We start from the raw sequence: 922746 nt of genomic DNA, 5'->3' as shown, positions 1-922746 counted from the left end.
AGCAATAAAGTAGTCACGAATGATTTTCTCGCCATCCCACCAGCCAGAAACAATACGTTCAGGGCCCTGAGATAAGGTAATTTTCTCGGTTAAGGCTTCTGGCTCCGGCAGCAAAATACTGGGCCTGAGTCGCTGCTGATTGACGCTGAGAACTGTGGTTTGTTGCTCGAACTCTGAGGGAGTTTTACTCTTTGACACAGATTTACTCAGTGTTGGGATCGAGTACTGATTGGCTTTTTCTGGCCTTGGGTCATGCTGTATTTTCGGTGTTTGAATACTGGCCTGCCCAAGCTTCGCTTGTAACAGTGAAAGCAGGTCTAGCGCAGCAAGTGTTCCGGTATTGCCATCAAAAAGATCATGGTAGGCCATTTGAGGCTCACCATGACGAGTTAACGAGAGAGTGAGCCCTTGAACCGGCGCTGTGAGCTTTAGTGATTCTAAAGTTAGATGGGTAAGGTTCGCCCATTTTCCAGCAAGGTAATCACCTTGTGCCGAATAAAAAGAGACAGGGTGGTCGTCTTTATCTCTTAGGTGCAAAGTCAGTGTTAACTCGAAAGCCACTCGGTCGCGTAGCTTCAAAAAACACTCGAGTTGATTTAGTAATTTCAGTAACGGCTTTTCAATGAACAGAATATTTTCAATATCAAACAACAGCTCCAGATATTGTTGGAAATTCTCTGGCGGGTGATAAAAATCAATCGGGTGCTTGAACTGTCCATTAAGACGACCAACATAATTGACCAAGTCGATGTCAAAGCGACGCGCGACCTCTTGCAAAGGCAGCTTTAATAGGTCTTCAACGATATTGATACCGACACGGTTCAGGCGTTCAACTTGCTTGGTCGGTAGTTCACTGGAACTCAATGCTTGCTGATTGACCCAAGCTTTCATTTGCTCAACATTGTTTGTTGCTTGGTTGATCGCTTGCTTACCCAAAAGGGTCGCAGCAAGCGGCGAGTAACCTGTGGCAAAACTGAACTTAATGTTGAGGGCTGCAATATGGTTTTTGAGTTCATGCCAGTAGTTATCTAACCCGTCGTAAAGTGACAGCATGTTAGAGGCTTTAATCAATAAACCATTAGGTGGCAATAGTGCCATGTCGGAAGTGACTAGATAAGCCCATTGAGCGATCTCTTTGAGCTTACTTTTCTCCAGTTCAATACTGTAAGGGTGGACGTGTAAATTGTGACACAGCGCCGCCGCAGAGCCTAAGCCCATACCAAGCGAAATTCCCGATTGCAGCGCAGCTGGATTAGCTTGCAGCACACGATGATCTTTTTCATCCACGATGATAATAGGTTGTTCGCGTGAGTCTTCGCTCGAACCCAATTCATTAGAGTTAAACAAGGTATCCAGCTGCAGAGATGGAAAGTGAATATAAAGCCACAACATACGCTAGCCTTGCTTCGCAATAGGAAAAGCCAGTACAGTGTTACCAGACAAAGTGCGGTCTGAACTGTCTTCATAAACGACTTTCTCTGTGAGTAACGGCCAGTTGTGTGTCATGTCTAGAATAAAGCTGCCATATGACCAACTGCCTTTTCTTTTTGTTACCTCTACCTTCAATCCTTGGGCGTGAGAAGACAGCTTCATGCTCAAAGAAACGGGTAGGGATAGTTGATTATGGCTGGTGGCTTTAAAGTGAAACTGCAGGCACTTACCGGTTTCACTGGCTGCTTGTAAGCGCTTGGTTTGGTGGATTTCTAGATCGGCTCCCCATAGCAATACAGAGTGACAAGCGCCGCTTTTGAGGCACTGCTCAGCCGCCCACAACGCATCGAGTTCGCGTTGCAGCTGGATAATGAGAATGTTCTCTAATTCAATGCCTTGGCTGCTAAAAAACTCGGCACAAATCTTCCCTGGCGGGTTAATGAATATGGCCAGTTTTTGCGAGTTTTTCTGAGCTAAATAGGGCGTAAGTAGGCGAAGTTCACCGATCCCTTGCTGTGATTCAACTTCAATAACGCCGTGTGTCGGAAAGCCACCATCAAGCTGTTTATCCAATTGCGGATAGCCTGTAGAAGTGGTACTTCCTAGCGTTGTTGATTGTAGCCCTTTCCAGATTAGCTGGCGGTCTTGTAAGTTTTTTATGAGTTCATGCACAATTAAATACCTGTATATTTGTACAGTATATTTAACAATATAAAAGATGCAAAGCAAAATGATGAAAATCAGAGGAACTAAGTTTTAGGTGCTTGATTTAGATACAAAAAAAGCCGCTATTAAAGCGACTTTTTACGATTGATTATAATATCAACTACTTAGGTTGAGCATCGATACATTGGCCATTAATGTCCGTCACACTTGGGTTCATTAAGTGTAGGTATAGCGGGATGATGTCGAGTGGCGTTTTTAGCTTATTCGCATCTTCTCCAGGGTACGCTTTTGCACGCATACGTGTTTGAGTGCCACCTGGGTTGATTGCGTTAACACGGATATTTGTGTCTTCAAGCTCGTCCGCTAGGATTTGCATCATACCTTCGGTAGCAAACTTAGAAATTGCGTAAGTACCCCAGAATGCACGGCCAGAGTGACCAACCGTTGAAGAGGTAAATACGATACGACCCGCTTCAGCTTTCTTAAGTGCAGGCAGTAGTGCTTGAGTCATCAAAAATTCCGACTTCACATTGATCTGCATAACATCATCGAAGGTTTCTTCATCAATTTGCTCAAACGGGCTCAGAGTACCGAGAACACCTGCATTATGAAGTAGACCATCTAAGCGACCAAACTGTGACTCAATGGTTTCAGCCATATCAACGTAGTTCTGCTTTGTCGCACCTTTTAGATCCAATGGGATGATCGCAGGTTGTGGGTAACCAGCGCTTTCGATTTCATCGTAAATGAATTCAAGGTTTTTAACATTACGGCCTAACAGAATGACAGTTGCACCATGTTGAGCGAAGCTTAGTGCTGCTTGACGACCAATGCCAGCACCGGCACCTGTAACCAAAATTACTTTATCTTTGAGGGCATCTGTAGAGATTGGGTAATCCACTGTGCTTATCCTTCTTTCTTTTATTATGTTCGTCATTCCATTGATGTTTAATCACACAGATAACCGCAGGAATGATGAGAAATTCTTGGTAATCGTGACAAGATGGTTACAATACACTAATTCATACAATAGGGGATATGACATTGGAATTTTTGTTGGACTACGGCTTGTTTTTAGCCAAGATTGCGACCGTTGTAATCGCCATCATCGCAATTTTAGTGATTGCTAAATCTGTGGGTGGGAAATCAAGCGCAATTAAAGGTGAGCTGGAAATCACGAACCTATCTGAACACCATAAACAGACGATTGAACAACTAGAGCACCATCTACACGATGATGCTTTCATCAAAGCCCGTGATAAAGCAGAAAAGAAAGCGGAAAAAGAGAAAGTAAAATCACGCGGTAAAGAAGTGAAAAAAGCTGCGAAAGAGGGTGAGCTTGATAGCAAGCGTGAACCACATCTATTCGTTCTTGATTTTAACGGCAGCATTGATGCGAAAGAAGTGGCTTCATTACGTGAAGAGGTAACGGCGGTTCTGGCTGTTGCTCGTGAAGGCGATGAAGTATTACTTAAACTTGAATCTGGCGGTGGCATGGTTCACGGCTATGGTTTAGCGTCTTCTCAACTTGATCGTATCAAAGCGGCAGGTTTGCCTCTGACTATCTCGGTAGACAAAGTAGCAGCAAGCGGCGGTTACATGATGGCATGTATTGCAGACAAAATTGTGTCAGCGCCTTTCGCTATCGTTGGCTCTATTGGTGTTATCGCTCAATTGCCCAACTTCAATAAACTGCTTAAAAAGCATGATATTGAGTTTGAACAGTTAACAGCAGGTGAGTACAAACGCACGCTAACCATGTTTGGTGAGAACAGCGATAAAGCGCGTGAGAAGTTTAAAGAAGAGCTAGAAGAGACACATGGCTTATTCAAAGACTTCATTCACGACCATCGTCCAGCTTTAGACCTTGATAAGGTCGCAACTGGCGAGCACTGGTTTGGTACACAAGCACATGAACTTGGGCTGGTGGATGAGATCCGTACTTCTGATGACTTAGTTGTTGAAGCATGCAAAGACAAGACAGTGCTAGCGATTCACTACGTACAGAAGAAAAAGCTGTCAGACAAGCTAGCTGGCGTGGCAGGTAAATCTGCAGACAGCGTGCTGATGAAGCTGATTGAACGTGGTCAAAAGCCGATTGTTTAAGCTTATTCTGTTTTAGCTCTAGGTTTAGTGCCTTACGTTCATTTGCAGACGTTTGAGCTTTAAAAAGAAAGCGCATAAGTCATCAGACTTATGCGCTTTTTTATTGCTCCACTTCCGAGCGGGTGACCACTATGTTGTAGGGGGAGCGGAGTTTTATACCAATCACTTATTTACTGTGATTGATATTAAATCTTGGCTCCATAATCATTACGTTTTGGGCAAGTCGTCAGAATCTCTCTGTGTCCAGTGTCTTTGAGTTCTTCCAAAATCACATCAAAGCCCCATAAGCGATAGAGATGCTTCATCACTTCATCGTAGCCTTTGTCAAGCGGGATACGGTCATGAGGCACATACTGTAGTGTCATTGAACGATCACCACGAACATCGACGTTAAATACCTGAATATTAGGTTCAAGATTACTTAGGTTGTATTGAGCCGCAAGCTTTTCACGAATCAGGCGATAGCCCGGGTCATCATGAATAGCACTTACCTCAATGGTGTTTTTACGGTCGTCGTCGAGCACTGAGAACAGCTTAAAGTCTCGAATGATCTTTGGAGAAAGGTATTGGCTGATAAAGCTTTCATCTTTGAAATTGTGCATCGCAAAATGCACCGCTTCTAACCAATCACTTCCGGCCAGGTCTGGGAACCACTCTCGGTCTTCATCGGTTGGCTCTTCACAGATGCGTCGTATGTCTCTAAACATCGCGAAGCCGAGTGCGTAAGGGTTTATCCCGCTGAAGTAAGGGCTATTGTAAGCAGGTTGTGCGACCACACTGGTATGGCTGTGCAGGAACTCTAAGATGAACTTATCACTCACCAAACCTTCGTCGTAAAGGTGGTTGAGAATGGTGTAGTGCCAGAAGGTCGCCCAACCTTCATTCATCACTTGTGTTTGTTTCTGAGGATAGAAGTATTGGCTCACCTTGCGAACAATACGAACACACTCACGCTGCCAAGGTTCAAGTAGTGGTGCATTCTTCTCGATAAAGTAGAGAATGTTCTCTTGAGGTTCGCTAGGAAAGCGGATTTTGGTCTCTTTTTCCTTGTCTTGATTTTTTGGCACAGTTCTCCATAGCTCGTTGACTTGAGATTGCAGATAAGCCTCTCGCTCTTCCTGCCTTGCGGTTTCTTCGGCAATGGAAATCTTCTCAGGACGTTTGTATCGGTCTACGCCGTAATTCATTAATGCATGGCAAGAATCAAGGAGTTGCTCGACCTCAGCGACGCCATACTTCTCTTCACAACCACTAATGTACTTCTTAGCGAACAGTAAGTAATCGATGATAGAACTAGCGTCTGTCCAGGTCTGGAACAGGTAGTTGCCTTTAAAGAAAGAGTTGTGGCCGTAACAAGCGTGTGCCATTACCAGTGCCTGCATCGTGACCGTGTTCTCTTCCATCAGATAAGCGATACAAGGGTCTGAATTGATCACAATTTCGTATGCCAAGCCCATCTGACCATGCTTATAGTTTTGCTCGGTTTGAATGAATTTCTTACCAAATGACCAGTGGTTGTAATTGATAGGCATACCAATGCTTGAGTATGCATCCATCATCTGCTCTGAAGTGATCACTTCAATTTGGTTCTGGTAAGTATCTAAACGGTAATGCTGCGCCACACGCTTAATTTCGACGTGATATTGTTCCAAGAGATTGAATGTCCAATCTGGACCATCAGGCAGCATCTTGTTGTTTTTCTTTTTTGCAGCTTTGTCTTTCTCTGCAACGTTTGATTTCGCTGTCATGGCAAACTCCCTTACGCTGTCTCTTTCTGGAACAGTTCTCTAAACACAGGAAAAATATCATCCACCGTTTTAATGTTTTTTATTGCGAAGTTGTCGAAGCTTGCTTCTAACTTCTCATACTCGTGCCAAAGCGTTTGGTGAGAGCGGCGTGTGATTTCGATATAAGAGTAATACTGACAAGTTGGCAGAAGCGTATTCACCAATAGCTCTTTACAGCGAGGCGAGTCATCAGCCCAGTTATCGCCATCAGAAGCTTGTGCCGCATAGATGTTCCACTCGTTAGCTGGGTAGCGATCTGCAACAATTTCTTTCATTAGTTTCAATGCACTAGAAACGATGGTGCCGCCGGTCTCTTGCGAGTAGAAGAATTCATGCTCGTCGACTTCTTTTGCCTGAGTATGGTGACGAATAAACACCACATCGACATTCTCATAGGTGCGATTGAGGAATAAGTAAAGCAGTACGTAGAAGCGTTTTGCAATGTCCTTGGTGGCTTGATCCATAGATCCGGACACATCCATCAAACAGAACATCACGGCTTGGCTAGATGGAATAGGGCGCTTCTCATAGTTTTTAAAACGTAAGTCGAAGGTATCAATGAATGGAACGTTTTCAATTTTTTTGCGTAGCTCGGCAATCTCTTCTTTTAAGCGACTCTCTTCGAAGGGTTGTGCCGGTTCCGTCATTTTAACTTGGTCAAGTTGCTCCATCAGTAGGTTAAGCTCGCGCTTTTTACCTGCTGTCATCGCGGTTCTACGAGCTAGAGATTGCTGAAGTGAACGAACGATAGCGATGTTGGATGGAATCCCCGCGCTTTGAAAACCAGAGCGGTGCGTTTTCCATTCGGTGATTTTATTGACCTGATTTTTCTCTAGATTAGGTAGAGCTAAATCTTCAAAGAGAATATCAAGATACTCATCTTTTGAAATTTGGAAGGTAAATTCATCTTGGCCTTCGCCATCAGGGCTTGCGTCACCTTGGCCTGAGCCACCACCTTGACCGCCCCCTTTGGGACGTTCGATTTTATCGCCAGTGATGAACTGATCATTACCTGGGTGAACGCGTTCTCTTACGCCGCCTTGACCTTGGTGAAAGCTTGGCTCTTTGATGTCTTTATGGGGAATAGTGACGTCTTCACCAGTTTCAGTATTGGTGATTGAGCGTCGGTTAACTGCATCGGCCACAGATTCTTTGATTTGCTCTTTATGGCGTCGTAAGAAACGCTGTCTATTCACAGCACTCTTATTCTTGCCATTGAGCCTCCGATCGATAAATTGTGCCATAAGAACTCCCTCTCAGCTGATGTCACGATCCTACTTTTTATTAGGGTATAAGAGTTATTGCTTTGTACGAGCTGCTCACTTGAGCAGCTCAATACAGTTTGGTTATGAGGATTTACGAACTCTTAGGTACCACTCGGATAGCAGTCTCACTTGTTTCTCGGTGTAGCCTTTTTCCATCATACGAGCAACGAAGTCGTCGTGTTTTTTCTGATCATCCGTTGAGGTCTTAGCGTTGAATGAGATAACAGGAAGTAGCTCTTCTGTGTTAGAGAACATTTTCTTCTCAATCACAGTGCGCAGTTTCTCGTAGCTCGTCCACACAGGGTTTTGACCGTTATTGTTGGCTTTGGCACGAAGCACAAAGTTCACAATCTCATTTCGGAAGTCTTTAGGGTTACTGATACCGGCTGTTTTCTCTATTTTCTCAAGTTCACCATTCAGAGAAGCGCGGTCAAATAGCTGGCCTGTTTCTGGATCGCGGTACTCTTGGTCTTGAATCCAGAAGTCTGCGTAGGTCACGTAGCGGTCGAAGATATTTTGACCGTACTCAGAGTAAGACTCTAGGTAAGCGGTTTGAATCTCTTTACCGATGAACTCTACGTAGCGTGGTACTAGGTATCCTTTCAAGAACTCTAGATACTTCTCGGCGGTTTCTTGAGGGAACTGCTCACGTTCGATTTGTTGCTCAATAACGTAGAACAGGTGCACTGGGTTAGCGGCCACTTCGGCTTGGTCGAAGTTAAACACGCGAGACAGGATCTTAAAGGCGAAACGTGTTGATAGCCCAGACATACCTTCGTCAACGCCAGCATAGTCTCGGTACTCTTGGTAGCTCTTCGCTTTTGGATCGGTGTCTTTTAGAGTCTCACCATCGTAAACCCGCATTTTTGAGAACAGAGAAGAGTTTTCAGGCTCTTTCAGTCTCGATAGGATGCTGAATTGCGATAGAAGGTCGAGCGTGCTTGGTGAACAAGGGGCTTTGGATAGCTCACTGTGTTCAAGCAGCTTCTTATAGATCTTAACTTCTTCAGAGACTCGTAGACAGTAAGGGACTTTTACAATGTACACACGGTCAAGGAAGGCTTCGTTGTTTTTGTTGTTACGGAAGGTCTGCCACTCAGATTCGTTCGAGTGAGCCAGAATCATACCGTCAAATGGCAGTGCAGAAAGCCCTTCGGTACCGTTGAAGTTACCTTCTTGTGTTGCCGTTAGTAGTGGGTGTAATACCTTGATTGGCGCTTTAAACATCTCCACGAATTCCATCACACCTTGGTTGGCTTTACATAGCGCACCAGAGTAGCTGTAGGCATCAGGATCATCTTGAGAGAAGTGCTCAAGTTTACGAATATCCACTTTACCAACCAGAGACGAAATATCTTGGTTGTTTTCATCACCAGGCTCTGTTTTAGCGATCGCAACTTGATCGAGAATCGAAGGGCGCAGTTTGATGACTTTGAATTTGGAAATATCACCGCCAAAATCGTGCAGACGTTTTGCAGCCCACGGAGACATAATTGAGCGAAGATAGCGTTTCTCAATGCCATATTCGTTCTTCAATAAGTCACCGTCTTCGTTGACATCGAATAGACAGAATGGGTGATCGTTTACTGGGCTTCGTTCACCGTCAGCAGACAATACATAGATTGGTAGTTTCTGCATCAGGGCTTTGAGTTTTTCAGCAAGAGATGATTTACCACCGCCCACAGGGCCAAGTAGGTAAAGGATTTGTTTACGTTCTTCTAAACCTTGTGCAGCATGTTTTAAGTAAGACACAATCTGTTCAATCGCATCTTCCATGCCGTAGAAATCTTTAAATTCGCTGTAGCGTGAGATGACACGGTTCGAGAAAATACGACTCAGTTGAGGGTCTTGAGCGGTGTCAATGACCTCAGGTTCGCCAATGGCTAGTAATAAGCGCTCGGCAGCATTCGCGTAAGCACTTTTATCGTCTTTACACAGCGCTAAGAACTCTTGCAATGTCAGCTCTTCTTCCTTGGCTGCTTCATAACGTGATTGATAGTGGTCAAAAATACTCATAGTCACATTCCCCTTGTTAACCAGTCAAAACTGACGAGCGATTGAAAAATAGGCTCTCCCTACATTTTAAGGTTAGACCCGCTTCGACAATTTTGCTTAACAATTATGTATTTATTTACAATTTTGTGTGTGAAAAACGTAGCGAGCTCAATAGGCAACTTGAGGCGTGTAGAATCAAATTATTTTACATTCGAGGGGATCTAGCCGTTTGTTTTGTGATTTTAGGTCGCTTAACAATACTCACACTGGATTTATGTGTATTAGATGTATAACTGGGCTCTATTGATTTTCTGGAACGAAGTACCATATAATACGCGGCGTTATCAAAAATTGCTCAATAAATAGGTAGATGTAGTGAAGAACAATGGGTTAAAAATAGTGGCTATCAGTGCTGCGTTACTGGCTTCGACAGCAACACATGCAAAAATCTCGCAGTGGTCACTCGGCGTTGCTGCCTCTTATTCTCCTGCTGTTTACAAAGACACTCCGTCAAACCGTGCCGTGATCCCTATGATTGGTTATGAAGGTGAGCACTTCTTTATGCGTGGTTTCAGTGCAGGCTATCGCTTATTACCTGCAGGTTCACCGCAAAATATTGTGTTTCGAGCCGTTTATGATTCAAGAACATTAAAGCCGGGTGACTCTGATAACGTTGATATTCAAAAGTTGGATGAACGTGATGCCTCTGTATTGGGTGGTATCAGTTATCAAGTGATTACTCTGGTTGGGATGTTTGAAGCGACAGCAGGTTCGGACTTAGGTTTTAAGCATAACGGTATTTACGCAGAAGCGGCATGGCGCCTACCTATTCGCCGAAATGGTTGGGCGATTACTCCTTCTATTGGTTACGCCTATAACAGTGAGCGTTTGAACAATCACTTATATGGTGTGAGTTCAGCTGAAGCGGCAAGAACAAACCTCAATGAATTCGACGCAGACTGGGATGGCCAGTACTTTATTGGTTTAGGTGGTTACTTGCATGTGACGCCAAATATCCGAGTGACGGGTGGCGTTCGTTATACCAATCTAGAAGGGAATATTGAGAACAGCCCAATACTTGAAAGTGGTATCAACATGGCTGCAAACGTCGGTGTTGCTTACGTTTTCTAGTTACTTTGGTTTTCTCTTTGTATACGAATATTAAAAAAGGGTTACTCGTGATGAGTAACCCTTTTTTGAAATTTTTTAAGCCAGCTGAGGCTTATCTTTTGATGCATTAAGCACTGAAGATTTGAGATAGCTCTGTCGCACATAGGTGGTACTGACGAGGGCAGTTGCGCCATGTTGTTAGCATGCGACGGTATTTGTCTAGCATTGGCATTTGGCTATTGAAGTGGTGATCCGCTTTGTCGAACTGAGGGTAAAGACCTTCAGAATCTACAAGGAAACGCACGTAATGTACGATCTGTGCTTCAGAAGCGATATCAAAACCTAAGAACTGTAGGCGACGTTGGTCTACTTCAGCACGTTCTTGCTCTGCAAGCATTTTGTTTGACTCTTGCATTGCATGATACATCTCCATGATGTCGATAATTTCGCGACATTCTGCTTCAGTCAAACAACCAAACTCTTTGTTAAGCTCACGCATTTGGAGTTCGTAACCGCGTTCTACAATCGTTTGTAGGCGTTGATATTTAGCGGAGTTCTCAGGATCCATTTGAGACATTAGGTAGTATTGATTTGATAGAATTAGACGCTGAGCATTGGTCATTTCCATGGGAGGAGCCTCACTAAAAAACTAAATGTTGTATTCTTTTGTTGCAGTAAGAGTAACAGCATTCCTACGAGTGGAAACATGATCTCAACACGGATTTAATATGATTTTTTGAATTGATAAACAAAAGTTGTAAAGAAAAGTGAAAGGGTTGTTTGGCTCGAAAAGAAAACGCCCCAATCGAAATTGAGGCGTTTGAAATCGCTATGGACGTAAGTCTAGATTAGTATTTTACGTTTGAATGGTACTGGCTTAGAACCTCAACAATCTCGTCCATTTTTTCTTTGCTTGGTGGGTTTGTTCCTTCAAGCGGGTAGTCAAAACCAAGCGCTTCCCATTTATGAGCACCAAGCTTGTGGTACGGAAGCAGTTCTACTTTCTCGATGTTATCCATATCTTTGATGAATTCACCTAGAAGATGAGCATCTTCAGGCGTATCGGTGTAGCCAGGAACAATCACATAGCGAATCCAAGTTTTCTTACCGATTTTGTGCAAGTAGCGCGCAAAATCCAGAGTACGTCGGTTTGATACTCCAATGAAATCGTGGTGAATTTCATCTCGCATGTGTTTAAGATCTAGCATTACTAGATCAGAGGCTTCTAGTACTTCATCGACCACTTCAGTGTGCTTACGAATGTAGCCATTAGTATCAAGACAAGTGTGAATGCCTTCAGCTTGAGCTGCGCGGAAAAAGTCACGAACAAACTCAGGTTGTAGCATCGCTTCACCACCAGAACAGGTGATACCACCGCCCGATGCTTTCATAAAATGACGGTATGATTTTGCTTCTTTGATGATCTCTTCGACCGTTACTTCCTTTCCGTCATGAAGATCCCATGTATCACGGTTATGACAGTACATACAACGCATTAAGCAGCCTTGAAGAAACACAATAAAGCGGATACCAGGGCCATCGACAGTACCACAAGATTCGAATGAGTGAATGCGACCAGTTGTAGACATGAGCTATTCTCGTAGAGGAATTTATACCCTTTATTTTATTACAAAAACGGTACATAAAATAGGGTCAAATGGTAACGAGGTCTTTAAAAATAAAGGCAATCACCCGTTAAGATGATTGCCTTTATTAAACTTGGAAAGTAAAGGACGAAAGCTCTTACTGGTGGCTAGAAGAAAGCAAACATTGTGATACCGCCAGTGGTGTACACTGACTCTTTTGCTTCTTCGTAATCTGGTGTTTTTGCTGTTAGTGCGAAAGAGGCACCAACGTATCGGTTATACCAAGCGACACCCAATACAGCAGTCGCTTGAATATTCTCTAAAGTCACATCGTAGATAGCGGGATCTTCGTTGTTTTTATGAGCGTACTCATCAACACCTGAGCGATCGCCTTCAATTGTTAGGTCGTTGAATCGGTAACGACCTTCAAGGCCTGCATAGGTAAACCAACCAGCGTTTGATGCGCCGATCATGCCAGGTTTGAATGGGTTTTCTGTGGTGATGTTGGCTGCACCAAAGTTACCGCCCAAGTCAGTACCCCAACGGAACATAAAACCAGTCGAGATATCACTTCTAAAGTTACCCACGTTGATTTCTGAAACGTTAGAGATTTCGTAGTCAGTATTCGCTAGAGCTTGATTACGCATTAAGTTGAAATGGCTTAGGTAGCCAACGCTTCCCGCCCACTCATCATCAACTTGATATTCCCAGCCCATAGGCTCATCTGATTTTGTGATTGAGTGAACCAGCTTTTGAGCATCTTCTGAAAGTGCACGCTCACCAGTCGTACCAAACGTGATGTTAAAACGCTGAGCTTGTTGTGGATTTAAGCTGATGTAGTTGAATTCGGTGTGTAGGTAACCTGCATACGGGCGATCATTGGCAGATGGTGTTTCCAATTCAATATCTGAAGGCGTATACATTTTGTGGCCAATGGTGATTTCCCACTTATCTAGAGAGCTTGCGCCCCAGTAAGAAAGGCTCAGTGGTTTTACCCAGTTGTATGGTGTAATACTTGATGATGTGTAACCCAGAAATAAGCCGTTGGTATAGTCTTGGTCGACACCAAAAATACCATCGTTATCTAAAGCGAAAGTTAACGTAGAACGATCAGATGCCAAAGATGAAAAAGAAAGGAGAATCAGGGGTAAACAACGCAGGTATTTCATGGAGCAGTTACTCTTAAATTATGAACCGAGATATTACCGTAATTTGACAGGATTTGTGGAAAAAAAGTGAATGGCAGGGTGCTTTTTTGCTCAATCTAACACTTCGAGGGATGGGTTAAGCTTGTGCGATTTACAACGGATATAAAAAAGCCCCGCACATTGGCGAGGCTAATATTATTTACTGTCTATTAAGCAGTGAGCTTATAGAGACTCAGTAAATGTACGTGCGATTACGTCAGCTTGTTGCTCTGCAGTTAGAGAGTTAAAGCGAACAGCGTAACCAGATACACGGATTGTTAGCTGAGGGTACTTCTCAGGGTGCTTAACTGCGTCTTCAAGAGTTTCGCGGTTAAGAACGTTAACGTTAAGGTGTTGACCACCTTCAATGCCAGCTTCGTGGTGGAAGTAACCATCCATTAGGCCTGCAAGGTTAGCACGTTGGCTGTCTTGTTCTTTACCTAGTGCGTTTGGCACGATAGAGAACGTGTAAGAGATACCATCTTGTGCATCAGCAAACGGTAGTTTACCTACAGACGTTAGTGAAGCTACTGCGCCTTTCTCATCACGACCGTGCATTGGGTTAGCACCAGGAGCGAAAGGAGCGCCAGCACGACGACCGTCTGGAGTGTTACCTGTTTTCTTACCGTAAACCACGTTAGACGTGATAGTAAGAACTGACTGTGTAGGGATTGAATCACGGTAAGTCTTAAGCTTACGGATCTTGTTCATGAACGTAGAAACTAGTTCACAAGCAATGTCATCTACACGAGAGTCGTTGTTACCGTATTTAGGGTAATCGCCTTCGATTTCGAAGTCAGTTGCGATGCCATCTTCGTCGCGGATTGGTTTAACAGTCGCGAATTTGATTGCAGACAGTGAGTCAGCTGCAACAGATAGACCAGCAATACCACAAGCCATAGTACGACGAACGTCACGGTCATGAAGAGCCATTAGAGAAGCTTCGTAGCTGTACTTGTCGTGCATGTAGTGAATGCTGTTTAGTGCAGTCACGTATTGCTTAGCTAACCAGTCCATGAAGTGATCTAGACGGTCCATTACTTTATCGTAATCAAGAACAGCGTCAGTCATTGGAGCTTCTTTAGGACCAACTTGCATCTTAAGTTTTTCGTCCACACCGCCGTTGATTGCGTAAAGCATTGTTTTCGCAAGGTTAGCACGAGCACCGAAGAACTGCATTTGCTTACCAACGATCATTGGAGATACACAACAAGCGATAGCGTAATCATCAGACTCAAGGTCAGGACGCATTAGGTCATCATTTTCGTACTGGATAGAAGAAGTATCGATAGATACCTTCGCACAGAAACGCTTGAAGCCGTCAGGTAGTTGCTCAGACCAAAGAACAGTGATGTTTGGCTCTGGAGAAGGCCCCATAGTGTATAGAGAGTTTAGGAAACGGAAGTTCGAACGCGTTACTAGCGTACGACCGTCGATACCCATACCACCCATAGATTCTGTTGCCCAGATTGGGTCGCCAGAGAATAGCTCATCGTACTCAGGAGTACGTAGGAAACGAACCATACGCAGCTTCATTACGAAGTGGTCGATCATTTCTTGTGCTTGGTCTTCTGTGATTTTGCCAGCAGCGATATCACGCTCGATGTAGATGTCTAGGAAAGTCGAAGTACGACCTAGAGACATTGCAGCACCGTTTTGAGATTTAACAGCAGCTAGGTAGCCGAAGTAAGTCCACTGGATAGCTTCTTGAGCAGTTTGAGCTGGCTCAGAGATATCGAAACCGTATTTCTCAGCCATTTGCTTGATTTGACCTAGAGCACGATGTTGCTCAGAGATCTCTTCACGCAATTGCATTGTTGCAGAAAGATCTTCGCCGTTCTCGAAACGCTCTTGTAGAGAAGCGAATTGAGCAGCTTTGTCTTTCATTAGGAAATCAATACCGTAAAGTGCAACACGACGGTAGTCACCAATGATACGACCACGGCCGTATGCATCAGGAAGACCAGTCAGAACACCAGACTTACGACATTTTAGGATATCAGGAGTGTAGATATCGAAAACGCCAGCATTGTGTGTTTTGCGGTATTCTGAGTAGATTTTTGAAACCATTGGGTCAAGAGTTTCACCGTATGCTTTACAAGAACCTTCAACCATACGTACACCACCGTTAGGGATGATTGCACGTTTTAGTGGCTTCTCAGTTTGTAGACCAACGATAGTCTCAAGATCTTTCTCAATGTAACCTGCATCGTGAGCAGTAATGGTAGAGATAACAGAAGTATCGAAATCTACAGGTGCTTTAGTTGCGTTTTCCTGTTTGATACCTTCCATTACCGAAGACCAAAGCTTGTTAGTTGCTTCAGTACCCTCAGAAACTAGGAAAGACTCGTCGCCTTCATACGGCGTGTAGTTCTTTTGAATGAAATCACGAACGTTTACTTCGCTTTGCCACTCACCTGCAGCAAAATCTTCCCAAGCTTTAGCAAATTGCTCTGCCATGACATACCTACCTTTTTAGTAGAAAAAATACGTACATTAACACTGTTGAGCCAGCGCCCCTCGTAAGGGTAGTACACTCTTATTAATAACAATATATATGAGCATATAAGCGTCATATGGTTATATATATTGTCACTACTTTTTATATGTTGTCTTTACTCTATGAATTCAAGACTACGCTAAAAAATTCCTGCAAACCTTAAACTAAATCAATAAATGCCAAAAAAAGTTGAAAAAATTTGAGTGACAGGGGTTGCCACCCAAACTTTTTTTTAATCTGATTACTACTTTTGTGTAGTAACGACCATTATAGCCAAGCTTTTAGACCATATTGGCTTTCTAGCATACCAACTGCAAGCATTGCTACTAGACAGATAACTAAAACACCAACTGGGATAACAATCTTGTCTACAAATGATAGACGCTTCGCACGCTCTTTATCACCAATTAGGCCGTTGTTATCAAGAAGCATAGTCAGTGCCCATGCTAGTACTGGGTTAACAACCGCAGAACCGAAGATACAGATACCAGCCGCTTGAGAATCTTTTGAATCCTTAACCATTTGCATACCCGCTTCAAGTAGAGGTAGAGATACACCTACAAGTAGCGCGACACGCATCACTGGTGGCCATACCGCAACGTCCATTGGGAAGCCAAGAATCGCAACAATAATACATAGAGAACCAAGCAAGATTGCGCCGCCAGGAATTGGACGTTTCGCGATAGCTGCTGGGATCATGTAAGTACCCCAAGAAGAAGTGATGTTACCACCACCAACCGCAGTACCCACCATTTGACGAACAGAACACATAGTCATTGTGTCATCTACGTCCATAAGAACTTTTTCAGACTTTTTAGGGTAGTTCAGCTCTTGGAAGATACGGTGACCTAGGAAGTCAGGTGACCACATCGCTACTGCAAGAATTGCGAATGGTAGAGAAGCGATGAAGTGTTCGACGTTTGGCAAGCCAAGCATCCAACCTTCAGAAGTAGAACCCCACCAGTAAACTGGGTTTAGGTTTGGAATGCCCATTTCAGTTTCGAATACGATGTCGAAGCCAGCGCCTAATACTAATGCAATAGCAAGGCCTGTGAATGCACACACTGGGATAGCCAACCAACGCTTGTTCACTTTTGCTAAGAAAGCGTAGATAGCAATAGTAATAGCAAGAACAATTAAACCAACGTAACCCATACTGCCCGCTTCAACAGTAGAAGATTGAAGACCAACCGCCCATGTTTGAATTGAGTTAATTTGGCTCATGGTGCCCGTTAGGCCTAAGAAAATGAGCAAGCCACCAGCGGTACCTTCCGAAGTTAGGTTAACCAGCTTGGAGCCGCCTTTTAGGAAACTTAGGATTAGACCGAAGACACCAATAAGAATTGCCAATGCAAGAGGGTGAGCACCAGCTAAAGCAATGGTACCGATAAGAGGAATCATTGGGCCGTGGTTACCGGCAAGGTTTGCTTTAGGGTTAAAGAAACCAGAAGCAAGGATACAGAACAGCAGTGCAGGGATAAGCATTTCTACACGAGCGACTTCAATCGCAAACTCTTTACCTAAGTTTACGTGATCCCAAGCTTGAGTTAGGCCATCAGCCCAAGACATCATTACTGCTGAGTACATCGCGATGATACCAATGGTACCAGCAAGTGCAGGAACAAGGTCTTCAAGTTCAAAGCGGAAGTCACGACCAGGAAGGTTTAAACCGAAGCGGCGAGGCTTCATGATTTGAAGCTCATGATCTAGATAATCTGAGCGGCTCTCAAATTCAGAAGCAGGGCGGTGTAGCTCTTTATAGCTTTTCTCTTCTACTTCAGAGTTCGCATTGTTCACAACGTCTGACATAGATTCCTCATATTTTTATGTTAGTAATTCTAAAATTGAATTCTATAAGTTCGCGTAATTGCGTTATTTCTTAGTTATAACTCATTAACATTATGTTGCACGGTCTTGATGTGCTTTATGCAGCTAAGTTAAAAGAAATGTTTGGCATTTTTAATGCCTTATTCTTTGCTGAGGAGTCTAACAAGCTTACCCTTTAGGGTGATTGATCTTGATCACTTTATGAGTGTATGTGAAAGAAAGCTACAAAACGCAGCGATTCATTAACTTTCCATTGATGAATCGTGTAATTAGTTTTCACAAATTGACGTTTTCTTATCTTCTCCGAGCCTTTACCGCTATGGCATTGGCTGAATGCTTTATGTTTACTGAGTTATCTCACTATTACTCGCTTGCCCACGCTCTGAGTAAAATACATTACAATGTAATAACCTTAAAATAATTGTGCATTATGGTGAGGATGGTGTGCTGAATGTTCGCGCTATATTTTGTGGGTCGCGATGTTTCTAAGTTCACAAAACCTGTTTTTCTTGTGAGACATCAAGCTACGAGAATCTCATTTTGGTTAACTTTATTTAAACAATGTAAGGGGTGTAATTACAGCTTATTGATAGAACTCATTCATTAAATTGAGGTGAAAACGCTACCTTTTGCATAATAAGTCAGAGTGAATCGCTATTTATTCCAATTTATTAGGTTAATAATTTGTTGCATGTTTTTTCGTGTGGTGCTAGTTTGTATCGCATGAAAAGGTCGGAGTACCTTGCATTTTCACAAACTTGGGAGAGAAAGCGCATGAAAGATGTACCAGCGCTGGACATAAAGGATCTACACAAAACGTTTGGTCAAAATGAAGTTTTAAAAGGAATTTCACTTTCTGCGCATAAAGGCGATGTTGTATCGATTATCGGATCTTCTGGGTCGGGTAAAAGTACTTTCCTTAGATGTATCAACCTTTTAGAGACACCAACCGCAGGCGAAATTTGGGTTAATGGCGAATTAATTCAAATGAAAAACAACCGCCAAGGTGTATCTGTTCCTGCTAATGAAAAACAAGTACAGCGAATCCGTTCTCGCTTAGCGATGGTTTTTCAAGGCTTCAATCTTTGGTCTCACCTGACCGTTCTCGAAAATGTTATCGAAGCGCCTGTTCACGTCTTAGGTGTACCTAAAGCTCAAGCGATTGAAAATGCAGAACTACTACTTAAAAAAGTAGGCCTGTATGAGCGTAAAGATTACTACCCAGGTCATTTATCAGGTGGGCAACAACAACGTGCGGCAATTGCTCGAGCGTTAGCGGTTGATCCTGAGGTGATGCTGTTTGATGAACCAACATCAGCACTTGACCCTGAGTTAGTAGGGGAAGTACTTGGTGTAATGCGTGATCTAGCAGAAGAAGGAAGAACCATGCTTGTGGTAACACATGAAATGGCTTTTGCTCGTGACGTATCAAACCATGTGATGTTCCTGCATCAAGGCTTAGTGGAAGAACAGGGCGATCCAGCTAAACTGTTTACTGAGCCTGAATCTGAGCGATTACAACAATTTATCTCATCGATTTACTAATCAGAATTGAAATGCTGTTGCTAAGGTAAATGGCGACAGTGTTAACAATGAAACACAACAAGTAAGTTAATAAGTAACAACAAACACAATATTAAAATTAGCAAAACATAAAAACCTAAATCACAGGAGTAGGGATATGAAAAAGTGGTTATTAGTCGCGGCACTTGCTGCAACTGCTGCAACGGGCGTAGCTCAAGCAAAAGAATGGAAAACAGTACGTTTCGGTATTGAAGGTGCTTACCCTCCATTTAGCTGGACAGAAGCTGACGGTTCACTAAAAGGCTTCGATGTCGATATGGCTAACGCACTTTGTACTGAAATGCAGGTGAAGTGTAAGATCGTTGCACAAGACTGGGATGGCATTATCCCTTCTCTACTTGCTCGTAAATATGATGCGATCATCGCGGCAATGTCGATCACGGAAGAGCGTAAGAAAAAGATCGATTTCACTGGCAAATACGCACTTATCCCAAACAAGTTCATTGCTAAAAAAGGTGCAGGTCTTAACTTCGATGATCTAAGCGGTCAAAAAATTGCGGTTCAACGTGCAACAACTCACGATAAATATCTAACAGACAACTACGGTGACACAGTAGAAATCGTTCGTTACGGTTCATTCGATGAAGCTTACCTTGATCTAGCTAACGGTCGTGTTGCTGCTGTACTGGGTGATGCATCTGCTCTAGAAGAAGGCGTACTAAACAAAGCTGGTGGTGAAGCTTACGAGTTTGTTGGTCCATCACTAACAGATCCTAAGTGGTTCGGTGAAGGTTTTGGTATTGCTCTACGTAAGCAAGACAAAGATCTGACTAAGCAATTAGATGCTGCAATCCTTTCACTACGTGAGAAAGGCATCTACCAAGATATCGCTGCTAAATACTTCAACTACGACGTATACGGTCAGTAATTTCTAGCGTCACTTCTTAAGGGAGAGGTTCTCCTCTCCCTGTCTTACCAACTTTTTCGCAGTTCTGTTGGAATTCATTATGTTTGATTTACAAGGATATGAAGCTTCGATCCTGAAAGGGGCGGTGCTTACAATCGAAGTTGCCTTGCTGTCGCTAATTTTAGCTATGGTTCTTGGTATGCTAGGTGCCTTAGCAAAACTAGCGCCTTATCGTTGGGCTCGTGCTATTGCAACCCTCTATACAACTGTTATTCGAGGCATTCCTGATCTCGTCTTGATGATGCTGATTTTCTTTGGTGGACAAATCCTTTTAAACAACAGTTTGTATTCCATCAATGAGTGGCTCAATGAGTGGTTCACCTCAAGTGATCCTAACCACGAATGGACCTCTTACTTACCAGATTATATTGATGTCAGCCCATTCATTGCTGGTGTCTTAACCATTGGCTTCATCTTTGGCGCTTACATGGCTGAAACCTTCCGTGGTGCAATCATGGCTGTTGATAGCGGTGAAATGGAAGCCGCAAAGGCCTATGGCATGGGACCCGTTTTAGCGTTTCGTCGTATTCTATTACCGCAAATGATTCGTCACGCACTGCCGGGCTTTGGTAATAACTGGTTGGTTCTGCTTAAGACGACTGCGTTGGTTTCGATTATCGGCCTAGAAGACATGGTCCGCGTTAGCGCATTAGCGGCAGGTTCAACCAAAATGCCATTTACCTTCTACATGACGGTGGCGCTGATCTTCTTATTCTTCACCAGTGTTTCGACAGGCTTACTTAAGTTGGTTGAACGTAAATTCAGTATCCACGCGAGGTAGTTATGGACTTTTCATTGATAATTGAAAGCCTGCCGATTTACCTTGGTGGTTTATGGACAACGGCTTGGATGGTTTGTGTCGCTTTGGTCATTGGCTTATTCGTAGCCATACCGTTAGCTATCGCTCGTAACAGTCCAAATATGATGATTAATGCTCCAGCTTGGTCGTTCATCTATTTCTTCCGTGGCACACCATTATTGGTTCAGCTGTACCTGATTTACTACGGTATGGATCAGTTTTTCCCAGTGAAAGACACATTGTGGGAAAACGCATGGTTCTGTGCTTTAGTGGCATTCATTCTTAACACGTCAGCTTATACTGCAGAGATCATTCGTGGTGCGATCAACGGGTTACCGAAAGGTGAAGTGGAAGCTGCAAAAGCATACGGCATGAGTACACCGAAGACTTACCGTCGTATCATTTTACCAAGTGCTTTACGTCGCGCACTGCCAGCTTACAGTAATGAAGTCATTTTCATGCTTCACGGCTCTGCGGTAGCAGGTATCGTAACCATTATGGATCTAACGGGTGCAGCTCGTTTGGTTAACTCACGTTATTACGCTCCATTCGAGTCTTTCCTGACTGCAGGTCTGTTCTACATGGCGCTCACGTTTATCATCATCGCGATTTTTAAATTCGCAGAGAAGCGTTTTCTTGCTTACCTAAGGCCTCTTAGCTAATCGCACCCTGTACAAATCATATTAATAAAACGGCGCTTCTATAGCGCCGTTTTTTGTATCGAAAAGGTAACACAGTCATGGTTTGGGCAGAGACTCGTCAATACGAACTGTAGATTTTTAAAAACAGTTAACTTGCTTCAAATTGCGTTCACGCATTCATAAGAATAATTGCTTTAGACTTAACTATAGATAGACTCGGAAAAATTTTGTTCTTGTACGGAATGATGATGAAAAAGAGTAACTTACTAGCGAACTTGGTTCTTTGTGTTATCACGTTATCACTTTTAGGATGCGGAGGTGGTAGTGGCGGTGAAAGTGCCCAAACTGGTTCTGGAGGTTCTGGAGGTTCTGGAGGTTCTGGAGGTTCTGGAGGTTCTGGAGGTTCTGGAGGTTCTGGAGGTTCTGGAGGTTCTGGAGGTTCTGGAGGAGGAGGTAATGACGGTGATGGAAGCGGTGAGCCAGATATAAACCCAATTCCGCAAACCGCTGTTCAAAAAGCCTTGTCGACTGGTAATGCTTCTTATGTTGTTAATTCCTTGGAGTTTATTGAGGCAAGCCAAGCATTAGTTGCTCAATACAACGAGGACTACAATCATATTAAGCAAGCTTTATCCCAAAACTCTGAAGGGGAACCTCTACGTAATCTTCATTGGGGTCCAACACATGACACGGCAATTATCTTACCTACCTATGGCTTTAACGATGTCATCTTAAAAACCAATAAAGCGATGCAAGATGGCTATGCCAACCAAGAGCTTGTCATTGGTATTGCGGGTTATACGTCAGACGACAACCGCTATGCAGCATTAGCAAGTAACCCGTTTCGAACTAAGCAGCGCTTTCCTGATTCTGTCAACGAAGAGATGGATACTTGGTTGAAGAACTTAGTTAGGTGGACTTCTAGTACTGACTCGCCACAAAATGTTGTGTTAGCTCAGCTTGATCAGTCTCATTATTTTCCTGATGATCAAGCGACACGAAACTGGTTAACCGACAATGTTAATGCTTCTATGGTTATCAACGCTGACAATACTTGTGATGGTAGTAAATTAAGTCAATGTATTGAAGCCAATAACCCTGATTTGCTAGTTTTGTCTCAAAAGTTAAATGATGGTGATGACATTGAAGATGTGATTTCAGGGTTACGTTTGGCGTTCACCAAAAATATTCCAGTGTTATATCTACATCTTGATGGCGGTATGACGGACTTAGGTAATGCCTTGTTTGCTGAAATGCACATGACCTACGTTGGTGATAACTATTGGCGCAAGCTTGGCCTGTCTAATTGGGATTCTACACAGCTCATTAATCAGGTACCGGATAACATTGTTCAACAACAAGCGCTTTTACAGAGACTGAAAGATGATAGTTTTACCGTTGACTTGACTACCTGCGATGACAAATCTTGCCCTGATGAATCCAATATGGATGAAGAGTTCTATACTGCAGCAAACAGTATTCGTTCGCACTTAACATCACTTGATAGTAACAAAGTTGACCTATTTTCAACCGATGATTACGAATATGAAAAGTTGTTACTGTTACTTGCGGATCGCTATCGCCAAGACGTTCAGTACCCAATGGGTAAGGGCGTGACAGAGAGAATTGATTTTCTTCGCTCTTATTACAGTGATTACGCGACCTACAACAGTCGCGTGTATAACGCGGCGCAACCAAGTCTAGGCAATTTCAGTACCAAGAGTTTTGAAAACGTACCGCTCGTCACCAAAACAATTGCCTTTGAGTCCAAGAGACACTTTCGATCAGCTGGAGTGTACGCATTGCCAGGTGAGACGATTAAGGTGACTCGCTTAGACAGTAACGAAGTGGCTACGTCTATTGCATTTAATACATTGCGTAGTGGCGCGACACACGAGTTTTCAGGCAATGACGGTTACGCTCGGCCGAAATTTTTAACCTCGGTAACTTATCCAGTGAAACCAGGCGAGACGATTTATCTCACTTCAGCCTATGGTGGAACATTACAGGTTCATTTTGATACCAATGATATCGATGTGGAGTTGCGTTTTGAAAATGTTGCTCAACACCCGGTTTGGCGAAGTGAGGCGGACAACGATAGTTTTGTGGCACAACTTGAAGAAGGAAAGTTTGACTGGGCAGAACTGGTAACACCTGGATTTGAAGTCCACTCTAAACTAGACAAAATGAAAGAGTCTATCAGTGCTGCTGATTGGGCTCAGCCTCATGATATGGCTCTTGCCACAGAGCGTTATGTACATAACTTTCCTCATGCACTTGCAGGCTTTAAAGGGCCGGGTATTGATGAAATTGCTGAAATACACCAATACGGGGAAGACAAGGGCTGGGAAATTGCAACCATTGACATTGTAAAGCATATGAATGCAGACCAAGCTAACTGTGGCTATGGTTGTTCAGGAAACCCGTATGATGCCTATTGGTCGTTTCATCCATTAGGGCATGGTGATCTTCACGAGTTAGGGCATGGTTTAGAGCGTGGTCGATTTAGGTTTAGCGGCTGGGATGGGCACTCTACAACGAACTACTATTCGTATTTTAGTAAATCAAAATATTATAAAGACACCGGAAAAGTATCGTCTTGCCAAGGCTTAGATTTTAAAGGGCAGTATGAACTTTTGCAGCAGAGCCGAGCTCAATCTGACCCAAATGCTTTTATGGCAGCTCAGAATCAAACCGGTTGGAGCTGGGGAGCGAGAGTCTTCATTCAAATGATGATGTTAACTGAGCAGCAAGGTGTATTGAGTTCTGGTTGGCATTTGCTAGGGCGTTTACACTTGATTGAGCGTGAGTTTAATCGTTTAAAGTCGAGTGACGAGTTGTGGGTTGCAAATAGGCAAACCATTGGCTTTGACAGCTATTCAAGAGAGGAAGCAAATCAGATCACGAACGACGATTGGCTGTTGGTTGCGCTGAGTTATGTCAACGAGCGGGATATGCGGAATTATCTAGATATGTGGGGCTTTAGTTTTACGGATAAAGCAAAACAACAAGTAGTGACACTGAATTTGCCACCAATGCCACTAACGTACTTCGCGAGCTCAAACCAAGGTTATTGTGTCGATGAGTTTGCCACAGCACCTATTAGTATCGACGGGACAACCCCTTGGCCAATCAACTAATCTAAGTAGAAAATAGGGAGCATGAGCTCCCTATTTTCTACTTAAACGTCGACCAAATTGGTGCGTGGTCAGATGGCTTTTCAATGCCACGTAGTTCGTAGTCGATGCCTGCTTCAGTACACTTATCAGCAAGTTTCTGAGTTGCTAGGACTACATCAATACGTAGGCCGCGGTTGTCTACGAAACCTTTTGAACGGTAATCAAACCACGAGTATTGATCATTCACTTCAGGGTGCAGTAGACGGAAGCTATCCACAAAACCCCAATCCATTAGAGTTTTTAGCCATTCGCGTTCTTCAGGTTGGAAAGAGCACTTACCGGTTTTCAACCAACGTTTCGCATTAGGTTCACCAATGCCGATGTCTGCGTCGATAGGGCTGATATTAATGTCGCCCATCACGATCACTTGTTCATCTTTGTTGTGGTGATCGTTTAGGTAAGTCATCAAGTCTTTGTAGAACTCGCGTTTGTACGGGTATTTTGTTTCATGCTTGATGTTGTCCCCTTGAGGGAAGTAGCCATTTAGCACGGTAACCTTTTCACCATTTTCATCTTCAAACGTCGCCATGATCATGCGTTTTTGATGGTCTTCATTATCTGTTGGGAAACCCTTCTGAACTGAGATTGGCTCTTGCTTACACAACATTGCCACACCGTAGTGTGCTTTTTGGCCGTGGAAATAAACCTTGTAACCCATTGCTTCAACATCAGCAATTGGGAAGGCTTCATCGTGTACTTTTATCTCTTGCAGACCAATTACGTCCGGTTGGTGTTTGTCGATAACAGCTTGCAGTTGATGAAGGCGGGCTCTCAGGCCGTTGATGTTGAAGCTAATTACTTTCATTTGTTTTTATACCTCTCGTAAACCTTTGTCACTGCGAGTTTTCAAAGATTTTTTGATTTGGTGGATTTCATGGTTAATCGTATTTAACCATGCTTAATAATTTCTGTCGCCATTTTGTCGAGATTAAATGGCGACGTTAAGTTGTGTGAATACCTACAGTTACGCTGAGTCTACTGAGTTTTTAATAAGTCTAAAAAGAAGGCGTATTCAAGAGCATCTTCTTTTAATCGCTTAAATCGACCAGAAGCGCCACCGTGGCCGGCTTCCATATCGGTTTTGAACACCAGTACATTGTTGTCTGTTTTCATTTCACGCAGTTTCGCCACCCACTTCATTGGCTCAAAGTATTGTACTTGTGAATCATGTAGGCCTGTTGTCACCAACATGTTCGGATAGTTTTGTACCTTAACGTTGTCGTACGGTGAGTAACTTAGCATGTAGTCATAGTAGGTTTTATTGTTAGGGTTGCCCCATTCGTCGTATTCGTTAGTCGTAAGAGGGATCGACTCATCAAGCATGGTTGTTACCACATCGACAAACGGAACATGTGCTCCAATGCCTCTATATAATTCAGGAGCTTGGTTGATGATCGCTCCCATAAGTAGACCGCCTGCCGAACCGCCTACCGCAAATACTTTATCTTTAGCGCCATAACCTTCTTCAACTAGGCCCTTAGTTACATCGACAAAGTCATTAAATGTGTTTTGTTTGGTCAGCTTTTTGCCGTCTTCATACCAAGGGCGCCCTAGCATTTCTGAACCGCGGATGTGAGCGATCGCAAAAACGAAGCCTCTATCAAGCAGGCTGAGACGAGTCGAGCTGAAGGTCGGTTCAATGGTTGAACCGTAAGATCCGTAGCCGTATTGGTAAATTGGGTTAGTGCCGTCTTTTTTGAATAAGTCTTTGCGATAGACCAAAGAGACAGGTACTTGCTTACCATCGCGAGCCGTTACCATGATTCGCTCTGATTGATAGTTATCCGCTTTGAAATCACCTAATACGGGTGTTTGCTTCTTGATTTCAGACTCACCTGTACTTAGGTCGAAATCATAGTAAGTTCCAGGCGTAGTCAAGCTGCTGTAATAGATTCGAACTTTTGAGTTATCTAACTCATAGTTACTCGTTAAGTAAGCGGCAAAAGCGGTGTCGTTAAATTTAAGTGGGAACTCTTTACCTGTTGAGAGTTGGCGAACCGTGACTTTAGACAAGCCATCCGCACGTTGCTCGTAAACAAGATGGTCATCAAACAACTCGAAATCAACAAGCTGAGTGTTATCGTCTGCTGCAATGACATCGACCCATTTTGAGCGGTCATGCATCTCTTCGGCTGCGACTTTCATTAAACGAAAGTTGACCGCTTGGTAGTTGGTATAAATGTAATACCAATCACTCAATTTAGCGATGCTGTACTCTATGCCTGTCTCTTTTGGGTAAAAAGCTTCGGCTTTAGCCTTTGGGTTGTTGGCATCGATGACTGAAACACCACTGGTTCCTGTGCTCGAGTGCCAAATGTAGACCTGTTCACCATCTTTGCTTTTACTCAAAGAGGTGTAGTAAGCGCTGTCGGTTTCTTCGTAGATTAACTCATCGCTTGTTTGAGGTGTGCCTAATACATGGCGGTAGACTTGGTAACCCAGCAGCGTTTGTGGATCTTTCTTGATGTAGTAGAAGGCTTGGTTATCGTTTTGCCACGCGATAGCACTTGAAGCACCTTCAATTTCATCTTTTAGGTATTCACCAGTGGTGAGGTCTTTGATCTTGATGGTGTAAATTCGGCGGCTCAGCGTATCTTCGCCATAGGCCAACAAGTTTTCGTCTGGGCTGATCGTTAAGCCACCAATACTGAAGAATTCATGTTCTTTTGCTAGTTCGTTAACGTCTAAGATGACTTGCTTGTCTGTGCCTAAAAAGTCTTTTTCACGCAAGTGAACTGGGTATTCGTTGTCACCTGTAACTTTATTCGAGTAGTAGTAGCTGCCTTTGCGCACCGGTACCGAATTGTCGTCTTTCGCGATTCGGCCTTTTATCTCTTCAAATAACTGTTTTTGTGTTGATTCTGTATGCTTCAGCACGGTCTCTGCGTACTGGTTCTCTTGTTCAAGATGTTGCAAGATCTCTGGATCTTGGCGTTCATCATCACGCATCCAGTAGTAATTATCGATTCGAGTATCACCATGAATCGTCATTGCATGAGGGACTTTCTTAGCAACAGGAGCTTGTGTCTGCTGAGCGACGAGTTGCGATGGAGAGTAGTGTTTCATGGTTGTTATTCCTTGATTGCTGCATCCGGCAACAAGCGCGGCCGATACGGCTAATGTGGTTAAAGCGAAACGCATCTGTAGATCCTTAGTGTGCACCTTACTCGTTTTAATGCCAGCATCCTTTAGTTAGTGGTTAGTTTTCTTCCAGTGATGTTATTTATAATTGGATTCTGGATATGCACTTTCAACGTAAGTGTCTGTTATTGTTTTCAAAAAATCAAAGTAATGTTAAATGAAATTTAGGCAAGCGTGAGGTGAGGGAAAACGGGCAACAAAAAAGGGACACACTTATCAATATGTCCCTTTTCTTCGTTTGGGGTGGATTCGAGCTTTACTTTAGATAGCCAATGGCATTTCGTTTGAGTGGTCAGGCTTGCGATTGACCCAACGTAAACCAAGCATCACGATAAATGACATAGCAATCATCAGGCAACCGAGCGGCAGTTGATCTTGAGCTGGGAAGAACGATGCCAATAGTGTTGCGATACCAGCACCTAGGTTCTGCATACCCCCTAAGATCGCGCCTCCTGTACCTGCGTGGTATGGGAATGGCGAAAGTGCTCCCGTTGTTGCTGCTGGGAATAAGATACCAGCGCCCAAGAAGTAAATGGTTGCACCGCCAATCAAAGTTAATGCTGTTGTTTGACCAAACAGACCCGGTATCAGCACCACGGCTGAACCGACTAAGATCGATACTAGGCCAACATTCAGTGCGCGACGCTCAGAGCGACGTTGTGCGATGTAACTCGATAGACCAGCACCCACTAAGTAACCCGGAATAGGCAAAACAAACAACAAGCTGACTGTGGTTGCAGGTAAACCCAGTACGCCACCAAGTAATACACCAGCCGCGGCTTCAAATACTGCGACCCCCGCGAATGTTGCTACTAGAACTAGTAGTAAACCTTGGAAGCGTTTGTCAGACAGAACGAATTTGTAGCTGTTTACAACAGACTCATTTTTGCGTCGTTCTTTTGGCAGAGTTTCCATCATGCTCGTCATCATGGTGATCACAACCGCGATACCGAACAGCGCGAGGAACAAGTAGCTAGAACGCCAACCGAAAGCTTCTGTTAAGTAACCGCCCAAAACAGGAGCCATCAATGGTGAGAAAATCACACACATGCTGATTAAGCTATTTGCACGGTGCAGTTCTGCGCCTTCAAAACAGTCACGAGTCAATGTTCGAGACATCGCACCGCCACAACCAATGCCTAAGCCTTGGATAAAGCTACCCGCTAGGAACCATTGATACTCATGAGCGAATAAGGCTACCAAAGTACCTATGATGTAGATGATCAAACCTACCACGATGATAGGTTTACGACCTAGGCGATCAGAAAGCGGGCCGTAGACAAATTGCGACAGACCATAAGGGATCAAGTAGCACGCCATCACAGCTTGAAGTGAAGACGCAGAAACCAAGAACTCACCCGCCATATGACCGATAGAAGGCACGTACATCGTTTGAGTCATTTGACCTACGGCTGTCAGAATAGCGATTAAAAAGGTAAGTTTCGCTAATGGAAACGAGGCAGACATTTGCGTATCTCTCCAAAAATTAAAGACGTAAAAAGCCTTAGCACTCCATTAAAGAGAGCCAAAAGAATAAAGTATTCAGGGAATCTAGGCGCGAGATATTAGAGCTTGATTGCCGACTTAGCAATCAAAAAATGTGAAGTTGATCAAGATAAAAACCTATAACTTGGATTAGAAAAAGTAATCCGAAATTGCGGCGTTTTAAAGATGTAGGGAGAGTCAGCTTCCTTGAAATATCGATGCTAGGTTATACCCAAAATGTTAGAGCAATAGGCCTATTGGCAATGATTGTATGAGTAGATTATTTTGAAATCGCAGAAGCAATAGGTAAAAGGCATGGCTTGTTAACATTTATGTAAACTTTCGTTTTATATGTAAGCGATTTGTGCTGTAATTATTCGCTAAGCTATTCGTCTAACTCATTTACATTGTGTACAGAAATTTGTTGTCGGTGTGATAGTTATGGTTATGGAAGTCTTTTGGCTTAAATAAGGATATTAAATGCGCTCTCTATCGGTACAGTGGAAAATAACTCTCTTAGCAGGTTGTTGCCTAATCATTACTTCACTGTCTCTTATTGGTTTCTCGATCTACAACGCAACGAGTAATCAACAAGTCATCAAATCTCAAAGCTCAGAATCAGTTATCAATAAAACTCAGCAGTTATTGGCGTCTGTTTCTCAGCTCAATGCTCAAGAAACTCAACGTTACGTCGACGAAGCTATTTATCGTGCTGAGATGCTAGCGGCGAATGCTCAGTTTCTAAAGAACAATGCCGATGAAAACTTTACCCCAAGTGAAGAGCTTCGTACTGCGTTGGACGAAATGGTGCGTCGTTCAGTTTTAAACTTTGATTCGATCCAAGGGGCTTACTTAGTCTTTAAACCAGACTTGCTCGATAGTGAAGACGCGAACTATGTGGATGCCGATTATGTCGGCTCTAACGAAAAAGGCCGTTTTGCACCTTATTGGAAGGTGGCAGACAACGGTGAGAATGTTCTGCCGAACGTGCTTTCAGAATCTATATTGAGTGATGACGGCAACAGTGAACGTTTCTACTGTCCTTTGTCATCAGGGCAAACCTGTATTAGTACACCAAGGGTTGTAAACAGCGGGGGTAAAACCTTACTTACTTCTTCAATCTCAGTGCCAATTTTAGTCGATGATACGGCGATTGGTTTTCTTGGGATTGACCTAAGGTTAGATGGCTTAACCAATGTAGTGACTCAATCTGATCAAAGCTTGTTCGATGGCGCAGGTGCAGTTTACGTGGTGAGCCTAGACGGTTCTGTTATTGCTTCTGATGATTCAAGCATTGCAGTTGGTTCGAGCTTCCAAAGTAACAACACAAACAGCGACTTGATGACCGATTTTATCTTTGGTGGCGAAGTGACAACGCAATGGAGTGAGAACGGTGAGTGGTTACTCGCATTTGCTCCAGTTGTTGCGGCTAACCAAACTTGGGGCGTGTTGTTCGAGATCCCAAGAGAGAGTGTTGTCGCTGATGCAAATAAATTGGATTCCATCATTAGCACTAAGTTAAGTGAAGGCATTAAGACGGAAGTAATTGCCGGTACCGTGTTCACTTTCTTTGGTCTAGCCATTATCGCATTTGCTTCACTTTCAATTGTTAAGCCTATTCGACAAGTGGTCGAGCGACTTAATGATATCGCTTCTGGTGAAGGTGATTTGACTCAGCGTTTGGAAGTGAAATCTCAAGACGAAATTGGTCAGTTATCTAAAGGGTTTAACTTATTCTTAGATACGCTACAACACACGATCAAAGAAGTTATCCATACCACTGAACAAGTGGCGAGTACGACCAGTCAGGCTAAAGCATCGGCATCAAGCACTCGAGAGAGTAGTGAATCTCAGTTTAAAGAAGTCGATCTGGTAGCAACAGCGGCAGAAGAGATGACTCAAACTGCGGGCTTAGTGGTACAAAATGCAGAAGTGGCCGTTGATGCAGCGTGCGAAGCGAATCGTTCAGCTCAACAAGGGCAACAAGTCATTGAGCTCTCAGCTGGTGAAATGAGAAAGCTGGTGGAGCGTATGTCGAGCGCTGTACCTATTGTTGAAGAATTGGCAAAAAACAACGGCAACATCACCGAGATATTAAGTGTTATTGAAGGGATCTCTGAGCAAACTAACTTACTGGCATTGAATGCGGCTATTGAAGCGGCGAGGGCGGGTGAACAAGGTCGAGGTTTTGCTGTTGTTGCGGATGAGGTAAGAAATCTCGCAAGTCGCACACAGTCATCGGTTGGTGAGATCAGAGCGGTGATCGATAAGGTTCATGCTGGAACTCAAGATGTCGTTGAAGCGATACAAGAAGGCAATATACTTGCAAACGACACAGCACTCCACGTTCAGAAAGCAGTTGAAGATCTGGGTTCGATCTTTACTTCTATTGAGGCGATCAGTGATATGAACAGTCAGATCGTTCGAGCAGCCGAAGAGCAACAATCGGTTTCCGGTGAAGTAAATCAAAGCGTGGTTAATATTCGCGATTTGAGTGCGAAGATCTTGGAGCAAGCCGCAGCTTCTGAGCAAGTCGGTAATGAGATTGACGAACTGTCTCAACAACAACAGAAGTTGGTTAATCAGTTCAAGGTATAGTTTTTCAAGGTATAAGCATTAAGCCTTAACTAATTCTTGAATAGAAAAAGGGACAAATGAAGATTTCATTTGTCCCTTTTTTATTTGTTGCTTTAGAAGATGGTCAATAACCAGCGGTTGACGCTGCTTACTCTTCGATAAACCAGTAGCCTTTGTTCACCAGTTCAGTCACGACCGTTACGCCCGAAGGAGATAGAGCAGCAGCTGAAGTAATCAAGGTTTCATCGCAAAGTGTGTTGAGTAATGAAGAGTCCGCTTCATCAACCTTAACCACTTCGCCATTGATGTAAGCCGTGTTGTTTTCATTTTCGTGGTAGAGCGCCTTTAAGCCAGATACACGGTGGATTTCACCTTCAGACTCTAAATGTTGAGCAATCTCTTCTTGAGTCCATAATGGCTCAGGAGCGACGATATCAAGTTGGTGGCGTGATTGGCTTAGCAGACAACCCATGAATTCACTGATGGTTTCAGGTTGCTCTAGTGCAGATTTCAACATGTCAGTGAGATTGCTTAAATCCGATGAACGAATTTTTCCGTAGCCTTCTTGCGTTTTGAATTCTGGATCGTGCAGGTGTACGTCACCCATATCATGAGCAAGCACAAAATCGGCAAAGTTGCTGATTAGCTCTTGTTCTTTAGGGGAACGGTAGCCAATAGAGTAGCTCATCGACGGCTCTAATGTGTTCCCTTCATGTGGGAAACCTGGCGGGATATAAAGGATATCGCCCGGCTCTAAGGTTTCATCAATGATTGGCTCAAAGCCTTCTATTTGGCGTAGAGCAGACGCTTGAACGGTCTCTTTGTACTGACCAACATCTTTCGCGCCCACTTTCCATTGACGTTTACCTTGGCCTTGAATGATGAATACATCGTATTGATCAATATGAGGGCCAACACCGCCTTCAGGTGCTGAGTAGCAAATCATGAGATCGTCGAACAACCAGTTTGGTAATTGTTGGAACGCTTCAGTCAGCTGATTTGCACCTTGATGCCAATGGTTGGCTGCTTGAACGATCAATTGCCAATGTGTTTCAGTGAGTTCACCAAACTTCTCTTCAGTGAATGGACCGTGTTCGGCTGTCCATTTGTTGTCGAGGTTAGAAACAAAGCGAGAATCCACTTCTTCTTCCATCGATAAACCAGCAAGTTCTTCCGGCGAAATTGGGTCGACGAAGTTCTGGAAGCCACCTTTTAAGATGGTTGGTTTCTTATGCCAGTAATTTTCAAGAAACTCGGGCATAGAAAAGCTAAGTTGGTACATGTGAATCCTGTATATTTTTTGCTAGATGCTAGATGCTAGATGCTAGTTTGGCTTGTAAATCTTGCTGGACAATCTTAATTGCTTCTAACGCCACCTTTGGGTCGATCTCGTTGCTTTCGAGTAAGTAGATCAAGTCGACAGCTAACTTAACTTCTTCAGGTGCGTTATCCAGTGGTGATGATGTGTTATCAGTGCTCATTTCGCGTAGGGTTCTCTAAGTTAATCAATCTCTCAATGTTCTTCATTGAGTCCTCACAGCGTTCCAATCGTTCTTTTGCGAGTTGCCAAGCCTCTTCCGCTTTTTTCTTATGGTGGCGTGGCGCTGAATCAAACGCTAACTTTCGTGTTTGAACTAAATCGACGAGCCGCTTTTGCCAATCTTGGTGTTGTGCGAGTTCGTTGTATAAGTCGTTTAAGCTTTTTCCTGATTTACTTTTCCTGTCTAGGCGCAAATCGTGATTGGCTAACTCTCGTTGAATCGCTGCAATCTGGTTGGTCAGCCTTTCAGTCAGGTAATTCGCTCGTGATGAAGTGAGTTGATTGGTGCTCTGTTCACGAATAATGGTGTTATAAGTTGCCTGAGTTTCAAGGGCATAAGGAAGAAGAGTCGATGCTCCACACTTAAACAAGGCTCTATCAAACAGTGCTTGATGATAAGCGCCACGAGACTTATCGACCTGAGAGCAATGGCCAATCAAGGTATCAATAACGCTTTTTAGCTTTGAAAACTGATTCATTTTGCTTCTCGTTTGTTGGTGGCTATAAGTTTACAAACCACGCTTCGTAAGCCAGTTTAATTGCAAGTACGCTTACAACTGTAACAAAAACCGGTCGTATAAACGTCGCACCAAAACGAATTGCAGAGTGTGCCCCTACAAACGCTCCGGCCATTAAGCAAACACCCATGGTTAAACCAAGAACCCAATCAATATGACCAAGAATTGCAAAGGTCACTAAAGAAGTGAAGTTACTGGTAAAGTTCATTGCTTTGGATAGGCCTGAAGCAAGCAAGATATTTAGGCGGTAAAGAGCCATAGAACTTACTGTCCAAAACGCGCCAGTTCCCGGGCCTGCGACGCCATCGTAAAAGCCCAGAATGAATCCTTGGTACTTTTGCTTTTTCTTCAGCACAGGACAAGGTTTCGGTGACACGTTGTGATTGGCATTCGGCGTCTTGTGAAAAATGGTATAGACCGCTGCAGCAAGAATAACTAATGGTAGTACTTTCTCTAACCACTCAGTGCTGATTGCATCAACTGTTAAAGTACCAATTGTTGCACCTATCAAGGTGGCGATGAATGCATTGATCCAACATTCTGGCTTAAATAGCTTTTTGCGATAGTAAGTAAAAGCCGCTGTCGATGAGGCAAACGTTGCAGCGAGCTTGTTCGTCCCTAGCGCGATATGTGGCGGCAGGCCAAGCGACAGTAAAGCTGGAACGGTTAACATCCCACCACCACCGGCGACGGCATCAATAAAGCCCGCTGCAAATGCAACCAGAGCGAGGATAACCAACATGGTTGGCTCAATCATTTCCATAAATAGCTAGTGTTCTCGTTATCGGCTGTTAGGGCAGCCACACGAATAATCGATGGATTAATCATGTTGGGTTGTGAATGCAGGGCCTAGCGATAACTGGCCCATAACTACCTTTCGGGTAGGAAAATTAGTATTTTATTGTTCTTTTAAAAGGCGGTAGTGAGTCGAGTAGGGATTTCCCGTATCGCTTCGTGACTATGCGTCTATCAAGGATCGTGACTTTACCAGAATCTCGTTCCTTACGCAGTAGTCTACCGACAGATTGAATAAGCTTTTTACTCGCTTCTGGAACAGTAATCTGCATAAAAGGATTACCGCCACGTGATTCAATATATTCTGAATGTGCTTGTTCTACAGGTGACGTAGGAACGCCAAAAGGAATCTTAGTAATAACTAGGTTTTCAAGAAGCTCTCCAGGTAGATCAAGACCCTCTGAAAAGCTGCCAGTTCCAAAAAGAACGCTTGTTTTACCTTGGTCTATGAGTTTTTTATGTTTTTTTAGGATTTCGGTGCGTGAAGTATCACCTTGAACCTGTAAAGCCCATGACTTTTTAACGAAATCTGTTGCCAAAGCTTCTGCAACTTTATTCATTTGCCAGTAAGAAGAGAATAGAACGAGATTGGCTTTGTTGTCTTCTATTACCTTAGGCAAAATTTCAATAAGATATTCGGTAAACTGAGGCGCTTGCGGTTCGTATTTCATAGCTCGCACGATCAGCTCTGCTTGATTCTGATAATCAAACGGTGATGCCAAAGCCAGAAACTGCACGCCATCGTCTTCTTTTTGACTGATTCCTGCTTGGTGACAGAAAAAGCTGAAGGAGTTGAGTGCTCTCATGGTCGCGGAAACAAGCACCGCACCGACACAACGGCTCCAAATCTGTTGGTCAAGCTGCCAGCCAACTTCGAGTGGTGAAACATTGACAACAAAATCGCCTTCGCTCTCTTTATTGAGTTCAAGCCAGCGCGCCAAAGGGGCTCCTTTTTCTCGTTTAGGCTCGGCCATTAAGCGCCAAACCTGCGCAAGGTTTTCTGTTCTTTGTATATAGAAGCCGATTTCAGCAAGCGCGGGCTCGGCTAATTTTGCTGAAAGTTCTCCATCTTTAACACGTTCAGCAATAAGGTCTGCAATCTTCGCAACCGCTTGGCTCGCCTTTTGTGTGAGTTGCTTGAGATCTTTAGATTCATTCTCTAGCCACTCAGGTAAGTCACCATGTTCAAAACGGTACAATCCATCTTCAAAATGGGTGGCGTCAAACTGCTTGCTTAGCTGAGTCAGAGTAGGAATCAGCTGTTGTACAGAATCCTGCAATTCATTTCTAAATCGACCCACTCGCTTTTCGTCCGCTAAGCCTGAAAGTTTGGTTATCGATTGGTTTAAACGCTCTAACCATGAAGCGGCACCTTTTAGACTTGCCGCCGCAGAAGAGTGATCTCGGGCTACGTGTGGTAAGTGGTGAGCCTCATCGAATATATAGATGCTGTTTTCTGGCTCAGGCAGTATTACGCCGCCACCTAAGTCAGCATCAGCCATCACTAAACTGTGATTGGCGATAATCACGTCTGCTTTATCTAGCTCTGAGCGCGCTTTTTGGAAAGGGCAGTCTCTATGAGTAGGCATACTGTTATTACAGCTGTGCTTATCACTGACAATCATTTGCCAAATCATGTTGTCGATTGGTTTCGGCCATGAATCACGGTCACCATCCCATTTTCCTTGAGTTAAACTGCGGTACATGGTTTGTAATTGTTCGATGTCCTTTTGCTTTGGCTTGGATTCGAACATAGCCATCTGACCACCATCAACCCCACAAGCAGCGGCTAGTTTCTCGGCACAGCAATAACGCTGTCTGCCTTTGGCGAGTATAAAAGAGAACTCTCTATCAGTCAGTCTTCTATATAGAGGGAGATCTTTATTTACGAGCTGTTCTTGAAGTGCAACCGTCGCCGTTGAAATGACGATTTTTCGATTGTTGAGTACTGCAACAGGAATCGTTGCCATTAAGTAAGCCAGTGATTTGCCGATCCCTGTCCCGGCTTCTGCAACGATCATGCGATTACTTTTGTGGTATTGACCACAAAGTGTCTTCGCTATTTCTGCAACAAGGTAATTTTGAGCACGTCTAGGTACAAAGTTGTCCAACTGATCTTGGAGGTTTTGATAACTGGTGCGAATAGAATTTTGAATTTTAGTAGTTAGCATACTGTGACCTACGTAGCGGAGCGAGGATAGTAGCACATATCACTAGTCGGTACATTTACGGCGAAATAGCTTGCTTTTGAATCAAAGGTAGATCTTGTTCACAAAAAAAAACTGAACCATCAGGAACTTAACTATTTTATTTATGTTGCGAAATATAAATATTAAAAAAGACTGGCTTGTAGGTGTTAAGTTCTGAAATTTGGCTTCATTGTGAACTGTTTGTGGTTTTAAGTTCTGTTTGTTACATTTTTTGGATTATTATATTTGCTGATAAAACTAAGGATAAGCTGCTCGTAAAATGATGAAAAAAATGTAAGTGATTGATTTTAATTGTTTTGTGTTTTTTTAGGTTTGTTTTTAGTTTATTTGACACGCAGGATAATCTTTTGCAATCTAGACCCCGAAATTTAGTGACGGTGATTAACCAACAAAGAGTGGTAATGACCAGTCGCAAAAAATAAAAAAAGGGAACCGGGCAAGGATCTCCCATTCTTAGAAAAGGCAGTGGATTTATTATGAAAAAGACTCTATTAGCGCTAACAATCGCAGCAGCTTCAACTTCAGCTTTCGCGAACGTAGGCCTAGGCAACGCAAAACCAACATTTGAATTTGACCCAATGCACAAAGAGCAGTTCTCTGTTTCTGGTTCAGTTGGTCTTGGTGGTTACTACGACACTAAAACTAAAGCTATGTATGATGACTGGGCAACAGCTCTTACTTTAGCAGTTAGCTACAAAAACAACCGAGTATTAGGTTACTTCGAAACTGATTTCGAACTTAACTGGTCAACGGATGAGAGAAAAACTTACGACAAAGTTAAGAAAAAAGGTATCAAAAACGATTTCGGTACTGACGTAGATAAAGCTTGGTTGGGTTTCGACACTGGTGTTGGTGTTCTTTCTTACGGTTGGGAAAATGACACAGCTCTTGATAAAGTAGACGGCGCTGGTGACTTTACTTACGAGTTCGGTTCTTCTGCTGGTGATGCATCTGACCAATACAACGTAGTTAAATTCCAAGGCGCGACTTCTGGCTTTGCTTACGGTGTGTCTTACTTTGAAACTGATGACGATCACGATGCTGCTGATAAAGGCGTGAACGGTTACGTTGGTTTTGAAAGCGAAGTTGTAAACGTATACGGTGGTTACGAAACTCGTGATGATGCTGATTACCAAGTTTACTCTTTATCTGGTAACTCTAAAATTGGTGAGCTAGACTTAGGTGTTAACTTCTGGATCAATGAAGGTGCAGATGACGTTGCTAAAAATACTTCTAACCTAGAAACGGTTGGTTACTACCTGTCTGCTGCTTACCCAGTAACTGAACAGCTGACTCTTGCTGGTGGTTACAACGCTAACTCTACTACAGCAGATGGCGTAGCTGACAAAGATAACTCTCGTCTAAATATCGCAGCAATGTATACGCTTAACGACCGCGTAGATATGGGTATCGATATCCTACAAGACGTCGACGCTGGTAAAGGCAACGACGAAGAAACTGCAGTATTTGCTGCAATGTTCTACAGCTTCTAATAGTTACTTAATCAGTAATTGTTAATGTTGATAAAAGCCAGTCTGATGACTGGCTTTTTTGTGTCTGATATTTGTCAACGCATATAAAAATGGCCGCTAGTTTGAGCGGCCATTTTTATATTCTCGGTATTTAGACTTTAAATCTCTTTCCACTCGCCAGGCTGAAGCTGACCTACATTCATGTCACCCATTGAATAACGAATAAGGCGCAGAGTAGGGAAGCCAATATGGGCTGTCATGCGTCTAACCTGACGGTTACGCCCTTCAATGATAGTAATCGCTAACCATGTTGTCGGTATTGCCGCTCTGAAACGCACTGGCGGGGTTCTTTCCCACACAACAGGTTCAGACATCACCTCAACCTGAGCAGGCAGTGTCATACCGTCTTTTAGCTCGACACCTTTTCTCAATTTATCTAAATCTTCCTCAGAAGGTGCGCCTTCAACCTGTACCCAGTAAGTCTTTGGGGATTTTGAGTTGGGTTGAGTGAGCTTCGCTTGAAATATCCCATCATTGGTCAAGACCATTAACCCTTCGCTGTCGCGGTCAAGGCGACCTGCAGCATAAACGTCTTTCACTGGAATAAAGTCAGCTAGCGTTTTTCTCCCTTCGCCATCTGTAAATTGGCTGAGAGTATCGAAAGGCTTGTTGAACAGAATTACTTTGCGATCTTCGAGTGCCACCTTAGGTTTCGCATTGGTAGGTTTACCTTTATATCGGTGCTTACTGGAGTGCGTTTTTTTGTACGAACTGCCAGTGTTATTTTTATCACTGCTTCGGTTCTGTCTATTACCGCTTTGTTTTAATTTGGCGCCAGAACGAGCCGGTTTGTCTGAATGAGATGCGCTGCGTGAGCGAGTAGACATGTTAACTACCTTGCAAAAATGTAAACGAAGTGTGCTGAAAAGTTTTCACTGAAACGGAATTGAGCTATCATTTGCGCGCCTAAAAGACACAAAATAGAACAAGTTTATGGACTCTTGAGCCTGATTTGTTTAATTATACCTACGTGTTTTATTATAACAACGCACTCACGGATTTGGTTCATGCGGTCATTAGATTGCATGAAAAATAAGATAGAGTACGACTATCGAGTAAGCAGTTTTCACTTTTAGAGTGGCTTACTGGTCAATTTATAACACTCTCACTATTCAAGTGAGCTTGTAAGAACTATAGGGAAATTTCATGCCTACTGAAAAACCAACGATCATCTATACCATTACAGACGAAGCTCCGGCGCTAGCAACTTACTCTCTGCTGCCAATCATTCAATCTTTTACAGCGTCTTCTGGTATTAACGTTGATACTCGCGACATTTCACTTGCAGGGCGCATTATTGCCAACTTCCCTGACTACTTGAACGAAGAGCAACGTATTGGTGATGCATTAGCAGAACTAGGTGAATTGGCTAAGACACCTGAAGCGAATATTATCAAGCTTCCAAACATCTCTGCATCTGTACCTCAGCTGCAAGCAACAATCAAAGAACTACAGTCAAAAGGCTACGCACTTCCAAACTACCCAGAAGAAGCAAACACTGACGAAGAGAAAGCAGTTAAAGCGACTTACGATAAGATCAAGGGTAGTGCAGTAAACCCAGTATTGCGTGAAGGTAACTCAGACCGCCGTGCACCTCTTTCAGTTAAAAACTACGCGAAGAAAAACCCGCACTCAATGGGGGCTTGGTCAGCAGATTCTAAGTCGCATGTTGCAAGCATGGAAGATAAAGACTTCTTCGGTAGCGAAAAATCGACAACAATCAACGGTGCGACAGAAGTAAGCATCGAGTTTGTAGGTAAAGATGGCGCTAAGAAAACATTGAAGCCAGCATTTGCACTGCAAGATAAAGAGATCATCGATGCTTCAGTAATGAACAAAGCCGCACTAGTAGCATTCTTTGAAAAAGAAATCGCATCAGCGAAAGAGCAAGGCGTACTGCTTTCTCTACACATGAAAGCAACCATGATGAAAGTCTCTGACCCTGTTATCTTTGGTCACGCGGTTAAGGTTTACTACAAAGACGTTTTCGCTAAACACGGTCAGCTTTTTGAAGAGCTAGGTGTTGATGTTAACAACGGCATCGGTGATGTATACGCTAAGATCGCGTCACTGCCTCAAGATCAAAAAGCGGCAATCGAAGCTGACGTACAAGCGGTTTACGAGACTCAACCGCCACTAGCGATGGTTGATTCGGATCGTGGTATTACCAATCTACACGTACCAAGCGATATCATTGTTGATGCATCTATGCCGGCAATGTTGCGTTCTTCTGGTCAAATGTGGGATCCAGAAGGTAAGCAAAAAGATACCAAAGCAATGATCCCAGATCGCAGCTACGCGAGCATCTACCAAGCGGTTATTGATTTCTGTAAAGAGAACGGCGCGTTCGATCCAACAACGATGGGTAGCGTACCAAACGTTGGCTTGATGGCTCAAAAAGCCGAAGAGTACGGTTCTCACGATAAGACTTTCATCCTTGAAGCTGCTGGTCAGGTTCAAGTTGTTGACGCTGCAGGCGCTGTGCTTCTAGAGCAAGACGTAGAGGAAGGCGATATCTTCCGTATGTGTCAGGTTAAAGATGCACCAATCCAAGATTGGGTTAAGCTTGCGGTAACGCGTGCTCGTGCATCGGGTGTTCCAGCGGTATTTTGGTTAGATGCGTCTCGTGCACATGATGCTCAGCTTATTAAGAAAGTTGAAGCGTACCTTCCTGAATACGATACCGATGGTCTTGAAATTAAGATCCTTGCTCCACTTGAAGCGACTCAATACTCACTGGTTCGTATCAAAGAAGGCCTAGATACAATTTCGGTTACTGGTAACGTATTACGTGATTACCTAACAGACTTGTTCCCGATTCTAGAGCTTGGTACATCAGCTAAGATGCTATCGATTGTTCCACTAATGAACGGTGGTGGTCTGTTTGAAACAGGTGCTGGCGGCTCTGCTCCTAAGCACGTGCAACAAGTAGAGAAAGAAAACCACCTGCGTTGGGATTCCCTAGGTGAATTCTTGGCATTGGCTGCATCTCTAGAGCACCTGAGCGTAGTAACAGGTAACGCTAAAGCACAAGTTCTTGCTGATGCGCTTGATAAAGCAACGGGTGAGTTCCTTGATAACAACAAGTCTCCTTCACGCCGAGTAGGTGAGCTTGATAACCGTGGTAGCCATTACTACCTAGCAGCTTACTGGGCTAAGGCGCTTGCTGAGCAAACGGCTGATGCTGATCTTGCTGCTGAATTCGCAGGTGTGGCAAGTCAACTAGCTGAAAGTGAAGAAGCTATTGTTGCAGAGCTGAACAACGCTCAAGGTGTGGCTGGCGACTTAGGTGGTTACTACCTACTTGACGATGCATTGGTTTCAACACTAATGCGCCCAAGCTCAACGCTAAACGCGTTTATTGATGCATAGTGATTGGGTTCATCGTTAGTCAGTCATGAACGTGATTTGCGAACGAGTGGCTTAGTCTGACAGATAAGTCATAGATAAAGTCAAAACCAAAGACGCTTTAACGACAACGTTAAAGCGTCTTTTTTGTTCATCTATAATACTCCTAAGATCTAACTTAATAAGAGTACATCCTCAAACGAATTGTTTAGTGAGCAACTTTAGAGATCCCAAAACGAAAAAACCGCTCACGTAATCCTGTATTACAGGTATTAAATGAGCGGTTTCAATATTCTGTTTACCAGTCAGCCTTTAATGAAGATTGACGGAGGTTAACATGAGTTGGCATTCGCCTATTTTGCGGCGCTGCCTTCTACAGGAACAACGGAGCTAGCATGCGAGCCTTTAGGTCCACTTTCTACTTCATAGTCGACCTGCTGACCCGCCTTCAAGGTTCGATAACCTTCCATTTGTATTGTGGAGTAGTGCGCGAAAATATCGCCGTCTTCACCTTCTGGACAAATAAAGCCAAACCCTTTGGCATTGTTAAACCATTTTACTGTACCTGTAGCCATGCTATACATCCCTCATGCATTTTGTTACTAACGTTGTTATATCAATTGTTGTAAGTGCGATTGATATCATTCCTACCAGCTAAAGAATTTCAGCTAATAGCTTGAATCTCGTACATTGCTTACGGAAATTAACGCTACCCTGCGTAATTATTCCTTATTGTTAATTTTTGAAGCGTGTTACTGATCTTAAATCATGTTGCAAAAATGTATTAAAAAACCTTTTAGCTCCAATGTAGCTAATGATTGAGCACAGTCAATAGTAAATTGGTATAAAAGTGATCAATTTTAATAACAAATCACATTCGAGATTAACTGCAAACTATTAACTAAATAGTAACTTAGCAGTGATCTTATCGTTAGTATCAATAGTTATGGCGTCTTTTTAATCAATCACATATGTTAATCCTGTTAATCGAGATCTTTTATTTGCAGCGATGGAAATGGTGGATTAGGCTCAGTATAGAGGAATATTTTTTGGTACTGTTTCTCGGTGCAGTTTCTTAGTACACCGTAAAGCGTGAATGTGGTAAATTTGAGTTAGGTAAACACTCACGACTTCCGAAAAATAACCCTTAGCAAAGCGATATGAGCAGAAACTTTGAATGGGCATCTCCAGGCTCAGATTTACTGGAGAAAGAAGCAACAAAAGTAAAGCCACCGGCGATGTATAACGTTGTGTTAAATAACGATGATTACACGCCCATGGACTTTGTAATCGAGATCCTAGAGCGATTCTTCTCACTAGATATCGAAAAAGCAACGGAAGTGATGCTCAAGGTTCATTATGAAGGTAAAGCTATATGCGGCACATACAGTGCTGAAATAGCGGAAACAAAGGTAGCGCAGGTCACGATGTACTCAAAGGAAAATGAGCATCCGCTACTATGTACAATGGAGCAAGTATAAATTGCTCGAACAACACTGTTGTTCCCTTAGGAGGTACTTATGCTAAATAAAGAATTAGAGACGAGTTTAAATGGCGCATTTGCTCGTGCGCGAGACAAGCGACATGAATTCATGACTGTCGAACACCTCCTACTAGCATTATTAGAAAATGATGCGGCCAAGGAAGCGCTCCAAGCTTGTCAGGCTGATCTCGATGCTCTTCGCAATGAGCTCGATATTTTTATCGATCAAACGACCCCACTTATCCCTGAAAGCGACGAAACTCGCGAAACTCAGCCTACGTTGAGCTTTCAACGAGTACTTCAACGCGCTGTTTTTCATGTTCAATCTTCAGGTCGCAGCGAAGTAACAGGTGCTAATGTACTTGTGGCTATTTTTAGTGAGCAAGAATCTCACGCGGCATATCTTCTTAAGAAAAACGACATTAGTCGCTTAGATATTGTTAACTTCATCTCACACGGTATTACCAAAGCGAGCAACGAAGGCGACAGCCCTTCATCATCTGATTCATTTGGTGGTGCAGAAAATGCTGAAGAAGCTAATTCTGAAGACCGTTTAGAAAATTTCGCGACCAACCTTAACGAAGTAGCGAAGCAAGGTAATATTGACCCATTAATCGGTCGTGACAAAGAGCTAGAGCGTACTATCCAAGTTCTGTGTCGTCGTCGTAAGAACAACCCTCTGTTAGTGGGTGAAGCGGGTGTAGGTAAAACTGCCATCGCGGAAGGTCTTGCATGGCGCATTGTTGAAGGACAAGTGCCTGAAATCATTCAGAGCAGCGTAATTTATTCTCTAGATATCGGTTCACTGTTAGCAGGGACGAAATATCGCGGTGACTTTGAGAAACGTTTTAAAGCGATTCTTAAGCAACTCGAGAAAGAAGAAGACGCGATTCTGTTCATCGATGAGATCCACACCATTATTGGTGCTGGCGCTGCCTCTGGTGGTCAGGTTGATGCGGCAAACTTAATTAAACCGCTACTAAGCAGCGGCAAATTGCGCTGTATCGGTTCAACAACGTACCAAGAGTACAGCAGTATTTTTGAGAAGGAGCGTGCTTTAGCTCGTCGCTTCCAGAAAATCGATATTATTGAACCATCGCTAGATGATACGACTAAGATTCTGATTGGCTTGAAGCCAAAATACGAAGCTCACCACGAAGTGCGCTACACCAACAAAGCGTTGCGTGCTGCTGTGGAACTGTCAGCTAAATACATCAATGAACGTCACCTTCCTGATAAGGCGATTGACGTAATCGATGAAGCGGGCGCTCGCAGTCGTTTGGCACCTGCAAGCCGTCGTAAGAAAACGGTAAGCGTGGCTGATATTGAGTCAATGGTTGCGAAAATGGCGCGAATTCCTGAAAAATCAGTATCATCTTCAGACAAAGATACGCTGCAGAAACTGGATGACCGCATGAAAATGTTGGTGTTCGGACAAGACCCAGCTATCGACGTATTGAGCGAAGCGATCAAGCTGACCCGTGCTGGATTGGGTGCTGACAATAAACCGGTTGGTTCATTCCTATTCGCAGGACCTACTGGTGTAGGTAAAACCGAGGTTACCGTTCAGCTGTCTAAACTGATGGGTATTGAGCTTCTGCGCTTTGATATGTCTGAGTACGGTGAGCGTCATTCTGTGAGCCGCTTGATTGGTGCTCCTCCTGGTTATGTCGGTTACGATCAAGGTGGTCTGCTAACTGACGCCGTAATCAAGAACCCACACTCTGTTGTGTTACTGGATGAAATTGAAAAAGCTCACCCAGATATCTTCAACCTGCTACTGCAGGTGATGGATAACGGCACACTAACAGATAACAACGGCCGTAAAGCGGATTTCCGTAACGTGATTCTAGTGATGACAACCAACGCGGGTGTGGCTGAAACTGAGAAGAAATCGATCGGCCTGATCCAACAAGATCATGCACCAGATGCGATGGGCGAAATCAAGAAGGTGTTTACTCCTGAATTCCGTAACCGTCTTGATAACGTCATCTGGTTCAACAGCTTGGATCCAAGCGTGATTAGCCAAGTAGTCGACAAGTTCATTGTTGAGCTTCAGGTTCAACTGGACGCACGTGGCGTATCTCTAGAGGTTTCTGAAGATGCTCGTCACTGGCTGGCAGACAAAGGCTACGACAAGACCATGGGCGCTCGTCCTATGGGACGTGTGATTCAAGAGAAGCTTAAGAAGCCCCTTGCGAATGAATTGCTGTTTGGTAGCTTGGTTGATGGCGGTACGGTGAAAGTATCTCTGAAGAAAGACGAGCTTGACTTCATCTATGTTGGTGCAAAAGAAGAGGTTATGCACTAACCGATTGTTAGAACGTTCAAGAGTTTAACTATAAAACGCATGACTTAGGTTGTGCGTTTTTTTTATGCTTGCGAGATGCCAGATGCCAGATGCCAGATGCGAGATGCCAGATGCGCGAGATAGGTTTTGCTAAAGGGCGATGTTCAGGCGATAAAAAACGGAGCATTAAGCTCCGCTTCTTATTGTATTCGCTAATTAATAATTAACGAGCACGGAAGACGATGCGGCCTTTAGAAAGGTCGTATGGAGTCATCTCAACAGTTACTTTATCACCAGTAAGAATACGGATGTAGTTCTTACGCATTTTACCAGAGATGTGTGCTGTCACTACGTGACCGTTTTCAAGCTCAACACGGAACATTGTGTTTGGTAGAGTATCAAGGACAGTGCCTTGCATCTCGATTACGTCTTCTTTAGCCATCTAATCCTCTTTCGAAATTTGGCGGTTTTCAACGGCTTGATTGTGCCGTTAAAATCAAAATATGTAAAGTTGTCGCGTATTCTACCCTTGCCACCGCTGATTTACTAGCCTTTGATGACGTTGAAATCGTACTTTATAGTTCATCGCAGGGCATTCATCGATTTGATAACCCAAATATAACCATTGTTTTTGTTCTTTCTGGGCATGTTGGATCTGAAATAGAACGCCAAGTGTTCCCATCGAAATGTCGATATCAGGATCGAAGAAAGTATAAAACGCGCTCGTACAGTGAGACATGATGTCGGTTACGGCGATACCGACCAACTTGTTCTCGTCGTAGATATGCATAAACTTTGTTGTAAGCCACTCATTTTGTGAGAATTGTAGAAATTCTTCTTTCTTAGGTGGGTACATGGTTCCCGAACGGTGACGAGCGGTGATATAGCGGCTGTATAAGTCAAACCAGTTGTCATCCATTTCATCTTTCAGCTCCCAACGCAGTGATTTTCCCTTGTTAAGGATTCGTCGCTGGCTTTTGGAAAGCTTGACCTCTGGGATTGAAAGCCGAATAGCTTGGCATGCTGAGCAATTATCGCAATGTGGCTTATAAATGGTTGCTCCACTGCGGCGAAATCCATTCGCAAGCAGAACTTCATAGTTATCTGAGGTGTGCATGTGTTCGTCAAGCGTAACCGCCACTCTTTCTTCTAGGTGAGGTAAGTAGCTGCAAGCGTGGTTGTCTGTTAATCCAATTCTGATTTGTTGTAAATCTGGATTCATTAAGGCATTTCCTTTAGCCATTGGGTTTGAAAGCATGCATCGTCAACGGAGAACTCTTTGAGCAATTGCAGAGAACCTAGGAATTCATCCCTATCAACCTCGATAGCGCCTAAGGATTCCAAGTGAGGGTTCATGACCTGACAATCAATCAGTTGTCCGCCGAATTGTGTAAAGTGTTCACAAAAATACCACAGCGCAATTTTAGAGGCATTGGTCTTCAGGCTAAACATCGATTCACCGCAAAAGACTTGGCCTCTTTGTAAGCCGTAAAGCCCGCCGATCAGTTTATCGTCTTGCCAAACCTCAACCGAGTGGCAGAAACCTAATGAAGCGAGCTTGCGATAGGCTAACTGCATGTCGCTGTTTAACCAAGTTTCTTCTTCGGGTCTTAGTGAAGAGCAATAACCAATTACTCTGTCCGTCGCTTGGTTGATGCTGACACGATAATTGTGTTTTCTTTGAAACTTTTTAAGACTTTTTGACGGTTCGAATGTCTTAGGATTAAATACCGCTCGCGGTGCAGGGCTCCACCAAAGTATAGGCTCACCTGGGCCATACCATGGAAATATCCCTTGGCTATAAGCGTTTAAAATTCGCATTGGTGATAAATCACCACCGAAGGCGAGCAGACCGTTGGGTTCATCAAGCGCGTCGAAGGGCGAAGGAAACTCTATACTAGTAGTATCAAGTTCGGTTAGGTATATAGTCATAAGTACCGCATTACAGATTAATCACTGACCAAGAGGTCTTTAGGAGTTTTACCATGAAGAAGTTGCTTTGGATTTTACTTGTTTTGCCTATGTTGGCAAATGCAGCTTACAACAGAAACGAAGCTCGACCAGTGAACGAAGTAGTTTATGGTGAGATCGATACGGTTAGATACATCACTCAACAAGAGATCGTTGAATCGAAAGCGAATGGTTGGGAAACCTTATTAGGTGCGGCGATTGGTGGCTTGATTGGTAATCAGTTTGGCGGCGGCACCGGTAAAGAAGTGGCGACAGCTGTCGGTGCAGTAGCAGGTGCGGGTATTGCTCGTAACCGAGGTAACACACAGTATAAAGTTGAGTACAAACTGGTCGAGTTACTGGTCAAAACCAAAGACGACAAGTTGGTCAACATCATCCAAGATGTCGATAACTCGATGTTGTTCAACCGAGGCGATGATGTACGAATTCTCTATTTTTCAGATGGTGTTCGAGTTGACATCGCGTACTAGTATGTAAATGCAATTGATTGGCTAATTAATCATCGGTTTGAGCGGGATTAGCTCTGGAGTTCGTTGGAAAAGTTCGTTAGTCTGCAAGTACGAAGAATTATTCATCACCCGAAAATAAATACGCGCCAGTGACTTCGGGTGGTACAAGGACTATAAGATTTAATGGAAAGCCTTACGTTACAACCAATTCAAAAAGTGAACGGGGAAGTTAACCTACCTGGTTCAAAAAGTGTTTCCAACCGTGCACTTCTTTTGGCTGCACTTTCTACGGGAACCACTCGCCTAACAAACTTACTAGACAGTGATGATATTCGTCATATGTTGAATGCATTGACGCAGCTAGGTGTTGATTACCAGTTGTCTGCAGACAAAACCGTTTGTGAAGTGACAGGTGTTGGTGGTGCATTCTCAAGTGATAAAGCTCTAGAGCTTTTCTTAGGTAACGCGGGTACGGCGATGCGTCCGCTGGCGGCTGCACTATGTTTAGGTCGCGGTGAATACGTTCTGACTGGTGAGCCGCGCATGAAAGAGCGCCCAATTGGCCACTTAGTAACGGCACTGAGAGAAGCCGGTGCCGACGTTGAATACTTAGAGAACGAAAACTATCCACCATTGAAGATCACAGGTACAGGCCTGAAGAGTGGTACGGTTTCAATCGACGGTTCTATCTCTAGCCAGTTTTTGACTGCATTTTTGATGGCTGCACCTCTGGCGGAAGGCGAAGTGACCATCAAAATTGACGGTGAATTAGTTTCTAAACCTTACATCGATATCACGCTACACATTATGAAACAATTTGGTGTGGACGTGATCAATAATGACTACCAAGAGTTCGTGATTCCGACAGGGCAATCTTACACAGCTCCGGGCGACTTCTTAGTAGAAGGTGATGCATCATCTGCGTCATATTTCCTTGCAGCTGCTGCTATCAAAGGTGGTGAGATTAAGGTCACTGGTATTGGTAAAAACAGTATCCAGGGTGATATCCAATTCGCTGATGCGCTTGAGAAAATGGGTGCGGAAATCGAATGGGGTGACGACTATGTTATTTCTCGTTGTGGCGAGCTGAAAGGCATTGATATGGACTATAACCATATTCCAGATGCTGCGATGACTATTGCGACAACAGCATTGTTTGCGAAAGGCACAACGGCAATCCGTAATGTCTACAACTGGCGTGTGAAAGAGACAGATCGCTTGGCGGCAATGGCAACAGAGCTACGTAAAGTCGGAGCCGAGGTTGAAGAGGGTGAAGATTACATCATTGTTAACCCTGTGGCTGAACTGACTCACGCGGCGATTGATACTTACGATGATCACCGTATGGCTATGTGTTTCTCGCTGGTTGCTTTGAGCGATACGCCTGTGACGATTAATGATCCAGGTTGTACGTCAAAGACATTCCCTGATTACTTCGATAAGTTGAAAATGCTGAGCCAGTAAAGGTTCAGGAACTAAAAAAGCTTGCCTAAATGGCAAGCTTTTTAATTATTGCTGAATTGTAAATTCTTTCGAAAGGTGGTGCGCTAAGTATTTAAACATGTTAAATACCGCGGTTGTATTCTCGGTCGGCATTCCATTGCTATCTAAGAAGTATTCACCTTTGAAGACGAGTACATCGTCTTTTTCTACTACGCTGTTTGCGCGCATGCCTTCAATGTAGTCATCATGTGATTGGATAATTTGGTTTGCGATAAGCAGTAAATCAAATTCTGCTATTACTTTCTTTGTCATGAGTTTATCTCTGATAACTGAATATAACGTTGAGTTTATGGTGTCGAACTAGAAATTCAATGATTTCACAACCGATTAAGAGAGTCTTTTCAAACATCCACAATTTATTTTGTGATTTACGGCAAAAATAATTGAATGGGGCTCGCGTTAGATTCGCGGACAAGCTTAGTATGAGCCCGTTTAGACGTAATGCCTGATGAATAGGCTCTTGCAAGTATTCTTAGTGAGTACTTTATAGCTTCTTTATATTGTGACCCTTTTATCTGTGAGTCGTCGAATTGTCGAGCGATCAGATCCAATTTTGAAAAAAGCGGTTGATCTTCTAGTAATCTCGCACAATAGTAAAAAAAGAAGCAATGAATTTAGAATATCATGCGTAAAAGCCCACAAGCTAAATTGTTGGTGCTGAAGCATCGTGATTAAGGACGTTAGAGTCAATATGGGTAAATCGCTCGTTATAGTGGAGTCGCCAGCCAAGGCTAAAACTATCAATAAATATCTTGGCAAAGACTTTGTCGTTAAGTCGAGTGTAGGTCACGTTCGTGATTTACCAACGGCGGGTCAAAGTACTGGTCAAAAGGCTGCTGCAGTTTCAACCAAGGGTATGAGCCCAGAAGATAAAGCTCGTATCAAAAAAGAAAAAGATCGCAAAGCTCTTATCAAAAAGATGGGTATTAACCCGTATAAAGAGTGGGAAGCGAACTACCAAATCCTACCTGGTAAAGAAAAAGTCGTTGCTGAATTGCAAAAACTTGCTGAGAACGCAGACCATGTTTATCTCGCAACCGATTTGGACCGCGAAGGAGAAGCTATCGCATGGCACCTTCGTGAGATCATCGGCGGCGATGAAACGCGATACAAGCGAGTGGTTTTTAACGAAATCACCAAGAATGCTATTCAACAAGCTTTCGAAACACCAGGCGAGCTAAACATCGATGGCGTAAACGCTCAACAAGCACGACGTTTTATGGACCGTGTTGTTGGCTTTATGGTGTCACCTCTGCTTTGGAAAAAAGTAGCACGAGGCCTATCCGCTGGCCGTGTTCAATCAGTAGCGGTAAAACTACTGGTAGAGCGTGAGCGCGAGATCAACGCCTTTATCCCTGAAGAGTTCTGGGATGTGCATGCTGATACTAAAACAGCAGAGAAAACCGATTTTAGACTGCAAGTAGCGCAGAAAGACGGTGTTGCGTTTAAACCTGAAAATGAAGCGCAAACACAAGCTGCTGTTAGCGTTTTAGAAAAAGCGCAATACGAAGTATGTAAACGTGAAGACCGCCCAACCAAGAGTAAGCCGTCTGCACCTTACATCACGTCGACGCTGCAACAAGCTGCGAGTACCCGTCTTGGTTATGGCGTAAAGAAAACCATGATGCTGGCTCAACGCTTGTATGAAGCGGGTTACATTACTTATATGCGTACTGACTCTACTAACTTGAGTTCAGAAGCTGTAGAAGCCGCTCGTGAATACATTGGTTCTGAGTACGGCGCGCAATATCTTCCACCTAAAGCACTTGTATACGGCAGCAAAGAGGGCGCTCAAGAGGCCCACGAAGCGATTCGTCCTTCAAGTGTAGATGTTAAGTCGGAAGACCTAAACGGCGTAGACGCAGACGCACACAAGCTTTACTCGCTAATTTGGAATCAATTCGTAGCGTGTCAAATGACGCCAGCTCAATACGATTCAACGACAGTAAGCGTTAAAGCAGATGAGTACACGTTAAAAGCGAAAGGTCGTATCCTTAAATTTGATGGTTGGACTCGTGTTCAGCGTCCAATGGGTAAGAACGAAGATACGATCCTTCCAGCAGTTCAGATCGGCGATAAGCTTGACCTGATCGCGCTAGACCCTAAACAGCACTTCACTAAGCCACCGGCTCGTTTCACTGAAGCGGCGCTAGTTAAAGAGCTTGAGAAGCGTGGTATTGGTCGTCCTTCAACATACGCATCAATCATCTCGACGATTCAAGACCGCGGTTATGTAAAAGTTGAACAGCGTCGTTTCTATGCTGAGAAGATGGGTGAAATTGTTACTGACCGTCTAGATGGTAGCTTTAACGACCTAATGAACTACGACTTCACTGCTCGTATGGAGCAGAAGTTGGACCAAATCGCAGAAGGCGAAGCAAGCTGGAAAGGCGTGCTAGATAACTTCTTCGAAGACTTTACTGGCGATTTGGAAAAAGCTGATTTAGACGAAGACGCTGGTGGCATGAAGCCAAATCATATCGTGGAAACTGATATTGAGTGTCCGACTTGTAGCCGTAAAATGGGTATTCGTACGGCTTCGACAGGCGTATTCCTTGGTTGTTCTGGCTATGCACTTCCACCAAAAGAGCGTTGTAAGACAACAATCAACCTTGGTGATGAAGAAGGCATTATCAACGTGCTTGAAGAAGACGTTGAAACAGCAGCACTTCGAGCTAAAAAGCGTTGTCCTATTTGTGAAACGGCAATGGATGCTTATCTAATCGATGATAAGCGTAAGATGCACGTATGTGGTAATAACCCGAACTGTGAAGGTTATGTGGTTGAGCACGGCGAATTTAAAGTGAAAGGCTACGATGGTCCACTTGTTGAGTGTGACAAGTGTGGTTCTGACATGGTTCTGAAGAACGGTCGTTTTGGTAAATACATGGACTGTACGAGTGAAGACTGTAAGAACACTCGTAAGATTCTGAAAAATGGTGAAGTTGCGCCACCGAAAGAAGACCCGGTACATTTCCCTGAACTTCCGTGTGAAAATTCAGACGCGTACTTTGTTCTTCGTGACGGTGCTTCTGGTCTATTTATGGCTGCGAGCAACTTCCCTAAATCACGTGAAACGCGTGCACCGTTAGTGGAAGAGCTGGTTCGCTTTAAAGACCGTATCTCACCTAAGTTTCAATACCTAGCATCAGCACCAGTTGCTGACCCTGATGGTAAGCCGACAGTGGTTCGTTTTAGTCGTAAGACCAAAGAAAACTACGTTCGTACTGAAGTAGATGGAAAACCGTCCGGTTGGACTGCGTTGTACATCGACGGTAAGTGGGAAGTTACGGATAAGCGTAAAAAACCTAAAGAGAAGTAACTGAACGTTATTGATGAAAAAGCAGCCTAATGGCTGCTTTTTTTGATCTCAATATGACTAAATATGCAACGTGTTGATTTGGTGTTTCGTCGACGAGAATTTATTAAATTCACACTGTAAAATAAATAAAGGTAATTAATCACATCTTCTTATGTAACTTTAACGAGAATGTAACTTAATTAAAATATTGTAACTCACAGATCAGTGTTTAGTTGTATACCTGATGTGTGTCGGGTGTTAATGTAATGTTTCGCCCGCACGGTGTAATGTGAGCTGCTTTAAGTCTTAGGAAAGCAATCAGCTTACGTACCACAGAATGGCGTATTAAAAATTGAATTCGGCCGAAAAGTCGATAACGTATATAAAACCAAGTGCAAAGAATAGTGCACACATAACAACGTTTGGCTTAGGATATTGTCACTGTATGTGAATGGATATTCGCTAAATACCGAAATAAGTGTTGGTGCTCATCCCCCAGAGGAAGATACCTCTACGAGTACTAACATCGACAAGCTATAGATATATGGAGAATAAAATGGCTGGTGTATTGGGAATGATTCTTGCTGGTGGTGAAGGCTCACGCTTAAGACCTTTAACTGAATCTCGCAGCAAACCCTCGGTTCCTTTCGGTGGTAGTTACCGCTTAATTGATTTCGCTCTGAACAACTTCGTTAATGCTGATCTGATGAAGATCTACGTATTGACACAATTTAAGTCACAATCACTGTTCCACCATATGAAAAAAGGTTGGAATATCAGTGGTATAACAGACCGTTTTATCGACCCAATTCCTGCGCAAATGCGTAAAGGAAAGCGTTGGTATGAAGGCACAGCAGATGCTATCTACCAAAACATGGGCTTTATGGAGCTGGAAGAACCAGATCAAGTTTGTATTTTTGGTTCAGACCATATCTATAAAATGGACATCAAACAGATGCTTGATTTCCATAAAGAAAAGAAAGCAGCTCTAACAGTATCAGCTTTGCGCATGCCGCTTGCTGAAGCATCAGAATTCGGTGTTATCGAGGTTGATGCTGATGGCCGTATGATTGGCTTTGAAGAGAAACCTGCAAATCCGAAGTCGATTCCGGGCGATCCAGAATCAGCGCTCGTTTCAATGGGCAACTACGTGTTCGAAGCGAAAGAGCTTTTTGCTGAACTAACGGAAGATGCTGATAGAGAAGGTTCGACACACGATTTCGGTAAAGACATTATTCCAAACATGTTCCCACGTGGTGATGTGTTTGTTTATGACTTCAGCACCAACCGTATTACTGGTGAGAAAGAAGAAGTTTACTGGCGCGATGTAGGTACGATTGACGCGTACTGGCAAGCGCATATGGACCTTCTTAAGAAAGATGCGCCATTCTCGCTATACAACCGTAAATGGCCTCTACACACTTATTACCCGCCACTGCCACCAGCTACGTTTACTGATTCGGCAAATGGTCGAATTCAGATCATTGATAGCCTTGTGTGTAGCGGTAGTTATGTACGTGGTTCGCGTATTGAAAAGAGTGTATTGGGCTTCCGCAGCAATATCGCATCAGCGTGTGATATTAGCGAAAGTATCTTACTCGGTGATGTAAAAGTGGGTGAGGGTTGTATCCTGCGCCGCGTTATCATTGATAAAGATGCAGATATCGCACCGGGTACACAGATTGGTGTGAATCTGACAGAAGACAAAAAGCATTACCACGTATCTGACGATGGTGTTGTAGTGATTTCTAAAGGAGCACGAGTTGGTTACTAAGACTCTCTCGGTACTTTTTGTAGCGTCTGAAGTTGAAGGCTTGATTAAAAGTGGTGGCTTGGCTGATGTAGCCAAGGCACTACCGAAAGCGTTGCAAACACTCGAACAGGACGTTCGAGTGACTATCCCCGCATATAGAAATATTCCAAACATTGATTCAGCAGAAGTTATTTTATCGACTGAACTCGATCATTGGCCTCATACGGCTTACCAAGTTAAAAAACTGAGCGTAGAAGGCGTTCCAGTTTTTGGTATTGAATGTGCCAAATATTTCGACCGTCAAGAAATGTACGCAGAAAACAATCAAGCTTATGCTGATAACGGAGAGCGCTTCTCGTTCTTCAGTGCAGCCTGTCTTGATATGCTTCCTAAGCTTGGTTTTCAACCGGATATCATTCATGCAAACGACTGGCATACTGGTTTTGTACCTTTCTTGCTTAAATCGCGTTATCAACAACACGATTTCTTTGAAAATACGCGCAGTGTTATCTCGATTCACAATGCGGTTTTCAAAGGTGTGTTTGCATACGACGAACTGCAATTCCTACCTGAGATGCACAGCTACAATGTGCCGGAAGCTTCAGTAAGTGACACTCATGTCACTATGTTAAGAGCTGGCGTGATGTGCGCAGATAAGGTGAACGCAGTAAGTCCTACCTATGCAGAAGAGTTGAAAACGGAGTTAGGTAGCCATGGTATGGCAGCAGAATTCCAACACAGATCTGCGGATCTTTTCGGCATTTTGAATGGTTGTGATTACGGTGCTTGGAACCCGGAAACAGACGCTTTCCTTCCTCGTAAATACAAAGCGACCAAGCATAGTATGGCTCGCGGAAAATCAGCTTGTAAGCAAAAGCTGCAACAAGACGTGGGTTTACCCGTTGCCGATTGCGCGGTTTATGGCATGGTTTGTCGCCTGACGAATCAGAAAGGTGTTCATTACTTACTGCCTATCATCGAACAGTTTTTGAAAAATGACCTTCAGATCGTGATTGTCGGTACTGGCGATCCGGTTTTGGCGAGTCAATTGAAAGAGCTATCAGCACTTCACTCAGATAAGTTCTCGTTCGTAGAAGCGTACAATAATGAACTTGCGCATTTGGTTGAAGCGGGCTCTGATTTCTTCTTGATGCCTTCGGAATTTGAACCGTGTGGTTTAAACCAAATCTACAGCATGGCTTACGGTACTTTGCCGATTGTTCGTTCTGTGGGAGGTTTAAAAGACAGCGTGAATGATTACGATGAGGATCCTGAAGTCGCGACTGGGTTTGCTTTTGAAGAGCCAAAACCGCAAGCGCTATTAGCTGTGTTACATCGTTCATTATTGCTTTATGCACAAAACCCATCTGAAATTAAGCGTGTCCAGCTTTATGCGATGCAGCAAGATTTTAGTTGGGAAGATGCGGCTAAAGAATACCTCACTATGTACCATTCAGCACTTTAACTTGTTGACTTAGCATTAAAATTAGCTAGCGGACAACAACAGCTCGCAATAAATGAAGGCGCTCTAATCGTAGAGTGCCTTTTTTATTTCCTGGTCAGAGCACATCACGTTTACGAAGACAAAGCTTGCAAACTCATTTTAGTCAGGTAGAAAAGGTGGGGTAGGTATTCACATGACTAATGATAGGTTTGACACTATTATCACTTAAAGTTCTTAATAGCGTGATATCCTTAGTCATCGCCTCGTGATGAGGCACAGCTCCATTCCAATAATTAAAGCGATAGGTATGTCTGAGAGTTTACTATTTCATAAAACATTTACTCACCCTACGAGCGATGAGTGGGTTGTATTTGTGCATGGCGCAGGAGGTAGTTCCTCCATCTGGTTCAAGCAGATCAAAGCGTATAAACAGCACTTCAACTTACTTCTCATTGATCTGAGAGGGCATGGTAAATCAGACAATATACTTAAAGGGCTGATTTCGAATCGTTATACGTTTAAATCGGTGACGCTTGATATTCTTAAAGTGTTAGACCATCTTAAAATCCGTTCTGCACATTTCGTCGGCATGTCTTTGGGTACGATTATTGTGCGTAACGTTGCAGAATTAGCGGCTGGTCGTGTACGCTCAATGGTGCTGGGTGGTGCCGTGACTAAACTCAACACTCGTTCTCAAGTCTTAATCAAGCTGGGTAACCTCAGCAAGCACATCATTCCTTATATGTGGTTATACAGCCTTTTTGCTTACGTTGTTATGCCACAAAAAAGCCAGAAAGAGTCTCGTCACCTGTTTATCCGTGAAGCGAAAAAACTGTGTCAAAAAGAGTTTAAACGATGGTTTATATTAACGGCTGATGTAAACCCATTGATGAAATATTTCAAAGACAGAGAGTTGCCGATTCCGACTTTGTATTTGATGGGTGAGCGAGATTACATGTTCATCAAACCAGTTAAAGAAATGGTCGCAGCGCATGAGTCGAGCGAGCTAGTAGAGATTCCGAATTGTGGGCACGTATGTAACGTGGAAAACCCTGAAGAGTTTAATCAGCGTTCGATTGCGTTTATTCAAAAACAAATCCAGTGATTTTCTAGGCGCGAAATCAAAGATAATGATTGAATCGAATTGAAATAAAAACGGGAAGCTAATTTTAGCTTCCCGTTTTTATTTGGAGGAGGTATCGGCCTAATTGTCTTATAGGGTCATTGAAACTCTGCTATTCGGGTGAAGCAGCACCGCACTGCCAACAAGAGCCGAATTGCGCTTCGTTGACTTCATGACACTCACCACAACGCCACTCTTCATAGATGATAGAATCTTGCTGTTTTTGGTAGTCATTGACGATCGTGCGAGCTTTACTGGCCAATTCTGGCTCATATAACCACACGTAAGGGTCAGTTTCTTCCGTAAATGGGATTTCCCCTTTCAATCCGAATAACCCCTCACCACGGACTTCACAGGAAATATTCTCACTTTCTAACAATCCACAGATGATATGAGCTTCTGTCGGATTCGATGCACTGAAGATTTTCATTGAAATAGAACCTTATTCGGCTATCTGTGTTGTTTGGCTATTATAAATTATTCAGCTACGGGTGCTGAGCGAAACTTACCCATCAACCATTTAGCAACTATTGGGAATATCCCCAATAACGCAAATGACAATAGTACTGAAGGGGAGACGATGCCTGAAAGTGAATCAATTTCTGCGAGCTGAGTACCAGCATTCAAGAAAACCGCCGTCCCCGGTAACATCCCGATCTGACTTGTAATGTAATAACGACTCACTGACATCGGTGTTAGACCCATCAATAGGTTGATAAGGAAAAATGGGAATACAGGAATCAGACGCAGAGAAAATAAGTAAAATGCGCCGTCTTTTTCAACTCCCTTGTTAATTGTCGCCAATTTGTCACCAAACTTGGTTTGAATCCAGTCACGCAACAAGTAACGGCTACTTAAGAAGGCTAAGGTCGCACCGATCGCACTTGCGAAAGATACTAGCAGCAAGCTATTCCAGAAGCCAAATAGCGCAGCCCCTAATAGGGTCACAACAGCGGCTCCGGGAATGGAGAAAGCTGTAATCATTACATACGCGACAAAATAGATAGCGGCAGCAGCAATAAAGTTGCTGTCAATATAGTCATTTAACACAGCTTGTTGGGCCTTAGCATTTTCAAGCGTTAAGTACTGGCCGAAATTGATGCCTAACACCACGATGGTTACGACCAACACAATACCCAATATCATTTTCTTACTCATTGATACTTCCTCTAAATTTTCAATGCATACCGATAGTATAGATAGACAGGCAAAGCATAGATTAACTTTCATCAGATATAAAAAAAGCCGCAGTAAATGCGGCTTAGTTATGTATATAGATTGCACTGACAATGTTAATTGACCCGATTGATAAGCTCTTCGCGACGCTGCTGCGGTATAACAGACCAATGTGTACCATTGATCGCGCCTTCTAGCGCCCAAAGTAGTTCAATACTGACAGAAGACGCATGCGATTCTTTGATGGCGTTAAATGCGTTTACAGAGCCAGATTCATATAAACGTTCTACAGAATCGATCCCTGCCTTTTTCAACATACGCTCGGTAGCGAGTCGAAGATTAGGCAGATCTTTGAGTCGGGTCGGCTTAGCAGAAGACTGCTCAGCTTTTTCTTCTTTAGCAAAACCTAGAGACGTGGTTGCAAGTTGCAAGATTTTTTCTTGGTCTTGCCATAAGCCTTCAGGTAAAGCGAAATATTTAGTAACGACAGGGAAACCACGTTTTTTGTAGACGTATGGTTGAAACCCTTGTTGTTCGAATTGTTTCGTTGTGCCTCTGTCTGCGCGTATGTGCAACTGGTCATTTACAACCAGAGCAAACATAGTGTCATCAGCAAAAAGACCGAAGCCACCAAACATTGAGCGTGATTTTATTTTTCCTAGGGACTCAAATAACTTCATCGAGTCCTTTAGTATCGGTTTATCCATGTTATTTATCTCGGTGTATTTGAACTACGCCACCAAATAAGCAGGTCCGAGAGATTAGCAAAATGTTGCAATTACATTGTCAATAAGCCGTAAATTACTAAATTATTAGTAGTTACTGCATTTTGCCATCGGTAACCCCGCTACCATACCAACGAGTGGTTTAGGCCGGAAGCTTTGCGTCTCACTCTTTCGAGTGGTTTGCCCTGTGCGTGACTGATTGAATAGAATAAAGTTTTTGTTGAATGAAGCTCACAGTTGATATTTCAAAATGTGACATTGCTTCAATTAATGATCTTTCCATTGTGCATATAGGTTCATTATAGTTGCTGATAAAAAAAGCGCACCTAAAGGTGCGCTTGATGACATTAAACTTGAATTATCAATTAATTTAACGTTTTAACTGTACTTCGCTCAACAATTTCAGGGTGCATTTCGAAGACGCGTTTTTCGTGGTCTTTGTCTTTGATGCGCTCTAATAGAATTTCGAATGCATTCTTACCAACACGACGTTTTGGTTGGTGAACTGTCGTTAACGGCGGAGAGAAGTATTCAGCCAGTTCGATGTTGTCGTAACCGATCACTGAGATATCTTCAGGAATGCGAATGCCTTTTTCTTGCAGGCGGCTCATTAGGCCGAGTGCCATTGTATCGTTAAAGCAGAATACCGCCGTTGGGCGATCTTCCATCTCAACGATTTGTTCTGCAGCAAGTACTGCTGTATCACACTCGAAGTTGCCTTCGATGATCATATTTTCATCGGCAGAAATCTTAGCTTCGTTGAGTGCGCGCTTGTAACCGGCAATACGTTCAACACATGCTGCTTTGTCTAAGTGGCCACTTAAACATGCAATCTTAGAGTGACCGCGTTCAATAAGGTATTTGGTCGCTAGGTAGCCACCTTCTTCAGAGTTATCGATGATCTTATCAGCCTGAGAGCTCTCAGGGCCCCAGTCCATGATAACTTTAGGGATGTCAGCGTGACGGTCTAACATCTCTCTTAGTTCTTCAGTTAGGTCAGAACACATAACTAAGATGCCATCTACACGTTTCTCTGCAAGCATTCGAATGTAGTCACGTTGCTTCTCATAGATACCGCCCGTATTACACAGGATCAAAGTGTAACCTTGACGGTAGCAGTAGCTCTCAACACCATCGATAACTTCAGAGAAGAATAAGTTAGTTGATTGAGTCACAAGCATGCCGATAGTGCGTGTGGTATTACACTTCAAACTACGAGCAACAGCACTTGGTGCATAGTTTAGTTCATCTACGGCTTTGTTTACTTTTTCTTGAGTTGCTTCTGCAACAAAGCGAGTTTTATTGATTACGTGAGAAACGGTTGTTGTTGATACGCCGGCTAAGCGAGCGACATCTTTTATAGTGGCCATGGTTTTATCCTATTAGAAGCTACTTTCCCCAAGTACGGAATAAAGTAGCCGTTAAGCTACCTAACTAAGAGCTTAAATTTGTAGGGCTCTTTGGGTACTAAAGTGCTAAAAAACAAAAAACCGCTATTGAGCGGCTTGTCTTAACACCGAAATGCTCTGAACTTTAATAAGCATAGCATTTCGTGAATGTTTCATATTTTATCGTTTGCGGTCACAATTTTAGACTGACTAGAAATTACTCGCAATAAAATTCACCCAGAAATCCGGGTGAATTGTCACATTCTACTGAATTTATTTACCTAGTCATCCAATAAGCTATTCACCAGCTAAATATTGAGTGTCTAATTGACAGAATGCGAGTAGCAAAGATGAGACGGAGGCGTAGAAACCGAATTCATCAACGTCATGACATTTCACGTTGAACTTTGGTACCCAAGTCAGCAGTTGTTGTTCGATAAACTGCTGTTGAACGGCAAATGAATTCTCTAGCTCTTCTTCAATATCCGTTTCGTTTGAACTAATGATCAAGTTACCAAGGAAATCGAGTTCGATAGCAATGTGGTCTGCTGGCTCTTTTAGATCTTGGTTCACCACTAAATTGTGCTTAGCCATGATCTCTTCCATATCTTTTGCAGGCTTATCATTCAAAAGGCCAGTTTCACCGATATACATAGAAGCGTAAGGAAGAGCACCGTGTTTATCTGTTTTTAAGAAAAGATCGCAAAAGTCTGCAGACAATTCTAGTTGAGCATCTTCACGTGTTTGTAGGCGGTTAAGCGCATCCACTAGCTTATCAATCGCTGGCTTTAGTGTTTCATTTTCGCCTAAACCAGTCAGGAAAGAACGAATTTCAACAGAGTGGTAGTGATCGAGTTCTTCTTGAGTGAGCTCTTTGGCAAATAAGCTTGATAGCCACCAGTATATTTCTGCTCTTTGCTCGTTGAACGCTTTCGTATCTTTCATTTGTTAGATCCTGACTTAGTCTTGTGATGTTACTTATATGCATCTTGAAGTCACTTGGGCATAAGCACACCAAGGCTGAATAACAAGGTTATTTGCGAAACGCAAAGTTACTCGTTAGTAGTAATGCCTATATTGAATTGCGATGGACGATAAATAGCAAGGTTTAAGATTGTCTTGTATCAAAAAAAATCCATGTTTCTGGCTTTTATCTTCTGTACTACTAGAATTGTTACGAGTTATGAATAGAATAGTCACTGAAACTATTAAATAAGAAAAGTGGTGTAGATGAGCTATCACGTATTAGTCGTAGAAGATGATGTGGTAACCCGCAGTAAACTGGTTGGATACTTCCAGAACGAAGGTTACACAGTGAGCGAAGCGGAAAGCGGCGCTCAAATGAGAAGCGTGTTAGAAGAAAACAACGTTGACCTCATTATGCTGGACATCAACTTACCAGGCGAAGATGGATTGATGCTAACTCGCGAATTACGCAGTCAATCAGACATTGGAATTATTTTAGTTACTGGACGCACGGATAGCATCGACAAAATCGTTGGCCTTGAAATGGGCGCGGACGATTACGTTACTAAACCCTTCGAACTCCGCGAGTTATTGGTTCGAGTTAAAAACCTACTTTGGCGTATTTCTGCCGCTCGTAAAACGGCAGCTGGCGCAGTAGAAGAAACATCAGACGAGTCTGTGGTTCGTTTCGGTGAGTGGACATTTGATATTCCTCGTCGTGCGCTAAGCAAAAATGGCGAGCCAGTGAAGCTGACTAAAGCTGAATACGAACTGTTGGTGGCTTTGTCTTCTTACCCTAACCAAGTATTAAGTCGCGAACGTATTCTGAATATGATCAGCCACCGAGTGGATGCACCGAATGACCGTACGATCGACGTACTGATTCGTCGCATGCGTGCAAAAATGGAATGCGACCCTAAGAACCCACAAATCTTTGTGACGGTTCACGGTGAAGGTTACATGTTCGCTGGTGACTAATGTTCTTCGTGAACTTCTAGTCAGCAACGACATATGAACGAAAAAGCCGAGACATCATTGATGTCTCGGCTTTTTTTACTTAATTGTACCGTCCTAAATGTTTTATGCGGTTTGATTATTGAGGCTGCGCTGCAGAAACGTCACCGCCATCAACTAGGCTGGACGCCTCTGGAACAACAATAGGATCTTGAATAGGGTCATTACTTGTATCAAGCCAATCGCGTAGGCTTTGCCAAACCAATCCCATGGTTTCGTGCCAATAGCGCTCAGTCTGCTCAAGGTAAAGAGCTTTTGGCATGTACTTATTCCAAGGCTCAACAATCCCTTCTTGTGCAAGGTAGTTAGTTGGTGCTGGTAGAGGTTTCATGCCGGCAGCATTGAATTCGTTCAGTGCACGAGTCATATGGCTAGCTGAAGTCACTAGCACCATTCTTTTATTCTTAACAAACGCAGCAGCTTGGCGGGCTTCTTCCCAGGTGTCTTTTGCTGTTTCAAGTAGAATGATATCAGGCTTCGCAACACCAAGTGCTAGTGCAACTTTAGCCATCATTCTTGCGTTACTTACTTCAGTGCCTGCGCCATAGCCAGACAAAATGAGTTTTGCACCAGGGTAAAGACGTAGAATACGAATCCCTTCACTTAAGCGCATCAGGCCGGTGCGGCTCAGTTCTGATGTCGGTGGAATTTGGTCATCTACGACGTGACCACTTCCGAGAACCATTACGTAATCGACGGTTTCATCGACAGGTAAAAAAGCGGTGTGTTGCCTTTCCATTGGCATTAAAAGTTGACTAGAAACTGGTTGGAAAGCGATTAGGAAAATACCACATAGGGCTGAAAGGGTGATTAGGCAACCCGTCTTCCTTTTGGTAGTAAACATCACTAGGGCTAAACCCAGAAAAGCGAGAATTAACATTGCTGGTAGTGGCATCAATAGCGAAGACACTACTTTTTTCAGCTCAAACATATCCGAATAGTCCGAAAAAACATCACTTAGTAGTAAAAAGAGACATCGCCTCTTTATTCCTGAAATTCCTGTGACAGAATAGCAGGCACGATAGGACATAATAACTCAAGTAGCCGTGACTGAAGACCGTAATTTCGACGATATTGCCCACAAATTTGCAAAAAATATTTACGGCTCTGACAAAGGAGAGATCCGTCAGATCATCGTATGGGAAGATTTAGAACAAGCTTTGAGCAAATTTGAGCATTTAGCATCACCACTGCATGTGCTTGATGCTGGAGGTGGCCTTGCGCAGATGTCGCAAAAAATTGCGTCGCTTGGGCATAAGGTTTCTTTGTGTGATCTATCTTCTGAGATGCTGAAGCTAGCAGAAGAGAGTATTAGCGAAGCGGGTTTGTTAGAGCAGTATCGATTTATCCATTCTCCGGTACAAAAAGTTGCAGAACATCTCGATGAGAAAGTCGATTTTGTGATGTTTCATGCCGTAATGGAATGGTTAGCCGATCCTAAAGAAGCGCTTGATTTATTGCTTGAACAAGTCAAACCGGGTGGCGTTGCCTCGATAATGTTTTACAACCACCACGGATTAGTCCTGAAAAATGTGATTTGTGGCAACATTCCTCATGTATTGAATGGGATGCCACATCGAAAACGGTTTAAGCTGCAACCACAAAAAGGCTTAAAGCCAGAAGAGGTTTATCAATGGGTAGAAGACGCTGGTCTAGAAATCTGTGGTAAATCAGGCATTCGCTCTTTCAGTGACTACATAGGTAATATGGAGTACATGGGCGATTACCAATTTGAAGATGTATTGGAACTAGAAAAACAGCTATGTCGCCAAGAGCCATACCTGTCGCTAGGCCGTTATATTCACGTTTGGGCTCAAAAACCTGCGCAATAATAGCGGTGAATGTGGTAAAAGAAGCCACAGCATGCGCTATGCAATCGCAAGAAGCCCGCGTCATAAAGAAATAGGCGTCATATCTAACATGTTCGATATGACGAAGAACAGTAACAGGAACCACAATGAGTGAAATGACTCAAACTGCCGAAGAGCAGCCAATTGATGAGTTGGTGGGCTGGGTCAAGCAGCATGATTTTTCATTAAATTTGCCACCAGAGCGCTTAGCATTTTTGATTGCTATCGCAGTACTAAGCAATGAAAGGTTCGATGAAGAGTTGGGCGAGGGTGAACTGCACGATGCATTTACCATCGTCACTCGACTGTTTGAAGATACTGGTGAAGCGTCCGCGTTTCGTGCCAACAATGCCATCAACGAGTTAGTTAAACAGAAGTTGATTAGCCGCTTTACCAGCGAAATTACCGATGGTGCGAGCATTTACCGTTTGTCGCCATTAGCGATTGGTATCTCAGATTATTACTTACGTCACCGTCAGTTCTCTAAATTAAAATTGTCTATCCAGCTTTCTATGGTTGCAGACGAGATGGCTAAAGCCATTGAAGCTGCGCAGAAGGGCGGAACTCCAGGACATTGGAGAAAGAACGTTTACGGCGTGCTCAAGTATTCTGTTGGTGAGATTTTCGATCAGATAGATCTTAACCAACGTGTTATGGATGAGCAGCAGCAAACCGTTAAGCAGCAAATTGCCGACCTTCTTAACAAAGATTGGCGTGAGGCGATCAACAACTGCGAAACCTTGCTATCAGAAACCTCCTCCACGCTAAAAGAATTGCAAGACACCTTGCAAGCGGCGGGTGATGAACTGCAAACACAGATCCTCGATATTCAAGAAATTGTTTACGGTGACGATGAACTCGAGTTCGTTGGCGAAACCCTATTCGGCTTGCAGATGAAGCTCGACCGAATTACTAGTTGGGGTCAGCAAGCGATCGATTTGTGGATCGGCTACGACCGCCATGTTCACAAGTTTATCCGTACCGCGATTGATATGGATAAAAACCGTGCCTTTAGCCAACGCTTGCGTCAGTCGGTTACCGACTACTTTGATGCGCCTTGGTTATTGACCTACGCCGATGCTGAAAAGCTTACCGATTTGCGTGATGAAGCCTTAGTACTTCGTGATGACGAAGTAATGGGCCAAGCACCAATCGACGTAGAATACGAAGAATTTGAGCAAGTGAATGATCTGCTTTCAGACCGAATAGCAGAGATGTTGAAAGCTCACAAACAGCAAGGTGCGCCAATTGATCTTGGCCTTGTGCTACGCGATTACCTCGCTGAACACCCTCGCACACACCATTTTGATTTAGCCAGAATTGTTGTCGACCAAGCCGTGCGCTTAGGTTACTCAGAATCTGACTATCAGGCTATTCAGCCAGATTGGCAGGCAATCAACGATTTCGGTGCAAAGGTACAAGCAAATGTCATTAACAAGTACTGATGATTACATGCCAGAGAAACTGGTAAAAGCGATAGCGAACCCATTGTTCCCTGCGCTAGACAGCATGCTGCGTTCAGGTAAGCATATTTCAACAGAAGACTTAGATAACCACGCGTTACTTTCTGATTTTGAAGTTGAGCTTCAGCATTTCTACCAACGCTACAACACCGAGCTTGTGAAAGCGCCAGAAGGCTTTTTTTACCTGCGTCCGCGTTCTACGTCGCTAATCGGTCGTAGTGTTTTGTCTGAGCTAGACATGCTTGTTGGTAAGGTACTGTGTTTTTTGTACCTAAGCCCAGAGCGTCTAGCACACGAAGGTATCTTTACTAACCAAGAGCTGTTTGATGAGTTGATGTCGTTAGCGGATGAGAAAAAACTCATGAAGCTTGCGACAAACCGTGCGTCGGGTTCTGATTTAGACAAAGAAAAGCTGTTTGAAAAAGTGCGTACTTCTCTACGTCGCTTACGTCGTATCGGCATGTTGATTGCGATTGGCGAGACGGGCAAGTTCCGTATCAGCGAAGCAGTATTCCGTTTTGGTGCTGACGTACGTGTTGGCGATGATATGAAAGAAGCTCAACTGCGTCTTATCCGTGATGGTGAAGCTGTGGTGCATACTCAAGAGCCTAACCAAGGCAGCTTGTTGAATGAAGAACAAGCGGAAGCCGTATCAGAAGTAGATGCAGGCGTAGACGAAAACGGTCAACAAGACATTTTTAACGATCAAGCTGACTTTGACCTTGAGTCAAACGACGGCGAACCAACAAAAGTAGAAGGTGAAGCATGATTGAAAGAGGTAAGTATCAATCATTAACCATGGTCAACTGGAACGGCTTCTTCGCGCGTACTTTTGATATTGATGGATTGGTTACAACGCTTTCTGGCGGTAACGGTGCAGGTAAGTCGACCACTATGGCGGCATTCATCACAGCGTTGATTCCTGACCAAAGCCTTCTGCATTTCCGTAATACAACGGAAGCGGGTAGCTCACAGTCATCTCGTGACAAAGGTCTATACGGTAAGCTTCAACCTGGCGCATGTTACGCTGCGCTGGATGTGGTGAACTCTCGTAACCAACGCCTACTGTTTGCAGTAAAACTGCAGCAAGTTGCGGGTCGTGACAAGAAAGTAGACATCAAACCGTTCGTAATCCAAGGCCTTCCAAGCCATGTGAAACCAACGGATGTGTTGATTCAGAACGTTTCCGACAGCCATGCTCGCGTATGTCAGTTGAACGACGTAAAAGCCGCGGTAGCACAGTACGAAGGCGCGCACTTCAAAGCCTTCTCTTCGATTGTTGATTACCACTCGCAAATGTTTGAATACGGTGTGGTACCGAAGAAACTGCGTAACAGCAGCGACCGTTCTAAGTTCTACCGTTTGATCGAAGCATCGCTTTACGGCGGTATTTCTAGTGCGATTACGCGTTCTCTGCGTGATTATCTCCTACCGCAAAACGGTGGTGTGAAGAAAGCATTCCAAGACATGGAATCAGCACTACGCGAAAACCGTATGACGTTAGAAGCGATCAAAACGACTCAGTCGGACCGTGACCTGTTCAAACACTTGATCACTGAATCTACGAACTACGTGGCAGCAGATTACATGCGCCATGCCAACGATCGTCGTAACAAGCTTGATCAAACCATGAAGTTTCGTGGTGAACTGTTTGGTTCGCGTGAAACCTTGCATGATCAAAATAACTTGTTGAACCGTGTTCAAGAAGAATTAGAGCTGTTGGTCGATCAAGAGTCGGCACTAGAGCAAGATTATCAAGCGGCTTCGGATCATCTTCAATTGGTTCAAACTGCACTTCGCCAGCAAGAGAAAATTGCACGCTACAGTGAAGATCTAGAAGAGCTTAATGAGCGTCTAGAAGAGCAGATGATGGTGGTTGAAGAAGCTCAAGAGCGAGTACTTCTTGCTGAAGAGCAGGCAACCATTACCGAAGAAGAAGTGGATAGCCTGAAAACTCAGCTTGCTGATTACCAACAAGCGTTAGACGTTCAGCAAACTCGTGCGCTGCAATACCAGCAAGCCGTTCAAGCATTAGAGAAAACCAAACAGTTACTTGGTGATGAGTCTATTACGGCAGAAAGTGCATTAACTCTTGTTTCTGAGCTAAAAGCACAAGAAGAATCAAGCACTCAAACGCTACTGTCTACTAAGCACAAGCTAGACATGTCTTCTGCAGCTTCTGCACAGTTCGACAAAGCACTGTCTTTAGTTAAAAGCATCGTTGGTGACGTTGAGCGTAAAGAAGCGTCTAGCAGCGCTAAGCAAGCTCTAGAAAAAGGCCGTAACGCAAAACACGTTGTTGAGAACGAACAGCAATGGCGTGCTCAGCACCGCGACATGGCTCGTGATGTGGCTCAGCAGCGTCAAGCAAAAGAGCTTGCGACTGAATACCAAAAACAACACAACATCTCACTGACTGATGAAGCGGTTTTCGATGAAGAACGTGAACGTCACGCTATGCAGATCGAGTCCCTTGAGTTCGCTCAAGAAGAGCTGCGTGAAGCGAAGAGTGAGCAACGTCGTGTACAACAAAACCACGACCAAGAGATTCAAAAACTTGAGTCAATTGCTCCTGCGTGGATCACGGCAAACGATGCACTTGAAGCTTTAAGAGATCAAACAGACGCTGAGCTAGAAGATAGCCAAGCGGTAATGACTCAAATGCAGCAAGTACTTGAAGACGAGAAATCTCAAGCGGTAGCAAAAGATCAGTTGGCAACGCGCCGAGCTGAACTTGAGCAAGAGATTGAGCGTTTAGCTTCGCCAGGTGGTTCTAACGATCCTCGCCTGAAAGGCCTGGCGGATACGCTTGGTGGCGTACTGCTTTCTGAGATCTACGATGACATCACGATCGGTGATGCGCCGTACTTTAGTGCGATGTACGGCCCAGCTCGTCACGCGATTGTGGTTTCGGATCTTGATGGTATTAAAGAGAAGCTGGTGGATCTTGATGATTGTCCAGAAGACCTTTACATCCTAGAAGGCGATGTAGACGCGTTTGATGACAGCTCGTTTAATGCCGATGAGCTTGAAGGCGCGGTATGTGTTCAGCTGAACGATCGCCAAATGCGTTACTCTCGTTTTCCTGAGATCCCACTGTTTGGCCGTGCGGCTCGTGAACAGCGCCTAGAGAAATTGCGCGAAGAGCGTGATGTTGTCGTTGAGAACCACGCGAAAGCAGCGTTTGACTCTCAAAAACTGAATCGCTTATACCAAGCATTCAACAGCTTTGTTGCGAAGCACCTACACGTTGCGTTTAACGCAGACCCAGAACAAGCACTTACTGCGATTCGTGATAAGCGCAATCAAATTGTTCGTTCTCTGGCTGAGCTTAACTCTAAAGAGCAGCAACAACGTAGCCAGCTTCTACAAAGCAAGCAGGCACTTGGTGCATTAGATAAATTAGCGCCAATGGTTCGTATTTTAGAAGACGAAACATTGGCTGAGCGCTTAGCTGAATTAGAAGCGCAACTAGAGCGTTTAAGTGAAGCTAAGTTTTATTTGAATACTCACGGTAAAGCGCTTACTTCTCTAGAGCAAATCGTATCTGCACTAGACGCTGACCCAGAGCAGTTCGAAGCTTTGGAAGCCGAATATCGTCAAGCTGATAACGCGCTACAAACTCTAAAAGGTAAAGTGTTCGCGCTGTCTGATTTGATTGAGCGTCGTCACTACTTTGCTTACGCGGACTCTGTTGATTTGCTTAACAAGAGCAGCGAACTGAGCGAACAACTGAAAGCAAAACTGGTTCAAGCGGAACAAGCAAGAACCAAAGGTCGTGATGGCTTGAAGCAAGCTCGTGAACAGATGAACCAATACAACCAAGTATTGGCGGCATTGAAGAGCTCACATCAAGCGAAGCAAGAAACGGTTCAAGAGTTCAAGCAAGAGCTTCAAGAGTTCGGTGTAAACGCTGATGAAGGCGCAGAAGAGCGTGCTGTACGTCGCCGTGACGAGCTTCAAGAGCGTCTACACACATCTCGCAGCCGTAAGAGTGAATACGAGCGTACGATTACGTCAACGGAACTTGAGATGAAAGCACTGGCTAAGCGTCTTAAGAAAGTACAGAAAGAGTACACAGAACTTCGTACCTTCGTAGTTGCAGCAAAAGCAGGTTGGTGCTCAGTACTTCGTTTAGCTCGTGAAAATGATGTTGAACGTCGTCTGCACAAGCGTGAACTGGCTTACCTAACGGCGGGTGAACTTCGCTCAATGTCGGATAAATCATTGGGTGCGCTACGTCTGGCTGTAGCTGACAATGACGACTTACGTGATTCGCTGCGTCTATCGGAAGACAACGCACATCCAGAGCGTAAAGTTCTGTTCTATATAGCAGTTTATCAACATCTTCGCGAGCGTATTCGCCAAGACATCATTCATACGGATGATCCGGTTGAAGCAATCGAAGAGATGGAAGTTGAGCTCGCTCGATTAACAGAAGAACTGACGCAGCGTGAAAATCGCTTAGCGATCAGCTCTGAGTCGGTAGCAAGCATCATTAAGAAGACGATTCAGCGTGAGCAGAACCGTATTCGAATGCTAAACCAAGGTCTGTCTAACATCTACTTTGGTCAGGTTAAGGGCGTGCGTCTAAACGTTAAGATCCGTGAAAGCCACGAAATCTTGCTGTCAGGGCTAGCGACTCAGCAAGAGCAGCACAAAGACTTGTTTGAATCAACGCGCTTCACCTTCTCAGAAGCAATGGCGAAATTGTTCCAACGTGTGAACCCACATATCGATATGGGTCAACGTTCTCCGCAAGTTCTGGGTGAAGAGTTGCTGGATTACCGTAACTACTTAGAACTCAGTGTTGAAGTTAACCGTGGTTCAGATGGCTGGCTACAAGCGGAATCAGGAGCACTTTCTACGGGTGAGGCGATCGGTACCGGTCAATCTATCCTACTGATGGTGGTTCAGAGCTGGGAAGAAGAGTCACGTCGACTTCGTAGTAAAGACATCGTTCCATGTCGCTTGTTGTTCCTCGATGAAGCAGCACGTCTGGATGCGAAATCTATCTCTACGTTGTTTGAACTGTGTGACCGTCTAGGTATGCAGCTTCTGATTGCAGCCCCTGAGAACATCAGCCCAGAGAAAGGTACAACCTACAAACTGGTACGTAAGGTCTTCAAAGATCACGAACATGTACACGTTGTTGGTTTGCGAGGTTTTGCTCAAAACAAACCTGCATCTCCAGTGCAAGAGCTTATCGAAGAAACTGAGCAATAAGCTCGATAGCGATTCAACGATATTAATTCATAGCCCCTAATCATTAGGGGCTTTTTAGTACCTAAGTCTAGCGTTCTGCAATTGTTCTAACTCCCTTTGTGCAATCCACTTAATATACTTCGTGTCTAGCCCTCTTTGACTTACTGATAAGACCACTCATACATTAGGGTTAATCTCAATAGAACTTGTTTGAAGTCACACGCACAAAACCACAATTAATGTATGGTAATGATATGACAGTAGTGTCTGCACACTGCTGAACGACTTATTAGTATTTTTGAGCGTGACTATTACGCAAACTGGAAGGTAGGACTCAATATGATTCAAATCGTTATTGATGGGAAATTTCGAATCGTCGAACAAGGACAAACCGTACTTGAAGCGGCAAAAACATGTGGTTTAGAGATCCCATCTCTATGTGGTTTGAACAAAACAACTGATAAGATTCCATGCGATTTATGTGTCGTCGAGATTGATGGTGTGGGTATGAAGCGCTCGTGCGAGCTTGAAGTGTCCAATGGGTTGAATATTACGACTCAGTCAAAGCAGTTGACCAACCATCGACAAGAAGCGTTGAACCGCATCATGACAGACCACTATGCAGATTGTGAGGCACCATGCCAAACTGCGTGCCCTGCAGGAGTCGATATTCAATCTTACCTGTATCATATTGCTCAAAATGATCATACCAAAGCCATCGAAGTGATTAAGAAAACACTGCCGATGCCGCTATCGATTGGCCGTGTTTGTCCTGCCTTTTGTGAAACAGAGTGTCGAAGAAACTTAGTCGATGATTCGATTGCGATTCGCCAACTCAAGCGACACGCAGCCGATGCCGATTTGGCTGCTCAAGAGAGCTACATGCCAGCGAAGAAACCCAATAAAGGTAAAAGCATTGCGATTGTTGGCAGTGGCCCTGGTGGCTTAACAGCAGGCTATTACCTATCTAATGAAGGTTATGATGTCAGTGTTTATGAGTCGATGCCCCAAGCTGGTGGCTGGCTGCGTTACGGTATCCCAGAGTATCGCTTACCTAAGTCGATTCTAGATAAAGAAATCGAACTGATGTGTCGTAATGGGATGTCGGTAGAGTGCGACAAGAAGCTCGGTGTTGATTTTACACTGTCTGATTTGAGCAACGATTTTGATGCGGTTTGTTTAGCCGTTGGTGCATCACAAGCTGTCGAGATGAATTATCCCGGTAGCGAGCTTGGCGGCTGTTATCTAGGCGTCGATTACCTTAAAGATTACGTGACCGATCAACAGTATGTCACCGGTAAAAAAGTTGCAGTGATCGGTGGCGGTAACACCGCGATTGATTGCGCTCGAACCGCAGTGCGTGATGGTGCGGATACCACGTTGATTTATCGTCGTACTCGAGAGGAGATGCCAGCAGAAGATTACGAAATTGAAGAAGCTGAGCATGAGGGTGTGAAGTTCCACTTCTTGACTAACCCGGCCGAAAATATAGCTGATGACAATGGTCATGTATATAAGATTCGATTAGAACGTATGGTACTGGGTCCTGCTGACGCTTCTGGTCGTCGTAGCCCTAAACCAACGGGTGAGTTCTTTGTTGAAGCGTTTGATACGGTTATCGCTGCGGTGTCACAAAAGCCCGACCTAAGCTTCATGGATAACGAAGAGATTGATATCCCTCTAACACGTTGGAACACCGCAGATGCTGATCCGCAAACCATGCATACCGGAACCGGAAATATTTTCAGTATTGGTGATTTCCGACGCGGCCCCGCAACCGCAGTCGAAGCCGTTGGCGATGGACGCATTGCAGCGCAGGCTATCGATCGTTTCTTCCACGGCGACATGGATAACATTCCGGCTAAACCGTTTAACTCTAGAAAGCACAAGCAGCTCAAAGGGATCGATCCTGAGCTGTACAAATCTATTCAGCGCATAGCGCGTAAGATCATGCCAGAGCTAACTCCTGAGCAGCGCGAGCAAAGTTTTGAGGAAGTAGAAACAGGCTTTGATAATGCTGATGCAATCGCTGAAGCTGCAAGATGTCTAGAGTGTGGCTGCCAAGCCAATACCGATTGCGACCTGCGAGACTACTCGACTGAATACAAGGCAACGCAAACACACCCAGAATACAAAATCGATGTGACTTCGAATGAGAGTTGGCAGGCGATTCGTGCAGAAGAAGCGAAGATCGGTTTAACCAGACAAAAATTCGCGGTTGATGATAGCTCTGAATTCATTATCTTTGATGCTAACCGCTGTATCAGTTGTGGTCAGTGTATCCAAGCATGTCGCGAGCAGAATGTTCATGGCGTTCTTAGCTTCATGAATCAATCCGATGGAAAGCCAGCTTCAAGGCCTGAATGTCGTCCTAATTTTGGGGCAGACAAAACGTTAATGGGCGACTCTAACTGTGTTCAATGTGGCTCTTGCATTCAGGCGTGTCCAACCGGTGCAATGGTCGATGCGAGAGATAGAAAGCAAGGCGACACAGACGTACTTAAGAAAGTCGATACCATCTGCACCTACTGTGGTGTGGGCTGTAAACTGACCATGCATGTAGACGAAGCGAAGAACAAAATCCGTTATATCGAGGGCGGTGATTCTCCGGTCAACGAGGGCATGCTGTGTGTTAAGGGACGTTTCGGTTTCGACTTCGTCGGCAGTGATGCCCGCCTTACAACACCGTTAATTCGTAAAGATGGCTGGTTACAACCAGCGAGTTGGGAAGAAGCCATTACGCTGATTGCCGATAAGTTCACGGCTATTAAACAAGGTTTTGGTAGCAATGCTCTAGCGGGTTTCTCATCGGCTAAAACCACCAACGAAGATAACTATGCCTTCCAAAAATTCATACGTCGCGAACTAGGCACCAATAACGTCGACCATTGTGCTCGCCTTTGTCATGCCTCGACGGTGACTGGACTTGAAGCATCGTTAGGCAGTGGAGCGATGACCAATGATATTCCAAGTATCAAGCATTCTGATGTGATCTTTATTATTGGTTCGGATACCACGTCAGCGCACCCAATTATTGGTTCGCATATTAAGCAGGCGGTGAGACATGGTGGAGCGCGATTGATCGTTGCCGATCCAAAACGAATAGATATTGCTGACCATGCTGAGCTTTACTTAGCGCACCGACCGGGTACCGATGTAATGCTGATCAATGGTGTGATGCAGCAGATCATCAAACATGGTTGGTATGACCAAGAGTATATCGAAGATCGTGTGGACGGCTTTGATACCTTGCTTCAAGAGGTGATGTCACCAAGCTATTCGCTAGAAAAAGTGGAATTGGTGACTGGCGTTAAAGCGGAAGACATCTTCGCAATGGCACGATTGATTGGTACTGCAGAACGAACAGCGGTGTATTACTCGATGGGTATTACCCAGCACACTACTGGGCATGACAACGTACGTTCAATCGCCAACCTGCAACTCTTGTGTGGCAACATCGGTATTGAAGGTGGTGGTATCAACCCGCTGCGTGGCCAATCGAATGTGCAGGGTGCATGCGATATGGGCGCGTTGCCAAATAATCTTCCGGGTTATCAGAAAGTGTATAACCCAATGGTTCGTCAAAAGTTTGCGATGGAGTGGGGCGTTACTGATCTACCCGCTGAAACGGGGTTAACGCTGACCGAGATTATTGATGGCGCGTGTCATCGAGATGTTCGTGGTCTGTACGTAATGGGCGAGAATCCAGTGCTGAGTGACCCGAACCAAGCGCATGTGATTGAAGGTCTTGAAGCGTTAGATTTCTTAGTAGTTCAAGATATTTTCTTAACCGAAACTGCTCAATATGCCGATGTGGTTCTTCCGTCTTGCTCGTTTGCTGAAAAGTCTGGTCACTTTACCAATACCGAGCGTCGTGTTCAGCGTATTAACCCGGCGGTATTGCCTCCAGGTGAAGCGAAAGAAGATTGGGTGATTATCCAAATGCTAGCCAACGCAATGGGCGGTGGTTGGGACTATAACACCGTTGCCGATATCACCAATGAGATAGCACGTGTAACACCACAGTATGGTGGTTTACGTTGGGAGAACATTACGGTCAATGGCGTGCAATGGCCGAGTAATAAGAATAACCCTGATGGCACTCGTATCATGCACCAGACCCAATTTACCCGTGGGCGTGGTCAAATGGAGGCGATTCCGTTTAGATACGCTGCTGAGCTACCGGATGAAGAGTATCCGTTAGTTCTAACGACAGGGCGTATCTTAGAGCAATTCCATACAGGCACTATGACGCGTAAAACCAAAGGCCTGGATAACTTAGCGGGGCCACGTGCAATGGTCAGTGTTCACGATGCTGAAGCGTTAGGAATCTCGAATGGTCAGATGCTCAAGGTGTCGACACGTCGTGGTGAAATAGAAATCGCGGCGTTTGTGACTAAGCGAATGCAAAAGGGTGTGGTGTTCATTCCATTCCATTTTGTTGAATCGCCGGTTAACCGTTTGACGACCACAGCGACCGACCCACACGCTAAGATCCCTGAGTTTAAGGTGGCGGCGGTGCGGATTGATCCAATTCGAGAGCCTGTAATTGAATCTACAGAGACTTAACCTAATCCGCTAATTTAACCGCAGATACTAAAAAGCCGCGTAACTCTCAGAGTTATGCGGCCTTTTTTATAAGCTCTATTAGGTATCAAGTGACCTAGTCAGCAAATCGCTTAGTTTGGAACAATCTCGTTACCGTGAACACCGAATTGCTTGGCAGCGTATGCAACGCGCTCTGCTGGTTTCGGGTATTCAGCCGGTGTACCAAGGTTCTCAATATGGTGCAATCGAGGCAATAAACCTGCGCCGTTCGCGATTTGGATAGCCAAACCTGGACGTGCGTTAAGCTCAAGTACCATTGGGCCTTCTTCTTGGTCTAGAACCATGTCAGTACCCATGTAACCAAGACCTGTCATTTCCCAAGCGCTTGAAGCTAGTGTTAGCAGTTTTTCCCAGTGTGGTACCTGAAGTAGCGCCAACTCTTTACCCGTATCTGGGTGGTGAGTTACTGGGTGGTCAAATTGAACCGCACGAACGGCTTTACCCGTCGCAATACAAATACCTACACCTACAGCGCCTTGGTGTAAGTTAGCCTTACCGTCGGAAGCCGAAGTAGATAAACGCATCATCGCCATCACAGGGTAGCCCTTGAATACGATGATTCGTACATCTGGCACACCTTCGTAACTGAAGCCATCAAAACACTCATCAAACTTGATGAGGTTTTCAACTACCGCAACATCGTTCTTACCACCAAGTGAGAAAAGACCGGCAAGAGCGTTACTTATGTGACGCTCTACGTCTTCTTCATTGATAGTAGCACCCGATGGCTTAGTGTAAACGCCGTCCTTGTGAGAAGTCACAACAAGGATTCCTTTACCGCCGCTGCCTTGAGCTGGCTTGATTACGAAACCCGGCCACTCTTTTACCATCTTGTGGATTGTTTTTACTTCAGCTTGATGACCAATAACGCCAATCAGTTTTGGCACAGTAGCGCCAGCCTGTTCAGCAATGATTTTAGTCTTAAGCTTGTCATCAACGAGTGGATACTTGGAACGATCATTGTAGCGACCAATATAACTATGGTTACGCTTGTTCATTCCCATTATGCCTTTGTCTTTCAACCTAAACGGTGAAGTAAACTGATCAAACATAACTTAGTCCTCCGCTAGCGGTTTAAAGCGACGAAGCTCGGTTAGACGGTATCCTGTGTAGTTACCTAGTAGCAAGATGGTCGCTAGAATAACAAGTTGTAAACCAATAAAGTTAAACGTTAAGTGCTGAATGAACGGGTTAGTCATGCCTAAGTAAACAAGAACCGCAGTAAATAGAGAACCACCACCTTGCAGCATTACTTCTTTCGCGCCTTCTTCTTCCCATAGGATAGACATACGTTCGATAGTCCAAGATAGGATAATCATTGGGAAGAACGTAATGGATAGACCTTCAGTCAGACCCACTTTAAACGCGACCACAGTGAATACAGAAATAATCATGATTACCGTGATGATTACGGCGGATATCCTGGCGACCAGTAGCAAGTTGAGTTTGGACAAGTAACTTCGAATAATCAGACCCGTACCTACGATAAGTAGGAAGCCGACAATACCCGTTACCAATTGTGTTTGCACAAAGGCTACCGCAATCAGTACTGGCATGAAGGTACCAGATGTTTTCAGGCCGATGATGACACGGAGGAACACAACAATCAGAGCACCGATAGGAATCAGCATGATGGTTTTAAACATCGCTTGTTCTTCTAGCGGTAGGCTGTGAATCGATAGGTTCAATAGCTGGTCTGCAGATACCTTACTGTTGGTTGCTTCCGTTGGTGAAACCTCTTGAGCAATCATAGAGAAGTGAACTTTACTGTTCTGACCGCCAACAACATCCAGTAGAGAAACGTTTGATTCGTCCCAGATGAGTAGGTTTGGTTGAACTTGTTGTTCGCTTGATTCCGGAGAGAACAGAATCCACTGGTCGTTATCCCAGATCTGAATCATGTTTTGAATCGACTGACGACGACGGCCGTCTTCTAGCTCGATAACACCAACGACTTTGTTGTGTATTTTCGCTGCTGAAAGTAGCTTGTGTGTCGCTTCCACTTTAGTCATGTTATTCAGAATAAGCGCTGAGTTTTGGCTGTCTGGATCGTTAAGTGTTTTGATGAGCTCACGGGTAAAAGTGAGGTTGTCTGCAGAACGCTTTGTCGCTCTATCAATCAATGCAAAAGAAGCGGCTTCTTCAGGGCCGTCGAAGCTTGGCTGTGCGACTTCGCCTTCTGGCGGTATAGCATCAACTTTTGCTTGGTTGTCGACTAGGAATTGTGTTTTGTAGTAGATAGTTTGAGGGCCATCTGCGTATCGAATAGACCACTCTGCGCGGCGACCTGATTCGGTATTCAAGTAAGAGATACCATAACCTGGCGATGAAGCCGATTCGCCGATAAGTGTGTAGTTAGACTGAGTATGAGGAGCCGCTAAGGAAACTTTTGCTTCTTTGCCTACTGCGTTGAACTCGATGCGAGCTTCAACGTCCCAAACCTGTCTGGTTTCCCCTGGAGTCCAAGGTACACCGTAGGTCGTATGTCTGAACATACTCAGTGTTATACCTGCCACGATAAGCAGGAATATAGAGATATAAAATGGAATTCTTGACGTCATAGCTTACCCTACTATTGTTATTTAACTTCCGTTTGTACGTACTTTTTACTTACATCTACTAGCGCTATGTCTTTGATAAATTCGCGCCCTAATAGTACAGGGTGACTCATTTGAGAGCGATCCGCCAATGTAAATTGCGCTTTTTCATGGATTTTTCCAACTTTCACCCATAATTCGATCACAGCTCGACGTTCTGCCTGATCATTGGTTGATTGACGGATTTTTACATAACGTACAACAGGCGCTTCAATCCATTTCTGGTCTTCTTCCGCTTGGGCTTTATCGTCTAGGTGGAATTTAACCCAGTTCTTGCCGTTACGTTCGAATTCTTTGATATCGACAGCGTTTAAAGAAGAGGTGGTTGCGCCTGTATCCACTCGTGCATCAAAGCTTTGCTTAATAGAGTCGATAGACACTTTTTCAATGCCGCCAAGGATAGTCGGTTGTGATGTAGGAGCGATAGGGGCCGCTGCAACTGCTACGGGTTCTTCTTCCTCTAGCTGTTCAATAACCTTGTGTTCCATGCTCGTTAGATGGACATCTAATTGGCTAGAAAGGGTAGTAATTTCGTCTTCTAAGCTTTCAATATAATCACTTTGATTGCTTAGTTGCAGTTCAAGATTTTGAACCTTATTTGCGATGTTTGTCTCTGAGCGGGCAATAGCATCGAGAGTTTCTTGGTGGTAGGTGGCACCGTTAGTCAGGGTACAACCAGAGAGCAAACCAACCGCCACAATCGGCGATAATCGCTTAAACATAAAAAAACCTTTGAGAATTAGAGAATAGTTCAGACTATTTAGAAGTTTAGCCCACAAAAAAGGATGCGTGAAGCATCCTATTGTAAGAGTCTGGTCATATTGAATCGCAATGTGAGCGCTACGCCAATTATTGCTATTTGAAATAGCTCACTTATTAAACATAAGTCAATTTTTGTTCAATTTGTGAGCTCAGGAAGAAAAGTTCATCGCGAAATCAACGGTGACTTTTTGACCATGGCAAGCCATTGTTTTGCTGTCTTATATAGGCTTGTGTTTTATTTACTCAATATGCCACTGCTTTGTGGGCAGAGATTCTATGGCTTTGTTGCTACCAAAATCGCACGTCTTGGCGCTGGGTGGCCTTCAACCGTTTTACCTGGATCGTTCGGATCTAGATAATCTGGAAGAGAGTTGTGCGTCATCCATTCTGTGGTGCGTTGTTCACCAATTGTCGTGACATTTTCATCAACGATACGTACGTCTTCAAAGCCAACTTGTTCCAGCCAGCGTTTTAGTGCGCGAGCTGAAGGGAAGAAGTACACGTTTCTCATCTGTGCGTAACGGTCAACAGGGACCAGTACCGCATTTTCATCGCCTTCAATTACTAAGGTTTCAAGAACCAGTTCACCGCCAGACACCAATTGGTCTTTTAGCTGAATCAAGTGGTCAAGTGGCGAACGACGGTGGTAAAGCACACCCATGCTGAATACTGTGTCGTAGGCTTCTAGCTTTGGCAGCTGCTCGATACCTAGAGGTAATAGGTGAGCACGTTGGTCATCGCCCATTAACTTACGAATTGCTTCAAACTGAACCAAGAATAGATGAGAAGGGTCGATACCAACCGTTAAGCGAGCACCTTCACCGAGCATGCGCCACATGTGGTAACCATTACCACAACCTACATCGAGAACCGAACGGTTTTTCAATGGGGAGATATGTGGAAGCACACGATCCCATTTCCAGTCACTACGCCACTCAGTATCGATATGAATATCGTGAACCGTGTAAGGGCCTTTTCTCCATGGGTGGAACGTCTTTAATAGGCTTTCTAGCTTTTTAAGCTCACCTGTGTGAAATGGTGTTGAGCTGCCAATCGTCACTGAGTTCTTCAGGTCAACTTGGTCTGGTACACCTTGTGGAATCTTGTTTAGTGCACGTAACCAACGGTCGAAGTCACCGTGCTCTGCATTTTGCCAATCTGTCAGTTGCTGTGGCAGAACATTGAGCCACGGCTGAAGGCGAGTGTCTTGGGCAATAAGTTGATAAAAATTGGCAAAATTAAACATAGTTTTTCACTGAGTTAATAGGGGCAATAAACCCTAAAATAAAAATTAAATTTGTCATTTCCTACAGTGAGGATGACGTTCTAATACGAGCTGACCAGGTTTGTAGGCTACTTAATCGCGAACATTGAACCAAAGTTGAAACATTGGAACCAAACTTCGCTGCTTGAGAAGCCAATCTTATCAAATCGTTCTCTGTGAACAGGGATCGAGTCTGGGCGCATTACGTTTTCAATTGCGCTGCGTTTCTGGCTGACTTCCAGTTCGCTGTATCCGTTAGCACGCTTGAAATCGTGGTGCAGGTCGATAAGCAGTTCGTTTGAGCTTTCGTCTTCGAATACGTATTTTTCTGACAGGATTAAGATCCCGCCAGGGCGCAGGCCTGCATGAATTTTTTCAAGTAGAGCGTATCGATCGTCTGGCGACAGGAATTGCAGCGTGAAGTTAAGTACCACAACCGAAGCGTCTTTGATCTCCACTTCACGAATATCGGCTTCAATCACCTCTACTGGTGTGTCACTACGGTAAGCATTAACGTGCAATTTACAGCGCTCAACCATGGCTTCTGAGTTATCGATAGCGAAAATCGTGCAGCCTTCTTGCTGAATGTGACGACGCATAGAAAGTGTCGCCGCACCAAGCGAGCAGCCAAGGTCGTAAATATTTGAATGTGGCTTTACAAAGCGCTCAGCCAGCATGCCGATTGCAGAGATGATATTGCTATAGCCAGGCACCGAGCGTTGAATCATATCCGGAAATACTTCAGCAACCCTTGCATCAAAGGTGAAGTCTCCAATTTTATCAATAGGAGCGGAAAAGATATTGTCTGTGTTGCTCATGGCATTTTCTCTCGACAGTCAGCGTAATTGGCACAAAATTCATACCAAATAAAAGGGGACGTATTTTACGTAAAAAAAGCGCCACTGTCACGAAAACTGAGATTTAGCTCAAGGTTCGAAGTTGCTGATAGGTGATGGGTTAAAACATCGAGATTTGATTATTGCCTTTCTGAGCCGGAAACTGAGCCAGATCAGGTAATAATAATGATGTACTTTCAGACACTTGCTTTTGTAGTTGTTTATAAATTGCGATTGCAAGTTCGGGTGCGTGATTATTGTCTGGTGTGTGGATCATTAAATAGGGCTGCTTGCCTTCATTAAGCCAGTTTGGGATTTTGGCAAACCAAGGCTTAAAAAACTCAATATTAGGTTCTTGGTCTGGGTGACCAATAAATCGAATCATTGGGTTATTGGCGGTCGCAATGGCATGAACAGGAACACGGGGTTTTTTCTGGTGTGCATCGATCACCGCTTCTGTGGTTGGTGGCGCAGAAAAAACGGGGCGGCTGTCCATAATGATGCGATTGATGCCTTCCTCTACCAGCCATTGATTGAAGCGCTTTTCCGCATCGCCTTTATCAAAGAACCCCAAGTGGCGAACTTCGACGCCAAGCTGCATATCTTTTGGGAACAAGGTACAAAACTTTTGTAGGGCAGGCAGCATGCTGGGTTCAAAACTGTGTGGTAGCTGAATCGTCCATTGACCAATGCGATCATGCAGTGGCGACATAGTCATTAAGAACTCTTTGAGTTCTGCTTGGCAGTGCCTGAGTTGTTGCTGGTGGGTGATGAATTTAGGTAGCTTGAAAGTGAACTTGAAATCATCATGACTGGCGGCTTTCCAGTTATGAACTGTCGACATACTTGGCGTCGCGTAAAAGGTCGTGTTGCCCTCAACGGTATGAAAAACTTGCGCGTACTTCTCTAAGCGTTCAGCAGGCTTTGTTCCTTTTCCGTAGAACTGACTTTGCCACTCAGAATGAGACCACATGGTTAATCCAAGTCTTAGAGGTAAAGTGTCCATCGTTTTTGCACCATTGGTCATCACATTACTGCTTTTAATCGAAATGAAAATCTACTGTACGAGAGTTTTGCTGATTAAGGTACTTTCGAGATATAATTATCGCAATTTTTTCGGTTTTGATGAATCTTTGCGCACTTGATGGGCTAAAAAGCAGCAAAGCCAGATAAAACACAATAAATTCGAATGTGGAAGGTCGATTTTAAGCGAGTTTCCGCGTATAAATGTTCCTTTGCTCTGTTGTGTGGAATGACCACTGACAGCCTGGAAATTAGTAAATTATTAAGAGATTGGGAAATTCATTATGCGTACCCATTACTGTGGTAACCTGAACAAGTCCCTGGCGGGACAAACTGTAGAATTGTGCGGCTGGGTAAACCGTCGCCGTGATTTAGGCGGTCTTATCTTTATTGATATGCGTGATCGTGAAGGCATCGTTCAGGTTGTTGTCGATCCAGATATGAAAGATATCTTCCCGATCGCTAACCAACTGCGTAATGAATTCTGTATCAAATTTACTGGTGAAGTACGTGTTCGTCCTGATAGCCAAGTAAATAAAGACATGGCTACTGGTGAAGTAGAGCTTTACGCGACTGGTCTAGAGATCATCAACCGTTCAGAAGCGCTTCCACTAGACTTCAACCAAACGAACTCTGAAGAACAGCGTCTTAAGTACCGTTACATCGATCTTCGTCGTCCAGAAATGAGCGACCGTATCAAGCTTCGTGCACGTGCTTCTAGCTTCGTTCGTCGTTTCCTTGATGAGAACCTATTCCTAGACATCGAAACGCCAGTACTAACGAAAGCGACACCAGAAGGTGCTCGTGACTACCTAGTACCAAGCCGTGTTCACAAAGGCAGCTTCTACGCACTTCCTCAATCTCCTCAGTTGTTCAAGCAACTGCTGATGATGTCTGGTTTTGACCGTTACTACCAAATCGTTAAATGTTTCCGTGATGAAGATTTACGTGCTGACCGTCAGCCTGAATTTACTCAGATCGATATCGAAACATCTTTCATGACTTCTCAAGAAGTACGTAACGTGACTGAGAAGCTTGTTCACGATATGTGGAAAGAACTTCTAGATGTTGAACTAGGCCAATTCCCAGTAATGCCTTTCTCTGAAGCGATTCGCCGTTTCGGTTCTGATAAGCCAGATCTACGTAACCCACTAGAGCTAGTTGACGTTGCTGATTTAGTTAAAGACGTTGAGTTCAAAGTATTCTCTGGCCCGGCTAACGACGAAAAAGGTCGTGTAGCGGTTATCCGTGTTCCAGGTGGTGCTAAGCTAACTCGTAAGCAAATCGACGGTTACGCTGAACACGTAAACATCTACGGCGCGAAAGGCCTAGCATGGATGAAGGTGAACGACCGTGCTGCAGGCATGGAAGGTATTCAATCTCCAGTTGCTAAATTCCTAAGCGAAGACGTAATCAACGGTATTCTAGATCGCACTCAAGCTGAATCTGGCGATATCATTCTGTTCGGCGCAGACAAAGCGGGCATCGTTGCTGAAGCAATGGGTGCACTTCGTCTTAAACTAGGTACTGATCTAGAGCTAACAGACACATCTGCTTGGGCTCCACTGTGGGTTGTTGACTTCCCAATGTTCGAAGAAGACGGCGAAGGTAACCTACACGCAATGCACCACCCATTCACATCGCCACTAGGTGTGAACGCGGAAGAGCTTAAAGCAAACCCAGCAGCAGCAAACTCTGATGCATACGACATGGTAATCAACGGCTACGAAGTAGGCGGCGGTTCTGTACGTATTCATAACGCAGAAATGCAAACAGCGGTATTCGGTATCCTAGGTATCGAAGAACAAGAGCAACAAGAGAAGTTCGGCTTCCTACTTGAAGCGCTTAAGTACGGCACGCCACCACACGCTGGTCTAGCATTCGGTCTTGACCGTCTAGCAATGCTACTTTGTGGTACTGAGAACATCCGTGACGTTATCGCATTCCCGAAAACGACAGCTGCAGCATGTCTACTAACAGACGCGCCAAGCCTAGCGAACCCAGCATCACTGGAAGAGCTAGCAATCGCAGTTAAATTGGCAGAGAAAAAAGAGCAAGCGTAAGCCTGTTATCTTTTCTTGTTGATGAAGAGATCCTAGTTGGTAGAGAGCTCTTAATTAATTAGCCAAGACTTGCCAGTAAATTAGAAAATGCCCGTTAATTTGACGGGCATTTTTTTTTGCGTTCGATATACTAAGCTCATAAAGCATGTATAAATAATCAGCATTTGAAGTTATGTCTATTATCTTAGGGATTGACCCTGGCTCACGCATTACCGGTTACGGTGTTATTCGTCAAAATGGCCGCCATCTATATTACTTAGGGAGTGGTTGTATTCGCACCTCAGAAATAGAGTTACCGGGTCGACTTAAGCAGATCTATGCAGGTGTGAGCGAAATCATCACTCAGTTTCAGCCGGATGTGTTTGCTATTGAGCAAGTCTTCATGGCGAAGAATGCGGATTCTGCACTTAAGCTTGGACAAGCTCGTGGCAGTGCGATCGTAGCGGCTGTAAATGCGGATTTGCCTGTTCACGAATACGCGGCTCGTTTAATTAAGCAAGCCGTGACAGGTAATGGTGGTGCAGATAAGTCTATGGTTCAGAACATGGTGATGAGTATGCTTAAGCTACCTGCTAAGCCACAGGCCGATGCAGCCGATGCTCTAGGCGTAGCGATCACTCACGCTAACACCAACAAAACATTGATAGCACTGGCTGGTAAGGCGACAGGCGCGAGAAAAGGGCGCTACCGTTAAACCTCGCTCTCTTGTTAGCTCCTAACATACAGCCTTTAGACCTATTCTATTGATGAGCCTTACACCCTGTTTGGCTCATATCAAAATACTACGCCGCTAAATCCTTGATGAAATGAGATCTTTCGAACAGAACCCAGATAATAACATTGCGTATCATTTAACATGTTATTAACATTGGTCGGAGGTCTAACAAGTTAATCAAGGATGATCACTGATGAACCCAATCAAGCTGTGGCGTGCGCTGTTTCTACCTAAAAGTAATGGGTGGAGTAACAACGAAGTCAGACAAGCCGATATCTTATTACTCTTCACTTTTATCGCCTTCTTTGTTGGTGTCTACAGCTTAATCAAATGGACCAAGCACGAAGAGCAACTTCTGATCGCTACATCTGTATTCCTTATCGCGTTTGAACTGATCTCCGCACTGCTGTTGCGTGTTACCAGTAAACCGAGCCTTGCACTCAATTTTGGCTTTGTTGGTATGGCAGTACATGCGCTGAATATCATCTACCAAAGCGGTGGTGTGGTGGCATCGACGCAGGCGTATTGGGTTCCTTTGTTAGTGGTCGCTTTTTTCTTGTCAGGAACACGTATTGTCGCCTTGGTATGGAGTGGGTTAGTGATTGGCGTTTCATTGATGATGACGTCAGCTCACCTTAATGGATTTGAATTTCCGCAGTTAGTACTTACTCCGGAAGCGGTGGTGGTTGAAACCTGGTCTGGTGTGATCATGCCGCTGGTGGTGATTTGTATTGCTCAAGCGTTTACTGCGAAGCAAAAAGAGGTTGCAATCGAAATGGCGGAAGAAGCGATTTCAGAAAGCCAACAGATTGCTAATCAAGCGACAAAGAGTGAAGGGCGACTCTCGGTGGTGCTTGACCAAGCTAATTCGAATTCGGAAAGCTTACAGGGCGTATCTGTGCATCTAGACCAACAGTCGCGAGATTTACATTCGCAAGTTGAGGTGCTGAATATCAATTGCGAATCTCAGGCCAGTGCGGCAGAACAGATGAGCCAACAATTGCACCAAATGACTCAAGGTATCGAAGAATCAAACTCATTTGTGGGTGAGTTGAAAGAGCGTAGTGAAGCGGTCGGAGAGAAAGCGCAAAAGAGCTCTGAGTCATTAGAAGCCTCAACCAGTGCTATCACTCAGATCATTCAAAGTAATCAAGAGATCATGAAAGTCGCTGACTTGATTACTTCAGTAGCGGAACAAACTAATTTGTTGGCATTAAACGCGGCAATAGAAGCGGCTCGCGCAGGTGAGCAGGGAAGAGGCTTTGCAGTAGTCGCCGACCAAGTAAGAGAGTTATCGGCGAAAAGCAGTCATTCCGCGATAGAAATTCGAACCTTGTTGGACCGTAGTAAAGACGAAGTGGAACATGGTCGAGCGATAATTGAAACCACGGCGAATGAGATGAACGGCATCATCTCAGAAGTTCAAACTATCTCGACTGACGTCAATCAGCTCACCAACATTATGGCGATGCAGATGAGTTCTTTGAAAGAGCTCGATCTCGCGAGTTCAGAAGTGGCACAGAGCGTTGCGGAAACCAAATCCGTGTCCGGCTTAGTCGCCAATTATGGTTCTGAACTCACAGGGCATGTTACCTCTGTCAAAGAGCTGGTCGAAAGCTTAAATAACGTGGTTTCACAAGCCAAACAAGCGTAAATAAATCACCCGAATAAACACAAAGAACTGGATAAGCATCCAGTTCTTTTATATTCTGTCCCTCAAATTATATTCCATCAAGAGAGTGAATTGTGATCGGACGTCTACGCGGTACATTAATAGAAAAACAGCCACCAGAATTACTAATCGAAGTGAGTGGCGTTGGCTATGAAGTTCAAATGCCAATGAGCTGTTTTTATGAATTACCAAATGTGGGCGAAGAGGCAATTATCTACACTCACTTTGTTGTTCGTGAAGATGCACAACTGCTTTACGGCTTCAATACAGTTAAAGAGCGTGCGCTGTTCCGTGAAGTTATCAAAGCAAATGGTGTTGGTCCTAAACTTGGTCTTGGTATTCTTTCAGGTATGACGGCGAGTCAGTTTGTTCAGAGTGTTGAACGTGAAGATATTTCTACGCTAGTGAAACTGCCGGGTGTCGGTAAGAAAACCGCAGAACGTCTGGTTGTTGAAATGAAAGACCGCCTGAAAGGGTGGGGCGCGGGTGACCTATTTACTCCAGCGACGGATGCAGCACCAATTGATTCTATGCCAACCGTTCACGACGCTGAAGAAGAAGCGGTAAGTGCGTTACTTGCATTAGGTTACAAGCCGACTCAAGCTTCTAAGGTGGTTTCTCAAGTGGCTAAAGATGGCATGACCAGCGAGCAGTTAATTCGCGAAGCACTGAAATCGATGGTTTAATACCTCATATACTTGTTCTACAAAACAGGCTCATTCACTTTGCCTTTACACAGAGTCAAGAAGCGCAGAGTCAACAAGCGCATAGTTAGGAATAGCAGAATTTATGATTGAAGCCGATCGCCTTATTGCACCGGACAACCCAGTATTCAAAGATGAAGATGTCATTGATCGTGCAATACGCCCTAAAGCACTTGCTGACTATCAAGGTCAGGATCATGTTCGTGGCCAAATGGAAATTTTCATCAAAGCGGCGCAATTGCGTAATGAGGCCCTCGATCATTTGTTGATATTTGGTCCTCCAGGCTTGGGGAAAACCACGTTGGCGAACATTGTTGCTAATGAAATGGATGTCAACATTCGCACCACTTCAGGCCCTGTACTGGAAAAAGCCGGCGACCTAGCGGCGCTGCTGACTAACCTTGAAGAAAATGATGTCCTATTCATTGATGAGATCCACCGCCTTAGCCCTGTGGTTGAAGAGGTGTTGTATCCAGCAATGGAAGATTACCAATTAGATATCATGATTGGTGAAGGCCCTGCGGCACGCTCTATCAAGATCGATCTTCCACCTTTTACGTTGATAGGCGCAACGACTCGTGCTGGCTCGCTTACGTCTCCGTTACGTGACCGTTTTGGTATCACTCAGCGTCTTGAGTATTACAAAGTTGAAGACTTGCAAAACATCGTGCAACGAAGCGCTGATTGCCTTGGTCTTTCTATGGAATCAGAAGGGGCGTTAGAAGTTGCTCGTCGTGCTCGTGGTACACCACGTATTGCCAACCGTTTACTGCGCCGTGTACGCGACTATGCGGAAGTGAAAGGAGATGGTCATATCTGCCCAGAGGTTGCCGATAAAGCGCTTAACATGTTGGATGTCGATGCTAAAGGTTTTGACTACATGGATAGAAAGCTTCTGCTTGCGATCATGGAAAAGTTTGGTGGTGGTCCAGTGGGTATCGACAATATGGCTGCAGCGATCGGTGAAGAAAGAGACACCATTGAAGATGTGTTAGAGCCTTACTTGATTCAGCAAGGTTACCTACAAAGAACGCCAAGAGGTCGAATCGCGACCGACAGAGCTTATTTACACTTCGGAATAGATAAGCCGTCTAATCGTTAAATTATTCATTTTTAAAGATCCCAGTTGCATAAGCGCTAGGATTTTTTGCATTTTACTGAATAACAACTCTTTGCGCTAATCGATAAAAAGGCTGAATAGCGGCTTTCAAAAATGAAAACTTTGATTTCAGGTTTGATTTAGCTAACAAAAATTGAAATAAGTTGTCATAACTTTTGTTAGTACTTTATGGGTAGTTGTAATTTGTATGTTGAAGTGGTGCTGAGCTTTTGTCACAGATATCATGCGCTGTTATTAACAGAGCTCAAATTGGTGTGATTTTAATCATGATTGTTCAAAAAGACCTCTAATTTGCGTGAATAAAATTGATACAAATCAACGCAGGCTTCTCCTATAAATCTTTTGAAACATACTGATTTTACCAGTAATATTAGCGTCAGCTATATTAGCTCATGCTTAACAATAATCTAACTATAACGGTACGTTTTTGCTACAAATTTCAATTTGTAATAACAATTGCATAAATTGTTTTAACATGGATTTTTGCGGTGAATAATCACACAAGTGTCATTCAGCCGACACAAAGGAGTTACCATGATTGATGTTGTTGATCTGTCGCGATTGCAATTTGCATTTACAGCGATGTATCACTTCCTATTTGTTCCACTGACACTAGGTATGGCATTTCTACTTGCCATTATGGAGTCAGTTTATGTAATGACTGGCAAGCAAATTTACAAGGACATGACTAAGTTCTGGGGTAAATTGTTTGGTATTAACTTTGCTCTTGGTGTAGCGACAGGCTTAACCATGGAGTTCCAGTTCGGTACTAACTGGTCTTACTATTCTCACTATGTTGGCGACATCTTTGGTGCACCGCTGGCTATCGAAGCGCTTGTTGCATTCTTCCTAGAGTCTACTTTTGTTGGTCTTTTCTTCTTCGGTTGGGACAGATTGTCGAAGCGTCAACACTTAGCGGTAACTTGGTTAGTAGCACTTGGTTCTAACTTCTCTGCGCTTTGGATCTTGGTAGCTAACGGCTGGATGCAAAACCCAGTGGGTGCGGAATTTAACTTTGAAACGATGCGTATGGAAATGGTGAGCTTCGCTGAAGTTGTACTAAACCCAGTAGCACAGGTTAAATTCGTACACACAGTAGCGTCTGGTTACACAACGGGTGCAATGTTCATCCTTGGTATCAGCTCATACTACATTCTTAAAGGTCGTGACCTTGCCTTTGCTCGTCGTTCTTTTGCGATTGCAGCATCTTTCGGTATGGCGGCGATCCTGTCAGTAATCGTGCTAGGTGATGAATCTGGTTACGAGCTTGGTGAAGTTCAAAAAGTGAAACTCGCTGCTGTAGAAGCAGAGTGGCACACTGAAGAAGCACCAGCTGCATTTACTGTTTTTGGTATTCCAAACCAAGAAACAATGGATACTGACTACGCAATTAAGATTCCTTACGTAATGGGTATTATCGCAACACGTTCTCTTGATAAAGAAGTAACAGGCCTGCGTGACCTGCGTGATGACCACGTTGATCGTATCCGCACGGGTATGTACGCATACGAGCTGCTTGAAAAGCTACGTTCAGGCGATAAGTCTGAAGAAAACATGGCGGCATTCGACGAAGTGAAAGGTGACCTAGGTTACGGTCTACTACTTAAGCGCTACACAGATGACGTTGTTGATGCAACAGAAGAGCAAATCCAAATGGCTGCGGATGATTCTATCCCAACAGTTTGGCCTCTATTCTGGTCATTCCGTCTGATGGTTGCTTGTGGCTTCATCATGCTGTTTGTATTCGGCGCAGCGTTTGTTCAAACATGTCGTCAGAAGATCGAACAGAAACCATGGGTACTTAAAGCGGCGCTGTTCTCAATCCCACTTCCTTGGATTGCGATCGAAGCGGGTTGGTTCGTTGCTGAGTTTGGTCGTCAACCATGGGCGGTTGGTGAAATCCTACCGGTTAACGTTGCAGCATCAGCATTAACTATTGAACAGCTTTGGACTTCTCTATTCGCTATCCTGGCACTGTACACAGTGTTCTTGATTGCTGAAGTTTACCTAATGCTGAAATTCGCACGTAAAGGTCCAAGTAGCTTAAAGACAGGCCGTTACCACTTTGAACAAAACGATAACTCTGTTGAAGACAAAGTTAGCCGTTCAGTCGAAGTATAAGTGAGGGAATATTATGTTTGATTACGAAAGCTTACGACTTATTTGGTGGGTATTGATCGGTGTTCTACTGGTTGGTTTCGCCGTAACTGATGGCTTCGATATGGGTGTTGCTGCTCTTTCACCTGTTATCGGTAAGAGCGACACTGAACGCCGTATTATGCTCAACACGATTGCCCCTCACTGGGATGGTAACCAAGTTTGGCTTATCACTGCGGGTGGCGCATTGTTTGCTGCATGGCCACTGGTTTACGCAACGTCGTTTTCTGGCTTCTACTTCGCAATGTACGCGACGTTAGCAGCGCTTTGGTTACGACCACTTGCTCTTGATTACCGTTCTAAGATCGAAGATCCAAAATGGCGTAAAACTTGGGACTACGCACTTTGCTTTAGTGGTACAGTTCCACCAATCATCTTCGGTGTAGCATTTGGTAACCTATTACAAGGTGTTCCATTTGACCTGAACGAATTTATGATGTCTAAGTACCATGGCACGTTCTTCGCTCTGCTAAACCCGTTTGCATTGCTTTGTGGTGTATTAGCTCTGATGTTGTTCGTGATGCAAGGTGCAACATGGCTTCAAATGAAGACTACAGAAGAGCTGCACGCTCGTGCTCGTAACGTTGCTCAGATCACTGGCCTAATTGCTATTGCTCTGTTCGTTATTGGTGGTTTCTGGGTTCAATCTATCGAAGGCTATGTTATTACAAGCACTATCGATACGTTTGCTGATTCAAACCCTCTAAACAAAGAAGTATCACTTCAAGTGGGTGCTTGGATGACAAACTTCGAAACGTATCCAGCAATGTGGGCTGCACCGATCCTTGGGGTAGCGATGCCACTGCTTGCTGTGATTGCATCTCGCTTTGAGCGTGGTGGTTTCGCATTCTTGTTCTCAAGTCTATCGAACGCAGGTGTTATTTTAACGGCTGGTTTTGCAATGTTCCCATTCGTAATGCCATCAAGCCTGAATCCTAGCCATAGTTTGACTATGTGGGATTCAACAGCGAGTGAGCTTACGCTTGGCCTTATGACTGCTGTTGCGGCGGTAATGGTTCCGGTGATTCTTGGCTACACAACTTGGACATACTACAAAATGTTCGGTCGTCTAGATAAGAAACACATCCAAGATAACGACGTTTCAGCTTACTAAGCTAGAAGTTAAATAACTTAGGAGAAATTTTATGTGGTATTTCGCATGGATTTTGGGTGTACTTCTAGCATGTGCATTCGGCATCATTAATGCTCTTTGGCTAGAGCATTCAGAAATGATGGACAAAGACAGTGAGTAATCTCGCAGAGCAAATCGCTAAACTGCATCAACCAATGGATAAGACTCTATTAAGAGCTTTATCCTTGGTATTGGGTTTCATGCATGTTGGTTTAGTGATGTGGGATCCTGAAGCGTATGCGACAAGCATCGGGGGCTTTAACGCGATCATCGGGCCAATGTTTATCTGGGCTGTTTGCTCAAGCATGGTTTACGGTATTGGATTTAAGCCAAGAGCTTGGATGTGGCAGCTACTGTTTAGCCCATACGTTTCACTCACAATTTTGCTCTACCTAACGGTGCTGCGCCTTCTATAAAAGGCAAAGGATTTAGGTTCATAACGATGTGAATCTTTATACTTGTTGGGTTTTTAGCCAAAAAGAGGTCATCTTATACAGATGGCCTTTTTTTTCGTCTGTTAAATCAAAAAATTCACAGCGATATACTATTAATGATAAGGAGTTAGGTTATAGTGAGATCTTTATCGTTTTGGATTGTGGTAGCAAATTGCAGGGATTATCTAAGCCATTTACGTGGCCAGTGACAGTGTATTACGAAGACACCGATGCAGGTGGTGTTGTATACCATTCAAACTATCTTAAGTTTTTCGAACGCGCTCGAACTGAGATGTTGCGCTCAATTGGCGTTTCTCAGCAAGTCTTGTTAGAACAAAACATCGGTTTTGTAGTCCGACATATGGACATTGATTTTATTCAAGGTGCGCGCCTTGATGATTCTTTACAAGTCATTACAAATATTTACGAGTTGAAGCGAGCTACCTTGGTCTTCTGTCAAGAGATCGTAAATCCTGATGGCAAAGCATTGTGTAAAGCAATGGTTAAGGTAGCATGTATCGACAATCAAAAAATGAAACCAAAGGCAATGCCAACATTTATTCTTACGGAGCTAACGAATAGTGACTGCTGAAATCTCAATCTTAGGCCTAATTTTAGAAGCTAGTTTATTAGTTAAAATGGTCATGCTAGTTCTTATGGGTATGTCTGTTGTTTCTTGGGCGATGATCATCAAAAGAAGTAAAGTATTATCTCAAGCTTCGAAACAAACAGAAGTGTTTGAAGACAAATTTTGGTCAGGCGTTGATCTTGCAAAATTGTACCAAGAGAGCAATAAACGCAAAGACGAGCTTTCTGGTACTGAAGAAATTTTCTACGCAGGCTTTACTGAGTTTGCTCGCCTTCGTAAATCGAATGCAACATCACCTGACTTCATTATGGAAGGCACTGGTCGTGCGATGCGCGTAGCTGTTGCTCGTGAAGTCGATGAACTAGAAACTAACTTACCTTTCTTGGCGACCGTTGGTTCTATCAGTCCATACATCGGCCTATTTGGTACGGTTTGGGGCATCATGCACTCATTCATCGCATTAGGTGAAGTGAAGCAAGCGACACTCGCAATGGTTGCCCCTGGTATTGCAGAAGCGCTGATCGCAACCGCAATGGGTCTATTTGCTGCAATTCCAGCAGTAATGGCGTACAACCGCTTCAGCAGCCGAGTAGGCAAGCTAGAGCACAACTACGCGACTTTCTCTGAAGAGTTCCACAGTATTCTTCACCGTCAAGCGATGGCTGGCAGGGAATAATAGATGGCTGGATACCAACCTAAAAAACGCAAAATGACAGCAGAGATTAACGTTGTACCTTACATCGACGTTATGCTTGTTTTGCTGATCATTTTTATGGTGACTTCGCCGTTTGTTACTCAAGGCGTTGACGTTGAATTGCCTCAGGCTTCAACGGCTAAATCGGCACAAGACCTACTGGGTGACGACAACGCAAGTTTCATCATCGTTGAAGTGAACAAAGACGGTGAACTTGGCTTGAGCGTTAATGATGAAGAAGTACAGCGTGGTTTATCTATGGAAGATATTATCGTCCGAGTGAAAGCTGAGTTGTCTTTGAAGCCGAATTCTCCAGTGGCGGTTGGCGGTGATGCCGCAACGCCTTACGCTGAAGTGGTTTTATTACTTGATGAATTAAGCCGTGCAGGTGTGCCAAAGGTTGGCCTTTTAACGGATATAAGGGAATAGCTCCGTAGCATTCATGAAAGCGACTAATAAAAAATCCAATAGTTTCAGAAAACCGCTTCTTATTTCACTTGGGCTGCACGTCATTTTATTCGTTGCGCTTATTTGGGGAGCGGATTTCACGATGTCAGAACCTAAGCCGACAGGGCAGATGGTTCAGGCTGTGGTGATTGATCCTCAGTTGGTTCGCCAGCAAGCTCAACAGATTCGTCAACAGCGAGAAGCCGCGAGCAAGAAAGAGCAAGAGCGTTTAGACAAACTGAGACGTGAAAGCGAACGACTTGAAAAGAATCGTAAAGCCGAAGAAGAAAATATTCGTAAGCTAAAAGAACAACAAGCGAAAGAGGCTAAAGCGACTCGTGAAGCTGAAAAGCGCCGAGTTGAGAAAGAGAAACAACGCAAAGCTGAAGAAGCGCGTTTACAGCAAGAGAAAAAGAAAGCCGCTAAAGCCGAAGCTGATCGCAAGCTGAAAGAAGCTGCGTTGGTGAAAGCCGAGAACGAGCGTAAGGCCAAAGAAGCGGCAATCGCAAAAGCTGAACAAGAACGCGTGGCAAAAGAAAAAGCGGCGAAAGAGGCAGCAGACAAAGCTCGTAAAGAGAAAGAAGCCGCTGAACGCGCTGAAAAGCAACGCATAGCGAAAGAGAAAGAAGCGGCAGCCGCAGCAGAGAAAGCCCGTAAGGCAAAAGAAGCTGCAGCTAAAGCAGAAAAAGAGCGTAAACAACAAGAAGCAGCATTGAACGATATCTTTGCTGGTCTTGAAACTGAAGCGACTCAAAACTCTTCAGCAAGACAACAATTTATTAGTGATGAAGCACAACGTTACGGGGCTATCTATACCCAATTGATTCAACAGAATCTGTTGTTAGAAGACAGCTATCGAGGACGCTCATGTCGAGTGAACCTTAAGCTGATTCCAACGGGCTCAAACGCTATTTTGGGTAGCTTAAGCATCTTGGATGGCGATAGCCGTTTATGTGCAGCAACCAAGCGTGCCGTGGCACAAGTGCAATCTTATCCATTGCCTAAAGACCCAGACATCGTGAAATCACTAAAAGACATTAACTTAACTGTATCACCAGAGTAAAAGGACGAACTTGTGTTAAAGAAACTACTACTGAGTTTTGTTTTCTTAATAGCTACAAGCAGCCAGTTTGCACACGCGGCACTGGAGCTGGTTATTACAGACGGTATTAACTCCGCAAGACCTATCGCTATTGTCCCTTTCCGTTGGGAAGGTGCAGAGCCATTGCCACACGATGTATCAGCGGTTATTGCTTCTGACTTACAACGCAGTGGTAAATTCAGCCCAGTTGCAACAAGCAAAATGCCACAGACGCCTTACAGCGAAAGTGAGGTGGATTTTGATGCTTGGACTAACTTAGGCGTTGATTCACTCTTAACCGGCTCTATTTCTCCAAACCCCAATGGTACTTATACAATCAGTTATCAGTTAATTGACACTATTCGAGGGCAATTGACGAAAGGTCATAGTAAAGGGCTAAATGATGATGGTCATTTGGTTCGTACTATGGATCATGTTCTCTTTCATAAAGTGAAGCGTGATTTATCGGCAACGGACTTGCGCCGATACGCACATCGTATTTCTGATTTAGTGTATGAAGAACTGACTGGTGAGAAAGGCGCGTTTTTAACTCGTATTTCTTATGTGGTAGTGAACGACAAAGATAAATACCCATACCAACTTCGTGTTGCTGACTACGATGGTTTTAACGAGCGCTTGGTGCTTCGTTCTAAGCAACCTCTAATGTCACCGGCATGGTCACCAGATGGCAAAAAGCTTGCTTATGTGAGTTTCCAAAATGGCCAAGCTGAAATATTCATCATGAATATTTACACGGGTGAGCGTGAGAAAGTAACGTCATACCCTCGTCATAATGGTGCGCCAAGATTCTCGCCAGATGGTAAAACATTGGCATTGGTATTGTCTAAAACAGGCAGCCTTCAGGTGTACACACTTGACCTTGCTAGCCGTAAGCTGACTCAAATTACCCGCGGCCGCTCTAATAACACGGAACCATTCTGGCACCCAGATGGCAAGTCTCTTATTTTCACATCGGATCGTGGTGGTAAACCACAGATTTATAATGTAAATTTGTCCAATAATTCGACTTCTCGTATTACTTGGCAAGGTAGCCAAAACTTAGGTGGCCAGATCACCCCTGATGGACGATTCCTTATCATGGTCAATCGCAGTAACTCAGGTTTTAACTTGGCTAAGCAGGATTTGGAAACCGGTGCGGTTCAGGTGCTAACAAAAACACTGTTAGATGAATCGCCAAGTATTGCACCGAATGGAGGTATGGTTATCTATAGCTCTATCTACAACAAAACAAACGTGCTATCGATGGTTTCTATCGATGGTCGTTTTAAAGCTAGATTACCGGCAACCAACGGACGCGTACGAGCGCCTGCATGGTCACCGTTCCTCTAGTTCTCTTGATACATTCTTTTAGCTATTGATAGTGTTAACTATTGTGGCAATTAACTATCTATAGCACTTAGTCGCTGTAGAAACTAAGTTTGATAACGTAAGGAAAAAAAGATGCAACTTAACAAAGTTCTTAAAGGCTTGATGATTGCACTACCAGTGATGGCAGTAACGGCATGTAGCTCAACTGATGAAGCAACATCTGCAACATCTGGTACAGAAAGCAACCAAACAACTTCAGGTTCAGAAGGCAACGTAGACACAACTGTTGTAACGCCAATTGACGCTAACGGTCAACTGTCTGAGCAAGAGCTTAAAGAGCAAGCGCTACGTGAAACTCAAACAATCTACTTCGCATTCGATAACTCTACTATCGCTGGCGATTACGAAGAAATGCTAGCAGCTCACGCAGCATACCTAGTTAAGAACGTTGACATGAACGTTACTATCGAAGGTCACGCTGATGAGCGCGGTACTCCTGAGTACAACATCGCACTTGGCGAGCGTCGTGCACAAGCTGTAGCGAAATACCTACAAGCACTAGGTGTTCAAGCTGACCAAATCTCTATCGTAAGCTACGGTGAAGAGAAGCCACTTCTTCTAGGTCAATCTGAAGATGTGTACGCTAAAAACCGTCGCGCAGTACTAGTTTACTAATTTTAGTAGACTATATAATTGAGGAATTGCCTCATGTTCAGTAACACAAAGCGAGTCATTTTGCTTTCGTTACTGGCAAGTGCAGCGAACATCGCGTTCGCTGCACCAGCTCCAGTATCCGATCTCAATAGCACCGCAACCAATTCATCATCTTCCTCTCGAGCAGCGTCTGCATCTAACGAATCAGATATTGAGCGTTTAGAGCGCCTGCTTCAAAATCGCAACCTTGTTCAGCTTCAAATGCAACAGCAAATCGACGACATGGCACTGGAGATCAGTGAACTTCGTGGTGAGCTGGAACGAAACAGCTACGATATGAAGCAAATGCTAGAGCGCCAGCGTGAACTGTTCATTGAACTGGATCGCGTTAGGGGCGAGGTGAAAGCAGCAGGAACCGCAACGGTAGCAGTGGCAGCGAGCGAAGGCTCTAAAGATGCTTCTGGTACGTTCAGTACTGATGTCGATGAGCAAACCGCTTATCAAAATGCTGTAGATATGATTCTAAAGCAACGAGACTACACGGGTGCGATTGCCGCATTCCAAAAGTTTCAAAAAGACTTCCCAGATTCAACCTTCACACCTAACTCACATTACTGGTTAGGTCAGCTTTATTTCGCTAAGAAGCAAGATAAAGAAGCGGTGAAGAGCTTCGCAGCTGTTGTGTCTTACAAAGACTCCAACAAGCGAGCAGATGCACTGGTTAAGCTTGGTGACATAGCTGCGCGCAACAACAACGCGACGCAAGCTAAGAAATATTACCAACAAGTCGTAACCGAGTACCCAAACAGTGCTTCGGCTAAAGTGGCTAAAACCCACTTGTAAACAAAATAGAGGTGCTTAGGCGCCTCTTTTTTATACCTGTTCACTTCCGTTTAGTGTTTACTTCTCTTGCTAGTGATGTCAACGCATCGCCTTGTTTATGCGTTTTAAGCATTAGCTAGCCACCGCTTGCAACCAATCCTTTTTGATCCCAATCGCTGTCCTGTGTAGAATACTCGGATTCTCGGAAGAAGTTGCGTAGAGCAAGAGCAATGAGTCATATACTAGATAAAATCGATACAGTTTACCCGTTTCCGCCTAAGCCAGTTCCATTGAGCGACGCTCAGAAACAGGCCCACATCGCAAACATCAAAAAACTACTTCAAGAAAAAGATGCAGTTCTAATTGCACACTACTACACAGATCCTGAAATTCAGGCTCTGGCAGAAGAAACTGGTGGTTTCGTTGGCGATTCATTAGAAATGGCTAAGTTCGGTAACCGTCACTCAGCAAGCACTTTGATCATTGCTGGTGTTCGTTTCATGGGTGAGTCTGCAAAGATTCTTACTCCCGAAAAACGCATTCTAATGCCAACACTTGAAGCTGAATGTTCACTTGATCTTGGTTGTCCTGCTGACAAATTTACAGAATTTTGTGATGCTCACCCTGACCACACCGTGGTTGTATACGCGAACACCTCTGCGGCTGTTAAAGCTCGTGCAGACTGGGTGGTTACGTCGAGTATCGCTTTGGAGATCGTTGAAAGTCTAGATGCTGAAGGCAAACCCATTATTTGGGGCCCAGACCGTCACCTAGGTTCTTACATCGCAAATCAAACCGGCGCTGACATGTTGCTTTGGCAAGGTGAGTGTATCGTTCATGATGAGTTCTCAGCTGATGCTTTGAAGAAAATGAAATCGGTATACCCAGAAGCGGCTATTTTGGTTCACCCAGAATCACCAGCAAGTGTCGTTGAACTGGCGGATGCTGTAGGTTCAACAAGCCAATTGATCAAGAAAGCAAAAGAGCTTCCTCATCCACAGATGATTGTTGCTACTGACAAAGGTATCTTCTTCAAGATGCAGCAATTGGTTCCTGAAAAAGAACTAATTGAAGCGCCAACGGCTGGTGCTGGTGCAACTTGTCGTAGCTGTGCACACTGTCCGTGGATGGCAATGAACGGCCTTGAAGCGATTGAAAATGCGCTTGAGAATGGTGGTGAGCAACACGAGATCTTCGTTTCTGACGAGTTACGTGTAAAGTCTCTTATCCCATTGAACCGCATGCTAGATTTTGCTGAACAGCTTAACCTACAGGTTAAAGGCAACGCTTAATTTCGTTTCCGTGATGATATAAGCGGTCCAGCTTAATCACTGTTTTGCTTATACCATCAAGAGAAAAACCAGCCGAGTGCTGGTTTTTTTGTACCTGAGTATAGGCCGCCAATATCAATCTTGTGATCATGTATCTTTTTCTGATGATACATCTTGTTGATATCGCGTATTTTTTCTAGCATGTAAGTAAGTGATTAAGCTTGAGGCTCGAATGATAATCTGGTTACAACTCAAACGCTGGATCAAAGCAAACATCTTTGTTTTGAATGGCAAAAATTTACTGTTCACTTTTCTTGGCTACATCGCTCTATCGTGGCTGATGCTGTATTTGGCGGGTGAAACAGATTTAACCAGTTCGGTTACCGTATTCGCTTACTACTTGGTGGTAACGGCTTCTACAGTTGGTTATGGTGATTTATCACCGACCACGGTAGCCGGTCAATGGATCGTTATACTGTTTGTGATTCCGGGTGGACTGAGTCTTTTTGCGGCCTTGCTTGGTAAGGTTGCGACAGAAGGCGTTGAATATTGGCGAGCGGGCTTGTTAGGAAAAAGGAGAGTTAGAGTGGACAACCACATTTTGATGCTTGGATGGAATGAGCAAAGAACCATTCATCTCATCCGCATGCTGCAACACGAAGAAACAGGTAAGCGACCAATCGTATTATGTACGCGTTCAGATATAGAGAACCCGTTACCCGGTGAAATCAATTTCGTTAAAGTAAACAGCTACACCGATGGCAAAGAGATGGAGAAAACGGGCATTGAGTCTGCAAGTTGCATCTTGATTGATAACCCAGAAGACGACATTACGCTATCTGCGGCGCTTTACTGTGCCAACCGAAACCCTAAGGCACACCTTCTTGTTTACTTTAAAGACGAAGCGCTAAGCGATTTATTGCACAAGCATTGCCCTAACTCTGAATGTATTCCAGCGGTGGGTGCAGAGATGCTAGCAAAGGCAGCGGTAGACCCAGGATCAAGTGCGCTTCATCAAGAGTTATTGAGCTCAACAAGAGGCATGACACAGTATTCAACGTATTTCCCTGAAGACGCCGAGCCTGTCACCGTTGCGCCTATTTTCTCTGTGTTTAAAGAGAAGTATCAAGCAACGCTGATCGCGATTGATACGGGAAGTGGTATTGAACTGAACCCAGAACTAGACCAAGTTGTCAGCAGTGGTACTAAGCTGTTCTATATTGCTGATGAGCGAATTGATGACTTTGATTGGAAAGGCTTCTAAAGCTTCTATTTTCATTTCGTCTAAAAACTGAAAAGGCCTCATAGCGAGGCCTTTTGGGTATGTATAAAACTAACTGTTATTGAGCTTCAGCCAGTGCAATACCACGCTGAGTTAGACCGCAAAGCATGACCGGAACAGCGTTAAAGATCTCTTCGAACTGTTCTAGGCCTTCGATGCCTTGCTCTGCAAGCGTAGCAATTGAAGTTTCTGGATCGTAAAGCATGCTCAATGAAAGTAGGACGCCGCCAACAAGCGCGTTGTCTTCGCTCTCTTCAGGCATTAGCGTTTCCCAATCATCACGAGCAATCTGCCAGCCTTGAAGCAAGCCTTCACAAAAATCACGAGCGGCAGTGTTAACCACTTCTTCGTCGTCTAATTGACAAGCTTCAGGCCAAACCCAAGTACCTTCAATCAGTTCTGGGCGGGTTTTATTCCAAAGCTCGATGATAACTTCAATGTAGCTTTCTAGCTGTTCACCATCCGTAAAAGGCGCGACTTCTTCGCCACCCCATAAGAACGGTAGCCACTCATGCGGGGTTAACACATTGGGTGCCGCTGCCATTGCAGTGACAAATCCGATGGTTTTGTGTTCTGTGATTAGCTTTCCTTCCAACTCTGGAAGCGCAAGAATATCTTGTAAAGTCAAAGTGAGGTACCGTAAAAGGGAACATATTTGCGCTTATAGTACCAATGAACTTGTGCCAATCAAGCTTCAATCTAAAAAGGCTTGATGTCATGGATGATAAACACTAGTTTTAACAGAAAAGAAAACAATAAAAGAATTATGCAGATACGGTCGTCTTTAAAGAAAAAAAGCATGGTAGCGCTTGGACTGTACCTTGCTATGTTTATTGCCATTGTCGGTAGTGTGACGTATTACGTCGTAGAATCCCCTGTGCGCGCCAAATTACAACAAAACCTCGACTTACGTACGCAACTGTTATCCGCATTGATTACAGAGCCACTCAGTAGCTCTCAAGGCTTTGTTGATAGTTTAGTTGGTTTTGCTCAAGCACATCGCAAAGGTGAAGATGTCATCCCGCTATTCAAGTCGATGTTAGCCGCGAGCGATGACACAATTGTTAGCGCTGGTATTTGGCCAGAACCGTATGCGTTGGATTCCGACAAGCTCTTAAACAGTTATTTTTTCAACAAAGCTGACGATGGCACGATTGATCAACTGTTCTCTTACAACAATCCTAAAAACGCCCCTTATCACGAAGAGTATTGGTATACCTCGGTTGTAGACAAGCCACAGGGAACCATCTCTTGGAGCGATGTCTATATTGATCCCTATACTCACGTTCGAATGATTACGGCTTCGTCACCTTATTACTATGACGGCACCTTTGCTGGTATTGCGACGGTGGATCTCTCGCTCGAAGAGTTGTTGGGTTTCATTAAAAACCACGCCGAAGAGTACAATCTTGGTATCACCCTGAGAGATAAACTCAACCAAGTGTTGGTTTCTTATAACTTCAATCTTGTTGAAGGCATCTATATCAGTAGCAACCAATTTGGTGATTTCGGCTGGCAAGTGGATGTGGTGAACTCAAAAACACGTGTAGCAGACGAAGTATTTCGCCAGGTGATGAGCATTGAAGGCGGTATTGTTCCGCTATTGCTACTTTGTGTGATGGCAGGATATTACTTATTGAATCGTTATTTGATTAGTCCAATCACAAGGATTGCTGCACAGGTTGATAGCTCGAAAGCCGGCGAAATCATTGATGTGGATTACTCGAGTGATGACGAAATCGGCCATTTAATTAAAACCTTTAACGAAAAGACTATTTATCTCGAAGCGGAAAAGGTTAAAGCTCAGGCGTCTACCAATGCAAAAACCGCTTTCCTTGCAACCCTATCACATGAAATTCGCACCCCTATGAATGGTGTGTTGGGTACCGCTCAGATCCTATTAAAAACGCCTCTAAACTCCGAACAAGAGAAGCATCTTAAGAGCCTGTATGAGTCCGGCGATCATATGATGACCCTACTCAACGAGATCTTAGACTTCTCGAAGATCGAGCAGGGTAGGTTGGATCTTGATGAAACGCGTTTCCCGCTTGATTCGATCATCGGCAGTATTAACAGTGTTTACTACACATTGTCTTCCGAGAAAGGGCTTCAATTCAAAGTGTACTCCGAGGTGCCTTCTGGTCGTTGGTATTTCTCAGATAAAGCTCGCCTTCGCCAAATTTTGTTTAACTTGTTGAACAACGCGGTGAAGTTCACCTCCAGAGGCTTTGTTGAGGTGTACTTGAAAGAAGTCGTAGAGGGAAGTGACACCTACCTTAGTATTCGAGTTCGTGACACCGGAATTGGTATCTCTAAAGAAGCTCAAAAGCGTATTTTTAAACCGTTTGAACAAGCGGAGTCTTCCACTACAAGGCGTTTTGGCGGTACTGGTCTTGGCTTAGCGATTGTGAAGAAAATTGCCCAACTGATGGATGGCAGTATTACCGTCACCAGTGAAGAAGGGATAGGCACGAGCTTTGATGTTCGCTTGAAGATTCAACCTTGCCAGCCTGGCGAAATCGAGAGCTTGCCACATAAGAAGCTAGACTACTCAGGCTTAAAGGTACTGATCGTCGAGGATAACCGAACCAATACAGTGATCATTGAAACCTTCATGAGCAGTAAAGGATTCATTTGTAAGAGCGTCGAGAATGGTGAGTTAGCGATACAAGCCGTGGTTGCTGAGCGCTTTGATTTGATACTCATGGATAACCATATGCCTGTGATGGATGGTGTTGAATCAACCACTGCGATTCGTGCGTTGATAGGTGATGTGTCATCGGTATTGGTGTTTGGTTGTACGGCTGATGTCTTTAAAGAGACTCGTGAGCGTATGCTGGGAGCGGGTGTGGATTATATTATCGCTAAGCCGATTGATGAGCGTGAACTGGATGATGCTTTATTCCGCTATTCAAATAAGCTTTACCAATACCATGAAGTAAAAGCGGATGATCTCGAAAGTCAAGACGTAAAACAACACGATTCGAAAAGTAAAAGCGAGTCACTGCCTAAACCTGATCTTCGAAACAAAGATAACACTGAAGAGCTGTTAGTGACGCTGTATGTGGCGTTAGAAGACAACAACCTAGAACTGATTCAATTTGCACTAGAGAGTCTACGTGTTCACGTTGAACCTATGAACAATGCGGAACTTACTGAACAAGTCGATAAAGCGTTAGAGCAGGTTGCTTTAGGATCACCACCAACACAAGATGTCATTAATATTATTACTGTAAATCTACCGATGGCTTAAATGTTGTTTAATTACGGTAAGTAAATGACGAATTGTCCAACATTTGACCTTGGTTGGATTTTTTGGTGAAAGTAACTGCTTTTAAAGTGGTTTTTGGTTGTTAATTTACAACTTGATTTTTAATTTGGAATGTATGACTACTAATCTTGTGATTTAATAGCGACATTATCTGGTGAGGTGCAAATGTGCCTTGTTTATATGTTACTAAATCACTAATTAAGCAGTGATATATTTTAGGTTTGTCGTCAATGAAGTCTCGTGGTCCATTTTGTATTCGAAACGCAGCTGCGGATACATTTGCTATGGTCGTTTTCTGTTTTATTTCTGGCATGATCGTAGAAGTGTTTATTTCTGGTATGACGTTTGAGCAATCTCTTGCTTCTCGAACGTTATCTATTCCTGTAAACATTGCTATCGCTTGGCCTTATGGCGTTTTTCGTGATTGGTTCTTGCGCAATGGTGCAAAACTTTCACAAAGCTCATTGATGAAAAACTTGTCTGACTTGATAGCATACGTGTTATTTCAGTCTCCTGTGTATGCGGGTATTTTGTTGGCAGTGGGTGCTTCAGGCGAGCAGATCGTTACGGCTGTCACCAGTAATGCCGTTATCTCGTGCGGTATGGGCGTACTTTACGGCTACTTCCTCGATATGTGTCGTAAATGGTTTCGAGTTCCGGGCTACTATCAACAAGCTTAAGAAAAGCAACAAGCGTAAGTGCAGTAAGGCAAGATCATTATAAATTTGAACTTTTCCTAATTTAAGGGATCAGATCTGGTAACTATTATCCATTTAGAGTCTTTTCCATGTCTGATTCGTTTCTAGAGCATTTCGAAAACATCGTTGACCCTCGCATTGAACGATGTAAAAAACACCAACTCTTAGATATTCTTTTACTTGCTATTAGTGCGGTGATTTCTGGCGCGGAGGGCTGGGAGGACATCGAAGATTTCGGCCATAATCGTTTAGATTGGCTTCGTAAATACCGTCCATTCCTCAATGGCATCCCTCGTCACGATACAATTGCAAGAGTTATCACCAAACTCAGAGCAGATGAGATTGAGCAAGCGTTTCAGTCGTGGATGAAGACGCTAGTTCAAACGACAGGCACTGATATCATTGCCGTAGATGGCAAAACAGCACGCCACTCTTTCGATACTCGCGGAAGAAAAATCCGCTTCATTCGGTGAGTGCGTGGAGTTGCTCCAACCAACTTGTTTTAGGTCAGGCCGCCGTTGACGATAAAAGCAATGAAATAACCGCTATTCCTAAATTGTTAACCTTACTTGATATAGAGAACTGCATCATCACACTCGATGCGATGGGTTGTCAGCGCAAGATTGCCAAACAAATAGTTCAAAGCAAAGCGGACTATGTCTTGGCCCTAAAAGGGAATCACTCAACGATGCAGGCAGAGCTAGAAGCTTGGTGGCATAAGGCGTGTCGAGAGCAATTCACCGAGAAGAACTATGCTCAACACACGGATGTAGACGCAGGACATGGTCGAATCGAGACGCGACACTGTGAGCACCTTGTGGTTGATAAAGAATGGCTGACTAAACAATATCATTGGGAGGGACTTAGAAGCATTATTAAAATCACTTCTGAGGTCGAGCACTCCATAACATGCAAGGTTAGCAAAGAGACTCGTTGGTATATCAGTTCACTGGAATTAGATGCAGAACAAGCACTTAAAGCTGTCCGTGGTCATTGGCAAGTAGAGAGTATGCACTGGATGTTAGACATGACCTTCAGAGAAGATGAATGCCGAATTAGAAAAGGAAATGGTGCGTTGGCTTTTAATGCGTTAAGGAAAATAGCCCTCAACTTGTTTAAGTTTGATACAACCCAAAAGATGAGTATGGCTCGAAAGAAAAAGAAGAATGCAGCACTGAATGATGAATACCGCTCAGTGCTTTTAGAGTCTGCGGTTAAAATGCGCTAGCCTTAGTAAGTGCAGCGTAAGAATGAAATTTGGTTTGTTTTTGATCTAATGAGTTAATTTGTAATCGAACAAACCGAAAAAGGCACTTTTTTTGAGAATGCCCCTTGACCAAAGCAAGCAGAATCAATAAAGTAGCGCCTCGTTTAGTGACATGCTCAATACACAATTTGTGGAAGGATGGCTGAGTGGCTTAAGGCGCTCGCCTGGAAAGCGAGTATACGTTTATAGCGTATCTGGGGTTCAAATCCCCATCCTTCCACCACTATTCAAAACCCTAGCAGAAATGCTGGGGTTTTCTCGTTTTAGAGCTCCTATATTCACGTAATCTGCCTCCTTCCATGACGTCGCCTTTTCAAATCCCTTTTCGTGATGGCATTTTCTCTGTTTATGTTGAAACACATTGATCCAGATTAGCGATTGATGTCACCGATAAACGCTTGATTTCTTGGTCTGGATCTACAAGATTAAGAGTAAGCAACATTTTGAATAATCTTAACTTTTAGGAATCTATAGCATCATGACAGAAACCCTTGTTTCTCCAATGCTCTCCTTTACTATTGCGATCTCATTACTGTTTATTGGTAAAGGTTTAATCGAGCGCTCTGAAGTATTAAGGAAGTACTCTCTGCCAGAGCCAGTTATTGGTGGCTTTGTTTGTGCCGCTACCGTAGCGGCGCTTTACTATCTATTTGAAATCCAGATCACCTTTAGCCTTGATGTCAGAGATTTTTTGCTACTTTACTTTTTTGCTGGTATTGGGCTTCAAGCGGATATTAAGACGCTGGTAAAAGGTGGGCGACCGTTGTTCATCCTGCTCTGTCTGGCTTCGGCTTTTATTGTCCTTCAAAACTTAGTTGGCATGGCTGTCGCGTCGGGTTTTGGTATGGATGCGAAAGCGGGTTTGTTGTCAGGTTCTATCAGTCTGATTGGCGGTGTGGGTACGACACTAGCTTGGGCGCCAATGTTTGTTGAAGAGTTTGGTATTGCTAACGCGCTAGAACTTGGTGTGGCTTCCAACACAGTTGGTTTGATAGCGGCGTGTGTGATTGGTGGTCCAATTGCTAACTACCTACTCAATAAACACAAAGTAAGTCCTTCTAATGAAGAAGAGGTCACCGTTGGTGCATTCCAAGAGAGTGAAACAAAAACAGAGCTAAGCCACTACGGCGTTCTATGGGCATGGTTGATTCTAAATCTGACGCTGATGCTAGGTTATAGCTTGAGTGAAGTTATCGAATCAATGGGTTTGAAACTGCCGTTATTCGTTAGCTGTTTGATCGCGGGTATCTTAATCGGAAACGTTGGTAGGGCTCTGTTCAGGAAGCGCCGTACACAAGAGAAAATTGCTCAAGGTCGCAAAGGTTTAGCGATGATCTCTGACATCTGCTTAGGCATGTTCTTAACCATGGCTTTGATGGGACTACGAATCTGGGATCTTGACGGGCTGTTTGGCTACATCTCTGTGGTCATGAGTATCCAGATTCTACTTTCACTACTGTTTACTATCTTCGTTGTTTATTACTTGATGGGAAGAAACTACGACTCCGTGGTGATATGTTCTGGTTTCGGTGGTATCACTCTAGGTTCAACAGCAACTGCGATTGTTAACATGACAGCGGTAACTCATCGCTATGGCGCAAGCCCACAAGCATTCATTGTGGTGCCATTAGTGTGTGGATTCTTTGTTGATTTGATCAACGCGCTAGTGATCAGTTTCTTTGTTGGCCTGTAAGTGAAGTGACGGATTGTTAACTGCTTGAGACTAGCATCTGATTCATGACCACAAAGGTGATGACGAAAGTTGTCGCCTTTGTATTATCGACAGCAAACTAAAACACGTATATCAGCCTTTGATGTAGTGCCTTGAAGTGACTCGGTGCACAAGTTAGTAAGAGCAATTATGATCTTGATAAATTGGGATATATGTTCGCAGCAAATTTGTGAGACGCTTGATCAAGTGTCAGTTGAATCACAAGGAAGTTGAATGCACCACTTTAATATCCGCGCGCTGGAATACCTTAATGCTTTATCGAAATATGGGTCGTTACGTAAGGCATCTAAGATGATGAATGTTGACCCTGCCGCGATGAGCAGAATGCTGACACAGTTAGAAGCGCAAGCGGAAATGAAAGTATGGGAGCGCAACAACCGCCAATCACTGTTAACCGAAGCAGGTAATGAACTGTTGAATTACTACCGTTCCATAGTTCGTAGTGAAACGGCGGTACTGGCTCGTCTAACTAAGTTGAAAAACCTCAAGGGCGGTAACGTTAGCATTGCGATTGGGGAAGGTTTTATCACTAACTTGGTTTCTAAACCGATGCAAACCTTCATGGCTCGATACCCTGATATCAATTTATCGATTGAAATTGCAGGTGCATTGGATGCCGTGAAAATGTTAGAAGATCAACAGATAGATTTCGCGATCACCTATGCGTCTGCACCTCATCCTAAACTGCACTCCCATGTTGAACGTAGCCATCCGCTCGAATTGATTGCTCCGAAGGGGCACTTCCTTACGATGAAAGAAGCGCCTGTGGCACTGCAAGATGTTAGAGAGGCCTCTGTTGCTTTGATCGACAACTCGACAGGTATGGGGAGGTTAGTAAAGCAGGCTGAACAAAACTCTCATCTCACTTTGCAACCTAAGCTTCAAACTAACTCGGTTACCGCGCTAACTAACTTCGTTTCGGCTGGGTTGGGCGTAACCTTTATGCCCAAGCTCACCGTGATCGATGAGATAAAGTCAGGGCAGATTGAAGTGGTGGCGACCGAGTTGGAGATGCTATCGAAGGCGACGGTGAAAGTTCAATCTCTCAAAGGCCGCGGGCTATCATTGCAAGCCGAAACCTTTTTAGACTTTCTCATCGAGAACGCCACATTCTTGAGCCACGACGCCCATAATATTTAGATTGAAGTAGGTTGGTGCACATAATCACATCACCTAACTTCATTCCGCGATAGTTCAGTATTCCTATCCTCGTAGAGGGCTTTCTCTTAGTAATAAACCGATCCCTTGAAAGCTTTATAACCATCCAACATCACACTTCCCATATTCATTCTCCCGATTTACGACTGAATTGACTTTTTATCAACACTGTATGCATTGTTAAGTCAACGTGTGCTGAATAAGTTACAAATTATTAACGAAGGTAGTTTGAAACAGACAGCTGTGTTCGACATGTTTTGCTGTGTCGGGCATTAGGGGAAGAGAATGGAAGTAATTGTAATTGGCAGCGGTGTTATTGGGTTGACCAGTGCTTGGTATCTGGCGAAAGAGGGCCACTCGGTGACGGTTATTGAGCGTCAAGATAGTAGTGGTAAGGAAACCAGCTTTGCGAATGCAGGGCAGATTTCTTACGGTTATTCTTCACCATGGGCGGCGCCTGGGATTCCGTTGAAAGCAATGAAATGGCTTACCCAAGAGCACGCTCCCTTAAAGGTGAAACCGTCACTTTCTCCGGAATTAGTGGCTTGGGCGACTAAGATGTTGGCCAACTGTAATGAAGCCAAGTACGCCGTGAATAAGTCACGCATGTTAAGAGTGGCAAACTTCAGTCGAGAGTGTCTCACTCATCTAAGAATCAGTGAAGATTTGGCTTATGAGGGCAGGCAGAAAGGCACCTTGCAAGTATTCCGAAGCGAGAAGCAACTCGATGCGATTCAGCAGGATATGAAGCTATTAACAGAGAGTGGAATCAAACACTCACTGTTTGATGTTCAACAGTGTCTGTCAGTGGAGTCGGGTTTAGCGGATGTTAAAGACAAGCTGGTGGGCGGCTTATACTTACCTAATGATGAAACCGGTGATTGTCATCAGTTCTGTTTAGCGCTGACTGAGAAGGCCAAGCAACTTGGTGTTAGGTTCGTGTTTGATACTGAAGTGGTAAGTTTGAATCATCAGAACCAAACCATAAAGAGCATTACGACAACTCAAGGTGAATTCAAAGCGGACGCTTATGTGGTAGCTTCGGGAAGCTACTCTCGTGAATTGCTCAAGCAAGTGGATTTATCAATCCCGGTTTATCCAGTCAAAGGGTATTCGTTAACACTACCGATCGTGAATGCAGATAAGTCACCAACCTCGACTGTTATGGATGAAACCTACAAGGTAGCGATGACGCGATTTGATGATCGTATTCGCATTGCTGGTACGGCAGAGCTTGCTGGCTTCAATTATCTTATTCCTGAAAAACGTAAAGCCACGATTGATATGGTGATAAAAGATCTTTTCCCACAGGCGGGGGATTTCTCTAAGGCAGAATACTGGACAGGGTTAAGACCGATGACTCCGGATGGTACGCCTATAATCGGCGAGACGCCTATCAAGAATCTATTTACCAATACAGGCCATGGAACTCTAGGTTGGACAATGGCATGTGGCTCAGGAAAGATCTTGGCAAGCGTGGTCAGTGGCTCTGCTAGTGATATAAAAACTGATGACTTGAGTATCCACCGCTATATGTAAAAGCAAGCCGTTAGTTATCTTGCCTATGGTTTGATGATATCGACATTAGGAGCATAAAGCAGATGCACCTAATGTTGTAAATCTAGGTGCATTGTTTTAAGTCTCCTCTATTTATAATCACGAGATGAATTGAGAGTTAAATGACCTTAGCTCTGGCGGTAGGTCCTTATTTACGAGGTTAATAGCTTTGCGATGTTCTAATCCAATGGATCTCACTACGTCCCCGAAATGTTGGTTAAACAATAGCTCGAAATCACCACTGAGTTTGTAGTCTTGCAGTTTGTCCTCAAGTAATTGAGCCAGTTGAGCCTTGTTTGGGTGGACATAGAAGACCAGTGGAAGAGGGTAATAAAGCACAATACTTTTTTCTATGACTAACCCATCCAGGGAATAGGTATGTTCTTGGTATATGCTTTCAACTTCATTTGCTCCGAGTGACACATAATCACATTTTTTATCTGAGAGAAGTTTAAGAATCTCTGGTAACGTTCCTTGCTCTAGTACTCGATATCCATTTTCTCTAAACAGCTCAGCATCAGCCCATGTCGCAGGAATTCCAGCGATAAGTGATTTCAATTTATTGCTGTTGATATTATGGAATGTGGGTTGATCTTGTTCCCTAATTATCAGGATACGGTGTCCTAATAAGCCTTTACAAATTGGAGAGTTGAGTTTGATTGCAGGCTTATCAGCAAATTTACGGTTTCCCGCCACCGTGACGAGTACATCATAATTCTTGCGGAATATATTTCCTTCATCCTCAGCTCTTGGAAAGTCTGTATTATCGCTGTGAACGACAATAGGTTCGTTCGGATCCCAATTCAACAAGCTATGAATTAGCTCCAACTCATAGTGCTGTCTTTTACCTGATTTATTGCCATTCCAAAAGTTAAACATAGTTGTCCTAAGGGGGAACTTACATTTTATGACTGGTATGCTGACATAGGTTTAGCGCTAAAGAAAGCGCTTTCTTTTGTTTTTGAGAGAATCATACATAGATACAGTCTATGTATGTTGAGAATCGCGACGGAAAGGCTATTTTAAAGAAAGCACATAAGTTCATTGATGGGTTAGAGGTTCGACGATTAGGAAAGACGATGGGGGCACTATTAGTGAATCTTAACTTATTGTTTTTAAATTATTTTTTGTGTTAGAGAACAATTAATGTGACGAATGGCACTGTTGTGTATTTCTATTCTCAATCTATTCTAAATTTGTGATCTATGGTTCGTTTCATCGAAATGTAAGTTGAAGAATCATTCTATCGGCTTATTATCCATCTAAAGAAAGCGGTTTCTTGATGCGAGTTGCCGATAGTGAATACGAAAACACCCCCTTTTTTTAAAGTTAAAAGAAAGCGCTTTCTTTCTGGTTATTATCATTAAAAGGACAACGTGATGCACAAAAAGACATTGATTGCTTCGCTCGCCATTGGAGCTTTATTCGGAGCCTCTGTACAAGCAGATGAAGTTAAGCAGGGTGGCACACTAACGGTGCCAATTATCAATACTGGCTTTGTTGAAAACTTTAACCCTTATACAACTAAAGACTTGCTGCATGGGGTAATGTTTGAGCCATTGGTCGTATTCAACAACATGACAGGTGATGTTGATTATCGCCTGGCTGAGTCGGTTGAGTATTCAACTGACCTGAAAACATTGACGCTTAAGTTACGAGAGAATTTGAAGTGGTCTGATGGTTCAAAGTTAACTGCAGACGACGTTGTTTTTAGCTTTATGTTGACTAAAGAGGCACCAGCTTTTGACCAGAAAGGTATTTGGTCTTCAGGTAATTTAAAAGAAATCAAATCTATTGACGCGCGAACCGTCTTGTTTGAGCTGACGGAAGCGGATTCTACATTTGCTTGGAACTTAGAGCGTTACCATATTGTACCAAAGCATATTTGGTCGAAAGTTGAAGAGCTGACAACGTTTACCAACCTTAACCCGGTAGGTAGTGGCCCAATGACGACGGTTAAATACATTAAACCGCAACAGATGGAGCTGTGCCGAAACCCAAATTACTATTTAGAAAATAGACCTTATTTAGATTGCATCAACTTCCGTTCTTACAATGACAACTCTCAGATCCAACCTGCCTTAATCAAAGGTGAGATTGATTGGGGTTCAAATTTTATTGCTGACGTTGAGTCAACATTTGTCGATATGGATAAAGAAAATAACCATTTTTGGTATCCAGCGAATGATGCGATCCACCTTTATGTAAATACCAAAGAAGCGCCATTTGATGACCTAAGAGTACGACAAGCACTTTCTATGGCTCTTGATCGTGAAACTATCGTTGATATTGCTGCCTACGGTTATCCGACTGCAAACTTCAATGCTGGTGGCATCGGTGAGCTATACGAAACGCACATTGATAAAAATGTATCTAAGAAATATGGCTATCTAACTAAGTACGATGTTGAAAGAGCAAACGCTTTACTTGATGAAGCTGGCTTAGTTGACAAAAACGGTGATGGATTCCGCGACAAAGCAAACGGGGAAACGGTTGAGTTTGATATCGAGGTTGTAAACGGTTGGACCGACTGGATCCAAGTGGTTCAGATGGTATCTGAATACTTTGAAGAAGTGGGTGTGAAAGCAAACGTTAAGACCGTGGATTGGGCGGTATATGACAGCAATTTGAAAGAAAGCAAATATACCATGTCAATTAACTGGTCAATGGTAGCGACAAATCCAATCTTGGCGTACCAAGAGTACTTCTCAACGTCTCGAATCGGAAAAACTTGGCATGCTGGTCACGGTGTTAATTCACCAGAAATCGACGCATTGATCGACAGCTTCGGCAAAATTGGTGATGCAGAGCAGCAAGAGAAAGTGTTGAGTGAACTTCAGGAGTTTACGGCTGAAAACCTTCCCTTTATCCCTCTATTTTCTAACCCAACTTGGTTCCAATACAGTACTAAACATATTGTTGGTTGGCCAAGTGAAAAAGACCCATACGTACAGCCAGTATGGTACGACGGTGGTAAGAGAGTAATAATTCTCAACAATCTACACCTTAAGTAAGTTATTTTTGAGAGGGCTACAGCTTAGGTTGTAGCCCCTAGGTTAAAAGATTTTTATGTCGTTTTTAATTCGCCGATTTGGCTTCTATTTTACCGCTTTCTTAATCGCTATCTCGTTTAATTTCATGTTGCCTCGCCTAATGCCAGGAGATCCTGTTGATGCTCTTTTCGCTGCAGCTCAAGGTCGAATGGATCCTGCTCAAATGGATGCTGTTCGTGAAATGTACGGTTTTGTTGATGGCAATGTTTTCGAACAATACTTCGCGTATATGAAAAGCGTATTCACTCTTGATCTGGGACCTTCAGTGCTTATGTTTCCTGTAAGTGTTTCAGATGTCCTTGCTATGGCACTGCCGTGGACTATGTTCCTAGCGCTTGGTTCGCTGATTGTTGCTCTTATCATTGGTGTCAGTATTGGTACGTATGCATCGTATCGACGTGAAGGGCTATTTGGACAAATTGTTCCGCCAGTTCTGGCATTTATTAGTAACTTCCCGTACATCGTGACCGCGTTACTGTTGTTCTATTTCTTCGGCCTAAAACTTGAACTATTGCCTCTGGCATACACCTATGACCCATCGCTAGAGCCAGGTTTTACATGGGAGTTTATTTCCAGTGTGGCTAAACACGCAGTGTTGCCTATGGGCTCGATGGTCTTAGTTGGGATCGCAACATGGGTCTTCAATATGCGTAATGCGATGATCAATGTGTTGGGTGAAGATTACGTAACGATGGCTGAGGCCAAAGGCTTGAGTAGTTATCGTGTTATGTCTCGCTATGCTGGTCGAAATGCCATCCTTCCTGTTGCGACCGCTATTGCAATGGCAATCGGATTCTCATTCGCAGGCTCCATCATGACCGAAGTGGTTTTTAACTACCAAGGCTTGGGGAACATCCTTCTTAAAGGCATAGTTGCTCGTGATTACCCACTTATCCAAGCCATTCTTCTTATTTTGGTGACAGCGGTACTGACCGCTAACTTTATTGCCGACCTCCTATATGTCTGGCTTGACCCTAGAATCTCGAATTGAGGCGCATGATGGATAATTTAATGGATACTCAAAAAACCGCTAACCAGCCTAATATGCCAGTACGTGAGCCAAAATGGTCGTGGAAAAACGTAAAGAAAACTCTCGGTAAAGCTTACGCATTTTTCTACGGTAACCCTCCGGCCATTATAGGTACTTTTTTACTTACGATTGTTTTAGCTGGGGCGTTATTTGCGCCTGTATTATCGACTCATAATCCAGAAAAGCGCGTTGCACGTCCACATATTGCACCAAGTTCTGAGCATATTATGGGCACTACTCGTAGCGGGCGTGATGTATATAGCCAGGTTCTATTTGGAGCAAGAAAGTCGCTTACTGTTGCGATCTCTGCGGGCGTAATCGCGATGACAATAGCAGTGCTCGTCGGGGTTTCATCTGGTTACTTTGGTGGAAAAGTCGATGAACGCTTGAACTTCGTTACTAACGTATTTCTTGTGTTTCCACAGTTGCCCTTGCTGATTGTTCTCGCCGCATTCTTAGGGCAGGTCGGTTCGCTGGTTATTACCGTGTTGTTAGGAATAACCTCCTGGCCTTGGGGAGCTAGGGTGATTCGTGCACAGACCATGGCAATTAGAAGCAAAGAATTCATCATTTCTGCAGAAGTTATGGGTGAATCAAAAATCCGTATTATTTTAGTAGAGATCTTACCAAACTTAGTTTCGATTGTTTTTGGCGGCTTTCTAGGCACGGTTATCTACGCAATGGGCTCTGAAGCTGGTCTAGGTATTTTAGGTTTAGGTGATGCAACAGAAGTGAGTTGGGGCTCTATGCTGTATTGGGCACAGACCTCTTCATCGTTATATACCGGTGCGTGGTGGGAAATGCTGGTTCCTGCATTGGCGTTAGCGATTACTGGTGGTGGACTCGCATTGATTAACATGTCCATTGACCAAGTGAGCAACCCTAAATTACGTACGGGCCCACACATCAAACTGTGGCACAAACTTAAAAAAGAAGCAGATAAACGCCGAGGCCTATAATGAGCAATCTATTAGAAATTAATAATCTGTGTGTTGATTACGTTTCTCCTAATGGCGTAGCAAGAGCCGTTAATGACGTTAGTATTTCCATTGCGCCCGGTGAAACGCTCGGTATTGCCGGTGAGTCTGGTTGCGGTAAAAGTACATTGGCTTTTGCTATATCACGCCTACACAAAGCACCAGCGCTTATCTCTGAGGGTGAAATACTCTACAAAGGGCAGGATGTTTTAAAGATGAATAACAAGCAGTTACGTGACTTCCGTTGGAATGACGTTTCTATTGTTTTTCAAAGCGCAATGAACTCACTTAACCCTGTCATTACCATCGGTGAGCAGCTAACGGACGTTATTCTAGCGCACAGAAAAATACCTTATAAACAGGCTCACGATCGTGCGGTCGAGCTGTTAGGAACGGTTGGGATTCATGGCGACAGAATGTCGAGCTTTCCCCATCAACTGAGTGGAGGTATGCGTCAGCGAGTTGTTATTGCGATTGCTTTGGCGCTGGAACCTAAACTGATCATCATGGACGAGCCAACAACGGCACTTGATGTAGTGGTTGAACGTGAAATCTTGAATGAACTGTATGAGCTTAAGAGTAAGTTTGGCTTCTCTATTCTGTTTATTAGTCACGACTTAAGCCTCATGGGCGAAATTGCTGATCGAATTGGCGTGATGTATGCGGGTAACCTTATTGAATTAGGTGATGCGAAAACGGTATTTAGTGAACCTAAGCACCCTTATACAAAAGGGCTTATCTCTTCATTCCCGACTATTCATGGGCCAAAGGAACGTCTCTACGGGATCCCTGGGAATCCTGTCAACCTTTTGGATACACCTCAAGGATGCAACTTCCAAGAGCGATGTGGCGAATGCATTTCAATGTGCATTAAAAGTGAGCCTCGTTTGGGCGCTATTGCGACTGGGCATCACGTATCTTGTCACCTAGTTTGAGCGAAAGATTATGAATACTTTAAAGAACGTTGATAAAAGCGAAGTTATCTTATCAGTTAAGAATTTGGTAAAAGATTTCCCACTTGGTCAGTCAGTCAAAAGCAATATGATGCGAGCCGTAAATGATGTTTCATTTGATCTTCGTAAAGGAGAAGCATTAGCGATTGTTGGCGAATCTGGCTCAGGGAAAAGCACAGGAGCTCGAATTCTTACCCGAATTTACGATAAGACGGCTGGAGATATCGAATTCAAAGGTGAGCCTCTGTCTGACTATATTGAAAAATATGGTGAGCTTGAATATGCACGCCAAGTGCAAATGATTTTTCAAGACCCGTTTGGCTCGTTGAATCCTGTACATACGATTTACCACCATATTGCGCGACCATTACTTATCCATAAACGAGCAGAAAAAGAAGCGATTCCGAACCTCGTTTATGAATTGCTTGAAATGGTTGGGCTTACACCAGTTAAAGAGACCGCAGAGAAGTACCCCCATGAACTAAGTGGTGGACAACGACAGCGTGTCGCAATTGCACGCGCAATTGCTGTTAGCCCTGAAGTTATCCTAGCTGATGAACCTATCTCTATGCTTGATGTGTCTGTGCGGTTAGGAATCTTAAACCTAATGGCTGACTTGAAGGATAAGCATGGTATTTCCTTCATGTACATCACTCATGACATTGCGACAGCGCGTTATTTTGCTGAGAAAACGGCGGTGATGTATGTAGGACATATGGTCGAATGGGGCAATAGCGACAACGTCACTCAGAACCCACAACATCCGTATTCTCAGCTGTTGTTGTCAGCAGTGCCAGAAGTCGGGAAATCGGGCAAGCGTGACATGAACGTGAAAAAAGGCGATATCCCTTCTTGGAAACCAAGTAGCGTGGGCTGCCCGTTCGCAAGCCGTTGTCTGAAAGCCGATAAACTTTGCACGCAATCAATACCAGAACCGACTCAAATTGCAGAAGAGCATTTTGCTCGTTGCCATCATTTGTAAACTTTAAATCCTTTTTTGAAACGCAAAAGAAAGCGCTTTCAAAGTTTAAGTGTAAGAATTTTTTGGAATTTTGATATGAAACAAGACTACAACTCAACACCAGAGGTCGATGGCAAGTTCGTTGATTTAGATAGTGAGCGTTACTACCAAATCTCTAATGTTGACCAAATGACGCCATTCTTTATTAGCGTTGTATCGTCGAGCGATCACTGGTTATTTATTTCATCAACAGGCAGCCTTTCAGCTGGACGCATTCGTCCGGAAAATGCGCTTTTTCCTTACAAGTCTGTTGACCATATTCATGAAAATGCGGAAAACACCGGCTCAAAATCCATCTTCCGTATTGAACATGGCGACAAGGTTGTACTTTGGGAACCGTTTAATACATTCCATGATGGTATTTTTGATGTTGAACGCAATCTTTATAAAAATACGATTGGAGACAAGATTGTATTTGAAGAGATAAACCATACTTTGCAACTACAGTTCCAATACAGCTGGAATACGAGTGAAAAATACGGCTTTATTCGTCGTTCAAAACTGACCAACCTCGCGAGCTTTGAGCGTAAAGTCGAAGCACTAGATGGCTTACAAAATATACTTCCTTCAGGCGCTCCGTTATCAGCTCTTCAAACAAGAAGTGCATTAGTTGATGCGTACAAGTGGAATGAACAAGTTGATGGTAGTTCATTAGCTCTGTTCAGCATGTACGCGAAATTGAGCGATAGAGCCGACCCTGCTGAATCTTTGCTAGCGACGACAGTCTTCAGCTTAGAAACGGAAAGCAGCCAAATTTTATTGACGAGTGCTCAAGTTAATGCGTTCAGAAAGGGTCGAACGGTTAAAAGTGAACCTTTAACGAAAGGGGTTAGAGGGAGCTATTTAGTTCATAAGTCTCTGACGCTGCGAGCACATCAAACCAAAGTTTGGTCGATTGTCGCTGATATAGACAAGACTCATTCCGATATCTGTCAGCTTCAATCTGAGCTCTCTGTTCCTGCTAACCTAGCACTAGCTTTAGAAAAGAGCGTTGCAGATAATCAAGATGAATTGATCACATTAATGTCTGGCGCGGATGCGTGGCAAATAACAGCTGAAGAAAATACCAGCGTTCACCATTATGCCAATGTGTTGTTCAATAACATGCGTGGTGGCGTGTTTGAAAACGGCTATATGTTAGAAAAGGTTGACGTAGTTAAAACTATGGAAAAGGCCAACTCTCAGGTAGCTGGCCGCCATCAAGACTTTTTTGATCAGTTAGGGGATGTTTTCAGCCATTCTGAATTAGTTTCGCGCGCTAAAGCGACAGAGGATTCTCAATTAGTTCGATTGAGCTACGAGTATCTACCGCTTACTTTTGGACGTCGTCATGGTGACCCTAGTCGCCCTTGGAACCACTATGAGATTAAGCTTAAAGATGAAAATGGCGAACGCTTACTTTCTTATCAAGGCAACTGGCGTGATATTTTCCAAAACTGGGAAGCGATGGCTCTTAGTTATCCAGGGTTCATCAAATCATTCATCTCTAAGTTTGTTAATGCTTCAACGGTGGATGGTTACAATCCGTATCGAATTACTAAAGATGGTGTAGATTGGGAGCTGTTAGAGGCGGATGATCCTTGGAGTAACATTGGTTACTGGGGCGATCATCAAATCATTTATCTATTAAAATTCCTTGAGTTGGCAGACAAATTTGAGCAAAGCGATCTTATCGAATTACTAGAGAGTGACATTTTTAGTTATGCCAACGTGCCTTACGAGCTTTGTGGAGTTCAAGGCCTCTTTGATAACCCTAAAGATACCGTAGAGTTCAACCAAGACTTGCAGGAATTGACAGAGCAACGTGTAAAGAGCTTAGGCAGTGACGGTCGCTTGTTGATGACGGGTGATCAAGAAGTTTATATGGTCAACTTAATGGAGAAGATACTCGTCCCTTTGTTGGCGAAATTGAGTAACTTAGTGCTTGATGGTGGTATTTGGCTCAATACACAACGTCCAGAATGGAATGATGCAAACAACGCTATCGTTGGCAACGGCCTCTCAATGGTAACCTTGTACTACATGCGTCGCTATGTTGCCTTTATGCAGCGCCTGTTAGAGAAGTCACCATCGTCATACAGTATTTCCAAAGAAGTGTTTGAGTGGATGTCTTCTGTTACACAGATCGTTTCAGAGGCAAATACAGAGATTCGTCAAGATACGGTCACTCGTCAAACTCGTAAAGCAATGCTGACTAAGCTGGCTAAATCCGCTGCTAATTATCGTGAGCGCGTGTACCGAGTAAATGGATTCTCAGGGAAAACGAAAGTTGAGAAAGAAGCGATTGTTCAATTGATGGGCACGAGCTTAAAAGTCCTAGATTCTACGATTGCAAACAACTTGCGTGAAGACGGTTTGTACAATGCGTATAACATCTTGAGTTGTTCTGGTGAGAGCTTAATGGTTGAAGAGCTTTACCCTATGCTAGAAGGGCAAGTTGCAGTATTGAGCTCGGGTCTATTATCACCTAAACAAGCGGTTGAGTTGTTGGATAAATTGTTTGCCAGTGACATGTATCGTGCTGATCAAAATAGCTTCATGCTTTACCCTGACCGTGAGCTGGCTTCTTTTATGGACAAAAACTATTTAGACGCTAAAGACATTGACCAGAGCAAATTGTTAAGCATGATGGTTGTTGCCAAAGATAACCGATTAGTAAACCAAGACAGCAAAGGTTCTTACCACTTCAATTCAAGCTTTGAAAACAAAGGTTTCCTTCAGGCTGCGATTGATGAAATTAAAGCCGGTTACCCGTCAATTAGTGATGATGAATTTTGTCATGTATCTAGTTTGTATGAGCGTGTATTCAACCATAAAGCCTTTACTGGGCGTTCGGGAACCATGTTTGGTTATGAAGGTTTAGGTTGTATCTATTGGCATATGGTTTCTAAGTTGCTGCTAGCTGTGCAAGAAAACTATCAGTATGCTTGGAGTATGGACTCTAATAGCCAGGAAACTCTTAAATTAGCGGATTACTATTACAAAGTGAGAGCTGGTATTGGTTTCAACAAAACGCCGGAAAACTACGGTGCGTTTCCGACGGATCCGTATTCTCATACGCCAAAGCACTCTGGAGCACAGCAGCCAGGGATGACAGGGCAAGTTAAGGAAGAAGTAATTACTCGTTTTGGAGAGCTAGGTCTAGAGGTCGTTGATGGCACAATTGTAATTAACCCTTCACTTCTTAGTCCTAAAGAGTTCTTACAAAAAGCGGCGACTTTTGACTGCCAAAATATTGAAGGACAAATGCAGAGCTTTATTGTTCAGGCTGGGCAACTGGCTTTTACTTACTGTCAGGTACCGTTTATTTACCAACTCAATGATGAGCCAACACAGGGTATTGAAGTTCAGTTTAAAGACGGAACAAGTGAGGCATTTGCATCGTTAACGCTAAACCATGAAATGGCTTCACAGCTCTTTTCTCGTAGTGGTCTTATTGAGAAAGTCGTTGTCGTGTTGTCAAAGCACCAGTTACTCTAATTCTAATTTAAAGTGAAATAAAAAGGCTCTAAGTGAATACTTAGAGCCTTTCTTTTAAGTGTAAAAAATGGGGTGCTTGATATACAAAAATCAAAGCTTAGCCACGGACTCTCTTACAATCAATGTCGGGGTTAGTTTGTGCTTCAATGGGTAGTCGCGTTTATTAATTAACGATAAAACACCTTTTGCAGCTTCTTCTCCCATCTCATGAACTGGAAAGTCGACCGTCGATAAGCGAGGACGAATATGCTGGCTATGAGTATCGTTATCGAAGCCTACGACTGAAAGGTCTCGCCCAATAATGAGGTTTCGCTCTGCTGCTACGTCATATACAGCAAGCGCGATATTGTCATTTTGACAGAAAATCGCGGTGATCTCAGGGTCTCGGTCTAACAAGCGTCGCGCAGCTTCGTGGTTGCCTTGATGATCAAAGCGTCCCTCTACAAACAGCCCTGCGTCGTATTCGATACCGAACTCTAACAAGGCATTTCGATACCCTTGAAAGCGATCTCTACTATCAACTTTACTCAACTGGCCTGTGATACAAGCGACTTTTTTATGGCCGTTCTCAAGTAAGTGCTTCGTTGCAAGGTAGCCACCAAGCTCATTATCAATGTAAATACAGCGATCAGAAATCTCAGGAATAAAACGGTTGAGAATAATCATTGTTTCACTGTCTTTCGCTATTTTGATCAGTTCGTCATCACTGAGCTTGTCTGAGTGAACAATGAGGCCATCCACAAGTTTAGATTGCAAAAACTGGATAGAATCGAGCTCTTTGGTTCGTGATTCCTGGCCACTTGTAACGATTAAGTGAATATTATTTTGGCGAACGGTATCTTCGGCTGTATGCATTAATGGTCCATAGAAAGGCCCATCAAGCGAACCAACTAGCATGCCAATGCTATTTGAACGACTGGAGGCTAGAGCTTGTGCAAACGCATTAGGCTTGTAGCCCAGTTGCTCAATAGCTTTGAATACTTTTTCGCGATTGGCTTCCTTTACCGTAGGGTGACCATTTAATGCTCGTGAGACAGTTGATTGAGAAACTTGAGCAAGTTCAGATACTTCTTTAATGGTGATCAATGGTAGTGGCCTTATCTCTACAAGGAGTGAACTAAGCTATATTACCTTCGTGATCAATAAGAGCCTAGCAATCCAATGATTAATATTTAAAAACTCTGAACTGCTTAACGCTAAATTTGAAGGTTAAGCATACAAAGTAAGGTCACGAATATTTCCATATACTCGTTCAAATATCAAGCAAGCGCTTTCTTTGCATTGTGATAAAAGTGAATCTGTTTTTCTGAGCTTCGTTGTAAGCTAGAAAAAATAGAAGCCTGAGAATAAAAGGGATTCTAGGGTGTTATGCAGATAATCAGGTCAAAAGATTCTTGAGAATCTACACAAACCACAACGAATTTTAGCAAAATGTGAAATCCAAAAAGAAAGCGCTTTCTTAAGGTGAGCGTTGTCTCTTTTTTGAACTATGCACTTTTATATACTCATTTTGAAACAGTCGTGCATGGCATATTGGGTCCATGCTCGCGGACTTATTCATTTATCGACTTTCTGTTATGGGCTCCGATATTACGTGTCGCCTGCTTAGAAAGTCGTGATACAAGGAGTTGTAATGCAAGATCTAACCAATCAGGTAAAGATATTAACGTCTTTTATTTCTGCCGCTTTGATGTCTGGCTGCACGGCGATAGAGCTGCCGGTATCCGAAAGTGCTGACTTAGCTCAAACTGAAAAAGCGATTGTGCTATCCCATGCTCCAGTTACTTTAAGTTCAGACTGGCAATTGGTGTGGGAAGACCAGTTTGAAGGCGAGCAAATAAATAAACGTAATTGGTCATTAGAAGTGAACTGTTGGGGAGGAGGGAACAATGAACAACAGTGCTACACGGATGATCCTAATAACGCATTTGTTAAAGATGGCTTTTTACACATTGTCGCGCTGAAGCAAAGTCATACTGGGCCTGACAATGCCGAAGGTACGATTGGCGGAGCAACTAAAACACTCCCTTATACTTCTGCGAGGCTAAGTACAAGAGACAAGCGTGACACCAAATATGGCCGTTATGAAATCAGAGCAAAGTTACCCGGTGGACAAGGTTCATGGCCCGCGATTTGGATGCTGCCAACCGACAATAAATATGGTACATGGGCTGCTTCTGGCGAAATTGATATTATGGAAGCGGTTAACCTAAACACACTTTCAGATGCGGCGGGAGCGAAAAATGATGCTCTAGAGAGCCGGGTCTACGGGACGTTACATTACGGACGAAATTGGCCAGACAATGTTTATAAAGGGCAAGCCGCGACATTGCCAAATGGTGTGAACCCTACTGAGGGCTTCCATACATACGCGATTGAGTGGGAAGAAGGTGAAATTCGTTGGTATGTAGACAATATTCATTACGCGACTCAAACTCAAGAGGGCTGGTACAACCAATATGAAGCGGAAGAAGGGAAACTCATTAATGCGAGTGGAGCAGCTCCGTTTGATGAAAAGTTTCATTTGTTATTGAACTTGGCCGTCGGTGGGGCGTGGTCAGCAAACGCAAATGATAAAGGCATCGACGAAGGTTTGTTTCCGAAAACAATGCTAGTTGATTCAGTAAAGGTTTACCGTTGTAAGGTTGATCGTTGGAAAGGAAAAGGGTGTGCAAGTCGTTCTGAACATGCAATACAAGTGATAGGGCACGAAGCTCCAGAGATCTTAGCAACCGATGATAGTTATGCTGATGGACCAACGTTGGAGATTTTTACCGAAACTCTTAACGCAAGCTTGGCTTATGCAAGTTATGACCCATTGGATATTGTTGACTATCAAGAAGTGACCGAACCAGATCGTGGAACAGTGCTACAAGTGAATAAGAATCAAGGATCAGGAAATATCTATTTTCGTTCTCCTGTAACAGATGTGACACATTGGCAAGAAACGGGTGAACTGGTCTTTGATTTGAAAGTTGAGAGCATGGCCGACGGGGTTGAACTATTGGTTAAGATGGACAGTGGCTGGCCGAAAACAAGTGACTATACCGTGCCGCTATCAGCAATCAATGAATGGAAGACGGTACGTATTCCAATCGCTGACATTTTAAAGAGAGACAACCGTTTTGCTGGTGGGAATCAAGCTGATCCAACAACGATCACTAACCTTTTAGTGTTTGAGCCTCAAAGAGAAATGAGTTTTAAATTAGACAATATTCGATTTGAAAAGTAAGCTTTTTAACAAAAGGGTTTGAATAAAATTCTGAATATAAAGGGAACATACGATGTATGTTCCCTTTTTTATTGTGCGCCGAGCATGGCGTTGATCTAGGAGGTGAAAGTCCTCTACGGGCTCAGTCGAGCGAGAACCGTTAGCCTATGCAAGGGTGTTCACCGTGAGGTGAAATCTGAAGGAAGCAAATGGCAAAACTTGGTTGTGACGAACAGAAATCTGATAGTAGGTCATTACAACTTGGGCAACCTAGCAATAGATAGAATAGCCCGATGCCTCGACGGGAAGTGTGTAGTGATAAATCAGGCACGGCCAAGGGAAAGAGCAACGTCTTACCTCGGGAGATCTTATTACTTGTCTCGATAGAGACTAATACAGCAGCGATGCGGTATGACGAGCAATAAGAAGTCAGCAGAAGGCATAGTACCTTAAGGAAGTACAACTTAAGGGAAGGCCCGAACTGAATATATCAAGAAGCAGTCACTAGACACTCAGTCATGTGGGGTCATAGCAAGATGAAAACCATCTCTACGTCCCAATGGGCGATACAGCAAGTAAAGCTCATGGTGATGAAGAATGACAAGCATGATTGGCGTAAACAGGAGGACGAGTCTTGGTGATCTCAACGTCGTTGATGGAGCAAATCTGCTCTTCAACCAACTTGAATCAAGCTCTACGAAGAGTGAAGAAGAACAAAGGATGTGCAGGTGTCGACAAACTCGACATAGATGCGACTATCTCAACACTTCGACAGGCTTCAAATGGGCAAGCGCTTCGCCAGAGTCTTCTGGAAGGAAGCTACCAACCTCAACCGGTACTTGGTGTAGAAATCCCTAAACCTAGTGGTGGCGTAAGGCAACTAGGTATCCCAACCGTGCTTGATAGAGTTGTCCAACAGGCAATGACCTCAGTACTGTCAGATATCTATGACCCCAAGTTCTCCAATAGCAGTTACGGATTTAGACCAAACCGCAGTGCGCACCATGCATTAACGGCAGCCAGTCATTACATCCGAGAAGGTCGAGGTTATGTTGTAGATATCGACCTAGCGAAATACTTCGACACAGTGAATCACGATAGACTGATGTACAGACTGTCACAGGACATCAGTGATAAACGAGTGTTGAAGCTCATCAGGTTATATCTACAGGCAGGCATAATGCGAAACGGGATGGTTGAACAGAGACAAAGAGGGACACCACAGGGTGGACCATTATCCCCGTTGCTATCCAATATCGTATTAGATGAACTGGATAAAGAGTTAGAGCGCAGAGGGCATAAGTTCTGTCGATATGCAGACGACTGCCAAATCTACGTTCATAGTGAAGAAGCCGCTTATCGAGTTAAAGAGTCGATAACGGAGTTCTTGGAGCAAAAGCTGAAGCTCACGGTAAATCGAGAGAAAAGTGGTGCGACAAGAGTGACAGAGCGGACTTACTTAAGCCACCGCTTCGGGATAGATGGAACAATCCATCTATCGAAGGCAGCACAAACTCAAATGAAGAAGCGAGTGCGGCAGATAACGAAGCGAAACCGAGGGCGAGAGTTGCAAGCAGTCATAGCGGAATTAACTCAATACCTAAGAGGTTGGCAACACTACTTCAAACTCGCCATAGGGAAAAGCAGCTTGCAGCGCTTAGACGAATGGATACGGCGACGGCTGCGATGTTACCGCTTAAAACAACGCAAACGCAGATACGGCATAGCGACATGGTTACAACAACAAGGTGTAACGGAGCGCAATGCGTGGAAGGTAGCGATGTCAGATAAAGGGTGGTGGCACTTGGCCTTAACGCCGCAGATAAATCACGCCATGCCAATAAAATGGTTCGAGGAGTTGGGCCTGTACTCATTGCGAGATGGGTATGAGTCACTGAAAATATATTCGGAACCGCCGTATGCGACCCACGCTTGTACGGTGGTGTGAGAGGACGGAGGCCGTGAGGCCTCCTCCTACTCGATTCGACGAGCATTCGAGGAAGATAATCGACGATGTATTCCGAAACAGGTTCTGAGTGATTGAACGGAGTAATTCGTCCTTAATATGTGAACAGTGATATTTTACTTGGTTCCATGATTGTTCAAACAAAATACTTAACATCTCTATTTTTGTGACTTATGCATAAGAAAGCGCTTTCTTTGGTGGGGTTGATCACGGTTTATATTCACAAGATCCATTTATACTCTTTCCATACCAACTGAGCGGTTAAAGCCAATAAGGTTAAGAGTGCATAGTGAATGTGGGCTTAGATTTGATCTTCTTTAAATCTGTTCGATTGGTTTTTTTAAGAAAAACAAAGAAAGCGCTTTCTTTTTGAAAGTATAATTTGGAACATGGAGTTATTATGAAACTTTCTAAGCTTACCCTTGCTTGTTTAGTCGCTACTGCTGGCTTGTCTACTGTACCTACTGCATATGCCGAAAAATCGGATGGATTTGAATTTCACGGCTATTTCCGTGCTGGTGTTCTATTCAGTGAAAATGACGATTTTAAACGTGCAAAGTTCCCAGCATCTAAAGAGCGTTTAGGTCGATTGGGTGTTGAGTCGGACAGCCACTTTGAAGTAGCACTGCAGAAAAATTTTGAGAATGACGGTGGTCAGAAAATTCGAATCAAAACACGAGCTGCAGCCAATAATGCGGAATATGCAACTAACCAACTTGGTGCCAATGCCGATGCAACCAACAGCGAAATTGGTATGGCAGAAACTTTTGTCGAGTTTGAAGGTGTATCTGAAACCGGTGTTGTATGGGGTGGTAAGCGCTTTTATGGTAAAGATAATTACATCTTTATGACCGACTTTTTCTACACGGATATGTCAGGTACTGGTGTTGGTATTGAAGGTGTTGAGCTAGGTGGCAATAAGTGGGACTTTGCTTATATTGCAAGCGATGACTCTGGCGATACAAGTTTCTGGGGTGACAGCAACAACATCATGCATGCACTTCATGCTGGCGTGAACTTTGGCAGTGTTGAGCTTCACGCTATGGCTAAGTATATGCCAGACAATATGGTCGATTTAGGTTTTGGTAATGGCCCAGAAGCATTCGCTGAGAATGGCTATGAAATGACGGCAATTGTTCACACTGAGTCTGTCTTTGGGTTGTCAGATAAAGGTTTTACAAAATACATCGCGCAGGCTGGTAAAGGCTTAGGTTCGGGTAACCTTTTAGGCGGTACTCTTACGACTTACAACACGTACAAGCCTGGTAGTGACTATCAAAGTTGGTTAACGACAGGCACGGGTTGTGGTACGTCTTGTTTGAAGGCTGTTGATGAAAACGATGTATCACTACGTGCTTTAGCATGGGGTGGGTACTTTTTTGAAAATGGTGTGAATATTTTCCACTCTCTTCAAACCCAGTACAACGATTTTGATAATGGTGACACAGACGGCTGGGCATCAGCAATGGTGCGACCAACGTTCCCAATTTCAGAAAACTTCTTTATCGCTACCGAAGCTGGTTATATGTACAACTACGAAGACCGTAATGGTGAGTCAAAGAATTCTTATGATTACAAGCTAACAGTAGCACCGACTCTAGTTGTGCACTCTGGCTTCGGTCCATCTCCAGAAATTCGCTTCATGGCATCTTACCTTGATGGTGAAATGCAAGACGGCACGGGTAAAGAGGGTGACTTTGTTGTAGGTATTCAAGCTGACATGTGGTGGTAGAATTTTTACCTTCGGGTCTTAAGTGATATCGAGCATACCGGGGGAGTGGTATGACGGCCTTGCCTTTAGGGCGGGCAAGGTTCTCGATATCCCTATTTATTGCAATAGTTGAGCTCTTTCCTAGCAGCACAAAGAGTTTCATTTTTATTGCTATGAGTCTTCCATATTTGAATTTCATTTCAAATGTGTTCTTGCCAAAGATACTCATCGACCGCTTCGAAAGAAGCGGTTTTTTTATGTGTGGTATATCTAATCTTTTAAGGCTTAAGGGGTAAAGGATTATGAGTTATGGCAAGCATGTTGATTTCTAAACTCTCGAGGGCTGCATCCATTTTGAAGTTTAAAGCACTTGGAAAAATAGTTGCTGTCAGAAAACCCACAAGACTCAGCGATATGCTGGATACTGTTGCTGTCGTTTAATAATAGCGTCGCCGAATGTCTAATTTGAAGGCCTTTGAGGTATTGATTTGGGGATGTATTTAAAAATTGCCTAAATAGCCTTTCTAGTTGTCGTTTACTAATATAAGCCGCTTGCGCGATAGCTTCTGTATCCAATCCCACGTCTTTGTAATGACGGTCAATATGTGCGAGAGCACGGCTCAATGCCAAGGTTGTTTTTGGTAAGCTATGGGTCTGTTCTTGATATCGCCGAGAAAGTTCTATCGCAAGTTGCTGCATTGTGCTCGTCAATATGATTTCAAACCCCTGTTCTGCGTTGTCGTATTCCGATTTGATTTGTTGTAGAAGTCCATTAATTCGTTTCAACTGAGAAAGTGATAACGTAAGCTTTGCTTGATATTCAGATGCTTGTCGAGCAATTGGTTCTACCTTGAAAAGCGCTTGATAGCCTGGCATTTGACGCATTGAAGGGACCTCAAAAAAAGGCAATGCCGTATCAAACATCAAGTTTACAATCTTCAGTTTATTTACTTCGCAAAATCCATGTTCAATATCCCCATTAATAACAAATACATCTCCTGTACTTAAAGGGTAGGTGTGGCTAGCTACCGTATGCTTTCCACTACCGCTCACAACTAAGAAAAGTTCAGAAAAGTCATGGCTATGTACGTCAAAGTCGAAATCGTGATGACCATCGACATAGGCAAATTTTATCTGAGGATATCTCTGATGACTTTGGAGTCTAAACTTGGTTTTCATGTCGCTATTTTACCTACTTCTGTCGCTTATTTGGTAGTTACACGCCGTAGTTAATATTACTATTTTTTGAACAAAGACAATATTAACTTTTAGAGCGAGAGGCAAAACTTTTGCTCTAAGTAAAAAAATAGTAGGACTCAAAATGAATACTGTGGAAACTCTCGAAGCACAGAAGCAGCTTGCACCCATAAGTCGACAAGCGGCTGCTGAGGGCATTGTGCTACTAAAAAATAGTGATTCAATATTGCCATTGCAGGCTAGTGATACGGTGTCTCTTTTTGGTCGCTGTCAGATTGATACCTACCGAAGTGGCACTGGATCTGGTGGAGCGGTGAATGTGCCTTATTCCGTAAATGCATTACAGGGCTTGTATGAAAATCCAAACATCAATCTTAATCTCAGTTTGGTGGAGGTATACCAACGTTGGATCAAGGACAACCCGTTCAATGACGGCGGTGGTGGTTGGGCAGCTGAACCTTGGTTTCAAGATGAAATGCCTCTTTCAACTTCTGTTGTGATGGATGCCGCCGCCAAATCTAACAAAGCTATTATCTTTATCGGTCGAACGGCGGGTGAGGATCAAGATAATGCACAGCAGCAAGGCAGTTACAATTTAACCGCGCTCGAAATGCAAATGTTGGAGAAAGTGACGGAACATTTTGATGATGTCATTGTGATACTGAACGTGACCAACATTATTGATATGTCATGGACAACTTCACTTAAAGGTGCTGCTGCGATTAAGGCTGTTCTGTATAGTTGGGCCGCAGGTATGGAAGGTGGGCATGCTCTTACGGATGTCTTATCTGGTGATGTTAGCCCAAGTGGCCGTTTGACCGACACGATTGCGCACTCTTTATCTGATTACCCTTCGAGCCCGAATTTTGGAAACAAAGACCGGAATTTATATCAAGAAGATATCTATGTCGGGTATCGGTATTTTGAAACTTTCAATCCTAAAGCTGTTCAATTTGAATTTGGTTTTGGGCTGTCCTACACCCGCTTTTCCAATAAATTAAATGCATTGACGATTCTTGGTTCCGGCTCTGAACAAGAGTTGGTCTTCGATATTGAAGTTAAAAACATAGGCGAGAAATACAGTGGTAAGGATGTGGTTCAACTGTATGTTGAATCGCCTCAAGGTCATCTTGGTAAACCAACACGAGCACTGATCGGGTTTGTGAAAACACCGACCTTGGGCCCGCAAGATACGGTGTGTTTGACTATTTCATGTCCTCTATCTTCCTTCGCATCATTTGATGACTCCGGTAAAACGGGACATCCAAATAGTTACGTACTTGAAGCTGGAGAATATCACTTTTATCTAGGAGGAAGTGTTCGCCAGGCAAAGCTTGTTAGTGAGAGCGTTAAAATAGAAGAGCTGTTGGTTGTTGAGCAATTAACGGAAGCACTTGCTCCTGTCACCGGATTTAGTAGGTTGATCCCAAAAGGCAACGAGGAAAATGGGGTTTACAGTTGTGACTATGAATCTGTACCACTACGAACTATAGATTTGAGTAAACGTATTCTGAGTGAGCTTCCAAGCTCTATTCCTCTTGGTGAAGATACGGGCATTCGTTTACTGGATGTTAAGCAGGGGCGAGCGAACATTGACGAATTTGTCTCGCAAATGAACGTAAAGCAGTTAGCGACAATTGTTCGTGGGGAAGGTATGTGCAGCCCTAAGGTGACGCCAGGTACTGCTGCTGCTTTTGGTGGTGTTTCGCCGAGCTTATTTGATTTAGGCATCCCTGTCGTTGCAGCTGCTGATGGTCCGTCTGGTATCCGAATGGACAGCGGACATAAAGCATCTCAAGTCCCAATTGGTACATTATTAGGCTGTACATGGAACCCGGAACTGAATGAGAAACTATTTCATTTAGTGGGGAAAGAGATGCAAGCCAATCATATTGATACGTTGCTTGGTCCTGGGATTAACATTCACCGCCACCCTTTGAATGGTCGAAATTTTGAGTATTTCTCAGAAGATCCATTTCTCTCAGGGGTAATGGCAGCATCTCAAACTCTTGGTCTTAAAGCTGCAGGAGTATCTGGCACAATCAAGCATTTGGTGGCGAATGATCAAGAAACGTCACGGTTTGATGTTGATAGTGTTGTATCTCAGAGAGCGCTTCGTGAGATTCATCTGAAGCCTTTTGAAATAGCGGTAAAACAAGGAGGAGCTTCGAGTGTTATGACCTCCTACAATCCTATTAATGGTCACTGGGCTGCATCCAATTACGACCTCAATACCACGATTCTTCGTGGGGAGTGGGGTTATAAGGGGATAGTGATGACGGATTGGTGGGCAAAAATGAATGACCCAATCAAAGGTGGTTCTGAAAGTCGAAGTTACACATCCTTTATGCTTCGCTCTCAAAATGATCTGTATATGGTTGTTGAGCATGATGGTGCTGAAAATAACGTGTCGAATGACGATACGTTACAGGCGCTTGAAAACGGAACGTTGAGCTTAGGGGAGTTGCAACGAAGCGCGATGAATATTTGTCGTTTTATTATGGACTCTCCAGCAATGGGTCGCCCATTAGTCGCTTTTGATCCAGTTAAGAGCTTTGAGGCGACCCAAAATTTTAATAAACAACAGAGTAAAACTGATGGAGACTTTTGCTCTCTGACGGCAGAGCAACATGCAATAGTATTACCACTTAATATCAGAGAAAACCGTAGCATTGTTTTGGAAGTTAAACAGGCTGGTGTGTATCGATGTGCAGGTATTGTTAACTATGATAGCGGCACTTTGGCTCAATCTGCGTGTAGTTTAAGTATCAATAACGTGTACGCGATGTCTCTATCAGTGAATGGTACTAATGGCGAGACAGTTTCAGTTGAGGGGCTCTCCGTTAAGCTTGATAAAGGCTTTTATTCTTTGGATATTGAATTCATCAAATTAGGCTTAGAATTGGAGCAATTAGAATTTTCGTTTATGCCTGAATAGGGCTGAGGGATAACAGTCGTTTATTTAACTCTCGTTGCTCAAAAAAGAGGTAAAGTGAGAGAAAATAAACGACTACTTTGAGGCTGAGTTATTGTGCTTTTTGATATTGCTTCATCGCGTCAACAAAGGAGTTTCGCATCCCTTCGATTCCTAATCGCTCAGATTCTTCAACGTAAGTCAGTGCTGCACTAAAATCTCCAGATGAAACCGAGTTTTCTATAAGAGTTTGATAAACCTCTTTCTTATTCAGTGTATTTTCCGTTAATAAATCTGATTGGGCTACGGTTGATTCTGGAATAATTTGTTGAACTCGCTTTTGACGGTTTTGTTCTTCAACAACGGTGGTTACCGCTGTGAATTTAAAATCAAAGGAGACTTTCCCGATTGCAGAATGAGGGATGGCGTAGTCCGTGTTATGAGCGATGTTTGCCTGGATATCACCAGAACGTATCGCCATATCACTTGGTTTTTCGACAGGAGTTGTTTCCGCGAGTGCTTCGCTGGTTGTGAATACGACCAAGTAAGCAGGAGCCTCGCCGTTTAAGTAACGTTCTTGCAGTTCGATTTGCGCGCCATATTGTGCACCATCAAGCAGGCTAAGTGGTTGGTACTTAATACTTTCATTGCCAATGACATCTAGCGGCTGGTAATTTTTGTCTAAGACTAAAAGTGACGGAACGAATGCTGAATAACTAGCATTTGAAGTCACTGAAAAACGAATAGCATCTAGTGTTGCAGGAAGCTTTAGCCCTCCAGCAAAGGATCGGCCCGATTTGAACTCGATCTTAGGGCTTGCTGTGGTGATCGAAACAGATGTTTCTTCTGGGTTCGTAACGCTTTGATATTGAATTGTACTCAGGTTTTCACAGCAGTTTTCGTTGTTCTGTAGTGACTCTAGCCCCGGAGAAGTTTTGTGGTAGCTAACCGGTGACTCTGTCACTGTTGAACAGGCGCTTAGTGCGAATACCGCTGGTAGAATTGCTAAATATTTCATAATTTCTCACAGTTAAAAAAGCATATCTGATTCAGAGTGCCTGATTGATAATAGAGATACACTACAAGAAAGCGCTTTCTTTATTGGTGACGAACACCAAATTTAAAGAAATACTCGCTAATAATTAGTACGAATTAGGTAACAGGCTGCCGTTGGGCTGTTACCTAGATTGAAAGTTAACGAGATACCGAACTTAACAACTGAGTAAAGCGTTGCCATGATTTTTGGTCAGCTTCATGTTGATAGTTATTCGATCCGAATACTGTGAAGGCGTGTGGCGCACCACTATAAGTGATCATCTCATGCGGAACTTTGGTTGATTCAAGTTGAGCGGCGAGGCTTCCAAAGTCGTGCATTGAAATCATGGCATCAGCCGTACCGTGGAACACGACTACGGGAGCTTTAGTCTGCGAGTAGTCTTGGCTTTTTGGTGTTGATAAACCGCCATGGAAGGTTACGTAAGCCTTCGAAGGAATTCCCGCACGAGCAGCTTCCAATACAGCAGCTCCACCAAAGCAGTATCCCATTATTACGTTGTTATCTAAGTTGCCGCCAAGTCTTTTCGCTTCCATGGCTCCTGCGTTGAGTAGCGCACGCATTTTCTCTCTGTCTTTGTACAGTTCACCTGTGTGTTGTTTTTTGTCTTTCACTTCGGTTGGGCGAATGCCTTTACCAAACAGGTCGATAGCGAACACGTTGTAACCGAGTTCGTTGAGCATCTCAGAACGCTTCTTTTCGTAATCGGTTAAGCCATCCCAATCGTGAATTAGCAGTACCAAAGGCGCTTGGTCACTGGCTTCACTCCAATAACCTTCGTAGTCCATCCCGTCGACTTGGTAAGTGACGTTTTCTCCAGAAATAGCTGAAAAGGGTAGTAAGATTGAAAACAGGCCGAGTGTAGTGAGTTTTCGCATGCGTTATTCCTTCAGAAGACAATGACGTTCCAATCGAAAGTATAGATAACGCGATGATTCTCGCCAGATTACTGTCTTTAATTTGAAGTGTAAGAGTAGAGGTAAAATATGAAAGTGAAACGCTAAAACAGCCATCACGATCAAGTGTGATGCTTGTATGACGGTGTTCTCAGATTACGGAAATTCGAATATCCAGAGCTCGGTGTGACGGGGCAATTACCAGGAAGCGTTAGTCGTGCTACGGCACATATCTGGATATTTTCGCTGATAGCGTGGCAGCATCGATTCGTTACCTAAGATACCGCCTTGGTGAATGTAGATAATGGTTTTGGTTGGGTTATCTTTCTGCCATTGTTCTAAGCATTGCCACATCAATGGGTCGTAAAGCAGGTCAAACTCGATGTCGGTTTGCTCTTGTAGATCCAACCAAGTTTGATAATCCTGTTGATACAATTTCCCAAAGTGGTGTTTGGTTTCGAGCGATAAGATCTGTGGATGTTCGGTTTCACCTAGCTCATTAAATTGCTGCGTTAAATAGTCGCTGCCCCCAACACAAGCACAGGTTAATACCGGGATGTTGTGCAGCTTTAAATGCTTATGAAGATAGAGAGCTGTGCTGCCTGTCCCTGCGGGCAGTGCGACCACAAAATCGTGTTGGTTTTCGAAGCGAGTCCAGCTCAGTATCTCCATTGCCAATTGCTTAACACCATACTCAACAAGCTGAGAACGTCCACCCTCTGGTAACACAATGCAGTGGGAGTCAGGCTGCCTTACTTGCTCAATATACTCTTTAGGATGAAGCTCAGAGCCTGTCTCTTTGACTGAAATCACCTTAGCGCCAAGGTCTACTGCACCACGGTAATTACCTATTGGGCGTTCTAGTAGCCACTCGGGAAGATGATCGACGTAGAACTCAAGCGTCCAACCTTTGATCTTTGCCAGTGCCGCGAGTGAGAACAGAGAGTTAGCCTGCGCAGAACCATAGCTGATCAAGGTTGTTGTCTCTGGGTGCTCGTCTTCCAGCAGCTTCATGAACTTGCGGGCTTTGTTACCGCAAAAGTGTGAGTGAAGTTGATCGTCACGCTTTAAGAAAAAGGCGTGGTCGTTAAATTGATGCTGAGTTACAGGGCTATTATTTAGTTTCATCGCACTTAAACAAAATGCTGACTAAAGAGCAAGCATTTTTAAATCAAATAGGACGGACGAGTATCTAGTAGCCAGAGGCGGCTGTAAACCAACTAAATCAAGTTTTCGTTCGATATTGACTCGGATGAATCGGCTTGAAAGGTGATCTTGGCTGTGCATCCACTGCAGCTGCGATTGAACAATTCAAAGTCCCAATGAAAACGCTGACACAAGTCATCGACAATCAACAAACCTAGCCCATGTCCATTCGGGTTGTATTGCTCCTGCAGGCCTTCGCCTTGATCTTCAATAATAAGACTGTCTTGAGAAAGGGTGATAGTTACTGTACCGCTATTAGTTGCTGCAATCGCGTTTCTTAACAAGTTACCGACCAACATATTCATGATCGCGCTGGTGGCTTGAATGGTTGGTTCTGATTGAACTTGTAAGGTTATCGCGACTTCCTTCTCGTCAGCCTGCAACGAATTTTTAGAAACGATAGTCTCTAGCTCTTGCTGGCTGAATAAACGTAGAGGTGCATCGTCACTGTTTCTTTCATAGCGAACGAGACCAAGCAGTGCATCGACCATTTCAGACATTTGAACAATGGCTTCATCAATACGTTCAACCTGACGAGATTGAAATTCGGTAGTATCACTACGAAGTAATAGCTTATTAGCACCACGTGCAACCGTTAATGGTGTTCTCAATTCATGGCTTGCGTAGCGTGCAAAGGCTTGTTCTCGCTTGATTAGTGAGTTGATTTCTCGACGATATTGATTGAGTTGATCGGTCAGTTGACGGAATTCAATCGCAGCATCGTCACTCACTCCAAATTCCTCGTTGAGGTTGAGTTTGTTCGACTCAAGCTGGGCAGAGAGAGAGTTGAATGGTTCAATGAGACGTTTCGATAATCGATAAAGTAGCGAACCAAAGCCAAAAATTAGGATAGAAAGCAACGTGAGTATAAACATTGTCGCGTACACTGATTCTGTTTGATCCAGTTCGATAAGGTCTATCTCAGACAGTAGAATAATAGGATAGGTTTTTCCTTGGTCTGAATATTCCCCTACATAAACCATACGTGAATTCGGCTCTTGACCCACTTCGCCAAGGAAGTTTTCTCTGCCTTTTATAAATTTAAAGTATTCTTCCGGTATGAGGGTAGGGTCGTTATAGGCAGTGGTCAGCTCATCTATTCTTAGTTCGCCCCTCTCACCAGCTTGAAATAGACTGACGGCGTAATTGCGGTCAATCAGGATTCGTCTTTCGCCGACGCGGTCTTCAGACAAAAACAGTGCGGATATAAAGACTACATAGACAAATGCCGTCACAATCACCGCCATTAAGCCAAAGAAAAGCGCTAAACGGCCTGTTAGGGTCTTAGTGCTGGTGAGAACATTGAGAATCAATTGTAAGACTCCAGGCGGAATCCAACCTTAGGAACCGTAATTAACATCTGAGTGTCAAAAGGCTTGTCGAGTTGATTACGTAACTGATAAATGTGACTGCGCAACACATCATTGTTGGGCTCGTTTTCTTCCCATAACTTGTAGGAAATAGCTTCACGAGTGACTACTTCAGGTGCGCTTTGGCACAGCATCTCAAGTATGGTGTAAGTGGTTGGATTGAGCGCTAGTAGTTTATCTTGGCGGTAAGCTTTACGGGTTTTTTGGTCGATGGTGAGTTCATCGAACTGAAGTTTTGAAGAGGCGACTTTTCCGCGGTAACGACGGACTAACGCGTTCATTCTTGCTTCTAGAATATCCAAATCAAAAGGCTTGGTGAGGTAATCATCGGCACCGTGTTCAAAGCCTTTCAGCATATCTTCTCGGCTATCTAAGGCGGTCAGCATCAAAATAGGTGTCGCGTTACCTTGGTCTCGCAGTTTATTACAAACCGTTAGGCCGTCCATTCTCGGTAACATTAGATCCAATATGATGATATCAAATGAGTTTTCCAACGCGAGTTGTAGGCCAAGTTCACCGTTGTCTGCGTAATCGAGTTCCATGCCAATACACTCAAAATAATCAAACAAGACACCTGCAATTTCACGGTTATCTTCGACTAATAGAACTCGTTTCATTTTGATTCTCATACAGAAATAGACAGTAACATTATCCTGAGTGAGCGTGAAAAATATGTCAATAACATAACTTTCACTTATGGGAGGGTAGATTGGCTTCAGATTAAAAAATAGAAGAACGTATTATGTCTGAACTTCATATTAGCCGCCCTAAGATATCTACATCGCAGATCAATCCTGCGGTCTCTTTGTCTATCATTGTGCCTTTTTACGATGAACAAGAGGTATTGGAAGAGTTCCACTCTCGCCTTACCAAGGTGCTTGATAGCTTACCGATCACGAGTGAGATTGTTTATGTCGACGATGGCAGCAAAGACAACAGCTTGGACTTGGTGAGTTCATTCACTTCAATCAACAGCTCAATCTCGGTGATTGGTTTAAGCCGTAACTTTGGTAAAGAGTCAGCCATGAGTGCTGGCCTTGAGCATTGCCGAGGACAAGCGGTGATCTTGTTAGACGCAGACCTGCAAGATCCGCCAGAGCTGATCCCACAAATGGTTGCCAAGTGGCGCGAAGGCTATGACGTTGTGAATATGCAGCGCAGCCAGCGTGATGGTGAAACGTGGTTTAAGAAGTTTTCAGCGGCGAGCTTTTACAAAGTCATGAATGTGGCTGCGAAAATCGATGTTCCTGAAAATGTCGGTGATTTCAGACTGTTGAGCCGTGAAGTCGTCGACCATATCAATCAACTTCCTGAACGTAATCGCTACATGAAAGGTATTTTCTCATGGCCGGGTTTTAGGCAAGCAACGATTCAGTTTAAGCGCGACGCGCGCTTTTGTGGTGAGACTAAGTGGAACTACTTGAAGCTGGTTGGCTTGGCGATGGATGGCATCACTTCATTCTCTATCCGCCCACTGCGTATTGCGACGGCCGTTGGTGGCTTAGTGGCACTTACTGCTTTCGTGTATGGCGTCTTCATCGTGTTCAAAACCATGATGTTTGGTGAGCCCATCACGGGCTATCCGTCAATGATGGTCGTACAGCTTGCCCTTGGCGGTATCCAACTGTTGTGTATTGGTTTAATGGGAGAGTACATAGGTCGTATTTTCATTGAAACCAAGAATCGTCCTTTGTATCTGATCCAATCGGTGGTCGATACACCGGCATTAAAAACACATTTTAAATTAGAGGAGTCAGCATGAGCCGGAACCTGAACCGAACGCACCTATGGTACTTGTTGGCTTTTGCATTGGTTTTAAGGCTTTTATCTTTGGCAACCTATCCATTAATGGATACCACAGAAGCGCGCTATGGCGAAATGGCACGTCTGATGGTGGAAACTGGGAATTGGTTAACGCCTCAGTTTGATTACGGTATTCCTTTCTGGGGTAAGCCACCGTTGTTTACATGGATGAGCGCTGCCGGTATTGAGTTGTTCGGCCTGAGTGAGTTTGCCGTTCGCGCACCACATTGGTTAGCGGGTGTAGCAACGATTTTGTTGACCTCTTACATGGCGAAACGAACAGGGCAAAGTGCGTTGGTTGCCGCGGTAGTGTTGGCGACATGTGGTATTTTCTCTATTGCGGCAGGTGCTGTGATGACAGACATCGCGTTAACCTTAGCGATGACTATTGCCATGCTGGGTTTCTACCTATGTTGGCTAGGAGGAGATGCGGGGAAGGGTGAAGGGAGTGCGAAGACTAATCGATCTTGGGGTTACGTTGGTTTCATTGGTTTAGCACTAGGCTTGCTGGCAAAAGGGCCGGTAGCGATTGTCATCATGGGTATCGCAGTTTTCCCTTGGTTGGTATTACAACACGGCTTCTTTGGTGCTTTCAAAGCGCTTTGGCAACGTTTCCCATTGTTGTCTGGTTTAGGTGTGATGTTAGCGATTGCTCTACCTTGGTACATCATGGCTGAAATGGCAACGCCGGGCTTCATCGACTACTTTATTGTTGGCGAACACTTTAAGCGTTTTGTTGTGAGTGGCTGGGAAGGTGATCTGTACGGTTCTGCTCACGACCAAGCACGAGGTATGATCTGGGTGTTCTGGATTCAAGCCGCTGCGCCTTGGTCAATTGTTTTGCCTATATTAGCGTTTGTCCGCCGTAAGAAAATTGCAGAAATTAACACTGAGAATAGTGGGCTGTTTTCATTTCTTGTCTGTTGGTTGATTTCACCTCTGATTCTTTTCACTATGGCGGGCAATATTCTCCCAGCTTACGTCCTACCAGGTATTCCGGCTCTTGGCTTGTTGATTGCTATACTCGTAGTGGAAAAAGATAATAAGTGGTTCTCGAGCGTGGCTTTGGTTCTGCCTGTGTTGCTAATGATTGCGATGGTCTACCTGAATCTCGGCAAGGCGAACGAGAAAAGTGACCGTATTATTTTCGAACAGATTACGGATTCTTCGCCAAGCTTTTACGTGGGTAAACGACCATTCTCTGGGCAATTTTACAGTCATGGTCAAGCGAAAAGACTTCTCGATATCGAGCAGATAGAGGGCATTGATAAGTTCTATCTGATTGGTAAAAGATCTGAAGTGGAAACCAAGATTAAAGACAACGCGTTAACTTGTATTTTGGAACCAACGGTGAAAATAAAGCGTGCTTTGTTCAGCTGTCATAGCCAAAACATCAAACCAAATTTGTCGTTGAGCCACATTCGAAGTGAAAGTGATGTTCAGCATTAACTTAGGGCTGCAAATGTTCAATAATAAGCTTCAGGCACACAGTCAAAAGCTCCAATCCCATCACAGGATGGTTCGATTTGCTGTGGTTGGTGCTGGTGGATTTGTTGTTGATTGTGCGGTATTTGCCTTTCTGCATTACATTGCTGGTTTGCCTTTAATGACGGCGAGAATTGGTTCGTTCATTGCTGCTGCAACGACAACGTGGTTTGGTAATCGCGTGCTGACTTTTGGATTCAAAGGTCAGGGGAGTTGGTCCGAAAAGTTGATCCAGTGGCAGAAATTCATGTTTTCCGCATCGATATCGGCGATTCCTAATTTGTTGTGCTTTAAGTTGATGACGGAACTGTTGCCTGCATTTACTGGGGCCGTGTTTATCGCAATGGCGGTTGGTATCTTAGTGGGTATGGTCACCAACTATTTGTTTAGTCAGTATTGGGTATTTACTCGTTAGACAACTCAGTGAGATTTTTGATGAGTTGGCAAAAACAAAAAAGCGCAGCTAAATAGCTGCGCTTTGTGTTTTTACGATAACAGAATAAATTGGCTTGCGATATTAGCGTTGTGCTGCGCGCTGGCGGTTCTTGCCGTTACTTGCAGGTTTGCCACCTTGACCATTACCGCCTTTATTGCGGTTTGGTTTGCCGTTTCCGCTGCCATTACCTTGTGATTGCTGACTACCAGGACCTTTCTTAATGAAGCCTGTCGCTGGTTTACGACCGTTACCGTTGTTACTACCACCAGCGTTTTGCTTTCCGTTACCTTGGTTAGCATTGCCTTGGCTACCGTTACCAGTAGGCTTCTTGCCACCAGATTTAGAGTGATTACGTGGCTTCTCGCCGCCTAAACCCGGTTGAGATTTGCTGTGTTTAGTCGCAAAACGTTGTGAACCGTGACGACCAGACTTACGACGTTGTGCTGGCGTTTGAGCATCAAAGTCTTCTGCTGGTACTAGGCAGTTTACTTTGTCGCCGATCAAGTGCTGTTTGCCCATACTGATCAGCGCTTCACGGATGATCTTCCAGTTTTCAGGATCGTGGTAACGTAGCAGTGCTTTATGGAGACGACGTTGACGATCACCTTTAGGTACAGGAACATCTTCACGCTTCTTATATTTCACGCGTTTCAGAGGGTTGGTCTCTGAGTAGTACATCGATGTTGCATTACACATTGGCGATGGGTAGAAGTTCTGTACTTGGTCACATTCGTAGTTATGCTTTTTCAGCCACATTGCAAGGTTAAGCATATCTTCGTCTTCTGTGCCCGGATGAGCAGAGATGAAGTAAGGAATCAGGTACTGTTTCTTACCGGCTTCAGCGCTGTACTTCTCGAACATCTCTTTGAAACGATCGTAAGTGCCCATGCCCGGTTTCATCATCAGGTCCAACGGGCCTTTTTCAGTATGCTCTGGAGCAATCTTCAAGTAACCACCAACGTGGTGAGTCACAAGCTCACGAACGTATTCTGGAGACTCAATCGCTAGGTCGTAACGAACACCAGAAGCAATCATGATCTTCTTAACGCCCGGTACTTTTCTTGCTGAGCGGTACAGGTCGATGGTGTGTTGATGGTCTGTGTTTAGCTTTTCACAGATTTTCGGGAACACACATGATGGACGACGGCAGTTAATTTCTGCTTTTGGATCTGAACAACCTAAACGGTACATGTTCGCCGTTGGACCACCTAAGTCAGAAATAGTACCGGTAAAGCCCGGTACTTTATCTTTAATGTCTTCGATCTCATCCAAGATAGATTCTTTCGAACGGTTTTGAATGATACGACCTTCGTGCTCTGTGATTGAACAGAAAGAACAACCACCAAAACAACCACGCATGATATTAACCGAGGTTTTGATCATGTCGTATGCTGGGATTTTCGCTTTACCGTACATCGGGTGAGGAACACGCTTGTAAGCAAGGCCAAACACGTAATCCATCTCTTCTGTAGTCAGTGGAATTGGCGCTTGGTTAACCCAGAGCTCACGATCACCGTGACGTTGAATCAGAGCACGACCCGAGTACGGGTTTGTCTCAAGGTGTAGAATACGGCTAGCGTGAGCGTAAAGAATACGGTCATTGTTTAGCTTTTCGTAACCTGGGATACGAACTGCTGTAGTTTTTGCATCGTGACGAGAAGGGCGAATAGTAATAGGCTGCGCTTTTACTTCTTCTTTTTCGTCTTTCTTGGTATCACACTGGGTTTCAACTTCGTATGGGTTAACGGGAACATACGCTTTGTTCGGCTTTTCGATACGAGAAGAGTCAATGATTTTGAAGCCTTCAGGCGCTGCTGGAAGATTGATAGCAGTACCGCGGATATTGGTTAGCGTAGACATGTCTTCGCCGTCGGCAATGCGATGTGCCACTTCAACCAGTGCACGTTCAGCGTTACCAAAAAGAAGAATGTCGGCTTTTGCATCAAACAATACAGAGCGACGAACTTTATCCGACCAGTAGTCGTAGTGAGCAACACGACGCAAGCTCGCTTCAATACCACCAAGAACGATTGGCGTGCCTTTGTAAGCTTCACGACAGCGTTGAGAATAAACCAGAGTTGCACGGTCAGGACGCTTGCCACCTTCATTGTTTGGTGTGTAAGCATCATCGTGACGTAATTTGCGATCAGAGGTGTAGCGGTTGATCATGGAGTCCATGTTACCCGCTGTGATGCCGAAAAATAGGTTAGGTTTACCTAGCTTCATGAAGGCATCTTTATTGTCCCACTTTGGTTGAGCAATAATGCCTACGCGGAAACCTTGAGCTTCAAGCAGACGGCCGATGATAGCCATACCAAAGCTCGGGTGATCGACATACGCATCACCAGTTACAATAATAATGTCACAGCTATCCCATCCAAGAGCATCCATCTCCTTTCTACTGGTAGGCAAAAAGGGTGCAGTTCCGTAGCACTCGGCCCAGTATTTTTTGTGTTCGTGAATAGGAGTGATATCGCTGTACATATTTCAACCTCTGATTTTTGAGGCGGGAATTATAGCGGCATGAGACTAGACTAGCCAGTAGAACATGCCCCTGTTAGTTCTGGTGTCTTTCGCTATATCGCTTTTAAAAGCATCAAAAGAGCCATACAACAGCATAGTTGAAGCCTTGAATAACGTCGCTAATTTGTGATTTTGATTAGTGTTCGCAGCAGTTTTTGATATTATTCGCGAAAATAAGTCTGAAGAAGTAGATCCACAATGGTCGAAACGTTATTAGTACAATTTGCTCCGATGCTTTTAGGAGCCCAACTGATCTTAACCCTCATCTTGGTGAAAGGGGATATTTGCCCGGGACAACGTGGCCGTATTCACAAGATGTTACCTGCAATTGGCGTGCTTTGGCTGGCGGTTGCCTCAGTAAAAATTGAAGCCTTTCTGGTCGTGTTCGCAATTTTTTATTTCTATTCTCAAGTTCAAACTAAGAAGACTCGTGATTCTGGCCCTATCTGGGTTATGTATTTGGCGTGTGGTTTGGCGTTATCTTACGTTGCTATTCAAGCGACGGAGCAAGCAACCACAGTCGGCATCATTACGACTCTGCTGTTGGTCGTATTGTTAGGTGCTGCGTTTGGTCATTTACTGCTGACGATCGCAAGAACGCGTTTGCAAGCTTTCCACCGTGTTTTGCCAGTGGTGGGTGTATTGGCGGGTATGTTGGTGGTACTGGCAACAGTCGTGAATGTTTACTCACTCTCTGAAGCTCAGTTAGAGCCAGTAATTTCCACGTTACTATTTAGCTTCGCTTTGTTGATCTCTTCTATCGTGGTGTGGTGTTGGCATCTACTGTTCGTTAAGACACCTGAAAAGCTTCAACTTACGGTTTCATTGTTGATGTTATTAGCGGCTGCTGTTGGTTTAACGCCAGTTTGGGCATTGTAACTTCGGGCATTGTAACCACGTATATGATTTAAGAAGTGTGATCTGTTTTTTAGCGTGACCTTGGTAAGCGTTCTAAACTTAACTCTAGTCAGTGTGTTCGTAAGGAGTACGAGATGGATTTAAGCAACGTCAAAAGCCTGGATAGCATTATCTTGCTGGGAATAGTGAACGAAAAACTGCGCTTAGAGTGCGACAGTTTTGAAGAGCTGATCAGTATGTATGAAATGGATATAGAAAGTGTTGTAGGTAAGCTTGATATGCTTGGCTATCAATACGATCCATTAACTAACCAGTTTAAGTCTTATCCAAGATAAGCAGCAAACTGGCGCATCGTGAGTCAGCTATCGATTGTGAGCCAGTTATCGAGAATGAACTAGTTATCGAGAGTGAGCCAGTATCGTGAATGAACAAGTACCGCCATCGTCGGTACAAAAGCTGAAAGAAGAAAGTCACAGATAATCTGTGACTTTTTTGTTTCTGGCGCATGCCTATCTGGTTCAACGCTGGCATAAACTAACCCAACAACGCGCCTCTTAAACGACTTCAATGCCATCTAGGTGACTCTTACTTTGCTGTCTTGCCGTGCTAAAGAAAGCTTGTAGGTAACGTTTGTCTTTTTCTGAGTTTCTTACCGCTGCGAATAACCTTCTTGAAAGCCCTTTGCCTAATGGTTTGCTGGCAATGAGTCCTTGCCTTGAAAATTCACTGATCGCCCAGTTTGGTAATGCTGCGACCCCTAAGCCGGCTGATACCATTTGCACCAACATTAATGTGTTGTCTGCCTGTTTCCATTTCTTTGGTTCAACGCCTGCGGGTTGCAAAAAGTGTTTTACAACATCGAGACGCTGCTTTTGAACCGGATAAGAGAGCATCGTAATATCACTAAGATCTTGCGGCTCAATACTCGACTTTTCGGCTAAAGGAGAGTTGATCGCCGTGATCAAGCGCATCTCAAAATCGAAAAGCGGTTCATAGTGAACTTCAGAACGCGGTTGAATATCAGAGGTGATCACCAAATCTAACTCACCTGCCATCAATGCCGGTAGAGGCTCAAACCCGAACCCTGACGAGAAATCTAGCGTCACGCTTGGCCAAGCAACTTGGTATTCCTTCAAAGCGGGCATTAGCCATTGGAAGCATGAGTGACACTCGATCGCCATGTGCAATCGGCCATTCACATCCTCTTTTAGGCTCGCCAACTCATTCTCTGCTTTAGCAATCCTTGGCTGTATCTCATCCGCGAGCTTAAGCAAGATCTCACCCTCAGAGGTAAATTTCACTGGCCTAGTTTTTCGTAGGAAAAGCTGACCGCCAATACGCGCTTCAAGGTCTTTTAATTGATGAGAAAGCGCTGACTGAGTCAGGTGAAGAGAGGTCGCAGTGGCTGTTAACGATCCGCTGTCTCTCAAGGTGGTCAATGTTCGAAGGTGTTTAAGCTCTATCATGAGTATTCCTCATATTCCCTAAGCCAATTCAATATTTCTTAATAATCACCCTACGGTGTTTTTGATCTTTTGTAAACGTCTAGATGTCCAGATGGATTTAAACTGTTCATCTTTGGATGATTCAAGATGAATATTATTAATAAACAAGATGAATATTTGGACGTTGTCCATAGATCGGATTAAGGCGATAGTTTAGCCATCCAGACGCCTTTGTGGGAAAGTAAAATCATCAAAGGCAGTCTGACCGGAAATTAAAATTATCGAATAAGGAACAGACTCATGACGACAACAACGCATATTCTTGGCTACCCACGCATTGGTGAAAAACGCGAACTTAAATTCACGCTCGAGAAATACTGGCGCGGTGAAATCGATCAATTTGAGCTCAAGCAACTCGGCAGCGAATTAAGAAATCGTAACTGGAATGTACAAGCTGATGCGAATCTAAGCTTTGCAACTGCGGGTGACTTCGCATGGTACGACCATGTCCTAACTACGACTCTACTTCTAGGTCATGTGCCAAAACGTCATGCTGGTGGAGCAGAAGATGAAAAAGCCTTCCCAGATCTGGATACCTTGTTTCGTGTTGGTCGTGGGCAGTCTCAAGTTCAGTCTACCTGTTGCGGTGGTACGCATACGTCTAATGATGGCACTAAAGACAGTTCGGCGGCTTCTGATATGACTAAGTGGTTCAACACCAACTACCACTATATTGTTCCTGAATTCAGTAAAGACGACTCATTCGAAGTGAGCTGGCCGCAGCTGTTTGACGAAGTGAACGAAGCGATAAAAGCAGGACACAAAGTTAAGCCTGTACTTCTCGGCCCGCTGTCTTACTTATATCTAGGTAAAGAAGTGGAAGAGGGCTTTGATCGCTTAACTCTGTTGCCTCGCCTTCTTACTGCCTATCAAGCGATTTTGGCTAAACTTGCCAAGCTGGGTGTTGAGTGGGTGCAAATCGATGAACCTATCCTTTCTCTGGAACTTGAAAAGCAGTGGGCTGATTCATTCAAACTGGCTTATCAAGTGATTCAAGGCGATGTGAAACTATTGCTGACTACTTACTTTGATTCTGTGACTGATACGTTAGGCAAGATCGTGGAACTGCCCGTCAACGGCTTACACATCGACTTGGCTGCCGCACCGCAGCAACTCGATGAGGTGGTGAATAAGTTACCGGAAGATTGGGTACTTTCTGCGGGTGCAATCAATGGACGCAATGTTTGGCGAGCAGACTTAGCTTCTCAGCTTGAGTTACTGCAACCTGTGAAAGAAAAGCTAGGCGATAAACTATGGGTCGCAAGTTCATGTTCACTGCTGCATAGCCCGGTTGACCTTGAGTTAGAAGAGACGCTTAGCGAAGAAGTGAAGAGTTGGTTTGCCTTTGCAAAACAGAAAGTGACCGAGGTGAGCTTATTAGGTGCAGCGTTAGATGGCGATCAAAATGCCATTTTGGCGTGTGAGACTTACAGCCAACCTATCGTTGCACGTAAGAGCGCGACTCATGTGAATAAGCCGCAAGTTCAAGCTCGACTCAATACCATTACTAAAGCACTAGCAGAGCGCAGTGCTCCATACGCAGAACGCGCAGCGCATCAGTCTGAAGTTCTCGGCTTACCGCTGTTACCAACCACAACCATTGGTTCATTCCCACAGACCGGTGAAATTCGTGTTCAACGTAGCGCCTACCGAACCGGTCAATTGAGTGAAGCGGAATACACCACCGCACTAAAAGGTCACATTGCGGATGCAGTCAAACGTCAAGAAGCACTCGATTTGGATGTGCTTGTGCACGGTGAAGCCGAGCGCAATGACATGGTGGAATACTTTGCAGAAAACCTAGCCGGCTTCCAAACCACCAAATTTGGTTGGGTACAAAGCTATGGTTCTCGCTGCGTAAAACCTGCGATTGTGGTTGCGGATATCGAACGTGAAAAACCAATGACGGTAGAATGGTCGACCTATGCCCAATCTCTGACTTCAAAGCAGATGAAAGGCATGCTTACAGGGCCTGTTACTATCTTGTGTTGGACATTCCCACGTGAAGACATCTCACGCAAAGAGATCACTAACCAACTGGCGTTTGCACTGCGTGATGAGGTGTCGGATTTACAAGACGCTGGCATCAACATCATTCAAATTGATGAACCTGCCATTCGTGAAGGTTTGCCACTGAAAAAGCGTGACCACGCAGAATATCTAGAGTGGGCGGTCGATGCCTTTAAGATCTCAGCGGCGAGTGCCAAACCAGAAACTCAGATCCATACCCATATGTGTTACAGCGAGTTCAACGAGATCATTGATTCAGTGGCGGCGCTAGACGCCGACGTGATTACCATTGAGACTTCTCGTTCGAACATGGAGCTACTGAAAGCGTTTGAAGAGTTTAACTACCCGAATGCGATTGGACCGGGTGTTTATGACATTCACTCACCAAACATTCCGTCAGAAGAGTGGATTGTTGATTTACTTAAGAAAGCGGCAGAGAAAATTCCAGCAGAACGTTTGTGGGCAAACCCTGATTGCGGATTAAAGACTCGTAACTGGGCAGAGACAGAAGCGGCACTCACTAACTTAGTTTCGGCGACGAAGACACTGCGTAAAGAGTGGGAATCAGCTGAGGTATAATTCAGTCTAAGATTTTGATTGATCCGTTAATCCACGATGAACCACAACAAAGGCCTCGCATTTGCGAGGCCTTCTGGTTTTATACTTGTTCGAATTTCGAGCTAGAAACTAGCTGCTACTTTGACACGTCTCTTTACTGATCAGCTTCTCAACGATCAGTTGTCCGCGAGTGTTGCGAATCTTGATGTTGTAAGCCAAGCCCATGTCGAGGTTTGCTCTTACTTCAGAGTTGGTGCAGTAGCTATTCACACTCATGTCTACAACTTGGTTTAAAGGTTTAGCACCTTTTGCATCTTGGTTGTAGATCATCATGATTTCGATAACCGTGTTCTTTGCCAGCACGCGCATGACCGATAGCGGGCCATACTCAATCGGCAAGCCTGCGGATAAAACGCCAGCGCGATGTTGCGCCATCATTTCTAGCTGTCTTTGTTTGTCTTGTTCACTTGATGAGCTACAGCCTGCAAGCAGAACAGCAGCCAGTGAGCCGATAATCCATTTTTTCACGTTAAAATACTTTCTTGAATGGTTTAACAATCACATTTTGGTACACACCAGCAGCAATGTACGGGTCTGCGTCTGCCCATGCCTGCGCATCGTCTAAAGAATTAAATTCAGCAATCACAGTAGAGCCTGTGAAGCCCGCTTCACCAGGGTTATCTGAATCAATCGCTGGCATTGGACCTGCTGTCAAAAGGCGGCCTTCATCGTGAAGTGTTTGTAGGCGTTCTAGATGTTGTGGGCGAACACTTAGGCGTTTTTCTAATGAATTTTCGACGTCTTGAGAAAAAATCACGTACCACATATTGAGATATCCTTATTTTACTTCACTAAATTGAGGGCGTTTAAATTCGCTATCTTGCTAATTTACGCGAACTAATGGGTATTGGAAGAGCTAATGATAAGAAATTGTGAAATGGTGCGGCAGAGTGAGAAGGTCTTTAGCATTTTTAATCGAAACGAATAAAGACCTTAAAGTGCGATAGGGTCGTCGAAGGACTATTTGTTGATTGGGCGAGGTTTACCGCTTTCATCTACAGCAACGTAGTTGAATGTCGCGCCACATACCTTGTAACGATCGCCGATGCCGTGATCAAGTACCGGCTTAACCCATACTTCTAGGTCGATATTCATCGAGCTACGACCAATCTTGGTGCAGTCACCATAAACACATACCACATCACCCACTGAAACTGGTTGTTTGAACTCGATACTCGATACTGAAACCGTGACTATCTTGCCGTTAGAGATCTCTTTCGCCAGTATCCCGCCAGCAAGGTCGAGCTGAGACATTATCCAACCACCGAAAATCTGGCCTGCTGCATTGGTATCAGAAGGCATCGCCAAAGTGCGAAGAAGTAAAGAACCAATCGGGTTCAAAGTTGATTGAATAGTCATTGTTGTACTCTTAATGGTATTGATTGTTTTAAATTTAAATAGATGTGTTTGCGGGGCTCGCGGTGGTCGTATTTTTAACGTATTCACCGAACACAAACAATCAGTGGCCAATGATCACGAGTATCATTGGCCACTGTTAAATAGCATATTGATAATAATTGTATCAAAAAGGGGATGAGGACTCATCCCTTAGGGTTACTTCTCGTCGGTATTTTTATCCGTTAACTCTTTGTGCTGGTCTTTTGGTAAATGTTTATAGATATAAACACCAGTGAGCAAGGTGAAGAGTAAGGTAGCGATGAGCAGACCAAACACTTTGAAGTTTACCCAAACATCCAAGGGTAGGCTGAAAGCAACGTAAACGTTGAGAATGGCACATAGAGTAAAGAACAAAGTCCAAGCCCAGTTGATCTTGCTCCATACCGCTTCAGGAAGTGAAATCTCTTTGCCCAACATTCCTTTAATAGCTGACTTGCCCATGATGTGACTGACTGTCAGGCCGATAGCAAACAGCGCGTAAACGATGGTCACTTTCCACTTAATGAAGTTGTCGTCGTGCAAGAAGATGGTCATGCCGCCAAATACGGCAACCATCAGAAACGTGATGATCTGCATTTTTTCTACTTTCTTGTAGATGAAATACGTCAAAACAATTTGAACTGCAGATGCAACGATCAAAGCACCAGTCGCTGTATAGATGTCATACATCTTATACAGCGCAAAGAAAATAATGAGAGGAATGAAATCAAGGATTTGCTTCATGAGACACTGACTATCCAGTTAGTTGAGTTGCAGACAGTCTAACGAAAACTGTCTCGATGCTAAATAGCCCGAGACAATTGGGTGCCATTTAATTCCATCTAACCCTTCATCGTGTTTAACGAGTTTAGACCGGTTATCGCATTGACGAGGTTTGGTAGCGAGGTATCAGCTTCTTGATGTCTTCAAGATAACCTTCGCTTTTCAAACTGTCTAAGGTGTTTTCGAGTTCTTGTTCACTCATGGCAAAACATGTCGATTTACCGGTCGTTAAGTCGAGATACTCATGATATTCACGTTCTGTGAAGTGGCCAATTCTGTCCATTAATAAGGTTTTAATTCCATGGTGAATTAAGCCGTAATACGTATGTCTTTGTAAGGTCATAGCCTATCCTCCGTGACAAGCTGCAGTTCAAATGATGCAACCTGCTGTATATTGGTTGGGTTATCTATGACAAAGCAATTCGAATGCCATTTTTTCCAATTGAACAGAACCACTTTCCTACCAAATAGAATTGAATTTCTTTTCAATTAGTTAAAGGAACGTAAGTTCTATTCTCTAAACACCAATACGGAGCTGACGAAAAATAGTTTTATTTTGAGAATGGTAAAATTCTCATTATGACGATCTACTGAAGCTTTAAGGCTCCTGAATTGGCAATTTGATAACCGTTAATCGACTAGCCAATCGACTAAGGTTGATAGCGAGGCATTCTGACGGTTCTTGGGTTGTAATAGGAAGTAACCATTTCCAGAGAAGACACTGCCTTCACTCACTTTCACCAATCTGCCCAAATCAATATCTTGCTTAGCAAGCGTGATGTCACCGATTGCTATACCAAAGCCCTGAATCGCGGCATTCATCGCTTGGTCGAGTGTCGCGAATTGTTGGTTGTTCTTGCTTGAAAGGTCATGGCTTCCTATGTGCTCTAACCATAGTCGCCAGTCACTCTGCTCATTGTTAGCGTGCAACCAAGTGTACTGAGCAAGCTTGTGTGGCTTGATGACAGTTGAAGTGCTATCTATCAGGTGACTTGGAACAATACTCTGTGTTTGGCAGACAGGAGCTAGTTGCTCGTTGAACAGTAGTTGGCTAACAATTGAGTGTTGGCTTGGTTTCTTGCCATAAGTAATCACCGCATCGAAGGGATCAAAGCTTGGCTCAAAAACGTGCTTGATGGTCGAAGTGAGCTCGACATCAATATCAGGATAGGCCTGTTGAAATGACATCAACTTGGGTAAGAGCCAAGAGGTAATACAACTCGGAGCATTGAGTTTGATCTTAGAGGGAGAGCTAGCCACTTGATTCAGAGCCGATTGCAGTTGATGAATCGTTCCTTGTATCAAGGGAACCAGCTCTTCTCCTTTCGGCGTTAAAGACAATCCTCGAGCATGGCGATAGAAGAGGTCGCAGCCAAGGCTTTCTTCAAACGAGAGTACCTGACGACTCACTGCACCTTGCGTGACATTGAGCTCATGTGCCGCGCGCGTAAAGTTAAGGTGCCTTGCCGTCGATAAAAATGCGAGTAAGGTTTTGGTTGAAGGAAGTGTGCTATTCATATCTTTACCTATGACTTTTTATCATGGCTATTATGTGATTATTTCGATTCATTTATCAATAGTGTTCTGTTTGAATGTAAATACTTAATCATCATTTGTGATTCAATATGTGTATAAGTCGTATTTATTGAATATGAAGGCAGTGGTGAAGACATTGTGATTTTGTGAAAGGGATAGCTTCTTGACATCTTTTATCGATAGTTTAGTACCTCAGGCTGTAAAAAAATTAATACCTTATCAATCAGCAAGAAGAATTGGTGGTGATGGACGAGTCTGGCTAAACGCCAATGAATTGGAAAGCTCGTTGTTTCCAGGAGAAGCAAGCCACAATAGATACCCAGATTTTTTACCGCAAGATATTGCCAAAGCTTATCAAGCGTATTGCGGAACTGATGTTGCAACGGTTGCCGTTCGTGGCGCCGATGAAGCGATAGATTTACTGATCAGAACATTCTGTAAGCCAGCGAGTGACAATATACTTATTTGTTCACCAACGTATGCAATGTATGAGTTTTGCGCCGATGCATTAGCGATTAATACCTTGGATTCTCCATTGCAGGAAGACTTCAGCCTTAACGTCACTGATATTGTGAACAAAGCGAAGTTGGCTAATATCGTGTTTCTTTGCTCACCAAATAACCCAACGGGCAATGTGATTCCTAAATCGGATTTGATTCAGGTACTGGAAGGCACGATTGGAAAGTCTCTAGTGGTAGTCGATGAAGCGTATATCGAGTTTGAACCACAAACGTCAGCGGTGAGCCTTATTGAGCGTTATTCGCATCTGGTAGTGATTCGCACCTTGTCTAAGGCTTTTGGACTGGCTGCGGTTCGTTGTGGCTTTATCTTAGCGAGTCAAAATGTGATGCAGTATGTCGCGAAGCTGATTCCACCTTATCCGATGCCGGATTGCTCATCGAAAATCGTGTTAGACGCATTGTCTGATGAGCGAGTCTCAGTGATGCAAGACGCCACACAAAAGCTGGTCGAACTACGTAATTGGTTTGCTTGTGAGTTAACGCAGTTTGATTTCATCGAGTCTGTTTACCCTTCATCGACGAACTTTATTTTGCTGCGTCAAAAACCTGGGCATCAAGTGTTCAGTGTATTGGCGAAGGATGGCATTGTGACAAGGAATCAAAACCATGAACCTGCTTTGCGTAACTGTGTTCGAATCAGTATTGGTAGCCAAGAGAGCATGTTAGAAGTGATAACGTCACTAACACGTTACCAAACCGAATTAGAAAAGAATCAACAAGGCAAACAAATTCAACAATCTCAACATAAAGAAACTCAATCTCAACTCGATAAAGATCATATCTAGGATGGCAATGATGAAAAAGATAATACTAGGACTCGCTTGTGCGGCCGCTTTACTTGGTACAACGGTACAGGCGAAAGAAATCCGTTTGGCGTCAGACTTTACCTATCCGCCATTCAACTACAAAAATAGTGATGGTGTGCCTGTCGGGTTTGATATTGAGATAGCTGATGCCTTGTGTGAACAAGCCAAACTCGATTGTACTTGGGTTTCACAAAGTTGGGACTCGTTGATTCCAAGTTTATTGGCAAGAAAGTCAGATGTGATTATGGCTTCAATGCGTATTACCGAAGAGCGTAAGCGTAAGATCTTGTTTACTGATAAGTACTACCAAACACCAGCCGTATTTGTTGCTGCTAAAAGCGCGGAATTCAGCGTCGATGAGGCCGGCTTAGCGGGCAAAACCATCGGTGTTCAACAAGGCACTATCCACGACCGTTACGTAACAGATAAGTTTGGTGATGTGGCAAACATTAAACGTTATACCGGGCAAGATGAAGTGTATCTGGATCTGCAAAATGGCCGTCTAGATCTTACCTTCGGCAATTCCGATCAACTGTCGCTCGCTTTTTTAGATAAGAAAGAAGGTGAGGGTTTTGAATTTAAAGGTAAAGCAGTAACCGACAAAGCCTACATTGGCGAAGGTACGGCGTTAGCACTAAGAAAGCAGGATTCAAAACTGGCGAAACAATTCAATGCCGCGATTGAAGAGATCAGAGCCAACGGTACTTACGACAAGATCGCCGCTAAGTACTTCACGTTTGATATTTATGGTGCTGATTTGTAATTCGTCTAACGCCTAAAAACTAGAACACTAAAAACAAAAATCCGAGGGCTGTGAAGCTCTCGGATTTTTTCGTTTATGTCAGCGGTATCAATTCAATCAATAATCAGTAATCAATAATCAACCATCAATTTAGCGTTTAGTCTTTACGCTTGTTGCTTTTGTAGCTCAGCTTCTTGTTCTTCGTCTTTGATTAGAGAATCAACGATTACTGCACATGCTGCATCACCAGTGATGTTCAGAGCAGTACGAATCATGTCGAAGATACGGTCTAGAGCGAACAACAGAGGTAGACCTTCGATAGGGATACCAGCTGCTAGAAGAACCGCAACCACTAGGAAAGAAGGACCTGGAACACCTGCTTGACCAACTGCGCCTAGCGTAGAGGTTACGATGATAGCAACGTAAGCACCCATAGACAGGTCGATGTTGAACAGCTGTGCAAAGAAGATAGCAACTAGGCCGTAGTAAATTGCATTACCAGACATGTTGATCGTCGCACCAAGTGGTAGAACGAATGAAGCCGTAGAGTTACGAACGCCAAGTTCTTTCTCTACCGTTTCCATTGTTACTGGCAGTGTCGCCATTGAAGAGGCTGTTGATAGTGCAACCGCTTGAGGCTTCTTCATTGCCACTAGGAACTTCTTAGCTGAAGTCTTAGTGAAGATCTGAATCATCAGTGGGTAAGCAACAAAACCGAAGATCAGGATCGCAGCGATGTAAACAACGAACAGTTTGAACACAACCATAAGTGCGCCAAAACCGAATGTACCAACTGCTTCTGCCATTAGGCCGAATACGCCAAGTGGTGCAATGATCATAACCTTGTTGATCATCCAAACCATAGCGTCAACAATCGCGTTTACGCCATTGATGATAGGATCACGTTTTTCTTTCGCTTGTTTAGAAATCGCAATACCGAAGAATAAGCAGAAAACGAGAATTTGCAGAATGTTTGCTTCATTCAATGATTGGAAAACGTTGGTAGGGATCATGCCAGTGATGGTTGCCCAGAACGTTGGAAGTTCGCCTTTCGCAGCGTATTCAGAAGAGAACATGCCTTCTACGCCAGAAACATCGATACCACGACCCGGTTCGAATACTTCACCCATTACTAGCGCTAGCGCTACAGCAAGTGCAGACGTTAGTGCAAAGTAACCCAATGTAGTTACGCCGACTTTACCTGCAGATGAACTGTTACCTAGGCCTGCAGCACCTGAAATTAGTGCAACTGCGACTAGTGGAATTACCAGCATCTTGATCAAATTGATGAAGATCGCGCCCAGTGGAGCGAACATTGTCGCGCTGTCACCCATCATCGCACCGACTGCGGTACCGACGATCATTGCAATAACGACTTGAACGCCGATGTTGCTTAGTAAACTCTTTTCTTTTAACACTTCCATAACCTCTGTGCTACTAAATATAAAAATCCCAGAACTACTCACCAATGTACGATGTACCATTGGATTAATATTTCGCGACGAGTTTTACACGTATCCTTTACATTTATCAATATGAGCTGAGGTGAAAGTCCTTTAAAAAGAGGTGTTCCGATCTCATTTGGCGTTTTTTTATACCAGGGCAAACGTTTGCTTTGGTTTTTCGTGGTTCGGTTATTTATGAGATTTATAAAAGTGTTTTTCTTGATCGCTTTGTGAATGGATTGTGGTCTGCGCCGCACACTTACATTTGTTAACATTTAATCCATATTTCAGTGTTTTTTCTATACAGGCTAATCTGACTGAAAATGATAAAGCTTGTTGTGCGAAACTAAGCCTGAACTATGCTTAAGGTATCTATTTATTACCAAGATGTTACCTCTACGCTTTAAATAAAACGTCTATCTAGCATCTCAGTTGTAAGGAGTGGGGCTATGACTTTTATATTAAAGTACTTGTTTGCGTTTCTTCTGTTATTCAGCTCTACATACGTTCAGGCCGATGATGTCTGGGTGATTGAGGTGAACGGAGGGATAGGTCCGGCGACCAGTGATTACCTCACTAGAGAAATAGAACAAGCTCACGATGAGCAAGCAAAGCTCATTATTTTGAAAATGAACACGCCTGGCGGGTTAGATTCGTCGATGCGTGACATTATTCGATCCATCACCACGTCACCGATTCCAGTAGCTACTTGGGTTGGGCCAGCAGGTTCTCGAGCAGCGAGCGCCGGAACCTATATTTTACTTGCTAGCCATATCGCCTCTATGGCGCCCGGAACCAATTTAGGCGCAGCCACGCCAGTGTCTCTTGGCGGTGGCAAAGCGCCGACTAATCCTTTATCGCCTCAAGATGATGCCAATAAAGATGACAACACATCAGCGAGTGAGCAAGACGCAACGAAACAAGAGAACTCAGAACAAGTAAAAGCCACCACTGCGATGGAGAAGAAAGTCATCAATGATGCTGCTGCCTACATTGTTAGCTTGGCCAAATTGCACAACCGTAACGAAGAATGGGCAGAAAAAGCGGTAAGAGAAGCGGCGAGTTTGGACTCAGAGAATGCACTGACACTTAACGTGATCGATTTTGTTGCTAGTGACCTTCAGCAATTGGTTGAACTAAGCAACGGACGCACCATCACCATTAACGGTATCAATCAGGAAATCCAACTTAGTGATGTGGCTTTTGTCGAGCGTGAACAAGACTGGCGCTTTAGTTTGCTTTCGGTGATTACGAATCCAAATGTCGCTTACATCCTCATGCTCATCGGTATCTATGGTTTGTTGCTGGAGTTTTATAACCCAGGGGTCGGCTTACCGGGTGTATTGGGCGGTATCTGTCTGTTATTGGCGATGTACTCGTTACAAATGCTGCCTGTGAGTTACGCGGGTCTTGCTTTGATCTTGTTGGGTATAGCTTTAATGGTTGCGGAAGCCTTTAGTCCGAGCTTTGGTATTTTCGGTTTGGGTGGCGTTGCTGCATTTACATTGGGCTCAATCATGCTGATGGACACTGAAGTACCGGGTTACCAAATCGCATTGCCGTTAATTATCGGAATCAGTTTGTTCTCTGTAGCGTTTATTGTCGTAACAATATCAATGCTAGTCCGAGTCAGAAATAAGCCAGTGACGACTGGGATGGAAGCGGTGGTTGGCGAGACGGGTAAAGTTGTAAGCGGTTTTCCTGGCGCGGGTCGAGTGCTGGTTGAAGGTGAAATCTGGCAAGCTAAATGCGTCAATGAACTGAAAGCAGGACAGAGTATCAGAGTCACCAAGCTCACCGGGCTTTCTTTGGATGTTGAAGCGCTGCCCGATGAGACACCATCGAAGTCTGGTTAGCACGGGCTGTTAGCGCGGAATGCTAGGACAAACTTGATTGAATTATTTATTGCTTAACCATCGTTACCATTAGGGGGCGGTTATGTTTATACACACTATAGGTATTGTTATCGTGCTTGTTATCTTGTTGATAGCTAGTATGTTCAGAGTTCTGCGCGAGTACGAGCGTGCAGTAGTGTTCTTCTTAGGGCGCTTTTACGGTGTGAAAGGGCCAGGGTTAATTATCATCATTCCCTTCATTCAACAAATCGTGCGAGTCGACTTGCGAACCATCGTTTTAGATGTACCAACACAAGATTTGATCACCAGAGATAATGTGTCGGTTAAGGTTAACGCTGTGGTCTATTTCCGAGTGCTTGATCCTAAGATGGCAATCAACAACGTGGAGAACTATCTCGAAGCCACTAGCCAACTCTCACAAACCACGTTGCGGTCTGTTCTAGGTCAGCATGAATTGGATGAGCTGTTGTCTGAGCGAGAAGAGCTCAACAGAGATTTACAATCAATTCTTGATCAGCACACCGATAACTGGGGGATTAAGATTGCCAATGTCGAGATTAAGCATGTTGATCTTGATGACAGTATGGTGCGAGCTCTTGCGAAACAAGCAGAGGCAGAGCGTTCTCGTCGAGCTAAGGTGATACATGCAACAGGTGAGCTAGAGGCATCCACTAAGCTAAGAGAAGCCGCAGAAGTGCTGAACAAAGCGCCTAACGCCATTCAGTTACGTTATATGCAGACATTAACCGAGGTCGCGAATGAACGCACCACGACCATCGTATTCCCAATGCCTGTCGACTTAGTGGATAAAATCACTGATCCCATTAAAGCGACACTCAATGAGGCTGCGATTAAGAAGGCGATGAAAGTTGATGATTAGTGAGTTTTTCTGACGACAATAAAAAAGGCACCACATCTGTGGTGCCTTTTAGAATCTACAGTCGTGTTTAGCGAATGCTAAAGATTACTTCTGTGTTGCAGCTTTCATTGGCGTTACAAACTCAGCCAATGCTTTAAGCATTGCTTCTGGCTGTTCAACGTTGTTCTCAATGATTTTTACAACCGCTGAGCCTGAGATAGCACCGGCAGCGCCAGCTTGAATCGCTTCTTTTACTTGCTCAGGAGCAGAGATACCGAAACCAAGCAGTGCTGGTGGCGCATCGAACTTGTTCAAACGATCAAGTAGAGCAGTTACTGGCATGTTTGCTTTAGTTTCTGCACCCGTTACGCCAGCACGAGAAAGTAGGTAAGTGTAACCACCACCAAGCTCAGATACTGACTGAAGCGTTTCATCGCTCGCTGTTGGTGGAGCAATAAAGATTGGGTGAACGCCAAACTTCTTCGCTGCAGCAACAAACTCATCACTTTCATTGGTTGGTACGTCTGCAATCAGTACCGAGTCGATACCCGCATTTGCACAACGCTCGTAGAAGTTCTCAATACCACGTGCGTAGACCAAGTTCGCGTACATCAGTAGGCCGATTGGTAGCTCTGGGTATTTCGCGCGGATTTGGCCAATAAGGTCAAAACATACATCAGGCGTTACTTTAGAATCTAACGCACGAATGTTCGCACCTTGGATTGTTGGGCCATCAGCCAGTGGATCAGAGAATGGGATACCAAGTTCAAGCGCATCAGCACCTGCTTCAACCAAAGTTTCCATGATCTTAAGAGACTGTTCAGGGTTAGGATCGCCAACCGTTACGAATGGTACAAATGCACCTTGATTCTTTTCAGCTAAGCGAGTGAATAGTGATTGATAGCGATCCATTATAATGCTCCTTTCTCTTTAAGGATGTCGTGTACAGAGAAAATGTCTTTGTCACCACGGCCAGACAAGTTAACAACTAATAGTTGCTCTTTTTCTGGTTCGTCATGAGCCATTTTGATTGCATGAGCTAAAGCATGAGATGACTCTAGCGCTGCAAGGATACCTTCGTTACGTGCGATAGATTGGAACGCTTCTAGCGCTTCGTCATCGGTTACGTTTTCGTATTCAGCACGGCCAATTGCGTTCAGGTGAGCGTGTTGAGGACCAACTGATGGGAAATCTAGACCCGCAGATACAGAGTAAGACTCTTCTACTTGGCCGTTCTCATCTTGCATCAGTGGTGCTTTCATACCAAAGAAGATACCGGTTTTACCGTGCTTAAGCGGCGCGCCGTGTTGGTCGGTATCAATACCTTTACCAGCAGGCTCTACACCTATTAGGCGTACAGATTCTTCTTCAATGAAATCCGCGAACATACCGATAGCGTTAGAACCACCGCCGACACAAGCAATAACTGCATCAGGAAGGCGACCTTCACGAGCTAGAATTTGGTTCTTCGTTTCTTCACCAATCATGCGCTGGAAATCACGAACAATCGTTGGGAATGGGTGAGGACCCGCTGCAGTACCCAGTAGGTAGTGCGCGTCTTCATAAGTTGCAGACCAGTCACGTAGAGCTTCGTTACACGCATCTTTTAGCGTAGAAGAACCAGAATGAACAGGGATAACCTCTGCGCCCATTAGCTTCATACGGAACACGTTCGGGCTTTGACGTTCAACGTCTTTAGCACCCATGTAAACGCGACACTTAAGCCCCAATAGAGCACATGCTAGCGCCGTCGCAACACCGTGTTGACCAGCGCCAGTTTCAGCGATGATTTCTTGTTTACCCATACGTTTGGCAAGAAGCGCTTGACCCAGTACTTGGTTGGTTTTGTGTGCGCCACCGTGAAGTAGGTCTTCACGCTTAAGGTACAGTTTGGTTTTTGTACCTTTAGTTAGGTTGCGAGTTAGCGTTAGTGCCGTTGGACGACCCGCGTACTCTTGAAGAAGCGTCATAAATTCACTACGGAACTCAGGGTCGGCTTGTGCATCGATAAATGCTTGTTCAAGTTGGTCTAGTGCTGGCACTAGGATCTGCGGTACGTATTGACCACCGTATTCACCGAAGTAGGCATCGAGTTTAGCCATTATCTTATTCCTTCAATTCTATTGGCGTGTCTTCACACCAAGTCGTTTAGTCTTGTTTGAGCCTCGCTCAGGCAAAGCTCACAAATATGTTTTAGTTTCTGCGTTTAAAGCCAGACTAGTAATTACGAATCGCTGCAAAAGCACGTTGCAGTTTGTCTGCGTCTTTTTTACCAGGAGCGGATTCAACACCAGAGTTTAGGTCTAATCCTAAGCAGCCCAACTTAGCGGCTTGGTTAGCATTTTCTGGGTTTAGACCACCAGCCAACATGATTGCGCTTTGGTTGTTGATCAGGCTCCAATCGAACGCTTGGCCTGTACCACCCGTTTGCGAACCCACTTTAGTATCTAGCAGGTGACGAGTCACGTTGCTTTCCAGTAATTCTGGTAACGCGCTCCCAGCGCCGTTTTCAGCACCCGAAGCCACACCGTAAGCTTTCCAAATCTCAACGCCTTCAGGCAGTGATTGTTTTAGCTCATCGACATACGCTTGAGACTCATCACCGTGCAGTTGTACAGCAAACAAACCGAGCTCAGAAACCGTGTTAGCCACATCTGCCACGCTGTGGTTTTGGAACACACCCACGTAGTTCAGCGGTGCACCGCTCATCGTCAAACGAGCCGCTTCGATATCCAAATGACGCTTAGACGCTTCAACGAAAATCAGACCACCGAATACCGCACCCGCTTGATACGCTTTGGCAGCATCGTCAGAGTGAGTTAAACCACACACCTTGTTTTCGCCCAGCGTTACTTTACGAACGGCCAGTTCAAGGTTCTTTTCAGCCATAAGAGAGCTGCCGATTAGGAAGCCATCTGCAAATGTTGAAAGGTCACGCACTTGTTGGTGGGTGTAGATACCAGACTCTGAAATCACGATGGCGTTTGGAGCCAGCTCGCGAATCAGTGGAGCCAACTCTTTGGTACGGTTCAAATCCGTCGACAGGTCACGTAGGTTACGGTTGTTAATGCCGATCACCTTAGCGTTTAGAGCCACAGCGCGGTGAAGCTCTTCTTCATTGCTGACTTCAGTAAGCACACCCATGTTGAGTGAGTGAGCAACCTCAGCAAGTGCTTTGTACTCTTCATCATCTAATACCGATAGCATCAACAAGATAGCATCAGCTGAATAGTGACGAGCTAAGTAAACTTGGTAGGTATCAACTATGAAGTCTTTACACAGGATTGGTTGCTTAGCAATGCTGCGAACCTTAGGTAAAAACTCAAAGTCACCTTGGAAGTATTTCTCGTCGGTCAGAACTGAAATCGCATTAGCGTGGTTGTTGTAAACCGATGCAATGTAGTCCAGGTCAAACTCGTCACGGATCAAACCTTTTGACGGAGAGGCTTTCTTACATTCAGTAATGAAAACCGTCTGTTCGCCGCTCAGTGCATCATAAAAGCTGCGGTCTGTTGCGGTTAACGCTGCTTTAAACTCGTCCAATGGTTGAGTTTGCTTACGCGCTTCAACCCATTGGTATTTATCACGAACGATTTTTGCTAGTACTTCCGCCATTTCAGCTTCTTTGACTGAAACGTGGGTCGACAGTTTATCGGTAGTCTGTGTCATGTTCTTTGTCTCAACTCGTCGTTCGTTAGGCGTGCGCAGCAAGCTTTTGTACAAGCTCGTATGCTTTGCCAGAGTTCATCGCATCAATGGCTTGTTGCGCGTTGGCTTTTAGGTCTTCGTGACCAAATAGACGCATCAATAGAGCAACGTTCACCGCTACTGCGCCAACTTGGGCTTCAGTGCCTTTACCCGTCAGGATATCGGTTGTGATGGCTTTGTTCTCTTCTGGCTCGCCGCCCTTGATAGCTTCAAGAGGGTGAGTGTTCAAACCAAAGTCAGCTGGAGTCACTGTGTACTCGTGAATCTCGCCATCTTTAATTTCAACAACGATGGTCTCGCCATGAATCGCCACTTCATCTAGGCCGCTACCGTGAACAACCGCTGCACGCTTCATGCCCATTTGCAGCATGGTTTCAGCGATAGGGCGCACCAGCTCTTTACTGTAAACACCCATTAGCTCGATGTTAGGGCGAGCAGGGTTAATCAGTGGACCAAGGATGTTGAAGATAGTGCGTGTTTTCATTGTTTGACGAACCGGCATCGCGTGACGTACACCGACGTGATACTGCGGAGCAAATAGGAATGCTACGCCAAGTTCATCAACAGCCGTACGTGTGTCCTCTGCTGTCATCGCTAGGTTGATACCGAATGAATCCAGTAGGTCAGAAGAACCCGATTTGCTCGATACACTGCGGTTACCGTGTTTCGCGACTTTTAAGCCACACGCTGCGGCAACGAACGCAGAAGTCGTTGAGATATTAATGGTGTTGTGACCGTCGCCACCTGTACCTACGATGTCTGCGAAATCGTAATCAGGGCGAGGGAACGGGTTTGCATTCGCAAGCAGTGCTTTCGCCGCACCAGCGATCTCATCGGGCGTTTCGCCTTTGATTTTTAGTGCAGTCAGCGCAGAAGCCATCAAGATTGGGTCAAGTTCACCCTTGATGATCACATCAAACAATTGTTGGCTTTCTTCTTGAGTAAGAGACTGCTGTTCGTAAAGTTTATTAATCTGTTCCATGATCGTTTCCTATTTTCCAGTCTTTTCGAGACGAAGAGGTTTCTCAAGAGCCCATTCGATAGCGTTCGCAAGAAGCGTTGCACCGTAGGTCGTCATGATTGATTCAGGGTGGAATTGGAATCCACAAACCTTGTCTTGTTCTTGAACCACAGACATCACCAAGTCATCAACTTCAGCTGTCACGGTTAGGCTGTCAGATACATGCGTTGCTACCAAAGAGTGGTAGCGAGCGATAGCCAGTGGAGAAGGTAAGCCTTGGTAAGTCGCATGATTTTGGTGTTCCATCAGCGACACCTTACCATGAATGATTTCGCCAGCGCCTGCAACGGTGCCGCCGTAGGCTTCAACAATCGCTTGGTGGCCTAAGCAAATACCAATCATTGGTACTTTACCTTTTAGCAGCTGAATCAGCTCTGGCATGCAGCCCGCATCAGCTGGAGCGCCGGGGCCTGGTGAAAGCAGTGCAACCGGGTTGTCTAGTTCGTTGATCGCCGCTTCAACAACCTTTGCCGGAATGTTGTTACGGTAAATCTTTACGTTGTGACCTAATGAACGAAACTGGTCTACCAGGTTGTAAGTGAACGAGTCGAAGTTATCGATGAATACAATATCAGCCATGATTACGACTCCTTCTTGTTAGAAATGGTTTTAGTATGTGCAGCTTGAATCGCTGAGATGACTGCTTGTGCTTTGCCGCGAGTTTCATCGGCTTCTGCTTGTGGGTCTGAGTCGAACACCACACCAGCGCCAGCTTGTACTTGTGCCACGCCATCTTCAACGTAAGCAGAGCGAATTACGATACAAGTATCCAGAGTTCCTTCACCGGTTAGATAACCGACTGCACCGCCATAGCTACCACGACGTGTTTTTTCTACGTCACGAATAAGCTGCATTGCGCGGATTTTTGGTGCGCCCGTTAGTGTGCCCATGTTCATACAAGCTTGGTAAGCGTGCAGTGCGTCTAAGTCTTCACGTAGTTGACCAACCACACGAGAAACTAAGTGCATCACATGGCTGTAGCGATCAACCTTCAGCAAGTCTGCCACGTGGCGTGTGCCTGCTTCTGCAATACGTGCAACATCGTTACGCGCTAGGTCTACTAGCATCATGTGCTCGGCGTTTTCTTTCTTGTCGGTACGCAATTCAAGTTCGATACGGCTGTCTAGGTCGAAATCGATTTGGCCATTTGGGCGCTTACCACGACGGCGAGTACCAGCAATTGGGTAGATCTCGATTTGGTTGGTTTCGGTCTCGTACTTAAGCGCACTTTCTGGAGATGCACCAAACAGAGTAAATAGCTCGTCTTGCATGTAGAACATGTAAGGGCTTGGGTTACTTTGTTTCAGTTCTTTATAAGCTGCCAATGGAGCAGGGCAAGGTAGAGTAAAGCGGCGTGAAGGTACCACTTGGAACACATCGCCTTTAACTACGTATTCTTTTAAATCACGAACCGTTTGGCAGAAGTCTTCATCTGAAACGCTTGGTACCGCTTCAACATTGTCTAGCGGCGTTACTTCTGTGATGGCTTTTAGTGACTGACACTGAGTTTGAATATCGGCTAAGCGCTCAGTTAATTGCGCTTTGATGCTTTCATCTTGAGCGAACAAGCTCGCATGAAGTAGGCCTTCGTTCTCTTGGTGGTCGAAACGCAACAGTGTTTCCGCAACGTAGAATACAAAGTCAGGACAATTGTTGGTTGCTTCAGCATCACCGAGTGGTTCAAAGTTTGCCACGATGTCGTAAGCGAATAAGCCCGCCATGAATAACGCGTGTTTATTATCCGCGTCTTGCTCAAAGCTGTGCTGAACTAAACGCAGTGCGTCGAATGAAGAGGCTTCTCTTAAACGTGAGTCTTCATCTAATTCATTGCTTGGCTCGACAAAAGTCAGCGTCAAAACGTTATCAGTCAGGTCAGATTTAATTTCTGCTTTAACGTTTTGAGTAAGGTGTTCAATTAGCGCTTGACCGTTTTCAGTCAATGCTTGAAAGGTTACTTCATGTCCGCGACATACGATGCGAACAGCAGAGTCGATAAGGAGTAGGCTTGTCAGGTTCTGTTTAGATTCAATCTCAGCCGATTCCAACAGCAAACTGTCTGTTTTGTTTTCACACAGAGTATGGAAAACGCTGGTTGGATCTTGCGAGTAAGGAACTGATGAATTGATGACCTCAATGGTTCCCAGCTTTTTGATTTCAATGGCCTTGTTCACAAGACCTCCTTTATGATTCTTTAAATTTCCTGCCGTACATAGTCGCATAAAGATACCTTTCACCCAATCTAGAATATGGTCAATTCGATGATTTGTTAGTCAGTTGAATGTGAGATGTTCGACAAATTAAAAAGCCCGCTATGAAAGCGGGCTTAGTGATAACTTTTTTATAAACAAACTGTTTAACTAGAAGTACACGTTAGCCCACCAAGAACTTGTCCAAGTGCGCCACCAATTAAGCTCTGAACTTGCTTCTACTGAAGAAAGTTCTAAAACTTTATCTTTATGGTTTTGGTTAAATTCTTGTAACATGGTGAACCTATCAAATGTGATACTTCGTATTTGTGTACTAGTTAACTAGTTTTCTGCTTGCGGGTCAAGTGTGTTGACACAAATATAACGATAAAAATTGAAAACAATGAAAAAGAATATATGAGAATTGATCTACATAGTCATACAACAGCCTCAGATGGCCGACTTACTCCACCTGAGCTAATTGACCGAGCGCTTGGCTTTAACATCGAAGCGCTAGCGATTACAGATCATGATACGACTGATGGGCTTGCTGAAGCACGCAGCTATATTGCTGATAACAACCTTCCGATTCAGTTGATCAACGGCATTGAGATTTCGACTGTTTGGCAAAACAAAGATATCCATATTGTTGGGTTAAACGTTGATCCTGAGTCACCAGAACTCAAAGCGCTCATTGAACAACAGAAGCAACACCGTATTGGGCGTGCTGAGATGATCGCTCACCGTCTTGAGAAAGCGACTCGTGAAGGGGTGTTAGAAGAAGTTAAATTGATTGCTGGCGATGCACCAATCACTCGCGCTCACTTTGCTAAGTGGCTAGTCGACAATGGCTATGCGAAAACTATGCAGCAGGTGTTTAAAAAGTTTCTTACTCGTAATAACCCAGGTTATGTGCCGCCAACTTGGTGTTCAATGAGTGATGCTGTCACGGCTATTCATGCCGCTGGTGGTCAAGCTGTACTTGCTCACCCCGGGCGATATGGCCTTACAGCCAAGTGGGTTAAGCGCCTGCTAGCTGCATTTGTTGAAGCGAAAGGGGATGCGATGGAAGTCGCTCAACCTCAGCAAGCGCAACAAGAAAGACGCACACTCGCGGATTATGCTATACAATACAAACTATTAGCCTCCCAAGGCAGTGATTTCCATTACCCATCTCCGTGGATGGAACTTGGACGTAATCTCTGGCTACCTTCTGGGGTCGAAGAAGTATGGAAAGATTGGGAGTTTCAAACGGTTTCACCATCTGAATAGTCTTTAGGTGAACCAGCTCCTTCTGATGATAGAGTCGAGAGATTCGATAACGAGGATCAATAATGAGCCAGTTTTTTTATGTACACCCAGATAACCCACAAGCACGCTTAATTACTCAAGCGGTTGCGATTATTCGCAATGGCGGTGTTGTGGTTTATCCAACAGATTCCGGTTATGCGCTGGGCTGTCAGCTTGAAAACAAACAAGCACTTGAACGTATCTGTAAAATTCGTCGCATCGATGACAAGCATAATTTCACGTTGTTATGCCGTGATCTTTCTGAATTATCACTGTATGCACGAGTTGATAACGTGGCTTTCCGTCTGCTGAAAGCACACACGCCAGGTGCTTACACGTTTATCTTTAAAGCAACCAAAGAAGTGCCAAAGCGTTTGATGAACGCCAAGCGTAAAACGATTGGTATTCGTGTCCCAGACAACAAGATTGCACTCGACCTGTTGGAAGCGATGGGCGAACCACTGATGTCGACGTCTCTGATTCTTCCGGGTAACGAGACGACTGAGTCGGATCCAGAAGAAATTCGTGACAGCCTAGAGCATGCAGTTGACGTCATTTTGAATGGCGGTTACTTAGGTGAGCAACCGACGACGGTTATTGACTTCAGTGACGATGATGCCGTAGTTCTGCGTCGTGGTGCGGGCGATCCTGCGCCGTTTGAATAATCGCTTTACTGATTAACAGTCTGTAACGATACAGCAAACCTGCCACAGTAAATAACAAGTGCTTTTTGGCAGGTTATTTGCGATAATACGCGACCGCGATTTGGTCGCGAAAAATTCATTCGACGTCTGTGAAGACGACAATTAGGTAGAAAAGAGTAAATGAGCGAAAAATTACAGAAGGTTTTAGCGCGAGCTGGTCACGGTTCTCGTCGTGAACTAGAAGGTTTAATCAAATCTGGTCGTGTAAGTGTTAACGGTCAAGTTGCGAAACTGGGTGAGCGTCTTGAAGACGAGAACTCAGTGATCCGTATCGATGGCCATACTGTTTCAGGCAAGGCTTCTGAAGAAGTGGTTTGTCGTGTACTTGCTTACTACAAACCTGAAGGTGAGCTTTGTACTCGTCACGATCCTGAAGGCCGCCGCACTGTTTTCGATCGTCTACCTAAGATCCGTGGTTCTCGTTGGATTTCAGTTGGTCGTCTTGATGCAAACACATCGGGTCTTTTGCTTTTCACTACTGATGGTGAGCTTGCAAACCGTCTAATGCACCCAAGCCGTCAGGTTGAGCGTGAGTACCTAGTACGTGTATTCGGTGAAGTGACTGAGCAAAAAGTTAAAAACGTTACTCGTGGCGTACAACTAGAAGACGGCATGGCTCGTTTTGAAGATGTGGTTTACGCTGGTGGTGAAGGTATGAACCATACTTTCTACGTAGCGATTAACGAAGGTCGTAACCGTGAGGTTCGTCGTCTTTGGGAATCTCAAGAAACAACAGTAAGCCGCCTGAAACGTGTACGTTACGGTGATATCTACCTTGATAAGAAACTGCCTCGTGGTGGTTGGAAAGAGCTAGATCTTCAAGAAGTTAACTACTTGCGTGAACTTGTTGAGCTTAAGCCAGAGAAAGAGACTTTGTTGGATCTTGATCCTTCAAACACTTCTCGTAAGCGTGAGCGTTCTCGTAGCCAAAAAATTCGTCGTGCTGTTAAGCGTCACGAAGAGCGTGCTAACGCACCAAAAGGCCGCAGTAACCAAACTAAACGCAAGAAGCCTGCAACTCGCGGTACAACAACACCTGATTCAGGTCGTAGCGCTCCAGCTGCAAACAAAGGCAAACCTCAGGCTAACAAAAGTAAGCCTAAACTGAACAACGGTCGTCCGGCTAAACCAGCTAAGCCAAGAACACGTCAGTAATTACGTAAGTTCTTACGCGTAAGCTTCATTAGCTGAAAGCACTGAATACTAAAAAACCTGCTCATTGAGCAGGTTTTTTTACGTCTGAAGCAATAGAAGATGAGGGATGTTAGTAATTGAGTGGCGAAAACATACTGCTATAATCGACAGTAAGTGTGCTCTCGCATCTCTTACCTCGTTTACGCACATCTACAAATCTTTTCGAATCTTTTACTTATGATTCGAGAAGTTATCGCCTTTCGCCAGTCGGTCGTAAAGCACAACATTCACTGATGCTGCTAGATTCATACAGCCATTAGTCGGAACATAGATAGTTTCACGACAGAAGTCCGTGATCTCTTTCTTTAGCGTGCCGTCTTCAGGGCCAAAAATGTAAAACGCGCGTGGTGGGTGCTTGTAATCAGGTAGCGGCTTAGCACCTTCAATCAGATCAACAGCTACAGGTACGCAGCCTACAGGAATAATGTCTTTCAGATCTTCAACACCAATTAGAGGCAACGCTAGGTGCTTCTCTTTGGTGTCGGTATGGAATTTTCGCGCGTGGTCGTAGCGTGTGCCCGTGTAAAACACAGAGTTGGCGCCATAGCAGCCAGCCGCTCGCATTACAGAGCCTACGTTTTCCGGCGTCTTTGGGTTAACTAGGCCAATGCAGGCATAGCCTTTCGATTGTGTGTCCGTTTTTGCTTTGGTCATAATCAGTGAATCTAACGTTGATGATGAAAGTAGGTAGTCATGATGAGAAACAGCGTGATAAAAATAGCCGAGCAATGGGCTCGGCTAACTTTTAACTCGCGTACATGAATACTTGTTTACTCATGCAGATGAGTGTCAATAGCGGTACTAGTCGCGCTTCCACAGCATGTGACAGAACTTATGCTCTGGATCACGGCTGATTAGCATGCGAGCAAATACGTCGTCTAGAACGTCATCAGCTTCATTCACAAGACCAATGCGCACTTCAGCGTAGATCTCTTTGTCGACTTCAAAGCCAACATGTTCAACCCAATCATCGCCAGTTTCAACAAGCTCTGCTGCGCCACGATCTTCAAACTGAGCTGTGAAAAGAATCACGTCTGCAGGTTCTAGGTTGTCAGGTGCCATCTCTAGGAAGATGTCGTATGCAGTGTCAATTGCGTCGTCATAAGACATTAGGTCGTTAGCTTCGGTCATAATAAGTATCTTAGCTTGCGCGGTTCATGTATTTACGTTCAGCAGTGTTTACTACTACTTTGTCGCCAGTCGCGATGTATTCAGGTACTTGAATAGTAAGACCTGTAGAAAGACGAGCAGGCTTAGTACGAGCAGACGCTGATGCACCTTTGATTGAAGGATCAGTCTCTTCGATAACTAGCTCAACAGATGTTGGTAGCTCAAGCGTTGCAGCGTTGCCGTCGATAAGGATCGCGTACATGCCTTGAGTTTCTTCGTTGATGAACAGCAGTTCGTCTTCGATAGTCTCACCGTTGAAGATGAATTGTGTGTAATCTTCGTTGTCCATGAAGATATACTCGTTGCCATCAACGTAAGAGAACATTACTGCACGCTTAGTTACGTCAATAGTTTCAACAATTTCGTCAGCCTTGTGGCGAACTTCAGTTTTAACGCCAGTTGCTACATCGTTACCACGGAAGCGGTAAATCTTTTGGCCGCCACGGCCGCCTGGTGTTGTTACTTCGATATCTTTAACGATCACTGTTTTGCTTTCTACTGTGATAGCAAAACCTTTTTTAATTTCACTTGCTCTAGGCATTTTGTGTTTGTCCTTAGTGGGTCTATCCGCTGATTATATCTCGGAGATGCTATAAATAGGAATAGCTTGAATCATAAAGTCACCTAGGCGATCATAGAGTTACTGTTAAATCATGATTTTATTTACCGAAACGACCTATGCAGCTACCTGTTATTGACCCAACACAGCCTTTTCAACCTGAATTCCAACCTGTGGTTAACGATCTGATTACCTTCTTAAAAGGTGGATTAGGTTCTAATCTACACAGTGTCTATATTTATGGCAGTGTTGCTCGCAAGCAAGCCGTCGTCGGTCGCTCAAATCTTGATGTGGTTGTGGTGACACACCGCCCGTTTCCTGACCAGCGAACCACGCTGTTGAATACCATTAAATGGCGCTTCCAAAAAAGCTTCCCACAGGTGACTCAAGTGGCGATTAAAACCACCTTGGTGAGCGAGATAGTCGATTTCGACAACATCTTCACCTGGGGCTTTATGCTCAAGCATTTGGCCGTGTGTGTGCATGGTGAGGACTTGTCAGATTGCTATGGTGATTTTGAAACGAGTTGGGAAATTGCCAAGCATTGGAATATGGATGCGGAAAACTGGTTAGCGGTGTATCGCAACAAGATTGCCCGAACTACAACGCCAGAACAACAAGTGGCCGCACAAGTGATCATTGCCAAGAAGCTTCTGCGAGCGAGTTACTCTTTGGTGATGTATCGCGATAAGTATTGGTTCGATGATCCTGTAGAATGTGGTCAACAGTTCTTGAAGTATCACCCAGATAGAGAAGTCGAAATTCAAAGGTTGGGTATTTTACTCTCAGGTAGACCGATCCCTAAACGTTCGGTGATCGGTATTCTTGATGGCTTTGGTGAGTGGTTAGTTAAGCAATATCAGAAAACCGAGTTTAGAATCGGATAGAGCTTCTTAATCTATCGATATAAAAAAGCAGAGCGAATTGAACATTCCTCTGCTTTTTTGTTTTGATGAAACCTCGACAATAATCTTAGAATAAACCTAATTGCTGTCCACTGACTCTCTCAAAATCTAACCCGATGAAGGGTAAGATAGCTTCAGCGACGGGTTTAATCTGTTTGTCGATGTAATGCTGATAATCAATACCACTCTTTAAATACTCTTTAGGCTCAGGGCCGCTCAGAGTAATCAAATATTCAATACGTCCTTTGTTTTGGTATTGAAGAGGGCGCCCTAACTGAGCATTGATTTCATCGGCCATACGAGCTGCACGAACCTGCGGCGGAATGTTCTTTTGGTATTCATGTAGCTTACGACGCAGACGCTTCTGGTAAACCAGTAAATCGTCATGTTTACCCGCTGAAGTCTCATCTACAAACTGTCTGACATAGTCGGTAGGGTCTTGGTCATGAAACACCATCTCATATAGGGTTTGTTGAAACTGCTGTGCTAGAGGTGTCCAATCGGTTCGAGCACTTTCAAGGCCTTTAAAGATGATCTTCTCTTTGTCGCCTTGAGTGATTAGGCCGGCATAACGTTTCTTTGAGCCGGTTTCTGAACCTCTAATGGTCGGCATTAGAAACTTGCGATAGTGAGTTTCGTATTCCAGTTCAAGTATTGAGGTTAAGTTGTGGGTCTCTTTTAAGTGATTCGTCCACCAATCGTTGATGTAAGCGACCAGTTCATTCCCTATCTCGTCTGCTTTTTGCTGGTCATAACTGCCGTTCAGAGACACGAAGGTTGAGTCGGTATCGCCGTAAATTACTTGATAGCCTTTGTCTTCGATCAGAACCTTAGTTTGCTTCATGATCTCATGTCCACGCATGGTAATCGAAGACGCTAACCGGGTGTCGAAGAAACGACAACCGGACGAACCTAACACACCATAGAATGAGTTCATGATGATCTTAATCGCCTGAGAGAACGCTTTCTCGTTGTTCTTCTTTGCCACGTCACGTGCAGCCCATAGGTTTTCGATCATCTCTGGCAGAAAGTGCATTGAACGGTGGAATTGACCACCTCTAAAGCCCTCGATCGCTTGGTTTTCGTCTGGGCCTAGTTCCAGCTTCAACCCTTCGATTAATCCCATAGGGTCAATCAGGAACGAGCGGATGATTGATGGGTATAGGCTCTTGAAGTCGAGCACCAAAACAGAGTCGTACAGGTTGGGAATTGAATCCATCACATAACCACCGGGGCTCGCAATCCAGTTCTCAGGCTCTAAGTTAGGTGCGACATAACCCGCTCTGTGTATCTGTGGTAGGTACAAATTAGTAAAAGCAGCAACAGAACCGCCAACACGATCAAGCTCGACACCAGTCAGTCGCGAACGCTCAATCGCAAAATCGAGTAGGTGGGTATGTTCGAAGATTCGGTTTACCAACACACAGTCTTGAAGGTTGTACTTAGCTAATGAAGGCTTATCGAACTTAAACATCCGGTTAATCTCATCCATGCGGTCATGAACGTTGTGGATGTCTTTACCTTCTCCTAGTAGCTCTTGCGATACCGACTCCAGTGACCAAGACCGGAAGTGGTAGGTTGCCGTTTTAAGCATATCGATACCATCCAAGACAACGCGCCCAGGGATAGTGATAAAACCCTGCTGATTCTGTGCAGAGCTACGGAAAAAGCTCGGTTGATTGTCTCTGCCGATATTTAGCTTCACTTCGTTCCATTCTGAACGTTTGTGCAGCAGCCTAAAGTCGAAGTCGATAACATTCCAACCAATGATGATGTCAGGGTCAAATTCAGAGAACCACATAATCATGGCTTCAAGAAGAGCTTTTTCGTTGGCAACCCACTGGATATTAGTGCCGGCTTCTTGAGGGGCGCCGACCATGATCACTCGGCTATCCATTGGGCTGTCTAGACCAATCGAATAAAGCACGCCTTTTTCTGAACATTCAATATCAAGCGAGACGACAGATAGATTAGGTAAGTAGTCGCCCGCTCGGCATTTCGCATTTGATACTTTGCGATGCTGGTTCTTTTGTACCGCGGTACCCGTGAACTCAATACTTCCTTTGATAAAGCGTTCCATTAAGAATCGATCGGCGAGTCGAATATCGCTTTCAAAGGTTTGGATGTCTTCGCTGTGAAAGGCTTGCGCTAAACCAAAGCTACTTCTCGACAGCGAGGTGTAACACGCGGCGAGAGGTGTTTGCTCGAATGTGGCTAGTTCTAGAGGCTTAAATTGGCAATCAATCGACTCTTTCGCTGCGATTGTCTGACATGCTTCTAAATCAGATTGAGCGACAAAAAATACAGGTTTTTCATTTGGAATGGTCAGCAGAGTAGGGCCTTGAGGGGTGCTTAACCACAAGTCGATTTGCGTGCGCCCTGAAAAATCTCTCGCTTGTCTTGTAAGTACAAAGCCTTGCTGAATATCCAATGTAGTAACCTATTGAAATTGGGAATCGAATACTACCACTTAGCGACCCTTAGCGCACAACAGGCAGCAAAAATACTAACTAAATTCTAGTTAACAGAGGCAAATAACGGGACTCTATAAGCAAATAAGTGAAATTGTCGCGAATGGTTATTCAATGGTATTGAAAATATCTTTATCTTGTGTAATTTTATTGGGTGTTGTTTTAACTGGTTGATTTTTAGAAAAAGCTTGTTGTTTTAGTTAGCTTATTTGTTAATAAGTACTTGCTAAAGTTCGTGTTTCAGCACATATTCAACAGAGCTTTTTTTTAGTAATTAAGTTAAGATGTACTCAATGCTGCGATCCACTGTTCCTTTGTTCAATTGTTTCAAACAGATGAAACGACACAGTGGTTGCAGAGCCAATTAATAGTGTGGAGATACAAGTTTGATAAATGTTTTCCTTGTAGATGATCACGAGCTGGTTCGCACAGGGATACGACGTATTATTGAAGACGTCCGTGGAATGAACGTAGCAGGGGAAGCTGAAAGCGGTGAAGATGCTGCAAAATGGTGTCGTACTAACAATACTGACGTTATTTTGATGGATATGAATATGCCTGGTATTGGTGGCTTAGAGGCAACCAAGAAAATCTTGCGTTTCAACCCTGATGTTAAAATCATCGTTTTAACTGTTCATACGGAAAATCCGTTTCCAACTAAAGTGATGCAAGCTGGAGCTGCTGGTTACCTTACTAAAGGGGCAGGTCCGGATGAAATGGTAAATGCAATTCGAGTGGTTAACAGTGGCCAACGATACATTTCACCAGAAATTGCGCAGCAGATGGCTTTGAGCCAATTCTCTCCTGCGTCTGAAAATCCATTCGCAGACTTATCTGAACGTGAACTTCAAATCATGATGATGATTACCAAAGGTCAGAAAGTGACGGATATTTCAGAACAACTCAATCTAAGTCCTAAAACAGTCAACAGTTACCGCTACCGTTTGTTCAGCAAGCTGGATATCAGTGGCGATGTAGAGCTGACGCATTTAGCGATTAGACATGGAATGTTAGACACTGAGACCCTTTAACACTGAGATCGTATAGTGACCAACTTGTTTGACTCAGTCTCATTCCTCAAGACAGTAACAGAGCAGCCCGGCGTTTATCGAATGTATAACGCTGAGGCTGTCGTTATCTACGTCGGTAAAGCTAAGAACCTCAAAAAACGCCTTTCTAGTTATTTTCGTAAAAAAGTCGACAGTGAAAAAACACGCGCTCTAGTCAGCAATATTGACAAGATCGATGTCACTGTAACGCACACGGAAACCGAAGCTCTTATTCTTGAGCATAACTACATCAAGCAGTACCTACCTAAATACAACGTACTTCTGCGTGATGATAAGTCGTACCCTTATATTTTTATTAGCGGTCACAAGCATCCTCGTTTGTCGATGCACCGTGGTGCTAAAAAGAAAAAGGGTGAATATTTTGGTCCTTATCCTGATTCCGGCGCTGTGCGTGAGACGCTGCACCTAATACAAAAAATCTTTCCTGCCCGCCAGTGTGAAGATACGGTTTATGCCAACAGAACACGTCCATGTTTGATGTATCAGATTGGCCGTTGTGCTGCGCCATGTGTCAGCTCGATTATCTCTGACGAAGAGTACAGCGAGCTTATCGACTATGTTCGTCTGTTCCTGCAAGGAAAGGATAAATTAGTCCTTGAGACGCTCATCGAAAAGATGGACACAGCAAGCCGAGAGCTTCGCTTTGAGCAAGCGGCCGCTTTCCGTGATCAAATCCAAGCGATTCGACGCGTGCAAGAACAACAGTATGTATCTGACGATTCAATGGAAGATATGGACGTGTTGGGCTTTGCTCAAGAGAATGGCGTAGCGTGTATTCATATCTTGATGATTCGCCAAGGCAAGGTTTTAGGCAGTAGAAGCCATTTCCCTAAAATTCCAAACAATACGGTGCGAGAAGAGGTCTTTTCGAGTTTTCTAAGCCAATACTATCTTGCGCATAATGAAGCGAGAACCATCCCAACTCGTCTGATTCTCAATGCCGATTTGATGGAAGATGTGACACCGATTCAAGAAGCTTTGTGTGAAGTTGCGGGTCGTAAGATCCACTTCAATACCAACCCTTCAGGGACTCGAGGTCGTTACCTTAAGTTGTCGAACACCAATGCATTGACGGCTATTACTACCAAGATTAATCACAAGATGACGATTAATCAGCGCTTCAAAGAGCTTCAAGAAGTGCTGTCGATGGATGCTATCAAGCGAATGGAATGTTTCGATATCAGTCATACCATGGGTGAAAGTACGATAGCTTCTTGTGTGGTATTTAATCAAGAAGGCCCGGTTAAACCGGAGTACCGTCGTTACAACATCACCGGCATTACCGGTGGTGATGACTACGCTGCGATGGCTCAGGCGCTTGAGAGGCGTTATTCGAAGCAACTCGATGTCGACAAGATCCCAGACATTATCTTTATCGATGGTGGCAAAGGTCAACTAAACCGCGCTCATGAGATCATTTCTCAATATTGGGGGGATTGGCCGTTTAGACCAAGAATGATGGGTATTGCGAAAGGCGTGACTCGTAAACCTGGTTTAGAGACTCTAGTGACCCTAGAAGGGGAAGAGTTCAATTTACCCAGTGATGCGCCAGCACTACACCTTATCCAGCACATCCGTGATGAAAGCCATAATCATGCGATTGCAGGGCATAGAGCTAAACGTGGCAAAACACGTAGAACCAGTGCTTTGGAAGGAATTGAAGGGGTAGGGCCTAAACGTCGTCAAGCGTTGCTGAAATATATGGGTGGCTTACAAGAACTTAAGCGTGCAACTGTCGAAGAAATAGCCAAAGTGCCGGGCATTAGTCATTCTTTGGCAGAAAACATTTATCAAGCATTGAAACAATAGTAAAAATCCCGCACCATTAAAGCGCAATTAATAAGAGCCCAATAATATGCGTTTGAATATACCTAACATTTTGTCCTTACTGAGACTATTTTTGATCCCAGTATTCGTTGTCGTTTTTTATCTACCTTATCAATGGGCTCCTTTTGCTGCTGCGATGGTGTTTTGGGTGGCAGGCTTTACTGATTGGCTAGATGGTATGCTGGCTCGCAAGTTAGGGCAAACGTCTCGTTTTGGCGCATTCATTGACCCAGTGGCTGACAAAGTGTTGGTTGCTACGGCACTTATCCTGATTACTGAGCATTACCACTCAATCTGGGTGACGATTCCAGCGGTGACCATGATTGCTCGTGAGATCATCATTTCAGCACTTCGTGAATGGATGGCTGAAATCGGTAAACGTGCAAGTGTTGCGGTATCTTGGGTTGGTAAAGTCAAAACCGTTTCTCAGATGTTCGCCCTTTGGGTGCTTATCTGGCGCTATGACGACTGGATGGTTTGGGTAGGATACATTGCACTCTATGTCGCAACCGTTCTTACTTACTGGTCAATGGCGCAATACTTGATGGCCGCTAAAGACGATTTGTTAGACGAAAAACATCATTGATGAAGAAGCGAGCTGAGGCTCGCTTTTTTGATCTTTAACCTAAGGTTAAGCCATCAATAGCGGATATCTAATGTGATATAGATCTCCTTTGAATAACCCGCTCACAGTGTGTTTTGAACATAAAGTCAGCTATTTGGCCTGTTTCGTATGAAATCTATTCAAACGAATTAAAAATACAAAAATAATATTGACTCAATCGTCTGAATCCGTAGAATGCACCCCGTACCCAAGAGGATGGCAATAAGCGATTCGATTGGAGTTACTAAGGCGCCTTGGCAGAGTGGCTATGCAGCGGATTGCAAATCCGTGGACCTCGGTTCGACTCCGGGAGGCGCCTCCATTCTCTCTTTCTTCTAGAAAGAATATGAATGAAAATGCGATACTAGCTCAGTTGGTAGAGCGCAACCTTGCCAAGGTTGAGGTCATCGGTTCGAACCCGATGTATCGCTCCAAATTTTGTAATGTTGATTGGCGTCAGCATTAAGATGGTGTTTTACTTTTCAGTAATCGGCATCGCAATAAAGAATTGCGTGCCCTGGTGGTGGAATTGGTAGACACAAGGGATTTAAAATCCCTCGGCGTTCGCGCTGTGCCGGTTCAAGTCCGGCCCGGGGCACCATCTATTAAAGTCTTTATCTTGATAAAGCAAATGCGATACTAGCTCAGTTGGTAGAGCGCAACCTTGCCAAGGTTGAGGTCATCGGTTCGAACCCGATGTATCGCTCCAAATTAAAAAGCCCGAACAGAAATGTTCGGGCTTTTTGGTTTCTGGCGTTCAGCGTTTCCATATCTGTACTTTTGTTGTTTGAATCCATACTCAAAATTCACTTCTATTTTTATTTCAAAATTTCGCAATTAAGTTCGTTTAGAACAGTTAGTTTTTAAAAGCGAGATCCCCTATGAACTCGTTCCTCGTACCAGGGAATGATGTAAAGGCGGCACAGCCTCAAGCCATCACTAACACCGCCTATATACCTGTGTCGTCACCCTCGGGCATGAGGAACGAATGAACCGGAGATCTCTTTCTTAAACGATATTGCTGACGATATTTTCAGCAATTGCTTAGCCACCACTGCTATTTATCAGGCTATTATTAAAAACTATTGATCGTTCATTTCACTTTATGTTACTTTCCTGCGCAATCTCGGAATGAACAATGTTCAAGAAGAGCAACGATTGCTTCTGGGGGATACGCGTAGTGACCATTCTTGCTGATTGGGACATTACGTAGGGTAGGTATTGGCTAGTCCTTTAGCTGATAGACGGGATACTTATGGCGCAGTTCGCCATGTTAATGGGAAACCCAACATTGAACACACTAATTACAACATTGCTAATCAGCTCTGCATTTCCAAAGGGCTCAGCTCCTCATAGCTGCCCGATCCTGCAAAAATGTCCAATTCTTCAAAACAGTAGCATTACTGAACCTTGAGCTCACGCTAACAATTTATCGCTGTCTTAAGACGGCTTAATTTCGTATTCGTCATTTGACTTATGCGAGCGTACAGCTATATCTCATTTCTAGACAATACGCGTGCTTCACTATGAACTCTCTCCAAATTTAACGAGAGTTGGTGGGTAATTGCGTCTGATGGAGGTGAGTATGAACACATTCAAGGGGACTTTTATGACTACCGCCTTTGAAGTCGATATCAATACTATCGCAAATTCATTTTCAACTATGGTTCCTATCTTAGAGGGAACGTACGACCTAACACCTGACGCTATTTTGCTAGAGCAAGAACAGCATGAGTCGGATGTTCGCTCTTACCCAAGACGCCTGCCGATTGCTATTAAACGAGCATGTGGCGCTTTAGTTGAAGATACTCGTGGCCAACTGATTCTCGATTGCTTAGCCGGTGCAGGTACACTTTCTTTGGGTTACAACCACCCTGAGATTAACCAAGCACTTAAAGACCAGCTCGATTCTGGTTTGCCATACCAAACACTTGATATCACGACTCAAGCAAAAGAGACGTTTATCAAGCGAGTTAAAGCTTTTCTCCCTCAAGACTTTTCAGATAACTCGGTTCTTCAATTCTGTGGCCCATCTGGTGCTGATGCTGTGGAAGCGGCGATCAAGCTCGCTAAGCAAACCACAGGTCGTAACACCATGTTTGCGTTCCGTGGTGCTTACCATGGCATGACTAACGGCACCATGGGTATGATGGGTAACCTAGGTACTAAAGAACGTCGTAGCGGTTTGATGTCTGACGTACATTTCATGCCTTTCCCATACAACCTTCGTTGCCCGTTTGGCATTGGTGGTGAAGCGGGGGCTAACGCGAGCATTCGTTATATCGAACGTATGTTGAACGACGACGAGTCTGGCATCATGAAGCCGGCTGCGATGATCGTTGAGCCTGTGCAAGGAGAGGGCGGTGTGATTCCGGCTCCGGCGTCTTGGCTACAAGGTTTACGACGCATCTGTAATGAACACGGAATCCTACTGATTTTTGATGAAATCCAGTGTGGTGTCGGCAAAACAGGTCATCGATTCGCGTTTGAAGAGTCAGGCGTTAACCCTGATATCTTATGTTTGTCTAAAGCGATTGGTGGCGGACTGCCTATGTCGCTGCTTGTATTCGATAAGAGCATTGATACATGGAAAGCGGGTGAGCACACTGGTACTTTCCGTGGTAACCAATTAGCAATGGTGTCTGGCGCTAAGGCGTTGGAAATCATCGAACGTGATGGGTTGGTTGAGCACGCGAACATCGCAGGCCAATACTTACGTCATGGGCTTGAGAAGATTCAATCTCGCGTTAACTGTATTGCTGAAGTTCGTGGTAAAGGTCTAATGCTTGGCACTGAGATCAAGCAACCAAGCGGCGAACTTAACAAATTTGGTGAACCGAAATCAGACGGTGAACTCACCCTAGCGATTCAACGCGCAGCACTAGAGCGTGGTTTGATGGTCGAGAAGGGCGGTCGTGATGGTTCTGTGATTCGCTTCCTACCACCGATGATTATCTCTTTTGAGCAGATTGACTTTGCATTGCGCGTCATGGAAGAAGCGATCATCGCAGCAGGTGGTGGTTTACAAAAAGACCCAGCTTCAAGCGAACAAGCAAACCAAGAATGGAACAAGCATTTCATCCAGACAGGTTTAGGCGGTAGCGACGAATTCGCTAACGTGATGAACCAAACCACTCAAGCGATGAAAGCGGTTTTTGAGCAAGTTGAAACGCCATACTCAGGTCTAGAACCTAAAGTACTAGAGGCCGCTATCAAAGCTGTCGACCTCGATAACAATCAACACGCTTTGGTTGATGTTGTAGATAGCACTGCAGACCTTGTCGCTGCAAACTCCATCTTCGTGCAACACCCAGACTGTATTGCACACCTCCACACTCCTCCTCTTATGGCTTCGGTAGCGGCGGAATCAATCATCGCGGCGTTGAATCAATCAATGGATTCATGGGACCAAGCGTCTGCTGCGACTTATGTTGAGCAGCGAGTGGTGGATTGGATGTGTGACAAGTACCAACTTGGCGACCAAGCGGACGGTGTTTTCACTAGTGGCGGCACGCAAAGTAACCTAATGGGCTTATTGCTAGCGAGAGACTGGATTGCTGATAAACACGATGGTCACTCAATCCAAAAGCTGGGTTTACCAGATTACGCGAGCAAGCTTCGTATCTTGTGCTCAAACAAATCTCACTTCACGGTTCAAAAGTCCGCTTCACTACTTGGTTTAGGCGAGAGCGCGGTGTGCTGCGTTGAAACATACGCAAACGGAACTATCAAACCGGATTTATTAGACGCAGAAATCAAAGCACTTAAAGCTCAAGGCCTGATTCCTTTTGCTGTAGTCGGTACAGCAGGTACAACCGATCACGGTGCTATCGACGACCTTGATGCGATTGCAGACATCGCAAGCCAACAAGGTCTTTGGTTCCATGTCGACAGTGCTTACGGTGGCGCGCTTATCTTAAGCAGCCATAAAGCTCGTTTACAAGGCATCGAGAAAGCGGACTCTGTAAGTGTCGATTTCCATAAGCTTTTTTATCAAACAGTCAGCTGTGGTGCGGTGTTGTTGAAAGACAAAGCGAACTTTAAGTACCTTCTGCATCACGCAGATTACCTAAACCGCGAACACGATGAGCTGCCGAACTTAGTCGATAAGTCTATCGCGACTACCAAGCGTTTTGATGCATTGAAAGTCTTCATGACTATGCAAAGTGTTGGTCCAAAGCAGTTGGGCGATATGTACGACCATCTTCTTGAGCAAACGCTAGAAGTGGCAGACCTGATTCAAAACCAAGCTGACTTAGAGCTACTCGCGGAGCCTTCACTATCAACAGTGTTGTTCCGATCTAAGCCGTCAGCAAACGGCGAGCTAGATTTAGACAAACTGAATCAAACGCTAAGACTGGAAGCGCTGACTCGTGGCGTTGCAGTATTGGGTGAAACGGTCGTGGATGGTAAGAGTGCGCTTAAATTCACTATCTTGAATCCGTGCCTAAAGACATCAGATTTCAAATCTCTAATTAACAAAATTCAAACTCTAGCCACTGAGCTAGCAGAACAACAAGGGTAATTAATACTATGGCTATTCTACAAATTGGTGCAGGCGGCGTTGGTTGGGTTGTTGCACACAAAGCAGCACAAAATAACGAAGTACTGGGTGATATCACAATCGCTTCTCGCACAATCGCGAAGTGTGAAAAAATCATCGAATCGATTAAAGGTAAAAACAACCTTAAAGATTCAACTAAAAAACTAGAAGCTCGCGCAGTAAACGCTGACGATGTTGATGCACTTGTTACTCTGATTAACGAAGTGAAACCAGACCTAGTAATCAACGCTGGTCCTCCTTGGGTAAACATGGCGATCATGGAAGCGTGTTACCAAGCAAAAGTATCTTACCTAGATACATCGGTAGCGGTTGACCTATGTTCTGAAGGCCAACAAGTACCACAAGCTTACGATTGGCAGTGGGGTTACCGTGAGAAGTTTGCTGAAGCAGGCATCACAGGTATTCTTGGTGCGGGTTTCGATCCAGGTGTGGTTTCAGTATTTGCAGCGCACGCGGTTAAGCACTTGTTCGATGAAATCGATACGATCGACGTAATGGACGTAAACGCAGGCGATCATGGTAAGAAGTTTGCGACAAACTTTGACCCAGAAACGAACATGCTTGAGATCCAAGGTGATTCTTTCTACTGGGAAAATGAAGAGTGGAAACAAGTACCTTGCCACTCTCGTATGCTTGAGTTTGATTTCCCTAACTGTGGTTCTCACAAAGTTTACTCAATGGCGCACGATGAAGTTCGTTCAATGAAGGAATTCATCCCAGCTAAGCGTATCGAATTCTGGATGGGCTTTGGTGATGCTTACCTGAACTACTTCAACTGCATGCGTGATATCGGTCTTCTGAGCCCAGATCCGCTAACACTGCGCGATGGCACTGTTGTTCAACCTCTACATGTTCTTAAAGCTCTATTGCCAGACCCAACGTCTTTGGCTCCGGGTTACACAGGTTTAACGTGTATCGGTACTTGGGTTCAAGGTAAGAAAGATGGCAAAGAGCGCAGCGTATTCATCTACAATAACGCAGACCACGAAGTGGCTTACGAAGACGTAGAACACCAAGCGATCTCTTACACAACCGGTGTTCCAGCAATTACTGCTGCACTTCAGTTCTTCCGTGGTGAATGGGCTGATAAAGGCGTGTTCAACATGGAACAGCTAAACCCAGACCCGTTCCTAGCAACCATGCCTGAAATCGGTCTAGACTGGCACGTTCAAGAGCTAGAACCTGGGCAAGGTCTACCTCTAATCCATACTTTGAAGTAATTTTGGCTCTTTGCCCTCGTTGCGTTGCCCTAGCGACAAGGTCAAAGCTCTGCGAATTCAATTCAAAGTCATATGAATGACGAGAACGTATAACTACAAGCCGATGCATTAGCGTCGGCTTTGTTCGATTATCATGTGCCTTCGTGAACTCGAGGGCCGCAAGGTATTAACATGCAAAACAACGAACTAAAAACGCCTTATTTCATGATCAACGAAGACAAGTTGATTGCGAATCTAGAGAAAGCGAAGCAGCTGAAAGAGATTTCAGGTGTGAAGCTAGTATTGGCACTGAAGTGTTTCTCTACATGGGGTGTGTTTGACATCATCAAGCCTTACCTCGATGGCACGACAAGCTCTGGCCCGTACGAAGTAAAACTTGGTCATGAAACCTTTGGCGGTGAAACGCACGCTTACAGTGTGGGTTACAGCGAAGATGACGTGAGAGAAGTTGCGGATATTTGCGACAAGATGATCTTCAACTCGCAAAGCCAATTCGAAGCTTACCGTCATATTGTTGAAGGTAAAGCCTCGCTGGGTTTACGTCTAAATCCGGGCGTAAGCTACGCAGGACAAGACTTAGCAAACCCTGCGCGTCAATTCTCGCGTTTGGGCGTACAAGCTGACCATATCAAGCCTGAAATCTTTGATGAGATTAATGGCGTGATGTTCCACATGAACTGTGAGAACAAAGACGTCGATGCCTTTATTGGTTTGCTTGATTCAATCTCAGAACAGTTTGGGGATCACCTAGATAAGTTAGATTGGGTGAGCATGGGCGGCGGCGTGTTCTTCACATGGCCGGGCTACGACATCGAGAAACTTGGTCTTGCGCTAAAAGCCTTCTCTGAAAGACACGGCGTGCAGATGTACCTTGAGCCGGGTGAAGCTATCATCACTAAAACGACAGATTTAGTTGTGACAGTGGTTGATATTGTTGAGAACGTGAAGAAAACGGCGATTGTGGATTCAGCTACCGAGGCTCACCGCCTTGACACGCTTATCTACAACGAGCCTGCATCGGTATTGGAAGCGTCTGAAAACGGAAGTCATGACTACGTGATTGGTTCGTGTTCATGTCTGGCGGGCGATCAGTTTTGTGAAACAAGCTTTGACGAGCCGCTGAAAATAGGTCAAAAGCTTCACCTATTGGATAGTGCAGGTTACACCATGGTGAAACTGAACTGGTTCAATGGTCTGAAAATGCCATCAATCTACTGCGAACGCAGCAGTGGTGAAGTTCAGAAGCTAAATGAATTCGGCTATGAAGACTTCAAACGCTCATTATCACAATGGTCGATTAAGTAACTGAACATTGCATGAGAACAAAAGAGCAGCCGATGAGCTGCTCTTTTGTTCTGTACAGTGATAAACCTAATTAAATGTTTTCACTAAGCGAACAAGAGGATGTGGAATATCATCTGGGTCTGTAATGACTTCTAAAGCTTCTTCAAAATCAATAATTAAACCATCATAGTCACTGTTGATTTTATGAGCGTCAGGAGTATTAGTCCAATATGGTTCGTTGGTTGTAGTCGGGAAGTGTGTCAGGTTGATTGCTGGTCTAGTACAGCTATAGTCAACGATTGAACTTAACTCTTTGATATTAGGCAACCTAAAACCAACCTGACCTGCGATAGTGGTCAGATTCGAATCTTCAGTTGCGATAAGTGCATCCTGCCAATTTTGATATTTAATCGCGGTACCATCACATGTGTCATTGGATTGATTGTAGATTTCGCCTAGGTTGCATTTTGACCAAAGCAAATTAGTCGTTACGTCGAGTAATGTCCCATCTTTACGGTCAATAAATTGCCCGTCTTGGTGAGAGGGAGTTTGAGTTTGCACGCAGGTTTGCGCGATGGCATTTGCACTTAACAGAGAGGCAATTACACCTAAGCATAGTTTTAGTTTCATTACTCAATACCTCCACTTACAGCCACAATTCCTGTTGAGCCTGCGATGTTTTTATTACAAAGCTCAAGCTCTCCATTTTGAGAGTCGATACATCTAGCACTACCATCTTGTTTAACAGAGCTAGAGTGCGTGAAGAGTCGGTCTCCAAGATTAGGAAAGAAATCAATGGCTCCTACTGGTGCAGTGCCGACATTGAAGTTGATAAATGAACGAGCTTCAACAGGTGAAGGTAAGCGCCAATCTGTAATACCGCAAATAGAGCGACTGTTTAGACTACTAATATAACTACTTGTATTACAGTAGTTACTTCCTGAACCATCGTTAATGTATGCACATTGAGAAGAGATCGGGCCGACGCTGTACAATAGATCATTGCGTGCTCCGGCATAGCCACCATTGGTTGTATTATCAGAGTCGTGCCAAGTATATGTGTACGAAGCGCTTCGCCATGAGCTTGATTGACTGTCCCATGGATAAGGGTGGGCATCAGGGTTGTCTTTATGGTTCTTAACCCAGGTATCGACCGCGGACTGACTCGGCAGTGCTACCGGATCTTGTTTTGCTTCAATATATAATCCGGTATGCTCATCTTTAACACAGCGCCAATCAGTAGCGCTAGGTATTAGAGGGTTCCCGTGAGCATCTAGCTTGGTGTAGCGGAAGCCATATCCCCCATCCGAATGTTCACTTCCATTTGTGACATCTAAACCAAAATCGGCATCTTGATTTGGATGTGATACTGGAGGAGTGACGCTGTCGTAGTCTGTTCCATCAAAATAAGTGACATACCCAGTATCATTAAAACTTTTCTGCCCCGGAATATAGAACGCGAGAGTGTTTTTACTCGAATCGATAGTCGCGTTACCAACGGAAGCTATCGTGTAGATTACCGATTCGCCACCTTCATCGAAGCTATCATCACGAGCAGAAAAAGTGATATTTGTTGATAGGGTTTCTGCTGGCAATTTAAGAGTTAACTCTGATATATCAACAGTAAAGTCCTCAGGCGCGGCAATACCAGTTTGAGTTAAGGTAAGTGTTACATCTTGAGATGTGTAATGACTCAAAACAGCTTGTTGAATAATGCTGTCACCTTCTACAACGGTACTTAAGTCGTTACTAAAACTAACTGTTGGTTGAGTATCGCTATCATCAATGGTTACTACAGTTCGTTCGTTTGAAAGAGTGTAATTTGTACCGTTATCTGCGCTAATAGAGTAATGAAGTGTTTTACTGCCCTCATACAGATTATTGTGTATAAGGTTTAGTGGTAGAGCTGCGCTGGTTGCACCTGCCGCAATTTTGACGTTTTGACTTGATATAGCATCGTAGTTTTTGAAGGTGCCATTAGAGTGAGTTGTCACGTCACTAGTTAAGATAGTTAAGGTGAGTTCTTGAGCTAATGCTTCGGAAAGAGAAACGGTAATGGATTCTGTTTTCGACCCTGATTGTGGTTCAGAAAATGAGACACTACTTGGGATGCTAAGCGTAATAGGAGAAGATGACGTACTTGAAGTTGTTCCCGTAGTCGTTGTTCCACTATCGTTATTTTCATGACCACTTTTGCAACCGCTAAACAGTGTCGTAAGAAGGATTGCTGAGATGACATTGAGCTGCCAACTCGACCTTTTTCTTTCCATGTGTGAACCTAAGCTACTAAATTATATAAGATATCTATCGTATCAAAAAAATTATATAAATGCTTAATTTCATATGCTATGGCTATGTATTTTAGGTGTTTTGATGGTTTTTTTTGTAAGTAATGTAAGAGAGGTCTTATTTATGAGGTGACCTCCCAACGATCAAGGTATCGTCAGGAGGTAAGTTAAATTAGCTTTCAATCATCACACGAGTGTCTTCACTGAGTGTTTCGAGTTCATTAACTACATCATCGATTTGAACTTCGATTGGCAGCTTAACCGCTATTTTTGAAGTGAATAGGCTTGAGCTTACACCGCCGCCGCCTGCAATGAAGACTCGGTGGCAGTCCATGTCTAGAATGCTGATCCCTTGTCTATCTAATACATGTGTCACTTCATTGACGATACCTGCTCGGTCGTTAGAATCGAGTCTTAGGTGATGGATTGTGTCTTGGACATTATGCGTATGATCTGAATCGACAAACTGTACGATGAGATCTGGATTGGCGCTGAAAGCCTCTTTAACAATCGATTCGTTGATGGCTGGAAGTTGAACCTTGAGTACGCCTGCGACTTGGTCTTCAATAAAGTTCACTTTACTGATGAGCCATTTTCCGTCGTTTTCGTGAGTAACCGCAGCAAGCTGTTTGATTGTTGTTGGTGATGCTTTTCCGATAAAGTTTACGATAAATGTACTGTTCATATCAGCCCCCAAAGTTTCAATGATTTGTTGCGAATTAAATGTTTGATATCACGCGATAAAGTTCTTTAATTTCAGTGTAGAAGGTTACATCGAACAATGTTTGACCTACGTCAATTTTTGAAACTAAGCTGTGATGCAAAAAAAGAGAATGAAGAGTAGGGCACAAAAAAAAGCGGCTAGAGAGCCGCTTTTGGGATGAGTTGTCGTTTTTATTGGGAATGCAGTAACTTAAAACTTAGAGACTGAAAGCTGACTTAGAACGTTACTTTAAAGTTCATACCAACAAATTGAGAATCGTATCGTGCCCCAGCATCATAGGCGAATCGTGCTGCGTCTTGGTTATCCCACCAAGGGTTAGTATTCAGATTAACTTCTGCGTCACCGCCCCATGCATCACTTACCCAGTAGTGGATGTGACCAACAGGGTTTAGGAAGAATAGAGACACATCACCCATAGTTTGAGATCCCATCACTTCGCCACCTGAAGCAACGATGTCTTGCTCTGCTTCTAGCATCATTTCACCGACAACAGCACCAAAGAAAGGAGTGATAAAGAGGTCTTGCCATGAAGGTACTTCAGCAAACGCTTCTACGCCGTATTCCCAGAAGAACGTCGACATAGTCCAAGAGTATAAGAAAGACTCAAACTCATCGTAACCTGCGTGTCGAGCTGCAGTGTAGTAAACACCACCAAAATATGGGTGCATTACGTAGTTTAGGAAGTGTTCGTCACGGTCCCATACTGGGCCATCAGACACGTTATCTTTCCACTTTTTACCTAATGAGCTGATGTCACGTTGGTCATCATCCCACTTAGTGATACTTTCAGGTAGGAGAGTCATCAAACCCACCGTCGCGACACTCAGGCCAAGAATGGTGTAGGTTTGACCCATTAGGTAATCCCAATCCTTCTCCTGACTCACCAACAGGTGTTTTGGTTGTTGGATTGAGAAGTCGTACTCATCACTTGATTCGCTCAGTGCGTAATTGGTACTAGGCTTGTAGGTGTACAAGCTATCATTAACACAGTAATCTTGAGCACATTCATCCGAATAAGAAAGGTTGATTGGCTGGTCGAAGTCGTATTGGCTTGCAACCGAGTTAACTGACATTAGCATTGTAAATGCAGCAGTAACCTTTGCTAGTAACGGTGATTTGGCCACAAGGGTCTCCATGAGAAAGTTTGGAATTGATCAGGGTCACAATTATCTATTAAATGCCTGATTTAGGGAACTAATAATTTATAGCTTTTCCTAAGAAAACCTTAGGTTTAACATTATTAATATTAGTGAAAAGGCGGATTGCTCCAAATTCAACCATAGACCAGTTTGTAAATAATGCAGTGTCTTTTTATGACAACAAGGGATAGAAATATGACGAAAATCGCAATGTTAAGTACAGGTGAAGAAGTTCTTCATGGAGACATTGTAGATACAAACGCAGCTTGGATGTCTGGTGAGTTTTATCAGCATGGTTTTGCTCTTGCTAAGCGCTCAACTGTGGGTGATCAAATGAATGCTCTTGTTGAAGAACTGCTGATGCTGAGCTTTAACTATGATGTGGTTATCGTTAATGGTGGTCTAGGGCCGACAACCGATGATATGAGTGCAGCCGCCGCTGCAACTGCTTCAGAGCAGAAACTCGTCATGTTCCCTGAATGGCTGGCTCGTATGGAAGAGATGTTCTCAGGACGCGGTATGCCGATGCCTGACAGCAACCTTAAGCAAGCCTTGTTGCCAGCAAGCTCTGAGATTGTCGATAACCCTGTCGGTACTGCATGTGGCTTCAAGCTGAAAATCAACGATGCGACTTTCTATTTCACGCCGGGTGTACCGAGTGAGTTCAAACGTATGGTGACGTTTGAGATTCTTCCTGACTTGTCGCGTACCTACCCTCAAGTGGTTGCCTCTGAATGCAGTCGACTGTTTACGTTTGGTTTGTCTGAATCGGGTATCTCGGATGTGTTAGACCAGCTTAAGCTGCCAGAAGGTTATGAGTTGGGTTATCGCTCTTATTTGCCTTTCATTGAGGTCAAACTGTTTGGTCCTAAGGCAGACTTAGAAACTCGCGTTAAGCTTCTGCAAATGGTGTACAAGCTGCTAGAGAGTAACGTAGTCAGCGTTGATGAGCCGATGATTGACCATATTGGGCATATCATGGCAGAGAGAAAGAAAACCTTGTCTGTATCTGAAGTGTCGACCAAAGGTGCGCTTTCAGCTTGGCTACAATCGAATGAGCAGCTTGAAGATTGCTTTGGGCATTCTTGGGTGATGGCTGAACCCAAAGAGAGTGAGCTTGAAAAGAGCGATCCATTAGCCGTCACCTTTGCTCTGGCTGGCGCAACAAGAGAGAAGTGCGAAACCGAATTGGCTTTGGTGACTGGTAAGTTAGAAGGCAACACATTCAGCGTTGCATTGTCGACTGAAGCAGGCGAGTGGGGGCAGGTGCTTGAGTTTTATCGTCAGTACTCGCGTGAAGACCAACGCAACGTGATTAAGACCGTTGCCGCCGATATGCTGAGAAGGCATCTAGACAACAAACCGATGTTTGGTACTTACTCTTCGGTTAAGCGATTGAAAGACATGTTTATTCCAGCGGCTATCATTAAGTAACTATGTAAGCGAAATCGCAAAGTCTGTACTAAAAACGCTAGAAAAAACGCAATAAAAAGGCCCAACATCTAAATAGGTGTTGGGCCTTTTGTTTATCTAGCCTTCTAGATAACTAAACAAGCAGCGACTTTTACACGTAACTCATGTCTGTAAGAACTTGATTACAAACCGCTTGTCATATGTAAGCTGTAGAACAAACCACGGCCGATTAACTCTGAAGCCAAGAACAATACTAGTGCTAAGCCGAGGTTCACTGGGTTCACTTTTGCTTTGTTCAGCATAGGTAGAATCCAAATCAACAAGCTTGCCATTAGCAGTGCCACTTGAAGAATCACATAGCTACCTAAACCATCGACTAACTCAGACGCTTTTGCTGCTGAAGTTTGGATCTCACCGATTAGGTTCAGTTTTCCTACTGTTGCAAGCAAGCTGATAGCAACTGCGATAACAGCCAGCATGGTGATGTTACGGTCAACCGTAAAGCGGCTGTCGTTTGCGAACACAATCACGAACTGAGACAGCAGCAAGCCACCCACAACCATCGTCATGATGAAGCTTAGTGGTGTGTAGATGTTGTCCCATGTCGGTACTGTATTGATCATGTATACGTTGATCATCGCGTACATGAAGATAACACCCAGCACCATAGCGCCGACCACCAGTGCTTTTTGGATAGCTACGCCACCTTTCTTAACCACAGACAATAGCCATTGCAGGCCGCCTACTGCGAAGAATGCCGCACCGAAGAACACTTCGTTAGACAACCAAGCCGAGCCTAGTTGGTTAAAGGCATTAAACGCGCGCAGTGGAGAACCCAGGTGCGTTGTCGAGAACATGAAGCCAAGACCCATGAATGCCCACAGAATGAACATTGGAACCTTATAGCTGTTTAGTTTCTCTTCATCGTGACCAAGTACCAGTGCACGAGCACCAATCAGTAAGTAACCACCAACCGCAGTTTGCGCCAGCACCGTAAAGAAGATTAAAGACCACTCATGAAAAATCATCTTACACCTCCTTCGGGTTTGCTAGGTGACCACTGGTATCGCCAGTAGGCTTCGCGTTTTTGTTCAGCTTAATCACGATGTTTGGCAGTGTTTCGGTTGAAGATGGCAGTGGCGCCACATCTGCACCAGAGCCGTACTTCTCGCGAAGCGTATTGATTTCACCAAACTCCAATGCACGAAGTGGGCAAGACTCAACACAGATAGGCTGTTTGCCTTCTGAAACACGTTGGTAGCAACCATCGCACTTGGTCATGTGACCTTTCTTAGCATTGTATTGTGGTGCGCCGTAAGGACACGCATTGCTACAGTGCTGACAACCAATACACACACTTTCGTCAACCACAACCAAGCCGTCTTCATCACGTTTGTGCATTGCACCCGAAGGACACACTTTCACACACGCAGGGTTAGTACAGTGGTTACAAGCGATAGACAGGTAGTAAGAGAAAACATCTTTCTGAACCCAGGTATCGCCATCTTGAGTGAAGCCACCACCTGCGTATTCGTATACGCGACGGTAGTTCGTTTTGATGTCGAGATCGTTATAATCTTTACAAGCAAGCTGACAGGTTTTACAACCCGTGCATTTACTTGAATCAATGTAAAAGCCGTATTGTTTCATTCCAACCTACCTTATGCTTTCTTTAGCGCTTTGATTTGAACTAGGTTTGTATGCTGAGGGTTACCCTTAGCAAGTGGGCTCGGGCGCTGAGTGGTCAGCACGTTGATAGAGCCTGCATGGTCGATCTTCTGACCATCTGGTGCGTACCATGCACCTTCGCCTAGCGCGACAACTCGAGGAAGGATCCTTGGTGTCACTTTCGCTGGAATGTGTACTTCGCCACGGTCGTTGAAAATACTCACCATGTCGCCGTTTTCGATACCACGTTCTTTCGCATCAATTGGGTTGATCCACAACTCTTGCGGTGCTGCTGCTTTGATTTCTGCAACGTTGCCGTAAGTCGAGTGAGTACGAGCCTTATAGTGGAAACCAGTTAGCTGAAGTGGGTACTTCTCTGCTAGTGGGTCGTTGTGGCCTTCAAAAGAATCGGCGTAAATCGGAAGAGGGTGAATCACTTCGTCTTCTTTCAATTTCCAAGTCTTCGCGATATCAGCCAGTTGCTCTGAGTAGATCTCGATCTTGCCACTTGGTGTGGTCAGTGGATTCGCTTCAGGATCTTTGCGGAAATCTTCGTAAGCGATGTAGTGGTGGTCATAGCTACGTTTGTAGATACCCAGCTCTTTCATCTCTTCGAAGGTTGGCAGTGTTGGATCGTTCTTACGAGTTTCAGCGTAAAGATGCTCAATCCATTGCTCTTGAGTACGGCCTTCTGTGAATTCTTTTTCTACGCCCATGCGTTTCGCCAGTTGAGAACACATCTCGTAGATAGATTTCGCTTCGAACTGAGGCTCGATCGCTTTTTGCGCGTAGATGAAGTAAGGCATGTTCGATGCTTTACCATCCATACACCAGTCGTCTTGCTCTGACGTCGTTAAGTCTGGCAGGATGATATCGGCGTATTTCGCAGAAGAAGTCATATGGTTATCAACCACGACAATCATTTCACACGCACTTTCATCTTGAAGAATCGCGTGAGTCTTGTTGATGTCTGAGTGTTGGTTGATGATGCAGTTACCTGCATAGTTCCAGATCATCTTGATTGGGTTTTTAAGGCGCTCTGCACCGCGAACACCATCAGTGATGTCGGTCATTTCATGGTGACGGTAAATCGCATCTGTCCACATGAACATTGAAATTGACGTTTCAACTGGGTTTGGCACAGTAGGGAAGCGAACAAACGGAATGTTGATGTCACTTTCACGAGCACCTGTTGAACCACCTGATACACCCACAGAACCAGTGAGTAGCGACAGCATCGAGATTGCACGACAAGCTAGTTCACCGTTCGCTGTACGTTGTAGGCCCCAACCTTGGTGGATTGCACATGGTTTTGCTGTGCCCATTTCACGGCCAAGCTTAACGATAGTATCAACTGGAATGCCTGTGATCTTAGAGGCCCATTCAGGTGTCTTCTCTACGCCATCTTCACCTAAACCTAAGATGTAAGATTTGTAGTCGCTGTTTTTAGGCGCTGATGCAGGCAGAGTCTTCTCGTCGTAACCTACGCAGTATTTGTCTAGGAACGGTTGGTCGACAAGGTCTTCAGTGATCATCACGTGTGCAAGACCTGCTACCAATGCAGCATCAGTTGAAGGACGAATTGGAATCCATTGATCTTCACGACCACCTGCAGTATCGGTGTAGCGAGGGTCGATGATGATCGTTCTTGCGTTCGATTTGTTTTTGCTTTCTACGTAGTGGTGGATCAGACCGCCGCCAGACATACGAGTCTCAGCAGGGTTGTTACCAAATTGGATATTAAGCTTTGTGTTCTCTAGGTCAGAGAAAGAGTTGTTGTTTGCCCAACCACCGTAGGTGTAGCTCAAGCCTTTCGCGATTTGCGCTGTTGAGTAGTCACCGTAATGGTTTAGGTAACCACCACTTAGGTTCATTAGACGAGCAATCAGCGTTTGTGCTGGTGGCCAAGATTTAGTAACCGTACCGCCAAGGGTGCCTGTACCATAGTTTAGGTAGATAGTGTCGTTACCGTAGTCTTTGATAAGGCGTTGCATAGTACCAGCGACTTCATCATAAGCCTCTTCCCAGCTAATGCGTTTAAATTTGCCTTCACCACGTTTACCAACACGTTTCATTGGGTATTTCAGGCGATCTGGGTTGTAAACACGGCGGCGCATAGAGCGACCACGTAGACACGCACGAACTTGGTGATGACCATATTCGTCAGTACCTGTGTTGTCTGTTTCTACGTATTTGATTTCACCGTTTTGTACATGCATACGTAAAGGGCAGCGAGAGCCACAGTTTACAGTACATGCACTCCATACGATTTTCTCATCCACATTCTCAGCAACTGCAGCCGCTACTGGTTTGGATTTGAAAGGTAAAGCGATACCGCCCGCGAGTGCGGCTGCACTACCTACCGCAGAAGAAGCTTTCATGAAGCCTCTTCGAGTAAGGTTCATTACCCCAGATTCTTTCTTATTCGTCATTCTAAGATGCCTATTGTTATTGATGTATAGCACTTTATAGGTAGTTTTGTTTTTGTCTTTTAATATTTAAATATTGATTGATAGGTATCAAATAAGTATGAAATTTAAATCTTATGAATTGAATGTATAAATTAGATCAAAGAATGGAATGGTTTAATTAATATAATTATCTTTAAAACCTATTACGGTATAAATAATAATGATTATCGATACGCACAAACTGTTGGGTTCGCTATTTTATAAAGCGATAAATAAAGAACAGTTGTTAACCATTGTCGAAGCCTTGGTTGAGAGTGAAGTTCTATCAGAAGAATGTCTGCTGGCACTGAGAAGTGAGCAGGAAATCGCCTTGTCTGCGGAATTTAGTCGCTTGTTTGAAGGCGTTGGAGACATGCCAGCTCCACCTTGGGGTTCTGTATACCTAGATAAAGACCGTGTTGTATTCGGCGCGTCGACTGTGGAATATCGCCAATTCTTAGAATTGAATCAAATTGAGTTAGACACTGGATTAAGAGAGCCAGAGGATCAGTTTGGTTTAATGCTATTCGCCCATGCATATTTGTTAGAAAATAATAATATCAATTCAGCTAATGAATTACTTGAGTGTCATTTATTACCTTGGTCTTCTGTTTATTTGGATAAATTAAATACAGCATCAGATTTATCATTTTATAAGCAGCTATCAAGTGATATAATAGATTGGTTTAAGTATTTAACATCTGAATATAATTTAAACGTTGCTACTAAAAAGTTATATATCGACTAATGTCTGAACAAATAAATTCAAATAGACGCGGTTTCTTAACTCGACTTTCTAAACCGGTTAAAGCAGCCGCGAATTACGAAGAGATCTCACAGCGCTTGCATTCAAGACCGCCAAGAGCGGTTGATGAGGTGCTGTTTGAGCGTCTTTGCGAAGGTTGTGGGCTGTGTGAGCAAGCGTGTCCGAATAGCGTTATTGAGATGTTAGAGGGAAGTGCACTGCTGAATTTGGATTACAACAGTTGTTCTATGTGTAACAAATGCACTGAAGTGTGTACGACTGGCGCACTTCATCCAACGGTCACACCTTATATCGACCTCAAGCCAAGCTTTGCCGATACCTGTAACAATTACATGCAAATGGATTGCTCAGCATGCCAAACTGCGTGTTCAGCAGGTGCGCTACACATCGAAGTAGGAGAGTTGCCTACAGTGGATAAAGATAAGTGTAATGGTTGTGGAGAGTGCCGAAGCGCTTGTTATATTGGCTCGGTGACTCTAAACCTGACTCAGCAATAAACGTTTGGTTAGGTGGTTGAGAACTTAAGACACGAATAGAAAAAGGGTACGCATTCCTAAAGGAAGCGGACCCTTTTTAATTCTTATTGACGATATTCGAACAAGGTGACTTAAAGCCAGTTGGCTTATGCGCGTTTTTGCTTGCTTCTATGAATAACGTTACTCAGCGATAGCTCAGTCTTTGCTTTACAGATACAAGGCAATATTTCATTACCTTGCGTGTAAGCCATAGCAAAACCAACGTACTCGACCTCACCAGAATCCAACGTGCAGCGGCAAGCGCCACAGTGGCCATCTCGGCAGTTGTATTCTGGCTCTAACCCAGCTTGTTCCATTGATTCCAACAGAGTGTTTGAAGGGTTAGATTCAATTGAAGTCAGCTTGTTGATTTTGATTGTTGGCATTACAGCTCAAATCCTTCAAAGTCGTCAGCTTTTACTTCGTTGTCGATCTGACCAACTAGGTAAGAACTGATTTCTGCTTCTTGTGGAGCAACTTGCACGTTGTCTGAAGACAACCAAGCGTTAATCCATGGAATTGGGTTCGATGTTGCTTCTGGGTAAGCGGTACCTAGACCAACAGCCTGCATACGAATATTGGTAATATACTCAACGTATTGGCAAAGAATGTCTTTATTCAGACCAATCATAGAGCCGTCTTTGAATAGGTACTCTGCCCACTCTTTCTCTTGCTCAGCTGCTTCTTTGAATAGGTCGAAACATTCTTGTTTACACTCTTCAGCGATCTGCATGAATTCGAAATCATCTTGACCGTTGCGTAACAAGTTGATCATGTGCTGTGTACCAGTAAGGTGAAGTGCTTCATCACGAGCGATTAGCTTGATGATCTTCGCGTTACCTTCCATTAGCTCACGCTCAGCGAATGCAAATGAACATGCGAAACTTACGTAGAAACGAATCGCTTCTAGTGCGTTTACAGACATTAGACATAGGTAAAGTTTCTTCTTCAGATCGTGAAGTGAAATCTTAACGTCTTCGCCGTTGATGCTGTGGTTGCCTTCACCGTAGCGGTGGTAGTCAGCCGTCAGCTTGATTAGGTCGTCGTAGTAGAAAGCGATGTCTTTAGCACGCTTCAGGATCTCTTCGTTTTCAACGATGTCGTCGAATACTACGCCTGGATCATTCACGATGTTACGAATGATGTGCGTGTAAGAACGAGAGTGAATCGTTTCTGAGAAAGACCATGTCTCAATCCAAGTTTCTACTTCAGGTAGTGATACCAATGGAAGTAGGGCAACGTTAGGGCTGCGACCTTGGATAGAATCTAGAAGCGTTTGGTACTTCAAGTTAGAGATGAAGATGTGCTTTTCATGCTCAGGAAGCTTGTTGTAGTCGATACGGTCGCTAGACACGTCTACTTCTTCTGGACGCCAGAAGAAAGAAAGCTGCTTCTCGATAAGCTTTTCGAAGATTTCGAATTTTTGTTGGTCGTAACGTGCAACGTTTACCGACTGACCCAAGAACATTGGTTCTTTTAGTTGGTCATTTTTTTGCTGAGAAAAAGTACTGTAAGCCATAAATGCCTCAAATCCTTTAAAGACCCGTAATAAAACGGACCCTGTTAATGCTTTAAACCCAGAGAAGATAACTCTTCTCTGGGGTCTTAATGTTTATTGCGGTTTAGATCTTACAACCGCCGCCTTCACAATCTTCTTCCGGCACTTGAACTGCATCGCCTTGGTCGTCTTTAGCACCATCACGAGTGTTATGGTAGTAAAGCGTCTTAACACCGTACTTGTACGCTGTTAGTAGGTCTTGAAGCAGCTTCTTCATTGGTACTTTACCGCTGTCGTAAACACTTGGGTCATAGTTAGTGTTTGCAGAGATAGCTTGGTCAACGAATTTTTGCATGATACCTACTAGGTGTAGGTAACCGTCGTTAGAACCAATGTTCCAAAGTAGCTCGTAGTTCTCTTTTAGATTTAGGAAATCTGGAACAACTTGCTTCAGGATGCCGTCTTTCGATGCTTTCACTGATACGTAACCACGTGGTGGCTCGATACCGTTAGTCGCGTTCGAGATTTGAGACGATGTCTCAGAAGGCATAAGCGCTGTTAGCGTAGAGTTACGCAGACCGTGCTCCATGATCTCTTCACGTAGAGAATCCCAATCGTAGTGCAATGGCTCTTCACATACTAAGTCGATATCTTTCTTGTAAGTATCGATTGGCAGTAGGCCTTTCGCGTAGTTGGTCTCGTGGAAAGATGGGCAGCGACCTTGCTCTTTCGCTAGTTCAACAGATGCTTTTAGCAAGTGGTATTGAATCGCTTCAAAAGTACGGTGAGTCAGGCCATTGGCGCTGCCATCAGAGTACTTAACACCATTCTTCGCTAGGTAGTATGCGTAGTTGATTACACCCACACCTAGAGTACGACGGTTCATTGTCGACTTGTATGCTGCTGGAAGCGGGTAGTCTTGGTAATCAAGAAGTGCATCCAGTGCACGAACAACCAGCTCAGAAAGCTCTGCTAGGTCGTCTAGTTCATTGATTGCGCCAAGGTTGAATGCTGAAAGCGTACAAAGTGCAATTTCACCTTCGTCATCTTCTACGTTAGAAAGCGGCTTAGTTGGTAGCGCGATTTCTAGACATAGGTTCGATTGACGAACAGGTGCAACTTCAGAATCAAACGGGCTGTGTGTATTACAGTGGTCAACGTTCTGAATGTAGATACGACCAGTAGAAGCACGCTCTTGCATTAGCAGAGAGAATAGCTCAACAGCTTTTACTGTTTCACGCTTCACTGATGGATCGTTTTCGTACTTAACGTATAGCTCTTCAAAACGGTCTTGGTTTTCGAAGAACGCATCGTAAAGGCCAGGTACGTCAGAAGGTGAGAACAGGCTGATGTTGCCACCTTGAACAAGACGAGAGTACATAAGCTTGTTCAGCTGTACGCCGTAATCCATGTGACGAACACGGTTCTCTTCAACGCCGCGGTTGTTTTTCAGTACTAATAGAGACTGAACTTCACCGTGCCATAGTGGGTAGAACACTGTTGCTGCGCCACCACGAACACCACCTTGAGAACAACATTTTACTGCTGTTTGGAAGTATTTGTAGAAAGGGATACAGCCAGTGTGGAACGCTTCACCATTACGGATTTCAGAACCAAGCGCACGGATACGACCTGCGTTGATACCAATACCAGCACGTTGAGATACGTAACGAACAATTGAGCTTGCTGTTGCGTTGATAGAATCAAGGCTGTCACCACACTCGATCAGTACACAAGAACTGAATTGACGAGTAGGCGTACGTACACCAGACATGATCGGTGTAGGTAGAGAAATCTTAAACGTAGACGATGCGTCGTAAAAACGTTTGATGTAGTCAAGACGAGTCGATTTCGGGTACTTAGCGAATAAACACGCAGCAACTAAAATGTAAAGGAACTGAGCACTCTCGTAGATTTCTTTCGTTACACGGTTTTGCACGAAGTATTTACCTTCGAGCTGCTTAACCGCTGCGTAAGAGAAGTCTAAGTCACGTTTGTGGTCGATGTACTCGTCAAGCTCGTCAAACTCAGCTTTCGTGTAGTCTTCCATAAGGTGGCTATCGTATTTACCCATATCAACCAGTTTTGCAACGTGGTCATACAGTGCAGGCGGCTCGTATTCGCCGTACGCTTTTTTACGTAGGTGGAATACAGACAGACGTGCTGCTAGATATTGGTAATCAGGAGTCTCTTCAGAGATTAAATCCGCTGCCGACTTGATGATAGTCTCATGAATGTCAGTAGTGGTGATGCCATCGTAAAACTGAATGTGAGCTTTCAATTCTACTTGTGATACAGAAACATTGTGCAAGCCTTCAGCTGCCCATGTAATCACGCGATGGATCTTCTCTAGATCGATCGTTTCTTTGCGCCCGTTACGCTTGGTAACAGTAAGTTGTTGGTTCATTCTGCTTAATTTCCCTAACAAAACTGAACAAGGCCGTGTTTTTGTGTATTTCTGTGTAACTTTTGTAAATTACGTTTCGGCTTTGTGATCTTGGTCTACCCATATATTGTAGTTCAAACACAACATATAGGGGTCATTTGTTTGTTGGGTTACAAGATAGTGCTACAACTGATATTTTTCAAGGTAAAGAAATTGGGTTGCTTGTGGATAAGTGGTGGATTGAAAAAAAACTGTAAGTGACCACTAACTGATGAGGTTAGATGTGACTTGATTGTATAAAAGTCGGCTTTTAATGATGCTTTATTTTTGCACGCCCATAAAAAAAAATCCCTTGATCTTTGACCAAAATAGGCGATGGATTTTGGGCGATTAAATTTAAATCGAGGTGGTCAAAATGGAAGCTAGCGCACGAAATTTAGACTGAAAAAAGTCGCAAACTTATGGTAATTGCAACTCTTTTCATTCGTCTTTTTTACAAAAGGTTTTACGGTAGGGCTACCGATATTTTTTAGCCAAAGTTTTGCGTGTGGACGATGTAGTTTACGTCTACATTTGTGCCTAAACGGTAAGTGTCCGTAAGAGGGTTGTAGTGCAGTCCTGTGATCCCTAATTCTTGCAGCGGCGTGTTATCAACCATCTTGATAAGTTCAGCAGGGCGAATGAATTTCTCGTGTTCATGAGTGCCTTCAGGAACAATCTTCAATAGCTTCTCTGCACCAACAATCGCAAACAAGTAAGATTTGAAGTTACGGTTCAATGTAGAAAAGAACACGTGGCCGCCCGGTTTCACCAATTTCGAACAGGCAGTGATAACAGATTGCGGATCAGGAACGTGTTCAAGCATTTCCATGCACGTTACCACATCGTACGTCTGTGGGTTCTGGTCTGCGTGGTCTTCGATAGTGCTCTGGATGTAATCGAGCTTGGTGCCAGTTTCCAATGCGTGAAGGCGCGCTACTTCTAGCGGCTCTTTACCCATGTCTAGGCCAGTCACTATCGCACCTTCAACCGCCATGCTTTCTGCAAGAATACCGCCGCCGCAGCCAACATCGAGGACTTTCTTGCCAAACAGGCCTTCCGTCTTCTCTAATACGTAATTTAGGCGCAGTGGGTTGATTTGATGTAGCGGCTTAAATTCGCCTTCTAGATCCCACCAGCGTGACGCCATGTCTTCGAATTTCTTGATTTCTGCTGGGTCTACGTTCTGTGATTTAGTCATAATCGGCATTTCCAAGTTAAATAATGCATCCATGAAATTGCAGGCATTATAACTTGCCTTTTCGCGCTGACCAGAAGATCTACAATTTTGCTAGTTTATTGGATGTAAAGTGACCATGTTTCAGCAAGATATGATGCGGAGGTGCAATTTCTCATCAATTGATTGGCTACAAGGGTCACAAGATGGTAAAAGGAGAGGGAAAGTGATGCCTCCGTAGGTAAATTTGTGTTATATTTTTCGGTCTTATACGTATTCAAAAATACGATCTGACTATAGAGGGAAAATGGCTCTATGAGCGATCTAGCGAAAGAGATCACGCCCGTAAATATTGAAGATGAGCTTAGAGGTTCATACCTAGACTACGCGATGTCCGTCATCGTTGGTCGTGCCCTTCCAGATGTGCGTGATGGCCTAAAACCAGTACACCGCCGCGTTTTGTTCGCGATGAATGTACTAGGTAATGATTGGAACAAACCATATAAAAAGTCTGCTCGTGTAGTAGGTGATGTAATCGGTAAATACCACCCGCATGGTGATAGTGCTGTATACGATACAATTGTTCGTATGGCGCAACCGTTCTCACTGCGTTACATGCTAGTTGATGGCCAAGGTAACTTTGGTTCTATCGATGGCGACTCCGCGGCTGCAATGCGTTATACCGAAGTTCGTATGGCGAAAATTGCTCACGAGCTACTGGCTGACCTTGATAAGGAAACTGTGGATTACGTACCGAACTACGATGGTACAGAACAAATTCCAGCAGTACTTCCTACAAAAATTCCTAACCTATTGGTAAACGGTGCTTCTGGTATCGCAGTAGGTATGGCTACCAACATTCCACCACATAACCTTGGTGAAGTTGTTGATGGCTGTTTGGCTTACATCAATAATGAAGAGATCACTATTGATGAGCTAATGGACTACATTCCTGGTCCTGACTTCCCAACAGCAGCACTTATCAGTGGTCGTAAAGGCATCGTTGATGCTTATAAGACTGGCCGCGGTAAGGTTTACATGCGTTCAAAAGCGGATATCGAAGTAGAGAAGAATGGTAAAGAAACCATTATCGTTACTGAGATCCCTTACCAAGTAAACAAAGCTCGTTTGATCGAGAAGATTGCTGAACTGGTTAAAGATAAGAAAGTCGAAGGCATCAGTGCACTGCGTGACGAATCTGATAAAGATGGTATGCGTATTGTTATTGAATGTAAGCGTGATGCAGTAGGCGAAGTGGTTCTAAACAACCTATACGCTCAAACTCAACTGCAAACGACTTTCGGTATCAACATGGTTGCGTTGAACAACGGTCAACCACAGTTGTTCAACATCAAAGACATGCTTAAGTGCTTCGTAGACCACCGTCGCGAAGTTGTTACACGTCGTACTATCTTCGAACTGAAGAAAGCGCGCGATCGTGCACACATCCTTGAAGCGTTGTCTCTAGCACTTGCTAACATCGACGAAATCATTGAGCTTATTCGTAACGCTCCAACACCAGCTGAAGCAAAAGCTGGCTTAGTTGCACGCGGTTGGGATCTTGGTAACGTTGCTTCAATGCTTGAGCGTGCTGGTACTGATGCGGCTCGTCCTGATTGGTTGGAAGACCAATACGGCATCCGCGATGGCCAATACTTCCTAACGGAAACACAAGCACAAGCTATTCTAGAACTTCGTCTTCACCGCCTAACTGGCCTTGAGCACGAGAAGATTCTAGACGAGTACAAAGCACTTCTAGAAGAAATCGCTGAGCTAATGCACATCCTTGCAAGCACTGAGCGTTTGATGGAAGTTATCCGCGAAGAACTTGAAGCGGTACGTGAAATCTATGGCGACGAGCGTCGTACAGAAATCACAGCTGCAGTTCATGACATCGACATGGAAGAGCTGATTGCTCAAGAAGACGTTGTAGTAACGCTTTCTAACGCAGGTTACGTTAAGTACCAAATCCTAAGCGACTACGAATCTCAACGTCGTGGTGGTAAAGGTAAGAGTGCAACTAAGATGAAAGATGAGGATTACATTGAGCGTCTGCTTGTTGCTAATACTCACGATAACATCCTATGTTTCTCTACTCGTGGTAAGACATACCGTCTGAAAGTTTACCAACTACCATTAGCAAGTCGTACTGCTCGTGGTAAGCCTATCGTGAACATTCTTCCTCTAGAAGAAGGTGAACGTATTACGGCTATCCTGCCTGTTTCTGAGTTCTCTAACGAGAAATTCATCTTCATGGCAACAGGTGACGGTACAGTTAAGAAGACATCTCTGGATCAATTCGCAAACGTACGTGCTAACGGCCTAATCGCAGTTAACCTACGTGACGACGATTCACTGATTGGCGTTGACATCACTAACGGTGATAGCGACATCATGCTGTTCTCTAAATCGGGCAAAGTTGTTCGCTTTAACGAGGACAAAGTACGCGCAATGGGCCGTACTGCCTCTGGTGTTCGTGGTATGAAGCTTCCAGAAGACGATCAAGTGGTTTCACTGATTGTTCCTTCTAACGAAGGCGATATCCTAACTGTGACTCAAAATGGTTACGGTAAGCGTACTGAGCTAGCAGAGTACCCAACGAAAGGCCGTGCAACGCAAGGTGTAGTATCTATCAAAGTCTCTGAACGTAACGGCCCAGTTGTTGGCGCTGTTCAAGTTGAAGAAGGCGATGAAATGATGATGATCACCGACGCAGGTACACTAGTACGTACTCGCGTAGCGGAAGTAAGCCAAGTTGGTCGTAACACTCAAGGTGTAACACTGATTCGTACTGCTGAAGACGAGAATGTTGTAGGTCTACAACGTATCGACGAAGTAGAAGAAGCTGAGATTGTAGAAGGCGAAGCTGAAGAAGCAAATGCTGAAACTATCAACGCTGAAGTTGCTGAATCAAGTGAAGAGCAAGCATCAGATGCTTCTGACTCTGAAAGTGATAGCGAGCAAGACACTGAGTAATCTCGATTACGTTAAGTAATTAAGCTTACCATTGAAAAAACCGAGCCTAAGTGCTCGGTTTTTTATTGTCTGCTCGTTTATTCTGATTGGCGTAAATCCTAATAGCTAAGTCTCGATCAATATTGCCTGATTGGGAAAGTGGTAAACTTAAAGGGTTGATAAAGGAGTGTGGAATGGACATCTGGTTGTTGGTTGCGTTAGTACTAATTAGCCTGTTTTTGATCGTGGTCGTTATTGCCGCGAGCGACAATGGTAGTCATCTAAAAGGCAATGTGGTGATTTCCCTTACTGCAGTGGCTCTGAGTGTGCTTGTCTGGTCTCAAATGAAACAGGAGACACCCCAACTTCCTTTGGATGATAGCAATGGTTACACGGCAACAGATTTCGAAGGTGAGCTTCAACAAAGCCTCAAACAAGATCCGAATCAATCCGATTTGTGGTTTAAGCTGGGTGGTGTGTATATGCAGAAAGGGGAGTTTGATGCAGCGTTCACCTGTTATGACTACGCGATTCGGTTGGATCCTCAAGCACCATCGGGCCTTTATGCGGCCAAAGCAACCGCACTTTATTACCTCAGCTCTCAAGCTATGAGTGATGAAGTGAATGCGTTATTGGATCACTCAATGGAGCTTGATCCCAATGATCGTACGGCATTGATGCTGATTGCGACCGATCATTTCATCAGCATGCGCTATCAACAAGCGATTGATGCGTGGACTCAAATCCTCGACTCCAATCAAAAGGGGATTGATCGCGTTTCGATTATTCACTCGATCAACCAAGCCAAACAGATGATCCGCTAAGCTTGGTCAATAGGCTGTTCTTCCTGATTAGCTTTTGAAGCTATTTGTCTTTGAAACGATTAGCCTTTGAAACGACTTACCTTTGAAGCGTTTAGCCTCTAAAGCCATTAATCTCTCAAGCTATTGGCTTTCTTGCATTTCTATTAACCCACCTGCGTTGTGGATTTGAGTAAATCCTTGAGCTCGCAAGAATTGATAGGCTTGTCCTGAACGATTACCACTGCGGCAATACAAAACGATCGGTTGGTCTTTATCTATCTTGGCGAAGTGAGTAGCGACTTCAGAAAGAGGGTAGTTGATGGCGTTGTCCAGATGCCCTTGTTCGAACTCTGCAGGTGTTCTGACATCAACCACTAATGCGCCTTTCTCTATTAATTCCCACCCTGTCTCAGCACGCTCAGAGGCGTAAACGCCTGAACTGAGTAGTGCGATACATAATGCTGAAAGTGAAAGTAAGGTTTTCATTATATATTCCTTGAATTGGCGAGTGGATTGGGGAGGAGATATTAATGTGTATTGCCCCAAACCTAAAAAACCAGCCACACAATAATAGTGTGACTGGTTTTTACGTAATGGTCTAATTGAAGAAACTAGTATTCGTAGCTGGCTTCACGCTTTTCAGCTTGCTCTTCCCATTTAGGAACAACTGTGTCTAAGAAGTGTTGTTTTTCAGCGTTCATCTTATCCATGTCCATTCCAAGCGCTTTTTGAGCCGCCTCTTTGGTTGAGATGTCTGGAATCTCGATTGGATCAGTGATGCCTTTCTTCGCCAGTAGACGAACAATCTTAGTACGAGCATCGGCTGCGCGGTCAACGGCAGTGCCTAGCACTTCTAGAGCGATTTCAGGTGCATGCATATGAACGCCGTGAGATGCAATAGCGTAGTCCCAACGCCATTGAGCGTGACGGATATCCAGTAGGATAGGCTCCATCTCTTGCTCTGTCGCACCTGCTTCCCATGCCGCGCCTGCTTCAAAGTGAGCGGCAACGATTTGTTTCTCAGCGGTCAGCTTCATGTTTAGCACTTGAGCTTTACGGCTTGAAACGATGTTACGCATGGTTTCTTTAGATTGAGTGTGACAGTTTGCACACGTATCTTCGAAGCGGTCGAATGGGTTACCCACTTTATGGTCGGTATAAACGGTGCCATCTTCTTTGGTCACTTTCGGCATATGACAGTCAACACAAGCAACTTTGTTTTTGCCGTGAATGCCTTCACGCCACGTTTCATAGCCAGGGTGCTGTGCTTTTAGCATTGGCGCTTTAGATACTTTGTGCGTCCAATCTTTAAAGCCGATTCCATCGTAATACTCTTCCATTTGCTCAACACGAGTCCCTTTGTCCCAAGGGAATTTCACGCCTTTTGTTGGCCCTGTGAAGTAGTATTCCACATGACATTGAGCACAAACGGAAGCTTGTTGATCTAAGCGACCTTGGTCTTCAAACTTCTTACCAATCGCATCGAACGCACGTTCAACATAAGGACGCGTCACCTTCAGTGCTGGCTCACCATTTTTAAAGCCTTCGCTTTGGGTATCGTGACAGTCGGCACAGCCAATAGGGTTCACAATCTCGTTGCCAAGACGTGCCCATTTACCTTCAAAGTAACCGTCTTCACCACGCTCTTCGATAACACGTGCTACGTCTGGGCTTTTACAGCTCCAGCACGCCATTGGCATAGGGCCAGAGTTTTCGTCCGTTGGGCCGCCAGTACGAAGTGTTTGTCGTACATCGTCAATCGCATAAAAGTGACCACGTGCCTTGTTGTAATCTTTTGCGAAGCCGTAGCCAGCCCACATGATAACCATGTTGGGATCTTCTTTTAGTGCGTCTTCAATGGTTTCGCTTTCTGAAGTCTGTCTCCATGAATGATATTGATCTGGGTGGTTTTGCTCGAACTGGTCGTTACGAGGGTCGCCAATTTCTTTTTGTTCAGACGCAGCAAAACTGGTTGCGCTTGCTAGTGATGCGCTAACCATTAATAGTGCTGTGACCGAATTACGTATCCAATGCTTTTTCACAGTGATATCTCCAATATACTGATTCTTATACCAAGCGTTGTGAGTTTGCTATTCAAATTAAGAACTGGAGAATTCCTGTTTATATTAATTCATAAACAAACACATTTTGTTACGTGTTGGATATAGCTTGTCTTAGATCAATTAATGGTAGTGACTTCAATCACGTTGAAGTTTATATAACCCTAAAGGGGTACTGCTGGGTAGGGATATTAAAGTTCAATTGATAATTATTATCATATATAACAATCAATTACCTAGATTGACCATGATATAAACAGGGTGATTGCGTTCACAGATTAACCCATTCAAATTTCGTATTACCCAATTCGAGGTATATTCTAACTATAGAAAGCGTTGTGGCTTATCCAAAATAAGAATTGATATCATTTAAGCGGTAATAATATCGTTTAAGGGTACTTTTGTTTAACCGGAATATTATTTAGTTGAGAGTTAAATAATGCCGGTATAAGGAAAGGATAAAATGGGCAATATTAAATTGGCCATAGTCATAATGCTTAAATCCCTTCTAGCATTCTGCCTCTATGGTTATTCCATTCATGCTGTTGCTGAGCCTGCTGTTACGCCAGTAGGAGAATCAACAAGACATGAAGTCGAATTAATACGTGACAAAGACTACAAGTGTGTTCAATGCCATAAAGATTCAAAAGAAACGGTATTGGGTTCACATGGTGAAAGTGCACACGCTTTACTTGGTCGTGAAGTAAATTGTACCGACTGTCATAGTTCTATTAGCCCCGATCACCGTGAAGGTGCACCTGAAGTGGTGAAGTATCGCGCGGCTCAATCACAACCGGGAACCGAGAAGGTTTTCCTAGACCCTAGCTTAATTTTAGATGCCAATAGCCAATGTATAGATTGTCACAAACCGGATGATCTGCGCGAAGCGAGTTGGACCCACGATGTTCACGCGCAAAATTTAACGTGTTCAAACTGTCATGATGTTCATGCGACTGAAGCAAAGGTGCTGGGCTTAGATAAAAAGCAAACCATCAAGCTGTGTGTGGATTGCCATTCAGACTTCAACCAGAAGAAAGAAGAGGAGTAATCTATGAGCTGCTCAAGAAGAAACTTTTTAGCTGGCGCTGGTGCCGTTATTTTTACTACAGGTGTTGCGGGAACGGCGGCGGTAACAAGCCGTAAAACGCTAGCCAATGTTCAAGAGGACGGGGCTAAACGTTATGGAATGATTCATGACGAGACCGCGTGTATTGGTTGCACCGCTTGTACAGAAGCATGTCGTGAAGTAAACAAAGTGCCTGAAGGCGTGTCGCGCTTAGAAATTATTAAGAGCGAACCCCAAGGCGAATATCCAAATGTTGATTACCGTTTTACTCGTAACTCTTGCCAACATTGTGATAATGCACCCTGCGTGATGGTTTGCCCAACAGGGGCGGCCTACAAAGATGAAAAAACTGGCATCGTTGATGTGCATAAAGAGAAGTGTGTCGGTTGTGGTTACTGTTTGTTAGCGTGCCCGTATCAAGTGCGCTTCTTCCACCCTGAGAACAAATCGGCTGATAAATGTAACTTCTGTCGTGATACCAATCTTGCACAAGGGAAGCTGCCTGCTTGTGTCGAATCTTGCCCGACCAAGGCGCTAGTATTTGGCGATCTAAATGACCCTAAGAGTGAGATAAACCAGGTGCTTAAATCTGAGGTGGTTTACAGGGATAAAGCTTATCTAGGCACTCAGCCAAAACTCTACAAAGTGCCACACCAAAAAGGGGAGATTTGATTATGAGTGCATGGGACACAGCTTTTCAGTCTGGTACTGTGGTTTGGGACTGGGTTATAGCAATCTATCTATTTCTCGCGGGGATGTCGGCAGGTGCCGTAATGATCTCCATTTATCTAAAACGTAAGGTCATTGAAGGCGATCCTGCTCATAATGGGGTGTTAAAGGCCACGGCTTTTCTCGCGCCATTTGGGATCATTTCAGGTCTGCTTATTTTGGTTTTCCACCTGACAAAACCGTTATCCTTTTGGAAGATCATGATCTTCTATAACCCAACGTCTGTGATGTCGATGGGTGTGATCTTATTCCAAGTGTATATGGTGATCCTATTCCTTTGGATCGGCATTATATTCCGAGATCAAATTGTCGTGTTCTTGAATGACCAAGCTTGGTTAAAAGGGCGACTCGATTTCGTAGGTAACTGGATTGGCAAATTGGAAGTGTTTGAGAATGCTTTGGAAATCTTCTTAGCTGTTCTTGCTCTGATGCTTGCCGCTTATACCGGATTCTTGTTGTCAGCTTTGAATACTTTCCCACTATTGAATAACCCAGTGTTGCCGATTTTGTTCTTATTCTCGAGCTTATCCTCAGGAGCGGCGGCGTGTATTTTATTTGGTGTGTTGGTCTTTAAGGAATCACCTCATAGCCCGAGTATTTCATGGATCCACGGATTCGAACGTCCGGTCGTGATGTTTGAGTTGTTTGTTCTTATTACTTTCTTTACTGGGCTTATCTTCGCTGGTGGTCAAAGTGAGCAAGCAGTATGGAACGCAATTGGCAGTGGTTTCTGGGCGAGTTGGTTCTGGTACGGCGTCATCGGTGTCGGCATGGTTTTACCGTTGTTGCTGAATGCAGTGACACCAACCTCAATCCGCCATAGCTCGGTGTATATTTTTTCAGTGACTTCGCTAAGCCTAATGGGTGTATTAATGCTGCGAACTTTTGTCCTTTACGCAGGGCAGTTAACGATAGCTTAATTTTGCTCAAGTAAGCAGATGTTGGATACTGGTCATCTGCTTACTTGGTTCCTGTTTATTGGAACAGTATAAGCGAACAATTGTTTAACTTGGCTCTGCTCAAGCGGAGCCTTATTGAGGTGATATGGTCGGTTCTTTGGGGCTGTTTAGTTTGGTGTTGGTCGCTGTTCTTAGCAGCATTATTGGTGTGCATTCGTTTTATCAAATGCTAAACAAACGGACGCAAAATATAGGTTTAATCCGTAGTTTCTCTCTTTCAAGTGCATTGTTTTCTCTCACTTCTGTCGTATTGCTTGGTTATGCCTTTGTCAGTGATGACTTCTCTATCTTATATGTCGCTGAACATTCAAATACTCAATTACCCTCATTTTTTAAGCTAGCAGCCGTATGGGCTGGCCATGAAGGTTCCTTGTTATTTTGGGTACTTACGATTAGCGTTTGGTCTGGCGTGATTGCCCTACAAAAACACTATTCGAATGAATACCAAAGCCGTGTGTTGTGGGTAATGAATCTACTGCTCGCGATATTTGCTTGGTTCACCTTATTCGCATCAAACCCATTTGAAATGAATTCGATTTTGCCGCTAGAAGGGCGTGACCTAAACCCAATGCTGCAAGATGTCGGCCTGATTTTTCATCCTCCATTACTTTACCTTGGCTATGTCGGCTTTTCTGTGGTGCTGACGTTTGCTGTTGCGGCCTTATTGGTTGATCCTATTGAGTTTGATTGGGTTTCCCATTGTCGCAGTTGGTGTCTCGTCGCTTGGATCTTTTTAACTGCAGGGATCATTCTTGGTTCGTGGTGGGCGTATTACGAATTAGGTTGGGGCGGCTGGTGGTTCTGGGATCCTGTTGAAAATGCCAGTTTGTTGCCGTGGCTTACTTCGACCGCATTACTGCACAGCCTAGGTGTTGCAAAGGGCAAACAACAGCTCCTAAAATGGTCTCTCAGCCTTGCTTTCATTACGTTTTGCCTGAGTATCTTAGGCACCTTTATTGTTCGTTCTGGAGTACTAACATCGGTACATGCTTTTGCTGTCGACCCAACTAAAGGTATTGCACTGCTGCTTATATTAGTTCTGGTACTCGTAAGTTCATTTTCTCTGCTTATCGTCAGAGGTGAATCTTTTGAATCTAATCCGATTACCAGCTTCGCCAGCAAAAGCTTTTTGAGCTTAGTTGCGGTACTTATCTTTGTGCTGGCAACAGCCGTGGTTGTTTTCGGCACTTTCTATCCAATGGTATTTGAACTACTTGGATTGGGTAACATATCGGTCGGTGCGCCTTACTTCAATCTGTTGATTGCACCTTTAGCGTTACTCGCCCTTGGCGTGGTTGGCTTAGCTCCATTGCTCAGTATCAAACCTCAAGCAACTAAAGGCGTGATTGCCTCGTTAGCTGTGGTGTCATTTGTGCTTGGGTACATTTGTTATTCTTGGCAAGTGGAACAGGGACATCTACAAGTGATGGTGCTGCTGACTTGGGGGCTGGCATTCTGGGTTTTATTGACGCACGTTTATGGTTTAGTGGTTACGCGAAGATCCAAGTTCCAACGTAAAGTATGGGTGATGACCTTTGCGCATGTTGGAGTAGCGGTATTGTCTGCCGGTGCTGCTATGAACAGTTACCACTCGTTTGAGCGTAGCTATAAATTAAGCCCAGGTGAACAGGTGGAATTCATGGATTGGACGCTTTCTCATCGTGATACCGAGCTCTATGTCGCCTCCAACTTTACTGCAGAAAAAGCGATACTCGAATTAGATGCTAGCGAGCAAAGCTTTTCCATCGCGCCAGAAAGAAGACACTACCAAGTTCGTGTTATGAACATGAGTGAGCCTGCAATGAAGTGGTTCTGGCATGGCGATGTTTATATCACCATGGGAGAGAAAGTAGACTCAATAGCCTATGCATTCCGTGTTCAGTACAAAGCGTATGCGCGCTGGATTTGGTTTGGTGGGTTGTTCTCCATTCTCGGCGCTTTACTCTCATTAACTCATCGTAGAAAGAAAACCGTTAAGGCGTCACAGTATGCATACCAGCGTTCGTAACAAGCTCATCACGTTAATTGTCTTGGCATTAGTGATGGTGTTGGGTTTTGCCTTTGCACTCAATAATAAGCAGCAATCTACGACTGTGTCGGAGCAGAAGAGGGCATTTCCTGAATTCGTGTCTGCTGCGTTAGTCAATAGCGAAGGCATCAGTAGCAAACAGGAAATTACGTTGACTGATGTCACTCAGCACCCTTATCAACTAGTGAATGTATGGGCGTCGTGGTGTGGTATCTGCAAAAACGAACATGCTTTGTTACTCAAACTTAATGATAAAGGTATTCCAATTATTGGGCTCAATTATCGAGATAACCCCGGTGCTGCGCTTAATGTGTTGTCCAACGACGGCAACCCGTACTCAACTGTGATCAGTGATCCTCAAGGGAAGTTGGCGCTAGAGTTGGGCGTAATCGGCACCCCTGAAACGTATCTGGTCGACGCTGAAGGCCAAATCATTAAGAAGTTACTGGGCGTGGTCAATGAATCTGTATGGCAAGAAGAACTTGCGATGTATTTTGATGGTGCGAATGGATGATGAAGTCTTTAATACAAACACTCGTTATGCTGTCTACACTTATGTTTGTTAGTTTTCCGACTTTGGCGGAAGACCTGTTTACAGCCAGTAATAAAGACACGAGTATTCAAGTTGAACTATTCGAGTTTGAAAACCCTGAGCAGCAGCAGCGCGCAATTACATTGGCTAAAACGCTACGTTGCCCGCAATGCCAGAACCAAAACTTGATTGAGTCGAACTCTCCGATAGCAAAAGACTTACGTCTCGTTGTATTCAAAATGGTGAAAGCAGGGCAGAGTAATAATGAAATCACTCAATATATGACAGAAAGGTTCGGTGAATTTGTGCTCTATAAACCTGCAATGAGTGTTTCAAACTTATTACTTTGGCTACTTCCAAGCCTATTATTTCTCTTATTTATATATCTATCAGTAAAAAGTGTTAGAAAGAGCTCATAAAAATTATGTATTACTGTTTACCAATTGACCTGTATTTTGTAACATTAAAGGATTATAAAGGCTAAGCACTGTTATATAAGGATGTGTCTGTGGATAACGTAATCTCAAATTTAAAGAAAGAGTTCCATACTCATGTCCGATCTGACAAATGGGCAGAAAAATACAGTGCAAAATCGAGCATTTCTACGCTTACTCAAGAAGAGTTAACTGAATTAGAGAACGCTTGGGTTCAACTTGTCATCTGGAAGCAAACCCAAGTAAGCTGAACGTTCTGTAAAAATCGTAACTTCAGCCGCAACTGATTAATTTATAACCCCATGTTGGTCATTCCAATGTGGGGTTTTTTGTTACCTGAAAAATTATTGTTATAATATAACAATTTGAGCATGGTCGACCTTGAAAAAAATTGTTAACAGCCTCATAGTGTCTATCATTAGATAGTTAGCTACAAAATATTGCCTAGACATATAATGTAGTGTTGTTAAATACATCGAATTTTCAAGTGAGTATAGTTATGGCGGAAGTGCGTGCCAGAATAGATTTCAAAGTAGGGGTAACAAGCAGTATTGATGCTGAACTTCTGTCTTTTCATGGATTGAAAACAGACAAAGAGCATGTTGCTGTGATATTTAAATCAGCAGATAAGACACAAGACATACCTCTTGTTCGTATGCACTCTGAGTGCTTGACTGGTGATGTTTTCCATTCATCTCGCTGTGACTGTGGCGAGCAGCTAGACGAAACCATTAGAATTATGGGTGAGACGGGTGGAGTGATTCTTTACTTACGCCAAGAAGGTCGTGGTATTGGTTTATACAACAAAATCGATGCATACCGCCTGCAAAGCGAAGGTATGAACACTTACGAAGCCAATAACCACCTAGGCTTTGGTGATGACTTACGTGATTTTACTGAAGCAGCGGAAATGTTACGCGCTTTAGGTACTACAAAAATCCGTTTGGTGACCAACAACCCTAAGAAAATCAATGAACTTAAATCCTTTGGTATTGAGATTGAAGAAGTGGTGAATACCTCTGCTCATATCAAATCGGGTAATGAGAGCTACCTGAAAGCGAAAGTCTCACACGGTAAGCATAACCTGGATATCTGATTCGCTTACTTGTTGCGCTTAACATAAAAATGTTTAAAGACCTCACATATGTGAGGTTTTTTTGTATTTATCTTGCAATAAAATTGTAAGTTTGTATTATTCCAATCCGTAGTGCAAATGATAATGGTTTGCACTATTACTACGAATAATAATTTAAAGCTCAACAAGGATGCTTCATGACTATTAAATCTTTAGTGACAAAAGCAGTAACTTCGTCACTCATTTTTGCCTCTGCTTCTTCTTTTGCAGCAGTAACTCAAGATCAAGTTGTAGAACACTATGCAGATATTGCTCATGCCGTGTTTGCCGATTCAGTAATTACAGCAAAAGCGTTGAACTCTTCTATTGATACCTTTTTAGCTTCTCCTTCTGCTAGCAACTTCGAACAAGTAAAACAAGCTTGGCTTGAGTCTCGCGTACCATACCAACAGTCAGAAGTATTCCGCTTCGGCAACGTTGTTGTTGATGATTGGGAAGGCCAACTGAATGCATGGCCACTAGATGAAGGTCTGATTGACTACGTATCTTCTGATTACCAATATGAGCTTGGTAACGAAGGCGCTAGCGCAAACATCGTGGCTAATAAGACTTTCCAAATTGGTCAGACTACGGTTGATGCAACTAACATTACTCCAGAGCTAATCGCAGACTTGAACGAGATCGGCGGTTCTGAAGCGAACGTAGCGTCTGGCTACCACGCAATTGAATTCCTACTTTGGGGCCAAGATTTAAACGGTACAAACAGCGGCGCAGGTGAGCGTGCTTACACTGATTTCGTTGTTGGTGCTGAGTGTACTAACGGTAACTGTGACCGTCGTGGCGCATACCTAAAAGCATCTGCTGAGCTGCTTATCCAAGACCTAGAGTGGATGGAAAAGCAGTGGGCTGAAGGTGAGAAAGGTAACTACCGTCAAGAACTGCTTTCTGAATCTAGCGAAAATGGCCTACGTAAAATGCTATTCGGCATGGGTTCACTGTCTCTAGGTGAACTAGCGGGTGAGCGTATGAAGGTTGCACTAGAAGCAAACTCTACTGAAGACGAGCACGATTGTTTCTCTGATAACACGCACAACTCTCACTACTACAACGAGCAAGGCATCTACAACGTTTACACGGGTCTATATAAGCGTGAAGACGGCACTCTGCTTTCAGGTCCAAGCCTGTTTGACCTAGTTGAGCAAAAAGACGAGCAAGCTGCGAAAGAGATTCAAAAGCAGTTTGACCTAGCACGTGCACAAGTAGGCCAGCTAGTAACATCGGCTGAGAAAAACAACCAGCACTTTGACCAGCTAATCGCTGCTGACAACGCTGCAGGTAATGCATTAGTAAACAAAACAATTGTTGCTCTAGTGTCGCAAACAGCTGCAATTGAGCGTGCTGCGGGTGTGATTGGCATTGATAGCCTGAACCCAGACACAGCGGATCACGAGTTCTAAGAACCTGAGCCAAAAATAAATATAAGGGCTCTCATTGAGCCCTTAATTGTTTGATCCTCAAGAAAGCCACACCCACATAAAAACTAAAACCAAAAAACACAGCAAGGCAATGTATGAAGTCGTATCTATCAGCCTCACTATTAACCGCACTGTTTGTCTTATCGCCATTACATGCCCATGAAACTTACTCTGGCGGCAAAACGACCGTTAAGAAAGAGGGGGCGAACGCTTTTTCCCTTCCCGCAGCCAACCTACCAATGAGTAAACGCTTAGATTTCAGCGTAGGCAACAGTTTCTTTAGAAACCCTTGGGTTCCCGCACCGTCATCAACTGATGCTCGTGATGGATTAGGACCACTATTTAACACCAACGGCTGCCAAAACTGCCACATCAAAGATGGTCGTGGTCACGCGCCAGAAAAGGGCGATGAGAACGCGGTATCCATGTTGGTTCGCTTAAGCATTCCGGCTGAAACGCCAGAGCAAAGACAAGCCTTTATTCGCGATGGTGGCATCCCAGAACCGACTTACGGTGGCCAGCTACAAGATTTCGCACTTCAAGGTGTTAAACCTGAGGGGAAAGTGAACATCAGTTATACCGATGTTCCTGTTGAATTTAAAGACGGCACGGTTGTTACTCTGCGTAAACCCACTTTAAAAATTACTGAGCTTGCGTTCGGTGAGATGCACCCTAAAACTGAATTCTCAGCTCGTGTTGCTCCGCCAATGATCGGTTTGGGTCTGCTCGAGAGTATTCCTCAAGAGACGATTCTTGGTTTCGCTAAGCAACAAGCAGCGGATAACCAAGGCGTATCGGGTAAAGCCAATTACGTTCTTGATGTTCGCACAAACGAAATAGCACTGGGTCGTTTCGGTTGGAAAGCCGGACAGCCAAATCTAATGCAGCAAAATGCAGCGGCATTTAATGGTGACTTAGGCCTAACAAGCAGCTTATTCCCGAACGAAAACTGCACATCTGCACAATCGACTTGTGATGATTTCCCAAATGGCGGTGAGCCAGAAGTCAGCGACAACATCCTAGATTTTGTTGAGTTCTATTCGCAGCACTTAGCAGTACCTATTCGTCGTGACGTTGATAACCCTGCTGTCGTGCAAGGTAAAAAACTGTTCAAAGACGTTGGCTGTCAAAGCTGTCATCAAGCTGAGTTCCGCACGGCAGAGCGAGAAGGTCTGCCAGCATTATCTAATCAGTTAATTAGCCCATACACCGATATGCTGCTGCATGATATGGGTGAAGGCCTAGCGGATAATCGCCCAGAGTATCTGGCTAACGGTCAAGAGTGGCGCACCACGCCATTGTGGGGGTTAGGTTATACCAAAGAAGTGAATGGTCATACGTTCCTGCTTCATGATGGTCGTGCAAGAAACGTTATGGAGGCGGTACTTTGGCATGGCGGTGAAGCAGAAATGGCAAAACAAAACGTACTGTCTTTGAATGCGACTGAGCGTGAAGCACTGCTGGCGTTTTTGAACTCGCTGTAGTCGGACTGAGATTTAGCGTTTTAACTACTCAGCTAACCTAAAGAACACAACCGCTGAACTTGTAGGAATACGAGCTCAGCGGTCGTTTCATATTTAGTGAACTCATATAATTAAAAGAAAAATTAGGAAGTAAGGTAACAGCATGACACATAAATTTTTGTTAATGCCTTTGTCGGTATTAATCATGGCAGGCTGTCAATCATCGGGTGAGCAGACTGCTTCATCTGAGGTTAACGGTGTGTCCTATCAAGCCGATACGGCAAGTCATATTAGTCGCAGTGTCTATCAACAAGAGTTTGATTCTGCAGTTCTATTTGCCAAGCAAGCCAGTGAACTAGAAGTCTTGATGCAGGGTTACTGCCAAACCAATAGTGTTGAGCTTGATACGTTGAAAGCTCAGTGGCAGCTTACAATGAACAGTTGGATGGCACTACAAGGTCAAGAAAGAGGCCCAACAGCGGCACTGGAAGAGAGCTGGAATGTTCAGTTTTGGCCAGACAAAAAGAACACCACAGGTCTAAAGATGCGTCAGCTGACTCAGCAAGATAAAGCTTGGTCACAAGACGAAATTGCACAGCAAAGTGTGACCGTTCAGGGGCTTGGCGCCTTGGAGTGGTCTCTGTACGACGAGCAATCTCCACTGCTTCAAGACAAAGCTTCAGGCTGTCTATCTTCACCAGCTATCGCACAAAACTTGGCAATGAAATCGGCCTCTATTGCTGAAGCTTGGCAGGTTAACCCGTGGCTAGCGCTAGACGAGATGCGTTGGGAATCTGAATACATCGCTCTATTGACTAACCAGCTTGATTACAGCATGAAAAAGCTGAGTCGCCCGATGGCGAAAATTGGTCATCCGCGTCCTTACTTCTCAGAATCATGGCGTGCACAAACCTCGATGACTCAACTAAAAGCCAATGTAGCAGCACTTCAGAATTTGTACCTTGCCGATGGCAATGGCCTAGACGGCTTGTTGAGAGAGAAGGGCTTAAACGACCTTGCTGACCGTGTTGCTGACCAGTTCACATTGACGCTAGATACTTGGCCTACAGACTCAAGCTTGTTTGAGTTATTGCAGAGTAAAGAGGGCTACCGAGATGTGCTGACTCAATACAACAAACTAGAACGTTTGAAGTACCTGATTCATGAAGAAGTGGCGATAGAGCTTGGCGTGGTAATAGGATTTAATGCTACCGATGGTGACTGATACTACGCGAAGAACGCTACTCAAGGCTGCACTGGGTTGTGCAGCTGTTCCATTGCTTCCGTTTGGCTGCGCTAGTCGCTCTGGTGCTGTGAGCTCATCTAATGATCCTCAGCTGATAGGATGTGCGCTGAATGGGCGAGGTCAATATTCAGCGGTTGTGGCTGACGAATATGGAATGCCATTGAGTCAACTGCCGATTCCAGATCGTGGTCATGGCGTCGCGATTTGCCCAACCTCATCACATGCGGTGGTTTTTGCTCGTCGTCCTGGTGACTATTTTATGGTGTTTGACTATAAAAACGGTCAGCAGATCAAAATGGTCGTGAAAGGTAAGAACCGTCACTTCTATGGTCATGGCGTTTACTCATTAGATGGTAAGTTACTGTATGCCACTGAAGGGAAAACGGACAGCAGCCAAGGTGTGATTGGCGTTTACGATATCGCGCAAGGCTATCGTAAGGTCGAAGAGTTCAGCGGTTTTGGTATTGGGCCTCATGAAGTGATCATCATGCCGGATGGTAATCTCGCGATCGGAGTTGGTGGCGTTCATACTGATGGTAGAACACCGAAAAACCTAGATTCGATGCAGCCGAGCTTGAGTTATATTTCTCCTGAAGGTGCGCTGCTTGATCAGGTTGAATTGTTGGATAAGAAGCTGAGCATTCGACACTTAGCCCATGATGGTGCTGAAACCGTGCTTTGTGGCCAGCAATATCGTGGTGAACCAGATGAGTATCCTTCGCTATTGGCGATGCATACTAAAGGCGGGCAGTTTGAATCACTGAACGCAGAGCCAGAGCAATGGGCAAGGTTCAATCACTATATCGCCAGTATTGCGGCGTCAGATGATTGGATTATTGCGACTTCGCCAAGAGGCAACTGCTACGGTATTTGGTCCAAAGAGAGTAAAGAGTTAGTCGAACTTTCTGCGCTATCTGATGCCTCTGGTGCCGTGTTACTTGATGGAGAGTTTCGACTCAGCTCTGGGGCGGGGAGTGTGGTTAGCCAGCGAAAGCCTCATGAGAAATCGACCCAGCAATCTACGGTTCAGTGGGATAACCACTGGTCGTCAATTTGATGCATATAGCACCTTAAAAATTAACATGCTTACTCCAATTTCTTTGCCATACTTATTAGATTATGGGGATGGAGTTAAGCATGTTAGCGAAATACTTCTGTGGATTATTGGTGTTAGTTTCTGTGCACGCATGGAGCTATACGAGTTCTGACGAGAGCCGTTTCATTCCGGCTGATTCAGAGCTCTCTTTTATGCTGATTTATCCAGAGCTTACCCAGAGTATTTATCAAGACACTTCTCTTCCTATCCTTTGGGATTCGCCAGAACTGGTTAAAGCGTTTGAATTTCAATTGTCGCTTCTCGAACAAGCTCAAATGGCACCGCTCTTTGAACGACAACTTAAGCAAATCCGTCACTATCAATCCTACGCTCAATGGCAAGAGTTGGACATATTACTTACCGATACCTTTATCTACTACCTAAGCTACGTTGAAAATGCGCCACTTGCCGGTAAGGAGTGGTACTTTTCGGGTAAGCTACATTCCAAATTACCAGCGCCTTCGCCCCATATTCTGATGAGACTGAAAAGCAGTGTCGCCAATGATTACTTATTGGAGATGGTGTTGTCTTACGCACCGCCAGTGGGGGATTTCGACCAATTCAAGGCGACTTATTCAGTATTAGAAACCGCGTCCGAGCTCAAGATTGATCGGTACAGACAGAAAGGCTTGAAACGCTTGGGCGACCAGCTTTCAGATAAAGCCATTCTTGTTGAACGTATTGCCTTAGTCGGTGTTGATACTTCGATGATCGCGGTCGATTTCCCTAAGTTCGATCGAGATCTGCAAACGGCGATTAAGTCCTTCCAGCGTATGCACGGTCTTACAGACGATGGGATCATCGGCCCTGACACGATAAAGTGGATCAACATGGGCTTTGATGATCGATTAACCTCATTGGCTCTGAATGCTGAACGTGTTCGTTTGTGGCCAAGAGACAGAGACTCTCTTATCGTCGTTAACGTGCCGAGTTTTGACATGAAGTACTGGGAAGATGGCGAAGAGGTGTTTGAGTCTAAAGTCGTCGTGGGAAGAAAATCGCGAAAAACACCGCTTTTAGAGATAAACCTAGATTCTGTCATTCTAAACCCGACTTGGAATGTGCCATGGAAAATCATGGTCAAAGACATCCTGCCTAAAGTAAAAGCGGACGAAAGCTACCTTGAAACGAACAACTTCCAAGTGATTGACGGTTGGCGTTCAAATGGAAACGGTCGACACCACAGAGATCGATTGGCAGACAATCAACTTCAATTCGTTTCCATATCGGATGCGTCAGCAGGCTGGCTCGCGAAATGCATTAGGTTTGTATAAGTTCAACACACCTAATAAGCGAGCCATTTACCTGCACGATACACCAAGTAAAGGCCTGTTTAATGACGACTTCCGTGCTTATAGCTCAGGTTGCATACGTGTTGAACACGCAGAAGAACTGGCTGAGTTATTGTTTGCCACTAAGGTAAGGAAAGTCCCGAACCAAAATGCTGACCTCGCTCCGAATACTAAGGTTCGCCTCAAGAAGCGGATTCCAGTGCATATCATCTATCAAACCGTGTTGTTTGAAGAGGGCGGCATACAGTACCGCGGTGATATCTACCAATATGATAAAGAGGGTGGTTGATTGAAATGAGTTCAACTAAGGTGATCTTGACCAAAAAATGACAACCAAGCTTCTATTGATGAAATTATAATGAGTATCAATAACTAACCGTACAAAGGTTACAAATACTAACGTTTTGCGCGGTTTTTGTACGTTGACGCAGCAAATACCATTATGTATCGTGCATTTTTCGTTCGATCTAATTGGTTTTTTGCTGTATGTCTCAAAGTTTATTTTCACGCCGTCAGTTTCTGACTTACGCTGGTGGTACTGCTGTTGTCGCCTCTCTTACTCCTTCTATCGCTTTTGCTTCATACCCTGATCAACCAAGAACGATTAGCATGAACAATCTTCACACTGGTGAACGTTTAGAGACTTGTTATTTCGATGGCACTAACTATGTCGGTGACGAAATGGCACGCCTTAGCAAACTATGTCGCGATTTCCGTCGTAATGAAATTCACCCAATGGACAAGAACCTGTTTGATCAGATCACTCAGATTCAAAACGTGTTGGGTATTCAAAAAGAAGTTCAGATCATCTCTGGTTACCGTTCTCCAGCGACCAATGAAGCACTTCGTTCTAAGTCGAGTGGTGTGGCTAAAAAGAGTTACCATATGTTAGGTAAAGCAATCGACTTCCGTATTGATGGTGTTGATCTGAAAGAGCTGAGAGACGTAGCTAAAAGCCTGAACGCAGGTGGTGTGGGTTATTATGCGCGTAGCAACTTTATCCATATTGATACTGGTCCAGTACGAAGCTGGTAGCTCTAGGCTCTGTGGTGAACTGAAGCGGTAGGCACTTGTCAAAGTAGACATCCAATGTCATAGTTTGCCCAAATTTCAGTTTGCCCTCTAAGGTTTGTATATGTCTCTTAAGTATCAAGTTGTACCTGTTACCTCTTTCGCTCAAAACTGCTCGATTGTGTGGTGTGATGAAACCATGGAAGGCATCGTTGTTGATCCAGGTGGCGACATCCAACAGCTAGCTGCAATCATCGAAGAGCTAGGTGTGAAGGTGGTGAACTTGGTGCTGACTCATGGTCACTTAGATCATGTTGGTGGTACGGTGCCACTTTCAGAGATGTTGAACGTTGAAATTGTTGGCCCACATAAGGCTGATAATTTCTGGTTGCAAGGCCTAGAGAATCAAAGCCAAATGTTTGGTTTCCCACTGTGTAAAGCCTTTGAACCAAACACTTGGTTAGAAGAGGGCGACAAAGTGACTTTTGGTAACCAAGTTATCGATGTGATTCACACGCCGGGCCACACGCCAGGTCACGTTGTACTGTTCAGTGAGCAAGCACGTATAGCATTTGTAGGTGACGTGTTGTTTAACGGTGCAGTTGGCCGTACTGATTTCCCACAAGGTGATTTCAATACACTTATCGCTTCAATCAAGACTAAGCTTTGGCCGCTAGGCAGTGACGTAACATTCGTTCCGGGTCATGGCCCTGAATCGACATTCGGTCGTGAGCGTGCATCAAACCCGTTCGTCGCAGATGAAATGCCACTCTACTAAGCCTCTGACCTAGTAAAAGAACGATTGAAAATGAAGCTTAGCTTTTGTTATGAAAGCTAAGCTTTTTTATTGGGTGCGAGTTTATTTATGAACCGGTTTGATTTTAATCAGAGAGGCGCTCGGCAGCGGCTAAGTAGCGTCGAGCCAGGCCAACAAACTCTTCTCCACTAATATTCAAATCATGGGTTGATATGAAAATGTCATAACCGTGGAAGCCTCTTTGGTACTTCATCCTGTTGGCGAGCATCGCCTGTAACCCTGAATAGTCTTTGATTATCGCATTTTGATTATTTGCTTCATCGTGTGAATCCGCATCCATTTGTGCTTGTTGAGCGTTGAAATGCACCTCGTCATTACTCTTTGATTCTTTATATTGGCTCAATTCAACACATCCGTTTTCGGTACAACGCGTGTGGTAGTGCGATGAGTCTAAAACCATGTCTTCAAAGTTTGACTCTTTTCCCGCTTGTTTAGCACCTAGATACAAAAGTGCTCGTTGGCTCAGCAATAACTCACAGGTGATTTTGGGGCAGATCGAATCGAGGTAGGGCGAGTAATCTTTAACCTTGATACCAATCCAAGGCAGAGGTTGGTGCCAACCATCTTGTTCATAGGTGCAAAGGCCAATTTTTTGGATGTTGTTCCACTTTAAGACCCAGCCCCCTTTATAAAAATGTTGTTGAAAATGAGTCGGTGTGAGGGTGAACATCACTCTGCTGCGCAACATTAAATAATAGCCAGTTCCTAGTAGGGCAATAATGCAAAATGCACCCACGATCAGTAACTTTGGATTGTCGCTGTAGAGTGCAATGATCAAGCAAACGAAGCCTAAAATAACGGCGAGAATACGGTACGAACGTGTGAACGAGGGCAAAGAGAAATTTGTTAGGTGACGAGTGTCCATAGGCAACACCAAGTTTTCATATTTTTGTCTGGATGGATAACCAGTGTATATGACCCTGAATTGATAAGTCGATGTTTAAATAATAGACGCTAGTAGACAATATCGGTATTTTTCGTCGACTTTCGACGCTTCACTCTACAAATAGCTCCTGTTTTTTGGTATAAATCGCGCTTCAAATTTTCACCACTGCGAAAAGAGCAGTGAACTGGAGAAATATTCAATGAGACTTGCTCATAAGCGTAAGGTGCAGGCTAAACTGCAGAAACGCACTAAAGCGGCTGTAGTTAAAGCAGTGGCAACGCCGAAAAAAGCGAAGCCTGTCGCAGAGAAAGTTGTAGCAGAAAAAACTGTAGCAGCAAAACCAGCGGTAGAGAAAACAGTAGCAGCAACAAAAGAAGTTGCAGTAGCACTGACTCCTAAGCAACAACAAGTTCTAGACATCGTTGTTAGCAATGCTGAAGGCATTAACCCTAAAGGTATCGGCCTAGCAGCTGGTCAAGAAGACGCGAAAGCAGCTTCATGGGCAACAGGCGCATTGAAAAAACTTCTTGAAGAAAACCTAGTAGCGAAAGAGCAACTTGCAGGTAACAAGGTTATCTACAAAGCTATCTAATCCCGCGGTATTATATTCGCTTCGTTAAGTTTTTAAGCCTCGATTATCGAGGCTTTTTTGTATCTGTCATAAACTTCATTTATCGCTTATTCTCATTTACCGGTTATTCCCATTCCAATCTACCGTTTAACTTGTTCACTTTAACTTCTAGCTTTGCTTCTCATCAGCAAGCCCTAAAGTAGGGCGCCTTACTAAAAAGCGCGGGTGATTTTCCCTAAAATGCAGCAATGGATAGAGCTTCATCACGAAATGGGAATCAATTGTTAATCGCGGTTCATTATAACTACTTAGGTATTTATCAATACGCATTCCCTTGGTGAATATCCAAACTCCTTTAAAATCGACACTATTCAATCATCTCCTACGTAGTTCTACTTAATCCTTTGGTCTAATACGTAACTTTGCTCACGCCATGCGTGCGTGCTCTCCCTGATATCTTGTTGCCTCATCACGGTGCACTCTTATGTTGAATCATAAAAAATGCTCATAGAAAGAGTGTTAACCCAACAAAGGACGTGAACATGAGTCTCATTTCTAACTCCCTCACACGAGTTTTTAAAAACGTTGCAGTAACCGCTGCGGCTTGTTTAGCTTTGGTCGCTACTGGTGCTACAGCCGCTGATAAGGTTTACCGTTTAAAGCTTGCAGAAACGTGGGGACCAAACTTCCCAGTTTTCGGTGATGCTACGAAGAACATGGCGGCGATGGCTGAGAAGATGTCGAATGGTCGACTGCAAATCAGAATCGATTCAGCAAACAAACACAAAGCCCCTCTTGGCGTTTTTGACATGGTTAAGTCTGGTCAATACGACATGGGTCACTCAGGCTCTTACTACTGGAAAGGTAAAGTTCCAAACACTCTTTACTTCACTTCTATGCCTTTCGGTATGACGCCAGCAGAACAATACGCGTGGTTCTATCACGGTGGTGGTATGGAGTTGATGGAGCAGGTTTACTCTCCACACAACTTGATGTCGTTCCCAGGTGGTAACACGGATATCCAGATGGGCGGTTGGTTTCAAAAAGAGATCAACAGCGTGGAAGATCTACAAGGTCTGAAAATGCGAATCCCAGGATTTGCAGGCGAGATTCTTGCAGAGCTAGGCGCTAAGCCGACCAACATTGCCCCAGGTGAGCTATACACGTCTCTAGAGCGCCGAACGATTGATGCACTAGAGTGGGTAGGTCCATCACTGGATTTACGTATGGGTTTCCACAAAATCGCGCCTTACTACTACACAGGTTGGCATGAGCCGGGTTCAGAGCTTCAATTCCTAGTGAACAAACGCACATGGAACAAGCTGCCTGAAGACCTACAAGAAATCTTGCGTGTTGCAATGCGTACTGCGGCTTACGACATGTACACACAAGCAACGCACGAAAGTGGTAAGAACTGGGTTTCAATGAAGACAGAATACCCAGATGTACAAGTGAAAGATTTCCCGCCAGAGGTTATGTCTGCACTGAAAGAAGCGAACGATCGCCTACTTGCTGCACATGCTGAGAAAGATGAGTTAGCAAAAGAGATTCAAGCTTCACAAGCAAGCTACCTAGAGCAAGTTCGTTCATGGACGGATATTTCACATAGAGCTTACTTAAATAGCCAAGCGAAATAGTCGACAGTTGTTGAACTGAATCTAAATGAACCCAAAGCTTCCCATATTAGGCAGCTAAGAGTGAGCAAGTGGCGGGTTCATTTAAAACATAATAATTAAATGCTCAAGAACCCTTTCTACGTCGTGCCTATTGCTAGCTATAAACTGAATCGTTTTTAGTTGGGTTAGCTGTACTGCAAGATGTCTTTTCAAATTCCATGGAGTCGGGAATGCGAAGTCTAATTTATATTGAACGCGTGTTTAATCGTATCGGTGATGCACTGGGATGGCTTTCCAGTATGTTGTTTATTCTACTTATCGCTAACGTTGTGTATGACGTTGTCATGAGATATGCCTTCAATGATGTCTCAATCGCTTTCCAAGAAATGGAATGGCACCTCTTCTCAGCCGTTTTCCTATTAGGTGTTCCTTATGCCATTAAGGCTGGTGGTCATGTTCGAGTTGACGTGTTCTACGAGCAACTGAGCTTTAAAGCACAAGCGATAATTGACCTGCTAGGCACACTTATCTTCTTACTGCCGTTTTGTTTGCTGGTGGCTTGGTTTGGTATCGATGTTGCCAAAGAGAGCTATGAACTGGGTGAAACCTCAGGCGATCCCGGTGGCCTGCCGTATCGCTGGATCATCAAAGCCATGATCCCACTGTCATTCTTCTTAATGGCACTCAGTGGCGTAGGTTTGATCCTGCATTCACTGAACAAGATTTTTAATCCCCATCTTATCCATGCAAACAATATTCATACAAAGAATAAATAGAGGCTAAACATGATTGGAATAGTAATGTTTTTCGTAGCCTTGTTTGCGCTTCTACTTGGCTTCCCTGTGGCGTTCACCTTTGGTGGTATCGCGTTAATCTTTGGTGTTTGGGCTGAGGGCATTGAAATGTTTGCCTTCATGCCATATCGAATTCAATCCATTATGGAAAACACGGTGCTGATGGCCGTTCCATTGTTTGTTTTCATGGGGCTTGTTCTACAAAAGACCAAGCTTGCTGAGCAGTTGCTTGAGTCGATGGGACGACTGTTTGGTGGCGTTCGTGGTGGTATCGCGATTTCAACCGTCTTAGTAGGCTCACTGCTTGCGGCTTCTACTGGTGTGGTTGGTGCTTCTGTGGTTGCAATGGGACTTATCTCGTTGCCAGTAATGCTTAAGTACAATTACGACAAAGGCTTAGCGTGCGGCACCATTTGTGCGTCTGGTACGTTAGGGCAAATCATTCCACCATCCATCGTATTAATCTTATTAGGTGACGTATTAGGTGTGCCAGTAGGTGACTTGTTCCAAGCGGCGATTTGGCCGGGCGTGATGTTAGTTGGTGCTTATATCCTCTACATCTTGATATATGCCAAGTTACACCCTGAAGCGGCTCAACCGATTGAGCGAGACGATTCAATCAGCCGTAAGCAAGAGGTGTTGGATGCACTTAAAGCGATTCTTCCGCCTCTTGCGTTAATCATTGTCGTACTGGGTTCAATCTTTGCGGGTGTGGCTACGCCAACAGAGTCTGCTGCATTAGGTGGCGCGGGTGCGATGGTATTAGCACTGCTTTACGGTCAGTTTAGTTGGTCGATGGTGTATGACGCATCGAAAGAGACGGTGAAAGTAACGGCGATGGTATTTGCTATCTTGCTGGGTGCGACTGCGTTCTCGATGGCGTTCACTTATACCGGTGGTGATTATCTGGTTGAAGAGTGGATGCTACAGCTTCCGGGTGAGAAGTGGGGCTTCCTGATCATCACCATGTTAGTGATTTTGATTCTGGGTTTCTTCATCGATTTCGTAGAGATCTGTTTCATCATCGTGCCAATCATTGCGCCGGTTGCTGAGTTGATGGGCATTAACATGACATGGTTTGCTATCCTGATTGCGATGAACCTGCAAACCTCATTCTTAACACCGCCGTTTGGTTTCAGCCTGTTCTACCTAAAAGGCGTGGCACCAAAAGGCGTAACTACGAAGGATATCTACCGAGGTGTGATGCCATTCATTCTGATTCAGATCCTAGTACTTGGATCACTTCTCGCATTTCCAGCCTTCTATGGAATGTGAGTGACGCCAAGAATGTGAATGATATGTTTCAAGGGTTAACGATAAATTGCTAAAATAAAACGGCTTATTGATGTTCAGTAAGCCGTTTTTTGTGAGGAAAAGGAATGCCTCTAAAAGCCAAACTGATTTTGCTGACGCTGCTCCCGTTGCTACTGGTAACGGCGAGTATTAGTTGGATCTCGTTACACCAAACCAAAACGTTGGGCGCGAAAGAGGTCGAAATCTTCAGAGACAGCTTAATCAAGTCACGTGAAAACGCCCTCAAGGACACAGTAGACCTAGCATTCGATGCCATTGAGCACATCTACAACGACCCTGACATCCAAGAAGCCCAAGCCAAAACGGAAGTTCGAGCCATATTGTCTAAACTTAGATACGGGTCGGACGGGTATTTCTTTGCCTACGATCGCCACGGAACCAATTTAGTTCATCCGATTCAGCCTGAATTGATTGGTCAAAACTTACTTGAACTGCAAGACGAGGATGGTGACTTTCTGATAGAAGCCCTGCTAAGAGAGGCACAAACGGGCGGAGGATTTCACCAGTATTTATGGCAAAAGCCATCGACGGGTGAGGTGGTGTCTAAGTTGAGTTACGCCGCTTGGCTAGAACGCTGGGATTGGATGATTGGCACCGGTTTGTATATTGAAGATGTGCACCAAGAAGTGGCTTCAATGCAGGCTGAGATAAACAAGAATATTGAAACCACGTTCTTTTCTATTGTGGTGATTTTGAGTGTGACGGTGGCCGTTATTATCGTACTTACCTTAGCCATCAACATGCATGAACATCGTATTGCCGATAACAACCTCAAAGAACTGGCGCATAAGACGGTGATGTTCCAAGAAGACGAGAAGAAACACCTAGCACGTGAGTTACATGATGGTATTAACCAATTATTAGTGTCGAGTCGTTGTCACTTAGAGCTACTCGGTAATAAGCTACAGAGTGAGGACCTTAAAGCACATTTGAATAAGTCACAGCATTCACTTATGCGAGCGATTGAAGAGGTGAGGCACATTTCACATCAACTTCGCCCAAGTTCACTGGATGACATAGGCTTAGAAGCGGCATTGTCTTCGTTGTTATTAGATTTTCAGGCGCACTCCGGTATTGAGGTGGAAACTTTATTTAGCACTCAACCGGGTAAGTTAAAATCAGAAGCCGCAACGACCTTGTATCGAGTGGTGCAAGAGTCATTGAACAACATAGAGAAACACGCGCAAGCGACCAAGGTAACGGTTATCGCTCAGCAAATTGGCAACGTGTTGCAACTGCTTATCCAAGATAACGGTGTTGGTTTCAATACCTATAAAGCGATGGAGAAACGAGGGATCGGACTGCGTAACATGAGAGAGCGAGTGGAGTTCATCGGCGGTGATTTTGAGTTGATGAGTGAGATTGGTTTCGGAACGGAAATTACAGTGTTACTGACACTAGAAGGATTAGTGAATGAGTGAAGTTATTCGAGTTGTGATTGCTGACGATCACCAAGTCGTACTGGATGGCTTTATGGCGAGATTAGAACTCGAGCCTGATATTAGCGTGATAGGCACAGCCAGTAATGGATTAGAAGCGGTTGAGACAGTGAAAACGCTGCGCCCTGATGTGGTGCTGATGGATATTAGCATGCCTATCATGAATGGTATTGATGCGACCCACCTGATTAAAGAAGAAGACCCTGAAGCCAAGGTGTTGATGCTGACCATGCATAACAACCGTGAATACATTATGAAGGTGATGCAGTCGGGTGCGGTCGGCTATATGTTGAAAGAGATTTCGGCTGAAAAAATGGTGCAGGCAATCAAAACGGTCAATCAAGGCTCAACCTATTTCTGTGAAAAAGTAACGCAGAATTTGTTTACTCAGCCGATTACTCCGACGCCATCTGTGAAGAATCCATTGAGCAGACGTGAAGAGGCTGTGCTGAAATTAGTCGCAAAAGGGGAGAGCAGTAAAGAGGTCGCGAAGGCACTAAATATCAGCTATCGAACGGTCGAAACCCATAGACAGAATATTAAGCATAAGCTGGACATTCACTCTACAGCAGAGCTTGCTAAATACGCAGTCAGCTCCGGGCTTGTGGACTGATCTTACGCTAAATTACATTAAATGTGTAATTTAATTACTAAATGTGCAATTTAGGCCTCCTTTATGGAGGTTTTTTTAGTATTTTTGCGACAGGTTGATATTCTTCATTTCGAAATTTAAGCGCCGAATGCAATGTTGCAAACAGTGCGCTGCAAATTAGAGAGGAAGCATGGAGCCTGTAAAAGATAGGTATAGTATTGAAAATACCGATTATACAGTAGGACAAGATAACGTTCAGAAATGGGGTTTTGATGTTCATAACCCAGTATTTGGAATCAGTGCAGGGGCGATCATTATCTTCCTGTTGGCACTTCTAGTCTCAGACCCTGAAACCGCAAAAGCGGCGCTTGATGGAATCAAATGGAAAGTCATCGGTAACTTCGATGGTTTCTTCATGTGGGCAGCAAACATCTTCGTTATTTTCTGTTTTGCCCTCATTGTCTCCCCGTATGGCAAGATACGTATTGGTGGCAATGATGCCAAAGCAGAGCACTCAAACCTATCTTGGATGTCGATGTTATTCGCCGCGGGAATGGGTATTGGCCTAATGTTCTGGGGTGTTGCTGAACCAGTGGCTTACTTCACTGGCTGGTATGAAACGCCATTAGGTGTTGAAGCTTACTCTCCTGAAGCGGCGAAGTTAGCGCTCGGCGCGACCATCTACAACTGGGGTCTTCACGGTTGGGCGATTTACGCTGTTGTTGCTTTGGCGCTTGCCTTCTTCACCTTCAATAAAGGTTTACCTCTATCAATCCGCTCTATTTTCTACCCTATCTTAGGTGATAGAACTTGGGGTTGGTTTGGTCATATTGTTGATATCGTTGCTGTGCTTGCAACACTGTTTGGTCTTGCAACTTCACTGGGTTTAGGTGCTCAACAAGCAACAAGTGGTATTAACCATGTATTTGGTACCGATGGCGGTATTGGCATGCAACTGGTTGTTATCGCAGTGGTCACTTTCTTAGCAACAATGTCCGTTGTTCGTGGCATCAATGGTGGCGTAAAAGTACTAAGTAACGTCAACATGCTGGTTGCTTTGGGCTTGCTTATCTTCGTAACTATCGCTGGTGGCATGGCGGGTATTAAAGCTATCCCAACCGCTCTAATGGGCTACATTGAAAACTTCATTCCTTTAAGTAATCCTCATGGTCGTGATGATGAAACGTGGATGCAAGGTTGGACGGTATTCTACTGGGCTTGGTGGATGTCTTGGTCTCCATTCGTAGGCATGTTCATCGCTCGTATCTCTAAAGGTCGTACGATTCGTGAATTCATCGTTGCTGTATTGTTCATCCCAACGACCGTAATCATCATCTGGATGGCTATTTTTGGTGGTATCGCGATTGATCAAGTGGCGAACAAAGTGGGTGAGATTGGTGTGAATGGTCTGCAAGATATTACACTTTCTCTTTTCCATACTTACGATGCACTTCCAATGAGTTCTGTGCTTTCAGTGGTATCGATTGGGTTGATTATGGTGTTCTTTATCACCTCGTCTGATTCAGGTTCATTGGTTATCGATAGTATTACCTCTGGCGGTAAAGTCGATGCCCCTGTTCCACAACGCGTATTTTGGGCGTTGATGGGCGGTGCGATTGCAGCGGTTTTATTGTGGGTTGGTGGTACGGAATCTATTCAAGCATTACAAGCTGGAACGGTATCAATGGCGCTACCATTTGCCTTCATATTATTGCTTATGTGCCTAAGCTTATTGCTAGGTTTACGAACAGAAAATCAATTGGTTAAACACCAAAATACTTTGAGCTAAAAGTAATATTAAATAAAAGGCCGACATGTTCGGCTTTTTTTTAATCAGTAATTTGAGTATTTGCGTGAATATTGGATGAAAACCAAACGAACCGCTTCAGGTTTACTGAAAACAACAAGTTAACCTGCTAAACTTCAGACATCCAAGTATTTGAATTAATGTGACAACAGCTTGTACTACTTGGATTGTAGGTTCGAGTTTGTGATTGGGTCACAGGTAAGTAAGGGATATTAGTAGTATTCCGTAGAGAGGGATAATGACTAAAGGTATAGATAAATACAGTATCGACAGTACCGATTACACTGTTGGTCAGGATAACGTCCAAAAATGGGGTTTCGACGTACATAACCCAGTATTTGGTATCAGTGCGGGACTTATCGCCTTATTCTTGATCGGTGTTCTACTTACAGATACCGCTTCAGCAAAGGCAGCACTAGATGGTGTTAAATGGCAAATTATCAATTCATTTGATTGGCTGTTCATCTGGTCCGGTAACATTTTCGTTATTTTTTGCTTGGGCTTGATTGTTTCTCCATTTGGTAAAATCCGCCTAGGTGGCGTTGATGCAACCGCTGATTACTCATTCATGTCTTGGTTGTCCATGCTGTTCGCTGCAGGTATGGGTATCGGTTTGATGTTCTGGAGTGTGGCGGAGCCAGCTGCTTACTACACAGGTTGGTATGAAACGCCGTTAGGTGTTGAAGCGAATACACCAGAAGCGGCTAAGCTAGCACTAGGTGCAACCATGTATCACTGGGGACTGCACCCTTGGGCGATTTATGGTGTAGTGGCATTGTCACTTGCTTTCTTCTCTTACAACAAGGGATTACCTCTTTCAATTCGTTCTATCTTTTACCCAATCTTAGGTGATAGAGCTTGGGGCTGGGCAGGTCACATTGTTGATATTCTTGCAGTTCTTGCAACCCTATTCGGTTTGGCGACATCGCTTGGCCTAGGTGCACAACAAGCGGCAAGTGGTATTCAGCATGTATTCGGTATTGAAGCGGGCTTAGGGCTGCAAGTCATTGTTATTACAGTGGTGACTTTATTAGCGGTTGTCTCCGTACTTCGTGGTATTGATGGTGGCGTTAAAGTTATCAGTAATATCAATATGCTAGTAGCTTTCTTACTGCTGATCTTAGTTGCGCTAATCGGTTATGCAGTGACGCTGGGGTCAATCCCAACAACATTGATGGCATACATCGAAAACATCATTCCGCTGAGTAACCCTCACGGCCGTGAAGATGAAGCTTGGCTACACGGTTGGACGGTATTCTATTGGGCTTGGTGGATCTCATGGTCACCATTCGTAGGTATGTTTATCGCTCGTGTTTCTAAAGGTCGTACGGTTCGTGAGTTCATCACAGCAGTACTGATTGTACCGACTACCGTGACTATCATTTGGATGTCAGTGTTTGGTGGTATGGCGATTGACCAAATCGTGAATAACATTGGTATTCTTGGTCAAGAAGGTTTAACCGATGTATCGCTAGCGATGTTCCAAATGTTTGATGTATTACCATTTGGTACTCTGCTTTCAATCATTGCGGTTGTATTGGTTTTAGTCTTCTTCATTACATCGTCTGACTCAGGCTCTCTAGTAATCGATAGCATCACCGCGGGTGGTAAAGTTGATACGCCTGTGCCTCAACGTGTGTTCTGGGCGTTCCTTGAAGGTGCGATTGCTGTCGCTCTATTGTGGGTTGGTGGTACTGAAGCAGTACAAGCTCTGCAAGCGGGTGCAATCTCGACGGCATTGCCATTCACCATCATTCTATTACTGATGTGTGTGAGCTTGCTAATGGGTATGCGTACAGAAAAACGCTAGGCTTTCTAAGCTAAAATCTACTGCAATTTATACGCAGTAGAGCGGTAAATAATATGAAGGCAGAAGAGGAAACTCTTCTGCCTTTTTGTTTTTTTACCGTACTAAATCTGACATTATTTCTAATAATCACATAGTAAATAGCGCCTTAAATTTGGCGATATGCCAACTAATTGGCATAAGCTAAGGCTATGGTTTACATAAAAATATATTCCAATATTAAATTGTGAAATCGCTCGAATTTAATACTGATATTGGGTAGTATGCGCGGGATTTCCCACCACTCGTGAAACTTTGACATGAAACTAACACTAAAACAGAAGTTAATAGGTGCGAGCCTATCTGCTGTTGTCGTTATGGCTACAGCACTGACTTGGTTATCAGCAAACCAGTTATTTGAACAGACTCGTAATGGCGTATACCTACGAGCTGAAAGCGTATCAGAAGCAGCATCTGAAGGTATTAAAAACTGGATTGATATTCGTACGGATATCGCTTCAGCATTCAACGACTTTTCACGAGAGGATGATGTTGTTCCTTTCCTTAAGCAAGCTCGTGTAGCGGGTGGCTTTGACGATATCTTTTTAGGTACTCCAGAAGGTGGCATGTACCGCTCACACCCTGAACGTAACCGTGCTGGTTACGATCCTCGTCAACGTCCTTGGTACCAAGAAGCAAACGCTGCAGGTAAGCAAATCATTACTACTGCTTACCAAGATGCAATCACCAAAGCACTTCTAGTAACGATTGCAGAGCCAGTTCGCCACAATGGTCAACTTGTTGGTGTGGTAGGTGCTGACGTACTTATCGATCAATTGGTTAATGACGTTATCAGCCTAGATGTGGGTGACAACGCTCACGCAATGCTAATCGATGCGTCTGACGGCACATTCCTAGCGCACCCAGATTCAGCACTAAGCCTGAAGCCAGTAAGCCAGCTTTCTAATGACATCTCTATGCCTATTATCGAGAACGCAGTGCGTACTGGTAGCATCGAGATCATTAAAGAACGTGGCGCTGAGAAGCTGCTTTACTTCACGAAAGTACCAAACACTAACTGGATCTTCGCGGTTCAGATGGACCGAGCGACTGAAGAAGCAAACCACTCAACACTACTTACTCAGCTTATTATGACTGCTGTAGTGATCACGCTTATTGTGATCGTACTGGTTTCTTGGTTGGTGAGTTTCCTATTCCGCGACCTAAACCGAGTTTCTGCGGCACTTGAAGAGATCGCTTCAGGTGAAGGTGACCTTACTCAGCGTCTTGAGCCAAAGAGCGACGACGAAATTGGTCAGCTTGCACAAAACTTCAACCGTTTCGTGGGCAACATGCACACAATGGTGATCAAGTTAAGTGAAGTGTCTGCTGCATTGGGTAACCAAGCGCGTCAAACAGCATCACAAGCGGAAGAGCGTAGTGCTCGCATCCAGATGCAACAAGACGAAATCAACATGGTTGCAACGGCTGTTAACGAAATGGCAGCGGCAACACAAGAGATCGCGGGTAACGCAGACCACACGGCACAGAATTCATCTGAAGCGGTTGGTGCGTGTGAGCACGGTACTGGTCAAGTAACACAGACTCAAAGCTCAATTCAAAACCTTGCTCAAGAAGTTCAGATTGCGACGAACGTAATCCTAGAACTTGAAGAGCACGGTAATAGCATCAACGCTATCTTGTCTAACATTCAAGGCATCGCTGAACAGACAAACCTACTTGCACTTAACGCAGCGATTGAAGCAGCTCGTGCTGGTGAGCAAGGTCGTGGCTTTGCGGTTGTTGCTGATGAAGTTCGTGTTCTGAGCCAACGTACACACGGTTCAACACAAGAGATTCAACAGACTATCGAATTGCTACAAGGTACAACAGGCAAAGCGGTTAGCATCATGAATGACAGCCGTACTCTGGCTGAAACCAGTGTTGATGACGCAAACTCAGCGGCTGCAAGCCTAACGCAAATTCATGCTGCTGTTGAACGTATCAGCGACATGGCGACACAGATTGCTTCTGCGGCAGAAGAGCAAGCGTCTGTAACGTCTGAGATTACTCGCAACACTGAAGGAATCCGTGACGTGTCTAACGAGCTAGCAGACGAAGCACACCAAGCGGCAGAGCAAGCAGCTCAGCTGTCTGAACTGTCTCACGAGCTAGAGAGTGAAATTAGCCGCTTCAAGCTGTAAGCACTAAAACGTAAATTTAAAGCCGAATGTGATTGTCACATTCGGCTTTTTTGTGCTTATTCGTTAGAGGATTAGGCACCAAGAACTAGTTGTTCGGGTAACCTGGGAACTTTGCTTTAAGGTTCGCGCGAGTAGGGAAGTATTTCTCCATAAACTTCACCATCTCAGGGTCGTTCGCTTGAAGCTCTGTGAAGGTTGCAGAACTTAGCTCTTGAGCACGATAGCCTTTGTAGTTCACGTCGTAGTAGGCATACAGAGAGTAAGCTAAATACTCTTGATCGTATGACTCAGCATCTAAATCAGCCTCGACAATCGTTGAGTCTTTCCCATTTGGAAAGTAAGAGCCCGCAAGAATCGCTTTTTCATTCAGCTCATCGAGTTCTTTTTGCATCACACCCCACTTTGATGAAGGTGATTGCACCGCTAAATTCATCACACCGTAGTCGTGTACAAAGTGAATGATCTCTTCAAACGCAGCGTCTCGTTGATTTGCTAAGCCCGGCTTGTTTTCGCCTGCTGTAGTATCTGTCGTCTCAGTGGCGAATAGATCTTGGAAGCGGTAGTTTTCATCTAAGTAATCGCCCGCACCTCTGTTAGCCCAATCATCATCGTAAAAGAACGCCATCGCAGCTTTGCTGTCGTAGATCGCCTTGGTCACTTCAGCTGGGAAGTTATCAAGGTAGTACTGCATGATCTTCTTAACGTGCGCAACTTTGGCCGTGCCGTCATTCTGTGTTTTGTCTTCGATCAGTAACGGGATCTTGTACCCATGAGCTTCTACGCAACTGCGTTGCTTGATGCCATTGTTAAGCAAGTCGCCTGTTGTGTCTGAAATAACAGAACAATCACTCGTTGGTACACGAGCGAACGTCTCTGAAGCACTTTGAGCAAAGCTTGGAACAAATTGGATAGCGTTGCTTAGGGTGTTACCCACGCGAACGTAAAGGTTCATCGGTCTCATCTGGTCGATATTAAACTTGTCGCCAGTGCTATCGATGATGAATTGCTTGTTGATGGTTACGGTGTCGGCTTTTTTCCAAAGAATGATGTTCTTGATGTTGTTTTCGACTTTCGCAACAGCAAGTTTTTCTGGTGTTGTGGTTGAGTTGAAGTTCTCGTAGTAAATATTAAAGTTTTCAACGTCATACGTTTTACCAGACGAGTTTGTTGCTGTTACTGTGAACGTAATGTCTGCGTCATTTTGAGTCTTATAGTTGCGCTCTGGTACACCATGAACTTGAGCAAAACTGCCGCTTGATTTTAGATTATTACCGTATTGAGTAATATCAACGTTCACGTTTTTGTCTGCGCCATTTTTAATCGACTTTACGCTGAATTGTAGTGAGTAATTGCTTCCTAAACTAACCACTGAGCTAGCGCTTGATGCATCGATTACATTCTTTGACGCGCTAGTGTTATTGCTGTCGCTGCCGCCGCATGCAGTGAGCATCGTAGTCAGAACAAGAGTTGGAATTGTGAGTTTGTATACCATAGGGGACCAAGTTATCTGCAAGCTATAAAGCCTGCATGTTACAAGAAATGGCATTTGTTCTTAGTAAGCTTTTGTAAGCAATGTATTAGCAAGACTTACAAATTAGTGGGTTGTTATTTGTTTAGGTTATTGGTTGAGGGTTGTTCGGACTAGAATTACAGGCATAAAAAAGCCCGAGTATGAACTCGGGCTTTGAATGGTTTTCTTTATAGCTTAAAGAGAAGCTATAAAGGGGCTAGATTGCCTGACGAAGTTGGAAATAACGTCCTTCTTCGTTTAACAGTGTCTCATGAGAGCCGTTTTCAACAATCTCGCCTTGTTCAATCAGAACGATAGAATCCATCGACTCCAGACCAATCAAACGGTGCGTAATGAAGATAACCGTCTTGCCTTCAAAGTGCTTCTCGAACAGAGCCATGATGCTCTGCTCAGTTTGCTTATCTAAGCCTTCTGTTGGCTCATCAAGAAGCAGGATAGGGGCATCATGAAGGATTGCACGTGCAATACCAATACGGCGTTTCTCACCACCAGACAGTTGACGACCACCGTCACCTAACCAGCTATCAAGTGCATTATTCTCAAGCAGCTTTTCTAGGCCAACGTCTTTAAGGATGTTCGCTAGGTGATCATCATTGGCGTCTGGTTTTGCAATCAACAAGTTGTCACGCAGAGTGCCGTTTAAGATGTCGACACGCTGGCTTACCACACTGATAGATTCACGCAGTTGTGATTCGTTCCATTGTGTCAGCTCAATGCCCGCGATAGAGATGTAACCCTTTTTCGGATCCCAGTAGCGAGTTAGAAGCTGAATCAGTGTCGATTTACCAGAACCCGTTTGACCCACAATCGCAACTTTGTTCGTTGCAGGGATCGTTAGGTCGACAGCGTTCAGAACACTGCGCTCAGAATCAGGGTAGTTGAACGTTACGTTTGAGAACGTAATATCAAGCGGCTTGTTGATGTCTAGCTTCTCTTCAGCGAACTGAACTTCAGGTTCTGACAGAATAACTTCGTTCAAGCGACGAGCTGAAGACAGAGTTTGCCCTAAATGCTGGAATGCGCCTGCGATAGGCATCAGAAGTTCAAAACTTGCCATAGTAGCGAATGCCATTAGCGCGATGAACGGATCTGGAGCATTACCGCCCACGCCATCTGTCGCAAGCCAAAGCATAAGAACAAGCGTTAAACCGTTGAACAGCATTAGCGCTGCTGAAGCCATACCGGTTAGGTTAGCGTTCACAAACTGATTTGCTATCAGCTTACGTTGTGTCTCTAGAATCGCATTACGATAACGTTCTTCCGCACCGAACAGAGTCAGTTCGCTGTAGCCTTCAATCCAATCTAGCGTAGTTACACGAAGATCCGCTTTATTCTGAGTAAGCTCACCACCGTTACGTTTACCTAGCTTGTAGAACAAGACAGGCCAAACCAACAGCATGATAAGCAGGATAGAGCCTAAGATAAGTCCTAGCGAGGTATCAAACCACATCAAGAACAGAGTCAGGAAGAAGATACCCAACACACCAACCGTCACAGGGCTGACTAAACGTAAGTAAACGTGGTCCATGGCGTCGACATCGGCAACCAAACGGTTCAGTAGGTCAGCGTCACGAAGGTTTGAAATACGGCCTGGGATCAGCGGAGCTAGCTTCTTGAAGAAGAAGATGCGTAAATCAGTTAACAGTTTGAATGTCGCATTGTGGCTGACAACACGTTCACCCCAACGACCAGCAGTACGGCTCATTGCCAAACCACGTACACCACCGCCCGGTAGCATGTAGTTGAAGGTTTCACGCGCAATCGTAAGACCAGCAACCGCAGAAGCTGAAATGAACCAACCCGATAGCGTTAACAAGCCGATAGAAGCCGACAGAGTAGCAAAAGCCAATAGCATGCCTAGCGATAGGCCAAACCAATGCTTTTTATAGAGTTTCAGGTAAGGCAGTAAATCACGCATCTAAATTACCCTTATTGTCTTGTTGAGCTAAGTTCGCGTTTAGCATCTCTTCGAATAAACCACCCGCAGTCGAGAGCTGAGAGTAATGACCTTGTTCCACAAGACCACCATCGCGCATAACCAGAATGTTATCGACCGATTGAAGAGGAGCAAGTTGGTGCGTCACAAGCAGGGCAGTGCGACTTTCGATGTTGCTGTTAATGCCTTTAATCACAAGCTGTTCACTGCGAGTATCTAGGCTGGCAGTAGGTTCATCTAATAACCAGAATTGGCCGTCTTGAATCATTGCACGAGCCAAAGCTAAACGCTGAGATTGACCAACAGATAGGCCACCTGAACGATCAGAAATCATGTAATCCAAGCCATGCTCGTTTACAAATTCGTTAGCAAAAGATTGCTCTAGTGCGTTTTGAACAGTTTGGTCAGTGATATCTTGCTTACCTAGAGTGACGTTGTCACGAATGCTGCCGTGAAGCAACAGTGGGTTTTGACCAACCCAGCTGATCGTCTTGCGCCAAGATACCAAGTCTAAATCACGCAGTTCAATGCCATTGATTTTCAAGCTTCCTTCATAAGGCATGAAACCAAGAATAGCGTTGATCAAACTCGTTTTACCCGCACCACTTGGGCCAACTAACGCAGTCGACTGTCGAGTGTTAAGCGCGAACGAGATAGGACCAACCAATTGAACACCTTCAGGGCTTAACACTTTGAGATCTTGAGCTTCAATATTGATGCCTTGAGCCGGATCGAGCTGAGTGTCGCCTGATTTAACCTTAGTGATGTCTGTTTCTAGGAACTCGACAATACTTTCAGCTGCGCCAACCGCTTGTTGCTTCGCGTGGTAGAAAGTACCTAAGTCACGCAGAGGTTGGTAAAACTCTGGCGCTAAGATAAGGATAAACAAACCAGCGAATAGCGTAATGCCTGCACCGTAGTGGCCAAAGTTCAGCTCACCAATGTAGGTGAAACCAAAGTAAACTGCCGTCATCGCGATCGAGATCGACGTGAAGAATTCAAGCACAGCAGAAGACAAGAAAGCGATCTTCAATACATCCATAGTACGCGTTCTGAACACTTCAGATGCACCTTTCAATACTTCTGTTTCAGCGTTGGTACGATCAAATAGACGGATGGTTGTCATTGACTGCAAACGGTCGTAAAAGTGACCTGAAAGACGCTGAAGCGCTTTGAAGTTTTTACGGTTTGCATCGGCTGCTTTCATACCAACCAATGCCATGAACATCGGCACCAGTGGCGCAGTAATCAAGAAGATCAGACCTGCTGCCCAGTTTACAGGGAATACTACGACCAAAATAATGAACGGAATCATTACCGACAAAGACATCTGAGGTAAGTAACGAGAGAAGAAGTCTTGCATGTCTTCAACTTGTTCTAGCAATAAGGTTGCCCACGTACCTGCAGGCTTACCTTTAATGTAAGCAGGGCCTAGCTCACGTAATTTATCTAGGATGAGTTGCCTTATGTAGACACGGATTTGTTCACCACAGCGATAACCTGCGATTTCACGACCCCATGTACAGCCAGCACGGCCAACGACCGATAATGCCAAGCCTGCGAAATGACCAACCAGTTCAGACTTATCGACATTCTCGATGATCAGTTGGTGAAGAATAGAGGCGAGAAGAGCTGCTTGAGCAATTAAAAACACGCTTGAAAGTACGCCAAGGCTAATCGCAATCATAAGCCAGCGTTTCGCTAACTTACTCTGTTGCTTAAGCCACTTGTTCAAGCTGCGTTGTTTTTTCTTATCCATTATGAAGGCTTAATGATAATTATTATTTGTTGAGGGCGGCTAGTATACAAAAGAAAGCCCAGTGGATATACCACTGGGCTCTAGGGATTTACAACAAAATGTGATGACGCCCTGCATCTACTGAGGCGAGAGCACCGATAATCAAATCTGCAATCTCAGATTTACTTATCGTTAAGGCCATCTAGGAAGCGTTCAGCATCCAGTGCAGCCATACAACCTGTACCAGCAGAAGTGATTGCTTGGCGATAGTTGTGGTCCATTACATCACCCGCAGCGAATACGCCAGGGATGCTGGTTTGTGTCGCGTTACCTTCAAGACCAGACTGAACGATGATGTAGTCATCTTTCATATCAACTTGGCCTTTGAAGATTTCAGTGTTCGGTTGGTGACCGATAGCAATGAACGCGCCCATTACTTCGATATCTTCTGTCTTATCAGACTGAGTATCTTTAATACGAACGCCCGTTACGCCCATGTCGTCGCCTAGAACTTCGTCTAGTGTGCGGTCAGTGTGAAGAACAATGTTGCCGTTCTCGACTTTGTCCATTAAACGCTTAACAAGAATCTTTTCAGCGCGGAACGTGTCACGACGGTGAACTAGGTGAACTTCAGACGCGATGTTAGATAGGTAAAGTGCTTCTTCAACTGCTGTGTTACCACCACCAACAACCGCTACTTTCTGGTTGCGGTAGAAGAAACCATCACACGTTGCACAAGCAGAAACGCCGCGGCCTTTGAATGCTTCTTCAGAATCTAAACCTAAGTACTTAGCTGATGCACCCGTTGAGATGATCAACGCATCACACGTGTACTCGCCAGAATCGCCTTTAAGACGGAAAGGGCGGTTTGAAAGGTCGACTTCGTTAATGTGGTCGAACAGGATCTCTGTTTCAAAGCGCTCTGCGTGCTCTTTCATGCGATCCATTAGAGCAGGGCCCGTTAAACCTTCAGCATCACCCGGCCAGTTTTCCACTTCTGTAGTGGTTGTAAGCTGACCACCTTGCTGCATACCGGTAACCAGTACTGGGTTTAGGTTTGCACGAGCAGCGTAAACTGCAGCTGTATAGCCAGCAGGGCCAGAACCAAGAATCAATAAATTACAGTGCTTTACGTCGCTCATGAGGACTCCGAAATTGAAATTGTTTTTATTTATAATCGCTTAGGATTGTATGGAAAATATGGAGGCAATAAAAGTGTAAACAAGGGCTGAAGTGTAATTAATCGTTATAGTTTAGAACTTAATCGAGACAAACGTTTTCGTGGCTGGAAGATTGGCGAAAGCCAATGCATCAAGTGGTTTGCATTTAGCTAGCGATGTTTACCGTCCGTTGATTTGAAATCGGTCTTGAAGAAGCCTGCGTGTTTTAGTGCGCACGAGGTATGTCACAGGTTATTAAACTCACAATCGGACAAAAACGCGTCGGAACTATAGTCTTGACGCGTTTATACCAGACTTGAAAAAGTATCTTGAAACTTTAAGCAATTGTATGTGCATGGGAATCAAAAACATCATTTTTTGACAGAATTGTCTAATGTTGGCTTTTTTGCTTGCCTCTTAATTACAAGTGTTTAAAATGCACTAAAGTATCGACCTACAGAACTTAGGAAAAATAATGATCAAAAGGTTTGGTTTCAAAAACTTTTCAAGTTTTAAAGATGGAGCTGAAATTAGTTTCGAACTACCTAGTTCTCCTAATGAAACGAGCACCATAATTGGCATCAAAGGAGCTAATGGCTCTGGTAAAACAAACATTTTAAAAGCTATTACCTTTCTATACTGTTTCTGTTCAAAGCGAATGACCACTTCAGAAGAGAACTCAGACGGCTCAAAAAAAATAGCCATACCAATTGACCGATTTTTTCATAGTGAAGAGCCAGCAGAATTCTACGTTGAATTGCTCATTGACGGAACAACCTATTACTATGAACTTGATTTGACAGAACACGGAATCATTCGCGAAGAATTACGCCGAAAGAAACCTAAAAAAGAAGTAACTTGCATCGTTAGAGAGGGGCATAAAGTCACTAAATGCCTCAAAGAGTTTGAAGAGTTAAAAAGTTTAAAACTCAAATTAGATCAATCGATTATAACCCTTGTTTCAGATTACGACTTCTATGAACCAATGGAAGATTTAGAAGAGCTTCGTATTAACTTTTTAAAAATCCTCTACAATGTAGGTGCTGATGGCTATCGAACTCAAAGTGTCGATGACTTCTTTAAGGTCAGCAAGTTCTATCACGAAAAGAATGATGTATTTGAATTCACCAAAGAGGTTCTTATTTCTGTCGATAGTGGTCTAAGCGATATCATTATCGAGGAGACAACCGATTCTGCAACAGGAGAAACGATTTATTTCCCTGTTTTCTATCACGACAACGGTGAATACGACTATGCGGTAGGCCTAAATAATGAGTCGATGGGTACTAAAAGCTTGTTTTTATACCTATATCGTTATTGGATCACACTTACCGAAGGTAGTTTATTAATACTAGATGAATTTGACACGCACCTTCATGCGATGATTTTACCGGAACTGGTTGAACTGTTCGATAACCCTTCGATCAATAAGCTCAATGCTCAATTGATGTTTACTGCGCACAATACTGAAATTATCGATTCATTAGGGCGGTATAAGAGTGTCCTAGTAAATAAAGAAGAAAATGAAAGTTATTGTTATCGCTTGGACGAAGTATCAATGTTGCGAAATGACAGATCACTATCACCATACTATATGAAAGGAAAAATTGGTGGTGTTCCGACTAACATTCAGGGTCTAGCTAAAAAGCTTGCACACAGATTTGAGGCGAACTAATGGCTAAGAACTTTAAAGGCTCCCCGAGGAGCAGATTATTCTTAGAAACTTTACCTCAAGACTCTATTAAAGACTCAAACATTGAAAATCGATGTAAGTTTAACTTTTCATATTTAACTATTAAGGACGGTAGCCAGTCTTTTGAAGATTGGAATCAGTGTGCTGGAAATAGTAAGTTGGTCAAACTAATGGACAAGATTAAAGACTTTACGAAAGAGTCTCTTCTTCATTGGGAGCGAGAAAAAGTAGGAAAAGGCCGTCGTGGTGGAAAAGGCAAGCGTCAACACTATTTGGAAGTGTATGGCGAATTTCCAAAAAAATCTGCTTTCAAACACCCTGCGCATGTTCCTGAGAACGTTTCATGGGCGAGATTCCGTATAGATTGCGATACAAGGCTCGCTGGCTTCGTAATTTCTCAAGAAATAGCTAATGAATGCAGAAAACAAGGTAAAAATCTTGATGCAAATACATTTTATGTAGTTTTTCTTGATGAAGACCACCAATTTTATCAAACATAGTCGAGTGCTTAGTGTTCTAGGCACATAACACTTATTAGCCGTCTTTTGTTCTTACATAATGTATTCTCAATAACAGCGGCTTAACTAGTAATCAATTTAGTCGGATAAGTCTTAGTGGAGCAAACGTACGCCCTCAGAATTATGTAGGACATTTAACCTAAGTGATTTTGGCATGAACGTGTTAACGAAGAGTGCTTAACATTTGTTAACACATGCCGCCAACCTTGAAGTCGCGTCCGTTGTTATGGTCGATTTCAAAGCTTCATGCTCTAGGTTGCCAGAAACCACAAAGTAAATTCCCTCGCAATACCCCATTTCAAATTCTTCACATAAACCACATCATCAACTCGGATTAGATGCACACCGTTTAAAGCTGAGTATTTTCGTAATTGAAAGGTAAGTGACCGCTGCATGAAAGGAAGTAAACCATTTGGGGCGGCCGAGTTCCCCCCGAACTCGACCTGTTCCAGACGCGCAAGCAAAGGCGTTTGGTTTCTGGCTTAGTCATAAATTAACCAATTTCAGTTTGTTGTGTAAATAATCAATAGCTTGCCAACTGATAGGTAGGTCGTATTTCGCTGTGCAAAAGTATAGAAATGAATGATGGTGAATGTAATGCCTGAACTCATGCAAGGAGGCTGGCGTATTGAAGTAAAAGGGCTGACACAATATGAAATATCACTTGCTAGTTAATAATATCGTTAAATTTAAATTTGCAGGGATTTATAACTATCTAGTGGAGTGTGCTAGTTTTAAGAGTTGGTCATCTTTTATTCTGGTGCAATACACTGCTTTTGAATTTAAAGTTGGATTTAGTATCTGAATTATTAAATCTGACGGGATAAATGATTGTTTGATGTTGATTTGGCAAGATCTTCAAGTATCCTTTATGTAAACAAAACGTTAAATATCGAAAGTTAATTAACAATCATTAAGGAGTCGATGATGTTACATGCTCACGAAAATACCCTACATATTACCCACCTCAGTAACCACGCAGTTGAGGAGTTGTCACCGTCATTCTCTAAGCTTCCAAGCACAGAGCATGCGGATGGTCAGTTTCGATTGAGAAGGTACTCTGTGGTTGAATTCAGTAATGGACAAGTCGTTGAGCTAGACAAACATAACTTTGTTCAGTCTGAAGACATCAATCACTTTCAAGGTGATGTTGTTCGTCAATTCGAGCCAATTGAAGCACCCATTCTAAGCAGCCAAGGCATGCAAGAGATGTGTGAACTGTTTATTGAAACCAACGGGCTTGAAGACGGGCAAGAAATCGAAATCCACCAAATTCGTATCGCTGCCATTTTTGAAGAGACACAGGTTGCGCCAGAAGGTGTTCACCAAGATGGCTTCGACCACATCGCTTTAATTGGTGTTAACCGTCATAACATTGTGGGTGGCGAGATAATGCTGTACCAAGATTCACATGAAGCGCCATTCTTTAGAAAAGTGCTTGAAGACGGCGAAGTCGCAATGTTGGCCGATAGCAAGCTTTGGCACAACGCACAGCCGATTCGTACCATAGACCACGATGAGATGGGCTATATGGATGTGTTTGTTCTAACGGCTAAGGATGCGCGTAATGTCCTTCACTCTTAATAATGTGCGCCAGCAGTTTAGCGCGCTAGGCCAATACCATAACGGTAAGCCGGTGACCTTTTTTGATGGGCCGGGTGGCTCTCAGGTTCCTGAAAATGTTTTAGCATCCATGACGGAATACCTAGGGCACTTTAATTCAAACCTAGGCGGTCATTACTTTTCTAGCCAAAAGACTACAAGCTTAATGCAGCAAGCGAGAGAAGCGGCACAAGCGCTACTCAATGCTGAGTCTTCTGGCAACGTTGTGTTCGGTGCGAATATGACGTCGTTGACCTTCCAACTGAGCCGAGCGATCAGTCGCGATTGGAAAGAGGGCGATGAAGTTATCGTCACTGCTTTAGATCATTATTCGAACGTGTCGAGCTGGCAGCAAGCGGCAGACGACAAAGGTGCGATTGTTCGACAAGTTCGTGTCGACGAGTCGGATTGCAGCCTAGACATGGCGCATTTTGAATCGCTGCTTAACGAGAAAACCAAGCTTGTCGCGGTGACGTTTGCTTCGAACACCACGGGTTCGATTGTTGATATGGCGAAAATTATTGAGCTTGCACATCAGCACGGTGCGCAGGTTTATGTTGATGCGGTTCATTATGCTCCTCATCACTTGATCGATGTTCAACAACTGAATTGTGATTTCTTAGCGTGCTCGGCTTATAAGTTCTTCGGCCCGCATGTGGGTATTGCTTATATTGCACCTCAATGGCTGCATACGTTAAAGCCATACAAGGTTGAGCCTGCCACTAACATTGGCCCAGGTCGATTTGAAACAGGAACACAAAGTTTCGAAGGCCTAGCGGGTGTGATTGCGGCGGTGGATTACTTAGCGCAGTTTGGTGAGCCAACAGATTCACTGCGTTCTCGTTTAGAGCAAAGCTACGCGCTTTATAACAAGCATGAAAGCCAGCTGAGTGAGTACTTTCTAAAACGCTTGGGCGATCTGGAAGGCGCAAAACTCTATGGTAAAACGGAGTTTGATTCGAACCTGAGAACGCCAACGTTCGCCATCACCTTTGATAACCACTCTCCAGAGTTTATCGCTAAGAAGCTGGGCGAGCATAATATCTGTGTGTGGAATGGACACTTCTACGCATTAGGTTTAGTGAAGCAGTTGGGTATTGAAGAGCAGGGCGTGGTGCGTATTGGTTGTATGCATTACAACTCGATTGAAGAGATCGACTTGCTGTTCAATGTGCTTGAAGGGATCTTGCGAAGCCATTAGCAAGCAGTCACTAGCACTTAATAGCTAAAGAATTAGAAAAGAGCATACTTCTCTCATGAACATTGAGTAGGGAGTATGCTCTTTTTCGTTTCACAGCGCTCATTACTTATTTACGTAACGCCAGTGATTCGATTAAGACCGCTTTTAATCAAGACAGTTGCTCAACAATAGCTACACCCACTGCGTGTGCGCTGGTTGGGTTCTGACCTGTAATGACTCGCTCATCAACAATCACAAGCTCTTGCCAAGGTTGAACCTTGTTGAAACGTGCTGCGCTACGAGCAAGCGACTCTTCCAGTAGGAATGGAATGTCGTTGATGGTGCCAAAGTCGATCTCTTCTTCACGTGTAAAGCCCGTCACCGATTTAGAACTTAGTAGCTTCTCGCCGTTGCTCAGTACGATAGGAAGTAGGGCTGCAGGGCCGTGACATACTGCCGCGACAATACCGCCATCTTCATAATGCTTTGCTGCGATGCTAGCGAACTGTTCATTTGTTGCTAAATCTGAAAGCAAACCGAATCCACCTGGGTAGAAGATAACATCGTAACTTTCAGTATTGATTTGGCTTACTGGAATCGTATTGTTGATGCGGTTCTGGAAGTCATCATCCGCCAAGATATCAGCGTTAACCACATCTCCTTCAATATCCGTTCCGTAGAGTGGGGCTTTGCCACCATTGATAGAAGCGATGTCGTATTCGAATCCAGCAGCCATGATCTCTTTCAGAGCGTGGGTTAGTTCTGGAGCGTAAGTACCGTTCGCTTGGTCTGTATCGCCAAGTGTTGCGTGGTTAGTTACTGGAATTAGTATTTTTTTCATGATTCATCCCTTTGAGCTGCTGTTTTTTTATTTAGAAACGATGCCTGTAATTAGATGCTGACGCTTTTCGTTAAGCGCTAGGTATCGTGTTGTTACTTAGCTATCGCCGTCTTGTTGTATCTAATACTAGTTCCAAACCAATTAGGTGATAATATACTAAACAGGCAAAACATTGTTGCTATATAGCAAAGATAAGATACGGGTAGATTAAGTATGGACAGCTTTGAAGGTATTAATGAGTTTGTTGCGGTTGCCGAGTGTCACGGCTTTTCTGCAGCAGCAAAACAATTGGGTTGCAGTACCAGCCATGTCAGTCGCCAAGTTTCCAGGTTAGAAGAGAGAGTGGGTGTGGCGTTGCTTGCACGCTCTACACGAATGGTAAGCCTAACTGAATCGGGTCATACCTATTATCAGCAGTGCAAAGACTTGGTCATTGGGCTGCAACAAGCGAATGAACAAGTTACGTCTCAACAAACTCAGCTTAGCGGTACATTGCGTGTTAGTGCTGCGGGTGCATTTGCAGAAAATCATGTTGCGACAGCGCTGATGGAATTTGCCAAAGATCATCCTGAACTCACCATAGAAATGAACTTCAACACCAAGATGGTTAACTTCATCGAAGATGGTATCGACTTCGCGATTCGTTACGGACGATTAGACGATTCAGGGCTGGTGGCAAGAAAGCTTGTTGATCGCCCAATGGCAGCGGCAGCAAGTAAAGACTATATAGAGCAATTTGGTTCGCCTACTCATCCAGAGCAGTTGAAAATGCATAGCTGTATTATCGCTAACAGTGATCAGTGGTTATTTGAGAAAGAGGGCAAATCGTTAAATGCAGTACGAGTACATGGGCGCTGGCGCAGTAACAATTCGAGCGCAGTACTCAAAGCATGTGAAGAGGGACTTGGGATTGTTTATCTTCCTAAAAGCAGTTTCAATGGCGGTCTGACTAATGGAAAGCTGGTCCCGGTGCTTGAAGAATATTGGGGAGCAGGAACCAGCAGTTGGGTCGTATACCAAAACCGTCGTTTTTTACCCCAAAGAGCACGACTGGCGATCGACTTCTTAGTCGCATACTTTTCGGATTGGAATGAATAAGCGACAAGGTTTCAAGCTGGCAGCCAACAAGACAGAAGTTAATACTGAACGGGATTTGAAAAGAGTCGTGATTAACTCTAGCTACGCACTTTAAAGCCGAAAACAGAAAAGTTAATGCTTACATAGAGATAAATTATCTTTTTTTGTTTTTTGACGCGCGTAATAGGATTGAGATGCTTGTCTACTTTTGATAACTCGTGTTAGTGATTGAATTGTAGAGAAGCCCGCAACAGTACGATATACTAGATACCATATTAATGTCCCTAACGCGTGAAAGATTCTGTGGAAGCGTTGGCAGGATGTGTTGTTATGCTCCAGTTTATGAAGTGTAGCGAGAGTGCGGAGTTGGCAATGTCTTCAATAAATTTCGAATCCACGTACGGTGTGATAACTATTCAAGATATGAATGTAGTTAGTGTTGACGCTAACTATGCTCGCATCTATGGATACCAATCGCCCGAAGAACTACTTTCTAATATCGATAGCTTTCTAGATTTAATCTCAGAAGATTACCATGTTCTAGCCTATCAAAATTACCTTGAAACGGTGAGTGGTCAACGAGACCCTCAGGTTCATACCTATACCAATGTTGATCGTAACGGCAGAGAGTTCACCGTGTTTTCTATCGACCATGTGACGGAGTGGCAGGGAAGGCCTGCACTGCAAGTCACGGTTATCGATCTTTCCCCTGCAATTCAGCTGCAAAATGCGGTGCGTGAGCAAGATAAGATGTATCACGACATGATCATGCAATCAGGGCAGGGAATCTTGGTTCACCGAGATTTTAAACCGTTGATGGTCAATCAATCGTGGGTCAAATTACAAGGTGGATCGTCCATAGAGCAAGTATTAGCGCTGGATTCGATCCTTGAGTTGGTACCCAAGCAGAACACCGATGGCATCAATAAGCACTATCATGCGCTTATGTCTGGTGAGTTGTCTGGAACGAGCACTGTGGTCGAAAACATTGGGTTTGACGGTGTGCATCGATTTTTCAATATTTACGACAATGCGATTACGTGGAAAGGTCAGCCTGCGGTTCAGGTTGTGCTCGAAGATGTGACGCAAAAGGTGATGTTGGAAAAGCAGTTGGTTCACCAAGCTAATTACGATGAAATGACGGATTTGCTCAATCGTAGGGCTATTTATGAATGGCTAAGAGAGCATATTATCTCTGAAAATTACCTTGTGTGTATGTTGTTGGATATCGATGATTTTAAGTCGATTAATGACACTTACGGTCATATGGTCGGTGATGAGGTCATTTGTGCTTTGGCTAATATTGCCAAGCGCAATGCCGATAGAGTGGGTGGAGTCGCAGGCCGTTGGGGTGGTGAAGAGTTCATTATCTTTATCCCAAATGCGTCTCTTGAACTAGCATACGAGGTGTCAGAAGAGATTCGCCAACAGTTCCATCACGTTGAGTTCAAAATTGATGAACAGGTTCGATTTAATTCGAGTGTCAGTATCGGAATCAGTGATAGTCGAGCTTGTGAAGACGGTGTCACTATTGACGCACTCGTGAATTTAACCGATCAGTCTCTCTATCGCGCGAAAGCCAATGGCAAGAATTGTGTCGACGGAGATGTGGTTGCGCTCTAGTATTTGTACGTTGCTTTATTAAAGCTGATCGTCTCATCTGAAATGAAAAATGCCCTGAAGCTAAAGCGTCAGGGCATTTTTGTATCTCACTTGTGATGGCGCTCAGCTGATTAAGCAGAAACCTCAACTTCGTAAGAACCGAATTTACGGATGTTAATCACACCAGTATCCAAGATAAGGTATTGGCCTTTAATGCCTTGAAGTACACCGGTCACCTCAGGGTTCTTATCAAAGTTGTGCGATACAATCTTCACAGGGTGCTGTTCAACGGGGTAGCTCAATGAAGTGATGTTCTCACTTAGAATTTCGATCGCATCGTCACCAAATTTTGCTCTGATCTCTTGGATTTTATCCTCAACCAGTGGTAGCAGCTCTTTTGCTTTCTCTACCAATTCCATATCGTCGCCGTCGCCTTTTAGCAGCGTGCGCCAGTTGGTTTTATCGGCGATGTGTTTTGCTAATTCAACTTCGATAAGGCCAGAAATCTGACGCGTTTTTACCTTCAAGATTGGTAGGCCTTGAGTCGCACCTTGATCAATCCAACGGGTAGGGATCTGTGTATGACGAGTGATACCTACTTTTAGGCTTGATGTATTTGATAGGTAAACGAAGTGATCAACCATGCAGTTCTCTTCACCCCATTGAGGCTCACGACATGTGCCTTCATCGTAGTGGCAAGTCTCCGGTTTCATGATGCACATATCGCAGCTGGCTAGCTTTTTCATGCACACAAAGCAGTGGCCTTGAGAGTAGCTCTTCTTGGTTTTCTTGCCACACGAGCAGCAAAAAATATTGCCCGTGTGAGTGAGGTTGATGGTTTTACCAATCAGAGGGTTTAGTTCTACAAACTCTTCGCCTACAGGCAAACGGTAGGTTACCGCACCATCAAGGGAAGCACTCATCTTCTTGAGTGTTCCTTTCGCTAATAAAGACATGACATTACTCGTTGTATTTTGATTATTATTTCGTCGACTCGAATGCTCTGTAAGCAGCCTGTTCGGTTAACGATGATTATGCGATGAGTATAACAAATGGAGCCTATTTTTATACGCAATAATACTTGATTCTCGGCGTAAATAATCAGCATGAAATGTAAGCATAAAAATATAGTATGACATTTTGTTCAGGCGTGATATAACGTTTTTTAGTGAATTATTGGTATTAAGCTCACTAATTCACGTAACTTATTTTATATCGTAAAATCCCAACTCTAGGGATATAAGCCGGAAGCTTAGACGTGAAGTGGATCCATAAGATTGTTATCTTTCTAGTTATCGCAACACTTGCCATTGTGCAGTATTACCGTGTGAGCGGAAATCGTGTGATAACGGCAATTACGCCAGATAAATATGAGTTTATCGCGACCAGCGATCAAGTTGACAGGGGTGTCAGTACCTCTCAATTATCCTATGAAAATGGCCAATATGTTCTTAACTGTGAGCTAAAGGAATCAGAGTATCCTTGGCCTTACTGCGGCTTATCGATTCGTATCGATCCAGATATAACCACAGGTCTTGACCTTTCCCAGTATCACACTTTTAGAGTGAACATCGATTACCATGCTGAGGCTGACTCAAGCGGCCGTTTGAGAACCTACCTACGTAACTATAACCCTGCTTATTCAGTTCCGGATAACGAGTACACACATAAGTACAACGGGATGGAGTTTTCTCCGGGCGTTGATGGTGGTGTGATTGAGATTCCGATCAAAAACCTGCAAGTAATGACATGGTGGTTAGCTGATAACGACATTGCGCTAGAGCACTCAGCACCCGAGTATTCGAATGTGAATATGGTTGAGTTTGCTACCGCATCTGGTGCGAAGCTTGGCCATCATAGAATCGTTATCCGTAGCATCGAGTTTGAAGGCTCTTACATCACAGGCGAGAGCTTGTTCCTTATTTTACTGTTTGTTTGGGTCGGAACCGGCACGGTGTTCTTGCTTTCTGAATTAAACAGTTCAAGAAAGCGTATGCTGATTGCCGAAAAAAGACACCATCACCTTAAGAACGTCAACCGAGCACTGAGAGAGCAAAACTTTGAATTCTCTGAAATGGCACACCGTGATGAGTTGACCGGAATACTAAACCGACACGCGATTCGTGATTGGTTAAAAATGCAGTCTCAGCAGGTTAAGCAGGGGCATGGAAAGCTAAGTATGTTGTATCTCGATATTGACTACTTCAAGATCGTGAATGACAAATACGGACACCAAATGGGTGACCATATTTTACGCGAGTTTAGCATGGTGGTCGGCAGTTCGATCAGCGCTACCGACAAGTTGGTGAGGTGGGGTGGTGAAGAGTTTATTGTTTTTTGCCCGGAGACTGATCTTGGCGAAGCACAAAGAAAGGCTGAGAAAATTCGACTCTTAGTTAGCCAGCACCTTTGGGTTCATGGCGATCCACTGACATGCAGTATTGGTATCGCTGAGATGAAACAAGAGCGGGTGACTGAGACCATAGCTCGTGCTGATGAAGCTTTATATCAAGCGAAGCATTCAGGTCGAAATCAGGTGATCTTGAGTCACTGATCTGAAAATTGTTTTGATTAGTTTATAAGCCACACGTACATATGTGACGTGTGGCGTTTTTATGGGCGCTATATGAGTTTAACCTCTAAAGCTTTTGTTGGTTTGTTTGGATAACGTATTGAAATGATTTCCCTGTTCTTTAAATGCTTGTTGGGTGCTGCGGCTGTTTTATTGATTGCGCTGTTGTCGAAAAGTAAGAGCTTTTATATCTCTGGTCTTGTACCTCTGTTTCCGACTTTTGCTTTGATTGCTCACTACATTGTCGGCACTGAACAAACCATGGTGGAATTGCGCACTACAGCCTTGTTTGGCTTGTTTTCGCTTGTGCCATACGCGGCTTATCTTGGTGCTGTGTATGTGTTTAGTTATCGATACAATTTGGTGTCGACACTCTCGTTAGCGACCTTAGTGTGGGTATTGTGTGCTTCGATGTTGCTGCTAGGTTGGACGCGTTTGGTGCCAAGTGTGGCGTGAGAACCAGGTCTTAGAGCGGTAATGATAGGTTGATGGCGAGCTGATACAAAAAAGGTGGCGAAGAGCCACCAAAAGGGAAAAGCGTTTTATTGTTTTTTTGGATGCCCGCTCAGTGATAGCTTCAAGTAACTGAAAGCTTCACACTGAGCGGGTATTTTTGTACTGGTTGAGCCGGGGGAACTGCAACCAATCTAGGGGAGCACGACCTATAAGGCGTTATCCTTACCAGAAAATCCAAGCGAACAGTGTCAGAACTAGGATACAAACTAGGTTCAACACCATACCGATTCGCATCATCTCTTTCTGCTTGATGTGACCTGAGCCAAACACGATTGCGTTAGGTGGTGTTGCTACTGGCAGCATGAAGGCACAAGATGCTGCAACCGCAATCAGTGCAGACAAGATAACCGGCGACATACCCAGCGCTTCAGCAATGGTCGCAAATACAGGGACAAGCAATGCCGCGCTCGCTGTGTTACTTGCGAATTCAGTTAGGAATACGACGAACGCTACTACCGCTAGAATCGTTAGCAGTACGCCTGCTGTTTCTAAGAAACCGCTTAGAGAGTGTGCTAGGAATACACTGGTTCCGGTTGCTTTAAGAATGTTACTTAAACAGATACCGCCACCGAATAGGATTAATACGCCCCAATCCGTTGTCTTCTCAACATCTTTCCATTCGACTGCTCTAGAAGCGCCAAGCAATACAATCGCGCCAATCGCAACTAAGCTATCAAACTTCGAGAAGCCACCGATCATTGCATTGATTGGCTTACCGAATATCCAAAGCGTTACCGTTAAAAGGAAGATAGACAGTGTAATTTTCTTGCTGTTTGTCCATTCAACGGGAGCATGGTCTAGCTCGAATTTGTGGTCAAGCTTTGGCTTAGTCATCACGTAAAGAATAATCATCGCGATTGGCAGTAAGATCATTGAGATTGGTAGGCCAAGTGCCATCCACTCTGTGAAGCTCAAGCCAACTTCTGCCGCTGCAATTGCGTTTGGTGGGCTACCAACTAAGGTTGCGATACCACCGATTGAAGCACAGTAAGCGATACCCAGCAGTACGAACACGTAGGTGTTGCGGTCTTCACTTTGGTCGACTTTGTTCATGATGCCAAGAACAAGAGGAAGCATCATTGCAGTGGTGGCCGTGTTTGAGATCCACATGGATAGACCCGCACTCACACCGAACAACATGAACACAGCGACCGACATTCTGCCTTTTGCTATCAGCAGTACTTTGTCAGCAATTGCTTTGTCTAGCTCTTGCTTGTTCAGTGCGGCTGCCAATGCAAAACCACCCATGAATAAGAAGATGATTGGGTTCGAAAAGTTAGCTAGCGCTGCGGGCGTGTTGAATACACCAAACAAGACAGCCAATAGGGGAACGAGCAAAGCGGTGATGCTGACGTGAATCGCTTCTGTTAACCATAGAATGGCAACGAACACGAGAATACTTAAACCTGTATTCACTTGTGCTTCGAATGGCAGGGTATTAAGCAAAACTGCAAATAGCGTGAAATTACCAATTAATATCATGCTGTTGCGGGTAAACAACCAGTGTTTCAGTGTAGTAACAAGTGCCGTCATAAGGCGCTCCTTTTGTTTATCCTCGTTTTATTGGTGCACTACTTCGTTGAGTCGTGCTTATTATTTTCGAGGTATATAGCTTGATGTAGGGTCAGACTTTGTTGGAAGAATGTTACTCAAGTTAATAAAGGAGTGTTGGTGTGTTTTTGCTTAACAACGGGGAAGTGTGAGGCAACAAATTCAAAATGTGTAGTTTTCTACACATCGGTCTCTGTTGGGCCTGCAATCGGGCTTGCTGTAGGGTCTACATCAGGGTTTATAGTGGGGTCAGTAATAGGATTTGGAATCGGAAATGATTCCGGTTTTGGACTGGGTTGAATCGGCTCTTTAGGTCCAAGGAACTTTGGCGTTGTCCCCATAATATACAGATCAAGGAATGCTTTTGTACGCGCAAACACTTCTCGTAAGCGTATTGAGGTTCCGGAATGGTGGGTTGGACCTGAAACCGCTAAACACTGCGCATGAATATCGTAAGAATTGGCGATGAATAGTGCTCTTTCACAGTGGAACTTCTGGGTGATGATCAGAAAGTTATCGGTATCGAATATCTTTTTGGCGCGAACAATCGAGTCTAAGGTTCTGAAACCAGCATAATCTAGATTGATACGTTCATCGGGGACGCCAGCTTTCAACAAGTCGCGTTTCATCGTCCACGGCTCATTGTAAGAGCGATGAGCGTTATCGCCACTTAACAGAAACTGGTCGACTTTTTCACGGTCGAAGAGCTCAATCGCGGCTTCGATTCGGTGCTTATAATAATCGTTGAGTGTACGACCCAAATATTTGCTCGTGCCAAGCACAACAGCGACCTCAAGCTCGGGCACTTCATCAATATCGTAGATGATGCGATCTTCCGCTTGCCATGAAACCCAATAATCGATCGCAATAACCGCAGCGCTGCCTACTAAGAACACGAGGAAAGCGCCAAACAGAAAACCTTGCAGTTTTTTGTAAGCTTTATTTAAGTAGCTACGGATAATGTGAGAATCAAATTTCACTCTCGGTATGGTCCTTTGACTGAGCATTAATTTTTGAGTGCTCGATAATACCAAATAAAAATGAGAAAAATCAGTTAAAAAGACAAGACAGTGTAAAGAAAAAAGCCCCTGCAATGGCAGAGGCTCTTAGAAGAGGAGTTAACGCTCTTTATTCAAAGTACAGCACGCTTTATTAGAATGCCGTGCGCTTGTAGCGACGGTAAACTGGCTGCCAGAAGTGCTGGTCAATCGCTTGTTGCAGTGCTTCTTCAGTGATCTCTAGAGCAACGCCCTGTTCAATCGCCTTCTTACCAACAGCAAGAGCAATCTTCTTCGATACCGTGTGGATTTCTTCTAATGGCGGAAGTAGAGCGCCTGTGCCATTGATTGCTAGTGGAGAACACGTTGCAAGTGCACGGCTTGATTCCATTAGCATTTCGTCAGTGATGCGTGAAGCATTCACAGCTAATACACCAAGGCCAATACCTGGGAAGATGTAGCTGTTGTTACACTGAGCGATTGGGTAAGTCGTGCCATTGTGAACTACTGGCTCAAATGGGCTACCTGTCGCAACAAGTGCTTGGCCATCAGTCCAACGAATAATGTCGTTTGGTGTCGCTTCAACACGGCTTGTTGGGTTAGACAGTGGGAACACGATAGGGCGTTCACAGTGCAGGTTCATCTCTTTGATGACTTCTTTACTGAATAGACCTGGAGCACCAGATACACCAACCAATACGGTTGGCTTCGCGTGGCGAACAACGTCCAGTAGAGAGAAACCAGTGCCGTCGCTTTCCCAGTCTTTAGTGTTTTCGTTGGTTTGAACAAGACGCTGTTGGAAATCAAGTAGGTTTTGCATGCCTTCCTGTAGCAGACCCCAACGGTCAACCATGTAAACTTGAGAGCGAGCTTGTGCATCGCTGATACCTTCAGACACCATTTGAGCAATGATAGCTTCAGCAATACCACAACCTGCAGAACCCGCACCTAAGAAGGTAATACGCTGATCTGACAGTTTGCTGTTTGCTGCTTTACATGCTGCAAGTAGAGAGCCAACCGTTACGGCTGCTGTGCCTTGGATGTCATCGTTGAAACAACAGATGCGATCTTTGTAACGCTCAAGCAGTGGCATTGCGTTCTTTTGTGCGAAATCCTCGAACTGAACTAATGCATCAGGCCAACGGCGTTGAACCGCTTGGATGAACTCTTCAACGAATGCATCGTAGTCAGCACCTGTGATACGAGGGTGACGCCAGCCCATGTACATTGGGTCAGCAAGACGTTGAGGGTTGTTGGTACCCACATCGAGCACGATTGGTAGCATGTAAGCTGGGCTAATGCCGCCACACGCTGTGTAAAGTGCTAGCTTACCAATTGGAATACCCATGCCACCGATGCCTTGGTCTCCCAAACCAAGAATGCGCTCACCATCCGTAACCACGATAACTTTAACGTTGTGGTTTGTCGCATTATTCAGTAGATCATCGATACGGTCACGGTTCGGGTATGAAATAAACAGACCACGACCACGACGGTAAATATTTGAGAAGTTCTCACATGCTGCGCCAACCGTTGGCGTGTAAATGATAGGCATCATTTCAGAGATGTGGTTTTGAACTAAACGATAAAAAAGCGTTTCATTAGTGTCTTGGATGTTACGAAGGTAGATATGCTTATCCATATCACTTTCGAAGTTACAATATTGTTTGTATGCACGTCCTACTTGCTCTTGGATTGTTTCGGTTGTTTCCGGTAACAAACCTTCAAGGTTGAAAGAACTACGCTCTTCAGCAGAGAATGCGCTGCCTTTGTTTAGAAGAGGGGTACTTAGTAGAGCAGGACCTGCATAAGGGATATATAGAGGGCGTTTATCGTTGTTCATTGGATGCCTAATATGGGAGAAAGGGTAACTGAAAAATGATAACGGTTTAGTTATTCAATTGTAAATAGTTTCTCCACGATCTGAGCAAACAAAATGATATTCTTACCTCTGCCCCACACTTATCGAATTTCAACACGATAATTCGTTATACTTTGCTCACACTTTTTCGCGACGCTCCCTTTTTATGTCATTACTTCCCATCGATGCTTATCAAAATGTATTTCACCAACAAATCGTTAATTCTCACCTTGTAGTAGAGGCTGGAACCGGATCAGGTAAATCTACGCGGTTGCCAATTTGGGCTTCCCAACATGGGCGAGTTCTGGTGGTTGAACCAAGACGCATCGCGTGTACTTCACTGGCTAAATATCTCGCACAACAATCGGGCGAGAAGCTTGGTAGCAAAGTGGGCTATGCGATTAAGCTCGAATCGGAATATAACGAGCAAACTGACGTTGTTTTTGTTACGCCCGGTATCGCGCTGCGCTGGTTATCAGAAGATGGACTCGCTGGCTTTGATGTAATTGTGGTGGATGAGTTTCACGAGAGGCGCTGGGATATCGACTTGCTGGTGGCGATTTTGAAACAAAAAGCGAGTCATCGTTTAGTGATCACATCAGCAACCATTGAGGGTGAACGCCTTGCTCATTATTTGGATGCGAATCGAATTAGCTGTGAAGGGCGAACTTATCAAGTCGAGATTGAACACCGAGCGAATGAATCCAGAACACTGCCTGATAGTCGACATCTAGAACAGCGCATCGCGGAAGAGGTGAATCATCAACTGATAGCGTCTTCTGGCGATATGTTGGTTTTTCTGCCGGGTAAAAAAGAGATCGTGCAATGCGAACAAGCTTTAGCGAAAAATCCAGATATCCAAGTCGTTAAATTGCATGCCTCGGTGAGTGATAAAGAGCGAGATTTAGCGTTATCGGGTCGGAATACCAATACTGAAGGTGATGGCCAGAGAAAGGTCATCTTTGCTACAAACGTTGCGGAAACCTCATTAACCATTCCTGATATTGGTGTGGTGATAGATTCAGGATTAGAAAGACGCACCGTTCAACGCAACGGCAGAACCACCTTAATGTTGAAATCCATATCACGCGCTAGTGCCAAACAACGCGCGGGTCGTGCGGGTAGGGTAATGGACGGCGTTTGTGTTCGTTTGTATGGCGAACACGCAGCGTTAGAATTGGTTACGCCTCCTGAATTGCAGCGTGAAGAGCTGACCGAACCTATGTTGGCGGCGGCATGTTGTGGTGCGACTCTTGATAGTTTATCTTTCCTCGACCCTATTCCTGAGAAGTCGCTAAATAGCGCAACTCAAATCTTGCTGACGATGGAAGCGATTAACGCCGACCATCAAATTACCGAGCACGGCAAAAAGCTGTATCCACTGCCGATTGATGCTTTGTATGCAGACATTGTAACTCGCATCAAAACCAAAGCACTCAAAGAAGCGATGGTCGATCTCACAGCGGCGTTGTCTGTGCCTGCTCGCTTGTATCAATTACCGAACAGTGCAGAACATCTGGAAGCACTGGCGCAACAGGAGAAAGAAGGGTGTGATTTAAGCCTGTTAATTCAGATTGTGCGTGGTCGCGAATATCCGCATTTAGAAATAGACCTACAGGCACTGAATGAAGCTCAAGGTCTAGCTAAGCAAATGCGTGAGGTATTTGAACTTCCTCAGCTAGAAGTCGCGTCACGTTTTCAACGCATTGAACTACTTAAGACTATTGTGGATCTTCATCCTGAACTGGTGTTTGTGCGCCGGCTGAAAAGGAAAGAGGCCTTTGCTAATGGAGTGTTAGAGGTGGTACTTGGTCGCCAGAACCGTTTCCCGGACAATGCACAAGCTATGTTGGTGCTAGACACCCACAGCTTGCCGGGAAGAGGGGTTAAGCAAACACTGACCTTAGCGACGGTCACTGCACCTATTCCTCTTGAGCTTATAGTTGATGCTGAGTTAGGAGATTGGGAGCAAGGTGAAACCGTTGTGAATGATGATGGCGTCTTTACCGAGATGGCGTTGATGTACGCAGGCCGCACGATTACAACCAAGCTTGTCGCGGCTGAAGGGCAACTATCATTAAAGCCTATCGTCGATCTCGTGGTAAGTGGTGCTCAACTTCCTGGTTTTGCAAAGGTTCGCACTCAAGAGATTAAGCATTGGCAGCTGTATGTGAAACTCGGTCTCGATGAGCAAACACAATACACACCAGAAATTGAGAACATTAACTTTGAGCTATGGTTTATAGAGCAGCTTGAAGTGTTAGGGGTTACTGATGTCAGCGAATTGGAAATGTTTGACCACTCAGACATACCGTTCGATGGCATTCCAACTTGGCTCTATTCAGAATTTTCGGAAAAATACCCGTTTGCATTGAGCCTTGCCGACTTGCAACTCGATGTAGAATACTTGCCCGCGAGAAAGCTGATTTACGTTCACTATCAATCGGGTAGTCGAAAGTTATCGCCAAAACGTTGGGAGCTACCGACATGGTCAGGTTGGCGCATTCAGTACAAAAAAGCGAGCCGAATAATTGATATCAAATAGATGGATAAGTTTTATCTCTAAAATATTAATCAAATAGGTGCATATATGATTTTTCAGTGCTTATTTTGTTACAAGTTTGATTTTTATATGCCTTTTTAACCAATCAAAAGGTCATAAAAGACTATTCTTCTATATCCTATTGCTATAAAGAAAGAGTTGATAGATATTGAGTATATTGTGTTGCCAAAGTGTCGGGGGACATCATGGATAAACAGGAAGAGACGCGTGTAGAGTTCGATTACACAACATTTCTTGGCGCCTCATGCAGTAAAAAATGGACTTTTCTGGAAGCACTCACCACAATTGCGCCAGTATTCAGTACCGTCTGGCGAGATAGCATTAAAGAGCTAGCAAGCCCTGAAGATCGTTTATGGCAGATGGCATTGAAATCAATGTCGACGCGTAAAAGTGATGAGTCGAATATTGTGACCTTACTCAAGCTCGCGAAGCTGGAAGGAATCAATGAGCTCAAAGTAGTGATGCCATATTCTCTTGAAGAAGAGCAGATCGAGTATATTGAATCGCGCAGTCATTTAGTGATTGCGGGTAATTCTGGAGAAGAGTTCACGATTAGGCTGTAACTTCAGTTTGCCTATAACCTCTTTCAGGAATAGTAAAACGCACACGTAAAAAGGGCCTCAAATATTGAGGCCCTTTTAGTATCTAAAACTTGTGTATACGAGCTTATTAGCTTATTAGCTTTCTAGCTTTTTACTTTGAGATAAAGAAGCAATAAAGCGACTAGTCGATTAGACCATAGTCAGCGCGCAGAACATCAATGATCTCTTGCTTAGGGTTTTCGCTCAAGACAATCTCAGCACCTGTGATTTTCGCAGCGATATCAAGGTAAGTACGAGAAAGAGACATTAGCGAATCAAGAGGCAGTTCGTTGTCACGAGCTAGTGCTTCACGTTCTGGCATGCGTTCTTTGTTCAAAAGAATGTCGGCATCAGGGAAGTAGTTAAGCAAGAACTGACGGAACCCTTCTTTTGAGTTCTCAACGATGTTGCCGTTGTTGTATTCCTGAGTATCCCAAATGCGAGATGAATCTGGAGTACCAACTTCGTCCATGTAGATAAGTTTTTCTTTGCCTTGAGCATCGTTGACGTAGCCAAACTCAAATTTGGTATCAACAAAGGTTTGGTCTACTTTTGCTAGCGCTTGGCTGATTACGTTGAAGCCTTCTTTTAGCAGCTTCTCGTAATGCGCGATGTCACTTGCCTGAGTGAAGTTGAATGCTGCGAAGTTGTCTTCGATGTTGTTACGTGTGATGTTCACATCATCAGCTTCTGGAACGCCAGGAATACCTTTCAAAATCCCTTTAGTAGAAGGCGTGATAAGCAGCTCTGGTAGCTTCTTGTCTTTCTCTAGGCCTTCAGGCATCTCGATACCACAGAATTCACGTTCGCCGTTCGCGTATGCACGCCACATAGAGCCTGTGATGTATTGACGACAAATCGCTTCGATCATGACTGGGCGAGCTTTTTGTACAATCCATACGAATGGGTGAGGGATATCAAGGATATGACTGTCAGCAAGGCCGTTGTCTTTAAACAATTTGAACCAGTGGTTAGAGATAGCATTTAGAGCTGCTCCCTTACCTGGAACACCTTTCAGATTCCCTTCACCACGCCAGATACAATCAAATGCAGAGATACGGTCACTGATCACCATGATTGCTAAAGGCGCATCTGGTGCTACATCGTAACCTTTCTCTTTAATTAGTCGTTGGCTATCTTCTTCAGTTAACCAGTAGACTGAGCGAACCTTGCCACTGTGGACAGGTTTGTCAGTACGGATTGGTAGGTCATCATTTACGGCAAGAACTTGATCAGCAAGGCTCATTTAGACATTCCTATCTTTTATCAAACGTCATACAGAGAAGTGCGGTGTGCACATGATTAGACGGGCATTATACCCAATCTACTGTTTGCTTCCAGAGAAAAAGCAAACGATTGCTAAATCTATTAATCAAATAAAAACCCCCGCCTAACTATCCGCTGAATAATTGGCGAATTGTAGGGCAGGGGAAGGCAGTATGTTTGGACTGTGTTTTTGAGCGACGTTAGATTAGTGAATGCGCTCTGAATTTGCATCCATAAAGAAGACTTCACACTGAAAGCGCAATCCTAATGTTCTTAGGTACTGTTGGCTGAACTGATCAATCGATGCACTTGCAACAATCGCACTCGCATTCTTAGAGCGGATTGCTTTCTCGACGGTCTCTACTTCGGTCATTTGATGAGAGGCTTTCATATGAATAACACGGTCGCAGCAAACATTATGTTGCTTAAGCTGCTTAGCCGATGGTCTTGGTGTTTGAGCCGTAAAAAGTAGCCACTGGTGTTGATTGGACAGCAACGCCATTCTTGCAAACAATGCTTCCTCGTTTGAATTTTTGCTTTTACGAGAAACTGATGCAAATGCGCAGTGAACTAGCGGGCTAGAGTGTTGGGCTTTAACGTGTGCTTGAATCATTTTGCTGTCCTTATATACATGCTGTATGTGTATACAGTAGTTTTAGTTGCTTATAAGATCAAGCGTTTTTTGCGGGATTATTGGACGATTTCGTCTGGAATTATGGGTGGAATGTAATTAAGTTATTGAAACTATTTGATAAATTAAATTTGAATGAATTTGCTGTTTTGTCTCATAAGTTGAAAAAATGTGAGCTTTACACAGGTGTATACAGTGGTTTTGACAGAAAAGTGCTGTATATACCTGTATAGAAGAGAGAGAAGAGAGAAGAGAGAAGAGAGAAGAGAGAAGAGAGAAAACCACAAGCACAAAAAAAGCGCCTTAGGCGCTTTCTTATATTTCACGGTGTTGCTTATCTCAATGTCGCTTGGGAGAGTTTTGCTCTCATTTCCATTTCACCAATATTGAACTGGCGAACATCAATGGTTGCAATATCATTGCACTCTTTACATGCATGATGACACTTACCATCTAGGTAGTCGTGCTTTTTAACTAGGCTTGGCTTTTTGCACCAATCACAAACGCCTTCTATTGTGAACATATTCTCTCCTCACCTGTTTAAGTCAGGTGTATTTTCGGCGCAAATTATGACACAAGTAAGACCCATTAGTTAATAGTTTGTTACCCGTTTTTGAGAGGGGGATCGATTGCAACACCAATAAAATCGATATCTTTGAGATATAGGAAAATGAAGATGTGTGTTTGTTTACGGTTTTGTAACATTTTGTAAAATGGTTTTTAGCGCATTGTTCAAACGTTTCATTTCTTCGTCACATCCATGACCATCAGGGTGATAGATTTTCGACAGTTGTTTGTATCGAACTTTGATGCTTTTCTGGTCAGGTATTGAATTTGGTGTGTACCCAAATAGAGCACAAGCGACCTGCAAATTACTCAGACCTTTGCTGTTTTTCTGCTTCTTCAATTCGTGAAACATAGTGTGCAGCTGGCGTTTTTGTTGCCTAATCGTAAGGTCCTTTGAGCTAAGCTGCGCTTCAAGTGTCTGTTGCTGTTGATTTAACTCACCAGATTTCAGGCCTTGTCGCTTTCGCGAGATAACCAGAGTCGCACTGATACTCAAGATCGCAATCAGTAAGGCCAACGCAGCACCAATCATATATTCAGAGCTGGTTAGGTTAGAACTGGAGAGGTTAGAGCGTGTCGCTTGGCTAGATTGCACTTGCTGAGATAGCCCCTGACTGCTGTCGATTTCAGAGTCGATGCTGTCATCGAGCTGTTCTATTGAAGAGATCTGCTTTGCGCGTTGCTGGTTGAATCGCGCTTGTAGAACACGGGTGTAGCCATCTTCTGCATTAGGGTTGTCTTTTAAGGCCGCTTCATACCATAGCTGCGCGGCATCTAATGGTTGGAGTAGTTCTTTCTCAAGTGAGGACTCATAGATCTTTGCTACTTCCACTGGAGCTCTCTTGTTACCGTGCAATGCCGCTTTGATGAACCACTCTAAGGCAATTTTGTTATCTTGCTCGACACTTTTTCCTGCCAAGTACCACTCGCCGAGTTTAAATTGTGCATCTGCATTGCCATTATCTGCAGATTGAGAGTACCAATAGAATGCGTCGTCGATGTTCTCAGGCACATCCGTTCCCAATTCATACGCTTGCGCTAATTGGTATTGAGAAATGGGATCTTGAGGTTGTGACTGTAGTGAAAACTCATTACTACTTGCTGCGTGCACGAAATGTGGGGTGGGCAACAGTATCGAGGAAAAAACGAGGGCTAGAAATAGAGTTCTAAGAAGTGACGATGACAAAAAGTTGGATTGGATAAGCAAAAGATAAGTCTCGTAAAAAAGCCCAGAGTCGATATGTCAGTATGAATACGCTTTATGGTTGTTGGTTATTAGTATTACGCTAATTGAGTAACATAACTGATAAACAACTATATAGAGGTTAATTCAATAGATAAAGACGGACTGGGCTTTAATCGTGCTACTTAAGCGGCAAGATTTGAATTTCTACACGACGGTTACAAGCACGACCTTGAGAGGTATTGTTGTCACATAGAGGGTAACGCTCACCGTTACCACGAGCAATGGCACGGCCTGCTGCTACATCTTGAGAGATCAAGAATGCACGAACAGATTCAGCACGACGCTCAGAAAGGATTTGGTTAGTCGACTCACTGCCAGTGCTGTCCGTGTGACCTTCGATCACTAGGCTTGTGTCTGGGTATTCAACTAGGATGCGCGCAACGCCGCGAAGTGTGTTGTGAATGCTTGATTCTAAAGCGTAAGAACCAGAATCAAAACCAATGCCGTTTTCCAGACGAAGTAGAAGTTGATTCTCACCAACACGTTCTACTTGAACGCCAGAGTTCATTAGTTCTTCACGAAGGGCTGCTTCTTGTCGGTCAAAATAGTAACCAATACCACCACCAACAGCCGCACCACCTGCCGCACCAATAAGTGCACGTTTACCACGGTCTTTAGAGTCACCGGTAGCTGCACCAGCAACGGCACCAGCAAGTGCACCAATTAGAGCGCCTTGAGTTGCAGAGTTAGTCTCAGATTCGCCAGTTGTCGCGTTTTGGCGTTGAGTTGCCTGACAACCCGTTAAAGCGATAGTAAGCGCTAGGGCTAGTGTGATTTTTTTCAACGTATTTTCTCCATCATGTACTTCTATCAAACGAATGAATCCGAGTGACAAACATAGTCCTGTAAATCTTATTGATGGTTTTTATCAATACGCCGAAGTAATGTAAAGTGGCTCTATGATTTAGTTATCTTGTTAGCTGCCTGGGTACCGCCAACTGGTCGATTAACAGACAATTTACGACCTTTCTTCAAACCAACTTCATAATCGGCGGTGAGGTTTTTCATCGCTTCTCTCAGTTGCTGTTTGAACGTTTCACGGTCGATATTTTTGAATTCTTTATCAATGTAGTTATTGATCTTGTTGTTTGATTCGTCGTCTGGAGTAATGGTTGGCAGCTTTTCAAGTGCACCTTCAACCCAGCCTGAAACAAAAGAGTTCACGCGGCGTGTTACTTCTAATGATCCTGTGCCAGAGCCAGCAAAGCTATTTCTGAATTGGCCGGTGTGTTCATTCAGCTCGCGATAAATGATATCGAAAGCGAAGGCTGCGAAGATCGCGCGGTCGGCTTCACCAATGAATTCAACGCGCTTGAGGCCTTTGTGATTCAGTAACACGGCTTCTACGCCAAACTTGGTGTTGATACCGCGAATAACGCGCAGCAGTGTAGAACTGATATTTGCAGGTAACAGGTGACTGGACTGAGTTTTCCCCATCTTGATAAATTCAATATCGTCTTTTTCGAGACCATATTTCAGCATCAAGTTATGCGCCATTTTTATCGCATTGGCAGCTTCATTGACGTTCGCAGAATTTCCAAGCTCAAGACACTTGGCAATTTTCTTTAGGGCTTTTTTCTTATCCATCGACAATTTAATCAGTACCGCAAATTTTTAAAAGTCCAACATTTTACATGTTTTCGCGGGTAACAGAAAGGCAAAACTGGTTTGATGAACAAGTGAGGTGGTGAACATTGGACTGCACGAGCCGGCTTGGTGACACAAACAAAAACGCCATCAAGAGTATTGATGGCGTTGGTGACTCGATTTTTTAGAATGACTAGAGCTTTCGCAAACTAGATACCCAGTTCATCGAGTAGATCTGCTGCAGAGTCATTGCCAGAGCTTTGAGCTGGCTTGTTCGCTTCTTGCATTTTTTTCTGAGTCGCCTCAAGAATGCTATCTGGACATTCGTCTTCTGCGATTTCAAATTCTTCCAATTGAATGAATTCGGTCTTATCCATCGCAAGCTCAAGGTAGAAGATGTTGTTATTGGCGGTAGAGAAGGTCACACGACGAGCTTGTGGACGATCGAGATTGGTATCAACAGAAAGGTTTACTTGCTTGTTCAGAGCCAGCATTTTTGGTTGGTTTTGGGTGATGTTAGTTTGCAGCTCTTTGCGGATTTTATTGGTGAAGTCACCCACCAATTGGTTCATCAACTCACCCAATACATCACCCACTTCGTCTGAAGTATGCAGCACAGCGAGCTCGTTTTCAGGCATGCCCATATTGCGCATGTAATTGGTGTAGATCTCTAGCGCTGCTTTGGACGTAAAATTGATAACAACAAGACCAGAAAAGCCACCGTCAAACAGAACGAAGCAACCAAAGTCTGGCTTTAGGCTTGTTTTGTTGATCTTTTGCACCATGGCTGAATAGGACACCTGAGAAGCCGTCGCTGAAGTAAGTACGCTTGAGACTGATTGGCATAGTTTAAGAAGGATATCTTCAGTTGTGACTGTTTTGTTTTTTTTCATTGTGATGTGCTCGTGGAGATGTCTTAAACAAAATGTTATTCAGTATACTGTTACTGAATTAAGACGAAAGTGACTATTTCTCCATTCTTGCACTGAGATTCTGATTTGATCACCTTTTTATATGATCTTAATAGTAGTAAAGTGACGAAATTCAAAGAAAATTATTAAAAATCTCAGATAACCCAATGCTGATAGGATCAGCGAAGTAGGGGCAGGAAGCAAATGTTACCAAGACTTCAACTCAATGCTGATGTCGATCCAGTTGTCGTACGCTTTTTAGATGAACTAAAAACAGCGGGCTTTACTGGCGACATTGAATCTCAATATTCTAGCCGTTTGGCTGTGGCGACTGATAACAGTGTTTATCAGCAATTGCCGCAGGCGGTCATCCTTCCTAAAACAACGCAAGATGTTGTGCTTATCGGTAAAGTGGTTTCTAAATCTGCTTACGAACGTGTGACCTTTTCCCCTCGTGGTGGCGGTACCGGAACCAACGGACAATCTTTAACAAAAGGTGTCGTGATTGACCTGTCGCGATACATGAATAAGGTTCTTGAGATTAACGAGAAAGAAGGCTGGGTAAGAGTTCAGTCTGGTGTCGTTAAAGATCAATTGAACGACGCTGTTCGCCCGTATGGTTACTTTTTCTCTCCAGACCTTTCCACAAGTAACCGAGCAACCTTGGGTGGCATGATCAATACCGATGCTTCGGGCCAAGGGTCATTGAAGTACGGAAAAACGTCTGACCATGTATTATCGCTACAAGCGGTATTCGCAGACGGTTCATGTTTAGAGTCTGATTTATCACACGGCTTACCCGTTGAAGGTGAATTCGCTCACCATGCCCTTGAGGTGACTGAGGCTGTTTGTCGAGACAAGCGCGCTCAAATTCTGGATAAATTCCCTCCGCTGAATCGCTTCTTAACTGGTTACGATCTAAAGAATGCAATCAACGAGCAAGACGATAGCTTTGACCTGACTCGCGTTCTATGTGGCGCTGAAGGTTCGTTAGCATTCATCACGGAAGCTAAGCTAAACCTAACGCCGATTCCAAAAGCACGCACACTGGTTAACGTGAAATACAACACGTTTGATTCTGCATTGCGTAACGCACCGTTTATGGTGGAAGCGAAAGCACTGTCTGTTGAAACGGTTGATTCAAGAGTATTGAACTTAGCGAAGCAAGACATCGTCTGGCACACCGTGAGCGACCTGCTGACCGATGTCCCTAACAAAGAGATGCTTGGCATCAACATGGTTGAGTTTGCAGGCCAAGATGAAGCGGAAGTTGAACAACAAGTTCAAGCGCTGACGGCACAACTTGAAACCATGGTAGAAACCGAAGACGCGGGTGTGATCGGTTTCCAAGTTTGTAGCGATTTGGCGAGTATTGGCCGAATCTACAACATGCGTAAGAAAGCGGTGGGTTTATTAGGTGCGGCGAAAGGCCGAGCTAAGCCAGTCGCTTTTGCTGAAGATACTTGTGTACCACCAGAAAACCTCGCGGACTTTATCTCTGAATTTAGAGTGTTACTCGATTCAAAAGAGTTGAATTACGGCATGTTTGGTCACGTGGATGCGGGCGTATTACACGTTCGTCCAGCATTAGATCTGTGTGACCCGATGCAAGAAGCCTTGATGCATGAAGTCTCTGACGAAGTGGTTAAGCTAGTGGCGAAATACGGCGGCTTAATGTGGGGGGAGCACGGTAAAGGCTTCCGTTCTGAGTATGGTCCTGACTTCTTCGGCGAAGAGCTGTTTACCGAATTAAGACGTGTTAAAGCGGCATTCGACCCGCATAACAAGATGAACCCTGGCAAGATCTGTACGCCGTTAGAAAGTGACGCTGAATTGGTGAAAGTCACCGATACTAAGCGTGGTTTCTACGATCGTCAGATCGACGTACAAGTTCGTGACAGCTTCAAGCAAGCGATGGAATGTAACGGTAACGGCTTGTGCTTCAACTACGATACTAGCTCGCCAATGTGCCCTTCGATGAAAGTCACGGCTGACCGTCGTCATTCGCCAAAAGGCCGCGCAGGCTTGGTGAGAGAATGGTTACGCCAGTTAACAGAGCAAGGCGTCGATATTCTCGATTTAGAGCAAGAAGCGCTGAAGGACAATACTCCGGTTAAAACCATGGTGGAACGTGTTCGTAATACAATGAACAAACGCCACGAATACGATTTCTCGCATGAAGTTCACGAAGCGATGAACGGTTGTCTTGCGTGTAAAGCGTGTGCGAGCCAGTGTCCGATTAAAGTTGATGTTCCGAGCTTCCGTTCTCGATTCTTAAACATTTATTACTCACGCTACCAACGCCCTGCAAAAGACTATTTAGTCGCCAACATTGAAACCATGCTGCCACTGATGGCGAAAGCGCCAAAAGTGGTGAACGCTGCGTTGGGCCAAAAGTGGGTTCAATCCGCAACAGCGAAAACAGTCGGTTATGTTGATGCACCGCTTATGTCGGTCCCTACGCTTAAGAATCGTCTGGCGAGCAAAGAGCTGCAACTATTCGATATCCAATATCTAGAAGGGCTCTCTTCTGAAGAGAAGAAACAACATGTGTTGATCGTCCAAGACCCGTTTACTAGCTTCTATGATGCAGAGGTGATTGAAGACTTCGTCACTTTGGCTCAAAAGCTTGGCAAAACACCGGTACTACTGCCGTTCAAACCTAATGGGAAAGCGCTGCACATAAAAGGCTTCTTAAGTCGTTTCGCTCGTGAGGCGAAATCGACGTCTGATTTCTTATCGATGGTGGCTGATATTGGTATTCCTTTAGTCGGTGTTGATCCTGCTCTTGTGCTTTGTTACCGCGATGAATACGTCGAGATTTTAGGTGACAAGCGTGGCGACTTTGATGTGCTCACCGTACATGAATGGTTAATGCCGTCGCTCGGTGATTTTGAAGCGCGTTCTGCAAGCGAAGAAATGTGGTACTTGTTTGCTCACTGTACGGAGAAGACCAAAATGCCAAACGCTGAAAAAGAGTGGGGCGCTATCTTCAAACACTTTGGCGCTGCTTTAACCAGCGTTCCTGTCGGCTGTTGTGGTATGGCAGGTACTTTCGGTCACGAAGTCGATAAGCTACAAATGTCGAAAGACATATACGGTCTAAGTTGGAAGCCAAGGATGCAAGACTTACCGAAAGAGCGTTGCTTAGTGACGGGTTATTCCTGTCGAAGCCAAGTGAAGCGTTTTGAGGGTGAGAAGCTTGCCCACCCACTACAAGCGCTCGCAAAAATTATTTAATACATTTAGCCCAGCAATTGCTGGGCTTTTTTCTAAACTAACAATGGAATTGTTAATAAGGAAAGCTATGAGATTTCTTGAGTTAAAAGTACCACCCGTTGCACTTTTCATTATTGTATTTATAGCCTCATACTTCTGTGCGCAGCAATTGATCCTAGGAGCAATTGCACTGCCTTATGGAATGGTTGTACTCGGTATCGGGATTGTATTGAGTGGTGTGATTGGAATATCAGGCATATTGGAATTTCGAAAACAGAACACCACCGTTAATCCGATCAAAGTCGAAACCGCCTCGGCAGTTGTGGACAGCGGTATTTTCGGTTACACCCGTAACCCAATGTACTTAGGGCTATTCATCCTACTGTTTTGCTTTGGCTACTTCTTCCAAAACCTGTTCAGCGTTTTACTCAGTTTTGTATTTGTAATGTACATGACTCAGTTCCAAATCAAACCCGAAGAGCGAGCACTAGAAAAATTGTTCGGTGCTGAATATGTTGATTACAAACAAAAGGTTAGGCGTTGGATCTGATGTGGATTCAAAGACAATTAAGCAATTAGATAAGAACTATTATCATTTAGTTGATCTTCATCACAAAAAAATATAGCCAATGTTTCATATTGTGTTTTTATAAAATAGCCTGCACATCATTATTAAAAGATATAAAAGGCTAGGTAATAAAAATGGTTCAGGCTAAATGGTTGTCGCTAGGTATCTATGCAGTGAGTCTGTCTTCAACGTCGGTGTTGGCAGATGTTTCAGCTCGAATTATCAACGGTAAAGAAGCAACACAAGGCAATTGGCCATTTATGGCTGCGCTAGTCTCAAGGAACGTGAACGCTTATGACGGTCAGTTTTGTGGTGCGAGCTTCATTGGTGAGCGATATGTATTAACTGCCGCTCACTGTGTGGAAGGTAATGGTCGTGAAGATCTAGATGTGGTGATTGGCGTATCAAACCTTTCTGCCTCTCAAGCCGCACAACATAGATACGCTGTTGATAATATTTATGTACATGAATATTACAACTCTGCAGCGACAGGCAATGATATCGCCATTATTGAGCTCGCAGAAAAGCCAGCTGAGTCTGTGGTTAATCTCGTTGATGGTTATGTTCGAGGTAACCTAAATGATGGTCAGATGCTAACGGTGATGGGCTGGGGAGATCAGGACGCATCAGATGGTTATGCATCTAAGAGTGAACTATATCAAGTCAACATTCCTTTAGTTAATCAGTATGAATGTAATAGCGTTCCTCACAGTGGCTATGCGTCAATTGGCAGTGATGCATTCTGTGCGGGATACAGTGATGGTGGTTATGACTCCTGCCAGGGTGACAGTGGTGGACCAATCGTTGTGTCGACAAATGGAACATATGAGCAACTGGGCATTGTAAGCTGGGGTAAAGGCTGTGCACAGTCCAACGCCTACGGAGTCTATACCAATATTAGCTACTTTGATGATTGGATTGATGAGCAGCAATCAGGGCTTAGTTACCGTCAAATTGAAATGCTTGGTGCAAAATTATTGGCGCCTATTTCACATACCTTTGAATTCACAAATAAATCTGATCAAAACATTGCAGTAAACCGTGTTTATCCAATTTCAGGTAATGATACTGTTATAACAGACAACGGATGTAGCATTTTAACTGCAGGGCAAAGCTGTGAAGTTGTGGTTAGTTTCGACCTAAACTCAATTGGTGAACATGAATTTGGTATTAATGTTGACACTGATTTATTGGTAGGTACGGTTACTTCAACTGCTTCTGTAATCGGAGCGAGATCTGTAACGGATACGGTGAGTTCATATGTAAGCATACCAAACAGTGGCGTCTACAACACACAAGCTTGGATTACAGAAGGTGATTCGCTGTCCTCACCGTCCATTAGCCACGGTACATCTACAGCGCTTATTGTTGAGGGGATTCCTTCTGGTACAGTTTCGTTTGACCTAACTGCATCGTCTGAAGCTGATTATGATTTTGTTGAGGTTTATATTAATGGTCAAAAACTTGATAGTGTCTCTGGTGAGTTTTCTGGTTCGGTCAACCTACCGATGGTGAGAGATTCCAATAATAGCTTCATGATTACCTATGTGAAAGATTGGTTTGGTTCCACCGGAAATGACAAAGCTACGGTCAAGAACTTCTCTTATACAGATGAGATAAAGATATCTAAGTCTGAAGGAACGCAAAACGCAAAAAGCTCAGGGGGCGGTAGCGGCGGCTCGCTGTCTTGGCATTGGTTATTTGTGCTTTTAGGCGGTGCGACTGTACGTAAGTCATTTTCACCACTGAAGATGAAAGGTGATCAGTAAGCTATACCACTGACGCTAACTTAAGACTGATAGCCAACCTATCACCTTTAGTTAAACGCAAAAAGCCCAGCTGGATGAAATCAGCTGGGCTTTATTGATCTGAATTCACGGTTATAGCTAACTCCGATTTCCGTTTCTAACTTGGTTTCAATCAGTGCCAAATCAAACCAGAAGAGCGAGTACTAGGCAATTATTCAGTGCTGAATATGTTGATTACAAACAGAAGGTTAGGCGCTAGGTTTGATTTGTTAATGCAGTTAATAAGCTAGCTATTCACTAATGTTTGAAACCTATTCAAGGTAAGCCATATTTTGGTGTGCTTACCATTTATATTTATTTTTTATCAAATAACCTGTCAGTTATTATTAAAACAAATGAAAGGTTAGGTAATGAAAGTTATCCAAACAAAATGGCTGCCATTAAGTATTTATGCGGTTGGCCTCTCTTCAATGCCGGTGTTGGCAGATATCTCCCCTCAAATTATCAATGGTAACGAAGCGGCAAAAGGTAGTTGGCCATTCATGGTCGCGCTTGTTTCAAAAAACATGGATGCCTACGAAGGGCAGTTCTGCGGCGCAAGTTTCATTGGTGAGCGATATGTGCTTACCGCAGCGCACTGTATCGAAGCAAGTAGCAACCAAGATTTTGAGGTTGTCATTGGTGTCTCTGATCTTTCTTCGCCCGACGTAGAGCAGCACCGCTATTCTGTTGAGCAAATTTATGCCCATGAAAGTTATACTCAAGAGCCTGCGAGTAATGACATCGCTATTATTGAGCTTAATGATAAGCCCACGGAGTCTGCGGTTAACCTGGTCGATGGTTATGCTCGTGATAACTTGAATACAGGTCAGATGTTAACTGTCATAGGTTGGGGTAACCAGAATTCATCAGAAGAGCAATACTCATCCACGAGTCAGTTACATCAAGTGAATGTTCCGTTAGTTAGTCAGCGAGAATGTAACCTTGGTCAAGGAGACGGATATTCAGATATTGGCTCTGATGCTTTTTGTGCCGGTTACAAAGAAGGCGGACGCGATTCATGTAGCGGGGATAGCGGCGGTCCAATCATGTTGTCCACCAATGGTCACTACGAACAGCTAGGTCTTGTGAGTTGGGGAGAAGGTTGTGCACAGCCAAGGGCATACGGTGTCTACACCAACATAAGCCACTTTGCTGACTGGATAGGTAAGAAGACGGCAGGTTTTAGTTACCAAACTAAAGCGATGCTTGGTGCTCGATCTTTGGGCCCAATTGAACACAAGTTTGAATTTACGAACAAATCTGATCAAGAGATTAAAGTAACCAACGTATCTTTAGCTGTCGCCACAGACGATCCCATAACCTACAATGGTACTGCGATCATAAAGAGCAATAGTTGTACGACGCTATCGCCGAATGAAGGCTGTGATGTGGTTGTAAGCTACAACATAGATTCAGTGGGTAATCATGATTTTGGTATCAAGCTGTCAACCGACTCATTAGCCGGTGTGGTGACATCAAAGGCATATGCTATTGGCGCGAATGTGGTTTCTGATGCAGTGAATTCACTCGTCACGATACCTAAGAATGCAGTTTACAGCACAGAAGCTTGGGATGTTGAAGGGTATACGATAGCTTCACCGGATATTGGTAATAGCCAGTCCACCGCATTCATTGTTGACGGTATCCCAGCTGGTACCGTGTCTTTGGATCTCACCGTCTTTTCTGAAGAAGATCGTGACTATATGGAGATCTACATTAACGGCTTTGAAGTCGGCGCGTTTGCGGGGCAATTATCTGGGACTGTTGAACTGCCAATGGCGAGAGCTAAAGACAATAGCTTCATGATTGCGTACAGCAAAGATGAGGTGGGGACCGCAGGGCATGACAGAGTGACCATTAAGAACTTTGCTTATAGTAATGAGATTAAAGAGTTAAGCTTGGTTGAAGACCCAATCATTAAAAAGACAGGTGGTTCAATGGGTTGGTATTGGCTGGCGATGCTGTTAGGTGGCACGATGATACGTAAGTCACTTTCGTCATTGAAGAGGAAAGGTACTCAGTAAATACCGGTGACTTATATTAATATCTATTGTTTAGAATGAAAAAAGCCCAGCTTGATACCTCAAGTTGGGCTTTTTAATTCTGTGTTGGCTTACTTAAGCGGCAGCTGCGAACTGAGCTAGAAACATCTCTTTACGTTCGTTGAAGCGGTTTACTAGGTCATCGACAGAAGCTTGGTCGTATGGCTTAAGGCCACTTGCTACCATGCGTTTCACGCCTTTACCTACCACTTCGCCGTCCTCTTTGAAATCGAAGTTCAGTGTCACGATGCCACGCTTGCCTTCAACATCAAAAGTCGCACCAGAGAATTCAACTTCTGGGTGGGATAGGTCTAGGCGAGTAAATTCAACTTCCATGCTCTCGTAAATAACAAGAGGACGTTGGCAGTTGATCATCATCTGTTGCTCTTCCATAAGAGGAACCATGATGTGTGGGAAGTTCATACCAGAGAACTTAACGTAGTTTGTTACTACGTGTTCGATGAATGCTTGATCGTGGCTTTTCTCACCTTCACAAGACATGTGTAGGTATTCTTTGCCTTTCTCGTCAACCAGTGAGCTTTCTTTTTCACACTTGTTGTCAACGCTAAGCGCAATACCGTTACCAACCATACCTGAAAAATCAAAACGCATTTTTTGGCTGATGCCTTCTTTCTGCAGAAGAACTGCAAACAAAAGATCGCCAGGCACGCAGAAGCGCTTGTTGTCTTCATCGTGAATTGGGTTGAAGTCAGCGGCTACTTTTTTAGCAAAGTGGCTAGCCTGTTCACGAGTGAATTGAAATTGATTGTCTTCAGTAGAAAAGTAAGGTGTCAGAAACATAGTATCGCTATTAGTCATCAAATCTGGGGTGGATTATAGCTAACTAACTTCGTTCTAATGGTCTATCCAGTTAACTTTGCTTATATATCAGTCAATTAGATAAATACGTTGGATGGTATGTGACGATTTGAAGGGAGATATGGCCTTTGGCTCAATGCAACAAGGGCTAATTAATAGCCCTTGTTTATATGACACTCTAATGGGTGTTGTTCAGAATGTTTTTGCTTTAAAAGCTACACAAAGTGCCTTCTGGCATTAGGTGATTATGAACGGATAATTTGAGCAATAAGTTCGCTTGTTCAATATCCGGAGCAAAATATCTGTCTTTGTCGTAAAAGCTGACTTTTTCACGCAGAATCTGTTTCGCTTCTTCCACACGAGGAGAAGATAGATTCGGAGCGCGGAAGTCTAGCCCTTGTGCTGCTGCTAAATATTCTACTGCCAATATCCCACGGGTGTTTTCAGCCATGTATCTAAGCCTGCGAGCGGCAAAGGTGGCCATTGATACGTGGTCTTCTTGGTTTGCAGAAGTAGGCAGGCTGTCTATTGACGCCGGATGAGCCAAGGTTTTGTTCTCACTAGCGAGTGCTGCAGACGTTACTTGAGCAATCATAAAGCCCGAGTTCACGCCGCCGTTATCGACCAAGAAAGGTGGAAGTTTGCTTAGCGCACTATCAATCAACAACGCCATTCTACGCTCTGACAAGCTACCGATTTCAGCTATCGCTAGTGCAAGGTTATCGGCTGCCATTGCGACAGGTTCTGCGTGGAAGTTACCGCCCGAAATGATGTCGCCATCGTCAGCGAAAACAAGTGGGTTGTCGGATACGGCATTTGCTTCAATGTTTAAGGTTTCTGCTGAATTACGAATCTGCTGTAAACATGCCCCCATCACTTGAGGCTGACAACGCAGTGAGTAAGGGTCTTGAACCTTTTCACAACAAGTGTGTGATTCACCAATCTCACTCTTTTGATCAAGCATATGACGGTAAGCAAGTGCTGCATCCATCTGGCCACGATGACCACGAACGCGGTGTATACGAGGGTCAAACGGACGACGACTACCCAGCGCTGCTTCTACGGACATCGCACCACATACGGTTGCAGACGCGAATAAGTCTTCAGCTGCAAACAGACCTTCTAATGCAAATGCTGTCGATGCTTGTGTGCCGTTTAACAGAGCTAAGCCTTCTTTCGGAGCAAGTGTGATTGGCTCCAAGCCAGCGATCTGCATTGCTTCTAAGCCAGTGATGATTTTTCCGTTGTGGCGCGCTTGGCCTTCACCTAGAAGTACCGTACTCATGTGGGCGAGGGGAGCAAGATCTCCTGAAGCACCCACAGATCCTTTTTGTGGAACACACGGATAAACCTGTGCGTTCACAAGATCGATAAGAGCATTGATGACCTTGAGTCGGATACCCGAGTAGCCACGAGACAAACTGTTAATCTTTAGCACCATCATCAAGCGCACGGTTTCATCAGACATGAATTTACCAATGCCGGCCGCGTGAGAAAGCACGATACTTTTCTGTAATACTTCTAAATCTTCAGGGGCAATTTTGGTATTCGCTAATAAGCCAAAACCCGTGTTGATGCCATACACTGTGCGATCTTCAGCAATCACTTGTTCTACAACGTGCATGCTCGCTTCAATATCAGGAATGGCTGCAGGATCGAGTGATAAGTTCACAGGGCTACGGCTAATCTTACGCAATTCAGGTAGGCCTAGAAGTCCTGGTTTAAGTAATAAATTCAACATGTTTTCTCCAGACATTAAAGGCGACGAAGTTCTTCGTTTAGCATAGGTAAATCAAGCTTCTGCTCTTTAGCACACTGCTTGGCAATATCGTAACCCGCATCAGCATGACGCATAACGCCAGTGGCCGGATCATTATGAAGTACACGAGCAATGCGCTGCGATGCATCTTCACTGCCGTCACAACAAATCACCATACCTGAGTGTTGTGAGAAGCCCATTCCAACACCGCCACCGTGGTGCAGAGAAACCCATGTTGCGCCACCTGCCGTATTTAGAAGGGCGTTCAATAGAGGCCAATCTGATACGGCATCTGATCCATCCATCATACCTTCTGTTTCGCGGTTCGGGCTCGCTACTGAGCCTGAATCTAGGTGGTCACGACCGATAACAACTGGTGCTTTTAGTTCGCCATTTTTAACCATTTGATTGAATGCTTGGCCTAAACGTTCACGATCTTTCAAACCAACCCAACAGATACGAGCGGGTAAGCCTTGGAACTGTATGCGTTCACGCGCCATATCTAGCCAGTTGTGTAGATGTGGGTTATCTGGAATCAGTTCTTTTACTTTTTGGTCTGTTTTGTAGATGTCTTCTGGGTCGCCAGATAGGGCAGCCCAACGGAACGGACCGACGCCTTCACAAAATAAAGGTCGTATATATGCAGGAACGAAACCTGGGAAATCAAATGCGTTTTCCACGCCTTCTTCAAGTGCCATTTGGCGAATGTTGTTGCCGTAATCTACGGTCGCAGCGCCACGGTACTGAAGATCTAACATAGCTTGAACTTGAATTGCCATTGATTGCTTAGCGGCTTTCACTACTTTAGCTTCATCAAGGGTTCGTTCTTGCGCTGCTTTCTCCATCGTCCAACCTTGTGGCAAGTAGCCGTTCAGTGGATCGTGGGCAGAGGTTTGGTCAGTCACTACGTCTGGCGTGATATTGCGTTCAACAAGCTCTGGGAATACGTCTGCTGCGTTACCAAGTAAGCCAACAGAGATAGGTGTGTCTGATTCTTTAATCATTGCCATCGCTTCATCGATGCTGGTGGCTTTTTTGTCGACATAGCCAGTGCGCAAGCGATAGTCGATTCGTGATTCATCACATTCAACCGCGATCATTGAGAAGCCAGCCATTGTAGCAGCGAGAGGTTGAGCACCACCCATGCCGCCAAGACCGCCAGTTAGAACCCATTTGCCGTTTGCTTCGCCTTGGAAGTGCTTCTTGGCAATCGCGACAAATGTTTCATAAGTACCTTGCACGATGCCTTGTGAGCCGATGTAGATCCAGCTACCTGCGGTCATTTGACCGTACATCATCAAGCCTTCTTTATCGAGCTCGTTGAAGTGCTCCCAGTTGGCCCAATGTGGAACAAGGTTAGAGTTAGCGATCAGTACGCGAGGTGCGTTTTTATGAGTCGGGAACACGCCTACAGGTTTACCTGATTGAACAAGTAACGTTTGATCGTCTTCTAAACGTTCTAATACTTCAACAATCTTGTCATAACATTTCCAATCACGCGCAGCGCGACCAATACCGCCATACACAACCAGTGCATGTGGGTGTTCTGCCACATCTGGGTCTAGGTTGTTCATCAGCATACGCAGCGGTGCTTCTGTTAACCAAGATTTAGCGCGCAAAGTGGTGCCATGAGGTGCGCGAATTTCGCGAGTCGTGTCGAGACGAGGGTCACTGTTGTGGTGTTCCGTCATTTTGGAATTCCTTCTGTTTCACGTTATATCGTTGTAGTTGTAGTTGTAGTTATCGGTATAGCTGGATTAGTCGCCTGCCATTGCACTGGCAATATCCCAACACAAACGAGCCGCCAATCGAGCCGTTTGGCCATCGACGTCGTAGTCTGGGTTATATTCCGCAATGTCCGCGATAATGAGTTTTTCACTGTGTTTGAAAATCTGTTCTAGAAAAGGAGCGAGTGCTTCATAGTTCACGCCTCTTGCCGCTGGTGCACTGACACCCGGCGCAGTCGCCGCAGGGAAGACATCGAGATCGATGGTGAGATAGAGGTAATCACACTCATCGATGAATTTTTGCAACTTAACCAATTGAGCGACTTGGTTTACTTGGGTCATATTGCGGTCGTGTTCATACCAAACGCCTAGTTGATCGGCTTTGTTGAACAGTGCTTTAGTATTGCTGGCTGCACTCACACCAAGACACGCGTAATGAAATGGCCACTGATGTGCATGGCAGTAATCGCTGATCTGGTTAAAAGGCGTGCCTGAACTCGGTTTAACGTCAGCGATGTCGCTTTCAAATTCACGAAGATCAAAGTGAGCATCAAAGTTAACGATGCCGATCTTAGGTTTGTGTATAAGCTGATCTTTATCAAGACGTTCAGCTTTATGGAGGCGTTCCGCTTGATGTAAATGCTCAGCGAGCCCTTGGAACGATGCCCAAGCCACTTCGTGACCGCCGCCAAGGGTAATCACTTTGCTGGTAGCTAAAGCATTGGCAATCAAAGAAGCACACTGCTTTTGACTGACTTCTAATTGACCATCATTGCACTCGATATCACCGAGATCCGCGATGTGTGCGTCACTGTGCCAAGCCATATTCGCCAACGCTTGACGAATCAGGTTAGGTGCTTGTTTCGCGCCCACGCGTCCTTTATTTCTGGCAACTCCGGCATCGCTGGCAAAGCCAACTAAGGCGATAGCGCTGTCAGTCAGCTCGTCACTTGAATCACTACTTTGCACTTGCTTGGTAATGTGATGAACGCGAGTGCCGAGTGCGCCATCTTCAAGATCATTGCGGCCATTCCACACAAAGTTATGCACGGTTTCTACGTTTTCTTGAATACCGTTGGATTTAGATTGAGTCATGACACACCTCGCCATTAACAATGCGTTTATGCAGATGAGGAACACCGACTTGATAACTTAGATCGGCAGGGTGCTCGATATTCCAGATCGCTAAATCAGCGACATAACCCACTTCGACTTTGCCTTTGGTTTGTGAGTCGCCAATGGCAGCGGCAGCATGACAAGTCACACCGCGCAACGCTTCTTCAGGCGTCGTGCCAAACAGGGTGCAGCTCATGTTCATCATTAGCGTTAGGTCAGCAAAAGGAGAAGTACCGGGGTTTAAGTCGGTCGCTATCGCCATCGGAATGTTGTGTTCGCGAAGTAGGGCAATAGGTGGCTGTTGAGTCTCTTTTAAGAAGTAGAAAGCGCCGGGAAGCAAGGTGGCAACTGTGCCTGATTCCGCCAGTGCTTTTACTCCGGTTTCATCAAGGTATTCAACATGGTCAACAGAGAGTGCGTCGTATTTTGCTGCAAGTGCGCTGCCACCCATATTCGAGAGTTGTTCTGTGTGGCCTTTAATCGCTAGCCCATGTGCTTTGGCAGCTGCAAAGACTCGTTCGGTTTGTTCTAGGTTGAAGCCGATAGATTCGCAGAACACGTCAACTGCATCAGCTAACCCTTGCTCTGCAGCTTTAGGGATAATCTCTTGGCAAACCAGGTCAATGTAACGATCGGGTTGTTCTTTATATTCTGGTGGTACAGCATGGGCAGCGAGGAGAGTAGTGGTGATCTTAATACAACGATGATTTTCTAACGCTTTAGCCGCACGTAACATCTTGAGTTCATCATCAAGCGTTAAACCATAGCCAGATTTTACTTCGATGCTGGTTACGCCACTTTTTAGCAGGCCATCGAGTCTCGGTAACGCCATTTCAACCAGTTCAGACTCTTGTGCTGCGCGTGTGGCCGTGACTGTCGCTAGAATACCGCCGCCTTGCTTAGCGATGTCGGTGTAAGACACACCATTCAAACGCTGTTCAAATTCGTTGGCGCGGTTGCCTGCAAATACAAGGTGAGTGTGGCAATCAATCAGCCCTGGGGTGACGAGCTTGTTTTTGCAGTCGTAGATGATGTGATCAACAGAGCGGCTAGCATTCGCAGTTTCACAATGAAGTGACCCATCGCTTGAGTGAGACAGGGATACGATCTCACCGTCTTCGATAACGATATCTCGAGGGGAAGAGGGCTGATAACCGTCGACTCCCGAACTCATGGAGACCACTCGTGCGTTTTTGAGGATCAAATTCATAATCACCTAGATCTTTGTTAAACATTAAATGTATATACAAATAAATAGGCTAAACGCTGACCTGAATCAAGTTGATGTTGCAAAAATGTGATCAGCGATCAGGATGATGTTCTTTAATCTAGGAGTATCTTGGAGCTTAATTTGTATTTAGAGCCAGGATGATAGAGCAATGCAAAGCTGATGAGGCGTTCTTTGCTCCATGTTCTTCTATTCAAAAGAAGGCAAGGCTCTGATTCAGAAAGCTTTAGTGATGTTCTGATTTGAGAGTCTGGAATAATGGCTTCAACCGTGTGCTCGATAGCACTTAGCGGGCAGCTTTTTGAAAGATATTCATTGGGGGTAGAGATTGAAAAGTCTTGCTCTAGATATTTTGGAGCGGCTTGAGAATTCACCCAACGAGCTTCCAGTTGTATCGGCGTATTGTCGGCAAAGTGGATGATTTCACTATAGAATACTTCTGCATTGTTCATCACGCCTAACCGTGTGGCGGTGCTTTCATCAGCCTTGATGCTATCGTGTTTGATCACTTGGCTAGTATACGTTTGGCCACGGTCTTTGATCTCTTGCGCGATATTGTTGATATCAAGTAGCGGAGATTGTGCTTTTTCGTCGGGCTCACAAACAAAAGTACCGAGCCTTGGCTTCCTGATGAGCTTGCCTTCAGACACAAGATCTCGAATGGCTTTATTCACCGTCATTCTACTCACGTTGAACTGTTCTGTGAGTTCGAGTTCGGTGGTAATTTGATAACCCACCGGCCAGTGACCATTGGTAATTTTGTCATCTATGAACTGTTTTATCTGAAGGTAGAGCGGCGCTTTCGACATAATGAAACCTTATTTGACTATACAAATAGAGTAACGGAATTTTTCACGATTTCAACATTTCCTCGGGCAATGTGACCTTATTCAACATAGATGGGGCAAATTGCTTGATTCTGTGAGGCAAGTGTCGCAAATTGTCACGCAATAACTATTCGTAAATCAGATAATTAGAAAGAGAAATAATATGTTTAAGAAATTAAAGGCCTCGTTGGGCATTGGTGCAGCAAAGGTTGATACCGTCTTAGATAATATTGAAGTTTTCCAAGGTGGCGAGTTGTCAGGCAATGTTCACATTGTTGGTGGCGACGTTGAGCAACAAATCGACCTGATTAACTTGGTTCTCAACACAGAAGTAAAAGTAGAAACAGAAGACAGCACTAGCTATGAAACTTTTTCACTCGGTCGTATTCAAGCCGTAGAGCCTTTCGTTATCCAACCGGGCGAAGCCAAACTGGTTCCATTCCGTCTTAAACTGAATGATGAAACGCCAGTCACCGCGTTGAACGCACAAATGAACCAATGCCATGTGTGGGTCGAAACCAATCTAGATATCGGCTTCGCGATTGATCCTAAAGACCGTGACTTTATCTCCGTACACCCACTGCCAACGGTCGCTAAAATCATCCAAAGTGTAGAAGCATCGGGCATGGCAATGGTGAAAGCAGACGTAGAGAAGGGCTTCTTAAAAGGCAACAGCTTTGCTTCTCGCTCTGGCTGTTACCAAGAGATTGAATTTCGCAGCGGCGGCTTTATGAATAACAAAGAGATCGAGCTGTCATTCATCGTAGATGGTTCTATGGTTCACTGCTTAGCAGAAATCGACCGCTCAATGAGCTTCCGTGGCGACCAATACATCTCATTCAGTTTGCCAGCTAACGCGGCCGACTCAGACATCCGCAACGCTGTATCAAGAATCATGAGTGCGTAGTTCCCTCTCTGTTAGTAGTTGCTCTGTCTATTAACAGAGACAAGACAATACAACTTCTAAAGCCGAACTTAACCGTTCGGTTTTTTTGTATTGTAGATAAAGCCAACGAATTACTGATTGAGCTATGGGTTAGGCGTTAGAAGGATCTATATAGAAGAGACATTTCAGTCATATAGTTTTGTGGTGCTGCGGGACTAACATTGTCATTTCATATTATTTCGTTACAATGTTTGGCTACTCACAAATGGGGCATCTGTATTTGCTTCTATGTGGGTATATTTATTATGCATATATCCCCAATCAGCGTACTAGTTGATTGAAAGACATATATTAAACATTTTCATGTGTTGCTTGGTGTGCAACACCACTGTAAAGGACAAATAATGCCAATTATTACTCTTCCTGACGGTAGTCAGCGTCAATTTGACAACCCTGTATCAACTCTAGATGTTGCCCTATCAATCGGTCCTGGTCTTGCGAAAGCAACCATTGCTGGTCGTGTAGACGGCGAGCGTGTTGATGCTTGTGATCTTATCGAAAACGATGCAAGCCTAGAAATCATCACAGCTAAAGATGAAGTTGATGGCCTTGAGATCGTTCGTCACTCTTGTGCTCACCTTTTAGGCCACGCGGTTAAGCAGCTTTTTCCAGAAGCGAAAATGGCGATCGGTCCTACTATCGATAACGGTTTCTACTACGATATCGACCTTGAGCACTCTCTAACGCAAGAAGATCTAGAAAAGATTGAAAAGCGCATGAAAGAGTTAGCGAAGACCAAGTACCAGGTTGTTAAGAAGAAAGTTAGCTGGCAGGAAGCGCGCGACGCATTCGAAGCTCGCGGCGAGACTTACAAGATTGAAATCTTGGACGAGAACGTTTCTAAAGACGATCGTCCAGGCCTGTACCATCACGAAGAATACATCGATATGTGTCGTGGTCCACACGTGCCTAACATGAGCTTCTGTCAGCACTTTACTCTACTTAACGTAGCGGGTGCTTACTGGCGTGGTAACAGTGACAACAAGATGCTTCAACGTATCTACGGCACTGCATTCCACGACAAGAAGGCGCTTAAAGCTCACCTTGTGCGCCTAGAAGAAGCGGCTAAACGTGACCACCGTAAAATCGGTAAAGCGCTTGACCTATTCCACATGCAGCAAGAAGCACCAGGCATGGTGTTCTGGCACCATAACGGTTGGACTATCTTCCGTGAGCTAGAAGTATTTATTCGTCAAAAACTGACTGAGTACGATTACCAAGAAGTTAAAGGCCCATTAATGATGGACCGTGTTCTTTGGGAACGCTCTGGTCACTGGGATAAGTACGCTGAAGCAATGTTCACAACTTCTTCTGAGAACCGTGAATACGCTATCAAGCCAATGAACTGTCCTGGCCACGTTCAAATCTTCAACCAAGGTTTGAAATCTTACCGTGATCTACCGCTACGTATGGCTGAGTTTGGCTCATGTCACCGTAACGAGCCGTCTGGCGCACTTCACGGCATTATGCGTGTTCGTGGCTTCACTCAAGATGATGCTCACGTATTCTGTACTGAAGACCAAGTTCAACAAGAAGTTAAAGCTTGTATTGATATGGTTTACGATACTTATACAACTTTCGGTTTCGAAAACATTGTTGTTAAGCTATCGACTCGTCCAGAACAGCGTGTAGGTTCAGACGAAATGTGGGACCGTGCAGAGGCTGACCTTAAGCAAGCGCTAGAAGCATTAGAGATTGCATACGAGATTCAAGAAGGCGAGGGTGCGTTCTACGGACCTAAGATTGAATTTACTTTGCATGATTGTTTGGACCGCGCTTGGCAATGTGGTACAGTGCAGCTCGATTTTGCATTACCAGAACGTTTAGGTGCTACTTACGTAGGTGAAGATAACGAGCGTCACACGCCAGTTATGATCCACCGCGCGATTTTAGGTTCACTAGAACGCTTCATCGGTATTCTTATTGAAGAATACGCTGGCTTCTTCCCAACGTGGTTGGCGCCAGAACAAGCAGTTGTCATGGGCATTACAGACAAACAGTCTGAATATGTACAAGAAATTACGAAAAAACTGCAAAAAAGTGGATTTAGAGTCAAAGCAGACTTGAGAAATGAGAAGATTGGCTTTAAAATCCGCGAACATACTTTGAAACGTGTACCGTTCATGCTTGTGTGTGGTGACCAAGAAATGGAAGCCGGCGAAATTGCAGTACGTACACGTAAAGGTAAGGACCTTGGCAAATTTAAAGTGGATGACTTTATTTCATACATCCAAGCCGAGGTTTCAAGCCGTAAGCTCAATCTGGAGGAATAGCTATTAAAGGCGGAAGACGTGGCCAACAACCGGCCAAACAAAACCAGCACCGTTTAAACGGTGACATTCGTGGCGTTCGTGAAGTGCGTCTAACTGGCGCAGACGGCGAAGCTGTTGGTGTAGTATCAATCGCTGAAGCGATGGAAGCTGCAAATGAAGCTGGTATGGATCTTGTAGAGATCAGCCCTAACGCCGAGCCGCCAGTTTGTCGTGTGATGGACTACGGTAAGTTCCTCTTCGAGAAGAGCAAAGCTGCGAAAGAGCAGAAGAAGAAGCAAAAGCAGGTTCAGATCAAGGAAATTAAATTCCGACCTGGAACTGATATTGGAGACTATCAGGTAAAACTACGCAACCTGACTGGTTTCCTAGAAGACGGCAACAAAGTGAAGGTAACAATTCGCTTCCGTGGCCGCGAAATGGCTCACCAAGAAATCGGTGTTGACGTTCTTAATCGTTTGAAAGCGGATACTGAAGAATTTGCAGTAGTCGAATCTTTCCCAACGAGAATTGAAGGTCGCCAGATGATCATGGTGTTGGCCCCTAAAAAGAAGTAATTAACGGCTTTGCAAGTAATTGAACCCTGCAGCCTCAGGTTGCGGGGTTTTATTCGCCCTAATTACTATGTTATTAACAACTCAACAATGCGGAGTTATTCATCATGCCTAAGATGAAAACCAACAAAGGTGCTGCTAAGCGTTTCCAGAAAACTGCTGGTGGTATTAAGTTTAAGCACGCTGGTAAACGTCACATCCTGACTAAGCGTACTACTAAGAACAAGCGTCAGCTACGTCCGAACTCGATCCTTCCTAAATGTGAAGTTGCTCAAGTTCTACGTATGATGCCATACGCTTAATTCTTTTTAGTTTATAAATTCGTTTAGTTTAGGAGAAGCATAATGCCTCGCGTAAAACGTGGTGTACAAGCTCGTGCACGTCATAAGAAAGTTCTAAAACAAGCTAAAGGTTACTACGGAGCACGTTCACGTGTTTACCGCGTAGCTTTCCAAGCAGTTACCAAAGCTGGTCAATACGCTTACCGTGACCGTCGCAACAAGAAACGTCAATTCCGTCAACTTTGGATTGCACGTATCAACGCGGCATCTCGTCAAAATGGTCTATCTTACAGCCGTTTCATCAATGGCCTTAAGAAAGCATCTATCGAGATCGACCGTAAGATTCTTGCTGACATCGCAGTATTCGACAAAGCAGCATTTGCTGTTCTAGTTGAAAAAGCGAAAGCATCTCTATAATTTAGAGTTAGCTTAAAGGTTTAAGAAAAGGAGAACTTCGGTTCTCCTTTTTTATTGCCTGCTATTTGGCTTTGCCGCATTCTCTCGCATCTCGCATCTCGCATCTCGCATCTCGCATCTCGCATCTAATTTTTTATTCGCTTGAACAAGCATTCTGGTATATAAACATTTACCTAACCTTTAAATGTTAAGCGACCGAGATAAATGACCGCACCTACTACTATGACGTTCTTCGAACGTTTTGAAACCGATATCCTTTCAGGCAAAAAGACCATTACTATTCGCGATGAATCTGAGCGCGATTACCAGCCGGGCAGTGTTGTAGAAGTATCCACGCTAGAGCAGGGACGTGTATTCTGTAATCTTAAGATCATTAGCGTTGAACCAATCCTGTTTGATGACTTAGGTGAGTTCCATGCTCAGCAAGAGAACATGTCGCTGCAAGTTCTGAAAGATGTGATTCAAGACATCTACCCAGGTATTTCTCAGCTGTATGTTGTCTCTTATGAGTTGGTAGCTTAAGCCAGATTGGATTAGATTGACTAGCTAGGGATGGCGATTTATGAGTAATAACCAGCAGACACTACTTCAGCTTTACTGTCGTGAACAGCAAGACCAAACGTTACTGTCTAAGAATGACCTTGATAGTGAACTGAGCGAGAGTGCCGATTATTTAAAGTGGTGCGAGAGCAAAAGAAACTTTGTTGAAGAAGATGTCTTAGGGCGTACTTGGGTAAAAAGTTGCCCAGCAGGGTATATTACTGAGGTTCACTTTCATTCGGATGGCAGTCTAACGGAATACCGCTTGTTTGATCGGTTTGAAACTCAAGGTCATTGGCTGTTGAAAAGCGGGTTGCTGCAAGTTGAAATCAGTAAAGGTGACAATCGTTACCAGTTTGATGCGGTTGCGTGTAAAGACTTGAATATCCACTCGGCGGTGGAATATAAAAACCAAGAGCTTCACTCCTACCTTAAGCTTGTTCAGGTGGAAGCTAGTTAACTCGGATTTGACTCATCAAGCTCCAAAAGCAAAAAAGCTAACGTCAAACGTTAGCTTTTTTCATTTCGATCGAACCTTGATTGGCTACTTAGGCTTGGCAGCCCTTATGCGTGATAGTTTTCAAGTTCCTTGTACAGTTCTGAATCTACGTCGTCAGTAGAGCAAACTGTCAACAGGTCTTCAATAAAACACTTGAGAGCGCGAGCTTCGATGCGTCGAATACCCTGTTGCTGCTCTTCAGTCAGGTAACCGTAGATAGTCGCCGCGCCAAAATCACCAAAGATCATTTGACCTTGTTCATTAACCAAGGTGTTGTGCGCATACAAGTCACCGTGGCAAACCTTGTTGTCATGCAGGTGATTAAATACATCAATCATTTGAGTAACGATGTTGTCGATTTGCGCGATTGGAAGTTCGAAACCTTCTGGGAAAGTATCACGCGTGCAAGTATCGAGTGTCGGTGGCAAGCCTAGGTTGTAATGGCAGCTTGGGATAAGCTCCATCACCAACGCAAGGTAATCTTGTTCGTCCACTTGCGCGATAGACTTCACTAAGTTGCTATGGTGACCAGCTTGAAGACACGCTTCGAGTTCATCATGTGGGTAACCGTCGCTTGTCACTTCGCCTTTGAATACTTTAACCGCCACTTCCTGAGGGAAATCAAAATCACTGTTTAACCAATTAGCATGAGATATCACGCCTGATGCACCTTGACCAAGCACTTGATTCAATGAGTAGCATTGCGAGCTTACTGCAGGCACGCTATCTAAGCTGCTCGGGTGTTTGCAAAATGGATTGCCCGCAAAGGCTAACCAAGCAAGTTTTGGTAGCTTAATAAGGAACTCAGGGAATTCAGTCAGTTGGTTTGCAGACAAGCGGACCAGTTCGAGGTTGGATAGGTCTTCCATACTCTCAGGTAAAGCGCGAAGCTGGTTGCCTGCGAGTGCTAGCTTTTGCAGTCTTGGTCTTTCACCCAGTGAGTTAGGCAGAACTTCGATGGCATTATCTGTCAGAATTAACCAGCGCAATTGAGCGGGTAGGGACTCTTCACTCACTGTTTTGATTTGGTTGGTCTTGAAACCGATCATTTCAAGCTTAGGAAGTGACCCAAGAACATCAGGAAGGTGCGTAAATAGGTTATTCGACGCAAAGATAATACGTAGATTAGTTAGCTGTGTTAACTCTTGTGGAAGCTCCGATAACTGATTCCCTGAAAGATCCAGAATCTCTAGCGAATCGGAGAGCTCTAAGATCTCTAATGGAAACTCGGTGAGACCTTCTGACAGTTTTAAGCGCTTAATACCTTTTAGTTGCCCTGATTTTAATTGTTCTAGAGTATGCAAACCTTAGCCTTATGAATAGATGTTCGAGGCGCGTAGTGTACTTGTCTCAAGTGAGAAAGGCGAGCACCGGAACGATGCTCGTTTAACTAAGCTTAGCGAATGAATTTACGAAGCTTAAAGTTGTATGTGATTTTGGCTTACGCCAACCTCCTCAACAAAATCGGTATCATGACTGACTAGGATGAACGCACCTTGATAGTCACGTAAAGCCGACGCCAATATTTGCTTTGAGTCGATGTCTAGGTGATTGTCTGGTTCATCGAGCAGCAGTAATGGCGAATCCTGTTTATGGCTGACGATCAACATCGCCAGTTTCATTTTCTCTCCACCACTTAGGTGAGCTACTTTGCGGTACACGGAGTCACGCCTAAATCCAATGCCAGCTAACAAGGTGCGTGCGTTACTTTCCGTCATGCTACAGCTATGTGCCATCAGGCTATCGAACATGGTGTCATTGGTGTCCAACAAACCAAAGTGTTGATCAAGGTACACCGTAGATCCTAAGCGTTTGATGGTGCCAGTGTAGTTCGAGTGCTCGTTGTGAATCGCTTTCAACAGTGTCGACTTACCACAACCGTTTGCACCGGTTAGATAACAGCGTTCACCTTGTGACAGAGAAAAGTGGATAGTAGTACCAGCCCCATACTCAAGTCGGCAATCTTCAACTGTTAATAGCGCGTTCTTTTTCTTGCTATTACTCTGCTGTAGATACAAGGCCTGAGGTTTCAGTTGCTCTTGCTGTTCTTTAAGAAACTGAAGCTTATCTTGATTTTGCTCCTTTAAGTTATTTTGACTAATGGCTGATGCTCCTTGCGTTCGTCCGGCTTTATCTTTCATCGCATCCAATAATATCTTGGGTTGGCTGCCTGACTTTCGCAGTCGGTTTCCTTGCGCCTCTCGCTGTTGTGCTTTTTCTTTGTTGGCTTGAGCTTGGCGTTCAAGTCGTCTCTTTTCGGATTGGTGATGCGTAATCTGCTTGTCCAATGCTTCATTTTGGCTCGACATTTGTTTGAAGTAGTCATCGTAGTTTCCTTTATAGAAACGTAACCCCAAACTGTTGAGATGGTAGATACCTTCCATGTGTCTCAACAGGCTTCGGTCATGGCTAACCATCAGTATTTTGCCTTCATATTGTTGGCACTGTTCTATTAACCAGCTACGCCCGTCATTGTCTAAATGATTCGACGGCTCATCGAGAATCAGTATGTCGTTATTTGATGTAAATAAGCGATGAAGTTGCAAGAGGGCAAGTTGGCCGCCGCTTAATGTGTTGCACGGTGTGGTTAACTCACTGGTTATTTTCAATGTAGCTAAAAGCTGTTGAGTGCTTTCTTGCAAACCCCAATCGTCGCCAACGATATTGAAGTGCTCAAGTTCGCAGCTACCTTGTTCGATAGCTCGCAAGGCATTGAGCTTTTCGTTGATACCTAAGAAGTCAGCAATGCTGATCGTGCTATCTAAAAGTTCTGAAGGCAACTGTGAGTAGAAACCAATCGAGCCTTGTCTAGACACACTCCAAGATGTCGGCTGCGCTTGCCCGGTGAGTAATGTAAGTAACAACGACTTTCCGGCTCCATTTCTTCCAACTAAGCCAGTTAATCGCGTGTTCAGATTAAAGGTGATGTCTTTAAATAACCACTCACCAGTATCGAGCTGAAATGAGAGATTATTGGCTAAAATAGTAGGCATAAAAATACCTCCCTTTACGTATAAACGAGTAAAAGGGGCGAGGCGCTTTTCTACATAGACTCCAACGTAGGACTCTAAGAATAGATCGCCCAAGACATTACTTAGGTAGATGACCAATCAAAGATAGAAAAGCTGTGCTGAGATGATTTCTGTCTTTGAGGTGCAGTTCTGCAAGATTCATGTTGTCAAAAGACGGATCTTTAAGAACTTGATTTGTCGCGAAAATAGATGACGAAGTAACGCCCACTAACCCCGAGTGTCCAAATGATTTTTATAAAAATAAATCGGATGTCAGGATGTTAGTACTTCATTATGGCGTTATTCTCTTTTGAAATGATGGTGGGATGTTACTGAAAGAGAGTGCTTAAAGTCAATATGATGACCTGATTAAAATGTATCCAAATAATTAAAGCGTCTCATGCCTATATAGATATAGCCATGAGGTGCTTTAGAGTGTTCTTTGAAAGCAAGAGCTTCAAATAATGTAAAAATTACAGGTTTTGTCCGCCGACAGCTCGCCAACACATGTCAAAGCTATCGCTGATGTACTTGGCTGACTGCTCTGGTGGTAACTCATTCTGCTCAATCAACCAGTTTGCACAAATCAAAAAATGGCTGTGGATGAAGTGCCTAACGAGATTAATGTCTAACACCATTAACTCACCGGCTTCCTGTCCTTTCAAAATGATATCATCGAGTGATGCGAACATCTGCGAGACAATGACTTCGCGAGTTTGAGTCGTTGGGTCAAAATGCACATTGGTGAAAAACTTCATGGCGACTGGGTTTTCTAATGCCCACTCAATCCCTGTCATCCACATGAATTTAAAGGCTTGATAGCGATTTTGTTCAGCGATTTCTGTGTGCTGAACAAGGGTAGAAAATAGCTCTATTTTCAGTTCACGAAACAGTTCATCAATCAGTAGAGATTTGTTCTCAAAGTGATGAAACAGCGTGGCTTTTGCTACCCCTGCGGTTTTCGCTATTTGACCTGTAGATGTGCCCTCTAACCCTTGTTGAGAGAAGAGTAGGAGCGCAGCATCTAGGATTTTTTGCCTTTTCGTAATCATCGATTCAGTACTTTGAACATCATTTTTTTGATTGGGTTGTTATATGGAGGGTGCATCAACTTAGTGAAATTGATTTTGCCTCGAGTCAATACGGTTTTCGCATGGCTGAAGGTTCTGAAGCCTTCAACACCGTGGTAGTGTCCCATGCCTGACGGACCAATACCACCAAACGGCGCGTCTTCTGCTGCGACATGTACTAGAGAGTCGTTAATACAAACACCCCCTGAATGAGTGTCCGATAGGAATAGGTCTTGAGTCTGTTTGTCGTGACTCATTAGGTACAGGGCAAGTGGACGTTCTCTTGTTGTGATGTAGCTGATTGCTTCTTCAATAGAATCATAAGGCACGATAGGAAGCACAGGACCAAACAACTCTTCTTGCATTGCCACCATGTCGTCATTCACTTCGGTGAGAAGGTGTGGCGTCATTCTGTGGTTCACGTCGTCTTGCGCTTGTTCGGTGACAGTATGTACTACAGCACCTTTTGATTGCGCATCTTCAACCACACCTTTTAATCGATTGTACTGACGCATGTTAACCACTGAGGTTAAGTCTTTGCTCTCAATTCCCGCTTTATACAGCTTCTTGAAGTAGCGTTTATAAGCCGTGATAAATGCATCGACTTTTTCTCTTGGCAGCAAGATGTAGTCAGGCGCGACACAGATTTGGCCTGCATTTAAGCTTTTTGCAAACAGGATACGTTCAACAGCGTCAGCCACATCAAAGTCAGGGGCGATGATGGTTGGAGACTTTCCGCCAAGCTCAAGTGTCACTGGCGTTAAGTTCGCGGCAGCGGCTTTCATGACGTGCTTACCTACCGCGGTTGAGCCTGTGAATAGGATATGGTCAAACGGCAGCTGGCTGAATTTCGCGGAAACATCGGCTTCACCTTCGATGATCGCCACTTGATCTTCACTAAAGCCTTCAGCCAACATCGCTTTTAAAACACGGTTGGTTGCAGGGGTAAACTCAGACATCTTAAGCATTGCAGTGTTACCTGCGGCCAATGCTGTGATGAGAGGCCCTAAAGCGAGCATCACCGGGAAGTTCCAAGGCACGATGATGCCAACCACACCTACCGGTTGATAATGCACAGTAATCTTGGCTGGTGTTAGCATCAAGCCGGCTTTTCGACGTGAAGGCTTCAACCACTTCTTAAGGTTTTTATCACTGTAATTGATCTGGTGTAGGGAAGGGGTGATGTCAGCAATTAAACTGTCGTGCTTTGCTCGATGGCCATAATCTTCTGATACCGCTTCAATTAACTGCTCTTGGTAGCGCATTAATAGTTTTTTCAAGACTGAGAGATCATTTCGTCTCTGCTCAAGTGTTGGATTAACGTTGTTACGGTAGTGATCTTGTTGTCGGTTGAACAGTTGATCCATGTCGTTGGTGCTTGACGTGTTTGGTTCAAGGTCTAGATTATGGCTCATAGTATCCCCTAAATTCGAAGGCTGACCGATTGGTCGGTCAGTTGAAATTACAAGAATATCCAACCGAATACAAGATGCGCGCAAGAAAAGTTCAATAATTGAGCGGCTACAACATTGAATTGGGCGATTTTTAGTAGGAAGAATGAAGTATTAGTAGGCATCGAATCGAGGGATACAAGCCGTGTTGGTGATAGCGAGAGTTGTGATCGGGAAGTGCGCATGTTTGTCACAAACCTGACTTAATATCACCAAATTAGCCAAGAATTTTAGGTGCAAATGCTATTTTATTCACCTAATTTTTTATGAGAAAGTGCTTTATATTTAATGCGCTTCAGCCTGCTTTTTGCCCTAAAACCTTGTAATTCCTTATCTGTCATTTTAAGTCGATCGGTCGATAAAAAAACGTAATCGTAACCACAAATATCTATGGTTGGACTCGCTCTTCATAATATCGGTTAATGCAGCCAACAAATCGTTTTTGAGCGTTTTTTGTTGGGTTATACCTCGCTATTCCAAAGAGGTATCTTCTGTCGATGGCCCTATAGTGTGAGGTCTCTAGAATTGGAAAATTCGGTTAATTTGGAACGCATCCGTGCTGAGTATAATGTAAAGCACTGGAGCCAAGGTTTTTATGGAATTGATGACAACGGTGAAGTGTATGTTTCACCGAGCGAAACGGATCATCAAGTTCCCCTCAGTAAGATCGTAAAACAGTTAGAGCAAAGAAATATTGGTTTACCTGCTCTTGTGCGTTTTCCTCAAATAGTGCATCAACGTGTGCACAATATCTGTAACGCATTCAACCAAGCGATCGACGAATATCAGTACGATAACCGTTACCTACTTGTTTACCCGATTAAAGTTAATCAACAAAAAGAAGTGGTTGACGAGATCTTAGCGAGCCAAGCTCAATTAGAGCAGAAGCAACTAGGTCTAGAGGCGGGCAGCAAACCAGAACTATTAGCGGTATTGGCGCTGGCTCAAAAAGCGAGCTCTGTGATCGTATGCAACGGTTACAAAGACAGAGAATACATCCGTCTTGCGCTTATTGGCGAAAAGCTAGGCCACAAAGTATTTATCGTTCTAGAGAAATTGTCAGAGCTTGATCTTGTTCTTTCTGAAGCGAAAGCGCTTGGCGTTAAACCTCGTTTAGGTTTGCGTATTCGCCTTGCTTCTCAAGGTGCAGGAAAATGGCAAGCAAGTGGTGGTGAGAAGTCGAAATTCGGATTGTCTGCATCACAAGTACTTACCGTTATTGAACGCTTGAAAGCCGAAGACCAATTGGATGTTCTAGAGCTAGTACACTTCCACCTTGGCTCGCAAATGGCGAATATTCGTGATGTGCGAAATGGTGTGAGTGAGGCGGCTCGCTTTTACTGTGAACTGCGTGATATCGGTGCTCAACTAAAGTTTTTAGATGTTGGTGGTGGTTTAGCGGTCGACTACGACGGCACACGCAGCCAATCTTCAAACTCAATGAACTACGGCTTGCTTGAGTACGCTCGTAACATCGTGATGACAGTGGGGGACATTTGTAAGCTCTACAATCAGCCACAACCTGTGATCATTTCGGAGTCTGGTCGCTCACTGACTGCGCACCATGCCGTGCTAATCACCAACGTGATTGGTACTGAAAGCTACTCGCCGGAAGACATGGCAGCGCCAGAAGCCGACGCACCACTGTTGCTAAACAACATGTGGAAGAACTTCTTGGAGTTAGATGCAGGCAATGATGACCGCGCGCTGATTGAGATCTACAACGATACGCAAAGTGATATCGCAGAAGCACACAACCAATTTGCGACAGGCATGCTGAACCTTCAGCACCGTGCTTGGGCAGAGCAGATGTCTTTGCGCATTAACTACGAACTTAGCTCTCGCATGAGTACTAAGAACCGTTACCACCGTCCAATCTTGGATGAGTTGAGCGAGCGTTTGGCTGATAAGTTCTTCGTTAACTTCTCACTGTTCCAATCATTGCCTGATGCTTGGGGTATCGATCAGGTGTTCCCAGTATTGCCTCTTAGTGGTTTGGATAATGCTGACGAGCGACGCGCTGTGGTGTTGGACATCACATGTGATTCTGACGGTACGATTGATCAGTATGTTGATGGTCAAGGTATTGAAACAACGCTGCCAGTTCCTGCATGGAACCCTGATGAACCATATTTGATGGGCTTCTTCCTAGTAGGCGCATACCAAGAGATCTTGGGTGATATGCATAACCTATTTGGTGATACGCACAGTGTAGTGGTCAACGTTGACGAAAGCGGTGAAGCGAACATCGATTACATTAACGAAGGCGACACGGTTGAAGACATGATGCGTTATGTTCATATCGATATGGACCTAATTCGCCAGAACTACAAAGAATTGGTAACGGCGAAAGTACCAGCTCAAGAGCAGCAAAGCGTACTTGAAGAGTTAGAGCAAGGCTTGATGGGTTACACCTATCTTGAGGATTTTTAATGAACGATCTATTTACGAAACCAGATTACTCACTGTACTCCAATGCGATGACTTTCATGCGCCGTCCATTGGTGCAGAACCCAATCGATAACGATGCTGATGTGGTGGTGTTGGGCGCGCCGTTAGATATGGCGACATCTGGTCGTCCGGGTGCACGTATGGGACCTGATGCGATTCGCCGTGCGTCGGTGAACTTGGCATGGGAAGGCAAGAAGTTTCCGTGGGACTTCAATGTATTTGAACATACCTCGGTGATTGATGCTGGCGACCTTGTGTTTGATTGCGGTGACGCAGAAGATCTAACTCAACGTTTAGAAGCGGCTGCTGATGCGATTCTAAATAGTGGTAAAACTCTGTTAGGTTTAGGTGGCGATCACTTCATTACACTGCCTTTGCTTAGAGCATATGGCAAGAAGTACGGTGAGATGGCTCTGATTCACTTCGACGCGCATACTGACACTTACAGTCAGGGCAGTCGTTACGATCATGGTACTATGTTCTACCATGCGCCAAATGAAGGTTTAATTTCGCCTGAACATTCAGTTCAAATTGGTATTCGTACAGAGTATAAGCAGGAAGGTCACGGCTTTAACGTTATTAACGCGATGCAAGCGAACGACATGAGCGTGGACGAGATCATTGCTCAAGTGAAAGGCATTGTTGGTGATAAGCCAGTTTACCTAACGTTTGATATCGACTGTCTGGATCCTGCTTTTGCACCGGGTACCGGCACGCCAGTGTGTGGTGGTTTGAATTCAGATAAAGTGCTCAAAATCATCCGTGGCTTACAAGGTATCAACATGGTTGGTATGGATGTGGTAGAAGTGTCTCCAGCCTATGACCAAAGCGAGATTACAGCATTGGCTGGTGCGACGATTGCTCTCGAACTACTTTACGTTTGGACGGCGAACCGCCTCGCTAAATAGTAGTGTGTCATTGCTAACAGCATAACGTTATATACTGATTTTAAAGCCCATTAAGGTTTAACTTAGTGGGCTTTTTTGTTTTTGGTGGTGGACAAATAGAGTAACTCATCGTTGGAAATGAGCAGTTTCTCCCTGTTATGAACTAATGCGCTATCAGGTGTGCCTTATGCAAGTCGTTTAATTGACTCTGGATAGAAATACATCATCTTTACTCTGGTTGCTGTCTCAAATGTGGGACTTACCTCTGCTTTGCTGTCAACGCATAACTCACCTCTATTAATGCCCCATATTCGCTAATGATTTATCAACCTTATTACTGTATATATTTATAAAACGAAGAGGTGCAATTACATTGTGCGTTTATTTGCATATAAATCAGCATCCTACTAACTTTTAACTCAGGTTTTCAAATCCCAGCCACAATACCTAGATTTGTGAAAAGACGTCTCGTCGCACAGACATGGCATTTTTTATGGGGAAGACTAGGCTTAAGGGTAAGTAAACTATAAAAAAACAGGTGAAATACTTCTCTCTTTTCAAGCAGATTGGGCATAACAATGGATTGCCATTGATGAGAGCTAAATATGTGTTTAATTAAAACCTGAAATTGCTATTACAAATAATTTTCACAGCTCTAGAGAATAGTGCTTTGTGACAACGGGGGATATATGGATATCGAAGTTTCGCGCCAGGTTGCGGTAGTTGAAGCTACCAGTGGAGATGTGGTTGTAGTTAAGCCTGACGGCAGTGCCAGAAAAGTTTCGGTTGGCGATATCATCCGTGAAAATGAGATTGTTATTACCGCGCATGATGCTGAACTCCTAATAGGCCAGCCTAGCGGCCCTGTTGAGGTTGAAGGTAATTGTGTTGGTTGTGTCGATCAAGACTTGGCTTGGGCAGATGCGCCTATCGCCGGAGAGGTGAATATCGATTTGGCGCAAGCTGCTGATGATTCATTTACTGATGATGACCTTGCAGCCATCCAAGAAGCCATTTTAGGTGGTGCCGATCCAACTCAAATTTTAGAAGCTACCGCTGCTGGTGGTGGTCTAGGTTCTGCAAACGCAGGCTTTGTTACTATAGATTACACCTACATAGAAACTCATCCTTCGACCTTCTTTGAAACTTCTGGTCTAGAAGTACAATCTGTTGATGAAGACAGAGAAGAGCTTAGATCGATCACGCTCTCATCGGGTGGTCAATCCATCGCTGAAGCACTTACCGAAGGTTCCATTTCAGGCAATACTTACCCTCAATCTGTGACGGTTACTGATACCGTTGTTGCGGGTAGTTTAGCGCTTGACCCAGATTCTTTTGCTCCAGAAACACTTTCTCTCGCCTCGCTCCTTAGTGAACTTAATAGCGACATTACCTCTAGTGGTCAACCGGTAACTTTTACGTTTGATTCAGCCTCCAATTCGATTATTGGTGTTCAAGGTACAGATGAAGTACTGCGCATCGATATTGATGCCGTGAGTGTTGGAAATGACGTTGAATTATCGCTGACCACAACTGTTTCCCAACCGATAGATCATGTTCCGTCGATTGGTGGCGGTCAGGTTTCCTTTACGGGCGACCAAATCAACATCGCCTTTGACATACAAGGTCAAGACACCGCAGGTAATCAGCTTGTCACACCTATCAATGCGCAAGTGACCGTCTTTGACGGGGTAGATCCGTCTGCTGAAAGTGTGAATATCAGTAACGTTGAAACAAGCAGTGCTGCAATTGAAGGCACGTTTTCAAATATTGGTAGTGATAATCTTCAGTCAGTTGTTTTCGACCCAAGTGCACTCGCTCAGTTTGATGGTGTCCTCAGCGATAATCAGGCGACCGTTGCATCCTTGTCTGCTGATGGAAGTACCATCACACTGTCAACCCAAGGTAGCAGCGACGTTATTTTAACCGTTAGCTTAGATACTGACGGTACCTATCGATTTGAGCAGTTGAGACCAATAGAACAAGTCGGCACTGATTCGCTTACTTTCTCTTTACCAATCACGGTTACCGATTTTGACCAAGATATCGTAACCAATACCATCAACCTCACTATTTCTGATGGCGATAAACCAGTCATTACCAATGTCGACAGTATCGATGTTGATGAAGCTGGCATTGTTGGTGGTTCTCAAGAGGGGACGGCAACCGTATCAGGAAGTGGCAGTGTCACCTCAGAGATTTTTGATAGTGACATTATCGATCATCATGAACTTGAACCTGCAGAGTTTAATACCGCTGGCACACTGATATCTAACGGTGAGGTTGTGTTACTTGAGCTGGTTGATGAAACCAATGGTGTGCGAACGTACGAGGGCTATGTCGAGATTAATGGCGCAAGAATTACGGTTTTTGATGTGAAAATTGATAGCCCATCTTTGGGTAGCTACGAATTTAATCTGTATGAAGAACTATCGCATCAAGGCGCTGAAGATGCACAGTTAACCTTTGCACTGCCTATCTATGCGGTGGACGCGGATGGCGATAGATCGGCGTTATCCAGTGGTTCAAGTACACCAGAAGCTGCCCAGATTCTTATCAACGTTAAAGATGATGTTGTTGAGCTCGTTGATAAGGTTGAGTCAGTCACGGAACCGACTTTAGCGGGCGATACCATTGTTTCGTATAACCTGTTCAATTTCGAAGGCGCAGATGGTTCTACAATTCAATCGTTTAACTATGATGGTGTTGATTACTCGCTAGATCAGAGCTTACAGCCCGATGCTGCTCAGACTTTCAGTTTTACTGAGGGTGTCGTCACTATCTCATTAAACGGTGATTTCAGTTTTGAAGTCGCTCGTGATATCGACCACTCAAGCAGTGAAACTATAGTAAAACAGTTCTCATTTTTAGCTGAAGATGGCGATGGAGATACTGATACCTCAACACTTGAGTTAAGTATTACCGATGGTCAAAACCCGGCAATCAATCTGATTCCACCTGTTACTTTATCTGAAACCAACCTAGCTGATGGCTCTGTACCAAGTGGAAGTGCAGTAAGTGCAACCAACACGATCACTTTTACTTCTGGTAGTGATGACGTGGCGAATTTCCGCATTGAGCCTACAGAGTTCAATGTCGGCGGCGCACTGAAATCGAATGGCTTTGTGGTTGAGATAAAAGAGGATTCGGCGAATCCAGGTACTTACATTGGTTTCATTACTGATGGCTCAAACACTGAAATCCCAGTGTTTACGATTAGCTTCTCGTCCACCACGCTTGGTGAATACACCTTTACTTTGTTAGAAGCGTTGGACCATGCCGATGGCCTAGCGAACAATGATCTGAGCTTTGATCTTCCGGTATATGCGGTAGACAGCGATGGCGATGATTCTGTTGTGTCCCAACTGAATGTGACTATCGGTGATGATGTTCAAATCATGCAAGATGGCACGTTAGATATTGTTGAGCCTAATCTAGCTGATGGCACGGTGACCACTAACACCATTGATGTGATGCCAAACCAAAGTGCTGATGGCGCGACGATTACTCAGTTTACTTATGACGGTGTCGTAAACACACTGGATCAAAGCATTTCAGGTGAACAGCAATTCAGCTTCACCGAAGGCGAGCTATATATCACTCTTGAAGGGGAATTGCGCTTTGAGCCAAACCGAAATTTAGACCACTCGGTGAGCGAAGACATCGTGAAATCGATTGTTGTAACCTCAAACGACTTCGATAATGACTCTCTGACTTCAACCGTAACGCTGACCATCACCGATGGTGATAACCCTACGATTGACGTTATTCCGAGCGTTTCGCTTTCTGAAACGAATCTGAGCGATGGCTCTGCTCCAAGTGGCAGCGCGGTAAGCTCCACTCAAACCATCACGTTCACCAACCAAAGTGATGATGTGGTTCGTTTCCGTATTGAGCCAACGGAGTTCAATACTAACGATGATCTTAAATCGAACGGTTTAGCCGTTGAATTACGAGAAGACCCACAAGGTTCGGGTAATTACATTGGTTTTACGACCAGTGCGACGAATGTCGAAACCACGGTATTTACGCTGAGTTTTTCTAGCACCACATTAGGTGAATACACGTTCACACTCATCGAAGCGTTGGACCATCAAGATGCCCTTGGTAACAACGAGCTCAGCTTTGATCTGCCTGTTTATGCGGTAGACAGTGACGGCGATGATTCAATGATGTCACCGTTAAGTGTGACCATCGGTGATGATGTTCAAATTATGCAAGACGGTACGTTAGATATCGTCGAGCCGAATCTTGCAGCTGGTACCGTGACAACTAGTACTGTTGATGTGATGCCAAATCAAAGTGCCGATGGCGCAACGATCACTCAATTCACTTATGACGGCCAACTTCGAACGCTTGACCAAAATGACACTGGCGAGCAGCAGTTTAGCTTCACAGAAGGTGAACTGTTCATTACGCTTGAAGGTGAAGTGCGCTTTGAGCCTAATCGTAATCTAGACCACACGCTGAACGAAGATATCGTGAAATTAATCGTGGTGACGTCTAGTGACTCCGATAACGATGTATTGACCTCAACCGTCACGCTGACCATTACCGATGGTGATATCCCGACCATTGATAATGTCCCAACTGTGAGCTTGTCAGAAACCAATCTGAGTGATGGCTCTGCACCAAGTGGCAGCGCGGTTAGCTCAACTCAGACCATTACTTACACCACTCAAAGTGATGATGTGACCAGCTTCCGTATTGAACCGACTGAGTTCAATGTTGGTGGTACTCTCACATCAAACGGATTAGCGGTCGAGCTGAAAGCTGACCCAACCACACCGGGTGGTTATATCGGTTTTATTACGGATGGTTCGAACGCTGAAACCAACGTATTCACGATTAGTTTTTCAGATACCAACTTAGGCCAATACACCTTCACCTTACTTGAAGCACTAGACCATGTAGATGGCCTCGCAAATAATAATTTGAGTTTCGACTTGCCGGTTTACGCGGTCGATAGCGATGGCGATGACTCGTTGGTGTCTCAATTAAACGTAACCATTGGTGATGATGTCCAAATCATGCAAGGTGGTACGTTAGATATCACTGAGCCAAACCTTGCAGATGGCACAATCACAACCAATACCATCGATGTGATGCCAAATCAGAGTGCCGATAGTGCGACGATCACTCAGTTCACTTATGACGGTCAACTACGAACACTTGATCAGAATGACTCTGGCGAGCAGCAGTTTAGCTTCATAGAAGGTGAGTTATTCATCACTCTTGAAGGTGAAATACGCTTCGAGCCAAATCGTAATTTGGATCACACTGTTAGCGAAGACATCGTGAAGTCGATTGTGGTGACCTCAAGCGATTCAGACAATGACGTACTGACATCCACAGTGACGCTGACCATTACTGATGGTGATATCCCAACCATTGATGCCGTGCCAAGCGTGACTCTGTCTGAAGCTAACCTTAGTGACGGTTCTACACCAAGCTCCAGTGCCGTCAGTCAGACCGAAACGATTACCTTCACGAATCAAAGCGATGATGTCGCGAGTTTCCGTATTGAACCCACCGAGTTCAATGTGGGCGGTGCACTGAAATCGAATGGCTTTGTGGTTGAGATAAAAGAGGATTCGGCGAATCCAGGTACTTACATTGGTTTCATTACTGATGGCTCAAACACTGAAATCCCAGTGTTTACGATTAGCTTCTCGTCCACCACGCTTGGTGAATACACCTTTACTTTGTTAGAAGCGTTGGACCATGCCGATGGCCTAGCGAACAATGATCTGAGCTTTGATCTTCCGGTATATGCGGTAGACAGCGATGGCGATGATTCTGTTGTGTCCCAACTGAATGTGACTATCGGTGATGATGTTCAAATCATGCAAGATGGCACGTTAGATATTGTTGAGCCTAATCTAGCTGATGGCACGGTGACCACTAACACCATTGATGTGATGCCAAACCAAAGTGCTGATGGCGCGACGATTACTCAGTTTACTTATGACGGTGTCGTAAACACACTGGATCAAAGCATTTCAGGTGAACAGCAATTCAGCTTCACCGAAGGCGAGCTATATATCACTCTTGAAGGGGAAGTGCGCTTTGAACCTAATCGCGATCTAGACCACTCAGTTAGTGAAGATATCGTGAAGTCGATTGTCGTGACTTCAAGCGACTTCGATAACGATCCGGTGACTTCAACGATAACTCTAACCATTACTGATGGTGACAATCCGATTATTGATGCGGTACCGAGCGTATCACTTGAAGAAGCTAATCTTGTTGATGGTTCCACGCCAACTGGTAGTGCGGTTAGCCAAACGGAAACCATTACTTTTACTAATCAAAGTGATGATGTTGAGAAATTCCGTTTAGAGCCGAGTGAGTTTAATACCGGCGGTACTCTGAAATCTGATGGCTTAGTGATTGAGATTCGAGAAGAGCCTGCGGGTTCGGGTAACTACATTGGTTTCACCACAGATACTTCAAATGTCGAGACTACAGTCTTCACGCTTGAATTTAGCAGCACGACTTTAGGTGAATACACCTTCACGCTTATAGAAGCGATTGACCACACACCAATTCAAGGTAATAACGACCTAACGTTCAACTTGCCAGTGTACGCGGTTGATAGCGATGGCGATGATTCTCTAATGTCGCCACTTGCTGTGACGATTACCGATGATATCCAAGTCATGGTAGATGGCGCGTTTACGATTGAAGAGCCAACTGTGGCTGATTTAGCAGCGGGTACGCCGACAACTACGACTGTGAATGTTCTTGATCTAGAAGGGGCGGACGGCACGACCATCACCCAAATCAATTATGACAACGGCACAGTGTTTACGCTTGACCAGAGCAATACGGGAGAGCAGAAGTTTGTGGTTGCTGAAGGTTCGCTTTATGTCACGCTGCAAGGTGATGTGCGCTTTGAACCAAACCGTAACCTCGACCACACAAGTGGAGACATCGTTAAGTCGATAGTCGTGACTTCAAGCGACTCAGATAGTGATGTTGTTACTTCTACAGTCACGTTGACTATTACCGATGGTGACATCCCAACGATTGATAATGTACCGAGCGTTACTTTATCTGAAACTAATTTGAGTGATGGTTCTACGCCAAGTGGTGTCGCTGTAAGTCAAACAGAGACGATGACCTTTACTAATCAAAGTGATGATGTGGCGAGTTTCCGTATTGAACCGACAGAATTCAATGTTGGTGGGGCGCTTAAATCAAATGGGCTGGTGGTTGAGCTAAAAACAGACCCAAGCACACCAGGTGGTTATATCGGTTTTGTGACGGATGGTTCGAACGTTGAAACCAACGTGTTCACGATCAGTTTCTCTAGTACTACCCTCGGCCAATACACTTTCACGTTGTTGGAAGCATTAGACCATGTGGATGGTTTAGCGAACAACGATCTTAGCTTTGATCTTCCTGTTTATGCGGTAGACACCGACGGCGACGATTCATTGGTGTCACAGTTGAATGTGACCATCGGTGATGATGTTCAAATCATGCAAGGTGGTACGTTAGATATCACTGAGCCAAACCTTGCAGATGGCACAATCACAACCAATACCATCGATGTGATGCCAAATCAGAGTGCCGATAGTGCGACGATCACTCAGTTCACTTATGACGGTCAACTACGAACACTTGATCAGAATGACTCTGGCGAGCAGCAGTTTAGCTTCATAGAAGGTGAGTTATTCATCACTCTTGAAGGTGAAATACGCTTCGAGCCGAATCGTAATCTCGACCATACTGGTGGAGATATCGTTAAACAGATCGAGGTCACCTCAAGCGATTTCGATAAGGATACAGTGACCTCTACCGTCACACTGACGATTACCGATGGTGATATCCCGACCATTGATACGGTGCCAAGTGTTACTCTGTCTGAAACTAATCTTGCTGATGGCTCAGCGCCAAGTAGCGGTGCTGTAAGTCAAACTGAGACGCTTACTTTTACTAATCAAAGTGATGATGTGACCCGTTTCCGTCTTGAACCTACCGAGTTCAATGTCGGCGGCGCACTGAAATCGAATGGTTTTGTGGTCGAGATAAAAGAAGATTCAGCGAATCCAGGTACTTATATCGGCTTCATTACTGATGGTTCAAATGCTGAAATTCCAGTGTTCACGATTAGCTTCTCGACCTCGACTCTTGGTGAATACACCTTTACTTTATTGGAAGCGTTAGATCATGCAGATGGTCTAGCGAACAATGATCTGAGCTTTGATCTTCCGGTCTATGCGGTAGACAGCGATGGCGATGATTCTTTGGTGTCTCAACTCAATGTAACCATCGGCGATGATGTTCAAATCATGCAAGACGGTACGTTAGATATCGTTGAGCCAAATCTGGCTGATGGTACGGTAACAACCAATACCATTGATGTAATGCCAAATCAAAGTGCTGATGGCGCGACGATCACTCAGTTTACCTATGACGGTGTCGTAAACACACTGGATCAAAGCATTTCAGGCGAGCAGCAATTCAGCTTCACCGAAGGCGAGCTTTATATCACCCTTGAAGGGGAGGTGCGCTTTGAACCTAATCGCGATCTAGACCATTCCGTTAGTGAAGATATCGTGAAGTCGATTGTCGTGACTTCAAGCGACTTCGATAACGATCCGGTGACTTCAACCATTACGCTGACCATTACTGATGGTGATACCCCGACTATCGATGCTGTTCCGAGTGTTGCTCTTGAAGAAGCGGCTCTCGCTGATGGCTCATCACCAAGCGGCAGTGCGGTTAGCCAAACAGAAACCATCACTTTCACCAATCAAAGTGATGATGTGGAGAAATTCCGTTTAGAGCCGAGTGAGTTTAATACCGGCGGTACTCTGAAATCTGATGGCTTAGTGATTGAGATTCGAGAAGAGCCTTCGGGTTCGGGTAACTACATTGGTTTCACCACAGATACTTCAAATGTCGAGACTACAGTCTTCACGCTTGAATTTAGCAGCACGACTTTAGGTGAATACACCTTCACGCTTATAGAAGCGATTGACCACACACCAATTCAAGGTAATAACGACCTAACGTTCAACTTGCCAGTGTACGCGGTTGATAGCGATGGCGATGATTCTCTAATGTCGCCACTTGCTGTGACGATTACCGATGATATCCAAGTCATGGTAGATGGCGCGTTTACGATTGAAGAGCCAACTGTGGCTGATTTAGCAGCGGGTACGCCGACAACTACGACTGTGAATGTTCTTGATCTAGAAGGGGCGGACGGCACGACCATCACCCAAATCAATTATGACAACGGCACAGTGTTTACGCTTGACCAGAGCAATACGGGAGAGCAGAAGTTTGTGGTTGCTGAAGGTTCGCTTTATGTCACGCTGCAAGGTGATGTGCGCTTTGAACCAAACCGCGATCTTAATCACTCGGGCGGGGATATCGTTAAGTCGATAGTGGTCAGTTCAAGTGACTATGATAGTGATGTGGTGACTTCGACAGTCACGCTAACCATTACCGATGGCGATCTGCCAATCATCAACGTCATTCCTGGCGTGAGTCTTTCTGAAGTCGATCTGGCTGATGGTTCTGCGCCAACGGGTAACCCAGTATCGATGACTCAAGTGATTACCTATACCGAGGGTAGTGATGATGTTAGTCATTTCAGAATTGACCCTGCTCAGTTCAATACTTCGGGGGCTTTGAAGTCGAATGGCTTAGAGGTTGAGATTAAAGAGCAGCCAGCGAACTCTGGAAACTATATTGGCTTTGTAAGAGACGGTGCTAACGTAGAAACCAACGTCTTCACAATCAGTTTCTCAACCACCAATTTAGGGCAATACACGTTTACGCTGCTTGAAGCGTTAGACCATGCGGATGGCTTGCAGAACAACTCCTTAAACTTCGATGTGCCTGTTATAGCAGTGGATACCGATGGTGATGAGTCTGCGATGTCACCAATGACAGTGACCATTACCGATGATGTACAAGGTGTACAAGACGGGTCATTGAATATTGTTGAGCCTTCATTGGCGGATCTAGTGGCAGGCACACCAACTACGCTAACCATCGATGTAATGCCGACTCAAAGTGCAGATGGCGCAAAGGTCACCCAATTTATTTACGATGGTGGTACTGCTGTCACCTTGGATCCGAATGTATCGACAGAGCAGGTGTTTACCGTAACCGATGGTTTACTGTACATCACGATTGAAGGCGAAGTTCGTTTTGAGCCAAATCGAAATCTGGATCATTCAGCTGGTGATATTGTTAGAACGATTGTGGTAACGACCAGCGACTTTGATAACGATACTGATACCGCGGATGTCACATTAACGATCCAAGATGGTATTGATCCGGTCATCGATGTTGTTCCTAGCGTAAACTTATCGGAAGTGAACCTAGCAGATGGCTCAACGCCGAGTGGTTCTGCGGTAAGTTCAACACAAACCATTACCTACACCGTGGGTAGTGATGACTTAAGCCACTTTAGAATTGCAACCAACGAATTCAATCCTGGTGATGTGCTGAAATCAAATGGTCTTGTTGTTCAGCTAAAAGAAGATCCTGCTTCACCTGGCGACTACATCGGGTTTACTGATGACGGGGCCGGTAACGTAACCAATGTATTCACCATTGATTTTGATAGTGTCAATAAAGGTCAGTTCACCTTCACGCTGATTGAGGCTCTCGATCACCTTGATGGCGCGCTTAATAACGACCTTAATTTCAATTTACCTGTTTATGCGGTTGATACTGATGGTGATGACCCAGTTAAGCGTGATGTTGTTGTCACCATTCAAGATGACCTCCAACAGATGCAAGATGGTACTTTAACCATCACAGAGCCAAATACTGGCACACCAACTACCTCGACCGTTGATGTATTGCCTACGCCAAGTGCTGATGGGGCAACCATTACACAGTTCACCTATGACGGTGGCTCTGCGATTACTTTGGATCAAAGCATCAGCGGTGAGCAGGAATTTGTTTTCACTGAAGGCTCGCTGTTTGTCACTTTGGATGGTGATGTAAGGTTTGAACCAAATCGTAATCTTGACCACTCTGCAGGTGATATTGTTAAGCTGATTGAATTTACTTCTTCTGATTTTGATAAGGATATTTCTTCTTCAACGGTCACACTCACTATCGTTGATGGTGATGGACCAACGTTGAATGTCGTTCCGAGTGTTAGCTTGTCTGAAAGCTTACTTGCTGATGGTTCAACGCCGAGTGGCAGCCCAGTCAGCGTGACCCAAACCATTACTTCACTCGCAAGCAGTGATGACATCGAGAAGATTGTCGTCGAAGTAGGGTTGTTTAATACCAGCGGTGTATTGAAGTCTGATGGCCTTGAATTGAGCTTGCGTGAAGAGCCTGCTGGTTCCGGTGATTACGTAGCATTCACAACGGACGGCTCAGGTGTTGAGAAAGTTATCTTCACCCTAGAATTTGATAACACTAACCCGAGTGAGTACACGTTTACTTTGTTAGAGCGTTTGGATCATGTCGACGGATTAGGAAACAACGATCTCAGCTTTGACTTGTCGGTATATGCACAAGACACCGATGGCGATATTTCACCGTCTAAACCGCTTTCTGTGACCATCAGTGATGATGTTCAATTGATGCAATCTGGTGCTCTTAGCATCACAGAGCCAAGCACGGGCACACCTACCACAACGACATTTGATGTGATGCCTGCGCAAAGTGCAGATGGCGCCACAATCACTAAGTTTACCTATGGCAGCCAACCTGAAGAGTCACTAGTACAAACCGACACGGGTGAGCAAGAATTTGTGTTCACTGAAGGTTCTCTGTTTATCAATCTTGAAGGTGATGTACGTTTCGAACCTAACCGTAATCTCGATCATTCGGGTGGTAACATCGTTAAGACCATTACGGTGACATCGGAAGATAAAGATGGCGATATTGTCACTTCAACAGTGACGCTGACTATTGCAGATGGTGCTCCACCAGTTATAGATACAGTACCAACGGTTGCATTGGAAGAAGCGAATCTGGTCGACGGCTCTTCACCGGGATTACCTGTGAGCCAAACTGAAACCATTACTTTCACAGCAGGAAGTGATGATGTGAGCCACTTCCGTATTGATACCACTCAGTTCAACACGTCTGGCGATCTGAAAGCGGATGGTTTGGTGGTTCAGCTAAAAGAAGATCCTCTGAACAGCGATAATTATATTGGTTACGTTGAAAGCGGCGGTGTCCAAACGGATATCTTTACCATCACCTTTAGCAGCATGGTTCTAGGAGAGTACACATTCACCTTGTTGGAAGAGTTAGATCATTTGCCAGTTCAGGGTAATAATGATCAAATATTCACGTTACCAGTGATCGCAGTTGACCAAGACAATACTGATTCTGTGATGAAACCTCTGACCGTTACTATAACCGATGATGTGCCTGTCATTACTGACACGACAGCGACCAGCACATTTGTGGTCGATGAAGATGATCTTGGATCTGTGGTGTCTCAAGCAACAGGTGCATTTGTTACCACAGAAGGTGCAGACCAAGTAGAGGTTTACGAACTGCGTAATATCTCTGCGCTTGAAGCGACATTGAACTCTGGAACCGAAGCGATTTCTATTACAGAAGTCACAGGAGCTGCGAACACAACGACCTATCAAGGTACGACGACAAGCGGGACTCCTATCTTCACGCTCGCGCTAGCGAATGACGGCTCTTATACCTTTATGTTGCTAGGTCCTCTAAACCATCCAACAAGCCCGAATTCCAATACCTTAACGATTCCGTTTGATGTTGTTGCGGTTGATGGTGACGGTGATGACTCTAATCAGTATGTATTGCCGATCGAAGTGCTCGATGATGTGCCAGTAATGAGTGCGCCAACAGGTGAGACGGTAGTTGATGAAGATGATCTTGCTGGGATTGGTTCTGATCAATCCGAAGATACCATTATTAATGGACTATTCACCGTTGATGAAGGTGCTGATGGTGTTGTTAAGTATGAATTGGTCGATGAAAACTTAGTGATTGCAGGCTTAACTTCTGATGGAGAAAGCCTAGAGTGGCTGCCTGTTTCACAAAGCGGTACAACCTTCACTTATGTTGCACAGACGGTAACTAGCAATCAGCCTGTGTTTGAAATCATTTTTGATACCTCAAACAACAGCTATCAATTTGAGCTGTTTAAACCACTTAAGCATCCTGATGGCGCGAATGAAAACACCATAGATCTTGATTTCTCTGTCGTGGCCGAAGATTTTGACCGAGACCAGTCGAACGCGATCGATCTGACTATTACTGTGACTGATGATGTTCCATTGGTGACTACTCAATCGATAACGCGAATTGAAGGGCAGGGTTACGGTAATTCCAAAGTTAACATGTTTGCTAATGCGACAGATGTGGGTGCGGATGATGCAGCACTGACTCGCATAGAGGGCATTACCAGCAATGGCGCTGATATCGTTTTCCGTACCGGAAATAGTGGGCCTTACAGTGATGGTTTCGATTTAAACAATGGTAGTCAAGAGGTTCGAGTATACGAGCAGACCAATGGAGGTGTTGATACTCGTGAGCTTGGTCGATTGCGTATTAACTCAAATGGTGAGGTTGAGTTTAGAGCTAACGGTTATCTAGAGCATAACGGTGAGACAATAGATTTCTCTATTAACGTGATTGCGACAGATGGAGATTTGGACACATCTGAAACACCGTTAGATATTACGATTACAGATAGGGACTCTACAAGAATCGCGCTGAAAGTGACGACCTTCGAGGATGCGGGTAGAGACTCAACCATACCTTACGCAACAGGCGATGAGCCGACTCTTGAGAATATTCAAGATAATCAAAGCGGTTTGCCTGATGCTCCTGCACAAATTGCGCTGCAGGTTAACATAAAGGACCAAGATAATAACGAGTCTATCGGCCAACTGACGATTCAGAGCGGTAATCACAGAGGGACGTTCTATTACTTTGATGGCGTGGAATATCACAAGTTAGTCGCTGAACCAAACGGTGATATCTTGTTTGGTCCGCCTCAAATGCAGCAGAGCTTTGCTCCAGACACGAATCAACCATTAGACACTATTGCGACAATCGACAACTTGTTCTTTGTTCCAGACCAAAACTACGGTTCGAATGACAATGGTGTGCGAATCAACTACGAGCTCGAAATTGATAACAACGGCACGCTTGATCATACAGTAAATTCAAACTTCAGAATTGAGATTGAAGCGGTAGCGGATATTGCAACTTGGGATGATGCGAATAGCGCGTATCAGTATCAAGTTAACGAAGATGAAGACAACGTTACGTTGCAGCTGAACGCAGAGTCGCAAGATAACAGTAATACTGAGACGATTACCTATGAACTTGAAGTTGTTCAGGGAGATGGCCAGTTTGAGCTTCTCGACCAAAACGGCAACGTCCTTACTCCGACTAACGGTGTTTACATCATTGCGGCTGGAGACATCAATAGTACGGTCGTAAACCCGATCGATAACTTCTCCGGTCAAATAGAGTTTAAAGCAACAGCGATAACGGAAGAGACGCGTAATCCGTACGATGATTCTGCAAATGGCGGGGTGGACAAAACGACCGCTCGCTCTGTAGAGCAAAACATCATCATTGATGTGACTGCCGATGCAGACCCTGGCTCGTTCAGCGTTAACCGAATCCGTATTAACGAAGACAATATCGATGATCCAGATTACGTCGGGCCTTTAGACAATAAAGACGCGTTCACGTTAGACGAAGTCATCACCATGACTGGTTCGGTAGATGCTGACAGTTCTGAAGAACTGTTTGTGCGCATCAGTAATGTTACGGAAGGTGCAGAGCTTTACTTCTTAGGTACCACGAATGTCGTTCCAACAGTCACTATTAATGGTATCGATTACCAAGAAATAGCGTATTCCGATTTGGCAAACGTTGAGGTTGTTCCAACTAAACACAGTAATGTCAATTTCACCTTCGATGTCACGGGTGTGGTCAAAGATACCGCAAATCTATCCACGGGCGCCCAAGTCGATGAGGAGATATTAGGAACTAAAACGGTGAACGTTGAGGTGAAAGGCGTTGCCGATACTCCTTATGGTGGAACGAATGGTACGGCTTGGACAGCAATTACTGATGGCACAACATCTGGCGTTCAAACCACAATCCAAGAAAGCCAAAATGGTGATACCTTTGCTGAGCTAGATTTCACTGTATTGTCGGGCGAGAGAAGACCAGATAGCGGCACAACACCATTACCTGACGATGGCTCAGAGTCGATAACGGTTATTCTTTCAGGCATCCCTGACGGCGTTATTCTGGAAGATGGCGATGGTACCGTGATTGACTTGAACTTTGTTGGTTATGAAACGGGACCGGGCGGTAGCCCTGATCTATCTAAACCTATCTACGAAGCGAACATCACTGAAGCGGGGAAAACTTCAGGTATCCGTATTAGACCTGTTGATTCGTCGACAGAGAATATCCATATCCAGGGTAAAGTGATCGTGACTGAGAATGATGGTCATACGCTCTCTTTTGATCAGGAAATTCGCATATTAGTTGAGCCTAGGGTTGATACCTCAGCAACCTACAATACGGTAACTCGTGGGGACGAAGATACGGCGATCAACATTGATTGGCACCCAGAGGGCACTGATTACATTGACGATGATGAGCACTTCACTTCAATCGTCATCAGTGGCATTCCAAGTGGTGTTGCAAGTGTGGTTGTAAACGGTGATGTAATTTGGAATTACGATGCAGCAGCAGGCACTTTAACCATTACTCCGAAGAGTGGACAGACGGCAGAAGAGTTTACTCAAATTGCGCTGAACAATAATTTTATTCAGATAACACCCGAAGAAGATTCAAGTACAGACTTTACGCTTAGTACGGTTGTCATGATTGAAGAGCGAGATCATGAGTATGTTGATGCAACTGATCCTGGTCAGGGCATCGTTACCGCGACGATTACAGGTACGATTGATGTGCGTGTAAGACCTGTCGTTGAACCTGGCGATGCCGACAACAAGATTGTCGTTTCAAACGAAGATGGCTCTGGAGATCTCACTACGATTACGGCTAATGCTAATGGTGTCATTAAATTTACAACTAACAGTGATAACACATCAATTTCGGATGAATACGTCGTCCGATACCAAGAAACGGATTTAAGCACAGTAGAAGAGCAAGTCGACGAAGTGATTGTTCAGTTGACTAACACCGACGGAAGCGCGTTATCTGATGATATTTTAGGGCAACTTTTGGTCACAGGCGCCTCTTACGAAGGCGGTGGCCGTTGGGTTGTGACCAATGAAGATGCCTTTAGCGTCAGTGCGCCCAATGGATTAGATTTCACCCCTGAAAATGATGCGGATGATGTGGCTACTGATTTCAATGATATCAAGATGACAATTTTCACCTTAGTATCAGATCCAGGTGATGCCAACAATGAAACTTCAGCCCAAGTACAGCGCACCGGGGAAGTAACGCTTTCTTACCCTGAAGTGCTGACGGCTCCTGACAAAGTTGCCGCAGATATTGCGATTGTGCCAGACAGTGTTATCGATGCGGTCGAAGATACACAACTTGATCTCGGCGCGGCACTAAACGGAATTTTAAGCTTTACGGGTCGCGATGATTCTACTGACCAAGTGACGGTGATCATTGATGGTACTCTGGTCATTGATGCTACTACATCATTCCCAATTAGCCTGTCGGGAACAAGTGATGTTGACTTTGTGAACGGGAAATATGTTTACGAGACGACAATCGAACAGGGCGTAGCCATCGATTCATCGGGTTTATTATTGAACCTGCCTGCTGACTATTCTGGCGACTTTAGGTTACCAATCACAATAGTAACCAAAGATACACTTTCTGGTGATGAGAAAACCTTGGTGACCGATGTAGTTATTAAAGTTGCTCCTGACGTTGAAGGTAATCCAGACATTGATGTTACGGTTGTTGGTTCGCTCGATGATTCATTTAATCCTGTCGATACTGATGGTCAACCTGGACAAGATCCGGTGGGTTACGAAGATACTTACATTCAGCTTGATTTCAGCACAACCATTACTGATCAAGTCAGTGGGGTTGAGGGTGGTGACGAAAAATTCACATCTATTACGCTGACTTTGGATGACACAAGTGTCGGTGCATTTTACACAAGCGCGGGTGTATCGCTTGGTACGTCCGTGACCTTCAATGAAGCGGAAATTAATGCTGGTGCTCTGGATAATGTATTGTTCCGTCCTGCTCCTAATTACCCAACGGGTAACGATATTAACCAAGTACAAGTTAATGTCAGCGGAACAATAACCGATACTGCTACCTACAATGACGCCTCATCTCCAGCCGGAACAGCAACCGATACTGATACGTTCAATACCAGTGTTAGCTTTGAAGTTGTCCCTGTGGTTGATGATGTGCTTGTAACAGGGCCGGGTAGTGATCCTGATGTCATTGAGATCACGGGCAATGAAGATCAAGCTATTTCTCTATCGGGAACAGGGCCAGTCTCCATTGCGCTCACTGACCTAGACGGCTCAGAGCAGTTCGTTTCGATTAAGTTCACCGGTGTACCCGATGGCTTCTTAATGAGTGCAGATCCGGGCTCTGCTTATACAGTGAAGAACAATGGTGGTGGTGAGTGGAGTGTTCAACTTCCTCAAGCTTCAGGATTGTCATTTGATTTGAGTGAGATTTCGATCCTACCGCCTAAAAACTTCAGTGGTACGGCGGAATTTGGCGTTGCTGTCTTTACTCAAGAATCCTTGTTAGGCGTGCCTACTGCAGCCTCGAACCTACCAAGCTTTAAGCTGCATGTGGTGCCGGTGGGTGATGATGTTGATACCAACCCGACGGACTCTGTTACAGGCAATGAAGGCCAAAACATTGATATCGAAATCAATGCGACTATTTTGGATAAAGAGCTATCTGCAACAGGCAGCGGCACGTATACCGAAAATGCGCCAGAGACACTTCGTGTAGAGGTGGCTGGTGTACCTCAAGATGCATCTATCTACTATCCAGACGGAACCACCTTGGCTAGCTATGATCCTGCGACGCAGATCTGGACGCTAGATGTTCCTACACAGTCACTAGATAAGATCGTATTCAACTCTGGTGAACATAACAGTGATGCAGGCAATGCACTGGGTATCAATGGCCCGCTGCAGATTACCGTTCGCTCTGTTGATACTGATGCTGATAACACGGAATACTTGGGGACTCCAACGACCTTCGATGTTGATTTGGTGATTGATCCTATCAACGATCAACCGATCTTTGTAAACGTAACGAATATTGAAACATCTGAAGACATCAGTGTTGCCATCGACAACTTTAGTATTTACGACGTTGACGCTAATTTTGATAATCCAGATGCGCCGTATGTTCTTACGTTGCAAGTGGATCAAACACTGCCGGGAGCGCAAGGTGTGTTTGAGTTTACCAGCTCACCTGAGGTAACGTTTGTATTGCAGCCTGACGGCTCATTGGTGATTACTGGTAAAGAAGCCGATATCAATACCGCGTTGGTGAATGGGGCTGTTACTTTCAAACCAGACCCAGATCAGAACTATCTCAACCAGAGTGGTTTAGTCACGATCAATGCAACGCTCGATGACGGTGGTAATAACGGTCTGATTGACGCGGGTGACCCGAATACCGCTCAAACCAATGAAGCTACCTTCACCATTAAGGTGACGGAAGTGAATGACGCTCCTGTGGCAAACAACGTTGATCTAGGCTCGATTGCAGAGGAAGGACAGCTTGTTATCGTTGAAGGTGACTTAATTGCAGCAAGCTCAGATCTTGAAAACCATAACCTCACCGTCACGGGTGTGACCCTTACTCAAGGCCAAGGTCAATTACAGCGCTTTGAAAACGCTAGTGGTGCTGACAACGCTGCGATTACGGGCCCATTCTGGATATTTACGGCTGCTGATGATTTTAACGGTGACGTTAAACTCGATTACAGCATTATCGATAATGGTACAACCAACGGCGTGGATGACTTCTTAACAGACACTGCGGAAATCAGTCTTGTAGTAACAGAAGTCAATGACCAACCAGTAGCAACCAATGTTGACTTGGGCACCATGCCAGAAGAAGGTCAATTGATCATCAAAGCTGAAGACCTGATTGCAGCGACGACTGATCCTGAGGGGGATGTTGTTACAGTGACTGGAGTCGTTATCGACCAAGGTCAGGGACAGATTCAGAAGTTCGAAAATGTCGGTGGTGCGGATGACAACTCGATCAATGGCCCATATTGGGTATTCACAGCAGCCGATGATTACAATGGCGACGTTAAATTCACTTATACCGTAGAAGACAATGGCACAACCAACGGCGTTGATGACTTCTTAACGGATACCGCTGAAATAAGCGTTGTTGTAACTGAAGTGAATGATCAGCCAGTGGCAACCAATGTTGACTTGGGTACCATGCTTGAAGAAGGCCAATTGATCATCAAAGCTGAAGACCTGATTGCAGCGACGACTGATCCTGAGGGGGATGTTGTTACAGTGACTGGAGTCGTTATCGACCAAGGTCAGGGACAGATTCAGAAGTTCGAAAATGTCGGTGGTGCGGATGACAACTCGATCAATGGCCCATATTGGGTATTCACAGCAGCCGATGATTACAATGGCGACGTTAAATTCACTTACACAGTGGAAGACAATGGCACAACTAACGGGGCTGATGACTTCCTAACGGATACAGCAGAAATCAGCGTTGTGGTGCAAGGCGTTAACGATACGCCTATTGTAAATGGTGACAACGTCACTGATTTGATTGATGAAGACGCCGGTCAGTTGTTGAGTGGCATCAATGTCAGTGACCCTGATTATGTAGATGCATTTTCTGATGACTTAATGACAGTCACGCTGACGGTGGATTACGGTACATTGAATGTATCACTTCCGGCTGTGACGACGGTGATGGTTAACGGCAACAATACCAGTTCGGTCATCTTAGTCGGTACTCTTAACGATTTGAATGCTCTAATTGATACGCCAACCAGTCCAAGTGGTGTCTACCTCGATGCGAGTTTATCTCCAACCAATAGTATTGGATTAGAAGTCATCGCTAAAGACAGCGGAAACCCTTCAGGTATCGCGATTGAAACTGCGCCAGTGGTGTATAACATCACGGTGACACCTGTGGCGAATGCGCCAACCTTGTCTATCGACCCGACATTTAACTACGTGAGAAACATTACGACCAGCTCATCAGTGGTCGCTAATAGTGGAGTCGCTTTAGTCGGAATTGTTGCTGCATTGACGGATATTACTGAAGAGTTAACGTTGAAGATCAGTGATGTTCCGGATGGTGTTAATGTGGCCAGTGACGCGGGTACGGTTTCGCTAGTAGGTGACACTTGGATAGCGACGGCTGATGCGATTGATAGTCTCAGACTCGTCGAGCAACCATCAGCTGGTAAGCCGTTAACTCCCGGTAACTACACGTTGAAGGTTGAGGCGGTATCTGAGGAAACGGAGAATAACGATATTGCGATATCTCAAAACATTGATCTAAACCTCAATATAGTTGCGAACCCAATCGATCTCGATCTGTCTTCTGAAACAGACGATGTGCAACTTTTAGCGAGTGACTTTGATACCAACCTCACTGGCGGGTCAGGAAATGACCGACTTGTGGGTGGAGCGGGTGATGATACGCTTGTTGGCGGTGACGGTAATGACACCCTGATTGGCGGTGGAGGCTCAGACATCCTGACTGGTGGCGCTGGTATGGATTCGTTCGTATGGCTTAATATCGAAGATGGCGTTGAAGACACCATCACTGATTTCAGCCTGTCTGAAGGAGACCAGATCGACCTAAGAGAAGTGTTGCCAGAGTTGAAGAATACTTCACCAGACATGACAGCGTTACTGCAGCAGATAGACGCGAAAGTGGACGGGGATGATATTGAGCTTACGATCAACCCTGATGGTGTAGGTACCACCGAACAGGTGATTGTGGTTGAAGACCTTGCGCCACAACTAACTTTAAGTGGCACTATGCCTTCGGATATTCTGGATGCATTAGTGCAGCAGAACGTGATCACTCACGGTTAACGTGAAGCATTAAACCAATACGAAATAGGCCAGCAATGCTGGCCTAATTTTTGTCACTGTATAAATTGAAAAGACGTTACTTAAGAGAGTTGTGGATCAGAAACTCTTCTTCCACGCCTTTCAATTTCATCTCATCCATAATGAAATTTACCGTGTTCAATAGGCGCTGTTCGCCTTTTGGAATCAGATAACCGAATTGACTGTTGGTAAACGGTGTCTCACAACGAGCCGCTTCAAGGCGCTCATCCGTCACTTGATAGAACAGACCTTCAGGGGTTTCTGTCACCATTACATCAACTTTACCTTCCGCAACGGCTTGCGGAACGTCTAGGTTGTTCTCGTAACGTGTGAAGTTTGCGTTCTGCAAGTTAGCGTCGGCAAAGATCTCGTTGGTACCGCTAATATTTACACCTACACGAACCGAAGACAAATTTACTTTCTCGATGCTGTCGTACTGTTCTGCTTTACCTTTTGCGACTAAGAAACACTTACCAAAGGTCATATAACCTTGAGTTTGTTCTGCGTTTAACTGGCGTTGCATTTTGCGCGTAATACCACCCATCGCGATGTCGTACTTATCGTCATCTAGGTCGCTCAGTAGATCTTTCCATGTGGTACGAACAATCTGTAATTCGACACCTAGCTGTTCTGCAATGTGCTGTGCGACATCGATGTCGTAGCCAGAGTAGGTTTTGCCGTCGAAGTAAGAGAAGGGCTTGTAGTCGCCAGTGGTGCCCACACGAAGAGTGCCTGATTTTTGAATGTCTTCTAACTGGTCAGCTTGTGCGACACCAGAAAGTGCCAGAGCAATCGAAGCAAGTAATAGTGATGTTTTTTTCATTGTAATTGTCTGTTGTGTTTGTGTTGTCATTCAAAGTAACAGAAACAATCAGAGAAAGAGATCAAACCATTGGAAAGGGTTGGAGTTGAAAGTTTATTGAAGAGTTGAGAGTGTGAATCAGCGGCTATTGTTAGTTCTACAAGTATTATAAAGCGATCTTAGCGATCGCTTTATATCTTAAATATTAATTACATTAAAATGCCAGAAGGTTAGGCCGCTTACTTATTCACGAATTCAACAGCGTCACGAACAAGCTTTCCGAGTTCGTTCCATTTTCCTTCATCAATAAGATTAGTTGGAACCATCCAAGTTCCGCCACACGCAAGTACAGAAGGGATAGATAGGTATTCATCTACATTCTTCAAACTTACGCCGCCAGTTGGCATGAATTTTACTGGGTAAACAGCCGTTAGTGCTTTAAGCATAGCTGTCCCGCCTGAAGGTTCGGCAGGGAAGAATTTTAAAGTGCGAAGGCCCATTTCCATTGCCTGTTCAACTAGGCTTGGATTGTTAACACCCGGTACGATTGCAACATCTTTGTCGATACAGTATTGAACGGTACGTGGGTTAAAGCCTGGACTCACAATGAAATCAACACCAGCTTCGATAGAGGCGTCAACTTGCTCGTTAGTCAGTACAGTTCCAGAACCGATTAGCATGTCTGGGAACTCTTTACGCATGATACGAATTGCTTGGATTGCACACTCTGTGCGTAGCGTGATCTCTGCACATGGCATGCCGTTTTCAACAAGTGCTTTCCCTAGAGGGATTGCGTCTTCAGCACGGTTGATCGCGATTACAGGGATTACTTTTAGGTTTGCTAGTTGTTCATTTAATGTAGTCACGAATCTTTTCTCACTATGAAGCGATCATGGAGGGCAACGGTGATAAAGCACGCCAAGCTTCGGTAAGTCATCTACAAGAGCTAAGTTAGCTTAATATGCAGCATCGTTATTTAAACGCACGCATTTAGCATGCGTTTTGTCCTTCAACTTTTCCTATTTGCATAACTCTATATTTAAGTTAATCCATTATAAGAAATAAACCAATGAGAGTCGATTTAGGTTTTTAGGTCAATCACCGCACGTTCTAATGAGTCGGTTTGTTAGACCACAGACGTTGCAGAAGCTGCGTTTTTTGACGCTCCCGTTACACTGGTTAGTGTTAGCTGCTTAATTGTACTCACGTTTCCAATGATCTCTGAGGTAACAGCGCTTTGTTCTTTCATTGCATTCGCCACTTCCAAACTGTTATTTAGAATGGTTTCCATATCCATGATGACCGAAGAGATTCTTGAATGCGCATTCTCACAAGAGTCGACACTGCGGTTGCCTTTCTCACAACAACTTTGAATTGTATTTACGACCATTTGTGTTTGGTCTTGAACGCCTTGGATTATCGTTGAGATCTCTTCGGTTGAAAGTTGTGTTCGGCCAGCCAAGGTTCTCACTTCATCTGCGACCACCGCGAAGCCACGGCCTTGTTCTCCCGCACGAGCTGCCTCGATTGCTGCATTAAGAGCAAGTAGGTTGGTTTGTTCTGCGATGTCTTTAATCACCTCCAACACGGTATTAATCTTCTCTGAGTGAACAGAAAGGCGATTTACTTCTTCAGTGGCACTGACAAGATCAGCCGAAAGGGTATTGATGGTGTCTCTGGTGAATGCCACATCATTTAGACCTTCGTTCGCCGTAGCGAAACTGGTTTGTGCGTTGGATGAGGCGTTTTCGCTGTTGGTCGCAACGTTTTCAATATTGCTGCCCATCTGGTTTATCGCGGTCGCAATATTCTCAGTTTGTTGCTGCTGTTTGTTTAAAGCGCTCTCAACTTCCATTCCGTCGTGTTGTAGCTGGTTCGAAATATTGCCGAGCTCTTTAATAGAGCCCTGAACTTGGCCGACAAGCTGACGAATATCGGTGAGGACTGTATTAAATGCCTTTGCGATATCGGCAATCTCGTCCGATCCCTTGTCTTCGGCTCTTACGGTAAAGTCGCGTTGTTGAGCGACGAGCATCATGGACGAGTTCAACGAGGCTATTTTCTTTGCTATGCGAGATGAGATGCCGAAAGATAGCAGCATTAATAATGCAGCGACGGTAATAATGGAGCTTACAATGAAGGTCGTAATGGTTTGCTGAATCGATTCGACTTGCTGTTCTAATCTGCCTTCAACGTTGATGAATATAGAGATGATATCTTCAAACAGCATTTTCATTTCTGATTTGAGTTCAGCGACCTTGGCTGGGTTGCGGTCGATGGCATCGACCATTAACGAAAAATCTTTGTTGTATTGCTTTACTTCAAGTGTCAGCTTTTCTAACTCTGGGACTGCGATATCAGACTCTTTAAGCAAGACAGAGAAACTGCCCATCAGTTGTTGAAAGTGAGAGTACTCTTGGACAAATACCGACTTGAGCGTTTTATCGTGGCTTATTAGAAACTCTAACTCTGTTCGATTGAGCTGAAGCATAGAGACTTCGAGTGACTTTACTTTGATCAGCGTTTTCTCAAGTTTGATCAGTTTTAGATTGGCCAGTTCTGTGAATGACACAACAACCAATAATGAAATAATCGACAAGCAAGTAAGGCTCAAAAGGGAGGTTTTAATTTTCATAGGCGGGCACCAAAGCAAAACAAAATGACTCAACAACGTATTTATAATCGTGTTTCTCTTATTTGCGTGTAGATAGCATACGGGTCGATAATTGAGATCTGACTCGCAAAGGAAACGTTTGCTAACAGTATTTTATAAAATGATTATTAACAAGTTAAATATTTATTATTTCAATGACTATTGATGATTGTTTTGTTATTAGTGATTATTTAGAGCGTAAAAGGAACCGGAAGAAGAAGGGGGCGGAGATGAGGTCGATAGATCTTGTTAATGGAGAATGCGGTGCTTACCTGAGATTAAAGAAGATGAGTACTTGTGCTTTGTCACACGAGCACTCATCCGTTTGTATTTAGCTTTCTGTCGGCATCCAAACTTGTTTAGACGTGATTTTGTGGTCTTTAAAGGTCAGTTCTTCAACCTTGTCTCCGTTAAGGTTCCAGCGCGTTAGTTTTCCATTCGCCACTTCGCCTTCATCGAATTTCGCTTGGCTTGCCTTATTGCCGTTAGGGTAATAGTCCGTTACCAGACCATCTTTTTGTCCGTCGCTGTATTCAGCGGTCAGGCTTTGTTCGCCATTTGGATACCATCGAGAAGCAACACCTGACAGCTCATTGTCTTTATAGTTGAGCTCGGCTTTCTTCTGGCCGTTAGGATACCAGGTTTCTGCTTTGCCTTGTAATTCACCTTTAACGTAATTCACTTTAGAAGCAACTTGGCCGTTCGGATACCAGTTGGTTTCTTGACCCAGTTCTAGGCCGTCAGAAAATTGAGCTTGGGTCGCGACTTGGCCGTTATCGAACTTCTCTTCAAATTGACCGGTAAAGGGTTTTGAGTGGTTTACTTGGTAAGCCACGCCTTTACGCATTTGTAAGTAGTCAACAGCATCTTCGCTGGTGGCCGCATAGCTCATAGAAGATACCGTACTAAGAGCAATTAAGATTGGAACGTATTTCTTCATAATGACACCTTTTTAATGGACGGGGAAAATGTAATCGGTGTGTTAAAAGCATTCCATTTTCCCGAACGGCTGTCAGTACTTATTACTGGTTTTCAAGTTTTCACTATTGGTGTGTCGTATTGGGGAACTTTATTTCATTTTTGATTTGATGGTGAAATCGAGCCATCGATAGGTACTTGAGCCTAAGGTTTGTATTTATGCAGCAGATCCCAAGGGATATGACATAAGTGATGATCTTCAGGGAAGTGACTTAAGTGATGCTGATGGATGTTGTCGCTGGCAACATAATTGGTCAATGGCAACACCTCAACAGCAATACGGTCGGCATCATCTCGCGCGGCGATATAACACTTAGCTTCTGTTAAGTGTTCGGCATTAGTGCTGTATACGCCAGTTCGGTATTTCTCTCCGACATCGATACCTTGTTTATTCACACTGTACGGGTCAATGATCTCAAAGAGGTGGCCCATTAGCGTGGTTACTGAAGTGAGGCTTGGGTCAAACTCAATTTGTACACATTCTGCGTAGCCATCGTATTCGCTTGGTTTGCTTCGGTTATCCTTTATCTGAGAACTTCCATTGGCACGACCTGCTTCTGTGCTGATAACGCCAGGAACGTACTTAATAAATTCTTGTACGCCCCACAAGCAACCGCCAGCTAAATAAATTTGTTCCATACTTCTCTTTGAGCTCTCTGTGTTTGTTGATGTTCGTTAGGTACGTGAATCAATACGATAATACCCGTACGTATAAAAAAGCGTCTATAAAAATGAGTGCGCAAATAAAAACAAGCGTTTAGGCATTGTAAACCTGTGCGACTGAACAAACATAAGTTTAATATGATTTGTGGTTATATAAGTCAGTATTGCTTTGTCATCAACCCGAATCTCAACATCAAGTGAGCGTTACTCTAAACATGTTTGATCAAATAAAAGACTTCATTAATCCGAGCAAGAACCCAGACTTGACTCAGGCCCATGAATATCAGCGTAAGCATCTTCCTACATTGTGGCTGTTGGGCAAAACGGGCGCGGGCAAGTCATCGTTTATTCAAGCGGTTACTGGTGACTCTTCTGTTGAAGTCGGCAATGGATTTGCTCCGTGTACCATGACGGCGATGTCATATGAGTTTCCGCAAGACAAACCCGTGATGCGCTTTCTCGATACCAGAGGTCTAAGTGAAGCGAATTATGATGCGAAAGAAGATCTGGAAGAGATTGGTCAGGCAGGTAATGCGCTCGTTGTGGTGATGAAAGCCGACGAGCCTGAACAATCCGCCGTGCTTGCTGCTCTAAAACAGATTAAGAAACAGAAGAAGATTAAACACTTGCTGCTTGTTCATACCGCTGTGTTGTCTTCCAGTGAAACAGATCGAGCAAGGCAAATTCAGTTCAACACCAACCAAGTAGAAAAGGTTTGGGGTAAAGGGTTTGAATCGGTAGCGGTCGATTTTGAAACCGATAATGGTGATGTCTATAACCTCGAATTCTTGTTAGATCGCTTGACCAGCATACTTCCTGTTATAGGCATGATGGTGCAAGACAAAGAACACGCTACGCAAGAAGAAGCCAACTTTGACCAAGTAGAAAACGAAGTGCTCTGGTACGCAGGAAGTGCAGCTGCGAGTGATTTGATTCCGGGTGTTGGCTTGGTATCGGTACCTGCGATTCAAGCCAAAATGCTTCATAGCTTGGCAAACCAATATGGTGTTGAATGGAACAAGAGAGTCTTTAGTGAGTTGATAGGTACTCTGGGAAGCAGCTTTGCTGTGCAATATGGAATGAAACTGGGTACTCGACAGTTGATAAAGCTGATTCCCGTTTATGGTCAAACGGTCGGCGCGGTTGCTGCTGCGGCAATGAGTTTCGGCACCTCTTATGGTTTAGGTCGCGCGGCCTGCTTTTACTTCTATCATAAGAACAAAGGCGAAGAAGTGTCTGAACAAGAGATGCAGAAGATCTACAAAGAATCCCTGAAAAAAGGTAAGGCGGCGTCGGGCTATGAAGAAAATTAGAAACTTATTTCGATTACTGGCGGTGCTATCGAGTGGCCGCTGGGGTATTGCTCTGATTTCGGCGATCTTCCCAAGCCTCATCATGATGGGCTTTGGCCTGTTTTTGGCCGTCAAATACGGCTATCTGTTGGAAATGTCGATTGCCATTGCCGTGAGTACATTGGTATTTACCATTCCTTTATACATTTCTAGTCGTTCTTCACGCGATTCTTCAAGCCGATCTTCAAGTACGGAGCCCTTCCCAAATAAAGAGAGCGATGACCTTGGCGAGGATATTGCTGAAGCTGAATCACAACATAAAAAAGCTGATATCAACGATGCATTGGTTAAGGCTTCGACTGATTGGTCTCAAAAAGAACTGTCGATCTGGAATGATTCAAAACATCATGTACGCCAACAATTAATGGTCGACATAGAGTGGGGCAACCTAGACCAAACCGGTTTAGAGGTACTTGAATTCGTTGCGAAAAAGTTTGATAAGAAATCGCTCGATTTTTCGATTCCTGAAGGGCTAAAACTGTTCGAAGAAGTAAGTCGACGTTACAAGTTGGTAGTGCGAGAGCATATACCCGGCATTGAGTATCTTAAGGTTTCCTACATCAAAGCGGGCTATGAAGCTTATGATAAATACGGCGAGCTAGGTCAGAAGATCTTCAAAGCGGCTATTTGGGGCAACCATCTTAAAAACCTATATTTGAATCCGCTAAAAGTGATTTCCGATTTGGGTCGAGAACAGGCGACGGCATCGATGACAAGAGGTGTGGTTGATGACATGCAATACGCCGCTAAACAAGCCTTGTTAGATGAAGTCGCTGCGGTTGCGATTGATCTCTACAGCGGACGGTTCAGCATTGAAGACGAAGCTCTAAGGGCGTCGGATGTGTCTGAAACCGATGAGAAACGCTTTGCTCCTGAGTTAGAGCCTGTGCGAATCGTGTTGGTGGGGCAAACCAGTTCTGGTAAATCTTCACTTATCAATGCACTCAAGCAAGAGTTGGTTGCTGAAGTCGATGTACTGCCATCAACCGACACTTCAACGGTATACAACACGTTTGTCGACGACAATGATGTTCGCGTTGTTGATCTTCAAGGGCTTGATGGCAACCCTAAAACTGAAGCCTTAATGTTGAAAGAGATGACCCAAGCCGATGTGGTGCTATGGGTACTAAAAGCCAATCAGTCTGCACGTGAGTTGGATAAGCAGTTGAAAGATAGGTTTGACGCTTTCTATGATGATCCTAAGAATATCTCACGTAAGAAGCCGATAGTTGTCTCGGTTGTCAATCAGGTAGACCGATTAAAGCCTGTAGACGAGTGGAAACCGCCGTATGACTTAGAGAATCCAACATCGGCCAAAGCGAAGATCATTGCTCAAGCGCTCGAATACAATCAAACACTGCTACAACCCGATATTGCATTACCGCTGGCGATTGCGCCAGAAAAGGTACAGTTTGGTTTAGATACTTTAAGGCAGACGTTGATTGAGCGTATTGCTGATGCAAACAACGTTCAGAGAAATCGCCAACGTTTGGAAGCCATGAAAAGAGGCACATCGGTTAAAGGCCAACTGAATAAAGCGGTCAATGTGGGTAAGAAGGTTGCCCCTAGTGCATTGAAAGCAGCGACCCCCAAATTGGCTGAAATGGCCATCAAGCAAGTCGTGAAAAAAAAGTAATCTACGACTGCGTTTGCAATACGGCTCTGGTGAGGTTTGAGCCTCATCAGAATCTTAATTTTTAAAGCTTATCTTTTTTAGTTAGAGCGGAGAGTTTTAGAGCTCGGATTTTTAGAAGATGACCTTTATAGAAATAGCTACCTTTGTCCTTTGCTAGAGATCATTGAATTTAAAAAGTAGCCACAATTATTAGCTCTCTCTTTGAACTAGTTTAATAGTATATAAACTGATGCTAATCACAGTTTATATAACACGCCATCATCTTTAATTACCATTATAAATATTGATCACATTTATACTTTTCTAAGCTTTATTTATAAAACAATTGCACTATATTTAAATTTCGGATCATCTTGATTTCAACGTAGGGATATATTGTGAACATGTATCTGAAATGGCAATCAACAACATGGCTAACCCTGTTAGCTTGGTATACTTTAGATCATCAGCTCTCGTTCCACCTTTCTTCAGAGTAGTACCCTCTAGGCGTCACACGCCAGCAAAGCAGCGTGCTTTGTTTACCTATCAGCAGCTTTGATAACCTTTGAACGTATGAATGTCGCACTTATTATTCCGTGCAGGGTATTCGTTGTTTTGTCGTTTTCGTTAATTATCTTAGCGTCTGTTTAGGTTTGATTAATAAGTCATTTTTTAACTTGTTTATTTTCACTGTTAATTCTTCGTGTGTCTTTATACGGACCGATTAATTTAATGGTGAGGATTCGTGACATCTAAAGAAAGTATATTTCGACCTAACCGGAATATACTGAAAGGTATTATTATGGAAAACTTCAAACATCTACCAGAACCGTTTCGTATTCGCGTTGTAGAGCCAGTAAAAAGAACGACTCGCGCTTATCGTGAGCAAGCCATTGTCGAAGCGGGTATGAACCCATTCTTGCTCGACAGCGATGATGTGTTTATTGACTTACTGACAGACAGTGGAACAGGATCTATTACTCAGCGTATGCAAGCCGCGATGCTAATGGGTGATGAAGCTTATAGTGGCAGTCGCAGTTACTACGCACTGTCGAATGCGGTGAAAGATATCTTTGGTTATGAGCTGACTATTCCTACTCACCAAGGGCGTGGCGCAGAGCAGATTTACATTCCTGTTTTGATTAAGAAGCGCGAAATGGAAAAGGGACTCGACCGCAGCAAAATGGTCGCTTTATCGAACTACTTCTTCGATACAACACAAGGTCACACCCAAGTGAATTGCTGTGTGGCGAAAAACGTTTATACCAAAGAAGCGTTTGATACCTCAGTGAACGCAGATTTCAAAGGCAACTTCGATGTGGTGAAGCTGGAAGAAGCGATCTTAGAAGCGGGAGTGGCAAATGTTCCTTACATTGTGAGCACCATTACTTGTAACTCTGCTGGTGGACAGCCAGTGTCTATCGCCAACCTAAAAGCCGTTTATGAAATCGCTCAGAAGTACGATATTCCAGTGATCATGGACTCGGCACGCTACGCTGAAAATGCTTACTTCATTCAGCAACGAGAAGCCGGTTATCAAGATTGGACTATCGAACAAATCACTCGTGAGTCTTACAAATACGCGGATGGTTTAGCCATGTCTGCCAAGAAAGACGCGATGGTACAAATGGGCGGTTTGTTGTGCTTTAAAGACGACTCTTTTATGGATGTATACACAGAATGTCGAACACTGTGTGTCGTACAAGAAGGTTTCCCAACCTATGGTGGCTTAGAGGGTGGCGCAATGGAACGCCTTGCGGTTGGCCTTTATGACGGCATGCGTCAAGACTGGTTGGAATATCGTATTGGTCAGGTTCAGTACTTAGTCGATGGCTTAGAAGCTATAGGTATCGTGTGCCAACAAGCCGGCGGTCATGCAGCGTTTGTCGATGCGGGTAAACTGCTTCCTCATATTCCAGCAGGCCAATTCCCGGCGCATGCTTTGGCGTGTGAACTGTATAAAGTGGCAGGTATTAGAGCGGTTGAAATTGGTTCTTTACTGCAAGGTCGTGACCCTGCAACGGGCGAGCAACATCCATGTCCTGCAGAATTATTACGCTTAACCATTCCACGTGCCACTTATACGCAAACCCATATGGATTTCATTATTGAAGCGTTCGAAAAAGTGAAAGAGAACGCAAGCAAAGTGAAAGGGCTCGACTTTACCTATGAACCGCCAGTGTTAAGACACTTTACTGCGCGCTTGAAAGAGGTAGAAATAAGCGAGAAACAAGCAGGAAAAAAGAATGAACAAACGCTCGAAGAAGCATTTTAGAATAAAAACATAAGCGAATAGTCACTAGAAATATAATCAAAGGCTCCCTCGGGAGCCTTTTCTTTTGGACCTTAAAATCGCTAGTCCATTAGGGCTTAAACTACGCTTGTTTGTTTTTCAGGGTCGCTTTCAGTATGCGTAATAACCACTGATTTAACGGTGCGTCTTTCTGCCATCTAGCCTTGGCATGGTGTGTAACGTGTGGCATTTTGTCTTTCTATTAACGTTAACTCGTGACTCGATGTGGTCTCAGAATGACACACAAGCAAACAAAGACTCGAAAAGGACTAGCAATGAATCGAAAAGAAACGGGAGTGATTCGTCATATTTTGCTGATTAAGTTTAAAGAAGATGCAGAAGAATCTGAAATAGAGAAACTGAAACGACTGTTTGAAGCGATGCCAAGTAAGGTTGAAGGCGTAACTTCAGTCGAGTGGGGGCTAAACGACAGCCCAGAAAACAAGAACCAAGGTTATACCCATTCGGTGCTAATGACGTTCGCTGATGAAGAAGGCCGTCAGAACTACCTTCCACACCCAGAGCATGATGCGCTGAAAGATGTGTTTCGTCCGCTTCTAGACGATATCATTGTGTTTGATTACTCCCTGTAACCAGCTTCTCAGTACGTCTCTTATGTTTTAGCCACCTTTGATAATGAAGAGTTAGGGCTTGTGTGATTAAGCCCTAACTAAACAAGGATCGATTTACTCTGTCGGTGAAATCGTAACAGGGGTGAACGAAGCAACCGCATTACCGCCAGCACCCGGGCGATCAACATAAGGAGTGTTTTGCATTAAGGTGTAATACACGTCTACGAAGTCATCATCATTCACTAATACGCCTTCAGGAATCACATCAATGATCTTACCTGTGATTTGAGGAATGATCGCATACCCCTGAACTTCAGGATCTGGAATCATCTTCAATATCTCTTCTGCGGCTTCAACTAGCAGTTTGGCTAGCGCTTTATAATCGGTGCCGTCATCGTGCTCCATCAAAATCATATCTGCTGCGCCCCAACGGTAGCGAGGCCAGAAGATTACCGTTTGATTTGGGTAGTATGTCTGTTTGTCGTAATCCAGATAAGGCATCTCAACCAGGTCGATCTGTGGTTCTATACGGCTTGCATTAACCCCAGTGACAATAGCGTAGATTTCAGCTTTGCCAGAGATCCACGGTTCTCTATCAATGGCCAAACGAATCTTAGACAATTGGGTGGTGTTCAGTTCTTCAGGTTCAGATTCTGAAATAGAGCGACGAACTTTATTCATTAAAGGCTGTTTTTGAGACTTGTGGGCGCTGATTTTATCACTGTTGGCATTGATTTGAGTTTCAGTACCTAGTTTGTTCATCTCAGTCTGCATCGCCATTAGGCCTGCTTTGAGTTCTTCTGCGCCGTTACTATCAATAACAAACACAGGAACGTCTGGTGTTTGGTAAACGTCTAGTTCGTGAACTTGCCCATACACATCATAAGCTTCGATGTATTGCCAGTTTGAATCATCGCCTGATGGTTCGAAAGCAAACAGCGGGCTCTCACCGTTTTTCCAAGCTTCAATCATCGCTTCATCAGCCATGCGAATTTCTAACACAGAGTCACTGAAGTCGTTGATCCCTTTCATCGTGCGATAACCAAGATCGGCTTTCTGCATTTTGCTTGAAAACGCGGAGTAGGGCTTGTCTGAGCTAAGCTTGTCTATCGGTGTAGACAGCTGTTTTTCTGTTATCTGGTCTTTTAAAGAAAGCTCAAGATCAGAGTAGCGGGTACTGATTTGCAACGCCAAAGATTGCTTTTGTGCTGAGGAGTTCTCTGAAACAGAGAGTGCGTCTGTCGTGTCGATATTGTTTGCATAGGACTGAAAGCCAACCACTGTCGTTGCAAGTACCATACTGATAGAAAAAGATGGTCTCATAAATAATCCTTATTTTAGTTTTTATCATTAATAGAGCATTTGCCCTATAAGGATTAACCTATCAGTAACGTGAATGTGTTTAAAAGTTAGACAGCTTAATTTTATTTCGTTGTGCAGCACAGGATCTCAATTTAAATAATTTATAAAATATTAAGTGTGTGACGACTTGATATATGTAAATTTATAAACCAATCAATAATTTAATGACGAAATTATTAACTAGCCTAGTGATGTGTGGTCTATTGGTGGAGGATTAGGGATCGTGAAGAATGACTTCTGATGGAGGTTTTAGAGGGGGGAGATCTATAGGAACCCCCTATATCTACTATAGCCAGTACGTTATTTCGGACTTGGTGTTTTTCGGTATAATTCGCCTCCCTTGATAAAAAGTAACCAATCAAAGCAGCGCCTAAACGATCCATAACGCTTACCAGATTGCTCTGAACATCAAACGCACTTTACACACCAACGTACTCTGTCCAACAACGTAGATTGCAATCGAACAACGTTAAGAAATTCCTTTACGTTGAATCGGTTCTAACACGATAGCTCCCATGTAACACTTAGCACCATTGAGGGTTTGGCTTAAACGCATCAGGAATACTGAATATGACGAATTTTAATGGCGCTTCATGCTTATCAAAAACATTGATTTTTCTCTCTATTATTTCGAAGTCCGCTTTCGGTTTAGAAGTACCTGACAACGCGCTCGAATCCTATGTGGGGGACTTCTCAGCGTTGCGTGAAAAAGGCGTTGTGCGTGTTTTAGTCTCTGGTGATATGGGCTTCTATCATATTGAAAATGGTAAGCCGAAAGGGATTCTTGCTGAGCAGATTTATTACTTTGATCAAGAGCTAAAACTGCGTGACCCTTTACTACGCGTTAAGGTTATTCCGGTTGAACGAAGTGAACTGCTGAGTGCCTTAAATCAAGGCCGAGGCGATATTGCGGTGGCGAACTTAACCGTCACAAAAGAGCGAGAGCAATTGGTCGATTTCAGTATTCCGATTCGTAGCGACATTGATGAACTGTTGGTGACGAACCATTCTACTCCGTTGATTACTGACATCACTCAGCTACAAGGTAAGGAAGTTTGGCTAAAACAGAACTCCAGCTATATCAGCAGTGTGCATACCGTGAATAAGCAGCTAGAACAGAACGGTATGGTGCCGATCTACATCCATTTGTTAAACAACAATATCCAAGATCTGGAACTGTTGGATTTGATTAAGCGTGGAAAAATCACCGCAACGATTGTCGATAGTCATAAGTTGGAGTTGTGGGGAAACCTAGAACAAGATATCCGAATTCATAAGGATCTCGCCTTTAGGCACAATGCGGATATTGCTTGGGCTATACGTAAAAATAACCCGCAACTGAAAGCCAAAATCGACCAATATTTGCAAGATTCAAAGCAGGGCACCTTATTGGGTAATGTCATCGACAATCGTTATCTCGAAAGTACGTCATGGATGAATAGAGCCTCTAATCCGATGCAAAACGAGAAGCGGGATAAGCTAGAAAAGCTGTTCATGGTTTATGGGGAAAAGTTCGAGATCGATTGGTTCATTTTGTTAGCTATGGCTTTTCAAGAATCAGGCTTGGATAACTCAAAAATATCGCATCGTGGTGCGGTCGGTATTATGCAAGTGATGCCAAAAACCGCCAAAGATTGGTATGTCGACATTGATAATGTTTACGACTTAGAAAATAATATTCATGCAGGCAGCAAGTATCTTCGTTTTATCTATGACCGATATTTTGATTTGCCTGAAATCTTGGATATCGACAAGATTCATTTTAGCTTAGCCGCTTATAACGCAGGCCCAGCTAAAATAAGACGAATGAGAGTATTGGCGGCCAAGCAGGGCTTTGATCCAAATAAGTGGTTTAACCATGTTGAGGTTCTTGGATTCAAGTACGAAGTGCGACACCTCTGAACATAAAAACAGTGAGATGCGATAATCATGAAGTTTGCTCCCGCCAAGAAGTAAAAAACATGAGATACACGCACCTCACTGAGAACGAAAGGTATATGATTTCTGCACTCAGAAAGCAAGGAATTAGTACCGCTATAATAGCTAAACAACTGGGTCGTCACAAAGCTACTATCTATCGAGAAATTGAACGCAATTCCCGATACAACAGACACTTTAAAAGGTACTCCTATCAGGCGTGGAGAGCCCAACAAATGGCTCGCAACCGGCTGAGTCGCTCGCGCAGAAATAAGCGCTACAGCGAAATCGACTTCAGGTTACCTGAAGCCTTGCTACGACTTGATTGGAGTCCTGACCAAATCGTCGGATACCTGAGGGTAAAAGGCTATCCAACAATGAGCCACGAGCTCATTTATCAGTACGTTTGGAACGACAAAACTCTCGGTGGAACACTATGGAAGCACCTACGCCAATCCACTAAGAAAAGGCGGAAAAGGTATAACTCAAAAGACAGCCGTGGACGGCTAGCTGCAAAGCGTCATATTACCGAAAGACCAGCAAATGCTGAGCATAGAAAAGAGCCTGGTCATTGGGAAATTGATACCGTCGTTGGCCGCGGAACCAAGCACTGTATCGTGACTTTAGTCGACAGAATGACAGGCTACACTTTTATTGGGCAAATGGACGACAGAACAAGCGAGTCGCTCAACGTAAGAATGAGCAAAATCATGACCCGCTCTGACTTACCTTTCAAGACGATAACTGCGGATAACGGCACTGAGTTTCATGGTTATGCACAACTAGAAAAACATCATAACTGTCTGTTTTACTTTGCAAATCCATACCACTCATGGGAGCGAGGGACTAATGAAAACACCAATGGCTTGATACGACAATACTTACCAAAACGAACTTCTATGTCACACGTGACACAGAAGCTCTGCATTGAAATTGCACATAAATTAAATACGCGCCCACGCAAAAGGCTTGGGTATAGAACACCAACGGAGTATATTCATGCGCATCTGTAAAAAGTGTCGCACTTCAAACTTGATACTAAGTAGTATCGCAGCGCAAGTAGCTTGGCTAAACGTTGGTTATGAAGTACTCCATGAAGCGTTATTCATTCCGCTAGCATTTATCTTTGGTAAGGTCGTAAGTGATGATAGAAAATTTCAAGAGAGGGTTAGCCTAGGACTAAAAATTATAGTATTCAGCTATCTTTTAGTCACTGCTGTTGTCCTGTGGTTTACGCCAATCTTTGTTACTGCGATGCAACAACAAAAAGAACTGTTCACTACGACGGTACAATATATCCAATTGGAATCATTAGCTATATTACTTTCTAGTGTTTACGCCTTTTTATCGTTAGTTTTAGTATTGAAAAATCAGAAGAAGACTCTGTACAAGTTGTTAGTCGTACAAATGGTACTAACGATTTTGTGTGATGCTCTACTTGTTAGCCAGTTACCAATTTCCTTTGAATTGGGCGTTAATGGTATCGCTTTTAGCAATATTATTGTCAATTTAATAATCGCCGCAGTCGCTATTACTTATCTTTTTAGATTAGGTGTATCTCTTAAGTTTGGACAAAGTAATCGAAACCAAAATATATGGCTAAAGGAGTGGGTAGTCATTGGGTGGAAGTCAGGCCTAGAGTCATTTGTTCGCAATGCCGCTTTTATTGTAATGATTTTGCAATTAGTGAACCAAGTACAACAAGCCGGAACGTTCTGGGTTGCGAATCAATTTATTTGGGGATGGTTGTTACTTCCTATATTAGCTTTAGGTCAATTAGTGAAACAAGACGCTGCAACCAACAAAGGGTTATCGATTGAACGAATAAATGGTTACTTTTGGCTAACTGTGGGGGTCATTGTCGCTTGGGCTATCACAATACCGATGTGGGATGGCTTTATATCAAATGTAATGGGGGTTAAGAACTCAGGTCCAATTATCGATTTAGTATGGTTGTTAGTCGGATTTTATATTGTGTTTAGCTTCAACAATGTCATCGACAGTTACTTCTATGGTATTGGTCGAACAGACCTCATGCTCTATCAATCTTTGGTGGTTAATAGTGTGTTTTATGGCGGTGCTTTTGTGTGTTATCAAGTCGGCATATTTGTTCCTACCCTTCAAACTATCGGTTTGATGTTCGGCTTGGGTATAACTCTAGACGCAATGATTACATGGGCTTTATACCTAATGATCTGCTCCAGTTAGACTGGACACCGCATTAAGCGACATATTGTTTTTCAAAGTTAACTGGACTTAGATACCCAAGGGCACTGTGCCTTCTTGTTCGATTATAATCAACTTCGATATATTCAAAAAGTGCTTGGCGCATCTCTTCTCGCGTCATTATCGGCTCGTATTGAACGGCTTCTACTTTCATTGAGTGGAAAAAGCTTTCAACACAGGCGTTATCCCAGCAATTTCCCTTCCTACTCATACTTTGTTTTAGATTATGGGCTGAGATTAAGTCTCTGTAATCTTTTGAACAATATTGGCTACCTCTATCACTATGGATAATTACCCCTTCGGGCATGCCTCTACGGAACAATGCCATTGATAGCGCATCACAGACCAGAGTCGCGGTCATTCTGGTGCTCATTGACCAACCAACTACTTGCCGTGAGTACAAGTCGATAACAACCGCCAAATACATCCAACCTTCGCTTGTCGCTAGATAGGTAATATCTCCAGCCCATTTTTGGTTTGGTGCTGTCGCATTAAAATCTTGCTCTAGCAAGTTCGGGGCAACAGGAAGCCTATGCTTGCTGTCTGTCGTACATTTAAACTTACGGGCTGCCTTCGCGACTAAGCTCTGGCGCTTCATGCTCGTGGCAATGGTTTTTACATCGTGCTTATTACCATTTGCCTCAAGTTCTTTTTGAATACGCCTTGCACCGTCGCGTTCCTTTTTATCATCAAAGACTTCTCGAACTTTGCTGTCAAGCTGCTTTCGGTGCTCGTTGCGTTGAGTGACTTTATGGCGATTATCAATCCAATAATAAAACCCACTTCGAGAAACCCCAAACACCTTAGCCATACGGACAATCCTATATTGCATAAGGTGTTCGAGCATAAACTCATAGCAATCTACTTTAGATTTTTCGCGAAGTAGGTGGCGGCCTTTTTTACGATATCTAGCTCTTCAGCTTGCTCAGCCAATAACCGTTTGAGTTTGGCATTTTCAGTGGCGAGTTCCCTTTCTCTATCGCTGATTTTCGCATCTTTTTTGACGGCTTTACGCCATCCATAAATTTGAGATTCATACAACGATAGCTGTCGTGCCGCAGCAGCGACACCGACTTTCTCTGCCAACTTAAGTGCTTCGGATTTAAATTCAGGAGCATGTTTGATTCGTGTTTTCTTAGTTGTCATTGTTCACCTCGTTAGTGATTGTACTCACTTAACTCAGTGTCCAAAACTTCTGGTGCAGATCATAATGCTCAGGAGGCAGCAATCGCTAAGCCAGTGCGAGTCTCTTTTAAGTTAAGTAATAGTTAGTGCAAATACAACGGCACACCTAAAGTGGATTCCTTATTCTTGGTTAATTTTGTTTAAAGTGCTTTTTGAAGTACAAGGAATATCATATGAAAAACATAGCTATGGCCGTGCTTGTAAGAGAAGGGAAAGTCTTAATCCAAAAGCGTTTTAGACATCGCCAAGGTCTGATATTTGAGTTCCCTGGAGGTTCAGTTGATCCCGGAGAGTCGGGGCGCGAAGCCGCAATCAGAGAGTTGTGGGAAGAAACGGGTCTTAAAGATTTACAACTGCTCGGAATTCATCAAGGTAAGAACGACTTCGGTGGTGAAATTCACTATGTAGTTTTGCGTGCGGATCAGAATGACGAACCTAAAATGGTCGACGCAGAAAGACAGCAAACTTTCTATTGGCTAGAACCCTCAGCGATACCTCTTGGTGATTTTTATCGTGCAGATATCGAGTTTATGGAGAAGTATTTGAGTAGATATGTGTAGTTCAAGGGTAGGTTTGTTCATAAATATTTGTGCGGATTGAGTTGGCATTATGTGGCAGGTATGGAATTCGAATATAAAAAAGTAGAACCAAATCATAGAGACTTTCAGTCATTAATCGCTGAGCTGAATTCGTCACTTCGCCAGATTACTAACGACACAGGTGAAAGCTCATTTGCGTCTGACGCTTTTGACCCATCAAAAGATGGATGTATCGTGGTGTATCTGAATGATAGCGCTGTGGCATGTGGGGTGTTTAGATATCACGAAAGTGAAGTTTGTGAACTTAAGCGGATGTACTCTAACAAAGCTGGTGCTGGCTCATATTTATTGAAACAACTCGAATGTCTTGCGATCGAAAAAAGGTATCGAAAAGCCGTTTTATCGACGCGGAGAGTTAACTCAAAAGCGGTGACCTTTTATTGTTGCCACGCTTATTCAGAATCCAGTGCGTATGGCAGATATGTTGGTGTAGATCGTTCAATTTGCCTCTCAAAGACGTTAGTCATATAACAACCAAACCTATTCTGTCTTAGTTTCACGGAGGAAACATGACAAGCGACCAACTATTGGAAAAGGCACTTTATAGCAGTGCCAGCATCCATCAACCTCATTCTTTAAAAGCTTATTTGGCTGCGAATTATCTAAATGGGTATGTCGCTAAATCAGACAATGTGTGGCTTAAAACGAGTGAGCTGATAGACCAAACCGAGATTGAAGTTTTAGGCGAGTACTCTGCAACGCTAAAAGCGCCCAAGTTCTCAGAATTTCGTATTCACAGGATATTGGAAAACGGGGTATACCCAGCGGCGTATGCCGCTTTAATGCAGTGGCATGAGAATCAGGGCTTTCAAGACATCTTCTCGCATTACGTTTCGCAGGCTTCTCAAACAAGCGAGTACCTTTCCCACAATGTGACTATCTTATTGGCGCTGAATCGTGTTTACCGTGAGTTACAGCCGCCTCAAGTTCCAGCATTCCTTAACCGCTTCACTGAATTTGTCACATCAACCCGTTCTGATGGCGACCAAAGCACTGATGCAAACGAAGCCGTAGATCTCGATAAGGTATCACGGGCATGCTTCAAACAGTTTGGCTTCTTTGGGCACAATCTCATTACGCTTACGTGGTTATTGCGTTGTAAGGAAGAGCTGTCGAAAGAGCAATATGACGCAATGCTTTCTAATCTTTATCGACAGGCCAATAGCCCATTGGAAGATCCTGACGATGAGATTGATCAAGCTATCTTGGCGCAGTGTCAAAGCTCAGATAATTCAGATGAGCTCTATGACAATGTCCACCGATTGGTTTTTGGGTATACGTCGAATTTACACCAGATAACGCTAGCGGATGCATTGTGTTTTCTTCACGAACGATTCCCTGAGCATGCAGCAGAGCTAAAATGTGTCGCAGAGTATCAGTGTAGTTTGTTAGAACAATAAATTTAGAGATAGAGCTACCCCGTTTGGTGGGGTTCTTAGTCGATACGACAAATTTCAGGCATACCTAACTCAGTGAGCTTGTTCAACGTTTTTATCAGAAGTGGCCCTCAATTTGTGGGCATGACTAGAAACGTAGAAACCACGCTCCTGAACTTAATTGCAACAATAAATGACATACAAACGTAGAGGTAGCGCACAAAAACGGAAAAGGGGATATCGTGATCACGTAATCATTGATCTAGCCGAGAGTGAGATAGTGACAAGAGTTCGATAATTCGTTGTCGGATCTAAATTAGAGCTGTAAATCTAATTTCTAAGTAGTTGTTATCTCAGGAAGAGTTTTTGTGCTATGCGCCCCTATATTAAATACATTATCCCTATTTTAATTCCTTTCATTATCCTCGTAATGCCGCTATCAGCGTTTCCATTTGAAGGCCTCACGATTATTCAACAACGCGTTATTGCGATCTTTCTATTAGCGGCATTGTGCTGGGTGTTCGAGCCTATCCCGATTTACGCGACGTCTGTTGTTATTATCGTTCTGCAATTATTGATGTTGTCGGATAAAGGGCTGATCTTTTTAAGGTTTGATCATGGGGAAGAACATTTTGGTGAGCTGTTAAAATACAGCGATATCATGGCGACATTCGCTAGCCCAATCATAATGCTGTTTTTAGGTGGTTTCTTCTTAGCGATGGCGGCCACTAAATATCGATTAGACGTAAACTTAGCTCGTGTGTTGTTGAAGCCATTTGGACAAGATCCAAAGTTCGTGATGCTCGGCTTAATGTTGATAACTGGTATCTTTTCGATGTTTATGTCTAACACGGCAACAACGGCAATGATGCTATCTATTTTAACGCCGGTACTGGCTGTGTTTGGTCCGAAAGACCCCGGTCGTGTCGCGTTTGCGCTTTGTATCCCTGTTGCCGCTAACATCGGTGGCATTGGTACCCCTATCGGTACCCCTCCGAACGCTATCGCACTTAAATATTTAGTTGGCGATAACCTCATTACGTTCGGTGAATGGATGGCATTTGGTGTGCCGTTTGTCGTGATTATGATGGTGTTAGCGTGGTTTTTAATAGGCTTTATGTACAAAGCTGACCAAAAGAAAATCGAACTAAGCATCAAAGGTAAATTCCTTAAAACGCCCAAAGCCATTGCGGTATACGTCACTTTTGCGCTCACCATCATTCTTTGGTTAATGGGTTCAAGCCATGGCATGAACTCTTATACCGTCGCTCTGATTCCTGTTGCTGTGTTCTCTCTTACTGGGATCATCAATAAAGAAGACCTGAAGAAAATCTCTTGGGATGTATTGTGGCTTGTATCAGGTGGTATTGCGCTTGGTTTAGCGCTCGATAAAACTGGCTTAGCAAAGCTGGTGGTACACAGTATTCCGTTTGATAGCTACTCACCCTATGTGGTGTTGTTCGGAGCGGCGTTCTTGTGTTTGGTAATGGCAAACTTTATGTCTCATACCGCAACGGCTAACTTGTTAATGCCAATTATGGCGGCATTAGGTTCGTCTATGGCTTCACTCACGCCACTAGGCGGTGAGTTAACGTTAATTCTGGTTGTGACTTTTGCCGCTTCATTAGGTATGTCGCTACCAATCAGTACGCCACCGAATGCGCTGGCTCATGCAACGGGTCATGTGCAAAGTAATCAAATGGCCAGAATCGGTATTATTTTGGGTGTGGTTGGTGTGCTATTGAGCTTTGTTATGGTGTGGCTGCTACATTCAATTGGTCACATAGGGTAACGATACGTGTATCAACAAAAGTTAGAAGCACTTATCGATCGCTATTTTAACCACACAGAACGTCGGGTGACGTGCTGTGCCGGTAACACCATTATTGAACAATCAGCGTTAAACACTCGTTTATATTATGTGTTTAGTGGAGAACTGGAAGGGTTTTATACCGATGCTAATACACCGCAAGTGCGAGTATTTAGCGCGGGTAGCGGGGCTTTTATAGGCGTTCATAGCTTCTTTTCAGGTAATTGGACTGCATCTTCAACGGTTGTTGCTAAAACCGATGTAGAGTTAGCGTGGATCGATAAAGACACGCCAGCAGAAGATGAACGTAAATTTGGTCCTCTTACCGCACAGTTCACACCTGTGATTGTCAATGAGTTGTCGCGTCGTCAACGCCGCGCAACACAGGAAGCGATCGCGAAACAAAAAGCGCTAGAGAAGTTACATACTGCTGAGCAAATGACGACCTTGGGTCAATTGGCTGCCGGGATTGCCCATGAGCTTAACAACGCTATTGGTGTCGTAAATAGTAAATCTGGTCGACTTGAAACGGTCATCATGGATCTGCTTGAAGAAGTGCATCCAGAAGCCAGTCAATTTTTCGATTTTGGGTTAATGCATGGTCAGAAAACGTCGTCGTTAGAAGCACGAACACGTGGGCGACAATTTGAAAGAAAATATGGTTTAGACAAAAACATTGCTCGCTCTCTTGCAAAGGCGATTCCTATTGACGCTTTATCTGCAACAGACGTTATTTCAAAGCATTGGCTGAAAAAACCAGAAGAAGCGATTCGTTTTTGGCAGATGGGTTGTGATTTACATGATTTACGTTTGGCATCTAGACACACTGTCGGCATCGTAAAATCGGTTAAACAACTTGGCAGAGTTGATATTGACACCGAAGAAGCGGTTGATATTAACGACTCCATTAACCATGCCTTATCGTTGTTACAAAGTGAGTTACGTAGAGTGTCTGTGCGATTGAGCCCTGCGGATTTACCGCCTTTTAAAGGCTCGAAAACAGAGCTCGTTCAGATTTGGGTCAACATTGTAAAGAATGCTTGTGATGCAATGTCGAATTCAGACGATGCCGCAATAGAGATTCAAACCAGATTAAGTAAGAAAAGAATATTAGTTACGATCGCGAATAACGGCCCTGAGATAGACGAGGCGACTCGTAGAAAGGTATTTCAGCCTAACTTCACCACTAAAAAAGGTGGTTTATCGTTTGGATTGGGCTTGGGTTTATCAGTAGTTAAGCGGATTGTGGCAGGTTATGGCGGAAGTATTATTGTGAAAAGTGATGCTTCTAAAACTGTATTTAGAATCAAGTTACCAATAGAGGGTGAACATGGAGAAGCTTAATTTAATCTGTGTCGATGACCAGAGAGAAGTACTGAGCGCAGTGATACAAGATTTAGAGCCGCTGGCGAGTTGGCTGAATATTGAAGATTGTGAATCAGCGCAAGAAGTGCTTGATCTCATTGATGAACTTGACGCAGAAGGCGAACACATTACCGTCATCGTGTCTGATCATGTGATGCCAGGGAAAACGGGTGTGGAGTTACTCACGGAAGTGTTCCATGACAGCCGCTTTCCGAATACAAAGAAAATTCTTCTTACGGGGCAGGCCACTCATACTGATACCATCAATGCGATTAATGCAGCAGGCATCGACCGTTACTTTGAAAAGCCTTGGCAAGCAAGCACATTAGTTGAGTGCATCCGTACTCTTGTCACTGAGTACATATTTGATCAAGGGCTTGATTACACGGACTATCAGAATGAGCTTGACCAGCAGGTTGTGTTGAGACGCTTACGCTAGTCTCTTATGTCAGTCGCTTGAAATTGTATGCACCGAAGGACGCTTTCTGAAGGATTTTGTCTTTGAAAGATGTAATCTTTCGGTGCCTATATTACCTATCTCTTTTAGTCGTTCAGGTTTTAGTACTCAGTGATTAACACACTGGTTGCTGGCTTAAGTCTAAAACTCATACGCTACGCCAACGCCAACGCCAACGCCAACGCCAACGGATGCATTGTGTTTTCTTCACGAACGATTCCCTGAACATGCAGCAGAGCTTCGTACGATGCCGCTTTCTCTATATTCAACATTTGAATGCAATTTGTGGAATATATCAAAATTAATTAAATTGATAGTAAGTTATTACTTTTCATTATGTTAGGGTTCTTTTCTTTAGGTCAGCGGATTAGGAAGAGGCTAATGAAAAAGGGATTTGTGATAGCGATATCAATCAGCTTTGTTGTCTTCTTCTTTGTTGGTCGTGAGCTTCAGTGGTTCGGGTCCAGTAATTCCGAGTCGTTTCCTAAACTTCCTGATAGTCCCCAATTTGTTCCTTCTACCGATTTCGACGGTGAGTGGCTAGGCCGCCGTATTAACACCACTGGCAATAATATGTGTGAACGCACAACTATTACCGGAACCATTCGTGAGGGTAAGGCTGCCCTAAGGCTGACCTACAACGGAACAACGTTAGAGGGTTGGGTTACGGAAAGCGGCGACTTACGTTTATATGCTAAACATCGCCAATGAGACTATCGTTTTTCAGCAACTGGCAGCAGCAAGCGATTTGATGGTCGTTGGTACTTAACCAATGGCCCGTGTCAAGGGACTTGGTTTATAGAAAAATTGGATGATAGTTTTGGCGTCTATGAATAGAGGACCATTTTCATGACATCCAACATTTGGCACTTTGACTATGTATTAAACTTGATTTTCTTGTTCAGAGGTGTTGGAACTGTATGTGTTCTATGTGCCGAAAACTTCACGTTACAGCTTATATCCTTATTGAACAATACCTTAAAGTAGGGATGAATCCTGTTATAGATAATAATCATGTACAAGGAATGTTATGAAAATTTTTAGAACCCTTTTATGTCTCGCTCTAAGTGCCCCTTCTTTTGCTTCTATAGCGAACTCTGATCAATTGGTTGGGGCATGGAAGTGTAGTACCGCATTACCAATATCTTGGCTTGATGCTTTAAGTATCTATTCACCAGATGGCAGTTTTACCGGAGTAGCAAGCTCAATAACAGAAACTAAAGTTCATGAGGGAAATGTGAACTTTGACTTGTTTCTCGTAGGGGTATGGTCGCTAAACGGGAAAGAGCTGACTACCAATATTAGCAATGTTGAAATCGTCCCTAGAAACCTGCAGACAAAAAAAGAGATCGAAACATTAAAGGAAGCAGTTAACCAGCCCTCACTATTATATTCAGTGCAAGAAGTGCTGCTCCTGACTAATGATAAATTGAGAACGAGGAGTGGTAACGGCACCATAGATAATTGTGTTCGAGCGATTTCTGCATCTGAATTGAGAACCAAAAGTGAATAGCAGACCGAGAATAGTTGGTGTGGTATCTATGGGTATATGTTTTAGTTTAAAAATATGGATGGACGAGTGAATGGGCATTGTGATTTTTATCGTTACAGTGATTTTAGTTAAATCAATTGAAGCAAAGTTTGGGCACACCTATAACATCTTTTCAGATCCATTTGATATCAAGTTAGCCGCTTTCGATTTTGTCTTGTGGGTTTCAGTCTACTTTGGCTTATCTCTTGTTTATGAGAAGGGCAAAGGTGCCCTGACTAAAATGGGTAAAGTTAAGAATCCTTAATGGGAAACTTGAACCCTATTACACGTAACGGAATATTGTTAGTTATTTGAACTAAGCGCAAGAGACGGTTTAGAAAGGAATAGTTATGAATGGAAAAATTGTTCGATGGGTTGATGATAGGGGGTTTGGATTCATCAACTCCGATGAATTAAAGGGCGATATTTTTGTTCATATATCCAAATTTCGAAAGGGTTATCGCTCTCCCAAAGTGGGAGATAGCGTTGAATTTCAACTATCACATAGTACTTCTAAACTCAGCGCTTCGAGTGCTCAGTTAGTTGGTATAGATCCACTTAAATCCAATCCTTTATCACTTATTTTGTCTGCACTTTTCGTCGGGCTTATTGGCGCAGGTTTGTATCTTTTGGTATTGGAGCCTAAGTTAAATCCCGCATATGAGAACATGGGGTTTAGCTGCCAAGGTAAAACGCATTGTAGTGAGATGCTATCTTGTGATGAAGCAAAGTTTTATTTGGCAAACTGTCCAAATGTGAAAATAGATGGTGATCGTGATGGTATTCCTTGTGAAAGCCAGCACTGCAGTCGCTGGTAAGCAGCTGCGTATAAAGAGCATGTACTAATATAGAAAAAACCTAAGCATCATTCGATACTTAGGCTTCAAGATTTAGCTTTTCTATTCAGATCAGCCGTTACGCTGAAAGCTCTTTACGAACGATCTCTGCGCCAGCGCTGAGTGCATTCAGCTTAGCTGAGGCAATGTCGCGAGGTAGGAGAGCCATACCGCAGTTGGTGCAAGGGTAGAGCTTGTCTGCATCAACATACTTAAGTGTTTCTCTTAGAGTGCTGGCCACTTCTTCCGGTGTTTCAATAGAATCTGTAGCAACATCAATAGCGCCAACCATCACTTTCTTGCCGCGAACAAGTTCAAGAAGTTCAAGTGGTACATGAGAGTTGTGACACTCTAATGAGATGATATCGATATTCGATTGCTGCAGCTTAGGGAAGACTTCTTCATATTGGCGCCACTCAGTGCCTAATGTCTTCTTCCAATCTGTGTTTGCTTTGATTCCGTAGCCATAGCAAATGTGTACTGCGGTTTCGCATTTAAGCCCTTCAATGGCCCTTTCTAAACAAGCGATACCCCAATCGTTCACTTCATCAAAGAACACGTTAAATGCAGGCTCATCGAACTGAATAATATCAACGCCTGCAGCTTCTAATTCTTTCGCTTCTTCGTTGAGGATCTTTGCAAATTCCCACGCCAGTTTTTCACGGCTTTGGTAATGTGCATCGTAAAGTGTATCTATCATGGTCATAGGACCCGGCAGAGCCCATTTGATCGGTTGGTCGGTTTGCTGACGTAAGAATTTCGCATCTTCAACAAACACGGATTTCTGACGAGAAACTGGGCCAACCACTGTCGGTACACTCGCATCGTAGCGGTCGCGGATTTTAACGGTTTCACGCTTTTCAAAATCAACGCCATTCAGATGTTCAATGAAGGTCGTTACAAAGTGCTGGCGGGTTTGTTCGCCATCACTCACTATATCGATGCCTGCTTGCTGTTGTTCATGCAGAGACACACGCAGCGCATCTTGTTTGCCGTCTGTGAGTTCATCGCCTTCCAGTTTCCATGGAGACCAAAGTGTTTCTGGCTGTGCTAGCCAAGACGGCTTAGGCAAGCTGCCTGCTGTTGAAGTCGGTAATAGTGTTTTCATAATAATTCTGCCTGTCCTTAGATTCCAAAAGTGGAGCGTATGTTTCCTATTGCGCGTAAAATCGAACGATTACAGCGCGTAGTTGGCAGACCAGTTTTCTAGCACCGACTGATATGGCTTAATGAAGTTTTCTTCTGCGAACTTACCTTGTTCAACAGCTAGCTTGCTTCGTTCTTCACGGTCATACACGATTTGAGTCAGTGAGTGATCCAAGTTTTTCAAGTTTGGTTGGTAACAGTTACCTGCAACAGCATTCGCGTTGTAGATTTCAGGGCGGTAGATTTTCTGGAACGTACCCATGGTACTGATGGTGCTTATAAGCTCTAGGTTAGAGTAATCGTTCAGCAGATCACCAAAGAAATAGAAAGCCAGAGGAGCAACACTATTTGGCGGCATGAAATAACGAACCTGTAATCCCATCTTCTTGAAATATTGTTCAGTTAAAGAAGACTCGTTAGGTTGGTATTCAAAGCCTAATACAGGGTGTTGATTTTCAGTTCGGTAATAGGTTTTATTATCTGAAACACTCAAACAAATAACAGGTGGTTTCTTAAAGTTCTCTTTGTACGCTTGAGAGTTAACGAAATATTTAAACAGCTTGCCGTGCAAATCACCAAAATCGGCTGGAATACTGAATTTATCTTGGTCTTTATTATGATCCAAAAGTAATACGCTGAAGTCATAATCACGAACATAAGAAGAGAAGTTATTACCGATAATACCTTCAATGCGCTCCTTCGTTTTGTGGTCCAGAATGTTTGTTTTCAGAACTTCAATTGAAGGGAAGGCTTCGCCGTTGCTTTCAATGTCCATATCAACAGAAATGATTTCAAGCTCTACAGAGTAGCGGTCGCCTTTTGGGTTGTCCCAATGTGCTAGAGCATTGAAGCTGTTATCAATCATCTGTAAAGCATTACGTAAGTTAGCTTGGCGGCTTTCACCTCTCGCCAAATTTGCGAAGTTGGTGGTGATGCGCGTGCTGTCTGAAGGTGTGTAGTTTTCGTCGAGGCTGATGCTCTTAATCGTAAAGTTAAATTCGCTATTCATACTTTTTTATTCCCAATTCGTTGTCTGACTTTCTCTCGGTCTTTTATACCAGTGCGTTATTTTCGCTTGTGACCGTATTAAGAGTGCTGGCTATATTCTTTAAATATGTCGCATTAAGTTAATCGTTTAATATTTTTATACTTGGAAGGTGGGAGGATTAACAATGGTAATACTTCACAATCAACATGAGGAATATTCATGATCTATCTGTTTGAAAATCAAAGCTGGTGTCAGTTATATTAATTATCTTGATGGAAATATAACCACATTAACTGTGTGTTATTTAAGACAATTAATTTAATTAAGAGATGGATGAAATGAGTGAATTGCTGTTGTTGATTTTCTACTGTGCGTTATTAGGCAGTGGTGTTGGGTTTCTAGCCGGTTTGTTAGGCATTGGCGGAGGGCTGATCATTGTGCCTGTGCTAAGCAGCATTTTACTGTATTTAGACGTTCTACCGTCCGACCAAGTGGTTGTTGCTGCAATTGCCACTTCGCTAGCCTCGATTCTATTTACTTCAACTTCTTCTGCGCTAGCTCACCATAAGAATGGAAATGTGCCTTGGAATATTGCGCCTTGGATCATGCTTGGTGTTGCTCTGGGCGCACTGATTAGTGGCTTTATGGCGGCTCTGTTGCCCGAGAAAGTTGTTCGTATTGTGTTTGCCGTGAGCGTGGTTCTTATTGCGATCAAGATGTTCTTAAGCAGCAAAAATGACGCATCTAAGGAACGAAAGCTACCGAATAAAGGTGTATTAACGGTTCTGACGACCATTACTGGCGGCTTGTCTGCAATGATAGGGATTGGTGGCGGTGCATTGCTGGTCCCGCTATTAACGTTCTTTTCGGTCGATATGAAAAAGGCGATTGGCTGCGCGTCGGCTTGTGGCATTGTGATCGCGCTATTTGGCTCGATAGGTTACATCACTTCGGGTAGCAGCCACTTTGCGCTAACCGACGGTTTTGCTGGCTTTGTTTATCTGCCTGCGCTGCTGGGTATTGTGTGCACGTCTTGGTTCACCGCACCTTTAGGTGCAAAAGCAACAAACCATTTACCCGTTCCAACCATCAAGAAGATCTTCTCAGTACTGTTGGTTGTTATCGCGGCAAGTATGGTGGCTCGTTAATGATGGTTAGTGACCTTCATCCGTTCGTAAATAAGAACACTTGATGATGCGTACATAACCGAACAAGGAGCAGTCCTCAGGCTGCTCTTTTTGTTTGCCTGTCTACATTTATACGATTATGTCTATGAGTCTGTTGACAAAATCTTGTTGTTTAACCGGATTCACTGCTATAGCTAAATGTACTTGTTCAGTTCAAGGGAATGCTAAAAGTGAGTGATTTATGGATCCGTTAACGCAGGGCGTGCTAGGTGCTTCTTTGTCACAATCGGCGAGTAAAAAACAACATTTGGTTGTTGCTAGGGTATTAGGTCTGCTCTCCGGGTTGGCACCAGATTTAGATGCATTGATTAAGTCTCAAAGTGACCCTTTATTGGCTTTGGAATTTCATCGACAATTTACCCATTCACTGTTCTTTATTCCCATTGGCAGTTTGATCTGTGCCTTGGTTCTACATCATCTGATTGCAAAAAGATGTGGGCTTTCTTTTAAACAAAGTTGGCTGTTTTGTGCATTGGGATACGGTACTCATGCACTGTTAGATGCTTGTACCACTTATGGCACTCAACTGTTCTGGCCGTTCACCAACGAACGTTATGCTTGGAATACCATTTCGATTATCGACCCTGTCTATACCATTCCTATCTTAATATTGTTGGTGTTGGCGACATGGAAGCGAACACCTTGGTTAGCGCGTATTGCGTTTCTGTGGGCTTTGATTTATCCGACGTTAGGCATGATACAAAGGGATAGAGTAGAAGCGATAGGATGGCAATTAGCACAAGAACGCCAACATACGCCTATTCGCTTAGAGGCTAAACCGAGTTTTGCGAATATCTTAGTGTGGAAAGTGGTGTACGAAACCGAATCTAGATACTACGTAGATGCTGTTCGAGTCGGCACTTCCGTTAAAACCTATCCTGGAGACTCTATTGCTAAACTGAATGTGAGTCAGGATTTCCCCTGGCTTGATCCTAATTCCCAACAAGCCAAAGACATTGAACGTTTCCGTTGGTTCTCGAATGGTTATATTGCACAGGATCCAACGGATGAGCTGCGTGTTATCGATGTTCGATATTCAATTGTACCGAACCAACTGCAAGCACTTTGGAGCATCAAGTTGTCTCAATCTGCCGTTGCAGAGGCACATATAAAGTACGAAACCCACAGGGACAACACGCCAGAATCCAGACAGATCTTTTTAGATATGTTGAAAGGCGATTAATGGTTAGAGGTCTTGAAAGCAAAAAGGTTGAGTCAGTGATCTGCTCAGCCTTTTCTTGTGCTGTCTAACCGAGAATTATAGGTAACGACTTCTCAAATGATCTTTGAAGTATTGAGCATTGAGTGTTTCACCTGTCGAGCCTTTAACCAAATCATCAGTAGTTAGTAGGCTGCCTCTGATCCAAATGTTCGACTCAAACTAAGTGAATCGCCGAATGATTAGAGAGCGAGTCTAGAAACTAAAGTTATGAAAAATAATAAATAAGTTAAGGCTATTATGCCTATGGGTAAGTATTCCATACATCCTCCTCTTGTTGTCACTGGTGTTATCTCATTGAGTGACGACATAAGATATGAATTAGAGAAATGCATTATGGGTGGTTCTTAATTGGCAAATTTGAATTTCTCTAATTCATCGTATCTATGTTTTTCGACAGCAATAATGACCCCAGTTAGCCAATCGCGGCTTTGAAATTCACCTCTGGAGTTATTATGAAATTAAAACCACTACGCACAGTTGTTCCTGCATTATTGTTAGGTTTATCAAGCTCGGCTGCCTTCGCTAAAATGACACTGACAGAACGTATTATTCCAACCCCTACTGGTATTTCCGCCGAACTGGCTCAGATAATTGAACGCCGGGAAGTCACTCCGCCACTTCCGGTTCCATCTACAGCGAAAGAGTGGCTCGCCCTGCAAGCAGTATTTGATACTCCAGGTATGGAGATAGCGCAGGAAGCCCTCGAACGTTTAGAGGTGACATATGAAGCTAAGCAGTTTGCGGGGGTGGATACTTTCTTTGTTACACCGAAGAACATTACCCCCGAATACAAAGATAAATGGCTAGTACATATTCATGGGGGAGCGTTTGTATTTGGTGGAGGAGAGTCTGCGTTGCGAGAAGCTATATGGGTGGCTAACGGGTTAGGGGCGCAAGTGATTTCGGTTGATTATCGCCAGCCGCCACTGCATCCATTTCCTGCTGCTATTAACGATGTTGCAGCAGTATGGGAAGAGCTGATTAAAACTCAAAAAGCGGAATCTACCGCGTTGTTTGGCTCATCAGCAGGCGGGAATTTAACGCTTGCCACGACACTTAAGCTACAGGAGCTCGATTTACCTATGCCTGGTGCACTGTTTGTTGGAACGCCAGCGGTCGACCTAAAGGAGACCTCAGACTCCTGGCATACTTTAAAAGGACTTGATGCGCTTGGCCAGAGAGAGGGTTTGATTCAAGGTACGTTTGACTTATATGCAGGAGGCGAGCCTCTAGACTCACCGCTGTTATCGCCAATTTATGCTCAAATTGAAGAGTTTCCGCCAACGATTTTTGTCTCCGGGACACGGGATTTATTGCTAAGCGATACTGTACGCATGCACCGTTTGTTGCGTAGCGTTGATATTGAATCAGAGCTTCATATTTATGACGGCCAGTCACATGGTGATTATATGAATGGCATTTTGAGTGATATGCCAGAATCCGATGATGCCTTAAAAGAACTCGGGCAATTCTTCAACACTCATATAAATTAGTTTTTAATGCACAGGGACGTGGCTTCTTTATTTAGGAGACAGTTATGACTCATCTATTTTCTTCATTGTTTACATGTGTATTGACATTATTGCGCGCTAACCATCATTACTCTTGTAGTGGTACGCTGAATTTGGTCACTTAGTTAGAGGTGATATCATCACCTCATAAGTTAACAGGTGACACTATGACAAAACGTACAAGAAGACTATTTAGCGCTGAATTCAAATTAGAAGCGGCACAACTGGTTCTAGATCAGAACCACTCTGTGACAGAGGCTGCTCAAGCTATGAATGTTGGGAAGTCCACGATGGATAAGTGGGTTCGCCAACTAAAAGAGGAACGTCAGGGGAAAGCACCTAAAGCATCGCCGATGACGCCTGAGCAAATTGAAATACGTGAATTAAAAAAGAAGTTAGCTCGCCTTGAAGAGCATAATGAAATATTAAAAAAAGCCACGGCTCTGTTGATGTCGGACTCACTGAACAATTCTTGATAATCAAGAAACTCAAGCAGAGCCACAGCGTAAAAATATTATGTGAAGTGTTCAATGTTCATCGAAGCAGTTATAACTACTGGCGAAAACGTCCAGTAGAAATTGATGCCGAAACAGCAAAGCTCCGTAGTTTAGTTAGCGAGGCACATGCCGCAAGCAACGGTTCTGCGGGAGCGAGAACCATTGCAGACATAATAACGAGTCAGGGAACTAACCTGAGTCGCTACAGAGCAACGAAGTTCATGAAAGCCCTTGGTCTAGTGAGCTGCCAAGTGCCAAAACACAGGTATCGTAAAGCATCACAAGAACATATTGAGATCCCAAACCTCTTAGGCCGCCAGTTTGCAGTTACGGAGCCAAACAGAGTTTGGGTTGGTGACGTTACTTATGTTTGGACTGGCTATCGTTGGATGTACTTAGCCGTAGTTTTAGACCTGTTCGCTAGAAAAACGATTGGTTGGGCAATGTCATTATCGCCCGATAGTCGATTAACTCGTAAGGCTCTTGCCATGGCTTATGAGTCTCGTGGTAAACCACAGGGCGTCATGTTTCACAGCGATCAAGGCAGTCATTATACAAGCCGAAGTTATCGGCAATTACTGTGGCGCTTTCAGATCAAGCAAAGCTTATCTCGACGAGGAAATTGCTGGGATAATGCACCAATGGAACGCTTCTTTAGAAGCTTGAAGACGGAATGGATACCTACAGTAGGTTATCGGAGCTTTGCAGAGGCACAACAAGAAATTACTCGATACATTATTGGGTATTATTGCCAACTCCGCCCGCACCAATACAACGGTGGTTTGACTCCCAATGAATCAGAACGATTGTTCTGGTTAAACTCTAGGAACGTGGCCAATATCAGTTGACCACTACAAAGTACCGATCGAGAGACATGTAAAAATCCGAAGTGCAGCGACACCATATGACCCTCAACACCAAGAATACTTGGCTAAGAGAAAGTCAAAAAGGCAAGCTCGCAACTCTTGGAAGGAGCCTACTCTCGCTGCTTTATAAGTTGCTGGGTATCAAACGATGCCTTCGTGAAGGCTTGAGCCTAGTGCAGTGAAAGTTGCACGCTGGGTTCTTAGGGGGACGGCACTTGGTAACAAGTGTCGTCTACCCGACCATTATCATTTAGAGTTGATACTCATCAGCATCTTGCTAATACTGTTTTTACTTATTAATAGTTATCTGAATCATGACTACATATTATTAGTCATTTAGCGATTAGTTGATGAGATTTTTCACTAATGCATTGATTATATTGACAAGGCTAGCAATCAATGGCCTTGACAGAGATTAGTAGGATGAAAACTTTGAAAAGGTACTGCATAACGTGCCGACACATCATAGCGTCCAGACAAATGCTGAGTGACTAAATACTGACGTTGCTCCTCATTATAAAAGTGATCTGCTCCAGTTAGACTGGACACCGCATTAAGCGACATATTGTTTTTCAAAGTTAACTGGACTTAGATACCCAAGGGCACTGTGCCTTCTTGTTCGATTATAATCAACTTCGATATATTCAAAAAGTGCTTGGCGCATCTCTTCTCGCGTCATTATCGGCTCGTATTGAACGGCTTCTACTTTCATTGAGTGGAAAAAGCTTTCAACACAGGCGTTATCCCAGCAATTTCCTCTCCTACTCATACTTTGTTTTAGATTATGGGCTGAGATTAAGTCTCTGTAATCTTTTGAACAATATTGGCTACCTCTATCACTATGGATAATTACCCCTTCGGGCATGCCTCTACGGAACAATGCCATTGATAGCGCATCACAGACCAGAGTCGCGGTCATTCTGGTGCTCATTGACCAACCAACTACTTGCCGTGAGTACAAGTCGATAACAACCGCCAAATACATCCAACCTTCGCTTGTCGCTAGATAGGTAATATCTCCAGCCCATTTTTGGTTTGGTGCTGTCGCATTAAAATCTTGCTCTAGCAAGTTCGGGGCAACAGGAAGCCTATGCTTGCTGTCTGTCGTACATTTAAACTTACGGGCTGCCTTCGCGACTAAGCTCTGGCGCTTCATGCTCGTGGCAATGGTTTTTACATCGTGCTTATTACCATTTGCCTCAAGTTCTTTTTGAATACGCCTTGCACCGTCGCGTTCCTTTTTATCATCAAAGACTTCTCGAACTTTGCTGTCAAGCTGCTTTCGGTGCTCGTTGCGTTGAGTGACTTTATGGCGATTATCAATCCAATAATAAAACCCACTTCGAGAAACCCCAAACACCTTAGCCATACGGACAATCCTATATTGCATAAGGTGTTCGAGCATAAACTCATAGCAATCTACTTTAGATTTTTCGCGAAGTAGGTGGCGGCCTTTTTTACGATATCTAGCTCTTCAGCTTGCTCAGCCAATAACCGTTTGAGTTTGGCATTTTCAGTGGCGAGTTCCCTTTCTCTATCGCTGATTTTCGCATCTTTTTTGACGGCTTTACGCCATCCATAAATTTGAGATTCATACAACGATAGCTGTCGTGCCGCAGCAGCGACACCGACTTTCTCTGCCAACTTAAGTGCTTCGGATTTAAATTCAGGAGCATGTTTGATTCGTGTTTTCTTAGTTGTCATTGTTCACCTCGTTAGTGATTGTACTCACTTAACTCAGTGTCCAAAACTTCTGGTGCAGATCAAAGTGTTGTGTTGCTTCTAGTTCAATCGCATCTCCATCCCCAGCACAAATGAAATAGTCGTCGTCCATATCTCGAAATGCTATTGGGGTTTCATCTACCAATCCATATCTATCGGTCATCTTTCTTGACCTCCAAATATCTTTAAATGTACCTCGCTCAAAGCGTTTTAAATTTCGCCATTGTACGAACATATAAGTGTCTTGCGAGGGAATCGATGGAATGTCATTCATTGCCTCGTTCGGGCTTTTACAAGTATCAAACAAAACCACAGCATTGTTCTCAACTCTAAATGGCAATCTATCCTCATCTTGTATATAAGAATCCACCGTCTTCTTAGGCCAAGACTCATTTTTCGGGCTGAGATAAAAAGAAGGACTCTTTAGGTAAGACCCAAAATCGTCAGTTTTATTAGCGTCAACAATTTCATAAACAGGATTATCATGAAGTGCGTCATAACTAACACTATAATCGAACTCAATTTTAAACAAAAAATCTTCCATCTCAGGTTTAGTAAGAGAGGTAAAAGCTTTATCGACCGACGCTTTGATTTTCTCAATGGATTTGGGGTGAGTGAGGTAAATAGGAATGAGTCCGTGTCCCGCAAAGTCTAATTTACTCGGTGCTATCGTGGTGTTGGGAGGCGGAACGCTGCCTATCCCTGTAAAGTTCAGCCCATTAATCACAAGATCTGAGGTCGATAAAATATAATCACTGTCCGGGCTAAGGGTTGGGGAAGCGGGAGCGATGTGAACAACGTGAATGTTATCGGCACTGTAACCGTATTGGGATGTAACATGCTTGTATGATTCGTTTACCCATAAGTTCCCTTGTGAATGAGCGATGTAAATGAGCTTTTTTCCTTTCCACGTAAGAGAGTCATTTAAAAGATGATGCTGCATTCTAGTCTGGCTAGTTTCGGGGGCATCAACAAGTGAGGCTAATTCTTTTAAAAATGTCGTGATAGTTGCATTGATGGTTTGGTTTGTGAAGTCGAGAACAAACCCAGCAAACCAAGCAAAAGTGGCGCTGATTTTTTGGATGATAGCGCTGTTTTGCCTACCGCTCACAATGTCCCAAAAGGCCTCCCAACGGTCGAATTGTTTCTGCTCTAACTCGTAAGTTCTTTGGTCAAAGGTTTCAGCAAAATCAGCCAGTACGTTAAGGCCACTTCCTTCAATATAAGAATCGTTGTAGAAAAGCTGGTATTCGACAGACTCACCGTTGTATTGGTTGATATCTATAGTGGATTTTATTTCTTTTATCCCTTCTTTGGCTTGTTTTTCAGTTGTTGCAACACCGTTAAAAAAACCGATGGTGTAACCTTCAATTTTGCATGAGTTGGCGATTGCATTAAATGGCAGCAGAGCAGCAATCATGAGTGATATTGTTGGCTTATTCACAATATTGTGCCTCCGCAGCAAGGAGCGTACTTACGGAACCATTTAATAGGTGATTGTAAGCCAAGTAAGTCATAGTGCGGGCTTTGGTATTGTAAGTGAGCGCATCAACGGTTCTTCCTGTATTGGTTATATCTCTTACAGGAATACCAACAAACTCTTTACAAGCGAGTACTTTGTCGTATTTGTATGAAATGTCGAGTGCTTTTCTGATGTTCGCATCGGTCTTTGCATTCCAGTCGTGATAAAGACTTTCTTGTGCCTGCCGAGCCTCTTGTTTTAAGGCTTTTCGGACTGGCTCGGTCACTTCTAACGCATCGATAAACGCCTCAATGTCATCGCGGAGACCATCATTGTTTGCATCCGTACCAGTAAGAGAGTCGCTGCGGTCAAGCATGGGTTCAAAACGCTCATATAGAAGCCTAAGTTGAGCATCAATTGTCTCTTGTGCCTTTAATTCCGCGACTAGCTCAGGTGTTTTCTCTATGTGTGATATGACACTCGGTTGTTCCACTACAGCAGCGTTTGGCTCATTCGATTCTTTGCACCCTACAATTAACATCACTGCTAATGTGCAGACTAACCCATTTTTCATTTTTGTTTCCCTAGTATTTCAAATAGATACCAGAGAATACGGATAAATTAACTCACTGAATAATAAAGAGTTTGCATAGGGGCATAACAAACAAAAATAGAAAGTTAGATGTTCTTACCCTCCGCCTTTTCTGTGTTTCAAAAAAGGGGGAAAATATCAATTAAGGGGGAGATTTGAACGGGGTGACTAGCTTATTCACAGTAGTTAGCCTCAGCTTTCAGAGAGGAACTTACTGAGCCATCTAACAAGTGATTATAAGCCAAGTAGACAATGGAACGAGCTTTAGTATTGTAAGTGAGCGCATCGATAGTTCTCCCAGTATTGGTTCTATCTCTTACTGGTATACCAATAAACTTCTTACAAGCAATGACCTTCCCATATTTATTAGCGATTGCTAGTGCCTTCTTTATATTGGTTTCAGTCTTTGCACTCCAGTCGTGATAGAGACTTTCTTGTGCTTGCCGAGCCTCTTGTTTTAAGGCTTTTCGGACAGGCTCGGGCACTTCTAACGCATCAATAAACGCCTCAATGTCATCGCGGATACCATCTTTGTTTGCATCAGTACCAGTAAGAGAGTCACTGCGGTCAAGCATGGGTTCAAAACGCTCATAAAGCAGCCTAAGTTGAGCATCAATTGTCTCTTGTGCCTTTAATTCCGCGACTAGCTCAGGTGTTTTCTCTATGTGTGATATGACACTCGGTTGTTCCACTACAGCAGCGTTTGGCTCATTCGATTCTTTGCACCCTACAATTAACATCACTGCTAATGTGCAGACTAACCCATTTTTCATTTTTGTTTCCCTAGTATTTCAAATAGATACCAGAGAATACGGGCAAATTAACTCACTGAATAATAAAGAATTTTAATGACAGCATAAGGAGTGGTGATAGGTAGAATGAATCGTAAGCGAGCATGAACCAAGAACAAGAATTGCAAGTACTTATCGAGCAGTTTTAATCACGTTCATTGTCAAAATGACCTGCTCCATCAACACTGGATACCAAGTTAAGTGACTTTCCATACTTTTAGTTATTCATGTTTTGCTAATGTTCTATTTTCCGAAACGCATTTTTGTCCAATTCCGTGCTAGCAGGTACCAGGATATTCCGTGATTTTTAAGTTCGATTAAGGGATAAAGCCTTCAAATCAACCTAAGTATGTTTTGAAAATGTGATTAAAAAGGCTGAGTCAGTAATCTGCTCAGCCTTTAATTCATTCGCTGTTCTATACAGCCTATTCCATTAAAGGTAACGGCTTCTTAAATGGTCTTTGAAGAATTGAGCATTCAAGGTTTCACCCGTCGCGCCTTTCACCAAATCATCGGTACTCAGCAGGCTCCCTTTGCTCCAAATGTTTGACTCTAACCAAGTGAAGATCGGTGATAGATCACCGCTTTCAATTACTGAGTTCACATCAACCGTTTTCTTCATTGAAGCCATGAACTGAGCCGCGTACATCGCACCTAATGTGTAAGATGGGAAGTAGCCGAATGCGCCGTCTGTCCAGTGGATGTCTTGCATACAGCCGTTAGTGAAGTTGCCTTGAGTGCTTAAACCAAGGTAAGACTGCATCTTAGTGTTCCAAAGTTCAGGGACATCGGTGTGTTTGATCTTGCCGTTGATCAAGTCACGTTCAATTTCGTAACGTAAGATAACGTGAGCAGGGTAGGTCAGCTCATCGGCATCTACTCGGATGAAGTCTTTCTTCACGCGTGTGTAGATCTTCTGGAAGTTATCTTTCTCAAATTCCGAGCCTGAGAACTGCTGTCCTGCTAGATTCGCCAAGTGCCCGATGAACGGGTCGCTGCGGCCAACTTGCATCTCGAAGAACAAAGATTGAGATTCGTGGATACCCATAGAGCGTGCTTCGCCCGCCGGTTGGCCTGCTAGGTGTTTTGGTAAGCCTTGTTCGTAACGTGCGTGCCCTGTTTCATGCACAATGCCCATTAAGCTTTGAACGAATTCCGCTTCGTCGTAGCGCGTTGTGATACGCACGTCTGAAGGCACGCCGCCACAGAATGGGTGAACACTTTCATCCAATCGGCCGTGTTCAAAATCGAACTGAAGCAGCTTCATGACTTCTAAACCCAGTGCTTTCTGTTTCTCAGTCGAGTAGATACCAGATGGCGCGTTAAATTGCTCGCTCGATTGCTTTTCGATCACTTCGTCAATCAGGGTTGGAAGCCATGTTTTAACGTCTGCAAATAAGATATCCAGTGAAGCAGAGCTGGTGCCCGGTTCATAGATATCAAGCATCGCATCATAAGGAGTTAAGTTAGCGGCATCTGCGCGGATTTGTGCTTCTTCACGTGATAACTCAACCACTTCACGCCAGTTCTTTTCAAAACCAACCCAGTCGTTGTTACCGCGTTGGCTACGCCACGCATGTTCACATTTTGAACCCGCTAGAGATTTCGCTTCAACCAGTTTTTCTGGAAGTAGGTTTGCTTGTTGCCACTGGCGTTTAATTTCACGAAGTGACGATTGTTGCTCGGTGTTCAGCGCTTCGTTTTCAGCGTCTGCAATCCAATCGCCAAGTTGTGGCTGAGTCCTTAGGCCGTGAATATGAACAGAAAGCTCGGCCATCGCTTCACTACGTGCTTGGTTACCGCCAGCTGGCATCATGGAAGCTTGGTCCCAACCACAAATAGAGGCTAGGTGTTGAAAGCGTGAACATTTTTGAGAGTGTTCGACTAGTTTTTTGAATGCGCTCATTTGACTACTCTTAATTTGGTTTCTTTAAATGACCCATAAGGCTGCATCAGTTTAAGGGGCATCTCGATGTTTAGTACTTTGAAGTTGGTCACTTCACTTTGTTTCTGAGGCAGTTCTTCTTAGTAGAAGATATAGCCTAAACAAGGTAGGGCAGTGATATGCCAGTAATTTACTATTTGTTAACAAATTAAACTGTACCATTGTGCACAAAATCAGTGAGTTGTATAAGGCTAGCGCATTTTAACCGCAGACTCTAAAAGCACTGAGCGGTATTCATCATTCAGTGCTGCATTCTTTTTCTTTCGAGCCATACTCATCTTTTGGGTTGTATCAAACTTAAACAAGTTGAGGGCTATTTTCCTTAACGCATTAAAAGCCAACGCACCATTTCCTTTTCTAATTCGGCATTCATCTTCTCTGAAGGTCATGTCTAACATCCAGTGCATACTCTCTACTTGCCAATGACCACGGACAGCTTTAAGTGCTTGTTCTGCATCTAATTCCAGTGAACTGATATACCAACGAGTCTCTTTGCTAACCTTGCCTGTTATGGAGTGCTCGACCTCAGAAGTGATTTTAATAATGCTTCTAAGTCCCTCCCACTGATATTGTTTAGTCAGCCATTCTTTATCAACCACAAGGTGCTCACAGTGTCGCGTCTCGATTCGACCATGTCCTGCGTCTACATCCGTGTGTTGAGCATAGTTCTTCTCGGTGAATTGCTCTCGACACGCCTTATGCCACCAAGCTTCTAGCTCTGCCTGCATCGTTGAGTGATTCCCTTTTAGGGCCAAGACATAGTCCGCTTTGCTTTGAACTATTTGTTTGGCAATCTTGCGCTGACAACCCATCGCATCGAGTGTGATGATGCAGTTCTCTATATCAAGTAAGGTTAACAATTTAGGAATAGCGGTTATTTCATTGCTTTTATCGTCAACGGCGGCCTGACCTAAAACAAGTTGGTTGGAGCAACTCCACGCACTCACCGAATGAAGCGGATTTTTTCTTCCGCGAGTATCGAAAGAGTGGCGTGCTGTTTTGCCATCTACGGCAATGATATCAGTGCCTGTCGTTTGAACTAGCGTCTTCATCCACGACTGAAACGCTTGCTCAATCTCATCTGCTCTGAGTTTGGTGATAACTCTTGCAATTGTATCGTGACGAGGGATGCCATTGAGGAATGGACGGTATTTACGAAGCCAATCTAAACGATTATGGCCGAAATCTTCGATGTCCTCCCAGCCCTCCGCGCCAGAAATCACCGCACTAATAGCAAGTAAAAGAATATCTAAGAGTTGGTGTTTTTTACATCGTTCAATGCGAGGGTCAACGATGTTTTCGAAATGCTCTAGAAACGAATCAGACATGGAAAAGACTCTAAATGGATAATAGTTACCAGATCTGATCCCTTAAATTAGGAAAAGTTCAAATTTATAATGATCTTGCCTTAGTGAGTTGTATAGCTGATGGCAATTGTTGCTTGCGAATTGTTCAGATACACGGTATTGATGATAGATAGCTGAACAAGAATGACAATGATATGGATATTTTGAACTTTGAGGCATTTCTGATTGCCATCACTATTTTAACGCTAACGCCGGGTTTAGATACGGCTTTGGTAATTCGCAATACGAGCCGTTCTGGCTTATCTGACGGTGTGATGACCAGCTTTGGTATCTGTAGTGGTCTTTATGTGCACGCCTTTTTCTCTGCTGTGGGTATCTCTGCGATTCTTGCTCAATCAGCTGAACTCTTTCAAGCCGTTAAAATGGTGGGTGCGGTTTACCTGATTTGGCTTGGTTTAAGCAGTTTACGCGCTTTGATGAAAAATGGCGGCGGGTTGAAAGTTGGCGAGCAAGCGCATCAAGCCTACAGTGCAAAACGTTCTTTGCGTGAAGGTTTTTTATCTAATGTGCTTAACCCGAAAACGGCGGTTTTCTACTTGGCTTTTCTACCTCAGTTCGTAAACCCTGAAGGTTCGCCTTTATTGCAATCTATGTTGATGGCTTCGGTCCATTTTATGATTGCGATGGTGTGGCAGTGTGGTTTGGCTGGCGCTCTTAATTCTGCTAAAAACTTGCTCAAGAATGCGAGCTTTATGAAGTGGATGGAAGGAGTGACTGGCATGGTGCTGGTGGGGCTGGGCGTTAAGCTTCTGATGGAAAAACCTGTGTAGTTCACTGTTTTTTAATAGAACATATGAAAGCCCACGACGTGTCGTGGGCTTTTGCGTTTTATTGCTTGTAGAACTTTATAGCGCTCTTATTAAACAACGAAGTTCTTCACAGCGTAGTTATTTGCAGCCTAATTATTGACGGTGTAGCTATTCAACGACGCTGATGTTCATCTCAGCACCTTCGAAACCTAAGTCACTCAACTCATCAGCATTGAAGTTGGTGGTGACTTCGATATCGCCAATGCGTTCAGTAGTTTCGTTGACGGAATCAGTGCTTCTTTTGCTGCGTAGATTGTTGGCAATCGGTGTTGCTTGGCCAATCTCAATGGTGCCTGCAAATTGAGAGTCTGCGTAGAAATCACCCGATACGTAAGAGTGGAAGGGACGTAAGCTTCCGCCTGTTGCGTATTGCATGCTAGATAAGCCCGCTTCTTTAATTGCCCAGCCCCAGTCCCACCATTTGGTTTCACCTGGAATGTATCGGTGATCCCATTGGTAGCGAATGTCTGCAGATTTATCACTGCCGCGACCCATAGTGAAGGTGTGGGCTTTGTAAGGGCGGTTATCCGGATGTGTGTGCCATGCGTTGCCACTCCAACGAAGGAAACCGTTAAACTCAACGTCGTAACTAATGTCGGCGTTGAATCGGTAAGGGTAGGAGATACTTGAACGATACAACTCAACTCGAATCGGTAGCTCTGAGTTTGCTGGAACCATAGGGCGCGCTTGAAGTGTCACTTGCTCGCTAGTGGAGCCACCATTGGATTTAGAGAAGCTTTGGTTGGCTTCGAACTTAATGGTGAGCTTAGTTTCGCCAACAAGAGGCCACTTAAACGTATTCTCTGTTTGAACACTTTGTGAGAATCCGTAGCTGTTCGTTTTCGACCAGTTTGTTGATTCATCTACTTTCAGGTCGACAACCACTTGTTGCGCGATATTACTGTTGTTTCTTGCTGTCGCGTAAACGGTCTTCACTAGTTCACGGTCAGATTCAACAACATCGCCATGCCAAAAATTGTCGTCGTTAACGGTGTAGGCAAAGTTGTCGACGGTGATTTTGGTTTTCTCCCCACAGCGATAACCACTACAAGAACCACCATTGTTTCCTTGTATCACCCAGCTGTCGCCAGAGCGGTTGATCGTCATGTCTTCACCCACGTACTGACTATTATTGCCGCCAACCCATGCGTAACCAAGGTTGTGAGCTAAATAGCTTAACGGACGAACAAAGTCGTTACGGTTATTGACCAACTCGTATTGAACATCCAACTCGCTGCCTTCTGGAACCGATTTAGCAGAGTAGTTTGGAATTTCAGACTGGTCATTGTTCGGATAGCAGAACGTTTTGCCGTTGGTTGTGTCTTGTTTAATAAGGCCGTTGTATCCCGGGCCCATTATCACCCAGTTTCCTTTTAAGCCTGTGATCTGCCAAGTGCCCATTCTAGCCAGTAAAGCACTCTTTTGCTCTTCCGCTTCAAAACGGTCTAACGGGCGATAGCCAGAGCGACATACATCGTCACCAAGTTGGTCATGGACTATTTGGTCTGGGTAAATTTTTGCGTTTACGCCAGTAGATAGAACAGACAACACTGCGGTTGCTAAGAGACTTCTGTTTATTCGGATCATTAACAATTCCCTCATTTGTAGTTTTTCTATTTTGATAATGTTTTTTGTGCCGTGCAGTTAACAAGACAAGTTCACTTTTTCATGTTGATAAATAGATAGATACTGAAAAGGGTTGAATTAAATTACCCTTTTAATTCAATGGTTTGTATTGTCTCAATTGTTTGTTCGGTGAAAGAGGCTGTAACTAAAAAGAAAATGTTTGATAGGGCTCAAACCGTTTTTAGAAAAATGAGGCGTTATGACTGACACATTAACGTCAAATAGTTTTTGACGTGGTCAATCGCGAGCGAAATGAATGGTTAAGTACTAAAGGCGATATATTATTCATATCGTTTTTATTTGATGTAAATGTCAACAGTAAAGCGATAAATGAGACTTGGATGTTTAAATTTAATCCAGTGTTTTAAACGTTCGATTAATTGAATGCTCAAAATGCAAGAGATGTTTACTGATGCAGTAATAAATATAACCATTCGTTTTTTATGTGTAATATTTAGAACGGTGTTAATTAAAATGGAATGAATTCAGCTGGTGGCCGAACGGCGATAAATTATCGTTTAGCCAAAAGTTGAGTTCTTCCTGTATTACATGTTCGAATGATGGCAAATAGATCATTTGAACTTAATATATCAACCTTCAATGTTAAAGGGTCATTGTTGATAAGTAGGTAGGGCGACAATAAGCTGTCATTCATCGTTTTATTTATTTTTTGCACCGAGACTAAGTCGATAGTGCCAGCTATTGAAAAGAATAGGGATTGAGAAGGGCCAGCCTCACCTCTGAATCGTAGAACAATCGGGTCGGGCATGTTGTCATCTTGGACGGACATAAGATGCAGAACCTTATTATCACTTATTTTGGTGAGTCCATCAGTTCGTAATACATTTCCATCTAACACAAGGTCTACCACGCTATGTTGATAACGGTGGTCTTTTTGGGGAGGAGAAGAAGGAATACTCCATATACCAATCAATAACGCTAACGAGGAAAACAGAGCTACGAATGGCATCATAATTGGCCTCTCTTTAGGAATAATTTTATCTCTTCACTCGCTCGATCTAACTGCGTGGCTGTGTAAAAGATATTGATGGACTGACGTGTTGTCTTGTTGAGCATGGAGAGTTCTGAATAGCCTGGCTCATCGCTGATGTAGGCTACGCAATCGCATTGGTATTTGTAGAGAATAGCCTCGAGTTCTGGGCTCAAGGACATCTCTGTTTCTTGAAAAACTTGTACCTGCCCAACCCATTGTTCATTAAGTCGGTTAAAGGGGGCGATATCACCAAGGCTTTTATCGTGAACCTTAGCAAAAGCCAACAGTGCCGAGGACAACAGCAAACAGCCCGTTATGAAGTAACACAGTCTGTTTTTGTATAAGCTGACCTGAGAATAGGCAAGTGAAGTCGATTTGGATTCAGGTGTATCGTTGCTCGCAATAGAGGCTGCAATACTACTATGACCGAGTGGAACTTTGTCACTCACAGGAGTGAGAGGAACAGTGGTTTCGCTTTGTGGTTGCGAGTCAATAAAGACGCATTCATCAATTAGGCGGTAACCGACCTTTGGCACCGTGACGATGGGTGTTTCTCTGATACCAAGCTTAACGAACCCTTGGCGAAGTAAGCTGATACACTTCGCAAGTGACGTATCCCCAATGAACTCGCTTCCCCATGCGAAGCTAATAATATCTTGTTTGTTCACAATCTCAGGTGAGTTTTTGAGTAATAACTCTAAAACGCGAGTCTCACGATATCCTATCTTAATAGAACGTTCGTCGTTATAAATACGGTTTTTAATCGGGTCGAATCTGATCATATAGCCAACGTTTTATTTTTATTATAATTCTCTCAACAATTTAGATGACTATAAACTGACTATTATATGAATTAAAGTCACATGTTTTATTCTGGTGTGTTTTTGAGTGGTCATAACAAAAGCGTTCTTTATTTGTTTATGAAAGAAACTCTGCCATTTAGTCACAATCTGTTAAATATAAGTAACATCTAATTAAGTGTTGATTTTATTAGTGAGCTTTTAATTAGAGAGTTTTGGTTCAATCTTTACCAATAAATTAATTAGAACAGTGGTCTAATTAAAATCTTATTTTATTTGTGGATATACGATAGTAATAATTTAATCAGTTTAAGTATCGAAGGGATATAAAAAAGCCCGCATTTGAATGCGGGCTTTGGTTGAATCAATTCTGATTATGCTTTAACAACTTCACAATCTTTTGAAGACGTTAAAGGTTTGAAGAACAGCTTAGTTTCTTCGATAACAACATGGCGTAGTAAGATAAGGCCGATTAGGTTTGGAATTGCCATCAGGCCGTTGACGATATCTGCCAATATCCAGATCATGTCGAGCTTCAAGAATGCACCAGAAGCCACCAACGCAATGAAGATGATCTTATAAGGTAAGACTGCTTTAGTACCCAGCAAGAAAACAACACAGCGCTCGCCGTAGTAGTTCCAGCCTAAAATCGTAGTAAACGCAAAGAAGATTAGGCCAACTGAAACCAGCATAGGGCCAAGCGTGTCTGCATTCAGACCAACAGCAAATGCATGAGTGGTCATCGCAGCACCAGAAAGGTCAGTCTGCCAAGCGCCTGTTAAGATAAGTGCCAAACCTGTCATCGTACAAATGATGATGGTGTCGAAGAAGGTACCTGTCATAGAGACAAGACCTTGTTTTACGCATGAATCTGTTTTTGCAGCCGCCGCAGCCATTGGTGCGCTACCTAAACCAGATTCATTAGAGAATACACCACGAGCAATACCAGATTGGATAGCAAGCATGATGCTCGCACCAAAGAAACCGCCTGTTGCCGCAGTATTTGTAAACGCAGAGGTAACAACAAGGGCAATGGCATTCAGTAGTTGGTCTGCATTTGAAATCAGAACGCTTAAACACGCGACGACGTACATCACCGCCATAGTAGGAACAACTTTCCCTGCTACTTTAGCGATAGATTGGATACCACCAAGGGTTACCACCGCCACCAATATCGTAAGCACGACAGCAGACATCTCACGAGAAGCGCCAAATGAGATTTCAGTTGCATCTAAGATAGCGTTAACTTGTGGGAAGGTACCAATACCGAAGCAGGCAACACCCAAAGCGAACACAGCGAACATCACCGCCAATATTCTTGAGCCAACACCGTATTGAAGATAGTACATAGGGCCGCCAACCATTTCGCCATTGCTATCGGTTCTGCGGTATTTAACAGCAAGTAGACATTCTGCGTATTTGGTCGCCATGCCAAATACAGCGGCAAGCCACATCCAGAACAGGGCACCAGGGCCACCAATCTTGATTGCGGTCGCTACACCAACGATGTTACCAGTACCAATGGTCGCTGAAAGCGCGGTACACAAAGCGGCAAAACTTGATACGTCACCCGTACCGGATTTGTCTTTGCTGAATACCATTTTTAGTGCGGTTGGGAGGTGTCTAAACTGGAGTAAGCCTAAGCGAAAAGTAAAGTAGATACCTGTACCCACTAGCAGAATAAGCAGTGGTGGTCCCCAAACGAATTGGTTGATGGTTTGTAGTGTAGCTTGTAGGTGGTTCATAGATTCCCCTTAATAAATTAAAAAATTTAAGGAGAAGAGGGAAGGCAGTGCAGATCACAGGGATCGGTAGCACTACTTAATACATACGGATTTCTAGATAGAATTCTTTTGTTAATTAAGGCTTGTTGCTTTCCACTCCTCTGTCCTTTTGCCTGAGAGTTTCACTTAGCGAATCACTTATAGATAAGTGACGGGCACTAAGCTTGCTCCTTCGGCGACCGATCTAACGGTTCTCTCCAGAGGTTCCTCCAACGACAGTCCTCACTTTTCTGGATTTCTCCAGCATAAAGCACCTGAAAGATTTACTTCTTCGGCGGGTCAATCTAACTAAATGTTAAAGTTTAGTTAAAAACCACTCTCCTGCAGTCTTCATCGGAACAATTACCTAAACAATTAGGTAATCTGTAGGCGTATCCTAGATCATATAAAATGTGATGTCAGCTACAAAATATCTGTTTGCACAAATGTTGTTCAACTAAATGATCAAACAACGAGTCTCTGACGTAACTTGCTTATTTAAATGGTATAAAATAGAGAAACAAGGAGGAGTTATGACTCGACTAATAGCGATTGTTTTTTTATTGGCTTTGGCATTTGTACTATTTCGTTACCGGACAAACGAAAAACTGCAAAAAGGGGTAGTGATAGTTATCGTTAGCAGCTTCCTTTTGTATACTGCCAGCTTGATGATTTCGGAGTTAACTCGTTAAACCTCTCTATGAGCAGTTGGGATGAACGTGTTAGCAAAAGCTTAAGTGCTTCTGACTTGAGCGATAGGTTTAACTGAACCTACACTATCAGTATTGGTATTAGTGCCAGTGACCGCGTAACGTTAAACATATTTTTGGGAGTACCCGCTAGTGAACCAGCAATCTGGACAAAGCGAACAAGATGAAGTGGTTGTTATTGAAGAGCGCGATAAACGCAGTCAGCTCTATATCGGCATTGCTGCGGTTATAGGTCTAGCTCTGGGTGGCTTAATCGGTTCTACAGTCACTGCTTCTAAGTGGGAGTCCACTTATCAGGTACTCGAAACTCGTTATCAAGAACTGCGTGATAGCAAAACAGAATTGATGATGTCGGTTGAAGCTAAGGTGGCAAAAGTTGATACCGAGATCGACGCCAAAGTCGAAGTCGCGCTAGTAAAACAAGCGGAAGAGCATCAAAAAGAGCTCCAAGAGTTAGCGAAACAGTCTGCGGTTTTAGAGAAGGCGAACTACTCGTTAGAACAGCAAATAAACGAACAAAAGCAAACGCTAGACAAAACAGAGCAAGATAATCAAAAGCTAAACCGTCAGGCGGATATGCAGTCGACCTTGTTTGAACGTTCTCGTGAACTGTTCCGTAAAGAATTGCAAATATCTCAAGAGCTTGAAAAGCTTGAGAAAGAAAGAGACGAGCTTGAACAGAACCTTGGTTCACTTAAGAAAGCGTGTGATGTGTTCTTAGATGGCACATCATGGGATGCGAAATCTGACGCATGTGAGAAGCAAGACAACGCAAACTCTCGCCTAAGCGATATCAGACAAATGATTGAAGTCCACACCATGGATCTCAAGCAAATCAAAACGCTAACCGAAGAGATGGGTCTATAGACTCAAACCTTTAACTCATTCGTTTTTAGCTATAGCTATTCAAACGCCCACATCATGCAAATGGTGTGGGCGTTTTTCGTTCCAAATGGTTTATTTATGCTGTTAATCTGTTCCGTAGCTTAGTCCATAACCGTTTTCACACTATTACCAAGCTATCCGTGATTAGAGCCGTAAAATGGTTTTAATATGTGATTAATTGAATATCTGGTGACTTTGCACGCATATTTATAAGGTTGAGAAACAGCATAATAGCGGTGTTCTAGGATGAACACGCGGTCTGTTGTCATTCTGTGATTAGACCATCTCAATGGACAGGGATTAAACCATGAATGAATATCAGTGTGAGAACTGCACCGTAGCCTATTGTTTTGATGATTGTAACTCGCCATTAGCGCAACGAGATATGATTGAAGTAGAAGAGCTGGTGGATCGTGAAAAAGTAAGCCAAGATCCTGAACGGCTTGAACAAGAAAATTCAGAGACAAAAATCCCTACGAGCTAAACAATAAGCCAGTAGGGATTTCAGATTAATTGCAGTACTGTTCTCGCTTTCTCAAGCAAAGGGTATTACAAAAATTTTTAGAACAGTGTTATTTGACGATAAGCACCGAAGAGAAGTTATTTCTCGTAAGTTTTGATTTCGCCAGATTTCACGCGAGCAACAAATGATTGCAGTTCTTTCTTCACAATTGGCATCAAGAAGTACAGACCAAGAATGTTGAAGATAGACATCGCAAAGATAGCCGCATCAGAGAAGTCGATTACCGCACCAAATTGAATCGTGGCACCAATAACAACAAACACACAGAACATCACTTTGAAAATCAGCTCCGTTGTTTTGCCTTCACCAAATAGGTAAGTCCAAGCTTTAAGACCGTAGTACGACCAAGAGATCATGGTAGAAAACGCAAACATGATTACCGCGAGAGCGAGTGTGTATTTGAATACTTCTGCCGTTTCAGTAAACGATGCAGCAGTCAGCGTTACACCCGTTAAACCAGAACCATCGAATGGACCTACGTTTAAACCAGCGATAGTGATAACCAATGCGGTCATTGTACAAATGATTACTGTATCAACGAACGGTTCTAATAGTGATACTAGACCTTCGGTGATTGGTTCTTTTGTTTTAACCGCTGAGTGAGCGATAGCTGCTGAACCTACACCTGCTTCGTTCGAGAACGTTGCACGCTTCAAGCCTTGAATTAACGCTCCAATGAATCCACCAACAACACCTTCACCAGTAAATGCACCTGTAAAGATTGCGCTGAACGCAGGACCAACTTGATCAAGGTTAGAACCGATAACAATCAGAGCCATACCGATATACAGAGCAGCCATCCAAGGAACAACTTTTTCCGTTACCGATGCGATAGAAGGCATACCACCAACAATCACAGAGAAAACTAAAGAGGCAAGTACAAGGCCAGTGATTACACCGTATTCACTTGGTACGTCAAATGCGTAAGTTAACATGGCGTGTGCTTGGTTAGCTTGGAACATGTTACCACCGCCCAATGCGCCCAAAATACACATTAATGCGAAACCAATAGCGAGCACTTTACCTAGTCCGCCTAAACCTCTTTCACCAAGACCTTGGCTTAGGTAGTACATTGGACCACCCGAAACAACACCTGAAGGTAGGACAGTTCGGTATTTCACACCTAAGGTACACTCACAGAACTTAGAAGCCATACCCAGAAGGCCACACAAGATCATCCAGAATGTCGCGCCAGGACCACCAATCGCGAGTGCAGCACCCACACCAGCAATATTACCAAGCCCAACAGTACCAGAAAGCGCCGTTGTTAACGCTTGAAAGTGAGAAACTTCTCCTTCGTGTTTAGAGTTAGGATCGGTGTACTTGCCTTTGATAATATCTATTGCCATCCCTACACGTTTAAATTGAACAAAGCCAAAGTAAACAGTAAAGATGATCGCAGCGAGCAATAGCCAGCCTACAATAATCGGGAAGCTTGCTTCACCTACCGGTACGCTTTTAAATATTAGTCCAACGAACCAACCTGTGTATTCGTTGAAAAATCCATCAACACTTTGACTTAAGTTGCTGATAGCTTGGTTAAATGATCCTTCTTCTGCAAATGCACTGGAACTAAACAATAATATAAACCCAAAAAATAATTCACGTATGTTTTTCATGGTTTTCCCTGCTTTTTATTAAATTATGTTTGTTGTTGTGTTTGTTATGTATTTCAATAGCTTATATATTTCTTTGGTAGCGACAAAAGCTCTGTTACTAAGTCAAAATGCGAAATAAATATAACTACTAATCACGTTTTATATGGAGATCCTTTCGGTACGTCCATCAATCAGACTATGATATTCGGCCTACCAAGTCTTACTGATAACCCTATACATAAAAATAATGCCATCAAAGAAATTTTTACAATAAGTTTACAATTATTTGGGTTTTGTCATCATTTTGGAATAAGTCGATGATTTTCGCACTAGGAAAGGCATATGCAGTGATAGCAATAGCGGCAGACGAATTCTGTCAGGTGAGCGGTTTATTCTTGTATAAAACGATTCTATGGATCTTGAGATGTGATTTTCAAATAAAGCGTTCGCAACCTGTTAGCAGTGAGTGAAGCGAGCTTGAAAACTTGATATGTTTTTGGCGGCTGATAACCGTTCGACGGTTAATGTGCACCAAGCTTGGAGGCATTAAAAAGCTCTTTAGCAGAGCTTTTTAATGGTTTTCGATGAGCCAAACAGCTTAATGGCTGTTGCTATTATTGGTACTAGCGCTGCTAATAACGACACTTTTACTCGATTTGTGGTAGAGCTTAAGTGCCAGCAACGAACCCCATAGAACAACTTGTCCCCATAACAGCGTCCATTGAGGTGCTACTTCTTGCCAGGAAGCGCCCATCTGATTCAGCGCCAAGAAGCCTTGAATCGCAGGGGTACTTGGAAATAGATCCGATAGCAGTACTAACCACTGTGGCATCATTTCAACAGGCCAGATAAAACCTGAAGAAAAGATCAGTGGCATTGAACTGATTAACACCACAACCGTGACTAACTCTCTTCGTGGTACTAACTCACCAATAAAAATCCCGATCAAACAGCTGGCCAGTAAGAAGGGCAGTAATAAGGTTAAGATCTGTGTTGTTGAGGCGAGTAGGTTTATCCCATACATCGAAAAGCTTGCGCCGAAATAGTACATCGACAACAGGTAATAAATGCCGACTAAGGTACAACAACGAGCAAGAATCAGTTTCGCCGGAGAGGTTTTACTCCAGTAGCCAAACGTTGATTGAGCGTTTTGGGTTGCACCAACTAAACCAGAAGCCATGGCTAGGGTTTGTTGCAGGATCAACACAAAGACGGCTGGGACTACGTAATCGATGTATCCCATGCGACTGTTAAACGTTGGTTTTAGGTTCAAGCTGAATGCACTATAGCCTTTGGCTGCAGACTCTAAAGGCACCCCTTCGACTAACAAATGTCTGACCTTAACTTGCGCAGCTAACGTGCCACCTGCCTTGGCAAGCCCTTCAACAATGGTTCCGTAGACTAAAAAGTAAGAAGCATCGCCAGCGTAAGAAAGCGTCGGGCTCTTGCCAAGCAACAAATCTTTATAGAAGTCTTCTGGAATGACAAGGAATCCGCCAATCTCTTGGTTAAGCACGGCTTGTTTAGCATCGGCGATAGTGGAGTCTCGACGAACCAACTCGATTTGAGAGGTGGCATCCACCATTCGTTCTAATTGGTAGCTGCTTTGACTCTTATCCAAGTTCACAACCGAGGCTTTCAGTTGTTGAGGCACTTGATTCGCGTAAGGCAATGGGTACAAGAATGAATAGAAGACCACACCACCAAATACGGTCAGTAATACTACTGGGTTACGCAGAACCGCCAGGAGTTCTTGCTTCAGCAATTGAGTAAAGCTCATTGATTTACTCCTTTATGCTCTGCTTGTGTTGACTGTGCTGCTTGCGCTAAGTGCTTTTTAATCAATAAGATCACCACAAAAGCAGGAATAACATACCAAAACATAGAGGTGAGGTGCATCAGCGACTGTGCGGCGCTCGAACCATAGCTGGATTGAGCCGTTTGCACTTCAATGTAATGACTCACAGGCAATAAGCTTCTCCAGATTTGCGCTGCAGTGTTCATGTCGGTTACTGGAAAGGTAATACCCATGAATGCAAAACTTGGTGCCGTAAATGCGCCAGCGAAACTCATCGCCCTTGCAGGATCAAGTGTTAAGAAGAAAAACAAACAACCCATGATGATACAACTAATCACAGTAAGCAGTTGGGCGATGGTCAATGCCCCAAAGTTGCCGTTAAATGGCCAGTCTAAGAGCACATAGAACCAAAAGCTAAACGCGATACCAAACATCAAAAACAAGACAAGGTAGGGCGTTAATGTTGATGCGAGTGACTTCACAGGGGCGTTGGATAACCAAGCGTGAAGGCCACGAGCTCTAACGTTCGCCGTCAAAACCAATATTGTGCCCACCACAATCATGATCTGCCACAGTGCAGGGATAACCGCAGACACCAAGAATTGAGCATAACTGGTGTTTTTGTTGAACAGTGGCGTGATCTGGCTTTGCACTGTTACTGCTTGGCCTAATGCTGATTGCACCGTGGTATCGCCGTGTGACAGCTGTTTCACGACTTCAAGTTGCGCGTTAAAAGTCCCTTGAGCCTGCAGCAACGCAGAGTTCACTAGCTTACCGATTAAGATAAATTGGCTGTTATAGAACACAGACACTTGCGGATTCAAGCCGAGCAGAAGGTCTCGGTCGAAGTGTCTTGGTATCACAACATAGCCATAGATATCGCGTTCAATCATCGCTTTTGCCGCATCACTCGGAGAGTTGTATTTCTGAGAGACTTGCAGCGTTGGTGACGCATCAACAAGGCGTGTGAACTGTTGCGAGATTTGACTGTGCTCAAGGTCGACAACTGCAACGGGTAAGTCACGAGCGATTCCTTGTGAAAAAATCAGCCAGATACTGGCAGCAAGCAACAAAGGGATCCAAGTTAGGCAAGACAACAACCATTTGTCTTTGCGGACAATCGCCCACTGCCTAAGCAAGGTATTCTTCGTTCTATGATGCTCAGTTGATTGTGAGCTTATCGATCGAGAGTTAGCAGACATACGTTACCTAAAGTTCAACCACTAGGCTCATGCCCATACGCAGTGTTTCGCTCGTGTCGACAGGGTGCGCTTCTACTTCAAAAGTACGTAAGTCGAAACCTTGTGCAGCGTCTGTTGAACGCCAAGTTGCGAAATCACCCATTACAGCGATGTGTGTGACTTGGAAAGTTAATGATTTATCCAGAGCCGGTAGGTATGCCTCAAACTGACTGCCTTTCTCGAAATGCTTAAGCATATCTTCACGCACATTGAGCACGGCCCAAGCATCCTTGGTGTCGATGACAGTCACAACAGGGAATCCTTGTGGTGCGAGTTCACCGCTGCTCAATAGAACTTGAGACACTTCGCCATTAAACCAGCTGTGGATCTGTGTGTCTTTTGCGTAAGCTTCAACTTCCGCCACTGCGCCCGCCGCCATTAACGCTTTTTGAGCGGCTGCCACTTTGGTTTCGTCACGAGCACCTTCTTGCGCCAATTGATACATTTGGAACGCAGCACTTTCGGTGTACTTCGCTGCTTGCCATTGAGTTTTCGCTTCATCACGCTTCTGCTCGGCAACCACACCATCGTTGTAAAGGTTGTTTACACGTTGGTAAGTTTTGTCCATGAGATCGGCAGCTGCTTTGGCTTTTAACCATTGATCTTTAGCTGCTTGAATCTGTTGAGTACGCGCGCCATTCTCGGCTTCTTGAGCTAATGCCCCCGCAGCTTTCTGACCGGCTTTTGCTTGTTCTAGCTTCGCATCAATTTCAGGGCTAAGAAGAGAAAAGATCAATTCGCCTTTTTCAACCGAATCGCCTTTACGCACGAATATTTCATCAATTCTTCCAGGCACTTTCGATGAGATACTGTATTGCTGTGCATCAATTTGACCTTGAAGCTTAACAGGTTGAGGTTGATAAGCTTGGTAAAAACTGTATCCGACCCAGCCAATAATGCCGATACCAACTATAGATAGAAGAAGGGGCTTGATAGGTTTCATGAATTATCCTTTTGACTGGCTAGCGGTGTCTGTTTTTGATTCGAAATCAGACGTAACAGAAGAGGTTAAGTAACTTGAGTAAGCATTCATTTCGCTGGTAAGCGCCAAAAGCTTGTTGAGAGAGATAAGATATTTGAATCGAGCAGCAGATTGCTGTGTCTTAATGCTCGCAAGGTATAGTTCAGCATCAACCACTTCTAACGAGTTAGATAAGCCTTGAGTGAACGCTTTTTTGCGAAGTGATAGGTTCTCTTGAGCTAACGATAAGCTAGAGTTGAGTCCTTGAACCTCTTCAATCGCTTGGTTTGCTTCAAGGTAGGTCTTTTGTACCAACACGGTTAAGTCTTGTTTGGCTTGCGACTTAAGGAATTGAACCTGCGATACGGCACTGTGAGCCGCAGCGACTTTGTCGGAACGGCCTGAAGTGTCAATCAACGGCACATTTACACCAATACCAACTAACCAATCGGGTTTCATTTCACTGGCTAGAGAGTCATCTTCATACAGGCTGTAGTCACCGTAAAGGTATACCTCTGGGTAGTACTTACCTTTCTCGGCTTTAATTAAGCTGCTTGCTTGTTTCTCTTTTGCATCAAGAATTTTAAGGCCGGGGTAGGTCATGAGAGTTTGGTCAATGAACACGTCCATATGAGGCAGGTTCTTATTGATAAACAGTTGCTCTGAGGGTTCTACACTTTCATTTTGACCAAGGATCTGAGTCAGTGCTAGTTGAGCAATCTTGAGATCGTTCTGAGCTTTCGTGCGCTCTACAATCGCTTTATCTAAAGAAGCATCGGCTTGTAGGCGTTCTACTCGTGCGATTTGTCCTTGCTGTTCAAGCTTGATGGCGAAATCACGGTGTTGAGTTAAGCCTGTTTCGACGGCTTGACGCGTTCTCACCACGTCTTCCGCTAAGATCACAGAGAAGTAATATTTACTCAAGTCTTCGTAGCGAGCTTGCTTCTCCATCAATAACTGGCTCTGCGCTTCTTCGCTTTTGCCTTCTGCAGCATTTTGCGCAGCGGTAATTCGTCCGCCAGTAAAGATAGGCCACACCGCACGAATGGATGAGCTGAAGATATCTTGCTCGGTGATCGTTGAGGTAACGCCACCTAATATAGGTTGAAGAATCCCCCCGATAGCTCCCAAATTTGGTACGCCACTCAAACTGTTTGAAAACTGTTCGCCATTGATAGTCACATCACTATCAAGGTGAGTGTAGTTCGCGCCGAGAGTGACAGAAGGTAGGTTGAGGCTTCCGGTTGCATTTTGAAGGTGTTGATAACGCTCAACGTTGGCTTGTTGAGCCGCAAGAGAGTTGTTGTTCTCTTGGAGTATTTGCCACGCCTCAGAAAAAGTGAGCGGAGCAGCATAGCTTGGCGAGCTGATAGCACCGATAAGAATACTGGCAATCGCAAGGCGTCGGAATGTCGGTTTGGTCATCTGCATTAAATACCAAATTAGAGTATTAGCTCTAATGTTAACAGGGGGATAATCATTTGTCTTGAACAGATTACCTCATATGAACAATTAGCATAGCCGCTCGTTAATATAATGTGAATGCTATTAAGGGTTTAATTGTTGTCGACATAGAAACAAAAAGAGCACGATAACGCGTGCTCTTTAAGTTCAGTATAGAAGTGTTTTACAAAATGAAGCGGCTTATTTAAAGCTAGGACAATGGTGATCGGCGCGCCATACCAATTGTCTTGAACCTTGCATTGTTTGTAATAAATCTCTACCTGACATTTGCGGGAATGCTAACAACACCTTGAGATCGAGAGGGGAGGTGCCATCTTTCTCATAGGCTCTTACGTGAGTAAAAGTCGATTGTAAGTGTTTGAACAGCATAGTCTTAGTAAGACAAATTCCAAAGTTATCGCGTTTCATTGCCTGGTTTCCTTTTCAACAATGTTTATACGTTATGTTTTTTATCCTGTTTCTATTGGACGTTGCCACTGATCGATACTTCCTGCTCATCAATGCTTTGTTATTGGGTGCTGCTTTTATCAGTCACCTCATCGTTGTCTGGCTAGCCGAGTGTGAAATAGCGATGGATGAATAGGGGAGAATACTTAATCCGTTTGTCCATCACTCGTAACGGCGAGCGAGTAACTTTTACTTATCGATACGTCCAGTGAGTGAAGAGTTGTTGCCTTTCTGTTAACCGAAATTCCGGCTTAAAGCGCTGTCTTAAAATTGCAACGTATAGCTTGGCAACAATAAACTCCTTCATATGCAACCATTATAATTGTATTTATTTTAAACAACCTAAAAAACACCTAAAAGCTTAGTGATCTAGCTCAATATTTATTCGTTTATTTTGGTTTTTAAGCTAATCCGTTCTAAAAATGAACGATTAATCGAAATGAACAACGTAAAGGATTATCAATTAACAATCTGCTCAATTATTTAGTTGAGTAGCAGTCACAAATTCACGTCCCTAGAAAGGTCATGCGATTAACTTGGTGTTAACATTGATCGTCTAACACTAGGGACGGTGGAATATGAAATGGAGCAGTATCAGTTTCCGTAAAAGGTTACTGATTATCATGACGGTCACTGGCCTCGTTGAACTTTTGATTCTTGCAGCGGCTGGTTTTTATTACATCAAACAATCTCAAGAGCAAGAGATGGGTTTGAAAGCGTTAGGTGTTGCTGAATTTCTATCTGAATCGCCGCTTGTCACCAGCATTATTCAAGAAAATGGAACGTTGGATCCTAATGGCGTTCGCTACGTTCTGTCTGAAGAAACCCAAGTTAAGTTTCGTAACCTTACTCAGCTCATTGGCGCAGCGTTTATCGTTGTGGGAGATGATAAAGGTATCCGCCTGATTCACCCTTATGATGACAGGCTCGGTAAACCCATGCGTGGTGGCGATAACCAAAAAGCGTTGGTATTGGGTGAGTCTTATGTGTCGACAGCCAAAGGGTCGCTTGGTTTTTCAGTTCGTGGTAAATCCGCGGTAAAAGACACCCAAGGTACCGTTATTGGTGTGGTGTCAGTTGGTTACTTATTGGATTCTTTGCAAGATCGAATCGAACCTTACTTAGCCTTTTTGATTGTGATGGCGTTGCTGGTGGTTGCGGTCAATGCTTTGATTTCGAGCTATGTATCTCGTCGTTTTCAGCGCGCTATTTTAGGCTTTGAGCCTGAAGAGATAGGCCGACTGTATGTTGAGTTAGATGTAACCATGAGTACCGTGAAAGAGGGTATTCTGAGTATCGATAAGCACGGCATTTTACGGTCAATTAATAAGAGTGCCTGCGATATTTTATCGATAGACAGAGATAAAGCACTCAATCAACAGCGCCTTTCTGACGTATTGCCCGGTAGTGATTTAGAGCAACTGCTATCAACAGGCGATACCGACCACGACGTTGAGTTGTACTTAAACAATAAGCGAATCATTGCTAACCGAAGCCCGATTATAGTGGCTGGTGAGGTGGTCGGGGCGGTGTCCAGTTTCCGATTGCGAGACGAGATCAACGATTTAACAGACCAACTCTCACAAACTAAAGAGTATGCAGATCTACTCCGTTCACAAACCCATGAACATCAAAACAAGCTTAACACCATCAGTGGCTTGATCCAGATGGGCGAGTTGGACTCGGTACAACAACTGATTGGCCAAGAAACAGAACATTATCAAAGCCTTATCGAGTTCTTGCGTGAAACTGTTAAAGACCCGCTCATTGCAGGTATGCTCCTTGGTAAAACGGAGCGTGCGAGAGAAATTGGTTTAGAGCTCAAGGTCGAAGAAGGCTCAAGACTTCAAGCGCTGCCTAGCTGGCTGAATGCGGATGACGTTGTCACCATTCTTGGCAACCTGATCGATAACGCCTTTGACGCCACTATGACGGCTATTAAGCAAGAAGGGCAAATTGCTCCAGCTCGTCGGGTGATTGAAGTTTCAATCAGTGATTTTGGTAATGAAATTATCGTAGAAGTAGAAGATAAAGGGTGTGGTTTACCGAAAGACTTGGCCACCAAAGCACTCACCGAAAAAGGCGTATCGAGCAAAGCGAAGCAAAATCGCGGTGTAGGTTTGTATCTGATAAAGCAACTGGCAGACCGATACCAAGGGCAGCTGGAAATGGTCGGCAACCACGATTTTGGTACACGAATGACGGTTTATTTACCAAAAGAAGAACAATAATAATTAAGCACGAAGTGATCTTGCGAAGATCATCGTGACGGAAAAAGCATGGTTAAAGGAAGAACATAAATGAACGCAATCACGAGAGTCATGGTCATTGAAGATGATATTGCGATTGCAGAGCTGCACCATCGTTATTTAGAACAGATGGGTGGCTTTGACGTGGTCGGCATTGCCACCACACAGTCTGAAGCGCTTATGCAATTAGACATCTTAAAGCCTGATTTGGTTTTGTTGGATGTATATCTGCCGGACGGGTGCGGGCTCGATATTCTCAATCACGTTCGCGGCAGCAATCAAGGCTGTGATGTTATCTTGATTACCGCGGCACGCGACGTCGACACTTTGCAGCAAGCAATGCGTGGCGGAGTGGTCGACTATCTACTAAAACCTGTAATGTTTCCTCGCTTGGAAGCGGCGCTGAAAAAGTACCAATCACAGCAGCAAGAATTTGAAAGTGTGTCGGATTTGAACCAAGGTTTGGTTGATAAAATGCTGCAAGCCAATGCGAAAGCAGACTCGGCTAAAGTATCGACGTTACCTAAAGGAATCGATGGTGTAACGCTCGATAAGATTCGTGCGATATTTCAACAAGCTGACGCGACGAATATTACGGCTGATGAAGCGGGTGAGCGCATTGGTGCAAGCCGAACCACTGCCAGACGTTACCTAGAATTCTTGATCACGACGGGTGAGTTAGTCGCGGACTTGAATTACGGTACTGTAGGTCGCCCGGAACGCTGCTACAACAAAGCGCAAAGATAAACACGACACCATCAAAATAAATATAAAGCCAGTTGAATAAGCTGGTTTTTCCTTTCTCTCCCTTTCCCATTGCCCACTCCGCCGACCAGATACCGTTCTTTCTTGACTACAATGTTTGAGAATGCCGATTTGCTTCTCCCTCGGTCCTAATGAACTGAGCTATCGATTAGAATTTGTTCGAAATAAGTCAATATTTAATCGATTGCTTTCACAGTGGTTGATGTAAATCAAATAGTCATAGACAATACTGTCCCGAATAGAGGTGATAGCTTTCACCCTCGTTTACCAAACGCATTCTCAAATTTAATAGGCGCTTACTATTGATGTAATAGTTAAGACCTATTATCTATTTTCGTATGTCGCTGATACCTTTGGCGAATACTAAAAACCTTGTTTTTATAGGAAAGATGATGGTAATACCTGAAAACAGCAGCATCGTTATTTTTGGTGCGTCGGGAGATCTAACTTACCGTAAGTTAATTCCTGCTTTGTACCACCTGTATGCTAGCAATCAACTACCAGAATCCTTTGCGATTCTTGGAGTGAGCCGTACTGAGTACAGCGATGAGTCTTACCGTGAGAAGCTGAAGAAGTCTCTTCAGGAAATGGAAAAAACTGAGCCAGAGACGCTGAATGCATTTATTGAACATCTGCATTACCAAGCGATCAACACTTCAGATGTAGACGACTACGCTCGTTTAGCACAACGTCTAGATAAGCTTGAGCAAGACTACCAATTTGAAAACCATAACACACTGTTCTACTTGGCAACCCCGCCAAGCCTATACGGTGTTATTCCAGCAAACCTTGCTGCGCATGGCCTGAACGATGAAACGAACGGCTGGCGTCGTCTGATCATCGAGAAGCCATTTGGTTACGACTTAGCTTCTGCTCAAGCGTTAGATGAAGAGATCCATCATCACTTCCAAGAACACCAGATCTACCGTATTGACCACTACCTTGGTAAAGAAACGGTACAAAACCTTCTAGTGCTTCGTTTCTCAAACGCGATGTTTGAACCACTGTGGAACCGTAACTTTATTGAATACGTTGAAATCACAGGTGCTGAGTTCCTTGGCGTTGAAGAGCGTGGCGGATACTACGACGGTTCTGGCGCTGTTCGTGACATGTTCCAAAACCACCTGCTACAAGTGCTAGCAATGGTGGGCATGGAGCCGCCTGCACAAATTAACGCTGATTCTATTCGTGATGAAGTGGTTAAAGTGCTTCAGTGTCTTAAGCCTCTTGAGGAAGAAGACCTGCGTAAAGATCTAGTCTTAGGTCAATACACAGCGTCTGATGTTCGCGGCCAGCATTTGCTTGGTTACCGTGAAGAGCACGGTGTAGCGGATGATTCTCGTACCGAGACTTACATCGGCTTGAAAGCTCACATCAATAACTGGCGTTGGAATGGTGTTCCTTTCTACGTACGTACAGGTAAACGCTTACCAACACGTGTGACTGAAATCGTGATTCACTTTAAGAACACGCCACACCCAGTATTTGGTCAAGATGCACCAGAGAACAAACTGATTATCCGTATCCAACCGGATGAAGGAATTCAGATGAGCTTTGGTTTGAAAGAGCCGGGCGCAGGCTTCAAAGCAAAAGAAGTGAAAATGAACTTCTCTTACTCTGACTTGCCTGAAACTCAAATGCTAACGGCTTACGAGCGTCTTCTTCTTGATGCACTAAACGGCGATGCAACTCTGTTTGCTCGTACCGATGCAGTAGAAGCTTGTTGGAAGTACGTTCAACCAATCTTAGACTTCAAGCAAGATCCTCAAGCGCTGTTTGGCTATGCTTGTGGTACTTGGGGCCCACAGGAAGCGGATGAACTTCTGCAACGTGATGGCCGCGCATGGCGTTTCCCATGCAAAAACTTAACAGACACGGATTACTGCGAACTATGATCAATCACAAGATCTTTGCAACGCCAGAATTGGTCGTTGAAAACCTAGCAAACGAAATGAAAGCGTACAGCGAGCAGGGTAAACCTGTTCACATTTCATTGTCTGGTGGCAGCACGCCAAAAATGCTTTTCAAGCTTTTAGCTCAAGCACCATACGCAGAAGGTATTCAATGGAATAACCTTCACTTTTGGTGGGGCGACGAACGTTGCGTTGGACCAGACGACGTTGAAAGCAACTTCGGTGAAGCGAATACGTTACTTTTCTCAAACGTGAACCTTCCAGCAGAGAACATCCACCGCATCCGTGGTGAAGATGAGCCTAAAGCAGAATCAGAGCGTTTCGCAAAAGAGATGGCAGACGTAATCCCAACAGAAAACGGCACGCCAGTTTTCGATTGGATTCTGCTGGGTGTTGGCGCAGACGGCCACACAGCTTCGCTATTCCCGGGTGCAACCAATTACCAAGATGAGAACCTGTCTGTACTGGCTTCTCATCCGGAGTCTGGTCAAATCCGTGTTTCTAAAACAGCGAAAGTTTTAGAAGCAGCAAAACGAATCAGCTACCTAGTACTAGGTGCAGGTAAAGTTGAGATCGTTAAAGAAATTCATACAACTCCTGCTTCAGAGCTGCCTTACCCGGCAGCGAAAATCCAGTCTAAAACTGGCGAAACAGAGTGGTTCCTAGATTCAAATGCAGCAAGTGCTATCGCATAAGTGCGACTAGCCGCAAGGAGATATAAATAATGAAAGGTGATATCGGTGTAATTGGCCTAGCAGTAATGGGTCAGAACCTTATCCTAAACATGAACGACCACGGCTTCAAAGTTGTGGCTCATAACCGTACTGCTGCTAAAGTAGACGAGTTCCTAGAAGGCCCAGCTAAAGGTACTAACATCGTTGGTGCTTACTCTCTAGAAGAGTTAGTTGAGAAGCTAGAAGTACCACGTAAAGTGATGCTTATGGTTCGTGCTGGTGACGTTGTAGACACGTTCATCGAAAACCTAATCCCACTTCTAGACGAAGGCGACATCATCATTGATGGTGGTAACACTAACTACCCAGACACTAACCGTCGTGTAGCGCATTGTCGTGAGAAAGGCATCCACTTCATCGGTACTGGTGTATCTGGTGGTGAAGAAGGTGCTCGTTTCGGTCCTTCAATCATGCCAGGTGGCGCGGCTGAAGCTTGGGAAGCGGTTAAGCCAATCTTCCAAGGTATCTCTGCAAAAACTGACGCTGGTGAGCCTTGTTGTGACTGGGTTGGTAACGACGGTGCTGGTCACTTCGTTAAGATGGTACACAACGGCATCGAATACGGTGACATGCAGCTTATCACTGAAGCATACCAGTTCATGAAAGATGGCCTAGGTATGTCTGCTGACGAGATGCAAGCAGTATTCGCTGACTGGAACAAGACTGAACTAGACAGCTACCTAGTTGAAATCACTGCTGACATCCTTGGCTACAAAGATGAAGACGGTGAAGCGCTAGTTGAGAAGATCCTAGACACTGCAGGCCAAAAAGGTACTGGTAAGTGGACTGGTATTAACGCACTAGACCTAGGTATCCCACTAACTCTAATCTCTGAGTCTGTATTCTCTCGTTGCCTGTCTGCTCTTAAAGACCAACGTGTTGAAGCTGAAGCTTTGTTTGAGAAAACAATCACTCCAGTTGAAGGTGATAAGCAAGAGTGGGTTGATGCACTACGTCAAGCTCTACTGGCTTCTAAGATCATTTCTTACGCTCAAGGTTTCATGCTAATGCGTGAAGCGTCGAACGAAAACGGCTGGGACCTAAACTACGGTAACGTAGCACTAATGTGGCGTGGTGGTTGTATCATCCGTTCTGCATTCCTAGGCAACATCCGTGATGCGTACGAAGCAAACCCAGACATCGCGTTCCTAGGTTCTGACGAGTACTTCAAAAACATCCTACAAGGCAGCCTAGTAGCATGGCGTAAAGTAGCAGCGAAATCTCTAGAGTCTGGTATCCCAATGCCATGCACGATTTCTGCGCTATCTTTCCTAGACGGTTACACAACGGCACGTCTACCAGCGAACCTGCTTCAAGCTCAACGTGACTACTTCGGTGCTCACACTTACGAGCGTACAGACCGTCCACGTGGTGAATTCTTCCACACAAACTGGACTGGTACTGGCGGCGACACTGCTTCTACAACTTACGACGTATAATCGTTAGTTAGAATCAGTTAAGAACGTGTTTGTTCTTTAAGCTGTAAATAGAAAAAAGGATGCCAATGGGCATCCTTTTTTATTGGTTTGCGCTCTATTCGATCTAGATAACAAAGAATTTATATCTCAAGCCATCATGGGCTGGGGTTTTACATCGTCGGTGTATTGCTCCCGAATTGCCAGAAAGCCGTCTAGGTTTTGTTTAAGCGCCTCAACACATTCAGGGTCGAACATCGAACCGTTGTGCGCTTCAATGTATACCATGACTTCATCCAGTGACCATGCGTGCTTGTAAGCTCTTTTGCTCATCAGCGCATCAAACACATCCGCGAGCGTTACAATTCGTGCTTCAAGTGGAATCGCAGTATGACTCAGACCATCAGGTAACCCAGAGCCATCAAATCGCTCGTGGTGATGACGCACAATATTCTTAATGAACTGAATTTCATCAGAACACATAGAGCAATGATGGGAGAGGGACACCACATCGTTAATCATCTCTTCACCATATAAGGTGTGATTATTCATGATGGCTCTTTCTTCTGCTGAGAAACGACCGGAGCTGAATAACACGTTATCTGGGATTCGATATTTTCCTATGTCGTGGAAGGGTGCGTATAAACGAATACGATGAATGAACTGATGTGTGATTTCATTATTACTCTCGGACATCGTTCTGGCGATCTGTTCACTGTATTTTCCCATACGAATCAGATGTTCTTTGGTTTCAGGGTCGCGAGCGTGTCCCATGTTTAGCGCGATGGCTAATGACGACTGAAAGTGACGTTGCCTTTCAAACAGTTGAACAAACAAACTCGAGATAAGCTGAGAGATGTAGGCAATATCACACTGGATATATTCCTTAGCAAAAAAGCCCGTTGACGATGCATTGATAAACACGAATCCAAGATTACTTTCTTGATAGTGAATAGGCGTTGTATAGCTGCTTTGGTGTCCAAGCTGAAGTAAGTGTGAAATTTGCTTGGTCGGTTTGATTGAGGCGAGATCGTGGATGATTCGAGTGTCGAGAGATTCAGCCATTCGAGACAAAGCTGATTCTGGTTTTAGTTCTTGTTCTAGGTAGCGATGTTCTGCTTCTTGGCACAGCGTGTCTGAAACAAAGTAATTCGATGCTCTGTTTTCGCTGCATAGCACTACCGAAAGCCGAGATAATCTGGGGTAATGTTCACGAGCTAGCCGGAAAAGGTCATCAACAATGGCGATAATGTCCTTATCTTGAGCGGCTACTCTGTTGAGCTGGGAGTAGTCAAACATGTTACAAGCTAACCTTTATTTATAGTTATATCATTGTTTATTCGGGATTATTTTTTGTTTTTAGTATCGTTATTAAAAATAGCATTGCGTTCTGATAAAATGCAATATCATTATGAGATAAATGGTTATTTCATTGCATTACCTTCATTTTTGTTAACTGGTACTTTTGTAGGTTCCGGAATCAGAGGAAAGGGAAAGAGCTTGATGATAATTCAGGCGTTAAGTGACCATTTTGAAATTAAATGAAAAGATAAATAGGATAACGTACATGCTTTATGCCATCATAAAGGCATAAATAAGGGCAATGGATGTAATGCCTAAGTGATTGAGCTAGAAGCGGTCAGTGATGACGGTGCTCTAGAGTATATTCAAGGCCGTGAGCTGCCTTGAAAAAGGTAATGTTATGACTGAAGAAGAAAGAATCGAACTGCAACAAAATAACCCTCTACACGGCTTAAAGCTTGAGACCATGATCACTGAGTTAGTGGATCATTATGGTTGGGAAATTTTGGACGCAGCAATGCGTATGAACTGCTTTAACACAAAGCCAACTGTAGCAAGCGCTGTTAAATATCTGAAGAAGACGGAATGGGCTCGTGAGAAGGTTGAAAACTTCTACCTTTACCGTTTTAAGCGTATGCCTAAAGCATCAGACATCGAATACCAGATGCCTCCGCGTTCACGTACATTCCGTCATGGTTTAGAACCTCGTGAGCCAATGGAATTAACGGTTGAGTCTATCCAGGCTTCTCAAGCTAAAGCTGCGTCTGCATTTAAAGAGCGCCGTGGCGGTAACGGTCGTAACTTCCGTCGTTAACAAGAAGGCGTCGACGATTAATACGCCTAATTAGATAAGCGAAAAACACAAAAGGAGCCTATGAGCTCCTTTTTTAATTCGTTCGATTTAAACCGTAAATGGCTAAGCTTCGCGGTTCTTTCTTTGATTCTTCCAAAGATCGGTGACATAAACGATCGCACTGACCAGTAAGAATAGCGCTGACACAGAAAACAGAGCGGGCATTTTTAGGATCCACGCGAATGTGGCAGCAAGAAAAGCGACAAAGCAAATGAGTCGACTTGATGACATGACATGACCGAGTTTAATGTTCATAACGCCTCCTAATGAAGTATCACTTTCGACAGGAGAATTATCCCACCTTTGGCAAAATAAAGGCTAAAAAACAGTCTAAATTATTATCAAATTTACTAATTAAAGGACTCGTCTCACATATATAGCTATGGCTATTTTATAAGCAGCAAAATAGGAAATCTGAGAGTCAGTTTTTCCGCTATGTTTCCCAGTTAGTATAGAAAAAGTAAGCGGTGATTAAGAAACTCGCGATGATCACTGTGTTACGAACATAATGTTGTGGGATGCGGCGAGAGATTTTTGCTGAGTAATAGCCACCAACCAAAGTCCCCATTAAAACGGCCATGCCTGATGGCCAATCAATCGAGCCATTTACGATAAAAAACACGATTGCCGCAAGTGATGCACAAGCGGATACAAGCAGTTTGATGCCATTCATCACGTTGATATTGGTGTAACCAGCCAAAGCCAGGTAACTCAATGTGACGATTCCTAGTCCGGCATTAAAGTATCCACCATAGATACATACAATCAAAAGCAATAAAGCGGAAAAGAAGACGCCAGCGCTGGTGGCGTGTTTGTGTTTTGCTGTTGCTTGTTTCAGCCATTTATTGAGCGTGCCACCAAAGGTGAAAAGCAATGCCGCAAAAAGCAGTAACCAAGGTACGGATTGAGTAAACAATGCTTCTGGTGTGTGCAGCAGTAAGAAAGCACCTATGCCACCGCCAATCACACATAGAGCAATGGTCAGTTTAAGCTGTTTGGTACCAGATTGAATTTCGTGGCGCAGCGCATAAGCACCACTGATGTAGCCTGCACACGATGCAAAGGTATTGGTCGCGTTGGCTGCTATTGGTGGAACACCAGCAAACAATAGAGCAGGGAAAGTGATGAAGCTGCCTCCACCAGCAATAGAGTTAAGCACACCACCAATCACGCCTGACAAGAAGAGAACCAACCAATCCATAGTTTTAGAATCCAATACGTTAACTGATGAGTTACCTTACTTGAATTTGTTATGAATATCAGAGCTGTGCGTCTTGAAAGTGCGAGTTTGTGAGTTTGCTACCATCTTTAACTGTTGGTTTGAATTGACTAGCTAAATGAAAAAAGGAGCCAATGGCTCCTTTCGTTTAGGTTCAGTTGATTTGGTCGAGCTTTACACTTCTACTGGTTTTGCTCTAAAGCTCTTGAACAGCTTAACCAGAATCGGGCTAGACAGAACCAATACCGCCAGAATAGTGAAGGTCATGGTGATTGGGCGTTCCCATAGGAAGCTGAGTTCTCCGTCGCTGATCATCAGTGCGCGTCTTAAGTTCTCTTCCATCAAGCCACCTAAGATAAAGCCAAGCAATAATGGAGCGAGTGGGAAGTTGGCAAGCCTTAATGCTATTGCTGCCATCGCCACTAGTAACATCACAAATACGTCCATGGTGTTGAAAGATACTAGGTACACGCCTGTGATTGAAAAGAAGATAATCATTGGCAGTAGAACCGTTCTTGGTACCGCTAATAGCTTAGAAATGTAAGGGATCAAAGGCAGGTTCAAGATAACCAGTACGATGTTGCCAAAGTACATAGAGATGATTACCGACCAGAATACATCAGGGTGCTCAACGAACAGACGAGGACCCGGTTGGATGCCATAAGCGATTAATGCACCTAGCATGATAGCTGTTGTACCAGAGCCCGGGATACCCAGCGTCAGTAGCGGAACGAATGAACCACTTGATGCTGCGTTATTTGCCGATTCTGGAGCAACAAGACCGCGAATACTGCCTTTACCAAACTCTTTCTGTTTGTCTTTCGGTGCAAGGCTACGCTCCATGCCGTAACTTAAGAAAGCAGCGATAGTTGCGCCAGCACCTGGAAGTACGCCGGTAAAGAAGCCTAGAATCGAAGAACGAATCGAAACCGGTGCGACTTCTTTGATCTCTTCTTTGGTCACTTTCATGCTGCCAATATCGGACATCTTTTTGCTTTCTTCAGCGCTGTTGTCTTGCTCAGGCTTAAGAATGCCCATTAAGGTTTCACCCAGTGCAAACGTTGCCATTGCTAATAATAGGAAGCTGAAGCCATCCATCAGATCCGTTAAGCCGAATGTGAAACGCTCAACGCCAACCCCTTTATCGATACCTACCGTTGAAAGCATCAAACCTAAGATAGTCATCATCCACGCTTTGATAACCTGTCCTGGGCCTGCAAACGCCGCTACAGCCGATAGACCTAATAGCATCAATGCAAAGTAGTCAGAAGACTGGAAGCTCAATGACACGCTTGCTAGAGCCGGAGCCGCAATTAAAAGCATGATCGCTGAAAGTGTACCGCCAGTGAAAGAAGAGTAAGCCGCGAGTGCAAGTGCTTTACCTGCTTGCCCTTTTTGAGCCATCGGGTAGCCATCAAACGCGGTTACTACCGTTGAAGAACAACCCGGAGCGTTGATTAATATTGATGACGTCGAGCCACCAAATACCGCGCCGTAGTACACACCAGCCATCAAGATTAAGCCAGAAGAAGGGTCTAGGCCGTAAGTGATAGGGATCATCAGAGCAATGGCTGAGATTGGACCTAGGCCCGGGAGCATCCCGATGAAGGTACCAACGAAACAGCCTACGATTACCATCATGATGTTCATTGGCATCACAGCGGTAGAAAGTCCTTGTAAAATTCCGTCTAACATAATGTTATCCCTACCAAAGAGTGAAGATTAAACCAGGCTCTAGGTAGATATCTAAGCCTTGAGTTAATAAAAGAAAGAACGCGATAACGAAAGGAAACGACGCGCCAAATAAAACAGTTTTACGACGCTCACCCAATAGGTAAAAGCCTGCAAGTAAGAAGAAGCTGGTTGCTAAAACAAAGCCAAGATAAGTCAGCCCAACACCGTATAGTGCCATTAACACCAAGAATCCAATCAGCAGTTTCCAGTTCAACGGCGTTGTGTCACATGTGACTTTCTTATCCGGTTGTCCTGTGATAAGCAGGATCAACGAAAGGCCAATGCCGATAAACGTCAACAGGGTAGGTAATGTTCTTGCTGTGAAGGGTTCGTACTCGTCACCGGGAAACAAAGGAATTAGCGTGGTTTGGTAGCCATAGCACAAGCACGCCAGCATAAAGATCATGGCTCCGATGCGATCCTTTGAAAGCAAAGATTCCTTACTCAGAAATTTGGTTGGTAAGTCCGACATATCCAACTCCATTTGGGGTGGTATAAATAGTAAAAAAGCCGTACATGAGCGAGTTAATGAAGAATGTCTGGGATCACTAACCAAAGGTAAGCGAATTACGGTACTGGTTTATCAGCCACTTGCGTTTACAACGAATCGGCAAGCGTTAGTAATACGTCTACGAATAAACAAAGGAGTTTGAAGTTAACTCATGTACGGCGAAACAAGGAAAGAGTAAGAGGGCACATAAGCCCTCTATGGTTGTTGGTTATTTCAAGAAACCAAGCTCACGCATTAGGTCGCCCATCTGTTTTTCTTGATCTTCTAGGAAGGCGTAAAAATCTTTGTCAGCTTTGTAGTTGTCGATCCAACCGTTACGGTCACGAACCACTTGCCACTCATCGGTTTTGTACATTTTGCCAAGCGCTACATTCCATTCGTCGATCTTCGCTTGGCTTGTGCCTGGTGCTGCAAAGAAACCACGCCAGTTAGCGAATACGGTTTCGTTGCCGTACTCAGTCAGTGTTGGGATATTAGGTGCAGCGTCAAGACGCTTTGGCGCCGTCACAGCAAGCACTTTTACTTGGCCAGATTTAGACATCTCTAGCACTTCACCAAGGCCAGTAGAAAGCAGCTGTGTTTCGCCAGAAAGCAGTGCCGCCATCGCTTTACCGCCAGCATCGTAGGCAATGTAGCGAACTTTTTTCGCATCAAAACCTTCGCCCTTGAACGCCGCAGCAACTACAAGGTGGTCCATGCTGCCACGAGCTGAACCGCCAGCAATTTTTACTTTACGAGGGTTTGCTTCGAATTCTTTTACTACGTCTTCCCACGTGTTGTATTTAGAATCTGCAGAAGCCACGATTGCGCCGTAATCGGCAATGGTTGCAGCAACAGGTGTTAGGTCACGGAAAGACTGTGGGAAAATACCCGTTAGAGAGCGCACAACGATAGGTGTTGAGTTCACCATCAGCGTGTCTTCTTGGCGTTGAGCCGTTTCAATTAGGTGTGCAATGGCTTTACCGCCGCCGCCACCAGATAAGTTTTGGAAAGAGACATTTTCTACGATGTCTGATTTGACCAATACATCACCCGTACCACGAGCTGTCATATCCCAACCGCCACCAGCGCCGCCAGGGATTAGGAAGTGGATTTTTTCTACGTCAGCAGCAAAAGTGTTGAAAGAAAAGGTTGCTGCGATGATAGAAGCCGCAAGAGTAGGTTTCAGTGCCTTGAACATGGTTCACGTTCCTTATGTAGGGTATCTCTTCAATGGAGAGAAACTTATGTTTTATTTCCAGCTACTAAACAGATGAGTAGGACATTGCTTAGCAGATGCAACTAAAGTTAACGGTGTGTTAACGAAATGTCTGTAATGCGGCGATATTGAGAATAAAGAACATTGGAATAATATTGTTCATAAAGTTCACAGTGGCGTGGCTATAGGATTCTGCCAGCCATAATAATTAGGTTTTCCTTGAGTTTATGTGAGCAATTTTTTGACTGTTGGTCGCTTTATACAGCTATGTATCATCAAAGAGGGAACTAATTGTGACGCAAAGAGTGATATGGAGAGACGATCTTGGATATATGGAATAATGTGTTGCTAGGTTGGTTATGCTACTGTAATAATATAAATACTGCTGGCATGTTACATTTCTGGGCTAGTGGTTATTCAAGGATCGAATAATGACAGACAAAAAAATTTCTTTACGATTTACTGTTGGAGGAATGTTTTTACTCGCGACTTTTCTTACCGCTGTTGTTGCGGTTTCACTGCAATATTACTTCAGTAAAAAAATGGCGACTGAGAATACCTTATCCAAGTTGACGATGGTGTCCCAAGAGTTGAGTAACTATATCGGCGCGGTTGATTCTGACGCAGCCAACACCGCGCGTTTACTTGCTTCAGTGAAACGGTCTATCAGTAACAAAATATCAAAAGAAGAGTCGCGTAGTATTCTTTCTGAAGCCATTAAAGATAACCCTCTCTTTTATAGTATTTACATTGGCTCATCCAATGAAAACTTCTTCCAAATTATTAATCTAGAGTCTGCCCCTGTCGTTAGAGAGAAAATCGATGCACAACAAACGGACCGTTGGGTTGTGGTTGAGATTCATAATAGAGGGGAGGAGCGCGTCCGTACGACGAAATATTTTGACCAAGAGTTTACGCTAAGAGACTCAACTACGGAGCAGAGCAACTACTTTCCAACAACCAGGCCTTGGTATGTTTCTGCCAATGTTCAGTCGGTCGAAAAAACTCAGCCATATCTTTTTCAGCATTTACAAATTACCGGGCAAACTTATTCTTTAGCGTTTGATGCGAAAATCGAATCTGAAGTTCAACATGTGATTGGTATTGATATTGTGTTGTCTTCTTTGGCTAGCAAACTCTCAGGTACGGCGCTTGGTTTAGCAGAAGACAGTAAGGTTGAGTCTTTCTTATATTCGAAATCGGGTAATATTATTGCGTCTAACCTCAAGGTTAACAATCAGGAATTGGAGTTTGATGTATCCACATTGATGCTATCGTCTGAACAACAAACCTTGGTTAACGATACCCCTCCGCTGTTAGTGTCTAATCAAAATGATTGGGGGCCGATGGACTTTTCAGTGGCGGGAAAGCCAAACGGCTATGCGATAGACCTTCTTAACATGATTGGTGAGATGACAGGGATCAGGTTTGAATTTGTTAATGGTTTCTCTTGGGGCGAGCTTGTCAGTAAGTTTCAAGAAGGAAGTATTGATGGCCTGCAATCGATTCAAAATTATAAAAATAATGGCATAGATGGCCTATACACGACTCCAATTTATGAATTGCCATTTTCTGTCGTGACAAGGGTCGGTGCGAAGGTTGTCACTAATTATGCCGAGCTTGAGGGTAAAAAAGTTGCCATTTTATCTGGGTGGTCAATTATTCCTAAGTTAAGAGAGGACTTTCCGAACATTGATTTAGTTGAATTTGAAAACCTAGAGTCTGCATTTAATTCAATTGAAAGCGAAGAGAACTTTGCTTTCTTAGAAGCTGAACCCGTACTCTCGTTTGCATTAGATAGGTTTTTCCAGCCAGGCCTTGTTGTCAATGGGACTCTAGAAGATCTAAAACAGAACTACTCAAATCAATTCCATTTGGTGCTGCAGAGCAAGCATAAACAATTGCTTCCAATTATTGATCAAGCTATCAGCAAGTTAAGTGGTGAACAACTTGATGCCTTAGCAAAAAAGTGGCTGCATGATACCGGCTTTAATACGAATACGACGGTTCCTTATACTGAACTTTATGATTTGACTAAGGAAGCAACGGTTGAAGGTAGTATGGTAAGGGTCGAGTTGAATGGTGAGATTAAGCATCTCTATTTAAAGAAAATAGACACGGGCGAACACTACTCTGAGTATTTTGCGGTATTGATTCCCGAATCTGAAGTCTTCAGTACAGTCAATAAGCGTCTAGCAACCTCTGTTGGTGTAACGATTTTACTGATGAGTTTAACCTTGCCTGTGGCTTGGGTCTTTGGTGCACCGATAGTACGTCCTATTCGCCAATTAGAGAAAGAGACTCACAAGGTTAAGTTGCGTGACTATGACAACGTAGCTGTGCTTAATACTCGTATTAAAGAAGTGTGGGAGTTATCTGTTGCTGTAAAAGAAATGGCAATGGAGCTTAAACGACATGAACAGAGGCAAGAGGCGTTTGTAGAGTCGTTTATCAAGCTTATCGCCCAAGCTATCGATGACAAGTCCCCTTATACGGCTGGGCACTGTAACCGTGTACCAGAGCTAGGTTTGATGCTAGCTGACGTGGCTGAGAAATCACAATCTGATCATTTTAAAAATTTTGAGTTTAAAAATGATGATGAGCGCCGTGAGTTTAGAATTGCGGCTTGGTTGCATGACTGCGGAAAAATAACAACGCCGGAACACATCGTCGATAAAGGTACGAAGCTTGAGGCCAACTACAACCGAATTCACGAGGTGAGAACTCGATTTGAGGTATTGTGGCGTGATGCTGAAATAATAGCATTAACGAAACAGCTTGAAGGCAAGCTAGCGAACAAACAAATCCAAACAGAGTTGGCTGAAGCGCAACAGAAGCTACAAGATGATTTTGAGTTTATCGCGACGTCTAATGTTGGTGGTGAATTCATGAGTGATGACAAAGTTGCTCGTATTCGCTTGATAGCTGAAACGACTTGGACGCGTAACTTTGATGATCAACTTGGTCTATCACCGATAGAGGCGTTGAATCGAGCACCGAGTTCAGGCTTGCCAGCGACAGAGCCACTGTTAAGTGATAAACCAGAGCATATAGTGAAAAGAGATAGGCCGTTAGAATTTGACCCGAAACATCAAATTAAAATGGATGTGCCTGAGTATTTATACAACCTAGGCGAAGTCTACAATTTGAGTATTGCACGCGGCACATTGACTGCTGAAGACAGATTTAAGATAAACGAGCACATGCTTGCTACGATTAAGATGCTTGAGAACTTACCATTCCCGAAAGAGTTAAGCCGCGTGCCTCGTTATGCGTCGACTCACCATGAAACCCTTAAAGGTACAGGCTATCCAAGGAAGTTGACTGGTGACGACCTTTCAATCCCAGAACGCATTCTGGTGATATCAGATATCTTTGAGGCGTTAACCGCTGCCGATCGACCTTACAAGAAAGCGAAGCCAATTAGTGTTGCTGTCGACATCATGCACAAAATGGCGCTGGATGAGCATATCGATATTGAACTGTTTAGGCTGTTCTTAACCAGTGGGACCCACATTCGATACGCTGAAACCTATTTGAAGCCAGAGCAAATAGACAGCGTCGACTTGTCGAAATATCTCCAGAAAAGTGCAGCTGCTTAATACCCCGAAATTAAAAGGTGCTTCGCTACTCGATGCAAATTAGGTGAATACACGGTTTACCTTTAACCTTCTAGGACTTAAAAGCGCACCCAATTGGTGCGCTTTTTTTATGTAACATCGGCATTTATGAATAAGTTCGCAACAAAAGTACGATGAAAAAAAATCCTATTTTTTGACGTAACGATTTATCGTGCGATAACCCATATTAATTGGTAATTCACCTGGTAATTTAATCAATAAAAAACTAAAAAAGTTCTAAATTACATACCTTTTAGCCATCACTTCACCTTCCAAATTATTGAATTTCAGTACTTTTCATCTTTCACGGTGAATCACGCGGTAATTCACGCTTTCTTGATTAATTTTCTGAAAAATTTTTGAAGAATCCATTTTGTCATGTTTAAGCCACGAACCATTAATGCTGTGTTCTTACTGCCATGTAGTTTGGCTGTGAGCCTAGCATGCTATGCAAACCCATTAGAGGCGAGCCAATCAAAACCTATAGAGGTAGCGACAAACGCGCAAGCCAGCAATGAGCAAGCGACGGTAAAAAATACCTTTGTCACGTTTTCAGCTTATCAAGTCGATGCAGCGCTGCTAAATACCATTATTAGCATGAGCACCTATTGCCGTGAGGTTGAACTGGGAAAGGACGAGCTTCAGTGTGGTCCATACAGTGATGCGGAGTGGAAAACGGTAGAGCCACTTATTGCTGAATTGACCGATCACCAATATCAGACTCGCAAGGGACTAAATAGTGCTTCGTTGCCAAACTTGGCTTTGGACGAGGGTAAGCTTAACGAAGTTAGCCCTTATGTTGCTCCCGTGACTTCTGAACTGGTGACCATTGCTCAACAGCAGTCTGAACAGGGCAACATTCGCGCCTACCAAGAGCAAGTGCCATCGCGTTTGGTGGCTGCTGGTGTGAGTGAAACAGAAGACTGGTTATCTGAGGCTTTTGATGGCGCACAGTTTGATTTAGGCGTCTCTTTAGCGAAAGGCAGCAAATGGCAAGTTGATCAGGTTGAAAGCCTGTTCCCTTTTTGGCAAGCCGACGATAAATCTTTGTGGTTTATTCAAGCGGGTGCTGTGTTTAACCAAGACGACTTCCATGGCCGAGACTTCTCGCACATTGGTACGGGTTATCGTCAACTCGCTGAAGATGAGTACTATGGGGTAAACACCTTCATAGATTATGACCACCAGCGCTATCACCGAAGAATGAGCTTAGGTGTTGAGTACGGGGTGGGCTACGGAAATATGAGCTCCAATTTCTATTTTCCTCTGTCAAATTGGAAAGATTCGCCGGACGAGTATGAAGGGATGAACAGCCTTGTTGAAAAGCCTGCGAAGGGTTGGGATCTCACGCTAGAAAGCTATCTACCGATGGATACACGCTGGAAGTTAAGTGGCACAGCGGGTCAATACCTTGGTCGATACGTAGAACATCGCGATGGCAGTAACCCGACCAAAAACCCGTTGCGTTTCGAGTTAAACACCGAGTTTAAACCGACCAAAGAGCTGGTGTTCTCGTTGGGATACCAAAACGAGGAAGGGGCAAGTGAACAGTGGATAGCAGGTGTTAACTATACCTTGTCTCTTGGCGGTTTTTACGAACCTGAGCGCCGTGAAGTTTTCCAAAGTTCGCTACCAAAACAAGACCGTTTAACGGACTTTGTTGAACGTGACCATAACATTGTTTTGGAATACAAACAGAAATACGCAGAGATCAGTATTCGTCTGCCTGAATCTGTAGTGGTTGCAGAAAATTCTCAGCAGTCATTAGCGGAGTGGATGGAGGTGAAAGGGGGACCAGACATCGTGTCTTACACCTGGCTAGGTACTGCCAATCCGTATCTGGATAGTCAAAGTGCTTCGGTACCTTTATTTACCGCGCCAAGCTACCGCTATGACGGCAACAATACACTGTCGCTCAAGGTGAGATACAAGCTAAAAAGCGGCCAAGTGAAAGAGTCTAACACCATGTCGATTACCGTCACTGACAGTAAGTTTCTTGAGTCAATTTCGTTTGAACCAGAAACCGCGACCGCGGGTGAAAGCATTGTTGCGAGTGCTTTATTGAGTAAAGCCGTTGCCGATATCCCGGTGACTTATCAAATCACCGCTGAAGACTTAACATCTTTGACGTTGAATGGTGAGACGTTAGAGCTCGAACCGAACCAAGCGAACTTCGTTTACCAAACTGACACCAATGAAGAAGGTATCGCAGAGCTGGTTTTACTGAGTCATGTGGCGCAATCCGTCACGGTAACAGCAATTTACGATCAGAACGAACAAGACGCAAAGCAAGGCAATATCGAGTGGTTAAAGGGCAGTGTCTATCGTGTCGACCTGTTTCATGAAGGGCATCATCTAGATGAAGACCTATTCACGACGGAAGCCATCACGGCTTATGTGTTCGAGGATGAAGCGGCGGTCTTAGACCTCTCTCAATACTCGTTCCAATGGTTCAGAAGAGAGCATGATACTCAAAACGAATTTACCAAGGTGGCGAACGCCAATCAGCAAAAGTACGTGTTGAAAGGCGAAGACCAAGGGTTCCAGTTCAAAGTCCAAGTGACAAAGAAAAAACCGTCGGATTCAAAGTCGGCGACAAACAACAAGTAATTCATAACTAACAATAAAACATGAACGTTTTCGTTCAGAAAGGAAAGACAATGAAAAAATCAATGATCACTATCGGCCTACTTATGGGTGGTTTTACAGCAACAGCAGCTTGGGCTATCGACAGCGTTGCCACTGCACCTGTACAAGGCCACAAACCAACGGTATCGGTTCCTGTGGTGACGACAACTGATATTGTATGGACACCTGCGGATATTGAAGTCGAATTCGATGCACCTACTACTCTTGAAGACCAAGACGGTGATGCCATCACCAAGGTGACGTACTGGTTAGAAGATGCGAGTGGTACCGAATACGCAAAAGTAGATGAAGCGGATATCAGCGAGTTGAACAAGGGTGTCATTACATTTTCAAACTTCAATGAGCTAAAAAACAAACAATTAAACCTAGTGTGGCAAGTTCATACTCAATACGGCTACCCATCAACAACGCTTGTGTCTAATGAAATGACTTCGAACAATTTCACGGTTGGCGCGAAGACGGCTCTTACCATCAGCGGTACAGCTGAAGTGGGTCAAACTCTGACGGTACACGCGGATGACGGTGTGGTTGTTGACCTAGCTATCGCAGACGTGACGTTCACACTGACAGAAAATGAAACAGACACAGCTGGCCTTTACCCGAAAGGCGATGCTGAAGCTGCGCTTCAAGCGGCAATTACCGAAGTCGGTGATGACCTAACCTTCGTATTACCGAAAGAGGCACAAGGTTACACGATCACTGCGTCTATGAATGAAGCATCAATTACTCGTGCTTCACTACGTTAATCCTTTGAGATTGCTTTAACCACTAACCAAGCGGGCTGTTTTCAGCCCGCTTTCTCTCGATAGGGGTACAACCATGATACGTCAATCCATTATCACTATTTTGGCTTTATGCTGCTCTTGGTCAGCGATGGCAGAATGCCCTGAAAACCAAGTTTGCTCTAACCACACGCCAGCCATTTCAGGCCACGGTTACCCAACTGATATGCCTGAATGGAATGTCGCACCGAGTGAGAACAACACCATCGGCACTGGCCCTATTTCCGTTCGTCCTATTCAAGATCTCGATCCCGATGGCGATGAGGTCATTGCTGATTCAAAAAACTACCAGTGGTGTAATGATAAGGGAGAGTGCTTTGCGAATTCGCCAACCCTGACCATCAACCCATCAGACATTGATAAGGTGTTTAATAAAGGCGTGGGCTTTAAACCTCTGACCGTGACATACAGCGGCAAGGTTGACAAGGGCTATCCGGAAGTAACGCGCACTTTTGAAAGTGAACCATTACCCGTGGCACTTGAGTACCCACCAGATGGCACCAAAGGCATCTGTTACGAAGCGCAAACCGTCGATTTTATGAATGTTGCAATTACAAATATTGGTTTAAATCCATCCGGAAGCAGGCAGTATCGGTTGAGCTTTCCGACGCTGGCGTTTGATTTTTTGCCAGGGGTGGTAGAAATGACAGAATTGGCAAGCCTGTCACCAGTGCACTTCAGCCCATCGACCCCAAAATTTCAAGACAAAAAGCTACCCGAAACGCTGGTTGTTAACTTCTCGTACGATGGTCATAACTCGATACCGATTGCGCTTACCAAGCAACCGATTCCTCCTAGTTTTGGGCTTGTGAAGTATGAAACGATTGGTCAAGATTTTGGTCTATCTTACCCTGAGGTAAACCCTGAAATAACTATCAGGAAACTTGACTTCCAATTCATGATGGCGGGCAGTGACCAAGACAGAAGAAAGAGCATGGTCAATTGCCAGCAGTTTGATCGCTAACCATCGCGACACAACCCATTCAGTTGGTGATGCTTTTTCAACTAACGAGCACTGAGGGCAAATAGATGCTTGCCTTCAGTGACTGCTAATCAACCATTTTGATATCAATCAGCTGTGGATATCAATTTAGTGTGGGATGGCAGGCTTGTTTTCGCCGTTATATTCCACTGCCTCAGCGCGCATAAAATCACGATTCAATGCGCCAATTTCTATAGTTTTTAGAACAGGCCGCCTTGTGCTTTTTAATCATTTTACCTTTTTATTGAACCACCAAGAGACAAACAACGATGAAATTTTCTCCTATTTACGCGGCATTGCTCACCAGCTTAGTCAGCATTTCAGCAGCCCATGCTGCTCAATACTCTCAGAACATTGCAGAAGGCTATGGCGCTGCAGGTATTAGCCCCCACTTGAAGTGTTTAGATTACAACCCTGCTGGTGCCAGTGATTACTGTGTTGCTAATTTTAAACCGAAAGGGCTTACCTTAGAACCTAATCAAAATGTCTTGATCACCACGCCGGTTTCGTTCCCACAGGGCGAGTGGTACCCAGAGCAAGCTCCAGCACAGGTGGTGATTCGCGGCTCAGATGGTCGAAAAACAACTTGCTCGAATTTAGGCAACAGCCAGTGGTCTTGTGTGCTTCCAGAGTCTGGTTACCACAGCACAGGTGTTCAGATAGAACTGTGGGTGGACGGAATCGTACGCAGAATGTGGGGCGGTGAACTGACCGTCGACGACTTGGTGGAGCCAGTACCGATGGAGGCGTGTATTGACCGCGCGATTGCCTCGATTGAATTATGGAAACATCAGGGGTTTGATAGCTATCGTTATACCGCAGAAAAGCTGCATTTAGCGCTTGAAGGGCTACCGACTATCCCTTACCAAGACAGCATCGATGAAAATGCTCTGATTCTGGACATTTTACACACCTGCGCCTTGCAAAGTGACGAGGTGCCTGCGCTTCTTAAGCCATAACACTAGCGATTCTTTCACTGAGTGAGCCCACCTTCTACGAAGCGGGCTCACTTCTGCTAACTCATTGAATTAACAAGCTCTAAAAAAAGCTCATAAAACCTAAACTAACGGTAATTCACTGTATTTCACGCCAAATCAAGCACAAGCTTGGCGGGTCTTTAAAGGTTGCTTGCTTTTGGCTGTGACTTCCAACAACGGCCATTTGGCTGACCGTATTCAATGGCATTCGTTGCTAACGAGCTCGAAGCGGTTGAGGTTTTAAAGGCCTTTATCTCCATTTAAATACTGTTATTTTCAAACAAAGAGACTGAAATCTTAATGAAATTTTCTCCTATTTATGCGGCGCTGCTCACCAGCTTAGCCAGCATTTCTGTGGCGCATGCTGCTCAACACTCTCAGAACATTATTGACGAATATGGCGCGGACAACATTGATCCTCACCTTAAGTGTTTAGATTTCAACCCACATGGTGCCAGTCAATATTGTGTTGCTAATTTTAAACCGAAAGGGCTTACTTTAGAGCCAAATCAAAAGGTCTTGCTCACCACACCAGCTTCGTTCCCACAGGGCGAGTGGTACCAAGAGCAATCCCCAACCAAAGTCGTGATTCATGGCTCTGATGCTCATGATTCTACCTGTTCGAGCTTAGGGAACAACCAGTGGTCTTGTTTGCTTCCTGAGTCTGGTTTCCACAGCACCGGTGTTCAGATAGAACTGTGGGTGGCCGATGGCGTGCGCAGAATGTGGGGTGGCGACCTCATCATGGACGATTTGATCCCTGATGCGCCTGAGATTGAAAACGCATCTGCTACATTTGTACCGGCAAAAGGTGAAAACCTGACCCGAGACGGCAAAATGTGGCTAGCGACCCAAACGCCAATCAATGTCACGTTAGACTTTGATTTAGTTAACGGCAGCACAAACAGTTTTGCTAACCAACCTATTCGAGTGCTACTGGAAAAAACGGTCGGTACTGGCGAAGACAACACCACAGCAGAGTGGGTCACGCTATCAGGCCAAAGCCACAGCATCAACAGTGGTCACAACACCATCACGGGTCAGGTTATCCCTTCACAAGGTTGGGATTCAGCGGCGTTCTACAGTGTATCGCTGGGTTATAAGCTGAACGACAATGACATACCGGTTTCTTTTGTTGATCCTCAAGGCCGCACCACAATGACAGGCCAAGGCGCTTACTTGAGTGCATCGCCAATGCGTATTGTCGACTCTAACAACTCAGACAGTACCTGTGTGTTGACACAAAACACCCCACAATCGTGTGACTTTATTGCAAACGGTAGCGGTGTAAAACTGACGGGTCTTAATGTATGGCAAGATGATGATAACCGACAAATCATCCAAGCGGGCACCCAAACTAAAACGTTACAAGGTGGCCACGTAAAAAACGACGTCGCGTTTGATCTTCAAACCACAGGCAAACAGACATTTTCTTGGAACAATGTTTCTACAGTCGTCACGTACAACACTGATGCCAATCAAATTGTGCTTGCCGATGCAGATGCAACGAACGATGTGGTTTACGACAACGCATACATCAACGGTGCCGTTACCAAGGTGACAAACAAAGGTAACCGAAATGGCAGCCGTGAAGCGCGTAATACTGGTATTCAAGTTTCACTCGATACACTGGATCACAGTGCTATTTCAGGTTTGGAAAGTGTAACTTGGTCGGTAGAGTATCCGCTAGTTGAACTTGTAAAGGTGTATGCACCAGACCTACCGAGCTTAGTTGAAGAGGCGTTGAAGCTGGTAGAACAGACAATCAACAGTACTATTTTAGCGAATGCTTCTGAGTTCTCTGAAGAAGGGCAGTTCTACCTTGATGTCGCAACTCTAAATGACTCTATCGCAGATGCCGCTGCTAATTTAGGTGGTGAGTACGCAAAATATCTTCCTCGTTTTGCTAACGTTGTACTCCCACTGGATCTTGTCGCGAATTACCGTGTTCATGGCGTTGATAAGGTGAAGTCAAAACGTTTCAATATCGCGATTGGTGACCGAGGTAAACGTATTGTTAACTTCGAAAGCAATGGTAACGTGCAGTGTTTGACCAATGTTGGCGGCAAGTTTGCATTCCAAGACTGTGACACATCACAAGCGGTAAATGAAAATACAGATCCTAACGTGCTGTTTAAATTTGTACCAGCGGCGCCTGGCACTGTCACACACCCGACGAATGTATTCCAAGTTCGCCCTGCGAGCGATGATACACAGTGTTTAACGGTGAACGGTTACAGTAGTTACAATGTGGTCAGCCAAGGATGTAATGTTGACGCTGGTGTGTCTCAATTGTTCTCTTTTAAAGCGCAATCTGATAACCACCTAGAGGAGTCCATTGTTACTTCAGGTAATACTGCAGAGATGACGATTGCTTCATTGTTGAATGGTCGTATCTTTGACCGCAGCGGTGGTGGTGCAGGCAATACTCAATTTGGCGACCTGATCGTTTACCCGAAAAATGGTGACAAGGGTTCAATGAACCAACATATGTTTGTTTCGCGTTTCGGTATTCAGAATGAAGCGGACCGACCGCAAACTGTGCCAGTAGATTTAACCATGAGATGTCAAACAGGTAAGTCATTTTTGAGCTTCTGGAGCCGTATCCAATTGACGGCGACCAACAACTCAGATTACGACGCGTATGTTCGTGTTAACTGGAATGAGCGTTGGGAACTGGTTCGCGCCGGTACAACTCGAATGGTCGATAACCGTTTAATGAATATGCCGGTCGCTTTCGACCAAGTGTATCGTTTCTTCCCAAAGTTTAACCCACACAACGCATTCTTCTCATTGCCTGCTAATGAAACCGCGTGTGAAACAGGCTGGGGCCGACCAAACCTTGATTTCACTGAGACCAAGAAAGGCTACAACGCTTGGACAGTTGCTCCTGAATAATAGTTTGTAAGCATATGGAGCAAGGTGAGTAACCTTGCTCCTTTTTTCGATTTTTATAAATAACACTGATTCTCTATTTTATGAGTAAGCCGATGAAAAATACATTATCAATCTCGATTGCAAACGCCATTCTAGCGTTAAGCAACCAAGCCATTGCAGCACCAAGCGTGGATATCGAAGGGGCAACACTACAGGGCATAGCACATTCGCCGGTGGGCTACTCATCACAAGTCGATGCGTTTATGGGCGTAAAATATGCTTCAGCAGAACGCTTTCAGGCACCCAAGCTTAATCACTTTGAAGCTGGCGTTCATTATGATGTGACTTCTGCAGGGGATATCTGCCCGCAAATACCTCACACAATGGAAGTGAATGGCGTAGTACAAGAAACACAAAGTGAAGACTGTTTAAATGCGAATGTTTGGCGCCCATCAGGTGTTGTTCAAGATGAAAAGCTGCCCGTTTATGTGTTCATTCATGGCGGTGCATTTGAGCTTGGCTCTAGTACGGTTAAGCAGTTTGATGGGGCGAATATTGTCGCTAAAAATGCAGGCGAGGGTAACCCGTTTATTCTGGTTAGCATGAATTACCGTTTGGGTATTCTTGGTAGTTACTACAGTGACCAACACTCTGGTAACTACGGTATCCAAGACCAGAAGGCAGCGTTACAGTGGATCCATGCGAATATCGGCAATTTTGGTGGCGATGCTGACAACATTACCCTGTTCGGCGAAAGTGCAGGTGCGATGTCAATTGGCATCCAATTAATGGATGAGCAACAAAACGCTCACCTGTACCAACGTGCCATCATGGAAAGTAACCCATATGGCGTTAAGTACAAAGATGCCGAGTCAGCGAAATGGGTAGCAGGTGTTGTTCAAGATAAGCTAGGAAAGGACAAAGACATTACTAGCGTGCCTTTTGAAGAGATCGTGGATGTTCAAGTTCAAATGAAAGCTGCAGCAACGCAGCTGAATAGCTTGACCAGTATTACCCCTAAAACAGCGGGTCTGTTATCTTGGGCACCCTATGTCGATGGAGAGACTGTCACGTATCAGCCGAGTGAACTAAAATCGGTAAATGGTGTTGATGTGATACTGGGTTTCAACCAAGATGAGTCGAATATCTTTGTTGCGCCGTTTGATGCGCTTCTTGATTTACCAGGCAGCTATAATTCACTGATCGATCTGTTTTTCGGTGCAGATAAGGGTTCTAAGCTACGTGAGATTCCAGAGTTCAAATTAAGCTTCTGGAATAGTACCGCAGCAAAGCGTAAAGCTAATGCCCGCAAACTAATGAATCAAGTGCTGTTTGCGTGTTCATCTCAACAGGTTGCGCAAAACTTGGCTGCAGGTGGTTCGAATGCGGCGCTATACCAGTTCAACTATCAACCTGATTTTAGCCTTTGGCCTGACTACTACGTAGAGAGCTTTGCAAAAACGTGTAAGCCATCTGAGAGCTCATGTCATGGTGCAGAGCTTTCTTTTATTTTCGGTAATGAGGTGAATGCAGTATCTGGACCTGCTGAATTTTCTAATAAGGATAAGTCTGTTAAAGATGATCTTATGTCACAGTGGTTACAGACTTCTACGTTCACACCATACGCTTTAGAAAAAGACAATGTGACGGTCTTTAACACTAACGGTGAGTTTGTTACGGAAAATGATTGGGACAACACGCTTAATGCCAGTTTATGTGAACAAGTAAACCAAGTGATGGCTTTGTAGCCTTTATTACAGAAGCATGAGCCGAAAGCCTGACCATTATTATTCTAAATTATTTGTTAGATAAATGGTTAGGTGTAAATTGAAGAGCCACTGTTTATGTATAAAACGGTGGCTCTTTTATTTTCTTAATAAACCAAAGAAATATTAGGTGAAATAGTAAACTTTTTTCCTCTATTTTTGCGTAGTGATATGGGGTAATTAAATCCTTTCTAGGATTCATTTCAATTCTGATTGGACGAGTGTGTCTATCAAGTTGCTTACTGGGTATAATTGATTTGTTGTTACAATCAATGTGATCTTATGAATCTTAATGCTTTAATGGGGCTTTTCTATCAATGAATGTAGAATTTGATAGTGGGAAAAATAAAATAACTTATCGAGAAAAGGAATTACTGCTCAATAATAACGAGTTTAAATTAGCTATTCTTCTATTGGGGAAGCAAGGAGAAATGGTCGAAAAGTCGACCATATTAGATACAGTTTGGAAGAACAAGGTGGTGACTGAGGGGTCGATAAAGCGAAGTATTTCGCTTTTGAGAAAGGCCTTTTATGATCTAGAAGCGAACGTTGAAATTACGGCATTCCGCGGTGTTGGCTACAGCATAAACACGAAACTGAATGTATTTATCGATAACACACTGATAAGCCTGGACTCTGAAGAGCCAGAACATGAAAAGAAAGAGCCCATATATCAGGAGATTACAAGCAAGATATCCAGTAAGGCCAAACCTATATTAACGTTCTTTATTAGTTTAAATTTTGCTGTTGGTGGTTACTTTTTGTACCAGGATTTTGCTTACTCAGGTTTGTCCCAAATCTCCCCATATATGAAAGATTCTTTTATATCATCTGATTACCATTTACAGGTCTTGGAGAGTCGTACAGGTAATAATATCAACCTGATCACTTTAAGGGATCATACTGCACCGAAGTCATTATTGAATCTTATTAATCAATTGAATACTAATATGACGCTATTTTATCAAGTTGATGGTAAGAAGGTTTACTTCGCATATGCGTTAGAAGAAACTTCGCAAAACTCTTATGCCAATAACTATATAATCTCAGTTCACTCTCAAAATGAAAAAATTAAAAATATCCTTGAAAAATTTTAATAAGTATCACTTTTTCTTTCTGTTAAGTTTAGTTTTTATGCTTTTTTCTTTTATTAGGCATTATACGCATCAGAATCGTCACAACTTAAGCTTTGTCTACAACTATAAACAGTACGTTGAAAGAAAGAACGGGCTCAAACTCAAGACATTAAGCTCGACTAATTTTACTGATGAGCACTTTTCAATCATGTCTTACTCTTTTTCGAATAATGGCGATGGGGTGTTGTTTACTTCTGAAGCGCAAGTGGTTGAGAGACACAAAAATGTTTTCGAGTACTGTCTATATGATTCTGAGGTAGAGGACTTTACTGAACATAAAACCGATCCTCACTTTGAAGAGTTGTTTTTCACGGCATCTGACATCGTAATGAAAACACGAACCCGAGATGTGAGTAGTAGTGCAGTGAATTACTTTAGTGAACACATTGTACTCATTAAGGGTGGGATATTTGAGTTCCCAACATTGGTGACGCGTTCTCGTAGTTCACAATACGTACCAGTAATCTGATTAATGTTAATAATCAATAAGCAATAGTTGAACGGCAAGTGTCGGATATAGGCTGGTTAGTTCTAACGCACTCTTGGTTTGTGGTGGTCTCAGTTTCAAATCTATTAACGCAAGCTTTTGGTCTTTTAGGCCTTCAATTTTGGAAGGCCTTTGGACACAAGAGTCACTACATGGCTATGTCCTCTTTGATTAGCTATACGTCCCGCTTTACTAATCATGCGGCCCAGCCCACGGCGCTAATTTATCCTTTTAATCTCATTCAACTCACTCTTTCGGTGTCATACCTTAGTCTAAATTGTCGACAATTAGCTTGATTGTCGACAATTTAATCGTGTATTTTATGCTCATGTTATAAAATTGTTGACAATTAAGGCTCAACAATCAGAAGTGAGCAGCGTGAATATGAATACTGCGATAAAAGATCTCACCTTAAGTGCAAACACGAAAACTCGTGTTAGTGACAAAGAAAACACCAAGTCGGAAAGCCTGACTGAATACCTCGTTGAAGCGATTGTTAATGGTGAACTATCACCGGGCAGTAAGATCTCGGAGCCTGAACTGGCTAAACGCTTTGAAGTAAGCCGAGGTCCATTACGTGAAGCGATAATGCGTGTGGAAGGGCTAGGGCTTATTGAGCGAATTCCTCATGTCGGCGCTCGAGTTATTACTTTTTCGGCAGACAAACTGCTAGAGCTTTACGCCGTGCGAGAGGCATTAGAAGGCATGGCTGCTCGATTAGCGGCGAGACACATCACACAAGAAGAGTTGATCGGGCTTGAAGGCTTATTGTCGACACATTCTAAACATATCGATGAAGTCGAAGGCTCTTCTTATTTTCATCAACATGGGGATTTTGATTTCCATTACCGCATTATCAAAGCGAGTCGTAACAGCAAACTCATTTCGCTGTTGTGTGATGAGCTTTATCACCTATTACGCATGTACCGCTACCAATCGCCTAGAGCACAGTCTCGACCAAAAGAGGCGCTTGATGAACATAAATACATTTTACAAGCTATTCGCAACCGTGATGAAGAGCTAGCAGAAATGCTAATGCGAAGACACATCTCGGGTAGCCGATCGCTTATAGAGCAACAAATTCAATCCAAAGATCTTGAATAACTGGCGACTGGTATCTGTCAGCGGGTCAGAGCTGGCGATAACCAAAAGCCGTAAGTCTTAAAGGTTAGCTAGAAATAATCAATTAACAGGGAGCGTCATTATGAAGTTATCAGCAGGAGCTAAGTTCCGACAAGCTGTGCAAGACAACGACCCATTGCAGATCGTCGGTACGGTGAATCCGTATTGCGCGATGATGGCAAAGAACTTGGGGCATCAGGCGATCTATTTGTCTGGTGGAGGCATCGCCAATGCGTCTTATGGTTTGCCTGATTTAGGTATTACGACATTGAACGATGTGTTGGTCGATGTTGAACGTATTACCAACGCGTGTGATCTACCATTGCTGGTGGATATCGATACGGGATTTGGTGGCGCGTTCAATATTGCGCGTACGATTCGCGCGATGGAGAAGGCGGGCGCGGCTGCTATTCATATGGAAGACCAAGTCGCTCAGAAACGCTGTGGTCATCGACCAAATAAAGCAATTGTTAGTCAGCAAGAGATGGTCGATAGAGTCAAAGCGGCAACCGATGCTAGAACTGATGACAGCTTTGTGATTATGGCGCGTACGGATGCATTGGCGGTTGAAGGAATTGACAGTGCGATTGAACGAGCTATTGCGTGTGTTGAAGCAGGTGCTGACATGATTTTCCCTGAGGCGATGAATCAACTCGATCAATACGTGAAGTTCTCGGCGGCGTTGAAATCAGCAACGGGTAAACACGTGCCTATCTTGGCCAACATCACTGAGTTCGGCCAAACACCACTCTACAACTGTCACGAGTTAGCCCAATCAAGTGTCGACATGGTGCTTTACCCATTGAGTGCGTTCCGTGCGATGAACAAAGCGGCGGAGAATGTTTACAAACACTTGTTAGTTGAAGGCAATCAAGAAGCCCTGTTGGATTCAATGCAAACCCGTAAAGAGCTGTACGAACACCTTAATTACCACGACTACGAGAACAAGCTTGATCAGTTATTTTCAAGCGAAGGGTAAAACCAGTTTCAATTAATCAAAAATCAACTTAATCCAATAACGTGAAATGGTTAGTCGCCATATCCAGTACCGATGATAAAGATCATCGGACATATAAACAGGCAGCACCAAAGAGTGCAGGCGGCTAACACAGAAAAGGAGTTCACCATGTCTGTATCTTTGAGTGATAAAGCAGCTGTCGATAAGGCTTCAACAGAAAACCAACAACAAAGCGAAAAATCAACAAGCGCACCTGCAATCGGTGGTGCAGGTCTACGTGGCCAGAGTGCGGGAACCACGGCGCTATGTACGGTAGGAAAATCAGGTACCGGCTTAACCTACCGTGGTTATGATATTACCGACCTTGCTAATCATGCTCAGTTCGAAGAAGTCGCGCATCTGCTACTAAGAGGTCATTTACCCAGTGAAAAAGAGCTAGATGATTACAAAACACTGTTGGTTGGTTTGCGCGGCTTACCTCAACCTTTGAAAGTAGCACTAGAGCTTATCCCAGCAGACGCTCATCCAATGGATGTGATGAGAACGGGCTGTTCAATGCTAGGTAATCTAGAGCAAGAGACTGATTTTTCTGAGCAACTGCCCGCGACTGAACGAATGCTCGCGCTTTTCCCTGCCATTATTTGTTATTGGTACCGCTTTAGCCATGATGGCGTGCGAATTGATACTGAAGATCAAAGCGAAGCCTGTCTGGGTGGCTACTTCTTGAAAATGCTAACGGATAAAGCGCCTAGTGAACTTCATAAGAAGGTGATGCACTGCTCACTAACCCTTTACGCGGAACATGAGTTTAATGCTTCAACTTTTGCCGCTCGTGTGTGTGCATCCACACTGTCAGATATCCACTCTTGTGTCACCGCAGCGATTGGTACGTTGAGAGGTCCTTTACATGGCGGTGCGAATGAAGCGGCGATGGAAATGATCCAAGATTGGCAAACCGCTAATGAAGCAGAAACTAACATCATGCAGATGCTTGCTAACAAAGACAAAATCATGGGCTTCGGTCATGCCATTTATCGCGAAAGTGATCCTCGAAATGCCTTAATCAAGCGTTGGTCAAAAGAGCTAGCTCAAGAGGTGGGTGATAAACAGCTTTACGACGTTTCAGAACGTGTTGAAGCGGTTATGAAGCGCGAGAAAGGCTTGTTCTGTAATGCGGACTTTTTCCACGCATCGGCCTACCACTTCATGGATATTCCAACCAAACTGTTTACTCCGATCTTCGTGATGAGCCGCCTTACGGGCTGGACGGCGCACGTGTTCGAACAGAGAGAAAATAATCGCATCATTCGTCCAAGTGCAGACTACACCGGCCCAGAGCATCAAGACTGGCTGCCTATTCATCTACGTTAGTCCTCTATATCGAGCCGAGTTATGTCTTGAGGTGACTTTGTCTTCACATGATAAGACCTCGAGAACCAACGAATAGAATTTAACAGATAATGGTGGATGTATGTCTGATGTAAAACTTGAACAAGCTCAGTACCTTGATAAAAATCAGTACCGGAAACTTTTACCCGGAACCCATTTAGAGTATTTCGATGCTTGCGAAGCGGTAGAAGCGATATTTCCGGGCAGTTATAAAACCTTGCCTTATACGTCGAGAGTATTGGCAGAGCAATTAGTAAGACGCTGTGATCCTGAAACCCTTGAAGACAGCTTAAAACAGATTATTGAACGCAAGAGCGACTTAGATTTTCCTTGGTATCCTGCGCGCGTGGTGTGTCATGACATTCTTGGCCAAACAGCCCTAGTAGATTTGGCTGGTTTACGAGACGCGATTGCCGACCAAGGCGGAGACCCTGCCAAGGTGAACCCCGTTGTCGAAACTCAATTGATTGTTGATCACTCTCTGGCAGTGGAACACGCGGGCTTTGATAGCGAAGCCTTTGATAAAAACCGCGCGATTGAAGAGCGGAGAAACGAAGACCGTTTTCATTTTATTGAATGGTGTAAAACCGCGTTTAAAAACGTGAGTGTGATTCCTGCGGGTAACGGGATCATGCACCAGATTAACTTGGAGAAAATGTCTCCAGTTATTCAATCTAAAGAAGGCATCGCGTTTCCTGATACCTGTGTCGGCACAGACAGCCATACTCCTCATGTCGATGCTCTGGGCGTTATCGCTATCGGTGTAGGTGGCTTGGAAGCCGAGACTGTGATGCTCGGTCGCCCGTCTATGATGCGTTTGCCAGACATCGTGGGTGTTAAACTTACCGGTCAAAGGCAAGAAGGTATTACGGCTACTGATATTGTGCTCGCAATAACGGAGTTCCTTCGCAATGAAAAAGTGGTTTCTAGTTACTTAGAGTTCTTTGGTGAAGGTGCTCGTGCACTGACTATTGGCGACCGTGCCACTATATCCAATATGACGCCTGAGTACGGTGCGACTGCGGGGATGTTCTACATCGATGAGCAGACTATTCAATACCTTAAACTCACAGGACGAGAGCCTGAACAAGTTGAACTAGTCGAACGCTATGCCAAGCAAACCGGACTTTGGGCTGATGACTTAGATTCCGCTCAATACGAACGTGTGCTTGAGTTTGATTTGTCAAAAGTTGAGCGAAATCTTGCAGGGCCATCTAATCCCCATCGTCGTTTGTCTACCAGAAAGTTGGCTGAACAAGGTATCAGTCAAGCATCTTGGAAAGAGCAGCATGCTAAGCAGTGTAACGATGATCAAATGCCCGATGGTGCCGTGATCATTGCGGCAATTACCTCTTGTACTAACACCAGTAATCCAAGAAACGTGGTCGCTGCCGCACTGGTGGCTAAGAAAGCCAATCAACTTGGATTAGTTCGCAAGCCGTGGGTCAAAACATCATTTGCTCCGGGTTCTAAAGTTGCCAAGCTCTACCTCGAGTCGGCAGGTTTGCTTCCTGAACTTGAACAATTAGGCTTCGGTATCGTGGGTTATGCGTGTACGACCTGCAACGGAATGAGTGGGGCGTTGGATCCTAAAATCCAACAAGAGATCATCGACCGCGACCTGTATTCAACCGCTGTGTTATCTGGGAACCGAAATTTCGATGGTCGAATTCATCCTTATGCAAAACAAGCGTTTTTAGCGTCACCGTCATTGGTGGTTGCTTATGCCTTAGCGGGTACGATGCGCTTTGATATCGAGAAAGACAGCCTAGGTACAGACAATAACGGCCAACCAATCTATCTAAGTGATTTGTGGCCAAGTGATGCTGAGATCGATGCCGTTGTTGGTGAGCATGTTAAACCTCAGCAATTCCAACAAATCTACGTAAAAATGTTCCAGCCAGACGAAGATCAGGTAACTACTGAGCCGCTTTATGATTGGCGACCTCAAAGTACCTATATTCGCAGACCACCTTATTGGGAAGGGGCTCTTGCCGGAGAACGAAGCCTATCTGGTATGAGGCCTTTGGCTATTCTGGGTGACAACATCACTACGGACCATTTATCTCCTTCAAATGCGATTCTCGCTTCGAGCGCGGCGGGGGAATACCTCACCAAAATGGAAGTGCCGGAAGAGGACTTTAACTCTTACGCGACCCATCGAGGTGATCACTTAACCGCACAACGAGCAACCTTCGCCAACCCGAAATTGTTCAACGAAATGGTGAAGGACGCAGGAGAAGTCGTGCAAGGTTCATTAGCAAGGGTTGAACCCGAAGGTCAAGTTACGCGAATGTGGGAAGCGATAGAAACCTACATGAACCGTAAACAACCCTTGATTGTTGTTGTTGGTGCCGATTATGGACAAGGTTCATCACGTGACTGGGCAGCCAAAGGGGTGCGCTTAGCGGGTGTTGAAGTGATTGTGGCTGAAGGGTTTGAACGAATTCACAGAACCAACTTGGTTGGCATGGGCGTGTTGCCTCTGCAATTCAAAGCGGGAACGGATCGAAATACTTTAGAGCTGGACGGCACCGAGCTTTACGACGTTTACGGCGACATTGAAGCGGGTTCTGATTTGGCTCTAGTAATCACTCGTAGAAACGGTGAAAAGCTTGATGTGCCAGTAACCTGCCGATTAGACACAGCAGACGAAGTGAACGTGTATAGCGCTGGTGGTGTGTTGCAACGTTTCGCCAAAGACTTTCTTGCACAGTAGGAGCTGGTTATGAACATCAAACAGATAAAAGTACCTGCTACCTACATGCGGGGCGGAACAAGCAAAGGTGTCTTTTTTAATTTAGAAGACTTACCTGAAGCTGCGCAAGTTGCCGGGGAAGCTCGAGACGCATTACTTCTGCGCGTAATTGGCAGTCCAGATCCTTATGGTAAACAAACCGATGGCATGGGTGGCGCAACATCCAGTACCAGTAAAACTGTTATTGTTTCGAAAAGCAGTAAAGCCGATCACGATGTTGATTACTTATTCGGTCAAGTAGCAATAGACAAGCCGTTCGTTGATTGGAGCGGTAACTGCGGTAATTTGTCTGCTGCAGTAGGTCCATTTGCTATTCATAGTGGATTGGTCGATTCGAATCGTATTCCAGAAAACGGCGTGGTCGAGGTGCGAGTATGGCAAGTGAACATAGAGAAAACCATTATTGTTCATGTACCTATCGCTGACGGGGAAGTCCAAGAGTTGGGTGACTTTGAGCTCGATGGTGTCACTTTTCCTGCTGCTGAAATCCAAGTCGATTTTCTAGACCCAGCCGATGCGAGTGGCTCTATGTTTCCAACAGGGAATGTTGTCGATTTTTTAGATGTTCCCGAATTGGGTTGCATCAAAGCGACATACATCAATGCAGGAATACCAACCATTTTTGTTGATGCTGAATCGGTGGGTTATCAAGGCACAGAGCTTCAATCGGATATCAACAGCGATTCAAAAGCCTTGGTTCTGTTTGAATCTATCCGAGCACATGGCGCAGTTGCAATGGGGCTGATTGATTCTTTAGAACAAGCGGAATCACGCCAACACACACCGAAAGTCGCGTTTGTTGCTAAGCCTCAAGCGTATCAAGCTTCAAGTGGTAAATCGGTATTAGCTGACGATACCGACCTTCTGGTGCGAGCTTTGTCTATGGGGCAACTGCATCACGCCATGATGGGTACGGCTGCAGTCGCCATTGCTTCAGCGGCGAGTGTTCCGGGTACGTTAGTGAACTTGGCAGCCGGTGAGGGTTCCCGTGATTTTGTGACCTTTGGCCATCCATCAGGAACCTTAAAGGTGGGAGCTAAAGCTTTGCAGACCGAAAGCGGTTGGAAAATAGAAAGGGCGATAATGAGTCGTAGTGCCCGAGTGATCATGGAAGGTGCCATCCGTGTGCCTTTTCCTAAGTAAAGCGATTGTTGTGAACGGTTAAATGTTCACGAACACAACGCTGAGAAAAGAGTGCTATCAAGTGTTACAGCCAAAGGCTAGGCACTTGGAGAAATGGATAAATCATGGAGGAGGCACTATGTCTGCTACGAATCGAATGAACAGAAAAACAGACTATATAACCGAGTATCAATGGGCGAGGGAAGATCCAAATTCGTTCTGGGAAACACAATCACAAGCGATAGATTGGTTTGAGTCACCAAAAACGATATTACAAACTGACGATAACGGTATTGAGCGCTGGTTTCCTGATGGGGTGATGAACACGTGCTGGTTGGCTTTAGATTATCATTGCGAAAATGGTCGTGGTGATAAAGTGGCACTGATTTACGACTCTCCAGTTACAGGGACTCAATCATCGTACACTTACAATCAATTGCGTGACCAAGTGGCAAAAGTCGCTGGTATGCTAGCTATGCAAGGCGTTACTAAAGGCGATCGTGTTGTTATCTACATGCCAATGATTCCTGAAGCGGCGATGGCAATGTTGGCTTGTGCTCGACTAGGCGCGGTGCATTCGGTGGTGTTTGGTGGTTTTGCCCCTCATGAGCTTGCCGTTCGAATTGAAGATGCCGAGCCCAAGGTGTTGATTACTGCCTCTTGCGGTGTCGAGATAAATAAAGTCTTGCCATATAAGCCTATGGTCGATCGCGCGATCATGGACAGTCGTTGGAAGCCTGAGAAAGTCGTCGTATTTCAAAGAGAGCAAGCTTTAGCTGAATTGAGCAATGAACGCGATGTACTTTGGCAGCAAGCGGTTAACGATGCATTGCCGCACAGTTGCGTTCCTGTTTTGGCAACCGATCCTTTGTATATTCTTTACACGTCAGGCACTACGGGTAAGCCAAAAGGTGTGGTGCGTGACAATGGTGGTCATGCGGTCGCGATGAAATACTCGATGAGCACTATCTACGATATGCCGCAAGATGGTGTATTTTGGGCAGCATCCGATGTCGGCTGGGTCGTGGGACATTCCTATATTGTTTATGCACCATTGATTCATGGTTGTACTACGATTCTGTTTGAAGGCAAGCCAGTACGAACACCCGATCCCGGTGCGTTTTGGCGTGTGTGTGAAGAATACAAAGTCGATGTATTGTTTTCTGCGCCAACCGCATTTAGGGCCATTAAGAAAGAAGACCCCGAAGGCGAGTTACTTACCAAGTATGACTTAACATCGCTCAAGTCGATTTTCATGGCCGGTGAGCGTTTAGACCCGCCAACGTTGGATTGGGTAGAATCTCACACCAATAAACCGGTTATCGACCACTGGTGGCAAACAGAAACAGGTTGGGCCATTTCAGCCAATCCAACAGGGTTAGAATCTTTACCAGTGAAAGCGGGCTCTTCCACTAAACCTGTTCCGGGTTACCAAGTGGAGATTCTCAATGAACTCGGTGAAGTCGCCCAACCTAATCAACAAGGATTTGTGGCTCTTAAACGCCCGTTGCCACCTGGCTGTCTACCAACGGTTTGGCGTAATCATGATCGATTTGAGTCTGGCTATCTGAGCCAATTCCCAGGCTATTATGTTTCGGGTGATGGCGGCTACCTTGATGAAGATGGTTATCTGTTTATCATGGGGCGTATTGACGATGTGATAAACGTAGCGGGGCATCGTCTTTCTACCGGTGAAATGGAAGAGATCGTTGGCGGTCACCCAGCTATTGCAGAGTGCGCGGTAGTCGGGGTTCATGATGACTTAAAAGGGCAGCTACCTCTTGGTTTAGTTGTGCTGAAAGATGGCGTAAAAGTCGATGGCACTGAGTTACAAGCGGAGTTGGTTGGTAAAGTTCGTAATGAGATTGGCGCGGTAGCCTGTTTTAAGCAAGCCTTGGTTGTTGAGAGACTTCCCAAGACACGCTCCGGTAAGATTTTACGCAGAACCATCCGGCAGATCGCTGAAGGTGAGCAGTACGTGGTGCCTTCGACGATTGATGATCCGACTAGCTTAACGGAAATTGCTGAAAAGCTCGGCAAATAGGCTTAGCTGTTTGGGTAATTTGATCGTCGGCTCGTATATTAATACATAAGCCAGCGTGATGGTTTACCTAAACTCTACTTTATTCATCCGTTTATCCATTGCGTTTACTATGACCTCATTATGAACCCCACATATTGAGGTCTTTTTTATGCGATCTTACTTTTTGTTGATTGCTTTACTGGTTAGTGGCGCTGCTAGTGCCAGTATTTCAAAGGATGAAGCGAGCAGAGCGTTGTTAGAACCTTTGAGTCATCCCAAGGTATTTAAGTGTGTGTCCAAAACTGGCGTCGATCTCTATCAAGCGGTTTTTGATATTGGCGTGGGGTATGAAGCCGATCCGATTAACTCGAAGATGATCGTTAATTCAAGGAAAGGCCGCTACGAATATCAAATCTTGGGGGCGGTAAGGTCTGAAAGAGCCGGTGAAATTGTCGTGTTGACTCGCCATGTGGGAGACGGGGTAAAAGTGGCTGCTATGATCGATGAGGAAAGTGGCAAGGTCCTTGGGATTGGTGATAAACACCACTATCGAGACTGCGGTGTAAGACCGCCACCTAGTGCAGAAAATATGCAAAACTTTTGGTCCAAAGGCTAAGAGCGACATCTGAAAGACAAGAATTATAGAGAACGAGCGATTGAGGCGACCTTATTGGTCGCCTTTTTCTTGGTGAGGATAAAACGATCTCAAGATAGATATCATTAAGTAGTTATACGATGGCTGGATAATACATAGCTGCACATGATGTATCGTCTAAACGTGGCTTTATTTATCTCATTAACGGACCTGCTTAAGATGGCTTTACTCCAAACGAAGAACTAAGCGAGATTCCTATGAAATTCACTAAACCTTTTCTTTTAGCGACACTGATTGTGACTATTTCTGGTTGCGCATCACCAGCAATGGATAACGAAAATGAGAACGCTGCACGTAATCGTGGTGCTGTAGGTGGTGCTTTGTTAGGAGCAACAGCAGGCGCTCTAACTGGAGATGCGAGTTTAGCCGTGAAGGGTGCTGCATTAGGCGGTGTGACCGGTGGTGTTGCTGGTTCAATGAAAGATACGGACGATGCAAGAAACGCACAACGAACCCAAGTTACTGCCGATGGCCTAGCGCAAGACAATCGCACAGATGCAGAAAAGCGAGTTGCTGAAGTTGAGGCTGAAATTAAGCTTATTGAATTAGAACAACAGCTTGCTGATCTCAAGGAAGATAAAGAAGATAACGGTGCATAAAGCGACAGCTGCAGCAAAAACCACAGCTTCGATATTCGTTTAATTCAAAATGATTCACACAGAATGGCCACGCAATGTGGCCGTTTTTGTATCTAAAATACGCACTTCAAACAATGAATTAATTCAATAACTTGTATAGATACTCACGGCAAGTAAACTAGACTCAGTTTAGATATTAATTTGGTTTGAGAAGCGCAATAGTCATGAACGTCACTTTAAGGGCTGCAAAACACACGGATTTGGAACAACTTAACGAGTTAATGTTCGATCTACATCATCACCACCACATTGCTAGCCCAGAGCACTTTAAAACGGCAGAAGAGATTGAGCAGGAAAAAAGCATTGCACGATACTTGGACGATCCTGAATGCTTGGTTTATGTGGCACTTAAAGGTGAGCTCATTGTTGGCTTTATCTCTGGGCATTTTTGTGAGCTTATCTCAACAGTGAGTAAACCAGTGTCGATGGGGAGTGTCGATGAACTGTTTGTCTTACCTGATTATCGAAAAGAATCAATTGCTGAAAAGTTGTTTAACAAGGTTGAAAGTACTTTTGATGATTACGGGGTTGAACAAGTCTTTGTAGAAGTGTGGGACTTTAATTCACCTGCCAAGGACTTCTATCAAAAAATGGGGTTCACACCTCACATTCAATGGATGAGGAAGGCTTTGCGCAAAACGTAGACAGCGATTTTGTGCGGCTTTGATTACACTAGGCGTGATGCATTAGCAGTCTCAAATTTCTTCTATTATTTTTTTAGGTAAACTCGTTGGTTATTCGATATTTATTAGTTTTCATACTGTCTCTTTTGAGTACTACTTCCGTTTGGGCAAACAACACTTTGCCCGATCATATCGCGGGCGCTTTGTGTGTAGTACGAGCTGATAACCAAATAGTGCTGGTTGATGAGTTGATCACAGGTCAATTGTCTCTACCGGGAGGCACTGTGGTTTCAGGTGAGCCGCCAGCCGTCGCGGCGCAACGTGAAACGTGGGAAGAGGCGGGTTTGTCGGTAACGGTTGGTGATGTACTGGGTTACACCGATAGCGCCGTTGTGTTTGATTGTGTCTCTGATTCTGAAGTGATCAGCTATCAAGCTCGAAATGAGCTAGGTGGTTTTGAGTTGCCGATTTGGTTCGCACCTCATTACGGAGTAGAAGTCAGCCGAGCGATGTTATTACCGCCAACTGAGTTGCAAGCTAACCAATACCGTTATCCTGGTCAATGGTCAGAGATTAACGAGTTGTTTTTATCTGCTACAGATCAACCGGTGACTTATGTGACTGAGTTGGTGGGCGCGGCGCCGAAAGTTCATCAAGTTGAATTGAGCTGGATTGTTTCACTTCAAAACGCGTTCGATAGAATGCCGAGCGTGTTCGCGAATACTGTGCTTTTGACTGACTTGTTAGCGAAGCCTTGGGTTTTCATCGTGATATTGCCGCTAATTGCGTGGCATTTTGGTCGTAACTTCGCGTTGAAGTTTGGCTTCACTTTGATTTCGGTGACACTGCTAACTTTGATCGCACATCAAGGTTTTGGTTTTCCACGCCCGCATGCCTACTTGCCAACATTGAAGTTGGTAATGAGCAGTGGCTATAGTTTTCCAAGTTTACTGGCTTCTTTATGGGTGAGCTTAACCTTGTTAGTCTTTTGGAAAATAAAGCGTCTCTTAGAAAAAAAATCAATATTGATTGTGCTTGCTGGCTTACTTTGGATCATGCTGTTTAAGTCGTATTCAGGCAGTGCGTTCTTTAGTGATGTATTAATGGGGGGCGTCTTAGGTGCCTTAACGACGTGGCACATCGTGAGGTTAGATGCAAAACCAGATGTTGATATTAGTGTTTTATTGAGTTCTAAGGGCGTGTGGTGGGCATTATGCTTATTGTCGATTGTTCTCACGGTGATATGGCCACTGCCTACATTCTCATTCTGGGTGGCTATTTTGATGACGATTGCATGCCTAGTGACGTTAACAGACTCGAAACCTTTGGTCGGTCAGTTCTCATTCAAGATCGTGGTTGGAGTGATGGCGATGCTGTTAGCGGGAAATCTGCTGATTAGCTGGGCAGGAAGTTTTGTCTCTTTCAGTGGTATTGCTTCATTTATTATTGAAACGTTACGTTTCCCAATATTGATTCTGTTTGGTGTGGTGGCATTTCGTCTGCCTTGGGCTAGAAATTAAGTAACACGACTCATTTAAAAAAGAGAAGGCTGTGCAGTGCACAGCCTTTTTAGTATTAATTTTACAGAATCGAATGATTATGAGTTGAAGATAAACTTTTCAATTGCTACGGCTACGCCATGGTCGTCGTTACTCGCGGTAATGTGATCGGCGATTTTCTTGGTTTCATCCATCGCGTTGTCCATTGCAATACCAAGGCCAGCGTATTCAAGCATATGGTGATCGTTTTCAGCGTCACCCATGCAGATTACTTCTTCCGCTTTAATGCCTAAGTGTTTCGCAATGGCTTCGATACCGACACCCTTGTTTGAGTTTGGGTTTAGGAACTCTAAGAAGAATGGTGCACTTTGCACGATAGTAAACTGAGTCTTGAGCTCTTGTGGCAACTTGCTGATGATTTCAGTTAGCTTGCTGGGTTCAGCGACAATCATGGTCTTGATGATTTCGTGGTCATCTTCTAATTGAGAAAAGTCGAACTCGGTAATATCTAAGCCATTAATACGCGCTTCAATACCCGTGTACTCGTTGTTCTCAGGTGTGATTAAACCATGAACCTTGCTGAAAGCATGAACATAACCACCAAGCTGTTCAGCGAGGGCTGCAATCTCTTTTGCGGCTTCACCATTGCTGATCTCACTGTGAATGATCTCTTTTGTCGATACGTTCTGAACCATAGAGCCGTTGTAGAAGAGCACAAAGTCATCTTTGCCGTTAATTGAAAGCTCATCTAATTTGCTTTGCATGCCTTCCAAAGGGCGACCAGAAGCCAGAACGACCTTCACACCAGCAGCACGAGCTTTGGCGATCGCGTCTTTGTTCTCTTGAGAAATCACTTTTTCACTGTTGAGTAATGTGCCATCCATATCAAGAGCAATCAGTTTGTACATGTTGTTCCTTACTAAAAAATTAAAAGCTAACGAAATCTAATGGGCGAAAGGATAAGGGAACTTGAAACTTCAGGCTAGGGCTTTGATCAACTCATTTATCGGTACTCATTTGTTTGACCAAAAGGGGGAAGTGCTTTAAGGTCTGCGGTTGATTAATTTCATCTGATGATTGAGCTGAGGGAAAGTTGTACAAGATTAATGAAATGTTTGAAACCATTCAGGGTGAGGGCGTGTTTACTGGCGTTCCCGCTGTTTTTGTTCGTCTGCAAATTTGCCCTGTGGGCTGTTCTTGGTGTGATACCAAACAGACCTGGGAAGCGTTGCCAGAAGATGAGACCAGCCTTGGCGATATTATGGTTAAGACAGAAGATTCACCAACTTGGTCAGCAATCGATGCTCAAGGAATCGTGAATGAATATATCAAGCAAGGTTACACTGCGAAGCACATTGTGATTACTGGTGGTGAGCCATGCATTTATGATCTTGCTCCTCTTACTGAAGCATTTGAGCAGCACGGTTGTCGCTGTCAGATTGAGACTAGCGGAACATCAGAAGTAAAAGCCACACCTGACACTTGGGTTACGGTGTCACCGAAGGTGGCGATGAAAGCGAAACTGGAAATCTTAGATAGCGCCTTACAACGTGCTAACGAAATTAAGCATCCAGTAGGCACAAGCAAAGATATCGAACAACTTGACGGTTTATTGGATCGAGCTGCGGTTCCCAGCGACACTGTTATCGCTCTGCAACCAATTAGCCAAAAAGACCGCGCTACTCAACTTTGTATTGATACCTGCATTGAGCGCAATTGGCGCTTATCAATACAAACTCACAAATATTTGAGCATCGCATAGGTTGTATTTTTACTGGGCAAGATAAGTCGCTAGTAGAAGGTTTTCGTAAGGATTTAAGATGAAAAAAGCAGTTGTAGTATTCAGTGGTGGTCAAGACTCAACAACGTGTCTTGTTCAAGCATTAAAAGAGTATGATGAAGTTCATGCGATTACGTTTGATTATGGTCAGCGCCATAGACTCGAAATTGAAGTTGCTGAGTCATTGTCGAAAGAACTTGGTGTTAAAGCGCACAAAGTGATGGATGTGACTCTGTTGAATGAACTTGCTATCAGCTCTCTGACTCGCGACGATATTCCTGTGTCTCATGAGCTGCAAGAGAATGGACTACCAAACTCTTTTGTTCCTGGTCGTAATATTCTATTTCTAACACTAGCGGGTATTTACGCTTACCAAATCGGTGCTGAAACCGTGATTACAGGTGTGTGTGAAACAGATTTTTCTGGTTACCCTGACTGCCGTAATGACTTTGTGAAGGCGATGAACTCTGCACTTGTACAAGGTATGGATAAGCAGCTTAATATCAAAACACCGCTAATGTGGTTAAACAAGGCTGAGACATGGGCGCTAGCAGACCAGTACTCAGCACTTGAGCTTGTTAGAAACAAAACACTGACTTGTTACAACGGCATTGTTGGTGATGGCTGTGGCGATTGCCCGGCATGTGAACTACGTAAAGTTGGCCTTAACGATTACCTAGGTGATCGCGAAAGCATTATGGCTGAGTTGGTTCGCAAACAGGCTGAGAATAAATAATCTCAGGTAAATCAATCGGCTCGTTATAGGCATCAATAATGCAGTTTCGGCCGTTGCTTTTGGCTTGATAGAGCGCTTGGTCAAGCACTGAATACAAGTCATCAAAGTCACTTAATGCGTTTGAGGTTGCTAGATAAGCAAAACTCGCGGTCACATTAAGTGACTTTTTGCTTTCTGATAAGAAGACAGTGCTGGAAATGGCGTAGTGTAACTCTTCAACGCGTTCTCGTACCTCTGCTGGTGTGGTATCGGTTAGCATGATGACAAATTCTTCTCCCCCTAAGCGACCAAACAATTCACCATTTACTAAGTGTTTTCTAATTTTCTCACTAATATGGATCAGTGCTCGATCACCGGTAGGGTGTCCATGCTCATCACTAATCTTCTTAAACTTATCTAGATCGAGCAGCACGAGCACATGCTGTTTTTCCATCCCTTTACAGCGTTTCACTCTTTTGATTCTTCGAATTATCTCAGTTCGGCTATATGCTTTCGTTAAGCCATCAATTGCGGCTTTTGCGCGAACCGTTTTGTTTACCAATACCGTAAAGCTTGCAGCACAAAGCAACAGAATAACAACGATGTTGTACATCCATCTTTGATGTTCCATTTTTTCAATTTGAACGCGGTCGAGTTTCGTCTGATGTGTCAGGAAAGAGCTCTCAAGTTCCTGCTCATATTTGGCATGCGTCAGGCCGAGGGCTTCGAGTGCGAGTCGATTGTCGATGTCTCTAGCTTCCATTTGTATTGATGAGTATCGCTGGTAAAAATAGAAAGCTTGTTGGTAATCGTTGAGTGATTGATTAATATCAGAAAGCTGTAGAAGTGACTGCGCTATGTATTTATGCCTTGCGACTTGTTCCGCTAATCCTAGCGCTTGTTGAGCATAGTTGAGCGCTTCCGTTGGTAATTTTTGTTCTTCAAACATATCGCTGATAGCCAAGTAAGCATTGATACGAATGACATCATTGCTCAGTTCGCTCGAAGCCGATAGAGATTCGACCAAGTAGGTTCTCGCCAAATCATAATCTTTCGTTTGAGTGTACGCTTTTCCTAAGCCAAGACTTGTTAGTGCGATACCGTAGCTATGTGATGACGAGCTCAGGAGTGTTCTTGCTGTCTGAAAGTGGTGAATTGCTAGGTCACTTTGCTCTTGGTTAAGGTTGAGATCCGCAAGGCTGTGATGCACTTGTGCTTTCATTAAATCTGAAGCGTTTTCTCTGAGAGTTAGAGCTTCCTGTAGATACTCAGCCGATTTTTCATATTGCTTTAATTCTTTGAGCAAGTTACCTACATCGTTGTAAACTCCCGAAATATCATGTCCTTGTGGGAAGACATTTATCAGTGATAGGTAGGTATCTAGTGCTGCTTGATAGTCACTTCGAAAATGGTGATTGTTTGCAATGACTCGATAAGTTCCAAACTTTGGCAATACTGGGTCAGCGATGTTATATAAATCTGATTGAAGCGCAGAACAGTAATAGTTAGCTTGATGATATTTAGCTTGCTCGTTAAGTGATCGGCATAGCTGGTACTTTAGCAATGCTTTTCCAGCTAAATCGCTGCGAGATTGCATTTTCGCCAAAAGTGTTAAAAAGCCTTGTTGTGCTTCCTCATATTGGCCTTTGCCGTCTTTCATAAGAGCAGAAATAAACGCTGCTTCTATCGCTTGGTAGTCACTGTCGTTTGAAGCGATTCCGTAGAACGGCTGATCTCGGTGGCTCATGTATTGATAGAGAAGAGACGCAAGGTAAAGCTTATCTCCGTAACTCGTTGACCCGATATAGCGTGTTTGCAACATGTTTAATGCGCGCTCAGGAGAGTGGTTTAAAGTAGAAAGATAAAGCGCGTTCCAATCAGCATTAGGAGTAGGGCTTAAATGGGAAGCATAGATTGATGAGTTTTGGTCACGATCTGACGGTAATACTTGGCTATAAGAACAAAAGCTAATGAATAGCAGAAAGGTAACAAAAAAGGAGTGAATCACAAGAGACTATCAATCAGATAAAGAACGATATTCTATTATTAGTTTGATATTGCTTCAAATTTTGAATTCTATAGCTATAAGGTTATGCGAGGTAGGTCTCTAATTTGTTGATACTAATCAGAGGTATCTCGGTCGCACGATTCGCGCGACCGATATCAGAAATTAGATGTATAATTTCGCTAGGTCAGAAGGCTCAAGTTCTTTGCCTTCTAATGTTGCATTCCAGTTAGTACCAACAAGAACGCCGTCTTCAGCAAGAGTTAGTAACCAATCTTCTACAAAGATATCTAGTGGAATTTCTAATACTTCGAAGTCAGCCCACTCTTCAACGTTGTGAGTCTGAGCATCTTCTTTTGAAGACCAGAACGGCATCACTTCGCTGTTTTCGAATTCACTTGAGTCACATGCTAGCCAACCTTCTTCGTTGCGAAGGCCCCATACCAGTTTAGTTTCCTGTGTTTCAGAAACGAAAAGTTCTAGATTTGCTTGAGTATCAGCTGTTAGTTTGCTCATGGATTAATTCTCTATGTTGATAACGTGGCAAGATTAACATTATAGACGGCTTAGGTATATGCTATTCAAGGAATTATCACCATACTGAAACGTTAACTTAAGATAACGTTTCAGTATGGTAAAAGCAGGGGAGAGCTTACTTTTTAATTTTGGTGAAAATGTGCCATTCTTCTTTGATATTACCCTTAAATCCAACAACGGAAGCGACAACTTTTCGATGTAGTGCGTGATTGATTTGGGTATCATCACTGCTGAATTCAGAATCACCATGACCGACAATGTTGACTCTAGATGGCTGAATACCGTTGCTGATCAGCGCACGCCTTACATGTAACGCGCGCTCTTTTGAGAGCTTTAAATTGTGTTCGGAATTGCCCACTTTACTGGCATAACCTTGCAATTCAATGCTTGTACTCTCGTAGCGCTTCAAAAACGCAGCCATCTGGCGTATTTGGCTAAGGAAAGCAGGGTTAATCTCCGTAGAGTTGTTAGCAAAGAGTATGTGGAGCTCTTTCTTTTCTGAAGATTCGAAATATGAACCACAACCGTCGTTATCTATCTCAGCACCAATTTGCGTATCAGGACACAGATCTCTAGCATTGATTACTCCATCATTATCATCATCTTCGAGATCATAAATTTGTGTGATCTCAGGAAGAGCTCGATATTCAAATTCTTCATCGCTTATTTCAGCTAAAACATTGGCAGAGACAACCATGATACAAAGCGGAAATACAGTCTTTATCAGCTTCATTAGTATTCTACCTTTTCATTCCATTCTTGAGGGGTTTCGACACGTAGTCCGGTCAACAAGTTTCCTGTTGCGTTCATTACTCGGTATTTCGCGTATTGTTCGTCGTACTTGGCATCCAAATACCCTTTACGAGCTTCGAACAATTCATTCTCAGTGTTAAGCAAGTCGAGAAGGGTACGTTTACCGATGCGGTATTGTTTCTCATATGAGATAACCGTGTCTGATGCCGAGTCTACGTGGTCAGATAGGAACTCTTTTTGCTGAACGGTCAAATCCAGAGCGCTCCATGAAAGACGCAGGCTCTCTTCTACATTGCGGTAAGTGCTCTCACGTAGGTCTTTTGCTTTATTGAGTTGGTAAGCGGCACTTTCAGCACGATCTTGATCTGAGCCTCCGTTATAGAGGTTATATCTCAAACGAACCATTGCTGAGAACTCATCGCTACTACCTTTAGTACCACCGGCATCATCACGCCAGGTTTGAGCCGCTTCAAAAGAGACGGTCGGGTAGTTGGTGCTCTTCGACTGTTTGTACTGAAACTTTGCTGAATCAACGTCGGCTTGAGCGATCTTGATTACTGGATGTTGATTAAACGCTTTTGCCAATGCACCATCAACCGTGTAAGGGATAGCGCCCGCATCTGCTCGAGGGAAGGTTAACCCTAGCGGAGATTGACCGACAAGCCTTTTGAATTGAGTGTGAGTGTCAAAAAGGTTGTTTTGCGCTGCAAGCAAATTACCGTGTGCTTTAGCAATACGTGCCTCTACTTGTGACATATCTGCGGTTGATCCAATGCCTGATTCAACACGTTTGCGGATATCACTGTATATTTTTTTGTGTGTCGCGAGGTTGTTTTCTGACAGTGACAGCACTTCATAGGCTTTCACTGCATCAAGATAGACCTTTGTGACTTCTAAAGCGATGTCCTGTGCATTTGATAGCAATTGATAGCGCACAGATTCTGCATCAGCCGCGGTACGATCGATATCATTTGATGTATTCGCGCCATCCCATATTAGTTGGGTTAACGTAATTGTCGCTTCTTTCCGAGTCAGATCGGTCGTGCTTGAGTTAGTTGCTAGATCGGTATGCTCGTAACCAATACCTCCATCCAAGTCTATACTTGGACGATAAGCACCGCCAGAAGCATCATTCAGATATCGCTTACTGACATATTCATTATAAGCACTTTTGATTTCAGGATTACTTTCTAAAGTGAACGCAACGGCTTGCTCTAGGGTTTGTGCTGTCGTCGGTAAGCTCATACTTATAGCTAACCCTAATGTTGTCTTTTGAAGCCTATTCAATGTGCATCTCCCTAAAGTTAGCTCGCATCTAAGTCTTGAGTTTGTGCTGTTATATACGAAATTTAGATGAACCGCCAAAAAAATTACGATCGCTAAGCTGGCGTTCGCAAATGGTTGTCAAAATGTTAACCGATCAACGTGCGTTTTATGGTGTTTTTATACGCGTCAATCTTACGTTTTTAAATCTATTATTTTCCGCAAACACAATAACTTATATTGCTGGTGTGAGCACTAAGATTGTTATGCGATGTGATCACCGTCATTAGCTTGTCACTCGAGTTGTTAAATACTAGATTCATAACTAGGAATTATATGACTTTAAGTGTTATATTTTAACTAATATTATAAATATAATGTCACTATTTTGACGTTAATGACAAGAAATGCTTTTTTAGGGGTTTATATGGACATGACAACATTGAATTTGGGTGGTGCATTAGCACTTGGCCAGCGCATTGTTATCTCGGTAGATGGTACGATTAAAGTCTTAGAAGAAGGCCAACCACTACAAGCAGGGGATGTCGTTCTTGAATCTCAGAACGGGTCCAATGAACCTCAGGTATCGGCAAAACGCTTCTCATCAGAAGAAGGCGAAATTGAGCTCGACCAAGATATCGCGAATATCTTTGCCGCATTAGAAGAAGGTCAAGACCCGACCGAGCTAGGTGAGGAGTTCGCAACGGCAGCAGGTCAAAACGGTTCAAGTTTGGCTTCTAGCGGAACTATTGAACGTGATGGTGAAGAAACTATTCCTGGTACAGAGTTCGTTACTACGGGTTTCGAATCATTGGGCTTATCTCGAACTCAAAGTTTAAGCTTACTTGATGCTTATCGTTCACTCATTGAGCCTGCCGCAGCTCAACCTAATACTAACCCACTGTTTGTCGATTCAAATAGTGACGCTATTGGTGACACAGTATCATTTACGACAGATGAAGATACGCCAGTCAGTGGCACTTTGTCGGCTTCAGATGAAGATGGTGATTCTCTGTCATTCAGTAAATCGATAGAACCTTCAAACGGTACTGTCGTTATCGACGAAAATGGTGATTGGACTTATACCCCAAATGAAAATTACAACGGTAATGACAGCTTTACGGTAGAAGTCTCTGACGGCCAAGGTGGTACAGATACACTGACGGTGAATGTTGGTGTGACTCCAGTTAATGACACCCCAACGCTTGTTGATAGCAATAGCGACCCACTCGGTGACAGTGTTGCCGTCACGACTGACGAAGATACGTCAGTCAGTGGGTCTCTTTCTGCATCAGATGGTGACAATGACTCACTAAGCTTCTCAAAAGGCAGCGAACCATCTAATGGCTCAGTGACCGTTGATGAAAACGGAAACTGGACCTACACACCAAATGCTGATTACAACGGTAGCGATAGCTTCACAGTAGTCGTTTCTGACGGCCAAGGCGGTACAGATACATTGACGGTCAATGTTGGTGTGACACCAGTTAATGACACCCCAACGCTTGTTGATAGCAATGGCGACCCACTGGGTGACAGTGTTGTAGTCACGACTGACGAAGATACGCCAGTCAGTGGTTCTCTTTCTGCATCAGATGATGACAATGACTCACTAAGCTTCTCAAAAGGCAGCGAACCATCTAATGGCTCAGTGACCGTTGATGAAAACGGAAACTGGACCTACACACCAAATGCTGATTACAACGGTAGCGATAGCTTCACAGTAGTCGTTTCTGACGGCCAAGGCGGTACAGATACATTGACGGTCAATGTTGGTGTGGTGCCTTCGCCGACGATCAATGACATCGCGGATGTGAGCGAGGAAGAAGGCGACGCACTGGCGTTCGACGTGACCCTAAGCAATACGGCCGACACGGCACAAACGTACGCGTTCAGCCTGACGGATAACGAAACGGATAACACCGACTACGGCACAGTGTCGTTCAGCAACGGCGTGACGTACGATGCGGTCACAGGCCTGATCACCGTCCCAGCGAATACGGCGAGCTTCACGGTAACGGTAGCGGGTGCGGAAGATACGGTTCTGGAAAGCGATGAAACGTTCACGCTGACCGTTGGTGATAAGACCGCGACGGGCACCATCGAAAACGATGACGCGAAACCGACGATCAATGACATCGCGGATGTGAGCGAGGAAGAAGGCGACGCACTGGCGTTCGACGTGACCCTAAGCAATACGGCCGACACGGCACAAACGTACGCGTTCAGCCTGACGGATAACGAAACGGATAACACCGACTACGGCACAGTGTCGTTCAGCAACGGCGTGACGTACGATGCGGTCACAGGCCTGATCACCGTCCCAGCGAATACGGCGAGCTTCACGGTAACGGTAGCGGGTGCGGAAGATACGGTTCTGGAAAGCGATGAAACGTTCACGCTGACCGTTGGTGATAAGACCGCGACGGGCACCATCGAAAACGATGACGCGAAACCGACGATCAATGACATCGCGGATGTGAGCGAGGAAGAAGGCGACGCACTGGCGTTCGACGTGACCCTAAGCAATACGGCCGACACGGCACAAACGTACGCGTTCAGCCTGACGGATAACGAAACGGATAACACCGACTACGGCACAGTGTCGTTCAGCAACGGCGTGACGTACGATGCGGTCACAGGCCTGATCACCGTCCCAGCGAATACGGCGAGCTTCACGGTAACGGTAGCGGGTGCGGAAGATACGGTTCTGGAAAGCGATGAAACGTTCACGCTGACCGTTGGTGATAAGACCGCGACGGGCACCATCGAAAACGATGACGCGAAACCGACGATCAATGACATCGCGGATGTGAGCGAGGAAGAAGGCGACGCACTGGCGTTCGACGTGACCCTAAGCAATACGGCCGACACGGCACAAACGTACGCGTTCAGCCTGACGGATAACGAAACGGATAACACCGACTACGGCACAGTGTCGTTCAGCAACGGCGTGACGTACGATGCGGTCACAGGCCTGATCACCGTCCCAGCGAATACGGCGAGCTTCACGGTAACGGTAGCGGGTGCGGAAGATACGGTTCTGGAAAGCGATGAAACGTTCACGCTGACCGTTGGTGATAAGACCGCGACGGGCACCATCGAAAACGATGACGCGAAACCGACGATCAATGACATCGCGGATGTGAGCGAGGAAGAAGGCGACGCACTGGCGTTCGACGTGACCCTAAGCAATACGGCCGACACGGCACAAACGTACGCGTTCAGCCTGACGGATAACGAAACGGATAACACCGACTACGGCACAGTGTCGTTCAGCAACGGCGTGACGTACGATGCGGTCACAGGCCTGATCACCGTCCCAGCGAATACGGCGAGCTTCACGGTAACGGTAGCGGGTGCGGAAGATACGGTTCTGGAAAGCGATGAAACGTTCACGCTGACCGTTGGTGATAAGACCGCGACGGGCACCATCGAAAACGATGACGCGAAACCGACGATCAATGACATCGCGGATGTGAGCGAGGAAGAAGGCGACGCACTGGCGTTCGACGTGACCCTAAGCAATACGGCCGACACGGCACAAACGTACGCGTTCAGCCTGACGGATAACGAAACGGATAACACCGACTACGGCACAGTGTCGTTCAGCAACGGCGTGACGTACGATGCGGTCACAGGCCTGATCACCGTCCCAGCGAATACGGCGAGCTTCACGGTAACGGTAGCGGGTGCGGAAGATACGGTTCTGGAAAGCGATGAAACGTTCACGCTGACCGTTGGTGATAAGACCGCGACGGGCACCATCGAAAACGATGACGCGAAACCGACGATCAATGACATCGCGGATGTGAGCGAGGAAGAAGGCGACGCACTGGCGTTCGACGTGACCCTAAGCAATACGGCCGACACGGCACAAACGTACGCGTTCAGCCTGACGGATAACGAAACGGATAACACCGACTACGGCACAGTGTCGTTCAGCAACGGCGTGACGTACGATGCGGTCACAGGCCTGATCACCGTCCCAGCGAATACGGCGAGCTTCACGGTAACGGTAGCGGGTGCGGAAGATACGGTTCTGGAAAGCGATGAAACGTTCACGCTGACCGTTGGTGATAAGACCGCGACGGGCACCATCGAAAACGATGACGCGAAACCGACGATCAATGACATCGCGGATGTGAGCGAGGAAGAAGGCGACGCACTGGCGTTCGACGTGACCCTAAGCAATACGGCCGACACGGCACAAACGTACGCGTTCAGCCTGACGGATAACGAAACGGATAACACCGACTACGGCACAGTGTCGTTCAGCAACGGCGTGACGTACGATGCGGTCACAGGCCTGATCACCGTCCCAGCGAATACGGCGAGCTTCACGGTAACGGTAGCGGGTGCGGAAGATACGGTTCTGGAAAGCGATGAAACGTTCACGCTGACCGTTGGTGATAAGACCGCGACGGGCACCATCGAAAACGATGACGCGAAACCGACGATCAATGACATCGCGGATGTGAGCGAGGAAGAAGGCGACGCACTGGCGTTCGACGTGACCCTAAGCAATACGGCCGACACGGCACAAACGTACGCGTTCAGCCTGACGGATAACGAAACGGATAACACCGACTACGGCACAGTGTCGTTCAGCAACGGCGTGACGTACGATGCGGTCACAGGCCTGATCACCGTCCCAGCGAATACGGCGAGCTTCACGGTAACGGTAGCGGGTGCGGAAGATACGGTTCTGGAAAGCGATGAAACGTTCACGCTGACCGTTGGTGATAAGACCGCGACGGGCACCATCGAAAACGATGACGCGAAACCGACGATCAATGACATCGCGGATGTGAGCGAGGAAGAAGGCGACGCACTGGCGTTCGACGTGACCCTAAGCAATACGGCCGACACGGCACAAACGTACGCGTTCAGCCTGACGGATAACGAAACGGATAACACCGACTACGGCACAGTGTCGTTCAGCAACGGCGTGACGTACGATGCGGTCACAGGCCTGATCACCGTCCCAGCGAATACGGCGAGCTTCACGGTAACGGTAGCGGGTGCGGAAGATACGGTTCTGGAAAGCGATGAAACGTTCACGCTGACCGTTGGTGATAAGACCGCGACGGGCACCATCGAAAACGATGACGCGAAACCGACGATCAATGACATCGCGGATGTGAGCGAGGAAGAAGGCGACGCACTGGCGTTCGACGTGACCCTAAGCAATACGGCCGACACGGCACAAACGTACGCGTTCAGCCTGACGGATAACGAAACGGATAACACCGACTACGGCACAGTGTCGTTCAGCAACGGCGTGACGTACGATGCGGTCACAGGCCTGATCACCGTCCCAGCGAATACGGCGAGCTTCACGGTAACGGTAGCGGGTGCGGAAGATACGGTTCTGGAAAGCGATGAAACGTTCACGCTGACCGTTGGTGATAAGACCGCGACGGGCACCATCGAAAACGATGACGCGAAACCGACGATCAATGACATCGCGGATGTGAGCGAGGAAGAAGGCGACGCACTGGCGTTCGACGTGACCCTAAGCAATACGGCCGACACGGCACAAACGTACGCGTTCAGCCTGACGGATAACGAAACGGATAACACCGACTACGGCACAGTGTCGTTCAGCAACGGCGTGACGTACGATGCGGTCACAGGCCTGATCACCGTCCCAGCGAATACGGCGAGCTTCACGGTAACGGTAGCGGGTGCGGAAGATACGGTTCTGGAAAGCGATGAAACGTTCACGCTGACCGTTGGTGATAAGACCGCGACGGGCACCATCGAAAACGATGACGCGAAACCGACGATCAATGACATCGCGGATGTGAGCGAGGAAGAAGGCGACGCACTGGCGTTCGACGTGACCCTAAGCAATACGGCCGACACGGCACAAACGTACGCGTTCAGCCTGACGGATAACGAAACGGATAACACCGACTACGGCACAGTGTCGTTCAGCAACGGCGTGACGTACGATGCGGTCACAGGCCTGATCACCGTCCCAGCGAATACGGCGAGCTTCACGGTAACGGTAGCGGGTGCGGAAGATACGGTTCTGGAAAGCGATGAAACGTTCACGCTGACCGTTGGTGATAAGACCGCGACGGGCACCATCGAAAACGATGACGCGAAACCGACGATCAATGACATCGCGGATGTGAGCGAGGAAGAAGGCGACGCACTGGCGTTCGACGTGACCCTAAGCAATACGGCCGACACGGCACAAACGTACGCGTTCAGCCTGACGGATAACGAAACGGATAACACCGACTACGGCACAGTGTCGTTCAGCAACGGCGTGACGTACGATGCGGTCACAGGCCTGATCACCGTCCCAGCGAATACGGCGAGCTTCACGGTAACGGTAGCGGGTGCGGAAGATACGGTTCTGGAAAGCGATGAAACGTTCACGCTGACCGTTGGTGATAAGACCGCGACGGGCACCATCGAAAACGATGACGCGAAACCGACGATCAATGACATCGCGGATGTGAGCGAGGAAGAAGGCGACGCACTGGCGTTCGACGTGACCCTAAGCAATACGGCCGACACGGCACAAACGTACGCGTTCAGCCTGACGGATAACGAAACGGATAACACCGACTACGGCACAGTGTCGTTCAGCAACGGCGTGACGTACGATGCGGTCACAGGCCTGATCACCGTCCCAGCGAATACGGCGAGCTTCACGGTAACGGTAGCGGGTGCGGAAGATACGGTTCTGGAAAGCGATGAAACGTTCACGCTGACCGTTGGTGATAAGACCGCGACGGGCACCATCGAAAACGATGACAACAGACCTACAGCCACCGACTTCTCAGTAACCTTAGACAACCAAGATGAAGCATTCTTTACGTTTGATGGTGGTCAATCGGGCAGTCAAGATAACGTGGGCGACATTGAAGATGATGCTGCTGGTACTCCGGTTGATGTCAAAATTCTCGAAGAACCATTGTTCGGTAACCTTTACGACGTTAGTGGTGGTGGCAAAGTACTCATTGAAGCTGGAGATATAATCAGTAGTGACGCTCAAGTCGAATATGAACAAGATTCCAATGCTGTGGATAAGCTTGATTTTGTAGCAAGTACTTTTGCAGGCCAAGTCAACAATGGGTCTAGCAGCGTAAGTTACTTACAGGGCAATGTATTAATAAGCTCGGGGATTTACGATGGTAGCTCCCCAATCGACGCTAATGTAATCGATACAAATTCTTATTTGGTTTACGACAGTCAAAACCAAGAGGATGGTTTTGGTGTGTCAACTAATGCGAATTCAACTAGCGGAGAGTTGGATGTAGTTAGCGGTGGCAACCAGGAATATATCTCTGTTGATTATTCTCAATCTGGTGCAACCATTACAGAGGCTAATATTGAATTTGGTAGCGTATTCGGAAACTACAATGCGGGAAATAATGCTGGCGGTCGTATTGAGGTACTCGCTCTCGATGAAGATGGTAATGTTGTTGGGACGTTCTTCTTCGATAGCGATGAATCAGGCGAGAACGGACTGTCCATCGATAGCAACGGGAATGCGACAGTTAACATCCAAGTCGATGGAGGGTTTACTGAATTAAGAGTATTCACTACTCAAGACGGTTCTGATAATCCTAATAGAAACTCCAATATCACGCTTAAAGGCGTTGATGTAGTTAGTGCTGATCTCTCTGAAGAAATTGATTATCAGTCAGTTGATTCTAGCGGTTTACTTAGTGATGAAGTGGCTCAACTGACTATTACGTCCAATGCGACCAATCAGGCTCCAGTTGCTCAAGATGATACGGTATCAGTATTTGGTGGACTATCTGGATACTATTACAGCTCAAATGATAGTGTTAATGGCAATATTGATTCGATTCAAGATGCGTTGGATGTTATTGCTAGCAAAGAAGCAGACCTAACCTTTGACGCCAAAGATATCAACTATACGCTAAATGGAAATAACAATGGCTTGAGCTCCCAAAGTCAGTTTGAAGACTTCTTAAATGATGACTCTAGCTCTGTTGAAGGTACCGTTGGTGCTCATACTGACGGTGTTGTTCAAATTAGTGGTTCAGTCTATCTAGAAGCTGGTGATTATGCATTTAAAGTGACCGCTGATGATGGCTACACGATATTAATTGATGGGGTTGAAGTTGCTACTGTTGACCAGAACCAGTCGTCTACAACTACCTTACATGACGCATTTGTGATTGATAGTGATGGTTATCATTCTATTGAAATCGTTTATTGGGACCAAGGTGGTGCTGCTAACCTAGACATCAATCTTGGTACGGTTGATGGCAATGGTAATTACAACAATGGCGAGCATGACTTAAACGATTTCCCGTTGATCGGTGATATTCTGTCTGTGCAAGAGGGTGAAACTTTAATTGTAGATTCGTCACTGCTTCTTGCTAACGATTACGATCCAAATACCGGTGACACCTTTACGATTGTCGCGGATGGATTTAGCTCAGTTGACGGAACGGTCTTATACGATCAAAACAGTGGTGAGATCTCCTTCACGCCAAATAGTAATGTGACGGGTAGTGCGTCGTTCACATATACCATTGTTGATAGTTCAGGCCTGACCAGTAGTGCAACGGTAACAACAACAGTTGCGCCAATTAGTAATGGATTGGCGGTTTCCGCCAACTTAACCAGTGTTAGTGGAAATGTTGCTGACTCTATTGTTGCAAGCATAGAATCTAGCTTGGCGAATAAGACAGTAGACCCAAATGCTGATGGCGACGACAACCATCTTCAGACTACAAGTGGTGCTTGGCTAGATGCACTTGGTGGCAATGATACTGTTGTATACAACAATGGCGATCATATGCAGGTACTTGGCCGAGACGGCGATGACATTATTGTCGGCAATGACGGCGGTCTTGGCGTTGTTTCTGAAAACCTACAAGGCGGCGACGGTAGTGACATTTTGGTTGGCGGTATAGATGCATCAACAAGCATTAATTTGTTGGGTGATGATACTGGAGAATTTGGCAATGATGTTCTCATTTCTCGTAGCCCAACAACGAGCACAGCATACTATGGTGGTTCAGGCAATGATGCAGCATATCTAACAGGCCAAAGAACAGACTACACCTTTAGTACAGCAGGAGCTCCAGATTTTCGCTTAACTCATACTGGAACAGGGAATGCAAATCATGACTTTTATAGTATCGAGTCGTTGTATTTCTCTGACGGCAAGTTTGAAGTTCAGAGCGGTACCCTAGTTAAAGTTGCTGAGGTTTATGAACTTAACATTGATATCGTTCTGAATGACAACGACGGTAGCGAGCAAGTAAGTTCATTGGTCGTGAGTGATGTACCTTCCGATGTAACGCTCTCGACAGGTACTAAACAAGCTGATGGAACCTGGGTGATTGATCCGGCTGAGTTAGATAGTGTAGGGAAGTTAACAGTCATTGTTGAAGCACCAGTTAATACGGCACCAGTTCTGACTGTTACAGCAGGCGCTTACGAGGTCGATGGTCAAGGTCAACCTGTAGATTCAGAAGTACTTGCTGATACTCAAACCGGTATTGTTATAGCGCCTAGCTTAGGTAATGAAAATGGCGATAACAAGATCGTTGGCTTTGATGGTGACGACGTACTGTTTGGAGATACTGGCGGTGTTGTGGATAACTCGGTCGCACCGACGAATTACAATATTGCTTTAGTTGTTGATACGTCAGGCAGTATGAAAGACGCACTCAATAGTAACAGTAGCCAGTCTAAGTTAGATGTGGTTAAAGCATCACTTATTGCTATGTTGGCTGATATTGCATCTCATCCGGGTATTATAAATCTGGCGTTGATTGGTTTTGAGGCTAGTGCGAGCATACAAATAGATTTACAAAACTTAGAAGAGTCAGACTTAGAGCAGACAGTCAACTCAGCGATCAATGATTTGACTGCGGATGGCGCAACTAACTACGAGGCTGCGTTTGATTCTACTAAAGATTGGTTTGCTGATGGTGACCAATCATCGAGTTATGAAAACTTAACGTTCTTCTTAACTGATGGAAAACCAACTGTGTCGAACAGTTCAAACAGCAGCGGCTCTACTACCCAGTTTGATGAGTTTGCTGACTCTGTTACTGCTTTCGATGAGCTAGCGGATGTATCAAAAGTTAGAACGATAGGTATCGGAGATGGCATTGATTCTGAAATATTAGAGCACTTCGTGAGTGACAATGGTTCTTCGTACCTTTATTCATCAACTACAACGCAACTTGCAAACTTCAGCTCTAGTACAGGTGAATCTTGGAGCCTTGAGAACTTTGCGGTTTCCGGTGGTACAGCAGTACTGACTAACTCAAGCATCTTGCTAACCGATACGGGTGATATTAATAGCTCAGCTTCGATGACCAGCCCCGAGTTTGTTGTTGCTAGCGGCGAAGCGTCAGTACTGACATTTGATGCATCACAGGGTAACTATTTTGGTGGCGGTGATGTGTTTGGCTGGAGTGTTCAGAAATTTGATGAACAAACTCAAACATGGGTAAGTGTATCATCTGGAAGTAGTACTGGCTCGATTGAAACAGATCTACTTCATGAAGGTAAGTACCAGTTAGTACTCTCTGTTTATGAAGACCAAAGCGGATACACAGCAGACGTATACTTAGACAACTTTATAATCAAGACAGTAACAAGTACGACAGGCGATGTTGAAATCGTTCAGTCAAGTCAAGGCTTAGATGCAGCACTTGAGGAAGGTAGCAACGAAATTACGCTACTGCCTGTAGGTAGTGATGATCTAAGCGGCGGTGCCGGTAACGATATTTTGTTTGGTGATGTTATCAATACAGATAACTTGCCATGGGGTGATAATGGCCTTGTTCGTCCAGATGCGTTAGCTGATGGTTCGGGTATGGAAGCTCTAACAACGTTCTTACAGATGTTGAATGGTGCAGAACCTACAGACATGGAAATCTACGAATATGTTAAAGATAACCATGAGTTGTTTAATGCAGACAGTGATACGCGTGGTGGCGATGATACCATTACAGGTGGACTAGGCGATGATATCCTCTACGGTCAAGGTGGTGAAGATACGCTTATCGGTGGTCTTGGTGATGATATCTTAACTGGTGGTGATGGTGATGATCTGTTCAAGTGGGTCGACGAACCTTTCCAAGGTGATGTCGATACGATAACCGATTTTGCTCTAGGGGAAGACCATCTTGATATCTCTGAGTTGTTACCAAACGAAAGTTCAATGTTTGATCTTCTTGATCATATCACTATTGAAAAGGTTGATAATGGCGGCGGTGATAAAGACCTCGTGATTACCATTTCAGAAAACACAGATAATACAGGCCAAAGTCAAACGATTGTTCTCGACAACGTAGGTAATCAGTTCGACTCGGTAAATTCACAAGGTGATGGCTCTGTTGTTAATGGTGATTTGACCAACTTGGTGAGTCAGTTGTTCGTGAACTTACCTGACCAATACTAAAAAAGGGCCGAAAGGCCCTTTTTTATTAACTCGTTATCTAAAGCTTAACTGTCTACAGAACTTTACAAGCAAAGCCTTTTAGGTAGAAGCCTTCTGGGTAAGCAGTGTCAGTTAGGTGGTCGGCTGCTTGCTCGAAGCGCTCTACGAACTTAACAGTGCGGCCTGCGTCTAATGCTGCATCAGCGATGATCTTTTGGAATAGGTCTGTACCCATTAAGCCAGAGCAAGAGTAGGTGAGTAGGGTGCCGCCTGGTTTCAGGATTTGCATTGCAAGCATGTTAACGTCTTTGTAGCCGTTAGCGCCTGAAGTTAGGTTGTTCTTGCTTGAAACAAACTTTGGTGGGTCCATGATCACTACGTCAAACTTAGTGCCTTGGTCACGGTACTCACGAAGCAGTTTGAAAACGTCAGCGTTAAGGAACACAGCGCGCTTTTTCGAGATATCAAACTCGTTAAGTTCAGCGTTGAATTTAGCCGTATCAAGAGCAAGTTGAGATACGTCAGCGTTGATAACACGCTTCGCGTCGCCTTTGAGTGCGTAAAGGCCAAAGCCACCTGTGTATGAGAAACAGTTAAGGACATCTTTGCCTTTAACGTACTTCATCGATTCTTTGCGGCTATCACGTTGGTCCATGTAGAAGCCCGTTTTGTGGCCTTCCATAATGTTCACGCTGATCTTAACGCCGTTTTCTTCAATCACGATAGACTTCGGTGGTTCTTCACCGTGAAGAACGCCAACAACCTGTTCTAAGCCTTCTTTCTTACGAACTGCCACGTCTGAACGCTCGTAGATGTTACAGTCAGGGAAGCATTCAATTAACGCTTCAACCAACACGCTTTTGTTAAACTCAGCGCCAGCACTTAGCAGTTGGCAAACAAGGAAGTCTTGGTATTTGTCGATTGTGATGCCAGGCAGGCCATCAGACTCTGCAGCTGTTAGACGGTAACCCGTTAGGCCGTCACGTTCGATGATGTCTTCACGTAAAGACTGTGCATCTTGAATTCGTTTTACAAAGAACGCCTTGTTGATTTCTTCTTTTTCAAATGTCCAAACACGAGCTCGAATTTGAGATTCTGGTGAGTAAGCCGCTTTTGCAAGCCACTGACCATTTTGAGCATATACGTCTACAGTTTCACCTTGTTTTGGTTCGCCTTCGACCTTATCGATACCGCGAGAAAATACCCAAGGGTGTTTGCGGCGTAGTGATTTATCTCGGCCTTTAGCTAGATGAATTGAAGGAGTCATAATTTACTCTGTTTGTTGAATTTGAAGGAGGGGTATTGTCGGGGAAGTACAGGTGAAAAGCAAATAAGAAAGGGCTGCAGAAGCAGCCCTAGTATGATTAATCAACACTTAGTGGTTGGATATCAGTATTAAGCTTTAAGACCTGTCAGCAAACCTTCCATCGTATCGCTTTGTTTACGAAGTTGGTCGACATTGGAATTACTCTTACTGATCATCTCGCAGATACTGTCCGATTGATGACGAATCTCTTCAACACTTTGTGCAATGTTGTCAGCGACTACGCCTTGTTCTTCAGCCGCGGTAGCAATTTGAGTGCTGCTATCTGAAATAGACTGGTTCTTTTCAGCTAATGAACCGATCTCAACGTTCACTTCCGACATCAGTGTTTGGCCTTCACCAGCATTGTTTACCGTTACTTCCATCAGTTTGGTCAGTGATTGGCTGTTACGTTGTAATGACTCAATCATACTTTGGATTTCAACCGTTGCTTGTTGAGTACGACCAGCAAGGGCACGAACTTCATCGGCAACAACAGCGAATCCACGTCCTTGCTCGCCTGCACGTGCAGCCTCTATGGCAGCATTCAGTGCCAATAGGTTAGTCTGCTCTGAAATGCCATTGATGGTTGCGACCACTTCATCGATCTGCGCCGCGTTGGCATCAAGTTCTTCTACTGCTTGTGAAGCGGATTGGATCTCTTGAGATAGGTTAGAGATAGACTCCAATGTATTTGAAACCTTGACTTGACCACTCTGCGCAACGCCGCGAGCGTCCATCGTTTGTGAACTAGACTCATGAGCAAGGGTAGCTACTTCGCGAATCGTAGCAGCCATTTGCTCCGTTGCACTTGCTAAGCTATTCAGGTGTTCTTGTTGGTTACCAGAGATGTCTGAACTTTGTTGTGTTGACTGGTTTAAGTCCGAGCTGATCTGCTGCATTAGAGCGACAGACTCTTGGATTGACAGAACCATGTTTTGTTCACGCTCTGCTACTTTGTCGATCGTAATAGCGATTTCACTAAACTCATCACGAACTAAGAAGTAGTTCATGCGGCAAGTTAGGTCACCATTAGCCAGTGTGTTTAAAGCTTTGTTCATAGAGAACATCGCACCACCGATGAAGGTCATGATGTAGTAAACACCCAGCGCGATAAGCGTTAGGGTTACAGCGATGATAGAAACCTGAGTCGTAGACAGAGCAGACCAAAGGTTTTGGTCATGGTTAGCAACTAGGCTGAATGCACCATTCATTACCGAAACAGAACCAGCACCGTAGCCCAAAGAGATGGTTTCAGAGCTGCTGACAAGTTGAGCGACTTGATCTTTAGTGAGTTGACCTGCTTCGATAAGTCCTTTCATCAAGAGCATTTCTTCTTGATAAAGGTGAGCAAGCAAAGAGTCCGCGGCGCTATCTAAAACGAGAGTTAATATAACTAGGGCGAGAAGAGGTAATAAGAAGAGTAGATAGAACTTTTCTTGGATTTTTAGGTGAATGAGATATTTGTCAATCCAACGAAATGGGATTTCTTTCATAATCGTTATACTCGAAGTAAGTCCACCAATAAGTGGTGAATGAATAGAAGCTCAACTATATCATTCATATAATTTATGAGGCAACGTTATGGAAAGTTCACAATATATTTTTGTCGTGTCAGGCGTAGTTCAATGTGTTGGGTTTCGTTACCACACCAGTAGGCAAGCGCAAGCTATGGGTCTCTCAGGCTATGCGAAGAACTTAAATGATGGTCGAGTTGAAGTATTAGCTGTCGGAGAGAGTCAGCAAATAGAGAAGTTGCATGCTTGGCTCAACATTGGCCCTTCGAGTGCAATAGTAGACAACGTAGAGATGCATCAAGTTAAAGATAGTGAGCGCCAAGACGTACGTGTAGGGACGTTTAAAATACTGTAGTTATGGCACTACAGTATTTATATCGAGCGTAATTAAATAACTTAAAGCGGGTTAGGTTTTTACAAGCACTTTGCTGGTTTAGGTAAACCGGCGAGCTTGGTTGCTTGTTTTGCCGGCCCTTTTTTGAATAACTTGAATAGGTACTTGCTGTTACCTTTTTCTGGGCCGTGCGCTTTTTCCATCGCTTTAACTAGCATACGAACCGCTGGTGAGGTATTGAACTCTTCGTAAAAGCTCCTTACAAAATGGACGACTTCTAAGTGTGCATCCGTAAGTTCAATAGCTTCATCTTGAGCAAGTATTTCAATCATACCTTCTTCCCATTGCGTGTAATCCAATAGGTAGCCTTGAGCGTCGGTTTCGATTTGCTTGCCGTTATATTCAAACATGTTTAATCCAGAATCCAATTAACTATGCGGGTAGGGTACATGACCAAGTTTATCTTTCTCAACTGAAATTGTAGCTATCCATAGAAATATCGTACTTATAGATACAAAAAAGCCCAAGAGGTAGGCTCTTGGGCTAGATATTCTTCAATGATGGGAACGATTAGTCGTCGTTGCCCATGATGCCTAGGATGCTTAGCAGGCTGATGAAGATGTTGTAGATTGATACGTACAAGCTGATCGTTGCAGAGATGTAGTTTGTTTCACCGCCACGAATGATGTTTTGCGTTGTAAGCAAGATAACACCAGTCGAGAATAGGATGAACATACCGCTCATTGCCAATGATAGTAGAGGCATCTGTAGGAAGATATTTGCAACCATACCTACAAGCAGTACTACAAAACCAGCTAATAGCATGCCGTTAAGGAACGACAGGTCACGCTTAGTTGTTAGCGCGTAAGCTGATGCGCCCATAAACGCCAGTGCTGTACCGCCAAGTGCAGTTAGGATGACATCACCCATGCCTGCGCCAACGTACATATTAAGAATTGGACCAATGGTGTAGCCTAAGAAACCTGTAAATAGGAATGTGAAGACTAGACCCATGCTGTTGTCACGGTTCTTCTCTGTTAGGAAAAGTAGGCCGTAGAAGCCAACAAGCATGATAATAAGACCCGGGCGAGGAAGGTTCATCGCCATGGATACGCCTGCTACAACAGCAGACCAAAGTAGTGTCATAGACAGTAATGCGTAGGTGTTACGCAACACTTTATTGGTTTGCAGAGCACTTTCTTGAGATGCTGTGCGTGAAAACATAGGGCTGTTCATAATCTTCCTCGTAAGGTGACTTCAATAGTTATTAGTACATTTATGGGGGTGAAAGTTCGAAAAATCAAGTCTTTCATTCCTCCTGTATACGTAAAATAATAATAAAAATAGTCGGTTAAGTGTTTCTGAAGGTGTAACAAAGTATTTCTTTAGGCTGTAATTAAGTATAGCTAAAATACGATCTTCAACCTTTAGTCGTCATAGCCAGTTATTTAGAACTTTAGAAAACCATCTATAACCTTGAAAAATAAAGAGGCGACCTAAGCCGCCTCTATAGTTTATGCATCATAACACATTAATGGTGTAAGATTTGACTTAAGAAGTTCTGCGTTCTGTCTGATTGTGGGTTTTCAAAGAAGTCGACAGGGTTGTTCTCTTCTATGATTTCACCGGCATCCATGAAGATAACGCGATCTGCTACCTCTTTAGCAAAGCCCATCTCGTGCGTCACACAAAGCATTGTCATGCCTTCTTCCGCTAGCTCAACCATTACGTCTAATACTTCACGAACCATTTCTGGATCGAGTGCCGACGTTGGCTCATCAAACAGCATCACTTGAGGGTTCATACACAAAGAGCGAGCGATAGCTACACGCTGCTGTTGACCACCTGAAAGTTGACCTGGGAACTTGTCTGCTTGCTCAGGAATTTTCACACGCTCTAGGTATTTCATCGCAATCGCTTCAGCTTCTTCTTTCGGCATCTTTTTGACCCAGATAGGGGCCAAAGTACAGTTCTCTAATACCGTCAGATGTGGGAACAGATTGAAGTGCTGGAAACACATGCCTACATCTCGGCGAACGGCTTCGATGTTCTTGAGATCTTCCGTCAATTCATTACCTGAAACAAAGATATGACCCTTTTGGTGCTCTTCTAATCGGTTGATACAGCGGATCATCGTTGATTTACCTGAGCCGGAAGGGCCACAGATAACGATTTTCTCGCCTTTTTTAACTTCTAGGTTGATGTTCTTAAGTACGTGGAATTCACCGTACCATTTGTTCATGTCTTTCAACTCGATCATAAGACCTTGAGAGTTGTTTTCTGTCTGCTGCGTCATAATACGTCCTTGATCTTGTTAATTATCGTTTGTGACCGGTGTGAAGTCTGTTTTCTAGCCATATCGAATATCTCGACATGCCAAAACAAAACACCCAGAACACTAACGCGACAAATACATAACTTTCTGTTGAATACCCAAGCCATTCAGGGTCGGTATTCGCGGCTTGGCCAATTCCTAACACATCAAACATACCAATAATTAAAACAAGACTGGTATCTTTGAACAAACCAATGAAGGTGTTCACAATTGAAGGAATCGTGATTTTAAGAGCTTGAGGAAGAATGATAAGCCCTGTCTTTTTCCAGTAGCTTAGTCCCAGAGCATCAGCCGCTTCGTATTGGCCTTTTGGTATTGCTTGTAAACCACCACGAATTACTTCTGCCATGTAGGCTGCACTGAATAGTACTACCCCAACAAGTGCTCTAATCAGCTTATCGGTTTCTGTTCCTTCTGATAAAAAGAGCGGGAGCATAACTGAGGCCATGAATAGAACGGTAATGAGCGGTACGCCACGCCAAATTTCGATGTATACGGTACACATACTACGAATGATCGGCATCTCTGAACGACGCCCAAGCGCAAGTGCAACACCAATAGGGAGTGACACTACAATACCAACAAGTGCGATGATCAGTGTGACCAGTAGACCACCCCATTTATGGGTATCGACAACTTCTAATCCAAAGACACCACCGTATAGCAAGCCAGCAATGATAAATGGGTAGATGTTTACGAAGAACAACCAGATCCACGTACGTTTAGGTGTTTTTTCGTAGGCCAGTAAGGCCACAAAAATGGCTAACGTAGCGTAGAAGAGGCGAGGTCGCCACAGTTCAGCTTCTGGGTAGAAGCCATACATGAATTGCTCCCAACGAACGCTAATAAAGACCCAACAAGCGCCTTCGCTAGTGCAGGCATCGCGTGTGGTTCCTATCCAGTCGGCACTGATGAATGCCCAATCCGCTACTGCCCATATAAGGGTAAAAGCAAAGTAAGCAAGAACCACAGTGACGACGCTGTTAATTGGTCCATTAAATAGATTTTTTCTTAACCAACCGACTGGCCCAACGGTATTCGATGGAGGCGGAAGATCAGGTTGAAATTGATGTGTACTCATCTTATCTCTCCACCAACGCTACTTTGCGGTTGTATATGTTCATTAGAGCAGATGTTAATAGGCTCAAGGTCAGGTAGACGCCCATTGTCATCGCGATTACTTCGATAGCTTGTCCAGTTTGGTTTAATGTTGTTCCTGCAAATACAGAGACAAGATCAGGGTAACCAATGGCCATCGCAAGTGATGAGTTTTTGGTCAGGTTTAGGTACTGACTGGTTAGTGGTGGGATAATAATTCTTAATGCCTGTGGGATAATGACAAGCTTAAGGGTTCTAGATCGTGGGATTCCTAGAGACATAGCAGCCTCTGTTTGCCCATGGTTTACGGCGTTAATACCTGAACGAACAATCTCGGCAATGAACGCTGCTGTGTAGATACTTAAAGCAAGCATCAATGCAGCAAGCTCCGGGATTATGCTAATACCACCCTTGAAGTTAAACCCTTTTAAAACAGGGTAATCCGCAGAGATAGGCATACCCATAACAAAGTAAGTCACCAACGGTAAGCCTAAAATCAACGCTGCAGCAATTCGAAACATCGGTGTTTGTTGGCCGGTAAGTTTCTGTTTGTTATTCGCCCAAATGTTGATAATAAACGTAGCGATAATACCAACAATCAATGATGCGATAACAATGCTACTACCTTGCTCTAACACTGGTGCAGGGAAGTACAATCCACGTACGTTCAAGAAAATTGCTTCACCTAGGCTCATGCTTTGACGAGCAGAAGGCAAGGCTTGCAGAACGGCGAAGTACCAGAAAAAGATTTGCAAAAGAAGAGGGATATTTCGGAATATCTCAATGTAGACAGCTGCAAATCGGCTAACTAGCCAGTTTGAAGAGAGTCTAGCGATACCCATACTAAAGCCCAGTATCGTGGCTAGCATGATGCCTAGTACTGAAACTAAAGCGGTATTGAGAAGACCGATAAAGAATGTACGACCGTATGAGAAGGTCTCGTCGTATTCAATTAGTGTTAAGCCGATGCCAAAACCTGCTTCTTGGGAGAGAAAATCAAAACCAGTGGCGATACCACGGGAATCTAAGTTAGTGAGCGCATTATTTACAATCGTGTAAAAGAAAGCACAAAGCGCCCCGACGGCGATAATTTGGAAAATGATGGAGCGAAAAGTGGGGTTGTAAAATAAGTTGGCACTTTTGGGCTGTGGCTTTGCCTGCGCTGGAGAAATAGTTTCATTAGGTTTCATACTACTATAACCTCAAATCCATTTAATAAATAGGGCGGAAAACTCCGCCCTAATTGATGCTTGAAAATTTATTAACGGATTGGTGGAGCGTACATAAAGCCGCCCGCATTCCATAATGCATTTACACCACGAGAGATTTGAAGTGGAGAACCTGTACCAACAGTACGCTCAAAACTCTCACCGTAGTTACCAACTTGCTTAATTACTTGGTAACCCCAGTCGTCACGAATGCCAAGGCCTTTACCTTTAGGACCGTCTACACCAAGAATACGTTTGATGTTTGGATCTTTTGACTTAAGCATTTCGTCTGCATTTTTAGAAGAGATGCCGTATTCTTCCGCGTTAATCATTGCTGAAAGTGTCCACTTAGCAACGTTAAACCATTTGTCATCATCTTGACGAACAACAGGACCTAGAGGTTCTTTAGAGATGATTTCAGGAAGTACTTGTGCAGATTTAGGGTCAGCGAGGTTTAGGCGAAGTGCGTATAGACCAGATTGGTCAGTCGTTAGCACGTCACAACGACCTGCGTCGAAGCCTTTAGATGTTTGTGCTGCCGTATCGAATACCACTGGCTTGTAAGACATGCCACTGTTACGGAAGTAATCGGCTAGGTTAAGTTCAGTTGTTGTACCTGATTGAACACATACAGAAGCGCCATCAAGCTCTTGAGCACTTGTTAGGCCAAGCTCTTTCTTAACCATGAAGCCTTGACCATCGTAGTAGTTAACGCCTACGAAGTTCAGACCTAAAGCAGTGTCACGATGTAGTGTCCATGTTGTGTTACGAGATAGTACGTCGATTTCGCCAGATTGAAGCGCAGTAAAACGCTCTTTTGCGGTTAGAGGTACATACTTAACTTTAGTCTTGTCACCGAGTACAGCCGCTGCAAGAGCTTGACAATACTCAACATCAATTCCTTCCCATTCACCTTTTGAGTTAGGGTTAGAGAACCCTGGAAGACCTGTACTTACACCACAAGTTAGAAAACCTTGAGATGTGACTTTGTCCAGAGTGCTTTCTGCCGCTGATGCTGATGTTGCCATCATCGCAGTTGATGCAGCTACTACTGAAGCAAGAAGTGTTAGTTTATTTGTCATTTGTATCCTTCCTTGTTAACCAGGTGACACCTGATACTCGTGCTCGTTTGAGTGTCTCTTATGTGTTGCGTTTTCTATGACCTTGTTGCTCAAATTACAAGAGTTGCATTTTGCAAATGAAACTGTGTGCGATTTAAGCAACTGTTTATAAGGTTAGGAAAGGATCCGTAGTTTCACAAATGTATAATTTAAAAAGAATTTTGAATGAAATCACAAATCCGAACACAATTAGAATGACCAAATGTTAACTGAATGTAAATAGTGCAACAGTTCACACTGTTGGTGCAACGAGATTTAGAGTTTTATATTGATAATTGACTAGATAAATATTCTGAATGAATGTCACAGTTGTGGAGCATTAACCTTAAAAAAGATTGAAATTTGGTCAATAAATATTTTTATTGCACTTCGATAGTTATGAATATGCTCCAAATTTGGTAGCATGGCTGAATAGTTATTGAAGTAATCTCAAGGAAGAACATGCGTTATTTCCCAATGTTTTTGGATGTAGAAAATAAGCCAATCTTAGTGGTTGGTGGAGGTGAGGTTGCTTGCCGTAAAGTCGACAGCTTGTTACGCGCTGGGGCTGATGTGACTTTGGTATCTCCCAAGGTCGCACCTTACTTAAAGCAGCTTGTTGATGAAAATAAACTTCACTGGGTGCAAAATTTTTACTCGTCACAGATCATATCGAATAATTACCTGCAGGTGTGGGCGACGACAGACAACCCAAGCTTGAATCATCAAGTACATAATGATGCAAAAAAAATGGGTATTCTTGTCAATGTGGTTGATGATTTACCTTATTGTGACTTCATTACGCCATCAATGATTAATCGCGGAAGGATCCAAATTGCCATCTCTAGTGGCGGTGCATCACCTGTTTTGGTGAGAAATATTAGAGAAAAACTCGAAACGGTATTGCCACAAAATATAGGTTTGATAGCAGATTTCGGTGCATCAAAACGCAATTCGATCAAAGAGTCATTCCCAACCGTCGACGAGCGTCGTAAGTTTTGGGAGCGTTTCTTGTCATCCAGTTTTATCGAGCAGGTGACTGACAGAGAGCAGTTAGAGTCTTACTATCAGCAAGCGCTAACGGAAGGCATTGATAGCGAAGGACAGGTGACTTGGATTGAATTCGAGCAGGACGTTGAGTTGCTGTCTATGAAGGCTTTACGTTTGATGCAAGAGGCAGAACTCGTACTTTCACCGAGCGATTGTCCATTTGAATTTATCGACCTATGCCGTCGAGACGCAGAAAGAGAGAGCTATGCTAACAGCGGAGAGCTATCAACCAAGCTTGAGCAGGCAAGAGCTGAGAAATTACGAGTGTGTGTCTTTATTCCACCAGCAAGCGTAGAGTTTAATCTGTTGGTCGGTAAAGACCTAAAATTGTCAGCAGCCCAAGTACTCAGTTGAGGTAGTTGTTTCTAGTTGAAATAAGAGCTTTCTGGTTGTTTTAAATCGGCTAGAGGCTCGGAATAAAACTAAAACTGGACCTGATAAATAAAAAGCCACTTCCGATAAAGAAGTGGCTTTCTGCTATTTCATACACGACATTGTGATGATGAATGAGCAACTGAAACAAGCGGTCGCTCATACTCAAAAATTAGTCGCGGAAGTTGTCAAACTGGAATGGTTGACCAAGCTCACCGCTGCGAACTAGAGCCATAACAGCTTGTAGATCATCACGTTTCTTACCTGTTACACGAACTTTGTCGCCTTGGATAGAAGCTTGAACTTTAACTTTGTTATCTTTGATTAGTTTAACGATCTTCTTCGCTACATCAGTTTCAATGCCTTGCTTAAAGATAACCGTTTGGTGCCAAGTGCGACCTGTTTGGTCTGCCGCTTTTGCTTCCATCGCGTTAGGATCAACATTACGCTTTGTTAGGTTGCTACGAAGGATATCGCGCATTTGCTTCAGTTGAAAATCGTCTTGAGCAGTCAATTTTACTGATTCATCTTTGTAATCAAAGCTTGCTTCAACGCCGCGGAAATCGAAACGAGTCGATAGTTCACGGTTTGCGTTGTCTACCGCGTTACGCAGTTCTACTGCTTCTACTTCAGAGATAATGTCAAATGATGGCATTGTGTTGTTTCCTTAAGCTAAGTTTCTATCTTTAATTGCTGTTGCAAGCATGTCTAGCATTGTTGCCGTATCTTCCCAGCTTAGGCATGGGTCAGTAATTGACTTGCCATATTCTAGGTTGTTGATGTCGGTCATTGGTTGGTTACCTTCAACAATGAAGCTTTCTGCCATGATGCCTGCAATTTGGTTCTTGTTAGATTTAATTTGCTCACAAATGTCTTGTGCAACTTCTAACTGCTTACGGTGCTGTTTCTGACAGTTAGCGTGGCTGAAGTCTACAACCAAACGTTGAGGCAGGTCGAATTCAGCCAGTTGCTTACATGCGGTATCTACAGATTCAGCGTCGAAGTTAGGGCCTTTATCACCACCGCGTAGAATAACGTGACCGTATGGGTTGCCAGAAGTACGGTAAACCGTCATGCGGCCATTCTTATCTGGAGAGTAGAAGTAGTGTGACGCATGCGCTGCACGAATTGCATCGATAGCAATCTTGATATTGCCGTTGGTCGCGTTCTTGAAGCCAACTGGGCAAGACAGTGCAGAAGCCATTTCACGGTGAATCTGAGATTCAGTTGTACGAGCGCCAATCGCGCCCCAAGTGATAAGGTCTGCAATGTACTGACCTGTGATCATATCAAGGAATTCAGTTGCTGTTGCTAAGCCAAGCTTGTTGATGTCTAACAGAAGCTTACGAGCTTTGTTTAAGCCCGTTTCAAGTGCGTATGAACCATCAAGGTTTGGATCGGTAATCAAACCCTTCCAACCTACAACCGTACGAGGCTTCTCGAAGTAGGTTCTCATTACAACGAACAGTTCATCTTTGTACTGGTCTTGAATCTGGCTTAGGCGCTCAGCGTAATCAAGTGCCGCATCTGTATCGTGAACAGAGCAAGGGCCTACGATAACTAATAGGCGGTTATCACGACCAGTTAGGATGTCTTCGATTTGGCGGCGAGAATTTTTAATGCGCTCAGCAACGTCGTCAGTAATAGGGTGTGCATTGCCTAGTTCGGCAGGAGTTGGCATAGGACCCAGAGCTTGGGTTCTCAACTCATCAGTTTTTAATGGCATGTGATAGCTTTTTTATTCTATTGCGAAGTGGTTAAGATAACGGAATTGAACAGAGGAATAAACTCTATTGAGTCAAAGTTATCTCAGTTATTGCTAATATTCTTATTTTTATCAGCAGGCCAGCGTCAAATAAGGGATTTTCACTTGTATTAACAGGCAGCTATCGGTATTTTCGTTTGAACACAACATAAAAATGCTGGAGCAGCAATGACTCAAGAAAATCAAAGCACTTTGCACCCAGAACTTGTTTTAGGTGATGTGCTGCCTTCTTACAACGATAATAATAATTCCAACCACTTATACGTTTCATTATCCGAATTGGTAATGGACCGCGTCTTCTACCACCCAAGTATTGAAAGTCATTTAGATACACTTACTGATATCGAAAAAACGTCTTTAAATGCGATCCTTGGTGATAAAACAGTTGATGAGCATTTTGTTTCGACCTTGGTGATTGCGATTCAAGCTGCCGTTCAGCCAAATCACACTTCTGTTCGTATCGCATTAAGCAGTGCAGACAGTTATGGCTTCCGTTCGCTGCTTGGCGGTAACTGTGAAGTTGAAGAGATTAACCCAGCACTAGGCGTTCGTGGCGTTGCTCGTTACGCGACACCAGAGTACAGCAAGGCTTTCGCTTTAGAGTGTCAGGTCATTAAAACGTTGCGAGAGCAGGGCATTAACGTTGAAGTGGTTGTACCGTATGTACGAGCATTAAGCGATGCAGCTAAGATTATTGATCTGCTTGCAGAGCAAGGCTTACCACGCGGCCTGAATGGTTTGAAAGTACTGTTCTCATGTGATGTGCCGTCTGCAGTGTTACTGAGCGAACGTCTATTGCATTACTTTGATGGTGTTGTGGTAAACGTTGATAGCTTAGCGTCTTTCACTTTAGGTGTAGATAAGGACAATGAAGCTCAGAAACACGCTTTCGATCCACAAAACGAGGCCGTTATTACCTTGTTAGATATGATTGTTAAAGCGACGCTGCATGCGAAGAAGCCTGTACTGCTGGTGACTCAAGGCTTGGTGGATTACCCGCGTCTACAAGGTTACATTGCCGATCTTGAAGGCGTAGAAACGGTCGTGACTGCATAAATCGGCTTGCTGTTTAAGTTAAATCAACTTGCTTGAAGCGCTAAAGCTTTGATAATGAAAGAGGTATCATTATGCGATGATATCTCTTTTTTGTAACATTTTTTTGACATCCCTATCGCTAATCGATTAACTGGTCTGATGACTGATTTGACTAGGTAATCCGAATGTTGACCCCTCTACAAAAAGCAAATTTCTACTTGAGCATGTTTGGTTTTTTCAAAGTGCCTCTGATCTGGCTGTGCAGGCCAAAATTGCTCGCACTGGATAACCAACATGTTGAGGTCAAAATCCCTCTTAAAAGGCGAACGAAGAACCATCTTAATAGCATGTACTTTGGCGTATTGGCTGTGGGTGCTGATGTGGCAGGGGGCTTTCTTGCGATGAGCAAATCTCAGCAGCAAGGTGAAAAGATTTCGTTGGCATTTAAAGAGGTGACGGGTAACTTCTTAAAGCGTCCAGAAGGCGATGTGCATTTCACTTGTAACGACGGTGAGTTGATCAACACTATGCTTGCAGAAACCATGTCCACTGGGGAGCGAGTGAATCAACCCGTAACTATTATCGCGACTTGCCCATCTTTGCATGGCGACGAGCCGATGGCCGAGTTCACGCTAACGCTTTCGATTAAGAAAGTCCCGTCTCGAAAATAGTTTGAAAGTAAAAGGTAACCGTTGAATTAGTGACAAGAACGGTATGTGAATTGAATATCCACATACCGTAACAAGATTAAGATTCTTGAGTGATTTGCTCGATGTCGACGATCTTTGAACGGTTCATCACGATTTTCCAACGGTAATAGGTCGGTTCGTTATCGTGATTATTTTCTTTAATGATCAGGTTGAGTAAGTGGCGCTTTTCTACTGATTCACGGCTGACTTGCCCTTCATTCAAGCGATATACCTTATTTGAACCCTTATCCATTAATCGTGTCAGCGCTCTTAAGCTGATGGATAAAGTTTCACGGGTCTCTTCATAACCACTCATGAACGTCGATGTCGACATCTCAGTATGAGAGCGATAATGCAAGATCTGCTCTTCACGTTGCACTACACGCTTCTTACGAATTGATTGAATACGATCTGCAAGCTTCGAAAAGTTCGCGTAGTCCAACCATTCCAGTTTATGGCCGACAGACTTATTGGTCGTTGGGTCATAGTAACGACGCTTCCATTTCGGCTTGCCTTTACGCAGCCATCGCCACAGGATGTCTCTCAAGTCATCTTTGAAGATTTCACGCAACGCATAGATGAATGACATCGCCACGATGAAGGAGGCGGTAATCTCACCAAGAAAGTCACGAGCCAAGATTACGGTAGTGGTCACGACAACCATCACCAAACCTGTCGCAATACCTTTAACGGCACGTTTGACGTTTTTACCCATGGAAGTGGTCTTCTCCTTGAGGACGATAGGGTGTTCTATCAAACGTCGCAGCAGTCGCATCTTGTTACTCAGGCGGGTGACGTCTTCACGTACCTTAGCTGAGTTGTAACGGTTGAGCTTGCGGTGAGCGGTTTCCTTATCACAAAGCGTCAAGAGTCGCTCTTTTATCGTCGAGTATTCGCTGCCACGTGGCATATGAGATACCAACGATAAGAACTTTTGCTCTGTGTACCACGAAAGGTAATTATCAATGTTGGCGTAGTAGCGCTTAAGGTTCTCTTCGTAAGGAATACTACGACGAAGTTTCTTGAGGATATCTAACGCCAGTTCAATGACTTCATCTACTTCGTCAGCCGTTACGTCGTCACTATCATTCTTGTTCAGGCTACTTACCGCTTTATCTAACGCGATAACATATTGGTAGGCGAACAAACTCAAACTGACACGATACTGCGTAATCGACAATCGTCCACGCTTAGCTAAGCGACTGTGCACCAAAGGTAAAAGTGTTTTGTCACTGTAGTAGGCACGTTTTTGAGTGATTGAGCTGTAGAAAAAGGCACTTTCAGAAAGCACTTCAGGAGTCAGTCCAAGTTCACCGGGAATGAATAGATAAACGTCCATGTCGAGCATTTTTGTCTTAGCCATGGCATGGTTAATTTTAAGTGTTATCGCATCTTGTTTATCAACGGTGATCAACGATGTCTCCTAGAATGTAAAAATATGAATGAAACTAGCGAAAGCATATCAGAGATCACGTATAATCTCCGCCAAATTTAAAGTAGAGACAATCTTGATGATTAATATTGGTCAAATAAACAACTTAGAAGTGGTAAAACAAGCAGACTTCGGTGTATTCCTTGACGCTAGCGACTATGGAACCGTGTTGCTGCCGAAACGATTTACTCCTGAAGGTGTTGAAATTGGTCAAAAGCTAGATGTTTTCTTATACATTGATTCTGACAACCAGATCGCTGCAACCACTGAAAAACCGATCGCTCAAGTAGGCCAGTTTGGTTTAATGACGGTTGAAGGTGTTAACAGCACTGGTGCATTCATGAGCTGGGGCGTGAAAGGTAAAGACCTTCTTGTTCCTTTCAGCGAGCAGCGCGGCCGTTTAAACGAAGGTCAGTCAATCTTAGTATATGTCTACATTGATAAAGCATCGAGCCGTATTGTTGGTACCACGAAGTTCAACAAATGGTTAGACAAAACGCCAGCGACTTATAAGCAAAATGAACAAGTCGATCTAATTATCGCTGAGCGCAGCCAATTGGGTTACAAAGCGATTGTGAACGGTGAACACTGGGGCATGATTTTCCCGTCAGACATCATCGGCAAGCTATTCATTGGTAAAACGCTAAAAGGCTACATTAAAAACGTTCGTGAAGAAGACGGTAAGATTGATCTGTCTCTTCAGAAAATTGGCGTCGCTAAGATGGATGACCTAAGCACTAAGGTTCTTGACCTGCTTGAGAAGAAAGGCGGTTACCTGCCTTTGAATGATAAGTCTTCACCCGAGGTTATTTTCTCTGCATTCAGAACCAGCAAAGGTACGTTCAAGAAGACGATTGGTGGTTTGTACAAATCTGGCAAGATCACGATCGACAAAGAAGGCATCAGCTTAGTTAAATAAGCGATCCTCTTGGTCAAAAAAAAGCCCAAACCTTCCTGTTTGGGCTTAGGGGAAAGGGCTCCGAAGAGCCTACGCTAATCGTTTTAATTCTTTAACTGTTGGATTGAAGTCTAGTTTAAATTCTCCAATAAGCGATTTTTGTTATTAAAAATAGTGACTTGAATTGATATTTGTATAAATTAACTATTGATTTTACAATGCTTTCCCTCGAAATAAAGTTGCCGACGAGAATAGAAAAAGCCCAAACAATTAACGTTGTTTGGGCTTTTTGTTGTTTCATTACAGTGTGAGCTTTTATCGAGCGACTAGAAAAGGTTCTTATCGCGGACGAGTTCGCGTGGTAAACCATTCTTCACTCGGTTGCCAACCCACTTACCAAGGCCGATGATTGCACCATTGTACTTCACTAGTACTTCGCCTTTACCTGACAAGCCTTCCGGGCGAACATCTCGTCCCATGAACCACTCACGAGCGTCTTGGATGCTCAGGTCTACAATGTTGGCTTCATTGCCTGTGGCTAGCGTCGTTGCCACTTGGTGTTGCCAGCGGTAACCCTTTTTATGAGTTTCTGCGATCTTGATGCCCATACGAGAGAAGCGGAATTCACCGATCATTGGTTCGAGCGCTTCTGGGAATAGCCAAACGTCTTTGTCACGAATCCAAACTTGAGTGTCACTTGGCAGTTCGATATCGAGAGCACTTATTAGTTGTTCAGCGACTTCTTGCTGAGTTTTCTTTGATACTTTTTCAAATGGGAATTTACCCATACGCTTTTTAACTTCTGGTGGTGTCACAGACGCTAGCTTGCGGATACGTGCAACGAAGAAACCTTCTGAGTCATACACCTGTGGGAAGATATGAAGGAAACCTTCCTCTGTCGTGGTTGCTTTTGCGTTGTCGAACAGTGACTCTAAAGATTCAAATTCAACCGCGTCACCAAAGGTCTCTTTTAAGTGATGACACACTTGTTGGTTCTCTTCGGTGCTAAGCGTACACGTTGAGTAAACCAACACACCATTAGGTCTAAGCGCGTGGAATGCACTTTCAATCAGATCTTTTTGCGTGTCGGCAATGTCGACCACAGATTGATACGTCCAGTTCTTCATCGCATCAGCGTCTTTACGAATGGTACCTTCGCCAGAGCAGGGTGCATCAAGCAGTACAGCATCAAATTGTTCTGGTAGCCATCCACCAAATACACGGCCGTCAAAGTTACTTAGAGCTGCATTACGAACGCCACAACGTTCAATGTTAGCGTGAAGGACTTTCACACGGCTTGCTGCGTATTCGTTGGCAACCAATACGCCGCGATTATTCATTAGCGCAGCGATTTGCGTTGTTTTAGAACCGGGTGCAGCCGCCATGTCTAACACCGCTTGGTAATCAGCTTCGCCTTGGAAAAGTGCCGAAGGTGGCATCATCGAGCTGGCTTCTTGGATGTAGAAAAGACCAGACATGTGTTCTGCCGTATTACCTAGTGGCGCTTCACTTTCGTCCGCTGTAATCCAAAAGCCCGTTTCGCACCAAGGTACAGGTTCCAGTTCCCAGCCTTTCTCTTTTGCTCGTACTAGGAAGTCTTCAACACTGATTTTCAATGTGTTGACTCGAATACTTTTACGAAGTGGTTTTTGGCATGATGCGACAAAAGAAGCCATATCTAGATGACTAGGCATGATTGCTTCGATGTGCGTTAGGAATTCTTCAGGAATATATACGTTAGCGTGCAAAAGAGTATCTCGATTTATTGCATTAATACGTGGAGTTTAAAGCAAAATGAGGCCGCCCTAAACCATATTTACAGCAAACAACAAAAATGCAGCCTAATGGCTGCATTTTGATGAAGAATTAATCTTCCTGGAATGTCAGGGGATTCACTATGGGCGAGGAATCGCAGTTCTCCATGACTTCCACTCATCTTCGGCTTTAGGATAGAGGTAGAAAGACTGATCTTCGCTTGCCACTGGTTGAAGTTCATTCGTCGGTGGCGTTGAGAATGTAATACCACCTCGTAATAAACTGTCTACCGTTCCAGCTTTGATGTTTGCTCCTGACAGACCGATAGAGACATCGACGCCCGATACGTTCCAGAACACAGTGTTTGCGCGGATTAGGTAGGCATAGTCTGGCTCGATTTGAATTGTAGAGATGATACGGTCAGCAAACTCGCCTAGCTGAACATCGATAACACTGCCGATTTCTAGCTCACGGAATAGGATAGGTGTGCCTTCAGATACCGAGCCTCGCGTTTCGCTTTGTAGCTGGAATATCTTACCTTCAGGCTGCACTGGTCCTTTGCTGAGCTTAAATTTCGTGTTTCTTTCGCCTTTGCCAGGATCTACATTTATGTGCTTAGAGAGCAGCGCAGAGACGTTTTTGATGCCGTTAAGGCCAATCTCAGGTTCAGCTAACCAGAAGTGACTGTTCGCCACGGCAATCTTGTCGACGTACTCTGGTAAAATACGCGCAGTAATTTCAATACCGCCCTTGTTGAAGTTCGGAATCACCAAAGTAACCTCACCAACAGTGACACCTTGATATTTGATCGCCATGCCCTTGCTGACTTCTTGATCGCCGGAAGAGGTGATGCTAATCGCGCGGCCAAATTTTCGAGCGGATTTCGAATCTTTATAAAGCTTCCACACATCGCCGAGTTTGTTGTCGATTCCCGGCAGAGAGTCAAAAGCAATACCGCCTTGGATAAGGGTTTTAACCGGTGCAGCTTTAATACTTATACCCGATAGCGACGCATCAACCTCAACGCCTGAACGGTTCCAGAAAACGGTATGTTTATTGAGTAAGTGCGTGTAACGATTTTCGATCGTGACCTTAATTCTTACGCCACCGTCTGCAAGCTGAAAATCAGAAATACTACCCACTTGTAGGTTGCGGTAGAGTAGTGGGCTGCCTTTAGAAATTGATGGCAGTTCACTCGCAAACAACGAAAGCGTCTTTGAACCAGACTGATTAAACTTGGCGATTTCTGCTAACGATTTACTTTGGAAAAGCTGGTAATTCGTTCTAGCCTCAGATTTTCCTTCACTCACAAAGCTAATTGAGCCAGTAAGAAGCTGTTTCGCCGGTGGGACCGTAACACTCAAGCCTGACTCGGTTAGCTCTGCCGTCGCACTGCCTGTCACAAAGAAACGGTTGTGGCTTTTGATAAGGTGCGCGTATTCATTATCGATAAGTGCATCCATGAACACTTCGTGCTTATCAGAGCCCGTCCCAACACCATCAACCAATCCCACATGGATGATAGAGCCAATAGCAATACCTTTGTAAAGAAGCTGTGTACCGACATCCAGCCCGAATGAATTGTTTGAGGTTAAGCGAATCGCGACCGACTTTTCTTGTTCCTGACTGAACTCGTTTTTACGGATCGCAGTAAATCGACGTGCTTTTTCACCTTCACCCGGTACCAAGGTTAAAAAGTTACCTGTCACTAAGTTGGCAATATTTTTCATGCCTGTAAGCGATAGTTCTGCTTCTTCTAGAACGAATTTACTGCCGCTATTCAAAAAGTCACTGAATGCCGGTTGGATAGCGGCAGATGCAACGACGTTTTCGCGACCTTCGCTTAACGATAAATCGGTAATTTGACCGATTTCGATGCCGCGATACATGATCGGAGCACCCGTTGCACTGATCTTGTTATCATCGGGAACGGCGATCTTGATAGAGATACCACGACCCGCTGTTTTCAAATCTGGGTAGAGCTTGAACTTGGTATTCATCTCAACCGGTTGGCCTTCTCCCGGAGAGTCGACCGCAATTGAACCGCCAAGCAATGCACTTAGGCTTTCTAAGCGAACATCAACACCAGAAAAACCAATACTTGCACCCAAACCACTGACATTCCAAAAGCGGCTTTGGTCGGTGATGATATGGCTGTATTCGTCTTTAATCGATGCTTGAATCGTAACGGATTTAGCGTTGTCGTTTAGTTGGTAGTTGTAAACCTCACCAATTGGAATTTTGCGGTAAACGATTTGAGAACCAACAGACACACCGCCTAGATCTTTGGTCGTCAGTGAAATATTCAAACCTTCAGAAGCCAGTAAGTCGGAAGGGGATGATTCTAAGGCTTGGAAAACGGTTTCTGGGTCTTCTTTGGTTTCGCTCGGGTGTATAGCAATATAGTTACCTGAAACAAGAGCGTCTAACCCTGAGATACCCGACAAACTTGCCGTTGGCTTCACAAGCCAAAAACGAGTGCCTTTTGAGAGAAGCTTCTTCGCTTCTGGGTAGATGTCAGCATCAACGTAGATGCTCGATAAATCTTTGGACAAGGTGATGTCACGCACCATACCCACCTCTAAGCCTTGGTAACGAATCGTTGTTCGACCTGCGACTAAACCTGCGGCATCTGAGAAGTATATCTGCACACGTTGCCCAGCATCGTGTATCGATTTCATGACCAACCAACCGGCTAATGCAACGGTTAATATCGGTAGAATCCACAAAGGTGAGATGCCTTTGTTTTTCCTTACTTCTGGTGAATATGACGTTTGTGATTGGTTATCGTTGTTCATTCACTGACTCATCTTTAGAGGTATAGTTATCCCAAATTAGCCTAGGATCTAAGCTTTCCGCTGCCAGCATCGTGAGAACAACTACGACGCCAAAAGCGACTGCACCATAACCTGGTGTAAAGTTTAAAATCTGTCCACGGTCGACCAAGGTCATCATGATCGAAATAACGAACAGGTCCATCACCGACCATTTCCCCACCCATTTCACAATGAAATAGATGGTCATGCGTTGTCTGTGGTAAACGGCGCGCTTCATCTTGATACAGATTAAGATGTACGCGAGGCCGAGTATTTTCGCGACGGGCACTACGATACTGGCAATGAAAATGATCGCTGCAATGCCGTACATATCGCTATTTATCAGCGACGCGACACCAGAAATTATGGTGTCTTCTAGCCTTTGTCCGTTTGTTATAAGGATAGAAATCGGAATAACGTTGGCTGGCACAATAGCCACTGATGCGGCAAACAGCAGAGCCCATGTCTTCTGTATAGAGTAGGGCTTGCGGTGGTATAAGTCATGGTGACAACGCACGCAAGTATGTCCATCCGGTTGAGATAGGTGGCAGTTGTGACAGTGTATGTTCTTACTTTCAGCAAAAGAGTAGTCAGATTCTTTTGCCCAAGCTTCCCAGTAGCGACGCACACTGATACGGCTTACCAATAATACGCTGAAAAGTTGCAGAAGAATCAAGCCAACCAATCCTGGGCCTACAAAAATATCTGAGTAATCTTGCAGTTTGAAACATGAGACCGCCAAACTTACCAGAAACACATCCAACATCATCCAATGTTTGAGGGTCTGAATAATGGCTAATGCATAGCGAAAGGGTGTGAAGATCTTAAAACGCAGTGATACATGGGTGATGAGCACCGAGCTACATACAAGCAACGGAGCGATCGAACTGCAGAACAGAATCAGCAAACCAAGCAAAGGGAAACCTTCGCCCATTAAGGTAAAGACGCCGGATGGTAAAGTCGCGGGTATCATGACACCAATCAAGCGAATACTGATGAATTCGAAAAAGTGCGATGGGATAAATAGCAATAAACAAGTGACAGCGATTGCTAGGTTTCCAGACAGGCTAGGGGTGCCGCCTCTATAAAGCTGAGTGCCACACCTTGGGCAGTAAGCGGATTTCCCTAAAGGGATGTCCATTTTATCAACGGGGAGTTCGCAGCCCTGACAAAGGCGCACTGAGCTACTATCGCATTGATGCTGAGTTGATAAAGGGTTGGTGGGGAATGGGGAGGTCACGCGACCTCCCAAGTTGAAACGTCAGTTAGGCTCGATGCCCGACTTAAATGCTTAGGACTACAAACATCAGGCGTGCGATTGCACACTGCCGTAGAGTGTTTGATAAAGTCCTTGTTGTTCAACCAATTCACCATGTGTTCCCGTTTGTGTGACTTGCCCATCTTCTAAAACATAGATTAGATCGGCTTGTTTCACCGCTGATAATCGATGAGCCACTATCAAAGTTGTGCGATCTTTCAAAAACTCGCTCAACGCTTTATGCAGTGCTGACTCTGTTGCTGTATCGAGTGCAGATGTCGCTTCATCAAGAATAACAAACTTAGGATTGCTCAGCACCATACGAGCTATTGCTAAGCGTTGTCGTTGACCGCCAGACAGTCGGACGCCATTCCTACCAATCTGTGTATCTAAGCCATTGCTGAGTTGCTTGATGACATCTTGCATTTGAGAGACTTCAAGCGCACGCCACAACGACATTTCATCGTATTCAGCACCAAGGGTCAGATTATGCCTCAATGTATCGTTAAAGAGTATAGGTTGTTGTAAAACAACGGCAATTTGATTACGTATTACATCAAAGCTGATGTCGTCGGTTGTTTCACCGTTATAGCGAATGCAACCTGAGTCCGCTTGGTAAACCCCAATTAGCAACTGGATTAAGGTAGATTTACCACCACCACTCGCACCCACCAAAGCGACTTTCTTACCTGCAGGGATGTGTAGTGATAGCCTATTTAAAACAGTGTTTTCTAATGTGTAAGAGAATGTAACGTCTTCGATGTCGACTGTCACTTCTTGATCTTCATAAAACGGGTTTACTTTGCTAATCGGGCGCTTCTCTTCTTCTAATTGAAGTAGATCGTTGATGCGTTGCAGTGCCGCTTTTGCACTATACCAAGAGAATTGAATCCCTAGCAGCTCTTGAACCGGGCCCAACATGAACCATAAGTAACCAAATACCGCAAAAATCTGACCAATGGTTAAGTCACTGAATAGAACCATTAGCATAGCGACAGCGCGGAAAAGCTCGAAACCTAACAAGAAGAGGAGAAACGAAACGCGGCCAGCAGCTTCAGATTGCCAAGCGTATTTGTCGGCATCGATTCTTACTTGGTTTGCTTGAATCTTAAGCTCATCGAGAAAAATGCGTTCTTTATTCGCTGCACGCAGTTGGTAAATACCATCTAAGGTTTCCACCAAGCGATTCTGAAAACGTTCGAAAGATTGGTTCTCGTACTTTTTAAGGTGCTTAACCTTGCTGCCTAGTTTACGAGAGAAATAAATAACAACAGGATTGACCAGTAGAATGAACAACCCTAAACGCCACTCTAACCATAACAACACGATCGCGGTGCCGAACACAGTTAAGAAGCTGATGAGGAACTTAGAGAGCGTTGAGCCAATGAACTTATCGATTGTCTCTATGTCTGTTATTAGGTGAGCATTAATGCCGCCGCTGCCTTTGGTCTCGTATTGTCGAATACTAATACGGCCAAGTTTATCTATCATCTTGCTACGCATTTGATAGGTAATTGTTTTGGAGACGAGCGTGAATTGACGCCCTTGTAGAATGTTCAACGCTTGGCTAACGGTACGCATGATAATGACTAACAGTAAAGTCAGTGCAATATAGCCAGTGGGTGTCTGCAACGATGTTGGAAGTAGGTGGTTCATCATATCTAAGCCAGAAGCCGGCTTATCAAGTAATACTTCATCAACCATTAATGGCATGAGCAACGGGATAGGGACACTGATGAGAGTTGCAAGTATGGCAATAATGTTAGCAAACAGTAATTTGGACTTGTGTTTTTTTACTTGAGTTATTAACCAAGAACGGCTAATAGTGTCTTCTGAATCGTTCATTGTAATGAGAATAAGTCCTATTTAGTTTGATGGTCGCATTCTACTGCGTTCTCTTGATAATGGAAGTCTCAATTTAATTGGAAGTTAATATGAAAATAGAACATTACCAACGCTTAACCAAACAAGCCGTTGCATTAATTGAATCAGAAATCGATCTAACTGCTAATCTTGCTAACATCAGTTCATTATTATTCATGGAATTGGATGACTTGAATTGGGCGGGTTTCTATTTAATGAAGCAGGATCAAGCTAAGGAAAAAGACGAACTTGTACTGGGTCCTTTCCAAGGTCAACCTGCTTGTGTGCGAATTCCGGTAGGGCGTGGAGTGTGTGGAACTGCGGTTGCGACGAATACCGTTCAGCGTATTCATGATGTTCATGAGTTCGAAGGTCATATCGCTTGTGACGCTGCAAGTAACTCTGAAATCGTAATTCCGTTCTCTATTGGTGGAAAAATAGCGGGTGTTCTTGATATCGATAGCCCAAATGTTGGCCGTTTTTCTCAAATTGACGAGGACGGATTGACATTTTTCATGGCAGAAGTGGAAAAGCTGCTTAATTCGCACGCGAACAAGGCATAAATTATTCTCTTACTGTGGTTTTTCCCAAGCATCTCTCTATAATACGTAAAAATATTTTCTTAATGCTCGCGGAAAACCGCAAAAACCAGGAACCCACATGGAAAACACTGAAAAGTTAAAAAACAGCAAAGAAGTTATCGCATATATTGCTGAATGTTTCCCTAAATGCTTTACTCTAGAAGGTGAAGCGAAGCCACTTAAAATTGGTATTTTTCAAGATCTTGCTGAACGTCTTAATGAAGATGAAAAAGTAAGTAAGACTCAGCTTCGTGCAGCGTTAAGACAGTACACATCATCATGGCGTTACCTGCACGGCGTAAAAGCTGGCGCAGAACGTGTTGACTTAGACGGCAACGCGTGTGGCACTCTAGAAGAAGAGCACGTTGAACACGCTAAAGCTACACTTGCAGAAAGCAAAGCGAAAGTTCAGGCTCGTCGTAAAGAACAAGCACAAAAAGCTCGTGAAGAAGGCAAAGCGAAACCTAAGGCGAAGAAAGCTCAACAGCCTCGTCGTCAAGCGCCTAAAGCACCAAAAGTAGAAAAGCCTGTAGAAACACGCGCTTTGAACGCTGACGAATTCATCGCTGGCAAAGAAGTAAATGTGAACATGGGTAAAGGAAACATGGCTGCGACCATTGTTGAAATCAATAAGGAAGATGTGCGTGTTCAGTTAGCAAACGGCCTACAAATGGTTGTTAAAGCGGAGCACTTGCGCGCTTAAAGGAGATACTCCTACGCATGAAATGCCGTTCAAAATTGACACTGATTGCTGCTAGCTTTTGGCTAGCAGCTTCAGCTCAGGCTCTCGAAGCCAAATTAGATCAGGACGATTTACCTCTACTCGCTCCTGAGGTCCAACACGAAACTGCTAGTAAACGTGTTACTTCTCGATTTACTCGTTCTCACTATAAACACTTCAATCTCAACGATGATTTCTCTCAAGCTATCTTTAATCGTTACTTAGAGATGCTGGATTATAATCGTAATATCTTCACTCAAGCTGATATTGACTCTTTCGCTGCGTCATCTACACAAATTGATGATCAACTGAAAGCGGGTAATAACCAGATTGCATTCGATGTTTATAATTTGTCTATGCAGAAGCGTTTTGAACGTTTTCAATATGCATTGTCTTTGCTAGATACAGAGATTAAGTTTGATACCGATGAAAGTATTGAGCTAAATCGTAGCGAAGCGGAATGGCCAAAAGATATCGCTGAAGTGAATGAGCTTTGGAGAAAACGCGTTAAATACGATGCGTTGAATCTAAAACTTACTGGTAAAGAGTGGCCAGAGATTCAAGAAGTTTTGGAAAAGCGTTACAACAATGCGATGAAGCGTATTACGCAATCGCACAACGAAGATGCTTTCCAAATCTACATGAACGCATTCGCGCGAGAAGTTGATCCGCACACCAGTTACCTTTCTCCAAGAAATGCAGAGCAATTCCAATCCGAGATGAATCTATCTCTAGAAGGTATTGGTGCTGTACTTCAGATGACAGACGACTACACCGTTATTCGATCTTTAGTTGCTGGTGGCCCTGCGTCAAATAGCAAACAATTGAGCGATGGCGACCGTATTGTTGGAGTTGGTCAAGATGGTGAAGAGATTGTTGATGTTATCGGCTGGCGTTTAGACGATGTAGTGCAATTAATTAAAGGACCGAAAGGGACTAAAGTTAAGCTACAGATCTTGCCAGACGGTAAAGATGCAAAAAGTCACGTTGTCACAATTGTACGCGATAAGATTCGTTTAGAAGACCGCGCTGTTAAGTCAGAAGTTATCGAGAAAGATGGCAAGAAGATTGGCGTACTAGAAGTACCAAGTTTCTATGTTGGCCTTTCTAAAGATACCGATAAACTGATCACCGAGCTTAAAGAGCAAGGTGTTGAAGGTATTATTGTTGACCTTCGAAACAATGGTGGTGGTGCACTGACTGAAGCAACCGAACTCTCTGGTTTGTTTATCAAAGAGGGACCTGTTGTTCAGGTTCGTGATAGCTACGGTCGTGTTAAAGTGAACAGTGATACCGATGGCCAAATCAGTTACCAAGGTCCGTTAACGGTATTGGTGAATCGCTATAGTGCTTCAGCATCTGAAATCTTTGCAGCAGCGATGCAAGATTACGGTCGTGCAATTATCTTGGGTGAAAACTCTTTCGGTAAAGGTACGGTGCAACAGCATCGCTCTTTGAATCATATTTATGATTTGTTCGATAAAGAGTTGGGTTACGTTCAATACACAATCCAGAAATTCTACCGAATCAATGGTGGTAGTACGCAAAACAAGGGCGTAGTGCCTGATATTGCTTACCCAACGCCAATTGATCCTGCCGATACTGGTGAAAGTGTTGAAGACAATGCTCTTCCTTGGGACAGCATCGACAAAGCGAAGTACTCAGTGTTACAGCGTAACGATGAGCAAATCGCAGCGTTGACGGCTAAACACCAAGCTCGTATCGCAACAGACATGGAATTTGGCTTTATCGCGCAAGATATTGAAAAATATAAGGCAGATAAAGACGACAACGACCTTTCTCTCAATGAAAAGGTTCGTCAACAAGAGAGTGATGATGCGGATGTGCTTCGTCTAGAGCGTATTAACCAACGTCAAAAAGCCGCTAAATTAGAGGCATTTAAAACGTTGGATGATATTCCAAAAGACTACGAAGCCCCGGATGCTTATCTTGATGAATCAGTTGCTATCATGCTGGATATGATCAAGAAATAAACAGAATGCCTGTTAAAAGGTGATTGTTTAAAGACGTACTATTTAAAAAGCGAGCTTAGGCTCGCTTTTTTGTGTCTATGATTTGACAGGAATATCTGATTGTAACCGTTGAGATTGTCGTAAAGAACACTCAATGTTAAGGGGCATTTAGCTCTGTTTTTCGTTGAATAATGACATTTAAGTTACTTCGCACTTAAAATTTAGTGACTTGGATCATATTTTTTCGCTTTCTAATCATTACGTGCCTAAGCTTAAAGAAAACGAGGGGGCACATATGAAGTGGATTCTACTAATTTTATCTTGTTTAAGTTTTGTTGCTTTTGGGAGCGAGGTTGCTTCGAGCAGTCAACAATCAAAAAGTGATAGTAATCTATCTCATTTTGACCTTCCTCTGTTGCTTGGCGATTGGTATTTGATGAATCCAGATCCTGAGCAAGGTACTGAAAATTTTAGAGCAATCAAACTCACTCTCGATTCAAATTACTCATTCACTATCGATATCCAAAAGAAAGACTACAGTGTTGATCATTGGGAAGGTTTGTATAACGCCAATGAAGATACGATTATTTTGGGTTTGAATACTTCTGAGCCCCAGGTTTACGCGTACAGCAGCAACCATAATATGCTGAATCTTAATGGTGTTATGTTCACCAAAGCCTTGCCCAACTCCCTGGCTGGAATTTGGTCAAGCGCCGAACTGTCTGGAAGCGATTTGCGTGCGAGTAACATTCAAAAAATGGATTTAGTGCTTCAACCTGATTTTATCTTCATGTTCCGAGTGTCAGATGAAGAAGGCGGTGAAGTCATTCGTCGCGGTGTGTATTACACCGAAGGCGACCAGCTAGTGTTACTTTATGAGAACGGTGAACACGGTACTCGATATACACTGAACAGTGATGTCTTGACGCTTCAAGGTGAAGAGGGAGACATGTTCGCGGTGCTTAATCGCATACGTTAACTACGAGTTTAGCCATAAAATCGGCTCGTTGAAAATATGGCACACAGTTCATTTCTTAGCCGTTCCTTTCTGATTTGATTGATAAAATAGTAAAACATGGAGGCATTTTCCTACAATGCCTCCTTTTTTTAATATTCTCCTTGTGTTCTTGGCGCTCAACCTTTAGATATATACAGTTAACAAATAATTACGTATAACGATCAAAAGGAACCCGTCATGGCACATACACCTCAAGCCAAGTATCGTAAAGATTATCAATCACCATCTCACACTATTTCTGATATCGATCTTACTTTCGATTTATACGATTCAGCATCCATTGTTACGGCTGTTTCTAGTGTTAAGCAGGAGAAAGACAGCGCGACATTAGTACTTGATGGTGAAGGCTTGAAGTTGGTTTCTGTTTCGGTTGAAGGCAACGAATGGACTCAGTACCAGCAGTCTGAAACTCAACTGACGCTGAATGACCTTCCAAAAGAATTTACTCTAACCATCGTTACTGAAGTGAATCCTGAAGGGAATAGCGCACTTGAAGGCTTGTACAAGTCGGGTGGTGCGTTCTGTACCCAGTGTGAAGCCGAAGGTTTTCGTCGTATTACTTACTACATGGATCGCCCAGATGTGTTGGCTAAATTCACCACCACAGTAATCGCAGACAAAGCAGAAAACCCATTCTTATTAAGCAATGGTAACCGTGTAGATGAAGGCGAAGCTGAAAACGGTCGTCATTGGGTGAAGTGGCAAGACCCACATCCAAAGCCGGCATACCTATTTGCTTTAGTTGCAGGTGACTTTGACGTACTTCGTGATGCTTATACTACGCAATCGGGTCGCAAAGTTGACCTAGAAATCTTTGTTGATAAAGGCAATCTAGACCGTGCGAACCACGCGATGGTTTCTTTGATTAACTCAATGAAGTGGGACGAAGAGCGTTTCAATCTTGAATACGACTTAGACATCTACATGATCGTTGCCGTTGATTTCTTCAATATGGGTGCGATGGAAAACAAAGGTCTGAACGTATTTAACTCTAAGTTTGTTCTAGCAAACGACCAAACAGCAACAGATACCGATTACCTCGGTATTGAAGCAGTAATCGGTCATGAATATTTCCATAACTGGACCGGTAACCGAGTGACTTGTCGCGACTGGTTTCAGCTAAGCTTGAAAGAAGGTTTAACGGTATTCCGTGACCAAGAGTTCTCGTCTGATCTTGGCTCTCGCGCAGTAAACCGAATCAACAACGTTCGTATTATTCGCGGGCCACAATTCGCTGAAGACGCAAGCCCAATGTCACACCCAATTCGTCCAGAAAAAGTGATAGAAATGAATAACTTCTACACATTGACTGTTTACGAAAAGGGCAGCGAAGTGATCCGAATGATCCACACATTGTTGGGTGAAGACGGTTTCCAAAAAGGCATGAAGCTTTACTTTGAACGTCATGATGGCACGGCTGCAACATGTGAAGACTTCGTCGCGGCAATGGAAGATGCATCTGGCGTTGACCTATCTCAGTTCCGCTTATGGTACAGCCAGTCTGGTACGCCGACGCTGTCTGTTGAAAGTCATTACGATGCAGAAAAGAAACAATACACGTTAACAACTCGCCAAGTAACGGCACCCACGCATGAGCAAACTGAAAAGCAGGCTTTGCATATCCCTCTGGATATCGAGCTGTACACGGCTTCAGGTGATGTTGTTGAGTTACAATGTAACGGAAAGCCAGTTCATAACGTATTAGATGTCAAAGAAGCGGAACAAACCTTCGTGTTTGAAAATGTTTCTGAACAACCAATCCCATCACTACTTCGTGAATTCTCTGCGCCAGTGAAATTGGAGTACGACTATTCAGATGAAGAGCTTATCTTCTTGATGGTGAATGCGCGCAATGAGTTCTCTCGTTGGGATGCTGGTCAAATGCTATTGGCGAAGTACATTCGCAGCAACGTTGAGAAGGTTCAACAGGGTCAAGCATTTGAGCTTTCTGGTTCTGTTGTTGATGCATTCCGTGGCGTAGTGCTGAGTGATTCACTAGAGCCTGCGTTTATCGCAGAAATGCTTTCACTGCCAAGCCATAATGAAGTATCAGGTTGGTACGAGCGTGTTGATATTGATGCGGTCGCATCTGTTCTTAACTCAATGAAAGTAACATTAGCTGCTGAACTTGAAGACGAGTTAGCTGCGGTTTATCACAGCAATGCTCTCACTGAATACACAATCGATCACGATTCGATTGGTAAGCGCACTTTACGTAAAGTTTGCCTAAGTTACTTAGCGCACACAGAACAGGGTAACGATTTGGTTGTTGCAATGTACCAACAAGCAAACAACATGACCGATACAATGGCAGCAATGGGTGCGGCAAACAGTGCGCAACTACCATGTCGTGAAACCTTGATGGCGGATTACAGCGACAAGTGGAAACACGATGGTCTTGTTATGGATAAGTGGTTTGCTCTACAAGGTACAAACCCAAGTTCCAATGCTCTTGAAGTGATCAAAGCATCAATGTCACATCAAGCGTTTAGTTTGAAGAACCCGAATCGAACTCGCAACTTGGTTGGTTCATTCTTAAACATGAACCCGGTACAGTTCCATGATAAGTCTGGTCAGGGCTATGAGTTTGCTGGCGAGATCTTACGTGAGCTTAACAGCAGTAACCCGCAAGTGGCTTCACGTCTGATTGACCCGCTTCTTAAATTCCGTAAGTACGATGATGAACGCCAAGCTCTGATCAAGAAAGAACTTGAGACTTTAAAGGGGATGGACAACCTAGCTAAAGACTTATTTGAGAAAGTAACGAAGGCACTAGAAGCTTAAGTTAAACGTTCTCAAGTAACGGTTTACTTAAATCTGTTTACTTATCAAGAAAAGTCGTCAGTGGTAGAGAATATCTGCCACTGATTTTTTGTTTCTGGTTCATCGAATTTTCGATAAGCTAGAGCAGTTTCAAGTTCAGTTTCAAGCTAGGTTTCACAGTCAGACATCGTCAAGTGCCAAAAAATACTGGCACTGTATATTTATACAGGTACCGTATGAATCGCTATATTTTCCAACTTAACATCTCATATCAGCAGTTTTTAGCCAGCTATTCTGGTGCGGCAAGTAAAGTTCAAGTGATAACAACAACAGGTTTACGTTTACAGTTACCTGCAACTCGATTCAGACCATTTCTTACACAAATAGGGGTTAGAGGGCAGTTTAGGCTGACAACTGACCAAAAAAATAAGTTTATTAAGTTGGAAGCTCTGTAAACCTTGGCGTGCCTAGTGAGTTAAAAGGAATCTTAATCACATAATCAAACATTTCACCTCTTACCACCTCCAAAACAATTAACTATTTTTCAATAATGCTTTTACAATAAATGAATGCATTACCTTTGCTTAACTCGTTAGTAGAAAAGCGCTCAGCGGCACGTTTCAAACACTAGCTTAAGTGATCCCCCTAATAATAAAATATAATTCTAATTGTGGAGTGTGACTATGACCGCACGTGAAACTGTGGTTCCAGTTTTACTTGAAAAAGTTTACAAGCTGATTCAAGACAAACTTGACCTTGCTCATCGACCTCTCGTAACTCAACTTGCTCAACACTTGTTTAGTAACGTTTCTCACGACGATCTGACTCAGAGAAACGAATCCGATTTATATGGTGCTGTAGTTAGCTTATGGCATCACATCAATGAAAAGAAAGCCGACGAAATCTCTGTACGCGTTTTCAACCCGACGGTAAGTCGTCAAGGTTGGCAGTCTACTCACACTATCGTTGAGATAGTCGTTCCAGACAGCCCATTCCTTGTTGATTCTGTAAAAATGGCACTTACTCGCCTAGACCTTTCTTCTCACCTGATGCTTCATAACCCAACACAAATCTCTCGCTCAGATAAGGGCAGTGTTGTCGGTGTTAGCAATAACGAAGGTGCATTCCAATCGCTTTTCCATATCGAAGTAGACCGTCTTAGCAGTAAAGCTGAAATGACAGCTCTTAAAACGGAGCTACTGGATATCTTTACCGATACTAGCTTAGTTGTGAACGATTGGTTGAAGATGGTTGAAAGACTTGAAGAAGTAACCAATCAAGTAGAAAAGCAGAAAGAGAGCATTCCTGTAGATGGCCAACGTTTTGATGAAACGTTGGCGTTTCTTCGTTGGTTAGGTGAACACAACTTTACATTCATGGGTTATAAGGAATATGACCTAGTTTCAGTTAACGGCGACACTGAACTGCAACCGACCAAGGAGCAAGGTCTTGGTTTGTTTGCGAATTCAGATCGTGTACGCAACGTTAAGTTGTCTGAGTTTTCTGATTCGGCACGCCTTGAAGCGAAAAAGCCTTATGTACTTATTGTAACCAAGGGCAACACGGCTTCACGCATTCACCGCCCAGCTTACAACGATTACATCGGTATTAAGAAGTTCGATAAGAACGGTAAGGTCATTGGTGAGCACCGCTTTACTGGTCTTTACACGTCTGCTGTTTATAACCAAACCGTTGAAACGATTCCTCTTGTTCGTGAGAAAGTAGACCGAATCTTAGACGCGAGTGGTTACCGTGAGGGTTCATACTCTTACAAAGCACTGCACAACATTCTTGAAAACTACCCACGTGATGAACTGCTTCAAGCTCGAGAAGAAGAGTTACTTGAAGTGGGTACTGGCGTAGTACAAATGCAAGATCGCGATCTTCTGCGTCTGTTCGTTCGCAAAGACCCGTTTGGCCGTTTCTTTAGCTGCATGGTTTACGTAACAAAAGATCGTTACAACACTGAGCTTCGTCGCCAAACACAACGCATCTTGAAGCAGTACTTTGGTTGTGAAGAAGAGGTTGAATTCACAACTTACTTCTCTGAAAGCCCACTGGCGAGAACGCACTATATTGTTCGTGTTGATAACAACAACATGGATGTGGACGTGAAAACAATTGAGCAAAATTTAATGGAAGTATCGTCTACGTGGGATGACCGCCTGTCTGAATCAATCATTGCAAACTTCGGTGAGAGCAAAGGGCTTCCATTGTCGAAAGAGTACATGCGTGCATTCCCACGTTCGTACAAAGAAGACATGATGCCAGGTTCTGCAGTTGCGGATATTGAACGTTTAGAAGCACTAAGTGAAGACAATAAATTGGGTATGCTTTTCTACCGTCCTCAAGAAGAGGCGGCAGATTCTAAAGCAGTTCGTTTGAAGTTGTTCTACCACAGCGATGAGCCAATTCACCTTTCTGATGTTATGCCAATGCTTGAAAACTTCGGCCTACGCGTTATCGGTGAATCACCTTATGAAGTGCGTAAAACTAATGGTGTGACATACTGGATCCTTGATTTCTCGATGTTGCACAAGAGCGATAAGACTATCGATCTTCGCGAAGCGCGCGATCTTTTCCAACAAGCGTTCGCAGCAATTTGGGCGGGTGAGTTAGACAGCGATGGTTTCAACCGTTTGGTACTTGGCGCTGGTCTTTCTGGCCGTGAAATCTCAATTTTACGTGCTTATGCTCGTTACATGCGTCAAGTGGGTTTCCCATTCAGCCAACAATACATTGAAGACACATTGTCTCATTACCCAGAGTTAGCAAAAGGGCTAGTGAGCTTATTCGGCAAGCGTTTCGATCCTAAACTGAAGGGCAGCGTGAAAGGCCAACAAGATCTTATTAAGAAGATCACTGAACAGTTGGATCATGTAGAGAGCTTGGATGATGACCGTATCATTCGTCGCTACATGGAAATGATCACTGCAACGCTTCGTACGAACTACTACCAAGTAGACGAAAACAAGCAGTCTAAACCTTGGTTGGCTCTGAAAATGAGACCAAGCGAGATTCCAGATATCCCAGCGCCGGTTCCTGCGTTTGAGATCTTCGTATACGCACCAGATATTGAGGGTGTTCATCTACGTGGCGGTAAAGTAGCACGTGGTGGTTTACGTTGGTCAGACCGTCAAGAGGACTTCCGTACTGAGATTCTAGGTCTAGTTAAAGCGCAACAAGTTAAGAACACGGTTATCGTTCCGGTTGGTGCTAAAGGTGGTTTTGTTTGTAAGCGTCAACACACTATGTCTGGCCGAGATGAGATCTTTGCTGAAGGTCAACGTTGTTACAAGCGCTTCATCCGTGCCTTACTAGACGTATCAGACAACATCATTGAAGGTGAGGTTATCCCACCTAAGAGTGTTGTTCGTCACGATGAAGATGACCCGTACTTGGTTGTAGCTGCCGATAAAGGTACCGCGACATTCTCAGATCTAGCGAACTCGGTAGCTGAAGAGTACAACTTCTGGTTAGGTGACGCGTTTGCCTCTGGTGGTTCTAACGGTTACGACCATAAAGCTATGGGTATCACGGCGAAAGGTGGTTGGGAATCTGTTAAACGTCACTTCCGTGAAATGGGCATCAACTGTCAAAGCACAGACTTCACTGCAATTGGTGTAGGTGATATGGCGGGCGACGTATTTGGTAACGGTATGCTGCTATCTAAGCATATTCGCTTACAAGCTGCGTTTAACCACATGCATATCTTCATTGACCCGAATCCAGAGTCGGCATCAAGCTGGGTAGAGCGTGACCGTCTGTTTAATCTGCCTCGTTCAAGCTGGGAAGATTACAATAAAGACCTGATTTCTCAAGGTGGTGGCATCTTCTCTCGTCGAGCGAAGTCTATTTCCCTAACACCTGAAATTCAGAAAATGCTGGGTACCAAGAAAGCTTCTATGGCACCAAACGACTTGATCAAAGCGATCTTGTCTATGCAGGTTGATCTACTTTGGAATGGCGGTATTGGTACTTACGTTAAGTCTTCTAGCGAGACTCATACTGATGTGGGTGACCGTGCAAATGACGTGCTACGTATTGATGGCCGTGACCTAAAAGCTAAGGTTGTTGGTGAAGGCGGTAACTTGGGTATGACTCAATTGGGTCGTATTGAATACGCTCTAACGGGCGGTCGAGTGAATACTGACTTTGTTGATAACGTTGGTGGTGTAGATTGCTCGGATAACGAAGTTAACATTAAGATCTTCTTGAATGGCTTAGTGTCTAATGGTGATCTAACCGTTAAGCAACGTAACCAAGTGCTTGAGTCAATGGAAGATGAAGTTGGTGAAATCGTACTAGATGATGCGTACTGCCAAGCTGAGTCCATCTCTGTGACTGAGCATCAAGGTGTTGGCTTAGTGAAAGAGCAAATCCGCTTCATCCACACAATGGAAAAAGCAGGGTATTTAGACCGTGGTTTGGAATACATCCCAGATGACGAAACGCTGTTAGAGCGTGAGAAGCAAGGCCAAGCACTAACAAGGCCTGAGCTATCAGTATTGATCGCTTACGGTAAAATGGTTCTAAAAGAAGATCTTGTCAGTGATGATATTGCGAATGATGAGTTCCATGCTCAACAACTGATGCAATACTTCCCAACAGAGTTACGCCGTAACTACTCCCAGCACATGGATAACCATCCACTACGTGCCGAGATCATTGCAACTGCGCTTGCTAACCAAATGGTTAACGAGATGGGCTGTAACTTTGTGACTCGTTTGCAAGAAGAGACGGGCGCGAACATTGTTGATATTGCGAATGCTTACGCGGCATCACGTGAAATCTACGGTCTAGGTAAGGTACTAAAGAGCATCCGTGAACTGGACAACATCTCAAGTTCTGAAGCTCAATACGAATTGCTTTACCATGTGCGTCGTACGCTTCGTCGCCTAGCACGCTGGTTGCTAAGAAACCGTACGGGTAAACAGTCAGTGAACGCATTGATTGAGCTTTACCAAGGTGATGTGGCTGCGATTACTGAAAAACTGGACGAAAACCTAGTCGCATCAGAAGTAGAAGAGCATCAAGCAATGGCTCAACTATGGATTGACCAAGGTGTAAACGCTGAGCTAGCTAATTCAGTGGCTCGTTTGTCTAGCCTGTACTCAGCACTGGATATATCCACAGTAGCTCGTGAAACAGGTAAAACAGTACAACAAGCGTCTAAGCTTTACTTCAACCTTGGCGACCGTTTGTCACTGCATTGGTTCTTGAAGCAAATCAATGGCCAAGCTGTAGACAACAACTGGCAAGCGCTGGCACGTGCTGCATTCAGAGAAGATCTGGATTGGCAACAACGTCAGCTAACTGGCCAAGTACTTAACTGTGGCTGTGCTTCAGACATCGATGTGATTAAAGCGCTTGATGACTGGATGGAAAGTAACTCTGTTTCTCTGCATCGTTGGGAGAGCATCTTGAACGAATTCAAAGTGGGTTCTGTTCATGAGTTTGCTAAGTTCTCAGTGGCGTTACGTGAATTGATGTTGTTGAATCTAAACTGCATGTCGAAAGACTAGTCACTAGATAAAACGAAAAATATAAGGGCAGGCCACAAGGTCTGCCTTTTTCGTTTCGGTAAAGTGGGATCAATAGAACTAACGATTTTTGAAGGACCAACCTCGACGGACACCTTGTTTGTTGTTAAGTGAGTTGGTGGCTGTACTAAGGTTGAGATTAGAAATGGGTTAATAACCTGAAGAAACGATAACGTTTGCTTAATAATGAACCTCATTCGTTAGCAAACTCGATTATCTTACCCTTACAGACAGTAATAGATTGAATAGTTGGGTAAATAAGTAAATAATATCGCCCCGTTTACACGGGGCTTTTTTCTATCGGAGGCACAATGCTTTACCGTCTAGCCAGAACTGGCTTTTTCCAACTTGATGCCGAAAAGGCACATGATCTTGCAATTCAAAATTTCAAACGCTTTACAGGCACACCAATTGATCTTTTGTATCGCCAACAATTACCTCATCGACCTGTAGAGTGCATGGGTCTTACTTTTAAAAACCCAGTTGGCCTCGCGGCAGGCCTAGATAAAAACGGCGAATGTATTGATGCATTTGGCGCTATGGGTTTTGGTTTCGTAGAAGTAGGAACAGTGACTCCACGTCCACAAGCGGGTAACGACAAACCTCGTTTATTCCGTCTTGTTGAAGCTGAAGGTATCATCAACCGCATGGGCTTTAACAACCTAGGCGTCGACAACCTTGTTGAGAATGTTAAGAAGTCGAACTACGATGGCATCTTAGGTATTAACATCGGTAAGAACAAAGACACACCAATTGAAAAGGGCGCTGAAGATTACTTGATCTGTATGGAGAAGGTATATCAATACGCTGGTTACATTGCTGTGAACATCTCTTCACCAAACACTCCAGGACTTCGTTCTCTACAATACGGCGAAGCTCTAGACGATCTATTGTCTGAACTTAAAACGAAACAATCTGAACTGGAAGAGAAGCATGGTAAATATGTGCCTCTTGCTCTTAAGATTGCTCCGGATCTAAGCGACGATGAAATTCGCCAAATTTGTGAATCATTGATCAAAAATAAGATCGATGGTGTGATCGCAACAAATACAACATTGGATCGTTCAATCGTTGAAGGCATGAAACATTGCGATGAAGCGGGTGGCCTAAGTGGACGTCCTGTTCAATCTCGTAGTACTGAAGTAGTTCGCAAACTTCACGAAGAGCTTGGTGACCAACTGCCGATCATCGGAGTAGGTGGTGTTGACTCGTATGTTGCTGCAAAAGAGAAAATGATGGCAGGCGCGAAGCTTGTACAAGTTTACTCTGGTTTCATCTACAAAGGTCCAGGCCTAGTTGGCGACATCGTTAAAAATCTATAAGCTTAAAATTGCTTTGATTCTTGAAAAGCGACAATCTGGCATCGTCTTACTAAAAGAGACACTGTAACTCACTGAGTTGTAGAGAAAAGCGATAAGAAAGAGGAATTCATTTCCTCTTTTTTTTTGCCTATTGCTCAGTAAAATTACTGTAATTGAAGGTAATTTTGCGTTTTACCTAATGGAATGGTTCAACAGTGTGAGACGAAATGATGCTTAAACCTAGCGATACATGGAGTTGGTATTACGATGAGCAGCAATGTTCATTAATGCTAAACCTCGGAGAGGATATGATTTTCAAAACGAATCTGGTCCGCAATAAGCTGGTGGACTGCGCGTTTAGAGATAATGAATTCACCGTTGATGACGCATCTTCATACCAAACCTTCAAAGAACAAATTTCTGGCTTAGAACTGTCTGAGCCTCGGCAAGCTGAACTCGCGCTTTATTGTGTGGCAGCAAAACGCTTCCATAAGCCTGTACAGCCTAAGAGCTGGTTCTTCGACTCACAGGGCGCTGGGCATGAATATCCTCAAGAAGGGGATATCGTACAAATGAATAACGAACATAGCTTAGGGTATTTCATTGTATTAGAAGTGGGAGAGTGCGCGAGCCTATGTGCATTTGTCGACCTAGAAGAGTTTCTGCTTACACCTTCAAAAGGGTTACGCTTTGGCGACTCGATTAAGGTCATGCACGATAGAATGATAGACGCGAACGCTATTCTTCATCAAACGCACATTGCGATGGTCGGTTAGCCTTCTATTCAGTCCATCATTTCTCACACACATTGCAACGCGTAAACCTGTCAAACCTTCCCCAAAATCGGCTCAATAGCCGATTTTTTTGTGCCTAAAAAACCTCATCCTGATAAATACATCACTGCTTAACCATTTAAATAGTGAACTTACGACTATTTTTTCGCCTTAATTTCAGCTTTTTTCATCGCTAGAAGTGTAATTGGTCCATCTTTATTCCCTGTTTTTGGTCTTTTGTAGCTAAATTCCACCCATAAATCCCTCTTGGTATATACCAATTTAAAGGTGAATATAAATTCACATTGCTGTTTTGGTTAACAAATGGTCAGAAATGGAGTTGGTTCGATAGGTCTTGTGTTCTAAGGGGATGTGGGTAAGCGATCGCTTCAAGACTGTGCATTTGCTAGCCAGTTAGTCGAAAGATTCAATGAAAAGACGCGTTTAGTGTGATGCTCTAGTTACAAATTCAGGTATAATCGAGCTCATTTTTATCAATAAAAGAACACTATGAATCAATATCTAGCGGTTACCTCAAACGGCCTTGAGAATTTATTAGTTGAAGAACTAACCCAACTAGGGATTACAAACGCAAAACCTGTTCAAGCAGGTGTTAAATTCAAAGCGACCAATGAGCAAATTTATCGTTGTTGTTTGTGGAGCCGTTTGGCTTCTCGATTTGTACGTGTCCTTTCTGAATTCACTTGTATGGACGACATGGATTTGTACCTATCAACCACTGCGGTTAACTGGGTAAATCAATTCCATAGCTCTAAGCGTTTCGTTGTTGACTTTAATGGTACGAACAACGAAATCCGTAACAGCCAATACGGTGCGATGAAAGTAAAAGATGCCGTTGTTGATTGCTTCGAGAAGAAGTCTTTGCCTCGTCCTTCTATCAGCAAAGAGAACCCAGATGTTCGTATTCACGTTCGTCTACACCGTGATAAAGCGATTCTTGGTGTTGATATGGTGGGAAGCGGTCTTCATCAACGTGGTTACCGTCCAGAATCAGGTCGCGCACCTCTGCGTGAAACGCTTGCTGCAGCGATTCTTCTCCGTAGTGGTTGGGATGCAACTAAGCCTTTCCTAGACCCTATGTGTGGTTCAGGTACGTTAGTGATTGAAGCGGCAATGATGGCTGCAAACATGGCTCCTGGTGTTAAACGCCAGAAGTGGTGTTTTGAATCACTAGAAGATTTCGAACCAGAGCTTTGGGCTGAAGTTAAAGCTGAAGCGAACGTTCAAGGTCGTCGTGGCGTTAAGAAAGTAGAATGTAAGTTCTATGGTTACGACAACGATGAACGCATGATCAAAACAGCGCGCGACAATGCTCGTCGTGCTGGTGTTGAAGAGTTGATTGAATTCGAAGTAGGTGACGCTGCAAAGCTTAAACGCCCTACAGAATTTGTTGATGGTGTGATTGTTTCTAACCCACCTTATGGTGAGCGTCTGGGTACAGAGCCTGGCCTAATTGCACTGTACACGGCATTCGGCGCACAGCTTAAAGCTGAATTTGGCGGTTGTAACGCGTCTATCTTCTCTAGTTCAGACGAACTACTTAGCTGCTTACGCATGCGTGCAGACAAACAGTTCAAATTGAATAATGGTGCGTTACCGTGTCACCAAAAGAACTACTCAATTTCAGATCGTCCGATGTCAGAACGTCCAACGGGCGAGCAAGAACAGCTGATTGCTCCTGACTTTGCAAACCGACTTAAAAAGAACATCGGTAAAATTGGCAAGTGGGCTAAGAAAGAGCAATTAGATTGTTACCGTATCTACGATGCTGACTTACCAGAATACAATGTAGCGATTGACGTATACCCAGGTCACCTTGTGATTCAAGAATACGCAGCGCCTAAAGATGTTCCGGAAGAGAAGGCAAAACGTCGCTTAACCGATATCATCCGTGCTTCTATTCAAGTAACGGGCGTTGAAGCGAACAATGTGGTTCTAAAGGTTCGTCAGAAGCAGAAAGGCCGTTCTCAATACCAGAAGATGGCTCAAGACTCATCTAACCTAGAAGTGAACGAATACGGCGTTAAGCTGATTGTTAATCTTCATGATTACTTAGATACAGGCTTGTTCCTAGATCATAAGATCACTCGTCGTCGTATCGGTGAGATGGCTGCAGGTAAAGATTTCCTAAACCTGTTCGCTTACACAGGCAGTGCATCTGTTCATGCTGCTGTCGGTGGCGCTCGTTCTACAACAACGGTTGATATGTCTAATACCTACCTTGAGTGGGCAAAACAGAACATGGAGCTTAATGGCCGTGTTGGTCGTCAACATCAATTTGTGCAAGCTGATTGCTTACAGTGGTTGGTTAAAGAGCAGGGTTCTTACGACCTGATCTTTATTGATCCACCTACGTTCTCAAACTCTAAGCGTATGGATCAATCTTTTGATGTTCAGCGTGATCACATTCAATTGATGGAAAACCTTAAGCGTCTTCTTCGTGAAGAAGGCACGATTGTGTTCTCTAACAACAAGCGTCACTTCAAAATGGACTTGGAAGCTCTGGATGAATTAGCTCTTAAGGCTCAGAACATTTCTGCTAAGACGCTTCCATTGGACTTCTCTCGCAATAAGCACATTCATAACTGCTGGTTGATTACTCACAAGTAGTTAAGAGATTGTATAAGGATATATAGTGCTGACTCTCTACAGTACAGAAGGGTGCCATCTATGTGAGATGGCATTCCAACTCACGGAACAGTTAAATATTAGCCATCACGTCAACGTTGTCGACATTGCATTCGATGATGAGCTCTTTTCCCGTTACGGGGTCACTATTCCGGTGCTCAAATTTGAAAGCTCTGATCTTTCTCAAAGCTCAGAGCTTAACTGGCCATTTGGCTTGTTAGAACTTAATGATTGGTTAAAGAAGAATGGCATTACTTACAATTCATAATGGGCAATTAGCGTTTGGCGATCACCCGTTATTAGATCGTGCGGACTTCGCACTGCAAGAAAACGAACGTGTGTGTTTAGTAGGGCGCAATGGCGCTGGTAAGTCTACGTTGATGAAAATCCTGTCTGGGAACATCATCATGGACGACGGCAAGATGCAAATCACACAAGATGTGGTTGTATCTCGCCTTGAGCAAGATCCACCGCGCAATGAGCAAGGTACCGTTTATGATTACGTTGCTGGTGGCCTAGCGGAAATCGGTGAACAGCTGAAGATCTATCATGATCTTCTGGATCTCATCGGTACTGACCCTAGTGAAAAGAACCTAAATCGTCTTACTCGTGTTCAAGAGCAATTGGATCATGCGAATGCATGGCGCTTTGAAGATCGCGTAAGCAACGTATTGGCTGCACTTAAGTTGACAGCTGAAACAAAGCTGACTGATTTATCTGGTGGTTGGCAACGTAAAGCGGCGCTTGCTCGTGCGCTTGTATGTGACCCTGACGTGCTTCTACTTGACGAACCGACTAACCACTTGGATGTTGCGACCATTGAATGGTTAGAGGGTTTCCTGAAAGACTTCCGCGGTTCAATCATCTTTATCTCGCATGACCGTGCCTTCATTAAATCGATGGCAACACGTATTGTCGATCTTGATCGCGGTAAATTGAGCTCTTTCCCGGGTGATTACGAAAACTATCTTGTTGAGAAAGAAGAAGCGCTTCGTGTAGAAGAAATGCAAAACGCTGAATTTGATAAAAAGCTTGCTCAGGAAGAAGTATGGATTCGTCAAGGCATTAAAGCTCGTCGAACTCGTAACGAAGGCCGTGTACGTGCGCTTAAGAAGCTACGTGAAGAACGTTTGAACCGTCGTGAAGTGCAAGGCAAAGCGATCATCCAAATCGACGATGGCCAGCGTTCAGGCAAGATTGTATTTGAAGCTGAGAACATTAACTTTGGCTTCGAAGGCAAAGAGATTGTTAAAGACTTCAGCTTCAATATCATGCGTGGTGATCGTATCGCTCTAATTGGCCCGAATGGCTGTGGTAAAAGTACGGTACTTAAACTGCTGCTTGATCAACTTAAGCCAGATTCAGGTCGTCTACATTGCGGTACTAAGCTTGAAGTCGCTTACTTTGACCAATATCGTGAAATTCTAGATCCTGAGAAGTCTGTAATCGATAACTTAGCGGATGGTAAGCAAGAAGTCACTGTAGGTGGCCGTGAGCGTCATGCACTAAGCTACTTACAAGATTTCTTATTCTCTCCAAAACGTGCTCGTACTCCTGTTAAAGCACTATCTGGTGGTGAGAAAAACCGTCTGTTACTAGCTCGTATCTTCCTTAAGTCGAACAACTTATTGATTCTCGATGAGCCAACCAACGATCTAGATATCGAAACTTTGGAACTTTTAGAAGATTTGCTTGCCAACTATCAGGGTACGCTTCTTTTAGTGAGCCACGATCGTCAGTTTGTTGATAACACGGTTATGACAAGTTGGATCTTTGAAGGTAATGGCGTTATTGAAGAATTTGTTGGTGGTTACCACGATGCTCAGCAGCAAAGAAAACAAGCATTAGAGTACCGACAGGTTGAAAAGCCATCAAAGCCTGAGAAAGTAGTTGAGGAAACTCCCAAAACTGCGCCAGTTAAGGCTAAACCTAAGAAGTTATCGTATAAGCTACAACGAGAACTAGAAGCGCTACCAATGCGTTTAGAAGAATTGGAAACTCAAATTGAAACTCTTCAGGAAGAAGTCAACGATCCAAGCTTCTTTTCAAAATCTGTAGAGCAGACACAACCAGTATTAGATAAGCTATCTGCAGCAGAGCAGGAGCTTGAAGTTGCTTTTGAGCGCTGGGAAGAGCTCGAGGCACTACAACAGGAAAGTTAAGAAGTAATAATGACTTGTACTAAATTTAAATTAACAACAGTTGCAGCATTAGTTTTTGCTGCAACTAATGCGAATGCTGTGCTCTATCAAGTAGTAGAAGTTGCCACTCCTAGCTCAATTACGGGTGCTTCAGAGACCTTTGGTGTAGCAATTCAACCTGCAACAGTAACCGGAACAGAAAGTTGTTTTACTACCGGCACTGTTGGTAGTGTTGCATGTGGCGACTTTAAACTGGCTGGTGAAACTCGCGATACTCTTGAAGCGGTAAGTTATCGTGAAGAAGTCCCATTCGCTATGGATGCTCCATTCCAATACATTCAAGAGCGTGACGATTTCGAAAATTACTGTTACCGCGAGCTGAGATATTCTACATGTGAAAGTTGGGCAGATAATCGCTGGTATGATACTTGGAATAAGGAAAGAAACGATCTTACTTATGTCAATGCAAAAGCCTTCGTTGAAGGTGGCGGTACTTTTGAGACTAGAAATACGGTAATTAATTCTCTAGATGAAGACGCTAAACCACTAGGTGTTAAATCCGAAGGAAGTATACGTAATAATGCGCTGTTTACGACGACGGCTGGGCCTACTGGTACGTCTGAAACTCGTGCATGGAAAGCGATTAAGGCAAGCAACGGTACTGTTTATAATGTAGGTAGTGTCTCTGAAGAGTTTGTTCCGACTGATACATCAGAACCAGATAAGGCCTATGCTTCTAAAGCGGCGATCTGGGACGGTACTACGACCAAAGAAATCGATTGGATTCGCAGCGGTGACGCTAAACAAGGTGATTACTTTGCTCAAGGCAGTATGCGTTCAATCGTTGAATCAGGTTCTGGTTTTTACGGTGTTGGCTATAATACTGCAGATGGTAATGGTGACCTACAAGACATGAACGCCAGTGTTTTTGTGAGTGACTCATTAGATCTTACTGGTGCAACATGGACGACTACACAGATTAGCGGTGCAGAGGTTAAGTCAGGCTCGTCTAACGACGATGCTAGATACAGTAACTCTGTAGCGACTGACATCAACGATAATTTGTTCGCTGTTGGTTATTCTAAGCGTAATGGTTATGTACCAGAGAGTGGTAGTGCAGGTAATAAGCCTTTCGTTGTAACCGATGCCAAAAAACCAACAGCAACGTACTTGTCTGGTGGTATCTTCTTTGGTGGTTCGAGCGGTGAAGCTAAAGCAGTTAACAACTTTAATGAGTTTGTTGGCCAAATAGATGCAGAAACCACTCGTGAGGTTGATGGTAGTGAAAGAAGACACAGAGGCTTTATATATCCTTATAACGTGTCTTCATCAACTGAAGCTCGTCGTGTAGACATCTTTAACGGTCAGGCTTGGTGGTTAGATGATCTAACAAATGATGGTAATGTTTCCGGAGAGAACAACAAGTTCCGAATTATTGATGCTACTGACATTAACGATGCTGGTGTGATCTCTGCTACTGCTATCAAATGTACAGTTGGAGGAACGACTCAACCGTATGACACAACGTCTCACAACTCATACTGTGGTGGCGCGTCATCTAACGCGGTAGAAGAGGTTGTTGCAGTTAAGCTTGTACCAATTGCCGGTGCAACTAAAGCTGATATCCAAACTCGTAGTGCCGACTCAGAGAAAGTTGATCGTCAAGGTGGTAGCCTAGGTTGGTTAACTTTGACTGTGCTTGGTCTGTTAGGGTTCCGCAGAAAATTTAAATAATTTATCTCTTGGGCCCGAGTTCACAATTCTGAACTCGGGCTTTTTTTCGCCTTGAGAAAAGTGAAAATCTGATCGATTCTTAAAGTTGGAGTCACAAAAACTCCGCAAAGTTGTAATCATTGTATGTTAGTAAATGGAACACCCGTATGAGGACTGCACTATGAAGAGACAAAAGCGTGATCGACTAGAACGAGCACAATCTCAAGGCTACAAAGCTGGTTTAAATGGTAGGTCGCAAGAAGCTTGCCCATATAGCCAAATGGACTCTCGGTCTTATTGGTTAGGTGGTTGGCGTGATGCCAAAGATGATAAGCAATCAGGTCTCTATAAGTAGATAGGGCGCAAAGAATTCAAGGTCAGGGCTCCATTGTCTGTTGATTACAACGGCTGGAGCCTTGTTAGTTTCAGAACAATACAAAGATTCCCAGAGCTATGTAGCATTCTAGTTTCGCTATCATAAGCGTATCGCTGGTGGATTTATCCTGCTTCAAGCTTAATACGGGATATTTTAATGCACTATAACTAAATTTATTGAAATGAAAATAAAGCAGCCATGGGCTGCTTTACTAAAAATCTAACTATTAGATTAGAATGCTGACGTATCTTGGAAAAGGCCAACTTTCAAATCTTTAGCAACGTAGATCTCTTTACCATCAACAAGTACGCGACCATCCGCAAGGCCCATAACTAGGCGACGGTTAACAACACGCTTCATGTGGATCTCGTAAGTTACTTTTTTCGCTGTTGGCAGAATTTGACCAGTGAATTTCACTTCGCCAACACCTAGAGCTCGACCTTTACCTTCGCCGCCAACCCAACCAAGGTAGAAGCCAACAAGCTGCCACATTGCGTCAAGGCCTAAACAACCCGGCATTACAGGGTCACCTGGGAAGTGACAATCGAAGAACCATAGGTCAGGAGTAATATCCAGCTCAGCAAGAACTAAACCTTTACCGTAATCACCTTCAGTTTCAGACATTTTAGTGATGCGATCCATCATTAGCATGTTCGGTGCTGGTAGTTGAGGACCTTGTGGCCATAGTTCGCCTTGGCTTGATGCTAGAAGCTCTTCGCGAGTGTAAGAATCACGTTTGTTTTGCATTATCAATTACTCCGATTTTTGATAGGTGCATATTAGTGAACAGGTGTACGCTAAACAAGTCCGATCAGTACTAGACAAACCAGTTTTTAATGCGTCCAACGATTCCAATAGGGTGCTCATGTCTTTCAAAGTTTTCAATACGTTCCGCGATTTTGCTCAGAACGCTTTCTTGTTCATCGTCTCTAAATGGTTTGTTCATAATGAGAGGAATTGCTTCATCTACATTAGACACAGACCAAATATGGAATTCTTCATTCTTAATGCTTTCAATAAGGTCTGGCTTCAGTGCGAGGTGCCTTAAATTCGATCTTGGAAGGATCACACCTTGTTCGCCAGTTAAGCCATTGTGCTTACACACATGGTAAAAGCCTTCGATTTTCTCGTTTAGCCCACCAACCGCTTGTACACGACCAAATTGGTCCACTGCACCAGTAACCGCAATTTGTTGATTGATAGGGTATTCAGACAAAGCACTCACCAAAGAGCAAAGCTCTGCTAGAGAAGCACTATCGCCATCTACTTCGCAATACGATTGCTCAAATACCACAGAAGCGGCATAAGGTAGCGGATCTTCTAGGTTGAGTGCGCTGCTCACAAATGCTTGCATGATCATCATACCTTTAGCATGAAGATTACCACCAAGTTCGGCTTTGCGCTCAACATCGGCAATATCACCATCACCAAAGTGAATAACACAGGAGATTCGTGCAGGTTCACCATACGATATCGGGTGCCCAGGAACATCGATGACTGTTAGGCCATTAACCTGACCAACTTGTTCACCTTCAGTTTCAATAATGACTTGGCCATCTCGAATATCATCAAGAGCGCGTTCTGGTAGGTACGACTCTCGGTTGTATTTGTGTTGTTGAGCTTGTTGGATATGGTGAATATCAATCTCACCATTGTTAGCTTCAATCAAAGCTTCGTTCAATAACGCATTGTGCCAAATAGGGCATAATGGAGTATAGCTTTGATCTTCAGTCTCTCTTGCTCCGGCAGTAAGAATGCCCGTCAACGCTTGTTGCGTGATGGTTGGCAGTTCATAGCGTAGTTGAAGCCACTTAAGGTAACCAAGATATTGAGTCAAACTCTCTTCAGAGATCTTGATATCTTGCTCAATTTCGCTAAATAGGCAAAAACCGGTTTGAATATCGCTGTCTAGATAATCAAGGTCACCTAATTGAGCTCTATCACCAACCACAATCAACTTAATGTTGTAGGTAAGAGGCAAAGTTGGAGATTGGTTCAAGTGCTCAGGGTTGCTACTGATAGGCTCTACGGCTTCACCAAGCAGCGCAGATTTAAGCAGTAACCAGCTTCCTGGGTTTGCTAAGATCAAGTTTGCTGAAACGATCAGATAACCGTTGTTTGCTCTAGCCAGGAGGCCAGGTTTTGTCGCAACAACCTTACCGTCTTTCGATTGAATTTGGTCAAAAAGAGAGGCAGCATTTAAAGATTCAGTTTTTATAACCGGTAGAGTGTGATCATCTAAAGCAGTGACTAGAGATTCAACAATCATTTGACGATAGATCGAATTGTCCGGAGCGTTTACAAGTAAAACACGCGAAAGGTTAGACAAACGGACAAAGCGGGTTAGCGCATCTTTGAATCTATGTTGAATATCTGAAAACGGGAAAGGCGAGATGTCAGGGAATTGCTCTAATTGAGCGCTATATTCGTCGTACTGAGGCGTAACATGTCGCCAATCTACTTGAGTCATTTAAGTTTCTGATTATGATAATGAGGTAGGGAGTATATAGAAAAACCGATCTCGCTTGTAGCTCTATGTGGTAGTTACTAATCACTAAGCTAATATAAGTATGATCTTGGTCTATTCTTTCAAGACAATAATTGTTAAACAGCCCATTTTGGGTTACGCTGTCACTAGGATTAACTCTCGAGATTAGACATGAAATATCAGCAACTTGAAAACTTGGAATGTGGTTGGAAATGGAACTATCTGGTCAAAAAATGGAAAGAAGGTGAATCGATCACTTGCCATATTGATTCAAGTGAAGCTGACGTTGCTGTTCAAGCCTTATTGAAGCTGGAACACCAGCCTACGGGTGTTCTTGAGTGGATCTCTAACAACATGTCTCCTGAGCTCGATAACAAGCTTAAACAAGCGATCAGAGCTAAGCGAAAGCGCCACTTCAATGCTGAACAAGTTCACACCAAAAAGAAATCAATCGACCTTGATTATCGTGTATGGGAAAAACTATCTCAACGAGCGAACGAGCTAGGTTGTACGCTTTCCGACGCCATCGAGTATTTGGTTAGCGAAGCGTCTCGTAGTGAACAGGCCAGCAAGACGGTGACTAGCCTTAAAGAAGACTTAAGCAAACTCCTTTCTGACGATAAATAACCATCAACAGTAGTGGTGACATTATGATGTACGTAATATTAATCGGTGCGGTATTAGTTTTTTGGTTAGTAGCAGTCGATCGACCGGTGTTGAAAATTAAATTTAGTGACGGGGCGATCGAACAAGTTAAAGGGCATCTTCCACCGAGCTTTAAGCATAACCTTCAAGAGATTGGTCATAACAATACCTTTAAAGGTGAGCTAAAAGTGTATGCAAAACGTTCTGGCTACAATCTCAAGTTCACTAAAGATGTGCCTAAAAACGTACAGCAACGTATTCGTAACGTGTTCCCGCATAATGGTTTTAAGTCTAAAGGCTCAAAGAAAGCGTAATCGTTGAGAGTTACGCGCTAGCTAGTCAATCTTCATACTAAGTTAATCCTTCATTTCTCTTAAATCTCCGCATACTGTTCTCACCCTCAACAAAGAGAGAGCAGTATGAGATACCTAGTATTACTATTATGTTTTTTATCCCCAGTCGCTTTTCCCGACGATGCATTGGTTAATCCTGTAGCCAAAAAGATAAAAGTCACCGTCATGAAAGGGCTCAACAAGAGTAATGTTGATTTCGAGGGTTATTGCGATCTGATGATTGAGATGAAGCACTCTAAAGGTTACGCAAGAATCAAAAAGGTGAGAACGTCTGGAGATAGTAAAGTTTGCAAGCAGGCAAAAAAAAATCTACCGACGAAGAAAAGGTTCAAATACAGCTTTCCAGAAAAGTATATCCGGCTACATATCACACACTAGCCACTCTCAACGCACTATAACTAAATATCCTTAATTTTATTGAAACAATTTCGTGAACCAATCTCTAATTTCTATTAATATTAGTTTTGTTATAAAGGCAGGATATGCCGATACAAGAGCATTTACGGCAAAGGAAAGTCACGGTTGTTGTTAGCAAATAAAAGTTATACCCCTGAAGTCGTTGAGATCTCAAGGAAGGTCTCAATCAATGTTGAAGCTCGCTTTAATCGATGGTTAATCTCACCTGAATATAAGCTCGCACAATCTACAGTAGACACGTTACTAAGTTTGGAAAATAGGTATTGTGATAGCGTCATATTTGATGAATCTGACCGCATATCTCACAACCAACGTATTTTATTGCGCTGCGAGCAGGATAGAGTCAATGCTCATCGCGAGAAAGTCGACGCGAAGCAACAAACCTTACGATACGTTATCGATGATGTCAGCAATGCCGCTTCTGCGCTAATGCTTGAGAAGCTTCAAGGTACCTTAATAAGTTCGTTGTTTTCAGACTTACCCGATTACAATCAATTCGCTAGTGTTGCGTATTCGCCATCTTTAAACTTTTCCAAACTCCATGAAATATCCGCGAAAAGTAGGCCATTGAGCTCAAGTTTAATTGAGTTTGTTTCCAATCAAGAGTTTGCAGATAAATATGGAAAGAAATCTAAGGTGATTCTCGATCTGTCATTACTGAGGGAACATGACGGGATAAGTACCAACCGATTCTGTCATGCCTTTATATTCTAGTATTCATATCGTTCAACTGCCTCACACATCGATACTCATTGATTGGGATTGCTTGATTCTCATCTCTCGTGTATTGAGCTTTTCTCTTTTCCATATAGTCTGGATGGTGCTGATACTCACGGTAATGTTTTCTTGTTTGAGTAGTTTCATCACTTGTATCGACGTATTATGCGGGTTGAGCAACGTCAACTCGATAATCCTATCTTCGGTGCTCTCTGGGATTGCGTTTTTACTGCGCTTCAGTGGCTTATTAATCCGTTTGAGGCCAAGTGGCCCTTCCTCTTCCATTATTTGCTGATAGGTATATAAGGTTTGGCGTGAGCAACCTAAGATACGAGCGGCTTTAGAGACACTACCAAGCTCTGCAACCAACTCCAGAGCCTCTATTTTACGTTGTACCTCTTTGCCGTATTCGTTGCATTTACGTGGCTCTACTAACTCAGTGATGTCTAACCGTCGATGACCGAAGTAAGCAGAGAAGGTACCATCGAACTGACATCGTATTTCTACTTTTTGGTTCTCTATGGAGTAACGTACTGGCGAGTCGATAACGTACATTTTGCTATCAAAGCTAAACGTGTGGTCACGTCGTATCGTTCGATATTCTTTCTGTACGCAGATGCTGTTAAGGTCTAGGTCAGGTGGCAACGACTTGAACGCAGAGCTCGATTTAGTCGCCTGAACCATCACATTATTCACCCAGTATTTGGGGATAAACTCCTCTTGCAAGTATCGGTTTGCGCTCTCCATGTCAGCGATGTTATTGAGGCGCAGTTCGGGGACAAGGCGGTCTTGGAAGGTGTCGAAGGCTCGTTCGATTCGTCCCTTCCCTTGAGGTGAGTTGGCGAAGATAATTTCGATACCGAGTTCATCACAAGCTCGCTGCATTTGCGAGAAGTTGCTGCGTTTCGGCCCACCAAAGATACCTGCTCGATCCACGTAGAGAGTTTTGAATATGCCTCGCTTTTCAATATAAGCTCGCATCACCTTCATACAGCCTTCGGTGGTCTCTGAAGGGAAGAACTGCGCATGAATATCACTAGTAGCGTCATCAATGATGGCAATCAAGCAAGACTTCTCATCACCAAACCAGCGATGAGGGCTGCCATCCATTTGCAGCATAAGCCCAGGCAACGGCATACGCTCTCGATACTTCCTTACTCGACTTCTACGGCGTTTAGAACGCTTCACATGGTGAATGTCATGAGCCCAAGAACGCAACGTTTCACGCTTAATCGACAGTCCTTCATTTTTGCTCAAAAGCTCCGAGAGATGTTGAAGATTAAAGTCGTAGTACTTGGTTTGAATGAGGGCTTGAACCTCCTTCTTGAGTGACTCAGGGATTTTATTGATGGGAGCACGACCAGTGTTACCATGAACCACGAACCGAATGCCTTCCTTGCGATAGCGACTCAAGTAACGTTCAACGGTTCTTCGTGATTTTTGCAGTAATTGCGTGGCACTATTGATAGTAATTTTGCCATCAATGACTTTACTAATGATATCGACAGTAAACTGTGATTTTGAATCCATATAGAACATCCTTAGCACCCTTTAAAGCTCATTTGATTACTTTAAAAAGTAAGCTAAATCAGTCCCGACATTTTCCCTCGGTAGTTATTGTAATGACAAAGTCGCTTGGTAATTAAGGTACGACAGAATCGCTTGGTGATCACAAAGGTGATTCTCGATCCAAAAATTGCAGCACGACAGATAGGTATTGAAAATTGTCGTTTATTGTTCCCATTGTTAATGAGTCAACAGCTGATCAAGTGGAATGATGGCAATATTAAACACATCACACCTAAGGTTTGGCAGCACTTGGTCGTGACGTCAAATGCGACTCGAATTCGACTTCAAGAAACGTCGGTTAAAGATCCAAACGTAGGAATTTTACTTGGCGTGTTGCGAGTTCTGCCTTTGTTTCTAATTTGTAACCACTTTTCTTCCACGTTTGAAGACGCATTGGTAAAAACGATGCTTGGTTATCGTGAAGCAAGTGACAAACATGACGAATATTATGCTTGTACTGAGGTGATGCCAAATACACAGTTTCTCGAAGCGATGGTCGAGCAGTTAGAGCTTAAACTACTAAAAAACCTCGTTGAATTTATAGATTGGAGCCCTGGAAACCAGTTCATAAAGAGGGCACTTCTAGAGGAAGTGAATGACACTCCTGTACTTGAGCGAACGGTTTATGGGGCAGCTTTGGCTCAAGGTAGGAAGTATTCTGTTTTCGAAGCGTTAGAGAATAGTGAGTTATTTAACGTTAAGCACCGACCTTATTGGTTTTCAACTGTTCAAATGTCTATAGCGACGATTGAGCAGGTGCAAGATCAAGTGCCTGGAAAACTGACGACGAACATGTAAAAGGGAGCCACATTAAATGTGGCTCTCTTTTTTGTTGCACTGTAACTTAATGAAAGCGCCTGTAAATCTTGCTGTATACCGTTTAACAGACCACTTCGAATGTAAACGACTCCTGCTTGGCAATTGCATGCTTAACGGGTATACCAAGGCGCTGGCAAGTCATCAGAACTTTCAACTTCCTGTCGGCAGGAGCGTGCTCTGACAGAATCACCGAGCTTAGGCATTCTCTATTAAGGTAGAGCTTATTACCGATCATTTCCTCATCAGATAGCACCCAACGGTATTCCTTTTCGTAGCACCAATTAGAGTGCTTAACCTTGAACATTTCAGATCCCAATTCAGATCCTTGCAATTCCCCCAACGATGCTGAGTGGAACATGCTTGGCTCATCTTCGTATTGGACTTCGAAACAGTTGAGATTGGCCTCACCGTTATAGCAGTTGAGGTCATACTCGATGCACATACCTTTAAAGTTGTCGCCATACTGAGACCATAGTATAGGGTGGTCGCTGGATTGAGAAAAACACATAACCTTGAAATTGTTTTGAAGTTCATTCTTGAATATGTGGTTAGATTCAAAAGGGTTATTGAAAGTTTTAGCATAATCGAACCACAGCGAACACTCGGCAATCGACTGTATGTTTCTATCATGGAGGGATCTGAACTTATAAAGTTTAGGCAACATATCAAACACCTAGTTTACAAAATTGCCTGATGTTAACACTTTAATTCATAGCTGAGACCTGAATGCATAGCATTTGATTGCCTAATCACCAAATATATTCATATAACTGTTTGATAGATCAAAATTTAAACATGAAATAGTAGCCTGTTTAAGTGGTTTATCTGGCAGCTGAGCGACAGTAATCTAACATTCGCTTGTTGAAAATAAGATACAACGTAACTTTTAGTTTGTCTGGGTGAGGTTGGTAAACAGGGACTGCTGAGTTTAATAATCTTCGTGTAAATACCTGAAAGATATCGGATATATGCTCTAGATCGATTCCAACGACATCCCATAAACTAAGCGTGACATTAAAGTACCCATGTGAAACGCGTACGCATGTTAACGGTTTTAGATGTTAGTACGAACATTGGCGCCAGAAGAAGAGCCACATGAAAAGTTGGTGACGGTTGTAGGTAAAATAATTCAATTTGATTGGCTACTGATAAAGGTGTCGTTTTGGTGTTATCAATAAAGATGGTCGCCTGTGTGAGATCTGAAAAGAAAACAACAACCAATGCCCACAAGATTCACACACAACACAGCAAAAATGACTACAAACATGAGCATGAATCAGGAAACGAGAAGAGAAAAGCTTTCTGTTGATAAGGTTTGTGTGCACGGAGATCGAATTACGGACGGTACATACGTTGGGTACATATAGCTATTTGTTTTTTGTGATCTTAAAGAGCGCTGCTGCATGCTTAAAAAGACCAATACGTTAGATTAGGCGGATATTTTAAAGTAGTTCAAACCGGACATTAATAAATTGCTCTAACAAGCCAACTGCGTATTATGGGTCTAAATTATGTTGAGTGGTTTGCTTTGCTTAAGTGAATAAGAACGTGGGTGAGTAACATGCTCAATGAGGAGGTCAGCTTTGCTGGCCTTTTTGATGCTCGTTAGGAAAATCGTTGTTAGAAGTTAACCCGTAACATAATTTGCATAATACGTTTGGGAGGTAATATTAAAGAATCCTTTACAATGTAATAGAGGCTTGTATTATTAGAGAACCACCCAGCACTGCAATGTTAGGTGGTTGATTTAGTTTTATGGTATTGAAACTATAAGTTCGACAACTGCCTGAAGCAGTTCAACGAACTTGATGATGATATCTATATCTCTCATCTTTATCTCCTATATAAATGACCATTTACCAGTGCCGGCTGCAATCGATTCTAGTAAATGGGGATTCGTTAAAAAAAGGCCACTTAAATGTGGTTTTTTTCGTATCTACTTATAAAGTAGTGTTTGTATCATGGCATGCTTTTAAGTTACAGGCAAACGTGACGCGTTGGTTGATTTTTTGGTCTGAGACCAAAGACTTAACTAGTATACCTGTCTTCTGAAATATGACTACGAACCAAGTTCGAATAATCTGCTTTAATGCCACTTCATACTTAGAAAAGCTTATATCAATCATCTCGATTTGCTCTGCTATAAGCTTGCTTGTAGAGAGGAAATGAGTAGACAAGCGCAGCGCGTCAGTCGGTGGTTCGCTAGCGTCAAGGTACACTATCTTTAATAGTTTACTCTTGGAAAAATATTTTCCGTTTCTCCCCAAATTGAAACCTGTGACGAATTTCGATGAGCGATACTGAGCGAGGAGAAATGAGAAGCAGGTTGAACGAAAAGAGGTTGGGGTTCCTGTTACACCCCAACTAACTCCGGAATTCCGGAATTTATCGCAGTAACTTCTCGGTTTCGCTGACTGTAACGACGCTTGCGTCGTAGTCATCTCGGCTTAAATTTTTCATATCTTCAAAAAACGCTTCATGATCAGGAATCGTTTTCCACGTATACATTGTCACGACTTCATTTGGCACTCTAGAAAGAGCCATTTGGATGATGAACTCTTCCAAGTCCATTTTCTTATTGAGAGCCCCAGAGCAAATTTCGTTAGGCGTGATCTTCAGATGCTCAGCGAGTAATTTGATCTGAGTTGCTTTAGGTTCAGTCTCTCCATTTTCCCATTTCAAGTAGGTTTGTTTTGCTACTTTCACACGCTTTGCAATTTCTTCCTGCGTATAGCCACAGTCTATGCGAGCCGACTTAATTACATCTTTCAACATCAAAATATCCTTATGAGTACGCTTTTTTATAAGTATACCACCCGCATTTCGTACTACCGTGTTGAAATACGCTTTATTGTCCTGTAGGTTATAAGAAAACGTACTTGACAGGGTTTTCCATTGTTCTTTATCGACCAACTTTTCATGCAACAAGACCATCACGAAGGGAATTTACCTTTCGTGGGACGTCATGTGATTGAAAGAGTCGAATTAGAAACAGGTGAAAGGCTGCCACCGTCCGTAAATCAAAAAATACTGGAGGGATCTTTTAGTACGAAATTGACGATCCGCTGCGATGGAACACGGGTTCGTGTTGAGGGAAATCCATCGCGTTGGCAACGCATTGATAATCTTTTTGGCCTTCAAACATTGGATGAATGTGTTGCAGTTTATAACCATGTTTTAGCTACTTATGATCTTCCACCATTTACCAAAAACACTCGCTTTTCTCATCGCCAATCGGCTGATGGAAAACCATCTAGAACTATTTATGAGCAGGATGCCTATGTGTTTTTGGAAGGTCGGTTCCCAACGTTAACCAAAGTTCAGTTAGACGAAGGCCAAGAGCCTTACGAAGCTGGGCTTTATACATTCCACAGTTCATCTTACGTAGTGAATAACTTTAATAGCGTTGAGCTTAAAAAGTATGGAAAAATCATCGTACCGCTAGAAGTCGAATTATAGAGTACACACAAAAATAACGCTCAGAAGCTCTGTGTGAGCCCAGAAAGCCCGTCAAAATCAAATTGGTCTATGTCAATCCCATTTTAAAATGTCCTCGTTTGTCCCAAATAGAAATGTCCCGTTGTTAGGTCTTTCGACTGGAGGCTTTGAATGGTTCGGTGAGCACTGGGTTGATGGTTCGAGGGGCAGTTTGAAGGGCTCTTTGTTGTGCACGGCGCTTGGGGGCTTTCTTACTGCGGGTTCGTTGCTGTTGTTGTTCGAATTCTTGTTGTTGTTGCTGAGCAAATTTTAAAACTTGGCCGAGGCGTTTGTTGTCGACGATTTGGGTTTGTTGAACGTGCTCGAGTTTGTCGAAGGTTTTGAATTCGAGTTTTCGATGCCCGTATTGGATGGCGATTTCACCGTTTGGGTAGTCGAGTATCTTGATATGTTCGTGCGCTAGTCGGCTGTTTTCTTCAGTAGGTTCAATGAGATAAATCACTTTATCGTATTGAAATGTCAGCGACTTTGAGAGCTTGCGGGTTTCTTGCCAACTGAAAATATCGTCGAGTTCTTGCTTGGACTCTCGAACCGGACGATGCATGTCTTTTGGGTATTGAGCGGGCTTAGCAAAGCGATGGTTAAAATCGGCGATGAAGTAGGGAAGCCAGGCGTTGGCTTGTTCGATGGTGTCGATACCTTGTAAGCGCATCTCTTTAACCAGTCGGTCTTGCAGCGTGAGGTTGGCTCGCTCAACGCGGCCTTTGGCTTGGGAGCTGTTGGCACAGATGAGTTCTATCGCCAGTTCTTTCAACACGCGCCCGTATTGAGTTTGGCCAACTTGTTTGTGTTTCTCCTGATTCACTCGAAAAATAGAGTGCTTGTCACTGTAAAATGCGATGGGCTTGCCGTGCTCATTGAGGTATTCACGCGTAGTCATCATGTAGTCAAACGCGGATTCTGTCTCACTGAATCTTAGGTTCATCAAGCGGCCAGTCGCATCATCAATGAACACCAGTAGGCAGCATTTGTCGCTGCGGCCCTCAAACCAGTCATGATGTGAGCCATCTATCTGAATCAATTCTCCAAGACAGTCTCGACGGTAACGAGGCTGATAGACTCTAGGTTTTCGTTGTGAGTGCGGGATCCAAAGATTGTCGGCAATCATCCATTGGCGAAGTGTCTCTAACGAGATAGCTAAATTATGATTTTCTATGATCTTTTCACGTGCAAATGTGGGCGAGAAATCAGAATAGTGTTTATGGATAGTCGAAAGAATCTCTTTGCGATATTCGTTAGAATAACGCCGATTACTGGGTTTACCTCTAGAAGCATGGGTTAAGCTAGCCGCACCATGTTCACGTAGTTTGTTCATTAACCTTTGAACTTGACGCTCACTTAACGAAAGTATCTCTGCCGCATCAGTACGACGCAAACGATGTTCACAGACGTCTTGAATAACTTTGAATCGACTAATTTCTTTTTCACTCATGGCAATCAACATCTCAGTAGTCCTTAGTAACCGAAGCTGGTACATGAAATGTAGTCAGCAACCAGTACTAAGGTGACATTTTAATCTAGCTCAAAAGTGACATTACTATCTGGGGCTTACAAGCCAACTGCGTATTATGTCTGATTATGTTTAATGGTGCATATCTTATAAATGTAGTGCAACCTCTTGTATTTAGAGGTTTTATCATTGAAGTATCGCGAAATGAGTAAGAATTACATTTTTCGAGAGTTAGAGTGCCAAATGACGAAGGAAGAGGTCGCTGAACTGTGTTTTAAAACTGTGAGAACAGTCACAGGTTGGGATGAGGGAAAGCCGATACCTCCGGAGTGCAAAAGACTTATGCGGATGGCTAAAGGTAGAGAACTTAGCATTAGTGAAGACTGGATACAGTTCAAAATGTTATACGACAGTATGGAGCTGCCTACTGGCCAAGTAGTTAAGCCACAACAAATTTTGGCAGGAATTGCACTATTGGGAATTCAATCTGAGTTAGAGATTAAGACTTCGACGCACCTGTTGGGTTTAGCCAGGGCAATAGCCAATATCAAGAAATAGGGTTAGAGTAAGACAAACTCCAAATGGAAACAAAGAATCTGTTTGGAGTTTGTAATAAGGAAATCAACCTGATTAACTTAGTCCACTGTAAGTAGTTATGACTTCTTTTATTCCTTCTATATCAATGTCTCTTCTCCAATTCCATCTCTGTTTACTTCCTTTAGACGTTAGGTAGAGAAAACGAAGAAATTGAGAGGGTAATAGAGGTCGGTTATAAAAGAACTCTTGATTATTTTCGTTTAAGAACCAAACATAACCATTCTTCGTATCTAAGTCAGAGCGCTTAACTACTTTTTTAATGTTGAGCTCGTTAGTTAAAGAGCACTCAAACTTATCTTCATACAAGACACAATGTATATGGGCATGGACAATACACCCACCAGAATGATCAATGTATGTGCCAGCTCCACTTTCGAAAAATAAAAGTTGCTTACCATAACTGTTAAAGTAGTAAGAACGTAATTTTGAGATAACCTTAGTTAACTCATCATGAAGGTTATCTTCAAGAAGAGCAAAGTTGTTAATATGAACTTTGGGGACGATCATTACATGTGACTTATGCAGTGGCCCGAAGCTAGGGATAACACAAAAGCTTTCGGTTTCTAGCAGTATATTCTGGCCAGATTTCATTATGCTTTTGTATTCTTCACTTTGAATAACATCATATTCATGCGTAAGCTCAGAACAGATATTACAAGAACTATTTTTTGTCATTTGAAACCTTTGGTACCACTTTTTCCGCCCATGCAGCTAATCTACTCAATACTAGATCAGAGAAGTAACCTAAAAGAAAGCTAAGAGAAAATGCTAACTTACCTGAGTCTTTGCTTGGTAAGTGAATCGGAAGGAAGTCCGAAACGACTAACAAGTAGGTACAAAATGCTACAACTGCTGATAAGAAAGGAGTAAGTATACGCCAATAAAACTTATGAGGTTGCCAAGGGAAGTTGTACTGGTCGTTTTTACCTCGTGCAGTTACGCGATAGAACCATTTAGTGTCATAGACCCAGCCTCCAATAAACCCGCCTAACAGAGAAAACAGCGCGATCTTATCAGCATGACTAATCCCAATTTGCAGTGAGAAAAGTTGCAACAATAGCATAGAGCCAGATGATAAAATGAACAATATAATTAGGTAGTAGAACTCGAACTTAATTTGGGCTTTATCACACGTAAAAAAAGGGACGCATTCTCTGCCTTCGAGCCCATTTTTGCTCTCATCAATCATTAACCAAACCTTTCGAATAATCATAATGTTACATTATCTAGGATAGTTCGACTAAATTCCACACATAAGACGTCTAACAATGTTGTCTGTATATGTTGAGTATCAGCTGAGTCCATAGCAAAGAGTATGAGTTTGCTAATGATATGCCTACACACCTAGTAAGTCAGTTCAATCTCTTGGAGTTGTTAAGTGGTCGATAGCTACCGACAGGTTAAGTTGTGATGCTATTAAGCTTCAAAGTAACGCGTTAGTTGATAGTGTTGTGTCTGAGGTAAAATATTCATTAGTAGAATGCGGTCCATATCATCAGTGCAGCTTTGAAACTTTATTTTCATATAGTCTGAATATTCACAACACATTGCATGAGTAACAGTCTGATCATCCAGTTCCTCATAACCGATGAGCCGGAAGTTCTTATCTTTATATGATTTGTGGATGGCAGCACAAGAGTCAGAAGCAACGACTATCTTATAAGTAGACCAGTCTGTCACACAAAAGTATTTTTTAGTTTTCAAACTTATTACCCCTTTTGAATTGTTAGGGATAATCTATCTTTCATAAAAGGTTTACAGTTAATCAAAACTTTGAGAAGTACGGTATATAACGAACGTTAATGGTAATTGGATGTATAGAGGTGATTGGAAGGTGAGACTTAACTCGGAATAGCAGAAATAAAAAAGGGGCTCCGTTAGGAGCCCTTTAGTTATAATTTAAAGTTGAGGGATATAGTCTCAATGTTTTTGGCTACTACATCTGAAACCGTAGCCTTTATGTCTGCTTGATAATTCATCCCAGCTTTGAGTTTATCAAACGTATTTTGGTCGATGTCTTTGCTTCCTTTATAAAGACGATCTTTCACCTCAAACTTAAAGTGAACCTCACGCTTGTCTTGTTTGTTCATTGGTACTGAAAGAGACTCAATATAAATTGTTATGTTGTCAAAAGAACAATTTTTAGCCTTTATTAAAGTTTCTTTATAAGACTTGAATCTTTGCTTTGTCGATTCCTCGAATACCACCATAGTTGGCAATGATTTATCTGTCATTTTACATGACGTTGACCAGTCGAAGCTAAACTCTAAGTTCTCTGCACTTTTAGAAAAAAGAGTTAGAAAATTATCACACAAAGAGCGATCTATACCGTGTGTCGCTAAATACGTATAGCTTGGATTCTTATGTTCTTTAGTGAAATTATTCAGCTTCAAAAGGTTCCTAGCCAAATTTTCATTTAAGCTTCTAATCAAATCACCTTGGCAATCTTCAAACAGGTCATCTGTTGCTTTTGCATGGTATTCGTCCAACGTACTGTAATGCTTTAAGTCAAACTCAGCAGTGTAGATAAAAGAGCCAGCTTGAGGAGCAAGAATAAAGCAGCTTTCAAGGTACTCTTCTAGTGCCTTCTGGACAGATGCCTTTCCTTTAAGAGTGTTCTTGGCTGAATGCTTAATCAATTCATAAAGTGCAGAATAAGCTTTGGCACCTTCAGTTATAGGTATTCGGCCATGGCCTATTGAACTACCAGACGCACGAACCTTAATCGCATCAACATGACTAGAGTAGCTATTATAAAATGCTTTCTTTTCAGCGACCATATGCGCTAACGACTCTTTATCATGTGCAGCGTAAACCTTAGTGTTTTTCCACTCACTAGAGTAACGTTCGTTGACAGGACGTGAAGATGCAACTTTCTTAGACGCGCTACCCAACCATTTTAACGCTTCATCGACTGTCGATTTTGATTTCGTCATACTTCACCTCCAACAAACTGCTGTTCTGCTTCTAAGTCAGCGTTTGCCAATTCTGCTTGCTCAGGTAACTGTTCAACTTCTTCGTCAGTTAACTGCTGTAAAACAAACGATTGATATTCGTCATTATAGCCTAAAGACCTAAATGTACTTCTGGGAGGAATCAAAACTTCATCCTCTTCTTCACAGTAGTAAGACCAAGGCGCTATATGTCGACCATTCACGTGAATAATAACAAGTCGATGAGCACAACCTTCAATAAAGAATCCAGGGTCTTGTGAAGTGCTTGTAAAAGATGGCTCATAAATAATTGAGCCGGGCACTCTAATTAGAGCTAAATGTTCAGGTGTTAAATCAGTCCAGCGAACAACCAAATCGTTTTCATGAATAGGTAATGATTCAAGCGCTTGAATGAGTAACGATACTGCAATTTGATGCTTCTCGTTAGTATCCCCACTCCTAATCAACTCATTAATGTCTTCGAAACGACGATAAGTGTAGTTACGTATGGCGATATACAAATTACTTTGAGTTGTATAGAGCTCAGCCTCTTGAATACCTAATTCAGCGGCAACTTGCTCATATCTTTCTCTGCCAATGACTCTGTGCATAATCAGCCTATTGTTTTTTAAGGTTTTATAACATGAGTATTGCCAACCACCAAGAGAAATGGGGCACTAACGTGTTGTTAGTCTGTCGAATTTACCCCCGTGATACAACACGGGGGTTGGCTTCCTCCCGCCGCGCTCGTCCTCCTCAGTCTTCGTCGTCCTCACTTGTTGTCCGTCAGCACTGAAAAGAGATCCTTTTCGACACTCAAATGATCTTAAAGAAAGCCGGTGAACACAAAAAAGCCTTACCGATGTGGCAAGGCCTTAAAGAGCGATTCTGGCAGGATGAGGGAGGGTGCTACTTAGATTGGCATTGGCAGTTAGAAACACTCGCCAGTTGAGACATACGGACTAATAACCTCTACGGTGTGGCTCGGTGCCTCGTTCGCGCTTCGCACTCTCTTATCCCTGCGGGGCTAGCTAAAACAAACTGACATCAGCTCGACTCACTTTTGGCAAAGTGGCTGCGGCAGCTGCGTAAGGCTTACATGTTATCAACTTCGACAGCTGGCCTCTGTTCAGCTTCAACAAGCAATCATCAATCCGGTCAAACGTAATGTCGTAAGCTTTTAGAAAGTGTTCGTTTACCGAGTAGAAACCATCGAGCGCTTCCACCTCGATGCTAACATGACGTTCAATAGAGCCGTTTTTAATAGCGAAGTTCACACCCGTTACAAACGCTTTCTTAATTCCCTCAAAAGGAAGCACCTCAGCTATAGGAACATGAGAAAGGCTATCTTTGTCAGTGCCTTTACTGCTATCCCCACTAGAAGATACATCCCCAGAAGCTTCAGTATTTTTGCTAGGTAGTGCTTCACTTTGCTTAGGAACGGCAGCTGAAGACGTTGCTTGTCCCGCTTCCTCCACCGTCTCAGTAGTTTCAAAATAACGATTGGATAAGTCATAAATTATGTACCCCAAACAGAAGATGGATAAGAGGAAAACCAAAATAGCTTTAGGGTTACGAAAAAGCGTATTCATGGCTAATTGTTGTTTAGCGCTGCCTGTCCCCGTAGATTTGTAAAGTAGGAAAGAGTCTAGAGGGATTTTTTGGTTGGTTAAGTTAACGTCCTTCTTTTTGGGAATGACCGGTGTTGATACCGATTTATCATGCTTCAAGATATAAGGATTTCGTTTCGTCCAGAAAAACTGATCGCGTCCCTTATGAAAGAAGTTCTGGTTTGCGCATGCCTTGATTCCTGAATCGATTTGCTTCCAATCTGGTGAAAGCAACTCGATATCCCAGTCGTATTTTCGGTGCCTCATGAACCCCTCATTGAAGCTGTGAGGATAGATAATTCTGCCTTCTGAATCGTACTCAGCAATCCCTCTGTCATCGATTTCAGAATCTTGTAATTCGTCCATGTTCGCAGGGGTGTAACGAGAATTGAAAAAGCGTTCGTAGTCTTTAGGTAATAAGCCGTCACGAGGCGATTGGGTGATGAAGTCAGACAAAGGTTTGTACTTCACTTTGCGAATATCAAAGCCCACGTTTTTAGAGAATATATCTTGGCACTCATCAATAACAATCAGGGCGCCAATAGGGCACCAACAGAAAAAGTGCGTCCATAGATGAACGCCAGATTCGTCCCTAGAGCTAATACGAAAGAGTTTAGCGGTACTAGGAAACTGGATATTAAATCGCTCTTCAATAACCGTTAAGGGCTGCATACCTTCCATGTTAGTTACAACCGTTCTACCTGCTTTTAGTGCTTGATAGATAGAGAAGTAAGCCGTGTATGCAGACTTGTAAGAGCCGTTCGCTCCCGTTCTGATGGTGATAGCCATTATCTAGAGAGCCTCATTACTAAAGCGGTAGTGAAGAAGTTAGCCCAGACAGCAAGGCCTTGAGGAACGCCAAACTTAAACGCATAAAACCTCAATTCATCAGGCAAAGCATTAAAAGCTTTGGACAGGATGTCGTTAAAGCCGATCTCTTTTAAGAGGATTTGAGCCGAGTTATAAGAGAGCTTAATGAACTCCAATTCCGCTTTTAATTTCATCTTGATCATAAAAATCTGGATGTATGAAAAGAGGTCTAACGTCATTTGGGGGATAGCTTTAAAGAAATCCGTAATAAATGCCATCTGTAAGCTAATCCAATCAATAAAAGAGTAGATGTAATCCATAACTAATCCTTACCTAACATTCTGATACCAGACAAAACAAACAAGAACATCACAACCGCTGAGATGATCGTCGCGTTCTCCAATAGAGCAGAGAGCACGCCTGATTTGAAAGAGCGTTCAGCATGGTTAACATTGAGATTTAAGGTGTGCTCTTTATAGGTGCCGTTATTAAAAGAGCTGGTATCGATAGAGAATAACGCTTTGAACTTTTCAAATTCATCGGTCATCTCTTGTTTGATTTCTAGGACTTCATTTTGAACGTCAGCAATTTGATTTTGAGTGACAATGAAGCCCTCACCATTAAAGCCATAGTTAGGTTCAACAAAGTTATTGTTGTTAGTGACACCATTGATGAGGTCGGTTAGCTTACTTTCAACACCGGACATATCAGAGCCATCTAGAGCATCGATTTTATCGGACAGTGATTGGATACCAGATTCAACACTGCTTAAATCAACGGTGGAAGACCCGCCAGAGATAGCTGCTATCTGCTCGCTAATCGCATTGAATTTAGGATCCAGCCTGTCGGAGAGAGTGTCGGGCAACTCTTTCAATAATTTGTTGTTGTAATAAGCTTTATTAGCCGCTTTCTTTAATTGACCTTCTTGAGTGCTTGTTAAAGTAGAGCGGCCGCTGTATCTATCGTCAAGAATGGCACTAATCCCTGATAAAATATCAGTATTAGCATTTTCAGCCCGTTCAAAATAATGTTGGTCTCTAGAGCTTGCGTTAATAAGGTCGTTGACCTTGCTATCTGTACCTCTAGCAATGTTGGTTAAATGGTTCACAGACGCTTGAACGTCATCAACCTTTTTGATGAGGGTGAAAGAGGTGTCATTGGTACGATTTGCAAGAAATTGCTCAGTTCTATTTAACTGTTCACTAATGCTTGATTGAGTGTTCCCTTGAGCTTGTGCCAAGGCTTCCAATTGAGATCTAAAATAGCCATTGTTTTTGTTGGTTTCAGAGACAAGGCCACCAATTGAAGTGACAAAATCTGTACGCCTAACGGTTCGAAGGCTTAGGTCTCTAATGGCCGAGGATAAGGTCTTATTGTTAGCGTTCAGATTACGCATGATAGATTGGTAATTCACGCAATCTTCATCACCATCATTACAGCTTTGAATAGGCTCTTGATTGGTCAGTCTGTCGTAGTAGTCGTCAATAGAGTCGGGGAGGCCATTACCGTCAGTATCAACAATCTGAATGTCATTTTTATAAGGGTTTGGGTCTTCGTGGTTCGCTAGGCCATCACCGTCCCAATCTTCGAATTTATCGTCAACACCGTTATGGTTAACATCGTTCTCAAAAGGGAAAGGCTCAGGAGTATCACCAGAGTAGCGATTGATTTCGTCAAAGTTACATGTAGAGCCTGTGTACACAAACTTGTTAGTCCACTTTCCGCCCTCAACACTGATGGAAACTGCGCTAGCAGACATTTTACAAGCAGCACCCGTTGAACGATCACCAATACAGTAAGAGCGAGGATTATCGCCCCAAATATAAGCGTCCCAGGTTAAGTTTTTTCCCGTTCCCTCCAGTATCTTACAAGAACTAACGCACACGCCCTCAACTTCAACTTGTCCAGCACCACACTGCAAAGCGTTGGAATTGAAAGCGACAAGAACTAAAAGAAGAGAGAGGTATTTTTGATATTGTTTCACTGTAAAACCCCAGATAAGAAAACGCCCCCAAACTAGGAGGCATTGATACCCGTATATACGCCATATACGAATGACATAGCCATAACCACCCCAAACAGGACGGTTACGACTTGAGAGACAATGTCTCCCATTAGTTCCCCATAGAGTTCATGATAGCGCGAAGACCGAAGCCAATCGCAGCAAGACCGATAAGACCAACCACAACCAAACCGTAGTTAGATTGACCAGTCGTTACAGCTTCGTTGATAGCCGTTGTGATTGCAGTGTTATCAGCAAATGAAGAAGCAGATACAAAAGCAGTAGAACCTAGAACCAATAGACGTTTTTTCATGATATTTCCTTTTTTAAGAGTGTGTTACTAAAAGTTGACCCTTAGCCTTTGCCAAGAGTTTTTAAGATTCGTCCTAGCACATGACCAGAAACGAAAGATAATAAAATCCAACCTGAAACAGCGGTATAGAGTTCACTGTCGATGTTCAAAGACTGAGACGCAGTGACTAAATTGTTGTATTCAGTATCAGTGAGCATTACGAGCTGACAATCAAAGTCAGTTGACGTTCTTAAGTAACCTTGTTGAGTGGTCGTAATGCAGTTCATCGATTAAGCCTTGTTAGCTTTCATGAAGTTATCGAAGTGCTTTTTGACTTCTTCATCGACAGGAACAAGCTGATTCACCAAGATATCGAGTGGATCATTTGGGTTAGCACCAAAGCTCAGTTCGTATTCACGGTTAGCAACAAAAGCGCGTGATTGGATAAGCTGACGAGCGTAGGCCACATCAATTTTCAGAGCTTGTTTGTTGTAAGGGATGTCAGTTGAGAAACCGATACCAGTTTGCTGAAACTTCTCGTTATCGACTTCTTCTACGGCACGTAGGACAGACAGCTCCGCGAACTCCATATTAGATTTCGGGAAACGCTTGATAGAGATACCAGTTATTGTAGGCATATTCTTGACTCCAAAATTTCGATTTTCTGTTTAGTGTATTCGTCAGGAATGCCTAACGAGGTTTCAAAGTTGGCGCGTCTATGGTGCGTAGGAATGAGCATTCCGAATGCTTCACCTAAGTCACCCTCAGTCATTGCCACAACTTCAGAAAGTGCTTTACCACATTGGCGACGAACCCAAGCAATACGAGCAAAGAACTCAAGACCGGCTTTCTTTTTGTTAAGCTCAATCTTCATCGGTTCAGCAGGGTCGATACTTGCTGAGAAGTCACAAAGACCAGCAAAGGCCGAAGCAGGCGAGGCGAGTAGTGCCAAATCACACTTCTTCAATTCCACTTCATTGCGGTACCAAATCACTTCAGGGTCAGCGATGTTTTGCTCGAACTTCTTGTTGTACACACGCCAGTAAATTGCAGAGGTACGAGAGCCAACAAGGACAGCTTCCTCTGATAATTCACCGGATTGTGAAACGCGCTTATGAGGAACCATTGTCGGACCACGACCACGAGAAGCAGTGCGAAATGCTCCCTCATAAAAACATTTCTCAGCATACTTACAGTCAAAGATTCCGGTGTAGTCATCCACGCAGAGATCCAAACGGGCTAGGCGAGTGATACCCAAAAGTGACAACCACCAATGCACCTTTTTGTGTGTGGTGAAGTCGAACAACTTAGCGCAACCCGTACCATTGATTTGTACGTAAACCGTGTCGTTGTTACCGCCAACACCCACCAAACCACATTCAACCGTGCCCGTAGAATCGTAAATCACCATTGAATCTTCATAGCCATGCAAGCCACGGCCACGCATAGGAGACAGACGAAAGTTAAAGACTTTAAACATGAACTCATCAAACCTATCGCCTAAAACCTTACGACACTTGTTACGGTGTAACTCGATTGATTTCTCTATCGCTTCTGGTGAGTTAAAGCGACCTTTAACGCTTTGCTTTTTAAACTCAGGAAACTGCATGTTGATAAAGTCTTGTTCGTTCGAGTTATCCAAGTGTCTAAGCGAACCGTAGGAAAACGAAAAGGCTAGGTGATCCACTTGAACCGGACGAATTTCATCATGGAACTTATGAGGTTTTTTAGATGGCATGGAACACACCCTTAACCAAAAGCTCTTGGTAGTTCTCATCGGTGATTTCAACAACCTGAAATGACACCATGCCGTAGTGAGCTTCCATGAACTGGAAAAAATCACGCGGAGTCTTGAAGAAGTTATGACCCCAAGGAAAATAGGCGTTGATGCCGTGATTGGGTTCGTTGTCGAAGTAGATAGAATCCATGATTAACGTTCCAAGCCGTAGAACGCGCAGAACTGTTCAAGCTCTTGGTCGTTATCAAACGTAAAAGTGAAAGAGTCACTAGAGTTATAAAGTGGATTCTTATAGCTGACAGTGTGAAAAAGTTCTTCGCCAATTGTGCGCTGGCCAAATTCAAGTTCGCTAACAAGGAACTCAAAGCAGATTTCTAGTGGTGAGTTATGAAGAGACACGGACGCGTGTGTGAAATCTGGGTAGTTAGAGAAGCTAACGTGTTCAGATTTCAAAACAGAGCCGTATTGAATAGATTCAATTTGGAACATAGAAGCCACCAGAAGTAGTAAGTACGATGATTTCCGTACAGTAAATACGATAAATCTCGTAGTGGCAATACGATAAATTTCGTGTTTATGAGCTAGAATCGAGCTAGAGGAAACAAACGAGGTTTTCAAAATGTACACAAAGAAACTCATAGATGCTTATAAAGAGCACATGAACTATGTCCAATATAAGCAAGTCGCATCTGATTTAGGCATTAGCACTCAAATGCTAACGGATATTCGAAAAGACCGAGCGTTTTTAAAAGAGAATCAAGTACTTATGCTTGCTGACATTGTTGGTGAGGATAAAGAAAAGGCATTAGTTGGTCTTGCGTTAGATAAAGCAAAAACGTACGAAGCACAGACACTGTGGAACAGCATTGCAAAAAAGTATAACGGGCTTGGTTTAAGAAGCATTTCAATGGCTTGCGCAGGATTAGCGTTGATGGCAGCCACCCCAAATAAAGCACTAGCCAACTGCGTATTATGTATATTATGTTAAATTGACTTTGGTGTTTATAAGGCAGGTATCTTTATATGACGCCCTGCCTCTTATCTATCTACCAAATCGGTGTTCTATTTAACAGTAACGCTATTTACCATAAAATACCTAATAAACATATTTCCTAATCTTCGATTAAGAATACGTTTATTAGACTTCAAGCATCAATCGATCAATTGCTTCTGTGATCTCTTTGGTTCTTACTGGCTTGGTCACGAAATCATTCATACCAACATCTAAGCACGAACATTTGTCTTCAACTGATGTGTGTGCTGTTAGCGCGACAATTGGCGTTTTGATGTTCGCGTCTCTCATGTATTTGGTTGTGGTTAATCCATCCATTACCGGCATCGACACATCCATTAAAATAATGTCTATCGAGTCATTGGCTCTTTCCACAAAGCCTATCGCTTCCTCACCGTTGCTGGCGATGAAAACTTCGTGGCCTTGTCGCGTTAGGATTAATTTGATCACCATTTGATTGGTTGGGTTGTCTTCGACAACTAACACTGAATAACGGCTTCTTAAATCTCGTGGACAATCATTATCTTCAATGTTGGCCAGATTGTTCGTGACTCTGGTTAGTACTGGCAGTTGTACTTCGAATTTAGAACCTTTTCCTGGTTCACTCTCTACCGATATACGCCCTTGCATCAGCTCAACCAGTCTTTTGGTGATTGCCAAGCCTAAACCTGTGCCGCCAAATCTGCGTGTGATTGTGCTATCAGCTTGCACAAATGGACTGAACAGCGACGAAAGTTGTTGTGAGCTGATACCAATCCCTGTGTCTTCTACTGTTATATAGAATGAACTCTGCTGGTACTTGATAGAAACATGGACATGCCCACGTTCAGTGAACTTAATGGCGTTACCAATTAGATTAAATAGGATTTGTGCCAAACGACTTGGGTCGAGATAATGAAGTTCACCCTCAGGGATATCGCTGGTTACGGTTAGCGACAAACCTTTATCGTCTGCTGTCTTCTTTTGTTCAGACAACACAAAAGTTACAGTGTCGCTTACGTTGCTCCATTGAGGCGCTAACGAGAAGCATCCAGATTCAATCTTAGAAAAATCCAACACATCACTGATAATTGCCAATAGGAGCTCAGATGATGTGCTCATGTTGAGTAGTATAGACTGTTGTTCTTCGTTCAATGATGTTGATTTGAGGGTGTCTATTAAGCCAATAATGGCGTTTAGCGGTGTTCTTAATTCATGACTCATCATTGCGAGGAATTCAGACTTTGCCTTATTAGCTCTTTCGGCGTCTTTTCTTGCTGTGACAAGCTCTGCTGTACGTTCTCGAACGGTTGCCTCAAGCTTTTCTTTATTCTCAATATCGAAAACAGCACGTTCTATCAACGGTCGGAAACGGTTTAATGTGGCCTTGGTTTCAATACTAAAGTGCTTGGTATTAGAGTGGATAAAGATGATGACGGATTGTGTTAGTCCGCTATCTATACCCGTAATTAGAACGGAGTTGATTTGGTCGAGAACAATGGGATGCAGAGAGTTGAATTCCCCAAGAGACTTGGGTTCGAAAAGGATGGCGCATTCACCATTGATAACTCGCGATAGCTTGCCACAATCGCTCCAATTCATTTGTTCGAAGACTTTGTTATTGGTTAGCAGGGTTTTGAAACTGCCTTCGTTCCCTACCCTTGATACCACGATAAAATCATCAAACCTAATGTATTTTTTGAGGACAAACTCCAAGCTAGAGAATATCTCAGATATGTTACTCGCCTTACTGATCGCAGAGATGGTTGATAAGATCACTCTGTTCTCTTCAGCCAGTTTTCGCTCACGGGCTTTTAGTTTTTGCAGTTCAATACGAGCTTCTTGCAGCGCTTCTTGACCTTCAGAACCCATTACTTTTTCAACCTATAAAACGTTGCAGACGATACCATTAAATTCCCGTGTGCGTTTTCGCCACCAGAGAGCCTGCCTTGCTCACCAAACGTGAACGGACATATGTATGGAAGCCCATTAAGTGCTTGATTTATTTGCTCGCAAACCTCTTCCATATCTTGCTTTAGGTTGAGCATTGGGCCCGCGCAAAAGATGTTGATTGCTCCGAGCTTCTCTTCAAGATCCATATCGTTGTAATAAGAAGAATGAATGATATTAGCGGCACGGCTTATTAACTGTTGTTTAGAGCCTTGCATTAGATAGATGGTGTCACCTTCATTAATGTCGGTGAAGAGCTCGATCCCGTTGCACTCTGTTTCTCGGATAGAGTGAGAGAGCTTGAAGTACGGATAGTTGTAAGATGAGCCAACTTTCCTCCCCAAAGGATAAACAGACGATTTTTCAAAGATATAGCCATCGTCACTGCCACCTAGGTGAAAATTGGTCCATTCGTTATAAACTGTGGCAGCTGGCCGATGGTCTATCTCCAGCAAAATTCTATTTCGTACTTTAGTCACAGTGCCTGAGTAACGTGTAGGCGTATGACCTGCACTGAAAGAGGAATAGATTGACTGAGACGCAAACACCACCGTTAAAGATACGCCATTTATAGATAGCGACTCTTCGGTGAAGATGCTCCAATTTCCAGAAACCTGATTGTCCGCAGCACTACCGCCAATAATAGGCACCTCAGTACCAAACTTTTTATCGATAGCTGCCATCACCTTCTCTTCATTACCAGGAGTGGAATGCAGCAAGATAAGATCGGGGATTTCGCCCTCTCGGTTGGCGTTCTTAAGTGCTTTGTCGATCGCGCTGAAGGTGCTGCGGTCTATGGAGTCGCTAAAGTGCTCGATACCTGTACCGTAGGCGTTGATTCCCGAGTCATAAATGATGAGTACGCCAATTACCGGACCAGAATGAAACCCAGTTTCTGTCATAATGCCGTGACAAGTGGTACAGCCATGTACAGGAGTGTTAGGGAGAGTGTCTACGAAATATCTCTGAACAGCGAGTGTCGAATATTCTTCTGTGCAGTAGCAAATGAGACAAGCAATATCGTCAGCGTTTTCTACCCCGCTGAGCAACTCATCTACTGCGATTTTATCGTCTAGGGAGTAAGAGACTTTTGATAGAAATTTCATAGATTCTGGGAAACTTTATTAATGTTCTCTTTATAACACTTTAATGCATTGTGTTTCACTGATTTGGTACATATTTCTATCAAAAGAACCGAGGCGTACCCCAGTTTTCTCTCTGTTACTCTTTAGACAGGTTTACAGAAAACGTGCTCACCTGTTGTGGAAATGTAACCGTTATTGAGGAAGTCTTATCATTAGTTTGTAACAGCCAATCTGATGGCCCTTTTTCTTTCAGAATTCCGCTTTCATTATAGCTAATGATAAATTTGCCAGTTTTAGATGTTTCGATCGAATACCCTAGATTATCGCCCGAAATTAAAACATTATGATTATCAATACCAAATTCACAAGGTTTTGAAACGATACAGTTCACTGTTTCGTCATTATCGTATGTTACTGTTCTCCAAGTAAATGCAGCTATTAAAATAACCAACATGACGATAATTTGAACAAGCCTGCCTTTTGTTAGCTTTTGTGCCGCCATTATAATCTTTACTCCTTGTTACAAAGTTCAAAGTTTTTAAATAAAAATCCAATTCCTGACCAAGCGTAAGGTTACTACTCTGTCATTGATTTGTTAATTCAAGTATAGTGTCGCGTTGAAAATGCCACTTTTTTTTAAAATCAGCAAGTGGAAATAAAGCCCTGAATAGGCTGAATTTCCTTTTCTAATTTGGGTGGCATTACGACGTGAGTCGTGTTGGAAGTAAAGTGTAGTAAATAAGAAATTGGAAGCATGCAAATGAGCCAAGAAAAGCAGCTTGAACAAAACTACAACTATACGGTCGTCCGTCAATTTACCCTAGTTACAATTTTGTGGGGTATTGTCGGTATGGGCGTTGGTGTTTTGATTGCCGCTCAATTAGTTTGGCCACAGCTAAACTTTGATACGCCGTGGTTGACGTACAGTCGTTTACGTCCCCTGCATACTAATGCGGTTATTTTTGCGTTCGGTACAAGTGCGCTGTTTGCAACATCATATTATGTTGTACAACGTACCTGTCAGACGCGTCTCTTTGGTGGCCCTCTCGTAGCCTTTACCTTTTGGGGTTGGCAAGCGATTATCCTGTCCGCTGCAATTACTTTACCGTTAGGTTTAACCTCTGGTAAAGAATACGCAGAACTTGAATGGCCAATCGATATTGCTATTACTCTTGTGTGGGTAGCTTATGCAATCGTGTTCTTCGGAACCATGATTAAGCGTAAGACATCGCACATTTACGTAGCGAACTGGTTCTTCGGAGCCTTCATCATCACGGTTGCCGTGTTGCACATCGTTAACAGCCTGGCTGTTCCTGTATCTGCGTTTAAATCGTACTCGATTTATTCCGGTGCGATCGATGCAATGGTGCAATGGTGGTACGGACACAATGCGGTAGGCTTCCTATTGACAGCTGGTTTCCTAGGTATGATGTACTACTTCGTACCTAAACAAGCTGGTCGCCCTGTTTACTCTTACCGTTTGTCGATTGTTCACTTCTGGGCTCTCGTGTCTCTGTATATCTGGGCTGGTCCTCACCACCTACACTACACAGCACTTCCTGACTGGACTCAATCTCTAGGTATGGTTATGTCTTTGGTTCTGTTTGCTCCATCTTGGGGTGGCATGATCAACGGTATTATGACTCTATCTGGCGCGTGGCATAAGCTTCGCTACGACCCAATCCTACGTTTCCTAATCGTTTCTCTATCATTCTACGGCATGTCGACATTCGAAGGCCCAATGATGGCAATCAAAACGGTTAACGCACTATCCCACTACACGGACTGGACTATCGGTCACGTTCACTCTGGTGCGTTAGGTTGGGTTGCAATGGTTTCTATCGGTTCGGTTTACCACTTAGTTCCTAAACTATTTGGTCAAGAGCGTATGTACTCTGTATCTCTAATCAATGTTCACTTCTGGTTAGCAACGATTGGTACGGTTTTCTACATTGTTGCAATGTGGATCTCAGGTGTGATGCAAGGTCTGATGTGGCGTGCAGTTAACTCTGACGGTACATTAACTTACAGCTTCGTTGAATCTGTAGAAGCATCTTACCCGTTCTACTTTGTACGTTTCTTAGGTGGTTTCATCTTCCTATCTGGTATGTTCTTAATGGCATACAACACGTACAAAACTGTTTCTGCACCTAAAGATAGCCTTAAAGCTATCCCTCAACCGGCTTAAGGAGATTTAGAATGAGCTCAAATTCAAATAATCGCCATGAGTTGGTAGAGAAGAACGTTGGCCTACTAGCGATTCTTATCGTTATTGCTATCAGTTTTGGTGCTTTAGTAGAAATTACCCCGCTTATTTTCCAAAAGCAGACGACTGAACCTGTAGAAAATCTACGCGTTTACTCTGCTCTGGAAATGGAAGGTCGTGATATCTACATTCGCGAAGGTTGTAACGTATGTCACAGCCAAATGATTCGTCCTTTCCGCTCTGAAACGGAACGTTACGGTCACTACTCTGTAGCTGGCGAAAGCGTTTGGGAACACCCATTCCTATGGGGTTCTAAGCGTACTGGTCCTGATCTAGCGCGTGTTGGTGAACGTTACTCTGATGAGTGGCACCGTGTTCACCTTATCGACCCTCGTGAACTTGTTCCTGAATCAAACATGCCTGGTTTCCCATGGCTTGCTGAGAATGTACTTGATGGCAAATTGACTAAACAGAAGCTTGAAATCTTCCGTAATCAATTTGGTGTTCCTTACACAGACGAACAAATTGCTAACGCTAAACAAGATGTTGAAGGAAAAACAGAGATGGATGCAATCATCGCTTACCTTCAATCGCTTGGCCACGCAATGAAATAGGGAATAATTATGGACATTATTACATTTCAAAGTGTTTGGACTGTTACTGTTTTTGCTTGTTTCATCGGCATCGTTTGGTGGGCTTTCGGTAAAAATCGTAAGTCGCGCTTCGACGAAGATGCAAACCTAGTGTTCGCTGATGAAGCACCTGCGAAAGATAAAAATCAAGGAGTGACGAAGTAATGAGTACATTCTGGAGTATTTGGGTAACAGTAATCACAATCGGTACGTTGATTGGCTGTGCAGCCTTACTTCGTTGGTGTTCCAACGATAAAACAGGTGTAGAAGAAGGTCATGATATGGGCCATGAATACGATGGTATTCGTGAGCTTAATAACCCACTACCTAAATGGTGGACATACCTTTTCGTTAGCACAATTGTGTTTGCAGCTGTTTATCTAGCTCTATACCCAGGCCTTGGCAACTTTAAAGGTCTACTAGGTTGGACGAGTTCAAACCAAACAGTTCGTAGCGTAGAAGAGTCTCGCTCTGCAATCGCTGCTGCGCAAGCAAACAAACAGTTAGATGCATACGCGAAAGAGCTTGATGATGCAGACACCTACTTTGGTGAAGCATTTAGAAAGCTAGCTCACGACGAAAATGGTCTACGTTCTGTCCCTGACATTGCATCAGATGCTGACGCAATCAAAGTGGGCCAACGTTTGTTCCTACAAAACTGTTCTCAGTGTCACGGCTCTGATGCTCGTGGTCAGAAAGGTTTCCCGAACCTAACTGATAACGCATGGCTATATGGTGGTGAACCACAAGCTATCGTTACTACCATCATGCATGGTCGTGTCGGTCAAATGCCAGGTTGGAAAGACGCTCTTGGCGAAGAAGGCGTAAAAGAAGTAGTTAGCTACACGCTTAGCCTTTCTGGTCGTAGCGTAAACGCACGTGAAGCAGAGGCTGGTAAAGCTCGCTTTGTAGTGTGTGCAGCGTGTCACGGTACTGATGGTAAGGGTAACCCTGCTGTTGGCGCACCTGACCTAACTGACCGCGACTGGCTATTCGGTGATTCTCGCGCTGATGTGACGGAAACAGTCATGTACGGACGTTCTGGTGTAATGCCGGCTTGGAAAGACATCCTCGGTGAGGATAAGGTTCAGCTCGTCTCAGCTTATGTCTGGAGCCTCAGCAACTCAGATAAAGAGTAACATAATGATAACAGCCCCTTCTTAAGGGGCTGTCTTTCTTTTACAGTTATAACCTTAAGTGTTTGTAAAAAATAGTTTTATTTCATTGTATATATTGAGAATAATAATATGGAACAACCTTGGTATAAGCAGTTTTGGCCGTGGTTTTTGCTCTTCCTAACCGTTGGCGTTTCTATGCTAACGTTGGTTCGAGTCGCGATACTTACCAACCATTCAGTTCACGTTGTTACTGAAGATTACTATAAAAAAGGTAAAGGTATTAATGTCGACATTTCAAAAGTAAACGTTGCTAAAGAGATTGGCCTATCAGCTTCAGTTAGCGAGAAAGGTAACTCGGTTATCATTACTCTCGACAAAGGCAAGCTAGACCACTTCCCTGCTATTAGCGCAATGTTCGTGCACCGAACGCTGCCTGACCGTGATTTTACTCAGCTACTGACCGCTGATGCGAGAGGCAACTACACGTTGACTCTGGACCATGAAATGCAAGGTCCATGGTTTATCGAGCTTTCTCCGCATAATTCTGAATGGTTAGTGCAAGGTCGCATGAACTTCCCTATTGATACTCCTACTCAACTAACGAACTAAAGCTTATGTGTGAATCCTGTTATCACTGCGGTGAAGATGTACCAGCGGAAACGGATTTTAAAGTAGAAATCTTAGGATCGGTGCGGCAGATGTGTTGTCCGGGCTGCGAAACCGTAGCCCAGACAATCGTTGATAGCGGCTTGGTCTCTTACTACCAATATCGTACCGCTCCAGCTGAAAAAGCGGATCTCGTGCCAGAGCAACTTCTGGCACTCAGTCATTACGACAACGAAGATGTTCAATTGGAGTTCGTCCGTAACTCTGAAAATACCTCTGAAGTGACATTGTCACTAGAAGGTGTCTCTTGTGCTGCTTGTGCATGGCTTATTGAGAAGCAAGTCTCTTCAAAGTTAGGGGTTGTTAGTATTCGTGTTAATACCACGACTAACCGCGCCCTGCTCAGTTGGGACAACACTCAGGCTAAACTGAGCGAGCTGTTGTCTGCAATCCACACCCTAGGTTATAAAGCCGCACCATTCGAGGCTGATCAACAAGAAGCCGCCTATCACCGTTCGATGAAGAATTATCTCTATCGTCTTGGTATTGCTGGTTTAGCAACCATGCAGGTCATGATGCTGGCTGTGGCGCTTTATCTTGAAGTCTTTGGTAACCTTGAGCCCGAATTCAAAAGCTACTTCCGTTGGGTCAGCTTAATCTTCGCAACACCGGTTTTGCTCTACTCTGCATTGCCTTTCTATATCAATGCGTGGCGTAGCCTCAAAGGTCGAACATTGGGTATGGATGTGCCTGTGTCGATTGCTCTGTTGTTTGCCTATGTTGCAAGTTTGGTCGCAACGGTGACAGAGAAAGGTGAAGTATTCTTCGAATCTATCTCGATGTTTACCTTCTTCTTACTGCTTGGTCGTTTCCTTGAAATGCGCGCTCGTCGTAAAGCAGCTGCTGCTAGTGGTAACCTGCTTAAGCTCGTTCCTGCTATGGCAACAACGTTAGATGGCGAACAAGTTCCGGTAAAAACCTTAAAAGTTGGCGACCAAATTCGCGTTCTTCCGGGTGAACACATTCCTGCCGATGGCAAAGTACTGTCTGGTCGAGTTCATATTGATGAATCGATGCTGACTGGTGAATCTATCCACGTAGTAAAAAACGAGGGTGATACTGTCTTCGCTGGTACATTGAATGGTGACGAGTCGTTTGAACTGAAAGTGATGACATCAAAAGCGGATTCTGTGATTTCCAATATCGTTCGCCTGCAAGATGAAGCGCAACTTTCTAAGCCTAGAATTGCTGAAATTGCCGATGTAGTAGCGCGATACTTTGTTGCGGTTATCTTGATCATTTCATTTGGCACTTGGTTCTACTGGCACCAAACACGACCAGAAGACGCTTTCTGGATCATGTTGTCTGTACTCGTTGCGACTTGTCCGTGTGCTCTGTCACTCGCGACACCGACGGCAATTACCTGTTCCACTTCTCGTATGGGTAACTTCGGTATCTTGCTGCGTAAAGGCCATGTATTTGAAACCTTGTGCAAAGTGAATCACTTGATCATTGATAAAACAGGCACATTGACTGAGGGTGATATTCGTATCAGCCAAGTTGAAACCTTCGCTGAGCTTGATAAAGACACCTGTCTCAAAGTCGCGGCAAGCTTGGAGCAACACGCTAACCACCCTATTGCGAAAGCGTTCAAGACTCATATTTCAGATGATATTGAAGTTGAGTCTGTCAATAACGTGATCGGTTCAGGTATTACTGGTGAGTGGAATGGTCAAGAAGTAGCAATCGGTAGTAGTGAGTTCATTCTTGGTGAATCTCAGCCTTCCGAAAGCAACGGTATCTACCTGTCATTGGCCGCTCGCCATATCGCGACATTTACTTATGAAGATCCGATTCGCAAAGAAAGTATCGAGTTCATTAAGCAATTCAAACAAGCGGGTATCAAAACCACCTTGCTGACTGGTGACTCGTTGATTAACGCAAAACCTGTTGCTGAAGAGATTGGCATTACCGATATCGTTGCGAACGCGAAACCTGAAGACAAGCTGGCTTACCTTAACTCTAGAGATGCAAGTGACATCACAATGATGGTTGGAGATGGAATTAACGATGCCCCTATTCTTGCGGGTGCTCACCTTTCAGTTGCTATGGGTGGCGGTACGGATGTGGCTAAAGCTTCTGCGGATATGGTGTTGTTGGGTGATAAACTCGATAGATTACTTAAGTCGCGTACTTTGGCGTTAAAAACGCGTAAGATAATCCGTGAAAACCTAGCTTGGTCATTAGGGTATAACTTACTCATTCTTCCATTGGCTGTTGCAGGTTTGGTTGCTCCATACATCGCCGTTGTTGGCATGTCTGCCAGCTCTATTATTGTTGTGTCTAACTCGTTAAGGCTTTTAAAAGAGCAAGGTAAATAATGGAAAGTTTATACATCCTGATCCCCATTGCGATTGTACTAGTGTGCATCGCTGTTGGTATTTTTCTATGGGCGGTGAAGAGCGAACAGTTTGAAGATCTAGAACGTCAAGGTCACAACATTCTGTTTGATGAAGACGAAAAGGCTCACAACCATTCTGATAGCAAACCTGTCAAGAATGAGACAGCTTACAGCGAAAGCCAAACTAACGTAGACAAAAAGAACGATGACGCCTGATTGGATCGGAGCCTTTGTTGTTGGATTGATCGGCGCAGGCCACTGCATGGGAATGTGTGGTGGTATTGCGTCGCTTCTTTCGATTGGCAACAGTAAACCTTCCCCTGTTATTCCCCTGCTTTATAACCTAGGACGCTTGCTAAGTTATGCCGTGATTGGTGGTGTGATTGGCGGTGCAATTTCTTCGATAGGTCAGCTAAGCGATTTTAACGCTCTGCTGGGTTGGCTGCGATTATTTGCTGCTGGCTTTATGATCGTCTTAGGTTTGTATATCGGTAAATGGTGGTTCGGCTTGTTGTTCTTTGAAAAGATCGGACAGAAACTATGGCGCTATATATCTCCTTTAGGTAAATCATTTCTACCATTGAAGCACCCTAGCCACGCTTTGCCGTTTGGCTTTATTTGGGGTTGGCTTCCATGCGGCCTGGTTTACTCTATGCTTACGTGGGCAGCCGTATCAGGAAGTTGGTACAACGGAGCCGGTATCATGCTTGCTTTCGGTTTAGGCACGCTTCCTGCAATGTTAACAGTTGGCATGGGTGCCAATTTCCTCAAAAAACTGCAACAAGCTGACTTATTTCGCCAACTAGGCGCAATTTTAATCCTCATTTACGGCTTCTATACCGGATATATGGCGCTACAGCTCATTATTTATACCGTATAGCCATTCTTTAAATCCGGTTTTTTTACTACCCTTTAGGATTAAGGAATGCTAAAATATTGACGTATATCAAATAGTGAAAGATTGTTATGATTTCTGAAAAGCCTGTGACGAAACGTGTTCAGTCTGGTGGTTGTGCGATCCATTGCCAGGATTGTAGTATTAGCCAGCTCTGTATTCCGTTTACTTTGAATGAATCTGAACTCGATCAACTTGATCAGATCATTGAGAGAAAAAAGCCTATTCAAAAAGGCCAAGAGTTATTTAAAGCCGGTGACGAGCTTAAATCTCTATACGCTATTCGCTCTGGAACGATCAAGAGCTACACGATTACCGAGCAAGGTGATGAGCAGATTACTGCATTCCACCTAGCGGGCGATCTTGTTGGCTTCGATGCGATTACTGGTGACCTACACCCTAGTTTCGCACAAGCGCTAGAAACTTCTATGGTATGTGAAATCCCATATGAGATTCTTGATGACCTATCAGGAAAAATGCCTAAATTGCGTCAGCAAATTATGCGCCTGATGAGTAACGAGATTAAAGGTGACCAAGAAATGATTCTGCTTCTTTCTAAGAAGAACGCGGAAGAGCGTCTTGCTGCATTCCTTTACAACCTTTCTACTCGCTTCTCTCAGCGTGGCTTCAGCCCGCGTGAGTTCCGCCTAACGATGACTCGTGGCGATATTGGTAACTACCTTGGCTTGACTGTTGAAACAATCAGCCGTCTTTTAGGTCGTTTCCAAAAAGCAGACATCTTGAGCGTTAAAGGCAAATATATCACTATCGAAGATCACGATGCGTTGATGGAACTTGCTGGCGTTTCAAAAGAATAGTCTAGATATCAATGATGTAGTTCAATAATGAGCTACATCATGTTTCTCTCTTAAAACCTCTTATATTTCTCTTAATCTCTCCATAACTACGCTACATTATTTATATGTTCGGTCTGAAAAGTAGGCTTAGTTATGAGTATCTATAACAAAATTTTAGTTGTCGCAGACATTAATCACGATGAGCAACCTGCTCTAGTTCGTGCTATCCAACTTGCCAAGAAAAGCACCTCAACAAGCCACATCACTTTCTTTTTGTCGATATACGACTTCTCGTATGAAATGACATCTATGCTCTCTATCGATGAAAGAGACGCAATGCGCAAAGGTGTAATTCACCAACGCGAAATTTGGATGAATAAAGTCGCAGAACCTTACCTAGATGATTCTATTGAATTTAATGTACAAGTGGTTTGGCATAACCGCCCGTATGAAGCGATCATTGCAGAGGTTTACAGTGGCGAGCATGACATCTTAATCAAAGGTACGCGCAAACACGATACCTTGGAATCTGTCATATTCACTCCAACTGATTGGCATCTTTTGAGAAAATGCCCTAGCCCAGTGCTATTGGTTAAAAATGATTTCTGGCCAGATCACGCGAAGATTTTTGCTTCAGTTCATGTTGGTTCGGAAACAGAAGCTCACTTAGAGCTTAACGACACTATGGTCGACAGGTTACTAGAGATCACGGGTCGTTTGGATGCTGAACCGTTCTTGGTGAATGCCTACCCAGTGACACCTGCTAATATCACGATTGAACTGCCAGAGTTTGATCCAACGTCTTATACTGACGCAGTTCGTGGTCACCACTTGACGGCAATGAAAGCGCTTCGCCAAAAGCACGGTATGTGTGAAGAACAAACTGTGGTTGAGCAAGGCTTGCCTGAAGATGTTATTCCTCGTGTGGCTTCTGAAAATAACGCTGCAATGGTTATTCTGGGTACCACGGGTCGTACTGGCTTGTCTGCCGTGTTTATTGGTAATACAGCGGAGCATGTTATCGACAAAATTAACTGTGATGTGTTGGCTCTTAAACCGTCTGGTTACGTGAGCCCATTAGACCCTAACCTTTCGAAAGGTTAAGTCGTTTAAGCACAGAGCTTCACTACAAGTTCAACTCATAAAAAAACGCCTCAAGCATTGCTTGAGGCGTTTTTGTTGTGCGCCGAGCATGGCGTTGATCTAGGAGGTGAAAGTCCTCTACGGGCTCAGTCGAGCGAGAACCGTTAGCCTATGCAAGGGTGTTCACCGTGAGGTGAAATCTGAAGGAAGCAAATGGCAAAACTTGGTTGTGACGAACAGAAATCTGATAGTAGGTCATTACAACTTGGGCAACCTAGCAATAGATAGAATAGCCCGATGCCTCGACGGGAAGTGTGTAGTGATAAATCAGGCACGGCCAAGGGAAAGAGCAACGTCTTACCTCGGGAGATCTTATTACTTGTCTCGATAGAGACTAATACAGCAGCGATGCGGTATGACGAGCAATAAGAAGTCAGCAGAAGGCATAGTACCTTAAGGAAGTACAACTTAAGGGAAGGCCCGAACTGAATATATCAAGAAGCAGTCACTAGACACTCAGTCATGTGGGGTCATAGCAAGATGAAAACCATCTCTACGTCCCAATGGGCGATACAGCAAGTAAAGCTCATGGTGATGAAGAATGACAAGCATGATTGGCGTAAACAGGAGGACGAGTCTTGGTGATCTCAACGTCGTTGATGGAGCAAATCTGCTCTTCAACCAACTTGAATCAAGCTCTACGAAGAGTGAAGAAGAACAAAGGATGTGCAGGTGTCGACAAACTCGACATAGATGCGACTATCTCAACACTTCGACAGGCTTCAAATGGGCAAGCGCTTCGCCAGAGTCTTCTGGAAGGAAGCTACCAACCTCAACCGGTACTTGGTGTAGAAATCCCTAAACCTAGTGGTGGCGTAAGGCAACTAGGTATCCCAACCGTGCTTGATAGAGTTGTCCAACAGGCAATGACCTCAGTACTGTCAGATATCTATGACCCCAAGTTCTCCAATAGCAGTTACGGATTTAGACCAAACCGCAGTGCGCACCATGCATTAACGGCAGCCAGTCATTACATCCGAGAAGGTCGAGGTTATGTTGTAGATATCGACCTAGCGAAATACTTCGACACAGTGAATCACGATAGACTGATGTACAGACTGTCACAGGACATCAGTGATAAACGAGTGTTGAAGCTCATCAGGTTATATCTACAGGCAGGCATAATGCGAAACGGGATGGTTGAACAGAGACAAAGAGGGACACCACAGGGTGGACCATTATCCCCGTTGCTATCCAATATCGTATTAGATGAACTGGATAAAGAGTTAGAGCGCAGAGGGCATAAGTTCTGTCGATATGCAGACGACTGCCAAATCTACGTTCATAGTGAAGAAGCCGCTTATCGAGTTAAAGAGTCGATAACGGAGTTCTTGGAGCAAAAGCTGAAGCTCACGGTAAATCGAGAGAAAAGTGGTGCGACAAGAGTGACAGAGCGGACTTACTTAAGCCACCGCTTCGGGATAGATGGAACAATCCATCTATCGAAGGCAGCACAAACTCAAATGAAGAAGCGAGTGCGGCAGATAACGAAGCGAAACCGAGGGCGAGAGTTGCAAGCAGTCATAGCGGAATTAACTCAATACCTAAGAGGTTGGCAACACTACTTCAAACTCGCCATAGGGAAAAGCAGCTTGCAGCGCTTAGACGAATGGATACGGCGACGGCTGCGATGTTACCGCTTAAAACAACGCAAACGCAGATACGGCATAGCGACATGGTTACAACAACAAGGTGTAACGGAGCGCAATGCGTGGAAGGTAGCGATGTCAGATAAAGGGTGGTGGCACTTGGCCTTAACGCCGCAGATAAATCACGCCATGCCAATAAAATGGTTCGAGGAGTTGGGCCTGTACTCATTGCGAGATGGGTATGAGTCACTGAAAATATATTCGGAACCGCCGTATGCGACCCACGCTTGTACGGTGGTGTGAGAGGACGGAGGCCGTGAGGCCTCCTCCTACTCGATTATCTAGAGCAACGCCATTCCAAATACAGAATGGCTAATATCATCTTTATCGACTCAAATGGCTAAACGTTCGTTACGTCGATGAACATTGACTCATCAATGTTTGAAGATGAGATTTCAGCTTCTTCGAATTCGTATGCTTTGCGATCTTCACTACGGTCTAGAGGAAGGTTCACGAAATCAAACAGCTCGCGGTCAGCCAGTTGACTTGGGCTTACGTTCTGGATTGACTTGAAGATCTTCTCAACACGACCTGGCGTTTTCTTATCCCAATCAATTAGCATCGCTTTAATGTTCTGACGCTGTAGATTCTCTTGTGAACCACATAGGTTACAAGGAATGATTGGGAACTCTTTGTGCTCAGCGTATTTGATTAGGTCCGTTTCGCGACAGTAAGTCAGTGGACGGATAACAACGTTACGACCATCATCTGAACGAAGCTTTGGTGGCATAGCCTTTAGGCGCGCGCCGTGGAACATGTTTAGGAACATGGTCTCAACGATGTCGTCTAGGTGGTGACCAAGTGCGATCTTAGTTGCGCCGATCTTCTCTGCGAATGAGTACAAAGTACCACGACGAAGACGAGAACATAGGCCACACGTTGTTTTGCCTTCAGGCACTTTCTCTTTAACCACTGAATACGTATCTTTATCTACGATGTAGTAAGGAATGTTCAGTGTTTCAAAGTACTCAGGAAGAATGTGTTCAGGGAACCCAGGTTGTTTTTGATCTAGGTTTACTGCCACAACATCAAACTTGATAGGCGCTGCTTCACGTAAACGTAGCAAAATGTCTAGCATCGCAAATGAATCTTTACCGCCACTAATACATGCCATTACTACGTCATTCTCTTCGATCATGTTGTAGTCGATGATGGCATTTCCAACATTTCTTCTCAGACGTTTCTGAAGTTTGTTGAATTCAAGTGTTTCTTTTCTATTATCGTTTTGGTTCATTGCGACTCTCACACCGTCGTATTACCGACTGTAGATTGCTAGTGGGACTGTTTTAGGGCGTGGATTATACGGATTTTTATTTCATGTTGAAATAGTAACGGCAGGATAAACAAGCTGAGTATTAGAAAGATTCGGCTTTTATTGTTCGATAAGCTCCCTAAGCGGTAGGGAAACGCGGCTTCACAAGCTCTCGGTTGGTATCACAGATAAAGAAAAGCAGCCTGCTCTAATTCGATCAGGCTGCTTTAAGATATGTCATGAAAGTTTGGAGACTGATTCTGCTAACAATAATTCCTTTAAAAATTATTGCGCGGGAATGTACGGCAATACGCGAACTGTTGGTTCTGGTAACGTGATGCTGTCACTTCCATTCAGTTCTTCTAAGGTGAATTTCGCTCGCCCTTCTTCGATTGGTAGTTGCTTGCCGTTTGAAACCTCTATGTTGCCTTCAAGCTTATTAGCGAATTCCAGCGTTAACCCTTGTATATCAGGCGTGAACCAACCAGAGAACATACCGCTGACATCTTCAAGCATCGCCTGCATCTGTGGTAATAGGTTTTCTAGTTGAGTTACTTCTACTGTGCCAGCTAAAGGCTCTTGCGTCATCACAACCAAAGAATACGCACACTCTTCTTCTTGAGTTTGTACAAAGATAAGAGGATTAGCTGAACGCAGGTTTTGATCTACAGGTAGAAGCAGTTCATTCGCAGGAGAGACTTTTAGCTCTTCGTAGTGCTCTTCTTTTTCCATCCAAGCTTTGCTGATGTGACAGGTTTGCTGAGCTTGTTGATCAACAAAGAAGACCGCAACTTTGACATCATCATGCCCTTCTTTGGTGTTGTTTTTCAGCTGAGTATAAAGCTTAGAATACGTGAACATGTACTCTTGCGCGGAAGCTGGAAGAGAAACCCCAAGGCTTAATGAGGCTAATAAAGCGAGTGCTGTCTTTTTCATTATTATAATCTTGTCGAAGTTGAGCGTTTATAAATAGAAAGAGCAGCCAATGAGCTGCTCTTTATGTGGTGTTATTTGTTCAAACTTATCGTATAAGCTCAACAAATGACTATCAAATCGAGTTACTTTTTCCAGTATACCTCGTTGTGACGGATCATAGCTTGTAAATCAGTCACATAGTCTAAACCTCGCTCAGAATATTTTAGCAAGCCGTTGGTGAGCTCTGTTGCGGTTTCGGTCGTTAACAGATCGTCGCCCTGTGCCGCTAGTTTTGCGCGAATTGCTCTTAGGTCTGCGTAAGCACGGTTTCGGTTTAGGTTCATGAAGTAACGGTGCACAGACTCTTGGCTTGAAGAGAATGTTGCGACTTCATGGGAGCTACCTTCGTTACGTTGTAGCGGAACAAGGCCACAACCTTTGGTGTAACACCAGTGTCCGAAATAGTTGTTCGCTTTGGTGGCGAAACGCGACGTTCCCCAAGCTGACTCATTCGCTGCTTGTGTCAGTACGAGCGCTTCTGGCAGTACATTGACGCGATTAAGCATCTCTGTCAGCCATGCCTGATCTAAACCTTCACTAGGCACAGGTAAGCTGTATAACTTCCCTAACCTTTTCGCATAAGATGCGTCTTCAGAATCAATTTTGTTTAAACCAGACTCAGAGAGCTTAGTTAAAAACGCGCGCTCTTTGGTGATACGTTTGTTTTCAATATTGATGCTTGGACGTAGGAACGAAAAAAATGTGTCCTTTTTCTCGTTCACATCTTCGATGGCCGCAAAGTTTGGTGTGCTCGAAGAAACCGTCAAGTCACCAAATTGGTCAGTGGAATTGGCGCTCTGCTCTGTCGTACGTCGACGCTCCTCTTCTTGGTAAATATAAGGACCAATTAGTGAAATAGAGCCAACAAGAGCCAGTGCCGTCACTTTAAGCGCAAGTGATTTGCTTGCGCTTGTCTGTGTTTCTTTATGCATCGAACACCTGTGGGTTTTTGTTATTGTCGTCGTTATTGCTGTCGTTGTTATCGTCATCACTCTTTGGACGATCTGAAGCAATCAGTTTCAACTTGATGCCAAACATTTCACGGTAAAGGATACCTTTCACGTGGAAGAAGAATGGAAGAACGAAGATTAAGCCAATGCCGTACATCATCGCAGCCACGATGAACATCAACATAACCATTAGGTAAATAGACGCGACCACGAAGATCTTCTTGTTTACCGCTCTTAATGAAAGCAGAAGCGATTGCATTGGCGGCACTTTCTTATCACAAATCAGCAGAATCGAATGACTGAACGCAAGTGAAAAGTAGATAGATAAGAACGGCAGAATCATACCTGCGATGCCTTGAAGCATTAGGCTAAATAAAGTCACTAGGATAACGGGAACCGTAAACTGCAAACCTTTACCAATATGGCGTACTTTGGTTTGTAGACCAGCAGCGTGGCTCATGGCCATTAAACAGATACCAGCATAGATAGGTGCACTGATCACTTCATAGCTAAAGTTCGCAATAAAAATTGATTCAACGATTTGTGGTGTAAACGACTCTGGGTCGATAACCGCATCCAATATAACCGCAGGGTCACCAAGCTGTAGTTTAAGTGCGATATAAAAGATAGCGAGTTGCACAAACATCAAAGCAATAATCGCAGGGGAAAACGAAAGAAAGTGACTTATCGTATGTTTCCAAGCTTCTTGGAATACAGCCGTTGCTTTGAGCTCATAATCGCCAGAAAGTGCACGGTTGATACTACCGCCCAAATTAAAATCTTTTTCGATGTCGTTGTTCATATTGATACCTAGGTGCGCCGATTAAGCGAAACCACCTAACTTATTGATAAAAAATTACCTTCATTATACTCATATGTCGGATACAAACTAAAATATGATTCTGTAACAAGGCTTGCTTTTGCGTCTTAATGGTTAATAATTAGACACTTGTTGGGGTGTAAACCCAGTAAATAACAGTATGGTAAAGGATGTTTACTTTTACCTGCGAAATTTTTTATCTTCGAAAGGTAAAAAATGCTTTGAATTCACGTTTTTGGTGATTATGATGCGCGCCTTAAAGGTGTATAGCAACAGGTCTCAAATAGAACCAAGGTGGAGAAAAACAGACGTTGAACGCTAAAAAATCAGTAGGAAAGCCAGTAGTACAGCTAACTGGCATCAGTAAAAGTTTCGATGGTAAGGAAGTCATCGGCAATCTGGATTTAAACGTAAATCATGGTGAGTTTCTCACGATTTTAGGCCCATCAGGTTGTGGTAAAACAACCGTACTAAGAATGATTGCGGGTTTTGAAACGGCAGATAGTGGTCAAATACTATTAGCTGAACAAAACGTAACCCAAGTTCCTGCTGAACAAAGGCATGTAAACACTGTATTCCAAAGCTATGCCCTATTCCCACATATGACCGTTTTCGACAATGTGGCATTTGGCTTACGCATGCAGAAAGTTCCAAACAGCGAGATTGAACCTCGTGTAATGGATGCTTTGAAAATGGTGCGCCTAGAACAAATGGCACAACGAAAGCCACACCAGCTATCTGGTGGTCAACAGCAACGTATTGCAATCGCTCGTGCTGTCGTTAATAAGCCTAAAGTTCTTTTGTTGGATGAATCTCTATCTGCTCTGGATTACAAACTGCGTAAACAGATGCAAATCGAGCTGAAACAATTACAACGCCAACTTGGTATCACGTTCATTTTTGTAACGCATGACCAAGAAGAAGCGCTGTCTATGTCTGACCGTATTATTGTTATGCGTGATGGCGTGATTGAACAAGACGGAACACCAAGAGAGATCTACGAAGAGCCTAAGAACCTATTTGTAGCGCGCTTCATTGGTGAAATTAACGTATTCGAAGCGACAGCGAAATCTCGTCTAGATGAAAAACGCATTGTTGCGACAATCGAAGGTGAAGAGTCGGTTATCTATCACGATAAAGACGTCACACCGGGTCAAAAACTGCAAGTATTGCTTCGCCCTGAAGATCTTCGTATCGAAGAAATCAAAGAGTCTGAGCAACGCGGTATTGTTGGCCACATTGTCGAGCGAACCTATAAAGGCATGACATTAGATTCAGTTGTAGAACTTGAATCTGGTATGCGTGTCATGGTTAGCGAATTCTTCAACGAAGATGACCCTGATGTTGATCACTCGCTGGGCCAAAAAGTTGCAGTAACTTGGGTTGAGAGCTGGGAAGTGGTATTAGAAGATGAGCAAGAAGTTTAATTTACAAAACGCAATTGTTGCTTTAATCACAGGTTGGTTAGTGCTGTTCGTGATGATTCCAAACATCATGATCATCGGTACTAGCTTCTTAACTCGTGATGAAGCGAACTTGATCGAGATGACCTTCACCCTCGATAACTACGTGCGTTTGGCTGACCCGCTGTATTTTAAAGTGTTGATGCACTCTTTCTATATGGCAATTGTCGCAACCCTACTTTGTTTAATTATTGGTTACCCGTTCGCTTACATCGTGGCAAAAATGCCTGCGAAGTGGCGTCCAATCATGTTGTTCCTAGTGATTGTCCCATTTTGGACTAACTCTTTGATTCGTACTTATGGATTGAAGATTGTACTGGGTACGCAAGGTGTCTTGAACAAAAGTTTGTTAGCGCTAGATATCATTGATAAACCGCTACGTATCATGTACTCAGAAACCGCAGTAATGATCGGTTTAGTGTACATCCTACTTCCGTTTATGATTCTGCCGCTGTATTCAGCGATTGAGAAACTGGATGATACGTATTTAGAAGCGGCTAAAGATTTAGGTGCGAACAAACTGCAAACGCTATTGAAAGTTGTACTGCCCCTAACAATGCCGGGCATTATCGGCGGTTGTTTATTAGTACTACTGCCAGCGTTAGGTATGTTCTACATCTCTGACCTATTAGGCGGAGCTAAGAACCTATTGATTGGTAACGTGATTAAGAGCCAAGTGCTCAACGCTCGAGACTGGCCGTTTGGTGCAGCGACGAGTATCGCACTGACCATGGCAATGGCTGTGATGCTGTATGCCTACTACCGAGCAGGTAAGCTATTGAATAAGAAAGTGGAGCTAGACTAATGGGGCGCACAGTTAAGTTCAGCTTTATGGCGCTGGTATACGCCTTTCTATACCTACCTATTATCGTATTGATTGCTAACTCGTTTAATGCCAATAAGTTTGGTATGAAATGGGGTGGCTTCACGACTAAATGGTATGACGCGCTTATTAACAACGACAGCCTAATGCAGGCTGCGTGGCACTCGATCAATGTAGCGGTGTTCTCAGCAACAGCCGCAACGATTGTCGGTAGCCTTACAGCAGTAGCCCTATTCCGTTACCAATTTAAAGGTAAAGGCATCGTAAATGGCATGTTGTTCATCGTAATGATGTCACCAGATATCGTAATGGCAATTTCGTTACTGGCTCTGTTCTTAGTAATGGGTGTACAACTTGGGTTCTTTACCCTACTTGCTGCTCACATTACCTTCTGTCTACCGTTCGTTGTGGTAACGGTTTACAGTCGCTTGAATGGCTTTGATGTGAAGATGTTAGAAGCAGCAAAAGACTTAGGTGCGAGCGAATGGACGATCCTAAAACAGATCATCTTACCACTTGCTAAGCCAGCGGTTGCTGCGGGTTGGTTATTGAGCTTCACTCTGTCTCTGGACGATGTGATCATCAGTTCTTTCGTAACCGGTCCAACGTATGAAATCTTACCACTGAAGATTTACTCAATGGTTAAAGTGGGTATCTCTCCTGAGGTAAACGCCCTAGCAACAGTGATGTTAGTGGTGTCGTTAATACTGGTGATCATTTCTCAGTTATTAGCGAGAGAAAAAATCAAGTAAGTCTCCTACTCTATAAAGAGACAGGCTTGGTAAGAAGTTAAGCTACTTCAAGTTCAAAAAAGTGTTAATCATAAACAGAATGGTAAATTGCCATTCTGTTTTTCTATCTACTGCCTTCGGGCAACGTTTAGTTTGGAGCTAACGTCAATGAAAAAATGGGCTACTCTATTAGCTGGTAGTGCATGTGCGCTTTCAATGTTATCTGCACCATCATTTGCAAAAGATAACAAAGAATTGGTATTCATGAACTGGGGACCTTACATCAACAGTGAGATTCTAGAACAGTTCACTGATGAAACTGGTATCAAGGTTATCTACTCGACTTACGAGTCGAACGAAACCCTGTACGCAAAGCTAAAAACACACAACAAAGGCTACGACCTAGTTGTGCCGTCGACTTACTTCGTATCTAAGATGCGTGACGAAGGTATGCTACAAAAGATCGACAAAACTAAGCTGAACAACTTCAAGAATCTAGATACTAACTACCTAGATAAGCCGTACGACCCAAGTAACGACTACTCTATTCCACACGTAGTTGCGATCACAGGTCTTGCTGTTAACACTGACATGTACGATCCAGAAGATTTCCAAAGCTGGGCTGATCTATGGAAGCCTGAGCTTGAAGGTCAACTAATGATGATGGATGACACTCGTGAAGTGTTCCACATCGCACTACGTAAGTTAGGTTACTCTGGTAACACAACAAACGAGAAAGAGATCGACGAAGCGTACGCTGAGCTACAAAAGCTGATGCCAAACGTTCTAGTATTTAACTCAGATAACCCAGGCGCGCCATATATGTCTGGTGAAGTTGGACTTGGTATGCTGTGGAACGGTTCTGCTGCCGCTGCGCAAAACGAAGGTCTACCAATCAAATTGGTTTTCCCTAAAGAAGGCGGTATCGGTTGGGTTGATAACTTTGCAATCAGTTCTGGTGCGGTAAACGTAGAAGCGGCTCATAAGATGATCGACTTCCTACTTCGCCCTGAAATTGCTGAGCAGATTTCTCGCGATACTGGCTACCTAACGGCAGTTAAAGCGTCTAACGAGAAGTTCAAAGACAGCCCTGCTCTGTTCCCGTCTCAAGAAGATCTTGACCGTGTTGAATGGCAAGCTGCAGTTGGCGACAAGACAGTGAAGTACGAAGATTACTTCATGAAACTTAAAGCAGGTCAGTAACTTAGCTTATTATCTAATGGCGACTAAGTAATAGGTTTACTTCACAAGCCTAGCTAGATAATCAACAAGTTAAAAATAAGAATATCAATGAATAGGCAGCTTAGGCTGCCTATTTTATTATATCGCTGCTATAATATACCCCGATTTTTAGGAATCCTTTTACTTTGGGCTCACTACCCAACTTCAAATCAAACAAATGAACGGAACAGTAATGAAAAAAACACTGTATACCGGCGCATTGTGTGCTGCTACTTTACTTTCTACACCCTCTTTCGCAGCTGACCAAGAACTGTATTTTTACAACTGGTCTGAATATATCCCAAATGAAGTATTAGAAGACTTCACAAAAGAGACGGGCATTAAGGTTTATTACTCTACTTATGAGTCTAACGAAAGCATGTACGCTAAGTTAAAAACTCAAGGTACGGGTTATGACTTAGTGGTTCCTTCTACTTACTTCGTTTCTAAGATGCGTAAAGAAGGCATGCTTCAAGAGCTTGATAAAACTAAGCTAAGCCACTTTGCTGATTTGGATCCAAATTACTTAGATAAGCCATTTGACCCAAGCAACAACTACTCAATCCCATACATTTGGGGTGCAACGGGCATTGGTATCAACTCAGATATGCTAGACAAGTCTTCAGTGAAAAACTGGGGTGACCTGTGGGATACACAGTGGGAAGGTCAGCTGATGATGATGGATGACTCTCGTGAGGTTTTCCATATCGCTTTATCTAAATTGGGTTACTCTCCAAACACAACCAACCCAGAAGAAATCAAAGAAGCGTACGAAGAACTTCGTAAGCTGATGCCAAACGTATTGGTATTTAACTCAGACTTCCCTGCGAACCCTTACCTAGCGGGTGAAGTGTCACTTGGTATGCTTTGGAATGGCTCTGCTTACATGGCACGCCAAGAAGGCGCAACGATTGACATTATCTGGCCAGAGAAAGGCGCTATCTTCTGGATGGACAGCCTAGCGATTCCATCTGGTGCTAAGAACATCGAAGCCGCTCATAAGATGATCGATTTCCTTCTTCGCCCAGAGAACGCAGCGAAAATTGCTCTAGAGATCGGCTACCCGACTCCAGTAAAAACCGCTTACCCTCTTCTTCCAAAAGAATTTGCTGAAGACAAGAACGTTTTCCCACCACAATCAGTGATGGATAACGGTGTATGGCAAGATGAAGTTGGTGAAGCGAGCGTCATTTATGACGAGTACTTCCAAAAACTTAAAGTGAACAACTAAGTTATTGTTAGTTAATCAGTTAAGTAAATAAAGCGGCGTAAGCCGCTTTATTTTTTTCAGATTCAGAAACTGATGTGCTTTATCAAAGATAAGGCTTAGGCCGTTAAAGAACCTTTCTCTGAACATAACAATTCCCCGACGAGTTTAGGTACCTCGATACTCGCCTTACCGTAACGTTTCTCTTCAAACTCACTTTCAACCGCGCTTGGTTCTAGATTGATCTCTATTGTGTGCGCACCATGCATTTTTGCATCATGAACAAAGCCTGCAGCTGGATAAACAACACCTGAAGTTCCGATAGAGATAAAGAGATCGGCTTCTTCGAGTGCTGAATAGATGTCACCCATTCTTAATGGCATTTCGCCAAACCACACAATATGAGGACGCATTTGCGCTGGAATTTGACAACAGTGACAAAGTTCACCAGTTTCAATGTCACCTTTATATTCGATAACTTGATTCGATTCACTGCAACGTGCTTTTAGAAGTTCACCGTGCATGTGGATAATGTTGTTACTACCGCCTCTCTCGTGCAGGTTGTCGATGTTCTGAGTGATGATTGTTACTTTACCATCAAGTTTGTCTTCAAGCTCACCTAGCGCCTTGTGGGCTGAGTTTGGATGAATGCCCTCACCTTGTAAACCATGGCGACGCTTGTTATAGAATGCTTGAACCAAGTCGGGATCTTTAGCAAACCCTTCTGGAGTGGCGACATCTTCGATTTTATGGTTTTCCCATAGCCCGTCTTGTGCTCGGAATGTTTGTATCCCCGACTCCGCGGAAATGCCAGCGCCAGTAAGAATTACGATATTTCGATATGGGAAATGCATACAACGTCCTTTTCAATATGTCACTTTGTAACAGCTTAGCACTGTTCAAATTCCAACAATAGTTTTAGGGATTAGACCATAGTCTTAGGCAACTGAATTCATTGGCTATTTGTGACATAACTCGCTTGATGGGTGCTGCCGTTGTTACGCAAACTCTCCGTTTTGCTTTTCACTGAAACAAAAAAAGCGACCGAAGCCGCTTAGTTTTGTATAACTGTTATGTACTTGATGAGTTTAAAACTCATCGCAGCAACTAGAGTTAGTCTTCGTTGATAGATGAGATCTTATGGATTGAAAGATCCGCACCGTTGAACTCATCTTCTTCACTTAAACGTAGGCCAGTTAGCTTGCTGAGCACGCCGTAAACAATCAAAGCACCAATCAGAGCAACAGCAATACCCGCCAGTGTACCAACCACTTGAGAAGCAAAGCTCACACCGCCTAAGCCCCAGAATGTTTGCGAACCGAAGATACCCGCTGCAATGCCACCCCAAGCGCCACATACACCATGCAGAGGCCATACACCCAATACATCATCAATCTGTGTTTTGTTTTGCATGTACGTGAACAAGTAAACGAACAACGCGCCTGCCACACCGCCTGTCACCAAAGCGCCTAATGGGTGCATTAAGTCTGAACCTGCACAAATTGCTACTAAGCCAGCCAAAGGACCATTATGGATAAAGCCCGGGTCATTCTTACCAGCAACAAGCGCCGCAAGAATACCGCCAACCATTGCCATCAGTGAGTTCATCGCCACTAGGCCGCTGATGCCGTTGATTGCTTGTGCAGACATCACGTTAAAGCCAAACCAACCCACACATAAGATCCAAGAACCTAGTGCTAAAAATGGAATGTTCGATGGTGCGAAGTTAGTGTGTTTACCCGCGCGGATGCGACCTTTACGCATCCCTAAGAAGTAAACCGCAACCAATGCAATCCAACCGCCGACACCGTGAACCACTACCGAGCCTGCGAAGTCATGGAAACCATAGCCAAACTGGCCTTCTAGCCAATCTTGGAAACCAAAGTTACCGTTCCAAATGATGCCTTCGAAAAATGGGTAGATGAAACCAACGGTAAATAACGTTGCGATCAAAATTGGATAGAAACGTGCACGCTCTGCGATACCACCAGAAACAATCGCAGGAATTGCCGCAGCGAAGGTCATTAGGAAGAAGAACTTAACCAGTTCGTAACCATTACCTTGTGAGAGCGTTTCAGCGTCGGCAAAAAAGTGTGCACCGTAAGCAACCCAGTAACCGATAAAGAAATAAGCGATGGCGGAGACACCAAAGTCGGAAAGGATTTTAACCAGCGCGTTTACTTGGTTTTTCTTTCGCACGGTACCGACTTCGAGAAAAGCAAAGCCTGCATGCATCAGGAAGACCATGATTGCGCCAAGTAGTAGGAATAAAGTATCTGAACTTTGGGTAAGGGTTTGTACTGCACTATGAACTTGAGTCACCGTTTCACTCATTAAAGCATTCTCCTTCGCTTTATCTGATTTGCACTGATATCGTGCGATTCAATGTTGTAATTAATTAAAGACTCAACAGTAAACGCAAGATGTGTTCCAAGTGTAAAGGGTAATCTTCGTGCAATAGATTTTAATTTTAAGTCGTTGATTATTAAAGTCTAAATATTTACGTGCACTTTTATGGTTATTAAAAATCGAAAAAACAACCACGACAATTGCACCAAATAAGGGAGTTGCACCATATTGAAGCGGTCAATAAGTAGGTTCTGATACAGAGAGCGGCTGACAACAATTTACTGTTCCATAGCCTAAAAACAAAAAGCCCAGTGAATTTGAATCACTGGGCTTTCTTTAGAGATGTCGTTAACGTGTTAGCGTTACAGGTTTGGCCCTGTCGACGGGTTTTGCGGTAGATTTTGACTTAAACGCTGCATACCTTGATACATACGGATAAACCAAACCACAATCGCAACACCACCGAACAACATGCCTACATATGGAATGTAGTAAGCGATGTCATCGATAATATGGTTTTGATACCAGTAATCGTTCACACCGATTAACACGCCATTAGAGGTCGCTACCGTTACGATAAGCACCACGAAGAACGTCAGGTTCAAGAAGAACGAGCGAATCAGTCCGTAGTAATGGGTATCCACTACTTCCCCGTCTTCGCCTTTATCTAAACGATAGCCCGCGTAGATGATGGCAACCACACCAGAGAGAAGGCAAGTAAATGGTGTAAAGCAGCTTAGTATGTAAGCGACCCAAATACCTTTATGAGGTTTGTTCATTCTTATTCACCCCTTCCGTTTTCTCTGTTGTTGCGTTAGCGCTTTGCTCAACGCCGTTTTTCTCTTGTTCCATCACTTCTTTGTACCAAAGGTCATGGTGCTCTTTAGCCCAAGTCTCATCAACTTCGCCTGTTACCATACCTTCTAGTGCCCCTTCCATACCGAACAAGCCGATGTAGATGTGGAACACGAAACCACAGATAAGGATCAAAGCAGCTAACATATGGACTAGGTTTGAAAGCTCCATATCTCGACGCGTTTGACCGAAGATTGGAAAGTCTAAAACCAAGCCACTGATCGCAGCCACACTACCCATAACAATCAATAGCCAGAACAGTGCTTTTTCACCCGCGTTCGAGAACTCTGCAGATGGGTGAGAACCTTTATGTTTCCCTACCATGCCACCCAGTTTCATGAACCACTGGATATCGACCATCTTAAAGATAGACTTGCGCCACCACTTGATCAGAACAGCCATCAACAGCACATAGAAAATCGGTCCGATGTAGTTGTGGTATTGCTTAGCCAGTAGAACAATGAAGCCCCATAGATCCGTTGGGATATAAGGTTTCAAGAAGTGTTTACCGTAAACCAACATCAAACCACTGAATGCCAGTGTTAAGAAGGTAAACGCCATGCTCCAGTGCAATGCACGATCAAGTCGAGACCAACGTTTGATCTTACGACCTGTTCTTGGTGCGCTTAGCATTAGCGGTCCAATCACAACGTACATCAAAGTCACGAAAGCAATACTGCCAAAGATAGCGACGGCACCGGCTGGTGACATCCACTTCTCTTTCAATATGTACCACGTCTGACCTGGAGTACTGATTAACACACCGTGTTCAGCCGATTGAGATGTGGTGTAACCTTCTTCACCATTTCTTACTTGTCGCCAAAAATCGGCACCAGCAAGTTGAGTGATTTCTCGTTGAGCAGAGCTCGATTGAGTTTGTGATGAGTTCGTCTCAGATGCATGACTCATAGGAGAAAGCATTGTTAGTGCTGCCAACATCGGCAGCACAACAAGGAAGAGACGCTTAAACATTGTAAGCATATGTCTCTCCTACTTAGCTCTTAGTCGCATCGTAAGAAAGGTCGTTGCCGTCTGTCCAACCTGCACCTTTCGCACCACGTTCAACTACACGCTGACGGAAAACATCAGAAACTTTCTCTGCGTCACCCGCTAGCAGTGCTTTGGTTGAACAAAGCGAAGCACACATTGGCAGTTTGCCTTCTGCAATACGGTTCGCACCGTACTTTTGACGCTCTTCAACAGAACCTGGTTCTGTCTCTGGGCCGCCAGCACAGAAGGTACATTTGTCCATCTTACCGCGCTCACCAAACGCTTCCTGTTTAGGGAATTGAGGTGCGCCAAACGGACAAGCAAACAAGCAGTAACCACAACCGATACACAGATCTTTGTTGTGAAGTACGATGCCGTCTTCTGTATGTTCAAAACAGTCTGCAGGACAAACTGCCATACATGGCGCATCAGTACAGTGCATACACGCAACTGAGATAGAGTTTTCACCCGGTTCGCCATCGTTCAATGTCACAACGCGACGACGTTGAATACCCCATTCCAGAGCATCATCATTTTCATTCTTACATGCAGTGACACAACCGTTACATTCGATACAACGCTTGGTGTCACAAAGAAATTTCATTCTAGCCATTTTAAGACTCCTTACGCTTTACGAATATTACAAAGGGTTACTTTCGTTTCCTGCATCAACGTGACAGGGTCGTAACCGTATGTGGTTGCTGTGTTAGCAGCTTCACCAATAACGTAAGGATCAGTGCCTTCTGGGTATTTAGAACGCAAATCTTCGCCTTGGAACTTACCACCGAAGTGGAATGGGATGAATGCCAGACCCGGTTTCACACGACGTGTAACCATCGCTTTCACCTTAATACGGCCCTTCTCTGCACCCTCAACCCAAACATCATCACCGTCTTTAAAGCCGATGTCGTTCGCGTCTTTCGGGTTCACTTCAACGAACATCTCTTGTTGAAGTTCTGCTAGCCAAGGGTTAGAACGTGTCTCTTCACCACCACCTTCGTACTCAACCAGACGACCAGAAGTCAGGATAATCGGGTATTCACCAGATTTGTCTTGCTCTTGAATCGACTTGTAAAGCGTAGGTACACGGAAGATCGCCTCTTTGTCATCCCATGTTGGGTAATCAGCAACTAGGTCGCGACGTGGCGTGTAAAGCGGCTCACGGTGCAGTGGTACGCGGTCTGGGAATGTCCAAACAATCGCACGCGCTTTTGCATTACCAAACGGGATACAACCGTGTTTGATAGCCACGCGTTGAATACCGCCAGAAACGTCGGTCTTCCAGTTTTTGCCTTCAGCAGAGGCTTTCTCTGCTGCTGTTAGGTCATCCCACCAACCCAGTTGTTTCAGTAGTTTGTCACTGAACTCAGGGTAGCCATCTTTGATTTCGCTGCCTTTCGAGTAGCTGTCTTCAGCCAGTAGGCTTTGACCTTCAAACTCAACACCGAAACGAGTACGGAAGTTACCGCCTCCCTCTGCAACAGGCTTAGACGTATCGTAAAGGATATGTGTACCTGGGTGTTTCATTTCTGGGTTGCCCCAACATGGCCAAGGAAGACCGTAAGTCTCGCCATTCGCTGGCCCGCCTTCTGCAGCAAGCGTTGTTTTGTGGAATGTATGCCAGTTCTGTTGGTGCTCTTTCAAGCGCTCAGGGCTTTGACCTGTGTAACCGATCGTCCACATACCTTTGTTGAATTCACGTGTGATGTCTTCAATCAATGGTTGGTTGTTCTCAACACGGATGTTTTTGAACAGCTGATCAGAGAAACCAAGTTTCTTAGAAAGAAGGTACATGATTTCGTGGTCAGGCTTAGATTCGAACAGAGGGTCTACCACCTTGTCACGCCACTGTAGAGAACGGTTTGATGCCGTTACGCTGCCGTAGGTTTCAAACTGAGTCGTCGCTGGAAGCAGGTAAACGCCGTCAGTACGATCATTCATTACCGCTGCAACCGTTGGGTATGGGTCAACAATAACCATCATATCCAGCTTCTGCATCGCCTTTTTCATCTCTGGACCACGAGTCTGAGAGTTCACCGCGTGACCCCAGTAGAACATCGCGCGGATGTTTTCGCGTTGACGAATCTTGTCTTTGTCTTCAAGTACGCCATCAACCCAACGAGATACAGGAATACCTGCACTGTTCATTGGTTTTTGACCGCCGTATGCGTTGTCGTCGAAACGTCCCTTCACCCAATCAAAGTCGATGTCCCAAACTTTCGACCAGTGACGCCAAGAACCTTCAGATAGGCCGTAGTAACCTGGTAGTGTGTCTGACAATACGCCAAGGTCAGTTGCGCCTTGTACGTTATCGTGACCACGGAAAATGTTTGCACCACCGCCTGATTTACCGATGTTACCCAGCGCAAGCTCAAGTACACAGTAAGCACGTGTGTTGTTGTTACCTGTGGTGTGTTGAGTACCACCCATACACCAAACGATACAACCCGGACGGTTTTCAGAAAGCAGTTTCGCTGTGTGGTAAACGTCTTCTTCGCTTACGCCTGTTACACGTTCAACTTCTGCTGGGCTCCACTTCGCGACTTCTTCACGGATCTCGTCCATGCCGAATACACGTTGGCGGATGAATTCTTGGTCTTCCCATTTGTTAGCAAAGACATGCCACAACACACCCCAGATAAACGCAACGTCTGAACCAGGGCGAAGTGATACATAGTGATCAGATTTCGCTGCAGTGCGCGTACGACGAGGATCCGCAACAACGATCTTACAGTTGTTCTTCTCTTTCGCGATTAGGATGTGTTGCATCGCTACTGGGTGAGCTTCTGCTGGGTTTGAACCAATGAACAGCATCGACTTACAGTTGTGCATATCATTGAACGAGTTGGTCATTGCACCGTAACCCCAAGTGTTTGCAACACCGGCTACTGTGGTTGAGTGACAAATACGCGCTTGGTGGTCAACGTTGTTGGTGCCCCAAAGCGACGCCATCTTACGGAATGCGTAAGCTTGCTCGTTGCTGTGCTTTGCACTACCTAGGAAGTAAACCGAATCAGGGCCAGACTCTTTACGAAGTTCTAGCGATTTGTTACCGATCTCTTCAATCGCTTGTTCCCAAGAAAGCTTCTTCCACTTACCGCCTTCCAATTTCATTGGGTACTTAAGGCGACGCTCACCGTGGCCGTGCTCACGAAGTGCTGCACCTTTCGCACAGTGTCCACCAGCGTTGAATGGGTGATCAAATGCAGGCTCTTGACCTGTCCAAACACCGTTTTGTACTTCAGCGTAGATACCGCAACCCACAGAACAGTGAGAACAGATAGTACGTTTCACTTCTGTTTTCGCTTCTGGATCGACTGATTTAGCCTGTGCTTTCTTCATCATGCCCGGTGCGAATAGACTTGCGCCTACCACTGCGCCACCAGCAGCTAATGAAGTGTTTTTCATGAAGGCACGTCGAGACACGCCTAGCTGATTGGTTTCTTTGCTCACACTATCGGAGCGTTTGACAAGTTTCATCCGTTATCTCCTAAAGCGTGTCGTAGTAATCGCGAATGTGTTGCGTTTCACGATAGCCCGTCTTCTTCATGTCTTCTTTCGGCATTTCAACCGTTTCTGAAGCAGTTGCCACTTTCGTTGTACCAGCGACAACGGCACCAGCTACGGCTGCAGTCGTTAAGCCTTTGAGTAAGTCCCTACGGCTTGTGTTTATTTCTTTATTATCTTTCATCATTGCTTCCTTACCTTACGGTAGATCTTTTGGAGGCTTAATGCCCCTCTATCGATATAATCGCGTACTGCTCGATTACTCGTAATCAGTGACGTTTTTCACATCAATCTTTAATTTATGCTTACTGCTTTTTGTATTAACGCTAAAACGCACTTGTTCTAACGTTAAAAATGCTTCACACAGCTGAGCGGCCGATTTGTAGAAGTTGGCACTTTCTGCACTTTCAAGCTGACGCGTAAAAGAGTTGAACCAAGGACCAAGGTGCTTATTGAAAACCGCTTGTTGCAGGGCTTCTTCTTCACCAGTTAGCATTGCCATTACTTCACACAATGCCGCAATATGATCTTCTGGTTCTTTTACTTGATCATCACGTTCAATGCCTAAAAGCTCTAAATCGTGACGAATCTCTGCTAATGGTTTTTCCATCATGGCGCCAGTGCGATGCCAAGAACCAAATGGAACAATCTCTCCACGGCCAATGCCAATGAACAGGTCTTGATATTCGTCTTCTAACGCTTCGCGATTTGATTCTGTTGCCGCTTGTTGAATAGCAATCCAAGCTTTTTGCATCGCACTCTCAGGCGCTTCAATGTCTAGCGTTTTTAGAAAGTCGATCACCTCTTCAGAAGGTGCGCTACGAAACAGTGCAGATAGAACCAAATAGATCTCAGTTCTTAGTGTCTGTTCTTGTGCCTGATCCAAATTCGTTTCCAAGGCTAACTCCTAGTATTTCAATTGTTTCAATGGGTCTTGCGCCATTGAATCGAACATATCCACCACACGGCAGTCTTCACACATAGCAATACGGTTGATCGCTGCTTCATCTGAAAAGTGAGAGTGACCGCGTAACTTGTTCTGTAACATGTCGATCATAGACTGAGGTGCGAATGGTTTATGGCAACGTACACATTCCGCAGCTTTCTCTTCATGAATCACAACTGCTTTTTGACGTTCTTCTTTTACCCAGTTCATACGAGGCGTAAGAGCCAGAACATTTTCAGGACATGCCTTTTCACACAAGCCACATTGAATACAGTCTTGTTCTACAAATTTAAGTGATGGAGATGCCCCGTCGGTATGAAGTGCACGTGTTGGACACACAGCCACACAGCTCATACACAACGTACAATCTTTGCTTTCACACGAAACCGTGCCATATGGCGCATTCGATGGAAGCTCAACAATGTTCTCAACTGGAATTCGAGCTGAAGACATAGCATCAAGTGCTGTAAATAGACGTTGACGCTTGTTGCCTTGAAGATCGCCAAGTGCAAGATCGAACGAATCCACACAAAGTGTTGGAGGACCTTCACGTAGCGATTCTAGGTACAGGATATCGATGGTTTCTTTTGGAATACCGATTTGGTCTAGCAGTTCTTGTGCGATCCCTACTTCGTTATTCAGAACTCGAATGATCGTTTCTGGCATAAAGCGAGATGCAGCAAACAGAACTTGAGTCGCGCCATTTACTAGAGCTGCAAACCAAGTATCGATACCAATAGATGGCAGTTCTTCTACGACAATTGGAATGACGTTATCTGGTAGCGCTTTAAGAGCCATCACATTGTAGGTTTCATGACGTGAGCTACAGATAAGCACGATAGGATCAAGACCGCCCGCTTGCTCGTAATTCGCTAGCGTACGTTCAATGAATTTTTGAGTATCGTCAGGATTAGGCAATGCGTAAGAGATTGCTTCTGTCGGACAGCTCGTTGCACAAGTACCAACGCCTTGACATAGGTAAGGGTTGATCTCAATCTTATGGCCGGTCTTATCTGAGCCTTCACTTGATAGTGCTCCAGCAGGACAAGCATCAACACAACGCTCACAACCTTTTACGCCACGAGAACTGTGCGCACAAAGGTCAGTGTCTAGACGGAAGAACTTAGGTTTATCAAACGTGCCCATTAGCGTTGGAATCTCTTCCAGTGCTTCAGCCAGTTTTGGATAGCCACGGCCTACTGGGTAATAACCAGGTACAGGCACTTCTTCTGTCATGCAACTATTCAGACATAGGTCTAGAACAACATCGAAACAATCGTGATTAATCGCGACTTTCGCTAGGTTGCTTGATGTGCCTTTACTTTCGATCACAACTTCAAACGTGCCAAGGAAACCGGATACTTGAACCGAATTCGCGAAATACAGTTCTGGGTTTGTGCCCTTTTCGCCGTCTGTCGACAATAAGGTTAGGCTCGTCAATTGAGGTAATTGCGCCGCAGCACTTTCAATGATCGCAGTTGGACCAATAATTAGCGTATTGCCACCGCTTTCGTAGCTAACAGTAGGTGGAATCAGATTTGTTAACTCAACTGTATTTTCAAATGCATACAGTCTTGCTTTAGCGTTATTTGAAGTTGCTTGTTCTAATAATTGTTTAAGCATTGCTCAGTTCCATCTTTGGACATGGATAATCTGTTCAACTTTCATTGTAGTAAGCGATAGAGAACTTGCTGAGTAATCCGTTAACAACTAACCCTTTAGCCAGTGTGCCGTTCGTCAGACCATGAACTCGTCTATCTACAAAAAAGTTGATAATGAACGTTATTTAGCAAATGCCATGCCAGTTTAATAATCCCAATATATCAGTAGTTTAATGATTTATAGCGTTTATTGTGCGTATAAAAAAACCGCTTGGGACATTTTGTCGCAAGCGGCTCATTGAGTGTTTAGTCAAAATGTACCTATTCTTTGTGTGGTATATTTTGTCCCATCTTTTTCAGGTCAGCTTCGTCTGACATTGTAGCGTCAACATCTGATACTGTATTTTTATACAGTTCATTTTCTTGTTCTGTTATTTCGTCAATTTCTGACGTTTCAAGTTCATTATCAGATACCTCAAGATCGCTTTCAGAATTTCCTAAAACCTCACCTTCATCTTTATTATCAATGGCTTGCTCTTCTTCTGGTGTGGTTTCGTCTTCCGTTTTGTCTTTAACCCAATCACGCAAGGTTTCCGCAACCCCTTCAGAAAGAGACTTTAAATTACTGTAATCGTCGTCGTAATCATCTAAACCATCACGAACGTTGAACTCTTCTGAGAGGAATAATTTACGCAAGGCCGCTTTTTTTACGCTCTCAGATGCTTCTGACACCAATAATTGAGCAACAGACAAGTCTTCAGTCGTTTCTGATGCTATCTCCTGAGAGTCAATAGCTTGAGAATCGACAGCATGAGTTTCTTCATTGCTTTCTGGAGAACCATTTTCTAAAGTTCTATTTTCTAAAATCTGACGGTCTAATGACTCTGATGTTTCTGCACCTATAGATGAAGCAGCAGACGAAGCCTCTGAAGAAATAAGCTCGGCTTCCTCAAGCGTTTGTTGCGCTTCTAATGGTTCATCAGACGATTCATCGAGCTTTCGTTGAGACCAACGGCTAAAAAAGTTAGTTGCCATTTGATCGACCCGCGCCTTTACGTTTCTTACGTCTTGCTTCTAGTAACTCGCCATGACGGCCAATGAATGCTTCCATCCAAGCTTGTACTGGCAAAGGAATGTCGTATGAAAGGACTTGGTTGTCACCGTCCATGTATTGCCCAGCAACGGTTTGTGATGCCGTAAGTAACTGAATGACTGGCTCAACACCAGAATCGACGTTATCCATCACTAAGAAAAGCTTAGGTTGTTGAGAGCTAAGGTTGAAACGATAGTCTGTACGCTCGTCTTTATGTAATTGAAGTAAACAAACGTCTTGAGTATCGTCTTCTGGCGACAGTTCAAACCCCGTCAATTCCCATTGTGTGGTTACCCAGATACCTGTTTTGATCTCTTTCTCTATTCTTTGGACACCGATTGGCCAAGCTGCTTCTGTTTTTTCATATTGTTCTTGGAATTCTTTTATCTCAGACATACTTCACCCAATTGATTTTCTTTGGTCTGAAAGCACTTAGGACATTTTGTACTGTGCGCAATCATATACACCCCATAAAGCAATAAACACGCCAATACGGATTACCTACGAGAGCGTATCTATAGCGTTCGTTATCAAGTTGTCATTATAACGTTAGTCGATACTGGTTATTTCAGACAACTCCACCCAGTGAACTCTCATATTTTGCGCTATTTTAATCTAATGCTTCATGTTTCCATCAATCCCCGTTATTTTGGAATAAGATTTGCTTTAGCTAATTCGCTAATGTTATTCACAGAGCTATGTATTCTCAGAGCTATGGCGGGCTCGATAACGTTAATCGAAACCTAGGCTATAGCGAACCAACAAACTAGCGTATTGATGAATGAGAGCTTTATTGCTCTTGTTGACTTCTTATCTCATAAAATCGCTATCTCATTAAGTAGGAAACGACTGTGGTAAAACCAAACATAATAAAAACCAGTGAGAACCCACTTCAGACAATCGAAGTTGAAGTGTTTGATGAATATGGGGAAAAGCTAACGAAACAAATCGCGTGTGAGCGCCCTCTTACCGTGATGTTGAACTGGAAAGAGATCGTAACGTTGATGACATTGGGTTCTCGTCCTGAGTCATTAGTATTAGGCTATTTGAAGAACCAAAGCTTTCTGTCTGATCCAGAAGCCATTGAATCTATCATTATCGATTGGGAAACCAGTTCTGCAGCGGTTATCACCAAAGAAGACACGAGCCAACTTGAACAAGCATTGAAAAAGAAGACCGTAACGTCTGGCTGTGGTCAAGGCACCATGTATGGCAACGTGATGAAGCAATTGGAAGATTACCAAGTGCCTCAAACTAAGATTAAACAATCTGAAATCTACACAGCGCTTGAAGCGCTGACTCATTATAACGATACCTACAAGAAAGCAGGCGCGGTACACGGCTGTGCGGTTTGTAAAGACGACAAGGTTCTATCGTTTGTTGAAGATGTTGGCCGACACAATGCCGTTGATACATTGGCTGGTGAGATGTGGCTTAACAAAGAGTCAGGTGAAGATAAGATCTTCTATACCACAGGCCGTTTAACGTCTGAGATGGTGATTAAGGTTGCTCAGATGGGTATCCCTGTTCTGTTATCACGTTCTGGTGTAACTCAAATGGGTTTAGACTTGGCTCAGAAATTCGGCATCACCACCATCGCTCGCGCTAAGGGTTTACGCTTCCAAGTGTTCACGGGTGCAGACAAGATCGACTTTGATGTAAAAGGCGAACAATCAGCATAATTTCTCTGAAAGCAAGTAAGCTATCTAAAGCCAAAGTTTTCTAAAAGCAAAGTTGTCCAAAGCCAATTTTCAGATGAACTCATAAAAGGTGTAGGCGAAGGCTTGCACCTTTTTCTTTTGTTTCTTTTATTCCATTTACTCTTCTTAGCATTCCCTCTCCTTGAACCATCATTCTATTCGCACAATTTTGATCTCCAGTTCGCTGTTACAACCCTTTCTGCGCTTTAACTCAGCGACAAAACCCGCTCAATTATATGTTTAGTTTTACTTAACGTTAATTTCAAAATCACTAGACATACCAAACATTAACAATTCTTTATCTTGTGCTCCGTGAACAGAACGAAGCACGCACTTGTTGTGTTGCTTAGCGAATGTATCACTTCTTTGAATGCTCACTTCGAAGAAAATGCATAAGAAACAAAGAATTGGATAACAATATGAAACAGTCTTTAAAAGCTTTAGCAATAGCTCTTGGATTAACCTTGGGCGCCAACTGTCACGCAATTGAACTCAAGCCGGTCGACACCGACTTTACATTACAAATACTGGGCTCAGGTGGCCCTATCTCGGATGACCTACGTGCGTCATCAGGCGAAATCGTATGGTGGAAAGGCAAATCACGAATCATGATTGATGCCGGTGGTGGTGTTTATCTCCGTTTTGGTCAAGCAGGTGCAAAACTTGAAGACTTAGACTTTATGGGTATCACGCATTTCCATACCGACCATGTGAATGATGTGCCTGCTCTTCTTAAAGGTGGCTATTTCTTTGAACGCGAAAAGGCGTTGGAGATTTCAGGTCCAACCGCAGGTTCTGCGTTCCCAAGCCTCAACGGTTACTTTGCAGCGAACTTTGACCCAGACCATGGCGCATACGCTTACCTTGCTGGCTTATACGATGGAACCGATGGTCTATTCCCGGTCAATCTTACCGATGTTGACTATCAATCCACAGTGCCAACCGTTGTTTATGAAAAAGATGGTTTGAAGATCACTGCTCTGGGTATTCCTCATGGTGATGTGCCTTGTCTCGCTTACCGAATTGAAAGTGAAGAAGGCGTAATGGTGATTTCAGCTGACCAAAACGGTAGCAACCCTGCCTTCTTAGACTTCGCTCGCGGCGCCGACATCATGATGATGCCAATGGCGATTCATGAACAAGCCGATGGTGTCTCTACATTCATGCACGCTAAGCCTTCCGTGATTGGTGAGATTGCTAAAGAGATCAATCCAAAAATGTTGGTACTTAACCACTGGATGGGTCTAGGCCTTAAGCGTAAATCTGAATCGATCAAAATCGTACGCGAATACTACGACGGACCAATCATGTCTGGTCGTGATTTAGCCAGCTTCCCTATGTCCGCTGTAAAGGAGAAATAACATGAACAACAAAATCGCCCTATCAATCGCGATCACGTCTGTGATTAGTCTTAACTCTGCCATGGCGTTTGCTGATGCACCTGCCGAAGCCCCTGTTGAAGCTAAACAATCTTCAGGACACGGTGGTAAATGTGCCGCAGGTAAATGTGGTACAGAAAAACGTTTCGAAAAAGCGGAACTGACCAGTAACCCACAAGACCGTTTAGTTCGAGCTCGTGACGGGAAATGTGGCTTAACAGCTGAAGGTATCTCGCCAAGTAAAGAACGCATCTTAATGGCGAATAGCAAGGTGACAGGTGGAGTATGTGGCCAGTAGAAACGCATAAAACTAAAGCTATAAAAAATAAGGCTTTAAAAACCAAAGCTTTAGCATCAAATGACCGAGTCCCTAAAAGCAGAGAGTTAAACCATAAAGTGCGAACCATTCAGAATACAGACAAAGGCATTGGGCTACGCGGTGAGCACATTGAACTGCTCGCTCGTTCCCCAAAGCACCCTGATATTGATTTTCTCGAGTTAGCACCAGAGAACTGGATGAGCTTGGGTGGACTTAAGCGTGAGCAATTACAAGATATATCTAAGCTCTACCCCTTGATTGCACACGGTTTAAGTTTGTCTATTGGCGATTGCCAGCCGCTTAACACAAAGTTTGTACGTCAGGTTGGTCAGTTTCTCGATGAATTGAATATCGAAGTCTATAGCGAGCACTTGAGCTTTTCTAGAGACAATCAAGGGTACTTGTATGAACTGTTACCCGTGCCACGCCGCGCAGAAAACATCGACTATTTAGCGGACAGAATCAAGCAAGTCCAAGACATCATTCAACGTCCTTTGGTAATGGAGAACATCTCTTATTACCACAATTACGGAGATGAGATGCCTGAGGGTGAGTTTATCGCTGAAATAGCAAAGCGCAGTGGCTGTGAGTTGTTGGTCGACATCAATAATCTCTACGTGAACAGTCAGAACCACCACTTTGATGCAGCTCAAATGCTTAAAGCTTTGCGAGTGATGCTCTTCGCTATTACCACATTGCAGGGCATTTAGTTGAAAACGACAGGTCGGTTGAAAGTGATAAATCGATTAAAGGTAACAAGTCGCTGATTGATACCCATGGCATGGAAGTACAGCAAGCTGTTATTGACTTGGCACGTTACACCTTCTCTATTCATGGCAGTAAACCGTTATTGCTAGAAAGAGATAACAACGTACCGCCTTTGGTTGTACTGACAGAAGAGTTACGAGGTGTGCATAGTCAGGTTCTAGATGCTGGTGTAAGTCATCGCCCTCTTGAGCACGAGTTGCTATATGCATAATCCGCCAAACTCAATGGTAAGGCAAACACAAGCTTTGGCTGCATTGATACGTTCGCCACTTGAAGGCAACGCGGTGTGCCGATACAGCAAATTCATTAGAGATAACGTATTTGGTGTATTGAACAACACATTTCCGCTGTTTTGCCAACAAGTCGACCAAGACCAACTACTGATATTGGTTGATGAGTTTGTTGTCGTGCATTACGCCTCAGAGCCGGAGTTTCATCATATCGCGACTGAGTTTGTCAGCTTTGTTCAGCGTCGCGCTCAGCCAATGTATATATCTAGTTTGACTGCCACCCATCAACTTACAGACGATCAATTGGCTGTATTGGAGTTCGAATGGTGTGCCTTTTGCGTTGAAATTGACTCTTCAAAGCAAGTATTGCCGATGTCGTGGACGGGTGACTTTTGTATCGATGAACAACAGCTTCAATTGGGCTTGTTAGTCAACAGTACGATGAAGCTCGTACAGGTACCTTTCCTTGTTCATGGTGATTCACTGACGTTTCTAACACAAAGGCGACACTCAATTTATTACGCGATTTATCGCGACTTAGACCAACGCGTCAACACGATAAAGCTAAGAGAAATTGATGTTGCGATTATTCAAATAATCCAACAACAACCAAATCGTTCTTTAGCCGATATAAAACAAATAATTGCTCAACAATTGGCGAGATTCGAGTTTATTAATTGGGTTGAACACTTCAGTGAAACAGAACTGATTGGCGTTCACTCTTTAGGAGAAAAATTATGATTAAGTCAGCCCTCAACTGGTACGACGCTATTGTCGAAAAATGCAAACAATACGACTACTTAGTACTGCTTGCAGTACGTCTCTATCTGATTCCGGTGATATACGTCGGTGCACGGTCAAAAGTGCTGGGCTTCTCGGGAACGGTGGCATGGTTTGGTGCCTCAGCAGCTGACGGGGGTCTTAACCTTCCCTTCCCAGAGCTCTTGGCATTCCTAGCGGCAGCGACCGAAGTGTTAGGTTGTATCTGTATCGCGTTAGGTCTGTTTACTCGCTTTATCTCGATTCCAATGATTTTCATGATGAGCGTGGCCAGTGCAATGGTTCACTGGAAGCACGGTTGGGATGCGATTGCGACTGGTGGTATGGAAGCAACCGTTCGTCTTAACGGCTTCATCGAATGGCTCGCGGTTAACTTCCCAGGTCGTTACAACTACATCACTGAACTTGGCGACCCGGTAATGCTCAACAACGGTATGGAGTTCGCAGGCACCTACTTCGTGATGTTGTTAGTACTGCTAGTTTACGGCGGTGGTCGTTACGTGAGTGCAGATTACTGGTTACGTAAACAGTTCCCTAGAAAACAAACCAAAGCATTGCGTTGGTAATCGATTTTTTTCACACAGCCACATGTAAAACCCTTAATTAGTTCTCTCTAATTATCATCTTATTTTCCATTGTCTTACCCGTCACTCTCGTGGCGGGAAGGAGTTTATATGCTTACAGATGTCGTTGATCTGTCGCGGTTTCAATTCGCAAGTACCGCTCTTTATCATTTTATATTCGTTCCCTTAACTATAGGTCTCTCCTTCTTACTCGCAGTGATGGAATCGCTGTATGTCATGACCAACAAAACCGTCTACAAGGACATGACCAAGTTCTGGGGTAAGTTGTTTGGTATTAACTTCGCTGTCGGTGTTGCTACCGGTCTAACCATGGAGTTCCAATTCGGCACAAACTGGGCTTATTACTCACATTACGTAGGCGATATCTTTGGCGCTCCGCTTGCCATTGAAGCCTTGATTGCGTTTTTCTTGGAATCAACTTTAGTTGGTATGTTCTTCTTCGGTTGGGACAAGCTCTCTAAGCGTCAGCACTTATCGGTAACGTGGTTGACGGCGCTAGGTTCGAACTTCTCTGGTCTTTGGATTCTGATGGCCAATGGCTGGATGCAAAACCCAGTGGGTGCAGAGTTTAACTTCGAAACCATGCGTATGGAGATGACTGACTTCGTTGAGGTGATCTTCAACCCAGTGACTCAAGTGAAGTTCGTGCATACCGTTGCGGCAGGTTACACAACTGGCGCGTTATTCATCATGGGTATCAGTGCTTACTACATGCTTAAAGGGCGTGATTTACCGTTCGCTCGTCGTTCATTTGCAATTGCAAGTGCCTTCGGTATGGCTGCGATTGTATCGACAGTAATGCTAGGTGATGAATCGGGTTATGAGTTGGGAGACGTTCAACAGGTGAAACTGGCGGCTATCGAAGCTGAATGGCACACAGAAGAAGCCCCAGCCTCATTCACACTGTTCGGTTTCCCGAATCAAGAGACCATGGAGACGGACTATGCGATTAAGATCCCTTACGTGATGGGTATTATCGCAACGCGTTCTTTAGATACGCCAGTCGTCGGGATTCATGACCTATTAGCAAAAAATGAAGAACGTGTGCGCAGCGGTATCTTGGCTTATGGACTATTAGAAAAACTACGCTCTGGTGATAAATCACAACAAAATATCGATGATTTTGAATCGGTTAAACATGACCTAGGTTATGGCTTACTGGTTAAGAAATACAGCGATAACGTGGTGGATGCAACAGAACAACAGATCAAACAAGCAGCCAAAGACACAATCCCAACGGTAGCCCCTCTATTCTGGAGCTTCCGCATCATGGTGGTGTGTGGCGTCTTGATGTTTGCCATCATTGGTCTTTCATTCGTACAAATTTGTCGCCGTAAGATTGGTACCAGTCGTTGGTTACTGAAAGCAACAATATGCGCGATCCCACTTCCGTGGATTGCTTGTGAAGCGGGTTGGCTTGTCGCTGAGTATGGTCGTCAGCCTTGGGCAATTGGCGAAATCCTTCCAGTCAATATGGCGGCTTCTAATCTACCCGCTTCAAGTCTGTGGATCTCTATCGGCCTGGTTTACTTGTTCTACACCGCGTTCTTAATTGTAGAAATGTTCCTGATGGTTAAGTTTGCAAAAATGGGCCCGAGCGCACTGAAGACGGGTCGCTATCATCATGAGCAATCAAACCAAGATCTAGCCATTACAGGTGAGCAAAACACACCGCGTCAGCTAGATAAAACTATCGACCTTCATTAAGGAATTCAGATGTTTGATTACGAAAATCTTCGCCTGTTTACATGGGCAGTTATTGGTGTGTTGTTGATCGGTTTTATCATTACCGATGGTTTCGACATGGGCGTTGCGGCGTTGCTCCCAGTTTTAGGGAAGTCAGAAGTTGATCGACGAATCATGATTAACTCGATTGCCCCTCACTGGGACGGTAACCAAGTGTGGTTGGTGACCGCGGGTGGCGCGATCTTCGCGATATGGCCGGCAATCTACGCGGCTGCGTTCTCCGGGTTCTATTTAGCCATGATTATCGTGTTGGCGACCCTGTGGTTAAGACCACTCGGTATGGATTACCGAGCTAAGATCGACAACCCGCAATGGAAGAAAGCTTGTGATATTGCTCTTATCGTTAGTGGTTTCATTCCTCCGGTTATCTTTGGTGTTGGTTTCGGTAACTTGATGATTGGCGTTCCGTTTGAATTTAACGAATTGCTAATGATGTCATACCAAGGTGGTTTCTGGGATCTACTCACGCCCTTCCCACTACTATGTGGCTTGGTGAGCTTGGCGATGGTTGTCACGCAAGGCGCGGCATTCCTACAGATGAAAACGACGGGTGATTTAAAACAACGTGCCCAGAAAGTGATCGTATGTATGGCGCTTGTGACTGTAGGTCTGTTTATTGTTGGTGGGCTATACGCATATACACTTCCGGGTTACCTGATTACTAGCCCAGTTGTGACCGATGGTGTTTCAAACCCATTGCTAAAACATGTCATGAAGTTTGATGACTTACTGCTACATAACTACGAAAACTATCCGGTACTTTGGGGAATCCCTGCGCTAGGCATCATCGGAATGCTGAGTTGTGCAGTGATGACTCGACTTAACCGCGCTGGCTTAGCCTTTGCTTCTTCGAGCTTATCAATCGCAAGCATCATAACGACAGCGGGCGTAGCTCTATTCCCAATGATCATGCCATCTAGCTTGATGCCATCGCATAGCTTAACGCTGTGGGACGGAACATCGAGTGAGTTAACACTGAGCATTATCTCGGTTGTGGCAGTTATTGTGGTGCCAATTATTTTGGGTTACACAATTTGGTGTTACTACAAAATGTTCGGTCGATTAGACAGTCAATACATTCATGATAACAGCTCGTCACTGTATTAATTAAAGATGAAATAGGAGGATAACCTATGTGGTATTTATGTTGGGTACTTGGCGTGTTGCTAGCCTGCGCGTTTGGAATCATTAATGCTCTATGGCTGGAGCACACCGATTTTCTCGATGATCAAAACGGATAAAACGGAGCGTAGCAACTGTTAACTAAATAGTAAGCTAACTAATTAAAATAACTGAAAGTCCTTACTTAATGCGATGCCTGTGATCTCAAAGATTGCTGACATGAGTGTTAATGAGGACTTTTTCTTTTCGCATCTAATCTCACGTGCTTACCCCCGTCTTCGCTAGCAAAGTCGGCGTCTCAAATGGCTAAGTTAATAATAGTTAAGTTGGTGCATATCATCGATTAAGTAGCTTTCTCCATCAACGGACCTTGCTTTAACAACCCTATAGGCTATTAGTTACATATTCATCATTTTAATATATCTGTTAATTACAAAATAAATATGAATATCAACGTCACTGGCTTAAAGGGAGTTAACCATGAACAATCCATCGGAACCTCAGCATCGTTTGCTGTCTCTTTCTATTCGCAGTAAGTTTATTTTAATCAACCTCACCCTGTTTATTTCTGTTTTTATCTATGCCATCTACGAGCAGCTCAGCCTAAACAAATTGGAATCACTGGAGCTCGCTGCGACCGAAAACCTTAGAAGCTCAGTCGATTTATTAACGCTTAGGCGACATGAGAAAGACTTCTTGTCTCGACACGATCAAAAATACGCAGAGCGTTTCGATAAAACTGCCGACACATTGAATCAAAGATTGGTGACGTTGAACCAAACTCTAACCTCGCACGAGCTTCACCTTACCGATCAAATGACCAAAATCTCCGATACCCTTCATCAGTACCAGAAACAGTTCCATCAGATCGTCAATCAAGTGAACGACATTGAACGCACAACCCCACCTTTAGGCTTTGTCGCAACCCTCGATGGAAAAAGAACAGCGCTGAAATCAGCAATCGAATCAGAATCAAGTTTGGCACTGGAACTTGCGTTGTTAGAGTTGATCGAAAAAGACTTCCATTACCTCGCACATATTAATAGCCAAACGAATGCAGCGTTAACCAATGCTCTTGTTGAGTTTGAACCCTACTCCCAAACTTCGATTGCGACTGAACAAGCCTATTCCGAATATAAGGCCGCGGTTGAAACTCTGTTAGTTGCTAACAGCAATCTAGGTTTGTCTGCAGAGTTGGGGCTTAGAGGCGCCTTACGTAGCAATGTTCATCAAACGGAACAAGCCATTGAAGAAGTGCAGAATGAGATAAGCCAAGCGATTACAGCGGCAGTTAGAAACACACAAAACATGTTACATCTGTTTGGTGCAGCTATCGTCGCTCTGCTTTCTCTGTTATTGGTGTTCATCGGTCGCAACATCCTGGGTCGTATCAGAGCGATAAACGTGATGATGGAGTCTATTGCAAATGGAGATGGAGATTTAACCGTCAGAATGAACGCCAGAGGTAACGACGAGCTCGCTCAACTTGCCCACTCGTTCGATACCTTCATCGATAAACTGCACAGTAACATCAAAGAGCTATCCGGCGTGATGACGGTGCTGACAGACAGTTCATGCAGCTCTGAAGAAGCGGCGGTTAAAAGCATGAGCAATGCAGAGAAACAAAAGCAGCAATCTGAATCGGTAGCAACGGCAGTTAACGAGTTAGTGATGACGAGTAATGAGGTGACGGCGAACATCGAAAATGCCGCAACCAATGCCGAGAAGATCAAAGAAAATGCCCATCAAGCGCTACAAAAGACACAATCAACCAACGACAGTATTAATGTCTTGGTAGAAAACATTGCAGAGTCGCAAGATCTCATCGTTCAGCTCGAAGAACAGAGCCGTGAAATCAATCAGGTAGTGACGACCATTCAAGGTATTGCTGAGCAAACCAACCTATTGGCACTTAATGCTGCGATTGAAGCAGCGCGTGCCGGCGATCATGGACGAGGTTTCGCTGTGGTTGCGTCCGAAGTGCGAGAGCTTTCCCTAATGACCAACGATTCAACCCATCAAATAGAATCCACGATTCATGGTTTAACCACTGGAATAGACAAGACCGTCGCTAAGATGACAGCGAGCTTAGAACAAACTGAGCTGGTGAAAAACCAAACCAAAGACGTGGTGAATGCCATAGAAGGAATACACTTCCAAGTTGGCGAGATGTTCGACTTAAACAGCCAGATCTCAACAGCGTCTGAAGAGCAATCGATGGTTTCTGTTGAGATTGACCGAAACATTACTGATATCGCTCACCTTGCTAGTGACACCTATACTGTGGTTTCTGGATCAGTGCGTTGCAGTGAACAAGTCTCGAGCGTGAGTGTGAAGCTAGAGAAAATTGTCGCGCAGTTTAAGTACTAGTAATTAGCGATTAACGATTAGCGCAAGCTAGTTGATTCGTGTGGTATGGAAAAACAAAAGGCCTCTATCTGATTGCTAAGATAGAGGCCTTTCTAATTTTGAATACGTACTAACGTGTTATTACGTATCAGCTCTCACTACACGGTATTAGCCGCGTGCTTTCAAGAACTCAGCGTAAGTGCCGCGGAAATCGTTGATCTTGCCATCTTTGATTTCAAGGATACGAGTTGCAAGCGAGTCTACGAATACACGGTCGTGAGATACGAAGAACAATGTGCCTTTGTAGTTCTCAAGAGCCAGGTTAAGCGCTTCGATAGATTCCATATCCATGTGGTTCGTTGGTTCATCCATAAGAAGGATGTTTGGCTTGTGCATCATGATCTTGCCAAGAAGCATACGACCTTGCTCACCACCAGAGATAACCTTTACAGATTTCTTAATGTCATCTTGACCAAATAGCATACGACCTAGGAAGCCACGAACAACTTGCTCGTCTTCGCCTTCTTGACGCCATTGGCTCATCCAGTCAAACAGGTTCATGTCCCTCTCGAAATCGTGTGCGTGATCTTGAGCGTAGTAACCGATGTTTGAGTTTTCAGACCACTTGTACTCACCAGTGCGTGGCTCTAGAGCGCCAGCTAGTGTGTTAAGGAGTGTTGTTTTACCCACACCGTTCTCACCGATGATAGCAACACGCTCACCTACTTCGAAAATACCGTCGAACTTGTTGTATAGGTCTTCTTCAAAACCTTGAGATAGGTTTTCAACCACAAGTGCATTACGGAATAGCTCTTTAGACTGTTCGAAACGGATGAATGGGTTTTGACGGCTAGACGCTTTAACTTCGTCTAGTTGGATCTTATCGATCTGCTTAGCACGAGACGTTGCTTGCTTCGCTTTCGATGCGTTAGCAGAGAAACGAGATACGAATGTTTGAAGTTCAGCAATTTGTGCTTTCTTCTTAGCGTTGTCAGACAATAGACGCTCACGAGCTTGAGTCGCTGCCGTCATGTACTCATCGTAGTTACCTGGGAATAGACGAAGTTCGCCGTAATCAAGGTCAGCCATGTGTGTACAAACAGAGTTTAGGAAGTGACGGTCGTGCGAAATGATGATCATTGTGCAGTTACGTTGGTTTAGCGTATCTTCCAGCCACTTGATGGTGTCCATATCCAGGTTGTTCGTTGGTTCGTCAAGAAGCATGATATGCGGGTCTGCAAACAGTACTTGAGACAATAGAACACGAAGCTTCCAACCCGGTGCTACTTCGCTCATCAGACCGAAGTGCATTGATTCTTCAATACCTACTGCAAGAAGAAGCTCACCCGCTTTCGCTTCTGCCATGTAGCCGTCCATTTCAGCGAACTGAACTTCAAGGTCGGCTACTTTCATGCCGTCTTCTTCGCTCATTTCTGGCAAAGAGTAAATGCGGTCACGCTCTTGCTTAATAGCCCAAAGCTCTTTGTGACCCATGATAACCGTATCGATTACCGTGAATTCTTCGTAAGCAAATTGGTCTTGGTTTAGCTTAGCAACGCGCTCGTTAGGATCGTAGCTTACGTTACCAGCACTTGGCTCAAGTTCACCAGATAGGATCTTCATGAACGTCGATTTACCACAGCCATTCGCGCCGATTAAACCGTAGCGGTTGCCTTCGCCGAACTTAACTGAAATATTTTCGAAAAGTGGCTTAGCGCCGAATTGTTGGGTGATATTTGCTGTGGAGATCAATGCCATTACCTTCTTAATGTGAAAAACGTCGCAACGTTACTTGTTCAGGGCTTTAACTGCAAGTATTGATTGCAATTACTGGCCATTAAGTGAGTGATAACCTAGCCAAATCATAGTTTGAGCTGACTCACATTTTTGATTTTCTATTTATCTCCGAAAAGCCGTCGATTTTCAGGAAAAACAAAATATCGAACAGCGCCCCATAATGGGTGGTATATAACGTCCCAAATCATGCCAACCATTGAATATATCGTATGCTGATTGGTCACAGTCAAAGCCACCCTGATCAAAGCAGCAACAGACATAGCCAAGACTAGCCTAATCCCTGACAATTTCATGACAAAATCGATCGAAACAGGAATAAAGTACTCGCCCCCGATACGGGGTTGGATTTCACAAAGTCAGATTATCTAACTATAGTAATCCTAACCTCATAATTCTAAGAGACTTTTATGCGTTCACTATCGCGCTTCTTAATCCTCACGTTGGCCATTCTCTCATGGCCTAGTCATGCCAACTTGGAATATGACTTACAATCTCAGCCGCAAGTATCCGATTCTGCTGTTGACCTCGATGATCGAATTGATTCGTTACCCGATCCTCTCTTTATGGAGCCGTCGGACAGACGCCAAGTCAATATTCTGCTTGCCGAAGTTCTGCGAGTTCAAAAGCAGGAAATCAAAACCTTCGAGCAACAGATAAAAGCTTACAGAGATAACAGCGACGCCGATCAATGGTTTGCCGTTCAAACCAGTTACGTCACGCTGAATAGCTTGAACGTAAGTAAACAGCATCTTTTAGAGCAGACCAACTCTGCAAACAAAGAGCGTTTAACCGGTTTTGGTCCCTATGGTGTGACCCAGTTTAAGCAAGAGTGGGAATTGACCAAACTCAATATTGAGTATCTTGTTTATTTCCAAATTCGTAGCTTTAAAGCGCTTGTTAAAGACATCTTTATTTCGCCAGTGCCTGTGATTGGTGCCTCACTAAAAGTGTTATTCATCTACTTCGGTTTAGTGTGGTGGCTTGCCAACAGCACCCGCTTGATTGAACTGTTTCGAATTAACTTTCTTGAAGCGAAAACGAACCCTCCTTTTCTGGTTCGCGTGATTTGGTATATCAGCCGCGCTGATCGTGCGATTGCTTGGCTAATTGCCATCACATTGTCATTGAGAGTGCTTTCTAGTATCCCTAGTCTTCAACATTTGATTTTCCTGGAGATCTTCACTTGGTGGATTCTAGGTGGTTCGATTGCCATCAGCTTTATTTTGGAATTTGCCTACCGTTTAGGTCGTACATCAAATCAAGAAGTGATAGCACTACGCCTATCGACTATTCGTCGTTACGTGTGGAGCTTCATCGTTGCGGGTGTGATTCTCCAGATATCAAGTATTACGCTAGGCAAAGGTACGATTTACAGCTGGATTTACAGCGCTCTGTTTTTTTGGTTTGTGCTGGTCACGATCTCAGTTCTCAGACTATGGAGAGCGAAGGTCTTCGATACGTTGCAACACATCTCTGATCGTCCGGTTTGGGTGAATTGGGCAGTAAACCGCAAGGATACCTTCTTACTTAATATATTGGCGACGGCCATTGGCATCGTGTGGTTGAGTGTTTACAACTTTCAACATCGAATTATGGCCCTGCTATCCAATTACACTTTGTTTAGCCAGGCCTTAGCTTATCTATTTAGAATTGAAGTTGCTAAACAGTCTGACCTTGATAAGAATCAGCAAAACTTGGTTCGAATCAAAGGCGATCAAACCTATGAATACATTCTTCCGGGTAATATCGACAGTACGTTGATAGATTACGCGGGAGATGAAATTAAGCAGTTATCACGCTACTTAATGTCAGACAGCCCGGCTATCTGTATTGTGTCTGGCGAACGTGGTGTCGGCGCGACAACGCTGCTATATACCTTACTGCACAAAGTCTCTAACGCTGAGCCTGTATACGTGAGTTGCCCTTATGCGGGTTACCAAGAGCTTTTAGCGCATTTAGCCGTGAGTATTGGCTTGGACGAAGAAGCGACTGAAATTCAAATATTAGCGCATCTTCGTAAGAGCAATACCACTTACCTTATCGCGATTGATAACGCACAACGACTGGTGCAACCAATGGTCGGTGGCCTGTCTGATTTGATTCGTTTGACCAACCTTCTGCGTCGTTCTAAAAAGAACCACCGTGTCGTGATATCGATCGCCAAATCAAGCTGGCGATTTGTGGATAGAGCGCGTGGCGAACGTTTGCTGTTTGACTTGGTGTGTTTCCTTCCGCGTTGGACAGAGAAACAAGTGGGTGAACTTCTAAATAGCCGTATCAATACGGAGCTTGAGAAGCCGTTGTCTTTTGATGGTTTAGTAGTCCCTAAGCAATGGGACCAAGATGATATGAGTGAAGAAGAACGTGCACGCCAAGGTTTCTATCGAATTTTGTGGCACTACTCTGATGGCAACCCTACCGTTGCGCTGCGTTTCTTCCGACTCTCTTTGAACCGAAACAAAGAGACAGATCAAGCAGTGGTGCGTCTGTTCCATGTTCCTGAAGCCCAGGAGCTGGAAAATATGCCGAAACCTATGCTGGCTGTACTTCGTTCTATCGTTCAACTGGAAATCGCTTCTCCGGAAGTGTTGTCTGAATGTACACAGCTGAGCACGGCAGAGATAACGGGGATTCTGCGTTACTTTGAAAGCCGTGGTTATATTGGTTGGCATGAAGAAAAGGCTCGAATTTCTGAGCACTGGTTCCGCCATATTACGAACGTTCTCGACCGTCAACATCTACTGGTGAAGTAAAATGAAGAAGTTATTTATCCTGCTATTTGTTGGCTTGGCAAGTGCTGTCAGTTTCCCTACCTTTGCGACGGAAGAGTTAGCTAACGTAGAAAACATCTCTAAAATAGCGAGCCTCGTGCGATGGAGCGGCGTGTTCTTCTCCATGATCGTTATCGCTGCGATGTGGTTGCTGCTTAAGTTCATCAACTCGTTAGTGACCAGCTTTGGTAGTCAGTTCGTGCAATATCGAATGCTACTACAAAAACTGCAGTCGTTTACTCAGTTCTTCATCTATGTGAGCACCGGTCTTATCGTGTTTATGATGAGCTTTAGAATCAACGACCAAATACTGGCCTTGATTGGTGGCACCCTCGCCGTGTCGGTAGGCTTTGCGCTTAAAGACTTGGCTGCTTCATTCATCGCCGGTATCACAGTGATGATTGATAGACCCTTTCAGGTTGGTGACCGCGTCACGTTTGAGGGTAACTACGGCGACATCATTACTATCGGTTTGCGTTCGGTACGAATGAGAACATTGAATGACGACATCATTACCATTCCGAATAACAAGTTCTTAAATGAAGTGACGACCAGTGGTAACTACGGTGCGTTGGACATGCAGGTGGTGATTCCGTTCTACGTCGGCATGAATGAAGACATCACCCTAGCCCGTGACTTAATTCAAGAAGCGGCGTCTTCGAGTCGTTACATCCACTTGCCGAAGCCTGTCACGGTTTTGGTTAAACAGACGATTACCGATAACTACCTTGCGATACAGTTGACGTGTAAGGCTTATGTGGTGGACACCGCGTATGAGAAGTTGTTTGAAACCGACATTACCCTGCGTGTGATGAAAGAGTTTAAGAAGCACAACATCAATCCACCGAAGATTTCAGTGGCGGCGCATTAATCGAACTTGGTCTAACGCTAGGAGAGTAAATTAATCTCCTAGTCAGCGACAAACGAAAACACCTCCGAACTTATCTCGAGTACGGAGGTGTTTTTTTATGTGGTGTTATCTGTGTTAACGCTAAGTGCTTTTGAGTTTATACCTTAAAGTACTTCAACTGTTCTGTTAGATGCTCTGTGGTATTGGCCATTTTCTGACTGTCTTCTGCGAGCGATTGCGATGCCTGCAGAACCTCATTCGCGGCTAAATGAATACCAGTAACACTTTCACTCATTTCCGTTGCGACTGTGCTCTGCTGTTCCGACGCTGCAGCAATCTGAGCCACCATGTCGTTAGCGTTATGCAGTTCATTCACAATCACATCGAGTTGTTGGCGAGTTTCGTTAGACGCGACAACGCTGTGGTCAACCTTCTCGTTACTGCTTTGCATTGCTTTAAAGGTACGCTCTGCTTGCTGAGTCAGTTTCTCAATTGTGGATTGCACTTCATTGGTTGAATTCTGAGTGCGGCTCGCTAGGTTACGGACTTCATCTGCCACAACTGCAAATCCTCTGCCTTGCTCTCCCGCGCGAGCTGCTTCTATTGCCGCATTAAGCGCTAACAAGTTCGTTTGTTCTGATACATCACGAATCACACCGACAACTTGGCTTATTTCAGTAACGCCTGATTGCAGATCTCTAACTAAGTTGTTCGCGGTTGAAATGTTATCAGAAACCTGAGAAATGGTTGTAGAAGTGACCTGCATGTTTTGATCGTTCTGGTTTGCATGATCGACCACCTTATTAGTACTAGCGGCCGTGTTCTCTGCATTCACTGCAACATCTGAGATAGTCGCACTCATTTCAGTCATCGCAGTAGACAGTAATTCCAGCTGCGCATGTTGAGCGTTAACACTGGTTGCGGCCTCTTCACTGGCTTGCGCGATGTGACTTGCCATGTTGCTAGACAAATCTGCAGATTCATTGGCGGTGCGAAGCGTGCTTTGTAGTTTATCGAGCATGGTATCTATCTGGTGGCTCATATCACCAAGCTCATCTTTGCGTGTCATGTTCATGCGTACACGAAGATCCCCATCAGCAATCTTATGGGTGTTATCGATAAGCTTATTCAGTGGCACAAGGATGTTGTTGGAAATCGCGTAACCCATAGCGAACAGTAAGCCAGATAAAACAACCGCTACCATCCCTTCCTTAATAGCTAAGGCATAGAACGCCTCTTGGATATCCGCGACTAAGATTCCAGAGCCAATCACCCAGTTCCATTCTGGAAACAACTGAACGTATGAGATCTTGTCTTTGAGTTCACCTTGCGGGCTCATCCATTGGTAATCAAGAAAGCCTTTCTCTTCAGGAGTGCGAGAAATGGTGACCATCTCGCGCCAGTGATGCTTACCTGCTCCATCTCTAAGGTTTCCGGCATTAGTGCCATCAAGCTCTGGTTTTAACGGATGACTAATGATGTTGAGCTGCTGGTTTAGAATCCAGAAGTAATTAGTGTTGTCATAACGAAGCGTTTTGATGGCTTGTAGCGCACGATCCTTTGCGACCTCTTCACCCAGCACACTGCGTTGGCTGTAATAGTAGTTTGCCAAACTTACCGCGGTTTCAACTTGAGCGCTGAGTTTATCTTGCCGCTCTTCCATCGAACTAGCACGCTGTTGCATTAAATTAAAGGTGGATGCCATTACCAGTAGAACGACCGATAAAATGACGATGGAGACGAGCTTTAATTTGATAGATAGGTTACTTAATTTCATAGCTGACTGACTTTATTATTTGTTTTGATTATGGATTTTCGACCAAGTTATCAAAAATTCGTACAGTTCAGATGATATGCGTCAAGATCGAAGGATATACACCGTGTTACATAACTAAAAAGAGGTGTACGTCAAACAGGCGGAGGTTGAGATTTGGCTGGCGATAGATTAGTAGTGCGGAATCTTCGTGCTTGGGCTAAAACGTTCGTGTAATAGCCCAAGCGCGTTAGAAATATTATCGGGTGATAATATCGGTGAATTGGCTGTTAGAGCTTATAGATTTGATACTAGCAATTGAGGCGTGGCTTTTTGTTGAAGGTAGATACTAAATCGACTTCCTTTACCTACTTCGGATTCAACACGTATCTCACCGCCCGTTTGGCTCAAGATACTTTGAGAAACGGATAAGCCTAAGCCTGTACCATCTCGCTTGGTCGTGTAGAAAGGCGAGAAAATGCGTTTCAGCTGCTCTTCCTTGATACCGCAACCTTCATCTTCCACATGAACAATCGCCCCATGAGACACGCCGCTTTCAACCCAGTCTTCACTCGAGATGGTTAACGTACCTTGTCCTTCCATCGCATGAATCGCATTCATTTGTAGGTTAACCAGAATCTGTAGCAATTGGTTGCGGTTGACTTCGACTGAGGTTCTAGCATTCAATTTCGAGACATACACAATGCCTTTCTTTTTCGCCCCTGTTTTTACGAGCGTAATACTTTCATCGACAATTGGATTGATATGTTGCCACGTAATTTCATCTTGCACGCCGCCGTGACGGCTGTATTGAAGCAGGCTTCGCGTTATGTTTCGAATTCGGTCTATCTGCTCCATGATGGCGTGGACTTCTTCGTCTACACGGCTCACGTCATCGCCTAGTTCAAACTTCATCAATTCTACATTGCCAAGAATCACTGCAGTTGGGTTATTGATCTCATGAGCAATGCCTGCCGTTAATTCACCTAATGCGGCTAATTTCTCATTGACCACCAGCTTATCTCTGGCTTGATTAAGTAGTTTGATGTGCAATTCGAGCTCTTCAGTTTTCTCTTTTAAACTCGCGGTACGAGAGTGAACCTTACATTCAAGTTCAGACGCAGCTTGTTGAATCTCTTGATTACGTTCGTGGAGCAAATCTAGCATCTTGTCGAACTGTTTAGCGAGCAGTGTAAGTTCGTGTTGATCATCCAAACCTAACGTGCCAATGCGCTTGTCTTGCCCCATCTGGACTAGCTTGACGACCTTGTGGATGCGTTCTATTGGATTGAAAAGATCACGCGCACCACGGTGAACGATCAAACCTGATACCAATAACAGCAACACAATGGTAATGCTAATTTCACCAAGGTTGGTCAGGTACGTTTCTATCAGCGGCCAAATCAAATAACCGGTGTAAAGCATACCAATCACGTTATCGAACTGGTCATGGATTGGTTGATAAGCCGTGATGTACCAAGCATCGTAAACATACGCTCGATCTAGCCACTCTTTACCTTCATTTAAAACTTTTGAGTGAACCTCATTAGAAACACGAGTACCAATTGCGCGCCCAGCTTGTTCTTCACTGCTTAAAGGTACATTGGTACTGACGCGAAGGTCATCGAGAAAGACCGTGACCGTACCTATATGACGATTAAAGCCTTCTCTTTTTGGGTAGATAAGATTACTAATTTGGTCGACTAGTTGAGTACTGTTATTAAGTAAGATCCCGCCATCCAGAAAACCAATCACATGATCACGTTCATCTTTTATGGATACAACGGTTCGGCTTACCAGTCCGCGAGTCTCAACTTCTTGCCCATTGAGCATCGGAACTTCCGCTTTTTTAGCGAGGTCACTATCGAGGTAGTTGAGTTCGTTACGGCTTAACACGCTGAAAAACGAAGACTTGTGAGTTAAATTTAGATATTCGAGTTTCTTAGCCATACTCTCGACACTGCGCCAGCGTAGAAAGTCGAGTTCATAACGAGATTTGTTTTCAGACACCCATCTCGTTAGCTCTTCGTGTGAAAGATCGCTCGCCAGTTTGGTTTGAAAGTTATAAGACTCGGCAAACGCTCGAACATTGTATGCTTGCTGATTTTGAATTAGGTGGATACTGTTGTCGGCAACATCTAAACGCTCATCGACATCAATCAAAGCGCCCTGCCACGTGTAATGAACAGACCAATACAATGTGATAGCGACAAGTGCACATAAAGTCAGAATGATCGGAGCAGATGTTAGGAACAATAAGCGGTAACGCACCATGGTTTTGAATCGGAACGTCCACTTTGACCACCAATGACGTCTAATCGGCATATTCAGAGCCTTCTGTGTTCCAATCTTTGTATTTACGCTCTAGCGTTTTACGTGCCACGCCAAGATCTCTCGCAGCAGCCGACTTATTACCATCATGGAAACTAACAAGCTGTTCTATATGAGATTTTTCCACTTCTTTAAGTGTCCAAGTGTTTGGATAACCCTCGGCAACATCTGCATTATTCAAGTTTGGCATTTCCGCTCCATGTGACACAGTCACTGAAATATTAGCCGGTACAGGATCGCCATTAATCTCTCGCCAGTAGTGTGCTGGTGGCTTGTCTAAAAGAATGCATCGTTCAACTAAGTTTTTAAGCTCACGAATATTCCCTGGCCATTCGTATTCGTTCATCGCCAATATATCTTCATGTGCCCAATTTGGAACAGGCATCCCAAGCTCGCTTGATAAAAGACGAGTAAAATATGGAACAAGCTCAATTAAATCTGATGGACGCTCTCTCAACGGCACAACATCAATCTTAAGTACATTAAGTCGGTAGAATAGATCGCGACGGAAGTGCCCTTTATCGACCTCTTCCTGAAGGTTTCGGTTGGTCGCCGCTACAACGCGTACATCCACAGAGATCTCTTTCTCACTACCAACAGGACGAATGGTTCTTTGTTCTAACACACGTAGTAGCGCTGCTTGCATTGGCAGCGGCATTTCACCGATTTCATCAAGGAACAAGGTGCCACCACTTGCGACTCGGAAAAGGCCTTCACGGTTTTTCTTCGCACCGGTAAATGCGCCAGAGGTGTGTCCAAACAGTTCACTTTCTAGAAGCTCTGGAGCAATCGCGCCACAGTTAATTGGCACAAATGGTCCAGTACGTTTACTGGCTTCATGTACACCACGCGCAACCAACTCTTTACCTGTACCCGACTCGCCTTCTATCAAAACGGAAGCTCGAGATGGTGCAAATTGACTGATAAGCAGTTTAAGCTGTTTGGTTTTGTCTGAATTGCCGATCAATTCGGTCTTGATATGACGGCTAACATCACGCTTCAACGCGTACTGCATTCTTTGGTCAAGCCGCTTGTCCATACAACGCAGAACGGCTTGTATCATCTGTTCTAGGTTGAAGGGCTTAAGAATAAAATCTGAAGCACCAAGCTTAAGTGCAGATATGGTCATCTCTAGATCGGCATAACCCGTCATGAAAATCACATCGGCGCGTTTGTCGTTGTCGTTAAACGCCTCTTCCCACTCAATACCAGAGCGACCTGGTAAGTTGATATCAAGGACAATCAGATCAAAATGTTCACTCGAACGCAGCGTTTCAGCCTCTTCAACCGACCCTGCACTCGACACCTTGCCAAAGAACTTACCTAGTGCTTTCTTTAAGATAGCCTGCATACCCAACTCATCATCAACAACCAAGACAGAAAATGCCTGATATTGAGTCAATGTGTTCGGGTTGAGATTGGATGCAGATGAACTAGGTAAAGACATAATGATTAGCCGGTGAGGAAAGTTGGGACAGAGTGTACCAATTAACCTTTTGTCCAACAGGGACAATGTGCGACATTTTGTCCTAGCTCATGTTTTGATTCATTTTAACGGGGTAAATGGCGCAGTTTTGTCCGAAATAACAGCAATTTAATGAGATCTGATGCATGATTTATTGGCATTAAGATTGCTTGTAAGGTGTAGATTTCTAATTACAACAATTAGCGTCTTATGCACATGCCCTTCTTTGAGCCCATTAAATCTGAAGGCATGTCATTCATTTATAACAGAATGGACATAATAATAATGAAAGCAATTCCCTTAACTATTGCAGCTCTATCTATCGTCAGTTACACGGCTAGCAGTGCGGAAGACACCACTCATATCAAGTTGGCGACAACCACAAGCACTTATCACTCTGGCCTACTGGACTACCTACTGCCTGAGTTCGAAAAAGATTCTGGCATCAAAGTAGATGTTCTGGCTGCGGGTACAGGTAAATCACTTCGCATGGGTGAAAATGGTGACGTGGATTTGGTGATGACTCACGCACCAAAGGCTGAAGCGAACTTTGTTGAAAAAGGTTACGGCGTTTTACCTCGTAAGCTGATGTATAACGACTTTGTTATCGTTGGCCCACAAAGCGACCCTGCAAAAATTGAATCTCAAAAAGCAGTGGCAGATGTGTTCAAAGCGATCGCGACTAATAACGTGACGTTTGTATCTCGTGGCGACGACTCTGGTACTCATAAGAAAGAGATGGGTATTTGGGCGCAAACTAAAATCGAACCAAACTTTGGTGGCTACCGCAGTGTTGGTCAAGGTATGGGCCCAACTCTGAACATGGCGTCTGAAATGCAAGGCTACACCATGACAGACCGTGGTACGTGGTTGGCTTACCAAAACAAACTGGATCTTAAAATCCTTTTCCAAGGTGATAAGAACCTCTTCAACCCTTACCAAGTGATTCTCGTTAACCCTGAGCGCTACCCAAGCATTAACTACCAAGCAGCGAAAGTATTCAGTGATTGGTTGGTTAATCCTAAAGGTCAGAAACTGATTAACGAATTTAAACTGCACGGCAAACAACTGTTTGTTGCAAGCGCAGAATAGTATGCTCTAAGTAATAAGTCGTTGGTTGTAAGTAAAGCGTAGCGTTGAAGATGTCGTCAAAACCAACAAACACTACACTTAACTAAATTCAGTTAATGAGCACGCTTAAAAACAATAGCTGGCCAATACAGGCTCAAATATATTGTGTCAGCTATGATTAACATCAGTCATTACCGATAAAAACCTATTATCGATTCACACGAGATACTTCATGACCCTATGGCAAACAACGATTGATGCAATGAATCTACTGGTGAGCTTTGACCACGAATTGTGGCAGATCGTCGCGGTATCCTTCAGTGTGTCTTTGTCCGCCATCTCATTAGTGATTGTTCCTGCAATCCTTATGGCTTTCTTATTGGCTTATACCGAGTTCCCCGGAAAGTGGGCTCTGCTTTCGGTGATCAATACCCTGCAAGCGATCCCTACTGTGGTTATTGGTTTGTTGATGTACATGATGCTTTCTCGCTCTGGCCCGCTAGGTGATTGGCAATTGCTGTTTACCCAGAAGGCGATGATTTTAGGTCAGATGCTGATCTGTTTCCCTATCCTAGTCGCGATGATGCACGGTGCTCTGCAGGCCAGTGATCGCCGAGCAGTAGAAACAGCGCGCACGCTTGGTGTATCAACGACACGTGTGGCGTGTACCTTGATTTGGGAAACACGTTTTCCTCTATTGGCCGCAACCATTGCAGCCTTCTCTCGTATCGTTACTGAGGTCGGTTGTTCAATGATGGTCGGTGGCAACATTATGGGGATGACAAGAAACATCCCAACAGCTATCGCTATGGAAAGCCACAAAGGCGCATTCGCTCAAGGTGTTGCCCTCGGTATGGTGTTATTAGCATTGGCATTAGCCCTCAACTTTTTCCTTTCCAGCGTGAGAGGAAAAGGCTATTTAAGAACTTAGGAACGCTGTCATGAGTATAAAAATAACAACGCAGCAAATTTCAATGCGCTACAAAGAGCGTGTTTTGTTCCACATTCCCGAATTGTCGATCGGCCCCAACGATGCCATTTATCTCAAAGGAGACAATGGTGTTGGTAAAACGACCCTACTAAAAATCTTGTCTGGATTAATTCAGCCAAGTTCTGGGCGCATTCAGGCCCCAACACAGAGCTGGCAACAAAGATTATTCCCTCGACTCAAATTCAAAGACATCATCTACCTGCATCAAACCCCCTATCTTTTTGATGGCACGGTGTACCAAAATGTCGCTTATGGCATTCGCTTTAACAAAGAGAGCCAAAAAGATAAGCGAGCTCAAATAATTAATGCATTGAGAATGGTAGGTTTAGAAACCCTGGCAGATGAGCACATCTCTGTGTTGTCTGGGGGGGAGCGTCAACGCGTAGCAATGGCTCGAGCTTGGATTCTTAAGCCTTCAATCTTGCTTATGGATGAACCAAGTGCTTCTTTAGACAAAGAATCTATTGAAAGATTGGTCATTATGGCCGAAGATCTTCTTCAGAGAGGCGCGAGTTTAGTAATCACCAGTCACCAAACTAACGCGTTAACCGATTTATGTAAGAAGCAGTGGTGGATTAAAGACAATACTTTGACCGAATCCCCGCTTCTGCAAGTTATTCAGAAAGATAAAGCACAAGAGAATATTTATGCTGCTTCCAACGCAAACTAGTTGGGTTATTTTGGCTGGCGGACAGGCCAGCCGTATGGGCGGAAAAGATAAAGGACTCGTTGAGCTCAACGGTTCTCCGCTTATTCAATATGTTATAAACAAGCTGTCACAACAAGATGTCAGCATCACTATCAATGCCAATCGTAACTTAGACAGTTACCAAGCATTTGCTCCGGTTGTTTCCGATTCTTTCCCTGACTACCCAGGTCCGCTGGGTGGCATACATGCAGGCCTTAAAAACGCTAGCACCGACTGGGTTGGCTTTGTTCCTTGCGACAGCCCACAAATCAGTGACGACCTTGTTGAGCGCTTTTGTTCTGCGGTTAAAGAAGACAGCGACATTCTTGTCGCTCATGATGGCGAATTTAAGCAACCTGTATTCACCCTATTCCACAAACGTGTTCTGCCAAAGTTAGAAGCGTTTTTAGAACGTGGTGATCGTAAAATCATCTTGCTATACAAAGAGTGTGTTACCGAATACGTTGATTTTAGCGATTCTCCTAACTGCTTTGTCAATCTCAACACGCCAGAAGAACTCACCCAATTCGGAACGCTTCAATAATGAAAGATTCAAAACAACGCCCTAACCTTCCTCTATTGGGCTTTGCTGCTTATAGCGGTACAGGCAAAACGACCGTACTTGAAGCCTTGTTACCTTTGTTAACCGACGCAGGTTTAAAAGTTGGCGTTCTTAAACACGCTCACCACGATTTCGATGTCGATAAGCCGGGTAAAGACAGCTACCGCCTACGCAAAGCAGGCGCGAATCAAATGTTGATTAGCTCTCGTAACCGTCATGTCATGATGACAGAAACGCCAGAAGCCGAAGCGGACTTTGATTACCTGCTTACACGTTTCAATACCAACACGTTGGACTTAATTCTGGTTGAAGGCTGCAAGAACATCGCCTTCCCTAAGATTGAGCTTCACCGCGACGAAGTGGGTAAACCTTGGCTTTATCCAAACGATGACAACATTATTGCTATCGCCGCAGACAGCAAAGTTGAATCTGACCTGCCGCAAATGGCGATCAGCGACTTAGAAGCAATTCGTGATTTCATCATTGAATACGCTCAATCGTTCGACTCTACTTCGAAAAAAGATAAAGTCGCTTCATGTGCATCTTCAAAAGACAACACGCCAGTTGTGTGTTGCGACTCATTCTCTCCAGCCGGCCTAACGGTTACTCAAGGTCAGCAAAAAATTGTTGATAGCATTGATGCTCTAGATTTGACGGAATCTGTTTCCTTAGAGCAAGGCTATGGCCGTGTTCTGGCTGAAGATGTTATCTCGCCAATCAACGTGCCTCAGAACACTAACTCTGCAATGGACGGCTACGCCATTCGTAGTGAAGATTTAGATCTAGATAGCTACCGCGTTGTTGCTGAAGTCATGGCTGGACATAGCTACGGCAAAATCGTTCAACAAGGTGAAGCCGTTAAGATCATGACAGGTGCGCCAATGCCAGAAGGCGTTGATGTTGTTGTGATGCGTGAGCAAGCTGTTCAGGAAGGTGACAAGGTTAGCTTCCCTGACGCGAAAATCTCGGTTGGACAAAATGTCCGTATGGCGGGTGAAGATCTAGAAATTGGCCAACCTGTCTTTACGCGAGGCACACGAATCGAAGCGCCAGAAATGGGCATGATGGCATCGTTAGGTTTTGGTACCTGCCCTGTTCTGCGTAAAGTGAAAGTGGGCGTGTTCTCTACGGGTGACGAAGTTCAAGCTCCGGGTAGCGAGCAAAAACCAAACTCTATCTACGATTCGAACCGTTTTACTATTATCGGCATGCTTCAAAAGCTTGGCTGTGACATCGTCGATTACGGCATCATTGAAGATGACGAACAAAAGATGATGAATGTGCTGCACTCTGCGTCGCTTGAAACCGATATGGTTCTGACTTCTGGTGGTGTGTCTGTTGGTGATGCGGATTACATCAAGCTTGCGTTAGATAAGCTGGGTGAAATCAACTTTTGGCGTATCAACATGCGCCCAGGTCGCCCATTGGCTTACGGTAAAATCGAAAACAAACCTTTCTTTGGGCTGCCGGGTAACCCAGTTGCAGTAATGGTGTCGTTCATTAACTTTGTTGAGCCAGCGATCCGCAAGCTTCAAGGTCAAACAAATTGGACGCCAGTGAAAGCAAATGCTGTAGCGACTGAACAACTCCGCTCACGTCAAGGGCGTACTGAATTCAGTCGTGGTGTGTTCTCGATGAATGAATCAGGTGTGCTTGAAGTGAAAACGACAGGTAAGCAAGGTTCAGGTATTCTGCGTTCAATGAGTGAAGCAAACTGTTTAATCGAAATCTCACCAGCGGTTGATACCGTGAAAGTTGGCGAGACAGTGACGATCATTCCTCTACAAGGTCGCGTTTAACTCAAAGCAATTAACTAAATTGACTTAGCTGTTTTTTAGTTGATTTGGAAGATCTTCGCCAAGACATAGACGAAGCCCCTATATTGATTTTTCAATGTTAAGGGGCTTTTTGTTATTTTCGTTTGGTGGAAAACAACTTGTTCGTTTCCTAAAAGACAAATAGCTTAATTTACGCTAAACGTTTAGAACGATAATCTTAAGATTTATTACCATTACCTTGAGCCACGTACGGTTTTTATGTAGAGTGCGCGCAAAGTAATAATTCTATTGGAGAGCACCATGGCTCGTACCATTCTGTACACTTACAAAGACGAAGACAAAGAGTTACTGTTTTCAAAACAAGAACACCGCACGATCCAAGAAGCTGTTGCTGCAGCGGAAGGCATCGACATCTCTGAGTATCTAAAAACTGAGCAACAGCTTGAGTTGATTTCTGATACTAAAGCGGTTCGCAACTACCAAGACAACTACTTCCGCAAGCTTGGCTTTACTAAACTTACGTTGAAGCAAAAAGACAACCTTGGTGTTGGTAAAAAGAAGAAGTAAGCCCTCTGACTCTTTTCTTTATAGGTCGCTTTTCGTTTGTAGTTAGAGCTAAGAGCTAACTAAACGAAAACACCAAACAATAAAAAATGCCGCAACCTCTTTCGAGATTGCGGCATTTTTATTTATGCTTTTTAACTATCTAACCTTAGCTAGCTTAACGTTAAGTCGCGATTACTTAATGTTAAGGAATGCAGCACCACGAACGCCGCCTGAATCACCGTGTTTTGCTTTAATGATTTTAGGACACTTCGCTACAGACAGCAGGTACTTAGGCACACGCTTTGGCATCTCTTCGTAGATCAGTTCAAAGTTTGAAAGACCGCCGCCCAGTGCAACAACGTGTGGGTCAAGACCTGTAAACAGGTTCGCGAAACAGATAGCCAATAGCTCCATGAAGCGATCAACGTGCTCTGCAGCTTTTGCTTCACTTTCATTGTATGCTTGGATGATCTCAATCGCTTTCTTCTTCTCACCGAAGTAGTGCTCGTAAATCAACTCAAACCCACGACCAGATAGGTAGCTGTCTAGACAACCTTTCTTGCCACAACCACAGCCTAGTAGCGGTGCGTTGTCGCCAAGGTGGAACCATGCATCGATAGGAAGGCGCATATGGCCAAGCTCACCTGCAACGTGGTTACGACCAGAGAAAACTTTACCTTCGTAAACTAAACCACCACCGAAGCCAGTACCTAGAATTAGGCCAGCAACTGATGGTTCATCTTTAAGCTCATCATCCCACGCTTCTGAAAGCGCAAAACAGTTTGCGTCGTTCTCAATTTTTATACTACGACCAATAAGCGCTTCTAAATCTTTACGTAGTGGCTTACCTGTTGAAGCTGGTACGTTAACAACAAGCATTGTGCCGTCGTCTGCGTTTTCCATGCCAGGAAGACCAAGGCCAATTTTGCCTTCGCAAGAGAATTCGCTATCGTACTTTTTTACCAAACCAGCAATTGTATCAAGCAGTAACTGATAATCGTCTGTTGGTGTTGGAACACGCTCTGTTGCTACTCGCTCAAGTTTCTCGTTGAATGCACCAAACTCAATTTTTGTGCCGCCAACATCGAAGCCGTAATACATGAAATCTCTCCAATTTTTCCCTAAATTCGGGCAAATAAATTCTTTAAATAAAACAACTGAGGAACATTATCCATAACACTCCCCCTACAAACCGTGATAGATAACAAACTTATCTCGTGTTCGAGTCTGTTTGAACAACAAGTCAGCACAAAGCGGTTAAAGGTTAGAGTGAAGTCTCACTTTTAGTGTGCTCTATGAAAGCGTTCAGGCTAGGTTTGGTCGGATCCGACTTATAACGCGTCTTGCTTAGCATGTAGCTTTCGCGAAATGCTTCAAACCAAAGTTGTAAAGTCTTTGCGCCCTGCTCTTCACCTGCTTGTTTTAATACCAGGCTCGCCACTTCTGCTGTTGAAAGGTGTTGATCGTTATCTGACTTACGCATCATGTATTGAGAAACCGATTCAGGCTCAATCGATAACACAGGTAGATCTTGAAGGTATTCCGAGCGTCTGAAAATACGTCTTGCTTCACGCCAGCTACCGTCGATGAAAATCAACAACAGCTTTTTATTTGGATCACGCATTTGTGGCAGATCTTGAACCACTCGCGATTTGTCATCGGTATAGTCTTCCGGGAACACAATCACAGGCTGGTATTTCTCGTCTTTCAGAACATCCAACATCTCTACATTGGGCTCAGTTCGATGCCAAAGATAAACATGGCTGTCTTTCATTGTGTCCACAATCAAACGGCCGGTGTTACTTGGCTTTAAGATTTCGTTGTCTGACAAGATCAACATGGTCGCGACGTTCGTATCTATGTTGGGTTGGTGCTCACAGATACAGCTGTCTTGTTTGATTTTGCAGTACTCACACCGAACCACTTTACATCCGCGCGCGTTAAACGGTTTGGTGGAAAGAGATAAACGGTGTTGGTATAAACGGTGGAAAGCGTGAATTCTCATGGACAATAACGACAGATAGAACTAGAAAAGTGGCACGATTGTACTTACAGTGGCTTGATAATGATAGAAGGAATTCTTATGCAGGCCCCATCGCTACTTCGCCTTGTTTGTTTTATCACCGCTTTCATCTTGTGTGCGCTGTGGGAGTACCGTGCTCCTAGAAAAACACTGACTCAAAACAAGTGGTTTCGTTGGGGAAATAACTTCTCATTGATGGCGGTTAATAGCATTTTGTTGGCAACATTAACCCCTGTTGCAGCGTTTGAAGCGGCGCTGATTGCTGAACAAAACCAATGGGGTCTGTTTAATAACATCATGCTTCCTTTTGAAGTCACCGTGTTTCTCTGTGTCGTGTTGTTAGACCTTGCCATTTACACGCAACATCTCGTGTTCCACCGTATTCCCCTGCTTTGGAAACTTCATCGTGTTCATCATGCAGACTTGGATATTGATGTAACGACAGGCACACGCTTCCACCCGATTGAAATGATCTTATCGATGCTGATTAAAGTGGCGTTGATTTTTGTACTGGGCGTACCGGCTTTAGCGGTCGTGATCTTCGAAGTGGTGTTGAATGTGAGTGCGATGTTCAACCATAGCAATGGTCGTTTGCCATTATGGTTCGATAAGCAATTACGCAAAGTGATTGTGACGCCTGACATGCATCGAGTTCATCACTCTATAATCATCAAAGAAACGCATTCGAATTTTGGTTTCTTTTTATCGGTGTGGGACATTTGGTTCAAAACCTATCGCGCTCAACCTAAGCTTGGTCACGACAAGGTAACCATTGGCGTCCCTGAGATACGCGATGGGAAAGAACAAAGGCTAGATTTGATGCTGCGTCAGCCATTTGCACGATTCCCGACAACGAAAGACTAAGTTCTAATTCAGTTCAGCCTCAAGCTTGTATTGAGGTGAACTTATCTTAATCCGAAAACAAAACGCCCTTAGATTCTTGTGAGAATTTAAGGGCGTTTGTGTATCGATAGGGATATAAGCGCAGGTAGTGCTTCAACTCTTGTGTTGTAAGGCTTAACTCAGCACGCTTGTTTACTTCAACAAGCTCGTTTATTTCATTACGTATTTATGAAGCATAGCTTGTTGGTGCCCTGCTATCTCTCCGACTTGCTCTGAGCTTTCAATCATGGATTCAAGCTGTAATTTAGTATTCTCACCCTGTTCCGAAACCCGAGTGATGGAATGCGTCACATCTACTGTTGCACGTGCTTGTTGCTCTGTCGCCACCATGATTTGTTCAACACGTCCTTTAATCTGGCTAACCGCAACCTCAATCTTTTCAAAAGCTTGCTTCACATCGCCACTGGTTTGCAGTGCATTGACCATTTCACTTCGAGATTCAGTAACAGACGTTCGAGAGCGATCAGCCGCAGCCACCAGCTCATTCATCATATTGCGAATGTTGGTGGTTTGTTGAGACGTGCCACTCGCTAATTTGCGTACTTCGTCGGCAACGACAGCAAAGCCTCGTCCTTGCTCTCCTGCTCGCGCTGCTTCAATTGCCGCATTCAGTGCTAACAAGTTGGTGTTTTCTGCAATGCCACTGATCATATCGACCATTTCACGAATCTGTTTTACACGGCCATCAAGGTCGGCCATTGATTCTTCGTTCATGCTTAGTGAATGTTCTAACGCATGCAAACGTTGCTGGTTCAGCCCAACGACTTGGCTGCCATTGACTGACTCATCTTCTGCTATTTGTGCATCATCGTTAGATGCGTTAGAGATACGAGCAATCTCACCAATGGATGCTTCCAGTTCAGTAATCGTGGTGATCATGTTCTGAAGTGATTCGTTCTGTTCGTTCAAGCTCGAATTGGTTTGCTCTGCAGCGTCATGGCTTACTTCAGCAGTTTGATACAGCGTCTCACAGTTGCGAGTCACCAAGCGAACCGAGTCTGCGGTCGAATCGACAACGGTATTCAGTTTCGAAGCAATCACTTGTAACTCTAATGGCCCTACCAATGCACTGTGCTTAGAGAAATCGTGCTCTGCAAGCAAGCTCAATTGTTGAGTAATGTTTTTCAGTCCTTTGTTTACCCAGCGGCGCAGTACTAACCATGAGATCACAATGATCACAGCGATCACTAGTCCACTAATAAACAACACACGATCAATGTTGGTGATGGTTTGATTTACGACCAGTTCGCTTTCATCAATCAGGTGTGCAGCAGTCGATGATAATTGGTTAAGGGTGCTAATTACGGTATTCGCCAAGGTAATCACTTGGGCTAGGTTGTGCTCTTGCTGTTTAACCAGTTCCAATTTAAGCAATATTTGTCTAATCACACCTTCTTCTGTGAAGCCCTCTTTTACCATCTCATAAGGTGCGGTAAGGCTTGCGAACTCCGCGATGTCTGGATGCCAATCAGCAAAGTCGCTATAAGCCAAGTTAAGGCCCGCGATTCGGTTTCTTAATTGGCGATATTCGTCTTGTGCTTTTTCGATGTCAGACTGCATCATTAGCATCAAGAAGGTGTTCGCCATTGCCGACGCGCTCGATGTAAAACGATTTGCGGCATCGCTCGCTTCTGGGTTGTCTTCGACTAAGAATGAGCTGATACGGTTCATTTCTGGTCCGATAGATCCAACGCCATAACGGAACTCGCCCATTTTGCTATCGATCAAATTTTGCTTACTTTGAATCTCTATTTGCGCCAACAGTACCGTGTTGGTCATAGCTTGCAGTTGTGCCATGTCATCGACAAGGTTTTGTTGTTGCTCTAAAGAGATCGCTTCAGGAAAAGACTGGGAGATAAAAAGGAGTTCCTCTAGCGTGGTATTACTCTCTGTGGCAAGTTGGTCAATTGAGCCCCTTGTGGCATTCAGTGTATCTAAGTCGGTTGATTGGGTGCTGTATGTGAGAAGTTTTACTTGTTCTAATACGCTTTGCGTTAATTCGGCATTATGTAGAGCAAGGGGTAATGCTTGTTCCGAGAGTGCGTCAAAGTGTCCCCCGACCCGTTCAACGCCCCGAATGCTAACCATTGATAAAAAACTAGCAAGTAAAAGAATGGAAATAAATACAGCAGTGACGGTTTGAATGAGCGAGAATGTATAACATGAGGGTTTTATTGATAAATTTGTGTCGGGCATGTGCAATCCAGTTTGACTACGAAAAGAGATATCCTTAAGTTATTCCGTATACTAGAAGTCCTTGATGACGTTTTTATTTCAGTTTTTTGTCAGAAGAGTTACATATGAAAATCAAAAAAATGGCTGTAGTTACAATAACTTTAGCAACATTGGCTGCTTGTAGCTCGTCACCATCGCCTTCTCAGCTTAGTCAAACAGCACAGAATCCTCTGTCAAAATCAGAACAATTGACTACAAACGCTTATATGAGCGTGTATGAACAGTGGAAAGGCGTGCCATACCATTTCGGTGGGACCTCATTTAGAGGTATAGATTGCTCTGCTTTTGTACAGATAGCCGTCCAAAATGCGACTCAACAAGCCCTGCCAAGAACCACAATAGACCAGAGTAAAAAGGGAAAAGAAATAGCGTATGGGCAGGCAACGAGTGGCGACTTGGTGTTTTTTAAAACATCGATGACAGTGCGACACGTTGGAGTTTACTTAGGAAATAATCAATTCCTACATGCTTCTACATCGAAAGGTGTGATTATATCGAGGCTGGACAACCCTTATTGGGCTTCCAAGTTTTGGCACTTCAGGCGTTTATAGCGATTCAAAAGATTCACCGCTGAACGACATAACATAAAACGTTATGACTTAAACGCCTTTTACTATTTTAGAGTGATACGTGAATAGCTAGTCGTATTTAGCAACAGCCGTATCAAACAGGTTCTTCACTAACGCGATGTATTCATCAAGAAATACAATTTGTTCGTTGGTCGCTTTCTTAGCCCAAACACCCGCTAATACTTCACCAAGGTCAGCTACTACGGCATCTGCTTCTTTCAATAGCTGAAAACGAACGCTCGAATGCAACTCTGGGTTTTGCTCGAAAATAGCCATGATGTTCGTTGAAATCATGTCTGTGATGATGTCTTCAACACTCTCGTTGCCTGTATCGCCATTACTATTGGTAAAGACGTCCAGATTAAATGATAGGTGCTCGATCAAAGCCAAATAGCCATCGGTTTCTACAACCACAATAATTCTCCGTTTTAAGCTCTAAAGCAGATTAATACGTACTTGCCTAATACTATGTAAATGACGCTATTTGTCATCACTTTATTGCCCAAAACCGCATTAAAATGATCCTAGTTAGTATTTCAGCTTAAATTTAAATCGATATAGCTCTATGCGGTGTACCTGCCCACTTAAACCATAAGTAAATTCACGCCTAACAAAGTTTAAGACAAACTTTGAAGTAAAGTATTGCGCCAGTTAACAATAGCCCTTTCAGCTTACTCTAAAAGTTCATCTAAATTGGTGGGGAGACAATAACAAGCTCAAACCACTTTTCCAGTTTGTGGCGATTATAACGGTTTCGATTGTGAGACCAGTTCCAAACTGTTTCACCACGCCAGAGTTTCAATTTATGTTTGTATTTCAACGAGCTTGTATCAGTTTGAGTTCACAATTCGGCCAATTGATTCTGCATAAGCTGAAGAAGAGCTAAGAACATTGACGAGTGCGTCTATAAATTGCTCAGATTTATCCTAAACTATTGCTATTAAACAAACAGTATTTCTAACCTTCAATCTTTTTAACTTTCAGTCTTTGAGGATTTCCTATGTGGCAGGCCATTTCTCAACAACTTTCAGATACTCTTCTATTTAACTTTCAGATTACTGAGCGTACCAAGGTTTCTGGTGGCGACATTAACGATTGCTATATGATCAGCGATGGTAATGAACGTTACTTTGTGAAAGTGAATCAGCGAGAATTTTTACCTAAGTTTGAAATTGAAGCTGAGAACTTGCGCTTGTTGAGAGAAACCTCCACCGTTTACGTACCTGAATTAGTGCTTATTGGCAAAACCAAGGAGTGCTCGTTCATTATTCTCAATTACTTGCCAACCAAGCCGCTGGAGACGGGCAACAATAGCTTCGATTTCGGCGTACAGCTTGCACAGCTTCATCAATGGGGCGAGCAAAAAGAGTTTGGTTGCGATCAAGATAACTACATCGGCAGTACGCTTCAACCTAACCCTTGGCATAAGAAATGGGGTCGTTTTTTCTCAGAGCAGCGTATTGGTTTCCAGTTACAACTGCTAAAAGAAAAAGGCATCGAATTCGGTGATATTGATGACATCGTTGATGTGGTGAATATGCGTCTTGCTGGCCACAACCCTCGCCCGTCTTTGCTTCATGGTGATCTTTGGAATGGCAACGTTGCAAACTCAGCCTTTGGACCAATCTGTTACGACCCGGCTTGTTATTGGGGCGATCATGAATGTGACTTAGCTTTAACGGAATTGTTTGAAGGGTTTCCAAAAGAGTTTTATGACGGTTACCAGAGCGTAAATCCACTAGACGTTGGCTATACTGATCGCAAAGACATTTATAACTTGTACCATCTTCTCAACCACTGCAATCAATTTGGCGGCGAGTATTTAGCTCAAACTGAGGCATGCATTCAGAAGATACAGGCCGTTTAATACCAATCGCAGCTAGCTAAGTCGTTCTATAAAGCTACTACGAACTATACAAGCTATTGCGATCTATAAAGCTACTAGGATTGGGACGAGTTACAGTGAGGAGAATTTGCTATGCATAAATACACAGAAAAACATGTCTCCTGCCCCCACTGTGGGCATGCAATCAGCATAACGCTAGATGCTTCAAATGGAAGCCAAGATTTTTACGACGATTGCCCAGCGTGTTGCAATGCTATTCATCTCGACATGCAAGTAGACGAAGTAAGAGACAGAATCAACCTCTCGATTGATGCAGACGACGAACAAGTCTTCTAACACACTTACTCTCTTGTCGAGTTAGATCTACTCTCGATTTCTAGGCTAACCTAGAAAAACACAAATACATAAAAATAGAAAAAGAGCACTAAATGTGCTCTTTTTTAATGTCTTCGACGTTTGCTTAGTCAGCGCTTTTGAGGCAAACGCTGTTGATAAACTGCTACCACTATTTTTGGTTTGCTAGTACGCGTTCAACAGTATCAACAATTGCTTGTGTTTGAGGATCAAACTCAATGTTTACTTGGTCGCCTACTTCACGGCCGCCAAACAGAGTACGATTCAGCGTTTCTGGGATTAGATGGACAGAGAAACGGCTCTCTTCCACTTCACCAATGGTCAATGAACAACCATCAACGCCAATGTAACCCTTGCTTAACACATACTTCATTGATTCTTGCGGCAGCTCGAACCAAAGCGTGCGGTTGTTTTCTGTCTTAATCACATCAACGAGATTAGCCATCAGAGTAATGTGGCCAGACATGCTATGCCCGCCAATTTCGTCACCAAACTTTGCTGCACGCTCAACATTCACTTTGTCACCAACATTCAACTGGCCTAAGTTCGTCAATCGCAATGTTGCTTGCATTAAATCAAAGGCAATCTGATTGCCTGAAATTTCCGTTACCGTTAAGCAACAACCGTTATGAGCTACTGAAGCACCAATTGCTAATCCCTCAACCATTTCGTCAGTTAGCTCGATGGTATGAGTTTGAAACATGTCTTTTTTATTGATAGCAACCAGTGTTGCCATGCCTTGAACGATACCTGTAAACATAAGATTCCTATTTAGCGTTCTAGTAACAGTTTTTCATAGCAGTTATTGTGACATTTCTTTATGATTCGTCCAGTGGAAGCTTAAGATCATTGTCTCTGATTCCTTCAGAATGTCCTTTCCTACACTATTATTCTAATTTTTCCTCTTATTTGGAGTTGTTTGTGCATCGTTACAAAGAAGAATCCTCGAATCTAATCAAACTTGCGACCCCAGTATTAATCGCGTCCGTTGCACAAACTGGAATGGGTTTTGTTGATACCGTAATGGCCGGTGGCGTAAGTGCTATAGATATGGCGGCGGTTTCAATTGCAGCAAGTATCTGGCTACCATCAATATTATTTGGTGTTGGTTTATTGATGGCGTTGGTTCCTGTCGTTGCACAACTGAATGGTTCTGGTCGACAAGTAAAAATACCATTTGAGATTCAACAAGGTGCGTTTTTAGCGCTCGTCATCTCCCTTCCTATCATTGGCGTGCTGTTCCAGACGCAATTGATATTGGAGTGGATGGACATTGAACAACTCATGGCAGAAAAGACCATCGGCTATATGAATGCGGTGATGTTTGCTGTCCCTGCATTTTTGTTGTTCCAAACATTGAGAAGCTTTACTGATGGTATGTCTTTAACTAAGCCTGCAATGGTGATTGGTTTTATTGGCTTGCTATTGAACATCCCGCTTAACTGGATGTTCGTATACGGAAAGCTTGGTGCTCCTGCGCTGGGTGGTGTTGGGTGTGGCGTTGCAACGGCTATCGTATATTGGGTGATGTTTGCACTGCTGTTTGCTTACGTTTTAACATCAAACCGTTTAGCGAAAATCAACATCTTCGGCACGTTCCATAAGCCTCAGCTCAAAGCGCAAATCCGCCTGTTTAGACTTGGTTTCCCTGTCGCTGCCGCTATCTTCTTCGAGGTAACCTTGTTCGCAGTGGTTTCTCTGTTGGTTGCTCCGCTCGGCTCATTGATAGTTGCCGCGCACCAAGTCGCGATCAACTTCTCTTCGCTAGTCTTCATGATTCCAATGAGTATCGGTGCGGCTGTGAGTATTCGTGTTGGCCATAAGTTGGGTGAAAACAACACCGAAGGAGCAAAAATCGCGACACACGTAGGTATCATTGTTGGTTTAGTCACAGCCTTAATGACGGCGGCATTAACTGTATTGTTCAGAGAGCAAGTGTCTTTACTCTACACAGAGAACACCGCGGTAATTACCGTTGCAATGCAATTGCTTTTGTTCGCTGCGGTTTATCAGTGCACCGACGCAATCCAAGTTATCGCAGCAGGTGCTCTACGTGGCTACAAAGACATGCGCTCGATCTTCAACATTACCTTCGTAGCTTACTGGTTGCTTGGTCTTCCAATCGGCTACATTTTAGGAATGAAAGATTGGATTGTTGAACCTATGGGTGCACACGGTTTCTGGATTGGTTTCATTGTCGGTCTAACATCGGCCGCGATTATGCTGGGTATGCGCCTACACTGGATGCACAAGCAGGACGACGACGTTCAGTTAGAGTTCAGTTCTCGCTAGATTCGCACTCACTAAATCGGTCTATCTGATTTCGAATACAAAAAAGAGCTCTGATTTTCAGGGCTCTTTTTCATTTACTGGTCAGGGAGATCCTATGTGTTTTAGTAGTCACTCTTTTCTCGAACAAAGCGCGCAAATTTAGGTTTTCCGTTTTGCGTAAAACCGTTGTAGCGAAAGGTAATACGGCTGCCGATCTCTGGCGGTGCGAGTCTCATTTGGTCACTGAATCCGCTGCCTATATAAAATTCCACCCCCTCTTCTGTGTGAACCAAGATCGAACCCATCATCCCTTTATACTTCCCTGTCCCGGCCTTGTAGCCAATAACTGTCGCTTCGGCATCATGATGCCTTTTAAGCTTTAACAGGTCATTACTTCTGCCTGCTTGATAACGACTGGTGATTTTTCTAAGCATCAAACCTTCGCCATTACTCTCATCGACATTATCGAGTTGATGGAACAGTGCTTCCTCATTATGAATCGGTACATGTTCGATGTAGCTGACATGAGATTCTCCAATCACGCTTACCCAATGCAAAATGTTGTAATAGCGCTTTTGATAATCTCCTGCGGCGCCGGGCATATCAAACAGCATGAAATCAATTTGGCGCCATGCAGTGTCACTCGGCGTATGATCGAGAACGGTAGATTGAACGAGATGGAACTTGCCCCTTCCTGCCCACAACTCTCCTTCGAGGTGGACCTTAGGCAAGTTTTTAGTAAACCACTTGGGTGAGTAAATGCGATTGCCATTGCGTGTATAAAGGTGTTGTCCATCCCATAGAGCGCGAATCCCATCAAGTTTTTCACTCTTCCAGTATTCAGAAACATCTATGCCTTGTTGGTAGGAGTTTGCAAGCACCAAATGGTCGGGCGGTAAATAGGATGAATGAGATGAAAGCGAACACGCCCATAGAGTGGCTAAAGCCAGTTTGGTTAATCTCATCATCTGCTCCGTATTTATATCTGTAGTGGTCAACAAATGCCTTTAATCCTAAGCGCTCTAACACGTAGTTAGACAATCTTTGCTAGAAGATGCGATCAACTCTCCAACCTTATTTAATATTCATTTTCATTCATCATATTAATGGCTTGTAGATCTCAAATGTCCCACCGTTTTTAGTTCTCATATTGAGAAACGTCTTTTCTCAATATGAGATGGAAATGACATTCAAACATAAGCAATTGAAAAATATAAATATAAAAGTTGGCACATTCAGTGCAGCTGTTCACACATGCTTAAAAGGAGATATCGCTATGGAACTACGTAAGATTGATTTGAATACAACGACACTAACGCTTTCTATCTTCGGTGATTTGGATGCAGCTGGCAGTCGTGATGCACAAACAGACATTGATGATGTCATTTCTAATGACGGTCACCCTGAGATAGAAGTTGATTTTAGCCAAGTTGAGTTCTTAGATTCATCAGGTGTTGGTGCGATTGTTTATATGTTCAAACGCCTGACCGAGCGCGAACGCAACATGAGACTTGAAAATGTGACTGGTCAGCCTCTTGAAATTATGAACCTGCTACGAATTGGCCACGCTATCCCAGTAAATTCAAAAAATCCTACAAATTCATGAAGATCCACTAAGCTAGAAGTAACAAAACATAATAATAAAAAGTAAAAACATAGGACGTTGGCATGAAAATACTGAAAAACTACATAGCCCTTTCTCTGTCCGCTCTGGTTCTGGGTGGCTGCACCAGCTACCCAGAGCAAGGCACAGGGGGGGTAGCTGAAAGTTATGATTCCATCAACTATCAAAACTCAGATTTCTCTCCTGTTATGCCCGACGAGCCTCTTGGCCCAGAACATGGATTACGTTTTGATTGGCAGTTAGCTAAATTACATCTCGATGCTTTGATTCAAGAAGGTGCTCGTTGGTGTTTCCCTGCAGCTGTTGTCCAAGCGATTGAAAAACAAAATCGCATCGCACGTGAGCTTCAAGGCGGTCTACTTCTGGATGCAGCCAACGACCTAGTGATCCAAAGAAAACGCTTAAATGAACTTGAAGTCCAACTAGACTATGTAACCTCACAAGCCCACTGTGAGCCACCAAAAAATGAAAACCAATTTAGAATGCAATTGTCTGTTATCGAACAGTTGTATGACCTGCTTAATGTTGACAATCAATTCGCGGAAGATTCGACCGAAGTCAACCCGAAGTATATGGGAAGACTTGCGGAAGCAACCAGCCTACTCAAAGAACACAAATCTCTAGACCTTGTTGTTACAGGCCATGCTGATGCGACAGGTACCGAAGAATATAACGATAAGTTAGCGCTTGGACGAGCGAAACAAGTCGAACGCTACCTGACTATTTTTGGTTTAGGCGCTCAACGAATCAAAGCCGTCTCTGTTGGTGAGACCGTCCCTCTTTTTGAAGGTGAATCCGACGGCACGCGTTTAACTAACCGCCGAGTGAGCATTGAAGTCATCTCGCCTAAAAACGCGGAGAAAATGGGAGGTGGACTATGAAATTATTGATCGCTTTTACCGTCTCCCTATTGTTGTGCTTTGCGAATATCGTCAATGCGAGCGACGAGTTTTCAGACGCGGTTCAAGTCGGTGACCTAATCCAAGTTAACGTACCCGGCGAAAGCACCTTAAACACAGGGTTCCAAGTAGACAAACGTGGCCGTATAACCCTTCCTGAAGTTGGTGCGGTGTTTGTCGCAGGTTATGACAGTGAACAGCTCAACAAAGTCGTTCTAGAGTCGCTGGCAACTGCTTATAAAGATCTTTCGAACGCATCGGTGTACGTCAAAGAGCAGCAAATCATCATCTACGTTCAAGGTTATGTAGAACAGCCTGGCGAATACACACTTGCATTGGGTTCTAGTATCCAAATGGCACTTTACGCTGCAGGTGGTCTACGTTCAGGGGCACAACTCGATAAACTTATTCTTAAGCGAGGTGCTGACAAGGTAGAATTCAACTACAAACGTTTCCTAGATTCGGGGGACGAATCAACGCTCCCCGCTTTGCAATCATTGGATTCATTGTTCGTACCTGCTTCCCCATTAGTGGGCAACATTGAGCAAGAGTTTGACGCTGCAAAGCTTGCTAACTCAGGTGACAGTGCTGATTCTCGTAATTCAATCAAAGTGTTTGGTGAAGTTAACGCACCAGGCTCTTTCACTTACAAAGAGAACACTGACCTTGTCGACGTGCTAATGCGCTCAGGCGGTGTAACACGCTATGCCAGTGTCGAGCAAATCCGAGTAATCTCAAATAACACCCCAACGCTATTCAACCTAAAACGTTACTTAGATTCTGGTGACGAAAGTCTGCTTCCAATTTTACGACCTGGCGCGACCATTTTCGTTCCCAAGCAAGAAGAAGAGATCAAATCTGGCGCGAACATGGTTTACGTGATGGGTGAAGTCGCTGCCCCTGGTGCTTTTGAAGGTAAAAGAGGTGCCACCTTTATGGATATCCTAGCTAATGCGGGCGGCCCGACTCGTTTCGCTGAGTCACGACAAATCCGTGTACTAAAAGCCGACGGCAGAGTAGTTAAATTCGATTTAGCGGCATACACAGAAGGTTTACCTAATTCTAACCCTCCTAGCATCAAAGCTGGAGACGCGATTTTCGTTCCAGAGAAAACAGACATGAACGAGAAATCATGGCTAAAGATCTCGCCGGATAGAGCTGTAAATGTAATTGGTGAAGTTGTTCGACCAGGACGTATTGAGTGGTCAGACGAAATGGATTTCATGGGCCTACTTGCTCATGTTGGAGGGCCAACACTGCGCGCCGATACCACAAAAATAGAAGTGGTTACAGGTAGAAAGCTAGTGGTTTTCGACTTAGACGAATTTATTAAATCTGGAGCTCCACGTGACCAACTGCCCTTCATCCGTGCAGGCTCAATTGTGCGCGTACACGACTTACCTCAAGACCCTTCAGACAACAAATCTCAATGGGTACGTCAAAGCTCAGATGCATCAATTTACGTGTTTGGCCAAGTTCGTTCACCAGGCCGTTACCGATTTACAAAAGACATGCACTTTCTAGATATATTGTCAGCGTCAGATGGACCAACGAAAGACGCCGACATTCACAATATTCGCGTAACCCACAGAGATAAGACTTACTCTAAAGTGAGCAAATTGAACTTATCTCTCTATTTCGAAACGGGGGATGAATCCATCCTACCAAACGTAACTGCCGGCGATACTATTTATATCCCAGAAAAAGATAAGAATTGGTTAGACACACCAAAAGAAAAAACGGTTCGCGTGCTTGGCGCAATTAATAACCCGGGTCGTTACGTGTTTAACGACAACATGACCATCTTAGATATCTTGGCAGAAGCTGCAGGCCCTACTGACAATGCTTATGTGGAGAAGATTACTATTGTGAACATGTCTTGTTGCCAAGGCCAAGCACGTACCTTTGACCTTGTTGAGTTCAGCAAAACAGCGAACATCTATAACCTACCTGTATTACGTGCAGGTGATACGATTTACATCCCAGACCGTCGTGAAAGCTTTATTGAGAAAGCCCGTGTTGGCTTAGATGACATCCTGCGAATTACCACCACCATCGTGTTAATAGGAGCGTTATAATGACTATTTCAGCAACGCATGCCGAAGTTGAACAACTGTACTTAGCTTCTGAACTTAACGGCCAGAAATCAATATGCGTGACCGCTTGTCATTCGGGTGACGGGGTAACGTCTATTGCAACCGCATTAGCCGAGCGCTTTCTTCTTGCTGGCCACTCTACGCTTTATGTCGATCTCAACTTGTTCAACCCTGCTTTCAAAGATTTGAATATGCTAGAAGACAGTCAGCAAGGTCAATTAATAGAACATGTTGAATCTCATCGTACGTTTATCGGCGTCCCTGCTCCACAAGTCGCTTCAACGCAATTGGCTTATAAAGATCCGACAACGCTACAAAAAGTAGTCAACAAATGGTTAGAGAAATACGACAGAGTCATCATTGATACTTCACCGCTTCTCAACATAAACAAAGGTAACATTCCGGCGCAGTCAGTTGCGAGCGCTTGTGACAGCACACTTATGGTTGTCGCATATGGTGAAACATCGAGTCACCACCTAGAACAAGCGAAAAAGCTGCTTGATGCGCAAACTATCAACCTAATGGGTAGTGTGATGAACATGAAACAAAGGCCTAGTTTTGCTCAAGAGCTGGTAAGACAAGTCAATCGAATGAAATTCATCCCTACTAAGCTTCGCGATAGTTTGGCAAACAAACTGTATCAAAATGAATTTTTGAACCTGCCAATGTAACTTCCGCGTGTAATTTTATGGCTGTCATTTACCCCCTGACAGCCACCTATCCTATTAGGCCTCAAGCCAACCCTGTTAAAACCAAATTAGTTATTTTTGGCGAATTTATTGTTAAAAATACGATTTTTAAAACCATTCAACGCATTTCACACACGTCAATCATGGTCTTACCACCTTTAAATCCCTTCAAAAATCAACAGCCCCACACCTAACTTTAGCGGTAATGTGACACAGACAGTTAAAGCGTCATGTAAATCGAATCAAAGATGGAATTCGTACGATTATTCCCTAAGATTATAAATAGAGGTGGTTTTTGACGAATTTGTAATAGTTTGACAAAGTTATCCGATGGCTGTTGAAACACAGTGGATGAATTGGCAAATCACACTTCACTGACTTTGCACGTTTATCTATTCAAACTTCACCCATCCCTCCTTCTGCTCAAATGGTTCAAATACACGGAAAGGATCACCATCGAGCAATTTAGATAATCAATTTACCTTGGTTACCTTAGTTGTATTATTAAAGAGAAAGGAAACTCAATATGAAATACAAGTTAAGCTCCGTATTTTTGTTAGTAGCAGCAGCCAGCGGTAATGCTAACGCTGGAGAATGTGGCAGCGTAACAATCGCAGATATGAACTGGAACTCTGCAACACTGATCGCCAATATCGACCAATTCATCCTAGAACACGGTTATGGGTGTGATGCTGAACTTATCCCTGGCGACACGATGCCAACAGGCACATCTATGATCGAAAAAGGCCAGCCTGATGTTGCCCCTGAACTTTGGAGCAACAGCTTAAAAGACGCATTGGATAAAGGTGTTGAAGAAAAACGCCTTCGCTACGCAGGTAAAGCACTTGTGAACGGCGGCGAAGAAGGCTTTTGGGTTCCAGCTTACCTAGTTAAACAATACCCTGAAATGGCAACCATCGAAGGCGTACGCAAGAACGCTAGCTTATTCAAACACCCTGAAGACCCAGATACATCTGCATTCTACAGCTGCCCTGCAGGCTGGAACTGTCAGATCAGCGCCGGAAATTTGTTTAATGCTCTTGAGCTAGAAAACAGTGGTTTCACGATTGTTGATCCAGGCTCGAGTGCCGGCTTATCTGGCTCTATCGCAAAAGCTTATGAACGTGAAGAAGCATGGTTTGGTTACTACTGGGCACCAACCGCTGTTCTAGGTAAATACGACATGGTTAAAGTCGACTTTGGCAGTGGCGTAAATGAGGAAGAGTTCCTTAACTGTACCACCAAAGAAGATTGTGAATCGCCAAAAGCGACCATGTACCCGCCTTCACCCGTCCACACGATTACCACTGAAAGTTTTGCTTCACGAGCACCTGAAGCGTACGACTACTTTACTAAACGTGGTTTCACCAACGACAAAATGAACTCGCTACTTGCTTGGATGGAAGACAACCAAGCTGATGGTGAAGAAGCGAGTTTGCATTTCTTGAGTGAATTCCCAGAAGTATGGCACCCATGGGTTTCTCAAGAAGTGGCTAAGAAAGTTGAAGCTGAACTGTAAGAGCTTGGATCAACGAGTAATTACGCTTCAACAATAAAACAGAAATAACGTCGCTATACTTGATGTTATTCATGATTCGGAGCCCTTTTCATTGCCGATTTTCCTATCGCATGAACAAGTGGCTCCGAACTATAAGGATATAAAATGGCTGACAGCAATTGGTTATCAAGCTTTCCAGAGATGGAACGCTCTGATTTACGAACCATAAAAAAGACGCTAGATGGCGCATACCGTGAATTTTCCCGTGAATACGGCGAAATGATTGAATCTCTCTTTGACCCTCTTCTTTCATTCCTTGTTTGGTTTGAAAAACTCCTTATCTCAACACCTTGGATTATTGTCCTCGCCGTGTGTACCAGCCTTGTCTACGCAGCAAGCCGTTCTTGGAAACTGGCGTTAGGTTGTGTTGTTTCTCTACTTCTCATTGGTTACTTTGGAATGTGGGAAGACACCATGCGGACACTCAGTATCATCACTGTGTGTACCTTGGTTTCGATATTCTTAGGCATTCCGATTGGCATTGCGATGGCTCGTTCAAATCGAGCGCAATCTATCGTTACGCCGATGCTCGATATCATGCAAACCATGCCGGCATTCGTTTATTTGATTCCAGTGGTAATGCTACTTGGTATAGGTAAGATTCCAGGGCTAATCGCCGTGGTTATCTACGCGATTCCACCTGTGATTCGTTTAACCAACCTAGGCATACGCCTAGTCGACAAAGAAGTCCTTGAAGCCGCTACCGCTTTTGGTGCGAGCAAAAAGCAGCGCTTGTGGGGTGTTCAACTTCCTCTAGCAATGCCAACGATTATGGCGGGTATCAACCAAACCATCATGATGGCACTGTCTATGGTTGTTATCGCATCCATGATTGGTGTTAAAGGCCTGGGACAACCGGTTCTTAAATCGATCACCAACCAGTACTTCACATTAGGCCTGATGAATGGTTTCGCCATCGTTGCCCTCGCAATCCTTTTTGACCGCGCTTCTCAGGCGTACGCAAGAAGAACTAATGCGCATTTAGGAGGATTCAAGCATGACTAAACCATTGATTGAGATTAGTGGCCTATACAAAGTGTTTGGACCAAAACCTTTGTCTGTGATGAACCGAGTTCATAACGGCGAACACAAAGATGAAATTCTTGCAGATACTGGGCATACCGTCGGTTTGAAAGAGATTAACCTCGAGATTAACCGTGGTGAAATCTTCGTTATCATGGGACTTTCTGGCTCGGGTAAATCAACTCTGATTCGTCACTTCAACCGTTTAATTGACCCTACTCAAGGTAAGATCATGGTCGAAGGCATTGATGTCATGAGCCTCAATACTAAAGAGTTAGAAGAGTTCCGTCGTCATAAAATGTCGATGGTATTCCAACGCTTCGGCTTAATGCCTCATCGCACTGTGGTTGAAAACGTTGCGTACGGGTTGGAAGTACAAGGCATCAAAAAAGAAGACCGTTTAACGAAAGCCAACGAGTGGTTAGAGACTGTAGGTTTGAAAGGCTACGGTAATCAGTACCCTGCCCAACTTTCTGGTGGTCAGCAACAACGTGTTGGCCTTTCTCGCGCTTTGTGTACCAACGCCGAAATCTTGTTAATGGATGAAGCCTTCTCGGCACTCGACCCTTTGATCCGAAGTGAAATGCAAGATCAGCTTATCGAGCTGCAAGAGAAACTTCATAAGACCATTGTTTTCATCACTCACGATTTGGATGAAGCACTCCGTCTCGGCGATCGAATCGCAATTTTGAAAGACGGCGAGTTAGTACAACAAGGCACACCACATGAGATTCTTCTGAACCCTGCCGATGACTACGTAGAAGCGTTTGTTAAGGACGTAAACCGTGCTCGTGCATTGACCGTTGAAACCGTTATGCAGCCCCCTCTCTACCGAATCACATCGGAAACAATAGAAGGTGCTCTCGCGCAAATGAAGATGCTGAAGAACGATTACGCTTATCACGTTACGGATGATGGCTATCAAGGCTTAGTCACTCAAGAGAGCCTACAAGATGCCGTTGAAGATGCATCGGTGCATGATTTCAGCGAAGAGATATACGAAGAAGTCCCTGCTATCTTGCCTGATGCCGTGATTGAAGAAGTGCTACCAGACACCATGTCTTGTGACTACTCACTTCCGGTTGTTGATGAAGAAGGTAATCTGAAAGGTGAACTGGAGAGAAGCGCTGTTGCCGACATCTTCTCTGAAAGTAGCGAGGAAGAAGTAGAAGTCGACCCAAAGCCAAGGATTGATAAGGCTTCGTAGTTCTACTGTTCGTTATTTAGAGTACGGCTGTTTAAATTAGTCAAAATTGCTTAACACCTCCTAAGACCACTGTTGTTATTTAACTGCGGTGGTCTTTTTTATTTGTATCGACCTCGTTTTCGCCCACACTCTACCCGCACGTTACGTTTTATAGTCACCTAAGTTTATATTTCATAAGAGAAAACAAATTAAATCAGCCCGTTAGGTTTGTCACAAACACGGTAGTAAGGTAAGCGAGATAGCAATTAATTGCTCTATTTGCACGGCAACCAGTTGAAATTATTCTAGAAAATGACTAGAACTTAATAGTACTCATGAATATTAGGCTCAACAAAAGGACTTAGTTTGATCAATTCTACTTTAGCGTCAGACGCACCCGCAGATCTCAACTCACGAGAAGTTAGCGAACTTGTGGATGAAAGCGTTCTAGAGCAAATGATTCGAGATACAAGTGCGGACATTATCCCGATCTTGATCGACCACTATGTCGAAGAAACACAAACACGCTTGGTTACCATTAAAGAGGCTGTCACTCAGAAAGACGCTCAGACACTTGAGTTCGAGGTCCACACTCTCGGCAGCACGGCGCTTTCATTAGGTAATCGCCCCTTGGGTGAGTTAGCTCGCGCTCTAGAAAAGCAATGTTTAAACCAAAATCATGATGCGGCATTTCTACAAGTTGACGAATTACTAGAACTCGCAGAACGCTCAATAAAAGCCTTGCTTGAAAGGAAAGATGCTGGCTTTAGTTAACATTAGATGTTCATATCGGTATCGAATTAAAAACTCAACATAGTCGTTTATCAATATAGTCACCATTAAGATACGTTCAAGCATGACAAACAATTCGGGAAAATATACCGCCCGCTTTTTAAAAGATTGCATGCGGTAGATAACAAATGCACAAGACTCGTATTGATGGCCTCTATCACTATGTTATTGGTTAGTTAGGATAAAGTTTCAAAAGGAATATACAATGCGCCCTAAGGTATTGTTAGTTGAAGACTCCACGTCGCTCGCCGTACTCTACAAGCAGTACGTAAAAGATGAGCCCTACGATATTTTTCACGTCGAAACCGGCGCGGAAGCTAAAACCTTCATTGAAAGGCACTCTCCTCAGCTTGTTATTCTCGACCTCAAGCTGCCCGACATGCCGGGGGAAGAAGTTTTAGATTGGATTAGCGCGAACGAAATACCGACCGCAGTTATTATCGCGACAGCACATAGCTCAGTAAACATTGCTGTAGATCTTATCCAGCGAGGTGCGGAAGACTTCTTAGAGAAACCCATTCAAGCAGATCGACTTAAAACTTCAGTTCGTTTACATCTAAAAAGAGCGAAACTCGAAAACCTCGTCGATAACATGCAAAGTAAGTTCGATCGTGATCGCTTTCATAATTTCATCGGCTCTTGCCTACCTATGCAGGCGGTTTATAAAATCATTGATTCTGTAGCGCCAACCACTGCTAGCGTATTTATTAACGGCGAAAGTGGTACGGGTAAAGAAGTGTGTGCAGAAGCCATTCATCAGGAGAGCCAGCGTAACGGCAAACCCTTCGTGGCCATTAACTGTGGCGCTATCCCTCGAGACCTAATGGAGAGTGAAATCTTCGGTCATGTTAAAGGTGCGTTTACCGGCGCAACAACCGACCGTAAAGGCGCGGCGATGCAAGCGCATGGCGGTACCCTATTTCTCGATGAGCTTTGTGAAATGGAATTGGAGATGCAGAAGAAGCTCCTAAGATTTTTGCAAACTGGTACATTTACCCCACTTGGTGGCAACCGAGAGATTAAAGTGGATGTCAGAATTATCTGTGCGACCAACCGCGATCCACTGGTTGAAGTAGAAGCAGGACGTTTTAGAGAAGACCTTTACTACCGTGTTCACGTTGTGCCTATCGAGATGCCACCGCTTCGTGAACGAGGAAGTGACATCGTCACCCTATCTAATCACTTCTTGAAGCTGTACGCGAAACAAGACAAGAAGAAGTTCAAATCAATAGACAAAGAAACGCAGAATCTACTTAAACGTTATGTTTGGCCAGGCAACGTGCGTCAGTTGCAAAACATCATCCGTAACATCGTGGTGTTGAACGATGAAACGAGTGTGACTAAAGACATGTTACCGCCTCCGATTAATAAAGTAGATACAGCTCCATCATCTAAATCAGTGACACCAATTCGAGTAACTGCGCCCCAACCTGCTGTTGTTGAAGCACCAGAAGCTAAGTTGCCACCGATTACTCCGGAAGAGTTGGAGCAATCGTCAGTTGCTCAAACTCACAACGAGCCGATGACGCCTGCATTTACCACAAGCGAAGGTGCTATTCGTCCAATGTGGCAAATAGAACGTGAAGCGATTCAACATGCCATCAATCATTGCGATGGGAATGTGTTAAACGCTGCTGTGCTGTTAGAACTTAGCCCTTCTACTGTTTATCGTAAGAAACAGGCTTGGGAATCGGAAGATGAGTACAATCAAGCCTAACCAAGGTGTACTCGACGTAAACCTTCATGAGATTTGGCTGTTGATCGACAGCCAAACTTTTGGAGGTATAGAAACGCATGTTTTAGAACTAGCACAAGGCCTGATCTCTGAAAGCGCTCATTATTCAGAGGCTGTTCGCATCGTTCTTTTGACTAAGTTTAGTCCTGAAGCGATCATCGTTGAAAAGTTGAATGCGCTGAACATCCCTTTTAGTTACCTCTCCGATTTAGCCTCTTGCTCGGCAGATTCAAGCAGCAATAGCGCGGCACAGCTTAAACGTGCCGTTCAACATTATCAGCCAAGGCTTATCCATGCTCATGGTTACAAAGCCAGTTTGGTCAGCAAGTTAATCAAACTCCCACCTCGTTTCAACAACACAAAGCAAATCACCACTTATCACGCAGGTGAAACCCCAACAGGCAAGGTGTGGGTTTATGACTGGCTCGACCGTTACAGCAGCTTTCTTTCTGATCAGTCGCTCGTGGTCAGTGAGAAGATTAAAGCGAAAGTGCCCAGTAAGACTTATCAATTGAATAACTTTGTTAAAGTCCCAACCGGGTTAACAAGCTCCCCTTCATCAAGCCAAATTCACGTTGGTTTTGTGGGTCGATTAAGCCATGAAAAAGCGCCAGATCGATTTGTGACATTAGCTAAACAGTTTCCCGAGGTTCAGTTTGACGTTTTTGGTGACGGACCAGAAATGGAGACGTTAGTTAAATCTCAACCTGATAATGTTAGCTTGTACGGGCATCAGACTAATATGGGTGATGTCTGGAGCCAAATCGATCTGTTGATTATCCCTTCTCGCTTCGAAGGCTTACCGATGGCCGCATTAGAAGCCATGATTCGCGGTATTCCCGTTCTCGCCACCTCAGTTGGCAACCTACCTAAACTCATCGAGCATCAAGTTAACGGCTACCTAGCCCATTCTGAAGCCGAACTAGAACAGTGTTTGTCTTTGTGGATGTCATTGACGAGTGAACAACGCGACTCTCTAAAGAGTAACGCGATAGAAACCGTCAAAAGCCAATACTCGCCACAAGCTGTTATCCCGCAGTTGTTGGAGATCTATCAACTCGACCGCTAAAACGAGTCGTAGTCAGGGTTGATCGCTTTGGCTTAACGATTTGGGCACCCTAGTCAGTTTTATAGTGATTCTCAAAATGAAAAACCTCAACTCAAATCTACCACCTCCCTCTGTAATATAACCTTAAATCAGCAGCTTAAACAAAATGCATAACTGGCACTCGCTTTGCAATATTTAACATCAGGCGTCACTACGCCTTAAAAAATTGGTGAGCCAGTTTATTTGCGATATAGAGGTAACAATGATCAACCCAGAAGCCAATAGATTCCCAGTCATCATTATGATCAGCACCTTATGTGTTGGGCTTGGTGTTGTTTGGTACTTTGTGCCTCATCCCGCTGTTATTGTAGCGCTAGCTCTTCTGCCATTAGCCGGATTATTCGTTTTAAACAAGACATTTTGGTTAGTGTTGCTGTTCGTTGTCTTTTCATTTTTCCGAATTCACGAAGCAATACCTCAACTTTATTCACTAAAAATACCGCTGATGCTCTCACTAGGCGCTCTATCAGCCCTACTCTGGCATGCATTAATCAGTAAAGAGCTTAAAATATTTTGGCACCCTTGCTTGAATTGGCTCGCCATATTTTGGGGTTTGGTTTTCATTGGTATTATCTTCGCGTCTAATAGAGCGATTGCTCTGGCGGAATTCAAAGGTGTTTACTGGAAAATAATGGTGATGACACTCGCCATCGTTTGGTTAGTAAACAGTGCAGAGTATTTGGTCAAGACTTCGACCGCTATTATCTGTGCGGGGTCATTAGTTGCTAGCATCGCGATTAATAATTCAATCAACGGGATTGGTTTAGTGGAAGGCAGTCGCGTAACTATAGGTCGTGACTTTGGTTCGATGTTAGGCGACCCGAATGACCTATCCTTAGTTCTTATGTTCCCATTAGCCTTTGCTATCAGTCAAGCGACCACGACGGGGATCCCGGTAACAAGACGTATCATTAGTGTTGGTGCAACGGTTTTATTACTTGCTGCCGTTATTGCCACACAAAGTCGAGGTGGTTTGCTTGGCTCACTTGCTGTAGTCGGGATCTTTGCGCTCAAAATCATTCGTTCAAAATCACTGTTGATTACTTTGGGAGCAATTGGAGCGATTGGCCTTTATTTCGCTGCCGGGATTTCAGATCGAGCATCTGGCGGTGCGGCTGAACAAGGTATCGATGAATCAGCTATGGGGCGGATTTATGCTTGGGAAGCTGCCTTTAAGATGGCGCTAGATAACCCTTTAACCGGAGTCGGTTTGGATAACTTCTTTTCCAACTACTTCTTCTACAGTTCCCACTGGGATGGTTTAAACCATGCTGTTCACAGTACTTGGTTTGGCGTACTTGCAGAAACCGGCTTTCTAGGACTCATCATATTCGTGATACTGATTACCTCACTGATCAAAACCATACGTTCCACACTGAAGCAGCTTTCAGAAACAACTAACACCATAGATCCAAACCTTAATGCCGCCGCTTACGCTGTATATGCTGGGTTGATCGGCACCATCGTGTCAGGAACTTTTCTAACGCAAGGCTTCAATTGGCCTATTTATATCCTCGCAGCACTGGTTGTCGCTATCGCGAACATATCTCAAACTGCCTGTCAAAATGAGAAAACCTAAAAGCCTATTCTTAACCAATTGAAAATATTGATTTTATTAAATGGCACAGTATATGAAAGTACTTCTATATAACAAGACAGAGGAGTTTCATTATGACGTCAGTATCTATACATCAATTCAAGCATTGGCTTAAGTTTCATCCTAATTCTCGAATTAGAAATGTGTTTTTCATTTTGAAAAATATCAGAAGCGCAGAGCTACCTACTCCTCAAATACTTAATCGCTGCCTATATCAAGTGCACAAGCTAGTGGTGAATTTGTTTTCTGGCTTTACTCGCTTCTTCTACTGGACACCAGCTTTTAAAGGTCGTGTGGCTCAATGTGGTAAACGCCTGTATTTGTATGGTGGTCTACCTTTCGTGAGCGGGCCGGTACAAATTTCGATTGGCGACAATTGCCGTATCTCTGGGCACACTACATTCTCTGGTTGTACGCAACCATTGGAAGGCTTAGAACATCCATTGCTTTCGATTGGTAACAATGTCGACATCGGTTGGCAGTCGACTATCGCTGTTGGAGGAAAAGTGGTTATCTCTGACAACGTACGCATTGCTGGGGGGGCTTTCCTATTTGGATACTCTGGACACCCACTTGATGCAAAACGCCGAGCACTAGGTGAAGGTGATGATCCTCAGCAAATCGGCGACATCATACTTGAACCTGATGTGTGGCTAGGCACTAATGTAACGGTTAAAGGTGGCGTAACCATCGGCGAAGGTGCGGTAATAGCCGCAGGTAGTGTAGTAACAAAGAATATCCCTGCCTTTGCAATCGCTGGCGGTAACCCTGCTCGAGTTGTTGGTCAGATTAAATCCGTTGAAGTGACTGAATCCGATGTATTCGATTCGTTAGAGACTCATGGAGGTGACCATGCGTGATTTAATCGTATTTGGTGAAGATTTTGGTGGCCTACCTTCATAGACTCAACATTTAGTTCGTCACCTTGCTAAGCAGCACAAAGTCTTATGGGTCAACTCTATTGGTCTAAGACAACCGAAGCTGTCCGCTAAAGATGCAACCCGAGCGTTCAACAAATTGTTTGGTAAAACCAAAGCCGTGACTCAAAACATGCTCGACTCTGAGGGACACGACAACATTACGATCGTGAACTTGAAGACCATTCCTGCGCCTGCTTCTAAGTTTTCTAGAAAGTTGGCTCAGCAAATGATGTTACACCAAATAAAACCGGTTATTGCTGAACTTAATCTTAATTCGCCTATCCTGTGGACTTCACTTCCGACCGCTGTTGATTTGTGCGGACACTTAGGTGAGTCATCTGTGGTTTATTACTGTGGCGATGATTTCAGCGCTTTGGCAGGTGTTGATCATGACACGGTAGCGCAACACGAATCGGAGTTGATCAACAAAGCGACTCTTATATTCGCGGCCAGCAAAAAGTTGATGGATAAGTTTCCAAAGCATAAAGCACACTTGCTACCACATGGTGTCGACGTAAACCTATTTTCAACACCAGCACCAAGAGCAAAAGATTTACCAAGTAACCACCGCCCTATTGCTGGTTTTTATGGCAGCCTTTCTAAGTGGCTTGATTATGAAATAATTGATCATGTTGCGAATGCAATGCCGGAATGGGATTTTGTTTTTATTGGCCCAAACGAGCTTGATACGCTCATGCTGCCTAAGTTGAGTAACGTACATTACCTAGGCCCACGTCCGCACCATACATTACCGAGCTATTCTCAACACTGGGATGTGAGCTTATTGCCGTTTGTTGATAACGAGCAGATCCGAGCTTGCAGCCCACTTAAACTAATGGAATACCTTGCGGCCGGCACACCAATTATCACAACGCCATTCCCTGCTTTAGTTCCATACCAAGAGCACGTAACGACTGTTGGCAGTGCAAATCAAATAATTTGGGCGCTTGACCATGCGCGCCAACTGAGCAATTCACCTATCTCTGTCGTCGAACAAGAGAGTTGGCAGAACCGTGGTAACTTCGTTCATTGGATGTTGGAGCTATTATGAATAATCTGAAATTGCGGTTATTGGCCATCATCAATGCCATGTGGCGCCAACGCTACGTTATCGTTCTACCAATGCTTATTTTGCCCTTTGTAGGCTTCGGTGTAAGCAAGTTGGCTCCGACCAAATATGACGCGCATACCAGTATGTTGATTCAAGAAACCGCCAAAATGAATCCATTCTTGGAAGACATAGCCGTTTCTACCATGCTCAAAGACCGACTCAATGCATTAAGAACGCTGCTACACAGTCGACATGTTCTTTACTCGGTCGCTGATGAATTGCAGCTAACCACACCAGATATGCCAGATCTAGAAAAAGAAGAAATCATCACCGACTTGTCTCAACGCTTATCAGTTACTCAGCTTGGAAAAGACTTTCTCAAGATCAGTTTAACGTCCAACACTCCAACTGGAATGGAAGCGACGCTGCGATCGGTCAGTGAACATTTCATTGAACAATTGTTAGCGCCGGAACGCTCATCTATTGAAGATTCAAGTGACTTTTTAAAAATTCATATAGACAAGCGTCGTATTGAACTTGAAACAGCAGAAGAAGCATTGGCCTTGTACATGAACGAAAACGTGCAATCGACGCCAGAAGTACAAAGCCAAAGCTTAAACCGCTTAGCATCGCTGAAACAGAACCTTGCTGAAAAAGAGGCAGAGTTATCGGGCGTTGAAAAAAGTCTTGGCTCAATTGACCAACAACTTTCAAGAACCAACCCTGTGATAGGTAAATTAGAAGACCAAATCATCGATATTCGAAGCGACCTTGCCCTGTTACAAGCTAAATACACAGACAAACACAGTGCTGTGCAAGCTAAAGTCCGTGAATTAGACAGACTTGAAAATGAGAGAAAAAGTTTACTCGAAGTAACCCAACCAACGATGAACAGTGACCAACTTTGGGACATTGCAAGTAGCGCGACACTGAACAAACTTTCTGATACCCAACCTCTTTTGGTCACTCAACTACATAGCCTACAACTGGTTCGTGCTCGCTTTGAGTCTTTAACAGAAGAGACCAAAAGCCTTCGTACTATGATTTTCGAACTAGAACACAAGGCCAATAACTTCGGTGAAAATGCAAAAGAGATGTACCGTCTTAAGCGACAAGTTGAGATTAAGCGCCAACTTTATGATGAACTGACAGAACGTTATGAAATGGCTCAGCTAACGGGTTCGCTTGGGGTATTCGAGCAAAACAAACGTGTGAAAATTATCGACTTGCCTTTCACACCTAGCATGAAATCTAACATGCCGACTTTTATCTTTGTTCTGGCTGGATTTGTTGCAGGCATCGGATTGGGCATTGGTCTTGCGGTATTGTTTGAGTTATTCGATTCTACAATCAAACGTAAAGCCGAAATCGAAGATATCTTGGGTGTTCCAGTAATAACGGTAATTCCTAAAATGAGCTAGTCAGCTTTAAAATCAGACCTTACCTGAGGTTTGCTCCCTTACAATAAATGCCAACACTCGATTGGCGTTTTGCTTGTCTAACACCCCAAGTTCTTAAACCCACTTCCTAATTTCCCTAAGCCCTATGATCCAAACAGCCATTCAATCGCATTTTGTTTTGATTCCCATTTTGAGAAATGAAAACCGCCTCAGACGAACCGTGTTTAAGTAATTGAAAATTAGAGATTATTTAGTTGGCACAACTCCTGCTATCTCCTTGTGTAGTTAAACGTTTTAAAGAAGTTACTTCACGAGAAACGGCAGAAAGGCGAAACAAGAATTATAAAGGCAGGGTTCAAATTATGAATACGCATTTAACGAAGCATGGCAAAAAGATCATACACGTTGTTCAGCACCTTGCTCCGGGTGGCTTAGAAACCCTAACTCTTGATTTGCTGCGCCTTGCTAAACCAACAGACCAAGTGTTGATTGTCAGTCTAGAAGGAACAAAACAAGACTCGATCAACAACTGGCCTAAATTAAAGCAGTACCAAAATCAGATCGTCTTTTTGGATAAGCCACCAGGTGTGCAATTCAATATCATCATCAAATTGATTAAAGCATTTAATGGTATTCAACCTGATGCGGTTCATACCCATCACATCGGCCCCCTACTTTATGCTGGATATGCCGCCCGCGTAACGGGTGTTCCAACTCGAATTCATACTGAACATGATGCTTGGCACCTAAACAATAGTAAACGTCGCCGTTTACAAGCGCTTGCTTTAAAAGCTGCTCAGCCAACGTTGGTTGCCGACGCGACACGTGTTTACAACCAGCTCCGCACCGCTTTTTCTTACGAGAACATCATTACCATCAAAAATGGTGTGGATTGTGAGAAATTTAAGCCAATGTCGAAAGAGCATGCAAGAGCAAACCTAAACCTACCAACAGACAAACACATCATCGGCTGTGCAGGTCGATTAGAACACGTCAAAGGCCAAGACCAACTCATCAAAGCGTTGACTCTTCTACCTGAAAACATGGTTGTTGCATTTGCTGGCGGCGGTACGAAACGCAATCAACTAGAGCAACTCACTGGCCGATTGAATCTCAGTGACCGCGTCATCTTCCTCGGCCTAGTCGACGACATGACCACGTTTTACGGAGCGTTGGATACTTTCTGCCTTCCTTCTCGCCACGAGGGGTTGCCTCTTTCAACACTCGAAGCTCAAGCGTGCAATATTCCAACCGTCGCAATGGACGTTGGCGCTGTCGATGAAACCTTATGCCCAATCAGTAGCACCCTTGTTAAAAAGGGCAGCATTATAGAGTTAGCCAATGCGTTACTAGAAACTCAAAATGAGCGCTTTTTGTCACCCCGCCACTATGTACTAGACAACTTCGACATAGTGAATATGGTTGCCTCTTACAACAGCATCTCAGAAGGAGCTTACGCATGATCGATTGGTTACTTGCCGGACTTTGTTTATTTTCAGGTGCGTTGATTGTCTATCATCACGCAGCCTACCCTTTATTGCTGCGCTGGTACGCGAAAAACCACCCTGCACGTCAAGTTCAAGAGAGTCATCGTTGTTACAAAGAGGAACAACAAGATTGCACGTTACCGACCATCACAGTTCTTGTTCCTGCATTTAACGAAGAACAGTGGATTGCAGACAAGGTTCGTAACCTTGCTTCTCTCGATTACCCAAAAAAGAAACTGAAAGTCATTATCGCTTGCGATGGTTGTACCGATAACACGGTCGCAATTGCTCAGATGACCATCCAAGAAGCGATGTGTAGTGATATTCATTTTGAGATACATGACCACCAATTGAACCGAGGTAAAGTAGCGGTTATTAATGAGGAAGTGACACATATCACCAGTGACCTTACAGCATTGAGTGACGTTTCCGCCCTTATTTCATTGGATGCATTACTTATTGCTGCCGCTCATTTTGAAAGTGACAAGGTTGGCGTGGTAAACGCAACGTATCAGCTTTGCCCAACAGGCAACGAAGGCGAAAACACTTACTGGCAGTACCAAACCGCCGTTAAAGAGTCTGAGGCTTCATTAGGTTCGAGCTTAGGTTCTCATGGCGCCTTCTACTTATTCAGAACACACCTCTTTGAACTACTTCCTTTAAATACCATCAATGATGATTTCATCTTACCGATGCAAATCGTAAAACAAGGTTACATTGCTGAGTATGAAACCCAAATGGTGGCACTAGAGCTAGAAGAATCGAACCTAGAAACAGACTTCAAAAGAAGACTTCGTATTTCAGCGGGCAACATGCAACAAGCGATTCGATTGTTCGGCTTGTTCAGCCCGAAGTTCAAAGGCATCGCGTTTGCGTTCTTCTCAGGAAAAGGACTTCGCCTCCTAACACCATATTTAATGATTGTGTGCTTAGTGTGCTCCATCTTGCTTAGCAACTACTTGGTGTTCGAAGCACTGTTATGGGCTCAAGTTACCGTTTATACCATTGGCGTAATTGGCTGTATCTTGCCAAAGCGTTTAGTAAACAAACCTATTTCATTAATCTCTTATTTGATAGTTGGACACTACGCCAACTTCATTGGTGGCATACGTTACCTAATCGGACTAGAAAACTCACCTTGGACACGAGCGAATCATTAAGGACTTATTATGATGAACATTGAACAGCTATCTACTCAAAACCTATACCAAGACAAAATTTCACGAGCTAAACGTACATTTGATTTGGTAAGCTCATTGATTGCTTTGATTCTGCTAGCACCGGTATTTCCACTGATTGCAATGGCGATTGCACTCACTTCTCGTGGTCCTATTTTTTACCGCCAACTTCGCGTTGGTAAATCAACACCACAGAAAATGGAACTATTTGAAATCATGAAGTTCCGTAGCATGTACGAAGATGCAGAAACTCGCTCTGGTGCAGTTTGGGCAACCGCGAATGACCCACGAATCACACCGGTTGGTCGATTCTTGAGAAAGACTCGTCTCGATGAACTGCCACAACTGTTTAATGTATTAAAAGGTGAAATGTCTCTTATTGGTCCACGCCCTGAGCGCCCTACTTTTTACACTAAACTAGAGAACGAAATCCCTTACTTTGCTGACCGCACTTATGGCGTAATGCCGGGTATTACAGGGCTTGCACAAGTGAACCAAGGTTATGACACCTGCATCGATGATGTACGTCGTAAAGTAGGTTTTGATCACAGCTACGCACTGAGTCTATGTTCTATGAAATCTTGGATTGCCACTGACCTGAGCATCATAACAAAAACGATCGTCGTTATGGTTAATGGTCGCGGTCGCTAAACCAGTATGGTCTAAAGTGAGAGAACCAGCTGCTTAGTCCAAGGTGAAAAATAGAGCAGTCTTGTCCAATGTGAACACAAAGCCAGCTTTGATAGTGATTTATCGGCTGGCTTTTTACTGCCTCAAAACAAGCCAAACGATGAAGCTACCCTTGCCGTCGATAACGCGGTGAACAAAGCAAAGTCGCTATACAAAGCAGGCCTAGTCGATTACTTATCGGTGCTAGACGCACAAAGACAACAAAAAGCGATGCAAGATCGCCAAGTAGCCGCCAAGCTTCAAACCGCCAACACCACGATTGCCGTGTATAAAGCGTTAGGTGGAGATTGGAAAGTCGCTAGAGAAACACAAAGTGTCGAGTTAGCTTCTGTGAACTAACAAAGCTACACGCTGTTCACCTAAACAATAAGCTGTAATCGTTCAGATAAGCTTAATAAGAAAATACCGCCGAAATCATCGGCGGTATTTTTGTTACTGAAAGTCGCTGTGGCAATTGTGCACCCATGTTTAACGGATATGTACCTTTCCAATTGGGTTTAAACGACTAAATCGGTATTTAGGGTAATAGATCCAAAACAGTTCTTCGTTCTTAGAGTCTTGAGCTATCAATAACTCAACCTCGCCAGAGTTAATAGCAATACGTACTTTACTTTTTGATAAAGGCTTCGTTCTATTTATCGTTACGTAGTTACTACTTCTCAAAGAGTCTAACAATTTAGATTCCTCAAACTCCTCATGAGCCTCCACAACGAAACTCGACACGCTCAGCTCTTCAGCGAGGAGCTTTCGGATTTGATACTTCTGAGAGAGAAACAGAACGATACTGATTGCTGCGACTCCACTTAATAGAATCAACGCTTTTATATTTTTACGCCAGACCCCAACAAAAAGAGCTGAAAGTAAGCTTACAATAAAAACTAAGGAGGTAACCGTAAACCAAATATCTAAATAGTCGCCCATAATTAACCTATTCACCTCAACCTAGTTTAAGTACCCCTGATCATGTCTTCCATGACGAAAGTGAACTATTTACGCGACAACCAGTGACTAGGAATTAGACGCATCGTTGCTGTCTGTATCTACGGTTTTGATCAGAGGACCAGCACACTCGACAAAACCACCGATATCGAAAGTATCTGGCGCATCGGCTCCGCCCGTCACACCAAAACTGCCTTTCACCACTGGATCCTTCTCAGTCTTATCTACGTCTAAAATGATCTCTACTTTATACGTGTGACCATCTGGAAGGAGTTTGGCACACTCTTCCAGTGTTGAAGCAGTAGCAACCATGCTGAAACCAAATAAACACACCGCAAGTACACTACTTTTCATTTTCAACATCATTAAACCTCTCGAAGACTATAGAAACATCATACCAACAATCGACTCATCTTCACGGGGATTGCTATAAAACGTCTAAAAAACATAACCTTGGTTATCTATGAACGCTACTTTGGCGCTTCTGACTTTGTAAAATTGGTTTTAAAAGTGAAGGCATACGGCGTATCACCGATTTCTCTGAGGTGTTCAAGTCGCTCTAACGCTTCTTCGAGTGTGGGAATACGGTCTTCTTCGATCCACCAAAGAACATAAGTATCTTCAGGTAAACGATGAAACCAGTCACCCTTTCGGCGCATAAAATCACGGTGATGTGTGCGAAACATGAAGTTCTTTAACGAATCTACAGAGTCCCACACCGACATATTCACAATCATATTCGGATCATCAAAAGCTTGGATATTGGTCGCATCACCAGATTCATCTTTCAGACGCCAAACGAACCCTTCACTGCTTTCTGCGATTCCATTAACCAACTCTAAGTTATCGACAAACTCTTTGATTTCTGGCGCATCTAACGGGTATCTCGCCAAAGCGATATTTAACTGAGCTAATTTCATAACGTTTCTTCCTTGATAAATTATGAGTAAATTTTTCTAGCACGCCGACTGATTCTTACAAAACTAAAGAACAGCTACGCCTTCAACTTCAATCACTGAGTTAACATTAGCGCGCTCGATTATCTTGAGTAACGTCGTTTGGATTAGTTCATTATCTCGAATTTCGGTTTCACAAGAAAAACGCTCTTCTTGAACACCATCGCCCTCACCCAACATGAATTGAACCGCGACTTCCGTTGCGAGTTCTTTGGTCGCTCCGTAGTACGCTAACGTGATTTTTGGGTATCCGTGGTCGCCTTTTTTAACCTGCTTTGCGATGCGTTTCTTGGCTTTATCTAAATTCATACAACTTCCTTTTAAGTCTGAAATACAAGGTGACTAGAACAACTTTTTAAACGGTAAGCAATACAATCAGCGTTGGTTATAGAGCTTCCCTAGCCTCTTGATACTAATCAAGATGGTACAGTCTTAACGCTTTAAAGAGTGATAGCTAGAACACAGATAACCAGTTTAAGAAAAATAATGACAGCGCGTAAGAATTACGCGCCAAGAAGCGGTAGATGTTTTCGTTGTTGATAAGTTAAGGCTAACTCTAAGCACTGCTTGATTGGTGCTTTGGGAAGTGGTTCAGTTAGGTTCAAGATGATTGCCCGATTACCTTGAAATGCCAATGTGCCATCGTGCAATTCTCTGAATGTGTCGATTAGCTTCGTTTGACAGTTAAAGAACAAGTAATAGTTATTTGGCGATTTTAATTTCCAATCGATTCGAATTGGACTGCCCGTCTTAACGCTGTAACTCGGCTCGCCCCATTTCAGAGACTCTTCGACGTCACCTAAATCCAAATCAGAACAAAGTTCAAAAATTAATGCACGCAACTCTTCAAGCCGAGCTCGAACATCATCGGGATACTCATCGAAATGTGTTTTGATTGCTTTGTCCATTCAATCTCCGATTCACTTGTTGAGATATTAAAGTGCAGCTCACTTAAAGCATAGAGCCTTAAAAATTAGTCCAACTTGATATGAAAAGTGCCAAGCGTAGTAAATCATTTTTCAGTTATCTGTTCGTTAGCGGTTTTCAAGGCCAGCTTTAAACCGTCCGTATCCTTACAACCAATGTAAACATGCTTTCGATTGCTTAAGCTTAACTTCAGCGCTGAACCTATCGATGCATTATACAAGCAGCCATCATTCAGCATTCGGATACCAATACCTTGATACCACTTGCTTTGATAGAACGATGTCTCTGTAATGTCTGATACTTCGACATTCTTACGCCAAAAACCAAAGCCGAAATACCAGCTTAGTACATTGTCTTTGACCTCAATTGTCATGGAGAAAAAGAGCAAAGCAATTAGACCATTGATGGCGTGAGTGATTAATGTCCCAGGGTTATTATCCGAGGTAACGACAATGAAAGCACTTAACGCAACAAGGATGAGCAGCAATCCCTTGTTGAATTCCTTACTATAAAACACAGCGACAACTCCTATAGACAACGAACAACCCACTAACTAGCCAACCGCTATCTTACTGCGGCCTTTCTAAATAATCGTAGCAAGTAATGCAGGCATACTCCCACAACCAAACCAAGTAGCATCGCCTTGATACTACCCACCCAAAGTATCAAACCAGAATAACCTTGTCCCGGACCTAAGCCTTGTTTATTAATCACATCGACAAACATAAAACCGTTCCACAGCAGATGCAGTGAGGCTGTAAATGCATGCACACAAATGGCGACGGTTCCAAGTAACTTGTACCTGTTAGTGATTGGTGCGCCACAAAAAATGACAACAAGCGCAAAAGTGAAAATTAGAGGGCCCGACAGTACTAAAGTGAGTGTTATTACTTCAACGTGGCTCTCTGGGCCATAACTGTATGTACAAAATACCATTGTCATTGAAAACAAAAGCGAAATGAGTGCGAACCATAGCGTTCTATTCATTGGGTACCCTGCCTTAATAGTGGATTTAGGACAAATTCGATAATCGACAGGAAGAACTAATTACCAAAAATACGGCGTGAGAAATGCCCTTACTTCACGACTATTCGATGGACGACTCAGACTTTCATAAACCCAATGTAACGTGCGACTTAGAACACAAGCTAAATAACAAAAAGACCACTCACCTTCGCGCCCGAAGACTTATCTTATTGAGCTTGCTGTTGAGCCCAAACAACATTTTCATTTGAAGTTGGAACCTCAAACCAAGACCAAAACAGATCTAACATTTCTGGTGTCATTTCATAAGACTTACCATTGAGTTTCGAGTTACGACTAAATGCCCTCTTCTTACAAGTCTCAAACGGAACATCAAGGTAGTGAACTTCGCTGTCCACACCTAGGTTTGATGCCCAGCTTGTAAAAGAGTCTCGGTCAGATTTACGCCAAAAACCAAAGTCGAAAATCACAGGAATACCCAAAGCAAAGAGTTGCATTGCAGAGTCCTTGAATAAGCCTTGAAGCGTAGCCAGTCGGCTATCAAAAACCTCACGCTCCATATGCTCGCCATACAAAGGAATCATCCACTCGTCGATCGAAAAACGAAAAGCGCCATGCATTTCTGCAAGCGATTTAGAGTAAGTCGTTTTACCCGAACCGATAAAGCCACATACGAAATAGATTTTACTCATGATCCCTCTATTATTTGTCAGCGCATCACCGCCTAATCTAAACCCTGGCACATTAATCAACACAGGTGAATCAAACCAATTAGTGTGAATCTGCTTTAGTCTCTTGTTAGTTGTCTTGGATTCAAGTACGAAGTGCGACACCTCTGAACATAAAAACAGTGAGATGCGATAATCATGAAGTTTGCTCCCGCCAAGAAGTAAAAAACATGAGATACACGCACCTCACTGAGAACGAAAGGTATATGATTTCTGCACTCAGAAAGCAAGGAATTAGTACCGCTATAATAGCTAAACAACTGGGTCGTCACAAAGCTACTATCTATCGAGAAATTGAACGCAATTCCCGATACAACAGACACTTTAAAAGGTACTCCTATCAGGCGTGGAGAGCCCAACAAATGGCTCGCAACCGGCTGAGTCGCTCGCGCAGAAATAAGCGCTACAGCGAAATCGACTTCAGGTTACCTGAAGCCTTGCTACGACTTGATTGGAGTACTGACCAAATCGTCGGATACCTGAGGGTAAAAGGCTATCCAACAATGAGCCACGAGCTCATTTATCAGTACGTTTGGAACGACAAAACTCTCGGTGGAACACTATGGAAGCACCTACGCCAATCCACTAAGAAAAGGCGGAAAAGGTATAACTCAAAAGACAGCCGTGGACGGCTAGCTGCAAAGCGTCATATTACCGAAAGACCAGCAAATGCTGAGCATAGAAAAGAGCCTGGTCATTGGGAAATTGATACCGTCGTTGGCCGCGGAACCAAGCACTGTATCGTGACTTTAGTCGACAGAATGACAGGCTACACTTTTATTGGGCAAATGGACGACAGAACAAGCGAGTCGCTCAACGTAAGAATGAGCAAAATCATGACCCGCTCTGACTTACCTTTCAAGACGATAACTGCGGATAACGGCACTGAGTTTCATGGTTATGCACAACTAGAAAAACATCATAACTGTCTGTTTTACTTTGCAAATCCATACCACTCATGGGAGCGAGGGACTAATGAAAACACCAATGGCTTGATACGACAATACTTACCAAAACGAACTTCTATGTCACACGTGACACAGAAGCTCTGCATTGAAATTGCACATAAATTAAATACGCGCCCACGCAAAAGGCTTGGGTATAGAACACCAACGGAGTATATTCATGCGCATCTGTAAAAAGTGTCGCACTTCAAACTTGATACTAAGTGTATTACAAGCTACTCACTTAGGCTATTTTTAGAGTTAGCAACGTCATGCTGACTCATAACAGTTATACCGTTTTGGCGAAGTAATGCAGTAGTGGCGCCCATGCCAACAACTTTTGTTCCTTCAAATTTTCCATTGTAAATCTGAGAGCTGCCACAAGAAGGGCTCCCATCCGTTAAAATCGCACTTGAGATATTTTCCTGCTGACAAATTTTCAAAGCTAACCTAGCTCCCTTGAGGAACTCCTTTGTTACGTCAGAGCCATCTTTTCCCATGATCTTCGAAGAGCCTTCGATGACGTTAGTGCCATCGCCTCCACAGATTTCAGCCGGAACTCTAGGTGTTGGCAAACCTCCAGCAACTTCAGGGCAGAAAGAGACAATTTCATTTGCTTCGACAAACTTCTGAAACTCAGGAGATTCAGGTTTTAAATCATTGCCGTCATAACGAACTTTGCACCCAAGTAAACATGAACTAACCAATACTTTACTCACAATAGACACCTTTAACCTATAAGAGAAAACTAAGGCAATTTAAACATTTAAGCCGTAGGTACGAAAGACTACTGCATATTGAAGCTGTAAAGTTTCTGCAAAAATTAAAACCCAGCTAACGAATGACATGGATTCCCCCTACCGAGGATCTGCCACACTTATGTGGTACTTAAATGCATCGGAGGCACCATGTCTGATTATTCTTATTTCTGCGGTATCGACCTAGCTAAAAACTACTTTAGTCTTCATGCCGTAGACCAAAATGGTAAGGTCATACTTCATAAGTCGGTAACTCGCTCTAAACTACTAACTACTAACTACTAACTACAATAGCAAATATGCCGCTCATTGGTGTCGCTCCAATAACACGCGAAAGTGCACGCTACAAAGGTAAGCGCGAGCTCCAAGGCGGTCGAACGCAAGTACGCACAGTGTTATATATGGCAATGATGTCAGCCATGCAATGTAACCTCGTATTCAAAGCGACTTATGCTCGACTTTTAGCTGCCGGGATGCCTAAGAAAGTCGTAATAATCGCGTGTGTACGCAAGATCGCTGTGACCCTTAATTCTATGCTGAGAGGTGGCGCCATATGGGATGAAAATACAGCCAAAAATTAATCACTGACGCCATAGTCGTTTGTTATATTTCTGTTTTTCGTCACGCCAACTTCAAACATAATAGCATGAAAAAAAACACTTAATTCTCAAGGCATGGACTTTTAACATGTATTCTATAGTAACCAATGACACTGCTTGCGATAAACAAAACGTCTATTAACACCGCTACCGGTGAGCCAACGATAACATCATGTACACCCCACACTCCTGTCCCAATAACCATCAGCCAACGCATTAGCTTGTCGTTGCTACTAAACGAAGCTTTCGTATGTAATAGCGACGCGGTACAACTCAGAATGCTCGTTAAACCACTAAATGTAAAAACAGTACCTAACAAAGTAACGAAATAGAACAGCCACTTTATTTTAGGGTTTGAAATGAAGATTCCTGCTAAGTAACGGCATGCTCCTATTACCAGTAAACATGCCGCAGTCCACTCAGTAAGTAGGGCAAAATGCGCGGCAATCAATAATGCCGATATGCTTAATGCGGACAAAAGTAGCGTACGATTTTTAAACTGAAACGATGCGATATCGAATAGCGCAGCTAAACCAACCAATATTTGGGAGGCAACAAAAAGGGACATAACCCCTCCAATAATAACCAAGTAATAGAGAAAACGTTCTAGCGGCTCAGAGCTATAAAGCACTGAGCGCATGATTCAGGTTATAAATTGCAGGGGAGGTATATCGCGACAGCTTGAGTCAGACAGATAGAGGAAATTTCAACATTAAATATATTCATATTGTATTCCTCCCGTCGGTGCTGCTAATAGTCATCGCGATTCTACAGGAAAATGCCGAAGAAAAAAGGTAATGTCACCTTTCGTTACCATTCGACATAACCCATTGATCTTATGGATTATGACAATAGTTGAAAAGAAATATAACGCTTTGCTAAGTGGCAGCCAACGCAACACTTAACCCAAAGTAACGCACCTTAAACACAAAAACCAATTGGAACCAGAAATGCCGAGCGTTGGCTGTGATCTTCACCCGATAAAATGGACACCCTATTCTCTTTAACCCGTCACGACTTCATACTCATGTGGGGTTCGATATCCGAGACTTGAGTGCAGTCTATAACGGTTATAAAAATGCTGGATATAACCGGCAAGTTTATCTCTAAGCTGCTTCTCACTTTTAAAACTATTTTTCCTAATTATGTCGCCTTTGAGCGTATGGAAGAATGACTCCACCTCCGCATTATCGGTGCAATGACCTGGACGATTCATACTTGGGACAATTCCATTTTTTGATAATAAAGCTTGAACTTCATGGGCTCGATATTCAGAGCCTCTGTCGGTATGAAACAATAAGCGCTCTTGTGGCTTTCGATTTCTAATGGCCATTCTCAACGAACTCATCGTTAGCTGTGTACTCTTCTTACTACCAAGCGACCAACCGACGATTTTACGTGAGTAAAGGTCGATAACGACGGCTAGATACATCCAACGTTTACCTTGCTTTATATACGTTAGATCTCCTGACCATTGTTGATTAACTGCTGTTGGTTTTGGTGTGTCTTTTTTAATATTCTTAATCGATTGATAGAACCGATGTAGCTTGGCCATTTTCATGTAAATGCGATAACTTCGTGCTCTTAGCCCTTGCTCTCTCATGATCCGAGCCACACGCTTGCGGCTAACCAAAACGCCTTGGCGCCTCAGTTCTGCATGAACTCGTGGGCTGCCGTAAGTCTCTCGACTCTGGGTAAACACTTTAATTATACGCTTCTTCAAAGCCTGCTCTTCTTGATCGTAGCGGCTTGGTTCTCTATCAAGCCATGCGTAGTAACCCGACTTAGAAACAGATAGAAAACGGCACATCAATACAATGGAATAACGCGTTTTGTAATGGGCTATGAATCGGAATTTTGTCGATTTTCTTGGGCAACGAATCGTTGCCACTTTTTTAGCAAGTCATTCTCGAGCTTAAGTTGTTCATTCTGACGTTCGAGCTCTGCAATCCGACTAGACTCAGTTTTCTGGCTCGGGATCTGAGTCCTTTTCTTACGTTTATCTTCCATAATAACCCCTTCTCTATAGTCCTTTCGCCATTTAGAAAGCATATAAGGGTGGATATCTAATGATAGCGCCACGCTTTTAACTGTAGCTCCTTCTCGAAGCGAAAGTCGGACAGCAGTTACCTTAAATTCCGTAAGATATTGTTGAGTTTTTTTACCTGATTTATAAGCTGGCATAAACACCTCCAATTACTATTGAAGGTGTCCACTAGATCGGGTCAACTACAGAATCCGTCTTAAACGCTTTGTATGGATAATAAGCATTCCAATCGGGTAAGGTGAGACCCAGACTTTAGCTGCAACTAAAGTTCTTCTATCTGGTAGTTCGATTAAACGATGGCTCCTCGATTGAGAGACCGGTAACAAGTACGAACGTCAGATAGAACTCCAAGCACCACACTCGAATAGTCTTCTGGGTCTCGAGCCCGCATTTGCAAGCAAGAGTTAGCTTATTATGAATACAAACACACTTCAAAACATTAATGTTGGCGTTGATACTGGTAAGTCACAATTAGACATCTATGTCCGTCCACTCGACATTTACTTCACCGTACCAAACACCGATAAAGGCATCAGCGATGCCATTAAAATCATTAAGAAACACAAACCTCAACGCGTCGTCATCGAGGCTACAGGTCGATTAGAAATGCCCTTCATACTCGCCTGTGATAAAGCCAAATTGCCTTATGTCGTTGCCAATCCACTGCGTATTAAAAGGTTTGCTGAAGCCATTGGTCAACGAGCTAAGAACGACCGTTTAGATGCCGAGCTCATCGCACATTATGCCGAACGAGTTCAGCCCGAACTTACCAAGCTAAAAAGCGAAAACATACGCCTTATGAGTGACTTAGTCACGAGGCGGAACCAACTACTCACCATGCAAACCATGGAAAGAAACCGACTACAAATATTACCCAAAAACATCTCATCGACTATTACTCCGATTCTAACCGCTCTAAAAAATCAGCTTGAAAAAGTAGAGGCAAAGATAGAAAAGCTGATTGAGAGCTGCCCTGAATATCAAGCTAAGAACACCATCCTTCAAAGCATGCCTGGCGTAGGAAAGATCCTAGCCGCCTCCCTAATTAGCAATGTACCCGAACTCGGTTTTATCACTAACAAGCAAGCCTCTTCTCTCATTGGCGTCGCACCTATAACAAGAGAGAGCGGACGCTTCAAAGGCAAACGGATGATAAAAGGAGGTCGGCCTCAAGTTAGAACAGTCATGTACATGGCAATGATGTCGGCTATCCAATGCAACCCTGTATTTAAGGCTACTTATGAACGATTACTTGCGGCAGGAAAACCTAAAAAAGTAGCGATAGTTGCCTGCATGAGAAAGATGGTTGTGACACTCAATTCAATGCTAAGAGACGGCGCAATGTGGGATAAAGATAGCGTCAAAAATTAACTATTGACGCCATAGTCTCTTGTTGAACGAAGCCGCTACGCGGCAGAGTAAAACGAGTGCAAACCATACTCTTGTAACACCATCACCCTGATGGTCGTTCACAGGAGTAACCCCATGAAACCCGATGACTTAAAACGCTACAACACCCTTTATGAACAACACCTTACCAACCTAAAGCTGCAAGGTAAACGACCTGCGACGATCGATGCCTATTCCCGTGCAGTTCGTCGGATCACCGCTCATTTCGATCGCGTACCCGATACGTTAACCACTGCCGACCTCAAACAGTTCTTCGCGTCTCTTATTCAAACCCACTCGTGGAGCACCATAAAACTCGATCGTAATGGCTTGCAGTTTTTCTATCGCTACACGCTCGATAAACAGTGGGAATGGCTCAATATCGTCAAGCCGCCACAAGTAAAACGACTGCCCGACATACTGACACCGCAACAAGTCAGCTCACTGATTAGCCACACTCGACAGACACGTTATCAGGTGTTTTTTCTTACTCTGTACAGCATGGGGTTGCGCCTTGGTGAAGGACTGAACCTAACGGTTCATGATATCGACAGCCAAACAATGCGCGTTCACATACGGGAAGGAAAAGGCGGAAAAGACCGAATGGTGCCGCTTCCGCTGCGAACGCTTAAAGCTCTTCGCGTACATTGGCTTACCCATAAGCACCCTTACTACTTATTTCCTGGCCTTGGTACCTGTCGCGACACCCTCATGGATCGTGGCGGTATTCAAAAAACCATGAAACTTGTGCTCAAAGAGTGCGGGATCCAAAAACACGCCAGCCCCCACTCACTTAGACATTGCTTCGCGACGCACTTACTTGAGCAAGGGTTAGACCTGCGTTCACTGCAAACGCTACTGGGTCATGCAAGCCTCAACACCACTGCCCGTTACACTCGAATGACTACGCTAAAACAACGCGATGCTGCGATGGCCATCAACCATTTAACTGATGCTCTAGACTTAACGTGGAGCATTACATGAGTACCTTTATTGAACTGCTTCGTCAACATCACTCTGCGCTTAAACGTCACTATTATGCGCAGATGAATGGCGATATGCATCGAGCCATTGGGGCGATGCTCCGTTGTAAAACAGAGCAACAAGGTCGCTCACAATGGTTCTGCAGTCACTGTCATCACGATGACCGATTACCGCTTTCTTGTGGTCATCGTCATTGCCCTCAATGCCAACAACGCACCACTTCTGACTGGCTTCAACGTCAGCAGCAAAAGCGGTTACCTGTTCACTATTTCATGGTGACTTTCACTTTACCGTATCAATTAAGAGCCTTAGCGAGGCATCAACCTAAAGCGATATATAACGGTATGTTTAAGGTGGCATCGGGGGTATTAAAGGATTTTGCCAACCGACAACGGCAAGGTGAACTTGGTTTTACCGCCGTGTTGCATACTCACAGTCGACAACGAAACTTGCACCCACATCTGCACATTATCGTGGCGGCAGGCCAATACGACGCGTCGAGGCAAACGTGGCACAAAGGCAACAAGCATTACCTTTTCAACGCGTTTGCTTTGGCCAAAGTATGGCGAGCAAGAATGCTGGATGCCATTAATCAGCATCCTATGCTGTGGCTTCCCAATGGTATACCCAAGGAATGGGTGGTCGATTGCAGACAAGTGGGGTACGGTCAGGCTGCGCTCAATTATTTGTCTCGCTACCTCTATCGCGGTGTTCTGCCTGATGAAGACATCATCCATATCACCGATGACACGGTCACCTTCCGCTATAAAAACAGTCAGACTAAAACATGGCAAACGCGCACCTTACCCACCCTCAAGTTCTTGTTGCTCATTTTGCAACACGTGCTGCCCAAAGGGTTACAGCGAGTAAGAGACTACGGTTTTTTGCGCGGTCAAGCACACGCCTTAAGAACCCGCATTCAACTGCTGCTGTTGAACCTCCTCTATAGGATGCCGCCACTCACCGCACCGATAAGGAGCAAAGCGATAAGAACCTGCCCTTGCTGTCAGCATCAGATGGCGTGCGTTGGAGTAAGCCGACCCATGTAGCCGAAAGGCATTGATAATAAGGAGAATGGCATTGACGAAATCAGAGGAGATGTGACGACGAAAGAAACGAAAAATAGCTAACTGGTTGATAAGATTGCTATCGCAACCTTATCTTGACCTCACTCGCCTTGAGAAAAGCCTCAAAGCGGTGCGCCCTTCAAGTTCAATCGTACAATTCACTTAATAAAGTGGCTTCGGGCTTGTTCAACACTCGGGATTTAGTGTTGGCTGCGCAACACCTTAATCCTTATTTGTTAAGTTTTGGCTTTAGAAATGCTGCGCAGGATGATATCCGCTTTCAGCACAATTAATTCGGTTCTACGACTGATTTTACCGACGATACTAACAAACCTTGGATACCAACGCCTTGATGTGGCGGTGACACTAAATAGTATTGCAACAACAATTACCAGAGGTATTGTAATCGGTAAAATAGCAAGCCCGAATATAAACTTAATCCCGTCCCCAAAACCCAACAGTACCTTGCCTAAAGTTAACCTTTGATCAAACTTGAAATTTCTCGTTATCACTTCTGTTAAAAGGTTAGTACCTATAGCCGCTGTAACAAAAGGAAATATGAATAAAAAGAGAGTACTTTTCTGGTCAAAGTCGTCAAACACTTCTTTAGACATTTGATCTGCACCAGAAGTTTTGGACACTGAGTTAAGTGAGTACAATCACTAACGAGGTGAACAATGACAACTAAGAAAACACGAATCAAACATGCTCCTGAATTTAAATCCGAAGCACTTAAGTTGGCAGAGAAAGTCGGTGTCGCTGCTGCGGCACGACAGCTATCGTTGTATGAATCTCAAATTTATGGATGGCGTAAAGCCGTCAAAAAAGATGCGAAAATCAGCGATAGAGAAAGGGAACTCGCCACTGAAAATGCCAAACTCAAACGGTTATTGGCTGAGCAAGCTGAAGAGCTAGATATCGTAAAAAAGGCCGCCACCTACTTCGCGAAAAATCTAAAGTAGATTGCTATGAGTTTATGCTCGAACACCTTATGCAATATAGGATTGTCCGTATGGCTAAGGTGTTTGGGGTTTCTCGAAGTGGGTTTTATTATTGGATTGATAATCGCCATAAAGTCACTCAACGCAACGAGCACCGAAAGCAGCTTGACAGCAAAGTTCGAGAAGTCTTTGATGATAAAAAGGAACGCGACGGTGCAAGGCGTATTCAAAAAGAACTTGAGGCAAATGGTAATAAGCACGATGTAAAAACCATTGCCACGAGCATGAAGCGCCAGAGCTTAGTCGCGAAGGCAGCCCGTAAGTTTAAATGTACGACAGACAGCAAGCATAGGCTTCCTGTTGCCCCGAACTTGCTAGAGCAAGATTTTAATGCGACAGCACCAAACCAAAAATGGGCTGGAGATATTACCTATCTAGCGACAAGCGAAGGTTGGATGTATTTGGCGGTTGTTATCGACTTGTACTCACGGCAAGTAGTTGGTTGGTCAATGAGCACCAGAATGACCGCGACTCTGGTCTGTGATGCGCTATCAATGGCATTGTTCCGTAGAGGCATGCCCGAAGGGGTAATTATCCATAGTGATAGAGGTAGCCAATATTGTTCAAAAGATTACAGAGACTTAATCTCAGCCCATAATCTAAAACAAAGTATGAGTAGGAAGGGAAATTGCTGGGATAACGCCTGTGTTGAAAGCTTTTTCCACTCAATGAAAGTAGAAGCCGTTCAATACGAGCCGATAATGACGCGAGAAGAGATGCGCCAAGCACTTTTTGAATATATCGAAGTTGATTATAATCGAACAAGAAGGCACAGTGCCCTTGGGTATCTAAGTCCAGTTAACTTTGAAAAACAATATGTCGCTTAATGCGGTGTCCAGTCTAACTGGAGCAGATCAGTTCGTTGAGATTCCACCCACCCCCCCGCTATCGATTTTATATTTTCTATGTACATGACAGCACCAGCAGACAAAACAATAAGTACTAAGCCAACCAAAAATACTGTCAGAGCATATGGGTTTTCTCCTGAAACCAATGATGCAATACCCATAGCTAAAAAAAGAAACATAACCCCGAATATAAGTTGCATCTCCAATGAAAACATGAAATCTAATTGCATTACTGAATACTACCTCTTAAAAACTTAACGCTTAAGTATTTATCCGTTGTCGTAGCACAATGGATAAATACCTGTTGGACTTGGCTGCTTCTATCTATGGAATTTGCTTTTTAGGACTGACTTGCGTTCCACTCTTATCATTAAGACCGGTACCCCGTCAGCCGTCCATTTTCCACTTCTAGCCGCCAATTTATCTACAGCGACTATACCCGTTGCATAATCTTTTTAAAAGCGAACAATGCCCCTCTCTCGCCATAACACAACGATAATTTTATTCATTATAATCAGACAACTAGGTCAGTTGGTACTCTGAAACGACTATCCTAGGTCTAATATTGATGCACACGAGTACCATGCTGTTGCTATGGCAGTTCGGACAACAAGGTTTCTCTTTCAGCACTTCCGATTTCTCTGCGGGTCGCTTTCGTAAGCTTTGCCTAATTTCCGCTATCGCTTTTACCCGTACAGCATTAGCTAAAAAGCCATAGTAGCGTATTCGCATTAGCCCTTTAGGCAACACATGTAAAAGTAAGCGTCGAAGTAACTCGCCCGCATTACAACACATTCTTTGCGTCCCATTGGTTCGGTAGTCTTTGTAACTCATCGTGATACGGCCATCCACGTTATAACTTAATTGGTTGGGATTTAACCCGATACGATTGCAATACCGAGATAGATAACCCACTACCGCTGTAGGCTCGTGGAGTACAGGTTTACTGTACACAACCCATCTCTTACTAGCGGCTTCCTCTAATAAATTACTGTGCGTTGCTATCAACTCGCTTACTCGACATAACATCTCTTTCTTAAAACGAACGGATAAGGCTTTAACCGGAAGCAGGTAACTCTCTTTTCTTGTCGGTTGCCATTGCCGATCTTTTGTAAGCACCCCACTCGGTAGTAGGCAATGAATATGAGTATGTTGACTCAGATTTCTTCCCCAAGTGTGAAGAACCATTAATGCTCCAAGTTGACCGACAAGGTGATGCCGCTCATTAGCAAACGCGCATAATGTTGCCCACACTGAATGAAACAAGCATTGATAAACCACCTTAGGATGCGCTTTAACCAGAGCATTGAACTCGTGAGGTAAGGTAAAAACCATATGATGGTAGGCCACAGGTAAAATATCTTGGCTTCGCTTTGTTAGCCATTGCTGTCTCATCTGCTCTTGGCAATTGGGGCAATGACGATCTCGACAAGAGCAGTTCCAACGAGTTTCATGACCACATTGCTGACAACGCCAGTCGTAACTGCCCATACGCTCCGTTCGGCAGTCTCTTAAATGGTTAAGCACTTGCCACTGTCTCGGTGTGACTTTGCTTTTATCAAGCTCTTCTAAACCTTGTGTTAATACGGCTTGGTAAGGAGATAATGCGTTCATTCGCTCTCCTCCCATAGTTGAGCAACTAAGTCGAACTTACTTCCGTCCGAGCTTTCGTTGTGATGACCTATCCAATGGGTGTACCTCAATGTCGTTTTGATATTCGAATGTCCGAGGTAACGCTGCAGAACATTCAAAGGCATGCCCGATTCGAGCTGATGAGTCGCATAAGCGTGCCTCAAGGCGTGTATTCCTCCTAATTTTCTGACGTTTGCCTCAACTTTTGCTGCTTTGAAGCACTTCTGCAAAGAGCTAATACCCAATGGCTTTTCGGGCTCTAGGCTGGGAAACAGCACTACGGTTGGGTGATAATGACGCCAGTAATTTCGAAGATGATTCAGTTGGCTATCACCCAGTGGAACAAAGCGATCTTTTTTACCTTTACCACAATGAATGTGCAGTCGTTTCGCCGTACCATCGATGTCTTTCACGTACAAGCCGACGACCTCACTGACACGTAGGCCACACCCGTAACACATTTCAAGTGCGGTCTGATATTTAAGACTTCGACAATGACTAATGATACTTCTTACTTCCTCGCGATTAAGCAGCTCCGGTATTTTACTGGCACGTTTAATCGGGGGAACCAGTCGCTCTTCAAATTCTCTATTCAAAACGGCACGATAAAAGAACAAGATAGCATTCAAAGCTTGAGCACAAGTACTACTACTTAAGCTCCGCTCTGTGGTGAGCGTACGTAAATAAGCACTAATCTGTTGATCGGTGAGTAAATCAGGGGACAGATCGTAAGTAGTAGATAGATCTTTAACCCAACGTAAATAGCTTGCATGGGTTTTCGGAGAAAAACGGCGAACCGCCATTTCATCGATAAGTTGTTGTCTTAATGGGCTCATGATGTATTCCTTAATCTATGGATACATCATAAGTTTCGTCTATCGGATAGGTGAGAGGAAAGTCCTCCGCGAAGCGGCTTAGTTCAACAGCTATTAGACCGAAAAATTCTGCATTTAAATATAGAATCTTTCTATCTAGTTTCATATGCATGGTAATCTATCACGATTAATCATAGTATTTCAGTGACTTAAAACATAGATAAACTCATTGAATGACAAAATGCAGAATGTTTCTATATAGTATGATTTTTGCGAAAATCCCACTGAACTGTACGTAAACACTGTACTCACCTTACATACCCCAAACATCAAAAAGCCTGCCATCTATGCGAACATAAATGGCAGGCTTTTATACGTTAGTTAAGCTTGTGAGTGACTGGCTTACGCGGCTTCGAAAGCGAGCGCTTTTTTCTCTACCTGACGGAAGATCAGCGTTAGTATGCCGTTCACTGCTAAGTAAAATGCGCCAGCAATGCCGAACACGGTGAGCGTGTCGTAGGTTTGGCCGTTGATACGCTGAGCGTAGCCCATCAAATCCATGATGGTGATGGTGCTGGCCAGTGATGTACCTTTGAAGACTAGAATCACTTCGTTCGAGTAAGCTGGAACTGCGCGACAAAGAGCATATGGCAGTAACACTTTAAGCGTTGCTACTTTGTCCATGCCAAGTGCGCGACATGCTTCCCACTGCCCTGCTGGAATCGCGTTGAATGCGCCTCTGAACAGTAGCGTGCTGTATGCGGCAGTGTTCAATGCTAATGCTAACATTGCACAGAACCAAGGTTGGCTTAACCAAGTCCACATGAAGCTTTCACGAATCCAATCAAACTGACCCGGGCCGTAATACACCAAGAAGATCTGCACCAATAATGGTGTGCCAGTGAACAGCGTAATGATGCCACGAGTGAACCAGTGAATCGCTGGTATTCTTAGGATTAGCGTTACCGTCATCAGCAGTGACAAGATACAGCCAACAAGTAATGAAGCACCTGTGAGTTGTAGACTGGTTACTAAGCCTTCAAGCATTTGAGAGAGGTATTGTTGATTCATGCCATTGCCCCTTTGTTACCCAAACCTTGAATAGAGAACTTACCATCAATCACTTTTACCAATCTTTGTGTGATTAAAGTGATGACCAAGTAGATTGCTGCTGCTGTCGCGTACCAAGTAAATGCTTCGTGCGTTGCCGCTGATGTTAGTTGTGCTTGTTTCAGCAAATCTGTTACACCAATCAGCGAAACTAATGCAGTGTCTTTCAGTAACACTAACCATTGGTTGGTTAACCCTGGTAGTGCGTGTCTTACCGCTTGAGGTAACACGATACGAAAGAATGCACGAGACTGAGAAATACCCAGCGCGCTTGCTGCTTCTCTCTGCCCTTTGCTTACTGCTTTTAATGCACCACGCAAGGTTTGCGAAGCGTAAGAAGCAAAAATAAGTGACAGTGCAACAACACCAGATAAGAACGGGCTCACTTCTATGAAATCGCCAGTGATCATGAACAGAACTTGTGTCGAACCAAAGTAGATAAACAGTACGACCAGAATTTCTGGTAAACCACGAACAATCGTCACAAATGCAGTCGTTGGCCATTTGATTGCGATACGACGAGACATCTCACCACTTGCAAACAAAACTGCTAGAACCAATCCAACCAATAGGCTTACGAACGCAAGCTGAACAGTCATCCAGCTTGCTTCGACGAGCCCTAAAGAGTAACCCGTTAATTCCATAAATTACTTACCGAAGTACTTGTTGAAGATCTTGTCGTATTCGCCGTTCGCTTTCACTGCTGCCAGTGCAACGTTAAGCTGGTCTACAAGCTCTTGGTTGCTCTTGTTTACTGCGATGCCAAAGCCGTTACCGAAGTACTCTTGGTTTGTTACTTGGTCGCCAACGTACGTTAGGTTGTCTTCTTTCTTGAACCATTCAGCTACAACAGCTGTGTCACCGAATACAGAATCGATACGACCGTTCTTCATGTCGATGAATGCATCTTGGTAGCTTGAGTAAGGTACTGCTGTTACGCCAGTCATTTGCTCAAGTAGGTAGCTCTGGTGAGTCGAACCATTTTGAACACCAACACGCTTGCCTTCTAGAGCGGCTTGGTCTGCTACTTTGCCTTCGAAAGAGATGAATGCTGCAGAGTTATCGTAGTAAGCGTTAGAGAAGTTTACTTGTTGAAGACGCGCTTCAGTGATGTCCATTGCTGAGATAGCGGCATCGTAACGTTTGAATTTAAGTGCAGGGATCAAGCTATCGAACGCTTGGTTGTGGAAAGTACATGTCGCTTTCATCTCTTCACAAAGTGCGTTTGCTAGATCTACATCAAAACCTTGGATTTGGTTGTTCTCATCCATGTATTCGAATGGTGCGTAAGTTGCTTCCATTGCGAATTTGATTTCTTCTTGAGCTGCTGCGTTGAAAGAAGCAAGGCCGATAAGTGAAGCTAGTAGAATCTTTTTCATTTTGTTACTCCGAATACTGTGTAATAGCGGCCTGTGGCCATTCTTATAATTTGATTGTTTTAATTGATGTTGTGTTTAGCTAAATCTAGTGAGTCAACTTTCTTTTAATAACTGACTTACTTAATGAGTAAGATACTCAGCAAACTCTGGAGTCTGCGGGTTAATAAATGCGTCGTTGGTGCCGTGTTCCACGATGTAACCCTTCTCAAGGTAAAGAACATGGCTTGCAATCTTCTTGGCGAAATCAACTTCGTGAGTCACAACAACCTGAGTGATCCCAGTGCCGCTTAGCTCTTTGATGATGCTAACAACTTGGTTGGTGATCTCTGGGTCGAGTGCTGCCGTTGGTTCATCAAACAACAACACATCCGGTTTCATCATAAGAGCACGAGCAATCGCAACACGCTGTTGTTGACCGCCAGATAGTTGAAGTGGCCAAGCGTCTGCTTTGTCAGCAAGTTGAAGTGTCTTTAGTACTTCTTGAGCTTGCTTAATCGCTTCTTGCTTATCCAAACCCGCCACTTTGGTTGGTGCTTCAATCAAGTTTTCCATCACCGTCATGTGTGGCCATAAGTTGTATTGCTGGAACACCATGCCGACTTTACGACGAAGTTTAAGCCCCTGCTTCTCTTGGATTTGGCTTGAAAAGTCGAATTGCTCGTTCGCAATGTCTAATTCGCCGTTGTCCGCGATTTCTAGCAGGTTCAATACACGCAGTAATGAACTCTTGCCCGCGCCGCTTGGGCCAAGCAATACCAAGGTTTCGCCACTCTCACAGTCGAAACTGATGTCGTGAAGAACTTGGGTATCACCGTATGATTTGTTGATGCTCTTTACTTGAATACTCATGCCACAATACTGCATTAATTGTCATTTGTTGGTTATTCTATTCAATCCGAGTTTTTATGCAAGAAAAATGTATAAAAAACTACTTTGTTGAATTTTTGTAACAAATATTGCACAAAAAACAGTCGCTATAACTGGTCTTACAACCAAAAGTTGCAAGTCATTGATAAAGTTAATATCGAGACAAAACGCAATCGTTTCGCTATCAATTTATAAATCATCGTTCGATTGGTAACTTATGAGTGCACTCTCCTATAAACGCCAATTTACTTGCATAAAAATTAGGGGTAAATCCCCTGCTTTGGTATCGAGCTGACAGAATCAGAATGCTTAGTTTTCCTTTCAGGTCGTTGCGAATTATTCATTTAGAGGTGAGGAAATATTGGAAATTGAGTTTCCTAGGGAGCGTCACAGCGCAATAAATGCTTTAATGGGTTCTATTCTCAATAGCAATTACTTCCCAGCGAACAACGCGCAGTACAGGCAATAAGTCATAAACCATAAGCAATAAGTAATAAGCCATCTATTTTTAAAGCGACAACACATTAAGGCAGTCATATGCAAAACGATGTCTCTTCTACGCTCGACTCAAACCAGCGACAGACTCAAAAGAATCCCGATGCCAAACCTGAGAAAAAAAGCCTCAGTATTTTGTTTGAGCTCAGTAAATTCATTAAGCCTTATAAAGGTCGTGTTATTGCAGCGTTGATCGCGTTGATCTTCACGGCAAGCTTAACCCTTTCCGTCGGACACGGTATTCGTCTTCTCATCGACCAAGGTTTCAGCCAACAATCACTCTCAGATTTAGGCAGCGCGATTCAATTCATCATGGTCGTGGTCGTATTGATCTCGATTGGTACTTTCTTCCGCTTCTATTTGGTTTCTTCTGTTGGGGAACGCGTGAGTGCGGACATTCGCTTGTCGGTTTTCAATCATGTCGTTACGCTGCATCCGAGTTACTTCGAGACCAATGGCAGTGGAGACATCATGTCGCGCATCACAACGGATACTACTCTGCTTCAAAGCATCATAGGTTCATCGTTCTCTATGGCGATGCGCAGCGCGTTGATGTGTGCAGGTGCAATCATCATGTTGTTCGCGACCAATATTAAGCTGACGTTGATTGTATTGGCCTCGGTACCGTTTATCTTGATTCCGATCCTTGTGTACGGGCGCCGTGTAAGAGCCCTATCTCGCCAAAGCCAAGATTCCATGTCTGATGTGGGTTCTTACGCAGGTGAGGCAATTGAGCACATTAAAACGGTGCAAAGCTACAGCCGAGAAGAGCAAGAGAAAGCATCATTCGCGGTAGAAGTGGAAAAGGCGTATGAGATTGGTCGCCAGCGTGTAAAACAGCGCGCGATTCTTATTTCTGGCGTTATCGTGATTGTATTTAGTGCTATTGCAGGCATGCTTTGGGTTGGCGGCAGTGATGTTATCAACGGCACTATGTCGGCTGGTGACTTAGCGGCGTTTGTGTTCTACGCAATTATGGTTGCTTCATCGTTAGGTACGATTTCTGAAGTGATGGGTGAACTGCAACGCGCGGCAGGTGCGACCGAGCGATTAATCGAGATCCTACAAGTTGAAAGCCATATTGTTGCGCCAGTTGCGAATCCAACTTCGCTTGCTAACGTAACGCCAGAAGTTGCATTTGATGATGTGACCTTCTGTTATCCATCAAGACCGGACCAACCCGCAACAAGCAACCTCACGCTTACTGCCCATGAAGGCAAAGTGTTGGCACTGGTTGGCCCGTCTGGCGCAGGTAAAACTACCCTGTTCGAACTGCTGCAACGTTTCTACGACCCACAAGTGGGTAAGGTCACCTTAGGCGGTGTTGAACTGAATCAGTTTGATCCTAACGAGCTAAGAAAGCAGATGGCATTGGTACCGCAACAACCTGCTCTGTTCAGTAACGATGTGTTCCATAACATTCGCTACGGCAACCCGCAGGCAACAGACGAGCAAGTGATCGAAGCGGCGAAGAAAGCGCACGCACACGAGTTCATTCAAAACCTACCTGATGGCTACAACAGCTTTCTTGGTGAACGTGGTGTAAGGCTTTCTGGTGGGCAGAGACAACGTATTGCTATCGCACGTGCCATCTTGAAAGATCCAAATATTCTATTGTTGGATGAAGCAACCAGCGCACTAGACAGTGAAAGTGAGCATCACGTACAACAAGCGTTAGAAGAGTTAATGCGTGGCAGAACGACGATCATTATCGCCCATCGATTATCAACAATTAAACACGCCGACCAAATTGCGGTGCTCGATAAAGGACAACTAGTAGACATCGGCGACCACCAGTCTCTCATCAATAGCTGCGAATTGTACCAACGCTTGGTTGAGCTGCAATTCAAACACCTTAGTGCCTAACTATTGAGTGGATGTGCAACTAAGTCACTGACATTGTGTGGTTTCAAGCTTCAAAAACTTAAATCACGCGTGTTGCAGTTTTGTTAATTTAGCGGTAGGGTTTTTATTCCAATAACAACTTATCCCTACATAACAATAAGAGAGTTCGCATGGAAGCACTATTATCTGACTACCCGGTAGTAACAGAAATCCCTGTCGCTTGGGGAGAAATGGACGCACTCAATCACGTTAACAACGCTGTATATTTTCGCTATTTCGAAACCGCTCGCTTAGATTTTTTCAAGCACGTCGAGCTGATGGAAGAGATGGCGATTACCAAAGTTGGTCCTGTTCTTGGTGACACTTACTGTAAGTATTTCCGCCCAGTCACGTATCCAGATACCTTGATGGTCGGCTCACGTGTTACCGATATTCAAGATGACCGATTCACCATGGAATACGCGATTGTCAGTAAGGCTCAACAGAAACTGACGACCGTTGGCACTGCGACTATCGTGATGTTTGATTTTGCTTCGAACCAGAAAGCCCTGCTCTCGCTGCGCTTAACCAATGAAATCGAAAAGATGAACACGTTGAAAAGCCCATGCTTCAAACAAGAAGCCGTGACAGAATAACGTATTCGTTGGTTGAGAAAGATTCAGAAAGTTTCAGACATTAAAAAGGCCACTCGATTGAGTGGCCTTTTGTTTATTGGTTCAGAGTGCTTATAAGCGGTTGAGCGTTATAAACCTTGAACGCTCTTTGCGTTAGAAGCTATAAGCCTTACAGCCCATAGACATTGAACCCTATAAACCTTGTACGCTATAGACCTTGCACGTACTGAGCATTAGTTCGAACTTCAACCATCTGCTCTAGGTTCTGTTGTGAACCTTCAACGCCGTTCAGTAGCGCTTCGAAATGCTTGATAAGCTCAACTTTGTCTTTCACTTCTTTAGAACCTGCACCGATGTTGGTTAGGTCAATGAAGAACTCGTCGAACAGACCAGAGAAGTCAGTTACTGCGTCGTGGTTCAAGAACTGCTCGTGGTTGTAAATGCTTGGGTAGCCACCCTTCTGTTTATCAACCGCAAAAGAGATGCCTTTCACGTTGGTAATCGTGGTCGCTTTCTCACACTTCAACATACAACCTGCTTCGATGCTTGGCTTGTTACAACCCACGGTTCTTTGGAAGAAACACTGACGGCTGGTCATCATCAAGATTGGGTGGTAAATGCTGTAGAACAGTTTGAAGTTCTCTGGGCGACGAATATGACGAATCTGACCTTTGTTGATCTCGTTCGAAATGAATGCGCCTGCACAGTTCAGCTCTTCTTTCAGAGTAACCAGTGCGTGAGAGTTGGTCGTGTTCATGAACGGGCCTGCAACCCACTCAATACCCATCTCGTAAGCTTTGTAAGCAATACCCGTGTTGTTGGTTACGATGCGAGCTGGCTTGATCTCTTCAAGAATACGAACCGCTTCGTCGTAATCTTTACCGATCAATACCGCTGGGAACCAAGGAATCAAACGTGGGTTTGCTGCCAAGATGTCGATGTACTTGTTACAACGCTTCTTGAAGCTTTCTGGAAGTTTGAAGTAAACATCCGCGTCAGTCACGTCACACAGGTGTAAGTCTTCTACATCGGCGATAAGCATCGACATAGTCGGCTTCTCGTTCACTTTAGGGTGCTGAGGCAGTGCTGGCACTTCAACGTGCTTAATCACTTCCACAGAGCCGTTCAGAATGAAGTCGATCTCGTCTTTTAGGTCTGAAACTTCTTTTAGAGGAATCAACAAGCCTGCATCCACTTCACTGAAGTCGTGGCTTTCTAGCGTGTGAACTGCACTCTTCACGTTTTTGAATCGCTTCTCAAGTAGCTCTTGAGTAATCGCCTTCTCTTCAACCGCTTTCAATAGCGATTTAGATTGAAGAGTAAAGTTCTCTTTTGGCGTGTTCACAGTCACCGTAAATGGTTGACCCACTTTTACGCTGAACGACAGTGCTACTGGTGTCTTGCGAATATCAAGGAACTCGATCTTGTCACGCATTTCGTTACCAAGAACGTCTTTCGCTTGGTGAAGTTCGTTGGTCACTTCTTGAATCTGTACAACTGAGATTTCGTTGTTCTGCTCCGTCGCTTTTTCAACAGCGTAGTTCATGCTGTTGTCGCGCGGGTTATCGATGAACATGTCTTTCGTTAGGTTGCCCTTTAGGAAAGAGTTGGTGAAATCACGGTTGAATACTTTGTGTAGGTTCGAATCGTCTTCGATCAACAAACCACTTTCTACAAAGCTATCAATCTGTTTACGCCATGTGTCTACCACAGTGTAAACGTAGTGTGCGCCTTTAATACGGCCTTCTACTTTCAATGAGTCGACTTTCGCATCAACCAATTCAGGTAGGTCGTAGTAAGCTGAGTTATCTTTCAGGTTAAGTGGGAACTTGTTGCCCGCGTTGGTGATTTCGTACTCATCACGACACGCTTGGCTACAACGACCACGGTTACCTGAGTTACCCACACTTACTGAGCTTGAGTAACATTGACCAGAGAATGCGATACACAGAGCGCCGTGTACGAACACTTCGGTTAATACGTCGTGATCGTGTGCCACTTCCGTCAGCATCTTGATTTCAGGCAGGTTCAACTCACGAGACAAGTTAACGCGCGTCGCGCCAATCTTAGACAAGAACTTAATCTGGCCTTCGTTGTGCGTAGTTAACTGAGTCGACGCGTGAACGTCTAACGATGGGAAATGCTTCTTAACCAGGTTGAATAAACCCAAGTCTTGAACAATGATGCCGTCCACTTTGGTGTTCACAAGCTGGTTCAGCAGTTTGGTGATGCTCTTAGTCTCGTGCTCCAGTAGCACAACGTTAAGAGTCAGGAACACTTCACAGCCGTATTCATGAGCAAGGCGAATCACACCATTCAATTCGTCTAACGACAGGTTAGAGGCTCTGTTACGAGCGTTGAATGTGTCTAAACCACAATAAACTGCATTAGCACCCGCTACGATGGCGGCTTTTATCGCTTCTACATCGCCACCTGGGGCTAATAACTCAATTTTTCTGCTCATTTTTGAAGTCGCTCACTTACTTATAATTTTTAAGCCGCGTATTCTACCCACATCACGATCTCTTTACCACCGTACAACACTTTTCAAACTAAATGACCTCAATAATGCCGAACGAATCCGATCTACCTATCCTTTATTCTTTACGCCGTTGCCCTTATGCAATGCGCGGACGAATGGGCATCGCACTATCACAGCAAAAAGTGTTACTTCGAGAAATCGTTACCAAAGACAAGCCTAGCGAACTATTGGCCAGTTCGCCAAAAGGAACAGTGCCTGTATTGGTGTTACCCAATGGACAAGTCATTGAACAGAGCTTGGATGTGATGAACTGGTCACTCCAACAAAACGATCCTCAAGATCTTCTGCGTTCAAGCAATCCAACGCTTAGCGAACAAGTTCAGCAGCTCATTAAAACCAACGATGAAGAATTTATTGGTCACTTAGAAAGGTATCGTGCATCGGTTCGTTACCGAAACATCGATGTTGAACAACGCCGACAAGCCTGCGAAACCTTCATTAAGCAGTTAGAAGTGCGACTTACAGATCAGCCCTACTTTTTTGGAGAAAGCCCAAGCTTGGCCGATTTTGCGGTGATGCCTTTCGTCAGTCAGTTTGTGCGAGTCGAAAAGAAGTGGTTTGTGAAATCGGAATATCAAAACGTAGGACGTTGGTTAAGAGCGCACCTTGAAAGTAAGCTCTACACCCAAGTCATGAAGCAATACCCTTTGTGGAATGAAACCAAGCAAGATTGTCTTTTTGGATAACTTAAGAGAATTTTGGGTGACTTAAGGGTATCTAGGGTGATCTAGGGGAATTCTGGAATAGATAATTCCTAGGTATTAAAGTAGTTACGTGACACTGTATCTTCTTTGTAAAGAACAGATATTCAAAGGCTTAACTGGGATTCCGTTGTCTCTTTACCGGTAACTACTGTCTCTTAACTGGCAAACACAGTCTAAGCTAAGCCTTTTGTTCATTTTAACCTGATCACTGAATCGCTATCGAAATCTCGACTTCAGTTTCACCTTTGTAAAATTCAAAGTCTGTTGTGTAAGTTCTCACATGTGGGCAATCCGCTGCGTTGAAGTACGCCCACACCTCTCCCCATAAATCGATGACCGCTTGAGGAAGTTCACCTTCAGCAGAAAACGTCAGATATTTGCCTGCTTCAATCTTGGTTTCAATAAGATTATTTAAGTCTTGATCCGTTAACGCATTAGCACACGCGATAACATCAAACTCACCCGTAAAATCAGACTCGTAATTAGTGTAGACACCGTACACTTTTGAATCCGGCGTCAGTTTGGGAAAAGCCTGATCAAAAAAGCCCTGCCACAATTGACCTATCTTCGCTTTAGTTGGGTCAACCTCATCCTGATTAGTGGTTCTTACTGAAAACCCATACGCCTTTACGGCTTCAATCGTTTCTACTTTCATTCGTTTTATCCCTAAGCCAACGATGGTTTGAGCATATTGAATCGATACCTAATCTTCAATCTCTTTGTGACCACACTTCTCACACACTATATGACGAGAAAATTCGTCCATAGATGCGATAAAAGGCCCCAAAAACCACCCTTTAATTACGCCTGCGATAAATTCATGTCGCTTTTTGTTTGGCTTGCCTGCAAATGCACTTTCCTTTCTAACCAAAACAACAACGTGTTGCGTGCGTTCACGACAAGATGTGCAGTAGCCTTGTTCTATTGAATTATTCATATGTCACCCTATGACGTTTTGAAAGATATTTGCTTAAAATGAGGGTTGTCGACACACACTTCTAATTCGATAATTTCAGTCAACACAACAAGTTGTTCTCGACCTTCAACACTTAGCTTGATGCACTCTTCTCGGTCTTGGTTACGCTTAGTATCTAAAGCAACACCTTCAACCCATTCACCAGAATTCAAAGTCAGCTTAATTGGGTACCGGTGCATACACACAATTTCAATATAATCGTAATCACTGCAACTAATCATAATACCTCCCATTCATCCATCACGCTAATGCGGCACGCTGTACTATGCAAACTGTTTATAATCAATCATTTACTTAGATCACATTGCTTACCTTTAATCACATAAGCGAATTTAAGTTAAGTTTAGTCTCGCTGTAATCATTCACGTTTCTTTTACTCACGCTTATTTATTCTTGCACCGTTAAATAACAATCGAGAATAAAACAATGAAATACATCAACCAGTTACGCGTGTTAGCTTTCTTGGGTTTAGTCGCTTCAATGATGGCGTTTAGTGCGAGTGCTGCCTCAGAAGTCGATGCGAGCCACTTCGCCAATGGCAAAACCAAATATCGACAGCTTTGTCAGGTGTGTCATGGCGACAAAGGTCACGGAGACGGGCCTACAGCCGCTTCATTGCCACACAAGCCCGCTAACATCGCTAATAAATTGAGCGGCTTTTTTACCAGTCCAAGTTCTTTGGCGGATGACATTTTAGAAGGCGATGTAGAGCAAGGCAGGCCAGCGTGGCAAGGTGTAATCACAAAGCAAGATGCTCTGGATATTCTGACGTACGTAGAAGCAATTCAGTAAGTTTTCACTTGTTTGAGTATTCTTGTATAAACATCATGTGGGAATATATTTTCACGCGAAGCTATATCGGGAAGGCGACTACTTGAGCGCCTTCCAGTATTGGTAAAGTCCACCGATATCTGAAGAACACATCAGCGACATTGCACCTTTGATTTGCTCTTCGCTCCATTCCCACCATTTCATTTCTAATAGCAGTGTAATTTCCGCTTCGCTAAAGCGGTATCGAATGTGGCGTGCTGGGTTCGAACCGACAATCGAGTATGGTGCAACGTCTTTAGTCACAACCGCTCGACTTGCAATGATAGCCCCATCACCGACCTTAACACCGCTCATAATCATCGCTTCTGTACCGATCCACACATCGTTACCAATCACAGTGTCGCCTGAGCGTTCAAAGCCGTCTATCGCACCTTCAAACTTCTCATCCTCTTGATAGAAAAACGGGAATGTACTCACCCACTGGTTTTGATGGCCTTGGTTGCCCGCCATCATGAACACGGCGCCAGAACCAATCGAGCAATAGCTACCGATGATTAACTTATCGATGTCGCTTCTATCCGGTAAAAGGTAACGCGCACAGTCATCAAAGCTGTGGTTATGGTAGTAACCCGAGTAATAACTGTGCTCGCCCACAATGATATTTGGGTTAGTCACTTGTTCTTTGAGTGACTTGCCGACAAACGGGCTTTCAAAATAGTTTTTCATGTTTGTACTCTTAGTTTCGTTCTTTTAGTTAGGTACTTTTGTTGCTTGGTTCTTCACAAGCGTTTTTTAGAGCCTACGTTCTCTTAATTTTAGAGCCCCTAAGCCCTATCGACCGCCCGCAATATCAATAAATGAGCCAGTGACATATGAAGCTTCATCTGATAACAACCAAGCGATAGAGTTCGCGACTTCTTCTGGTGTGCCACCTCGTTGTAACGGTAGCTGCGAAGCTAGTCTGTCTACGCGATCAGGCTCTCCGCCGTCTGCGTGCATCTCAGTATAAATACAACCTGGCCTTACGCCATTCACTCGGATGTTACGCGCTGCAAGCTCAAGTGATAGTCCTTTGGTCAGTGAATCCATCGCACCTTTCGATGCTGCGTAATCCACATACTCAAACGGTGCACCTGTGCGAGAAGCGGCAGACGATACATTCACAATCGACCCTGTACCATCGGCTTGTTTGATAAAGGCTTTACTGCATAAGAAACAGCTTGAGACATTCGATTTCATGACCTTTTCAAAGCGATCAATCTCGATGTCTTCTAGTACAGATTGGGTAAATAAGATGCCAGCGTTATTGACCAAGTGGGTAATTGGCCCAAGCTTATGACGGGCAATTTCGAACAGGGACTTTACGTCAGATTCTACCGACACATCGGCACGCACACAGATAGCAGTACCGCCCTGATCGCGTATCTCATTCACCAGTTCATCAGCTCTTGATTCATTGTGTATGAAATTGACACACACCGCATAGCCTTGTTTTGCTAATAGCTTCGATGTAGCGGCACCAATGCCTCGGCTTCCGCCTGTAACGATTACGATCTTGTTCATGAAATCTCCTAACTAGCTGACTTTTATTTATCTGATTGTTGTTATGCACATACTCTATTGTGAGCTTCGTGTTATTGCATTTGGCCTTGTTACTTAAGTGATTTAGGGCTCGCTATCTGAACCCACTTTGCACGCCACGCTTGTGCAGCAAAGCCATCTGGCCAAAACTCAGTTTGCTTTTGGATTAAACCATCAACAACCGTGTGAAAGGTAATCACGCGATCGTTTAATACGCTGTCCGTCACTGATACATCGGTCACGACGGTATCACCTTCGCAAACAATCGAGTTCAGCTCAAACTTCCAAATCCCATTCGCTGGGTATTCAGAGTTGATCGCTGTGAAGTTATCACGCCCTACCGTCAATTCAGACGACTGAGGCCAATAACCTTGAAAATCTTCCGCTAGCCATTCGGCCGCTTTGGCAAAGTCGTTGGTGCGCATTGCGTCCCAAAAACCTAATACCACGTCTTTTGATGTCATTATTCTTCCTTAAATTATCAAGTCCGTTAAAAGCGATTAAGCATATTTACCAATGATCGTTAAAAGATCATCGACATTATTAGCAATGTAATCGGGTTTGGTTTGCCAGTTTTCGGGTTCAGAGCGGCTATAACCCGCTGCTACCGCAATGACTTTTGCTTTATCGCCAAGTGCAGCTTCGATATTGCGTGCAAACTGTGTGTCCGCTTCATGATCGCCGATATACATCAAACAGAGTTCATCGGTTTGCGCTTTATCAAAGATATTTTTAACACACTTGATACCACCGAATGGATGCGGTTTTTGGTTGCCATTTGATACGTCGTCATAACCGACAACCGATTTAAACAAATCACCAATGCCATAACTGTCGAGTACACCACGAATATTCAATTGAGAGTTTTGAGAGCAAATACCATGAGGAAGATGGGCGAACTGGCTAATCACCACTTCCATTCCATCAAACAGCGCGACTGGCGTTTGATTTTTCTCTTGATGCTCGGCCCACATTCCACCCGCTATCAACATTTCGTCATGTGATAACCCGTAATAATCGACATATAAGGCTTGCCAGTTTTTAGCGCCGTGGTTGGCTTCATGATAAAGCGCTTCACTCAACAAGTATTTGGGTAAATTATCACCTGACAAGTGTGGAGCAACCGCAGAGATTATATCTTTGGTAATCGCGATATTTTTGGGAACAGAATTGACTAAGGTTCCATCATAATCCCATAGAATGGCATCTAATTTCATACACTATCTCTTTGTTTAAATTAACAATTTGAATTTATCATTCAAAAGCGTATTAAGGGAAATCTTATTGTCTTGAATTTCAAAATTTATCTAATCAGAGCAAAGCTAGATAACAATCCGTTGCTCGCGAGCAAAAACCAAACAGCCTTTACTCACATCACTGCTTTATCAATTGCAATATATGCGTATAATCCCCGCTCCATTGCGCTATCGCCATTAAAAATAGCGCCTTTCAACATTTTTAATGAGTACCCAATGTCGAAACTATTTTTCAAAGGCCGTATCGAAACAAGACAGAACCACGTTCTTGCAGGCTACAACGTAAACCGCGATGTGAAAGCGGGTACTGAAGAATCTCCAATTGCTGTAATGGTTCAAACTGACGCACGTAAAGCAGAAGTCGAAGCACTAGCTGCTGAAAATACTATCTTCGTTACCGTTACAGTAAACGCGGACAAAGAAGAGAACACCATCGAGCTTGATACTCTACTAAACAAGCCAAAAACGATGACGTTTGAAAAGACCCCTAACCGTAATGATCCATGCTCTTGCGGTAGCGGTAAGAAATACAAGAAGTGTTGCGCATAAGGCTTCTCACTAAAACTACCAATAGCGCGATGAATTAAGTAATACCTAACGGGAAGATCATTGAGGTCTTCCCGTTTTTATTTGTATAAGCCAAACTCAATCTAAGTTGTCTGGTGTACGTAAATTGGTTCCACATTTTGTACATTTATAGTCACCGTTTTCGCCACTTGAAGATAGCGACGATAAAATCATTCCAAGCAACCCTGGCTTCTTTTCATGTTGTGGCGCTTTTTCGGCTTGGTTACTGAACATAGTGTACTTGTGGAGTGTCAGTTCCTTACAGTTACAGCAGAACGCTCTCGTCTTCTCACTTCCATACATAATATCTATCGCCTTAATTCAAAGCACAAACCACATATATGACAAATATGCCACACGTTGAATTAAATCTAAACATATTCATGAAGTTATGAGCAAACCAAAACGTTGAAAGCAACGCGCGGCATTAATGACCATTACACGTGTCGATGAACAAAGTTATTCAATTCACTCACGCTTCTGATTATGTGAACCTCTTTCTCTTTTGCGTGAAATTCTAATCGCGCTCTAAAGTCATCATTCCAAAATTTTGGGCAGAGTTTTAGTGTCTTATAACTTTGTATCGTACCTTTTATAACTGAACTTCCATCAGGCCAGCCTTCAGGTTTAACGAACATCCCTTTTAGCATTCGCTTTGTGACGAACCAGTAACTAATGGGATAAGGAAGGTCGATATAAACCAAGGTATCAGCTGCACCTAAACGTGCATTGAATGAACCTAATGGGCCAAATCCATCGATGATCCAGCTTTCTGACTTAAGTATACTCTCATGAGCCTGCTCGAATACTTCACGTTCAACAAACTCTCCACTGGCCTTATAAACAATAGAGTCCAACTGGTGAAGCTCTATACCTGTAGCTAGCGCTAACGCTTTGCTGACTGTGGACTTTCCACTCCCAGGCTTGCCAAAAACCGCGATCTTTCTCATATGACTTCCTCTCTATTCAGATAAAACCCATAAGACAGATACAAAAAACCCACCTTACGGGTGGGTTCGATAAACAAAACGCATCAACAATCCCACCATTCCTATGGAATGATGATAATTCGTTGGTTAGATGGCGCTAAATTCAGTTTCATAAAACTACTTTTATATATTGTTGCTTAATTGTCAACACAATGACTAATGAGCGATATCATCGTCATATCGCACCCACTAATAGTCTTAATGAGTGCTTATTGGTCTTGGTTATTTAGCTTTCTTTTTCGCCACTGCCGCTTCCGATAGCTTGCTTAATACGCCCGATATTTTCTTAACTAACTCGTCACAGCCATTGATCGCGTGACGTTCTACCAAGTAATTAGGATCGTTGTAAGATAACCATACTTTCTTACTAGAATCTTCAGTGACTAACACCTTCTGCGGTAAATCTATCGCGACTTCTTGAGCACATTGCATTAATGGTGTCCCTACTTTCGGGTTACCAAAGATGATGACTTCCGTTGGTCTCAATTCAAGATCGACCTTACTCGCGTTTTTCTGATGGTCGATTCTCGCAAACAAGGTCAAACCTTTGCTCTTGGCGATTTCTTCAAAGCGGTCAGCAGTCTCTTTCACTGAGTAATTACTTTGGTATTTAATCAAACCATCAGAAGCCGCAGCTGAAAATGATGCCGAGAGTAAAATGGCGCATAGTGGTAGTAATTTTTTCATCGTCACCTCTGAGATTTAACCTAATCAAACTTAAATTCATAGCGCCACCTCTAAAATCAGCGACGTAACCCATGTCAGTATAGACGCGTTTCCATTCTCAGTTTGCAGAGAGGATCACTTTTCTAATGCGTCTTATTATCATCAGTTTAGGTTAACTCGACGCTAACCATTGGCTTTGAAGCTTGAATGTTTGGTCATTAAAATCAATAGTACCTTGCACACCTAGTGGCGTGACTAGCATAGGATGAGTGTGGCAACTGTCGAAGCCATATAGGATCGGGACATTATTACCATTCAGTACTTCAACAAGTACATCGAGTGGTGTTCGCCCTGTCCCTTTATCATCAAACAGTTCATGTTTGCCGAGTACAATAGCGCCTACTTTATCGAATACTCCGCAAGCCAATAAGTGTGCGAATGAACGCTCGACCGCTTCAATGCCTTTTAGTGAATCTTCAATAAGAAGAATGTCGCCAGACTGAATTTCTGGCATGTATTCACTGCCCCAAATCCCCGCCATCGTACTCAAGTTGCCACCAATCACGCGACCGCTGACTTGACCTCTTCCCATGAAGTGCCATTCGTTATTGTAAACTGGCTTTGCAGAGTTTTGAGTTTCCCAATCGTATTTAATGTCCGTCCAACTCTCAGGCATCGTGTACTGATGTTGGCTCGAATCCGAACATAAGATGTCAGTAAACGATTGGAAGGTTTCGTCGACTAACGGCGGGAGCTCACCAAATGACGCGACGAGTGCCGGGCCATAGAAAGTCACCAATCCGGTTTTAGCGTAGATGCCTAACAGTAATGCTGTGGCATCTGAATAGCCGACGATGATCTTAGGGTTGTTTCTAAGGGCATCATAATCGATGTATGGCAACAGTGAATTGCTGTTGTTACCACCAATGGTCGACATAATGCAGCGCACGTCAGGATCTCGAATGAGCTGATTGAGTTCTTCAGCTCGCGCTTGAATGGAACCAGAACGATACCCTTCTGACTCTCCAGTTAACGAACCTTCAACTAGAATGAAGCCCTGCTTTTCCAAATAACGTTTAGCACGAGCAAATCGATTAGGTGCAAAGACAGTTGCGGGCGATGACGGTGAGAAAAATCCGATTTTGTCACCGATATTTAAAGCTTTTGGGTATATCACTCGTTTGTCCTCCATAACAAAAAGGAAACTGCAGAATGAGCCTTTTTAGCTGAAGTTTTAGATGCTAAAAATTAGGTGTCGAATGAAACCAAATCCAATAATATCAATGCCATGACTTGGTGCCGCACTTCTCACACAGATATTGATATTCTTGGTCTATGAAAAAGCCAGGCGTGTCTTTGTCGTCTTTAAAGAGCAGGTTTACGATATACTCCACCAACATCCCTATTTTCCACTGCCTTGCTTCTGATTCCGCTTGCTCCTTTTGCTCCTCAACAGAGCTGCTCATAGCAAGGTGTGGAGTCATTGAGTTACAGTTTTCACAGTAGTATGGGTGTTTAATGTACCTACTATCAATCATTTATATAAACCAATACGCATTTATAAAGTTGATTGCATAGTAACAACCTAACGTTGGATTAGCTAACTTATTATATTGAACGATGTCTCATGGCATGTAGTTACGCAGCAAGAGGCGACGAGAGTGCCATGGCTAACGTGTCAACTTGCTAATGAAGGTTAATTATAAATCGAGCTTCTTAACTGTGACGGAGTATGTCCACATATCAGTCTCGCCATCACCAAAGCTCATACTCGCTTCACCCCCCTCATGCTTGAGCACGAAGTCTGGCATCTCATTGTAGCTTGATCCACTTTCATAAGTGCATGACATCGTCGCCGATAGAAGAATCGTGTTGTCGTCATCTTCAGAGAGCGTTCCAGTATACGAACATTCATCAACGCTCGTGGTAAGCGTCTGGCCAAGGTAATCAAACTTAACGGATGGAAAGTCGTGCTTTAGGGATTGCTCTTCCACTGCAACGGTCATTTCATAACTACTGCTTGGTAATTCACTGTCAGCGAATACACTGCTTGATAGACCAAGCAGCGATAACTCCAAGATTCTATTTTTCATTAATTTATGTGTTCCTTTTAAACTTGAGGCTCTTTGCATAACGTCATGGTAGAGCCACAAGTTTTTATTACATACGCTTGGGTGGAAACTTCTTTGTCATGCCTTGGCTAGCAGGAGATACAAGCTTATAACCGAGTTTCTCATAAAACACCGGTTCATCAGCAATCATGGAAACATACGACCCTTCCAGTGCAACAGAAGATAGGTAATTGTCGATGTATTCCATCACTTTTCTGCCCAAGCCCTGCCCTTGATAAATTGGATCGACGGCGACATCAACCACTTCAAAATTACACGCCCCATCGCAATGAGTTGATCACCATCTCGAATAGAAATGCCGTATAAACTATTTGGTAAAGCGATTGTGGCTGCTTTCAGTGACTTCGGTGATAATTTTGCTTTCACCCGCATCTCACAAAACTCGGCTGGATTTGGGACTTTTTCTTCGTATTTGAACGCCATTTTTACTGCTCCTTTTGATGAGCAGTGAGAATACACATGATAACTGTATAAATAAACAGCACCTCGGTATTTTGATGAGAATGTCACAATCGAAAGGCCATATAGGAACCCAAAAGGCGGGGGTGATGTCATTCCTTGTCCATCACCCTTGGCAAGCTAAATTTGAATTTACTTCAATAATCCTCGGTCGGCAGCCGCTTCAAGTTGAACTTCTAGTTCGCTCCACAGTGCCTTGCTGCCTTTAGAAATACGTTCACAGTTAAATGTCAGTACCTTATCTTTAGATATATTGTGCTTCTTCCAGCTATGACCGCCACCATGGATGTTATGAAGTAAAGGGGGTACTCTATCGATCGCTTTACCGAACCTTGCTTCCGGTGACTCACCCGCTTCAAATTCTAGCCATAACTCCAAATATTCGGATCTTAGATGGCTCGGCAATGACTCAAGTAAACGCTCGACACAGTTTCTCTCTTTAAGTTTGTTTTCTTCTGTTTCACTGGCATAGATGATCGTGTCACCTGCATCGATTTCACCGAGATCGTGTATCAGCAACATCTTCATCACTCGGGTTATATCGATCTCTTCATTCGCATAGTCTTTCAACATCAGAGCACTCAAACAGACATGCCAGCTATGCTCAGCGGAGTTTTCATAGCGATCCAGACCAACTGGCTTCGTTTGTCTATGAACATCCTTCAACTTTTCCACTTCAGCCATGAATTCCAAAATGCCTTTGATTTCTTCCACGATACGCTCCTTAACTTGAATTGATGTTTTAGTGATGCACAGGCTTATCGATTCGCCATTGGGTGATCTGGATTTAATTGCAGAAGATCCCATAGGTTTCCATAAAGGTCTTCGAATACCGCTACTGTGCCGTAGCCTTGCTCTTTCGGCTCTCGAACGAATTTGATTCCAAGAGACACCATACGTTCATAGTCACGCCAAAAATCATCAGTATTTAGGAATAGGAATACACGTCCACCAGCTTGATTACCGATAAAATCCAGTTGCTCGGGCTTGGATGCTCTCGCCAATAGTAGGCTTACACCGTGTGAATTAGGTGGAGCAACAACAACCCAACGCTTATCTTCTTCTGGTAAGTAGGTATCTTCGATAAGTTCAAACTTGAGTTTGTTTACGTAGAAATCTAGGGCTTCATCGTAGTCTTTTACGACAAGTGCAATATGGACAATATTTTGTTTCATAACGTACCTTGTTGAGGGGATAGGATGTAATTGACATGTTCCCTCCTTAGAACAAATGCCGCTTTATATTTTACCTTTTGGTAAAAAGGCCAGCTACAGCTGCCAAAAACCGAGCTCAACACCACTTTGAATGACAATGGCACACATTCCGTGACGTGGTAACTCTATTGGTGGAACGGCAACTTCAGCACCCAACTTTTCAGCTGCGTTTACTGCGGCTTCAATGTCTTTCACCAACGTGTAATGGCGAACGACTGGCTCCTCAGTTTCACGGAGTGGTCCCCTCACACCAATCACTCCACCATTAGAGAGCTTAGCGGTACGAGCACCACCTAAGTTCACATCCACATCACTAAACTTCACATCGTAGATCTGCGCGTAAGTTGCACAAACCGTATCTACTTCAGAGGTAACAATTTCAAGATATTGAACTTTCATGGCCTTTCCTTTGATTCCCAGTTGCCTTTTGATAAACAGATTTAAGTTAAGCGTCAATGGCTCCGCGCATAATGAACTGTGGGCCAGCGGCACCGCCTAAGTACTGTTCATTGGTATCTTCAAAACCACCTTTAACATAGCAGTTATAAGCTGCGGGATTTTTACAATTAACCGTTAAGTAAATCCAATCATACCCTTCGTAATTGGCTGCTAGATACGGAAATAGAGCTTTCACCGCGCCAGTACCTAGCCCCTTTCCTTGTTGGTTGTTATCAAGCGCAAACGCCCTTAAGCCGATACTACCTTCAGGGCAAAATTTGTAGCCAGCTGGGTAAGCAACATCCAGCTTAAAGAAGCCCACCACCTCACTGCCATCTTTGATAATATGTAGATGCGTGGTCTCGCTGCCGTCTAATAGAAAGTCCGCTGCTGTTCCTGCGAATTTAACCTGCTCATCTGCGAGCTGAATTTCGTTAACTTTCTCAATATGAGCATCATTAAGCCTTTCGATAGTGATCATTGTTATTCCTTTATTCGCTATCTAGTCGTGTCTCATTACAAGCGATATTTTTACGAATGCCTCGTAAACCAATCAGATTTCCAAAAGGGTCCTCGACTTGGCACATCGTTAATCCGCCCTCGATCTCCATTGGACCTCTGTATAACTGAGCCCCAATTAACTGAAAATGCAAAAGTGACTTGTCAAAATCCTCTGTAGACCAATAAAGGACTGTTCCCTTTTTGCCAGAGCCAACTTTCTCATCCGCTTGTACAATCTCAATAGAAAAACCATTGATATCTAGAGTTGTAAAGTCAGAAGACGGATGATAGGTCGCGACAGACTCAGGAAAGGCCGCTTGATACCAACTGAGCCCCTGTTCTACGTTTGGGACATAAATCAGAATTGCTATTGGTCTGCTCAAGTTAGTCTCCTGATTGACTTGGATCTTTTACCCTTTCGTCTCCAACGTCATTGTTAGTTCAGACACCGACTGACCATCAATTCGATAGTAGTCTTCCATTTCGCCGACAACCGTAAACCCTGTTCTCAAATAAAGATTTTTAGCCGGAAGGTTGTTTGACAACACGTTGAGGTCTAGCCAATCAATCGCTTCGTTCTCTCGGCAGTATTGAGTCGCCACATTCATTAGCTTGGAGCCTAAGCCTTGCTTTCTCACGCTGCTGTCGACACCCATACCAAGTAACACACGGTGAGAGCAGTAATTGCCATTATGATGGCGCAAGTCGATATGACCACGAATAGCACCATTCGAATCTTTAGCTAACCAAATTTTTCGCCAGCCATTCTCTCCAAACTCAAACTTAAACCCATCAGAAAAGCGAGCCTTGTGTGCTTCCGACATTTTACAATCGGACTTTGATACTGGTTGGAATAGCGGTGTTTCTTCTAATGCGATTTCTGACAACTGTGTATCCAGATACACGAACAGACTCTCTAAGTCAGAGTGTTTTGCTTCTACTATTTTCATTACTACTCCTATTCCAACTTCGCCTTAAATGGCTGAAATGTTTTATCGCGTTACTCATTGAATATCGTTAATGCCAAAACTAAAGAATCAACATCAATTCAAAACAGTGCTTCACTGGTCAATTAAAACTCGTCACAGGTATCGCGAGAGCTCCTATCTGGAAAATCGAAATTAAGATTATTATCGTCTTCCAAGATAAACAGAACACGCCCATTTTCAACGCCCGTTTCATTTCTATCAGAACATCCAAGGAATAGCTCCCAGTCGAACGCATATTCAAGACGATACTGGTTATGATTCACATGTTGCACGCTTTTTATTTTGATTCCGTTGGCCACATGTGCCATATCATCGATGTACGACAGGTCTGGAACCAGTTTGTCCTCAAATTTACTCTTATTTTCAGTTAAAAAATCGGCGAGCTCAGAGCATAATTCTGGGCCATGGACCAAAGGTTGAGATTTATGGATAAACAACATTTCCCAATATTCCTGTAGCGAGTTGGAGTGAAAATACAAAGATCAACGTATAAAATGCGACTTCCGTTCTGTTAGACAACGACCTTTTCATAACTGTTTCTGTCCATATCTGCCACCTCAACGGTGATCGATGCTCTACTAAGGGACAAAGACAGCAATTGCGTCATCACTGTCTCAGATAGCATTGCTTTGTCTGTGTCACTTCGACCAGACAATATACGCACAGTCACATGGATAAAATCTTCTTTTTCTGTACCCGTTTGGTAGCTCTCATAAGCGATACTTCGGACTTTTATGTCTCGCCCATAGGCTTCGAATAACTCTGAGTTAAGTGCTCCTAAAAACACTTTATTGTTCAGTTGCTCGGCATTAATCGTCGACGAGTGTTCGATAATACAATGAGGCAAATCTTGCTCCTTTGGTTAACCTGATTTTAGTTATGTGCTGCTTTTGCTGACAAAATAGAACCGTTAGGCGTTACTGTTACTCGAGCTATTAAACGAGTACATCCGCACTTCATCACGTCGAAACCAGCCTAACTTTTCATAGAATTTCTGAGCGTTAATATTATCGTTATACACGAATAAATGTGTCTTGGGGACACCTACCCCAGCCAATGCGTTAACCGCTTCAGTTACTAGTTGGCAACCTAGATTTTGTCCTCTAAATTCAGTACTTACCGCTAGATGCTGCAAATAGCCACGACGGCCATCCGTCCCTACTAACACCGCACCAACCACGCCTTGTTTAGACTCCGCAACGAAGCTCAAGCCAGGGTTGCGCTCGAGATAAGTCGAAATGCTCTGTTTTGAATCTGCATCGCGAATACTCATACCTTCGGTTTCGCACCATAGGTTAATCACAGAATCATAATCGGCGATGTACATCTCTCGAATATTAATCACTTCACTTTCCTTGCGTCTGTTTGTGTTCATCCTTGCCCTATATGATTACTCTGTTAGCGACTTGGTGAGGAACGCTAATGATGAGTCTAGAGGGTAATTCTCAAGCACCATTTGGCATTGGTAGCCATGCTTCTCATAAAAAGGTTTGGCCTGAAAACTTAACGTGTCGACCAATGATGACGTACAGCCTTGGGACTGTGCGTACTCTTCTAATCGTTGCAGTAACTGGCTGCCGACCTGCTTGCCTCGCATTGAATCATCGACCCAAAGAAATTTGATCAATAGCCAGTTCCCCCAAAAATCCGCAATAACACCACCGACCTTAACATCCCCTTCCATGGCGTAATAACCGACTTGAGATTTAGGTATGCCTTCAAGAAATGGCGTATTGTGCTTGATTAGGCCTGCGCGAACTTCGCTGATGTCACTATCTGATGGCTCGGTATCTAATGTGTATTCCATTTGCTGATAATTCCTAGTCTGTCGAGTTGTATCAAAATAACTTGTTCATTAATGAAACTTCTGTCGGGGCAGCAAGCCAACCTTCAAATTTTTTGGCGACATCTTGTGTATAGGGTTCTTGATGATGGTTGTGGAGATCTACCTTGTTCTTCCATTCTTCGTAAAGGTAAAGGTATCAACCACACTCTGAAGCATGCAATTCAAACTGGATACAACCTAATTCATTTCTAGTCGCGTCTAACATACCAAGTAACTCCGACTTGGTTGATTAAAAATACTCTTGCTTTGGCGTAATCTTAGCCATCACAAAAAGATGTTTATCTGACATTCGGTCTCCGTTTGTATTTAGGTGAAATGGCAGCGATTTTCTAGATGATATTGTAAAAGCGATGCTGCGTGTTGCTTACCCATTGTTTCAATTTGAGTACGTGCCGTTTCTAACATCTCAATAGATCACCTTTTTAGAGTGCCAATCCGCATTAGTTTGTTCGTTTGAACAACCCAATATATTAGGCTCATAACCCAATGCATCTAGATCGACACCTTGCTCTGACAGTAACTTCTCAAATAAAGGCAATAATGGACCTAAGTTTTCATTTAAAGTATCACGCACCGTGTCGACGACGACTTGAGTACCACGTTCGATTTCGATATTGACGGAGTTACCTACTGATTTCGAGGAAAAGACGGTCATTCGACGGGTTTCTGGGATCAGCCAAACCTCAAACCACCCTTCGACTTTATTAACGTCAGAAACGGTTAAGCTTGCCCCATTGATTGCAATATAACCTTTTGGGAATACATATCTTTTCCACTCATCAGGAAGAGCTAAGCGCACGCAGTAGTTATCTTCAATTTCGGATATTTGGATAATCGCGACATTAAAATCAACGTGACCAGAAAGTGGGTGACCGCCAATTTCAGCACCGTCTCTTGCCGCCCTCTCAGCATTCACTGATTGACCGACTTCATAATTGCTTAACGTAGTAATTAATAGGCTTTGCAACATGACGTCAAACTTTACTCGAACATCGGACAGCAACTCAGTAACGGTCAAACACACGCCATCAATTGCGATACTGGCACCAATTTCCAAATCGTGACAAAAGCCTGTTGGAAACTCTATGACGAACGTTCTTATTCCGTTGTTATCGCTGACTTCAGCAATGTTAGCAACGGTTTGTACAATACCTGTAAACATATCTTCCCTGTTATTGTGTTTAGTTTTGGTACAAAGTGACGTTTGACTAATACCCAACGCCACTAGTCTAAATGAAAAGTCTGTTACTCAACACAGAACGGCTTACGCACAAAGCTTGGGTTGGTTAATCTCAGGCTTTATGTTTTTTGTAAGCGCGGTGTCATTCAATTGTTGAGTGATTAAGTAAGTTATTGGTGTGCAATTTTCGGGTAGCTCATCACGGTCAAACCAACGCAACTCTTGGCATAAATGGGGCTCAGCATTCTGTATATCGCCAGCCCATTCATGGCATAGGTAGAAATAGTGACAAATGGGTAGCTCCGGGTCAGAGACAATCGCGAACAATGTTAAGTTCCCAGCGTTAACCGCAACCTCTTCTCGCGCTTCTCGTTCTGCTGCACTCCGAGGCAACTCCCCTTGCTCTATTCTTCCGGAAGGAAATCCCCAGTATTGGTCGAACGCTTCTGTGTTTTGACGAAAACCGAGCAGAAACTTAGAGCCCGACATAAAGATAATTTGAACTACATTCTTCATGAGTATCACAGTGTCGATTGGTAATATTTGACCATATCGTCTTGATTGATCGCAGGGTCTTCTAGGTTTTGTTGATCTTTCATGATCTGTGCCAGTGAAGGCAGAATAGAACGCTCCACTTTAAACGTATCAGACCAAAGCTTGCCTCTCATTACCGCCTTAGCGCAATGAAAGTACATAGACTCTACAGCGATCTTAATCACGACTTTTGGGGCTTTCTTCCCGTCAGGGCAAGCAGCAAGCAAATTTGGATCGGTATGGATGCTAGCTTTACCTTTAAGACGTACCACTTCATCAATCCCATTAACCATCAGCAGTAATCCAACTTCTGGGTTATTGATGATGTTTTTTAAACCATCAATTCGATTGTTTCCCGAACTATCAGGTATCAGGACCGTAGAGTTATCGACAACCTTAATAAAACCGGGCTCGCCGCCTTTTGGAGACAAATCCCCAAAGCCTTGCGAGTCTGTCGTCCCCAACACCGCAAAGTGACAATGATTGATCAAAGTAATCGCATGGGCATCCAGTGCTGGAAGTACTTTATTTTTAGCCCTTTTACTCGGCTCGGCATAAAGTTCATTTAATTGTTCTAATGTTTTTATTTCACTCATTGTTAAGCCTTTTCGTGCACTTTTGTGCATCTAATTTTTACTATAAATTACAAATGTTTTAATGACTCGTGCAGTTTCTCTATACTTTGAATGCCGAGTTCACTACTCTGCCAACCGAACTGATCACCCTCAAATCTTGGAAAGATATGCAGGTGGTAATGAGACAACTCATTAAACTCACCGTTATTTTGCAAGAATGAAATACCATCAGGTTTAAACGCCTCTTCAATACGTCTATACACCTGCCTAGCGACAGAATGAATTTCAGTAAGAACACCTTCTGGTAGATCGATATAGTTGGCGTACGGATGTGTCGGACAAATCAAAATATGCCCAAAGTTGATCGGGTCGTGGTCAGCAAAAGCAATCACGTCATCGGATTCATAAACGATGACGGCTTCTATTTCACGGCTAACAATTTTTTCGACTATTGTCATTTCAAACCTCTAGGTCTCAGTGTTGAGCATTAACCTTCTTAAAGGGCTATAGGCCATAGAGCGAGCTCTATTACTTTTTAAGTGATTTGTACATGATATAGCTGCTCACGGCCCCTAATTGCGGATGCTTATAGGCTTTGGGAATCGATCCGATAATACTAAAGCCAAGCCTTTCCCAAAGCTTGATTGCCGTTTTGTTCGTCGACACGACACTGTTGAATTGCATCGCCTCAAAGCCTAATTCAATCGCAACTTGTTGAGAGTGTTCGCACAAAGACCGCGCGATTCCCTGCCCCCTGGCCTCTTCGGAAACCATATAACCACAGTTACAAATATGACCGCTTGGACCCATTGCATTAGGCTTTATGTAGTACGAGCCTAAAACAACGTCATTCTCGGTATAGACATAAGTTTTTGATGGCTGTTCACACCAAACCGAAAAGGCTTGTTCCATCGTCATTTCTGGATCGAATGCGTAGGTTTCTTGTGCTTGAATCACAGCCGAGAAAGTAGGCCAAAATGACTCAAAGTCAGATTTAGACATTTCCCTGATCATGAATTTCCTCCTAAACCAAATTTATGGCAACACGGATTCTACTACCGCCAAGTTGACACATTGATGTGGTACTTATTTATCGGAGGCGCCCTGTTAATAATTAGTATGTTACGAAAAAAGATCACAGCAGCAAAAGGCCAAAACTGAGTGGTTAAAAGAAGTTATAAACCTGCGCTAACTGGCTAATATATTTCCGTAACGTACTGACTACCATAGCAAATATGCCACCAGCCCGGATAGATGCGGAAGTGCGTAGTGATACACATTATTAACAAAGAGCTGCTATTGATAAAACGTTTTTATGAGCCAGTTTGAGGTAAGCCGGCCACTAACAAGTTCCAACAGCAGATTATCTTGATACCTCTTCCTCACTGAAAATCGCTAATAAGTTCTGACGATTCGAATAAAGGGCTAACTGGAAGGGTGAACACTATTGTCCCTAGAGTACCGAAATACTTCCAAGCCACTTTCTACAAACACGTTATAAATGTGATGACCGATGTACCCATTGGTACCTGATATCAAAACTCTCATTCGTTCCCTCAATTAAATGCCAAGCCTTAGGTTTCAAGTGCTAGTCATTATTCTTGCGAAAGAGCTCACATAACATGTGCGGTTAAAAATACCCAGGCAGTGTCTCTTTGAACGCCCTACCATCACTCGTAATGTACATGCAGTCAGAACCTCCAGTCACTGTAAACCCTAACCGCCTATAAAACGTTTTGTCGATATCACTATGTAAGAACAACACCGTATTATTTTGATTCTGGAGTAACTCATTCTTTATCATGTTAATTAACTTTGAAGCATAGCCTTTGCCTCTTAGCTCTGGAGGTGTAGCAACGGAACCAAGCCCGCAGCTGCCATCTACAAGACCAAACACTCCTTGATAAACAATCAAGGAAGATAATATTTTTTGATGTTCAATGAGCACATACCAAGTTCCCTTCTGATACTTATCATTTTTATTACAACAAGCTAGATACTCATCGACTGATGCGGAACCTCCCCATACATCAAAGCCCATAAGATAAATATCATCTAACTCATGAGTGTCTGCAGTTCTTAAAGTCATCATATTGAATTCCCAAATTTACTTATTGCTATTTTTCTTTCAACACCGCGCTACCTCTGCGTGTCGGCTCCGCGAGATGAAGATAACGGGTAAATGTGTCCTTTGGGCGTTCTAAATTGTTTTCAGCTAACACTCTAGAAGCCATGCCTCTGTGGTTATTACCGTGTGTGAGTAAGTGGAGAAGGACTTCTTCAACAGACATTGTCCCTATATCACCATCTACGAAGTTAAACTGAATAACCTTGTCTAATTCTTCTTTTGAGGCTGACAGTGCATACTGCACTAACCATGTGTCATTGTGAGCCATTCTCTCACGCAGCACTGAAAACGAAGGCGTTTCAACGGTATTATCAGCATTATATTTTTCCGGTTCGCCGAGAATTCGACTTATGAATAGACTATCTACCACGGTCGTATGATTTAAAATTCTAACGAAAAATGTGCCATCGTTTTCCGGCAGTTTGAGAATTGTCTCGCTCCAAAATCTAGTAACTGACTATTTGCCCATTTTTTGTATTCAAATGCCTTAGCAAACTGCATTTATTTATCCTTTTTTGTTTGATTGACTCCCGTGCATTAAGAGCTCCCTACCCTTTGAAATCAGTCGAATCAACTATATAGTTTTGAAGTTCCAACTCTTATCCGCGCACGGGAACGGGGCCACACTTGGTTTGATGTCAAGTGCTATAGTTTAAAGTTCCGATCACTTGCACCCTATTCAGGGTTGCGGTATCAAAACAATGTTCTAAATGATTGCTCACGTTTTATGGTTATCAGGTTCTTTTGCAATGAGGAAAGCATCGCTTCATACAAGAAATTACCCATGCTGATGCGCTTCACGCCAAGAGCCTCTAACTCTTTAAAATTTGGTAATTCAGGAACACACATGACATTTATGGGCAGCAACGTGCTATCTACAACGGCTTTGATATCATCGGTTCCTTTGATACATGGAAGAAAAACTCCATCAGCACCTGCTTGCTGATAGGCTTGGATTCTCTTGATGCTCTCCTTTAGAGGCGCTTTTACATTCATTAAAAATGTGTCAATGCGGACATTAATGAATACTTTTAGGTTGGCTTTGTTGAGCATACTTTTAACTTTTCTCAACGTTTGCGAGAACATCATCAAATCACAAAGTCGCCTCTCACGATTATCGACTGCGCTATCTTCTATATTGATTCCGACCACGCCAGCATTCACCAACTCAGTAATATTTTCATAAATTGCCTGCGGCGTATCTCCGTAACCTGATTCAATATCCACGCTCAGAGGTAGATCTGTTGCCTGTGCAATAGCTTTTACCGCCGATAGTATCTCTTCAAATTCGATATTTTCACCGTCATCAAGCCCGTGACTGCGTGCAATCGCTGCACTCGATGTCCCAATCGCTAAAAAGCCGGTTTGCTCTGCAATTAAGGCGCTTGCTACATCCCAAACATTACAAATAACGAGTGGTTTTGATGCGGTATGCATTGTCTTAAACATGTCTGATACTCCTTAAAGTGTTTTGGTTTCAGACATAGGCTAGCAACAGGCAAAACAAAGAACTCGCCAGTTTCGGAAGTGAATAGTAAATATTTACCCCAGACTCTTTATATACCGAACAACAATAAGGCCATCGAACATGCCCATCAGGTGGGTTGCTTAAACCAAACCACACACGTAGTAGATTTTAGCCATAATTCCTCGTCGGCTTGTGTTATTGGGTAACTAGTAGGAAGCACCATTAATCTTACGAACAGGAATACGCGAGATAACTTCATTTTCAGCCATTTTCATATTTACTGCCAAAATATCTGCGGAGCATTTCTCTGTCGTTACATAGTGCGTCAAACATCCACATGACTTACAACGATGAAATTCGACTTCTTTATCACCCCAACAATAAAACTCAGTTTTCTCGCTCAAGTTGATCAGAACTTGCTCTGGAGAAAAATACGCCCAAGCGGCAGCATAACGACGACAGATAGAACAATTACACTCCCCGACTTCGTCTGGAAGCGAGCTCAGTTCTAAGCTCACATTTCCACAGTGACACTTTAATTCCATTTGATTATTCCCTGTATTCACATAGCAACGAACTAACAATTTGTATTACTGCGCCAGCTTCCCAAGGATGACCGAATCGCTCAACAGATTCGTCAGAGGAAGAAACAATGGCTCAGGTAACTCATCTAGCTTAAACCATTTCCATTGCTTACATTTATCAGGTTCTGTTACCTCTGGTTCGCCGCTAGCATCAGAAGCAACAACAAACAGCGTTATATAGTGCTTGTTCTCTTTCTCAAAAATATCATTGGTAAAAGTCAGCTTCTCAAATGCATTAACAACTAAGCCTGTCTCTTCTAACGTTTCGCGTTTGGCACACTCTTCAATGCTCTCACCCCATTCAAGGTGTCCGCCCGGCGTAGCCCAAGTATGAGCCCCGTGAGAACCAATTCGCTCTCCAAGTAACACTCGGCCTTCGCGGAGAATAACCGCAGCGACACCTACTCTTACTTCCTGACTCACTTAAAACTCCTTAATTCTTACCAAGGGACAAACGTACAGCTAAATGACTAACAATGCTGAGATTGCTTTCAAACTTACCATTGACGCCAAGCCGAGTTAAATACCAAATGTTGAGAATCATCTCGTAAACTCTATCGTTCAATCCCAAGGGAGTACGTTTACTTGCTGCCATCGAACCTTATATCCAGTGGTCATTTTATTGTAATTTGATTGAGTCATTGCTCGCTTATTCGGTTTAATCAGCATATCAAACGCATCCTCTACACCGTATGGTGAAAACACCTTGATGCCGCCTGAATCATCCAAAGTAAACCCGATAGCAAATGCAGAAAGCCAAGACTCGATACCTTGTTCAACACGATCGTATGGTTGAATGAAGCAACCGAACTTCTTAGCGTAATGCTCATGAATGGTCGCTTGGTTCTTTACGTCCACGTCGACACAATGACTTAACCGCGAACGAATGCGGTTTTTGAATTCGTCCTCAGTGAGGGCTGAAGCATTATTGAAATAGACAACATCGAAGTCTTTAACTTGCTCTAGAAGCGGTTTGTTTTCAATATCATTCCAGATTATTTGAGTGATAGCACCGCCGGCAATATAAAAGTTTGGTAAGCCGACTTCATGACATGCTTTCGCTGTCTCGATTAGCTCTGGAACTTGTTGAATGAGATTCTTTAGTTTTTGTTTATTCATCGTGACCTAACTAACATCAAGCTGAGTTTTTTACCAACGTTACACATGAATACATCGACCTGTCGGCATTGCTTCCAGACGCTCGCCTAATACTTCTTTCAACAAGTCAAAGGCTTTCTTGCCTGTGCAGTGCCCTGTATACAGTTTATCAATGGGGTATTGAGACAACGTCAACCCAAGATCTCTAATGTCTTGCTTTTTGCCACCAATACTATTGAACAATGGTAAGCCCACTAGATGGAAGCCCCCGACAACCGCTTTTATTCTCTCTCCTGGGAACAGAGTAACCGCTGTATCAATCATATTGAGAACGCCACTATGCGCACAACCAGTAAATATAACTAAACCGTCCGGCTCTTTAATCACTAACAGTAATTCATGATCGAATGAGTCCTGCTTCCATTTGTCCTGAGATTTTGTATAAAGGTACCGATTCCCTTTTGGCTTTTCGTATTTATCGCTAATATCAGTAATGATAAATACGTTACGCGTAATCTCTGTCGTCTTATTCACGAATTTCAAGCGACCATTACTATTTTTCAGTAAATCCGGATTAATACCGACATTATTTTTAAAACCATAAGCGCGGAAGTAGTAGCTACGCTCATCACTGTGTTTCAAAAACACTTTGGCTTTAGAGTTATGAGCCTTGGATTCAAGTACGAAGTGCGACACCTCTGAACATAAAAACAGTGAGATGCGATAATCATGAAGTTTGCTCCCGCCAAGAAGTAAAAAACATGAGATACACGCACCTCACTGAGAACGAAAGGTATATGATTTCTGCACTCAGAAAGCAAGGAATTAGTACCGCTATAATAGCTAAACAACTGGGTCGTCACAAAGCTACTATCTATCGAGAAATTGAACGCAATTCCCGATACAACAGACACTTTAAAAGGTACTCCTATCAGGCGTGGAGAGCCCAACAAATGGCTCGCAACCGGCTGAGTCGCTCGCGCAGAAATAAGCGCTACAGCGAAATCGACTTCAGGTTACCTGAAGCCTTGCTACGACTTGATTGGAGTCCTGACCAAATCGTCGGATACCTGAGGGTAAAAGGCTATCCAACAATGAGCCACGAGCTCATTTATCAGTACGTTTGGAACGACAAAACTCTCGGTGGAACACTATGGAAGCACCTACGCCAATCCACTAAGAAAAGGCGGAAAAGGTATAACTCAAAAGACAGCCGTGGACGGCTAGCTGCAAAGCGTCATATTACCGAAAGACCAGCAAATGCTGAGCATAGAAAAGAGCCTGGTCATTGGGAAATTGATACCGTCGTTGGCCGCGGAACCAAGCACTGTATCGTGACTTTAGTCGACAGAATGACAGGCTACACTTTTATTGGGCAAATGGACGACAGAACAAGCGAGTCGCTCAACGTAAGAATGAGCAAAATCATGACCCGCTCTGACTTACCTTTCAAGACGATAACTGCGGATAACGGCACTGAGTTTCATGGTTATGCACAACTAGAAAAACATCATAACTGTCTGTTTTACTTTGCAAATCCATACCACTCATGGGAGCGAGGGACTAATGAAAACACCAATGGCTTGATACGACAATACTTACCAAAACGAACTTCTATGTCACACGTGACACAGAAGCTCTGCATTGAAATTGCACATAAATTAAATACGCGCCCACGCAAAAGGCTTGGGTATAGAACACCAACGGAGTATATTCATGCGCATCTGTAAAAAGTGTCGCACTTCAAACTTGATACTAAGAGCAACAAAATCGGCAGCACCATTACAATGGTCATGGTGCCTGTGTGATATGACGGCGAGGTCTACATCTTTGATATCAATACCCAGTAATGGTGCGTTTTGACAAAACGTATCGCCACTTCCCATATCGAACAAGATCTTTAGCGATTCAGTTTCAATATGCAGTGATAGTCCGCGCTCAACGGCTAAATCTTTCCTATTATCCAGTCGAGAGTTATCAACCAGCGTCGTTATTTTCATAGTTCTCTTTTTATGTGATCACGAATTGTACATTGCCCAACGGAAATAAGGTCTTTGACCATCCATTCGCTCAACCTCTGCACCCAACCTTTTGTAGAAATCATGCGCTTTCTTATTGTGCGGACTTGCCGTCCATGAGATGTGAGAGGCGGACGATGACTTCGCTTGTGACTTTAAAGCCAACATAAGTTCACGGCCATACCCTTTTGATCTTTGATTTCCTGTAACCAATAGGTCGTCAAGCCAGATTGATGGCTCTCCACTGAAGGATGAATATCGATAGTGATACAGTGCGAAGCCAAAAGGCTCACTATTCCGTTCCAATATTAAAGCATGGGCAAATGCGTAATCACCGAATAGTGTGCGTTCGATTTTCTCTATAGTTGTCGAGATCTCACCGCTAAACCCTTTCATACTTCGGTCAAAGTCAGCTTTTTGTTCAATAAACTCTAACAAGATACTTGAATCTTCTTTCGTCGCAATCCGAACGATCACTCTCTTCTCCATGGGTTAATTTATTCGTTATTGTCTAACGCTTATTAATAGGTAAATATGCCGCGCATTACGAATCAGCTTACAGTGCTCTCAGTTTTTTGTTTCGCAGACGTTATTGCTTGGGCTATTTTGGCCCTATGGTTTATTTCCCACTCAGCGAGTGTTAATGACGCCTCTTTACTTGCTTTCTGTGAAGCCATTAAAAACACTTCGTCTTTTCTGGATTTAGGAATAACGACAATACCTTCTGCATCAGCAACAATGATATCTCCCGCAGAGACCTTTGCTCCCCCGCAAGTGATTGGAGCGCCCAATTCAGAATAGACCTCTTTCTTTCCCGGTACTGGATGAACACCTTTCGCAAAAACTGGAAACTTAATATCTGAAATTTCACTCAAATCTCGAATGACACCATCAATAATAAAGCCTTTGATACCTCGACTCTTAGCGACTGCGCAGACATTGCCACCAGCTACTGCATATTCGCTATCAGCTCCATCCACTACAATGATGGAACCTTCTGGTGCTTCGTATATGGCTGAATGAAGCATTAAATTATCACCAGACGTTAACTGGACAGTAAACGCTTCTCCACAAATTCGCGGCATTCCCTGCCAAAGAGGACCAATACTAAAATTAATAAAGTGTTCGTTACTTAGTATGTTTCCGTAATCGGTTGTCGCTAGTTTAGAAAAATCTGACTTCATATTTACTCTCCACTTTCAAAGTGGGCAAATACTTCTGCACCAGTCATATTTTGTGTTTCATTTTTAAATTCGTAGTATTCGGGCTTTTCATCGATGAATATCTGATGAGTTAACTTGTAGTCATCCCCAGGCATCAATAAACCGACAGGAAGATGATATTGATTATTTGGCACCAAAAAGTAAAACAAGTGCGTACCACATTTACCGCAGAATCCTCTTTCCGCCCAATCTGATGACTTATATCTCACTACATTTGATTCACCTGATATTTTAACTGAGTCAGCGCAATCAATGACTAACATCGGACCGCCAGACCAATTTCTACACATACTACAATGACAAGCCCCCAATTCATTACTGGCGTATTCTACTTCCAACTCAACCGAGCCACATAGGCACTTTCCTTTACCTTTCATGGATCCTCCAATCTTTGCAATGTGTGTAAATAAATAGCGGATAAAGCTGTTTATACCGTTGACTTAATAAGAGAGGCTATTTTTTGTTTCCCTTATCCGACAGATACGCGGCATACTTTTTAGAAATCCACTTATGGATATGAAGCCCTGTTTTACGAACAAGATACCAATCTATCGCAACTAGAATCACCAAACCGATTACAGTTCCCATTATAAAACCTCCATAAACATCGATGTGTAAATCTATCAAATTGTTAAGAAAACCTGCGAACTTACACAGGCTATAAATCCGAGTTCTCGTTCTTTACCTAACCCTGTATAAACACTGAGACATTACAGCTATTAAAACCAAAAATTCCGCATTTAAACCAGAATAATTCTGTCTAGTTTCTAAGATAGGCAAGTAATATGCAACTAAGCCATTGCATAACAATGGCTTATGTCACAGCTAATTTCAGGCGTGTGAAAAATCGCTTACTTTAGCTCATCAGGAATGCGGCGATCTTTGTGGTAATACTCTCGGTCGCGTTCGTTGATTTCGCGTATCACACGGCATGGGTTGCCGACTGCGACGACATTGGCTGGGATGTCTTTGGTGACGATGCTCCCTGCACCTATTACAGAGTTTTCACCAATGGTGACACCGGGAAGTACGACGGTGTGCGCGCCAAGCCATACGTTGTTGCCAATACGAACGGGAACATTGAACTGCGCTGCTTTTAGCCTGAGTTCTGGGCTGATGGGATGTGTGCCAGTGGCAATGGTCACGTTAGGCGCAATCATCACGTTGTCGCCGATGAATACGTCTGTGTCGTCAACCAGAGTTAGATTGAAGTTCACGTATACATTGTTGCCTAGGTGCGTGTGGCGCCCCCAGTTCGCATGTAATGGTGGTTCGATGTAGCAGCCCTCACCAACTTCGGCGAACAACTGCTTCATGATCTGTTGTCGTTTATCACCTTCGCTCGGGCGAGTGTGGTTGAAATCGTATAGCACTTCTAAGCATTGAGTTTGCTCAGCAACCAAATCAACGTCGTCACAGTAGTAAACGTCTTGGCTGTGCATTTTGGCCTTTATATCCATGTTTGAACCTATTTGATCATTGCCTTATGTCGGCATAAATAAAGAAACAGATGGATAATTTGAAGTTTTCACTGGCCTTAATGCAAGTTGGATGAATTAACTCGGCCTAATGTTTTCAGCCACACGCCACAGCACACCACTTGGGTCAGTGATACAAAACTCAAGCATTCCCCATGGCTGTTCAACAACCTCGGAAATGGTAACTTCAAATTCCGACACTACATTAGAGTTTTGGATGTGTTGATACCAACTTTTTACGTCTTCAACCAGCAAGTGCATCATGTAATTGTGACAGTGCGCAGGTTCATAAAAGTTTTGCAGAAGAAACGCACAACCGCCGTGACGCAGATAGGCGATATCGTGAAATTCAGACATCAGCTCGAAGCCGATTGACTGGTAAAAACGCTTGGATAAATCGAAGTCTTTCGCGGGTACGAAAGACTTAATTTCTGAGACTTTTAGGTTTTCCATCCTACATCCTTATAGTACTGATATTCCGGTGCTGACACCCATAACGCTTTAAGTGGTTACGGCGTTTATTCAGAGCTCTTATTCAGAGCCTTGTTGAAATGAGTCGACTTCGGCTTTAGTTAGATAACGCCACTGGCCTGCTTCAACATCTAAACGAACATCACCAATCTGTTCACGGTGTAGGCCAACAACTCGATTCCCTACCGCAGCAAACATTCGTTTTACTTGATGAAACTTACCTTCTGTAATGGTCAACAGCACTTCTTTACTGTTAATCACTTCAAGCTCTGCCGGACGCGTCAGTTTTTGCTCGCCCTGCAATTGAATGCCCGCTTTGAACTTGTCAGCGACATCGTCTCTGATATCTCGTGACAATGTCACGCGATACGCCTTCTTACACGACTTGGTTGGCAGCGTAATGTTGAATGACCAGCGCCCATCATCGGTAATCAAAACTAAGCCTGTGGTGTCGGCATCTAAGCGGCCTGCGATGTGCAGTTCTGATGCTTTGTCTATCTCGATGTAGTTGAACAATGAAGGATAAACTTCATCGATATTGGAGCAAATAGTACCCGCTGGCTTGTGCATCAAAAGGTATCGAAATTCACGCAACTTAAGCGGCGTGCCATTTAACAAGATGGCGTTGCTTTCATGAACCTGAGTCGATTCATCGGTGACTGTTTCACTGTTTACGTTCACTTCGCCATTATGGATGCGTTCAATCGCTTCAGGCTTGGTTAGGTCAGTGCTTTTACATAGGTATTTATCAAGGCGCATTAATCGTCGGCACCACATTTAGCACAAGGCTTGTAAGTTCGTTCACCTTGCTCGATAACCACATAGCCACCAACACACTTGTCACATAGCGCCAACTTTGGGTAAGCGTCTTTCTGTTTCTTTGCGTTGATGTTGCCTTCGGTGGTGTATACGGTTCTCATTTTGATGCCTTTGCTTGAATTACGTGAGAGACGCAAATTGTATCACTTTTTACAGCTTTTATTGGAGTGGTGGTACATAGATAAATTGACTTTAAGCGCCGTAATTCCAAGCTCCCGCCCCGTAACGGCTTAACCATGAACAACAAAGTCAACGTGCCACGCCTATCAGTGGTAAAATGATAAAAGCTCACCAACTTATGAAGTCGATAATGAAAGATTGTAATCAATGCGGAAAATGCTGTATCAAATACGGAGATGGTGACCTTGCCGCGACTCAAGAAGAGATCGATTTGTGGGAGCTGTTCAACCCAGACATCTTTGAATATGTTCGAGGAAGCGAGATATGGTTCGACCCTGAATCTGGCGAACGTTTATCTCGCTGCCCTTTTCTGGAGCGGGTTCCGACGAAAGACACCAAGGCTCAGGCCAAGTACACATGTAGTATTTACTTAGACCGTCCGGAAGATTGCCGACACTACCCAAGCCTGATTAATGAGATGGTACGAGATGAGTGTGAAATGATTGAGGTGGTGGATTTACAAGACACGAAGAAAGCTCAAAGGAAACTCGACCTGTTGATGAAAGACAGCCGACCTTCAAGCTATTCGTAAGCGATGATCTTTTGAAGATCAATTTTCAGCATTCGCTAATATCAGCCAAAACCTTAAGCCAAATACTGGTTCGCTTCTAACCAATCAAGCGCAACCAGTGCTGCCAATGAACATACCGCTCTGTCATTGCCATCAACAAACTTAAGTTCTTCGATTTCAGCATCTGGAGACAGTTCGCCAGTATAATCAGCAAGATAGCAAGTCAATTGCACTGATACGCCTTCCGCTTTGCCATCAGCTTGGCCTGTAAACGTCTCAACATATTTGATGGAATCAGGCACTAAATCGACTGAGATCTCTTCTTTGATTTCGCGAAGCAGTGCTTGCTCATCACTTTCGCCAGCTTCACGCTTACCACCCGGTAGGTAGAACAGTTCTTTGCCTTTGGATCTCACCATCAACAGCTTGCCGTCTTTGATGAATATCCAAGCCAGCTTATCAATTACCTTATGCATGTCGTTAGACCTTATTTCTGTTTTAGTTCTCGTTGTTACTGAATCTAGCCACACCATTAGTTGCGACCAAACAAAGCCTGGGTATGTTACACGCTGCAATGAATATACTCTATTGAATCGAATAGGAAATATCATTGCCAAACCGAAAAATGACAGCGTTCGAGACAATGCTCGTCAACTGTCATTGGCGTTGTTTACGGATTGCTTTCTAGTTGTTCGTAGATAGAATCAATCAACCAACCACTTAAGCGCAGAGTCATGGTCTTCGAATGACTTGATCTCACCAGACACAAACCAGCTCCCTACTTTTGAAGCGAATTCTTGCCAGCTTTTATCACCATAAATCGCGATTTTGTCTATCTTCGAATTGAGCTCTAATCCCAGTTTGAAATCATCCCAAGCAGCACGTAACTCCCAACCCTTTAAGTTAGAGATGTCGACCAGCATCTTGAGTTTAGATGAATCGAGTTCTTCTAGCGTGGTATTTAGAATTGGCATCATTGCTTGATAGTCATCGTGTGTGAGTTTGCCTTTCGCTTTAAACACAACAATGGTTTCACCGCTAACACGTTCAATTCCAACCGATATTCCGTGACGTTCGATACTCATAACCTAGCCCTCATAGTGGAAACTAGACTTAGCTTAGAGGATTAGACAGCAAAGAGATGAGAGATTGGCGTCAAAACAGACAAGCGCTTTATCTGAACTTAATATTAGAGAATTAATCGCGCTTCTCCAACAGTTCGCTTAGGCTTTTAACTTGCGCGAAACGTGGATGCTCTGACTTAAGCTCAGCACCTTCCGTGTTCAACCACACCGCTTTCAAACCCGCTTCAAGTGCTGGGTAAATGTCTTTCTCTAGAGTGTCGCCTACCATGGTGATGTCTTGTGGTGCAACACCGAGCTTAGAAATAATGGCAGGATAGAACCCCGACTCGAACTTAGAAAAGCCAATGCTCGCCTTACAAAAGTAACCTAAGATATATTGAGACAGGCCAACACGCTCAAAGGCTCGAATGATGTCGCCTTTACTGGAATCACCAGCATTGGTGGCAACATAGACTTGGTGAGTTTTCGATAGCTCAGCCAGTAATGCACGAGCACCACTCACTTCTTGTACGGTTTCCCAGTCGCACATCTTCCCTTGTGCGTCTGGGAAATCGACCATCAGCGTATTGCCCCAGTCGAATAAGACTATTTCTGTTAATTCGATTAGCTTTGTCATCTTGCCTCCTGCATACGATGAATTCTCTAGTGTTTAAGCGAGCCTATAAAAACTTCTCGATAAGGATCTCGTCAAAGTACTGGTCCCCAATCTTACTGTGTTTCTTAGCCGTTCCGACGATTTCAAAACCTTGCTTAAGGTATACCGCTAACGCGCGCTCGTTGTCTGCTCTTACATAGGCGAATAGCTTTTCGTAACCTTTCGCTTTGGCTGCTTTAAATGTGTAATCAAACAACTGTTTTGCAACGCCTTGCCCACGGCTATTTGCATGAACATAAGTGCCAATAATACCAACGTGGTCAAAGGCCTTAGTGTAAGTAGCAAATGGTTCGACATTCTGGAAACCAAGTAACTGGTTGGTCGTTTCGTTGACTGCAACGGTAAACACACCACGTTTTGGGAACGACTCAATGAATCCCTTTTCTTCATCAACAGTAAAAGTCTGATCCAAGATAGTATAACGCGCTTCGTTAATGATTGGATTCAATACATCAATAATGCCTTGTGCATCTTCTACCGCGACTTCTCTGATTGTTAAGCTCATACTTCTCTGCCTTTTTATTGCTTTGGGCAGATTCTATCGCTATATGCCATCCTTTTGATAGGACAGAATGTTGTCGAAGGCGATATCAAAGTAGAGTTCGTAGCTATTTTGTTCAACATAGCCCAAATTTGGAGTCGCAGTGACGTTTGCCAAGGACAGTAGCGGTTCGGAGTCTAGCTATCTTGATTTAGTCAAAGATAGCTAAAGTGCCACGCCTTGAGATTCAACATGGCACTCACTGGGACTTCACTATTGATAAACCACTTTGAAGCGTTCTAATACGAGTAACATGTCTTCACTTGGTGAGATCTTGAGCTCTTCACATTCACGAGAGAAGAAGTTCCAGTGCGCTTCTCGCCACCATTCAAGTGTTTTATCACCCTCGCCTTCGGCGGCAGCAAACTCAGCAGTAACTTCGTTGTATTTGCACTGTGAGACTGAAGTGATCTCTACAATGCAAACCGGTTTGCCATACCAATCGGTGACGACTTGTAAATGCCCTACGACAGGCATCACTTCTCCTTCATGGCTGTACCAATATTCAAGGCTGCAAGACGCCTGTTTTTCACCCTTGAGGATTAACTGTGCGCAGAGATTGGCGTTGTATTCATCAGCACAGTAATAGTCGGCACTGAAAGAGGTGTATTGCGAAGCAACGTCTGCTGGCAATGTGTTGAGGTAGCTATCAAGATAAGTTTTGCTTCTTTCTTCCATGAGCTTTCCAAATTCAATATTAGGTTGAACCGATAAACACTTATAGATTAAGCATCTGGCTGCATTGGCAGTAACCTATCAAGTCAGGTTATTGCTGTAAACCGAGTGAATATCAAAATGTGGGCTGAGAAAGAAGAATATCGGAAGGATTTCGAGGCCAATACAAAAAGATCCAAAAAGTGAAAGAAGAGCCAAAAACAGCTTTAGTGTGTGCTTTTGGCTCTGAATATCTCGTTACTAATAGCTCGTAACTGACAGGATATTAACGGTTCAAGAAGTCGACCGCTTTGTCTGGGAAGTCAGTAAACACGCCATCGACTTTGACTTGGTTGTAGAAGACCTCCAACATGCCATCAAAGTTATCAGCATAAGCTGGGATTCTTCCCGGGTCGGCACGGAACGTGTACGGGTGAACATCTAAGCCCGCGTCTTTTGCTGATTTCATCAACGGTTTAATAATGATGTTATCTTTGGTCGATGCATCGTCTACCAACATTGGCTTCCAAGGGCCTATTCCTTCCGCGTAAGTCGCCACTTTTTCCATGCCATCAGCTTCAAACATCCAGTCGTAACTGTACGGCGTTGCTTTGTCACCTTGGTACGTCATGGTTTCATTCCAATCTGTATAGGCCATCAACTGAACGAGCTTGAGATCCATTTCCATCGCTGGCATGAGCTCATCGTTAATGCGTTGAAGTTCATTGGCGTCGAAACACTGCAAATACACTTTGTCGTCTTTCGATAGGTAACCATATTGATGCAAGGTCGCAAGCACAGCTTTAGAGATGTCTTTGCCTTCGTGGCGATGGAACCAAGGTGCTTTGATTTCTGGGTAGATACCCACGTTATAACCAAGGGTCTTATTCAAGCCTTGGATCAGCTCGATTTCTTCAGCAAAGGTAGCGACACGGAAATCAGACTGCCACATTGGGAAGCGCGTTGGATACCCTGCCACTCTGCTACCTTGCTCATCAAGGTTAAAACCTTCAGTCACCTTTAATAATTTGATCTCAGCAAGCGTAAAATCTATCGCGTAGTAACGGCCATCTGCACGAGCGCGTGTTGGAAAGCGATCCGCGACATCGGTGACTCGGTCTAGATAGTGATCATGCAAAACCACCAATTGGTCGTCTTTGGTCATCACGACATCTTGTTCGATGTAGTCAGGTTTCATCGCATAAGCGAGCGCTTTAGCGGGCAATGTGTGTTCAGGCAAATAACCAGAAGCACCGCGATGCGCAATCACTAAAGGATCGGCGAATACATTTGCAGATAAGCTTAGTGCTAATAAGGTCAGAGACAGTGACGTTGTTTTCATTATTGTTTTCCTTGATAAAACAGAAGCAGGATATACCTGCCTCTGTTGTTATTTATAGATGTGATTCAGTAAATACACTACTGAGCTAGCGCTTCTTTCTCTCGTTCGAGATCTTTTTGTTTATGGTGCGCACGCTCACCTAAGAAGGCGTAAAGCAGACAGATGATTGAAGCCACACAAGCGCCGACCAAAATAATGAAGCCGCCATCCCAACCGTAATGGTCAACCATAAAGCCGAGTATTGCGTTCGCAGCAACCGCGCCACCTAAGTAACCAAACAAACCAGTTAAACCAGCAGCTGTACCTGCTGCTTTCTTAGGTGCAAGTTCCAGTGCATACAAGCCGATCAGCATTACAGGGCCATAGATAAGGAAACCAATCGCAACCAATGCCAACATATCAATCGTTGGGTTACCCGCTGGATTTAACCAATATACCAACACAGCGAGTGTCACTAGAACCATGAACAAGATTCCTGCAGGTGCGCGTCGGCCTTTGAATAACTTATCTGAAATCCAACCACATAATAACGTGCCAGGAATACCAGCCCACTCATACAGGAAGTAAGCCCATGATGATTTATCTACTGAGAAGTCTTTTGCTTCTTTTAAATAAACCGGAGCCCAATCGAGTACGCCATAACGGATAAGGTAAACAAACGCGTTAGCAATCGCGATTGACCACAACAGCTTGTTAGAGAAAACGTACTTAAAGAAGATCTCTTTCGCCGTCATTTCTTTCTCATGAGACGTATCGTAGTCGTCTGGGTAATCGTCTTTGTGTTCTTCAATCGGTGGTAACCCACAAGATTGAGGCGTATCTCTTACGGTAAACCAAACAAAGATAGCAACGAGAGTGGCAAAAAATGCAGGAACATAAAAAGCGGTTCGCCAATCGTCGTTAAAAGCCCACAGCCCCAACAAGAACATTGGACCAATCAAACCGCCACCCACGTTGTGAGCAACGTTCCATACCGACACGATCTCACCACGTTCTTTACGTGACCACCAGTGAACCATGGTTCGCCCACAAGCTGGCCAACCCATACCTTGGAACCAACCATTTAAGAATAGCAGGATAAACATCGCAGTAATGCTGCCTGTAGCCCATGGCATAAAGCCGAAGCAGAACATCACCAGTGCCGACATTAACAAGCCGCCGCTGAGGAAATAACGAGGGTTTGAACGGTCAGAAACGCTACCCATTAAGAATTTAGATAAACCGTAAGCAATAGATACGGCTGCTAATGCCACCCCTAGCTCACCACGGCTGAAACCCTGTTCAATCAAGTAAGGCATTGCCAAACTGAAGTTTTTACGGACTAAGTAGTACCCCGCATAGCCAACGAAGATGCCGAGAAACAGCTGCCATCGTAGTCGTGTGTAGGTGCTATCGATCTTATCTGATGACAAGCGATCGATATGCGCCATAGGTTTGAATATTCCAAACATAGGAACCTCATAATTATTGGGCGAAGGAAGAATTAAAAATGCTCGAACGAAAAAAATTTACGCTCATTCGAAAACAGGAGGGATTGTATGTGCTTCAGGATTAATTTCTGTGATAGAGGTAGTTATTAACAAAAAATAACTTTAAATACAGCATATTAGTTTCATTTAATTAGACTGCGCTTCATATTTTTGTTGGTATCTGTTCAATTAAACATCAGAACTTTCGAGGGTAAATAAATCCAAAAAGAGCGAGCGAACATAAATCAACCAACAACAACTTTGTTATTACTGCAAATGCATAGTGAATAACAACAATTTTGGTTGAATCTGTGGAGTTATGAAGGTGGTTTGGGCTATCGATTAAAGAAGTTCGTCAAAATCAATGCAAACAAAAAGGGTCTAGATTTCTCTAGACCCTTTTAGGTAATAACGCTTGGTGGTTTTGTATTGACTAATGAGACCAACATTAGCTAATTACACGAAGTATTAGCTCACCACACGAAGTGATTATGCGTCGATGTAAAAAGCTTCTACTGTGCCTTTTAGAGTAATAAGCATTGGCTGACCAAAACGATCTAGCGCTTTTGGAGAAGGGATCTTAACCCAACCTTCGCTGATGCAGTATTCTTCAACATCAGTACGCTCTTTACCATTTAGACGAATGCCGATTGGGTATTCGAAACACTCAGCAACGTGGTGTGGGCTGCGTGGGTTACCTGCAAGATGATCTGGTAAAGCTGGTCTTGAATTAGTATCGCTCATGTTCATTACCTGTATGTACGTAAATAAAAAAAGTGCGTCATTCTAGTCAATATAGGCTTTGTGCTCAACAACTGCTGCAATAAATCGTCTTGATCGTTTTAATCAACAGCGAGTTGTTTGATTTAAAGGCGATATATGCATAATTTCAAACGAAAATTTAACAGAGTTATGAGGTGTAGATAGAGCGGGCGCTTCATTACATGAAAGCAGATAACACACAAGTAGGTTTTTATTGTGAGCCTATCGATTAAGCTCAATACTCATCACTTTATGGTTTGGCTCTGCTTCGATGTCGACAACTGACCAACCTAGCCCTTGATAGAGTCCCATGACATTGGTGTACGCGTAGAGTTGAGTTTGCACTGTAGAAGATACTTGTCTGACACCACGATTAATCAATTCACTGGCAATACCTTGGCCGCGCCATTGAGGGGCGACAAACACGGCGTTGATCCAAACCACATCCCGAACTTGATGAGGTTCCTGAAAATAGGAATACGCCAAACCACCAATGACCACATTATCGCGAAGTACTGTGATTACCGGAGGGAGATTTACGTTTTCTTCATAGGTGTCTTTAAACTTGAAACCCGACCATTCGCTTTGAAATAAGTCTTCTAATTCACTCCAATAAGGAGAGCTTTCATCGCAATTTCTAAAGATTACTTTCTGCATTTTTTCCGTCCTTTGAAAAGGGTGATTTGGCCATCCTAGCCTTGGTTTATATCAGAGTCGATAAAGCTACTCTTCTTCGTCATAGTCGTCTGCAGGGTCTTGATTAATCTCTTCGCCGCATCCTAAGCACTCACCTTGTAGATCCGTAGGCATCACAATAATCAAACCACAATGCGGGCAAAGATCGCCTTGTTGAAACATCCTGTATTCCTTCTACTTCATGGCTATTGCTTAGGATACTGTTGCTTACTCGCTTCTAACCAGTCGTGAATAACTTGGCGAGCGGATTCCGACGGCGGTGCATTTCGTTTTCCGCAGATTTGGTCGATTTCAAACGGAAATGCTTTGCTCGGAACGCGGCGTAAACCTATGGTTAAACGTTGAGGTTTGAGCATGCGGAACACCACATAACGATCGCTCATGATTCGATTGTGATACACACCAATACAGTGCTTCTGCTCTATACCTTCATGTTCAAGGTCGTAATAATCCGTGAGAGGATGAATGTTGCCATTACCTAACAAAGGAACGGGATAAGGGATGTCTTTATCCATTGGGCGATTACCATCCAAACGACGCAATTGACGTTGCTCCGTCCAGCGGTCATGAAGCTGTTCAAACATCGCAAAAGAGTTCTGACTAGTAATAGCGCGCAGAGGATCATCCATCTCTAAGTCTTGCCCTAGCAATATCGCATCTTGGAACATTGCCATCTTAGACGGTGCATTAAGTCTGCCCTCTTCCACCATTGCAATCCCTAGTCGACTGCCGGTTAGAAATGGATGAACTTGGTCCAAACGTAGGGCTGTGTATCCAACTTTTGAGTAATGCTTAAACTTAAGAACTCGTCTTTGCAGCGGTTCGAGAATACGAACAATGTGGTCAAGCTCATCACCAACATTGTAATGCAATTCTAGCTTGTCGATGAATTTGAGTGTCGCTTTACTGCTGTCTAAGCCCAACTTAGCAAGGATCTTCTTTTGCCCTAAGCGACTTAGTGCCAATGCTTTCTGATTATCGACGCTGTATTTCATGCAGATCAACGCCAGAATAACAGGCCTTAGTTCAAGTAGCTGTGCAGCTTCGTATGTGTTCGCAGCTAACCACAACATTTGGTATTGATACTCTGGAAAGTCGTCGGTGATTTCACGATAACGAGCAGGCAAGGATTCTAACCAGCGACCATTCACATCAAACTGCTCAACGAGGTTTAGGCTAAGCCCAATGCCCCCATCAAGTGGTCGTCTACCATCTTCGAACACATGAAAGCCGACGAGTTTTTGAGACCAATCTCGGATCTCAATATCGTAGTCGAAACCTAATGTTCGAGTGGGAATGGTTAGTAGTGCTGTCATTGATGCCTCTTCGTTATTGGCGCATTGAACTATCAAGCCTATCTAAGAGCATAAGCTAACGCTTCAACCACTATATCAACCTTTTGTAAATTTCTTATCAATCAAAGCGATATAAATACGATAGTGCTTAGAAGAACATTGAATGATAATTTTACGCAATATGAGATCTCTTCGATATCATTTGCTCTAACAAAAACTATGCTTGTTACATAACTCACAACAAGAGGCTTTAATTATGGATTACCGACATATTCTGGTCGCACTTGAACTGTCTGACGACACCAAGATTCTCATTGATAGAGCGACTTTCTTCGCAGACAAGCTCGAGGCTGGCATTTCGTTTGTTTATATCGATGGTACACATGGAGAAATTTACCCAGAACTCGTTGACATTCAAGCAAATGATGGTGATTTACCGATCAATGAAGATGCCGTTAAGCATTTGAAAGAGTTTGAGGCCTACGCCAAGCACCCAATCAAGCACATTTTCGTGGGAACCGGCGATTTGAACGATAAGCTCAAAAATGTCATCGAAGCAAACGGCATCGACCTATTGCTATGTGGTCATCACCATGATTTCTGGCATAAGCTCATATCCCATTCTAAACAGATCATCGATACGTCCCCTATCGATATTCTCGTTATTCCTATGGAATAGAAGCTGCAGTTCGGAACTCAAAAATAGCCTGCATTGCCAACCTCTATCGGTATTATTGGTTGGCTTGATACCCTCTTCAACTCCCTTATCCTGGCCGAAACCTGCTATTACCCTCTCAGAGTGTTCATTTGTGATCTTGTCAGCCTATCAACTCGTAAGCGTCTAATAATTAACAAAACATGAGTGTAGGCAATGAAAAAGATTGGTCTCTATCTTTTTACCAACGACTTAAGAATTAACGACAACACACTGCTTAATCAAGCAAGCCAGATCGTCGATGAGCTTGTTTGTGTCGCTGTCGAACCAGTTCTGTCTCACTATTCTTCACAATTCGCTCAAGAAGAACAATATGGCGCTCGCCGCACGGCTTTCATTTCACAGTCGTTAAGTAATCTTAAAGCTAACCTGAGCGACCTAGAACAGTCACTCATCGTCCTAACACAAGGCCGAGACAAAAGCGATAACGTCAGAGAATCGCTCAACGAGATTATCTCTGTTCTAAACGTCACTCACTTGTTTGCAAATGTTCATTGTGGCTACGACGAGCAACAGCTAGTGCAATCAACGTTGGCTGACTGCCCGAACTTAACTGCGATTCAAACTCATAACTCGACTCTGTTTGAGCTCGATGACTTCCCTTTTACGTTAGACAAGTTACCCCACTCGTTTACCAAGTTCAGAAAACTCATCGAGCACTTGTCTGTCGATACACAAAGTTTGACCATAACGACGTTACCACCAGCACCAGACCTAACGATAACGTCACACTGTCACTCAAAAGCCTCACTTTTTAAGATGGGTGATTTGGCGAGCGAGCAAAGCTTCAAAGGCGGTGAAACATCGGGATTAATACATCTCGAACACTACTTCTCACACGATTACGCGAGCCGCTATAAACAGACAAGAAATGCATTGGACGGCATCGAGAACTCAACCAAGTTTTCACCGTGGCTCGCTTTAGGTTGCATTTCACCAAAAACAATCTGCAGACACCTCTCGCGATTTGAGTCGCATCATGGTTCTAACGATTCAACCTACTGGATCTATTTCGAGCTCTTGTGGCGAGAGTATTTTTATTGGAAGAGCATGTCATTGAAGTCATCTCTATTTTCTGGCTCATCCATAAGCCCCGTTATAGCAGAGAACAGCAATCCATCGGCAAGCCTTAATTTTGCCAAATGGAAGAGCGGTAATACCAACTACCCGATTGTCGATGCATGTATGCGCCAGCTTAATACTACTGGCTTCATGTCCAACCGAGGAAGACAGTTAGCCGCAAGCTGTTTGATTTACGAGTTGGGCGTCGACTGGCGACACGGCGCAGCCTATTTCGAAAGCCAACTTGTCGACTATGACGTGGCATCTAACTGGGGAAATTGGGCTTATATCGCAGGGGCTCTCAATAAACCAGCCCACAACAATCAAAATAACAACCATACACAGCCTAAATCCCGCCATTTTGATTTAGCCAAGCAAACTGAAATGTACGACCCAGACCATGCCTTCATTAATCAATGGACAGGCAGTAACGCAGTCTCAACAAGCCTCACAAACCAGGACGCATTATGAAATTTAAAACGGTAAGACTTGTATTAGGAGACCAACTCAACATTGAGCATTCATGGTTTCGACAGGTTGATGATGGCGTTGTTTACATGATTGCTGAGCTAAAACAAGAAACGGATTACGTCGCATCTCATATTCAAAAAGTGGCCGCATTTTTCTGTGCGATGGGTTACTTCGCTGACGAGCTGAGACAACAAGGCCATCAAGTACTTCACTTGACCTTAGATGACACAGCCCAATTTGAAAACCTAGATACACTTCTTAAGCACTATGTACACGAATTCGGCGCAGAGAAGTTTGAATATCAAAGGCCAGATGAATATCGCCTCTTAGAGCAGATGAACAAGCTCAAACTCACCAATGCAGCCAAAGGCTGTTGTGATACTGAACACTTCCTCTTTCCATTCGAAGAGATCGGACAACAGTTTCCGAAAGATAAGCACATCATGATGGAACACTTCTATCGCCGAATGAGAAAGCGTTTCGACATTTTGCTAGAAGACGGAAAGCCCGTTGGTGGCAAATGGAATTACGACGCGAACAATCGAAAGAAACTCAAGAAGCAAGATATTGAAAAACTGCCTCCACCTCTGATGTTTACCAATGACATAACCGGCATTTTGCAGCGAATAGAACGCCACCACGTACAAACCATTGGTCAAGTCGGCAACCAATTATTATGGCCAGTTAACCGCGCACAAAGTTTGTCTCTGCTCGCTCATTTCTGCCAAGTCTGCTTACCGTTATTTGGGCACTTTCAAGATGCGATGACTACAGAACACCACTCTAGGTGGAGCTTGTATCACAGTCGTATTTCGTTCTCATTGAATAGCAAGATGCTTAACCCTAGAGAAGTCATTGATGCGGCACTCTCAGCTTATCACGCCTCTTCAAAGCAAGGCGCTACCACTATCGATATCGCACAGGTCGAAGGATTCATCCGTCAAATATTGGGGTGGCGAGAGTACATACGCGCCGTCTATTGGGCGAATATGCCAGCTTACGCCAACAAAAACCATTACTCAGCAAACAACAACCTGCCCCACTACTTTTGGGACGGACAGACCAAGATGAACTGCATGAAGCATGCGATTGATCAATCCCTTGAATTTGCTTACGCGCACCACATCCAAAGGTTAATGATCACTGGCAACTTCTGCTTAATCACAGGCATAGACCCTGACCAAGCCGACAGTTGGTACCTCGGCATATACGTCGATGCGATAGAATGGGTTGAAATGCCAAATACGCGAGGTATGGCACTGTTTGCGGATGGCGGGATCGTCGGAACCAAACCATACTCTGCCAGCGGTTCTTATATCAATCGCATGAGTGACTACTGCAAAGGCTGTCATTACCAAATAAAAGAGCGCAGTGGAGAGCAATCCTGCCCTTTCAATAGTTTGTATTGGCGCTTTATGAACCAACATCGCGATGAGTTAAACCGAAACCCACGCATGGGCATGCTATATCGCTCTTGGGACAATATGGACGAGCAAGAGCAACAAGCAATACTCGATACGGCAGAACAACGAATAACAAACTTGGAGAATTTATAATGGTTGAGCAACTCAGACTACACATATTGGTGGTTGGCGGAAGCGGCGGTATCGGCTTTGCTGTGGTTAAACACCTATTATCTGAGCTGTCTCGGTTTGATTTTCTTGAGGTGCATGTAGACGCGACTTTCCACTCTCAACAGCCGGAACTTGAAAACAGTCGCTTGAACTGGCACAAAGTTGACGCCACCAACGAAGCTGATATCAAGCGTTTGAGTTCTGAGTTTGAACAACTTGATTGGTTGATAAACTGCGTGGGTATGCTTCACACTCCAGACCTTGGTCCGGAAAAGAACCTGGCGTCCATTGACCCTGAGTTTTTCCTGAAAAACATCTCAGTGAATACTCTGCCCAGCTTATTATTGGCAAAGTACTTCACACCTGTTCTTAAAACGAGCGACAATCCAAAGTTTGCCGTGGTTTCCGCAAAGGTCGGGAGCATTTCAGATAACCGATTAGGCGGCTGGTATAGCTATCGTTCGTCGAAAGCGGCGCTCAATATGTTTATCAAAACCATGTCGATTGAATGGCAACGCACCATTAAGAAAGGCACGGTGTTGGCGCTACACCCAGGCACAACAGATACAGCTCTGTCGAAGCCTTTCCAGACTAATGTCCCTGAAGGTAAGCTGTTTGAGTCGAGCTATGTCGCCCATCAATTGGTCGATATCATTCGCACTGCCACACCAGACAAAAGCGGGCACTTCTACGCTTACGATGGTGAACAGTTAAGTTGGTAGAAACCAATACCACTCGTCGTCTTTGATAAGTGCTAAAAAAGAAAACCCAACAGAGTGTTGCTCTATTGGGTTATTTTTTAGAAAGAACGCATAAATTTTTTCAGGCGTTATGACTGCTATTTAACTAAAGCTCTAAGCCGATCATCACGATTACTCAGCCCAATTGAACTTGCTGTCGTCGACGCCTTCTTTCTCTTCTTTAGCTCGCTCGCGTCGGTGTTGTTCTTCAACTCGCGCAGCGTCTATCTCTTGCATAATGGCTTCAATATCGGCCAAATCGTCCGTTTCCGTAAACTCGCCTGTTAGCTTGCTGTCTGGCTTTAGGTCGCCTTTCTCGTAAAGCGCCCACATTTCCTTAGCATACTCGGTTTTCGCCAATTCAGGAGCAAACTGAGCGTAATAATCACGGATATTATTGATGTCACGAGCCAACATCCACTCGGCATTATTGTTAGCCGAAGCATCAACCGCTTGCGGTAAATCGATAATTACCGGGCCGTATTCATCCACCAATACGTTGAACTCAGACAAGTCACCATGGATCAAACCAACACACAGCATTTTAACCACATAAGTCATCATCACGGCATGGTCTTCGATCGCTTGCTTTGCTGACATAACGACATCGTTCAAACGTGGGGCAACATAGCCTTCGTCATCAGTGACCAACTCCATAAGCAGCACGCCATCAAAGCAACCATAAGGCACAGGTACACGAACGCCCGCTTCTGCCAGTTTATACAAGGCATCCACTTCAGCGCTTTGCCAAACCTTTTCTTGTTGCTCACGGCCAAAACCAGAACCTTTTTCCATCGCTCTAGCACGGCGGCTGTTTCGTACTTTTCGGCCTTCACGATACGCAGTCGCTTTTTTGAAACTACGTTGGCTAATTTCCTTATATACCTTGGCACAACGGATCGTATCGCCGCAGCGCACAATGTACACCGATGCTTCTTTGCCACTCATGAGTTGGCTTGTCACCTCGTCGACCAAACCATCGTCAACTAAAGGCTGTATTCTTTTAGGTATCTTCATGCCGCCTTTATACATCACTTATCTTACAGATAGAAATATTAACTTAAGAAATGAATGACCAAACGATTAAAGGAACATCAAAATGATAACAAAGGAAGGAAATATCGGTTTACCGGACTTGGCTGATAGAGAATAGTTTGATGTATTCGAGTGTATGAAGACTAAGACTTGTTGCGACGACAACGTTCTGAACAGTAAATAACACCGTCCCAACAACGCTGCCACTTTTTACGCCATGCAAAAGGCTTTTGGCAAACGGGACATGTCTTGGTCGGTAAATGAGGCTTCTTATGCATGGTCGTTTCCTTTTGGATGAGTCCACTTCCTGCGTTTACTGGGGATTCCCTATTACGCTCGTTTCTCACTTTAGGGAGTGACGGCTACTTTTTGAACGCTCCTGACTTTAAGGAGTGGCGACGGAGTGATTGATAACAGCCCGACTCCGTCATCCTCGAGAAGGAGGAACGACTGAGTCGGGGATCTGCTTTATCTAAACGGATTCGGCTTTATCTGAACCGACTCTGCTCAAATTCAACTAAACCCGCTTAATCCAATCAAGCGACAACCTTGTACTGCTTCTCCATCTCACTCACACCTAAGCCAGAGTGTTTTGTCACTTTAAGCTGAACGGGCACTCGCTCCTTCAGTGCTTCAACGTGGCTAATAACACCAATCATCTTTCCAGACGCATTCAGGTTATCGAGAGCGTTTAGGGCAATGTCCAATGTGTCACTATCAAGGGTGCCGAAACCTTCATCCAAGAACAATGAATCAATACTGGTTTTGTAGCTGACAAGATCAGAAAGCGCTAATGCCAACGCTAAACTCACCAAGAAGCTTTCGCCACCTGATAACGTCTTCGTGTCACGCATCACATCGCCCTGCCATGTGTCCAGCACTTGCAGTTCTAACCCATCGTCGGCTTTACGTTTAAGTTCGTAACGACCATGCAAACGCTGCAACTGCTTATTCGCAAGGTACACCAAATTTTCCAGCGTTAGACCTTGGGCAAACTTACGGAATTTGTCGCCGTTCTTAGAACCAATAAGCGAGTTAAGACGTGAGATATCATCAAACTCGACTTGTTGCTCATCGATTTGCTTGAACAGATCTTGCTGATTGCTGCGGTTCTGGCTATCAGTTTCAAGATTGGCAGAAATCGCGCCGATCTTTGTTGCATGACTTTGTTGTGCGTTTTGGCATTCAGTCGTCGCAAGTTCAACTTGTTGTTGGTCTTGCTCTTGCCATGTTTTAGCATTTTCGTGGTTTTGTAGCTCCACCTCCGTCGCCTTGACAGTGTTCAACCTAGCTTGTGCACTGACAATCGCTTCATCTATAGACTTCTTCAGGCTTTGAAGTTGAGTTCTAACCTCTTCGTCTAATAATGCTGCTTCAAAATCAGCCTCTCCTTCAAATGGGCTAGTTTTCAGCGCTTCTAACCAAGCATTCGACACTTGTGTGTAATTTGACTGCTTGCTGGTCAGCTCTTCAGAGAAGCTGGTGTGTTTAGTTTGCTCGGTTCGATGTTCAAGTTCGCAACGGTTAAGCACCAACTGAGCGGCATCAAATACACTAACCGCTTCAGTGACTTTTTGCTTCATCGCATTACTGGTGGTTTGAATGTCTTTGTCACCAAATAACTTTGTTCTTTCAGCCGTTACACGAGTGAGCTCTGACATTAAAGACTCACTCTCTTGCGTCAGTGTCGCGAGCTCTTTCTCTGCGCTACTTAGCTTGTCATCTAAGGTTTTCAATTCGGCATTTTGAGTAATCAGTTGCTTCTCAATATCGGCCTGTTGCTGTTTGGTTTGCTGCCATGTGCTTGATGCTTGTGATTTCGCAGTAAACCAATCATCAATATGTTCAAGTTCAGGTGCTTCGATAGCGGTTTGAACAATGCTCTCTTTCAACGAATGCCATTGCTGATCTTTCGCTTGAGCTGTCTTAGCTACTTGTTCGTTTGTAATGTGGTTTTGCTTATTCAGATCAGCTAAGCGTTGCTCGGCCAACTCAAGGTTAGATTGCGCCTTGTCAACCATAACACTTACAGACAAGCGTTGTTTCTCAGCTTCCGCATAGTGCGCTTTGGCATCACCCAATGCTTTCAATTGCTGCGAGATCTGACTTAGTTGAAGTTCACACTGCTGAGCAAAGGTCGCGACCGTAGCTTCATTGCCTAAATCGTTAATCGTTAGCAGAGCTAGCTCTGGAGCCGTGCCAGAGAAATCTGATAAGCCCTGTTGAAGCTTACCAACAATGCCTTGCCAATTCAGTTGGGCTTGTTGGATATCCGCTTGTGCACGCAGGATGTCATCGTTAAGCGCTGCAATCATAGGGGCAAGAGAATCTAATTGCTGACGATGCTCTTGGCCTTCTTTCTTAATGGCTGCCAACTCTAGGTTTTCCCGATCTTTTTGCGAGACCAGATTTGCAATATCTTGCGACTGCTCGATCGAATGGTCTGTTGAACCACACAGTGGGCACTCAGATCCAGATTCTAAAGCTGCACGGTATTTCGCTAATTCGCCTTCTTGATCAATCAAACGCGTTAATCGCTCAAGAGACGTCTCTTTCTCTTTATATCGATCCACCAGCACTTCACGTTCTTTCGAAAGTTTGTCGACCAACTGATTGTTAGTTTGATGTGCCTGTGTTTTCGCGTGCAACTGTTGTTGAGCATTTAGGAAGCCACGATTAATTTCCAATAACGAGTGCGTATTGCGATTCCAGAACTCCAGCAGGTCTTTTTGCGCATTCAACACTTGTTCGCTAGTGTTGCCTTGTAAGGCTTCCCATTGCTGCTTGGTATTATTTTCTGTCACAACCGATTCTGCTAATGCTTTGTCTTGCGTTACTTTTACTTCTTGAGCAGTTTTGATAGTCGCTTGCTGAGCATCCACTGCGGACAAAGCTTGCTTCGCTGAGTTTAGTAGTTCTGAATGCTGACGCTCTAGGATACGAACTTGTTCAACTTTGGCTTGCCACTGACCTAAGTATTTTTCTAAATATTGGTCAGCTTGATGTGTATTTAGGTACTCAGTGCTGAGTTGGTCCTGTTGCTTCAGTACCTCTGTTTTTTGGACTATAACAGCCTGTTGATTGCGCTGCTGAGTATGTTGCTCGTTCAGCGTATTCGCTGCATTAACGGCCACAGTTTGTTTATCTTTAAGCACGGCAATTTGGTTATCTAGCGGACGCACTAGATCAATGATCTTCTCTTGATCTTGTTGCTCGCTTTTAACCTGTTCGACAGTCACACCGCTTTGAGTCAGTTTCGCTTGCGCATCTTGCTTTTCTTCATCACGAACAATAAGTAACTTGGTGCTGTTATCTAAGTGAGCTTGAGTAGTGCTCACCTCTTGTTCGCAACGCTTTAAATCTTTGTGCATTGGGCGCAGCTTTTCAGCCGGCTCACTGTTTGCTAAGCGCTCTAATGAAGGTTGATTACGGTCTAGTTCATCTTGAGCGGTTTTAAGATCGTGTTCACTGGCCGCAATAGTTTGCTCAGCTTTAGTCACGTCTTTCCACCAGCTAAGATGCGCTTGCCACTCTTTTAATTGCTCGGCTAAACGCTTCTGCTCGGCTTCTAGCGTTTCTCGTTCTGCGGTTAGCTCTTTGATTTGCTCTTCAGACAGTAAGCTCACACCTTCTGCTTTCGCTTTAAGGTGATTAAGTGACTCTTCACTCGACTTGAAATGATCGTAGATACGCTCTGAAATCAGGCTATAGACTTCTGTACCCGTCAGCTCTTCAAGTAGCTCGGCACGGTCGTTAGCATTAGCATTTAAGAACGCCGCAAACTCACCCTGAGACAACATGATCGATTTAGTGAAGCGTGAGAAATCGAGACCTGTTACCTGCTCCACCAACTTGGTCTTCTTGGTCAGCATGGTTTCTAAGACTTTATCGGTGTCCGCATCCGCAAATTCACACGTTGGCGTTTGTAATGCGCCATCGTGTTTTCCGCGAGCACGCTTTTGGTGGAAATTAGATCGATACGTTTTGCCCTGCACTTCAAACTCCAGCTCAGCAAAACACTCACCCGTGCCACGCGTCATTAATTCGTTGTTGCCTTTAGCGATGCTCTTTAAACGCGGTGTGCGGTGGAACAATGCCAAACAAATCGCATCAAGAATGGTGGTTTTACCTGCCCCTGTTGGGCCAGTAATCGCGAACAGGCCATTTTCCGCAAACGGTGATTGGGTAAAATCGAGCTTCCAACGCCCTTTCAAAGAGTTCAGGTTTTCAAATTCTAGGCTTAAAATCTTCATACTGGTTACTCTTCTACTTTGTTTGGCGCTTGAGCGCTCTCAGACACTTCAACCATCACTTGTTTAAACTTCACCGTCATGCGCTCTAAACGCGCTTTTTCAGAATCGGTTTCAAATTCTTCTAAGGCAATACGTTTCGTAAACACGTCCATCGGGCTCAATTCTGACAGCGTTTCTGCTGACTCTTGCTCTAAAGCTTGGTTACGGCGTTCTCTTGCTCGGCGCAGTTGCAGCACTTCAACGTTCAATCCTTCGGTTAGTGTGCGCATACGTTCTTGAAGATCCGATAAGTAATCTTGCGCTTGCACTTCTATCGATAACCACACGCTTTGTTCGCTATCTAAACCTATGTATTGGTTCAGCTGAGATTCGATCTCGCTCAAGTCGCCTTTGATTTCAGCTAGGGGTTGGAACGTTGGAACTGGCAATTGAGAAATGGTGCGCTCGCCCTCAACAAACTCAACCACACATACCTGCTTTTGAGATTTAAGTTCATCAAAGCTTAATGGTATAGGTGAGCCGCAGTAACGAATGTATTCACGCTTTGCCACCACTTGTGGGCGATGGATGTGACCAAGTGCAATATAATCTGCGTCTGGGAAGCCATCAGCGGCAAAACCATCAAGGTTGCCAACATAGATATCGCGTACCGAATCCGATTGTTGGACACCCATCGCCGTTAAATGACCGGTAGCGATAATCGGCATGTGCTCGCTGTTATCAAACGTCGCACGTTTTGCAACAGCGGCGTCATAGACACTTTGATAATGCTGTTTGATAGCATCTCCGAGTTGCTTCTGACGCTCAACGCCTGTCACACCCGCCTGGCTGGTCAACACATCGCGAGGGCGAATAAAGGGAATGGCACAAACCAGCGCTTCTACATCGCCGTTCTTGCCTTTTAGTTCGACAACCTGAGTCGCATGATCTTCATTGGTATTAGGAATCACATCGGCGCCCATGTATTTGAGCAGCTGTTGTGTCTCTTTAAGCACAGACACCGAATCGTGATTTCCACCTAACAACACCAATTGGCAGCCGATCTTGCTCGAATCGACCACAAACTTGTTATACATCTCACGAGCGTAACTCGGCGGTGTACTGGTATCGAAAATATCGCCAGCAACAATGATCGCGTCGATGTCGTGCTCTGTAACTTGCTCAAGTAACCATTGTAAAAACCGTTCATGTTCATTCTTACGGCTTTTATTGTAGAAGTTTTGGCCAAGGTGCCAATCGGACGTGTGAAGAATCTTCATTGCTGCTCACTAGAAGTATGTAATGCCTTTAATCTACCAAAATAGTCGACATAATTCCCTTTTATAAGCTTGTGAAAACCAACTAATTTTACGCTTGAACGTCTCATAAGTTATAGCTACAAAAAAGCCGCTCATAATCAGAGCGGCTTTCGTATCAACGATACGCAGTTTCGGGGCTCAACACGCCTTAGAAATTGTAAGAAGCACCCAGTGTTACTGTGCTAAATGCCACGTCTCGACTGCTTAGACGTATTTTGTTCCCATTGATGTATGCGTAGTTTTCAATGTTTACTGCATCCGCTTGAGAAATCAGGCGAAGTGTTAAGTTTTCTACTGGGGTGTATTCCACACCAACGCCGAAGCGGAAACCTGCACCTGAATCGTCGCCATAGAAAGCACCGTTGCTTGAATTTAGATCAACGTAGCTTAAGCCTGCCAATACAAATGGACGGATTGAGTTGTCAAACGTGTAGCCCACATTTGCTGCAACAGACAAAGACGTTGGTGAAAGGAGTTTAGTACCAAATTTTTCGTAATCGGCGTAATCCGTGTAACCAAGTTCGATACCAACGATGCGGTTAAATTGGTAACCACCATAAAGGCTGTACCCCATGCTTTCAGCATCTAAATTGCCTCCGCCATCAGTATCTGAGTCTTGATACACACCAAGGCCTGCGCCAATGTATGGACCACCCTCAACACCAGCAGCAAATGTAGGAAGTGAAACCAAGCCAACTAGACTCAATAGAAATGTTGATTTAAGCATGAAAATACCCTTTTTAGTTTGTCCCACAGCACCGTTCATCAACTATTAATAGGTTTCCGACACTATTCCAACGGTTGCGATACTGTTTAAATAAATTATTCAAGCGACTCCTAACAAACAATAAAACACTGTTCATTTACGAAGTGATTGGGAAATTATCACGACAACTTTCATTCACCAAGCGAATAATTAGCGAATCTTATACAGTCTTATTTATGAGACAAAATAGAGCAAAAGCAAAAAACAACTAAGAGTTACAATATCCACATTGCACCTATCATTAAAAAGTTCTTTTAAATCAGTAATTTAATCACATATTCAGTCATATAGAGTGGCTTATATATTCTAGCTATTACTTAACTCTCCCCTTCCTAGAAAACAAAAAGCTCACACTATTGATTAATAGAGTGAGCTTTATTTTATCCTTTCTAACCATTCAGAATGAGATCCTGTTAAATTATATTTAAAATAATGAATATAATATTAATGAGCTTCAGCAAGGCTTGCCAAATAAGTATTCGTTAAATAGAAACCACTAAACTTCTCCACAAAGTCTTGAGGTACCGTTTTCTCCGTTAAGCCCGACTTAATCAAAGCGGCCTGCCACGCTTGCACTTTAGGGAATCCTTCGAGCATATCAAAGCCTGACCACTCATTAATTACTGACGCGCGGTGCAACAGTGGTAGCCAAGCAATGTCGACATTAGATATATAATCCCCTTTAAAGAATTCTGTATTGCCTAACTTGTTTTCGGCTTTTAGGAAGGCTTTTTGAAGGTTCGCTAAACGTGTTTCAAAAGTCTCTTTGTCTTTACTTCCCATTGTGCCGCATTGTGGCATGTAATGTTTACTCGCCTGATAAGACCAAGCACGATCTAATGCTTTTTGCTCGGCAGACACCTCTTCTATCGGCGCGTATTTATCGTCCAGGTATTCGACAATTGCATCTGACTCAAAAAGAACCGTGTCATTTTCTGTAATCAATACTGGCACTTGTCCGTTTGGCGAAATATCTAGGAACCATTGAGGTTTATTGTTTAGCTCAATGTATTCAATTTCAAATGGGACATTTTTCATTACCAAAGCACCCATTACACGTTGAACGAATGGGCAGTTTTTAAAGCTAACAAGTTTAATCATGGTTTACTCCGAATTAGGTCATTAATTTGTATTTGTACCCCTAAGACGAACGCCAAAACCGAAAGACGAAAAATAATTCTATTTTTTTGGAAATAATTAAATGCGGAGATAACTAAAGACAGTCACTTTAGATAGGAACTTTAATTAGTAACTCTAGGTAGGAGCTTTAGACCATATGTTTGAATGCCTAATTACGCGCAGCTAGACGATCAAAGATAATGCAATAGACGCCATGATCACGCCAACGACAAATTCCAACACCTTCCACGCTCTCGGGTTCTTAAACATTGGAGCCAAGAAGCGTGCGCCATATCCAAGTGAAAAGAAGAACACAAACGACGCCGATACGGCACCAGCACCAAACAACATTTGATTAGGTTGATATTGAGTTGAGATAGAACCCAGCAATACCACAGTATCCAAATACACATGCGGATTAAGCCAAGTGAACGCCAAACACATCGCCATCGCTTTAGTTAATGAGTCTTTGGTTTCAGCAGTGGCTTCTAAGGCGTGATTTTCAGTGAATGCTGAACGGAAGCTTAAGAATGAATAGACACCCAAAAAGATAGCCCCACCATAACGGGCGAACTGCTCAATTTGTGGGAATTGCTTAACGATTGCGCCGAAGCCTGTTACACCAAAACTAATGAGTAAGACATCAGAAATTGCACATACAGCGCAAACTGCCAATACGTGTTGATTCTTTAGACCTTGCTTTAAAACAAACGCATTTTGAGAACCAATCGCAAGGATTAGCGAAAGCCCAAGGGAGAAACCAGCAAAATAAGTCGTCATAGAATGTACTTCGAATCGGTTAGAATAATCATAAGTTACTATAAAACAGAGTAATTTTTCATAAAATTTACAATATGATCACATGCGCGTTACACAGCACAAAACCAAAATCTTTAATTTGCAACTGAATGCACACCAGGGCTACTTTCTGTTTTCGATTTTAGGAATGTAATCAAAGGAAGAAACATGATTAAAAAGCTGTGTTCAACACTGATAATTTGGGCAATAGCCAGCCAAGCACTCGCAACATCACTTTACTATATAAACCGCACTGACAAACCCATATTGATAAACTTTTCAGTAGACTCCAGTGCGCCTGTTAGTAATGGTTACCAATACAGGTTAACAGGAAATGACTTAGTAATTTGGCCCTATCAAAAAGCTAAAGTGGCTGATTTTAATCGATATTATGGGATTGTGAATGGCGCTACATATGATTACTTTCTGACAATATCACGATTGACTGATGAGGGAACATGGGAAGTCAAACCGCAAGAACCCGTTGCTCAACTTAAGTTGGTTGGTCATAGTTCAGGTACAACGCTGTCTTATGGGTATAAAGATCAAGGGATGATGACCGACTACAACCCATATATTCTTCATCGTTATAACCAAGATGGATATCACTCTGAGTTCGGTGTTAAGGCTATATACACGTCAGGTTTCGACGACGTTGAATTTGTAGTCTCAGAACATACGATCAATGATTTTGATCAAGACCCAAATACCTTGAACGTTGGGTCATATAACCTATGGATGCTCCCCGGCGTATCATCAAACATTACAAGTCGTGCAAGTGTCTTGGACCACACTCTCTCCGGATATGACGTACTCACACTTCAAGAAGCTTTTTCTTCAGACCGAGAGATCCTATTCAACGCTCTAGCAGAGGAATATGCATTTAGAACAGAGGTAGTAGGAGGTGGCACTAGTGCGATGTACGACGGAGGCGTGGTCACTTTTAGTCGCTATCCAATTATTGAAACCGACAGTATAGTTTTTGAACACTGCTCCGGGACTGATTGTTACGCAGATAAAGGCGTCGTCTACACAAAAATCGACAAAGATGGTCAGATATACCATATATTCAACACGCACCTAGCATCATTCAATACGCCTGCGGCCAAAAGACTAAGACGCTTACAGCTAGGGCTGATGCGAACCTTTATGCTGACTAAAGGCATACCTTCCAACGAAGCGGTTATCTATGCTGGAGACTTCAATATCGATAAAAATAGCGACTTCGTGGAATACCTTCTAATGCTAGCTACGTTGGATGTTGATCCTCCAGAATTCAGAGGCTACACCAATGCAACCTTTGACCCGACGATTAACCCGTATGCCGCTTATAAGTATTCAGGTGGCGCTGATGTAGAGTATCTGGATTACGTTTTTGTTAGCAGAGTGCATAGACGAGCAACAAGTAATACTAATACGGTCAAGCTTCATCAAAGGTTGAGCTCTGACACTTGGGGAAGTTGGCACCTTTCAGACCATTTTGCCGTCAACGGAAACTTTGAATTTAGCTCTCACGACGACTAAGCTCCTTGATCTTGGCTCTTTCAAAAGCACTTCAATAGCTGAGTGAGAGCCAAAACCACCCCCTGCAATTAACATACTAATCAATTGATTCTAAACACCTTTAATCCCAATTCTTAATTTTATAAATATTGGTTTTATTAATAGAATTTAGCTCAAACTTTGAGACTTTAAAATCGATCACAGTGAGACCTTCCTACCATTTCATTGATCAAACGAATGATACAAGTCTGATTGCATATTATCTTTTGATTGCTTTTGAGCGGGCATTTCCCTCTCACAGAACTGACTGCGTGCTTTCATAAAGCTTCGCTAAGGAGTCAGTTCTAGTCGCACAACTATTCAGTCTCACAATGATAAGGATGCAACACAGATGAATCACGGACACAGACTTACCACGCTTTCTTTAGCTATTATGGCTTCGGCTCAAGTATCTGCCTCGGCTCTTAATGAGAGTAGCCCAGAGCCACAACCTGCCAACTCACCTTTCATCCAAGATGTAAAAGGGACAATTGTTGAGGATTACTCGCGAGAAACTATTCTACCTTCATTTTTCTCAATGAGAATGATGAGCAACGCTGATGAACAGCGCGGTGATTGGTTTAACTTAACGGCAAGCTACACAAGAATTCAGGGTGTGGGTTCTGATGTGGTATATGACTACTTGATGCCCCCTCTTCAACCACAACCAGTCATCGTTGCCGTTCTTGATTCAGGTGTCGACGTTGAACACGAAGATCTCAAAAACAAACTTTGGACCAATGAAGACGAGATCCCAGACAACGGGATTGACGATGATGGCAATGGTTACATTGACGATGTCCACGGCTGGAACTTTTTGGGTAACTCGTTAGGCATTAACGTTGACCAAGACACACTAGAAGTCACTAGAGAATACAAAAAGTACCTTGAGTTAAAAGAGAACGGACATTGGATTCCGCGTAAGAAACGTAAGTATTATCAAGGTGTTGAATCTGATTACTTGTCGTCTTTAAAAGATGACCAAGATGCGTTGAATCGTGTAACGACAGCAACTGACCAAGCCAATGAGTTCAAAGAACAGATTCTTCAGTTCGTCGATCAAAAAGACTTTTCTACTAACGGTCTGAAAACACTGTTAGATAGTGAGAATGCTAGCGTCGTTACTGCAGCTGAAGGGCTTTTGAGTGTGTTTGATTCATGGTATTCATTTGAATATCTGGAATCACGTCGTAGCCGTTACCAAGACTCTCTGAATTTCCATCTTAACTTAGAGCTCGACACGCGTGGCGATATTGTTTGGGATGACATCTCGAACCCTTGGGAAAAAGGCTACGGCAACAACGATGTAAAAGGCCCTGTTGGTTCGCACGGTACACACGTTGCTGGAATCATCGCTGCAGAGCGTAACAACTCAGTGGGTATTGATGGTGTGGCAGATCATGCTCAAATCATGGCGGTACGTATGGTGCCAAATGGCGATGAGCGGGACAAGGACATTGCCAATGCAGTGCGTTACGCCGTCGATAATGGCGCGAAGATCATTAACATGAGCTTTGGTAAAAGCTACTCGCCACGTAAATACATCGTCGACCACGCATTCCGTTACGCGGCTCGTAAAGGCGTTTTGATCGTTCACTCTGCGGGGAACAGCCGTAACGATAACGACATCAAACCAAGCTTTCCAAACCGCTACGCGAAGCACTACCGTTCAAAGCCTATTTCAACATGGTTAGATGTGGGTGCATCAGCAAAATATGCCGACGAAACGTTAGTGGCGAGCTTTAGTAACTTCGGCCAGAAATCAGTTGATGTGTTTGCACCTGGGTACCGCATTTTATCAACCACTCCGGGAAACACCTACGGTTCGAAAAGTGGCACAAGTATGGCTGCACCTGTCGTGTCCGGCGTCGCGGCATTAGTTTGGTCTCGCTACCCTGACCTATCCGTCAAAGAGCTTAAGGCAATGTTGATGGGCGAATCGAAAGTCTACCCAGAGCTGTTAGTTAAAAAGCCTTCTAGCCCTGAGGATTTGGTTCCGTTCAACACACTTTCTATCTCAGGAAGTATTGTGGATGCTGAAGCTATTTTCGCAGAGCTAGAAAATCGCTAACGTTTTAGTCATTGACCGGATAATCGTCATTCCCTAAAGCGAGGTACGTATATGGACTCCCCTAGTATTGCAAGGAAACGAGTAAAGGTACGCAAGTGCACGTATATTCGGTTTCTTTATGGGGAGCTACCCCGAACCTCTATGGCTTAATCCACTCAGCAAAAGTTCTTATCGAGCGTGTGGTGTATTATCACCTTCGTCCCTCTCAGAGTTTCTTTTGCTTGCTATGCTTACTCTTTACCATAATTTACTTGCTTACATGGGGGGATTGATGTCTCCCTTAACCTTATAAAATCAACTGTTAAGCGATTAACGTCTCATTATAAGATTGATTGCTTTTCAGCATGGCACAAGCCATTCTGATCGTTTTGTTCGCAAGGGCGACAACCACTTGGTTAAACGACTTTCTTTCTAATAAGTTTCGTATCCAGCAACTTAAGCGATCTTCTTTATCTCGGATATTCGCTACCACCGCTCTTGCTCCATGAACGACAAGAGAGCGTAAGGTTTTATCACCTGATTTACTTATTCCGTGGTTTTTGTTCTTACCACCACTGCCAGTATGAGCCGGAACTAAACCTAAGCTCGCACTAGCTCCTCGACCATTTCTATAGGCCGAAGCGTCACCTAGACGGGAAAAAATGGCACTTGCAATCACCCAACGTACACCTCGTAAAGTGATTAATAACTGGCAAGCGGGTATTTGCTTTGCAAAGTCTATAAGTTGCGATTCAACTCTCTCGATAGGCTCATCAAGATTTAGTAGCTGAGCATGTAATTCTCGGAGAACGAATCGAGTTGTCGGTGTTAATTCATTCTCCATATCTTCGATAACGAAAGGGAGCAGTTCTCGCAGTTTATTGGCTCCTTGTGGGAAGGTAATGCCACATTCCGCTGCATAGCCACGGATACGTAGACTTACTGCCGTGCGTTGTTTTATATAGCTTTGTCTTAAACTCAGCAGCATTGCGATATCTTGCTGCTCCGGTGTTTTTACAGGTACAGCATGAATATCGGAGCGTAAGGAAGCTTCGTAAATCGCGATAGCATCATTAGCATCGTTCTTATTACCACTGCGATACGGCTTCACTTTTTGGGGAGGTATCATTTTGACGGTATGACCACGGCTTTGAAACGTTCGTCCCCAATAATGAGATGCTGCACAGGCCTCTATGCAAATGGTCGCGCCAGGGTGTTGGCTGATGACCGTTAGCATTTTCTTTTTAGACATAGCTTGGTTCAACTTACGCTTGCCATGGCGGTTAAATACCGCGACTTGAAAGACGGATTTGGCTAAATCAATCGAGATTGTGTTAAATTTATTCATGGTATGGGCTCCTGTTTTGGTTCGCACCTGTAACTTTAGCTGACGCTGTCAGTTGAGGTGGGGAGTCCATACCATTGAGCGTGATAGGGAATCTCTCTTTGCGATGTAGTCACTTCTAACACAATTCGATACTCATAAACTGGCTGTGCGGATCCAATATATAATCTGCAAATGGTTCACAGTATCCAAAGCCAAACTTTTCATACAGGTTACGCGCTGCCTTAAAGTAGTCTTCTGAACCTGTCTCTAAACTGATTGTCTGATACTTGCGAATGGCTGCGGTATCCAATACATGTTGTAAAAGTTGGCTAGCAACACCTGACTTTCGAGCAAACTGTGAGGTTCTCATCGATTTGAGTTCAGCGTGTTGGGTATTTAACTCTTTAATCGCAACACACCCAAGCAATTGACTGTCTTTCCAAGCACTAAAAAAGGTAATCTCTGGCGACTTGAGCCCATCCAGATCCAGAGCATGAACACTTTCGGGTGGTGATGTTGCGTACATATCAGCGAGATGCTCTTCTAGTAAGCCTATTACTTCCCCACCCGATAAGTCATCAAGCTTGATGATTATTGAAGTACCGATTTCCACAGAGTCCTTTGCGTTTGGTGCTGATTCCATTGTCTTAACTTTCCTTGTTTAGCTCGCTTATTTAGCTTTAATTACTGATCTACTTTCCTGAATTGTTTCCTTTTCAAGAACTGGGTTAAAACCAGTAAAATTACTGATTTATCATAAAATTTTAAATGTCACACTTAGTTTACCTAGATACCATAATTTTCCAATCTAGTCTCGTCATAAAAGAGCTCCGCAAAGACCTTGGGGTCGCTACATCGAGTGAGAAAAACCTATTTCAGTTAACGAATAAGTAATCCGGTAGATATGAGTATTCAACTAGATTTAACCACCACTTTGGCCTGTCAAAACTTCGACTCAGCACAAGGGTGTATGACACTTCAAGATCATCGAGTTGTTGATGTCGACAACGAGATCGCTCAAATCTTTGTTTATAAAAACCGTGGTGAGTTATTACGCAATATTGATTTTGTATATGCCTTGGTACCTGATAGTTACCAAAATCTAGCCAAGCAACGCTATCTAGAAGCAATAAAAGGCAAGCTTAAGAAAGGAAAATTGTACACAGACATTCCCGCTCATGGCCGTAATATCTCCATATTTTGCTTATCGCACATTGTTGAATTGAATAACAAGCCCGCTCTTAAAGTGAACATCATTGACATCACCTCTGTGGTAGAAGCGCAACGTCAACGCCACGAAACCGATCGTATGTATAGAAAGCTACTCAGTACATCGAAGCAAGGCATTTTGATTCATAGAAACTTCAAACCTTTGATGGTTAACCAAGCTTGGGTTGAACAACAAGGTGCCAAATCTATTGAGCAAGTGCTTGCGATGGATTCAATCATTTCAATCATTCCTGAAGCAGAGCGACCAATTGCAATCAGACGTTACGAGAGCATTCTCAATGGCAACACACCCAACTTCAGTTCCGTGGTTACCAACCGTTGCTTTGATGACTCCTACAAATACTTCAATCTCTATGACAACGTGATTAACTGGGAAGGTGAAGACGCCATTCAAGTCATTCTTGAAGAAGTGACAGATAAAGTATTGTTGGAAAAAGAATTACTGCATCGTGCTATGCATGACGACTTAACGCAGGCACTCAATCGTCGGGCGATTTATGATTGGATAAAGAAGCCAATGAATCAGAGAATCGAAATGTCTTGTATGTTGATTGACATTGATGACTTTAAGTTGATAAACGATCAGTTTGGTCACACCGTTGGTGAAACTGTCATTAAGCACTTAGCTGACACTATAAAAACTCACGTTGAATTGCTCCATGGCGTAGTGGGACGCTGGGGTGGTGAAGAGTTTATTGTGTTCATTCCTAATGCGAAGCCTGCGTATACCCAAATCATTGGTGAACGTATTTGTCATTCATTTAATCAACATATTTTTATTGGTGCTAATCGCCGTCCGTTTAGGTCCAGTGTCAGTATTGGAATGACCAGTCGATGTATTTGTCATTCCTCGAACTCAGTCAATACTCTCATTAAAGTCACCGATGACGCACTTTATAGAGCAAAAGCAAACGGCAAAAACCAAGTTTCAATAAATAATGAATCGGTTTGTATCGAAGCGTGTTCGTAACGGCTGAAGCTATCTCGCTTTGATGATATTTTTCCATACTCCTAACAGTGAATCATCAGTGTTTAGTTAGTAACAAAGTTGGAATTAAAGTGCATGAGCATGTTAAATATTTTATTGCGAATTCCACATTTCGGTATATGATGCGCCACCCCAATTTTTTCAGCAAATGCTGCAGGCAAACATGTCCGCCAACGCGCTCTATACCGACCTATCGGGTTACTATGATTTAATGTGTGTTGATATTGACTACCAAGCGCAAAGTCACTGCGTTCGTAGGCTACATCAGATTTTTGGAAATGAAGGAAAAACTCACCTAGACCTCGGTTGTGGTACTGGACCACACGTTCGTCACTTTATTGATTATGGTTATCAAAGTAACGGGCTTGACTTAAACCAACCCATGTTAGATATCGCTCAACTACGCTGCCCTGAAGCTAGCTTTTCTGTGCAGAACATGAGTAATTTTGAAGTCTCTGAGCCGTTCGACCTTATTACTTGTTTCTTGTATTCGATCCACTACAACGATGGCATCGAGAAGTTAAAAGAGTGCATTGCTAGCGTTCACAAAGCGCTAAAACAAGGCGGTGTTTTCTGCTTTAACGTTGTCGATAAAGATAAGATCAGCAATGATCTGTTTGTTCGACACACCACAAACCAAGAACAAGATGATTTTACCTTCCGATCGGGTTGGTATTACTCTGGTGAGGGTGATAAGCAAGCGCTAATGCTTAGTATCGAAAAAACGACTGCAGGTGAAACTCAAGTTTGGAATGATGAACACCCGATGGTGGCATTCTCGTTTAAGGAGTTAATCGAGATATTGAAGCCATACTTTGAGGTTAATATCTTCGAGCACGATTACGACAAGCTGATTCCTTGGGATACTCAGTCCGGCAATGCTCTTGTCACTTGTGTAAAAATCTAACACTCTTCGATACCTATGTGCACTCAATTACGAGCGCCCAAATCAAAAGAACCCACACGACGTTAAGTCATGTGGGTTCTTTGTTTTATATGTATCTACCTACCGAATCAAACACAGATTGATTAGAAGTCAGCGGTCATACCTATGTAGTAGGTACGTGGCTCTTCAACATAACCAATGTACTCTAACCCATCTGATACTGACTCGTCCGTTAGGTTTGAGATACCTGCACGTAGTCGTACTGAGTCATTCACATTGTAAACCGTACCGATGTTCAATGTTGTGTAAGCGTCTTGCGTTAGGTCGCTGTCAATCTGGCGCTCGCCACGGTAACGTACACTCACGAAAGTGCTTAGATCGTAAGTTGGGTTCCAGTTAAGCTTCACAAAGCCTGAATGCTTGTAACGCTCAAGTAGCTCTTCACCTGTCGACTTGTCTTCTGTATCTAGGTAAGTGTAGTTACCAGAAACGGCCCACTCGTCAGAGATTTGGTACATACCGCCAAGCTCAACACCTTGAATGATAGCTTCAGACACGTTTTGGTACGTCTTCGCGCCTAAATCTCCCGTTGGTGTACCGTCAGGGTTTTCACATTGAAGAGCACTTTCGTTCCAATCACCACCTTGCGGGCAGTAACCTTGTGTTCTTTCGATAAGGTCATTAATCTCATTGCGGAATAACGCCGCTTCTACATTCCAACGTGGTTGTGTGTATACCGTCGCAAGTTCGTAGTTAATGCTTGTCTCTGGATTTAGATCTTCATTACCCACCAACGCACAACCACCCTTACAGCTTGAAACTGTGTAGTCAGATTGGTTTTGAGTCAATGTTGGGGCCTTGAATGCCTTGCCTACACCACCTTTAATGATTAGGTCGTTCGTTGTTTGGTGAACCAAGTACACACGTGGGCTGAATTCTTCGCCGTACAGTTCGTGTTTATCCAAACGACCACCGATCGTTGCGGTTAGGCTGTCTGTCATGACCCATTGGTCTTGCACAAACAATGCGCCTTGATATGCTTCCGACATTCCGCTCGATAGGTTTTCTTTGTTAGTTAGTTCACTTAACTGGTAGTCCATTCCAAATGTCAGCGTGTGGCTGTCACCAAGGTAAGTGGTAGCAGATGCTTCAACAATTTGAGTGAGCTCTTCGATATCGCTGCTGAAGTTATTGCCTAGATCGGCTGCATCGTTATCAGTCACGTTCTCGCGCGAATAACGAACTTGAGTATCACCCCAGCTCCAGAAACCACTGTGTGTAATTGCTTGGCTGTGACGCACTACACGAGTGTCTGACTCAATAACCGATTTTGCACTTTCTGCCGCTGATTCACGTTCGTCATCGCTGTAACCAAAATCAAAATCGATGGTTTGGTTATCTGTCATGTGCCATGTCAGGCTTGCAAGCATGCTTAGCGTGTCGCGTTCTTCTAGAGCTGTTACGTCTGAACGGTCGTAGCCAGAACTGTGTGTACCAGAATATGGTTGCCATGCATTACGGCTTGTTTGATTAACAGAAAGTCGAGCGAACAACTCATCTTCAATCAATGCACCAGACGTTGTGAAGCCCATTGAGTACTCTTCGCCACCATCACCATCAAGTGGCAATGAAGTGTCCATACTCAATGTAGAGCTCCAATCGTTTTCTGGAGCCTTAGTGATGATGTTGATTGTACCGCCCATACCATCTGAACCATAAAGTGCAGACATTGGGCCACGGATAATCTCAACACGTTCGATGGAATCAGCAGGGATAGTAGAAAGGTCGAAGTCATTACCTCGGATGATAGCACTTGCCGAGCTGAGACGACGGCCGTTTACCATGATAAGCGTGTAATCAGAATCCATACCACGAATAGAGATCATCTGACGACCAGCACGTGTGCTATCGAAATCAGACTCAACACTGGTTGATTCAGCAACGATGTCAGCCAAGGTAATACCTGGGCTGTCTTCAATGTCTTGTGCAGTGATAACCGACATTGAAGCTGGCGCTTGTTTTAGTGCCATTTCGGTACGAGTTGCCGTAACTACCATTTGCTCATCTGTTGCTTGCGCTTCTTCCTGCGCTAACACGTTAGCTGAAAACGAGGTACAAATAACAGCGAATGCGATCGAAAGGGGTTTGCGAATCAAAAGAGATCTCTCAGACATGATATTTATTCTTATATGTGATTGGTAATGATAATGGTTTACATTAAACAACCAGTTACCATGCTTATCAACGAAAGTTTCATACCAAAAATCGATTCTCGCTATTCACCATTCAAATAACAAAAGAGATCCATATTCAATTCGATAAGTATCTATAACTTCCATTCACCTTCTGGATGGAAGTTATGTATAGAGCTCTTTAAATATATTGCGAACCCAGCGACACATAGGGTCATTATGAAAGCGCTTATGCCAGTATAAGTAGACATCTTCTGATGGGTGGCGCAACGCTTTAGGCACACGTTTACAAACAAGATCTCTTTGCTTAGCGGCTTGTTGAGCAAAAGGTGTCGGTAAATGGAAAATGATGTCGGTTGCTTCAGCCATATCCGGTGCAACGTTAAAATTGGAAAGCTGAATTGGAATGGACAACTGGCGTTGCTTATCAATTAAGCCAAGATCTTTAAATCGACTTTCGATCGAGAGCTTCTTATCCCCTTGCAGTGAGATTTGACCAAGTTGACTATTCAACAAGTCATCAACTGTGATCTCTTTATCTGCCAACGGATGGTCTTTGCTCATCAATAAACGGTAATCACGGCTTATCACGAACATTCGATACAAGTTTTGCTCTGAACTTAAAGGCTCATGGGTCGACAATACAAAATGTGCATCCCCCGACAACAAAGGTTCGAAATGTCGTTTCGGAATAGAATCGATATCAACGACCATGTTTGGCGCTTGCTTGCGGATCTCCGCCACTACCTTTGGCAATAAATGCGAAACCTGAGGAACCAAACCGAAGAAACGAACAGTACTGTCACTCGTTTGTGGTTCGAACACATCGCCATGAACCAACTTTTCTAAGCGTGTAAGGACAGAATTGAGGTCTTGCTTAATGGCTTCTGCTTTTGGTGTTAGCTCATAGCCGTAAGCCGCTCGCACCAATAGGTCATCATTGAAAACGGTACGCAGTTTTTGAAGTGATCGGCTCACCGTAGGTTGGCTCATATCCAGTGCCAATGCCGTGTTGGAAACGTGCTTCTCTTCAAGAAGGTGTTTAAGAATAACGAGTAGATTGAGGTCGACTTGAGCAAGATTCATTTTGCAAATATTAATAATATAGAAAATTCAATGAGCGCATAGTGCAACTTACTAACAAGTAATACAATTGATAATCACTCTTATTTTGATCTAGAGCAATATGCAGAGCCGAGTTTAAGATTAGGTAAGGTTTTGAAGTTCTCAGTGAAAAGCATTAAACAAAAAATGAGAGGCACAATGGCCTCTCTTTGATCGTCTACTTTATATTGCTAGCGTTGAGCTACAAGACTAAAGCTTTGTCCAAGCATCTTGCCAATATTGACTGTCTGCTGGAGCGTAAGATGCGCTTGCGCACCATGCTGTGTATGGCCAAGGCTTACATTCGTATAAGCCATTATCGCTGCCTACTACAATATCGCCCGCTTCATAATTCGTTCCGGCTTCATACGGAGGGTAATCACCTGGAGGTGGTGTTGTACCGCCCTCTTCTTTTACCAAGAACGAGTTGTCTACCATCACCATTTCGCCGTCAGTCGCAGTGCCAACCACTTCAAGTTTATACTGACCTTCTGCTACGTCGTACAAATCCATGGTAACGGTACGATTATCAGTTAGATTCACTTTTGTCTGTTCAACAACAGTGCCTGCGTTATTGATTACCATTGCAGTTACATCAAGCGCTTCATTTGACGTTAGTGTGAACTCTAAATGTACATTGCCATTATCTAGAACGTATTCAGGCTGAAGGCCAGATACATTTAGCTCTAGATCGCCGCCTGGGTCTGGGTTGCCACCACATGAACTGTCTGAAACCTTTCTCCAAACGCCCCATTCACCTGTAGTGCCCGGCTCTTCGCCACGAGTATACCAACCCGCACCCCACGTTGCGCCGTCGTGTGACACTTGGTCACCTTCAACATAAACGGTGTCAGCATCCCATGCTGCTGCACAGTTAGAACCATCAGTCACAGACACTTTACGTTCAGCAGTGATAGTTTGATGTGCACTGTCAGTAACACTATATACAAACGTGTAGTTGCCCATTTCATTCACATCGACACTGCCCGTTTCAACATCAATTCCATTTCCTTACTCAACAGCTGTGCCCATCACAACCGAATCAATTCATTTTAGCCATGAATATTTATAGACAAGTAATGGAATTTATAAGAAAAGATGACCTTTGATTTAACTTGTGATTTTAAGTCACGGATTGAATATAAGAATCAATATGATTTTGACTTTTCATTCAAATTGAAATGCTAAAATATTGATTTATCGAGCTAAATTATTGACAGCACAAATGAATATGGAATCTTAATTCACATAAGTAATTAAGATGAATGTGTGAAAATAGTTAAGTGGACACGCTCGGCTAAAAATAAGAGCAAAAGGTCTAGAAACCCTTATATTTACTGACCTAACAGAGATTTATCATTGCGAGTGATATCACTAAAATTGATTAGATTTATTAGCTATACATATGCTAGATGTGTACACGAACAACCAAAAATGTAGGTGACAATTATTGTATTTTCAGTTTTCAGATCGAGAGTTAACTATCGATACAATTGCCCAGCTGTGAATAATAACTCTCAATTGATGAAATAAAATTCATCTTATTTTCTTCAGTGAGTTGATTGATGCCAGCTGCTGCTTTTCTTCCACCCCCCGTTTCAAAACTAGAGCAAATTTCGTCTGCACCCGTTCTATTTGATAACGGCGCTCTCAAGCTCACAGTATAAGATTCACCATCTTGGTTTTTAGTTAACACTGCTTGCGCTCGGCCTGGGTCTTGATTAACGATTTCATTGCCAAAGACACCACTAATACGCCTTGCCCAAGTCTCACTTGGCAATTCAAACACACGCGCGACTTCACTCTCATAAACAGGAACAAGGTTTGATAGGTGTTGGTTGTCACTTTGATAAGCTGTACGAAGACGATAGAAAACTGAACCTTTGTCATCTAGGAGAGAAAACGGATTCGGATATTGATAGAGAGCTTGGTAAAGCTTGATTGGCGTGAAGTGCAAGTCACTCAGTGACGAGCCGTAGCCGTTGTAATTAATGAGAGTACCCAGTTCTTCCAAAAAATCAGTTTGGGATCGGTCAAAGCCATTTTCTAACGCTAATTGTGAAGCTACCGCTTTTAAATTATCACCAAAGGCAGCAGCAATGGCCCACGCAACATACTCACCCTTTAACTTCTGATTTATCAACAAACTGGTGCAACATTCAGGTGCCGTATTAACTAAAGTTTCAAGATGCTTAGACTGAGGTATATCGCCTGTGCGATGGTGGTCGCAATAGAACACTTCAACGTTGGCCTCAAGTAACGAGTGTAAAGCCGGAAGGTTCTTCTCCATCGATACATCTAGGACCGTAACAGACGCAACATCCGCTTGATCGCCCTGCTCCGCCAATTTAGAGACCACTTGAGAAACCAACTTGATATCACGCTTTACACCAGTGATCAGTACAGTTTCTTTTGGCTCATTTAGGCGCAGTTGCAGCAAAGCGATGATGCCGTCTGCGTCTCCGTTGAATACGTCGTAGTGCATGTTATCCCTCTTCCTATAGATTTAACCGTTTGTCAGAAACGCGCCAGTACGTTCGTTCATTCGATAGTCTGTCATTATTTTACTTATATATCACAGATACTTAAGTCTATTTTGGAATGCCTTATTCTTATTTCTATCTGTTCATGAACTTGCCTATCCATTAGGTACAAAAAAGCGCAGATAATCCGCGCCTTTCGCTTGAGTTGTTTGGCTGCACTTCTTTAATGCAACTAGGTTGATTCTAAGATGTCTTAAACTGCGCGACCGCTTGGTCCATATCGTTTGCTTGCTCTGCGACTTTATCCACTTCGACTAAACAGTGCTGCGCCGAAGCGTTATTATCATTCGAGATAGTGTTCAGCTCAGTGATTGAGTCGCTTACTTGCGCCATTACTGCGCCCTGCTCTTCAATTGCAGAAGCAATACGTTCAGAGTTGCCTTGAATGCTTTCCATGTCACTTAAGATCAGCTGTAGGCTTGCATCAAGCTCTTCTGAATCTTTTAGTGTTAATTGACCTTGTTGATTGCACTCACCAATTTCGGTCATCGAAGCATTCATTTGGCTCTGAATTGCCGTGACTACACTGGTAATTTCAGTGGTTGATTGGTGCGTTCTGCTTGCCAGCGCTCGTACTTCATCTGCAACCACCGCGAAGCCACGACCTTGTTCACCCGCACGTGCCGCTTCAATCGCCGCGTTCAATGCCAATAGGTTGGTTTGTTCTGCAATGCCTTGGATGATGTTTACTGCATCGCCAATTTGATCAACATGATGGTTCAGTGAGCTAATCGAATCTTGGCTGCTTGAAAGGCGTTCAGACAACTGAGTAATATTGTCGATGGTCGCGACAACCACTTCGCGGCCCTTGTCAGCATTCACTTTCGCTTGATGAACACCTTCTGCAGCAACCGATGTGCTTTCAGAGATCTCGCCAATGGTAAGTACCATCTCTTGTACTGACGTTGTCATTGTCGAGGTGTGGTTTGCTTGAACTTCGAACTGTTTAATCACCGATTCAAGCTCATCATGCATGTTAGAAGTGCTTTGAGTCAGTTGCAGTGACTTAGATTGAGAGGCAGCGATAAGGCCTTCAAGTTGATCAAGCAATTGGTTGAAGTATTGGCCTAGTGTACCAAGTTCATCTTTGCCATTTTCGGTTGAACGGATAGACACATCGTTAGAGTCAACAATGTTACGAATCACTGATAGCAGCGACTCAATTTTACCGATGATAGAACGGACAATTAACCAGCTGAACAGAATGATCGACACAAGCAACGTGACGCAAAGGATGTTGTTGATCAGCGATAGTTTGTCCATCTCTTGCTGCGTTTGTTGGTCCAGCACCGCCGAGAATTCTTTAAACTGACTTTCGATAGCGTGTGAACCAGAGCGGGCTTCACCTAGCAGGCCTTCGTTATGTTTTAAACCGATCACTCGCTTCTGTTCAACCACTTGACGCGCAGCATCTATCAAAGCACTTGAGCTTCCAGCGTTAGAAGTAATAGAAAGAACACTCGGATCGAACTCACCCTTTTCAATTAAGTCATTGAACAGGTAAAGTTCGATTTTTTGTTCAGCACTGGCTGTCGCGCTGATGTTATCGAGTAAAACGTGAAACTCGCCTAGCAGGCCTTTGTCACGTGCTAGCCCATAGACTTCGCTCGCTTTAACTAAGTTAACAAAGCTGGTGTGGTAAGTTTCGATGTCTTCACGTAGGTGTGTGCTGTTGGCTAAACCTAAATCACTGAGCACTGTATCTAGTTCGGATTCAGACGCTAAGAATTTGTTGTAGTTTACGTCAAACTTGTCGAGGTATTTCATATCGCTACGCAGTAAGAAATCTTTCTCGTTACGGCGAAGGTTGAGCAGTCGTACTTCAAGTTCTTTTGTGAGTTGTTTGGCTTCGCTCATTTGAGCGGTGGTGTCTGCAAATTGTGATGTAGTAAACAGCAGTGAAATCATACCGACGATGGAGAACATCCCCAACGAATAAAGCTTTTTCTTTATATTCATATACATGGCTCGTCTTTACTAATTAACTATGAGTATCTAAATGAGTCGCATCAAAGAATGGATATTCAACTCGTGCGATCTGGTTATTGTTATGGTTTTTATATCGATAATGAGCGTCTAAAACTGTGGCTTCTAAGTCCACTAGCGATGACGTTCTCAATTGCATTTAAACAGCAAGTGAAATAGCCAACTAAAGTTAATTTTATCAATAACACAAATCGATTACATGTACATTAGTTGAATGATAAAAGTGAGAGACAGCTATTTGACGGAGTGTGAAATCCTGAACACCCTTCCATGTAAGACACTGAATTAAAACGCTTTGTGCCATTATCAACCTTACAGTTAGAGGTGACAATTTTTTGGCTCACCAGAGGAGCTCGAGCGAAGAGTAATATTAGAGGTTTTGACTTGTTTTTTTAAACGGGGAACCCATCGATTGGTGATTGTAACGTTGAGCGTAAACGGCGAAATAAATGGACCTACTCAATTCGAGTCTGGTCCATTTTTGGATTTCTTAATCAATCGCTTTGCGGCTAATAAGTTATGCTGCGAACTTAACGCTGACTAAAACGCTTTCACCATCTTGGTTAGGCACTTCAATAACACCGCTTTCTCGTCTTCTTCGATGTCTTGCGTCAGCTCATTAACCAAATTCAAGTGAAGTTGGTTATGGTGAACATGGATCTTCTGACCTTCATCAGTCAAGACCACCACAATCGCACGACGATCCGTTGGGTGTTCATGGCGTTCAATCAATTCTGCCTTAACCAACTTCTCAATTTGAACAGTAAGTGTGCCAGTAGTAATGCCAAGCTTTTCTGCCAGCTCTTTCATTCTTAACGCACCATACATACCAAGCACTTCGATGGTATGTACTTGCGCTAGGGAGTAACCCGTTTCTTTGACAACAGATTGCTCCCACGAAGACATTTTATCGTAGAACTCAGTCAGTATTTGATTAAGCTGTTCTATATTTCGCATGGCCGTTTGAGTGCACTTCAAGAGTAAGATGGTTAATCTTATCAAACTTGGCGAGCATTTGTTTATATTCAGAGACGCTTTTATCACTGTTTGATTCAAGAGTAATCGCCGCTGAGTAGTGATGCCCGCTCACCTTCCACATGTGTAAGTCGGTTACGGCCGCATAAGGAGCTAAAGCTTCAGTTATGCCGTTGCGGTACTCATCGTCAATATTCTGATCGAGCAAGATTGGACTTGTCTGCTTCATTAGGTTCATGGTCCATTTCGCAATAACCACAGCGCCAACCATACCCATAGCTGCATCTAACCAGTCCCAACCGTAAAACTTACCAAACAACAGTGCGACGATCGCCAGCAGAGATGTCAATGTATCGGCCAAGACGTGCATGTAGGCCGCACGCAAGTTGTGATCGTGATGATGCCCATCATGTTGGTTATCGTGACTGTGTCCCTTATGTTCAGAATGAGAGTGTCCGTGATCATGATGATGATCCCCTAGCAAAAACATACTCACTACATTCACTGTCAAACCAATACACGCAACAATAATCGCTTCGTTAAACTGAATCGCTTGCGGGTTGAACAAGCGATGTACTGACTCCACCAGCATCAACAACGCCACAATACCCAACGCTATCGCGCTGGTGTACCCGCCTAACACACTCACTTTGCCGGTACCGAAAGAGAAACGTTCACTGTCAGCATGCTTCTTGGCGTAACGATATGCGAACAATGTAATACCAAACGCTGCTGCATGCGTTCCCATGTGCCAGCCATCAGCAAGTAGTGCCATAGAACCATAAATAGTACCTGCAATAATCTCGACAACCATTGTGATGACAGTTAACAAGAGAACGTAGAAAGTACGTTTTTCACCTTGTTGATTGTGTGAAGAGAAGTTGTGTTGATGGCGTGTTGGAAAACTCAAAATGGCGTCCTTAGATTGTGTTAGTAGTTAGACGATCTTTCTCAATAAGAGAACTTTGATTGACAAGTAGTTTGACAATCAAAGCAATTGATTGGAATTTAGTTTGATAATCAAACTTTGTCAACGATGAATTTTAAGGCTCTGATTTACAGAAGGAATGGATGATGAGAGATTTAAGTTATTTCTGTAGCCTATTGCTTTGAGCAAGAACGGTGATTTACCGACACAAAAAAGCCCACACGAGGTGGGCTTAGATCGATCTGACTTAGCGATGGAATTATTGGTTTTGCAACAGGTTAATCTCATCATTCACCCATCCTAACAACTGCTTGGTCGCTTTCGACAAGACTTGATTCTGCCTCACAATATAGCCAAGGCTCGTACTAGAAAAGTTCGCCAATGGTGTGACTTTTGATTTCAGATGTTGCTTGGTTGATATTGCAAATTCAGGGACAATCGCCACACCAAAACCGGCTTCTGCCCAATCGATTTGAGCGTCTACGCTCCCTACTTCCATGACTCTGTGATTGGGTAGGTTTAAACTTGGTAAACCTTCATCGATGAAGTCACGTGTTCTCGTATCATGGCCTAGTAGAATCAAAGTGAGCTCTGTATCAGAATCTTGGATATCAAACCCATCGCCAAGTGCACACCAAGAAAGCTCTTGAAGCTTAGTGAAATATAATGACTCGTTGTGCTGTTCTTTGGCGATAACAAAGCCAATATCCGCCTGAGCATTTTTAACTAAACTCGATGCTTGAGATGACGTGGTATTCAATAGCGTAAGATCAATACCGGGATACTGCGCTTTAAACTTCTGGAACGGGCGAATCAACAAAAATCGAGAAATGATGTCACTCACGGCAATAGTTAACGTCCCGATTTTAAGGTCGTTAATGGCATTGAGATCGGCCTGACAAATTTGCAGTTCAAGTAACGTTCTTTGACTTGTTTCCAATAGTCGCTCACCCGCTTGAGTCAATTGAAATGGGCTTCTCTCAATCAACTTTATACGTGTTTGTTGTTCTAGTTGTTTTAGGTGCAAACTTACGTTGGGTTGCGTCATATGAAGTGCATTGGCCGCTTTCCCAAAATGCTTGTACTCCGCAAGCGTCACAAACGTCTTCAACAAATTAATATCGAGCATCATGTCCTCTCTCTCGTGTCACTTATATCATTCCCTAAAAGTAAAGAATGCTCCATCCGTCATTCCCTACAGTGAGGAACGTATATGGACTCCCCTAGTATTGCAAGGAAACGAGTAAAGGTACGCAAGTGCACGTATATTCGGTTTCTTTATGGGGAGCTACCCCGAACCTCTATGGCTTAATCCACTCAGCAAAAGTTCTTATCGAGCGTGTGGTGTATTATCACCTTCGTCCCTCTCAGAGTTTCTTTTGCTTGCTATGCTTACTCTTTACCATAATTTACTTGCTTACATGGGGGGATTGATGTCTCCCTTAACCTTATAAAATCAACTGTTAAGCGATTAACGTCTCATTATAAGATTGATTGCTTTTCAGCATGGCACAAGCCATTCTGATCGTTTTGTTCGCAAGGGCGACAACCACTTGGTTAAACGACTTTCTTTCTAATAAGTTTCGTATCCAGCAACTTAAGCGATCTTCTTTATCTCGGATATTCGCTACCACCGCTCTTGCTCCATGAACGACAAGAGAGCGTAAGGTTTTATCACCTGATTTACTTATTCCGTGGTTTTTGTTCTTACCACCACTGCCAGTATGAGCCGGAACTAAACCTAAGCTCGCACTAGCTCCTCGACCATTTCTATAGGCCGAAGCGTCACCTAGACGGGAAAAAATGGCACTTGCAATCACCCAACGTACACCTCGTAAAGTGATTAATAACTGGCAAGCGGGTATTTGCTTTGCAAAGTCTATAAGTTGCGATTCAACTCTCTCGATAGGCTCATCAAGATTTAGTAGCTGAGCATGTAATTCTCGGAGAACGAATCGAGTTGTCGGTGTTAATTCATTCTCCATATCTTCGATAACGAAAGGGAGCAGTTCTCGCAGTTTATTGGCTCCTTGTGGGAAGGTAATGCCACATTCCGCTGCATAGCCACGGATACGTAGACTTACTGCCGTGCGTTGTTTTATATAGCTTTGTCTTAAACTCAGCAGCATTGCGATATCTTGCTGCTCCGGTGTTTTTACAGGTACAGCATGAATATCGGAGCGTAAGGAAGCTTCGTAAATCGCGATAGCATCATTAGCATCGTTCTTATTACCACTGCGATACGGCTTCACTTTTTGGGGAGGTATCATTTTGACGGTATGACCACGGCTTTGAAACGTTCGTCCCCAATAATGAGATGCTGCACAGGCCTCTATGCAAATGGTCGCGCCAGGGTGTTGGCTGATGACCGTTAGCATTTTCTTTTTAGACATAGCTTGGTTCAACTTACGCTTGCCATGGCGGTTAAATACCGCGACTTGAAAGACGGATTTGGCTAAATCAATCGAGATTGTGTTAAATTTATTCATGGTATGGGCTCCTGTTTTGGTTCGCACCTGTAACTTTAGCTGACGCTGTCAGTTGAGGTGGGGAGTCCATACCATTGAACATGGTAAGGAATCTCGCTTGTGGTTTGAGATTCCAGATACCTCGGTTCTGGAATGACGATCATTGGTAGATTAAGACTTTAAGGATATATGGAATCCTTATCAAGATAATAAAGATAATTAATTTCTCTTATCCACTTTGTAGGCCTAACATGATTTCTCAATCAGTTAGGAGAAAAATTATGCCATCTATCGTTGTTGTAGGCGCAAACTGGGGTGATGAAGGCAAAGGCCGCATCGTCGATTTTTTAGCAGACCAAGCTTCTGCTAGCATTCGTTTTCAAGGTGGAAACAATGCAGGTCATACTGTGGTAAATGACTTCGGTACATTCAAACTGCACCAACTTCCTAGTGGTATTTTTAATCCTGATTGTACAGCGGTTCTTGGTCCTGGCATGGTGATCAGCCCTGCTGCGCTAACTGAAGAAATTGCAGAAGTACAAGCGGCTGGTATCAAAGTGAAAATGGCGATTTCAGATCGTGCGACACTGTGTCTGCCTTTGCACGCTCTTGAAGATACACTTGAAGAAGAACGTTTAGGCGATGGCGCTTACGGTTCAACACGTCAAGGTATTGCACCTGCATACGGCGACCGTGTGATGAAGAAAGGCATTCTTGTGGGTTGGCTGAATCAGCCTGAGATTTTAGAGCAGCGCATTCAATTCATGCTTGATTGGAAGATGCCTCAGCTTAAAGCGCTATACCCTCAATGTGACTTCTCTCAGAGCGCTTCTGAAATGACAGAATGGCTACTTGAAGTGACTAAAGCTTGGCGCCCGTTCATCTGCAACGTAACTGAGCCGCTAAAAGCACTGCAATCGCAAGACGCGAACCTACTGTTTGAAGCTCAGTTAGGCGCAGGTCGCGACCTTGTCTACGGTGAATACCCTTGGACGACGTCTTCGAACGTAACCGCAGCTTATGCAGGTATTGGTAGTGGTTTACCTGCCCTTCGCCCTGAGCGTGTTATTGCTGTTGCTAAATCTTTCAGCTCGTCTGTTGGTACTGGTACGCTTGTAACCGCAATGGAAGAGCAAGACAGCTTCCGCGAAAGCTCTAACGAATATGGTGCAACGACGGGTCGCCCACGTGATATGGGTTACTTCGACGCGGTAGCAACTCGCAACGGTGTTGACCTTCAAGCCGCAACGGAAATCGCACTGACTAAGATCGACTGCTTATCTGGTCTATCTGAACTTAAGATCTGTACCGCATACTCAGGTGAACATACTGAGAACCCAATTTGGCCACAAACGGCTGAGCTAAAGCCTGTTTATGAAGATATGGCAGGCTGGGACGAAGACATCACGGGTTGCCGCACGTTTGAGAGCCTTCCTCAAGCCGCACAAGATTACGTAACTCGCATCGAAGAGTTGATGGGCGTGCCAATCGTGATGGTATCGGTAGGTCCTGAACGCGAGCAAATGATCATTCGAGCTTAGGTTAGAAAGCTACGATCTACATCTACATCAAAGCCCACATTTAGTGGGCTTTTTAACGTCTGCACAAACATCTAAATCTTGTTTTTCTTATTAAGGTACATGTTTTCATCGGACGACTTTATTAGATTAATGATATTGAAGCTTCGAGAATCAGCAATACCACAACCATATGAAAAGCCAAGTGAAACCTCATCATCACAACGAAAGCCTTCAATGAAATCATGGAATTCAGTGTGAATTTTTTTGACCAACTCACGAGCAAAACCCGGCTCTTCTGAGTGTATGACGACGATGAATTCATCACCGCCGACTCTCGCCGATATAGTGTTGTACTTTGAATTGTTTTTAATGCATGACGCAAATCCAGATATGTAATCATCACCTTTGAAGTGACCATACGTATCATTGATGTACTTCAAATTATCCAAGTCGAAATACAAACAAACAACCTCTCCATCGCTGATGTTTGCTTTGTTGAATTCATGGAAAAAGCCCCTTCGATTAAGCAACGTCGTCATGATATCAAAGTGACTGTTTTTGTATAAAATCCTGCTCTCTTCTTTTAATAGGATTTCAGAACGCAATAGAGTCGATATGTTCTCAATCAAGTTAACTTGGCTTTCGGTATATGTTGTTGGGCTTAAATCAAACACTAAGAGCACCGCAAACACTTCTTCATCTATATCCCTAACAGGAACGCCGCAAAAAGACTTATAGGCATCTATTCCTGTTGCAGAGGCGGATTCGCCACCAGCATAACCACTCAAATAGACCGTGCGATTTTCGTTATGCACATACTCACAAAAACAGCTAATTCTGCTCTTATGTTGGTTACACGATATGTTTGAGGAGCTCCACACACTCTCAGAACCAGAGCAACTCAAATCAGAGATCATGATGATGCCCGCATTCGATGCGTCCATTATGTCTCGTATGTTATCCAATATAGATACCCAAGTATCGACATCGATATTTCTTTGCATCCCTTCAGAAGAGAACTTATCAAAAAGCATTAATATTTCTTTAGTATCAGACGGTTAAACTTAATCGAATATTCATTAGTATACGTTGTAACAAAAATCCCAAGAGCGACAATCTAGGCCGGTTATTACCTAGTACTAAGCAGCAACCAAGCACTAAGCAACAACCAAGCCCTACATCCTAATTTTCTAAGTCAGCGGCATCGTTCACAGAGGCCCAAATTTCTGAGCGTCGATTCTTGGCTCTACCCTCTGCGGTTGAGTTAGAGGCGATAGGTTCACTTTCACCAAATGAACGAATAACAAGACGGTTTTTCTCGACACCATCGGCAATTAAGCCATCCGACGTAGTCAGCGCTCTTTGTAGGCCTAGAGCTTGGTTATAACCTTCTTCGCCTGTGCTGTCGGTGTGGCCATCCACCGTAATCGAACTGCCGTTAGTCTTTAACTCACCAGCTAATTGACTCAATGCTTTGCTGCCCATCGGCGTTAAGTTGTGTTGATCAAAACCAAAATGAAGACGGGCCAACAACCCTTGACGCTCCTGATTACTGATCCAAGTCTTACATCCCGATTGATTCATCCCCAGATTAGATTGACTGGCCAAAGTTTGCTTCAACTCGTTGCTATCAGACTGCTGCTCTATTTGTAAAAAGCCCTGTCTGTGTTGTGCAATGCCGACGACATCATCAACTCTTACACTATGCTGATATTCACTGAATGCCGTGTCGCAATAAACGTTGATACCTTCTTCCGCATTAGCGATAAAACTAAGTTGCAATGTCGATAGGACGATTGAACTGATCATTAACTTTTTCATATTTTCCTCTAGTACAACTTAGTGATTCCGCTTGTTTTTGAGCCTTTACGGATGAGTTCTTCTATCTTTTCAATCAATTCATCTAGGTTAGATACATCGATAATGTCTTCATTTGGATCGACAACACAGTCTTGAAATCCACTCTGTTGGGACGCTCGAAAATCGATACCAATAACACCTATGTATAAGCCCGGTATCTCTTCTCTTGCTTTGTCACACATACCTCTGTCGACTAACCCTCTGAGGATGCCGTTATCAGGACTTTCCTGCCCATCACTTAAAATGAGCAGCATCTTGATTTTTTTGTTATAAGCCTGCTGTTCGTCTTGATCGGAACTGTTCGGGTCACCGTCATGGAGAACTTGAGAACCTCTCAAAATGCCTTGAAAAGCAGCCGTACCACCATCTGCCCACATCGAATTAATCGGATTCAAGTCTGAAAGCTTGTTCGATAGGCGAATGTTGGAAAACTGCGATGAATCGGAAGAACCATGCGCGTTAAATAGACGAGTTCCACTCACACCATAGAAATCAGGCTGTAACCCCGACTTATCAGTAAACATCGTCGAGACTGAACTCGGGAAATCAACGTAGTTGTAGACATCTGCAACCAAGTAATTATCTTGATTAATCACATCCTTGATACGTTTGGCGTACTTTTGATTGTCCGATTTTGGGTTTGGGCAATATGATTTCCAGTACGCACAATCAAGCACATAATCTTGCGAATAGGTACGCCAGTAATCCCAGTTAACATCGTTGTAAGAATAAGGCGATACGTTGGTTTTATAGTTATCTTTGTAGCTCAATTGGCTTGTCGCGTTGGCTCTATTACCCGAGACGATTTCCCTCGTTCGAACGTTAAATGGCACAAAGCCAACTCGGTTAAGCAGCTTGTCTCCGGTGGTATCTTCTCCGGGCTCATCACAAACGTATTTCCACTCTCCATCGACATAGTCTTGGTTAATCGACGTACAAAGGATCTTGTTTGATATTTCATCGATGGCGGTTTTCAAATCGTCGATTTTTCTGTTTCGATTTGAACCCCATCTGTCGTTCATTGAACCGGAAAAGTCCGACACAAAAACAATGTCGATGTTGTTATCACCAAGATACACCGGGTACTTTCTCGCTAACGAACGGCCCGCCAGGTCTTGCTGCTCATCAAAAGACGGGATAAAGCTACTCGCAAACCAAGAGTCGTGTGTCGTCTTGGCATTCACGGTGTATTGGATGTATTCAAGAACCCCAGCACCCTCGTCTTCCGCTTGGTGGAAACGGTCTGCAGAAAGGTTGGTTGATTTGATGTCTCGAACATAGTTTTCGACATACTTGGTCGCCAATCCACGGGCCTGATCCGGTTGATCTTCAATCGTCACCGCTATGGCTGCAGCCTCTGCGGAATCTCGTAATCGACTGGTCTCTTGAACATAACGTGTGCCTTCAACCGCCCAAAAGGTCATGCCCATGATTGGAACAAGCAATAAGCCCATCCACACCGCGGCAACCCCTTGTTGTCTTTGGAGACTGATATGCTGGCGATTGATTTGACGCCCATGCTGCATTTTCATTTCATTATCTCCCTGGCATTATTGAAGAAGAGCCAATCTTAACCGTGGTACTGCTACCACCGTTGAAGAAGGGTTTGAACCAAGAGCTTTCCTCTTCACAAAGACTGATTCGGTACAATGGATACACAACCCCCTTTTCTACAGGCGCTAGATCCGCATGATCGAGAATCGAATCGGTTTGGCAATTTAAGCTTCGATACTTGCTGGTTGAGAATTCAGCGACATTCGTTTTATTGGTCAACGCTTCAATCTTGATGGCCACATTGTCTACTGGTGTATTGAGCATTCGGCTTGCTACTTTCGTCATGTCTTCTAACTCTGCGTTGGTCACAGATAGATTCGTTCCTGCCAACACATCGGCTTCAAAATAACGAGTACGCTCTTTGATAACATTGACTAAGGCAAAGCTGGATCGATCAAGCTTGGCACGTGCGAGCAATTGATAGCTCAAGTCAGCCCCAAACAGATAAACGCCCCATAAGGCCACAAGAATGAAAACTAACTCAATGGTGTACGAGCCTTGCTGGCATCTTTTGGAAAGCACGCATTGCTTACGGCGCATCATCTTTCCACCCCTCGTGCTCTAAGTTCAAAACCATGGTGCGTGAGATATCTCTGTCAACGGCACCGGTCAGTTTAATTACGGGTGTGTAGCGGTAAGTCACTGTAATTTCTGCCAAGTCATAGTTGAAGTTCAAGCCTTGATCTGAGTGTCCCCTGTTCGCGATAAAGTCGTCATAGGTTTTGAAGTACTGACCCGCGATAGAAAAACGAGAGCTATCAATTAAGAAACTCCACAGGTTGTCATCGTCTTCAATTAACGACCTAAACTTATTCTCGTACTGTTCGTTGATCCCTTTACCTTCATAGATTTTGGTATTCCTGATAGTTTCTCTCAGCGAATACTCGGTCATGTTCACAACGTAGATTTGGTAACTCGATTCGAAGATCGCAAAGGTGGCAAAAAACAGAACAAGCGCACCTAATACAAACTCAATCGCCGTCACGCCCTTCTGCTTGTTAAGACGCTTCATCATTAACTCCCAATTGAGTCAATTCAGCAGCGATGTTCTGAATCTCTTCTGCTGAGAAGTCACCTTTGAGCAACTTTTTGGCCGAGTCAATTTGCTGAGTTTTCATCAGAGCAATAGCCAGATTAGCTTTAACGGTTTTATTCGCTGGGTCTTCTTTTAAAACCGGAGCCAATGTTTGAATCGCTTGTTGGTACTCGCCATTAGCCATTTGAATCATTGCGATGTTGTTCTTAACGACGACATCGTCATAACCGCGTAAACGTGCTTGGTTGAGCTCTTGTTGTGCTTCATCGTATTTCCCAACTTTGGTGTAAGACACACCAAGCAAGACGTGAATTTGCCCTGTTCTATTTCCTGCCTCGATAGAAGTTACATACGCAGCAATCGCACTTTCAATGTCATTTTTTGCATCAAACACTTGCCCTTCTAACTGATACAAGTTGGGATTTTTAACCCCCTCTTTTTGCAAGTGTTGAACATAGAAGTCAGCCGATTCGATATCTCCTTTGTGGAAATATGCCCAAGCCAGTTTCTCTTTCACCTCTGGATCTTCGAAGCCTTGCTCTAGCTGGGATTTGTAATAACTAATCAAGCCATCATAGTTCTTCACTTTTTCCATGCTAGTGACGTCAGCGAGCTGCAAGTCTTGTTGTGACGGTGCCGATTGACACCCCGCCAACACACTCAACGTGAGCAAAATGAAACCGATACGTTTTCCAATCATTAGTAATTCTCCCTAGATGCTCAATGTCATTTGCATGATGCTCGGCGCGAGAATCAGGATAACGATCGGGAACATGATGAAGAGGATCAAAGGCACACTCATCTTGGCAGAGAGCTTACCCACCTTTTCCTCGACCGTAAGAATCTGGACTTTTCGCATGTCTTCAGCGAGATCACTTAACACACTCGCCACAGATGTTCCGTATTGCAGGTTTTGGATAATCGTCAACACAAAGCTTCGTACTGGTGGCGTTGGGATGCGTTCACTCAGATCATTGAGCGCCTTTTCCAGCCCGTGTATTTTCGCCGAATCGGATGTGCGTTTAATCTGATAACAAAGATCGGAATCAAATTCCGCTAACTCTTTACCCAAATAAACCAGCGCCGCTTCAATCGTCATACCGGTTTGTACACATACCGACATCATGTCGAGTAAATACGGCAGTTGAGCTGAGGTTCTACTGATCAACATCTTGCGTCGCATTTGAAGCAAGGTATCTGGCACGACGATGACGGCAATCAGCGAGAAAATAACCACGAGCAACTTGTTAGTTGATGTCATATCCCCCAACAGCACCAACCCTGAAATCAACGCCAATACCAATAACTTGGTAGGGAAATAAAATTTCGCCCATTCGGTGTTGTAATAGCCCGCCTCAATCATCTTTTGCTCGAGCTCGTGTCGATGCTCTTTACCAAAACGAACAAAAAATCGGTTTACACGCGAAGGTGCACGAACAGCATCGTCTCCAATATAGAGCGCAACTTTCTTATGTCGTTGCTCTTTACGAATCGAATCGACAATTAGAAAGAGTAACGAAAAGAACAACACAATAAGGGAAGCCAGTAACATCATGCGCGTACTCCTCTTACTAATAACCAAACAATGAACAAACCAAAAAGCTCACTACCCAACACGTAAAACAATATGATTCTTCCCTCTGGGTCATAGAGAACAAAATCCACATTAGCGGGATTAACGTAGTTGAGAATAATCATAAAAATCAAAGGAATGGCTGCAACGATTTTGGCTGAAATTCGGGCTTCCGACGTCATCGCCATCTTCTTTTTCTCAAGTGTTCGAGAGTCAACCAAAACCCTAATCAGACGAGCTAACACGCCCTTTAGTTGCCCCCCGCGAGCGATGTTTGCCCTGATCGTCACGGTAAAGAACAGAAACTCTGGGTACGGGTAGTTTTTGCATGAGCGTTGAAGCACCACTTCTGGAGACTCACCTAGCTTCAGTCGCTCTCCCATTAGCTTGAACTCGCGCCCAATGGGGTTGTGCATCACATCACCCACATAACTAATGGCTTGCATTAAACTGTCACCCGCAGTGACGGCACTCATTAGGATATTCAACGCATCAGGGAACGTATTCTCAAAGTCTCGACGCCTTCTTGTGACCAGAAAACGATAGCCGAAAAAGGTAAACATCAAAGATGAACCCAGTACCAGCCAAGAATTGGTGATTGATAGTAGATCAGTAACGATGTACCAAGACGCGATAAGACTGCCCGTTATATATAAGGCGATGTACAACGACGATCTCGGGCCCAACACCATTAATGTTGGTGAGATGGAATCTTTGAATTTTTGCCAGCCTTGCTTGCGCACCAATGACTTCACGTTAATCGCATTAAAGTTTTCAGCTTCCGCTTCTTCGATATTGAAAAATTGGTAGACCTTTTTGACCTTTGAATCTCGGATCAAAAGCAGCACAAACGCAAATAGGATTAATGAAATCCAAAGCATACTATGCCCCCTTAAACGCGGCGATCAGCTCATCATAGAGCCCGAAAAATTGCGCTTTTTTCACAAGCTCAGATCGTTGCATAATGCCGTCGGTGACGAATTCGCCTTTAACAGTTTCTCCGTAATGCGCATCGTCATAACGAAAGCGATAAATCTCTTCCATCACCACGCTCTCACCTTCAAGGCCCACGATTTCAGAGATGCTCGTGATCTTACGAGACCCATCGCGTAGCCTGTTAACCTGAACAATCATCTGAACGGCACTGACGATCGTTCTTCGAATCGCATCCAGAGGCTGATTTAAGTTCGCCATCATCACCATAGACTCAACGCGAGCAATCGCATCGCGCGGCGTGTTGGCGTGCAATGTAGACATCGAACCATCGTGACCCGTATTCATGGCTTGCAGCATTTCAAACGCTTCAGAGCCCCTGCACTCACCAAGAATGATGCGGTCTGGACGCATACGAAGCGCATTGATAACCAACTCTCGCTGCGTTACTGCTCCGGTTTGTTCAACGCTTGAGGTACGTGTTTCCAGTCGAACCAAGTTAGGTTGTTGCAGGCGCAATTCAGCCGCATCTTCAATGGTGACGATGCGTTCATCTTCAGCAATGTATTGAGACAGCGCGTTGAGCAACGTGGTTTTACCTGAACCGGTACCGCCAGAGATCAATACATTAATTCGACAGCGCGAAGCAATCATCAGCACTCGCGCCATGTCTGGAGACATCGACCCGAAACCAATCAAATCTTCAAAGCCAATCTTCTGCTCTCTGAACTTACGAATAGAGATAGATGTGCCATCCAATGAAATAGGCGGAATCACAATATTCACACGACTACCATCTTCAAGCCTGGCATCGACTGTTGGAGAAAGCTCATCCACTCGTCTTCCAACACGTGAAGCAATACGCTTTGCTATGGCTAACAACTGCTCTTCATTCACAAACGAAACTTCGGATTTTTTGACCTTGCCGTGTCGTTCGAAAAAGATGTTGTTTGGCCCATTCACCATGATGTCGGAAATGGATTGATCTTCGACCAAAGGCTGCAAAGGCCCCAAACCAAACAGTTCATCGATTAAGCTTTTCACCAAGCCTGACTTCATCATCGACGTGATCGGTCTTTGGTAGCTATTAGCTAACAGGTCAACCGCCGCTTGTATTTGGGATTCAAGGTCTCGACGGCTCATTTTCTGAACCGCTTCTGCATCTAGGGCTTCAAATATCTGACCACGAAATGCGAGGTATAAGTCTTTGTTAGAACTCATTTAGCACGCACCTTTTTCAACCAAGAATTCATGCCCTTCTGATCCATAGGTTGACCATTAATCAGCTTCACCAATTGCTCCATAGAACGACTGATATGGCGGTCATGCTTGTGCCCGCGTTTACCATCAATAATGATGTGCGCTAACGCTTTACAGTAGTCGACTTCGAGATCAACCTCTGCGCCTAAATACTTAGTCAGATCGGGGTTTTGTAAAACGTAAGCGTTTTCCGGCCGATGGTAGTTCACCACTGTTATCACGCGCGTGCGTGAAGATAACGAAAGCTGTAAGTTGGACACTTTCTCAAACAATCGCTTCGCACTTCTTACCGAAGACACCGACGCATCTAAAACCAGTACCACCACATCAAAGTTTTCTACCAAGAGCTGAGGTTCAACTTTGAAGTCCACACCACCTGAAAAGTCTTCAATAATGAAGTTAGCGTTACGCGCTAACAACTCACACAAAGTTTGGTTGTAATTAAGAACATCGGTTTGACTCATGTCGCCATCAATCGCCAACAGACGTAAATTCTTGCGAGCGTTAATTAAGTAACTCAGCGCTCCTTCTTCATCCATTTCATGCAATGGCGCAGTAAACTCATCAATGGTTCTCGGCTTAAAGTCTTTTAGCCCAAGCAAAACGTCAATATTGGTATCGGCATATTGATGGTCGACAAGAATCGTGTCCGAGCCTTGAGTCGACAACAGTGAACCCAACTCAGTAGTGATAAACGACGCACCTACGCCACCTTTAGCGCCGACAATCGCTACTCGCTTAGCTTTACGTTTTTGGCTCACACCAGAGAAAGTCTTAAGGTTCTTGCTCACGTGAGTTAAGAAGTCCGCAAACTCCTGCTTGTTCACCGGCCAGAAAACGTAGTAAAAACCCATGTCTTTGAGCGAACGCAGCGTAGAAATGGCGTCCTCTTTGCCAATCACCACGACCCCTTTGTGTGTAGGCAGTTTGCTAGCAAAGGATTTAGCATCTTCAACAACATTGGTTGATTCGTTTAGCTCTAGAATCACAATGTGGCTGCTTTGTTGCTCTGTCAGTTTGGTTAAACCGGCTTTGGCTTTGACACAAGCAGGATCATTCCATCCTTCAAATCGAAAGACTTCTTGAACAAGGTCTAAACACTCTTGAGATTGATAGAACAATGTACATCCGGCAACACCTGTCGCTCCGGTCTGAACTGGCTTGGCCTTGGTTGTTAATGCTTTCGTTAGGTCAAACATTATTGCTCTCCTACCAAACGAGACTTGTAAGCCACTTGCTTCAAACGCATCGATTCAGCAAAGCAATCTTGCTGCCTCAACCGAACGTGAATCTGCGCTGGTTTGCATTCTTGAGTCTTCAAACGCGTTAACGTCACCTGAATATTGAGATCAGTAGGCAACAATTGAGCGCTTCGATACGTCACTCTTTGTGGCGCGATAAGGTGTGAAGGATATTGTTTAAAGATCGCCTGCAACATCTGTTTGGTGCGGGGAGATTTGTAATCCACGACATAGGTCGCTTCTTTGTCCATCGACTCAATATCTTGAATTAAAGCAGTAATCTGTTTGGTCGTTTCAGCGCGGTTTTTCATCGCAAACTCAAAACTGTGGTGCTCTTTGTACACCAAGGCTTCAGAACCCTGTCCGACAAAGTATTGCTCAGAGGCGCAGCCGAAAAGTGACGTGGTAAATAACGCCATCAATAATAATTTCTTCATTGGATAAACCCTCCTTGCGACAACAGGCGAATCGTTGCATCAGATGACGTCACCGACTTGCCATCCCATTCGACGTTAAGCCAACGCGCCAATGTAGAGGTCTTTTTGATGTAAGGCAGCTGAATGTCTTTCGGCTTAATTGGCTCGACGAGATTCACGGTAGCAACGATGATCAGCTCAGTTCGCTTTCTTTCTGTGGTTGCTTTTCTGAATGCAGCACCAAGTACAGGAATATCGCCAACGAAAGGGATTTTTTGCATTTTTTCCAAATCAGCACTGCTCATCAAGCCACCAAGAACGAAGCTGTCGCCATCGGCAAGTTCAACGGTTGTCATGGCACGTCGTGAAGCCAATTGTGGGACTTTGATTCCTGCCGCTTCAACATAACCTTCGACTTCGCTCACTTCAGGCGCTAATTGCATGCGGATCTTGTCTTGACTAAGCACTTTCGCCGTTAGGTCGAGTTTGATGCCGAACTCTTTGAATGAAATGTTGACGTTGCTGCTGGTAGAAACGATAACGGGCACTTCGCCACCCACAAGAAAGCTCGCAGATTCACCAGATAACACGGTTAAGTTAGGCTCAGCCAATACCTCTGCAATCTGATCATTGCCTAACGCTGTGATTAACGTGCTCAGGTTTGCCGCATCGAACTGGTCGAAAACAAATTCACCAACACTTGAGCCCACAGAACTCCAATCAACACCAACGGTTTGTCCAAACGATTCCGTTACCTGAGCAACTGAGATTTTGACGTTCACCTGTTGAGTGGTCGCAACTTCAATACGTTCGATGATCCCTTCCCACGTCATATTGCGGGCAAATACCATGCTTTCGGGTTCTTCGTAATTTGAGCTGTCAGATTTAAATTCTAGCTTCTGAGTTTTTTCCCATTTCTCGGTTTTTTCTCGTCCCAATAGAGTCGCTACCAAACGATAGATGTCGTCACGAGTCGCTTCGGAATCAACAAGGCCACTGACAGCGACTTGCTCTCCTACAGACTGAACCTTGACCTTAGCGTCAGGGAAATGAAATTTGAGTTGGCGTCTAATATCCGTCAGATCCAAATCGACAATAATACGATCGGACAGCAACACCTCATCGTCAATTCCATAGACAATTAAACGTGATTGCCCAATGCTATTGGCGAAGACTACCAAGGTGTTGTCGTTGATCACTTTGTAGTCAACGATATCAGGGTTATTGATGAACACTTGACCAATCGGGCTTTTGAATTTGATGTGCTGACCATCGTTGAGCGTAATGGAACGATCGGCAGCAAAAGTGTTTGTTATAGAAAGTAAGCCAATCAACGCTGCTAAGATGGAAACACGCAGTGCTTGTTTGATTCGGTGATGGATCATCATTACAACGCCTCTCTAGAGTTATTCTCATTACCACGTAGCTCAGCAATACCGGTATAGTTATCGATAATGTTGCGTACCTCCGCGACCTCAGGTTGCGTATAGGTTTGGCTTCGATAAATTTCGATGTGCATTGTGCGTTGTGCTAGCGCGAGTTTTGGTAATTCATCAGGCTTAACTTCGATGACCACCGTAGTCAAACCGTCCTCTTTACTCGGCGCTCGAGCGGTAATTGAACTGTCGCCAGTTTCGTCATTTCCGATGTTGAGGACTTTGACATTTTTAAGAAACATCGAGGCCTTCACCCCTCGAAAGCGCTTTGGTTTATCGATATTTCCAGCCAAGTTGGCATTAGGAGAACTCACTGTGAGAATATCGATGTACGAACCTGGTCGGATGTAATCGTTGATTAGGTTTTTATCACTGACTTTAAGTGGGTATAACGTCATGCCTTCTGTTATCAAAAGATCTACATATCCTGGCTGTCCTGGTGTCACTTGATATTCAGGCAGTACCACCTCACTGGCGTTAAGGTCGCGATTTAACAAAGTGGAAGGAGCAAAGCTGATTTGAGCGTCTTCTCTAACACCCAGCGTTAAAGCTTCACTTAAAGGAAGCTGTTGTTTGACGACACCTTGTGCGTCGATTGCACGCCCTTTTTCGTAGGCTTTGGTGGTCATCCAAACGGCAACATGTTCTTCATTTTTTTCAATGATCGTTTCAGCCGCTACTTTCGGTTGGGGCTCACTCTTGAACAGGTCGATAACGCCTAGCGCACCCACGATTAAGGCAGCAATGGCCACAAGTAATACCAGTCGGGATCTCATAATGTGCTCATTTTTTGGAGGTTCATATATGTGGCGTAGATTGAGTTAAAATTACTAAGTAAAATCCAATGCTAATTGCTATTCCATATGGAATACCCTCTTGGTTATGGGCATTTCCTCTTATTAATTTTTTACTTATTAGATAAGTAAGCGCTAAAATACCACCAGCAAAAGCCGTCAGAATATACGCCAATAATAAGTCATCAACAGGGATGGCAAGAGACAAAATAACGACGTATTTAATATCACCCGCTCCAATCCAAATCAGCTTATAAAGAATAAGTCCTCCACCTAACATCAGTAAAAAACTCATAATTTGGATATCTAATGGGGATATGAAACACTGCAAGAAGAGTAGTACGAGCAAGGCGTAATTTTGTATCTTACGATAGAGAAAATCAGTAGCCGACACATATATACTCAATATTGCCAAAGTCACTAAATACAATTCATGACTAAAAATTGGAAATACCACCTAAGTTTGGTTAAAACAAATCTTATTTTACATCGTAAATTAACTAAGCCAGACCAATGTAAACACAGGTCTGGCATGAATATCTCTCGATATCTTCTACATTAGCCAATAAGGCTTGATGTTAGCTGCTAGCAGTATCAATAGCCGTAGCTACATCTTCAAAAGCACCTTCTAGCTTACCAATGAAGCCATCAGCACCTACCGCTGTAGTTACTAGCACAGCCATTGCAACAGCAATAAGACCATATTCGATCGCAGTTACGCCGCGCTCATCGTTCTTGAATTGTGATAAAAACATGCTTGTTTTCACGTATAGCTTAGTAATCATTATTTGTTCCTATAAGGGCTGTTGAAAATTCGTCGCCATTATAATTAGCCCACCCACTCTGGGGAAAATACCCCCTATCGACTTTATCAATAGGTAGAGCGAAAATTGATCAAAATAAAAACACTAAAATTAAAAGAAAACGTAACAAATCTTTTATCAACAATGAGTTACAGTTAAAATCACTGTCGGAAATCTATATTAATTTAAATTTATAAACTTGAAAAAGTAAGATGCAGCTCAATCTTTTTTGTTATATACAACTTATATAACCTTTAGATATAACCCAATTGATAATTTATTAGGCTTTATTATTCATTATAAAACCTGTTGAAATACAAGTATCATCACGCTATTGTTCTTCGAATCAACAAACAATAATAAATATAATTTCTTTGTGTCAAAGGTTAGTCGAATCATGAAACTACATTTCGAAAATATTGTTTCGTTCATAGCAGTAGTTGAAGAAGGTTCATTTAGCTCTGCTGCACGCAAGCTTGGAAAATCACAGTCAACAGTTAGCACAGCTGTTCAAAATCTTGAGTCAGACTTAGGTTTCAACGTATTTAATAGAGAGCACTCTAAAGTCTGGTTAACAGAGAAAGGGGAACGCCTATTCCAATTATCTTTACCTGTGGTATCAAAATATCGGGAATTAATCACCGTTGCCCAGCAGATGAATATATCTGACCAGATAGTTTACCGCGTGGGTATCGATCCATTGGTGTTCAATAAAAACGTAAAGAAGACACTACTAGCATTCTCGGAAGCATTCCCGAATGTCGACTTACTTGTAGTGACGAAACCCAGCTTTGTGTTAGGTAACTATATAAACGAAGGGAAGATAGACCTAGCGTTGGGTAACCCGTACCACAAGACCAATTACGACTTCAATATCGAGGAGCTATTCCACGTTAACTGCTGGTGGGTGGCTCATGAAGACTTAGTCACCTTAAAGTCTCAAGCATCGTCACAGCGAGTGCTATTAATGGACGGGTGTGAAGAGCTGCTTAACTTGTCTAACATCGCAGCATATAACCTATGGCGGCTGGATGATTTAGGAACCATCATCGATTTATGTAAAGCTCAAAAAGGCATCGCTTTTGTACCAGGGTTTCTTATTGAAGGTAATATCAAAGAACATAAACTTAAGGTTATTACCGATCACCCTGACTTTTTTGGTAAACGAGTTATTGCATCACTTTTCTGGCAAATACATTCTGACTTTAGCTTGTTTAATCAGTGGATCAAAAAGGAGCTACAAACCAGTACTCAATATAAACAAACATTTGTTGCTGATTTAGCTCAATAACGTTCTCTTAAAATCTGGAAATCACATTCTGGTACATTAGCCAGCTTCGGAGTTAATACGAGTAAAGCCATACATCTTGATATAGTTCCGAAACAATCCATAGATAATAAATATAATTGACGTCGTTATATTTTTTTTATTCTATAGCTCATCAATCAAAACTTAACGACAGCTATAACCTTTCATTGCTTCGATTTAATTGATAGAAACAACTTCAGAGTATTTATCGCTTTACTCGTCATTTGTTGATCGCGAAATCTAGATTTAAGTGCTTGGTAGTAAATCTACGAGAGTGATTGTCGAGCGGTCGTCTACAAGCTCACTACGGGGTTATTTAGGGTAATACCCGCATCTTGCCACTCTGGGGCGACTTAGCTTTCGGTTAACCTCATACAAACGATGTTGATGAGTAGAAGAAAGGCTGATGATGGTGACTACACTCACCCCCAAATTGCAGAGACACACGAAGTCTCATTAAGTCTACAACGCCGGCTGGCAAGACATACAGGGCTTATAAGAGCTGGCAGATTGTATAGGAGTTATGAGAGGAATTACAGGCACAAAAAAGCCCACACTAGGTGGGCTTTCTGCTTGTTCATAAAGAACGAATTTGGTGCCCGCTACTGGACTCGAACCAGTGACACCTTGCATGTCATGCAAGTACTCTAACCAACTGAGCTAAGCGGGCGATATTCTAATTTCTTATTACTACCATTGTGACAAACTCAATAGTTATGCAATAACAACTAAACAAGGAATGGTGCGTCCGAGTGAACTCGAATCACCGACCCCCGCCATGTCAAGGCGGTACTCTAACCAACTGAGCTAAGCGGGCGATATTCTAATTTCTTATTACTACCATTGTGACAAACTCAATAGTTATGCAATAACAACTAAACAAGGAATGGTGCGTCCGAGTGAACTCGAATCACCGACCCCCGCCATGTCAAGGCGGTACTCTAACCAACTGAGCTACGGACGCATTCCTTTAGAACGAGGAAGATATTAACGACTGATTTATTGCGGCGCAAGTAGAAATTACACTTGAATCAACCGTTTGCTCTTATTCGCACCAATACGTTGAATTTTTAGACGTGAAACGTAAATAAAGTTGAGTTACATCACACTAAGTATTGAGTGTTGCTTTACGTTATTCCTCATCCACATCGAATACAACGTTGTAGTTTTCGGTATAGGTACAGTTAGGCTGGCGGCTACAAGTGAAGAATCGTCGGCCTTTGTAATCGCCTTGGCTTGCCAGTTTGATGATCATCGGGCTACCACATTTCTTACAAAATCGAACTTCTTTGGATGGTTCGATTAAATCAATGTGCGCTGCCAGTAACCTCTTCAAACGGCTTACTTGGTAGCTGTGTTTAATCGAAGCACCAATCAAAGGTAAACCTGCCGATTTACAGACGTGAATCAGTAGCTTTTCGCGGTCGACCTTCCCTTTATTGAGCTCTTTACCGTTATCGAGTTCGATGATCACACGGGGTTCTAACGTTCGTGGGTCGCAGACGACAAAATCAAAGTAACTACGAGAGATCTTGTTGTTGGCGATAAACCAATTCTTCTTGTTGTTCGTCTTAGCAGGAACAAGTACGTTCGACATGCTGACTTTGGCAAACACTTCCCCATGGTTACCCACAGCGGATTTAAGAGCATTATAGAATGTCGCCTGTTGCGCCGACATCAACGCCCCTTTCTTCTGATAAGCATGGTCTTTGGTGTCATCATGTTTCACCACATACTTTTGAATAAAGTAAAAGAATACAACCAGAACAATTACAACGATAAAGATATTAGTCATTTTCCAACACAATCAAGTCTGTATAGGGATTAAGAGAGTGGCTAGCGTATGTAGAAAAGCATCAACTGGCAAGCAAAAGAGCGAGAGTTACCAACCAGAATCACGACCTTTGAGCGCTGCAATCACCGAGAGCTCGCTCCCACGCTAGACACATCTCTCCTATTTGATATTCAAATCATCAATTACACTCTAGATTGATTTAGATCAATTTACCTTAACTTGTGATCAACTAGTCTGAAAAACGTTAGGCAAATGTTAATAGGGACATTGATATGGAACTCAAACAAGACCCAAGATGTTATACCGATGTATGTGTAGACGGTAAGTGGTTCCACTATGACCACTGCGGAACTCGAGCTTACATGTTAAAAGGTGGCGCTTCCGCTGTTATTGAACTAGCAAGAGAACCTTCTACAGAGGGCGAACTGGTTGAAATGCTGCAAGGCGTCGCAAAGTAAGTTAATACGCTCTTCTAACACAGATACCCAAATGACCGCCTAGAAGTCATTCTTATCTAACCACGACCAGAATGGCTTTTTTTCCCGGATTAGAGATTAACTTTCAGCGATAACCACACGGTTTCTACCCGCCTCTTTGGCTTGATACAGAGCATCGTCAGCGGCTTTAAGCGACTTCTTATAGGTACCATTGTTAACTTGCTCTTGAGCGATGTTAATAGTGGCACCAATTGAACAGGTAAGACTCAACGTTCCAGCATGAGTATCAATGGGATGCTGGGCGATGGCTAGCCTGATGGTTTCTAGTTGTTGTTCTGGATCTTGAGAGCCTGAAAATAACAGAACGAACTCTTCCCCGCCCCAACGTGCAACAACATCATTTTTAAGTACTACCTGACCTAAACGCTTAGCCACTTCCACCAGCACTTGATCACCAACATCATGCCCGTAGGTGTCATTCACTTTCTTAAAGAAATCGAGGTCTAGAATCGCCAAACTCATTCCAAATTGGGTGTGACCGAATGGCATAGGTTGAGCTAGTAATTGTTCGAGATAACGCCTATTGAACAAGCCGGTAAGCTCACAAGTCGTTGATTGGGTTAACAAGGCGCTGTTCTTTTTTTGGATTGAACGCAATCGAATCATCAATAACAGTGCGCTAATACCCACCATAATGATCAATGCGACAACGATTCGATTCCTAAGTTGCTGCTTTTGCAGTAACAACTCATTCAGGTCTTTTTCCGTGTTGAGTAATTCGTTTTCCTTAGCGAGTGTCGCTGTTGCAAAGTCTTGTTCTAAAAGAAAGATATCACTCTGGCGCTTGTCAAAAAGCAGCGCTTTATTAGCTTTATAATATAGCTTGTAATAGTGTAATGCCTTATCAAGATTACCTTTCGATTCGTAATATTGAGCCAACCTTTTTAATCCGAGCACCTTCCAATTCCGGCTACCCACAACTTCAAAAATGTCGAATGCGTGTTGAAAATCTGTCAGGGTATCATCATCTTTATTCAGTCCGATTTTCGCCAACGCTCGGTTGAGGTAACACTGCCCATGCTGAAGTGTGTATTTCTCGACCCCAGAATAATGAATGCATTGATTCGTCACATTGAGTGCTGATTGGAATTCCCCTTCCGCAAGCAATACATCACTGTATGTTCTGAGCAATAGAATCTTGTACCGCGTACTTACTCTCTCACTATTCAGCTGCTTCGCCTTGTTATAAGCAATACGACCTTTTACGAGATCGCCACTGCTTAAATAGGTAAAGGCTTCGTTAATGTAGAGGATGCCAATGGCCTCATCTTCAAGTAATCCGCTTTGATAATAGAGTTTTTTGGCTTTCTCAATAATCTTGAGTGCTTTCGGCCAATCTTCCAAATAGATGTAAAGCAATGCCATGTTAGACATGAGCTTGCTGTTATAGATATGTTTGGGGTACTTTTGCCCTAGTTGTATACCTTGATGGAAAAAGTATTGAGCATCTTGGAGGTCGTTACGAACGTTATTGATTGCTCCCGCTGTATTATAGGCTTTGACCAACAGTTCTTCGTATCTTATGGATTCTGCAATATCGATTGCGGAACGAATTTGCACTTCAGAGGCAGCGAGTTCACCTTCTTTCAAATTCTCGATGGATAATTCAACAAGCGACTGGGCTTTCAACCACAACAAAGCTTTGTGGTCAGCCAATTCTTCAAGCTGTTGAATGTATCTCATGACGGCTTCTGTATCTTGCTGATGATGGGCGACATTTGACAGAATCATCAGACGGTAAGCTTGGTAAATAGCCGAAGGTTTTTTAGGTGAAGTGTCTGTAAGTTCAGCAAGCTTTTGCTGTGCGAGAAGTGGGTCACCTCGAGATAGCTCAAGCAGTTTGATTAATTGGAGTCCATATACGGACTTAGCCAGTTCGTTTTCTGGGGTGTAAGCAGCAGTGTTCGTTGATTGCGTATGACTCAGGTCGTCGTCCTGCAATGGGTACAACAAATAAAGCCCGAGTACAGCACTCATTGTTACAACGAGTAGAAAGGATCCTAAAACGTTGTTTTTATTCATGTATCAAGGCCGTTCCAAATTGAATTCTCATATCACTGCTGTTTATCTATATTAGAAACGTATTATACCCGAGCCCTAGACAGATTAAAATGTTGCCAGCCCGACGATATAAATAAGATTTTTCTAATTAAATAGAATAATCAGGCGACTTTCTTGATTTAACTCAGACAATCATCTACCTCATTGGCGTTATAGTGATTTTCCTGTTCCTACCTCCGCGGCTTCTTTTTGAACAAGCGGAAGCATAATGAGAATTAACAATGACCCAAATTAATGAACAACGTCTTGTAGAACATTTCTGCGATCTAGTGAAAATTGATAGTGAATCTCGTAACGAAAAAGCGATTGCTGAAGCTTTGGCTGAGCAACTCGGTGAACTAGGTTTTGAAGTTCACAAACTAGCGGTTCCTGAAGAAGTGTCGAACGGTTTCAACATCTACGCTCGTTTAGATGGCACACTTCCAGGTAGCACAGTATTCAGCTGTCACATGGACACAGTAACGCCAGGTATCGGCATTGAGCCAATCATTGAAGACGGCATCATCCGTTCAAAAGGCAACACGATTCTAGGTGGCGACGATAAATCTGGCATCGCAGCTATCATGGAAGCGGTTCGCGTAATCCAAGCTGAAGGCCAAGCACATAAAACAATTGAAATCGCATTCACCGTATTCGAAGAAGGCGGTCTATTCGGCTCTCTGAACTTCGATATGTCTTACATCCAATCTGAGCACGCTATTGTTCTAGATACGGGCGGTCCGATTGGTACTATCGTAAACGCAGCGCCTGGTCAGCAGAAAATCGTTGCGAAGATCAAAGGTCGCCCTGCTCACGCTGGTTTAGCACCAGAAGAAGGCATCAGTGCGATTCAAGTGGCAGCAGACGCTATCACTAAGATGAACCTGCTTCGTATCGATGAAGAAACAACAGCAAACATTGGTATTGTTGAAGGCGGTCAAGCAACTAACATCGTAATGCCAGAGCTTAAAGTCGTGGCTGAAGCGCGCTCTCTAAACGGCGAAAAGCTAACAGCACAAGTTGAGCACATGATCTCGACATTCGAAGAAAGCGCGAAGCAATTCGGCGCTGAAGTAGAAATCGAATCAACTCGTGCTTACGATGCATTCGTTATTGCAGACGATCACCCGCATATTCTTTCGATCAAATCAGCATTTGAGAAGCTTGACGTAACAGCGAACACTAAACGCACTGGCGGCGGTAGTGATGCAAACAACTTCAACGCGAAAGGCCTAACAACAGTTAACCTTTCTACTGGTATGGCGAAAGTTCACACCACTGAAGAGTACATTGCAGTGAAAGACATGGTAGCTATAACTGAGTTTGTTGTGGCTTATGTAACGCAATAATCGAATCCATTAGTTAGGTAGTCACTTCTATCTAGCACAATGAAAAAAGTCGAGACATCATCACGATGCTCGGCTTTTTGCTGTTTAGGTGAACATGGAAGGTCGAACCTAAAACCCCCTACGCTTCCAGAATTGGCCTTCGTCTTTTGCTACTAGGTCGAATGTCTTGTCGGCGATGATGTTGCCTTTTAGCTCAACCGTCATACGCCATTTTCCTAGTTTGTTCGAGACAGGTGCCCAGATAGTGTCACCTAAGTAGAAATCCCAATCATTGTTGCCGACATACTCTTCACCATCGAACGGTTCGAGCACTTCACCTTTGTCTGTGGTGATGTTCGGGTGATAAATGCAGTAACGAATCTTCTCACCTTTGGCTTTTTTTATATTCAGGATATAGCCAAACTCCACGTCGATTTCAGCATCAACGATGGTGGTGAACTCTTGGATTTTTGGAAGATCTTTAGATTTGGAATCCCATGTGGAATAGATACCATAAGAAGTCATGTCGACCACAACAGAGCGCTTTGCCATTTCAATCGTTACCTTGGAGTTGTTCTATTAATTTAATTCTATTTACCATACAGCCATGCAAGCAGAGGAAGAACGAGGCTATTCTTGCCAATCTTTCGCCATACGCTTAATCACCGATGGTTCGATGTCGTGAATAGTGCCATATTGCTCTCGGCAGACTTCGATAATCAATTCTGCTTTATATTTGCGTGCTAGTTGGCGGTAAGCCTTCATTTCCCAGTGCTTAATAAAGGTATTTGAGACCACGACATCAAGACCTTGCTTTAGACCATTTTCAGCCGTGTTTTGGCACCACTCATGTGCCTGTTGCAGCTGTCTAGGGTCAAAGTGATATTCACCTTGCTCATTCACATAATACATATCGGCTTCAACGTGTAACGCATCGTAGGTTTTGGCTTTTGTTGACTTGCCCGAACCAGGCAACCCTCGAATGAGTATTAACTTCATCTGTCACTTTACAGGCTAATTCGAAAGCTCAAGTTTATCTCAAATACTAACGAGTTTCTCTGATAACTGCCTTTGCTCAATATCCGAAAACCAAGTACTTACACTCGACTCAGACAATCACTGAATGCTATGAGGCTCCCCTCTGTGCCCGTGGATTGCTTCTGATAGAAAACACAAATAATTTACATCTATCCATTTTGCATATCGACAAGCGTATCAAACTACTATAGATTTAGATGTATAGACGTCTACATATCTAGCTTAGGGAGAAAGCTGTGCCTATTCGCATTCCAGACCAATTGCCAGCATCCGATGTTCTTCGTGAAGAAAACATCTTCGTTATGCCGTTATCAAGAGCATCGACACAGGAAATTCGTCCACTTCGAGTCTTGATCCTCAACCTAATGCCGAAGAAGATTGAAACCGAAACTCAATTCTTACGCCTACTATCAAACAGCCCATTGCAAGTGGACGTAGAGCTGCTGCGCATTGATGACCGACCGAGCAAAAACACACCGACTGAACACCTTGATAACTTCTACCGCCAATTTGAAATGGTCAAAGGAAGAAACTTTGATGGATTGATCATCACTGGCGCGCCGCTTGGCTTGGTTCAATTTGAAGATGTTATCTACTGGGATCACCTGAAAACCATCATGGAATGGGCAAACAAGCACGTTACTTCAACGCTATACGTATGTTGGGCGGCTCAGGCTGGTTTGAAGTTATTGTATGATTTGCCAAAACGCACTCGTAAAGAGAAGCTGTCTGGTGTTTATAACCACGAGATACATAACCCATACCATCCTATTCTGCGTGGCTTCGACGATACATTTTTGGCACCGCACTCTCGCTATGCGGACTTCTCTCAAGAGTACTTAGCTGAACATACCGACCTTGATGTTCTTGCGACTTCTGATGTTGCGGGTGTATATCTAGCAGCGACCAAAGATAAACGAAACGTGTTTGTAACGGGCCACCCTGAATACGACTCCCATACACTTCACAATGAATACATTCGTGATTTAGGTGAAGGCATGGAGCCTGTTATTCCAATCAACTATTACCCGAACAACAATCCAGACAACAAGCCTGTTGCAAGCTGGCGTAGTCATGGCCACTTGTTATTCTCTAACTGGCTAAACTACTGCGTTTACCAACAAACGCCTTACGATCTGGAGCATTTCAGCGAAGACAACTTTACCAAAGACGATTAAGTTCTCTTTTCCGATTCACAAACACATAAAGCCGTGTTCAATAGGTTGTTGATAAGACTCCAAATTGGACGCGGTTTTTTTATGGTGGTTGAGTCGCATTCCATAATAGATTTACCACTTCAATGGGTTTGATTTCATATGATGGGTTGGTGTTCATAAGGAGCTTCACATGCCTGCCAAGCCGTCATTCTCAAATCCGATTTCGTTGCACCGCCCCCTTTCGTTATCAAGTTTGGTACTACTCACCTCGCTTTCGTTGGTCGGTTGCGTCTCTGTCACTGAAGGACCACCAAAAATTGAAAGCGATCCTATTGCGATGTCTGAATCTCGAATCGAATTAGGTTTGGGCTATATGGGACAAGGCAATATGGTAAGAGCGCGTGAAAATCTTGAGCTGGCTATCAAGCACGCACCTAGCTACTACCGTGCTCGACTTTCAATGGCGCATTACTACGAACAAGTGGGCGAAGTAGACGAAGCGAGAACCACTTACCGCAAAGCACTCAGTCTCGATTCTAGAAACGGTAATGTATTGAACAACTACGGTACATTTTTGTGTAAACAGGGCGAATACGAACCAGCCGACAAGTACTTCAATCGAGCCATCGACCAACCCTACTACTACTTGGTGTCTGCAAGTTATGAAAACGCGGCATTTTGCGCATTTAAGGCTGGCAATACTGACCAAGCGAAGTACTACTTCACTCGCGCCATTGACCATGACCCAAATCGAGTAAAGTCGATATTACAGCTTTCTAAAATCGAAGTAAGTGAAGCCGATTACAATGAGGCTCGACTTCGTTTATTCAAATTCCACCAGCGTTATGGCTATCAAATTCCATCACTTCAAATCTTGGTCGATCTCGAAAACAAAGCCGGGAACAGAGCCCTAGAGCAGAAATATCAGAGTAAGTTAGATGAGTTGCTTTCTGCTTAGCGAATATGCAAAACACAAAAAACGGGCTTGTTGCGTTAACAACAAGCCCGTTCATAATTTCGACTTAATATCTTAATTAAGTGCAGTCGTTACTTAAGCGCGATCCACTCTTGTCTTTGTTCATCGTCCATAAAGGTCCATGCGATAAAGCGACTTACCTTCTGGCCTTGAGACATCTCGACAACTTTCACTTGTTTAGCTCGTAGCTTACCCAGCTCTGAACGAACCATATCGACGTTATCTTTCTTAGAGATCAATGTCGTAAACCACAAAACTTGAGTAGCAAAAAGTTGACTCTCTCTCGCCATCTTCATAATGAAAGCGGCTTCACCACCCGGGCACCAAAGCTCGGCTTTTTGACCACCAAAGTTTAAGGTTGGTTTATCTTGCTTAGTTGATTTATTTTGCTTGGCTGGCTTCTTGTTCATTTCTGGCTTAAATGACTGACCTGCCTTCTTAGCACGGTTCGCCGCTAGGTTATCCAGTTTACGTTGTGACCCCTTTTCCGCTTCTTCAAGGGAGCTATGGAATGGAGGGTTACAAATAGTGACATCGTAACGTTCATTACCCTTAATCACGCCCTTAAAGATAGATTCAGAGTCAGCTTGTAGGCGAGCTCGGATCTTACCTTTTAGATTAACGTTGCTTTCCGCAATGAAGTTCGCTGTTTTGATGGAAACAGGATCAACATCTGTACCTGTGCAACGCCATTTGTATTCCGTGGTGCCAATGATTGGGTAGATACAGTTTGCACCAACCCCAATATCTAATGCTTTCACAGACGCGTGGTTATAGGGTTCGCCTTGGCCATCGCTATTAAGGATGTCGGCCACTCTGTGAATGTAGTCTGCACGGCCAGGAATTGGCGGGCACAAGTAACCAGCAGGAATATCCCAATGTTTAACGCCGTAGTGGTGTGCTAACAAAGCTTTGTTGAGTAGCTTAACGGCCAATGGATCAGAGAAGTTAATGGTGTCTTCTCCTACTGGGTTCTTGATCAGGTGCTCTTTTAGCTCAGGCAACGAGGCAACCAACAACTCAAAGTCATAACGACCAGTGTGCTGGTTTCTTGGGTGTAATCCACCTTGAGGTTTTTCAGAAGAACGTCTTTTCTGAGCTGCGTTCTTGTTAAAAGCCGTTTTATTAAAAGAACCCTTATTTGATGATCCTTTATTCGCGCCCTGCTTCCCTTTGCTATCTTTTGCAAAAGGTCGCTTTGCTTTGTTATTGCCCGTACCTTTCGGTGCACTACTCTTGCGGCTTTTATCTGATGTGTTCTTTGTAGAAATACGCTTGTCGCTGCTTGGCTTAGCTGTACTTGGCTTAACATCAGCTTGATTGTCTTTTGTTTTTGCTGATGAAGTACTGTTTTTCGACAGGCTTAGCGTCTTTCTATTTTGTGATTGGCTCATTGGGCTACTTCTTTAAATCTAAATACATCATGAATAAACGGGCATCCAACTCAAGTTGATGATATTCCGGTTCCATGTGACAGCATAGTTGGTAAAAGGCTTTGTCGTGCTCTTTCTCTTTGATATGCGCCAGTTCGTGTACCACCAGCATTCTAAGTAAAGGTTCTGGTGCATTTTTAAAAACACTGGCAATACGAATTTCATTCTTTGATTTGATCTTTCCACCGTGATTCTTCGCAACGTAAGAATGAAGACCTAACGCATTATTGATTAGGTGTATCTTGCCGTCGTAAATCACTTTGCTGATCGGTGGTGTTTTTTTCATGTAGCGATTTTTTATCTCAATCGCATAGTCAAACAGGGCTTTCTCGCTTTTTATTTCATGATTCTTTGGGTAGCGAGCTTCAAACCAAGGCACCAATTTACCCGACTCGACAAGTTGAGTCACAGGATCAAGAATGTGCTTAGGATAGCCTTGAATATAGCGTAAAGAAGGATGCATGCTGAAAGACCGTACAAGTTACACCACAACAATACGTTGTGGTCTTGAAAATTGAGCCGCATAGTGTAACTGATCACACTTTTCTAATCACCTAGGATTCGTTACACTTTAGCGAGATTCACCAAGAGAATGAAAAAATGAAACGTGTTGTATTGTACGTCGCAGACAAATGCCCGCACTGTAAAGATGCCCAAAGGTATTTAGACTCTAAGAAAATTGTTTACCGCCTGACGAATGCAAAGATGCAGCGTGGCCGTAAAGAGTTACAGGCGATGGGTGCTCGCTCTATACCAGTGCTTAAGATCGGCGATCAAGTGATGGTCGGTTGGAATCAGAAGAACTTCGATAAGATGTATAACTCTAAGAACACTTAACGTGATTTAAGAGACTTATATTTCTACAAACAAAGCCCGAATGTCCAACCTAGGATTTTCGGGCTTTGTTTATTTATATCTTACTAAATCATACATACCGCTTAACGAAATCAATAAAGGTTCTATCTGCCTTCGAAAGATATCCTTCCTTTCTCCAAGCCAAAGAGAGGTTCAGTTTCACAGGGTCTTTGAATGGCACGCCGACAACATCTTCCTCGTACTCTGTCACTAAGCTGAGTAGTGCGGTAATGGCGAACTCTCGCTTCACTATAGAAAGAATCATCGGGAGCAAGTTGGTTTCGAATGCGATGGTCATGTCTAGGTTGTACTTTTTGCAGGTCGCATCGATAAAGTCACGGTGGAAATAACCCGACTTGAACATGATCAGCTCTTGAGCGAAAAACTCTTCAAAGGTGATGGATGCTTGCGTTGCCAATGGGTGATCTTTACCAACGACGGCTAACATTTCAGAACTCAATAGATGATCAGTTTCGAGGTCGTCAGGCACGTTTTCATGATTAATCACGCCGATATCAAGCTCACCGTTTAATAACATTTCACGAATCGAAGCAGTACCAGCATCTATAATCGTCAGTTTTAGGTTCGGGTATTGGCTCTTGAATGCCATCACCACCTGTGGGAAAAAGTAACTCCCCATCATGCTTGGAGCGCCTAACCGCACTTCTCCTTTCTCCAACCCCTTTAACTCGTTCATTGCGAGTTGAGCATCATCGAACTGTTGAGTAATCCTCTTGGCGTGTTCGAACAATACTTTTCCCTCTTCCGTTAATGTTACGGATTTATCTCCTCGACGGAAGAGAATCAACTCAAGCGTCTGTTCGAGTTTTTTAACAGAAATACTCAATGCAGGCTGTGCGATATGCAGCGCTTTGGCGGCCTGGGTGAAGTTACCAAACTGCGCAACAGCCAGAAAATGTCGAAGTGGTTTTGATTCAAGCATGGCGATATATTAAATATATAGAGGTGATATTTTTAATATATTTCTTTAATCACACTTGTACTGATAACTTGTTCACAAATAGCTTACTAACTCGTGCAGGCACAACGTAAATGTTTGATAAAGGCAGTCCTCAATACAAACGCATCACCCAATCATTGGCGATTGGCTCGTTTATCATTTTCTGTAACCTTTACCTCTTTCAGCCAATCTTGCCGCACATGGCGGAGCACTTCCAAGTATCTGAAACTCAAATCAACTGGCTGTTTGCCGCGACAACACTTGGGCTTTCCATCAGCTTAGTGCCTTGGGCGATCGCTTCTGAAACCTTCGGTCGAAAACCCATCATTCTGTTCAGCTTATTTGCTATCCCGCTAATCGGGCTGAGCATGGTGTTCACAACCACTCTACTGCAACTTGTTATTGCCCGAGCATTCATGGGAATCGCAGTCGCTGCTTTTGCGGGCGTGGCGGTTGCCTATATGGTCGAAGAGTTATCACCCAAAGCATTCGCAGTCGCGATTGGAGGATATATTGCGGCTAATTCTTTAGGTGGCATCTTCGGGCGTGTATTGGGTGGCTTGATTACGGATTATTTCAACTGGCACGCAACGGTTTTGTTTTTCGTTGTCGGATCTTTGCTTGGCGCGCTCTATATCGCCTTTAGATTGCCTGATCAACAAAACTTCAAACCACAGAAAGGGTTGTTCTTTCAACATAACCGCTCGGTTGTGATGCACTTAAGAAACCGTACCTTGTGGCTCGCGATGTTGATTGGTGGTGCTAACTTCGCGTTGTTCGTTAACCTGTATTCGGTAATGGGCTTTAGGCTAGTATCTGCGCCTCACTCTGTGCCAGTGGGTTTAGCTTCGCTTATATTCCTATGTTACTTGGCCGGAACGGTAAGCTCTAAGCTCTCCAACAAATGGACACTTCGCTTTGATCCGTTAAACGGTATATTAATGGGCGTGTGTATTAGCCTGATTGGGATGCTAATTTCTGCGGTCGATAAAGTCCCGTTCATGTTAGCTGGCTTGTTATTAATTAGTGGCGGAGCATTCTTCGCCCACACTCTTGCCTACTCTTGGGTGAGCCAAAAAGCACCGAGCGCCAAAGCGACAGCAACGGCACTTTACTTAGTCCACTACTACATAGGTGGCAGTTTAGGAGGCTTCTTACTCCTTTATTGCTGGCAACTGTTCGGTTGGAATGGCGTGATTGCAGGCGGCTCGATCTTCTATGTCGCGATATTTGCTTGGGTCTACCAGTTAAAACAGCGCCAAGTATCGGCGTCCAAACTCGCACAAGCATAAGTACGACTGAGGTTGTAACTCAATTATTGCTTTTGATTAACGTTCGTTCTGATATCCTACGCAAAATTTCATTTCGGAACCTGTTATGTCGAACACTCAAAGCTCAGATCTTCAAACCATCCACGACCAAGTAAAACAGTGGTTAGACGATGTCGTTATTGGCCTAAACCTGTGTCCATTTGCAGCCAAGCCACAACGTAATAAACAGATTAAGATCTTTGTGAGTGAAGCGAATACGGAAGAAGCGTTGTTGGAAGACATCATGACGCATTTCGTAGAGTTAGATAACACACCAGTCGCTGAACTAGAGACGACTCTGGTTGTGGTTCCTAACATGCTGCAAGATTTCTTCGATTACAACATGTTCATTGATTGGATTGAAGCGCTGATCAAGCAAGAAGATTGGGAAGGCGTTTACCAAGTGGCAACCTTCCACCCAGACTATTGCTTTGGCGGTGCAGATCCAGAAGACGATGAAAACCTAACGAACCGTTCTCCTTATCCGGTTTACCATTTGATTCGTGAAGCGAGTATGGAAAAGGTGTTGAAGCACTACCCTAACCCTGAAGCGATTCCTGATACCAACATCGCGAGAGTTGAGTCTTTAACGCCGGAAGAACGTCGTAAGCTATTCCCTTACCTGTTCAGTTAATCTCTAACATGCTGGCTCATATTCCTGAGCGCTCTTGATGATATGGACGAGAAAGAAACTGATCTCGTCCATTTTGTTTCGCAATGTACAGACATTCATCGGCAACTTTGATTAGCTTATCTAACGCCGACATCCTTTCCCCTTTGGTATCCCCTGTACTCAACTCAAAATGACACGCACCGATTGATATAGTAACAGGCTTTCTATCCAGCGTGATTTTCTTCATCTCTTGCAAAAGAGTCATGAACTTATCTTCTATACAACTTGGTGTTTTATTTGGGTACCAAAGAATAAACTCTTCACCACCAAAACGCGCCACAAACTCACCCTCTTGAGTGTTATTACTTAGCACGTTCGCCACTTTCTTTAAGACAACATCACCCATTTGGTGGCCATAAGTGTCATTGACCTGTTTAAAGAAATCGATGTCGACAACTGCCAAGGTTCCTTTTCCTAAAGAGCCTTTTAACTGCTCGACTTCCGCATTCAACGTTTTGAACAAGCAACGTCTATTTGGTAAATGTGTCAAAGGATCGTACATAGCTTGGTACTCTAACTTCTCATTGAGCTCTTTGAGTTTTCGTTCTTGTTGTCTTCTAACCAGCTCTACTTCGATCCATGAGGCCATTAACCTCATCACGTCGATATCGAACTCTTTGAACTCACGATGATAAGGCTCTGGGCTTGAAACGTTTAAGGTGCCATAAAGCTCATCATTAACGAAAATGGGAATACCAATGTATGACTCCAAACCAAAAGACTGATAGGCAGGATGAGTCGCATACTTATCGTGTTTACCACAATGCTCAATGCAGATAGGACCAATCGATTTACAAGTAATTTCGCAATAAGTCGAACGATAATCGAAGGTGTCACCGCTATTGAGTTCTACCCCTTCAGGTGTAACGCAGTGCTCAACTAAATAAGAATTACCATCGACTTTCGATAAGATACCAATATCAAGGTTGAAGCGTTCAAGCCCCATAATAAGCAGCTGAGCGATCTGAATATCGAAGCCCTTTCGATAATCATTGGTGATTTGATACAAACGGCGTATAACAATTTCGCTTTCACTGGCTTGGTACATAACGGAGATCCCACTGCTGACGAGATAAATGACAACACCAATATTGAGGTTATTACTAATAAAGGGCAGAAAACATAATAATCAATCGGTTTGTATGCAAAATACCTCATTGGTCCAATGAATAAAAGTCGACTTCTTCGACTTTGCGTTAGCACCCTATTCCGAGCTTTGATAAAATAATCCATTAACGAAACAGAATGGATAGGAAAATGAACCTTTCTCAACTAAGCCAAGAAATCTACGATCACCTTTACCGCGACATTGAAGAGTTCCGCAGTACTTTTGATCTGCCTGTTGCTGCTCCTGAAACAATGGACGAAAAAGGCGATACGCTACATACCTCTCTAGCGATCGAAGAACTAACAGAACTTGCAGAAGCTGACTCTAAAATCGAACAAGCGGACGCTATTGTAGACAGCGTTTATGTTTTGATGGGACGTTTAGTCCACCTTGGTCAGTCGAAAGTAGAAGACAACCTAGCAATCAGCTACCTGATCGACCTACTGTTGAATGTTTCTAAAAACCGCTCAATCGACTTCTTGCCTTGCTGGGACGAAGTACACTCAAGCAACATGAGCAAAGTATGTCGCAACGAAACAGAATACGCTGAAACAGAAGCTTTCTATGCTGAGCAGAACATCAAACTGATGGCTGTTCAAAAAGGCGAATACATCATCGCGAAGTGTGCGGAAGATTTCGTATCTGAAGGCAAGACAGTTCGCCAAGGTAAAGTACTAAAATCAGTACACTACCGCCCAGCGAACCTTGAGCCTCTAACGGCTTAAGTAAGGCTACAACTGAAACACTTTAAAGCCTCAGTTGACTGAAACCGAAAACGCCACGTTATTTTAACGTGGCGTTTTATTATCTATTAGAAAACTCTAGCTGTGTTAATTGGAGCCTTGTATTAGAAGCAGAACACTATACCAGTCGAGCCATATGATAAGCCGCCACATATTCGCCATTTCTAAAAGCGAACCCTGCTGACTCACCTTCAATCACAAAACCAAACTTCTTATATAGGCTGATCGCTCTTTCGTTATCGGTATAGACAGTGAGCTCCAATCGCTTGATGTTAATCCAGTTATCACACAAGTCGATCGCGGTCGCGAGCAGTTGGCTACCGACACCTTTGCCTAATACATCATCTTTAACACCCATACCGAATGAAGCAACATGACGCCTTCTCGGGTTTACACACACTTCCATTCCCAAATTACCAACAATCTCATCGTCGATCATCGCGACATACGAGTACACGTTATCAGGTATATTGGAGATTCGTTTCTGCCAGCTTTCCAGAGATGGATTTGGGAGTTGCAGCGTACCGGTATAAGCATTAGTGCATTCGTAAACTTCTTTTATTCCCTTTGCATCTGACGGTTCAGACCGTCTCACTATAATACTCATCGCAACTCCTACTATTATTCTTCGCTAAATGTGATGCACATCCTCAATGTGCAACTAGACACATTACCAAATAGTAAATATTTAACAATAGGTTAGATGAAATTGTTTTTATTGGGGCTGACGTGAGGAATGTATCTGGATGTTCTGAAGAAGTAAATTCGTGGAATCAAGGTTAGTTAAACTCGAGGTCATTAGATATGGGCACCTCAGGTGTGCCCATATCGTGAAACCTATGGAGTTATTGAGCTGGACGCCAAACGCCCCATTTGTCATTTTCGTAGGTCGCTTTAGGGTTTGTACCACCTTGAACCCACCATTGCGCTTTCCATGACTGGTTCGACTAAGTCACGACTTCGCCACCAAGGTAAGTCGCTGATGAGTCCCAAGTGCCATTGTCTGGGTCAGGAGTCGGATCAGGGTCTGGTGTCACGCCACTGCCATCAGCAATCACTTCGAACGTGAAGGTTTCAACACTGTCGTTTTCAATTGAGCTAGCCATAAACGATAGAGTTTCGTTTGCAGTGATGCCAGCGGTATCAACTACGATAGAAGCCGTGCCGTTATTCTGGATGCTTACTGAAGAACCTTGAGTTTGAGTCAATGTCGCCGCTTCGCTTGTTGCAATCACAACTTTATCGCCAGCATTCACAACATTGTCACTCTTCACTAGCTCGTAGATGTCACCTTTCAGTGGTTCAACACCACCGTCGCCACCATCAATCAGCGTTAACTGACCAGAAGCACGGCTATCTTTTGAGTTGAAGAAGTTACGTGAAGGATCGTTTTGGAAGTACATGTAGTGCTGCATTTCAGCGTGCCAGTCACCAATGAAGATCGCGCCATCTTTAAACTCTTCATGCCAACCATTGATTTCTGAAGCCAACAAACGAGCCCAATCGTTAATGTTTGAAGCATCGATGACGATGTCGAAGCTACGCGCTACTTCACCATACTTGTTGATGATGTCGTACTTAACTGTATCACCAACTTCTGGCGTTCCAAATTGGTCTGAAACAAACAGATCACCACGCACTAGATCGGGCTCTGGACCCGGCTCTGGTGGAGGGGTTGTGCCACCCGCGATAGTGATGTCTGAACAGTTGTAGAAGCCTTCGCCCGCAGCATCATCACGTTGCCAGCGAACGAATAGAATCGCATCGCCAGAACGGTCTGAAGGGATAGTGACGTTAATGCGGTACTTACCACCATTAACCGGAACGTTACCCTCTTCTTGGATAAGCTCTAAGTCTCCCCACGCTAAGCCTTTGCTTAGGTCTGCGTTTGGTTTCGTTAGGTAGAACTCCCAAAAAGAAGGGTTGTGTGGCGCAGTCGCATTGAATACATATTCAAACGTACCAGTATTTAGTTCAGTACGAGTCCAACCAGTATGAGGCGCACCCATACCGCGTTTTTGCGAATCATTGGCGTAACATAACGTACCGTCAGGAATCGCCGCTTTTACAGCATTGATATTATTGAAATCCTGAACATTTTTAGCGTATTCGTTACGTTGAACAAACGGATATGAACCAGAAATGTCTTTTGCTTGAGCACACGCAGCATTAGGTGGTGTACCCGACCAGATTCCGCCTTGCTCGTAACACGAGTTCTGACGCGCACTTGGAAATTCAGACCAACCATGAGCATTTGCCACTGAAGGCACACTCGATAGCATAGCCATACCTACTGCTACTTTTAGAATATTATTATTTATTGTTGTCACTTTCCCACTCTCTATTATTTTACCCTGCACATCACATCAATTGGTCACTTACCAATCAAAATTGCACTTCGAGGGTTTATAGTTTTTATTTGAAGAACAACGAAAAATATATACGTCAATTTTATCAATAACAGCGGGTTTTATATTGATAGGAATCAGAGTCACACAACTCAAAGAAATGCGTTGTCGATAGATGATGTTGCTTCGAATTATCGGATCTCAGTATTCCGTCTTGATTGACGCAACATTATTCAAAGTGAATAAAAAAGCGGCTTAATGATTAAGCCGCTTCCAATATATACATTAAGTATGCTGCACGAGTTGTACACAAGTTGAGTAATGAGAAGGTAATTAATAACGGCTATGCATGCCCATACGATGCGACATGTCATCGTCCATACGACCGCCCTTCCAACCACAGCCACCCAATAGATTGAGTACATCTCGCGCTGTGTACTCTTCTCCACCGAAGAAGTCATTAGACACATCTTTTCGCAGCAATTGAATGTTGGTCGCCAGTTCAGTGTTGAAATCTTGTGGATCAGCAAACAGCGCGAAAGCAATTTGTTGCTGACGCGTACTCAGGTCTTTAGAGCTAGTTTCTACTTGTCCGATAGAGAAGAAATCACGGCTTCCGTAGCTCTTTACCATCTTTGCTGACAAAGACTTAATCACCTTTTTGATTCTTCTTCTTTGGATGTATCTAAACATATTTGCTTCCTTTACTAACTCGTCTTGAACCCAAGAATCCGCTTAACCAAATAACCTTTTAGCAAATACTCTTTCTAGACAAACGCCCTATCTAACCAAACAGCAGATAGGTTTGACTATCGACTGAGATACTTTTGACTTCAGTGTTGAACACGGACTCTAGTTGTTCTGGAATAAGCACTGCTGTAGCGGTACCTGATGCTTGCAGTACGCCCTTATCGAGCAGCAACACTTGGTCTGCGTGTCTTAGGGTTCTGTTCAAATCATGGTTAGCCATGATTACGGCAATGCCCTTCTCTGCTACTCGTTCAATGAGCTTGTACAACAAGGCTTCTTGAGCAATATCCAGCGGAGCGGCAGGTTCATCAAGGATCAGCAGCTTCGCGTAGGGGTTAAGTGTCGGCCAAATTTGCAGACACATGCCCGCCAAACGAACGCGTTGCCATTCACCACCAGACAGTGTCTGAATTGAACGATGAAGTTTGTCTGCAATGTCTAGCATCTGGCTAATTTCTTCCAAAGCTGCGTTGATTTCAGCCTCAAGGCCATGCGATGAACTTGGCAATGACAACGCAAGGTATTGGAATACTTCCAAGTTGAAGGCTGGCCTTGCGCTTTGGCATAAATAAGCACGATGTAATGATAAATCTTGTAGCGACAGTTGTGACAAATCCTGCCCGTCGAACTTTATATCACCTTTATAGCCATCACCAATGCCAGATATCGCTTCGAGTAAGGTACTTTTACCGCTGCCATTCGGGCCGATAACATGAGTCACCTGCCCTTGCTTGAGCTCAAATGATAGTGGTAATAAACGAGCGCCGACGCTCAGGCTCTTAATTTGAATCATGATTTTTAATTAACATCCAAATGAAGATAGGCGCACCAATACTGGTGGTCATCACACCCAAAGGCAGCTCTGCGGAATCTAATAAGGTTCTTGCACAGATATCAGCAAATACCAGCAATGCAGCACCAGCAACGGCAGACAAAGGAAGCAGATATTTGTTATCAGTACCAATCGCTAAACGCAATAAGTGTGGCACAACCAAGCCAACAAAGCTGATCACGCCACCTAAGGCAACCGCGCAGCCGACTAAAATTGAGACAGCGAAGATTAAACGCCAACGTAATCTCGGAACATTCACGCCTAACTGTGCGGCATGCGTTTCGCCTATCATCAGTTTGTCTAGTTTGCTGCCTTGCAAACACAACCAGATAATAACGGGGATCATCACTAACGTGAGCGAGTGTTGGTACCAAGTTACACCACCCAAGCTACCCATCAGCCAATACATCAACAAGCGTAGACTTAAGTCATCACTAAAATAGAACGCCCATGTCACCATCGCGCCAGAAAGAATGCCTAATGCAACACCCACCAGCAGTAATTTAGCCGTGGTGAGTCGCATCGTTTTTACCATGCTCACCAGTATCACGGTGAAACAGAGCGAGCCTAAAACCGCAGCAATCATGAACAGTTCTGGGGTCGGCGCAAACGGCAAGAAGAACAGCACAATCACCATGGCGAGGCTTGCGCCCCCAGAAATGCCGAGTACTCCTGGCTCTGCTAATACGTTGCCTAATAAGACTTGTAAGCTTGCGCCAGATACAGCTAGCCCTGCCCCGATCGCAATCGCTGCTAATAATCGAGGTAAGCGTAAATCAATCAGTAGTTTTTGTTCTAACGTGGACAAGGTGTCCAGAGGGGAAATGAAGAGATCGCCAACCATTAGGTAAATCGCACTCAGCGCGACAAGCAGTGCTGCCATCAGATAAATGGCTCGGGTCCATTTGCGCTGTTTCTGGTGAAGAAGTTGTTGGAAATCCATATCAAGCTACTTTGAAATTGTTCGCGTAACCTTACCTGTATCCCTAAATAAACTCAAGGCTCACACCGTAATGTGAACCTTGATATTTCAACCAGTTGAGCGGTTGTTTTCGTCGCTTTAACCCTGCTCGGTATTAATCGTACACAAGCTGACCATGGTCGAATCGTGTTTCAACTTCGCACACCATTAAGGCCGCTCGTTGACCGATAGCCACGTTGCGATTTGGGAACACTACTGCTTCGTTTTCATTCTTCGCCATCAATGGCTTATCGCCATCATGACCAAACACTTCACCGTGCTTGAATGCCGTAAAGTTCTCAACGTCATCAGAGAACATGAAATCAAAGTCATCGTGCAAACGAACAATGGTTCGGCTGACGCGATAAGTAATGGTTTTCTTTGGTAGATGTTCTGGTTCTATTTCAGCAATCAGATTGCGCATTGCCAAATCGAAAGCCGTTAGCTTATCAAGTTGGTTCTCACCAATTCTTGCTACCTGCCCTAGCTCCATTGTCAGTGCTTGCGCTTCAAAGTTTTCTGCGCTGTACCAACTGAAGGTGCTGGTTGGTGCATTCGACAGCAACACAGCTTCAACGTGAGCACTGTTGATGAAATCGAAAAGCTCCTTGTTGCGTACTTCGTGGCGAACCTTAGGGCTTACGGCGAAAGAGTAATGCTTAGACAAACGGATCGCACAGTGCAGATCTAAGTGCCAACGAGTGGCAGGTACCGTTTCTTTGTAAAACTCAGTCACCAAGTACTTAAGGTTCTTCGCGATATCCACTTCTCGGTTGCTTTCGTGCTGTTTTTCATCAAACAGACGGTTCATATTCACATCAAGAAAACGAGTATGCGCGTTGGTTGCTTCCGGGTGAGCAATGATGAATAAACATCTTGCTGTCACTACTTGGAAGCCTGTTTCAATATCCTCAATGAGCTTATCAATCAGCTCCATTGGTGAAGTTTCGTCGCCATGAACACCTGTTGAAAAGATGATATTCTTGGTTTCAGAATTGTACTCTGCGGGAATCACTTCCAATACACCGCGTTGATGAAGCTTAATTTGAACACCGTTACTCAGTACGGTCTGTCCTGCAACCACTTCTTGTTCAAGATCTAGGCTGTCAAAAAGAAATGATTGGCGAAAGAGGGTCTTCGTCATGCGCTACTCCTTAATTGCACGGCCGTATGTTAATAAATTGTACATAGAAATTGTGTTGCTAGGATCGCACTTATCAATAGAAACTCCGTTATCACTCACAAATACTACCCATATATTTTTGTATTACCTGCTGATTTTACTAACCGACATCTGTTCCAAATAACTTTCGCTATTTAGAGCAGCTTTTGGTTGTCTCAGGTCATCTCAGCAAGATAAGAGCCACGTAAGCTAACACAGCTCTTACCTGCCATGAACAGATTGAGATCAATTAATCTTCCTGATCGAGTAATCTTTCAAATTCATCGATTTGAACTTTGACCATGTCGATGCTTTGTTGCCAAAAATCCGCTTGAGTCAGATCCATACCAAGGTGCTTTTGAACGACTTCTTCCGCCATCATGCTGCCTGTATCACGAAGCAACGACACGTAATCGCCGTAAAATTGCTCGCCTTTCGCATCTCGCTGAGCATAAACACCTTTACTGAATAGGTAACCAAACAAGTATGGGTAGTTGTAGAAGCTTACTTGAGAGATGCTGAAGTGCAGCTTGCTCGCCCAGAAGTAAGGGTCGGCTTCTGTCATTGCATCGCCGTACCACTCTTTCCAAGTCGTTTCCATCAAGTCACACAGCTGCTGAGCCGTTAGCTCACCTTTTTCACGCTGCTCGTAGAAAGCTTTTTCAAACTCAAAACGCACAGGAATGTTCACCATTAATGCCAAAGAAGAAGAAAGCTCTTCCCATAGCATTTCAAGTTTCTCATTGCGTGTTTTTGCTTGCTTCAATAGATGGTCACGAACGATGTTTTCAGCAAAGATCGAAGCCGTTTCTGCTAGCGTCATTGGGTAGCGTGTTTGACACAACGGCATGTCTTTCATCACCCAGTTGTGGAACGCGTGGCCTAGTTCGTGCGCCAATGTCATTAAATCTGAGCGGCTACCGCTCCATGTCATAAACACAAGAGGTGTGCGTGTCGCAGCAAACTTGGTGCAGTACGCACCTAGACGTTTGTTCGCAGCTGGAGCTGCATCAATCCAACCGTTCTCAACCATCAAAGCGACGAAATCAGCCATCTCTGGATTTACTTCAGCGAACGCAGTTTTGATCACTTCGATCGCTTCATCAAATGGGTAGATCTTAGATTCAGCGTCACCCAGCGGTGGCATTGCTGCCAAATGATTCCAAGGCTTCATTTCATCGAGCCCGTGAACTCTTGCCATCAACAAACCTGCTTTCTGACCAACCGTGCGATTCGCTTTCGCTACTGACATCATGGTGTCGAGCGTTTCTGGCACAATGCGGCTGCCGTGTAGGCTTGGATCTAAGAAATGCACATCGCTAATCTTCGAGCGCTTTTTGTTTTCAGTCAGTCGCCAACCCGCCAATGCATTTAGGATCGAAGCAAAAGACTCTTGATGCGTTTTCATCGCACCTTGAACGGCGCGCCATGCCGGTTCTTGTTTATCGAATTCGCTGCCGTACAACAGGCTCGCGGCTTGTGAAAAACCTAGAGCTTCATCTTCACCGTCCAGCTTTAGCGACAGTTTTAAAGAACCGGTTAGGTTATCGTATAAACGACCCCATCCGTCACGCCCATCAACCTTCATCGCTGCCAATAACTGCTCTTCAGCAACACTGAGTCGACTGCTTGATAACTTACGTGAGCTTTCGATAGCAAAGCGTTGGCCCGCAACATCGGCACTCTCGTGTTCTAAAACCGCATCAATAAACTCTGGTTCAGCGTGAATCAGCGTGTCTTCGTAAGGGCTGAACGCTTGAGACATTTCCGAGCTCAGCTTTGCGACACGGCCAAGCAGTGCTTTCGCTTCTGTGTGTGTCGCGTCAACCGATGCGTGGCAATTAGCAAAAGTGTTGATCGTGCTGAGTAACGTGCCTGCCGCTTCTGAAGTCTGAATCGCGTTTTGCATCGCTAGAATGATGTGACGCTTTTCAACGTGTAAGTTCAACAGCTCAATACACTGCTGAATGAGTTCAATGTCCTGTTCGATTTTTGCATCATTAAGATCGCTGTAAGCAATGCTTAGATCCCAACTCGGTGTTGTCATGACTAAATTCCTTTCACGTAGGTAGTAATACCAATCAGGTATAACGGCTGTGAACGCCGCTTTATATTTCGATCTATTAGATCTGTGTCTATTTACAGATCTAATAGATTGTTAATTCTCAAACTGTGTTTTTTGAACACTCAGAGAACAGGCAGCCCTATCGATTTAACGCTGATAAAACTCTGTGCAAACTGAGTGATTTGAATATGAGTTATCGACGCGTTTTCTATCGATAACTTCGAGTACAAACTCGGATTTTTCCAATCGATATCAAGGCAATGCGCTAACAGAATGCGAATCACACCACCATGAGTAACCAACAATATATTGTCACTTGGATTGTTCAAAAGTTGCGACCAAGCTTGAGTTACTCTGTCTTGGAACCTCTGTAAACTTTCTGCGCCAGTCAATTGATGATTTGCTGGGTTTTGCCAAAAGGTTTCTAGCATTCCCCACTTGTCTTCAAGTTCATCAAATGGGACACCATCGACTTCACCGAAGTTCATTTCCTGAAAGCCAGGTGCAATCGACAAAGGCACAGACATACGCTCTGCATACAAGCTCGCGAGATCACCACATCGTCTTAATGGCGAGGTAACCATGCTATCAAAGGTAATGTCTTGTGTAGCAAGCGCCTGACATATCTGTTCTTGAAGCTCAGGGCTCACCAATACATCAGATAAACCATTAAGTGCAGCTTTTCCTTCGACTTTGCCATGTCTTAGCAGATAGATGTTTTTGGTTGTTCCATTGACCATGTGCGTGACCTAGGCTTGAGTATCAAGCAAGTGATTGGATGGTTTTAAGCTCAGTGGTAACCCTGCTGCGACCAGAGTGACTCGTTCAACAACGCGAGCTAGCGATTGGTTCATTCGCCCAGCATTGTCAACAAACAAGCGCGACACTTTACCCAGTGGCACCACACCTAAACCGACCTCATTAGACACCATGATAATTTGTGCCGGACTTTGCTCGACGCTTTTTACCAAAACTTCAACCACGGCTTCAATCTGCTCATTGGTTGCATCATCACCCAGTTCAAAGATGATGTTGTTCAACCACAATGTTAGGCAGTCAATCAACACCACATCTTCTTTCTCAAAAGACTGCAGTTTTTCGGCTAGCTCAACAGGAACTTCATGCTCGATCCAATGCTCGCCACGACGTTGTTGATGGTGCGAGATTCGTTCTCGCATTTCGTCATCAAGATACGTCGCTGTCGCAATATAATTGAGGCGTCCATTTGAACATGCATCAAGCGCACATAATGCTTGTTGCTCTGCAAAACTCGACTTACCTGAACGAGCCCCGCCCAATACCAGATGGCTGTTTCGCTGTCTTGTGTGACTAATTTGATTCGTGTTTGTCATAGGAAACCGTTATAGAAAGCCATTGTAAAATACAGTAATGAATACCAGGTAAATCAATAACTCCATCAACTGCTGTGCTGCCCCCAAGCAGTCGCCAGTAAAGCCACCGATTCGAGCCGTTAACCACTTTTTGAAACCTGCTCTGAAAAGATAGGCGACGACCGATAAAACCATAGCGAATTCAAGACCAAACCACAGGCTAGGCAGTACGCCCACAAACAATAAAAAGACAAGTTCACCTTTAGTTTGCTTGTTGGCCAATGGCTTACTCTTGCTCGTGTCCAAATCACTGACATAAGGCATGTCGTAAATCAGCGATGCTGCGATCGCTCGGCTAAAGGTGTAGCTCGTCACGATGACCATAAACACCCCAGTCAAGCTGACCAGCTCATTCAACAGCACCCACTTGCCCAGCAGAACCATAACCAGAGCAGACGCGCCATATGTACCAATTCGGCTGTCTTTCATGATGGTTAAGCGGCGTTCAAGTGTCATACCGCCACCGATGCCATCCGCCATGTCGGTCAATCCGTCTTCATGGAAAGCGCCAGTGAGCATTAAGCTGAAACTCATCATCAAGAAGATCGCTACTGCACTCGGCAGTACCGCATCAAGTAGCAAGAACACACAGCCACATAGAACACCAAGTAACAAACCAACCGTTGAAAAGTAGCGACCAGAACGATTCATTCGCTCTGTTGAATAAGGCGTGTTCTTTGGCATTGGCAATCGAGAAAAGAAACCCATCGCCAGCGCAAACAGCTCCCATTGATAAGTGACTCGATCTTTCAACGATCCTTCTGGAGTATCACTCATTAAACCGTGACTCCAGCGCTTTCGAAGCTCGCCATGTTGTTATAAAACTCGGCTGCCGCACGAATAATTGGCATCGCCAGAGCTGCACCAGTGCCCTCGCCCAATCTCAATCCAAGATCGAGCAGAGGCTCAGCTCTTAGCAGCTCTAACAGAATTTTGTGCCCTGACTCTTCAGAGCGATGTGCAAAAATCATATAGTCACGGCAGTTCGGTTCAATTAAGGTCGCGACATACGCCGCAACCGACACGATAAAGCCATCGACTAATACTGGTGTTCTGTTTTGGTAAGCACCAAGGAAACCACCGACCATTTGAACGATTTCATAACCGCCGACTTGTGCTAGTACCTCTTTAATATCTTTAACTTCAGTCGCATCTAAACCTTTGCAACGCGCAACACCTTGCTCAACCACAGCCACTTTACGTGTAAGCTGTTCATTGTTGATGCCAGTTCCGAGGCCAACACATTCATCTGCAGAGCGATTCGCTAACACACTTAAAATCGCTGACGCGCTGCTGGTATTGCCGATGCCCATTTCACCAAACATGATGATATTAGTGCCATTCGAAATGGTTCTAGATATAAGCTCTGCGCCCAGTTCAATCCCACGTTCCACCGTTTCTAAATTCATTGCCGCTTCGTTGGCAAAGTTTTTGGTTCGCGTACCCAAGCGCTGAGAAATCAACATGCCACTATCGGATTCCACAGGCAACAATATCCCCGTGTCGACTACCGTGATATCGATATTATTCACCGCACAGAAGCAATTAATCGCTGCACCTCCATTTAGGAAGTTCAACACCATCTGCTGTGTTACCGCGCTTGGAGCAATACTCACACCTTCATCTGCTATGCCATGGTCGCCAGCAAATATAATGATACTTGGCGTATTCAATTCGATGTGTTCAACCGCAGCTTGTTTGCCTTGGCTCTGAATCAATGCCAGTTGATGCGCGACTTTTTCTAGTAAGCCAAGCGCGCCATGTGGCTTGGTTTTTTGGTCAATACGGTGTTGGATGTACTGCGAGTATTGGGTATCTAACATAGTTTTTATAAACGCTTATTCTGGGTACGGTTTAGTTAGGAAAGCTATTTAGGGCGTGCTACAGAGAACACATTAGAAAGCGTCGCGTATTCACCGCCGCCCAGTCGAGATAAAGGATCAAGTGCTAGTGCATCAATCTTCAAGCGATCGCTCTCTTTATCGATCACACCTTCAGAGATATACACCTGTTCAACTTGAGCAAAGATAAGGCTTTGCGGTACTTCACCGACTTCTTTAACTTCATACAATGTGCAGCCAAAAGCCACGGCGCACTCTTTCACTCTCGGTAAAGAAAAGCCCTCAAATTCAACCAGCTCAATATTATTCGCGGTTACTTCAGAATCACCATGATCGAGAGTGGCAGCTGTTGCCGTCATTATTTCTGCAGAACTTGAAGACGCGATATGGATCACCAGCTTACCCGTTTCAAGGGCGTTACGAGTGGTATCTTTGATTTCGCCCGTTGGCTTCTTCCCGACCGACAACATCAGTAGCGGTGGATTGCTGGAAACGGGTGTGAAATAAGAGAAAGGCGCTAGGTTGTACTCTTGGTCAGAAGATTCCGTCAATGCCCACGCAATAGGGCGAGGAACAACGGTTTGTGTCATCAGGTGATAAATCTGAGTGGGAGCAAGAGTATCAAGCTTGAAGTTCATAGCACGTCCTTGGTCTATGTGAATTACGACTCAGTTTACGTGTTAAGAAGAGTCGTATCTATGGCTAAGTACTAGAAACCGCAGAGAGTGTTCTTAATTTAGACAGATCACGTTGGTTTTTTCTCAAATTGACAATCAAATTGACGAACCCTATAACACCAACAATTCTGACAATAGATTTATCAATAACTTACATTTTGGCATCGTTTATGCTTTATCTAAAACACTTGTTAATCTCTCCATTGATAAGTACCCATACAGTGAATTCCCACAACACTGACGCTACACAAAGAAACACAAGCGATAGAAATACTCAACAGAACAGCGATTTAGGAGGTGTAATGATTCCGAACTCAAGTAAAAGAAAGCCAAATAAATCAAATAAGAAAACCAGCAAAAAGGTAAGGAAAATCCCACTGTCCTTCACCTAGTAAGCAGCAAAGCAAGTAACAAAGCCCGTCGCCCAGCGGGCTTTGTTATGTTTGAGACTCAACCAATACCGGATTCAGATCCCTACTATATTAAATACGTCATTAGCCACTCAGCATTCGCCCCTCATTTATCAAACTTTTATTCGCTTAAAATTCAAACACTGTTTATATTAAACAAGCACTTGTGAAGCGAGTAAGGGGTTAGGATGAGCATTTCTGGAGACAAAACATCGGTCGTAGTGGCTGGTGCTACTGGGCTAATTGGCCAACATGTGATGAAACTGCTCACCGACGAACCTGCCGTCGAGCATATCTATGCCCTATCTCGAAGAGCACTAAATTCACAGTTTGACTCCAACAAGCTCCACACGCTTATTCACAGCGACCTGCAAGTCACCAGTTGGGACGATACCCAAGCCACGCCAAATCTTGGCGTTATCTGCTTAGGTACGACTAAGAAAAAGGCAGGATCAAAAGAAGCACTGCGCAAAATCGATGTGGAGCTGGTTAGCCAAGTCGCTCAGTCGATGAAATTTCTTGGGGTTCAACGCGTCGCGGTCGTTTCTAGCTATGGCGCTTCACCAGATTCCTATTCGCACTACCTTCGTTGCAAGGGGCAAATGGAGCAAAACTTAAAACGTATTGGCTTCAAGCAACTTTTCATCGCACGCCCCGGACCGCTGGTTGGTGAGCGTGATGAACCAAGAGCTGATGAAAAACTCCTGCAAAGTGTCTTTCCTCTGCTGTCTCCATTTATGTTTGGTAAGTTCAAAAACCTACGCCCTATTCAGTCGGAAGACGTAGCTAAAGCAATGTTGTTCCGATTATTCGAAAATAATTTCCAAAATATCGAAATTTACTCGTCAAGTGACATGCTCAATTTATTGGCAAAATATCGCTAAAAAGCTCACCTATTCATCACAGTGTTGAATATCCACCCATCCTATTGAGTGGATATTACTAATCGTTCTATTAAATTACTTTTCCTTATTTTACGTTTTGTTACAGGTCGCTACTGTAGCTAACAGTATTCGCGCCCATATATCTAAGCGCCCTATCGATTTAAAGAAATTCATAAGGAAAACAAATGTCACTTTCAGCTATCGCTGCCTTAGCGGTATTCACTGGTATCCTCTTCTTTCTCTACGGACAGCAGAAAAAAGAAAACACGTTATCGCGCTTGGTTCTATTAGGTTTAGTTTTTGGTAGTGCTTTCGGCCTTGGTCTTCAGCTGCTATTTGGTGAAGGCAATCCTGTTATTAACGAAACGCTAGACTGGGTAAACATTGTTGGTCGTGGTTACGTTGGCTTACTGAAAATGGTCATCATGCCATTAGTACTAGTTTCAATGATTGCGGCGGTAGTTAAGCTTGAGAAAGGCGGTTCACTAGGCAAGATTTCTGGCATCACCATTTCTGTCCTGCTAGCAACCACAGCAATCTCTGCGATTGTTGGTATTGTTGTTACGCAAGCATTCGGCTTATCTGCTGAAGGCTTAACAGAAGGCGCTCGCGAAACAGCACGTATCGCAACACTAGAAAGCCGCATTGGCAGCGTTTCAGACCTAACAATTCCGCAGATGCTGATTAGCTTTATTCCGACTAACCCATTTGCAGACCTAACGGGCGCTCGCTCTACGTCTATCATCGCAGTGGTTATCTTTGGTGTGCTAACGGGTATCGCTGCTCGTAAAGTGATGGTAGAGAAAGAAGAACTAGAATCTCCAATCCGTACCTTCGTTGAAGCGGCTCAATCTATCGTGATGCGCTTAGTTAAGATGATCATGGCACTAACACCATATGGCATCGCAGCGTTAATGGCGAAAGTAGTGGCAACATCAAGCGCTTCTGACATCTTAAGCCTACTAGGTTTCATCGTAGCGTCTTACGTAGCGATTCTGCTGATGTTCGTTGTTCACGGTGTGTTGGTTTCTTTTGTTGGCGTAAACCCGAAAGAGTACTTCCAAAAAATCTGGCCAGTTCTAACGTTCGCTTTCACTTCGCGTAGTTCTGCAGCAACGATTCCACTGAACGTTGAAGCTCAAATCACTAAGCTTAACGTGCCACCAGCGATCGCTAACCTGTCTGCCTCTTTCGGTGCGACGATTGGTCAAAACGGTTGTGCGGGTATCTACCCTGCAATGCTAGCAGTTATGGTTGCACCTACGGTTGGTATCGACCCAATGGACATCAACTTCATTCTGTCTCTGATTGCTATTATCACAGTGAGCTCTTTCGGTATTGCTGGTGTGGGTGGCGGTGCAACATTCGCGGCGCTTATCGTACTGCCAGCTATGGGTCTTCCTGTAACGATTGCAGCACTGCTTATCTCTATCGAGCCTCTTATCGATATGGCACGTACAGCGCTTAACGTATCTGGTGCAATGACAGCTGGTACTATCACAAGTCGCCTATTGGGTAAGAAAGACAAGCAACAAGATCTGGAACAAGCGAACGCTTAATTCTGAATCAAACAGCTCGACCAACAAAAAAACCGATGCCTATGCATCGGTTTTTTATTATTACCGTTTTTATATGGAGTGAATTAGATTTAAATAACCCTATTAATTTATATGCCAATATTTAGAAAGGTGTTATCGAACAATAAACAAGCGATTTTTAGAATGATCTCATTGATAATTGTGTTTAATAGGAAAAATCGTGCATTTGTTCAATAAAACAATGAGTTAGCTATGAACGATTAACATAACTGATATATCATGCACCGCTTCAGTATGTCACATCATTTTGGCACCAGTTCGATAACAGGATCCTCATGAGCTTTATTATACTTTTACTTCTTCTACTCTTCGTTTTCATAACACGCTTACTTCAATGGCGAGCAACCTCCACTTTTTTATCTCTTGTTTTTATATCGTCATTTGTGTTGATTGGTTCAGGTTTTATCCCTCGCTATTTATTAGATGACCTGCAAGCGAATTACGAAAGTAAGCCTGAAATCCAATGGTCAGATAATAATTCGATTGTTCTTCTGGGTGCAGGCACGCAGCTAATTAAAAGCAGACAAGAGTTCGAGCCTGCCTTTTTCTCTTATGGCCGAATCAGCGAAACAGCCAGCCAATATAAAGATTGTTCGGAAACGCAAGCCACTTGCAAAGTGATCATCAGTGGTGGCGATGCACAAAACAACGGTGTCACCGAAGCAGAAGTTTATCAACAACAATTGCTGAGACTTGGCGTTCCGATGGGTGACATCATTCAAGAGCCAAATAGCGTCAACACTTGGAAGAATGCACAGCTTACTAGTGACCTAATGAAGCATCATAAATTCGACAACATTGTACTGGTTTCATCTGGCCTACATATTCGTCGCAGCGAGCTCTACTTCAACCACTTCGGCTTGAATGTTGTTCCAGTGAGAGCCGATTATATGGCGGCTCAAATTTCATGGCTGCCATTGTGGTACAACTTTGCGGTCACAGATTTTGCTATGCATGAACAGATAGGATTTGCTCGTTACAACATCTACAACTTTATGGGCTGGAACAGCAAACGCGAAAAGCCAGGTGATGCGTAATAAGACACTTGCCGATTACCGAGGGCTGCTCTAAGTAAGGTAGTCAAATCACTATAAATGAAAATGCAGCGATAACCCTTGGGTTATCGCTGCATTTTTGTATCTGTTTTGTCTATGTTCTTTACCAACTATGCAAAACAATCAGTATCAACCTGTTTGTTGAACTCGCCACCTTTCATCATTTCATCGAAAGCTTTACACACACCTCAAAAGGTATCCCGTACCTGAGTACGCACCGCTCAATAAAAAAGACAGAGAATAAAGAGAAAAATCTTTATCAAATGATACTTTAATCATTAAATGAGCCTGAAATTAAAGAGAATTTCTTTTCAATTCAATTCAGTATTTTTGCGATCGTTTTATATGACAGAGTACACGCCGCTAGGAGCCCTCGGCTTCAAAATAACACATATAAATAATATCTAATAAAAAAGCCAAACAATGGCAATTAGGAACTCATTAATGTTCAACGTCAGTAAAACTGCGCTCTTTATCGCTGCCACATCATTAACGTCTTATTCTGTTAATGCCAAAATCTATTCAGACCAAGTCGTGTTGGATAACCTCGGTGAAGATATCTGCCGTTCCGATTATCGTCCGCTCAGCAATACAGAAGCTCAAGAACACAAAACCTCCCTACTATCTCGCATGAATGTATGGGACATTATTGGCCTTCAAAATGACTGGGTGATCATGGGGTCTGGCTACCACGGGCTCATCAAACATGGGCAACCAAGCGACAATACTTGGTGCTACCCCAACACCCCAGACGCAGGCCTGCCATACTACGAAGCGCAAGCCATTGAAACGAACAACAACCTTGATGTTCAAAACGCTTTAGTCAGCGACAACACGAACTTTATCAGACCACTGAGTTACTTAGCCCATAACCTGGGTTACGCTTGGGTTGGAGGCGATAGCGCGCGTTATGTGGGTCAAGATATGGCGATTAAACCGCTTAACAATGGTTGGGAGATTAAAGGCAATAACGATGGAAGCTGTGCCGGTGATCGCTGTAATGAGAAGGCAAGCATCACTGTAGATAACTTCGCTTACACGCTCGATAACACATCGTTTTTACACGGCTCTATCACAGAGACCGACCAAGAGCTGATTGAAACCGTCTCGGCTTATGCGATCAATGATGGAGATCAGCCTAAACAAATCATCGTTGACCTTCATTTTCAGCAATCCACACAATGGCGTAAAACACAGCGCTTCGACCTTGCTGATTCAGTCGTCATTGATGAAACCTTTCACTGGCCACAAGTTGGCAAAACAGAGGTAAGAGTCGCGCTAGAAGAAGGCCAACGTTTCTCTGATACCAATAGTGGCGCTCATTTTGAGCCGACGGATCTACAAGCCATCATTACCGTCCCTGCTCATTCCGTGCTGCCTTTTCAAGTCGAGTTCTTACGCTCTACCATCTCTTACCCATACCGTATCAAGACCAACATGAGTTACGACGTGAACTTTACAGGTTTCCTTCGTTATAGCGGCAACGCGCTAAGCTCACACCCAACCAACCGCCCTACTGTCTCACACACCTTCACCATGGGAGCCACCAGCGAAGATCAAGCCAATATCCGTTACCAGTGGGATCACCGCTATATTCCTGGAGAGATGAAATGGTGGGATTGGAGTTGGGCAATCAACACCAATGGCTTGAATAGCATGCAGTACGCCGCAGGTGCCAGTGTGCGTCCTTTCTACACCTATGTTTCAGGCCAGTTTAGTGCGGAGTCACAATATTCTGGAATGATAGATATCGGCGCTGAGCACGCTGCTAATTCATTTGATGTCATAGAGGTATTAACTAACCACACAACCTACTACGCGGGTGATATTAAAGTGGTTACTGATTTTAACCCTGCGACTCTTGCTCGACTTGGGTATGAAGATGCTCAGCTTGTGATAAACCCTTTACAGCAGTAAACAAACTCATATCTCCCCCCTTACCTAAGCTCATCACTCTGGTGGTGAGCTTTTTTTGTAATACCTCTATCAACACAACCAAACCTATCTTGAATCTCAGAAACCAAACAAGGCTCGTACCAGTTGGTGAGAAGCTATCTCGATAGATACAGCTAACTATCCAAAAAGAAATACTATGAAAAACAAAAACACGTTATGGCGGTTCGCTGCGATTATATATAGCCCCATATCTGTCGCATTTTGTCTTAGTGACGACGTCCAAGATACTCAATCATTAGATGCGATTAACCAGAATCGTATAACGTCATGGGCTCGGAACGAAGTTTATTCAGAGCCACAGTTTGGGATTGCACTAGGCGAACTCGAGCAAGATGCTCATACGAACTCTTTTTCGGCAGCTTGGCCACAAACAGAACAAGCACTAGCGAGCGTCCCTCAAACTTTTGAAAGTCCACTAAGCGAACAAAGTCTATTCAGTCGCCTCGGTAAAGCGGGCTCTTCTACGTTGGAAGTTTTAGGGCCAGTTGGAGATGCGGTCGCTGTGGGCTTTTGGCTAGACAACATGGTAAGTACATTCTCTAAGGAATCCTCTACCCGTCTTGATGAAGCCGCTTCTGTTTTTTCCATCATTCCTCTCGTTGGTGACGAGTTAAACCTATTGTCGAATGATATTAAGTACTTCGCAGCGAAAGAAAAAATTGAAGAGTTTGAAAGCCAATCACATTACGTGTTTAGTGACCACTCGTCAGAGTTTTATCGCTTCCATCACAAAAAAGAGGACGCAATTACTCTACTTAACAAATACGACAATCACGTATTACAGAGTGCCAAAATGTATGTCGACCACTTACTTCTTGAAGCTAACACAGAATATCGCCGACTGACCGCTGCATACGATAGGCAACTCTCTAAGCAAATGGCACGCATTGATTTAGAAATGTTGAAATCTATCGCGCATGTATCGCCTGAATCAAATCTGCACCAACCTCTATGCCACAACGTTCACTCCTCTGTAACAGAACTAGAACGCTGTATTCGCACTGAAGGGCCCTCACGTATTGGCAATTTAGTTAATAACCTAAACAAAGATGACTACCACGCGCTCGCTTTAAAATTACATAGCAAGAAAAGAGAGCTCGTTGAAATCGCTTTACGCCGACTATCCACGCACAGAATGAACATAGTTAAAAGGCTAATAGAAAGGTCAAAACCTCACGTCGCATCGATCATAACACACAGCAAAATCAACCGAAGTACATTGGAATTTCAAGTCAGGCAAAGTGGACTGAGAGAGTATGCAAACGAAGTTTGGGGACTTGATTATCTCAGTGAAGAGCAACTTAAAACGGCTACCTTTGAGGTGCGTCCAGCTAGAGAGTGCTGGGGCATTCCCGCCATTGTACCCGGAGGCATTCAAGCTTCTGTCGATGCATGTAAAGACTCAGGTCCATTATACGATACTTACCACCCTAAAAAGGACCCAGAGTTATCAGAAGTGTTGCTAAGAAAGGTTGAACTTAATGTCGAACAGTATATTGCATCAAGAGTTATTGATGGTTGGCAAGCTGGCTTATTTAAAACTCACTTAATCAACACTGCTAACGCCTACATATCAGGCCAGTCGTCGAACAAACTATTTGAAGAGCTCCTGTCCAAGTTAGCAAACAAGGAGGCTCTCCCCTACCAAACGTCTTTCAATGATTACTTAGAGAGCAAAGGAGTTGACAGCTCTGACCCCAATAATCGCAACAGTTGGTATCAGATTAGCCGTTGGTACGAGCTGCTGCTAACAGAACGACCAAGTGGTGGGGTATTAGATCAAATCAAACAATATGAAATTTTTAAACACTTTATTCAGCCTCAATTCAAGATAGCTATTACCCTTTCTTACATACGCTCTCTCAATTACTCAGTACCCTACCCAAGCGTATACTCTGCAGCAAACCTTAGGTTTTATGCCCCTCAAATGGCAGACATACTCGATAACGTGATGTCGCAACCTGGCACTAACTTTGAGCGAAACTTTCAAAGCGCCATTGACAACATAACGGAAAAGGCTATGAAAGCGACAAATGCCAACCAACTTCAGTATTTATTGGGCGATCTTTCTCTCTATCTTCAAATCGCACAGCATCAACAGTCAGAATCAAATATATCAACCAACAGTAAACATCAACTGTTCAACAGCACGCTATCACCTCTTCATCTGAGCTACCTATCACAAGACCATCAAGACACCATTGCGTTTCAAATTGGGGAGATCTCTACCCACCAGCTTTGGTCGGACCTAGTCGCTATCAAGAGCACGTTAAGCCAAGGGGATATTCAAACGGCAGTTACACAACTAGGAGTCATCGTAAAGGAGGATGACTTTACTATGCTTCCACACATCAACCATCTGCTGCTTAGAGAGCTAGAAGATTGGATTGAAATCCAATTGGCACTAGAGGAATAAGTCTATGAAACATAACATTACACGAATCTTCTTGGTCTTGTTGCTGATCATTAATTCAAGCGGTACATTTGCTGGAAAAGGTTCTGAATTTGGACTCTTTTATGATGATCCAGACGGCGTAAAAGTCATCGAAGGATACAATTCCACGGCTTATGGAAACCTCTATCGCATGTCCAGAAATCTATACGTGCAAACCAAGAGTGACGCCTACCTTGCAGACATGAGCGTGTTAATTCGCAACCTGCAACTATCGCCAACAGGGCGTGAGATTTTGCGACAAATCGCGACCTACGAACCAGTAAATGCACCCGATGATGCTGTTGAACCGTTAGTTGAACATACGGTTGGAGTCGATCAATCAAAGGCCACTGTTGTCACTGTGATCAGGGAGCCTGAAGGCCCAGGCCGACTATTCGAGACAGTACCTTCGATATTCGAAGATCAACAAAAAGCTTCACTGGCATGGCAACGACAATTCAATGGTAAAGGTGTATCGAATACAATACTCTTCTCCACCACAGAAATGGTTAACATTCCAGGAAAGAACACACCATTTGATCAAACTGTCGCTTTAGGACATGAGCTCATCCACGCTCGAGACTTTGCTTCTGGCGCTGTTCCACAAGGCAGTACACCTTTGTCTCATCGACATCCCGACACCAACCAAATCACAGAATATGTCATTCCGAATTATGAGTACCAAACGACAGGAATTACACACTACAACAATGCTGAAAATGGGCGAGATCCTGTAACGGAAATCAGTAGTGCCAGACAATCAATGATCAACCTTCGCGAAGAGATGTATTTCCATTGGAAAGCACTGGGACAAGAAAAGGCTAAGGCGTATTTAAAAAATGAAAAAGTAGTGAGCGAGTTTCATTTGGCTGATGATCTAGGAAAAACGAAGCGCAATACTTATTGGCCAAAAGAGCACTACGACTATCAACCCTATGCCCTTGAAACTAGACCATCTGCAACACCTCAGCATGCCCCTAAATGGGATACCGTAGAAGGAAAGCAAGCTCATATAGAAGTTAAACAAGCACTCCAAAAGTCATTAAGTGAAGGGAACAAGCCAGCGATTGTTATCGTTGACGCTACCGAACAGCGTCTTTCTCAAAGCCTGCAAAACTCGCCAGCGCTTACACGAAGAGGCCTTAGTAACCAAAGTTCCATTTTAAAATACGCAGCTCAGAACGACATTAAAGTGGTCAACCTATACAGTGCCGCGAATGAAACGCCACTGGGCTCGCTAAAGAAACGGAAAAAGAACCTGCTGTATCGAGCAATTTCCGGTCAAAGAACAGGCGAGACACAAGGTTATCGAGATGTTCAGTACAACGAAGGCAACCAAACAGCCCTAACCTCGGCACTGGAAGACAATGACGAAGTGTTAGTGATGGCCTACTCTGACGGCAAAGTAACAACCAATATTATCGACAATCTTTCAGAAAACATGCAAAAACAAGTAGTGGTATCGCGATACGCTAACTTGGATTACCAGCCATCAAACCTCAGCGCAGAAGAAAGCACGGCCTGGAAATCGCTAGGAAGAAAAGACAATGTAAGAATGCTTGGAGGTGGCAGTCGCTCTCGCTTCAATATATGTAGCATCCAATAAAAAAGGCTTAAAAAGCCAGTTTGCCATCAATAAACGTCGTATACAACTGGCCCTTTGTTAGTGATTAACCGCAATAGCAAAGGGCTGGTTTATTACAAATAAACCCGTTGCGTGACTTAAAAATGAAATCACAACGAAACAAAAGTTTGAGTTAATGGGGCCGGTTATACACTGGGATTCCATCAGGAGGATCTATGAAACACTGCCCATCTTGTTCAACTGAACTGGTCGCAAGAGACGATGTACAAATTTGCCCACGCAATGAAATCGGCGACTGCTATTTTGATGGTTATGAGCAATATCAACTCGAATATCATCAGCTTAAAAACAACCAACAAGACTCAACGTTCGACATCGCAGACATTGTTGCCGATTAGCAGGCCAAAGCCTTAGTCGGTAACCTACTTACCTACCAGTAAAGCGGTCGTAAGTGAGACACTGGCAATGAATTATTTCTCAAATATAGAGACACGACCGGTTCAGATGAGCCCGTAAATAATTCTATGCAGTTGCCAACATTGAAAAAGCCCCGATGCAAGACGCATTGGGGCTTTTAATACTTCTTCACGCCACAAGTAACTGACGAATTAGATAGCGGTTTAGTCGAGGACTACCACATTAGATCATCAGGGATCACGAAGTCTTTGTACGGGTCATCTTCGTCTACTTCATCTGAGCTTGAAGCTTGAGTATCAACGATAGATTCTTCGTCACGCATAGCGATCTTGTTCGCTACTGCAGTAGGGATAACAACATAGCTTTCGCCTTGACGCGCGATACTTAAGATACCTTTACTGAGTTGCTTTTGAGTCAGATCTTCTACGTAAAGATATTTAACTAGCGTACCATCGGTGAAGTTGTATTTGATCTCACCATTCTTCTGTTCGATCTTGTTCATCTCAATCAGTTGCTTCACTTGAGCTTTAATTTCTTTGCTCAACTGTTGTTCTTTCAACTGTTGGTTTAACTCTTTGTCTTTCGCTTGCTGCGCCAGTTTAGTTTCTTCTGCTGCCGCTTTTGCTTCACGAGACTGAACGCGAGACTTTTTAGAGCCCTTCTTCGCCTTCTTTAATTTTTTCTCATTTACCAAGCCAGCTTTAAGCATTTGCTCTTGGAGTGTTAACTTTGCCATGACTTTCCCAGTTCAGGATTAAAAACGACACTATCATACCTGTTTTTGAGGAATCTGTTTACTGAACAATGGCAAAATTTATGCTGATAGAGCAAGGCGGTTAGCGTTATCCCTTATCGTGATTCACAGCATCCATTTCTGGTTATTTCCCGACCTATGATTTCCACGAAAACACACCACTAGTGACTTAGCCTTAAATCCAAATCGTTCTTCTGTTTGTTAGCGTGCGCGCGTATCACTTATCATTCCGACAAAGCAATATGTTAATTATCAATGAGTAATCGAATTTATAAAACTATGGCATATATCTAATATTTGGATAATTCTGATAGAGTTATAACTCCAATGTCATAACTCTTTACTACGTTATTCTTTAAACCAATCAGTAAGGATAACGTGAAAATGAAAACTCAATGGACTTGCCTGAGTGCATTACTTGTATCAGCTTCATTCATCTCAACCTCGGCTATTGCAGATACCGATGTGTACCTGACCAACAACACCAACCAAGTGATGACGATTCAAACCATTCATACTGGTACCGACCTACTTCAGTTAGGTGATGAGTGGCAGCAACATGTTGAACAAATTGGCCCGTGGGAAACCAAAAAGCTGATAAGTTTCAACCGCTGGACAGGCGTGAAGTCCGGTAAGACATACGAGTTTGACACAGTAGTCTCAAATTCTATTGGGGAGAGCGTCACACTTAATCAAATCATGGAAGGACATTGGTACAACTCAACACTGCAACACGGTTTGAGCGCAGCAGACGTCGACTTAACACTGCATGATGATCGTAATATTCACCGTAATTCAACCGATGCTTTTGATGTGAATACGGAGCTTGCCTCCAAAGCTGATAACACCGCTCGCTACGATGATATTTACTATACCATCACCCCAGAGAAAATCGATGAGCAACCAGAGCCAGATGCCAACATATTGAAAGTGATGACCTACAACATTTGGGCTCTACCCGCTATCGCTTCGCACATCGGTGATCGTTACGACCTCATCCCTCAATACGTTAAGGGCTACGACGTATTGGCGCTTCAAGAAGTGTTTGCCAACGGACGAGATGAGTTCCTGCGTGAACTGGCAAAAGAGTATCCTTACCAAACTAAAATGCTCGATAAAGAAGGCATCAACATCTACGACGGTGGCGTGATCATTGTGAGCCGCTATCCTATCGTCAACGAAGCACAATACGTATTCCCTGATTGTACGGGCACAGATTGTTTCGCTGACAAAGGGGTGAATTACGCTGAGGTCATCAAAAACGGTCAGGCTTACCACGTGTTCGGTACTCACACCGCTTCGTTCGATACGGACACAGCGCGTGACTATCGTCAGCGTCAATTTAGACAGATGCGTGAACTCGCTCAATCACTGAATATACCAACCTCAGAAACGGTGATTTACAGCGGCGATTTCAACGTGAACAAGCTGAAGTTCCCAAGCGACTACCAACAGATGTTCGCCAACCTGCAAGCCACCGAGCCTGATTACTCCGGTTATACCGCTTCAACTTTTGATCCGCGCATCAATAACTTTGCGGGTGCACCTATGTCGGGTGGTGAGAACGTCGAATACTTGGATTACGTGGTGGTGAGTTCAGAGTATGCACAAAAAGCTCACAACAATAACCGCGTTGATGTTCCTCGCTCTACCAGCAGTGAATTATGGAAGCACTACAACCTTTCAGACCATTTCCCTGTTAGTGCTGTCATCAAGTAGCGCGGTGAACGGATAATGCATCGAGTTATATTAATCCTAATGCTCGTCGCGGTGACGAGCATTGTTGGCTACTCATGGTCATCAAAATCAATTGAAACACCGCAATCTTCTGTTCAACACACAGAAGCAAAAAAGCACGTTTCTAAAACAATTGAGGACAATAGTCCCACATCAAAGACGGCAAGCTTTTCAGACAATCCCGTTTCGCAAGGTAAACAAGTCCAAACTGAAAACCTGCACGGAAAAGTATATGCAGAAGACCTAATTGAACTTGAAGGTAAATCGCTGCTGAATGAACTCGATAAGTTTTGGACGCTTTGCCAACAAGTGGGCAATTGCACTGAACAACTCGCGCAGTTGAAATCTAAATTACCGATAGAATGGTTTGAACTATTAAGTGATTACCCCAAGCTATCTACTGATTGGCAAGTAATGGAAAGCACAATTCCACTTGAGTCCGTTGACTCTTTGGAAGCGCGTGTTGAGCTGTTTAAGCAGTCTGCACAAGAGGTTTGGGGAGAGTTAGCCCACCAGCTATTTGCCGATCAATTTGCGCATCTGAACTTTACGCTCAGAGCAAACACGCTTGAGGAAGTTGAGCCCACAGAATTTATCTCACACTACCAAGATTTACTCGCTGAGTGGGCAAACAAAACAGGGACATTAAATGCAGAGACTCCGGCTCAAAAATACGAGCTTGCTGTCTCACTGCTGCCAAACAGCTACAGTTCTGCCGAGCTAGCGACCATCAAAGTTGAACTTCAAGAGACATATTTAGATGCAGCACAGGCCGATAATATCGCCGCGCGTGAACAACAAGTGGTGCAACAACAGCAGACTGTGATGACGTATCACGAACAGCTGGATCAATTAAAATCGAGCTTAGACTCTCAACGCTCTGCAAGTCATGCCAATTGGGATACTCAGGAATGGAACAGTTACTATCAACAACAAGTAACTGAATTTCGTGAGCAGTTCTTCAGGAAATAAAGAGAGACAAAAGTTATAACCAGATTAAGTGAGGCCTTTACGAAACTGCGCCGGTGTTTTATTTAGCCAGCTTTTGAATGCTCGTCTAAAATTAGCGGGGTCGCTATACCCTAGCCTTTCACCGATGTCATCGATACTCATTGCTGTGCCGAGTAACAACTCTTTGGCTAATTCGACCCGGACTTCAGTAAGTAAGGCTTGATAACTGGAATTATGAGAAACCAGTTCTCGTCTGAGTGTGCGAGAACTGCAACCAAACTCTAGTGCGAGTTGCTCTATAGTCGGAAAGCTACCTGCGGTTTGATAAAAGATCGTTTTGATCTGATTCGTTAATAGATGTTCAGAGTCCAGAGTCTCCACTATCGACTGACAAGAAGCGAGATAGCGCTTCAGTGTCGCGGCATCATGAGTCAATAAGGTTTGCGACAAAACCGAGGCATCAAAACGTAGTTTACAATGGCTTTGTTCAAAAATCACCGGACACTGGAAACGCTCGTCATAGAGCTTGGCGTAATTGGGGCGAGCATAAGGCAAAGCCAAAGTGTGAATATCCAACTCATGACCAGTCAGTTCTTTGAACAAAGAGACGATTGAACTCAAGAAATACTCACTGCAAAAAGGCAGGAGATCGCCCACTTCCAGGGTGTTCTCAATCTGAATCACTGCTTGCTCGGAATCTAGAAACAATTTAACCGAGAAAATAGGCCCGTTTAAACGCAGGTACTTGAAGCCCGACTTGATGGCCTCCCCGACATTTTGACTGGTCGATAGCGCATAACCCAACACACCAAAGTGGCTCAGACTCGCGTGTTCTCCCAACCAAAGCCCTAAGCCATCGTGAGGAAAGTTCTGGTTGGCCGCACTGAAGATGGACAGCTTATCCGCGTAAGTCAGCTTCCCATTGGGGTTTTGCCAATCTAGGCTTTCTAACCCGGCACCAGCAAGTAGCGCTTCAATATCCACGCCTCTTTGCGCCAGTGTATGCAGCAATAACGCGACATCCAATGTGCCCAATTGGTGGCGATGCTCCGTTGGCATATACTCCGCGATAGTTTCCAATTAAATCCCCTTATACTGAGCCTATTCCCACGCTCATGACCATACAGATTCGATAACCCACACTGACAAAATCGTGATTGATAACCTGCTCTTGTCCGATTATGACCTCCCAATTTTACGTTACTCGTCGCACAATGCTGTTAATTGTTAAATTTATGTGAACCATCGCAATGATAAAAACAAATCCGGCTCCATACAGTTTGATTGATTCTAATGGTCAGCCGATCATTGGACATTTCGATGGCATCCCCAAACACCTGAACATCGAGAGCTTTGACTACCGAAACTCGATGGATTCAAAAGCAAACTCTTGGCAGAAGCACTTCCACTACAAACAATTCCAATTTGTCAGCATCGTCACCGACACACACATTATTGGTGTCGCTATCGCGGATATTCGCTACTTGGGCTCGGCATTTTGTTATCTGTACGATATTGAAAACAACCATCTAGAAGAGTCATCTTGGTTGAGGCCATTAGGGTTTTATAAACAAGTTACCGCTTCACCATTTGACGGCACGACAAACATTGCAGGCCAAAGCATTACCTTTGAGATTGAAGGCGGACAATGGCAAGTTCGCTTGAATACCAAACTCATCAAGGCCGATATCGCTTTACAGCCTGAAGCCGACAGCTTGCCCTTGGCGATGTGCAGCCCAACCGGTTATTCAGGTTGGACTTACACCCAAAAGCACAATGCTTTGCGCATCAGCGGCGACATCCAAATCAAAGGAGAATCACTCGATCTCGAACAAGCTCGTGCCAGTTATGACTTTTCAGCGGGCTACATGAGGCGTGAAACCAGTTGGCGCTGGGCAAGCATTAACACGCAATCCAATGGCACAGATATTGGCCTAAACCTCGCGGCGGGCGTGAATGAAACCGGTACTTGTGAGAACGTATTGTGGGTTGATGGCTCTAGACACCTACTTAACCCTGTGCACTTTATGTTTAACCGAGATGATATCGACCAACCTTGGACAATCACATCGCAAGATGGGCGCATCAACCTGACGTTTACCCCTATTAACCAACGCAGTGAAAAGCTCAATTTATGGGTACTTAAAAGTAACTTCCGTCAGTTCATCGGCCACTTTTCAGGTTCAATTCAAGACAACGATGGGAGCATCCATCAGCTAGAGAATGTGCTTGGTCTTACCGAAGATCATTTCGCACGCTGGTAGCGCACCTAGTCACGAAGCAAAAACAAAAAAGGAACAGGAACAGGAAATGGATATCGACTCACTGATCAATCACCCAGAATGGCTACTGCTTGTGTTAGCTCCGTTGTTCATGATCTGTATGTTGGCCGAGTATTTCATTGGTCAAAAGCAAGGTCGATTACCCGACAATTCGAGTTATAAATTGTCTGAAGTGCTCTGTAACTTTACGTTGGCGGGTATGCACCAGCTCTCCGATTTGTTAACCGGATTACTGATTGTTCAGCTGTATCTTTGGTTATTCGGCTGGCACTTAATGGATATCGAAATGGGCGTACTGAGTTTCATTGTTTTGATGGTTCTGCAGGATTTTTTCTATTATTGGTTCCACCGTGCAAGTCATAGAGTCCGTTGGATGTGGGCGGCACACGTGGCACACCATAGTTCAGAAAGCATGAACTTCAGTACGGCTTTCCGTCAGAGTTTAATGTACCCATTTGCAGGCATGTGGTTATTTTGGGTGCCTTTAGTCATCATAGGCTTTGACCCTAAATGGGTGATATTTGTGGTGCTTTTAAATCTCGGTTTACAGTTCTTTGTGCACACCCAATGGATAAGAAACCTAGGCCCATTCGAATACATTTTTAACACACCCTCTCACCACCGTGTACATCACGGCAGAAACCCGCAATACATAGATAAAAACTACGCTGGTGTTCTTATCATCTGGGATAAGCTATTCGGTACCTTCGAACCTGAAATCGAAATAGTGCGTTACGGTGTCACCAAGCCTGTAAACAGTTTTAACCCGATAACGGTGACCTTTCAAGAGTGGAGAGCTATATGGACAGACCTCAAGAATACACAGCTCTCGCGAATGCAGAAAATCAAACTGATGTTTTCCCCGCCTTCCGATTAACATCTGCAAGTTGATAGAATAAAAAAGCCCGCATAACGCGGGCCATCAATTCAGTTTATTTCCAACGCCACTGGCTACCGTTGATATCAGCACCCACCAGCCAAGTACGATCATTCCATTTCAGGGAGTTCGCCAAACCATTCTTCAGCTGGCCATTATCCCAACGCCATTGTTGAGTCTCGTGATTACGGCACTCCTCTAAACTGATATCTATGCCATTTTGGTCAAGGCAAATATCCGGTGCCGCTTTGTTGATCAACTTTCCATCCACATTCATTTTCCACTTTTGATTGTCCCCATCGTGACAACTCCAACCATAAATGAGTAAGCCTGAATTAGAGCCAGCAACTTCGGCATCCAGACATTTCAATCCATCTTCTGAATCAGTAACAATACCTCGCCATTCATCATCGGACTGAATACCGCTCGACGCTTCAAACAAAGCGTTTACGACCGATGTTAGTGGTTGAGTACTGCGCGATGCTCTGCGAGCGTTATCTTGCCAAGATTGAGGAACGGGCTGTGTAATATCCCACTGACCTTGGCCATCGTAGTAAGACTTAGCCACCGCTTGAGGAGTGGGTGTCCATAAAAAATCTGGATGTCGATTCTGGTACCATTCGCCACCGATTGCGTTGCCATTCTGATCAAGTTCCAGATCGTAGTAATAAGTGACGTTGGTAATGCCATCGAAACGAGGCGAATCACTATCTCTATGAGTTGGAGATGTCTCAACCACATAACTGACTACCATCTGAACCCCAACCACACTTTGAGCATTTGAAGAGCGGTAATTAGAAAACCTGTCTTTACGGTAATCCTGCAAATCAATGGTTACTGCTGATGGTTGAGAAGCTGTTTGGTTCGTTTCTGGGTTAAAATAGGTCACCTTGTAGCCAACAACGGGCTGATTCCAAACTTGATAATCATAGGTTGCGTCCATGATTAAGCTTCGCTTGGAAATGCCCAATTGATTTACGATAGATAGATGCCAACTTGCTGGATTTGTATCCGCGCAATTTGGATCAATAACACGCCCATTTTCGTCTCTCATTGGATCTTTTATGTTGCAGCGCCCACCAATAAAACGAGAATTAAACGGCGCTTCAGACCATAGCAATGTCCCGAGTGCTTTAATATCTGACGGGTAGAAAGTAAGGAGCTCACCATTTGCGTCAGGTACAATCAACGATTGCTTTGGTCGTGGAAGCATATATGCTGCGGGGGCCCATCCGTGACAAAGCCCCATCCAACGCTCCACATGTCCACGAGACTCATAATACCGCTTGCCAGAATCCCACGAACGTTGAGTCAGAGTGAAATCCCCATCTCCAACCAGAAGATCGTACTTTTCTGCTGGCGACAGGTCATCACGGTCTTGACCCTGATAGAACGCTAAGGGCTTTTGCGTATTACTAAAATCGAAATACGCATTCCAATTATTCGCTCTAAGTTCCTTATCTGCATAACGCCAAGCGAGTGCACCAGAATACAAAGGCCAATACGTATCTGACCACGGCTGAACATCGAGTCGTGTTTGATTTGGAGCCACTTGAGACAATTGGTTTAAATTGCGAATTAGACCATTCCCAGAGTCAACTAAACGAGCAGGGTTATCGTTTTGTTGAATCGGTGATAATAAAAATTCTGATATTCCCGAATTTATCTCTCCCCTTCTAATTATGGATTCTCTCATCAAGTCTCGGTGACTACTCATAAATTCAGAATTCTTGGAAAAGATAACATGGCCACTTTTTTCAGGAACAACATCCATAACCGCCTCGGGCGATCCATGAAACGCCTCCATGAAATCGGTTACTTGTGAATCACTAGCGGCTACAGCATATGGGAGCATCGCTGACAATAAAGTTACGATCGTTTTCATTAAAATTTCTATTCACTCAGTTACTATCATTAGTGATAATAATTACCATTAACAGGACAAGGTAAGCAGAATGGTTCGCTTTAAGGGATAAATCAATTTCACGATCGTGCCAGTAAATAAAACTGTGATTCGCTTTCAAATAACACGTCCAATTATCTTCTTTACTAATTAGAGCGTAAATTATCTATAAATAATCAGGTAGATACGGAATATTTATTATTAAACAGAGAGCATATCACATATAATAGAAAGCTATTAATACAACAATTATAATTACTAAAATGAAGAATTTGCACATTCGCTACTTACTTGCCCTTTGCCTTACGGCGATACCTTTTACTTCTCTTGCTGAACTCAAATATAACGCTGAGTTCTATAGTGCCGATAACATTGAAGCCATTATTGAAGATATGTCCGACCCAGGAATTGAATCGAATTATGGGGACTTTGCTAAGATTCGATCGCAGCTTTATCAGCAAGCAGGAATGCAAAATCAAGAGCTGAGCTATAGTGAGATCGAAGCCTTAGAAAGGTATCAATACGATGCTTACCAGCCAATAAGAAGGGGCTTAGCACAAGGTAGGATGGATGAGGAAACAGAATCGTTAGTGAAAGAAATCGATTCTGCGTTCAAAAATGGCATCAAATACCAAGGGACGGTTTTTCGCGGTGAGAGCTTACTCTCTCCTTATGGATCGAACGTAAAGGTTGGAGATATCGTCAGCCCCTCTTCCTACTTATCGACGTCTATCTCGAAAACATCCTCTTATACTTTTCATAATGGGCAACTTTCGCGCTTTGAGCTCAATCTTGGTCAACACGGTATCGTGATACCCACGGTGCGCGATGATGAACTAGAAGTACTCATTAATAGAAACTCTCTGTTTGAGGTCACTGCTATCAATACCACGCCGGAGGGAAATCAGGTGATCTATCGTGAAATGTCAGCAGAACAAGTCGGCATGCGCCCTATAAAAGATCTCCATTCAGGAGAAACCCTCACGGTAGCGGAAGCCTGCGTCTACTAGTGAGCGTTAAGATAAAGGCTGAGAACATCGATTCTCAGCCTCAACTAGCATTAATAGACCTTATGAAAGTCGATCAGCTGGAATGTTAAGTCGCTTACCCAAAAGTCCCCTTCTAGCTCGGCACCTTGCACGTATCTTTTGTCGCCCATCTCTAAGGTGATAATGTACTTTCCAGCGATCAGCCCTTCTACCATGTAAAAGCCATCGCTCTCGATTTCGCTCGAATACTCAGTCCCTTTCTGAATGTGTTTGAAGTGCAGATATGCATTGCTCTCGATAGCGCCCTCCACTATGCCATCTACCCCAAATGACACCACCATTTCGATATTCGCATGAGTTAATCCAACCTGTTTGGTATTCACAAACACAGGGTTTTGAATCGGTGTGAGGTTTAGGTCTAACGCCCCTTCATCGATATAGATGGGCAGATTGCTTCGAGCAGGAACACTCGAAAATTCAAAACGCCCTTTTGCATCGCTCACCGCACGTTGGTCCAGTATTTGTAAGCTTACACCCGCGATAGGCTGCTTGTGGTGGTCATAAACAATTCCAGTCAGCTTAGAATGGTTGTATCGGTTCCATTCGACAAACTCACCGAAGTCTTCATCAAAATAGGTTTTAGCGCCAAATTCAGTGGTCACCTCCACACCATAACGGTCTTCGTTTCCTTCCAATTTGAAGAGCAGATAAGGGTTCACCCGCGCTTCTAGAGAAGCCGAAAATGACACCTCTTGCTTTTGATATCTTGCGGATACATTAGTCGTAAGTTCTTGAAAAGCATTAAGTGGGTCCAATATGCACTCTTTGCACGCGTTCCTTAACGAAAACTCGGTTCGTTCATGGTGTCCAGAGCCATTCACTGTGCCCGAGACATTCCAAGATGTGTCTGAAAATCCGCTCTTGGCTAACCCTATTGTGTGTAGATAATCGTCTTTATGGGAGCTCTTGATATAACGATAGTCGCCAGCATAAGAAAGAAATAAGTTGGGAGATACCTTGGTGTTAAACTTGGGCTCGACACTCAATTCTTTCTCGTCATCTCTCACCGTCAAAAATGCGGTTAGGTTGGCTAGAGAAAGGTTATATTTGAAGACGTGGTACTCCATCGACTCCAAATCTAATTCATCAGTTTTATTGAGCTCTATCAAAGCGGATTGGTCGCTTCCCAACAAGATATCAAACTCCATTGGAAAGCGGTCGAAATCAGGTAACCAACCGATGTGACCTGCAAACCAATGGGTGGGCAAGTATCGCCCCTGAAAACCAATCAGGTCCTTACCGTCTTGTCTCATAAAGGCGCTGCCTACGGTGAAGTAATCCGCGAGTCCGTACTCCAAAGAGACGGCGCCCGCTCGATCTGCTCCTTCATTCCCGACGACTTGAACGCCCCATTCATTACTAGGAAGAAAGGCATCTTCTAAACCTGCTACCGTGATCTCTTCTTCTCTCCAAACTCCCTTTGATAGGTAGTAACGAAACTTGATGGTGTCACCGGGTGAGATGTTGTCTTCTTCAACAACAAAGCGTCCAAACTCATCAGAGCGATACGTGGTTTGATAGATGCCATTCACCAACACATCAATACTAATATTAGGCTGGGTGGTACGTTCTAATTGCAGGTTACCAAACTCAGGTTGTCGCTTTCGATTAGTGTAATAAAGGCCGTCTTCCAATGTTTGATTGACGGTAAAAACGCTGCCATCCAATAACACATGACCTATTTCTAAAGAGCCTTCACCTTCATGAGCTTCTACCGCAATGTTGTAGTAAACGATGGGGTTATCTTCTCGTGAGTCTATAGACAAGCGAGATAAGGAATGTTCGGTGCTTAGGATAGTGTCGGAAATGGCGTAAACATCGCCGCCGGTTTCACTATCGTGATAAACAGAAGCCGCCACTCTTGTTGCCAAACCCACGGTCGCAAGTGGCTCTATAACTGGAGTATTACTGGCACGCTTCAACTCTTCGGCTTTCTTACGGGATTCATTTTTGATCTTAGAGATCACTGCTTCCAACTCGGTTAACGAACTGAATTCCGGGGAAACGGTTAGCCGATAGTCATCAATGTCCCATCGGATTTTGGCAGGGATACAGGCTTGTAAGCTGTACCAGTGGATGTAGGTTTCTGAGTCAATCACTTCAAATTTGATCGACTGGATATTGTTGTCATCGCGATAACAAAGCGCTTGCTCAGAGTCAACAATATAAGGAGGTGACTCTCTGCCTACATCTTGTGGCAAGTAGATTTCGCAATAGCCGTTCTCATCGCACTGCCCATTCATCTCTAGCAGAGAAAACGCGGCATTTGATATCGAAATAAACGGCTCTTCGTAATCATCCATCATGACACGATAGAAACTATCACCGACTTGCCCTACTCGAACTTCGATATGAGCAGGATAAAGCTCAATCGCCTCACTTTCCCCTTCTGACTGCGAAAGAACGACAAATGGAAACAGTGAACAAAGCAAGGCAAATCGACAAGCCAAATGTTGAAACATGGATCTTGTCGTCACTCAGTTGAGCGCACAATCACTGGCAACACACAGTTCAAGCTACAGAACACATTCGTACAAAGGCTGGTCGTTCTGCACCAATGAAACTTTCGAGCCCTTTGGTAGCGGTTTGGTTAATTCTGCATTTCGAAGTAACACCACCTTTTCGCTGTGTTCGTCGACATTCAGTTTAGCGCTGAACTGGAAATTACCGTCATTCGTGATCTTGAGGTTCTGATCATCACATTGAAACTTCACATCTTGTACCTGCTCACCTTTTTGTACATAAACCGGGACATAACTGTTGATATGAAAGTTGAGTTGAAACGCAGAACCGTTGTTAGAACGAACCTTTCTGGATAAATCAGGCGGTGAGGCTTCAACAGCCTTCGCGATAGGCGAAAACCATAGGTAAGCTCGATATTCGCCATCTGGCATGTCGTCTGGCAATGCGTTCATGCGTAAGCGAACAGTGCGTCTTTGGTTGGGTTTCAATTCACGAATAATCGGCGGTGACACTTTAATCCAATCAGCGATATTTTCAGACTCAGCAATATTCGCGTCGGTACGAACTAACCCACTGGCCTTGACTGGTCGATAGATTGGTTTGATCTCCAATCGAATCGGTTCATCCGAATTGTTCTCCACCACGATTTTTTCCGTCACAGAGGTATCAGCATCTAAGACAAAACGAGTTGGAGCGATTAGGAGTTGAGCAGAGGCTTGTGCCGTGAAAAGTAAGCCGAGAACACATGAGATAAACAACTTCATTTATAATTAACCTCAAAAGGAATTGTACTGGTATAAACGCCAGCGGGATGATTAGCGCCGATTTTCACTCGTGCACCAATACACAGTAGTTTGCTTCTTCCATTGCCTTTGATTTTGGCTCTGCCTCGCTTTGATAAGCCGCAACCAAAATAGAACTTTTTAATACGAAGACGTTTGGATTTACGAGAATGGTTGAGGTACTGCTTAGAGGGGAGCGAAACCACGATCTTTTTACCAGGCTCGCCTTCAACATAAAATCGAACTACGTAAATCTGACTATTAGCCGGATTAGCATCAGCATTTTGCCCCGAGCCAGAGATATACATACCCGGAAATTTCACCTCCATATTTTCAGGAATGATTTCCAGAGCATGAAACGGGCTTGAATAAAACGTCAGACCGATATAAATCGCGTATTTGAATAGAAACTTCATCGTAAAAATGGCTGCTCTACAACAGCCACAATATTATACTGATTTCATTTAATTACTGGTAAGTTACATCTACTGCAACGTTTGCAGTATAAGTACCAGCAACTAATGTTGCACTTGAAGTACGTGCAGTGCCGCCAATATTAAGGTTCGCATTACCACCCGTTAGGGTTATAGCGCTATTAAAGTCGAATTCCGCCGCAATCGTATTTGCACCGTTAACTAAGTTAGTGTCAGAAATACTTACTGTTACTGCATCACCTGATTCTCCAGAAAGCGCAAATGCCGCAGCTCCCGCATCACCTTGAGCGATAACAACATCTGTTGTGTTATCTGAAGTGATGATCCCGAAATCTAGATCACTGGTTTTTGTCATTGTAATTGCTTGTTTTACTTCTAGTGTTGCATCAAAAGTGTCACTCACAGCGAAAACGTTCGCTGAAGAGATAGAAAGTGCAGAGACAGCAACAACCTTAAAAATTTTGTTCATTTCTTTAATCCTTTATATAAAATCGGCTTTATTATTAGGGTTACCTAATAGTTAATCAGAGTTAACAATTAAGTAACAGCAATCCTATTTATAAAATATATACATTGACACTAATTTATAAAGAAATGAGGCGCAGTGAGAATAAGATCACGCAAATTGATATAAATAACACTAACAAAAATAGTGGTATTTAGGTGTTTTTATTAATTATATATAAAACTGGTTTTACACTTAATCCCTTTAATTTTATACGTCATTATTTTTATAAAACACGTTTTATTTAAAATGTCTGCACAATAAACAAAAGTAATAACCAAGCATTTTATTTAAATGAATCACTATATAGATCACCGTGTTGCAATATAGTCTCACAAATGAAACAAACCAGTATTAACATTGATCTGTAATAAAAATGAAATATTAAGTTTCTGTATTAGCCAGTTTAAACATAAGTTTTAAACAGTATTAAAAATGAGACACGTAGAACTATCCAACATGATTACCCCTACACTCATAAATACTCAATAAATCGTCTAAGCTAAGTGAATTATATTGCCGAAAGACAACTAAATTGGGGAGAGCATTAGGCATGAAGATGTAACGGTTTAAACGGTCGTCTGATAGCTTAAACATCTGTACCTTGATAGTAACCCTGACTCTCCACCACCGCCGCTCATCTAAACCGTAAACAGGCAGAACCGTTACGAAGAAATCGCCACAATTCGATTCAAAAGCTTCCCTGTTGACTCGATTGAATAGTAAAGCACCGTTTTCCGGCAATTTATTTGTGATCTGGGTTGCACGCGTACCGCATACTATCAGATACTGAACAAAACTAACCTTCAGCCACAGTCAACGTCGTCCGCTTACTGTTCAGGAAATTCAATGAGTTCAGATAATCAGCCAACCTACTTCTTTTTCGATTACGAAACATGGGGCGTGAGCCCAGCGAAAGATCGTCCGAGTCAATTCGCAGGTGTTCGTACCGACCAAGATTTCAATGTTATCGGAGAACCTTTGGTTATCTACTGCCAACCTCCTGCTGATTATCTTCCTGCACCTGAAGCTGCGCTGATCACTCGCATCACACCACAAAAAGCCATGTCTCAAGGCTTACCTGAGCCTGAGTTTATCGCCAAGATTCATGCAGAGCTTGCAAAACCAAACACCACAAGCCTTGGCTATAACAGCATCCGATTCGATGACGAGGTAACGCGTTACACCTGTTACCGAAACTTCATCGACCCATATGCATGGAGCTGGCAGAACGGCAACTCACGTTGGGATCTACTCGATGTCATGCGTGCTGTTCACGCACTTCGCCCCGAAGGCATTGTTTGGCCAGAGAACGAAGAAGGTTATCCAAGTTTTAAACTGGAACACCTATCTGTGGCAAATGGCATTGAACATGAGAACGCGCACGATGCGATGGCCGATGTTATCGCAACTATCGAACTCGCGAAAAAGCTGAAAGCCGCACAACCTAAGATGTTTGATTACCTCTACAACATGCGCCACAAGCGTAAGTTGAATGAGCTTGTCGACATCGTCAACATGACACCGTTAATGCACGTGTCAGGCATGTTTGGTCGTGACTGCAACTACACAAGTTGGATTGTTCCTATGGCTTGGCACCCGACCAACCAAAATGCCGTTATCGTTGTGGATTTAGCGAAAGATCCTAGCCCTTTACTGGAAATGGATGCGGATGAACTAAGAGAAAGGCTTTATACCAAGCGCAGCGAGCTTGCTGAAGACGAACTGCCAGTACCAATCAAACTGGTACAACTCAACAAGTGCCCAATTCTCGCACCAGCAAAAACCCTGACAGCTGAAAACGCAGAAACGATCGGCATTGACCGTCAGCAGTGCTTGAAGAACCTAGCTCTATTACGTGAACATCCAGAGATTCGTGAAAAGCTGATTGGCTTGTACTCACAAGAACGTGAATACGAAAAAAGCGATGATGTAGACACACACCTTTACGATGGCTTCTTCTCTCCAGCAGATAAGACCGCAATGAACATCATTCGCGAAACTGACCCAAATAACTTGGCAGCACTGGACATCACTTTTAGTGACGAACGCATTAAGCCTTTGTTGTTCCGTTACCGCGCTCGCCATTTTCCATGGACGCTAGACGAAGCTGAACAACTTAAGTGGGCTAACCACTGTCGTGAGTATTATGAGAGCCGTTTAGAAGATTACATGCTAAACCTTGAAAACCTCGCGCATGAACATGAAAGCGACGAGAAGAAAATGGCCATCTTGAAAGCGGTTTATCAGTACGTAGAAAAGTTAGCTAGTTAATTCATTATCAAGAGATGTGACACTTTGAAAGAAAGATTGATCAAACTCGTTTACTGCTTAATCTCATTCACCTTAATCATAGGTGCTCTCACTGCAGGCAACGCGTTACAACAATATCTAGAGACCTCTATCCCAGGCAGTATCTTTGGCATGTTGATCCTATTTACTGCCATGGTGATAGGTATCGTCCCTTCACATTGGGTACAGCCCGGAGCCAGTCTGATTATTCGTTTGATGATCTTATTGTTCGTCCCAATCAGTGTTGGATTAATGGATCACTTCGACATGCTTATCGCCAATGCTTTGCCAATCATGGCAAGTGCAGTTGGCGGAACTCTGATCGTATTGGTGTCTCTATCATGGTTCTTAGACCGCTTGCTTGCGAGAGGTAACTGATCATGTGGATTTTACTCACCATCGTGGTGTTCCTGTTTGCTCGCTGGGTCAGCCAAAAAGTGAACTCACCACTGTGTAATCCCCTGCTGATCAGCATTGGTATCATCATTCCGATACTCACGTTCTTCAAAGTTCCGTTTGAGACTTACTATGCAGACAACACATGGATTACCTACATGCTGCAGCCTGCGGTTGTTGCACTTGCTTATCCGCTTTATGAACAGCTCCCTCAAATCAGAGCTAACTGGCGCATCATCACCTTTGCTTGCACGCTAGGCAGTGTGATGTCGATGACAACAACGGCATTCATCGCCGTGGCTTTTAAAGCGGACTTAAGTTTGATTGCGAGTTTGTTAGGTAAATCAGTCACCACGCCAATTGCGATGGAAGTATCAAGCCATTTAGGTGGTGAAGCTGCCATTGCAGCAATACTGGTATTGATTGTTGGTCTGTTTGGGGCAATTTTTGCTTACCCAATCTACAATCTCATAGGTATTAAGAGCCCTATCGCGCGTGGTTTAACCATGGGTACCGTGTCTCACGCTTTAGGTACTGCGACATGTGCTGAAAAGAATCAGGAAGACGCTGCATTCAGTTCTCTAGCGCTTGTGCTCTGTGGCGTCATTACCTCGATTATCGCACCGAGTATATTTTCGCTTGTAGTTTGGTTCTATTCTTAATCGAAACAATCACTACGCGATTCAGCCCAACCAGAATGCTGTTACTTACAGTGTCTGTTTGGGCTTTTTATTCGCATTTATTCAGCAAGAGCAGTCAAGTCACGGTCTTTTACGAGCAATAAGTGCGATATCAACTGTATAAATGGCTCTTGTAATCGATTTCAAGTGTGACCTCACTCTAATTATGCAAACCAATGTAACAACAACAATTTAATAGTGATCCTTGTCACAGAAAATTCCTGAGTATTGCATAAACTTAAAGCCTAAGGTCAATTAAGGATTCAACATGAACAGTCGTATTACCCTGGCGCTGGAAAGTGCTCCAACAGAAATCAAAGCACTTTTGAGTGACATCGTATTAGCAGACAACTTTGACGCGACATTGTCTCCAGAACAATTTGCTAGCTTACTGCAAGCAAGTGGTTTAGCGGATGACGAGCTACGTATTGCGCTACTTCCTTTTGCCGCAGCGTATTCTTACGCTCCGTTATCTGACTTTTATGTTGGTGCAATCGTGCGCGGTTTATCTGGTACTCTGTATTTTGGTGCAAACCTTGAAATCGCCGGAGCTCAACTTGGTCAAACGGTTCACGCAGAGCAATCTGCAATCAGCCACGCTTGGATGAAAGGCGAACAAGGTATCTCAGATATCACGATCAACTTCAGTCCTTGTGGTCACTGTCGTCAATTCATGAACGAACTGACAACAGCAAAAGAACTTAAAGTTCAGCTTCCACAGCGTAATGAAATGTCTCTGCAGGAGTACCTGCCAGACTCGTTCGGCCCTGCAGACTTAGGTGTAACAACTGGCCTAATGACTAAGCTTGATCATAAGTACACGACCGAAGAAACAACGCCTATTGTTGTAGAAGCGTTAGCAGCACTAAACCGCAGCCATGCTCCTTACACCAAAAACCTAAGCGGTGTTTCACTACAACTAACGTCAGGTGAGATCTTCACGGGTGCTTACGCAGAAAATGCTGCGTTTAACCCGAGCCTGCCCCCTCTGCAAGTGGCATTGATTCAACTTAAACTGGCGGGCTTCGATTTTGAACAAATTGAAAGTGCTGCTTTGGTTGAAATCGCAGAAGGTAGCATCAGCCACCTAGCGGATACGCAATCTACATTAGAAGCGATTAATCCCGACATTCCAGTGACTTACTTAGCAATCTAAGTACATCTAATTAACAAAAATTTAAATAAGCAGCCCTATTTAACAGGGCTGCTTTTTTTATATCTGTAATTAACGCAACAACTTGCGCAAACGTTTGCTTTTGTCATTGAAATAAGTATGATCACCCCGTTTTCAATCAATCGTTCAAAAGATCGGAAGGAATTTCTATGTTTGGTACTGCTACTCGTGAAAATGCTACTCGTGTACTTCTATTAGGTTCAGGTGAACTCGGCAAAGAAGTTGCTATCGAGTGCCAACGTTTAGGTTTGGAAGTTATTGCTTGTGACCGTTATGCAGACGCACCAGCAATGCAAGTTGCGCATCGTAGCCATGTATTAGACATGTTAGACGGCGATGCACTTCAAGCTATCATAGAGCTAGAAAAACCTGATTACGTGGTTCCTGAAATCGAAGCTATTGCCACCAGCAAGTTAGTTGAGCTAGAAGCACAAGGTTTGAATGTCGTTCCAACTGCGAATGCAACCAAGCTAACCATGAACCGCGAAGGTATCCGTCGTCTAGCCGCAGAAGAGCTGAAACTGAGCACCTCCCCTTATCGCTTCGCAGACACCTTCGAAGATTTCTCAGCCGCTGTTGAATTCGTAGGCATGCCTTGTGTTGTGAAACCAGTAATGAGTTCTTCAGGCAAAGGCCAAAGCGTTATAAAAACACAAGAAGACATCCAAAAATCTTGGGACTACGCACAAGAAGGTGGTCGTACTGGCGCAGGTCGTGTGATCGTCGAAGGCTTCATCGACTTTGATTACGAAATCACACTGCTTACCGTTCGTGCAGCCGACGGTGTTCATTTCTGTGCGCCAATCGGTCACCGCCAAGAAGACGGTGATTACCGTGAATCATGGCAGCCACAGATCATGTCAGATAACGCTCTGAAAGCTGCGCAATACACGGCTGAACAAGTGGTTAACGCACTAGGTGGTCGCGGCATCTTTGGTGTCGAGCTGTTTGTTAAAGGCGATCACGTAATCTTCAACGAAGTATCCCCTCGCCCACACGATACTGGCTTAGTAACATTGATGTCTCAAGATTCATCGGAATTCGCACTGCACGTACGCGCCTTTACAGGTATGCCGATTAAATCCATCACGCAATACGGCCCGTGTGCTTCAGCGGTTATTCTGGGCCAAGGCACTTCAACTAACATTCGTTTTGAAGGTCTTACAGAGGCGTTAGACGCGCCACAAACGCAAGTTCGCCTGTTTGGTAAACCTGATATCGATGGTCGCCGTCGTCTCGGTGTAGCGCTTACTCGTCGCAACAGCACTGAGACAGCGATTGAAGATGCTATTGAGAGCGCGTCAAAAGTAAAAGTGATCTACTAGCTAGCTATTCAACTCTGAATAATCGCGACTTCAAATCTCAACAATAAAAAAGACGGGCTATCGAGCCCGTCTTTTTTTGTTGGTGTTATCTTATTTATTTGAGCGCTCTTTTCGCTTGAAAGCTTGCGGAATTTAAGCGTCTGACTCAATCAAATACACTTCTTCACTGAATCGAGATAAGCCTTTCTTTGCAATCTTCGGATGTTCATCGTCTGCGATGTCCTGATTCAACAATGTAATCTTGTAGCCCACGAATAACTGATCGATCTCTAGTTTAGGTACGCTAAACGGAGGCCCCGCCATCTCGCTTTGGTCGTAATCCAGCGTCACCAGGAGGATCTTACCGCCCGGTTTCAGCAGTTGTTTCAAACGCTCTACATACTGCACTCGCATCTCTTCAGGCAATGCGACCAAAGACGCTCGATCATAAATGGTATCGACAGGCTGGATTGGCGCTGTGAAGTAGTCGCCTGTATAGATGTTCAATTCATCGAATTGGTACAGCTCGTGCTGACCGCTAATTTGAGTCACAGTCGGCGTGTAAAGGTGCTCGGCAAAAAATGCGCGAACCGCAATCTGGCTTAACTCGACACCTTGAACATCTTCATGCTTTGAAGCTAGCCAAATTAGATCTTCACTTTTGCCACAAAGTGGAACAAACACACTCTTCTCGTAGCTAGGCTCGGTCTTTTCCCAAAATTTAATCAGAAGTGGGTTTACATCTTCGAGGTGGAAACCAATTTGGTTGGCTGCCCATTTATTGTGCCAAAATTCAGGATTATTCATCTTTCGTTCATGTTAAACAGTCATAATGCAAGGGTACAGTATAGAGAGGTAAGAGCAACCTTAGCGTGGTTTAAAGTACCACATTGGTTTCGATAAAATCAGAAACTGGCTAAGTTCAAAGTTCTGATAATTGCGGAACTAACGGTTGGATTATTTGTCTATATCTTCACATTTTAAAGCAATATTAAACGTTAGAGTTGGTTTCTGTCTTAGCTAGCCCCATTTAATATCTAGTGAGTTTAGTTAAGCTGTTTTTACTCTTATGCGTTACTGGTTACCCCTTTTGACTACCCGTTTTTTGTAACCTTGTATTTTGGAGTTTGAATGAGTGTATTTCTCCGTACGACGGCCCTAATGCTTCTGGTATTGAGCCGAGCGCCTGCATTCGCAGCAGCACCTGTTTCAACAAGTTCAACTGATCAATCACGCACAGCGTCATCGCAAAACCAAGTTTCATCAAATGTATTCCGCCATAGCCTAAGCGGCTTGTATGGCATTAAAGCATTCGACTCACGTCCGACTCAACCTTATACCGACTTCGATATTCTGTACAGCAAAGCGCATCAAGGCCAAGCTGAACTAGAAACTATCTGTAAAAGCACAGCCCTACTCACCAATTCTGAAGCGCTCTTTGCTGGCGTTAAATCTCAAGCTCGTGCAGAAGAAAAAATCGCTCTTGAGCTTGATGGTGACGTAACAAAAATTACCGACTTAGCCCGTGCAACTATCATCGCGAACGATGTAGAGAGCTTGGTTGAAGTTTACGAAGCGCTAAGCCGCGAAGCAGACGTTGTTAAGCTGAAGAACAAGTTTAAATCACCGGCTGATTCTGGATACCGTGACCTTAACTTATTGGTTCGTTTGCCAAAAACCAACATCATTGCGGAGGTTCAACTTCACTTAAAAGCGATTGCTGATGTGAAAAGCGGCCCTGAGCACGAGCTATATGAAATAATCCAAGGCATTGAGCGTCACGCGATTGCAGAAAAACGCCCAATCAACGATATCGAAGCGGCGCAAATCAATAGCCTAAGACGCCAATCTTTAGAGCTTTACCAACAAGCATGGCAACCGTACATTACAACGCACATCAAAGCAGCTTAGTCACTGGCTAAGCAATTATCATAAACAAGAACGACAAAGGGCTGCATAATCGCAGCCCTTTCTTGTTATTGGTGTTCTCGATTTGCTTTCCTTACTCCATTCCTATCAGACAGCAAAATATAGAGATTTCACTAATGGTAATTAACGAGGAGAGCAACGAAAAAAAGAGAGTAAGGTCATGCTACTAAGGGGAACTAGCGACAAAAAAGTCAACAGACGATGTATGAACCGCAAATCGAGTAGGAGGAGGCCTCACGGCCTCCGTCCTCTCACACCACCGTACAAGCGTGGGTCGCATACGGCGGTTCCGAATATATTTTCAGTGACTCATACCCATCTCGCAATGAGTACAGGCCCAACTCCTCGAACCATTTTATTGGCATGGCGTGATTTAACTGCGGCGTTAAGGCCAAGTGCCACCACCCTTTATCTGACATCGCTACCTTCCACGCGTTGCGCTCCGTTACACCTTGTTGTTGTAACCATGTCGCTATGCCGTATCTGCGTTTGCGTTGTTTTAAGCGGTAACATCGTAGCCGTCGCCGTATCCATTCGTCTAAGCGCTGCAAGCTGCTTTTCCGTATGGCGAGTTTGAAGTAGTGTTGCCAACCTCTTAGGTATTGAGTTAATTCCGCTATGACTGCTTGCAACTCTCGCCCTCGGTTTCGCTTCGTTATCTGCCGCACTCGCTTCTTCATTTGAGTTTGTGCTGCCTTCGATAGATGGATTGTTCCATCTATCCCGAAGCGGTGGCTTAAGTAAGTCCGCTCTGTCACTCTTGTCGCACCACTTTTCTCTCGATTTACCGTGAGCTTCAGCTTTTGCTCCAAGAACTCCGTTATCGACTCTTTAACTCGATAAGCGGCTTCTTCACTATGAACGTAGATTTGGCAGTCGTCTGCATATCGACAGAACTTATGCCCTCTGCGCTCTAACTCTTTATCCAGTTCATCTAATACGATATTGGATAGCAACGGGGATAATGGTCCACCCTGTGGTGTCCCTCTTTGTCTCTGTTCAACCATCCCGTTTCGCATTATGCCTGCCTGTAGATATGACCTGATGAGCTTCAACACTCGTTTATCACTGATGTCCTGTGACAGTCTGTACATCAGTCTATCGTGATTCACTGTGTCGAAGTATTTCGCTAGGTCGATATCTACAACATAACCTCGACCTTCTCGGATGTAATGACTGGCTGCCGTTAATGCATGGTGCGCACTGCGGTTTGGTCTAAATCCGTAACTGCTATTGGAGAACTTGGGGTCATAGATATCTGACAGTACTGAGGTCATTGCCTGTTGGACAACTCTATCAAGCACGGTTGGGATACCTAGTTGCCTTACGCCACCACTAGGTTTAGGGATTTCTACACCAAGTACCGGTTGAGGTTGGTAGCTTCCTTCCAGAAGACTCTGGCGAAGCGCTTGCCCATTTGAAGCCTGTCGAAGTGTTGAGATAGTCGCATCTATGTCGAGTTTGTCGACACCTGCACATCCTTTTGTTCTTCTTCACTCTTCGTAGAGCTTGATTCAAGTTGGTTGAAGAGCAGATTTGCTCCATCAACGACGTTGAGATCACCAAGACTCGTCCTCCTGTTTACGCCAATCATGCTTGTCATTCTTCATCACCATGAGCTTTACTTGCTGTATCGCCCATTGGGACGTAGAGATGGTTTTCATCTTGCTATGACCCCACATGATTGAGTGTCTAGTGACTGCTTCTTGATATATTCAGTTCGGGCCTTCCCTTAAGTTGTACTTCCTTAAGGTACTATGCCTTCTGCTGACTTCTTATTGCTCGTCATACCGCATCGCTGCTGTATTAGTCTCTATCGAGACAAGTAATAAGATCTCCCGAGGTAAGACGTTGCTCTTTCCCTTGGCCGTGCCTGATTTATCACTACACACTTCCCGTCGAGGCATCGGGCTATTCTATCTATTGCTAGGTTGCCCAAGTTGTAATGACCTACTATCAGATTTCTGTTCGTCACAACCAAGTTTTGCCATTTGCTTCCTTCAGATTTCACCTCACGGTGAACACCCTTGCATAGGCTAACGGTTCTCGCTCGACTGAGCCCGTAGAGGACTTTCACCTCCTAGATCAACGCCATGCTCGGCGCACAAACAAAAAGACCACGCTTGGCGTGGTCTATTGCTTGGCTACTTCTCGATTTTAATATTCTCGACTCGGGCCTTTAATTTTTGTCCCGGTCTAAAAGTAACAACACGTCGAGCAGAAATTGGAATGTCTTCACCAGTTTTCGGGTTACGACCAGGTCGCTCGTTTTTCTCGCGAAGATCAAAGTTACCAAAACCAGACAGTTTTACCTGTTCGCCATTTTCGAGTGCTTTACGAACTTCTTCGAAAAACACTTCCACCGTTTCCTTGGCATCCCGCTTGCTGTATCCGAGTGTCTCAAACAGGTTCTCAGCCAAATCGGCCTTCGTGAGTGCCATAAAACTTTCCTCAAAGCTATGTTAAACATTGCTACTATCGCCAGTAGCGCCAAAGCATTTACCCTATTCAATCAATGAGATAAGGTCATTTACAAGGAAAGTGTATGCCAAGCTTCTGATTTTCGCCAACTTTTTTATCTGAACTATTGAATTATTCTTTCAAATCAGAAAGATAACTCGCTCCTAAATTCACACATATAGCTGAAAAACCTCTACTTCTCGGCCATCAAACAGAATTATACTCCAACCAAACTAAATTAGCCAATATTTAAAACTTTAGTTTTCTAAATATTAATTTCTGAGACTTTTCTCCGATACCCAATAAAATCAGCCACTTGATTTGATATCGAACTCAACAGAGGTTACTAAATAAGCGTTATTAAATATGAGATTCGTATCATTTCAGCATTTAATTCGATTGTGTCAATATCGGAATGCAGATATGCGTCACGCTCGTTGACGTTTTAAAACGGTATTACCCAACGGAAACTCCGTATCCAACCTAAAAACGTCGCATGTCCTTACTTCATTTAAAACTAATAATAGTCACACTTAGTACTAAGGCAAGATCATTATAAATTTGAACTTTTCCTAATTTAAGGGATCAGATCTGGTAACTATTATCCATTTAGAGTCTTTTCCATGTCTGATTCGTTTCTAGAGCATTTCGAAAACATCGTTGACCCTCGCATTGAACGATGTAAAAAACACCAACTCTTAGATATTCTTTTACTTGCTATTAGTGCGGTGATTTCTGGCGCGGAGGGCTGGGAGGACATCGAAGATTTCGGCCATAATCGTTTAGATTGGCTTCGTAAATACCGTCCATTCCTCAATGGCATCCCTCGTCACGATACAATTGCAAGAGTTATCACCAAACTCAGAGCAGATGAGATTGAGCAAGCGTTTCAGTCGTGGATGAAGACGCTAGTTCAAACGACAGGCACTGATATCATTGCCGTAGATGGCAAAACAGCACGCCACTCTTTCGATACTCGCGGAAGAAAAAATCCGCTTCATTCGGTGAGTGCGTGGAGTTGCTCCAACCAACTTGTTTTAGGTCAGGCCGCCGTTGACGATAAAAGCAATGAAATAACCGCTATTCCTAAATTGTTAACCTTACTTGATATAGAGAACCGCATCATCACACTCGATGCGATGGGTTGTCAGCGCAAGATTGCCAAACAAATAGTTCAAAGCAAAGCGGACTATGTCTTGGCCCTAAAAGGGAATCACTCAACGATGCAGGCAGAGCTAGAAGCTTGGTGGCATAAGGCGTGTCGAGAGCAATTCACCGAGAAGAACTATGCTCAACACACGGATGTAGACGCAGGACATGGTCGAATCGAGACGCGACACTGTGAGCACCTTGTGGTTGATAAAGAATGGCTGACTAAACAATATCAGTGGGAGGGACTTAGAAGCATTATTAAAATCACTTCTGAGGTCGAGCACTCCATAACATGCAAGGTTAGCAAAGAGACTCGTTGGTATATCAGTTCACTGGAATTAGATGCAGAACAAGCACTTAAAGCTGTCCGTGGTCATTGGCAAGTAGAGAGTATGCACTGGATGTTAGACATGACCTTCAGAGAAGATGAATGCCGAATTAGAAAAGGAAATGGTGCGTTGGCTTTTAATGCGTTAAGGAAAATAGCCCTCAACTTGTTTAAGTTTGATACAACCCAAAAGATGAGTATGGCTCGAAAGAAAAAGAATGCAGCACTGAATGATGAATACCGCTCAGTGCTTTTAGAGTCTGCGGTTAAAATGCGCTAGCCTTACACTTAGTACTAACAAAACCAAAAGTACGTTTCACCACTCAAATTGTTATGTTATAACATCTCTATATTGTTTCTAATTTAGTGGATTGAATGCGAGACGTCGAAGCGATCATTAAGCATGTAAAACACGGCTGCAAAACCAATGGCAAACAGTTTACGGCAAAGAGACTGTTGATATTGCGTGCATTGGTACACGCTGACAAAGCGCTGTCTGCCTATGAAATTGTCGATTACTGTAAAGAGCACTTTGATCAGAATGTTCAGGCGATGTCGGTTTATCGAGTGTTGGAGTTCTTAGAAGAGCACCACTTGGCGCATAAACTGAAAGTCTCCAATAAATTCATACTTTGCGACCATATTCTTTGTGAACATGAACATGGCATCCCCCAATTTTTGATCTGCTCCAAATGCGACAAGATCAGCGAGCAAACCATCCACCCTGCCATTATTCGCGACCTTCAATCTCACGCTAAGCAAGAAGGCTTCACCGTTGTTAGCCCTCAGTTAGAGATAAGTTGTGTGTGCGATGAATGCGCTAACCAAGATGCGACCGCTTCCACTTAATGATGCTCCTACTCTCTTAACCATTCCCAATAGTATTTGCCCCATCAACAAGGAGAAAGTGAAACGTTATGTCTGCAACGCTCATAAAGAATGCCCGCGTGGTTAACGAAGGCATCGTCACCGAAACGGATGTATTGGTCGTAGACCAGCGAATCGAAAAGATCGCAAACCACATTTCACCGAGCCCAAACGATGAGGTCATTGATGCTCAAGGCTGTTACTTAATCCCTGGAATGATTGACGACCAAGTTCACTTTCGTGAGCCGGGTTTGACACACAAAGGCTCAATCGCCACTGAGTCACGAGCTGCGGTTGCAGGCGGTATTACCAGCTATATGGAGATGCCAAACGTAAACCCTGCCACAACGACCATTGAAGCCTTAGAAAAAAAATTTGATATCGCAGCACAGAATTCACTGGCTAACTACTCTTTTTACCTAGGTGCAACTGAAGATAACCTAGAGCAAATCAAGCTGCTCGACCCGACCAAACACTGTGGTGTAAAGGTGTTTATGGGCGCTTCAACGGGTAACCTGTTGGTTGAAGATCCTCAAGCACTCGATGCCATATTTCGTGATTCTCCCGTCCTGATTGTCACCCATTGTGAAAGCCGGCCTGTTATCGCTAATAACCAAGAAGAATTGAGAAAAGAGAAAACGGTTTTCACGATTGAAGATCACCCTATTCTAAGAGACGACAACGCCTGCTATGCCTCTTCTTCTTATGCGATTGAGCTAGCTACAAAACACAACAGCCAACTTCATGTGTTGCATATCACGACAGAAAAAGAACTCGCTCAGTTTGAAGCCGGATCCATTCAGGGAAAACGTATTACCGCAGAAGCTTGTGTCCATCACTTATGGTTTAGCAATAAAGATTACACAACGCTCGGTAACCAAATTAAGTGTAATCCAGCCGTCAAATACCCTAGTGATAGAGACGCTCTATTAACAGCGTTGAGCACGGGCCAAATCGACATCATCGCAACAGACCACGCGCCACATACATGGGAAGAGAAACAAGTTCCTTACGAACAAGCACCAGCAGGGTTACCTCTGGTACAGCACGCCTTGTTGAGCCTATTTGACCACGTACATGCTGGAACCTTGACTGTTGATCAGGTGGTCGAGAAAACCGCACATAACCCAGCGACCCGTTATGCGATACAGGAACGCGGCTATATCCGTGAGGGCTACTTCGCCGATTTAGTATTAGTCGATCCACAGACACCAACTCTAGTCAGCAATGAAAATAGTTTGTATCAATGTGGATGGTCACCGTTCGCAGGGCACGAATTCTCAGCTCAGATCAAGCACACCTGGGTCAATGGCGCCAAGGTATATAGCAATCCAGAATCCCCTGAGAACCAAGATACGCATACCGCTGATACATCAAAAGAAATATCGAGTGACATGGTCACTCCTGCAATGAGGCTCTCATTTGAGCGTTAGTTCAGCAGTTATTACCAATCAATAAAAAGAAATCAATATGTTAAGAAGAAATCCAAGCGGTCACATGCCAGAAGTATCGGAGACCGCTTTCATTGACCCGACTGCCATTATTTGTGGCAAGGTAATCATTGAAGACAACGTGTTTATTGGCCCTTACGCTGTGATTCGAGCTGACGAGGTCAACGAACAAGGTGACATGGAAGCCATCGTGATTAAGCGCGACACCAACATTCAAGATGGTGTGGTTATTCATTCAAAAGCTGGCGCAGCCGTCACTATTGGTGAACGCTCATCCATCGCTCACCGATCGATCATTCATGGTCCTTGTCAGGTCTGTGACGACGTATTTATTGGCTTCAACTCAGTCGTCTTTAATGCGGTGATTGGCAAAGGTTGTGTAATTCGCCATAACTGTGTGGTGGACGGCCACGACTTACCTGAAAGCTTCCATGTACCACCAATGACCAACATCGGTTCAGGGTTTGATTTGAACAATATCTCAAAGGTACCACCTGAGTATTCTGCGTTTTCAGAGTCTGTTGTTTCGGCCAACCATACCCTTGTGCAAGGTTATAGGAGAATTGCCAATGAGCTCTGATAACAAACCTCTCTTGGGTATCCCAACCAATATCATTACCGGCTTTCTCGGCGTAGGTAAAACTACCGCGATTCTCAACCTAATGAAGAACAAACCCGTAGATGAAAACTGGGCTATTTTGGTAAATGAATTTGGAGAAATTGGCGTCGATGGAAGCTTATTCGAAGGCAATCAAACCAAACAGCAGCGAGTTTTTATTCGTGAAGTACCCGGTGGCTGCATGTGTTGTGCCGCAGGGCTACCGATGCAGATAGCACTCAATCAATTGCTTTCTGAGGCGAAACCAGACCGCTTACTGATTGAACCTACTGGACTCGGCCACCCAAAAGAAGTGTTAGCAGTCTTGTCTTCAGAGCATTATCGTAAAGTGCTGTCACTACAAAAGAACATCACCTTGGTCGATGCTCGCAAACTGTCTGATACACGTTACTCTGAACACGATACTTTCAACCAGCAAATTACCATTGCCGATACGATTGTAGGTAATAAAGTAGACCTATATAACAATGGCGATGCAGAAAAGCTGGCGGAGTACATTGCTCAGGTTTGTCACCCTGACACTAAGCTGATCTTTGCTCATCACGGTAAGATCCCATACGACGAGTTTGATGGAAACAGTAATTTCTATCACCACCAAGCTCACGGGCACCATCACCACCATCATAAGCAAGATAAGCCACTCGCTTCAGAATTACCGATGCCAGAGAGCGGTATGATAAAGGCGAGCAACCAAGGTGAAGGGTTTGAAAGTATTGGTTGGCGATTCGCGGCTGACAAACTGTTCGACCACCAGCGTTTACGACGATTTCTAGTCGGCTTGAAAGTAGAACGCATGAAAGCAGTGTTCATTACTCCAAATGGTATCTTTGGCTACAACTTAACAGAGGATGGTTTGACCGAATCAGAACTCGATGAGTGTGCCGAAACTAGAATTGAAGTGATCGGGCACCAAATGGATGAAGAACTAGAGTGCCAATTACTCAAGTGTATGGTGACTTGATCGCTTAGTTAATAGAGTTATTAATTAAGAGCTAGTTCATTGAGAGCAAGTGAATAGAGTGCTGTTAATTAATTCTTTAAGTAACTTCACTTCTTCGACATAGAGTAAGACCTCGCAAGTGCGAGGCCTTATTGTTATTCAAAGCATTTGAACTCTATCCGTTTCATTGAATACTGTCCGATTATCAATCACTTTTGTTCTGCGAGTTTCGTTGTAGCTTGAGAATTAGAAGCCTTCGCAGGCTTCACTATCAAACCAATCCCGACTAAAAACAGCACCGATGCAACCACTTGAGCGACTGACAATACTTCGTCATACATAAAGTAACCGCTGATCAATGCAAAAATTGGTACTAGTAGGGTTAACGGTGCCGTTGTGCTTAACGGATATTGGATTAACAACTTATTCCACACCCAGTAACCAAACAATGTGGTTGGGTAAGCCTGAAACAGAACAGCAATCGTCGTATTCCAATCCCATTGTTCGATGCCCTGCCAGATAATTTGATCACCGTGTAGCATCACTGCAAATAACACCAATGGAACCGGCGCAAACAACATTCCCCAGACATTGAACGCAAAAGCTTGAGTGGTTTTAGATGCCTTAACAATCACGCCCATTAGAGTCCAACTGCACGCTGCTATCATAATCAAGATCACGCCATTAACGGTGATATTACCCTGTGCCGCCGAGACTAAGACTGCGAGTGCAAACATGGCTAACATCGCACCAATTAACTTACGAACCGACGCACTTTCTTTGAAAACCCATACCCCAACGGCCATACCAATTAATACGTTGGTAGAAAGCAATACCGACGACAACCCTGATGAGAGCCCCGCTGTGATTGACCATGAAGCCATACCCCAAATACCCACACCGAACACAAAGCCATAACTGACTAAATAGCGCCAAGCGACATTCGGTCTCGCCACAAAAAATATCACTGGAATCACCGCTAGCGAGAAACGCGCAGCCGTTGCCAACAAAGGGTGCACATTGGTCACGCCCATTTTGATCATCGAGAAATTGAATCCCCAAATTGCCATGACGAACACCGCTAACAACAAATCATTTCTTTTCATACTGACCCCTCCTTTGTTTTAAAAGAGTATCCCTTGAAAAATAAAACCGGTACAGATACAATTTTTACAATAAAAACCAGTACAGTTAATAACGGTCGTGACAATGAGCATCTACAGAAAGCTAGCCAATCAGTTTATCGATGAGATAGAAACAGGCAAAAGACCCGAAGGGGGGCGCATGCCTTCACTGCGCCAATTAGCTAAGCAACAGGCGATCAGCATGTCGACCGTAGTAAGCTGTTACCAAGAGTTAGAATCACAGGGTTGGATTCATTCTCGCCCGCAAGCGGGGTATTTTGTCTCGCCTCACAAGCCTGTTCATTCAACACCTGAATGGGCGCAGTTTGAAAGTAAGATTTCCAAAGTTAAGCAAACTTCATCGACTCACAACTCAATCAATGGGCCTTTAGGGGTCTCTAGCACCATTAATGATGAACAATCGATTGTTGAACTAGAACGCAGTTTCCGCCGTTCTATCAAACGTATGGGCGACAGGCTTAATCACTACCCTGATACGCAGGGCGAGCCGATGTTAAGACAAGCTTTGTCCACCCACTTTTCCAAGCTTGATGTCCACTTTGGACCTGACGAAATGGTGATCACGGCAGGCTGTATGTCGGCGATTAAAGCCGCTCTCGAATCCTGCACCAAAGAAGGTGACACCATTGCCATCAGCTCTCCTTGCTTCAACGGTATTCTGGACTTGCTCGGCAAGATGTCACGCCAGATCATCGAGATCCCGTCTTTGGATGACGGTGTCGACCTAAAACAGCTAGAAACACATCTGAAAAACAAACGTGTGGATGCAGCAATCTTCTGTACCTCCCATATGAATCCTCAGGGGATCAATATGTCTGCCAGTCAAAAGCAAAAACTGGCTGAATTAGCGAACCACTATCGAGTACCCATCATTGAAGACGATGTGTATTTGGAGCTGTCATACTCATCACACACGCCTCTGCCAGCAAAATACTATGACAAAGGCGGATACGTGATGTGGTGTGGGTCGGTATCGAAAAGCCTTTCACCCAGTTATCGTTTAGGCTGGTGTTTGCCTGGCAGATACATAGAGGAGTACAAGGCTCAGTTTTCTGCTGCTAGCTATGGCGTCGCCCTGCCGACTCAACTCGCGGTTGCTGACTTTATCGAATCAGGCCAATACGCCAAACACGTTAGAAGAAGATGCTCTCAAATCCTCTCTTTGCGCCAACAATACCTCAGCTATTTAACCCAACACCTGCCTCCAGATGTAAAGATCAGTAACCCACAAGGTGGCATGGTACTTTGGCTACAGATTCCAAATCTGAATCAACCAATTTTTGCTCAAGCCGTTACCGAGAAAAAGATTGATATTCGACTTGGACACCTATTCAGCACTCTTGATCTCTATAGCAACTGCTTACGCATCAACATTGGTTATTCGCTAGAGGGAGCGGCCAAACAACAGCTAGATGACTTGATTAAACTTCTCCGACAATGTGTCAGCAAATAGCTTCCACCCAAGCTTTGAACTTTAGTTTTTTCATCGTTAGTTATTATAAAAAAGGCATTTATTATTCTGATTTTAACGGGGCTAAAGCTCGTTACCGTAAGGAAATCCACTCACCTTAAAACCCATAAATATTGAGTTTGCAAGGGTGTGCCCATTTATGCAACTTAGCTAATGACACCTCATTTTTTGTCGTCAATATACACCCGTCAGCGCTGGCGTTATCCTGTATATGAAGAGAATAATTATGAGTGATAAAACCAAAAATAAACCACTACCTTCCTTTATTGAAGAACGCTTAAACCATTACATTGAAGACCTCATTACCCAGAACGAAAGCCAAACACACTTAGTTCTGGGTAAACGTCCTAGGCTCAATTCAGTTGTGATGCAAAGCAACGATTACCTCGCGCTGTCGCACAACAAACAGATTCAACAAGCCCACCAGCAAGCGATTGGTGAACATGATGACAACATCGTCATGTCGGCGATTTTCTTACAAGACGAGGATTCAAAACCCGCCTTTGAAAATGAGCTAGCGAGCTATGTAGGAATGGAAAGCTGCTTGCTCTCTCAGTCTGGTTGGGCGGCGAACATAGGCTTACTGCAAACCATCTGTCCACCACAAGCTCCTGTGTATATTGATTTCTTTGCCCACATGTCTTTATGGGAAGGTATTCGAGCCGCAGGTGCGAGCGCGCATCCGTTCATGCATAACAATATGAACCATCTGCGCAAGCAGCTTGAGCGCTATGGCTCTGGCGTCATTGTTGTAGATTCGGTCTATAGCACCATTGGCACGATTGCCCCACTCCGCGACATCTACGAAATGGCGCAAGAGTTTGATTGTGCACTCGTGGTTGATGAATCGCACTCTCTGGGGACTCATGGCACCAAAGGTGCTGGACTCGTTGAAGCACTTGGGCTCACTAACCAAGTCGATTTCATTACTGTCAGCTTGGCCAAAACTTTTGCGTACCGTGCTGGCGCGATCCTAGGCCCCAAACAATTGTCTGAGACACTGCCGTTTGTTGCTTATCCTGCCATTTTTAGCTCAACCGTATTGCCGCAAGAAGTGATTCGTTTAGAGAAAACATTGGAGGTGATTAAAGGTGCAGATGACAAACGAGAAGCCATGTTTAAGCGAGCACAGTCGCTCATTACGGGTCTAAAACGGATTGGCTTTAACATCCGTAGTGAATCTCAAATCGTCTCGCTAGAGTGTGGTAATGAAAGAAATACAGAGCGAGTGCGCGATTTCCTTGAAGAACGTGATGTGTTCGGTGCAGTGTTCTGCCGCCCAGCGACAGGGAAGAATAAGAACATCATCCGATTTTCAGTGAATGCCGACATGACTCCACGAGACATTGACCATGTGCTCACGGTTTGTCATGAGGCGTACCATCACCCAGAGTTAGAATTCGTATAGCTCTGAACACACTAATTCTTTAACTAAAAACGGCAGGACTGAATGGACGCTACCATGTCGCTAAACAAAAAGAGCCCAGCAATTCGCTGAGCTCTTTCTTGTATTTGAGTCGCCGACACGATGGTCGTGTAGCTCAAACTATGACATTCACTAGATCCAGTGAGCAATCTTATCGAACAGTCGGTTTTTATCTGCGGGTTTGACGATGAAATCAGACATGCCTGATGATTCCATTTTTTCCAAAGTGACGGGCGAACTATCACCGGTATGGGCAATAATCGGCACTGAAGAGTATGCCTTGTTGGCACTTCGAATTCGGCGAGACGCTTCCACACCATCCATGATTGGCATTTCGATATCCATGAGAATCAGGTCAATATCGTCGCTATCCAACGCATCTAACGCTTGCTGACCATCTTGTTTCTGCACCACATCAAAGCCCTGTTTTTCCAATAACATCGCAGTAAAACGGCGCAAAGATTCATTGTCATCCACCACCATAATCGTACGTTTGTTCGCAGCCTCTAACGGTTTTACTGGCACAGACGGCATCACGTAATTGGAATCGAACAGTAAACGGTCGATGGTCGCTTTGGTATTGAGTAGCCAAACTTGTGTTTCCACCCAAATAGGCTCGAAAGTGACGTTACATACACGCCTAATCGGATGATGCTCATAGAGGTAAATGATTCGAGCTTCGGTAAACGAAAGCAGTGATTCAATCCTCTCCAAGCAGCTAGCTCGTAGATCCAAGCTCTCCATATCAACGAAAACCAAATCAAATTCGAACTGATATTCCTTATTTTTAAGCGCAGAAGCGACATCCATAATAGTGAGGTCAAAGCCCATAAAACGCGACATCTCGGTCATTTTACTGTTCAGAACCTTCTGATCACTGATCATCACCACGCCCTTTAACTTAGTCAGTTCGCTCTTAATCTCTTTCACTGAGTTGGATGTCAGAGCTGGAAACGTCATCGTGAATTGCGTCCATTGCTCCACTTCCGACTGACATTTGATTTCACCACCAAACGAGCGCATTACCTTCTGACAAAATGGCAAGCCTAAACCGTAGTTACCCGATTGGCCTGTGGTGTAGAAGTCTTGGAAGATACGGCGAATCACATCACTTGATATGCCAGAGCCGTTATCCGTCACCATGATTTGATTGGTTACTTCATCACTGCACATCGTGACATGAATATGGAAATCTTCAGGGCTGCGATGATGGAATGCGTTCTTGAACAGGTTATACATCACGTACTTCAACAAGGTATCGCTTCCTAAGAAGTCAAAGTCGCTTTGTACGTCTAAAGAAATGGCAGATTTATCGGCTGCGCGCTTGTAATTAAAGCTGGCAATCGAACCCTCCACGACCGCTTGCGCCGAATGCTTTTTAAAGGTCGAGCGAGAGACTCGGTTTTCGTCAATTGAAGTCAATAACAGATCAATCGTTTCGTTACCTGAGTGAATGATCTCCATCGCTTCATCACCCACTTCTCGCAACTGGATAACGTCTTCATTACTCAGCGCATATTGCCCTTTGTGGTCGCCACTTTTTGGGTCCGGCAATATGGATTGCATGACATCAATAGAGGTCAACAAACCACTTAATGGGTTTCGCATTTCGTGGGCAATACCAGCACCAAAAGACTTCGCCAGTGATACCTTGTTCTCGTGTTCCACCTGATTACGGAAGTAGAACAAGTTGCCGAACAGGTAGATAAACAAGAAGATGGGTACATGCGTCCAATCCATTGTGATTTCGAGGTAGAAGCCTTGTGCCACCCAAGCACATAACGTCGCAATTCCAATTCCGGCAAAAGTTTGAGCGAACATGACTTTAGTGACGTGCACCAACAAAATATGCAGAAATATAGCCGACATAAAAGACATGACCCAAACGTTGGACCAATTGTTCATCAGCAGCATGTAAAAGAAGAAACACGGCAAACAGAGGGTTACCGCAACTTGGTAATAAGCCGGAAGGTATTTGCGCCATTCAAATGGCACACGATTACGGGAAATGATGCCTAAAAATAATACCGAACACGCTAGACGCAGCGGTAGGTTTTCATATGGTTGAGGGAACAAAAACTCCCATATAATGTAGTAAATGGGAAAGCCGACAAAGCCCATCCAACCTACAAGGGTGAGATTAGGTTCTGCGTATTGATAAACTTTGCGAATAGCGTTCATACGAAATACTTTGTTCTCTAAGCCCTAACGTTTACTGGTTCTATGGTTTAATTTTTATTCTTATATTTAGGCGCCGATTATATTACACATCACCTCCGAGCAGTGAGGTTTGAATCAAATATATATCAAGGTTTTTGCTTTTAAACTTGAATTTGGAGTCAGTATAAATACTGACAAAAGTAACAAAAGCCTTTAGCGGATTCAGAATAACTAAAGAACCTTTGGTCATGCGTGCTCAGCGATCACAGCCGAGCACACACAACTCATCAATGTTATATCGAGTCAACTGGCGAGCGCAGCTAACCAAGATTTTTAGCAAACTAACACGCGCAGCTAATTGAAATTTACAACTAATTGATATGTAGAACTAACTGATATGTAAAGCTAACTAAGCTCCAATTTCATATTGATAGTTTCTATTTCTTGCTGCCATTTATGTTGAAGATCTGGCTTTTGATGTTTTGCTTTTCGAGACTGGTCTTGTGTCAGTAACTCTTCCAACTCCAACAGCCTTTCCAAAAGCAACTCTTCATCGTTTTGTGCCGTATTTGAGTGGTGATTTTCGATAAACTCAGATTTGGATAACAACACCGAGCTTGGCGCTGTGTCATTCGCCTCTAAGCTAACGACCGGATTACCGACAGACATCGCCTCATACACCGCATCTAAGTAAGTCATTTCCACAAGTGGACCATCATTGATGTACCAGAATCGATTGCATGATTTTTCAATCAACTCTCGATCATGGCTGACCAACAGTAGCCCCCCTTCAAATTGAGTTAAGCAATTCACCAGCTCTTCCTTACCTTCAATATCAAGGTGGTTAGTGGGCTCATCCAACAACAGGAAGTGATACTTCGCTAGCGATAGCCCAACAAACAGCAGTCGAGAACGCTCGCCACCGCTAAGCTCTGCGATCTTTTGCTCGTGTCTTTCATAGGAAAAACCCGCGCTAATCAAAGCCATTTTTCTAGCTTCCTCCGAAACAGGATAAAATGAGTAAAGTGAATCTATTAGTGAATGGTCATCACGTAATTGGTGAAGGCTTTGGTCGTAATACCCGACTTCAGCATTTGGGTGAAAATAACCATTATCTCCAAGTTGAGACGCCTGATAATTCGCCCACAATACTTTCAGAAGCGATGACTTACCCGCCCCATTTTTGCCTAGCACAGCAACACGGTCACCGCTCTTTATCTGTTGGAACAGCACTTCAAACAGTGGCGCTTGGTCGTCAGCGGCGGTAATTGGCACCTCCGACAATTCAAGTAGTCGATTGGCCTTCATGGATTCACCGGACAAGCTTAGTGTCCATGGTTCAACGGAATCTAAACGAGTCATGGTCGAGCGTAACCCTTCAGCGCGCTTTTCAATGCTTTTTGCTTTTCGTGACAGACCTTCATTGTCAAAGTCACGCCCCCAAATCGCTAAACGATGAGCGCTCTTTTCGATGCGGTCGATCTCTTTCTTTTCTGCTTGTTGCCTTTCAGCATCCGTTCGATCTTTATCTTCCAGTGCTTTTCTAGCTTCGGTGCATTTTTGGCTAAAGCTAAGTATCCTTTTGTCACGTAACACCCAAGTAGAATCGGTGACGTGGTCGAGTAATCGTTGATCATGCGAAACCATGACAAACGTCCCTCTCCAATCTTTCAGAAACTGCTCTAACCAAAGTAACGTCGGTAGATCTAAGTGGTTACTTGGTTCATCTAGCAACAGGACATCTGGCTCAAGAATCAATGCTCTCGCGACTAACACTCGCGCGTATTGACCGCCACTTAAAGTGCCTACCGGCTGGTTCCAATAGCTTTCATCAAACCCTAAATTAGAAAGAGTAATTTGTGCACGCCATTGCTCTGTTTGCTGCATGTTTAAAGTAAGGTTGTCGGTCACAGCATCGAGCATTGTTAGGCTTAACAGTCGCTTAGGTAAGTGTTGCTCAATCAAGGCAACTACGGCATTCGAGGCGAAGGAAACATTCCCTACACAGTCAGGTAAATCTTTGTTTAACAGACGTAATAAGGTGCTTTTGCCACAGCCATTACTGCCAATAAGGCCAATGCGGTCACCTTTCTTAATGGTAAAGGAAAGCCCATCAAATAATCGGCATGATGTTAGATCGTAAGAAATGGATGATGTAGATATTAATGTAGTCATTTGTTTACTCAAGTTTCAAGCGCAAAAAAGCGCTGTCGTCATTCGCTGACAACAACCAAGTAAACTAGAGTGAAGAAACTCTATTGAAGGTTATATTGAAATGCTTCGCTCAAGTTTTGGTTATCGCAGCACGATAGTGTTAAAACTTGAGTTTTGGTCGTACCAAAAAATAGGCGCGAAGTTAAATTCACACACTTTCATAAAAATCCTCCTTATGTTTGTCTTGAGTTGAACATTAGCGCTAAAAATAAATCACATTAACCGATGAGTCAAAATATTTAGGCGCTTCGAGTTGTACTTGATTTACAACCTTAGGTCACTGTTACTCGGTGCATTTTTCTTGGCGTATCACCGTAATCAATCACAGCATAATGCTGAGTGACCCTGTTGTCCCATATCGCCATTGAGCCCCTGTTCCATTTGAAACGCACTTGATACTCTGGTCGTCGTGCAATTTCAAAAAGCTGGCGAAGTAGTGAATCACTCTCTTCACGTTTGAGTTCATTGATGTAACGGGTAAATTGCTCGTTGATATATAGCGTCTCTTTGCCCGTTTCTGGATGAACTTGTACTAAAGGATGTTCTACTGGAGGATTTTCTTGCGCGGTTTTCAGCAACGACTTATGCCAATCTAGCTCAATTTGGTCCGATTCAATACCCTCAAACGCGACTAACGAATGCGTTGCCGATAAGCCTCTTAGCTTTTCTTTCATGCTTTCATCTAATGAATCGAACACTGAGGTCATCGAACACCAAATCGTGTCGCCACCGACATCCGGTACATGTTGAGCATGCAATAGAGAGGCTTTAGATGGTAGCTCCCGCCAGGTTAAGTCGGTATGCCAATAACTCTCCATTGGCGCATTACCTCGAGTAGTTTCTATCACACTGACTTGCGGGACTTGTTCTACACGCGGAAAGAAGGGATGAGCGGGTTCGAGCTCTCCGAAACGCTTGGCAAGCGCTAAGTGTTGTTCAGGCGAGAGGCTTTGTTCATCCAAGAAAATGACTTGATAAGTAATAAGCGCCTTGTACACATCATCAAGTTCATACTCACTGCAATCCGAAAGATTTAATCCATGAATACGAGCGCCAATGTGAGGGGTAATAGGTTCAATTTTCAACATACTTTCGCTTATCGGTTAAGAGATATTAATAGGGAGTCATTTAGCTACTCGTTATTAAACCGGACAAAACCGATTTTTCTTTCCTTACCATGCAAAATAAAACCGGTTTATTCGAAAAACAAAAGAAAAGAGCCCCTACACTGGAGCTCTTTTTGTTTGTTGATACTTCCTGTATCCGTAGACAAGTCCAATCTGTAGTACTTTCACCGAAAGCCAGATCATCGATATCTCCAGTTGTGTATCACTATTAAATCTAGCATACACACTTCAAGCTTTTCTGAGACGTAACCGAAAGTTCGTCTAAGTACCGCCAATTCCTGCTTATCAACCTAAGAAAGCAACGCCATATCTTTTTGTTGTCAGCTACAAGCCAAGAACAAAGCCCACAACAAGGTGGGCTTTGGCTATCAGTCTTTTGAACCGACTAAACTAGTGAGTAACTTTTTGAAACCATTGTTCAAACCTAAATTTAAAAGTTTGCTTGAAGCGTCAAACCACTGTAAGCCGAGTATGCATTCAACATAACGTGGTATCTGCCGCTTTGGGTGACATTCACCGTACAAGTCTCGCTGTTGCCCGATCGGTAAGGTCGGCAGTCCCACGTACTAAGCGTTGGTTTATCCCCGAAACGAAGATACAGATCCGCATCGCCTGTGCCACCAATGGTGACCACTGTCAGCTGTTGGCCCTGTTCTAAGTCCATGTAGAAGTAGTCCTTTTGTCCTCGGCTGCCACTCAGTCCATTAACCGGCACGCCAGAGACTAGTTTTCCATCTGGATCTGGTCCTGGTGTTGGACCACCGCAATCCGGTTCACAACCACTATCAGTCAAACTATACAGCAGTTTATTGGTGGTTCCTCTTGTGTCAGAAACCTTATTCTCCGAGGCTCTTGAGTTCAGTAACCCTGCGAGTTGAAGCGGTGTTAAGCCGTTGTTTTCTTGTAAGTACAAGGCAGCAACGCCGGCAACATGTGGCGTTGCCATGGAAGTTCCGCTAATCGTTTTATAGCCGCCATCATACCAAGCTGACTTAATTTGAGACCCAGGTGCGAATAGGTCAACACAACTGCCCCAGTTCGAGAAACTTGAACGCGAATCAGAGCTGGTCGTTGAGCCTACCGTTACACCACTTGGTACACGAGCTGGTGATGTATTACACGCATCGGCATTTGAGTTACCTGCCGCCAACATAAAACTCACTCCAGATTGAATCGCGCCTTGCACCGCGCTATCTAATGCAGTGGATTGACCTCCACCTAAACTCATGTTGGCGACCGAAGGCCCTGATGCATTTTGTGCTACCCAATCCACACCAGAAATCACGCCGGATGTGGTTCCTGAACCCGAACAGCTAAGTACTCTTACCCCAACAATATTAACGTTTTTAGCCACACCATACTGGCTGCCGCCAATCGTTCCTGCAACGTGGGTACCATGCCCATTACAGTCGCTCGAATCAGCATCATTATCTACGAAATCATAGCCAGAAACCGAGCGCCCGCCGAATTCCTCATGGTTGTTATTAACTCCCGTATCAATCACATATGCTGTGACGCCAGAGCCATCAAAGTTAGCATTGTAGTTTCGATCCAAAGGAAGGTTTCTCTGATCTATTCGGTCTAGCCCCCAAATCGCGTTGCTTTGAACGGCTTCATTTGAAACAACAGGATCGATACTGAGTATTTGGTCTTGTTCAATGTATTCCACCCGAGAATCACGTCTGAGTCGCTTTAATTGAAGTGCGTCTAGATTTGCCACAAAGCCAATAATGGAACTATCAAAAACATCGTCTGTTTTGATTGAAAACGAATTGGCCATGAGGCCTACCGTTTGTTGAGTGAACTGCTGTAATCCAGCCGCGTCATTCATTAGCATCTGCGGTTGTTTCAATACAACAATATAGCGATCAGTGATAGCATCATCTGATGAAGCCAACACCAGTGGAGCAATAGGTTGTTGTGAGTTTTCAGTCGAATTTATAACAGAACCTTGAGCCAGACTTGATGCGGAATAAATACCAAATGTGGCTGCAATACAACAACTTAATACTTTCTTTAACATAGCTTGTTCCTTGATATTTTAGGTTTGTTGGTTGTTACCTACGACAAACACGAAAATGCAGACAGCTAGCGTTATACGCTCAATACGTGAAGCAACAGTGTTACAAATTCAACCTAAGACAATACCAATGAGGTTGCTTATTAATTTATATTCATCTCACTAGGAACTTCGAGTTGGGACAAATTATTTTGAAAAGCTTATGCAAGCGCAATTTATATAATTTGATCAAAAGCTCTAATTTCAATAAAAGTTGAATGCATAGATAAAAATGGTATATGGAAGCGGAATGATCTTCACTATTGACACATAACACACCAAAACGCTGCAAAAACCGTAAAATACAGAATTAAAATTACGGGCGATTAGTCGTGCTTATAGTGAATAAATATTATTAATTGTACTCGCCGACAGCTTACCTCTATCTTGACTGCACTATCCAACACCATAAACAAACGCGATTACGCAGGGAAAAAGACGATGACCGCCATTACCGATTTAAACATTCTGCTAAAGTCCATGTCACCAGAACTCATTGAAGGCAACTATGTTTTCTGTACGGTAGAGGGAGAATTAGCCGACTATGTCCACCTCAATCCGATGGCGACCTTTCGAGAAAAAGAAGGGTTAACTTTAGTACTAACAGAAGAAGTGGCGACTCAAGCGCAGTTAAGTTTCGATGGTGTGTTTAGCTTGATTACTTTGTCTGTACACTCAAGCCTTGAAGCGGTTGGGTTAACCGCTGCTTTCGCCACAAAGCTTGGTTCATACGGTATTAGCGCCAACGTGATTGCTGGCTATTACCATGACCATATCTTCGTTCAGAAAGACAAAGCTGAAGCCGCAATGAGCGCGCTTAGAGAGTTTTCAGAAGCCGAATAACTCGATCAGTTTGCTCGTTCACGTATGAAGTTGACTAACAGCTTAGTTAGATGTGTGTGATAACTCATCGAACGGTAATGAATATATATCGTCAGGGGCGCTAATTGGTCATCTAAGTACTGTTCAACCAATGTGCCCCGCTCTATTTCCTCACGACAAAACTCTCTTGGTAAAGCAACAAAACCAAGCCCGCGGATCGCAGCGGCTTTAGCGATAAACCCACCATCGACATTAATATTTGACTTGATTGAGCTTGAAGGCGTGTCACATACCCCAATGCTTGAATCGCCAGTCAGTTTTATTGAACTGATGTGCCATCATCTACTCGATTAATTCAGTGACTTATCTTGTTCTACCATCTAACAATCGCCACAAAAAAAGCGACGTAATCTACGTCGCTTTGGCTTATTGCTTACCGATTACTCACTGATCAGGCATCAGCGAATGAAACCGTTAAGCAAGCTTAAAAGTCGCCACTTTGTCACTTAAACCAGCGGCTTGGCTCTTAAGTTCGTTCGACTCAGTTAAGCTGTCCTGCGCGCCCACAACTAAGTGGTCAGTGACATCTTTAATGGTCGTAATGTTTTGGGTAATTTCACCCGTCACGTGCGTTTGCTCTTCAGCGGCAGTCGCGATTTGAGTCGCCATATCACTGATCAAAGCAACTGCAGTATTGATCTCTTCAAGCGCATGCGAAGCTCTGTCTGCATCTTCTACGGAATGTATTGCCAGTTTAGAACTGCTCTCCATAAGCTCAACGGCTTGGGTCGTTGTACGCTGCAGAATATCAATCGTTGATTTGATCTCTTCCGTTGAAGAGTGAGTGCGCTGAGAAAGCACACGTACTTCGTCAGCTACCACAGCAAAACCACGACCTTGTTCACCAGCACGGGCAGCTTCAATCGCTGCATTCAAAGCAAGTAAGTTAGTTTGCTCTGCAATGCCTTGGATTGTCGCTAATACTGTTGAGATCTCTTGAGCGTGCTTGTTTAGCTCGCTGATCACGTTGCCCGCTTCGTTCACTTCATTGGCCAAGTTATTGATTGAGCCTTTAGTGTCGACAACCAGAGCGTGACCACTGTTAGTGCTTGTCGCTGAGTCTTGTGCAGCTTTCGCTGTTTGCTCGGCATGTGATGCAATCTCTTGAGTTGCACAGGCCATTTCAGTTACCGCCGTCGCCACCATCGTGATTTCTTGCTGCTGGTGGTTTAGCTCATCCACAGAGCGGTTCGCACGCTGAGCACTTTGCTCAGACTGACTGTTGAGCTGCTCTGATTGTCCGCGGATATGACCTATCAACTGCTGTAAGCTACCAACAAAGGTATTGAAGTTCTGAGCAAGCTCACCCACTTCATCCTGATTATCAACATGAATACGTTGAGTTAGATCACCACTACCATTCGCGATTTGCGCCAATGCTTGAGATACATGATTAAGCGGACGGAATAGAATCGTACACAGTAGGTTGAACAACACAGTACATACGATGACAACCAGCAAAGTCACCAACACTTGACCAATCACGGCATCAAATAACGGTGCTACCAAAGAGTCATGGTTAACAACGCTCACAGTAATTAGGCTCGTTCCATCAATCGCACGCGCATACAGAACATAATCGCTGCCGTTTAAGTCGATCGAAGTATCTTTACCACTAGCTAATGCCTTTTGTACATCCGTAAAATCTAACCCAAGTGAGCTGATGTTCTTATTCAATAGCTTGGTATCAGGGTGCGTATAAACCGTGCCTTTATTAGTCGCGATGAACATGTAACCTTCACCTGGAAGAATCACTTGCTCTAGGCTATTAAGAATGTCGGTAATTTCAACATCCGCCCCCAATACAACCTGTTGACCATGTAATTGCATGGCAGTACCCAGTGACACAACATTCGCCCCAGTCGCAGCAGCAACGGTTGGGTTATCCATGAACACCTTATTTGGGTTTGCAACCGCATTGGTGTACCAACCCCATAAACGTGGGTCATCATTACCCGGCGGCAGTACCACTCCATTCGCATTCTTTTGCGAACCGTCAGGAAACGCTAAGAAGACATTATCAAAAGACGCAGAATCACGAACCTGTTTTAGGTGAGTCACCAAGCTTTCTTGTTTGGACTCTTTCGACAGAGAAGTTAGCGCACGCTCTTTGGATAAGATCCAATCTGACACGTATTGGTTGTAAGAAGCGGATGCCCCTTCCAAACGTTGTTCAACTTCAGTATCCAATCGTTGCAATGATGCACGAAATGAAAGTGCTTCGACCAAAATCCCCCCCAGGATGATGGCCATACTGGCAGAGATCGCCAGCTTATTCTTAAGCGAAAGTTTCTTTAACATAGAAAACCTATAATTTTTGTATAAATAACCGTGGCGAACAAATTGGTTGCCAAAGCGGTTTGCAAGCGCGATATATTTTACGCTTTAAAATAAATTAAGAAACCGATGAGGAACTGAAATATTGATATATGTGAGTAAGTGCACGCATCGTAACCCATTGATTTAGAGAATGGTAAACTCTAAATTTTGAATTAATGTGCTAAACAAGGTCAGCTGATGGGTGTCTGTAGTTTGGCAGTAATAACGGCACAGCTCACGCTAGGCCGTTACCCCACTAGGAAGATATTTAAATGTGTTGAACGTCTGAAAAGAAACAGGTCGCAGACAAAATAGTCAAAAGTTGATCAACCAAAGTCCAACGTTAATAGCAATCGTGTCTCGTTAGATGAAGTGACTGGTGAACGATGCACAAGACCTGCATTTTCGTTGCCACTCCAGCGCTCACCTTTCAATAGCGCTACGTCACCACTCACCATTTGTTGAATATCAGATTCATGGTTGTACAAGCCAGAAGCAGAGTCTGGCTGTCCGTTGCTCCCACGACCTAACTTTGAACGATCGACCGAGTCGTTCTGTAGCCATTGAGTCGCGACACCGTGATAAGTGGTTACTAAGCGGCAAGGCACTTGGTCGAAATGAAAGCGAGGACACATTGCCTTATTCAACACCGCCAAACGCAGCCCTACTTCTTCAAGTTCAAACAAACAACAGAACATATCCACCAGCTCTGCCATGTTTTCTAATAGCGCTTTAGAGGCCGTTCCGTCCGTTGCAAATTCCAACTTATCGTAGGCGTTGCCCGGTGACACGCTAACAGACTTACTAAAATTTGGATTCGACGCGATAAACTCATCAATGTCACCTATTAAATCAGCATCAAACTTACGCTGCCAAATCGCGATGTTGATATCACTTTTGTAGATATCGGCTAATACCGTGGGCTGCTCCGAAGCACTAACGCATAGTTTGAGACTCGCCTGATCTTTGATACTCACAGCCGAACTAATGTTAAGTGGCTGATTACTATTGGTTGCCAAAGGCTTCGTTAACACGGCATTCATTACGTCTTCTCCTTGATACATGCTTATCGCTTCACTCTTACTGCTACAATCGTTATTCGCAGCAAGAACGAATTGAGTTATGTTATAACATAACCAAAAATACACAAGTAAGTTAACCGATCATGGTTCCAATTATGTGGAGCTGCCTTTCTAGCTTTGGGTAATTCTTAAGATACTGATCTAAGCTTCTATCTACACTTACCAAAGAAACTCATCTATGTGGTAACCACTTATGAAAACGCTAATATCTGCACTCGGTCTGTTTTGTACCCTTATTTCTGCGCCCTCTTTTTCAGAAACAGGCTACACGTTAGATCCAAAGTTATCGAACATCACATTCGCTACCATTAAAAAGCAGTTTGTTGTAGAGCCCGCATCCATCAAACCCATGTCTGGAGGGCTTACCGAAGAGGGGCAGTTTTCAATAGTATTGGACTTGAAAAGCGTTAGCACTGGTGTCGCTATTCGCGATCAGAGGCTAAATGAGCTCTACTTTGAATCGATGACTTTCCCTGAAGTGAAGGTCTCTGGAAAAGTCGAACCTTCAATGTTATCCGGCGACCCAAAAAGAACAACCGTAGCGGCGGAAGTTACCTTACACGGCGTAACAAAAACGGTCGACTTCCCAGTTATGGTGGTTCCATCGTCAGGATTTGTCATGGTTAGCTCTGCCTCGACAATCATCGTCAATGGCACTGATTTTGGAATATCGACAGAGAATCTAAACAAACTTTCGGCAACCGTGGGTGGACTAGCGATTTCCGACAAAATACCTTTAAGCTTTAACCTACTTTTCGACCAGTAAAGGAGTTATACCTCTTCTTTAAACCCACCTCATTTCACATTCATCCATCGTTTAAGAGCGGTGAATGTAGTGGTACGCTGAATTTGGTCACTTAGTTAGAGGTGATATCATCACCTCATAAGTTAACAGGTGACACTATGACAAAACGTACAAGAAGACTATTTAGCGCTGAATTCAAATTAGAAGCGGCACAACTGGTTCTAGATCAGAACCACTCTGTGACAGAGGCTGCTCAAGCTATGAATGTTGGGAAGTCCACGATGGATAAGTGGGTTCGCCAACTAAAAGAGGAACGTCAGGGGAAAGCACCTAAAGCATCGCCGATGACGCCTGAGCAAATTGAAATACGTGAATTAAAAAAGAAGTTAGCTCGCCTTGAAGAGCATAATGAAATATTAAAAAAAGCCACGGCTCTGTTGATGTCGGACTCACTGAACAATTCTTGATAATCAAGAAACTCAAGCAGAGCCACAGCGTAAAAATATTATGTGAAGTGTTCAATGTTCATCGAAGCAGTTATAACTACTGGCGAAAACGTCCAGTAGAAATTGATGCCGAAACAGCAAAGCTCCGTAGTTTAGTTAGCGAGGCACATGCCGCAAGCAACGGTTCTGCGGGAGCGAGAACCATTGCAGACATAATAACGAGTCAGGGAACTAACCTGAGTCGCTACAGAGCAACGAAGTTCATGAAAGCCCTTGGTCTAGTGAGCTGCCAAGTGCCAAAACACAGGTATCGTAAAGCATCACAAGAACATATTGAGATCCCAAACCTCTTAGGCCGCCAGTTTGCAGTTACGGAGCCAAACAGAGTTTGGGTTGGTGACGTTACTTATGTTTGGACTGGCTATCGTTGGATGTACTTAGCCGTAGTTTTAGACCTGTTCGCTAGAAAAACGATTGGTTGGGCAATGTCATTATCGCCCGATAGTCGATTAACTCGTAAGGCTCTTGCCATGGCTTATGAGTCTCGTGGTAAACCACAGGGCGTCATGTTTCACAGCGATCAAGGCAGTCATTATACAAGCCGAAGTTATCGGCAATTACTGTGGCGCTTTCAGATCAAGCAAAGCTTATCTCGACGAGGAAATTGCTGGGATAATGCACCAATGGAACGCTTCTTTAGAAGCTTGAAGACGGAATGGATACCTACAGTAGGTTATCGGAGCTTTGCAGAGGCACAACAAGAAATTACTCGATACATTATTGGGTATTATTGCCAACTCCGCCCGCACCAATACAACGGTGGTTTGACTCCCAATGAATCAGAACGATTGTTCTGGTTAAACTCTAGGAACGTGGCCAATATCAGTTGACCACTACAGAATGTGAGTTAGAGCCCACAGAACATCAAACTTTTCTAAATACCTAATCATTTACGTTCATTTAGATCCAACTTTAGTCTAACCATTAATCACTCAATTCTACTGTGATTAAAACAATCGCTTATTGCCTTATCCTCGGCAGAACAACACATCTACCTAAGTGTTTAAACACACTCGCTATTTACCTATCTCAAACCGGTTTTAAATGAGCAAATTATATGACTAAGCGCCTAGTGATATTGATGGTGAATGATGTCAATATGCAAAATCGAACAAAATTTTTTCCTATTGCCAGAGCATCTAGTTAAATCCGAAAGAGCCCTTTTTATGCTGAATACACACATCATTAATCGCGATAGCCTTGCAGGAATGGGAGCGACGTTGATAGGCAACGGGATCGGTAGGTTTGCCTATATAGCATTAATGCCGGCGCTCATTCAAAGTGGTTGGTTTAGCGAAAGTGATGCATCTTATCTTGGTGTCGCGACCCTTCTTGGGTACATCTTAGGTGCACCTGCTACCAACATACTGCTGCGTTACTTTAGTGCTGGGCAGTTGATTCGTTTCGCGATGTTGGTGAGCAGCTTTAGCTACTTGGGCTGTGCGCTACAGGATGCGCCCTTAGCATGGTTTTATGTTTGGCGAACTTTTTCTGGAGTTACGGGGGCGATACTCATGGTTGTCGCTCCACCAGTGATTGTCCGAAAATTTAACCCAGATGTGAAGGCTCGTGTCAGCGGTGTTGTATTTTCAGGCATTGGGCTTGGTGCAATGTTATCTGGCACCCTAATTCCTGTGCTCATTTTTTTTAGTGTGGTTTCGGCTTGGATTGGCATGGGAGTCATCGCGTTGGCCACCACTATACTCACCTGGAATGCTTGGCAAACCCAAGATAATAAGTCAAAAGCGCCTTATATAAAATCTTCCTTCTCACAGCTATCAAGACCTAAGTTAATCAGCGTAACGCTTATTCTTGTGGCTTATACCTTCGATGCTATCGGCTACCTACCACACACCTTGTTTTGGGTTGATTACATCGTACGAGAACTGGGGATGTCGTTCACTAGCGGTGGTTTATTCTGGGCAACCTTTGGTATTGGTGCTGCCATTGGACCATTGATTACGGGCATGTTGGGAGACAAGCTAGGGCTTAAGAAGTCACTATGTATTGCATTTAACTTCAAGGCTCTAGGCGTCGCACTCCCGCTTTTTAGCACCCACCCCATCGCGCTACTCATATCTTCATTACTGGTCGGTATTTTCACGCCGGGAACGGTAACTCTTGTGTCGACTTACACATTAGAGATTGTCGGTTATGAACTGCACACCAAAGCGTGGGCAGGAATGACTCTCTCTTTTGCTGTATCACAAGGTGTGGTTGGACTTTTGATGGCGTACTACTTAAATCATATGGATTCATACGACGTTTTGTTCAGCGTTAGTACTGCTGCTTTGATTTTGTCTACGGTGTGTATATTAATGACCGCGACTCGCTCTAAGCCTGAACACTTGACCTCGTTCTAAGCTAGCTTCTTCGGTTCATCTGACGAATACAATAAAGGATTATCATGCAACTCTACTTAAATGAAACCTCCCCGTTTTCACGCGTAGTCGCAGCTACAGCACTTCTATCGCGCTGCTCCCCACTGTCTTTTGTTTGGGTTGATCCATGGAGCTCTCCAGCCAATCTAAAAAGCGTCAATCCGTTTTGTTTAATTCCTGCACTTGAACTTGATGACGGAACAGCATTGACAGAAAGCTTATGCATTTGCCAATACCTAATTGAAACATATCAGCCTCAAACGCTCCGCCAAGTAATGTTAAATAGTGCCAATGACATGCATACACTAGGAACAGCTAAGACGTTAATGGAAATCGCTTTTCGAACAGTGGCATTGACTCGCTATGCAGACAGTGACAATGCGCTTATCCAGAGAGGGCAAGAAGGTATCGTTGCCGCCCTAGAGCGACTAGACCAAGAGATCAAAGAACAAGGACTAGAATCCCTTCTGAGTAACAACTTGGCCACGTTGTACCTCCATGTCGCTTTAGATTACGTTCAGTTTCGACATACTGAATTGTTTGATGAAGTGAACAGCTGCACCATCATCGATTTCTTACACCTTTCTCCGTTCACACACGTACTGACACACTTAAGCATTGAGAGTTTGGCAAACAAGCCTGATTATGAAACGTCGCTTGATTCATTCGGGCGGGATACCTAAATGCGTCCAAAGCTAGAATACATAAAGCCTTGAATTCAACTTGAGATAGACTCAGAGATGTCGTTGATGTCACATGTCGTTACACAGCATGGTGCCTTAAGGCTTTACATCTTGCGCAAGGTAAACAACAATCCCTGAGAATAAATCCATAACATAATGTATTTAGAAATTATGAGTAGCACAGAAAACAAAAAATCGAGTCCTCTTTTCGAAGTTGTATTTAACGTCCTTCTTCCTTCATTCATTTTAATGAAGTTCAGTGGAGATGAGCATCTCGGAACAGGCTTAGCATTACTTGTCGCACTAGCCTTCCCTATTGCTTACGGTGGCATGGAGTTGATCCGCAACAAGAAGTTCAACTTCATAGCAGCGCTTGGCTTTGTCAGTGTACTTTTAACAGGTGGCATTGGTTTCTTTGAGCTAGACACTCGTTGGTTAGCGCTAAAAGAAGCATTAATCCCTGGTCTAATTGGTTTAGCGGTCCTTGGCTCAACCTTCACCCGCTATCCGTTTATTCAGAAAGTTATCTTCACACCAGCTCTGTTAAATATCTCTCTTATCGAAGAGCGTTTAAGACAGTTCGGTAAGCAGGCGCAGTTCGACCGTTGCTTAATGACATCAAACTACCTATTCGCGAGTACTTTCGCATTTTCTTCTGCGATGAACTACTTCCTAGCGACTTGGATTGTGACAAGCCCTGCTGGCACCGCTGCCTTCAATGAAGAACTTGGCAAGCTGACACTTTACAGCTACCCAGCAATCGCCATCCCAAGCATGTTGATGATGTTGGGTATTTTCTACTACATTTGGCGTCAAGTTCGCTCTATGACTTCGCTAGAAACAGAACAAATTTTTATTACTAAATAGTTCTGAATTAACAAATCTCTCTGACAACACAACAAGAAGCCCAGCAATTAAGCTGGGCTTCTTTGTTTTTACTCTTTCGTTTGTCAACATGACAGATGGCAGTTTCGACTTGGATTATGAACCTCGCGGACAATCCGAATGACTTTTCTCAAGTTAATTTGGGCGACATGTCTATAAACCAATAATAATCAATGAATTGCATTGATTGAACCGACAGATGCTTTTATAGTCAATCCTGTTGGTTACTTTACAAAGCTCTACCCAACCACTGACAATATTTCAGTTGCCGTTGATAAGATCGCATAAGCTAGGTGCTAAAGGTAGACGCCAGCCGTACTCAATAAGGAATATAGATTATGAACAAATCTCAATTAGTTGAACACATCGCGACTTCTGCAGACATCTCAAAAGACCAAGCTGGCACAGCGCTCAATGCGCTAGTTGAAGGTATATCTTCTTCGCTTGCTAACGGTGATGACGTATCGATCCTTGGATTTGGTAGCTTTAAAGTTAACTCTCGTGCCGCTCGAACTGGTCGCAACCCGCGTACCGGAGAAGAGATTCAGATTGCAGCATCAAAGACGCCAGCATTTAAAGCAGGCAAAGCACTAAAAGAGACGTGCAACCTGTAACACAGAAAAACACAAGGAAGATTACGATGACGACTAAGGAAAAAGCGAAAACGAGCCGAAGCAAAAAAGCTGGTAAGTCGACTAAAGCACAAGCCGAAACACCTAAGACTCGTCAACGCATTGAAGAGCTTCTTGAAGAGCGTGAATTGGCCAAACTGTTAGAACTATAGTTTATGTAAGAACTAAAGTTTAAGTTTAAGCAAAGTGATAGTTTGTTATCGTTCTAATGCCACTTCAGATTTGTAGTGGCATTTTTGGTTTTAGAAACACGTTCCTATAGCAAACAATCGCTTCCTAGCTCTTCTACCCACTAAAACACGACCCCAACCGTCCAAAATATGAACACTAAGTAACTGGCTTAGTTACATTGTCATACATACCCATACATACCCAAATCGCATTTTTCACTATCATCATTTTCTTGTTATTGGTGAGATTATTGGAAGGGTTCGTAACACAACTGTGTTCGAACAATACTTCTTCTTTGAGGTGATTATGAATGTCGTTCGCATGGGGATTGAAGCCAATACCCATAAAAATAAGGGTAAATACAAAGCCATAATTAAGTTTACGATTCGAGCTCTGTTTTATTATTCAGCCACTCGAAAAATGAGTGATAACTTCAACTCTGAAGAGAGAAAGTTGTTATTTATCAAGCAGCCCAACTTCTTGTCTAAATTTGTGACTCCCTACCTATGTACTGGCTTTAGCAATAAAGAAAAGATCGACATCTTGTCCAAGCACTACGACTGGTTTGAAAACACCTTCGTAACAGAAGCACGTCAACAAATCTACAATGAAAGACTCAATCTTCTAAAACTAGACATCGATGACCGCATCTATCTAGTTAATCTCAGCTTTGAAAGAAACGCGAGAAAAGAAGGTGAACTCACAGTTTCATTGACCAATTCTCAACTCGAAAAAATGTATACCATTTCGTTTACTGTTTTCGACAACAACATCTACATCGGCGGTATTCAGGGTGGAGCCAATGACAATGGATTTAGCCGCACATTCACCAAAGCTTTTTACGGTTTAAGACCTAAATCCTTCATGGTAGAAACACTACGATTGCTCGCTATTAACTTGGGTATCGACAATATCTATGCGGTAAAAGAGTCTGGCCATGTGTCGAACTCATTGCGCTACGGTAAGAAAAACAAAGATATCAGCCTTAAATACGACAGTCTGTGGGAAGAACACGATGGACAGGTGCATGATGACTATTTTTATCGTCTACCGACCAACCCGAACAGAAAAGATCTTGAAGCTCTAAAACGTCAAAAGCGTAAGTTGTATCGCGAGCGTTATGCGTGGCTAGATCAGTATGAACAAGATCTAAAGAACGAAATGAGCCGTTACGCCCCCCTTCATATGTAGTACCAACAATTGAACTAGCGCCGGCCAGTTAATTTAGCGCAGTGACTTAACCCGGCATCTGATCTGGCTGTTAAGATACCCCGTCCAAGTCAGCTCAACCGACCAAAAATATAAAACCTCGCAATTGCAAGGTTTTATATTTGCGACCAAAGCTAAAACTAGTTCAAATCTCAATTCACAGTTTAGCCTCTCGTCAAAATAGCGAGTCACTCACTCTATTGAGTTTAAAATCGAGCCACACCTTTTCTTAGCTCATTCAAGCTGAGTACACTTTGCTCATACTGCTTTTTACTGTCTTCCATGAGGTCGTGAGAAGCTTCAGCTTTACTATGGATGGAAAGAATATTCTGGTTAATCTCTTCTGATACATTCACTTGCTCTTCAATAGCGACAGCGATTTGGTTATTCCTATCAACCACTCCCTGTACCTTTTCGCTCAACAAAGTAAGGCTTTCTAGAGTCGATTGAATCGTTGTTTGAGTACGTTTCGCTTTTTCTGTGCCATTATTAACGGCCGTTACTGACTGACCACTGCCTGTGCATAGCTTTTCAATAACCGCTTGAATCTCTGTTGTTGCTTCTTGTGTTTTTTGAGCTAGCACTCGTACTTCATCCGCCACTACCGAGAACCCTCTTCCAGAGTCGCCCGCTCGTGCAGCTTCTATCGCGGCATTGAGGGCTAACAGGTTGGTTTGGTCTGCAATCGCGTTAATCATCTCAATAACGGAGCTTATTTGCTGCGTCTCTCTCTCTACAGACAGCGATATTGTCGATATATTGTCTAATTCACTAGTCAGCTCGACAAAGTTTTCTTCTACTTGGTTTAGTTCGTTCTGACAAGATAATAGCTCTTGTTGGGTGCTAAAGGTGGAATCTAGAGTACCTTGTGCATTTTGAGAGATTTCGCTTGAAGCCGCCTGCATTTCATTAATAGCTGTCGCTGCCATATCAATTTCTGTTTTCTGACTTTCAAGGTTTTCAGACACCGTTGCGTTCGATTCAGCCGTTTTATTCGCCTGCATTAGGGTTAATTCACATGAATCACTCACCGAAATTCGGATTCTGCCTAATAACGCTTTTGCATATTGTTTCCGCACCTTCATTCCTAAAGCAATTTCGGAGAGATCATCTACCTTACCAAAATAAATATGCTCCATTAAAGGGTTGTTGAACTCATTTTTTGCAATTTCACAAATACCCTCCAAACGACGCGTAAGAATATAGATTGATATTGAGCCACCTAAAAATAGCACTAATAAACTTTGCAGTTGTGTTACGAATTGATTAATTTGAAGCGCATAAACAATCCCGATTAGTAATATTGAGATCAAAGTTTGACGTTGCCAAAGTCTTGTCTTGGGTAACATAAGCTTAAACGGCGTTTTTCCTTTATTTAACGTTTCATAAGCTTTCTCTGCTCGTGCAACATATTCTCTTTTTGGCTTAAACCGAACCGACTGATATTCAACAATCTCGTTATCTTCTTTTAACGGAGAAGCAAAAGCATCAACCCAATAATAACCACCACCGTTCCGTTGGTTTTTCACCATACCCATCCAGTTACTCCCTGATTGAATATGGCTCCATAGGTCTTTAAATGCGGCTTTAGGCATATCTCTATGGCGAACCACATTGTGATACTCACCTACGAGCTCTCCTTCTTTGTAGCCTGCTACTTCATTAAAATGAGGGCTTGCATACTTAATTTTACTGGAAGGTTCTGTCACTGAAATCAGATTGTACGACTCTGGGTAATCATACTCTTGCTCTGTCATAAATATTTCCCTAGTTAAACTAGATAACAATCAACTTGTTGTGTGGTTCATCTATGCTACAACGTGCTGAAAAAGAAAAAATTTGATCCTTATCTCCTTCAAAAATAACCATTAGCCGTTGATAAAAAAGAATTTTTACATAAGTAAAACGAACATCAAATCTACCCAAGGGTTAAAAAAACAAATCCAAGGGCACGCCAACAACATAAGTGAAACCAATTTCACATTGACGTTAGATAAGGTTAGCTTATGAAACATAGAAGCGGGAACAATAAACATTACAAAAAGCAAGGCTATAGCGCATTTATCCAAGAATATCCCGACCTTCAAACTTTATAACCAAAAACCAATAAACCTATATAATTAATCCCTAATATACCGTCAAAATAAATATATTCCGTTGTAAGTAAACCATCTATTCTCATATGTTTGTCCAATCACTCTTTCAGATTCACCGAAAAAGTTCTTTATACCTTCACAATAGTTGGTTTGTATTTTGCTAATAATTGAAGGCTTCTAAGATAAATAAATTACAAAGCACAAAATGGTATGTAATTAGTTTTTATTATGATTAAGGGTTATAAAGACATGAGATTTATACGAGAAAATATTCTTTCACTTTCCTTGATAATATTCGGAACCTGTTCTTTAATATGCATCTGCAACCATATTATATTTAAGGAAACTTATGAATGTATTAGACAAGGATTGCTTATTACAGTTAGTCATTGATAACTTTCAAGAAGATGTCGCAAAATCCGTTGATTTCAACACGGGAGAAGTCGGTATTAAGTATACTTACCTTGAGCATAACCTTAATTTCTTCATGGACTTATCGATAGTAGAAAAAATATACTCGACAAGGTAAGGTGCGAATAACCTGATTTCGTTAAGCAATATTATCTTTGACGTTGATAATTCTATATGAGTTGTAAATCTCAAAAATAATAACTTTACCGGCATTCAACGCGCTATTTTAGTGACGTTAGTAATAAACCTATACTTTGTCGGAAACATTTTAGATACCTTAACACTCTCGCCTGTTCCGCGCTCTAACGCACCAGCCAGAACAATCCACTTCCAAAAACGAAATTTTAGCTTACTGGCTTTAGACCCATATCGCGTTGACGGTGACGCTTGAGAAGCGCATGCTTTTATTTCAAAGCAGAACCGCTCTTGGTTGCGTTAATAGCTTAACCTACCGATAACTTGTTCTGTGTAACGCATCTCATTGAAAGGCTGGTCACATGAATAAAGTTATTATGTTAGTAATGGGGCTGCTTTTTACCAGTCGATTATTTGCCAGTATTGGGCCGCACGTTAGTCAACTTGAGCATGATGCCCCTATTCTGCTTCGCTCAGCATTGATTGTCGGAGTTTCGGCTTATGCCGTTTGGACAGCGTTCAAATATTTCAAAAAGAACAAAGCTTCTAGTTCAGACTAACTGTAGCGGAAAGAACCCAGAAAACGTCGAAGTAAGCAGCAGATGTCGGTTATTGATCCGCAAAATAATCGACCAAGATTTTACGCCACTTACGCGACTCACGAATTTTCAGCAGCGCACGGTTTATCTCTTCTTCGTGTGAGTTATTTTCAGTAATGATAAATCCATAATTCTGCTTTTCTAACTGATACGGTAACACCTCTAGATCATCGAACTGTCCACTTGTTCTGCCATTACCGATCATATATTTGAGTACCACATCATCGGCTACGATGGCTTCAACTTCACCTTCCTCTAAAGCCGCCAACAGTCTCGGCATATCCACATAACTCTTGTGTCGAATACCAAAGCTAGTGAGCATCAAAGAAGAAGTCGTCGCGACTTTTGCCCCTACTTCAACATCCGCAAGATCATTAACGCCTTTAATATGGGAAGAACCTTGGCTAAGCGTAAGCTTGCTGGCTAATACCGCAGTAATACTGGCGATGAACAGCATACTCAATACACCAATGAATACTGTGGCAATTCGTCCGGTTAAGCTTTTGAACTCAAAGTAATTGAATGGGCCTCGAGTGATGAACAGTAAGCCAAGTATGAAGCTTTCTAACCAACGACCAGTACGGCTTTTCATCGAATAGAGCTTTTCATTCTCACCGTGCTCCAACACGTAAAAAAATGCGCCAATGACCCCAGAGATAAAAACGATAACACCAATGATCACCCACAATGCAGGGTTTAAGAAAATGGCGCGCAAGGTATGAAGGTAGCCCTGTTTCTTCACTGCGATAGCAAGGTGAGTTTCGTAAAAGGAATGGGAAAAGTCAGCAAACAGCTCACGCTCTGGGGTGATTGAAATACAAGAGACTCCGATATCGATTTGCTCGGTTTCAATCGCATTGAGTAGTTCATCCAAACGGTGATTCTCTATCGTGTATTCAACGTCCATTTCTTTGGCGATCTGTTCCCAAAGCTCGACACTTAGGCCATTCCATTCACTTTCCATCGAACTAATCACAAAAGGCGGACAAGGGTAAACACCAACTTTAAGCGGAGCAGACGAAGCAAAAGTGCTGAAGAATGGAAAAAGTAAAACAATTGAAAGAGCACAGTATCGAGGTATCGATTTGAAGAATTTTTGCATCAGCAGCCCTCCAGAAAAAGGCAGCGATGAATTGAATCGAGTGCAAAGGCTCGCCTAACGAACACACCTTAGCGTCCTCAAAAGTGAAAAGAGTTTATGACAAATTCAATGTTGCCCTAGCTTTAATAGTTATAACTTTAACTATAGAGAACCCTACTTATTCTGCAAAATATTGGGCTTAAACCTAAGACATAAACTGGCTCTGTGCTGACGAACACAAGGTTCCGTTCTGAGTAATTTGGCTCTCTAAGAAGTGAATATTGCGTCTGCTTTTAACCCATTGAGCGCGAATTTCTAACTCTTTATCAATGGCTATTGGATGATGAAAACGAGACGTTAAACTCACCGTCATCGCATTGATACTGTTTTGGAACAAACAATGCAGCATAGCGCTGTCGTGTAATGTGGTAACAATACCGCCCTGCATGATGCCATCGTAGCCCTCGACTTTATCTGTTGGTACAATCTTGGCTCTGGTTTCATATTTAACTAAAGCTTCACTCTTAATTGAAGCTTCATGATTGGCCAAGGCTTTATGATTGACTAAAGTCTCGCGTTCGCCAACGGCTTCAAAACAAATGGGGCTGTCTGCGAAAAAACCTTGGCTGCATACTTGGCAGTGCCGATGGTTGTGAGGAATGAAAACCTTCATACTTACCCTTATTCCTTTTTACCCTTAAATTCCTAGAGATTGATATGGCTCGACCAAAAAAACATCGCCAGTTATGTACCCGTGCGGCTTACTCTTGTTTTAAGCCTAATGGCGTTCCTATGGACGAGCTTCATAAAGAAGAACTGCTATTAGAAGAGTTAGAAGCCTTACGCTTGGCTGATCAAGAAGGATTGAGCCAGCTTGAAGCCGCCGAGCAAATGCAGGTATCTCGCCAAACGTTCGGCAATATCATTAAGCGTGCACGAGCCAAAGTCGCCAAATGCATCGTCAACGGCCATGCTTTGGTCATTCAAGGCACTTAACTCGCGTCCTAGCCAGGAATGATTTAACGCAAAGGCCACTCATTCCCAAGACTTAGCTTGATGGCTCAGTGATCTGATACAACGTTCGGCTATGCTCTTCGCACACATCCTTGCAATTGCATTCGCGCTCAATGTCTAACTGCGCGAGCCCTCCACAACTGCCTTTGATTGGCTTACGTGAAAAAATCACGCCTATCGCCATCAGAAAGACGATTCCAACAAAACCCAGTAGCGTGAGTAAGAAAGTCATTTACGGACACCTCGAATAACACTGAACCTATTCGACCGTGGTGTGTGAATCGACGTTTCTTTCTTGTGTCCTTTGTCACCGCACGTTTTCTCGCGACACCCGCTATTTCTGGGCTCTCGACCATAATCGAGGTCAGTGACTTCTTGCAGATTGCTGAAATCCAGCGAGGCAACTTCCGCCTTTCCTGTCGATGCAAAAACTCTAATATCGTTGTTGAACAAGTGTGCCAACATCTTCTTCCCTATGTGACGGACAACTACAGCCTTCACATCGTAAGATTTAACGACAGACATCCATTGTTTCTTCTTATTGCACGGGCTGTCCGACTCAACCAAAGGAATAAGCTGCTTTATTTGTTGTTGCTCATCGACAATAGCTATCTCCGGAGAACGAGCAAAGTGGTTGCCGACATGAAGGTCGCGGCAAGGTATTGCGTATAACATGGTAACTTCCTGTTATTGATGATCAGGAGTTCAGAATACGCCCCATTATTAGCATATGCCAATAACTATCGTGTGAAAAATAAGATTTACTGAATCGATAAGTACGATCAAAAACAACAGTCAGCCAATATGGTTAGCGCAGATTAGTTTACCTCCCGCATCTAGTCATGGAAAAGCCCCTTACCCAGAAACAAGAATGCCCCCGCTATTGCTGGGCATTCTTTATACGGAAGAGTTGAAGAAACACAAACGGTCTCTTTTACTCAAATCTCGTCACAAGCGGCATTCAAGCTCGCACATGAAGCGGTCAATCAATGTGAGGCAGATGGCGACAAGGTTTCTGCGACTGTCGTTGATTTGTCGGGTAATGTGATTGCTCAACTGCGTTCTGATGGCGCTGGCATCCACACACTTGATAGCTCACGCAAAAAAGCGTTCACCGTGGCGAGCATGAAACAACCATCAGCTAACCTAATGAAGCTCATTGCCGATAAGCCGATCATGCAACCCCTTCAGAATATGGACGAAAACTTGCTGTTCTTAGCCGGTGGTGTTCCAGTACAGGCGAACAATGCGATGATTGGTGCGATTGGTGTGGATGATGCGCCAGGCGGTCACCTAGATGTGGCGTGTGCTGAAAAAGCGATTAAGAAGTTCTTCTAGAAACCTGATGCGATTTGTCCAAATGAAAAGTGCCCCGCAATTGCGGAGCACTTTCCAAAAGGTCAGACATAAATAAGAACCGCTCACCCTAAGGCACTTCAAAGCGGCCACTCATAGCAAGGTGATCAGATAAATCCCACACACCCCACATTTCCTCATCAAAGCTACGTAACACTTCTATCTTGCTGGTACTAGCCACCACACTGCCATTATCTGAATACAATAGATAATCCAGCCGTTCTTGAGCAAATTCATCACTGTTTGATAAGTTTTGGTTCACAAGCGGGTCATAACTATAGATTAATGAGCCTTCTAAAGGCGGTTCTCGCAAATTCAGTATTCTTAGCATTTGAGTAAAGTCGATGGGAAACTTATGTTTGGCGATATTGAAATCACCACCGAAAATCACGGGTTCATCTTGCGGTAAATCGAGCTGTTCGACAAAAGCGAGAATTTCCCCGACCTGAAGCATTCTTATATTCCTGTGCTCACGAGAATTCCATGAACCAAGGTGCAAATTAAACAAGTGATAAGGACGGCTATCTTTTATTATCTTGGTATAAAGTACGCCTTTATCTGCAGCGCAATCTGTGCCCTTGCAGTTATCAAAAACGTGCTGCGCCTGTTCAACTATAGGGTATTTACTATAGGTAATAACGCCGCCATCATAAGTATTGCTACCGCCGCCATCGAGCTTGTTACTCACGAACTGAAAGTGGCTTTGCATCGCAGCATTCAAGCGTACTTCATTTTCCCGCCTAAACACCTCTTGCATAAAAACCACGTCGTTATTGCTGACCGCATCAGCGATTCGCCTATCTCGATGGTTCATGTGTTCTCCCACAAAAGGGAGCAACCAAACGTTATAGGTCAGAATATTGATGCTATTTTCATTAGATGACAGAGTGGTTGGCTCTTCACTGATAACGAACGTAATGTCATCGTAGCCGCCTGTATATTCGGCTTTATAATGATACTGATAATCTCCTTTGTAATTCCCGTGAATCTCTCGGTCATCATCTAGCTCGCCCATATGCGTAGTTTCCGGGTCAACAAGCGTAAAAGACATGTTTGACCCCCATGCCGTCCCTTTTAGCTTTACAACCGGTGTGAGGTGTTCATACCCTAAAAAGATAAAAAAGTAGTAATCTTTGCCATACTCTATGCCACTGTATCGACTCAAGTTGGCAATCTCAGCGTAACTATAAGGCTTAATACGGTTAATTCCCGTTGAAGTGATAACTTGCTCATCACCAGATATAAGGAAGTTAATTTCCTCATCGGTGTTATTCAATATGTGTATATTGGTATCTGCTTTAATAGCACTCGAGAAAAACAGAAAGCATAAAAATGTCGCACGCATTAATTTGATCGTCATCACTTCAGGCTACTCTTTTCGTGTACCACACCCCATCAAACGTCAAAATTATTAGAGCTTAGTTTCATAACAAATACAAAAAGAGATGGCACTAAAACAGGGTAATTTGATGAGTTTGGGTATGGGAGGCTCATAAAAATAGTACCTCGACTTGCTTCGTCACTCGTCGGCATTGCGGTAATACTTACCTGTCTGGTAAACATCAACAGTTCCAGTTCCAGTTCCACAGCTTGACTGGTTTGAAGTGCTATCGTCTAGTACTCAAACAAAACATGACACAAATTTGATGTAAACCAAACTACAAGTTGTTATATTATAACATTACGTCAAATAACTATTATGTCTCATGAAACAGCTATTTATTCTAACCAAGGTACTCAGCTGCCTCTCTTCACGATATGTACGTCGCTTCTCAACACACCTACGCTCCATTAAGCGTTTACCATTTTGGTTAGCAATACTGATTTTTGCTCCGAACCTACAAGCACACCCCCATTCTTGGATCGAAATGAAAACTCATATCGAGGGACAAAATGGCATGATCACCGGCTTGTCAATGGAGTGGTCTTTTGACGCCATGACGTCCATGTACATGCTGGATGGTGAAGACGTTTCTCCAGAGAAAGAAAAGGAGACGTTCAAGGACTTGGCAGCATCTGTAATTGAAAACATGATGTACGAACACTACTTCACTTATTTCTACGACGGTAAAGAACCAATCAAATATCAGGTTGCTGAACATGCGAAGTTCGAACGTGATAAAGCCAAAATGGTCCTCACATTCGACCTTCCACTTTCAAAACCTAAACCTGTCACACGCGACTCCCTTCGCATGTTGATTTTTGATCCTAGCTACTTCGTTGATATGTCGTGGATCTCAAATAATGATGTCACCTTATCTAATTCGCTCGCTAGGCAATGCCAACTAGAGATCGTTGAGCCAAATCCTACTCCTGAGCAAATGAGCTATGCGATGTCTTTGCCTGCCGATGCTGACCCAGACAACACCTTAGGTCAGCTATTCACTCAGTCGGTTGAGCTTCATTGTGCCGCAATTCCCGCGTCTTAACTACAACCGCACGTTTCTACTCATTAAGGCTCTCTATGCAAAATGAGAGTGAACTCTGATATAGGTTTTTGTTACATGCTGAAAAATCAAATTCAAACAAAATACTACCTGATAGGTGCCACTGCCTTAATACTCGTTGCTATAGGCGCATACCAACTGTGGGTAATGTGGCCATCATTGGTGATATCCAGTATTCAATGGCAAAGAGAAATCAATTCCGAGCTCGCAGACCTACTCTATGAAGCTAAATCCAATCCTTGGGGGGCAGGCAGTTACCTTATCGGATTCAGCTTTATCTACGGCATGCTTCATTCACTTGGCCCGGGCCACGGCAAGGTCATCGTTTCGACCTACTTAGCCACTCACCCAACCAAAGCGAAAGCCAGCTTAGTGCTTACAATCGTATCTGCATTCCTACAAGCATTGGTCGCGATCTTATTAGTTAGCGTTTTGCTGTGGGGCTTTAGCGCTTCTATGCGAATGGTGAATGACAAAGCAAATATGTTTGTTTCATTAAGTTTTGCTTTAGTTGCAGTGGTCGGTGCGTTGATCTGCTGGAAAGCACTCAGAAACATCTACCGTTCAATCCGTAAACCAAAACTGAAAGTGAAAGCCATCACCACATTAGCTGCCGGTACGTCTTCGCCAATTTCAGTCCAATCACCAATGGCGCTTCGCTCATCAGTACCAGCTGGTTCAATGATGTTGACCCCATCTAACGCATTACAACCGGCAGAACACGCTCACGCAGATCATTCACATGCAGACTGTGGATGCGGCCACCAGCATGTTGCCGATGCAGACGCTATAAACAAAGCTTCAACACTTCGTGAATATGCGGGAATCATCGTGACGATAGGCGTGAGACCATGTACTGGCGCGATTATGGTTCTGCTTTTCGCAAACATGGTTGGTTTATATTGGATGGGTGTTGTCAGTGCTTTTGCCATGGCGATTGGTACTGCTTTCACAACCTCGACGATTGCTATAATGACACTAACAGGCAAGAACTTGGTAAAACGCTATTTGGCTGCAGGTAATAAGAGTAACAGTGCGACACTGAAAGCCGCAGGTCATTATTTACAACTATTTGGTGGGGTTTTGCTTGTCTTAATTGGCTTGTTGCTAATGAGTGGGCAAGACAGCGGTATGTCCCCAGTGTTTACGATGTAACGGTTATAGATGCGCTCTATTACGATTAGAAGTTAATCACCATTACCGTAAACTAAAGACCTCTCAACAAGGGGGCTTTTTATTTTAGTGACATAAACACCCGTTAACCTTATTCAAACAATGCATGACTGTTAGTCTAAATAGACCTTGTCAGTATCATCGACTTACAAAACAAAACCAAAATAGCTAAAGATAAGCCATAAGAAGCGATACAATACCCAAGTTGCGAGATCGCAGCATGAAATACCAATTCAAAGAAAACCCATTAACAAGAAGCATTAAAGTAGCCTCACATGTCTAAAGAACCCGGTTTCACAACAGAATACAAACTCGACAAGACGTTTTTCGCGGAGTGTTATGATCAAACTAGCCTTCCGACTCAATTTCCAAAAGCCTACTTAAAAGGAATACTGTTTCTTATTTTTGGCGTGGTTCTACTGGAGTTTGAACTGTTACCTAACGGTTATGTTGGTTGGTTCTTTATTGTTTTGAGTGTGATTGAAGCATTCAGTGTGTACTGCAAAAGAACCTGGTGGTTATGGCGACAAAGAATCAGCTCAGGCGCAGGCAGCAAAATTGTCTTTCAAGGTGATGCTAGCGGGGTGAGTTACAAAAACCACAAAGCCACCAATACTATCGCTTGGAGTGACATCGACCAACTTGAACAGACCGATCTCGGCTTTATCCTTCATATTGGAAAACAGCGCCAATATGTCAGTAAATCTTGTTTAAGCGATGAAGCAATCGCGTTCATGATTGAACAGCACGAAGCTTCTAAAGCGAATTAACAAAATGTACTAAGGCCTCACAAATTTGAGGCCTTAGTATTACCTGGCTTTGAGAAGCTGACTCCCATCGCACTACGCTTACCCCATTGACCTAAATCACACCAAAATAGCCCGATCTCTTTCTTACTCCTCAACGAATACTCATCAAAAGATATCATTGCCGCCTCTTATCCACTGAACACAAAAATATAATGGGTTTATTTGTACAGCAAAGTCTATTAAATGGACATTTACCATTGAATAATGTGTCCCTGGCAATTAATTAACCCTTAAGATTAAAAGGATTAATTTCAAATGTATTGTTCCATTATCCGAAGGGAAAAGAATCTAACCTAATACTGATGATTTGATGAAGAGACGCTAACGTAAACAACTTACCGCGCCAGTTAAAATAAAGCTGTGCGTACTTAAACCTTATGCACACACTTGAGCAATGTTTTCGTCAAATTGAGAATGACAAGCGAAAAAAGAAGCAATCATCAGTGAATTTGGTAAATACTACCTTATACTGACAATTATATATTGATCCTCTATGTAACATTGGAGTTACTAGCATCTAATTCCATACCCTACTCGTTCAATAATAAGATGATTAACTAAACTAGGTTCTCTATGTTTGCAAACAAAAAAACTAGCCCAACATATCTAATATGTCTTTCTTTTATTCCCAGTGTCTTGGCGCTCACTTTTTTGTATCTCAGTTTTGGCCGTTCACTGGATGAGCAAGCAAACCAGAAAGCAATGAATATTGTTCAAGAAGTAGATGAGATTCTTGAGTTTGGTAAGGAGACCAACACGAGTGCTTTAAAGCTATTGCAAAGCTCTAATACCTGTGAAGACGAGGCCCTCGCCCTTAGACATCTTGTAGCAACCATACCTTACGTACGAAGTGCCAATCTAGCGAAAGACAATGTAATCTTCTGCACCTCTATCTGGGGTGAAAGCAATTACAAGTATGATCCTACCGCATACACTTCAGGACAATTACTGCTGCTTAATGGAAGTAACGTTGATACTTCTCACCCTCTTATCGTGGTGAGGTCAACGTTGGATGATCACGCGGCATTAAGTGGAATTGATAGCCTTTACCTGAGAGAGTCGCTCACTTCAGACAGCAAGTTACGGTCATTTATTGCAGTCGGTGATAAGTGGCTTGATAGTAAAGAGTTGACCGTAAAAACAAACCCGGTAGAAAAACTCATCTCTTGGCATCAAGTATCATCAAAACAGTTTCCTTATAGCGCACACGCAGGTTTTGCTTACCCTAATATGCTAACGGCATTCTGGGTCAAGGATAAGCAACACATTGTAGCCATCATACTGCTGCAAACTCTGTTTGCCCTTTATCTTGTGTGGCTATCAAGGCGTCCCTCTAATCTATACCTCGAAATCGAACGAGCAATGGAGAGGAAAGAGTTTGTCCCGTACGCTCAGCCGATTGTGAATAGTAAAACTCATGCAATACAAGGCATAGAGATTCTATTGAGGTGGAAACACCCAGTACAAGGTATCGTGAGACCAGATCTGTTCATTCCTAAGGCTGAAACCTCTGGTCTTATTGTACCTATGACACACCAATTGATGCGGCTCACAGCTATGCAAATTAAGCCTTTCATAGACAAGCTACCTAACGGTTTCCATGTGGGTATAAACATCTCACCCCAGCACTGTTCGAAAGGCACATTGCTGAAGGCGTGTCAGGAATTTATCGATATTATTGACTGTGACGACGTTACTCTAGTTCTAGAACTCACAGAAAGAGAAGCACTAAACTACTGCGATTTAACGGATGATATTTTCGGGAAAATCAAGGCGCTCGGATGCAAGATAGCAATAGATGATTTTGGTACGGGCCACTCCTCTTTGGTTAACTTACAAAAAGTAGACCTCGACTACCTAAAGATTGACCAAACCTTTGTCCGAGACATTGGCGTTGACACAATAACAGGCCACCTGCTTCAAAACATGATCACCTTGTCGCACGACTTATCACTAGATGTTATCGCGGAAGGCGTTGAAACAGTGCAACAAGCCGATTATTTAAAAGAACGAGGCGTCAACTACCTACAGGGCTTCTTGTTCGCTAAACCAATTCCACTTGAAGAGTTTTTGAATAACCAAATAAGCCATTGAGAATAGCTAAACAAAGCAAGCTGAGAGTATTTGTCTATTGCTCTCAGCTTGTAAAAGATGCATCAACCTTTAAGTAACTCAATAAATCTCGCCGGGCTTCTTCCTGTCATCATCTTAAACATATAAATAAATGATGATGGGGAGTCATAACCAAGCTCGGAAGAAGTCCCGCTAACACTTTTCCCTTTTATCATTACAGCACGAAAACTCGAAAAAATTGGAGCATTTTCATTACTTGTTGAAGGCGTCGATGCGCTCACAGCTCGAGAAATCACCCGTTCTGTATCGATCCCAACGATTGGTATCGGAGCTTCACCCGAATGTGATGGTCAAGTGTTAGTGACCGAAGACATGCTGGGTTTATTCACTGAATATACACCTAAGTTTGTCAAAAAATACATCGACCTAAGCCAACTAATCAAAACATCATTTAGTGAATATGAACAAGAAGTAAGAAATGGTGTATTCCCCACTAGTGAGCATTGCTTTGATTAGTTTGACCCTTCATGGAAACTCTGAAGGCGGAAAATATAAGCGCTAGATCAAACAAAATGTGCATATATCGGGCATTTCCTGTTCAAACATCACAGTTTCCCAATTACAAATTTGCAACATCTACAACATAATGTTCATATTAAACCGTCTGCATAACCTTGTAGAATATCTTTACTATGAAATAAGGGCTTTTCATTTGTAATGATTCTTCTCGTTTGTATTTGCCATCCTTCGGGGTGGCTTTTTTTTAATTAAAGCCTTAGGCCATTTTCATGTCTTCGCACGTACTTACACCGAACTAACTCGACGGATTTATCAATAAAAACTCTTATATATTAATATTTTACACACCATCAAGTTATCTCATACCCTATTACCTCACACACAAAATTAGGACCTATCATGTTAAAATGGACAATATTTTTTCTACTGCTCTCAATAACAACTCACGCGGCAGCTTCATTAGATCCATTGGGTAATGGCAATATTCTTTAGTATTTAAGAAGTCACTTAGTCAATTAAATTTAGCGTATTAATAAACACAGTTTTCCAGTACAACACTTATATTCTCTTTTTAAATTAAATCTGATACTAATGACGAGTTTTATTTAAAAAGAAGAATAAGTGTTCCAAAGCCACGTTCCACTCTCGCATTACTCATTGTAAATTCAGCGACAACTTACATCTAACCCTTACAATAAGCTCCTCCGATTGATAACGCTAAATCACACCTTATCTTTCCTCCCGACCCCACGCGGCAAGTACTGATAATAACCTTAAATTAAAAAAGGATTATTTAATTTAAAAATAATCGCCTATATTGCGTCAAAAAATAACAAGCGACAAATGACTGACCAAATACCTCAGAATAATCAATCTTAGGTGGGGATATATATTACAGATATGCTGCCAGTTACCTAAAATCGTCATTTAACCAACCATTTATAAAACATTAGTTTGCACAGCTGACAATACAATAAAAATAACTATAATCGCGCAACTCTTTAACAAGTCGACAAAGGTATTTAAACAAAGCGTCCTAACTTACTCGTATTCATCCCAAGATTTGAATACACAATTATTCTGCTCAGAATCATTGACCGCTCGCAACAAAACACCTGATTCCAATGTTGGTTTCAGATAAAAATAAAGTGACGGTTGAGTTAGAAAGAAATATCAATCACACAATCAAGAACACAGGTCAGCTCATGCAAAACAAGAACATTAAGAAACACACTATTTCAATCGCAGCAATGCTTGCTATAGCCCTTACTGGGTGCGGTGGTGGCTCAAGCGGCGGTGGCTCGAATGGAGGAGGCTCAAACGGTAATGGCTCAATTGATCCGGCACCGCTCGTTAAGCTTCCGGCCCTCAAATCACTGAGTATTCCCCAAACCAACTTTCAGACAATTGAGCCTTCTAATTTTTACATTGAGCCCGCAAGCAATACGGCATTAAATATGATGGCGTACAAAAATTCACAAGGTGACGACCACATATTCGAAGTTGCCTTCCAGCCATGCGAACAATGTGATCCCCCCGTAATGCCCACGGTTACACGTGTCTTCGATATCAACCAAAAGTACACCATGTTCAATATGAACAACTCAACGGTTGCTTGGAATGGTCAAACGTATCATGGCAATTACCCTGTCATCATGGACAAACAAAGTGGTCAGCTCTATCCCATCGTGATTGATGGTAATGTATCGGAATTTGACGCCCAGTTAGCCAACGAGAGTCCATTTCTTAGCCAACAGAAACAAGGTGATTTAATACCAAATACGACACTATATAGCTTTGACATTACAGACGACGTTCATTGGCATACATATGGAATCTTCAAAGCGGTACTAGAAAACAATGCCTTTGTCTTCAAGACGTTAAAGAGTCATGCGCGTGCCGATGAGCGAGACATGCAGATAGATGCACAAGGTAACATTCTTGTCAACTATCAAGATCCACATACATCTACAAATCATGCAATAAATTTTAATCACTATGCCTATATTAAAAATTCAGATGAATATCAGGAACTAGACTATCACGATACTCATTCGCGTTATGATTCCTTCAGAGTGGTTGATGGCAAGCTAGCAGGGATCGACCATGCAGAGCGAAACTACTTTTCATTTGTTAAACCAGAGGGAGACAAGTTAGTCTCGACGATAAGCCAATACGATATTACGAGTTCTATAGGCAACACAGTTAACACTAGCAAACGCAGCCCACAAATTAATGGTTACGATATGAATATTGGTTGTGTCGTTAATAAGCTCAATGAGAATAGCTACGATTACGTTGGGGAAAGTGAGCTTATAGAGAGAAGTCGCCCCTACTCTTCATTCGATGCGTTGAGAGCCTCGCAACATACCCTGTTTTGCGTCGATTACAATGAATCTTGGGTTAAGGAAGGGGTAACAGTCAAAGTATCGGCATTTGATACTGAGACTGAAACATTCTACGACTTTGATACCGGTATAGAGCTTAACAAGGATTTTTACGCACCAGACGTTGATAAATTAACCGCTATCGATGGCGCTGTCGTACAATCTGATCAAACGGTCATGCTGTACATGAATCAAGTCCACAGTGACGAGATCGTAGAGTTTTACATCAACCCAATTTTAAAGACGGTTGAGCAAAGAACTAATCATGGCTTTATATCTCCTACTGGGTTCGCTTCTTTAAGCCACTAAGGTTGAATGCTTTCCTCCACTAGTTTATGGGAGCCGTTCTCTTAAACCTACCTCACACTATGCCTGCTCATACAGCAGGCATTTTTGTACTAATTAAAACTAACGGACGCATGGCGATCCAGGAGCTTGGGAGCAAAGAGTGACCGGATAACATAGCTGAACAATTTGTAGAAAATGGTAAGCTAATTAGTATCTTGTATGATTGGCAATTTAAACCCGTAGAGCGATATACGCTCTGGCTGAACCATAAAGGTGAACACCTAAAATAAAAGCGCTGCTTGATTATCTCACTCAAGAATTGAAATGACCGGACGCCAATAATGAACACCATTTACCAAATCAGTGATTGCCACCTTTCAGATGAATCCAGCTATGAAAACCTGCGAAAAGCACTGGAATACGTCAACAAAGACACGAAGTGTGAGACCATTTTTCTTACCGGTGATATTTGTTGTAACCCCAAACTGGGAGACTACATTCGATTAGAGGCGTTCATTAGGCAACACATTAGCAAACAATCTATTTACGCGATTGCAGGCAACCATGACGACTCTTCCTTGATGCGTAAAGAGTTAAAAGGATCGACGATCTGCGTGACCGATAGAGCCAACGTTTGTGGGCGTGAATTTCTATTTCTCGATTCGAGTTTCAAACCCAAAGGCAGCGTTCACCCGCTCGGTTCAGGACGTATCAATAATCGTGGCCTGGCCCAGTTAAAGAAGCAACTGAGAAAAGCAAGCCACCCTATCCTTGTTATTCACCACCCTATCATCCCTGTCGGTGCCGATTGGATGAAAGCAATCCGTCTTGAGAACGATTTTTACATGATGAAGGTGCTTCAGAAATATGGAGTACGAGAGGTGATTTGTGGTCATGGGCATGATCAAATAACAACGACACAACAAGGCATGACCCAGTATATGGCACCTTCTACAGCTTATGGGTTCGACCACTCGATTGAGGAGTACAATCGCAGTGATAAGATTGGATTAAGCAAGCTCTCCGTATCACAGTACTCATTTGATTATCTGGTTATCTACCTTTGAATATGTGCGTTTGAACTTACGCGCTACAACTAACTGGTAAGCCATTCATCTAACACGGAGATGAATTTGGGGTTTATGAGATAACCAATAGAAGCGTGCGGGTTACTTTGCCCGTCACACACATTGAGATTGTAAATTGGATAAATGTCTTTCATTCCACCAGCAATCAAATCCAGTTTGAGCATCTCTTGAAAGTCATTTTTGATTTTGCTGTCGTGAGAGATAAAGTCATCTTCAGCCGACAAGTTCACCCACCTATGAATATTTAAAGGGTACTTTTTCATGCCCTCTAAACGGCTCCCTTTCAAGCGCTCTTTTACACTCTCATCGCCTAATGGTGAACCTAACGTAACCAGAAGATCAATCTTCTTTTTAGCGCCGTAAGCGTTTCGGTACTCACTGTAATGGGAGAGTTTCCATAACACGTCATAACTGATCATTGTGCCAAGGCTATGTGCTACGATCATCACCTCATCTTGGTTATCTAGCGCCTCTCTCAGATCCGCCATTAATCGATACCTTACGTCGCTACCAAAGTAAGAGTCTTCATACCAATAATGAGTCATGTCGGGAGCGACTAAGGCTATAAGTGGCTCTGCCATTTTCAAACGACTGAGCACAGAAGAAAAAGTATCGGCAAGCGCCTCGTGCAGGAACCCTGCCTTTGAAACTTCACCATATGTTTTCTTATTAAACTGATGGGACTTGTAGTCTTTTAGATCGATCAAAGCCTGTTGGCGGCCGAGCGGGTCTTCAGTTGGCTTGTTCAATAATGCGTTTGATAAGTCGCCAAAATACACGAAGCGCTTCTCGATATTCTGGAAAGCTTGGAGTGAATCAGAACCATTACAATCACGCTGTAACCCATGTTCAATAGCACCGTACCACAATGATTGAAGCGGCTCCCTGTCGGGCTTTTGCCCCCGACCGTGGATAAATATTATTTTCTTAGCCATACCTTAAAAACCATGTTCACTATCAACATTAATCATCGGGCGGCTATTTTCCTGAAAATTAACGAGGATAGAACCGATTTATTTCGCTTACCTTGTTTTATGCGGCCTACATAACTGAAATGTACCCTCGTTAAACATCAACTTGTCAGTTTCAATTCGTAAATACCCCATACATGAGGGCCTTGAATCACATGGGGAATACTGCTGGGTCAGGGTGCATCAGTGTCCTTTCAAAACAAGCCAATTCCTATTCTGACACGCTGAGATAGGCTCTAAGATTCGGTGATATACAATAACCACATATACTAGGGGGTAGTATTTAATACTCAGGGGGAGTATAGTTTTTTTAACACACTATCTCACAAACCACGGCTTAAGAGTTTCCATATGAAAGATGTTAAAGGTGTTTTCCGCAACCTAGAGAAGATGCTAAGAAAAGCAAACTGGTTCGAGGATGGTTGGGAGATCTATAACCGTGGCGAGTACCTTCAGTTATATAAAGAGACTTGGTTCAACCAAAAACAGGGCGGTATCCACTTTGAGACCTTTATCGAAGGGCCTCAAATTAAGCAAAAGGCCTTTCCTGTTTGCATGCATGCGGAAGAAGACTGCCCTTCCCAAGCAGAATTTATACGCCAGTTTAAAGCACTAGAGAAAGCTCGCATTGAAAGTTGGAAAGGCTATAAAACCCAAGATAACATTTACGGGATTTGCCAGAGAACCCTCCCCCTAAACTTTAAAAACCTAGAACAGCGTTTGTTCGAGGAATTCAACCGGCTGCGCTCACTTGAAGCCAGTGTAGAGAAAGTACTAGATAGGCTCTAATATGAAAAAACAGAAAAGCCCTTGTATTGATATGTGCGATTTTTCACACGACAAAGGGTGGTGTTTAGGCTGTGGTAGAACACGAGAAGAGTGTAAGGCCTGGAAATCAATGAAGCCTTACGCTGTTAATGTTCTCAAGAAAGAACTAGTAAAAAGAAAGGCTCAAATGAACCGCTAAAGCAAGCGCTATTTGATGTATGAATCCAATACTTTCAGTACCACTTCCATATCTTCTTCACGCTGAACTTTGTCATCTTCTAGTACCACATGCTCTAGAAGGTGACCTTTAATGACCTCTCTCATCAAGCCATTCACTGCGCCACGAATCGCTGCTATTTGCTGCAGTACGTCTTGGCACTGTTGCTCGTCGTTATCGAGCATCTTTTTTAAACCATTGACCTGACCTTGTATTTTGCTAACTCGGGCCTTTAGTTTTTTCTGATCTTTGGCTGTATGTGACATAACGTAGGTACTCAAGGTAATTAAAAACAAGCGGTTAACTTGTAATGTAGCACTTTAGCGATACTGGGGGGTAGCTTTTCAGTACCCGTTATTACGCCCCCTAGACAAGGGGGGGGGTTAAATAACCTACTGATTTAATTTGCATGGTGCTGCAAGTGCTCGATAAAAGCAGGAACCCTCTTCGCTATGTGTTTTCTTGAGGCATAAAACGCATATAGAACTAAGTCTGCGGGCTGATATTCGAGCTCCACGATTTCTAATTCACCAGCTTCAACCTCTTCACGACAAAGCTCAGCTGGTAGTATCGCAAAGCCTAAACCGGCCAATGCTCCAGCTTTAGCAAGCTGACCACTGTTGACCTTAAATGATGATTTGACTCGCTGTGTTACCCATTCACCATGATCGTCTATAAATACCCAAGGCGTTCCGTTCAATGCGGTAAAGCTACTGATACAGGGCACGTGTTTTAGATCTGTAATCTGAAACGGTTTTGAGCAGGTTTGAAGAAGTTTAGGTGAAGCAACGACTACACTCGGCCAACGTTGGATTTCTTTGGCGATCCAGCTGTTGTCTTCTAACTTTCCTCGATGAAAACTGACAATAACGTCAAAGCCGTCGATCAGGTCCTCTTTTGGACTGATGCTGGTATCACAACACAGTGATATGGATGGGTACTGGTTGCAAAAGGAAATAACAGCTTGAGCTAATTCGGCAGAGTCAGGCATTAAGATGTTTAACTGCCCCTGCACCTCTTGAGAGTGTTGTGTGACCTCTTCTATCGCCTGGTTGAGTTTATCCAACAAGGGCTGCGTGCGCTGATAAAGATGCTCTCCAGCTTCCGTTGGAGCAATACGACGCGTGCTTCTCACAAACAGTCTTACGTCTAGTTGTTGCTCTAACAACGCAATATGTCGGCTAACATTTGAAGTCGGTAAACACAGAAACTCTGCCGCTCTTTTGAAGCTATTATTCTCATAAACACAATGAAAACTCTTTAGCCATTGCTGATCAATTTTATCCAGCATATCCCCTCACAGATAATCCCATATTATTGGATTATAAAGCCAAATATTGCCACTTTATTACCAAAATCAGGCTTATACAATATTCATCACTCGAACGATGGGAATAAAGGTTATCCATGAGCTGGCTAGAAAAACTATTGAATAAGAATAACTTAAAAAGTAATCGTAAAGCGTCAGTCCCAGAAGGTGTCTGGATCAACTGCCCTTCTTGTACTCAAACCTTGTACCATATCGCACTCAAGGAAAACCTACAGGTGTGTCCAAAATGTGGACATCATATGCGCATGACAGCACGTCTTCGTTTAGAAACATTTCTCGATAACAGCGAACGTACGGAGTTAGGTGATCAACACCAACCAAAAGATCTACTCAGCTTTAAAGACAACAAGCGCTATACCGAGCGACTGGCCTCTGCACAAAAAAGTACAGGTGAGAAAGATGCACTGGTCGTGATGAAGGGCGAGCTACTTGGAATGCCAGTTGTCGCATGTGCTTTTGAATTTGCTTTTATGGCGGGATCAATGGGCTCCGTTGTGGGCGCTCGATTTGTAGATGCAGTGAATAAAGCAATTGAATCAGACTGTGCCCTGGTATGCTTTTCTGCATGTGGTGGTGCGCGCATGCAAGAATCACTCATGGCGTTGATGCAAATGGCGAAAACCAGCGCTGCGCTCAGACGATTATCTGAAGCCAAACTGCCCTATATTTCGGTACTCACCGACCAGACCTTTGGCGGTGTCTCAGCCAGTTTAGCCATGCTGGGTGACATCAATATCGGTGAACCTAAAGCGAGAATCGGTTTCGCGGGCCGAAGAGTCATTGAACAAACGGTACGGGAAAAACTACCCGATGGTTTCCAACAGAGTGAATTCTTACTCGAACATGGTGCTTTAGACATGATTGTAAATAGGCGTGACATGCGTAAAAAAGTGGCAAGACTTATAGCTATGATGACCAATACCACTCATCAAAAAGCGTAAGCTGTAAGAGCGAAGGCGCTTAATATAGAGCAGCTCTCAGCTCTATTTATATTTACCAGAATTGATTTAACCACTGCCCCACTCGATTACTTGTTCAGATGAGGCAGTGTAACCTAATAGCTCAGTGTCACTGCGGGCACGAGTACGAGATCAATTATGCAGTTGCACTCTGATTTTGAAGATATTCAAGGTATTGATTTAAAACCTCTATATCATCAGAACGCTCGAGTGCTTTTGGATGAGTTTTACGAATCGTATCAATGCTATTTTTCACATCCAAATATGATAAAACGGCTTGTTCGGATTCGATGGAAGGTTTGACGTAAGCCTTAGTCCCCTCGGGCAAATTACTTAAGTCTAAACGGCCCTCGTTGAACATTTGTTTCATTATCACTGCAGACTTAACCATACCAGAGCGACCATCACCTAACGCACAGTGGACCAACACATTCCCTTCGCGTGTACTCAATAAGTTCAGTACTCGATTCGCTAAACCATCGATATCTTCACTTGAAGGCTGTGTAAGGGCTTTGATAGAAAAGAAGTCCTTGATATACGTCGTCTTGTTAGAGATATACTCGATATTGTGACTCGCTAATTGCTTGGTTAGCGATACGATCTCTCTTGCCGACATCCCAGAATCAAGGGAGATCAATGCCGCGACATTGTTACGTTTCAGGTTCTCACAAAACGTCATCAGCTGCGCGCCAGTAGAATAGTTTTTATTAGGTCGGCCAATCGAACCAATTCTAAGCTCGGGGTGAATGTGGATGTTCTCAACTTTCCCCTTGGTGTTAGTAGCCTTTTGAACGACAGTTTTTTTGAATATCGGCTTCTGAACACCTTTTATCTTGTGCTTTGCAGGGGTAGATTGGCTAAACTTCGTGCCACTCCAGTCTACCTGGGTTGGTACAGTACCGAACTTTTTGATTTTTACTTCAACGGGAATCCCCAGCTTCGCCGCGGCAATAAACCTGTGCTGTCCATCCAGAATATGAATGCGGCCAGTTTGTGGGGAACGCCAACCAGAAATCAAAATCGGTTCATCCGCCTGCCTTACTATAGAAACCTTTTCATCGATGATAGATTGAAAAACTTCAGGCTGAGCTGGCAATGGAATCTTATTGTCCGATACAACTTTCCCAACGGGTCCTTTTCCATTAAAACACCAGTCAAACGTTTCAAGTACAACGTTTCCAGAAGAGGCACCGTAAGCACTATTCACTTTAAAGCTGCCCGCCCCACCACTTAAGCCCATCGTTTTGATGGTTTCTAAACGTTCACTGGTTTCTTTCATGAACTTGTACTTTTTAATCGCTCTTATCTTATTTTTTAGATCGCCGATGGCATCGCTCGATATAAATTTAGAACGACGTATAAATTCGTCAGAGATATCGTTAACAACGCTTCTCATGAAGGCCGTTTTAGATAAACGAATCACTCTGATATTTTTCACTACACAAGCATTTACAATAACAGAGAGATTAACATCCAACGCCTTAGCGATCGGGGAAAAAATGGGAATGATGTCTGCTAGAAGTACAATTGAATCAAGCAAAATCGATTCAACATCTTGAATATCTACCTCATAATCAGGATCATTTATCATCTTCTGCGCGACTTGTAAGAACGGAACCTTGTTGTTTAATGCGGCTTCCATTGAGCTTTCAGTAAACAGAACTTCCTTCATTTCGACCAATTTGTCGCTCAGAGATAACTTAAATTCATTCGCAACCAGATCTTTCAAAAGATAATTCTCTTGGAACTGTTTTTTGGTGCCAACCTTTTTAAACGACTGAGCAATCAGGTTAAACTTAAGGAGCGTCGTCTCTTGTACTGCGTCCCACATAAAGTTATCAAATCTATGATTGCGCAATAAGAAAGGTTTAGGTTGCTCCTGAGTGTCGTCAAAACCTGTTGGAATGTTCAATTTTAAAAAGATAGCGTTTAACGCTTCGTAAGATACATCTTTCCAGTTCTCATCCGGTTTAGGTAACACTTCAATCAACTGAGTAACAAGCTCGTTATCGGCCCCACCTAGGTAAGTCACTCGGTGATGGAATGCAAATGTGCTGACTAAGAAGTGGCGATGGTTACTATCTTTCACGAGAACCACTCTGCCACTCATGCCTAGATGAGTTTGTAGCATCAGCACCGCTGGTTTTATCGCTAAAGTGATAGCCTCTGTCGTCGGTGCAGACATAAACAAATTAGCAAATAGAGCAATAAAAACCTTCACTGAATCATCACAGTTAGGAAATTTCTCTTCTACCAATCGATACGCTTCAGCAATACCCTCTGCTTTGCCGACCACATAGTCATCAAGAATATTTCTGATCGCATTCTTACTGTAGAAAGGCAGTATGATATCTGCGGATGAAATGATGCTGACATTGCTATTCAAGTCACTTTGATAGATTGATTGATTACGAAGAAGAGTGTTCAAATCTTGCTCGATATCAGAGTTTTTATAATCGACAAACTGCGCATAATATTGACTGTCCGAGTCGAAATTTTCTCTGCCTACTATCTTTTCAATAGCTAGAGTCGATTGACTATCATCCCCTTCCAGATCCATGACTTCAGAAAGTACACTGATTAAATTAATAACATCATTAAATCGTTCTACTACTTGGGGTTTTTCATAAACAATAATGTCGTCTAGCTTAATAGCGTCACTGTAAAATAACGCCATGGTATCCATTACCTGAAATTCTAGACCATCCTTAGACTCATCTCGGATCAGTACCTTCTTAGGTATATTATTTTTTAATAAAATTTGGTCGAAAGTTTCGTCAAAATAATCCAATGAAGTGCTCATCTCATCAGATATTACTGTCATTTTCGCCAAAGCTAAACGGAAAACAGCTTTATCATCACCTTGAGAACAAGCATGATAGATCTCGACCTCTCTCGCAGCATCACTAAGTACTTTAGCTATATTAAATTCATCTAAGCTGTCGTGAATATTCCCACTTAACGCTCTTTGTACGATAGCGTCTACTTTTTTCTGAGAGATTTTAGCGCCCGATTCGGGAATAAGCTTAATCTCTTCTTTGAAACCTGAATTGCTGAGTGCAAACAGCACTCGGCGCTTTTCTGCTTTAAAAAACGTATAGATCAGAGCGCTTTCTAACCTAGAGTACAAACTACTTTCGCTGTGCTTTAAACTCGTGATTGCACTGTTCAATGGTTCCCCTAACAGGCCTTCATCGCGCCGCTCGAGAAGATTTTCGATATAAATCATTGTTCTCGCAATACTTGATTTAACAGCGAGGTTTCTAGACTTTTCATCACTTTTATATCGATAGCTAATCGTGTTCATCACACTTACTTTCAAGTTTTGTATGAAGATCAAGCTATTTAAGTCATTAATCTTGCCGACTATATAGTGTCTTACGTAGTACTTATCATCGATAGCCTTGTAATCCTTTAAAGAAAGAGTTTCATATTCAGCAAGTTCCTTGTTAACAACCTCTAGAATTTGAGACATTTTTTGTATTTTTTCTAGGTTGCTATCACTATTTGAGCATATACCTTCAATTTCTTTAATATTCACATCTCTATGTGAACCATTTAATAACACAAGCTATTTCCTTATTGATATTTTAATTGGGATATTGATGATAACTTACATTATATGTTTTTTTAAATAACTTTAATTATTTAAGGTTTTGGTAAATTAGGAATAGTAAAATTAGAATACAACTAATTTAGAGATTAACTTAATTAGAAATTAGTTTATTAGAAGAATATAAAAAGGGATTACACATTAAATGTCTATAAATTTTCTAATTATCTTCAAACATGCATTTTAGGAGTTTTATATAAAAAATCAGGTAAGATTATGTCGTCATTCCATGGCCAAATAAAATAAAAAGAATATGGTTATAGGGGCTGAATTGTAGGTGCTAAAACACATCGCATAGAGAAGTCGTTCTATTAGTCATAGAATGACCTCCAACATTTATGCAGGCCCTCCTATTGAAAGGAGGGCCTTCGTAGCTATAGCGTCCCTTGTAACTATCGCGTCCCTTGTCTAACTTCTTGCTCTCTACCGTTTAAGTCTCTATCAGAGTCACCGTATAACACATGAACGGTACCATCATTGTTGTTACCGCCACTGCCTAGGTCTTCAAATGGAACACCTATAACGAGATCGTCCTTGTCATCACCATCAAAATCTCCAGCCATCAAGCTGTAGCCAAACTTGTCGTCCTTTTCGACGCTACCAGTGATATTGTTTTTATTTTGATTGTATTCACGGCTTCCGCTTAATCGTAAGCCGTTACCAGAACCAAAGAATACATCCACTTTGCCTCCATTGTCCTTGCCCGCCAAGTCTTCCGTTGGTGAACCAATAGCTAAGTCTTGATAACCATCACCATCAAAGTCTCCAGTCGTTAGTGCGAAACCAAATTTATCATCTTTTTCAGCGGAGCCATGCACACCAGACTTGTCTTGATGAATCTCACGAATGCTATTTCTTGAAGGGCCACTGCTTGTACCTCTGAGCACGAAAACATTTCCGTCATTATTGTTTCCGCCAGAGCCCAAATCCTCGTATGGAACACCAATAACGAGCTCATCAATGCCGTCATTATTAAAATCACCAGCTGCTAGCGTGTAGCCAAAATGGTCGTTCTTTTCAGCACTGCCAGCAAAACCACTTCTATCACCATGGTAAAAACGATACTCCATCGTACGAAGACCTTGAGTGGTGCCAAAGAGCACAACAACCATCCCTTCATCATCACCATCACCTAAATCTTCATATGGCGCGCCAACCGCCAAATCGCCTAGCCCATCGCCGTTAAAGTCTCCAGCCGCTAACTCATGTCCAAAACGGTCATCTTTCTCTGCTGCCATGCGCTCTAAGCCGGAGTTATTTTGGTGGAACCTACTAATACGCTTCTTACTTAGCCCATTGCTGGTGCCATAGCTCACATAGACTACGCCTGCATTATCTTTAGAGCCGATATCTTCATATGGAGAACCGATGGCCAGATCATCATAACCATCCCCATCGAAGTCGTGGCTGGCTAATGCGAAGCCAAACTTGTCTTCTTTTTCTTGCTTGCCCTTACTAATATTGGCTTCTTTTAATAATTGATAGCCTGAAGTAGTGAGTCCTTTGTTACCTCCATACAGCACAGTGACCATACCAACATTAGATTTCCCATCGATATCTTCATTTGGGGACCCAATGGCAACATCATCAAAACCATCATTGTTAAAATCGCCGCTCGCTAACGCAGAACCAAACAGGTCACCGCCTTCGGTAAACATGCCAGACAGTCCGCTAGAGTCTTGGTGAAAGCCTCTGGAACTCAACATACTCAAGCCTTTTGAAGGAAGTGAATCACCTCCGTAAACCACCGTCACTGCGCCGGCATCATTATCACCATTGATATCCTCAGTCGGGTAACCAACAAGCAAATCAGCCACGCCATCTCCGTTGTAATCACCACTAGAGAATACCTTGCCAAATGAATCGTCCTTTTCAGCTCGACCACGAACCATGACATCTCGGTTATTCAAATTAAAATCAATAATTTTCCTGTTTTTACCTTCAGAAACGAAATCTCGTAAAACAATGTTCGAACGGCTTCCCTTGTGGTAATGGTTGTAAAGCCAACCGATGGAGTTATGTTTCGCAGTTTTAGCATCATACTCTTTCAAGTTTGTCGAAAAGCCCGTCACGTTTTTGCAAAATAGATTAATACTTAAGGTACATAATGCTGTACTGGCCAGGGTTTCAGCCACACCTTTGAGAATTACCTCCGCAGTGGGAGTAACAATGTGCTGCTCCGTATATAGTCGATTGTTGTTTGCGCTTCGACTCTTAGCTAACTCCGACGAAATCCAATTTCCTATTTTATTAGGGTTTTGATAGATGTCCTCTTTGTAATAGCTATTTAGACGTTGGCGCGGCCAAAAACTGGCCCCACATCCAGACACACTTTTATCAGGTATAATAATTAAGTTTCCGGCTTTAATGAGATCTTTGTATTTAGATGTTGGTTTTAACTCATTTGTTATTAGATGCTTTGAGATGGAATTGTTAGTACACAAGGATTGATAAAAATTATCAGTGTTAGTTACATTACGGACAAATGTAGACTTTATGATGACGATTTCGCCTCGGTTTTCATCTAAGAACTGGCTTACCTCATTTAAAATGTTGTCGATTTTTCCGTAAATAAGCGAGTGAGCAAAGTAATACTCCCCTCGGTCTTCATATATTCTCAAATCTAAAAAGCGTGTACCGGCATTCAACTGCTTTCTTACACTCAAATCTTGTGTCTCAGACCAGTCTCTTAGTTTCGAAAGTGGGAAATTAACGCCGGCTGCCTTTTTACTATAGTTTTGCGCGTCGTAAGCACCGCTATCGTGGCTCCCCGGAATAATAATATTGTTAAGCGGAGTATCTCGCCTTGTGTTACTGAAAAGATCCTCCATCCACCTCTCGGTGCTATAACTCAAGGCAGGTTGAGAATTCAAAGCGAGTATAGCCGCTAAAGCCAATGTCTTTATTTTCATTTTTTTAATCCATTAAAGTTCGATATGAGATATTTTTAGCTATGACCATATCTACTATTGAGTGCATGACGTCCCATATACGAAGTATTTCCCGTCACTATAGAATGCTTATATCCACAATAATTAAATGGTTCTAACATTTAATTATTGATAAATAAAATATTATACAAACGAGTGATAACAAATGTGAATGTTAAGGTTTTATTTATTCATTAGCAAGCCTATTGCAATCTGAATATTAGAAAAATTAATAATGACAACCAACTTAATAAGAATTCATTCTAAAGAGTATTAAGTGAAAATTTGTTCAAAAAACAACCCTACCTCTTGCATTAGTGCGTTCTAATTTAAACGATAATTAAGACTTAACATTAATAATGTTAATCAACATAAAACCACCTATTAAACTGATCTGCTCCAGTTAGACTGGACACCGCATTAAGCGACATATTGTTTTTCAAAGTTAACTGGACTTAGATACCCAAGGGCACTGTGCCTTCTTGTTCGATTATAATCAACTTCGATATATTCAAAAAGTGCTTGGCGCATCTCTTCTCGCGTCATTATCGGCTCGTATTGAACGGCTTCTACTTTCATTGAGTGGAAAAAGCTTTCAACACAGGCGTTATCCCAGCAATTTCCCTTCCTACTCATACTTTGTTTTAGATTATGGGCTGAGATTAAGTCTCTGTAATCTTTTGAACAATATTGGCTACCTCTATCACTATGGATAATTACCCCTTCGGGCATGCCTCTACGGAACAATGCCATTGATAGCGCATCACAGACCAGAGTCGCGGTCATTCTGGTGCTCATTGACCAACCAACTACTTGCCGTGAGTACAAGTCGATAACAACCGCCAAATACATCCAACCTTCGCTTGTCGCTAGATAGGTAATATCTCCAGCCCATTTTTGGTTTGGTGCTGTCGCATTAAAATCTTGCTCTAGCAAGTTCGGGGCAACAGGAAGCCTATGCTTGCTGTCTGTCGTACATTTAAACTTACGGGCTGCCTTCGCGACTAAGCTCTGGCGCTTCATGCTCGTGGCAATGGTTTTTACATCGTGCTTATTACCATTTGCCTCAAGTTCTTTTTGAATACGCCTTGCACCGTCGCGTTCCTTTTTATCATCAAAGACTTCTCGAACTTTGCTGTCAAGCTGCTTTCGGTGCTCGTTGCGTTGAGTGACTTTATGGCGATTATCAATCCAATAATAAAACCCACTTCGAGAAACCCCAAACACCTTAGCCATACGGACAATCCTATATTGCATAAGGTGTTCGAGCATAAACTCATAGCAATCTACTTTAGATTTTTCGCGAAGTAGGTGGCGGCCTTTTTTACGATATCTAGCTCTTCAGCTTGCTCAGCCAATAACCGTTTGAGTTTGGCATTTTCAGTGGCGAGTTCCCTTTCTCTATCGCTGATTTTCGCATCTTTTTTGACGGCTTTACGCCATCCATAAATTTGAGATTCATACAACGATAGCTGTCGTGCCGCAGCAGCGACACCGACTTTCTCTGCCAACTTAAGTGCTTCGGATTTAAATTCAGGAGCATGTTTGATTCGTGTTTTCTTAGTTGTCATTGTTCACCTCGTTAGTGATTGTACTCACTTAACTCAGTGTCCAAAACTTCTGGTGCAGATCAAACAGTATTATGAAAGCTGGTAAAAATAGATAAAAAACTAAATATCCAAACAAAAAAGTGATTTACTAGTCATTAATCAACCTAGCCAAGATAATAAGGCTAACAACCTAATAATATTTTGTTACAATCCAACCGGTAATTATTACCTTTAAAACCAATACGTTATCAACCCCGAGCTTCATTATCAGCCCCTTGAATAGCTTTTCGCTCTATACATATAGGTATTTTATGTTTGGAATAAAACAAATAAAACTAGAAAACCAATTACTAAAAAAACAACTAGCCGAACTAAAAAAGAAGCATCAATCTGATATTAATGCTCTCGAAATGGAATTAAATAAGTCGCAAAACCTTGCTCAATCGACACATCAACAACATCGTAACAGTAGTGAAATGATGTCTAATTGCTTGAAAGGTGGAGATATGCTCAAAACCATTCAAAAAGAGATGGTTGAAAGTGCTAAATCTATGGCTCATGAAAACCAAGAGCTTCAACAGCTAGATGATATGTTTAAACAAACACATCAAGCATTGGTTCGCCTAGACAACCGAGCAATCAAGATCAGCGATCAGGCGTCTCAAAGCATTCAATCTGTGGATATATTGGATCATACGGCTGGTGCTATTTCTAACCTTGTATCAACTATTCAAGAGATTTCTGACCAAACGAACTTACTGGCGCTAAATGCTGCTATCGAGGCCGCTCGCGCGGGTGAGGCTGGACGCGGGTTCGCTGTCGTCGCCGATGAAGTAAGAACCCTTGCAGGTAAAGCCAGCGAAGCCAGTGAAAAAATTGATTCATTGGTGAAACAAGTTTTGACTCAAGTAAATGCGATTAAAACCTCTATCGGTGAAAACCAAGTTTGTGCAGAAGAAGTGTCAGCATCTTCTGCACAAATTAGCTCAATTGTTAATGAAGTCGTCGTGAAGTCGGAAAACATGAAGCAAGTTATTCATATTGCTTCCACTCGCGCTTTCTTGGATTCGGTGAAGCTCGATCACGCCATTTGGAAAAATAACACCTATCGTTTACTCCAAAGCGGTGCCTTTAGTGAAACGATCAACACTCACTCAGAGTGTCGTTTAGGTCAGTGGTATTATCGTGGTGATGGCAAGGCTTACAACCACCTGAGAAGTTATCAATTGCTTGAAGAACCTCATAAACAGGTGCATGACAATGGTCGTAAAGCAATGAATCAAGCAGCATCTGAGGACATTGAAGGAACAATTAAATCAGTTAAAGCTATGGAAGACGCAAGTATCCAAGTCGTGTTCCAAATTGATCGTTTAATGAATGAAATTATAGAAACTGAATCAATGTAGTTTTTGTCGAGCTCATAGATACCGTTCAGACCAGAGATCCAACGAGTAGGTCAATCCCAAGCATCTTGATATCTTCAAATTTTATTCGTGGCACTCTATAGTTACAGAGTGCCACTAAATGATTGGATTCTTTTCTAAAGTTGGTCCATCTAACAAGTAAAAAACAAGGTATCCACATGACGTTCTCCCCTGCCATTCTACGTAAGATCTGGTACGACCCAGCCATCAATTTGGGGCTTCGTGCCACCAGCGCCATTGTACTATTTCTCGGTTTAGGCGTGTTGTTCAACCAACCCGCTATCGCCATGACTGCACTGATGACAATGCCAGCCGCCTTAATTAGCGGGCTTGACGCTGCTGGCCCTAGGCGGTGGACGCGCTTTGCTATTACCGCCACCACTTGGGGAGCCACTCAAGCCATAAGTTACCTACTACTTATTAGTGGACTGCCTTTATGGATAACCTTTGGGGTACTTGGTGCCGTACTTGCTAGCGCTGCAGTCAATGGGCCATTTTGGGGGCGACTAGGCATGTCGAGCCTATTAATAGCCGTCGTCACCCTCTCACTTCATAATTCCAATTCAGCACTAAGCTTGTACCCTATGTTGGTACTCGGGCCTCTTACTTTTGCGCTCTTTAGTTGGCTTTGGTTTGCGTTATGGAAGCACTATGCGCTGCGTGTGTGTCTATCCGCAATTTACGAAACGTTGGCAGATTACATCCAATATCGCCAAGTATTCCTGCTAGGTAGCGAAAATGATGCACCGAAAAGACGCATCAAATACCAACTCATCGAGTTGTTCCAACAGGCTCTTCAATCCGAATCTTTTCGATCTAAGCAAGCAGATGCTAGTTCACTCCGACAAGCTTTGTATCTCGCTCTCGATACGTTTGAAGTGATACTCAGCAGCCACACAACGAATCCCGATCTAATGAACCAATTTCAGTCCAGCAAACACAAACGAGACTTGCTATTGGTTTGGAGCCAACATTGTCAGCAAAGACTAAGACACAAAGCAAAACAGCTTCTACACAACACTAACGAAGAGATGAGGCACTTAAGCTCATTAGAGCAAGAAGCCAATGACTTGATTGAAGCGGTCAAGCTCGAAGACCAACCCCGTTTTCGTTATTGGGCATACGCAGTGAAGCACATTTCCCGTCGTATTGAGCTTAATGAACCCGCTTATGAACGCTCTTTTGAAGTTCAGCCGTTCGAATTGTCTTTTCGCCTACCAAGCCGAGGCAACCCTATTTGGCGTCATGTTACCCGTGTTAGTTTGATGTTTTCCCTTGGTGCAGGAATTGCGGAATATTTTGAATTGATTCGCCCGGACTGGGTGCTGATTTCAATGCTAATGGTGATTCAGCCTAGCTTCTTAGCAACACGAAGTAAAACATGGCAGCGCTGTTTAGGTACGGCGCTTGGCGTGCTATTCGCCACATCTTTGATTCACATTGGTGTGCCAACGACCGCGATGTATACGCTAATTGTCATTCTCTTGCCCGTCGCGATGCTTAATATCATGCGCCATTACTCACTAGCCATTGGTTGTATTACCGCGCTATTGATTTTGGTTTATCAGGCCATGGCACACCAAGGGCTCGACTTCGCAGCGCCACGTTTGATCGACAACATAGTTGGGGGCGCGATTGTCCTACTCGGTTATAGTTTGTTATGGCCTCAATGGCGAGGCAAAGAGATCCACAATCAAGCGTTAAAAGCGCTTAATAGTTCCAAAAACTTGTTTGTGTATTGCTACGAACAGCTACAAATTGACACCGAACAACATGACCATCTTGCATTAACTAAGCAACGTGCTGCCATGTTAACAGCCGAAAGCGACCTTGAACTGATTTACAATGAGATGCAGCAAGAGCCTAAGCACACTCGCACCGATCCTCACTATTACGAAGACATGCTGAGTCACTATCGATTATTGAGCCATTACCTCTGCTTGCTGATTCCACTTGTAAGAAAAGGCACCCAATACCAAGGCTCGCAACAAGTCGAAAGCTTGATTCATAATGCGATGGATGCGTTGATCAATACCATTCGTGATAACCGCATCCATGAACTGCCAGCGCTAACCAATCAAACCGATGCCGAGCACCCCACTTCTACAACAGGTCAACGCTCAGTCGAAGAAATCATCTGGTTGGCACTGATGACAATAAAGCAAATGCACGATTTAGTTAGGCGTAACTTAAAGCAATAACTTCGGTTTGTATCTGCAGATACGATTTCCATCTAGTTCGCCTAATTAGCCGACCTAACTGACTTAACCGTTTTCGTCAGTGGTTGAGAAAGGTTAAGTCGTATTTATGAATAAAATCAGAAAAGGTAACGTTTAATCAGGTCTATAGTTTAATAAGGGGTAATTCGACGCCAACACAAAAAGAGAAATTTATATGTTTCTACAATCAATAAGTAATTTTAGAGGGATTACCATCATTCTAATCGTCATGGGACATTCGTACACTTACGGGTTATCAAGTACAGGTGAGATTGGAAATGTTCTAAAAAACATAATAACAGGAGGCACGTCGCTCTTTGTTTTTATATCAGGTTATATGTTTTACCACGTATTCTACCCTCGCTATGGTTACAGTAAGTTCATTAAGGGAAAGTTTAAAAATGTAGGTGTGCCTTACTTGCTTCTTGGGAGCATCGCTGTTCTCGCTTACTATTTACTTAATTCGGGCTACTTTAATCCTGTTGAGTACATGGTTGATCCGGAAAGTGCGTATCGCAATGGCGTACTGTTTCAGCCATCAGATTCAGATGCCACCACCGCATTAAAGTACATGTTAACGGGGCATTTCCTCACTGCTTATTGGTATATCCCCTTTGTTCTTCTGTGCTTTTTAACTGCTCCTATGCACATGCTTTTTATCAAATCCGCCCCAAAATTCCAGCTTATTATTATTTGTTCCCTTTCGATACTCTCTCTGTTTATACATCGTGCTGTTGAAGGGACTAATCCACTCCAGTCTCTAGTGTATTTTACGCCTATATATTTGATCGGAATTAGTGTGTGTATGAATAAAGATAAAGTAAGTCAGTACCTAGATAATAAAACGTTACTTTTATTGTTATTCGTTGTTGTAATACTCTCTTTTTATCAAAGTTACACTGGCATCAATGGCAACTCACATAAGCCCTTTTTTGAGTATGATGGGATAGATGTGGTTTTTATTCAAAAGATTGCCCTCATCTTTTTACTTTACGGCGCGCTTGAAAAATTGAGTTTTAAATCCAAATGGTTAGATACAAGCTTTGCGATATTTTTCATCCACCCTTGGTTGCTACTGATCCTCGAAATCGCAGACGCTAAATACTTCGGCGGCACCGTGAAAAGCGACTTTAACATTACTCTCTACATAGGAATCTGCAGCGGAATTGTAGTCACATCCGTTTTCTGTGCGAAAATAATGAAGATGGTATTTAGAGGCAGCAAAAAAACAAGATACTTAATCGGCTATTAGGCTAAAACGCTCTCTATTGCTCAATCTACACTGCACTTTAAAGGTCGCATTCAGTTACCCCCTTTTTCTAGAATCAATAAGAGATTCAAGAAAGTAAGACGTGCCCGACTGTATTCCATTGGATTACTGTATTTACACTAGCTTCTTATAGTTAAAATGCCGTATGGTACAAACCATAGAATTATAAAGACTTGCGGCCTTTGCCACAGAGACTCTCCATTTAAACGAAAAGACTGACTATGAATTTTGATATCAATGCACTGAAACACCACCAACTGGTCGAAGATGGTCAACTAGAAGGGTGCTACATTCATCAGCCTGTACAGGGTAGTCTGCCAGACGATAAAGCGGTTTTAGCAGAGCGCCAAGCACTGGAAAAACTAGGTTATAAAGTCGTTCAAGTTAAAGCGAAGGGCGGAACAACAACCTTTGCTGAGGCTATGCAAAAATTCGCCAAGAAGACTGGTCATCAGACCAAGGACTAAGAAATTGGTTAGAGATAAGCACCCTGCCGATTAATAAGTCAGCAGGGTGTTTTTTTATTTACTGAGTGAGCTGACTAAACTTCGGCAAGTTCTTCACAAACCTCTGGTGTACATCCATATAAGTTTGCATATAGATTTCATCGATACGGTCGTTACTCGGGAAGCTCGATGAGAAGTCTGCGTGTTTACGGTCAATCGACAATTTAGCGGCCTCGATAATATGAGCAATGAACATGCGAGGATCTTCCAACCCAATCGAGATACGCATTGTGGTCGGTTTGATGCCCGCTTCATTGAGTGCCTCATCGCTCAGCTCTGAATGCGTGGTCAATGCTGGGCACAGCGCTACCGTATTGGTTTGCCCTAAGCTCACTTGCATCCCGATTGCGGGCTCAAGCATGTCGAAGAACTGTTTAAACCCATCACGATTGATTGGTGCACGATTGCCATTACCTTCCATATCGATTGTGAAAAGCGCCGCAGGTAATCCTAAGTACATGTTATTCTGGCAGTGTTCATAGTTATCGCTGTCTGGCAAAGCAGGACACGACACATTGATGTCTGGGTGAGCATCAAAGATCTTTGCGAGAGTCAGTGTATTAATGGTTTTTTGCACCACACGCATCTCATAGGTTTTCATGCCATTGAGCACTTCAAACGCTTTGTCTGCATCTAAGAATGCGCCTTTAATGTAATACACATTCCAAAACAGCGTTTCGTTCCATGGAATGATGGCCACATCGCCGTTAGGCTTGGTGAAAGTGACCTCCTCTCCTTTCGGCACAAACATAGTCTCATTGCGGCCAATCACAACCCCAGCGGTTGTGGTGCCAGAACCCGCCAGTTCTTTGGTGTAGGAGTGAATCACATAATCTGGTCTTTCCATCACATCATCGCGTTTTAGTACTGGGTGCAACAATGGAGTGCCGACTGTCGAGTCAACAATCACATCCCAACCACGAACGTGACCAGCTTTACTGATGCTAGCAACATCCAACACGTATCCATGCGGGTTACACGGTGACTCAAGGTAAACGTAGATCTTCTTACCCGCGGCGAGGCGACCTGCGTATTTTTCGGCAACCTCATCAAGGCGAGTCGCAAACTCATCTCCTGAGTAACCATCCACCCACTCTATCGCGATATTCAGATTCGACGGCTTGCCAAACCAATCTTCCAGCAGTTGGTACGAACCGCCGTAGATGTTACGTGAAGCCAATACAATGTCCTCATGCCCAAGCAAGTGGCTCAACAACCCATCAATGGCCGCCATGCCGGAGTTAAAGTTCCACGCGAGGTATTCGTTGGCTCTAGAGCCGGCCTCAATATCAACCATGTGGTTAGCCAATGAAATCGATGTTGGGTTAAGCAGTCGAGAATAGATATCGTGCAGCGGCTCTTTACCGTTGAACGCATCTTCAATCCATTCGGTACACGCAAACAAATAGGTCGCGGTGCGCGTAATAACCGGGCTTGCCGAGAAGATAGCAGCCACATTATCGAAGATAGGATACGCGCCTTTAGAGGCAAAATTACCATTGTTGGTCGCAATGGATTGGTAAGTGGCACGCATGGGGTTTTGCAGGTTGTCGAGGATCTTAGCGATCTGGAATGACAAGAAACGTTTCGCGTTAAACCAAGCAATTCGGTCACTCTTGTCGAGCTCTGAAAGGCCGTCGACGGTCAGTGCCCAAAGGTCGTGTGTTTTGGTATTGGCTTGGTACAGCGTGGTCGCCAGTTCAATCAGCGTGACGCCGTAATCACTGTTTGGGTCGATACCAAAATGTTTTGCCTGCTCAATGGCCAGGGCTTCTGCTTGTTCGTGTTTGGTTGTTTTCCGCAGCGGGCTAAGTTGAGTTGAAGTATTCATAGTTCCTAAGTCATTCCATGCTTGTTGTTCCTCCTTTAATTTTAGTTTTGTGCAGATGTTAAAAATTGCTATTTGCGAAGTAAGACATACACTTTGAGCAATAATATTGCCAAACTGAATTCTATATTGATGGATTATGCCAATGGACGAGATCGACAAGAAAATACTGGCTGAACTGCAAAACAACGCTCGGCTGACGAATCAAGAGTTGGCCGATCGAGTGGCACTTTCTCCCTCTCCTTGTTTGCGCCGAGTTCGAGCATTAGAGAAGCAAGGGATTATTCGCGGCTATCACGCTAGTGTCGACCAAGAAGCATGCGGCTTACCTGTGAATGTGTTTGTATTGGTAAAACTTGAAAAGCCGACTGAAGAGAACATGCGCGACTTTGAACAACACATTGAAGTGATAGATGAAGTGTTAGAGTGCTTTCTGATGACAGGCAATCACGACTACCTATTGCATGTAGTGAGCGAGTCACTCAAAAGCTATGAGCAGTTCATCCGCAAGCAACTAACTCGCCTGCCCAATATTGCTTCAATTGAATCCAGCTTCGCGTTTGGGCAGGTAAAGACAAAAACAAAATTACCTGTAAGGTGAGTAAATCCGCGTTAAACCAAACTCAGAGACCATTTAGCCGTTTATTTGTGCTATTGCCACAAGTTGCGCCACTTTAAGATCTATTTGTTCTACAACCCCTCTTACAAACTGGGTCCTTTCGCTCCCTGACAGCTCTAGGGCGGCCGCCAGATTTGGGATAGCCCAATGGAGCCTATGGGGTACGTGAGAGCAAACCACGTTGACGCATCCGACAAATAAGTTGCACTGCTCGTTGCTCGATTGGTCACAAAGCGTAATCACGTAATCGAATCTTTCATTGGTCTTTTTGAATTCAAATACTGTCTTACTTTCGCCCTTTATTACAAGGTCAAGCACGCTAGACAGCTCATCTAAGATAGCTTTAGGGGTTTCTCCCGTCTCAAAACCAGAGCAGCTAGCTTGAATCATCCCGTTGGATTGCTTCTCAACCATCGCTTTAGCGATAGCCGCTCTTACACCTTTCTTCACGCATACAAACAGGACTTTAATGGGAGTGGCATTCATGTTTAACATGCCCCTTTCGTATTAACATTCGTATATTAAACATAGATATCTAAGCACGTTTTGCAATATCTCGGCTAATCAAAGGCAATAAGAATGAGGCCAGTCATCGCCCAGTCTATTCGACAAAAAGGATAAACAAGCTCATAAACAAGATATCTATCCTATATTTTTTATATAACTCCGAAAAATAACATGGAAGTCATTTAAGCATGACCAAGCTATCTTCAATTAGCCCCAAAGTGTTGCTTGTACTCTTTCTCTTGCTTACGTCTTTGACCTACGGCGGCATTTCACTTTATGTACTCTCTAATCACAGCCAATCGACAGTCAAACAACTGCAAAGCGGTAACAGTAGCTTTGAGCTTGAGTCTGCCAAAATTTTTATGGAAAAGTATCTCGAGGTTGCAGAAGACCGCATTGTTTTAGCTTCGCAATACCAAGGGGTCATCGACGCAGTGTCGGTCTCAAATATAGAACGGCTCTCATTTCACCTTGAGCGATTCAAAGGGCAGAACCAATCAATGCAATTTGCCGTGCGAGACCGCACCGGTCAGCTGTTGTTTGAAGATACATTTCGTCATCCCGCATCAAAGCAAGAGCAAGCTATCTTTGGCGCGATAGCGAATCAGGAAGTCGATGATCGTATCCTTTACCTTTTGCATGATGATGCCAACCACATTTGTCTCAAGCTATTTATGCCGTTACTTCAAGGCAGTGATTTCGTAGGCGTTCTATATGGTGAAACCGCTGTCGATTATGATGATTTCTTTGGCTCGTTTGTCACGAAACGAGAGCGTTGGTACGAGCTTAGTCAAATAAGCTCACCGATCGCATCTCTTATTGAAGAAGATGACTCACATGGCCATCATTCACACATACCAATTAAAAATAAATACAGTGAAGAAGACTGGCTATTGACTAAAACGGCTTTAACGAAAGGTGATTTAGTATTAACTCAAGGGATAAGCCGCTCTTTTGTCACCAATCAGCTGTTAAGCTTACAGAAGGAACTGTTAAATGGGCTTTTGATTGTCTTAGCACTCAGTTCAATTTTAGTGTTTTTTATCGGGCAAAAATTGTTCGTTAATCCCCACAAAGAATTGGCAGGCTCCAAAAAGCTCCTTGAGGAATCCAACAAACGATTAGCAGAGCAAGAACGTGAAAGTCATCTTCTTGCCACCGTAGTCAAGACAGCCAGAGATGGCGTTGTGATAACCGATAATAAGGGGCGTATAGAGTGGGTAAACAATGCTTTTGAACGAATGACAGGTTATCGCTTAGACTCCATCAAAGGGTTAAGGCCAGGCTCATTTCTACAAGGTGAAGAGACTTCTGTTAGCACAGCAAATCGAATAGGTTCTGCGATTCAACAGGGGAACCAAGTTAAAGCGGAAATATTGAATTACGCGATCGACAAAACGCCCTATTGGATTGATATTGATATTGTACCTTTACGCAACGTTAAAGGTGAAGTTGAACGCTTCATTGCCATTGAACGTGATATCACAGAATTTAAGCAGCTTGAAAAAGAATTAGAAGAACAGGCAAACAATGCGCGTCAGGCAAATGATGCAAAATCACTATTCTTGGCGACAATGAGCCATGAAATTAGAACTCCAATGAATGGCTTACTGGGTATTCTACAGATGTTGGTTGAAGACTTGGAAAAAGCTGAGCAAAGGGAAGTTCTTCAGTTAGCACTCGACTCAGGCGAGCACTTAATTGCCATCCTTAACGATATTCTAGACTTAGCCAAAATTGAGAATGACAGTTTAGAAATTGATCCACATTCATTCAAAATGTGCGACATCACTAACCCCGTATTAAACACTTATCAAACCTTATGTTCAGAAAAAGGGATTGAGTTTTCTTTGCTAGATAACAGCAATACCTCCTCTGTCTACAACGGTGATTCAGTTCGGATCCGACAAGTCATTCTAAATTTAGTTGGGAACGCATTGAAGTTTACAGCAAGTGGTTCGATTACTGTCAGTATCACCCCCCTGGAATACTCTGCGGTGGAGTTTACGGTCGAAGACACAGGCATCGGCATCCCAGCAGAAAGACTGAGCTCAATCTTTAATGAGTTTGAGCAAGCAGATGTCTCAACAACTCGGCATTATGGTGGGACCGGACTTGGGTTGGCGATTTGCCATAAACTTGTGACCTTGATGAACGGCAAACTTACTGTACAAAGCGAACTTGGTACAGGAAGCAAGTTCAGCTTTGTCATAAACCTACCATCAATTAAGGCCGAAGATGATAAGCATCCAATAACAGAGCAAGTCGATCTGTCTCCATTTAAGATTCTTGTGACGGATGACAATAAAATGAACCTTATTATCGCCAAAGGATTCTTGGATAAATTAAACGTAGAGTGCGTTACCTGTAATAGTGGCTTTGAGGCTTTAACACACTTAGAATCAGGTGGTTTCAACCTATTCATTATTGATAACCATATGCCGGAAATGAATGGTTTGGAAACAGTTCGAAAAATACGACAAGCTGGACATGATGACCTTGTTATCTTTGGCTGGACTGCCGATATCATGCAAACATCAACTCTAGCTTTTATTGAGGCAGGTGCAAATGAAGTGTTAACGAAACCACTGATTAAGTCAGACTTAGTGGAGGCACTTTCTCGTTACCTCAACCAAATAAAACCCATAGATAGAGCAAGCTAGCCGTCGTTTGCTCTGTATTATTGATGTAATATAAACAGCACTACCTTTTATCTAAATTTCATAGTCGCTAACTCTCTAACCCACCAACCTCTTTCTCGTAGAGGTTTATCAATAATCTTTCTTGGTAACAAATCACCCAATAGAAAAACAATCATTGATGCAGATTGATTTGTAAAATACATTCATCAAAACAATCAAATGGAGATAATCGTGAAATACTTATTAAGTACTCTTCTTTGTGCTGTCATTCTTTCTGGCTGTAATTCGAGTGATGGTGGAGAACAGTCTAATCATACAAACTCTCGAGTTATTCTTGAACCGAATGTAGCCCCTATTACAACCGGTTCTTGGTACCACCCGCCTGTTTCAGTCACGTGGCAATGGCAGCTAGAAGGCAATTTAAACACCTCTTACTCTGTCGCTCTCTATGATGTAGACCTTTTTGATACGAGAAATACGACAATACAAAATTTACAACAATCAGGAATAAAAGTGGTGTGTTATTTTTCAGCAGGCTCTTATGAGGATTATCGAGATGATAGAGAACTCTTCTTGCCAAACACGCTTGGAAACACACTTGATGGCTGGGACAACGAACGCTGGCTTGATATTCGTTCGGCTAACGTTCATTCAATCATGAAAAAACGTCTGGATATTGCCAAGAACAAAGGTTGTGATGGTGTTGAACCTGATAATATGGATGGGTACACCAACAACTCTGGGTTCAATCTGACTTCTCAAGATCAGCTCGCGTACAATCGATTTATTGCAAACGAGGCGCATAAAAGAGGCCTTGCGGTCGGATTAAAGAATGACCTTGACCAAATAAGTGAACTGGTCGAGTACTTTGACTTTGCTGTTAACGAACAATGTTTTGAGTACAACGAATGTGATGCACTGCTGCCCTTTATTAATCAAGGAAAACCCGTTTTAACAGCGGAGTACTTAGATAAGTATGTGAACAACCCCAATGAGAGAGCAGCAATATGCCAAGAATCTAGGGACAACCTATTTAGCACCCTAATCTTACCTTTGGATTTAAACGACAGTTTTAGGTTTAGCTGTTTGTAATGCGCGCGTAATCCTAAAAATAACTGAACCGAAACTATCTAGAGCGGTTTAACTATCATATATAGCGACTAGAGAAAAAATGTGTGCATTATAGAGTTTGCTATTGTCCAAAATCTTGAGCCCAGAACCAAAAGGTATTGCCTTATTTCTTACTCGCCACAAGAACAAGGGCATCGAGAGTGCGAGGCTTAAGTTTTATTCATCGAATAATTACAGATCCCCTACTTCACCGCTTCCATTGATGCTGTTTTGTACAGTTTAGCATTGGTACATAGCCTCATTCCTCAAGGTAGTAAACAATTAATTACCTTGGCAAAGGTTGGTAGGTTGAAAAGGAAAGTAAGGTAACTCATAACTCACTGAATCACTCTCAGTCCATACGGGTAATGAAGGTTTGTTCGTCATCGACAAATGCCACATAGTCGCCGTGATAAATAAACACCGACCTCGCCCTTCAACGATACACGCAAGCTGTGGGTTCAAATCTTCTTCAAGATCTTTACTTTGATACGTACCGGTATCGGTGATCACACCGCGGAGTGTAGGTAAAAATCCATAGCTGCGCTTGGCTTGATCAATCAGGCTCAATTCACTAGCGGTCGAGAATCAAGAGGGGATTGGACCAGCATCTTCGATAAACATAGTTTTCAGTTCTTCAAAAGCTGTAATTACCAGCCAGTCGATGCCGTTAACATGATGAATAAACATTGTTTATAAATACCTAGATTCTCGATAATTCTAATGCGGAGATTCTATCACTATCAGAGGCGATTTGCGGCAGAACCCTATTTTCTTTTATCTTCCTGTTTTTAAGAGGATGCAAAGCTGATCTTCATCGCGAGTTGGACGTATAGGCTCCTTAACAAGAAGGAAATACTATGGCCAACGTCTATGTCAGCATCGGAAGCAACATTAACCGCGAACACCACATCACTGAGTCTCTCAAAGCATTGAATGAACGCTTTGCACCGCTGCACATTTCTAATTTTTACGACTGCGAGCCTGTCGGCTTCGAAGGGGATAACTTCCTAAATTTGGTCGTTGGATTCGAATGTGACCTCCCTGTCGCAGAGCTAGTTAAGGTTCTACATCAAATAGAATCAGAGAATGATCGCAAGCGTCAGACCAAAGCCTATGCTTCACGGACGATGGATATCGACATCCTGCTTTATGGCAATCAAGTAGGCGTTATCGATGGCGTTGAGCTGCCTAGAGGCGAGATCACTGAGTACGCATTTGTGCTCAGGCCGTTAGTCGATATTGCCGCGAAAAAATCCCACCCCACGCTAGACATCTCCTTTGAGCAACTCTGGAACAACTTCGATCAGTTAAGCCAGAAAACCGAACCCATCCCGTTCGAGCTAAGTTTCACTTAGCCCGCACATGACTGGAAAAAGAATGACTGCAACAGGAACGACTTAACTCTTAATCGCGTGAGCTTTACTGATCTTTTCTTAAAACAAGCACGTAACTGACTTCACTTTCTAAGGATTGGACACTGTTATGAATCACAACGCCATTATCACCATTACAAACCTGAGACTCAGAACCTTCATCGGTTTCAACGAAGAAGAAAAATCTAAGCAGCAAGACATCGTCATCAATGCAGAAATCCATTATCCCGCCAACAATCTATGTCTTTCTGATGACGTGGACAATGCGCTTAACTACAAAAACATCTGCAAGAAGATTATCCAACACGTCGAATCAGGAAGGTTTCTGCTTTTAGAAAAGTTAACCAGCGACGTACTCGGTATTTGTATCGATCATCCATGGGTACGATACGCCCAAGTGAGAATTGACAAGCCTCATGCTCTTCGCTTCGCTGATTCCGTTTCGCTCACCCTGAGCTATGAAGCAGAACTCGAAAACTAATTAATAAGGAGCGACTCAATGCTAAACACAGAAGCCGAAAAAGTAAGAGAAGCTTTACTCGCTAAAGGACTTGAAACCCCAATGACAGCGAGCGAAATGAACCCCGACCAAAAGTACAACCGCATTAAAGGGCTGTTAACTGAAGTGGTCAGTACGCTTGGGCTCGATTTAACTGATGATAGCCTTGCTGAAACGCCCCATCGTATTGCAAAGATGTACGTACATGAGATCTTCTCAGGGCTCGATTACAATAACTTCCCAAAAATCAGCGTTATAGATAACAAAATGTCCGTTGATGAAATGGTTAAGGTGTCGGACATAGATCTAACTTCGACGTGCGAACATCACTTCATTACCATCGATGGTTTAGCGGAAGTGGCCTACATCCCTGAAAACAAGATATTGGGGCTGTCTAAAATCAACCGTATTGTTCGATTCTTCGCCCAGCGCCCTCAAGTGCAAGAACGCCTTACTCAGCAAATCCTAGTCGCGATACAGACTCTAGTCGAAACAGAAAATGTGGCCGTGACGATTAAAGCCACTCATTATTGCGTTAAATCCAGAGGCGTCATGGATGCAAACTCTGAAACCTCAACAACCGCTCTCGGTGGAATTTTCAAAACTAACCCTCAAACCAGAGCTGAGTTTTTACGATGAGTGAAACGATTCTAATAACCGGCGTTGGAAAAAGACTCGGCTTCGCACTGGCGCAACAACTTTTAGCGGATGGATACAACGTGGTCGGCACCTACCGCAGCGACTATCCTCAACTGCAATTGTTGCGCGACAATGGAGCCGATTTGCAGCAAGTCGACTTTTATCAACAAAGCAGCCTAGAAGAATTTCTTCATTATGTTGGTCAAGAATATAAGACACTCAGAGCCGTCATACACAACGCTTCCGACTGGAAGCCTGAGAACAAGACAACCCCCAGTGACAATGCATCACAAATCATGCACCAAATGATGACGATCCACGCTACCGTGCCTTATCTGTTCAATTTAACACTCAAAGACCAACTGATGTCTGGCGATAAAACTTCAGACATCATCCACATCAGTGATTACGTTGCAGAAAAAGGCAGTAAAAAACACATCGCTTACGCGGCCAGCAAAGCGGCACTCAACAACCTGACGCTGTCTTTTTCAGCAATGCTGGCTCCCAAGGTCAAAGTAAATACTCTCTCTCCAGCCATGATTAAGTTCAATGAACATGACGATGAGGCATACAAAACCAAAGCTCTGAAGAAAGCTCTGATTCCCACAGAAGCTGGCTTTGAGGAAATAATAGATGGCATCAAGTTTGTGTTGGCTAGCCACTACATGACAGGAAGAACTTTGCACCTTGATGGCGGCAGACATTTGAAGTGATGCTCTTACATTGTCTGCTACCTAAAACGGCTGCAATATAGAGAATGCTGTTAACTAGAAACCGCTATAACCTAGAAACTGCTATAAGAATGAGGAAGGCGATTTTCTTCATCCCAGCCGGACAACTCAATATTGATCAATGAGTTGCGCTTCTCATTACAAAGTGAAGCAATATTGATGATAGGCAACTGGCTACGAAACTGTGCGGCAAGGATAACCTTTTTACTTTCACTCAGGCTGTCTCGGCATTGCGCCAAAACCGCTTCAGTATCTAGCTGATGTGCGTTCTCGATAACCTGAATATCAGCGCTCTCTTGATAGCACTCTATCAGCCAAGATACGGCAGCTTCTTCTGAGCTAGTGAGTACGATGACATCTTTTGTTGCCATAAGCTCGTGGAGTTCAAGCTCTTTTAGTTCAGTTTCCATAAATACTCTCATTCAGCAGCAAATACATTAAAGTCGATTGCCCAATTTAGCCTGTGCCAAATGGTAGCCTCTATCTATCATCTCTTGTGAGCGATCAAACTCTAAGGTGCCACAGGCATTACGAGGGATCTCAAGCGTAATATCGGCGGGATAAGCGGCCAGTTTTTGGCGAGCAATGGTCGATTGCATCGCATCAAACGCTTGGTTGGCAATGTCGTAGGCAGCAAAATTAAAGCTCATTTTGCTTTTTACACTGCTACCAAGATTATCGATAAAGTGAACGACCTTTTCATGCAGGTTACTCTCTTTTGTTGGCAGGGAAACCGGTGTCACTTCTTGCTGAAGCGTTTCAGGTTCACCGCCTAAATTCACAGCCAGAGTAAAGTCTGTCTTATCACCAAAGGTAGGCGCAATCGGTACAGGGTTAAGTACACCGCCATCAATCAGCGCTTCGCCATTAATAACATGAGGAGTGAAGAACAATGGCAAAGAGATAGAAGCGCGAATGGCATCAAACAGAGAGCCTGATTGCAGCCAAACCTCTTTTTCATCGGCGACGTTGGCAGCGACAGCGGTATAAGGGATGGGCAGATCTTCAATTGAAATCTCGCCGATCAATTCACGTAGTGTGTCGATGATCTTGTCCCCTTTGAACATCCCGCTCGATTGCCATGAAAAGTCCAACATCATCGCCATATCCGATTGGTCGATACTGGTGACCCACTCTTCAAATTCATCCAACTTGCCCGCAGCGTAGACACCACCGATAAGTGCACCAATTGAACAGCCAGAGATGGATTTTATCTGATAGCCATGCTCGATTAACCAACGGATGATTCCAACGTGAACCAAGCCTCTTGCGCCACCACTGCCAAGTACCAATGAGACCGTTTTTGCCATCGTATTAATCCTTTAGTTTTTAATTCTAGGGGAGCTAACTCGCCGATTTACCAATTCGCAGATCTCAACTCACTGAGTCACTATCAGTCCATACGGGTAATGAAGGTTTGCTCGTCATCCACAAAAGCCACATAGTCGCCGTGATAAATAAACACCCGACCTCGCCCTTCAACGATACACGCTAGCTGTGGGTTCAAATCTTCTTCAAGATTTTCACTTTGATACGTGCCGGTATCAGTGATCACACCGCGGAGTTTAGGCAAAAATCCATAGCTACGCTTGGCTTGATCAATCAGGCTCAATTCACTGGTGGTAGAGAAGTAAGCTGGGATGGGACCAGCATCTTCGATAAACATCGGTTTCAGTTCTTCAAAAGCTGTAATCACCAGCCAGTCGATGCCGTTTACGTGATGGATAAACATTGTTTATAAATACCTAGTTTCTCGATAATTCTGATGCGGAGATTCTAACACTATCAGGGGCCAAACGTAGGAGAAATTGAGCTACTAGAGGCAATCCCTACCCCTGCTTATTACCCAATATATCCAACATAAAACCGGACCAGATGTCACTATCAAATCACACCAGAACGTAACCAAGCATGCAGCCAAACGTAAGTCGTTGGACTTTTTTCTGGGCCTTTAAAGTCGAAGCATTTGTTGTTGAAAGTGACTTTGTTATTCCTGAAATTAAGAGCCTACCAATAAACAGACATATACTACCTAAAGGGTCTAATACTAGTCGTCCGATTCTACGACTAATGTCTAACCGACTGAGTCTATTTGTTTTTTTTGGTTTGGTATAAGGTACTAACAACTAAATGTTAATGAATTTTTAATGATAGGTTGACGCATTGTTTACACTTCATGCCGTGAGTCAACAACGTTTGTTGGAATAACACACCTCAGAGTGTGAACGAAAGGAATCAAAATGAGCAGTACTTTAGAGTCCGTAAATATACCAAGAGAAAAGCCTCAAACCATTGAGAACGAGCTCTCCTATGAACAACAACACAAACCAAGTTCAGAGTTTGAATCCCGAGAACAGTATCTAGAGCACGAATTACAAATCATGTCGCCTAAGCGCTGGCGTCCAAATTTGCCGTTTAAAGATTATCGATTTGAGATAGAAGACACCATCCCAGCGATGGCGGCGACCATTGGTAAAGTGGTTATGGTGGGCGCGATTGCTGCCACCTTTGCAGGGGCTCTAGGGTTAAATGAAGATTTTATTCTAGAAAACGTCCGTTATGAACTCCTCATCGCCTCTGTTTTCATTATTATTTTCTCTGGCTTCCTATTGCCGACCGCTAACCTCGCCGGTACACACGGTCCACTCATTCCTTTAATTCCGATTGTCGTTGCGGCTGGCGGACACCCAATGGCCTTTGGCTTGTTGATTGGCGCTTTTGGCTTACTCTTAGCCATCAGTAAAGGTGGCAGTATGCTGGCCAACCTCACCAGTAAAGGCGTGTGTGGCGGCTTGCTACTCTACCTCGGCTTTGTGGGAACCGCTTCTCAGGTGAAAAAACTATTCGCTTGGGCTGAAGGAATCGGTATGAGCCACATCGCTTTTGTTGTGATCTTTTGCACCATCATTCTGTACGCGCTCTTGGAGCACTTCCGTAAGCGTTGGTTAGCTGTACCTCTTAGCTGTTTGCTGGGTGGTACGATTGCATTTGCCATGGGTGCCCCATTCGCTTTCCACACTGAGCCAGGCTTACCTAACATGAACCCTATGTATTGGTGGGGAGAAGATACAGGCTGGATGCTAGGTCTACCAACGATTGAGCACTTCATGGTGGTATTGCCGTTTGCGATTCTAGCGGTAGCGATGTGGTCTCCAGATTTCTTAGGGCATCAAGTATTCCAAAAGATCAGCTACCCAGAACGTACTGAAAAAGTACACATGAACATTGACGACACCATGACTACAGCGTCTATTCGTCAAACGTTTGGTTCTCTGCTTGGTGGTACTAACTTTACGTCTTCATGGGGTACTTACATCGTACCAGCTGCGATTGCTAAACGCCCTATTCCTGCGGGTGCTTTGCTAACGGCTCTGTTCTGTATCATCGCCGCAGTTTGGGGCTACCCGATGGATTTAGCTATCTGGCAACCTGTGCTTTGTGTAGCGCTGATTGTTGGTGTATTCGTTCCATTGTTAGAAGCTGGAATGGAAATGACGCGTGAAGGGAAAACCACCCAATCAGCAGCGATTGTTGTATTTTCCTCAGCGCTCGTTAACCCTGCATTTGGTTGGGCTCTCACTATGCTGTTAGATAACTTAGGCTTAGTTGGTTGTAAAGAACGTAGTAGCGAACTGAGCAAGATGAGCCGTTGGGTGCTGCCAGGCATTATGTTCGTTGTGCTAACAAGTGTGATGGCGTTGGTTGGCCTTCTACCGGGAATCCCAGCGATTATCCCAAGCTTTCGTTAAGCTCGATTAATCTTTGGTTTTAATCGGAACACAAAAGGCCTCGCACACGCGAGGCCTTAGTTTTATCTATCAACTATTACATCCATCTTTTAGCAACTATAGCGCCCTACTTCACTGACTTAACCGCATTTTTCAGCATTGTGTTGAACTGCTGTGGTTGCTCAAGCATTGGGAAGTGGCTTGAGTCTTCAATGTAGTAAATACTGTAATCCTTGATGTATTTCCAGTTCGCCTCTGAATCCGCCGATGTCGAAATTTCTTGCTAAAAAGGTAGAAAAGTTTATAGTATTTTTCAGATAAAGTTGAGAGTCGATATGTCATTACAGAAAAAACAATCCAAAGTATCACTGAACATCAAAATCTCATCAGACTTAGATGTTCGTCTTAAACGAGCGAGAAAAGCAGCGCGTGAACAAGGGCTAATGTTCAATGTATCTCAAGAAGTTGAAAAATTTCTTGAGAAGGAAATAAAGAAAGTGGAACGCCAGCTATCAATCGATGAAGAGATTAAGAATAACCTCGAGGATCTTGGTGGGCTTAATATCGATAAAATGATGAAATCAATGGATTAATCAAAACACTAACATATTGATTAAACTGAATTTAAAAATGACAAAACGTGGAGATGATTATGGGCACAATAATTGGACTGTTAATTTTGGCTGGTATCAGTGTATTCCTAAAGCGTCAAACGGGGCTTCATTTGCATGAGTGGATTGCAAAAAAATATAAAGAATCTCAAGACAAAAAATAATGGACTCTATCAGATTGACAGGCTCCATCGATTTAACTTAAAAAACTAAGGCCCCGCACATGCGAGGCCTTGGTTTTTATATCAACGATTACATCCATCTTTTAGCAACTACAACCGCCCTACTTCACTGACTTCACTGCTTTCATCAACGTTGCGTTGAACTGCTGTGGTTGCTCAAGCATTGGGAAGTGGCCTGAGTCTTCAATGTAGTAAATGCTGTAGTCTTTGATGTGTTTCTTGTTCGCTTCTGAATCGGTTGGCCATAAGCGAGCGTTAACCAATATTACTGGCACGTTCACGTTCTCATACACACGGTGTGCTTCGCCTGTCACATATTGACCTAGATAATGGCAAAACTGGTTTATCGCGATAGCTGGCGGTGCTGACGACATGTCTTGCGTTACCCAGTAAAGTAAATCCGCGTCTATGTCTTTTGGTAACGAGTCTTTCACGAACATAGTAATGCCCGCTTGGAAGTCTGCTTCAAACGGTTTGGTCATTGCATCTAGGTCGCTTTGTGAAACCGCTAGTGCGACGTTTTGCGATGTATCGACACCAATAATGCCCTTCACCCTTTTCGGCATTAGTTTAGCGGCTTCTGCAATTACGCCACCAGCCATGGAATGCCCAACTAAGATGACGGATTCGAGTTGTTCTTTCTCGATGATTGCTTTGATGTCTTCAGCGAATGCAACCATGGTGTACTCTTCGCGGTTGAACGATGAGTTACCGTGCCCTGCTAAGTCCATGGTGATGACTTGATAGTGTTTTGAAAACTCACTCACTTGGTTTTGCCACAACCTGCTGTCTAAGCTCCAACCGTGAATGAAGATCAGCGCCGTTTCCCCGCTCCCACTAGTGCCATACGCAATTTGCTCACCATCGTGAGATATCGCAATACCGTACTTAACTGTTGAATCATGAGCTATGGCACTCATGCTACTAAGCGTCATGAATACCAAAAGTGTGATGTTTAGAATTAAACGTTTCATAGTGTCTCTCTACTTACTTTAGAGGGAACACAGAAAGCGCCCCTCTCAATCAATATAGCCACTATAAAGTGTGAAGTTGTAGACAGGTCAATAGTGATTTAGATAAAGGCCTCTCCCGTGATGGTGACTTAACCAACTCGTTTCTGCCCCAAGACGTGTTTAGAACGCATGAAACCATCATGAGATTTATTTAGGCAACAGCCTGTTGGACAAACTCTCAGATTCAATTGTGCAAGAGGTTCTTGCCCTATTGCGAAACAACTTGTTTCGTCAAAAAACCTTTTCGGATTGAGGAAATTTTGCGGAACAGAACCAGATTAGAAATTGAAAATAGTTTGACGCAACTTGCCTTGCTCAACTTAGCCATTGATAGCAAACTTAGAGCGAGTAATGTGCTTTCCCTCAGGGCTTGCGAGGTCTCTTCGCAAAATAGGATATTTAGCCATGTTAAGAATATTCAGCAAAAAATAGACATTGAAGTCCAATTTGAGAAAAAGACAAGAACTCGACAGAGTCTAATGAAATGGGTTTTGATGGCTTCCTACATGCCAGCAATTTTCTTTTCAAAGCCAAAGATTAGCTATTCGTACTATATGAGGGTATGGGCTTCTTGGATTGGACCCTAACTTGTATGGCACTCACTCCATGAGGTGAACAAAGGTAGATAACACAATCCGCTACTTTGAAAGTTGTTACCCATTCACCGCTACACTTGATTATTTTCAATACGTTAAGTGCAAATACTACTAATCTGTCCAAGGTTTAGAGGACCTTGAACAGATTAGGTATACACGAGCTTAAATTAAACGTTGGAACGCGCGTTTTTCTTCTTTGATTTATAGGCTTTCATTGAAATTTTTAAAGCAAGCTGTTTTTGTTTAATTGAAATGAGTTGTCTAGTTACGACCTTATGGTGTAACTCTGTGATAAAGTTTTTTTCCCAAGGTGTAAGGCGGTCAAACCTCAATAAAATAGTGTCATTGAGTACATTGAACAACTCGTATTGGCTTTTATCCATTCGACTGCTAAGCATTCAATTAGAGCACTTAGCTAGAGAAATGACGTTAAGGCTTTCTACTTTCTCATTTTTTCCTAAGGTAATGATTCGATAAGAGATCCCACTCTCTAATAGTGGTCTTATTTCGATGTTGTCACAAAAACTAACGCCGACTTTTTCTACTAAGCGGTCCATATTCAAAGTTTTCTTTTTTACGAAAACAAGAGTGACACTATCGCCCTCTGACTGTGTATTTACGAGTGTGATTGAGCCTAACTCTTGTGGAAGTTGGCTTGAAATAACTGTCGCTCTATAATCGGCAAGCCCATTAGATTTTATTGGGCTTATCTGACAACCGTTAAGCATGACACTGACGAAGAGAATTACAGTTGTTCGTAGCATTATGCGCTCCTTCTTCCTTTCTTCTCCCTTTAGGAGCCTTAAAATATTTATGGATACAACGTGAAGACATAGAAGATAAGAGCGCACTGTAATCTAAACTGAATGTGACTTTTTCCCCTACAAATAGTGGTTTCTGTGAGGATTCAAGGACAAGATGATCACTGGTTGAAGACATGATCTTAATCCCATTCGGAGCCTTAAGCCCGCTGACACAAACATCTTGGCGGCCTAATGCTAGAATAGCTTGTGAGACCTCCCCTCTATCTTGAAGGTTTTCTTTTTCACCAAAAGCATTTAACCCCCGACTCCCCCAAGGCAAAGTCGGTTTAGTCTTGGATTCAATCACTTCAGCGGTCAAAGAAATCGCATCCGTATGTAAGCCTTTGATATTTTCGTGCTCTAAAGGCTCACAGCCTAAAAAAATGGCTTCTCCTATACGAAGGTTATTAACTCGAGTTAAGCCTGTTCTCTGAAGAGCCCAGTTAACTGAAGCAGAATTACCCCCTGAAATAATTTCTAGACTGACCCCAAATGTAGCTTCAATTCCATCGGCAAGCACAGAAAGAATACTCATATTTTGATCATCTGGAGCGACACCATACCGACAGGCTAAATTCGTACCAATTCCTTTTATCGTGATGTTTGGTAAAGAAATAATCTCTCGGATAAAATCAATCACGCGATTTGGCATCACACCTTCTCTGAGATCGCCAAGCTCAACCATAATAATGATACCGTGACAGCAATTTTGTTGTTCCGCTGCATGTGAAAGCCTCTGAATCACTTCAACTTCAGAGTTTAAACTCATATCACTGTATTTTATTACGCTCGCCACTTGACTGAGCATGGGTGTACGTATCAGCATTTTAGGGATAGCAATGCCAGATTCAGTCATCTTTTGAAGATTTTCGATTCTTGAATCGGCTAACATTGTTGCGCCAGCATCAATAAGAACTTGTGCGATGATAGGGTGGCCGAGGAAGGCTTTTGTTACAGGCGTAACGGATATATTTTTCAGTGAGAGCTGAGAAATCAGGAACTGAGCGTTATGATGAACTTTCCCACAATCGATGTCTAACCTAGGGTAGTTCACCCTTTTTCGGCCAGTTTACTTGCTATTATAGGAAAGGCTGACGTTACGATGTGCAGTAGATGTTCAACAGGCTGTGACAAGACATCAGTAACCGGTAAACCAAATTCGGTAGTGTAAGTGTCTATCGCACAACGTGTTTCATCCAACGACATATCTTCATGATTCAGTGTTAGTCCAATAACATTGGTATTAGAAAACGTTTCGATAAGATTGATTTCTGAGGCAATCGAAGGCATTGAGCAATCAGGAAAATCACTACGATATAAACGTTTAGGGGCATGTTGCAGTATCACACCCGTTGGACAACTGCCACGTAAGATAAAAGCGCTGGTTGAAAACGCAGGGTGACTCAAGGCTCCTTGCCCTTCAATAATAATCAGATCCGGATTTTCTTTTTCATAGGCCTGTACAATGACAGATTCCAACTCACCGGCACAAAATTGTGAAGGAACAGCATCGAGTGCAACGCAGTATTGTGCGCCCTGCATAATGCCTGTTTGACCAGTGGCAATCAGAACGACGTTAAGGCCTTTTTTAGTCAGTTCATTCGCCAATATTGTTGCTGTTGTTCGTTTTCCTAGCGCGCAATCCGTCCCCATTACAGCAATTCTCGGGCATTTAACGTTGTGTATTTTCCCGCTAAACGTTTTCAGTTCGCCTTTATTTTTGGGTTTGCGAGTATCGAATATTCGAACGTTATTCTTTAAGCTGGCTTCTAAAAATAGAGGATCATCGGTTAGGAATTCATGTAAGCCATTTACGATGTTCATTCCTAGTGACATGGCATTTAAAATGATGCTTTTATCTAAGTCAGATAAAAAGCCACTTGATGGCGCAATGCCAAAAATGAAGTAATCAGGAATGCTTTCTGCGTGAATGATAGCTTCTTCAGCATTAGCAAGGATCGGTATTCCATTGGCTTTGTTATCAAGAACTTCACCAGCATCTAAGCCAGCAGACTCACTATCAATAACCGATAGAATACGATAGCTTAACGAATGTCTCACTAACCCATTAGCGGTTTTACCATCAATTTTACCAAAATTACCTTCGCAATATACAATCGCAGAAGGGATCACAGGTTTTACTTTTTGAGCAAGTGGTAACCAAGGTGCGAAATGGGGTACGTCGTTGTTGATTTCTACATTTTCAATTCTAGTGAGTTTGAAGATGTTTCTTAACTTTTGGGTTGAAATGGACATAATTAAAGCCTGCGGTGAGGCTTAGGAGGGCAACTAAGGAGTGCCGAGATGCGAGTTCGGAAAAGAAAAGAAGTCCCTACTAAGCGGTAGGGAGAAAAACCACAATAACACACTTTCTAGACTTTTGTTGGTTATTATTAATACGCTTTCAACATCTATCCTAAGGCTAGCGCATTTTAACCGCAGACTCTAAAAGCACTGAGCGGTATTCATCATTCAGTGCTGCATTCTTTTTCTTTCGAGCCATACTCATCTTTTGGGTTGTATCAAACTTAAACAAGTTGAGGGCTATTTTCCTTAACGCATTAAAAGCCAACGCACCATTTCCTTTTCTAATTCGGCATTCATCTTCTCTGAAGGTCATGTCTAACATCCAGTGCATACTCTCTACTTGCCAATGACCACGGACAGCTTTAAGTGCTTGTTCTGCATCTAATTCCAGTGAACTGATATACCAACGAGTCTCTTTGCTAACCTTGCATGTTATGGAGTGCTCGACCTCAGAAGTGATTTTAATAATGCTTCTAAGTCCCTCCCACTGATATTGTTTAGTCAGCCATTCTTTATCAACCACAAGGTGCTCACAGTGTCGCGTCTCGATTCGACCATGTCCTGCGTCTACATCCGTGTGTTGAGCATAGTTCTTCTCGGTGAATTGCTCTCGACACGCCTTATGCCACCAAGCTTCTAGCTCTGCCTGCATCGTTGAGTGATTCCCTTTTAGGGCCAAGACATAGTCCGCTTTGCTTTGAACTATTTGTTTGGCAATCTTGCGCTGACAACCCATCGCATCGAGTGTGATGATGCAGTTCTCTATATCAAGTAAGGTTAACAATTTAGGAATAGCGGTTATTTCATTGCTTTTATCGTCAACGGCGGCCTGACCTAAAACAAGTTGGTTGGAGCAACTCCACGCACTCACCGAATGAAGCGGATTTTTTCTTCCGCGAGTATCGAAAGAGTGGCGTGCTGTTTTGCCATCTACGGCAATGATATCAGTGCCTGTCGTTTGAACTAGCGTCTTCATCCACGACTGAAACGCTTGCTCAATCTCATCTGCTCTGAGTTTGGTGATAACTCTTGCAATTGTATCGTGACGAGGGATGCCATTGAGGAATGGACGGTATTTACGAAGCCAATCTAAACGATTATGGCCGAAATCTTCGATGTCCTCCCAGCCCTCCGCGCCAGAAATCACCGCACTAATAGCAAGTAAAAGAATATCTAAGAGTTGGTGTTTTTTACATCGTTCAATGCGAGGGTCAACGATGTTTTCGAAATGCTCTAGAAACGAATCAGACATGGAAAAGACTCTAAATGGATAATAGTTACCAGATCTGATCCCTTAAATTAGGAAAAGTTCAAATTTATAATGATCTTGCCTTACATACCCACCTGTTGTATCAGCATCATCACCATCTTTAGGTTGATGGGGGTTAAAAGCTGACGTAGAATAAAACTATCCTTTAGTGTTTAGACATTCAGTCTAGTCGGGCGATAAGCCAGACTCTAATTTATTGGGGAGTTCTGCGATTGCGGTGTAAATTTTATCCGCGTTCGCTCAACGAGTTCCTCGTTTCTCGGTCGCGGATAAAATCTACACCGCTGCCTTAAGTAAAGGATTTAAAGCACGATTAGTGTAAAACTAATCGTGCTTTATGCTTTAAATTCGTTATAGGAATTTAGTTTGACTATACGGTTATATAGAGCCTTTGAAGAAGATTTTGGTATCACTAGAGCCAGATTAACTACTTTTGCCAAGACTGCCCCAAAAAAATATAAAGTCTATACGATACCTAAGCGAAGTTCAGGTTATCGTGTAATCGCACACCCATCAAAATCACTCAAAGAAAAGCAAAAATTTTTAGTTGCATTTTTGTCTGATTTTTTTGTTTCTCATTCGAACTCATTTGCATACAAAAAAGGTGTAGGCATTAAAGATAATGCGCGTATGCATCTTGGCACTAAATATTTATTAAAAATGGACTTTAGTGATTTTTTTAATAGTATAACTGTTGATTTATTAGCTTTAGCTTGTGATGAAAATGGGATTAAAGTGTCATCTGCAGAGTTAAAGCTATTAGAAAGTCTATTATTTTGGAATAAGACTAAGACTATCCGAGGAAGCCAAAACTTAGTTCTGAGTGTTGGAGCTCCAACGTCACCGCTAGTCTCTAATTTTGTGATGTATAAATTTGACACTCTGATGTCAGACTACTGTAGTCAAAATGAAATAAATTATAGTCGATATGCCGATGACATTACTTTCTCGACAAATAAGAAAAATCATTTATTTCAAGTAACAAGAGTTGTAAAAGATATTCTTAGTGTCCATTATTCAAATAAAATTACAGTTAATAACATTAAAACTGTATTTTCTTCAAAAGCACATAATCGACATGTGACTGGAATAACAATTACAAATAATAATAAATTATCTGTTGGTAGGGAAAGAAAAAGACTGATCTCGACACTAATTCATAAGTACACCATTGGAAGTATAGATATAGATGATACCGTATATTTACAAGGTTTACTTTCATTTGCTATACATGTTGAACCCGATTTTAGGGTAAAAATGAGCAACAAGTATGGGTTTGAAGTAATTAATACAATATTGAAATTAAGGGTTGAAAATGACAAGTAGTAAGAAAAAATCAGAATTGCAAAGAGACATACGAAGTGCAAAATCTGGGGACTTTGATTCAGCTCTTAAACTCATTAATTACTATTCTGATGGTAAGTTTATTGAAGCTAATGAAAAAGAATACCAACGGTATGAGAAAATTGCATTTAACTTATTTATCGACCAAAATATCAGAATAAACGAAGTTACTCTTGATAACTTCAGAGCCTTTGGTGACTTTAAGTTAAATCTACCAAATGAAAACCTGACCGTTATTATTGGTAATAATGGCGCTGGTAAAACGACAATTTTAGACTCCATTGCTATGAGTATGAGCTGGTTGCATAATCGAATTACTAAAAATGGTGGCAATGGAGATCTAATCGATAATCTTGATGTTAAATTAGGTGTTAATGCAGCATATTCATCAATTGTCTCTAAGTTTAAGTTAAATAAATCTGTGTCATTTGATATGGAACTAGCAATACCAGTTAAAGGTTCTGGGGCTAAAAAAAATAACATCATTGCAGATGTAACAAAAATAGGTAGTTTCTATAAAAAATCTAATGAAATTTATAATAAGTTTAACTTTCCTCTTTTGGCTTATTACACCGTAGACCGTTCGAATGCAGTATCTCGCAAAGATGTGGGTGCATATGATGAAACATCAGATATATCTGAATTAGATAAATTTGAGGGTTATCATAATTCATTAAACGGCAAGGCTGATTTTCAATCATTTTTCCGTTGGTATAAAAGATTAGATGATATTTCTAGTCGTAGAAAAAATAAAAAATCAGAATTAAATAAAGACGCTGATTTTAAAGCAAAATTGGAATTGATAGCAGAACACGATGAGACTGCTAGGGCGCTTCTGGAAAGTTTGATTAACAAAGAAAAAGCAGACAAAGCAGACAACAATGATACTGATGAAGCGATCCTACTTGATGTGGAAAGAATTAAGAAATTAATTAATGAAGTAATTGGTTACTTTATGGAAGGTTACGGTAACCTCGAAATACAAGTGGAACCATATTTAGGTATTACAGTTGAAAAAAATTCTGAAAAGTTGAACGTTCTTCAGTTATCTCAAGGTGAAAAGTCATTGCTAGCTTTAGTTGTGGATATAGCAAGAAGATTAATAATATTAAATCCTTCATTAGATAACCCTCTTGACGGAAGTGGTATTATTTTGATTGACGAATACGATATGCATATTCACCCGGCATGGCAGAGAACTTTAATTTCAGGTTTACCGAAAGCATTTAAGAACTGTCAGTTTATCATTACTACTCATTCCCCTCAGATGCTTGGGGAGGTTAAACCTGCTCAAGTAATTATTTTAGAAAGCGATGATGATAATAACATCTCTTATAGTAATCCTACTCAATCTTATGGTTTAACAAGTAATCAAATTTTAAAGTACATAATGACGCCAATTGGAGATGAAACCAATATAACAAGAAATAAGGATGTTGAAGAAAAAATCAATTATATAAATAAATTAATTGATGATGAAAAGTTTGATGATGCAAGTGATGAAATTGAAGCTCTTGAAAAAGAAGTGAACGGAACACTTCCAGAGTTAGTATCGGCTAAAATTGATATTGATCTTAATGGTTGGGACTAGGTAAGATGTACTTTATTAAAAAAGATAGAGAGCCTGATTCTCTGGCTGAGCACCGTTCAGGTGATGATGCTAGTTATGCTAACTTACCATCTAAAGCTAAAGAAGATATAAAAAATCAGTTGTTAGATGAACAAGGCAATACTTGTGCATATTGTATGCAGAGAATTAAGTTTGATTCTATGAAGGTTGAACACTGGTATCCCCAATCGGCAGATGATAACAAAACATCGACATTAAATTATAAAAACCTACTCGGATGTTGTGAAGGAAATACAAAACCAGGTAATAAAGAAGATGTTCATACTTGTGATACCAAAAAAGCCAACAAGATAATAAAATTTTCTCCTTCTAATCCGTCACACAAGATTAATGATAAAATCATTTATTCAAGATCAGGAAAAATATCTTCAACCGATTTAGATTTTAATGAGCATATTAATAAAAATTTAAACCTAAATTTAAGTACAATGGTAGATAATAGAAGTGCTGCATTAGATAACATTAAAAAACAGCTAGCCAGTTTATCTGGAGATAGAAGATCTAAAGCTAAAATAGAGCTTCTTCTTGCCAAGATATCGAGTAAAAATAGAAGAAATAGTTATATCCCCTTTTATGGTGCCGCTATTGATTATTTAACAAAGAAATTAAGATAAAAAATCCAGATATATTAAGAACTCGAAAACAAAAAGGCCTCGCAATGCGAGGCCTTTGGTTTTCTATCTATCAGAGGAGATTAGTCGCGAAGTGCTGCGCCGAATTTCTCTGAAATTGAAGCTACGATAGCATCTACTGAACCAGCGATGTCTGCATCTTCAAGTGTGCGCTCTACAGACTGTAGGCTAAGTGCGATTGCTAGGCTCTTCTTACCTTCTTCAACGCCTTGACCAACGTATACGTCGAACAGTTTAGCGCCTGTTAGGAATTCGCCACCAGCAGCGATACACGCTTCAACGATGTCGCCAGAAGCGACTGCTTCGTCAACAACTACTGCGATATCACGACGGTTTGCAGGGAACTTAGATACAGCTACTGCTTCTGGAAGCACGCGAGTGTTGATAGCTGCCCATTCGATTTCGAATACGATAGTGCGGCCGTTAAGACCAAACTTACGCTCTAGTTCTGGGTGAACAGTACCAATGATACCCACTTCTTTGCCGTTAGCCATAATCGTAGCCGATTGACCTGGGTGAAGTGCTGGGTTGCGCTCTTTTGCTTCTGAAGAAAGAGATTTGAAGCTGTATGCGATTTCGTTCGCAGAAAGCTCAAGAACTGCTTCTAGGTCACCTTTAAGATCGAAGAAATCTACAGTGTTCGTTGCCATGTCCCAATGCTCTTCGCCACGAGTACCAGAGATAACGCCCGCAAGCATCATTTCTTGGCGCATGCCGTTTTCAGCTGTTGCTTCAGGGATGAAACGTAGGCCTGATTCGAATAGACGAACGCGAGACTGTTGACGCTTCTGGTTGTGAACAACTGTGTTTAGAAGACCTTGGATTAGGCCAAGACGCATTGCTGACATGTCCGCAGAGATTGGGAATGGCAGGATTAGCGGCTCAACACCAGGTACAACAAGCTTTTGTTGTTCTGGTTCTACGAAGCTGTATGTGATTGCTTCGTGGTAACCACGGTCTACAAGAAGGTCACGAACGCGCTTAAGCGGTTGGTTAGCTTCTTTGTGGTCATTCATTTTAAGTGCCGCTTTAGGCGCTTGGTTTGGAATGTTATCGTAACCGTAGATACGACCAACTTCTTCAATTAGGTCTTGCTCGATTGCGATATCAAAACGCCAAGATGGAGACGTTGCCGTCCAACCAGCATCAGTGTTTTCTGTATCTTCAACAACAGCTACTTCACAACCTAGGCGAGTAAGAATTTCCACTACGTCTGTAGATGGGATTTCGTGACCTAGTAGGCTGTCTAGCTTAGCGCGACGTAGAGCAACTACGTTTGCTTTAGGAAGATCAGCTTCAGATTCGCTGCCGTTTACTGGCGCAACTTCACCACCACAGATTTCAACTAGAAGCTGTGTTGCACGCTCCATTGCTGCTGCTTGAAGTGTTGAATCAACACCACGTTCGAAACGTAGAGAAGAATCAGTGTGAAGGCCGTAAGCACGTGCGCGACCACGGATGTGATCCGGTGCGAAGAATGCAGCTTCAAGAAGTACGTCTGTTGTTTCAGTAGTCACACCTGAATCTTGACCGCCAAAGATACCAGCAATTGCTAGTGCTTTGTTGTGGTCAGCGATAACAAGTGTGTTGCTGTTTAGTTCAGCTTCGTTGCCATCTAGAAGTGTTAGCTTTTCGCCCTGCTCTGCTAGACGAACCACGATACCGCCTTCGATCTTAGCAAGATCAAATGCGTGCATTGGTTGGCCTTGCTCTAGCATCACGTAGTTTGTGATGTCTACAACTGGGTCGATTGAACGGATACCACAACGGCGCAGTTTTTCTTGCATCCAGATTGGAGATTCCGCTTTCACGTTTACGTTCTTAACCACACGGCCAAGGTAACGTGGACAAGCATCAGTAGCTTTGATTTCAACAGATACTGTGTCTTCAATGCTTGTTGCAACAGCTTCAACTGTTGGCTCTGTAACGTCTGCGCGGTTTAGTACGCCAACTTCACGAGCAAGGCCACGGATGCTGAAGCAGTCTGCGCGGTTTGCTGTTAGGTCTACGTCGATAGTTACGTCGTTAAGCTCAAGAAGCTCACGTACGTCCATACCTAGCGTTGTGCCTTCTGGCAGCTCAAGGATGCCGTCAGACTCTACGTCGATACCTAGCTCAGAGAAAGAACAAAGCATGCCGTGCGATGGAACGCCACGTAGTTTTGCTTTCTTGATTTTGAAGTCACCAGGAAGTACTGCGCCAACTGTTGCTACTGCTACAGTTAGGCCAAGACGACAGTTAGATGCACCACAAACGATATCTAGCAGCTCTTCTTCGCCGATATCAATTTTTGTAACTTGTAGTTTGTCTGCGTCTGGGTGCTGACCGCACTCAACCACTTTACCTACTTTAACGCCGGTGAATTCACCAGCAACAGGTTCTACATCGTCAACTTCCAAACCAGCCATAGTGATTTGGTGAGCTAGCTCTTCGCTGTTAATTGCAGGTTTAACCCACTCGCGTAGCCAAGATTCACTGAATTTCATAGTTTTGACTGCCCCGGATTACTTGAATTGTTTAAGGAAACGAAGGTCGTTCTCGAAGAACGCACGAAGGTCATTTACGCCGTAACGAAGCATCGTTAGACGCTCTACACCCATACCGAATGCAAAACCAGAGTATTTCTCAGGGTCGATGCCAACAGAGCGAAGTACGTTAGGGTGAACCATGCCACAACCTAGAACTTCTAGCCATTTGCCATCTTTACGTTTCACGTCAACTTCAGCTGAAGGCTCTGTGAACGGGAAGAATGAAGGACGGAAACGCACTTCAACTTCTTCTTCAAAGAAGTTACAAAGGAAATCGTTAAGAATGCCTTTAAGTTGTGCGAAGTTTACGTTCTCATCAACTAACATACCTTCCACTTGGTGGAACATTGGCGTGTGAGTTTGATCGTAGTCGTTACGGTAAACACGACCCGGAGCAATGAAGCGGAAAGGCGGTTTGCCGTTTTCCATCGTACGGATTTGAACACCAGAAGTGTGCGTACGTAGCATTAGATCAGGGTTGAAGAAGAAAGTATCATGATCAGTACGAGCTGGGTGATCGTCTGCGATGTTTAGTGCATCAAAGTTGTGGAATGCATCTTCGATCTCAGGGCCAGACTCAGTGCTAAAGCCAAGCTCACCAAAGAACTGTTCGATACGCTCAACTGTGCGAGTTACTGGGTGAAGACCACCGTTCTCAATGCGACGACCTGGTAGGCTCACATCGATAGTTTCTTCAGCTAGTTTCGCTTCAAGCTCTGCACGTTGTAGTGCGTCTTTGCGAGCTGCGATCGCCTGTTGAACAGCACCTTTCGCTTTGTTGATCTCTTGACCAGCAGTGCGACGCTCTTCAGGTGGAAGTTTACCTAGGCTTTGTAGTTGAAGAGTTAGTTCACCCTTCTTACCTAAATACTGAACTCGCACTTCATCAAGTGCGACTAACGAATCTGCTGTATCAATAGCAGTCGTTGCATTAGCAATGATCTCTTCTAGATGTTGCATCATTTCCTCATCTACCAGTTGGTAGTGTCCGTATCGGATGATTAGTTTTTTTAGATAGCTACACATAGTAATCAAACACGCAACCAATGCCAAATTGAATCGCTAAAAGAGCAAGTTATTGACTAAAAACACGGCAAATTTAACAGGATATTAATGAGGAGTAGGAAGAAGTGGAACAATTACAGGTTCCACTCCTTAATTTGGAAATGACCTGAACGCTAAATCTGAATCGAACAAACGCTGTTCTTCCCCGCGTTTTTCGCTAAATAGACGGACTCATCGGCGGCTTTAATCAAATCGTTCATTGAGCCGAATTCTTCGGTTATTTCAGCGACACCAACACTAATGCTGCCAATCCAAACTTGATTACTGGTTTCAACCTCTAATTCAGACACTTTCTGTCGAGCGGTTTCCGCTATGTACATCCCACCTTTAAGGTCGGTGTCTGGGCAGATAACCAAGAACTCATCGCCACCTAACCGGCAAACAATATCATCATTACGGAACGTGTTTTTCAGTTCACGCGAGAGGTTTTTTAGCACCAAGTCGCCTGCATCATGACCGCTAGTGTCATTAATGCGCTTGAAGTGGTCGGCATCAATCATAATGCACACTAAAGGCATGCCAAGTTCTTTAGAGTCTTGCCAATGCAGCGCTAACTGTTTAAAAGCACTACGACGGTTATGCAAATTAGTGAGAGAGTCGGTTAATGACAGCTCTTCAAGTCTCTTGTTCGCTCTTTTTAATTCAGCCGTGCGTTCCTCAACTTTATCTTCGAGTAACTGGTTGAAGCGTAACAACTGCTTATTGCGTTCAGAGACTTGTTCAAATAAGCCTTTAAGAGCCGCCAACAAAGGCACAGTCGAAGAGTCTCGCTGCTTTTCTTCTGCCTCAAAGGCTTCTAGGGGTGTTGCGCCCTCTTCTATTGCGGCCATTTGTCGCGCCATGTTTTGATCAATGCCAAGGATGTGATAAGCAAGCCAATGGATCAAGAAATCCAGTAACTGCCGTGCTGACGACTGATCTTCTTCCAAGATGAAGGCTTGCATACTGTAGATATCTCGCATGAATACACGATGCACTTTGATGTGCTCTTCAATGTGTAACTCATACACACCGCAATCCCTCATCAAAGATTCTTCCTCTTTAAAGTGAAATTCGGCATAGCGTGTGAGATCGAGTAAAGCGACGTTAATGTCGTCAATAGAGATAGTATTCTCTGACAACAGGTTTCCGTAGTGGTTGATAAAACCAACAAGATATTGATGCTGTTCATCTACAACACCAATGCCTGTTTCAAAGTTTTTATCCCAATTAAATGAATTCATAAATCCCTTAAGGCCGATACCACCAGCACGATTTACATGCATATTCGGAGGTTATAGATATTCGAAAAAATATAACCATCTTACCTGTGGGTCTATTAGATTGTTTGATCCATTTTATAAAAAGAAGATATTGAACACTCTAAATATAACTCATCTTAAATTTGAGACGCCCCTTTTAACAAGAGCGCCTCACGAAGCTAACACTAGAAATAATATTCCAACGCCATCTCAACAAAATCATCCTTACGAGCGAAGAACAACAAGTCTTCTGGAGTTTCGTTCTCAAACAACCAAGCGTTGAGTCGCCACTTGAGGTTGTTATTGATGCGGCTTGAGGCTTCGAGCTTTGCACTGTAGACATCGCTGTTATCTAAGTCTTGAGTGATGCCTGTAAGCACTTCGGTGCCGTCTTCATCGTTCAAGGCGAAACGGGCACCAAGGAACACATCGTTTTGACCGATGGTTTGAGCGTTGTTACCTCGGCTGTCATACAGGTATTCAGCAATGAAGCCGATGTCCCAATACGATTCAAGCGCCCCAACCCATGTGTATTCAAAGCCTGTCGCGACGCCTGTGTGGTTGTCGTAGCTATCGCGATAAATGCTTTCCAGCTTCCACAACCAATCGCCAATAATGCCTTGCACATCCAATCCGAAGTGCTGCATTTGCGCGTAATACGGCTTGAGTTCATTACCTTCAACACGGTAATAAGGGTCGCGGTTTGTTCCGCCTAAATAGCTTAAGCCGACATCCCAATCGCCGTACATTTGGCTATAGCGCAGCGCCACATCAACGTGCTTTTCTTCTCGTGAGGATTCGTAAAGCGCATCATCCGATACTGGCACCGTTGGTCTTAAGCGTCCATCTTCGCCCGCAAAGGTACGCTCACGAAAATACGGCAGTAACATGGCGTCAATGGTGCCCCACTCTTTTATCGAGGTGAAGTGCACCATTGGCTGACCTAGCTTGGATTCACCATCGACCGATTCAATGGCATCGGTTTGGTTTACCACATCTACTAAATGCGCCGATTCGGTCACGCCCCAGAACACTTTGCCAACACCCGCTCGCAGTTCGTAATCATCCCAATAGGTTAGATACAGAGCTTCACGAATGTCGCCATGGGTTCGCTCATCGTCTTCGCTGTCTAGGCGATAAAAGGGCGTGAAGGTAAAGCTGCCGTTGCCCTCTTGTTGCTCCCAGTAGAACTCTGGCTGCAACACCAGTGAGCTTTGCCCTTTGTCTTGCCCCTGTAAGCCATCACTAAAGAACTGCCTGTGTTCAAGGTTAACCTGCCCTGCGAGCTCCGGGGTAACCTGTTCTACGAATTCAGAGCTAAAGCCTGCCGCCACACAAGGCAACGACACCTGCATAAGCCCGACGGTCGCTGCCAAAGTTAAGGATAACTGGGTTCCTGTTGCCACAATCCTTTTCATATTCCTGCCTTATTTTGCACGTTTTAGTGTGTTCTTTTGGAAATCCTTGTCTTTAAGACCGGTCTGGAAGGCTAAATCTGTCGTAGTTAATACCGTACTTTTGCCTGTTTGGTGGTTTTGCATCGACATGGTGTGTGCGCGCCAGTATTGGTTTAGGTATTGTTTGTAGTCTTGGAACGACAATGTTTTCAGCAATGCACCTTTACGATCGTAAAATTCCACTTGAACGGGGCGATAGTATTGTTGGTCTAGCCATACTTTTTGCATGGTGTAGCCAGAGTTTTTGTCGGTCGGTACTTGTTCTAAAACAAAGGTATCGACACCTTCGATTTTGGCGTCTTCAATGTAGTTAAAGGTGTACTTTTCTAGCTCAAACGAGCTCAAGTCTTCGTAAGCAAATTCACTGCCCATAAACGGGCCCGATTTATTGCGTGAAGAGATACGCTTCACGCGTTTCAATGCAGGCAGATACAGCCACTGGTCATCGGATTTGGTGATGTGTGAATGGTTTAGGAAAGCCGTACCTTTTACATCACGTGGCTCATCAAAAATGGTTAAGCCTTTGTCGCCATCGTCATCGACTTCCAAAGATTTCAATCGCATTAGGCGTGTGCTGCTTTCGCCCTGTTTATTGCGAAGTAGCATTTCCATGGTCGCGACAGAATCGCCCCACCCCATATCAACGGCTTTGCGTTGCTCAGCAATCTCTAGGCCTTTCGCAGGGTCGGCTAATGCAGGGAAAGCTAATACCGCGCCCATACTGAATAATGTAGTAACGAATGATTGTTTAACGCTTTTCATAAATATCTCCTTGAGTCAGCCCACCGCAGCAGGCTGACATTTCCTTATTTGGTCGATGTAGTCAGTTCGGCTGTCGAGTTAGGCTGTGCTGTTTTAGATGGCTCTGTTTTAGACGGTTGCGATTCGTGCTGAGGTTTATCTGCATAGTGGGTCTGTTTGTCGAAGATCATCAGTAAGCTCGGTAGCAAGATGAAGTCGACCACCAGCGCAATGAAAATCACAATCGCGCTGAGCAAGCCCATGTCGGAGTTGAGTCTGAAGCTCGACATCGCCAGTACAGAGAAGCCAGCCACCAGTACAACCGTGGTGATCCACAAGGCGCGTCCAACGGTGTGGAAGGCATATCGAACCGCTTCTTCTGCTGATTTCCCTTCGATTCTGGCGCGTTGGTATTTACTTAAGAAGTGCACCGCATCATCAACAACGATACCCAACGTGAGCGTCACCACGACTGACAAACCAAGGTTGATTTCACCTGAGATAAGCGCCCATAAACCAAAGCCAATGATCGCAGGCGCAATGTTTGGCACTAGGCTGATCATGCCTAAGCGAACTGAGCGCAACGCAAAGATCATCAAGCCTGAGATAAGCACTAAGGTGATAGGTAGAGTCGATAGCATGCTTGCCATGTTGGTTTCGCCAATGTGAGCAAACATCAGTGATGGGCTCGATGCGACTACTTCATACTGAGGCGCATTTGCCGCAAACCATGAGTAAATGCGCTCTTCGAGTTCCACTAGCTCAACGCTGCCAAGGTTGTCGACCGTGAGTACCATCTTGATCGATGACTTATCGACGTTGATTTGGTTGTTCAAGTCCAAGCCATAAGGCAGAGACATCTCGTACAGCAGTAGGTACTGCGCGGCAAGTTCACGGTTAAGCGGTAGCTTGTAGTAGCTTTCGTCGTCACCGTGCATGTTCTTGTTCAAGCGCATGTAAACATCAGAAAGCGTTGCCACGTGATCGGTTTCTGGTTGTACGCGTAGCCAATCGGTAAAGTCACCAATCGCTTGCAAAAACACAGGATCGGCAATCGCTTGAGATTCATTGGTTTTCACTGCGATGCTAAGGGTCGTCATGCCGCTTACGGTCTGTTCCATGAAGTCCGCTGCTTGTCTGAATTCACTTGAGGTATCGAAATACTTCACCGATTCGTCATTAACTTTGTTGAGTGGGATTAACGCGGCGGCACCCACAATCACAAGAGTTGAAATCGGCAGCAGTGCTTTACGGTTGGTTACGACAAAATCGCCCAGCTTATCCATGAAGGTGACTTTGTTTGCCGCCTCAGGGTTAGCAGGTAGGCGTTTCACAGGCAGCAGTTTTAGCAGAGCAGGCAGCATAGTCACAGAGAGGAAGCACGCGATAAGTACGCCTAGTGCCGATAAGTTACCGAAATCACGCAGCACTGGTGAATCCGACATGTTCATCATCAAGAAACCAATCGCAGTAGTGACTGAGGTGATCAGAATTGGCATAGCATTGAGCTTAATGCTGTATTGAATGGCTTGTGCTTTCTCCATCCCGCGTTGCATCGCTTGTCTCATGGTCACAATGACGTGAACACAATCGGCAACCGCCAAAGTTAACACTAAGGTTGGAACGTTAACCGTGGCGGTACTGAGGAACATCCCTGCCCAGCCAGACAAACCCATGGTGGCGACAATCGAAGAGATGATCACAATAAGCGTCGCAACTACACTAAAGAACGAGCGCAGCATAATGGTCAGGAACACCAGTACCACTAGCAGCATTAACGGTACGAGCGTTGAGCTGTCTTGTTGAGCCGAAGTCATAAACGCGTTGTTCATGGCGATGATGCCCGCTTTATGGAATTCCACATTCGGATACTGAGCTTGGTACTTGCCGATCATGGCATTAATCGCCGCAATCACCTCTTGCACTTCTGCTGTTTTATCTATTTCTGGCAGTTGCACTGTGACGTTAACAATGGTCACATCGCCCGACGCCGACACCAAAGCATTCTTGAGCAATGGTTCGTTGAGGGCGATCTGTTTTACTTTGGCGATGCGCTCTGGTGTGTGTTCGTACTCTTCATACAGCAAGTCTTCTACCAAGAGGTCATCTTCAATGGCTTCGGTGTGCTGATAATTTGCAAGAGAATCCACACGGCTTGAGTACGGGATCTGCCACGCGTCAACCGTGAGGTTTTGAATTAATGTGAGGGTTTCAGGAGTGAAGACATTGCCATCTTCAGGGGCGACAACAATCGCAAGGTTGTCGGTTTTTGCAAAGGTGGTTTGGATTTCATCGAACGCCATCAACTGTTTGTTGGTGCCTTCGAAGAATATGTTGTAGTCCCCTCTAAAATAGAGGTTCTTAGCCCCTAATGCAGAGAGAATGATGATTGAAAACACCACCAGCAGAACGATAAACGAACGTTTGGTAGGTATTGAGTGCCAACTGTTATTTAGATCTGCGTTTACGCTATCGGCATTAGGGTTATCTCGATTTTGCTGATCGAAAGCGGGCTTCTGGCTGTCATGTTTCATCACAGTCTCCATTTGTGACGATTCGTCATATTTGTGTCATAAAAAGCCAGCCGAAGCTGACAAAAGACACAATTCTTAGTCAAACACTCAAGAAAACAGCAACCACAGTCGGTTAATCTCAAGTTGTGACGAATCGTCAAAAATGGTTATTAATAAACCCACAAGTGTGGGCTTAATGGAAGCTATCGACCTACAGATTCTAAGTAAGCGATCTCTTCACTGAACAGTTCTTGTTCTACACGACGCCAAGTTTTACGGTAGTCCCAATCGGTAGAAAGGGGCTGCCAATTGAGGCCGTCTAGTAGCATGTTCGCGTTGTGTAATACTGAATACGGGTCTTGTAACCGCTTAATACAGTGACTGTTTGATGCGTTCTGTGACAAGGCATTTGAACCAAATGCGATTGACCAGTTAGCAAACACGATGGCATCAGAACCCACACCAGAAGAGAACTTAAGGTCACCTTCTTCTACGGCTTGATTAACCATAGTGTCGGCTTGTTCAATCACCAGCTCTTCCAGTTCATTCATCTCGGCTACGCGTGCACTAGACGCTTTCTCCAGTACCCACGGGCTTTTTGCCATGATCGCACAGGTTGATAATACCGGTTCCATGCGCGCATAGATTCGGTAAGCAACGTGCAGTGCGACTATCTTTTCGCGTGTGTTGCCTTCAAACTCTCCAGAACGAGAAAACATCAATGCCTCGGTCTTTAAAGAGTGAATACACAAGGCTAAAACCACGTCTTCTTTGCTGCAAAAGTGATTGTATATCGTACCTTTAGAATAAGAACTTGCTGCCGTTAGCCTGTCCATCGTGAGGTTCCCGAACCCTTGTTCTCGAACCAGATCTTTTGCTAACAACATCAACTCTACTTCTCGGTCTGCAATAGACTGCTGCTTTTTAGACAACACGCCTTTGCAACCAAAGATACCTTGTTTATCGCCTTTACAACCAAAGCCAAACATAATTTCTCAGTCCGTATATGAGCTTAGCCATTACCTAAGCTTCGCCAGTATTTAAAACGCTCCTATCCAATATATTAACACGAATAGTAAATTCATGTAGTTAACCATTTTGTGACTCTTCGTCATTTCTGACTTATCGTCATAATAGCGCAAATATTGATCATATCAAGGTGTTTTATAAATCAAATTCAGAATTTGAATGGATAGGTGGATTGGGAGTCGATAAGACAATCATCAATAGTCGACCTTAAGAGAAGACCCGTATTTTGACCTACAGATTGCGAAAGTGAATTGGTCATTCTTAACCTAACAAAGAATGTCGTCACTTTAAGCTGCTATGCGCATTCATGCCCAATGATTCCTAGCGCTAACCACAAGAATGAATGACTGTAGGCTTACTTTTTAGGGCAGACGTCTCCTTATGGTCAATATTTGGCTTACTAATGCCGTTTTCTGTTAAGTTGCTATAAATTCGGTAAGGGGTGACTTACAATAGTGACAACGACTTACCTTTTTTGAGAACACGATATTGAGCGCCAAATATTCTTATTTAGCTTGGCAAGTGAATACTTCTAGCCCAGCAGAAAAGCTAGTTTTATTGATGCTTGCAGACGGTGCTGACGAATTCGGCTACACCAATGTGTGCCTACAGACAGCAGGTCAACTTTGTGCTCTCTCTACGTTTGGTTTAGCCGACTGTCTTAAGTGTTTAGTCGACCAAGGTTTTCTCGATAAGGTGAAAGTAGATTATCGAGATCAAAAAGAGATTCACGTTTTCAAAATGCTCATTGAGCAAGAGCAAGCTGCAGCACACGTTGAGGCTCAACCGGCCAATAGTATTCCGGTCTACTCTACTGCACCTGCACCTGCACCTGCACCTGCACCTGCACCTGCACCTGCACCTGCACCTGCACCTGCACCTGCACCTGCACCTAAGTTTCAGCCTGCTCCGGCGCCAATGCAACACATGCAACATGCCCCTCGCCCACAAGGCAGAGGCTCAATGAACAGCAACACCGTCTCTACTCATGATCTCAACGAAGAAGAGATACCATCATGGGCGGAACGTGCGTTTAAATTCTCCGGTTTGACCGGTGACCATAGTTTAGTATGGAAAAAATTTGTCCTCTGGTATAAAGCCAAAGCCAATGAATTAATGCCATTATCTCGGATTGAATCCAAGCTGCAGTACTGGCTAGTTAACGAGAAGCAAAATGAAAGACAACAACAGCAGAAGACCTCTCAATATTCAGGAAATGCAGGACAAGCTCAAGGAAATGGGTATCGACAAAAGCTTAGCCCATCTGAACGCTTCAGGCAGCAGCTCATTCAAAAAGGCAAAAAGCCAACCTTCTGAGCCAGCTTCACCTGTTGTTCCGGAAGTGCTGCCTAAAGATCCCGCAGTACCTGACGTTATTGAAGCACAGAGTACGGAAGTAGCGACACCTAATGCTGCTAGCACTGGTGCGTCTCAACAAGTGCCAGTTGTTGATCAGGATGCCGCAGAATTAGAACTAACCGATTGGTGTATCCATGTGTTCGGCTCTTTCTTGAGCGTATACGAAACACAGTGGGAATATCAGTACGGTAGCGAGCCAAGTGGCAAGTTCATTGAGTTTGCTAACTCTGTTGATTCAGACGGCCTAAACCGAGTGCTAATGCACTGTCATGAGCGCATTCAGCTTGGCAACAGTTGGCCGCCGCAAATGGGTGAGCTTTGGATCCTGAAAGATTCTTTGACGGAAGAAGAGTTGTTGGATAGCCGTATCCGTGTGTTGTCGCGCACAGCGGTGAACAAGATTGAGAAATGGCTGATTCAAAACAAGCTGTATGACTTGAAGCGCACTGCGGAAAACAAGCTTGATGGCCTGTTTAAGAAGTACTACTTGGAAGCAAAACGTTTAGATGAGAAAGGCATGCTAGAAACGGAGTTACCGCAATTCCTGCTTGCCGCTAATTCAGTGAAGAACCTGAACGATTTAAAACGTGAAGAGTACGAAAGCCAACACGGCAAAGCGATTAACCCTAGAATTCAGCGTATTTTGAACAGTAAAAAGTAACCGTCGGCCCGCTATCTGTTGTAAGAAAACAGAGTAGCGATTACACGGTTAACAGATACAAAAATGCCAGCTATCAAGCTGGCATTTTTTATGAATTCTTACGAACCCTTTAACCACTACCCGACCGTTATTAACGATCGTTTTACCGATTAATTAAAGTAGGTGGATAGTTGCGTTTAGAGAGAAAACGCCTGCGTCGTCATCTTTCATTTTGAAGTTTTGGTAGCTAGCGCCTACAGATAGTGGACCGAAGATGAAGTATTCAGCGCCTACAGCGTACATGATATCAACGTCGTCTTGCTTGAAGTTATCGCCTTTCACTTCGTAAGAATGAAGACCACCCTTCGCGTATACGTGAAGAGGACCGAAGTCGATGCTTGGTTTGATCGCTAAGTAAGCAGTGCTTACGTCAACACCTTGTTTAGCACGGTTGCCGTAGCTAACGTTGTCGAAAGAACCTAGATCCCAGTAACCCGCTTCAACACCGATTAGTGGAAGGATACCTGTACCTACGTGGATGCCCACCGCATTTTCATCTTCACCAGCGAATGAGTTTTGACCACCCATTACACCGCCGTACAACCAAGAATCAGCCATTGCTGTTGAAGATGCACCTAGTAGTGCTAGTGCCAATAACGTTTTTTTCATATTCGACCTTTTTCGTCCTAGTGGCAGGCCTTGAGTGGTAATAAATTGCCACCAAGTCGCCCTGTATGTAATAACTATTCAATTAGTAATGCAATAAGCAAGATTTATACCCAAACCTTGCTATTGCGTCTAGCTTTATTCCTTTAGCAAGCATCAATCGCGTTTTTAACACGCTTATCTGATACTGGGTAAGGCGTACCGAGCTGCTGTGCGAAGAAGCTTACACGAAGCTCTTCTATCATCCAACGCACCTCTTTTACATTTTCTGGAACCGCGATCCCTTTTGGAATTTTATTCAGCAGTTCTTTGTAATCATTCATTACTGACTCAACTTTGATCATATGAAGACGATCTTTATTCGGGTCAATTGGCAGTTTTTCCATGCGGCGTTCAATCGCTCTCATATAGCGTAGAATATCCGGCAGGCGTTTCCACCCACATTCTGTGGCAAAACCCTTAAAAATCAAACCTTCTACTTGAGCTTTTATGTCAGAAAGTGCGAATGCCATAGAAAGATCGACACGGCCTTTTAGCTTCTTACTGATGCTGAATGCCGTGGTTAAGATGGTTTCAACTTGTTGAGCAATCTCAACTACCGTATCACCCAACTCTGCACGTACGTGCTCTTTCAGTGCTTCAAACTGCTCTGGTTCCCAAACCAAACCGCCCTTCTCTTCAATCAGCTTATCAATACCACAAGCGATACAGTCATCGATTAAATCAAGTACCTGTCCGTATGGGTTGAAGTACAAGCCAAGTTTCGATTTGTTCGGCAAGTTAGAGTGCAAGTATTTGATCGGCGATGGCACGTTCAATAAGATCAAACGACGTTGACCCGATTTCATTGCCGAGATCTGCTCTTGCTCAGTTTCGAACAGTTTGATCTCTACGCTGTCTTTGGTATCCACCAGCGCAGGGAAGGCTTTAACATCGTAGCCGCCACGCTTCTGTTGGTAGACTTTTGGTAACTCACCAAAGCTCCACGTGTGCAGATTCTGCTGCTCGATATCGTCATCCGCAACTTTAGAAAGCGTTTCTTGAACCTTGTCTTTCAGGCTCTCTTTCAGTTCATGCAAATCTTTCTGTTCTTTCAGCTTACGCTTACGATGATCTACGGCACGGAATGTTACCTTTAAGTGTTCCGGAATCTGGTCTAACTTCCAGTCGTCACGGACCACTTCAACACCTGTCATACGGCGCAGCTCTTTCTCAAGAGAGTCTAACAGCGGGGCTTCTAACGGTGTAACACGAGCCAAGAACGCATCGGCGTAGTTTGGCGCAGGCACAAAGTTACGGCGTAGCGTTTTAGGTAATGACTTGATTAGGCTAATCACCAATTCCTGACGTAGTCCTGGGATCTGCCAATCGAATCCGTTCTGGTCGATCTGGTTCAAGATAGGCAGCGGAATGTGTACCGTTACACCATCGTTATCGTCGCCCGGCTCAAATTGGTAACTCAGCTTGAGCTTGATACCGTTTTGGTGCCAGAAGTTCGGGTAATCCAAGTCAGTAACGTGGCTAGCATCACCTCGGAACAGCATCGACTTTTCAAAGTTCAGCAGCTCAGGGGTTTTCTGGCTGGTCTTCTTCCACCATGTATCGAAGTGACGGCCTGAAACTGCCTCTTCGCCAACACGCTGGTCATAGAAATCGAACAGTTCATCATCGTCTATCAAGATGTCACGACGACGCGATTTATGCTCTAGCTCTTCCACTTCTTGCAGTAGCTTGCGGTTTTGCTTGAAGAAGGTGTGTTTGGTTTCCCACTCACCTTCTACTAATGCACTACGTACAAACAACTCACGGCTGACTGTTGCATCAATTGCACCGTAGTTCACAAGGCGTTTAGGAACAATCGGGATTCCGTAAAGCATCACTTTTTCGTGTGCCATGACTGCCGCTTGTTTCTTCGACCAGTGCGGTTCGCTATAGCTACGTTTAATCAGGTGTTTCGCTAGTGGCTCAATCCATTCTGGTTGAATCTTGGCGATAACACGGCCCCAAAGCTTTGAGGTTTCCACCAGCTCAGCAGACATGATCCACTTGGGCTGTTTCTTAAATAGGCCAGACGCAGGGAAGATATGGAAGCGTGCGTTACGTGCACCTTGATACTCATTCTTCTCTTGGTCTTTCATACCGATGTGCGAAAGCAGGCCTGATAGTAGCGAGATATGAATGCCATCATAGCTGCCCGGCTCTGTATTCAACTTAGTATCCAGTTCACGCATCGCTTGGTGAATTTGGAAGTACACATCTTGCCATTCACGAATACGTAAATAGTTGAGGTAATCCTGCTTACACTGTTTGCGGAACTGGTTACTCGACAGCGCTTTTTGCTGCTGCTTGATGTAATCCCATAGGTTCACAAACGTAATGAAATCAGACTCTTTATCGAAGAAACGTTTGTGCTTGTCATCAGACGATTGTTGCTTGTCTGACGGGCGCTCACGCGGATCTTGAATCGACAACGCAGACGCAATCACCATCACTTCGTGTAGGCATCGGTTACGTGGCGCTTCAATCACCATACGCGCTAAACGTGGATCGATAGGCAGTTTTGCTAGCTTACGGCCAATCGCGGTGAGCTTCTTCTTGTCATCGCCTTGGTTCTTGTTTTTGTTGGCTGACGGTTCAACAGTCGCGATCGCACCAAGCTCTTCAAGCAGCCTTACACCATCTTGAATGTTGCGCTTATCGGGCGCTTCAACAAATGGGAACGCTTGAATGTCGCCGAGGCCTAGCGCTGTCATCTGAAGGATAACCGATGCTAGGTTAGTACGAAGGATCTCTGGGTCAGTAAACTCTGGGCGTGATTCGAAATCTTCCTCCGAATACAAGCGAATACAGATACCTTCCGCAACACGACCACAACGACCTTTACGCTGATTTGCACTCGCTTGAGACACGGGCTCAATCGGCAGACGCTGTACTTTGGTGCGGTAGCTGTAACGGCTAATACGCGCCGTACCCGGGTCGATAACATACTTGATGCCCGGAACGGTTAATGAGGTTTCTGCCACGTTGGTTGCCAGAACAATGCGTCGTCCCGTGTGAGACTGGAAGATTCGGTTCTGCTCTCCCGCCGACAGACGAGCGTATAGCGGAACAATCTCAGTATCACGTAGGTTACGTTTACTTAATGCATCTGCGGTATCACGAATCTCTCGCTCACCGTTCATGAAGATCAAGATATCGCCAAGCCCTTCATCACACAGTTCATCAACCGCTTCAAAGATGCCTTCAATTTGGTCGCGATCTGAATCACTTTCATCACCACCTAACGGGCGGTAACGCGTGTCTACTGGGTAAGTACGGCCAGACACTTCAATGATTGGCGCATTATTGAAGTGCTTAGAGAAACGCTCTGGATCGATGGTTGCCGACGTGATGATCACTTTCAGATCAGGACGCTTTGGTAGCAACTCTTTCAGGTAACCCATGATGAAATCGATGTTCAGGCTACGTTCGTGCGCTTCATCGATGATGATGGTGTCGTACTGGTTTAAAAAACGGTCGTGTTGAATCTCCGCCAGTAGAATACCGTCGGTCATCAATTTGATCTGTGTGTTGTCAGAAATCTGGTCGTTGAATCGAACCTTATAACCAACAAACTCACCTAGCTGCGTTTCCATCTCTTCAGCAATACGGTTCGCAACCGAACGCGCAGCAAGACGACGAGGCTGAGTGTGACCAATTAGGCCAAAGCGACCACGGCCAAGCTCAGAGCAGATTTTTGGTAGCTGAGTGGTTTTACCCGAACCCGTTTCACCCGCCACGATAACCACTTGGTTTTCAGCAATGGCTTTCGCGATGTCGTCGCGTTTTTGGCTAACAGGGAGAATTTCTGGGTATTCAATCGTTGGTTTTTGCGCAGCACGCTGAGTTGCCGTCATCATTGACTTAGCAATGTCTAACGCAATCTCATCAAAGACAGCGTGCTTAGCTTGTTCGTTCTTAATTTTACTCGCACCAGCAATTCGCTTACTCAAACGGAAGCGATCGCGCATCATGCACTCATTTAAGGCCTTACGAAGAGAGGCTGGGCTATTTTGAGATGCGCTAGCTTTAGGTGCTTGTTGTTTGTTGTTTTGCTTTTTTTGATTAGCTTGATCAGCAGCAGAATCCGATGTCGCATTGGTATTCGCTACATGGTTATTTTTATCTGCTTTTTCCGGAGACGAAGTCACAGCGTGTCCTATTCTTTCTCTTATATAAACTCGCGCGATTGTAGCATAAAGGAAAGGAACGAGTTAACACAAAGCAAGGAATATTAGCTGCCTAAGCGCTTGCTGAAACAGGGGCAATGCAAACTAACGTGTTCAATTGTTACACTAAAAACTGAAGCTCATTATTGGTAGGCAGTTGGTGATTCGATTAAAAAATGTTGGCTTAGATTGCCCAAGCCAACATTAGGTAGAAACACGTTATTGGTAGAGACTCTGAAAGCAATAAGAGCTTCACTTGTCTCGTGTTTAGTATTCCAGATTAACTTCGTCTTTTAATAAAACAGACTTATCAACGGGTTTCATTAAGTAATTCATTACAGTAATTGAAACCAATAGCGCAGCGTAAGCCAAATAGGTGTTTTCAGCCGTCCCCGCTACCGAGGCGAGTATTCCTCCGAAGAACCCTGACACACCCCATGCTGAATAGAGTATTCCAAAGTTGGTTCCGTACGTCTTCAAACCATAATCCACCGCTGTTACTGGAGGGAAAACACCGAATAACGCACCATAAGACATGGCGCCTGCGGAGATCCCGATCATTAGAGGAATCGTGGTTTCAATGGTTGTAAAAAACACCATATTGACCGCTTGCAACATGAATATTAAGCCTAGTGTATGAACGCGCCCTATCCTGTCGAATACAACGCCGCCAATGACTCGCCCTGCGGTATTAAAAATCGCTAATAAAATGATACCTAACGCAATTTCTTCAGCGGTTAAGCCTATTGATTTACTGACGTTGCCAATGGAACCGATGAGCATGATACCTGCTGCTGATGACACCATGAACATTAACCATATCTGGTAAAATTGTGGTGTTTTCAGCATATCTAGCCACTGGATGTTTATGTCTGATCCATATTCCGCAGCCTTTCCTCCGGGAACTTCTGAAACATATCCTTTGGGTGGGTTCACTAGCAGAGAGGCCATCGGGATCATGAAGAGTAGACCGACACCGAGGATCTTGAACGTATCTAAGATGCCATAGTGTTCGATGAGAACGGTCGATAACGGAGCTAAATACAGTGCCGCCATCGCAAACCCACCAGCGGTTAAACCACTAACCAGCCCCTTTCTGTTCTCTGGCCACCACTTCATGGTACATGGGCCAATACAGGCATAGGCAAAGCCCATCCCAGCACCGACCATACACCCGAAGGTAACCTGCAATTCCGCTAATGTTAAGGCATAACCGGACGCTAAAAGCCCCGCCCCGACAAGAAACACACCAAGTATTGTGACCTTCCTTGGCCCTATTTTGTCTTGCCATACCCCAGCCAAAAACAGACTTACCGAAAATGCGAACACGGAAGTCTGGTAAGGCCCATCTACGTCCTTAGGATCAACACCTAGCGCCTCAGCCAAAGGTTCACTGAAAACGCCCCATACATATAGGATACCGATCGATAGGTTCACGATTAAACCTATCACTAGTATTTTAAATGGTTTACTAATCAAGCTAACCTCAACAATTCGCTGTTTATGAACAATCGTTAGAAATGATGACTTTCAACGACTTGTGGTCTGAAGCATGGATAAAGGTCGAATAAGCTTCTTCTGACTCTGTTAAATTGAACTGGTGACTAATCAGTTTTTGAGGTTCCAAATAACCCGCTCTAATTTGCTTGATTAACATTGGTGTTGTGTTGGTATGAACCATGCCAGCTGTCATAGTGAAGTTTCGTTTCCACATGTCTTCTAGGTTAATCGTTGCAGATTTACCGTGAACACCAAGCACTGCAATGTTGCCTCCTGGGCACACCAACTTCTGAGACATATCCCACCCAGCAGGAATGCCAATAGCTTCAATCACCACATCAACACCCACATCATCTGTCATGTCGAGAATTTGCTGCACGGCGCTGCCATCTGAGTTATCGATCGCATGAGTTGCACCTAGCTCTTTAGCCACTTGCAGTCGATGAGGGTTAGTATCAATTGCATAGATTTCGCTTGGAGTGAAGAACTTAGAGGTCATCAGAGCTGCAAGGCCAACGGGACCACAACCAATAACGGCAACAGAGCAACCCGGCTGAACCTGACCATCCAATACACCCACTTCGTAACCCGTTGGGAAAATATCGCTCAATAGAACCAGAGAGTCTGTATCGATGTCATCAGGAACAAGGTGCAGACTTGTATCGCCATAAGGAACTCGAACGTATTCCGCTTGGCAGCCATCAATTTCATTACCAAGTAGCCAGCCACCATCTAAACATTGACCAAATTTAGACACTTGACACATTTTGCAGCTACCACATGAAGTAATACATGACACGATCACGCGATCGCCTGGCTTAAACTTACTCACCAACTCACCGCATTCTTCGACTATACCAACCCCTTCATGGCCCATGATTGTGCCTGGCTTAAATGTCGCAACGTTATTTCTTAATATATGTAAATCCGTACCACAAATTGTGGTTTTCTCGATTCTTACGATGACATCGCTTTGCTTCTCAATTGTAGGGATTGGACGTTCTTCCAATTTCGCGCTGTCTTTTCCATCAAATACATATGCTTTCATTATTCTTCCTAGCTGACGTTGTTGTTATATAAATTCGAGCTCATCATATAGACGCAATTAAATAATTAACGTGACCAGCACGACGATTAACAATCGATTAACAGACAATAAACACAGTTAGAACACCATGAAGCCCCAGGATGGCAATATAATATAAGTCATTGTAAATAATATAAAAAAGTTAACAAATAATGAAAGAAGGTTAAATAATCAAATAGTAGTAAAATCCGAAAAGGAGACAGAGAATATTAGATAATCAGAATGAACTCATATATTAGGTTTCAGTTGAAGTAGCTTCGAATAGTTAATTATCAGTGACTAATAGTGATTAGCTCTTTTCTTTAGTGATAAAAAAATGCCGCTCTATTTGGAGCGGCATTTTTAGTAGATGTAATACTTTAGAACTCGTATTGGAAGTAAACCGTGTTGTAGTTACTGCCACCTTTGATACGTCCAAACTGGGACGCATTTTCAAAGATCGCCGAGCGGTGATGTAATGAGTAACCAAACCATAAATTGTTGAGGTCATTCTTACCGATAAGGTCACCGACGTTCACATCAAATGAGAAGTCCAAGTAGTTTAACAGGTGGCTTGCCGTGTAGCCCTTACGATCCATTTCAGAGCCTTCGATATAAGTAATCGAATCTATGTAAGACATACCCTCTGCGACACCGAATCGCCACTGAGTTGGCCAGTTGAAGGTGTAGTACGCTTTAATTGCAATGATGTATTCCGTGCTACTGGATTGAACGTCTGAACTCCAGTGATGCACAATACCCGGCGTTAGATAGATATCCAACGGGAAACCAAAGATCTCATCCGTTAAAGGGTGACCGTAAAAGAACGATGTGAGTTGGTTGTTGTATTCGTCTTTCTCCGTGTTGAACTTCATGATGTCGCCGATATTCGACGGTGTTGCCCAGCCATGTGCGACACGTAAATACGGCGCATTGCTCAACTTAGGTTTCGGCGCTTTCTCTTTATCGTTAAAGAAACCAAAGCCAAGGTACAGTTCACCTTGATAACGATCTTCGACAATCGACGAATCGTAAGCGTTATCGTCCAATCGAGTGACACTGGTTGAACCCAATAAGTATAAGTTTGAAACTACATGGTAACGCGCTTCAACACCGACATTTAAGTCAACACCAGCCCCAATGCTTTCACTCGCTGCAGAGTAATACTCACTGTTGAAGTCAGCACTTTTATAACGCAGTGTCGCACTTGGGTAGAACTCCCAATCGCCTGTTTCATACTTCGCTTTAGCACGCAAGTTACCGTGGAGGTTAAACTCACTGTCACTCATGATTTCTGTTTCAACAGCCCACTGCTCGTCCAACTGGTACGCAAGTTGCCCACCAAAGTCAGCTGTATCACCCTCAATCGCGTTCTGCTCAGATGCTGGGATATCAATAAACCGCATGCGAGAAATAGCATTAAAAGACCATTTTTCGTCATCTGTTTGGTAGAGGTAAGCCCCCATTTCAGTACCGTCAATGAACACATAGTCGTTTTTAAAGAACAACATTGGGACAAACGAGCTGACGGTCTTATCACCACCTGACGTGTCATAAGGGATACTAGCAGTACGGAACATTGCTGCAATGCCCCACTCTTGCTCTTCAGCGGCCCACACATTAGTGCTTAGGAACGCGCTACCAAGTAGAATCGCACCCGATGAAGTGAGAGTCGGTAAATATTTGAGCTTCATTCTTATGTAATTACTCTTTGTAATAAATATTGTGTTACTGAATAGACATTTATTAACCGTGATGGCTAACTATTTTTAGGTTTGCTCGGCATTGACCGTTACAATGTAGGATATTCTCGGTTAAATGAAAGTATTGTGAAAGTCTCCGAATTACAAAATATTATAGATCACTTACCCAAATATTCCGATCCAGATATTGTTATGGGTGAGGAATGGTTGCCAGAGCGACTGATCAACACAAAATTAGACGGTGAGATGCTCTTTCTTGAATTCGATAACGCCCCTGAAGAAAACCAAGGGGACAGCGAAGGTCGTGGCTTTGTTGAGCACGAGATCGCAATGATTCGAGAAAAACTCGAGCAAGTGTTGGATGAGCCTTCTGATACCAAAACGAAAGCCGACGCCCTATTAGCAATATTTCTGCTGGGACATGAACTTTCCAGTTCAGAAGTTATCGAAATCTTGGAATCAACAGAGCCAGACATTGAACCCAATGAACATGAAATGGCCGCTCCACAATGTAACGCCGAAGCGCTGAACGACTAACCACCAAAGATTTAGGAATCGACTTGAAACGCCCGATGACATCTTCTCTTCCCTTCTTACTCGCTGGCCCTATTTTAAGAAAGACGACCAAAACTGAGGTTGTGCTTTGGGTTGTCACAAGTACACCACTCAATGGTAATGCTGAGCTATACAACCAAGGCCAAGAAGCCCCTTTCTATAGGTCACCACTGAGCGAACACGAATCGATTCAAATCGGTAGACATGCTTGGGTAAGCCTGATTCAACTAAAGGGTGAGTTTCCAACCAACACGCCTTTGGAATATCAGATAGAGACTGATCAAGGCGCGTTAACCAAGTTGGCTCCGCATTTAGTGTACCAAGAGCAACAAGACACCACTGGTGCGCCAAGAGTAGCCTTTAAGATCTCGACCAGCGCCGACTACATCTTGCATGGTTCCTGTCGCAACCCTCATCACCCAAGCAAAGACAGCCTAGTCGCAGCCGATAATAAAGTTGAGCAGCAAGCCGTATTAGAGCGTCCAGATATGCTGATGATGAGCGGCGACCAGATCTACGCTGATCACGTTGCCGGTCCAACACTCGATGCGATTCATCAAGTGATTCAGCGGCTTGGATTAGTGAGCGAAGAACTACCGACCGATTCATTAGACGGAAAAATCGATAGCAGTGAAGCTCTGTTTAACAGCGACTATCACCTCTATCAACGTGATCATTTACTACCACACCATAACACATCACATTCATTGCTCGATAAGTTGTTCCCTAAACGCGGAATACCCATCTTCAGCTCCACTGATTGTGAAAATCACTTGGTGACATTGTCTGAATTTATTGCCATGTATCTGCTGGTTTGGTCACCGACCTTGTGGCAGTGCATTAACCGCGAACGGTTGATCGAGAATAATTTCATGCAGGCTGGCCGCCAGCTCACACCAGCCGAGCAGCAACAATGGCGTGATGAAAGTGTCATCATCGATGATTTCATCGCCGGTCTGCCGCAAGTACAGCGTCTATTTGCTCATATTCCAACGTACATGATCTTCGATGATCATGATGTCACTGACGACTGGAACCTCACCGTTGGTTGGGAGCATGCGGTGGATCAAAACCAGTTTGCGACACAAGTCATTGGTAACGGCCTTGCCGCCTACTGGATGTGTCAGGGTTGGGGTAATAAGCCTGAGAGCTTCGACGAAACGTTCATCGAGCAAGCAAAACAGCTTTTTGTCGATCATCCGCGCATTACTGAACAAACGCATAATGAAGCCGGTAATCCTGCGACTACTCACTTTGTTAGCAACATCGAGCCAGACAAGCATCAAGCCTTCATTGAGATGCTGAATCGCTTTGAAGAGTGGCATTACACAATAGATACCTCACCCAAAGTCATTGTGTTAGATACTCGAACCCGCCGTTGGCGTTCAGAGTCACGCATGAATAAGCCTTCAGGTTTAATGGATTGGGAAGCCTTGATTGAGTTTCAGCATCAGTTAATGAATCAAGATAAAGTGGTGATCGTTTCTGCTGCACCGATGTTTGGCGTGAAGTTTATTGAAACACTGCAAAAGATGGCGACCACAATCGGCAAGCCATTAGTGATTGACGCTGAAAACTGGATGGCACACCCGGGCAGTGCGAATACGCTGATCAGCATCTTTACCCATACCAAAACACCGACCAACTTCGTGGTGCTTTCTGGCGATGTTCACTACTCCTTTGCTTATGACATCAAGCTTAGGTATCGTCGTAACAGCCCGAACATCTATCAGGTTACCTGTAGTGGCATTAAAAACCAGTTCCCTGCTCCGCTGCTTAAATTCTGCGATGTATGGGACCGTCTGTTGTACAGCCCTCGCTCAATTTTGAACTACTTCACTAAGCGTAAACGCTTGAAGATCGAAAAGCGAAGCCCTGACAATCAGACCTTCTATCGCCTTTCAAACCGCAGTGCGATTGGTGAATTGAGGCTAGATACCGATGGGAAACCGCAATCGATCACGACACTCAGTGGCGATGGCAAGGTCACCCGCTTTCCAAAACCGGACTAGGAAGTGCTCCTTATCGCTCGCGTATCCGTAATGTCAGTTTTTAGTAAAGACGCTTGCGATCACACTCTGTAGACCCAATAGTTATAGTTATACTTGTAGTTATAGCTATCAGCGTTACGGAACCCGATACAAATTTTAACTGGAGCTCGTTATGTTCAATTCTCTCACATCAATGTTTAAACAATTGATTGAAGGCCAGGACCTAAGCAAAAACCAAGGCACATCACCTAACATCGCCATCGCGAGTTTGTTGTGTGAAGTCGCGGGAGCCGACCATCAGATCAATGAATCAGAAAGAGTCGCTAAGCTACAGCTTCTTCAACGCTTGCTGGATTTAGATGAAGAACAAGCGAAGGTGCTGCTAGCTCAAGCAGAGCCGAAAGTAGAGCAATCAGTATCGCTGTATGACTTTACATCTCAACTTAGAGATCTTTCTCAACCAGTGAGAATCGATTTAATCAAAGCGATGTGGGAAGTGGCGCACGCCGACGGGGAAATTGACCCTATCGAAGACTCTGTGATCCGTAAAACAGCAGAACTGCTCTACGTTGACCACAGTGACTTTATCAAGACTAAGTTGAACGTCCTCGGTAAAAGCTAATCAAGCGTTCTCTACTCACGTTAAGCCTCTGTATTAGCGTAATCGATCGCCATGCATGATGCCTTTGAGCTCTAACGGCGTGCCCTTTTTAGTCACATAAAGGCCGCGCTGATTTGATACCAACACGCTACGCTTGCCTTGTGTTTGTTGAATATATAAGTGCTTGATATTGAAAACCTGTTTATCTTGGGCTTGGTCTTGGTCCAATTGGTAAAGGTAGTAGTGATTCCCCCAGCGTAAGAACACACCAAACATCTGCTTGGTTTGAACAACATTCCCATCGATGTCGTATCCAATGTACTGCATTTTAACTCGACCATTTTCCAATCGCAGTGAGATTTTTTCCCAACCTACCATTGGATACTCTGCTGAGAATTTATAGGTACTTTTGGTTACGATCCCAGAGATTAAACCTACATTTAGAATCACAAAAAACGTTAATAAGATGGGCATCCAGAACTTACGATTCATATCGATTGTCCTCGCTCATCGTCTTCATCACATGAGAGCGATTTAAACTGATGGCTCATCTCTTTCCAACGCCCGTTTATCAAAGCAACGGCTTGAATGTTCTGACATCCAACGCCAATGCGATGTAAGTAGAGAGAATCAACACCGAGTTCTGACACGCGATTCAGCTCGGTTAACAGTTCTTGATCAAAATTCAAACTGTCGTGATAAACATCCATGCCGCGATAGCTGGTCTTATCCATAAAAAAAGCAAATTGATAAAACAGCATAAGAAGAAACGCGCTGACTAATATTCCTGCGATACGAGAGCGATGACGCGCGATAAAGTACTGCACCTGACGTTGTTCATAAGAGTCCGGTTGCTTCGTTAAGACAGGCTCATGTTCATTGTTGCCGCGTTCAGTACTCGAGCTCTTTGAAGCAGAGGTTTCGTCAATCAATTCAACTTGAATAGCTGAAGTGGGTGTTAATAGGTAACCACCGAGCGGTTGAGGTCGGCTAAAACTGTACCCTTCCTTTTGCACCGTTAGGATTTTGCAGTCACACTTAAGTGAACTTAATGCTGTACGAAGATTCTTCACCGCAACATTAAGCGAACTGCCTGTCACCACCCTGCCCGGCCAACAATGCTCAAGCAAAAAGTCGCGACCCACTGCTTTGGGGGTGTTCTTCACTAGGAACTCAAGAATCAAGGCTTCTGAGGGAGACAAAGTCACCCGCTCGTCCAAGTTCGAATCAATGAGTGTGTTGTTAACCAACTCGATACCCGAAGCGTCTAAGGTGATTTTTTCAGGGCTACTGGCGTTCATTTCGGCGAGGTGTTCATAAATAAAAAGGTCATCAAAAAAGTGTTGGTTTGGTCGAGCTAATGCCAAACCATACATAGAAAAGAATGGTGATAAGTTTAGCCAATAATTAAGCCAAATATAAGTTCAGCAAGTAACAAGAAAAACAACGATAAGGTGAGTCAGTCATGCAGACTCACTCACCTTAGTACGAGGCCTAACTCTTAGTTCAACTAACCAGGCCTATGGAAACGAAGTTACATCGAATGATATCTATAACGCTCGTTTCTACGTCTCTCATTTTTTATAATTCTTATTTTCTATAGATCTAGTTTAAAGCCCAGTTCACTGACCATGACTTCAGCAAAGCCTAGCTTTACCGCATTCAACTGATTGGCAACTTCGCGTGCTTGTGCTTCGTTTTTAGCCAATATTGCCATTGAGTAGATTGGCCTAATCATCGCTTTTTGGTTTGGTTTCTCTTGTGCTATTTCTTGATGTTTTAAATAAGCAGAAGTAATCACGCCTTGAGCGCTCCAATCGACAACCATTTGTAAATCTTGGCTAATAATCTCGTCGACAATGAATTGATTCTCTGGCTCTTTCCAAGCGAGTTCAACTGCGTAGTTTTTGAAAGCGACTTCAGTGTTTAACCACTTATTACCGATGTCTCTAATTTCAGTCACCTCTACAAGATCTTTAAATTGGAATGGTAAGTTACCAATCAACTCTCGAACGTGCTGTTCGCTATCCGCTTCAATCACAAACTTGATGATCGGAAATTTCTTATCTCCGATAAAGCTTTCAGATACGAACATGTCGTGGACTAAGCCCGCATCAATTAAGTTAGCAAATGCTTTTTTCTGATGCGGCATTGCCTCAAATACCGCTTGAGCGTCATCGGTTTTCCAAGCTACTGAAACACCGTATGCCGCAGCATGGCTATAACTAGAAAATAGAAGGGCTGAAAATAGAAAGCTAAAAATAGCTAAAAAGGTTCCTAGCGTTGTTTTCATTATGTGGTTTCCTAATTAGTCGCGAACAATTTCATACAAGTTAGGGTCAGCAGAAACCCCTTCGATTTTTAAAGGTGGTAACTCTTTTCTCATCGCCTGTATCGCATCATGGAATTGCTTCTTACTTTCCCATTCAGCGACATTGATGAAGCGGTAAGTTGCGTCCGAGCTTAAAGAACGGTGTAACTTGGTCGATAAGTACCCAGGTTGCTGCTCTAATACGTCTCTTGCGCTTTCCCAATACGCTAACGTTGCGGATTCATGGGCTGGCTCGACTGAAAAAGTGTTTATCAATACAACGGGGGTTGCCGAAACTAGCGCACTGACGCTTAGCGTCCCCAGTGCCAATCCATACTTAATAATGTGCTTCATCCTATTCTCCTTGTTTTGGGTGAGCTAACGCTATCATCTAGCCCTACCCAATCAAGGCTGCAACCTGCGATTTAATATTAATTAAAAAGCTAAATTTCAAACCAATATTATTCACTCATTAAATAAGCGATGTAGCCATTCACTATTGATAAGCCACTCGCTGAAATTAGGTTTTTTGGATAACCATTCTCTACCTTTCGACACATAAGACGCAATTCAAGTCAGTCCCAGAGCTAACTACCCGACATTTAAAGTAATTTTCGAGGCCAATTCTCAAAATGGGCAGCTCCCTTGCCTAACCCTTTCGCTATATGGTGCTATTCGGTCAAATTGATTCTCTTTTTAAAAATGAGGTAGCTTTCTGACTAGACACATCTAGCATCCCAAAAAAAACAAGTTAAATCAGTCATTTAAACATGGCACGTGACTTGCTAACTCAATATGCAACTCATTAAATAAGGATATTAAAAATGAAAGCATTAACTCCTTTGATATTAACGATGTCATTAAGTGCTGTGATAACTGGTTGTGGCGGCGGAGGCAGCACCAGTGGTGGGAGCTCTTCATCAAGTGAGGAACCAGAACCGGAAATTGCAACGGTAAGTGAACCTATAGCTACAGTTGATTCATTCAGCGATATAGTGGTGCCGGGTAACTTTGATTGGAGTGGTGTCGAAACTCTTGAAATGGCGATTGATGTCGTTAGTAGTTTTTCCACGACCAACGGCGAACCACAAAACATTCGCGGCTCTCACATTATCAAACTATTTAGTACTTCGAACTCATTGACTGACTCTAGCCCTTTCTACACAGGCATCTCAAACAAGGACGGTCAACTTTCCAATAAGTTCTCAATCCCGAGTCATTGGCAAAGCATCACAATAATTGCCCTTGTTAGAGACTTAGAATGCACGTCAACATACGATTTAGATGAACTTTCATCAAATCTGTTGATTTCATGTGACATCTATTTGGATGAAGATTAAGGGTAGAGATATGAATAATATAACAAAGTCACTCATCTTAGTTGGTACATTCTCGGTCAGCTCTTTTTCTCAACTCGTTTTTTCTGCCGCTTCCGAAAACTCTTCTACTATAAATGGCGACGGCTCGATTACCGTCACTCAAAAGATCGACGACAATAGTACATCTCCACACTACAGTGCTCCGAATAACAACAAATATGGGTTTGGCAAGTACAGTCGTCACAATCAAGATTACTCATGGCAGCACGATATTGCTGTGCCTAGTGGTTCTCAGATCACCGCAGCAACCCTCACCATTTACGCTTATGATGTCGATTCAGAAGCTCACCACGGAGAAAGCGGTGAGTATGATAGTGTATCGGTCGACGGAGCAATGCTAACGCCAGGCTTTTTGCAAGGGACGAATGAAAACTGGTCAACGACGGTGTTTGATTTGCCTAGCTCTTCCCTTGATGACGGGCTTGTCGACGTCGACCTAGATATTGATGTCAACAAAGATGGCTGGTATACCACCCTCTCCTATAGCCTAATCAGCGTCACCTACACGGAAATAGCTAACAACCCGCCGTATACACCGACCTTAGAAAGAAGCACGGGGCTAGGCGCTACTCATGATCTTGTTGTTAGCGTTACAGGTCCAACGCCCAGCGACCCAGATTCAGATTCTGTCACCTACAGCTACCGCTGGTTTGTCGATGTTGGGCAAGGCTTCTATGTTGATGATGAATTTGTTGGTAAAAACAACAATAGTGACGCAACGTTGCCCGCTAGCCAAACTGTTGCTGGTGAGCTGTGGAAGGTTCAAGTTACCGCTATCGACTCAAATGGGTTAATCAGTGATATTGCAGAAATAGAATGGCCGGAAATCGGTGATACGGATGGAGATGGCATTGCAGATATACATGATTATGCGCCGAGCGATCCAACTATCGCGTTTTACAGCCGAACGCCAACTTCTGGTTGGTATACTTTGGGGTTTGAAGACCTATGGCCTTATGAAGGCGACTATGACCTAAATGACTTCGTTACACACTACGCTTATGGTACTTACACTGATGCGAACAATCAGATCACACGCGCTTCGACTACTATGGTCAAGCTATTGCTAGAGGAGCTGCGCAAGATAACAGTTTTGCCATTTCATTATCAGGGTTAGAGGCATCCAATATAGGCACATTGACAAAAACCTATGATGGTTCGACTGAGAATTTAACATCCGAAAATGGACACTCTGGAGAGTTAGTTTTTGTGGTCATTGAAAGCATTAATGAAATGCTACCCAACACGACAGGGTATGAGTTCTACAATACTGAATCCGGAGACAATAGAGATCTCGTTGAATACAGTGTGTCGCTGGTCATTGATGGTTCGATTGAAAGTCTCGCGGGCAAAAGCTTTAACCCTTTCATATTCAAAGCAAACAATCGCGATAAAGAAGTCCATTTAATGAACTATCCACACACAGACCTCGCCAATACGAGCGTGTTCGGTCAAGGTGATGATGATTCAAGTGTTGATAACAATGAGTACTACCAGACAAGTAACGGTTTACCTTGGGCGTTAGACATACCTGCATCTTGGTCCCACCCTTTAGAGCGAAAAGATGCGTGTGCTGCTTACCCTAACATCGTGAACTGGGCGCAATCTGGAGGCGAGCAACACAACAACTGGTTCTCATCCCCTGAACTCAATAAAGTGTGGTAGTTACAATTTAAGTAAAGAACAACTAACCTTATAGTAATAAATAGAAAACCTCTATTTACCCAACGGATAAATAGAGGTTTTTGTCGCTTATTCTTCAGATGTTCTACTTGATCGAAGTTCAACCTGCAATATAAAAGACAGGTACTAAAGCATCGTCAGCACAAGCTTTGCCAAGTTATAAGCATCAACATAACCCGAGTGTTGACGACCTTCCCACTCAATATTTTTCGCTTCTTGAGCGGCGCGGTGACCAATGCGTTTGTCTTTCAATCGATTCTGAACTCGATAAAGCGTTGCGATATTCAAGAACTCGCTGAACGGCGGTTCGATGCCTTTTTCAATACACTCTTTGTGTAAGATAAGGTCGTCACGCCCCCACGCTGCATAGATTTTTTTGGGACCACCGAAGTTCTTAATCATCGACTTGATAACAGACTCTAATGGGCGACCCTGCTTTTCGATTTTACGAGGTGTAATGCCCGTTAACTCGGCACAGAATAGAGAGACTTCGTCTTTCTCTGGCTTAACGTAGTATTGCGCTCGTTTCACGATAGTTCCGGATGCCAGATCAATCTCAGCAAGACCAACTTCAATGATCTCCCCTGTTGTTCCCACACCGTCTTCGCTCCAACAGCACATTTCCAAATCGAAACACACCACTCGATTGTGATTCATACGTCGCCTAATTCTCTCGTCAAAAATTTCGTGAAATTGTACATGAGCCCAATACAGAACTCGACCCTAGTTGTATCAAGTGCTCATTTAGCCTGCAATTGTCACTCGATTTCGGCCATTCGACTTACTTTGATAGAGCATACTGTCTGTTTTTTGCAGAATCTCTTCCGTATTTTCGTTGGCACGAATGGCAGCACCAATACTCAAAGTACAACTTAGCTGTCGACCTTTGTGCTCACAATGAGAGTGACTCACTGTGCTTAGAATGCATTGTAAATATCGGTCTAGCGCTTCATGGTTTGTAATGCTAGAAATGATACAGAACTCGTCTCCACCTATACGAAATAGGTTATCCCCCTCTTTCAGACTCACTGCAATCAACTTGATGACATGAATGAGTAACGCATCCCCTGCTGGGTGACCGAATTCGTCGTTAATGCCTTTGAACATATCAACATCAAATCCGATAAGACTAAAGGGTTCATTTCGCTGTATCGCTTTATCTAACATCTTATTGAAAGCACGTCGGTTATAAACTTCCGTAAGACTGTCATGGTTGGCTAAAAAACGAAGTTCTTCTGTTCTTTTATCAAGCATTTGATACAAACGTTCTTTCTCTCGGATTTGCATGTTAACGATATACGCCAACAACAAAGAGATGGTTGTCCCCACTAAGACAATTCCAGTTAATACCAAATAGCCATAAAAAGAGATGCATGAATCTATTTTGTAATCAACCTTCCAATCACGGTTAGTCAATTCAATCGTCTTTGTTATGTGGTGGCCAGAAACAGCTTCATAACCCTCGGTTTCAAACAAGATTGGGGAGTCTTCTGCTTCGAAACCCGTATCGGTAACACGAATATAGACATCCATGTCGCCCACTGCCGAAGCCAGTAAGTTTTCAAAGTAATACGTCGTACGAACCACACCAATTACAACGCCGAGTAGGTTGTCGCTTTCACCCTCAAATACAGGATGATAGACCAGCATACCTGTCTTTTGTATGTCTTGGTCTAAGCCGTCTTGAAGCAAGCGAACTTTGTCTGAAATATTCGCTTTGCGCGTGTGTTTAATATTGTCTAAAACCAGCTTGAATCGCTCGCGAGAAGAGTAAAAACCAAGAACACTGTTGTTTGCTTCGGTATTGGGATACATATCGCTAGCTACAAAGATGGGTTCACCATCTAAGACGTAACCATAGGTTTTGGCTTCATGTTTTGGGATTGTATACAGCTCGTAAGACGGGTATTTTGCTTTCATCTTATCGGTATGCTCGGCAATCTCGTCTGCCGGCACTTTTTGCATCCACTGCAAGCCGATTAAGCTTTTTGAGTCATTAATGGTTTGCTGGGCAAAACGATCAAATTTATCCCAGTTTTCAGGGTCGTTAGAATAGAAAAAATTAGCACCGGAACCAATATAAGCCACATCATTAGCGATAAACGCTTCCAAGCTCAATGTCTGGTGAGTAGCAAAGCTATCCAGATTCATATTTAACGCGCGGTTTTGGTTGAGTGCGACTAATATAAAACACAACACAGTAATCAAAAAACTGACCGAAAATACGACCAATGGGAGAGTTCGTCTCTTCAACCCTGTTAATGGGTCGGTTGTGTGGGGCATGTGGCTTCCAAATAGGCTCTAATGAGTTAAAAGTATATAACGGAAGGGAATCATGCTCCATTTATGTTTGGTCTAAAAACTAACATAAAACAGGCATTGTTTACCTGCCCCTCACATCAGAGGCCAATATTCAGGCAAATCTCGACTAAATTTCAAGCTAACACACTAAAAACCCACTTGATTGAAAGCATTAAATACCACTCTTAAGCCTTGAATATGCTAGTATCCACCCATATTTATAGCTTGAAAGTGACCAATTCGGCTTCACGCCACTGAGTTTCTTTCCAACCTGTATATTCCTTTGAACCGACGAATATACCGTTAAATCAATTTTAAAGAGAAATCACTATGATCGTTGATTTGAACCTAATCCCACAAACGTTTGATATGCTTCACGCAGGCCTAACTGCATCAAGCGTTTTACTACTGCTAATTGCCGTTTCTCGTAAAACCAAAGTGGTTGAGAAAGTCGTAGAAAAACCAGTAGAGAAGATCGTTGAAGTTGAAAAGCCAGTTGAAAAAATTGTCGAAGTAGAGAAAGTTGTTGAAGTTGAACGTATTATCGAAAAAGTAGTAGAAGTTGAATCTAAGCTGGCAACAGCCCCAACTGATTCAGCGATGCAGCTACTGTCTATCATGCAGCAAGAAGCGCGTTTAATTGACTTCCTAAAAGAAGACCTAACGTCATTCTCTGATGAAGAAGTTGGCGCAGCAGCTCGTGTTATTCACACTGGCGGTCAAAAAGTATTAGCAGACTACGTAACGCTTTCTCATATCCGCAGCGAAGATGAAGAAACACGTATCACTATCGCTGAAGGTTTCAACCCTCAAGAAATTCGCCTAACAGGTAACGTAACAGGCAATGCGCCATTCAACGGCACACTGGTTCACAAAGGTTGGAAAGCAACTGACATGAATCTGCCTAAGCTTGCTGAAAACTACGATGCATCTGTAATTGCACCGGCAGAGGTGGAGCTATAATGGAACACCAAAGTCATTCAGCTCAAGAGCATTCACAAGAACTATCTTCTCAAGAGCACCATCAGGCACCTAAGTTCAGTGTTGGTATCGATTTAGGTACCACACATTGCGTTTTGTCTTTCATCGATACAACCAATGAAGATGCACGCGTTGAGGTGATGCCAATCCCTCAGCTTACGGCTCCTGGTACAGTAGAAACTCGCAGCCAACTTGGCTCGTTCCTATACCAGCCGCACGAACATGAAATGAATGCGGGCTCTCGCGTTCTTCCTTGGTCTTCAGAGCCGAAAGCGCTAGTGGGTGCAATTGCTCGTAACCTTGGTTCAAAAACCCCTATCCGTTTGGTAGCAAGTGCAAAATCTTGGCTATGCCACGGTGGTGTAAACCGTCGCGATGCTTTCCTTCCTGCAGGCAGCCCTGAAGAAGTAGAAAAAGTATCTCCGCTTAAGACAACTGAACTGTACCTTGAGCACCTTAAAGACGCATGGAACCACGCTAACCCAGAACACAAACTGGCAGACCAAGACGTAACAATCACGGTTCCTGCTTCGTTTGATCCTGCGGCTCGTGACCTAACAGCAGAAGCTGCACGTAATGTTGGTTTCACTCACCTAACGCTTCTTGAAGAGCCACAAGCTGCTCTTTACAGCTGGATTGATAACAGCAACGACACATGGCGTGATGAAGTAAACGTTGGTGACATCGTTCTTGTTGTCGATATTGGTGGTGGTACAACCGACCTTTCGCTAGTTGAAGTAACACAAGACGACGGTAACTTAAGCCTGAATCGTATCGCTGTAGGTGAACACATCCTACTTGGCGGCGACAACATGGACTTAGCATTAGCTTACCGCCTGAAAATGAAACTGGCGCAAGAAGGCAAAGAGCTGGCTCCTTGGCAGGTTCAAGCCATGACTCACGCATGTCGTGATGCGAAAGAAGCGCTGCTAAACGATGCTGAACTGCAATCCGTGCCAATCGTAGTACCAAGCCGTGGTTCTAAGCTACTTGGCGCAACACTGAAAACAGAACTGACTCAGCAAGAAGTACAACAAACATTGGTTGATGGCTTCTTCCCGAAAGTTGCTGTGACAGAGCACCCAGTACAAAAGACGCGTGGCGCACTGACTCAGATGGGTCTGCCTTACGCTCAAGACGCAGGGATTACTCGTCACATTGCCGCATTCCTTTCTAAGCAAGCAAACGCGCTTTCTGGAAATAGCGAAACGGCTCAGCAAGATTTCAACCCGTTTGCAAACATGCCCGGTATGCCCGGTACACAAGCGCAAGGGTCAGAAGCGCCAGCGGCAGACTTCATCAAGCCAACAGCAATCCTGTTCAATGGTGGTGTTCTAAAATCAAACCTACTTGCTGATCGTCTTTCAGACACGATCAACGAATGGCTGATCAATGCTGACGAAGAGTTCGCTAAACAGCTTTCAGGTTTAGACCTAGACCTAGCGGTTGCAAGCGGTGCTTCTTACTACGGCGCAGTTCGTCGTGGCCAAGGCGTTCGTATCCGTGGCGGTATCGCTTCTTCTTACTACGTAGGAATTGAAAGCGCGATGCCAGCAATCCCAGGTATGGCTCCTCCAATGGAAGCACTGTGTGTTGCACCATTTGGTATGGAAGAAGGTTCAAGCGTTCAAGTACCTAGCCAAGAGTTCGGCCTAGTGATTGGCCAGCCGGTTCACTTCCAATTCTTCGGTTCAACGACACGCCGTGAAGATCAAGCAGGTACTCACCTTGATCACTGGGCGCCTGAAGAACTAGACGAACTTCCTGAAATTCAAGTGACACTGCCGGTTTCAGAAGGCCGTCGCGAAGGTGAAGTGGTTCCAGTTACTCTGGCTTCTCGCGTTACTGAGCTAGGTACCTTATACCTAGAAGCGATTGCTACTGATAATGGTCAGAAATGGCATGTTGAGTTTGACGTTCGTGAAGATACGAATAGCGACTCAAACGAACAAGCATAATGAATCAACGGCACCTTAGCGGGTGCCGTTACTTTATCAATGCAGTTCTCAACCTAGTCCTACCTGTTTTTCAGGAATGGCGTTTACGAATAACAACAATAAGACCAAAGCTATCAAAAAACTGGTCATCACTCTGGAAGAATAAGGTTTTGTATGGCAACTCCTCGTTTTTTAGTCGGCATTGACTTAGGCACAACGAATACGGTTGTCGCTTACTGTGAAATCAACGACGACCTACAACATGCTCCCGTTTCTCTTTTCGATATTGACCAACTCATCGGCCCCGGTGAAGTGGTTCGCAAGCCTCTACTACCATCATTTCGTTACCACCCAGCACAAGGTCAAATCTCCCCTTCTGACCTGACTATGCCGTGGGAACCAAGCCCAGTTGAAGGCGATATAAAAAACGTTATCGTTGGAGAATGGGCCCGTGAATTGGGTGCTAAGGTTGAAGGTCGCCAAGTATCGAGTGCCAAGAGCTGGTTATCACACCAAGCGGTGGATCGTAACTCCGACATTCTGCCTTGGGCAGGCGCAGCTGATGTCGATAAAGTCTCGCCAGTTGTGGCGAGTGCAAGCTACCTGAATCACATTCGCCAAGCATGGAACTACCGCAACCCAAGCAACAAACTTGAAGACCAAGATGTTGTAGTGACGGTTCCGGCTTCATTCGATGAGACAGCACGTAAGCTGACACTTGAAGCCGCAGAACTTGCAGGCTTAGGCAAGATTCTATTACTCGAAGAGCCGCAAGCCGTTTGTTATGACTGGTATGCACGCCACCAACAAACTGCTGCGAAAGAGCTTCAACAGATCCCATTGATCTTAGTGTGTGATGTCGGCGGCGGTACCACCGACTTGAGCTTAATTGAAGCCAAATTCGATGCTAATAGCAATTCGGACATGCAAGGCCACAACGAGCTAGCACTCGACCGTATTGGCGTTGGCGAACACTTGATGCTGGGTGGTGATAACCTCGATTTAGCCCTTGCTCACCTTGCTGAGCAACGCTTCAATCAAAACAAAAAGCTGAATGCCTCTAGCCTAACCAAACTGATTCAACAAACTCGCGCCGCAAAAGAGAGCCTGCTTTCTGCCAATGCACCCGATGATGTGAAAATCACTATGCTGGGCAGCGGTTCAAAGCTACTTGGCGGTACCAAGAGTATTGGTTTAACCAAACAAGAAGTTCATCAAATCGCATTGGAAGGTTTCTTCCCGCTTTCTGAGTTTACTGAAACACCAGACAAACGCCGCAGTGCCGTGGTTGAATTCGGCCTGCCTTACGTTGCCGATCCTGCGGTCAGTAAACATGTTGCAGAGTTCCTAACGACACATCAACAAGTGTCAAAAGCTGCGTTGGAAAACTCAGACTCGATTGAGTTCGATGACACTAAGCCTGCTATCCCTGTTGGTGTGCTGCTTAACGGCGGTGTGTTCAACAGTGAACTTGTCACAGAGCGTATTACTCAGCTACTAGGTAACTGGAACGGCGCTCCAATCACAGTATTAGATAACCCTCACCCAGACTGGTCTGTCGCGCTAGGCGCAGTTGCCTTTGGTAAAGCACGTCGTGGTGCACAACTGAAAATCGGTGGCGGTGCGGCTCGTTCTTACTTCTTACATCTACAAGAAAAGAACAAAATGGGTAAAGCGCTTTGTCTGCTTGCCAAAGGGACTGAAGAAGGCCAAGAAATACGTTTGAACAGCCGTCGTTTCTCACTGACTTTGGGTGAGCCGGTACGTTTCAATCTACTGACTTCAACGCACGATCAAATTGCTCATGACACCGCCATTCAAAATGGTGTGATGGTCAATGTCGATGCTGACTTGTTCTCCCCTCTTCCACCTTATATTTCTACGCTGGAAGGGTCTGGTACTGCAGAGCTTCAAGCTAACCAAAAGGAGCGCGTTGAAGTATTGCTCGCTTGTCAATTAACCGAAGTCGGCACATTGAAAATGGAGTGTGTGAGTACAGAAGATGACACCAAGCGTTGGTTGCTTGAGTTCGAAGTCAGAAACAAGCAAGGCGATGAATCCGACAACTCTAAACTTCATCCAAGATTGGATGAGTGTAAGGAGTTGATTTCTCGTCTGTACAGCGGCAACAAAAAGAGTGCTGAATCGAAAGAGATCAAAACACTATCTAAAGATCTTGAGAAGCGATTGGGTAAACGCGATGAATGGGACTTCACGACCCTTCGTCACCTGTTCGATACCTTTTCATTAGGTCGTAAGCGCCGTCGTCGCTCTGAAGCTCATGAGAAGAACTGGCTCCGTTTGGCGGGTTACTCTATGCGACCTGGCTTTGGTGATCCAACCGACTCATGGCGTATTGAACAAATTTGGGGGCTCTACCAACAAAACATCCAATTCCAGAACCATCAAGGTTGGACAGATTGGTGGGTATTCTGGCGTCGAGTTGCGGGTGGCCTGAATCAAGAGCAGCAAGAGAGTATCTTAGCAGACATCGCTAAGTACCTTCACCCAGGCGCAATGAAAAACCCTAAAACGGCCAAAGATGCACAAGACAATGGTTACGAAGCCATGGTGCGATTAGCCGCATCGCTTGAGCAACTAGAAGTTGAAGACAAGGTACTGCTGGCAAGTTGGTTCTTAAGCAAAGCGATTAATCATAACCAATTTGAGCAAGCGCACTGGTGGGCGCTAGGTCGATTAGCATCAAGAACACCTTTGTATGGTAGCCAACACAGCGTGATTCCTAGAGAGCAAGCTGAACAGTGGTTACCAAAGCTGCTTGACCAGAATTGGCAGAAAGAGCAGATGATTCCCTTCGCGGCTGTGATGATTTGTCGTAAGACCGGCGACCGTCAGTTCGATATCTCTGATGACTACCGTGCTCAAGTTCTTGAAAAGTTAAAGCAAAGCAAGGTGCCAGAGTCTTGGCTAACGCTAGTAAGTGAAGTTACTGAGCTTTCAGAGAGCGAGTCTAAGCGCGTGTTTGGTGATGCATTACCAAGCGGCTTAAGCCTGATCAATAGCTAGCATTTAAAACGATTAGCTTTAGTTGTTAACGAGTAAAGAAGCTAACGAGAAAAGAAAAAGCCACTTTCGGTTCGTTGAAAGTGGCTTTTTTATGGGTGGCTTAAGGCTGGTATGTTTAATCGACTTATAGCTTTTTGGTTAAGAGCCTTAGCCGTGTTGCAGTTAATCATTATTAATGTTTCGTTCGGTTGGGTTAATTGGAAATTCGGTGTTTTCATAGATGTCTGATAACTTTTTCGGTTTCTTCTCTTTCTCTCCATTCTTAGATTGATTATGAGTTTCGCTTAAAAGCCATTGCTCATGCATTCTTGCCGAATCCAGAAAATCCGGATCCTCCATTGCTTCCTTGCGAAGTTTATTTACACGTTCGAGAGTATCCCAAATCATAATACTTCACCTCCACTAAGGCAGTACTATAAAGATAGCCCAACACCATAAAACTTCAACTAAGCCAATGAGATAGCGATCTCAATTTCGTGAATTTCCGTTTTTAAACGAGTAGGAATTCGATTCAATTTTCAGGTTCAAACAGTGGGTGTTTCGCAACGATCTTCAAAGATCCACCGACACAAAAAAAGCGAGCACTAGGCTCGCTTTTATACAGCTATACATACGTTCTAAAGCTTAAGCTCGGTTACCGATTTTCACCGTGCCATTTGTAGCAAACCAAAGTGCTTCTGAACGACGACGACCGAGTAGAATTGGACCGTCATCGTAGAACAAAAAGTTCTTCCAATGCTTCTTGAAAATCGCCCACTTTGTTTCAAGAACATTATATTTTTCGTAACAAAAATAAACAGTTACGTCATCTTGCCAATCGATAAAATTAAGAATCTCTTCTGGCATATCAGGCTCATCCGCTTCCCAATGCGCCATCCAGCTGATCTCTTCATTCCAGTTCGATGCTTTGCTTGGCCAGTCTTGCGAGCTTAGTCGTTCTGCGTCTGGGCTTTGAGGGCTCACGTTCTCTTTCCAGAACTGAGATGCTCTTGCCTGTGTCATTGGCTTAATCTTTTCCAAGTCCTCTGCTGGAAGCGGCATTGACTGGTGGGTGAAAATCCATTTTCTTTGGTATTCGTCCAAAGTTGTGTATGACATCAAAATTCCTCAAATATCTTCTCAGGCTGATGGATTACCATGCCTATCTGTTCTTTTTGATACAGCGGCGATTAGAGATCGCTTGATATTCGCTGCCTTTAAATTCGTTGTTAGCTTGTGCGCTTAAATACTATTTATTTAAACCGTGCGTCTGTCTTCCCAGTTTGGGTTAACCAACGCGGTCAGCACATGGTCTTCCCATTTACCGTTAATCTGTAGGTAGTCTTTGGCAAAGCCTTCTCGAACAAAACCAAGATGTTCTAATACACCCGCACTGCGTTCGTTGTGAGGCATGTAGCCCGCCATTAAGCGGTGCATGTTCTGCACATCAAACATGTAGTCCTTCGCCATGCTCAAGCCCCTGCGCATGTAACCGTGCCCCTGTGCACTTTGAGCCAATGAGTAACCGACATTACAAGCGTAGAACGGAAAACGAGACAAATTACTGAACGATATGGTGCCTAACATTTCATTAGAGTCAGCGTTAATCAGTAAACAGTAATAGCCTAGCCCCATTTTATGAAGCTCGTTTAACTTGATCAGTCGCTGCGCCCAACTCGCTCTATCAAAGAACGCATCTTCGCGAATCGGTTCCCAAGGTTTCAGGTACTCTCTGTTAACCTGAAAGTACTCGCTGATCATGCCAGCGTCATCAATTTCAGCCGTGCGTAGAATCAGATTACCATCATGCTTATAAATGCGCTCTGGTGTACTCAAATCTTCCATAATCTTGTTCTTATTCGATCAGTTCTTTCTGATACCGTAATCACGAAGCTTATTCGCAATTGAGGTGTGAGATACATTCAAACGCTTTGCAAGCTTACGGCTTGATGGGAAAGACTGATAAAGCTTCTCTAGAATCTGAGATTCATAGTCTTTCATGATCTCATCCAGAGAACCATCTAAGCTTAAGTTCGCCATTCCTGCTGTCATGGTTTCAAGCTTTGGCAAGTGGAATTGCTCAACCGTTAGCGTGTCTGAATCCAACTCTGTTAATGCGCGTAGAACCATGTTGTCTAACTGACGAATGTTGCCCGGCCATTGGTAATTACCAAGCTGGTCGATTAGTTCTTGAGTCAGTTTTGGTTTTAACATACCTAATTGCTGCGCGTACTTTGCAACGAACAGTTCCAACAGCGGCGCTACGTCGTTTGAGCGTTCACGCAATGCAGGGATAGACAGAGTCAGTACATTCAAGCGGTAGAACAAGTCTTCACGGAACGAGCCGGAGTCTGCTAATTCAGAAAGACGATGGCGCGTTGATGCAATAATACGAACATCCGCGTGCATCTCTTCTTCTTCACCCACACGACGGAATGAACCATCTTGTAGGAAACGCAGCAGTTTGATTTGTAGATGTGGGCTCATTTCGCCAATTTCATCTAAAAATACCGTGCCGCCATTCGCTTGCTCGAAAATGCCTTTATGCCCTTGTTCATGGTTAAACGAACCCGGTGCATGACCAAACAATTCGGTTTCCGCTACGTCATCAGGCATTGATGCACAGCTTAGAATCAAGAATGGGAAAGAAGAACGATTTGAACGGTTATGACACGCTTTTGCTAGCATCTCTTTACCCGTACCCGTATCGCCTTCAATTAATAGAGGCTGATCCAGCATAGCCAATTTCTTAGCTTGACTGATCAAAGCTTTATGGCGATTAGAGACACCAACAAAGTGTTCGAAACCTAGGTTGTTCTGTTCTGGAATTGAATCTGGCGAGTTCATCTCTTGATTACAAGAACGAATCGTCATTACTGCACTTGCCAGTACCGCTTCGTTGACATCACCACCAAGGTAAATTGGTAGGATTTCAATCGAGAAATCTAAACCATCCAACACGACAACTTCACGATGGCGCGTTACATCGCCTTCAATCCAACGAACAAAGTTAAAGCTAGGAACGAACGTCGCTAACGGTTCACCGATGACTTCGTCTTCTTGCTTGTTGAAGAGGTTCAGTGCAGCGTGGTTAGCCATGTCGACTGAGCCTTTAAGGTCAATCGCAATCACAGGGTCAGGCAGGTTTGCCAGCAGAGCAATCAGCTCTGTGTTATGCCTTTCGCTTGGCATAAATTGGATTTTACGTACATCCTTCACACCTGAAATTCGGCGAATTTCAGCCATAAGCTCACTAAAAGCATCAAAATCGATATCAGGGCAGTTTAGGTAGATAATGCCTTTAACATCAATTTCGATTCCTCTTAAATCAATGCTTTTTGAGGCCAAGATATCGAGCAACTCACGCGTTAAGCCGAGTCTGTCTTCACACAATACTTCAAGACGCACAAATAGTCCTATTATAGGTGTCAGGATAAGTTGACAGTAGTGTGGATTAAGCTCTGAGTTCAGTCAAGAAGAAGAGTAAACATATGTTTACTCTTCTTCTCAAACTATTGACCTTTCAAGGCTTTATTTGAGAGTAATACGCTTTATTTCTGAAAGGACGGCTTTGCGGAGGTCTGCCAGTTTTACTTTTCGTTCGTTATGCCAAGGCATAGGACGCAGTAATGTCATGGCTTTTAAGCCCAGTCTCGCCGTAAGGATACCGACACCTAGCCCCTGCCCTGCTCGAGCTGAGACTTTGCCTGCAAGGTCCATCGAGACGAGATCCATGCTCGCATCAATCGCGAGTTCACTGGCTCCTGCAGCAGCCATGTTGATTAACACCAGTTTAAATAGCTTAATACGAGACCAGTAGCCAAGCTCGATACCATACACATCAGCAAGCTTGTCTATCATGGTGAAATTACGCCACGCCACCAGCAACATATCAGCAGCAGCCAATGGACTCACTGCAACCAAAGCCGCCGATTCGGTTGAGAACTTAGTGACGATTTGAGTAGCCACTTTATCTTGCTGAGCAACAACCAACGCATCGTACATATCCAACACTTCTGCATCACTGTGTGCTGGGTTAATGCTGTTTTGCCACTTATCGTACGAAGGTGACTCAGCAATAATACCGCCTTGCTTGGCGATGTTTTCACAGAACGCTTTACCCTTGCCGACACTTTGGCTTTGCAAGAGCTCTTCACTCTGCTCTTGCACACTAAAGTGGTCTTTAAGCGAGCGCAGTTTCCATAGCTCTTTGCCTATTGCGCCTAAACCCAATGAAGCAATGGCAGCAATAAAGCCTGCCCAACCTAATGCAAGCCACTCAGCAGTTTGAATCGCGGTAATGACCGAATCAATTGCTTGCCATCCAACGAGGCCAGAAAAAGCGATCAATAGACCCGTTCCAAACCACTTCTTCTTTTTACTCGGTCGAATCACTTGTTCCAATTGCTGTTCAGCTTCACCATCAAGGTCGGTTTCCACTTGTGGCGCGACGGGTACAAACTTCTCTTGTACCGTAAATAGCTTTTGAGCACCCAAATCAGGGGTAACTTCACTCTTATCATGCTCGTCGAACGAGGTCTTCAACGGTTCATCAAAGACCTGCTTTGTTTTTAATTCACTCATTTTGATTGCCTCAATTACTTCAACTTGTCGCCAATGAGATACTCTAAAACCTTGTCGACTCTCAGATGCTGACAAGGCTCATCGGAGTGTTGCTCCATTGGCCTAAAGCTCGTGAAATCAAATTGGTTGGTTTCCCAATACTGTTTGTTCGGCAGTTTGCGCGGCACCTCACCCGGATACATGGTTTGAGGCTCGTTATTTAAAGTGACACCTTGCAGTGCTGGAACATTGTCTGAACCCGACGAAATATATCCCGCACTGGTCGCTTGAATAGACGCGATGCTCATACAACTCATGTCGATATGTTCAAACGCCGCCTGTTGCCAAGCAGGGTGTACCATCTGCTGTAACAGTGATACTAAGTTCGGATGTTGATCCGGTGTCACGTGATCGGCCTTGGTTGCGGCGAACAAAATCTTGTCGATCTTCGGCGCAAACAAGCGTCTTAGCATATTGCTTCGCCCGTACTTAAAGCTCTTCAATAACTGTTCTAACGCACCACGCATGTCCATGAAAGAGTCATAGCCTGCGTTAAGTGGTTGTAAGCAATCCACCAGCACGATTTGTCTGTCGAACGTGGCAAAGTGATTCTTATAGAACGCCTTTACGACCTTCTGTTGATACTCTTCATAACGCGCTTTTAAAACCGCATAGTTGCTGGTTTTCGAGAATTTACCCTCGGGCGCAGCACACGGGAAGAATTGCAGCACAGGCGCACCTTCAAGCTCACCCGGCAATACGAATCGACCCGGCTGTACCCAATGCAGTCCGTTACTTTTACAAGTATGAAGGTACTGGGTATAGCTATCGGCAATCGCGACCAGTTTCTTTTCGTCCGCTTCTGCTAGCAAATCGATATCACCACGCATTGCGTTCCACTGTTGCGAGTAGGTTTCTCTATCGCCTTTGAGTGCGGCGAATTGGGATTGGCTCCAAGTATCAAAGTCCATATCCTGCAAAGGTAAATCAAGTAGCCACTCACCTGGATAATCGACAATATCGAGATAAAGGGTGCTGTTTTTGCTCAGCAGCTTCTTTGCGCCTTTAGCTGGCTTATATTTGATGGCTAGACGAATCTCACTGACATCGCGCGTCGGCACTGGCCATTCTGGTGGCTGCGCATTCAAAGATTCCATCGCCTCATCATAAGAGAAGCGTGGGATCATCATGTTGTGTTGCGGGATGCGCTTTGCGCCAATAATTCTTCCATCTCTCGCTGATGCAAGTAGAGGCAGATTTTTGTGGGTAGACGTATGAAGAAGCTGATTAACCAGCGAAGTAATGAAGGCTGTCTTACCCGCACGAGAAAGTCCAGTGACCGCTACTCGAATGTGAGAATCCGTTCCTCTGCTTATAAAGTCACTCATTTCTTGAGTTAGGTGTTTCATTTGAACGACTCCGTGATAGTTAGGCTAGCTGATTATGATAATAGAGAGGCAAGCCTATGTTCTTTCCCTGTTGGGATAATATGTATGCTTTTGCTTGTTCTTTTACTAATAGTAATGAGTATGCAATACACATTCTTAATGCTAGATGAATAAAAGCCCCTGACTACATTCATAATCAGGGGCTTTAGAATTTTTCTGCGATATCCGACTCTTAATCGTCTTCAATCAACTTGTAGATAACAAACAGTGCAATCTCTGCGATTAGCCAAAGTGCACAGGTAATCGTCACGTATTTATTATCAAAGATACTGATCCCTTTCAAGATCAGGTCGTAGCCAACAAAAGCACCAATCACCACTGCCAAGATAATCTGTAGGATCTGAATAAAACGAGGCATTCCTCTCTCCTATATTCTTATATCAAACTATGTGTTTATCACTATATCATTGATAATATGACAAAAGTGCAGATAATGCTGCACTTTTGTCTTTAACTTTCTGTCAAAAATTGCAATTCAAACGCTGAAGCTAGCGCCTGTTACGACTTTTGACTTCGGTAAATTATGCTTTTTCAGCTTCAGCAATTTTCACTTTCCACGTGTCAGGGCCGATCTGGTGCGCGTTCACGCCGTTCGAGTCAACAGCAACCGTTACCGGCATGTCTTCAACTTCAAACTCGTAGATCGCTTCCATACCGAGATCTTCAAACGCAACCACACGTGCTTTTTTAATTGCTTTAGCCACTAAATAAGCTGCACCACCAACCGCCATCAGGTAAACCGATTTATGTTGTTTGATTGACTCAACCGTTGCAGGGCCGCGCTCTGCTTTACCAATCATGCCCATAATGCCGGTTTCTTCTAACATCATGTCGGTGAACTTATCCATACGAGTAGACGTTGTTGGGCCAGCAGGACCTACCGCTTCATCGCCTACTGCATCAACAGGGCCTACGTAGTAAATGAACTTACCTTTCAGGTCGACACCTTCTGGTAAACCTTCACCACTTTCAAGCATGCCTTGAATACGCTTATGCGCTGCATCACGACCGGTTAAGATCTTACCTGATAGAAGAACCGTTTCGCCGGTCTTCCACTCTTGAACGTCTTCTTTAGTAATTTCATCAAGGTTAACACGGCGAGTATTTGCACCTGCTTCCCAAGTAATATCTGGCCACTCTTCTAACTTAGGTGGTGTTAGCTCTGCAGGGCCGCTGCCGTCTAATGTGAAATGTACGTGACGTGTTGCTGCACAGTTCGGGATCAAGCAGACAGGCTTAGAGGCTGCGTGCGTTGGCGCTGTTTTGATTTTCACGTCAACCACAGTTGTTAGACCGCCAAGACCTTGTGCGCCAATACCCAGTTTGTTTACACGGTTGAAGATATCTAAACGAAGCTCTTCTTCAGCGTTCTCTGGACCTTTGTCGATAAGCTCTTGAATATCGATGTGCTCCATCAGAGATTCTTTTGCTAGTACTGCTGCTTTCTCTGCCGTACCGCCAATACCTATGCCTAGCATGCCCGGTGGACACCAGCCCGCACCCATGGTCGGTAAGGTCTTCTCTACCCACTCTGCAATATCGTCAGAAGGGTTCAGCATAACCATCTTAGTTTTGTTCTCAGAACCGCCGCCTTTCGCTGCGATTTGGATTTCAACTTTGTTGCCCGGAACCATATTAATGTGAACAACCGCTGGTGTGTTGTCTTTGGTATTAATACGCTTACCTGCAGGGTCCATTAGGACAGATGCACGCAATGGGTTATCTGGGTTGTTGTAAGCTTGACGAACGCCTTCATCAACCATCTGTTGTACTGTTTGATCCGTTTCCCACCTAACATCCATACCGATGTTCACGAAACAAGTAACAATACCCGTATCCTGACAAATTGGACGATGGCCTTCCGCAGACATACGCGAGTTGATAAGAATCTGAGCGATCGCATCTTTAGCTGCTTGGCTCTCTTCTTTCTCGTACGCTTTTTCTAGGGCTTGGACAAAGTCTAAAGGGTGATAATAAGAAATGTACTGAAGTGCGTCAGCGACACTGCTGATCACATCTTGCTTACGAATAACCGTCATTGCATGCCTCTTTATTGTTCTGGTTCCATGTGGGTTCACAGTTTGGCTATATATGCCAAATCGAATTAGGTGGTTTAGCTTTTTATTGTGTTGAGCTGTATTTAGTTGCTTTAGCAATCGCTTGCATAGCTTTAAACTAAACCACTTGGATTAATCAAGAACCCATTTTATTTTCAATTTATGATACTCTTGCTTCCTCTCACACGCCATGCAGTGATCGAACTCTTTGTCACAAATTAAACAAATGAATAACAACGAATTTCGCTCTATCCAAATCAAGCCGCTTGAATATCAATCAACTTTAGCTAAACAGCTGTTTTCCCATGTTGAAAATCTGCCGTGGGCAATGCTATTACGCTCCGCTTCAGAAAGCCACGTTGATAGTCGATACGATATTTTAGTTGCTCAACCCATCGCCACCTTCGAGACAATCGGTGCAAAAACGACCGTTAATGTTAATGAGACGTGCGAGGTTTCAGACTCTGATCCTTTCGAGCTACTCGACCAATATCAGCAACAATTATTGCCTGTGACTAAAGAGCATGCTGAGTTGCCATTCATTGGCGGCGCTTTAGGCTACTTTAGTTATGATTTAGGCCGCAGAGTCGAGACTCTGCCTTCACGCGCAAAGCGCGATATTGAAGCACCAGACATGGCGGTTGGCTTGTATGAATGGGCTGTAGTGATTGACCATCAATTAAAGACAGCTTGTATTGTCGGCAATAATATCGAACAACATCATGATTGGCTGATGCAGCAATTGGTTCAATCAAAGCCAACACACGCAGCCTTTGGATTAACCACACCATGGCAATCCAATATGAGCGAAGAGAGCTACGCCACCAAGTTCGATAGTGTTCAAGAATATCTGTTATCCGGTGACTGTTATCAGATTAATTTGGCTCAGCGCTTCAATGCCCAATACCAAGGCAGTGAATGGTTGGCTTATGACAAGTTAGAGCAGTACAACTCAGCGCCCTTTTCTGGCTTTATCCGTTTGGCCAACTGCGCAATCATCAGTGTTTCGCCAGAACGTTTCTTAGAACTCAAAGACAACGTAATTGAAACCAAGCCAATCAAAGGCACACGCCCGCGTTCTGACGACCACGTGATTGATGATGCTAACGCGCAGGACCTAGCAAGCGCCGATAAAGATCAGGCGGAAAACCTAATGATTGTCGACCTACTTCGTAATGACATTGGCCGAGTAGCAAAGCCAGGGACAGTTCATGTACCAAAGTTGTTCGATATCGAAAGCTTCCCTGCCGTGCACCACTTGGTAAGCACGATACGAGCAGACCTTGATGACCAATATTCTGCGACGGACCTCCTGAGAGCGTGTTTCCCTGGCGGTTCGATTACTGGCGCACCAAAAGTTCGCGCCATGCAGATCATTGAAGAGTTAGAACCACATCGACGTTCAGCGTACTGCGGCAGTATTGGTTACATCAGCCGAAATGGCAGAATGGACACCAGCATTACCATTCGTACCTTGGTCGCAGAGAACAACACGCTTTATGCATGGGCTGGCGGTGGTGTAGTATTTGATAGTGATTGTGCTTCTGAATACCAAGAAACACTGGATAAGCTAAGTCGAATTCTACCGGTACTTGAAGATTGCTAAACCTAGTGTCATTAACTGCTAGTTCCGCGACTTAATGACGAGTTCCGCAGCTTAACGGCCAGCAAAAGCTCTATATAAGAAGAAACCGAAGGATCGCAAGATCACTTCGGTTTTTTGTCTTTAAACTAGAGTACATAACTCACAACGCTTTATTGGCCCGTTTACGCAACCTTCACCGCAGAGACACCCCACTTCTTAAGCATCTCTTTAAGATCATTGGCGGTGTAAGGCTTACTCAAAATGTCATCCATTCCACACTGAATACAGCGTTCCCGCTCTTCAAGCGTCGTTCCGGCAGTGAGAGCAACTATAGACTTAGAATACCCTTTCTTTCTTAGCTTCTCTGTCGCTTCAAAGCCGTCCATAACGGGCATTCTGCAATCCATGAACACAATGTCGTATTCGTTGTCAGAAGCAAGCTCTAGCCCTTCGATTCCATTAGTGGCAATAGCAGGCTCTATCTCGTATTTGCGTAGCATTTGCTGGATGATGATCTGGTTCATCTTAATATCATCAACCACCAGCACTTTAAGCAGTGACAATTCCGCCTCTGACTCAAAGCCTTTAGTGACACTGTCATTCTCTGCTGGCACATCGACAACTTGAAGAGGAATCGAGATGGTAAAAGTCGTGCCTGAGCCAACAACACTGGTCACGCTAATATCACCGTGCATCAAACCTACTAGCTTACGACAGATGGCGAGACCAAGCCCTGTCCCTTCGTAGTTTCGGCTACTTGAATTATCCGCCTGAGTAAAAGGTTCAAACAGTGTCTTATGAGAGGATTGAGCGATCCCAACTCCAGTGTCCTCTACGGAAAAAATAAATTGGTCTCTCAACCATTTAATCTCAACGCTCACATGTCCTTTATCCGTGAACTTGATGGCGTTTCCAATCAAGTTTACGAACAGTTGAGTAATACGCTCTAAGTCACCATAGAAATGGCTCGGTACACCTTTGTCTACATCAACATCAAACTTAAGCTGCTTTTCAAGTGCTCGATTGGTAAAGATACTATCGATAGTATTTCTCAAATCATGAAGCGCGAACTTCTTCGGTATTAACTCCAACATTCCCGCGTTGATTTTACTGTAATCCAATAGGTCATTAATGATGGTTCTGAGAAACTCTCCAGATTGACTTAAGTTGTTCACTATTTCACGTTGAGAGCTATTCAGTTCGGTATCGCTAATCAATTCGGCACTACCTAGTAGGCCATTAAGCGGGGTTCTTAATTCATGGTTGATCATTGCGACAAAGTCACGCGTTGCTCTTTCAGATTCTTCTGCTCGTTTACGTGATTCAATGTTTCGATTGATAGCAAGCTGGTGGGTTAAGGCACTACAAATAAGGTCGGTAACTAACAACAGTTGGCTTTGGATGAATTCGAAATCTTGGTCTAATACCCTGACCTTCACAATTAACGCGCCGACTATGACCTTTTCAACCTCTAATGGCACGGTAAGGTGGTTGCCTTGCCAATGAGGCTCTTGAATATCTTGCTCTATCACCTCGACGGTTTCGTCACCATAGTCATAAGTGTGTAATTGAGGGAGCAGCTTGGGAGGCAAAATCAAACGACTGGCTTCAATCAGATAACTGTTGGTCACACTTGTCGTCAATTGTGACAACATGACGTCATCAAGATCATTACTCAGAAAAGCGCGTCCGAAATCAATCAACAGGTTGTCGATTTGTTCTTGGAATTCAATGCGACGTATGTTTGCATTGGAACGCTTCTCTAACTGACGCAGTGCAAGCTCGAGTTGTTGGTTGGCCTCAAAAAGTTCAAGGCTCTTTTGTTCCAACAAAGCTTCTGCTGCTTTTCGCGCAGCAATTTGGCGTTTAAGTTTTTTCTCTAGGGCTGAGGCCGGATCCATATCACTTTTCTACTTTGAGATTAAACCTAACCACGCTCTGGTCATCATTTTGTGGCGTCATCTCCACCGCAATAGATTCACCGTGGTATTCAGCGCACCCTTCGATAAGCCCTAAACAAACATGAGACATACATCTTGCGCTTTTGTAGTCAAAAACAAGTTGTGCTTCGGTCGTGGTGATAAAACTGAATTCAGGTGGCTCAGCATCTGGATAAAGCTTCTTCACTTCAACGTGAATGTAGCGCTCTACGTGCTGAATAAATTGAAAGGTGGTATTGCTGTGAGCAAGGCTCGCTTTATTCGGCAATGAGGCTAATAAGTTCTTAAATACGGACTGCCCGAAAACGCGTTGCAAGCTTGCTGCATCTATATCGGTTTTTTTGCTCAGATTAATGATGAGTTTAACCAGATCTTTGTGGTCGTAACTTCCGACAGATGTGTAGATCCCTTCATCTTCTGACATCTCTAGAACTTCTTCCAAAAGCTCTAACCCAAACTTGTCTTCAACAAGCTCTAAAAATTCGGTGAATATGATTCCTTTCATCTCATACCTTTTCTTCTATTTCTTTTTAGAATGATCTTCACCCGATAAAATGGACACCCTATTCTCTTTAACCCGTCACGACTTCATACTCATGTGGGGTTCGATATCCGAGACTTGAGTGCAGTCTATAACGGTTATAAAAATGCTGGATATAACCGGCAAGTTTATCTCTAAGCTGCTTCTCACTTTTAAAACTATTTTTCCTAATTATGTCGCCTTTGAGCGTATGGAAGAATGACTCCACCTCCGCATTATCGGTGCAATGACCTGGACGGTTCATACTTGGGACAATTCCATTTTTTGATAATAAAGCTTGAACTTCATGGGCTCGATATTCAGAGCCTCTGTCGGTATGAAACAATAAGCGCTCTTGTGGCTTTCGATTTCTAATGGCCATTCTCAACGAACTCATCGTTAGCTGTGTACTCTTCTTACTACCAAGCGACCAACCGACGATTTTACGTGAGTAAAGGTCGATAACGACGGCTAGATACATCCAACGTTTACCTTGCTTTATATACGTTAGATCTCCAGACCATTGTTGATTAACTGCCGTTGGTTTTGGTGTGTCTTTTTTAATATTCTTAATCGATTGATAGAACCGATGTAGCTTGGCCATTTTCATGTAAATGCGATAACTTCGTGCTCTTAGCCCTTGCTCTCTCATGATCCGAGCCACACGCTTGCGGCTAACCAAAACGCCTTGGCGCCTCAGTTCTGCATGAACTCGTGGGCTGCCGTAAGTCTCTCGACTCTGGGTAAACACTTTAATTATACGCTTCTTCAAAGCCTGCTCTTCTTGATCGTAGCGGCTTGGTTCTCTATCAAGCCATGCGTAGTAACCCGACTTAGAAACAGATAGAAAACGGCACATCAATACAATGGAATAACGCGTTTTGTAATGGGCTATGAATCGGAATTTTGTCGATTTTCTTGGGCAACGAATCGTTGCCACTTTTTTAGCAAGTCATTCTCGAGCTTAAGTTGTTCATTCTGACGTTCGAGCTCTGCAATCCGACTAGACTCAGTTTTCTGGCTCGGGATCTGAGTCCTTTTCTTACGTTTATCTTCCATAATAACCCCTTCTCTATAGTCCTTTCGCCATTTAGAGAGCATATAAGGGTGGATATCTAATGATAGCGCCACGCTTTTAACTGTAGCTCCTTCTCGAAGCGAAAGTCGGACAGCAGTTACCTTAAATTCCGTAAGATATTGTTGAGTTTTTTTACCTGATTTATAAGCTGGCATAAACACCTCCAATTACTATTAAAGGTGTCCACTAGATCGGGTCAACTACAGAATGGTTCACTAAGTCATTGTTATCAAATTCTTAAACACAAAATCTACGCTTCGTAACCCAATTTTATGACATGGGTAACGCTTACTCGCAGATGCGTACATATTGAATATAGCAAAAACCGGCATTTTAAGGATGTCAGTCACAACGTGGCCCTTAATTACGCCTAGTTAATAGCTAAACTAAAGGTAAGTAAATGAAGACACACTCAAAATTGGTAATCAGCCCACGGTTATGTCTATACTTAAAATCATAATAATCAATATATTGGCTTGATATGAATAAAGAAAACTTCCTTCAACAATTCCAACTAAACCCTACCGTTGGCTATCACCCAGAGTCAGTAGAGCGTGTTTCGCATATCAGTGGCGATCAATTACGTAAAGCGGCAGTGGTGGTAGGTTTAGTTGAAAGAGAAGATGGTTTACATGTCATTTTTACTAAAAGAGCCGCTCATTTAAAGCATCATCCTGGCCAAGTCAGTTTTCCTGGCGGTAAACATGAACTCTCTGACCCTTCTATGCAATTTACTGCACTTAGAGAGCTCCATGAAGAGGTAGGAATTCGATCGGATCAAGTTAAAATTGTTGGGCAATTACCCGCTTTGAGTACTATTAGTAAATTTTCTGTGACACCGATTGTTGCTCTGGTCGATCCTGACTATGAAGCCATCATCGATGAGAATGAAGTTGCCTCTATTTTTGAGGTGCCAGCCACCTATGTTTTAGACCAAGCCAAGCTACACAGCCACACTATTAACTTCAAACAAATCAAGCATCGTGTTTTTGCGATGCCCTTCCAAGAGCACCTAATTTGGGGCGTTACGGCGCAAATTATCCAATCGCTGCAGCAGCATGTAGTGCAACAAATTACATAGCAACTACGTTTTGTTTAATCTCTGTTAACAAATCGCAAGCTTTGTATGGAACAGAATTATTAATGCAATTTTACGCAAACGTTTACTTGCTATAGATCTATACAACCCGCCCTTTCGCATAAAAAAAACTAATACCAAGCATAAACATAAATCACCTGTGGCACGCTATTTTCGTGATCAAAAATCCGTTTTTCGCATATCATGTGACACGCCGTTTCATTACATGATTTAGATCTATTTTTTGTAGAAGAAAATTCTGCAGAATTAGCCCCGACTTATTTCCTGTTCCCAAAAAATGAGTAATTTAACATGAACACAACAACTTCTTCGGCAAATGCCGTTAAAGATTCAAGCAAGTTTAACTATAAAGATTTTACCTGGTGTTTATCACTATTCGGTACAGCAGTTGGTGCTGGCGTACTATTCCTTCCAATCAAAGCTGGTGCGGGTGGTTTTTGGCCATTAGTTATCCTAGCTTTAATCGCGGCACCAATGACTTGGTTCGCACACAAATCTCTAGCTCGTTTCGTACTGTCTGCTAAAAACCCTGAAGCTGATATTACAGACACAGTTGAAGAGCACTTCGGTAAGACTGGCGCAAACATTATTACTTTTGCTTACTTCTTCGCTATCTACCCGATCGTTCTTATCTACGGTGTTGGTATCACAAATACGGTTGATTCTTTCCTAGTAAACCAAATGGGTATGGAATCTATTCCACGTCCTCTTCTTTCTGGTGCACTTATCCTTGCTATGACAGCAGGTGTTGTATTCGGTAAAGAGCTGATGCTTAAAGCAACGTCAGCAATGGTTTACCCACTAGTATTCATCCTACTAGCGCTATCTTTCTACCTAGTTCCTGATTGGAACACTTCAATGATGGACGTAAGCCCAGAATGGTCAACAATGCCTTCTATTATCTGGCTTGCTATTCCAATCATCGTGTTCTCTTTCAACCACAGCCCAATCATTTCACAGTTCTCGAAAGAGCAACGTCGTGTATACGGTGAAGACGCAGTTAAGAAAACTGACCAAATCACTGGCGGCGCAGCAATGATGCTTATGGGCTTTGTAATGTTCTTCGTATTCTCTGTAGTGCTTTCTCTATCTCCAGAGCAACTAGCAACAGCACAAGCACAGAACATCTCTGTTCTTTCTTACCTAGCTAACGTACATGAGTCTCCACTTATCTCTTACATGGGTCCTCTAGTAGCGTTCGCAGCGATTACTTCAAGCTACTTCGGTCACTTCCTAGGTGCTCACGAAGGTCTTGTTGGTCTAATCAAGTCTCGCTCTGGTTCTTCAATCTCTAAGATTGAGAAAGCTTCTCTAGCGTTCATCGTTGTTACAACTTGGATTGTTGCGGTAGTTAACCCAAGCATCCTAGGTATGATTGAAACAATGGGTGCTCCAATGATTGCAGCTATCCTGTTCCTAATGCCTGTATTCGCAATGAACAAAGTACCAGCAATGGCTAAGTACAAAACTTCAGCACCTGTACAAATCTTTACAGCTTTATGTGGTCTAGCGGCTATTAGTTCTGTAATCTACGGCGCTCTTTAATCTCAAGCCCTTTTTATAAGATGACATCCATCTTATATCGCGAGATTAAACAAAAAATATAATGATAATAAATGAGCCTCCCTACTCCCCTTGGGAGGCTCTCTTTTTGAGGTAATCGCTATGATTAGTGTATTTGATATCTATAAAATCGGTGTTGGTCCATCGAGCTCACACACAGTTGGACCAATGAAAGCGGGTAAAGAGTTTATTGATGACCTACGTTCAATGGGAAAATTGCGCGACATCACTAAAATCACCGTGGACGTATATGGATCACTATCACTGACAGGGAAAGGTCACCACACAGATATCGCAATCATCATGGGTCTTGCTGGCAATACTCCTGAGCGTGTTGATATCGATTCTATTGCAGGCTTCATTGCTCGCGTAGAAGAAACTGAGCGCCTTCCTGTTGGCATGCACTGTCATACAGTATCGTTCCCACGTGATGGCGGTATGAACTTCCACACTAGCAACCTTTCTCTACACGAGAACGGCATGAGCATCCATGCATGGGTTGGTGACGAAGTTGCATACTCAAAAACGTACTACTCAATTGGTGGCGGTTTTATCGTTGACGAAGAGAACTTCGGCAAAGAAGAAGAAAACCCAATCAAAGCACCTTACGAATTCACTACAGCTGAAGAGCTGGTTAATCAGTGTAAAGAAAGCGGTCTTTCTATCAGTACACTGGTTATGAAAAACCAAGCAGCATTCCACTCAGACGAAGAGTCTCGCACTTACTTCGCTAACATCTGGAAAACGATGCGTGAGTGTATGGATCGCGGTATGAATACTGAAGGTATCCTGCCTGGTCCACTGCGTGTACCTCGTCGTGCAGCAGCACTTCGCCAACAGCTAATGACTTCAGAAAAAACAACTAACGACCCAATGTCGGTTGTTGACTGGGTAAACATGTTTGCTTTCGCAGTAAATGAAGAAAACGCAGCTGGCGGTCGTGTAGTAACGGCACCAACAAACGGCGCATGTGGCATCATCCCTGCGGTATTGGCTTACTACGATAAGTTCATCCAAACAGTGACAGAGAAAGATTACATCCGTTACTTCGCTGCTTCTGGCGCGATCGGTGGTCTTTACAAGCGTAACGCTTCTATCTCTGGTGCTGAAGTTGGCTGTCAGGGTGAAGTTGGTGTGGCATGTTCTATGGCTGCTGCTGGTCTTGCTGAGCTTATGGGTGGTAGCCCTGAGCAAGTATGTATGGCTGCAGAAATCGGCATGGAGCACAACCTAGGTCTAACGTGTGACCCAGTTGCTGGCCAAGTACAAGTACCATGTATCGAGCGTAACGGTATTGCAGCAGTTAAAGCAATTAACTCGACTCGTATGGCACTTCGTCGTTCTTCTGCTCCTACTGTTTCTCTAGATAAAGTTATCGAAACGATGCTAGAAACAGGTAAAGACATGAACGCTAAATACCGTGAGACATCTCAAGGTGGTTTGGCTGTTAAGGTTGTTTGTTAATCACTCTGAATTAATAAACCGATAATAAAAAAGGAACGCCGATGCGTTCCTTTTTTTGTAACTGAAATTGGTTGACTGATTTATTCACCCAACCAAATTGTTTTATTAAATCACTTGCGAGATAAGCAGGAAGCAACCAAACAACAATGAGAAAAGCATCATCGGCTTGCCACCTTCCGCGCTGTATCTATCTTCTGCTACTTTCATAAAGCGTTGCTTGTGAACCATCACCAGAGGAACGAACACAGCTAAGAACACTAAGATGATACCTGCGTAGTTCAACACTTGTAGGAACTTGTCTGCAGCAAGCAATGAACCTGCCAACGGTAAGATAAAGCTAATACAGTACGTTACTGCAGTATTTTGGTTGAACATGTCTTTGTTCTGGTTGAACAACGCCATCGCCACACCAAAGAAAGAGGTCAACAACGCCAACCCAGTGAAGGTAGACAGAACGTTACCCACCCAAGGAGATTGAGCCTCAAACGCCGCCATCAAATCGGATACGTTCTTAAAGCTTCTGAATTGCTCTTCACTCAAGTTACCCACTACCGCAAACAACCAGCACAAGTAACACACTAATGGGATCAGAGAACCGACGATCACCATGTTACGCAGCTGTTTGTCTGTCGCTTCGTGGTTGTAAGAAACTAAAGTTGGAATCACAACCATAAAGCCAAAGCTTGTAAACAGGATTGCACTGGTTTTGATTAAATCAACGTGGTCATGGCTGGTTACCTGCATCAAGTTTTCTTGAGTCATGCTCGGTGCCAAGAACGCCATGGTTGCAAACAAACTTGCAAGCATCACGAAGAACAATGCGCGGTTGAGTTTATCAATCACACCAGTACCACTTGCGACTACAGCGCCAGCAAGCAAGGTAAACACTATTTGGCTGGTAGTAGCGGTAATTTCGACGCCAAAGTTAGACAGTAACTTACTCAGCAAGTCACCTGCGCCCAGAATGTAAGCCATTAATAGACAAATTAATAACGCGTATAGCAAACCGTTGGTAAGCAACTGGCCTTGTTTACCCAAGGTTTTTCGGGCAATAGAGTTTAATCCTAGACCGCCACCCGCTTTGATGGTCGCTTCTAGAAGTAATAATGCTGCGTAAGTCGTACCGAAGCAGATCAGTACCATCAGCAGTGTGCCATAAAGCAATCCAAATTGAGCTAATACCATTGGGATCGCGAGCATACCAGCACCGAGAGCGGTACCAGCGATAATTAGGGAGCTACCCATCATTTTAATATTCATTATTTTTAACTTATTTGTTTAGTTTTTATAGGTGTGAGTCTTCGTGCATCAAGTGGATGACAAAGGAATTCAGATAGAAATAAAGTTATAAAACGAATAACAATAGGAGCGATAAGCGGTAAAGAAGCGTGCAGAGACGTTGTCGAACAGGGCGTTCAAAGGGGAGCTTGTCTTAAGAGAGGTAAAACGAGAAGCGTGAGTAAGCGTTAACTGATGTGGTGAACCTTCCGTAGGTTCAATAATCGGCGATGTAATCTTGAATTTCATGTATGTGTCCAATAATTGATTCACATTCCATAGTATTTGAAGCAGCGTATCCGTTGCTGCCCTACCTCTAGCATTAGAGATCTTCTCATCTTATCGAATGAGACTCGAAACACAACGCTATAACCACACTTTTTGCTATTAAATTGAACAAAATAGCTATCTGGATATAAGTTGACCACCAAACCTTCTAATACAATAATTTTCATTGATAAAAGACAAGCTGATAAATACATCTAGCCCATGGAACCCGAGACTCTCTCCTCTAACTAGAATCAAATTCACAACTCAACGTTATATTTTGACATAAGACATAACACAAACTTGCTACATCACAGAAACATAACCACAACCGGAGTATGGTCACACAATTCGCCATACCCCATAGGTGGTAGTGACTCTTACACGTACAGTATGCGCGTCATTAAAAAATAAAAAATTAATACCTTATGCGCTCAACTATAACCTTCAAAATTCTAGTGGCCCTCGCTATTGTGTTCACTTTTTTGCTAGCAATATCGACCTACTTTCAATATTCGCAGCAAAAACAACTTGTTAACTCTGTATTGAGTGAACAGCTTCATGATAAGGCAAGTAACTATTTCGATAGCCTTAATATGATGATGCTGACTGGCACAATGGCGCAAAAAGAGACCCTGCGTCAAAAAGCGTTAGCACAAGAAGGCATTGAAGACGTTCGTGTTTTGCGCGCTGACGCTGTAAGCAAGTTATACGGTCCCGGTAATGACAATCAAATACCTGTTGATGATATCGACAAGCGAGCGCTAGCAGGTGAAACGGTTATCGAACCCTTTGCTGCCGATTGGGGTAAAGGCTTGGTTATTGCTCTACCCATGAAGTCGAGTGAAGATTACCGGGGTACCAATTGCGTCGCCTGTCATATGGCACCAGAAGGCGAAGTATTGGGGGCAATTCGCCTTGAATACAACCTTAGTCATGTCAACTCGCTGATCAACACTCAAACCATGGCCGCTATTGGCATTATGACGGTGATCTCGTTTGCCGGATTTGTTCTTACGATGGGATTAATTCGCAAGATTATCGTGCGCCCTCTTCAACAGACTTCTCGCTTCATGACCCAAGTCAGCAGCGATAAAAACCTGTCCACTCGCCTGCCTGAACAAAGTAAGGATGAAATTGGCACGCTGGCTAACTCCATCAACTCGTTCATGGGCACCGTATCTGACAGCTTAGAAAAGGTACAGAATACTTCGCGCAAACTGAATGCGTCTGCCAACCAACTGACTAGCGTCGCGCAAATTACCGAGCAAGCCGCCAGCGACCAGCAAAGCGAAACCGCAGAAGTGCAACACAATGTCGAAGGGATACAGGCGCAACAAGTCAATGTAGAACAAGCCACTTTAACCGCTTCAGAACTCATCAATCACACCGCCGATGTAGCGTGTAAGAGTGCCAACCAAGCACACGACGCAAGCAGTGAGATAAAGAACCTAGTCAGCAGTATAGAAGAAGTGAAGCACAAGATACTGACACTCAATGAGCAAACCGGAGAGGTCTCTTCAATATTGAGTGTGATTCGTGGCATTGCCGACCAAACCAACCTTCTTGCATTAAATGCAGCGATTGAAGCGGCTCGCGCCGGAGAACAAGGTCGAGGATTTGCAGTAGTTGCTGATGAAGTTCGTCACCTAGCATCAAGAACCGCCGAAGCAACAGGCAGCATTGAGTCAATCATTCATCAATTCCAGCAAGGCAGTGAAGAGTCTCTGACTTCGACCGATCGCGTTTGCGAACAAGCCCATCAAAGCTCCAACGACATCGACGCACTTTCAATAGAAATGAATGGGGTGGTTGAAGAGATGAAACAGGTGCTAGCTCACGCACAGAATATTCAGCAGCAAACGCAATCCACCACACAAGCGACTCAAGATGTTCAACAAAAGGTTGAAACCATCACCTCTCACGCCGACAACACATCGCAATCTGCTGTTGAAACTCGCGACATCAGCAATGACTTAGAAGAGCTATCTGATCACCTTGAGTCACTGATTAATCAGTTTACTTTGTCGAGTACAAAGAAGAAGTCATAGATCGTCTATTCTCTTTTAATAGAACAACTTATAAATAGACTTTCAATCGCCAACAAAAAAGCGCTCAACAATGAGCGCTTTAACTTCATAACAATGTCTAGTTCAGGCTTTCAAAGTACCTTAAACCAAGATTAGTGCGTAATAGAAACCGCGGTTAAGTCTTTATGCTTGTGATACATCGCGTGTTTGACTATCAGATTCGCACTCACGCTATCCATTCCTGACACTTCAACATAAGCCCCTTTTTTACGGAACTTGAACACGACCTTATCAAGCGCTTCAACCGAGGTATTATCTAAGAATGACGCATCCGATATATCGATGGTCACTAAAGAGGTCGCGTTGTCATAATCAAATAGGTCGACAAACGCATCAGACGAAGCAAAGAAGACATGGCCTTTCACTCGGTGAATGGTGTGCATTTCGTTGGTCACGACTTCATCGGATATAAACACCATGGATTTGCTGGCATGTGCATAAAACAGAGCCGATAACACCACGCCAACCGCCACCCCAATCGCTAAGTTATGAGTAAACACCACCGCCACCACGGTCGCTAACATGGTTACATTAGTTGGAAGTGTGTGGTCTTTAAGCTCAACAATAGAACGCCACGAGAATGTGCCGATAGAAACCATGATCATCACAGACACTAAAGCTGCCATCGGTATCAGCTTCAACCAATCAGAAACAAACACCACCATTAATAACAAAACAACCCCGGCAATCATGCTGGATAATCGGGTTAAGCCACCTGATTTGATGTTAATGATCGACTGACCGATCATCGCACAACCCGCCATGCCACCAAAAAGGGAAGCCACGATGTTCGCAACGCCCTGCCCTTTACACTCATTGTTTTTATTGCTTTCAGTATCGGTCAGGTCATCCACTATTGTCGCTGTCATCAAGGATTCCAACAAGCCAACCAGAGATAGAGCAATCGAATATGGCAGGATGGTTGCAAGCGTCTCAAACGTTAATGGAATATTGGGAATTAAAAAGACAGGCAGTGAATCAGGAAGCTTACCCATATCGCCAATCGTTCTCACATCTAATCCGAACAACAAACTAATGACTGTCAGGGCAACAATCGCGACTAATGGAGAAGGTATTGCACGACCAAACTTGGGGAAATAAGGAAGCAGATAAATGATCGCCAAACCCAAAGCGACTAATACATAAACGCTCGAAGGGACGCTGACCAATTCAGGGAGCTGGGCCATGAAGATTAGGATGGCGAGCGCGTTAACAAATCCAGTAATCACCGATTTGGAAACAAAGTTCATCAGGTTACCGAGCTTGAGATATCCCGCCGCGATTTGAATAACGCCTGCAAGAAATGAAGCAGCAAGCAAGTACTCCAATCCGTGCTCTCTCACTAAGGTGACCATTAACAACGCCATTGCGCCTGTTGCTCCGGAAATCATTCCTGGGCGACTGCCAACCAAAGCGGTTACGACACAAATACAGAACGAAGCATATAGCCCTACTTTAGGGTCAACGCCTGCAATAATTGAAAATGCGATGGCTTCAGGGATCAAGGCGAGTGCAACCACAACCCCAGATAATGAATCTCCTTTGACGTTTGATAACCAGTGTTTTTTTAAATAATTAAGCATGTAATTCTCTTTTACTTGTACAGCCAGTCCTGCCTTGTTGAGACATAATCTGATCGACTGTTTTTCTTGAATGAGCGAGCGCTCGAAAAGTGCGGGTGTAGAGAGAATGCAGGGGTTAAGGCGGCGTAATTAACACGTAGATATTAAACTCCTCTTGTTGCTTTAGTGGGAAATTAAGAAGGTGATTAAGTCCAATATGACTGAATCCGCGCCAATATAGAGCGAGTTTCAACACAATCACACTCCAATTATTGGAAACAAAGGTTTCGATTACGCCTTGTTCATTCGACGATTCACATTAGGCGGAACGTAAGGCGCACGCTAAGATCGAACAAAAAACACACCCTCAAACGTATTTATGGTCAGTAGACACAATATTTCTTTCACCAAGCAAGAATAAAGGTTGAAGCTGTCGGTATGACAGGTAATATGTTCAATCGATTTAAAAAGTTTATACAACTTAATGTTTCGGCTAATTATTGTGCAAATGTATGTTTATTTGCAGCAATGCCAGAGACTTTGAGTTGAATTTGTCCCTCAATGGAGAATGAAATCAACATGACTTACGCGCCTGTAACAGACGTACTTGGCGGCAAGCTAGCGGTAGACAGTGAAGTAACTGTTCGCGGCTGGATCCGTTCACGTCGTGATTCCAAAGCTGGAATCTCTTTCCTTGCCATTTATGACGGCTCTTGTTTCGACCCGATTCAGGCCGTGGTTCCTAATAATCTTAATAATTACGAAAACGAAGTATTAAAGCTAACAACTGGCTGCTCTGTTGAAGTAACAGGTAAGATTGTTGAGTCTCCTGCGAAAGGTCAAGACTTCGAACTAGCAGCAACTGACGTTAAAGTTGTGGGTTGGGTTGAAGATGCTGACACTTACCCAATGGCTAAGACACGTCACTCTATCGAATACCTTCGTGAAGTTGCTCACCTACGTCCACGTACAAACGTGATTGGCGCAGTAGCACGTGTACGTAACTGTCTATCTCAAGCGATTCACCGTTTCTACCACGAGCAAGGCTTCTTCTGGACTTCTGCTCCGCTTATCACTGCATCTGATGCAGAAGGCGCTGGTGAAATGTTCCGTGTTTCTACGCTAGACATGGAAAACCTACCACGCACTGAAAAAGGCGACGTAGACTTCAACGAAGATTTCTTCGGTAAAGAGACGTTCCTAACAGTATCTGGCCAACTTAATGCTGAAGCTTACGCTTGTGCACTAAGCAAGGTTTACACGTTCGGTCCTACGTTCCGTGCTGAAAACTCAAACACAAGCCGCCACCTAGCTGAGTTCTGGATGGTTGAGCCTGAAGTTGCGTTTGCAGACCTTAACGACGTAGCGAAACTGGCTGAAGACATGCTTAAGTACGTTTTCGCTGCTGTTCTTGAAGAGCGCCGCGACGACCTTGAGTTCTTCGCTTCTCGCATCGACAAGCAAGCAATTACTCGTCTAGAGCAATTCGTTGACGCTGACTTCGCACAAGTTGACTACACTGACGCAATCCAAATCCTACTAGACTCTGGTAAGAAATTTGAGTTTGACGTTGAGTGGGGCATCGACATGTCTTCTGAGCATGAGCGTTACCTAGCTGAAGAGCACTTCAAAGCGCCTGTTATCGTTAAGAACTACCCGAAAGACATCAAAGCTTTCTACATGCGCTTAAACGACGACGGCAAAACAGTTGCAGCAATGGACGTACTTGCACCAGGCATCGGTGAAATCATCGGTGGTGCACAACGTGAAGAGCGTCTCGACATTCTAGACGAGCGTATGATTGCTATGGGTATCGACCCTGAGCACATGAGCTGGTACCGCGACCTACGTAAATACGGTACAGTGCCGCACGCTGGCTTTGGTCTTGGTTTCGAGCGTCTAGTATCTTACGTAACAGGTATGGGCAACGTTCGTGACGTGATTCCATTCCCACGTACGCCACGCTCTGCAAACTTCTAATTCGAAAACCTATTCGATTTATAAGTTAAGAACAAATAAAACCTCCGCAATTGCGGAGGTTTTTTTATGTTCTGAATAAAACAAGGCGACGGCTGCTTCTGCTTCTGCTTCTGCTTCTGCTTCTGCTTATCACCATCAGAGACTAGTTATTCAAAAACTAATCAACATCTTGGTCTATAGCGTATTTTATTGCGAGACCGCAGATTGCCATCATAACGAACGGGATAGCCGCAGTGGTGTATTCCGCCCATGCCATATCAGCGAACGCTTTTGCTAGCAGTACGTGGCCGAGAATAAGCAGAAGCGCACACACAATCGCGACGATAATCAACTTAACTTCATTTCCCATAGTCATTTTCAACATAACGGTATCTCCAATATTTGGTCTACCGTTATTGAACCATAACTCTCTGGTCAATTAGGCGTACAGTTACGCCACAAACAACCCGTACAGTTGGAATGATTGTCTTTTTTATGAGGGACTTAAGGTTTTACGAGTTCGTGAGTTGATGTGCAAGTTTACCAAGCAAGATAAGCGCTTGTTCTTTCTCTTCTGTCAATTCATAAGAGAAGTTCAATCGTATCGCGTTATCCACTCTGCCCTGCTCACTGAACAGATCGCCAGATGCGACGCTAATACCTTGCTCAATAGCCAGTTGATGAAATTGTTGGCTGTCGAATTTTTCAGAGAAACGAATCCATATAAAGTAGCCACCAGCTGGTTCTTCAATCTCGATTGAATGCGGGAAGTACTGCTTAATGACGTCTATAAATCGCTCTTTCCTGACTAACAGGTTTTTACGTAGTTTACGAAGGTGATTGTCGTAGCTTTCATGCGTTAAGAAATGGGCGACACCAAGTTGAACGGGAGCGCTACTCGATAACGTAGAAAGAAGCTGCAATTTTTGAATCGCATCGTTAAAACGCGTGTTCACAACCCAACCTACTCGATAGCCCGGACATAAGCTTTTTGAATACGACCCACACAGCAAAACAGAATCGGTCTTATCGAAAGCCTTTAGTGGTTTCGGTTTATGACCTTCGTAATAAAGGTCGCCATACACGTCATCTTCAATAACGTAGGTTTCGTGTTGTTCTGCAATCTCTACCACACGGCGCTTCGCCTGTTCCGACAAACTGGTTCCCGTCGGGTTCTGAAAAGTCGTCATCAGCCAACACGCTTTGACATTGTGGTTTTGTAGTGCGTTTTCAAACTGCTCTATATTCAACCCATTAATTGGGCAAACATCCACTTCGATAGGGTTAAGCCCTAGCCTTTCGACGGCCTGTAGAGCACCATAGAATGCGGGAGATTCTATCACTACGTTATCACCCGGCTTAGTGACCGTTTGCAGGCTCAAGTTGAGCGCTTCCATTGCACCTGACGTAATCACGATGTCTTGATGATTAACTGTAATGCCTTGCTGCAGATAACGCTGTGCGATTTGCCTTCTTAAAGACTCACTTCCAGGAGGCAGATTGTTAATCACACTGGCACCCGTCATCTTCCTGCCGGCACTGGCTAGATTTCGAGTCAAGGTAGGTAATGGGAAAAGATCGGGATCTGGAAATGCAGAACCGAAAGGAATCACACCATAGGCTGAACTCGACTTCAAAAAATCAAATAAGCGGTCATTAATGGCTTTCTTTTCACGAACGAATGGCTCTACGTAATCAACGCCGTCCGGTCTCGGCGCGACAAAGTAGCCCGACTGAGGTTTAGCGATGATCCACCCTTCGCTTTCTAGCAACTGGTAGGCTTGTAAGACAGTACTATTGCTGACGTTGTAATTACGACAACTCATGCGTACCGAAGGGATCTTCTCTCCGGATCGCCACGTATTGTTGGCTATCTGAGTCCGAATATCCTTTGCAAGCTCTTCATAACGCGCCATCTAATTGTACTACCTAGAGAAATTCTGTGAGCCGGTGATTTTATCACTTACGCCAACAACTATTGCTGCTATCCATATGATCGCACCTAATTTCCACAATAGTGTGAACTAGTTCACAGATAACTTTGTAAGCTTTGCTAAGTTTGTACCCAAGGTAGGAGCTAAGTTGGCTTTCTACCTCAATAATTTGATGTAACCCAAAAACATGCGAGATAACAATGAAAAAAATAGAAGCAGACCAATTAAGTTATAAAGGAGAGTCAAACGGTGTTCACAGTTGGACAACACCGAGCGGCCAGCCATATTACTGGCACCCAGATTGGCTCCATATTGCTGAAGATGCGACAGGCTCACATCCAAAGCAAAA

General features: G+C 43.8%; 769 protein-coding genes, 7 tRNA genes, 27 pseudogenes, 2 riboswitches and 1 other annotated feature (2 of these 806 running past the window's edge). Of the genes and pseudogenes, 387 read left to right on the top strand and 416 right to left on the bottom strand.

Features of this window, described 5'->3' with window-relative positions; translation table 11 throughout:
- The 3 genes from BCU34_RS08595 to BCU34_RS08585 form a co-directional block, all read right to left on the bottom strand.
- Positions 1–1392 carry the 5' portion of a Y-family DNA polymerase gene (locus BCU34_RS08595; RefSeq protein WP_102478311.1) on the bottom strand. Its footprint begins 78 nt before the window's first position, so the window shows 1392 of its 1470 coding nt (coding positions 1–1392); the start codon lies at positions 1390–1392; its stop codon lies off the left edge, out of view.
- Between the two features lie 3 nt (positions 1393–1395).
- A complete protein-coding gene (imuA, locus tag BCU34_RS08590) occupies positions 1396–2103 on the bottom strand; it encodes a translesion DNA synthesis-associated protein ImuA (protein WP_102478310.1) in 708 nt (235 codons plus the stop codon).
- Positions 2104–2257: 154 nt separating this feature from the next.
- Entirely contained in the window at positions 2258–2998 is a 741-nt protein-coding gene (locus BCU34_RS08585) for a YciK family oxidoreductase (RefSeq protein ID WP_050621848.1), read from the bottom strand.
- Positions 2999–3135: 137 nt separating this feature from the next.
- On the opposite strand from BCU34_RS08585, the gene sohB reads away from it, so the two are divergent.
- Positions 3136–4203, top strand: coding sequence for a protease SohB (gene sohB, locus BCU34_RS08580; RefSeq protein ID WP_170960865.1), 1068 nt, complete (start codon positions 3136–3138; stop codon positions 4201–4203).
- 185 nt (positions 4204–4388) lie between these two features.
- Here sohB and BCU34_RS08575 read toward each other — a convergent pair whose 3' ends face one another.
- The 3 genes from BCU34_RS08575 to BCU34_RS08565 form a co-directional block, all read right to left on the bottom strand.
- Positions 4389–5951: a SpoVR family protein gene (locus tag BCU34_RS08575; protein ID WP_048659699.1), complete on the bottom strand. Its 1563-nt coding sequence runs from the start codon at positions 5949–5951 to the stop codon at positions 4389–4391.
- Between the two features lie 11 nt (positions 5952–5962).
- Positions 5963–7234 carry a YeaH/YhbH family protein gene (locus BCU34_RS08570; RefSeq protein WP_102478309.1) on the bottom strand — a complete coding sequence of 424 codons (1272 nt, stop codon included), beginning with the start codon at positions 7232–7234 and terminating at the stop codon, positions 5963–5965.
- 102 nt (positions 7235–7336) lie between these two features.
- Complete coding sequence (locus tag BCU34_RS08565; RefSeq protein ID WP_048659697.1) at positions 7337–9271, bottom strand: PrkA family serine protein kinase; 1935 nt, start codon at positions 9269–9271, stop codon at positions 7337–7339.
- A 354-nt stretch (positions 9272–9625) separates the two neighbouring features.
- On the opposite strand from BCU34_RS08565, the gene BCU34_RS08560 reads away from it, so the two are divergent.
- Positions 9626–10381 (top strand): MipA/OmpV family protein, encoded by a 756-nt coding sequence (locus BCU34_RS08560; RefSeq protein ID WP_102478308.1) that lies wholly within the window; start codon positions 9626–9628, stop codon positions 10379–10381.
- 106 nt (positions 10382–10487) lie between these two features.
- On the opposite strand, the gene BCU34_RS08555 is transcribed toward BCU34_RS08560, so the two are convergent.
- From BCU34_RS08555 to BCU34_RS08535, 5 genes are all read right to left on the bottom strand, one after another.
- On the bottom strand, positions 10488–10988 hold the full coding sequence (locus BCU34_RS08555) for a YfbU family protein (RefSeq protein ID WP_017631241.1): 501 nt from the start codon (positions 10986–10988) through the stop codon (positions 10488–10490).
- Between the two features lie 220 nt (positions 10989–11208).
- Positions 11209–11949 carry a pyruvate formate lyase 1-activating protein gene (pflA, locus tag BCU34_RS08550; protein ID WP_102478307.1) on the bottom strand — a complete coding sequence of 247 codons (741 nt, stop codon included), beginning with the start codon at positions 11947–11949 and terminating at the stop codon, positions 11209–11211.
- A gap of 164 nt (positions 11950–12113) precedes the next feature.
- Positions 12114–13115 (bottom strand): lipid A deacylase LpxR family protein, encoded by a 1002-nt coding sequence (locus tag BCU34_RS08545; protein WP_102432541.1) that lies wholly within the window; start codon positions 13113–13115, stop codon positions 12114–12116.
- Positions 13116–13316: 201 nt separating this feature from the next.
- Complete coding sequence (pflB, locus tag BCU34_RS08540; protein ID WP_055319744.1) at positions 13317–15593, bottom strand: formate C-acetyltransferase; 2277 nt, start codon at positions 15591–15593, stop codon at positions 13317–13319.
- 307 nt (positions 15594–15900) lie between these two features.
- A complete protein-coding gene (locus BCU34_RS08535; RefSeq protein WP_102432540.1) occupies positions 15901–17442 on the bottom strand; it encodes a DUF3360 family protein in 1542 nt (513 codons plus the stop codon).
- 792 nt (positions 17443–18234) lie between these two features.
- Here BCU34_RS08535 and BCU34_RS08530 point away from each other — a divergent pair.
- From BCU34_RS08530 to BCU34_RS08510, 5 genes are all read left to right on the top strand, one after another.
- Positions 18235–19005, top strand: coding sequence for an ABC transporter ATP-binding protein (locus tag BCU34_RS08530; protein WP_004736532.1), 771 nt, complete (start codon positions 18235–18237; stop codon positions 19003–19005).
- A 136-nt stretch (positions 19006–19141) separates the two neighbouring features.
- Positions 19142–19912 (top strand): ABC transporter substrate-binding protein, encoded by a 771-nt coding sequence (locus tag BCU34_RS08525; RefSeq protein WP_048659693.1) that lies wholly within the window; start codon positions 19142–19144, stop codon positions 19910–19912.
- A 79-nt stretch (positions 19913–19991) separates the two neighbouring features.
- A complete protein-coding gene (locus BCU34_RS08520; protein WP_048659692.1) occupies positions 19992–20732 on the top strand; it encodes an ABC transporter permease in 741 nt (246 codons plus the stop codon).
- A gap of 2 nt (positions 20733–20734) precedes the next feature.
- Complete coding sequence (locus BCU34_RS08515; RefSeq protein ID WP_048664666.1) at positions 20735–21412, top strand: ABC transporter permease; 678 nt, start codon at positions 20735–20737, stop codon at positions 21410–21412.
- A 227-nt stretch (positions 21413–21639) separates the two neighbouring features.
- A complete protein-coding gene (locus BCU34_RS08510; protein ID WP_108145139.1) occupies positions 21640–24531 on the top strand; it encodes an ImpA family metalloprotease in 2892 nt (963 codons plus the stop codon).
- Positions 24532–24568: 37 nt separating this feature from the next.
- On the opposite strand, the gene xthA is transcribed toward BCU34_RS08510, so the two are convergent.
- The 3 genes from xthA to emrD all read right to left on the bottom strand — a co-directional run bounded on the left by xthA (position 24569) and on the right by emrD (position 29178).
- Positions 24569–25375: an exodeoxyribonuclease III gene (gene xthA, locus BCU34_RS08505; protein WP_019824400.1), complete on the bottom strand. Its 807-nt coding sequence runs from the start codon at positions 25373–25375 to the stop codon at positions 24569–24571.
- Positions 25376–25545: 170 nt separating this feature from the next.
- Positions 25546–27636: a S9 family peptidase gene (locus BCU34_RS08500; RefSeq protein ID WP_170960866.1), complete on the bottom strand. Its 2091-nt coding sequence runs from the start codon at positions 27634–27636 to the stop codon at positions 25546–25548.
- A 336-nt stretch (positions 27637–27972) separates the two neighbouring features.
- Complete coding sequence (emrD, locus tag BCU34_RS08495) at positions 27973–29178, bottom strand: multidrug efflux MFS transporter EmrD (protein ID WP_102480691.1); 1206 nt, start codon at positions 29176–29178, stop codon at positions 27973–27975.
- A 498-nt stretch (positions 29179–29676) separates the two neighbouring features.
- Here emrD and BCU34_RS08490 point away from each other — a divergent pair, with 498 nt between their 5' ends.
- Complete coding sequence (locus BCU34_RS08490; protein ID WP_102480690.1) at positions 29677–31794, top strand: methyl-accepting chemotaxis protein; 2118 nt, start codon at positions 29677–29679, stop codon at positions 31792–31794.
- A gap of 127 nt (positions 31795–31921) precedes the next feature.
- Here the strand turns inward: BCU34_RS08490 and BCU34_RS08485 are convergent, their stop codons facing one another.
- From BCU34_RS08485 to dinG, 5 genes are all read right to left on the bottom strand, one after another.
- On the bottom strand, positions 31922–33055 hold the full coding sequence (locus BCU34_RS08485; RefSeq protein WP_102480689.1) for a cupin domain-containing protein: 1134 nt from the start codon (positions 33053–33055) through the stop codon (positions 31922–31924).
- 28 nt (positions 33056–33083) lie between these two features.
- Positions 33084–33254 (bottom strand): pleiotropic regulatory protein RsmS, encoded by a 171-nt coding sequence (gene rsmS, locus BCU34_RS08480; protein WP_017111064.1) that lies wholly within the window; start codon positions 33252–33254, stop codon positions 33084–33086.
- A complete protein-coding gene (locus tag BCU34_RS08475) occupies positions 33244–33792 on the bottom strand; it encodes a primosomal replication protein (protein ID WP_102432534.1) in 549 nt (182 codons plus the stop codon). The genes rsmS and BCU34_RS08475 overlap by 11 nt, the downstream gene beginning before the upstream one ends.
- A 22-nt stretch (positions 33793–33814) precedes the next feature.
- The gene (locus BCU34_RS08470; protein WP_048659683.1) at positions 33815–34594 is read right to left on the bottom strand and encodes a sulfite exporter TauE/SafE family protein; all 780 of its coding nucleotides are present in this window, start codon (positions 34592–34594) and stop codon (positions 33815–33817) included.
- 127 nt (positions 34595–34721) lie between these two features.
- Positions 34722–36797: an ATP-dependent DNA helicase DinG gene (gene dinG, locus BCU34_RS08465; RefSeq protein ID WP_102480688.1), complete on the bottom strand. Its 2076-nt coding sequence runs from the start codon at positions 36795–36797 to the stop codon at positions 34722–34724.
- 515 nt (positions 36798–37312) lie between these two features.
- Between dinG and BCU34_RS08460 the strand changes: the two genes are divergently transcribed.
- The gene (locus BCU34_RS08460) at positions 37313–38329 is read left to right on the top strand and encodes a porin (protein ID WP_102460945.1); all 1017 of its coding nucleotides are present in this window, start codon (positions 37313–37315) and stop codon (positions 38327–38329) included.
- A 137-nt stretch (positions 38330–38466) separates the two neighbouring features.
- Here the strand turns inward: BCU34_RS08460 and BCU34_RS08455 are convergent, their stop codons facing one another.
- Positions 38467–39195 (bottom strand): pseudouridine synthase, encoded by a 729-nt coding sequence (locus tag BCU34_RS08455; RefSeq protein WP_102480687.1) that lies wholly within the window; start codon positions 39193–39195, stop codon positions 38467–38469.
- A gap of 319 nt (positions 39196–39514) precedes the next feature.
- Here BCU34_RS08455 and BCU34_RS08450 point away from each other — a divergent pair, with 319 nt between their 5' ends.
- Complete coding sequence (locus tag BCU34_RS08450; protein WP_102480686.1) at positions 39515–41740, top strand: NADP-dependent isocitrate dehydrogenase; 2226 nt, start codon at positions 39515–39517, stop codon at positions 41738–41740.
- Between the two features lie 329 nt (positions 41741–42069).
- Here BCU34_RS08450 and cspD read toward each other — a convergent pair whose 3' ends face one another.
- Positions 42070–42291: a cold shock domain-containing protein CspD gene (gene cspD / locus BCU34_RS08445; RefSeq protein WP_004736548.1), complete on the bottom strand. Its 222-nt coding sequence runs from the start codon at positions 42289–42291 to the stop codon at positions 42070–42072.
- 585 nt (positions 42292–42876) lie between these two features.
- Between cspD and clpS the strand changes: the two genes are divergently transcribed.
- Complete coding sequence (gene clpS / locus BCU34_RS08440; RefSeq protein WP_004737430.1) at positions 42877–43197, top strand: ATP-dependent Clp protease adapter ClpS; 321 nt, start codon at positions 42877–42879, stop codon at positions 43195–43197.
- 39 nt (positions 43198–43236) lie between these two features.
- On the top strand, positions 43237–45510 hold the full coding sequence (gene clpA, locus BCU34_RS08435) for an ATP-dependent Clp protease ATP-binding subunit ClpA (RefSeq protein WP_048659678.1): 2274 nt from the start codon (positions 43237–43239) through the stop codon (positions 45508–45510).
- Between the two features lie 202 nt (positions 45511–45712).
- Here the strand turns inward: clpA and infA are convergent, their stop codons facing one another.
- The 3 genes from infA to aat all read right to left on the bottom strand — a co-directional run bounded on the left by infA (position 45713) and on the right by aat (position 47421).
- On the bottom strand, positions 45713–45931 hold the full coding sequence (gene infA, locus BCU34_RS08430; protein WP_001040192.1) for a translation initiation factor IF-1: 219 nt from the start codon (positions 45929–45931) through the stop codon (positions 45713–45715).
- 81 nt (positions 45932–46012) lie between these two features.
- Positions 46013–46711, bottom strand: coding sequence for an arginyltransferase (locus BCU34_RS08425; protein WP_102432693.1), 699 nt, complete (start codon positions 46709–46711; stop codon positions 46013–46015).
- A complete protein-coding gene (gene aat, locus BCU34_RS08420; protein WP_048659672.1) occupies positions 46711–47421 on the bottom strand; it encodes a leucyl/phenylalanyl-tRNA--protein transferase in 711 nt (236 codons plus the stop codon). Before aat ends, BCU34_RS08425 begins: the two co-directional genes overlap by 1 nt.
- 53 nt (positions 47422–47474) lie before the next feature.
- Between aat and BCU34_RS08415 the strand changes: the two genes are divergently transcribed.
- Both BCU34_RS08415 and aroA read left to right on the top strand, forming a co-directional pair.
- A complete protein-coding gene (locus BCU34_RS08415; protein WP_102432694.1) occupies positions 47475–47930 on the top strand; it encodes a glycine zipper 2TM domain-containing protein in 456 nt (151 codons plus the stop codon).
- Between the two features lie 162 nt (positions 47931–48092).
- Positions 48093–49373 carry a 3-phosphoshikimate 1-carboxyvinyltransferase gene (aroA, locus tag BCU34_RS08410; RefSeq protein WP_048659670.1) on the top strand — a complete coding sequence of 427 codons (1281 nt, stop codon included), beginning with the start codon at positions 48093–48095 and terminating at the stop codon, positions 49371–49373.
- Positions 49374–49418: 45 nt separating this feature from the next.
- Here the strand turns inward: aroA and BCU34_RS08405 are convergent, their stop codons facing one another.
- Complete coding sequence (locus BCU34_RS08405) at positions 49419–49664, bottom strand: YciN family protein (protein WP_017062104.1); 246 nt, start codon at positions 49662–49664, stop codon at positions 49419–49421.
- 439 nt (positions 49665–50103) lie between these two features.
- Here BCU34_RS08405 and topA point away from each other — a divergent pair, with 439 nt between their 5' ends.
- The 4 genes from topA (at position 50104) to BCU34_RS08385 (ending at position 57015) form a co-directional block, all read left to right on the top strand.
- Positions 50104–52734, top strand: a complete 2631-nt coding sequence (gene topA / locus BCU34_RS08400; RefSeq protein WP_017062103.1) for a type I DNA topoisomerase — start codon at positions 50104–50106, stop codon at positions 52732–52734.
- Between the two features lie 523 nt (positions 52735–53257).
- The gene (glgC, locus tag BCU34_RS08395; protein ID WP_080582251.1) at positions 53258–54487 is read left to right on the top strand and encodes a glucose-1-phosphate adenylyltransferase; all 1230 of its coding nucleotides are present in this window, start codon (positions 53258–53260) and stop codon (positions 54485–54487) included.
- Positions 54477–55931, top strand: a complete 1455-nt coding sequence (gene glgA / locus BCU34_RS08390) for a glycogen synthase GlgA (protein ID WP_019820990.1) — start codon at positions 54477–54479, stop codon at positions 55929–55931. Before glgC ends, glgA begins: the two co-directional genes overlap by 11 nt.
- Before the next feature lie 286 nt (positions 55932–56217).
- Complete coding sequence (locus BCU34_RS08385; RefSeq protein WP_017062100.1) at positions 56218–57015, top strand: alpha/beta fold hydrolase; 798 nt, start codon at positions 56218–56220, stop codon at positions 57013–57015.
- Between the two features lie 130 nt (positions 57016–57145).
- On the opposite strand, the gene BCU34_RS08380 is transcribed toward BCU34_RS08385, so the two are convergent.
- From BCU34_RS08380 to torD, 5 genes are all read right to left on the bottom strand, one after another.
- Entirely contained in the window at positions 57146–57463 is a 318-nt protein-coding gene (locus tag BCU34_RS08380) for a DUF2007 domain-containing protein (protein ID WP_102432938.1), read from the bottom strand.
- Between the two features lie 47 nt (positions 57464–57510).
- A complete protein-coding gene (locus tag BCU34_RS08375; RefSeq protein WP_048664679.1) occupies positions 57511–58191 on the bottom strand; it encodes a TVP38/TMEM64 family protein in 681 nt (226 codons plus the stop codon).
- A 134-nt stretch (positions 58192–58325) separates the two neighbouring features.
- Positions 58326–58916 carry a TfoX/Sxy family DNA transformation protein gene (locus BCU34_RS08370; protein WP_080967311.1) on the bottom strand — a complete coding sequence of 197 codons (591 nt, stop codon included), beginning with the start codon at positions 58914–58916 and terminating at the stop codon, positions 58326–58328.
- A gap of 127 nt (positions 58917–59043) precedes the next feature.
- A riboswitch (cyclic di-GMP riboswitch) is annotated at positions 59044–59129 on the bottom strand.
- Positions 59130–59299: 170 nt separating this feature from the next.
- On the bottom strand, positions 59300–60304 hold the full coding sequence (purR, locus tag BCU34_RS08365) for an HTH-type transcriptional repressor PurR (RefSeq protein ID WP_017062096.1): 1005 nt from the start codon (positions 60302–60304) through the stop codon (positions 59300–59302).
- A 315-nt stretch (positions 60305–60619) separates the two neighbouring features.
- The gene (torD, locus tag BCU34_RS08360) at positions 60620–61267 is read right to left on the bottom strand and encodes a molecular chaperone TorD (RefSeq protein WP_102432935.1); all 648 of its coding nucleotides are present in this window, start codon (positions 61265–61267) and stop codon (positions 60620–60622) included.
- A 285-nt stretch (positions 61268–61552) separates the two neighbouring features.
- On the opposite strand from torD, the gene torR reads away from it, so the two are divergent.
- Positions 61553–62266 carry a two-component system response regulator TorR gene (torR, locus tag BCU34_RS08355; RefSeq protein ID WP_102480694.1) on the top strand — a complete coding sequence of 238 codons (714 nt, stop codon included), beginning with the start codon at positions 61553–61555 and terminating at the stop codon, positions 62264–62266.
- A 115-nt stretch (positions 62267–62381) separates the two neighbouring features.
- Here torR and elyC read toward each other — a convergent pair whose 3' ends face one another.
- Positions 62382–63233, bottom strand: a complete 852-nt coding sequence (gene elyC / locus BCU34_RS08350) for an envelope biogenesis factor ElyC (RefSeq protein WP_048659667.1) — start codon at positions 63231–63233, stop codon at positions 62382–62384.
- A gap of 115 nt (positions 63234–63348) precedes the next feature.
- Here elyC and cmoM point away from each other — a divergent pair, with 115 nt between their 5' ends.
- From cmoM to fdhF, 5 genes are all read left to right on the top strand, one after another.
- Positions 63349–64134, top strand: coding sequence for a tRNA uridine 5-oxyacetic acid(34) methyltransferase CmoM (gene cmoM, locus BCU34_RS08345; protein ID WP_102432934.1), 786 nt, complete (start codon positions 63349–63351; stop codon positions 64132–64134).
- Positions 64135–64259: 125 nt separating this feature from the next.
- Entirely contained in the window at positions 64260–65597 is a 1338-nt protein-coding gene (mukF, locus tag BCU34_RS08340) for a chromosome partition protein MukF (RefSeq protein WP_102432933.1), read from the top strand.
- Entirely contained in the window at positions 65578–66384 is an 807-nt protein-coding gene (mukE, locus tag BCU34_RS08335; RefSeq protein ID WP_048664682.1) for a chromosome partition protein MukE, read from the top strand. The genes mukF and mukE overlap by 20 nt, the downstream gene beginning before the upstream one ends.
- Complete coding sequence (mukB, locus tag BCU34_RS08330) at positions 66381–70841, top strand: chromosome partition protein MukB (RefSeq protein WP_102480695.1); 4461 nt, start codon at positions 66381–66383, stop codon at positions 70839–70841. The genes mukE and mukB overlap by 4 nt, the downstream gene beginning before the upstream one ends.
- Positions 70842–71159: 318 nt before the next feature.
- Positions 71160–75389, top strand: a complete 4230-nt coding sequence (fdhF, locus tag BCU34_RS08325; RefSeq protein ID WP_102480696.1) for a formate dehydrogenase subunit alpha — start codon at positions 71160–71162, stop codon at positions 75387–75389.
- Positions 75390–75499: 110 nt separating this feature from the next.
- On the opposite strand, the gene BCU34_RS08320 is transcribed toward fdhF, so the two are convergent.
- The 6 genes from BCU34_RS08320 to BCU34_RS08295 all read right to left on the bottom strand — a co-directional run bounded on the left by BCU34_RS08320 (position 75500) and on the right by BCU34_RS08295 (position 81914).
- Entirely contained in the window at positions 75500–76480 is a 981-nt protein-coding gene (locus BCU34_RS08320; RefSeq protein WP_102432930.1) for an alpha-L-glutamate ligase-like protein, read from the bottom strand.
- 3 nt (positions 76481–76483) lie between these two features.
- Entirely contained in the window at positions 76484–77989 is a 1506-nt protein-coding gene (locus BCU34_RS08315) for an inactive transglutaminase family protein (RefSeq protein WP_048659662.1), read from the bottom strand.
- Between the two features lie 17 nt (positions 77990–78006).
- Positions 78007–78747, bottom strand: a complete 741-nt coding sequence (locus tag BCU34_RS08310) for an ATP-dependent zinc protease (protein WP_102432929.1) — start codon at positions 78745–78747, stop codon at positions 78007–78009.
- Between the two features lie 314 nt (positions 78748–79061).
- Positions 79062–80033: a tRNA 5-methoxyuridine(34)/uridine 5-oxyacetic acid(34) synthase CmoB gene (gene cmoB / locus BCU34_RS08305; RefSeq protein WP_102432928.1), complete on the bottom strand. Its 972-nt coding sequence runs from the start codon at positions 80031–80033 to the stop codon at positions 79062–79064.
- 107 nt (positions 80034–80140) lie between these two features.
- Positions 80141–80869, bottom strand: a complete 729-nt coding sequence (cmoA, locus tag BCU34_RS08300) for a carboxy-S-adenosyl-L-methionine synthase CmoA (RefSeq protein ID WP_017062083.1) — start codon at positions 80867–80869, stop codon at positions 80141–80143.
- A 139-nt stretch (positions 80870–81008) separates the two neighbouring features.
- Positions 81009–81914 (bottom strand): DUF72 domain-containing protein, encoded by a 906-nt coding sequence (locus BCU34_RS08295; protein WP_170960839.1) that lies wholly within the window; start codon positions 81912–81914, stop codon positions 81009–81011.
- A 280-nt stretch (positions 81915–82194) separates the two neighbouring features.
- Between BCU34_RS08295 and aspS the strand changes: the two genes are divergently transcribed.
- The 18 genes from aspS to BCU34_RS08205 all read left to right on the top strand — a co-directional run bounded on the left by aspS (position 82195) and on the right by BCU34_RS08205 (position 100058).
- A complete protein-coding gene (aspS, locus tag BCU34_RS08290) occupies positions 82195–83973 on the top strand; it encodes an aspartate--tRNA ligase (RefSeq protein ID WP_019821025.1) in 1779 nt (592 codons plus the stop codon).
- A 172-nt stretch (positions 83974–84145) separates the two neighbouring features.
- The gene (ruvC, locus tag BCU34_RS08285) at positions 84146–84667 is read left to right on the top strand and encodes a crossover junction endodeoxyribonuclease RuvC (protein WP_102432927.1); all 522 of its coding nucleotides are present in this window, start codon (positions 84146–84148) and stop codon (positions 84665–84667) included.
- Between the two features lie 214 nt (positions 84668–84881).
- A complete protein-coding gene (locus BCU34_RS08280; protein ID WP_102432926.1) occupies positions 84882–86342 on the top strand; it encodes a methyl-accepting chemotaxis protein in 1461 nt (486 codons plus the stop codon).
- A gap of 92 nt (positions 86343–86434) precedes the next feature.
- Positions 86435–87046 (top strand): Holliday junction branch migration protein RuvA, encoded by a 612-nt coding sequence (ruvA, locus tag BCU34_RS08275; protein WP_017062079.1) that lies wholly within the window; start codon positions 86435–86437, stop codon positions 87044–87046.
- A 103-nt stretch (positions 87047–87149) separates the two neighbouring features.
- Positions 87150–88166: a Holliday junction branch migration DNA helicase RuvB gene (ruvB, locus tag BCU34_RS08270; RefSeq protein ID WP_017062078.1), complete on the top strand. Its 1017-nt coding sequence runs from the start codon at positions 87150–87152 to the stop codon at positions 88164–88166.
- Positions 88167–88718: 552 nt separating this feature from the next.
- Positions 88719–90305, top strand: a complete 1587-nt coding sequence (gene cydA / locus BCU34_RS08265) for a cytochrome ubiquinol oxidase subunit I (protein ID WP_048659656.1) — start codon at positions 88719–88721, stop codon at positions 90303–90305.
- A gap of 13 nt (positions 90306–90318) precedes the next feature.
- A complete protein-coding gene (gene cydB, locus BCU34_RS08260; RefSeq protein ID WP_102480697.1) occupies positions 90319–91455 on the top strand; it encodes a cytochrome d ubiquinol oxidase subunit II in 1137 nt (378 codons plus the stop codon).
- Positions 91456–91486: 31 nt separating this feature from the next.
- Complete coding sequence (cydX, locus tag BCU34_RS08255; protein WP_000270284.1) at positions 91487–91594, top strand: cytochrome bd-I oxidase subunit CydX; 108 nt, start codon at positions 91487–91489, stop codon at positions 91592–91594.
- Entirely contained in the window at positions 91587–91889 is a 303-nt protein-coding gene (gene ybgE, locus BCU34_RS08250; RefSeq protein ID WP_017055065.1) for a cyd operon protein YbgE, read from the top strand. The genes cydX (BCU34_RS08255) and ybgE overlap by 8 nt, the downstream gene beginning before the upstream one ends.
- A 172-nt stretch (positions 91890–92061) precedes the next feature.
- Complete coding sequence (ybgC, locus tag BCU34_RS08245; protein ID WP_048616298.1) at positions 92062–92499, top strand: tol-pal system-associated acyl-CoA thioesterase; 438 nt, start codon at positions 92062–92064, stop codon at positions 92497–92499.
- A complete protein-coding gene (tolQ, locus tag BCU34_RS08240) occupies positions 92489–93172 on the top strand; it encodes a protein TolQ (RefSeq protein WP_010437896.1) in 684 nt (227 codons plus the stop codon). Before ybgC ends, tolQ begins: the two co-directional genes overlap by 11 nt.
- 3 nt (positions 93173–93175) lie before the next feature.
- Entirely contained in the window at positions 93176–93619 is a 444-nt protein-coding gene (tolR, locus tag BCU34_RS08235) for a protein TolR (protein ID WP_017062072.1), read from the top strand.
- A 13-nt stretch (positions 93620–93632) separates the two neighbouring features.
- Positions 93633–94700 carry a cell envelope integrity protein TolA gene (gene tolA / locus BCU34_RS08230; RefSeq protein WP_055319758.1) on the top strand — a complete coding sequence of 356 codons (1068 nt, stop codon included), beginning with the start codon at positions 93633–93635 and terminating at the stop codon, positions 94698–94700.
- Positions 94701–94712: 12 nt separating this feature from the next.
- Complete coding sequence (gene tolB / locus BCU34_RS08225; RefSeq protein ID WP_102450255.1) at positions 94713–96068, top strand: Tol-Pal system beta propeller repeat protein TolB; 1356 nt, start codon at positions 94713–94715, stop codon at positions 96066–96068.
- A gap of 111 nt (positions 96069–96179) precedes the next feature.
- On the top strand, positions 96180–96722 hold the full coding sequence (pal, locus tag BCU34_RS08220) for a peptidoglycan-associated lipoprotein Pal (RefSeq protein ID WP_017062069.1): 543 nt from the start codon (positions 96180–96182) through the stop codon (positions 96720–96722).
- 33 nt (positions 96723–96755) lie between these two features.
- Complete coding sequence (gene ybgF, locus BCU34_RS08215; RefSeq protein ID WP_048659646.1) at positions 96756–97544, top strand: tol-pal system protein YbgF; 789 nt, start codon at positions 96756–96758, stop codon at positions 97542–97544.
- Positions 97545–97753: 209 nt separating this feature from the next.
- Positions 97754–98815, top strand: coding sequence for a quinolinate synthase NadA (gene nadA, locus BCU34_RS08210; RefSeq protein WP_102480698.1), 1062 nt, complete (start codon positions 97754–97756; stop codon positions 98813–98815).
- 211 nt (positions 98816–99026) lie between these two features.
- A complete protein-coding gene (locus tag BCU34_RS08205) occupies positions 99027–100058 on the top strand; it encodes a potassium channel protein (protein WP_048659644.1) in 1032 nt (343 codons plus the stop codon).
- A gap of 76 nt (positions 100059–100134) precedes the next feature.
- On the opposite strand, the gene BCU34_RS08200 is transcribed toward BCU34_RS08205, so the two are convergent.
- The gene (locus BCU34_RS08200) at positions 100135–100704 is read right to left on the bottom strand and encodes a UPF0149 family protein (protein WP_048659643.1); all 570 of its coding nucleotides are present in this window, start codon (positions 100702–100704) and stop codon (positions 100135–100137) included.
- A 171-nt stretch (positions 100705–100875) separates the two neighbouring features.
- Between BCU34_RS08200 and BCU34_RS08195 the strand changes: the two genes are divergently transcribed.
- The 7 genes and pseudogenes from BCU34_RS08195 (at position 100876) to BCU34_RS08165 (ending at position 109741) form a co-directional block, all read left to right on the top strand.
- Positions 100876–103329 carry a hybrid sensor histidine kinase/response regulator gene (locus BCU34_RS08195; RefSeq protein WP_102432921.1) on the top strand — a complete coding sequence of 818 codons (2454 nt, stop codon included), beginning with the start codon at positions 100876–100878 and terminating at the stop codon, positions 103327–103329.
- A gap of 248 nt (positions 103330–103577) precedes the next feature.
- Positions 103578–104027 carry an L-alanine exporter AlaE gene (locus BCU34_RS08190; protein ID WP_102480699.1) on the top strand — a complete coding sequence of 150 codons (450 nt, stop codon included), beginning with the start codon at positions 103578–103580 and terminating at the stop codon, positions 104025–104027.
- Positions 104028–104134: 107 nt separating this feature from the next.
- Positions 104135–105273 (top strand): annotated as a pseudogene (locus BCU34_RS08185) (ISAs1 family transposase).
- Between the two features lie 171 nt (positions 105274–105444).
- A tRNA-Ser gene (locus BCU34_RS08180) sits at positions 105445–105535 on the top strand.
- A gap of 255 nt (positions 105536–105790) precedes the next feature.
- Positions 105791–107005 carry a sodium/glutamate symporter gene (gene gltS / locus BCU34_RS08175; RefSeq protein WP_048659641.1) on the top strand — a complete coding sequence of 405 codons (1215 nt, stop codon included), beginning with the start codon at positions 105791–105793 and terminating at the stop codon, positions 107003–107005.
- 252 nt (positions 107006–107257) lie between these two features.
- Positions 107258–108184 carry a LysR family transcriptional regulator gene (locus BCU34_RS08170; protein ID WP_102479774.1) on the top strand — a complete coding sequence of 309 codons (927 nt, stop codon included), beginning with the start codon at positions 107258–107260 and terminating at the stop codon, positions 108182–108184.
- Between the two features lie 303 nt (positions 108185–108487).
- Positions 108488–109741 (top strand): D-amino acid dehydrogenase, encoded by a 1254-nt coding sequence (locus BCU34_RS08165; RefSeq protein WP_102479775.1) that lies wholly within the window; start codon positions 108488–108490, stop codon positions 109739–109741.
- Between the two features lie 117 nt (positions 109742–109858).
- Here the strand turns inward: BCU34_RS08165 and BCU34_RS08160 are convergent, their stop codons facing one another.
- Positions 109859–110638: an ABC transporter substrate-binding protein gene (locus BCU34_RS08160; RefSeq protein ID WP_102479776.1), complete on the bottom strand. Its 780-nt coding sequence runs from the start codon at positions 110636–110638 to the stop codon at positions 109859–109861.
- Positions 110639–111138: 500 nt separating this feature from the next.
- Here BCU34_RS08160 and BCU34_RS08155 point away from each other — a divergent pair, with 500 nt between their 5' ends.
- From BCU34_RS08155 to BCU34_RS08130, 6 genes are all read left to right on the top strand, one after another.
- Positions 111139–112773, top strand: a complete 1635-nt coding sequence (locus BCU34_RS08155; protein WP_102432915.1) for an ABC transporter substrate-binding protein — start codon at positions 111139–111141, stop codon at positions 112771–112773.
- Between the two features lie 55 nt (positions 112774–112828).
- Entirely contained in the window at positions 112829–113803 is a 975-nt protein-coding gene (locus BCU34_RS08150) for an ABC transporter permease (RefSeq protein ID WP_017071753.1), read from the top strand.
- Positions 113804–113823: 20 nt separating this feature from the next.
- Positions 113824–114801, top strand: coding sequence for an ABC transporter permease (locus tag BCU34_RS08145; protein WP_375071302.1), 978 nt, complete (start codon positions 113824–113826; stop codon positions 114799–114801).
- Positions 114801–115754 carry an ABC transporter ATP-binding protein gene (locus BCU34_RS08140; protein WP_048659634.1) on the top strand — a complete coding sequence of 318 codons (954 nt, stop codon included), beginning with the start codon at positions 114801–114803 and terminating at the stop codon, positions 115752–115754. The genes BCU34_RS08145 and BCU34_RS08140 overlap by 1 nt, the downstream gene beginning before the upstream one ends.
- Positions 115755–115764: 10 nt before the next feature.
- Positions 115765–116754: an ABC transporter ATP-binding protein gene (locus BCU34_RS08135; protein WP_061018419.1), complete on the top strand. Its 990-nt coding sequence runs from the start codon at positions 115765–115767 to the stop codon at positions 116752–116754.
- Positions 116755–116829: 75 nt separating this feature from the next.
- Positions 116830–120273, top strand: a complete 3444-nt coding sequence (locus BCU34_RS08130) for a hypothetical protein (protein WP_102479778.1) — start codon at positions 116830–116832, stop codon at positions 120271–120273.
- A 90-nt stretch (positions 120274–120363) separates the two neighbouring features.
- Here the strand turns inward: BCU34_RS08130 and BCU34_RS08125 are convergent, their stop codons facing one another.
- Positions 120364–121359 carry a LacI family DNA-binding transcriptional regulator gene (locus BCU34_RS08125; protein WP_102479779.1) on the bottom strand — a complete coding sequence of 332 codons (996 nt, stop codon included), beginning with the start codon at positions 121357–121359 and terminating at the stop codon, positions 120364–120366.
- Positions 121360–121906: 547 nt separating this feature from the next.
- On the opposite strand from BCU34_RS08125, the gene BCU34_RS08120 reads away from it, so the two are divergent.
- The 3 genes from BCU34_RS08120 to BCU34_RS08110 all read left to right on the top strand — a co-directional run bounded on the left by BCU34_RS08120 (position 121907) and on the right by BCU34_RS08110 (position 127182).
- Positions 121907–123505, top strand: coding sequence for a glycoside hydrolase family 16 protein (locus BCU34_RS08120; protein WP_102479780.1), 1599 nt, complete (start codon positions 121907–121909; stop codon positions 123503–123505).
- Positions 123506–124139: 634 nt separating this feature from the next.
- Entirely contained in the window at positions 124140–125432 is a 1293-nt protein-coding gene (ltrA, locus tag BCU34_RS08115) for a group II intron reverse transcriptase/maturase (protein WP_170961338.1), read from the top strand.
- Between the two features lie 418 nt (positions 125433–125850).
- Entirely contained in the window at positions 125851–127182 is a 1332-nt protein-coding gene (locus tag BCU34_RS08110) for a carbohydrate porin (RefSeq protein ID WP_102480522.1), read from the top strand.
- A 279-nt stretch (positions 127183–127461) separates the two neighbouring features.
- Here BCU34_RS08110 and BCU34_RS08105 read toward each other — a convergent pair whose 3' ends face one another.
- The gene (locus BCU34_RS08105; RefSeq protein WP_102480523.1) at positions 127462–128340 is read right to left on the bottom strand and encodes a helix-turn-helix domain-containing protein; all 879 of its coding nucleotides are present in this window, start codon (positions 128338–128340) and stop codon (positions 127462–127464) included.
- 142 nt (positions 128341–128482) lie between these two features.
- Here BCU34_RS08105 and BCU34_RS08100 point away from each other — a divergent pair, with 142 nt between their 5' ends.
- Positions 128483–131296: a glycoside hydrolase family 3 protein gene (locus BCU34_RS08100; RefSeq protein ID WP_102480524.1), complete on the top strand. Its 2814-nt coding sequence runs from the start codon at positions 128483–128485 to the stop codon at positions 131294–131296.
- Between the two features lie 88 nt (positions 131297–131384).
- Here the strand turns inward: BCU34_RS08100 and BCU34_RS08095 are convergent, their stop codons facing one another.
- From BCU34_RS08095 to BCU34_RS08075, 5 genes are all read right to left on the bottom strand, one after another.
- Complete coding sequence (locus BCU34_RS08095) at positions 131385–132290, bottom strand: MalM family protein (RefSeq protein ID WP_061038885.1); 906 nt, start codon at positions 132288–132290, stop codon at positions 131385–131387.
- A gap of 176 nt (positions 132291–132466) precedes the next feature.
- Entirely contained in the window at positions 132467–133204 is a 738-nt protein-coding gene (locus tag BCU34_RS08090; RefSeq protein WP_102480525.1) for a dienelactone hydrolase family protein, read from the bottom strand.
- Between the two features lie 216 nt (positions 133205–133420).
- Complete coding sequence (locus tag BCU34_RS08085; RefSeq protein WP_102480526.1) at positions 133421–134350, bottom strand: pyridoxal-phosphate dependent enzyme; 930 nt, start codon at positions 134348–134350, stop codon at positions 133421–133423.
- Between the two features lie 92 nt (positions 134351–134442).
- A complete protein-coding gene (locus BCU34_RS08080; RefSeq protein WP_102480527.1) occupies positions 134443–135741 on the bottom strand; it encodes a sensor histidine kinase in 1299 nt (432 codons plus the stop codon).
- Positions 135738–136415: a response regulator transcription factor gene (locus BCU34_RS08075; RefSeq protein WP_102480528.1), complete on the bottom strand. Its 678-nt coding sequence runs from the start codon at positions 136413–136415 to the stop codon at positions 135738–135740. Before BCU34_RS08075 ends, BCU34_RS08080 begins: the two co-directional genes overlap by 4 nt.
- 125 nt (positions 136416–136540) lie before the next feature.
- Here BCU34_RS08075 and BCU34_RS08070 point away from each other — a divergent pair, with 125 nt between their 5' ends.
- Genes BCU34_RS08070 through BCU34_RS08060 form a run of 3 tightly spaced genes read left to right on the top strand, consistent with a single transcriptional unit; the run spans position 136541 to position 139501 of the window.
- Positions 136541–137560: a glycosyltransferase family 2 protein gene (locus BCU34_RS08070; protein WP_048659621.1), complete on the top strand. Its 1020-nt coding sequence runs from the start codon at positions 136541–136543 to the stop codon at positions 137558–137560.
- Positions 137557–139050 carry an ArnT family glycosyltransferase gene (locus BCU34_RS08065; RefSeq protein WP_102480529.1) on the top strand — a complete coding sequence of 498 codons (1494 nt, stop codon included), beginning with the start codon at positions 137557–137559 and terminating at the stop codon, positions 139048–139050. Before BCU34_RS08070 ends, BCU34_RS08065 begins: the two co-directional genes overlap by 4 nt.
- Positions 139037–139501 (top strand): GtrA family protein, encoded by a 465-nt coding sequence (locus BCU34_RS08060; protein WP_102480530.1) that lies wholly within the window; start codon positions 139037–139039, stop codon positions 139499–139501. Before BCU34_RS08065 ends, BCU34_RS08060 begins: the two co-directional genes overlap by 14 nt.
- A 102-nt stretch (positions 139502–139603) precedes the next feature.
- Here BCU34_RS08060 and BCU34_RS08055 read toward each other — a convergent pair whose 3' ends face one another.
- Positions 139604–141913 carry a YgiQ family radical SAM protein gene (locus BCU34_RS08055; protein WP_055319766.1) on the bottom strand — a complete coding sequence of 770 codons (2310 nt, stop codon included), beginning with the start codon at positions 141911–141913 and terminating at the stop codon, positions 139604–139606.
- A gap of 330 nt (positions 141914–142243) precedes the next feature.
- Between BCU34_RS08055 and BCU34_RS08050 the strand changes: the two genes are divergently transcribed.
- Positions 142244–142924: a hypothetical protein gene (locus BCU34_RS08050; RefSeq protein ID WP_048659617.1), complete on the top strand. Its 681-nt coding sequence runs from the start codon at positions 142244–142246 to the stop codon at positions 142922–142924.
- A 113-nt stretch (positions 142925–143037) separates the two neighbouring features.
- Positions 143038–143238, top strand: a complete 201-nt coding sequence (locus BCU34_RS08045) for a DUF4250 domain-containing protein (protein WP_102480531.1) — start codon at positions 143038–143040, stop codon at positions 143236–143238.
- 219 nt (positions 143239–143457) lie between these two features.
- On the opposite strand, the gene BCU34_RS08040 is transcribed toward BCU34_RS08045, so the two are convergent.
- Positions 143458–144369 (bottom strand): LysR substrate-binding domain-containing protein, encoded by a 912-nt coding sequence (locus BCU34_RS08040; protein WP_102480533.1) that lies wholly within the window; start codon positions 144367–144369, stop codon positions 143458–143460.
- Positions 144370–144648: 279 nt separating this feature from the next.
- Here BCU34_RS08040 and metE point away from each other — a divergent pair, with 279 nt between their 5' ends.
- On the top strand, positions 144649–146997 hold the full coding sequence (metE, locus tag BCU34_RS08035; RefSeq protein WP_102480534.1) for a 5-methyltetrahydropteroyltriglutamate--homocysteine S-methyltransferase: 2349 nt from the start codon (positions 144649–144651) through the stop codon (positions 146995–146997).
- Positions 146998–147105: 108 nt separating this feature from the next.
- On the opposite strand, the gene BCU34_RS08030 is transcribed toward metE, so the two are convergent.
- From BCU34_RS08030 to BCU34_RS08005, 6 genes are all read right to left on the bottom strand, one after another.
- Positions 147106–147504, bottom strand: coding sequence for a GspS/AspS pilotin family protein (locus tag BCU34_RS08030; RefSeq protein WP_029225239.1), 399 nt, complete (start codon positions 147502–147504; stop codon positions 147106–147108).
- A gap of 1 nt (position 147505) precedes the next feature.
- The gene (locus tag BCU34_RS08025; protein WP_004736512.1) at positions 147506–147802 is read right to left on the bottom strand and encodes a YciI family protein; all 297 of its coding nucleotides are present in this window, start codon (positions 147800–147802) and stop codon (positions 147506–147508) included.
- Positions 147803–147996: 194 nt separating this feature from the next.
- A complete protein-coding gene (yciA, locus tag BCU34_RS08020; protein WP_017061510.1) occupies positions 147997–148395 on the bottom strand; it encodes an acyl-CoA thioester hydrolase YciA in 399 nt (132 codons plus the stop codon).
- Positions 148396–148590: 195 nt separating this feature from the next.
- A complete protein-coding gene (locus BCU34_RS08015; protein WP_102480535.1) occupies positions 148591–149157 on the bottom strand; it encodes a septation protein A in 567 nt (188 codons plus the stop codon).
- Between the two features lie 133 nt (positions 149158–149290).
- Entirely contained in the window at positions 149291–149539 is a 249-nt protein-coding gene (locus BCU34_RS08010) for a hypothetical protein (protein WP_017069991.1), read from the bottom strand.
- Positions 149540–149826: 287 nt separating this feature from the next.
- The gene (locus BCU34_RS08005) at positions 149827–150714 is read right to left on the bottom strand and encodes a LysR substrate-binding domain-containing protein (protein ID WP_048664708.1); all 888 of its coding nucleotides are present in this window, start codon (positions 150712–150714) and stop codon (positions 149827–149829) included.
- Between the two features lie 181 nt (positions 150715–150895).
- On the opposite strand from BCU34_RS08005, the gene hisC reads away from it, so the two are divergent.
- Both hisC and BCU34_RS07995 read left to right on the top strand, forming a co-directional pair.
- Entirely contained in the window at positions 150896–152038 is a 1143-nt protein-coding gene (hisC, locus tag BCU34_RS08000; protein WP_102480536.1) for a histidinol-phosphate transaminase, read from the top strand.
- 10 nt (positions 152039–152048) lie between these two features.
- The gene (locus BCU34_RS07995; protein WP_017085617.1) at positions 152049–152822 is read left to right on the top strand and encodes an ABC transporter substrate-binding protein; all 774 of its coding nucleotides are present in this window, start codon (positions 152049–152051) and stop codon (positions 152820–152822) included.
- Between the two features lie 143 nt (positions 152823–152965).
- Here BCU34_RS07995 and BCU34_RS07990 read toward each other — a convergent pair whose 3' ends face one another.
- Positions 152966–154285 (bottom strand): dicarboxylate/amino acid:cation symporter, encoded by a 1320-nt coding sequence (locus tag BCU34_RS07990; protein WP_308812637.1) that lies wholly within the window; start codon positions 154283–154285, stop codon positions 152966–152968.
- Between the two features lie 410 nt (positions 154286–154695).
- Between BCU34_RS07990 and BCU34_RS07985 the strand changes: the two genes are divergently transcribed.
- On the top strand, positions 154696–156102 hold the full coding sequence (locus tag BCU34_RS07985; protein WP_102480538.1) for an NfeD family protein: 1407 nt from the start codon (positions 154696–154698) through the stop codon (positions 156100–156102).
- A gap of 82 nt (positions 156103–156184) precedes the next feature.
- On the top strand, positions 156185–156982 hold the full coding sequence (locus tag BCU34_RS07980) for a slipin family protein (protein ID WP_048664711.1): 798 nt from the start codon (positions 156185–156187) through the stop codon (positions 156980–156982).
- 84 nt (positions 156983–157066) lie between these two features.
- On the opposite strand, the gene trpA is transcribed toward BCU34_RS07980, so the two are convergent.
- The 7 genes from trpA to BCU34_RS07945 all read right to left on the bottom strand — a co-directional run bounded on the left by trpA (position 157067) and on the right by BCU34_RS07945 (position 164173).
- Positions 157067–157873 carry a tryptophan synthase subunit alpha gene (gene trpA / locus BCU34_RS07975; protein WP_076654685.1) on the bottom strand — a complete coding sequence of 269 codons (807 nt, stop codon included), beginning with the start codon at positions 157871–157873 and terminating at the stop codon, positions 157067–157069.
- On the bottom strand, positions 157873–159063 hold the full coding sequence (trpB, locus tag BCU34_RS07970) for a tryptophan synthase subunit beta (protein ID WP_102432897.1): 1191 nt from the start codon (positions 159061–159063) through the stop codon (positions 157873–157875). The genes trpA and trpB overlap by 1 nt, the downstream gene beginning before the upstream one ends.
- A gap of 115 nt (positions 159064–159178) precedes the next feature.
- Entirely contained in the window at positions 159179–160630 is a 1452-nt protein-coding gene (gene trpCF / locus BCU34_RS07965) for a bifunctional indole-3-glycerol-phosphate synthase TrpC/phosphoribosylanthranilate isomerase TrpF (protein ID WP_102480539.1), read from the bottom strand.
- Between the two features lie 25 nt (positions 160631–160655).
- On the bottom strand, positions 160656–161651 hold the full coding sequence (gene trpD, locus BCU34_RS07960; protein WP_102480540.1) for an anthranilate phosphoribosyltransferase: 996 nt from the start codon (positions 161649–161651) through the stop codon (positions 160656–160658).
- A gap of 9 nt (positions 161652–161660) precedes the next feature.
- Complete coding sequence (locus BCU34_RS07955; protein WP_048659603.1) at positions 161661–162269, bottom strand: aminodeoxychorismate/anthranilate synthase component II; 609 nt, start codon at positions 162267–162269, stop codon at positions 161661–161663.
- Positions 162270–162271: 2 nt separating this feature from the next.
- The gene (locus tag BCU34_RS07950; RefSeq protein WP_048659602.1) at positions 162272–163861 is read right to left on the bottom strand and encodes an anthranilate synthase component 1; all 1590 of its coding nucleotides are present in this window, start codon (positions 163859–163861) and stop codon (positions 162272–162274) included.
- A 125-nt stretch (positions 163862–163986) separates the two neighbouring features.
- Positions 163987–164101: a sequence feature (Trp leader region), on the bottom strand.
- On the bottom strand, positions 164048–164173 hold the full coding sequence (locus tag BCU34_RS07945; RefSeq protein ID WP_009848753.1) for a trp operon leader peptide: 126 nt from the start codon (positions 164171–164173) through the stop codon (positions 164048–164050). Its footprint overlaps the feature before it by 54 nt.
- A gap of 120 nt (positions 164174–164293) precedes the next feature.
- Between BCU34_RS07945 and rnm the strand changes: the two genes are divergently transcribed.
- From rnm to rluB, 3 genes are all read left to right on the top strand, one after another.
- Positions 164294–165148 (top strand): RNase RNM, encoded by an 855-nt coding sequence (gene rnm / locus BCU34_RS07940; protein WP_017061496.1) that lies wholly within the window; start codon positions 164294–164296, stop codon positions 165146–165148.
- A gap of 62 nt (positions 165149–165210) precedes the next feature.
- Complete coding sequence (locus BCU34_RS07935; protein ID WP_009848751.1) at positions 165211–165831, top strand: L-threonylcarbamoyladenylate synthase; 621 nt, start codon at positions 165211–165213, stop codon at positions 165829–165831.
- Positions 165832–165990: 159 nt separating this feature from the next.
- Positions 165991–167025, top strand: a complete 1035-nt coding sequence (gene rluB, locus BCU34_RS07930; protein ID WP_017055112.1) for a 23S rRNA pseudouridine(2605) synthase RluB — start codon at positions 165991–165993, stop codon at positions 167023–167025.
- 210 nt (positions 167026–167235) lie between these two features.
- Here rluB and BCU34_RS07925 read toward each other — a convergent pair whose 3' ends face one another.
- The 3 genes from BCU34_RS07925 to yeiP all read right to left on the bottom strand — a co-directional run bounded on the left by BCU34_RS07925 (position 167236) and on the right by yeiP (position 168775).
- Entirely contained in the window at positions 167236–167718 is a 483-nt protein-coding gene (locus tag BCU34_RS07925) for an RNA methyltransferase (RefSeq protein WP_017629620.1), read from the bottom strand.
- Between the two features lie 147 nt (positions 167719–167865).
- Positions 167866–168195: an HI1450 family dsDNA-mimic protein gene (locus BCU34_RS07920; protein WP_004741258.1), complete on the bottom strand. Its 330-nt coding sequence runs from the start codon at positions 168193–168195 to the stop codon at positions 167866–167868.
- 10 nt (positions 168196–168205) lie between these two features.
- On the bottom strand, positions 168206–168775 hold the full coding sequence (gene yeiP / locus BCU34_RS07915) for an elongation factor P-like protein YeiP (protein ID WP_017055115.1): 570 nt from the start codon (positions 168773–168775) through the stop codon (positions 168206–168208).
- A 137-nt stretch (positions 168776–168912) separates the two neighbouring features.
- On the opposite strand from yeiP, the gene BCU34_RS07910 reads away from it, so the two are divergent.
- On the top strand, positions 168913–169680 hold the full coding sequence (locus tag BCU34_RS07910) for a nucleotidyltransferase (protein WP_102480541.1): 768 nt from the start codon (positions 168913–168915) through the stop codon (positions 169678–169680).
- An 85-nt stretch (positions 169681–169765) separates the two neighbouring features.
- Here BCU34_RS07910 and BCU34_RS07905 read toward each other — a convergent pair whose 3' ends face one another.
- Positions 169766–172129 (bottom strand): DNA polymerase II, encoded by a 2364-nt coding sequence (locus tag BCU34_RS07905; protein ID WP_102480542.1) that lies wholly within the window; start codon positions 172127–172129, stop codon positions 169766–169768.
- Positions 172130–172555: 426 nt separating this feature from the next.
- Between BCU34_RS07905 and uvrY the strand changes: the two genes are divergently transcribed.
- The 10 genes from uvrY to nspC all read left to right on the top strand — a co-directional run bounded on the left by uvrY (position 172556) and on the right by nspC (position 182759).
- Positions 172556–173200, top strand: a complete 645-nt coding sequence (uvrY, locus tag BCU34_RS07900) for a UvrY/SirA/GacA family response regulator transcription factor (RefSeq protein ID WP_004729778.1) — start codon at positions 172556–172558, stop codon at positions 173198–173200.
- 15 nt (positions 173201–173215) lie between these two features.
- Entirely contained in the window at positions 173216–175048 is a 1833-nt protein-coding gene (uvrC, locus tag BCU34_RS07895; protein WP_102432892.1) for an excinuclease ABC subunit UvrC, read from the top strand.
- A gap of 46 nt (positions 175049–175094) precedes the next feature.
- On the top strand, positions 175095–175652 hold the full coding sequence (gene pgsA, locus BCU34_RS07890) for a CDP-diacylglycerol--glycerol-3-phosphate 3-phosphatidyltransferase (protein WP_048659595.1): 558 nt from the start codon (positions 175095–175097) through the stop codon (positions 175650–175652).
- A gap of 266 nt (positions 175653–175918) precedes the next feature.
- Positions 175919–175992 (top strand) — tRNA-Cys (locus BCU34_RS07885).
- A 36-nt stretch (positions 175993–176028) separates the two neighbouring features.
- Positions 176029–176104 (top strand) — tRNA-Gly (locus BCU34_RS07880).
- A gap of 80 nt (positions 176105–176184) precedes the next feature.
- Positions 176185–176271, top strand: a tRNA-Leu gene (locus tag BCU34_RS07875).
- Positions 176272–176303: 32 nt separating this feature from the next.
- Positions 176304–176379, top strand: a tRNA-Gly gene (locus BCU34_RS07870).
- Positions 176380–177255: 876 nt separating this feature from the next.
- A complete protein-coding gene (locus tag BCU34_RS07865; RefSeq protein ID WP_170960861.1) occupies positions 177256–180195 on the top strand; it encodes a pyridoxal phosphate-dependent class III aminotransferase in 2940 nt (979 codons plus the stop codon).
- Between the two features lie 8 nt (positions 180196–180203).
- Positions 180204–181454 (top strand): carboxynorspermidine synthase, encoded by a 1251-nt coding sequence (locus BCU34_RS07860; RefSeq protein WP_102479442.1) that lies wholly within the window; start codon positions 180204–180206, stop codon positions 181452–181454.
- A 171-nt stretch (positions 181455–181625) separates the two neighbouring features.
- Positions 181626–182759: a carboxynorspermidine decarboxylase gene (gene nspC, locus BCU34_RS07855; RefSeq protein WP_048664720.1), complete on the top strand. Its 1134-nt coding sequence runs from the start codon at positions 181626–181628 to the stop codon at positions 182757–182759.
- Between the two features lie 66 nt (positions 182760–182825).
- On the opposite strand, the gene BCU34_RS07850 is transcribed toward nspC, so the two are convergent.
- The 4 genes from BCU34_RS07850 to BCU34_RS07835 all read right to left on the bottom strand — a co-directional run bounded on the left by BCU34_RS07850 (position 182826) and on the right by BCU34_RS07835 (position 186874).
- Complete coding sequence (locus BCU34_RS07850; RefSeq protein WP_102432891.1) at positions 182826–183368, bottom strand: DUF1566 domain-containing protein; 543 nt, start codon at positions 183366–183368, stop codon at positions 182826–182828.
- Positions 183368–185008, bottom strand: coding sequence for a DUF1566 domain-containing protein (locus BCU34_RS07845; RefSeq protein WP_102479444.1), 1641 nt, complete (start codon positions 185006–185008; stop codon positions 183368–183370). The genes BCU34_RS07850 and BCU34_RS07845 overlap by 1 nt, the downstream gene beginning before the upstream one ends.
- A gap of 190 nt (positions 185009–185198) precedes the next feature.
- Positions 185199–185711: a glycine cleavage system protein R gene (locus tag BCU34_RS07840; RefSeq protein ID WP_019820630.1), complete on the bottom strand. Its 513-nt coding sequence runs from the start codon at positions 185709–185711 to the stop codon at positions 185199–185201.
- 254 nt (positions 185712–185965) lie between these two features.
- The gene (locus BCU34_RS07835; RefSeq protein ID WP_102432889.1) at positions 185966–186874 is read right to left on the bottom strand and encodes a DUF3943 domain-containing protein; all 909 of its coding nucleotides are present in this window, start codon (positions 186872–186874) and stop codon (positions 185966–185968) included.
- Positions 186875–187084: 210 nt separating this feature from the next.
- Between BCU34_RS07835 and BCU34_RS07830 the strand changes: the two genes are divergently transcribed.
- Positions 187085–188323: a CinA family nicotinamide mononucleotide deamidase-related protein gene (locus BCU34_RS07830; RefSeq protein WP_102478572.1), complete on the top strand. Its 1239-nt coding sequence runs from the start codon at positions 187085–187087 to the stop codon at positions 188321–188323.
- 161 nt (positions 188324–188484) lie between these two features.
- Here the strand turns inward: BCU34_RS07830 and BCU34_RS07825 are convergent, their stop codons facing one another.
- From BCU34_RS07825 to BCU34_RS07815, 3 genes are read right to left on the bottom strand one after another with little or no spacing between them, the layout of a single operon-like run.
- Positions 188485–189330 carry a dimethyl sulfoxide reductase anchor subunit family protein gene (locus BCU34_RS07825; RefSeq protein WP_102432887.1) on the bottom strand — a complete coding sequence of 282 codons (846 nt, stop codon included), beginning with the start codon at positions 189328–189330 and terminating at the stop codon, positions 188485–188487.
- A gap of 1 nt (position 189331) precedes the next feature.
- A complete protein-coding gene (locus BCU34_RS07820) occupies positions 189332–189952 on the bottom strand; it encodes a DMSO/selenate family reductase complex B subunit (protein WP_004733360.1) in 621 nt (206 codons plus the stop codon).
- A gap of 11 nt (positions 189953–189963) precedes the next feature.
- Positions 189964–192402, bottom strand: a complete 2439-nt coding sequence (locus BCU34_RS07815) for a DmsA/YnfE/YnfF family dimethyl sulfoxide reductase (protein ID WP_102478573.1) — start codon at positions 192400–192402, stop codon at positions 189964–189966.
- A gap of 199 nt (positions 192403–192601) precedes the next feature.
- Between BCU34_RS07815 and BCU34_RS07810 the strand changes: the two genes are divergently transcribed.
- Together BCU34_RS07810 and napF are read left to right on the top strand one after the other, a co-directional pair.
- Positions 192602–193168, top strand: coding sequence for a molecular chaperone TorD family protein (locus BCU34_RS07810; protein ID WP_102480659.1), 567 nt, complete (start codon positions 192602–192604; stop codon positions 193166–193168).
- Complete coding sequence (gene napF, locus BCU34_RS07805) at positions 193168–193683, top strand: ferredoxin-type protein NapF (RefSeq protein ID WP_102431256.1); 516 nt, start codon at positions 193168–193170, stop codon at positions 193681–193683. The genes BCU34_RS07810 and napF overlap by 1 nt, the downstream gene beginning before the upstream one ends.
- A 125-nt stretch (positions 193684–193808) precedes the next feature.
- Here the strand turns inward: napF and yfaE are convergent, their stop codons facing one another.
- The 4 genes from yfaE to ubiG form a co-directional block, all read right to left on the bottom strand.
- Positions 193809–194087 carry a class I ribonucleotide reductase maintenance protein YfaE gene (gene yfaE / locus BCU34_RS07800; protein WP_048664729.1) on the bottom strand — a complete coding sequence of 93 codons (279 nt, stop codon included), beginning with the start codon at positions 194085–194087 and terminating at the stop codon, positions 193809–193811.
- Positions 194087–195220, bottom strand: coding sequence for a class Ia ribonucleoside-diphosphate reductase subunit beta (gene nrdB / locus BCU34_RS07795; RefSeq protein WP_048664730.1), 1134 nt, complete (start codon positions 195218–195220; stop codon positions 194087–194089). Before nrdB ends, yfaE begins: the two co-directional genes overlap by 1 nt.
- Positions 195221–195323: 103 nt before the next feature.
- A complete protein-coding gene (nrdA, locus tag BCU34_RS07790; protein WP_048659581.1) occupies positions 195324–197606 on the bottom strand; it encodes a class 1a ribonucleoside-diphosphate reductase subunit alpha in 2283 nt (760 codons plus the stop codon).
- 508 nt (positions 197607–198114) lie between these two features.
- Positions 198115–198858, bottom strand: coding sequence for a bifunctional 2-polyprenyl-6-hydroxyphenol methylase/3-demethylubiquinol 3-O-methyltransferase UbiG (ubiG, locus tag BCU34_RS07785; protein ID WP_019821739.1), 744 nt, complete (start codon positions 198856–198858; stop codon positions 198115–198117).
- A gap of 258 nt (positions 198859–199116) precedes the next feature.
- On the opposite strand from ubiG, the gene gyrA reads away from it, so the two are divergent.
- Both gyrA and BCU34_RS07775 read left to right on the top strand, forming a co-directional pair.
- On the top strand, positions 199117–201777 hold the full coding sequence (gene gyrA, locus BCU34_RS07780; protein ID WP_102431254.1) for a DNA topoisomerase (ATP-hydrolyzing) subunit A: 2661 nt from the start codon (positions 199117–199119) through the stop codon (positions 201775–201777).
- A gap of 173 nt (positions 201778–201950) precedes the next feature.
- Positions 201951–202580: a tetratricopeptide repeat protein gene (locus BCU34_RS07775; RefSeq protein WP_102480660.1), complete on the top strand. Its 630-nt coding sequence runs from the start codon at positions 201951–201953 to the stop codon at positions 202578–202580.
- A gap of 120 nt (positions 202581–202700) precedes the next feature.
- On the opposite strand, the gene BCU34_RS07770 is transcribed toward BCU34_RS07775, so the two are convergent.
- Both BCU34_RS07770 and nrfA read right to left on the bottom strand, forming a co-directional pair.
- A complete protein-coding gene (locus BCU34_RS07770; protein ID WP_102431252.1) occupies positions 202701–203045 on the bottom strand; it encodes a rhodanese-like domain-containing protein in 345 nt (114 codons plus the stop codon).
- 125 nt (positions 203046–203170) lie between these two features.
- Positions 203171–204601 (bottom strand): ammonia-forming nitrite reductase cytochrome c552 subunit, encoded by a 1431-nt coding sequence (gene nrfA / locus BCU34_RS07765; RefSeq protein WP_170960826.1) that lies wholly within the window; start codon positions 204599–204601, stop codon positions 203171–203173.
- A 481-nt stretch (positions 204602–205082) separates the two neighbouring features.
- Here nrfA and nrfB point away from each other — a divergent pair, with 481 nt between their 5' ends.
- The 15 genes and pseudogenes from nrfB to BCU34_RS07690 all read left to right on the top strand — a co-directional run bounded on the left by nrfB (position 205083) and on the right by BCU34_RS07690 (position 219804).
- Positions 205083–205667, top strand: coding sequence for a cytochrome c nitrite reductase pentaheme subunit (nrfB, locus tag BCU34_RS07760; protein WP_017101427.1), 585 nt, complete (start codon positions 205083–205085; stop codon positions 205665–205667).
- Positions 205668–205670: 3 nt separating this feature from the next.
- Positions 205671–206357 carry a cytochrome c nitrite reductase Fe-S protein gene (gene nrfC, locus BCU34_RS07755; RefSeq protein ID WP_060982429.1) on the top strand — a complete coding sequence of 229 codons (687 nt, stop codon included), beginning with the start codon at positions 205671–205673 and terminating at the stop codon, positions 206355–206357.
- A gap of 2 nt (positions 206358–206359) precedes the next feature.
- On the top strand, positions 206360–207334 hold the full coding sequence (nrfD, locus tag BCU34_RS07750) for a cytochrome c nitrite reductase subunit NrfD (protein WP_102480661.1): 975 nt from the start codon (positions 206360–206362) through the stop codon (positions 207332–207334).
- Between the two features lie 124 nt (positions 207335–207458).
- A complete protein-coding gene (locus tag BCU34_RS07745; protein WP_102480662.1) occupies positions 207459–209381 on the top strand; it encodes a heme lyase CcmF/NrfE family subunit in 1923 nt (640 codons plus the stop codon).
- Positions 209362–209916 carry a DsbE family thiol:disulfide interchange protein gene (locus tag BCU34_RS07740; RefSeq protein WP_102480663.1) on the top strand — a complete coding sequence of 185 codons (555 nt, stop codon included), beginning with the start codon at positions 209362–209364 and terminating at the stop codon, positions 209914–209916. Before BCU34_RS07745 ends, BCU34_RS07740 begins: the two co-directional genes overlap by 20 nt.
- Positions 209913–210353, top strand: coding sequence for a heme lyase NrfEFG subunit NrfF (nrfF, locus tag BCU34_RS07735; RefSeq protein ID WP_048669252.1), 441 nt, complete (start codon positions 209913–209915; stop codon positions 210351–210353). The genes BCU34_RS07740 and nrfF overlap by 4 nt, the downstream gene beginning before the upstream one ends.
- An 89-nt stretch (positions 210354–210442) precedes the next feature.
- Positions 210443–210619 carry a hypothetical protein gene (locus BCU34_RS07730; RefSeq protein ID WP_017063565.1) on the top strand — a complete coding sequence of 59 codons (177 nt, stop codon included), beginning with the start codon at positions 210443–210445 and terminating at the stop codon, positions 210617–210619.
- A 248-nt stretch (positions 210620–210867) separates the two neighbouring features.
- On the top strand, positions 210868–211464 hold the full coding sequence (locus tag BCU34_RS07725) for a GTP cyclohydrolase II (RefSeq protein ID WP_009848836.1): 597 nt from the start codon (positions 210868–210870) through the stop codon (positions 211462–211464).
- A gap of 176 nt (positions 211465–211640) precedes the next feature.
- Positions 211641–212900: an imelysin family protein gene (locus BCU34_RS07720; protein ID WP_048669253.1), complete on the top strand. Its 1260-nt coding sequence runs from the start codon at positions 211641–211643 to the stop codon at positions 212898–212900.
- A gap of 113 nt (positions 212901–213013) precedes the next feature.
- Positions 213014–214402, top strand: coding sequence for a di-heme oxidoredictase family protein (locus tag BCU34_RS07715; RefSeq protein WP_102480658.1), 1389 nt, complete (start codon positions 213014–213016; stop codon positions 214400–214402).
- Positions 214403–214544: 142 nt separating this feature from the next.
- Positions 214545–215606, top strand: coding sequence for an imelysin family protein (locus tag BCU34_RS07710; RefSeq protein ID WP_055319797.1), 1062 nt, complete (start codon positions 214545–214547; stop codon positions 215604–215606).
- Positions 215596–216684, top strand: a complete 1089-nt coding sequence (locus BCU34_RS07705) for a DUF1513 domain-containing protein (protein ID WP_102480657.1) — start codon at positions 215596–215598, stop codon at positions 216682–216684. Before BCU34_RS07710 ends, BCU34_RS07705 begins: the two co-directional genes overlap by 11 nt.
- An 80-nt stretch (positions 216685–216764) precedes the next feature.
- Positions 216765–218304 (top strand): annotated as a pseudogene (locus tag BCU34_RS07700) (L,D-transpeptidase family protein).
- Between the two features lie 197 nt (positions 218305–218501).
- Complete coding sequence (locus BCU34_RS07695; protein ID WP_102432394.1) at positions 218502–219050, top strand: YcbK family protein; 549 nt, start codon at positions 218502–218504, stop codon at positions 219048–219050.
- 100 nt (positions 219051–219150) lie between these two features.
- On the top strand, positions 219151–219804 hold the full coding sequence (locus BCU34_RS07690) for an MBL fold metallo-hydrolase (protein WP_102480656.1): 654 nt from the start codon (positions 219151–219153) through the stop codon (positions 219802–219804).
- A gap of 103 nt (positions 219805–219907) precedes the next feature.
- Here the strand turns inward: BCU34_RS07690 and BCU34_RS07685 are convergent, their stop codons facing one another.
- Positions 219908–220708 (bottom strand): DUF2982 domain-containing protein, encoded by an 801-nt coding sequence (locus tag BCU34_RS07685; protein ID WP_102432396.1) that lies wholly within the window; start codon positions 220706–220708, stop codon positions 219908–219910.
- Between the two features lie 220 nt (positions 220709–220928).
- Between BCU34_RS07685 and BCU34_RS07680 the strand changes: the two genes are divergently transcribed.
- From BCU34_RS07680 to BCU34_RS07640, 9 genes are all read left to right on the top strand, one after another.
- Positions 220929–221321: a hypothetical protein gene (locus BCU34_RS07680; protein WP_004740184.1), complete on the top strand. Its 393-nt coding sequence runs from the start codon at positions 220929–220931 to the stop codon at positions 221319–221321.
- Positions 221322–221842: 521 nt separating this feature from the next.
- A complete protein-coding gene (locus tag BCU34_RS07675; protein ID WP_017060957.1) occupies positions 221843–222937 on the top strand; it encodes a TRAP transporter substrate-binding protein in 1095 nt (364 codons plus the stop codon).
- 209 nt (positions 222938–223146) lie between these two features.
- Positions 223147–223692, top strand: coding sequence for a TRAP transporter small permease subunit (locus tag BCU34_RS07670; RefSeq protein WP_102480655.1), 546 nt, complete (start codon positions 223147–223149; stop codon positions 223690–223692).
- 9 nt (positions 223693–223701) lie between these two features.
- Positions 223702–224985 carry a TRAP transporter large permease gene (locus BCU34_RS07665; protein WP_048664743.1) on the top strand — a complete coding sequence of 428 codons (1284 nt, stop codon included), beginning with the start codon at positions 223702–223704 and terminating at the stop codon, positions 224983–224985.
- Between the two features lie 104 nt (positions 224986–225089).
- Positions 225090–226445 (top strand): cache domain-containing protein, encoded by a 1356-nt coding sequence (locus tag BCU34_RS07660; RefSeq protein ID WP_048664744.1) that lies wholly within the window; start codon positions 225090–225092, stop codon positions 226443–226445.
- Positions 226438–227076: a response regulator transcription factor gene (locus BCU34_RS07655; protein ID WP_102480654.1), complete on the top strand. Its 639-nt coding sequence runs from the start codon at positions 226438–226440 to the stop codon at positions 227074–227076. The genes BCU34_RS07660 and BCU34_RS07655 overlap by 8 nt, the downstream gene beginning before the upstream one ends.
- 169 nt (positions 227077–227245) lie before the next feature.
- Positions 227246–228844, top strand: coding sequence for a BCCT family transporter (locus tag BCU34_RS07650; protein WP_102480653.1), 1599 nt, complete (start codon positions 227246–227248; stop codon positions 228842–228844).
- Positions 228845–229100: 256 nt separating this feature from the next.
- Positions 229101–230672, top strand: a complete 1572-nt coding sequence (locus tag BCU34_RS07645; RefSeq protein WP_048659559.1) for a BCCT family transporter — start codon at positions 229101–229103, stop codon at positions 230670–230672.
- 296 nt (positions 230673–230968) lie between these two features.
- Positions 230969–232852, top strand: a complete 1884-nt coding sequence (locus tag BCU34_RS07640) for a methyl-accepting chemotaxis protein (protein ID WP_008224272.1) — start codon at positions 230969–230971, stop codon at positions 232850–232852.
- An 85-nt stretch (positions 232853–232937) separates the two neighbouring features.
- Here the strand turns inward: BCU34_RS07640 and BCU34_RS07635 are convergent, their stop codons facing one another.
- The 4 genes from BCU34_RS07635 to trxB form a co-directional block, all read right to left on the bottom strand.
- On the bottom strand, positions 232938–234344 hold the full coding sequence (locus BCU34_RS07635) for a hypothetical protein (protein WP_102480652.1): 1407 nt from the start codon (positions 234342–234344) through the stop codon (positions 232938–232940).
- A gap of 235 nt (positions 234345–234579) precedes the next feature.
- Positions 234580–236301 (bottom strand): heme ABC transporter ATP-binding protein/permease CydC, encoded by a 1722-nt coding sequence (gene cydC / locus BCU34_RS07630; RefSeq protein ID WP_102480651.1) that lies wholly within the window; start codon positions 236299–236301, stop codon positions 234580–234582.
- Complete coding sequence (gene cydD / locus BCU34_RS07625; protein ID WP_102480650.1) at positions 236294–238078, bottom strand: heme ABC transporter permease/ATP-binding protein CydD; 1785 nt, start codon at positions 238076–238078, stop codon at positions 236294–236296. The genes cydC and cydD overlap by 8 nt, the downstream gene beginning before the upstream one ends.
- A gap of 161 nt (positions 238079–238239) precedes the next feature.
- Entirely contained in the window at positions 238240–239199 is a 960-nt protein-coding gene (gene trxB / locus BCU34_RS07620) for a thioredoxin-disulfide reductase (protein ID WP_004733400.1), read from the bottom strand.
- Between the two features lie 493 nt (positions 239200–239692).
- Here trxB and BCU34_RS07615 point away from each other — a divergent pair, with 493 nt between their 5' ends.
- The 4 genes from BCU34_RS07615 to BCU34_RS07600 all read left to right on the top strand — a co-directional run bounded on the left by BCU34_RS07615 (position 239693) and on the right by BCU34_RS07600 (position 244231).
- A complete protein-coding gene (locus BCU34_RS07615) occupies positions 239693–240892 on the top strand; it encodes an AAA family ATPase (protein WP_102480649.1) in 1200 nt (399 codons plus the stop codon).
- Positions 240892–241410: a hypothetical protein gene (locus tag BCU34_RS07610; protein WP_102480648.1), complete on the top strand. Its 519-nt coding sequence runs from the start codon at positions 240892–240894 to the stop codon at positions 241408–241410. The genes BCU34_RS07615 and BCU34_RS07610 overlap by 1 nt, the downstream gene beginning before the upstream one ends.
- A gap of 945 nt (positions 241411–242355) precedes the next feature.
- Entirely contained in the window at positions 242356–243012 is a 657-nt protein-coding gene (locus BCU34_RS07605) for a 2OG-Fe dioxygenase family protein (protein WP_102480647.1), read from the top strand.
- Positions 242996–244231: a cysteine desulfurase-like protein gene (locus tag BCU34_RS07600; protein ID WP_102480646.1), complete on the top strand. Its 1236-nt coding sequence runs from the start codon at positions 242996–242998 to the stop codon at positions 244229–244231. Before BCU34_RS07605 ends, BCU34_RS07600 begins: the two co-directional genes overlap by 17 nt.
- A 148-nt stretch (positions 244232–244379) precedes the next feature.
- Here BCU34_RS07600 and BCU34_RS07595 read toward each other — a convergent pair whose 3' ends face one another.
- Positions 244380–245051 (bottom strand): type 1 glutamine amidotransferase domain-containing protein, encoded by a 672-nt coding sequence (locus BCU34_RS07595; protein ID WP_102480645.1) that lies wholly within the window; start codon positions 245049–245051, stop codon positions 244380–244382.
- A 213-nt stretch (positions 245052–245264) separates the two neighbouring features.
- On the opposite strand from BCU34_RS07595, the gene BCU34_RS07590 reads away from it, so the two are divergent.
- On the top strand, positions 245265–246149 hold the full coding sequence (locus BCU34_RS07590) for a LysR family transcriptional regulator (RefSeq protein WP_102433135.1): 885 nt from the start codon (positions 245265–245267) through the stop codon (positions 246147–246149).
- Positions 246150–246458: 309 nt separating this feature from the next.
- Positions 246459–247751: a sensor domain-containing diguanylate cyclase gene (locus BCU34_RS07585; RefSeq protein WP_048669273.1), complete on the top strand. Its 1293-nt coding sequence runs from the start codon at positions 246459–246461 to the stop codon at positions 247749–247751.
- Between the two features lie 110 nt (positions 247752–247861).
- Here the strand turns inward: BCU34_RS07585 and BCU34_RS07580 are convergent, their stop codons facing one another.
- A complete protein-coding gene (locus BCU34_RS07580; RefSeq protein ID WP_017063586.1) occupies positions 247862–248686 on the bottom strand; it encodes a DUF2797 domain-containing protein in 825 nt (274 codons plus the stop codon).
- 302 nt (positions 248687–248988) lie between these two features.
- On the opposite strand from BCU34_RS07580, the gene BCU34_RS07575 reads away from it, so the two are divergent.
- Together BCU34_RS07575 and BCU34_RS07570 are read left to right on the top strand one after the other, a co-directional pair.
- Positions 248989–250284, top strand: coding sequence for a GGDEF domain-containing protein (locus BCU34_RS07575; protein ID WP_102480644.1), 1296 nt, complete (start codon positions 248989–248991; stop codon positions 250282–250284).
- A gap of 123 nt (positions 250285–250407) precedes the next feature.
- Positions 250408–250758, top strand: coding sequence for a GlpM family protein (locus BCU34_RS07570; RefSeq protein WP_048663603.1), 351 nt, complete (start codon positions 250408–250410; stop codon positions 250756–250758).
- A gap of 222 nt (positions 250759–250980) precedes the next feature.
- On the opposite strand, the gene BCU34_RS07565 is transcribed toward BCU34_RS07570, so the two are convergent.
- From BCU34_RS07565 to BCU34_RS07555, 3 genes are all read right to left on the bottom strand, one after another.
- Positions 250981–252351 (bottom strand): SLC13 family permease, encoded by a 1371-nt coding sequence (locus BCU34_RS07565; RefSeq protein WP_048607137.1) that lies wholly within the window; start codon positions 252349–252351, stop codon positions 250981–250983.
- 197 nt (positions 252352–252548) lie between these two features.
- Positions 252549–253349 carry a vancomycin high temperature exclusion protein gene (locus tag BCU34_RS07560; RefSeq protein ID WP_055319824.1) on the bottom strand — a complete coding sequence of 267 codons (801 nt, stop codon included), beginning with the start codon at positions 253347–253349 and terminating at the stop codon, positions 252549–252551.
- Positions 253350–253521: 172 nt separating this feature from the next.
- Positions 253522–255210, bottom strand: coding sequence for an NAD-dependent malic enzyme (locus BCU34_RS07555; protein WP_019821850.1), 1689 nt, complete (start codon positions 255208–255210; stop codon positions 253522–253524).
- Positions 255211–255394: 184 nt separating this feature from the next.
- Here BCU34_RS07555 and BCU34_RS07550 point away from each other — a divergent pair, with 184 nt between their 5' ends.
- Positions 255395–257773: a helicase-related protein gene (locus BCU34_RS07550; protein WP_102480643.1), complete on the top strand. Its 2379-nt coding sequence runs from the start codon at positions 255395–255397 to the stop codon at positions 257771–257773.
- 203 nt (positions 257774–257976) lie between these two features.
- Positions 257977–258354 (top strand): hypothetical protein, encoded by a 378-nt coding sequence (locus BCU34_RS07545; RefSeq protein ID WP_019821854.1) that lies wholly within the window; start codon positions 257977–257979, stop codon positions 258352–258354.
- A 160-nt stretch (positions 258355–258514) separates the two neighbouring features.
- Here the strand turns inward: BCU34_RS07545 and BCU34_RS07540 are convergent, their stop codons facing one another.
- From BCU34_RS07540 to BCU34_RS07505, 8 genes and pseudogenes are all read right to left on the bottom strand, one after another.
- Positions 258515–259618, bottom strand: a complete 1104-nt coding sequence (locus tag BCU34_RS07540) for a phosphoribosylaminoimidazolesuccinocarboxamide synthase (protein WP_017055177.1) — start codon at positions 259616–259618, stop codon at positions 258515–258517.
- Positions 259619–259843: 225 nt separating this feature from the next.
- On the bottom strand, positions 259844–260251 hold the full coding sequence (locus BCU34_RS07535) for a SulA-like leucine-rich domain-containing protein (protein WP_102480642.1): 408 nt from the start codon (positions 260249–260251) through the stop codon (positions 259844–259846).
- Positions 260252–260603: 352 nt separating this feature from the next.
- Entirely contained in the window at positions 260604–260792 is a 189-nt protein-coding gene (locus BCU34_RS07530; protein ID WP_004733419.1) for a hypothetical protein, read from the bottom strand.
- Positions 260793–260957: 165 nt separating this feature from the next.
- A pseudogene (locus BCU34_RS07525) lies at positions 260958–261392 on the bottom strand (hypothetical protein); the annotation flags it as partial.
- An 83-nt stretch (positions 261393–261475) separates the two neighbouring features.
- Positions 261476–262043, bottom strand: a pseudogene (locus BCU34_RS07520) (tetratricopeptide repeat protein); the annotation flags it as partial.
- A gap of 157 nt (positions 262044–262200) precedes the next feature.
- Positions 262201–262866: an OmpA family protein gene (locus BCU34_RS07515; RefSeq protein WP_048607125.1), complete on the bottom strand. Its 666-nt coding sequence runs from the start codon at positions 262864–262866 to the stop codon at positions 262201–262203.
- Positions 262867–262979: 113 nt separating this feature from the next.
- Positions 262980–263669: a DUF2786 domain-containing protein gene (locus BCU34_RS07510; protein ID WP_102480640.1), complete on the bottom strand. Its 690-nt coding sequence runs from the start codon at positions 263667–263669 to the stop codon at positions 262980–262982.
- 209 nt (positions 263670–263878) lie between these two features.
- Positions 263879–264562, bottom strand: coding sequence for a DUF3334 family protein (locus tag BCU34_RS07505; protein WP_017059770.1), 684 nt, complete (start codon positions 264560–264562; stop codon positions 263879–263881).
- Between the two features lie 222 nt (positions 264563–264784).
- Here BCU34_RS07505 and BCU34_RS07500 point away from each other — a divergent pair, with 222 nt between their 5' ends.
- The 4 genes from BCU34_RS07500 to BCU34_RS07485 all read left to right on the top strand — a co-directional run bounded on the left by BCU34_RS07500 (position 264785) and on the right by BCU34_RS07485 (position 272181).
- Complete coding sequence (locus tag BCU34_RS07500) at positions 264785–267820, top strand: FAD-binding and (Fe-S)-binding domain-containing protein (RefSeq protein ID WP_102480639.1); 3036 nt, start codon at positions 264785–264787, stop codon at positions 267818–267820.
- A gap of 67 nt (positions 267821–267887) precedes the next feature.
- Positions 267888–268349: a methyltransferase family protein gene (locus BCU34_RS07495; RefSeq protein ID WP_048659535.1), complete on the top strand. Its 462-nt coding sequence runs from the start codon at positions 267888–267890 to the stop codon at positions 268347–268349.
- Positions 268350–268501: 152 nt separating this feature from the next.
- A complete protein-coding gene (locus BCU34_RS07490) occupies positions 268502–270136 on the top strand; it encodes a trypsin-like serine protease (RefSeq protein WP_102433129.1) in 1635 nt (544 codons plus the stop codon).
- Between the two features lie 389 nt (positions 270137–270525).
- Positions 270526–272181 (top strand): S1 family peptidase, encoded by a 1656-nt coding sequence (locus BCU34_RS07485; protein ID WP_102480638.1) that lies wholly within the window; start codon positions 270526–270528, stop codon positions 272179–272181.
- Positions 272182–272274: 93 nt separating this feature from the next.
- On the opposite strand, the gene BCU34_RS07480 is transcribed toward BCU34_RS07485, so the two are convergent.
- From BCU34_RS07480 to hutC, 6 genes are all read right to left on the bottom strand, one after another.
- Entirely contained in the window at positions 272275–273000 is a 726-nt protein-coding gene (locus BCU34_RS07480; protein WP_010438254.1) for a DUF3581 domain-containing protein, read from the bottom strand.
- A 226-nt stretch (positions 273001–273226) separates the two neighbouring features.
- The gene (gene hutH, locus BCU34_RS07475; protein WP_017085756.1) at positions 273227–274759 is read right to left on the bottom strand and encodes a histidine ammonia-lyase; all 1533 of its coding nucleotides are present in this window, start codon (positions 274757–274759) and stop codon (positions 273227–273229) included.
- Between the two features lie 14 nt (positions 274760–274773).
- Positions 274774–276468 (bottom strand): urocanate hydratase, encoded by a 1695-nt coding sequence (gene hutU / locus BCU34_RS07470; protein ID WP_102480637.1) that lies wholly within the window; start codon positions 276466–276468, stop codon positions 274774–274776.
- A 66-nt stretch (positions 276469–276534) separates the two neighbouring features.
- The gene (gene hutG, locus BCU34_RS07465; protein WP_102480636.1) at positions 276535–277599 is read right to left on the bottom strand and encodes a formimidoylglutamase; all 1065 of its coding nucleotides are present in this window, start codon (positions 277597–277599) and stop codon (positions 276535–276537) included.
- Complete coding sequence (hutI, locus tag BCU34_RS07460) at positions 277586–278830, bottom strand: imidazolonepropionase (RefSeq protein ID WP_102480635.1); 1245 nt, start codon at positions 278828–278830, stop codon at positions 277586–277588. The genes hutG and hutI overlap by 14 nt, the downstream gene beginning before the upstream one ends.
- A 113-nt stretch (positions 278831–278943) precedes the next feature.
- On the bottom strand, positions 278944–279657 hold the full coding sequence (hutC, locus tag BCU34_RS07455) for a histidine utilization repressor (protein WP_102480634.1): 714 nt from the start codon (positions 279655–279657) through the stop codon (positions 278944–278946).
- Between the two features lie 181 nt (positions 279658–279838).
- Between hutC and BCU34_RS07450 the strand changes: the two genes are divergently transcribed.
- The 7 genes from BCU34_RS07450 (at position 279839) to BCU34_RS07420 (ending at position 285143) form a co-directional block, all read left to right on the top strand.
- Positions 279839–280582 carry a sporulation protein gene (locus BCU34_RS07450; RefSeq protein ID WP_102433123.1) on the top strand — a complete coding sequence of 248 codons (744 nt, stop codon included), beginning with the start codon at positions 279839–279841 and terminating at the stop codon, positions 280580–280582.
- A 383-nt stretch (positions 280583–280965) separates the two neighbouring features.
- Complete coding sequence (gene thrS, locus BCU34_RS07445; RefSeq protein WP_048659527.1) at positions 280966–282894, top strand: threonine--tRNA ligase; 1929 nt, start codon at positions 280966–280968, stop codon at positions 282892–282894.
- A gap of 2 nt (positions 282895–282896) precedes the next feature.
- A complete protein-coding gene (gene infC, locus BCU34_RS07440; RefSeq protein ID WP_076654893.1) occupies positions 282897–283448 on the top strand; it encodes a translation initiation factor IF-3 in 552 nt (183 codons plus the stop codon).
- Positions 283449–283552: 104 nt separating this feature from the next.
- Entirely contained in the window at positions 283553–283747 is a 195-nt protein-coding gene (rpmI, locus tag BCU34_RS07435) for a 50S ribosomal protein L35 (RefSeq protein ID WP_004738430.1), read from the top strand.
- Positions 283748–283789: 42 nt separating this feature from the next.
- Positions 283790–284143: a 50S ribosomal protein L20 gene (gene rplT, locus BCU34_RS07430; RefSeq protein ID WP_004733517.1), complete on the top strand. Its 354-nt coding sequence runs from the start codon at positions 283790–283792 to the stop codon at positions 284141–284143.
- 204 nt (positions 284144–284347) lie between these two features.
- On the top strand, positions 284348–284665 hold the full coding sequence (gene yqfB, locus BCU34_RS07425; RefSeq protein WP_102480633.1) for a N(4)-acetylcytidine aminohydrolase: 318 nt from the start codon (positions 284348–284350) through the stop codon (positions 284663–284665).
- Positions 284666–284705: 40 nt separating this feature from the next.
- On the top strand, positions 284706–285143 hold the full coding sequence (locus BCU34_RS07420) for a hypothetical protein (protein WP_048663542.1): 438 nt from the start codon (positions 284706–284708) through the stop codon (positions 285141–285143).
- Between the two features lie 104 nt (positions 285144–285247).
- On the opposite strand, the gene BCU34_RS07415 is transcribed toward BCU34_RS07420, so the two are convergent.
- The 4 genes from BCU34_RS07415 to BCU34_RS07400 all read right to left on the bottom strand — a co-directional run bounded on the left by BCU34_RS07415 (position 285248) and on the right by BCU34_RS07400 (position 290678).
- Positions 285248–286486: a leucine-rich repeat-containing protein kinase family protein gene (locus BCU34_RS07415; protein ID WP_048669356.1), complete on the bottom strand. Its 1239-nt coding sequence runs from the start codon at positions 286484–286486 to the stop codon at positions 285248–285250.
- 114 nt (positions 286487–286600) lie between these two features.
- Positions 286601–288175, bottom strand: a complete 1575-nt coding sequence (locus BCU34_RS07410; RefSeq protein WP_102480632.1) for an ABC-F family ATP-binding cassette domain-containing protein — start codon at positions 288173–288175, stop codon at positions 286601–286603.
- 491 nt (positions 288176–288666) lie between these two features.
- Complete coding sequence (locus BCU34_RS07405) at positions 288667–289245, bottom strand: TetR/AcrR family transcriptional regulator (protein ID WP_048663537.1); 579 nt, start codon at positions 289243–289245, stop codon at positions 288667–288669.
- On the bottom strand, positions 289242–290678 hold the full coding sequence (locus BCU34_RS07400) for a coniferyl aldehyde dehydrogenase (RefSeq protein WP_102431645.1): 1437 nt from the start codon (positions 290676–290678) through the stop codon (positions 289242–289244). The genes BCU34_RS07405 and BCU34_RS07400 overlap by 4 nt, the downstream gene beginning before the upstream one ends.
- A gap of 561 nt (positions 290679–291239) precedes the next feature.
- Between BCU34_RS07400 and speA the strand changes: the two genes are divergently transcribed.
- The 3 genes from speA to BCU34_RS07385 all read left to right on the top strand — a co-directional run bounded on the left by speA (position 291240) and on the right by BCU34_RS07385 (position 315084).
- Positions 291240–293147, top strand: coding sequence for an arginine decarboxylase (gene speA / locus BCU34_RS07395; RefSeq protein WP_032500248.1), 1908 nt, complete (start codon positions 291240–291242; stop codon positions 293145–293147).
- Positions 293147–294073, top strand: coding sequence for an agmatinase (gene speB, locus BCU34_RS07390; protein WP_017105806.1), 927 nt, complete (start codon positions 293147–293149; stop codon positions 294071–294073). The genes speA and speB overlap by 1 nt, the downstream gene beginning before the upstream one ends.
- A gap of 668 nt (positions 294074–294741) precedes the next feature.
- The gene (locus tag BCU34_RS07385; RefSeq protein WP_413286268.1) at positions 294742–315084 is read left to right on the top strand and encodes a retention module-containing protein; all 20343 of its coding nucleotides are present in this window, start codon (positions 294742–294744) and stop codon (positions 315082–315084) included.
- A gap of 76 nt (positions 315085–315160) precedes the next feature.
- On the opposite strand, the gene BCU34_RS07380 is transcribed toward BCU34_RS07385, so the two are convergent.
- The 5 genes from BCU34_RS07380 to BCU34_RS07360 all read right to left on the bottom strand — a co-directional run bounded on the left by BCU34_RS07380 (position 315161) and on the right by BCU34_RS07360 (position 320174).
- On the bottom strand, positions 315161–315925 hold the full coding sequence (locus tag BCU34_RS07380; protein WP_102478423.1) for a transporter substrate-binding domain-containing protein: 765 nt from the start codon (positions 315923–315925) through the stop codon (positions 315161–315163).
- A 218-nt stretch (positions 315926–316143) separates the two neighbouring features.
- Complete coding sequence (locus BCU34_RS07375; protein WP_102479850.1) at positions 316144–316770, bottom strand: bifunctional 4-hydroxy-2-oxoglutarate aldolase/2-dehydro-3-deoxy-phosphogluconate aldolase; 627 nt, start codon at positions 316768–316770, stop codon at positions 316144–316146.
- A 260-nt stretch (positions 316771–317030) separates the two neighbouring features.
- Positions 317031–318539, bottom strand: coding sequence for a methyl-accepting chemotaxis protein (locus BCU34_RS07370; protein ID WP_102479848.1), 1509 nt, complete (start codon positions 318537–318539; stop codon positions 317031–317033).
- A gap of 349 nt (positions 318540–318888) precedes the next feature.
- Positions 318889–319497, bottom strand: coding sequence for a toxin-antitoxin system YwqK family antitoxin (locus BCU34_RS07365; RefSeq protein ID WP_102433390.1), 609 nt, complete (start codon positions 319495–319497; stop codon positions 318889–318891).
- A gap of 182 nt (positions 319498–319679) precedes the next feature.
- The gene (locus BCU34_RS07360; RefSeq protein ID WP_102480885.1) at positions 319680–320174 is read right to left on the bottom strand and encodes a peptide-methionine (S)-S-oxide reductase; all 495 of its coding nucleotides are present in this window, start codon (positions 320172–320174) and stop codon (positions 319680–319682) included.
- Between the two features lie 239 nt (positions 320175–320413).
- Between BCU34_RS07360 and BCU34_RS07355 the strand changes: the two genes are divergently transcribed.
- The 4 genes from BCU34_RS07355 (at position 320414) to BCU34_RS07340 (ending at position 326051) form a co-directional block, all read left to right on the top strand.
- Entirely contained in the window at positions 320414–321511 is a 1098-nt protein-coding gene (locus BCU34_RS07355) for a YcjF family protein (RefSeq protein ID WP_048659500.1), read from the top strand.
- Complete coding sequence (locus BCU34_RS07350; protein ID WP_102480886.1) at positions 321498–323186, top strand: GTPase family protein; 1689 nt, start codon at positions 321498–321500, stop codon at positions 323184–323186. Before BCU34_RS07355 ends, BCU34_RS07350 begins: the two co-directional genes overlap by 14 nt.
- Positions 323187–323967: 781 nt before the next feature.
- Complete coding sequence (gene tnaA, locus BCU34_RS07345; RefSeq protein WP_048669366.1) at positions 323968–325440, top strand: tryptophanase; 1473 nt, start codon at positions 323968–323970, stop codon at positions 325438–325440.
- Between the two features lie 293 nt (positions 325441–325733).
- Positions 325734–326051, top strand: a complete 318-nt coding sequence (locus BCU34_RS07340) for a Dabb family protein (RefSeq protein WP_102480887.1) — start codon at positions 325734–325736, stop codon at positions 326049–326051.
- Positions 326052–326144: 93 nt separating this feature from the next.
- Here BCU34_RS07340 and BCU34_RS07335 read toward each other — a convergent pair whose 3' ends face one another.
- Positions 326145–327353 carry a DUF3103 domain-containing protein gene (locus tag BCU34_RS07335; RefSeq protein ID WP_102480888.1) on the bottom strand — a complete coding sequence of 403 codons (1209 nt, stop codon included), beginning with the start codon at positions 327351–327353 and terminating at the stop codon, positions 326145–326147.
- Between the two features lie 609 nt (positions 327354–327962).
- On the opposite strand from BCU34_RS07335, the gene BCU34_RS07330 reads away from it, so the two are divergent.
- Genes BCU34_RS07330 through BCU34_RS07320 form a run of 3 tightly spaced genes read left to right on the top strand, consistent with a single transcriptional unit; the run spans position 327963 to position 331517 of the window.
- The gene (locus BCU34_RS07330; RefSeq protein WP_102529974.1) at positions 327963–329294 is read left to right on the top strand and encodes a transglycosylase SLT domain-containing protein; all 1332 of its coding nucleotides are present in this window, start codon (positions 327963–327965) and stop codon (positions 329292–329294) included.
- Positions 329295–329353: 59 nt separating this feature from the next.
- The gene (locus BCU34_RS07325; protein WP_102479413.1) at positions 329354–330322 is read left to right on the top strand and encodes an IS30-like element ISVa6 family transposase; all 969 of its coding nucleotides are present in this window, start codon (positions 329354–329356) and stop codon (positions 330320–330322) included.
- Positions 330309–331517: an MATE family Na+-driven efflux transporter gene (locus tag BCU34_RS07320; RefSeq protein ID WP_413286267.1), complete on the top strand. Its 1209-nt coding sequence runs from the start codon at positions 330309–330311 to the stop codon at positions 331515–331517. The genes BCU34_RS07325 and BCU34_RS07320 overlap by 14 nt, the downstream gene beginning before the upstream one ends.
- A 13-nt stretch (positions 331518–331530) precedes the next feature.
- Here BCU34_RS07320 and BCU34_RS07315 read toward each other — a convergent pair.
- Positions 331531–332681 (bottom strand): IS3 family transposase gene (locus BCU34_RS07315; protein WP_102480628.1). Its coding sequence is split into 2 segments (ribosomal slippage): positions 331531–332438 and positions 332438–332681, totalling 1152 coding nucleotides; the frame shifts between segments, so codons are not numbered across the junction.
- A 212-nt stretch (positions 332682–332893) separates the two neighbouring features.
- Between BCU34_RS07315 and BCU34_RS07310 the strand changes: the two genes are divergently transcribed.
- The 10 genes and pseudogenes from BCU34_RS07310 (at position 332894) to BCU34_RS07265 (ending at position 340676) form a co-directional block, all read left to right on the top strand.
- Positions 332894–333280, top strand: coding sequence for an NUDIX hydrolase (locus tag BCU34_RS07310; RefSeq protein WP_102480843.1), 387 nt, complete (start codon positions 332894–332896; stop codon positions 333278–333280).
- 60 nt (positions 333281–333340) lie between these two features.
- On the top strand, positions 333341–333790 hold the full coding sequence (locus BCU34_RS07305) for a GNAT family N-acetyltransferase (RefSeq protein ID WP_102480844.1): 450 nt from the start codon (positions 333341–333343) through the stop codon (positions 333788–333790).
- Positions 333791–333828: 38 nt separating this feature from the next.
- A complete protein-coding gene (locus BCU34_RS07300) occupies positions 333829–334719 on the top strand; it encodes a hypothetical protein (protein ID WP_102480845.1) in 891 nt (296 codons plus the stop codon).
- A 349-nt stretch (positions 334720–335068) separates the two neighbouring features.
- Positions 335069–336487: an SLC13 family permease gene (locus BCU34_RS07295; protein WP_102480846.1), complete on the top strand. Its 1419-nt coding sequence runs from the start codon at positions 335069–335071 to the stop codon at positions 336485–336487.
- Positions 336488–336493: 6 nt separating this feature from the next.
- Complete coding sequence (locus tag BCU34_RS07290; RefSeq protein ID WP_102480847.1) at positions 336494–337849, top strand: ATP-binding protein; 1356 nt, start codon at positions 336494–336496, stop codon at positions 337847–337849.
- Entirely contained in the window at positions 337836–338309 is a 474-nt protein-coding gene (locus BCU34_RS07285; RefSeq protein ID WP_017070648.1) for a response regulator, read from the top strand. Before BCU34_RS07290 ends, BCU34_RS07285 begins: the two co-directional genes overlap by 14 nt.
- Positions 338310–338708: 399 nt before the next feature.
- Positions 338709–339164, top strand: a pseudogene (locus BCU34_RS07280) (hypothetical protein).
- A 193-nt stretch (positions 339165–339357) separates the two neighbouring features.
- Positions 339358–339840 carry a hypothetical protein gene (locus BCU34_RS07275; RefSeq protein WP_102480848.1) on the top strand — a complete coding sequence of 161 codons (483 nt, stop codon included), beginning with the start codon at positions 339358–339360 and terminating at the stop codon, positions 339838–339840.
- A 70-nt stretch (positions 339841–339910) separates the two neighbouring features.
- The gene (locus tag BCU34_RS07270) at positions 339911–340123 is read left to right on the top strand and encodes a hypothetical protein (RefSeq protein ID WP_102480849.1); all 213 of its coding nucleotides are present in this window, start codon (positions 339911–339913) and stop codon (positions 340121–340123) included.
- An 85-nt stretch (positions 340124–340208) separates the two neighbouring features.
- Positions 340209–340676 carry a cold shock domain-containing protein gene (locus BCU34_RS07265; RefSeq protein WP_102480850.1) on the top strand — a complete coding sequence of 156 codons (468 nt, stop codon included), beginning with the start codon at positions 340209–340211 and terminating at the stop codon, positions 340674–340676.
- 97 nt (positions 340677–340773) lie between these two features.
- Here BCU34_RS07265 and BCU34_RS07260 read toward each other — a convergent pair whose 3' ends face one another.
- Both BCU34_RS07260 and BCU34_RS07255 read right to left on the bottom strand, forming a co-directional pair.
- Positions 340774–341802: a methionine synthase gene (locus BCU34_RS07260; RefSeq protein ID WP_102480851.1), complete on the bottom strand. Its 1029-nt coding sequence runs from the start codon at positions 341800–341802 to the stop codon at positions 340774–340776.
- Between the two features lie 69 nt (positions 341803–341871).
- Entirely contained in the window at positions 341872–342849 is a 978-nt protein-coding gene (locus tag BCU34_RS07255) for a DUF1852 domain-containing protein (protein ID WP_102480852.1), read from the bottom strand.
- 317 nt (positions 342850–343166) lie between these two features.
- Here BCU34_RS07255 and BCU34_RS07250 point away from each other — a divergent pair, with 317 nt between their 5' ends.
- Positions 343167–343976: a sulfite exporter TauE/SafE family protein gene (locus tag BCU34_RS07250; protein ID WP_102480855.1), complete on the top strand. Its 810-nt coding sequence runs from the start codon at positions 343167–343169 to the stop codon at positions 343974–343976.
- Positions 343977–344196: 220 nt separating this feature from the next.
- Positions 344197–345198 (top strand): metal-dependent hydrolase, encoded by a 1002-nt coding sequence (locus BCU34_RS07245; RefSeq protein WP_102480853.1) that lies wholly within the window; start codon positions 344197–344199, stop codon positions 345196–345198.
- 75 nt (positions 345199–345273) lie between these two features.
- On the opposite strand, the pseudogene BCU34_RS07240 reads toward BCU34_RS07245, so the two are convergent.
- Positions 345274–345393: pseudogene (locus BCU34_RS07240) on the bottom strand (carboxypeptidase); the annotation flags it as partial.
- 296 nt (positions 345394–345689) lie between these two features.
- Between BCU34_RS07240 and BCU34_RS07235 the strand changes: the two are divergent.
- Both BCU34_RS07235 and BCU34_RS07230 read left to right on the top strand, forming a co-directional pair.
- A complete protein-coding gene (locus tag BCU34_RS07235; RefSeq protein WP_102480854.1) occupies positions 345690–346730 on the top strand; it encodes an alpha/beta hydrolase in 1041 nt (346 codons plus the stop codon).
- Positions 346731–346915: 185 nt separating this feature from the next.
- A protein-coding gene (locus tag BCU34_RS07230) for an IS3 family transposase (protein WP_102420178.1) occupies positions 346916–348093 on the top strand; the annotation gives its coding sequence in 2 pieces (ribosomal slippage) (positions 346916–347174 and positions 347174–348093; 1179 coding nt in all).
- Between the two features lie 571 nt (positions 348094–348664).
- Here BCU34_RS07230 and BCU34_RS07225 read toward each other — a convergent pair.
- The 6 genes from BCU34_RS07225 to BCU34_RS07200 all read right to left on the bottom strand — a co-directional run bounded on the left by BCU34_RS07225 (position 348665) and on the right by BCU34_RS07200 (position 355951).
- A protein-coding gene (locus BCU34_RS07225) for an IS3 family transposase (protein ID WP_413286266.1) occupies positions 348665–349815 on the bottom strand; the annotation gives its coding sequence in 2 pieces (ribosomal slippage) (positions 348665–349572 and positions 349572–349815; 1152 coding nt in all).
- A 28-nt stretch (positions 349816–349843) separates the two neighbouring features.
- The gene (locus BCU34_RS07220; RefSeq protein WP_258186905.1) at positions 349844–351253 is read right to left on the bottom strand and encodes a hypothetical protein; all 1410 of its coding nucleotides are present in this window, start codon (positions 351251–351253) and stop codon (positions 349844–349846) included.
- A 16-nt stretch (positions 351254–351269) separates the two neighbouring features.
- Positions 351270–351869 carry a chromosome partitioning protein ParA gene (locus tag BCU34_RS07215; RefSeq protein WP_108167828.1) on the bottom strand — a complete coding sequence of 200 codons (600 nt, stop codon included), beginning with the start codon at positions 351867–351869 and terminating at the stop codon, positions 351270–351272.
- 191 nt (positions 351870–352060) lie between these two features.
- Entirely contained in the window at positions 352061–352660 is a 600-nt protein-coding gene (locus BCU34_RS07210; RefSeq protein WP_102479246.1) for a chromosome partitioning protein ParA, read from the bottom strand.
- Positions 352661–353111: 451 nt separating this feature from the next.
- On the bottom strand, positions 353112–354584 hold the full coding sequence (locus BCU34_RS07205; protein WP_102479245.1) for a carboxypeptidase M32: 1473 nt from the start codon (positions 354582–354584) through the stop codon (positions 353112–353114).
- A 230-nt stretch (positions 354585–354814) separates the two neighbouring features.
- Entirely contained in the window at positions 354815–355951 is a 1137-nt protein-coding gene (locus tag BCU34_RS07200) for an ISAs1 family transposase (protein ID WP_108145141.1), read from the bottom strand.
- A 173-nt stretch (positions 355952–356124) separates the two neighbouring features.
- Here BCU34_RS07200 and BCU34_RS07195 point away from each other — a divergent pair, with 173 nt between their 5' ends.
- Positions 356125–356760 (top strand): LysE family translocator, encoded by a 636-nt coding sequence (locus tag BCU34_RS07195; protein WP_102479691.1) that lies wholly within the window; start codon positions 356125–356127, stop codon positions 356758–356760.
- Between the two features lie 147 nt (positions 356761–356907).
- Here BCU34_RS07195 and BCU34_RS07190 read toward each other — a convergent pair whose 3' ends face one another.
- The 4 genes from BCU34_RS07190 to BCU34_RS07175 all read right to left on the bottom strand — a co-directional run bounded on the left by BCU34_RS07190 (position 356908) and on the right by BCU34_RS07175 (position 361964).
- Complete coding sequence (locus tag BCU34_RS07190) at positions 356908–358386, bottom strand: aerolysin family beta-barrel pore-forming toxin (protein WP_048662198.1); 1479 nt, start codon at positions 358384–358386, stop codon at positions 356908–356910.
- Positions 358387–358936: 550 nt separating this feature from the next.
- A complete protein-coding gene (locus BCU34_RS07185; RefSeq protein WP_102479690.1) occupies positions 358937–359398 on the bottom strand; it encodes a hypothetical protein in 462 nt (153 codons plus the stop codon).
- Positions 359395–360201, bottom strand: a complete 807-nt coding sequence (locus tag BCU34_RS07180) for a winged helix-turn-helix domain-containing protein (RefSeq protein ID WP_102479689.1) — start codon at positions 360199–360201, stop codon at positions 359395–359397. Before BCU34_RS07180 ends, BCU34_RS07185 begins: the two co-directional genes overlap by 4 nt.
- Positions 360202–360593: 392 nt before the next feature.
- On the bottom strand, positions 360594–361964 hold the full coding sequence (locus tag BCU34_RS07175) for an alanine/glycine:cation symporter family protein (protein WP_102480143.1): 1371 nt from the start codon (positions 361962–361964) through the stop codon (positions 360594–360596).
- Between the two features lie 130 nt (positions 361965–362094).
- A riboswitch (glycine riboswitch) is annotated at positions 362095–362214 on the bottom strand.
- A 610-nt stretch (positions 362215–362824) separates the two neighbouring features.
- Here BCU34_RS07175 and BCU34_RS07170 point away from each other — a divergent pair.
- Positions 362825–363559 carry a chromosome partitioning protein ParA gene (locus BCU34_RS07170; protein ID WP_102480155.1) on the top strand — a complete coding sequence of 245 codons (735 nt, stop codon included), beginning with the start codon at positions 362825–362827 and terminating at the stop codon, positions 363557–363559.
- Positions 363560–363884: 325 nt separating this feature from the next.
- Positions 363885–364061, top strand: a complete 177-nt coding sequence (locus tag BCU34_RS07165; RefSeq protein WP_170960892.1) for a hypothetical protein — start codon at positions 363885–363887, stop codon at positions 364059–364061.
- Between the two features lie 116 nt (positions 364062–364177).
- Here BCU34_RS07165 and BCU34_RS07160 read toward each other — a convergent pair whose 3' ends face one another.
- From BCU34_RS07160 to BCU34_RS07135, 6 genes are all read right to left on the bottom strand, one after another.
- On the bottom strand, positions 364178–365719 hold the full coding sequence (locus BCU34_RS07160; RefSeq protein ID WP_055318313.1) for an alanine/glycine:cation symporter family protein: 1542 nt from the start codon (positions 365717–365719) through the stop codon (positions 364178–364180).
- Between the two features lie 577 nt (positions 365720–366296).
- Complete coding sequence (locus BCU34_RS07155) at positions 366297–367478, bottom strand: ABC transporter permease (protein ID WP_102431176.1); 1182 nt, start codon at positions 367476–367478, stop codon at positions 366297–366299.
- Positions 367475–368698: an ABC transporter permease gene (locus BCU34_RS07150; RefSeq protein WP_102431177.1), complete on the bottom strand. Its 1224-nt coding sequence runs from the start codon at positions 368696–368698 to the stop codon at positions 367475–367477. Before BCU34_RS07150 ends, BCU34_RS07155 begins: the two co-directional genes overlap by 4 nt.
- A 7-nt stretch (positions 368699–368705) precedes the next feature.
- Positions 368706–369680, bottom strand: coding sequence for an HlyD family secretion protein (locus BCU34_RS07145; RefSeq protein WP_048659461.1), 975 nt, complete (start codon positions 369678–369680; stop codon positions 368706–368708).
- A 3-nt stretch (positions 369681–369683) separates the two neighbouring features.
- On the bottom strand, positions 369684–371129 hold the full coding sequence (locus BCU34_RS07140) for a TolC family protein (RefSeq protein WP_102480708.1): 1446 nt from the start codon (positions 371127–371129) through the stop codon (positions 369684–369686).
- A 213-nt stretch (positions 371130–371342) separates the two neighbouring features.
- On the bottom strand, positions 371343–371570 hold the full coding sequence (locus BCU34_RS07135; protein WP_009846577.1) for a hypothetical protein: 228 nt from the start codon (positions 371568–371570) through the stop codon (positions 371343–371345).
- A gap of 617 nt (positions 371571–372187) precedes the next feature.
- Between BCU34_RS07135 and BCU34_RS07130 the strand changes: the two genes are divergently transcribed.
- The 5 genes from BCU34_RS07130 (at position 372188) to gnd (ending at position 378709) form a co-directional block, all read left to right on the top strand.
- Positions 372188–373840: a sensor histidine kinase gene (locus tag BCU34_RS07130; RefSeq protein WP_102480709.1), complete on the top strand. Its 1653-nt coding sequence runs from the start codon at positions 372188–372190 to the stop codon at positions 373838–373840.
- Between the two features lie 69 nt (positions 373841–373909).
- Positions 373910–374605 carry a response regulator gene (locus BCU34_RS07125; RefSeq protein ID WP_019820707.1) on the top strand — a complete coding sequence of 232 codons (696 nt, stop codon included), beginning with the start codon at positions 373910–373912 and terminating at the stop codon, positions 374603–374605.
- A 410-nt stretch (positions 374606–375015) separates the two neighbouring features.
- Complete coding sequence (gene zwf / locus BCU34_RS07120; RefSeq protein ID WP_029405316.1) at positions 375016–376518, top strand: glucose-6-phosphate dehydrogenase; 1503 nt, start codon at positions 375016–375018, stop codon at positions 376516–376518.
- Positions 376515–377231, top strand: coding sequence for a 6-phosphogluconolactonase (gene pgl, locus BCU34_RS07115; RefSeq protein WP_102530507.1), 717 nt, complete (start codon positions 376515–376517; stop codon positions 377229–377231). The genes zwf and pgl overlap by 4 nt, the downstream gene beginning before the upstream one ends.
- A 29-nt stretch (positions 377232–377260) precedes the next feature.
- Complete coding sequence (gnd, locus tag BCU34_RS07110; RefSeq protein ID WP_102479907.1) at positions 377261–378709, top strand: decarboxylating NADP(+)-dependent phosphogluconate dehydrogenase; 1449 nt, start codon at positions 377261–377263, stop codon at positions 378707–378709.
- Positions 378710–378835: 126 nt separating this feature from the next.
- Here gnd and BCU34_RS07105 read toward each other — a convergent pair whose 3' ends face one another.
- On the bottom strand, positions 378836–379984 hold the full coding sequence (locus tag BCU34_RS07105; RefSeq protein ID WP_102479905.1) for an HD-GYP domain-containing protein: 1149 nt from the start codon (positions 379982–379984) through the stop codon (positions 378836–378838).
- A 403-nt stretch (positions 379985–380387) separates the two neighbouring features.
- On the opposite strand from BCU34_RS07105, the gene BCU34_RS07100 reads away from it, so the two are divergent.
- The gene (locus tag BCU34_RS07100; RefSeq protein ID WP_017055242.1) at positions 380388–380801 is read left to right on the top strand and encodes a VF530 family DNA-binding protein; all 414 of its coding nucleotides are present in this window, start codon (positions 380388–380390) and stop codon (positions 380799–380801) included.
- Between the two features lie 102 nt (positions 380802–380903).
- Here the strand turns inward: BCU34_RS07100 and BCU34_RS07095 are convergent, their stop codons facing one another.
- The 5 genes from BCU34_RS07095 to BCU34_RS07075 all read right to left on the bottom strand — a co-directional run bounded on the left by BCU34_RS07095 (position 380904) and on the right by BCU34_RS07075 (position 385484).
- Positions 380904–381095: a hypothetical protein gene (locus BCU34_RS07095; protein ID WP_065583598.1), complete on the bottom strand. Its 192-nt coding sequence runs from the start codon at positions 381093–381095 to the stop codon at positions 380904–380906.
- A gap of 178 nt (positions 381096–381273) precedes the next feature.
- Positions 381274–382041, bottom strand: coding sequence for a sulfite exporter TauE/SafE family protein (locus tag BCU34_RS07090; protein ID WP_102479903.1), 768 nt, complete (start codon positions 382039–382041; stop codon positions 381274–381276).
- A 192-nt stretch (positions 382042–382233) separates the two neighbouring features.
- Positions 382234–383754 (bottom strand): tripartite tricarboxylate transporter permease, encoded by a 1521-nt coding sequence (locus BCU34_RS07085; RefSeq protein ID WP_050650611.1) that lies wholly within the window; start codon positions 383752–383754, stop codon positions 382234–382236.
- A gap of 10 nt (positions 383755–383764) precedes the next feature.
- Positions 383765–384265 (bottom strand): tripartite tricarboxylate transporter TctB family protein, encoded by a 501-nt coding sequence (locus BCU34_RS07080; protein ID WP_102479901.1) that lies wholly within the window; start codon positions 384263–384265, stop codon positions 383765–383767.
- Positions 384266–384512: 247 nt separating this feature from the next.
- Positions 384513–385484 (bottom strand): tripartite tricarboxylate transporter substrate binding protein, encoded by a 972-nt coding sequence (locus BCU34_RS07075; protein ID WP_054547685.1) that lies wholly within the window; start codon positions 385482–385484, stop codon positions 384513–384515.
- A gap of 449 nt (positions 385485–385933) precedes the next feature.
- Here BCU34_RS07075 and BCU34_RS07070 point away from each other — a divergent pair, with 449 nt between their 5' ends.
- The 19 genes from BCU34_RS07070 (at position 385934) to BCU34_RS06980 (ending at position 413586) form a co-directional block, all read left to right on the top strand.
- A complete protein-coding gene (locus BCU34_RS07070) occupies positions 385934–389104 on the top strand; it encodes an HD domain-containing phosphohydrolase (protein ID WP_102479899.1) in 3171 nt (1056 codons plus the stop codon).
- Between the two features lie 396 nt (positions 389105–389500).
- Positions 389501–391732: an inverse autotransporter beta domain-containing protein gene (locus BCU34_RS07065; protein ID WP_102479046.1), complete on the top strand. Its 2232-nt coding sequence runs from the start codon at positions 389501–389503 to the stop codon at positions 391730–391732.
- Between the two features lie 50 nt (positions 391733–391782).
- Complete coding sequence (locus BCU34_RS07060; RefSeq protein ID WP_102479047.1) at positions 391783–392517, top strand: hypothetical protein; 735 nt, start codon at positions 391783–391785, stop codon at positions 392515–392517.
- A gap of 73 nt (positions 392518–392590) precedes the next feature.
- Entirely contained in the window at positions 392591–393517 is a 927-nt protein-coding gene (locus BCU34_RS07055) for a hypothetical protein (RefSeq protein ID WP_102479048.1), read from the top strand.
- Between the two features lie 287 nt (positions 393518–393804).
- A complete protein-coding gene (locus BCU34_RS07050) occupies positions 393805–394494 on the top strand; it encodes a hypothetical protein (RefSeq protein ID WP_240698059.1) in 690 nt (229 codons plus the stop codon).
- A 318-nt stretch (positions 394495–394812) separates the two neighbouring features.
- Positions 394813–397410 (top strand): hypothetical protein, encoded by a 2598-nt coding sequence (locus tag BCU34_RS07045; protein WP_102479049.1) that lies wholly within the window; start codon positions 394813–394815, stop codon positions 397408–397410.
- Between the two features lie 92 nt (positions 397411–397502).
- Positions 397503–399137, top strand: coding sequence for a carboxylesterase family protein (locus BCU34_RS07040; protein ID WP_413286265.1), 1635 nt, complete (start codon positions 397503–397505; stop codon positions 399135–399137).
- Positions 399138–399472: 335 nt separating this feature from the next.
- Positions 399473–400252 carry a winged helix-turn-helix domain-containing protein gene (locus BCU34_RS07035; RefSeq protein ID WP_017107116.1) on the top strand — a complete coding sequence of 260 codons (780 nt, stop codon included), beginning with the start codon at positions 399473–399475 and terminating at the stop codon, positions 400250–400252.
- Between the two features lie 187 nt (positions 400253–400439).
- Positions 400440–400760 carry a hypothetical protein gene (locus tag BCU34_RS07030; protein ID WP_240493290.1) on the top strand — a complete coding sequence of 107 codons (321 nt, stop codon included), beginning with the start codon at positions 400440–400442 and terminating at the stop codon, positions 400758–400760.
- A 402-nt stretch (positions 400761–401162) separates the two neighbouring features.
- The gene (locus BCU34_RS07025) at positions 401163–401882 is read left to right on the top strand and encodes a GntR family transcriptional regulator (RefSeq protein WP_102479407.1); all 720 of its coding nucleotides are present in this window, start codon (positions 401163–401165) and stop codon (positions 401880–401882) included.
- Between the two features lie 100 nt (positions 401883–401982).
- Positions 401983–402879, top strand: a complete 897-nt coding sequence (gene prpB / locus BCU34_RS07020) for a methylisocitrate lyase (protein ID WP_017107119.1) — start codon at positions 401983–401985, stop codon at positions 402877–402879.
- 147 nt (positions 402880–403026) lie between these two features.
- Entirely contained in the window at positions 403027–404229 is a 1203-nt protein-coding gene (gene prpC / locus BCU34_RS07015; protein ID WP_102271039.1) for a 2-methylcitrate synthase, read from the top strand.
- A gap of 100 nt (positions 404230–404329) precedes the next feature.
- Positions 404330–406966: a Fe/S-dependent 2-methylisocitrate dehydratase AcnD gene (acnD, locus tag BCU34_RS07010; RefSeq protein WP_102479406.1), complete on the top strand. Its 2637-nt coding sequence runs from the start codon at positions 404330–404332 to the stop codon at positions 406964–406966.
- A 9-nt stretch (positions 406967–406975) separates the two neighbouring features.
- Complete coding sequence (gene prpF, locus BCU34_RS07005) at positions 406976–408148, top strand: 2-methylaconitate cis-trans isomerase PrpF (protein ID WP_102479404.1); 1173 nt, start codon at positions 406976–406978, stop codon at positions 408146–408148.
- 118 nt (positions 408149–408266) lie between these two features.
- Positions 408267–410171, top strand: coding sequence for a propionyl-CoA synthetase (locus tag BCU34_RS07000; RefSeq protein ID WP_102431196.1), 1905 nt, complete (start codon positions 408267–408269; stop codon positions 410169–410171).
- Positions 410172–410319: 148 nt separating this feature from the next.
- Positions 410320–410766 carry a hypothetical protein gene (locus tag BCU34_RS06995; RefSeq protein WP_102479403.1) on the top strand — a complete coding sequence of 149 codons (447 nt, stop codon included), beginning with the start codon at positions 410320–410322 and terminating at the stop codon, positions 410764–410766.
- Positions 410767–411002: 236 nt separating this feature from the next.
- Positions 411003–411404: a glycine zipper domain-containing protein gene (locus tag BCU34_RS06990; RefSeq protein ID WP_048662921.1), complete on the top strand. Its 402-nt coding sequence runs from the start codon at positions 411003–411005 to the stop codon at positions 411402–411404.
- A gap of 203 nt (positions 411405–411607) precedes the next feature.
- Positions 411608–412087, top strand: coding sequence for a GNAT family N-acetyltransferase (locus BCU34_RS06985; protein WP_102479401.1), 480 nt, complete (start codon positions 411608–411610; stop codon positions 412085–412087).
- An 86-nt stretch (positions 412088–412173) separates the two neighbouring features.
- Positions 412174–413586, top strand: coding sequence for a bifunctional NUDIX hydrolase/phosphatase PAP2 family protein (locus BCU34_RS06980; RefSeq protein ID WP_102479399.1), 1413 nt, complete (start codon positions 412174–412176; stop codon positions 413584–413586).
- A 77-nt stretch (positions 413587–413663) separates the two neighbouring features.
- Here BCU34_RS06980 and BCU34_RS06975 read toward each other — a convergent pair whose 3' ends face one another.
- A complete protein-coding gene (locus BCU34_RS06975; protein ID WP_102479397.1) occupies positions 413664–414473 on the bottom strand; it encodes a Cof-type HAD-IIB family hydrolase in 810 nt (269 codons plus the stop codon).
- A 185-nt stretch (positions 414474–414658) separates the two neighbouring features.
- Here BCU34_RS06975 and queE point away from each other — a divergent pair, with 185 nt between their 5' ends.
- Positions 414659–415327, top strand: a complete 669-nt coding sequence (queE, locus tag BCU34_RS06970) for a 7-carboxy-7-deazaguanine synthase QueE (RefSeq protein ID WP_308812639.1) — start codon at positions 414659–414661, stop codon at positions 415325–415327.
- 58 nt (positions 415328–415385) lie between these two features.
- The gene (gene queC / locus BCU34_RS06965) at positions 415386–416081 is read left to right on the top strand and encodes a 7-cyano-7-deazaguanine synthase QueC (RefSeq protein WP_102479395.1); all 696 of its coding nucleotides are present in this window, start codon (positions 415386–415388) and stop codon (positions 416079–416081) included.
- Here queC and BCU34_RS06960 read toward each other — a convergent pair.
- The 4 genes from BCU34_RS06960 to BCU34_RS06945 all read right to left on the bottom strand — a co-directional run bounded on the left by BCU34_RS06960 (position 416041) and on the right by BCU34_RS06945 (position 420642).
- Positions 416041–418068 carry a diguanylate cyclase gene (locus tag BCU34_RS06960; RefSeq protein ID WP_102479393.1) on the bottom strand — a complete coding sequence of 676 codons (2028 nt, stop codon included), beginning with the start codon at positions 418066–418068 and terminating at the stop codon, positions 416041–416043. The genes queC and BCU34_RS06960 overlap by 41 nt on opposite strands.
- Positions 418069–418230: 162 nt before the next feature.
- On the bottom strand, positions 418231–418581 hold the full coding sequence (locus tag BCU34_RS06955) for a DUF2750 domain-containing protein (RefSeq protein ID WP_017062305.1): 351 nt from the start codon (positions 418579–418581) through the stop codon (positions 418231–418233).
- Between the two features lie 136 nt (positions 418582–418717).
- Positions 418718–419335 (bottom strand): OmpA family protein, encoded by a 618-nt coding sequence (locus BCU34_RS06950; RefSeq protein ID WP_102479076.1) that lies wholly within the window; start codon positions 419333–419335, stop codon positions 418718–418720.
- Positions 419335–420642 (bottom strand): TolC family outer membrane protein, encoded by a 1308-nt coding sequence (locus BCU34_RS06945; protein ID WP_080967393.1) that lies wholly within the window; start codon positions 420640–420642, stop codon positions 419335–419337. The genes BCU34_RS06950 and BCU34_RS06945 overlap by 1 nt, the downstream gene beginning before the upstream one ends.
- 403 nt (positions 420643–421045) lie before the next feature.
- Here BCU34_RS06945 and BCU34_RS06940 point away from each other — a divergent pair, with 403 nt between their 5' ends.
- The gene (locus BCU34_RS06940; RefSeq protein WP_413286264.1) at positions 421046–432046 is read left to right on the top strand and encodes an Ig-like domain-containing protein; all 11001 of its coding nucleotides are present in this window, start codon (positions 421046–421048) and stop codon (positions 432044–432046) included.
- Positions 432047–432098: 52 nt separating this feature from the next.
- Here the strand turns inward: BCU34_RS06940 and BCU34_RS06935 are convergent, their stop codons facing one another.
- A complete protein-coding gene (locus BCU34_RS06935) occupies positions 432099–433292 on the bottom strand; it encodes a class I SAM-dependent methyltransferase (RefSeq protein ID WP_017059708.1) in 1194 nt (397 codons plus the stop codon).
- Positions 433293–433420: 128 nt separating this feature from the next.
- Complete coding sequence (locus BCU34_RS06930) at positions 433421–434824, bottom strand: methyl-accepting chemotaxis protein (RefSeq protein ID WP_102432723.1); 1404 nt, start codon at positions 434822–434824, stop codon at positions 433421–433423.
- An 88-nt stretch (positions 434825–434912) separates the two neighbouring features.
- On the opposite strand from BCU34_RS06930, the gene yccX reads away from it, so the two are divergent.
- Entirely contained in the window at positions 434913–435200 is a 288-nt protein-coding gene (gene yccX / locus BCU34_RS06925; protein WP_048660773.1) for an acylphosphatase, read from the top strand.
- 59 nt (positions 435201–435259) lie between these two features.
- Here yccX and BCU34_RS06920 read toward each other — a convergent pair whose 3' ends face one another.
- The 6 genes from BCU34_RS06920 to BCU34_RS06895 form a co-directional block, all read right to left on the bottom strand.
- On the bottom strand, positions 435260–435589 hold the full coding sequence (locus BCU34_RS06920; RefSeq protein ID WP_017057205.1) for a TusE/DsrC/DsvC family sulfur relay protein: 330 nt from the start codon (positions 435587–435589) through the stop codon (positions 435260–435262).
- 160 nt (positions 435590–435749) lie between these two features.
- Positions 435750–436415 (bottom strand): Bax inhibitor-1/YccA family protein, encoded by a 666-nt coding sequence (locus BCU34_RS06915; protein WP_102432721.1) that lies wholly within the window; start codon positions 436413–436415, stop codon positions 435750–435752.
- Between the two features lie 295 nt (positions 436416–436710).
- A complete protein-coding gene (locus BCU34_RS06910) occupies positions 436711–437475 on the bottom strand; it encodes an amino acid ABC transporter ATP-binding protein (protein ID WP_017059704.1) in 765 nt (254 codons plus the stop codon).
- Positions 437476–437497: 22 nt separating this feature from the next.
- Positions 437498–438595 (bottom strand): amino acid ABC transporter permease, encoded by a 1098-nt coding sequence (locus tag BCU34_RS06905; protein ID WP_102479606.1) that lies wholly within the window; start codon positions 438593–438595, stop codon positions 437498–437500.
- Between the two features lies 1 nt (position 438596).
- Complete coding sequence (locus BCU34_RS06900) at positions 438597–439802, bottom strand: amino acid ABC transporter permease (protein ID WP_048660775.1); 1206 nt, start codon at positions 439800–439802, stop codon at positions 438597–438599.
- Between the two features lie 71 nt (positions 439803–439873).
- Positions 439874–440902: an amino acid ABC transporter substrate-binding protein gene (locus tag BCU34_RS06895; RefSeq protein ID WP_004733634.1), complete on the bottom strand. Its 1029-nt coding sequence runs from the start codon at positions 440900–440902 to the stop codon at positions 439874–439876.
- Positions 440903–441382: 480 nt separating this feature from the next.
- Between BCU34_RS06895 and BCU34_RS06890 the strand changes: the two genes are divergently transcribed.
- Positions 441383–442324, top strand: coding sequence for a bifunctional precorrin-2 dehydrogenase/sirohydrochlorin ferrochelatase (locus BCU34_RS06890; RefSeq protein ID WP_102479747.1), 942 nt, complete (start codon positions 441383–441385; stop codon positions 442322–442324).
- A 190-nt stretch (positions 442325–442514) separates the two neighbouring features.
- Here the strand turns inward: BCU34_RS06890 and BCU34_RS06885 are convergent, their stop codons facing one another.
- Complete coding sequence (locus BCU34_RS06885; RefSeq protein WP_004733632.1) at positions 442515–442997, bottom strand: YajQ family cyclic di-GMP-binding protein; 483 nt, start codon at positions 442995–442997, stop codon at positions 442515–442517.
- 12 nt (positions 442998–443009) lie between these two features.
- Positions 443010–444068 carry a 3-deoxy-7-phosphoheptulonate synthase gene (locus BCU34_RS06880; protein ID WP_048661946.1) on the bottom strand — a complete coding sequence of 353 codons (1059 nt, stop codon included), beginning with the start codon at positions 444066–444068 and terminating at the stop codon, positions 443010–443012.
- 207 nt (positions 444069–444275) lie between these two features.
- Between BCU34_RS06880 and BCU34_RS06875 the strand changes: the two genes are divergently transcribed.
- Together BCU34_RS06875 and BCU34_RS06870 are read left to right on the top strand one after the other, a co-directional pair.
- Positions 444276–445163: a putative PEP-binding protein gene (locus tag BCU34_RS06875; protein WP_102479748.1), complete on the top strand. Its 888-nt coding sequence runs from the start codon at positions 444276–444278 to the stop codon at positions 445161–445163.
- A gap of 164 nt (positions 445164–445327) precedes the next feature.
- Positions 445328–445813, top strand: a complete 486-nt coding sequence (locus BCU34_RS06870) for a PaaI family thioesterase (protein WP_017082222.1) — start codon at positions 445328–445330, stop codon at positions 445811–445813.
- 76 nt (positions 445814–445889) lie between these two features.
- Here BCU34_RS06870 and BCU34_RS06865 read toward each other — a convergent pair whose 3' ends face one another.
- Entirely contained in the window at positions 445890–447245 is a 1356-nt protein-coding gene (locus tag BCU34_RS06865) for a hypothetical protein (RefSeq protein WP_102479749.1), read from the bottom strand.
- A gap of 28 nt (positions 447246–447273) precedes the next feature.
- Here BCU34_RS06865 and BCU34_RS06860 point away from each other — a divergent pair, with 28 nt between their 5' ends.
- Positions 447274–448182: a S1 RNA-binding domain-containing protein gene (locus tag BCU34_RS06860; RefSeq protein WP_170960793.1), complete on the top strand. Its 909-nt coding sequence runs from the start codon at positions 447274–447276 to the stop codon at positions 448180–448182.
- 305 nt (positions 448183–448487) lie between these two features.
- Here BCU34_RS06860 and rsmF read toward each other — a convergent pair whose 3' ends face one another.
- The 4 genes from rsmF to BCU34_RS06840 all read right to left on the bottom strand — a co-directional run bounded on the left by rsmF (position 448488) and on the right by BCU34_RS06840 (position 455835).
- A complete protein-coding gene (rsmF, locus tag BCU34_RS06855) occupies positions 448488–449909 on the bottom strand; it encodes a 16S rRNA (cytosine(1407)-C(5))-methyltransferase RsmF (RefSeq protein ID WP_102479750.1) in 1422 nt (473 codons plus the stop codon).
- Positions 449910–450056: 147 nt separating this feature from the next.
- A complete protein-coding gene (locus tag BCU34_RS06850; protein ID WP_102479751.1) occupies positions 450057–452714 on the bottom strand; it encodes an MlaD family protein in 2658 nt (885 codons plus the stop codon).
- The gene (locus BCU34_RS06845; protein ID WP_048660782.1) at positions 452701–453984 is read right to left on the bottom strand and encodes a paraquat-inducible protein A; all 1284 of its coding nucleotides are present in this window, start codon (positions 453982–453984) and stop codon (positions 452701–452703) included. Before BCU34_RS06845 ends, BCU34_RS06850 begins: the two co-directional genes overlap by 14 nt.
- Positions 453985–454038: 54 nt before the next feature.
- Positions 454039–455835, bottom strand: a complete 1797-nt coding sequence (locus BCU34_RS06840; protein WP_102432715.1) for an ABC transporter ATP-binding protein — start codon at positions 455833–455835, stop codon at positions 454039–454041.
- 89 nt (positions 455836–455924) lie between these two features.
- Here BCU34_RS06840 and BCU34_RS06835 point away from each other — a divergent pair, with 89 nt between their 5' ends.
- From BCU34_RS06835 to rmf, 14 genes are all read left to right on the top strand, one after another.
- Positions 455925–456416, top strand: coding sequence for a GAF domain-containing protein (locus BCU34_RS06835; protein ID WP_057622357.1), 492 nt, complete (start codon positions 455925–455927; stop codon positions 456414–456416).
- Between the two features lie 97 nt (positions 456417–456513).
- A complete protein-coding gene (proQ, locus tag BCU34_RS06830; protein ID WP_017057223.1) occupies positions 456514–457137 on the top strand; it encodes an RNA chaperone ProQ in 624 nt (207 codons plus the stop codon).
- Between the two features lie 17 nt (positions 457138–457154).
- Positions 457155–459149 carry a carboxy terminal-processing peptidase gene (gene prc / locus BCU34_RS06825; RefSeq protein ID WP_102479752.1) on the top strand — a complete coding sequence of 665 codons (1995 nt, stop codon included), beginning with the start codon at positions 457155–457157 and terminating at the stop codon, positions 459147–459149.
- A gap of 274 nt (positions 459150–459423) precedes the next feature.
- Positions 459424–460107: a hypothetical protein gene (locus tag BCU34_RS06820; RefSeq protein WP_102479753.1), complete on the top strand. Its 684-nt coding sequence runs from the start codon at positions 459424–459426 to the stop codon at positions 460105–460107.
- Between the two features lie 216 nt (positions 460108–460323).
- Entirely contained in the window at positions 460324–462930 is a 2607-nt protein-coding gene (pepN, locus tag BCU34_RS06815) for an aminopeptidase N (protein ID WP_102479754.1), read from the top strand.
- A gap of 215 nt (positions 462931–463145) precedes the next feature.
- Positions 463146–463364: a DUF2835 domain-containing protein gene (locus BCU34_RS06810; protein ID WP_004733645.1), complete on the top strand. Its 219-nt coding sequence runs from the start codon at positions 463146–463148 to the stop codon at positions 463362–463364.
- 228 nt (positions 463365–463592) lie between these two features.
- Entirely contained in the window at positions 463593–468434 is a 4842-nt protein-coding gene (locus BCU34_RS06805; RefSeq protein WP_048661954.1) for an NAD-glutamate dehydrogenase, read from the top strand.
- Positions 468435–468763: 329 nt separating this feature from the next.
- Complete coding sequence (pyrD, locus tag BCU34_RS06800; RefSeq protein ID WP_102479755.1) at positions 468764–469774, top strand: quinone-dependent dihydroorotate dehydrogenase; 1011 nt, start codon at positions 468764–468766, stop codon at positions 469772–469774.
- 206 nt (positions 469775–469980) lie between these two features.
- A complete protein-coding gene (locus tag BCU34_RS06795) occupies positions 469981–470529 on the top strand; it encodes a cell division protein ZapC (protein ID WP_017059680.1) in 549 nt (182 codons plus the stop codon).
- A gap of 507 nt (positions 470530–471036) precedes the next feature.
- The gene (rlmKL, locus tag BCU34_RS06790) at positions 471037–473157 is read left to right on the top strand and encodes a bifunctional 23S rRNA (guanine(2069)-N(7))-methyltransferase RlmK/23S rRNA (guanine(2445)-N(2))-methyltransferase RlmL (RefSeq protein ID WP_102479415.1); all 2121 of its coding nucleotides are present in this window, start codon (positions 471037–471039) and stop codon (positions 473155–473157) included.
- 25 nt (positions 473158–473182) lie between these two features.
- The gene (locus tag BCU34_RS06785) at positions 473183–473443 is read left to right on the top strand and encodes a glutaredoxin family protein (protein ID WP_019823251.1); all 261 of its coding nucleotides are present in this window, start codon (positions 473183–473185) and stop codon (positions 473441–473443) included.
- A complete protein-coding gene (locus BCU34_RS06780; protein ID WP_055318436.1) occupies positions 473421–475337 on the top strand; it encodes an ABC transporter ATP-binding protein in 1917 nt (638 codons plus the stop codon). The genes BCU34_RS06785 and BCU34_RS06780 overlap by 23 nt, the downstream gene beginning before the upstream one ends.
- 9 nt (positions 475338–475346) lie before the next feature.
- A complete protein-coding gene (locus tag BCU34_RS06775; RefSeq protein ID WP_102479417.1) occupies positions 475347–477050 on the top strand; it encodes a DUF3466 family protein in 1704 nt (567 codons plus the stop codon).
- A gap of 160 nt (positions 477051–477210) precedes the next feature.
- Positions 477211–477384: a ribosome modulation factor gene (gene rmf / locus BCU34_RS06770; protein ID WP_017059676.1), complete on the top strand. Its 174-nt coding sequence runs from the start codon at positions 477211–477213 to the stop codon at positions 477382–477384.
- Positions 477385–477636: 252 nt separating this feature from the next.
- Here the strand turns inward: rmf and fabA are convergent, their stop codons facing one another.
- Together fabA and BCU34_RS06760 are read right to left on the bottom strand one after the other, a co-directional pair.
- Positions 477637–478152, bottom strand: a complete 516-nt coding sequence (gene fabA, locus BCU34_RS06765; RefSeq protein WP_017059675.1) for a bifunctional 3-hydroxydecanoyl-ACP dehydratase/trans-2-decenoyl-ACP isomerase — start codon at positions 478150–478152, stop codon at positions 477637–477639.
- Positions 478153–478222: 70 nt separating this feature from the next.
- Positions 478223–479875: an AAA family ATPase gene (locus BCU34_RS06760; protein WP_102479419.1), complete on the bottom strand. Its 1653-nt coding sequence runs from the start codon at positions 479873–479875 to the stop codon at positions 478223–478225.
- Between the two features lie 189 nt (positions 479876–480064).
- Here BCU34_RS06760 and matP point away from each other — a divergent pair, with 189 nt between their 5' ends.
- The 4 genes and pseudogenes from matP to BCU34_RS06740 all read left to right on the top strand — a co-directional run.
- Positions 480065–480520 carry a macrodomain Ter protein MatP gene (gene matP / locus BCU34_RS06755; RefSeq protein ID WP_010440786.1) on the top strand — a complete coding sequence of 152 codons (456 nt, stop codon included), beginning with the start codon at positions 480065–480067 and terminating at the stop codon, positions 480518–480520.
- A gap of 23 nt (positions 480521–480543) precedes the next feature.
- Positions 480544–480852 (top strand): DUF3634 family protein, encoded by a 309-nt coding sequence (locus BCU34_RS06750; protein WP_017059672.1) that lies wholly within the window; start codon positions 480544–480546, stop codon positions 480850–480852.
- 105 nt (positions 480853–480957) lie between these two features.
- Positions 480958–481269: a hypothetical protein gene (locus tag BCU34_RS06745; protein WP_055318438.1), complete on the top strand. Its 312-nt coding sequence runs from the start codon at positions 480958–480960 to the stop codon at positions 481267–481269.
- 144 nt (positions 481270–481413) lie between these two features.
- Positions 481414–481998, top strand: a pseudogene (locus BCU34_RS06740) (hypothetical protein); the annotation flags it as partial.
- A 45-nt stretch (positions 481999–482043) separates the two neighbouring features.
- Here the strand turns inward: BCU34_RS06740 and BCU34_RS06735 are convergent.
- Positions 482044–483564, bottom strand: a complete 1521-nt coding sequence (locus tag BCU34_RS06735) for an ISNCY family transposase (RefSeq protein WP_082040340.1) — start codon at positions 483562–483564, stop codon at positions 482044–482046.
- A gap of 132 nt (positions 483565–483696) precedes the next feature.
- Between BCU34_RS06735 and BCU34_RS06730 the strand changes: the two are divergent.
- Positions 483697–484392: pseudogene (locus tag BCU34_RS06730) on the top strand (hypothetical protein); the annotation flags it as partial.
- An 82-nt stretch (positions 484393–484474) separates the two neighbouring features.
- On the opposite strand, the gene BCU34_RS06725 reads toward BCU34_RS06730, so the two are convergent.
- Positions 484475–485077 carry a DUF2971 domain-containing protein gene (locus tag BCU34_RS06725; RefSeq protein WP_048661961.1) on the bottom strand — a complete coding sequence of 201 codons (603 nt, stop codon included), beginning with the start codon at positions 485075–485077 and terminating at the stop codon, positions 484475–484477.
- A 1721-nt stretch (positions 485078–486798) separates the two neighbouring features.
- Positions 486799–487188, bottom strand: coding sequence for a helix-turn-helix transcriptional regulator (locus tag BCU34_RS06720; RefSeq protein WP_032546585.1), 390 nt, complete (start codon positions 487186–487188; stop codon positions 486799–486801).
- Positions 487189–487308: 120 nt separating this feature from the next.
- Between BCU34_RS06720 and BCU34_RS06715 the strand changes: the two genes are divergently transcribed.
- Positions 487309–487872 (top strand): single-stranded DNA-binding protein, encoded by a 564-nt coding sequence (locus BCU34_RS06715; RefSeq protein WP_102479688.1) that lies wholly within the window; start codon positions 487309–487311, stop codon positions 487870–487872.
- 124 nt (positions 487873–487996) lie between these two features.
- Here the strand turns inward: BCU34_RS06715 and BCU34_RS06710 are convergent, their stop codons facing one another.
- On the bottom strand, positions 487997–489343 hold the full coding sequence (locus tag BCU34_RS06710; protein ID WP_108145225.1) for an ISNCY family transposase: 1347 nt from the start codon (positions 489341–489343) through the stop codon (positions 487997–487999).
- 207 nt (positions 489344–489550) lie between these two features.
- Here BCU34_RS06710 and BCU34_RS06705 point away from each other — a divergent pair, with 207 nt between their 5' ends.
- Positions 489551–489919 carry a phage protein gene (locus BCU34_RS06705; protein WP_102479377.1) on the top strand — a complete coding sequence of 123 codons (369 nt, stop codon included), beginning with the start codon at positions 489551–489553 and terminating at the stop codon, positions 489917–489919.
- A 72-nt stretch (positions 489920–489991) separates the two neighbouring features.
- Here BCU34_RS06705 and BCU34_RS06700 read toward each other — a convergent pair whose 3' ends face one another.
- From BCU34_RS06700 to BCU34_RS06680, 5 genes are all read right to left on the bottom strand, one after another.
- The gene (locus BCU34_RS06700; protein WP_102479379.1) at positions 489992–490633 is read right to left on the bottom strand and encodes a hypothetical protein; all 642 of its coding nucleotides are present in this window, start codon (positions 490631–490633) and stop codon (positions 489992–489994) included.
- A complete protein-coding gene (locus BCU34_RS06695; protein WP_198592784.1) occupies positions 490620–491171 on the bottom strand; it encodes a hypothetical protein in 552 nt (183 codons plus the stop codon). The genes BCU34_RS06700 and BCU34_RS06695 overlap by 14 nt, the downstream gene beginning before the upstream one ends.
- A 203-nt stretch (positions 491172–491374) precedes the next feature.
- Positions 491375–491662 carry a hypothetical protein gene (locus BCU34_RS06690; RefSeq protein ID WP_102479383.1) on the bottom strand — a complete coding sequence of 96 codons (288 nt, stop codon included), beginning with the start codon at positions 491660–491662 and terminating at the stop codon, positions 491375–491377.
- 188 nt (positions 491663–491850) lie between these two features.
- The gene (locus BCU34_RS06685; protein ID WP_102479758.1) at positions 491851–492894 is read right to left on the bottom strand and encodes a hypothetical protein; all 1044 of its coding nucleotides are present in this window, start codon (positions 492892–492894) and stop codon (positions 491851–491853) included.
- Positions 492891–493502, bottom strand: a complete 612-nt coding sequence (locus tag BCU34_RS06680) for an ADP-ribosyltransferase (protein ID WP_102479757.1) — start codon at positions 493500–493502, stop codon at positions 492891–492893. Before BCU34_RS06680 ends, BCU34_RS06685 begins: the two co-directional genes overlap by 4 nt.
- Positions 493503–493711: 209 nt before the next feature.
- Between BCU34_RS06680 and BCU34_RS06675 the strand changes: the two genes are divergently transcribed.
- Complete coding sequence (locus BCU34_RS06675) at positions 493712–493843, top strand: hypothetical protein (protein WP_258187987.1); 132 nt, start codon at positions 493712–493714, stop codon at positions 493841–493843.
- Positions 493844–493922: 79 nt separating this feature from the next.
- Here the strand turns inward: BCU34_RS06675 and BCU34_RS06670 are convergent, their stop codons facing one another.
- The 9 genes from BCU34_RS06670 to BCU34_RS06630 form a co-directional block, all read right to left on the bottom strand.
- Positions 493923–495290: a zonular occludens toxin domain-containing protein gene (locus BCU34_RS06670; RefSeq protein ID WP_108145236.1), complete on the bottom strand. Its 1368-nt coding sequence runs from the start codon at positions 495288–495290 to the stop codon at positions 493923–493925.
- A complete protein-coding gene (locus BCU34_RS06665; RefSeq protein ID WP_048659343.1) occupies positions 495290–495631 on the bottom strand; it encodes a hypothetical protein in 342 nt (113 codons plus the stop codon). The genes BCU34_RS06670 and BCU34_RS06665 overlap by 1 nt, the downstream gene beginning before the upstream one ends.
- A gap of 2 nt (positions 495632–495633) precedes the next feature.
- Positions 495634–497295, bottom strand: a complete 1662-nt coding sequence (locus BCU34_RS06660) for a hypothetical protein (RefSeq protein WP_108145235.1) — start codon at positions 497293–497295, stop codon at positions 495634–495636.
- A 130-nt stretch (positions 497296–497425) separates the two neighbouring features.
- Positions 497426–497626 carry a hypothetical protein gene (locus BCU34_RS06655; RefSeq protein ID WP_055319872.1) on the bottom strand — a complete coding sequence of 67 codons (201 nt, stop codon included), beginning with the start codon at positions 497624–497626 and terminating at the stop codon, positions 497426–497428.
- Positions 497627–497667: 41 nt separating this feature from the next.
- Positions 497668–497892, bottom strand: coding sequence for a hypothetical protein (locus tag BCU34_RS06650; protein WP_048659346.1), 225 nt, complete (start codon positions 497890–497892; stop codon positions 497668–497670).
- A gap of 3 nt (positions 497893–497895) precedes the next feature.
- Complete coding sequence (locus tag BCU34_RS06645) at positions 497896–498243, bottom strand: DUF1293 family protein (protein ID WP_048659348.1); 348 nt, start codon at positions 498241–498243, stop codon at positions 497896–497898.
- Positions 498231–499343, bottom strand: a complete 1113-nt coding sequence (locus BCU34_RS06640) for a replication initiation factor domain-containing protein (RefSeq protein WP_123539537.1) — start codon at positions 499341–499343, stop codon at positions 498231–498233. Before BCU34_RS06640 ends, BCU34_RS06645 begins: the two co-directional genes overlap by 13 nt.
- Positions 499333–499533, bottom strand: coding sequence for a hypothetical protein (locus tag BCU34_RS06635; RefSeq protein ID WP_016786329.1), 201 nt, complete (start codon positions 499531–499533; stop codon positions 499333–499335). The genes BCU34_RS06640 and BCU34_RS06635 overlap by 11 nt, the downstream gene beginning before the upstream one ends.
- A gap of 2 nt (positions 499534–499535) precedes the next feature.
- The gene (locus tag BCU34_RS06630) at positions 499536–499832 is read right to left on the bottom strand and encodes a hypothetical protein (RefSeq protein ID WP_060982067.1); all 297 of its coding nucleotides are present in this window, start codon (positions 499830–499832) and stop codon (positions 499536–499538) included.
- A gap of 130 nt (positions 499833–499962) precedes the next feature.
- On the opposite strand from BCU34_RS06630, the gene BCU34_RS06625 reads away from it, so the two are divergent.
- Complete coding sequence (locus BCU34_RS06625) at positions 499963–500331, top strand: DUF3693 domain-containing protein (protein ID WP_108145223.1); 369 nt, start codon at positions 499963–499965, stop codon at positions 500329–500331.
- A 150-nt stretch (positions 500332–500481) separates the two neighbouring features.
- Here BCU34_RS06625 and BCU34_RS06620 read toward each other — a convergent pair whose 3' ends face one another.
- From BCU34_RS06620 to BCU34_RS06610, 3 genes are all read right to left on the bottom strand, one after another.
- Entirely contained in the window at positions 500482–502206 is a 1725-nt protein-coding gene (locus tag BCU34_RS06620) for an ATP-binding protein (protein ID WP_048658753.1), read from the bottom strand.
- Positions 502206–503390: an FIST signal transduction protein gene (locus tag BCU34_RS06615; RefSeq protein ID WP_102479043.1), complete on the bottom strand. Its 1185-nt coding sequence runs from the start codon at positions 503388–503390 to the stop codon at positions 502206–502208. Before BCU34_RS06615 ends, BCU34_RS06620 begins: the two co-directional genes overlap by 1 nt.
- A 115-nt stretch (positions 503391–503505) precedes the next feature.
- Entirely contained in the window at positions 503506–503871 is a 366-nt protein-coding gene (locus BCU34_RS06610) for a hypothetical protein (protein ID WP_048658751.1), read from the bottom strand.
- A gap of 252 nt (positions 503872–504123) precedes the next feature.
- Here BCU34_RS06610 and ccoN point away from each other — a divergent pair, with 252 nt between their 5' ends.
- The 11 genes from ccoN (at position 504124) to ltrA (BCU34_RS06555) (ending at position 515059) form a co-directional block, all read left to right on the top strand.
- Positions 504124–505557, top strand: coding sequence for a cytochrome-c oxidase, cbb3-type subunit I (gene ccoN / locus BCU34_RS06605; RefSeq protein ID WP_102424429.1), 1434 nt, complete (start codon positions 504124–504126; stop codon positions 505555–505557).
- 11 nt (positions 505558–505568) lie between these two features.
- A complete protein-coding gene (gene ccoO, locus BCU34_RS06600) occupies positions 505569–506189 on the top strand; it encodes a cytochrome-c oxidase, cbb3-type subunit II (protein ID WP_102431923.1) in 621 nt (206 codons plus the stop codon).
- A 9-nt stretch (positions 506190–506198) separates the two neighbouring features.
- Positions 506199–506372 carry a CcoQ/FixQ family Cbb3-type cytochrome c oxidase assembly chaperone gene (locus BCU34_RS06595; RefSeq protein ID WP_004733679.1) on the top strand — a complete coding sequence of 58 codons (174 nt, stop codon included), beginning with the start codon at positions 506199–506201 and terminating at the stop codon, positions 506370–506372.
- Positions 506372–507346 carry a cytochrome-c oxidase, cbb3-type subunit III gene (ccoP, locus tag BCU34_RS06590; RefSeq protein WP_048658749.1) on the top strand — a complete coding sequence of 325 codons (975 nt, stop codon included), beginning with the start codon at positions 506372–506374 and terminating at the stop codon, positions 507344–507346. Before BCU34_RS06595 ends, ccoP begins: the two co-directional genes overlap by 1 nt.
- A gap of 108 nt (positions 507347–507454) precedes the next feature.
- Positions 507455–507934: a FixH family protein gene (locus BCU34_RS06585; RefSeq protein WP_102479044.1), complete on the top strand. Its 480-nt coding sequence runs from the start codon at positions 507455–507457 to the stop codon at positions 507932–507934.
- Between the two features lie 5 nt (positions 507935–507939).
- Positions 507940–510312: a heavy metal translocating P-type ATPase gene (locus tag BCU34_RS06580; RefSeq protein WP_102479045.1), complete on the top strand. Its 2373-nt coding sequence runs from the start codon at positions 507940–507942 to the stop codon at positions 510310–510312.
- Positions 510312–510548, top strand: a complete 237-nt coding sequence (gene ccoS / locus BCU34_RS06575) for a cbb3-type cytochrome oxidase assembly protein CcoS (protein WP_048658746.1) — start codon at positions 510312–510314, stop codon at positions 510546–510548. The genes BCU34_RS06580 and ccoS overlap by 1 nt, the downstream gene beginning before the upstream one ends.
- Entirely contained in the window at positions 510538–511212 is a 675-nt protein-coding gene (locus tag BCU34_RS06570; RefSeq protein WP_048658745.1) for a sulfite exporter TauE/SafE family protein, read from the top strand. Before ccoS ends, BCU34_RS06570 begins: the two co-directional genes overlap by 11 nt.
- 86 nt (positions 511213–511298) lie before the next feature.
- Positions 511299–512045 (top strand): FNR family transcription factor, encoded by a 747-nt coding sequence (locus BCU34_RS06565; protein WP_017632474.1) that lies wholly within the window; start codon positions 511299–511301, stop codon positions 512043–512045.
- A 132-nt stretch (positions 512046–512177) separates the two neighbouring features.
- Entirely contained in the window at positions 512178–513128 is a 951-nt protein-coding gene (gene uspE, locus BCU34_RS06560; RefSeq protein WP_017070547.1) for a universal stress protein UspE, read from the top strand.
- A gap of 638 nt (positions 513129–513766) precedes the next feature.
- A complete protein-coding gene (gene ltrA, locus BCU34_RS06555) occupies positions 513767–515059 on the top strand; it encodes a group II intron reverse transcriptase/maturase (RefSeq protein ID WP_170961338.1) in 1293 nt (430 codons plus the stop codon).
- 97 nt (positions 515060–515156) lie between these two features.
- Here ltrA (BCU34_RS06555) and ttcA read toward each other — a convergent pair whose 3' ends face one another.
- The 4 genes from ttcA to BCU34_RS06535 all read right to left on the bottom strand — a co-directional run bounded on the left by ttcA (position 515157) and on the right by BCU34_RS06535 (position 518795).
- The gene (ttcA, locus tag BCU34_RS06550; protein WP_017059635.1) at positions 515157–516050 is read right to left on the bottom strand and encodes a tRNA 2-thiocytidine(32) synthetase TtcA; all 894 of its coding nucleotides are present in this window, start codon (positions 516048–516050) and stop codon (positions 515157–515159) included.
- Between the two features lie 303 nt (positions 516051–516353).
- The gene (locus BCU34_RS06545) at positions 516354–517004 is read right to left on the bottom strand and encodes a DUF2987 domain-containing protein (protein ID WP_102479523.1); all 651 of its coding nucleotides are present in this window, start codon (positions 517002–517004) and stop codon (positions 516354–516356) included.
- A 122-nt stretch (positions 517005–517126) separates the two neighbouring features.
- Entirely contained in the window at positions 517127–517975 is an 849-nt protein-coding gene (locus BCU34_RS06540) for a glucosaminidase domain-containing protein (RefSeq protein ID WP_102479525.1), read from the bottom strand.
- Positions 517968–518795, bottom strand: a complete 828-nt coding sequence (locus BCU34_RS06535; protein ID WP_048612081.1) for a hypothetical protein — start codon at positions 518793–518795, stop codon at positions 517968–517970. Before BCU34_RS06535 ends, BCU34_RS06540 begins: the two co-directional genes overlap by 8 nt.
- Positions 518796–519124: 329 nt before the next feature.
- On the opposite strand from BCU34_RS06535, the gene potA reads away from it, so the two are divergent.
- The 5 genes from potA (at position 519125) to BCU34_RS06510 (ending at position 524282) form a co-directional block, all read left to right on the top strand.
- Positions 519125–520240: a spermidine/putrescine ABC transporter ATP-binding protein PotA gene (gene potA / locus BCU34_RS06530; protein ID WP_048658741.1), complete on the top strand. Its 1116-nt coding sequence runs from the start codon at positions 519125–519127 to the stop codon at positions 520238–520240.
- Positions 520224–521081: a spermidine/putrescine ABC transporter permease PotB gene (gene potB / locus BCU34_RS06525; RefSeq protein WP_017059630.1), complete on the top strand. Its 858-nt coding sequence runs from the start codon at positions 520224–520226 to the stop codon at positions 521079–521081. Before potA ends, potB begins: the two co-directional genes overlap by 17 nt.
- Positions 521081–521851, top strand: a complete 771-nt coding sequence (gene potC / locus BCU34_RS06520) for a spermidine/putrescine ABC transporter permease PotC (RefSeq protein ID WP_004733706.1) — start codon at positions 521081–521083, stop codon at positions 521849–521851. The genes potB and potC overlap by 1 nt, the downstream gene beginning before the upstream one ends.
- A 147-nt stretch (positions 521852–521998) precedes the next feature.
- Entirely contained in the window at positions 521999–523033 is a 1035-nt protein-coding gene (locus tag BCU34_RS06515; RefSeq protein ID WP_017059628.1) for an extracellular solute-binding protein, read from the top strand.
- Between the two features lie 211 nt (positions 523034–523244).
- Complete coding sequence (locus tag BCU34_RS06510) at positions 523245–524282, top strand: extracellular solute-binding protein (RefSeq protein WP_008217941.1); 1038 nt, start codon at positions 523245–523247, stop codon at positions 524280–524282.
- 95 nt (positions 524283–524377) lie between these two features.
- Here the strand turns inward: BCU34_RS06510 and cobB are convergent, their stop codons facing one another.
- From cobB to BCU34_RS06455, 11 genes are all read right to left on the bottom strand, one after another.
- A complete protein-coding gene (gene cobB, locus BCU34_RS06505; protein ID WP_102431930.1) occupies positions 524378–525112 on the bottom strand; it encodes a Sir2 family NAD+-dependent deacetylase in 735 nt (244 codons plus the stop codon).
- Positions 525113–525371: 259 nt separating this feature from the next.
- A complete protein-coding gene (locus BCU34_RS06500) occupies positions 525372–526592 on the bottom strand; it encodes an ammonium transporter (protein WP_102431931.1) in 1221 nt (406 codons plus the stop codon).
- A gap of 377 nt (positions 526593–526969) precedes the next feature.
- A complete protein-coding gene (locus tag BCU34_RS06495; protein WP_048658737.1) occupies positions 526970–527386 on the bottom strand; it encodes a hypothetical protein in 417 nt (138 codons plus the stop codon).
- A complete protein-coding gene (locus BCU34_RS06490) occupies positions 527370–528443 on the bottom strand; it encodes a formate dehydrogenase subunit gamma (protein WP_102478359.1) in 1074 nt (357 codons plus the stop codon). The genes BCU34_RS06495 and BCU34_RS06490 overlap by 17 nt, the downstream gene beginning before the upstream one ends.
- Before the next feature lie 13 nt (positions 528444–528456).
- Positions 528457–529065, bottom strand: coding sequence for a formate dehydrogenase FDH3 subunit beta (fdh3B, locus tag BCU34_RS06485; protein WP_004742271.1), 609 nt, complete (start codon positions 529063–529065; stop codon positions 528457–528459).
- Positions 529066–529076: 11 nt separating this feature from the next.
- Positions 529077–531932 (bottom strand): formate dehydrogenase subunit alpha, encoded by a 2856-nt coding sequence (locus tag BCU34_RS06480; RefSeq protein ID WP_102478358.1) that lies wholly within the window; start codon positions 531930–531932, stop codon positions 529077–529079.
- A 10-nt stretch (positions 531933–531942) separates the two neighbouring features.
- Positions 531943–532143, bottom strand: a complete 201-nt coding sequence (locus BCU34_RS06475; RefSeq protein WP_004733728.1) for a twin-arginine translocation signal domain-containing protein — start codon at positions 532141–532143, stop codon at positions 531943–531945.
- Positions 532144–532218: 75 nt separating this feature from the next.
- Positions 532219–532857 carry a molecular chaperone gene (locus tag BCU34_RS06470; RefSeq protein WP_102478357.1) on the bottom strand — a complete coding sequence of 213 codons (639 nt, stop codon included), beginning with the start codon at positions 532855–532857 and terminating at the stop codon, positions 532219–532221.
- A gap of 9 nt (positions 532858–532866) precedes the next feature.
- Positions 532867–534528 (bottom strand): 4Fe-4S dicluster domain-containing protein, encoded by a 1662-nt coding sequence (locus BCU34_RS06465; RefSeq protein ID WP_102478356.1) that lies wholly within the window; start codon positions 534526–534528, stop codon positions 532867–532869.
- Between the two features lie 299 nt (positions 534529–534827).
- The gene (locus BCU34_RS06460; RefSeq protein ID WP_102431933.1) at positions 534828–535541 is read right to left on the bottom strand and encodes a DUF3306 domain-containing protein; all 714 of its coding nucleotides are present in this window, start codon (positions 535539–535541) and stop codon (positions 534828–534830) included.
- Complete coding sequence (locus BCU34_RS06455; protein ID WP_019824644.1) at positions 535531–535995, bottom strand: DUF3305 domain-containing protein; 465 nt, start codon at positions 535993–535995, stop codon at positions 535531–535533. Before BCU34_RS06455 ends, BCU34_RS06460 begins: the two co-directional genes overlap by 11 nt.
- A 455-nt stretch (positions 535996–536450) precedes the next feature.
- Between BCU34_RS06455 and fdhD the strand changes: the two genes are divergently transcribed.
- The 10 genes and pseudogenes from fdhD to BCU34_RS06405 all read left to right on the top strand — a co-directional run bounded on the left by fdhD (position 536451) and on the right by BCU34_RS06405 (position 546597).
- Positions 536451–537281, top strand: a complete 831-nt coding sequence (gene fdhD, locus BCU34_RS06450; RefSeq protein WP_102478354.1) for a formate dehydrogenase accessory sulfurtransferase FdhD — start codon at positions 536451–536453, stop codon at positions 537279–537281.
- 437 nt (positions 537282–537718) lie between these two features.
- A complete protein-coding gene (locus BCU34_RS06445) occupies positions 537719–538660 on the top strand; it encodes an MBL fold metallo-hydrolase (protein ID WP_102478353.1) in 942 nt (313 codons plus the stop codon).
- Between the two features lies 1 nt (position 538661).
- Positions 538662–538976, top strand: a complete 315-nt coding sequence (locus BCU34_RS06440; RefSeq protein ID WP_017112074.1) for a hypothetical protein — start codon at positions 538662–538664, stop codon at positions 538974–538976.
- A 98-nt stretch (positions 538977–539074) separates the two neighbouring features.
- Positions 539075–539976: pseudogene (locus BCU34_RS06435) on the top strand (DUF692 domain-containing protein).
- Positions 539969–540736: a putative DNA-binding domain-containing protein gene (locus BCU34_RS06430; protein WP_102478352.1), complete on the top strand. Its 768-nt coding sequence runs from the start codon at positions 539969–539971 to the stop codon at positions 540734–540736. The pseudogene BCU34_RS06435 and the gene BCU34_RS06430 overlap by 8 nt, the downstream one beginning before the upstream one ends.
- Positions 540733–541341, top strand: a complete 609-nt coding sequence (locus BCU34_RS06425) for a DoxX family protein (RefSeq protein WP_102478351.1) — start codon at positions 540733–540735, stop codon at positions 541339–541341. Before BCU34_RS06430 ends, BCU34_RS06425 begins: the two co-directional genes overlap by 4 nt.
- Positions 541342–541449: 108 nt before the next feature.
- Positions 541450–543066: a cytochrome ubiquinol oxidase subunit I gene (locus BCU34_RS06420; protein WP_102478350.1), complete on the top strand. Its 1617-nt coding sequence runs from the start codon at positions 541450–541452 to the stop codon at positions 543064–543066.
- 9 nt (positions 543067–543075) lie between these two features.
- Complete coding sequence (gene cydB / locus BCU34_RS06415) at positions 543076–544212, top strand: cytochrome d ubiquinol oxidase subunit II (RefSeq protein ID WP_102441556.1); 1137 nt, start codon at positions 543076–543078, stop codon at positions 544210–544212.
- A gap of 26 nt (positions 544213–544238) precedes the next feature.
- Positions 544239–544346 (top strand): cytochrome bd-I oxidase subunit CydX, encoded by a 108-nt coding sequence (cydX, locus tag BCU34_RS06410; protein WP_102431939.1) that lies wholly within the window; start codon positions 544239–544241, stop codon positions 544344–544346.
- A 361-nt stretch (positions 544347–544707) separates the two neighbouring features.
- Positions 544708–546597, top strand: a complete 1890-nt coding sequence (locus BCU34_RS06405; RefSeq protein WP_102478349.1) for a methyl-accepting chemotaxis protein — start codon at positions 544708–544710, stop codon at positions 546595–546597.
- A gap of 147 nt (positions 546598–546744) precedes the next feature.
- On the opposite strand, the gene BCU34_RS06400 is transcribed toward BCU34_RS06405, so the two are convergent.
- Positions 546745–548328 (bottom strand): ABC-F family ATPase, encoded by a 1584-nt coding sequence (locus BCU34_RS06400; RefSeq protein ID WP_102478360.1) that lies wholly within the window; start codon positions 548326–548328, stop codon positions 546745–546747.
- A gap of 452 nt (positions 548329–548780) precedes the next feature.
- On the opposite strand from BCU34_RS06400, the gene BCU34_RS06395 reads away from it, so the two are divergent.
- Together BCU34_RS06395 and BCU34_RS06390 are read left to right on the top strand one after the other, a co-directional pair.
- A complete protein-coding gene (locus BCU34_RS06395) occupies positions 548781–551126 on the top strand; it encodes an ATP-binding protein (RefSeq protein ID WP_048658729.1) in 2346 nt (781 codons plus the stop codon).
- A 1-nt stretch (position 551127) separates the two neighbouring features.
- Positions 551128–552015: a mechanosensitive ion channel family protein gene (locus BCU34_RS06390; RefSeq protein WP_009846738.1), complete on the top strand. Its 888-nt coding sequence runs from the start codon at positions 551128–551130 to the stop codon at positions 552013–552015.
- Between the two features lie 136 nt (positions 552016–552151).
- Here BCU34_RS06390 and BCU34_RS06385 read toward each other — a convergent pair whose 3' ends face one another.
- The 3 genes from BCU34_RS06385 to BCU34_RS06375 all read right to left on the bottom strand — a co-directional run bounded on the left by BCU34_RS06385 (position 552152) and on the right by BCU34_RS06375 (position 557525).
- Positions 552152–553771 (bottom strand): methyl-accepting chemotaxis protein, encoded by a 1620-nt coding sequence (locus tag BCU34_RS06385; protein ID WP_048665025.1) that lies wholly within the window; start codon positions 553769–553771, stop codon positions 552152–552154.
- A 273-nt stretch (positions 553772–554044) separates the two neighbouring features.
- The gene (locus BCU34_RS06380) at positions 554045–556072 is read right to left on the bottom strand and encodes a cache domain-containing protein (RefSeq protein ID WP_102431943.1); all 2028 of its coding nucleotides are present in this window, start codon (positions 556070–556072) and stop codon (positions 554045–554047) included.
- Positions 556062–557525 carry a sigma-54-dependent transcriptional regulator gene (locus BCU34_RS06375; RefSeq protein ID WP_048665023.1) on the bottom strand — a complete coding sequence of 488 codons (1464 nt, stop codon included), beginning with the start codon at positions 557523–557525 and terminating at the stop codon, positions 556062–556064. Before BCU34_RS06375 ends, BCU34_RS06380 begins: the two co-directional genes overlap by 11 nt.
- A gap of 303 nt (positions 557526–557828) precedes the next feature.
- Between BCU34_RS06375 and BCU34_RS06370 the strand changes: the two genes are divergently transcribed.
- The 6 genes from BCU34_RS06370 (at position 557829) to BCU34_RS06345 (ending at position 563200) form a co-directional block, all read left to right on the top strand.
- Entirely contained in the window at positions 557829–558635 is an 807-nt protein-coding gene (locus tag BCU34_RS06370) for a substrate-binding domain-containing protein (RefSeq protein ID WP_102478348.1), read from the top strand.
- 211 nt (positions 558636–558846) lie between these two features.
- Positions 558847–559545 carry an ABC transporter permease gene (locus tag BCU34_RS06365; RefSeq protein WP_009846742.1) on the top strand — a complete coding sequence of 233 codons (699 nt, stop codon included), beginning with the start codon at positions 558847–558849 and terminating at the stop codon, positions 559543–559545.
- 10 nt (positions 559546–559555) lie between these two features.
- Entirely contained in the window at positions 559556–560275 is a 720-nt protein-coding gene (locus BCU34_RS06360; protein WP_102478347.1) for an energy-coupling factor ABC transporter ATP-binding protein, read from the top strand.
- Entirely contained in the window at positions 560253–560837 is a 585-nt protein-coding gene (mobA, locus tag BCU34_RS06355; protein ID WP_004733776.1) for a molybdenum cofactor guanylyltransferase MobA, read from the top strand. The genes BCU34_RS06360 and mobA overlap by 23 nt, the downstream gene beginning before the upstream one ends.
- Positions 560837–562654 (top strand): bifunctional molybdopterin-guanine dinucleotide biosynthesis adaptor protein MobB/molybdopterin molybdotransferase MoeA, encoded by a 1818-nt coding sequence (locus tag BCU34_RS06350; protein WP_102478346.1) that lies wholly within the window; start codon positions 560837–560839, stop codon positions 562652–562654. The genes mobA and BCU34_RS06350 overlap by 1 nt, the downstream gene beginning before the upstream one ends.
- Positions 562655–562933: 279 nt before the next feature.
- Complete coding sequence (locus BCU34_RS06345) at positions 562934–563200, top strand: DUF2960 family protein (RefSeq protein WP_017063882.1); 267 nt, start codon at positions 562934–562936, stop codon at positions 563198–563200.
- A 171-nt stretch (positions 563201–563371) separates the two neighbouring features.
- Here BCU34_RS06345 and nagK read toward each other — a convergent pair whose 3' ends face one another.
- Together nagK and BCU34_RS06335 are read right to left on the bottom strand one after the other, a co-directional pair.
- The gene (gene nagK / locus BCU34_RS06340) at positions 563372–564280 is read right to left on the bottom strand and encodes an N-acetylglucosamine kinase (RefSeq protein ID WP_102479516.1); all 909 of its coding nucleotides are present in this window, start codon (positions 564278–564280) and stop codon (positions 563372–563374) included.
- 163 nt (positions 564281–564443) lie between these two features.
- On the bottom strand, positions 564444–565190 hold the full coding sequence (locus BCU34_RS06335) for a tRNA-uridine aminocarboxypropyltransferase (RefSeq protein WP_102479515.1): 747 nt from the start codon (positions 565188–565190) through the stop codon (positions 564444–564446).
- Between the two features lie 72 nt (positions 565191–565262).
- On the opposite strand from BCU34_RS06335, the gene BCU34_RS06330 reads away from it, so the two are divergent.
- Positions 565263–566066: a sterol desaturase family protein gene (locus BCU34_RS06330; protein WP_102479513.1), complete on the top strand. Its 804-nt coding sequence runs from the start codon at positions 565263–565265 to the stop codon at positions 566064–566066.
- A gap of 189 nt (positions 566067–566255) precedes the next feature.
- Here BCU34_RS06330 and BCU34_RS06325 read toward each other — a convergent pair whose 3' ends face one another.
- Positions 566256–568301, bottom strand: a complete 2046-nt coding sequence (locus BCU34_RS06325; protein WP_102479512.1) for a methyl-accepting chemotaxis protein — start codon at positions 568299–568301, stop codon at positions 566256–566258.
- 104 nt (positions 568302–568405) lie between these two features.
- On the opposite strand from BCU34_RS06325, the gene BCU34_RS06320 reads away from it, so the two are divergent.
- Positions 568406–568891 carry a C40 family peptidase gene (locus tag BCU34_RS06320; RefSeq protein ID WP_048665017.1) on the top strand — a complete coding sequence of 162 codons (486 nt, stop codon included), beginning with the start codon at positions 568406–568408 and terminating at the stop codon, positions 568889–568891.
- 87 nt (positions 568892–568978) lie between these two features.
- On the opposite strand, the gene BCU34_RS06315 is transcribed toward BCU34_RS06320, so the two are convergent.
- The gene (locus BCU34_RS06315; RefSeq protein WP_048665016.1) at positions 568979–569323 is read right to left on the bottom strand and encodes a DUF3802 family protein; all 345 of its coding nucleotides are present in this window, start codon (positions 569321–569323) and stop codon (positions 568979–568981) included.
- A 586-nt stretch (positions 569324–569909) separates the two neighbouring features.
- Between BCU34_RS06315 and BCU34_RS06310 the strand changes: the two genes are divergently transcribed.
- A complete protein-coding gene (locus BCU34_RS06310) occupies positions 569910–570776 on the top strand; it encodes a fructosamine kinase family protein (RefSeq protein ID WP_048611040.1) in 867 nt (288 codons plus the stop codon).
- 111 nt (positions 570777–570887) lie between these two features.
- Complete coding sequence (locus tag BCU34_RS06305; protein WP_004733789.1) at positions 570888–571091, top strand: CPXCG motif-containing cysteine-rich protein; 204 nt, start codon at positions 570888–570890, stop codon at positions 571089–571091.
- Positions 571092–571260: 169 nt separating this feature from the next.
- Here the strand turns inward: BCU34_RS06305 and BCU34_RS06300 are convergent, their stop codons facing one another.
- Complete coding sequence (locus BCU34_RS06300; protein WP_102479510.1) at positions 571261–571869, bottom strand: riboflavin synthase subunit alpha; 609 nt, start codon at positions 571867–571869, stop codon at positions 571261–571263.
- Positions 571870–572030: 161 nt separating this feature from the next.
- Here BCU34_RS06300 and BCU34_RS06295 point away from each other — a divergent pair, with 161 nt between their 5' ends.
- On the top strand, positions 572031–573401 hold the full coding sequence (locus BCU34_RS06295; protein ID WP_102479509.1) for an MATE family efflux transporter: 1371 nt from the start codon (positions 572031–572033) through the stop codon (positions 573399–573401).
- A 101-nt stretch (positions 573402–573502) separates the two neighbouring features.
- Here BCU34_RS06295 and BCU34_RS06290 read toward each other — a convergent pair whose 3' ends face one another.
- Positions 573503–574345: a DNA ligase gene (locus tag BCU34_RS06290; protein WP_102479507.1), complete on the bottom strand. Its 843-nt coding sequence runs from the start codon at positions 574343–574345 to the stop codon at positions 573503–573505.
- A gap of 311 nt (positions 574346–574656) precedes the next feature.
- Here BCU34_RS06290 and BCU34_RS06285 point away from each other — a divergent pair, with 311 nt between their 5' ends.
- The 18 genes and pseudogenes from BCU34_RS06285 to BCU34_RS06200 all read left to right on the top strand — a co-directional run.
- Positions 574657–574986, top strand: a complete 330-nt coding sequence (locus tag BCU34_RS06285) for an STAS domain-containing protein (RefSeq protein WP_004733793.1) — start codon at positions 574657–574659, stop codon at positions 574984–574986.
- Positions 574987–575048: 62 nt separating this feature from the next.
- Positions 575049–575885 carry an OmpA family protein gene (locus BCU34_RS06280; RefSeq protein WP_102480098.1) on the top strand — a complete coding sequence of 279 codons (837 nt, stop codon included), beginning with the start codon at positions 575049–575051 and terminating at the stop codon, positions 575883–575885.
- Positions 575882–577981 carry an SLBB domain-containing protein gene (locus BCU34_RS06275; protein WP_102480087.1) on the top strand — a complete coding sequence of 700 codons (2100 nt, stop codon included), beginning with the start codon at positions 575882–575884 and terminating at the stop codon, positions 577979–577981. Before BCU34_RS06280 ends, BCU34_RS06275 begins: the two co-directional genes overlap by 4 nt.
- Positions 577981–578670: a tyrosine-protein kinase family protein gene (locus tag BCU34_RS06270; RefSeq protein ID WP_102480084.1), complete on the top strand. Its 690-nt coding sequence runs from the start codon at positions 577981–577983 to the stop codon at positions 578668–578670. Before BCU34_RS06275 ends, BCU34_RS06270 begins: the two co-directional genes overlap by 1 nt.
- 544 nt (positions 578671–579214) lie before the next feature.
- Positions 579215–580207 carry an ABC transporter substrate-binding protein gene (locus BCU34_RS06265; protein WP_019823101.1) on the top strand — a complete coding sequence of 331 codons (993 nt, stop codon included), beginning with the start codon at positions 579215–579217 and terminating at the stop codon, positions 580205–580207.
- Between the two features lie 144 nt (positions 580208–580351).
- The gene (locus BCU34_RS06260; protein ID WP_102431955.1) at positions 580352–581251 is read left to right on the top strand and encodes an ABC transporter permease; all 900 of its coding nucleotides are present in this window, start codon (positions 580352–580354) and stop codon (positions 581249–581251) included.
- Positions 581244–582476, top strand: coding sequence for a quaternary amine ABC transporter ATP-binding protein (locus BCU34_RS06255; RefSeq protein ID WP_102478758.1), 1233 nt, complete (start codon positions 581244–581246; stop codon positions 582474–582476). The genes BCU34_RS06260 and BCU34_RS06255 overlap by 8 nt, the downstream gene beginning before the upstream one ends.
- A 348-nt stretch (positions 582477–582824) precedes the next feature.
- Positions 582825–583229, top strand: a complete 405-nt coding sequence (locus BCU34_RS06250; protein WP_102431977.1) for an Hpt domain-containing protein — start codon at positions 582825–582827, stop codon at positions 583227–583229.
- Positions 583230–583452: 223 nt separating this feature from the next.
- The gene (locus BCU34_RS06245; protein ID WP_102478759.1) at positions 583453–584964 is read left to right on the top strand and encodes a sigma-54-dependent transcriptional regulator; all 1512 of its coding nucleotides are present in this window, start codon (positions 583453–583455) and stop codon (positions 584962–584964) included.
- Entirely contained in the window at positions 584945–586051 is a 1107-nt protein-coding gene (locus BCU34_RS06240; RefSeq protein ID WP_102478760.1) for a glycosyltransferase family 4 protein, read from the top strand. Before BCU34_RS06245 ends, BCU34_RS06240 begins: the two co-directional genes overlap by 20 nt.
- Positions 586052–586292: 241 nt before the next feature.
- Entirely contained in the window at positions 586293–587669 is a 1377-nt protein-coding gene (locus BCU34_RS06235) for an O-antigen ligase family protein (RefSeq protein WP_102478761.1), read from the top strand.
- A 92-nt stretch (positions 587670–587761) separates the two neighbouring features.
- A complete protein-coding gene (locus BCU34_RS06230; protein WP_102478762.1) occupies positions 587762–588547 on the top strand; it encodes an acyltransferase in 786 nt (261 codons plus the stop codon).
- Positions 588540–589658 (top strand): annotated as a pseudogene (locus tag BCU34_RS06225) (glycosyltransferase). Before BCU34_RS06230 ends, BCU34_RS06225 begins: the two are co-directional and overlap by 8 nt.
- Positions 589655–591079, top strand: a complete 1425-nt coding sequence (locus tag BCU34_RS06220; protein ID WP_102478763.1) for a GumC family protein — start codon at positions 589655–589657, stop codon at positions 591077–591079. The pseudogene BCU34_RS06225 and the gene BCU34_RS06220 overlap by 4 nt, the downstream one beginning before the upstream one ends.
- A 341-nt stretch (positions 591080–591420) precedes the next feature.
- Positions 591421–592521 carry a glycosyltransferase gene (locus BCU34_RS06215; RefSeq protein WP_102479198.1) on the top strand — a complete coding sequence of 367 codons (1101 nt, stop codon included), beginning with the start codon at positions 591421–591423 and terminating at the stop codon, positions 592519–592521.
- Positions 592518–593705, top strand: a complete 1188-nt coding sequence (locus BCU34_RS06210; RefSeq protein ID WP_102479197.1) for a glycosyltransferase family 2 protein — start codon at positions 592518–592520, stop codon at positions 593703–593705. Before BCU34_RS06215 ends, BCU34_RS06210 begins: the two co-directional genes overlap by 4 nt.
- Positions 593706–593714: 9 nt before the next feature.
- The gene (locus BCU34_RS06205) at positions 593715–594374 is read left to right on the top strand and encodes a sugar transferase (protein ID WP_102431965.1); all 660 of its coding nucleotides are present in this window, start codon (positions 593715–593717) and stop codon (positions 594372–594374) included.
- An 81-nt stretch (positions 594375–594455) separates the two neighbouring features.
- Positions 594456–594752 (top strand): annotated as a pseudogene (locus BCU34_RS06200) (hypothetical protein); the annotation flags it as partial.
- A 129-nt stretch (positions 594753–594881) separates the two neighbouring features.
- Here the strand turns inward: BCU34_RS06200 and BCU34_RS06195 are convergent.
- From BCU34_RS06195 to BCU34_RS06160, 8 genes are all read right to left on the bottom strand, one after another.
- Positions 594882–595334, bottom strand: coding sequence for a hypothetical protein (locus BCU34_RS06195; protein ID WP_102431966.1), 453 nt, complete (start codon positions 595332–595334; stop codon positions 594882–594884).
- Positions 595335–595421: 87 nt separating this feature from the next.
- Positions 595422–595718, bottom strand: a complete 297-nt coding sequence (locus tag BCU34_RS06190) for a hypothetical protein (RefSeq protein WP_102431967.1) — start codon at positions 595716–595718, stop codon at positions 595422–595424.
- A gap of 104 nt (positions 595719–595822) precedes the next feature.
- Positions 595823–596272 carry a DUF3291 domain-containing protein gene (locus tag BCU34_RS06185; protein ID WP_102479196.1) on the bottom strand — a complete coding sequence of 150 codons (450 nt, stop codon included), beginning with the start codon at positions 596270–596272 and terminating at the stop codon, positions 595823–595825.
- Between the two features lie 63 nt (positions 596273–596335).
- The gene (locus BCU34_RS06180) at positions 596336–596617 is read right to left on the bottom strand and encodes a hypothetical protein (RefSeq protein WP_102431969.1); all 282 of its coding nucleotides are present in this window, start codon (positions 596615–596617) and stop codon (positions 596336–596338) included.
- A 194-nt stretch (positions 596618–596811) separates the two neighbouring features.
- Positions 596812–597216, bottom strand: a complete 405-nt coding sequence (locus BCU34_RS06175; RefSeq protein WP_102479195.1) for a DUF1801 domain-containing protein — start codon at positions 597214–597216, stop codon at positions 596812–596814.
- A 104-nt stretch (positions 597217–597320) separates the two neighbouring features.
- Positions 597321–597773, bottom strand: a complete 453-nt coding sequence (locus BCU34_RS06170) for a hypothetical protein (RefSeq protein WP_102479194.1) — start codon at positions 597771–597773, stop codon at positions 597321–597323.
- A gap of 26 nt (positions 597774–597799) precedes the next feature.
- Entirely contained in the window at positions 597800–598222 is a 423-nt protein-coding gene (locus tag BCU34_RS06165; RefSeq protein WP_102479193.1) for a hypothetical protein, read from the bottom strand.
- A 206-nt stretch (positions 598223–598428) separates the two neighbouring features.
- Positions 598429–598911 (bottom strand): AAA family ATPase, encoded by a 483-nt coding sequence (locus BCU34_RS06160; RefSeq protein WP_102479199.1) that lies wholly within the window; start codon positions 598909–598911, stop codon positions 598429–598431.
- Between the two features lie 206 nt (positions 598912–599117).
- Between BCU34_RS06160 and BCU34_RS06155 the strand changes: the two genes are divergently transcribed.
- Positions 599118–600086: an IS30 family transposase gene (locus BCU34_RS06155; protein ID WP_108167794.1), complete on the top strand. Its 969-nt coding sequence runs from the start codon at positions 599118–599120 to the stop codon at positions 600084–600086.
- 41 nt (positions 600087–600127) lie between these two features.
- Here the strand turns inward: BCU34_RS06155 and BCU34_RS06150 are convergent, their stop codons facing one another.
- Positions 600128–600610 carry a DUF523 domain-containing protein gene (locus BCU34_RS06150; RefSeq protein ID WP_102479362.1) on the bottom strand — a complete coding sequence of 161 codons (483 nt, stop codon included), beginning with the start codon at positions 600608–600610 and terminating at the stop codon, positions 600128–600130.
- Positions 600611–600799: 189 nt separating this feature from the next.
- On the opposite strand from BCU34_RS06150, the pseudogene BCU34_RS06145 reads away from it, so the two are divergent.
- A pseudogene (locus BCU34_RS06145) lies at positions 600800–600925 on the top strand (IS110 family transposase); the annotation flags it as partial.
- Between the two features lie 29 nt (positions 600926–600954).
- Positions 600955–601230 (top strand): annotated as a pseudogene (locus BCU34_RS06140) (transposase); the annotation flags it as partial.
- Positions 601231–601309: 79 nt separating this feature from the next.
- Here the strand turns inward: BCU34_RS06140 and BCU34_RS06135 are convergent.
- Both BCU34_RS06135 and BCU34_RS06130 read right to left on the bottom strand, forming a co-directional pair.
- Complete coding sequence (locus BCU34_RS06135) at positions 601310–601816, bottom strand: YgjV family protein (protein ID WP_102479360.1); 507 nt, start codon at positions 601814–601816, stop codon at positions 601310–601312.
- Between the two features lie 435 nt (positions 601817–602251).
- Positions 602252–603432, bottom strand: a protein-coding gene (locus tag BCU34_RS06130; protein WP_102479999.1) for an IS3-like element ISVisp1 family transposase whose coding sequence is annotated in 2 segments (ribosomal slippage) — positions 602252–603147 and positions 603147–603432 — 1182 coding nt in all. Because the reading frame shifts where the segments join, the coding sequence is not laid out codon by codon here.
- Between the two features lie 277 nt (positions 603433–603709).
- On the opposite strand from BCU34_RS06130, the gene BCU34_RS06125 reads away from it, so the two are divergent.
- From BCU34_RS06125 to BCU34_RS06115, 3 genes are all read left to right on the top strand, one after another.
- Positions 603710–604666 carry an IS110 family transposase gene (locus tag BCU34_RS06125; RefSeq protein ID WP_102480197.1) on the top strand — a complete coding sequence of 319 codons (957 nt, stop codon included), beginning with the start codon at positions 603710–603712 and terminating at the stop codon, positions 604664–604666.
- Between the two features lie 114 nt (positions 604667–604780).
- Positions 604781–605668, top strand: a complete 888-nt coding sequence (locus BCU34_RS06120; protein WP_102478635.1) for a tyrosine-type recombinase/integrase — start codon at positions 604781–604783, stop codon at positions 605666–605668.
- Entirely contained in the window at positions 605665–606717 is a 1053-nt protein-coding gene (locus tag BCU34_RS06115) for a transposase (protein ID WP_102478636.1), read from the top strand. Before BCU34_RS06120 ends, BCU34_RS06115 begins: the two co-directional genes overlap by 4 nt.
- 254 nt (positions 606718–606971) lie before the next feature.
- Here BCU34_RS06115 and BCU34_RS06110 read toward each other — a convergent pair whose 3' ends face one another.
- On the bottom strand, positions 606972–607349 hold the full coding sequence (locus tag BCU34_RS06110; RefSeq protein WP_102480561.1) for a hypothetical protein: 378 nt from the start codon (positions 607347–607349) through the stop codon (positions 606972–606974).
- 63 nt (positions 607350–607412) lie between these two features.
- On the opposite strand from BCU34_RS06110, the gene BCU34_RS06105 reads away from it, so the two are divergent.
- Positions 607413–608563, top strand: a protein-coding gene (locus BCU34_RS06105; RefSeq protein ID WP_102480628.1) for an IS3 family transposase whose coding sequence is annotated in 2 segments (ribosomal slippage) — positions 607413–607656 and positions 607656–608563 — 1152 coding nt in all. Because the reading frame shifts where the segments join, the coding sequence is not laid out codon by codon here.
- Here BCU34_RS06105 and BCU34_RS06100 read toward each other — a convergent pair.
- From BCU34_RS06100 to artP, 7 genes are all read right to left on the bottom strand, one after another.
- On the bottom strand, positions 608560–608814 hold the full coding sequence (locus tag BCU34_RS06100) for a hypothetical protein (RefSeq protein ID WP_108145142.1): 255 nt from the start codon (positions 608812–608814) through the stop codon (positions 608560–608562). The two genes, BCU34_RS06105 and BCU34_RS06100, sit on opposite strands and share 4 nt — an antisense overlap.
- 292 nt (positions 608815–609106) lie before the next feature.
- On the bottom strand, positions 609107–610198 hold the full coding sequence (locus BCU34_RS06095; RefSeq protein ID WP_102479488.1) for a transposase: 1092 nt from the start codon (positions 610196–610198) through the stop codon (positions 609107–609109).
- Positions 610195–611052 (bottom strand): tyrosine-type recombinase/integrase, encoded by an 858-nt coding sequence (locus BCU34_RS06090; RefSeq protein WP_099166413.1) that lies wholly within the window; start codon positions 611050–611052, stop codon positions 610195–610197. Before BCU34_RS06090 ends, BCU34_RS06095 begins: the two co-directional genes overlap by 4 nt.
- A 381-nt stretch (positions 611053–611433) precedes the next feature.
- The gene (artM, locus tag BCU34_RS06085; protein WP_102479039.1) at positions 611434–612102 is read right to left on the bottom strand and encodes an arginine ABC transporter permease ArtM; all 669 of its coding nucleotides are present in this window, start codon (positions 612100–612102) and stop codon (positions 611434–611436) included.
- Complete coding sequence (artQ, locus tag BCU34_RS06080) at positions 612099–612785, bottom strand: arginine ABC transporter permease ArtQ (protein WP_017061822.1); 687 nt, start codon at positions 612783–612785, stop codon at positions 612099–612101. Before artQ ends, artM begins: the two co-directional genes overlap by 4 nt.
- A gap of 3 nt (positions 612786–612788) precedes the next feature.
- Entirely contained in the window at positions 612789–613520 is a 732-nt protein-coding gene (locus BCU34_RS06075) for an arginine ABC transporter substrate-binding protein (protein WP_019820795.1), read from the bottom strand.
- Positions 613521–613640: 120 nt separating this feature from the next.
- Positions 613641–614369 (bottom strand): arginine ABC transporter ATP-binding protein ArtP, encoded by a 729-nt coding sequence (gene artP / locus BCU34_RS06070; RefSeq protein ID WP_048658777.1) that lies wholly within the window; start codon positions 614367–614369, stop codon positions 613641–613643.
- 555 nt (positions 614370–614924) lie between these two features.
- On the opposite strand from artP, the gene BCU34_RS06065 reads away from it, so the two are divergent.
- Positions 614925–616748, top strand: a complete 1824-nt coding sequence (locus tag BCU34_RS06065; RefSeq protein WP_102479040.1) for an ABC transporter ATP-binding protein/permease — start codon at positions 614925–614927, stop codon at positions 616746–616748.
- 149 nt (positions 616749–616897) lie between these two features.
- Positions 616898–617362 carry an acyl-CoA thioesterase gene (locus tag BCU34_RS06060; protein WP_017061819.1) on the top strand — a complete coding sequence of 155 codons (465 nt, stop codon included), beginning with the start codon at positions 616898–616900 and terminating at the stop codon, positions 617360–617362.
- Between the two features lie 187 nt (positions 617363–617549).
- On the opposite strand, the gene BCU34_RS06055 is transcribed toward BCU34_RS06060, so the two are convergent.
- Entirely contained in the window at positions 617550–619805 is a 2256-nt protein-coding gene (locus BCU34_RS06055; RefSeq protein ID WP_017061818.1) for a peptidase U32 family protein, read from the bottom strand.
- Between the two features lie 173 nt (positions 619806–619978).
- Here BCU34_RS06055 and BCU34_RS06050 point away from each other — a divergent pair, with 173 nt between their 5' ends.
- The gene (locus tag BCU34_RS06050) at positions 619979–620569 is read left to right on the top strand and encodes a glutathione S-transferase (protein ID WP_017061817.1); all 591 of its coding nucleotides are present in this window, start codon (positions 619979–619981) and stop codon (positions 620567–620569) included.
- A 223-nt stretch (positions 620570–620792) separates the two neighbouring features.
- On the opposite strand, the gene BCU34_RS06045 is transcribed toward BCU34_RS06050, so the two are convergent.
- Genes BCU34_RS06045 through BCU34_RS06035 form a run of 3 tightly spaced genes read right to left on the bottom strand, consistent with a single transcriptional unit; the run spans position 620793 to position 621784 of the window.
- Entirely contained in the window at positions 620793–621242 is a 450-nt protein-coding gene (locus BCU34_RS06045; RefSeq protein WP_102398034.1) for a GyrI-like domain-containing protein, read from the bottom strand.
- A gap of 48 nt (positions 621243–621290) precedes the next feature.
- On the bottom strand, positions 621291–621524 hold the full coding sequence (locus BCU34_RS06040; RefSeq protein WP_108145198.1) for a hypothetical protein: 234 nt from the start codon (positions 621522–621524) through the stop codon (positions 621291–621293).
- 8 nt (positions 621525–621532) lie between these two features.
- The gene (locus BCU34_RS06035; RefSeq protein WP_048658678.1) at positions 621533–621784 is read right to left on the bottom strand and encodes a Rho-binding antiterminator; all 252 of its coding nucleotides are present in this window, start codon (positions 621782–621784) and stop codon (positions 621533–621535) included.
- Positions 621785–621989: 205 nt separating this feature from the next.
- Between BCU34_RS06035 and BCU34_RS06030 the strand changes: the two genes are divergently transcribed.
- Positions 621990–622355: a c-type cytochrome gene (locus BCU34_RS06030; protein ID WP_102479142.1), complete on the top strand. Its 366-nt coding sequence runs from the start codon at positions 621990–621992 to the stop codon at positions 622353–622355.
- A gap of 78 nt (positions 622356–622433) precedes the next feature.
- Here BCU34_RS06030 and catB read toward each other — a convergent pair whose 3' ends face one another.
- The 4 genes from catB to BCU34_RS06010 all read right to left on the bottom strand — a co-directional run bounded on the left by catB (position 622434) and on the right by BCU34_RS06010 (position 625132).
- Positions 622434–623060 carry a type B chloramphenicol O-acetyltransferase gene (catB, locus tag BCU34_RS06025; RefSeq protein WP_102479143.1) on the bottom strand — a complete coding sequence of 209 codons (627 nt, stop codon included), beginning with the start codon at positions 623058–623060 and terminating at the stop codon, positions 622434–622436.
- 105 nt (positions 623061–623165) lie between these two features.
- Positions 623166–623897, bottom strand: coding sequence for an SDR family oxidoreductase (locus BCU34_RS06020; protein WP_102479144.1), 732 nt, complete (start codon positions 623895–623897; stop codon positions 623166–623168).
- Positions 623898–623986: 89 nt separating this feature from the next.
- Positions 623987–624379 (bottom strand): nuclear transport factor 2 family protein, encoded by a 393-nt coding sequence (locus BCU34_RS06015; protein WP_102431850.1) that lies wholly within the window; start codon positions 624377–624379, stop codon positions 623987–623989.
- A 36-nt stretch (positions 624380–624415) separates the two neighbouring features.
- Positions 624416–625132, bottom strand: coding sequence for an HAD family hydrolase (locus BCU34_RS06010; RefSeq protein WP_102431849.1), 717 nt, complete (start codon positions 625130–625132; stop codon positions 624416–624418).
- A gap of 255 nt (positions 625133–625387) precedes the next feature.
- Here BCU34_RS06010 and BCU34_RS06005 point away from each other — a divergent pair, with 255 nt between their 5' ends.
- Complete coding sequence (locus BCU34_RS06005) at positions 625388–625720, top strand: PBPRA1643 family SWIM/SEC-C metal-binding motif protein (protein ID WP_048658672.1); 333 nt, start codon at positions 625388–625390, stop codon at positions 625718–625720.
- A gap of 96 nt (positions 625721–625816) precedes the next feature.
- On the opposite strand, the gene BCU34_RS06000 is transcribed toward BCU34_RS06005, so the two are convergent.
- From BCU34_RS06000 to BCU34_RS05860, 29 genes and pseudogenes are all read right to left on the bottom strand, one after another.
- A complete protein-coding gene (locus tag BCU34_RS06000; protein WP_102479145.1) occupies positions 625817–626041 on the bottom strand; it encodes a hypothetical protein in 225 nt (74 codons plus the stop codon).
- Positions 626042–626175: 134 nt separating this feature from the next.
- A complete protein-coding gene (locus BCU34_RS05995) occupies positions 626176–626688 on the bottom strand; it encodes an adenylate kinase (protein ID WP_102479146.1) in 513 nt (170 codons plus the stop codon).
- A 261-nt stretch (positions 626689–626949) separates the two neighbouring features.
- Positions 626950–627414 (bottom strand): DUF302 domain-containing protein, encoded by a 465-nt coding sequence (locus BCU34_RS05990; protein WP_102431847.1) that lies wholly within the window; start codon positions 627412–627414, stop codon positions 626950–626952.
- Positions 627415–627565: 151 nt separating this feature from the next.
- Positions 627566–628570 carry a S66 peptidase family protein gene (locus BCU34_RS05985; RefSeq protein WP_102431846.1) on the bottom strand — a complete coding sequence of 335 codons (1005 nt, stop codon included), beginning with the start codon at positions 628568–628570 and terminating at the stop codon, positions 627566–627568.
- Positions 628571–628673: 103 nt separating this feature from the next.
- The gene (locus tag BCU34_RS05980; protein WP_102479147.1) at positions 628674–628931 is read right to left on the bottom strand and encodes a hypothetical protein; all 258 of its coding nucleotides are present in this window, start codon (positions 628929–628931) and stop codon (positions 628674–628676) included.
- 162 nt (positions 628932–629093) lie between these two features.
- Positions 629094–629486 carry a hypothetical protein gene (locus BCU34_RS05975; RefSeq protein WP_102479148.1) on the bottom strand — a complete coding sequence of 131 codons (393 nt, stop codon included), beginning with the start codon at positions 629484–629486 and terminating at the stop codon, positions 629094–629096.
- 67 nt (positions 629487–629553) lie between these two features.
- Positions 629554–629948 (bottom strand): annotated as a pseudogene (locus BCU34_RS05970) (GNAT family N-acetyltransferase).
- A 168-nt stretch (positions 629949–630116) separates the two neighbouring features.
- Positions 630117–630698 carry an HD domain-containing protein gene (locus BCU34_RS05965; protein WP_102479149.1) on the bottom strand — a complete coding sequence of 194 codons (582 nt, stop codon included), beginning with the start codon at positions 630696–630698 and terminating at the stop codon, positions 630117–630119.
- A gap of 44 nt (positions 630699–630742) precedes the next feature.
- Positions 630743–631159 carry a VOC family protein gene (locus BCU34_RS05960; RefSeq protein WP_102431842.1) on the bottom strand — a complete coding sequence of 139 codons (417 nt, stop codon included), beginning with the start codon at positions 631157–631159 and terminating at the stop codon, positions 630743–630745.
- A 93-nt stretch (positions 631160–631252) separates the two neighbouring features.
- Positions 631253–631597 carry a VOC family protein gene (locus BCU34_RS05955; protein WP_102479150.1) on the bottom strand — a complete coding sequence of 115 codons (345 nt, stop codon included), beginning with the start codon at positions 631595–631597 and terminating at the stop codon, positions 631253–631255.
- A gap of 46 nt (positions 631598–631643) precedes the next feature.
- Positions 631644–632117, bottom strand: coding sequence for a GNAT family N-acetyltransferase (locus BCU34_RS05950; protein WP_102479151.1), 474 nt, complete (start codon positions 632115–632117; stop codon positions 631644–631646).
- Positions 632118–632127: 10 nt separating this feature from the next.
- On the bottom strand, positions 632128–632520 hold the full coding sequence (locus BCU34_RS05945) for a VOC family protein (RefSeq protein ID WP_102431839.1): 393 nt from the start codon (positions 632518–632520) through the stop codon (positions 632128–632130).
- Between the two features lie 27 nt (positions 632521–632547).
- Complete coding sequence (locus tag BCU34_RS05940) at positions 632548–633087, bottom strand: GNAT family N-acetyltransferase (RefSeq protein WP_102479152.1); 540 nt, start codon at positions 633085–633087, stop codon at positions 632548–632550.
- A gap of 122 nt (positions 633088–633209) precedes the next feature.
- Positions 633210–633566, bottom strand: a complete 357-nt coding sequence (locus BCU34_RS05935) for a hypothetical protein (RefSeq protein WP_102442706.1) — start codon at positions 633564–633566, stop codon at positions 633210–633212.
- 71 nt (positions 633567–633637) lie between these two features.
- Complete coding sequence (locus tag BCU34_RS05930) at positions 633638–633973, bottom strand: 5-carboxymethyl-2-hydroxymuconate Delta-isomerase (protein ID WP_102442707.1); 336 nt, start codon at positions 633971–633973, stop codon at positions 633638–633640.
- A 63-nt stretch (positions 633974–634036) separates the two neighbouring features.
- A complete protein-coding gene (locus BCU34_RS05925) occupies positions 634037–634471 on the bottom strand; it encodes a GNAT family N-acetyltransferase (RefSeq protein ID WP_102442708.1) in 435 nt (144 codons plus the stop codon).
- A 45-nt stretch (positions 634472–634516) separates the two neighbouring features.
- Positions 634517–634933: a GNAT family N-acetyltransferase gene (locus tag BCU34_RS05920; protein ID WP_102442709.1), complete on the bottom strand. Its 417-nt coding sequence runs from the start codon at positions 634931–634933 to the stop codon at positions 634517–634519.
- Between the two features lie 445 nt (positions 634934–635378).
- Positions 635379–636134: a riboflavin synthase subunit alpha gene (locus BCU34_RS05915; RefSeq protein WP_102479153.1), complete on the bottom strand. Its 756-nt coding sequence runs from the start codon at positions 636132–636134 to the stop codon at positions 635379–635381.
- A gap of 102 nt (positions 636135–636236) precedes the next feature.
- Positions 636237–636668 carry an NUDIX domain-containing protein gene (locus tag BCU34_RS05910; protein WP_102479154.1) on the bottom strand — a complete coding sequence of 144 codons (432 nt, stop codon included), beginning with the start codon at positions 636666–636668 and terminating at the stop codon, positions 636237–636239.
- 5 nt (positions 636669–636673) lie between these two features.
- On the bottom strand, positions 636674–637282 hold the full coding sequence (locus tag BCU34_RS05905) for a pyridoxamine 5'-phosphate oxidase family protein (protein ID WP_102479162.1): 609 nt from the start codon (positions 637280–637282) through the stop codon (positions 636674–636676).
- A 47-nt stretch (positions 637283–637329) separates the two neighbouring features.
- Entirely contained in the window at positions 637330–637719 is a 390-nt protein-coding gene (locus BCU34_RS05900; protein WP_102479155.1) for an HIT family protein, read from the bottom strand.
- A gap of 70 nt (positions 637720–637789) precedes the next feature.
- Complete coding sequence (locus tag BCU34_RS05895) at positions 637790–638275, bottom strand: GNAT family N-acetyltransferase (protein WP_102425897.1); 486 nt, start codon at positions 638273–638275, stop codon at positions 637790–637792.
- Positions 638276–638891: 616 nt separating this feature from the next.
- Complete coding sequence (locus BCU34_RS05890; protein WP_102479156.1) at positions 638892–639353, bottom strand: GNAT family N-acetyltransferase; 462 nt, start codon at positions 639351–639353, stop codon at positions 638892–638894.
- Between the two features lie 25 nt (positions 639354–639378).
- Positions 639379–639890 (bottom strand): annotated as a pseudogene (locus BCU34_RS05885) (DinB family protein).
- A gap of 192 nt (positions 639891–640082) precedes the next feature.
- The gene (locus tag BCU34_RS05880) at positions 640083–640838 is read right to left on the bottom strand and encodes an isocitrate lyase/PEP mutase family protein (RefSeq protein WP_102479157.1); all 756 of its coding nucleotides are present in this window, start codon (positions 640836–640838) and stop codon (positions 640083–640085) included.
- 225 nt (positions 640839–641063) lie between these two features.
- Positions 641064–641402 (bottom strand): GFA family protein, encoded by a 339-nt coding sequence (locus BCU34_RS05875; RefSeq protein WP_102479158.1) that lies wholly within the window; start codon positions 641400–641402, stop codon positions 641064–641066.
- A gap of 45 nt (positions 641403–641447) precedes the next feature.
- Positions 641448–641864 carry a nucleotide triphosphate diphosphatase NUDT15 gene (locus tag BCU34_RS05870; RefSeq protein WP_102479159.1) on the bottom strand — a complete coding sequence of 139 codons (417 nt, stop codon included), beginning with the start codon at positions 641862–641864 and terminating at the stop codon, positions 641448–641450.
- Between the two features lie 138 nt (positions 641865–642002).
- On the bottom strand, positions 642003–642560 hold the full coding sequence (locus BCU34_RS05865) for a nucleotidyltransferase family protein (protein WP_102479160.1): 558 nt from the start codon (positions 642558–642560) through the stop codon (positions 642003–642005).
- A gap of 39 nt (positions 642561–642599) precedes the next feature.
- Positions 642600–643208, bottom strand: a pseudogene (locus tag BCU34_RS05860) (MBL fold metallo-hydrolase); the annotation flags it as partial.
- Positions 643209–643300: 92 nt separating this feature from the next.
- Here BCU34_RS05860 and BCU34_RS05855 point away from each other — a divergent pair.
- Complete coding sequence (locus tag BCU34_RS05855) at positions 643301–644269, top strand: IS30-like element ISVa6 family transposase (protein WP_102479413.1); 969 nt, start codon at positions 643301–643303, stop codon at positions 644267–644269.
- Between the two features lie 9 nt (positions 644270–644278).
- Here the strand turns inward: BCU34_RS05855 and BCU34_RS05850 are convergent.
- The 9 genes and pseudogenes from BCU34_RS05850 to BCU34_RS05810 all read right to left on the bottom strand — a co-directional run.
- Positions 644279–644539, bottom strand: a pseudogene (locus BCU34_RS05850) (MBL fold metallo-hydrolase); the annotation flags it as partial.
- Positions 644540–644557: 18 nt separating this feature from the next.
- On the bottom strand, positions 644558–645046 hold the full coding sequence (locus BCU34_RS05845; protein WP_102478928.1) for a GNAT family N-acetyltransferase: 489 nt from the start codon (positions 645044–645046) through the stop codon (positions 644558–644560).
- Positions 645047–645108: 62 nt separating this feature from the next.
- Entirely contained in the window at positions 645109–645741 is a 633-nt protein-coding gene (locus tag BCU34_RS05840) for an RraA family protein (protein ID WP_102478927.1), read from the bottom strand.
- 2 nt (positions 645742–645743) lie between these two features.
- Positions 645744–646157 carry a GFA family protein gene (locus BCU34_RS05835; protein WP_102478926.1) on the bottom strand — a complete coding sequence of 138 codons (414 nt, stop codon included), beginning with the start codon at positions 646155–646157 and terminating at the stop codon, positions 645744–645746.
- A 76-nt stretch (positions 646158–646233) separates the two neighbouring features.
- Positions 646234–646368, bottom strand: coding sequence for a hypothetical protein (locus BCU34_RS05830; protein ID WP_102478925.1), 135 nt, complete (start codon positions 646366–646368; stop codon positions 646234–646236).
- Positions 646369–646631: 263 nt separating this feature from the next.
- Positions 646632–647240: a sugar O-acetyltransferase gene (locus tag BCU34_RS05825; RefSeq protein ID WP_086969973.1), complete on the bottom strand. Its 609-nt coding sequence runs from the start codon at positions 647238–647240 to the stop codon at positions 646632–646634.
- Between the two features lie 96 nt (positions 647241–647336).
- Positions 647337–647711 (bottom strand): VOC family protein, encoded by a 375-nt coding sequence (locus tag BCU34_RS05820; protein ID WP_050634406.1) that lies wholly within the window; start codon positions 647709–647711, stop codon positions 647337–647339.
- Positions 647712–647789: 78 nt separating this feature from the next.
- A complete protein-coding gene (locus BCU34_RS05815) occupies positions 647790–648488 on the bottom strand; it encodes a pseudouridine synthase (RefSeq protein WP_102478924.1) in 699 nt (232 codons plus the stop codon).
- Positions 648488–648649, bottom strand: a complete 162-nt coding sequence (locus BCU34_RS05810) for a hypothetical protein (protein ID WP_048664948.1) — start codon at positions 648647–648649, stop codon at positions 648488–648490. The genes BCU34_RS05815 and BCU34_RS05810 overlap by 1 nt, the downstream gene beginning before the upstream one ends.
- Positions 648650–648858: 209 nt before the next feature.
- Here BCU34_RS05810 and BCU34_RS05805 point away from each other — a divergent pair, with 209 nt between their 5' ends.
- The gene (locus tag BCU34_RS05805) at positions 648859–649260 is read left to right on the top strand and encodes a YkgJ family cysteine cluster protein (protein WP_102478923.1); all 402 of its coding nucleotides are present in this window, start codon (positions 648859–648861) and stop codon (positions 649258–649260) included.
- Between the two features lie 53 nt (positions 649261–649313).
- Here BCU34_RS05805 and BCU34_RS05800 read toward each other — a convergent pair whose 3' ends face one another.
- The 12 genes and pseudogenes from BCU34_RS05800 to BCU34_RS05745 all read right to left on the bottom strand — a co-directional run bounded on the left by BCU34_RS05800 (position 649314) and on the right by BCU34_RS05745 (position 657759).
- Entirely contained in the window at positions 649314–649715 is a 402-nt protein-coding gene (locus tag BCU34_RS05800; protein ID WP_102478930.1) for an NUDIX hydrolase, read from the bottom strand.
- Positions 649716–649943: 228 nt separating this feature from the next.
- Positions 649944–650324 (bottom strand): STAS/SEC14 domain-containing protein, encoded by a 381-nt coding sequence (locus BCU34_RS05795; protein ID WP_102478922.1) that lies wholly within the window; start codon positions 650322–650324, stop codon positions 649944–649946.
- A gap of 112 nt (positions 650325–650436) precedes the next feature.
- Positions 650437–650940, bottom strand: a complete 504-nt coding sequence (locus tag BCU34_RS05790; protein WP_108145200.1) for an HAD family hydrolase — start codon at positions 650938–650940, stop codon at positions 650437–650439.
- A gap of 43 nt (positions 650941–650983) precedes the next feature.
- A complete protein-coding gene (locus tag BCU34_RS05785) occupies positions 650984–651484 on the bottom strand; it encodes a GNAT family N-acetyltransferase (protein ID WP_102479663.1) in 501 nt (166 codons plus the stop codon).
- A gap of 39 nt (positions 651485–651523) precedes the next feature.
- A pseudogene (locus BCU34_RS05780) lies at positions 651524–651658 on the bottom strand (D-2-hydroxyacid dehydrogenase family protein); the annotation flags it as partial.
- 75 nt (positions 651659–651733) lie between these two features.
- On the bottom strand, positions 651734–652198 hold the full coding sequence (locus BCU34_RS05775; protein ID WP_102479662.1) for an ASCH domain-containing protein: 465 nt from the start codon (positions 652196–652198) through the stop codon (positions 651734–651736).
- Between the two features lie 262 nt (positions 652199–652460).
- Complete coding sequence (glpQ, locus tag BCU34_RS05770; protein ID WP_102479661.1) at positions 652461–653516, bottom strand: glycerophosphodiester phosphodiesterase; 1056 nt, start codon at positions 653514–653516, stop codon at positions 652461–652463.
- Positions 653517–653593: 77 nt separating this feature from the next.
- Positions 653594–654967, bottom strand: coding sequence for a glycerol-3-phosphate transporter (gene glpT, locus BCU34_RS05765; RefSeq protein ID WP_102479660.1), 1374 nt, complete (start codon positions 654965–654967; stop codon positions 653594–653596).
- 507 nt (positions 654968–655474) lie between these two features.
- Complete coding sequence (locus BCU34_RS05760) at positions 655475–655729, bottom strand: DUF3297 family protein (protein WP_017059204.1); 255 nt, start codon at positions 655727–655729, stop codon at positions 655475–655477.
- Between the two features lie 240 nt (positions 655730–655969).
- Positions 655970–656404, bottom strand: coding sequence for a GNAT family N-acetyltransferase (locus tag BCU34_RS05755; RefSeq protein WP_102479316.1), 435 nt, complete (start codon positions 656402–656404; stop codon positions 655970–655972).
- Positions 656405–656470: 66 nt separating this feature from the next.
- The gene (locus BCU34_RS05750; RefSeq protein ID WP_017059202.1) at positions 656471–656605 is read right to left on the bottom strand and encodes a hypothetical protein; all 135 of its coding nucleotides are present in this window, start codon (positions 656603–656605) and stop codon (positions 656471–656473) included.
- Between the two features lie 23 nt (positions 656606–656628).
- Positions 656629–657759 carry a PcfJ domain-containing protein gene (locus BCU34_RS05745; RefSeq protein WP_102479315.1) on the bottom strand — a complete coding sequence of 377 codons (1131 nt, stop codon included), beginning with the start codon at positions 657757–657759 and terminating at the stop codon, positions 656629–656631.
- Between the two features lie 235 nt (positions 657760–657994).
- On the opposite strand from BCU34_RS05745, the gene BCU34_RS05740 reads away from it, so the two are divergent.
- From BCU34_RS05740 to BCU34_RS05725, 4 genes are all read left to right on the top strand, one after another.
- Entirely contained in the window at positions 657995–658417 is a 423-nt protein-coding gene (locus BCU34_RS05740; protein WP_048658633.1) for a universal stress protein, read from the top strand.
- A gap of 192 nt (positions 658418–658609) precedes the next feature.
- Positions 658610–659986, top strand: a complete 1377-nt coding sequence (locus BCU34_RS05735) for a DASH family cryptochrome (RefSeq protein ID WP_102479314.1) — start codon at positions 658610–658612, stop codon at positions 659984–659986.
- Complete coding sequence (locus tag BCU34_RS05730; RefSeq protein WP_102479312.1) at positions 659983–661542, top strand: cryptochrome/photolyase family protein; 1560 nt, start codon at positions 659983–659985, stop codon at positions 661540–661542. The genes BCU34_RS05735 and BCU34_RS05730 overlap by 4 nt, the downstream gene beginning before the upstream one ends.
- Complete coding sequence (locus BCU34_RS05725; RefSeq protein ID WP_102479311.1) at positions 661542–662282, top strand: SDR family oxidoreductase; 741 nt, start codon at positions 661542–661544, stop codon at positions 662280–662282. The genes BCU34_RS05730 and BCU34_RS05725 overlap by 1 nt, the downstream gene beginning before the upstream one ends.
- 150 nt (positions 662283–662432) lie before the next feature.
- On the opposite strand, the gene BCU34_RS05720 is transcribed toward BCU34_RS05725, so the two are convergent.
- The 7 genes from BCU34_RS05720 to BCU34_RS05690 form a co-directional block, all read right to left on the bottom strand.
- Entirely contained in the window at positions 662433–663317 is an 885-nt protein-coding gene (locus tag BCU34_RS05720; protein ID WP_102479319.1) for a PA4780 family RIO1-like protein kinase, read from the bottom strand.
- A gap of 161 nt (positions 663318–663478) precedes the next feature.
- Positions 663479–663613 (bottom strand): DUF2256 domain-containing protein, encoded by a 135-nt coding sequence (locus BCU34_RS05715; RefSeq protein WP_080967357.1) that lies wholly within the window; start codon positions 663611–663613, stop codon positions 663479–663481.
- Positions 663614–663871: 258 nt separating this feature from the next.
- Positions 663872–667588 carry an AAA family ATPase gene (locus BCU34_RS05710; RefSeq protein ID WP_102479310.1) on the bottom strand — a complete coding sequence of 1239 codons (3717 nt, stop codon included), beginning with the start codon at positions 667586–667588 and terminating at the stop codon, positions 663872–663874.
- 5 nt (positions 667589–667593) lie between these two features.
- Positions 667594–668847 (bottom strand): exonuclease subunit SbcD, encoded by a 1254-nt coding sequence (sbcD, locus tag BCU34_RS05705; protein WP_102479309.1) that lies wholly within the window; start codon positions 668845–668847, stop codon positions 667594–667596.
- A 187-nt stretch (positions 668848–669034) separates the two neighbouring features.
- Positions 669035–669613 (bottom strand): porin family protein, encoded by a 579-nt coding sequence (locus tag BCU34_RS05700; protein ID WP_102479318.1) that lies wholly within the window; start codon positions 669611–669613, stop codon positions 669035–669037.
- Between the two features lie 483 nt (positions 669614–670096).
- Entirely contained in the window at positions 670097–670753 is a 657-nt protein-coding gene (locus tag BCU34_RS05695) for a glutathione S-transferase family protein (RefSeq protein WP_102479695.1), read from the bottom strand.
- 201 nt (positions 670754–670954) lie between these two features.
- Positions 670955–671551: a LysE/ArgO family amino acid transporter gene (locus tag BCU34_RS05690; RefSeq protein WP_102479694.1), complete on the bottom strand. Its 597-nt coding sequence runs from the start codon at positions 671549–671551 to the stop codon at positions 670955–670957.
- A gap of 186 nt (positions 671552–671737) precedes the next feature.
- On the opposite strand from BCU34_RS05690, the gene BCU34_RS05685 reads away from it, so the two are divergent.
- Entirely contained in the window at positions 671738–673093 is a 1356-nt protein-coding gene (locus BCU34_RS05685) for a sphingomyelin phosphodiesterase (protein WP_102479693.1), read from the top strand.
- Positions 673094–673463: 370 nt separating this feature from the next.
- Positions 673464–675182: a S8 family peptidase gene (locus BCU34_RS05680; RefSeq protein WP_102480544.1), complete on the top strand. Its 1719-nt coding sequence runs from the start codon at positions 673464–673466 to the stop codon at positions 675180–675182.
- 301 nt (positions 675183–675483) lie between these two features.
- On the opposite strand, the gene BCU34_RS05675 is transcribed toward BCU34_RS05680, so the two are convergent.
- Both BCU34_RS05675 and BCU34_RS05670 read right to left on the bottom strand, forming a co-directional pair.
- On the bottom strand, positions 675484–676509 hold the full coding sequence (locus BCU34_RS05675) for an IS110 family transposase (protein WP_102479589.1): 1026 nt from the start codon (positions 676507–676509) through the stop codon (positions 675484–675486).
- Between the two features lie 115 nt (positions 676510–676624).
- Positions 676625–677131: a GNAT family N-acetyltransferase gene (locus BCU34_RS05670; protein ID WP_102433450.1), complete on the bottom strand. Its 507-nt coding sequence runs from the start codon at positions 677129–677131 to the stop codon at positions 676625–676627.
- A gap of 261 nt (positions 677132–677392) precedes the next feature.
- On the opposite strand from BCU34_RS05670, the gene BCU34_RS05665 reads away from it, so the two are divergent.
- Together BCU34_RS05665 and BCU34_RS05660 are read left to right on the top strand one after the other, a co-directional pair.
- Positions 677393–678688 carry a sensor domain-containing diguanylate cyclase gene (locus tag BCU34_RS05665; protein ID WP_108145222.1) on the top strand — a complete coding sequence of 432 codons (1296 nt, stop codon included), beginning with the start codon at positions 677393–677395 and terminating at the stop codon, positions 678686–678688.
- Positions 678689–678869: 181 nt separating this feature from the next.
- Complete coding sequence (locus tag BCU34_RS05660) at positions 678870–679613, top strand: class I SAM-dependent DNA methyltransferase (RefSeq protein WP_048664921.1); 744 nt, start codon at positions 678870–678872, stop codon at positions 679611–679613.
- Between the two features lie 122 nt (positions 679614–679735).
- Here BCU34_RS05660 and BCU34_RS05655 read toward each other — a convergent pair whose 3' ends face one another.
- From BCU34_RS05655 to BCU34_RS05615, 9 genes and pseudogenes are all read right to left on the bottom strand, one after another.
- Positions 679736–681766 (bottom strand): TonB-dependent receptor domain-containing protein, encoded by a 2031-nt coding sequence (locus BCU34_RS05655; RefSeq protein ID WP_108145220.1) that lies wholly within the window; start codon positions 681764–681766, stop codon positions 679736–679738.
- Between the two features lie 183 nt (positions 681767–681949).
- Positions 681950–682870, bottom strand: coding sequence for a LysR family transcriptional regulator (locus BCU34_RS05650; protein WP_048664919.1), 921 nt, complete (start codon positions 682868–682870; stop codon positions 681950–681952).
- A 228-nt stretch (positions 682871–683098) separates the two neighbouring features.
- Positions 683099–683878: pseudogene (locus tag BCU34_RS05645) on the bottom strand (carbohydrate-binding protein); the annotation flags it as partial.
- Positions 683879–684365: 487 nt separating this feature from the next.
- The gene (locus tag BCU34_RS05640; protein ID WP_102478850.1) at positions 684366–685373 is read right to left on the bottom strand and encodes an acetyltransferase; all 1008 of its coding nucleotides are present in this window, start codon (positions 685371–685373) and stop codon (positions 684366–684368) included.
- A gap of 241 nt (positions 685374–685614) precedes the next feature.
- Positions 685615–687339: a methyl-accepting chemotaxis protein gene (locus BCU34_RS05635; protein ID WP_102478851.1), complete on the bottom strand. Its 1725-nt coding sequence runs from the start codon at positions 687337–687339 to the stop codon at positions 685615–685617.
- A 618-nt stretch (positions 687340–687957) separates the two neighbouring features.
- Positions 687958–688374: a MarR family winged helix-turn-helix transcriptional regulator gene (locus BCU34_RS05630; protein WP_102478848.1), complete on the bottom strand. Its 417-nt coding sequence runs from the start codon at positions 688372–688374 to the stop codon at positions 687958–687960.
- Positions 688352–689302, bottom strand: coding sequence for a CDF family Co(II)/Ni(II) efflux transporter DmeF (gene dmeF / locus BCU34_RS05625; RefSeq protein WP_102478847.1), 951 nt, complete (start codon positions 689300–689302; stop codon positions 688352–688354). The genes BCU34_RS05630 and dmeF overlap by 23 nt, the downstream gene beginning before the upstream one ends.
- Before the next feature lie 277 nt (positions 689303–689579).
- Positions 689580–690452, bottom strand: coding sequence for a LysR family transcriptional regulator (locus BCU34_RS05620; RefSeq protein ID WP_108145219.1), 873 nt, complete (start codon positions 690450–690452; stop codon positions 689580–689582).
- Between the two features lie 331 nt (positions 690453–690783).
- Positions 690784–691809 carry an IS110 family transposase gene (locus BCU34_RS05615; RefSeq protein WP_102479589.1) on the bottom strand — a complete coding sequence of 342 codons (1026 nt, stop codon included), beginning with the start codon at positions 691807–691809 and terminating at the stop codon, positions 690784–690786.
- 260 nt (positions 691810–692069) lie between these two features.
- Here BCU34_RS05615 and BCU34_RS05610 point away from each other — a divergent pair, with 260 nt between their 5' ends.
- Entirely contained in the window at positions 692070–693329 is a 1260-nt protein-coding gene (locus tag BCU34_RS05610; RefSeq protein WP_102433443.1) for an adenylosuccinate synthase, read from the top strand.
- Positions 693330–693400: 71 nt separating this feature from the next.
- Here BCU34_RS05610 and BCU34_RS05605 read toward each other — a convergent pair whose 3' ends face one another.
- The 15 genes from BCU34_RS05605 to BCU34_RS05535 form a co-directional block, all read right to left on the bottom strand.
- Positions 693401–694342, bottom strand: coding sequence for a GGDEF domain-containing protein (locus tag BCU34_RS05605; RefSeq protein WP_102479762.1), 942 nt, complete (start codon positions 694340–694342; stop codon positions 693401–693403).
- Positions 694343–694490: 148 nt separating this feature from the next.
- Entirely contained in the window at positions 694491–695129 is a 639-nt protein-coding gene (locus tag BCU34_RS05600; RefSeq protein WP_108020484.1) for an OmpA family protein, read from the bottom strand.
- Positions 695130–695137: 8 nt separating this feature from the next.
- Positions 695138–696694 carry a TadE/TadG family type IV pilus assembly protein gene (locus BCU34_RS05595; protein ID WP_102433453.1) on the bottom strand — a complete coding sequence of 519 codons (1557 nt, stop codon included), beginning with the start codon at positions 696692–696694 and terminating at the stop codon, positions 695138–695140.
- 10 nt (positions 696695–696704) lie between these two features.
- The gene (gene tadF, locus BCU34_RS05590) at positions 696705–697262 is read right to left on the bottom strand and encodes a tight adherence pilus pseudopilin TadF (RefSeq protein ID WP_102479280.1); all 558 of its coding nucleotides are present in this window, start codon (positions 697260–697262) and stop codon (positions 696705–696707) included.
- Complete coding sequence (locus BCU34_RS05585) at positions 697252–697734, bottom strand: TadE family protein (protein WP_048664896.1); 483 nt, start codon at positions 697732–697734, stop codon at positions 697252–697254. The genes tadF and BCU34_RS05585 overlap by 11 nt, the downstream gene beginning before the upstream one ends.
- The gene (locus BCU34_RS05580; RefSeq protein ID WP_057622514.1) at positions 697721–698458 is read right to left on the bottom strand and encodes a tetratricopeptide repeat protein; all 738 of its coding nucleotides are present in this window, start codon (positions 698456–698458) and stop codon (positions 697721–697723) included. The genes BCU34_RS05585 and BCU34_RS05580 overlap by 14 nt, the downstream gene beginning before the upstream one ends.
- A 12-nt stretch (positions 698459–698470) precedes the next feature.
- Positions 698471–699313, bottom strand: coding sequence for a type II secretion system F family protein (locus tag BCU34_RS05575; RefSeq protein ID WP_102479281.1), 843 nt, complete (start codon positions 699311–699313; stop codon positions 698471–698473).
- Positions 699310–700212, bottom strand: coding sequence for a type II secretion system F family protein (locus BCU34_RS05570; protein ID WP_048658591.1), 903 nt, complete (start codon positions 700210–700212; stop codon positions 699310–699312). The genes BCU34_RS05575 and BCU34_RS05570 overlap by 4 nt, the downstream gene beginning before the upstream one ends.
- Before the next feature lies 1 nt (position 700213).
- Positions 700214–701485, bottom strand: coding sequence for a CpaF family protein (locus tag BCU34_RS05565; protein ID WP_048664894.1), 1272 nt, complete (start codon positions 701483–701485; stop codon positions 700214–700216).
- On the bottom strand, positions 701482–702723 hold the full coding sequence (locus tag BCU34_RS05560; RefSeq protein ID WP_102479282.1) for an AAA family ATPase: 1242 nt from the start codon (positions 702721–702723) through the stop codon (positions 701482–701484). The genes BCU34_RS05565 and BCU34_RS05560 overlap by 4 nt, the downstream gene beginning before the upstream one ends.
- A complete protein-coding gene (locus BCU34_RS05555) occupies positions 702723–703202 on the bottom strand; it encodes a hypothetical protein (RefSeq protein ID WP_048664893.1) in 480 nt (159 codons plus the stop codon). Before BCU34_RS05555 ends, BCU34_RS05560 begins: the two co-directional genes overlap by 1 nt.
- A complete protein-coding gene (locus tag BCU34_RS05550; RefSeq protein ID WP_102479283.1) occupies positions 703199–704569 on the bottom strand; it encodes a type II and III secretion system protein family protein in 1371 nt (456 codons plus the stop codon). The genes BCU34_RS05555 and BCU34_RS05550 overlap by 4 nt, the downstream gene beginning before the upstream one ends.
- A complete protein-coding gene (gene cpaB / locus BCU34_RS05545; RefSeq protein WP_048658586.1) occupies positions 704569–705393 on the bottom strand; it encodes a Flp pilus assembly protein CpaB in 825 nt (274 codons plus the stop codon). The genes BCU34_RS05550 and cpaB overlap by 1 nt, the downstream gene beginning before the upstream one ends.
- A 22-nt stretch (positions 705394–705415) precedes the next feature.
- Positions 705416–705841, bottom strand: a complete 426-nt coding sequence (locus tag BCU34_RS05540; protein WP_102433452.1) for a prepilin peptidase — start codon at positions 705839–705841, stop codon at positions 705416–705418.
- 148 nt (positions 705842–705989) lie between these two features.
- On the bottom strand, positions 705990–706196 hold the full coding sequence (locus BCU34_RS05535) for a Flp family type IVb pilin (RefSeq protein ID WP_017080668.1): 207 nt from the start codon (positions 706194–706196) through the stop codon (positions 705990–705992).
- A 415-nt stretch (positions 706197–706611) separates the two neighbouring features.
- Between BCU34_RS05535 and BCU34_RS05530 the strand changes: the two genes are divergently transcribed.
- Positions 706612–707505 carry a LysR family transcriptional regulator gene (locus BCU34_RS05530; protein ID WP_048658585.1) on the top strand — a complete coding sequence of 298 codons (894 nt, stop codon included), beginning with the start codon at positions 706612–706614 and terminating at the stop codon, positions 707503–707505.
- Between the two features lie 611 nt (positions 707506–708116).
- On the opposite strand, the gene BCU34_RS05525 is transcribed toward BCU34_RS05530, so the two are convergent.
- The 3 genes from BCU34_RS05525 to BCU34_RS05515 all read right to left on the bottom strand — a co-directional run bounded on the left by BCU34_RS05525 (position 708117) and on the right by BCU34_RS05515 (position 709318).
- Positions 708117–708193 (bottom strand) — tRNA-Val (locus tag BCU34_RS05525).
- Positions 708194–708410: 217 nt separating this feature from the next.
- Positions 708411–708487: transfer RNA gene (locus BCU34_RS05520), tRNA-Val, on the bottom strand.
- Between the two features lie 168 nt (positions 708488–708655).
- On the bottom strand, positions 708656–709318 hold the full coding sequence (locus BCU34_RS05515) for a DUF2726 domain-containing protein (RefSeq protein ID WP_048658548.1): 663 nt from the start codon (positions 709316–709318) through the stop codon (positions 708656–708658).
- Positions 709319–709590: 272 nt separating this feature from the next.
- Between BCU34_RS05515 and BCU34_RS05510 the strand changes: the two genes are divergently transcribed.
- Positions 709591–709776 carry a hypothetical protein gene (locus BCU34_RS05510; protein WP_048658547.1) on the top strand — a complete coding sequence of 62 codons (186 nt, stop codon included), beginning with the start codon at positions 709591–709593 and terminating at the stop codon, positions 709774–709776.
- A 96-nt stretch (positions 709777–709872) separates the two neighbouring features.
- Here BCU34_RS05510 and BCU34_RS05505 read toward each other — a convergent pair whose 3' ends face one another.
- Positions 709873–711837, bottom strand: coding sequence for a GGDEF domain-containing protein (locus tag BCU34_RS05505; RefSeq protein WP_102479097.1), 1965 nt, complete (start codon positions 711835–711837; stop codon positions 709873–709875).
- A gap of 260 nt (positions 711838–712097) precedes the next feature.
- On the opposite strand from BCU34_RS05505, the gene BCU34_RS05500 reads away from it, so the two are divergent.
- Positions 712098–713204 carry a M20/M25/M40 family metallo-hydrolase gene (locus BCU34_RS05500; protein ID WP_102479098.1) on the top strand — a complete coding sequence of 369 codons (1107 nt, stop codon included), beginning with the start codon at positions 712098–712100 and terminating at the stop codon, positions 713202–713204.
- Between the two features lie 108 nt (positions 713205–713312).
- On the opposite strand, the gene BCU34_RS05495 is transcribed toward BCU34_RS05500, so the two are convergent.
- A complete protein-coding gene (locus tag BCU34_RS05495; protein WP_048611912.1) occupies positions 713313–713735 on the bottom strand; it encodes a DUF3859 domain-containing protein in 423 nt (140 codons plus the stop codon).
- Between the two features lie 78 nt (positions 713736–713813).
- Positions 713814–714182, bottom strand: coding sequence for an ATP-binding protein (locus tag BCU34_RS05490; RefSeq protein ID WP_102479099.1), 369 nt, complete (start codon positions 714180–714182; stop codon positions 713814–713816).
- A gap of 275 nt (positions 714183–714457) precedes the next feature.
- Between BCU34_RS05490 and metA the strand changes: the two genes are divergently transcribed.
- Positions 714458–715399: a homoserine O-acetyltransferase MetA gene (metA, locus tag BCU34_RS05485; RefSeq protein WP_048658543.1), complete on the top strand. Its 942-nt coding sequence runs from the start codon at positions 714458–714460 to the stop codon at positions 715397–715399.
- 169 nt (positions 715400–715568) lie between these two features.
- Positions 715569–716336, top strand: a complete 768-nt coding sequence (pilW, locus tag BCU34_RS05480) for a type IV pilus biogenesis/stability protein PilW (RefSeq protein WP_102479100.1) — start codon at positions 715569–715571, stop codon at positions 716334–716336.
- Positions 716337–716425: 89 nt separating this feature from the next.
- On the opposite strand, the gene rlmF is transcribed toward pilW, so the two are convergent.
- Together rlmF and BCU34_RS05470 are read right to left on the bottom strand one after the other, a co-directional pair.
- Positions 716426–717748, bottom strand: coding sequence for a 23S rRNA (adenine(1618)-N(6))-methyltransferase RlmF (gene rlmF / locus BCU34_RS05475; RefSeq protein WP_048668595.1), 1323 nt, complete (start codon positions 717746–717748; stop codon positions 716426–716428).
- A gap of 4 nt (positions 717749–717752) precedes the next feature.
- The gene (locus BCU34_RS05470; RefSeq protein ID WP_004734935.1) at positions 717753–718250 is read right to left on the bottom strand and encodes a YgjP-like metallopeptidase domain-containing protein; all 498 of its coding nucleotides are present in this window, start codon (positions 718248–718250) and stop codon (positions 717753–717755) included.
- A gap of 137 nt (positions 718251–718387) precedes the next feature.
- Between BCU34_RS05470 and BCU34_RS05465 the strand changes: the two genes are divergently transcribed.
- On the top strand, positions 718388–718624 hold the full coding sequence (locus BCU34_RS05465; protein ID WP_016786183.1) for a glutaredoxin family protein: 237 nt from the start codon (positions 718388–718390) through the stop codon (positions 718622–718624).
- 88 nt (positions 718625–718712) lie between these two features.
- On the opposite strand, the gene BCU34_RS05460 is transcribed toward BCU34_RS05465, so the two are convergent.
- Positions 718713–719585, bottom strand: coding sequence for a LysR family transcriptional regulator (locus tag BCU34_RS05460; protein WP_102479101.1), 873 nt, complete (start codon positions 719583–719585; stop codon positions 718713–718715).
- 110 nt (positions 719586–719695) lie between these two features.
- On the opposite strand from BCU34_RS05460, the gene BCU34_RS05455 reads away from it, so the two are divergent.
- Both BCU34_RS05455 and BCU34_RS05450 read left to right on the top strand, forming a co-directional pair.
- The gene (locus tag BCU34_RS05455) at positions 719696–720895 is read left to right on the top strand and encodes an MFS transporter (RefSeq protein WP_102479102.1); all 1200 of its coding nucleotides are present in this window, start codon (positions 719696–719698) and stop codon (positions 720893–720895) included.
- Positions 720896–720980: 85 nt separating this feature from the next.
- Positions 720981–721547 carry a DUF1415 domain-containing protein gene (locus BCU34_RS05450; protein ID WP_081228582.1) on the top strand — a complete coding sequence of 189 codons (567 nt, stop codon included), beginning with the start codon at positions 720981–720983 and terminating at the stop codon, positions 721545–721547.
- A gap of 16 nt (positions 721548–721563) precedes the next feature.
- On the opposite strand, the gene BCU34_RS05445 is transcribed toward BCU34_RS05450, so the two are convergent.
- A complete protein-coding gene (locus tag BCU34_RS05445; protein WP_102479103.1) occupies positions 721564–722634 on the bottom strand; it encodes a diguanylate cyclase domain-containing protein in 1071 nt (356 codons plus the stop codon).
- Between the two features lie 209 nt (positions 722635–722843).
- Between BCU34_RS05445 and BCU34_RS05440 the strand changes: the two genes are divergently transcribed.
- Positions 722844–723419, top strand: a complete 576-nt coding sequence (locus tag BCU34_RS05440; protein ID WP_048658535.1) for a nucleoside triphosphate pyrophosphohydrolase family protein — start codon at positions 722844–722846, stop codon at positions 723417–723419.
- Between the two features lie 136 nt (positions 723420–723555).
- Here the strand turns inward: BCU34_RS05440 and BCU34_RS05435 are convergent, their stop codons facing one another.
- The 12 genes and pseudogenes from BCU34_RS05435 to BCU34_RS05380 all read right to left on the bottom strand — a co-directional run bounded on the left by BCU34_RS05435 (position 723556) and on the right by BCU34_RS05380 (position 735425).
- The gene (locus BCU34_RS05435; protein ID WP_065103620.1) at positions 723556–724044 is read right to left on the bottom strand and encodes a GNAT family N-acetyltransferase; all 489 of its coding nucleotides are present in this window, start codon (positions 724042–724044) and stop codon (positions 723556–723558) included.
- 238 nt (positions 724045–724282) lie between these two features.
- A pseudogene (locus BCU34_RS05430) lies at positions 724283–725719 on the bottom strand (lytic polysaccharide monooxygenase).
- A 399-nt stretch (positions 725720–726118) separates the two neighbouring features.
- The gene (locus tag BCU34_RS05425; protein ID WP_048658532.1) at positions 726119–726478 is read right to left on the bottom strand and encodes a DUF6559 family protein; all 360 of its coding nucleotides are present in this window, start codon (positions 726476–726478) and stop codon (positions 726119–726121) included.
- A gap of 91 nt (positions 726479–726569) precedes the next feature.
- On the bottom strand, positions 726570–727328 hold the full coding sequence (gene btuD / locus BCU34_RS05420) for a vitamin B12 ABC transporter ATP-binding protein BtuD (protein WP_102479104.1): 759 nt from the start codon (positions 727326–727328) through the stop codon (positions 726570–726572).
- A complete protein-coding gene (gene btuC / locus BCU34_RS05415) occupies positions 727315–728310 on the bottom strand; it encodes a vitamin B12 ABC transporter permease BtuC (protein WP_017070911.1) in 996 nt (331 codons plus the stop codon). The genes btuD and btuC overlap by 14 nt, the downstream gene beginning before the upstream one ends.
- Positions 728311–728443: 133 nt before the next feature.
- Positions 728444–729472 carry a succinylglutamate desuccinylase gene (locus BCU34_RS05410; RefSeq protein ID WP_017092609.1) on the bottom strand — a complete coding sequence of 343 codons (1029 nt, stop codon included), beginning with the start codon at positions 729470–729472 and terminating at the stop codon, positions 728444–728446.
- Positions 729473–729740: 268 nt separating this feature from the next.
- The gene (locus tag BCU34_RS05405) at positions 729741–731537 is read right to left on the bottom strand and encodes a M3 family oligoendopeptidase (protein ID WP_102479365.1); all 1797 of its coding nucleotides are present in this window, start codon (positions 731535–731537) and stop codon (positions 729741–729743) included.
- Positions 731538–731677: 140 nt separating this feature from the next.
- Positions 731678–732295, bottom strand: a complete 618-nt coding sequence (gene cobC, locus BCU34_RS05400; protein WP_102479367.1) for an alpha-ribazole phosphatase family protein — start codon at positions 732293–732295, stop codon at positions 731678–731680.
- A 9-nt stretch (positions 732296–732304) separates the two neighbouring features.
- Complete coding sequence (gene cobU / locus BCU34_RS05395) at positions 732305–732907, bottom strand: bifunctional adenosylcobinamide kinase/adenosylcobinamide-phosphate guanylyltransferase (protein ID WP_102479368.1); 603 nt, start codon at positions 732905–732907, stop codon at positions 732305–732307.
- 9 nt (positions 732908–732916) lie between these two features.
- Positions 732917–733723, bottom strand: coding sequence for an adenosylcobinamide-GDP ribazoletransferase (locus BCU34_RS05390; protein WP_102479369.1), 807 nt, complete (start codon positions 733721–733723; stop codon positions 732917–732919).
- Complete coding sequence (gene cobT / locus BCU34_RS05385; protein WP_102479371.1) at positions 733723–734769, bottom strand: nicotinate-nucleotide--dimethylbenzimidazole phosphoribosyltransferase; 1047 nt, start codon at positions 734767–734769, stop codon at positions 733723–733725. The genes BCU34_RS05390 and cobT overlap by 1 nt, the downstream gene beginning before the upstream one ends.
- A 44-nt stretch (positions 734770–734813) precedes the next feature.
- Positions 734814–735425 carry a flavin reductase family protein gene (locus BCU34_RS05380; RefSeq protein ID WP_102433227.1) on the bottom strand — a complete coding sequence of 204 codons (612 nt, stop codon included), beginning with the start codon at positions 735423–735425 and terminating at the stop codon, positions 734814–734816.
- 637 nt (positions 735426–736062) lie between these two features.
- On the opposite strand from BCU34_RS05380, the gene BCU34_RS05375 reads away from it, so the two are divergent.
- The 7 genes from BCU34_RS05375 (at position 736063) to BCU34_RS05345 (ending at position 745784) form a co-directional block, all read left to right on the top strand.
- On the top strand, positions 736063–736758 hold the full coding sequence (locus tag BCU34_RS05375) for an NAD-dependent epimerase/dehydratase family protein (protein WP_065678663.1): 696 nt from the start codon (positions 736063–736065) through the stop codon (positions 736756–736758).
- A 185-nt stretch (positions 736759–736943) separates the two neighbouring features.
- Positions 736944–738317 (top strand): L-cystine transporter, encoded by a 1374-nt coding sequence (locus BCU34_RS05370; protein WP_048658519.1) that lies wholly within the window; start codon positions 736944–736946, stop codon positions 738315–738317.
- Between the two features lie 314 nt (positions 738318–738631).
- Positions 738632–739393, top strand: a complete 762-nt coding sequence (locus BCU34_RS05365) for a YdcF family protein (RefSeq protein WP_102480591.1) — start codon at positions 738632–738634, stop codon at positions 739391–739393.
- A 462-nt stretch (positions 739394–739855) separates the two neighbouring features.
- The gene (locus BCU34_RS05360; RefSeq protein ID WP_102480592.1) at positions 739856–741328 is read left to right on the top strand and encodes an aerolysin family beta-barrel pore-forming toxin; all 1473 of its coding nucleotides are present in this window, start codon (positions 739856–739858) and stop codon (positions 741326–741328) included.
- Between the two features lie 175 nt (positions 741329–741503).
- Entirely contained in the window at positions 741504–743783 is a 2280-nt protein-coding gene (locus tag BCU34_RS05355) for a hypothetical protein (protein WP_102480593.1), read from the top strand.
- Positions 743784–743787: 4 nt separating this feature from the next.
- On the top strand, positions 743788–745407 hold the full coding sequence (locus tag BCU34_RS05350; RefSeq protein ID WP_102480594.1) for a M91 family zinc metallopeptidase: 1620 nt from the start codon (positions 743788–743790) through the stop codon (positions 745405–745407).
- A 194-nt stretch (positions 745408–745601) separates the two neighbouring features.
- On the top strand, positions 745602–745784 hold the full coding sequence (locus BCU34_RS05345) for a hypothetical protein (protein ID WP_017077989.1): 183 nt from the start codon (positions 745602–745604) through the stop codon (positions 745782–745784).
- A gap of 233 nt (positions 745785–746017) precedes the next feature.
- Here BCU34_RS05345 and BCU34_RS05340 read toward each other — a convergent pair whose 3' ends face one another.
- Positions 746018–746539, bottom strand: coding sequence for a DUF2058 domain-containing protein (locus tag BCU34_RS05340; RefSeq protein WP_004734880.1), 522 nt, complete (start codon positions 746537–746539; stop codon positions 746018–746020).
- Positions 746540–746941: 402 nt separating this feature from the next.
- Between BCU34_RS05340 and BCU34_RS05335 the strand changes: the two genes are divergently transcribed.
- Both BCU34_RS05335 and BCU34_RS05330 read left to right on the top strand, forming a co-directional pair.
- Positions 746942–748276, top strand: coding sequence for a sphingomyelin phosphodiesterase (locus tag BCU34_RS05335; RefSeq protein ID WP_102480595.1), 1335 nt, complete (start codon positions 746942–746944; stop codon positions 748274–748276).
- Positions 748277–748315: 39 nt separating this feature from the next.
- Complete coding sequence (locus tag BCU34_RS05330) at positions 748316–749266, top strand: chromosome partitioning protein ParA (RefSeq protein ID WP_102480596.1); 951 nt, start codon at positions 748316–748318, stop codon at positions 749264–749266.
- Between the two features lie 24 nt (positions 749267–749290).
- Here BCU34_RS05330 and BCU34_RS05325 read toward each other — a convergent pair whose 3' ends face one another.
- The gene (locus tag BCU34_RS05325) at positions 749291–750325 is read right to left on the bottom strand and encodes an AraC family transcriptional regulator (RefSeq protein WP_102480597.1); all 1035 of its coding nucleotides are present in this window, start codon (positions 750323–750325) and stop codon (positions 749291–749293) included.
- A gap of 170 nt (positions 750326–750495) precedes the next feature.
- Between BCU34_RS05325 and BCU34_RS05320 the strand changes: the two genes are divergently transcribed.
- Together BCU34_RS05320 and BCU34_RS05315 are read left to right on the top strand one after the other, a co-directional pair.
- Positions 750496–751509: a DUF2804 domain-containing protein gene (locus BCU34_RS05320; protein WP_102480598.1), complete on the top strand. Its 1014-nt coding sequence runs from the start codon at positions 750496–750498 to the stop codon at positions 751507–751509.
- A gap of 46 nt (positions 751510–751555) precedes the next feature.
- A complete protein-coding gene (locus BCU34_RS05315; protein ID WP_102480599.1) occupies positions 751556–752404 on the top strand; it encodes a sterol desaturase family protein in 849 nt (282 codons plus the stop codon).
- Between the two features lie 55 nt (positions 752405–752459).
- On the opposite strand, the gene BCU34_RS05310 is transcribed toward BCU34_RS05315, so the two are convergent.
- Positions 752460–754289, bottom strand: a complete 1830-nt coding sequence (locus BCU34_RS05310) for a ricin-type beta-trefoil lectin domain protein (RefSeq protein WP_102480600.1) — start codon at positions 754287–754289, stop codon at positions 752460–752462.
- A gap of 281 nt (positions 754290–754570) precedes the next feature.
- On the opposite strand from BCU34_RS05310, the gene BCU34_RS05305 reads away from it, so the two are divergent.
- Entirely contained in the window at positions 754571–755317 is a 747-nt protein-coding gene (locus tag BCU34_RS05305; protein ID WP_102433214.1) for an ADP-ribosyltransferase, read from the top strand.
- Positions 755318–755367: 50 nt separating this feature from the next.
- Here BCU34_RS05305 and BCU34_RS05300 read toward each other — a convergent pair whose 3' ends face one another.
- The 4 genes from BCU34_RS05300 to BCU34_RS05285 are packed head-to-tail and all read right to left on the bottom strand — an operon-like array spanning position 755368 to position 759504.
- Positions 755368–757818 carry a carboxypeptidase-like regulatory domain-containing protein gene (locus BCU34_RS05300; RefSeq protein WP_102479079.1) on the bottom strand — a complete coding sequence of 817 codons (2451 nt, stop codon included), beginning with the start codon at positions 757816–757818 and terminating at the stop codon, positions 755368–755370.
- A gap of 54 nt (positions 757819–757872) precedes the next feature.
- On the bottom strand, positions 757873–758583 hold the full coding sequence (locus BCU34_RS05295) for a molecular chaperone (protein WP_102479078.1): 711 nt from the start codon (positions 758581–758583) through the stop codon (positions 757873–757875).
- On the bottom strand, positions 758580–759017 hold the full coding sequence (locus BCU34_RS05290) for a DUF4402 domain-containing protein (RefSeq protein WP_102433211.1): 438 nt from the start codon (positions 759015–759017) through the stop codon (positions 758580–758582). The genes BCU34_RS05295 and BCU34_RS05290 overlap by 4 nt, the downstream gene beginning before the upstream one ends.
- 52 nt (positions 759018–759069) lie before the next feature.
- The gene (locus BCU34_RS05285; protein ID WP_102479077.1) at positions 759070–759504 is read right to left on the bottom strand and encodes a DUF4402 domain-containing protein; all 435 of its coding nucleotides are present in this window, start codon (positions 759502–759504) and stop codon (positions 759070–759072) included.
- Between the two features lie 885 nt (positions 759505–760389).
- Here BCU34_RS05285 and sbcB point away from each other — a divergent pair.
- The 5 genes from sbcB to purT all read left to right on the top strand — a co-directional run bounded on the left by sbcB (position 760390) and on the right by purT (position 765407).
- Entirely contained in the window at positions 760390–761814 is a 1425-nt protein-coding gene (gene sbcB, locus BCU34_RS05280) for an exodeoxyribonuclease I (RefSeq protein WP_102479932.1), read from the top strand.
- A 24-nt stretch (positions 761815–761838) separates the two neighbouring features.
- A complete protein-coding gene (locus BCU34_RS05275) occupies positions 761839–762210 on the top strand; it encodes a CidA/LrgA family protein (RefSeq protein WP_102479935.1) in 372 nt (123 codons plus the stop codon).
- Positions 762211–762212: 2 nt separating this feature from the next.
- Complete coding sequence (locus tag BCU34_RS05270; protein WP_102479939.1) at positions 762213–762890, top strand: LrgB family protein; 678 nt, start codon at positions 762213–762215, stop codon at positions 762888–762890.
- A gap of 286 nt (positions 762891–763176) precedes the next feature.
- Positions 763177–764064 carry a cytidine deaminase gene (gene cdd / locus BCU34_RS05265; protein ID WP_102479945.1) on the top strand — a complete coding sequence of 296 codons (888 nt, stop codon included), beginning with the start codon at positions 763177–763179 and terminating at the stop codon, positions 764062–764064.
- A 167-nt stretch (positions 764065–764231) separates the two neighbouring features.
- The gene (purT, locus tag BCU34_RS05260; RefSeq protein WP_102479947.1) at positions 764232–765407 is read left to right on the top strand and encodes a formate-dependent phosphoribosylglycinamide formyltransferase; all 1176 of its coding nucleotides are present in this window, start codon (positions 764232–764234) and stop codon (positions 765405–765407) included.
- A gap of 132 nt (positions 765408–765539) precedes the next feature.
- Here the strand turns inward: purT and BCU34_RS05255 are convergent, their stop codons facing one another.
- The gene (locus BCU34_RS05255; protein WP_102479949.1) at positions 765540–766193 is read right to left on the bottom strand and encodes a thiopurine S-methyltransferase; all 654 of its coding nucleotides are present in this window, start codon (positions 766191–766193) and stop codon (positions 765540–765542) included.
- A gap of 324 nt (positions 766194–766517) precedes the next feature.
- Here BCU34_RS05255 and BCU34_RS05250 point away from each other — a divergent pair, with 324 nt between their 5' ends.
- Entirely contained in the window at positions 766518–767297 is a 780-nt protein-coding gene (locus tag BCU34_RS05250; protein ID WP_102431769.1) for a RelA/SpoT domain-containing protein, read from the top strand.
- A gap of 269 nt (positions 767298–767566) precedes the next feature.
- Here the strand turns inward: BCU34_RS05250 and ltrA (BCU34_RS05245) are convergent.
- Positions 767567–768860: pseudogene (gene ltrA / locus BCU34_RS05245) on the bottom strand (group II intron reverse transcriptase/maturase).
- A gap of 599 nt (positions 768861–769459) precedes the next feature.
- Entirely contained in the window at positions 769460–769756 is a 297-nt protein-coding gene (gene ihfA, locus BCU34_RS05240) for an integration host factor subunit alpha (RefSeq protein WP_004734853.1), read from the bottom strand.
- A gap of 642 nt (positions 769757–770398) precedes the next feature.
- On the opposite strand from ihfA, the gene BCU34_RS05235 reads away from it, so the two are divergent.
- The 5 genes from BCU34_RS05235 (at position 770399) to BCU34_RS05215 (ending at position 775153) form a co-directional block, all read left to right on the top strand.
- Complete coding sequence (locus tag BCU34_RS05235) at positions 770399–771535, top strand: ISAs1 family transposase (RefSeq protein WP_413286263.1); 1137 nt, start codon at positions 770399–770401, stop codon at positions 771533–771535.
- 95 nt (positions 771536–771630) lie between these two features.
- Positions 771631–772104 (top strand): Fur family transcriptional regulator, encoded by a 474-nt coding sequence (locus BCU34_RS05230; RefSeq protein WP_048664859.1) that lies wholly within the window; start codon positions 771631–771633, stop codon positions 772102–772104.
- Between the two features lie 68 nt (positions 772105–772172).
- Positions 772173–773555 (top strand): dihydroorotase, encoded by a 1383-nt coding sequence (locus BCU34_RS05225; protein ID WP_102431768.1) that lies wholly within the window; start codon positions 772173–772175, stop codon positions 773553–773555.
- 37 nt (positions 773556–773592) lie between these two features.
- The gene (locus tag BCU34_RS05220; protein ID WP_102431767.1) at positions 773593–774153 is read left to right on the top strand and encodes a carbonate dehydratase; all 561 of its coding nucleotides are present in this window, start codon (positions 773593–773595) and stop codon (positions 774151–774153) included.
- Positions 774143–775153, top strand: coding sequence for a CobW family GTP-binding protein (locus BCU34_RS05215; RefSeq protein WP_102480587.1), 1011 nt, complete (start codon positions 774143–774145; stop codon positions 775151–775153). Before BCU34_RS05220 ends, BCU34_RS05215 begins: the two co-directional genes overlap by 11 nt.
- A gap of 188 nt (positions 775154–775341) precedes the next feature.
- Here the strand turns inward: BCU34_RS05215 and BCU34_RS05210 are convergent, their stop codons facing one another.
- On the bottom strand, positions 775342–776238 hold the full coding sequence (locus tag BCU34_RS05210) for an EamA family transporter (protein ID WP_102431765.1): 897 nt from the start codon (positions 776236–776238) through the stop codon (positions 775342–775344).
- 103 nt (positions 776239–776341) lie between these two features.
- Here BCU34_RS05210 and BCU34_RS05205 point away from each other — a divergent pair, with 103 nt between their 5' ends.
- Positions 776342–777730, top strand: a complete 1389-nt coding sequence (locus tag BCU34_RS05205; protein WP_102480588.1) for a PLP-dependent aminotransferase family protein — start codon at positions 776342–776344, stop codon at positions 777728–777730.
- A 244-nt stretch (positions 777731–777974) separates the two neighbouring features.
- On the top strand, positions 777975–779156 hold the full coding sequence (gene cqsA / locus BCU34_RS05200) for an alpha-hydroxyketone-type quorum-sensing autoinducer synthase (protein ID WP_102480589.1): 1182 nt from the start codon (positions 777975–777977) through the stop codon (positions 779154–779156).
- A 150-nt stretch (positions 779157–779306) separates the two neighbouring features.
- Here the strand turns inward: cqsA and BCU34_RS05195 are convergent, their stop codons facing one another.
- The 4 genes from BCU34_RS05195 to BCU34_RS05180 all read right to left on the bottom strand — a co-directional run bounded on the left by BCU34_RS05195 (position 779307) and on the right by BCU34_RS05180 (position 786698).
- Positions 779307–781355: a hybrid sensor histidine kinase/response regulator gene (locus BCU34_RS05195; RefSeq protein WP_102480590.1), complete on the bottom strand. Its 2049-nt coding sequence runs from the start codon at positions 781353–781355 to the stop codon at positions 779307–779309.
- Positions 781356–781739: 384 nt separating this feature from the next.
- Positions 781740–783509, bottom strand: a complete 1770-nt coding sequence (locus BCU34_RS05190) for an ABC-F family ATP-binding cassette domain-containing protein (protein ID WP_102478369.1) — start codon at positions 783507–783509, stop codon at positions 781740–781742.
- Between the two features lie 311 nt (positions 783510–783820).
- Positions 783821–784636, bottom strand: coding sequence for a TauD/TfdA dioxygenase family protein (locus BCU34_RS05185; protein ID WP_102431760.1), 816 nt, complete (start codon positions 784634–784636; stop codon positions 783821–783823).
- A gap of 469 nt (positions 784637–785105) precedes the next feature.
- Complete coding sequence (locus tag BCU34_RS05180) at positions 785106–786698, bottom strand: S8 family peptidase (RefSeq protein ID WP_102478370.1); 1593 nt, start codon at positions 786696–786698, stop codon at positions 785106–785108.
- Between the two features lie 477 nt (positions 786699–787175).
- On the opposite strand from BCU34_RS05180, the gene BCU34_RS05175 reads away from it, so the two are divergent.
- Positions 787176–787577 carry an ACT domain-containing protein gene (locus BCU34_RS05175; RefSeq protein ID WP_102431758.1) on the top strand — a complete coding sequence of 134 codons (402 nt, stop codon included), beginning with the start codon at positions 787176–787178 and terminating at the stop codon, positions 787575–787577.
- Between the two features lie 5 nt (positions 787578–787582).
- Here the strand turns inward: BCU34_RS05175 and BCU34_RS05170 are convergent.
- The 3 genes and pseudogenes from BCU34_RS05170 to BCU34_RS05160 form a co-directional block, all read right to left on the bottom strand.
- Positions 787583–787828: pseudogene (locus tag BCU34_RS05170) on the bottom strand (LysR substrate-binding domain-containing protein); the annotation flags it as partial.
- 202 nt (positions 787829–788030) lie between these two features.
- Positions 788031–789917 (bottom strand): methyl-accepting chemotaxis protein, encoded by a 1887-nt coding sequence (locus BCU34_RS05165; RefSeq protein ID WP_102478371.1) that lies wholly within the window; start codon positions 789915–789917, stop codon positions 788031–788033.
- A 344-nt stretch (positions 789918–790261) separates the two neighbouring features.
- A complete protein-coding gene (locus BCU34_RS05160; RefSeq protein WP_102530302.1) occupies positions 790262–790978 on the bottom strand; it encodes a DUF1826 domain-containing protein in 717 nt (238 codons plus the stop codon).
- A gap of 232 nt (positions 790979–791210) precedes the next feature.
- On the opposite strand from BCU34_RS05160, the gene BCU34_RS05155 reads away from it, so the two are divergent.
- From BCU34_RS05155 to BCU34_RS05120, 8 genes are all read left to right on the top strand, one after another.
- Positions 791211–791783 (top strand): YceI family protein, encoded by a 573-nt coding sequence (locus tag BCU34_RS05155; protein WP_102479094.1) that lies wholly within the window; start codon positions 791211–791213, stop codon positions 791781–791783.
- A gap of 137 nt (positions 791784–791920) precedes the next feature.
- Positions 791921–793098, top strand: a protein-coding gene (locus BCU34_RS05150; protein WP_102420178.1) for an IS3 family transposase whose coding sequence is annotated in 2 segments (ribosomal slippage) — positions 791921–792179 and positions 792179–793098 — 1179 coding nt in all. Because the reading frame shifts where the segments join, the coding sequence is not laid out codon by codon here.
- Between the two features lie 336 nt (positions 793099–793434).
- Positions 793435–794631, top strand: coding sequence for a YbfB/YjiJ family MFS transporter (locus BCU34_RS05145; RefSeq protein WP_102479448.1), 1197 nt, complete (start codon positions 793435–793437; stop codon positions 794629–794631).
- 44 nt (positions 794632–794675) lie between these two features.
- The gene (locus tag BCU34_RS05140; RefSeq protein ID WP_102479449.1) at positions 794676–795332 is read left to right on the top strand and encodes a glutathione S-transferase N-terminal domain-containing protein; all 657 of its coding nucleotides are present in this window, start codon (positions 794676–794678) and stop codon (positions 795330–795332) included.
- Positions 795333–795503: 171 nt separating this feature from the next.
- Entirely contained in the window at positions 795504–796199 is a 696-nt protein-coding gene (locus BCU34_RS05135) for a VC0807 family protein (protein WP_102431775.1), read from the top strand.
- 356 nt (positions 796200–796555) lie between these two features.
- Positions 796556–796831 (top strand): HU family DNA-binding protein, encoded by a 276-nt coding sequence (locus BCU34_RS05130; RefSeq protein ID WP_048658484.1) that lies wholly within the window; start codon positions 796556–796558, stop codon positions 796829–796831.
- Between the two features lie 26 nt (positions 796832–796857).
- Positions 796858–797001: a hypothetical protein gene (locus BCU34_RS05125; RefSeq protein ID WP_017059112.1), complete on the top strand. Its 144-nt coding sequence runs from the start codon at positions 796858–796860 to the stop codon at positions 796999–797001.
- 325 nt (positions 797002–797326) lie between these two features.
- Positions 797327–798211 carry a VirK/YbjX family protein gene (locus tag BCU34_RS05120; protein ID WP_133148548.1) on the top strand — a complete coding sequence of 295 codons (885 nt, stop codon included), beginning with the start codon at positions 797327–797329 and terminating at the stop codon, positions 798209–798211.
- A gap of 224 nt (positions 798212–798435) precedes the next feature.
- Here BCU34_RS05120 and BCU34_RS05115 read toward each other — a convergent pair whose 3' ends face one another.
- On the bottom strand, positions 798436–799986 hold the full coding sequence (locus tag BCU34_RS05115; protein ID WP_102431751.1) for a PAS domain-containing methyl-accepting chemotaxis protein: 1551 nt from the start codon (positions 799984–799986) through the stop codon (positions 798436–798438).
- A 1247-nt stretch (positions 799987–801233) separates the two neighbouring features.
- Between BCU34_RS05115 and BCU34_RS05110 the strand changes: the two genes are divergently transcribed.
- Complete coding sequence (locus BCU34_RS05110; RefSeq protein ID WP_017106023.1) at positions 801234–801431, top strand: hypothetical protein; 198 nt, start codon at positions 801234–801236, stop codon at positions 801429–801431.
- Positions 801432–801480: 49 nt separating this feature from the next.
- Here BCU34_RS05110 and BCU34_RS05105 read toward each other — a convergent pair whose 3' ends face one another.
- Both BCU34_RS05105 and BCU34_RS05100 read right to left on the bottom strand, forming a co-directional pair.
- A complete protein-coding gene (locus BCU34_RS05105) occupies positions 801481–802572 on the bottom strand; it encodes a transporter substrate-binding domain-containing protein (protein WP_102479453.1) in 1092 nt (363 codons plus the stop codon).
- A gap of 184 nt (positions 802573–802756) precedes the next feature.
- Positions 802757–803224 (bottom strand): PaaI family thioesterase, encoded by a 468-nt coding sequence (locus BCU34_RS05100; RefSeq protein WP_102479454.1) that lies wholly within the window; start codon positions 803222–803224, stop codon positions 802757–802759.
- A gap of 44 nt (positions 803225–803268) precedes the next feature.
- On the opposite strand from BCU34_RS05100, the gene BCU34_RS05095 reads away from it, so the two are divergent.
- The gene (locus BCU34_RS05095) at positions 803269–803547 is read left to right on the top strand and encodes a DUF134 domain-containing protein (RefSeq protein WP_102431413.1); all 279 of its coding nucleotides are present in this window, start codon (positions 803269–803271) and stop codon (positions 803545–803547) included.
- A gap of 52 nt (positions 803548–803599) precedes the next feature.
- Here the strand turns inward: BCU34_RS05095 and nqrM are convergent, their stop codons facing one another.
- Both nqrM and BCU34_RS05085 read right to left on the bottom strand, forming a co-directional pair.
- Entirely contained in the window at positions 803600–803797 is a 198-nt protein-coding gene (gene nqrM / locus BCU34_RS05090; protein WP_017109749.1) for a (Na+)-NQR maturation NqrM, read from the bottom strand.
- Entirely contained in the window at positions 803794–804240 is a 447-nt protein-coding gene (locus tag BCU34_RS05085; protein WP_102431412.1) for a NifB/NifX family molybdenum-iron cluster-binding protein, read from the bottom strand. The genes nqrM and BCU34_RS05085 overlap by 4 nt, the downstream gene beginning before the upstream one ends.
- A gap of 240 nt (positions 804241–804480) precedes the next feature.
- Between BCU34_RS05085 and BCU34_RS05080 the strand changes: the two are divergent.
- Positions 804481–804903: pseudogene (locus BCU34_RS05080) on the top strand (GlcG/HbpS family heme-binding protein); the annotation flags it as partial.
- Between the two features lie 88 nt (positions 804904–804991).
- On the opposite strand, the gene BCU34_RS05075 reads toward BCU34_RS05080, so the two are convergent.
- Positions 804992–806281, bottom strand: coding sequence for a sphingomyelin phosphodiesterase (locus tag BCU34_RS05075; RefSeq protein WP_102431410.1), 1290 nt, complete (start codon positions 806279–806281; stop codon positions 804992–804994).
- Between the two features lie 346 nt (positions 806282–806627).
- Here BCU34_RS05075 and BCU34_RS05070 point away from each other — a divergent pair, with 346 nt between their 5' ends.
- From BCU34_RS05070 to BCU34_RS05040, 7 genes are all read left to right on the top strand, one after another.
- Positions 806628–807350: a DUF1007 family protein gene (locus BCU34_RS05070; RefSeq protein WP_133148549.1), complete on the top strand. Its 723-nt coding sequence runs from the start codon at positions 806628–806630 to the stop codon at positions 807348–807350.
- A 75-nt stretch (positions 807351–807425) separates the two neighbouring features.
- Positions 807426–808523, top strand: coding sequence for a nickel/cobalt transporter (locus tag BCU34_RS05065; protein ID WP_102431409.1), 1098 nt, complete (start codon positions 807426–807428; stop codon positions 808521–808523).
- A 293-nt stretch (positions 808524–808816) separates the two neighbouring features.
- Entirely contained in the window at positions 808817–809311 is a 495-nt protein-coding gene (locus BCU34_RS05060; RefSeq protein ID WP_102431408.1) for a YcxB family protein, read from the top strand.
- Between the two features lie 612 nt (positions 809312–809923).
- The gene (locus BCU34_RS05055) at positions 809924–811444 is read left to right on the top strand and encodes an EAL domain-containing protein (RefSeq protein WP_102479456.1); all 1521 of its coding nucleotides are present in this window, start codon (positions 809924–809926) and stop codon (positions 811442–811444) included.
- A 189-nt stretch (positions 811445–811633) separates the two neighbouring features.
- Positions 811634–811939, top strand: a complete 306-nt coding sequence (locus tag BCU34_RS05050; protein ID WP_308829569.1) for a 3-methyl-2-oxobutanoate hydroxymethyltransferase — start codon at positions 811634–811636, stop codon at positions 811937–811939.
- A gap of 1127 nt (positions 811940–813066) precedes the next feature.
- Positions 813067–814638 carry a hypothetical protein gene (locus BCU34_RS05045; protein ID WP_240698067.1) on the top strand — a complete coding sequence of 524 codons (1572 nt, stop codon included), beginning with the start codon at positions 813067–813069 and terminating at the stop codon, positions 814636–814638.
- 320 nt (positions 814639–814958) lie between these two features.
- Positions 814959–815684, top strand: a complete 726-nt coding sequence (locus BCU34_RS05040) for a metallophosphoesterase family protein (RefSeq protein ID WP_102433628.1) — start codon at positions 814959–814961, stop codon at positions 815682–815684.
- A 29-nt stretch (positions 815685–815713) separates the two neighbouring features.
- On the opposite strand, the gene BCU34_RS05035 is transcribed toward BCU34_RS05040, so the two are convergent.
- Positions 815714–816640: a hypothetical protein gene (locus BCU34_RS05035; protein WP_102478982.1), complete on the bottom strand. Its 927-nt coding sequence runs from the start codon at positions 816638–816640 to the stop codon at positions 815714–815716.
- A 387-nt stretch (positions 816641–817027) separates the two neighbouring features.
- Here BCU34_RS05035 and BCU34_RS05030 point away from each other — a divergent pair, with 387 nt between their 5' ends.
- Both BCU34_RS05030 and BCU34_RS05025 read left to right on the top strand, forming a co-directional pair.
- Positions 817028–817465, top strand: coding sequence for a hypothetical protein (locus BCU34_RS05030; protein WP_102478983.1), 438 nt, complete (start codon positions 817028–817030; stop codon positions 817463–817465).
- Position 817466: 1 nt separating this feature from the next.
- Complete coding sequence (locus tag BCU34_RS05025; RefSeq protein WP_020477243.1) at positions 817467–817643, top strand: DUF1289 domain-containing protein; 177 nt, start codon at positions 817467–817469, stop codon at positions 817641–817643.
- An 8-nt stretch (positions 817644–817651) separates the two neighbouring features.
- Here the strand turns inward: BCU34_RS05025 and rcnR are convergent, their stop codons facing one another.
- Both rcnR and BCU34_RS05015 read right to left on the bottom strand, forming a co-directional pair.
- Entirely contained in the window at positions 817652–817927 is a 276-nt protein-coding gene (gene rcnR, locus BCU34_RS05020) for a Ni(II)/Co(II)-binding transcriptional repressor RcnR (protein ID WP_008223718.1), read from the bottom strand.
- A gap of 134 nt (positions 817928–818061) precedes the next feature.
- Positions 818062–818952 (bottom strand): LysR family transcriptional regulator, encoded by an 891-nt coding sequence (locus tag BCU34_RS05015; RefSeq protein WP_102414225.1) that lies wholly within the window; start codon positions 818950–818952, stop codon positions 818062–818064.
- Between the two features lie 116 nt (positions 818953–819068).
- On the opposite strand from BCU34_RS05015, the gene accD reads away from it, so the two are divergent.
- A complete protein-coding gene (accD, locus tag BCU34_RS05010; protein ID WP_102478984.1) occupies positions 819069–819932 on the top strand; it encodes an acetyl-CoA carboxylase, carboxyltransferase subunit beta in 864 nt (287 codons plus the stop codon).
- A 154-nt stretch (positions 819933–820086) separates the two neighbouring features.
- On the opposite strand, the gene BCU34_RS05005 is transcribed toward accD, so the two are convergent.
- The 3 genes from BCU34_RS05005 to BCU34_RS04995 all read right to left on the bottom strand — a co-directional run bounded on the left by BCU34_RS05005 (position 820087) and on the right by BCU34_RS04995 (position 828064).
- A complete protein-coding gene (locus BCU34_RS05005) occupies positions 820087–823518 on the bottom strand; it encodes a hypothetical protein (RefSeq protein WP_108145196.1) in 3432 nt (1143 codons plus the stop codon).
- 437 nt (positions 823519–823955) lie between these two features.
- Positions 823956–826475, bottom strand: a complete 2520-nt coding sequence (locus BCU34_RS05000; protein WP_102480504.1) for an FG-GAP-like repeat-containing protein — start codon at positions 826473–826475, stop codon at positions 823956–823958.
- 438 nt (positions 826476–826913) lie between these two features.
- A protein-coding gene (locus BCU34_RS04995; protein ID WP_102480628.1) for an IS3 family transposase occupies positions 826914–828064 on the bottom strand; the annotation gives its coding sequence in 2 pieces (ribosomal slippage) (positions 826914–827821 and positions 827821–828064; 1152 coding nt in all).
- A gap of 290 nt (positions 828065–828354) precedes the next feature.
- Here BCU34_RS04995 and BCU34_RS04990 point away from each other — a divergent pair.
- The 4 genes from BCU34_RS04990 (at position 828355) to BCU34_RS04975 (ending at position 833423) form a co-directional block, all read left to right on the top strand.
- The gene (locus tag BCU34_RS04990; protein ID WP_102431294.1) at positions 828355–829449 is read left to right on the top strand and encodes a methyl-accepting chemotaxis protein; all 1095 of its coding nucleotides are present in this window, start codon (positions 828355–828357) and stop codon (positions 829447–829449) included.
- Positions 829450–829625: 176 nt separating this feature from the next.
- Positions 829626–831668 carry an FUSC family protein gene (locus tag BCU34_RS04985; RefSeq protein WP_102479716.1) on the top strand — a complete coding sequence of 681 codons (2043 nt, stop codon included), beginning with the start codon at positions 829626–829628 and terminating at the stop codon, positions 831666–831668.
- Positions 831669–831861: 193 nt separating this feature from the next.
- Positions 831862–832938: an acyltransferase family protein gene (locus BCU34_RS04980; protein WP_107899279.1), complete on the top strand. Its 1077-nt coding sequence runs from the start codon at positions 831862–831864 to the stop codon at positions 832936–832938.
- 239 nt (positions 832939–833177) lie between these two features.
- On the top strand, positions 833178–833423 hold the full coding sequence (locus BCU34_RS04975) for a hypothetical protein (protein ID WP_048658464.1): 246 nt from the start codon (positions 833178–833180) through the stop codon (positions 833421–833423).
- A 58-nt stretch (positions 833424–833481) separates the two neighbouring features.
- Here BCU34_RS04975 and BCU34_RS04970 read toward each other — a convergent pair whose 3' ends face one another.
- The gene (locus BCU34_RS04970) at positions 833482–835293 is read right to left on the bottom strand and encodes a PLP-dependent transferase (protein WP_102479171.1); all 1812 of its coding nucleotides are present in this window, start codon (positions 835291–835293) and stop codon (positions 833482–833484) included.
- A gap of 142 nt (positions 835294–835435) precedes the next feature.
- Between BCU34_RS04970 and BCU34_RS04965 the strand changes: the two genes are divergently transcribed.
- Entirely contained in the window at positions 835436–835891 is a 456-nt protein-coding gene (locus tag BCU34_RS04965; RefSeq protein WP_050634531.1) for an Lrp/AsnC family transcriptional regulator, read from the top strand.
- Positions 835892–835924: 33 nt separating this feature from the next.
- On the opposite strand, the gene BCU34_RS04960 is transcribed toward BCU34_RS04965, so the two are convergent.
- Positions 835925–836395: a hypothetical protein gene (locus BCU34_RS04960; RefSeq protein WP_102479172.1), complete on the bottom strand. Its 471-nt coding sequence runs from the start codon at positions 836393–836395 to the stop codon at positions 835925–835927.
- A 209-nt stretch (positions 836396–836604) separates the two neighbouring features.
- Between BCU34_RS04960 and BCU34_RS04955 the strand changes: the two genes are divergently transcribed.
- Positions 836605–839079, top strand: coding sequence for a PAS domain-containing hybrid sensor histidine kinase/response regulator (locus BCU34_RS04955; RefSeq protein ID WP_102479173.1), 2475 nt, complete (start codon positions 836605–836607; stop codon positions 839077–839079).
- 210 nt (positions 839080–839289) lie between these two features.
- Positions 839290–840150, top strand: a complete 861-nt coding sequence (locus tag BCU34_RS04950; protein WP_198592782.1) for an endo alpha-1,4 polygalactosaminidase — start codon at positions 839290–839292, stop codon at positions 840148–840150.
- 370 nt (positions 840151–840520) lie between these two features.
- On the opposite strand, the pseudogene BCU34_RS04945 reads toward BCU34_RS04950, so the two are convergent.
- A pseudogene (locus BCU34_RS04945) lies at positions 840521–840858 on the bottom strand (cytosolic protein).
- A gap of 170 nt (positions 840859–841028) precedes the next feature.
- Here BCU34_RS04945 and folK point away from each other — a divergent pair.
- The 4 genes from folK to folM all read left to right on the top strand — a co-directional run bounded on the left by folK (position 841029) and on the right by folM (position 843395).
- Positions 841029–841526, top strand: coding sequence for a 2-amino-4-hydroxy-6-hydroxymethyldihydropteridine diphosphokinase (gene folK / locus BCU34_RS04940; protein WP_048668616.1), 498 nt, complete (start codon positions 841029–841031; stop codon positions 841524–841526).
- A 127-nt stretch (positions 841527–841653) separates the two neighbouring features.
- Positions 841654–842025 carry a dihydroneopterin triphosphate 2'-epimerase gene (folX, locus tag BCU34_RS04935; RefSeq protein ID WP_048664833.1) on the top strand — a complete coding sequence of 124 codons (372 nt, stop codon included), beginning with the start codon at positions 841654–841656 and terminating at the stop codon, positions 842023–842025.
- A gap of 18 nt (positions 842026–842043) precedes the next feature.
- The gene (folE, locus tag BCU34_RS04930) at positions 842044–842682 is read left to right on the top strand and encodes a GTP cyclohydrolase I FolE (protein ID WP_102431301.1); all 639 of its coding nucleotides are present in this window, start codon (positions 842044–842046) and stop codon (positions 842680–842682) included.
- Positions 842679–843395, top strand: coding sequence for a dihydromonapterin reductase (folM, locus tag BCU34_RS04925; protein ID WP_102479175.1), 717 nt, complete (start codon positions 842679–842681; stop codon positions 843393–843395). Before folE ends, folM begins: the two co-directional genes overlap by 4 nt.
- 71 nt (positions 843396–843466) lie before the next feature.
- On the opposite strand, the gene BCU34_RS04920 is transcribed toward folM, so the two are convergent.
- From BCU34_RS04920 to BCU34_RS04910, 3 genes are all read right to left on the bottom strand, one after another.
- Entirely contained in the window at positions 843467–843835 is a 369-nt protein-coding gene (locus tag BCU34_RS04920) for a hypothetical protein (RefSeq protein WP_102479176.1), read from the bottom strand.
- A 15-nt stretch (positions 843836–843850) separates the two neighbouring features.
- Positions 843851–844723: a patatin-like phospholipase family protein gene (locus BCU34_RS04915; protein ID WP_102479177.1), complete on the bottom strand. Its 873-nt coding sequence runs from the start codon at positions 844721–844723 to the stop codon at positions 843851–843853.
- Between the two features lie 83 nt (positions 844724–844806).
- The gene (locus BCU34_RS04910) at positions 844807–845145 is read right to left on the bottom strand and encodes a hypothetical protein (protein ID WP_004734781.1); all 339 of its coding nucleotides are present in this window, start codon (positions 845143–845145) and stop codon (positions 844807–844809) included.
- Between the two features lie 508 nt (positions 845146–845653).
- On the opposite strand from BCU34_RS04910, the gene BCU34_RS04905 reads away from it, so the two are divergent.
- A complete protein-coding gene (locus BCU34_RS04905; RefSeq protein WP_102479178.1) occupies positions 845654–847162 on the top strand; it encodes a DUF3360 domain-containing protein in 1509 nt (502 codons plus the stop codon).
- 106 nt (positions 847163–847268) lie between these two features.
- Here the strand turns inward: BCU34_RS04905 and BCU34_RS04900 are convergent.
- A pseudogene (locus tag BCU34_RS04900) lies at positions 847269–847403 on the bottom strand (alpha/beta fold hydrolase); the annotation flags it as partial.
- A gap of 73 nt (positions 847404–847476) precedes the next feature.
- Here BCU34_RS04900 and BCU34_RS04895 point away from each other — a divergent pair.
- The gene (locus tag BCU34_RS04895; protein WP_017085640.1) at positions 847477–847734 is read left to right on the top strand and encodes a hypothetical protein; all 258 of its coding nucleotides are present in this window, start codon (positions 847477–847479) and stop codon (positions 847732–847734) included.
- A 59-nt stretch (positions 847735–847793) separates the two neighbouring features.
- Complete coding sequence (locus BCU34_RS04890) at positions 847794–847916, top strand: hypothetical protein (RefSeq protein WP_258183960.1); 123 nt, start codon at positions 847794–847796, stop codon at positions 847914–847916.
- A gap of 119 nt (positions 847917–848035) precedes the next feature.
- Here the strand turns inward: BCU34_RS04890 and BCU34_RS04885 are convergent, their stop codons facing one another.
- Entirely contained in the window at positions 848036–848908 is an 873-nt protein-coding gene (locus BCU34_RS04885; protein ID WP_102479179.1) for an alpha/beta fold hydrolase, read from the bottom strand.
- A 242-nt stretch (positions 848909–849150) separates the two neighbouring features.
- Here BCU34_RS04885 and BCU34_RS04880 point away from each other — a divergent pair.
- Positions 849151–849559: pseudogene (locus BCU34_RS04880) on the top strand (integrase); the annotation flags it as partial.
- A gap of 151 nt (positions 849560–849710) precedes the next feature.
- Here BCU34_RS04880 and BCU34_RS04875 read toward each other — a convergent pair.
- The 5 genes from BCU34_RS04875 to BCU34_RS04855 form a co-directional block, all read right to left on the bottom strand.
- Entirely contained in the window at positions 849711–849941 is a 231-nt protein-coding gene (locus BCU34_RS04875; protein WP_004735670.1) for a hypothetical protein, read from the bottom strand.
- The gene (gene gspS2, locus BCU34_RS04870) at positions 849942–850307 is read right to left on the bottom strand and encodes a type II secretion system pilot lipoprotein GspS-beta (RefSeq protein WP_102479180.1); all 366 of its coding nucleotides are present in this window, start codon (positions 850305–850307) and stop codon (positions 849942–849944) included. It lies immediately after the preceding gene.
- Positions 850264–851400, bottom strand: coding sequence for an alanine/ornithine racemase family PLP-dependent enzyme (locus tag BCU34_RS04865; protein WP_102479181.1), 1137 nt, complete (start codon positions 851398–851400; stop codon positions 850264–850266). Before BCU34_RS04865 ends, gspS2 begins: the two co-directional genes overlap by 44 nt.
- Positions 851397–852602, bottom strand: a complete 1206-nt coding sequence (locus tag BCU34_RS04860) for a DUF1611 domain-containing protein (RefSeq protein ID WP_016790224.1) — start codon at positions 852600–852602, stop codon at positions 851397–851399. The genes BCU34_RS04865 and BCU34_RS04860 overlap by 4 nt, the downstream gene beginning before the upstream one ends.
- A gap of 166 nt (positions 852603–852768) precedes the next feature.
- Entirely contained in the window at positions 852769–853905 is a 1137-nt protein-coding gene (locus BCU34_RS04855; protein WP_108145270.1) for an ISAs1 family transposase, read from the bottom strand.
- Between the two features lie 384 nt (positions 853906–854289).
- Between BCU34_RS04855 and BCU34_RS04850 the strand changes: the two genes are divergently transcribed.
- Genes BCU34_RS04850 through BCU34_RS04840 form a run of 3 tightly spaced genes read left to right on the top strand, consistent with a single transcriptional unit; the run spans position 854290 to position 857511 of the window.
- Positions 854290–855249 carry a retron St85 family RNA-directed DNA polymerase gene (locus BCU34_RS04850; protein WP_108145183.1) on the top strand — a complete coding sequence of 320 codons (960 nt, stop codon included), beginning with the start codon at positions 854290–854292 and terminating at the stop codon, positions 855247–855249.
- Positions 855239–856858: an AAA family ATPase gene (locus BCU34_RS04845; protein ID WP_108145182.1), complete on the top strand. Its 1620-nt coding sequence runs from the start codon at positions 855239–855241 to the stop codon at positions 856856–856858. Before BCU34_RS04850 ends, BCU34_RS04845 begins: the two co-directional genes overlap by 11 nt.
- Positions 856859–856863: 5 nt before the next feature.
- Positions 856864–857511, top strand: coding sequence for a retron system putative HNH endonuclease (locus BCU34_RS04840; protein ID WP_102503410.1), 648 nt, complete (start codon positions 856864–856866; stop codon positions 857509–857511).
- 80 nt (positions 857512–857591) lie between these two features.
- Here BCU34_RS04840 and pheT read toward each other — a convergent pair whose 3' ends face one another.
- The 7 genes from pheT to BCU34_RS04805 form a co-directional block, all read right to left on the bottom strand.
- Positions 857592–860015 (bottom strand): phenylalanine--tRNA ligase subunit beta, encoded by a 2424-nt coding sequence (gene pheT / locus BCU34_RS04835; protein WP_102479430.1) that lies wholly within the window; start codon positions 860013–860015, stop codon positions 857592–857594.
- An 18-nt stretch (positions 860016–860033) separates the two neighbouring features.
- Positions 860034–861017: a phenylalanine--tRNA ligase subunit alpha gene (pheS, locus tag BCU34_RS04830; RefSeq protein WP_004734764.1), complete on the bottom strand. Its 984-nt coding sequence runs from the start codon at positions 861015–861017 to the stop codon at positions 860034–860036.
- Positions 861018–861235: 218 nt separating this feature from the next.
- On the bottom strand, positions 861236–862345 hold the full coding sequence (locus BCU34_RS04825; RefSeq protein WP_102479429.1) for a GGDEF domain-containing protein: 1110 nt from the start codon (positions 862343–862345) through the stop codon (positions 861236–861238).
- 203 nt (positions 862346–862548) lie between these two features.
- Positions 862549–863781 (bottom strand): hypothetical protein, encoded by a 1233-nt coding sequence (locus BCU34_RS04820; protein WP_102479426.1) that lies wholly within the window; start codon positions 863779–863781, stop codon positions 862549–862551.
- A gap of 9 nt (positions 863782–863790) precedes the next feature.
- A complete protein-coding gene (locus tag BCU34_RS04815) occupies positions 863791–864582 on the bottom strand; it encodes an outer membrane lipoprotein-sorting protein (protein WP_102479425.1) in 792 nt (263 codons plus the stop codon).
- A 44-nt stretch (positions 864583–864626) separates the two neighbouring features.
- Positions 864627–867107 carry an efflux RND transporter permease subunit gene (locus BCU34_RS04810; RefSeq protein ID WP_240698039.1) on the bottom strand — a complete coding sequence of 827 codons (2481 nt, stop codon included), beginning with the start codon at positions 867105–867107 and terminating at the stop codon, positions 864627–864629.
- Between the two features lie 170 nt (positions 867108–867277).
- Positions 867278–868063, bottom strand: coding sequence for a TetR/AcrR family transcriptional regulator (locus BCU34_RS04805; protein WP_102479421.1), 786 nt, complete (start codon positions 868061–868063; stop codon positions 867278–867280).
- Positions 868064–868592: 529 nt separating this feature from the next.
- On the opposite strand from BCU34_RS04805, the gene BCU34_RS04800 reads away from it, so the two are divergent.
- Positions 868593–869420: a hypothetical protein gene (locus BCU34_RS04800; RefSeq protein ID WP_108145181.1), complete on the top strand. Its 828-nt coding sequence runs from the start codon at positions 868593–868595 to the stop codon at positions 869418–869420.
- Positions 869341–870123, top strand: coding sequence for a hypothetical protein (locus tag BCU34_RS04795; RefSeq protein ID WP_102478626.1), 783 nt, complete (start codon positions 869341–869343; stop codon positions 870121–870123). The genes BCU34_RS04800 and BCU34_RS04795 overlap by 80 nt, the downstream gene beginning before the upstream one ends.
- Before the next feature lie 153 nt (positions 870124–870276).
- On the opposite strand, the gene BCU34_RS04790 is transcribed toward BCU34_RS04795, so the two are convergent.
- The 5 genes from BCU34_RS04790 to BCU34_RS04770 form a co-directional block, all read right to left on the bottom strand.
- Positions 870277–870771, bottom strand: a complete 495-nt coding sequence (locus tag BCU34_RS04790) for an outer membrane beta-barrel protein (protein WP_017107497.1) — start codon at positions 870769–870771, stop codon at positions 870277–870279.
- A 143-nt stretch (positions 870772–870914) separates the two neighbouring features.
- Positions 870915–874958, bottom strand: coding sequence for an ATP-dependent RNA helicase HrpA (hrpA, locus tag BCU34_RS04785; RefSeq protein ID WP_102432456.1), 4044 nt, complete (start codon positions 874956–874958; stop codon positions 870915–870917).
- A gap of 285 nt (positions 874959–875243) precedes the next feature.
- Complete coding sequence (locus BCU34_RS04780) at positions 875244–876455, bottom strand: OFA family MFS transporter (protein WP_108145180.1); 1212 nt, start codon at positions 876453–876455, stop codon at positions 875244–875246.
- 22 nt (positions 876456–876477) lie between these two features.
- On the bottom strand, positions 876478–877524 hold the full coding sequence (locus tag BCU34_RS04775) for an alcohol dehydrogenase catalytic domain-containing protein (RefSeq protein WP_008222112.1): 1047 nt from the start codon (positions 877522–877524) through the stop codon (positions 876478–876480).
- 398 nt (positions 877525–877922) lie between these two features.
- Positions 877923–879236, bottom strand: a complete 1314-nt coding sequence (locus BCU34_RS04770; protein WP_413286262.1) for a MipA/OmpV family protein — start codon at positions 879234–879236, stop codon at positions 877923–877925.
- Positions 879237–879317: 81 nt separating this feature from the next.
- On the opposite strand from BCU34_RS04770, the gene BCU34_RS04765 reads away from it, so the two are divergent.
- The 3 genes from BCU34_RS04765 to BCU34_RS04755 all read left to right on the top strand — a co-directional run bounded on the left by BCU34_RS04765 (position 879318) and on the right by BCU34_RS04755 (position 882413).
- The gene (locus BCU34_RS04765; protein WP_102478485.1) at positions 879318–879782 is read left to right on the top strand and encodes a hypothetical protein; all 465 of its coding nucleotides are present in this window, start codon (positions 879318–879320) and stop codon (positions 879780–879782) included.
- A 35-nt stretch (positions 879783–879817) separates the two neighbouring features.
- Positions 879818–881812, top strand: a complete 1995-nt coding sequence (locus BCU34_RS04760; protein WP_102478486.1) for an alkaline phosphatase D family protein — start codon at positions 879818–879820, stop codon at positions 881810–881812.
- Between the two features lie 151 nt (positions 881813–881963).
- On the top strand, positions 881964–882413 hold the full coding sequence (locus BCU34_RS04755) for a TerB family tellurite resistance protein (RefSeq protein ID WP_048609171.1): 450 nt from the start codon (positions 881964–881966) through the stop codon (positions 882411–882413).
- A gap of 33 nt (positions 882414–882446) precedes the next feature.
- On the opposite strand, the gene BCU34_RS04750 is transcribed toward BCU34_RS04755, so the two are convergent.
- From BCU34_RS04750 to BCU34_RS04735, 4 genes are all read right to left on the bottom strand, one after another.
- A complete protein-coding gene (locus BCU34_RS04750) occupies positions 882447–882884 on the bottom strand; it encodes a hypothetical protein (RefSeq protein ID WP_048658434.1) in 438 nt (145 codons plus the stop codon).
- Entirely contained in the window at positions 882881–883558 is a 678-nt protein-coding gene (locus BCU34_RS04745) for a winged helix-turn-helix domain-containing protein (protein WP_371713498.1), read from the bottom strand. The genes BCU34_RS04750 and BCU34_RS04745 overlap by 4 nt, the downstream gene beginning before the upstream one ends.
- Before the next feature lie 431 nt (positions 883559–883989).
- Complete coding sequence (locus BCU34_RS04740) at positions 883990–884685, bottom strand: hypothetical protein (RefSeq protein WP_102478487.1); 696 nt, start codon at positions 884683–884685, stop codon at positions 883990–883992.
- Between the two features lie 15 nt (positions 884686–884700).
- A complete protein-coding gene (locus BCU34_RS04735; protein ID WP_102478488.1) occupies positions 884701–885057 on the bottom strand; it encodes an antibiotic biosynthesis monooxygenase family protein in 357 nt (118 codons plus the stop codon).
- Between the two features lie 470 nt (positions 885058–885527).
- Between BCU34_RS04735 and BCU34_RS04730 the strand changes: the two genes are divergently transcribed.
- Together BCU34_RS04730 and BCU34_RS04725 are read left to right on the top strand one after the other, a co-directional pair.
- The gene (locus BCU34_RS04730; protein ID WP_102478489.1) at positions 885528–886043 is read left to right on the top strand and encodes a hypothetical protein; all 516 of its coding nucleotides are present in this window, start codon (positions 885528–885530) and stop codon (positions 886041–886043) included.
- A 10-nt stretch (positions 886044–886053) separates the two neighbouring features.
- A pseudogene (locus tag BCU34_RS04725) lies at positions 886054–887747 on the top strand (LruC domain-containing protein).
- Between the two features lie 144 nt (positions 887748–887891).
- Here BCU34_RS04725 and BCU34_RS04720 read toward each other — a convergent pair.
- Positions 887892–888422 carry a 3'-5' exonuclease gene (locus tag BCU34_RS04720; protein ID WP_102432734.1) on the bottom strand — a complete coding sequence of 177 codons (531 nt, stop codon included), beginning with the start codon at positions 888420–888422 and terminating at the stop codon, positions 887892–887894.
- 87 nt (positions 888423–888509) lie between these two features.
- A complete protein-coding gene (locus BCU34_RS04715) occupies positions 888510–890048 on the bottom strand; it encodes a sensor domain-containing diguanylate cyclase (protein ID WP_102478490.1) in 1539 nt (512 codons plus the stop codon).
- A 348-nt stretch (positions 890049–890396) separates the two neighbouring features.
- On the opposite strand from BCU34_RS04715, the gene BCU34_RS04710 reads away from it, so the two are divergent.
- The 3 genes from BCU34_RS04710 to BCU34_RS04700 all read left to right on the top strand — a co-directional run bounded on the left by BCU34_RS04710 (position 890397) and on the right by BCU34_RS04700 (position 896011).
- On the top strand, positions 890397–891029 hold the full coding sequence (locus tag BCU34_RS04710; protein ID WP_102478491.1) for a DUF2760 domain-containing protein: 633 nt from the start codon (positions 890397–890399) through the stop codon (positions 891027–891029).
- A complete protein-coding gene (locus tag BCU34_RS04705) occupies positions 891029–893005 on the top strand; it encodes an Hsp70 family protein (protein ID WP_102478492.1) in 1977 nt (658 codons plus the stop codon). The genes BCU34_RS04710 and BCU34_RS04705 overlap by 1 nt, the downstream gene beginning before the upstream one ends.
- Before the next feature lie 153 nt (positions 893006–893158).
- Complete coding sequence (locus BCU34_RS04700) at positions 893159–896011, top strand: Hsp70 family protein (protein WP_102478493.1); 2853 nt, start codon at positions 893159–893161, stop codon at positions 896009–896011.
- Positions 896012–896173: 162 nt separating this feature from the next.
- On the opposite strand, the gene BCU34_RS04695 is transcribed toward BCU34_RS04700, so the two are convergent.
- From BCU34_RS04695 to BCU34_RS04660, 8 genes are all read right to left on the bottom strand, one after another.
- On the bottom strand, positions 896174–896398 hold the full coding sequence (locus tag BCU34_RS04695; RefSeq protein ID WP_413286261.1) for a hypothetical protein: 225 nt from the start codon (positions 896396–896398) through the stop codon (positions 896174–896176).
- A gap of 237 nt (positions 896399–896635) precedes the next feature.
- Entirely contained in the window at positions 896636–897109 is a 474-nt protein-coding gene (locus BCU34_RS04690) for a DUF2947 domain-containing protein (protein WP_102432738.1), read from the bottom strand.
- 138 nt (positions 897110–897247) lie between these two features.
- Positions 897248–897835, bottom strand: coding sequence for a ribosomal protein S5-alanine N-acetyltransferase (rimJ, locus tag BCU34_RS04685; protein ID WP_048658426.1), 588 nt, complete (start codon positions 897833–897835; stop codon positions 897248–897250).
- A gap of 18 nt (positions 897836–897853) precedes the next feature.
- Entirely contained in the window at positions 897854–899398 is a 1545-nt protein-coding gene (gene tyrR, locus BCU34_RS04680; RefSeq protein WP_102478495.1) for a transcriptional regulator TyrR, read from the bottom strand.
- A gap of 123 nt (positions 899399–899521) precedes the next feature.
- Positions 899522–900574 carry a YcjF family protein gene (locus BCU34_RS04675; protein ID WP_102478496.1) on the bottom strand — a complete coding sequence of 351 codons (1053 nt, stop codon included), beginning with the start codon at positions 900572–900574 and terminating at the stop codon, positions 899522–899524.
- A gap of 14 nt (positions 900575–900588) precedes the next feature.
- Positions 900589–901962 (bottom strand): YcjX family protein, encoded by a 1374-nt coding sequence (locus BCU34_RS04670; RefSeq protein ID WP_102478497.1) that lies wholly within the window; start codon positions 901960–901962, stop codon positions 900589–900591.
- A 211-nt stretch (positions 901963–902173) separates the two neighbouring features.
- A complete protein-coding gene (locus BCU34_RS04665) occupies positions 902174–902359 on the bottom strand; it encodes a hypothetical protein (RefSeq protein WP_004734731.1) in 186 nt (61 codons plus the stop codon).
- A gap of 163 nt (positions 902360–902522) precedes the next feature.
- Positions 902523–904040, bottom strand: coding sequence for a fumarate hydratase (locus BCU34_RS04660; RefSeq protein ID WP_009847029.1), 1518 nt, complete (start codon positions 904038–904040; stop codon positions 902523–902525).
- Between the two features lie 244 nt (positions 904041–904284).
- On the opposite strand from BCU34_RS04660, the gene pabB reads away from it, so the two are divergent.
- Positions 904285–905664 (top strand): aminodeoxychorismate synthase component I, encoded by a 1380-nt coding sequence (gene pabB / locus BCU34_RS04655; protein WP_102478498.1) that lies wholly within the window; start codon positions 904285–904287, stop codon positions 905662–905664.
- Positions 905665–905825: 161 nt separating this feature from the next.
- On the opposite strand, the gene BCU34_RS04650 is transcribed toward pabB, so the two are convergent.
- From BCU34_RS04650 to BCU34_RS04640, 3 genes are all read right to left on the bottom strand, one after another.
- The gene (locus BCU34_RS04650; RefSeq protein ID WP_048664806.1) at positions 905826–907544 is read right to left on the bottom strand and encodes an ATP-binding protein; all 1719 of its coding nucleotides are present in this window, start codon (positions 907542–907544) and stop codon (positions 905826–905828) included.
- 1 nt (position 907545) lies between these two features.
- Complete coding sequence (locus BCU34_RS04645; RefSeq protein WP_017065424.1) at positions 907546–908088, bottom strand: heme NO-binding domain-containing protein; 543 nt, start codon at positions 908086–908088, stop codon at positions 907546–907548.
- Between the two features lie 67 nt (positions 908089–908155).
- A protein-coding gene (locus BCU34_RS04640; protein WP_102479999.1) for an IS3-like element ISVisp1 family transposase occupies positions 908156–909336 on the bottom strand; the annotation gives its coding sequence in 2 pieces (ribosomal slippage) (positions 908156–909051 and positions 909051–909336; 1182 coding nt in all).
- Between the two features lie 326 nt (positions 909337–909662).
- Between BCU34_RS04640 and BCU34_RS04635 the strand changes: the two genes are divergently transcribed.
- The 3 genes from BCU34_RS04635 (at position 909663) to BCU34_RS04625 (ending at position 913307) form a co-directional block, all read left to right on the top strand.
- Complete coding sequence (locus tag BCU34_RS04635; protein WP_102478833.1) at positions 909663–910262, top strand: CoA pyrophosphatase; 600 nt, start codon at positions 909663–909665, stop codon at positions 910260–910262.
- Between the two features lie 309 nt (positions 910263–910571).
- On the top strand, positions 910572–911825 hold the full coding sequence (locus tag BCU34_RS04630; RefSeq protein WP_048658418.1) for an aromatic amino acid transport family protein: 1254 nt from the start codon (positions 910572–910574) through the stop codon (positions 911823–911825).
- A 120-nt stretch (positions 911826–911945) separates the two neighbouring features.
- Entirely contained in the window at positions 911946–913307 is a 1362-nt protein-coding gene (locus BCU34_RS04625; RefSeq protein WP_017060420.1) for an L-serine ammonia-lyase, read from the top strand.
- 105 nt (positions 913308–913412) lie between these two features.
- Here the strand turns inward: BCU34_RS04625 and BCU34_RS04620 are convergent, their stop codons facing one another.
- On the bottom strand, positions 913413–914555 hold the full coding sequence (locus BCU34_RS04620; RefSeq protein ID WP_102432745.1) for an amino acid permease: 1143 nt from the start codon (positions 914553–914555) through the stop codon (positions 913413–913415).
- A gap of 81 nt (positions 914556–914636) precedes the next feature.
- Positions 914637–914834, bottom strand: coding sequence for a hypothetical protein (locus tag BCU34_RS04615; RefSeq protein WP_123923953.1), 198 nt, complete (start codon positions 914832–914834; stop codon positions 914637–914639).
- A gap of 446 nt (positions 914835–915280) precedes the next feature.
- On the opposite strand from BCU34_RS04615, the gene BCU34_RS04610 reads away from it, so the two are divergent.
- Positions 915281–916903: a methyl-accepting chemotaxis protein gene (locus BCU34_RS04610; RefSeq protein ID WP_102478832.1), complete on the top strand. Its 1623-nt coding sequence runs from the start codon at positions 915281–915283 to the stop codon at positions 916901–916903.
- A gap of 131 nt (positions 916904–917034) precedes the next feature.
- Here the strand turns inward: BCU34_RS04610 and BCU34_RS04605 are convergent, their stop codons facing one another.
- Positions 917035–918525, bottom strand: a complete 1491-nt coding sequence (locus tag BCU34_RS04605) for a SulP family inorganic anion transporter (protein ID WP_102478831.1) — start codon at positions 918523–918525, stop codon at positions 917035–917037.
- A gap of 558 nt (positions 918526–919083) precedes the next feature.
- Here BCU34_RS04605 and asnS point away from each other — a divergent pair.
- Positions 919084–920484: an asparagine--tRNA ligase gene (gene asnS / locus BCU34_RS04600; protein WP_017060416.1), complete on the top strand. Its 1401-nt coding sequence runs from the start codon at positions 919084–919086 to the stop codon at positions 920482–920484.
- Positions 920485–920641: 157 nt separating this feature from the next.
- Here the strand turns inward: asnS and BCU34_RS04595 are convergent, their stop codons facing one another.
- Together BCU34_RS04595 and BCU34_RS04590 are read right to left on the bottom strand one after the other, a co-directional pair.
- Positions 920642–920848, bottom strand: coding sequence for a hypothetical protein (locus BCU34_RS04595; protein ID WP_004734707.1), 207 nt, complete (start codon positions 920846–920848; stop codon positions 920642–920644).
- A 127-nt stretch (positions 920849–920975) separates the two neighbouring features.
- Positions 920976–922379 carry a PLP-dependent aminotransferase family protein gene (locus tag BCU34_RS04590; protein ID WP_102478830.1) on the bottom strand — a complete coding sequence of 468 codons (1404 nt, stop codon included), beginning with the start codon at positions 922377–922379 and terminating at the stop codon, positions 920976–920978.
- 218 nt (positions 922380–922597) lie between these two features.
- On the opposite strand from BCU34_RS04590, the gene BCU34_RS04585 reads away from it, so the two are divergent.
- A protein-coding gene (locus BCU34_RS04585; protein WP_017060414.1) for a hypothetical protein crosses the window boundary here: on the top strand, positions 922598–922746 show its start. 151 nt of this gene lie beyond the right edge of the window; the window shows 149 of its 300 coding nt (coding positions 1–149); it begins with the start codon at positions 922598–922600; its stop codon lies off the right edge, out of view.

The organism is Vibrio sp. 10N.286.45.E10 (genome assembly GCF_002874195.2).
Lineage (GTDB): Bacteria > Pseudomonadota > Gammaproteobacteria > Enterobacterales > Vibrionaceae > Vibrio > Vibrio crassostreae.
Note: the sequence above shows the minus strand (reverse complement) of the source record. Positions and strands in the feature narration are given on the sequence as shown.

Bases quoted from the DNA above. Each gene is read 5' to 3' on its own strand.
- nqrM (WP_017109749.1), bottom strand. From the start codon at position 803,797: ATGACTTTCTTACTCACGCTACTGGGTTTTGTTGGAATCGTCTTTCTG.
- BCU34_RS04670 (WP_102478497.1), bottom strand. From the start codon at position 901,962: ATGAAACACCTAACTCAAGAAATGAGTGACTTTATAAGCAGAGGAACG.
- BCU34_RS05035 (WP_102478982.1), bottom strand. From the start codon at position 816,640: ATGGCTAAGAAAATAATATTTATCCACGGTCGGGGGCAAAAGCCCGAC.
- BCU34_RS07840 (WP_019820630.1), bottom strand. From the start codon at position 185,711: ATGAACAGTACATTTATCGTAAACTTTATCGGAAAAGCATCACCAACA.
- BCU34_RS05640 (WP_102478850.1), bottom strand. From the start codon at position 685,373: ATGCACTACGACGTATTCAACGGAGACGCAGACGGCATCATCGCTTTG.
- potB (WP_017059630.1), top strand. From the start codon at position 520,224: ATGAGCAAGAAGTTTAATTTACAAAACGCAATTGTTGCTTTAATCACA.
- clpS (WP_004737430.1), top strand. From the start codon at position 42,877: ATGAGCAGAAACTTTGAATGGGCATCTCCAGGCTCAGATTTACTGGAG.
- BCU34_RS06990 (WP_048662921.1), top strand. From the start codon at position 411,003: ATGAAATTCACTAAACCTTTTCTTTTAGCGACACTGATTGTGACTATT.
- rplT (WP_004733517.1), top strand. From the start codon at position 283,790: ATGCCTCGCGTAAAACGTGGTGTACAAGCTCGTGCACGTCATAAGAAA.
- BCU34_RS04810 (WP_240698039.1), bottom strand. From the start codon at position 867,107: ATGGAGACTGTGATGAAACATGACAGCCAGAAGCCCGCTTTCGATCAG.
- BCU34_RS05340 (WP_004734880.1), bottom strand. From the start codon at position 746,539: ATGGCAAAGTTAACACTCCAAGAGCAAATGCTTAAAGCTGGCTTGGTA.
- sbcB (WP_102479932.1), top strand. From the start codon at position 760,390: ATGAGTTCAGATAATCAGCCAACCTACTTCTTTTTCGATTACGAAACA.
- mukF (WP_102432933.1), top strand. From the start codon at position 64,260: ATGAGTGAAATGACTCAAACTGCCGAAGAGCAGCCAATTGATGAGTTG.
- BCU34_RS07675 (WP_017060957.1), top strand. From the start codon at position 221,843: ATGAGTCTCATTTCTAACTCCCTCACACGAGTTTTTAAAAACGTTGCA.
- BCU34_RS07355 (WP_048659500.1), top strand. From the start codon at position 320,414: ATGTTTGATCAAATAAAAGACTTCATTAATCCGAGCAAGAACCCAGAC.
- BCU34_RS04710 (WP_102478491.1), top strand. From the start codon at position 890,397: ATGATCGTTGATTTGAACCTAATCCCACAAACGTTTGATATGCTTCAC.
- BCU34_RS05880 (WP_102479157.1), bottom strand. From the start codon at position 640,838: ATGTTTAAGACAATGCATACCGCATCAAAACCACTCGTTATTTGTAAT.
- BCU34_RS05620 (WP_108145219.1), bottom strand. From the start codon at position 690,452: ATGATGCTCGATATTAATTTGTTGAAGACGTTTGTGACGCTTGCGGAG.
- BCU34_RS06305 (WP_004733789.1), top strand. From the start codon at position 570,888: ATGCATAAATACACAGAAAAACATGTCTCCTGCCCCCACTGTGGGCAT.
- BCU34_RS06195 (WP_102431966.1), bottom strand. From the start codon at position 595,334: ATGGGCGACTATTTAGATATTTGGTTTACGGTTACCTCCTTAGTTTTT.
- ccoS (WP_048658746.1), top strand. From the start codon at position 510,312: ATGGAAAGTTTATACATCCTGATCCCCATTGCGATTGTACTAGTGTGC.
- BCU34_RS06285 (WP_004733793.1), top strand. From the start codon at position 574,657: ATGGAACTACGTAAGATTGATTTGAATACAACGACACTAACGCTTTCT.
- BCU34_RS08110 (WP_102480522.1), top strand. From the start codon at position 125,851: ATGAAACTTTCTAAGCTTACCCTTGCTTGTTTAGTCGCTACTGCTGGC.
- BCU34_RS05785 (WP_102479663.1), bottom strand. From the start codon at position 651,484: ATGAGCTTAACAATCAGAGAAGTCGCGGTAGAAGATGCACAAGGCATT.
- BCU34_RS05575 (WP_102479281.1), bottom strand. From the start codon at position 699,313: ATGATGTTACTGGCTTCCCTTATTGTGTTGTTCTTTTCGTTACTCTTT.
- BCU34_RS07220 (WP_258186905.1), bottom strand. From the start codon at position 351,253: ATGATTGCTGCTCTGCTGCCATTTAATGCAATCGCCAACTCATGCAAA.
- BCU34_RS04730 (WP_102478489.1), top strand. From the start codon at position 885,528: ATGAAAGCATTAACTCCTTTGATATTAACGATGTCATTAAGTGCTGTG.
- BCU34_RS06595 (WP_004733679.1), top strand. From the start codon at position 506,199: ATGGACATTATTACATTTCAAAGTGTTTGGACTGTTACTGTTTTTGCT.
- BCU34_RS05330 (WP_102480596.1), top strand. From the start codon at position 748,316: ATGCTCGTCGCGGTGACGAGCATTGTTGGCTACTCATGGTCATCAAAA.
- BCU34_RS05410 (WP_017092609.1), bottom strand. From the start codon at position 729,472: ATGACGAAGACCCTCTTTCGCCAATCATTTCTTTTTGACAGCCTAGAT.
- napF (WP_102431256.1), top strand. From the start codon at position 193,168: ATGTCTGAACAAATAAATTCAAATAGACGCGGTTTCTTAACTCGACTT.
- BCU34_RS05450 (WP_081228582.1), top strand. From the start codon at position 720,981: ATGTCGAACACTCAAAGCTCAGATCTTCAAACCATCCACGACCAAGTA.
- BCU34_RS05350 (WP_102480594.1), top strand. From the start codon at position 743,788: ATGAAACATAACATTACACGAATCTTCTTGGTCTTGTTGCTGATCATT.
- BCU34_RS05070 (WP_133148549.1), top strand. From the start codon at position 806,628: ATGAAACAGCTATTTATTCTAACCAAGGTACTCAGCTGCCTCTCTTCA.
- BCU34_RS07845 (WP_102479444.1), bottom strand. From the start codon at position 185,008: ATGGAAAGAAAAAGGTCGAGTTGGCAGCTCAATGTCATCTCAGCAATC.
- BCU34_RS08570 (WP_102478309.1), bottom strand. From the start codon at position 7,234: ATGGCACAATTTATCGATCGGAGGCTCAATGGCAAGAATAAGAGTGCT.
- BCU34_RS05365 (WP_102480591.1), top strand. From the start codon at position 738,632: ATGAGCTTTATTATACTTTTACTTCTTCTACTCTTCGTTTTCATAACA.
- BCU34_RS05995 (WP_102479146.1), bottom strand. From the start codon at position 626,688: ATGAGAAAGATCGCGGTTTTTGGCAAGCCTGGGAGTGGAAAGTCCACA.
- prpF (WP_102479404.1), top strand. From the start codon at position 406,976: ATGAACATCAAACAGATAAAAGTACCTGCTACCTACATGCGGGGCGGA.
- hutG (WP_102480636.1), bottom strand. From the start codon at position 277,599: ATGACTCAATCTAAATCCAACGGTATTCAAGAAAACGTAGAAACCGTG.
- pabB (WP_102478498.1), top strand. From the start codon at position 904,285: ATGAATAACAACGAATTTCGCTCTATCCAAATCAAGCCGCTTGAATAT.
- cydC (WP_102480651.1), bottom strand. From the start codon at position 236,301: ATGCGTGATTTACTGCCTTACCTGAAACTCTATAAAAAGCATTGGTTT.
- BCU34_RS07745 (WP_102480662.1), top strand. From the start codon at position 207,459: ATGGTCGGTTCTTTGGGGCTGTTTAGTTTGGTGTTGGTCGCTGTTCTT.
- BCU34_RS06905 (WP_102479606.1), bottom strand. From the start codon at position 438,595: ATGAGTACACATCAATTTCAACCTGATCTTCCGCCTCCATCGAATACC.
- BCU34_RS05805 (WP_102478923.1), top strand. From the start codon at position 648,859: ATGAAAGATTGTAATCAATGCGGAAAATGCTGTATCAAATACGGAGAT.
- BCU34_RS05510 (WP_048658547.1), top strand. From the start codon at position 709,591: ATGGAACTCAAACAAGACCCAAGATGTTATACCGATGTATGTGTAGAC.
- BCU34_RS06395 (WP_048658729.1), top strand. From the start codon at position 548,781: ATGCGTTCACTATCGCGCTTCTTAATCCTCACGTTGGCCATTCTCTCA.
- BCU34_RS08320 (WP_102432930.1), bottom strand. From the start codon at position 76,480: ATGTTTGATCAGTTTACTTCACCGTTTAGGTTGAAAGACAAAGGCATA.
- BCU34_RS07545 (WP_019821854.1), top strand. From the start codon at position 257,977: ATGGATAAACAGGAAGAGACGCGTGTAGAGTTCGATTACACAACATTT.
- BCU34_RS05565 (WP_048664894.1), bottom strand. From the start codon at position 701,485: ATGAGTTCTAACAAAGACTTATACCTCGCATTTCGTGGTCAGATATTT.
- BCU34_RS05445 (WP_102479103.1), bottom strand. From the start codon at position 722,634: ATGTACCAAGCCAGTGAAAGCGAAATTGTTATACGCCGTTTGTATCAA.
- BCU34_RS06675 (WP_258187987.1), top strand. From the start codon at position 493,712: ATGATCTTAAAGAAAGCCGGTGAACACAAAAAAGCCTTACCGATGTGG.
- BCU34_RS06245 (WP_102478759.1), top strand. From the start codon at position 583,453: ATGCGCCCTAAGGTATTGTTAGTTGAAGACTCCACGTCGCTCGCCGTA.
- BCU34_RS07535 (WP_102480642.1), bottom strand. From the start codon at position 260,251: ATGATTCAAGCACACGTTAAAGCCCAACACTCTAGCCCGCTAGTTCAC.
- BCU34_RS07450 (WP_102433123.1), top strand. From the start codon at position 279,839: ATGTTTAAGAAATTAAAGGCCTCGTTGGGCATTGGTGCAGCAAAGGTT.
- BCU34_RS06325 (WP_102479512.1), bottom strand. From the start codon at position 568,301: ATGCCCGACACAAATTTATCAATAAAACCCTCATGTTATACATTCTCG.
- BCU34_RS05815 (WP_102478924.1), bottom strand. From the start codon at position 648,488: ATGCGCCTTGATAAATACCTATGTAAAAGCACTGACCTAACCAAGCCT.
- BCU34_RS06320 (WP_048665017.1), top strand. From the start codon at position 568,406: ATGAAAATCAAAAAAATGGCTGTAGTTACAATAACTTTAGCAACATTG.
- BCU34_RS06700 (WP_102479379.1), bottom strand. From the start codon at position 490,633: ATGACAAAAAATAGTTCTTGTAATATCTGTTCTGAGCTTACGCATGAA.
- BCU34_RS06270 (WP_102480084.1), top strand. From the start codon at position 577,981: ATGACTATTTCAGCAACGCATGCCGAAGTTGAACAACTGTACTTAGCT.
- BCU34_RS04820 (WP_102479426.1), bottom strand. From the start codon at position 863,781: ATGAAAAGGATTGTGGCAACAGGAACCCAGTTATCCTTAACTTTGGCA.
- BCU34_RS05460 (WP_102479101.1), bottom strand. From the start codon at position 719,585: ATGCTTGAATCAAAACCACTTCGACATTTTCTGGCTGTTGCGCAGTTT.
- BCU34_RS04955 (WP_102479173.1), top strand. From the start codon at position 836,605: ATGACCAAGCTATCTTCAATTAGCCCCAAAGTGTTGCTTGTACTCTTT.
- trpA (WP_076654685.1), bottom strand. From the start codon at position 157,873: ATGGATCGCTATCAATCACTATTCACTCGCTTAGCTGAAAAGAATCAA.
- BCU34_RS07195 (WP_102479691.1), top strand. From the start codon at position 356,125: ATGGATATTTTGAACTTTGAGGCATTTCTGATTGCCATCACTATTTTA.
- BCU34_RS06725 (WP_048661961.1), bottom strand. From the start codon at position 485,077: ATGTTGCCTAAACTTTATAAGTTCAGATCCCTCCATGATAGAAACATA.
- BCU34_RS05110 (WP_017106023.1), top strand. From the start codon at position 801,234: ATGAATAAAGTTATTATGTTAGTAATGGGGCTGCTTTTTACCAGTCGA.
- BCU34_RS08130 (WP_102479778.1), top strand. From the start codon at position 116,830: ATGAAACAAGACTACAACTCAACACCAGAGGTCGATGGCAAGTTCGTT.
- BCU34_RS06930 (WP_102432723.1), bottom strand. From the start codon at position 434,824: ATGAAAGAAATCCCATTTCGTTGGATTGACAAATATCTCATTCACCTA.
- BCU34_RS07060 (WP_102479047.1), top strand. From the start codon at position 391,783: ATGAAAAAATCAATGATCACTATCGGCCTACTTATGGGTGGTTTTACA.
- BCU34_RS07645 (WP_048659559.1), top strand. From the start codon at position 229,101: ATGACTAAAGGTATAGATAAATACAGTATCGACAGTACCGATTACACT.
- yfaE (WP_048664729.1), bottom strand. From the start codon at position 194,087: ATGCCAACAATCAAAATCAACAAGCTGACTTCAATTGAATCTAACCCT.
- BCU34_RS04715 (WP_102478490.1), bottom strand. From the start codon at position 890,048: ATGCCCCACACAACCGACCCATTAACAGGGTTGAAGAGACGAACTCTC.
- BCU34_RS05465 (WP_016786183.1), top strand. From the start codon at position 718,388: ATGAAACGTGTTGTATTGTACGTCGCAGACAAATGCCCGCACTGTAAA.
- BCU34_RS07065 (WP_102479046.1), top strand. From the start codon at position 389,501: ATGTTTAAGCCACGAACCATTAATGCTGTGTTCTTACTGCCATGTAGT.
- cydA (WP_048659656.1), top strand. From the start codon at position 88,719: ATGATTGATGTTGTTGATCTGTCGCGATTGCAATTTGCATTTACAGCG.
- pgl (WP_102530507.1), top strand. From the start codon at position 376,515: ATGATCAATCACAAGATCTTTGCAACGCCAGAATTGGTCGTTGAAAAC.
- BCU34_RS07420 (WP_048663542.1), top strand. From the start codon at position 284,706: ATGAGTAATAACCAGCAGACACTACTTCAGCTTTACTGTCGTGAACAG.
- BCU34_RS06115 (WP_102478636.1), top strand. From the start codon at position 605,665: ATGAGTACCTTTATTGAACTGCTTCGTCAACATCACTCTGCGCTTAAA.
- BCU34_RS08120 (WP_102479780.1), top strand. From the start codon at position 121,907: ATGCAAGATCTAACCAATCAGGTAAAGATATTAACGTCTTTTATTTCT.
- BCU34_RS07050 (WP_240698059.1), top strand. From the start codon at position 393,805: ATGAAATTTTCTCCTATTTACGCGGCATTGCTCACCAGCTTAGTCAGC.
- BCU34_RS05065 (WP_102431409.1), top strand. From the start codon at position 807,426: ATGCTGAAAAATCAAATTCAAACAAAATACTACCTGATAGGTGCCACT.
- BCU34_RS06020 (WP_102479144.1), bottom strand. From the start codon at position 623,897: ATGAACAAGATCGTAATCGTTACAGGCGGAAGCCGAGGCATTGGTGCC.
- BCU34_RS08015 (WP_102480535.1), bottom strand. From the start codon at position 149,157: ATGAAGCAAATCCTTGATTTCATTCCTCTCATTATTTTCTTTGCGCTG.
- BCU34_RS07860 (WP_102479442.1), top strand. From the start codon at position 180,204: ATGGCTATTCTACAAATTGGTGCAGGCGGCGTTGGTTGGGTTGTTGCA.
- BCU34_RS05675 (WP_102479589.1), bottom strand. From the start codon at position 676,509: ATGAATAAATTTAACACAATCTCGATTGATTTAGCCAAATCCGTCTTT.
- BCU34_RS05470 (WP_004734935.1), bottom strand. From the start codon at position 718,250: ATGCATCCTTCTTTACGCTATATTCAAGGCTATCCTAAGCACATTCTT.
- BCU34_RS06565 (WP_017632474.1), top strand. From the start codon at position 511,299: ATGATTTCTGAAAAGCCTGTGACGAAACGTGTTCAGTCTGGTGGTTGT.
- BCU34_RS05920 (WP_102442709.1), bottom strand. From the start codon at position 634,933: ATGGAATACACATTAGATACCGAGCCATCAGATAGTGACATCAGCGAA.
- hutU (WP_102480637.1), bottom strand. From the start codon at position 276,468: ATGACGGAACACCACAACAGTGACCCTCGTCTCGACACGACTCGCGAA.
- acnD (WP_102479406.1), top strand. From the start codon at position 404,330: ATGTCTGATGTAAAACTTGAACAAGCTCAGTACCTTGATAAAAATCAG.
- BCU34_RS06545 (WP_102479523.1), bottom strand. From the start codon at position 517,004: ATGAAAAAGACAGCACTCGCTTTATTAGCCTCATTAAGCCTTGGGGTT.
- BCU34_RS07300 (WP_102480845.1), top strand. From the start codon at position 333,829: ATGACAAGCGACCAACTATTGGAAAAGGCACTTTATAGCAGTGCCAGC.
- glpQ (WP_102479661.1), bottom strand. From the start codon at position 653,516: ATGAAAACAACGTCACTGTCTCTGACCTTATTAGCACTAAGCTTATCT.
- nrdB (WP_048664730.1), bottom strand. From the start codon at position 195,220: ATGGCTTACAGTACTTTTTCTCAGCAAAAAAATGACCAACTAAAAGAA.
- BCU34_RS07740 (WP_102480663.1), top strand. From the start codon at position 209,362: ATGCATACCAGCGTTCGTAACAAGCTCATCACGTTAATTGTCTTGGCA.
- trpD (WP_102480540.1), bottom strand. From the start codon at position 161,651: ATGGAACAGATTAATAAACTTTACGAACAGCAGTCTCTTACTCAAGAA.
- BCU34_RS06635 (WP_016786329.1), bottom strand. From the start codon at position 499,533: ATGGATTCTATCTACTTCGACAACGAACCCAATCACGGCATCAACGCC.
- BCU34_RS06510 (WP_008217941.1), top strand. From the start codon at position 523,245: ATGAAAAAAACACTGTATACCGGCGCATTGTGTGCTGCTACTTTACTT.
- BCU34_RS04815 (WP_102479425.1), bottom strand. From the start codon at position 864,582: ATGAAAAGCGTTAAACAATCATTCGTTACTACATTATTCAGTATGGGC.
- BCU34_RS07635 (WP_102480652.1), bottom strand. From the start codon at position 234,344: ATGGTATACAAACTCACAATTCCAACTCTTGTTCTGACTACGATGCTC.
- BCU34_RS05105 (WP_102479453.1), bottom strand. From the start codon at position 802,572: ATGCAAAAATTCTTCAAATCGATACCTCGATACTGTGCTCTTTCAATT.
- BCU34_RS06185 (WP_102479196.1), bottom strand. From the start codon at position 596,272: ATGAAATTAGCTCAGTTAAATATCGCTTTGGCGAGATACCCGTTAGAT.
- BCU34_RS05710 (WP_102479310.1), bottom strand. From the start codon at position 667,588: ATGAAGATTTTAAGCCTAGAATTTGAAAACCTGAACTCTTTGAAAGGG.
- BCU34_RS07040 (WP_413286265.1), top strand. From the start codon at position 397,503: ATGAAAAATACATTATCAATCTCGATTGCAAACGCCATTCTAGCGTTA.
- BCU34_RS08295 (WP_170960839.1), bottom strand. From the start codon at position 81,914: ATGACCAATGGTGCAAAAACGATGGACACTTTACCTCTAAGACTTGGA.
- BCU34_RS07365 (WP_102433390.1), bottom strand. From the start codon at position 319,497: ATGAAGAAATACGTTCCAATCTTAATTGCTCTTAGTACGGTATCTTCT.
- rnm (WP_017061496.1), top strand. From the start codon at position 164,294: ATGAGAATTGATCTACATAGTCATACAACAGCCTCAGATGGCCGACTT.
- BCU34_RS08075 (WP_102480528.1), bottom strand. From the start codon at position 136,415: ATGAAACGAGTTCTATTAGTCGAAGATAACCGTGAAATTGCAGGTGTC.
- BCU34_RS07145 (WP_048659461.1), bottom strand. From the start codon at position 369,680: ATGAAACCTATCAAGCCCCTTCTTCTATCTATAGTTGGTATCGGCATT.
- BCU34_RS05235 (WP_413286263.1), top strand. From the start codon at position 770,399: ATGTCTGATTCGTTTCTAGAGCATTTCGAAAACATCGTTGACCCTCGC.
- BCU34_RS07210 (WP_102479246.1), bottom strand. From the start codon at position 352,660: ATGAAAAATGGGTTAGTCTGCACATTAGCAGTGATGTTAATTGTAGGG.
- BCU34_RS05630 (WP_102478848.1), bottom strand. From the start codon at position 688,374: ATGCGAAATATAGAACAGCTTAATCAAATACTGACTGAGTTCTACGAT.
- BCU34_RS08050 (WP_048659617.1), top strand. From the start codon at position 142,244: ATGGTCGAAACGTTATTAGTACAATTTGCTCCGATGCTTTTAGGAGCC.
- BCU34_RS04625 (WP_017060420.1), top strand. From the start codon at position 911,946: ATGATTAGTGTATTTGATATCTATAAAATCGGTGTTGGTCCATCGAGC.
- BCU34_RS04980 (WP_107899279.1), top strand. From the start codon at position 831,862: ATGTTTCTACAATCAATAAGTAATTTTAGAGGGATTACCATCATTCTA.
- BCU34_RS08010 (WP_017069991.1), bottom strand. From the start codon at position 149,539: ATGACCTTACAAAGACATACGTATTACGGCTTAATTCACCATGGAATT.
- BCU34_RS06290 (WP_102479507.1), bottom strand. From the start codon at position 574,345: ATGAGATTAACCAAACTGGCTTTAGCCACTCTATGGGCGTGTTCGCTT.
- BCU34_RS06120 (WP_102478635.1), top strand. From the start codon at position 604,781: ATGAAACCCGATGACTTAAAACGCTACAACACCCTTTATGAACAACAC.
- BCU34_RS07810 (WP_102480659.1), top strand. From the start codon at position 192,602: ATGATTATCGATACGCACAAACTGTTGGGTTCGCTATTTTATAAAGCG.
- BCU34_RS07500 (WP_102480639.1), top strand. From the start codon at position 264,785: ATGTTACCAAGACTTCAACTCAATGCTGATGTCGATCCAGTTGTCGTA.
- BCU34_RS08315 (WP_048659662.1), bottom strand. From the start codon at position 77,989: ATGACGTCAAGAATTCCATTTTATATCTCTATATTCCTGCTTATCGTG.
- ybgF (WP_048659646.1), top strand. From the start codon at position 96,756: ATGTTCAGTAACACAAAGCGAGTCATTTTGCTTTCGTTACTGGCAAGT.
- BCU34_RS04650 (WP_048664806.1), bottom strand. From the start codon at position 907,544: ATGGATCCGGCCTCAGCCCTAGAGAAAAAACTTAAACGCCAAATTGCT.
- BCU34_RS07935 (WP_009848751.1), top strand. From the start codon at position 165,211: ATGAGCCAGTTTTTTTATGTACACCCAGATAACCCACAAGCACGCTTA.
- artP (WP_048658777.1), bottom strand. From the start codon at position 614,369: ATGAGTATTCAAGTAAAGAGCATCAACAAATCATACGGTGATACCCAA.
- BCU34_RS05865 (WP_102479160.1), bottom strand. From the start codon at position 642,560: ATGAATAAACAAAAACTAAAGAATCTCATTCAACAAGTTCCAGAGCTA.
- trpCF (WP_102480539.1), bottom strand. From the start codon at position 160,630: ATGACACAGACTACCGATAAACTGTCGACCCACGTTTCAGTCAAAGAA.
- BCU34_RS06015 (WP_102431850.1), bottom strand. From the start codon at position 624,379: ATGACATCAAAAGACGTGGTATTAGGTTTTTGGGACGCAATGCGCACC.
- BCU34_RS06955 (WP_017062305.1), bottom strand. From the start codon at position 418,581: ATGAGCAAACTAACAGCTGATACTCAAGCAAATCTAGAACTTTTCGTT.
- BCU34_RS05440 (WP_048658535.1), top strand. From the start codon at position 722,844: ATGAACCTTTCTCAACTAAGCCAAGAAATCTACGATCACCTTTACCGC.
- BCU34_RS04920 (WP_102479176.1), bottom strand. From the start codon at position 843,835: ATGAGAGTATTTATGGAAACTGAACTAAAAGAGCTTGAACTCCACGAG.
- BCU34_RS04860 (WP_016790224.1), bottom strand. From the start codon at position 852,602: ATGTCCATTTCAACCCAAAAGTTAAGAAACATCTTCAAACTCACTAGA.
- BCU34_RS05215 (WP_102480587.1), top strand. From the start codon at position 774,143: ATGAGCTCTGATAACAAACCTCTCTTGGGTATCCCAACCAATATCATT.
- BCU34_RS06210 (WP_102479197.1), top strand. From the start codon at position 592,518: ATGATCGATTGGTTACTTGCCGGACTTTGTTTATTTTCAGGTGCGTTG.
- BCU34_RS07550 (WP_102480643.1), top strand. From the start codon at position 255,395: ATGTCATTACTTCCCATCGATGCTTATCAAAATGTATTTCACCAACAA.
- nrfF (WP_048669252.1), top strand. From the start codon at position 209,913: ATGATGAAGTCTTTAATACAAACACTCGTTATGCTGTCTACACTTATG.
- BCU34_RS07715 (WP_102480658.1), top strand. From the start codon at position 213,014: ATGAAGTCGTATCTATCAGCCTCACTATTAACCGCACTGTTTGTCTTA.
- BCU34_RS05845 (WP_102478928.1), bottom strand. From the start codon at position 645,046: ATGGAGAAGAGAGTGATCGTTCGGATTGCGACGAAAGAAGATTCAAGT.
- BCU34_RS08470 (WP_048659683.1), bottom strand. From the start codon at position 34,594: ATGGAAATGATTGAGCCAACCATGTTGGTTATCCTCGCTCTGGTTGCA.
- BCU34_RS07610 (WP_102480648.1), top strand. From the start codon at position 240,892: ATGGCTAAGAACTTTAAAGGCTCCCCGAGGAGCAGATTATTCTTAGAA.
- BCU34_RS08100 (WP_102480524.1), top strand. From the start codon at position 128,483: ATGAATACTGTGGAAACTCTCGAAGCACAGAAGCAGCTTGCACCCATA.
- BCU34_RS05825 (WP_086969973.1), bottom strand. From the start codon at position 647,240: ATGGATATAAAGGCCAAAATGCACAGCCAAGACGTTTACTACTGTGAC.
- BCU34_RS06060 (WP_017061819.1), top strand. From the start codon at position 616,898: ATGGAAGCACTATTATCTGACTACCCGGTAGTAACAGAAATCCCTGTC.
- BCU34_RS05585 (WP_048664896.1), bottom strand. From the start codon at position 697,734: ATGAAGCGTCTTAACAAGCAGAAGGGCGTGACGGCGATTGAGTTTGTA.
- BCU34_RS07710 (WP_055319797.1), top strand. From the start codon at position 214,545: ATGACACATAAATTTTTGTTAATGCCTTTGTCGGTATTAATCATGGCA.
- BCU34_RS06685 (WP_102479758.1), bottom strand. From the start codon at position 492,894: ATGACGAAATCAAAATCGACAGTCGATGAAGCGTTAAAATGGTTGGGT.
- BCU34_RS05085 (WP_102431412.1), bottom strand. From the start codon at position 804,240: ATGTTATACGCAATACCTTGCCGCGACCTTCATGTCGGCAACCACTTT.
- cmoA (WP_017062083.1), bottom strand. From the start codon at position 80,869: ATGAGCAACACAGACAATATCTTTTCCGCTCCTATTGATAAAATTGGA.
- BCU34_RS07410 (WP_102480632.1), bottom strand. From the start codon at position 288,175: ATGCCTACTATTTTAGCCAATAATCTCTCATTTCAGCTCGATACTGGT.
- BCU34_RS07385 (WP_413286268.1), top strand. From the start codon at position 294,742: ATGGATATCGAAGTTTCGCGCCAGGTTGCGGTAGTTGAAGCTACCAGT.
- BCU34_RS05655 (WP_108145220.1), bottom strand. From the start codon at position 681,766: ATGTCTGAGAGATCTCTTTTGATTCGCAAACCCCTTTCGATCGCATTC.
- BCU34_RS04915 (WP_102479177.1), bottom strand. From the start codon at position 844,723: ATGGCAAAAACGGTCTCATTGGTACTTGGCAGTGGTGGCGCAAGAGGC.
- BCU34_RS04635 (WP_102478833.1), top strand. From the start codon at position 909,663: ATGAATAAAGAAAACTTCCTTCAACAATTCCAACTAAACCCTACCGTT.
- BCU34_RS06710 (WP_108145225.1), bottom strand. From the start codon at position 489,343: ATGAGTGAAAAAGAAATTAGTCGATTCAAAGTTATTCAAGACGTCTGT.
- BCU34_RS08070 (WP_048659621.1), top strand. From the start codon at position 136,541: ATGTCTGAACTTCATATTAGCCGCCCTAAGATATCTACATCGCAGATC.
- pilW (WP_102479100.1), top strand. From the start codon at position 715,569: ATGCCTGCCAAGCCGTCATTCTCAAATCCGATTTCGTTGCACCGCCCC.
- BCU34_RS05315 (WP_102480599.1), top strand. From the start codon at position 751,556: ATGGATATCGACTCACTGATCAATCACCCAGAATGGCTACTGCTTGTG.
- BCU34_RS07100 (WP_017055242.1), top strand. From the start codon at position 380,388: ATGACTGAAGAAGAAAGAATCGAACTGCAACAAAATAACCCTCTACAC.
- BCU34_RS07695 (WP_102432394.1), top strand. From the start codon at position 218,502: ATGTCTCAAAGTTTATTTTCACGCCGTCAGTTTCTGACTTACGCTGGT.
- BCU34_RS06655 (WP_055319872.1), bottom strand. From the start codon at position 497,626: ATGAAAAAACGTCTATTGGTTCTAGGTTCTACTGCTTTTGTATCTGCT.
- BCU34_RS05605 (WP_102479762.1), bottom strand. From the start codon at position 694,342: ATGCTTTTTGATAAGTTCTCTTCTGAAGGGATGCAAAGAAATATCGAT.
- BCU34_RS07200 (WP_108145141.1), bottom strand. From the start codon at position 355,951: ATGTCTGATTCGTTTCTAGAGCATTTCGAAAACATCGTTGACCCTCGC.
- BCU34_RS06440 (WP_017112074.1), top strand. From the start codon at position 538,662: ATGAACAACAAAATCGCCCTATCAATCGCGATCACGTCTGTGATTAGT.
- BCU34_RS06495 (WP_048658737.1), bottom strand. From the start codon at position 527,386: ATGAACAAACCTCATAAAGGTATTTGGGTCGCTTACATACTAAGCTGC.
- BCU34_RS04695 (WP_413286261.1), bottom strand. From the start codon at position 896,398: ATGATTTGGGATACTCTCGAACGTGTAAATAAACTTCGCAAGGAAGCA.
- BCU34_RS07125 (WP_019820707.1), top strand. From the start codon at position 373,910: ATGAACGCAATCACGAGAGTCATGGTCATTGAAGATGATATTGCGATT.
- BCU34_RS05120 (WP_133148548.1), top strand. From the start codon at position 797,327: ATGAATGTCGTTCGCATGGGGATTGAAGCCAATACCCATAAAAATAAG.
- BCU34_RS06745 (WP_055318438.1), top strand. From the start codon at position 480,958: ATGAGATACCTAGTATTACTATTATGTTTTTTATCCCCAGTCGCTTTT.
- BCU34_RS05190 (WP_102478369.1), bottom strand. From the start codon at position 783,509: ATGACTACATTAATATCTACATCATCCATTTCTTACGATCTAACATCA.
- BCU34_RS04790 (WP_017107497.1), bottom strand. From the start codon at position 870,771: ATGAAAAAAACGTTATTGGCACTAGCACTACTAGGTGCATCTTCAACA.
- BCU34_RS05455 (WP_102479102.1), top strand. From the start codon at position 719,696: ATGTTTGATAAAGGCAGTCCTCAATACAAACGCATCACCCAATCATTG.
- BCU34_RS07720 (WP_048669253.1), top strand. From the start codon at position 211,641: ATGACTATTAAATCTTTAGTGACAAAAGCAGTAACTTCGTCACTCATT.
- BCU34_RS07025 (WP_102479407.1), top strand. From the start codon at position 401,163: ATGAATACTGCGATAAAAGATCTCACCTTAAGTGCAAACACGAAAACT.
- BCU34_RS05760 (WP_017059204.1), bottom strand. From the start codon at position 655,729: ATGAGCGATACTAATTCAAGACCAGCTTTACCAGATCATCTTGCAGGT.
- BCU34_RS05175 (WP_102431758.1), top strand. From the start codon at position 787,176: ATGACCGCCATTACCGATTTAAACATTCTGCTAAAGTCCATGTCACCA.
- BCU34_RS06260 (WP_102431955.1), top strand. From the start codon at position 580,352: ATGGCTGACAGCAATTGGTTATCAAGCTTTCCAGAGATGGAACGCTCT.
- BCU34_RS05535 (WP_017080668.1), bottom strand. From the start codon at position 706,196: ATGATTACTAAGCTATACGTGAAAACAAGCATGTTTTTATCACAATTC.
- BCU34_RS06460 (WP_102431933.1), bottom strand. From the start codon at position 535,541: ATGGCAACTAACTTTTTTAGCCGTTGGTCTCAACGAAAGCTCGATGAA.
- proQ (WP_017057223.1), top strand. From the start codon at position 456,514: ATGGAAAACACTGAAAAGTTAAAAAACAGCAAAGAAGTTATCGCATAT.
- dinG (WP_102480688.1), bottom strand. From the start codon at position 36,797: ATGCTAACTACTAAAATTCAAAATTCTATTCGCACCAGTTATCAAAAC.
- BCU34_RS05900 (WP_102479155.1), bottom strand. From the start codon at position 637,719: ATGACAATAGTCGAAAAAATTGTTAGCCGTGAAATAGAAGCCGTCATC.
- hutC (WP_102480634.1), bottom strand. From the start codon at position 279,657: ATGTCGAAAGCGCCGCTCTACCTTCAGATAAAACAGTTCATAGATGAC.
- BCU34_RS05045 (WP_240698067.1), top strand. From the start codon at position 813,067: ATGTTGGTTTCAGATAAAAATAAAGTGACGGTTGAGTTAGAAAGAAAT.
- BCU34_RS07190 (WP_048662198.1), bottom strand. From the start codon at position 358,386: ATGATCCGAATAAACAGAAGTCTCTTAGCAACCGCAGTGTTGTCTGTT.
- BCU34_RS07590 (WP_102433135.1), top strand. From the start codon at position 245,265: ATGGACAGCTTTGAAGGTATTAATGAGTTTGTTGCGGTTGCCGAGTGT.
- BCU34_RS08045 (WP_102480531.1), top strand. From the start codon at position 143,038: ATGGATTTAAGCAACGTCAAAAGCCTGGATAGCATTATCTTGCTGGGA.
- BCU34_RS07035 (WP_017107116.1), top strand. From the start codon at position 399,473: ATGAATGTAGAATTTGATAGTGGGAAAAATAAAATAACTTATCGAGAA.
- cydB (WP_102480697.1), top strand. From the start codon at position 90,319: ATGTTTGATTACGAAAGCTTACGACTTATTTGGTGGGTATTGATCGGT.
- BCU34_RS08530 (WP_004736532.1), top strand. From the start codon at position 18,235: ATGAAAGATGTACCAGCGCTGGACATAAAGGATCTACACAAAACGTTT.
- BCU34_RS08520 (WP_048659692.1), top strand. From the start codon at position 19,992: ATGTTTGATTTACAAGGATATGAAGCTTCGATCCTGAAAGGGGCGGTG.
- zwf (WP_029405316.1), top strand. From the start codon at position 375,016: ATGGTAATACCTGAAAACAGCAGCATCGTTATTTTTGGTGCGTCGGGA.
- BCU34_RS06885 (WP_004733632.1), bottom strand. From the start codon at position 442,997: ATGCCATCATTTGACATTATCTCTGAAGTAGAAGCAGTAGAACTGCGT.
- BCU34_RS04890 (WP_258183960.1), top strand. From the start codon at position 847,794: ATGGGCACAATAATTGGACTGTTAATTTTGGCTGGTATCAGTGTATTC.
- BCU34_RS05130 (WP_048658484.1), top strand. From the start codon at position 796,556: ATGAACAAATCTCAATTAGTTGAACACATCGCGACTTCTGCAGACATC.
- gyrA (WP_102431254.1), top strand. From the start codon at position 199,117: ATGAGCGATCTAGCGAAAGAGATCACGCCCGTAAATATTGAAGATGAG.
- BCU34_RS05690 (WP_102479694.1), bottom strand. From the start codon at position 671,551: ATGACGACTTATTTTGCTGGTTTCTCCCTTGGGCTTTCGCTAATCCTT.
- aspS (WP_019821025.1), top strand. From the start codon at position 82,195: ATGCGTACCCATTACTGTGGTAACCTGAACAAGTCCCTGGCGGGACAA.
- BCU34_RS06180 (WP_102431969.1), bottom strand. From the start codon at position 596,617: ATGAATTTAGATAAAGCCAAGAAACGCATCGCAAAGCAGGTTAAAAAA.
- BCU34_RS05290 (WP_102433211.1), bottom strand. From the start codon at position 759,017: ATGAAGTTTCTATTCAAATACGCGATTTATATCGGTCTGACGTTTTAT.
- cydX (WP_102431939.1), top strand. From the start codon at position 544,239: ATGTGGTATTTATGTTGGGTACTTGGCGTGTTGCTAGCCTGCGCGTTT.
- BCU34_RS08005 (WP_048664708.1), bottom strand. From the start codon at position 150,714: ATGAATAGCACACTTCCTTCAACCAAAACCTTACTCGCATTTTTATCG.
- BCU34_RS05950 (WP_102479151.1), bottom strand. From the start codon at position 632,117: ATGATCACTATCGAAAGGCTTAATGATGCTCATATTGAGAAAGTTAAC.
- BCU34_RS06005 (WP_048658672.1), top strand. From the start codon at position 625,388: ATGTCGAAACTATTTTTCAAAGGCCGTATCGAAACAAGACAGAACCAC.
- BCU34_RS06940 (WP_413286264.1), top strand. From the start codon at position 421,046: ATGGACATGACAACATTGAATTTGGGTGGTGCATTAGCACTTGGCCAG.
- pflB (WP_055319744.1), bottom strand. From the start codon at position 15,593: ATGGCAGAGCAATTTGCTAAAGCTTGGGAAGATTTTGCTGCAGGTGAG.
- tolR (WP_017062072.1), top strand. From the start codon at position 93,176: ATGGCTGGATACCAACCTAAAAAACGCAAAATGACAGCAGAGATTAAC.
- BCU34_RS06165 (WP_102479193.1), bottom strand. From the start codon at position 598,222: ATGAATAGAACGCTATGGTTCGCACTCATTTCGCTTTTGTTTTCAATG.
- emrD (WP_102480691.1), bottom strand. From the start codon at position 29,178: ATGTCTGCCTCGTTTCCATTAGCGAAACTTACCTTTTTAATCGCTATT.
- cydB (WP_102441556.1), top strand. From the start codon at position 543,076: ATGTTTGATTACGAAAATCTTCGCCTGTTTACATGGGCAGTTATTGGT.
- BCU34_RS08555 (WP_017631241.1), bottom strand. From the start codon at position 10,988: ATGGAAATGACCAATGCTCAGCGTCTAATTCTATCAAATCAATACTAC.
- BCU34_RS05230 (WP_048664859.1), top strand. From the start codon at position 771,631: ATGCGAGACGTCGAAGCGATCATTAAGCATGTAAAACACGGCTGCAAA.
- BCU34_RS07660 (WP_048664744.1), top strand. From the start codon at position 225,090: ATGCCTCTAAAAGCCAAACTGATTTTGCTGACGCTGCTCCCGTTGCTA.
- BCU34_RS05935 (WP_102442706.1), bottom strand. From the start codon at position 633,566: ATGTTGTTTATCCATAAATCTCAACCTTTGGTCCATGGCCCAGAATTA.
- fdh3B (WP_004742271.1), bottom strand. From the start codon at position 529,065: ATGGCTAGAATGAAATTTCTTTGTGACACCAAGCGTTGTATCGAATGT.
- BCU34_RS08385 (WP_017062100.1), top strand. From the start codon at position 56,218: ATGTCTGAGAGTTTACTATTTCATAAAACATTTACTCACCCTACGAGC.
- BCU34_RS04910 (WP_004734781.1), bottom strand. From the start codon at position 845,145: ATGTTTATCCATCACGTAAACGGCATCGACTGGCTGGTGATTACAGCT.
- BCU34_RS08205 (WP_048659644.1), top strand. From the start codon at position 99,027: ATGATAATCTGGTTACAACTCAAACGCTGGATCAAAGCAAACATCTTT.
- cydD (WP_102480650.1), bottom strand. From the start codon at position 238,078: ATGGATAAGAAAAAACAACGCAGCTTGAACAAGTGGCTTAAGCAACAG.
- BCU34_RS07995 (WP_017085617.1), top strand. From the start codon at position 152,049: ATGAAAAAGATAATACTAGGACTCGCTTGTGCGGCCGCTTTACTTGGT.
- BCU34_RS08140 (WP_048659634.1), top strand. From the start codon at position 114,801: ATGAGCAATCTATTAGAAATTAATAATCTGTGTGTTGATTACGTTTCT.
- BCU34_RS05915 (WP_102479153.1), bottom strand. From the start codon at position 636,134: ATGTTTACAGGTATTGTACAAACCGTTGCTAACATTGCTGAAGTCAGC.
- BCU34_RS05715 (WP_080967357.1), bottom strand. From the start codon at position 663,613: ATGCATAAGAAGCCTCATTTACCGACCAAGACATGTCCCGTTTGCCAA.
- BCU34_RS06380 (WP_102431943.1), bottom strand. From the start codon at position 556,072: ATGCCGATTAGACGTCATTGGTGGTCAAAGTGGACGTTCCGATTCAAA.
- BCU34_RS07600 (WP_102480646.1), top strand. From the start codon at position 242,996: ATGTCCTTCACTCTTAATAATGTGCGCCAGCAGTTTAGCGCGCTAGGC.
- xthA (WP_019824400.1), bottom strand. From the start codon at position 25,375: ATGAAAGTAATTAGCTTCAACATCAACGGCCTGAGAGCCCGCCTTCAT.
- BCU34_RS06265 (WP_019823101.1), top strand. From the start codon at position 579,215: ATGAAATACAAGTTAAGCTCCGTATTTTTGTTAGTAGCAGCAGCCAGC.
- BCU34_RS07505 (WP_017059770.1), bottom strand. From the start codon at position 264,562: ATGAAAAAAAACAAAACAGTCACAACTGAAGATATCCTTCTTAAACTA.
- BCU34_RS06475 (WP_004733728.1), bottom strand. From the start codon at position 532,143: ATGAAAGATAATAAAGAAATAAACACAAGCCGTAGGGACTTACTCAAA.
- BCU34_RS06995 (WP_102479403.1), top strand. From the start codon at position 410,320: ATGCGATCTTACTTTTTGTTGATTGCTTTACTGGTTAGTGGCGCTGCT.
- BCU34_RS05380 (WP_102433227.1), bottom strand. From the start codon at position 735,425: ATGAACTTCAAGCTTGATACTCTTGCTCCCACTCAGATTTATCACCTG.
- BCU34_RS06580 (WP_102479045.1), top strand. From the start codon at position 507,940: ATGTGTGAATCCTGTTATCACTGCGGTGAAGATGTACCAGCGGAAACG.
- BCU34_RS05195 (WP_102480590.1), bottom strand. From the start codon at position 781,355: ATGAACGCTATTCGCAAAGTTTATCAATACGCAGAACCTAATCTCACC.
- BCU34_RS07595 (WP_102480645.1), bottom strand. From the start codon at position 245,051: ATGAAAAAAATACTAATTCCAGTAACTAACCACGCAACACTTGGCGAT.
- BCU34_RS07305 (WP_102480844.1), top strand. From the start codon at position 333,341: ATGGAATTCGAATATAAAAAAGTAGAACCAAATCATAGAGACTTTCAG.
- BCU34_RS07270 (WP_102480849.1), top strand. From the start codon at position 339,911: ATGGGCATTGTGATTTTTATCGTTACAGTGATTTTAGTTAAATCAATT.
- BCU34_RS06820 (WP_102479753.1), top strand. From the start codon at position 459,424: ATGAAGTGGATTCTACTAATTTTATCTTGTTTAAGTTTTGTTGCTTTT.
- BCU34_RS07680 (WP_004740184.1), top strand. From the start codon at position 220,929: ATGAGACTTGCTCATAAGCGTAAGGTGCAGGCTAAACTGCAGAAACGC.
- BCU34_RS07770 (WP_102431252.1), bottom strand. From the start codon at position 203,045: ATGAAAACCTTACTTTCACTTTCAGCATTATGTATCGCACTACTCAGT.
- BCU34_RS06100 (WP_108145142.1), bottom strand. From the start codon at position 608,814: ATGCAATTAGATTTCATGTTTTCATTGGAGATGCAACTTATATTCGGG.
- BCU34_RS07725 (WP_009848836.1), top strand. From the start codon at position 210,868: ATGGCGGAAGTGCGTGCCAGAATAGATTTCAAAGTAGGGGTAACAAGC.
- BCU34_RS05250 (WP_102431769.1), top strand. From the start codon at position 766,518: ATGAGTGTATTTCTCCGTACGACGGCCCTAATGCTTCTGGTATTGAGC.
- accD (WP_102478984.1), top strand. From the start codon at position 819,069: ATGAGCTGGCTAGAAAAACTATTGAATAAGAATAACTTAAAAAGTAAT.
- metE (WP_102480534.1), top strand. From the start codon at position 144,649: ATGACGACAACAACGCATATTCTTGGCTACCCACGCATTGGTGAAAAA.
- BCU34_RS08475 (WP_102432534.1), bottom strand. From the start codon at position 33,792: ATGAATCAGTTTTCAAAGCTAAAAAGCGTTATTGATACCTTGATTGGC.
- asnS (WP_017060416.1), top strand. From the start codon at position 919,084: ATGACTTACGCGCCTGTAACAGACGTACTTGGCGGCAAGCTAGCGGTA.
- ccoP (WP_048658749.1), top strand. From the start codon at position 506,372: ATGAGTACATTCTGGAGTATTTGGGTAACAGTAATCACAATCGGTACG.
- BCU34_RS07135 (WP_009846577.1), bottom strand. From the start codon at position 371,570: ATGAAACGCGATAACTTTGGAATTTGTCTTACTAAGACTATGCTGTTC.
- BCU34_RS05435 (WP_065103620.1), bottom strand. From the start codon at position 724,044: ATGAGTATTATAGTGAGACGGTCTGAACCGTCAGATGCAAAGGGAATA.
- purR (WP_017062096.1), bottom strand. From the start codon at position 60,304: ATGGCCACTATAAAAGATGTCGCTCGCTTAGCCGGCGTATCAACAACA.
- BCU34_RS05055 (WP_102479456.1), top strand. From the start codon at position 809,924: ATGTTTGCAAACAAAAAAACTAGCCCAACATATCTAATATGTCTTTCT.
- BCU34_RS07480 (WP_010438254.1), bottom strand. From the start codon at position 273,000: ATGTTTCTGACACCTTACTTTTCTACTGAAGACAATCAATTTCAATTC.
- BCU34_RS07985 (WP_102480538.1), top strand. From the start codon at position 154,696: ATGACTTTTATATTAAAGTACTTGTTTGCGTTTCTTCTGTTATTCAGC.
- BCU34_RS05495 (WP_048611912.1), bottom strand. From the start codon at position 713,735: ATGGCAAAGCGCTCTGTTGTGGTCGACATGACTTCTTATGGTATCTAT.
- BCU34_RS08380 (WP_102432938.1), bottom strand. From the start codon at position 57,463: ATGAAAATCTTCAGTGCATCGAATCCGACAGAAGCTCATATCATCTGT.
- BCU34_RS05270 (WP_102479939.1), top strand. From the start codon at position 762,213: ATGTGGATTTTACTCACCATCGTGGTGTTCCTGTTTGCTCGCTGGGTC.
- BCU34_RS07815 (WP_102478573.1), bottom strand. From the start codon at position 192,402: ATGACGAATAAGAAAGAATCTGGGGTAATGAACCTTACTCGAAGAGGC.
- BCU34_RS06035 (WP_048658678.1), bottom strand. From the start codon at position 621,784: ATGATTAGTTGCAGTGATTACGATTATATTGAAATTGTGTGTATGCAC.
- BCU34_RS06900 (WP_048660775.1), bottom strand. From the start codon at position 439,802: ATGAAACCTAATGAAACTATTTCTCCAGCGCAGGCAAAGCCACAGCCC.
- btuD (WP_102479104.1), bottom strand. From the start codon at position 727,328: ATGATTCAAATTAAGAGCCTGAGCGTCGGCGCTCGTTTATTACCACTA.
- BCU34_RS04630 (WP_048658418.1), top strand. From the start codon at position 910,572: ATGAACACAACAACTTCTTCGGCAAATGCCGTTAAAGATTCAAGCAAG.
- BCU34_RS07945 (WP_009848753.1), bottom strand. From the start codon at position 164,173: ATGTTACAAGAATTTAACCAAAACCATAAAGATAAAGTTTTAGAACTT.
- BCU34_RS07650 (WP_102480653.1), top strand. From the start codon at position 227,246: ATGGAGCCTGTAAAAGATAGGTATAGTATTGAAAATACCGATTATACA.
- BCU34_RS05990 (WP_102431847.1), bottom strand. From the start codon at position 627,414: ATGAAAAAATTACTACCACTATGCGCCATTTTACTCTCGGCATCATTT.
- cobU (WP_102479368.1), bottom strand. From the start codon at position 732,907: ATGACAAACACGAATCAAATTAGTCACACAAGACAGCGAAACAGCCAT.
- BCU34_RS05285 (WP_102479077.1), bottom strand. From the start codon at position 759,504: ATGAACAAAATTTTTAAGGTTGTTGCTGTCTCTGCACTTTCTATCTCT.
- ruvC (WP_102432927.1), top strand. From the start codon at position 84,146: ATGTCTATTATCTTAGGGATTGACCCTGGCTCACGCATTACCGGTTAC.
- BCU34_RS08460 (WP_102460945.1), top strand. From the start codon at position 37,313: ATGAAAAAGACTCTATTAGCGCTAACAATCGCAGCAGCTTCAACTTCA.
- BCU34_RS05060 (WP_102431408.1), top strand. From the start codon at position 808,817: ATGTCTAAAGAACCCGGTTTCACAACAGAATACAAACTCGACAAGACG.
- BCU34_RS05165 (WP_102478371.1), bottom strand. From the start codon at position 789,917: ATGTTAAAGAAACTTTCGCTTAAGAATAAGCTGGCGATCTCTGCCAGT.
- BCU34_RS06480 (WP_102478358.1), bottom strand. From the start codon at position 531,932: ATGAAACTTGTCAAACGCTCCGATAGTGTGAGCAAAGAAACCAATCAG.
- BCU34_RS04845 (WP_108145182.1), top strand. From the start codon at position 855,239: ATGACAAGTAGTAAGAAAAAATCAGAATTGCAAAGAGACATACGAAGT.
- BCU34_RS07665 (WP_048664743.1), top strand. From the start codon at position 223,702: ATGATTGGAATAGTAATGTTTTTCGTAGCCTTGTTTGCGCTTCTACTT.
- BCU34_RS05180 (WP_102478370.1), bottom strand. From the start codon at position 786,698: ATGTTAAAGAAAGTATTAAGTTGTTGTATTGCAGCCACATTTGGTATT.
- gspS2 (WP_102479180.1), bottom strand. From the start codon at position 850,307: ATGCTACGAACAACTGTAATTCTCTTCGTCAGTGTCATGCTTAACGGT.
- BCU34_RS06065 (WP_102479040.1), top strand. From the start codon at position 614,925: ATGCAAAACGATGTCTCTTCTACGCTCGACTCAAACCAGCGACAGACT.
- BCU34_RS07360 (WP_102480885.1), bottom strand. From the start codon at position 320,174: ATGGAACAAATTTATTTAGCTGGCGGTTGCTTGTGGGGCGTACAAGAA.
- yccX (WP_048660773.1), top strand. From the start codon at position 434,913: ATGGAAAGTTCACAATATATTTTTGTCGTGTCAGGCGTAGTTCAATGT.
- BCU34_RS05320 (WP_102480598.1), top strand. From the start codon at position 750,496: ATGATAAAAACAAATCCGGCTCCATACAGTTTGATTGATTCTAATGGT.
- BCU34_RS06515 (WP_017059628.1), top strand. From the start codon at position 521,999: ATGAAAAAATGGGCTACTCTATTAGCTGGTAGTGCATGTGCGCTTTCA.
- BCU34_RS05730 (WP_102479312.1), top strand. From the start codon at position 659,983: ATGAAATTTAAAACGGTAAGACTTGTATTAGGAGACCAACTCAACATT.
- ccoO (WP_102431923.1), top strand. From the start codon at position 505,569: ATGAGCTCAAATTCAAATAATCGCCATGAGTTGGTAGAGAAGAACGTT.
- BCU34_RS07825 (WP_102432887.1), bottom strand. From the start codon at position 189,330: ATGATTTTTCATGAGTGGTCTTTAATCTTCTTTACGGTGCTGGCGCAA.
- BCU34_RS04590 (WP_102478830.1), bottom strand. From the start codon at position 922,379: ATGGCGCGTTATGAAGAGCTTGCAAAGGATATTCGGACTCAGATAGCC.
- BCU34_RS05205 (WP_102480588.1), top strand. From the start codon at position 776,342: ATGAGCATCTACAGAAAGCTAGCCAATCAGTTTATCGATGAGATAGAA.
- rlmKL (WP_102479415.1), top strand. From the start codon at position 471,037: ATGAATCAATATCTAGCGGTTACCTCAAACGGCCTTGAGAATTTATTA.
- BCU34_RS08510 (WP_108145139.1), top strand. From the start codon at position 21,640: ATGAAAAAGAGTAACTTACTAGCGAACTTGGTTCTTTGTGTTATCACG.
- BCU34_RS07640 (WP_008224272.1), top strand. From the start codon at position 230,969: ATGAAACTAACACTAAAACAGAAGTTAATAGGTGCGAGCCTATCTGCT.
- BCU34_RS05910 (WP_102479154.1), bottom strand. From the start codon at position 636,668: ATGAAGAATGTAGTTCAAATTATCTTTATGTCGGGCTCTAAGTTTCTG.
- BCU34_RS08135 (WP_061018419.1), top strand. From the start codon at position 115,765: ATGAATACTTTAAAGAACGTTGATAAAAGCGAAGTTATCTTATCAGTT.
- ubiG (WP_019821739.1), bottom strand. From the start codon at position 198,858: ATGGATGCATTATTTAACTTGGAAATGCCGATTATGACTAAATCACAG.
- elyC (WP_048659667.1), bottom strand. From the start codon at position 63,233: ATGTTTGAGCTGAAAAAAGTAGTGTCTTCGCTATTGATGCCACTACCA.
- BCU34_RS05595 (WP_102433453.1), bottom strand. From the start codon at position 696,694: ATGCAGCATGGGCGTCAAATCAATCGCCAGCATATCAGTCTCCAAAGA.
- BCU34_RS08150 (WP_017071753.1), top strand. From the start codon at position 112,829: ATGTCGTTTTTAATTCGCCGATTTGGCTTCTATTTTACCGCTTTCTTA.
- BCU34_RS05600 (WP_108020484.1), bottom strand. From the start codon at position 695,129: ATGAAAAAGTTAATGATCAGTTCAATCGTCCTATCGACATTGCAACTT.
- BCU34_RS06385 (WP_048665025.1), bottom strand. From the start codon at position 553,771: ATGAAATTAAGTAACCTATCTATCAAATTAAAGCTCGTCTCCATCGTC.
- purT (WP_102479947.1), top strand. From the start codon at position 764,232: ATGTTTGGTACTGCTACTCGTGAAAATGCTACTCGTGTACTTCTATTA.
- BCU34_RS06610 (WP_048658751.1), bottom strand. From the start codon at position 503,871: ATGGCGGCACAAAAGCTAACAAAAGGCAGGCTTGTTCAAATTATCGTC.
- BCU34_RS07690 (WP_102480656.1), top strand. From the start codon at position 219,151: ATGTCTCTTAAGTATCAAGTTGTACCTGTTACCTCTTTCGCTCAAAAC.
- BCU34_RS07090 (WP_102479903.1), bottom strand. From the start codon at position 382,041: ATGGATTGGTTGGTTCTCTTCTTGTCAGGCGTGATTGGTGGTGTGCTT.
- cobC (WP_102479367.1), bottom strand. From the start codon at position 732,295: ATGGTCAATGGAACAACCAAAAACATCTATCTGCTAAGACATGGCAAA.
- BCU34_RS07485 (WP_102480638.1), top strand. From the start codon at position 270,526: ATGAAAGTTATCCAAACAAAATGGCTGCCATTAAGTATTTATGCGGTT.
- catB (WP_102479143.1), bottom strand. From the start codon at position 623,060: ATGAAAAACTATTTTGAAAGCCCGTTTGTCGGCAAGTCACTCAAAGAA.
- artQ (WP_017061822.1), bottom strand. From the start codon at position 612,785: ATGGAATTAACGGGTTACTCTTTAGGGCTCGTCGAAGCAAGCTGGATG.
- pheT (WP_102479430.1), bottom strand. From the start codon at position 860,015: ATGAAATTCAGTGAATCTTGGCTACGCGAGTGGGTTAAACCTGCAATT.
- BCU34_RS06390 (WP_009846738.1), top strand. From the start codon at position 551,128: ATGAAGAAGTTATTTATCCTGCTATTTGTTGGCTTGGCAAGTGCTGTC.
- BCU34_RS08055 (WP_055319766.1), bottom strand. From the start codon at position 141,913: ATGGATGCTCTTGGATGGGATAGCTGTGACATTATTATTGTAACTGGT.
- BCU34_RS04960 (WP_102479172.1), bottom strand. From the start codon at position 836,395: ATGAATGCCACTCCCATTAAAGTCCTGTTTGTATGCGTGAAGAAAGGT.
- BCU34_RS07180 (WP_102479689.1), bottom strand. From the start codon at position 360,201: ATGATCAGATTCGACCCGATTAAAAACCGTATTTATAACGACGAACGT.
- pflA (WP_102478307.1), bottom strand. From the start codon at position 11,949: ATGTCTACAACTGGTCGCATTCACTCATTCGAATCTTGTGGTACTGTC.
- BCU34_RS08545 (WP_102432541.1), bottom strand. From the start codon at position 13,115: ATGAAATACCTGCGTTGTTTACCCCTGATTCTCCTTTCTTTTTCATCT.
- BCU34_RS05355 (WP_102480593.1), top strand. From the start codon at position 741,504: ATGAAAAACAAAAACACGTTATGGCGGTTCGCTGCGATTATATATAGC.
- BCU34_RS05840 (WP_102478927.1), bottom strand. From the start codon at position 645,741: ATGAAGTCAGATTTTTCTAAACTAGCGACAACCGATTACGGAAACATA.
- BCU34_RS06215 (WP_102479198.1), top strand. From the start codon at position 591,421: ATGAATACGCATTTAACGAAGCATGGCAAAAAGATCATACACGTTGTT.
- BCU34_RS05665 (WP_108145222.1), top strand. From the start codon at position 677,393: ATGAGTATTCAACTAGATTTAACCACCACTTTGGCCTGTCAAAACTTC.
- BCU34_RS08095 (WP_061038885.1), bottom strand. From the start codon at position 132,290: ATGAAATATTTAGCAATTCTACCAGCGGTATTCGCACTAAGCGCCTGT.
- BCU34_RS05185 (WP_102431760.1), bottom strand. From the start codon at position 784,636: ATGTTGAAAATTGAACCTATTACCCCTCACATTGGCGCTCGTATTCAT.
- BCU34_RS08060 (WP_102480530.1), top strand. From the start codon at position 139,037: ATGTTCAGCATTAACTTAGGGCTGCAAATGTTCAATAATAAGCTTCAG.
- BCU34_RS05025 (WP_020477243.1), top strand. From the start codon at position 817,467: ATGAAAAAACAGAAAAGCCCTTGTATTGATATGTGCGATTTTTCACAC.
- BCU34_RS06345 (WP_017063882.1), top strand. From the start codon at position 562,934: ATGGCTCGTACCATTCTGTACACTTACAAAGACGAAGACAAAGAGTTA.
- BCU34_RS05405 (WP_102479365.1), bottom strand. From the start codon at position 731,537: ATGACAACACCGAGTTGGGATCTAAGCATTGCTTACAGCGATCTTAAT.
- pepN (WP_102479754.1), top strand. From the start codon at position 460,324: ATGGCACATACACCTCAAGCCAAGTATCGTAAAGATTATCAATCACCA.
- BCU34_RS05375 (WP_065678663.1), top strand. From the start codon at position 736,063: ATGAGCATTTCTGGAGACAAAACATCGGTCGTAGTGGCTGGTGCTACT.
- BCU34_RS06570 (WP_048658745.1), top strand. From the start codon at position 510,538: ATGACGCCTGATTGGATCGGAGCCTTTGTTGTTGGATTGATCGGCGCA.
- BCU34_RS07685 (WP_102432396.1), bottom strand. From the start codon at position 220,708: ATGGACACTCGTCACCTAACAAATTTCTCTTTGCCCTCGTTCACACGT.
- cdd (WP_102479945.1), top strand. From the start codon at position 763,177: ATGAACAGTCGTATTACCCTGGCGCTGGAAAGTGCTCCAACAGAAATC.
- BCU34_RS07255 (WP_102480852.1), bottom strand. From the start codon at position 342,849: ATGAATAGCGAATTTAACTTTACGATTAAGAGCATCAGCCTCGACGAA.
- BCU34_RS07185 (WP_102479690.1), bottom strand. From the start codon at position 359,398: ATGATGCCATTCGTAGCTCTGTTTTCCTCGTTAGCGTTATTGATTGGT.
- BCU34_RS06110 (WP_102480561.1), bottom strand. From the start codon at position 607,349: ATGTCTAAAGAAGTGTTTGACGACTTTGACCAGAAAAGTACTCTCTTT.
- BCU34_RS07325 (WP_102479413.1), top strand. From the start codon at position 329,354: ATGAGATACACGCACCTCACTGAGAACGAAAGGTATATGATTTCTGCA.
- BCU34_RS06255 (WP_102478758.1), top strand. From the start codon at position 581,244: ATGACTAAACCATTGATTGAGATTAGTGGCCTATACAAAGTGTTTGGA.
- thrS (WP_048659527.1), top strand. From the start codon at position 280,966: ATGCCAATTATTACTCTTCCTGACGGTAGTCAGCGTCAATTTGACAAC.
- BCU34_RS07310 (WP_102480843.1), top strand. From the start codon at position 332,894: ATGAAAAACATAGCTATGGCCGTGCTTGTAAGAGAAGGGAAAGTCTTA.
- BCU34_RS06535 (WP_048612081.1), bottom strand. From the start codon at position 518,795: ATGAACAACGACATCGAAAAAGATTTTAATTTGGGCGGTAGTATCAAC.
- BCU34_RS06540 (WP_102479525.1), bottom strand. From the start codon at position 517,975: ATGCATAAAGAAACACAGACAAGCGCAAGCAAATCACTTGCGCTTAAA.
- BCU34_RS04660 (WP_009847029.1), bottom strand. From the start codon at position 904,040: ATGACGGTTATTCGTAAGCAAGATGTGATCAGCAGTGTCGCTGACGCA.
- BCU34_RS07335 (WP_102480888.1), bottom strand. From the start codon at position 327,353: ATGAGACCATCTTTTTCTATCAGTATGGTACTTGCAACGACAGTGGTT.
- BCU34_RS05720 (WP_102479319.1), bottom strand. From the start codon at position 663,317: ATGAAGATACCTAAAAGAATACAGCCTTTAGTTGACGATGGTTTGGTC.
- BCU34_RS06500 (WP_102431931.1), bottom strand. From the start codon at position 526,592: ATGAGTGAAACGGTGACTCAAGTTCATAGTGCAGTACAAACCCTTACC.
- BCU34_RS07205 (WP_102479245.1), bottom strand. From the start codon at position 354,584: ATGAGCGCATTCAAAAAACTAGTCGAACACTCTCAAAAATGTTCACGC.
- BCU34_RS07980 (WP_048664711.1), top strand. From the start codon at position 156,185: ATGTTTATACACACTATAGGTATTGTTATCGTGCTTGTTATCTTGTTG.
- BCU34_RS08145 (WP_375071302.1), top strand. From the start codon at position 113,824: ATGGATACTCAAAAAACCGCTAACCAGCCTAATATGCCAGTACGTGAG.
- BCU34_RS04795 (WP_102478626.1), top strand. From the start codon at position 869,341: ATGGGTATCGACAAAAGCTTAGCCCATCTGAACGCTTCAGGCAGCAGC.
- BCU34_RS06750 (WP_017059672.1), top strand. From the start codon at position 480,544: ATGATGTACGTAATATTAATCGGTGCGGTATTAGTTTTTTGGTTAGTA.
- BCU34_RS04620 (WP_102432745.1), bottom strand. From the start codon at position 914,555: ATGATGGGTAGCTCCCTAATTATCGCTGGTACCGCTCTCGGTGCTGGT.
- artM (WP_102479039.1), bottom strand. From the start codon at position 612,102: ATGAATCAACAATACCTCTCTCAAATGCTTGAAGGCTTAGTAACCAGT.
- potC (WP_004733706.1), top strand. From the start codon at position 521,081: ATGGGGCGCACAGTTAAGTTCAGCTTTATGGCGCTGGTATACGCCTTT.
- BCU34_RS05855 (WP_102479413.1), top strand. From the start codon at position 643,301: ATGAGATACACGCACCTCACTGAGAACGAAAGGTATATGATTTCTGCA.
- BCU34_RS08535 (WP_102432540.1), bottom strand. From the start codon at position 17,442: ATGTCAGACGTTGTGAACAATGCGAACTCTGAAGTAGAAGAGAAAAGC.
- BCU34_RS08065 (WP_102480529.1), top strand. From the start codon at position 137,557: ATGAGCCGGAACCTGAACCGAACGCACCTATGGTACTTGTTGGCTTTT.
- BCU34_RS06350 (WP_102478346.1), top strand. From the start codon at position 560,837: ATGAAAGATTCAAAACAACGCCCTAACCTTCCTCTATTGGGCTTTGCT.
- BCU34_RS04750 (WP_048658434.1), bottom strand. From the start codon at position 882,884: ATGAATCGTAAGTTCTGGATGCCCATCTTATTAACGTTTTTTGTGATT.
- BCU34_RS04875 (WP_004735670.1), bottom strand. From the start codon at position 849,941: ATGCTTAGCAGTCGAATGGATAAAAGCCAATACGAGTTGTTCAATGTA.
- BCU34_RS05635 (WP_102478851.1), bottom strand. From the start codon at position 687,339: ATGATTTCACTGCTGTTTACTACATCACAATTTGCAGACACCACCGCT.
- BCU34_RS06615 (WP_102479043.1), bottom strand. From the start codon at position 503,390: ATGAAATTTCTATCAAAAGTCTCTTACTCCCTAGACGATAAAATCGCA.
- BCU34_RS05895 (WP_102425897.1), bottom strand. From the start codon at position 638,275: ATGATCAGGGAAATGTCTAAATCTGACTTTGAGTCATTTTGGCCTACT.
- mukE (WP_048664682.1), top strand. From the start codon at position 65,578: ATGTCATTAACAAGTACTGATGATTACATGCCAGAGAAACTGGTAAAA.
- BCU34_RS08280 (WP_102432926.1), top strand. From the start codon at position 84,882: ATGAACCCAATCAAGCTGTGGCGTGCGCTGTTTCTACCTAAAAGTAAT.
- BCU34_RS08105 (WP_102480523.1), bottom strand. From the start codon at position 128,340: ATGAAAACCAAGTTTAGACTCCAAAGTCATCAGAGATATCCTCAGATA.
- BCU34_RS06240 (WP_102478760.1), top strand. From the start codon at position 584,945: ATGAGTACAATCAAGCCTAACCAAGGTGTACTCGACGTAAACCTTCAT.
- BCU34_RS05550 (WP_102479283.1), bottom strand. From the start codon at position 704,569: ATGATGATCCATCACCGAATCAAACAAGCACTGCGTGTTTCCATCTTA.
- BCU34_RS05800 (WP_102478930.1), bottom strand. From the start codon at position 649,715: ATGCATAAGGTAATTGATAAGCTGGCTTGGATATTCATCAAAGACGGC.
- BCU34_RS08405 (WP_017062104.1), bottom strand. From the start codon at position 49,664: ATGACAAAGAAAGTAATAGCAGAATTTGATTTACTGCTTATCGCAAAC.
- BCU34_RS05310 (WP_102480600.1), bottom strand. From the start codon at position 754,289: ATGAAAACGATCGTAACTTTATTGTCAGCGATGCTCCCATATGCTGTA.
- BCU34_RS05810 (WP_048664948.1), bottom strand. From the start codon at position 648,649: ATGAGAACCGTATACACCACCGAAGGCAACATCAACGCAAAGAAACAG.
- aroA (WP_048659670.1), top strand. From the start codon at position 48,093: ATGGAAAGCCTTACGTTACAACCAATTCAAAAAGTGAACGGGGAAGTT.
- ccoN (WP_102424429.1), top strand. From the start codon at position 504,124: ATGCAAATGAGCCAAGAAAAGCAGCTTGAACAAAACTACAACTATACG.
- BCU34_RS07320 (WP_413286267.1), top strand. From the start codon at position 330,309: ATGCGCATCTGTAAAAAGTGTCGCACTTCAAACTTGATACTAAGTAGT.
- BCU34_RS04720 (WP_102432734.1), bottom strand. From the start codon at position 888,422: ATGAATCACAATCGAGTGGTGTGTTTCGATTTGGAAATGTGCTGTTGG.
- BCU34_RS06160 (WP_102479199.1), bottom strand. From the start codon at position 598,911: ATGAGTAAAATCTATTTCGTATGTGGCTTTATCGGTTCGGGTAAAACG.
- BCU34_RS07670 (WP_102480655.1), top strand. From the start codon at position 223,147: ATGCGAAGTCTAATTTATATTGAACGCGTGTTTAATCGTATCGGTGAT.
- mobA (WP_004733776.1), top strand. From the start codon at position 560,253: ATGCTGCTTCCAACGCAAACTAGTTGGGTTATTTTGGCTGGCGGACAG.
- BCU34_RS06625 (WP_108145223.1), top strand. From the start codon at position 499,963: ATGTACACAAAGAAACTCATAGATGCTTATAAAGAGCACATGAACTAT.
- BCU34_RS06850 (WP_102479751.1), bottom strand. From the start codon at position 452,714: ATGAACAACGATAACCAATCACAAACGTCATATTCACCAGAAGTAAGG.
- BCU34_RS05115 (WP_102431751.1), bottom strand. From the start codon at position 799,986: ATGACAGAGCAAGAGTATGATTACCCAGAGTCGTACAATCTGATTTCA.
- prc (WP_102479752.1), top strand. From the start codon at position 457,155: ATGAAATGCCGTTCAAAATTGACACTGATTGCTGCTAGCTTTTGGCTA.
- gnd (WP_102479907.1), top strand. From the start codon at position 377,261: ATGAAAGGTGATATCGGTGTAATTGGCCTAGCAGTAATGGGTCAGAAC.
- BCU34_RS08170 (WP_102479774.1), top strand. From the start codon at position 107,258: ATGCACCACTTTAATATCCGCGCGCTGGAATACCTTAATGCTTTATCG.
- BCU34_RS07340 (WP_102480887.1), top strand. From the start codon at position 325,734: ATGAATCGAAAAGAAACGGGAGTGATTCGTCATATTTTGCTGATTAAG.
- BCU34_RS04975 (WP_048658464.1), top strand. From the start codon at position 833,178: ATGAATTTTGATATCAATGCACTGAAACACCACCAACTGGTCGAAGAT.
- rsmS (WP_017111064.1), bottom strand. From the start codon at position 33,254: ATGAGCACTGATAACACATCATCACCACTGGATAACGCACCTGAAGAA.
- BCU34_RS07265 (WP_102480850.1), top strand. From the start codon at position 340,209: ATGAATGGAAAAATTGTTCGATGGGTTGATGATAGGGGGTTTGGATTC.
- glpT (WP_102479660.1), bottom strand. From the start codon at position 654,967: ATGTTTGGAATATTCAAACCTATGGCGCATATCGATCGCTTGTCATCA.
- BCU34_RS06235 (WP_102478761.1), top strand. From the start codon at position 586,293: ATGATCAACCCAGAAGCCAATAGATTCCCAGTCATCATTATGATCAGC.
- cmoB (WP_102432928.1), bottom strand. From the start codon at position 80,033: ATGTTTAATTTTGCCAATTTTTATCAACTTATTGCCCAAGACACTCGC.
- cobB (WP_102431930.1), bottom strand. From the start codon at position 525,112: ATGCATTTCCCATATCGAAATATCGTAATTCTTACTGGCGCTGGCATT.
- uspE (WP_017070547.1), top strand. From the start codon at position 512,178: ATGAGTATCTATAACAAAATTTTAGTTGTCGCAGACATTAATCACGAT.
- BCU34_RS05515 (WP_048658548.1), bottom strand. From the start codon at position 709,318: ATGACTAATATCTTTATCGTTGTAATTGTTCTGGTTGTATTCTTTTAC.
- BCU34_RS07380 (WP_102478423.1), bottom strand. From the start codon at position 315,925: ATGAAAAAAACATCACTATTACTTGCTTCGATTGCTCTGGCACTTTCT.
- BCU34_RS05030 (WP_102478983.1), top strand. From the start codon at position 817,028: ATGAAAGATGTTAAAGGTGTTTTCCGCAACCTAGAGAAGATGCTAAGA.
- BCU34_RS04605 (WP_102478831.1), bottom strand. From the start codon at position 918,525: ATGCTTAATTATTTAAAAAAACACTGGTTATCAAACGTCAAAGGAGAT.
- BCU34_RS07565 (WP_048607137.1), bottom strand. From the start codon at position 252,351: ATGACGGCACTTGTTACTACACTGAAACACTGGTTGTTTACCCGCAAC.
- BCU34_RS07510 (WP_102480640.1), bottom strand. From the start codon at position 263,669: ATGGATAAGAAAAAAGCCCTAAAGAAAATTGCCAAGTGTCTTGAGCTT.
- BCU34_RS04805 (WP_102479421.1), bottom strand. From the start codon at position 868,063: ATGTTTGGCTTTGGTTGTAAAGGCGATAAACAAGGTATCTTTGGTTGC.
- BCU34_RS06810 (WP_004733645.1), top strand. From the start codon at position 463,146: ATGAATCGCTATATTTTCCAACTTAACATCTCATATCAGCAGTTTTTA.
- BCU34_RS04985 (WP_102479716.1), top strand. From the start codon at position 829,626: ATGACGTTCTCCCCTGCCATTCTACGTAAGATCTGGTACGACCCAGCC.
- BCU34_RS05160 (WP_102530302.1), bottom strand. From the start codon at position 790,978: ATGAATGCCGTGTTAACGAAGCCTTTGGCAACCAATAGTAATCAGCCA.
- BCU34_RS07775 (WP_102480660.1), top strand. From the start codon at position 201,951: ATGGACATCTGGTTGTTGGTTGCGTTAGTACTAATTAGCCTGTTTTTG.
- yciA (WP_017061510.1), bottom strand. From the start codon at position 148,395: ATGACTATTCAATCAACTTTGAACCCGATTGGTTCTTTACTTCTTCGC.
- pyrD (WP_102479755.1), top strand. From the start codon at position 468,764: ATGCTTTACCGTCTAGCCAGAACTGGCTTTTTCCAACTTGATGCCGAA.
- BCU34_RS06805 (WP_048661954.1), top strand. From the start codon at position 463,593: ATGACCGCACGTGAAACTGTGGTTCCAGTTTTACTTGAAAAAGTTTAC.
- mukB (WP_102480695.1), top strand. From the start codon at position 66,381: ATGATTGAAAGAGGTAAGTATCAATCATTAACCATGGTCAACTGGAAC.
- BCU34_RS04840 (WP_102503410.1), top strand. From the start codon at position 856,864: ATGTACTTTATTAAAAAAGATAGAGAGCCTGATTCTCTGGCTGAGCAC.
- BCU34_RS07830 (WP_102478572.1), top strand. From the start codon at position 187,085: ATGACGAAAATCGCAATGTTAAGTACAGGTGAAGAAGTTCTTCATGGA.
- BCU34_RS06330 (WP_102479513.1), top strand. From the start codon at position 565,263: ATGCAGGCCCCATCGCTACTTCGCCTTGTTTGTTTTATCACCGCTTTC.
- BCU34_RS05505 (WP_102479097.1), bottom strand. From the start codon at position 711,837: ATGAATAAAAACAACGTTTTAGGATCCTTTCTACTCGTTGTAACAATG.
- matP (WP_010440786.1), top strand. From the start codon at position 480,065: ATGAAATATCAGCAACTTGAAAACTTGGAATGTGGTTGGAAATGGAAC.
- BCU34_RS08155 (WP_102432915.1), top strand. From the start codon at position 111,139: ATGCACAAAAAGACATTGATTGCTTCGCTCGCCATTGGAGCTTTATTC.
- BCU34_RS08450 (WP_102480686.1), top strand. From the start codon at position 39,515: ATGCCTACTGAAAAACCAACGATCATCTATACCATTACAGACGAAGCT.
- BCU34_RS07615 (WP_102480649.1), top strand. From the start codon at position 239,693: ATGATCAAAAGGTTTGGTTTCAAAAACTTTTCAAGTTTTAAAGATGGA.
- BCU34_RS05095 (WP_102431413.1), top strand. From the start codon at position 803,269: ATGGCTCGACCAAAAAAACATCGCCAGTTATGTACCCGTGCGGCTTAC.
- BCU34_RS05775 (WP_102479662.1), bottom strand. From the start codon at position 652,198: ATGGAAGAAAGAAGCAAAACTTATCTTGATAGCTACCTCAACACATTG.
- BCU34_RS05980 (WP_102479147.1), bottom strand. From the start codon at position 628,931: ATGATTGATAGTAGGTACATTAAACACCCATACTACTGTGAAAACTGT.
- BCU34_RS06175 (WP_102479195.1), bottom strand. From the start codon at position 597,216: ATGGACAAAGCAATCAAAACACATTTCGATGAGTATCCCGATGATGTT.
- BCU34_RS05155 (WP_102479094.1), top strand. From the start codon at position 791,211: ATGAAAACGCTAATATCTGCACTCGGTCTGTTTTGTACCCTTATTTCT.
- aat (WP_048659672.1), bottom strand. From the start codon at position 47,421: ATGACTATATACCTAACCGAACTTGATACTACTAGTATAGAGTTTCCT.
- BCU34_RS07250 (WP_102480855.1), top strand. From the start codon at position 343,167: ATGAGTGAATTGCTGTTGTTGATTTTCTACTGTGCGTTATTAGGCAGT.
- BCU34_RS05015 (WP_102414225.1), bottom strand. From the start codon at position 818,952: ATGCTGGATAAAATTGATCAGCAATGGCTAAAGAGTTTTCATTGTGTT.
- BCU34_RS06430 (WP_102478352.1), top strand. From the start codon at position 539,969: ATGCATAATCCGCCAAACTCAATGGTAAGGCAAACACAAGCTTTGGCT.
- BCU34_RS06040 (WP_108145198.1), bottom strand. From the start codon at position 621,524: ATGAATAATTCAATAGAACAAGGCTACTGCACATCTTGTCGTGAACGC.
- BCU34_RS08515 (WP_048664666.1), top strand. From the start codon at position 20,735: ATGGACTTTTCATTGATAATTGAAAGCCTGCCGATTTACCTTGGTGGT.
- BCU34_RS05830 (WP_102478925.1), bottom strand. From the start codon at position 646,368: ATGGGAACTGTAATCGGTTTGGTGATTCTAGTTGCGATAGATTGGTAT.
- BCU34_RS06370 (WP_102478348.1), top strand. From the start codon at position 557,829: ATGAAAGCAATTCCCTTAACTATTGCAGCTCTATCTATCGTCAGTTAC.
- BCU34_RS07820 (WP_004733360.1), bottom strand. From the start codon at position 189,952: ATGAAACAATACGGCTTTTACATTGATTCAAGTAAATGCACGGGTTGT.
- BCU34_RS06280 (WP_102480098.1), top strand. From the start codon at position 575,049: ATGAAAATACTGAAAAACTACATAGCCCTTTCTCTGTCCGCTCTGGTT.
- sohB (WP_170960865.1), top strand. From the start codon at position 3,136: ATGACATTGGAATTTTTGTTGGACTACGGCTTGTTTTTAGCCAAGATT.
- BCU34_RS06870 (WP_017082222.1), top strand. From the start codon at position 445,328: ATGTTGACCCCTCTACAAAAAGCAAATTTCTACTTGAGCATGTTTGGT.
- BCU34_RS04705 (WP_102478492.1), top strand. From the start codon at position 891,029: ATGGAACACCAAAGTCATTCAGCTCAAGAGCATTCACAAGAACTATCT.
- BCU34_RS06915 (WP_102432721.1), bottom strand. From the start codon at position 436,415: ATGAACAGCCCTATGTTTTCACGCACAGCATCTCAAGAAAGTGCTCTG.
- prpC (WP_102271039.1), top strand. From the start codon at position 403,027: ATGTCTGTATCTTTGAGTGATAAAGCAGCTGTCGATAAGGCTTCAACA.
- BCU34_RS05955 (WP_102479150.1), bottom strand. From the start codon at position 631,597: ATGAAAGTTCAATATCTTGAAATTGTTACCTCTGAAGTAGATACGGTT.
- BCU34_RS08195 (WP_102432921.1), top strand. From the start codon at position 100,876: ATGGTAGCGCTTGGACTGTACCTTGCTATGTTTATTGCCATTGTCGGT.
- BCU34_RS05905 (WP_102479162.1), bottom strand. From the start codon at position 637,282: ATGAGTGAAATAAAAACATTAGAACAATTAAATGAACTTTATGCCGAG.
- torR (WP_102480694.1), top strand. From the start codon at position 61,553: ATGAGCTATCACGTATTAGTCGTAGAAGATGATGTGGTAACCCGCAGT.
- BCU34_RS06095 (WP_102479488.1), bottom strand. From the start codon at position 610,198: ATGAACGCATTATCTCCTTACCAAGCCGTATTAACACAAGGTTTAGAA.
- BCU34_RS06695 (WP_198592784.1), bottom strand. From the start codon at position 491,171: ATGATTATTCGAAAGGTTTGGTTAATGATTGATGAGAGCAAAAATGGG.
- BCU34_RS06190 (WP_102431967.1), bottom strand. From the start codon at position 595,718: ATGATGTTGAAAATGAAAAGTAGTGTACTTGCGGTGTGTTTATTTGGT.
- tolA (WP_055319758.1), top strand. From the start codon at position 93,633: ATGAAAGCGACTAATAAAAAATCCAATAGTTTCAGAAAACCGCTTCTT.
- BCU34_RS06780 (WP_055318436.1), top strand. From the start codon at position 473,421: ATGGCATTACTTACAATTCATAATGGGCAATTAGCGTTTGGCGATCAC.
- BCU34_RS07165 (WP_170960892.1), top strand. From the start codon at position 363,885: ATGAATGAATATCAGTGTGAGAACTGCACCGTAGCCTATTGTTTTGAT.
- yeiP (WP_017055115.1), bottom strand. From the start codon at position 168,775: ATGCCTAGAGCAAGTGAAATTAAAAAAGGTTTTGCTATCACAGTAGAA.
- BCU34_RS05255 (WP_102479949.1), bottom strand. From the start codon at position 766,193: ATGAATAATCCTGAATTTTGGCACAATAAATGGGCAGCCAACCAAATT.
- BCU34_RS05075 (WP_102431410.1), bottom strand. From the start codon at position 806,281: ATGACGATCAAATTAATGCGTGCGACATTTTTATGCTTTCTGTTTTTC.
- BCU34_RS07400 (WP_102431645.1), bottom strand. From the start codon at position 290,678: ATGAGCCATAATCTAGACCTTGAACCAAACACGTCAAGCACCAACGAC.
- pgsA (WP_048659595.1), top strand. From the start codon at position 175,095: ATGCGTTTGAATATACCTAACATTTTGTCCTTACTGAGACTATTTTTG.
- BCU34_RS07245 (WP_102480853.1), top strand. From the start codon at position 344,197: ATGGATCCGTTAACGCAGGGCGTGCTAGGTGCTTCTTTGTCACAATCG.
- nrfC (WP_060982429.1), top strand. From the start codon at position 205,671: ATGAGCTGCTCAAGAAGAAACTTTTTAGCTGGCGCTGGTGCCGTTATT.
- BCU34_RS05740 (WP_048658633.1), top strand. From the start codon at position 657,995: ATGGATTACCGACATATTCTGGTCGCACTTGAACTGTCTGACGACACC.
- ttcA (WP_017059635.1), bottom strand. From the start codon at position 516,050: ATGAACCAAAACGATAATAGAAAAGAAACACTTGAATTCAACAAACTT.
- BCU34_RS07580 (WP_017063586.1), bottom strand. From the start codon at position 248,686: ATGTCTTTATTAGCGAAAGGAACACTCAAGAAGATGAGTGCTTCCCTT.
- BCU34_RS06630 (WP_060982067.1), bottom strand. From the start codon at position 499,832: ATGTTCCAAATTGAATCTATTCAATACGGCTCTGTTTTGAAATCTGAA.
- BCU34_RS05755 (WP_102479316.1), bottom strand. From the start codon at position 656,404: ATGCAGAAAGTAATCTTTAGAAATTGCGATGAAAGCTCTCCTTATTGG.
- BCU34_RS06310 (WP_048611040.1), top strand. From the start codon at position 569,910: ATGTGGCAGGCCATTTCTCAACAACTTTCAGATACTCTTCTATTTAAC.
- BCU34_RS07295 (WP_102480846.1), top strand. From the start codon at position 335,069: ATGCGCCCCTATATTAAATACATTATCCCTATTTTAATTCCTTTCATT.
- BCU34_RS06375 (WP_048665023.1), bottom strand. From the start codon at position 557,525: ATGTCTTTACCTAGTTCATCTGCATCCAATCTCAACCCGAACACATTG.
- BCU34_RS05555 (WP_048664893.1), bottom strand. From the start codon at position 703,202: ATGAAGAAATTATTATTGATGGCGTTATTTACCACGTCACTTTTCGGC.
- folX (WP_048664833.1), top strand. From the start codon at position 841,654: ATGAATCACAACGCCATTATCACCATTACAAACCTGAGACTCAGAACC.
- BCU34_RS05820 (WP_050634406.1), bottom strand. From the start codon at position 647,711: ATGGAAAACCTAAAAGTCTCAGAAATTAAGTCTTTCGTACCCGCGAAA.
- BCU34_RS06050 (WP_017061817.1), top strand. From the start codon at position 619,979: ATGGGCATCGCACTATCACAGCAAAAAGTGTTACTTCGAGAAATCGTT.
- BCU34_RS06665 (WP_048659343.1), bottom strand. From the start codon at position 495,631: ATGGATTACATCTACTCTTTTATTGATTGGATTAGCTTACAGATGGCA.
- BCU34_RS06620 (WP_048658753.1), bottom strand. From the start codon at position 502,206: ATGGGTTCTGAAGGTCAAGAAGCGCTGCAAGAAGCTCGTATTGAACTG.
- cqsA (WP_102480589.1), top strand. From the start codon at position 777,975: ATGAGTGATAAAACCAAAAATAAACCACTACCTTCCTTTATTGAAGAA.
- speB (WP_017105806.1), top strand. From the start codon at position 293,147: ATGAACGATCTATTTACGAAACCAGATTACTCACTGTACTCCAATGCG.
- queC (WP_102479395.1), top strand. From the start codon at position 415,386: ATGAAAAAAGCAGTTGTAGTATTCAGTGGTGGTCAAGACTCAACAACG.
- BCU34_RS06640 (WP_123539537.1), bottom strand. From the start codon at position 499,343: ATGCCATCTAAAAAACCTCATAAGTTCCATGATGAAATTCGTCCGGTT.
- BCU34_RS06835 (WP_057622357.1), top strand. From the start codon at position 455,925: ATGAAAATAGAACATTACCAACGCTTAACCAAACAAGCCGTTGCATTA.
- BCU34_RS05490 (WP_102479099.1), bottom strand. From the start codon at position 714,182: ATGAAGTTAATACTCATTCGAGGGTTGCCTGGTTCGGGCAAGTCAACA.
- trxB (WP_004733400.1), bottom strand. From the start codon at position 239,199: ATGAGCGACGTAAAGCACTGTAATTTATTGATTCTTGGTTCTGGCCCT.
- BCU34_RS05370 (WP_048658519.1), top strand. From the start codon at position 736,944: ATGTCACTTTCAGCTATCGCTGCCTTAGCGGTATTCACTGGTATCCTC.
- BCU34_RS08310 (WP_102432929.1), bottom strand. From the start codon at position 78,747: ATGTTTAAGCGATTATCGCCGATTGTGGCGGTTGGTTTGCTCTCTGGT.
- BCU34_RS05570 (WP_048658591.1), bottom strand. From the start codon at position 700,212: ATGCTTTGGATTTCATTAATCCTATTTGCGTTTGTGCTGCTTTTGATC.
- cpaB (WP_048658586.1), bottom strand. From the start codon at position 705,393: ATGAGATCCCGACTGGTATTACTTGTGGCCATTGCTGCCTTAATCGTG.
- BCU34_RS08025 (WP_004736512.1), bottom strand. From the start codon at position 147,802: ATGTGGTACGTGATTTTTTCTCAAGACGTCGAAAATTCATTAGAAAAA.
- pheS (WP_004734764.1), bottom strand. From the start codon at position 861,017: ATGCAACATCTAGAAGAGATCATTGCTAATGCAACGACTGCTATTGAT.
- BCU34_RS07990 (WP_308812637.1), bottom strand. From the start codon at position 154,285: ATGGTACATCGTACATTGGTGAGTAGTTCTGGGATTTTTATATTTAGT.
- BCU34_RS08575 (WP_048659699.1), bottom strand. From the start codon at position 5,951: ATGACAGCGAAATCAAACGTTGCAGAGAAAGACAAAGCTGCAAAAAAG.
- BCU34_RS08485 (WP_102480689.1), bottom strand. From the start codon at position 33,055: ATGTACCAACTTAGCTTTTCTATGCCCGAGTTTCTTGAAAATTACTGG.
- BCU34_RS06205 (WP_102431965.1), top strand. From the start codon at position 593,715: ATGATGAACATTGAACAGCTATCTACTCAAAACCTATACCAAGACAAA.
- BCU34_RS08455 (WP_102480687.1), bottom strand. From the start codon at position 39,195: ATGTCTACTCGCTCACGCAGCGCATCTCATTCAGACAAACCGGCTCGT.
- BCU34_RS06775 (WP_102479417.1), top strand. From the start codon at position 475,347: ATGACTTGTACTAAATTTAAATTAACAACAGTTGCAGCATTAGTTTTT.
- BCU34_RS06010 (WP_102431849.1), bottom strand. From the start codon at position 625,132: ATGAAATTAGATGCCATTCTATGGGATTATGATGGAACCTTAGTCAAT.
- BCU34_RS06465 (WP_102478356.1), bottom strand. From the start codon at position 534,528: ATGCTTAAACAATTATTAGAACAAGCAACTTCAAATAACGCTAAAGCA.
- nrfB (WP_017101427.1), top strand. From the start codon at position 205,083: ATGGGCAATATTAAATTGGCCATAGTCATAATGCTTAAATCCCTTCTA.
- BCU34_RS06405 (WP_102478349.1), top strand. From the start codon at position 544,708: ATGAACAATCCATCGGAACCTCAGCATCGTTTGCTGTCTCTTTCTATT.
- nspC (WP_048664720.1), top strand. From the start codon at position 181,626: ATGCAAAACAACGAACTAAAAACGCCTTATTTCATGATCAACGAAGAC.
- BCU34_RS05745 (WP_102479315.1), bottom strand. From the start codon at position 657,759: ATGACAGCACTACTAACCATTCCCACTCGAACATTAGGTTTCGACTAC.
- BCU34_RS08425 (WP_102432693.1), bottom strand. From the start codon at position 46,711: ATGAATCCAGATTTACAACAAATCAGAATTGGATTAACAGACAACCAC.
- BCU34_RS06840 (WP_102432715.1), bottom strand. From the start codon at position 455,835: ATGAACGATTCAGAAGACACTATTAGCCGTTCTTGGTTAATAACTCAA.
- hutH (WP_017085756.1), bottom strand. From the start codon at position 274,759: ATGTTGAATTTATTACTTAAACCAGGACTTCTAGGCCTACCTGAATTG.
- yqfB (WP_102480633.1), top strand. From the start codon at position 284,348: ATGACCGCACCTACTACTATGACGTTCTTCGAACGTTTTGAAACCGAT.
- BCU34_RS05500 (WP_102479098.1), top strand. From the start codon at position 712,098: ATGACCCAAATTAATGAACAACGTCTTGTAGAACATTTCTGCGATCTA.
- BCU34_RS07920 (WP_004741258.1), bottom strand. From the start codon at position 168,195: ATGACCGAAGCTAACGACCTAATGTCTTATGACGACGCAATTGACACT.
- BCU34_RS04990 (WP_102431294.1), top strand. From the start codon at position 828,355: ATGTTTGGAATAAAACAAATAAAACTAGAAAACCAATTACTAAAAAAA.
- BCU34_RS07055 (WP_102479048.1), top strand. From the start codon at position 392,591: ATGATACGTCAATCCATTATCACTATTTTGGCTTTATGCTGCTCTTGG.
- BCU34_RS05300 (WP_102479079.1), bottom strand. From the start codon at position 757,818: ATGTTTCAACATTTGGCTTGTCGATTTGCCTTGCTTTGTTCACTGTTT.
- cydX (WP_000270284.1), top strand. From the start codon at position 91,487: ATGTGGTATTTCGCATGGATTTTGGGTGTACTTCTAGCATGTGCATTC.
- BCU34_RS06920 (WP_017057205.1), bottom strand. From the start codon at position 435,589: ATGTTTGAATATAACGGCAAGCAAATCGAAACCGACGCTCAAGGCTAC.
- BCU34_RS06455 (WP_019824644.1), bottom strand. From the start codon at position 535,995: ATGTCTGAGATAAAAGAATTCCAAGAACAATATGAAAAAACAGAAGCA.
- BCU34_RS07655 (WP_102480654.1), top strand. From the start codon at position 226,438: ATGAGTGAAGTTATTCGAGTTGTGATTGCTGACGATCACCAAGTCGTA.
- BCU34_RS04645 (WP_017065424.1), bottom strand. From the start codon at position 908,088: ATGAAAGGAATCATATTCACCGAATTTTTAGAGCTTGTTGAAGACAAG.
- rcnR (WP_008223718.1), bottom strand. From the start codon at position 817,927: ATGTCACATACAGCCAAAGATCAGAAAAAACTAAAGGCCCGAGTTAGC.
- BCU34_RS05700 (WP_102479318.1), bottom strand. From the start codon at position 669,613: ATGCTTAAATCAACATTTCTATTGAGTCTAGTTGGCTTGGTTTCACTT.
- BCU34_RS07095 (WP_065583598.1), bottom strand. From the start codon at position 381,095: ATGAACATTAAACTCGGTCATGTCATGTCATCAAGTCGACTCATTTGC.
- BCU34_RS04885 (WP_102479179.1), bottom strand. From the start codon at position 848,908: ATGAAACGTTTAATTCTAAACATCACACTTTTGGTATTCATGACGCTT.
- BCU34_RS06670 (WP_108145236.1), bottom strand. From the start codon at position 495,290: ATGGCTATCACCATCAGAACGGGAGCGAACGGCTCTTACAAGTCTGCA.
- ihfA (WP_004734853.1), bottom strand. From the start codon at position 769,756: ATGGCACTCACGAAGGCCGATTTGGCTGAGAACCTGTTTGAGACACTC.
- BCU34_RS05940 (WP_102479152.1), bottom strand. From the start codon at position 633,087: ATGAAAATAGTAGAAGCAAAACACTCTGACTTAGAGAGTCTGTTCGTG.
- BCU34_RS06425 (WP_102478351.1), top strand. From the start codon at position 540,733: ATGATTAAGTCAGCCCTCAACTGGTACGACGCTATTGTCGAAAAATGC.
- BCU34_RS05790 (WP_108145200.1), bottom strand. From the start codon at position 650,940: ATGACAAAGCTAATCGAATTAACAGAAATAGTCTTATTCGACTGGGGC.
- BCU34_RS05660 (WP_048664921.1), top strand. From the start codon at position 678,870: ATGTCCGCCAACGCGCTCTATACCGACCTATCGGGTTACTATGATTTA.
- trpB (WP_102432897.1), bottom strand. From the start codon at position 159,063: ATGGCTAAACTCGATGCCTACTTCGGTGAATACGGTGGTCAATACGTA.
- BCU34_RS04735 (WP_102478488.1), bottom strand. From the start codon at position 885,057: ATGAAGCACATTATTAAGTATGGATTGGCACTGGGGACGCTAAGCGTC.
- BCU34_RS05100 (WP_102479454.1), bottom strand. From the start codon at position 803,224: ATGAAGGTTTTCATTCCTCACAACCATCGGCACTGCCAAGTATGCAGC.
- BCU34_RS05345 (WP_017077989.1), top strand. From the start codon at position 745,602: ATGAAACACTGCCCATCTTGTTCAACTGAACTGGTCGCAAGAGACGAT.
- BCU34_RS06585 (WP_102479044.1), top strand. From the start codon at position 507,455: ATGGAACAACCTTGGTATAAGCAGTTTTGGCCGTGGTTTTTGCTCTTC.
- BCU34_RS06895 (WP_004733634.1), bottom strand. From the start codon at position 440,902: ATGACAAATAAACTAACACTTCTTGCTTCAGTAGTAGCTGCATCAACT.
- BCU34_RS07850 (WP_102432891.1), bottom strand. From the start codon at position 183,368: ATGAAACTAAAACTATGCTTAGGTGTAATTGCCTCTCTGTTAAGTGCA.
- BCU34_RS07350 (WP_102480886.1), top strand. From the start codon at position 321,498: ATGAAGAAAATTAGAAACTTATTTCGATTACTGGCGGTGCTATCGAGT.
- BCU34_RS05750 (WP_017059202.1), bottom strand. From the start codon at position 656,605: ATGTTTCAACAAGGCGATCTTTGCCCGCATTGTGGTTTGATTATTGTG.
- BCU34_RS06365 (WP_009846742.1), top strand. From the start codon at position 558,847: ATGACCCTATGGCAAACAACGATTGATGCAATGAATCTACTGGTGAGC.
- BCU34_RS07235 (WP_102480854.1), top strand. From the start codon at position 345,690: ATGAAATTAAAACCACTACGCACAGTTGTTCCTGCATTATTGTTAGGT.
- BCU34_RS05425 (WP_048658532.1), bottom strand. From the start codon at position 726,478: ATGTTTAGATACATCCAAAGAAGAAGAATCAAAAAGGTGATTAAGTCT.
- BCU34_RS06645 (WP_048659348.1), bottom strand. From the start codon at position 498,243: ATGCCTACAATAACTGGTATCTCTATCAAGCGTTTCCCGAAATCTAAT.
- BCU34_RS04755 (WP_048609171.1), top strand. From the start codon at position 881,964: ATGTTCAATTCTCTCACATCAATGTTTAAACAATTGATTGAAGGCCAG.
- BCU34_RS05335 (WP_102480595.1), top strand. From the start codon at position 746,942: ATGAAAACTCAATGGACTTGCCTGAGTGCATTACTTGTATCAGCTTCA.
- BCU34_RS08490 (WP_102480690.1), top strand. From the start codon at position 29,677: ATGCGCTCTCTATCGGTACAGTGGAAAATAACTCTCTTAGCAGGTTGT.
- clpA (WP_048659678.1), top strand. From the start codon at position 43,237: ATGCTAAATAAAGAATTAGAGACGAGTTTAAATGGCGCATTTGCTCGT.
- BCU34_RS07155 (WP_102431176.1), bottom strand. From the start codon at position 367,478: ATGAGCTTTACTCAATTGCTGAAGCAAGAACTCCTGGCGGTTCTGCGT.
- btuC (WP_017070911.1), bottom strand. From the start codon at position 728,310: ATGGATTTCCAACAACTTCTTCACCAGAAACAGCGCAAATGGACCCGA.
- BCU34_RS08375 (WP_048664679.1), bottom strand. From the start codon at position 58,191: ATGAGTAAGAAAATGATATTGGGTATTGTGTTGGTCGTAACCATCGTG.
- BCU34_RS08565 (WP_048659697.1), bottom strand. From the start codon at position 9,271: ATGAGTATTTTTGACCACTATCAATCACGTTATGAAGCAGCCAAGGAA.
- BCU34_RS05040 (WP_102433628.1), top strand. From the start codon at position 814,959: ATGAACACCATTTACCAAATCAGTGATTGCCACCTTTCAGATGAATCC.
- BCU34_RS04965 (WP_050634531.1), top strand. From the start codon at position 835,436: ATGGACGAGATCGACAAGAAAATACTGGCTGAACTGCAAAACAACGCT.
- BCU34_RS06360 (WP_102478347.1), top strand. From the start codon at position 559,556: ATGAGTATAAAAATAACAACGCAGCAAATTTCAATGCGCTACAAAGAG.
- BCU34_RS04665 (WP_004734731.1), bottom strand. From the start codon at position 902,359: ATGCCTCGTTTTATTCAGATCCTACAGATTATCTTGGCAGTGGTGATT.
- BCU34_RS06090 (WP_099166413.1), bottom strand. From the start codon at position 611,052: ATGAGCCCATTAAGACAACAACTTATCGATGAAATGGCGGTTCGCCGT.
- BCU34_RS07150 (WP_102431177.1), bottom strand. From the start codon at position 368,698: ATGTCTGCTAACTCTCGATCGATAAGCTCACAATCAACTGAGCATCAT.
- cobT (WP_102479371.1), bottom strand. From the start codon at position 734,769: ATGTTAGATACCCAATACTCGCAGTACATCCAACACCGTATTGACCAA.
- BCU34_RS05960 (WP_102431842.1), bottom strand. From the start codon at position 631,159: ATGAAACAAAATATTGTCCATATTGCACTTGTCGTAAAAGACTACGAT.
- BCU34_RS05000 (WP_102480504.1), bottom strand. From the start codon at position 826,475: ATGAAAATAAAGACATTGGCTTTAGCGGCTATACTCGCTTTGAATTCT.
- BCU34_RS05650 (WP_048664919.1), bottom strand. From the start codon at position 682,870: ATGAATCTTGCTCAAGTCGACCTCAATCTACTCGTTATTCTTAAACAC.
- BCU34_RS07130 (WP_102480709.1), top strand. From the start codon at position 372,188: ATGAAATGGAGCAGTATCAGTTTCCGTAAAAGGTTACTGATTATCATG.
- BCU34_RS05560 (WP_102479282.1), bottom strand. From the start codon at position 702,723: ATGTTTGACCTAACGAAAGCATTAACAACCAAGGCCAAGCCAGTTCAG.
- BCU34_RS06650 (WP_048659346.1), bottom strand. From the start codon at position 497,892: ATGAACTGCATTACGACCACTCAACAAGGTTACTTAAGAACGTCAACT.
- BCU34_RS07570 (WP_048663603.1), top strand. From the start codon at position 250,408: ATGATTTCCCTGTTCTTTAAATGCTTGTTGGGTGCTGCGGCTGTTTTA.
- rimJ (WP_048658426.1), bottom strand. From the start codon at position 897,835: ATGGAAGATTTGAGTACACCAGAGCGCATTTATAAGCATGATGGTAAT.
- BCU34_RS05530 (WP_048658585.1), top strand. From the start codon at position 706,612: ATGAAACTACATTTCGAAAATATTGTTTCGTTCATAGCAGTAGTTGAA.
- BCU34_RS07080 (WP_102479901.1), bottom strand. From the start codon at position 384,265: ATGTCGGACTTACCAACCAAATTTCTGAGTAAGGAATCTTTGCTTTCA.
- BCU34_RS05135 (WP_102431775.1), top strand. From the start codon at position 795,504: ATGAGTAGCACAGAAAACAAAAAATCGAGTCCTCTTTTCGAAGTTGTA.
- BCU34_RS04615 (WP_123923953.1), bottom strand. From the start codon at position 914,834: ATGAAATTCAAGATTACATCGCCGATTATTGAACCTACGGAAGGTTCA.
- rpmI (WP_004738430.1), top strand. From the start codon at position 283,553: ATGCCTAAGATGAAAACCAACAAAGGTGCTGCTAAGCGTTTCCAGAAA.
- BCU34_RS07030 (WP_240493290.1), top strand. From the start codon at position 400,440: ATGTCTTACTCTTTTTCGAATAATGGCGATGGGGTGTTGTTTACTTCT.
- BCU34_RS08040 (WP_102480533.1), bottom strand. From the start codon at position 144,369: ATGATAGAGCTTAAACACCTTCGAACATTGACCACCTTGAGAGACAGC.
- BCU34_RS06795 (WP_017059680.1), top strand. From the start codon at position 469,981: ATGATGCTTAAACCTAGCGATACATGGAGTTGGTATTACGATGAGCAG.
- BCU34_RS08415 (WP_102432694.1), top strand. From the start codon at position 47,475: ATGAAGAAGTTGCTTTGGATTTTACTTGTTTTGCCTATGTTGGCAAAT.
- fabA (WP_017059675.1), bottom strand. From the start codon at position 478,152: ATGCAAAACAAACGTGATTCTTACACTCGCGAAGAGCTTCTAGCATCA.
- BCU34_RS05725 (WP_102479311.1), top strand. From the start codon at position 661,542: ATGGTTGAGCAACTCAGACTACACATATTGGTGGTTGGCGGAAGCGGC.
- BCU34_RS04760 (WP_102478486.1), top strand. From the start codon at position 879,818: ATGACATCTTCTCTTCCCTTCTTACTCGCTGGCCCTATTTTAAGAAAG.
- BCU34_RS07585 (WP_048669273.1), top strand. From the start codon at position 246,459: ATGCTCCAGTTTATGAAGTGTAGCGAGAGTGCGGAGTTGGCAATGTCT.
- BCU34_RS05695 (WP_102479695.1), bottom strand. From the start codon at position 670,753: ATGATTAAACTTGTTAGCTTTAAAAACTGCCCATTCGTTCAACGTGTA.
- BCU34_RS06875 (WP_102479748.1), top strand. From the start codon at position 444,276: ATGACTCAAGAAAATCAAAGCACTTTGCACCCAGAACTTGTTTTAGGT.
- BCU34_RS05890 (WP_102479156.1), bottom strand. From the start codon at position 639,353: ATGATGACTTTAAGAACTGCAGACACTCATGAGTTAGATGATATTTAT.
- BCU34_RS07260 (WP_102480851.1), bottom strand. From the start codon at position 341,802: ATGAAAACACTATTACCGACTTCAACAGCAGGCAGCTTGCCTAAGCCG.
- BCU34_RS05390 (WP_102479369.1), bottom strand. From the start codon at position 733,723: ATGAGTGATACTCCAGAAGGATCGTTGAAAGATCGAGTCACTTATCAA.
- topA (WP_017062103.1), top strand. From the start codon at position 50,104: ATGGGTAAATCGCTCGTTATAGTGGAGTCGCCAGCCAAGGCTAAAACT.
- BCU34_RS07955 (WP_048659603.1), bottom strand. From the start codon at position 162,269: ATGGCTGATATTGTATTCATCGATAACTTCGACTCGTTCACTTACAAC.
- BCU34_RS07105 (WP_102479905.1), bottom strand. From the start codon at position 379,984: ATGTTTGACTACTCCCAGCTCAACAGAGTAGCCGCTCAAGATAAGGAC.
- BCU34_RS08190 (WP_102480699.1), top strand. From the start codon at position 103,578: ATGAAGTCTCGTGGTCCATTTTGTATTCGAAACGCAGCTGCGGATACA.
- BCU34_RS05305 (WP_102433214.1), top strand. From the start codon at position 754,571: ATGAAGAATTTGCACATTCGCTACTTACTTGCCCTTTGCCTTACGGCG.
- BCU34_RS08500 (WP_170960866.1), bottom strand. From the start codon at position 27,636: ATGAAACACTACTCTCCATCGCAACTCGTCGCTCAGCAGACACAAGCT.
- BCU34_RS07405 (WP_048663537.1), bottom strand. From the start codon at position 289,245: ATGATTACGAAAAGGCAAAAAATCCTAGATGCTGCGCTCCTACTCTTC.
- BCU34_RS06860 (WP_170960793.1), top strand. From the start codon at position 447,274: ATGAAACTAGCGAAAGCATATCAGAGATCACGTATAATCTCCGCCAAA.
- BCU34_RS04825 (WP_102479429.1), bottom strand. From the start codon at position 862,345: ATGAATTCATTTAATTGGGATAAAAACTTTGAAACAGGCATTGGTGTT.
- BCU34_RS06125 (WP_102480197.1), top strand. From the start codon at position 603,710: ATGAATACAAACACACTTCAAAACATTAATGTTGGCGTTGATACTGGT.
- BCU34_RS07540 (WP_017055177.1), bottom strand. From the start codon at position 259,618: ATGAGCCTTGCTGATCAAGTTCTTGCCGTAAATGATGACCTACCAATC.
- BCU34_RS06680 (WP_102479757.1), bottom strand. From the start codon at position 493,502: ATGCACAGAGTCATTGGCAGAGAAAGATATGAGCAAGTTGCCGCTGAA.
- BCU34_RS08525 (WP_048659693.1), top strand. From the start codon at position 19,142: ATGAAAAAGTGGTTATTAGTCGCGGCACTTGCTGCAACTGCTGCAACG.
- BCU34_RS05670 (WP_102433450.1), bottom strand. From the start codon at position 677,131: ATGGAATCAGCACCAAACGCAAAGGACTCTGTGGAAATCGGTACTTCA.
- BCU34_RS05360 (WP_102480592.1), top strand. From the start codon at position 739,856: ATGTTCAACGTCAGTAAAACTGCGCTCTTTATCGCTGCCACATCATTA.
- nagK (WP_102479516.1), bottom strand. From the start codon at position 564,280: ATGTATTACGGCTTCGATGTTGGCGGCACAAAAATTGAGTTTGGTGCA.
- BCU34_RS06935 (WP_017059708.1), bottom strand. From the start codon at position 433,292: ATGACTCCTTCAATTCATCTAGCTAAAGGCCGAGATAAATCACTACGC.
- BCU34_RS04970 (WP_102479171.1), bottom strand. From the start codon at position 835,293: ATGAATACTTCAACTCAACTTAGCCCGCTGCGGAAAACAACCAAACAC.
- hutI (WP_102480635.1), bottom strand. From the start codon at position 278,830: ATGAATTTGATCCTCAAAAACGCACGAGTGGTCTCCATGAGTTCGGGA.
- BCU34_RS07075 (WP_054547685.1), bottom strand. From the start codon at position 385,484: ATGTTCAAGGCACTGAAACCTACTCTTGCGGCTTCTATCATCGCAGCA.
- rluB (WP_017055112.1), top strand. From the start codon at position 165,991: ATGAGCGAAAAATTACAGAAGGTTTTAGCGCGAGCTGGTCACGGTTCT.
- BCU34_RS06075 (WP_019820795.1), bottom strand. From the start codon at position 613,520: ATGAAAAAGATTCTACTAGCTTCACTTATCGGCCTTGCTTCTTTCAAC.
- BCU34_RS07285 (WP_017070648.1), top strand. From the start codon at position 337,836: ATGGAGAAGCTTAATTTAATCTGTGTCGATGACCAGAGAGAAGTACTG.
- BCU34_RS07495 (WP_048659535.1), top strand. From the start codon at position 267,888: ATGAGATTTCTTGAGTTAAAAGTACCACCCGTTGCACTTTTCATTATT.
- BCU34_RS06735 (WP_082040340.1), bottom strand. From the start codon at position 483,564: ATGTTCTATATGGATTCAAAATCACAGTTTACTGTCGATATCATTAGT.
- BCU34_RS05615 (WP_102479589.1), bottom strand. From the start codon at position 691,809: ATGAATAAATTTAACACAATCTCGATTGATTTAGCCAAATCCGTCTTT.
- folM (WP_102479175.1), top strand. From the start codon at position 842,679: ATGAGTGAAACGATTCTAATAACCGGCGTTGGAAAAAGACTCGGCTTC.
- BCU34_RS05835 (WP_102478926.1), bottom strand. From the start codon at position 646,157: ATGAAAGGTAAAGGAAAGTGCCTATGTGGCTCGGTTGAGTTGGAAGTA.
- BCU34_RS06030 (WP_102479142.1), top strand. From the start codon at position 621,990: ATGAAATACATCAACCAGTTACGCGTGTTAGCTTTCTTGGGTTTAGTC.
- BCU34_RS08160 (WP_102479776.1), bottom strand. From the start codon at position 110,638: ATGTTTAACTTTTGGAATGGCAATAAATCAGGTAAAAGACAGCACTAT.
- BCU34_RS07530 (WP_004733419.1), bottom strand. From the start codon at position 260,792: ATGTTCACAATAGAAGGCGTTTGTGATTGGTGCAAAAAGCCAAGCCTA.
- BCU34_RS07045 (WP_102479049.1), top strand. From the start codon at position 394,813: ATGAAATTTTCTCCTATTTATGCGGCGCTGCTCACCAGCTTAGCCAGC.
- pal (WP_017062069.1), top strand. From the start codon at position 96,180: ATGCAACTTAACAAAGTTCTTAAAGGCTTGATGATTGCACTACCAGTG.
- rmf (WP_017059676.1), top strand. From the start codon at position 477,211: ATGAAGAGACAAAAGCGTGATCGACTAGAACGAGCACAATCTCAAGGC.
- BCU34_RS08370 (WP_080967311.1), bottom strand. From the start codon at position 58,916: ATGGATAAACCGATACTAAAGGACTCGATGAAGTTATTTGAGTCCCTA.
- BCU34_RS04775 (WP_008222112.1), bottom strand. From the start codon at position 877,524: ATGAAAGCATATGTATTTGATGGAAAAGACAGCGCGAAATTGGAAGAA.
- BCU34_RS07705 (WP_102480657.1), top strand. From the start codon at position 215,596: ATGGTGACTGATACTACGCGAAGAACGCTACTCAAGGCTGCACTGGGT.
- BCU34_RS07175 (WP_102480143.1), bottom strand. From the start codon at position 361,964: ATGAACCACCTACAAGCTACACTACAAACCATCAACCAATTCGTTTGG.
- BCU34_RS05145 (WP_102479448.1), top strand. From the start codon at position 793,435: ATGCTGAATACACACATCATTAATCGCGATAGCCTTGCAGGAATGGGA.
- BCU34_RS07555 (WP_019821850.1), bottom strand. From the start codon at position 255,210: ATGAACAACGATAAACGCCCTCTATATATCCCTTATGCAGGTCCTGCT.
- BCU34_RS07160 (WP_055318313.1), bottom strand. From the start codon at position 365,719: ATGAAAAACATACGTGAATTATTTTTTGGGTTTATATTATTGTTTAGT.
- BCU34_RS06975 (WP_102479397.1), bottom strand. From the start codon at position 414,473: ATGTACAAACTGATTGCTCTTGATATGGATGGCACATTACTCAACAGT.
- BCU34_RS06890 (WP_102479747.1), top strand. From the start codon at position 441,383: ATGCGTTATTTCCCAATGTTTTTGGATGTAGAAAATAAGCCAATCTTA.
- tnaA (WP_048669366.1), top strand. From the start codon at position 323,968: ATGGAAAACTTCAAACATCTACCAGAACCGTTTCGTATTCGCGTTGTA.
- BCU34_RS07490 (WP_102433129.1), top strand. From the start codon at position 268,502: ATGGTTCAGGCTAAATGGTTGTCGCTAGGTATCTATGCAGTGAGTCTG.
- rlmF (WP_048668595.1), bottom strand. From the start codon at position 717,748: ATGAGCCAATCACAAAATAGAAAGACGCTAAGCCTGTCGAAAAACAGT.
- BCU34_RS06220 (WP_102478763.1), top strand. From the start codon at position 589,655: ATGAATAATCTGAAATTGCGGTTATTGGCCATCATCAATGCCATGTGG.
- BCU34_RS07865 (WP_170960861.1), top strand. From the start codon at position 177,256: ATGAACACATTCAAGGGGACTTTTATGACTACCGCCTTTGAAGTCGAT.
- gltS (WP_048659641.1), top strand. From the start codon at position 105,791: ATGACAGAAACCCTTGTTTCTCCAATGCTCTCCTTTACTATTGCGATC.
- BCU34_RS07370 (WP_102479848.1), bottom strand. From the start codon at position 318,539: ATGAAAATTAAAACCTCCCTTTTGAGCCTTACTTGCTTGTCGATTATT.
- BCU34_RS04700 (WP_102478493.1), top strand. From the start codon at position 893,159: ATGGCAACTCCTCGTTTTTTAGTCGGCATTGACTTAGGCACAACGAAT.
- prpB (WP_017107119.1), top strand. From the start codon at position 401,983: ATGAAGTTATCAGCAGGAGCTAAGTTCCGACAAGCTGTGCAAGACAAC.
- folE (WP_102431301.1), top strand. From the start codon at position 842,044: ATGCTAAACACAGAAGCCGAAAAAGTAAGAGAAGCTTTACTCGCTAAA.
- BCU34_RS08090 (WP_102480525.1), bottom strand. From the start codon at position 133,204: ATGCGAAAACTCACTACACTCGGCCTGTTTTCAATCTTACTACCCTTT.
- BCU34_RS04675 (WP_102478496.1), bottom strand. From the start codon at position 900,574: ATGAGTGAATTAAAAACAAAGCAGGTCTTTGATGAACCGTTGAAGACC.
- BCU34_RS04855 (WP_108145270.1), bottom strand. From the start codon at position 853,905: ATGTCTGATTCGTTTCTAGAGCATTTCGAAAACATCGTTGACCCTCGC.
- BCU34_RS06445 (WP_102478353.1), top strand. From the start codon at position 537,719: ATGAAACAGTCTTTAAAAGCTTTAGCAATAGCTCTTGGATTAACCTTG.
- BCU34_RS06000 (WP_102479145.1), bottom strand. From the start codon at position 626,041: ATGTATGGAAGTGAGAAGACGAGAGCGTTCTGCTGTAACTGTAAGGAA.
- BCU34_RS07605 (WP_102480647.1), top strand. From the start codon at position 242,356: ATGTTACATGCTCACGAAAATACCCTACATATTACCCACCTCAGTAAC.
- BCU34_RS08085 (WP_102480526.1), bottom strand. From the start codon at position 134,350: ATGAAACTAAATAATAGCCCTGTAACTCAGCATCAATTTAACGACCAC.
- BCU34_RS06300 (WP_102479510.1), bottom strand. From the start codon at position 571,869: ATGTTTACAGGTATCGTTCAAGGCATGGCAACACTGGTTGCTATCAAT.
- BCU34_RS07215 (WP_108167828.1), bottom strand. From the start codon at position 351,869: ATGAAAAATGGGTTAGTCTGCACATTAGCAGTGATGTTAATTGTAGGG.
- BCU34_RS05875 (WP_102479158.1), bottom strand. From the start codon at position 641,402: ATGGAATTAAAGTGTCACTGTGGAAATGTGAGCTTAGAACTGAGCTCG.
- BCU34_RS05735 (WP_102479314.1), top strand. From the start codon at position 658,610: ATGAAAAAGATTGGTCTCTATCTTTTTACCAACGACTTAAGAATTAAC.
- BCU34_RS06135 (WP_102479360.1), bottom strand. From the start codon at position 601,816: ATGTCCCTTTTTGTTGCCTCCCAAATATTGGTTGGTTTAGCTGCGCTA.
- BCU34_RS07275 (WP_102480848.1), top strand. From the start codon at position 339,358: ATGAAAATTTTTAGAACCCTTTTATGTCTCGCTCTAAGTGCCCCTTCT.
- sbcD (WP_102479309.1), bottom strand. From the start codon at position 668,847: ATGAAGATTCTTCACACGTCCGATTGGCACCTTGGCCAAAACTTCTAC.
- ltrA (WP_170961338.1), top strand. From the start codon at position 513,767: ATGGAGCAAATCTGCTCTTCAACCAACTTGAATCAAGCTCTACGAAGA.
- BCU34_RS05685 (WP_102479693.1), top strand. From the start codon at position 671,738: ATGATTAAAAAGCTGTGTTCAACACTGATAATTTGGGCAATAGCCAGC.
- BCU34_RS05225 (WP_102431768.1), top strand. From the start codon at position 772,173: ATGTCTGCAACGCTCATAAAGAATGCCCGCGTGGTTAACGAAGGCATC.
- BCU34_RS05975 (WP_102479148.1), bottom strand. From the start codon at position 629,486: ATGAAAAATAGAATCTTGGAGTTATCGCTGCTTGGTCTATCAAGCAGT.
- BCU34_RS05295 (WP_102479078.1), bottom strand. From the start codon at position 758,583: ATGAAGTTGTTTATCTCATGTGTTCTCGGCTTACTTTTCACGGCACAA.
- glgC (WP_080582251.1), top strand. From the start codon at position 53,258: ATGGAGAATAAAATGGCTGGTGTATTGGGAATGATTCTTGCTGGTGGT.
- BCU34_RS07140 (WP_102480708.1), bottom strand. From the start codon at position 371,129: ATGCAGATGACCAAACCGACATTCCGACGCCTTGCGATTGCCAGTATT.
- BCU34_RS04905 (WP_102479178.1), top strand. From the start codon at position 845,654: ATGAGCAGTACTTTAGAGTCCGTAAATATACCAAGAGAAAAGCCTCAA.
- BCU34_RS06880 (WP_048661946.1), bottom strand. From the start codon at position 444,068: ATGCCATTAAAAACTGATGAGTTGAGAACCCAAGCTCTGGGTCCTATG.
- BCU34_RS05220 (WP_102431767.1), top strand. From the start codon at position 773,593: ATGTTAAGAAGAAATCCAAGCGGTCACATGCCAGAAGTATCGGAGACC.
- BCU34_RS06230 (WP_102478762.1), top strand. From the start codon at position 587,762: ATGACGTCAGTATCTATACATCAATTCAAGCATTGGCTTAAGTTTCAT.
- torD (WP_102432935.1), bottom strand. From the start codon at position 61,267: ATGAAAGATACGAAAGCGTTCAACGAGCAAAGAGCAGAAATATACTGG.
- BCU34_RS04610 (WP_102478832.1), top strand. From the start codon at position 915,281: ATGCGCTCAACTATAACCTTCAAAATTCTAGTGGCCCTCGCTATTGTG.
- tadF (WP_102479280.1), bottom strand. From the start codon at position 697,262: ATGCGCCGTAAGCAATGCGTGCTTTCCAAAAGATGCCAGCAAGGCTCG.
- BCU34_RS06055 (WP_017061818.1), bottom strand. From the start codon at position 619,805: ATGAGCAGAAAAATTGAGTTATTAGCCCCAGGTGGCGATGTAGAAGCG.
- BCU34_RS06155 (WP_108167794.1), top strand. From the start codon at position 599,118: ATGAGATACACGCACCTCACTGAGAACGAAAGGTATATGATTTCTGCA.
- BCU34_RS07925 (WP_017629620.1), bottom strand. From the start codon at position 167,718: ATGACCAAAGCAAAAACGGACACACAATCGAAAGGCTATGCCTGCATT.
- BCU34_RS05580 (WP_057622514.1), bottom strand. From the start codon at position 698,458: ATGATTGGAAAACGTATCGGTTTCATTTTGCTCACGTTGAGTGTGTTG.
- cspD (WP_004736548.1), bottom strand. From the start codon at position 42,291: ATGGCTACAGGTACAGTAAAATGGTTTAACAATGCCAAAGGGTTTGGC.
- BCU34_RS05125 (WP_017059112.1), top strand. From the start codon at position 796,858: ATGACGACTAAGGAAAAAGCGAAAACGAGCCGAAGCAAAAAAGCTGGT.
- folK (WP_048668616.1), top strand. From the start codon at position 841,029: ATGGCCAACGTCTATGTCAGCATCGGAAGCAACATTAACCGCGAACAC.
- BCU34_RS06420 (WP_102478350.1), top strand. From the start codon at position 541,450: ATGCTTACAGATGTCGTTGATCTGTCGCGGTTTCAATTCGCAAGTACC.
- BCU34_RS07910 (WP_102480541.1), top strand. From the start codon at position 168,913: ATGCAGCTACCTGTTATTGACCCAACACAGCCTTTTCAACCTGAATTC.
- BCU34_RS06910 (WP_017059704.1), bottom strand. From the start codon at position 437,475: ATGACGCAGCAGACAGAAAACAACTCTCAAGGTCTTATGATCGAGTTG.
- BCU34_RS05795 (WP_102478922.1), bottom strand. From the start codon at position 650,324: ATGAGTATCGAACGTCACGGAATATCGGTTGGAATTGAACGTGTTAGC.
- BCU34_RS05140 (WP_102479449.1), top strand. From the start codon at position 794,676: ATGCAACTCTACTTAAATGAAACCTCCCCGTTTTCACGCGTAGTCGCA.
- BCU34_RS04895 (WP_017085640.1), top strand. From the start codon at position 847,477: ATGTCATTACAGAAAAAACAATCCAAAGTATCACTGAACATCAAAATC.
- BCU34_RS07000 (WP_102431196.1), top strand. From the start codon at position 408,267: ATGTCTGCTACGAATCGAATGAACAGAAAAACAGACTATATAACCGAG.
- infA (WP_001040192.1), bottom strand. From the start codon at position 45,931: ATGGCTAAAGAAGACGTAATCGAGATGCAAGGCACTGTCCTTGATACT.
- BCU34_RS05610 (WP_102433443.1), top strand. From the start codon at position 692,070: ATGCCATCTATCGTTGTTGTAGGCGCAAACTGGGGTGATGAAGGCAAA.
- ltrA (WP_170961338.1), top strand. From the start codon at position 124,140: ATGGAGCAAATCTGCTCTTCAACCAACTTGAATCAAGCTCTACGAAGA.
- BCU34_RS04690 (WP_102432738.1), bottom strand. From the start codon at position 897,109: ATGTCATACACAACTTTGGACGAATACCAAAGAAAATGGATTTTCACC.
- BCU34_RS06490 (WP_102478359.1), bottom strand. From the start codon at position 528,443: ATGCTTACAATGTTTAAGCGTCTCTTCCTTGTTGTGCTGCCGATGTTG.
- ruvB (WP_017062078.1), top strand. From the start codon at position 87,150: ATGATTGAAGCCGATCGCCTTATTGCACCGGACAACCCAGTATTCAAA.
- nadA (WP_102480698.1), top strand. From the start codon at position 97,754: ATGAGTCATATACTAGATAAAATCGATACAGTTTACCCGTTTCCGCCT.
- BCU34_RS06985 (WP_102479401.1), top strand. From the start codon at position 411,608: ATGAACGTCACTTTAAGGGCTGCAAAACACACGGATTTGGAACAACTT.
- BCU34_RS07330 (WP_102529974.1), top strand. From the start codon at position 327,963: ATGACGAATTTTAATGGCGCTTCATGCTTATCAAAAACATTGATTTTT.
- BCU34_RS07085 (WP_050650611.1), bottom strand. From the start codon at position 383,754: ATGTTAGACGGAATTTTACAAGGACTTTCTACCGCTGTGATGCCAATG.
- BCU34_RS04595 (WP_004734707.1), bottom strand. From the start codon at position 920,848: ATGTTGAAAATGACTATGGGAAATGAAGTTAAGTTGATTATCGTCGCG.
- BCU34_RS08165 (WP_102479775.1), top strand. From the start codon at position 108,488: ATGGAAGTAATTGTAATTGGCAGCGGTGTTATTGGGTTGACCAGTGCT.
- BCU34_RS07070 (WP_102479899.1), top strand. From the start codon at position 385,934: ATGACAGACAAAAAAATTTCTTTACGATTTACTGTTGGAGGAATGTTT.
- BCU34_RS04770 (WP_413286262.1), bottom strand. From the start codon at position 879,236: ATGAAGCTCAAATATTTACCGACTCTCACTTCATCGGGTGCGATTCTA.
- BCU34_RS06275 (WP_102480087.1), top strand. From the start codon at position 575,882: ATGAAATTATTGATCGCTTTTACCGTCTCCCTATTGTTGTGCTTTGCG.
- BCU34_RS06950 (WP_102479076.1), bottom strand. From the start codon at position 419,335: ATGAAGCTGATAAAGACTGTATTTCCGCTTTGTATCATGGTTGTCTCT.
- nrfD (WP_102480661.1), top strand. From the start codon at position 206,360: ATGAGTGCATGGGACACAGCTTTTCAGTCTGGTACTGTGGTTTGGGAC.
- BCU34_RS06720 (WP_032546585.1), bottom strand. From the start codon at position 487,188: ATGTTGAAAGATGTAATTAAGTCGGCTCGCATAGACTGTGGCTATACG.
- nrdA (WP_048659581.1), bottom strand. From the start codon at position 197,606: ATGAACCAACAACTTACTGTTACCAAGCGTAACGGGCGCAAAGAAACG.
- BCU34_RS05210 (WP_102431765.1), bottom strand. From the start codon at position 776,238: ATGAAAAGAAATGATTTGTTGTTAGCGGTGTTCGTCATGGCAATTTGG.
- BCU34_RS05680 (WP_102480544.1), top strand. From the start codon at position 673,464: ATGAATCACGGACACAGACTTACCACGCTTTCTTTAGCTATTATGGCT.
- BCU34_RS04740 (WP_102478487.1), bottom strand. From the start codon at position 884,685: ATGAAAACAACGCTAGGAACCTTTTTAGCTATTTTTAGCTTTCTATTT.
- BCU34_RS06760 (WP_102479419.1), bottom strand. From the start codon at position 479,875: ATGACTCAAGTAGATTGGCGACATGTTACGCCTCAGTACGACGAATAT.
- BCU34_RS06045 (WP_102398034.1), bottom strand. From the start codon at position 621,242: ATGAAAGTAGAAACGATTGAAGCCGTAAAGGCGTATGGGTTTTCAGTA.
- fdhF (WP_102480696.1), top strand. From the start codon at position 71,160: ATGATTCAAATCGTTATTGATGGGAAATTTCGAATCGTCGAACAAGGA.